At 59.5% G+C, this 922,746-nt stretch carries 778 protein-coding genes, 7 tRNA genes, 4 rRNA genes, 23 pseudogenes and 1 riboswitch; of the genes and pseudogenes, 391 read left to right on the forward strand and 421 right to left on the reverse strand.

Annotated elements, in window-relative coordinates:
• Positions 1-81: 81 nt before the first annotated feature.
• The 11 genes from urtA (at position 82) to ureC (ending at position 10,473) form a co-directional block, all read left to right on the forward strand.
• Entirely contained in the window at positions 82-1,347 is a 1,266-nt protein-coding gene (urtA, locus tag AB4N82_RS06945; RefSeq protein WP_032890589.1) for an urea ABC transporter substrate-binding protein, read from the forward strand.
• 137 nt (positions 1,348-1,484) lie between these two features.
• Entirely contained in the window at positions 1,485-2,987 is a 1,503-nt protein-coding gene (urtB, locus tag AB4N82_RS06950) for an urea ABC transporter permease subunit UrtB (RefSeq protein ID WP_099602073.1), read from the forward strand.
• Positions 2,987-4,054, forward strand: a complete 1,068-nt coding sequence (gene urtC, locus AB4N82_RS06955; protein ID WP_032890586.1) for an urea ABC transporter permease subunit UrtC — start codon at positions 2,987-2,989, stop codon at positions 4,052-4,054. The genes urtB and urtC overlap by 1 nt, the downstream gene beginning before the upstream one ends.
• A complete protein-coding gene (gene urtD, locus AB4N82_RS06960) occupies positions 4,051-4,884 on the forward strand; it encodes an urea ABC transporter ATP-binding protein UrtD (RefSeq protein WP_095186045.1) in 834 nt (277 codons plus the stop codon). Before urtC ends, urtD begins: the two co-directional genes overlap by 4 nt.
• A gap of 394 nt (positions 4,885-5,278) precedes the next feature.
• A complete protein-coding gene (gene urtE / locus AB4N82_RS06965; RefSeq protein WP_032890580.1) occupies positions 5,279-5,977 on the forward strand; it encodes an urea ABC transporter ATP-binding subunit UrtE in 699 nt (232 codons plus the stop codon).
• Positions 5,978-6,008: 31 nt separating this feature from the next.
• A complete protein-coding gene (locus AB4N82_RS06970) occupies positions 6,009-6,848 on the forward strand; it encodes an urease accessory protein UreD (RefSeq protein WP_032890578.1) in 840 nt (279 codons plus the stop codon).
• Between the two features lie 143 nt (positions 6,849-6,991).
• Positions 6,992-7,294: an urease subunit gamma gene (gene ureA, locus AB4N82_RS06975; RefSeq protein ID WP_003171437.1), complete on the forward strand. Its 303-nt coding sequence runs from the start codon at positions 6,992-6,994 to the stop codon at positions 7,292-7,294.
• A 9-nt stretch (positions 7,295-7,303) separates the two neighbouring features.
• On the forward strand, positions 7,304-7,816 hold the full coding sequence (locus tag AB4N82_RS06980) for a GNAT family N-acetyltransferase (RefSeq protein ID WP_122764182.1): 513 nt from the start codon (positions 7,304-7,306) through the stop codon (positions 7,814-7,816).
• Between the two features lie 3 nt (positions 7,817-7,819).
• Positions 7,820-8,353: a GNAT family N-acetyltransferase gene (locus AB4N82_RS06985; RefSeq protein WP_032890574.1), complete on the forward strand. Its 534-nt coding sequence runs from the start codon at positions 7,820-7,822 to the stop codon at positions 8,351-8,353.
• Positions 8,350-8,655: an urease subunit beta gene (locus tag AB4N82_RS06990; RefSeq protein ID WP_032890572.1), complete on the forward strand. Its 306-nt coding sequence runs from the start codon at positions 8,350-8,352 to the stop codon at positions 8,653-8,655. Before AB4N82_RS06985 ends, AB4N82_RS06990 begins: the two co-directional genes overlap by 4 nt.
• Before the next feature lie 117 nt (positions 8,656-8,772).
• Positions 8,773-10,473, forward strand: coding sequence for an urease subunit alpha (gene ureC / locus AB4N82_RS06995; RefSeq protein ID WP_122682068.1), 1,701 nt, complete (start codon positions 8,773-8,775; stop codon positions 10,471-10,473).
• Between the two features lie 20 nt (positions 10,474-10,493).
• Here the strand turns inward: ureC and AB4N82_RS07000 are convergent, their stop codons facing one another.
• Both AB4N82_RS07000 and AB4N82_RS07005 read right to left on the reverse strand, forming a co-directional pair.
• A complete protein-coding gene (locus AB4N82_RS07000; RefSeq protein ID WP_460104744.1) occupies positions 10,494-15,614 on the reverse strand; it encodes a dermonecrotic toxin domain-containing protein in 5,121 nt (1,706 codons plus the stop codon).
• A gap of 99 nt (positions 15,615-15,713) precedes the next feature.
• Entirely contained in the window at positions 15,714-16,652 is a 939-nt protein-coding gene (locus AB4N82_RS07005; RefSeq protein WP_032890568.1) for a DnaJ C-terminal domain-containing protein, read from the reverse strand.
• A 238-nt stretch (positions 16,653-16,890) separates the two neighbouring features.
• Between AB4N82_RS07005 and AB4N82_RS07010 the strand changes: the two genes are divergently transcribed.
• Positions 16,891-18,159, forward strand: a complete 1,269-nt coding sequence (locus AB4N82_RS07010; RefSeq protein ID WP_095186047.1) for an Hsp70 family protein — start codon at positions 16,891-16,893, stop codon at positions 18,157-18,159.
• 139 nt (positions 18,160-18,298) lie between these two features.
• Here AB4N82_RS07010 and AB4N82_RS07015 read toward each other — a convergent pair whose 3' ends face one another.
• The 3 genes from AB4N82_RS07015 to AB4N82_RS07025 all read right to left on the reverse strand — a co-directional run bounded on the left by AB4N82_RS07015 (position 18,299) and on the right by AB4N82_RS07025 (position 20,617).
• Positions 18,299-19,312 carry an AI-2E family transporter gene (locus AB4N82_RS07015; RefSeq protein ID WP_032890564.1) on the reverse strand — a complete coding sequence of 338 codons (1,014 nt, stop codon included), beginning with the start codon at positions 19,310-19,312 and terminating at the stop codon, positions 18,299-18,301.
• Between the two features lie 146 nt (positions 19,313-19,458).
• Positions 19,459-19,758, reverse strand: coding sequence for a PsiF family protein (locus AB4N82_RS07020; RefSeq protein ID WP_017849707.1), 300 nt, complete (start codon positions 19,756-19,758; stop codon positions 19,459-19,461).
• Positions 19,759-19,828: 70 nt separating this feature from the next.
• On the reverse strand, positions 19,829-20,617 hold the full coding sequence (locus tag AB4N82_RS07025; RefSeq protein WP_032890562.1) for an AraC family transcriptional regulator: 789 nt from the start codon (positions 20,615-20,617) through the stop codon (positions 19,829-19,831).
• A 97-nt stretch (positions 20,618-20,714) separates the two neighbouring features.
• Here AB4N82_RS07025 and AB4N82_RS07030 point away from each other — a divergent pair, with 97 nt between their 5' ends.
• Positions 20,715-21,593, forward strand: coding sequence for a DMT family transporter (locus AB4N82_RS07030; RefSeq protein WP_122764183.1), 879 nt, complete (start codon positions 20,715-20,717; stop codon positions 21,591-21,593).
• Here the strand turns inward: AB4N82_RS07030 and AB4N82_RS07035 are convergent.
• Positions 21,590-22,480, reverse strand: coding sequence for an esterase/lipase family protein (locus AB4N82_RS07035; protein WP_122764184.1), 891 nt, complete (start codon positions 22,478-22,480; stop codon positions 21,590-21,592). The two genes, AB4N82_RS07030 and AB4N82_RS07035, sit on opposite strands and share 4 nt — an antisense overlap.
• Positions 22,481-22,655: 175 nt before the next feature.
• Here AB4N82_RS07035 and AB4N82_RS07040 point away from each other — a divergent pair, with 175 nt between their 5' ends.
• Positions 22,656-23,186: a ferritin-like domain-containing protein gene (locus AB4N82_RS07040; protein ID WP_032890557.1), complete on the forward strand. Its 531-nt coding sequence runs from the start codon at positions 22,656-22,658 to the stop codon at positions 23,184-23,186.
• A 108-nt stretch (positions 23,187-23,294) separates the two neighbouring features.
• Here the strand turns inward: AB4N82_RS07040 and AB4N82_RS07045 are convergent, their stop codons facing one another.
• Positions 23,295-25,364 carry an AsmA family protein gene (locus tag AB4N82_RS07045; RefSeq protein WP_032890555.1) on the reverse strand — a complete coding sequence of 690 codons (2,070 nt, stop codon included), beginning with the start codon at positions 25,362-25,364 and terminating at the stop codon, positions 23,295-23,297.
• Positions 25,365-25,709: 345 nt separating this feature from the next.
• Here AB4N82_RS07045 and AB4N82_RS07050 point away from each other — a divergent pair, with 345 nt between their 5' ends.
• Entirely contained in the window at positions 25,710-26,081 is a 372-nt protein-coding gene (locus AB4N82_RS07050) for a hypothetical protein (protein WP_032890553.1), read from the forward strand.
• A gap of 153 nt (positions 26,082-26,234) precedes the next feature.
• Positions 26,235-26,867, forward strand: a complete 633-nt coding sequence (locus tag AB4N82_RS07055) for a TetR family transcriptional regulator (protein WP_032890551.1) — start codon at positions 26,235-26,237, stop codon at positions 26,865-26,867.
• Positions 26,868-26,872: 5 nt separating this feature from the next.
• Here the strand turns inward: AB4N82_RS07055 and AB4N82_RS07060 are convergent, their stop codons facing one another.
• Positions 26,873-27,403, reverse strand: coding sequence for a C40 family peptidase (locus AB4N82_RS07060; RefSeq protein WP_032890549.1), 531 nt, complete (start codon positions 27,401-27,403; stop codon positions 26,873-26,875).
• A gap of 341 nt (positions 27,404-27,744) precedes the next feature.
• Here AB4N82_RS07060 and ureE point away from each other — a divergent pair, with 341 nt between their 5' ends.
• The 5 genes from ureE to AB4N82_RS07085 all read left to right on the forward strand — a co-directional run bounded on the left by ureE (position 27,745) and on the right by AB4N82_RS07085 (position 31,435).
• Positions 27,745-28,245 carry an urease accessory protein UreE gene (ureE, locus tag AB4N82_RS07065; RefSeq protein ID WP_032890547.1) on the forward strand — a complete coding sequence of 167 codons (501 nt, stop codon included), beginning with the start codon at positions 27,745-27,747 and terminating at the stop codon, positions 28,243-28,245.
• A complete protein-coding gene (locus tag AB4N82_RS07070; protein ID WP_099602069.1) occupies positions 28,242-28,916 on the forward strand; it encodes an urease accessory protein UreF in 675 nt (224 codons plus the stop codon). Before ureE ends, AB4N82_RS07070 begins: the two co-directional genes overlap by 4 nt.
• 24 nt (positions 28,917-28,940) lie before the next feature.
• Positions 28,941-29,558, forward strand: a complete 618-nt coding sequence (gene ureG, locus AB4N82_RS07075) for an urease accessory protein UreG (RefSeq protein ID WP_032890544.1) — start codon at positions 28,941-28,943, stop codon at positions 29,556-29,558.
• Positions 29,559-29,580: 22 nt separating this feature from the next.
• Complete coding sequence (locus AB4N82_RS07080; RefSeq protein ID WP_122764185.1) at positions 29,581-30,153, forward strand: HupE/UreJ family protein; 573 nt, start codon at positions 29,581-29,583, stop codon at positions 30,151-30,153.
• Between the two features lie 163 nt (positions 30,154-30,316).
• Positions 30,317-31,435 (forward strand): AGE family epimerase/isomerase, encoded by a 1,119-nt coding sequence (locus AB4N82_RS07085; RefSeq protein WP_122764186.1) that lies wholly within the window; start codon positions 30,317-30,319, stop codon positions 31,433-31,435.
• Here AB4N82_RS07085 and AB4N82_RS07090 read toward each other — a convergent pair.
• The 9 genes from AB4N82_RS07090 to amaB all read right to left on the reverse strand — a co-directional run bounded on the left by AB4N82_RS07090 (position 31,407) and on the right by amaB (position 42,486).
• Positions 31,407-32,312, reverse strand: a complete 906-nt coding sequence (locus AB4N82_RS07090; protein ID WP_122764187.1) for a cation diffusion facilitator family transporter — start codon at positions 32,310-32,312, stop codon at positions 31,407-31,409. The two genes, AB4N82_RS07085 and AB4N82_RS07090, sit on opposite strands and share 29 nt — an antisense overlap.
• Positions 32,313-32,516: 204 nt before the next feature.
• Positions 32,517-33,281, reverse strand: coding sequence for an SDR family oxidoreductase (locus AB4N82_RS07095; RefSeq protein ID WP_032890536.1), 765 nt, complete (start codon positions 33,279-33,281; stop codon positions 32,517-32,519).
• A 785-nt stretch (positions 33,282-34,066) separates the two neighbouring features.
• Complete coding sequence (locus tag AB4N82_RS07100) at positions 34,067-34,783, reverse strand: ABC transporter ATP-binding protein (protein ID WP_032890534.1); 717 nt, start codon at positions 34,781-34,783, stop codon at positions 34,067-34,069.
• Positions 34,780-35,655 carry an ABC transporter ATP-binding protein gene (locus tag AB4N82_RS07105; protein WP_027607703.1) on the reverse strand — a complete coding sequence of 292 codons (876 nt, stop codon included), beginning with the start codon at positions 35,653-35,655 and terminating at the stop codon, positions 34,780-34,782. The genes AB4N82_RS07100 and AB4N82_RS07105 overlap by 4 nt, the downstream gene beginning before the upstream one ends.
• Entirely contained in the window at positions 35,652-36,929 is a 1,278-nt protein-coding gene (gene livM, locus AB4N82_RS07110; protein WP_032890532.1) for a high-affinity branched-chain amino acid ABC transporter permease LivM, read from the reverse strand. Before livM ends, AB4N82_RS07105 begins: the two co-directional genes overlap by 4 nt.
• A 2-nt stretch (positions 36,930-36,931) precedes the next feature.
• Complete coding sequence (locus tag AB4N82_RS07115) at positions 36,932-37,846, reverse strand: ABC transporter permease subunit (protein WP_003188099.1); 915 nt, start codon at positions 37,844-37,846, stop codon at positions 36,932-36,934.
• A gap of 184 nt (positions 37,847-38,030) precedes the next feature.
• Complete coding sequence (locus AB4N82_RS07120; RefSeq protein WP_095186057.1) at positions 38,031-39,167, reverse strand: branched-chain amino acid ABC transporter substrate-binding protein; 1,137 nt, start codon at positions 39,165-39,167, stop codon at positions 38,031-38,033.
• A gap of 374 nt (positions 39,168-39,541) precedes the next feature.
• Positions 39,542-40,825, reverse strand: coding sequence for an L-pipecolate oxidase (amaA, locus tag AB4N82_RS07125; RefSeq protein ID WP_032890528.1), 1,284 nt, complete (start codon positions 40,823-40,825; stop codon positions 39,542-39,544).
• A 170-nt stretch (positions 40,826-40,995) separates the two neighbouring features.
• The gene (amaB, locus tag AB4N82_RS07130; RefSeq protein ID WP_095186059.1) at positions 40,996-42,486 is read right to left on the reverse strand and encodes an L-piperidine-6-carboxylate dehydrogenase; all 1,491 of its coding nucleotides are present in this window, start codon (positions 42,484-42,486) and stop codon (positions 40,996-40,998) included.
• A 154-nt stretch (positions 42,487-42,640) separates the two neighbouring features.
• Between amaB and AB4N82_RS07135 the strand changes: the two genes are divergently transcribed.
• The 3 genes from AB4N82_RS07135 (at position 42,641) to nadE (ending at position 45,782) form a co-directional block, all read left to right on the forward strand.
• Positions 42,641-43,531 (forward strand): LysR family transcriptional regulator, encoded by an 891-nt coding sequence (locus AB4N82_RS07135; RefSeq protein ID WP_032890523.1) that lies wholly within the window; start codon positions 42,641-42,643, stop codon positions 43,529-43,531.
• Between the two features lie 205 nt (positions 43,532-43,736).
• Positions 43,737-44,951 (forward strand): nicotinate phosphoribosyltransferase, encoded by a 1,215-nt coding sequence (gene pncB / locus AB4N82_RS07140; RefSeq protein WP_122764188.1) that lies wholly within the window; start codon positions 43,737-43,739, stop codon positions 44,949-44,951.
• 3 nt (positions 44,952-44,954) lie between these two features.
• The gene (nadE, locus tag AB4N82_RS07145; RefSeq protein ID WP_032890520.1) at positions 44,955-45,782 is read left to right on the forward strand and encodes an ammonia-dependent NAD(+) synthetase; all 828 of its coding nucleotides are present in this window, start codon (positions 44,955-44,957) and stop codon (positions 45,780-45,782) included.
• 135 nt (positions 45,783-45,917) lie between these two features.
• Here the strand turns inward: nadE and azu are convergent, their stop codons facing one another.
• Positions 45,918-46,364, reverse strand: coding sequence for an azurin (gene azu / locus AB4N82_RS07150; RefSeq protein WP_032890518.1), 447 nt, complete (start codon positions 46,362-46,364; stop codon positions 45,918-45,920).
• A gap of 332 nt (positions 46,365-46,696) precedes the next feature.
• Here azu and AB4N82_RS07155 point away from each other — a divergent pair, with 332 nt between their 5' ends.
• Positions 46,697-46,879: a hypothetical protein gene (locus AB4N82_RS07155; protein ID WP_032890516.1), complete on the forward strand. Its 183-nt coding sequence runs from the start codon at positions 46,697-46,699 to the stop codon at positions 46,877-46,879.
• 47 nt (positions 46,880-46,926) lie between these two features.
• Here AB4N82_RS07155 and AB4N82_RS07160 read toward each other — a convergent pair.
• The 6 genes and pseudogenes from AB4N82_RS07160 to AB4N82_RS07185 all read right to left on the reverse strand — a co-directional run bounded on the left by AB4N82_RS07160 (position 46,927) and on the right by AB4N82_RS07185 (position 57,820).
• A pseudogene (locus tag AB4N82_RS07160) lies at positions 46,927-47,816 on the reverse strand (transglutaminase family protein).
• Complete coding sequence (locus AB4N82_RS07165) at positions 47,816-50,302, reverse strand: circularly permuted type 2 ATP-grasp protein (protein WP_122764189.1); 2,487 nt, start codon at positions 50,300-50,302, stop codon at positions 47,816-47,818. The pseudogene AB4N82_RS07160 and the gene AB4N82_RS07165 overlap by 1 nt, the downstream one beginning before the upstream one ends.
• Positions 50,303-50,450: 148 nt before the next feature.
• A complete protein-coding gene (locus AB4N82_RS07170) occupies positions 50,451-53,741 on the reverse strand; it encodes a transglutaminase family protein (RefSeq protein ID WP_122764190.1) in 3,291 nt (1,096 codons plus the stop codon).
• A gap of 187 nt (positions 53,742-53,928) precedes the next feature.
• A complete protein-coding gene (locus AB4N82_RS07175; RefSeq protein WP_095186062.1) occupies positions 53,929-54,378 on the reverse strand; it encodes a hypothetical protein in 450 nt (149 codons plus the stop codon).
• A complete protein-coding gene (locus AB4N82_RS07180; RefSeq protein ID WP_032890506.1) occupies positions 54,375-55,307 on the reverse strand; it encodes an NAD synthetase in 933 nt (310 codons plus the stop codon). The genes AB4N82_RS07175 and AB4N82_RS07180 overlap by 4 nt, the downstream gene beginning before the upstream one ends.
• A 209-nt stretch (positions 55,308-55,516) precedes the next feature.
• On the reverse strand, positions 55,517-57,820 hold the full coding sequence (locus tag AB4N82_RS07185) for a YgiQ family radical SAM protein (protein ID WP_032890504.1): 2,304 nt from the start codon (positions 57,818-57,820) through the stop codon (positions 55,517-55,519).
• Between the two features lie 218 nt (positions 57,821-58,038).
• Between AB4N82_RS07185 and AB4N82_RS07190 the strand changes: the two genes are divergently transcribed.
• Positions 58,039-62,034: a dermonecrotic toxin domain-containing protein gene (locus AB4N82_RS07190; RefSeq protein ID WP_122764191.1), complete on the forward strand. Its 3,996-nt coding sequence runs from the start codon at positions 58,039-58,041 to the stop codon at positions 62,032-62,034.
• A gap of 5 nt (positions 62,035-62,039) precedes the next feature.
• Here AB4N82_RS07190 and dnaB read toward each other — a convergent pair whose 3' ends face one another.
• The 7 genes from dnaB to rnr all read right to left on the reverse strand — a co-directional run bounded on the left by dnaB (position 62,040) and on the right by rnr (position 69,322).
• Positions 62,040-63,434 (reverse strand): replicative DNA helicase, encoded by a 1,395-nt coding sequence (dnaB, locus tag AB4N82_RS07195; protein ID WP_003217484.1) that lies wholly within the window; start codon positions 63,432-63,434, stop codon positions 62,040-62,042.
• Positions 63,435-63,544: 110 nt separating this feature from the next.
• Positions 63,545-63,991, reverse strand: a complete 447-nt coding sequence (rplI, locus tag AB4N82_RS07200; RefSeq protein WP_003171376.1) for a 50S ribosomal protein L9 — start codon at positions 63,989-63,991, stop codon at positions 63,545-63,547.
• Positions 63,992-64,009: 18 nt separating this feature from the next.
• On the reverse strand, positions 64,010-64,900 hold the full coding sequence (locus AB4N82_RS07205; RefSeq protein ID WP_032890500.1) for a YybS family protein: 891 nt from the start codon (positions 64,898-64,900) through the stop codon (positions 64,010-64,012).
• A gap of 36 nt (positions 64,901-64,936) precedes the next feature.
• Complete coding sequence (rpsR, locus tag AB4N82_RS07210; protein ID WP_003171373.1) at positions 64,937-65,167, reverse strand: 30S ribosomal protein S18; 231 nt, start codon at positions 65,165-65,167, stop codon at positions 64,937-64,939.
• A gap of 29 nt (positions 65,168-65,196) precedes the next feature.
• Positions 65,197-65,619: a 30S ribosomal protein S6 gene (rpsF, locus tag AB4N82_RS07215; RefSeq protein WP_003171371.1), complete on the reverse strand. Its 423-nt coding sequence runs from the start codon at positions 65,617-65,619 to the stop codon at positions 65,197-65,199.
• 311 nt (positions 65,620-65,930) lie between these two features.
• A complete protein-coding gene (gene rlmB / locus AB4N82_RS07220; RefSeq protein ID WP_032890499.1) occupies positions 65,931-66,692 on the reverse strand; it encodes a 23S rRNA (guanosine(2251)-2'-O)-methyltransferase RlmB in 762 nt (253 codons plus the stop codon).
• Positions 66,689-69,322 (reverse strand): ribonuclease R, encoded by a 2,634-nt coding sequence (gene rnr / locus AB4N82_RS07225; protein ID WP_460104757.1) that lies wholly within the window; start codon positions 69,320-69,322, stop codon positions 66,689-66,691. Before rnr ends, rlmB begins: the two co-directional genes overlap by 4 nt.
• 224 nt (positions 69,323-69,546) lie before the next feature.
• On the opposite strand from rnr, the gene AB4N82_RS07230 reads away from it, so the two are divergent.
• The 4 genes from AB4N82_RS07230 to AB4N82_RS07245 all read left to right on the forward strand — a co-directional run bounded on the left by AB4N82_RS07230 (position 69,547) and on the right by AB4N82_RS07245 (position 72,606).
• A tRNA-Leu gene (locus AB4N82_RS07230) sits at positions 69,547-69,633 on the forward strand.
• A 153-nt stretch (positions 69,634-69,786) separates the two neighbouring features.
• Positions 69,787-69,873 (forward strand) — tRNA-Leu (locus AB4N82_RS07235).
• A 142-nt stretch (positions 69,874-70,015) separates the two neighbouring features.
• Positions 70,016-71,041, forward strand: a complete 1,026-nt coding sequence (locus tag AB4N82_RS07240; protein ID WP_122764192.1) for an iron ABC transporter substrate-binding protein — start codon at positions 70,016-70,018, stop codon at positions 71,039-71,041.
• Complete coding sequence (locus AB4N82_RS07245; protein WP_122764193.1) at positions 71,041-72,606, forward strand: ABC transporter permease; 1,566 nt, start codon at positions 71,041-71,043, stop codon at positions 72,604-72,606. Before AB4N82_RS07240 ends, AB4N82_RS07245 begins: the two co-directional genes overlap by 1 nt.
• 19 nt (positions 72,607-72,625) lie before the next feature.
• Here AB4N82_RS07245 and AB4N82_RS07250 read toward each other — a convergent pair whose 3' ends face one another.
• From AB4N82_RS07250 to AB4N82_RS07305, 12 genes are all read right to left on the reverse strand, one after another.
• Positions 72,626-74,560, reverse strand: coding sequence for a methyl-accepting chemotaxis protein (locus tag AB4N82_RS07250; protein WP_122764194.1), 1,935 nt, complete (start codon positions 74,558-74,560; stop codon positions 72,626-72,628).
• Between the two features lie 139 nt (positions 74,561-74,699).
• A complete protein-coding gene (locus AB4N82_RS07255; protein ID WP_032890489.1) occupies positions 74,700-75,989 on the reverse strand; it encodes an adenylosuccinate synthase in 1,290 nt (429 codons plus the stop codon).
• A 54-nt stretch (positions 75,990-76,043) separates the two neighbouring features.
• Entirely contained in the window at positions 76,044-77,231 is a 1,188-nt protein-coding gene (locus AB4N82_RS07260; RefSeq protein ID WP_032890487.1) for an ATP phosphoribosyltransferase regulatory subunit, read from the reverse strand.
• Between the two features lie 293 nt (positions 77,232-77,524).
• Complete coding sequence (hflC, locus tag AB4N82_RS07265; protein ID WP_010213607.1) at positions 77,525-78,391, reverse strand: protease modulator HflC; 867 nt, start codon at positions 78,389-78,391, stop codon at positions 77,525-77,527.
• Positions 78,391-79,566 (reverse strand): FtsH protease activity modulator HflK, encoded by a 1,176-nt coding sequence (hflK, locus tag AB4N82_RS07270; RefSeq protein ID WP_032890485.1) that lies wholly within the window; start codon positions 79,564-79,566, stop codon positions 78,391-78,393. The genes hflC (AB4N82_RS07265) and hflK (AB4N82_RS07270) overlap by 1 nt, the downstream gene beginning before the upstream one ends.
• A 96-nt stretch (positions 79,567-79,662) precedes the next feature.
• The gene (hflX, locus tag AB4N82_RS07275) at positions 79,663-80,964 is read right to left on the reverse strand and encodes a ribosome rescue GTPase HflX (RefSeq protein WP_032890483.1); all 1,302 of its coding nucleotides are present in this window, start codon (positions 80,962-80,964) and stop codon (positions 79,663-79,665) included.
• A gap of 12 nt (positions 80,965-80,976) precedes the next feature.
• Positions 80,977-81,237 carry an RNA chaperone Hfq gene (hfq, locus tag AB4N82_RS07280; protein WP_003188059.1) on the reverse strand — a complete coding sequence of 87 codons (261 nt, stop codon included), beginning with the start codon at positions 81,235-81,237 and terminating at the stop codon, positions 80,977-80,979.
• Between the two features lie 94 nt (positions 81,238-81,331).
• Positions 81,332-82,303: a tRNA (adenosine(37)-N6)-dimethylallyltransferase MiaA gene (miaA, locus tag AB4N82_RS07285; RefSeq protein WP_122764195.1), complete on the reverse strand. Its 972-nt coding sequence runs from the start codon at positions 82,301-82,303 to the stop codon at positions 81,332-81,334.
• A complete protein-coding gene (gene mutL, locus AB4N82_RS07290) occupies positions 82,303-84,216 on the reverse strand; it encodes a DNA mismatch repair endonuclease MutL (RefSeq protein ID WP_122764196.1) in 1,914 nt (637 codons plus the stop codon). The genes miaA and mutL overlap by 1 nt, the downstream gene beginning before the upstream one ends.
• Positions 84,216-85,637: an N-acetylmuramoyl-L-alanine amidase gene (locus AB4N82_RS07295; protein WP_032890478.1), complete on the reverse strand. Its 1,422-nt coding sequence runs from the start codon at positions 85,635-85,637 to the stop codon at positions 84,216-84,218. Before AB4N82_RS07295 ends, mutL begins: the two co-directional genes overlap by 1 nt.
• A gap of 15 nt (positions 85,638-85,652) precedes the next feature.
• Positions 85,653-86,123: a tRNA (adenosine(37)-N6)-threonylcarbamoyltransferase complex ATPase subunit type 1 TsaE gene (gene tsaE / locus AB4N82_RS07300; RefSeq protein ID WP_122764197.1), complete on the reverse strand. Its 471-nt coding sequence runs from the start codon at positions 86,121-86,123 to the stop codon at positions 85,653-85,655.
• A complete protein-coding gene (locus tag AB4N82_RS07305) occupies positions 86,111-86,971 on the reverse strand; it encodes an NAD(P)H-hydrate dehydratase (protein WP_460104761.1) in 861 nt (286 codons plus the stop codon). Before AB4N82_RS07305 ends, tsaE begins: the two co-directional genes overlap by 13 nt.
• 63 nt (positions 86,972-87,034) lie before the next feature.
• On the opposite strand from AB4N82_RS07305, the gene queG reads away from it, so the two are divergent.
• Positions 87,035-88,099 (forward strand): tRNA epoxyqueuosine(34) reductase QueG, encoded by a 1,065-nt coding sequence (queG, locus tag AB4N82_RS07310; protein WP_460104762.1) that lies wholly within the window; start codon positions 87,035-87,037, stop codon positions 88,097-88,099.
• Here the strand turns inward: queG and AB4N82_RS07315 are convergent.
• Both AB4N82_RS07315 and orn read right to left on the reverse strand, forming a co-directional pair.
• A complete protein-coding gene (locus AB4N82_RS07315) occupies positions 88,096-88,713 on the reverse strand; it encodes a trimeric intracellular cation channel family protein (protein WP_172681530.1) in 618 nt (205 codons plus the stop codon). The genes queG and AB4N82_RS07315 overlap by 4 nt on opposite strands.
• A gap of 181 nt (positions 88,714-88,894) precedes the next feature.
• Positions 88,895-89,437: an oligoribonuclease gene (gene orn, locus AB4N82_RS07320; protein ID WP_024073074.1), complete on the reverse strand. Its 543-nt coding sequence runs from the start codon at positions 89,435-89,437 to the stop codon at positions 88,895-88,897.
• Positions 89,438-89,545: 108 nt separating this feature from the next.
• Between orn and rsgA the strand changes: the two genes are divergently transcribed.
• Positions 89,546-90,577, forward strand: coding sequence for a small ribosomal subunit biogenesis GTPase RsgA (gene rsgA / locus AB4N82_RS07325; protein WP_095186071.1), 1,032 nt, complete (start codon positions 89,546-89,548; stop codon positions 90,575-90,577).
• A gap of 81 nt (positions 90,578-90,658) precedes the next feature.
• Here the strand turns inward: rsgA and motB are convergent, their stop codons facing one another.
• Both motB and motA read right to left on the reverse strand, forming a co-directional pair.
• On the reverse strand, positions 90,659-91,675 hold the full coding sequence (motB, locus tag AB4N82_RS07330; protein WP_032890466.1) for a flagellar motor protein MotB: 1,017 nt from the start codon (positions 91,673-91,675) through the stop codon (positions 90,659-90,661).
• Between the two features lie 3 nt (positions 91,676-91,678).
• Entirely contained in the window at positions 91,679-92,530 is an 852-nt protein-coding gene (gene motA, locus AB4N82_RS07335; protein ID WP_122764199.1) for a flagellar motor stator protein MotA, read from the reverse strand.
• Positions 92,531-92,697: 167 nt separating this feature from the next.
• On the opposite strand from motA, the gene AB4N82_RS07340 reads away from it, so the two are divergent.
• From AB4N82_RS07340 to asd, 3 genes are read left to right on the forward strand one after another with little or no spacing between them, the layout of a single operon-like run.
• Positions 92,698-94,233 carry an HDOD domain-containing protein gene (locus AB4N82_RS07340; protein ID WP_460104764.1) on the forward strand — a complete coding sequence of 512 codons (1,536 nt, stop codon included), beginning with the start codon at positions 92,698-92,700 and terminating at the stop codon, positions 94,231-94,233.
• A gap of 57 nt (positions 94,234-94,290) precedes the next feature.
• Positions 94,291-95,106 (forward strand): rhodanese-like domain-containing protein, encoded by an 816-nt coding sequence (locus AB4N82_RS07345; RefSeq protein ID WP_095186072.1) that lies wholly within the window; start codon positions 94,291-94,293, stop codon positions 95,104-95,106.
• A 15-nt stretch (positions 95,107-95,121) separates the two neighbouring features.
• Positions 95,122-95,982 carry an archaetidylserine decarboxylase gene (asd, locus tag AB4N82_RS07350; RefSeq protein ID WP_122764200.1) on the forward strand — a complete coding sequence of 287 codons (861 nt, stop codon included), beginning with the start codon at positions 95,122-95,124 and terminating at the stop codon, positions 95,980-95,982.
• 110 nt (positions 95,983-96,092) lie between these two features.
• Here the strand turns inward: asd and serB are convergent, their stop codons facing one another.
• Complete coding sequence (gene serB / locus AB4N82_RS07355) at positions 96,093-97,307, reverse strand: phosphoserine phosphatase SerB (RefSeq protein WP_032890457.1); 1,215 nt, start codon at positions 97,305-97,307, stop codon at positions 96,093-96,095.
• Positions 97,308-97,440: 133 nt separating this feature from the next.
• Here serB and AB4N82_RS07360 point away from each other — a divergent pair, with 133 nt between their 5' ends.
• Entirely contained in the window at positions 97,441-98,973 is a 1,533-nt protein-coding gene (locus AB4N82_RS07360; protein WP_122764201.1) for an AhpA/YtjB family protein, read from the forward strand.
• A gap of 189 nt (positions 98,974-99,162) precedes the next feature.
• Here the strand turns inward: AB4N82_RS07360 and AB4N82_RS07365 are convergent, their stop codons facing one another.
• The 8 genes from AB4N82_RS07365 to AB4N82_RS07400 form a co-directional block, all read right to left on the reverse strand.
• Entirely contained in the window at positions 99,163-99,873 is a 711-nt protein-coding gene (locus AB4N82_RS07365; protein ID WP_032890454.1) for a PqiC family protein, read from the reverse strand.
• A gap of 176 nt (positions 99,874-100,049) precedes the next feature.
• Positions 100,050-102,314: a DNA topoisomerase IV subunit A gene (gene parC, locus AB4N82_RS07370; protein WP_032890452.1), complete on the reverse strand. Its 2,265-nt coding sequence runs from the start codon at positions 102,312-102,314 to the stop codon at positions 100,050-100,052.
• Positions 102,315-102,387: 73 nt separating this feature from the next.
• Complete coding sequence (locus AB4N82_RS07375; protein ID WP_122764202.1) at positions 102,388-103,383, reverse strand: esterase-like activity of phytase family protein; 996 nt, start codon at positions 103,381-103,383, stop codon at positions 102,388-102,390.
• The gene (gene parE / locus AB4N82_RS07380; protein ID WP_032890449.1) at positions 103,383-105,287 is read right to left on the reverse strand and encodes a DNA topoisomerase IV subunit B; all 1,905 of its coding nucleotides are present in this window, start codon (positions 105,285-105,287) and stop codon (positions 103,383-103,385) included. Before parE ends, AB4N82_RS07375 begins: the two co-directional genes overlap by 1 nt.
• A gap of 54 nt (positions 105,288-105,341) precedes the next feature.
• Complete coding sequence (locus tag AB4N82_RS07385) at positions 105,342-105,950, reverse strand: YqiA/YcfP family alpha/beta fold hydrolase (RefSeq protein ID WP_032890447.1); 609 nt, start codon at positions 105,948-105,950, stop codon at positions 105,342-105,344.
• Positions 105,951-105,999: 49 nt separating this feature from the next.
• The gene (cpdA, locus tag AB4N82_RS07390; RefSeq protein ID WP_032890445.1) at positions 106,000-106,815 is read right to left on the reverse strand and encodes a 3',5'-cyclic-AMP phosphodiesterase; all 816 of its coding nucleotides are present in this window, start codon (positions 106,813-106,815) and stop codon (positions 106,000-106,002) included.
• Positions 106,816-106,913: 98 nt separating this feature from the next.
• On the reverse strand, positions 106,914-107,363 hold the full coding sequence (locus tag AB4N82_RS07395; protein WP_003171323.1) for a DUF1249 domain-containing protein: 450 nt from the start codon (positions 107,361-107,363) through the stop codon (positions 106,914-106,916).
• Positions 107,354-107,971 carry an NUDIX domain-containing protein gene (locus AB4N82_RS07400; protein ID WP_032890443.1) on the reverse strand — a complete coding sequence of 206 codons (618 nt, stop codon included), beginning with the start codon at positions 107,969-107,971 and terminating at the stop codon, positions 107,354-107,356. Before AB4N82_RS07400 ends, AB4N82_RS07395 begins: the two co-directional genes overlap by 10 nt.
• Positions 107,972-108,163: 192 nt before the next feature.
• Between AB4N82_RS07400 and AB4N82_RS07405 the strand changes: the two genes are divergently transcribed.
• Positions 108,164-108,901, forward strand: a complete 738-nt coding sequence (locus tag AB4N82_RS07405) for an RsiV family protein (protein WP_032890438.1) — start codon at positions 108,164-108,166, stop codon at positions 108,899-108,901.
• Here AB4N82_RS07405 and cytX read toward each other — a convergent pair.
• Both cytX and thiC read right to left on the reverse strand, forming a co-directional pair.
• Positions 108,870-110,159, reverse strand: coding sequence for a putative hydroxymethylpyrimidine transporter CytX (gene cytX, locus AB4N82_RS07410; protein ID WP_122764203.1), 1,290 nt, complete (start codon positions 110,157-110,159; stop codon positions 108,870-108,872). The genes AB4N82_RS07405 and cytX overlap by 32 nt on opposite strands.
• 144 nt (positions 110,160-110,303) lie before the next feature.
• Positions 110,304-112,193 carry a phosphomethylpyrimidine synthase ThiC gene (gene thiC, locus AB4N82_RS07415; RefSeq protein ID WP_095186077.1) on the reverse strand — a complete coding sequence of 630 codons (1,890 nt, stop codon included), beginning with the start codon at positions 112,191-112,193 and terminating at the stop codon, positions 110,304-110,306.
• 147 nt (positions 112,194-112,340) lie between these two features.
• Positions 112,341-112,446: riboswitch (TPP riboswitch) on the reverse strand.
• 196 nt (positions 112,447-112,642) lie between these two features.
• Here thiC and AB4N82_RS07420 point away from each other — a divergent pair.
• Complete coding sequence (locus AB4N82_RS07420; RefSeq protein ID WP_095186078.1) at positions 112,643-114,082, forward strand: TolC family outer membrane protein; 1,440 nt, start codon at positions 112,643-112,645, stop codon at positions 114,080-114,082.
• A 122-nt stretch (positions 114,083-114,204) separates the two neighbouring features.
• Here the strand turns inward: AB4N82_RS07420 and waaA are convergent, their stop codons facing one another.
• The gene (gene waaA / locus AB4N82_RS07425) at positions 114,205-115,482 is read right to left on the reverse strand and encodes a lipid IV(A) 3-deoxy-D-manno-octulosonic acid transferase (RefSeq protein ID WP_122764205.1); all 1,278 of its coding nucleotides are present in this window, start codon (positions 115,480-115,482) and stop codon (positions 114,205-114,207) included.
• A gap of 23 nt (positions 115,483-115,505) precedes the next feature.
• Positions 115,506-116,390, reverse strand: a complete 885-nt coding sequence (locus AB4N82_RS07430; protein ID WP_122764206.1) for a LysR family transcriptional regulator — start codon at positions 116,388-116,390, stop codon at positions 115,506-115,508.
• Positions 116,391-116,493: 103 nt separating this feature from the next.
• Between AB4N82_RS07430 and AB4N82_RS07435 the strand changes: the two genes are divergently transcribed.
• The 4 genes from AB4N82_RS07435 to AB4N82_RS07450 are packed head-to-tail and all read left to right on the forward strand — an operon-like array spanning position 116,494 to position 119,870.
• On the forward strand, positions 116,494-116,829 hold the full coding sequence (locus AB4N82_RS07435; RefSeq protein WP_032890426.1) for a DMT family transporter: 336 nt from the start codon (positions 116,494-116,496) through the stop codon (positions 116,827-116,829).
• 55 nt (positions 116,830-116,884) lie between these two features.
• Complete coding sequence (locus AB4N82_RS07440) at positions 116,885-118,060, forward strand: NAD(P)/FAD-dependent oxidoreductase (RefSeq protein WP_122764207.1); 1,176 nt, start codon at positions 116,885-116,887, stop codon at positions 118,058-118,060.
• Entirely contained in the window at positions 118,057-118,869 is an 813-nt protein-coding gene (locus AB4N82_RS07445; protein ID WP_032890423.1) for an aldo/keto reductase, read from the forward strand. The genes AB4N82_RS07440 and AB4N82_RS07445 overlap by 4 nt, the downstream gene beginning before the upstream one ends.
• Positions 118,870-118,910: 41 nt before the next feature.
• Entirely contained in the window at positions 118,911-119,870 is a 960-nt protein-coding gene (locus tag AB4N82_RS07450; RefSeq protein WP_032890421.1) for a hypothetical protein, read from the forward strand.
• Between the two features lie 52 nt (positions 119,871-119,922).
• Here the strand turns inward: AB4N82_RS07450 and AB4N82_RS07455 are convergent, their stop codons facing one another.
• The 6 genes from AB4N82_RS07455 to AB4N82_RS07480 form a co-directional block, all read right to left on the reverse strand.
• Positions 119,923-120,858 carry an NAD-dependent epimerase/dehydratase family protein gene (locus AB4N82_RS07455; protein ID WP_095186081.1) on the reverse strand — a complete coding sequence of 312 codons (936 nt, stop codon included), beginning with the start codon at positions 120,856-120,858 and terminating at the stop codon, positions 119,923-119,925.
• Positions 120,851-122,275, reverse strand: coding sequence for a bifunctional D-glycero-beta-D-manno-heptose-7-phosphate kinase/D-glycero-beta-D-manno-heptose 1-phosphate adenylyltransferase HldE (gene hldE / locus AB4N82_RS07460; RefSeq protein WP_122764208.1), 1,425 nt, complete (start codon positions 122,273-122,275; stop codon positions 120,851-120,853). The genes AB4N82_RS07455 and hldE overlap by 8 nt, the downstream gene beginning before the upstream one ends.
• 103 nt (positions 122,276-122,378) lie before the next feature.
• Complete coding sequence (gene cysC, locus AB4N82_RS07465; protein WP_122764209.1) at positions 122,379-122,987, reverse strand: adenylyl-sulfate kinase; 609 nt, start codon at positions 122,985-122,987, stop codon at positions 122,379-122,381.
• Positions 122,980-123,684, reverse strand: coding sequence for a sulfotransferase family 2 domain-containing protein (locus AB4N82_RS07470; RefSeq protein ID WP_095186169.1), 705 nt, complete (start codon positions 123,682-123,684; stop codon positions 122,980-122,982). The genes cysC and AB4N82_RS07470 overlap by 8 nt, the downstream gene beginning before the upstream one ends.
• A 153-nt stretch (positions 123,685-123,837) precedes the next feature.
• The gene (gene msbA / locus AB4N82_RS07475) at positions 123,838-125,646 is read right to left on the reverse strand and encodes a lipid A export permease/ATP-binding protein MsbA (RefSeq protein ID WP_032890412.1); all 1,809 of its coding nucleotides are present in this window, start codon (positions 125,644-125,646) and stop codon (positions 123,838-123,840) included.
• 9 nt (positions 125,647-125,655) lie between these two features.
• Entirely contained in the window at positions 125,656-126,834 is a 1,179-nt protein-coding gene (locus tag AB4N82_RS07480) for an O-antigen ligase family protein (protein WP_122764210.1), read from the reverse strand.
• Positions 126,835-126,981: 147 nt separating this feature from the next.
• Here AB4N82_RS07480 and AB4N82_RS07485 point away from each other — a divergent pair, with 147 nt between their 5' ends.
• On the forward strand, positions 126,982-127,548 hold the full coding sequence (locus tag AB4N82_RS07485; RefSeq protein WP_177326457.1) for a BUD32 family EKC/KEOPS complex subunit: 567 nt from the start codon (positions 126,982-126,984) through the stop codon (positions 127,546-127,548).
• Here the strand turns inward: AB4N82_RS07485 and AB4N82_RS07490 are convergent.
• The 8 genes and pseudogenes from AB4N82_RS07490 to AB4N82_RS07525 form a co-directional block, all read right to left on the reverse strand.
• A pseudogene (locus tag AB4N82_RS07490) lies at positions 127,537-128,633 on the reverse strand (glycosyltransferase). The gene AB4N82_RS07485 and the pseudogene AB4N82_RS07490 sit on opposite strands and share 12 nt — an antisense overlap.
• A gap of 38 nt (positions 128,634-128,671) precedes the next feature.
• Positions 128,672-129,436 (reverse strand): glycosyltransferase family 2 protein, encoded by a 765-nt coding sequence (locus tag AB4N82_RS07495; RefSeq protein ID WP_122764212.1) that lies wholly within the window; start codon positions 129,434-129,436, stop codon positions 128,672-128,674.
• Between the two features lie 50 nt (positions 129,437-129,486).
• Positions 129,487-130,443 carry a glycosyltransferase family protein gene (locus AB4N82_RS07500; RefSeq protein ID WP_095186086.1) on the reverse strand — a complete coding sequence of 319 codons (957 nt, stop codon included), beginning with the start codon at positions 130,441-130,443 and terminating at the stop codon, positions 129,487-129,489.
• Positions 130,444-130,466: 23 nt separating this feature from the next.
• Entirely contained in the window at positions 130,467-131,864 is a 1,398-nt protein-coding gene (locus AB4N82_RS07505) for a PIG-L deacetylase family protein (protein WP_122764213.1), read from the reverse strand.
• Positions 131,861-132,757, reverse strand: a complete 897-nt coding sequence (locus AB4N82_RS07510; RefSeq protein WP_122764214.1) for an antimicrobial resistance protein Mig-14 — start codon at positions 132,755-132,757, stop codon at positions 131,861-131,863. The genes AB4N82_RS07505 and AB4N82_RS07510 overlap by 4 nt, the downstream gene beginning before the upstream one ends.
• Entirely contained in the window at positions 132,757-133,887 is a 1,131-nt protein-coding gene (locus AB4N82_RS07515) for a glycosyltransferase (protein ID WP_122682096.1), read from the reverse strand. The genes AB4N82_RS07510 and AB4N82_RS07515 overlap by 1 nt, the downstream gene beginning before the upstream one ends.
• Positions 133,871-135,628 (reverse strand): carbamoyltransferase family protein, encoded by a 1,758-nt coding sequence (locus AB4N82_RS07520; RefSeq protein WP_095186089.1) that lies wholly within the window; start codon positions 135,626-135,628, stop codon positions 133,871-133,873. The genes AB4N82_RS07515 and AB4N82_RS07520 overlap by 17 nt, the downstream gene beginning before the upstream one ends.
• Positions 135,629-135,761: 133 nt before the next feature.
• Positions 135,762-136,097, reverse strand: a complete 336-nt coding sequence (locus AB4N82_RS07525) for a YceK/YidQ family lipoprotein (protein WP_099602043.1) — start codon at positions 136,095-136,097, stop codon at positions 135,762-135,764.
• Positions 136,098-136,302: 205 nt separating this feature from the next.
• Between AB4N82_RS07525 and AB4N82_RS07530 the strand changes: the two genes are divergently transcribed.
• A complete protein-coding gene (locus AB4N82_RS07530; protein ID WP_122764215.1) occupies positions 136,303-138,390 on the forward strand; it encodes a TonB-dependent receptor family protein in 2,088 nt (695 codons plus the stop codon).
• Here the strand turns inward: AB4N82_RS07530 and AB4N82_RS07535 are convergent, their stop codons facing one another.
• From AB4N82_RS07535 to glnE, 12 genes are all read right to left on the reverse strand, one after another.
• Positions 138,391-139,317 carry an ABC transporter permease gene (locus tag AB4N82_RS07535; protein WP_095186092.1) on the reverse strand — a complete coding sequence of 309 codons (927 nt, stop codon included), beginning with the start codon at positions 139,315-139,317 and terminating at the stop codon, positions 138,391-138,393. It lies immediately after the preceding gene.
• Positions 139,314-140,264 (reverse strand): ABC transporter permease, encoded by a 951-nt coding sequence (locus tag AB4N82_RS07540; protein WP_081797839.1) that lies wholly within the window; start codon positions 140,262-140,264, stop codon positions 139,314-139,316. The genes AB4N82_RS07535 and AB4N82_RS07540 overlap by 4 nt, the downstream gene beginning before the upstream one ends.
• Positions 140,257-141,780 (reverse strand): sugar ABC transporter ATP-binding protein, encoded by a 1,524-nt coding sequence (locus tag AB4N82_RS07545; protein WP_122764216.1) that lies wholly within the window; start codon positions 141,778-141,780, stop codon positions 140,257-140,259. The genes AB4N82_RS07540 and AB4N82_RS07545 overlap by 8 nt, the downstream gene beginning before the upstream one ends.
• Entirely contained in the window at positions 141,780-142,766 is a 987-nt protein-coding gene (locus AB4N82_RS07550) for a sugar ABC transporter substrate-binding protein (RefSeq protein WP_122764217.1), read from the reverse strand. The genes AB4N82_RS07545 and AB4N82_RS07550 overlap by 1 nt, the downstream gene beginning before the upstream one ends.
• 645 nt (positions 142,767-143,411) lie before the next feature.
• The gene (locus AB4N82_RS07555) at positions 143,412-144,854 is read right to left on the reverse strand and encodes a lipopolysaccharide kinase InaA family protein (RefSeq protein ID WP_122764218.1); all 1,443 of its coding nucleotides are present in this window, start codon (positions 144,852-144,854) and stop codon (positions 143,412-143,414) included.
• Positions 144,854-145,606, reverse strand: a complete 753-nt coding sequence (locus tag AB4N82_RS07560) for a lipopolysaccharide kinase InaA family protein (protein WP_122764219.1) — start codon at positions 145,604-145,606, stop codon at positions 144,854-144,856. The genes AB4N82_RS07555 and AB4N82_RS07560 overlap by 1 nt, the downstream gene beginning before the upstream one ends.
• Positions 145,603-146,337 carry a lipopolysaccharide kinase InaA family protein gene (locus tag AB4N82_RS07565; RefSeq protein ID WP_032890377.1) on the reverse strand — a complete coding sequence of 245 codons (735 nt, stop codon included), beginning with the start codon at positions 146,335-146,337 and terminating at the stop codon, positions 145,603-145,605. Before AB4N82_RS07565 ends, AB4N82_RS07560 begins: the two co-directional genes overlap by 4 nt.
• Entirely contained in the window at positions 146,337-147,143 is an 807-nt protein-coding gene (gene rfaP / locus AB4N82_RS07570) for a lipopolysaccharide core heptose(I) kinase RfaP (RefSeq protein WP_032890375.1), read from the reverse strand. The genes AB4N82_RS07565 and rfaP overlap by 1 nt, the downstream gene beginning before the upstream one ends.
• A complete protein-coding gene (locus tag AB4N82_RS07575; protein WP_032890373.1) occupies positions 147,140-148,264 on the reverse strand; it encodes a glycosyltransferase family 4 protein in 1,125 nt (374 codons plus the stop codon). Before AB4N82_RS07575 ends, rfaP begins: the two co-directional genes overlap by 4 nt.
• Positions 148,264-149,325: a lipopolysaccharide heptosyltransferase I gene (waaC, locus tag AB4N82_RS07580; RefSeq protein WP_122764220.1), complete on the reverse strand. Its 1,062-nt coding sequence runs from the start codon at positions 149,323-149,325 to the stop codon at positions 148,264-148,266. The genes AB4N82_RS07575 and waaC overlap by 1 nt, the downstream gene beginning before the upstream one ends.
• A 1-nt stretch (position 149,326) precedes the next feature.
• Complete coding sequence (waaF, locus tag AB4N82_RS07585; protein ID WP_122764221.1) at positions 149,327-150,361, reverse strand: lipopolysaccharide heptosyltransferase II; 1,035 nt, start codon at positions 150,359-150,361, stop codon at positions 149,327-149,329.
• 54 nt (positions 150,362-150,415) lie between these two features.
• Positions 150,416-153,355: a bifunctional [glutamate--ammonia ligase]-adenylyl-L-tyrosine phosphorylase/[glutamate--ammonia-ligase] adenylyltransferase gene (glnE, locus tag AB4N82_RS07590; protein WP_122764222.1), complete on the reverse strand. Its 2,940-nt coding sequence runs from the start codon at positions 153,353-153,355 to the stop codon at positions 150,416-150,418.
• A gap of 383 nt (positions 153,356-153,738) precedes the next feature.
• Here glnE and aceE point away from each other — a divergent pair, with 383 nt between their 5' ends.
• The 4 genes from aceE (at position 153,739) to msrA (ending at position 161,764) form a co-directional block, all read left to right on the forward strand.
• Positions 153,739-156,384, forward strand: a complete 2,646-nt coding sequence (aceE, locus tag AB4N82_RS07595; RefSeq protein ID WP_032890366.1) for a pyruvate dehydrogenase (acetyl-transferring), homodimeric type — start codon at positions 153,739-153,741, stop codon at positions 156,382-156,384.
• A gap of 10 nt (positions 156,385-156,394) precedes the next feature.
• A complete protein-coding gene (aceF, locus tag AB4N82_RS07600) occupies positions 156,395-158,047 on the forward strand; it encodes a dihydrolipoyllysine-residue acetyltransferase (protein ID WP_122682101.1) in 1,653 nt (550 codons plus the stop codon).
• A 303-nt stretch (positions 158,048-158,350) separates the two neighbouring features.
• Positions 158,351-161,044 carry a putative bifunctional diguanylate cyclase/phosphodiesterase gene (locus AB4N82_RS07605; RefSeq protein WP_032890362.1) on the forward strand — a complete coding sequence of 898 codons (2,694 nt, stop codon included), beginning with the start codon at positions 158,351-158,353 and terminating at the stop codon, positions 161,042-161,044.
• A 72-nt stretch (positions 161,045-161,116) separates the two neighbouring features.
• Positions 161,117-161,764, forward strand: a complete 648-nt coding sequence (gene msrA, locus AB4N82_RS07610; RefSeq protein ID WP_032890360.1) for a peptide-methionine (S)-S-oxide reductase MsrA — start codon at positions 161,117-161,119, stop codon at positions 161,762-161,764.
• A gap of 125 nt (positions 161,765-161,889) precedes the next feature.
• Here msrA and AB4N82_RS07615 read toward each other — a convergent pair whose 3' ends face one another.
• Positions 161,890-162,726: a 23S rRNA (adenine(2030)-N(6))-methyltransferase RlmJ gene (locus tag AB4N82_RS07615; RefSeq protein ID WP_016975658.1), complete on the reverse strand. Its 837-nt coding sequence runs from the start codon at positions 162,724-162,726 to the stop codon at positions 161,890-161,892.
• Between the two features lie 174 nt (positions 162,727-162,900).
• On the opposite strand from AB4N82_RS07615, the gene AB4N82_RS07620 reads away from it, so the two are divergent.
• A complete protein-coding gene (locus AB4N82_RS07620) occupies positions 162,901-164,178 on the forward strand; it encodes an O-acetylhomoserine aminocarboxypropyltransferase/cysteine synthase family protein (RefSeq protein ID WP_032890357.1) in 1,278 nt (425 codons plus the stop codon).
• Here AB4N82_RS07620 and AB4N82_RS07625 read toward each other — a convergent pair.
• The 3 genes from AB4N82_RS07625 to putP form a co-directional block, all read right to left on the reverse strand.
• Positions 164,164-164,889: a DUF4123 domain-containing protein gene (locus AB4N82_RS07625; protein WP_032890355.1), complete on the reverse strand. Its 726-nt coding sequence runs from the start codon at positions 164,887-164,889 to the stop codon at positions 164,164-164,166. The two genes, AB4N82_RS07620 and AB4N82_RS07625, sit on opposite strands and share 15 nt — an antisense overlap.
• A 15-nt stretch (positions 164,890-164,904) precedes the next feature.
• Entirely contained in the window at positions 164,905-166,920 is a 2,016-nt protein-coding gene (locus tag AB4N82_RS07630) for a type VI secretion system Vgr family protein (protein WP_122764223.1), read from the reverse strand.
• 169 nt (positions 166,921-167,089) lie between these two features.
• A complete protein-coding gene (gene putP / locus AB4N82_RS07635; RefSeq protein WP_122764224.1) occupies positions 167,090-168,574 on the reverse strand; it encodes a sodium/proline symporter PutP in 1,485 nt (494 codons plus the stop codon).
• Between the two features lie 461 nt (positions 168,575-169,035).
• On the opposite strand from putP, the gene putA reads away from it, so the two are divergent.
• Together putA and AB4N82_RS07645 are read left to right on the forward strand one after the other, a co-directional pair.
• Positions 169,036-172,989: a trifunctional transcriptional regulator/proline dehydrogenase/L-glutamate gamma-semialdehyde dehydrogenase gene (gene putA, locus AB4N82_RS07640; RefSeq protein ID WP_095186104.1), complete on the forward strand. Its 3,954-nt coding sequence runs from the start codon at positions 169,036-169,038 to the stop codon at positions 172,987-172,989.
• A gap of 228 nt (positions 172,990-173,217) precedes the next feature.
• Positions 173,218-175,020 carry an acyl-CoA dehydrogenase gene (locus AB4N82_RS07645; protein ID WP_122764225.1) on the forward strand — a complete coding sequence of 601 codons (1,803 nt, stop codon included), beginning with the start codon at positions 173,218-173,220 and terminating at the stop codon, positions 175,018-175,020.
• On the opposite strand, the gene AB4N82_RS07650 is transcribed toward AB4N82_RS07645, so the two are convergent.
• Positions 175,017-175,307 carry a cell division protein ZapA gene (locus AB4N82_RS07650; protein WP_032890345.1) on the reverse strand — a complete coding sequence of 97 codons (291 nt, stop codon included), beginning with the start codon at positions 175,305-175,307 and terminating at the stop codon, positions 175,017-175,019. The genes AB4N82_RS07645 and AB4N82_RS07650 overlap by 4 nt on opposite strands.
• On the reverse strand, positions 175,304-175,534 hold the full coding sequence (locus AB4N82_RS07655; protein WP_122764226.1) for a hypothetical protein: 231 nt from the start codon (positions 175,532-175,534) through the stop codon (positions 175,304-175,306). Before AB4N82_RS07655 ends, AB4N82_RS07650 begins: the two co-directional genes overlap by 4 nt.
• Positions 175,535-175,879: 345 nt before the next feature.
• On the opposite strand from AB4N82_RS07655, the pseudogene AB4N82_RS07660 reads away from it, so the two are divergent.
• From AB4N82_RS07660 to trxC, 6 genes and pseudogenes are all read left to right on the forward strand, one after another.
• Positions 175,880-176,536: pseudogene (locus AB4N82_RS07660) on the forward strand (MCP four helix bundle domain-containing protein); the annotation flags it as partial.
• Positions 176,537-176,839: 303 nt separating this feature from the next.
• A pseudogene (locus tag AB4N82_RS07665) lies at positions 176,840-177,439 on the forward strand (methyl-accepting chemotaxis protein); the annotation flags it as partial.
• 216 nt (positions 177,440-177,655) lie between these two features.
• Complete coding sequence (locus AB4N82_RS07670) at positions 177,656-179,398, forward strand: potassium/proton antiporter (RefSeq protein WP_032890339.1); 1,743 nt, start codon at positions 177,656-177,658, stop codon at positions 179,396-179,398.
• 52 nt (positions 179,399-179,450) lie between these two features.
• Positions 179,451-182,834, forward strand: a complete 3,384-nt coding sequence (gene mscK, locus AB4N82_RS07675; RefSeq protein WP_032890337.1) for a mechanosensitive channel MscK — start codon at positions 179,451-179,453, stop codon at positions 182,832-182,834.
• Between the two features lie 48 nt (positions 182,835-182,882).
• Complete coding sequence (selO, locus tag AB4N82_RS07680) at positions 182,883-184,346, forward strand: protein adenylyltransferase SelO (protein ID WP_122764227.1); 1,464 nt, start codon at positions 182,883-182,885, stop codon at positions 184,344-184,346.
• Between the two features lie 102 nt (positions 184,347-184,448).
• A complete protein-coding gene (gene trxC / locus AB4N82_RS07685) occupies positions 184,449-184,883 on the forward strand; it encodes a thioredoxin TrxC (protein WP_032890334.1) in 435 nt (144 codons plus the stop codon).
• A gap of 117 nt (positions 184,884-185,000) precedes the next feature.
• Here trxC and AB4N82_RS07690 read toward each other — a convergent pair whose 3' ends face one another.
• Positions 185,001-185,771: a ParA family protein gene (locus AB4N82_RS07690; RefSeq protein ID WP_122764228.1), complete on the reverse strand. Its 771-nt coding sequence runs from the start codon at positions 185,769-185,771 to the stop codon at positions 185,001-185,003.
• Positions 185,772-186,108: 337 nt separating this feature from the next.
• On the opposite strand from AB4N82_RS07690, the gene AB4N82_RS07695 reads away from it, so the two are divergent.
• The 20 genes from AB4N82_RS07695 to AB4N82_RS07790 are packed head-to-tail and all read left to right on the forward strand — an operon-like array spanning position 186,109 to position 203,363.
• On the forward strand, positions 186,109-186,828 hold the full coding sequence (locus AB4N82_RS07695) for a beta-ketoacyl synthase chain length factor (protein WP_032890331.1): 720 nt from the start codon (positions 186,109-186,111) through the stop codon (positions 186,826-186,828).
• A complete protein-coding gene (locus tag AB4N82_RS07700; protein WP_032890329.1) occupies positions 186,804-187,616 on the forward strand; it encodes a lysophospholipid acyltransferase family protein in 813 nt (270 codons plus the stop codon). Before AB4N82_RS07695 ends, AB4N82_RS07700 begins: the two co-directional genes overlap by 25 nt.
• Positions 187,594-187,863, forward strand: coding sequence for a phosphopantetheine-binding protein (locus AB4N82_RS07705; RefSeq protein WP_010563239.1), 270 nt, complete (start codon positions 187,594-187,596; stop codon positions 187,861-187,863). Before AB4N82_RS07700 ends, AB4N82_RS07705 begins: the two co-directional genes overlap by 23 nt.
• Before the next feature lie 9 nt (positions 187,864-187,872).
• Complete coding sequence (locus AB4N82_RS07710; RefSeq protein WP_003187949.1) at positions 187,873-188,127, forward strand: acyl carrier protein; 255 nt, start codon at positions 187,873-187,875, stop codon at positions 188,125-188,127.
• Entirely contained in the window at positions 188,124-188,669 is a 546-nt protein-coding gene (locus tag AB4N82_RS07715) for a COG4648 family protein (RefSeq protein ID WP_032890326.1), read from the forward strand. The genes AB4N82_RS07710 and AB4N82_RS07715 overlap by 4 nt, the downstream gene beginning before the upstream one ends.
• Entirely contained in the window at positions 188,666-190,336 is a 1,671-nt protein-coding gene (locus AB4N82_RS07720; RefSeq protein WP_122764229.1) for an ApeI family dehydratase, read from the forward strand. The genes AB4N82_RS07715 and AB4N82_RS07720 overlap by 4 nt, the downstream gene beginning before the upstream one ends.
• Entirely contained in the window at positions 190,329-191,063 is a 735-nt protein-coding gene (locus AB4N82_RS07725) for a glycosyltransferase family 2 protein (RefSeq protein ID WP_095186112.1), read from the forward strand. The genes AB4N82_RS07720 and AB4N82_RS07725 overlap by 8 nt, the downstream gene beginning before the upstream one ends.
• Positions 191,060-191,995: an LpxL/LpxP family acyltransferase gene (locus AB4N82_RS07730; protein ID WP_122756635.1), complete on the forward strand. Its 936-nt coding sequence runs from the start codon at positions 191,060-191,062 to the stop codon at positions 191,993-191,995. The genes AB4N82_RS07725 and AB4N82_RS07730 overlap by 4 nt, the downstream gene beginning before the upstream one ends.
• Positions 191,979-193,520, forward strand: coding sequence for an HAL/PAL/TAL family ammonia-lyase (locus tag AB4N82_RS07735; RefSeq protein ID WP_032890318.1), 1,542 nt, complete (start codon positions 191,979-191,981; stop codon positions 193,518-193,520). The genes AB4N82_RS07730 and AB4N82_RS07735 overlap by 17 nt, the downstream gene beginning before the upstream one ends.
• Positions 193,513-193,938, forward strand: a complete 426-nt coding sequence (locus AB4N82_RS07740; RefSeq protein WP_032890316.1) for an acyl-CoA thioesterase — start codon at positions 193,513-193,515, stop codon at positions 193,936-193,938. The genes AB4N82_RS07735 and AB4N82_RS07740 overlap by 8 nt, the downstream gene beginning before the upstream one ends.
• On the forward strand, positions 193,935-194,525 hold the full coding sequence (locus tag AB4N82_RS07745) for an outer membrane lipoprotein carrier protein LolA (RefSeq protein WP_095186114.1): 591 nt from the start codon (positions 193,935-193,937) through the stop codon (positions 194,523-194,525). Before AB4N82_RS07740 ends, AB4N82_RS07745 begins: the two co-directional genes overlap by 4 nt.
• Positions 194,515-196,827 carry an MMPL family transporter gene (locus tag AB4N82_RS07750; protein ID WP_032890312.1) on the forward strand — a complete coding sequence of 771 codons (2,313 nt, stop codon included), beginning with the start codon at positions 194,515-194,517 and terminating at the stop codon, positions 196,825-196,827. The genes AB4N82_RS07745 and AB4N82_RS07750 overlap by 11 nt, the downstream gene beginning before the upstream one ends.
• A gap of 33 nt (positions 196,828-196,860) precedes the next feature.
• Positions 196,861-198,108, forward strand: a complete 1,248-nt coding sequence (locus AB4N82_RS07755; RefSeq protein WP_081797837.1) for an NAD(P)/FAD-dependent oxidoreductase — start codon at positions 196,861-196,863, stop codon at positions 198,106-198,108.
• Positions 198,105-198,839, forward strand: coding sequence for a class I SAM-dependent methyltransferase (locus AB4N82_RS07760; RefSeq protein WP_122764230.1), 735 nt, complete (start codon positions 198,105-198,107; stop codon positions 198,837-198,839). The genes AB4N82_RS07755 and AB4N82_RS07760 overlap by 4 nt, the downstream gene beginning before the upstream one ends.
• The gene (locus tag AB4N82_RS07765; RefSeq protein WP_095186117.1) at positions 198,836-199,318 is read left to right on the forward strand and encodes a hypothetical protein; all 483 of its coding nucleotides are present in this window, start codon (positions 198,836-198,838) and stop codon (positions 199,316-199,318) included. The genes AB4N82_RS07760 and AB4N82_RS07765 overlap by 4 nt, the downstream gene beginning before the upstream one ends.
• Complete coding sequence (locus tag AB4N82_RS07770; RefSeq protein ID WP_122682117.1) at positions 199,315-200,481, forward strand: beta-ketoacyl-[acyl-carrier-protein] synthase family protein; 1,167 nt, start codon at positions 199,315-199,317, stop codon at positions 200,479-200,481. Before AB4N82_RS07765 ends, AB4N82_RS07770 begins: the two co-directional genes overlap by 4 nt.
• Positions 200,478-200,939 (forward strand): ApeP family dehydratase, encoded by a 462-nt coding sequence (locus AB4N82_RS07775; protein WP_032890304.1) that lies wholly within the window; start codon positions 200,478-200,480, stop codon positions 200,937-200,939. The genes AB4N82_RS07770 and AB4N82_RS07775 overlap by 4 nt, the downstream gene beginning before the upstream one ends.
• Positions 200,936-201,664 (forward strand): 3-oxoacyl-ACP reductase FabG, encoded by a 729-nt coding sequence (gene fabG, locus AB4N82_RS07780; protein WP_032890302.1) that lies wholly within the window; start codon positions 200,936-200,938, stop codon positions 201,662-201,664. Before AB4N82_RS07775 ends, fabG begins: the two co-directional genes overlap by 4 nt.
• Complete coding sequence (locus AB4N82_RS07785; protein WP_122764231.1) at positions 201,664-202,890, forward strand: beta-ketoacyl-ACP synthase; 1,227 nt, start codon at positions 201,664-201,666, stop codon at positions 202,888-202,890. The genes fabG and AB4N82_RS07785 overlap by 1 nt, the downstream gene beginning before the upstream one ends.
• Positions 202,891-202,916: 26 nt before the next feature.
• Positions 202,917-203,363 (forward strand): hypothetical protein, encoded by a 447-nt coding sequence (locus tag AB4N82_RS07790; protein ID WP_122682119.1) that lies wholly within the window; start codon positions 202,917-202,919, stop codon positions 203,361-203,363.
• A gap of 279 nt (positions 203,364-203,642) precedes the next feature.
• On the opposite strand, the gene AB4N82_RS07795 is transcribed toward AB4N82_RS07790, so the two are convergent.
• Complete coding sequence (locus tag AB4N82_RS07795) at positions 203,643-204,536, reverse strand: LysR family transcriptional regulator (protein ID WP_122764232.1); 894 nt, start codon at positions 204,534-204,536, stop codon at positions 203,643-203,645.
• A gap of 184 nt (positions 204,537-204,720) precedes the next feature.
• Here AB4N82_RS07795 and AB4N82_RS07800 point away from each other — a divergent pair, with 184 nt between their 5' ends.
• Entirely contained in the window at positions 204,721-205,929 is a 1,209-nt protein-coding gene (locus tag AB4N82_RS07800; protein ID WP_032890295.1) for an MFS transporter, read from the forward strand.
• A 164-nt stretch (positions 205,930-206,093) separates the two neighbouring features.
• Here AB4N82_RS07800 and hemE read toward each other — a convergent pair whose 3' ends face one another.
• The 10 genes and pseudogenes from hemE to pilM form a co-directional block, all read right to left on the reverse strand.
• Positions 206,094-207,161 (reverse strand): uroporphyrinogen decarboxylase, encoded by a 1,068-nt coding sequence (hemE, locus tag AB4N82_RS07805; protein ID WP_032890274.1) that lies wholly within the window; start codon positions 207,159-207,161, stop codon positions 206,094-206,096.
• Between the two features lie 240 nt (positions 207,162-207,401).
• Positions 207,402-208,820 carry an FAD-dependent oxidoreductase gene (locus tag AB4N82_RS07810; RefSeq protein WP_003187920.1) on the reverse strand — a complete coding sequence of 473 codons (1,419 nt, stop codon included), beginning with the start codon at positions 208,818-208,820 and terminating at the stop codon, positions 207,402-207,404.
• A 32-nt stretch (positions 208,821-208,852) separates the two neighbouring features.
• Entirely contained in the window at positions 208,853-213,298 is a 4,446-nt protein-coding gene (gltB, locus tag AB4N82_RS07815; RefSeq protein WP_122764233.1) for a glutamate synthase large subunit, read from the reverse strand.
• A 353-nt stretch (positions 213,299-213,651) separates the two neighbouring features.
• Positions 213,652-215,214, reverse strand: coding sequence for an SPOR domain-containing protein (locus AB4N82_RS07820; RefSeq protein ID WP_122764235.1), 1,563 nt, complete (start codon positions 215,212-215,214; stop codon positions 213,652-213,654).
• A 10-nt stretch (positions 215,215-215,224) separates the two neighbouring features.
• Positions 215,225-216,325 carry a 3-dehydroquinate synthase gene (gene aroB / locus AB4N82_RS07825; RefSeq protein ID WP_122682122.1) on the reverse strand — a complete coding sequence of 367 codons (1,101 nt, stop codon included), beginning with the start codon at positions 216,323-216,325 and terminating at the stop codon, positions 215,225-215,227.
• Positions 216,326-216,450: 125 nt separating this feature from the next.
• A complete protein-coding gene (aroK, locus tag AB4N82_RS07830; protein ID WP_010213757.1) occupies positions 216,451-216,969 on the reverse strand; it encodes a shikimate kinase AroK in 519 nt (172 codons plus the stop codon).
• Between the two features lie 4 nt (positions 216,970-216,973).
• Positions 216,974-218,230: pseudogene (locus AB4N82_RS07835) on the reverse strand (type IV pilus secretin PilQ); the annotation flags it as partial.
• A 138-nt stretch (positions 218,231-218,368) separates the two neighbouring features.
• On the reverse strand, positions 218,369-219,340 hold the full coding sequence (locus tag AB4N82_RS07840; protein ID WP_460104773.1) for a pilus assembly protein PilP: 972 nt from the start codon (positions 219,338-219,340) through the stop codon (positions 218,369-218,371).
• The gene (locus tag AB4N82_RS07845; protein WP_095186126.1) at positions 219,337-219,888 is read right to left on the reverse strand and encodes a PilN domain-containing protein; all 552 of its coding nucleotides are present in this window, start codon (positions 219,886-219,888) and stop codon (positions 219,337-219,339) included. The genes AB4N82_RS07840 and AB4N82_RS07845 overlap by 4 nt, the downstream gene beginning before the upstream one ends.
• Entirely contained in the window at positions 219,885-220,541 is a 657-nt protein-coding gene (pilM, locus tag AB4N82_RS07850) for a type IV pilus assembly protein PilM (RefSeq protein WP_122764259.1), read from the reverse strand. The genes AB4N82_RS07845 and pilM overlap by 4 nt, the downstream gene beginning before the upstream one ends.
• 221 nt (positions 220,542-220,762) lie before the next feature.
• Here pilM and AB4N82_RS07855 point away from each other — a divergent pair, with 221 nt between their 5' ends.
• Complete coding sequence (locus tag AB4N82_RS07855; RefSeq protein ID WP_371854028.1) at positions 220,763-223,222, forward strand: penicillin-binding protein 1A; 2,460 nt, start codon at positions 220,763-220,765, stop codon at positions 223,220-223,222.
• A gap of 211 nt (positions 223,223-223,433) precedes the next feature.
• On the opposite strand, the gene AB4N82_RS07860 is transcribed toward AB4N82_RS07855, so the two are convergent.
• The 3 genes from AB4N82_RS07860 to rpmE all read right to left on the reverse strand — a co-directional run bounded on the left by AB4N82_RS07860 (position 223,434) and on the right by rpmE (position 225,935).
• Complete coding sequence (locus AB4N82_RS07860; RefSeq protein WP_032890259.1) at positions 223,434-224,702, reverse strand: malic enzyme-like NAD(P)-binding protein; 1,269 nt, start codon at positions 224,700-224,702, stop codon at positions 223,434-223,436.
• A gap of 181 nt (positions 224,703-224,883) precedes the next feature.
• Positions 224,884-225,690 carry a thermonuclease family protein gene (locus AB4N82_RS07865; RefSeq protein WP_122764236.1) on the reverse strand — a complete coding sequence of 269 codons (807 nt, stop codon included), beginning with the start codon at positions 225,688-225,690 and terminating at the stop codon, positions 224,884-224,886.
• A 14-nt stretch (positions 225,691-225,704) separates the two neighbouring features.
• Complete coding sequence (gene rpmE, locus AB4N82_RS07870; protein ID WP_049710411.1) at positions 225,705-225,935, reverse strand: 50S ribosomal protein L31; 231 nt, start codon at positions 225,933-225,935, stop codon at positions 225,705-225,707.
• Between the two features lie 222 nt (positions 225,936-226,157).
• Here rpmE and AB4N82_RS07875 point away from each other — a divergent pair, with 222 nt between their 5' ends.
• The 10 genes and pseudogenes from AB4N82_RS07875 (at position 226,158) to AB4N82_RS07920 (ending at position 238,952) form a co-directional block, all read left to right on the forward strand.
• Positions 226,158-228,377 carry a primosomal protein N' gene (locus tag AB4N82_RS07875; protein ID WP_099602012.1) on the forward strand — a complete coding sequence of 740 codons (2,220 nt, stop codon included), beginning with the start codon at positions 226,158-226,160 and terminating at the stop codon, positions 228,375-228,377.
• A 110-nt stretch (positions 228,378-228,487) separates the two neighbouring features.
• Entirely contained in the window at positions 228,488-230,224 is a 1,737-nt protein-coding gene (argS, locus tag AB4N82_RS07880) for an arginine--tRNA ligase (protein ID WP_122756625.1), read from the forward strand.
• A gap of 12 nt (positions 230,225-230,236) precedes the next feature.
• A pseudogene (locus AB4N82_RS07885) lies at positions 230,237-230,926 on the forward strand (SPOR domain-containing protein); the annotation flags it as partial.
• A 257-nt stretch (positions 230,927-231,183) separates the two neighbouring features.
• A complete protein-coding gene (gene hslV / locus AB4N82_RS07890; RefSeq protein WP_010563201.1) occupies positions 231,184-231,714 on the forward strand; it encodes an ATP-dependent protease subunit HslV in 531 nt (176 codons plus the stop codon).
• Between the two features lie 37 nt (positions 231,715-231,751).
• Positions 231,752-233,089: an ATP-dependent protease ATPase subunit HslU gene (gene hslU / locus AB4N82_RS07895; protein ID WP_032890250.1), complete on the forward strand. Its 1,338-nt coding sequence runs from the start codon at positions 231,752-231,754 to the stop codon at positions 233,087-233,089.
• A 147-nt stretch (positions 233,090-233,236) separates the two neighbouring features.
• The gene (locus AB4N82_RS07900) at positions 233,237-233,614 is read left to right on the forward strand and encodes a gamma-butyrobetaine hydroxylase family protein (RefSeq protein WP_032890248.1); all 378 of its coding nucleotides are present in this window, start codon (positions 233,237-233,239) and stop codon (positions 233,612-233,614) included.
• A 249-nt stretch (positions 233,615-233,863) separates the two neighbouring features.
• Positions 233,864-235,543: a class II poly(R)-hydroxyalkanoic acid synthase gene (gene phaC, locus AB4N82_RS07905; RefSeq protein ID WP_095186132.1), complete on the forward strand. Its 1,680-nt coding sequence runs from the start codon at positions 233,864-233,866 to the stop codon at positions 235,541-235,543.
• 144 nt (positions 235,544-235,687) lie between these two features.
• The gene (gene phaZ, locus AB4N82_RS07910; protein WP_460104774.1) at positions 235,688-236,533 is read left to right on the forward strand and encodes a poly(3-hydroxyalkanoate) depolymerase; all 846 of its coding nucleotides are present in this window, start codon (positions 235,688-235,690) and stop codon (positions 236,531-236,533) included.
• Positions 236,534-236,621: 88 nt separating this feature from the next.
• On the forward strand, positions 236,622-238,304 hold the full coding sequence (phaC, locus tag AB4N82_RS07915) for a class II poly(R)-hydroxyalkanoic acid synthase (protein ID WP_122764237.1): 1,683 nt from the start codon (positions 236,622-236,624) through the stop codon (positions 238,302-238,304).
• A 27-nt stretch (positions 238,305-238,331) separates the two neighbouring features.
• A complete protein-coding gene (locus AB4N82_RS07920; RefSeq protein WP_032890239.1) occupies positions 238,332-238,952 on the forward strand; it encodes a TetR/AcrR family transcriptional regulator in 621 nt (206 codons plus the stop codon).
• A 7-nt stretch (positions 238,953-238,959) separates the two neighbouring features.
• Here the strand turns inward: AB4N82_RS07920 and AB4N82_RS07925 are convergent.
• From AB4N82_RS07925 to AB4N82_RS07940, 4 genes and pseudogenes are all read right to left on the reverse strand, one after another.
• Positions 238,960-239,290: pseudogene (locus tag AB4N82_RS07925) on the reverse strand (helix-turn-helix domain-containing protein); the annotation flags it as partial.
• 478 nt (positions 239,291-239,768) lie between these two features.
• On the reverse strand, positions 239,769-240,716 hold the full coding sequence (locus AB4N82_RS07930) for a phasin family protein (RefSeq protein ID WP_460104775.1): 948 nt from the start codon (positions 240,714-240,716) through the stop codon (positions 239,769-239,771).
• 12 nt (positions 240,717-240,728) lie between these two features.
• Positions 240,729-241,151, reverse strand: coding sequence for a phasin family protein (locus AB4N82_RS07935; protein ID WP_032890224.1), 423 nt, complete (start codon positions 241,149-241,151; stop codon positions 240,729-240,731).
• A gap of 104 nt (positions 241,152-241,255) precedes the next feature.
• A complete protein-coding gene (locus tag AB4N82_RS07940; RefSeq protein ID WP_053140503.1) occupies positions 241,256-241,531 on the reverse strand; it encodes a polyhydroxyalkanoic acid system family protein in 276 nt (91 codons plus the stop codon).
• 144 nt (positions 241,532-241,675) lie between these two features.
• Between AB4N82_RS07940 and ubiE the strand changes: the two genes are divergently transcribed.
• From ubiE to AB4N82_RS08000, 12 genes are all read left to right on the forward strand, one after another.
• Positions 241,676-242,446 (forward strand): bifunctional demethylmenaquinone methyltransferase/2-methoxy-6-polyprenyl-1,4-benzoquinol methylase UbiE, encoded by a 771-nt coding sequence (ubiE, locus tag AB4N82_RS07945; RefSeq protein ID WP_003171186.1) that lies wholly within the window; start codon positions 241,676-241,678, stop codon positions 242,444-242,446.
• Positions 242,446-243,069, forward strand: a complete 624-nt coding sequence (locus AB4N82_RS07950; RefSeq protein WP_122753824.1) for a ubiquinone biosynthesis accessory factor UbiJ — start codon at positions 242,446-242,448, stop codon at positions 243,067-243,069. The genes ubiE and AB4N82_RS07950 overlap by 1 nt, the downstream gene beginning before the upstream one ends.
• Positions 243,066-244,670: a ubiquinone biosynthesis regulatory protein kinase UbiB gene (ubiB, locus tag AB4N82_RS07955; protein ID WP_122753823.1), complete on the forward strand. Its 1,605-nt coding sequence runs from the start codon at positions 243,066-243,068 to the stop codon at positions 244,668-244,670. The genes AB4N82_RS07950 and ubiB overlap by 4 nt, the downstream gene beginning before the upstream one ends.
• A gap of 41 nt (positions 244,671-244,711) precedes the next feature.
• Positions 244,712-245,104, forward strand: a complete 393-nt coding sequence (hisI, locus tag AB4N82_RS07960) for a phosphoribosyl-AMP cyclohydrolase (RefSeq protein WP_032890216.1) — start codon at positions 244,712-244,714, stop codon at positions 245,102-245,104.
• A gap of 2 nt (positions 245,105-245,106) precedes the next feature.
• On the forward strand, positions 245,107-245,439 hold the full coding sequence (locus AB4N82_RS07965) for a phosphoribosyl-ATP diphosphatase (RefSeq protein ID WP_003209299.1): 333 nt from the start codon (positions 245,107-245,109) through the stop codon (positions 245,437-245,439).
• A 26-nt stretch (positions 245,440-245,465) separates the two neighbouring features.
• Positions 245,466-245,744, forward strand: a complete 279-nt coding sequence (locus AB4N82_RS07970; RefSeq protein WP_032890214.1) for a twin-arginine translocase TatA/TatE family subunit — start codon at positions 245,466-245,468, stop codon at positions 245,742-245,744.
• 10 nt (positions 245,745-245,754) lie between these two features.
• Entirely contained in the window at positions 245,755-246,165 is a 411-nt protein-coding gene (gene tatB / locus AB4N82_RS07975; RefSeq protein WP_095186135.1) for a Sec-independent protein translocase protein TatB, read from the forward strand.
• A complete protein-coding gene (gene tatC / locus AB4N82_RS07980) occupies positions 246,162-246,953 on the forward strand; it encodes a twin-arginine translocase subunit TatC (RefSeq protein ID WP_032890209.1) in 792 nt (263 codons plus the stop codon). Before tatB ends, tatC begins: the two co-directional genes overlap by 4 nt.
• Complete coding sequence (locus AB4N82_RS07985; RefSeq protein WP_032890208.1) at positions 246,950-247,657, forward strand: 16S rRNA (uracil(1498)-N(3))-methyltransferase; 708 nt, start codon at positions 246,950-246,952, stop codon at positions 247,655-247,657. Before tatC ends, AB4N82_RS07985 begins: the two co-directional genes overlap by 4 nt.
• A gap of 186 nt (positions 247,658-247,843) precedes the next feature.
• Positions 247,844-249,124 (forward strand): methyl-accepting chemotaxis protein, encoded by a 1,281-nt coding sequence (locus AB4N82_RS07990; protein ID WP_460104778.1) that lies wholly within the window; start codon positions 247,844-247,846, stop codon positions 249,122-249,124.
• Positions 249,125-249,149: 25 nt separating this feature from the next.
• The gene (locus tag AB4N82_RS07995) at positions 249,150-249,761 is read left to right on the forward strand and encodes a methyl-accepting chemotaxis protein (RefSeq protein ID WP_460104779.1); all 612 of its coding nucleotides are present in this window, start codon (positions 249,150-249,152) and stop codon (positions 249,759-249,761) included.
• A gap of 144 nt (positions 249,762-249,905) precedes the next feature.
• Entirely contained in the window at positions 249,906-251,813 is a 1,908-nt protein-coding gene (locus tag AB4N82_RS08000) for a methyl-accepting chemotaxis protein (RefSeq protein WP_163034937.1), read from the forward strand.
• 26 nt (positions 251,814-251,839) lie between these two features.
• Here AB4N82_RS08000 and AB4N82_RS08005 read toward each other — a convergent pair whose 3' ends face one another.
• The 10 genes and pseudogenes from AB4N82_RS08005 to choX (AB4N82_RS08050) form a co-directional block, all read right to left on the reverse strand.
• Positions 251,840-252,574: an amino acid ABC transporter ATP-binding protein gene (locus AB4N82_RS08005; RefSeq protein ID WP_032890203.1), complete on the reverse strand. Its 735-nt coding sequence runs from the start codon at positions 252,572-252,574 to the stop codon at positions 251,840-251,842.
• A complete protein-coding gene (locus AB4N82_RS08010) occupies positions 252,567-253,526 on the reverse strand; it encodes an amino acid ABC transporter permease (RefSeq protein WP_032890201.1) in 960 nt (319 codons plus the stop codon). The genes AB4N82_RS08005 and AB4N82_RS08010 overlap by 8 nt, the downstream gene beginning before the upstream one ends.
• A 183-nt stretch (positions 253,527-253,709) precedes the next feature.
• Positions 253,710-254,507: a transporter substrate-binding domain-containing protein gene (locus AB4N82_RS08015; RefSeq protein WP_032890199.1), complete on the reverse strand. Its 798-nt coding sequence runs from the start codon at positions 254,505-254,507 to the stop codon at positions 253,710-253,712.
• Positions 254,508-254,727: 220 nt separating this feature from the next.
• Positions 254,728-255,528: a transporter substrate-binding domain-containing protein gene (locus AB4N82_RS08020; RefSeq protein WP_122764241.1), complete on the reverse strand. Its 801-nt coding sequence runs from the start codon at positions 255,526-255,528 to the stop codon at positions 254,728-254,730.
• A 184-nt stretch (positions 255,529-255,712) separates the two neighbouring features.
• A complete protein-coding gene (gene mdoH / locus AB4N82_RS08025) occupies positions 255,713-258,283 on the reverse strand; it encodes a glucans biosynthesis glucosyltransferase MdoH (RefSeq protein WP_032890196.1) in 2,571 nt (856 codons plus the stop codon).
• Positions 258,276-260,012, reverse strand: coding sequence for a glucan biosynthesis protein G (locus tag AB4N82_RS08030; RefSeq protein WP_032890634.1), 1,737 nt, complete (start codon positions 260,010-260,012; stop codon positions 258,276-258,278). The genes mdoH and AB4N82_RS08030 overlap by 8 nt, the downstream gene beginning before the upstream one ends.
• A 267-nt stretch (positions 260,013-260,279) precedes the next feature.
• Positions 260,280-260,717: a D-aminoacyl-tRNA deacylase gene (dtd, locus tag AB4N82_RS08035; RefSeq protein ID WP_095186139.1), complete on the reverse strand. Its 438-nt coding sequence runs from the start codon at positions 260,715-260,717 to the stop codon at positions 260,280-260,282.
• Positions 260,714-261,685, reverse strand: coding sequence for a prolyl aminopeptidase (gene pip, locus AB4N82_RS08040; protein WP_032890191.1), 972 nt, complete (start codon positions 261,683-261,685; stop codon positions 260,714-260,716). Before pip ends, dtd begins: the two co-directional genes overlap by 4 nt.
• Positions 261,686-261,788: 103 nt before the next feature.
• Positions 261,789-262,718, reverse strand: a pseudogene (locus tag AB4N82_RS08045) (alpha/beta hydrolase).
• Between the two features lie 52 nt (positions 262,719-262,770).
• Entirely contained in the window at positions 262,771-263,718 is a 948-nt protein-coding gene (gene choX, locus AB4N82_RS08050) for a choline ABC transporter substrate-binding protein (protein WP_122764243.1), read from the reverse strand.
• Between the two features lie 360 nt (positions 263,719-264,078).
• Between choX (AB4N82_RS08050) and AB4N82_RS08055 the strand changes: the two genes are divergently transcribed.
• Positions 264,079-264,384: a hypothetical protein gene (locus AB4N82_RS08055; protein WP_460104782.1), complete on the forward strand. Its 306-nt coding sequence runs from the start codon at positions 264,079-264,081 to the stop codon at positions 264,382-264,384.
• A gap of 256 nt (positions 264,385-264,640) precedes the next feature.
• On the opposite strand, the gene hutG is transcribed toward AB4N82_RS08055, so the two are convergent.
• From hutG to hutC, 12 genes are all read right to left on the reverse strand, one after another.
• Positions 264,641-265,438 (reverse strand): N-formylglutamate deformylase, encoded by a 798-nt coding sequence (gene hutG / locus AB4N82_RS08060; protein ID WP_122764245.1) that lies wholly within the window; start codon positions 265,436-265,438, stop codon positions 264,641-264,643.
• Positions 265,439-265,449: 11 nt separating this feature from the next.
• Positions 265,450-266,655: an imidazolonepropionase gene (gene hutI, locus AB4N82_RS08065; RefSeq protein ID WP_122764246.1), complete on the reverse strand. Its 1,206-nt coding sequence runs from the start codon at positions 266,653-266,655 to the stop codon at positions 265,450-265,452.
• 15 nt (positions 266,656-266,670) lie between these two features.
• Positions 266,671-268,080, reverse strand: coding sequence for an amino acid permease (locus AB4N82_RS08070; RefSeq protein ID WP_032890178.1), 1,410 nt, complete (start codon positions 268,078-268,080; stop codon positions 266,671-266,673).
• Positions 268,081-268,295: 215 nt separating this feature from the next.
• Positions 268,296-269,834 (reverse strand): histidine ammonia-lyase, encoded by a 1,539-nt coding sequence (gene hutH, locus AB4N82_RS08075; protein ID WP_095186143.1) that lies wholly within the window; start codon positions 269,832-269,834, stop codon positions 268,296-268,298.
• Between the two features lie 45 nt (positions 269,835-269,879).
• Positions 269,880-271,388, reverse strand: a complete 1,509-nt coding sequence (gene hutH / locus AB4N82_RS08080) for a histidine ammonia-lyase (RefSeq protein ID WP_099601999.1) — start codon at positions 271,386-271,388, stop codon at positions 269,880-269,882.
• 141 nt (positions 271,389-271,529) lie between these two features.
• Positions 271,530-272,354, reverse strand: coding sequence for a quaternary amine ABC transporter ATP-binding protein (locus AB4N82_RS08085; protein ID WP_050442867.1), 825 nt, complete (start codon positions 272,352-272,354; stop codon positions 271,530-271,532).
• Complete coding sequence (locus AB4N82_RS08090) at positions 272,351-273,202, reverse strand: ABC transporter permease (protein WP_032890174.1); 852 nt, start codon at positions 273,200-273,202, stop codon at positions 272,351-272,353. Before AB4N82_RS08090 ends, AB4N82_RS08085 begins: the two co-directional genes overlap by 4 nt.
• 71 nt (positions 273,203-273,273) lie before the next feature.
• Complete coding sequence (locus tag AB4N82_RS08095; protein WP_032890172.1) at positions 273,274-274,239, reverse strand: ABC transporter substrate-binding protein; 966 nt, start codon at positions 274,237-274,239, stop codon at positions 273,274-273,276.
• Positions 274,240-274,307: 68 nt separating this feature from the next.
• On the reverse strand, positions 274,308-275,780 hold the full coding sequence (locus AB4N82_RS08100; protein ID WP_032890170.1) for a purine-cytosine permease family protein: 1,473 nt from the start codon (positions 275,778-275,780) through the stop codon (positions 274,308-274,310).
• A gap of 142 nt (positions 275,781-275,922) precedes the next feature.
• Complete coding sequence (gene hutU, locus AB4N82_RS08105) at positions 275,923-277,593, reverse strand: urocanate hydratase (RefSeq protein WP_032890167.1); 1,671 nt, start codon at positions 277,591-277,593, stop codon at positions 275,923-275,925.
• 405 nt (positions 277,594-277,998) lie between these two features.
• Positions 277,999-278,556, reverse strand: coding sequence for a HutD/Ves family protein (locus AB4N82_RS08110; protein ID WP_032890165.1), 558 nt, complete (start codon positions 278,554-278,556; stop codon positions 277,999-278,001).
• Positions 278,553-279,263, reverse strand: coding sequence for a histidine utilization repressor (gene hutC, locus AB4N82_RS08115; RefSeq protein WP_241089512.1), 711 nt, complete (start codon positions 279,261-279,263; stop codon positions 278,553-278,555). Before hutC ends, AB4N82_RS08110 begins: the two co-directional genes overlap by 4 nt.
• Positions 279,264-279,410: 147 nt before the next feature.
• Here hutC and AB4N82_RS08120 point away from each other — a divergent pair, with 147 nt between their 5' ends.
• Positions 279,411-280,775, forward strand: coding sequence for a formimidoylglutamate deiminase (locus AB4N82_RS08120; RefSeq protein WP_122764247.1), 1,365 nt, complete (start codon positions 279,411-279,413; stop codon positions 280,773-280,775).
• Positions 280,776-280,889: 114 nt separating this feature from the next.
• On the opposite strand, the gene AB4N82_RS08125 is transcribed toward AB4N82_RS08120, so the two are convergent.
• The 6 genes from AB4N82_RS08125 to AB4N82_RS08150 form a co-directional block, all read right to left on the reverse strand.
• Positions 280,890-281,459 (reverse strand): lipocalin family protein, encoded by a 570-nt coding sequence (locus tag AB4N82_RS08125; protein WP_032890161.1) that lies wholly within the window; start codon positions 281,457-281,459, stop codon positions 280,890-280,892.
• A 30-nt stretch (positions 281,460-281,489) separates the two neighbouring features.
• Positions 281,490-281,744: a lipoprotein gene (locus AB4N82_RS08130; protein ID WP_032890159.1), complete on the reverse strand. Its 255-nt coding sequence runs from the start codon at positions 281,742-281,744 to the stop codon at positions 281,490-281,492.
• A gap of 176 nt (positions 281,745-281,920) precedes the next feature.
• The gene (locus AB4N82_RS08135; protein ID WP_003237460.1) at positions 281,921-282,931 is read right to left on the reverse strand and encodes a class 1 fructose-bisphosphatase; all 1,011 of its coding nucleotides are present in this window, start codon (positions 282,929-282,931) and stop codon (positions 281,921-281,923) included.
• Between the two features lie 109 nt (positions 282,932-283,040).
• Entirely contained in the window at positions 283,041-284,393 is a 1,353-nt protein-coding gene (locus AB4N82_RS08140; protein WP_122764260.1) for a DUF3999 domain-containing protein, read from the reverse strand.
• Positions 284,393-287,908: a DUF2339 domain-containing protein gene (locus AB4N82_RS08145; RefSeq protein ID WP_122764248.1), complete on the reverse strand. Its 3,516-nt coding sequence runs from the start codon at positions 287,906-287,908 to the stop codon at positions 284,393-284,395. The genes AB4N82_RS08140 and AB4N82_RS08145 overlap by 1 nt, the downstream gene beginning before the upstream one ends.
• A 156-nt stretch (positions 287,909-288,064) precedes the next feature.
• Positions 288,065-290,515 (reverse strand): glycogen/starch/alpha-glucan phosphorylase, encoded by a 2,451-nt coding sequence (locus AB4N82_RS08150; RefSeq protein ID WP_032890155.1) that lies wholly within the window; start codon positions 290,513-290,515, stop codon positions 288,065-288,067.
• A 239-nt stretch (positions 290,516-290,754) separates the two neighbouring features.
• Here AB4N82_RS08150 and AB4N82_RS08155 point away from each other — a divergent pair, with 239 nt between their 5' ends.
• On the forward strand, positions 290,755-291,189 hold the full coding sequence (locus tag AB4N82_RS08155) for a YkgJ family cysteine cluster protein (RefSeq protein ID WP_003187815.1): 435 nt from the start codon (positions 290,755-290,757) through the stop codon (positions 291,187-291,189).
• Positions 291,190-291,392: 203 nt separating this feature from the next.
• Here the strand turns inward: AB4N82_RS08155 and typA are convergent, their stop codons facing one another.
• The gene (gene typA, locus AB4N82_RS08160; RefSeq protein WP_032890153.1) at positions 291,393-293,213 is read right to left on the reverse strand and encodes a translational GTPase TypA; all 1,821 of its coding nucleotides are present in this window, start codon (positions 293,211-293,213) and stop codon (positions 291,393-291,395) included.
• A gap of 139 nt (positions 293,214-293,352) precedes the next feature.
• Positions 293,353-294,807, reverse strand: coding sequence for a tRNA uracil 4-sulfurtransferase ThiI (gene thiI, locus AB4N82_RS08165; protein WP_032890151.1), 1,455 nt, complete (start codon positions 294,805-294,807; stop codon positions 293,353-293,355).
• 334 nt (positions 294,808-295,141) lie between these two features.
• On the opposite strand from thiI, the gene glnA reads away from it, so the two are divergent.
• The 4 genes and pseudogenes from glnA to ntrC all read left to right on the forward strand — a co-directional run bounded on the left by glnA (position 295,142) and on the right by ntrC (position 300,122).
• Positions 295,142-296,548, forward strand: coding sequence for a type I glutamate--ammonia ligase (glnA, locus tag AB4N82_RS08170; RefSeq protein ID WP_032890148.1), 1,407 nt, complete (start codon positions 295,142-295,144; stop codon positions 296,546-296,548).
• Between the two features lie 206 nt (positions 296,549-296,754).
• The gene (locus AB4N82_RS08175; RefSeq protein ID WP_099601994.1) at positions 296,755-297,291 is read left to right on the forward strand and encodes a chorismate mutase; all 537 of its coding nucleotides are present in this window, start codon (positions 296,755-296,757) and stop codon (positions 297,289-297,291) included.
• A 311-nt stretch (positions 297,292-297,602) separates the two neighbouring features.
• Positions 297,603-298,688, forward strand: a complete 1,086-nt coding sequence (gene glnL / locus AB4N82_RS08180; RefSeq protein WP_032890142.1) for a nitrogen regulation protein NR(II) — start codon at positions 297,603-297,605, stop codon at positions 298,686-298,688.
• A pseudogene (ntrC, locus tag AB4N82_RS08185) lies at positions 298,685-300,122 on the forward strand (nitrogen regulation protein NR(I)). The gene glnL and the pseudogene ntrC overlap by 4 nt, the downstream one beginning before the upstream one ends.
• 618 nt (positions 300,123-300,740) lie before the next feature.
• On the opposite strand, the gene AB4N82_RS08190 reads toward ntrC, so the two are convergent.
• Positions 300,741-301,181, reverse strand: coding sequence for a hypothetical protein (locus AB4N82_RS08190; RefSeq protein ID WP_122764250.1), 441 nt, complete (start codon positions 301,179-301,181; stop codon positions 300,741-300,743).
• On the opposite strand from AB4N82_RS08190, the gene AB4N82_RS08195 reads away from it, so the two are divergent.
• Positions 301,180-301,635 carry a tRNA (cytidine(34)-2'-O)-methyltransferase gene (locus AB4N82_RS08195; RefSeq protein WP_010563141.1) on the forward strand — a complete coding sequence of 152 codons (456 nt, stop codon included), beginning with the start codon at positions 301,180-301,182 and terminating at the stop codon, positions 301,633-301,635. The two genes, AB4N82_RS08190 and AB4N82_RS08195, sit on opposite strands and share 2 nt — an antisense overlap.
• A 127-nt stretch (positions 301,636-301,762) precedes the next feature.
• On the opposite strand, the gene secB is transcribed toward AB4N82_RS08195, so the two are convergent.
• From secB to AB4N82_RS08210, 3 genes are read right to left on the reverse strand one after another with little or no spacing between them, the layout of a single operon-like run.
• Positions 301,763-302,242: a protein-export chaperone SecB gene (secB, locus tag AB4N82_RS08200; RefSeq protein ID WP_014716520.1), complete on the reverse strand. Its 480-nt coding sequence runs from the start codon at positions 302,240-302,242 to the stop codon at positions 301,763-301,765.
• 42 nt (positions 302,243-302,284) lie between these two features.
• Entirely contained in the window at positions 302,285-302,539 is a 255-nt protein-coding gene (gene grxC, locus AB4N82_RS08205; protein ID WP_032890136.1) for a glutaredoxin 3, read from the reverse strand.
• A 1-nt stretch (position 302,540) separates the two neighbouring features.
• Positions 302,541-302,954 (reverse strand): rhodanese-like domain-containing protein, encoded by a 414-nt coding sequence (locus AB4N82_RS08210; protein ID WP_032890134.1) that lies wholly within the window; start codon positions 302,952-302,954, stop codon positions 302,541-302,543.
• Between the two features lie 151 nt (positions 302,955-303,105).
• Between AB4N82_RS08210 and gpmI the strand changes: the two genes are divergently transcribed.
• From gpmI to AB4N82_RS08230, 4 genes and pseudogenes are all read left to right on the forward strand, one after another.
• Complete coding sequence (gene gpmI / locus AB4N82_RS08215) at positions 303,106-304,632, forward strand: 2,3-bisphosphoglycerate-independent phosphoglycerate mutase (protein WP_122764251.1); 1,527 nt, start codon at positions 303,106-303,108, stop codon at positions 304,630-304,632.
• 256 nt (positions 304,633-304,888) lie between these two features.
• Positions 304,889-306,182 (forward strand): annotated as a pseudogene (locus tag AB4N82_RS08220) (murein hydrolase activator EnvC family protein).
• A 30-nt stretch (positions 306,183-306,212) separates the two neighbouring features.
• Complete coding sequence (locus AB4N82_RS08225) at positions 306,213-307,529, forward strand: S41 family peptidase (protein WP_027605074.1); 1,317 nt, start codon at positions 306,213-306,215, stop codon at positions 307,527-307,529.
• Between the two features lies 1 nt (position 307,530).
• Positions 307,531-308,304, forward strand: a complete 774-nt coding sequence (locus AB4N82_RS08230; RefSeq protein ID WP_122764252.1) for a divergent polysaccharide deacetylase family protein — start codon at positions 307,531-307,533, stop codon at positions 308,302-308,304.
• A 61-nt stretch (positions 308,305-308,365) separates the two neighbouring features.
• Here the strand turns inward: AB4N82_RS08230 and AB4N82_RS08235 are convergent, their stop codons facing one another.
• The 7 genes from AB4N82_RS08235 to AB4N82_RS08265 form a co-directional block, all read right to left on the reverse strand.
• Complete coding sequence (locus AB4N82_RS08235; RefSeq protein WP_032890125.1) at positions 308,366-309,121, reverse strand: substrate-binding periplasmic protein; 756 nt, start codon at positions 309,119-309,121, stop codon at positions 308,366-308,368.
• 66 nt (positions 309,122-309,187) lie between these two features.
• Positions 309,188-309,958: an imidazole glycerol phosphate synthase subunit HisF gene (gene hisF / locus AB4N82_RS08240; protein WP_003171107.1), complete on the reverse strand. Its 771-nt coding sequence runs from the start codon at positions 309,956-309,958 to the stop codon at positions 309,188-309,190.
• 9 nt (positions 309,959-309,967) lie between these two features.
• A complete protein-coding gene (hisA, locus tag AB4N82_RS08245; RefSeq protein WP_003187784.1) occupies positions 309,968-310,705 on the reverse strand; it encodes a 1-(5-phosphoribosyl)-5-[(5-phosphoribosylamino)methylideneamino]imidazole-4-carboxamide isomerase in 738 nt (245 codons plus the stop codon).
• A 39-nt stretch (positions 310,706-310,744) separates the two neighbouring features.
• The gene (locus tag AB4N82_RS08250) at positions 310,745-311,002 is read right to left on the reverse strand and encodes a DUF2164 domain-containing protein (RefSeq protein WP_032890124.1); all 258 of its coding nucleotides are present in this window, start codon (positions 311,000-311,002) and stop codon (positions 310,745-310,747) included.
• On the reverse strand, positions 311,003-311,641 hold the full coding sequence (gene hisH, locus AB4N82_RS08255) for an imidazole glycerol phosphate synthase subunit HisH (RefSeq protein WP_032890121.1): 639 nt from the start codon (positions 311,639-311,641) through the stop codon (positions 311,003-311,005). It abuts the gene before it with no gap.
• Complete coding sequence (gene hisB, locus AB4N82_RS08260) at positions 311,641-312,237, reverse strand: imidazoleglycerol-phosphate dehydratase HisB (protein WP_028615365.1); 597 nt, start codon at positions 312,235-312,237, stop codon at positions 311,641-311,643. The genes hisH and hisB overlap by 1 nt, the downstream gene beginning before the upstream one ends.
• Positions 312,238-312,506: 269 nt before the next feature.
• The gene (locus tag AB4N82_RS08265) at positions 312,507-314,168 is read right to left on the reverse strand and encodes an OFA family MFS transporter (RefSeq protein WP_122764253.1); all 1,662 of its coding nucleotides are present in this window, start codon (positions 314,166-314,168) and stop codon (positions 312,507-312,509) included.
• 325 nt (positions 314,169-314,493) lie between these two features.
• On the opposite strand from AB4N82_RS08265, the gene AB4N82_RS08270 reads away from it, so the two are divergent.
• From AB4N82_RS08270 to AB4N82_RS08290, 5 genes are all read left to right on the forward strand, one after another.
• Positions 314,494-316,713 (forward strand): AsmA family protein, encoded by a 2,220-nt coding sequence (locus AB4N82_RS08270; protein ID WP_099601992.1) that lies wholly within the window; start codon positions 314,494-314,496, stop codon positions 316,711-316,713.
• Positions 316,710-317,777, forward strand: a complete 1,068-nt coding sequence (gene mutY, locus AB4N82_RS08275; protein WP_122764254.1) for an A/G-specific adenine glycosylase — start codon at positions 316,710-316,712, stop codon at positions 317,775-317,777. The genes AB4N82_RS08270 and mutY overlap by 4 nt, the downstream gene beginning before the upstream one ends.
• Positions 317,774-318,046, forward strand: a complete 273-nt coding sequence (locus tag AB4N82_RS08280; RefSeq protein ID WP_095186157.1) for an oxidative damage protection protein — start codon at positions 317,774-317,776, stop codon at positions 318,044-318,046. The genes mutY and AB4N82_RS08280 overlap by 4 nt, the downstream gene beginning before the upstream one ends.
• Positions 318,047-318,149: 103 nt before the next feature.
• A tRNA-Phe gene (locus tag AB4N82_RS08285) sits at positions 318,150-318,225 on the forward strand.
• Positions 318,226-318,643: 418 nt separating this feature from the next.
• On the forward strand, positions 318,644-318,964 hold the full coding sequence (locus AB4N82_RS08290; RefSeq protein ID WP_095186158.1) for a hypothetical protein: 321 nt from the start codon (positions 318,644-318,646) through the stop codon (positions 318,962-318,964).
• 65 nt (positions 318,965-319,029) lie between these two features.
• On the opposite strand, the gene AB4N82_RS08295 is transcribed toward AB4N82_RS08290, so the two are convergent.
• A complete protein-coding gene (locus AB4N82_RS08295; RefSeq protein ID WP_095186159.1) occupies positions 319,030-320,634 on the reverse strand; it encodes a glycosyltransferase family 39 protein in 1,605 nt (534 codons plus the stop codon).
• A gap of 87 nt (positions 320,635-320,721) precedes the next feature.
• On the reverse strand, positions 320,722-321,687 hold the full coding sequence (locus tag AB4N82_RS08300) for an arsenic resistance protein (RefSeq protein WP_122764255.1): 966 nt from the start codon (positions 321,685-321,687) through the stop codon (positions 320,722-320,724).
• A 204-nt stretch (positions 321,688-321,891) separates the two neighbouring features.
• Between AB4N82_RS08300 and AB4N82_RS08305 the strand changes: the two genes are divergently transcribed.
• Positions 321,892-322,305 (forward strand): hypothetical protein, encoded by a 414-nt coding sequence (locus AB4N82_RS08305; protein ID WP_032890101.1) that lies wholly within the window; start codon positions 321,892-321,894, stop codon positions 322,303-322,305.
• Between the two features lie 112 nt (positions 322,306-322,417).
• Here AB4N82_RS08305 and gabP read toward each other — a convergent pair whose 3' ends face one another.
• Entirely contained in the window at positions 322,418-323,809 is a 1,392-nt protein-coding gene (gabP, locus tag AB4N82_RS08310) for a GABA permease (protein WP_095186161.1), read from the reverse strand.
• Positions 323,810-324,363: 554 nt separating this feature from the next.
• On the opposite strand from gabP, the gene AB4N82_RS08315 reads away from it, so the two are divergent.
• From AB4N82_RS08315 to AB4N82_RS08335, 5 genes and pseudogenes are all read left to right on the forward strand, one after another.
• Positions 324,364-325,137 (forward strand): ABC transporter ATP-binding protein, encoded by a 774-nt coding sequence (locus AB4N82_RS08315; protein ID WP_065925764.1) that lies wholly within the window; start codon positions 324,364-324,366, stop codon positions 325,135-325,137.
• A gap of 13 nt (positions 325,138-325,150) precedes the next feature.
• On the forward strand, positions 325,151-325,903 hold the full coding sequence (locus AB4N82_RS08320; RefSeq protein ID WP_095186162.1) for an ABC transporter substrate-binding protein: 753 nt from the start codon (positions 325,151-325,153) through the stop codon (positions 325,901-325,903).
• A gap of 74 nt (positions 325,904-325,977) precedes the next feature.
• Positions 325,978-326,655 (forward strand): annotated as a pseudogene (locus AB4N82_RS08325) (ABC transporter permease); the annotation flags it as partial.
• Positions 326,656-326,670: 15 nt separating this feature from the next.
• Positions 326,671-327,360: an ABC transporter permease gene (locus tag AB4N82_RS08330; protein WP_032890091.1), complete on the forward strand. Its 690-nt coding sequence runs from the start codon at positions 326,671-326,673 to the stop codon at positions 327,358-327,360.
• A complete protein-coding gene (locus tag AB4N82_RS08335; RefSeq protein ID WP_122764256.1) occupies positions 327,341-328,528 on the forward strand; it encodes a methyltransferase in 1,188 nt (395 codons plus the stop codon). The genes AB4N82_RS08330 and AB4N82_RS08335 overlap by 20 nt, the downstream gene beginning before the upstream one ends.
• A gap of 241 nt (positions 328,529-328,769) precedes the next feature.
• On the opposite strand, the gene bcsQ is transcribed toward AB4N82_RS08335, so the two are convergent.
• Entirely contained in the window at positions 328,770-329,729 is a 960-nt protein-coding gene (bcsQ, locus tag AB4N82_RS08340; RefSeq protein ID WP_032890087.1) for a cellulose biosynthesis protein BcsQ, read from the reverse strand.
• 267 nt (positions 329,730-329,996) lie between these two features.
• On the opposite strand from bcsQ, the gene lapG reads away from it, so the two are divergent.
• Positions 329,997-330,713, forward strand: coding sequence for a cysteine protease LapG (gene lapG / locus AB4N82_RS08345; RefSeq protein ID WP_032890085.1), 717 nt, complete (start codon positions 329,997-329,999; stop codon positions 330,711-330,713).
• 11 nt (positions 330,714-330,724) lie between these two features.
• Positions 330,725-332,683 carry a cyclic di-GMP receptor LapD gene (gene lapD / locus AB4N82_RS08350; protein WP_032890083.1) on the forward strand — a complete coding sequence of 653 codons (1,959 nt, stop codon included), beginning with the start codon at positions 330,725-330,727 and terminating at the stop codon, positions 332,681-332,683.
• Between the two features lie 40 nt (positions 332,684-332,723).
• On the opposite strand, the gene AB4N82_RS08355 is transcribed toward lapD, so the two are convergent.
• Together AB4N82_RS08355 and AB4N82_RS08360 are read right to left on the reverse strand one after the other, a co-directional pair.
• Positions 332,724-333,062 (reverse strand): hypothetical protein, encoded by a 339-nt coding sequence (locus AB4N82_RS08355; RefSeq protein ID WP_032890080.1) that lies wholly within the window; start codon positions 333,060-333,062, stop codon positions 332,724-332,726.
• A gap of 124 nt (positions 333,063-333,186) precedes the next feature.
• Complete coding sequence (locus AB4N82_RS08360) at positions 333,187-353,379, reverse strand: retention module-containing protein (protein ID WP_460104789.1); 20,193 nt, start codon at positions 353,377-353,379, stop codon at positions 333,187-333,189.
• A 346-nt stretch (positions 353,380-353,725) separates the two neighbouring features.
• Between AB4N82_RS08360 and AB4N82_RS08365 the strand changes: the two genes are divergently transcribed.
• The 13 genes from AB4N82_RS08365 (at position 353,726) to AB4N82_RS08425 (ending at position 371,520) form a co-directional block, all read left to right on the forward strand.
• On the forward strand, positions 353,726-355,078 hold the full coding sequence (locus AB4N82_RS08365; protein ID WP_032884990.1) for a TolC family outer membrane protein: 1,353 nt from the start codon (positions 353,726-353,728) through the stop codon (positions 355,076-355,078).
• 45 nt (positions 355,079-355,123) lie between these two features.
• Positions 355,124-357,277 carry a type I secretion system permease/ATPase gene (locus AB4N82_RS08370; protein ID WP_032884989.1) on the forward strand — a complete coding sequence of 718 codons (2,154 nt, stop codon included), beginning with the start codon at positions 355,124-355,126 and terminating at the stop codon, positions 357,275-357,277.
• Positions 357,267-358,643 carry an HlyD family type I secretion periplasmic adaptor subunit gene (locus AB4N82_RS08375; protein ID WP_032884988.1) on the forward strand — a complete coding sequence of 459 codons (1,377 nt, stop codon included), beginning with the start codon at positions 357,267-357,269 and terminating at the stop codon, positions 358,641-358,643. The genes AB4N82_RS08370 and AB4N82_RS08375 overlap by 11 nt, the downstream gene beginning before the upstream one ends.
• Positions 358,644-358,764: 121 nt before the next feature.
• A tRNA-Thr gene (locus AB4N82_RS08380) sits at positions 358,765-358,840 on the forward strand.
• 172 nt (positions 358,841-359,012) lie between these two features.
• Positions 359,013-360,335, forward strand: coding sequence for a tyrosine-type recombinase/integrase (locus AB4N82_RS08385; protein WP_460104790.1), 1,323 nt, complete (start codon positions 359,013-359,015; stop codon positions 360,333-360,335).
• 911 nt (positions 360,336-361,246) lie between these two features.
• Positions 361,247-362,224: an integrase domain-containing protein gene (locus tag AB4N82_RS08390; RefSeq protein ID WP_460104791.1), complete on the forward strand. Its 978-nt coding sequence runs from the start codon at positions 361,247-361,249 to the stop codon at positions 362,222-362,224.
• Positions 362,221-362,496: a hypothetical protein gene (locus AB4N82_RS08395; RefSeq protein ID WP_339100710.1), complete on the forward strand. Its 276-nt coding sequence runs from the start codon at positions 362,221-362,223 to the stop codon at positions 362,494-362,496. Before AB4N82_RS08390 ends, AB4N82_RS08395 begins: the two co-directional genes overlap by 4 nt.
• A gap of 582 nt (positions 362,497-363,078) precedes the next feature.
• On the forward strand, positions 363,079-364,308 hold the full coding sequence (locus tag AB4N82_RS08400) for an FAD-dependent monooxygenase (protein WP_460104792.1): 1,230 nt from the start codon (positions 363,079-363,081) through the stop codon (positions 364,306-364,308).
• Positions 364,298-365,587 carry an HD domain-containing protein gene (locus tag AB4N82_RS08405; protein WP_460104794.1) on the forward strand — a complete coding sequence of 430 codons (1,290 nt, stop codon included), beginning with the start codon at positions 364,298-364,300 and terminating at the stop codon, positions 365,585-365,587. The genes AB4N82_RS08400 and AB4N82_RS08405 overlap by 11 nt, the downstream gene beginning before the upstream one ends.
• Positions 365,584-366,864: a DNA methyltransferase gene (locus AB4N82_RS08410; RefSeq protein ID WP_339100713.1), complete on the forward strand. Its 1,281-nt coding sequence runs from the start codon at positions 365,584-365,586 to the stop codon at positions 366,862-366,864. Before AB4N82_RS08405 ends, AB4N82_RS08410 begins: the two co-directional genes overlap by 4 nt.
• An 11-nt stretch (positions 366,865-366,875) precedes the next feature.
• Entirely contained in the window at positions 366,876-368,258 is a 1,383-nt protein-coding gene (locus tag AB4N82_RS08415) for a dCTP deaminase domain-containing protein (RefSeq protein ID WP_460104796.1), read from the forward strand.
• Complete coding sequence (locus AB4N82_RS08420) at positions 368,258-368,821, forward strand: LOG family protein (RefSeq protein WP_460104798.1); 564 nt, start codon at positions 368,258-368,260, stop codon at positions 368,819-368,821. Before AB4N82_RS08415 ends, AB4N82_RS08420 begins: the two co-directional genes overlap by 1 nt.
• A 569-nt stretch (positions 368,822-369,390) precedes the next feature.
• A complete protein-coding gene (locus AB4N82_RS08425) occupies positions 369,391-371,520 on the forward strand; it encodes a M48 family metallopeptidase (protein WP_122764509.1) in 2,130 nt (709 codons plus the stop codon).
• Positions 371,521-371,593: 73 nt separating this feature from the next.
• Here AB4N82_RS08425 and AB4N82_RS08430 read toward each other — a convergent pair whose 3' ends face one another.
• Complete coding sequence (locus AB4N82_RS08430; RefSeq protein ID WP_032884986.1) at positions 371,594-372,886, reverse strand: OprD family porin; 1,293 nt, start codon at positions 372,884-372,886, stop codon at positions 371,594-371,596.
• Positions 372,887-373,296: 410 nt separating this feature from the next.
• Between AB4N82_RS08430 and AB4N82_RS08435 the strand changes: the two genes are divergently transcribed.
• Positions 373,297-375,366 (forward strand): TonB-dependent siderophore receptor, encoded by a 2,070-nt coding sequence (locus AB4N82_RS08435; RefSeq protein WP_122764508.1) that lies wholly within the window; start codon positions 373,297-373,299, stop codon positions 375,364-375,366.
• A gap of 90 nt (positions 375,367-375,456) precedes the next feature.
• Here the strand turns inward: AB4N82_RS08435 and AB4N82_RS08440 are convergent, their stop codons facing one another.
• The 4 genes and pseudogenes from AB4N82_RS08440 to AB4N82_RS08455 form a co-directional block, all read right to left on the reverse strand.
• Entirely contained in the window at positions 375,457-375,672 is a 216-nt protein-coding gene (locus tag AB4N82_RS08440; protein WP_032884982.1) for a hypothetical protein, read from the reverse strand.
• 234 nt (positions 375,673-375,906) lie between these two features.
• Positions 375,907-377,013 (reverse strand): agmatine deiminase, encoded by a 1,107-nt coding sequence (gene aguA / locus AB4N82_RS08445; RefSeq protein ID WP_032884980.1) that lies wholly within the window; start codon positions 377,011-377,013, stop codon positions 375,907-375,909.
• A 122-nt stretch (positions 377,014-377,135) separates the two neighbouring features.
• Positions 377,136-377,746, reverse strand: a pseudogene (locus tag AB4N82_RS08450) (aminotransferase class III-fold pyridoxal phosphate-dependent enzyme); the annotation flags it as partial.
• Positions 377,700-377,990: a phosphotransferase gene (locus AB4N82_RS08455; protein ID WP_163034893.1), complete on the reverse strand. Its 291-nt coding sequence runs from the start codon at positions 377,988-377,990 to the stop codon at positions 377,700-377,702. The pseudogene AB4N82_RS08450 and the gene AB4N82_RS08455, both read right to left, overlap by 47 nt.
• Before the next feature lie 79 nt (positions 377,991-378,069).
• Between AB4N82_RS08455 and rfbB the strand changes: the two genes are divergently transcribed.
• The 7 genes from rfbB to AB4N82_RS08490 are packed head-to-tail and all read left to right on the forward strand — an operon-like array spanning position 378,070 to position 385,129.
• Positions 378,070-379,152 (forward strand): dTDP-glucose 4,6-dehydratase, encoded by a 1,083-nt coding sequence (rfbB, locus tag AB4N82_RS08460; protein ID WP_122764506.1) that lies wholly within the window; start codon positions 378,070-378,072, stop codon positions 379,150-379,152.
• Positions 379,149-380,021 carry a glucose-1-phosphate thymidylyltransferase RfbA gene (gene rfbA / locus AB4N82_RS08465; RefSeq protein WP_032884973.1) on the forward strand — a complete coding sequence of 291 codons (873 nt, stop codon included), beginning with the start codon at positions 379,149-379,151 and terminating at the stop codon, positions 380,019-380,021. The genes rfbB and rfbA overlap by 4 nt, the downstream gene beginning before the upstream one ends.
• Positions 380,018-380,563 carry a dTDP-4-dehydrorhamnose 3,5-epimerase gene (gene rfbC, locus AB4N82_RS08470; protein WP_032884972.1) on the forward strand — a complete coding sequence of 182 codons (546 nt, stop codon included), beginning with the start codon at positions 380,018-380,020 and terminating at the stop codon, positions 380,561-380,563. The genes rfbA and rfbC overlap by 4 nt, the downstream gene beginning before the upstream one ends.
• Positions 380,560-381,429 carry a dTDP-4-dehydrorhamnose reductase gene (rfbD, locus tag AB4N82_RS08475; RefSeq protein ID WP_122764505.1) on the forward strand — a complete coding sequence of 290 codons (870 nt, stop codon included), beginning with the start codon at positions 380,560-380,562 and terminating at the stop codon, positions 381,427-381,429. The genes rfbC and rfbD overlap by 4 nt, the downstream gene beginning before the upstream one ends.
• A 36-nt stretch (positions 381,430-381,465) precedes the next feature.
• Entirely contained in the window at positions 381,466-383,274 is a 1,809-nt protein-coding gene (locus tag AB4N82_RS08480; protein WP_032884970.1) for a sensor histidine kinase, read from the forward strand.
• Complete coding sequence (locus AB4N82_RS08485; RefSeq protein WP_122764504.1) at positions 383,271-384,647, forward strand: sigma-54-dependent transcriptional regulator; 1,377 nt, start codon at positions 383,271-383,273, stop codon at positions 384,645-384,647. The genes AB4N82_RS08480 and AB4N82_RS08485 overlap by 4 nt, the downstream gene beginning before the upstream one ends.
• Positions 384,648-384,673: 26 nt before the next feature.
• Positions 384,674-385,129 (forward strand): YiiD C-terminal domain-containing protein, encoded by a 456-nt coding sequence (locus AB4N82_RS08490; RefSeq protein ID WP_122764503.1) that lies wholly within the window; start codon positions 384,674-384,676, stop codon positions 385,127-385,129.
• A gap of 127 nt (positions 385,130-385,256) precedes the next feature.
• On the opposite strand, the gene cysQ is transcribed toward AB4N82_RS08490, so the two are convergent.
• Together cysQ and nudE are read right to left on the reverse strand one after the other, a co-directional pair.
• Positions 385,257-386,093, reverse strand: coding sequence for a 3'(2'),5'-bisphosphate nucleotidase CysQ (gene cysQ / locus AB4N82_RS08495; protein ID WP_032884967.1), 837 nt, complete (start codon positions 386,091-386,093; stop codon positions 385,257-385,259).
• Complete coding sequence (nudE, locus tag AB4N82_RS08500; protein WP_032884966.1) at positions 386,090-386,656, reverse strand: ADP compounds hydrolase NudE; 567 nt, start codon at positions 386,654-386,656, stop codon at positions 386,090-386,092. The genes cysQ and nudE overlap by 4 nt, the downstream gene beginning before the upstream one ends.
• An 87-nt stretch (positions 386,657-386,743) precedes the next feature.
• On the opposite strand from nudE, the gene yrfG reads away from it, so the two are divergent.
• Entirely contained in the window at positions 386,744-387,406 is a 663-nt protein-coding gene (yrfG, locus tag AB4N82_RS08505; protein ID WP_122764502.1) for a GMP/IMP nucleotidase, read from the forward strand.
• 109 nt (positions 387,407-387,515) lie between these two features.
• On the opposite strand, the gene lysM is transcribed toward yrfG, so the two are convergent.
• A complete protein-coding gene (gene lysM, locus AB4N82_RS08510; protein ID WP_095186282.1) occupies positions 387,516-387,956 on the reverse strand; it encodes a peptidoglycan-binding protein LysM in 441 nt (146 codons plus the stop codon).
• Positions 387,957-388,088: 132 nt separating this feature from the next.
• Here lysM and AB4N82_RS08515 point away from each other — a divergent pair, with 132 nt between their 5' ends.
• From AB4N82_RS08515 to AB4N82_RS08530, 4 genes are all read left to right on the forward strand, one after another.
• Positions 388,089-388,976 carry a LysR family transcriptional regulator gene (locus AB4N82_RS08515; protein ID WP_032884960.1) on the forward strand — a complete coding sequence of 296 codons (888 nt, stop codon included), beginning with the start codon at positions 388,089-388,091 and terminating at the stop codon, positions 388,974-388,976.
• Between the two features lie 97 nt (positions 388,977-389,073).
• Positions 389,074-389,913, forward strand: coding sequence for a formate dehydrogenase accessory sulfurtransferase FdhD (gene fdhD, locus AB4N82_RS08520; protein ID WP_032884958.1), 840 nt, complete (start codon positions 389,074-389,076; stop codon positions 389,911-389,913).
• Positions 389,910-392,258 carry an FdhF/YdeP family oxidoreductase gene (locus AB4N82_RS08525; protein ID WP_032884956.1) on the forward strand — a complete coding sequence of 783 codons (2,349 nt, stop codon included), beginning with the start codon at positions 389,910-389,912 and terminating at the stop codon, positions 392,256-392,258. Before fdhD ends, AB4N82_RS08525 begins: the two co-directional genes overlap by 4 nt.
• A 206-nt stretch (positions 392,259-392,464) precedes the next feature.
• Positions 392,465-392,944 (forward strand): glycine zipper domain-containing protein, encoded by a 480-nt coding sequence (locus tag AB4N82_RS08530; protein ID WP_032884954.1) that lies wholly within the window; start codon positions 392,465-392,467, stop codon positions 392,942-392,944.
• 66 nt (positions 392,945-393,010) lie between these two features.
• Here the strand turns inward: AB4N82_RS08530 and AB4N82_RS08535 are convergent, their stop codons facing one another.
• From AB4N82_RS08535 to AB4N82_RS08545, 3 genes are all read right to left on the reverse strand, one after another.
• Positions 393,011-393,442, reverse strand: a complete 432-nt coding sequence (locus AB4N82_RS08535) for an acyl-CoA thioesterase (protein ID WP_032884953.1) — start codon at positions 393,440-393,442, stop codon at positions 393,011-393,013.
• 23 nt (positions 393,443-393,465) lie between these two features.
• Positions 393,466-395,403, reverse strand: coding sequence for a RecQ family ATP-dependent DNA helicase (locus tag AB4N82_RS08540; protein ID WP_032884952.1), 1,938 nt, complete (start codon positions 395,401-395,403; stop codon positions 393,466-393,468).
• Positions 395,404-395,627: 224 nt separating this feature from the next.
• On the reverse strand, positions 395,628-396,803 hold the full coding sequence (locus AB4N82_RS08545; RefSeq protein ID WP_122682156.1) for a tetratricopeptide repeat protein: 1,176 nt from the start codon (positions 396,801-396,803) through the stop codon (positions 395,628-395,630).
• 257 nt (positions 396,804-397,060) lie between these two features.
• Between AB4N82_RS08545 and AB4N82_RS08550 the strand changes: the two genes are divergently transcribed.
• The 3 genes from AB4N82_RS08550 (at position 397,061) to AB4N82_RS08560 (ending at position 399,073) form a co-directional block, all read left to right on the forward strand.
• A complete protein-coding gene (locus tag AB4N82_RS08550; protein ID WP_460104807.1) occupies positions 397,061-397,474 on the forward strand; it encodes a hypothetical protein in 414 nt (137 codons plus the stop codon).
• Positions 397,475-397,743: 269 nt separating this feature from the next.
• Positions 397,744-398,100 (forward strand): DUF1493 family protein, encoded by a 357-nt coding sequence (locus AB4N82_RS08555; protein WP_095186348.1) that lies wholly within the window; start codon positions 397,744-397,746, stop codon positions 398,098-398,100.
• Positions 398,101-398,209: 109 nt separating this feature from the next.
• Positions 398,210-399,073 (forward strand): EamA family transporter, encoded by an 864-nt coding sequence (locus AB4N82_RS08560; protein WP_460104808.1) that lies wholly within the window; start codon positions 398,210-398,212, stop codon positions 399,071-399,073.
• 57 nt (positions 399,074-399,130) lie between these two features.
• On the opposite strand, the gene AB4N82_RS08565 is transcribed toward AB4N82_RS08560, so the two are convergent.
• Both AB4N82_RS08565 and hslO read right to left on the reverse strand, forming a co-directional pair.
• Complete coding sequence (locus AB4N82_RS08565; RefSeq protein ID WP_032884949.1) at positions 399,131-400,672, reverse strand: phosphoenolpyruvate carboxykinase; 1,542 nt, start codon at positions 400,670-400,672, stop codon at positions 399,131-399,133.
• A 179-nt stretch (positions 400,673-400,851) separates the two neighbouring features.
• Positions 400,852-401,754 carry an Hsp33 family molecular chaperone HslO gene (gene hslO, locus AB4N82_RS08570; RefSeq protein WP_032884948.1) on the reverse strand — a complete coding sequence of 301 codons (903 nt, stop codon included), beginning with the start codon at positions 401,752-401,754 and terminating at the stop codon, positions 400,852-400,854.
• A gap of 126 nt (positions 401,755-401,880) precedes the next feature.
• Between hslO and AB4N82_RS08575 the strand changes: the two genes are divergently transcribed.
• Positions 401,881-402,684, forward strand: coding sequence for a phosphatase PAP2 family protein (locus AB4N82_RS08575; protein ID WP_122764501.1), 804 nt, complete (start codon positions 401,881-401,883; stop codon positions 402,682-402,684).
• Positions 402,685-402,747: 63 nt separating this feature from the next.
• Here the strand turns inward: AB4N82_RS08575 and AB4N82_RS08580 are convergent, their stop codons facing one another.
• Positions 402,748-403,155 (reverse strand): RNA-binding S4 domain-containing protein, encoded by a 408-nt coding sequence (locus AB4N82_RS08580; protein WP_032884944.1) that lies wholly within the window; start codon positions 403,153-403,155, stop codon positions 402,748-402,750.
• A gap of 116 nt (positions 403,156-403,271) precedes the next feature.
• Between AB4N82_RS08580 and rimA the strand changes: the two genes are divergently transcribed.
• The 3 genes from rimA to rimK are packed head-to-tail and all read left to right on the forward strand — an operon-like array spanning position 403,272 to position 405,449.
• Positions 403,272-404,051 (forward strand): S6 modification regulatory phosphodiesterase RimA, encoded by a 780-nt coding sequence (rimA, locus tag AB4N82_RS08585; protein ID WP_122682160.1) that lies wholly within the window; start codon positions 403,272-403,274, stop codon positions 404,049-404,051.
• Between the two features lie 13 nt (positions 404,052-404,064).
• Positions 404,065-404,547, forward strand: a complete 483-nt coding sequence (gene rimB, locus AB4N82_RS08590) for a retropepsin-like aspartic endopeptidase RimB (RefSeq protein WP_032884940.1) — start codon at positions 404,065-404,067, stop codon at positions 404,545-404,547.
• Entirely contained in the window at positions 404,544-405,449 is a 906-nt protein-coding gene (gene rimK / locus AB4N82_RS08595) for a 30S ribosomal protein S6--L-glutamate ligase (RefSeq protein ID WP_003171022.1), read from the forward strand. The genes rimB and rimK overlap by 4 nt, the downstream gene beginning before the upstream one ends.
• A 141-nt stretch (positions 405,450-405,590) precedes the next feature.
• Here the strand turns inward: rimK and AB4N82_RS08600 are convergent, their stop codons facing one another.
• The gene (locus tag AB4N82_RS08600) at positions 405,591-406,904 is read right to left on the reverse strand and encodes an ATP-binding protein (RefSeq protein WP_032884939.1); all 1,314 of its coding nucleotides are present in this window, start codon (positions 406,902-406,904) and stop codon (positions 405,591-405,593) included.
• A 116-nt stretch (positions 406,905-407,020) separates the two neighbouring features.
• Entirely contained in the window at positions 407,021-407,761 is a 741-nt protein-coding gene (gene ompR, locus AB4N82_RS08605) for an osmolarity response regulator transcription factor OmpR (RefSeq protein WP_015373500.1), read from the reverse strand.
• Between the two features lie 356 nt (positions 407,762-408,117).
• Here ompR and AB4N82_RS08610 point away from each other — a divergent pair, with 356 nt between their 5' ends.
• From AB4N82_RS08610 to tauD, 7 genes are all read left to right on the forward strand, one after another.
• The gene (locus AB4N82_RS08610) at positions 408,118-410,454 is read left to right on the forward strand and encodes a Tex family protein (RefSeq protein WP_095186289.1); all 2,337 of its coding nucleotides are present in this window, start codon (positions 408,118-408,120) and stop codon (positions 410,452-410,454) included.
• Entirely contained in the window at positions 410,454-410,837 is a 384-nt protein-coding gene (locus AB4N82_RS08615; protein WP_050442803.1) for a PaaI family thioesterase, read from the forward strand. Before AB4N82_RS08610 ends, AB4N82_RS08615 begins: the two co-directional genes overlap by 1 nt.
• Before the next feature lie 214 nt (positions 410,838-411,051).
• Positions 411,052-412,635 carry a glutamate--cysteine ligase gene (gene gshA, locus AB4N82_RS08620; protein ID WP_122764500.1) on the forward strand — a complete coding sequence of 528 codons (1,584 nt, stop codon included), beginning with the start codon at positions 411,052-411,054 and terminating at the stop codon, positions 412,633-412,635.
• Positions 412,636-412,885: 250 nt separating this feature from the next.
• On the forward strand, positions 412,886-413,863 hold the full coding sequence (gene tauA, locus AB4N82_RS08625; protein WP_095186291.1) for a taurine ABC transporter substrate-binding protein: 978 nt from the start codon (positions 412,886-412,888) through the stop codon (positions 413,861-413,863).
• 13 nt (positions 413,864-413,876) lie between these two features.
• On the forward strand, positions 413,877-414,656 hold the full coding sequence (tauB, locus tag AB4N82_RS08630; RefSeq protein WP_032884932.1) for a taurine ABC transporter ATP-binding subunit: 780 nt from the start codon (positions 413,877-413,879) through the stop codon (positions 414,654-414,656).
• Positions 414,653-415,489, forward strand: coding sequence for a taurine ABC transporter permease TauC (gene tauC, locus AB4N82_RS08635; protein WP_032884931.1), 837 nt, complete (start codon positions 414,653-414,655; stop codon positions 415,487-415,489). The genes tauB and tauC overlap by 4 nt, the downstream gene beginning before the upstream one ends.
• A gap of 11 nt (positions 415,490-415,500) precedes the next feature.
• Positions 415,501-416,337, forward strand: a complete 837-nt coding sequence (gene tauD / locus AB4N82_RS08640) for a taurine dioxygenase (RefSeq protein ID WP_122764499.1) — start codon at positions 415,501-415,503, stop codon at positions 416,335-416,337.
• Positions 416,338-416,402: 65 nt separating this feature from the next.
• Here tauD and mgrA read toward each other — a convergent pair whose 3' ends face one another.
• From mgrA to epsC, 3 genes are all read right to left on the reverse strand, one after another.
• Entirely contained in the window at positions 416,403-417,440 is a 1,038-nt protein-coding gene (gene mgrA, locus AB4N82_RS08645; RefSeq protein WP_032884927.1) for an L-glyceraldehyde 3-phosphate reductase, read from the reverse strand.
• A 186-nt stretch (positions 417,441-417,626) separates the two neighbouring features.
• Positions 417,627-419,588, reverse strand: a complete 1,962-nt coding sequence (gene betT / locus AB4N82_RS08650; protein ID WP_163033287.1) for a choline transporter BetT — start codon at positions 419,586-419,588, stop codon at positions 417,627-417,629.
• A gap of 403 nt (positions 419,589-419,991) precedes the next feature.
• The gene (epsC, locus tag AB4N82_RS08655) at positions 419,992-420,918 is read right to left on the reverse strand and encodes a serine O-acetyltransferase EpsC (protein ID WP_095186296.1); all 927 of its coding nucleotides are present in this window, start codon (positions 420,916-420,918) and stop codon (positions 419,992-419,994) included.
• A gap of 166 nt (positions 420,919-421,084) precedes the next feature.
• On the opposite strand from epsC, the gene AB4N82_RS08660 reads away from it, so the two are divergent.
• From AB4N82_RS08660 to AB4N82_RS08715, 12 genes are all read left to right on the forward strand, one after another.
• Positions 421,085-422,080: a D-cysteine desulfhydrase gene (locus AB4N82_RS08660; RefSeq protein WP_032884924.1), complete on the forward strand. Its 996-nt coding sequence runs from the start codon at positions 421,085-421,087 to the stop codon at positions 422,078-422,080.
• Positions 422,081-422,358: 278 nt separating this feature from the next.
• Positions 422,359-423,153 carry a cystine ABC transporter substrate-binding protein gene (tcyJ, locus tag AB4N82_RS08665; RefSeq protein WP_032884923.1) on the forward strand — a complete coding sequence of 265 codons (795 nt, stop codon included), beginning with the start codon at positions 422,359-422,361 and terminating at the stop codon, positions 423,151-423,153.
• Positions 423,153-423,818, forward strand: coding sequence for a cystine ABC transporter permease (gene tcyL, locus AB4N82_RS08670; protein WP_032884921.1), 666 nt, complete (start codon positions 423,153-423,155; stop codon positions 423,816-423,818). Before tcyJ ends, tcyL begins: the two co-directional genes overlap by 1 nt.
• Before the next feature lie 3 nt (positions 423,819-423,821).
• Positions 423,822-424,568, forward strand: a complete 747-nt coding sequence (gene tcyN, locus AB4N82_RS08675) for an L-cystine ABC transporter ATP-binding protein TcyN (protein WP_032884920.1) — start codon at positions 423,822-423,824, stop codon at positions 424,566-424,568.
• A 327-nt stretch (positions 424,569-424,895) separates the two neighbouring features.
• Positions 424,896-425,672, forward strand: coding sequence for a hypothetical protein (locus tag AB4N82_RS08680; protein WP_095186298.1), 777 nt, complete (start codon positions 424,896-424,898; stop codon positions 425,670-425,672).
• 222 nt (positions 425,673-425,894) lie between these two features.
• On the forward strand, positions 425,895-427,100 hold the full coding sequence (locus AB4N82_RS08685; protein ID WP_460105121.1) for an SfnB family sulfur acquisition oxidoreductase: 1,206 nt from the start codon (positions 425,895-425,897) through the stop codon (positions 427,098-427,100).
• Between the two features lie 26 nt (positions 427,101-427,126).
• The gene (locus AB4N82_RS08690) at positions 427,127-428,320 is read left to right on the forward strand and encodes an SfnB family sulfur acquisition oxidoreductase (RefSeq protein WP_032884916.1); all 1,194 of its coding nucleotides are present in this window, start codon (positions 427,127-427,129) and stop codon (positions 428,318-428,320) included.
• Complete coding sequence (locus AB4N82_RS08695; protein ID WP_099602128.1) at positions 428,320-429,672, forward strand: LLM class flavin-dependent oxidoreductase; 1,353 nt, start codon at positions 428,320-428,322, stop codon at positions 429,670-429,672. Before AB4N82_RS08690 ends, AB4N82_RS08695 begins: the two co-directional genes overlap by 1 nt.
• Positions 429,673-429,816: 144 nt before the next feature.
• Positions 429,817-430,632, forward strand: coding sequence for a MetQ/NlpA family ABC transporter substrate-binding protein (locus tag AB4N82_RS08700; RefSeq protein ID WP_122764497.1), 816 nt, complete (start codon positions 429,817-429,819; stop codon positions 430,630-430,632).
• On the forward strand, positions 430,629-431,744 hold the full coding sequence (locus AB4N82_RS08705) for a methionine ABC transporter ATP-binding protein (protein ID WP_122764496.1): 1,116 nt from the start codon (positions 430,629-430,631) through the stop codon (positions 431,742-431,744). The genes AB4N82_RS08700 and AB4N82_RS08705 overlap by 4 nt, the downstream gene beginning before the upstream one ends.
• Positions 431,734-432,378, forward strand: coding sequence for a methionine ABC transporter permease (locus AB4N82_RS08710; protein ID WP_003187635.1), 645 nt, complete (start codon positions 431,734-431,736; stop codon positions 432,376-432,378). The genes AB4N82_RS08705 and AB4N82_RS08710 overlap by 11 nt, the downstream gene beginning before the upstream one ends.
• A 39-nt stretch (positions 432,379-432,417) precedes the next feature.
• A complete protein-coding gene (locus tag AB4N82_RS08715) occupies positions 432,418-433,044 on the forward strand; it encodes a class I SAM-dependent methyltransferase (protein WP_122682173.1) in 627 nt (208 codons plus the stop codon).
• A gap of 110 nt (positions 433,045-433,154) precedes the next feature.
• On the opposite strand, the gene AB4N82_RS08720 is transcribed toward AB4N82_RS08715, so the two are convergent.
• From AB4N82_RS08720 to AB4N82_RS08765, 10 genes are all read right to left on the reverse strand, one after another.
• Complete coding sequence (locus tag AB4N82_RS08720; RefSeq protein WP_099602126.1) at positions 433,155-436,211, reverse strand: efflux RND transporter permease subunit; 3,057 nt, start codon at positions 436,209-436,211, stop codon at positions 433,155-433,157.
• Positions 436,208-437,278, reverse strand: coding sequence for an efflux RND transporter periplasmic adaptor subunit (locus AB4N82_RS08725; protein ID WP_122764495.1), 1,071 nt, complete (start codon positions 437,276-437,278; stop codon positions 436,208-436,210). The genes AB4N82_RS08720 and AB4N82_RS08725 overlap by 4 nt, the downstream gene beginning before the upstream one ends.
• The gene (locus tag AB4N82_RS08730; protein WP_099602125.1) at positions 437,275-438,357 is read right to left on the reverse strand and encodes an efflux RND transporter periplasmic adaptor subunit; all 1,083 of its coding nucleotides are present in this window, start codon (positions 438,355-438,357) and stop codon (positions 437,275-437,277) included. The genes AB4N82_RS08725 and AB4N82_RS08730 overlap by 4 nt, the downstream gene beginning before the upstream one ends.
• Positions 438,358-438,634: 277 nt before the next feature.
• Entirely contained in the window at positions 438,635-439,486 is an 852-nt protein-coding gene (locus tag AB4N82_RS08735) for a transporter substrate-binding domain-containing protein (protein WP_095186306.1), read from the reverse strand.
• Positions 439,483-440,259, reverse strand: a complete 777-nt coding sequence (locus AB4N82_RS08740) for an amino acid ABC transporter ATP-binding protein (protein WP_032884906.1) — start codon at positions 440,257-440,259, stop codon at positions 439,483-439,485. The genes AB4N82_RS08735 and AB4N82_RS08740 overlap by 4 nt, the downstream gene beginning before the upstream one ends.
• Positions 440,256-440,915, reverse strand: a complete 660-nt coding sequence (locus AB4N82_RS08745) for an amino acid ABC transporter permease (protein WP_032884905.1) — start codon at positions 440,913-440,915, stop codon at positions 440,256-440,258. The genes AB4N82_RS08740 and AB4N82_RS08745 overlap by 4 nt, the downstream gene beginning before the upstream one ends.
• Positions 440,896-441,561 carry an amino acid ABC transporter permease gene (locus AB4N82_RS08750; RefSeq protein WP_032884903.1) on the reverse strand — a complete coding sequence of 222 codons (666 nt, stop codon included), beginning with the start codon at positions 441,559-441,561 and terminating at the stop codon, positions 440,896-440,898. Before AB4N82_RS08750 ends, AB4N82_RS08745 begins: the two co-directional genes overlap by 20 nt.
• Before the next feature lie 511 nt (positions 441,562-442,072).
• Entirely contained in the window at positions 442,073-442,855 is a 783-nt protein-coding gene (locus tag AB4N82_RS08755; protein ID WP_095186308.1) for a MetQ/NlpA family ABC transporter substrate-binding protein, read from the reverse strand.
• 127 nt (positions 442,856-442,982) lie between these two features.
• On the reverse strand, positions 442,983-443,909 hold the full coding sequence (locus AB4N82_RS08760; protein ID WP_032884899.1) for a sigma 54-interacting transcriptional regulator: 927 nt from the start codon (positions 443,907-443,909) through the stop codon (positions 442,983-442,985).
• A gap of 48 nt (positions 443,910-443,957) precedes the next feature.
• A complete protein-coding gene (locus AB4N82_RS08765) occupies positions 443,958-444,539 on the reverse strand; it encodes an alpha/beta hydrolase (RefSeq protein WP_032884898.1) in 582 nt (193 codons plus the stop codon).
• Positions 444,540-445,434: 895 nt separating this feature from the next.
• Here AB4N82_RS08765 and AB4N82_RS08770 point away from each other — a divergent pair.
• Both AB4N82_RS08770 and AB4N82_RS08775 read left to right on the forward strand, forming a co-directional pair.
• Entirely contained in the window at positions 445,435-446,283 is an 849-nt protein-coding gene (locus AB4N82_RS08770; protein ID WP_032884895.1) for an EamA family transporter, read from the forward strand.
• On the forward strand, positions 446,283-447,230 hold the full coding sequence (locus AB4N82_RS08775) for a LysR substrate-binding domain-containing protein (RefSeq protein ID WP_122682178.1): 948 nt from the start codon (positions 446,283-446,285) through the stop codon (positions 447,228-447,230). Before AB4N82_RS08770 ends, AB4N82_RS08775 begins: the two co-directional genes overlap by 1 nt.
• 84 nt (positions 447,231-447,314) lie before the next feature.
• Here the strand turns inward: AB4N82_RS08775 and AB4N82_RS08780 are convergent, their stop codons facing one another.
• The 4 genes from AB4N82_RS08780 to AB4N82_RS08795 all read right to left on the reverse strand — a co-directional run bounded on the left by AB4N82_RS08780 (position 447,315) and on the right by AB4N82_RS08795 (position 450,387).
• Positions 447,315-447,716, reverse strand: coding sequence for an ExbD/TolR family protein (locus AB4N82_RS08780; protein ID WP_010565408.1), 402 nt, complete (start codon positions 447,714-447,716; stop codon positions 447,315-447,317).
• Between the two features lies 1 nt (position 447,717).
• Positions 447,718-448,440, reverse strand: a complete 723-nt coding sequence (locus tag AB4N82_RS08785; protein WP_099602154.1) for a MotA/TolQ/ExbB proton channel family protein — start codon at positions 448,438-448,440, stop codon at positions 447,718-447,720.
• Positions 448,441-448,491: 51 nt separating this feature from the next.
• Positions 448,492-449,298 carry an energy transducer TonB gene (locus tag AB4N82_RS08790; protein ID WP_099602120.1) on the reverse strand — a complete coding sequence of 269 codons (807 nt, stop codon included), beginning with the start codon at positions 449,296-449,298 and terminating at the stop codon, positions 448,492-448,494.
• 222 nt (positions 449,299-449,520) lie between these two features.
• Entirely contained in the window at positions 449,521-450,387 is an 867-nt protein-coding gene (locus tag AB4N82_RS08795; protein WP_122764522.1) for a LysR family transcriptional regulator, read from the reverse strand.
• A gap of 102 nt (positions 450,388-450,489) precedes the next feature.
• On the opposite strand from AB4N82_RS08795, the gene AB4N82_RS08800 reads away from it, so the two are divergent.
• Positions 450,490-451,659: a CynX/NimT family MFS transporter gene (locus AB4N82_RS08800; RefSeq protein ID WP_122764493.1), complete on the forward strand. Its 1,170-nt coding sequence runs from the start codon at positions 450,490-450,492 to the stop codon at positions 451,657-451,659.
• A gap of 97 nt (positions 451,660-451,756) precedes the next feature.
• On the forward strand, positions 451,757-452,692 hold the full coding sequence (locus AB4N82_RS08805; protein WP_081797602.1) for a LysR family transcriptional regulator: 936 nt from the start codon (positions 451,757-451,759) through the stop codon (positions 452,690-452,692).
• Here AB4N82_RS08805 and AB4N82_RS08810 read toward each other — a convergent pair.
• Positions 452,583-453,677, reverse strand: a complete 1,095-nt coding sequence (locus tag AB4N82_RS08810; RefSeq protein ID WP_099602153.1) for a fatty acid desaturase — start codon at positions 453,675-453,677, stop codon at positions 452,583-452,585. The two genes, AB4N82_RS08805 and AB4N82_RS08810, sit on opposite strands and share 110 nt — an antisense overlap.
• Positions 453,678-453,778: 101 nt before the next feature.
• Here AB4N82_RS08810 and AB4N82_RS08815 point away from each other — a divergent pair, with 101 nt between their 5' ends.
• Positions 453,779-454,783 carry an AraC family transcriptional regulator gene (locus AB4N82_RS08815; protein ID WP_122764492.1) on the forward strand — a complete coding sequence of 335 codons (1,005 nt, stop codon included), beginning with the start codon at positions 453,779-453,781 and terminating at the stop codon, positions 454,781-454,783.
• Positions 454,784-454,909: 126 nt separating this feature from the next.
• Here AB4N82_RS08815 and AB4N82_RS08820 read toward each other — a convergent pair whose 3' ends face one another.
• Positions 454,910-455,275, reverse strand: coding sequence for a response regulator (locus tag AB4N82_RS08820; RefSeq protein WP_032884886.1), 366 nt, complete (start codon positions 455,273-455,275; stop codon positions 454,910-454,912).
• Between the two features lie 100 nt (positions 455,276-455,375).
• Between AB4N82_RS08820 and AB4N82_RS08825 the strand changes: the two genes are divergently transcribed.
• The gene (locus AB4N82_RS08825) at positions 455,376-455,849 is read left to right on the forward strand and encodes a GlcG/HbpS family heme-binding protein (RefSeq protein ID WP_032884884.1); all 474 of its coding nucleotides are present in this window, start codon (positions 455,376-455,378) and stop codon (positions 455,847-455,849) included.
• Between the two features lie 22 nt (positions 455,850-455,871).
• On the forward strand, positions 455,872-456,282 hold the full coding sequence (gene uraH, locus AB4N82_RS08830) for a hydroxyisourate hydrolase (RefSeq protein WP_122764491.1): 411 nt from the start codon (positions 455,872-455,874) through the stop codon (positions 456,280-456,282).
• A gap of 1 nt (position 456,283) precedes the next feature.
• Here the strand turns inward: uraH and AB4N82_RS08835 are convergent, their stop codons facing one another.
• Complete coding sequence (locus AB4N82_RS08835; RefSeq protein ID WP_460104819.1) at positions 456,284-456,970, reverse strand: Crp/Fnr family transcriptional regulator; 687 nt, start codon at positions 456,968-456,970, stop codon at positions 456,284-456,286.
• Positions 456,971-457,053: 83 nt separating this feature from the next.
• Here AB4N82_RS08835 and AB4N82_RS08840 point away from each other — a divergent pair, with 83 nt between their 5' ends.
• The gene (locus AB4N82_RS08840) at positions 457,054-457,581 is read left to right on the forward strand and encodes an Mpo1 family 2-hydroxy fatty acid dioxygenase (protein ID WP_032884879.1); all 528 of its coding nucleotides are present in this window, start codon (positions 457,054-457,056) and stop codon (positions 457,579-457,581) included.
• Between the two features lie 125 nt (positions 457,582-457,706).
• On the opposite strand, the gene AB4N82_RS08845 is transcribed toward AB4N82_RS08840, so the two are convergent.
• From AB4N82_RS08845 to dibA, 6 genes are all read right to left on the reverse strand, one after another.
• Positions 457,707-458,687, reverse strand: coding sequence for a sulfate/molybdate ABC transporter ATP-binding protein (locus AB4N82_RS08845; RefSeq protein ID WP_032884878.1), 981 nt, complete (start codon positions 458,685-458,687; stop codon positions 457,707-457,709).
• A 3-nt stretch (positions 458,688-458,690) separates the two neighbouring features.
• Positions 458,691-459,563, reverse strand: a complete 873-nt coding sequence (gene cysW, locus AB4N82_RS08850) for a sulfate ABC transporter permease subunit CysW (protein ID WP_032884876.1) — start codon at positions 459,561-459,563, stop codon at positions 458,691-458,693.
• Between the two features lie 13 nt (positions 459,564-459,576).
• On the reverse strand, positions 459,577-460,395 hold the full coding sequence (gene cysT, locus AB4N82_RS08855; protein ID WP_027607868.1) for a sulfate ABC transporter permease subunit CysT: 819 nt from the start codon (positions 460,393-460,395) through the stop codon (positions 459,577-459,579).
• A gap of 76 nt (positions 460,396-460,471) precedes the next feature.
• Positions 460,472-461,482, reverse strand: coding sequence for a sulfate ABC transporter substrate-binding protein (locus AB4N82_RS08860; protein ID WP_027607869.1), 1,011 nt, complete (start codon positions 461,480-461,482; stop codon positions 460,472-460,474).
• 65 nt (positions 461,483-461,547) lie between these two features.
• The gene (gene oscA / locus AB4N82_RS08865; protein ID WP_003170956.1) at positions 461,548-461,730 is read right to left on the reverse strand and encodes a sulfur starvation response protein OscA; all 183 of its coding nucleotides are present in this window, start codon (positions 461,728-461,730) and stop codon (positions 461,548-461,550) included.
• A 299-nt stretch (positions 461,731-462,029) separates the two neighbouring features.
• Positions 462,030-463,943, reverse strand: coding sequence for a phosphodiesterase DibA (dibA, locus tag AB4N82_RS08870; RefSeq protein WP_095186316.1), 1,914 nt, complete (start codon positions 463,941-463,943; stop codon positions 462,030-462,032).
• Between the two features lie 166 nt (positions 463,944-464,109).
• Here dibA and desA point away from each other — a divergent pair, with 166 nt between their 5' ends.
• Positions 464,110-465,294, forward strand: a complete 1,185-nt coding sequence (gene desA / locus AB4N82_RS08875) for a delta-9 fatty acid desaturase DesA (protein ID WP_032884873.1) — start codon at positions 464,110-464,112, stop codon at positions 465,292-465,294.
• A 188-nt stretch (positions 465,295-465,482) separates the two neighbouring features.
• The gene (locus tag AB4N82_RS08880) at positions 465,483-466,484 is read left to right on the forward strand and encodes a sensor domain-containing diguanylate cyclase (RefSeq protein ID WP_032884871.1); all 1,002 of its coding nucleotides are present in this window, start codon (positions 465,483-465,485) and stop codon (positions 466,482-466,484) included.
• 65 nt (positions 466,485-466,549) lie between these two features.
• Here the strand turns inward: AB4N82_RS08880 and AB4N82_RS08885 are convergent, their stop codons facing one another.
• From AB4N82_RS08885 to gabD, 3 genes are all read right to left on the reverse strand, one after another.
• On the reverse strand, positions 466,550-467,758 hold the full coding sequence (locus AB4N82_RS08885; RefSeq protein WP_032884869.1) for an HDOD domain-containing protein: 1,209 nt from the start codon (positions 467,756-467,758) through the stop codon (positions 466,550-466,552).
• Positions 467,759-467,897: 139 nt separating this feature from the next.
• Entirely contained in the window at positions 467,898-469,175 is a 1,278-nt protein-coding gene (gene gabT / locus AB4N82_RS08890) for a 4-aminobutyrate--2-oxoglutarate transaminase (RefSeq protein ID WP_122764488.1), read from the reverse strand.
• A gap of 183 nt (positions 469,176-469,358) precedes the next feature.
• A complete protein-coding gene (gabD, locus tag AB4N82_RS08895) occupies positions 469,359-470,801 on the reverse strand; it encodes an NADP-dependent succinate-semialdehyde dehydrogenase (protein ID WP_095186318.1) in 1,443 nt (480 codons plus the stop codon).
• 358 nt (positions 470,802-471,159) lie between these two features.
• Here gabD and AB4N82_RS08900 point away from each other — a divergent pair.
• From AB4N82_RS08900 to AB4N82_RS08940, 9 genes are all read left to right on the forward strand, one after another.
• A tRNA-Arg gene (locus tag AB4N82_RS08900) sits at positions 471,160-471,236 on the forward strand.
• Between the two features lie 167 nt (positions 471,237-471,403).
• A complete protein-coding gene (locus AB4N82_RS08905; protein ID WP_065895900.1) occupies positions 471,404-472,639 on the forward strand; it encodes a tyrosine-type recombinase/integrase in 1,236 nt (411 codons plus the stop codon).
• 490 nt (positions 472,640-473,129) lie between these two features.
• Positions 473,130-473,378 carry a helix-turn-helix domain-containing protein gene (locus AB4N82_RS08910; RefSeq protein ID WP_128192252.1) on the forward strand — a complete coding sequence of 83 codons (249 nt, stop codon included), beginning with the start codon at positions 473,130-473,132 and terminating at the stop codon, positions 473,376-473,378.
• 119 nt (positions 473,379-473,497) lie between these two features.
• Positions 473,498-473,731, forward strand: a complete 234-nt coding sequence (locus AB4N82_RS08915; RefSeq protein WP_047279826.1) for a helix-turn-helix transcriptional regulator — start codon at positions 473,498-473,500, stop codon at positions 473,729-473,731.
• Positions 473,728-474,033 carry a hypothetical protein gene (locus AB4N82_RS08920; RefSeq protein WP_128192253.1) on the forward strand — a complete coding sequence of 102 codons (306 nt, stop codon included), beginning with the start codon at positions 473,728-473,730 and terminating at the stop codon, positions 474,031-474,033. The genes AB4N82_RS08915 and AB4N82_RS08920 overlap by 4 nt, the downstream gene beginning before the upstream one ends.
• A 527-nt stretch (positions 474,034-474,560) precedes the next feature.
• The gene (locus AB4N82_RS08925; RefSeq protein WP_460104823.1) at positions 474,561-474,845 is read left to right on the forward strand and encodes a hypothetical protein; all 285 of its coding nucleotides are present in this window, start codon (positions 474,561-474,563) and stop codon (positions 474,843-474,845) included.
• Positions 474,842-475,114, forward strand: a complete 273-nt coding sequence (locus AB4N82_RS08930) for a DUF3077 domain-containing protein (RefSeq protein ID WP_017478646.1) — start codon at positions 474,842-474,844, stop codon at positions 475,112-475,114. The genes AB4N82_RS08925 and AB4N82_RS08930 overlap by 4 nt, the downstream gene beginning before the upstream one ends.
• The gene (locus AB4N82_RS08935; RefSeq protein WP_460104825.1) at positions 475,111-477,999 is read left to right on the forward strand and encodes a DUF927 domain-containing protein; all 2,889 of its coding nucleotides are present in this window, start codon (positions 475,111-475,113) and stop codon (positions 477,997-477,999) included. The genes AB4N82_RS08930 and AB4N82_RS08935 overlap by 4 nt, the downstream gene beginning before the upstream one ends.
• 98 nt (positions 478,000-478,097) lie before the next feature.
• Complete coding sequence (locus tag AB4N82_RS08940; RefSeq protein WP_460104826.1) at positions 478,098-478,940, forward strand: chromosome segregation protein SMC; 843 nt, start codon at positions 478,098-478,100, stop codon at positions 478,938-478,940.
• Between the two features lie 479 nt (positions 478,941-479,419).
• Here the strand turns inward: AB4N82_RS08940 and AB4N82_RS08945 are convergent, their stop codons facing one another.
• The 6 genes and pseudogenes from AB4N82_RS08945 to AB4N82_RS08970 all read right to left on the reverse strand — a co-directional run.
• On the reverse strand, positions 479,420-479,797 hold the full coding sequence (locus tag AB4N82_RS08945) for an Ltp family lipoprotein (protein WP_028237301.1): 378 nt from the start codon (positions 479,795-479,797) through the stop codon (positions 479,420-479,422).
• Between the two features lie 197 nt (positions 479,798-479,994).
• Positions 479,995-480,567 (reverse strand): hypothetical protein, encoded by a 573-nt coding sequence (locus tag AB4N82_RS08950; protein WP_460104828.1) that lies wholly within the window; start codon positions 480,565-480,567, stop codon positions 479,995-479,997.
• Positions 480,568-480,824: 257 nt separating this feature from the next.
• Positions 480,825-481,103, reverse strand: a complete 279-nt coding sequence (locus AB4N82_RS08955) for a hypothetical protein (protein ID WP_460104829.1) — start codon at positions 481,101-481,103, stop codon at positions 480,825-480,827.
• A 197-nt stretch (positions 481,104-481,300) separates the two neighbouring features.
• Complete coding sequence (locus tag AB4N82_RS08960; RefSeq protein ID WP_460104830.1) at positions 481,301-483,043, reverse strand: hypothetical protein; 1,743 nt, start codon at positions 483,041-483,043, stop codon at positions 481,301-481,303.
• A 125-nt stretch (positions 483,044-483,168) separates the two neighbouring features.
• Positions 483,169-483,354, reverse strand: coding sequence for a hypothetical protein (locus AB4N82_RS08965; protein WP_288076832.1), 186 nt, complete (start codon positions 483,352-483,354; stop codon positions 483,169-483,171).
• 64 nt (positions 483,355-483,418) lie between these two features.
• A pseudogene (locus AB4N82_RS08970) lies at positions 483,419-483,753 on the reverse strand (DUF4113 domain-containing protein); the annotation flags it as partial.
• Positions 483,754-483,974: 221 nt separating this feature from the next.
• Between AB4N82_RS08970 and AB4N82_RS08975 the strand changes: the two are divergent.
• On the forward strand, positions 483,975-485,636 hold the full coding sequence (locus tag AB4N82_RS08975) for a hypothetical protein (RefSeq protein ID WP_460104831.1): 1,662 nt from the start codon (positions 483,975-483,977) through the stop codon (positions 485,634-485,636).
• A gap of 565 nt (positions 485,637-486,201) precedes the next feature.
• Complete coding sequence (locus AB4N82_RS08980; RefSeq protein WP_460104833.1) at positions 486,202-488,025, forward strand: AAA family ATPase; 1,824 nt, start codon at positions 486,202-486,204, stop codon at positions 488,023-488,025.
• 306 nt (positions 488,026-488,331) lie between these two features.
• Here AB4N82_RS08980 and AB4N82_RS08985 read toward each other — a convergent pair whose 3' ends face one another.
• Complete coding sequence (locus AB4N82_RS08985; RefSeq protein ID WP_460104834.1) at positions 488,332-488,646, reverse strand: hypothetical protein; 315 nt, start codon at positions 488,644-488,646, stop codon at positions 488,332-488,334.
• Positions 488,647-489,403: 757 nt separating this feature from the next.
• On the opposite strand from AB4N82_RS08985, the gene AB4N82_RS08990 reads away from it, so the two are divergent.
• Positions 489,404-489,598 carry a KTSC domain-containing protein gene (locus tag AB4N82_RS08990; protein ID WP_256335403.1) on the forward strand — a complete coding sequence of 65 codons (195 nt, stop codon included), beginning with the start codon at positions 489,404-489,406 and terminating at the stop codon, positions 489,596-489,598.
• Between the two features lie 198 nt (positions 489,599-489,796).
• Here the strand turns inward: AB4N82_RS08990 and AB4N82_RS08995 are convergent, their stop codons facing one another.
• The 7 genes from AB4N82_RS08995 to AB4N82_RS09025 all read right to left on the reverse strand — a co-directional run bounded on the left by AB4N82_RS08995 (position 489,797) and on the right by AB4N82_RS09025 (position 495,296).
• A complete protein-coding gene (locus tag AB4N82_RS08995) occupies positions 489,797-490,396 on the reverse strand; it encodes a hypothetical protein (protein WP_122764476.1) in 600 nt (199 codons plus the stop codon).
• Positions 490,393-490,965 (reverse strand): RNA polymerase sigma factor, encoded by a 573-nt coding sequence (locus tag AB4N82_RS09000; protein ID WP_032884859.1) that lies wholly within the window; start codon positions 490,963-490,965, stop codon positions 490,393-490,395. The genes AB4N82_RS08995 and AB4N82_RS09000 overlap by 4 nt, the downstream gene beginning before the upstream one ends.
• Positions 490,966-491,118: 153 nt before the next feature.
• Positions 491,119-492,741 carry a vWA domain-containing protein gene (locus tag AB4N82_RS09005; RefSeq protein ID WP_122764475.1) on the reverse strand — a complete coding sequence of 541 codons (1,623 nt, stop codon included), beginning with the start codon at positions 492,739-492,741 and terminating at the stop codon, positions 491,119-491,121.
• A gap of 215 nt (positions 492,742-492,956) precedes the next feature.
• Positions 492,957-493,607 carry a DUF799 domain-containing protein gene (locus AB4N82_RS09010; RefSeq protein WP_032884857.1) on the reverse strand — a complete coding sequence of 217 codons (651 nt, stop codon included), beginning with the start codon at positions 493,605-493,607 and terminating at the stop codon, positions 492,957-492,959.
• Positions 493,604-493,966, reverse strand: a complete 363-nt coding sequence (locus AB4N82_RS09015) for a DUF4810 domain-containing protein (RefSeq protein WP_032884856.1) — start codon at positions 493,964-493,966, stop codon at positions 493,604-493,606. The genes AB4N82_RS09010 and AB4N82_RS09015 overlap by 4 nt, the downstream gene beginning before the upstream one ends.
• A 29-nt stretch (positions 493,967-493,995) precedes the next feature.
• The gene (locus AB4N82_RS09020) at positions 493,996-494,676 is read right to left on the reverse strand and encodes a CsgG/HfaB family protein (protein WP_032884854.1); all 681 of its coding nucleotides are present in this window, start codon (positions 494,674-494,676) and stop codon (positions 493,996-493,998) included.
• Between the two features lie 38 nt (positions 494,677-494,714).
• On the reverse strand, positions 494,715-495,296 hold the full coding sequence (locus tag AB4N82_RS09025) for a hypothetical protein (protein WP_032884853.1): 582 nt from the start codon (positions 495,294-495,296) through the stop codon (positions 494,715-494,717).
• Positions 495,297-495,469: 173 nt separating this feature from the next.
• Here AB4N82_RS09025 and AB4N82_RS09030 point away from each other — a divergent pair, with 173 nt between their 5' ends.
• Together AB4N82_RS09030 and AB4N82_RS09035 are read left to right on the forward strand one after the other, a co-directional pair.
• Positions 495,470-496,081, forward strand: a complete 612-nt coding sequence (locus AB4N82_RS09030; protein ID WP_122764474.1) for a hypothetical protein — start codon at positions 495,470-495,472, stop codon at positions 496,079-496,081.
• Between the two features lie 16 nt (positions 496,082-496,097).
• Positions 496,098-496,685, forward strand: a complete 588-nt coding sequence (locus AB4N82_RS09035) for a hypothetical protein (RefSeq protein WP_122764473.1) — start codon at positions 496,098-496,100, stop codon at positions 496,683-496,685.
• Positions 496,686-497,557: 872 nt separating this feature from the next.
• Here the strand turns inward: AB4N82_RS09035 and AB4N82_RS09040 are convergent.
• The 20 genes from AB4N82_RS09040 to AB4N82_RS09135 form a co-directional block, all read right to left on the reverse strand.
• Positions 497,558-500,143: an autotransporter family protein gene (locus AB4N82_RS09040; RefSeq protein WP_460104838.1), complete on the reverse strand. Its 2,586-nt coding sequence runs from the start codon at positions 500,141-500,143 to the stop codon at positions 497,558-497,560.
• Between the two features lie 525 nt (positions 500,144-500,668).
• Positions 500,669-501,250 (reverse strand): hypothetical protein, encoded by a 582-nt coding sequence (locus AB4N82_RS09045; RefSeq protein WP_095186323.1) that lies wholly within the window; start codon positions 501,248-501,250, stop codon positions 500,669-500,671.
• Between the two features lie 25 nt (positions 501,251-501,275).
• The gene (locus AB4N82_RS09050) at positions 501,276-501,701 is read right to left on the reverse strand and encodes a hypothetical protein (RefSeq protein ID WP_122764471.1); all 426 of its coding nucleotides are present in this window, start codon (positions 501,699-501,701) and stop codon (positions 501,276-501,278) included.
• Between the two features lie 174 nt (positions 501,702-501,875).
• Complete coding sequence (locus tag AB4N82_RS09055) at positions 501,876-502,094, reverse strand: hypothetical protein (protein ID WP_122764470.1); 219 nt, start codon at positions 502,092-502,094, stop codon at positions 501,876-501,878.
• A gap of 54 nt (positions 502,095-502,148) precedes the next feature.
• Positions 502,149-502,628 (reverse strand): hypothetical protein, encoded by a 480-nt coding sequence (locus tag AB4N82_RS09060; RefSeq protein ID WP_032884845.1) that lies wholly within the window; start codon positions 502,626-502,628, stop codon positions 502,149-502,151.
• 699 nt (positions 502,629-503,327) lie between these two features.
• Positions 503,328-503,810: a poly-beta-1,6-N-acetyl-D-glucosamine biosynthesis protein PgaD gene (gene pgaD, locus AB4N82_RS09065; RefSeq protein ID WP_032884843.1), complete on the reverse strand. Its 483-nt coding sequence runs from the start codon at positions 503,808-503,810 to the stop codon at positions 503,328-503,330.
• A gap of 2 nt (positions 503,811-503,812) precedes the next feature.
• Positions 503,813-505,153 carry a poly-beta-1,6-N-acetyl-D-glucosamine synthase gene (gene pgaC / locus AB4N82_RS09070; protein WP_032884842.1) on the reverse strand — a complete coding sequence of 447 codons (1,341 nt, stop codon included), beginning with the start codon at positions 505,151-505,153 and terminating at the stop codon, positions 503,813-503,815.
• Between the two features lie 2 nt (positions 505,154-505,155).
• A complete protein-coding gene (gene pgaB, locus AB4N82_RS09075) occupies positions 505,156-507,153 on the reverse strand; it encodes a poly-beta-1,6-N-acetyl-D-glucosamine N-deacetylase PgaB (RefSeq protein WP_095186326.1) in 1,998 nt (665 codons plus the stop codon).
• Between the two features lie 12 nt (positions 507,154-507,165).
• The gene (gene pgaA, locus AB4N82_RS09080) at positions 507,166-509,646 is read right to left on the reverse strand and encodes a poly-beta-1,6 N-acetyl-D-glucosamine export porin PgaA (RefSeq protein ID WP_122756775.1); all 2,481 of its coding nucleotides are present in this window, start codon (positions 509,644-509,646) and stop codon (positions 507,166-507,168) included.
• A gap of 318 nt (positions 509,647-509,964) precedes the next feature.
• On the reverse strand, positions 509,965-511,461 hold the full coding sequence (locus AB4N82_RS09085; protein WP_460104839.1) for a YdgA family protein: 1,497 nt from the start codon (positions 511,459-511,461) through the stop codon (positions 509,965-509,967).
• Between the two features lie 147 nt (positions 511,462-511,608).
• Positions 511,609-512,241: an NADH:ubiquinone oxidoreductase subunit N gene (locus AB4N82_RS09090; protein WP_122764468.1), complete on the reverse strand. Its 633-nt coding sequence runs from the start codon at positions 512,239-512,241 to the stop codon at positions 511,609-511,611.
• 81 nt (positions 512,242-512,322) lie between these two features.
• On the reverse strand, positions 512,323-513,765 hold the full coding sequence (locus AB4N82_RS09095) for an efflux transporter outer membrane subunit (RefSeq protein ID WP_122753755.1): 1,443 nt from the start codon (positions 513,763-513,765) through the stop codon (positions 512,323-512,325).
• Positions 513,762-514,652, reverse strand: a complete 891-nt coding sequence (locus tag AB4N82_RS09100; RefSeq protein ID WP_095186330.1) for an efflux RND transporter periplasmic adaptor subunit — start codon at positions 514,650-514,652, stop codon at positions 513,762-513,764. Before AB4N82_RS09100 ends, AB4N82_RS09095 begins: the two co-directional genes overlap by 4 nt.
• On the reverse strand, positions 514,649-514,858 hold the full coding sequence (locus AB4N82_RS09105) for a DUF1656 domain-containing protein (RefSeq protein ID WP_003187469.1): 210 nt from the start codon (positions 514,856-514,858) through the stop codon (positions 514,649-514,651). Before AB4N82_RS09105 ends, AB4N82_RS09100 begins: the two co-directional genes overlap by 4 nt.
• Positions 514,855-516,933 carry an FUSC family protein gene (locus AB4N82_RS09110; RefSeq protein ID WP_032884832.1) on the reverse strand — a complete coding sequence of 693 codons (2,079 nt, stop codon included), beginning with the start codon at positions 516,931-516,933 and terminating at the stop codon, positions 514,855-514,857. The genes AB4N82_RS09105 and AB4N82_RS09110 overlap by 4 nt, the downstream gene beginning before the upstream one ends.
• A complete protein-coding gene (locus tag AB4N82_RS09115; RefSeq protein WP_032884831.1) occupies positions 516,930-517,340 on the reverse strand; it encodes a MarR family winged helix-turn-helix transcriptional regulator in 411 nt (136 codons plus the stop codon). Before AB4N82_RS09115 ends, AB4N82_RS09110 begins: the two co-directional genes overlap by 4 nt.
• Before the next feature lie 191 nt (positions 517,341-517,531).
• Positions 517,532-517,948: a hypothetical protein gene (locus AB4N82_RS09120; protein WP_122764467.1), complete on the reverse strand. Its 417-nt coding sequence runs from the start codon at positions 517,946-517,948 to the stop codon at positions 517,532-517,534.
• A complete protein-coding gene (locus tag AB4N82_RS09125) occupies positions 517,945-518,598 on the reverse strand; it encodes a hypothetical protein (protein WP_050442798.1) in 654 nt (217 codons plus the stop codon). The genes AB4N82_RS09120 and AB4N82_RS09125 overlap by 4 nt, the downstream gene beginning before the upstream one ends.
• A gap of 93 nt (positions 518,599-518,691) precedes the next feature.
• Positions 518,692-518,934, reverse strand: a complete 243-nt coding sequence (locus AB4N82_RS09130; protein ID WP_032884828.1) for a DUF2789 domain-containing protein — start codon at positions 518,932-518,934, stop codon at positions 518,692-518,694.
• A gap of 33 nt (positions 518,935-518,967) precedes the next feature.
• A complete protein-coding gene (locus tag AB4N82_RS09135) occupies positions 518,968-520,554 on the reverse strand; it encodes a glycosyltransferase family 39 protein (RefSeq protein WP_122764519.1) in 1,587 nt (528 codons plus the stop codon).
• Positions 520,555-520,734: 180 nt separating this feature from the next.
• On the opposite strand from AB4N82_RS09135, the gene AB4N82_RS09140 reads away from it, so the two are divergent.
• Together AB4N82_RS09140 and AB4N82_RS09145 are read left to right on the forward strand one after the other, a co-directional pair.
• A complete protein-coding gene (locus AB4N82_RS09140; protein WP_122764466.1) occupies positions 520,735-522,894 on the forward strand; it encodes an outer membrane assembly lipoprotein YfiO in 2,160 nt (719 codons plus the stop codon).
• Positions 522,891-523,595, forward strand: coding sequence for a DUF3142 domain-containing protein (locus AB4N82_RS09145; protein ID WP_122764465.1), 705 nt, complete (start codon positions 522,891-522,893; stop codon positions 523,593-523,595). Before AB4N82_RS09140 ends, AB4N82_RS09145 begins: the two co-directional genes overlap by 4 nt.
• A gap of 86 nt (positions 523,596-523,681) precedes the next feature.
• On the opposite strand, the gene AB4N82_RS09150 is transcribed toward AB4N82_RS09145, so the two are convergent.
• From AB4N82_RS09150 to AB4N82_RS09195, 10 genes are all read right to left on the reverse strand, one after another.
• Entirely contained in the window at positions 523,682-524,248 is a 567-nt protein-coding gene (locus tag AB4N82_RS09150; RefSeq protein ID WP_122753757.1) for a hypothetical protein, read from the reverse strand.
• A gap of 103 nt (positions 524,249-524,351) precedes the next feature.
• Positions 524,352-525,797, reverse strand: a complete 1,446-nt coding sequence (locus tag AB4N82_RS09155; protein WP_122764463.1) for an efflux transporter outer membrane subunit — start codon at positions 525,795-525,797, stop codon at positions 524,352-524,354.
• The gene (locus AB4N82_RS09160) at positions 525,794-526,852 is read right to left on the reverse strand and encodes an HlyD family secretion protein (RefSeq protein ID WP_122753758.1); all 1,059 of its coding nucleotides are present in this window, start codon (positions 526,850-526,852) and stop codon (positions 525,794-525,796) included. The genes AB4N82_RS09155 and AB4N82_RS09160 overlap by 4 nt, the downstream gene beginning before the upstream one ends.
• A gap of 15 nt (positions 526,853-526,867) precedes the next feature.
• Positions 526,868-528,403, reverse strand: a complete 1,536-nt coding sequence (locus tag AB4N82_RS09165; protein WP_122764462.1) for an MFS transporter — start codon at positions 528,401-528,403, stop codon at positions 526,868-526,870.
• Positions 528,404-528,636: 233 nt separating this feature from the next.
• Positions 528,637-529,557, reverse strand: coding sequence for a LysR family transcriptional regulator (locus AB4N82_RS09170; protein ID WP_032884818.1), 921 nt, complete (start codon positions 529,555-529,557; stop codon positions 528,637-528,639).
• A gap of 52 nt (positions 529,558-529,609) precedes the next feature.
• Positions 529,610-530,236, reverse strand: coding sequence for an energy transducer TonB (locus AB4N82_RS09175; RefSeq protein WP_099602097.1), 627 nt, complete (start codon positions 530,234-530,236; stop codon positions 529,610-529,612).
• Between the two features lie 99 nt (positions 530,237-530,335).
• Positions 530,336-531,184 (reverse strand): ABC transporter permease, encoded by an 849-nt coding sequence (locus tag AB4N82_RS09180; RefSeq protein ID WP_122764461.1) that lies wholly within the window; start codon positions 531,182-531,184, stop codon positions 530,336-530,338.
• Positions 531,185-531,195: 11 nt separating this feature from the next.
• Entirely contained in the window at positions 531,196-532,047 is an 852-nt protein-coding gene (locus AB4N82_RS09185; RefSeq protein ID WP_032884813.1) for an ABC transporter ATP-binding protein, read from the reverse strand.
• Between the two features lies 1 nt (position 532,048).
• A complete protein-coding gene (locus tag AB4N82_RS09190; protein ID WP_122764460.1) occupies positions 532,049-533,074 on the reverse strand; it encodes an ABC transporter substrate-binding protein in 1,026 nt (341 codons plus the stop codon).
• 14 nt (positions 533,075-533,088) lie between these two features.
• Positions 533,089-533,982, reverse strand: coding sequence for a TauD/TfdA dioxygenase family protein (locus AB4N82_RS09195; RefSeq protein ID WP_032884809.1), 894 nt, complete (start codon positions 533,980-533,982; stop codon positions 533,089-533,091).
• 266 nt (positions 533,983-534,248) lie between these two features.
• Between AB4N82_RS09195 and AB4N82_RS09200 the strand changes: the two genes are divergently transcribed.
• The 5 genes from AB4N82_RS09200 (at position 534,249) to AB4N82_RS09220 (ending at position 540,848) form a co-directional block, all read left to right on the forward strand.
• On the forward strand, positions 534,249-534,956 hold the full coding sequence (locus AB4N82_RS09200; protein WP_032884807.1) for a GntR family transcriptional regulator: 708 nt from the start codon (positions 534,249-534,251) through the stop codon (positions 534,954-534,956).
• A 340-nt stretch (positions 534,957-535,296) separates the two neighbouring features.
• Entirely contained in the window at positions 535,297-536,055 is a 759-nt protein-coding gene (locus tag AB4N82_RS09205; protein ID WP_122764459.1) for a DUF3050 domain-containing protein, read from the forward strand.
• The gene (locus AB4N82_RS09210; RefSeq protein WP_122764458.1) at positions 536,052-536,990 is read left to right on the forward strand and encodes a diiron oxygenase; all 939 of its coding nucleotides are present in this window, start codon (positions 536,052-536,054) and stop codon (positions 536,988-536,990) included. Before AB4N82_RS09205 ends, AB4N82_RS09210 begins: the two co-directional genes overlap by 4 nt.
• On the forward strand, positions 536,987-540,364 hold the full coding sequence (locus tag AB4N82_RS09215) for an amino acid adenylation domain-containing protein (RefSeq protein WP_460104842.1): 3,378 nt from the start codon (positions 536,987-536,989) through the stop codon (positions 540,362-540,364). Before AB4N82_RS09210 ends, AB4N82_RS09215 begins: the two co-directional genes overlap by 4 nt.
• Before the next feature lie 19 nt (positions 540,365-540,383).
• Complete coding sequence (locus tag AB4N82_RS09220) at positions 540,384-540,848, forward strand: SRPBCC family protein (RefSeq protein ID WP_032884798.1); 465 nt, start codon at positions 540,384-540,386, stop codon at positions 540,846-540,848.
• Positions 540,849-540,882: 34 nt separating this feature from the next.
• Here AB4N82_RS09220 and AB4N82_RS09225 read toward each other — a convergent pair whose 3' ends face one another.
• Complete coding sequence (locus AB4N82_RS09225) at positions 540,883-542,763, reverse strand: methyl-accepting chemotaxis protein (RefSeq protein ID WP_032884796.1); 1,881 nt, start codon at positions 542,761-542,763, stop codon at positions 540,883-540,885.
• A 374-nt stretch (positions 542,764-543,137) separates the two neighbouring features.
• Between AB4N82_RS09225 and AB4N82_RS09230 the strand changes: the two are divergent.
• The 4 genes and pseudogenes from AB4N82_RS09230 to AB4N82_RS09245 form a co-directional block, all read left to right on the forward strand.
• Positions 543,138-543,566 (forward strand): annotated as a pseudogene (locus tag AB4N82_RS09230) (sigma-70 family RNA polymerase sigma factor).
• Positions 543,559-544,533 carry a FecR domain-containing protein gene (locus AB4N82_RS09235; RefSeq protein ID WP_122764455.1) on the forward strand — a complete coding sequence of 325 codons (975 nt, stop codon included), beginning with the start codon at positions 543,559-543,561 and terminating at the stop codon, positions 544,531-544,533. The pseudogene AB4N82_RS09230 and the gene AB4N82_RS09235 overlap by 8 nt, the downstream one beginning before the upstream one ends.
• A gap of 83 nt (positions 544,534-544,616) precedes the next feature.
• A complete protein-coding gene (locus tag AB4N82_RS09240) occupies positions 544,617-544,919 on the forward strand; it encodes a hypothetical protein (RefSeq protein ID WP_241089536.1) in 303 nt (100 codons plus the stop codon).
• A pseudogene (locus tag AB4N82_RS09245) lies at positions 544,885-545,597 on the forward strand (TonB-dependent receptor plug domain-containing protein); the annotation flags it as partial. The gene AB4N82_RS09240 and the pseudogene AB4N82_RS09245, both read left to right, overlap by 35 nt.
• Positions 545,598-545,680: 83 nt before the next feature.
• On the opposite strand, the gene rrf (AB4N82_RS09250) reads toward AB4N82_RS09245, so the two are convergent.
• The 8 genes from rrf (AB4N82_RS09250) to AB4N82_RS09285 form a co-directional block, all read right to left on the reverse strand.
• Positions 545,681-545,796 (reverse strand): 5S ribosomal RNA (rrf, locus tag AB4N82_RS09250).
• A gap of 108 nt (positions 545,797-545,904) precedes the next feature.
• Positions 545,905-546,020: ribosomal RNA gene (rrf, locus tag AB4N82_RS09255) — 5S ribosomal RNA — on the reverse strand.
• A gap of 169 nt (positions 546,021-546,189) precedes the next feature.
• Positions 546,190-549,081 (reverse strand): 23S ribosomal RNA (locus AB4N82_RS09260).
• Positions 549,082-549,328: 247 nt separating this feature from the next.
• Positions 549,329-549,404: transfer RNA gene (locus tag AB4N82_RS09265), tRNA-Ala, on the reverse strand.
• A 30-nt stretch (positions 549,405-549,434) separates the two neighbouring features.
• Positions 549,435-549,511: transfer RNA gene (locus tag AB4N82_RS09270), tRNA-Ile, on the reverse strand.
• An 83-nt stretch (positions 549,512-549,594) separates the two neighbouring features.
• A 16S ribosomal RNA gene (locus AB4N82_RS09275) occupies positions 549,595-551,131 on the reverse strand.
• Together the 16S, 23S and 5S rRNA genes with 2 tRNA genes alongside form the textbook arrangement of a ribosomal RNA operon.
• Positions 551,132-551,695: 564 nt before the next feature.
• Positions 551,696-552,916 carry a CaiB/BaiF CoA transferase family protein gene (locus AB4N82_RS09280; protein ID WP_032885010.1) on the reverse strand — a complete coding sequence of 407 codons (1,221 nt, stop codon included), beginning with the start codon at positions 552,914-552,916 and terminating at the stop codon, positions 551,696-551,698.
• 12 nt (positions 552,917-552,928) lie between these two features.
• Positions 552,929-554,110 (reverse strand): acyl-CoA dehydrogenase, encoded by a 1,182-nt coding sequence (locus AB4N82_RS09285; RefSeq protein WP_003187423.1) that lies wholly within the window; start codon positions 554,108-554,110, stop codon positions 552,929-552,931.
• Between the two features lie 156 nt (positions 554,111-554,266).
• Here AB4N82_RS09285 and AB4N82_RS09290 point away from each other — a divergent pair, with 156 nt between their 5' ends.
• The 19 genes from AB4N82_RS09290 (at position 554,267) to AB4N82_RS09380 (ending at position 574,546) form a co-directional block, all read left to right on the forward strand.
• Positions 554,267-555,166: a LysR family transcriptional regulator gene (locus AB4N82_RS09290; RefSeq protein ID WP_032885011.1), complete on the forward strand. Its 900-nt coding sequence runs from the start codon at positions 554,267-554,269 to the stop codon at positions 555,164-555,166.
• 452 nt (positions 555,167-555,618) lie between these two features.
• Positions 555,619-556,740 carry a Re/Si-specific NAD(P)(+) transhydrogenase subunit alpha gene (locus tag AB4N82_RS09295; protein WP_032885012.1) on the forward strand — a complete coding sequence of 374 codons (1,122 nt, stop codon included), beginning with the start codon at positions 555,619-555,621 and terminating at the stop codon, positions 556,738-556,740.
• 15 nt (positions 556,741-556,755) lie between these two features.
• Positions 556,756-557,079 carry an NAD(P) transhydrogenase subunit alpha part 2 gene (locus tag AB4N82_RS09300; RefSeq protein WP_005783507.1) on the forward strand — a complete coding sequence of 108 codons (324 nt, stop codon included), beginning with the start codon at positions 556,756-556,758 and terminating at the stop codon, positions 557,077-557,079.
• Entirely contained in the window at positions 557,079-558,515 is a 1,437-nt protein-coding gene (locus AB4N82_RS09305; RefSeq protein ID WP_095185312.1) for an NAD(P)(+) transhydrogenase (Re/Si-specific) subunit beta, read from the forward strand. The genes AB4N82_RS09300 and AB4N82_RS09305 overlap by 1 nt, the downstream gene beginning before the upstream one ends.
• A gap of 179 nt (positions 558,516-558,694) precedes the next feature.
• Positions 558,695-560,188, forward strand: a complete 1,494-nt coding sequence (locus tag AB4N82_RS09310) for an acetyl-CoA hydrolase/transferase family protein (RefSeq protein WP_099601843.1) — start codon at positions 558,695-558,697, stop codon at positions 560,186-560,188.
• Positions 560,189-560,506: 318 nt separating this feature from the next.
• Entirely contained in the window at positions 560,507-560,722 is a 216-nt protein-coding gene (locus AB4N82_RS09315; protein ID WP_032885015.1) for a DUF1127 domain-containing protein, read from the forward strand.
• 283 nt (positions 560,723-561,005) lie between these two features.
• Positions 561,006-561,326, forward strand: a complete 321-nt coding sequence (locus AB4N82_RS09320; protein WP_032885017.1) for a DUF2388 domain-containing protein — start codon at positions 561,006-561,008, stop codon at positions 561,324-561,326.
• Between the two features lie 105 nt (positions 561,327-561,431).
• Positions 561,432-561,740, forward strand: coding sequence for a DUF2388 domain-containing protein (locus AB4N82_RS09325; protein WP_032885019.1), 309 nt, complete (start codon positions 561,432-561,434; stop codon positions 561,738-561,740).
• 39 nt (positions 561,741-561,779) lie between these two features.
• Positions 561,780-562,100, forward strand: a complete 321-nt coding sequence (locus tag AB4N82_RS09330; RefSeq protein WP_027608008.1) for a DUF2388 domain-containing protein — start codon at positions 561,780-561,782, stop codon at positions 562,098-562,100.
• On the forward strand, positions 562,097-564,058 hold the full coding sequence (locus AB4N82_RS09335) for a DUF7844 domain-containing protein (RefSeq protein ID WP_122764041.1): 1,962 nt from the start codon (positions 562,097-562,099) through the stop codon (positions 564,056-564,058). The genes AB4N82_RS09330 and AB4N82_RS09335 overlap by 4 nt, the downstream gene beginning before the upstream one ends.
• Positions 564,059-564,437: 379 nt before the next feature.
• Positions 564,438-565,745 carry a CitMHS family transporter gene (locus AB4N82_RS09340; RefSeq protein WP_032885023.1) on the forward strand — a complete coding sequence of 436 codons (1,308 nt, stop codon included), beginning with the start codon at positions 564,438-564,440 and terminating at the stop codon, positions 565,743-565,745.
• Positions 565,746-565,809: 64 nt separating this feature from the next.
• Positions 565,810-566,577, forward strand: coding sequence for a TerC family protein (locus AB4N82_RS09345; RefSeq protein WP_032885024.1), 768 nt, complete (start codon positions 565,810-565,812; stop codon positions 566,575-566,577).
• A 214-nt stretch (positions 566,578-566,791) separates the two neighbouring features.
• Positions 566,792-568,450, forward strand: coding sequence for a Na/Pi cotransporter family protein (locus AB4N82_RS09350; protein WP_095185309.1), 1,659 nt, complete (start codon positions 566,792-566,794; stop codon positions 568,448-568,450).
• A gap of 57 nt (positions 568,451-568,507) precedes the next feature.
• Complete coding sequence (locus tag AB4N82_RS09355) at positions 568,508-569,890, forward strand: M16 family metallopeptidase (protein WP_095185308.1); 1,383 nt, start codon at positions 568,508-568,510, stop codon at positions 569,888-569,890.
• A gap of 72 nt (positions 569,891-569,962) precedes the next feature.
• Positions 569,963-570,994, forward strand: a complete 1,032-nt coding sequence (locus tag AB4N82_RS09360; RefSeq protein WP_032885028.1) for a DUF5924 family protein — start codon at positions 569,963-569,965, stop codon at positions 570,992-570,994.
• Positions 570,995-571,049: 55 nt separating this feature from the next.
• Positions 571,050-572,198, forward strand: a complete 1,149-nt coding sequence (locus tag AB4N82_RS09365; RefSeq protein ID WP_095185307.1) for an ABC transporter permease — start codon at positions 571,050-571,052, stop codon at positions 572,196-572,198.
• On the forward strand, positions 572,195-572,998 hold the full coding sequence (locus AB4N82_RS09370) for an ABC transporter ATP-binding protein (RefSeq protein ID WP_095185306.1): 804 nt from the start codon (positions 572,195-572,197) through the stop codon (positions 572,996-572,998). The genes AB4N82_RS09365 and AB4N82_RS09370 overlap by 4 nt, the downstream gene beginning before the upstream one ends.
• Position 572,999: 1 nt before the next feature.
• Entirely contained in the window at positions 573,000-573,938 is a 939-nt protein-coding gene (locus tag AB4N82_RS09375; RefSeq protein WP_032885033.1) for an MlaD family protein, read from the forward strand.
• Positions 573,935-574,546 carry an ABC-type transport auxiliary lipoprotein family protein gene (locus tag AB4N82_RS09380; protein ID WP_122764040.1) on the forward strand — a complete coding sequence of 204 codons (612 nt, stop codon included), beginning with the start codon at positions 573,935-573,937 and terminating at the stop codon, positions 574,544-574,546. The genes AB4N82_RS09375 and AB4N82_RS09380 overlap by 4 nt, the downstream gene beginning before the upstream one ends.
• 93 nt (positions 574,547-574,639) lie before the next feature.
• On the opposite strand, the gene AB4N82_RS09385 is transcribed toward AB4N82_RS09380, so the two are convergent.
• From AB4N82_RS09385 to AB4N82_RS09405, 5 genes are all read right to left on the reverse strand, one after another.
• Positions 574,640-575,869: a nucleoside recognition domain-containing protein gene (locus tag AB4N82_RS09385; protein WP_048721443.1), complete on the reverse strand. Its 1,230-nt coding sequence runs from the start codon at positions 575,867-575,869 to the stop codon at positions 574,640-574,642.
• A gap of 97 nt (positions 575,870-575,966) precedes the next feature.
• Entirely contained in the window at positions 575,967-577,298 is a 1,332-nt protein-coding gene (gene gltP, locus AB4N82_RS09390) for a glutamate/aspartate:proton symporter GltP (protein ID WP_032885038.1), read from the reverse strand.
• A 712-nt stretch (positions 577,299-578,010) separates the two neighbouring features.
• Entirely contained in the window at positions 578,011-578,478 is a 468-nt protein-coding gene (locus AB4N82_RS09395) for an inhibitor of vertebrate lysozyme family protein (protein WP_032885040.1), read from the reverse strand.
• A 2-nt stretch (positions 578,479-578,480) separates the two neighbouring features.
• Positions 578,481-578,645: a DUF1328 domain-containing protein gene (locus AB4N82_RS09400; protein WP_003170804.1), complete on the reverse strand. Its 165-nt coding sequence runs from the start codon at positions 578,643-578,645 to the stop codon at positions 578,481-578,483.
• Positions 578,646-578,730: 85 nt separating this feature from the next.
• Positions 578,731-579,030, reverse strand: a complete 300-nt coding sequence (locus AB4N82_RS09405) for a hypothetical protein (protein WP_122764048.1) — start codon at positions 579,028-579,030, stop codon at positions 578,731-578,733.
• A 377-nt stretch (positions 579,031-579,407) separates the two neighbouring features.
• Here AB4N82_RS09405 and algB point away from each other — a divergent pair, with 377 nt between their 5' ends.
• Entirely contained in the window at positions 579,408-580,754 is a 1,347-nt protein-coding gene (algB, locus tag AB4N82_RS09410) for a sigma-54-dependent response regulator transcription factor AlgB (RefSeq protein ID WP_032885041.1), read from the forward strand.
• 10 nt (positions 580,755-580,764) lie between these two features.
• Positions 580,765-582,552 (forward strand): ATP-binding protein, encoded by a 1,788-nt coding sequence (locus AB4N82_RS09415; RefSeq protein WP_032885043.1) that lies wholly within the window; start codon positions 580,765-580,767, stop codon positions 582,550-582,552.
• Positions 582,553-582,555: 3 nt separating this feature from the next.
• Here AB4N82_RS09415 and AB4N82_RS09420 read toward each other — a convergent pair whose 3' ends face one another.
• The 6 genes from AB4N82_RS09420 to AB4N82_RS09445 all read right to left on the reverse strand — a co-directional run bounded on the left by AB4N82_RS09420 (position 582,556) and on the right by AB4N82_RS09445 (position 588,022).
• A complete protein-coding gene (locus AB4N82_RS09420; protein WP_122754121.1) occupies positions 582,556-583,332 on the reverse strand; it encodes an N-acetylmuramoyl-L-alanine amidase in 777 nt (258 codons plus the stop codon).
• Between the two features lie 88 nt (positions 583,333-583,420).
• Positions 583,421-585,460: a diguanylate cyclase gene (locus AB4N82_RS09425; protein ID WP_122764039.1), complete on the reverse strand. Its 2,040-nt coding sequence runs from the start codon at positions 585,458-585,460 to the stop codon at positions 583,421-583,423.
• Complete coding sequence (locus AB4N82_RS09430; RefSeq protein WP_032885046.1) at positions 585,457-586,338, reverse strand: endonuclease/exonuclease/phosphatase family protein; 882 nt, start codon at positions 586,336-586,338, stop codon at positions 585,457-585,459. The genes AB4N82_RS09425 and AB4N82_RS09430 overlap by 4 nt, the downstream gene beginning before the upstream one ends.
• A 10-nt stretch (positions 586,339-586,348) precedes the next feature.
• Positions 586,349-586,984, reverse strand: coding sequence for a thiol:disulfide interchange protein DsbA (dsbA, locus tag AB4N82_RS09435; protein WP_032885047.1), 636 nt, complete (start codon positions 586,982-586,984; stop codon positions 586,349-586,351).
• Positions 586,985-587,152: 168 nt separating this feature from the next.
• Positions 587,153-587,779, reverse strand: a complete 627-nt coding sequence (locus AB4N82_RS09440) for a c-type cytochrome (RefSeq protein WP_095185302.1) — start codon at positions 587,777-587,779, stop codon at positions 587,153-587,155.
• A gap of 33 nt (positions 587,780-587,812) precedes the next feature.
• The gene (locus AB4N82_RS09445) at positions 587,813-588,022 is read right to left on the reverse strand and encodes a cytochrome (RefSeq protein WP_233896924.1); all 210 of its coding nucleotides are present in this window, start codon (positions 588,020-588,022) and stop codon (positions 587,813-587,815) included.
• Positions 588,023-588,226: 204 nt separating this feature from the next.
• Between AB4N82_RS09445 and yihA the strand changes: the two genes are divergently transcribed.
• Positions 588,227-588,868, forward strand: a complete 642-nt coding sequence (yihA, locus tag AB4N82_RS09450; RefSeq protein WP_032885049.1) for a ribosome biogenesis GTP-binding protein YihA/YsxC — start codon at positions 588,227-588,229, stop codon at positions 588,866-588,868.
• A 269-nt stretch (positions 588,869-589,137) separates the two neighbouring features.
• On the opposite strand, the gene polA is transcribed toward yihA, so the two are convergent.
• Positions 589,138-591,915 carry a DNA polymerase I gene (gene polA / locus AB4N82_RS09455; RefSeq protein ID WP_122764038.1) on the reverse strand — a complete coding sequence of 926 codons (2,778 nt, stop codon included), beginning with the start codon at positions 591,913-591,915 and terminating at the stop codon, positions 589,138-589,140.
• A gap of 74 nt (positions 591,916-591,989) precedes the next feature.
• On the opposite strand from polA, the gene AB4N82_RS09460 reads away from it, so the two are divergent.
• On the forward strand, positions 591,990-592,280 hold the full coding sequence (locus tag AB4N82_RS09460) for a DUF2782 domain-containing protein (protein WP_032885051.1): 291 nt from the start codon (positions 591,990-591,992) through the stop codon (positions 592,278-592,280).
• Between the two features lie 56 nt (positions 592,281-592,336).
• Positions 592,337-593,290, forward strand: coding sequence for a homoserine kinase (locus AB4N82_RS09465; protein WP_095185300.1), 954 nt, complete (start codon positions 592,337-592,339; stop codon positions 593,288-593,290).
• A 128-nt stretch (positions 593,291-593,418) separates the two neighbouring features.
• Here AB4N82_RS09465 and AB4N82_RS09470 read toward each other — a convergent pair whose 3' ends face one another.
• Positions 593,419-594,348 carry a zinc ABC transporter substrate-binding protein gene (locus AB4N82_RS09470; protein WP_032885054.1) on the reverse strand — a complete coding sequence of 310 codons (930 nt, stop codon included), beginning with the start codon at positions 594,346-594,348 and terminating at the stop codon, positions 593,419-593,421.
• Between the two features lie 58 nt (positions 594,349-594,406).
• On the opposite strand from AB4N82_RS09470, the gene zur reads away from it, so the two are divergent.
• Genes zur through AB4N82_RS09490 form a run of 4 tightly spaced genes read left to right on the forward strand, consistent with a single transcriptional unit; the run spans position 594,407 to position 597,212 of the window.
• Positions 594,407-594,889 carry a zinc uptake transcriptional repressor Zur gene (gene zur / locus AB4N82_RS09475; RefSeq protein WP_032885055.1) on the forward strand — a complete coding sequence of 161 codons (483 nt, stop codon included), beginning with the start codon at positions 594,407-594,409 and terminating at the stop codon, positions 594,887-594,889.
• On the forward strand, positions 594,889-595,674 hold the full coding sequence (gene znuC / locus AB4N82_RS09480) for a zinc ABC transporter ATP-binding protein ZnuC (protein ID WP_032885056.1): 786 nt from the start codon (positions 594,889-594,891) through the stop codon (positions 595,672-595,674). Before zur ends, znuC begins: the two co-directional genes overlap by 1 nt.
• Entirely contained in the window at positions 595,667-596,455 is a 789-nt protein-coding gene (znuB, locus tag AB4N82_RS09485; protein WP_032885058.1) for a zinc ABC transporter permease subunit ZnuB, read from the forward strand. The genes znuC and znuB overlap by 8 nt, the downstream gene beginning before the upstream one ends.
• A 37-nt stretch (positions 596,456-596,492) precedes the next feature.
• Complete coding sequence (locus tag AB4N82_RS09490; RefSeq protein ID WP_032885060.1) at positions 596,493-597,212, forward strand: PA5502 family lipoprotein; 720 nt, start codon at positions 596,493-596,495, stop codon at positions 597,210-597,212.
• Between the two features lie 102 nt (positions 597,213-597,314).
• Here the strand turns inward: AB4N82_RS09490 and katE are convergent, their stop codons facing one another.
• Positions 597,315-599,456 carry a catalase HPII gene (katE, locus tag AB4N82_RS09495; protein ID WP_460104853.1) on the reverse strand — a complete coding sequence of 714 codons (2,142 nt, stop codon included), beginning with the start codon at positions 599,454-599,456 and terminating at the stop codon, positions 597,315-597,317.
• 265 nt (positions 599,457-599,721) lie between these two features.
• On the opposite strand from katE, the gene AB4N82_RS09500 reads away from it, so the two are divergent.
• From AB4N82_RS09500 to AB4N82_RS09510, 3 genes are read left to right on the forward strand one after another with little or no spacing between them, the layout of a single operon-like run.
• Positions 599,722-600,729: a methionine ABC transporter ATP-binding protein gene (locus tag AB4N82_RS09500; protein WP_032885062.1), complete on the forward strand. Its 1,008-nt coding sequence runs from the start codon at positions 599,722-599,724 to the stop codon at positions 600,727-600,729.
• A complete protein-coding gene (locus AB4N82_RS09505) occupies positions 600,729-601,403 on the forward strand; it encodes a methionine ABC transporter permease (RefSeq protein WP_032885064.1) in 675 nt (224 codons plus the stop codon). Before AB4N82_RS09500 ends, AB4N82_RS09505 begins: the two co-directional genes overlap by 1 nt.
• 51 nt (positions 601,404-601,454) lie before the next feature.
• Positions 601,455-602,225 (forward strand): MetQ/NlpA family ABC transporter substrate-binding protein, encoded by a 771-nt coding sequence (locus AB4N82_RS09510; RefSeq protein WP_032885066.1) that lies wholly within the window; start codon positions 601,455-601,457, stop codon positions 602,223-602,225.
• 142 nt (positions 602,226-602,367) lie between these two features.
• Here AB4N82_RS09510 and AB4N82_RS09515 read toward each other — a convergent pair whose 3' ends face one another.
• Genes AB4N82_RS09515 through AB4N82_RS09535 form a run of 5 tightly spaced genes read right to left on the reverse strand, consistent with a single transcriptional unit; the run spans position 602,368 to position 606,291 of the window.
• A complete protein-coding gene (locus tag AB4N82_RS09515) occupies positions 602,368-603,003 on the reverse strand; it encodes an SCO family protein (RefSeq protein WP_122764035.1) in 636 nt (211 codons plus the stop codon).
• Positions 603,000-603,899 carry a heme o synthase gene (gene cyoE, locus AB4N82_RS09520; protein WP_099601831.1) on the reverse strand — a complete coding sequence of 300 codons (900 nt, stop codon included), beginning with the start codon at positions 603,897-603,899 and terminating at the stop codon, positions 603,000-603,002. The genes AB4N82_RS09515 and cyoE overlap by 4 nt, the downstream gene beginning before the upstream one ends.
• Positions 603,887-604,966 carry a COX15/CtaA family protein gene (locus tag AB4N82_RS09525; RefSeq protein ID WP_122764034.1) on the reverse strand — a complete coding sequence of 360 codons (1,080 nt, stop codon included), beginning with the start codon at positions 604,964-604,966 and terminating at the stop codon, positions 603,887-603,889. The genes cyoE and AB4N82_RS09525 overlap by 13 nt, the downstream gene beginning before the upstream one ends.
• 10 nt (positions 604,967-604,976) lie before the next feature.
• Entirely contained in the window at positions 604,977-605,561 is a 585-nt protein-coding gene (locus AB4N82_RS09530) for a hypothetical protein (protein WP_099601830.1), read from the reverse strand.
• The gene (locus AB4N82_RS09535; protein ID WP_095185321.1) at positions 605,527-606,291 is read right to left on the reverse strand and encodes an SURF1 family protein; all 765 of its coding nucleotides are present in this window, start codon (positions 606,289-606,291) and stop codon (positions 605,527-605,529) included. Before AB4N82_RS09535 ends, AB4N82_RS09530 begins: the two co-directional genes overlap by 35 nt.
• Positions 606,292-606,338: 47 nt before the next feature.
• Between AB4N82_RS09535 and AB4N82_RS09540 the strand changes: the two genes are divergently transcribed.
• Positions 606,339-606,542 carry a twin transmembrane helix small protein gene (locus tag AB4N82_RS09540; protein ID WP_032885073.1) on the forward strand — a complete coding sequence of 68 codons (204 nt, stop codon included), beginning with the start codon at positions 606,339-606,341 and terminating at the stop codon, positions 606,540-606,542.
• Between the two features lie 6 nt (positions 606,543-606,548).
• Here the strand turns inward: AB4N82_RS09540 and AB4N82_RS09545 are convergent, their stop codons facing one another.
• The 4 genes from AB4N82_RS09545 to coxB all read right to left on the reverse strand — a co-directional run bounded on the left by AB4N82_RS09545 (position 606,549) and on the right by coxB (position 610,874).
• Positions 606,549-607,436: a cytochrome c oxidase subunit 3 gene (locus AB4N82_RS09545; RefSeq protein ID WP_095185294.1), complete on the reverse strand. Its 888-nt coding sequence runs from the start codon at positions 607,434-607,436 to the stop codon at positions 606,549-606,551.
• Positions 607,437-607,471: 35 nt separating this feature from the next.
• Positions 607,472-608,023, reverse strand: coding sequence for a cytochrome c oxidase assembly protein (locus AB4N82_RS09550; RefSeq protein ID WP_032885075.1), 552 nt, complete (start codon positions 608,021-608,023; stop codon positions 607,472-607,474).
• 75 nt (positions 608,024-608,098) lie between these two features.
• A complete protein-coding gene (ctaD, locus tag AB4N82_RS09555; protein WP_032885076.1) occupies positions 608,099-609,688 on the reverse strand; it encodes a cytochrome c oxidase subunit I in 1,590 nt (529 codons plus the stop codon).
• A gap of 58 nt (positions 609,689-609,746) precedes the next feature.
• Entirely contained in the window at positions 609,747-610,874 is a 1,128-nt protein-coding gene (gene coxB / locus AB4N82_RS09560) for a cytochrome c oxidase subunit II (RefSeq protein ID WP_032885077.1), read from the reverse strand.
• Positions 610,875-611,242: 368 nt separating this feature from the next.
• Between coxB and AB4N82_RS09565 the strand changes: the two genes are divergently transcribed.
• Positions 611,243-611,890, forward strand: coding sequence for a hypothetical protein (locus tag AB4N82_RS09565; RefSeq protein WP_095185293.1), 648 nt, complete (start codon positions 611,243-611,245; stop codon positions 611,888-611,890).
• Between the two features lie 129 nt (positions 611,891-612,019).
• Here the strand turns inward: AB4N82_RS09565 and AB4N82_RS09570 are convergent, their stop codons facing one another.
• The 8 genes from AB4N82_RS09570 to prlC all read right to left on the reverse strand — a co-directional run bounded on the left by AB4N82_RS09570 (position 612,020) and on the right by prlC (position 622,115).
• On the reverse strand, positions 612,020-613,567 hold the full coding sequence (locus AB4N82_RS09570; RefSeq protein WP_122764033.1) for a SulP family inorganic anion transporter: 1,548 nt from the start codon (positions 613,565-613,567) through the stop codon (positions 612,020-612,022).
• An 85-nt stretch (positions 613,568-613,652) separates the two neighbouring features.
• Positions 613,653-614,384 carry a carbonic anhydrase gene (locus AB4N82_RS09575; protein WP_032885083.1) on the reverse strand — a complete coding sequence of 244 codons (732 nt, stop codon included), beginning with the start codon at positions 614,382-614,384 and terminating at the stop codon, positions 613,653-613,655.
• Positions 614,385-614,612: 228 nt separating this feature from the next.
• On the reverse strand, positions 614,613-615,671 hold the full coding sequence (locus tag AB4N82_RS09580; RefSeq protein ID WP_095185290.1) for a PA0069 family radical SAM protein: 1,059 nt from the start codon (positions 615,669-615,671) through the stop codon (positions 614,613-614,615).
• Between the two features lie 70 nt (positions 615,672-615,741).
• Positions 615,742-617,040 carry a cytochrome c gene (locus AB4N82_RS09585; protein WP_122764032.1) on the reverse strand — a complete coding sequence of 433 codons (1,299 nt, stop codon included), beginning with the start codon at positions 617,038-617,040 and terminating at the stop codon, positions 615,742-615,744.
• A gap of 12 nt (positions 617,041-617,052) precedes the next feature.
• Positions 617,053-618,837: a GMC family oxidoreductase gene (locus AB4N82_RS09590; protein WP_032885087.1), complete on the reverse strand. Its 1,785-nt coding sequence runs from the start codon at positions 618,835-618,837 to the stop codon at positions 617,053-617,055.
• Positions 618,838-618,839: 2 nt separating this feature from the next.
• The gene (locus tag AB4N82_RS09595; protein ID WP_122764031.1) at positions 618,840-619,592 is read right to left on the reverse strand and encodes a gluconate 2-dehydrogenase subunit 3 family protein; all 753 of its coding nucleotides are present in this window, start codon (positions 619,590-619,592) and stop codon (positions 618,840-618,842) included.
• 199 nt (positions 619,593-619,791) lie between these two features.
• On the reverse strand, positions 619,792-620,067 hold the full coding sequence (locus AB4N82_RS09600) for a YheV family putative zinc ribbon protein (protein WP_032885090.1): 276 nt from the start codon (positions 620,065-620,067) through the stop codon (positions 619,792-619,794).
• Positions 620,064-622,115: an oligopeptidase A gene (gene prlC / locus AB4N82_RS09605; protein WP_122764030.1), complete on the reverse strand. Its 2,052-nt coding sequence runs from the start codon at positions 622,113-622,115 to the stop codon at positions 620,064-620,066. Before prlC ends, AB4N82_RS09600 begins: the two co-directional genes overlap by 4 nt.
• 102 nt (positions 622,116-622,217) lie before the next feature.
• Here prlC and AB4N82_RS09610 point away from each other — a divergent pair, with 102 nt between their 5' ends.
• Together AB4N82_RS09610 and AB4N82_RS09615 are read left to right on the forward strand one after the other, a co-directional pair.
• On the forward strand, positions 622,218-622,760 hold the full coding sequence (locus AB4N82_RS09610; RefSeq protein ID WP_122764029.1) for a gamma carbonic anhydrase family protein: 543 nt from the start codon (positions 622,218-622,220) through the stop codon (positions 622,758-622,760).
• Positions 622,757-623,416 (forward strand): HAD family hydrolase, encoded by a 660-nt coding sequence (locus tag AB4N82_RS09615; RefSeq protein ID WP_122681854.1) that lies wholly within the window; start codon positions 622,757-622,759, stop codon positions 623,414-623,416. The genes AB4N82_RS09610 and AB4N82_RS09615 overlap by 4 nt, the downstream gene beginning before the upstream one ends.
• Before the next feature lie 76 nt (positions 623,417-623,492).
• Here AB4N82_RS09615 and AB4N82_RS09620 read toward each other — a convergent pair whose 3' ends face one another.
• Positions 623,493-624,530 (reverse strand): aminopeptidase, encoded by a 1,038-nt coding sequence (locus AB4N82_RS09620; protein ID WP_122764028.1) that lies wholly within the window; start codon positions 624,528-624,530, stop codon positions 623,493-623,495.
• Between the two features lie 74 nt (positions 624,531-624,604).
• On the opposite strand from AB4N82_RS09620, the gene AB4N82_RS09625 reads away from it, so the two are divergent.
• Positions 624,605-625,027: a PA0061/PA0062 family lipoprotein gene (locus tag AB4N82_RS09625; RefSeq protein ID WP_122764027.1), complete on the forward strand. Its 423-nt coding sequence runs from the start codon at positions 624,605-624,607 to the stop codon at positions 625,025-625,027.
• Here AB4N82_RS09625 and AB4N82_RS09630 read toward each other — a convergent pair whose 3' ends face one another.
• On the reverse strand, positions 625,028-625,267 hold the full coding sequence (locus AB4N82_RS09630) for a DUF1161 domain-containing protein (protein WP_032885100.1): 240 nt from the start codon (positions 625,265-625,267) through the stop codon (positions 625,028-625,030). It lies immediately after the preceding gene.
• Between the two features lie 208 nt (positions 625,268-625,475).
• Positions 625,476-625,907 carry an OsmC family protein gene (locus tag AB4N82_RS09635; RefSeq protein ID WP_010207768.1) on the reverse strand — a complete coding sequence of 144 codons (432 nt, stop codon included), beginning with the start codon at positions 625,905-625,907 and terminating at the stop codon, positions 625,476-625,478.
• A gap of 218 nt (positions 625,908-626,125) precedes the next feature.
• Between AB4N82_RS09635 and AB4N82_RS09640 the strand changes: the two genes are divergently transcribed.
• A complete protein-coding gene (locus tag AB4N82_RS09640) occupies positions 626,126-627,127 on the forward strand; it encodes an LLM class flavin-dependent oxidoreductase (protein ID WP_032885102.1) in 1,002 nt (333 codons plus the stop codon).
• A 59-nt stretch (positions 627,128-627,186) separates the two neighbouring features.
• Here the strand turns inward: AB4N82_RS09640 and AB4N82_RS09645 are convergent, their stop codons facing one another.
• Both AB4N82_RS09645 and AB4N82_RS09650 read right to left on the reverse strand, forming a co-directional pair.
• Entirely contained in the window at positions 627,187-627,411 is a 225-nt protein-coding gene (locus AB4N82_RS09645) for a DUF1161 domain-containing protein (RefSeq protein WP_032885104.1), read from the reverse strand.
• A gap of 116 nt (positions 627,412-627,527) precedes the next feature.
• Entirely contained in the window at positions 627,528-627,743 is a 216-nt protein-coding gene (locus AB4N82_RS09650; protein WP_032885105.1) for a dodecin, read from the reverse strand.
• A 156-nt stretch (positions 627,744-627,899) separates the two neighbouring features.
• Here AB4N82_RS09650 and AB4N82_RS09655 point away from each other — a divergent pair, with 156 nt between their 5' ends.
• Positions 627,900-628,226, forward strand: a complete 327-nt coding sequence (locus AB4N82_RS09655) for an ElaB/YgaM/YqjD family protein (protein WP_032885107.1) — start codon at positions 627,900-627,902, stop codon at positions 628,224-628,226.
• Between the two features lie 8 nt (positions 628,227-628,234).
• Here AB4N82_RS09655 and AB4N82_RS09660 read toward each other — a convergent pair whose 3' ends face one another.
• Complete coding sequence (locus AB4N82_RS09660) at positions 628,235-629,131, reverse strand: LysR family transcriptional regulator (RefSeq protein WP_095185283.1); 897 nt, start codon at positions 629,129-629,131, stop codon at positions 628,235-628,237.
• A gap of 110 nt (positions 629,132-629,241) precedes the next feature.
• Here AB4N82_RS09660 and trpB point away from each other — a divergent pair, with 110 nt between their 5' ends.
• The 3 genes from trpB (at position 629,242) to AB4N82_RS09675 (ending at position 631,853) form a co-directional block, all read left to right on the forward strand.
• Positions 629,242-630,468 carry a tryptophan synthase subunit beta gene (gene trpB, locus AB4N82_RS09665; RefSeq protein WP_032885111.1) on the forward strand — a complete coding sequence of 409 codons (1,227 nt, stop codon included), beginning with the start codon at positions 629,242-629,244 and terminating at the stop codon, positions 630,466-630,468.
• Positions 630,468-631,277: a tryptophan synthase subunit alpha gene (trpA, locus tag AB4N82_RS09670; RefSeq protein ID WP_032885112.1), complete on the forward strand. Its 810-nt coding sequence runs from the start codon at positions 630,468-630,470 to the stop codon at positions 631,275-631,277. Before trpB ends, trpA begins: the two co-directional genes overlap by 1 nt.
• A 135-nt stretch (positions 631,278-631,412) precedes the next feature.
• Entirely contained in the window at positions 631,413-631,853 is a 441-nt protein-coding gene (locus AB4N82_RS09675) for an anti-virulence regulator CigR family protein (protein WP_032885113.1), read from the forward strand.
• A 48-nt stretch (positions 631,854-631,901) separates the two neighbouring features.
• On the opposite strand, the gene AB4N82_RS09680 is transcribed toward AB4N82_RS09675, so the two are convergent.
• The 6 genes from AB4N82_RS09680 to AB4N82_RS09705 form a co-directional block, all read right to left on the reverse strand.
• Positions 631,902-633,212, reverse strand: a complete 1,311-nt coding sequence (locus tag AB4N82_RS09680; RefSeq protein ID WP_095185281.1) for an MFS transporter — start codon at positions 633,210-633,212, stop codon at positions 631,902-631,904.
• 187 nt (positions 633,213-633,399) lie between these two features.
• On the reverse strand, positions 633,400-634,548 hold the full coding sequence (gene dgoD, locus AB4N82_RS09685) for a galactonate dehydratase (RefSeq protein WP_003170741.1): 1,149 nt from the start codon (positions 634,546-634,548) through the stop codon (positions 633,400-633,402).
• A gap of 47 nt (positions 634,549-634,595) precedes the next feature.
• Positions 634,596-635,216 (reverse strand): 2-dehydro-3-deoxy-6-phosphogalactonate aldolase, encoded by a 621-nt coding sequence (locus AB4N82_RS09690; protein WP_095185280.1) that lies wholly within the window; start codon positions 635,214-635,216, stop codon positions 634,596-634,598.
• 1 nt (position 635,217) lies between these two features.
• Positions 635,218-636,183, reverse strand: coding sequence for a 2-dehydro-3-deoxygalactonokinase (locus tag AB4N82_RS09695; RefSeq protein WP_122756184.1), 966 nt, complete (start codon positions 636,181-636,183; stop codon positions 635,218-635,220).
• Between the two features lie 177 nt (positions 636,184-636,360).
• Positions 636,361-636,687: a DOPA 4,5-dioxygenase family protein gene (locus AB4N82_RS09700; RefSeq protein ID WP_032885120.1), complete on the reverse strand. Its 327-nt coding sequence runs from the start codon at positions 636,685-636,687 to the stop codon at positions 636,361-636,363.
• Positions 636,688-636,718: 31 nt separating this feature from the next.
• Complete coding sequence (locus AB4N82_RS09705; RefSeq protein WP_032885121.1) at positions 636,719-637,669, reverse strand: choline sulfate utilization transcriptional regulator; 951 nt, start codon at positions 637,667-637,669, stop codon at positions 636,719-636,721.
• A 103-nt stretch (positions 637,670-637,772) separates the two neighbouring features.
• On the opposite strand from AB4N82_RS09705, the gene betC reads away from it, so the two are divergent.
• From betC to AB4N82_RS09720, 3 genes are all read left to right on the forward strand, one after another.
• The gene (gene betC, locus AB4N82_RS09710; RefSeq protein WP_122764025.1) at positions 637,773-639,287 is read left to right on the forward strand and encodes a choline-sulfatase; all 1,515 of its coding nucleotides are present in this window, start codon (positions 637,773-637,775) and stop codon (positions 639,285-639,287) included.
• Positions 639,288-639,303: 16 nt separating this feature from the next.
• On the forward strand, positions 639,304-640,218 hold the full coding sequence (gene choX, locus AB4N82_RS09715; protein WP_099601817.1) for a choline ABC transporter substrate-binding protein: 915 nt from the start codon (positions 639,304-639,306) through the stop codon (positions 640,216-640,218).
• A 159-nt stretch (positions 640,219-640,377) separates the two neighbouring features.
• Positions 640,378-641,946 (forward strand): SulP family inorganic anion transporter, encoded by a 1,569-nt coding sequence (locus AB4N82_RS09720; protein ID WP_122764023.1) that lies wholly within the window; start codon positions 640,378-640,380, stop codon positions 641,944-641,946.
• Here AB4N82_RS09720 and aroE read toward each other — a convergent pair whose 3' ends face one another.
• Entirely contained in the window at positions 641,947-642,768 is an 822-nt protein-coding gene (aroE, locus tag AB4N82_RS09725; RefSeq protein WP_460104859.1) for a shikimate dehydrogenase, read from the reverse strand.
• Positions 642,768-643,700, reverse strand: coding sequence for an oxygen-dependent coproporphyrinogen oxidase (hemF, locus tag AB4N82_RS09730; RefSeq protein WP_032885127.1), 933 nt, complete (start codon positions 643,698-643,700; stop codon positions 642,768-642,770). Before hemF ends, aroE begins: the two co-directional genes overlap by 1 nt.
• 160 nt (positions 643,701-643,860) lie before the next feature.
• Between hemF and AB4N82_RS09735 the strand changes: the two genes are divergently transcribed.
• Complete coding sequence (locus AB4N82_RS09735) at positions 643,861-644,838, forward strand: quinone oxidoreductase family protein (protein WP_122764021.1); 978 nt, start codon at positions 643,861-643,863, stop codon at positions 644,836-644,838.
• Between the two features lie 80 nt (positions 644,839-644,918).
• Here AB4N82_RS09735 and AB4N82_RS09740 read toward each other — a convergent pair whose 3' ends face one another.
• The 3 genes from AB4N82_RS09740 to AB4N82_RS09750 form a co-directional block, all read right to left on the reverse strand.
• Positions 644,919-645,476 (reverse strand): L-threonylcarbamoyladenylate synthase type 1 TsaC, encoded by a 558-nt coding sequence (locus AB4N82_RS09740; protein WP_032885130.1) that lies wholly within the window; start codon positions 645,474-645,476, stop codon positions 644,919-644,921.
• 75 nt (positions 645,477-645,551) lie between these two features.
• Positions 645,552-646,655, reverse strand: coding sequence for a DNA-processing protein DprA (gene dprA, locus AB4N82_RS09745; RefSeq protein WP_122764020.1), 1,104 nt, complete (start codon positions 646,653-646,655; stop codon positions 645,552-645,554).
• A gap of 63 nt (positions 646,656-646,718) precedes the next feature.
• On the reverse strand, positions 646,719-647,486 hold the full coding sequence (locus AB4N82_RS09750) for a peptidoglycan-binding protein (protein ID WP_099601813.1): 768 nt from the start codon (positions 647,484-647,486) through the stop codon (positions 646,719-646,721).
• Between the two features lie 135 nt (positions 647,487-647,621).
• Here AB4N82_RS09750 and def point away from each other — a divergent pair, with 135 nt between their 5' ends.
• The 5 genes from def (at position 647,622) to AB4N82_RS09775 (ending at position 652,185) form a co-directional block, all read left to right on the forward strand.
• Positions 647,622-648,128 carry a peptide deformylase gene (gene def, locus AB4N82_RS09755; RefSeq protein ID WP_032885135.1) on the forward strand — a complete coding sequence of 169 codons (507 nt, stop codon included), beginning with the start codon at positions 647,622-647,624 and terminating at the stop codon, positions 648,126-648,128.
• A 69-nt stretch (positions 648,129-648,197) separates the two neighbouring features.
• Complete coding sequence (fmt, locus tag AB4N82_RS09760) at positions 648,198-649,151, forward strand: methionyl-tRNA formyltransferase (RefSeq protein ID WP_122764019.1); 954 nt, start codon at positions 648,198-648,200, stop codon at positions 649,149-649,151.
• A complete protein-coding gene (rsmB, locus tag AB4N82_RS09765) occupies positions 649,148-650,458 on the forward strand; it encodes a 16S rRNA (cytosine(967)-C(5))-methyltransferase RsmB (RefSeq protein ID WP_122764018.1) in 1,311 nt (436 codons plus the stop codon). The genes fmt and rsmB overlap by 4 nt, the downstream gene beginning before the upstream one ends.
• Before the next feature lie 23 nt (positions 650,459-650,481).
• Complete coding sequence (trkA, locus tag AB4N82_RS09770; protein ID WP_032885140.1) at positions 650,482-651,855, forward strand: Trk system potassium transporter TrkA; 1,374 nt, start codon at positions 650,482-650,484, stop codon at positions 651,853-651,855.
• 18 nt (positions 651,856-651,873) lie between these two features.
• Positions 651,874-652,185 carry a tetratricopeptide repeat protein gene (locus tag AB4N82_RS09775; protein WP_032885141.1) on the forward strand — a complete coding sequence of 104 codons (312 nt, stop codon included), beginning with the start codon at positions 651,874-651,876 and terminating at the stop codon, positions 652,183-652,185.
• Between the two features lie 77 nt (positions 652,186-652,262).
• On the opposite strand, the gene AB4N82_RS09780 is transcribed toward AB4N82_RS09775, so the two are convergent.
• Both AB4N82_RS09780 and AB4N82_RS09785 read right to left on the reverse strand, forming a co-directional pair.
• Positions 652,263-653,150 carry a lysophospholipid acyltransferase gene (locus tag AB4N82_RS09780; RefSeq protein WP_032885142.1) on the reverse strand — a complete coding sequence of 296 codons (888 nt, stop codon included), beginning with the start codon at positions 653,148-653,150 and terminating at the stop codon, positions 652,263-652,265.
• A gap of 40 nt (positions 653,151-653,190) precedes the next feature.
• A complete protein-coding gene (locus tag AB4N82_RS09785) occupies positions 653,191-653,748 on the reverse strand; it encodes a DNA-3-methyladenine glycosylase I (RefSeq protein ID WP_122764017.1) in 558 nt (185 codons plus the stop codon).
• A gap of 81 nt (positions 653,749-653,829) precedes the next feature.
• Between AB4N82_RS09785 and glyQ the strand changes: the two genes are divergently transcribed.
• The 4 genes from glyQ to AB4N82_RS09805 all read left to right on the forward strand — a co-directional run bounded on the left by glyQ (position 653,830) and on the right by AB4N82_RS09805 (position 658,226).
• Positions 653,830-654,783: a glycine--tRNA ligase subunit alpha gene (gene glyQ, locus AB4N82_RS09790; RefSeq protein ID WP_003213601.1), complete on the forward strand. Its 954-nt coding sequence runs from the start codon at positions 653,830-653,832 to the stop codon at positions 654,781-654,783.
• Positions 654,780-656,834 carry a glycine--tRNA ligase subunit beta gene (gene glyS / locus AB4N82_RS09795; protein WP_460104861.1) on the forward strand — a complete coding sequence of 685 codons (2,055 nt, stop codon included), beginning with the start codon at positions 654,780-654,782 and terminating at the stop codon, positions 656,832-656,834. Before glyQ ends, glyS begins: the two co-directional genes overlap by 4 nt.
• A 2-nt stretch (positions 656,835-656,836) precedes the next feature.
• Positions 656,837-657,373, forward strand: a complete 537-nt coding sequence (gene gmhB / locus AB4N82_RS09800; RefSeq protein WP_012721458.1) for a D-glycero-beta-D-manno-heptose 1,7-bisphosphate 7-phosphatase — start codon at positions 656,837-656,839, stop codon at positions 657,371-657,373.
• Positions 657,374-657,455: 82 nt separating this feature from the next.
• Entirely contained in the window at positions 657,456-658,226 is a 771-nt protein-coding gene (locus AB4N82_RS09805; RefSeq protein WP_095185270.1) for a lysophospholipid acyltransferase family protein, read from the forward strand.
• A gap of 179 nt (positions 658,227-658,405) precedes the next feature.
• On the opposite strand, the gene AB4N82_RS09810 is transcribed toward AB4N82_RS09805, so the two are convergent.
• A complete protein-coding gene (locus AB4N82_RS09810) occupies positions 658,406-660,688 on the reverse strand; it encodes a CHASE2 domain-containing protein (protein WP_122764016.1) in 2,283 nt (760 codons plus the stop codon).
• Positions 660,689-661,067: 379 nt separating this feature from the next.
• On the opposite strand from AB4N82_RS09810, the gene AB4N82_RS09815 reads away from it, so the two are divergent.
• A complete protein-coding gene (locus AB4N82_RS09815; RefSeq protein ID WP_032885147.1) occupies positions 661,068-661,790 on the forward strand; it encodes a response regulator transcription factor in 723 nt (240 codons plus the stop codon).
• A 103-nt stretch (positions 661,791-661,893) separates the two neighbouring features.
• On the opposite strand, the gene gyrB is transcribed toward AB4N82_RS09815, so the two are convergent.
• From gyrB to dnaA, 4 genes and pseudogenes are all read right to left on the reverse strand, one after another.
• Positions 661,894-664,311: a DNA topoisomerase (ATP-hydrolyzing) subunit B gene (gyrB, locus tag AB4N82_RS09820; RefSeq protein WP_032885149.1), complete on the reverse strand. Its 2,418-nt coding sequence runs from the start codon at positions 664,309-664,311 to the stop codon at positions 661,894-661,896.
• Positions 664,312-664,315: 4 nt separating this feature from the next.
• Positions 664,316-665,418, reverse strand: a pseudogene (gene recF, locus AB4N82_RS09825) (DNA replication/repair protein RecF).
• Positions 665,419-665,438: 20 nt separating this feature from the next.
• A complete protein-coding gene (gene dnaN / locus AB4N82_RS09830; protein WP_005783345.1) occupies positions 665,439-666,542 on the reverse strand; it encodes a DNA polymerase III subunit beta in 1,104 nt (367 codons plus the stop codon).
• A gap of 38 nt (positions 666,543-666,580) precedes the next feature.
• A complete protein-coding gene (gene dnaA / locus AB4N82_RS09835; RefSeq protein ID WP_032885151.1) occupies positions 666,581-668,101 on the reverse strand; it encodes a chromosomal replication initiator protein DnaA in 1,521 nt (506 codons plus the stop codon).
• A gap of 586 nt (positions 668,102-668,687) precedes the next feature.
• Between dnaA and rpmH the strand changes: the two genes are divergently transcribed.
• From rpmH to mnmE, 5 genes are all read left to right on the forward strand, one after another.
• Positions 668,688-668,822, forward strand: coding sequence for a 50S ribosomal protein L34 (gene rpmH / locus AB4N82_RS09840; protein ID WP_003213577.1), 135 nt, complete (start codon positions 668,688-668,690; stop codon positions 668,820-668,822).
• Positions 668,823-668,838: 16 nt separating this feature from the next.
• Positions 668,839-669,243 (forward strand): ribonuclease P protein component, encoded by a 405-nt coding sequence (gene rnpA / locus AB4N82_RS09845; RefSeq protein WP_026013533.1) that lies wholly within the window; start codon positions 668,839-668,841, stop codon positions 669,241-669,243.
• Positions 669,236-669,481 (forward strand): membrane protein insertion efficiency factor YidD, encoded by a 246-nt coding sequence (gene yidD, locus AB4N82_RS09850; RefSeq protein WP_010207715.1) that lies wholly within the window; start codon positions 669,236-669,238, stop codon positions 669,479-669,481. Before rnpA ends, yidD begins: the two co-directional genes overlap by 8 nt.
• Before the next feature lie 2 nt (positions 669,482-669,483).
• A complete protein-coding gene (gene yidC, locus AB4N82_RS09855; protein WP_122764014.1) occupies positions 669,484-671,166 on the forward strand; it encodes a membrane protein insertase YidC in 1,683 nt (560 codons plus the stop codon).
• Positions 671,167-671,245: 79 nt separating this feature from the next.
• Positions 671,246-672,616, forward strand: coding sequence for a tRNA uridine-5-carboxymethylaminomethyl(34) synthesis GTPase MnmE (mnmE, locus tag AB4N82_RS09860; protein WP_032885154.1), 1,371 nt, complete (start codon positions 671,246-671,248; stop codon positions 672,614-672,616).
• A gap of 19 nt (positions 672,617-672,635) precedes the next feature.
• Here mnmE and AB4N82_RS09865 read toward each other — a convergent pair whose 3' ends face one another.
• The 3 genes from AB4N82_RS09865 to AB4N82_RS09875 all read right to left on the reverse strand — a co-directional run bounded on the left by AB4N82_RS09865 (position 672,636) and on the right by AB4N82_RS09875 (position 676,613).
• Positions 672,636-675,074, reverse strand: coding sequence for a TonB-dependent siderophore receptor (locus AB4N82_RS09865; protein ID WP_122764013.1), 2,439 nt, complete (start codon positions 675,072-675,074; stop codon positions 672,636-672,638).
• Between the two features lie 88 nt (positions 675,075-675,162).
• Positions 675,163-676,107, reverse strand: a complete 945-nt coding sequence (locus AB4N82_RS09870) for a FecR domain-containing protein (RefSeq protein WP_099601806.1) — start codon at positions 676,105-676,107, stop codon at positions 675,163-675,165.
• Entirely contained in the window at positions 676,107-676,613 is a 507-nt protein-coding gene (locus AB4N82_RS09875) for a sigma-70 family RNA polymerase sigma factor (RefSeq protein WP_460104864.1), read from the reverse strand. The genes AB4N82_RS09870 and AB4N82_RS09875 overlap by 1 nt, the downstream gene beginning before the upstream one ends.
• Positions 676,614-677,178: 565 nt before the next feature.
• Between AB4N82_RS09875 and mnmG the strand changes: the two genes are divergently transcribed.
• The 17 genes from mnmG (at position 677,179) to AB4N82_RS09960 (ending at position 693,431) form a co-directional block, all read left to right on the forward strand.
• Entirely contained in the window at positions 677,179-679,071 is a 1,893-nt protein-coding gene (gene mnmG / locus AB4N82_RS09880) for a tRNA uridine-5-carboxymethylaminomethyl(34) synthesis enzyme MnmG (RefSeq protein WP_095185320.1), read from the forward strand.
• A complete protein-coding gene (rsmG, locus tag AB4N82_RS09885; protein ID WP_460104865.1) occupies positions 679,068-679,712 on the forward strand; it encodes a 16S rRNA (guanine(527)-N(7))-methyltransferase RsmG in 645 nt (214 codons plus the stop codon). The genes mnmG and rsmG overlap by 4 nt, the downstream gene beginning before the upstream one ends.
• Before the next feature lie 18 nt (positions 679,713-679,730).
• Positions 679,731-680,528: a ParA family protein gene (locus AB4N82_RS09890; protein WP_032885161.1), complete on the forward strand. Its 798-nt coding sequence runs from the start codon at positions 679,731-679,733 to the stop codon at positions 680,526-680,528.
• A 9-nt stretch (positions 680,529-680,537) separates the two neighbouring features.
• Positions 680,538-681,410, forward strand: a complete 873-nt coding sequence (locus AB4N82_RS09895; protein WP_016970690.1) for a ParB/RepB/Spo0J family partition protein — start codon at positions 680,538-680,540, stop codon at positions 681,408-681,410.
• Positions 681,411-681,558: 148 nt separating this feature from the next.
• Positions 681,559-681,966 (forward strand): F0F1 ATP synthase subunit I, encoded by a 408-nt coding sequence (locus AB4N82_RS09900; protein WP_010565865.1) that lies wholly within the window; start codon positions 681,559-681,561, stop codon positions 681,964-681,966.
• Positions 681,967-681,982: 16 nt separating this feature from the next.
• Positions 681,983-682,852 carry a F0F1 ATP synthase subunit A gene (gene atpB, locus AB4N82_RS09905; RefSeq protein ID WP_017736231.1) on the forward strand — a complete coding sequence of 290 codons (870 nt, stop codon included), beginning with the start codon at positions 681,983-681,985 and terminating at the stop codon, positions 682,850-682,852.
• 133 nt (positions 682,853-682,985) lie between these two features.
• Positions 682,986-683,243, forward strand: a complete 258-nt coding sequence (gene atpE, locus AB4N82_RS09910) for a F0F1 ATP synthase subunit C (protein ID WP_002555987.1) — start codon at positions 682,986-682,988, stop codon at positions 683,241-683,243.
• Positions 683,244-683,299: 56 nt separating this feature from the next.
• Positions 683,300-683,770, forward strand: coding sequence for a F0F1 ATP synthase subunit B (locus AB4N82_RS09915; protein ID WP_008439543.1), 471 nt, complete (start codon positions 683,300-683,302; stop codon positions 683,768-683,770).
• 12 nt (positions 683,771-683,782) lie between these two features.
• The gene (locus AB4N82_RS09920) at positions 683,783-684,319 is read left to right on the forward strand and encodes a F0F1 ATP synthase subunit delta (RefSeq protein WP_032885165.1); all 537 of its coding nucleotides are present in this window, start codon (positions 683,783-683,785) and stop codon (positions 684,317-684,319) included.
• A gap of 21 nt (positions 684,320-684,340) precedes the next feature.
• Positions 684,341-685,885 carry a F0F1 ATP synthase subunit alpha gene (gene atpA, locus AB4N82_RS09925; RefSeq protein ID WP_003177064.1) on the forward strand — a complete coding sequence of 515 codons (1,545 nt, stop codon included), beginning with the start codon at positions 684,341-684,343 and terminating at the stop codon, positions 685,883-685,885.
• A 50-nt stretch (positions 685,886-685,935) separates the two neighbouring features.
• Complete coding sequence (gene atpG, locus AB4N82_RS09930; protein WP_122764011.1) at positions 685,936-686,796, forward strand: F0F1 ATP synthase subunit gamma; 861 nt, start codon at positions 685,936-685,938, stop codon at positions 686,794-686,796.
• 27 nt (positions 686,797-686,823) lie between these two features.
• On the forward strand, positions 686,824-688,200 hold the full coding sequence (gene atpD / locus AB4N82_RS09935) for a F0F1 ATP synthase subunit beta (protein ID WP_003177062.1): 1,377 nt from the start codon (positions 686,824-686,826) through the stop codon (positions 688,198-688,200).
• A gap of 44 nt (positions 688,201-688,244) precedes the next feature.
• On the forward strand, positions 688,245-688,661 hold the full coding sequence (locus tag AB4N82_RS09940; RefSeq protein ID WP_032885166.1) for a F0F1 ATP synthase subunit epsilon: 417 nt from the start codon (positions 688,245-688,247) through the stop codon (positions 688,659-688,661).
• 122 nt (positions 688,662-688,783) lie between these two features.
• Complete coding sequence (gene glmU / locus AB4N82_RS09945; protein ID WP_032885167.1) at positions 688,784-690,151, forward strand: bifunctional UDP-N-acetylglucosamine diphosphorylase/glucosamine-1-phosphate N-acetyltransferase GlmU; 1,368 nt, start codon at positions 688,784-688,786, stop codon at positions 690,149-690,151.
• 228 nt (positions 690,152-690,379) lie between these two features.
• Positions 690,380-691,147 (forward strand): DeoR/GlpR family DNA-binding transcription regulator, encoded by a 768-nt coding sequence (locus tag AB4N82_RS09950; protein ID WP_024078249.1) that lies wholly within the window; start codon positions 690,380-690,382, stop codon positions 691,145-691,147.
• Positions 691,148-691,157: 10 nt separating this feature from the next.
• Positions 691,158-692,990, forward strand: coding sequence for a glutamine--fructose-6-phosphate transaminase (isomerizing) (gene glmS, locus AB4N82_RS09955; protein ID WP_032885169.1), 1,833 nt, complete (start codon positions 691,158-691,160; stop codon positions 692,988-692,990).
• A 60-nt stretch (positions 692,991-693,050) separates the two neighbouring features.
• Positions 693,051-693,431 (forward strand): hypothetical protein, encoded by a 381-nt coding sequence (locus tag AB4N82_RS09960; RefSeq protein ID WP_032885171.1) that lies wholly within the window; start codon positions 693,051-693,053, stop codon positions 693,429-693,431.
• Here AB4N82_RS09960 and pbpC read toward each other — a convergent pair.
• The 8 genes from pbpC to AB4N82_RS10000 all read right to left on the reverse strand — a co-directional run bounded on the left by pbpC (position 693,428) and on the right by AB4N82_RS10000 (position 707,482).
• Positions 693,428-695,725: a penicillin-binding protein 1C gene (pbpC, locus tag AB4N82_RS09965; protein ID WP_122764010.1), complete on the reverse strand. Its 2,298-nt coding sequence runs from the start codon at positions 695,723-695,725 to the stop codon at positions 693,428-693,430. The genes AB4N82_RS09960 and pbpC overlap by 4 nt on opposite strands.
• Positions 695,706-701,510, reverse strand: a complete 5,805-nt coding sequence (locus tag AB4N82_RS09970; protein ID WP_122764047.1) for an alpha-2-macroglobulin — start codon at positions 701,508-701,510, stop codon at positions 695,706-695,708. The genes pbpC and AB4N82_RS09970 overlap by 20 nt, the downstream gene beginning before the upstream one ends.
• A gap of 291 nt (positions 701,511-701,801) precedes the next feature.
• Complete coding sequence (locus tag AB4N82_RS09975) at positions 701,802-702,734, reverse strand: phosphatidate cytidylyltransferase (RefSeq protein ID WP_032885177.1); 933 nt, start codon at positions 702,732-702,734, stop codon at positions 701,802-701,804.
• A 1-nt stretch (position 702,735) separates the two neighbouring features.
• The gene (locus AB4N82_RS09980; protein ID WP_032885179.1) at positions 702,736-703,356 is read right to left on the reverse strand and encodes a lysophospholipid acyltransferase family protein; all 621 of its coding nucleotides are present in this window, start codon (positions 703,354-703,356) and stop codon (positions 702,736-702,738) included.
• Between the two features lie 9 nt (positions 703,357-703,365).
• Positions 703,366-703,809, reverse strand: coding sequence for a hypothetical protein (locus AB4N82_RS09985; protein WP_032885180.1), 444 nt, complete (start codon positions 703,807-703,809; stop codon positions 703,366-703,368).
• Positions 703,799-705,097, reverse strand: coding sequence for a phosphatase PAP2/dual specificity phosphatase family protein (locus AB4N82_RS09990; protein WP_122764009.1), 1,299 nt, complete (start codon positions 705,095-705,097; stop codon positions 703,799-703,801). The genes AB4N82_RS09985 and AB4N82_RS09990 overlap by 11 nt, the downstream gene beginning before the upstream one ends.
• Positions 705,098-705,099: 2 nt before the next feature.
• Positions 705,100-706,854: a bifunctional alpha/beta hydrolase/class I SAM-dependent methyltransferase gene (locus tag AB4N82_RS09995; protein WP_122764008.1), complete on the reverse strand. Its 1,755-nt coding sequence runs from the start codon at positions 706,852-706,854 to the stop codon at positions 705,100-705,102.
• 10 nt (positions 706,855-706,864) lie between these two features.
• Positions 706,865-707,482 carry a CDP-alcohol phosphatidyltransferase family protein gene (locus AB4N82_RS10000; protein WP_122764007.1) on the reverse strand — a complete coding sequence of 206 codons (618 nt, stop codon included), beginning with the start codon at positions 707,480-707,482 and terminating at the stop codon, positions 706,865-706,867.
• Positions 707,483-707,802: 320 nt separating this feature from the next.
• Here AB4N82_RS10000 and hflK (AB4N82_RS10005) point away from each other — a divergent pair, with 320 nt between their 5' ends.
• From hflK (AB4N82_RS10005) to cfaB, 8 genes are all read left to right on the forward strand, one after another.
• Positions 707,803-709,707, forward strand: coding sequence for a protease modulator HflK (gene hflK, locus AB4N82_RS10005; protein ID WP_122764006.1), 1,905 nt, complete (start codon positions 707,803-707,805; stop codon positions 709,705-709,707).
• A 9-nt stretch (positions 709,708-709,716) separates the two neighbouring features.
• Positions 709,717-710,706, forward strand: coding sequence for a protease modulator HflC (hflC, locus tag AB4N82_RS10010; protein ID WP_371260679.1), 990 nt, complete (start codon positions 709,717-709,719; stop codon positions 710,704-710,706).
• Complete coding sequence (hflK, locus tag AB4N82_RS10015) at positions 710,703-711,737, forward strand: protease modulator HflK (RefSeq protein WP_095185259.1); 1,035 nt, start codon at positions 710,703-710,705, stop codon at positions 711,735-711,737. The genes hflC (AB4N82_RS10010) and hflK (AB4N82_RS10015) overlap by 4 nt, the downstream gene beginning before the upstream one ends.
• A complete protein-coding gene (locus tag AB4N82_RS10020) occupies positions 711,734-713,620 on the forward strand; it encodes a cation-translocating P-type ATPase (protein WP_122764005.1) in 1,887 nt (628 codons plus the stop codon). The genes hflK (AB4N82_RS10015) and AB4N82_RS10020 overlap by 4 nt, the downstream gene beginning before the upstream one ends.
• Positions 713,621-713,737: 117 nt before the next feature.
• Entirely contained in the window at positions 713,738-713,989 is a 252-nt protein-coding gene (gene bufA2, locus AB4N82_RS10025) for a BufA2 family periplasmic bufferin-type metallophore (protein ID WP_032884507.1), read from the forward strand.
• Between the two features lie 69 nt (positions 713,990-714,058).
• A complete protein-coding gene (gene bufB / locus AB4N82_RS10030; RefSeq protein ID WP_122764004.1) occupies positions 714,059-714,904 on the forward strand; it encodes an MNIO family bufferin maturase in 846 nt (281 codons plus the stop codon).
• Positions 714,895-715,683 carry an HvfC/BufC family peptide modification chaperone gene (locus AB4N82_RS10035; protein WP_122764003.1) on the forward strand — a complete coding sequence of 263 codons (789 nt, stop codon included), beginning with the start codon at positions 714,895-714,897 and terminating at the stop codon, positions 715,681-715,683. Before bufB ends, AB4N82_RS10035 begins: the two co-directional genes overlap by 10 nt.
• A gap of 86 nt (positions 715,684-715,769) precedes the next feature.
• Complete coding sequence (cfaB, locus tag AB4N82_RS10040) at positions 715,770-716,954, forward strand: C17 cyclopropane fatty acid synthase CfaB (RefSeq protein WP_032884504.1); 1,185 nt, start codon at positions 715,770-715,772, stop codon at positions 716,952-716,954.
• 133 nt (positions 716,955-717,087) lie between these two features.
• Here the strand turns inward: cfaB and cls are convergent, their stop codons facing one another.
• Complete coding sequence (cls, locus tag AB4N82_RS10045) at positions 717,088-718,527, reverse strand: cardiolipin synthase (RefSeq protein WP_095185255.1); 1,440 nt, start codon at positions 718,525-718,527, stop codon at positions 717,088-717,090.
• Positions 718,528-718,657: 130 nt separating this feature from the next.
• On the opposite strand from cls, the gene AB4N82_RS10050 reads away from it, so the two are divergent.
• Positions 718,658-719,179 carry a DUF3617 domain-containing protein gene (locus AB4N82_RS10050; RefSeq protein WP_032884502.1) on the forward strand — a complete coding sequence of 174 codons (522 nt, stop codon included), beginning with the start codon at positions 718,658-718,660 and terminating at the stop codon, positions 719,177-719,179.
• Here AB4N82_RS10050 and AB4N82_RS10055 read toward each other — a convergent pair.
• From AB4N82_RS10055 to folE2, 7 genes are read right to left on the reverse strand one after another with little or no spacing between them, the layout of a single operon-like run.
• Positions 719,176-720,513: a dihydroorotase gene (locus tag AB4N82_RS10055; protein WP_122764002.1), complete on the reverse strand. Its 1,338-nt coding sequence runs from the start codon at positions 720,511-720,513 to the stop codon at positions 719,176-719,178. The two genes, AB4N82_RS10050 and AB4N82_RS10055, sit on opposite strands and share 4 nt — an antisense overlap.
• A gap of 3 nt (positions 720,514-720,516) precedes the next feature.
• Positions 720,517-721,077, reverse strand: a complete 561-nt coding sequence (locus tag AB4N82_RS10060; protein ID WP_032884500.1) for a gamma carbonic anhydrase family protein — start codon at positions 721,075-721,077, stop codon at positions 720,517-720,519.
• Positions 721,074-721,487, reverse strand: coding sequence for a phosphoribosyl-AMP cyclohydrolase (gene hisI / locus AB4N82_RS10065; RefSeq protein WP_122764001.1), 414 nt, complete (start codon positions 721,485-721,487; stop codon positions 721,074-721,076). Before hisI (AB4N82_RS10065) ends, AB4N82_RS10060 begins: the two co-directional genes overlap by 4 nt.
• Entirely contained in the window at positions 721,484-722,362 is an 879-nt protein-coding gene (locus tag AB4N82_RS10070) for a metal ABC transporter substrate-binding protein (RefSeq protein WP_032884498.1), read from the reverse strand. Before AB4N82_RS10070 ends, hisI (AB4N82_RS10065) begins: the two co-directional genes overlap by 4 nt.
• 11 nt (positions 722,363-722,373) lie before the next feature.
• Positions 722,374-723,240 carry a metal ABC transporter permease gene (locus AB4N82_RS10075; RefSeq protein ID WP_032884497.1) on the reverse strand — a complete coding sequence of 289 codons (867 nt, stop codon included), beginning with the start codon at positions 723,238-723,240 and terminating at the stop codon, positions 722,374-722,376.
• Positions 723,240-723,908, reverse strand: coding sequence for a metal ABC transporter ATP-binding protein (locus AB4N82_RS10080; protein WP_099601789.1), 669 nt, complete (start codon positions 723,906-723,908; stop codon positions 723,240-723,242). The genes AB4N82_RS10075 and AB4N82_RS10080 overlap by 1 nt, the downstream gene beginning before the upstream one ends.
• Complete coding sequence (gene folE2 / locus AB4N82_RS10085; protein ID WP_460104875.1) at positions 723,905-724,795, reverse strand: GTP cyclohydrolase FolE2; 891 nt, start codon at positions 724,793-724,795, stop codon at positions 723,905-723,907. The genes AB4N82_RS10080 and folE2 overlap by 4 nt, the downstream gene beginning before the upstream one ends.
• Before the next feature lie 128 nt (positions 724,796-724,923).
• Between folE2 and AB4N82_RS10090 the strand changes: the two genes are divergently transcribed.
• Positions 724,924-726,135: an N-acetylmuramoyl-L-alanine amidase gene (locus AB4N82_RS10090; protein WP_122764000.1), complete on the forward strand. Its 1,212-nt coding sequence runs from the start codon at positions 724,924-724,926 to the stop codon at positions 726,133-726,135.
• Here the strand turns inward: AB4N82_RS10090 and AB4N82_RS10095 are convergent.
• On the reverse strand, positions 726,132-726,500 hold the full coding sequence (locus tag AB4N82_RS10095; RefSeq protein WP_095185250.1) for a glutamine synthetase: 369 nt from the start codon (positions 726,498-726,500) through the stop codon (positions 726,132-726,134). The two genes, AB4N82_RS10090 and AB4N82_RS10095, sit on opposite strands and share 4 nt — an antisense overlap.
• Positions 726,501-726,627: 127 nt before the next feature.
• Between AB4N82_RS10095 and dksA the strand changes: the two genes are divergently transcribed.
• Genes dksA through AB4N82_RS10115 form a run of 4 tightly spaced genes read left to right on the forward strand, consistent with a single transcriptional unit; the run spans position 726,628 to position 729,916 of the window.
• Positions 726,628-727,032, forward strand: coding sequence for an RNA polymerase-binding protein DksA (gene dksA / locus AB4N82_RS10100; RefSeq protein ID WP_032884492.1), 405 nt, complete (start codon positions 726,628-726,630; stop codon positions 727,030-727,032).
• A gap of 27 nt (positions 727,033-727,059) precedes the next feature.
• Positions 727,060-728,265, forward strand: a complete 1,206-nt coding sequence (gene zigA / locus AB4N82_RS10105; protein WP_095185249.1) for a zinc metallochaperone GTPase ZigA — start codon at positions 727,060-727,062, stop codon at positions 728,263-728,265.
• Complete coding sequence (locus tag AB4N82_RS10110) at positions 728,265-728,909, forward strand: DUF1826 domain-containing protein (protein WP_122763999.1); 645 nt, start codon at positions 728,265-728,267, stop codon at positions 728,907-728,909. The genes zigA and AB4N82_RS10110 overlap by 1 nt, the downstream gene beginning before the upstream one ends.
• A 44-nt stretch (positions 728,910-728,953) precedes the next feature.
• Entirely contained in the window at positions 728,954-729,916 is a 963-nt protein-coding gene (locus AB4N82_RS10115) for a CobW family GTP-binding protein (protein WP_122763998.1), read from the forward strand.
• On the opposite strand, the gene AB4N82_RS10120 is transcribed toward AB4N82_RS10115, so the two are convergent.
• Positions 729,910-730,305, reverse strand: a complete 396-nt coding sequence (locus AB4N82_RS10120) for a DUF3301 domain-containing protein (protein WP_032884488.1) — start codon at positions 730,303-730,305, stop codon at positions 729,910-729,912. The genes AB4N82_RS10115 and AB4N82_RS10120 overlap by 7 nt on opposite strands.
• Positions 730,306-730,422: 117 nt before the next feature.
• Between AB4N82_RS10120 and pdxY the strand changes: the two genes are divergently transcribed.
• Positions 730,423-731,295: a pyridoxal kinase PdxY gene (pdxY, locus tag AB4N82_RS10125; protein ID WP_032884487.1), complete on the forward strand. Its 873-nt coding sequence runs from the start codon at positions 730,423-730,425 to the stop codon at positions 731,293-731,295.
• A gap of 128 nt (positions 731,296-731,423) precedes the next feature.
• Here pdxY and AB4N82_RS10130 read toward each other — a convergent pair whose 3' ends face one another.
• Positions 731,424-731,909, reverse strand: a complete 486-nt coding sequence (locus tag AB4N82_RS10130; RefSeq protein ID WP_099601784.1) for an acyl-CoA thioesterase — start codon at positions 731,907-731,909, stop codon at positions 731,424-731,426.
• A gap of 291 nt (positions 731,910-732,200) precedes the next feature.
• Between AB4N82_RS10130 and AB4N82_RS10135 the strand changes: the two genes are divergently transcribed.
• Positions 732,201-733,964 carry a cation:proton antiporter gene (locus AB4N82_RS10135; protein WP_122763997.1) on the forward strand — a complete coding sequence of 588 codons (1,764 nt, stop codon included), beginning with the start codon at positions 732,201-732,203 and terminating at the stop codon, positions 733,962-733,964.
• A 74-nt stretch (positions 733,965-734,038) separates the two neighbouring features.
• Here AB4N82_RS10135 and AB4N82_RS10140 read toward each other — a convergent pair whose 3' ends face one another.
• From AB4N82_RS10140 to uvrD, 3 genes are all read right to left on the reverse strand, one after another.
• Positions 734,039-734,446 (reverse strand): SMI1/KNR4 family protein, encoded by a 408-nt coding sequence (locus AB4N82_RS10140; RefSeq protein WP_017739032.1) that lies wholly within the window; start codon positions 734,444-734,446, stop codon positions 734,039-734,041.
• A gap of 143 nt (positions 734,447-734,589) precedes the next feature.
• Entirely contained in the window at positions 734,590-735,459 is an 870-nt protein-coding gene (locus AB4N82_RS10145) for a Tim44 domain-containing protein (RefSeq protein ID WP_032884485.1), read from the reverse strand.
• Between the two features lie 189 nt (positions 735,460-735,648).
• Complete coding sequence (uvrD, locus tag AB4N82_RS10150; protein ID WP_095185244.1) at positions 735,649-737,832, reverse strand: DNA helicase II; 2,184 nt, start codon at positions 737,830-737,832, stop codon at positions 735,649-735,651.
• 279 nt (positions 737,833-738,111) lie between these two features.
• Between uvrD and AB4N82_RS10155 the strand changes: the two genes are divergently transcribed.
• The 3 genes from AB4N82_RS10155 (at position 738,112) to AB4N82_RS10165 (ending at position 742,435) form a co-directional block, all read left to right on the forward strand.
• Positions 738,112-740,985 carry an EAL domain-containing protein gene (locus tag AB4N82_RS10155; RefSeq protein ID WP_122763996.1) on the forward strand — a complete coding sequence of 958 codons (2,874 nt, stop codon included), beginning with the start codon at positions 738,112-738,114 and terminating at the stop codon, positions 740,983-740,985.
• Between the two features lie 161 nt (positions 740,986-741,146).
• Positions 741,147-742,013 (forward strand): transcriptional regulator HexR, encoded by an 867-nt coding sequence (gene hexR / locus AB4N82_RS10160; protein ID WP_003177007.1) that lies wholly within the window; start codon positions 741,147-741,149, stop codon positions 742,011-742,013.
• A 224-nt stretch (positions 742,014-742,237) separates the two neighbouring features.
• Complete coding sequence (locus AB4N82_RS10165) at positions 742,238-742,435, forward strand: PA3496 family putative envelope integrity protein (protein ID WP_081797576.1); 198 nt, start codon at positions 742,238-742,240, stop codon at positions 742,433-742,435.
• On the opposite strand, the gene AB4N82_RS10170 is transcribed toward AB4N82_RS10165, so the two are convergent.
• Positions 742,365-743,339, reverse strand: coding sequence for a LysR family transcriptional regulator (locus tag AB4N82_RS10170; RefSeq protein ID WP_122756210.1), 975 nt, complete (start codon positions 743,337-743,339; stop codon positions 742,365-742,367). The genes AB4N82_RS10165 and AB4N82_RS10170 overlap by 71 nt on opposite strands.
• Before the next feature lie 194 nt (positions 743,340-743,533).
• On the opposite strand from AB4N82_RS10170, the gene AB4N82_RS10175 reads away from it, so the two are divergent.
• Both AB4N82_RS10175 and oadA read left to right on the forward strand, forming a co-directional pair.
• Entirely contained in the window at positions 743,534-744,949 is a 1,416-nt protein-coding gene (locus tag AB4N82_RS10175) for an acetyl-CoA carboxylase biotin carboxylase subunit (RefSeq protein ID WP_003213442.1), read from the forward strand.
• 11 nt (positions 744,950-744,960) lie between these two features.
• Complete coding sequence (gene oadA / locus AB4N82_RS10180) at positions 744,961-746,769, forward strand: sodium-extruding oxaloacetate decarboxylase subunit alpha (RefSeq protein WP_122763995.1); 1,809 nt, start codon at positions 744,961-744,963, stop codon at positions 746,767-746,769.
• Positions 746,770-746,829: 60 nt separating this feature from the next.
• On the opposite strand, the gene AB4N82_RS10185 is transcribed toward oadA, so the two are convergent.
• From AB4N82_RS10185 to AB4N82_RS10195, 3 genes are all read right to left on the reverse strand, one after another.
• Complete coding sequence (locus AB4N82_RS10185; RefSeq protein WP_122763994.1) at positions 746,830-748,140, reverse strand: autotransporter outer membrane beta-barrel domain-containing protein; 1,311 nt, start codon at positions 748,138-748,140, stop codon at positions 746,830-746,832.
• Positions 748,141-748,302: 162 nt separating this feature from the next.
• On the reverse strand, positions 748,303-749,073 hold the full coding sequence (locus AB4N82_RS10190) for an amino acid ABC transporter permease (RefSeq protein WP_032884479.1): 771 nt from the start codon (positions 749,071-749,073) through the stop codon (positions 748,303-748,305).
• Positions 749,070-749,891: an ABC transporter substrate-binding protein gene (locus AB4N82_RS10195; RefSeq protein ID WP_032884478.1), complete on the reverse strand. Its 822-nt coding sequence runs from the start codon at positions 749,889-749,891 to the stop codon at positions 749,070-749,072. Before AB4N82_RS10195 ends, AB4N82_RS10190 begins: the two co-directional genes overlap by 4 nt.
• 112 nt (positions 749,892-750,003) lie before the next feature.
• Between AB4N82_RS10195 and AB4N82_RS10200 the strand changes: the two genes are divergently transcribed.
• Positions 750,004-750,900 (forward strand): homocysteine S-methyltransferase family protein, encoded by an 897-nt coding sequence (locus AB4N82_RS10200; protein ID WP_122763993.1) that lies wholly within the window; start codon positions 750,004-750,006, stop codon positions 750,898-750,900.
• 3 nt (positions 750,901-750,903) lie between these two features.
• Here the strand turns inward: AB4N82_RS10200 and AB4N82_RS10205 are convergent, their stop codons facing one another.
• From AB4N82_RS10205 to AB4N82_RS10215, 3 genes are read right to left on the reverse strand one after another with little or no spacing between them, the layout of a single operon-like run.
• Positions 750,904-751,578 carry a GNAT family N-acetyltransferase gene (locus tag AB4N82_RS10205; protein WP_032884476.1) on the reverse strand — a complete coding sequence of 225 codons (675 nt, stop codon included), beginning with the start codon at positions 751,576-751,578 and terminating at the stop codon, positions 750,904-750,906.
• Between the two features lie 10 nt (positions 751,579-751,588).
• On the reverse strand, positions 751,589-752,035 hold the full coding sequence (locus AB4N82_RS10210; protein WP_122763992.1) for a GNAT family N-acetyltransferase: 447 nt from the start codon (positions 752,033-752,035) through the stop codon (positions 751,589-751,591).
• On the reverse strand, positions 752,032-752,670 hold the full coding sequence (locus tag AB4N82_RS10215; protein ID WP_122754173.1) for an FMN-binding negative transcriptional regulator: 639 nt from the start codon (positions 752,668-752,670) through the stop codon (positions 752,032-752,034). Before AB4N82_RS10215 ends, AB4N82_RS10210 begins: the two co-directional genes overlap by 4 nt.
• Positions 752,671-752,757: 87 nt before the next feature.
• Here AB4N82_RS10215 and pdxR point away from each other — a divergent pair, with 87 nt between their 5' ends.
• The gene (gene pdxR / locus AB4N82_RS10220) at positions 752,758-754,353 is read left to right on the forward strand and encodes a MocR-like pyridoxine biosynthesis transcription factor PdxR (RefSeq protein WP_122763991.1); all 1,596 of its coding nucleotides are present in this window, start codon (positions 752,758-752,760) and stop codon (positions 754,351-754,353) included.
• Here pdxR and AB4N82_RS10225 read toward each other — a convergent pair.
• From AB4N82_RS10225 to aspA, 7 genes and pseudogenes are all read right to left on the reverse strand, one after another.
• Positions 754,308-758,951 carry a dermonecrotic toxin domain-containing protein gene (locus tag AB4N82_RS10225; RefSeq protein WP_122763990.1) on the reverse strand — a complete coding sequence of 1,548 codons (4,644 nt, stop codon included), beginning with the start codon at positions 758,949-758,951 and terminating at the stop codon, positions 754,308-754,310. The genes pdxR and AB4N82_RS10225 overlap by 46 nt on opposite strands.
• Before the next feature lie 166 nt (positions 758,952-759,117).
• Entirely contained in the window at positions 759,118-760,209 is a 1,092-nt protein-coding gene (locus tag AB4N82_RS10230) for a polyamine ABC transporter substrate-binding protein (protein WP_122763989.1), read from the reverse strand.
• Positions 760,210-760,218: 9 nt separating this feature from the next.
• Positions 760,219-761,241: pseudogene (locus tag AB4N82_RS10235) on the reverse strand (histone deacetylase family protein); the annotation flags it as partial.
• 137 nt (positions 761,242-761,378) lie between these two features.
• Complete coding sequence (locus tag AB4N82_RS10240; protein WP_122763987.1) at positions 761,379-762,371, reverse strand: AraC family transcriptional regulator; 993 nt, start codon at positions 762,369-762,371, stop codon at positions 761,379-761,381.
• A 105-nt stretch (positions 762,372-762,476) separates the two neighbouring features.
• Complete coding sequence (locus tag AB4N82_RS10245) at positions 762,477-763,454, reverse strand: asparaginase (RefSeq protein ID WP_122763986.1); 978 nt, start codon at positions 763,452-763,454, stop codon at positions 762,477-762,479.
• 81 nt (positions 763,455-763,535) lie between these two features.
• Complete coding sequence (locus AB4N82_RS10250; RefSeq protein ID WP_095185233.1) at positions 763,536-764,981, reverse strand: alanine/glycine:cation symporter family protein; 1,446 nt, start codon at positions 764,979-764,981, stop codon at positions 763,536-763,538.
• 390 nt (positions 764,982-765,371) lie between these two features.
• A complete protein-coding gene (gene aspA, locus AB4N82_RS10255; RefSeq protein WP_032884466.1) occupies positions 765,372-766,796 on the reverse strand; it encodes an aspartate ammonia-lyase in 1,425 nt (474 codons plus the stop codon).
• Between the two features lie 182 nt (positions 766,797-766,978).
• Here aspA and AB4N82_RS10260 point away from each other — a divergent pair, with 182 nt between their 5' ends.
• The 5 genes from AB4N82_RS10260 (at position 766,979) to AB4N82_RS10280 (ending at position 770,786) form a co-directional block, all read left to right on the forward strand.
• Entirely contained in the window at positions 766,979-767,887 is a 909-nt protein-coding gene (locus AB4N82_RS10260; protein ID WP_010566930.1) for a LysR substrate-binding domain-containing protein, read from the forward strand.
• 344 nt (positions 767,888-768,231) lie between these two features.
• Positions 768,232-768,723 carry a 5-(carboxyamino)imidazole ribonucleotide mutase gene (purE, locus tag AB4N82_RS10265; RefSeq protein WP_003176980.1) on the forward strand — a complete coding sequence of 164 codons (492 nt, stop codon included), beginning with the start codon at positions 768,232-768,234 and terminating at the stop codon, positions 768,721-768,723.
• Positions 768,724-768,734: 11 nt separating this feature from the next.
• The gene (locus AB4N82_RS10270) at positions 768,735-769,820 is read left to right on the forward strand and encodes a 5-(carboxyamino)imidazole ribonucleotide synthase (protein WP_095185232.1); all 1,086 of its coding nucleotides are present in this window, start codon (positions 768,735-768,737) and stop codon (positions 769,818-769,820) included.
• Positions 769,821-769,926: 106 nt separating this feature from the next.
• Positions 769,927-770,172, forward strand: a complete 246-nt coding sequence (locus AB4N82_RS10275; RefSeq protein ID WP_032884464.1) for a GlsB/YeaQ/YmgE family stress response membrane protein — start codon at positions 769,927-769,929, stop codon at positions 770,170-770,172.
• Between the two features lie 77 nt (positions 770,173-770,249).
• Positions 770,250-770,786: a DUF3299 domain-containing protein gene (locus AB4N82_RS10280; protein ID WP_032884463.1), complete on the forward strand. Its 537-nt coding sequence runs from the start codon at positions 770,250-770,252 to the stop codon at positions 770,784-770,786.
• A gap of 118 nt (positions 770,787-770,904) precedes the next feature.
• Here AB4N82_RS10280 and AB4N82_RS10285 read toward each other — a convergent pair whose 3' ends face one another.
• Both AB4N82_RS10285 and AB4N82_RS10290 read right to left on the reverse strand, forming a co-directional pair.
• Positions 770,905-771,804, reverse strand: coding sequence for a D-hexose-6-phosphate mutarotase (locus AB4N82_RS10285; RefSeq protein ID WP_122763985.1), 900 nt, complete (start codon positions 771,802-771,804; stop codon positions 770,905-770,907).
• A 57-nt stretch (positions 771,805-771,861) separates the two neighbouring features.
• Positions 771,862-772,266: an acyl-CoA thioesterase gene (locus tag AB4N82_RS10290; RefSeq protein ID WP_003176975.1), complete on the reverse strand. Its 405-nt coding sequence runs from the start codon at positions 772,264-772,266 to the stop codon at positions 771,862-771,864.
• Positions 772,267-772,675: 409 nt separating this feature from the next.
• Between AB4N82_RS10290 and AB4N82_RS10295 the strand changes: the two genes are divergently transcribed.
• The 8 genes and pseudogenes from AB4N82_RS10295 to AB4N82_RS10330 all read left to right on the forward strand — a co-directional run bounded on the left by AB4N82_RS10295 (position 772,676) and on the right by AB4N82_RS10330 (position 782,930).
• Positions 772,676-773,965, forward strand: a complete 1,290-nt coding sequence (locus AB4N82_RS10295; RefSeq protein ID WP_032884461.1) for an MFS transporter — start codon at positions 772,676-772,678, stop codon at positions 773,963-773,965.
• Positions 773,966-774,223: 258 nt separating this feature from the next.
• The gene (locus tag AB4N82_RS10300; RefSeq protein ID WP_032884460.1) at positions 774,224-775,210 is read left to right on the forward strand and encodes a phosphate ABC transporter substrate-binding protein PstS; all 987 of its coding nucleotides are present in this window, start codon (positions 774,224-774,226) and stop codon (positions 775,208-775,210) included.
• Positions 775,211-775,594: 384 nt separating this feature from the next.
• Complete coding sequence (locus AB4N82_RS10305) at positions 775,595-777,628, forward strand: ABC transporter permease subunit (RefSeq protein ID WP_206073137.1); 2,034 nt, start codon at positions 775,595-775,597, stop codon at positions 777,626-777,628.
• Between the two features lie 15 nt (positions 777,629-777,643).
• The gene (gene pstA, locus AB4N82_RS10310) at positions 777,644-779,314 is read left to right on the forward strand and encodes a phosphate ABC transporter permease PstA (protein WP_032884458.1); all 1,671 of its coding nucleotides are present in this window, start codon (positions 777,644-777,646) and stop codon (positions 779,312-779,314) included.
• A gap of 131 nt (positions 779,315-779,445) precedes the next feature.
• Complete coding sequence (gene pstB / locus AB4N82_RS10315) at positions 779,446-780,279, forward strand: phosphate ABC transporter ATP-binding protein PstB (RefSeq protein WP_032884457.1); 834 nt, start codon at positions 779,446-779,448, stop codon at positions 780,277-780,279.
• A 70-nt stretch (positions 780,280-780,349) separates the two neighbouring features.
• Entirely contained in the window at positions 780,350-781,111 is a 762-nt protein-coding gene (gene phoU / locus AB4N82_RS10320) for a phosphate signaling complex protein PhoU (RefSeq protein WP_032884456.1), read from the forward strand.
• Positions 781,112-781,279: 168 nt separating this feature from the next.
• The gene (locus AB4N82_RS10325) at positions 781,280-782,188 is read left to right on the forward strand and encodes a response regulator (RefSeq protein WP_032884455.1); all 909 of its coding nucleotides are present in this window, start codon (positions 781,280-781,282) and stop codon (positions 782,186-782,188) included.
• Between the two features lie 80 nt (positions 782,189-782,268).
• A pseudogene (locus AB4N82_RS10330) lies at positions 782,269-782,930 on the forward strand (peptidoglycan DD-metalloendopeptidase family protein).
• Between the two features lie 3 nt (positions 782,931-782,933).
• On the opposite strand, the gene AB4N82_RS10335 reads toward AB4N82_RS10330, so the two are convergent.
• From AB4N82_RS10335 to phoB, 3 genes are all read right to left on the reverse strand, one after another.
• Positions 782,934-784,274, reverse strand: a complete 1,341-nt coding sequence (locus AB4N82_RS10335) for a hemolysin family protein (RefSeq protein ID WP_032884453.1) — start codon at positions 784,272-784,274, stop codon at positions 782,934-782,936.
• A 270-nt stretch (positions 784,275-784,544) separates the two neighbouring features.
• The gene (phoR, locus tag AB4N82_RS10340; RefSeq protein WP_241089545.1) at positions 784,545-785,831 is read right to left on the reverse strand and encodes a phosphate regulon sensor histidine kinase PhoR; all 1,287 of its coding nucleotides are present in this window, start codon (positions 785,829-785,831) and stop codon (positions 784,545-784,547) included.
• A gap of 82 nt (positions 785,832-785,913) precedes the next feature.
• Positions 785,914-786,603 carry a phosphate regulon transcriptional regulator PhoB gene (gene phoB / locus AB4N82_RS10345; protein WP_032884451.1) on the reverse strand — a complete coding sequence of 230 codons (690 nt, stop codon included), beginning with the start codon at positions 786,601-786,603 and terminating at the stop codon, positions 785,914-785,916.
• Positions 786,604-786,758: 155 nt separating this feature from the next.
• On the opposite strand from phoB, the gene AB4N82_RS10350 reads away from it, so the two are divergent.
• Positions 786,759-787,139, forward strand: coding sequence for a COG4315 family predicted lipoprotein (locus tag AB4N82_RS10350; protein ID WP_032884450.1), 381 nt, complete (start codon positions 786,759-786,761; stop codon positions 787,137-787,139).
• A 32-nt stretch (positions 787,140-787,171) separates the two neighbouring features.
• Here the strand turns inward: AB4N82_RS10350 and ubiA are convergent, their stop codons facing one another.
• Entirely contained in the window at positions 787,172-788,062 is an 891-nt protein-coding gene (ubiA, locus tag AB4N82_RS10355) for a 4-hydroxybenzoate octaprenyltransferase (RefSeq protein ID WP_032884449.1), read from the reverse strand.
• On the reverse strand, positions 788,062-788,625 hold the full coding sequence (locus tag AB4N82_RS10360) for a chorismate--pyruvate lyase family protein (protein WP_099601771.1): 564 nt from the start codon (positions 788,623-788,625) through the stop codon (positions 788,062-788,064). The genes ubiA and AB4N82_RS10360 overlap by 1 nt, the downstream gene beginning before the upstream one ends.
• A 195-nt stretch (positions 788,626-788,820) precedes the next feature.
• Here AB4N82_RS10360 and AB4N82_RS10365 point away from each other — a divergent pair, with 195 nt between their 5' ends.
• The 3 genes from AB4N82_RS10365 (at position 788,821) to AB4N82_RS10375 (ending at position 790,640) form a co-directional block, all read left to right on the forward strand.
• On the forward strand, positions 788,821-788,988 hold the full coding sequence (locus AB4N82_RS10365) for a rubredoxin (protein ID WP_032884447.1): 168 nt from the start codon (positions 788,821-788,823) through the stop codon (positions 788,986-788,988).
• A gap of 36 nt (positions 788,989-789,024) precedes the next feature.
• Complete coding sequence (locus tag AB4N82_RS10370) at positions 789,025-790,173, forward strand: NAD(P)/FAD-dependent oxidoreductase (protein WP_122763981.1); 1,149 nt, start codon at positions 789,025-789,027, stop codon at positions 790,171-790,173.
• Between the two features lie 191 nt (positions 790,174-790,364).
• Complete coding sequence (locus tag AB4N82_RS10375) at positions 790,365-790,640, forward strand: HU family DNA-binding protein (RefSeq protein ID WP_003176958.1); 276 nt, start codon at positions 790,365-790,367, stop codon at positions 790,638-790,640.
• 93 nt (positions 790,641-790,733) lie between these two features.
• Here AB4N82_RS10375 and AB4N82_RS10380 read toward each other — a convergent pair whose 3' ends face one another.
• The 12 genes from AB4N82_RS10380 to tssA form a co-directional block, all read right to left on the reverse strand.
• The gene (locus tag AB4N82_RS10380; protein WP_095185226.1) at positions 790,734-791,213 is read right to left on the reverse strand and encodes an Imm26 family immunity protein; all 480 of its coding nucleotides are present in this window, start codon (positions 791,211-791,213) and stop codon (positions 790,734-790,736) included.
• Complete coding sequence (locus AB4N82_RS10385) at positions 791,204-795,655, reverse strand: RHS repeat-associated core domain-containing protein (RefSeq protein ID WP_460104881.1); 4,452 nt, start codon at positions 795,653-795,655, stop codon at positions 791,204-791,206. Before AB4N82_RS10385 ends, AB4N82_RS10380 begins: the two co-directional genes overlap by 10 nt.
• A 12-nt stretch (positions 795,656-795,667) precedes the next feature.
• The gene (locus AB4N82_RS10390; protein WP_032884442.1) at positions 795,668-796,099 is read right to left on the reverse strand and encodes a DcrB-related protein; all 432 of its coding nucleotides are present in this window, start codon (positions 796,097-796,099) and stop codon (positions 795,668-795,670) included.
• 15 nt (positions 796,100-796,114) lie between these two features.
• Positions 796,115-798,055 carry a type VI secretion system Vgr family protein gene (locus AB4N82_RS10395; RefSeq protein WP_122681902.1) on the reverse strand — a complete coding sequence of 647 codons (1,941 nt, stop codon included), beginning with the start codon at positions 798,053-798,055 and terminating at the stop codon, positions 796,115-796,117.
• A gap of 160 nt (positions 798,056-798,215) precedes the next feature.
• Positions 798,216-800,891, reverse strand: coding sequence for a type VI secretion system ATPase TssH (tssH, locus tag AB4N82_RS10400; protein WP_032884440.1), 2,676 nt, complete (start codon positions 800,889-800,891; stop codon positions 798,216-798,218).
• Entirely contained in the window at positions 800,884-801,927 is a 1,044-nt protein-coding gene (gene tssG / locus AB4N82_RS10405; protein ID WP_032884439.1) for a type VI secretion system baseplate subunit TssG, read from the reverse strand. The genes tssH and tssG overlap by 8 nt, the downstream gene beginning before the upstream one ends.
• Positions 801,891-803,750, reverse strand: a complete 1,860-nt coding sequence (gene tssF / locus AB4N82_RS10410) for a type VI secretion system baseplate subunit TssF (protein WP_095185221.1) — start codon at positions 803,748-803,750, stop codon at positions 801,891-801,893. The genes tssG and tssF overlap by 37 nt, the downstream gene beginning before the upstream one ends.
• Positions 803,747-804,262, reverse strand: coding sequence for a type VI secretion system baseplate subunit TssE (gene tssE, locus AB4N82_RS10415; protein WP_005792513.1), 516 nt, complete (start codon positions 804,260-804,262; stop codon positions 803,747-803,749). The genes tssF and tssE overlap by 4 nt, the downstream gene beginning before the upstream one ends.
• A 92-nt stretch (positions 804,263-804,354) precedes the next feature.
• Positions 804,355-804,843, reverse strand: coding sequence for an Hcp family type VI secretion system effector (locus AB4N82_RS10420; RefSeq protein WP_017735732.1), 489 nt, complete (start codon positions 804,841-804,843; stop codon positions 804,355-804,357).
• A 171-nt stretch (positions 804,844-805,014) separates the two neighbouring features.
• On the reverse strand, positions 805,015-806,511 hold the full coding sequence (gene tssC, locus AB4N82_RS10425; protein ID WP_032884437.1) for a type VI secretion system contractile sheath large subunit: 1,497 nt from the start codon (positions 806,509-806,511) through the stop codon (positions 805,015-805,017).
• 2 nt (positions 806,512-806,513) lie between these two features.
• The gene (gene tssB, locus AB4N82_RS10430; RefSeq protein ID WP_010207547.1) at positions 806,514-807,020 is read right to left on the reverse strand and encodes a type VI secretion system contractile sheath small subunit; all 507 of its coding nucleotides are present in this window, start codon (positions 807,018-807,020) and stop codon (positions 806,514-806,516) included.
• A gap of 54 nt (positions 807,021-807,074) precedes the next feature.
• A complete protein-coding gene (gene tssA / locus AB4N82_RS10435) occupies positions 807,075-808,094 on the reverse strand; it encodes a type VI secretion system protein TssA (protein ID WP_122763979.1) in 1,020 nt (339 codons plus the stop codon).
• Positions 808,095-808,488: 394 nt separating this feature from the next.
• Here tssA and tagH point away from each other — a divergent pair, with 394 nt between their 5' ends.
• The 12 genes from tagH to tagQ all read left to right on the forward strand — a co-directional run bounded on the left by tagH (position 808,489) and on the right by tagQ (position 825,488).
• Positions 808,489-809,820, forward strand: a complete 1,332-nt coding sequence (tagH, locus tag AB4N82_RS10440) for a type VI secretion system-associated FHA domain protein TagH (RefSeq protein WP_122763978.1) — start codon at positions 808,489-808,491, stop codon at positions 809,818-809,820.
• Positions 809,821-809,877: 57 nt separating this feature from the next.
• Positions 809,878-810,387, forward strand: a complete 510-nt coding sequence (gene tssJ, locus AB4N82_RS10445; RefSeq protein ID WP_122681905.1) for a type VI secretion system lipoprotein TssJ — start codon at positions 809,878-809,880, stop codon at positions 810,385-810,387.
• Positions 810,388-810,405: 18 nt separating this feature from the next.
• Positions 810,406-811,740, forward strand: coding sequence for a type VI secretion system baseplate subunit TssK (gene tssK, locus AB4N82_RS10450; protein ID WP_095185217.1), 1,335 nt, complete (start codon positions 810,406-810,408; stop codon positions 811,738-811,740).
• A 6-nt stretch (positions 811,741-811,746) separates the two neighbouring features.
• Positions 811,747-813,036, forward strand: a complete 1,290-nt coding sequence (locus AB4N82_RS10455) for a DotU family type VI secretion system protein (RefSeq protein ID WP_032884432.1) — start codon at positions 811,747-811,749, stop codon at positions 813,034-813,036.
• Complete coding sequence (tssM, locus tag AB4N82_RS10460) at positions 813,033-816,533, forward strand: type VI secretion system membrane subunit TssM (RefSeq protein ID WP_122763977.1); 3,501 nt, start codon at positions 813,033-813,035, stop codon at positions 816,531-816,533. The genes AB4N82_RS10455 and tssM overlap by 4 nt, the downstream gene beginning before the upstream one ends.
• Entirely contained in the window at positions 816,530-817,183 is a 654-nt protein-coding gene (gene tagF / locus AB4N82_RS10465) for a type VI secretion system-associated protein TagF (RefSeq protein ID WP_032884429.1), read from the forward strand. The genes tssM and tagF overlap by 4 nt, the downstream gene beginning before the upstream one ends.
• Positions 817,184-817,903 (forward strand): PP2C family protein-serine/threonine phosphatase, encoded by a 720-nt coding sequence (locus AB4N82_RS10470; RefSeq protein WP_122763976.1) that lies wholly within the window; start codon positions 817,184-817,186, stop codon positions 817,901-817,903.
• A complete protein-coding gene (locus tag AB4N82_RS10475; protein ID WP_460104884.1) occupies positions 817,900-820,884 on the forward strand; it encodes a serine/threonine-protein kinase in 2,985 nt (994 codons plus the stop codon). Before AB4N82_RS10470 ends, AB4N82_RS10475 begins: the two co-directional genes overlap by 4 nt.
• Positions 820,884-821,588 (forward strand): ABC transporter ATP-binding protein, encoded by a 705-nt coding sequence (locus tag AB4N82_RS10480; protein WP_032884425.1) that lies wholly within the window; start codon positions 820,884-820,886, stop codon positions 821,586-821,588. The genes AB4N82_RS10475 and AB4N82_RS10480 overlap by 1 nt, the downstream gene beginning before the upstream one ends.
• Entirely contained in the window at positions 821,588-822,772 is a 1,185-nt protein-coding gene (locus tag AB4N82_RS10485) for an ABC transporter permease family protein (protein WP_122681910.1), read from the forward strand. The genes AB4N82_RS10480 and AB4N82_RS10485 overlap by 1 nt, the downstream gene beginning before the upstream one ends.
• Positions 822,765-824,477, forward strand: a complete 1,713-nt coding sequence (locus AB4N82_RS10490) for a formylglycine-generating enzyme family protein (RefSeq protein WP_122763975.1) — start codon at positions 822,765-822,767, stop codon at positions 824,475-824,477. The genes AB4N82_RS10485 and AB4N82_RS10490 overlap by 8 nt, the downstream gene beginning before the upstream one ends.
• An 84-nt stretch (positions 824,478-824,561) precedes the next feature.
• Complete coding sequence (gene tagQ, locus AB4N82_RS10495) at positions 824,562-825,488, forward strand: type VI secretion system-associated lipoprotein TagQ (RefSeq protein ID WP_122681911.1); 927 nt, start codon at positions 824,562-824,564, stop codon at positions 825,486-825,488.
• A gap of 98 nt (positions 825,489-825,586) precedes the next feature.
• On the opposite strand, the gene AB4N82_RS10500 is transcribed toward tagQ, so the two are convergent.
• On the reverse strand, positions 825,587-826,438 hold the full coding sequence (locus tag AB4N82_RS10500) for a hypothetical protein (RefSeq protein ID WP_122763974.1): 852 nt from the start codon (positions 826,436-826,438) through the stop codon (positions 825,587-825,589).
• A 274-nt stretch (positions 826,439-826,712) separates the two neighbouring features.
• Here AB4N82_RS10500 and AB4N82_RS10505 point away from each other — a divergent pair, with 274 nt between their 5' ends.
• Complete coding sequence (locus tag AB4N82_RS10505) at positions 826,713-827,087, forward strand: hypothetical protein (protein ID WP_003195530.1); 375 nt, start codon at positions 826,713-826,715, stop codon at positions 827,085-827,087.
• Positions 827,088-827,163: 76 nt separating this feature from the next.
• Here AB4N82_RS10505 and AB4N82_RS10510 read toward each other — a convergent pair whose 3' ends face one another.
• From AB4N82_RS10510 to exbB, 6 genes are all read right to left on the reverse strand, one after another.
• Positions 827,164-828,564, reverse strand: a complete 1,401-nt coding sequence (locus AB4N82_RS10510; protein WP_032884419.1) for an aminoacyl-tRNA deacylase and HDOD domain-containing protein — start codon at positions 828,562-828,564, stop codon at positions 827,164-827,166.
• A gap of 77 nt (positions 828,565-828,641) precedes the next feature.
• Positions 828,642-830,717 (reverse strand): ATP-dependent DNA helicase RecG, encoded by a 2,076-nt coding sequence (gene recG, locus AB4N82_RS10515; RefSeq protein ID WP_032884418.1) that lies wholly within the window; start codon positions 830,715-830,717, stop codon positions 828,642-828,644.
• Positions 830,718-830,725: 8 nt separating this feature from the next.
• On the reverse strand, positions 830,726-831,646 hold the full coding sequence (locus AB4N82_RS10520; protein ID WP_003213305.1) for a hydrogen peroxide-inducible genes activator: 921 nt from the start codon (positions 831,644-831,646) through the stop codon (positions 830,726-830,728).
• A gap of 148 nt (positions 831,647-831,794) precedes the next feature.
• Positions 831,795-832,544, reverse strand: a complete 750-nt coding sequence (locus AB4N82_RS10525) for a TonB family protein (RefSeq protein ID WP_122763972.1) — start codon at positions 832,542-832,544, stop codon at positions 831,795-831,797.
• A complete protein-coding gene (exbD, locus tag AB4N82_RS10530) occupies positions 832,541-832,966 on the reverse strand; it encodes a TonB system transport protein ExbD (protein ID WP_032884416.1) in 426 nt (141 codons plus the stop codon). The genes AB4N82_RS10525 and exbD overlap by 4 nt, the downstream gene beginning before the upstream one ends.
• Before the next feature lie 6 nt (positions 832,967-832,972).
• Positions 832,973-833,941 (reverse strand): tonB-system energizer ExbB, encoded by a 969-nt coding sequence (exbB, locus tag AB4N82_RS10535; RefSeq protein WP_032884415.1) that lies wholly within the window; start codon positions 833,939-833,941, stop codon positions 832,973-832,975.
• A gap of 189 nt (positions 833,942-834,130) precedes the next feature.
• Here exbB and AB4N82_RS10540 point away from each other — a divergent pair, with 189 nt between their 5' ends.
• Positions 834,131-834,982, forward strand: a complete 852-nt coding sequence (locus AB4N82_RS10540) for an SDR family oxidoreductase (protein ID WP_122756229.1) — start codon at positions 834,131-834,133, stop codon at positions 834,980-834,982.
• A gap of 26 nt (positions 834,983-835,008) precedes the next feature.
• Here AB4N82_RS10540 and AB4N82_RS10545 read toward each other — a convergent pair whose 3' ends face one another.
• From AB4N82_RS10545 to AB4N82_RS10575, 7 genes are all read right to left on the reverse strand, one after another.
• Entirely contained in the window at positions 835,009-835,731 is a 723-nt protein-coding gene (locus AB4N82_RS10545; protein WP_460104889.1) for a hypothetical protein, read from the reverse strand.
• 77 nt (positions 835,732-835,808) lie between these two features.
• Complete coding sequence (locus AB4N82_RS10550; RefSeq protein ID WP_099601755.1) at positions 835,809-836,549, reverse strand: hypothetical protein; 741 nt, start codon at positions 836,547-836,549, stop codon at positions 835,809-835,811.
• A 56-nt stretch (positions 836,550-836,605) separates the two neighbouring features.
• Complete coding sequence (locus AB4N82_RS10555) at positions 836,606-836,986, reverse strand: RidA family protein (protein WP_003176922.1); 381 nt, start codon at positions 836,984-836,986, stop codon at positions 836,606-836,608.
• Positions 836,987-837,026: 40 nt separating this feature from the next.
• On the reverse strand, positions 837,027-839,132 hold the full coding sequence (spoT, locus tag AB4N82_RS10560) for a bifunctional GTP diphosphokinase/guanosine-3',5'-bis pyrophosphate 3'-pyrophosphohydrolase (protein WP_032884411.1): 2,106 nt from the start codon (positions 839,130-839,132) through the stop codon (positions 837,027-837,029).
• A gap of 60 nt (positions 839,133-839,192) precedes the next feature.
• Positions 839,193-839,456, reverse strand: a complete 264-nt coding sequence (rpoZ, locus tag AB4N82_RS10565) for a DNA-directed RNA polymerase subunit omega (protein ID WP_017735757.1) — start codon at positions 839,454-839,456, stop codon at positions 839,193-839,195.
• A gap of 167 nt (positions 839,457-839,623) precedes the next feature.
• Positions 839,624-840,244, reverse strand: a complete 621-nt coding sequence (gene gmk, locus AB4N82_RS10570; RefSeq protein ID WP_032884410.1) for a guanylate kinase — start codon at positions 840,242-840,244, stop codon at positions 839,624-839,626.
• A gap of 10 nt (positions 840,245-840,254) precedes the next feature.
• Positions 840,255-841,118 carry a YicC/YloC family endoribonuclease gene (locus tag AB4N82_RS10575; protein WP_095185208.1) on the reverse strand — a complete coding sequence of 288 codons (864 nt, stop codon included), beginning with the start codon at positions 841,116-841,118 and terminating at the stop codon, positions 840,255-840,257.
• A 216-nt stretch (positions 841,119-841,334) separates the two neighbouring features.
• On the opposite strand from AB4N82_RS10575, the gene rph reads away from it, so the two are divergent.
• Together rph and AB4N82_RS10585 are read left to right on the forward strand one after the other, a co-directional pair.
• Positions 841,335-842,057 (forward strand): ribonuclease PH, encoded by a 723-nt coding sequence (gene rph / locus AB4N82_RS10580; protein ID WP_017735760.1) that lies wholly within the window; start codon positions 841,335-841,337, stop codon positions 842,055-842,057.
• A gap of 22 nt (positions 842,058-842,079) precedes the next feature.
• Positions 842,080-842,448 (forward strand): DUF4870 domain-containing protein, encoded by a 369-nt coding sequence (locus AB4N82_RS10585; protein WP_032884406.1) that lies wholly within the window; start codon positions 842,080-842,082, stop codon positions 842,446-842,448.
• A 58-nt stretch (positions 842,449-842,506) separates the two neighbouring features.
• Here the strand turns inward: AB4N82_RS10585 and AB4N82_RS10590 are convergent, their stop codons facing one another.
• The gene (locus tag AB4N82_RS10590) at positions 842,507-843,286 is read right to left on the reverse strand and encodes an exodeoxyribonuclease III (protein ID WP_003195493.1); all 780 of its coding nucleotides are present in this window, start codon (positions 843,284-843,286) and stop codon (positions 842,507-842,509) included.
• An 82-nt stretch (positions 843,287-843,368) separates the two neighbouring features.
• Between AB4N82_RS10590 and pyrE the strand changes: the two genes are divergently transcribed.
• A complete protein-coding gene (gene pyrE / locus AB4N82_RS10595) occupies positions 843,369-844,016 on the forward strand; it encodes an orotate phosphoribosyltransferase (protein ID WP_027608288.1) in 648 nt (215 codons plus the stop codon).
• Positions 844,017-844,078: 62 nt separating this feature from the next.
• On the opposite strand, the gene argB is transcribed toward pyrE, so the two are convergent.
• The 4 genes and pseudogenes from argB to coaBC form a co-directional block, all read right to left on the reverse strand.
• Complete coding sequence (gene argB / locus AB4N82_RS10600) at positions 844,079-844,984, reverse strand: acetylglutamate kinase (protein ID WP_017735763.1); 906 nt, start codon at positions 844,982-844,984, stop codon at positions 844,079-844,081.
• A gap of 19 nt (positions 844,985-845,003) precedes the next feature.
• Positions 845,004-846,425 (reverse strand): annotated as a pseudogene (locus AB4N82_RS10605) (phosphomannomutase/phosphoglucomutase); the annotation flags it as partial.
• Between the two features lie 240 nt (positions 846,426-846,665).
• Positions 846,666-847,121 (reverse strand): dUTP diphosphatase, encoded by a 456-nt coding sequence (gene dut, locus AB4N82_RS10610; protein ID WP_032884403.1) that lies wholly within the window; start codon positions 847,119-847,121, stop codon positions 846,666-846,668.
• A gap of 5 nt (positions 847,122-847,126) precedes the next feature.
• Positions 847,127-848,335: a bifunctional phosphopantothenoylcysteine decarboxylase/phosphopantothenate--cysteine ligase CoaBC gene (gene coaBC / locus AB4N82_RS10615; RefSeq protein ID WP_016970585.1), complete on the reverse strand. Its 1,209-nt coding sequence runs from the start codon at positions 848,333-848,335 to the stop codon at positions 847,127-847,129.
• A 143-nt stretch (positions 848,336-848,478) separates the two neighbouring features.
• Here coaBC and radC point away from each other — a divergent pair, with 143 nt between their 5' ends.
• Positions 848,479-849,153 carry a RadC family protein gene (radC, locus tag AB4N82_RS10620; protein ID WP_032884400.1) on the forward strand — a complete coding sequence of 225 codons (675 nt, stop codon included), beginning with the start codon at positions 848,479-848,481 and terminating at the stop codon, positions 849,151-849,153.
• 27 nt (positions 849,154-849,180) lie between these two features.
• Here the strand turns inward: radC and AB4N82_RS10625 are convergent, their stop codons facing one another.
• Positions 849,181-850,773: an ABC transporter substrate-binding protein gene (locus AB4N82_RS10625; protein ID WP_032884399.1), complete on the reverse strand. Its 1,593-nt coding sequence runs from the start codon at positions 850,771-850,773 to the stop codon at positions 849,181-849,183.
• 458 nt (positions 850,774-851,231) lie between these two features.
• Between AB4N82_RS10625 and rpmB the strand changes: the two genes are divergently transcribed.
• Positions 851,232-851,465: a 50S ribosomal protein L28 gene (gene rpmB, locus AB4N82_RS10630; RefSeq protein ID WP_003176907.1), complete on the forward strand. Its 234-nt coding sequence runs from the start codon at positions 851,232-851,234 to the stop codon at positions 851,463-851,465.
• Positions 851,466-851,476: 11 nt separating this feature from the next.
• A complete protein-coding gene (gene rpmG, locus AB4N82_RS10635; RefSeq protein ID WP_003176906.1) occupies positions 851,477-851,632 on the forward strand; it encodes a 50S ribosomal protein L33 in 156 nt (51 codons plus the stop codon).
• Positions 851,633-851,704: 72 nt separating this feature from the next.
• Here the strand turns inward: rpmG and AB4N82_RS10640 are convergent, their stop codons facing one another.
• Entirely contained in the window at positions 851,705-852,067 is a 363-nt protein-coding gene (locus AB4N82_RS10640) for a cupin domain-containing protein (protein WP_032884397.1), read from the reverse strand.
• Positions 852,068-852,297: 230 nt separating this feature from the next.
• Between AB4N82_RS10640 and AB4N82_RS10645 the strand changes: the two genes are divergently transcribed.
• Entirely contained in the window at positions 852,298-853,791 is a 1,494-nt protein-coding gene (locus AB4N82_RS10645; RefSeq protein ID WP_032884395.1) for an aldehyde dehydrogenase, read from the forward strand.
• A gap of 150 nt (positions 853,792-853,941) precedes the next feature.
• Positions 853,942-855,084, forward strand: coding sequence for an MFS transporter (locus AB4N82_RS10650; RefSeq protein ID WP_122763970.1), 1,143 nt, complete (start codon positions 853,942-853,944; stop codon positions 855,082-855,084).
• A gap of 62 nt (positions 855,085-855,146) precedes the next feature.
• On the opposite strand, the gene AB4N82_RS10655 is transcribed toward AB4N82_RS10650, so the two are convergent.
• Both AB4N82_RS10655 and AB4N82_RS10660 read right to left on the reverse strand, forming a co-directional pair.
• Entirely contained in the window at positions 855,147-856,712 is a 1,566-nt protein-coding gene (locus AB4N82_RS10655; protein WP_122763969.1) for a phospholipase D family protein, read from the reverse strand.
• 62 nt (positions 856,713-856,774) lie between these two features.
• Positions 856,775-858,199 carry an aminotransferase-like domain-containing protein gene (locus tag AB4N82_RS10660; protein ID WP_122763968.1) on the reverse strand — a complete coding sequence of 475 codons (1,425 nt, stop codon included), beginning with the start codon at positions 858,197-858,199 and terminating at the stop codon, positions 856,775-856,777.
• Positions 858,200-858,365: 166 nt separating this feature from the next.
• Between AB4N82_RS10660 and AB4N82_RS10665 the strand changes: the two genes are divergently transcribed.
• Positions 858,366-858,590 carry a DUF1127 domain-containing protein gene (locus tag AB4N82_RS10665; RefSeq protein WP_122756235.1) on the forward strand — a complete coding sequence of 75 codons (225 nt, stop codon included), beginning with the start codon at positions 858,366-858,368 and terminating at the stop codon, positions 858,588-858,590.
• On the opposite strand, the gene AB4N82_RS10670 is transcribed toward AB4N82_RS10665, so the two are convergent.
• Positions 858,591-859,883 carry an NAD(P)/FAD-dependent oxidoreductase gene (locus tag AB4N82_RS10670; RefSeq protein ID WP_095185202.1) on the reverse strand — a complete coding sequence of 431 codons (1,293 nt, stop codon included), beginning with the start codon at positions 859,881-859,883 and terminating at the stop codon, positions 858,591-858,593.
• A gap of 115 nt (positions 859,884-859,998) precedes the next feature.
• Here AB4N82_RS10670 and AB4N82_RS10675 point away from each other — a divergent pair, with 115 nt between their 5' ends.
• Entirely contained in the window at positions 859,999-860,352 is a 354-nt protein-coding gene (locus AB4N82_RS10675) for a YkgJ family cysteine cluster protein (protein WP_032884386.1), read from the forward strand.
• A gap of 40 nt (positions 860,353-860,392) precedes the next feature.
• On the opposite strand, the gene AB4N82_RS10680 is transcribed toward AB4N82_RS10675, so the two are convergent.
• Entirely contained in the window at positions 860,393-860,881 is a 489-nt protein-coding gene (locus tag AB4N82_RS10680) for an Lrp/AsnC ligand binding domain-containing protein (protein WP_003176896.1), read from the reverse strand.
• A gap of 156 nt (positions 860,882-861,037) precedes the next feature.
• On the opposite strand from AB4N82_RS10680, the gene dadA reads away from it, so the two are divergent.
• From dadA to AB4N82_RS10710, 6 genes are all read left to right on the forward strand, one after another.
• Positions 861,038-862,339: a D-amino acid dehydrogenase gene (dadA, locus tag AB4N82_RS10685; protein WP_032884384.1), complete on the forward strand. Its 1,302-nt coding sequence runs from the start codon at positions 861,038-861,040 to the stop codon at positions 862,337-862,339.
• Positions 862,311-862,664, forward strand: a complete 354-nt coding sequence (locus AB4N82_RS10690; RefSeq protein ID WP_017135862.1) for a RidA family protein — start codon at positions 862,311-862,313, stop codon at positions 862,662-862,664. The genes dadA and AB4N82_RS10690 overlap by 29 nt, the downstream gene beginning before the upstream one ends.
• Positions 862,665-862,744: 80 nt before the next feature.
• Positions 862,745-863,818: an alanine racemase gene (gene alr / locus AB4N82_RS10695; protein ID WP_122763967.1), complete on the forward strand. Its 1,074-nt coding sequence runs from the start codon at positions 862,745-862,747 to the stop codon at positions 863,816-863,818.
• A gap of 116 nt (positions 863,819-863,934) precedes the next feature.
• Positions 863,935-864,483 (forward strand): cupin domain-containing protein, encoded by a 549-nt coding sequence (locus AB4N82_RS10700; RefSeq protein WP_003176893.1) that lies wholly within the window; start codon positions 863,935-863,937, stop codon positions 864,481-864,483.
• Between the two features lie 181 nt (positions 864,484-864,664).
• Positions 864,665-865,078 (forward strand): c-type cytochrome, encoded by a 414-nt coding sequence (locus tag AB4N82_RS10705; protein WP_032884380.1) that lies wholly within the window; start codon positions 864,665-864,667, stop codon positions 865,076-865,078.
• 137 nt (positions 865,079-865,215) lie between these two features.
• The gene (locus AB4N82_RS10710) at positions 865,216-867,138 is read left to right on the forward strand and encodes an acetyl-CoA hydrolase/transferase C-terminal domain-containing protein (RefSeq protein WP_122763966.1); all 1,923 of its coding nucleotides are present in this window, start codon (positions 865,216-865,218) and stop codon (positions 867,136-867,138) included.
• Between the two features lie 126 nt (positions 867,139-867,264).
• Here AB4N82_RS10710 and AB4N82_RS10715 read toward each other — a convergent pair whose 3' ends face one another.
• Positions 867,265-867,834: a xanthine phosphoribosyltransferase gene (locus AB4N82_RS10715; protein WP_003176890.1), complete on the reverse strand. Its 570-nt coding sequence runs from the start codon at positions 867,832-867,834 to the stop codon at positions 867,265-867,267.
• Between the two features lie 58 nt (positions 867,835-867,892).
• A complete protein-coding gene (gene rep, locus AB4N82_RS10720; RefSeq protein WP_095185200.1) occupies positions 867,893-869,902 on the reverse strand; it encodes a DNA helicase Rep in 2,010 nt (669 codons plus the stop codon).
• Between the two features lie 267 nt (positions 869,903-870,169).
• Between rep and AB4N82_RS10725 the strand changes: the two genes are divergently transcribed.
• Positions 870,170-871,843 carry a putative bifunctional diguanylate cyclase/phosphodiesterase gene (locus AB4N82_RS10725; RefSeq protein WP_032884377.1) on the forward strand — a complete coding sequence of 558 codons (1,674 nt, stop codon included), beginning with the start codon at positions 870,170-870,172 and terminating at the stop codon, positions 871,841-871,843.
• Here AB4N82_RS10725 and AB4N82_RS10730 read toward each other — a convergent pair.
• On the reverse strand, positions 871,840-873,252 hold the full coding sequence (locus tag AB4N82_RS10730; RefSeq protein ID WP_032884376.1) for a NorM family multidrug efflux MATE transporter: 1,413 nt from the start codon (positions 873,250-873,252) through the stop codon (positions 871,840-871,842). The two genes, AB4N82_RS10725 and AB4N82_RS10730, sit on opposite strands and share 4 nt — an antisense overlap.
• 152 nt (positions 873,253-873,404) lie before the next feature.
• Here AB4N82_RS10730 and AB4N82_RS10735 point away from each other — a divergent pair, with 152 nt between their 5' ends.
• Both AB4N82_RS10735 and AB4N82_RS10740 read left to right on the forward strand, forming a co-directional pair.
• The gene (locus AB4N82_RS10735; protein ID WP_460104893.1) at positions 873,405-874,325 is read left to right on the forward strand and encodes a LysR substrate-binding domain-containing protein; all 921 of its coding nucleotides are present in this window, start codon (positions 873,405-873,407) and stop codon (positions 874,323-874,325) included.
• Positions 874,326-874,502: 177 nt separating this feature from the next.
• Positions 874,503-876,479 (forward strand): methyl-accepting chemotaxis protein, encoded by a 1,977-nt coding sequence (locus tag AB4N82_RS10740; RefSeq protein WP_095185197.1) that lies wholly within the window; start codon positions 874,503-874,505, stop codon positions 876,477-876,479.
• Positions 876,480-876,482: 3 nt separating this feature from the next.
• Here the strand turns inward: AB4N82_RS10740 and AB4N82_RS10745 are convergent, their stop codons facing one another.
• The gene (locus AB4N82_RS10745; protein ID WP_460104894.1) at positions 876,483-877,046 is read right to left on the reverse strand and encodes an ATP-binding protein; all 564 of its coding nucleotides are present in this window, start codon (positions 877,044-877,046) and stop codon (positions 876,483-876,485) included.
• Positions 877,047-877,247: 201 nt separating this feature from the next.
• Here AB4N82_RS10745 and AB4N82_RS10750 point away from each other — a divergent pair, with 201 nt between their 5' ends.
• Positions 877,248-878,942: an LA2681 family HEPN domain-containing protein gene (locus AB4N82_RS10750; protein WP_460104896.1), complete on the forward strand. Its 1,695-nt coding sequence runs from the start codon at positions 877,248-877,250 to the stop codon at positions 878,940-878,942.
• Positions 878,943-879,116: 174 nt separating this feature from the next.
• Here the strand turns inward: AB4N82_RS10750 and AB4N82_RS10755 are convergent, their stop codons facing one another.
• The 3 genes from AB4N82_RS10755 to AB4N82_RS10765 all read right to left on the reverse strand — a co-directional run bounded on the left by AB4N82_RS10755 (position 879,117) and on the right by AB4N82_RS10765 (position 881,035).
• Positions 879,117-879,833, reverse strand: coding sequence for a hypothetical protein (locus AB4N82_RS10755; protein ID WP_460104897.1), 717 nt, complete (start codon positions 879,831-879,833; stop codon positions 879,117-879,119).
• A gap of 342 nt (positions 879,834-880,175) precedes the next feature.
• A complete protein-coding gene (locus AB4N82_RS10760; protein WP_060763827.1) occupies positions 880,176-880,631 on the reverse strand; it encodes a hypothetical protein in 456 nt (151 codons plus the stop codon).
• A gap of 2 nt (positions 880,632-880,633) precedes the next feature.
• Positions 880,634-881,035, reverse strand: coding sequence for a hypothetical protein (locus AB4N82_RS10765; protein WP_060763828.1), 402 nt, complete (start codon positions 881,033-881,035; stop codon positions 880,634-880,636).
• A gap of 430 nt (positions 881,036-881,465) precedes the next feature.
• Between AB4N82_RS10765 and AB4N82_RS10770 the strand changes: the two genes are divergently transcribed.
• The 5 genes from AB4N82_RS10770 (at position 881,466) to AB4N82_RS10790 (ending at position 885,032) form a co-directional block, all read left to right on the forward strand.
• A complete protein-coding gene (locus AB4N82_RS10770) occupies positions 881,466-882,440 on the forward strand; it encodes a hypothetical protein (RefSeq protein ID WP_460104899.1) in 975 nt (324 codons plus the stop codon).
• On the forward strand, positions 882,437-882,796 hold the full coding sequence (locus AB4N82_RS10775; RefSeq protein WP_460104900.1) for a hypothetical protein: 360 nt from the start codon (positions 882,437-882,439) through the stop codon (positions 882,794-882,796). The genes AB4N82_RS10770 and AB4N82_RS10775 overlap by 4 nt, the downstream gene beginning before the upstream one ends.
• Positions 882,797-882,813: 17 nt before the next feature.
• On the forward strand, positions 882,814-883,479 hold the full coding sequence (locus AB4N82_RS10780) for a hypothetical protein (RefSeq protein ID WP_460104901.1): 666 nt from the start codon (positions 882,814-882,816) through the stop codon (positions 883,477-883,479).
• A gap of 18 nt (positions 883,480-883,497) precedes the next feature.
• The gene (locus AB4N82_RS10785) at positions 883,498-884,139 is read left to right on the forward strand and encodes a hypothetical protein (protein WP_460104902.1); all 642 of its coding nucleotides are present in this window, start codon (positions 883,498-883,500) and stop codon (positions 884,137-884,139) included.
• Between the two features lie 296 nt (positions 884,140-884,435).
• Positions 884,436-885,032 (forward strand): hypothetical protein, encoded by a 597-nt coding sequence (locus tag AB4N82_RS10790; RefSeq protein ID WP_338479090.1) that lies wholly within the window; start codon positions 884,436-884,438, stop codon positions 885,030-885,032.
• Positions 885,033-885,055: 23 nt separating this feature from the next.
• On the opposite strand, the gene AB4N82_RS10795 is transcribed toward AB4N82_RS10790, so the two are convergent.
• The 6 genes and pseudogenes from AB4N82_RS10795 to AB4N82_RS10820 form a co-directional block, all read right to left on the reverse strand.
• Positions 885,056-886,543, reverse strand: a complete 1,488-nt coding sequence (locus AB4N82_RS10795) for a relaxase/mobilization nuclease domain-containing protein (protein ID WP_460104903.1) — start codon at positions 886,541-886,543, stop codon at positions 885,056-885,058.
• A 50-nt stretch (positions 886,544-886,593) separates the two neighbouring features.
• Complete coding sequence (gene mobC / locus AB4N82_RS10800) at positions 886,594-886,998, reverse strand: plasmid mobilization relaxosome protein MobC (protein WP_460104904.1); 405 nt, start codon at positions 886,996-886,998, stop codon at positions 886,594-886,596.
• A gap of 62 nt (positions 886,999-887,060) precedes the next feature.
• Positions 887,061-887,561: a hypothetical protein gene (locus AB4N82_RS10805; RefSeq protein ID WP_460104905.1), complete on the reverse strand. Its 501-nt coding sequence runs from the start codon at positions 887,559-887,561 to the stop codon at positions 887,061-887,063.
• A gap of 410 nt (positions 887,562-887,971) precedes the next feature.
• Complete coding sequence (locus AB4N82_RS10810; RefSeq protein WP_460104907.1) at positions 887,972-889,705, reverse strand: recombinase family protein; 1,734 nt, start codon at positions 889,703-889,705, stop codon at positions 887,972-887,974.
• A gap of 40 nt (positions 889,706-889,745) precedes the next feature.
• Positions 889,746-890,708 (reverse strand): annotated as a pseudogene (locus tag AB4N82_RS10815) (YifB family Mg chelatase-like AAA ATPase); the annotation flags it as partial.
• A gap of 225 nt (positions 890,709-890,933) precedes the next feature.
• A complete protein-coding gene (locus AB4N82_RS10820) occupies positions 890,934-891,194 on the reverse strand; it encodes an accessory factor UbiK family protein (RefSeq protein WP_095185195.1) in 261 nt (86 codons plus the stop codon).
• Positions 891,195-891,615: 421 nt separating this feature from the next.
• Between AB4N82_RS10820 and glnK the strand changes: the two genes are divergently transcribed.
• From glnK to sutA, 4 genes are all read left to right on the forward strand, one after another.
• Positions 891,616-891,954: a P-II family nitrogen regulator gene (glnK, locus tag AB4N82_RS10825; RefSeq protein ID WP_002555808.1), complete on the forward strand. Its 339-nt coding sequence runs from the start codon at positions 891,616-891,618 to the stop codon at positions 891,952-891,954.
• Positions 891,955-891,988: 34 nt separating this feature from the next.
• On the forward strand, positions 891,989-893,326 hold the full coding sequence (locus tag AB4N82_RS10830; protein WP_032884369.1) for an ammonium transporter: 1,338 nt from the start codon (positions 891,989-891,991) through the stop codon (positions 893,324-893,326).
• Between the two features lie 212 nt (positions 893,327-893,538).
• Positions 893,539-893,964, forward strand: coding sequence for a secondary thiamine-phosphate synthase enzyme YjbQ (locus tag AB4N82_RS10835; RefSeq protein WP_032884368.1), 426 nt, complete (start codon positions 893,539-893,541; stop codon positions 893,962-893,964).
• A gap of 102 nt (positions 893,965-894,066) precedes the next feature.
• Positions 894,067-894,393, forward strand: coding sequence for a transcriptional regulator SutA (gene sutA / locus AB4N82_RS10840; protein WP_032884367.1), 327 nt, complete (start codon positions 894,067-894,069; stop codon positions 894,391-894,393).
• Positions 894,394-894,499: 106 nt separating this feature from the next.
• Here sutA and AB4N82_RS10845 read toward each other — a convergent pair whose 3' ends face one another.
• The 6 genes from AB4N82_RS10845 to lptM are packed head-to-tail and all read right to left on the reverse strand — an operon-like array spanning position 894,500 to position 899,085.
• Entirely contained in the window at positions 894,500-895,195 is a 696-nt protein-coding gene (locus AB4N82_RS10845; RefSeq protein ID WP_032884366.1) for an HAD family hydrolase, read from the reverse strand.
• Positions 895,192-896,091, reverse strand: a complete 900-nt coding sequence (gene xerC, locus AB4N82_RS10850) for a tyrosine recombinase XerC (RefSeq protein WP_032884365.1) — start codon at positions 896,089-896,091, stop codon at positions 895,192-895,194. Before xerC ends, AB4N82_RS10845 begins: the two co-directional genes overlap by 4 nt.
• Positions 896,092-896,093: 2 nt before the next feature.
• Positions 896,094-896,810: a DUF484 family protein gene (locus AB4N82_RS10855; protein ID WP_032884363.1), complete on the reverse strand. Its 717-nt coding sequence runs from the start codon at positions 896,808-896,810 to the stop codon at positions 896,094-896,096.
• 13 nt (positions 896,811-896,823) lie between these two features.
• Complete coding sequence (gene dapF, locus AB4N82_RS10860; RefSeq protein ID WP_032884362.1) at positions 896,824-897,654, reverse strand: diaminopimelate epimerase; 831 nt, start codon at positions 897,652-897,654, stop codon at positions 896,824-896,826.
• A gap of 3 nt (positions 897,655-897,657) precedes the next feature.
• Positions 897,658-898,905, reverse strand: a complete 1,248-nt coding sequence (gene lysA / locus AB4N82_RS10865; RefSeq protein ID WP_095185193.1) for a diaminopimelate decarboxylase — start codon at positions 898,903-898,905, stop codon at positions 897,658-897,660.
• A 9-nt stretch (positions 898,906-898,914) separates the two neighbouring features.
• The gene (gene lptM / locus AB4N82_RS10870) at positions 898,915-899,085 is read right to left on the reverse strand and encodes an LPS translocon maturation chaperone LptM (protein WP_010207449.1); all 171 of its coding nucleotides are present in this window, start codon (positions 899,083-899,085) and stop codon (positions 898,915-898,917) included.
• 238 nt (positions 899,086-899,323) lie between these two features.
• Between lptM and cyaY the strand changes: the two genes are divergently transcribed.
• From cyaY to rnk, 3 genes are all read left to right on the forward strand, one after another.
• The gene (gene cyaY, locus AB4N82_RS10875) at positions 899,324-899,656 is read left to right on the forward strand and encodes an iron donor protein CyaY (RefSeq protein WP_032884360.1); all 333 of its coding nucleotides are present in this window, start codon (positions 899,324-899,326) and stop codon (positions 899,654-899,656) included.
• Positions 899,657-899,658: 2 nt separating this feature from the next.
• Positions 899,659-899,877, forward strand: a complete 219-nt coding sequence (locus tag AB4N82_RS10880) for a DUF1289 domain-containing protein (RefSeq protein ID WP_081797581.1) — start codon at positions 899,659-899,661, stop codon at positions 899,875-899,877.
• A 131-nt stretch (positions 899,878-900,008) separates the two neighbouring features.
• Positions 900,009-900,422, forward strand: coding sequence for a nucleoside diphosphate kinase regulator (gene rnk / locus AB4N82_RS10885; RefSeq protein WP_032884359.1), 414 nt, complete (start codon positions 900,009-900,011; stop codon positions 900,420-900,422).
• Here rnk and AB4N82_RS10890 read toward each other — a convergent pair.
• The 3 genes from AB4N82_RS10890 to AB4N82_RS10900 all read right to left on the reverse strand — a co-directional run bounded on the left by AB4N82_RS10890 (position 900,419) and on the right by AB4N82_RS10900 (position 904,062).
• Positions 900,419-903,259: a class I adenylate cyclase gene (locus AB4N82_RS10890; protein ID WP_122763964.1), complete on the reverse strand. Its 2,841-nt coding sequence runs from the start codon at positions 903,257-903,259 to the stop codon at positions 900,419-900,421. The two genes, rnk and AB4N82_RS10890, sit on opposite strands and share 4 nt — an antisense overlap.
• 168 nt (positions 903,260-903,427) lie before the next feature.
• Positions 903,428-903,682 carry a TIGR02647 family protein gene (locus AB4N82_RS10895; protein ID WP_003195403.1) on the reverse strand — a complete coding sequence of 85 codons (255 nt, stop codon included), beginning with the start codon at positions 903,680-903,682 and terminating at the stop codon, positions 903,428-903,430.
• 95 nt (positions 903,683-903,777) lie between these two features.
• Complete coding sequence (locus tag AB4N82_RS10900) at positions 903,778-904,062, reverse strand: hypothetical protein (protein ID WP_032884356.1); 285 nt, start codon at positions 904,060-904,062, stop codon at positions 903,778-903,780.
• 125 nt (positions 904,063-904,187) lie between these two features.
• On the opposite strand from AB4N82_RS10900, the gene AB4N82_RS10905 reads away from it, so the two are divergent.
• Complete coding sequence (locus AB4N82_RS10905; RefSeq protein ID WP_122764046.1) at positions 904,188-904,847, forward strand: glutathione S-transferase family protein; 660 nt, start codon at positions 904,188-904,190, stop codon at positions 904,845-904,847.
• 36 nt (positions 904,848-904,883) lie between these two features.
• Here the strand turns inward: AB4N82_RS10905 and argH are convergent, their stop codons facing one another.
• Entirely contained in the window at positions 904,884-906,278 is a 1,395-nt protein-coding gene (gene argH, locus AB4N82_RS10910) for an argininosuccinate lyase (RefSeq protein ID WP_032884354.1), read from the reverse strand.
• Between the two features lie 390 nt (positions 906,279-906,668).
• Here argH and AB4N82_RS10915 point away from each other — a divergent pair.
• The 8 genes and pseudogenes from AB4N82_RS10915 to AB4N82_RS10950 all read left to right on the forward strand — a co-directional run.
• Positions 906,669-906,785 (forward strand): annotated as a pseudogene (locus AB4N82_RS10915) (sensor histidine kinase); the annotation flags it as partial.
• The gene (locus AB4N82_RS10920; protein WP_095185190.1) at positions 906,782-907,528 is read left to right on the forward strand and encodes a LytR/AlgR family response regulator transcription factor; all 747 of its coding nucleotides are present in this window, start codon (positions 906,782-906,784) and stop codon (positions 907,526-907,528) included. The pseudogene AB4N82_RS10915 and the gene AB4N82_RS10920, both read left to right, overlap by 4 nt.
• Before the next feature lie 138 nt (positions 907,529-907,666).
• On the forward strand, positions 907,667-908,608 hold the full coding sequence (gene hemC / locus AB4N82_RS10925) for a hydroxymethylbilane synthase (RefSeq protein WP_032884352.1): 942 nt from the start codon (positions 907,667-907,669) through the stop codon (positions 908,606-908,608).
• Complete coding sequence (locus tag AB4N82_RS10930; protein WP_122756246.1) at positions 908,605-909,366, forward strand: uroporphyrinogen-III synthase; 762 nt, start codon at positions 908,605-908,607, stop codon at positions 909,364-909,366. The genes hemC and AB4N82_RS10930 overlap by 4 nt, the downstream gene beginning before the upstream one ends.
• Before the next feature lie 18 nt (positions 909,367-909,384).
• Positions 909,385-910,501, forward strand: a pseudogene (locus AB4N82_RS10935) (uroporphyrinogen-III C-methyltransferase).
• Between the two features lie 5 nt (positions 910,502-910,506).
• Complete coding sequence (locus AB4N82_RS10940; protein ID WP_032884349.1) at positions 910,507-911,748, forward strand: heme biosynthesis protein HemY; 1,242 nt, start codon at positions 910,507-910,509, stop codon at positions 911,746-911,748.
• 237 nt (positions 911,749-911,985) lie between these two features.
• Complete coding sequence (locus tag AB4N82_RS10945; RefSeq protein ID WP_095185188.1) at positions 911,986-912,507, forward strand: disulfide bond formation protein B; 522 nt, start codon at positions 911,986-911,988, stop codon at positions 912,505-912,507.
• 213 nt (positions 912,508-912,720) lie between these two features.
• Positions 912,721-913,179 carry an Rsd/AlgQ family anti-sigma factor gene (locus AB4N82_RS10950; protein ID WP_032884346.1) on the forward strand — a complete coding sequence of 153 codons (459 nt, stop codon included), beginning with the start codon at positions 912,721-912,723 and terminating at the stop codon, positions 913,177-913,179.
• Between the two features lie 55 nt (positions 913,180-913,234).
• Here the strand turns inward: AB4N82_RS10950 and AB4N82_RS10955 are convergent, their stop codons facing one another.
• Positions 913,235-913,912: an FKBP-type peptidyl-prolyl cis-trans isomerase gene (locus AB4N82_RS10955; protein WP_099601744.1), complete on the reverse strand. Its 678-nt coding sequence runs from the start codon at positions 913,910-913,912 to the stop codon at positions 913,235-913,237.
• A gap of 192 nt (positions 913,913-914,104) precedes the next feature.
• Here AB4N82_RS10955 and AB4N82_RS10960 point away from each other — a divergent pair, with 192 nt between their 5' ends.
• Positions 914,105-915,223: an AlgP family protein gene (locus tag AB4N82_RS10960; protein ID WP_460104915.1), complete on the forward strand. Its 1,119-nt coding sequence runs from the start codon at positions 914,105-914,107 to the stop codon at positions 915,221-915,223.
• Here AB4N82_RS10960 and AB4N82_RS10965 read toward each other — a convergent pair.
• Positions 915,220-915,687: a TIGR02444 family protein gene (locus AB4N82_RS10965; protein WP_122763961.1), complete on the reverse strand. Its 468-nt coding sequence runs from the start codon at positions 915,685-915,687 to the stop codon at positions 915,220-915,222. The two genes, AB4N82_RS10960 and AB4N82_RS10965, sit on opposite strands and share 4 nt — an antisense overlap.
• Positions 915,688-915,737: 50 nt before the next feature.
• Between AB4N82_RS10965 and AB4N82_RS10970 the strand changes: the two genes are divergently transcribed.
• The 3 genes from AB4N82_RS10970 to AB4N82_RS10980 all read left to right on the forward strand — a co-directional run bounded on the left by AB4N82_RS10970 (position 915,738) and on the right by AB4N82_RS10980 (position 918,944).
• Positions 915,738-917,648, forward strand: a complete 1,911-nt coding sequence (locus AB4N82_RS10970) for an ATP-binding cassette domain-containing protein (RefSeq protein ID WP_032884341.1) — start codon at positions 915,738-915,740, stop codon at positions 917,646-917,648.
• The gene (locus AB4N82_RS10975; RefSeq protein WP_032884339.1) at positions 917,648-918,220 is read left to right on the forward strand and encodes a mechanosensitive ion channel family protein; all 573 of its coding nucleotides are present in this window, start codon (positions 917,648-917,650) and stop codon (positions 918,218-918,220) included. The genes AB4N82_RS10970 and AB4N82_RS10975 overlap by 1 nt, the downstream gene beginning before the upstream one ends.
• A gap of 91 nt (positions 918,221-918,311) precedes the next feature.
• Positions 918,312-918,944 carry a LysE family transporter gene (locus AB4N82_RS10980; RefSeq protein ID WP_032884337.1) on the forward strand — a complete coding sequence of 211 codons (633 nt, stop codon included), beginning with the start codon at positions 918,312-918,314 and terminating at the stop codon, positions 918,942-918,944.
• Between the two features lie 143 nt (positions 918,945-919,087).
• Here AB4N82_RS10980 and AB4N82_RS10985 read toward each other — a convergent pair.
• Positions 919,088-919,370, reverse strand: a pseudogene (locus AB4N82_RS10985) (penicillin-binding protein activator LpoB); the annotation flags it as partial.
• A 233-nt stretch (positions 919,371-919,603) separates the two neighbouring features.
• Here AB4N82_RS10985 and AB4N82_RS10990 point away from each other — a divergent pair.
• Positions 919,604-921,499 carry a cytochrome c/FTR1 family iron permease gene (locus tag AB4N82_RS10990; protein ID WP_099601741.1) on the forward strand — a complete coding sequence of 632 codons (1,896 nt, stop codon included), beginning with the start codon at positions 919,604-919,606 and terminating at the stop codon, positions 921,497-921,499.
• Positions 921,500-921,501: 2 nt separating this feature from the next.
• A complete protein-coding gene (locus AB4N82_RS10995; RefSeq protein WP_032884331.1) occupies positions 921,502-921,957 on the forward strand; it encodes a YaiI/YqxD family protein in 456 nt (151 codons plus the stop codon).
• 58 nt (positions 921,958-922,015) lie between these two features.
• Here AB4N82_RS10995 and elbB read toward each other — a convergent pair whose 3' ends face one another.
• Positions 922,016-922,681 (reverse strand): isoprenoid biosynthesis glyoxalase ElbB, encoded by a 666-nt coding sequence (elbB, locus tag AB4N82_RS11000; protein WP_122681933.1) that lies wholly within the window; start codon positions 922,679-922,681, stop codon positions 922,016-922,018.
• Positions 922,682-922,746 lie beyond the last annotated feature (65 nt).

Genomic DNA, 922,746 nt, shown 5'->3' on the forward strand with positions numbered 1-922,746 from the left:
TGAATGCATCGCGACGGCACTGATAGGCACAGCCCTTGCAATTGCTCCCCCATAACAACATTGACCTATGGAGACCGCACCATGAAGCGTCGCAGCTTGATCAAGGCTTTCACCCTGTCGGCATCCATTGCCGCCATGGGCATGACCTGGACTATCCAGGCCGCCGAGACCATTAAGGTCGGCATCCTGCATTCGCTGTCCGGGACCATGGCCATCTCGGAAACGTCCCTCAAGGACATGGCGCTGATGACCATCGACGAGATCAACGCAAAGGGTGGGGTGAACGGCAAGATGCTTGAACCGGTGGTCGTGGACCCAGCCTCGAACTGGCCGCTGTTCGCCGAAAAAGGCCGCCAGTTGCTGACCCAGGACAAGGTCGCGGTGGTGTTCGGTTGCTGGACGTCGGTGTCGCGTAAATCGGTGTTGCCAGTGTTCGAAGAACTCAATGGCCTGCTGTTCTACCCGGTGCAATACGAAGGTGAAGAGATGTCGCCCAACGTGTTCTACACCGGTGCGGCGCCGAACCAGCAAGCGATCCCGGCGGTGGAATACCTGATGAGCGAAGAAGGCGGCAGCGCCAAGCGCTTCTTCCTGCTGGGCACCGACTACGTGTACCCGCGCACCACCAACAAGATCCTGCGCTCGTTCCTGCATTCCAAAGGCGTAGCGGATAAAGACATCGAAGAGGTCTACACCCCGTTCGGCCACGCCGACTACCAGACCATCGTTGCCAACATCAAAAAATTCTCCGCCGGCGGCAAGACCGCTGTGATCTCCACCGTGAATGGCGACTCCAACGTGCCGTTCTACAAGGAACTGGCCAACCAGGGCCTGAAAGCCACCGACGTACCGGTCGTGGCGTTCTCCGTGGGCGAAGAAGAACTGCGCGGCATCGACACCAAGCCGTTGGTGGGCAACCTCGCCGCGTGGAACTACTTCCAGTCGGTGGAGAACCCGGTCAACCAGAAATTCGTCGCAGACTGGAAAGCCTACGCCAAGAAACACAACCTGCCGGGCGCGGACAAAGCCGTGACCAACGACCCGATGGAAGCCACTTATGTGGGCATCCATATGTGGGCCCAGGCAGCAGAGAAAGCCAAGTCCACCGACGTCGACAAAGTACGTGAAGCCCTGGCCGGCCAGACCTTCGCCGCGCCGTCCGGCTTCACCCTCACCATGGACAAGACCAACCACCACCTGCACAAGCCGGTGATGATCGGTGAGATCCAGGCGGACGGGCAGTTCTCGGTGGTGTGGCAGACCCAGGAGCCGATCCGCGCCCAGCCGTGGAGCCCGTACATTCCTGGCAATGACAAAAAACCGGATCACGCTGTGAAGAGCAACTAAAGCCCTACCACAAGTCAAATGTGGGAGGGGGCTTGCCCCCGACGGCGGTAAGTCAGTGACAGAAGTATCACCTGACACTCTGCTATCGGGGGCAAGCCCCCTCCCACACTGTCCACGCATGATCAGGACATTTGTTTATGCCCACTGCCCTCACACGCTACTTCCTGACGCTGCTGCTGTTGCTGCCCCTGGCCGCACACGCCAGCGACGCCGAAGACTTCCAGGCCGCCAACCCGACGCAACAAGCCAAGCTCCTCCAGGACTGGGCTGCAAAGCCTGACCCGGCGCGCATCGAGTTGGTGGACGCCCTGCAACAAGGTCAGATTACGGTCAATGGCGAAACCAAAACCGTGCGCCTGAACAACCGCCTGCGCGGCTTGATCGATAACGTGCAAGCCAGCCAGCAACTGCTCGCCGCCGACCCCAAGGTGCGCTTGGCGGCTGCGCAAACGCTGCAAAAAACCGCGCAACCTGCGCAGCTCAAATTCCTCGACCAGCAAGTTGCCGCCGAAACCGACGAAGGCGTGCACACCGCCCTGAGCCTGGCCCTGGCCAACCTGCAACTGGTCGACACCGACCCGGCCGTGCGCCTGGCTGCCGTGCGCTTGCTTGGCAGCACCGGCGACCCGCTGGCCCGCACGCGCCTTGAAGCCCTGCTCGCACCTGGCGTCGAAACCGATGCCGCCGTGCACACCGCCGCCGAAACCAGCCTGGCCCAGGTCAAACGCAAATTGATGTTTGGCGAAATCCTCGGCCAGGCCTTCAGCGGCATGTCCCTGGGCTCGATCCTGCTGCTCGCGGCCCTGGGGCTGGCGATCACCTTCGGCCTGCTCGGCGTGATCAACATGGCCCACGGCGAGATGCTGATGCTCGGCGCCTATTCCACCTACGTGGTGCAACTGCTGATGCAGCGCTACGTGCCTGCGGCCATCGAGTTCTACCCGCTGATCGCGCTGCCGGTGGCGTTTTTCGTCACCGCCGCGATCGGCATGGCCCTCGAGCGCACGGTGATTCGTCACTTGTACGGCCGGCCATTGGAAACCCTGCTCGCCACCTGGGGCATCAGCCTGATGCTGATCCAGGCCGTGCGCCTGGTGTTCGGCGCGCAGAACGTCGAAGTGGCCAACCCTGAATGGTTGTCCGGCGGTATCCAAGTGCTGCCCAACCTGGTGCTGCCTTACAACCGCATCGTGATCATCGCCTTCGCACTGTTTGTCGTCGTCCTCACTTGGCTGCTGCTCAACAAGACGCGCCTGGGCCTCAACGTGCGCGCCGTCACCCAGAACCGCAACATGGCCGCCTGCTGCGGCGTGCCCACCGGGCGCGTGGACATGCTCGCCTTTGGCCTGGGCTCGGGCATCGCCGGGTTAGGCGGCGTCGCGCTGAGCCAGATCGGCAACGTCGGCCCGGACTTGGGCCAGAGCTACATCATCGACTCGTTCCTGGTGGTGGTATTGGGCGGTGTCGGACAGTTGGCCGGTAGCGTCACGGCGGCCTTCGGCCTGGGTATCGCCAACAAGATTCTGGAACCGCAGATCGGCGCCGTGCTCGGCAAGATCCTGATCCTCGCGCTGATCATTCTGTTTATCCAGAAACGCCCGCAAGGACTCTTCGCACTGAAAGGACGGGTGATCGACTGATGAACCAGCCATTGATGCTTACGGCCGCGCAAAAGGCCGGCCCCAAGGCGACGATTGCCACCGGTGTGATCATCCTGATCCTGCTGCTGGCCTTGCCGCTGTGCTCGCTGCTCTCGCCGGAAAACCCGCTGCATGTCTCGGCCTACACCCTGACGCTGGTGGGCAAGATCCTCTGCTACGCCATCGTCGCCCTGGCCCTGGATCTGGTGTGGGGTTACGCCGGGATGCTGTCCCTCGGTCACGGTTTGTTCTTCGCCCTCGGCGGTTATGCAATGGGCATGTACCTGATGCGCCAGGCGTCCGGCGATGAACTGCCGGCGTTCATGACCTTCCTGTCGTGGACCGAATTGCCCTGGTATTGGGCCGGCACCGATCACTTCCTCTGGGCGCTGTGCCTGGTGGTATTGGCGCCGGGTGTACTCGCTTTGGTGTTCGGTTTCTTCGCTTTCCGTTCGCGGATCAAGGGCGTGTATTTCTCGATCATGACCCAGGCCCTGACCTTCGCCGGGATGCTGTTGTTCTTTCGCAACGAAACCGGGTTCGGCGGCAATAACGGCTTTACCAACTTTCGCAGCATCCTGGGTTTTGGCATTACCGAGCCGGGCACACGGGCAGCGTTGTTCCTGGCCACGGTGCTGCTGTTGGTCGCCAGCCTGTACATCGGCTGGCGCCTGGCCCAGAGCAAGTTCGGCCGGGTGCTGACCGCCCTGCGCGACGCGGAGAACCGCCTGATGTTCTGTGGCTACGACCCGCGTGGTTTCAAGCTGTTTGTGTGGGTGTTGAGTGCGGTGCTGTGCGGTTTGGCCGGCGCCTTGTACGTGCCACAAGTGGGCATCATCAACCCGAGTGAAATGTCGCCGACCAACTCCATCGAAGCCGCCGTGTGGGTGGCCTTGGGCGGGCGCGGCACCTTGATCGGCCCGCTGCTCGGCGCCGGTGTGGTCAATGGCATGAAGAGCTGGTTCACCGTGGCCTTTCCGGAATACTGGCTGTTCTTCCTCGGGGCGCTGTTCATCATCGTCACCCTGTACCTGCCCAAGGGCGTTATCGGCTTGCTGAAGAAATGAGGAACGTCATGCTCGAACCTATTTTTGACGCGGGCAGTGGCCGCGATGCCATCGGCATCGGCCAGGCCGCGGGCAAGGGCCTCAACACCCGCCATGGCACCATCCTGACCCTGGAAGACATCAGCGTCAGCTTCGACGGTTTCAAGGCACTCAACGACTTGAATCTCTACATCGGCGTCGGTGAACTGCGCTGCATCATCGGTCCCAACGGCGCGGGCAAGACCACGATGATGGACGTGATCACCGGCAAGACCCGGCCCAGCCACGGCAATGCCTGGTTCGGCGAAACCCTGGACCTGACCAGCATGAGCGAAGTGCAAATCGCCCAGGCCGGTATCGGCCGCAAGTTCCAGAAGCCAACGGTGTTCGAAGCCTTGAGCGTGTTCGAAAACCTGGAGCTGGCGCAGAAGACCGACAAGTCGGTGTGGGCCAGCTTGCGTGCACGCTTGAGTGGCGAGCAGAAAGACCGGATTGATGAAGTGCTCGATACCATCCGCCTCACTGCCTCGGTGCATCGCCCCGCCGGGTTGCTGTCCCACGGCCAGAAGCAGTTCCTGGAAATCGGCATGCTGCTGATGCAAGACCCGCAACTGTTGCTGCTGGACGAACCGGTGGCGGGCATGACCGACGCCGAAACCGAATTCACTGCCGAACTGTTCAAGCGCCTGGCGGGCAAGCATTCGTTGATGGTGGTGGAGCACGACATGGGCTTTGTCGGTTCGATTGCCGACCATGTGACGGTGTTGCACCAAGGCAGCGTGCTGGCCGAAGGGTCGCTGGAACAGGTGCAGGAAAATGAGCGGGTGATCGAGGTGTATCTCGGTCGCTGAACAGCTTCAGGCGGATGCGAAAATGTGTGTTGCGCAGGACTATGTGGTGAGCAGGACTGACTATGTGCTGAGTAGGACTTTGTGGTGAGCAGGACTGACTATGTGCTGAGTAGGACTTTGTGGTTAGCAGGACTATTTGCTGAGCAGGACTATGTGGTGAGCGGGCTTGCCCCGCGCTGGGTCGCGAAGCGGCCCCAGAACCAGGCAATGAGTTTTACCTGATAGAACGCGGTGAATGGGAAAGGGGCCGCTTCGCGGCCCAGCGCGGGGCAAGCCCGCTCACCACAAAAAGCCCGCTCACCACAAAAGTCGGTTCACCACAAAAGTCGGCTCACCACAAAAGTCGATTCACCATAAAAGCCAGCCACCGGCACGATTTGAGGAGGGTTTGAACATGCTGCAAGTCGACAAGCTGCACCAGTATTACGGCGGTAGCCACATCCTGCGCGGGCTCTCGTTTGACGTGAAGATCGGCGAAGTCACCTGCCTGCTCGGCCGTAATGGCGTGGGCAAGACCACCCTACTCAAGTGTTTGATGGGGTTGCTGCCCGCCAAAGAGGGTGCGGTGAACTGGGAAGGCAAGGCCATCACCGGTTTCAAACCGCACCAGCGCGTGCACGCCGGTATCGCCTACGTGCCTCAAGGCCGGGAGATTTTCGGGCGGCTGACGGTGGAAGAAAACTTGTTGATGGGCCTGTCGCGCTTCCCGGGTTCCGAGGCCAAGGAAGTGCCGGCGTTTATCTACGAACTGTTCCCGGTATTACTGCAAATGAAGCATCGGCGCGGCGGTGACTTATCCGGCGGCCAGCAGCAACAGCTTGCTATCGGGAGAGCCCTGGCCAGCCGCCCACGCCTGTTGATTCTCGATGAGCCCACCGAAGGCATCCAACCGTCGGTGATCAAAGAGATCGGCGCCGTGATCAAAAAGCTCGCAGCGCAGGGCGATATGGCGATTCTGTTGGTGGAACAGTTCTACGACTTCGCCGCTGAACTGGCCGACCAGTACCTGGTGATGTCACGGGGCGAAATCGTGCAGCAGGGCCGTGGAGAAAATATGGAAAGCGAGGGTGTACGCGGTCTCGTAACCATCTAATCTGTAGCGTCCTAACGATAAGCATAAAGACATGAACCTGCCCGTTACCCCTGCCCTGTTCACCCCCAGCTGGCACGCCGAGCTGGAACTCGGCTATGCGCGTTTCGGCGACACCACGCGCCCGGTGATGCGCCGCCACCTCGGCCCGCTGCGGGTGCAAAAGCACCTGTATGCCGAAGGCCCCGAGGTGTGCCAGCACATCATCGTGCACCCGCCCGGCGGGATTGCCGGTGGGGATCGCCTGGACATCAGCGCCCACGTCGCCGAGGGCGCCTGGGCCCAATTGACCAGCCCCGGCGCGGCCAAGTGGTACCGCGCCAGCGGCCCGGCCTTCCAGCAACTCGAACTGACTGTCGAAGCCGGCGCCACCCTGGAATGGCTGCCCCAGGAAACCATCGTATTCAGCGCCGCCCAGGCCGAACTCACCACGCGCATCGACCTACAAGGCGATGCCCGATTGTTCTACTGGGACGTGATCGCGCTGGGCCGTCCGGCCAGTGGCGAGCGCTTCGACTTGGGGCACTTTCAATCGCACCTGGATATCCGCCGCGACGGCCAGTTGCTCTGGCATGAACGCCAGCGCATTGTCGGCGCCGATGGGTTGCTCGACTCGCCCATCGGCCTGGACGGGCAGCCGGTATTTGCCACCCTGTTGGTGACTGGCGAAATCACCCCTGAATTGCTTGAGCAATGTCGCGCGCTGCCGAATGCAGTACGCGGCGACCTGACCCAGTTACCCGGCTTGCTGGTCGCCCGCTGCCTGGCCAGTGAAGCGCTGCTGGCGCGGGGATGGTTGATTGATTTATGGAAATTGTTACGTCCCGCTCTGTTTGGGCGAGAGGCGGTCGCACCACGAATCTGGAGCACATGAAGATCAACATGTGGGAGGGGGCTTGCTCCCGATAGCGGTGGGTCAGTGACAGATGTATTGCCTGACATTCCCCATCGGGGCAAGCCCCCTCCCACAGGGGATCTACGGTGTTTTTATGAATGATGTTTGAAGGACCTTGAACCATGGACCTGACCCCTCGGGAAAAAGACAAACTGCTGATCTTCACCGCAGGCTTAGTGGCCGAGCGCCGCCTGGCGCGCGGGGTGAAGCTCAACTACCCGGAAACCATCGCCTATATCTCCGCCGCCTTGATGGAAGGCGCCCGCGATGGCCGCACCGTTGCCGACTTGATGCACTACGGCACCACCCTGCTCAGCCGTGAACAGGTGATGGAAGGCATCCCGGAAATGATCCCGGATATCCAGGTGGAAGCGACCTTCCCGGACGGCACCAAACTGGTCACCGTCCACCAACCCATCGCCTGAGGCCCGGTCATGATTCGTGATGCAAGTGAAAGCGACCTGCCAGCCATCCGCGACATCTACAACGATGCGGTACGCAACACCACGGCGATCTGGAACGAACAACCGGTAGACCTGGCCAACCGCTTGGCATGGTTCAACGCGCGTCAGGCCCAGGCGTATCCGATCCTGGTATCGGTCGAGCACGATGAAGTCACCGGCTACGCCTCGTTTGGCGACTGGCGCCCTTTCGAAGGCTTTCGCTACAGCGTCGAGCACTCGGTGTATGTGCGTAACGACCAGCGTGGCAAAGGCCTTGGCCCGCAGTTGATGGCGGCCTTGATCGAACGCGCGCGCATAGGCGGCAAGTACGTGATGGTCGCCGCCATCGAAAGCGGCAACCAGGCTTCGATCCGCCTGCATGAGCGCCTGGGGTTTATCACCACCGGGCAAATGCCGCAGGTGGGTATCAAATTTGGTCGCTGGCTCAACCTGACCTTTATGCAACTGGCCTTGAACCCGGGCGCCGAACCGCCCAAGGAGTGATCGATGAGCGCTGCGCAACTGCGTCGAGTCAATGCAGAGAGTTTTGCCCATTACCGCGAGGGCCTGATTGAGCTGTTGCTGGACGCGGTCAAGCACGGCGCATCGGTGGGTTTTATGGCCGACTTCGATGAAGCCCAGGCCCGCGAGTATCTGCGCGGCGTTCAGTCGAGCATCGAAGACGCCAGCCTGTTGCTGTGGGTGGTGGTGCGCGACGAACAGGTGCAGGCCAGCGTGCAATTGGCGCTGTGCCAGAAAGCCAATGGCCTGAACCGCGCCGAGGTGCAAAAGCTGCTGGTGCACAGCAGTGCGCGCCGCCACGGCCTCGGCCAACAACTGATGCACACCCTGGAACTTGCCGCACGCCAGCACAAGCGCGGCCTGCTGTACCTGGACACCGAAGCCGGCTCCGGGGCCGAAGCGTTCTACCAGGCGCTGCGCTACACCAAGATCGGCGAACTGCCCGATTACTGCCAAAGCCCGGACGGGCGCTACAGCCCGACCGCCATCTACTTCAAGACCCTGGGGCAACCTGCATGATTCCTGGCGAATATCAGATCCAGCCCGGCGAGATCGAACTCAACGTCGGCCGTCGCACCATCACGCTCAGCGTGGCCAACAGCGGCGACCGGCCGATCCAGGTGGGCTCGCACTATCACTTTTTCGAAACCAATGACGCGCTGACGTTTGACCGTGCGGCAAGCCGCGGCATGCGCCTGAATATTCCGGCGGGCACGGCGGTACGGTTTGAGCCGGGGCAGAGCCGTGAGATCGAGTTGGTCGATTTGAGCGGCGGACGGCGGGTATTCGGGTTTGCCGGGCGGGTCATGGGCGATCTTTAGGGCCTCATCGGGGGCAAGCCCCCTCCCACATTTGAATGTGTTCACACATCAAAGGTGGGAGGGGGCTTGCCCCCGATAGCGATTTCACATTCAACACAAATATTTCAGGGCACACACATGAAAATCAGCCGCCAAGCCTACGCCGACATGTACGGCCCCACCGTCGGTGACAAGGTCCGCCTGGCCGACACCGAGCTGTTCGTCGAAGTCGAAAAGGACTTCACCGTCTACGGCGAAGAAGTCAAATTCGGCGGCGGCAAAGTGATCCGCGACGGCCAGGGCCAGAGTCAGTTGCTCGCCCATGAAGTGGTGGACACCCTGATCACCAACGCGCTGATCATCGATCACTGGGGCATCGTCAAAGCCGATGTCGGCCTGAAGAACGGTCGTATCCACGCCATCGGCAAGGCCGGCAACCCGGACATCCAGCCGGGCGTGACCATGGCCATCGGCGCCAGCACCGAAGTGATCGCCGGTGAAGGCATGATCCTCACCGCTGGCGGCATTGACTCCCACGTGCATTTCATTTGCCCGCAACAGATCGAGGAAGCGCTGACCAGCGGCGTCACCACCATGATCGGCGGCGGTACCGGCCCGGCCACCGGCACCAACGCCACCACCTGCACGTCGGGCCCGTGGCACCTGGCACGCATGCTTCAGGCCAGTGATTCATTCCCGATGAACATCGGTTTTACCGGCAAGGGCAACGCCAGCTTGCCGGAACCGTTGATCGAACAGGTCAAGGCCGGCGCCATCGGTTTGAAGCTGCATGAAGATTGGGGCACCACGCCCGCCAGCATCGACAACTGCCTGAGCGTCGCCGACCAGTACGACGTGCAGGTGGCGATCCACAGCGACACCCTCAACGAGTCCGGCTTCGTCGAAACCACCCTCGCCGCGCTCAAGGGTCGCACCATCCACACCTACCACACCGAAGGTGCCGGTGGCGGCCATGCGCCGGACATCATCAAGGCCTGCGGCTTCCCCAACGTACTGCCAAGTTCGACCAACCCGACGCGGCCGTTCACGCGCAATACCATCGATGAGCACTTGGACATGTTGATGGTCTGCCATCACCTGGACCCGAGCATTGCCGAAGACGTGGCCTTCGCTGAAAGCCGCATCCGCCGCGAGACCATCGCCGCCGAAGACATCCTGCACGACCTCGGCGCGTTCTCGATGATCAGCTCCGACAGCCAGGCCATGGGCCGCGTGGGCGAAGTGATCACGCGCACCTGGCAAACCGCCGACAAGATGAAAAAACAGCGCGGCCCGCTGCCGGGCGATGGCGCCGGCAACGACAATTTCCGCGCCAAACGGTACATCGCCAAGTACACCATCAACCCGGCGATCACCCATGGCATCAGCCATATCGTCGGCTCCATCGAGGTGGGGAAATGGGCTGACCTGGTGCTGTGGAGGCCGGCGTTCTTTGGCATCAAGCCGACCCTGATTCTCAAGGGCGGCGCAATTGCCTCCAGCCTGATGGGCGACGCCAACGCGTCAATCCCCACCCCGCAACCCGTGCACTACCGCCCGATGTTCGCCAGCTTTGGCAGCTCGTTGCACGCCACCAGCCTGACCTTTATCAGCCAGGCCGCGCTGGACGCCGGATTGCCCGACGCCCTGGGTTTGAAGAAGCAGATCGCGGTGGTTAAGGGCTGTCGCGACGTGCAAAAAACCGACCTGATCCACAACGATTACCTACCGGAAATCGAAGTGGATCCGCAGACCTATCAGGTCAAGGCCGATGGTGTGCTGCTGTGGTGCGAACCGGCGGACGTGCTGCCGATGGCACAGCGTTACTTCCTGTTCTGAATCGTCACCCGCTCATGGGCTCAAGCTTCGCTGCCCTGAGCGGGTTGCGGGCTGCGGCCCATGATTTGATCGGTCATGGTGTAGAGCAGTTGCAAGCGCTCCTTTTGCACGGCGCTGATGTCGGAGAAATACTCCTCGTCACTCATCACGTGCCCCGGCACGGAGTTCACCGACGATTTGCCCAGCGCCAGCACCGTGGTATCGATCGTCTCGCGCAGCGCTTGCTTTTGCTGCGGCGAAAGATCGCCGTCATTCGCCCATTCCTGTTGAGCGACCTGCAAACTGATCAAGTCATCGCCCCTGACCTGCAGCACCTTGAAGGGTTCGGGATTCAACGACTCGACGAAGTTGGCCCAAAAGGATTCCTCCACGATCTGGTTGCGTAGCTGGTCGCCTTCCTCCAGCGCCCGCACACGCAGGTAAGCCTCGTCCACCATCGCGCTTGTGACATCCGGCTCGTTGAACATCATGCTCTTGGACTGCCAGGGTAAATCCAGACGCCCGGCCAGCCGTGTGGCATAGGCCAGGTATATCTCGACTTCGTCGATGCTGCGCAGCGCATTTCCCTGGGCGTCGAACTGCCGCACCAACTCACCCTGCGCGTCATATTGAGGAAAATTGCGACCCTGCGCGAGCAGTTCGTTGACTCTCGCTTGAGCGATCCGGCCCAACTCATGGAGCCTTGCGCGCCCCCTGGCCAGGTCCAGCAGTTCGATCTTTTTCAGCTCGACATTGGGAATTGCGTTGGCTTGGGACACCAGCACCTCCCCGCCCATAGCATTGAACAACTGGGCCCCGGCGTCGACACACGTGGTGGGTGCAGCGGCCATTTTGAACAAGGTGTCACACAGCACACTGTCTTCATGCATGGCCTCGATCATGCGCCACACCTTGGCTGTCAAATCGTTCCTGTATTCAGGCGTTCCCGCATCGGAAGATTCGTTCAGTTTGCGCCGTTCATTGAAAAACGGCTCGCTGCCTTCGAGCTCCTCGACCGCGTCCCAGTAGCGGGCTTTCACCACCCACTCCTGTTGCGTCAGGCCAGCCATCCAATGGGCGCTGTCCTGCACGCCCCTGGGGGGAAAACGTCGCCCGGCATCCATCCCGATGGACTCTATATAGAGCTTGAGCCGATCGAGTGCCTCAGGCGCCAACAACTCACGGGTCACCACGATTCTGGCGATGGTCTCTGCCCTGTCCGAGCCCGGCGCCACATCAGGCATTTCAGTGATCGGATTACCCGTCAGGTCCAGAACAAAACCTCGCGGCCTGGGGTGGGCGAAAAGGCCCGCCGGCAGTGCCTTCAAACCGCAGCCCGCCAGTTCCAGCCATTGCAGAAAACGCAGGCGCTTGAGGTTCAACCACCCACCGATGGGGTTACCGGCCAGCGTCAGCGAAATCAGTCGGGTCATATTGTTGATGTGCTGCGCGGTCTCTGCCGTCAGAACCAAGGCGTTATCGGCCAAGTCCAGCCCCTCCATGAACGGCATGTTCGCAAGGGCGGGCGGCAGGACAGTCAAGCGATTTTCGCTCAGGTCCAACAGCCGCACCCTGCGGAACGCCGACAGAAAACGCGCGCCCTGGTTGGTCAGGTCGCACCGGGTCACCTGCAGGTTGGTGACATGATCGAAGTTGCCTGGCAGCTCTGGCAGGGTTGCCAGCTGCGCCCCGAGCATCCGCTGCTGGTCGCGAGCGCCGCCTCGCAGATTGATCCGCTGCCCTCGCACGTTACCGAGGGGATCTATGTCCGGCTCGCCCGTCATTCTCCAGGCGTTCATGATGGCATCCACAATCCGATACCGTGCGCGCAAAATCGACGGCGTTCTCGGCCCCTTCAAAAGCCAGTTGTAAAACGTCTCTTCAAGGTCTGCGAAATCACGCTCCAACGCACGCAGCCAGGCGTCGTCGGTGAGGCTGCGGTCCTGCAGAAAGGCCTCAACCTGCTCCTCCGTCAAACTGGGGTAAAGCGTTCGCAGCCGACGACGGAAAGTGCCCTCAACTCCGCCCACCCCGCGTCCGCTCAACGGATAGCCCGGCTGGCCGCTCGGTGCGCGCTGCGGGAACCTGAAGAACGGCTTGTTCCGCGGCGCCATGCGCAAGGCGTTGCTTAAGGCATCCCGTGGCAGCGCCCGCTGAATGACCAACGCATGCAACTGATCACCTTGGCCGACATGGGGCAGGCTAATCGCGTTGCGATGGGCATCGGGCAAGGCGTGCTGCAACGCTCTATACAAGCTGTCGGTACCGTGTAGTTCATTGCCCTCTTCATCGAAGGGTTGATAAAGCCCATCAGCCACACGCGCCAGCACTTTGCGCTGGCCTGCGTCCTCGGGGCCAAACACCGCGCGCAAGCTGCCATCGAACGAGCCCTCGCGCACTTCAAGCCGGATGTTGTCGTGCCAGCCGGGCAGGTTTTCCAGGGAGTGCAGCACCAGGGTTTCGGTATCCGGGTTGTCCAACCGCTCCAGATACAACCCTTCATAAGCGTGCAACAGACGCATCTGCGCCTGCAGCTTGCGCGCCTCTTCGGCCAGCCGTAAGGGGAGTCGACCCTTGGCAGTGATGAATTCCAGCTCTTTGGGGGAAGCCGAGTCCAGCAGTTCCTGGGCGATCAGGCTCGGCAAGCGCTTGAAGTCGCGCTGCAAAACCTGCACGGCGGGGCTTTTAGGCGCAAGGCGCTCGCTGTACAGGCTTTTGAACAGCCGGGTGTGCTGGGTGGCCGCATACTCCGCCAGGCGGCGAGTCAATTCCGCCGCACGCGACGGGGTGTCGAGCCCTGTACGCTCACCCAACAGTGGCGTTAACTGTTCGTGGCTGAGGTGCTCGACAATGCGCCTGGACAGCTGGCCCTGCATCAGCTCGGCACGGCTGATCCGGATCAGGTCCCGCCCCGTCGCCAGCCGGTTGCCATAGCGCACCGCCGAAGTGTCGAGCCCGTCCTCTCCCAACACGTCAATACCCGTGCTGGCCGGCCAATGGGCAAGCTCTGTGACCAGGCTGGCGGCATAACCGGTCAACTCGGCAGAGAGACGTCCAGCCGTGATCTGCCGGTTGAGTTCCTTCGCCTGCCCGTAGGCGCGAAATTGCTGCGCGGTGTCCAGCAACACCGCCGGTACCGGCTCACTTTGCGCGTGCACTCTACGCAACTGGTCCTCGTGGACATCGCTGACCTGACGGATCTGCTCAAGCTCCTCGTCGCTGAAGCCCTCCATCGCAGGGCCGATACGCCGCATCAGCGTCGCCCCTGTCCACTCCTGGGGCCAATCGGCCTCATGCAGCCACCTGCCCTGGTTGTTGTGGCGCAGCAACGGCTGGTAGGCCTCTGCTCGCGTCGGGTGCTGGATACGGTAATGCCCGGTGGTGGCGTCCTCGACAATACGGTAATGCTTGCCCTCAATAGCGAGCACCGGTTGTCCATTCTGGCGATACACGCCGTGCTCGTCTGCTTGCCCCTGCGGCTCGTAATCCGGTAGTTCATAACCGTCGAGTCGTGGACGCCAAAGGGTCTTCCCGCCTGTGGGCAGGCGTACGTTTCTCAGGCTTTCGACCTGGCCCGACCATTGAACATGCGGCAATACCGCAGCGCCCGCGGCAAAAAATGCGGCATTGAGCGCTACCGAGGAAAAGCAGCGCCACATCTCTTTGATTTCACCCTGTTCATACGCCTCGATGCCATGGAACACGTCAGTCATCATCTGCCCAGCGCCCACCGCCAGCATGATCGGTCCAAGCCCCGGCACCACAAACGCCGCCAGGTTGAATACATTGAGCACCGCGTCCAGGAAACCTGCCATGCGCTTGGCCCGCGCCTGCGCGTCCTCGTCGCCGGTGGGCACGGCCACCGCCCTGGCATCGCCGAGCAGCTTGCGCATATGGGCCTGACGCTGTTCGATCCACACGTCGCCGGTGATCTCGAACGCTTCGATCGGCAATCTGGCGGGCTCGGCTTGCAGTACGAAATCCGTCTGCGTGTCGTCGCTTTCCTTTGGCTGATAGAGCTTGTTGAGTTGCTGAAAGAACTCACCTTGATGCTGCACAGGGATGAACTGGCTGAAGAAACGGCGGTAGGCGATGCTGTGCAGGCGCGCTCTCAAATCGGCCATGAACGCGTCGCCGGAGGCATATTCGCGCATCGGCTGCTGCGGATCGTTGGGGATATACACCACCACCCGCTCGGCATCGACACTGCTCAGGCGCTCTGGCCCGATCAGCAATGGCCCGACGAGCACAATGCCGAAGATTTTCAACGCCGCAAACGTGACCGGGCTGCCATCGAGGTAAGCGTTGCGCGAGCCGCTGAGCACCTGATCGAGCATCCGCCGTGCGCTGGCACTCACACCCGCTCTCCCGTTGGCGTCAGCCAACCGTTGTTGCCGGCTGGCAATATCGAGACTCAGGGTAAATTGCTGGCGTTGGTGCGCATGCAATTGGTTCTCCAATGCGGTGCGCTGGGTTTGATCCTGCGGCTCAAGCACCGCCTTGAGATGCTCCTGATACAACTTACCCACGTTCAACGAGCGACACAGCTGGGCAAACTCGTGGGGCAGGATGGCCACGGCCTGATCCTGCAGAACGTCGAACCCCGGGATCACCTCCCCTTCGAACGCGCTGAATCGAGTGATGATCGAGCAATCGCGGCAACTCAAGGGTTGTTCTTCAGAAGGCTCGAAGTTGGCCAGGGCGGCTTCAAGCAGCGTTACGCCGCGATAACGGTAATTGGCATCCGGACTGCTGGTTTGATCGACGGTAAAAAATCCACCAAAGGCAGCTTGCTCTTTTCCGGGGGTGTACTTGCGGGCGAAGTACACCTGCCTGACATCCAGGTCCAGGTTGAAACGTTGCTGAATCTGCGCTTTAAGCAGCGGTTCGGCGAAATCGAGCACGTCGTCAATGCGGGCAAGGTTGTCTTCGAGGTCGCGCTGAGCGGCGCGGAAGCGGGTGTGAGCGACCGCGAGGCTGGCTCGACCTGCCGAGTCGGCTTTCAGGTACCAATCCGGCAGTTGCAGCGAGTGGTCGGCCAACTCTTGCTGGCGCTGCTTGGGCGCCCGTAGAAACCAGGAAGGGACGCGGCTTTTCAGGAAGTCGTAATGCACTCCGCTATAGCCGGGCGAGGAAGAAGCGGGCGAAGGTATGTTTGGCATTTGGGCTCATCCGTGGCCAGGAATTAAGCCCTCAGCCTATCGAACGCCCTTGCGCCAAAAGGCACATATAGTTGTGCCGTTTGGCGCTTTTGCGTCAGTTCAGAACTGTTCGCGCGGGTTGAACGCGGCTTTCTCCGCCAGCGCCTGCCACAAGGCCTTGACCTCGTCGTCGGCAGCTTTGGGCATCACAGCCTTGAGCTGCACGAACAGGTAACCGCGCTGGCCCGCCTTGTTCAGCAAACCGTGGCCCTTGGCACGCATGCGCTGGCCGTTCTGGCTGCCCGCCGGCACCTTGAGGTTGATCTTGCCGGTCAGCGTCGGTACGGCCACTTCAGTGCCCAGCGCCAGTTCCCACGGCGCCAGCGGCAGGTTGATGATCAGGTTTTCGCCATCCACTTCAAACTTGCTGTGGGGCGCAAACTTGATGATCAGGTACAGATCGCCGTTGGCCCCACCGCCGATGCCCGGCGCGCCCTGCGCCTTGAGGCGGATGCGCTCGCCGTCGGTCACACCGGCGGGGATCTTCACGTTCAGGCTCTTGGTGGTATTGCTCACATGCCGACCCGAGGCGTCGTATTGCGGCACCTGGAAGCTGATCTGCTTGGACTCGGTGGACAGCGTTTCTTCAAGCGACACCGTCAGTTGCATCTCGACATCCTGGCCTTTGCGCCCGGCCGGACGGCGCTGGCCGCCGCCGAAAGCATCGCCACGATTACCAAAGATCGAACTGAAGAAGTCCGAAAAGTCCTCGCCCTGCCCGCCGCCGCCAAAGCCGCCACGGCTCTGCCAGCCCGGTGGCCCCTGGAACGGCTGGCCGTGCTGGCCGTATTTGCGCAGTTCATCGTATTCGGCGCGCTTGTCGGCGCTCTTGAGCGCTTCATAGGCTTCGGACGCGTCCTTGAACTTGGCTTCGGCGTCTTTTTCCTTGCTCACATCGGGGTGATATTTACGCGCGAGTTTGCGATAGGCGGCCTTGATTTCCTTGTCATCGGCGCTCGGCTCGACACCCAATATCTTGTAGTAGTCTTTGAAATCCATCGGCGGTTCACCATCCTTCATCGAGATCGCACAGCCCTGGGCACAACGTGCGCTGCTTTGCACCTGTTGAGTCTTGTGGCCTGGGGGTACGTCAGAGTTTTATCGGCACTTGCCGTATGCACCAGATGTGGGGGCAAATCCCACACTTTCAAGCACGATTTAACGGATGGTCGGCCTACGCATCCGCCTTCGACTGGCATACACTGCGCGGCCGTTTTTCGACCGGAACCCGATAGACATGAAAAACCCATCCCCAGCCCGTGCTTGTGGTATCGACTTTGGCACGTCCAACTCCACCGTCGGCTGGATCCGCCCCGGCGAGGAGACGCTTATCGCGCTGGAGGACGACAAGATCACCCTGCCGTCGGTGGTGTTCTTCAACTTCGAGGAGCGCCGTCCGGTATACGGTCGCCTGGCGCTGCACGAGTACCTGGAAAACTACGAAGGCCGCCTGATGCGCTCGCTCAAGAGCCTGCTGGGTTCCAAGCTGATCAAGCACGACACCAGCGTGCTGGGCACGGCAATGCCGTTCACCGACCTGCTGGCACTGTTTATCGGCCAGCTCAAGAGCCGCGCCGAAGCCAACGCCGGCCGCGAGTTCGAAGAAGTGGTGCTGGGCCGCCCGGTGTTCTTTGTCGATGACGATCCGATGGCCGACCAGGAAGCGGAAAACACTCTGGTGGATGTGGCGCGCAAGATCGGCTTCAAGGACATCTCGTTCCAGTACGAACCAATTGCGGCCGCGTTCGACTACGAGTCCACCATCGAGAAAGAAGAGTTGGTACTGATCGTCGACATCGGCGGGGGTACGTCCGACTTCTCCCTGGTGCGCCTGTCGCCCGACCGCCGTCACAACGACAACCGCCACGACGACATCCTCGCCACCGGCGGCGTGCATATCGGCGGTACCGACTTCGATAAGCAACTGAGCCTGCAAGGCATGATGCCGCTGTTCGGCTACGGCAGCCGTATGAAAAGTGGCGCCTACATGCCCACCAGTCACCACATGAACCTGGCGACCTGGCACACCATCAACTCGGTGTACTCGCAAAAATCCCAGCTGGCCCTGGGCAGCATGCGCTATGACATCGAAGACACCGGCGGCATCGACCGCCTGTTCAAGTTGATCGAACAGCGCGCCGGGCACTGGCTGGCGATGGAAGTGGAAGAAACCAAGATCCAGCTGACCCACGCAGACAGCCGCCATGTGGCGCTGGACCGTATCGAAGCGGGCCTGAGCGTCGACTTGAGCCGGGCGCTGTTCGAATCGTCCATCGACGCCCTGCTGGAGCGTGTGCGCGGCAGCGTGACGCAACTGCTCAACGACGCTTCCGTGACCGTGGCGCAAGTGGACACGGTGTTCTTTACCGGTGGTTCCAGCGGCATTCCGGCGCTGCGCCACAGCATCTCGGCGATGCTGCCGAATGCGCGGCATGTGGAAGGCAATATCTTTGGCAGCATCGGCAGCGGTCTGGCGATTGAGGCGAGCAAGCGGTACGGCTGCTGAGTTTCACCTGAAATACGGTGGTGACTTCATCGGGGGCAAGCCCCCTCCCACACTGACTGTATTCACAAATCTATATGTGTAAACACAGTAAACAGGAGGGGGCTTGCCCCCGATGGCGCCCACCCAGGCACAACACGCCTTAAACCATCCCACCGAGTTTCAGCTCACTCTTCAGATACGCATAGTAGATCGGCCCCGCCACCACGCCCGGCAGACCGAATGCGGCTTCAAACACCAACATCGCGAGCAGCAATTCCCACGATTTGGCACTGATCTGCCCGCCAACAATGCGCGCATTGAGGAAGTACTCGACCTTGTGGATCACGATTAAATAGCCCAACGCCGCCACTGCCACCCAGATCGACAGCGACAGCGCGACGATGGTGATCAGGGTGTTGGACATCAGGTTGCCGATCACCGGCAGCAGGCCGAGCAGGAAGGTCAGCACGATCAGGGTTTTGGTCAGCGGCAGGTGAATGCCACACAGCGGCAGCACCACGGCGAGGAATATGGCGGTGAAGGCGGTGTTGAGCGCGGCGATCTTTATCTGAGCGAAGACGATGTTGCGAAAGGCCTGGACCAACAGGTGCAGGCGGTCGAACAGCGCCGCCGCCAGGGGCTTGCGCTTGGTCAGGTCAGGCACGCGCTGCAGGGCGATGATCGCGCCGAGCACCATGCCAATGAGCAGGGTGACGAACATGTGCGCGGCGTCTTTGCCCACCAGTTGCAGCTCGCTCAGGTGTTTGCTCAGCCACTCACCGATGGCCACACGGAATTCGGCGGCGCTGGCCGGCAGGTAGGCGTCGAGGAATGGCGGAAGTTGGCCCCGCGCGCGGTCGACCACGCCCATGAATTTGTCGAGGGAAGCCCCGGGATTTTCCGCTTCGTGGAGCAGGAAGCTAATGGCGCCAGCGAAGATCAGCGCAAGCACGCTGACAATCAGGGTCCCGAGCAACGCCACTGCCAGCCAGCGCGCGCGGCGGCCTTCGATCAGCCGTTGCAGTTGGGGGGTGAGCATGTTGACCAGTTCATAGACCAACAAACCGGCCAGCAAGCTGGGCAGCAATTTCAGCGGCAGCACCAGCAGCAGTCCGCCGAAAATGATGATGTAGCTGGCCAGCAACAACACATGACGCTGAGAAAACGTTGGCATACAGCCTCAAAAACGAACGGCGTTAAAGGATGGGCAGTCTGCCAGCCTTCAGAGAATCAAGCGAGTGGATAGGTTGTGAATGCGATCAAGTGTGAGAGGGGCACCTCCCCTCCCACATTTAATCTTCAGCACCGACGAAATCGTGATCAACCTTTGAGGCAGGTGCTCATGAACGTCTTGCGCGCATCGCCGGTCAGCGCTTTGGTTTTCGCCGACGCATTGCAATCCTTCATCTTCTGCTGCTGCGGCGTCAGTGTCTTGGCGTCATTGGCAGCCGGGGCCGACAGGCAGGTTTTCATGAACGCCTTCCGCTCGTCGCCCTTGAGCGTCTTGGTGGTGGCCTCAGCATTGCAGGTGGTCATTTTGTTTTGCTGGGCAGTGGCGGCAAAGCCTTGGGAACACAGCAGCAAGCCCATCATCAATAACGGAATACGCAGCATCTTCATGGAGTTTTCTCCCTGTTACCACGCCGATGGGCATGGCCTATCCGCAGTGTAGTCAAAGCCTGTTACATCTTCATCCACAGCGAATATTCGTCCGACGGTACTGCTCCGGCGTGCAGCCGGCATGGCGCTGGAACATCGCGATAAACGCCGAGGCGGTGCTGTAGCCGAGGTCGAACGCCACCTGCTGCACGCTGCGTTCGCTGTCGAGGGCTTCGATGGCCGCCAGGTATCGCAGACGCTGGCGCCATTCACCGAAGCTCATGCCCAACTCGCGCACAAACTGGCGCGCCAGGGTGCGTTCGCTCACATGCACCTGTTCAGCCCATTGCGCCAGCGGGCGGTTATCGCCGGGGTCGGCCTGCATGCCTTCCAGGACGCCAAGCAGCCCTGGGCGGCGGGCGTAGGGCAGGAAACCGTCGTGGATCGGTGCCTGCCGCAGTTGATCCACCAATACTTGGGCCAGGCGGATATCGGCTTCGGAATGCGGAATATTCACGTCACGCCGGGCGAAGTCGCGCAGGATCGCCTTGAGAATGTCGCTGATCGCCAGTGTGCAAGGCTGTTGTGGCAGTTGCTCGCAGAGCTCGGGGGCCAGGCCGACCGAGTGATAGACAATCGCCTGGGCGTTGTAGGAGCTGTGCTCAGTATTGGGTGGGATCCAGACCGCGTACTGCGGCGGCGACATAAAGCGGTTACCGGCCACTTCCATGCGCATCACACCGCTGGCGGAGTAATCCAGCGAGCCCCAGAAGTGCTGGTGCGGCGTGCACTCGGTGTCAGGGGCAAAGTCGGAATAACGGAAGTAGACCGGGCTGGGCAAGCTACGGAAATCGGCGAGGCGTACGGTGTGTCGGGCCATATTGTCTGGATGCAAAGGTGAGTTGTCTGGATCGCAGTATAGGCTTCGATCCAGACAGGGGATAATCCCGCTTCATCAACACACTTGGTTTCTTTCGATGCAGTACGCGTATCCCCTGCTGGCCATTTTTATCTGGGCCGGCAACACCGTGGTCAACAAACTGGCCGTGGGCTCGATTTTCCCGTCGGAGATCGGTTTTTACCGCTGGCTGCTGGCGGCGCTACTGTTCACGCCGTTCATGCTCAAGCCGGTGATCGCTCACTGGGCGCAGATCCGCCCGAATCTGGGCAAGATCGTCATCCTCGGCGTGCTGGGCATGGCCGTGTACCAAAGCCTGGCGTATTACGCCGCCTCCCTGACCACCGCCACCAACATGGGCATCATCCTGTCGCTGATGCCGTTGATGGCCCTGACGGCAGCCATCATCAGCCTCGGCCAACGCCTGACCTTCGGCGCACTCACCGGGGCTGTGCTGTCGTTTGCCGGTGTGGTCGTGGTGGTGTCGTCCGGCAGCCTGGGCGCGCTGTTGCAACACGGGGTCAACCTGGGCGACGCCATGATGCTGGTCGCCACCCTGGCCTACGCGGTCTACAGCACCTTGCTGAAAAAATGGCAGCTGCGCCTGCCGCCGTTGGTGTTGCTGTATTTGCAGATACTGGTGGCGGTGGTGGTGTTGTTTCCGCTGTTCCTGTTCTCGGCCAAAACCGGCCTGGGCTGGGCAAATATCCCACTGGTGCTGTACGCGTGTTTACTGGCGTCGATGCTCGCGCCGTTGGCGTGGATGCACTCGGTGAAGACCTTGGGACCAAGCCGTACCACGCTGTTTTTCAACCTGCTGCCGTTGATTACCGCGTTGATTGCGGCGGTGGTATTGAAGGAGGAGCTGGCGTGGTATCACCTGGTGGGCGGTTTGCTGACCTTGGGCGGGGTAGTCTTGTCGGAGCGCTGGACCACACCGGTGCGCCGCCTGGCTTAAACACCCGCCGCTTTCAAGCGCCGGGCATGCTCCACAAACAATCGGATCGGCTCGGCGCCCTTGCCCACCAGCCCCATGGACTGATTGACGATATCAAAATGGTCCAGGGCAAAATCATCACCAATCACCGTGCCCAGGTGTGAGCTGTAGCGCCCGACCATGCCATCACACTGGCCCTTTTCCCGCACAAAGCTGCGGGCGAACAAGCGGCAACTGCGGTGGGTACCATCAAACAAATTACGGCCCCGATCCGTGATGCCCGGCTGCAACGTGCCGGACCACGAGTAATAGCGCACGCCGTTGACCACCTCCGCACCCTGCCCGCCCCATGTCTCGGGTAAGCCTTGGGGATAACGGCGATTGAACAAAGCCACACCTTCACTGGTGAGGGAATGGTGAGACGCCTGCAGATCCGCTTTAAAGCGCGGCCCGCGATAACCGGTTTCCAGCACACCCATCACCCAGGCGACCAGGTGAAACAGTGCGCTCATGATCCGGCCCTTGGCGCCGTCGATGGGGTAATGGAGGTGGATATGGTCCGCCAGCTCAGAACCGTGGTTCGGCCCGGCCACCGAAGTCACCGACGCCACCCAATCCGGGCGCAGGGCTGCTGCATAGCGCGCAGTCAGTGAGCCTTGGCTATGGCCGATCAAGTTGACCTTTTCCGCCCCAGTCTCGCGGCGTATGCGCTCGATCTGCACCAGCAGTTGCTCGCCACGCACCTCGCTGGAGTCCAGCGGTGCCACCTGTATCGGGAATACCTGAGCCCCACCAGCCCGCAAAGCCGGGACGATGCCATACCAGTAGGGAAAAAACCCGATGCGCACAAATCCGAGCATGCCGGGCACCAATACCAGGGGATAGCGTGTGGCCAACGACTGTGACATGAAGCGAATATCCTCGCAGCGCGTTTGATGCAATGCAGCCTAGCCCAGTTGCAAGTCGGGCTCGTGACGCGCGAGGTAAATCCGATAAAACTTTTTGCGCTGCCCGGCACTCACAACTTGGAGCGATCACGCCGACAGAGCGTGGCGTAACCCGGATTAGCCCCAGGAGATTGAGATGACTGAAGCAAACTTGACCGACGTTGCGACCCTGCGCAGCCGCGCCCGCCAGAACGTCGAAAACGGTGCCGTGACCGAAGGCTACGACGCCGACCGCGAAGAAATTATCCGCCTGCTCAACGCGTCGCTGGCCACCGAACTGGTGTGCGTGCTGCGCTACAAGCGCCACTACTTCATGGCCAGCGGCGTTAAAGCAGCCGTCGCTGCAGAGGAATTTCTGGAGCACGCCACCCAGGAAGCCGAACATGCCGACAAACTGGCCGAGCGCATCGTGCAGCTGGGCGGCGAGCCGGAGTTCAACCCCGATCTGTTGTCGAAGAACTCCCACGCGCAGTACGTGGCCGGTAACAGCTTGAAGGAAATGGTCTACGAAGACCTGGTCGCCGAGCGCATCGCGGTGGACAGCTACCGCGAGATCATCCAGTACATCGGCGACAAAGACCCGACCACTCGCCGCCTGTTTGAGGAGATCCTCGCTCAGGAAGAAGAGCATGCGGACGATATGGCCGACATCCTCGAAAGTCTTTAAATAGCGTAAATCCCATGTGGGAGGGGGCTTGCTCCCGATAGCGGTGATTCAGTCTCAGAGGTACTGACTGACATACCGTTATCGGGGGCAAGCCCCTCCCACATTTGGTTAGCCTTTAACGGTCTTCGGCGCCTTGCCTTCTTTCATCTGCTGCAGCAGCGGCGCGCACTCATTGGGCTCGCCACCACTTGGGGCGACCAACGCAAGCAAGCCGGCAGCAGGACCGGCGATCACGCCCAGCGCCACCATTCCCGCGCCACGCAGGGCCAATGGGATGGCCTTGACCCCGGCATTCGGCTTGATAAACGGCCCGTTCACATACAGCGGCGAGCGCAGGGAGAAGAGACGGAAGCCTTTGGATTCCGGGGTAACGGTCAGGTCCAACTGCTCAGTCGCCATGTTCGCGGTGCCATCGATGTAGATGATGGCGTTCTCGGTATCGAACACAAACAGCCGCGTAGTCGCCAAGCCGGTCTTGATGCCGAAGTCCGCGGCGGCACAGTTGATCTTCACTTCCTTATCGCCGAACAAGCGGCCCACCACGTAGTTGCCCACGTTGAGCCCGGCGATTTCCATCAGGCCACGGCTGATGGCGCCGTCGTTGATCAGCATCTTCAGGTCACCATTGGAACTGCCCAGCAGCGCCGCCACGGAGTTACCTCGCCCGGCAATATCGGCGTCACCGTTGAGTTCACCGAAGCTGGTTTTCATCGGCTCGAAGCTCGGGAACAGTTGCTTGAGCTTGAAATTGCGCGCGGTCAATTTGGCGCGACCTTCCATCGGTGTGATGCGGCCATTCAGGCGAATCTGCGCATCGAGCTTGCCACCAGCGACGCCGAAACGCAGTGGCTCCAGGCTCAGCTCGCCGTCGTTGAGCACCAGATGGGTATAAAGATCGGTAAAGGGTAATTCGGCACTGTGCACGATACGTTTACCGGTGAATTCCACATCGGCATCCATGTCGCGCCAGCGTTCGGTGCGGAACTCTTCCACCGGCAGCACTTTGGTCGCCGGCTGTTTGCTTTCGCCGCCACGGGCCTTTTGCTTGGCGTTGGAGTCGGCGCCGATCAAGGGTGCAAGGTCAGTCATCAGCAACTGGTTGGACACCAGCGCGCCGCTGAGCTTGGGCCGTGGCTGGCTGGCGACGTAGGCGAGGTTGCCGTGAATGTCGCTGTTGCCGATCTTGCCGTTGAAGTTGTCGTAGCGGAAGGACGCGCCGCTGGCATCGTGCAGCTTGGCGATCAAGTGGCCGTCGGTGGCGTAGGCCGGCGAGTCCGGCAGCGTGACGCCGGTCAGTGGATACAGGTTGCCCAGGCTGCTGCCGGAAAGCTTAAGGCGCAGGTCAAGAGCGCCGAGGTTGAGCGGGTCGGTCAGGGTGCCAGCCAGGGCGATGTTGGTGTCAGCGATCTTGACTTGGGCCTGTAGCGGGAACGGCTTGGCCGCATCCTGCAGGGCCAGCAGGCCGCCGATCTTGCCGGTGCCGTCGAGCTTCTGGCCGTGGTACTGGCCTTTGACCTTGAGGGCGAACGCATAGTCCTGGGGCGCCGAGCCTTTCTCCAGAGCCTTCTTGGCATCGGCATCGCCGACGATTTCACCGAAGGGAATCGGTTTGCCCAAGGGGTCAATGATCACGTCGAGCTGGGTCTTGAGGGTCTGGTCATCCAGCGTCACGTGGCCTTTGTCAAAGCCGATGGCACCGATGTCCACCACCCAGTTGGAGGGTTCGGCATTGGGGTCTTTAGGGTCGAACGTGAAGGTCCAGTTGGCGCGACCATCAGCCAGGCGCTGTAACTCTGCACTCGGTTCGGTGAGATCGATACGCGGGATAACCACACGCTGTGCCAGCAGAGCCAGGGGCGAAATACGCAGCTCGACTTTCTTCAACGAAACCATCTGCGGTTTTTTCGACCAGTCCGGGTTACCCAGGGTCAAGTCTTCGGCAATCACATGAGGCCACGGTACCCAGGCACGCCAGCCGCCTTCATCGGGCTCTCGCTGCCACACCACGGCGAGGTTGCCGTTGATGGCAAACGGGCGATGCAGTTCTTCGGAGACTTTGGCATTGAGGGGCGGTTTGATGCGATTCCAGTCAAAAAACACCAGGACCAGGACTGCAACGGCGATTAACAGAACGAAGCTGGCGCAGCTCCAAGCGACGATTTTACGAGTGCGCGTCATTGCACAGGACTCCTCAACACGAATAGCTGAACTACAGCTCATAAGAGTACGACTGGCAAACCGTCCGGGGGTTTAACCCAGTGGTCAATTTAGTCGCAAAAAGCCATTTTCCTGATCGATCAGACAAATCCAATCATCAACGGCGCACCATTGTTACCCAGGTTCGTGTCGAAAATACCCACCACGGTGCAAAACCGCGTGCTTGAGAGGTCCGGTCTAGAGCCTCTGCGAGGAACAATCAATTCTGTTGATTATTACCATTGTGTTTATGAACTTTTATATCGACATATCGAGAGTAGCATTAGCCCTGTACCCACTTTATCGCCCTCCCAGGGAGCAACCATCATGAAACGCCAAGTACTCGCTACCGTCCTGTTGTCCATCATGGCTTCCAGCGCCTTTGCCCTGCCAGCCGCCGAACAAGTGACCCCACAAGTCAAAGCCGACGCCGTGCACGCCAGCCAAACTCTAGCCCGCAGCGGTTCGCAAGAAGAAGATAGCCGTGACTACGCCAAAGGCGCTGTTGCAGAAAACGGTTCGGATCAGATCAGCAAACGCGCTCACGCCGAAGGCCTGACCGAAAACGGTCGCGATCGCCTGCAAGAGAAAGGTCTGGTTGAAGACGGTGCCGATCAAATCAGCAAGCGCGCTTACACCGAAGGTGTTGCCGAAGACGGTTCTGATCGCCTGAAAGAACAAAACCAAGCACAGAGCTAACCCTGTGGTAGCCCAGAAAAAAGCCCGATCACCCGACCGGGCTTTTTGACTTTTTGTAGAACCTGTCACGCAACGCGCCCCCGCCAAGTTCGACGCCAACAGAGCTGTTTTGCTAGAGTGCGTCGCTGTACTTGCCGACAAAGCCCCCCGCCCATGCTGCCCCGCGCCGAACAGAAGCAACAGACCCGCCTTGCCTTGATGGACGCTGCCCGCCATCTGATGGAGTGTGGCCGTGGGTTTGGCAGCCTGAGCCTGCGTGAAGTAGCCAAGACGGCCGGCATCGTTCCCACTGGTTTCTATCGCCATTTTGCCGATATGGACCAGCTTGGACTTGTCTTGGTGAGTGAGGTCGGCCAGACCTTTCGCGCTACCATCCGCCTGGTGCGCCACAACGAATTCGTGATGGGCGGCATTATCGACGCCTCGGTGCGGATCTTTCTCGATGTGGTCTCAGCCAACCGTTCGCAATTCTTGTTCCTGGCCCGCGAGCAATACGGTGGCTGCCTGGCCGTGCGCCAAGCCATCAGCGCCCTGCGCGAAGACATCACCCGCGACCTGGCGGCGGACCTGACGCAGATGCCCAAGTTGCAGCACCTGGACCCCGATGGCCTGCACGTGATGGCGGACCTTATCGTCAAAAGCGTGTTTGCCACCCTGCCCGATATCATCGACCCGCCGGCTCATGCGTTGCCGGCTCACCTCACGCCCCAGGCGAAAATCACCCAGCAACTGCGCTTTATCTTCATCGGCCTCAAGCACTGGCAGGGCCTGGGCAGCACCGAGTAAACCGGTCACCCGGCCGAATGAAAACGCTTGGCGGTGGTATAGTTTTTGCTCCAATAGCGATTGCTCAGTGAATCGATACGCACCGTCTTACCGGTTCGGGGTGAGTGAATGAATTTGCCCTCGCCTATATAGAGGCCGACATGGCTGACCTGACCGCGCCCATTACCTTTGAAAAACACGGCATCCCCAGGTTTCAGCGCATGACGCTTGATCGTCATCGCATCTGAACGGTGCATTGCCGCCGTGGTGCGGGGTATACGGATATTGGCCTGGGTCTTGAACAGATAAACCAGAAAGCTACTGCAGTCGAACCCCTGCTCTACCGTGCTCCCTCCCCACTTATAGGGTGTGCCCAGCAACTCATGGGCGCGGTCGATCACATCGTTGATGGACGGTTTGGACGGCAAGGCCTGTAGGGCTTGCAGGGGAGTGCTGGCCGCGATCGGAGCCACCGCACGCTTTTGGACATTGGCCGAAGATGAGGGCGTAACCAGATAAAGACTGAACACGAATAAACACAAAATTGATCGAAACATGATGGAACCCGTCGTGAATGTTTAGCACGCGGCGAATCCTAAAGATCCTGCGCGTAAGCCGACGAACTCCAAATCCTCAATTCTCGTAGGACTAATCCGAAAACACCCAGAAACGAAAAGGACGAAAGGAACTTCATACACGCCGCATCGCCCTCGACGCCAAAACGCCCCTCTTTGGCGCTATAAACGCGGCAACGCACCAATTTGAAACACTCCCGCCAAGCACTAACGCCCTATTCGGTAGCACTCCCCCGCGTACCGACAGAGATTTCCTACATCAACCCGTGATTGGCAAGCCACTTGCTCTAGCTGTTTCATCGCTCATAGCTGGAAGCTTCCTGATGCTGGTGATCCACCGCCGAATCGCCCCCCAAGCCCTCTGGGCCGCTGAGTTGCTGCTCACTTTCGAAGCGCGCAGCAAGAGCCGCCTGCGCTGTTTCAGTACTGACGGCGAAGACGTTGGCCTGTTCCTGGAGCGCGGCCAGCCGCCGTTGCACGATGGCGAATGCCTACAGGCTGAAGACGGACGTGTGGTACGTGTATGCGCACGGCCTGAACAACTGCTGCACGTCACGTGCGCCAATGCCTTTGAACTGACACGTGCTGCCTATCACCTCGGCAACCGCCATGTGGCGTTACAGGTTGGGGATGGCTGGCTGCGCCTGCTCGACGACTACGTGCTCAAGGCCATGCTTGAACAGCTGGGCGCCACCACGCAGACCCTCGAAGCGCCATTCCAGCCGGAGCACGGCGCCTATGGCGGCGGCCATCATCATTCGCGCCATGGCGATGAAGACTTCAACTATCCGCCCAAGCTGCACCAGTTCGGCGTGCGTTTATGAACCCAGCCTGGGCGTTGCTGCGTCTGGCCAGTCCGCAATTGCCGATTGGCGGCTACAGCTATTCCCAAGGGCTGGAAATGGCCGTGGAGAACGGCCGCGTGAAGGATGCGGCCAGCGCCCGCCGTTGGATCAGCGACCAGTTGCTGCTGAACCTGGCACGTTTCGAAGCACCGTTGCTGCTCGCCCATTGCCGCGCCGCTGCCGCCGAGGATTGGCCGACACTCTCGCAACTGTGCGAAGAGCACCAAGCCAGCCGCGAGACACGCGAGCTGTATCAAGAGAGCCGCCAGATGGGCTACTCCCTGCAACAACTGCTCAACGGTTTGCCGGAACTGGACAGCCAGGCTCGCACCTTTCTTGAGCAACGCAGCGAACCTCATCTGGCTCTGGGCTGGGCCCTGGCCGCACGCGCCTGGACCATCAACCCCGACGACGCCCTCGCCGCCTGGCTGTGGAGCTGGTTGGAAAACCAATTGGCGGTGCTGATGAAAACCCTGCCCTTGGGCCAACAAGCCGCCCAGCGCCTGACCAGTGAACTGCTGCCGCTGCTGCAACAAGCCCAGCAGGACGCGGGCCGCGTCGACCCCCACCATTTCGGCAGCGCAGCGTTCGGCCTGTCACTGGCGTGCATGGCCCACGAGCGCCAATACAGCCGCCTGTTCCGTTCCTAGGAGCTCTTTATTTTGGAGAAGCAAATGAACACACAACCCCTGCGCGTCGGCATCGGCGGCCCGGTCGGCTCCGGCAAAACCGCCCTGACCCTTGCCCTGTGCCTCGCGCTGCGCGACCGCTACAACCTGGCAGTGGTCACCAACGACATCTACACCCGCGAAGACGCCGACTTCCTGGTACGTAACGAGGCCCTGGCGCCCGAACGCATCATCGGCGTGGAAACCGGCGGCTGCCCGCATACGGCCATCCGAGAAGACGCCTCGATCAACCTGGAAGCGGTGGACCAACTCAACCGTCGCTTCCCCGGCCTGGACCTGATCCTGGTGGAGTCCGGCGGCGATAACCTGTCGGCCACGTTCAGCCCGGAGTTGTCAGACCTGACCATCTACGTGATCGATGTCTCCGCTGGCGACAAACTGCCGCGCAAAGGCGGCCCAGGTATCTGCAAGTCAGACCTGCTGGTGATCAACAAGATCGACCTGGCGCCCTTGGTCGGCGCCTCGCTGGAGCTGATGAACAGCGACACCCAGCGCATGCGCAACGGCAAACCCTTTGTGTTCAGTAACCAGAAAACCGGCGTCGGCCTGGACGAGATCGTCGCTTTTATCGAGCGCCAGGGCCTGCTGACCACTGCCGCCTGATCAACCCATAAGGAACCTGTTTATGAGCCTCAACAAACTCTTCGCCGCCGCCGCTCTGCTGCTTGCCCCAGCTTTGGCTTTCGCTCACCCCGGCCACGGCGACAATGGCCTGATGGCCGGTATCAGCCACCCACTGGGCGGCCTTGATCACCTGCTGGCCATGGTTGCAGTCGGCCTGTGGGCAGCCCAGCAAAAAGGCGCCGCCCGTTGGGCCCTGCCGTGCACCTTCGTCGGCACCATGTTGATCGGCGGCGTGCTGGGTTTTGAAGGGCTGGGATTACCCGCGCTGGAAAGCGGGATTGCCGCGTCGGTGCTGGCGCTGGGCCTGGCAGTGGCGCTGGCGGTGCGTCCACCACTGTTCATGGCTGTGGGCGCTACGGCGTTGTTTGCGCTGTTCCACGGGGTGGCGCATGGCCTGGAGCTGCCGGACATGTCCAGCCCTTGGACGTATGCGGCCGGTTTTGTCGGGGCAACTGCTGCGTTGCACGCTGCCGGCTATGCCGTGGTGCGGTTTCTGCCTGCGGCGGCGGCCCCGTTGGTGCGGGTTGCCGGTGCTGCTTCAGCGGCGACCGGGGTTTGGTTGCTCGCGGGCTGATTTGCGGGGCTATTGAGGGCCTCATCGGCCCCCTCCACATTTTGATGCGTGAACACCTTCAAAGGTGGGAGGGGGCTTGCCCCCGATAGCGCTGGCACAGACACCACAGAACGCAAGCCTGCTACCATGCGCGCCTACACCCCTGCCGTGACGACGCCAGCCAATGCCCATCGCTTCCCAGCCCACGTTGAATTCTGTGCTCACCCACTTCCATACCCTGATCGTGCCGCTCTGGCAGGGCCCAGGCTGGAATGCCGAGTTGGCGTTGCCCTATGAGGCGCTGGATGCCGATCATCGGCCTTTGCCGCCGCAACGCTACCGCGCCATGGCCTGCGCTCGACAGCTGTACCTGTTCGCCAGCCTGATCGGCGAGCCCGGAGCTGCCTTTGCCGAAGAACGTGCCGCCGCGTTGTTCCGTTCCCTGCAACGGCACTTCCACGACGCCGAATACGGCGGCTGGTTCTACAGCGTCGACCCCGCCGGGCAACCGCTGGACAAGCGCAAAGACCTCTACACCCACGCCTTCATCATCTTCGCCTGCGCCCATTACTGGGCCAAATTGCGCGAGCCGCTGGTGGAATCGGTGCTCAATGCCGCCCTTGAAGTGGTCGCCGAGCGTTTCGCCACGGGCGATGGCCTGTATGAAGCGGTACTTGAACGTAACTGGTCTTCCCTCAAGTCCGGCCCCCTGCAAAATCCCTTGATGCACCTGGCCGAGGGCTTCCTCGCCACCCTCGCCGTGCGTGAAGACGCCGACGTACAAGCGGCCCTGCTGGGCTTGGCGACGGCCATGCAGCAGCGCTTCATCGACCGCCAGCATGGCGTGATGATGGAAAAACCGCTGGGTGCTGTGGATAACTGGTTTGAGCCAGGGCATCAATTCGAGTGGTTTTTTTTGCTGGAGTCGTCGTCCGTGTTACGCGGCACGCCGTTGCATGCCTCACTGACCCGGGCGTTTACCTACGCCGAGCAAAAGGGTGTGGATACGTTAAGCGGCGCGGTCAGCGGCATGCTTGCCCTCGATGGCAGCGTGCGTGACGCTACCCAGCGTATCTGGGCCCAGGCCGAATACCTGCGGGCACTGACCTTGCGGCCCGACAGCGAAGCGGTGCTGCAACGCCAATTGCTGGCGCTGCAACAGCATTTCCTGCATGAGAAAGGCTGGCATGAATGCCTGGATGCCAACGGCGCGGTGAGCCGACGGGATATGCCGTCGACCACGCCTTATCATCTGGCGACCTGCTATCAGGGCCTCACGCAATCCATTTACGGTCGCCCGTAAAACTGATCGTTAACCAGCGCGCCGCATCCGGCGTGCCGAGCCCTGTGGATATCTCTTCGCGCAACCTATCCAGGGTGGCGACGTTATCCACCGGGTAATCCGCCGGCAGCACCACGTGAATCTCGATAAACCGCGCCCGCCCGTGCTTTTGCACGTAGGACACGTAGTCGTCGAAACCATGGCTGGCGCGGACCGCATCCATGACTTCGCGAACCTTGTCGTCCAAATGGTCGGGGGCAATCCCCAGCACCTCGCGTAACGCTGGGCGCAGGATCTTGAAGGCCGGCGCCAGCATGCTCAGGGCCAGCAGGATCAGGATCAAGGGGTCGACATACACCGCCCACTCGCCATAGCCCTGGGACTTGAGCAACAGCGCCGCCAGAAAGCTGATCAGCAAGCCCACCGACAGCATCGCGTCCACCAGCCAACTGATGTTATCGAACTGGATCAACGACGATTTGAGCGCGCGATTGCGGTAGCGCACATAGAAGAAGTAGGCGAACTCAACGACGGTGAACACCGCCGCGTAGATGATCACCAGGCCCAACTCGATCTCGCGCCCGCCATTGATCATGCCGAACACACCGTTGAGGAATGCGTAGATGGCGATCAACAGCAGAAAGCTGCCTTCGATCAGCAGCACCAACGGCTCCAGGTGCCAGTAGCCGAACTGGAAGCGCGCGTTGCTTTTCTTGGCGATCAACTTGGCCGTGATCAGCATCAACACCTTGATGGCGGTGGCGATCAGCGAGAAAAAGCCGTCGAACAGAATAGATTGGGCGCCGGATATCACACCCGTGACAATCCCGGCGATCGCTACCGCGAACATCAGAATCGTCGATTGTTTGAGCAGTGCCTGCTCACCTCGGTTACTCACATTTCCTCCCGTCAAAACCTTTGAACCGCACGATGCGGTGGGGTTTTCAGGAGTGGAGTGTACCTTATGGCCTGTTTTGGCCGATTTGACACCATCAAGAGCAAACCCCCTCCCACATGGGATTGGGTTCCCACGTTCCGACTTGTGAACACACTCAAGTGTGAGAGGGGCTTGCTCCCGATGGCAGCGACGCGGTTTAAAGCCTTACTTACCGCCCCGCTCAATCGCAAACCCGGCCCAGGTCTGGCTCACCGGCATCAGCTCCAGGCGGTTGATGTTGACGTGCGCCGGCGTGTTCATCACCCAGAAGATGGTGTCGGCAATGTCCTGCGGCTGGATCGGCTCAGCGCCGGCATAGGTCGCGTCATAACGCGCCTGATCACCGCCGAAGCGCACCAGCGAGAATTCACTCTCACACAGGCCTGGCTCGATGTTCGTCACGCGCACGCCGGTGCCTTGCAGATCGCAACGCAAGTTCAGGGAGAACTGCTTCACAAACGCCTTGGAGCCGCCGTACACGTGGCTGCCAGGGTACGGGTAGTTACCGGCGATGGAGCCGAGGTTGATGATGCCGGCGCCACGGCCGTGGGCGATCAAGCGCGGCAGCAGCAGGTTGGTGGTGGTCAGCAGGCCCTTGATGTTGGTATCGACCATGGTCTCCCAATCGTCGAGGCTGCACTTGGGCGCAGGATCAGTGCCCACGGCCAAGCCCGCGTTGTTGATCAGGCCACGCAGTTTGGCGAACGACGGCGGCAGACTGGCGATGGCATCTTCCATGCCCTTGCGGTCACGCACGTCCACGACCAGGCCGTGCACTTCGGTCTGCTTGGAAAGCTCTTCAACCAAGGCATTCAAACGCTCGGCGCGGCGGCCAGTGAGCACCAGTTTCCAACCGGCTTCAGCAAAACGACGGGCGCAGGCTTCGCCAAAACCTGAAGTTGCGCCAGTAATAAACAGCGTGTCGGACATGGTGTTCTCCTTGCGGGCATCGGGAAAAAAACAGCCAGCAGAATGCCCTTACACCGCCGTCGCGGCAACCGCTAAGCACACCCTTTCATGTAAAGCTGATCACTTTTTGATCATATCAAGCAAAGCCTTATGAACCGTGGCCTGCAGCCATATGCGCGCAGGTTATCCACAGCTGCGCCCACAGTCTTTGGGGGCAAGTACAAAATACCGAAAGCCTCTGTGTACAAGGCCTGCAGCCGATTTTAGAAAGTTTTTTGCTTGACCTTGGCGAGGTCGTATGTAGGCCCATCGACAGAGTGGAAATCCGGACGATGGCTCCAGGCCAGTCATTCCGGCCTCTGCGGAGGTCTTTCCAGAGTTTAATCACAGACTTATCCACAGGCTGAAGAGTCATATTTCGGTCATATACCTGTGTCTTTAAACAGGTTGACAAACCCCTTGGCCGGTCGCCAAAAAGCCGCTGATCAAAAAACAACCACCACGCTGTAAGCCACGGTTTTAAAGGCGTTCAGGCAGGTACTCCCACGTTACCCACAGCCGGTTCCACAGTGGATGGGGACAAGTCAAAAGCGTGACAAAACAGGTATTTGCGGCGGCTATATGTCGCGCTTTGGAGGGGGGTTGGATTTGTTTTCCACAATTTGGGATCGCCCTTATGAACACCGTAAAACAAATGTGGGAGCGGGCTTGCTCGCGAAAGCGGTGGGTCAGTTCCAGTCTATTGACTGATACACCGCATTCGCGAGCAAGCCCGCTCCCACAGGGGGTTTGCGTCAGGCTTTAGATCAGTGCCCGCCGAGGTAGGCGTTGCGCACTTCCTCGTTCACCAGCAGCTCCTTGCCGGTGCCTGTGAGGCGAATCTCGCCGTTGACCATCACATACGCCCGGTCCGACAAGCGCAGTGCGTGGTTAGCGTTCTGCTCCACCAGGAAGATGGTCATCCCGGTGGCTGCCAGCTCGCGCAGGGTGGAAAAGATCTGCTTCACCACAATCGGCGCCAACCCCAGGCTCGGCTCATCCAACAGCAACAGCTTGGGCCGGCTCATCAGCGCGCGTGCGATGGCAAGCATTTGCTGCTCACCACCGGACATGGTCATGGCGCGCTGGTTGCGCCGTTCCTTGAGGCGGGGGAACAGCTCGAACATGCGCTGCATGTCTTCCTGAGCGTATTTGTCGCCAATGGGGATAGTGCCCATCAGCAGGTTTTCCTCGACAGTCATGTCGGGGAACACCCGCCGCCCTTCCGGCGACTGCGCGATGCCGTTGGAGGCGATGTAGTGGGACGACTTGTGGGTAATGTCGACACCGTTGTAGATGATCTGCCCCGACTCAGCCCGTGGCTGGCCGAAGATCGACATCAGCAGCGTGGACTTACCCGCGCCGTTGGAGCCGATCAGGCTGACGGTTTCGCCTTCGTTGATGTGCAGCGAGACTTTCTTCAGGGCCTGGATCGGACCGTAGAACACGTCCAGGTCCTTCATTTCGAGGATAGGTGCACTCATACCAGCTCCTCTTCGTCTGCGCCCAGGTAGGCGGCAATCACTTTAGGGTCGTTGCGGATCGCTTCCGGCCCGCCCTCGGCGATCACGTTGCCGTGGTCCAGCACCACGATGTGGTCGGAAATACTCATCACCATGCCCATGTCGTGTTCGATCAGCACCACCGTAAGGTCGTGTTCGTCGCGCAGTAGGCGAATCATCGCGCTGAGGGCTTCGGTTTCCTGGGGGTTGAGGCCCGCAGCGGGCTCGTCGAGGCAGATGATCTGCGGCCGGGTGCACATGGCGCGGGCGATTTCCAGGCGGCGCTGTTGGCCATAGGAAAGCTCACCGGCCAGGCGGTTGGCGCAGTCCACCAGGTCGACAACTTCCAGCCAGTAGAACGCGTGGTCGAGCGCATCGCTTTCGGCCTTGCGGTAGCCCTTGGTGTTAAGGATGCCTGCGAGCATGTTGCGGTTGACCCACATGTGCTGGGCCACCAGCAGGTTTTCCAACACCGACATTTCCTTGAACAGGCGAATGTTCTGGAAGGTCCGCGCCAAACCGGCACGGTTGACCAGGTGGGTGCCGCCGAACATTTTGTAGTACACGCGGCTGAGGAAGCTTTTCGGCGACACAAAGTCGACGGCCTTGAAGCGCTCGCCCAGCAGTTGGATCACATTGGTCTGCTTGCCACGAATGTTCAGTTCGATCTTGCCGCCACTGGCTTTGTAAAAACCGGTGAGGCAGTTGAATACCGTGGTTTTGCCGGCGCCGTTAGGGCCGATCAGGGCAAAGATCGAGTTGCGTTCGACCTTGAGGCTCACATCGCTCAAGGCCTTGATGCCACCGAAGTGCATCATCAGGTGTTCCACGGAGAGGACGACTTCCTTGCTCATGGCGCCACTCCTTTACGTGGGGTCACACCGGTACGGCTGATGCGGATCAAGCCGCGTGGTCGCCAGATCATCATCACCACCATCAACACACCAAACAGCAGCACGCGGTATTCGCTGAAGCTGCGCAGCAATTCAGGCGCTACGGTCAACACGAAGGCCGCGATGACCACCCCGACCGTCGAGCCCATGCCGCCCAAGACCACGATGGCCAGGATCAGCGCCGACTCGAAGAAGGTGAACGACGACGGGTTGACGAAGCCCTGGTAGCTGGCAAAGAACACCCCGGCCAAACCCGCAGTAGATGCGCCGATGGTGAATGCCGAAAGCTTGACCAGCACGTGGTTCAGGCCCATGGAACGGCAAGCGATCTCATCTTCACGCAAGGCTTCCCAGGCGCGGCCAACCGGCATGCGGGTCAGGCGGTGCTTGATGTACAGCACGGCCAGCACCACCAGGAACAGCACGATGTAGATGAACATGAACTTGATGTTGGGGTTGTAATCGAGGCCGAAGAATTCGTGGAACGGAATCCCACCCTCCTTCGCCTTGCGCCCGAACTCCAGGCCGAGGAAGGTCGGTGAAGGCACCGGCATACCGTTCGGGCCACCGGTGAACGACAGCCAGTTATTGAGCACCAGGCGGATGATTTCACCGAAGCCCAGGGTCACGATGGCCAGGTAGTCCCCGTGCATTCGCAATACCGGAAACCCGAGTATGCACCCCGCCAGTGCCGCCGCGATGGCGGCCAGGGGCAGCACGCTCCAGAAGCCCAGGCCGAGGTACTGATAACCCAATGCCAGGCCGTAGGCACCGATGGCGTAGAACGCCACGTAACCCAGGTCGAGCAAGCCGGCCAGGCCGACCACGATGTTCAGGCCGAGGCCGAGCAACACGTAGATCAGCCCGAGGATCACCACGGTCAGCAGGTACTTGTTGGCGAAGATCGGGAACACGATGGCGATCACGATCAGTGCCGGAATGATCCAGCGCAGCCGCGACTTGTAGTCCGGTGGCAGTACATGCACGCCGGAGCCACTGCTCTCGAAGCCCTGCAGAATCTTCACGCCCTTGGGGGTTTGCAGGAACAGGCTGAGGGCAAAGCGCCCGGCCATCACGATGGCGACCAGGATGGCCACGCGCGCAGGTTCCAGGTTGAAACTGTAGCCGTCGAGGACCACGCCGACGATCGGACCGAACACGATCAGCGAAATCAGTCCGGCAAGGATCGTATCGACGACACTTTTCTTGATATCGATAGGTTTGGCAGCAGACATGTTTACACCTTCGCCACAAGTGGGCGACCAAGCAGGCCCTGGGGACGGAAAATCAGAATCACCACCAGCAGGGAGAAACTGAACACGTCTTTGTAGTCAGAGTTGATCAACCCTGAGAACAACGACTCGGAGATACCGAGGATGATCCCGCCCAGCATCGCCCCAGGCAGGGAACCGATGCCGCCGAGTACCGCTGCGGTAAATGCCTTGATGCCGATGATGAAGCCGGCATAGAAGTCGAAGGTGCCGTAATTGAGGGTGATGAGCACACCGGCCAGTGCGGCCATGGCAGCACCGATGACAAACACGTAGGAGATCACGCGGTCGGTGTTGATGCCCAGGATCGAGGCCATCTTGCGGTCTTGCTGGGTCGCGCGGCACATGCGGCCGAGCTTGGTGTACTTGATGATGTAGGTCAGCAATGCCATGCCGGCGAATGCCGCGACCAGGATGAACACTTTGGTGTACGTAAGCTGCACGAAGCCTGTGCCGATATCGACACGCCAGGCCCCGGCCAGCAGGGTTGGGATACCTTGTTGCTTGGCGCCCTGGGCGATCTGCGCGTAGTTCTGCAGGATCAGGGAGATACCGATGGCGCTGATCAGCGGAGCCAGTCGGGTGGAGTTGCGCAGCGGTTTGTAAGCGACACGCTCAATGACCCAGCCGTAAACGCCGGTGACGACCACGGTGAAGATCAGAGTGCCAAGAATGAGCAGCGGGAAGGATTCGATGCCGAAGTAAGCCAGCAGTGCCAGACTGATCGCCGCGAGGTAAGCGGAAATCATATAAACCTCGCCGTGGGCGAAGTTGATCATGCCAATGATGCCATAGACCATTGTGTAGCCGATGGCGATCAGGCCATAGACCGACCCGAGGGTCAGGCCGTTGACCAGTTGCTGCAGGAAAATACCATCCATAACGCAATCTCACGCGGTGAGCACCTGCACACCGGCGGGTGTGCGGCGCTTCTGGAGGAAAAAACAGATCTCGATAACAACACGGGTCCCAATGTGGGAGGGGGCTTGCCCCCGATGCGGTGGGTCAGCTGAACACCTGTTGACTGACACTCCGCTATCGGGAGCAAGCCCCCTCCCACATGGATTACTTCTGCTTTTCCAACTGATGGTATTTGCCGTCTTTATCCCACTGGTAAACCACGTAGTCGGAGATTTTCAGGTCGCCCTTCGAGTCCCAGGTCTTCTCGCCCATCACGGTTTTGACCGGGTGCGCTTTCAGCCATTTGGCCGCGTCTTCGCCCTTGTTGGACTTGGCGCCGTTGAAGCCGGCGGCCAGGGCCTGCAGCGAGGCGTAGGCGTACAGGGTGTAGCCTTCTGGCTCGTAGCCGGCCTTGCGGAACTCTTCCACGACAGCCTTGCTGTCAGGCAGCAGGCGCGGGTCGGCACCAAAGGTCATGTAGACGCCATCGACGTATTGCGCGCCGCCAGCGGTGGCCACCAGTTCATCAGTCACCACGCCGTCATCGGACATGAACTTGACGTCTTTCAGGCCAGCTTCACGAATCTGGCGAACCAATGGACCGGCTTCCGGGTGCAGGCCACCGAAGTACACGACGTCTGCGCCCAGGGAGCGGATCTTGGTGACCAGCGCACTGAAGTCCTTCTCGCCACGGGTCAGGCCTTCTTCCAGCACCGGCTTGACGCCGCGCTTGGTCAACTGGGCAGCGGTGGCGTCGGCCAGGCCTTTGCCGTAAGTGTCCTTGTCGTTGATGACCGCGACTTTCTTGCCCTTGAGCACATCGACGATGTAGTCGCCGGCGACGATACCTTGCTGGTCGTCACGGCCGCACATGCGGAACATGGCGCCAAGGCCACGTTCGGTCACTTGTGGGTTGGTAGAGCCTGGGGTGATCGCGATGATGCCCGCTTCGTCGTAAACCTCGGAGGCCGGGATAGTGTTCGACGAGCAGAAGTGCCCGACTACGCCAATCACTTTGTCCTGGTCAGCCAGGCGGTTGGCCACGGCAACGGCCTGTTTCGGCTCACAGGCATCGTCGCCTGCCACCAGCACAACTTTCTCGCCGTTGATGCCACCGGCCTTGTTGATCACCTCGGCTGCCGCCTGGGCACCCTTCATGTACTGCTCACCGAACGAGGCGTTGGCGCCGGTCATCGGCCCCGCTACACCAATCTTCACATCAGCTTGAACAAACGTAGAAACACCCAGCGCCGCTGCAACGGCGAGGGCCAGAAAACCTTTCTTGTAAAACGTCTGGGACATGAGTGGTGCTCCGATATTTTTGATTTTTGGCACTACAACTTGCGTTCAAACTTTTCACTGAAAGCTCAGAGCAAGCCCCGTGCCATTACGTTTTTATTCTTCAAAAAGACACGGTGTCATTGTTATTACAGGCGTTTCGACGCCGCTTGCCAGGACGTGCAACCCTCTAGCCTCGACAGGTGCAACCAGCCAGTTAAAAAAGTACAACCGCGACGGGTCGCACCTGCAACCGAATGGATAAACACCCCGCTCCACACCTGTAACAGCGTGCGTAACGGAACTGCACATTTACAGTGCGTGATTGCTACGACCTGCACCAATACAGATTAGTAGCCTGCTAAGAAAATGCAGGCTTCTGAGCGGTATTTCGCTGATCAGATCACGATCCTCAAGCATTGCCCGGCGTGATACAGCGAGAATCCCGCCTCGTACAGGCAACTGCGTAGACCCACTCCGGCCAACGGTTGCATGGGCGCGAAGGGAATCGGCAGCGCTTGGGGATCCTGGTGACACAAGTAGTCGGCGAACGCCTTGCCGACCACACTGCCGGTGGTCACGCCGCGTCCGTTATAGCCCGTGACAGCGACCAGTCCAGGGGCCGGTTCGAACAGGCGCATCAAGTGATCGGGGGTGAACGCGATGCAGCCGGTCCAGGTGAATTCCCACTGCACCGATTTGAGGTACGGGAAGTAGTGTTGCTGCACCCGATCGGCCCACGCCTTGAGGAACCACGTCGGTTTCTGGTTGCCATTGCCCAGACTGCCGAGCAATAAACGACCATCGGCATCGCGGCGGATACTGCTCAATACCTGACGCGTGTCCCACGATCCCTGGCCGCCAGGGAGAATCTGCTGGGCGGCTTCGTCGGTGAGCGGGGCCGACGCGACCTGGTAGTAATAACCGGGGAAAAAGTTACGCCGCAGCTCGGTCCATTCGCCTTCGGTGTAGGCATTGGAGGCAACGACCACTTGTGCAGCCTGCACTGCCCCGTGCTGGGTCTGAACCGACCAAAGTGCACCTTGGCGCTCCAATTGGGTGACCGGTGAATGGTCAAACAACTGCCCGCCGAGCCCGACCGCAGCATTGGCCAGCCCAGAGGTGTAGGCCATGGGATTCAAGGTGCCCGCACGCCGATCCAGCAAGGCGGCGGCAATTTTTTTAGTGCCGGTGGCTTGCTCGCAGGCCTGACCGGTGAGCAATTCCACTGGCGCGCCACGGCGCTTCCATTGTTCTTCACGACTGCGCAAATCCGCCTCGCCACGGGCGTTGTGCGCCATGTGCAAGGTGCCCTCGCGGCGCAATTGGCAATCGATGTTGTATTTGTCGATGAGGCTGAACACCAGAGACGGTGCCGCGCCCAACATGCGGTTGAGCTGGCTGCCCACCGCTTCGCCGAAACCGGCTTCGATGTCGTCCGGGGGGATCCATAAACCGGCGTTCACCAGCCCGACATTGCGCCCCGAACCGCCGTGGCCAGTGCGATGAGCCTCCAGCACGGCGACGCTTTTACCCTGTTCCAGCAAGTGAATGGCGGCCGACAATCCGGTGATGCCGGCGCCGATCACGCACACATCCACCTTGACCTCGCCCTTGAGCGCGGCGCGATCCGGCCGGCCAGGGGTGAGGTGTTCCCACAAACACGTTTCGCGTAATGCCATTGCCAGACTCCGGTGAGACCCAACAAACATCTATTCCGAACTGCAAATGAGGTCACATGTGGGAGGGGGCTTGCTCCCGATGGCGGTGTATCAGACAACACTTAAAACCTAATTCACCGCCATCGGGAGCAAGCCCCCTCGCACACTGACCTCACTCCGACTTGAGGAAATCAGTCGAAGGTGATGCCTTGGGCCAGCGGCAGTTCCAGCGAGTAGTTCACGGTATTGGTCTGGCGGCGCATATACCCGCGCCACGCATCCGAACCCGACTCACGACCGCCGCCGGTCTCTTTTTCACCGCCAAACGCGCCGCCAATTTCTGCGCCGCTTGGGCCGATATTGACGTTGGCAATGCCGCAGTCACTGCCGACTGCCGACATGAACTGCTCGGCTTCACGCACGTCAGTGGTGAAGATGCACGAGGACAGGCCTTGGGGCACCGCGTTGTTCAGGCGCAGGGCTTCGGCGAAGTCGGTGTAGCCGACGACATACAGAATCGGCGCGAAGGTTTCGGTGCACACCACGTCGCTTTGCTCAGGCATCTCCACAATGGCCGGCGACACGTAGTAGGCGTTGGGGAATGTGTCTTCCAACTGGCGCTTGCCGCCGAACACTTTGCCGCCTTCGCTCAGCGCTTGCTCCAGCGCGTCCTGCATGTTGTCGAAACCGTGCTTGTCGATCAGCGGGCCGATCAGGTTGCCTTCCAGCGGGTGGCCGATGCGCACTTTGGAATAGGCGGCCTTGAGGCGGGTGACGATTTCTTCCTTGACCGACTCGTGGGCAATCAGCCGGCGCAGGGTGGTGCAGCGCTGGCCGGCGGTGCCGACGGCGCTGAACAGAATGGCGCGCACGGCCATGTCCAGGTCGGCGCTTGGGCCGAGGATCATCGCGTTGTTGCCGCCCAGTTCCAGGATGCTGCGAGCGAAACGTGCGGCGACTTTCGGCGCCACTTCGCGGCCCATGCGCGTGCTGCCGGTGGCGCTGATCAACGCCACACGCGGGTCATCCACCAGCGCGGCGCCTGCATCGCGACCACCGATGATCACTTGGCTCAGATACTCAGGGGCGCCGTCGAATTTCTTCAGCACGCGCTCGAACAGCGCCTGGCAAGCCAGGGCCGTGAGCGGGGTCTTTTCCGAGGGTTTCCAGATCACGGCGTTGCCGCACACCAGGGCCAGGGCGGTGTTCCATGCCCACACGGCGACCGGGAAGTTGAAGGCGCTGATGACGCCGACCACGCCCAGCGGGTGCCAGGTTTCACGCATGTGGTGGCCTGGGCGCTCGGAAGCGATGGTCAAGCCGTACAACTGACGCGACAGACCGACCGCGAAATCGCAGATGTCGATCATTTCCTGCACTTCACCCAAGCCTTCCTGGGTGATCTTGCCCGCTTCCCAGGACACCAGTTCGCCCAGGTCGGCCTTGTATTCGCGCAGCACGTCGCCGAATTGGCGCACCAGCTCACCGCGACGCGGCGCTGGAACTTTGCGCCAGGCGTCGAATGCATGCTCGGCGCGACTGACCTGTTGCTCCACCTCGGCGGCACCTTCCCAATGCACACTGCCGATTTGGCTGCCATCAATCGGCGAATGCACGGGCTGTTTGCCCGCCTGGTACAGCGACGGGTTCACCCCGAGACGATCAAGCAATGCGGCAACCATGGGTCACTCCTTCAAACTGCAAACAGAAAATTCGCGCCGCGGCGCGCACGGCAATCCAGACCTTATTTGTAGCTGGCTCAAGACTTGCCAACAAACGACGATTAGGCGAGATATCATTCCGTTTATTCATGCAAAGCATAAAAAGAGGCACGCCGTGCTGAACAAAAGACATTTGCCCTCGATCACCGCCCTGCAGTGTTTCGAAGCAGCCACCCGCCACCTGAGCTTCACCCGCGCCGCCGAGGAGTTGAACCTCACGCAAAGCGCGGTCAGCAAACAGGTGGCGCAGTTGGAAGAGCTGCTGCAACACCTGCTGTTTCGCCGCGTGCGTCGCCGCTTGCAGATGACCCCGGCGGGCGACCTGTACCTGGTGGAAGTGCGCAAGATCCTCACGCAAGTGGAGATGTCCACCCACTACCTGCGCTCCTACGGCGGCGAGACCGAAGTGCTGCGCGTGTCCACGCCTTACACCTTCGGCGCGCGCTGGCTGGTGCCGCGCCTCAAGGGTTGGCGGTTGCGCCATCCGCAGATCCACCTGGACCTGTGCAACGAGCAGGAGCCGGACGAACTGCTGCAAGGCAAGGCCGACATGGCCTTCTACTTCGGCCAGGGCTCGCGCCCCGGCACCGAGAGCCTGAAGCTGTTCAGCGAAGAACTGGTGCCGGTGTGTGCACCGGAAAGTCTGCCCGCGAAGCCCTTCAACGACCCCACGCAACTGAGCGAACTGGTGCTGCTGCAAAACGCCTCACGACCCCAGGGCTGGCATGACTGGTTCGCCGATCAGGGGTATCACACCGAGCACAGCTACCACGGGCCGCGTTTCGACACCTTTTATATGTGCATTCGAGCGGCGCAGGTAGGCTGCGGTGTAGCGCTGCTGCCGCGGTTTCTGGTGGAAGAAGAACTGGCCGACGGCAAGTTGGTGATCCCCTGGCAGCACGCGATGCCGAGCCAGGATGCGTATTACCTGGCCTATCCCGAGCATTCGGCGGAAGTGCCCAAGGTGCGCGAGTTTGTGAAGTGGATGATGGAGCAGGTTCTTTAGTGCCTGGAATACCGCCATCGGGGCAAGCCCCCTCCCACATTTGAAACACATTCCAAGTGTGGGAGGAGGCTTGCCCCCGATGACGCCAGTGGCCTCACTGAAAAAATCACTGGCAAAACCCCACAGGTCTATGCGCCACTAGCCCCCTTCCTTAATTGTGCGTAAAGGCCGGCGCCCATCGCCGACCCGTCTGGAGATTCCCGTTATGAGCGAGAGTGTGTTTGCCGATCGCATCGTGCAGAACCTGCTCGACACCGACTTCTACAAGCTGACCATGATGCAGGCGGTGCTGCACAACTACCCCAACGTGGAAGTTGAATGGGAATTCCGTTGCCGTAACAGCGAGGACCTGCGCCCGTACCTGGCGGAGATTCGCTACCAGATCGAACGCCTCGCCGAGCTGAGCCTGAGCCCGGACCAACTGGGCTTCCTGGAACGCATCAGCTTTATGAAACCGGACTTCCTGCGCTTCCTCGGGCTATTCCGCTTCAACCTGCGTTATGTGCAGACCGGCATCGAGAACGGCGAGTTGTTTATCCGCCTGCGCGGGCCGTGGCTGCATGTGATCCTGTTTGAAGTGCCGATGCTGGCCATCGTCAGCGAAGTGCGTAACCGCTACCGCTACCAGACCGTGATCCTCGAACAGGCCCGCGAGCAGTTGTACCGCAAGTTCGATTGGCTGGCGGCGAATGCCAGCAGCGAGGAACTGTCGGAGCTGCAAGTGGCCGACTTCGGGACGCGCCGACGCTTTTCGTACCGGGTGCAGGAAGAAGTGGTCAATGTGCTCAAGCATGACTTCCCCGGGCGCTTTGTCGGCACCAGCAACGTGCACCTGGCCCGCGAGCTGGACATGAAGCCCCTGGGTACCATGGCCCACGAATGGATCATGGCCCACCAGCAACTCGGGCCACGTCTGATCGACAGCCAGATCGCCGCCCTCGATTGCTGGGTCCGCGAATACCGTGGCCTGCTGGGCATCGCCCTGACCGATTGCATCACCACCGACGCGTTCCTCGGCGACTTCGACTTGTACTTCGCCAAGCTGTTCGACGGCCTGCGCCACGATTCTGGGGACCCGGTGCAGTGGGCGGAAAAAGCCATCGCTCACTACCACAAGCTGGGTATCGAGCCGATGAGCAAAACCCTGGTGTTCTCCGACAGCCTGTCGCTGCCCAAGGCCTTGGAGATTTTCCGTGCGCTGCGCGGTCGCATTAATGTGAGCTTCGGCATCGGCACCAACCTGACCTGCGATATTCCAGGAGTGGAACCGATGAGCATCGTGCTTAAAATGACCGCCTGCAACGGCCAGCCCGTCGCCAAAATCTCCGATGAAGCGGGCAAGACCCACTGCACCGACCCGAATTTTGTCGCCTATTTGCGTCACGTTTTCAAAGTACCTGCCATTTCCAGCAAGGAGTGAATCATGCAAGCCGTACAGCGCGAGATTGCTGAACAGCTCAAGGTGCAAGCGCCGTTCAACGACCAAGCCGCCCTTGAGGCCGAGGTTGCCCGACGCGTGACCTTTATCCAGGACTGCCTGCGCAATTCCGGACTCAAAACATTGGTGCTGGGCATCAGCGGTGGCGTCGATTCCCTGACCGCCGGCCTGTTGGCCCAGCGCGCGATGCAGGAACTGCGCGCCAGCACCGGTGACGAGGCCTACCGCTTTATTGCCGTGCGCCTGCCCTATGAAACCCAGTTCGACGAAATCGACGCCCAGGCATCGGTGGACTTTATCGAGCCCGACGAGCGCCACACCGTGAACATCGGCCCGGCGGTGAAAGCCCTGGCCAGTGAAGTGGCGGCGTTTGAAGGCAAGGCGGCGGTGTCCCGTGACTTCGTGCTTGGCAACACCAAGGCGCGCATGCGGATGGTGGCGCAATACACCATCGCCGGCGCGGCCGGTGGTTTGGTGATCGGCACCGACCATGCGGCGGAAGCGGTCATGGGGTTTTTCACCAAGTTCGGTGACGGTGCATGCGATCTGGCGCCGTTGAGCGGGCTGGTAAAAAACCAGGTACGCGCGATTGCACGGCACTTTGGCGCGCCGGAGTCGTTGGTGGAGAAGGTGCCGACGGCCGACCTTGAAGACCTGTCGCCAGGTAAGCCGGATGAAGCGTCACATGGCGTGACGTATGCCGAGATCGATGCGTTCCTGCACGGTGAACCGGTGCGCGAAGAGGCGTTCAGGATTATCTGCGAGACCTATCGCAAGACTGAGCACAAGCGGGTGATGCCGTTTGCGCCGTGAGGTGAGCCAGATATTTTTGTGTTGATTGGCAGGCCGCTATCGGGAGCAAGCCCCCTCCCACATTTGATCGCATTCTCATGTTGGAACTCGGTCAAGTGTGGGAGGGGCTTGCTCCCGATAAACGATAACCCGGTCTTACTTGACGACCACAGTGCCTTTCATCATCGAGATGTGGCCTGGGAAAGAGCAGAAGAACGCGTAGTCCGTACCAGCAGCCAGCTTGGAAACATCGAAAGTCACCGAATCTTTCTCGCCGGCACCGATCAGCTTGGTGTGGGCGATGATGCGGTCGTCACCCTCTTTCAGGTAGTTCTTGTCGATGCCAGCGGCCATGCCGTCAGTGGCAACCGGTTGCATGTTGGCGGCAGTGGTCAGCACCCAGTTATGGCCCATGACGTTTTTCGGCAAGCTGCCCGAGTGTTCCAGGTTCACGGTGAACGTCTTGCAGCTCTTGTCGATCACGATTTCCTTGGTGTTGAAGGACATCTGATCGGTGGAGTCGACGGTGACATTGCACTCTGCGGCAAACAACTGGCCACTGGCCAAAGTCAGCAGGGAAACAGCAACGAGTTTGGCAAACATGTGAATCTCCAAGGCAGGGTTTATAAAACGCGGATTGCGGTAAGGGTGCCTCAAGCAGGCTTGAATTCTTATGATCTGAATCAACAGATTGTATACAACTTTAGGCTATCAGACTTATTAACACAATCTACCAGCCAAAGTAGCAGTACCTGCCTATGATCGGCCCATCACCCACTGGAGTCCGAACCATGCGCCTCAATCACCTGTTCAATGGCCTGCTGGCCGCGTACGCCTGCGGTAAGTGAAGGCAAAGCGCCCCTTGAAGCTGCTACCATGTCGTCACAAGGCAGCTGCGCGCCGCCACCCTCACCTTCGACCCTAGAGGATCGCCCATGGCCAAACCTAATTACTCCTTCGCCAAACGTCAGAGAGACTTGGCCAAGGAACAGAAGAAAGAGGAAAAACTGCAACGCAAGAAAGCCGCTGTCGATGAAGAAGCGGGCGCACTGAACCCGGACGCGGAAGGTGAAGTGGCAGCAGACGAGACCGAAACCCCGAAAGACCCGGCTGAATAAATTCTGTTGTGGTGAGCAGGCCCCCCCTGTCTCACCACACTCCACCGTTATTCCAGCGGCATCACCGTCACCCGCACCTCCGGGTCATGGTTCCCTCCCCCAGAATTACCCCACGCAACGGCGACACATCGGAAAAGTCCCTGCCCCAGGCCAAGGTGATGTGCTCCAGTGCCGGCTGCACATTGTTCGTCGGATCAAAATCTACCCAGCCTGACACCGGGCAAAACACTGATACCCACGCGTGGGACGCATCAGCACCGATCAGCCGTGGCTGGCCGGGCGGTGGCTGGGTGAGCAGGTAGCCGCTGATATACCGCGCAGCCAAGCCCCGCGAACGCAGGCAGGCGAGCATCAGGTGGGCGAAGTCCTGACACACGCCACGGCGGCGTTCCAGCACTTCCACCAGCGGTGTGGCGACTTGGGTCGCTTCGGCATCGAAGGTGAATTCACTGAAAATCTTTTCCATCAGCGCCTGCACGCCCAACAACAAGGGTTCGCCAGGGGGAAAACAACTTTCGGAGAACTCGACGAAGGTTTTTTTCAGGTGCACGTAGGGTGATTCAAAGCGATACCGACAGGCTTCGATTCGCTCAGGGGTCATCGGCTGGCTGCTGTAGGTCAGACTGTCACGGGTCTGATCCCAGGCCGGCGACTGCCGAAAATCCAGTACAGGCCGCGCCAGCACCTCCACGGTCAGCCCAGCGTTGACCAGCAATTCATCGTGAGGCCGCTCGAACGCCAGGCGGGTGATCGGGTTGCCGTATACATCCAGCTCATCGCGGCGCGAGGTCGGCTCCGGGCTGATATCCAGTTGTTGCGACGTGCAGCGTTGCCAGGCACAGGGTCGTGGCCATAAGTGCGCCAACTGCTGGGCCAGGGACACCGGGCTGTCGTAGTGGTAGTGGGTATCGTGGAAAATCTGATAGCGCGCGCTCATTACACCGACACCGTTTGCTGGCTGACATCATCCACATGGGCAAAATGGCGCAACGCGAGGCGATCCGACACTTGCCCGCTTTCATCGGCCACCGCTTGCAGCAGATCGGCCAGACCGTCCAACGCAGCACGTACGCTGGACTCGCCAAACAGCGGGTTCTCCAGGCAACTCAAGTCGAAACGCGCCAGGCGCTCCACCAAGGGCGCCAGGCCCGTTTCCCGTGGCACACCAAAATCATCATTAAGGCGACGCAAAGTGCGACTGACCAATTTGAGCTGGAACAGCACGGCATGGGGGTTCTGCTCATCGAGCAGCAACAGGTCGAGCACCGGAATCAACTGTGGCACCGCCAAGTAGCGCGAGCGGTATGTGATGCTGCTGTTGCCCAACTCCAGCAACCACTCCAGCCCCGCCTGATCGAACACCGCGACGCCACGCAGGAACGCCGCCAGGCTGCTGCTTAAGAATTGCAGGCGTTCTATGCGCCGGCCCATCATCAGGAAACGCCAGCCTTCGTCGCGGGTCATGTCGTCCAGGGCAAACCCGGACAGCGCCGCCAAAGACATCACCAGGCGGTTGAGAAAATCCAGCAACTCGCCAAAGTCCGGCGCTTCACTTTCCAGCTCCATGGCTTCACGTTGCAACTCCACCAAGGCCTGCCAGTTCTCGCGGGACAACTTGCCACGCACCTGGGACGCCGCCCACTGCAAGCGTTGCAGGTTGGCGCGCAGGCTCGATGGCCAGTCATCGCCGAGCAACGCTGCGAGCAGACGCTCCGGCAGTTCGCCCTCTTCCGGCAGCAGGCGCAGGTTTTCGCCCAGCTCCACCGCCGCCTGCAACGCCAAGGGATCGTCGCCGTCGACATAACGCGCCAGCACGATTCGCAACCAGCGCGCGCTGTCATCGCAGCGCTCGCAGTAACGGCCAAACCAGAACAGGTTTTCCACCACCCGCGACGGCAGATAAGGATCGCGGCGCACCAGGTCATGGGCACCAATCGTGCGCTGGGCACGCCACTGCTCACCACCGGGGGCGCGTTCGCCGAGCACCCAGGTGTCTTTGCTCGCACCGCCGCGTTGCATCGACACCACTTCGGCATCGGCCTCAGCAGCCACACGGGTCAGGCCGCCGGGCAATACGCGATAGCCCTCGTTACTGGCCACGGCGTACACACGCATGCCGATGGCACGGTGCTGCAGGTGGTCATCCACGGTGTGCCACACCGGTGCCTGGGACAGTTGCGCCAGCTCCTGGGCGACGTAGGCGTACGGCCGCGCACGCATGCGTTCGGCCAGGGCCTCGCGCTGCTCATCGTTCAGATCGCGGCCAAACACCGGGGCGAAACTCTGCGAGGGGAACGCGGGTTTGATCAGCAGCTCCGGCAGTTTTTCCAAGGCTTCGGCGAGCACCGGTGCTTCACCGCACCACCAGGTGGCGATGGACGGCAGGATCAGTTCTTCGCCGAACAAAAACTCGTTGATTTTCGGCAGGAACCCCAGCAACCCGGGCGACTCCAGCACGCCGCTGCCCAAGGCATTGGCCACCAGCACATTGCCCTGGCGCACCGCATCCAACAAGCCCGGCACGCCGAGGGCCGAGTCGGTGCGCAGTTCAAGCGGGTCGCAGAAGTCGTCGTCCAGGCGCCGCATGATCGCGTGCACCCGGCGCAGACCGCTGAGGGTTTTGAGGAACACGGTGCTGTCGCGCACGGTGAGGTCGCCACCTTCCACCAGCGGATAGCCGAGCTGGCGCGCCAGGTAGAGATGTTCGAAGTAGCTTTCGTTGAAGCGGCCTGGGGTGAGCAGCACGATCAGCGGTGTCTGGTCATCGCCGGGCGCCTGGCGGACCAAGGTTTCCTGGAGCGTGCGGAAGAAACCGGTGAGGTGCTGCACCTGCAAGTCACGGTACAAGTCCGGGAAGGCGCGAGACACGATGGTGCGATTTTCCAACGCATAACCGGCGCCCGATGGGGCCTGGGTGCGGTCGGCCGTCACCCACCAACGACCATCCGGAGTGCGCGCCAGGTCCACCGCGTACAGATGCAGGAAAGCACCGTCGGGGGGCTGGATACCCTGGCACGGCCACAGGAAATTGTTATGCCCGAACACCAACTCCGCCGGCAGCAAGCCTTCTTTGATCAAGCGTTGCGGGCCATACAGATCAGCGAGCACGGCATTGAGCAGGCGCGCCCGCTGGGCGATACCGGCCGACAGGTGCTGCCATTCATCCGCCGCCAACACATGGGGCAGCAGGTCCAGCTCCCACGGCCGATCGGCGCCCTTGGGGTCGGCATAGACGTTGTAGGTCACGCCGTTTTCCTGGATCTGCCGCGTCAGCAGCGCCTGGCGCTGGGCCAACTGCGCGGGGGTGCTGCGTTGCAGGTGATCAAGCAAGCGCCGCCAATGGGCACGCACCGCGCCGCTGCCATCCAGCAGTTCGTGATAAGTGCCCGCGGTCAGCGGGTAACGGTCGAGCAAGTCGGACATGGAACGCTCGGCAGAGGCAAAGGGGCTCAGATTACCCTAACAAACACTGCAAATCCCTCTGTGGTTTCCAGGCTTTGTGGTGAGCGGGCTTGCCGCGCGCGAGGCATGCTCGCTCACTACATTATCTGGAGTCACAGTTGGATAGGGCTCAGTCATTTTTATTGGGGAAACGCCGCAGATCCAGGGTCATAGGGAATTCGTCATTGATCACAACACTCGGTACGGTGAGCTTCCCAGGCGTGTGGCCGAGACGGAAAAACCGCGCCATGCGCCGGCTCTCAGCCTCATTGGCGTTCACCGGTAAGCTGTCGTAATTGCGTCCACCCGGATGCGCGACGTGGTACTGGCAACCGCCCAACGAGCGTTGCATCCAAGTGTCCAGTAGGTCGAACACCAGCGGCGCATGGACCGGGATGGTCGGTTGCAAACAGTTGGCCGGTTGCCAGGCGCGGTAACGCACGCCAGCGACAAACTCGCCGACTCGCCCGGTCGGTTGCAGCGGCACTGGGATGCCATTGCAGGTCAATAGGTAGCGTTGCGGTGGCAACCCGCTCAACTTCACTTGCAGGCGCTCCAGGGACGAATCCACATAGCGTACCGTGCCGCCCACCGCGCCCTCTTCGCCCAGTACATGCCAAGGTTCCAGGGCCTGGCGCAGTTCCAGTTCGATACCGCTGACGGCATAGTCGCCGACCTTGGGGAAACGGAACCCCAAATGCGCGGCGAACCATTCGGCACGCAGTGGGTAGCCGGCGGCGTTGAGTTCGACGATCACGTCGGCGAAGTCCTGCTCAATAAAGTGCGGCAGCAAAAAGCGGTCATGCAACTCGGTGCCCCAGCGCGCCAGTTTCGGCGGTGCGTAAGGCTCACGCCAGAACCGCGCCACCAGCGCCCGCAGCAGCAGTTGCTGAGTCAAACTCATGCGCGCGTGGGGCGGCATTTCAAAGGCGCGCAGCTCCAACAGGCCCAGGCGGCCGGTGGCGCCGTCGGGCGAGTAAAGCTTGTCGACGCAGAATTCGGCGCGGTGAGTGTTGCCCGTCACGTCGATCAGCAGGTTGCGCAGCAGGCGGTCCACCAGCCAGGGCGGGCACTCCTCGCCGGGCTCGGGCATTTGCGCGAAAGCGATTTCCAGCTCATACAGCGCGTCGTTACGCGCCTCATCCACTCGCGGCGCCTGGGACGTCGGGCCGATAAACAAGCCAGAAAACAGGTAGGACAGTGACGGGTGGTTATGCCAGTAGCTGATCAGGCTGCGCAGCAAGTCGGGACGACGCAGAAACGGTGAATCCTTGGGCGTCGCGCCCCCGAGCACAAAGTGGTTACCACCACCGGTGCCAGTGTGGCGCCCGTCGATCATGAATTTTTCGGTGGTCAGGCGGGTCTGTCGCGCCTCTTCATAGAGAAACTCGGTGCGCTCGACCAACTCATCCCACGTGGCGGACGGCTGCACGTTGACCTCAATCACACCCGGATCCGGCGTCACCCGGAAGTTGCTCAGGCGCATATCGAACGGCGGTTCGTAGCCTTCCAACAGCACCGGGCAGTGCAGCTCTTCAGCAGTCGCTTCGATGGCGGCAACCAGTTCCAGGTAATCCTCGACGCGCTCCAGCGGCGGCATGAACAGGTACAGGCGCCCTTCCCGTGCTTCGGCGCACAGTGCGGTGCGGGTCAGCCAGTCAGCGGACTCGTCGACCTCGGGCACTCGCTCATCGCTCGGCGCTGCTTCGCCGTGGCTTTGCAGTTGGGCACTGGTTGGCAGTTCCGGCTGATCCTGATTAGGGTCGGTGGGGTGCACGAACGGATACTCCGCCGCCGTCACCCACGGCTGCGAGGCCAACGGCAGGCGATAGCCAAGCGGTGAATCCCCCGGTACCAGGCGGCAGTGGTTATCGCGCAGGTACCAACGCCCACTTTGCCAGCGGTCATTCGCGGCCGTACGTGCCAGCGGCAGCACCTGGCCGATGACTTTATCCAGGCCCTGGCTGAAGACTTTGCGCAGGCGTTCGCGCTCCAGGTCGTCGCTCAGGCGCGGGTCTTGGGCGGTGACGTTTTGCGGCAACGCGCCTTCGCGCCACAGGTAGTAGAAGTTGTCTTCGAAGGCCGGGAATACAAAGCGCGCCGGCAGTTTCAGGCGCTCGGCGACGCTGGCCAGGAAACGCCCGGCCAGTACGCCATCGGCGCCGTAGTCCTGTTGTTCATCGGCGATCAGCGCGCCGTTGTGCCAGATGGGCACACCGTCACGGCGCCAGTAGCAGTTAAGCGACCAACGCGGCAATTGCTCGCCGGGGTACCACTTGCCCTGGCCGAAGTGCACCAGGCCCTTGGGCGCGTAGTGCTTGCGCATGCGCTGGAACAGTTCGGCGGACAAGCGGCGCTTATCCGGCCCGAGGGCTGCGGTGTTCCACTCGGCGCCGTCGGGGTCGTCGATGGAGACGAAGGTCGGCTCGCCGCCCATGGTCAGGCGCACATCATCCTTGAGCAAGTCGCCATCGATCTGCCGGCCCAAGGCCTGGATCGCCAGCCATTGCTCTTCGGTGTAGGGCTTGGTGACCCGTGGCGCTTCCCAGATGCGCTCTACCGACATCTCGTGGGTGAATTCACACTCGCACGGTTCCACCAGCCCGCTGATCGGCGCGGCAGACGATGGATCGGGACTGCAGGCCAACGGGATATGCCCTTCACCGGCAAACAATCCGGAGGTTGCATCCAGCCCGATCCAGCCGGCGCCGGGCAAATACACCTCGCACCAGGCATGCAGGTCGGTGAAGTCCACCTCAGTGCCGGACGGGCCATCCAGGGCTTTGACGTCGGCGGTCAGCTGGATCAGATAGCCGGACACAAACCGCGCCGCCAGCCCCAGATTGCGCAGCAATTGCACCAACAACCACGCCGAGTCGCGGCAGGAGCCGGAGGCGTTTTCCAGGGTGAACTCCGGGGTTTGCACGCCAGGTTCCATGCGGATCAGGTAACCGATATCGGTGGCCAAACGCTGATTGAGCCCCACCAGGAAGTCCACGGCGGGCAGTGGCGTGCGGTCGATGCCGGCCAGGTAGGCGGCAAACTTCGGCGTCAGCGGCAGGGTTTCCAGGTACGGCGCCAGCTCGCGCTGCTCATCGGCGGCGTAGCTGAAGGGGATTTTTTCGGCGTAGGGTTCGAGAAAGAAGTCGAACGGATTAAAGACTGCCATCTCAGCGACCAGGTCAACTTCGATCCGCAGCTCATCGGTCTTTTCCGGGAATACCAGGCGCGCCAGGTAGTTGCCCTGGGGGTCTTGCTGCCAATTGATGAAGTGCTGCTCGGGCAGCACTTTGAGTGCGTAGGACAAAATCCGCGTGCGGCTATGGGCCGCCGGACGTAAGCGCACGATCTGTGGCCCGAGTTCGACGGCACGGTCGTAGCGGTAATGCGTAACGTGGTGCAACGCGACATGAATCGACACGGCGGCCTCCTGCGAGCCAGGGCATGAACACAACGCGCGCAAGACTTATGCCAGAGCGGCAGCCATTGCGCTTTATCGTAAGACCCGGTGCAGTACAGCACCAAAACGGCGCCATCGTAGGTGCCGTGGTGCGAGGGTTGCACATATTTGTGGCGAGCGTGTGCAAACAGGTGGCGAATCTACCCAGTCAGCCGCGCTTACCCTTCGCGATCACCGCCTGGCGCAGGTGGCGTATTTCGAAGAGCTTTTGGCGCATTTCACGATGGCGCTTGCTGTTGAGCAGCAATAACCCCAGCAACGGAAACAGCACGGCCGAGCCATAGACCCAGCCATTGAGGCCGTATTGAATCATCGGCAGTACGAACAATAGGCAGGCGCCCAAATACCCCGCGACGAGCCGCGTCGCCCAGGGATACCCGCGCGCAATCATGACATTGCCAAAAACCAGCACCGCCACCAGCACCAGGATGGCGCCTCCCGAATAGCTGGACTTGAGGGCAGGATCGACACCGCGCAGATACGTCACGCCGGCCATGGACACCGCAGCCGAACCGGAGAAGATCGCCATGAAAATAGTGCCCATGAACACCGGGAAATATCGGGCCAGGAATCCGCCCATATCGGGAAAGCCGTTCATTCCGTCAGATCCTCGTACAGGCCGATAGCAATAGTTTCGGCCGTGCCCACGTGGCCGGTTCGATGGCTGCCCCAGATCCCCAACAGCCCCCCGATGGCATCCTTGAGCTGAGTCAGCGTGGCATGCCGGATTTCGGTGGAGCTGTAGCTCTTGGTCAACGTGCCGGCGCGCTGCTGCAATTTAAGCAACTTGGGGGTCAGGCTGGGGTCTTTCAGGCTCAGCAGTTCTTTGGTCAGCTTCTTGCGTTCCTGGCGGCTCAGGCCCTTGAGCAACTCGTACCAACTTTTGCCCAACGCAGCTGCTTTGTTGGCCTTGAGCAACCGAATCGTGGTCAAGGCACCTGTTCCGATACCCACCAACGAAGCCGCATCGAGAAGGGGGGAAACGGCGCCGTACCATGCGGCGTCATCCATGCGGTCGTTGGCATCCGGATCAAGCACCTCGTTATAAGTGCGCGCCACGCCAAACCCGCATTGAGCGCTGCTGGCCAATGCCGCCGTGATGCCAATGCCGACCACAAACGCGCTGGCACCGGCGGTGAACGGCACCGCGACGCTGCCGCTGAATACCACGATCCAACCGATCACCGCGGCGCTACAGGAAAGGCCCATGTCAAACGCTTCCTTCTGGAGGCGCCCTTCCCGGGGATCGGTCTTCACCTGCTCCACAAACTGTGCGGGCGAGATGTACTTCTGCGCCTCGCGCAAGATGATGCGCTTGGGTTTGATGCTGCAGATCGGCTTGAATTCGCGCAGGGTGATGACGTTGAAGTCGGCGTCGATGTACACAACGCCCGCGCCGACGATGCCGGGGTCGGCGTCGATGGCAGCGAACAGGCGCGGTAGGTTGATCTGGCTTTCGATGCGCTGGCGCGCCATGAACTGCGAACGGTTGAAGTCCATGCCGATGCCGGCCAGGGGGTTGCCCATGGGGTGTTCTTCCTTGAAGGGGTGGAGACCGAACTGACGCTATCGGGGGCAAGCCCCTCCCACATGTGATGTGTGAATACATTCAAAAAGTGGGAGGGGGCTTGCCCCCGATAGAGATTTAATGGGCGCCACCTTAACAAACAGACTCCCCACCGCCTAGAAAGCAAAACGCCAGCACGAGGCTGGCGTTTTACATAGTCAAGCGGCGATCAACGCGGCACAACCGGCTTACGCGCGGGCTTGCCGCCCTTGCCCTTGGCCGCATCGCTGCGCTCTTTGGCCGCCTGTTTGTTACGTGCCTGGGCCGCGGCCTTGGCTTGCTCACGCTTGTCCCACGGGTTGCTGCCATCGCTGCCACGAGGCGGCAGGCCAGTATGCTGGGTGAGGATCTTGGTGGTGGTTTCCTTGGCGACCTTGTGGCTGCCGACCGGCGTCGAATTCTTGCGACGGGCGCTCTGGTAGCTGTCGGTGCTCGGCTGGTGCAGCGGGATCAGTTGGTCCTTGCCCGGCCCGATCAGGTCTGCACGGCCCATGCGGGTCAACGCTTCACGCAGCATCGGCCAGCCTTTCGGGTCGTGATAGCGAAGGAATGCCTTGTGCAGACGGCGCTGCTCCTCGCTCTTGACGATGGTCACCGCGTCGCTCTTGTAGGTGACCTTGCGCAGCGGGTTCTTGCCCGAATGGTACATCGCGGTGGCAGTGGCCATCGGCGACGGGTAGAACGCCTGCACCTGGTCGGCGCGGAAGCCGTTGCCCTTGAGCCACAGGGCCAGGTTCATCATGTCTTCATCGGTGGTGCCTGGGTGGGCGGCGATGAAGTACGGGATCAGGTACTGCTCCTTGCCCGCTTCCTTGGTGTACTTCTCGAACATGCGCTTGAACTTGTCATAGCTGCCGATGCCCGGTTTCATCATCTGGTTGAGCGGACCTTCCTCGGTGTGTTCCGGGGCGATCTTGAGGTAGCCACCGACGTGGTGCGTTACCAACTCTTTCACATATTCCGGCGACTCGACCGCGAGGTCGTAGCGCAGGCCGGAAGCGATCAAAATCTTCTTCACACCCGGCAAGGCTCGGGCGCTGCGATACAGCTGGATCAACGACGAATGGTCGGTGTTCAGGTTCGGGCAGATACCAGGGAACACGCACGACGGCTTGCGGCACGCGGATTCGATTTCCGGGCTCTTGCAGGCGATGCGGTACATGTTCGCGGTCGGGCCGCCAAGGTCGGAGATCACGCCGGTAAAACCAGGCACCTTGTCGCGGATCTCTTCGATCTCGCGGATGATCGACTCTTCGGAACGGTTCTGGATGATGCGGCCTTCGTGCTCGGTGATTGAGCAGAAGGTGCAGCCGCCGAAGCAGCCACGCATGATGTTCACCGAGAAGCGGATCATGTCGTAGGCCGGGATTTTTTCCTTGCCATACGCCGGGTGCGGGACGCGTGCGTACGGCATGCCGAACACGTAGTCCATTTCTTCGGTGGTCATCGGGATGGGAGGCGGATTGAACCATACGTCCACTTCACCGTGCTTCTGCACCAGGGCGCGGGCGTTGCCTGGGTTGGTTTCCAGGTGCAACACGCGGTTAGCGTGGGCATAGAGCACCGCGTCACCACGGACTTTTTCCACCGATGGCAGGCGGATCACGGTCTTGTCGCGGGTCATGCGCGGGCTGGCCAGGATCTGCACGACCTTGGCTTCTTCCGGGTCATCAACCGGACCCTTTTCCTGCTCGATGGCGCAGGCCTGGGTGTCCTGGGTGTTGACGTACGGGTTGATGATCTTGTCGACCTTGCCCGGACGGTCGATGCGGGTGGAGTCCACCTCGTACCAGCCTTCGGGCGTGTCACGGCGAATGAACGCGGTGCCGCGCACATCGGTTATGTCTTCGATCTTGTGACCCCACGACAGGCGCTGGGCGACTTCGACGATGGCCCGCTCGGCGTTGCCGTACAGCAGGATATCGGCGGTGGCGTCGATCAGGATCGAGTTGCGCACACGGTCCTGCCAGTAGTCGTAGTGGGCGATGCGGCGCAGGGAGGCTTCGATGCCGCCGAGTACGATCGGCACGTTCTTGTACGCTTCCTTGCAACGCTGGCTGTACACCAGGCTCGCACGGTCCGGGCGTTTGCCGGCCATGCCGCCTGGAGTGTAGGCGTCGTCGGAACGGATTTTCTTGTCCGCGGTGTAGCGGTTGATCATCGAGTCCATGTTGCCGGCCGCGACGCCGAAGAACAGGTTCGGCTCGCCGAGCTTCATGAAGTCGTCTTTGGACTGCCAGTTCGGCTGGGCAATGATCCCGACGCGGAAGCCTTGGGACTCCAGCAGCCGGCCGATGATGGCCATGCCGAACGACGGGTGATCCACGTAGGCATCACCAGTGACAATGATGATGTCGCAGGAATCCCAGCCAAGCTGATCCATCTCCTCCCTGCTCATGGGCAGGAATGGCGCAGGACCGAAACATTCGGCCCAGTACTTGGGATAGTCAAATAACGGCTTGGCTGTTTGCATGACGGTGACCGGTGTTGAGATGAAAAATCGCGGGCGCGGAATATAGCACAAATTTTGACCAATTCCGACGGTAATGGTCGGCTTTTAAACCGGCGATCTGCCGCTTCCGTATTCACCCCAGTTAATCAAGCACATACGGGGCTATTCCACTAACTCATCGGCAAAAACATCCTCGATAGGCTGGTTTCAATCAACCACAGCCCCTGGTGGCCCAGCCCATGAATACACGCCCCACCCCACCACCACGCCGCCCTCTCCTGACGGCACATCACGCGATGATAGGGCCTCAGTTGCCGTCCTGGCTGCGTCAGGCACCCGCCTCGCAGCTCAAGGATTTTCGCGACTGCCTGATCAACAGCAACCTGGCCCGGCACGACCTCAAAGCGCTGCTGGGCGAGATCCAAAGCCCTGAAGACTTTGCCCGCCCCCGCTTGCGCGCGGCACTGACTGCGCAGTTTTTCACGCTGATTGCCGACGAAAACGCGATCCTAGTGCGCGAATGGAAAAACCATCACCTGCTCGGGCTGATAAAAACCCATGCCAGAACCACTCGGCAGACGCTGCTAGAGGCGGCCCTGCAGAACTTCGAAGCCTCTGAAGCGCAAGAAGGCGGCATGGAAACCGGCACGGCAATTTATAACGTCACGGCAACCGGCGAGGTATCCAGTTCGATCACTGGCCCGGCATTCGCCAAGTTCTGCCGCAATCTGGACCTGGGCGGCCAATACCTTGCACATATCTTCAGCGCGCTTGAGCCGTCGTCGAGCTCCGCCTCGGGGCGCACGCCGCAAGAGGTGCGAAGGGTGTTTCGCGCTCAGGTGCAGCATGCCTTTGGGGTCGCGATACATATCGCTTATATGAACCGCCGCCTCACCGCCAAGCAGCATCTGCAACTGAACAGTCTGTACCGGTCGGGGTCACCCCCGGATATGCAGTGCCATCACCTGACGATCAACGAGGTGGTATTGCCGGGCGTGCTGGTGATTGAGGCGCCAAAGATCGGCCTCCCGTTCATCCTCTACACGCCCGACGATCCAAGCGCTGCGCTACGTCCGCACGCGAGCCTAGCCGAACTCAAGCGCAAGCTGGCCGAACGGCTGCTGGATGAAAACTACCGCGCCGTCTTCGAGCGGCTGGTGCCCTTGCAGCACCAGGGCAGCCTGCTGGACGCAACGCCGGAGCAATCCGGCTCAGACAATATCGAAATGGGAGGACGGATCTACACCGAGCCGGCCCATCTGAACCTTCCTGTGGACCTCACCGCATGCAGCGCAGATGTGTTCCTGTCCATCGCCGAGCACACCATCGCGCAGATCAAGAGTGATGCCCAAACCCTCGCGGCACTCACCGCAAACGTCGACGTGCTGAGCCGGCAAAAGCGTCTGCAGGGCTATATCGATGCGGGCAAATCCCTGCTGTTCTTTGCAGCGTCGTTCATTCCGATTGTGGGCGAAGTGCTGCTGGTGGTCAGCGCCGCCCAGTTGATCGACACGATTTACGAGGGGTTCTCCGCCTGGAGCCGCGGCGACAGTGACGAGGCGCTCAACGATCTGCTGGATGTGGCGGACAATCTCGCCCTCGCCGCTGCAACCGCCGGCGCGATCAAGACCGCAGGTTTCACCGCCGGCTTGATAAAAGTCCGAGTGCGCAACAAAGGCTGGCGCCTGTGGCACTCGGACCTCACGCCGTACCGTCATCCCGACGGGCTGCCGGAACATCTGGTTGCCGACAGCCAAGGCTTGTATCAGCACGGACAACAGCAGTTCCTGAAGCTGGATGATCACGCCCACGCCGTACGCCGTACCGCTGAGGGCAAGCAATGGGAACTGGCGCACCCGACTGACCCACACGCCTATTCACCACCGCTGCTTAGCAACCAAGCGGGCGGCTGGCGCCATCTGCACGAAACGCCCGGCGAGTGGGAGGACATCAAGCTCATTAAGCGTCTGGGCCCGGATGCGACGCAGATCAGGCAAGCGACGGTGGAGCCGATCCTGTTGCTCAGCGGCGTGGATAAGGCGGCGCTGCGTCAGATCCATCAAGAGATGGTGCGCCCACCGCCATTGCTGCTAGATACCCTCAACCACTTCAATCTGGAACAAGAAATCAATGACTTCGACCTGAGTCGCGCCGAGGGCACGACGCTCAGCCCGCATTCGCCGCAGATTCAATTCCACCTCCTCACGTCACTGGCGCAATGGCCCGCCAACCGCGTGCTGAAAATTGTCGATGAACAACAGCAGGAGGTGCTGAGCCATGGCACCGGTACAGCCGAAACCCGTATAGACGCGGCGCGTTTCCGGCGTGGCGAGTTGCTGCACGCACTGCAAGAGCAACTGCCCCAAGACGAATTCAACGCGCTGCTGCCACCGGTGTATATCGACTACTTCACCAAAGTCGAAAACCTGGCGCGGACCTTGGAAGAGCAAGCCGTGGGGCAAAAGCAGCGGCTGTTTACCTTACTCACCGCGCCGAATGAAAAACTGATGTCTCCGACCGAAAAGAGCCTTCACACCGCCGCGCCGACACTCTCCAAACGCCACCTTGAAGACATGCAAGGCACACTCTCGCAATCCGAGCGCCAGCAGCTGGAGGGGCTAACAACCTTACCGAACGCACAGCGCTGGGAAGCCGAGCAATACGCCCAGACCCAACAGGCAACGCGTTTGGGTGAAAGTATTTTTCTTGAATGCCTACGCAGCCGTGAGAGCGTGCCACTTGTTCTGCACACCCTGGAGCGCATCCCTGGCTGGCCGAAGGCGCGCCTGATCGAAGTACATGACGTAAGCCACGGCGGCCCGTTGCTGGGTCGGATCGGCACCGCGGAGGTCACAGCCCGCGATGTGTTGATTCGCCAAGGCGAGCTTTACGCCCTCCACAATGACAAAAGTGCGCCCATGCCTTTGCTCGGGGCTATCGAGCGCATGCTGCCGGAGTCAGAGCGCAGCGTAATCCTGCAACGCTCAGGAGCCGATTCGCTCGAGCAGGCGCTTTATAAAACCGGCTTGTCGGTGATGAACGAAGGCCCGCCACCCATTCGCACCCGAGTCGCCTCCGCACAGACATCAAGCGCAGTCGGCTTACCCTTAGACCCCTTATTCAGCGACCCCTCGCCGCCGTTGGGCCTGACACTACGCGCAGACGGCATTCATCAAGCTCCCCCGCTGGCCAACGGCAACTATCGCTATTACATCCAGGACAACCAGAAATATTACCAAGTCAAATACGACACCATGGGATGGCGCCTGCTCGATGCCCGCAGCCGCTTTCGTGCCTATCAGCCCTACCTGCGCCAGAAAACCGAGGGCGGCTGGGAAATTGATCAGGCCAAAGGCGCATTGCTCGGCGGCAAGGACTCACCTGTACGGCTGGAGGAAGGCATGGAATCCGGTGAGGAGTTTGAGTCGGCCGAATCGGTTAGTTTGAGCAGCGACTACGAGTCAGCCGAAGAGGGCGTGGTGAGGGCGCACTATTCTGCAACCGAGCTTAGCCAAATGCGCACCCACCGCGGCTACCAGTACAGCCAGAACTACCGGCGCATCTATGACCGAGCCAACAACGGCCGATACCCGTTGCGCGACACACTGGGCCGGCCTATGCGAATCCGGCAGATACAGAGCCACGGCAAATCGTTGACCACAGAAGCCGTCTTCGCCGCCAGCGAATTGCACCCCTACATTCGGTGGCAAGGTTACGAAAATGTGGCCCGCCTGTATGAAGACAAGCTTGAGGTCACCTCCTTCACCGCAGCTCATCAGAAGTGTGCACAGGAAGCGTCGCTGATTGGCGAGGCCACAGTCGTCACCCGCCGCGCCCTGAAAAAAGGTCAAGCATTGGGCGTCTACGGTGGAGAACTCTTGCCGCTATACGTCGCCAGGGCAAGGCAGGATCCTTACCTGATGCCGATCAAAAACCTCAGGCCTACTACCCCGCACGCCGTGAATATGCAATTGGTGCTCTCGGGAGACAACGCGCTCTCAAGGATAAACACGATTTTCGAGTACGAAGGCGAATTGCCGATCCGGCAGGCGAGCGTGGGCTATAACGTTGAGGCCGCGCAATTTCGTATCCAGGCGCAAGTGGACGACAACACACAGGAACAACTGATACTCACGGGTCTGTTCGCCAGCGAGGACATAGCCGCCGGCGCCGAATTACGCTGGAACTACCAGTACGACGAATCTACCATCCGGGAGCTGTTTCCTCGCCCTTAGTACGGTTACTCATCTTCGAAGTTGTAACTGCCCGGCGCCAGGTTTTCGAAGCGGGTGTATTTGCCGATAAAGGCCAGACGCGTGGTCCCAATCGGGCCGTTACGCTGCTTACCGATGATGATTTCAGCGATGCCTTTATGCTCGGTTTCCGGGTGATACACCTCGTCCCGGTAAACGAACATGATCACGTCAGCATCCTGCTCGATCGCTCCAGACTCCCGCAAGTCGGAGTTGATCGGGCGCTTGTTCGGGCGTTGCTCCAGGGAGCGGTTGAGCTGCGACAGGGCAACCACCGGGCAGTTGAATTCTTTGGCCAGGGCTTTCAACGAGCGAGAAATCTCGGAAATTTCGTTGGTACGGCTGTCGCCGCTGGAGCCTGGGATCTGCATCAATTGCAGGTAGTCGATCATGATCAGGGCGATATCGCCGTGCTCGCGCACGAGACGTCGGGTACGCGCGCGCATTTCCGACGGGCTGATGCCCGCTGTGTCATCGATAAACAGCTTGCGGTCGTTGAGCAGGTTGACCGCCGAGGTCAGGCGCGGCCAATCATCATCTTCCAGGCGACCGGCACGCACTTTGGTCTGATCAATGCGGCCCAGGGACGACAACATACGCATGATCAGCGATTCACCTGGCATCTCCAGGGAGTAGACCAGTACCGCCTTGTCGCTGCGCAACACAGCGTTTTCCACCAGGTTCATGGCGAAAGTAGTTTTACCCATGGACGGACGGCCGGCGACGATGATCAAGTCAGCTGGCTGCAGGCCGCTGGTCATACCATCCAGATCGGTATAGCCGGTGGACAGGCCGGTGATGGCGTTGTCTGTGTTGAACAGGGTATCGATACGGTCGATGGCTTTGGTCAGCAGGTCGTTGACGCTGACCGGGCCGCCGGTTTTCGGCCGGGCCTCGGCGATCTGAAAGATCTGCCGTTCGGCTTCGTCAAGAATCTCTTCAGCGGTACGGCCTTCCGGGTTGAAGGCACTGTCGGCGATCTCGGTGGCGATACCGATCAACTGGCGCAACGTGGCCCGCGCACGAACGATCTGCGCATAGGCCTTGATGTTGGCGACCGATGGCGTGTTCTTCGCCAGCTCACCCAAGTAACCCAGGCCGCCCACTTGGGAGGTCTGGCCCTCCTTGTCCAATTGCTCGGCCAGGGTCACTACGTCGATCGGCGAGTTCTGGTCGGCCAGCTTGGCGATGGCACGGAAGATCAGGCGGTGGTCATGACGGTAGAAATCGCCATCCGAGACTTGATCCAGCACGCGTTCCCAGGCGTTGTTGTCCAGCATCAAACCACCGAGCACGGCCTGTTCGGCCTCGATGGAATGCGGCGGCACCTTCAGGGCAGCGGTTTGCAGATCGTATTGCTCAGGAGCTGAAATATCGTTCATGGCCACTTGGAATTTGGGGTTTGTAGAAAAACAAAAGGCACGACCTGTAAACAGGATCGTGCCCGATGTTAACCGTCCGGCACACGAGGTGCCAGCCAGTTAGGTGTTGCTTAAGCTGCTACCACGACAACGCGTACGGTGGCTTCAACTTCAGCGTGCAGGTGCACGGCTACGTCGAATTCGCCTACGTTGCGGATGGTGCCGTTCGGCAGACGAACTTCGCTCTTCTGCACTTCAACGCCGGAGGCGGTCAGTGCATCAGCGATGTCGTGGGTGCCGATCGAACCGAACAGCTTGCCTTCGTCACCGGCGGTGGCAGTGATAGTCACTTCCAGCTCAGCCAGTTGGGCAGCGCGAGTTTCGGCCGAAGCTTTTTTGTCTGCTGCTGCTTTTTCCAGCTCAGCACGACGCTCTTCAAACGCAGCCAGGTTGGCAGCGGTTGCAGCGGTGGCTTTGCCATATGGCAGCAGGTAGTTACGACCGTAACCGGCCTTAACGTTCACTTTGTCGCCCAGGTTGCCCAGGTTGGCGACTTTTTCCAGAAGGATCAGTTGCATGTGAAAATCCTCTAACTTTTAACCTTCACCGTTCGCGTTATCGGCGTCTTTCGGCGCAGAACGTCCGCGAAAATCAATCAGGCTGTCGACAATGGCCAAGACCACGAGTAACGGACCAATCAAGTGCATAAGCGGCAAGACAGTGACGTAAAACCCCACCAGCCAAAAACTGGCCAATTTTTTCTGCGCAACCAACCCATGAATCAAGGACAGGCCAGCGAAGAACAGCGGTACACCGCACAACGGCAACAAGATCAAGGTGTGCCAACCGATAAACGGAGCGACACACATGACGGCCAGCAGTGACAGCGCAACGCGCTTGGGGATTCGGATTGCGCGAAACTCGCTTCCGAAACCTCCGGGGTTATACAACAACGCTTGCCAGTAGCGCCCAAGAATCAGGCACAACACACTAAAGATCTGCACCGAAACCGACGTTGAAATGATCAACAGCGGGACTGTCAACGAAGCGAGAACTGCTTTCTGGTCCGCCGAGAACTTCTCGTAAGACTCACCCATCACCAGCGGCAAAACGTGTTGAAACGTCTGCGCCAATGACTCGATGAAAGAACCGAATACGGTCCCCAGGCTCACTGCACACAACAACCCCACGGCCGTGCTGACCAGCAGCACACGATTCCAGGAATGACCAGCGCGCAAAACCAACGCCAGACTACAACTCCCAAACAGCACAAGAAGCGCTGTCGGGTCTTGCAGGAAATGCCAGCTCACCAACACTGACAACAACCCTAGACCCAGGACGCTCAAAGCGTCCGAACCGCGCCGCAGAAGCACAAGGCAACCTGCAGCAGCACTCAACCAAAACAACATCGGCAACACTGCACATCCAGCCACTACCAGAGTGGCCTGCACACGACCGCGCATGATGAACTCAGCTAAGGCGCGCATGCATTCAATCCCTTACTACTTGTCGACTGCCCGGTCTCAGCGGCCGTGGCTGTCGGTGTAGGCCAGCAGGGCCAGGAAGCGGGCGCGCTTGATAGCGGTGGCCAGCTGACGCTGATAACGTGCTTTGGTACCGGTGATACGGCTTGGAACGATTTTGCCGGTCTCGGATACGTAGGCTTTCAGAGTGTTGAGATCTTTGTAATCGATCTCCTTCACTTCTTCAGCGGTGAAGCGGCAAAACTTACGACGACGGAAGAAACGTGCCATTTGATAGGCTCCTTAATAAGGTCCGTGGATTACTCGTCAGCGTTATCGCTGCTGTCGCTGTCATCACTATCAGCGCTATCAGCGCCTTCGTGCTCAGGACGGTCGCGACGCTCACGGCGCTCACTGCGGTTTTCTTCAGCCTTGAGCATCTCGGATTGGCCGGTAACGGCTTCTTCGCGACGGATGACCAGGTTACGGATCACTGCATCGTTGTAGCGGAAGTTGTCTTCCAGCTCGGCCAGGGCCTTGCCAGTGCACTCAACGTTCAGCATCACGTAGTGAGCCTTGTGAACATTGTTGATTGCGTAGGCCAGTTGACGACGACCCCAATCTTCCAGACGGTGGATTTTGCCGCCGTCTTCTTCGATCAGCTTGGTGTAACGCTCAACCATGCCGCCGACTTGCTCGCTTTGATCCGGGTGGACCAAAAAGATGATTTCGTAATGACGCATGAATGCTCCTTACGGGTTGTAGCCTGCCGCTCAAAAACGGTCAGACAAGGAGTGAATGACACTTATGGATCTTGCCGCAGGGAGGCACATGCGTGCCTGCCGAGTGGGCAAGGGGCGCAATTGTAGAGAAGGGGAAGAACGGGCGCAAGGTGATTGGTGATTATTTGAACAATCTCCCACACCTCACAAAAACAAATGTGGGAGGGCGCTTGCTCCCGATTGCAGCGGGCCAGTCACAACAGCTGTAACTGAACCACTGCTATCGAGGGACAAGCCCCCTCCCACATTTTGACGCTATATCAGGATCAGAATTACTTCTTCACCTTGGCCTTGACCTGGGCACCACGCTGACGCTGAGCTTCAAACAGGCACACGCCGGTCGCAACCGACACGTTGAGGCTGCTGACGCTGCCTGCCATCGGCAAATGCACCAGATAATCACAATGCTCACGGGTCAAACGACGCATACCCTTACCTTCAGCCCCCATGATCAGGATGGTCGGCCCAGTGAGGTCCTGGTCATAAATACTGACCTCGGCCTCCCCCGCCGTACCCACGACCCACAGGCCGCGCTGCTGGAGTTTCTCCAGAGTGCGCGCCAGGTTGGTCACGGCCACCAACGGAATCACTTCCGCCGCGCCGCAGGCGACCTTGCGCACAACCGGCGTCAGGGTAGCCGACTTGTCTTTAGGCACAATTACTGCCAACGCGCCGGCAGCATCCGCCGAACGCAGGCAGGCGCCAAGGTTGTGCGGGTCGGTCACGCCGTCCAGCACCAGCAACAGCGGCGCGCCTTCGGTGCGGTCGAGCAGCTCGTCGAGCATGGCTTCGCCCCAGACCTGGCTAGGACTCACGTCCGCGACCACACCCTGGTGAACGCCTTCGACCCACACGTCCATTTCACGACGCTCGGCCTGGCCGATGGCAACCTTGTTTTGGGTGGCCAACTCAACCAGCGCCTGCACGCGAGGCTCGCTGCGACCTTCCGCCAACCACACTTGTTTGACGCGTTTAGGGTGATGACGCAGCAGTGCTTCTACGGCGTGGACGCCGTAGATTTTTTCCAGACTCATGACTTGGCCTTAGGTTTGCGCGACCCGCCGCTTTTCGCGGGGGCCGAACCCGCTTTTGGCGGGCCTTTACGATGTTTACTGGGTTTGCTCGACGGCTTTTCCGCCCCTTGGGACTTTCCCCCAGACGCCGCTTTACCACCGCTTTTTGCTTCGTTGAGCAACTGCTGCTTCAACTCGCGGCTCTTGCGCAGCTCGGCGTTTTTCGCCGCTGCGTCACTTGGACGGTAAGCTTCGGGGGCCTTGTCCTTGACGGAGGACCGGCGACCAGCCTTGGCTGGCGCAGGCTCGGCGGCCGCTGCTTTCGCAGGAGTTCCTTTGCCTTTGGCGGTCGGCGCTGCGGTTTCGACGCCGCGCTTTTTACGACCCGCCGGTTCGGCTGGCTTGTCTGGCATACCGAAGTCGATCTTGCGCTCGTCAAGGTCGACGCGCATGACCTGCACTTCCACCGTGTCACCCAGACGGAAGCTGCGACCGGAGCGCTCGCCCGCCAGGCGGTGATGCACGGGATCGAAGTGGTAGTAATCACCCGGCAAGGCCGTGACGTGCACCAAGCCTTCGACGTAGATGTCGGTCAGCTCGACGAACAGGCCAAAGCCTGTCACGGCGGTGATTACACCCGGGAAGGTTTCGCCCACGCGGTCTTTCATGAACTCGCACTTGAGCCAGTTCACTACGTCGCGCGTGGCTTCGTCGGCACGGCGTTCGCTCATGGAGCACTGCTCGCCCAGCTGTTCCAGGGCCGCCTCGTCGTACGGATAGATCCGTGCTTTCGGTATGGTCATGGCGCCAGCGCGCTTAACGTGCGGGGTGTTCTGCTTGGAATGGATCACGCTGCGGATCGCGCGGTGCGTGAGCAGGTCAGGATAACGGCGAATTGGCGAGGTGAAGTGGGTGTACGCCTCGTAGTTCAAGCCGAAGTGGCCCTGATTGTCGGCGCTGTACACCGCCTGGCTCAACGAACGCAGCATCACGGTCTGAATCACATGGTAATCCGGACGGTCCTTGATGCTGGCCAGCAATGCCTGGTAGTCCTTCGGCGTCGGACCGTCCTTGCCTTTGTGCAGGGACAGGCCGAGCTCTCCGAGGAACGCGCGCAGTTTTTCCAGACGCTCCGGCGGAGGACCATCGTGCACGCGGTACAACGCAGGAATCTCATGCTTCTTCAGGAATTCAGCGGTGGCCACGTTGGCCGCCAGCATGCACTCCTCGATCAGCTTGTGCGCATCGTTACGGGTCGTCGGGGTGATTGCGGCGATCTTGCGCTCGGAACCGAAGACAATACGGGTTTCCTGGGTTTCAAAATCGATCGCGCCACGCACATGACGAGCACCCAACAGCACCTTGTACAGCGAGTAAAGCTGCTTGAGGTGCGGCACGACATGCCCGTACTCACCACGCAAAGCCTTGGCTTCGCTTGTTTTCGGCTGTTCCAGAATGGTACTGACCTTGTTGTAGGTCAGGCGCGCCTGGGAGTGGATCACCGCTTCGTAGAACTGGTAGTCGGTCATTTCGCCGGTTTTCGAGATAGTCATCTCGCACACCATGGCCAAACGGTCGACTTTCGGGTTCAGGGAGCACAGCCCGTTGGACAATTGCTCAGGCAGCATCGGGATCACGCGCTCCGGGAAGTACACGGAGTTGCCGCGCACCTGCGCTTCGTTATCCAGTGCAGAACCGATCTTCACATAGCTGGACACGTCGGCAATCGCGACGAACAACTTCCAGCCGCCAGAGAACAGACGCAACTTGCCGGGCTTGGCTTCGCAGTAGACCGCGTCGTCGAAGTCGCGAGCATCTTCACCGTCGATGGTGACAAACGGCAGATGGCGCAGGTCGATGCGTTTTTCTTTGTCTTTTTCTTCAACTTCAGGCTTGAGCTTGGCGGCTTCTTTCAGCACAGCTTCAGGCCAGACGTGAGGAATATCGTAGGTGCGCAGCGCGACGTCGATTTCCATCCCCGGCGCCATGTAGTTGCCGACAACTTCAACGATGTCGCCCTGAGGCTGAAAGCGCGCAGTAGGCCAGTGGGTGATTTTCACCTCAACGAACTGACCGACCTTCGCAGCGCCATTGCGGCCCGGGGTAATCAGCACTTCCTGCTGGACCCTTGGGTTATCCGGCACAACAAAGCCAATACCGCCTTCTTCGAAGTAACGACCAACGATGGACTCGTGGGCACGGGACACCACTTCGACGATCACGCCTTCACGGCGACCGCGACGGTCCAGGCCGGAAACGCGCGCCAAGGCACGGTCACCATCGAACACCAAGCGCATTTGCGCCGGGCTCATGAACAGGTCGTCACTGCCGTCATCCGGGATCAAGAAGCCGAAGCCATCACGGTGACCGGCAATGCGGCCAAGGATCAAGTCGAGCTTATCCACAGGCGCGTAAGTGCCACGGCGGGTGTAGATCAGTTGAGCGTCGCGCTCCATGGCACGCAATCGGCGGCGCAGGGCTTCAAGCTGGTCTTCGGTGGTCAGACCGAATTCTTCAACCAACTGCTCGCGGCTAGCAGGCGAACCCCGATCGGCGAGATGCGCCAGGATCAGTTCGCGGCTAGGAATAGGGTTTTCATATTTTTCCGCTTCACGAGCGGCCTCGGGATCGAGGGACTGCCAATCGGCCATTAGAGAGTTTTCACCTTGTCTATATGTGGGTTAGTTTGGCATACGCGTATTGAAACGGGAAATTTCAGGCATCAACAAGCGTTTTAAAGCCCTTAATGGCCCTCGCTGCGCACCTTGCACGACCATTGGCGAAATATTCCAGGCTTTTTTCATAGCAGGGGTTTACAGCTTATAAGCCTCTCCGTATAGTGCGCGCCATCGACGACGGCAACGTTGTTGATGATGCCCAGGTGGTGAAATTGGTAGACACGCCAGCTTCAGGTGCTGGTGATCGCAAGGTCGTGGAAGTTCGAGTCTTCTCCTGGGCACCAAATTCAGATCAAACCCGCGAAAGCGGGTTTTTTCGTTTCAGGCTTCTGATTTTTAACGTAAATCCCGATTTATTTTATTGAATCAGGGGTTTACAGATCAAAAAGCCCGCCGTATAGTTCGCCCCATCAACAGCGGTAACGTTGCTTGATAAAGCCCAGGTGGTGAAATTGGTAGACACGCCAGCTTCAGGTGCTGGTGATCGCAAGGTCGTGGAAGTTCGAGTCTTCTCCTGGGCACCAAATTCAGATCAAACCCGCGAAAGCGGGTTTTTTCGTTTCTGGGGCTGAAACTTTGCAGGTGATTCCCTCCTGGGTCGCACTTGAGAAGTTTTATCGTTTATCCTTGTAAGAATTTGTTGCTTACAAGTGAGGAACACCCCGGATGATGATCCGCGATACCCGCCCCAAGACATCCTTTCTGCGTGGCCTTACCATCACTCTGCTCGGCCTGGCCCTGCTCTCGCCCGCGGCCTACTCTGCCGACAAAGTTTCCCTGACCCTATACAACGGCCAGCACAAAGAAGTCGGCGACGAACTCGCTAAGGCTTTCGAAGCCAAGACCGGCATTCATGTCAACGTACGCAAAGGCAGTAGCAACCAACTGGCCAGCCAGGTGGTGGAAGAAGGCGACCGCTCTCCCGCCGACGTCATCTACACCGAAGAATCCCCTCCCCTGAACAAACTCGGCGAGCAAGGCCTGCTGGCCAAGATCGACGGGAGCACCCTCGACGTGCTGCCCAAAGATTACGTCGGCAGCAACGGCGACTGGATGGGCGTGACTGCGCGCACCCGCGTCGTGGCCTTCAACCCGAAACTGATTGCCGAGAAAGACCTGCCCAAATCCGTGCTGGATTTCGCCGACCCCGAGTGGCAAGGCAAGGTCGGTTTCGTGCCCACCAGCGGCGCGTTCCAAGAACAGGCCGTGGCGATCATCAAATTGCACGGTCGAGAGGCAGCTGAAGAATGGCTGACCGGCCTGCGCGCCTTTGGCAAGGTTTACAGCAACAACATGGTCGCCCTTAAAGCCGTGGAGAACGGCGAAGTGGCCACCGTACTGGTGAACAACTATTACTGGTTTGCCCTTAAGAAAGAAAAAACCAACCTGGACTCCAAGCTGCATTACTTCACCGACGGCGATGCCGGCGGCCTGATTACCGTGTCGTCCGCTGCCGCATTGAAATCAAGCAAGCACCCCAAGGAAGCCCAACAACTGCTGGCGTTCATGGCCAGTGAAGAAGGCCAGCGGGTCATCACCAACACCTCCGCGGAATACCCGCTGCGTAAAGGCATGGAATCCAACCGAGGCCTTAAGCCTTTCAGCGAGCTACAACCGCCAAAAGTCACGCCTGCGGACCTTGGCAACGCCGAAGAAGCGCTGGAGCTGGAACGTGACGTTGGCTTGAACTGATGAACCCATCGCTACCCGCCACCGCCCTGCGCAGGGGATTGAGCCCTCGACGCAAACGCCCGTCAATCTGGCTGCTGCTTCCAGTGCTGTTTCTGGTTAGCCTGAGCCTGCTTCCATTGGCCTATGTCGGCCTTAAAGCCTGGCAAGCTGGATGGGAGGAGGCGGTGCATCTGCTGTGGCGGCCTTATGTGTTCGGGCTGCTGCGCAACACCTTGGCGCTGATGGTTGGGGTGACGGTAACCTGCGGCGTGATCGGCCTGTCCCTGGCTTGGCTGCTGGAACGCAGCAACCTGCCAGGGCGACGCATATGGGGCGTGATCCTGTGCCTGCCGTTTGCGGTCCCTGCGTTTGTCAGCAGCTTTACCTGGGTGTCGCTGAGCGCCAACTTCGAAGGGCTGGGCGGGGCGATCCTGGTGATGAGCCTGTCCAAATACCCGCTAGTGTTTCTGCCAGTGGCAGCAACATTGCGTAATCTTGACCCCTCCCTTGAAGAATCTGCTCGCACGCTGGGCCTCAATCGCTGGGCAGTTTTTCTGCGCATTACGTTGCCGCTGCTGTGGCCATCGCTGCTGGCCGGGGCACTGCTGATCGCGCTGCATATGCTGGTGGAATTCGGTGCGCTTTCGATCATCGGCTTGCAAACCTTCACTACCGCGATCTACCAGCAGTTCGAGCTGGAATTCAGCAACGCCAACGCTGCGATGCTTTCAGCGGTACTGCTGGTGATGTGCCTTACCCTGCTGTGGCTGGAACTGCGCGTGCGCGGCAAGGGCCGACATGTACGTATCGGCCAAGGCGCGGCGCGGCATGCCGAGCAGGTTCGATTGGGCAAGTGGGCGCCACTCGGCCAGGTGTACTGCCTGGCATTGGCGGTCATCGGTAGTGGGATTCCGCTGGGCATGCTCGGCTATTGGCTGGCCGTAGGTTCGTCGGCGGCTTTTCCAGTGGCAGAAATTGGCGAAGCGCTTCTGTCCTCGCTGGCGCTGTCCCTGGGCGGTGCAGCGTTGTGCCTGGTACTGGCCGTGCCGGTCGGCCTGCTGGTGGTGCGCTATAAAGGCAAACTGGCGATCTGGGCTGAGCGTCTGCCGTACCTGCTGCACGCGCTGCCCGGCCTGGTGATTGCGCTTACGCTGGTGTATTTCGCCTTGCATTACGTGCCTGCGCTGTACCAGACGTCTGCGTTGTTGCTGATCGCCTATGCGCTGTTGTTCTTGCCACTGGCTCAGGCGCCGATTCGCACCGCCTTGAATAAGGCCGCGCCGCAGCTGGAGGAAGCAGCGCGCACACTGGGTGCTTCGTCGTTCAGTGCGTTTTGCCGAGTGACTTTGCCGATTATCTTCCCGGCGCTGGGGGCAGCGTTTGCGCTGGTGTTCCTGGATGCGATGAAGGAATTGACGGCGACGCTGCTGCTCAGCCCGACTGGGCTAAACACACTCGCCACGGCGGTATGGTCGCATACGTCGAATGTGGAATTCGCGGCGGCAGCCCCTTATGCGGCGTTGTTGATACTGGTGTCGGGGCTGCCGGTGTATCTGCTCACGACGCGGATGTATCTGAGTCGCTGAAACCGCTATTGAGGCAATGCTAAGCGCGAAACTGCCCCAAGCTCGCCTTCAACTGCGCCGCCAGCCCATCCAGGACTTTGCCACTGGCGGTCGTTTCCACCACCGCCTGCGCGGCACGCTCAGCCTGGGCATGGATCACCTCCACCCGACCACGCACTGCATGGGCGCCCTGGGCCTGATGCTCAGCCGCACGGGTAGCCAAGCCGATCGCGGCATGCACCTGCTCTACCGAAGCCTGCACCGTCTGCTGCAAGCGCTCGCTCTCACGCAGCACCAGTAAACCTTCGCTGGCCAGGCGCCCGGCCTTGCCAATGGTTTCCACAGCCTCACGCGCGCCCTGTTGCAACGCCACGATATGCGCCTGGATATCACCGGTGGAGCTCTGGGTTTTACTGGCCAGCGCACGCACTTCGTCCGCCACCACCGCAAAACCGCGCCCGGTCTCACCAGCGCGTGCCGCCTCAATGGCCGCGTTGAGCGCCAGCAAGTTGGTTTGCTCGGCGATACCATGGATTACCGTCAACACCACTTCGATCTGCTCACTTTGCTGAGCCAACCGTTCGATCACCTGTGAGCCGGCCTGTACCTGCCCCGCCAACGCCTCGATCAAGCTGCCGACTTCAGCCGAAGTGCGTGAGTTTTCATCCGTGGCCTGGCGAATATCGACGACCTGTTGCAATGCCGCCTGCATAGCGTGGCTTTCGGCCTGGGCTTCGTCGGCCATTTGCGACAACGCGCGCAAGCTCTCGGCCACTTCGTCGCGCTGCAAGCCAGCCGCCGCATCAGCACCGGCATTACGCAAGGTCATGGCACCAATCTCCACACCGGTACGCTGGGCCACATCGCCCGCCTCGCGCACGATGGGCTGCAACTTATCCACAAAGCGATTGACCGCTGAGGCCATGTCGCCGATTTCGTCCTTGCTGCTGATCTGCACGCGTTTGGTGAGATCCCCCTCGCCCGCCGCCAGATCATCCATAGCGGCAATCAACAACTTCAGGCGATTGACCACGCGGCGACCGAGCACGACAGCGATCAATACCAATACGCCGAAACCCACCACCGCCAACCCCATGCCGATGCGCCAGCGTAGCGTGCCCGCGGCATCCTGCACGGCCTCGGTGGTGTTGGCAGTCATCTGGGTCGCAGTGGCCTGTGCAGACTGCAGGCGAGCGCCCATGGCAGCCGCACTGTCGGCTGCGGCGCCTTTGAGACTATCGCCGACCAACTGATCACCGCTGGCAATCAGGGCGGCAAAGCGCTTATCCAGTGCTTGCAGGTCGGCCTCTACCGAAGCAGTCGATACGCCCATGAGCACTTTGCCGATTTCTACGCCATTGGGGCTGATGGAGGCCTCAACGTAGAACACCGAAGGGTCGTTTTTCGCGGCATTCAGCACTTTGTCCAAGGCGCGGTCGCCTTGGCCTTTTTCCAGCAGCGCCTTGTTGATCGGATTTTCGCGATTAAGGTAACGGGTTAGATGCTCACCCGCTGCGTCGTCGTAGACCACAAACAGCACGTTGGGATTGCGCTGGGCGCGTCGGGCAAACTCGGACAATGTAGGTACGTCGCTATCCCACATGGCGCGGGGCGCCACCGAAGCCAGCAGCTGCGCCATGTCGTTGGCGGAATCCTTCAAGTCTTTTTCCAGGGTCGCACGCAGCTGCTTCTGCTCTTCCTGCAGGCGTGTGGAAAGCCCTGCCGTCAGACGTTGTCGAGTGCTGGCAGACAAGCTATCGAGGCTTGACGTGACCTCCTTACCGGCTTGGGCCAACTCACCAGACAGCTTCTGGCTATCGATACCCAGACGATTACCCAAATCAGCTTCCAATGCAGTGACGGTGCTCCGGGTTAGAGCGACCGCCACCAGCACTTGCACCAAAAGGGCGATACCCAAGGTAACGAAGACCGGTCGCAACAGACGACTTTGTAACAACGACAGAACGGCAGACATCAAGAATCCCTCCACCACGGGTGCCATTAATTTGATAGCACCGCGAAAAAGAGAAACACAGCAAGGGTCGTGCCGCTTGGCAAACAGAAACGACAAAGGGCTCCCGAAGGAGCCCTTTGCTTTTTACATCAACAGCTTATTAAGCGAACGGATGACGCAGAACGATAGTTTCGTTGCGGTCCGGGCCCGTCGAAATAATGTCAATCGGCGCACCGATCAGCGCTTCGACACGCTTGATGTAAGCGCGGGCGTTGGCCGGCAGCTCTTCCAGGGTCTTAGCACCCACGGTCGATTCGGTCCAGCCCGGCACTTCTTCGTACACAGGCTGCAAGCCTACGTAGCTGTCAGCATCAGTCGGAGCAACATCATTGCCTTCCGCATCTTTGTAGCCGACGCAGATGTTGATGGTTTCCAGACCGTCGAGTACATCCAGCTTGGTGAAGCAGATGCCCGAGATGCTGTTCACATCGATAGCACGACGCAGGATAACGGCGTCGAACCAGCCGCAACGACGGGCACGACCGGTGGTAGCACCGAACTCGTGACCTTGTTTGGCCAGGTGCGCACCGACTTCGTCAAACAGCTCAGTCGGGAATGGGCCCGAACCTACGCGCGTGGTGTAAGCCTTGGTGATGCCCAGGATGTAGTCCAGGAACATCGGGCCAACGCCAGACCCGGTCGCAACGCCGCCAGCGGTGGTGTTGGAGCTGGTCACGTACGGGTAAGTGCCGTGGTCGATGTCCAGCAACGAACCTTGGGCGCCTTCGAACATGATGTCTTTGCCAGCGCGACGCAGGTCGTGCAGCTCGGCCGTCACGTCCAGCATCAGCGGCTTGAGCAGCTCAGCGTATTCCTTGCACTCGGCCAGGGTCTTGTCGAACTCAATGGCTGGCTCTTTGTAGTAACCGACCAGCATGAAGTTGTGGTAGTCCACCAGCTCACGCAGCTTGTCTTCAAAACGCGGCATGTTGAGCAGATCGCCCACACGCAGGCCACGACGTGCAACTTTGTCTTCGTAGGCTGGGCCGATGCCGCGACCGGTCGTACCGATCTTCAGCTCGCCACGGGCCTTTTCACGGGCCTGGTCCAGCGCAACGTGGAAGGACAGGATCAGCGGGCAGGATGGGCTGATACGCAGGCGCTCGCGCACCGGTACGCCCTTCTCTTCCAGCTTGATGATCTCGCGCAGCAGGGCGTCAGGTGCAACCACCACGCCGTTGCCGATCAGGCACTGCACACCTTCGCGCAGGACGCCCGATGGGATCAGGTGCAAGACGGTTTTTTCGCCATCGATGACCAGGGTATGGCCAGCGTTGTGGCCACCTTGGTAGCGCACTACGGCGGCAGCATGTTCGGTCAGCAGATCAACGATCTTGCCTTTGCCCTCATCACCCCATTGGGTGCCCAGGACTACGACATTCTTACCCATAACACTTGTCCTCATTCGCGCAAACTTGGTGCCGGCGATGGCCGGCAGGAAAACTCAAGAAGCCAGTGGCGATACTTGCCAAAGCCCGTTCTGCAGAATCAATTGCCGGTCGCAGTCCGCTTCACGGGCGGCGGCCAATGGCTGGCCAGGCAAGGCCTGGACAACACGCTGACCCTCACTGCGCAACTGGCAAACCTGCTGCCAGAGTGCTGCGTCCGTACTGTCGGGCATCCAAATGCCACCAGACGGCAGCTCGACCTCAGCACGCCCCAGGGTCACCAGGGTTTTCAAATCGGTGGAGAAGCCAGTCGCCGGACGCGCACGACCGAAGTCGGCGCCGATATCGTCGTAACGACCGCCTTGGGCGATGGCCTGGCCAACCCCCGGAACAAACACCGCAAACACCACACCGGTGTGGTAGTGGTAACCGCGCAGCTCGCCCAAATCAAAGTACAGCGGCAAATCAGGGAAACGTGCCGACAGCTGCTCGGCAATCGCCAGCACATCATCCAGCGCCGCCAGTACCGGCGCAGGCGCATTGGCCAGGCGTTCACGCGCAGCTGCCAGCACTTCACGGCCGCCGCACAGATTCACCAGCGCGCGCAGCATGCCAGCCAGGTCGGCAGGCACACCTTCGGTCAGTGCGATTACTTCATCGATAGCCTTACGCTGCAGGGCATCGAACAGCTGTTGCTCTACCTCACCGGACAAACCGGCCGCACGGGCCAGGCCACGGTAGATACCGACGTGACCCAGGTCCATGTGGACATCGGGCACGTCAGCCAGTTGCAGCATGGCCAGCATCAAGCTGATCACTTCAACGTCGCTGCTCGGGCTGGCATCACCGTACAACTCGGCGCCCAGCTGGATAGGGCTACGGGAAGACGACAAGGCACGCGGCTGAGCATGCAGCACGCTACCGGCGTAACACAGACGGCTAGGGCCTTCGCGGCGCAGGGTGTGCGCATCGATGCGCGCCACCTGCGGCGTGATGTCTGCCCGAAAGCCCATTTGCCGGCCCGATTGCGGGTCAATGACCTTGAAGGTGCGCAGATCCAGGTCCTGGCCCGCGCCGGTCAGCAGGGATTCCAGGTACTCGATATGAGGAGTTACGACAAACTCGTAACCCCAGCTCTGGAACAGATCCAACACCTGGCGACGCGCTACTTCAATGCGCGCAGCTTCTGGTGGCAGTACTTCTTCGATGCCATCTGGCAGCAGCCAGCGGTCTACCGTTGCCATTACGCCATTCCCCTTTGATCCGGGCGGCCAGCCCTCGGCCGAGCCTTGAGTGAAGCAGAAAATACCCGCCCCCTGCATAAACCACGCGCAAGAGCGACGTGACGAACGGCCTGTAAACGGCCTCGTCGGGCACTTTCCTCGAAAAACCTGTCACGCCTGCCGAATCAAACATGCAGACGCAAAAAAGCCGGGAATTTCCCGGCTGCCGCATCATACACCCGTTTTCTGAAAGGATCACCCCGCCAGGCATTTTAGCCGCCCGACGGAGTGCGCCCTACAAAATCACAGGCTGATTACTTGGACTTTTCCAGGTAACGGAAAAAGTCGCTGCTTGGGTCCAGCACCATGACGTCGGTTTTGTTTGCGAAGCTTTCACGATAGGCGCGCAGGCTACGGTAGAACGCGTAGAACTCCTGGTCCTGGCCGTACGCCTTGGCGTAGATCGCCGCAGCTTGAGCATCACCATCACCACGGGCCTCTTCAGACTCGCGATAGGCTTCTGCCAGCAGTACGCGACGCTGACGGTCGGCATCCGCGCGGATACCTTCAGCCAGCTCGTTACCCTTGGCGCGGTGCTCACGAGCCTCCCGCTCACGCTCGGTGCTCATTCGCTCGAACACGCTGCGATTCACTTCCTTAGGCAGGTCGATAGCCTTGACCCGAACATCGACCACTTCGATGCCCAGCTCTTTTTCCGCCATCGTGTTGAGCGAACGCGTGATGTCAGCCATCAGTGCGTCACGCTCACCGGATACCACCTCGTGCAGAGTGCGCTTACCAAACTGGTCACGCAGGCCCGATTCCAGACGGCGCGACAAACGCTCGTCGGCAATCTGCTTGAGGCCGGAGGTCGCAGTGTAGAAGCGCTCGGCATCCTTGACGCGCCACTTGGCGTAGGCGTCAACCATCACGGCTTTCTTTTCCAGGGTCAGGAAGCGTTGTGTTGGTGCATCCAGGGTCATCAGGCGGGCGTCGAACTTGCGCACTTGGTTGACGTAGGGCACTTTCACATGCAAGCCCGGTTGGACATCCGCCTGAACCACGCGACCGAATTGCAGCAGCACCGCACGCTCGGTCTGAGCCACGATGTAGAAGCAGTTCCAGGCAGCGATGACAACGACGACGCCCACAATCAGGGCTGTCAGCGATTTATTGCTCATCAACGACTCTCCCTGGTACGTGATTGCTGTTGCAGCAAGTCAGCGGCGGCACGGGCGCTCGCTTCGTTGGCAGCGGCATTGGAGCCGGAGGCCGGTGCGCTGGTGCTGCTACGACCACCTTCGATCATCTTGTCCAACGGCAGGTACAGCAGGTTGTTCTGCCCACCCTTGCTGCCGGTCACGAGGACCTTGCTGGTGTTGCTGAAGACTTCCTGCATGGTGTCCAGGTACAGACGCTCACGGGTGACTTCAGGAGCTTTGCGGTATTCGGCGACCAGTTTGGTAAAGCGATCCGCCTCACCCTTGGCGCGGGAAACCACTTCGTCACGGTAACCGTTGGCATCCTCAAGGATACGCTGGGCCTGACCACGAGCTTCCGGCACAACGCCGTTGGCATAGGTTTCAGCCTGGTTGCGCGAACGCTGCTCGTCTTCACGGGCGCGGATCACGTCATCGAAGGCTTCCTGCACTTCGCGCGGTGCAGCTGCGCTCTGTACGTTTACCTGAGTGACAGTGATGCCGGTGCGATAGGTATCGAGGAACCGTTGCAGGCGCTCCTTGATCTCGCTGGCCATCAATTCACGACCTTCGGTCAGCACCTGGTCCATCGCAGTGGAACCCACCACGTGGCGCAGGGCGCTTTCGGTTGCGTGCTGCAGGCTGATTTCCGGCTGATCAACGTTCAGCACGAAGTCCTGCAGGTTGCTGATCTTGTACTGCACGGTCAGCGGCACTTCGACGATGTTCTCGTCTTCGGTCAGCATCTGGCCCTGCTTGGTGTAGGCACGCTCACGCGTGACATTCTCCATGTACTTCTTGTCGATCGGCGGGAAGTAGATATTCAGACCCGGCCCGACCGTTTCGTAGTACTTGCCGAAGCGCAGCACCACGGCCTGCTCCTGCTCGTCCACGACGTAGACTGCGCTGTACAGCCATACGGACGCCAGCACGACAAGACCGAGGCCCAGCAGGCCATAGCCGCCGCCCTTGCTTGTGCGACCACCGTCGTCACCACCACGTTTTTTTCCACCACCGAACAACCCATTCAGGCTTTCCTGCAGCTTTCGGAAGGCCTCGTCGAGATCTGGTGGCCCCTTGCGGTCGCCATTATTGCGGCGCTTACCACCCCAAGGATCCTGATTATTCGAGTTGCCACCCGGCTCATTCCAAGCCATAGCGCTCTCCATCTGATAAAGCAAAGACGCGCCCACGGCGCGCCGACCAATGCTACAGAATGCCTGCTACTGCGGCACAACCGCTTTCGGAGGCTTTTATTGCAAAGTGTGTTGTTCGATGAACTCTGTCGGGACTACACCTTCACGGCTGACCAGCCGATTGAGCTCCGAGCGCGGCAACCGAACGGCCAGCAAGCTGACACCTTCTTCGTCGTGTTCTTCTTTCTGTACCGCGCCCAGCTCGAAAAACTGTGCACGCAGTCGAGCAAAACGCTGAGGCAAGCGCAAGGTGCCGACAAACAAATCGCTGCCGAGCAATTCGGCAATGGCCTGTTCAAGCAGCTCCAAACCACTGCCATCACGCGCCGACAGCCATACCCGTTGGGGCCTGCCGTTCTCGTCGCGCTGGATTTGTGGCTCAACGCCTTCAAGCAAATCGAGTTTGTTATACACCTCAAGGATCGGCAAGTCCTGGGCACCAATCTCGCCCAGCACCACCATCACCTGCTCAATCTGCAACATGCGATCCGGTTCGGCCGCATCGATCACGTGCAACAGCAGGTCGGAATTGCTCGACTCTTCGAGCGTAGACCGAAATGCCTCGACCAGCTTGTGGGGCAAGTGACGAATGAAACCTACCGTGTCAGCCAGGACGATCGGGCCGAGGTCGTCAATGTCCAAACGGCGCAAGGTCGGATCGAGGGTGGCGAAGAGTTGGTCGGCTGCGTAAACGTCGGATTTGGTCACGTTGTTGAACAACGTGGACTTGCCTGCGTTGGTATAGCCCACCAGGGACACAGTAGGGATATCCGCTCGGGAACGCCCGCGTCGCGATTGCTCGCGCTGGCTGCGCACTTTTTCCAGGCGCCCCTTGATCTGACGCAGGCGAACCCGTAACAGGCGTCGGTCGGTTTCGAGCTGGGTTTCACCCGGGCCGCGCATGCCTATACCACCACCTTGACGCTCAAGGTGAGTCCAGCCGCGAACCAGCCGGGTGCTCATGTGGTCAAGCTGGGCCAGTTCTACCTGGAGCTTGCCCTCATGGGTACGGGCGCGCTGGGCGAAAATATCGAGGATCAGGCCGGTACGGTCGATCACGCGACACTCGAAAACACGTTCGAGGTTACGTTCCTGACTGGGCGTGAGGGTGTGATTGAAGATCACCAGATCGGCTTCTTCGGCGTGGACCAGGTCGCGCAATTCCTCGACCTTGCCGCTGCCAATCAGAAATTTGGCGGTTGGCCGATGACGCGGCACGTTAAAAAACGCAACGGTCTCGGCGCCGGCCGAATTTGCCAACTCCTGAAACTCCTGCGGATCTTCGCGCGCCTCAGGGTCCTGTCCATCCAAGTGAACGAGGATTACTCGCTCACCACCACCGTGGCGCTCAAAGAACAAAGGAGACTCCTATCAGGCGTTACCTGGCTCAGCGTCACCTTGTTCGTCACCAGCTGCGCTAGGCAGACGGATTGGACGAACTGGAACGACTGTCGAGATAGCGTGCTTGTAAACCATCTGGCTGACGGTGTTTTTCAGCAGGATCACGAACTGGTCGAACGACTCGATCGTGCCTTGAAGCTTGATACCGTTGACCAGATAGATGGAAACCCCAACTTTCTCTTTACGTAAAGTATTCAAGTAAGGGTCTTGTAGCGAATGCCCTTTTGACATGTGCCGCACTCCTTTAAGGATCAATAATAAAAAATCGGAAAATAGATAGCTCAAGGCCGTCACACCCCCAAGGATAGACGGCAATTGCAAGGACTCAGCTCAATATGGAGACCGTTCCCAAGTATTTCAAGGCGCGTGACAGATTGTCGCTGTCCAGGCTGTCCAACCAGTGCAAATCGCTCCAGCTGCGCAGCCAGGTGAACTGGCGTTTCGCCAATTGGCGCGTGGCAATGATTCCGCGCTCCTGCATTTCGGCTGACGTCAGCTTGCCATCCAGATGATCCCAGACTTGGCGATAGCCTACAGCACGTATCGAAGGCAACCCTGGATGCAGGTCACCTCTGGAACGCAGTGCTACGACCTCGTCGATAAACCCCTGTTCCAACATAATTGTGAATCTTTGTGCAATTCGTTCATGCAGCACCTGGCGATTTGCCGGAGCGATGGCCAGATTCGCCACAGTATAGGGCAATTGTGACTGTCCAGATGCGCCTGCGTCAGCACTTTGCGCACTTTGTTTAAGCCGCAGTTCAGTCATGGTCTGGCCGCTGACACGCCAGACTTCCAGGGCGCGACTGAGACGCTGGGGATCGTTAGGGTGAATGCGCGCGGCCGAGACTGGATCAACCGCAGCCAACTGATCGTGCAGAGTCTGCCAACCGAAGCGTGCAGCTTCTTCTTCGAGCTCCGCACGCACTTGAGCGTCGGCCGGCGGCATATCTGCCAGACCTTCCTGCAAGGCTTTGTAATAGAGCATCGTGCCGCCCACCAGCAGCGGAATATTGCCCCGCGCGGTGATCTCGGCCATGGCGACCAAGGCGTCGGTACGAAAGTCAGCGGCCGAATAGCTCTCGGCCGGGTCAATGATATCGATCAGGCGGTGCGGATGCTGAGCCAATTGCGCTTTAGACGGCTTGGCCGTGCCGATGTCCATGTCCCGGTAAACCAGGGCAGAGTCGACACTAATAAGCTCGCAGGGCAACACCTTGGTCAGCTCAATGGCCAGGTCGGTCTTACCAGCGGCCGTAGGGCCCATCAGGAAGATCGCGGGGGGCAGGGCACTCATCAACGGCCGCGCAAGAACAGTTTGTCCAGATCGTCCAGGCCCATCTGGGTCCAGGTCGGCCGGCCATGGTTGCATTGCCCGCTGCGCTCGGTGTTTTCCATGTCGCGCAACAGGCCGTTCATTTCCGGCAAGGCCAGGCGCCGGTTAGCGCGGATGGCGCCGTGGCAGGCCATGGTGCCGAGCAATTCGTTGATGTGTGCCTGAATACGGTCACTGGTGCCGTACTCCATCAGGTCCGCCAGCACGTCGGCCACCAGCCGGTTGGCTTCGGCCTGCTTGAGCAGCGCGGGAATCTGGCGGATCGCCAGGGTTTCCGGGCCCAGACGTTGCAGTTCAAAGCCCAGTTTCTGGAACACGCTGTGGTGCTCTTCGGCGCAATCGGCTTCACGCTGACTGACGGAAAGAGACTCCGGCACCAGCAGCGGCTGACCGCTGAGGCCTTCGCTGGCCATGGCGACTTTCAGGCGTTCGTACATGATCCGCTCGTGGGCGGCGTGCATGTCCACCAGCACCAGGCCATGAGCGTTTTCCGCGAGGATATAGATGCCTTTTAGCTGCGCCAGCGCATACCCCAGCGGAGGAATATCACCGCCACCCTCCGGCAAGGCGACTGCGCCCGGCTCGGCGCCTGGCAGAGGCGCGAAGAATTCGCGGTAGGCCGCCTGGGCCTCGGCCACTGGCACGGTCGATTGCGGGCGCGGGGTGTATTGGTATTGATAGCCCGCGCCAGCCCCAGAGCCCGGTGCGGTGTAAGCAGGCTGCGACTGCGGCGATTGCAGCAGGTTGGCCGCCAGGCTCATTTCGCCCTGGGGGCCGAACTCACCCGCTTCGGGACCGCTCGGACGCACCACAGCGGTCACTATCGGAGCCGACAGTTGATCGTCCGGGCGCACATCGCCCAGCGCGCGGTGCAAGGTGCCATAGAGGAAGTCATGCACCATGCGCCCATCACGGAAACGTACTTCGTGCTTGGTCGGGTGCACGTTGACGTCGACGACCGAGGGATCGACCTCAAAAAACAGCACAAATGTCGGATGACGCCCGTTGAACAGCACGTCGCGATACGCCTGACGCACCGCGTGGGCCACCAGTTTGTCGCGCACCGCACGGCCATTCACGAAAAAATACTGCAAGTCCGCCTGGCTGCGGGAGAAGGTCGGCAAGCCAACCCAGCCCCACAGACGCAGGCCATTGCGCTCGATCTCGATCGGCAGCGCCTGCTCCAGGAACCCTCCGCCGCAAATCGCAGACACTCGCCGAGCGCGCGCGGCGTCGTCATGAGCCTCGTGCAGGCTGAGGATGGTCTTGCCGTTGTGCCGCAGATGGAAGGCCACGTCGAAGCGGGCCAGGGCCAGGCGCTTGATGACTTCTTGCAGGTGATCGAATTCGGTTTTCTCGGCCTTGAGGAATTTGCGCCGCGCCGGGGTGTTGAAAAACAGGTCGCGCACTTCCACCGAGGTGCCCACCGGGTGTGCGGCAGGCTGGACCCGAGGTGCCATGTCGCGGCCTTCGGTTTCCACTTGCCAGGCCTGCTCGGCATCGCGGGTGCGCGATGTCAGGGTCAGACGGGCCACGGAGCTGATCGAAGCCAAAGCCTCACCGCGAAAGCCCAGGCTCATTACCCGCTCAAGGTCTTCCAGATCGCGGATTTTGCTGGTGGCGTGACGGGCCAGGGCCAGGGGCAGGTCATCGGAAGAGATGCCGCTGCCATCGTCACGTACCCGCAACAACTTGACACCGCCCTGCTCCACATCGACATCGATACGCCTTGCACCAGAGTCGATGCTGTTTTCCAGCAGCTCCTTGATCACCGATGCAGGGCGCTCAACAACCTCACCCGCTGCAATCTGGTTAGCCAGGCGCGGGCTGAGCAACTCAATGCGCGACCCGCTGTTCAAGGTAGATTCGCTCATTACTGCGCCGCCAATTCTGTGCCTGGGATGGTCAACACCTGACCGACTTTCAACTCATCGGTTTTCAGGTTGTTGGCACTGCGCAATGTCGCGGCCGAGACTTGGAAACGCACCGCAAGCATCGCCAAGGTATCGCCGGGCTGCACGCGATGGTCACGCGGGCCTTGGGCGATCTTGCCGGAGTCACGCAGCCAAGCGACGTAAGTGCCCGGCGGCGGGTTCTGCTGGAAGAACTGGCGCACGCCGGCACTGATGGAGCGCGCCAACGCCTGCTGATGGCTGGCGCTGGCCAGCTTGGAGGCTTCGTTGGCGTTGGAGATGAACCCGGTTTCCACCAGAATCGATGGGATGTCCGGAGACTTCAACACCATAAACCCGGCCTGTTCCACACGCTGCTTGTGCAGCGAAGTCACGCGACCGATGTTGCTCAAGACCTTCTGGCCGACATTCAAGCTGGAAGTCAGCGAAGCGGTCATCGACAGGTCGAGCAGAACGCCAGCGAGCATCTTGTCCTTGTCATCGAGGGACACGTTGCCGGCACCGCCGATCAAGTCGGAACGGTTTTCGCTGTCCGCCAGCCAACGAGCAGTCTCGGACGTGGCCCCGCGATCAGACAACGCAAACACCGAGGCACCGAACGCAGCGGACGACGGCGCAGCATCGGCGTGAATCGACACAAACAGGTCGGCACCTTTCTTACGGGCGATTTCGGTACGGCCGCGCAGCGGAATGAAGTAGTCGCCGGTACGGGTCAGTTCGGCGCGATAGCCTTTCATACCGTTGATCTGACGCTGCAACTCACGGGCGATAGCCAGTACCACGTCTTTTTCATGCTGGCCGCGTGAGCCGGAAGCACCCGGGTCTTCACCACCATGGCCGGCATCGATCACTACGATAATGTCGCGCTTGCCAGCCGGGGCCGGTGGCGGCGGTGGCAACTTGACCTGGGGTTGCGACGGGCTGACAGGCACGGCAGGCACCGTTGCCACGCTCGGGGTCGGCGCAGGCGGCGGTGCGGCATCGGCAGCGTTGTCGAACAAGTCGACCACCAGTCGGTTGCCATATTGGGCATTCGGCGCCAGGGAGAAGCTTTTCGGCGTCACGACTTTTTTCAGGTCGATGACAACGCGCAAATCGGTGGGCGTGCGCTGGGCCGAGCGCATGGCGGTGATCGGGGTGTTGGCAGTAGACACTTTGAGCGGCGCGGCCAGGGTCGCACCGTTGATGTCGATCACCAGGCGATCAGGCGCCGTGAGAGTAAAGACGCTGTGCTGGACCGGGCCAGACAGGTCGAACACCAGTCGCGTGTTATCCGGTGCTCGCCACAGGCGAACACTTTTCACCTGTGAAGCAGCCAGAGCATTGACAGTCATTGCCGCAAGCAACACCCCTACGACAGCAACCAACGCGCGAAAGCGCATACCTAACCCCACCAATTATTTGAATTCCAATGCCAAAGCGGCGCACCACGACTCTGCGCGCGCACTCTGGGGCAACAACTTCAGCTGACGTCCTGATTCACGCGGCGTAATGGTAATGGTCAGGTCCGGCTTTGGCAAAAAGCCTGTGCCTTTATCTGGCCACTCGATCAGGCACAGTGCGTCTTCGTCAAAGTAATCACGGATGCCCATGTACTCCAGCTCTTCGGGATCGACCAAACGATAGAGGTCGAAGTGGAAAGCACGCAACGCACCGATCTCATAGGGCTCGACCAAAGTGAACGTTGGGCTTTTCACCGCCCCTGCGTGCCCCAAACCGCGAATGATGCCTCGGGACAACGTCGTCTTGCCCGCCCCCAGGTCACCTTCGAGAAAGATGAGCCCCGCTGCGCCCGTGACCTCTGCAATACGATGACCGAGCGCGACCATGGCGTCTTCATTGGCCAGGAAAAGGATTACTTCAGGCACGGCGACTGCTCCTCCAACAATTGACGACTGGCCGGTATCAGGTCGCTGGCCGCCAAGCCGCGACCCAGGCTGCCCTGGCGGTCCCCCGCCGTAGCGTGCAACCACACAGCCAGGCAGCTCGCTTCATAAGCAGGCATGCCTTGGGCCATTAACGCGCCCACCAGCCCGGCCAGTACATCGCCAAGGCCCGCTGTGGCCATCGCTGGATGCCCCTGATCACAACGGGAAACACGTCCATCGGGGCAGGCAATCAAACTGCCAGCACCCTTGAGGATAGCCACTGCACTGAATTTCTGGCTCAACGCGCGCGCCACCTTAAGGCGATCGGCCTGAACCTCGGCTGTAGAAATGCCCAATAAGCGCGCAGCCTCGCCCGGATGCGGCGTAATCACGCTACCGCTCGGAAGACTCATATTGCCGGTAGCCAGCTGATTCAGCGCGTCTGCGTCCCACACCTGCGGCAGCAGCGCGTTGGCGGCAACCGATAGCAGGCTTTTACCCCAGGACGCCTCACCTAACCCCGGACCAATAACGATTACCGAGATTTTTTCCAGCAAGCCCATAAGCTGGTTCGCCGAACTCACGCCCACGGTCATGACCTCAGGCACGCGGGCCAACGCGGCAGGCACGTGTTCAAGGCGAGTGGCCAGGGACACCATGCCGGCGCCGCTGCGCAAGGCACTTTCCGCGCTCAACAGCGCAGCGCCGCCAAAGCCGCGGTCGCCACCAATGACCAACAAATGGCCGAACTGGCCTTTATGGGCGTCCGGGGAACGCGCAGCCAGTTGCGGCAAATGGCCGGGCAACAAGGACTGAACGTCGGTTATTTCGTGTTTTGTCTGCGGCATGCGTCTTCAAGCTCCGATGTCTGGCAGAATTATACGCATCTAACCTGTGGTTTCCCGTGTCTCATGCCCGCTATTACCTCCGATCTGCCCGCCCTCGCCCAATCGATCAAAGACTGGGGCCGCGAACTGGGCTTTCAACAAGTCGGCATCAGCGGCCTGGATCTGGCCGAGCATGAACAGCACCTGCAACGTTGGCTAGACGCGGGTTACCACGGCGAGATGGACTACATGGGCGCCCATGGCAGCAAGCGCTCCCATCCCGACGAGCTCGTGCCCGGCACGTTGCGCGTGGTGTCGCTGCGCATGGACTACCTGCCTGGCGACACACAAATGGCGCAACTGCTGGCCCAGCCGGAAAAAGCCTACATCTCGCGCTACGCCCTGGGCCGCGACTACCACAAGCTGATCCGCAAACGCGTACAGCAACTGGCCGACCGCATTCAGGCACAGATCGGCCCATTTGGCTTTCGTGCGTTCGTCGACAGCGCCCCCGTACTGGAAAAAGCCATCGCCGAAAAAGCCGGCCTGGGCTGGATCGGTAAAAACACCCTGGTACTCAACCGCAAGGCCGGCAGTTATTTCTTCCTCAGCGAACTGTTCGTCGATTTGCCGCTGCCGGTCGATGAGCCACACAGCACCGAACACTGTGGCCGCTGCACCGCCTGCCTGGATATCTGCCCAACCAATGCCTTCGTCGGTCCCTATGTGCTGGACGCCCGGCGCTGCATTTCCTACCTGACCATTGAACTGAAGAACGCGATCCCTGAAGACTTGCGCCCATTGATCGGCAATCGGGTGTTCGGTTGTGATGACTGTCAGATCGTTTGTCCGTGGAATCGTTTCGCTCGATCCACCGCCGAGGGCGATTTCAAGCCACGGCATAACCTGGATAACGCAGAACTGGCCGAACTGTTTATGTGGGATGAGGATAAATTCCTCAGCAGCACCGAAGGTTCACCCCTGCGCCGCGCGGGCTACGAGCGCTGGCTGCGCAACCTCGCGGTGGGCCTGGGCAATGCGCCGTCAAGCATTCCGGTGCTGGAAGCCTTGAAGACACGCAGGGATTACCCGTCGGAGTTGGTGCGCGAACATGTGGAATGGGCGCTGAACCAACACGCTACGCGCTAGTGCACGTCGTCGTTGTAGACGAACTTGGGCATTTCCCAGTGAAAACGGATCGCCAGCAGGCGCAATAGAAAGCCGCTGAACAGGGTCAGCAGAATTGCTTGCTCGCTGGGCAATTCCAGATACAGACAGAGCAAGTAGAACCAGGCGGCCAGAAATGACACGCTGGCGTACAGCTCACGGCGGAAGATCAGCGGAATGTCGTTGCAGAAGATATCCCGGAGAATGCCGCCGAAGACGCCGGTGATCACCCCGCTGACCGAGGCCACCAGCATGCCGTGGCCCATTTCCAGTGCAGTCATGCAGCCGATCAGCGTGAACGCGACCAGGCCTACGGCGTCCAGCGCTAGAAACAGCGAGCGCAGATGGCGCATCAACGGTGCGATAAAGATCGTCACCAGCGCCGCGACGGAGGTCAGCACCAGGTATTCCGGGTGTTTGACCCACGTCAGCGGGTAATGCCCCAACAGCACATCGCGCACCGAGCCGCCGCCCAGCGCCGTTACGCAAGCGATCAGCACCACACCAAACCAGTCCATGCCGCGCCGACCAGCCGACAAGGCACCGGTCATGGCTTCGGCGGTGATGGCGATGAGGTAGAGCATCAGCAGCATGATGGCGATCCTTGCAAAGAGGCCGGCAGTCTAATCATTTGCTGATGGCACCAAAAGGGGGCGCTTGGCGATAAAACGAGTTGCCTGCATCGGGGGCAAGCCCCCTCCCACATTTGGACCTGGGAATACATTCAACTGTGGGAGCTGGCTTGTCTGCGATGGCGCCCGGTCAGCCGCCCCCATTTCAAGCCTTGATGAAATGCTTGCGGTAATGCTGCAGCTCGGCGATCGACTCGCGAATATCATCCAGCGCCAGATGGGTGCTGCCTTTATGGAAGCTGTCTTTGACTTCCGGCGCCCAGCGCGCGGCCAGTTCCTTGAGCGTGGACACATCCAGGTTGCGGTAGTGGAAGTAGCTTTCCAGCGCCTTCATGTGGGTATAAAGGAAGCGGCGGTCCTGGCAGATGCTGTTGCCGCAGATCGGCGATTTGCCCTTGGGCACCCACTGTTCCAGAAAGGCAATGGTTTCGGCTTCGGCTTCGGCCATGCTGATTCGGCTGTCGCGTACACGCTGAGTCAGGCCGGAGTTGCCATGGGTGCGGGTGTTCCACTCGTCCATGGTGGCGAGCACGGCGTCGCTGTGGTGGATGGCGATCACCGGACCTTCGGCCAAGGTGTTGAGGTTGCTGTCGGTGACAATGGTCGCCATCTCGATGATGACGTCGGTGTCAGGGTTCAGACCGGTCATTTCCAGATCGATCCAAATCAGGTTCTGTGGGTTTTGCATGGCTTGATTCTCTTGGCACCTTGGCGTAGCTGCGCAGTTTAGCAGGCGGGGCCGTGCTAGACTCGCGACCGTTTCACCCAACCTTTGCATTATCGACACGGAACACCAATGGCCAAACGCCAGCTCAACCGTCGCCAAAACTGGCGCATCGAAAAGATTCAAGGTGAGCGCGCCGCACGCGCCGCCAAACGTGAATCCTCCGCCGTGGAAGCGCTCGAGGGCGGCGACCTGGGCCCCGAGCAAACGGGCCTGGTGATCGCGCACTTTGGTGTGCAGGTCGAAGTCGAGGCGCTGGAAGGCGAACTCGCAGGCCAAGTATCCCGCTGCCACTTGCGCGCCAACCTGCCTGCACTGGTCACCGGCGACAAGGTGGTGTGGCGCGCCGGCAACCAGGGCATCGGCGTGATCGTCGCCCAACTGCCGCGCACCACCGAACTGCGTCGTCCTGACAGCCGCGGCCAACTCAAGCCGGTAGCGGCCAACGTCGACATGATCGTGATCGTGTTCGCACCGTTGCCCGAGCCCCATGCCAACCTGATCGACCGCTATTTGGTGGCGGCTGAGCATGCGGGTATTCGCCCGCTGTTGCTGCTGAACAAATTCGACCTGATCGACGAACAGAACGCCCCAGCGCTCAACGCGTTGCTGGCGGTCTACCGCACCTTGGGTTACCCAGTGCTGGAAGTCTCGGCTCACCACGGCAACGGCATGGAACAGCTGCAACAGCAGTTGGACGGACGCATCAGTGTGTTTGTCGGCCAGTCGGGCGTTGGCAAGTCATCGCTGGTCAACAGCCTGCTGCCGGAAGTCGACACCCGTGTAGGCCCGCTGTCGGAACTGTCCGGCCAGGGCACTCATACGACCACCACCGCGCGATTGTTCCACTTCCCCGGCGGCGGTGAACTGATCGACTCCCCGGGCATTCGAGAGTTCGGCCTCGGCCACGTCAGCCGCAGCGATGTGGAAGCCGGCTTTATCGAGTTCAACGACCTGATCGGTACGTGCCGCTTCCGCGACTGCAAACACGACCGCGAGCCGGGCTGTGCGTTGCTCAAGGCCCTGGACGATGGCCGTGTGCAGCAGCAGCGGATGAACAGCTATCGGTCGATTATTGCGAGCTTGCCCGAGAGCAGTTACTAAACCGCCCGCCCGCCGCGTTGCGGGTGAGCGGGCTTTTGGTGATGAGCGGGCTTGCCCCGCTCATCACAACCGCAAAAGAACTTACGAGCCCGTCTTAGGCGCCGTAGGATCCTTCATCCCACCATCGTCAAACAGGTTCAGCTTCTGCCGCAGTTCATGGGCCGGCAACGGCTCCTGCCCTGGCGGAATGGCATTCGGGTCAACCGGCACTTCGCCCGGCGCGCCCGCACCTGGGGTTGGCACGACAGGTGGCTGATCACCTTCTATCGCACGCTGAGCCTTCTTGGTCAGCACGACGATATCAATGCGACGGTTGATCGGATTGAACGGATCCTTGGGTTCAAATAGCTGCGAGGAGGCAAAACCCACCACGCGCGCCACTTGCGGGTCGGGGTAGCTGCCTGCCACCAACGCACGACGGGCAGCGTTGGCGCGGTTGGCCGAGAGTTCCCAGTTGCCGAAGTCACCCTGGCCGGCATACGGCTTGGCGTCCGTGTGGCCGCTGATGCTTATCTTGTTCGGCACTGCCTTGATGGTGTCAGCCATGGCCAACAGGATGTCTTCGAAGTACGGCTTTAGCCGCGCACTGCCGGAATCGAACATCGGCCGATTGGCGGCATCAGTGATCTGGATGCGCAAGCCTTCCGGAGTGATCTCGAACGAGATCTGATCCTTGAATTTCAGCAACTGCGGATTTTCATCCACCTTGGTCTGCAACTCTTGCAGCAACAGCTCCAGGCGTTCCTGCTCAACCTGTTCAGCCATGCTCTCGACGGTGTCGCGCTCGATCGGGATGTTCTCCTGAGGCGATTCGGTCTTGACCTCTGGATTGATGGTGCGCTCAGGGGCCAACTGCGGCGAGCCGCCCAGGTCGATCACAAAGGGCGTGCCGCTCTCCGAGAAGCCAATCGGATCTTTGAAGTAACCGGCGATGGCGATCTTCTGTTCGGGCGTGGCGGTCGACATCAGCCACAGCACCAGGAAGAACGCCATCATCGCCGTCGCAAAGTCGGCGAAGGCGATTTTCCAGGCGCCGCCATGGTGCCCCGCAGCGAAGCGCTTGACGCGCTTGATGATTATCGGCTGGTTGTTTTCCATGGCTTAGCGACCGCGAACCGCTTGTTCCAGCTCGGCGAAACTTGGGCGATGCTTCGGGTACAAGACCTTGCGACCGAACTCCACTGCCAACGATGGCGGCATGCCGGACGCGGACGCTACCAGACTGGCCTTGATCGATTCGTACAGGTTGATTTCTTCCTTGGCATCGTGAGCCAGGGAGGTGGCCAGCGGGCCGAAGAAACCGTAAGCGGCGAGAATACCGAAGAAGGTACCCACCAGCGCCGCACCTACGTGCATACCGATGGCCGCCTGATCGCCCTCGCCCAGGGAGGCCATGGTCACCACGATACCGAGTACCGCCGCGACGATACCAAAGCCGGGCATGCCGTCGGCGATGCCGGTCACGGCGTGGGAAGGATGCTCCAGCTCTTCTTTAAGGCTGAACAATTCCATGTCGAACAGGCCTTCCAGCTCATGGGGAGCCATGTTGCCGGAGGACATGATGCGCAGGTAATCGCAGATATAGGCGGTCATGCGCTCGTCTTTGAGCACGGCCGGGTACTTGGCAAAAATCGGGCTGGCAGAGGCGTCCTCGATGTCGGCCTCAATGGCCATCATGCCTTCGCGGCGGCTCTTGTTGAGGATCTCGTACACCAGGCCCAGCACTTCCAGGTAGAAGGTATGAGTGAAGCGCGAACCGAACATGGCCAGCGATTTCTTGACCACGTGCATAGTCATGTAACCGGGGTTGGCCTGAAGGAAAGCGCCCAGTGCAGCACCGCCAATGATCATCACCTCGAAAGGCTGGATCAGTGCCGCAATTTTACCGTGGGACAGGACGTACCCGCCGAGCACGCTCGCGAAGACGACGATGATGCCGATAATTTTAGCCATAGGAGATGAGTACTTGCGCCGTCGGGTTCATGGACATATTTGGGGGAACTGGAAAACTCTTGTTCCTCTTATCGGCAAAACTGCGCCAGACTATAGCCCGTTAAGGCGAAAAGCCAGTTCGGCCCGCTCCGGGCGTGTTGACCGCAAGTGATGATCGCGCCCCAATCATGGCTAATGAAACGACAGTCCCATCTGTAAGACCTATCTCTCTCGCCGCTTGGATCAAGCGCCTGGACGACGTGCTGCTGCCAGTTCCCCAGGCCAGCCACGACCGTGTGTGCAAAGCCATCCGCGACAGCCGCAGTTCGTTGCGAGATATTGCCGAGCTGATGCAAAACAGCCCGGCTTTGGTACTCAGCGTCATGCGCGAGGCCAACAGCCATAACCATGGCAGCCTGGCGGAGCCGGCGGAAAACCTCGAAGTAGCGCTCAATCGCCTGGGCCTCAAGCGCGCCGAGGAACTGCTGGCGCGCCTGCCCTCGGTGCCCGCCCAAGAGATTCCCGTAGCATTGCGTCAACTGTTGCTGGTGAGCCAGCACGCGTCGCAGCAAGCCAACGGTCTGTTCGGCAGTCGTCTGGCGCGGCTTTGGCAAGACATCCACTGGGGTAGCCTGCTGTTTCTGTCGCCGCTGTGGCCGATGGCCGTTGCCTACCCCAAGCTCCTTGAAGAGTGGGAACTGCGTGTCATCCACAAGGGCGAGCCTGCACGCAAAGTCGAGCAGGAGCTGTTCGGCGTGCGCCTGCTGGACCTGTGCCTAGGCCTGACCGAAGCCTGGCACCTACCGATCTGGGTATCCCAGGGCTATAACCTGCTGTTGAACGAGCAACGCTTGCTGGTCAAGGCACTTCATATCGCCCGTGAAGACGACTCATTGCGCCATCAGCAATTGCTAGACGCCGAACCCAACCTGCGCCGTTGGCTGAACCAGCCGGCCAATACCGTGCTGCTAGCCAACGGCCTGGCGATGTCAGCCCAAGAGTCCTGGACCTGCCCGCACACTCAACGCTGGCAATACCTTACCGCGCTGTATTTGCAGCAACCGCTGGCTGAAGTGCAGCAACAATCTCACCAACAAGCCGTCACCAGCGCCCGCAGCACTCTAATGCCCGACCTCTGGCACCCGGCGCTGTCGCTGATCTGGCCGTGGAATGTGCAGAAGATTCATCGCGGCCTGCTGCCGGCGCCGCCACCGACTGCCGAGGCCCTGGCCGTGTGGCGTAACCGCTGCACCGAACTGCTGTTGGAACCAAGCCGCTTTGCCAACGCCATGCATTTGACCACCTGCGCCAAGGAAGCTCTGGTGGCCAGCGGCATGCAGCGAGTCTTGTTGTTCATGGCCGATCGCGCCCTGAGCACCTTGCGCGTGCACCAGGCCGACGGTCTGCCCAAAGACGCCGCCAAATTGAGCCTGGACGTGGTCAACAGCACGCTGCTACAGCGCCTGCTGGAGAAATCCGCCCAAGTACGCCTCACGCCGGACAACCACGCGCAGTTCTCGGCCTTGCTGCCGCCGATCCTGCGCCGTCTGTTCACAGGCGAACACCTGCTGTTGCGTTCGATGAGCTGCAACGGCCGTGTGGTAATGCTGATGGTCGCCGACCAGGGCGGCGGACCGTTTTCGGAAACCACCGTGCAGGCTTTCGGCAAAACCGCCCAGTGCATAGAGAAAGCCCTGCACAGCTTTACCAACCGCAGCGCCTAATGCTTGCGCTACAATCGCCGTCCTTTATCGCCAACATTTGTGCCCAGGAGACCTCACATGCCTGACTTCTCTGGCTTGCCGCTGGTGATCGAATCCAGCGACCTGCTCGGTCAACTGGATGCCGAACACCTGATTCTGGTGGACCTCACCAGTGCCGCCCGCTACGCCGAAGGGCATATCCCCGGCGCGCATTTCGTTGACCCCAAACGCACCCAACTGGGCCAGCCGCCGGCCCCCGGCCTGCTGCCCAATAAAGCCGACCTGGAAAAACTCTTCGGCGAATTGGGCCACACGCCCGACGCCACCTACGTGGTGTACGACGACGAAGGCGGCGGCTGGGCCGGGCGTTTTATCTGGCTGCTCGACGTAATCGGCCACCAGAAATACCACTACCTCGACGGCGGCCTGCTGGCCTGGCTGGAGGAGAAATACCCCGTTTCCACCGAAGTGCCTGGCCCCGTCGGCGGCCCCGTCAGCCTCACGCTGCATGACGGTCCCACGGCCACCCGCGAATACCTGCAAAGCCGTCTCGGCGCGGCCGACCTGGGTATCTGGGACGCACGCGGCCCGCTGGAATATTCCGGCGAGAAGGTACTCGCCGCCAAAGGCGGGCACATCCCCGGCGCGGTAAATTTCGAATGGACTGCCGGCATGGACAAGGCGCGCAGCCTGCGTATCCGCCGCGACATGCCGCAGATCCTCGAAGACCTCGGGCTGACGAAAGATAAAGAAATCATCACCCACTGCCAGACTCACCACCGCTCTGGCTTCACCTACCTGGTGGCCAAGGCGCTCGGTTATCCCCGAGTCAAAGGTTATGCCGGTTCCTGGGGCGAATGGGGCAACCACCCCGACACCCCCGTTGAGATTTAAGGTTTAAGGACAGTTATGAAAAAGCAGTTGTTTATCCTCAGCCAGTACTTGCTGCCGCACCATTTGCTGTCGCGCCTCGCTGGCTGCATTGCCGAGTGCCGCGTGCGTTGGTTCAAGAACGCTTTCACCACCTGGTTCGCTAAACGCTACCAAGTAGACATGTCCCAGGCGTTGGTTGAAGACGTGACCGCCTACGAGCACTTCAACGCCTTCTTCACACGCGCCCTCAAAGATGGCGCACGCCCGCTGGATCAAACCCCAGGCGCGGTGCTCAGCCCCGCCGATGGCGCGGTCAGCCAGCTTGGTCCGATTGAGCATGGTCGTGTGTTCCAGGCTAAAGGCCACAGCTTTAGCGTGCTGGAGTTGCTGGGTGGCGATGCGGCCTTGTCGGCACCGTTCATGGGCGGGGACTTCGCGACGGTTTATCTGTCGCCGAAGGACTACCACCGTGTGCACATGCCATTGGCTGGCACCCTGCGGGAAATGGTCTATATCCCAGGCCGTATCTTCTCGGTAAACCAGACCACCGCCGAAAATGTGCCGGAGCTGTTTGCGCGTAACGAGCGTGTCGCCTGCATCTTCGACACCGAGCGCGGTCCGATGGCCGTCGTGTTGGTGGGTGCGATGATCGTCGCATCGATTGAAACCGTATGGGCTGGCCTGGTGACCCCACCGAAGCGCGAACTGAAAACCTTCCGCTACGACGAAGCGGCGCGTGCGCCTATTCATCTGGAAAAAGGTGCGGAGCTGGGTCGCTTCAAGTTGGGTTCGACCGCGATTTTGCTGTTTGGGCCGGATCAGGTGAAGTGGGCTGAAGAACTGGTGGCGGGTTCGCCAGTGCAGATGGGCCAAGGTATCGCTTTACCTAAAGCCTGACACCGAACCCAATGTGGGAGGGGGCTTGTTCCCGATAGCAGGGGATCAGTCAACACATCAGTGACTGAACCACTGCCATCGGGGGCAAGCCCCCTCCCACATTTAGTCAGTTACAGCTGACCGTCGCGGTCGCGAAAGCCCAGCAGATAGAGCACGCCATCCAACCCCAAGGTCGAAATCGCCTGCTTGGCCGATTGTTTGACCAATGGCTTGGCGCGGAACGCCACACCCAAACCGGCGATTGCAAGCATCGGCAAGTCGTTCGCCCCGTCGCCGACCGCAATGGTCTGCTCCAGACGCAAACCTTCCTTGTGTGCCAATTCCTTCAGCAGATCCGCCTTGCGCTGCGCGTCGACAATCGGCTCGACCGCGACGCCGGTCACCTTGCCATCGACCACTTCCAGCTCGTTGGCGAACACATAGTCGATGCCCAGCTTTGCCTGCAATTGCTTGGCAAAGTAGGTGAAGCCGCCGGACAGGATCGCAGTCTTGTAACCCAGACGCTTGAGTTCGGCGAACAGGGTTTCGGCACCTTCCGTCAGGCGTAGCGAGGCGCCGATGGAGTCCAGCACGCTGACATCCAGGCCTTTGAGCAGTGCCAGGCGCTCCTTGAAGCTGGCGCGGAAGTCCAGCTCGCCGGCCATGGCGCGCTCGGTGATCGCGGAAACCTGCTCGCCCACGCCGGCGGCTTTGGCCAGTTCGTCGATGACTTCGGCTTCGATCAGCGTGGAGTCCATGTCGAATACCGCCAGGCGACGGTTGCGACGGAACAGCGAATCTTCCTGGAACGCGATGTCGACATTCAGCTCCTGGGCCACGCTAAGGAATTCGGCGCGCAGGGCCTGCGGATCGGCCGGCTCGCCGCGAACGGAGAACTCGATGCAGCCCTTGCCCTGATCTGCCGGCGTGTCCAGCGGCATGCGCCCCGACAGACGGTCGATATGGTCGATATTCAAACCATACTGCGCGGTAATGGAGCTGACGCGCTGCAGTTGTTCGGCGGTGACCTTGCGGGTCAGTAACGTGACGATATGGCGTTTCTTCCCTTGGCCAGCCACCCAATGCTGGTAGTCGTCTTCGGAAACAGGGGTGAAACGCACCTGTTGATCCAGCTTATACGCCGTAAACAGGATGTCCTTGAGTACGGACGAGGCCTGTTCGGTGCTGGGGATTTCAACCAGGATGCCGAACGACAGGGTGTCGTGGATCACTGCCTGGCCAATGTCGAGAATGTTCACACCACCCTGGGCCAGAACACCGGTAATGGCGGCGGTAAGACCCGGGCGGTCTTCACCGGTGATGTTAATCAGGACAATTTCGCGCAAGGCGCACCCCCAGGCTGGAAAAAAACCGCATTCTACCCACTTTCAGTGACCATCGGGCACAGCCAGCGCTTTGCCGGTCCTAGGCCTGTCGCTATACTGCGCGTCAACTTCACGGACCGAGAGCCGAGCGCAAGTGAACCGGCCCACGCCAGTAAAAACCGATAACTTCTTCCTGCTGATCTTCCGGGCACTGCGCCACCGCCGTGTACCGATCGCATTACGCATCGCCAGCCATAACGTGATCCTGGTGGCCTTGGCCCTGGTGATCTATGCCTGCGTGATGGGTTTGCAGTTCAAACAGGCCATGCACGAGCAAGCCGACGCCCTGGGCGAGAGCTTGACGACCCAGACCGCCACCTCGGCGACTGAGCTGTTGGTGTCCAACGACATCCTCAGCCTCAACGTGCTGCTCAACAACCTGACCAAAAACCCGCTGGTGGCCCACGCCGCCATCTACAGCGTGGACAACCGGATCATGGCCGAAGCCGGGCAACGCCCGAAAAACGGCCTGCTGGGTGAAGCCGAAGGCCTGTACCAGAGCAACATCACATTCCAGGATGTGAAAGCCGGCCAACTGCGCATCAGCCTGGACATGCAGCAATTCCAGCAGCCGATGACCATCAGCCTGCAAAGCATGGGCATCCTCAGCGCAATTCTGCTGGCACTGGCCTTGGCCTTAAGCCTGCGGCTGGGTCGGCACATTTCTACGCCATTGATGCAACTGCGCATCTGGTTACGGGATATCGACGAACACACGCCAGCCACCGACCGCCAGGACGAAATCGGCGACCTCGCCCGCCAACTCCACGCCAGCTTTGCCCCGGAGCCGGTGGTTCGTGAAGTGGAGCCGGAACCTGAGTTCGACGACACCGATTACGACGACGAGCCCGAGTTTGAAGTGCGCGACCTGCGTGATCCTGGCTTCGACGAAAGCACCCCGGTGGCAGGCCTCAAGCCTGCAACACGCAAGGTCATCCAGGCTGAAGAAGACGAGCTGGACGATGAAGACCCGTTCGCCGACCTGCGCGACACCTCGGCCAACAGCCCGGCCGTCGCGCCGAAACCGGTACCTACGAGGAACACCGAGCCCCAGCACAGCGCCGTATTGGCCGTGCAACTGGGTGCCCAGGACCAACTGCGCCGCCTGCCCCGCGCACGCCTGACGGAACTGCTGGAACGCTATCGCGATTGCCTCGACCAAGCGGCCTCGCTGTACCAGAGCGAACTGCACACCCTGAACGATGGCAGCACGCTGATGCTGTTCCACAGCGAAGACAGCGGCGAAGACTACCTGACCAACGCCATCTGCTGCGGCGAACTGCTGCGCGCCCTGGGCCATGCCCTGCAGATCGAAGTGGCGGACAGCGGCATCACCCTGCAACTGCAACTTGGCTTGACGGTAGGTGACGACCTGTTTGGCATGAGCCAGATCGATCTGCTGCTGACCGAAATCGCCCAAGACGCCCTGGCCCTGTCGCAACACAGCCGCAACCTGCTGCTGGTGGAGCGCAAGATCAGTGAAGACACGCTGATCCGCCAACGCGCTCGCATCCGACCGATTGCCAGCCCTGAAGGCGCAAGCTGTGTGGAGCGGTTGATGGAGCCGTATCCCTCGATGCTTGAACGCCAGTTGGCGCGGATGCATGAGACTCGCTCCAAGCCCTGAAGAACACCGCCGAACCAATTGGGAGGGGGCTTACCCCCGACTGCGGAGCATCAGTTAGCACATCATTAACTGAACCAACGCTACCAGGGACAAGCCCCCTTCCACACTTGATCTGCGCCGTGACTTATATCTCCACAAACAAAAAGGCCCGCTAAGTCAGCGGGCCTTTTTTGTTGGAGCTGTTTCAGATCAGAACCTGAACACTTCCATATCCGTACGAATGGGCGTAGCCATCGGCATTTTCGGCTTCTGCGGCTCTGCTGGCTTGGCCTGTACCGCCGGAGCTTGCTTGCGCGGCGCCTCGGCAATCGGCGGCTGGTTGGCCAGTGGCTTGAGGGCCACCGACAACTGCTGTGCCAAGTGCTGCAACAGCACGCCCTGAGCCTGGACCTGGGATGCCGTGGAACCGGTGTGTTCTTCCTGCAGGTGCACGATACGGTTATCGCGCACCTGGCCACGACGGTCGATCAAGCGCCACTGTGCATCCAGGATTGCCGGTTGCGACACACCCGAGTCGAGGCGCGTAATGGTCAGCAGCACCTGCACATCCGGGCTGAAACCCGTCGGTGCGGGTGCCAGCACCACGCGCTGGCTATCGAGATGGCCCGCGACTTGGCGCAATACCAACTGGTTGATATCCGAAGACAGGCTACCCGCCCAACGACCATCGGTGGAACCTTGCAGGCTACCGTCATTCTGACGCTGCAGCAGGGTTTCGCGTTGCAGGTAGTCGGCAACGACCACCGGGCCCAGCAGAACTGCCATACCGGCACTTTGTGCAGGTTGCGCCGGACTTCCGCTGTCCAGCTGGTACAGCGACACCGGTTGGTGTGTGCTGCAACCCGCCAACCCCAAAAGGCCCGCGAGCATCAAAAATAAAGGAAGGCGTGGAGCAGTCATCATCCCATCCAGGTGGCTGCCACAAGGCGAACCACAATGTAATACTAAAAATAACCTAAACACGCTCGGCCACGCCGGCGCTGGAAAGGCCATATCATCCGTGAATATGCGCCATGACTCCAGCGCCAAAGAGTCGATCTACGCTTTAAATCGTAGATCGAGGGCTCTAATACGCCTTAAACCGGCGTTTCCACCAGCAAAGCATCCACGCGCTGGAAGCCGCGAGGCAGTTTATTACCGCGACGACCACGCTCGCCCTTGTAGTGTTCAAGGTCGTCAGGGCGCAATGACAACGTGCGCTTGCCGGCCTGGAGCACCAGGGTGGAACCTTCCGGGATCACCGCGATGTCGGTCACGTACTCTTCGCGACTGGCCACCCGCTCCCCTGGAATACCAATAATCTTGTTGCCCTTGCCTTTGCCCAGCTGGGGTAGATCGCTGATCTTGAACACCAGCAGACGCCCTTCGGTGGTCACCGACGCCAGCCAATTGCTCTCACGGTCATCTACCGGTCGCGGCAGGATCACCTTGGCGTTATTCGGCAGGCTCAACAATGCCTTGCCCGCCTTGTTCTTGGCCTGCAGGTCTTCACCCTTGACCACAAACCCGTAACCGGCGTCGGAGGCGATGACGTACAGCGAGTCATCGTCCGGCAGCAGCACGCATTCAAAATTCGCCCCTGGTGGCGGCGTTAGACGCCCGGTCAACGGTTCGCCCTGCCCCCGTGCTGACGGCAAGGTGTGCGCCGGCACTGAATAGCTGCGCCCCGTCGAGTCGATAAACACCGCAAACTGGTTAGAACGCCCGGCCGCAGCGGTTTTAAAACCATCACCCGCTTTGTACGACAAGCCAGTGGCGTCAATATCATGCCCCTTGGCCGAACGAACCCAACCCTTTTCCGACAGAACGACGGTAATTTTCTCGTTTGGCAGCAGTTCGGTTTCTGTCAGCGCCTTCGCTTCAGCACGCTGCACGATTGGCGAACGACGGTCATCGCCGTAGGTTTCGGCGTCTTTGATCAGCTCGGTACGCACCAGCTTTTTCAGCTTGGCTTCACTGCCCAACAGGGCTTGCAGCTTGGCTTGCTCCTTAAGCAACGCGTCTTGCTCGTCGCGCAGTTTCATTTCTTCCAGTCGCGCCAATTGACGCAAGCGGGTGTCGAGAATGTAGTCAGCCTGGATCTCGCTCAGCTCGAAGCGCGCGATCAATTCGGCTTTCGGGTGCTCGGCGGTACGGATGATGTGAATCACTTCATCCAGATTGAGATAGGCAATCAGCAAGCCGTCCAACAGGTGCAGGCGGCGCTCGACCTTGTCCAAGCGGAATTGCAGGCGGCGACGAACGGTTTGTACGCGGAACTCCAACCACTCCACCAGCAGGTTGCGCAGGTTTTTCAGCTGCGGCTTACCGTCCAGACCGATGATGTTGATGTTGACCCGGTAGCTGGACTCAAGATCGGTACTGGCGAACAGGTGCTGCATCAGCACTTCGTGATCGACCCGGCTGTTGGTCGGGATGATCACGATACGGCATGGGTTTTCGTGGTCGGACTCGTCACGCAGGTCGGCGACCTGGGGCAGTTTCGACGGTTTGGCCTGCATCAGCGCAGCAATCTGCTCCAACACTTTGGCGCCCGACACCTGATGCGGCAGAGCGGTGACGATAATGTCGCCGTCCTCAATGTGGTACACAGCGCGCATGCGCACCGAGCCCTTGCCGGTTTCGTACATCTTCAGCAGATCGGCGCGCGGCGTGATGATTTCCGCTTCGGTCGGGTAGTCCGGGCCCTGGATATGCTCACAGAGCTGCTCGACGGTCGCCTTTGGCTCATCCAGCAAGCGTACGCAGGCGGTGGCGACTTCCCGCAGGTTGTGCGGCGGTACGTCGGTGGCCATGCCGACCGCGATACCGGTGGTGCCATTGAGCAGGATGTTCGGCAAACGTGCCGGCAACACCAGAGGCTCGTCCAGTGTGCCGTCGAAGTTCGGGCCCCAATCCGCAGTACCCTGGCCCAGTTCGCTGAGAAGCACTTCCGAGTAACGCGACAACCGCGCCTCGGTGTAACGCATCGCGGCGAAGGACTTGGGATCATCCGGCGCACCCCAGTTACCCTGGCCGTCCACCAGCGTGTAGCGGTAGCTGAACGGTTGGGCCATCAGCACCATGGCTTCGTAGCACGCCGAGTCGCCATGGGGGTGGAACTTACCCAGCACGTCACCGACGGTACGCGCCGATTTCTTGTGCTTGGAATCGGCATCCAGGCCCAACTCACTCATGGCGTAGATAATGCGCCGCTGTACGGGCTTGAGGCCGTCGCCGATATGCGGCAACGCGCGGTCCATGATCACGTACATGGAGTAGTTGAGGTAGGCATTTTCGGTGAAGTCAGCCAGCGACCGGCGTTCTACGCCGTCTAAGCTGTCTGCGAGGATGTCACTCATGCGGGCCTCATCATTGTTTGGTAAGGCGCAGCGGAAATGCCGCTGCGCTGAGTCAATTCAAGTGTTTGATCATTCACGGCTGGGCACTCCAGCCGCCGACCGGGGCGGCAAAACGATAGACCACCGGGCGTTTTTCACCATCGGCGCGAGGGCCGAAGTTGTTGTCGATACCCAGCCACGCGCCTTCAGCATCAACCACAAGGGCTTCGGCAAGACCATAGGGCTGGGCATAACGCCGCTCGGGCACCAGGGTTTCGTCGGCAAACGACCAGCACAGCTCGACCTTGGCGGTGACCGCATCGCGCCGGCAAATCTGGAACGCGTTGCGCTCCAGCGTAAACAGCTTGCCGTTGAACAGGGAGAGATCAGCGAAATCCTTGGACACGGGCTTGGCGTCGGTGAATTTAGCCGGTTGTACCTCCTGGCCGGCCTCACTTAACAAAACGCAAGGGCCCTCACAACTCCACAGGCTTTGCCCACGCTTGATGGAAATTAAGCCACGCCGCTCACGCTCAGCCGCCAGCCAGATTTGATTGCCTTCAGGGTTCACCGCCAAGCCTTCAAACAGCGCATTGAAGTGCAGCAACATGCCACTGGCCCGGGCCTCACGCACCATGCTTGGGGCAATCTTCAGCCATTCAGGTGCGCCGGTGGCCGGCACTTGCAGCACTGCCGCATGGGCTTCACTGACGATGTAGCGATTACCGGCAACATCGCAGCTGATGCCTTCAAAGTCCAGGTCGCCACCGCGAATAAACGAAGCAGCCGTGGTGCGCGAACGCAGCCCCCAAGGCAGACCGGACTCTGGCACGGGCGGCACTTCGATTTTCACCGTTTCGGCCTGCCAGGTCGGCGCGCTGATATCCAGACGGTAGATCTGATCGTCGTCACGGTCGGAAACCGTCCACAGGTCCTTGCCGCACACAGCCAGACCCGACAAGTTGCCGCCGCGCATGCCATCCACCGGGTGCTCGGACACGAGTTTGAGCTCTGCTACGGTCGCAGCAACCACCGGGGTGGCCGCCAGCCCGCTCATCATCAGGATCGCCAGGGCGACGCCTGTGCGCATCAGCCCACCACCTCGGCCAGGTTGCCTTTGGATTCCAGCCAGGACTTGCGGTCCGGCGCGCGTTTCTTCGCCAGCAGCATGTCCATCATTTCCGAGGTGGCGGCGTAGTCTTCCAGGGTCAACTGCACCAGGCGCCGGGTGTTGGGGTCCATGGTGGTTTCACGCAATTGTGGTGGGTTCATTTCACCCAGACCTTTGAATCGCGTGACCTGCGGCTTGCCACGTTTCTTCTCGGCCACCAGGCGGTCGAGGATGCCATCGCGCTCCGCTTCGTCCAGGGCATAGAAAATCTCCTTGCCCAGGTCGATGCGATACAGCGGTGGCATGGCGACGTAGACGTGACCGGCATCCACCAACGGGCGGAAGTGCTGCACGAACAGCGCACAGAGCAACGTGGCGATGTGCAGCCCGTCGGAGTCGGCGTCGGCGAGGATGCAGATCTTGCCGTAACGCAGTTGGGCGATATCCGCAGAACCTGGGTCGACACCAATGGCCACGGCGATGTTGTGCACTTCCTGGCTGGCCAGGACTTCGCTGCCGTCGACTTCCCAAGTGTTAAGAATCTTGCCGCGCAACGGCAGGATCGCCTGGAATTCCTTGTCCCGCGCTTGTTTGGCGGAACCGCCGGCGGAGTCACCCTCCACCAGGAACAGTTCGGAGCGCATCGGGTCCTGCCCGGCGCAATCGGCCAGTTTGCCTGGCAGTGCCGGGCCCTGGGTGATGCGCTTGCGCTCAACCTTCTTACTGGCTTTGAGGCGACGGCCGGCGTTATTGATCGCCAGTTCGGCCAAGGCCAAGCCCAGCTCAGGATGCTCGTTGAGCCACAGGCTGAAGGCGTCCTTAACCACACCAGAGACAAACGCCGCCGCCTCGCGGGACGACAGACGCTCTTTGGTCTGGCCGGAGAACTGCGGTTCCTGCATTTTCATCGACAGCACGAACGCAATGCGCTCCCACACGTCTTCCGGCGCCAGCTTCACGCCGCGCGGCAGCAGGCTGCGGTATTCGCAGAATTCGCGCATGGCATCGAGCAGGCCCTGGCGCAAACCATTGACGTGGGTGCCGCCCTGAGCCGTGGGAATCAGGTTGACGTAGCTTTCCTGCACGCTGTCGCCGCCCTCGGGCAACCACAGCAGCGCCCAGTCGACGGCTTCTTTATTGCCGGCCAGACTGCCGCAAAACGGCTCGTTGGGCAGGCGCTCGAAGTCGCTGACGGAATCTTCCAGATAAGAGCGCAGGCCGTCTTCGTAATGCCACTCGACCTTCTCACCGGTGCCTTTGTCTTCAAAGGTCACCAGCAGGCCCGGGCACAACACGGCCTTGGCCTTGAGTACGTGTTTGAGGCGGCTGATGGAGAATTTCGGCGAATCGAAGTATTTCGGGTCCGGCGCGAAGTACACGCTGGTACCGGTATTGCGCTTGCCCACGGTGCCGATCACTTCGAGGTCGGTGGCTTTGTAGCCATCGGCGAAGGTCATCTGGTACTCGTTGCCGTCGCGCTTGACCTTGACCCGCACCAGCGTCGACAGGGCGTTGACCACGGAAATACCCACACCGTGCAAGCCACCGGAAAATTGGTAGTTCTTGTTGGAGAACTTACCGCCGGCGTGCAGCTTGGTGAGGATCAGCTCGACGCCTGACACGCCCTCTTCCGGGTGAATGTCCACGGGCATGCCGCGACCATCGTCGGACACTTCGAGGGAGTGGTCAGCGTGGAGAATGACGTGCACCGACTTCGCGTGCCCGGCCAAGGCTTCGTCAACGCTGTTGTCGATGACTTCCTGGGCGAGGTGATTCGGCCGGCTGGTGTCGGTGTACATGCCGGGGCGTTTGCGCACCGGGTCGAGGCCCGAGAGGACTTCGATGGCGTCGGCGTTATAAGAGCTAGCGCTGGGAGTGGCCATGGGGTCTCGTCGTGAGTCGTTCGATTAAAAAGTAACCTGCGGTTTTCAAGGCAATTACAGTGCCGAAAAATCGAAGGATTGATACTGATCTGCGCCAATGCCGGCAAAGCTCAACAGCGCCGGCAATTGCTGGGCGAACCCTTGGTAACCATGGTCGCCACCGGCCTGGATGCGCAAGGCGCAGGCCCGGTAATACTGTTGGGCGAGGCGATAATCCAGGGTTTCATCCCCGGTCTGCAACCACACCTGATAACGCGCAGCATCCTGGGGTGCCGGCACTTCCAACTCGGCGAGTGCCGTGACGTGGTCGTGGGTCAGTTCCCAGGTTTCATCGGTGTAGAGGTTCTTCTGGGTGCCCAGGTAGCCGTCGAACATCCGATGGGGGCTCACCGCCGGGTTGACCAGCAGCGCCTTGAGGCCATGGCGCTCGGCAAGATGGGTTGCATAGTAGCCGCCGAGTGAGCTGCCGACCAGCAGTGGCCGCCCTAGTTGGGCAATGGCTTGCTCCAACTGAGGAATTGCCTGACGGGGGTGGTGATGCAGCGCCGGCACGCGCAGTTGGTCGGCCAGGCCGAGGCTGTTCATCACGGTGATGAGCTGGCTGGCCTTGTTGGACGCCGGCGCACTGTTGAAACCGTGGATATACAGGATCGAAGCAGACATACCGGGCTCTCCGTGCTTGCGCCAAAAGCGCGCAGTTTACAGGTAAATCTCAGTAGCCGTTGCTACCGTAATCCACCGTAAACGCGAACCCGACCAAGCGCTCTACCCCGGTCTCCAGCCGCCCGTCGGCATGCAAACGCAACCAACGATACCCCGGCGCCTGCTCACTGACCTTGAAGTCCTCGCTACCCGGCGCGAACTGGATGCACGTAGACGGCGACGCTAGCAAGCGCACGCCATTACGTTCGCGGTCGATTTCCTGGTGCACATGCCCCCAGAGCACTGCCCTGACTTGGGGAAAGCGGTCCAGCACGGCAAACAACGCTTCGGGATTGCGCAGGCCGATGGGGTCCATCCACGCACAGCCGAAAGACACTGGGTGATGGTGAAAGCACACCAGATGATGACGGCCGGGGGCTTCACTCAGGGCTTGGGCCAGCAATTGCAGTTGCGAGTCCTGAAGGTAGCCTGGCACCGAGCCCGGTACGGCAGAGTCCAGCAGTGTGATGCGCCAGTTGCCCACATCCACCACCGGTTCAAGCAGGTCGCTGTGCGCAGCGGCGTGCGCCATGATTTGCGGCTCGTCGTGGTTACCGGGAATCCAGCGGGCAGGGGCGCCGATGGATGCGGTCATGTCGCGAAATTGCTGGTACGACTCCAGCGTGCCGTCCTGGGACAAGTCCCCGGTAGCCACTATCAGGTCGATTTGCGGCTGTTGCTGGCACACCAACTCAATTACACGCCGCAGGCTCTCACGGGTATTCATACCCAGCAGCGTGCCGTCGGCCTCGGCAAACAGGTGGCTGTCGGACAGTTGCACCAGCAACGCCGGCGCATCGGGGTTCACGGTGGATACGCTCGGCAAGGCGCTCTCCCAAGGCAATCACAGGAATAGACAATTGGGGCGATTATGCTGGGGCAGAACGCAAAGAGGAAACCCAAGGAAGCAGACGCAGTTCACATCTACCGCACGACCTCAAACTCATGACCCAGAGCCAGGCAATGGCTCAACCACTCGCCGAGGAACACATTGAGCTGTGCTTTCTCATCGGGCTGGTGCATGAACACATTTGGGTAAGGATAGATGCTGCGGAAGCGTCGTGCATGTTCGGCGCTGATCACTTCGGCCATGCGGGCGTCGTGGTAAACCTGCACTTCCAGTTGCGGCACCGGCAGCCAAGGCAGGCTGTGCTCCTGACGAACGCGCAGGGTGGTGGTGTACGGACAGTTGACGATAACTTCCAGGGCCAGTACGCCGAGCATTTGGTCGCCATGGGTTACGCCGATGCGCCGTGCCTCGGGGGCGTGGCGCATATCGGGCAACAGGCGCATCAGCCGCGCATAGTTGGCTTCGCAGGCGGCTTGCAGCCCGATCAGGTCGACTCGATAACGTTCCCGTGCCTTTACTGCCATAACCCCCTCACTTCCGCGCGATTAAGCGCAAGCCATTGCAGGGCGATAATGCTGGCTGCGTTGGAAATCTTGCCGTCGCGCACCGCTTGCAGGGCATCTTCGAAGGCCCAGACGGTGACGCGGATATCTTCTGCCTCTTCTTCCAATCCATGGACACCACCTGCACCGGCGCTCTCGCAACGGCCCAGGTACAAATGCACAAACTCGGTACTGCCACCGGGCGACGGGAAGTACTTGGTAATCGGCCACAGCGCGGAGAACGTCAGCCCAGCTTCCTCCTCGGCTTCGCGGTGTGCAACCTCCTCCGGCTCTTCATCCTTGTCGATCAGGCCCGCGACCATTTCCACCAGCCAAGGGTTGTTGCTGCGGCCCATGGCGCCTACACGGAACTGCTCGATCAACACCACTTCATCGCGCTGCGGGTCGTACGGCAAGACACACACCGCGTCGTGACGGACGAAGACTTCGCGGTTGATCACCCGGCTCATGCCGCCATCGAATTTTTCGTGGCGCAGTTGCACGCGATCAAGCTGGTAGAAGCCCTTGTAGGCATTGTCGCGCTGAACAATTTCGATTGTGCTCGGCGTCGATTTTGCTGTGTCCGTCATATCCCTTCCTCGTTATGCCTGAGCAATTCGCGCCATCCTAACGCGCTCCCGCCCTCGGATGCAGCCCCTTTCCGGTTGCCGGGATAGACGGCGGGCGTCAAACTCACTCTAATCAGCTTAGTGGCGAACTGACTGCCTTGCTGGTAGTCGAAGCTGCACAATTTCGCTCTTATCGATAGACGAAGGACACCCATGTCGCTTTTAAAAATCGCCTCCGTGGCCTGCATCGCCTTGACCCTCGGCGCCTGCCAAAGCTTGTTCCAACCCAACTGGCGTACCCCGCTGGAAGCCACCCGCGACACCACTGAACAAACCCGGCCGGGCTGCGCCAGCGCCGATTGCGCACTGGTGAATATCGACACCGTGCACTTCGCCAAGGAACCCAAGCTGGACGCGCTGATCGAACAGCGCCTGCTGGAAATGACCGGCGCCAACCCGCTGCCGACCAGCCTTGAGACCTATCGCGAGCAATTCCTGAAAACCGCGGCCCCAAGCAACAGCATGTATTTGCAGGCCAAGGTACGGGAGCAGCATGACGGCTTGGTGATCATCGAACTGTCCAGCTATCTGGACCAGGGCGCCACCCATGGCGAGCCAGGCCGCGCATTCATCAACTATTCGCGCCAGCAGCAAAAGGCCCTCTCGCTCACCGACATGCTACTGCCGGGTAAAGAGGACGCCTTCTGGAAAGCCGCCCAAGTGGCACACAACAGTTGGTTGATCAGCACCCGCCTGAGCCTGGAGCCGGAGTTTGTGAAAACCTACCCCTTCCAGAAAACCCCGAACGTTGCGCTGACCTATGGTGGCGTGGTCCTCAAGTACCCCACCACCACCATCGCGCCGTATGCCTTGGGCCATGTCGAGTTGCAGATTCCCTACTCGCGCCTGGACGGCATTCTCAAGCCTGAGCTGGTACCCGCACGCCGCTGAAGGCCCGACCCAGGATGAACTGCAGCAGCCCTGCCAGCACCAGCGCCGGCAGGGTTGCGCCGACATCCGGGTACAGATTGGCCAACAGATGGTAAGTGGCAATGCCACCTAACCAGGCCAACAGCGCCGGCCAACGCAGGCCGGCAACCACACCCTGACCACGACGGCGCAGGATGAAATGATCCACCAGCACCACACCGAACAACGGCGCAAACACTGAGCCGATCAATAGCAGGAAGTTCTGGTACTGGGCCAACGGCGCGAAACAGGCGATCAAGGTGCAGATGACACCGATGGCCAACGCCAGATGCTCGACTTTCAAGCGCAACAGAACCCCGCTGGACACCGCCGCCGAGTGAATATCGGCAAAAGCATTTTCCGACTCGTCCAACAGGATCAGCAGCAGCGGAATCCCCAGGCCGGCGCCAGCCAAAGCCAGGAGCAGCGCGTTCACTTCACCGCTCGGCGCAAATGCCAGGGTGTAGGCCACGCCCAGGCTCATCAGCCAGAAATTACCGATAAAGAAGCCCACCGCGGTGCCGCCGAACACGCTTTTAGCGCGCTTACCGAAACGGGAGTAATCGGCAATCAGCGGTAACCAGGACAGCGGCATGGCGATGGCAATATCGAAGCCCACGGCGAACGGCATCGAACCATCACCGACCTGAGCCCATAGCGCGGCCAAATCAGCCTTGGCGAACAAGTTCCAGGTGAGCCACAGACAGGCGGCGAGCAGCAGCCAGATGCCCCATTTGCGCAGGATCTGACGCACAAAGGTCAATGGACCGCTGACTGCCAGCAGCGTCGCCAAGCCGCCGAAAAACAGCGTCCACAGCAACGGGCTGGCCAGCAGGCTGCCCTCGCTGAATGCTCGCGTGCCCAACAGGCTGGCTGCATCGCGCATCACAATGATTTCGAATGAACCCCAGCCGATCAACTGCAGCAAGTTGAGCAACGCGGGCAGGCTCGCGCCTTTGGCACCGAGGCTGAGCTTGAGCGCGGCCATGGCGGACAGGCCGGTGTCGCTGCCGATCACGCCGACGGCGGCCAGCAACAACACGCCGACCAGAGTGCCGAGGAAGATTGCCAGCAATGAACCCGACAGGCCCAGCCCCAGCGCAAGCAAAGCGCCGGTTTGCAGGACCATCAGGCCAATGCCGAGGGAGAACCATAGTGAGAACAGGTCGCGGGCGCCGAAGACACGTTTGTCTTGGGGGACTGCGATGTCCGGTGAGTAGGTGCTCGGTTGAATGTTCAAGGGTGTTATCTCTGAGGGGCATGTGTTGTTTGAAAGATTGCTATCGGGGGCAAGCCCCCTCCCACATTTTGAATGGCGAACACGTTCAAGTGTGGGAGGAGGCCTGCCCCTGATGAGGCCCTTAAAAGCACCTGCAACCTCGGATCAGACCTTCTTATAAAGCTGACTACCTTCCTGCTTGAACCGCTCCGCCTGCTCCGCCAAGCCCTTGGCCACGTCCACATCCACCGCTTCAATGCGCTGGTTGGCCGCGTATTCACGCACTTCCTGGGTGATTTTCATCGAGCAGAATTTCGGCCCGCACATCGAGCAGAAATGCGCGACCTTGGCCGAGTCCTTCGGCAGGGTTTCATCGTGATAGGAGCGCGCGGTATCAGGGTCAAGGCCGAGGTTGAACTGGTCTTCCCAGCGGAACTCGAAGCGCGCCTTGCTCAAGGCGTTATCGCGGATCTGCGCGCCCGGGTGGCCTTTGGCAAGGTCGGCGGCATGGGCGGCAATCTTGTAGGTGATGATCCCGGTCTTCACGTCATCCTTGTTCGGCAGGCCCAGGTGTTCCTTGGGCGTGACGTAGCACAGCATGGCGCAACCGAACCAACCGATCATCGCCGCACCGATACCGGAGGTGATGTGGTCGTAACCCGGCGCGATGTCGGTGGTCAGTGGCCCGAGGGTGTAGAACGGCGCCTCGTCGCAGCACTCCAGCTGCTTGTCCATGTTCTCTTTGATCAACTGCATCGGTACGTGGCCGGGGCCTTCGATCATGGTTTGCACGTCGTGCTTCCAGGCGGTTTTGGTCAGTTCACCCAGGGTTTCCAGCTCGCCGAACTGCGCGGCGTCGTTGGCGTCGGCAATCGAGCCGGGGCGCAGGCCGTCGCCGAGGGAGAAGCTGACGTCATAGGCCTTCATGATTTCGCAGATTTCGTCGAAATGCGTATAGGTGAAGTTCTCTTTGTGGTGCGCCAGGCACCACTTGGCCATGATCGAACCGCCACGGGACACGATGCCGGTGACGCGCTTGGCAGTCAGCGGCACGTAGCGCAGCAGCACGCCGGCGTGGATGGTGAAGTAGTCGACGCCCTGCTCGGCCTGTTCGATCAAGGTGTCGCGGAACAGCTCCCAAGTCAGGTCTTCGGCGGCGCCGCCGACTTTTTCCAGGGCCTGGTAGATCGGCACGGTACCGATTGGCACTGGCGAGTTACGGATGATCCACTCGCGGGTTTCGTGGATGTGCTTGCCGGTGGACAGGTCCATCACCGTGTCCGAGCCCCAGCGAATGCCCCAGGTGAGTTTCGCCACTTCTTCTTCGATGGACGAACCCAAGGCGCTGTTGCCGATGTTGCCGTTGATCTTCACCAGGAAGTTACGGCCGATGATCATCGGCTCCAACTCGGTGTGGTTGATGTTGGCCGGGATAATTGCGCGGCCACGGGCGATTTCTTCGCGCACAAACTCGGGGGTGATGATTTTCGGCACGCTGGCACCGAAGCTGTGGCCGGCGTGTTGCTGGTCCAACAGACCGCTGGCGCGGGCTTCTTCGAGCTTCATGTTTTCGCGGATGGCGACGTATTCCATCTCGGCGGTGATGATGCCTTTGCGCGCGTAGTGCATCTGGGTGACGTTGGCGCCGGCCTTGGCGCGGCGCGGATTTTTCACATGGGCAAAGCGCAGTGCGGTCAGTTCGGCATCGCTCAGGCGCTGCTGACCGAAATGCGAGCTGAGGCCGGACAGGCGCTCGGTGTCGCCGCGTACTTCGATCCACGGCGAGCGCACATCGCCCAGGCCTTTACGCACGTCGATGATTACATTGGGGTCGGTGTACGGGCCGGAGGTGTCATAGACCACCACGGGCGCGTTGATTTCACCGCCAAAGTCGGTAGGGGTCACGTCCAGGCTGATCTCACGCATCGGCACACGAATGTCCGGGCGAGTGCCTTGTACGTAGATTTTTTGCGAGCGGGTAAACGGCTGCACAGAGCCGGAGTCGACCTTGGCCGATTCACTTAAATGCACAGTGTTTTTTAGTTTTGTAGTCATCACGGGCTCCAACTTATCCAGGCGGTGGATTTTTGTCGGAGCGAACCTGTGACGGATGGACGCACTGAAACCAGTGCTGTGCTTGGCGCACGAGGACTGTTCGATTGTCGAACAGCATCCCGGACGAAGCACAAGAGGACTCGCCGGGTGACGAGAAATCTTGTTCCCTACGCAGGCGTTAACCTGATCAGGTTCAACGGGATCCGGTATTTACCGATCTCAGCCTTCCAACAAGGCACCCCGACAAGAACGCGGCCAGTCTAGACCATGGCGTGGGCAAATTGCCAACAGTGGAGCATTCAGCGTGATGAATGGCGCAATTACAGGATTGTTGTGCCGGGGTCGCGCCACTACACTCGGATGCCGCCTCAAGGCTTGACGCCAGAAATGACCAGCCGTAGCCTTGGGCGCTAAATTATCGCCGTAATATTCACACTAGGGATCGCCTCATGCTGCGCAAACTTTCACTGGCTGTTGCCGTGTCTTGTGCGACCAACGGAATGGTCTGGGCAGCTGAAGCGCCCTTGTCTGCCAGAACCGATCTGGTCAGCGTCTATCAGGAAGCGGTGGATAACAACGCCGACCTGGCCGCCGCCCGCGCCCAATACGGTGCGCAAAAAGAAGTGGTACCCCAGGCCCGCGCCGGGTTGCTGCCGAATCTGTCGGCTGGTGCCGATATCAACAATGTGCGCACCCAGATCGACACGCCCTCGGCCACCGCCAACCGTGACGCCCATTCCTGGCGGGCGACCTTGAGCCAGCCACTGTTCCGCGCCGACCGCTGGTTCCAGCTACAAGCCGCCGAAGCCGTCAACGAGCAGGCCGCATTGCAACTGTCGGCCACCGAACAGAACCTGATTCTGCAGAGCGCCGAAAGTTACTTCGCCGTGCTGCGCGCCCAGGACAACCTGGCCTCCACCAAGGCCGAAGAAAATGCATTCAAGCGCCAACTGGACCAGTCCAACGAGCGCTTCGATGTGGGCTTGTCGGACAAGACCGACGTGCTGCAATCCCAGGCCAGCTACGACACCGCTCGCGCCAACCGGATCCTGGCTCAGCGCCAGGTGGAAGACGCCTTTGAAGCGCTGATTACGCTGACCAACCGCCAATACAACTCGATCCAAGGCATCGTGCACACGTTGCCGGTGTTGCCGCCGCTGCCGAACGACGCCAAGGCGTGGGTCGAAACCGCTGGCCGCCAAAACCTGAATCTGTTGGCCAGCAACTACGCCGTCACCGCCGCTGAAGAAACCCTCAAACAGCGCAAGGCCGGTCATGCGCCGACTCTGGACGCAGTGGCGCAATACGAAAAAGGCGACAACGACGCGCTCGGTTTCAGCAACCCGAATGCTTTCGGCACGCCGTATCGCGGCGACGTCGAGCAGCGCACCATCGGCCTGCGCCTGAGTATCCCGCTGTACAGCGGCGGCCTGACCAGCTCGCAAGTGCGTGAGTCCTACTCACGCCTGGGCCAGACCGAGCAGCAGCGCGAGGGCCTGCGCCGCCAGGTGGTGGAAAATACGCGCAACCTGCACCGCGCGGTGAACACCGATGTGGAGCAGGTGCAAGCTCGCCGCCAGTCGATCATCTCTAACCAGAGCGCGGTGGAAGCCACGGAAATCGGTTACCAGGTGGGTACGCGCAATATCGTCGACGTGCTGGATTCACAGCGCCAGCTCTACTCGTCGGTGCGCAACTACAACAACAGCCGCTACGACTACATCCTCGACAACCTGCGCTTGAAGCAGGCGGCGGGCACCTTGAACCCAGGGGATTTGCAAGACCTGGCACGCTACCTCAAGGCGGACTACAACCCGGACAAGGACTTCCTGCCGCCGGACCTCGCCAAGGCCGCTGCCGAACAACTCAAGGCCCGCCCGGGATACTGAGCACACTACAAAACAACTGTGGGAGGGGGCTTGCTCCCGATAGCAATCTTTCAGGTCAGTCGTTTTGACTGACACTCTGCTATCAGAAGCAAGCGCCCTCCCACCTTTGGATCGGCGCTGGGTCAGCGAGCGATCAATCGGCCCAAACCATCCAGCAACCGCTTCAGCGCGCCCTGATTAGCCTGCATCACTTTGAGCCCCGCCTGCGCCATCTTGCGCGCATCCTGCGGCAGCTCGAACAGCTGTCGCACGGCTTCGGCCAATCCTTCAGCGTCATCCACCTCACGCAACGCACCCGCTTCGCGCATCATCGCGGTGATTTCGAGGAAGTTGAACACATGGGGCCCCATGATCACCGGCTTGGCCAGTGCCGCCGGCTCCAGAGGATTGTGCCCACCGGTCGCCACCAGGCTGCCGCCGACGAAGGCGCTGTCGGCGAGGGCGTAGAGAAACAGCAACTCGCCCATGGTATCGCCGAGCAGCACTGAAGTTTGTGCGCTTACGGGCTCGCCTGTAGAACGGCGCACCGTGGCAAATCCTTGCTGCTTGCACAGCTCGAACATCGGGCCGAAGCGTTCCTGATGACGCGGGACCAGAATCAGTAACGCGTTGGGATAGTGGCTGAGCAACTGACGATGAGCGGCCAACACCACTTCATCTTCACCTTCGTGAGTACTGGCGGCGATCCACACGGGACGCTCGCTGGCGCCCCATTGCTCGCGCAAGGCGGCGGCACGCTCAAGTAGCTGCGGGTCGATGGTCAGGTCGAACTTGATAGAACCGGTCACTTCCACAGTCTCCGGCCGCGCGCCCAGGCTCAAGAAACGTTGGGCCTCGGTGTGCGTCTGCACAGCAAACAAGCTCATTTCAGCCAGCATCGGCGCCGTCAGCTTGGCGAAACGCCCATAGCCCTTGGCAGAGCGCGCCGACAGCCGCGCATTGGCCAGCGCCACCGGAATTCCGCGCTGGGCGCAGGCGTGGATATGATTGGGCCACAGTTCGGTTTCCATGATCACCGCGAGCTTGGGCTGCACGCGATCGAGAAAACGCTTGGCGGCGCACGGCAAGTCATAGGGCAAATAGCAGTGCTGGATACGCGGCTTGTTGGCGAACAACGCCTGGATCCGCTCGGAACCGGTGGGCGTCATGCAAGTGACGGTGATCGGCAGCTGTGGATAACGCTCCAGCAGCCCACGGATCATCGGCGCAGCGGCAATGCTTTCGCCCACTGACACGGCATGCACCCAGATTCCGCCAGGCTGCATCACCGGCAAGCCATAGGAAAACCGCTCGCCCACGCGCCTGGCGTAGGCCGGTGCCTTGCGCGCGCGCAGCCACAGACGTAAAGCCACCAACGGCAGCGCCAGGTAAAACAGACAGCTGTAGAGAGTTCTATTCATGGCCGCGGAGTTTATCCACTTTTTCAATCAATCGCCCGCAGGCACTCGGCAAAACGTTCGGCAAGGAAACGCGCAGCAGGCCCAAGGGGCTCGTCGCGACGCCATACCAGCTCCACCACCAGGGCCGGCGGCGTCCATTCGCTGTCCAGCTCCACCATTTGTTGCTGATAGGTCGGGTATTGCACGATATGCCGCGGCAACCAGGCCCAGCCCAGGCCACTCATCAGCCATTCGGCCAATACGTAGAAACTGTCGGCGCGCCACACCAGCGGACTGGCTGCTTCGCTGCCGGGGTAGACACTGGTCTGAGTCGACATCAACAGCTGCCGGTACTGGGCCAAGCGCTGGCACGTCACGTACCCGTCCTTGGCCAGCGGATGGTTCACGCCGCAGACGGTGACCATTTCCACACTGCCCACCACGCGCCGCTCTAGGGCCTCGGGAATCTGGTCGTGATAGAACAACAGGCCCAGGTCTGCCTTGCGCTCCACCAATTTGCGCGCCACGTCGCCTTGGGCGGCACTGGACAGTTGCACTTCCAGCAACGGGTATTGCACCGCCAGCGCCTCAAGGCTATCGAGCACCGGCTGGAACAACATTGCCTCGTCCTGAGCCAATCGCAGGCAGGCTTCTTCACCACGGGTCAATGACAGCGCGCGGCCATTGAGCCGCTCACATTGGCGCAACACTTCGCGCGCTTCCTCCAGCAACACGCTACCGGCTTCAGTCAGGCGCGGCTGGCGCCCGCTGCTACGCTCAAACAGGCTCACACCCAAGTCCGCTTCCAGCAATGCAATCCCATTGCTTACCGCCGATTGCGCCTTGCGCTGCCCACGCGCCACCGCTGAAAACGAACGCTGCTCGGCGACGTCGACAAATAGACGCATCTGTTCAAGATTCCACTGCATGGCTAACCCATCTTCAAATCGGATAGGTAATGACTTTACCCCATCTGGTAAAGCCCTAAAATGCCGACCTTATCAAGTGCGCTGTACACCGAGGATTGACGCCATGAACCCTGCCTACTACTACCTGGCTATCGCCATTTGCTCGGAAGTGATCGCTACCGTCTCGATGAAAGCCATCAAGGGTTGGAGCACGCCGATCCCGTTGTTGCTGGTAGTTGTCGGCTACGGCGTGGCCTTCTGGATGCTGACGCTGGTGGTGCGCACGGTGCCGGTGGGTGTGGCCTACGCCGTGTGGGCCGGGATGGGTATCGTGATGGTCAGTATCGCGGCGCTGTTTATCTATGGGCAGAAGCTGGATGTCCCGGCGATGCTGGGGATGGGGCTGATTGTGCTGGGCGTGGTGGTCATCCAGTTGTTCTCGAAAACCGCCGGGCACTGACCGCTACTCAACAGCCTGTATACTGCGCCTCTTGTCTTGAACACTGAGGTCGCCCATGCCATCCGTTATTTCCACCGACGTTCTGATTGTCGGCGCCGGGGTTGCCGGCCTCTGGCTGAATGCGCGGCTGCGCCGCCAGGGGTTTTCCACGGTGGTGGTGGAGAGCGCCACCTTGGGTGGCGGGCAAAGCGTGAAGTCCCAGGGGATTATTCACGGCGGTGCGAAATACGCCCTTCATGGCGCCCTTACCGGCGCCTCCGAAGCGATTGCCGACATGCCGCGCCGCTGGCGTGAAGCTTTGGCGGGCAACGGCGAACTGGACCTGTCGGGCGTGCGTTTGCTGTCCGAAGCCCATTACCTGTGGTCCCCCGGTACCCTCGCCGGCAACCTCACCAGTTTTTTTGCCAGCAAGGCCGTGCGTGGCCGTGTCGATCAGGTCAAGGGCGACGACCTGCCACCGGCACTGCAAGACCGCCGCTTCAAGGGCAAGGTGTATCGCCTGGCCGAGTTGGTGGTTGATGTACCAAGCCTGATCGAACGCCTCGCGCAGCTTGCCGGTGACGGCTTGCTTGCAGGTCAACATATCGAACCGCTGCTGGACGCCAACACGCTGGTGGGCTTGAAGGTGGATGGCCGTGAAATCCGCGCCCAGCGCATTGTCTTGAGCGCTGGCGGCGGCACCGCTGAACTGCTGAGCACCCTTGGCCTGAACAATCCGGCCATGCAAAAACGTCCACTGCATATGATCATCGCCAAAGGCCCAGGCCTGAAGCCGCTGTACGCCCACTGTCTGGGTGGCGGCACCAAGCCACGTATCACCGTGACCACCCATCCGGCTGCCGATGGCAACTGGGTGTGGTACATGGGCGGTGATATTGCCGAGGCCGACGGCGTTGCACGTACGCCCGAGGAACAAATCGCCACCGCCCAGAAAGAACTCGCGCAATTGCTGCCTTGGATCGACATGAGCCAAACCCGCTGGGCCACTCTGCGCGTCGACCGCGCCGAACCGCTGCAATCAGGCCTCAGCCGTCCCGACAACGCCTTTGTCGCCGACGAAGGTCGCCTGCTGGTGGGCTGGCCGACCAAACTGGCCTTGGCGCCTGACTTCGCCGATCGCGTAATTAACAGCCTCGAACGTGACGGCATCCGCCCAAGCGCAGTTGAACCGCTGCCGGACCTGCCAAAACCCGCCCTCGGCGTTCCAGCTTGGGAGCAACTGTTGCCATGAGCCTGCCAACTTTGCACGACCTGCATCGCCCTTTGGGCAGCACCGGCATTCTGGTATCGCCGCTGGGCCTGGGCACCGTCAAGCTGGGCCGCGACCAGGGTGTTAAATACCCCAACGGTTTCCAGATTCCGGATGACGACGAAGCGCGAATGCTACTGCGCCAAGCTCGTCAGCTTGGCATCAACCTGATCGACACCGCGCCGGCTTATGGGCGCAGCGAAGAACGCCTGGGGCCGCTGTTACGCGACCAACGTAAGGATTGGGTGATCGTCAGCAAGGTAGGCGAAGAGTTCGAAAATGGTGTCTCCCAGCACGATTTCAGTGCCGCCCACACTCGGCTGTCCATTGAGCGCAGCTTGAAACGACTTGAAACGGATTTTATCGACCTGGTGCTGGTGCATTCCGATGGTAACGACCTGCACATCCTCAACGAGTGCGAGGTCTACCAGACCCTCGCAGAGCTGAAAAAAGAGGGCAAGATTCGCGGTTTCGGCTTCTCCGGCAAAACCGTCGAAGGCGGCGTGAAGGCTCTGGAACAAGGTGATTGCGCGATGGTCACCTACAATTTGAACGAACAGGCGGAGAAAGCCGTCATTGATTATGCAGCGGCCCATGGCAAGGGCATCCTGGTCAAAAAGGCACTGGCCAGCGGCCACGTTTGCCTGGAGCCCGGAATGGATCCAATACATGCCAGTTTCATGCTGTTGTTTGCGCAAACCGGCGTCGCCAGTGCTATTGTCGGGACCATTAATCCGCTGCACCTGGCCCATAACGTGGCGACCGCTGCCAAGGTCATTCGTCAACTCTGATGCCGCCCACGCGGCCGACCCCGTCGCAAAAAGGAGCCGACATGCCGCGAACGCTCATAAGAAAAAACCCCAGCAACTTTAAAACACTGCCGCTGCACGTCGAAGCCACCCCTGAAGGCCTGAGCTATCAGAGCGTGGGCATGCCGCTCAACTTCGCCCAGACCCTGCAACGGCGCAAGCCGGTGGAGGTGGCAGACTCGGAACGTTTCGTGCTGGAACTGGCCAACCTCGGCGTGTCGGTACGCTTGACCCTGCACTGGCAAAACCGCGATTACTGGGTGCTGGTGCGCCAGCGTCGCCAGGACCGTGGGGATGTGGTGCTCAAGCTGATCTCCGGCTACGTCCCGGCCCACGAGCTGAACTTGCCACTGCACACCGCCATCCAGGAGATTGCTGAAGAGTGCCTGCTGGAAACACCCGAAGGCTGGCTCGGCGGGCGCTTCAATGACACCTGGCTGCCGGCGCCCTACTCCGCGGCGCTGCATTACCGCGAAGCGCTGCCGTTTCGCCTGAGCCCGCTATCCGGTGCGGCCCGCCCGGTGCGTTGCGCCACCACCCAGTTGATCGAACGACCACGGGCCTATGTGCATTTGCCCACGGCATCGCTGCAATTGATCTACGACCTTCGCCTGGAAGTGCCGAAGGAAGCCAAGTCGCTGAGCCTGTTCCATGTGGATGAGCGCCTGGAAGGCGACCAGTTGGTCGCGCGCCTGGACCGCAAGCGTCCGGACTTGTACCTGATGCCGCTAAAAGACGGCCAGCCCCTTCCCGAGTTGTACACCGTGAAGAAAGACCAACTGTACCCGGCCAGTACGCGGGGTTTGTACCTGGCGGAAAGCTTCGCCCAGCAGGAAGGCTGGCTGGTGCGGGAAGAGCGCATTCGCTGGAAGGATTGGCTGAGACAGCAAGGTCTGGCGGAGCCGGAGAAGGAGTCGAAGTTGAAGGGATTGGCGCGGCGCGTGTTGCGCAAGATCGTGCCGAAGAAAAAGGCCAAGGGCTAAACTGCAATCTAAATGTGGGAGAGGGCTTGCCACTCCCACATTGAATTGATGGTTAGCCGTTAAGCAGTCGTTCCAGGCCGACTTTCAGCGGGGTAGGTTCCGGCAACGTGAAACTCGCCAACAACCGCTGGTTGTTCGCCCGTGAATGCCGAATATCCCCCGACCGCGCCGGCCCGTAAGTCACGGATGGCAAGGAGCCCACCGCTTCTTCCAGCGCCTGCAGCACTTGCTTGAGCGTAGTGGTACGGTTCCAGCCCACGTTGATCGCCCCCAAAGGAGCCTGCGGCGCTTCGATCGCCTGCACCAACACGTCAACCAGGTCTTCCACGTACATGAAGTCGCGGGTTTGCTCGCCATCGCCAAACACGGCAATCGGCAAACCCTGCTGTGCACGTTCGCTGAAGATACTGATCACGCCGGAGTATGGCGACGACGGGTCCTGGCGCGGCCCGAAGATATTGAAAAAGCGGAAAATCACCGGCTCCAGACCATGCTGGCGGCGATAGAAATCAAAGTAGTGCTCGCCGGCCAGCTTATCGGACGCATAGGGCGTCAACGGCGCCTTGGTAGTCTCTTCGTCAATCGAAGCACCTTCGCCGTTGTTGCCATACACCGCTGCGCTGGATGCAAAGACCACGCGCTTGACGCCTGCCTTGCGCATGGCTTCGCAGACATTCAGGGTACCGACGAAATTGCTCTGGTGCGTGCTGACCGGATCATCCACCGAGGCCTGCACGGACGCGACCGCCGCCAGGTGCACCACCGCCGTTGCGCCAACAGCGGCACGCGCAACCAGCCCGGCATCGGCGACATCACCTTCGAGCAGCTCGACAAGCGGGTTGTGCAACGGCAGGTTGCTGCGTTTGCCTGTGGACAAGTTGTCCAGCACACGCACCGCGTAGCCCTTAGCTAGCAAGGCATCCACGAGGTGCGAGCCAATAAAGCCCGCGCCACCGGTGATCAGAACCAACGGATCAGCCTTACTCATTATTGCGGATCTTCTCGACAATCGCCGTGGTCGAGCTGTTCTCAACCAGACCCAACACTTTGACCTTGCCGCCGTAGGCGCTGACGATATCTGCACCGACCACCTGGTCGACGGAATAGTCGCCGCCCTTGACCAGGACGTCCGGCTTGACCTGAGCCAGCAGATTTTCCGGGGTCGCTTCAGGGAAACTGATCACCCAGTCCACTGCTCCCAACCCAGCCAGCACGGCCATGCGCCGGTCGACGCTGTTGATTGGACGGCCAGGGCCTTTCAGGCGGCTGACCGAAGCGTCGTCGTTGACCGCAACGATCAGGCGATCGCCTTGGGCGCGCGCCTGCTCCAGGTAAGTCACGTGGCCGGCGTGCAGGATGTCGAAGCAGCCGTTGGTGAACACAATGCTTTCGTTATGCGCGCGAGCGTCGTCAATCGCCAGCAGCAATTGCTCGATGGTCAGCACACCGCGCTCCGAGCCTTCGGAGCGTTGGATGGCGCGGCGCAGCTCAGGTGCGCTGATGGCAGCGGTACCCAGTTTGCCGACCACGATGCCCGCCGCCAGATTGGCCAGGGCCACGGCGTGAGGCAGCTCTTCGCCGGCCGCGATGGAAGCGGCCAGGGTAGAAATCACGGTGTCTCCGGCGCCAGTGACGTCGAACACTTCACGGGCCCGCGCCGGCAGGTGCATCGGCGGGTGGCCTGGACGCAGCAGGGTCATGCCGTGCTCGCCACGGGTTACCAGCAAGGCACCGAGGTCGAGATCGGCCATGAGTGCCGCGCCTTTGGTCACCAGTTCGTGCTCATCGGCACAACCGCCGACGATGGCTTCGAACTCGCTGAGGTTCGGCGTGATCAGGCTGGCGCCCCGATAAATCGAGAAGTCCTTGCCCTTGGGATCGGCCAACACCGGGATGCCCTTGGCCTTGGCGGCCTGGATCAGCGCTTGGTGATTCTTCAATGCGCCTTTGCCGTAGTCGGACAGCACCAGCACCTTGATGCCTTCGAGCAACTCGTCGACCTGACCGCTGAGGGCCAAGGCGTCGGTGGCGAAGGGTTCTTCGAAATCGATACGCAGCAACTGCTGGTGACGGCTCATGACCCGCAGCTTGACGATGGTCGGCTGGTGGGCAATGCGCTGGAACAGCGCACGCACGCCAGCACCGCGCAGGCTGTTGGCCAGGCTGTCGGCGGCTTCGTCGTCGCCGGTCACACCCACCAGGGAGGCCGGGGCGCCGAGGGCGGCAATATTGAGGGCAACGTTGGCAGCGCCACCCGGACGGTCTTCGATTTGCTCGACCTTGACTACCGGTACCGGCGCCTCAGGGGAAATCCGTGAGGTACCGCCATGCCAGTAACGGTCGAGCATGACATCGCCGACCACCAAGACAGGGGCTTGATCGAATCGCGGCATGGACAACTTCATGGAGCAACCCACATACAAAATGAACAGGGGCGCGATATTAGCACAGGGTGAGCGCTGCCTAGTTCGAGAGCTTTATCCGCAATGCGCCATGCGCCAAAACTGGTTATTTTTTAAACAAAACCGCCAAGATATGCTCAACGGCATCGGCCAGCTCGACCTCATCGGTATTGATCTCACAGTCAGCCGCGCTCGGCGCTTCATAGGGGCTGTCCAAACCGGTGAACGCTTTGATACGCCCATCCAACGCCGCTCGGTACAAGCCCTTGGGGTCACGCCGAGCACACACGTCGAACGGCGTGCTGACGTAAACCTCAAAGAATTGCCCCGGCCCGAACAGCGCCTTGGCGGTTGCTCGGTCGACGCTGAACGGCGAGATCGCTGACACAATCACAATCAATCCCGCATCGACCATCAACCGCGCCACTTCGCCAATGCGCCGGATATTTTCCTTGCGCGCCGCATCGCTCATGCCCAAGTCATTGCACAACCCTGTGCGCAAATTATCGCCATCGAGCACAAAGGTGTGCCGGCCCTGCTCGTTGAGTTGCACCTCAAGGGCATTGGCCAGGGTCGACTTGCCGGAACCGGACAACCCCGTCAACCACAGGCAGCACGGCTGTTGATGCTTGAGCTCGGCCCGTGCCGCCGCCGACAACGACAGGGCAAAGGGACGAATGGCAGCGGACCCACTGGCAAGCGACTGGTTATTCATAACCCAACACCTCGTAATCACGCTGATAGGCGCGCCTGACCAAACGGCGCGTACGCACCGAGCAGAACGCCCTGACCGGCTCGCTGCGCCGCCCCAGTGAAACATTCAGATGTGGCAGGGATGAGGTCACGCCGAGGCGCTCGCACAGGTGCTGGAAATCTTGTTCCAGCGATTCCTGACGGCCGAGAAAATCCATAGCCATCCCGCCCAGGTGATCAACCAGAAAGTCGGTCTGGGGCGCGAAATGCAGTTGGCGGCGCAGGTTGTCCGGGTGCAGCCAGCCGGCCACAAATTGGTCGAAGTCACGGTAGCTGCTGACCAGTGCCTGGGCTTGCACGTCGCGGGCACCCATGTGGTTGCCGCGCAAGTACGTGTAGGCCGAGTAAGCCCGCTCCAGCGGGTCACGCACAAAGGCAAACTTGAAACTGCGCTCGCAGTGTTCGGGAAACTGCTGCTGATACCAGTAATACGGCAGATGCCCCGGCCAGCGGCCATCAAGAAGCGCCGAGCACACGCTGCTGCCGGCGCATTTTGGCACATGGATAAACACGCATTTGTGTCGCTCGAACGCGGGATTAAGGGTGGTCACCCCAGACAGGGATTTGTTCACCGCCTGACGGTCAACCACCGACAAACGCCCCAGCAGAAACACCCTCTGGTGCTTGGGAAGCATTTTCCAGAACAGACGTTGCAACATTCCATTACCCACGCAAGAAGGTTAGCCCTCTCGTTCGTCATTCGAATCGAGAAGGCCAACATAACAAACGATAGGCAACGAATTATTTGGCTTTGGTCAAGCCCTGTAAGGAACTCGATACAAACAACGGGGCGCATTGCGCGCCCCGTCGGATCAGGTGATGTTGTTCGCGACCGGCTCGTCCAGCCCCATCGCATGCAACCGCGAGTAGTAGCCGCCTTTGGCGAGCAGTTCGACATGCGTACCACGCTCGACAATTTCACCGTGGTCCATCACCAGAATCAGGTCGGCTTTCTCGATAGTGGACAAACGGTGCGCGATCACCAGGGTGGTGCGACCTTTCATGACCTTATCCAACGCAGCTTGAATGTGCCGCTCGGACTCGGTATCCAGCGCCGATGTCGCCTCATCCAAGATCAGCAGCGGGGCATTTTTCAGCAGGGCCCGGGCGATTGCCAGACGCTGGCGCTGACCACCGGAGAGCAGCACGCCGTTTTCACCGACCTCGGTGTCCAGGCCTTTTGGCAGCTCCGAGATGAAGTCCATGGCGTAGGCATCGGCCGCAGCTTTCTCGATGTCGGCACGCGGCGCGTCGGCCAGGTCGCCATAGGCGATGTTGTTGGCCACGGTGTCGTTGAACAGAGTCACGTGCTGGGTAACCTGGGCTACATGCCGGCGCAGGTTGCGCAGGCGGTAGTCTTCAATCTCGACCTCGTCCAGCAGGATTTCCCCGGTTTCATGATGGTAGAAACGCGGGATCAGGCTGGCCAGGGTCGACTTGCCGCTGCCTGAGCGGCCAACCAGAGCGATCATCTGCCCAGGGGCTGCGCTGAAGCTGATGTTCTTGAGCACCTCGCGTTCAGTACCTGGGTAAGTGAAGCTCAGGTTGCGCACGTCCAGGCGACCGCTAACGCGATCACGCTCCACGGTACCGCCGTCGACTTCAGGCACTTCATCCAGCTGTTCGAAGATGCTCTCGGCACCCGCCACGCCTTTCTGGATCGTCGAGCTGACTTCCGACAACTGGCGGATCGGCTTGGGCAGCAGGCCCGCCGCGGTGATGTAGGCAACCAGATCGCCCGCCGTGGCGTCACCGCGCAACAGCAGGACCAGGAACATCAACACAGCCATGGCCGTGTAGATCACCAGCTGCAGCATCGGCGTATAGACCGCACCGGTCTTGTTCATGCGCAATTGCTTGTCGGTGTTGCCCTGGCTAGCGGCGGCAAAGCGACGCTGCTCATAGTCTTCGCCACCGAAGCTGCGCACCACACGGTAGCCCTGGATGGTCTCGGAGGCGACGTGGGTCACGTCACCCATCGCCACCTGGATCTTCTTGCTCTGCTTGCGGAATTTCTTGCTGGTGCTGCCGACCATGATTGCGATCAGCGGCAGGATCGCCAGCATCACCAGGGTCAGTTTCCAGTTCATCCACAGCAGGTAACCGAACAGGAACACCACCGTCAGGCCTTCGCGGATCACGACCTTGATCGCATCCGTGGCAGCGCCGGTGACCATGGTCACGTTGAAGGTGATGCGTGAGATCAGGTGCCCCGAGTTATGGGTATCGAAGTAGCGGTTAGGCAGCACCAATAGCTTGTTGAACAGCTGGACCCGCAGGTCATGCACCAGCCCCAAGGAAACCTTGGCCAGGTAGTAGTTGCCCAGGAAAGACCCGAGGCCTTGCCACGCGGCGATCAGGATGATCAGCAGCGGCACGGCCATCAGCAACTTCAGGTCCTTGAAAAACGGAACCTTGGGCAGGAACACCACATCGGGATTGCTCAAGCCATCCACGAAGTACTTGAGAATCCCGGCGAGCATTGGCTGGGTCGAAGCAAAGATCACGAAGCCCACGATACTCAGCAGGAACATGCCGAGGTACGGTTTCACATAGCCCAGCAGCCGGAAATAAATTTTCAGGCTGGATTCCTGGTCCGCTTTGGGCGGTGCGTCACTCATGTGTCGAGCTCACTGATTGGGTAGGACGCGAACTTTATCACACACGTCGGGTTTGGCCCGCGCCCAGACCAAAACACTGGCCAGCGCAACCGGCAACCAGGTGATGAACCACTCGGCCCGAGGAGTGCCTGTGAGGCTTGCCGCATCGAATTGCATCGCCAGGGACGAGAACACCCACATGCCGATAATGCCCTTGCCGTACGGGGTATCGCGCATTTTCAAGGCTTGCCACAGCACGCCGAACCATACCGCCGACCACAGGATCAGGCCTGGCAGGCCCAGCTCGATGGTCACATGGGTGAACAGGTTGTGGGAGTGATCGAAACGGTGCTCATCCCAGAACAGGTTGTAATCACCACCCAGGCCCAGGCCCGTCCAGGGACGCTCGCTAATCATCTGCATCGCTGCCATAAAAATCTGCGGCCGGAACGACGCGCCACGAGACAGCATCAACGACTGCATCGACAGGAATACCAGCACTGCCGCCACCACTGAAGCGATGGCAATCAGGGTGCTGCGCCGGTCTCGGCACCACAGCGGCATGGCCACCACACTCAAAAACAGGGCCAATGCGGCGCCGCGGCTTTGGCTGGCTACCACAAACAGGCCGAGCAAGCCGATCGCCGCCATGCAGGCTACTTGCATCCAGCGCTCACGCGGCATCCAGTGCAGCAACCACACGGCAGCCAGACCAATCACATACGCGCCCAGGATCGGGTGAGACAACTGACCCAGCCCTTCAAGACGCGCGTACCAAACGTTCCCTTCCATGCCATAGAACTTGATCATGGCCAGCAGCGACGACAAGGCAAGACCAAAGCCGCCCCACTGCATCAAACGAATCACGCGCTGGGGCTGAGCTTCAGCGAGTATCGGAAAGAACAAAAGGAACACGCCGATATAGAGCAGGCGCTTGGCCTCGCGGGAGCCGTCTTCGGCATTGGTCCACCACAGGCTGATCAAGCCCCATGCCGCCAGCGCGGTGAGTGCCAGACAGATCCAGCGCTGAGCGCGCCAGACTTGTTTGAGTTGCTCACGGGCAGACCAGGCAAACACCAGCGCCGGCAGCCACAGAAAGAGCGCCAGCCCCTGTTGATAAACTTTGTTGGTCGGCGCGAACGCTATCGCCAGCAAAAACCACAACAACCCAAAACACATCCATCCGCGCGCCCAACGACCTGCTTGCATCACCCGCTCCTAATACGGCCAACCTGCCAACCTGGCATGGTTAAAACTAAAAACTTTCGGCATCATTGCCGACCACTGTGCCCGTGACTCCAACAAGGCTTTCCGACGATGCAATGTTCAAGGCTCCCCCAAACCACGCTAAACACGATGATTGAAGGCGCCAGAATCCTGGAAAAGGACAGCTACGGGCCCAAAGTCTACCTGCTGACGGACGGGAACATTCTTAAACTGTTTCGTCGTAAACGTTTTTTTTCGTCGGCACTGTTGCGCCCCTACTCCAAGCGCTTCATCGATAACGCGGTCAAGCTGCAAGAACGCGGTATTCCAACCCTGACCGTCCTTGAGTACTTCCAACTGGACGCTGCAGGCATGACCGCTGTGCTGTATAGCCCGCTGCCGGGCGAGACACTGCGCCAGATTGCCAACAAAGAAGGCTTTGACTGGGAGCAGAACCTGGACCCGCTGGTGGCGCTGATTCGCCGCTTGCACACTGCTGGCATCTACTTTCGCTCCCTGCACCTGGGCAATATCGTCGTCACGCCGGACAACCAGATGGGCCTGATCGACGTAGCAGACATGCGCTTCCTGCGCGCGCCGTTGAGCCCGGCACTGGCGCGGCGCAACCTGCAGCATTTCGCCCGCTATATTGCGCGCGAGAAGCTGAACGAACGCTTTCCAATGCAGGCACTGGAGCAAGCGCTGCTAGGTGCATGAGAACAGACGCCGGGTGGTTTCACTGAATTCATTCCAGGCTTGCTCCGGCGCCAACGCCCGCGACTGAGCCTCGACAACCTCCTCACCCGAACTCGCGAACGCGCGGGTCAGGAGCTCGCCCCAAAACGCGACATTGTCTGCCGGGGCGTACCAACCGGCATCCCCCAGTTGCTCGCGGAACACTGCCAGTTCACTGGTCAGTACGGGCACGCCGACCATCACCGCCTCTTGCAGAATCAACCCCAGGCCTTCTTCCGTCGAAGGGATGGCAACCCAGTCAAACGCCCGGTAAAGGCTGGCCGCATCAGGCAGATGCCCAGGCAGCGACACTTTGTCCTGCAAGCCAAGCGCTGCAATACGTGCCTCAAGCCCGGGCCTCGCTGGCCCTTCGCCGAGGATCACCAGGCGCGCATCGGGCTGATCAGCCGCCGCACGGGCAAAGGCCTCCAACAAACAGGCAAACCCCTTGCCGTCTACCAGTCGACCAACCGCACCCACTACGGGCGTGCCAGACAACGGCAAGCCCAGACGGGATCGCGCCTGCTCACGGGAAAGCGCCGCAGCGCGAAAACGGCCGGGTCAAAGGCGCTGCGCAGCACCGTCACTGGCCGTTGCAGAGAACGCTCCAGCGAGTGTGCGAGGGTTTTCGAGACGGCCGTCAGCGTCAGTTGGGACGCAGGGAATTGATCGAACAACTGTTGATCTGCACGCCGCAAGCGCGTGGCACCATGAAAAATCACCACCACACGCACGTTCGGTAAACGCTTGAGCACGGGCAAAAGCACCCGCGCAACACCGACCCCATCAAGAAGCACAACCTGTACATCCTCAGGCAGGGCCTTCTGGAAGCGTGCACGCATCAAGGGCATCAACCATTTCCAGAGGTGCCGCCCCTTGAGCCTGGCGGAAGAGAGGTTCCACTCCACGGCCTGTTCAACCAGGCCGTCACTCGAATCAGCACTGCCTTGAAGCAACCAGGTGTGAATCGGTACGCCGCTGTCGGCGCGGGACAGTATCTGCCGATGAACCTTCTGCACCGAAGCAAATGCAGAACCACCGGCCCACATGATGTTGAGAATACTCATCGCAAAACCTTATGAGGCGTTGTTGTCGCGTGTTGGAATTACCAGGGAATCGCCCACCCGATAACCAGCCCCAGGCTCAGCATGACTGCCAGCTTCACCCGCTCTCTGCGCTTACGCCGTGCTTTGGTCGCGCGCTCTTCTGATGTCGACACATGCAAGCCAAAGCCAGTGTGCAACACCGCATCGCCTTCCAGGGTAACGGCAGGCAGGTTCAACTGGGCGTACCGCTTGGAAAGCCCCTTCTCACCCTCGAACCCGGCGTAAGGTGCGCACAACCAGTATTCCTTGATACGCCGCAGGCCGGGGTTGAGAGAAAACCCCTGCCATTCAGGTTTCTCAGACAACAACGGATAACACGGTACGCCACCAATCACCTCGCGTGGCCCACGGTGGATATAGGGGCTGTGCACCTGCAAATCGTAGACAAAGTTACGCAACCAGACTTGCAGGATATCGGGACGCTGCTCCAGCACCACCTTGGAATCTTCGACAAACCCAGGCCGGTAAAACGCCCAGTCATCTTCGCAATGGAAGATGTAGGGGGTTTTGACCGATCCATAGGCCAGGTCGATGGAAGCCAGTTGCCCAAGCTTCGGACGGTTGATCAAAAAATTGCAATGACTGTGCCAGTGCTCGGGAATCGCGAGACGTACCGCTTCATCGCCAGAGTCTTCAGTAATGAAGACTTCGCGTATGTCTGCGGTATTGAACAGGTCGAAGCTCTCAAGCGTACGCTTCAACAAATCGAAGCGGCCGCAACTGGTCACGACGAGGGTTATGTCGCTCTGATCGGAGAATTGCATTCAAGTCTCGATAGGTTGTTTAGCCATCATTGGCTGCCATGCGTCCGATGTCACACGCCCAGTTTCAGGCGCAGCGTTTCCAGCAAACTCAGTGGAGCACGCGGCCGCAACGGCGGCTTCAGGGCTTCAACAATACGCTGCCCGATGCGCGCAAAGCTGAACTGGCTGACGGCGAGGTCTTGCCCGTTGCGCGCAATCTCTGCAGCCAGTTGCGGGTTGGCGCGCAGTTGCGAGAGCTTTTGCTGCAACTGTGGAATGTCCTTGTAGAACACCACATTGACCATGTCCTTGAAGCCAAGGGCCTCGTTCTCCGCAGCCCCTTGGTCAAACGCCAGCAGCACACACCCGCAGGCCATGGCTTCGAAGTTCTTGATCATGTACTCGCCCATGCCCACGTCGGCGCTGACGAAAAAGCGAATCCGGTTGAGGGTCGCGCAGTACTCCTCACCCGACTTGGTGCGCGTGACCACCAAAGGCTCAACCCGTGCCAACTCATCGAGCAGTGCTTTGCGTCCGCTATAGGCCACGCTGTTGGTGCTGCCGACAAATGCCAGCTCGATGTCGCGCTCAAGTCCCTGGGGCTGCAACAGCGCCTGGTCGTAACCCTTGGGCACAAACACCGCATCAAAGCCTTCGGCACGCAGGCGCTCGGTCACCATGTGGCCCGAGCTGATCACCCGTGCCCACGGCAAACGACGGTAGTGGGCACTGAATTTACCGGTGTACTTGCAGGGAATGTAGTTCTGGTAGGCATCGTGTTCGAGGATCACCAGATTCGGGATCGTACGGATGAACCCGGCCTGGCGGATTTCCTGCTTGAAGCGCAGGAAGAACACGATGCGGTCATAGCGCGTCACGTCGACTTCGCGTTTGAAGTACCCGCGCAGGTTGCGCTGCTCATCACTGCTCAGCCAGCGGGTATCACACTCGCAGTGCTCGGCAATGCCTTCGTACAAGCGATCCAGAATCGCACGCTGCTCTTTCTGCACCAGAAATAAAACTTTCATGACTTTCCCTTTCACAAATGCCTTCACAAACGCCAGAACAACTCATGCCGTCGTACGGCTTTGCGGAAAAACTCGTTCTCACCATAAGGCGACCGCGCCCGGCCCGCCAGCAACCGCTGCAGCCAGCGGCGCACACGACGCTTGAACGGCGGAGCGGGCTGCAGGTCATGCATCATGCCCAGCGCCATGGCTTTGTCACGCTGCTGCGCCAACGACAGTGGCAGGCTGCACGGGCGTAGCTCAAGCGTATCGTCGAACAGCGGCGGCAAGGCAATACCGGCGCCCGCGTCACCCATGGGCCAGCGGTCGTTGTCATGCAGATGGTTGGCGTAACCCAGTACGACGGTCGGCTGCCATTCCAACCCTTGCAACGCCTCGACCACCGCTTGCTGCGCGCAGATATGGTCTGGGTGAGGGTCGAGCACTGGATGCGGCAATACGATCACTTCGGGACGTGCCGTCAGCAGCAACTGGCGCAGATCGGCCAGCAGGTTGTTCCAGGTCGGCAGGCCGTCAACATCCGCCGGCAACGGGAACGGATTGAACTGGCGAAACAGGCGGATATCCGACAGCTCAGCTTCGCGCGAGGCCACTGGCTGATCAGGCGTTGCGCGCATCGCCGGCAGTTGCAGGCAGAAGTAGCCCAACTGCACGCAATGCGCCTGCGGCACACCGGCCCAAAGCGGCACGGCAATGCTGTCCCAGGCGCGCAGGCGGCCCTTGGTACGCGAGGCTTCGACCGGGTCCAGACCCATTTGCTGATAATGCTCGGCTTCGATTTCACCGGCGGTGAGGGTCACGATCCACGGTTTTTCAGCCTGGCTGTATAAGCCAAAAGCGGCCAGCTCGGCGTCGTCGGCATGGGGCGCGATGACCATCACCCGCTGTTTTGAATACTCCGGATTGCCCCAGGCCCACAACCGGGGCGCGCCGTGCAACGTGCAAAAGCGCCCGCGCAAACGCAGCTCGCCCGCCGCCAGGGCAGGCGCCAGACCACTGAGATTGAGATAACGAATGCCGTTCACACCGCGCTCGAAAGCCTGGCGATCAGTGCTGTCACCGCCTGTAATCTCAACGGCCGGATCCAGAAAGCGACCTAACCAACCGCTCTTGATCTTGATGGCCAATACCAAGGTCGCATCGGCTTGCAGGGGTGAATCAACCCGCAGCTGCCCGCCTTCGAAGCGAACCCCAGCCACTTCGGCTTCCGCCGAAAAACGGTATTGATAGTCTTCGCTGGGGGCATAAAACAGATGGTCGGCAAACCACGCCTCATGGGCGATCCAGGCCAGCACTCCGAGTACCAGCGGCAGCCACCAGGCAACCCAGACACCGATCACCACCAGCAGCAACAGGCCGATCAATACGGCGACACGTTTGTTGCGCCGATGGCGCTTGAGCAATTGTTGTTTGCGGCTCATACGGTCAGCACCGGCACGGGGTTGCACCAACGGTCCTTGTACTCACGGTCGGCACGCCCGAAGGAAAAGCGCAGCGGCTTGCCGACTTCACGCGCCTGTTCCCAAGCGCTTTGGGTGTTGAGGAAACTCAGGACGCTGCCCGGGCTGAACGCGCGGGTTTCAGGGTCGACACCGCCGTTGACGTACTCCACGCTGATCCACTCGGGCGATTCGACCCGGTACACCAACTGGACAGCGATGGGCGCATCGTTGAGAAAAATAACCGAGCCGATCAGCCACTCGCGCAGCAGCTCGATTACTTCAGCCATGCGCTCGGCCCCCGTGGCGACAAATCCCCAGCGGCGTAGGAACAGATCGCAGTAGATAGCAGCCAATTCCTGACTGGAAAACTCACTGACCGGGCGCACGACACCGCCTGCCTCTTCGAGCAAACGCAGTTCGCGGCGCTGGTTATAGCGGAATTTCTTCGACAGTTCTTCCGGGGTGCGGGTCATGGCCAGTTGCTCGGCCTGGGGCTTGAGGCCGCTGAAACGGCCTTCGTTCAGGACCGACAGGTAGCGTGCGCGGTGGCGCAACGGCGCCTGGGTGTTCGCGGCGGCCGGCAGGATCAACTCGGCGTTACCCAAATCAAACAGGCCTTTCTTGCCCTTTTGTTTGAGCACGTCCTTGGACAACGCAAGGTCGCGGCCCCAGGTGGCGATGCACGCCTGCAGTTCACCGCCCTGCTCCCAGGCCAGGTAACGCACCGGGATATCGGCCAACCCGGCCAGACGTTCGATCACTTGAGGATGGGTCGCGACACTGCCGCCAAAACGTTGCCAGGCGTCGTTGTACGCACGCGCGTCGACGACGGACCAGCCGCGCTCGCGCCAGCCTTGAAATCGATTGAGCATCAAGCCCCCGCGGTCAGTTCAATAACGTGCGGCAGTTGCCAGAAGGTATCGCGTACCGCCTGATCCGAGAAACGCGTACGCAGGCGTTCCAGCATCATCTCGGCACACTGCCGTTGCTGGTGCTGATCCATCCCGGCCAGGTGCCGCAGCCCCTGCGCGAGATGTTCGGCGTCGCCGAAGGGAAACAGAATACCGACGCCTTCGACCACTTCCTTCGCTCCGCCACAGGCCGTGGCCAGCAACGGTACGCCGGCTGCCATGGCCTCCAGCAGCACCATGCCGAACGGTTCGTGATCGGAGCTCAGGGCAAACACATCGAATGCGCGGAAATACCGACGCGCATCCGGCACCTGGCCGAGGAACAGCACCTTGTCGGCAATCCCCAGCTCACGAGCCTGATCCTTGAGCGCTTGTTCAAGGCGCCCGGTGCCAAGGATCGCCAAGCGACTCTCGGCCGGTAAGTGCGGCAATGCCAGGGCAAAGCCCTTAAGCAGCGTGGCCTGGTCTTTATCCGGGTGCAGGCGGCCGACATTGCCGACCACCCACTCATCCGGCGACAGGCCCAAGGCATCGCGCGCCTCATCCACAGGCACCTGGATGGCCTGCAAAGCGTCGACATCAATGCGGTTATACAACGTCTGGATGCGCGCAGCGGGCCAGGCCGGCAGGCAGCGGCGCATGTCGTCACGCACCGCGTCGGAAACCCCCAGCAAGCTCAGGCGCTTGCGAAAGATCCCGGCAAACAGTTTACGGCTGCCGCGCAGGTAATCACCGAACGCGTGATGCACGCCGATGACCGGCAACCGCGTGCCAAGCAAGGCGATATAGATCGGCTTGAACCGGTGGGCGATACAAAAGCTGAAATTGCGCGACGCGGCGATCTTGCGCAGCTCACGGATGGCACCCAGCTTCAAGCCACGAATGGCTTTGGAGCTGAATTCCATGAACAACACTTCATCGGACGCACACCCGGCCGCTACAGCAGGGTCAGCGACCCCTGTGAGAAACACCGTGGTCACTTTGTAGCCAGAGCCTGCGAACAGACTCGCGTACTGCCGTGCGCAGTCCAGGAACGGCCCGTCATAGCCATGGCAGAACTGCAGGACGTGGCGGTCAGCCGAGCGCGTCATAAGGGTCCACGCCGTCTTTGACGACCAGGATGTCTTCCATGATCAGGTACTGCAGGTCGGAGCCGAAGAACATGTCCAACGCGTCTTTCGGCGAGCAGATCATTGCTTCGCCACGACGGTTGAGCGAGGTGTTCAGGGACACGCCGTTGCCGGTCAGCACTTCGAGCTCTTTCATCATGTCGTAGTAGCGCGGGTTGTATTCGCGCTTGAGGACCTGGGCGCGGGAAGTACCATCTTCATGGACCACTTCCGGCACGCGGGTCTTCCATTCTTCCGACACTTCAAAGGTGAAGGTCATGAACGGCGCCGGGTGATCGACCTTGATCATCTGTGGGGCCACGGTGTCGAGCATCGACGGGCAGAAAGGCCTCCAGCGCTCGCGGAACTTGATCTGGTGGTTGATGCGGTCAGCCACGCCGGTCGCGCTTGGGCAACCGATGATCGAACGACCACCCAACGCACGCGGGCCAAACTCCATGCGGCCCTGGAACCAGGCCACGGGGTTGCCATCGACCATGATCTTGGCAATGCGCTTGGGCATGTTTTCGATTTTGCGCCACACCGGTTTGCTCTCGTGCTTGGCGCACGCAGCAATCACCTCTTCGTTGCTGTAGGACGGGCCGAGGTAGACGTGCTCCATCTTCTCCACCGGCACACCACGGGCGTGAGACACATAGGCCGCCGCGCCAACCGCAGTGCCGGCATCGCCGGACGCAGGCTGCACGAACAGCTCTTTCACGTCGTCGCGGGCAATGATCTTCTGGTTCAGCTTGACGTTCAGTGCACAGCCGCCGGCGAAGGCCAGCTTGCCGGTGTCCTTGAGGATGTCGCCCAGATAGTGGTCGATCATCTGCAAGGCCAGTTTCTCGAACAGCGCTTGCATGCTCGCGGCGTAGTGGATGTAAGGCTCGTCGGCGATGTCGCCTTCGCGCTTCGGACCCAGCCACTCGATCAGTTTTGGCGAGAAGTAGAAGCCCTTGCCCTTCTCTTTATACCGGCGCAGGCCGATGACGTTGGCGTAGTCGGTGTTGATCACCAGCTCGCCGTTCTCAAAGGAGGCCAGGCGCGAGAAGTCGTACTTGCTGGCGTCGCCGTACGGCGCCATGCCCATGACCTTGAACTCGCCGTCGAGCATCTCGAAACCGAGGAACTCGGTGATCGCGCCGTACAGGCCGCCGAGGGAGTCCGGATCGTAGAACTCCTTGATCTTGTGGATCTTGCCGTTTTCGCCGTAGCCGAAGAACGTGGTGGCGTACTCACCCTTGCCGTCGATGCCGAGGATCGCGGTCTTCTCCTGGAAGCCGGAGCAGTGGTAGGCGCTGGAAGCGTGGGCCAGGTGGTGTTCAACCGGTTCGATCTTGATTTTCTTCGGATCGAAGCCCAGTTGCTCCAGGCACCAGACGATCTTGTTGCGATAGCGTTTGTAGCGCCGGTTGCCCATCAGGATCGCGTCGAGGGCGCGGTCCGGGGCGTACCAGTAACGCTTGGCGTAGTGCCAACGTGCCTCGCCGAACAGGCTGATCGGGGCGAACGGGATCGCTACCACGTCAACGTCGGAAGGCTTGATACCGGCCTGTTCCAAGCAGAACTTCGCCGATTCGTAGGGCATGCGGTTCTTTGCATGTTTGTCGCGTACGAAGCGCTCTTCTTCGGCGGCCGCGATCAGCTTGCCGTCGATATACAAGGCTGCGGAAGGATCATGGCTAAGGGCGCCGGACAGGCCAAGAATCGTCAATGCCACTGGGGTCTAGCCTCTTTTAGTCTGCATGCAGGCGGGTTGCGCCTGAAAAAAGTGTGCTTCCCACCTGGGCAGGAAACAGCTAAAGGGCGGGATTATAGCTTAAAAATGATGGGAAACTGCTAGCCGCAAGGGGTTAGCGAAGCTCAACACTCCCGTCAGCACGTTGCCGGTAGATCGTGTAGGGCAGGATGAGCGTATCGAGAACACCGGATACCGGCACATCGAGAACAGCCCAGGGAATTCCGTTCAGCGAAAGCCCATCGGCAGAATTCGCCGGCCCATGCAGCACGCACAAGTCATACGCCACGCCGCTGTAGACACGCGGAACAGACTGACAATAGGTTTTTTTCCCCTTGAGTTCCCGCACGGTGACGTCATCACCGCGAAACACCGTGGTGACCGTTCCGCAGCCGCCCATGATTAACGTCATGCCCACCAACACCAACAACCGCACGATAGGGGTCCGCATATCTAATTCTTCTTTTAAATTCAGGGAGCGAAAAGCTAGCACTGCGAAACCCGCGGCTCAGGCATCCGGAACCGACGCCTAGCGTAGGACGCTTCCGGTTCTGACCAGTTGCAACGAATTCGGCAAAACCAGGGTTGAATCGTTAAACTCGCACTTTTTACGCCTACGCCAATCACTCGCGTTGCGCCATAGACCCGGCCTCATCATGACCCCAATTATCCCCACTCGCCTTGCCGTTCTGCTGCTAGGCCTGTGCACCACCGCCCTGGCCGACGATGCGCCCCTGGTCCTCGATCCCAGCGTGGTCACCGGCTCGCGCAGCGCCAGCCCGACGTTCGACCTGCCGTACTCTGTGGACAGTGTCAGCCGCGAACAGATCAGCGACGGCCAATTGGGTATCAACGCCTCCGAAGCCCTGTCCCGCGTGCCCGGCCTGGTGGTGCAGAACCGCCAGAACTACGCCCAGGACCTGCAGATTTCCTCACGCGGCTTTGGCGCCCGGTCGGCCTTTGGCGTACGCGGCATCAAGTTGATCGCCGACGGCATCCCCGCCAGCACCCCGGATGGCCAGGGCCAAGCGGCCACATTCAACCTCGACACCGCCGAACGCATCGAAGTGCTGCGCGGACCGGCCGCCACCTTGTACGGCAGCAACGCCGGCGGCGTGATCCAGATGTTCTCCCGCGACGGCGAAGGCCCGCCACGTATCGGCGCCGAAACCCTGATCGGCAGCGACGGCCTGAACAAAAACCACCTGAGCGCCGAAGGCGCGACCAACGGCGCAGGTTTTGTGCTCGACGCCTCGCGCATGGACACCAACGGCTACCGCGACCACAGCAGCGCACGCCGGGACCAGACCTTTGCCAAGCTCAATGTCCAGCCCGATGACGACAGCAAACTGGCGCTGATCTACAGCAGTCTGGAACAGAACGGCACTCAGGACCCGCTGGGGCAAACGTGGGAAGCGTACAAAGCGGACCCGCGCTCGGTGAGCAGTAATGCGCTGACGTACAACACGCGCAAAAGCATCGATCACCAGCAATTGGGGATGAATTACGAGCGCTACATCGGCGATGCGACGTTGCAAGTGAATGCCTACACGGGCCGTAGGAGTGTGATTCAGTACTTGTCGATTCCAGGCACTATCCCCGCGGGCAAACGCGGCGGCGTAGTAGCGTTCGACCGCAAGTTCTACGGCGGCTCTGTCCACTGGCTGCAACCTATCAACAGCGCGCCCGGCGACCTGACCCTCATCGCCGGCCTGGACTACGATCGCAGCCAGGATGATCGCCAAGGTTATTCCAACACCGTCAACGGGGTGCAAGGCGTCAAAGGCGCCTTGGGCCGCGATGAAATCGACACCGCCACCAGCCTCGACCCGTTCGTGCAAGCCAACTGGTTGCTGGGCGACTGGACCCTGCAAGCCGGCCTGCGTCACAACACTATGAAAATGGACGTGGACGACCGCTTCGTCAGCGGTACCGACGGCGACGACAGCGGCAGCAAGACCTACCAGAAGAACACCCCATCGGTCAGCGTGATGTACGCTTTCACGCCTGACCTGCACGGCTATGTGAGCGCGGGCAAAGGATTTGAAACGCCGACACAAGCCGAGTCGGCCTACTCCAGCAGCTCAAACGGTTTCAACTTCGCGCTCAAACCGTCGGTCAGCACGCAGTACGAAGTCGGTTTGAAAGCACGACTTGGCCAAGACACACGCATCAACGCTGCCGTCTTCCAGATCACGACCGAAGATGAACTGGTGATACAGCAATCCGTTGGAGGGCGTTCCACCTATCAAAACGCCGGCCGCACCCTGCGCCGCGGCTTCGAACTGGGCCTCGAAAGCCAACTCGCCGAACACTGGACCACCAGCCTCGCCTATACCCGCCTGCAAGCCACCTACGACAGCGACTTCGTCAGCGGCACCAGTACCGCCGTCGATAAGGGCAACTACCTCCCTGGCGTACCGCAAACCACGCTGTTCGCCGAACTCAACTGGAAACCCCGCGACTGGGTGAGCACCGCCATCGAGGGCATGTACCGCAGCAAGGTCTACGTCGAAGATACCAACAGCCAGCACGCCGCGCCGGGCTACAGCGTGTTCAACTGGCGCGCGCGCTTCGAACAGAAAGTCGAGCACTGGACCTTCCACCAGACCCTGCGCCTGGACAACCTGCTGGACCGCCAGTACGTCGGCTCAGTCATCGTCGGCGACAGCAACGGTCGCTACTACGAAGCGGCACCGGGCCGCTCGTGGTACGCCGGCGCAGGTGCTGAGTACCAGTTCTGATCAGCGGGACTCCAGCAACCGGCGACTGGCAAAGCTGAACGCCAGCACCACAAAAATCAGCACGCCGGTCGCCACTTGCTGCCAGTAGAAATTCCAGCCGATCAGCAGCAAGCCGTTGGCGATCACGTTGATAAACAACACCCCCAGCAGGGTTCCGGGAACATTCGCCCGCCCCTGCCGGCTCAAGGTGGTGCCGATAAAGACCGCGCCGATGGCATTGAGCAAAAACGCATTGCCCGACAGCGGCACATAGGCGCTGACCGTCGAACTGAGCAACACCCCCGCCACGCCACAGGCCAAGGCAGTCGCCAAGGCCACGACGGTGACGATTCGCTGCACCGATAAGCCTGAGTAATACGCCAGCAGCGGCTGGGTGCCCTGGGCCAGGAGTTCGCGGCCCAGGCGTCCGCGCGCCAATACCAGGCCATAGAACAACGCCAGTCCCAGCACGATCAGCAAAGGCGTAAGGCCGGTCAGTTCAGGCTTCACACCCTGGCTGATGTAGATAGGCTGGCCGCCGTCCGAGAGCAATTGCTGGGCACTGGTGCCGATAAACAGCGTGCCCAGGGTGGCAAGGAATGGACTGATCCGCAGGCCGGCGATCAACCCGGCATTCACCACACCGACCAACAGGGCCGCGACCAACGCCCCGGTCGCGGCAACTGCCCAGCCATGCCCACCATTGAGCAACACCACAAAACTGAAACTGGCGAAATCCAGTGCCGTGCCCACTGACAGGTCGATGCCACCCGCCGCCACGGCGTATGTCATGCCGATGGCGACAATCGCCAGCAGCACGAAGTTATTCAGCACCAGGCTTTTGAGGTTGCCGCCGCTCAGGAAGCCCGGCGCCTGCAAGGCAAACACCAACACTATCACCGCGAATACCAGCGGCAACGTCAACGGCAATAAAACGCGTGGGTTCATGAGCCGGCTCCCCGATTCAATGCGCTGGACGCGGCCACCACCAGCAGGATCAGCACGCCCTGCACACCGTTGACCCAGAAATTCGACAAGTTGAGCAGCTGAAATCCATTGATCAGAAAACCGATCAGCAACGCCGCCAACAACGTCCCAGGAATACTTGCCACCAGCCGCCGCGAAAACACCACGCCCAGAAAGGCAATCGCTACCACCGACAGCAACATGTCACCGGAGCCCGTGGTGCTGCCGCTGAAAAACGCTGCCGAACATAACGCCGCCACACCAGCGCACAGGCCCGACAGCGCGTAACTCGACACCCCATAAGCCCGTACGCGAATGCCCGCTGCTTGCGCCGCCTGGGGATATTCACCCACCGCATGCAGACGCAGGCCGTAGGCCGAATGCTGGACCAACAGGGTCAGCAACCCGGCCGTCAGCAGCAACACCCAGGCCAGTGCCGGCACCGCCAGCCAACTGCCGCCGCTGAGCACGTCCAGCAACGGCGAGTCGGTGGAAACCACGGTATTTTCCGTCAGCACCAATTCCAGTCCCGCCAGCACATTCATGCTCGCCAGTGTGGCCAACAGCGGCGGCAAGCGCAGCAACACCACGGCCAAGCCGTTGACCAGACCGACTGCCAGGCCGCAGCCCAAGGTCAGCAGCAGGGTGAGCCAAAGCTCCAGGCCGGCATTGTTAAGGCGGCTGAACACCGCCGCGCACAACCCCAGATTGGCCGCCAGCGACAGGTCGAGCCCACCGGCCAGCACATTCGAGCCGCCGCCGATAATCACGCAGGTCAACCCGAAGGCCAGCACGCCGAGAATCGCAGATTGGCTGAACACATTGGCCACGTTGCCCAGCGACAGAAACCCCGGCGCCGCCAGGGCAAACCCCAGCAAAATCGCCAGGAATACACCCACCGAACCCCGTCTCAGTAGTACCTCAAGCATGCTCGACCTCCCGCACCGGCACAGCAGCAGCGGGCACGGCGCCTGTAGCACAGGCGAGCAACTGATCGCTGTCAGCCTCCCCCGCACGAAATTCACCCGCAATCTCGCCGCGATGCAGCACCAGGATTCGATCACTGATCCCCAGCAACTCCTGCAAATCCGATGACAGCACCAACACCGCTGCGCCCTCTTCTACCAGGCGCCCAATCAGGCGATAGATTTCCACCTTGGCGCCCACGTCCACGCCCACACAGGGCTCATCCAGCAGGTACACCGCCGAGCGGCGGCTGAGCCATTTACCCAGGGCGACTTTCTGCTGATTACCCCCACTCAGTTGGCTGACGGCGGCGTGAGGCCCAGGCGTCTTGATCGCCAGTTCTTCAATCAACCGCGCGGCTTCCATCTGCTCGCTGCGCCGGCTCAGCAAGCCCCAGCGGCTGAACCGCGAGAGCCCCGCCAGTGTCAGGTTTTCCAGCACCGACAACACCGGCGAGATGCCCTGACTACGCCGTTCCTCGGGCACCAGCGCGATGCCGTCGGCAATCGCCTGGCCCGGTGAACGCAGGCGCAGCAAGCGCCCGTCCAGATGCACACTGCCGCTGTCGGCCCGCTCGACACCAAACAGCGTCTTGAACAATTCCTTCGCGCCGGAACCGACCAACCCGGTGAGGCCGACAATTTCTCCGCGCCGCACCTCCAGGTCAATTTGCCGATAACGCCGTGCCAGACTCAGCCGGCGCACCTGCAACAGCGGCGCCCCCAACTCGACCTTGGCCTTGGGGTACATCTCCTGCACATCGCGGTTGACCATCAGCCGTGCAATCTCTGCGCTCGACGTGTGCCGTGGCTGCACCACCGCCACATCCCGACCGTTGCGCAGCACCGTGACGTCATCGCACAGGCTGTCGATTTCCTGCAGGTAGTGGGAGATGTAGAGGATCGACAGCCCCTGGTCGCGCAGGCGTTTGACGATGCGCAGCAACTGGTCGACCTCGCGCTTGACCAGCGCCACGCTGGGCTCGTCGAACACCAGGATCTTCGGCTGGCGAATCAGCGCCCGGGTGATTTGCAGTACCTGGCGTTCGGCGCTGTTCAACTCACCGACCAAGGCACCAGGCGGCAGTTGCAGGTCAAAGTATTCCGTCAGCAGGCGCTGCGCTTCACGCTGTTGCCGCCGCCGGTCCACAAACGGACCCCGGCGCAACTCATGCCCAAAAAACAGCGCTTCGCCCACGGTAAAACTGGCGGGCAGCAGGCGTTCTTGATGGATGAACTGCACGCCCAATGCGTCCACTTGACGCGGCGACAGCGTTGCATAGGCCTGGCCGTCGATACTCACCTGCCCGGCGTCGGCCGTGTGGATACCGGCGAGTATCTTGATCAACGTCGACTTGCCCGCGCCGTTCTCGCCCACCAGCCCATGGATGCTGCCGCGCTCGACCTTAAGGCTCGCATCATCCAGCGCCTGGGTGGCGCCAAAGCGCTTACGCAGGTGTTGCAGGTGCAATGCCGCCATCAGTCACCCCGCAGCTGTTGAACCTGTGCCAGGTTGCCGGCGGTGGTCAGCAAGGTGGCGACATGGGTTTCCTTAGGCAGGTCACGTTGCCCGGCCAGGTAGCGCGCCACGTTTTGCACCGCCGTCTTGCCGATCAGCGCCGGTTGCTGCGCGACCACCGCGCCCACCGGCGAGTTCGCCTGACCGAGCAGCGCCAGCACTTCGGGGGTGCCATCGACGCCGTAGGTCTTGATCTCGGTGCGCTTGGCATCGATCAACGCTTTGCTCGCGCCCAACTGCGGAATATCCCAGGCCGACCAGATCGCCGACACGCTGCCCGCCGGGTACTTGTTGAGCAACGCCGACACTTGGGAGTAGGCGTCCTGCACGGTATTGGGGATCACATCGCGCAGCTCGGGCTGGATGATTTCCAGCTGCGGATAATCCTTGAGCGCCAGCTTCAACTGGTCATAACGAATCGCACACACCGGCACACCGTAGAAGCCGTTGAACACCAGAATCTTGCCCTTGCCGCCAGCGTCCTTGATCAGTTGATCGGCCAGGGCTTTGCCGGTGGCGACGTTGTCCGAAGTGGTGTTATTGAGGCTGTACTGCGACGGCGCATCGATGGTGAACAGCGGAATCCCGGCCTTGCTGATGCGCTTGAGCCACGGGTCGATCACGCTGAGGGTGCCGAGGGTCTGGATCACCGCGTCGGGCTTCTGGGTGACCACGGTTTGCAGTTGGGTCACCAGGTTCTTGTCATTGCGCCCGGCGTCGAGGGTGATCGGCGTACCTCCCAGGCGCTTGATCTCATCCACCTGAGCCTGGAACGCCTTGATATCGAAATAATGACTGGTGCCGGTCATGCTCACCGCAATGCGCTTGCCGGCCAGGGACGGCACGGCATCATCCCCTTCGGCAGCGTGGACGACGGCAGCGTGGCCCAGCAGCACAGCAACGCCGAGGCAAATCAAACGGGTAAGCGAGAAAAGGCTGTAAGGCATACAAGACTCCGCGGGCGGCTGGTGAAAGGGTTCACCAGGAGACTTTGCAGAGGCCATGCCAGGTTTTTTATCTATAAAAATCAGTAAGATAGAAAATACTGAGTGCGTAAGCGCTGTCGTTCTTCACTCACAAATGCCCAAGCACTGTTGCTGACACAACACTTAAGAAGAGCACCATAACTGTGGTGAGCGGGCTTGCCCCGCGCTGGGCTGCGCAGCGGCTCCAAAACCAGCCGCTGCGATTTACCTGAAGCACTGCGGTGCTTCTAGTGGGGCTGCTGCGCAGCCCAGCGCGGGGCAAGCCCGCTCACCACAGGAAGACCGCTCATCACAGGAAGACCGCTCACCACGTGTAAGCGCTGTCGTTCTTCACTCACAAATGCCCAAGCACTTTTGCTGACACAACACTTAAGGAGAGCACCATAACTGTGGTGAGCGGGCTTGCCCCGCGCTGGGCTGCGCAGCGGCCCCAAAACCAGCCGCTGCGATTTACCTGAAGCATTGCGGTGCGTCTAGTGGGGCTGCTACGCAGCCCAGCGCGGGGCAAGCCCGCTCACCACAAGAAGCACACTCACCACAGGGAGACAGCTCACCACAGGAAGCCCATTCACCGCAGGAAGACCGCTCACCACGGGAAGCACGTGTTCAGTCGATGGTTTTGGGCAGTCGCTGATCAATCAGTTTGTACAACGCACTGTCCTGCGGCCAATTACGCATAAACCGCGCACGATCCTTCGCGTATGCCGTGGCGAAGCTGGCGGCGGAGGTGTGTTGGCACATTGCATCGAGGTCGATCAGCGACCAGCGATCCTTGTCCCAGAACAGGTTATGGCCCTTGAAATCGCCATGGCTGATGCGTTCGCGGATCAGTTCGGCAAACAGCTTGTCGAGTGCCAGCAGCTCACCTTCCGGTGCATCACCGTGTTCAATATAGGGCGCGAAACGCTCGATGATGTCCGGGCCCGGCAGGTATTCGGTGATCAGATAAGCCCGACTGCGCAGCCAAAAAAAGCGCTTTTCCAACACAGCCAAAGGCTTCGGCGTGGCGATACCAAGGAACGCCAGGCGATTGCCTTCGCGCCAGGAATGCCAGGCCCGACTTGGGCGCCAGAAGCGCTTGAGCCAGTGGGCAAAGCCCTTGATGTTGTAGCGCTTGATAACCAGCGGGCGACCGGCAACCTCGACCTTGGCAACGCTCGCGGCACCACCGGTCTTGTACAAGTGGCCCTGGTCGAGCAGCGCATCGGCCTGTTCCAGCACCGGCAGCATCGCGGCCTCTTCTTCGCGACGAATCGCGCGCAAACCAAAGGCTCCGCGTACCACGCTGAACAACGTGCATTCGCGGCCGACCTTGTTCAAAAAGTCCTTCAAGCGCCAAGCGCTGACCTTGCGCACCTGCTTCTCCAGGGCTTCCAGCGGCAAGGCGTGTTCGCCGTTGCTCAGCAGGTAATACACCAGCAACTCTTCGGTAAACGGCTCAAGGTTTTTCGGCAACTGGGCGAAAAACACGCCGAGGTTTTCCAGCACGCGGTTACGCGACAGCGGCTTGCCGGCCTCTTCGACGCGGATACCGGCACCGTCGATCAGGTACAGTTTGCCGTCCTGGCGCAGCAGGTTGTCCAGGTGCAGGTCTTCCTGCCACAAGCCTTTGGTGTGCATCTGGGCAATCGCGCCCAGTGCTTCGGCGAGCACGGCGGTTTGCTCGTCAGCCAACGGTGGCAGGCCTTCGACGGCATGCCAGGCATCGGCCAGGCTTTCGGCGCCTTCGATAAATTCAAACAGCAGCCAGCCGCCTTCGCCTTCCTGCAGGCCATCGGCGAGCAACAGCGGCGTGGTCAGGCCTTGTTCGGCCAGTAGTCGTACGCCACTCAGCTCACGCTGAAAGTGCCGCGCGGCCTTGCTGCCCACCAATAACTTGGCCAGCACCGGACGCCCGCGCCAGACTGCCGCGCCCACGTAACGCTCGCCCGGTAACACGCGCAAAAGGCTCAGCAGTTGCAGTTGGCCGGGGCCAGCGGCATCCGCCAGGTCAAGGGTCAGGGGCAGGCTCGGTGTGCGGCCGGCGCTTTTCAGCTCGGACAGGCGCATCAGCGGTTCTCCTTGTGGCTACGCCGAACCGTCAGGCGTTGCAGCCAGGTCGCGACCAGCGCGCTGTCTTCGGGCTGATCAAGGTAGGCCGCCAGCAGTTGACGCACCTGCACGTCCGACCACTGCCGTGCACGACGCAACAACGGTTCCAGGTCTTTGACCCGATCACGCCAGCCGAACAGCAGCGGGCGGGTTTTTTCCAGGTCGATCAACTGCGCGGCATAACCGTCGCCGGTCGCCTGCAGGAAAATATGCTTGGGGTAAAAGCAGCCATGCACCTGGCCGAGGCTGTGCAACCGGCGCGCCAATTGGCCGCACGCCAGCAGGATCGCGCGGTGCTGGGCGTCGCTCAGTTGCGGCCACTGCTCCAGCAATGAATCCAAGTCATTCCAGCCGTCGAGAGCGCGGGTCAGCAGCATTGCGCGGTGTTCACCGGCGACCTTGCGCTCCCCGTAAAACGCCGCCTGCAAGGCCGGGATACCCAGCGTGCGGTAACGACTGATATTGCGAAACTCACGGGAGAAACTCGGCTCGCCCAGCGGTCGGTGCAAGCTGCGCGTGAGGTAGTTGCTCTGGCGCTTTAGGTAATACCCGTGGCCATCGAGCTCCAGACGAAACACGCTACTCCAGCCGCCACGGCTGGTGTTGGGCTCGTCCACCGCGTCCAGTTGCTTGGCCCACAGCGCGTCGAATGTCGCGAGGCCGTGGCGCTCCAGCAAGGCACGGTCTTCAGCCGCCAGAAAATCACTCATTCGCGTCCCTCGAAAAACTTCACTACGTGGCGGATCCGCCGCTTGTCCGAATCGCTCAGGTGCCGACACCCACGGTACTGCATGTAGAAACGCAGACGCTGGGTAGCCGACAGGTGATACTTGGCCACCTTGTCGAGGCAGGCCAAGTCCTTGGTGATGCGGTACTTGAGCCAGAAACCGCGCCAGAAATCGCCGTTGGGGCAATCGATCAGGTACAGGGTCTGCTGGTCGTCGATCAGCAGGTTGCGCCACTTCAAATCGTTATGGGTAAAGCGCTGGTCGTGCATCGTGCGCGTGTACTCGGCGAGTTGGCGGCTGACGACATCGACCCACTTGGGGTCGCGCAGGCGCGCATCTTTACGCTCGGCCACCACCGAAAGATCTTCGGTATTAGGCAACTCACGAGTGATCATCGCACCACGGTCGTAGGCCAGGCCACTGCGCTCCAGGCCCCAAGCCACCACATCGGCGGTGGGAATGCCCCACTTGGCGAAGCGCTTGAGGTTCTGCCATTCGGACTTTACCCGCGGCTTGCCCAGATAACGCCGCAGGCCCTTGCCGGCGCCGGTGTAGCGCTTGACGTAGTAATTGACCCCGCCGCGCTGCACCCGGATCACTTCCGATAACGGATCGCGGGTCAGCCGCTCGCCTTGCAGGGCGAACACCGCGTCGAGGCTTCCAAAATCATCCGCCAGGGCGGCATAAGCAGGTTCCAGGTTCCAACCCGCCATCAGATCGCATCCCCGTAGCGTTGCTTGCGTGCGTACAGCTTGTCGGCCTTGCGCTGCATCAGGCTCAGGGACGCCGATTGCTCGGTCAGGATCTGGCGCAGCGGCTGGCGGAAATAGCCCTTGAGGAAGCGCAGTTTGTCGCGACGGGTCAGGCCGATGTCCAGCGCTGAGTAATACAGTGCCGACAGGTCCTTGTCGCGCCAGCGCAGCGGCAAATGGGCCCGCATTTGGGCGCGGTGCAGGTCGATCACCGAGAGTTTGATGTCACGCGCGTCGATCGGCTTGGACGTGTCCAGCAGGAAGTGGCACAGGTAGCAGTCGCGATGGTTCACGCCGCCCCGGTGCATGTCGCCGACCATGCGCGCCAGCTCTGCGGTGAGGGCGTGACGCAAGGCAGGTGCGGGCGGCTCGGCGGCCCAGTTGAGGGTCACGTCTTCAAGGCTGAGGGTCGGCGCCAGTTCTTCGGTGATGATGAACGAGTGTTGGTCCGCCGGGTTGCTGCCTTTTTCGCCGAAGGCCACGCCGGTCATAGTCGGTACGCCGATCTCCTGCAAGCGGTGAATGGCATCCCATTCCAGGCCGGCGCCCAGTACCGGCAACTTGGCGGTGATCAAGTTCTTGAAGATTTCTGCCCAGCCAATACCGCGATGAATCTTCACGAAATACGGGCGGCCATCCACCTCGGTGCGCAGCGTGCGACGCGCTGCCAGTTCACGGAATACCTGGCCTTGCAGTTTCTCGACTTCGGCGAAAGCATCACGCCCGGCCCATAACGTCTTGAACGGTTCGGCAAGAATCAACTTCATCGTTTTGGCTCCGCCAGAATCACATCCGCAGCGTGCTGCGGCATGCTGTAGAGGTCGGCCGTCTCGGCGAAGGCCAACCCATTGCGGCCCCAGGCCGCGCGCTGTGCAGAATCGGTCAACATTTGCGCCAGGTACTGGTTCAACTGAGCCTGTTCAAACGGCTCGTCCAGCACCAGCCCACTGTCAGCTTCGGCGATGTAGTGCGCATAGCCACACACGGCAGAAACCAACACCGGCAACCCAGCCACCAGGGCTTCGAGCAACACGGTGCCGGTGTTTTCGTTGTACGCCGGGTGGATCAGCAGGTCGGCGCCCAGCAGGAAACGCGGGATATCGCTGCGCCCCTTGAGGAACTGCACGTTGTCGCCCAGCCCAAGAGTGGCGCTTTGCAGTTGGAATACTTTGGGGTCGTCCTGGCCGATTACAAACAGGCGCGTACGTTTCTTCAGTTCAGACGGCAACGCGGCCAAGGCTTTCAGGCTGCGGTCGACGCCCTTGGTCTTGAATCCGGAGCCGATCTGCACCAGCAGCAGGTCGTCATCGCCGAGGTTGAATTCCTTGCGGAAACCTTCGCGGATTTCAGCCGCGTTCGGCGGCGCGCGACGGTCCTGGGCAATGCCCGGCGGCAGCAGATGGAAGCGTTCCAGCGGGGTGTCGTAATGCTTGATGAAAAGCGGCTGCTGCACCTCGGAGATCATCAGGACTTCAGTCTTGGCGTCCTTGGCGAACACCGCACGCTCGTATTCGGCAAAGTGCTTGTAGCGGCCAAAGCTGCGGTACAGCGAATGGCGCAGGTTTTGCGCCTTGTCTTCAAAGCAGCCATCGGCGGCGTAGTACACGTCCAGGCCTGGCATCTTGTTGAAGCCGATCAGGCGGTCCACCGGGCGCTTGGCGAGGTCGGCCTCCATCCACGCACTGAGCTTCTCGTTGCGCTTATGGTTGAAGAACGCCTTGACCGGCGCCACCAGCACTTCGAAGCCGGGCGGGATGTCGCCTTCCCAGATCAGCGTGTAGACACGAATCTGATGGCCGCGCTGCTGGCACTCCAGGGCGATGCGCATGAAGTCGCGCTGCAGGCCACCGAAGGGGAAGTATTTGTACAGAACAAAAGCCAGTTGCATCAGTGCAGCTCCTCAGCCAATAACAACGTGCTCAGCCGGCTTGCCACACGCTCAGGGTTCAGGCGCGTAAAGCACAGGGGCGACTCGCGCTTGATGTCGAACCGACGCAGGTCGTCGGCCGTGGGTTGATAGGTACATTGCTTTTGCAGACACGGTGCGCACGACCAGTCGCTGCCCAAGTGAATCTGGCCCTTGCCGTAAGCGCCGGTCAGGCCGGGGTTGGTGGGGCCGAACAGGGAAATGGTCGGCACGTCCAACGCGGCAGCCAAGTGGCCGAGACCGGTGTCCACCGCGACGCAGGCACGGGCGCCAGCCAATACCCGAGCGACGCCGGCCAGGTTGAGTTTGGGCAACACTTCGGCGTTGCCCAAGCCTTGGGCCAGGCGTTCGGCGCGGGCTTTTTCGGCGGCATTGCCCCAAGGTAATTTCACGTCCACACCCAAGCGGCCCATGCGCTCAGCCAGCTCGCGCCAATAGGCTTCGGGCCAGTGTTTGGTGTCCCAGGTGGTGCCGTGCAACAGCAGCACAAACGGTTTTTTCGGCGGCAGGCCGAGCAGTTTTTCGGTGCTCAGGCCGTAGTCGCCCAAGCCTTTGGGCAAGTCATAACCCAGCGCCACGGCGAACAGCTGGCGCAGACGCTCCACCGCGTGTTGCCCACGGGCCACGGCCAGGCGTCGCGAGTAGAAGCGCGCCGCAATGGGTTCACGGGCGGAGTTCTTATCGAAGCCCGCTACCGGAGCACGCACATAGCGGGTCAGCCAGGCACTTTTGAGCAGGCCTTGGGCGTCGATCACCAGGTCGTATTTGGTCGACTGGATCTGCTGCTTGAAACGCCGCCACTCGCCGCTTTTGATGGTCTGCCAGAGGTTCTTGCGCCAGCGGCGGATCGCCACCGGGATCACTTTGTCTACGGCCGGGTGCCAGGTCGGGATCTCGGCGAAGCCTTCTTCCACCACCCAGTCGAATCGAATGCCGGGGATCGCCCGCGCCGCGTCGGTGAGTGCCGGCAACGCATGAATCACGTCGCCCAGGGATGAGGTCTTGATTACCAGTACCCGCAACTCAGTGAACCTCGACCGCAGTGCCCTGCAACCGCTGCAAAGCCTCGTTCACCGGCTGAGGCAGCAACTGGCGCATGCAGTTGTAGTGGCCGAAACGGCAAGTACGGTCAAAGCACGGGCTGCATTCCAGGCCCAGGCGCACCACTTCAACCTTGTCGGCCAGGGGCGGGGTAAACCCTGGAGACGTCGAACCGTACACGGCCACCAATGGGCGGTTCAGCGCTGCGGCCACGTGCATCAGGCCGGAGTCGTTGGACACCACCGAATCCGCGCAAGACAGCAGGTCAATCGCCTCGGCCAGCGATGTGTCGCCACTCAGGTTCACCGACTCTTCGCGCAGGCCAGGAATCAGGCGCTGGCGAATCTCTTCACCCACCGGATGATCTTTTTTCGAGCCGAACAACCACACTTGCCAGCCTTCGCGAATCTTCATCTCGGCGACTTTGGCGTAGTGCTCCGCTGGCCAGCGCTTGGACTCGCCAAACTCGGCGCCAGGGCACAGGGCAAGCACCGGGCGATCCAGCGTCAGGCCGAACTTGGCCAGGGCCGCGTCGCGGGTTACTGGGTCGATCTGCAGGCTCGGGCGCGGGTACGGCTTGGGCAGCTCCGCGCCTGGCTCATATGCCAACGCCATGAATCGTTCGATCATCAGCGGGTAGCGCGCCTTATCCAACGTGCGCACATCGTTAAGCAATACGTAGCGAAACTCACCGCGCCAGCCGGTGCGCTTGGGGATGCCAGCAAAAAACGGCACCAGCGCCGACTTCAGCGAGTTGGGCAACAGGAACGCCTGGTCATACTGGCCGGCCAGGGATTTGCCGATGCGACGGCGGGTTGCCAGCTCCAGGGCGCCGTGGCCGAGCGGGAAGCTCAAGGCGTTGCGCACTTCGGGCATGCGCTCAAGGATCGGCCGGCTCCACTCAGGAGCGAGCACGTCGATCTGGCAGTCTGGGTGGCGCTGGCGCAAGCACTGGAACAGTGTCTGTGCCATCACCATGTCACCGACCCAACTGGGCCCAACGATCAGAATATTCATGTAGTTTCCACAAACGATGCGGGGAGGCTTATGCCTCCCCGCCCTAATAGTGTTTCAGCTCAACCCCAGCTCCTGCCAGATGCGCATCACCTGTCGCCGTTCGTCGGCGAACTGATCCCCCGCCACCGTACCGGCCTCGTTTTGCAAGGCCTGGCGATGCGCAGCGGAACGGTAGGCCTTATACACCTCGCGCAGCAGGTGGGCATCGGCGGCGGGCATCAACCCCACCTGCTCCAGGCCTTCCAGAATGCGGATATTGTCGGTGTAGCGCAGCAACGATGGGTGCTGGGCAGACCACGCCAAAGCCGCGTATTGCACCATAAATTCAATATCGACGATACCTCCGGCGTCCTGCTTGAGGTCGAACACGGCCGCGGCGTCGAAGGCATTGGCGCCGGTACCGGCTGTGGTGGCCTTGGTGCCCAGGTTGTCACGCATCTTGGCGCGCATCTCGCTGACCTCCTGGCGCAGTTTCGCCAGATCCCGCTCACGCCCCAACACTTTAGCCCGTACCTGCTCGAACGCACGGCCCACATCCTGACTGCCAACCAGCACCCGCGCGCGGATCAGGGCCTGATGCTCCCAGGTCCACGCTTCATTTTGTTGATAGCGATCAAATGCACCCAGCGAACTGACCAGCAAACCGGACGCACCGGAAGGTCGCAGGCGCATGTCCACTTCATACAACTGACCGGAGTTGGTCTGGGTGGTCAGCAGGTGAATGATGCGCTGGCCAAGGCGCGTGAAGAACTGCGCGCCGTCAATCGGCTTGGCGCCATCGGTTTCGGCCTGCGGATCGCCATCATGGATAAACACCAGATCCAGGTCCGAACCATGCCCCAGTTCGATCCCGCCGACTTTCCCATAACCGACAATAATGAACCCAGGATCGCACAGGGTGCCGTCCAGACGCTGCGGCGAGCCATGGCGCGCCACGGTCTGGCGCCAGGCCAGGGCCAGCACTTGTTCGAGGATGGCTTCGGCGAGCCAGGTCAGGTAGTCGCTGACTTTCATCAACGGCAGGCTGCCGGCGATTTCCGAAGCGGCCACGCGTAGGCGGTGGGCGAGCTTGAAGTGACGCAGCGCTTCCATCTGCTGCTCAAGGTCGTCCTCGGGGATACGCGTGAGGCGCTCGCGCAATTCGGCGGCCAACTCCGGCGCCAGCGGCGGCTTGAACAGGCGGCCTTCGTTGAGCAACTCGTCCAGCAACAGCGGGAAACGGGTGATCTGCTCAGCAATCCACGGGCTGGCGGCGCACAGGGTCAACAGGCGGCGCAGGGCGTCGGGGTTTTCCGTGAGCAGCACCAGGTAAGCGGAGCGACGGGCGACGGCCTCCACCAGCGGCAGCACGCGCTCCAACACCAGGTCCGGGTTGGCGTGTTCGACCGCCTGGGCCAACAGGCGCGGGATAAACGCATCCAGCCGTTCGCGACCGAGGCGTTGCATCGCACGTAACTGCGGGCTCCCGCGCAAACCAGCCAGAGCCTTGAGCGCCCTGGGCGCGTCAGTGAAGCCGCCTTCGGTCAATTGGCGGCAGGCGGCGTCTTCATCCTGGGACTCTTCCCAGAGCGGCAACCACTCACCGCCCACTACCAACTCGCTTTCTTCGCCCTCTTCTTCATCGGGGTCGGCAATCACTTGGCGGAAGTGCCAGTCCACCCGGCCACGCCAGTGCATCAGGCGCTCATGGAACGCGGACCAGTCGGCAAAGCCCAGCATAAAGGCAATGCGCGCCTGATCTTCCGGAGTGCTCGGAAGCATTTGGGTCTGGCGGTCAGCTATTGCCTGGATGGCATGCTCGGTGTAGCGCAGGAATTCGTAGCCATTGCGCAACTCGGCGATCACCGCCGGCGGCAGGTAACCCTGGCCCTCCAGGGTACCGAGCACTTTGAGCAGCGGGCGTTGTTGCAGGCTGAGGTCGCGACCGCCGTGAATCAGCTGGAAGGCCTGAGCGATGAACTCCACCTCGCGGATACCGCCCGAGCCGAGCTTGATATTGTCGGCCATGCCTTTGCGCCGCACTTCCTGCTGGATCAACTGCTTCATGGTGCGCAGCGCTTCGATGGCGGAGAAGTCCAGGTAGCGGCGGTACACAAACGGTCGCAGCATATCGAGCAATTGCGCACCGGCTACCTGGTCGCCTGCCACTACGCGCGCCTTGATCATGGCGTAGCGTTCCCAGTCGCGGCCCTGATCCTGGTAGTACTGCTCCAGCGCATTGAAGCTGAGCACCAGCGCTCCGGCCGAACCGTAGGGACGCAGGCGCATATCAACGCGGAACACAAAACCGTCGACGGTCATGGGGTCGAGGGCCTTGATCAGTTTTTGACCAAGGCGAATGAAGAACTCCTGGTTATCCAGTGAACGCTTCACGCCCACTGTTTCGCCGCCTTCGGGGTAGGCGAAGATCAGGTCGATATCCGACGAGAGGTTCAGCTCCACCGCGCCGAGCTTGCCCATGCCAAGGATGACCATGTGCTGCGGCTCGCCGCTGCGCCGGCCGGTGGGCGTGCCGAACTGCACGCAGTGGCGTTGGTACAGCCATTGGTAGGCTTGGTCGATGCAGGCGTCAGCCATGTCGGACAGATCTCGACAGGTCTGCACCAGATCAGCCTGACGGGTCAGGTCGCGCCAAATAATCCGTACTTGCTGGCGCGTGCGCTGGCGACGCAATACGCGGCCCAGTTCGTCTTCGGTTTCGGCCTGTTGCACAGCGCCTGCAATTTGCCCGCACAGCTCGCCCGGCGCAAAGCCGCGGTCCAGCTCACCCCAGGCCACCAGCTCCAGCAACATCAAAGGGTCACGGACGCTCTGTTCAATGACGAAATCACTGGCGGCGCACACCCGGGTGAAGTCGGCCCAGCGTTGCGGCGTCCACGTACAAAGTCCATGATCGTCGTCCAGCGCGGCCACTGCGTCACGAAATGACTGCTCGGCCCGCTGGGCAATTGGGAGGAGAATGGCCGGCAATTCGGCCAGCATTGGAAGGCTCATGGTCTATCCTTGATCGGCGCGTAATGGGCTTGTTGCTGCGAACGCAAGAGGCACGCTCGATGAAGGACTGTCGAACAAAGGTTATAAATAGCTGAAAATTTATAGTTTTTGGCAGACAACATTAAACTTCTACCTTTTCTTGTTCGCAAAAGATCAACAATAACGATTATGCTCACCAGCCAGACCGAGCCATACGCTCGGTCTTGTGTAGTTTTACTACTCGTATATACATTCGAAAGGCTGAAATGGCCGACGATTTGTAGTAAAACTACAGGACGCCGAAGCAACCTTCGGCCATCCAAGAATTTATGTCGTCTGCCCACAAGGCCAGTCGCAAACTTCAGGCAACCGATTCTGGTAGCCTTTCCGCCCTGGAGCAAGCCATGCAAGACCTCGATCCCGTCGAAACCCAGGAATGGCTGGACGCCCTGGAATCGGTTCTCGACAAAGAAGGCGAAGACCGTGCTCACTACCTGATGACCCGTATGGGCGAACTCGCGACCCGCAGCGGCTCGCAACTGCCCTACGCCATCACCACGCCATACCGCAACACCATCCCCGTTACCCACGAAGCACGCATGCCTGGCGACCTGTTCATGGAACGCCGCATTCGCTCGCTGGTACGTTGGAACGCCATGGCGATGGTAATGCGCACGAACTTGAAAGATTCGGACCTGGGCGGTCACATCTCCAGCTTCGCTTCCAGCGCAACCCTGTATGACATCGGCTTCAACTACTTCTTCCAGGCCCCGACCGACGAACACGGCGGCGACCTGATCTACTTCCAGGGTCACACCTCGCCAGGCGTTTATGCCCGCGCGTTCATGGAAGGTCGTATCACCGAAGACCAGATGAACAACTTCCGCCAGGAAGTCGACGGTGGCGGCTTGTCGTCCTACCCGCACCCTTGGCTGATGCCTGATTTCTGGCAGTTCCCGACCGTTTCCATGGGTCTGGGTCCAATTCAAGCGATCTACCAGGCACGTTTCATGAAGTACCTGGAAGCCCGTGGCTTCATCCCTGAAGGCAAGCAGAAAGTCTGGTGCTTCCTGGGCGACGGCGAGTGCGACGAGCCGGAATCCCTGGGCGCCATCTCCCTGGCCGGCCGCGAGAAGCTGGACAACCTGATCTTCGTCATCAACTGCAACCTGCAGCGCCTCGACGGCCCGGTTCGCGGCAACGGCAAGATCATCCAGGAACTCGAAGGCGTGTTCCGCGGTGCTCAGTGGAACGTGACCAAAGTCATCTGGGGCCGTTTCTGGGACCCACTGCTGGCCAAGGACGTTGACGGTATCCTGCAACGTCGCATGGACGAAGTCATCGACGGCGAGTACCAGAACTACAAAGCCAAAGACGGCGCGTTCGTACGTGAACACTTCTTCAACACGCCTGAACTCAAGGCAATGGTTGCAGACCTGTCCGACGACGAGATCTGGAAACTCAACCGTGGCGGCCACGACCCGTACAAGGTCTACGCGGCGTACCACGAAGCGGTCAACCACAAAGAACAACCAACCGTCATCCTGGCCAAGACCATCAAGGGTTATGGCACCGGTGCTGGCGAAGCGAAGAACACTGCGCACAACACCAAGAAAGTCGACGTCGACAGCCTGAAGTTGTTCCGCGACCGCTTCGACATCCCGGTCAAGGACGAAGAGCTGGAAAACCTGCCGTTCTTCAAGCCAGAGCCAAACAGCGCCGAAGCCCGCTACCTGAGCGAGCGCCGCACTGCACTGGGCGGTTTCGTACCACAGCGCCGCGCCAACAGTTTCTCCGTACCGACCCCGGACCTGAGCACCCTCAAGGCTATCCTGGACGGTTCGGGCGACCGTGAAATTTCCACCACCATGGCCTTCGTGCGGATCCTCGCGCAGTTGGTCAAGGACAAGGAAATCGGTCCACGCATCGTTCCGATTATCCCGGACGAAGCCCGTACCTTCGGTATGGAAGGCATGTTCCGTCAGTTGGGCATCTACTCCTCCGTCGGCCAGCTCTATGAGCCAGTCGATAAAGACCAGGTGATGTTCTACAAGGAAGACAAGAAGGGCCAGATCCTCGAAGAAGGCATCAACGAAGCGGGCGCCATGAGCTCCTTCATCGCTGCCGGTACTTCGTACTCCAGCCACAACCAGCCGATGCTGCCGTTCTACATCTTCTACTCGATGTTCGGCTTCCAGCGTATCGGCGACCTGGCTTGGGCAGCAGGCGACAGCCGTACCCGTGGCTTCCTGATCGGCGGCACCGCCGGCCGGACCACGCTGAACGGCGAAGGCCTGCAACACGAAGACGGTCACAGCCACATCCTGGCTGCCACCATCCCGAACTGCCGCACCTTTGATCCAACCTACGGCTATGAGCTGGCGGTGATCATCCAGGACGGCATGAAGAAGATGACCGAAGAGCAGCAGGACGTTTTCTACTACATCACCGTGATGAACGAGTCCTACCAGCAGCCAGCCATGCCGGCCGGTGTCGAGGAAGGCATCATCAAGGGCATGTACCTGCTCGAAGAAGACACCAAGGAAGCAGCGCACCACGTACAGCTGATGGGCTCCGGCACCATCCTGCGTGAAGTGCGTGAAGCAGCGAAGATCCTGCGTGACGAATTCAACGTCGGCGCCGACGTGTGGAGCGTTACCAGCTTCAACGAACTGCGTCGCGACGGCCTGGCCGTAGAGCGCAGCAACCGCCTGCATCCTGGTCAGAAACCCGCGAAGAGCTACGTCGAAGAGTGCCTGGCCGGCCGTAAAGGTCCAGTCATTGCCTCTACCGACTACATGAAGCTGTTCGCTGAACAAATTCGCCAGTGGGTCCCATCCAAGGAATTCAAAGTCCTGGGTACCGACGGTTTCGGCCGCAGTGACAGCCGTAAGAAGCTGCGTCACTTCTTCGAAGTCGACCGTCACTTCGTGGTGTTGGCAGCCCTGGAAGCCTTGGCTGACCGTGGTGAGATCGAACCTAAGGTGGTGGCTGACGCTATCGTCAAGTTCGGGATCAACCCGGAAAAACGCAACCCACTGGACTGCTGAGGAGATTTTTGTGAGCGAACTCATTCGCGTACCTGACATCGGCAGCGGTGAAGGTGAAGTAATCGAGCTGTTTGTGAAGGTCGGCGACAAAGTCGAAGCCGACCAGAGCATCCTGACCCTGGAGTCGGACAAGGCGAGCATGGAAATCCCTGCTCCCAAGGCCGGCGTGGTCAAGAGCCTGAAAGTGAAGCTGGGCGACCGCCTGAAAGAAGGCGACGAACTGCTGGAGCTGGAAATCGAAGGTGCCGCTGATGCTGCACCTGCGGCGGCTCCTGCTGCCGCTGCTGCACCAGCGCCTGCCGCTGAAAAGCCTGCCGCTGCAGCCGAGGCCCCTGCGGCCCCGGCTGCTGCACCGGCCGCCGCCTCTGTTCAGGACATTCATGTTCCGGACATCGGTTCGTCGGGCAAGGCCAAGATCATCGAGCTGCTGGTCAAGGTTGGCGACACCGTCGAAGCCGACCAATCGCTGATCACCCTGGAATCCGACAAGGCTTCCATGGAAATTCCTTCGCCGGCTGCCGGCGTGGTGGAAAGCATCGCAGTCAAGCTGGAAGACGAAGTCGGCACCGGTGACTTCATCCTCAAGCTGAAAGTACAAGGCGCCGCACCGGCTGCCGCTCCAGCCCCCGCCGCCGCCGCTCCGGCTGCTGCCAAAGCTGAAGCTGCACCGGCCGCTGCACCTGCACCTGCTGCAAAAGCCGAGGCCGCACCGGCCCCAGCTGCTGCTGCACCTGCGCCAAGCGGTGCCAAGGTTCACGCTGGCCCGGCGGTACGCCAACTGGCCCGTGAATTCGGCGTCGAGCTGAACGCTGTGTCGGCCACTGGCCCACATGGCCGCGTGCTGAAGGAAGATGTGCAGGTTTACGTCAAAGCCATGATGCAGAAAGCCAAGGAAGCTCCGGCTGCCGGCGCTGCTACCGGCGGCTCAGGCATTCCACCGATCCCGGTCGTGGACTTCAGCCGCTTCGGCGAGACCGAAGAAGTGCCAATGACTCGCCTGATGCAAATCGGCGCGTCGAGTCTGCACCGCAGCTGGCTGAACATTCCGCACGTAACCCAGTTCGACCAGGCCGACATCACCGACCTGGAAGCTTTCCGCGTTGCGCAGAAAGCCGTGGCCGAGAAGGCTGGCGTGAAACTGACCGTGTTGCCACTGCTGCTCAAGGCGTGTGCACACCTGCTCAAGGAGCTGCCGGACTTCAACAGCTCACTGGCGCCAAGCGGCAAAGCGATCATTCGCAAGAAATACGTCAACGTGGGCTTCGCTGTAGACACCCCTGACGGCCTGCTGGTACCGGTCATCAAGAACGTCGACCAGAAGAGCCTGCTGCAACTCGCTGCCGAAGCGGCTGCGTTGGCTGCCAAGGCCCGCGACAAGAAGCTGACCGCAGACGACATGCAAGGCGCCTGCTTCACGATCTCCAGCCTCGGTCACATTGGCGGCACTGGCTTCACGCCAATCGTCAACGCGCCGGAAGTGGCGATCCTGGGTGTTTCCAAGGCAACCATCCAGCCGGTCTGGGACGGTAAAGCGTTCCAGCCGAAGCTGATGCTGCCACTGTCGCTGTCCTACGATCACCGTGTGATCAACGGCGCGGCCGCTGCACGCTTTACCCAGCGTCTGAGCCAGCTGCTGAACGACATCCGCACCATCTTGCTGTAAGCCAGATCAGGTCTCCCCTTCACCGGGGAGACTTGGTTGCACCGATTTCCGAGCGCCACGCTCGTACCTCAACCCCGTCAATTTGGCGGGGCTTTTTTTGCTTTTCTATACAGACAGAACAGGTTTGTACACCTTCTGTCATCTCGATTGAAGAAATCCCTCGCCCGGCCGATAACCCCCTTATAGCACTTAGCCTTCATCCTCTCTTGTCAGTCTGTGCCGCATGATGCAACCTTGCCACAGGCAACAAAAAAAGAGGGCGTGAGCCCTGCGCCGTGCGCGTTTTTTGAAGTGAGTCTCCCCATGAAAAGCCAACCCGATGTCGCCCGTATGGCGGCCGAGGTAGTGACGCAGTTACCGGTGCCTTCGCGCCTCGGTATGCTGCGTTTCGAGCGGCTTAATGAGGCAAGCTGGGCTCTCCTGTACCTTGACCCCAATTGCGAGCGCCAATTCGGCCTGCCTGCGGTCGAGTTGTGTGCCCTGCTCGGCACGCCCTACGCCAGCCTGATGGAACCCCAGGCCCGCTATCAACTACACGACATCATCCAGCAGCAATTGACCCAGAGCCCTCATTACCTGGTGCGCTACACCCTGCACACCAGTGACGGCCCCCTGAGCCTGCTGGAAATGGGCGAAGCCTACAAACAACACAATCGCCATCTGCTGCGCGGCTACCTGATGGTGGTTGATGGTCTGTTCAGCGAGCTTCCCTTACCCGTCCCGACCGAGGATCTGGAAAGCCAGAACAGCCGCCTGCAAATCGCCCTGGAGCTGAACCAGCGCGCCCAGCAGGAGCAATTGCAGCACCTGGAACGAGTGCGCGCCCAGCAGGAACTGATCCTGTTGCTGGCCCGCCAGCGCTACACCGCCAACAATTCGCTTCAGGAAGCCGCCGAGCTGATCACGCGCAGCGCCTGCGATATCTACCAGATCGACTGCGCCAGCATCTGGAACCTCGAAGACCAGCGCCTGGTGCCAATCTCGGCTTACCACCGCGACAACCAACAGCACCATCTGCCCGAACCCATCGATGCCAGCCGCTTCCCGGATTATCTGGAAGCCTTGCAAAGCAGCCGCGCTATCGACGCCACCAACGCCATGCGCGATCCGCGCACCCGCGAAATGGCCGAGAATCTACGCAACAGAGACATCCACGCCATGCTCGATGCGAGCATCCGCGTCGACGGCCAAGTGGTCGGCGTATTGTGCCTGGAGCAGTGCGGCAGCCCGCGTGACTGGCAGGCTGACGAGATCGCCTTCGCCGGCGAGCTCGCTGACCAGTTCGCGCAAGTGATCAACAACCACAACCGCCGTACTGCCACCAGCGCCCTGCATTTGTTCCAGCGTGCGGTGGAGCAAAGCGCCAACGCCTTTCTGCTGGTCAATTGCGACGGCGTGGTGGAGTACGTCAACCCCAGCTTCACCGCGATCACCCAGTACAGCGCCGAAGAAGTCCACGGCCACCGCCTGGCGCAATTGCCCGCCCTGGAAAACCTCAGCGAATTGCTGTTCGACGCCCCATCGAGCCTGGCCAAGAGCAACAGCTGGCAGGGCGAGTTCAAGAGCCGGCGCAAGAACCTCGAACCCTACTGGGGCCAGTTGTCGATTTCCAAGGTGTATGGCGACAACCGTGAGCTGACGCACTACATCGGCATCTACGAAGACATCACCCAGACCAAGCTCGCCCAGCAGCGCATCGAGCGTCTGGCGTATACCGACAACCTGACCAACCTGGGCAACCGCCCGGCGTTTATCCGCAACCTCGATGAACGCTTTGCACGCGACAGCGATAGCCCGATCAGCCTGTTGCTGGTAGATATCGACAACTTCAAACGCATCAACGACAGCCTTGGCCACCAGACCGGCGACAAGCTGTTGATCAGCCTGGCCCGCCGCCTGCGCAACAGCCTGAGTGCCAGCGGCAGCCTGGCGCGCTTTGCCAGTAACGAGTTTGCGGTGTTGCTGGACGACACCGACCTGGAAAGCGGCCAGCAGGTCGCCAGCCAATTGCTGGCGACGCTCGACAAACCGATGTTCGTCGACAACCAATTGATCAGCGTCACCGGTTCCGTGGGCCTGGCCTGCGCGCCGCTGCACGGGCGCGACCCGCAGACCCTGATGCGCAACGCCGGCCTGGCCCTGCACAAGGCCAAGGCCAACGGCAAACACCAGGTTCAGGTGTTTACAGAGGCGCTGAACGCCGAGGCCAGCTACAAGCTGTTCGTGGAAAACAACCTGCGGCGCGCCCTGACCCAGAACGAACTGGACGTGTTCTACCAGCCCAAGCTGTGCCTGCGCAGCGGCCGGTTGCTGGGTATGGAAGCGCTGCTGCGCTGGAATCACCCGGAAAAGGGCATGATCCGTCCCGATCAGTTCATCAGCGTGGCCGAAGAGACGGGGCTGATTATCCCTATCGGCAAATGGATCGCCCGCCAGGCCTGCCGCATGAGCAAGCAACTGAGCGCCGCCGGCATGGGCAACCTGCAGGTGGCGATCAACCTGTCACCCAAGCAGTTCTCCGACCCGGACCTGGTGGCCTCGATTGCCACAATCCTCAAGGAAGAAGAGCTGCCGGCCAACCTGCTGGAGCTGGAGCTGACCGAAGGCCTGCTGCTGGAAGCCACTGAAGACACGCGCCTGCAACTGGATCAGTTGAAGAGTTTTGGCCTGACCCTGGCCATGGACGACTTCGGTACCGGTTACTCGTCGCTGAGCTACCTGAAAAAATTCCCCATCGACATCATTAAGATCGATCGCAGCTTTATCCATGAAATTCCGGACAACCAGGACGACATGGAAATCACCTCGGCCGTGATCGCCATGGCTCACAACCTCAAGCTCAAGGTCGTGGCCGAAGGCATCGAGACCGCCGAGCAACTGGCGTTCCTGCGTCGGCATCGCTGCGACGTGGGCCAGGGCTACCTGTTCGACCGGCCAATCCCCGGCGCAGAGCTGCTTGAGAAGCTCAAACGCTACCCGCGCGGGCCAATCGCCTGACAGCGCGGTAACACTCGGGCACACTGGCTGTCTGAATTCTTACCTTACTCAATCTGACTGAGAGGACTGATCATGGTCTTGCGCTCGGAAATTCTGGTGAACAAAAACGTGTTGCCTACTCAAGAACAAGCGTTGCCTGGTCGTGAAACCCCAATGAACCTGCCGGAGACGCACTTCGTCAACGGCAACCCACTGCTCGGCCCGTTCGTCGATGACGTGGGTTTTGCCATCTTCGGCCTGGGCTGCTTTTGGGGTGCAGAGCGCAGGTTCTGGCAGCGCGAGGGCGTGGTCAGCACCGTGGTCGGCTACGCGGGCGGCTACACGCCGAACCCGACTTACGAAGAAGTTTGCTCCGGCCTGACCGGTCACAGTGAAGTGGTGCTGGTGGTTTATGACCAGGCCAAAGTGAAATACGAAGACCTGTTGAAGATGTTCTGGGAATTGCACAACCCAACTCAGGGCATGCGCCAGGGCAACGATATCGGCAGCCAGTACCGTTCGGTGGTCTATGCGACCACGCCTGAGCAATTGGCGGCGGCGAAGGCCAGTGCCGAGACTTATCAGCAAGAGCTGACCAAATCCGGCCTGGGTGCTATCACCACGGAAATCGAAGAAGCCCCAACGGTGTACTTCGCCGAGGCGTATCACCAGCAATACTTGGCGAAGAACCCGCAGGGCTACTGTGGGATCGGCGGTACCGGCGTGACCTGCCCGATCTAAAGCCGACGTAGATCAAAATGTGGGAGGGGGCTTGCCCCCGATAGCTAAATGTCAGTCAGTACATCTGTAGCTGACCCACCGCTATCGGAGGCAAGCCCCCTCCCACACTTGATCAGCGCCGAGGACTATTCGGCAATAAGCCAATCCATCTGCCACCCACCCTGGGTCTGGCCAAGCTTCTTGGACAGCCACGGCAGCAGTTCACGCAATTCCTCTTCCAGACCCCAAGGCGGGTTGGCAATCGCCAGGCCCGAGCCCGTCAAGGTGTTGGGCGTGTCCAGCGGATGCACCAGCAATTCCACACGCAGCAACTTCGGCGCACCGGTGCCGGCCAGGTCCTGGTAGAAGCGACGCAGCATGCGTTGATCCTTCACCGGGTACCAGATCGCCGCGACGGTTTGGCGCATGCGGCTGACGGCTTCCTTGAGGGAGGCGGCGCAGCGTTGCATCTCGTCGAGCTTTTCAAACGGCGGGTCGATCAGCATCAGCGCGCGTTTTTCCGGCACAGGCAGCAAGGCACGCGGCACATGCCAGCCTTCGCCCAAGTGCACTTTGACGCGGCGATCACCCTTCATATTGTCTTTGAGCAGCACGCCGTCCTCCGGGTGCTTTTCATTGAGCAACACGCGGTCCTGTGGGCGCGTGAGGCGCCGCGCCAGTTCCGGCGAGCCAGGGTAGTAGCGTAACTGACCGTCAGGATTCATCTCGTGCAGCACGCGCATGTAATCGGCAGTCAGCGGCGGCAGGTCGCTTTCGCCCCAAAGGCGCGCGATGCCTTCCAGATATTCACCCGTGCGATTGGCCTGGTCGCCTTGCAGGTCGTACAGACCAATCCCTGCGTGGGTGTCGAGGTAGGCGAACGGCTGCTCCTTGCGCGACATCAGGGCGATGAGGCGGGTCAAGGTCAGGTGTTTGAAGACATCGGCGTGGTTGCCGGCGTGAAAGGCGTGACGATAATTCATGGTTGCTCCTGCGCAGGGGGCGAAGTTTACCTTCTACGGGCGCAAAGGTGCAGGGCTGCATGCCGGGCGGTGCTTATGTCGTAAAAGCAGGACGGGGACTGAAAAAAATCTAAATGCTGGCGCCAAGGCGGATTTATTGTGGCCATCCACCATCCAGGGAGGTCAATAACAATCATGAAAGACGCCACCATCGCACTGCACCACGCCTTCAAGTCGGACCCGACCACCAAAGCCGTGGCCGTGCCGATCTACCAGAACGTCGCTTTCGAATTCGATAACGCCCAGCACGGTGCCGACCTGTTCAACCTCGACGTGCCCGGCAATATCTACACGCGCATTATGAACCCCACCAATGATGTGTTGGAGCAACGCATCGCCGCCCTCGAAGGCGGTATTGCGGCACTGGCCGTGTCGGCCGGCAGCGCGGCCATTCACTATGCGATCCAGACCCTCACTCGCGCCGGCGACAATATCGTCACCACGCCACAGCTCTACGGCGGCACCTACACCCTGTTCGCCCACTTGCTGCCCAGCTTTGGCGTCGACGTACGCTTCGCCCGCGACGACAGTGCCGCGGCCATTGCCGAACTGATCGACGACAACACCAAGCTGGTGTATTGCGAAAGCATCGGCAACCCGGCGGGCAATATCATCGACATCGAAGCCCTGGCAGAGGTCGCCCATGCCCGCGGCGTGCCGCTGATGGTGGACAACACCGTGGCCACACCGATCCTGTGCAAGCCGATCCAGTTCGGCGCCGACATTGTGGTGCACTCGCTGACCAAATACATCGGCGGCCATGGCAACTCCCTGGGCGGGGCGATCGTCGACAGCGGCACCTTCCCCTGGACCCAATACCCGGAAAAATTCCCCGGCCTCAACCAGCCCGAGCCGGCTTACCACGGCGTGGTCTACACCGAAAAGTTCGGCCCCGCCGCCTTCATCGCTCGCGCGCGTACCGTACCGTTGCGTAACACCGGCGCAGCACTGGCGCCCATGAACGCCTTCCTGCTGCTCCAGGGCCTGGAAACCCTGGCCCTGCGCATGGAACGCCATACAGAAAATGCCCTCAAGGTCGCGCAATTCCTCCAAGGCCATGCCGATGTGGAATGGGTCAGCTATGCGGGGCTGCCGGATCACCCCCATCACGCATTGGCGCAGAAATACCTGCAAGGCAAACCCTCGGCGATCCTTTCATTCGGCCTGAAGGGCGGGTACGCGGCAGGTGTGCGCTTCTACGACGCCCTGCAAATCTTCAAACGCTTGGTGAATATCGGCGACGCCAAGTCCCTGGCCTGCCACCCCGCGTCCACTACCCATCGACAAATGAACGAACAGGAACAGGCCAAGGCCGGCGTGAAGCCGGAGATGATTCGCCTGTCGGTGGGCATCGAGGCGATTGAAGATTTGATCGAGGACCTGCAACAGGCGCTGGGCTCAACTCAACTCTAAGGCCAGATATTCGGCCAACGCCCCATGGGTGATATCCGACCGACGAGCGAAATAGGCGACCTTGTGCTGCAAGGTCGCCAACGTGAAGGCGGTGTACAGGTCGGGCCGCTGCTCTTGCAGCCACTGCAAGAGGTTATCGATCAAGGTTTGCGGTGCTTGCTCTGCCAGGTGTGCCAAGAGCGATGCGGGGACTCGCCACCAAGGGCTGGTGTTGGCCTCGGTCGCAGGCCCCGTCGCGACCGTCAGCGGCTGGCCGTTGATCAAGTAGCGCTGGAACACCGGCAATACTTTTGCCGCCTCATCGCCTAGCCCCTGCAACATCGGCAGACACTGGGTGCCATCCCAGAATCGCAAAAACACTTCCTGGCCATCCGGCAGATAGACCTTGGTCAAACTTTGGAGGTGCGCGATGACGACGTCTAACGGACTGGAAGATACCGCCAGCCACCCCCAATCCATTGTTTCAGTGGTTGCAGCCCATTCAAGAAAGGCGCTGTCAGGTTCGACGATGCCCAAGTAAGGCATGACCTCCTCCCATTCGGCGTAAGCCGTGCCTGTCCAAATTGATTGGGGCAGCGATGCGGCTGAGGTGGCTCGCCAGGCAGCAAGCGGATTGGCGTCGCTGGCAGCGCCCAACACCACGAAGAGCTGCTCATTGGGAAGCAGAGGGAATTGTGTAAGCCAAGCGCTGGGGATCAACCGTTCAGACATGGGGATAACTTCCTTTTAAGGCTGAGCTGAATGAGCGATATCGCACTGCCCTCTCTTGCAGCGCTCACACTCTTCGCAAAAGGGAGCGCTACGCTTGAGGCTAGCCACCTGCACCAGGCTCAGGGGCGCGGGGATAACCGCCAACAGCTTCTCCTTCACTCCAGGCATCAACGGCGCTGCCACAGGAGCAGGACCACTTCCCAACTGAATCGGCACACTGCTGAAAATACCGCCCGCAGACAACGTGATCGACTGCCCTCCCGCCTGGATCGTCACGATGGCCCCCGCATCAATAACAACGCTTTGGCCTGCACCGATCTGAATGGTCAGCCCAGCCTTTACCTGCTGCGAGCCGCCGATCACCAGGTGATCATCCTGCTTGAGTTCGGTGAGCCGATTGCCGTGAGTGATGCGCAGCTCTTCGCCTTGAAGCTCATGGTGCGACTCGCCCGCCACCCTGATACGACGTTGATTGTCGACCTCCACCCGCTGGTCATGCAGCACGTGCTGGGTCCAATCTCGCTGGGCGCGCAGGTAAATTTCCTCGGCGCCCTTGCGGTCTTCGATGCGCAGTTCGTTGTAGCCACCGCCACCGGGGCTGCTCCGACTGCGCAAGATGCTGCGGGTTTTGTCGGCCGGCAGGTCGAGGGGCAGCGATGTCGCAGCGTTGGGCAGGCAACCCACCACCAGCGGCATGTCCATATCACCATTGACGAACCCCACCAGCACTTCCATACCCACTCGCGGAATAAGCACCGCACCATAGCGGTCATGGGCCCAACCGCTGGCAACACGCAGCCAGCAGCTGGAATGATCGTCGTGCTCCCCGGCTCGATCCCAGGCCAGTTGCACCTTGACCCGCCCGTATTCATCGCAGTGGATTTCACTGTCGGCGGGGCCAGTCACCACTGCGTTTTGATAACCCGCCAATGTCGGCCGCGGTTGCTCGGGCAAAGGCGGTCGGAAAATCACGTCCCACGGCGCAGCAACAAACTCGTTGCGATAACCCTGACGAAAATCGCCACCGGCGACCTCGGTCACCGCCTCCTCCAACACCTGGGGTTGCTTGCCTTCATGAGTGACGTGAGTCACCAACCACAAGTCATTCCATGGATCGCGCGGGTGACCGGTCAACGTAAGGAAATGGCCGCTGACCAATGCCGGCTCATCACCGCTGCCGCGGGCAATTCGATAGTCGCTACGGTTCCGCTCCAACCCCCGTTGCGCGAGGTACTTGCCATGGGACCGGTCGCAAAAGTGGCCGGGATAGCCCTGCGCCTCAAGACGTGGCAGCTGTTCGCTGGCCACGTCACTCGCCAGCACCAGGCTAGGTTTACGGAAATCGTAGTCACGAAGGTTGACCGCCGTGGTGCGGGTTTCCAGTTGCACGGCAAACCGCTTGATCGCGGGTGTATCCGCCACCATCCCTGAGCCTGGCATGTAGGGCGTTGGCTGATTGGGTTGGGCGAATACTGTTTGATCATCGCCAAATACCAGCAAGTGTCGTTCAGGCGAGTGCTGGAAGTGATAGTGAATCCCCTGCTCGGCACACAGCCGCTGAATGAACGCCAAGTCGCTTTCAGCAAACTGCACGCAATACTCGCGCTCGGGGTAAACACCGCTCAGGTGAAATTCGAATTGATCGGCAGGGACCCCCTGCTCTACCAGCACCTGCGCAACAATCTGCGGCACTGTTTGATGCTGGAAAATACGCTGGTGACTGCTGTGGGCCAGGTAGGCCAATTGCGGCACGAGCTTGATCTGATAACGCGTCAGGCGACGCCCGGAGTCGCCCTGCGCCACCCGATAGACCAGGCCGTGGACGCCATGGCCGAGCTCATCGAAACGCAGATAAACCTGGCGATGCAACAAACTTTCCAGGTCGAGGTCAGGCTGCTCACTGACCAGTTCAAGGTCAAAACAATACGGCTGGCTGATGGCTTCCGCACCGTGAAACTCAAAAACGTTGAGTTCACTGGGCTCCCCGTCGAGGGTCAGGGTAAAAGCACTTTGATTGGCAGGAGCGAACATCCGGTGTTTCTCTGCGAGGAGTAGGCGGTGGATTCTGCACCACTGTTTTGCACGGCAGAGCGCACGCCCGATAAATCAGCAACTCCCTACACACACGCGCAAAAAAAGGCCCGCCATCCGTAGGACGCGGGCCTTTTTTCAATTCGTAGAGCGCTTAACGCCCGGCGAATTACTTGTTGAGGTTGTAGTCTTTTTCCGCCGCATCAAAGCGCTCGACCATACCGGCGGTCGGGGCGCCCATCTTGCTCACGAAGAAGATCGCGAGGCTGGCGAAGATGAAGCCTGGGATGATTTCGTACAGGCCCAGCAGTTCGAAGTGCTTCCACACGATCACGGTGATCGCGCCGACCAGGATGCCGGCCAGTGCGCCGTTGCGGGTCATGTTTTTCCAGATCACCGAGATCAGTACCACAGGACCAAACGCCGCGCCGAAACCGGCCCAGGCGTAGCTGACCAGGCCAAGGACGCGGTTGTTTGGATTGGCAGCCATGGCGATGGCGATCAGCGCCACCAGCAGCACCATCAGACGGCCGACCCAGACCAGTTCAACCTGGGAGGCGGTCTTGCGCAGGAAGGTTTTGTAGAAGTCTTCGGTCAGGGCGCTGGAGCACACCAGCAGTTGGCAGCTCAGGGTACTCATCACGGCCGCGAGGATGGCCGACAGCAGTACGCCCGCGATCCATGGGTTGAACAGCAGCTTGGCCAGTTCGATGAACACACGTTCGTGGTTCTCGTTGACCGGGCCAGCCAATTCCGGGTGCGCGGAGAAGTAAGCGATACCGAAGAAGCCCACGGCCACAGTGCCGCCCAGGCACAGGATCATCCAGGTCATGGAGATACGGCGTGCGTTGGCAATCGACTTCACCGAATCCGCCGCCATGAAACGCGCGAGGATGTGCGGCTGGCCGAAGTAGCCCAGGCCCCAGCCCATCAGCGAAATGATGCCGATGAAGGTGGTGTTTTTCAGCATGTTGAAGTTGTCAGGGTTCTTCGCTTCAATCGCCAGGAAGGTCGTATCGACACCACCGGTGGCCAGCAGCACGATGATCGGCGTGAGGATCAGCGCGAAGATCATCAGCGTGGCTTGTACGGTGTCAGTCCAGCTCACTGCCAGGAAACCACCGACGAAGGTGTAGGCAATTGTCGCCGCAGCGCCGGCCCACAGCGCGGTCTCGTAGGACATGCCGAAGGTGCTTTCGAACAGACGGGCACCGGCCACGATGCCGGAGGCGCAGTAGATGGTGAAGAACACCAGGATGACCACGGCGGAGATGATCCGCAGCAGGCCGCTTTTATCTTCGAAACGGCTGGAGAAGTAATCCGGCAGCGTCAGGGCGTCGCCGTTGTGTTCGGTCTGTACCCGCAGGCGACCGGCCACGAACAGCCAGTTGAGGTAGGCACCGACGATCAGGCCAATGGCGATCCAGCTTTCCGACAGACCGGACATGTAGATTGCGCCCGGCAGGCCCATCAACAACCAGCCGCTCATATCGGAAGCACCGGCGGACAACGCTGTCACCACGCTACCGAGGCTGCGACCGCCAAGGATGTAATCGGAAAGGTTGTTGGTGGAGCGATAGGCCATGAAGCCGATCAGCACCATTGCTGCGATGTAGATCACGAATGTGATCAGAGTTGGATTACTTACGCTCATTTGAGTGACGCCCTGGCTTTGTTTTTATGTAGCGGCGGTCTGTCAGACGGCCACCCACTGGTCAGTGGGTAAACGTAGCTGCATGCCGCGCATTTATGACTGACGTTTCCCCAGGAAAGCCGTCAGCCGATGAACCCCGGTTTACGGATGGTTGCACCTTGGCCGCGAATGCTATTCAACAAAGCAAATAAGGTGCAACCAGTTTCTGGGGAATAAGTTGCACCTGAGTACAAAATCCGCAAAACACCCTGTTTTTGCTCCCTTTCGGAGCAAGAACAGCCGATCTAAGAAGTAAAAGCACCAAGACAAAGCGCATTCTGCTGGCGTCAAAATTAATTCGGATGAAGCGTCGAAAATTTCATGGATAAAAAGGGTTGCACCCGGTTGCACCTCTGCATGCGCAAAGCTAATCTTGCCGCCAGCTAATGCCACTCGGTAGTGGCACCCATGAGGATAAGAAAATGGCGACGACCACCCTTGGGGTCAAACTTGACGACCCGACCCGCGAACGCCTGAAGGCAGCCGCGACCTCCATTGATCGCACGCCGCACTGGCTGATCAAGCAGGCGATTTTCAATTACCTGGAGAAACTGGAGGGTGGTGCAACCCTGACCGAACTCAACGGTTTGAGCAGCAAGGATGCCGATGACGCGGGTGAGGTCCAGGCCGACCATGCGCACCAGTGCTTCCTTGAATTCGCCGAGAGCATCCTGCCGCAGTCCGTACTGCGCGCGTCCATCACTGCCGCTTACCGTCGCCCAGAGCCGGAAGTGGTGCCGATGCTGATCGAGCAGGCGCGTCTGCCGGCTCCAATGGCTGAAGCCACCAACAAGCTCGCCGCCTCGATTGCCGAAAAACTGCGCAATCAGAAAAGTGCTGGCGGTCGTGCCGGCATTGTTCAGGGCCTGCTGCAGGAATTTTCCCTGTCATCCCAGGAAGGCGTGGCCCTGATGTGCCTGGCCGAGGCGCTGCTGCGCATCCCGGACAAGGGCACCCGTGACGCGCTGATCCGCGACAAGATCAGCACCGGCAACTGGCATCCGCACCTGGGCAACAGCCCGTCGCTGTTCGTCAACGCTGCCACCTGGGGTCTGCTGCTGACCGGTAAACTGGTCGCCACCCATAATGAGGCCGGCTTGACCTCGTCCCTGAGCCGCATCATCGGCAAAAGCGGCGAGCCGATGATCCGCAAGGGCGTCGACATGGCCATGCGCCTGATGGGCGAGCAGTTCGTCACCGGCGAAACCATCGCCGAAGCCTTGGCCAACGCCAGCAAGTTCGAAGCCAAAGGTTTCCGCTATTCCTACGATATGCTCGGTGAAGCCGCACTCACCGAACACGATGCCCAGAAATACCTGGCGTCGTACGAACAAGCCATTCATTCCATCGGCAAAGCGTCTCACGGCCGTGGGATCTATGAAGGCCCGGGCATTTCCATCAAGCTGTCGGCACTTCACCCGCGTTACAGCCGTGCGCAGTACGAGCGCGTGATGGACGAGCTGTACCCGCGCCTGCTGTCCCTGACCTTGCTGGCCAAGCAATACGACATCGGCCTGAACATCGACGCCGAAGAGGCCGACCGCCTTGAGCTGTCCCTCGACCTGCTGGAGCGCCTGTGCTTCGAGCCGCAACTGACCGGCTGGAACGGCATCGGTTTCGTGATCCAGGCCTACCAGAAGCGTTGCCCCTATGTAATCGACTACGTCATCGACCTGGCGCGCCGCAGCCGCCATCGCCTGATGATCCGCCTGGTAAAAGGCGCGTACTGGGACAGCGAGATCAAACGCGCTCAAGTCGAAGGCCTGGAAGGCTACCCTGTGTATACCCGCAAGGTGTACACCGACGTTTCCTACATTGCCTGTGCACGCAAGCTGCTGTCGGTGCCGGAAGTCATCTACCCGCAGTTCGCCACGCACAACGCCCACACCCTGTCCGCCATTTACCATATCGCCGGTCAGAACTATTACCCCGGCCAGTACGAGTTCCAATGCCTGCACGGCATGGGTGAGCCGCTGTACGAGCAGGTCGTAGGCAAGGTTTCCGAAGGCAAACTGAACCGTCCGTGCCGCGTGTACGCACCGGTCGGCACCCACGAAACGTTACTGGCTTACCTGGTGCGTCGCCTGCTGGAAAACGGCGCCAACACCTCGTTCGTTAACCGCATCGCCGACCAGTCCATCTCCATTCAGGAGCTGGTGGCTGATCCAGTGGCCAGCATCGAGCAAATGGCCACGCAGGAAGGCGGCTTCGGCTTGCCGCACCCGCGTATTCCATTGCCGCGCGACCTGTACGGCAGCGACCGCGCCAACTCGGCCGGTATCGACTTGGCCAACGAACACCGCCTGGCGTCGCTGTCCTGCGCCTTGCTGGCAACCGCACACAACAACTGGAAAGCCGCGCCGATGCTGGGTTGCGCCACCAGTGATCAACCGGCTGCGCCAGTACTGAACCCGTCTGACCTGCGTGATGTGGTTGGTCAGGTTCAAGAAGCTACCGTCGAAGACGTCGACAACGCGATTCAATGCGCCATCAACGCTGGCCCGATCTGGCAGGCCACCCCGCCCGCCGAGCGTGCCGCGATTCTGGAACGTGCCGCCGACCTGATGGAAGGCGAGATCCAACCGCTGATGGGACTGCTGGCTCGCGAAGCCGGCAAAACCTTCGCGAACGCCATCGCCGAAGTGCGTGAAGCCGTGGACTTCCTGCGTTACTACGCCGTACAGGCCCGTAACGACTTCACCAATGATGCCCACCGCCCGCTGGGCCCAGTGGTCTGCATCAGCCCTTGGAACTTCCCGCTGGCGATTTTCAGTGGTCAAGTCGCAGCCGCATTGGCCGCCGGCAACCCGGTATTGGCCAAACCTGCCGAGCAAACCCCGCTGGTGGCTGCACAAGCCGTGCGCATCCTGCTGGAAGCCGGTATTCCGGAAGGCGTGCTGCAACTGCTGCCGGGCCAGGGCGAAAGCGTGGGTGCCCGCCTGGTCGGTGATGATCGCGTCAAAGGCGTGATGTTCACCGGTTCCACCGAAGTCGCGCGCCTGCTGCAACGCAATGTCGCCGGCCGCCTGGATGCCCAGGGCCGTCCGATCCCTCTGATCGCCGAAACCGGTGGCCAGAACGCGATGATCGTGGATTCTTCGGCACTGACCGAACAAGTGGTCATCGACGTGGTGTCCTCGGCCTTCGACAGCGCCGGCCAGCGTTGCTCGGCCCTGCGGGTACTGTGCCTGCAGGAAGATTCGGCAGACCGTGTCATCGAAATGCTTAAGGGCGCCATGGCTGAATGCCGCCTTGGCAACCCGGAGCGCCTGTCGGTAGACATCGGCCCGGTGATCGACGCCGAAGCCAAGGCCGGCATCGAGAAACACATCCAGGCCATGCGCGACAAAGGCCGCAATGTGTATCAGGTGGCAATTGCCGACGGTGAAGAAATCAAGCGCGGCACCTTCGTGATGCCAACCCTGATCGAACTGGAAAGCTTTGACGAACTGCAACGCGAGATCTTCGGCCCGGTACTGCACGTGGTGCGCTACAAGCGCAAAGAGATCGACCAGCTCATCGGCCAGATCAACGCCTCCGGCTACGGCCTGACCCTGGGCGTGCACACCCGTATCGACGAGACCATCGCCAAGGTGATCGACAACGTCAATGCCGGTAACGTCTACGTGAACCGTAACATCGTGGGTGCCGTGGTCGGCGTGCAACCGTTCGGCGGCGAAGGCTTGTCGGGCACAGGCCCGAAAGCCGGTGGTCCGCTGTACCTGTACCGCTTGCTGTCGACCCGCCCTACCGATGCGATCGAGCAATCCTTCGTACGTGGCGACACGTTGACTGCACCGGATGTACGTCTGCGCGACGCCATGAGCCAACCGCTGACCGCCCTGAAAACCTGGGCCGACAGCAATTCGTTCAGCGAGCTGAGTGCTCTGTGCAGCCAGTTCGCCGCGCAATCCCAAAGCGGGATCACCCGTCAGTTGGCGGGTCCGACCGGCGAGCGCAACAGCTACGCCATCCTGCCCCGCGAGCACGTACTGTGCCTGGCGGAAGTGGAAGGCGATCTGTTGACTCAACTGGCGGCGGTATTGGCCGTCGGCGGTTCGGCGGTATGGCCGGAAACCGACCTGACCAAGGCCGTGTTCCTGCGCTTGCCGAAGGAAATTCAAGCGAAGATCAAGCGCGTGGCGGATTGGACCAAGGACGAGGTGGTGTTTGACGCCGTCCTGCATCACGGTGATTCAGACCAACTGCGTGCGGTGTGCCAGCAAGTGGCGCAGCGCGGTGGGGCGATTGTCGGGGTGCATGGCTTGTCTCAGGGCGAAACATCCATTGCCTTGGAGCGCCTGGTGATCGAACGGGCGTTGAGCGTTAACACCGCTGCAGCGGGCGGTAACGCCAGCCTGATGACCATCGGCTAACTGACGAAACGCGGTAAACATGTGGGAGGGGGCTTGCCCCCGATTGTGGTGGATCAGTCAACTTATCTCTGGCTGACCCATCGCTATCGGGGGCAAGTCCCCTCCCACATTTGATCGCACTTCAAATGATCATCTGTGTTTTGCCACTCCATCACTTAGATCAATCTTGCTGTTCACCCTTAATTCGCGCACTTAGACTCAGGCCAATTCCTCCAAAGGTAAGCCGCCATGTCCGAGATGCTGCTCAGTTCCCGCAATCTGGCTTTCGAGCTGTACGAAGTCCTCGATGCCGAGGGCCTGACCCAGCGCGAGCGGTTTGCCGAGCACAATCGCGAAACCTTCGATGCGGCCATCAGCACCGCGCGCTCCATCGCCGAAAAATATTTCGCGCCGCATAACCGCAAAAACGACGAAAACGAACCGCGCTACGAAGACGGCAAGGCGATCCTGATTCCGGAAGTCAAACCGGCCGTGGATGCGTTCCTGGAAGCCGGCTTCCTCAATGCCGCCCGCAGTTTCGAAGCCGGTGGCATGCAGTTGCCGACCTTGCTGTCCCAGGCCTGCTTTGCGCACTTCCAGTCCGCCAACGCGGCATCCACTTCCTACCCATTCCTGACCATGGGCGCGGCCAACCTGATCGAAAGCTTCGGCACCGAGGAGCAAAAACAGCGCTTCCTGCAACCGATGATCGACGGGCGTTTCTTCGGCACCATGGCCCTGACAGAACCCCACGCGGGCTCATCGCTGTCGGATATTCGTACCCGCGCCGAACCTGCGGCTGACGGCAGCTATCGACTCAAGGGCAACAAGATCTTTATCTCCGGAGGCGACCACCCGCTGTCGGAAAACATCGTGCATATGGTGCTGGCCAAGCTGCCGGATGCGCCGGCCGGGGTGAAGGGCATTTCGCTGTTCATCGTGCCCAAATTCCTGGTTAACGATGACGGCAGTCTCGGTGCACGCAACGACGTGCTGTTGGCCGGGCTGTTTCACAAGATGGGCTGGCGCGGCACCACGTCGACCGCGCTTAACTTCGGCGATAACGGCAACTGCGTCGGCTATCTGGTGGGTAAACCACACCAGGGCTTGAGCTGCATGTTTCAGATGATGAACGAGGCACGCATCGGCGTCGGCATGGGCGCGGTCATGCTCGGTTACGCCGGCTACCTGTATTCCCTGGAATACGCCCGCGAACGCCCGCAAGGTCGTCTGCCCGACAGCAAAGACCCAAGCACCGCGCCGGTCTCGATCATCCAGCACGCAGATATCAAGCGCATGCTTCTGACCCAAAAAGCTTACGTAGAAGGCGCGTTCGACCTGGGCCTGTACGCCGCGCGCCTGTTCGATGACACCACGACGCTGGAAACCGAGAGCGAACGCAAACAGGCCCACGAACTGCTGGACCTGCTCACGCCCATCGTAAAATCCTGGCCGTCGGAGTTTTGCCTCAAGGCCAACGAACTGGCGATCCAGATCCTCGGCGGCCACGGCTACACCCGTGAATACCCGGTGGAGCAGTACTACCGCGACAACCGCCTGAACCCGATCCATGAAGGCACCCATGGCATCCAGTCTCTGGATTTGCTGGGCCGCAAGCTGGCACAGAACGGCGGCGCGGGGCTCAAGCAACTGATCCGCCTGATCGCCGAAACCGGCGCCCGCGCCCACGAATACCCATCACTCACCGCCTTGAGAGAACCTCTGGAACAACTGGTTGCGCGCCTGCAACACGTCACCCTGGGCCTGCTGACGGATCTCGCCCACGGCAAGGTCAACAGCAGCCTGGCGAACTCGGCGCTGTACCTGAAGGTATTCGGGCATACGGTAATTGGCTGGCGCTGGCTGGAACAGGCGATTCGCGCCGAAGAAGGGCTGGCCAAGGGCAATGCGGCGGATGCTGCCTTCTATAAAGGCAAGCTCCAGGCCGCCCGTTACTTCCTGACCTGGGAAGTACCGGGCTGCCATCATGAACTGGCGATTCTGGAGGCGCGGGATGATACGTGCCTGGGGATGCAGGATGCGTGGTTCTAAGGCTGGATCGCCTTGGAAATCACCTCGACCGTGGCGCTGACTTGCTCTTGGTAACGGTCGAGTTCCTGCTGATGAGCCTGCTGCAGTTCAATCTGCTCGGCGCACAGGTTCAGCGCCGCCAGCACCAGTAATTTGTCACCGATCAGGGTCGGGTACTTTTTCTTGGTGGTGGCCAGGGAGGCCTTGAGCATGGTCACGGCGTGCATCAGGGTCTTGTCTTCCCCGGCTGGCGCCTTGATCGAGTAATCCTCTCCGAGAATCGAAACGACCTTTATCCCTTCATTCATGCGCCGACAGGCCCTGCGCTCACACGCTCAACCAACGCCTGGATACGGGCAGCGGTGGCGCCGTGTTTTTCTTCCTGCTCCATCAAGCTCAGTTGCAGGCTGTCGTTCTCATCCTTGGCGTTGGCCAGTTCGGCCTTGAGGGATTCGTTGCTGCTCAGCAGGTTTTGATTCTGCTGTACGAGGTCGTTGACCAGTTGTTCCAATTGGCTGAGGGATGCTTCTAACATTTTGATTTCTCGGGCTTTTTCAAAGGGCGGTGACGATAAAGAAAATTCACCTCGGATGCCAGGGTTATCCCCGGCGCGCAGCCCGATTTTTTAGGGGCCGGGCCGCACTTTCGAGCCTTAGTGACTGCATTTACCCGATCTGGTTCCTGAATCGGCCAAACCCCTCGTCAGATGCGACAAAAACGCACACGCCCCTTTAGACTTTAGTCGTACGACCGATAGAGATGCACACCCCGTCTCACCCCTCGCACGGATCGCGCTTCTCCCCAGGATTCCCGCATGTCGCTTCGTAATATGAATATCGCTCCGAGGGCCTTCCTCGGTTTTGCGTTGATTGGTGCACTCATGCTGTTTCTCGGTGTATTCGCCCTCAACCAGATGAGCAAAATCCGTGCTGCCACCGAAGACATCACCTTGTCCAGCGTGCCAAGCATTCGCGCCCTCGATGAGTTCACCCAACTGACCTTGCGCCTGCGAGTGCTGTCGTACCGCTTGCTGACCAACCGCGAGCCGGACGTGCAGCAAAAGACCCTGGAAGCCTTCGAACTGCGTAACCAGCAGATCCGCACAGCCCAGGGCATTTACGAAAAACTGATTGAAGGCAGCGAAGAGCGCGCCACCTACAACGAGTACGTGCGCTTGCTTGGCCAGTACCATCAAATTGAAGAACGCATGAAGAGCCTGTCACGGGCCAACCAGGTGGACGAGCTGCGCAGCCTGCTCAACACCGAGTTGCTGAGCAACTCCGAGCAGGTCAACGCCGTGCTGACGCGCCTGCTGGACCTCAATAACAAGATGGCCCTGGCCACAAATCAGGAGGCCGAAGACCAATACAACTTGGCGTTCAATCTGGTCGTGGGCCTGCTGGTGATCGCCACGGCGCTGACGATGTTGTTCGCCTGGCTGCTGACCCGCAGCATCACCCTGCCGATTTCCCAAGCGCTCGAAGCGGCGGAAGAAGTCGCCGAAGGCAACCTGACCCGGCCGATCAAGGTCGACGGCAACGACGAAGCCGGACGCTTGCTGGCCGCCATGGCCAAGATGCAGGACAAGCTGCGCGACACCCTGCAACGCATCGCCGGTTCTGCCACCCAGTTGGCTTCCGCGGCCGAAGAGCTGAATGCCGTCACCGACGAAAGCGCCCGTGGCCTGACCCAGCAGAACAACGAGATCGAGCAAGCCGCCACCGCCGTCAACGAGATGACCAGCGCCGTCGAAGAAGTCGCGCGCAATGCGGTGAGCACCTCCGAGGCCTCGCGCAACGCCACCACCTCAGCCGGTGACGGCCGTGACTTGGTGCAGGAAACCGTCAGCGCCATCGAGCGCATGAGCGGCGATGTACAAGCCACCGCCACCCTGATTGGCGACCTGGCCAATGAGTCGCGTGATATTGGCAAAGTGCTGGACGTGATTCGCGGCCTGGCTGACCAGACCAATCTGCTGGCCCTGAACGCGGCGATTGAAGCCGCGCGTGCCGGCGAAGCCGGGCGTGGTTTCGCGGTGGTTGCCGATGAAGTACGGGCGTTGGCCCATCGCACCCAGCAGTCCACCAGCGAGATCGAGCGGATGATCGGCAGTATCCAGGCCGGCACCGAGCACGCGGTGGATTCGATGCGCAACAGCACCGAGCGCGCTGAGTCGACGCTGAACATCGCCAAAGGTGCCGGGATGTCGCTGGACACCATCAACACGGCGATTGTCGAGATCAACGAGCGCAACCTGGTGATCGCCAGCGCGGCGGAAGAGCAGGCGCAGGTGGCGCGGGAAGTGGACCGCAACCTGGTGAACATTCGTGACCTGTCGGTGCAGTCGGCGACCGGCGCCAGCCAGACCAGTGCGGCCAGCAGTGAGCTGTCGCGCCTGGCGGTGGATTTGAATGGGATGGTGGGGCGGTTTCGCCTCTAAAAATGTGGGAGGGGGCTTGCCCCCGATAGCGGTGGGTCAGTTACAGATAAGCTGACTGACATACCGCCATCGGGGGCAAGCCCCCTCCCACATTCAGATCTGCGCCCGGCGTTAAAAGCTTTTTGACAGCACAGCAATTCAACAGGTTAGAATCCCTGGCACGCAGACTGCATGGTCAGTTTGCGTCCCGTCTTATTTGCTCATGGAGTACTGCCTTTGAATGCGACGACCATCAACAGCCTGTTCTTGATCGGCGCGTTGCTGGTGAGTGCGAGCATTCTGGTGAGTTCTCTTTCGTCGCGCCTGGGCATCCCGATCCTGGTGATCATCCTGGCCGTGGGCATGGTCGCCGGCGTCGATGGCGGCGGCATCATTTTCGATAACTACCCAACCGCCTACCTGGTGGGCAACCTCGCACTGGCCGTAATCCTGCTTGACGGCGGGTTGCGCACGCGGGTGGCGAGTTTCCGAGTGGCGCTTTGGCCAGCACTGTCCCTGGCCACGGTGGGGGTGTTGATTACCACCGGCCTCACGGGTATGGCGGCGGCCTGGTTGTTTGACCTCAATATTATTCAAGGCTTGCTGATTGGCGCGATTGTCGGCTCCACAGACGCTGCGGCGGTGTTCTCGCTGCTCGGCGGCAAGGGCCTGAACGAACGGGTCACCGCCACTCTGGAAATCGAATCCGGCAGCAACGACCCAATGGCGGTGTTCCTCACCGTCACCCTGATTGACATGCTCGCCAGCGGTCAGACTGGCCTGCACTGGAGCCTGCTGACTCATCTGGTACGCGAATTCGGTATCGGCGGCATCGTCGGCCTGGGCGGCGGTTGGCTGATGCTGCAGATGGTCAACCGTATCAATCTGGCGACCGGCCTTTATCCGATCCTGGTGATCGCCGGCGGCCTGTTCGTCTTCGCCCTGACCAACGCCTTGCACGGCAGCGGCTTCCTTGCCGTGTACCTGTGCGGCCTGGTAATCGGCAACCGCCCGGTGCGCAGTCGGCATGGCATTTTGCACATGCTCGACGGCATGGCCTGGCTCGCGCAAATCGGCATGTTCCTGGTGCTTGGCCTGCTGGTCACGCCCCATGATTTGCTGCCAATCGCTCTGCCGGCCCTGGGCCTGGCGCTGTGGATGATCCTGTTTGCGCGTCCCCTGTCGGTGATCGTCGGCCTGCTGCCGTTCAAAGCGTTCCACGGTCGCGAAAAAGGCTTTATCGCCTGGGTCGGTCTGCGCGGCGCAGTCCCGATCATTCTCGCGGTATTCCCGCTGATGGCCGGACTGCCCCACGCACAGCTGTACTTCAACCTGGCGTTCTTTATCGTGCTGGTCTCGCTGCTGGTGCAGGGCACGAGCCTTCCGTGGGTGGCCAAGTTGCTGAAAGTGACCGTACCGCCGGACCCCGCTCCGATCTCTCGCGCCGCCCTGGAAGTACACGTCACCAGCGAGTGGGAGCTTTTCGTCTACCGCCTGGGCGCCGAAAAATGGTGCATCGGGGCAGCGCTGCGCGAACTGAAAATGCCTGAAGGCACGCGGATTGCTGCGCTGTTCCGGGGCCAGCAACTGCTCCATCCGTCGGGTAGTACGGTGCTGGAAGTCGACGATCTGCTCTGTGTGATCGGCCATGAACACAACCTGCCAGCCCTCGGCAAACTGTTCAGCCAGGCACCACAACGCGGCCTCGATCTGCGCTTCTTCGGCGACTTCGTGCTGGAAGGCGACGCCCAACTGGGCGCGGTTTCGGCCCTTTACGGCCTGAAGCTGGAAGGTATCGACCCGGACATGCCACTGAGCAGCTTCATCAACCAGAAAGTCGGCGGCGCCCCTATCGTCGGCGACCAGGTGGAGTGGAACAACACCATCTGGACCGTCGCGGTCATGGACGGGAACAAGATCGGCAAAGTGGGCGTCAGATTCCCCGAAGGAAGTCGCCCGGGCCCCGGACTCTTCCTCTAAACTGCGGAGCGACAGCACGCTCCCGATTCTTCACCTTGCAAGACCGGTCTCTATGCCAACCCTGCGCACTTTTCTCGCCACTGCCCTGCTGGGCCTGACCCTTTGTGTCGGCAGCGTCTACGCCGCCGAGCCGCCCAGCGCCGACGCCATTCAGCAAACCCTGGACAAGCTGCCTGATCGCAAACTGCCCGACGCCGACATGAAGGCGCTGCAGTCGATCCTGCAACAGACCCTGACCTACCTGGGCAACCAGCAGGATTATGAGCAGCGCCTCACTGACCTCAAGCGCCAGCTGGAAGACGCGCCGCGCCAGACCAGCGAAAACCAGCGCGAGCTGACCCGGCTCAAGGCCACCAAAATCATCCCGGTGGCCCAACGCTATGCCACGCTGCCCGTGCCACAGCTTGAGCAATTGCTGGTGCAACGCACCACCCAGCAAGGCGACCTGCAAAAAGACCTGGCCGAAGCCAACAGCCTGACCATCGCTGCCCAAACACGCCCCGAACGCGCGCAGACCGAAATCAGCAGCAGCCAGACGCGCATCCAGCAGATCAACGCGACCCTCAAGGCCGGTAAAGACAATGGCAAAGCCCTCAGCGGCGACCAGCGCAACCAACTGAATGCCGAACTCGCTGCGCTCAATGCCCTGATCCCCCTGCGCCGCCAGGAACTGGCCGGCAACAGCCAACTGCAAGACCTGGGCAACAGCCAGCACGACCTCGTGGTGGAAAAGACCGCGCGCCTGGAACAAGAAATCCAGGACCTGCAAACCCTGATCAACCAGAAACGCCTGGCCCAGTCCCAACAGACCGTCACCCAGCAGTCGATCGAAGCGCAAAAGGCCGGTGGCAGTAGCCTGTTGGCCACCGAAAGCGCGGCCAACCTGAAGCTGTCCGACTACCTGCTCAAAAGCACCGACCGCCTCAACGACCTGACCCAGAAGAACCTGCAGACCAAGCAGCAACTGGACACCGTGACCCAGAGCGACTCGGCCCTGGACGAGCAGATCAACGTGCTCAAGGGCAGCCTGCTGCTGTCGAAGATTCTGTATAAGCAAAAACAAGCGCTGCCACGCCTGACGGTGGACCGCGACCTGGCGGACGACATCGCCAACATTCGCCTGTACCAGTTTGAGGTCAACCAACAGCGTGAGCTGATCAGTTCCCCCAGCACCTATGTGGACAATCTGCTGGCCAACCAGCCACCGGATGACATCACCCCACAACTGCGCCGAACCCTGCTGGAACTGGCGATTACCCGCAGCGACCTGCTGGAGCGCCTGAGTCGTGAGTTGAGCGCGCTGCTCAATGAGTCCATCACCCTGCAACTGAACCAGAAACAACTGCTCAGCACCGCCACCACCCTGCGCGCGACGCTGGATGAGCAGATGTTCTGGATCCCCAGTAACAAGCCGCTGGACACCGAGTGGCTGGAAACCGTGCCGGCGCACTTGAGCAAGCAAGTCACCACCCTGCCCTGGGCGTCCAGCGTCAGTGAGCTGTACGACGGCCTGACCCAGCGCCCGCTACTGTTCCTGCCATTGCTGCTATTGATCGGCGCACTGCTGTGGCGACGCAAGGCCCTGTACCAACGCCTGAACAAGGTCCATCTGGACATCGGGCACTTCAAGCGCGACAGCCAGTGGCACACGCCGCAAGCCATCTTGATCAATATCCTGCTGGCCATGCCCGTATCGCTGGGACTGGCGCTGTGCGGCTACGCGCTGCAGATCGACGCCCGTGGGCAAAACGCCAACCTGGGTTCAGCCCTGCTGCAACTGGCCCAGGCGTGGCTGGTGTTCTACACCGCCTACCGCATCCTGGCGCCGGGCGGCGTGGCGGAACTGCACTTCCGCTGGGAAAAACCCCAGGTCGAATTCCTCCAGGGTTGGGTACGCAAACTCGGGCTGGTGGTATTGGCTCTGGTGGCCGTGGTGGCGATTGCCGAGCATCAACCGGCGGCACTGGCCGACGACGTGCTGGGCATCGCCGTGGTCCTGACCTGCTACGCCCTGATGGCCTGGCTGCTCGGGCGCCTGCTGCTGCACAGCCCGACCCACGAAAAAGCCTCGCTGTTCCGCAAATCCGTGGGCCTGGTATTCACCGCACTGCCGATCGCCCTGTTTATTGCCGTGTGCTTTGGCTACTACTACACCGCCCTCAAGCTCAGCGACCGACTGATCAACACCTTGTACCTGTTGATGTTTTGGCTGGTCATCGAAGCCACCTTCGTCCGCGGCCTAGGCGTTGCCGCCCGGCGCCTGGCTTATTCCCGCGCCCTGGCCAAACGCCAGGCCGCCAAGGAAGCAGGTGACGGCGAAGCGGTAATCGAAGAGCCGACCCTGGACATCGAGCAGGTCAACGAACAGTCCATGCGCCTGATTCGCCTGGCCCTGCTGGGCGGCTTTATCGCCGCGTTGTACTGGGTGTGGTCGGACCTGATCTCGGTGTTTTCGTACCTGGATAACGTCACGCTGTACGAATACACCAGCGGCACCGGTGCCAATATCAGCATGGTGCCCATCAGCATCGGCGACTTGCTCGGCGCGCTGATCATCATCGGTATCACCTTCGCCCTGGCGCGCAACCTGCCCGGTCTGCTGGAGGTGTTGGTGCTGTCCAAACTGGATCTGGCCCAGGGCAGCGCCTACGCCACCACCACGCTGCTGTCCTATGTGATTGCCGGCGTCGGCTTCGTGTCCACCCTGTCTACCCTCGGCGTGAGCTGGGACAAGCTGCAGTGGCTGGTCGCCGCGCTGTCGGTGGGCTTGGGCTTCGGCATGCAGGAGATCTTCGCCAACTTTATCTCCGGCATCATGATCCTGTTCGAACGCCCGGTGCGTATCGGCGACACCATCACCATCGGCAACCTGTCGGGCACGGTGAGCAAAATCCGCATCCGCGCCACCACCATCACCGACTTCGACCGCAAGGACATCATTGTCCCGAACAAGACGTTCATTACCGGGCAACTGATTAACTGGTCGCTGACCGACACCATCACCCGCGTCACTCTGAAACTGGGCGTGGACTACGGCTCCGATCTGGACCTGGTGAAGGAATTGCTGCTCAAGGCCGCGAGGGAAAATCCACGGGTGCTGAAGGAACCGGAACCTCACGTGTACTTCCTCAACTTCGGCGAAAGCACCCTCGACCACGAGCTGCGTATGCACGTGCGCGACCTGGGTGACCGCAACCCGGTACTCGACGAGGTCAACCGCTACATCAACCGTGAGTTCAAGAAGCAGCACATCAACATCTCGTTCCGGCAGATGGAGGTGTACCTCAAGAACATGCATGGCCAGGAGTACAAACTGGTGCCGGTCGAGGATGATCGCAAGACCATCGCCGGGCCCGCCACCGAACAGGACGCCCCCGAGCCGCCGCCCGGCAAAGTCGACGATGCTCCGGAACCGCCGCCCAGCAAACTCGACTAAAGCGTCTATCCCCAGCAGAATGCTCGGACATTCTGCTGGAGATGGCCGGTGAAAGCCCTCGACGAACTGACCTTCGACAACCGCTTCGCACGCCTGGGCGACGCGTTCTCAACCCACGTTTTGCCCGAACCCCTCGACGAGCCTCGCCTTGTCGTGGCGAGCAACGCCGCCATGGCCCTGCTCGACCTCGACCCGGCGGTGGCCGAAACGCCGGTATTCGCCGAACTGTTCAGCGGCCACAAGCTGTGGGCCGAAGCAGAACCGCGCGCGATGATCTATTCCGGGCACCAGTTCGGCGGCTATACCCCTCAGCTGGGCGACGGCCGTGGGTTGTTGCTGGGCGAGGTGTACAACGAGGCCGGCGAACATTGGGACCTGCACCTCAAGGGTGCCGGGATGACGCCTTACTCGCGGATGGGCGATGGCCGTGCGGTTTTACGCTCCTCGATTCGTGAGTTCCTCGCCAGCGAAGCACTCCACGCGTTGGGCATCCCCAGCAGCCGCGCGCTGTGTGTAATCGGCTCCAGCACGCCGGTATGGCGGGAAAAACAGGAGCGGGGTGCCATGGTGTTGCGCCTCGCGCCCAGCCATATCCGCTTCGGGCATTTCGAATACTTCTACTACACCAAGAAGCCCGAGCAGCAAGCCGAACTGGCCGGGCATGTGCTGAACCTGCACTACCCCGAGTGCCGCGAACAGCCCGAACCGTACCTGGCGATGTTCCGTGAAATCGTCGAGCGCAACGCCGAGATGATCGCCAAATGGCAGGCCTATGGCTTCTGCCATGGCGTGATGAACACCGACAACATGTCAATCCTGGGCATCACCTTCGACTTCGGGCCGTTCGCGTTTCTTGATGACTTTGACGCGCACTTCATCTGCAACCATTCGGACCATGAAGGGCGCTACTCCTTCAGCAATCAGGTGCCGATTGGACAGTGGAACCTCAGTGCGCTGGCCCAGGCGCTCACGCCGTTTATCAGCGTCGATGCCTTGAAGGAGGCCCTCGGCCTGTACCTGCCGCTGTACCAGGCGCACTACCTGGACCTGATGCGTCGCCGACTCGGGCTCACCACCGCCGAAGACGACGACCAGCAACTGGTGGAGCGCCTGCTGAAATTGATGCAGAACAGCGGTGTGGATTACACGCTGTTCTTCCGTCGCCTTGGGGATGAGTCAGCGGCGCTGGCCGTAGCGCGGTTGCGCGATGATTTTGTCGACATGGCCGGGTTCGATGCCTGGGCCGAGCAGTACAAGGAACGTGTTGCACGGGACGCAGACTCCAGCGAGGAACAGCGCCGCGAGCGGATGCACGCCGTGAATCCGCTGTACATCCTGCGCAACTACCTCGCCCAGAACGCCATCACCGCAGCCGAGTCGGGCGACTACAGCGAAGTTCGGCGATTGCATGAGGTGCTTTCCAGGCCGTTCGAGGAGCAAGCGGGGATGGAGCAGTACGCGCAGCGGCCGCCGGATTGGGGAAAGCATTTGGAGATCAGTTGTTCGTCGTGACCACGAGAGCAATGAGCGCCCTTTCTACAATCATGTGTTTCGCTTGATAACTATCATTGCTGGCTCCAAATAGAGCCTATTGGCCATTTCCAGGAGCCCTCAATGTCCGAACCTCTCGTCATACCCTGCCCTCATTGCAACGGCCTCAACCGCATCCCCGGCGAACGCCTGGCAGATGCCCCCAAATGCGGGCGTTGCAAACAGCCCGTTTTGTTGAATAAGCCTTTTGAGCTGAAACAAGGCGACTACGCCAGCCAGATCAAAGGCGACCTGCCGCTTCTGGTGGACGTTTGGGCCGACTGGTGCGGACCGTGCAAGTCGTTCGCACCAGTGTTTGAACAGGCTGCCGGACAGCTGGAGGGCAAGTGCCGGTTGGCCAAGCTGGACAGCGAGGCCAATCAACAGTTGTCGGCGCAGTTAGGGATTCGGTCGATTCCGAGCCTGATTCTGTTCAAGAATGGTCGCGAAGTGGCGCGTCAGAGTGGAGCGTTTCCGTTGCCGCAGTTGATGAGTTGGTTGCGTAGCCAGGGGGTGTAACCGAACCTCAAGGACAATGCTGGACAGTGTGGGAGGGGGCTTGCTCCCGATGCGGTGGGTCAGCTCCAGATGAGCTAGCTGGCATACCGCTATCGGGGGCAAGCCCTCTCCCACAGGTCAGGCGCTTTCAAGCAAGTTATGCAATTCCACGAACTGCTGGGTCAGCTTGTGCCGTGGGTCGAGGTGGATCAGCGGCTTGTTCTCCTGATGGGACTCGCGCATGCGCACCGAACTGGCCAGGTACACCGGAAGCACCGGCAACCCTTCGTTGATCAACTCCTCCAGCATCTGCTGCGGCAGACTCGCTCGGGCCTGGAACTGGTTGACCACGATACCTTCGACTTCGAGGCCTTCGTTGTGGTCTTCCTTCAATTCTTCGATTTCGGCCAGCAGGCCATACAGGGCCTGCCGCGAGAAGCTGTCGCAATCGAAGGGGATCAACACACGATCAGCAGCAATCAGCGCCGAAACCGCATAAAAGTTCAGGGCTGGCGGTGTATCCAGGTAAATCCGGTCGTAATCTTCGCTCAGCTCATCCAGCAGCTTTCGCAGCTTGTTGATCTTGTGCTTGGCTTCAAGCTTGGGCTGCAAGTCCGCGAGTTCGGCCGTCGCGGTAATGACGTGCAGGTTATCGAAGGGCGTTTCGTAGATATCGACCTTGTTCTTCTTCGAAAACGGCCCGGAAGACAGGGTTTGCTTGAAAAAGTCCGCGATCCCCATGGGAATGTCGTCGCCGGTCAGCCCGGTGAGGTACTGGGTTGAGTTGGCTTGTGCATCGAGGTCCACCAACAGGGTTCGATAGCCTTCGCTGGCACTGACCGCCGCCAGGTTGCAGGCGATGCTGGACTTGCCAACGCCGCCTTTCTGATTGAACACCACACGCCGCATGGAAAAACCTCCGTGTATCAATGAATGTCCGAGTGTAGAGGGCAAAAGCGCCTGTTAGCTACCTCGTTCATCCATCCATTGCCGCACTCTAGACAGGTCGTCGCACCTCACACACAAAAGAATAGGAACGGTCCGACAATCCAACTCAGCCATCGATAAAGGACAATCTGTAAATCCTTACCAACAAATTGTATTCAGCCGTGAACAAATCTTTACCAAAGTTTGCTAGAACCCCGCGGCACCGGGATAATGCGCGCCATTCGGCTATTGCTCCCTGTCCCGGTATTCGGGGCCAAAAGCCGCACATGGAAGCCCGCAGGGGCGGGATAACTTCTCAGTGATCAACTTCAACATTGCCCAATGGCGTGCCTGGGCCCCAGGGCTGGAAAGTGCGGACGAATGGCGCGCATGGTGCCAGGCGCCGGTGCTGCTGCCCGCCAGCGATGCCTCGCCCGACGTATCCTTCTTGCCCGCCATGCAGCGCCGCCGCCTGAGCCGGCTGGCGCGCATGGCCTTCAGCGTGGGCTGGCCCCTTGCAGAAGGCCTGCAAGACCTGCCGCTGGTGTTTATTTCCCGGCACGGCGAAACCCCACGCACTCTAGACATCCTCAGCGACCTGGCCAACGAGCAGCCGCTGTCCCCGACCCAGTTCAGCCTGTCTGTGCATAACGCAGTGATTGGCCTCTGGTCGATTCTGCGTAATGAAACCAGTGAAATGACCGCCCTCGCCGCCGCCGGCGATGGCCTGGAGCACGGCATGCTCGAAGCCGCCGCGCTGCTCAATGAAGGCGCCCCGGCGGTATTGCTGGTGATCACCGAAGAACAGCCGCCCGAGGCTTACGCCAGTTGGATCGTTGACGTGCCCTTCCCCTACGCCCTCGGCCTGTTGCTCACACCAGGCGACGAGTGGCAACTGGAACTCACACCCGGCACTGTCCAAGCCAATCAAACCCAGTGGCCCCACGCCCTGAACCTGCTGCGCACCCTGCTCACTGAACAGGGCGCCTGCCAACATGCCTGGAAGAACCGTGTATGGAACTGGCAACGCAAGCTCTGACTGACAAGCCACGGGACGCCTACTACTGGCGCCTGTTTGCCACCGCCGCCAGCTTCTTCCTGTTTGGTGTCGGCGGGCTGTGCCTGCGCTTGCTGGTGTTTCCGGTGCTCAGCTGCCTGCCGGGCAGTGCCGACAAGCACCAGCGCCGTGCCCGTCACACCATCAGCAAGCTGTTCTGGTTCTTTATCCGCATGATGCATCGCGCTGGCGTGCTGACCTACAGCGTCGAAGGCGCCGAGAAACTCGGCCGCCCCGGCCAGATGATCGTTGCCAACCACCCGTCGCTGATCGATGTGGTGTTTCTGATCGGCCTGATGCGCCAGACCAACTGCGTGGTCAAGCAAAGCCTGTGGCAGAACCCGTTCACCCGGGGGCCGATACGCGATGCGGGCTATATCAGCAATGACGGCAGCGCGGAGATGCTCGATGCCGCCGCCGACGCCCTGCGCGAAGGCCAGACGCTGATCATCTTTCCTGAAGGCACCCGTACCACACCCGGCGCGGCGCCCGCCTTTCATCGCGGCGCCGCCGCCATTGCGCTGCGGGGTGCGACAATCATCACCCCCGTGGTGATCAAGGTCAGCCCAACCACCTTGACCAAAGCCGAACCCTGGTATCGCATCCCGAAACGCCGCTTTCACTTCAGTTTGCGGGTGGGTGCCGATATAGAACCACAGGCGTTCGCGGCACTGGGGCCCGCGCCTCAGGCTTCACGCAAGCTCAACGATCACCTGCACCACTATTTCATTAAGGAGCTCGCCGAAGATGAGCGACCAACACCGCCTTGAGCACGACATAAAGACGCTGATCATCGAGGCCCTGGGTCTGGAAGACATCAGCGCCGACGACATCGGTAGCGACCAAACCCTGTTCGGCGAAGGCCTGGGCCTGGATTCGGTAGACGCCCTGGAATTGGGTCTGGCGATTCAAAAAAAATACGGCATCAAAATCGATGCCGACGCCAAGGACACCCGTAATCACTTCACCAACGTGGCGAGCCTTGCGGCGTTCGTTACGGCCAGACAGGCAGCTTGAGACCGGACCATGCAAACTCGTGACGATATTTTCAACACCCTGCGCGATGCCTTGGTGGAACTGTTTGAACTCCCCCCAGAGCGCGTCACCCTTGACGCCAACCTGTATCAGGACCTGGAAATCGACAGCATCGATGCCGTGGACCTGATCGACCATATCAAGCGCCAGACCGGCAAGAAGATTGCCGCCGAAGAGTTCAAGGCCGTGCGCACAGTGAACGACGTGGTAGAGGCGGTGTACCGTCTGGTCCAACCCGCCGCATGAGCCGGCTGATCGGCCTTGGCCTGTTGTTGGCGGGGCTGCTGTACCCCTTTGCGGTGTATTACGGCACTGAGCATTTTGCGCCGTGGCAATTCGGGCTGCTGCTGGGCAGCCTCTGGCTGTTGCGCGCGTTCATCGGCGCACCACGTCCCGGCAGTCGCTGGATGGCGTTGGCGATGATCGTGTTTTGCCTGTTACTGGCTTGGTTCGACAGCCCGCACTTGCTGCGCTGGTACCCGAGCCTGGTCAGTGCCTTCATGCTCGCGCTGTTTGGCCTGAGCCTGAAATACGGCCCGCCGATGGTGGAGCGCCTGGCACGCATGACCGACCCGGAGTTACCGCCCAACGCGATTGTGTATACCCGCCAGGTCACCGTGGTGTGGAGCGTGTTTTTTCTGTGTAATGGCCTGCTCGCTGCCGCCCTAACCTTATGGGCGCCACTGAGCTGGTGGACGTTGTACAACGGCCTGATCGCCTACGGATTGATGGGGCTGTTGTTTGCCGTGGAATGGCTTGTACGACAAAGGGTTCGAGGCCGCATATGAATGGGTTGAAACTTGAGCACTTGCTGCTTGAGCCGCTGCAACAGCGTTTGGTGACCACCGAACCTGCAATGAATCACGCCCAACTGTGGGAACAATCACTCGGCCTGGCCGCGGGCCTGCAAGCGCGCGGTATTCGGCGTCTGGCGGTGCATCTGGAAGATGCCGGCGTGCTGGCGATCGCCCTGCTGGGCGCCTGGCGCGCAGGGGTCAGCGTACTGCTTCCCGCCGATCTGCAGCCCCAGACCCGCCAACGCTGGGCCGATGCCGTCGACGCCTGGCTGGTCGAACCCGCCGATCTCGACGCGCTGTACCAGGCGCCGTTCCCTGCTGCCGCGCTCGACCTGGACACGTGCCAACTGAGCCTGTGCACCTCCGGCTCCAGCGGCGAGCCCAAGCGTATCGACAAAACCCTGCGCCAATTAGCCAACGAGGTTCAAGCGCTGGAAGCCTTGTGGGGTGCGGACCTTAAAGACGCCTGCATCATCGGCAGCGTCGCCACCCAGCACATCTACGGGTTGCTGTTCCGGGTGCTGTGGCCGTTGTGCGCCGGTCGTACCTTTGTGCGCAAGCAACTGGCCTTTCCCGAAGACTTGCAACGCGCCAGCCGCGAACACCCTCAATTTGCCTGGGTGGCCAGCCCGGCACTGCTCAAACGCATGGGCGACAACCTCGACTGGCCCGCGCTGAGCCAGGTGTCGCGAGTGTTCTCTTCCGGCGGCGCCTTGCCCGTCGAAGCCGCCGCCAGTCTTTACGAGCGTTTGCACCAATGGCCGACGGAAATTCTCGGCAGCTCGGAAACCGGCGGCATCGCCTGGCGCCAGGGCGCGCAACCCTGGCAGCCGTTTGCCGATGTGCAACTGAGCCAGGACGCCGACGGCGCTCTGCGCATCGCCTCGCCTTACCTGCCAGCAGGGCATATTGAACAGACCGCTGACGCTGCACATATCCATGCCGATGGTCGCTTCGAGCTGCTGGGTCGCCTGGACCGCATCGTCAAGCTGGAAGAAAAACGCATCTCCCTGCCGATGCTGGAACAAGCGCTGATGGCCCACCCATGGGTCGCGGAAACGCGCCTGGGCGTGGTGCAAGAAAACCGCGCGTCACTCGGTGCCCTAGTGGTATTGAGCGCCGAAGGCCTACACGCCCTGCGCAACCAGGGCCGCCGCAGCCTCACTCAAACCCTGCGCCAGCATCTGAGCCAGCATTGCGAAGCCCTGGCCCTGCCCCGTCGCTGGCGCCTGCTGCGACAGTTGCCGTTGAACGCCCAGGGCAAACTGCCCCAGGCCGATGTGGCCGCGCTGCTGCTGGCGCCACGGCCAAAGGCGCCGGAGGTGTTGGGGCAGATCGAAGCCGATGGCGAATGGACCGTGCAACTGAGTGTGCCGCCGGACCTGGCCTACTTCAGCGGGCACTTCCCGGTCACCCCCGTGCTGCCGGGCGTGGTGCAAGTGGAATGGGCGTTCAACCTGGGCCAGCACCTGCTCGACCTGCCCGCGACCTTTGCCGGGATGGAAGTGCTCAAGTTCCAGCAACTGATACGCCCCGGCGATCGTATCGAATTGCACCTGCGCTTCGACCAAGAGCGCGGCAAGCTGTATTTCGCCTACCGCAACGGCGTCGCGGCCTGCTCCAGTGGGCGGATTCTGCTGGAGACTGTCGATGCATAACCCCTGCGCCCTGATCCCGGTCTACAACCACGAAGCCGCCGTGCCCGCCGTGGTCCAAAGCCTGTTGAACAGCGGCCTGCCCTGCCTGTTGGTCGACGACGGCAGCAGCCCGGCGTGCGCGGCGGTGTTGGCGCAATTGGCGACCCTCAATAACGTGACTCTGCTGACCCTGCCACACAACCAAGGCAAGGGCGGCGCGGTCATGGCGGGTTTCCGCGAAGCTGCACGCCTTGGCTATTCCCACGCCCTGCAAGTGGACGCCGACGGTCAGCATGATTTGCGCGAAGTCGAAACGTTTGTCGATACCTCGCGCAGGCACCCCGACGCTATTATCTGCGGCTACCCCGAATACGATGAAAGCGTGCCCAAAGGCCGCTTGTACGCGCGCTACCTGACCCACGTGTGGGTGTGGATCAACACGCTGTCGCTGCAGATCCGCGACTCGATGTGCGGCTTTCGCGTCTACCCGCTGACACCGGTGCTGGCGCTGATGGACTCGGCCTACATTGGCACGCGCATGGACTTCGACTCGGACATCCTGGTGCGCCTGGCATGGCGTAATCAGCCGATGCGCTGGCTGCCGACGAAAGTGCATTACCCCACCGACGGCCTGTCGCACTTTCGCCTGTTCCACGACAACGTGCGTATCAGCGCCATGCATACGCGGCTGTTTTTCGGCATGTTGGTGCGCGCGCCGATGATCCTGTGGCGACGGTGGAAGGCATGAGCGACAACACGCAACACTGGGCCGACCGCGAAGAACGCGGCAGCTACTGGCTGATGAAATTCACCGCCTTCGCGGCCAAAATCCTCGGCCGACGCCTGCTGAGCCCGGTGCTGTACGGCATCGTGCTGTACTTTTTCCTGTTCGGCCGAAGCGCGCGCCAGAGCGCCTGGCAATACCAGCAGCGCCTGGCCGAATGGAGCGGGCGCGATGAGTTACGCCCCAGCCACCGCAAAGTATTCGGCCAGTTCATGGCCTTCGCCGATTCCCTGCTCGACAAACTCGACGTGTGGAACGGCAAGCTGCGCCTGGAACAAATCGAAATCAACGACCCGGCGAAACTACGCGGGCAACTGCGCGGCGAGCGCGGCCAGATGCTGGTCGGCGCACATTTGGGCAACCTGGAAGTGTGCCGCGCGCTGGCGGAAATCGGCGAAAAGGTCACCATGAACGTGCTGGTGCACACCAAGCACGCCGAACAATTCAACCGCCTGTTGGGCGAAGCCGGGGCGAGTCATCTGCGCCTGATCCAGGTCAGCGAGTTGGACCCGGCGACCATGTTGCTGCTGAGCCAGCGCCTGGACGAGGGCGAGTGGCTGGCGATTGCGGGCGACCGCGTGCCGCTGCACGGCGGGCGCACGGTGCGCGTGGATTTCCTCGGCCATGACGCCGCATTCCCCCAAGGCCCGTGGCTGCTGGCCGGCCTGCTCAAATGCCCGGTCAACCTGCTGATGTGCCTCAAGCACACTGGGCGTTATCGCCTGACTATCGAACCGTTCACACCCTTGATCGAATGGAAGCGCAGCACCCGCGAGCAGGTCATCGCTCAGTGGACCTCACGCTACGCCGCACGCCTGGGCCAGTTCTGCCTGGAAGCGCCCCAACAATGGTTCAACTTTTACCCTTTCTGGAAGACCGATGACGACGCATCTTGAGCCGGTAACCTTTGGCGAACGCCCCCTGCGCATCGAAGACGTGCTGGCCCTGGCCAACCGTCAGGCGCCCACCCAGTTGCAGGGCGACGCCGCGTATCGCCAGCGCATCGCCAAAGGCGCGCAGTTCCTCGACTCGCTGCTGGACAAGGAAGGCGTGATCTACGGCGTGACCACCGGCTACGGCGACTCGTGCGTGGTCGCAGTGCCGTTGCAACACGTCGAGGCCCTGCCCCGTCACCTGTACACCTTCCACGGTTGCGGCCTGGGTAAATTGCTCGATGCACAAGCCACCCGTGCCGTGCTGGCCGCGCGGTTGCAGTCGTTGTGCCACGGCGTTTCAGGCGTGCGCGTGGAGTTGCTGGAGCGCCTGCACGCGTTCCTCGAACACGACGTGCTGCCGTTGATCCCGGAAGAAGGTTCGGTGGGTGCCAGCGGTGATCTGACGCCGCTGTCCTACGTGGCCGCGACCCTGTCCGGCGAGCGCGAGGTGATGTTCCGTGGCGAACGTCGCCAGGCCGCCGACGTGCACCGCGAGTTGGGTTGGGACCCGCTGGTTTTACGTCCGAAAGAAGCCCTGGCCCTGATGAACGGCACCGCCGTGATGACCGGCCTCGCCTGCCTCGCCTTCGCCCGCGCCGACTACCTGCTGCAACTCGCCACACGCATCACCGCACTCAACGTGGTCGCGCTGCAAGGCAACCCGGAACACTTCGACGAGCGCCTGTTCGCCGCCAAGCCGCACCCTGGGCAGATGCAAGTCGCCGCCTGGCTGCGCAAAGACCTGGCGATTGACGCGCCGACCGCGCCGCTGCATCGCCTGCAGGATCGTTATTCGCTGCGCTGCGCGCCCCACGTGCTCGGCGTGCTGGCGGACAGCCTGAACTGGCTGCGTTCGTTTATCGAGATCGAGCTGAACAGCGCTAACGACAACCCGATCATCGACGCCGAAGAAGAACGCGTGCTGCACGGTGGGCACTTCTACGGCGGGCATATCGCCTTTGCCATGGACAGCCTCAAGACCCTGGTGGCCAACGTAGCTGACCTGCTCGATCGCCAACTCGCGTTGCTGGTTGACGTGCGTTACAACCACGGCCTGCCGAGCAACCTGTCTGGCGCGCCAGCCGACCGCGCGATGATCAACCATGGCTTCAAGGCCGTGCAGATCGGCACCAGCGCCTGGACCGCCGAAGCGCTGAAAAACACCATGCCGGCCAGCGTGTTCTCGCGCTCCACCGAGTGCCACAACCAGGACAAAGTCAGCATGGGCACCATCGCCGCCCGCGATGCAATTCGCGTGTTGGAGCTGACCGAACAGGTTGCCGCCGCCACCTTGCTCGCCGCCAACCAAGGTGTGTGGCTGCGCGCCCAGGCCGAGGATGCGCGGGCGCTGCCACCGGCGTTGGCCGCCATGCATGAGGAACTGGCCAAGGACTTCCCGCCGGTGATCGAAGACCGCGCCCTGGAAGGCGAACTGCGCCTGTGCCTGCAACGCATCGCCGAGCAACACTGGAGGCTGCATGCGTAGCCCCGGCGTACTGCACTGCGACACCGAAATCCTCGTGCCATTTTTCGACGTCGACACCATGAACGTGGTGTGGCACGGGCACTACGTGAAGTATCTGGAAGTGGCGCGCTGCGCGCTGCTGGACAAGATCGGCCACAACTACACAGCGATGCTCGAAGCCGGCTATGCCTGGCCGGTCATCGACATGCAACTGCGCTACGTGCGCGGGGCAGTGTTCGGCCAGACGATCAACGTGCGCGCCAGCCTGGTGGAATGGGAGAACCGCTTGAAGGTCAATTACCTGATTACGGACCTGGCCAGCGGCGAGCGTTTGACCCGCGCCACTACCGTGCAAGTGGCGGTGGAGATGGCCAGCCGTGAGATGCAGTTGGCCTCACCCAAAGTGTTCACAGATGCGGTCGAGAGGGCCCTGGCATGAGAGCGATCATCCTGTTTGTGGGCCTGCTGCTGAGCGTCAGCGCCCACGCCTTCGACCTGCAACAACTCAGCGATCAGTTGGCAAAACCTTCCGTGATCCACGGCAGCTTCACCCAGGAAAAACACCTGCGCGCCCTGCCACAGCCCTTGGTCAGCAAGGGTACTTTCGTCCTCGCCAAAGACCACGGCCTGCTATGGCTGCTCAAAACCCCATTGCAACAGGACTACCGCATCAGCGCCCAAGGCATCGCCCGGCGTGAAGCCAATGGCTGGCAGACACTGCCAAACAAGAGCGCCGGTGCCGAGCAGAACCGGTTGTTCCTCGCCGTACTCCAGGGCGACAGCAGCGGCTTGCAGCGGGATTTCGAGCTGCAACTGCAAGGCGAGGCTACGCAATGGAAGCTGACGCTGATCCCTCGGTCGCTGCTGCTGAAACAAGTGTTCACCCAGATCAATATCGACGGCGGCGCGCTGGTGCAAAAAATCGAACTGCTGGAAACCCAAGGCGACAGCACCGTACTGCGCATGCAGGACAGCACCGCCGAACAACCGTTGAGCGACGCGGAGCAACACGACTTTGCCCAGTGAGCGCCTGTTGCCGCGCCTGTTCCTGATCCTGCTGGTGGCGGTGCTGGCCCTGGCCGGCTGGCAGTGGCGCCACGGTGCGCCGCTGTCGGCCAACCTGATGGAACTGGTGCCGGGCAGCACGCCGAACGCCTTGGAACTGCAAGCCGAACAGCGCATGCAGGAACCGCTGAACCGCGAGATGCTGGTACTGGTGGGGCATGCCGACCGCCAGCAAGCGGTGGCTGTGGCGCAACAGTTGGGCGAGCGCTGGCAGGCCAGCGGTCTGTTTGAAAAGGTGCAGTGGAACCTGCAAGCCGACTTGCCGGCACTGCGCGAGCAATTGCTGCGCGGCCGTTTGGCGATGCTCTCGACCAAGGACCGCGAGCAACTGATTGAACACCCCGACGCCTTTATCCAGCAGCGCGTGCAGGCGCTGTTCGACCCGTTCACCGGCTTCAGCCTGGTGCCGAGCCAGGATGACTGGCTGGGCCTGACCGGACGCATCCAGAACAGCCAGCCGCAACGTGGCTCGGTGCAGTTGGATATCGGCAGCGGCGCGTTGATCGCCGATGCCGACGGCAAAAGTTGGGTGTTGCTGCGCGCGCGCACCACCGGCAATGCCTTTGATATGAAACTGCCGCTGCAAGTAGCGGATTTGCTCCAGGCCAGCCGTGAACAGGCCGGCCAACAAGGCGCGCAACTGCTGGCGGCCAGTGGTTTGTTATACGCCGCCAATGGTCAGCAACAGGCCACACGGGAAATCACCTGGGTCGGTGGCGGCGCGACCGTGGGCATCCTGCTGTTGCTGTTGCTGGCGTTCCGCCGATGGCGGGTATTGCTGGCTTTCGTGCCGGTACTGGTGGGCATGCTGTTTGGCGCCGTGGCGTGTGTGGCGCTGTTTGGCCATATGCATGTGATGACCTTGGTGCTTGGCTCCAGCTTGATTGGCGTCGCGGTGGATTACCCGCTGCACTACCTGTCAAAAAGCTGGAGCCTCAAGCCCTGGCGCAGTTGGCCGGCGTTGCGCCTGACCCTGCCAGGGCTGAGCCTGAGCCTGGCTACCAGTTGCATCGGTTACCTGGCGCTGGCCTGGACGCCGTTCCCGGCGCTGACCCAGATCGCGGTGTTCTCCGCGGCGGGCCTGGTCGGTGCGTATCTGTCGGCCGTGTGCCTGTTGCCGGCATTGCTCAAGGGTGTCGAACTGCGTCCGGCGCAATGGCCGCTGCGTATCGCCGAATGCCTGTGGCAGATTCGCGCCGCGTTGCTCACGCGCGTGCCGAGCCCGGTGCTACTGGCGCTGGTGTTGCTGTTTTGCGCCGGTGGCCTGTGGCAGCTCAATAGCAAAAACGATATCCGCCAGTGGATCGGCGCGCCGCCGCAGTTGCTGCAAGAGGCCCAGGCCGTGGCGCGCATCACAGGTTTCCAACCCACCAGCCAGTTCTTCCTGGTGCGCGCCGAGAATCAACAGCAATTGCTGGAGCGCCTAGCCGCGTTGGGCCAGCGCCTGGATCAATTGGTGAATATGGACAAGCTCCAGGGTTACCTGGCGCTCAATCAACTGGTCAACCTGCCCGCCGAGCAGCAACAACTGCGCGAAGCACTGAACACACTGCCACAGCATTGGCAGCCGCTGCTGGACCTCGGCGTGCCGGCCAGCGCCCTGCAAGCTGAAGTTGCGCAGTTGCAAGCGCTGCCCACCGAAGACATTGACGCGGCACTGGCAGGCCCGATGGCCGAACCCTGGCGCACACTGTGGCTCGGCCCGGTGGACGGCGGTGTTGCAGCGATGGTCAGCCTGCAAGGTCTGAACAACCCAGCGCTGTTGCGGGTACAGGCCGTGGACTTGCCGGGCGTGCAGTTGGTGGATCGCCTCGGTGATCTGAACCGCGTCTTCGCCGCCACCCAGATCAGCGCCGCGGAACTGAAATTGATGTCGTGCGTGCTGATCGTGTTGCTGCTGATCCTGCCGTTTGGTTTCGGCGGCGCCCTGCGCATCGTTGCACTGCCATTACTGGCCGCACTGTGCAGCCTGGCCAGCCTCGGTTGGCTGGGCCAGCCGCTGACGTTGTTCAGCCTGTTCGGCTTGCTGCTGGTGACGGCGATCAGCGTCGACTACGCGATCCTGATGCGCGAGCAGATCGGCGGTGCTGCCGTGAGCCTGCTGGGTACACTGCTTGCGGCGCTGACAACGTGGTTGTCGTTCGGCCTGCTGGCGGTGTCCAGCACGCCCGCAGTGAGTAATTTCGGCTTATCGGTCAGCCTGGGCCTGGCATTCAGCTTTATGCTGGCGCCCTGGGCTGGCCATCAGAAACACGCCTTATGAATCGGATTATCGCCATAGCGGCAAGGAGCCCTCGTGCCCACAGTTGAAATGGAACGTCGCCAGGTTGTCGTGATTGGTGCCGGCCCGTCCGGCGCCATCGCCGCCGCGCTGCTCAAGCGCAAAGGGCATGATGTATTGATCATCGAGCGCCAGCATTTTCCACGGTTCTCGATCGGCGAAAGCCTGCTGTCCCACTGCATCGACTTTATCGAAGAAGCTGGCATGCTCGACGCCGTGCAGGCCGCAGGCTTCCAGGTAAAAACCGGGGCAGCGTTCGCCTGGGGCGAGCGTTACAGCGCCTTTGACTTCAGCGACACCTTCAGCAACGGCAAGCCGACCACTTTCCAGGTGCAGCGAGGCGAGTTCGACAAGTTGCTGGCCGACCAGGCGGCATTGCAGGGCGTGGAGATCCGCTACGGTGAAACCATCGTCGGCGTGGATTTCGCGGGCGATAGCCGCTACCTGCATGTGCGCCGCGAAAACGGCAGCGAGTACCACATCAAAGCCAAGTTCGTGCTCGATGCCAGCGGCTATGGCCGCGTGCTGCCGCGCCTGCTGGATCTGGAAGCACCGTCGAATTTCCCGGTACGCCAGGCGGTGTTCACTCATGTTGAAGACCGCATCGAACACCCAGGTTTCGACCGTACCAAGATCCTGGTAACCACTCACCCGACCAAACGCGACATCTGGTTCTGGACCATTCCGTTCAGTAATGGCCGGTGCTCGGTGGGCGTGGTCGCGGCCAAGGAGCATTTCGACGGCCGCGACGCTGACCTGGACGCCTGCCTGCGCGGCTTTATCGACGAAACTCCAAGCCTGTCCGGCGTGCTGAACAACGCGGTGTGGGACACGCCAGCGCGCACCATCGGCGGCTACTCGGCCAACGTCAAAACCCTGCACGGCCCGGGCTTTGCCCTGCTGGGCAATGCGGCGGAATTCCTCGACCCGGTGTTCTCCTCCGGTGTGACCATCGCCATGCGCTCAGCGAGCATGGCGGCAGCCCTGCTGGACCGTCAGCTCAAAGGCGAAACAGTGGACTGGCAAACCGAATTTGCCGCACCGTTGAAGCGCGGCGTCGACACCTTCCGCTGCTACGTCGAAGGCTGGTACGCAGGGACATTCCAGGATGTGATTTTCCACCCCGAAAGCTCGCCGGAGATTCGCCGCATGATCAGCGCGATTCTCGCAGGCTACGCGTGGGACGAGCGTAATCCGTTTGTCAGCGAGCCCAAGCGGCGGTTGCGGATGTTGTCGGAGATTTGCGCGAGTGAACCGACATGACATCTCAATACCTGAGTAAAAATTACGTCGAAGAAACCAAATTCGGTTTGTGGTTCCTGCGCAGTCACACCTGGCAGCACCATGTGCTGCGCGTGGCGATCAACGACCTGCGCAGCCTGTTCACCGACCCACTGCCCGAAGCGCCGGTATTGCTCGACGCCGGCTGCGGCCAGGGCAAGTCCTTCCAGTATTTGCAGCAGGTGTTCGCCCCCGAGCGCCTGATCGGACTGGACGCAGATCCTCATAGCCTGGAATTGAGCAAGGCTGAAGCCACGCGCCAGGGCCTGGCCATCGAGCTGATCGGCAGCGACTGCGCCACCCTCGATGTGCCGGACGAGAGCGTCGATATCCTGTTCTGCCACCAGACCTTCCATCATCTGGTCGAACAGCATCGCGCACTCAAAGAGTTTTACCGAGTGCTCAAGCCGGGAGGCTATTTGCTGTTTGCCGAATCCACCGAAGCCTATATCGACACTTGGGTGATCCGCTGGCTGTTCCGCCACCCCATGCATGTGCAGAAAAGCGCCGAAGAATACCTCCAGATGCTCCGCGAGCAGGGCTTTGAATTCGGCCCACAGAACGTTTCATACCCGTACCTGTGGTGGAGCCGTTCCAGCGACTTCGGCCTGCTGGAGCGCTGGGGCCTGCGCAACCCGCCGCCGGTGGGCCAGCGCGAAGAAACCCTGGTCAACTGTGTGGCGCGCAAGCCTCTGGCGAGTTGCGCACCATGATGCGCAGCCTGTTGATCGGTTGCCTGCTATTGCTGAGCGCCTGCGCCAGCCAGCCGCCGTTGCCGGAAAAAACGCCCGCGCTGGCGTTGCCGATGCAACTGCATGTGCAGCGCCATGCAGATGGACAGAGCCAGGATTGGTTCCTGGTGATCCAGCGCGAAGGCAGCGCAATCCGCTGGTCGATGATGGACCCGCTGGGCATCCCGCTGGCCCGGCAAAAACTGATCGATGGCGCCTGGCAGGCCGACGGCTTGCTGCCGCCCAATCCCCAGGCGCGGGAGCTGTTCGCCGCCCTGCTGTTTGCCCTGGCCTCAGCCGATGACGTGCGCGCGCTTTACCCCAGCGCCCAGGCAAGGGGCCTCACACGTACCCTGCCGGGGCATTGGCAAATCGTCTACCAATCCTCAGAAGTCTTCAGTGTGACCATGACCGGCCAACCCTTGAGCTACCGCATTACACCGCTCGGTGCCGCCCAATGACCGCCTACCTCAACGCCCTCGGCGTGATTTGCGCCCTTGGTCGCGGTCAGGAGCACGTCAGCCGCAGCCTGTTTGCCGGTGACTGTTCAGGCATGCGCGCCGAAAGCGGTTGGGTGCCGGAGCGCGTGTTGCCGGTCGGCAGTGTGCACGGCGAGCTGGCAACCATCCCGGTGGAACTCGGCCAACAGAGCAGCCGCAATAACCAACTGTTGCTGGAAGCGGCGTTGCAGATCGAGAACGAGATTCGTCAGGCGATCCACACCTACGGCGCCTCGCGCGTTGGCGTCGTGCTGGGCACCAGCACCTCGGGCATCGACGAAGCCAGCCGCGGCATCGCCCTGTACCTGCGCGACAAGCACTTCCCCTGCGACTACGACTACCAGCAACAGGAACTCAGCGCCCCGGCGAACTTCCTCGCCGACTGGCTGCAACTGAGCGGCCCTGCCTACGTGATTTCTACCGCGTGCACCTCCAGCGCCCGCGCCCTGATGAGCGCCCAGCGCTTGCTTGATCTGGGGGTGTGCGATGCGGTGATCTGCGGCGGCGTGGACAGCTTGTGCAAGCTGACCCTCAATGGTTTCAGCGCGCTGGAAGCCGTCTCGAATGAGCGTTGCAACCCTTTTTCGGCGAACCGCAACGGCATCAATATCGGCGAAGCGGCCGTGCTGTTTTTGATGAGTAAAGCGCCGGCACCGATTGCCTTGCTGGGCAGCGGCGCCAGCTGCGACGCACACCATATCTCCGCGCCCGAACCTACCGGCAAAGGCGCGTTGCAGGCGATGCGCAAGGCCTTGGCCAGTGCAAAACTGGCGCCGGAGCAGATCGGCTACCTGAACCTGCATGGCACCGCCACCCAGCACAACGACGCCATGGAAAGCCTGGCCGTCGCCAGCCTGTTCCCCGAAGGCGTGGCCTGCTCATCCACCAAACCCATGAGCGGCCACACCCTCGGCGCCGCCGGTGCGCTGGAAGCGGCCTTCTGCTGGCTGAGCCTGACTCACGGCCGCGTCCCACCCCACGTATGGGACGGCCAGGCCGACCCCGCGTTGCCCGCCTTGCAATGGGCACGCAGCGACGAAACCTTGGGAAAAACCTGCCTGATGAGCAACTCGTTTGCCTTCGGCGGTAATAACGTCAGCCTGATTATCGGAGAGGCCCCATGACCAACTGGCCACTCGCCGAGCTGCTGCCTCACGCGGGCGACATGATCCTGATCGAACACGTGCTGTCGTTCGACGAAGAGCAGATCCACACCCGTCTCACCGTCAAGCCTGGCGGCCTGTTCAACCGCCCTGACGGCAGCCTGCCGGCCTGGGTCGGCATCGAGTTGATGGCGCAGAGCGTCGCCGCCTACGCCGGTTGCCGCGCACGCCAAAGGGGCGAGGCGGTGGAACTGGGCTTCCTGCTCGGCACACGTAAGTTCGAATGCAACGTGGAACACTTCCCGGTGGGCGCCGAGCTCAACATCCACGGCCTGCGCTCCCTGGAAGACGACAACGGCATGGGTGTGTTCGAATGCCACCTGACCGGCGACGGTATCCAGGCCAGCGCCCGCTTGAACGTATTTCGACCGCCCCAGGCGGCCAATTATTTAGAAGAATCGAAGGACGAAACGCCATGACTGAATCCGTACTGGTCACCGGCTCCAGCCGTGGCATCGGCCGCGCCATTGCCCTGCGCCTGGCCCAGGCCGGCCATGACATCGTGCTGCATTGCCGCAGCGGCCGTGCCGAAGCCGATGCAGTGCAAGTCGAAATCGAAGCCCTTGGCCGCAAGGCACGGGTGCTGCAATTCGATGTGGCGGATCGTGCGACCTGCAAGGAAATCCTTGAGGCCGACGTCGAGCAACATGGCGCCTACTACGGCGTGGTGCTCAATGCCGGGCTGACCCGCGACGGAGCGTTCCCGGCCTTGTCGGAAGACGATTGGGACGTGGTGATGCGCACCAACCTGGATGGTTTCTACAACGTGCTGCACCCGGTGATGATGCCAATGATTCGCCGTCGCGCAGCCGGGCGTATCGTGTGCATTACCTCGGTGTCGGGGCTGATCGGCAATCGCGGCCAGGTCAACTACAGTGCCTCGAAAGCCGGCTTGATCGGCGCGGCAAAAGCCCTGGCCATCGAGTTGGGCAAGCGCAAGATCACTGTCAACTGCGTAGCCCCCGGCTTGATCGACACCGCGATGCTGGATGAAAACGTACCGGTGGAAGAGCTGATGAAAATGATCCCGGCACAGCGCATGGGCACTCCCGAAGAAGTCGCTGGCGCGGTGAATTTCCTGATGTCGGCCGAAGCCGCCTATATCACCCGCCAGGTGTTGGCCGTCAATGGAGGCTTGTGCTGATGAAACGTGTAGTCGTCACCGGCATGGCCGGCATGACCTCCCTGGGCGGAGATTGGGCGACCATCTCCGCCAACTTTCGCGCCAACCGCAGCGGCATTCGGCGCATGGACGAGTGGGACCGTTTTACCGAACTGAACACGCGCCTGGCCGGCCCTATCGACGATTTCGTCGTGCCGGCCCACTGGACCCGCAAGCAGCTGCGCAGCATGGGCCGTGTCTCGCGCCTGGCGGTATGGGCGGCGGAGCAGGCATTGCAGGACGCCGGGTTGCTCGGTAATGAGTCGATCAAGGATGGGCGCATGGGTGTGGCGTGTGGTTCGTCCACCGGCAGCACCGATGAGATCAAGGCGTTCGGCAATATGCTGCTCAATTCTGTGGCCGAGGGGCTGAACGCCAACTCCTATGTACGGATGATGCCGCACACCACGGCGGCGAATATCAGCATCTTTTTTGGCCTGACTGGGCGGTTGATCCCAACGTCCAGCGCCTGCACCAGCGGCAGCCAGGGCATCGGTTATGCTTATGAGGCGATCAAGTTCGGCCGCCTGCCCTTGATGCTCGCCGGCGGCGCCGAGGAGCTGTGCCCCACCGAAGCCATGGTGTTCGACGCACTCTACGCCACCAGCCTGAAAAACGACGCCCCGCAAACCAGCCCACGCCCCTACGACAGCGGCCGCGACGGCCTGGTGATCGGCGAAGGCGGCGGCATGCTGGTACTTGAGGAGCTGGAACACGCCCTGGCGCGGGGTGCACATATTCACGCGGAACTGGTCGGCTTCGGCAGCAACGCTGACGGCCAGCACACCACCCGCCCGGAACAGAAAACCATGCGCCGCGCCATGGAGCTTGCCCTTGAGGACGCTGGGCTCACACCAGACGCGATTGGCTACGTGAACGGACACGGCACCGCCACCGATCAAGGCGACATCGCCGAGACCCTGGCCACCAGCAGCCTGTTCGGCAAGCGCATGCCCATCAGCTCGCAAAAAAGCTTCCTCGGCCACACCCTCGGGGCGTGCGGGGCGCTGGAGTCGTGGTTCAGCATCGAGATGATGAACCGCAACCAATACGTGCACACCTTCAATCTGGACTCCGTCGACCCGCAGTGCGGGGAGCTGGACTACCTGCAAGGTGAATTCCGCGAGATGCACCACGACTACGTGATGAACAACAATTTTGCGTTTGGTGGCGTGAATACGTCGCTGATCTTCCGCCGCTGGTCCTGACTTTTTAAACGATTGGAGAATACGGAATGTCTTCCTTGCTACGCGTCACCCTGATCACCCTGGCGCTGTTGACCACTGCCGGCTGCACCAGCAAACCGGTCCTCAACACCCAGCACGACCTGCCGGCGAACACCCAGGTCAGCGAAGAAAAAATGAAGACGGTCATCGTCAACGCCCTGCAAAAACGCGAGTGGAACGTGCAACGCCTGAGCCCGCAACTGGTGCAGGCCGAGATCACTGTGCGTAACCAGTACTACGCCGCCATCGACATCCGTTACACCCGCAACAGTTACGCCATCACCTACCGCGACAGCCGCGAGCTGGGCTACAAGGACGGCAAGATTCATCGCAACTACAACCGCTGGGTGAACAACTTGGACAGCGACATCATGGCGGGCTTGCGCAGCAATGGTGTGAGTAGTGAGGCAGGGTCGGCGGCGCAGTTGTTTGAGCAAACCGGGACCACCAAGTAAAACCGAGACTCCGTGGGGAGCGGGCGGTGCGAGGCCGCCCAATAAAGACGCGGGTATTTTTCTGTTAGAACTCAACGTCTGGTTTTGGGGCTGCTGTGCGGCCCAGCGCGGTACAAGCCCGCTCACCACGAGTCTCTCGTTTTCTCAGGTTATGTTTTAGATACCTATCGGGAGCGAGCCTCCTCCCGCACTTGAACCGAGTACGCCCGGCAACGCTTGGCCGTCAAGGGAACAAGCTCCCTCACAACATTTTCGATGAAGCATTGCAACCTATGCACATCAGTGGGTGGCCTTAAGCGTCAACAACTCCACAAACGCCTTCGCCATCGGCGTCTGCGCGCCCTTGCGCTGTACCAGCCATACCGAGGTCACCGCCTCCGGGTCCAGTAAGGTGCGATACACCACTCCATCAATGCGGATGCGCTGGTAAGACGCCGGCAGCACCGACACGCCCAACCCCGCCGCCACCAGGCCGATGATGGTCATCGCCTCGCCCGCTTCCTGGGCGAAGTGCGGGCTGAAGCCAGCGTCGCGGCACAGGCTGAGCAGTTGGGCATACAGGCCGCTCCCATAGCTGCGTGGGAAAAACACAAACGGCTCGTCAGCTAACTGGGCCAGGTGCAAGCCACGCTCACTGCCTTCCACCAACGGGTGACCGGCACTCAAGACAGCAACCAGGGGTTCGCGCATCAGCTCGATCACATTCAACGAATCCGGCAATGGCAAGGGACGCATCAACCCCACCTGAATCGACTCATCCACCAGCGACTCGGCCACTTCGGTGCTGCTCATTTCCTGCAGGTTCAAGTGCACCGCCGGGAAGGCCTGGCGAAACGCGAAGATCGCCTGGGGAATGCTCGCGTTGAAGGGCGCTGACGAGGTGAAGCCTATCTTCAACTCCCCCAGCTCACCCAACTGCGCCCGCCGCGCGACGTCCGCCGCCTTGTCCACCTGGGCCAGCACCAACCGCGCTTCGTGCAGGAACAAGCGCCCCGCCTCGCTCAGCTCAACCCGACGATTGGTACGCTCAAATAACCGCGCGCCCACCTCCTGCTCCAGCGCCTGGATCTGCTGGCTCAGGGGCGGTTGCGAGATGCCCAGCACCTGCGCGGCCCGGCCAAAGTGCAGTTCTTCGGCAACAGCGATGAAGTACCGCAGATGACGCAATTCCATGCAAACCCCATTAGGTCGTTAAAGCTATCAAACAGGTCGAACAATATATTGGAAAGAATCATTAGCCAGCTATATTCTTTTTTGCATTGCCAGCCCTGACAGGCTTTTGCTCCCCGAGGTCCCCGTGAAATCTGCTGTCGCTCCACTCGCTCAAGACGTCCCGCCCACCGCCCTCGATGAGGTAGTGGCTCAGCTCAATGACGCGTTCATCGAGAAAGGCACGCCGATGTTCATGCGCACGGTGCTGGCGTTGTTCTCCGGCGGTTTTGCCACGTTTGCCCTGCTGTATTGCGTGCAACCGATGATGCCGGCACTGTCCCACGAGTTTTCCATCAATGCCGCGCAAAGCAGCCTGATTCTCTCGGTGTCCACGGCGATGCTTGCGCTGGGTTTGCTGATCACCGGACCGATTTCCGACACCCTGGGGCGTAAGCCGGTGATGGTCGCCGCGCTGTTCTGCGCGGCGCTGGCCACGATTGCCAGCGGCCTGATGCCGTCCTGGGAAGGGATCCTGCTGATGCGTGCGCTGGTGGGCCTGTCACTCAGCGGCGTGGCCGCCGTCGCAATGACCTACCTGAGCGAAGAGATCCACCCCCAGCACATCGGCCTGGCCATGGGCCTGTACATCGGTGGCAATGCCATTGGCGGCATGAGCGGACGCCTGATCATCGGCGTGTTGATCGACTTCGTCAGCTGGCACACCGCAATGCTGATCATCGGCGCCCTGGCGCTGATCGCGGCCACGGTGTTCTGGAAAATCCTCCCAGAATCGCGCAACTTCCGCGCCAGCAGCCTCAAGCCACGCAGCCTGATGGACGGCTTTGTCATGCACTTCAAGGACGCGGGCCTGCCGTGGCTGTTTCTTGAAGCCTTCCTGCTGATGGGCGCGTTCGTGACGATGTTCAACTACATCGGCTATCGCCTGCTGGCCGACCCCTACGACCTGAGCCAGGCCGTGGTCGGCCTGCTGTCGTTGGTCTACCTCTCGGGCATCTACAGCTCGGCGAAAATCGGCTCCCTCGCCGACCGCCTCGGCCGCCGCCGTGTGCTGTGGGCCACCATCGTGCTGATGCTCGCCGGCATGCTGCTGACCCTGTTCTCCCCGTTGTGGCTGGTGGTGCCGGGCATGCTGATCTTCACCTTCGGCTTCTTCGGCGCCCACTCGGTGGCCAGCAGCTGGATCGGTCGCCGAGCAGTCAAGGCCAAGGGGCAGGCGTCGTCGTTGTACCTGTTCTGCTACTACGCTGGCTCAAGCGTCGCCGGCACCACGGGTGGATTCTTCTGGCACCTCGCCGGATGGAACGGCATTGGTGCATTCATCGTGGCGCTGTTGATCGGCGCGTTGCTGGTCGCGTTGAAGTTGGCGAAGTTGCCGCCGCTGGCCTCGGCCTGATAAGCACCACACTTAAGAAGCAACACTCCCACATAACAAAAAGATTTAAACGCACTATGGCCAAGCGATAAAAAAATCCGCCTAGCCATGCACAGTTCATTCAGGTTGTTAGCGACAACATCACCCTCTTAATTGGAAGAAGGTGATGAAGTAAAACAGGGAAACTACACGTGATATTGCGCGGACAACTCATGCACCGCTTGCAGGAAAGCGCCAGCGTGTTCCGGGTTCACTTCCGGCGTAATGCCATGGCCCAGGTTAAACACGTGCCCGGTACCCTTGCCATAGCTGGCCAGGATGCGGCCGACTTCGGCGCGGATCGCTTCCGGCTTGGCGTACAGCACGGTCGGGTCCATGTTGCCTTGCAGCGCGACGCGGTTGCCCACGCGCTGGCGGGCTTCACCGAGGTCGCACGTCCAGTCCAGGCCTAATGCATCAGCGCCGGCGTCGGCGATGCTTTCCAGCCACAGACCACCGCCCTTGGTGAACATGATGACCGGCACTTTGCGGCCCTCGTGCTCACGGATCAGGCCGCTGACGATCTTGCGCATGTAGGCCAGGGAGAATTCCTGGTACGCCGCCGCCGACAGGTTGCCGCCCCAGGTATCGAAAATCTGTACCGCTTGCGCACCGGCCATGATCTGGCCGTTGAGGTAGGACGTGACCGACTGGGCCAGCTTGTCCAGCAGCAGGTGCATGGCTTGAGGGTTGTCGTAGAGCATCGCCTTGGTCTTGCGGAAGTCTTTCGACGAGCCGCCTTCGACCATGTAGGTGGCCAGGGTCCAAGGGCTGCCCGAGAAGCCGATCAGCGGCACACGGCCGTTCAGCTCGCGGCGGATGGTGCTGACGGCGTCCATCACGTAGCCGAGGTCTTTGTGCGGATCAGGGATCGGCAAGGCTTCGATATCGGCCAGGGTGCTGACGACTTTCTTGAAACGCGGGCCTTCGCCGGTCTCGAAGTACAGGCCTTGGCCCATTGCATCAGGGATGGTGAGGATGTCGGAAAAGAGGATGGCCGCGTCCAGTTGAGGGTAGCGGTCCAGCGGCTGCAGGGTGACTTCGCAGGCGAACTCCGGGTTCATGCACAGGCTCATGAAATCGCCGGCGTGGGCGCGACTGGCGCGGTATTCCGGCAGGTAGCGACCGGCTTGACGCATCATCCACACAGGGGTGACGTCCACGGGTTGCTTGAGCAGGGCACGAAGGAAACGGTCGTTCTTGAGGGCAGTCATGTCGGCATCCGCAAAAAAAGTGCGGGCATTTTCTCAGAGCGCGACGCAAAAGGCACGGCAAGAGCGGTGCCTTTTGTCTATCGGGTCAATTTGTCGCGGACATGGAAGCGCTGCAAAACCAATGTGGGAGGGGGCTTGCCCCCGATGCAGTGTGTCAGTCTCAGTGTCTGTCACTGAACCACCGCTATCGGGGGCAAGCCCCCTCCCACATTTTGATCCCATTTCAACCTGGGATCAGGGTCAGACTTGCAGGTAGTCCAGGATGCCTTCGGCGGCATTGCGGCCTTCGAAGATCGCGGTCACCACCAGGTCAGACCCGCGCACCATGTCGCCACCGGCAAAGATTTTCGGGTTGCTGGTCTGGTGCTTGTACTGGCCTTGTTCCGGGGCTACCACACGGCCCTGGCTGTCGGTTTGGATCTCGAACTGCTCGAACCACGGCGCCGGGCTTGGGCGGAAACCGAAGGCGATAACCACGGCATCGGCCGGAATGATCTCTTCGGAGCCCGGGATCGGCTCGGGGCTGCGACGGCCACGGGCGTCCGGTTCGCCGAGACGGGTCTCGACTACCTTCACGCCTTCGACACGGTCTTCACCGACGATCGCAATCGGCTGACGGTTATAGAGGAATTTCACGCCTTCTTCCTTGGCGTTCTTCACCTCTTTGCGCGAACCCGGCATGTTGGCTTCGTCACGGCGATACGCGCAGGTCACCGACTTGGCGCCCTGACGAATCGAGGTACGGTTGCAGTCCATCGCGGTGTCGCCACCGCCGAGTACCACGACCTTCTTGCCTTTCATGTCGACGAAATCTTCCGGCGACTTTTCAAAGCCCAGGTTGCGGTTGACGTTTGCGATCAGGAAGTCGAGCGCGTCATACACGCCAGGCAGGTCCTCACCGGCAAAGCCGCCCTTCATGTAGGTGTAAGTACCCATGCCCATGAACACGGCATCGTATTCGGCGAGCAGCTGCTCCATGGTGATGTCTTTGCCGATTTCGGTATTGAGGCGGAACTCGATACCCATGCCGGTGAACACTTCACGACGGTGGCTCAGTACGGTTTTTTCCAGCTTGAACTCGGGGATACCGAAGGTCAGCAGGCCACCGATTTCCGGGTTCTTGTCGAACACCACCGGGGTCACGCCGCCGCGCACCAGCACGTCGGCACAGCCAAGGCCCGCCGGGCCCGCACCGATGATCGCCACGCGCTTGCCGGTCGGCTTGACCTTGGACATGTCCGGACGCCAGCCCATGGCGAACGCGGTATCGGTGATGTACTTCTCCACCGAACCGATGGTCACCGCACCGAAGCCGTCGTTCAGGGTGCAGGCACCCTCACACAGACGGTCCTGCGGGCACACCCGGCCGCAGACTTCCGGCAGGGTGTTGGTCTGGTGCGACAGCTCGGCGGCGGCGAGGATGTTGCCCTCGGCCACCAATTTCAGCCAGTTGGGAATGAAGTTGTGCACCGGGCACTTCCATTCGCAATACGGGTTACCGCACCCCAGGCAGCGATGGGCCTGGTCGGCCGAGTGCTGGGGTTTGAAGGGCTCGTAGATTTCCACGAACTCTTTCTTGCGTTGACGCAACAGTTTCTTCTTCGGATCTTTGCGCCCGACATCGATGAACTGGAAGTCGTTATTCAGACGTTCAGCCATGTTAAAACCTCATCAAACTCTTCAGGCGCATATCACTGCGGGTTGGCACGGATGCTGGAAAGCAACGATTTCAGGTTGGCAGCCTTGGGCTTGACCAGCCAGAAACGACGCAGGTAATCATCGAGGTTTTCGGCGAGGTTACGACCCCATTCGCTGCCGGTCTCCTCGACGTACTCGTCCAGCACGTGCTGCAAGTGGTTCCGGTAGGATTCCATGGCTTCGCCGCTGATCCGCTGGATCTCGACCAACTCGTGGTTGACCTTGTCGACGAAGGTGTTGTCCTGGTCGAGCACGTAGGCGAAACCGCCGGTCATGCCCGAACCGAAGTTGTAACCGGTCTTGCCCAATACCGCGACAAAGCCCCCGGTCATGTACTCGCAGCAGTGATCGCCAGTGCCTTCCACCACGGTGTGGGCACCGGAGTTACGCACGGCGAAACGCTCACCGGCGGTACCCGCGGCGAACAGCTTGCCACCGGTAGCGCCGTACAGGCAGGTGTTACCGATGATGGCACTCTCCTGGCTCTTGTAGACGCTGCCTTTAGGCGGAACGATCACCAGCTTGCCGCCGGTCATGCCCTTGCCCACGTAGTCGTTGGCGTCGCCTTCCAGGTACATGTGCAGGCCGCCGGCGTTCCACACGCCAAAGCTCTGGCCAGCGGTACCCTTGAAGCGGAAGGTGATTGGCGCTTTCGCCATCCCTTGGTTGCCATGCTTGCGTGCGATTTCGCCGGAGATGCGTGCGCCGATGGAACGGTCGCAGTTGCAGATATCCAGGGCGAATTCGCCACCACTGGCGTCATTGATCGAGGAACCGGCCATTTCGACCATCTTCTCCGCCAACAGGCCTTTGTCGAACGGCGGGTTGCGATCCACATGGCAGAATTGTGGCTTGTCTGCCGGGATGTGATCGCTCCCCAACAACGGCGTCAGGTCCAGGTGCTGTTGCTTGGCGGTCTGGCCTTCGAGGATGTCCAGCAGATCGGTGCGACCGATCAGCTCTTCCAGCGAACGCACGCCCAGCTTGGCCAGCCACTCACGGGTTTCTTCGGCGACGTAGGTGAAGAAGTTCACCACCATGTCGACGGTGCCGATGTAGTGATCCTTGCGCAGCTTCTCGTTCTGAGTGGCGACGCCGGTGGCGCAGTTGTTCAGGTGGCAGATGCGCAGGTATTTGCAGCCCAGGGCGATCATCGGCGCGGTGCCGAAACCGAAACTCTCGGCGCCGAGGATCGCGGCCTTGATCACGTCGAGGCCGGTTTTCAGGCCGCCGTCAGTCTGCACACGGACCTTGCCGCGCAGGTCGTTGCCGCGCAGGGTCTGGTGAGTTTCGGCCAGGCCGAGTTCCCAAGGTGCGCCGGCGTACTTGATGGAGGTCAGCGGGGATGCACCGGTACCGCCGTCGTAGCCGGAGATGGTGATCAGGTCGGCATAGGCCTTAGCCACACCGGCGGCAATGGTGCCCACGCCCGCTTCCGCTACCAGTTTCACCGAGACCAGCGCCTGCGGATTGACTTGTTTCAGGTCGAAAATCAGCTGCGACAAGTCTTCAATCGAGTAGATGTCGTGGTGCGGCGGTGGCGAAATCAGGGTCACGCCAGGCACTGCATAACGCAGCTTGGCGATTAGACCGTTGACCTTGCCGCCTGGCAGCTGGCCGCCTTCACCGGGCTTGGCGCCCTGGGCAACCTTGATCTGCAGCACTTCGGCATTGACCAGGTATTCCGGGGTCACGCCGAAACGGCCAGTGGCAACCTGCTTGATTTTCGAGCTCTTGATGGTGCCGTAGCGCGCCGGGTCTTCACCGCCTTCACCGGAGTTGGAACGCGCGCCCAGGCGGTTCATGGCTTCGGCCAGTGCTTCGTGGGCCTCAGGCGACAGAGCGCCCAGGGAAATACCGGCAGAGTCGAAGCGCTTGAGGATCGACTCCAGTGGCTCAACTTCGCTGATGTTCATCGGCGTGTCCAAGGTCTTCACCTTGAACAGGTCGCGGATCATGGACACCGGGCGGTTATCCACCAGCGAGGTGTATTCCTTGAACTTGGCGTAGTCGCCCTGCTGCACGGCGGCTTGCAGAGTGCTCACCACGTCCGGGTTGTACGCGTGATATTCGCCACCGTGCACGAACTTGAGCAGGCCGCCTTGCTGGATCGGCTTGCGCGCGCTCCAGGCTTCGGCGGCCAGGGCTTTCTGTTCGGCTTCGATGTCGACGAAACGCGCGCCTTTGATACGGCTCGGCACACCACGGAAGCTCAGGTCGCAGACTTCTTCGGACAGGCCGATGGCTTCGAACAATTGAGCACCGCGATAAGACGTGACGGTGGAGATGCCCATCTTGGACAGGATCTTCAACAGGCCTTTGGTGATGCCTTTACGGTAGTTCTTGAACACCTCATAGAGGTCGCCCAGCACTTCACCGGTACGGATCAGGTCGCCCAGCACTTCGTACGCGAGGAACGGGTACACCGCCGAGGCGCCGAAGCCGATCAACACCGCGAAATGATGCGGGTCGCGGGCGGTGGCGGTTTCGACAAGGATGTTGGAGTCGCAGCGCAGGCCTTTTTCGGTCAGGCGGTGGTGTACCGCTCCGGTGGCGAGCGAAGCGTGGATCGGCAGCTTGCCTGGGGCAATATGGCGGTCGGTCAGCACGATCTGGGTACGACCGGCGCGCACAGCTTCTTCGGCCTGGTCGGCGACGTTGCGCACAGCGGCTTCAAGGCCGAGGCTCTCGTCGTAGTTCAGGTCAATGATCTGGCGGTCGAAACCTGGACGCTCCAGGGTCATCAACGAACGCCACTTGGCCGGGGAAATAACCGGCGAGCTGAGGATCACGCGGGAAGCATGCTCAGGCGATTCCTGGAAGATGTTGCGCTCGGCACCGAGGCACACTTCCAGGGACATCACGATGGCTTCGCGCAGCGGGTCGATCGGTGGGTTGGTCACCTGGGCGAACTGCTGACGGAAATAGTCGTACGGCGTGCGCACGCGCTGGGACAGCACGGCCATCGGCGTGTCGTCGCCCATGGAGCCGACGGCCTCGTAGCCTTGCTCGCCGAGCGGACGCAGCACCTGGTCGCGCTCTTCGAACGTGACCTGGTACATCTTCATGTACTGCTTGAGCTGGTCAACGTCATAGAAAGCCGAGCCGTGGTCGTTGTCTTCCATGGTCGCCTGAATGCGCAGGGCGTTCTTGCGCAGCCATTGCTTGTACGGGTGACGGGACTTCAAGCGGTTGTCGATGGCGTCGGTGTCGAGGATCTGCCCGGTTTCGGTGTCCACGGCGAGGATCTGGCCAGGGCCTACGCGACCTTTGGCGATGACGTCTTCAGGCTTGTAGTTCCACACGCCGATTTCCGACGCGAGGGTGATGAAACCGTTGGTGGTGGTGACCCAGCGCGCCGGGCGCAGACCGTTACGGTCGAGCAGGCACACCGCATAGCGGCCGTCGGTCATGACCACGCCAGCCGGGCCGTCCCACGGCTCCATGTGCATCGAGTTGTACTCGTAGAATGCACGCAGGTCCGGGTCCATGGTCTCGACGTTCTGCCACGCAGGCGGAATGATCATGCGCACGCCGCGGAACAGGTCGATGCCACCGGTGACCATCAGTTCGAGCATGTTGTCCATGCTGGAGGAGTCGGAGCCGACGCGGTTAACCAGCGGGCCGAGCTCTTCCAGGTCCATCAGATCGTTGGCGAACTTGGTGCGACGGGCCACGGCCCAGTTGCGGTTGCCGGTGATGGTGTTGATCTCGCCGTTATGGGCGAGGAAGCGGAATGGCTGGGCCAGCGGCCATTTCGGCAGGGTGTTGGTGGAGAAGCGCTGGTGGAACACGCAGATCGCGGTTTGCAGGCGCTCATCGCTCAGGTCTGGATAGAAGGCGGTCAAGTCCGCCGGCATCATCAGGCCTTTATAAATGATGGTTTTGTGGGAAAAGCTGCAGATGTAGTGGTCGGCATCGGCGGCGTTGGCCACGGACGAGCGACGACGGGACGTGAACAGCTTGATCGCCATGTCCTGGTCGCTCAGGCCGTCACCGGCGATGAACACTTGTTCGATCTGCGGCAGGCGCTCCAGGGCCAGGCGGCCGAGCACGCTGGTGTCGATTGGCACTTTGCGCCAGCCGACCAGTTGCAGGCCGGCAGCGACGATCTCGCGGTTCATGTTCTCGCGAGCGGCTTCGGCTTTGACCGGGTCCTGGTTGAAAAACACCATGCCCACGGCGTACTGCTTGGGCAGGTCGACAGCGAAATGCTCTTTGGCGACCGCGCGCAGGAATTGGTCGGGCTTTTGAATCAGCAAGCCACAACCGTCACCGGTCTTGCCGTCGGCGTTGATCCCACCGCGGTGGGTCATGCAGGTCAGGGCCTCGATGGCCGTTTGCAAAAGGGTATGACTGGGCTCGCCCTGCATATGGGCTATCAGGCCGAAACCGCAGTTATCCTTGAATTCATCGGGTTGGTACAGACCTGCTTTCATAGACACTTTCTCACCAGGCTGCCTCTTATACCGAGGCAAATTTCTTTTCAATTCAACCGGTTACCTTCCACGCCGAACGTACGCCAGCTTAGCGGGGGCAAAAGGGAGGTCATTGTACACACCGACACAGACGCTCACAAATTTAGCGACGAAATGTCGCAAATCCATGTCGCATTTATGAAAGGTTTAAAGCGATATGCTGTGCTAGTCAAAACTTTTTTAATTCTGACCGCTACGACTCAAAAGCTACTGTGACGCAGACACCACAAAGCGCGCGGCTTCTGGGAAGCTGCACGCACTTGAGGATTTTTTTGAGGTGCCGGGAGGGCGGCTTGGATAAAGCCGCCGGATCTTCAGCGAGTTGCTGCCAGTTCTTGTTGAACGCTGGCAACAGTGCGAGGCCAAGGTTTACCAGCCTGAACCTTCGCTGGCAAGGATTTGATCGCAGAATCAGCTGCTGCACGGCTGGAGAAGTTGCCGTAGGTGATCACGTAAAGAGGCTTGCCGTTGAGCACTTTCTTGAAATAACGGTACTCGCCGCCCTGCTCTTTCACGAAGGCCTGAGCGTTGGCTTCGGAGCTGGTGCCGAGGATCTGCACCACGAAGTTACCGGTCGGCTGGCTGGCGTACCAGCTGCTGCCGGCGGCGCCTGCTTTGGCGACAGTGGCAGGTTTTTCCGCAGGCTTGGTCACCGGCGCGGGTTTGGCTGCTGGAGCAGGCGCTACGGGCTTGGTGACAGGTGCAGGCTTGGCAGTCGCGATAGTTGGCGCTGGCATCGGCACTGCGGCTGGCTTGGCGGCCGGCTGACCCGCTGGCACGCCCGCAGGTGGCGCGGTGGTAGTCACGGTCGGCGGTGTAGCGCTGGAGCCCTCTACGGGCACGCCGTCGTCGCCTTCGGAGATGCCACCGGCTTCTTCGGCGAGTGGGCCGCGCATCACAGGCTGACCAACCATTGGCAGGTTGGTCGGTTGGCCGGAATTGGCGAACTCGACATTCGGCGTGGGTTTACCCAGTGGCAACTGCGCCTGTTCGGTTGGCGCGCTGGCGGTGGTCGGCGCCTTGTTGCGACCCGGGATCAACCAGGCGGCGGCAACAGCGACCACGACAACGGCAGAAATCGCCAGTACGTGCTTCTTAGGCATAGTGAACCCCATCTTTGGACGCTTGACCGCAGAGCGGCTGGCAATCATGGCTTCGATCATTGCATCGCGGGCAACCTGGTTGATGGTGCCAGGCCAGCCGTCGGAGCTTTCGTGAATATCAGAGATCTGATTTGCCGTGAAAAGTTCGATACCGGCCCCGGCGCCTTCGAGGCGTTGAGCCAGGTATTCACGGGTTTCTTCCTCTTCGTACGGCTGCAGTTCGATGACGTGGAACAGCTCCTGATCACCGCTGATCTGCTCCAGATCGGCGATCAGCGACGACTCACCGAACAGGAACACATGGGGACGACCTTCCGGCGTACCCGCCGCCAGCGCCAACAGCGCTTCCAGTGCGGATTCGTCAAGCTGCTCGGCGTCATCCACCAGCAGGTAGACTTCCTGGCCGGTCAGGCCAAGTTGCACGATTTGTTTGAGAATCGCGCTCGGCTCAGCAGTGGATACGTCCAGGGCCTGGGCAACCTGGCGCAGCACGCCGGCCGCATCACCGGCACCACGGGCAGACACCACCACGCTCTGTACCGATTGTTTGTTGGTGCTGGCAACCAGGGCCTGGCGCAGCAAGGTCTTGCCGCTGCCCAACGGACCGGTCACGACCAGCAGTAGCTGGCTGTAGCGCGCCAAGTGGTGCAACTGCCCGAGCACCGGCTTGCGCTGGGCCGGGAAAAATTTGAAACCAGGCACCCGTGGAGCAAAAGGGTCGTGGCTTAACTGGTAATGGCCGAGGAACGCCTCGTCGGCATGCAAACTAGTCATCGGGATCTTATTAACCTTTAAGCTGGGCCAGGGCGCGGTAATCCGCTCCCAGCGTGGCCTGTAAAATCTCTTTCGGATAATCGTCGGTCACTAACGCTTCGCCCATGCGGCGCAGCAGCACCAGTCGTAGTCGACCGTCGATCACTTTCTTATCTATCGCCATGTGTTCGAGAAAGTCGGCCTCGGTCATCTCCTCAGGCGGAATGACCGGCAAACCGGCGCGCTGGAACAGGCGGATACCGCGATCACGCTCCTGGGCGCTGATCCAACCCAGGCGTTGCGACATCTCAAGTGCCATCACCGTGCCAGCCGCTACAGCCTCCCCGTGCAACCACACACCATAGCCCATGTGCGTTTCGATCGCATGGCCGAAGGTGTGGCCGAGGTTCAAAGTGGCCCGTACACCGGATTCCCGTTCGTCGGCATTCACCACCAGGGCCTTCGCGGCACAGGAGCGGGAAATCGCTTCGGTGAGCGCCACCTGGTCGAGGCCGCGCAAGGCGTCCACGTGTTCTTCCAGCCAGGTCAGGAACGGCTCGTCGCAAATCAGCCCGTACTTGATGACTTCCGCCAGGCCCGCCGACAGCTCGCGTGGTGGCAGGGTGTTGAGGGTCGCGGTATCGATCAGCACGGCTTGGGGCTGATAAAACGCGCCGACCATGTTCTTGCCAAGCGGATGGTTGATACCTGTCTTGCCGCCCACCGACGAATCGACCTGGGACAGCAGGGTGGTCGGCACCTGAATAAAGTCCACGCCACGCTGGTAGCAGGCCGCCGCAAAGCCGGCCATGTCGCCGATCACACCGCCGCCCAAGGCAATCACGGTGGTGCGACGGTCATGGCGCGCGGTCAGCAGGCCATCAAAGATCAGTTGCAGGGTTTCCCAGTTCTTGTGGGCTTCGCCGTCGGGCAAAATCACGGAAATCACTGAGTACGCCGCCAGGCTGCGGCTCAGACGCTCAAGATAAAGCGGCGCGACCGTTTCGTTGGAGATGATCGCCACTTGCCGCCCGGCAATATGCGGTGCGAGCAACTCGGGCTGGTCCAACAGACCTTCGCCAATATGGATCGGGTAGCTGCGCTCGCCTAGATCGACCTTAAGTGTCTGCATGTGTCCCCGCGTTGAAGATGTGTTGACGACCGGCAACGTCGAGACCCGACGTCGCCTGATGGCTCTACGCCACACCCTGCAGGGTGATAGCGCGCCGCCGAGAATAGCGCATTTCGGGCCTGGCTTTAACGGGGTGGCAGCCGTTGCAGGCGCTCAAGAATGTCGAGGACCACCATGCGAGGCGGCCGCTCATCGGTTTCCACCACCAGATCGGCGATTTCCCGATACAGCGGATCGCGCAGCGTGAGTAGGTCCCGCAAGGTTTTTTCCGGGTTGGCCGTGCGCAGCAACGGGCGATTACGATCACGGGCGGTGCGGCCTACCTGCTGCTCGACCGACGCATGCAAATAGACCACCCGACCACCGGCATGCAGCGCCCGACGATTTTCATCGCGCATCACCGCGCCACCGCCGGTGGCCAATACCACGCCGTCGCAGCCGCACAGCTCGGCGATCATCGCCTGCTCGCGGTCACGAAAGCCCAGCTCGCCTTCTTTATCGAAGATCCATGGGATATTGGCACCCGTGCGCAATTCAATTTCCTTGTCGGAATCTTTGAATGGCAGGCGCAGCTCTTTGGCCAGCAAACGGCCGATGGTGCTTTTTCCAGCCCCCATCGGTCCTACAAGAATCAAATTTCGCACAGAATCAACGACTCACAGCAATCGCCTGGTTATTCATAATACGCGGAGTCAGGAATACCAGCAGCTCGGATTTTTTATCCGCCACCACATCGCGCCGGAAAAGGCGGCCAAGATACGGCACATCGCCCAAAAATGGCACTTTATCTACCACTTTGCTTTGGGTATTGGAGAAAACACCGCCAATGACGATCGTCTCTCCATCCTTGACCAACACCTTGGCGTTGACCTCGTTTTTCTTGATCGGCGGTACGTCGTTGAGTTTATTGAGGTAGTCGGGCTCATCCTTGGTGACTTTGACCACCATGATCACATGGTCATCGGGAGTGATTTGCGGGGTAACCTCCAATGCAAGGGAGGCCTCCTTGAACGACACCGACGTCGCACCTTGGGAGGTGGATTCCTGGTAGGGAATTTCCGTGCCCTTCAGAATGCGCGCGGTTTCCTTGTCGGAGGTGACCACCTTGGGCTGTGAGACGATTTCTCCATTGCCGGTTTTCTCCATGGCGGTCAGTTCCAGGTCGAGCAGCAGGTTGTCGGTGATATACGCAATGCCCAGGCCGGAGGTACCAGTAAGCGAACCCAGATCTACGAACGGCGAGCTGGGTGCATTTTCAGGAGTTTGGGCACCGTCCGACTGAGGCTTCTGAATACCTCCGGCGGCCCAATTCCCTCGATTGAGGCGACCTCCCCAGCGCGCACCCAGGCTTTTGTCGTAGTCGACGTTGGCCTCGACAATCCGCGCCTCGATCATCACCTGGCGCACCGGGATATCCAACTGCGCCACGATCCGGCGCAGCTCTTCCAAACGCTCGCCGGTCTGGTAGGCAATGATGTTGTTGGTGCGGTCATCTACGGCCACCGAACCGCGCTCATCCGTCGTTCCTTCAAAGCCGTTCACGGACTGGAACAGCTTGGCCAGGTCCGCCGCCTTAGCGTAGTTGACCTGCAATAATTCACGCCGCAGGGGCGCCAGGTCGGCCATCTGCTTGCGCGATTCCAGCGTGAGCAATTCACGAGCGGCCAACTCCTCGGCGGGCGCCACCAGTAGCACTCCGGCCTTTATCCGTTTATCCAAACCTTTAGTTTGCAGCACAAGATCCAGCGCTTGATCCCAGGGCACATGCTTGAGGCGTAGGGTGATGGAGCCCTGCACATCGTCGCTGACCACCAAGTTGAGGCCGGCCACATCGGCGATTTGCTGCAATACGGCGCGCAGACCAATGTCCTGGAAGTTGAGGCTCAGCTTTTCACCTGTATAGGCGCCCGACACCGCATTCCCGGGAGGCGGTAGCTGGATAAGATCCACACGATTGGGCACAGCAACAGCCATCGGTGCCGTGAACGCTATCCATAGCGCCACACCGAAGGACGAGAAAGTCCTTTTCATTGTTTGATTCCGTTATGAGTGGAGGTTTAATACGAGGGTTCGCGGGCGCTCCAGCCATGCGCCCTGTTCATCGGGAAACAACTCGACCAGTTCGATATGGCCGTCATGAATCGCTGTGATTCGACCATGATCCGGCCCGAGGTAATCGCCGACCGCCAGGCGATGCACCGTAGAGGCCTGGCGCAGCAGGACGAAAGTCTGCGCCCCGCGGGACAACGTGCCGACCATGTCGAACTGATCCACAGAGAGACCTTCCAAGGCTCCACGCGAACGAGCCAGGTCAGGGGCAACAGCCGCCCGTCCACGCGCGTGATCGACGTGCAAGGCAAGGAGCTGGAACGGATCACGTAAACCGGAGGCATCGTAGACAAAGGGTTGTTCTTGCAGGGCTGGCGCCCCCCGCTTAACGCCTTTCTGGCTACGCCAATAGCTCTTGGCCAGCAGATCAAGCCGCAGTAGCTTGCCATCACTTCGGAGGGCAACGTCATGCACCGTAGCGATGCGCGAGAGGCCACCTAGGGCACTCAGAAACGTCGCCAGGTCGTGATAGGCGCCGGTGACCCCGACCTGGACAGGCTGTTCGTTATAGAGTGGCCGAGACAGCTCATCCAACGGCGTGACGCTCTCTATCACCAACCCATTAGCCAGTGCTAACCGAGCGATGTCCTCCAGCAAGCCGGGCACCTCGGACTCACCAGGCAATTGCTGAAGAAGCCCGCTGACCTTTTCCTGCATCAGTTGGAACTGGCGAGCCTGGTCTTCAAGATCCGCGGCCAGGTCAGTTTTTTCCGCGCGTTGCTGCTGCAGGGCAACACCTTGAAACTCGACCTGTCGCAATCGCTCCCGTGATGAGCTCAGGTATAGAAGGTCACCCACCACCAGCACTATGCCGGCCAGCGCACAGCCCAGCAGGACTTTGCCAGGTAAGGGCCATTTTGCAGCGTTGTGAGTCAGCGCGGAAAATTCGAGCCTGGGCAGGCTCATGGCTGGGCCTCGGAGGATTCTCCCTGGCGTACCATCAACTGGAATTCGTTGGTGCCGCGAGCGCCGTCGGCTCGCACATGTTGCAGGCGCGTAGAGTGTGCACCTTCGGAGGCTTCCAGGCGGCGCATCAACTGGGCAATGTCCTGGCTGGATTCAGCGCTGCCACTGATACTCACCGTATCGCCTTTGGCGACGACCTCATGCAAATGCACGCCATCAGGGACCGCACGGGCCAACTGATCGAGCAGTTGTGCGCCGGCGGAGCGATTATCGTGCAAGTCTTGTACGACCTTCATGCGTTCCGCCAGTTGCTGGCTTTGCACCTGAAGGTCATCAATGGTCTTGATACGCGAGTCCAGCACGGCGACGTCCTTGCTCGCATGATTATTGCGCGTCACCTGCCGGTCGATCGCCTGGTCGATCACCTGATCCGCCAGCCACACCGCCGCAAGCGCCACGCAGGCAAACGCCGCCAGCAGCATCAGGAAATATTTACGCCGCCGTTCCGCCAGCGCCTGGCGCCAAGGCAAAAAATTGATTCGTGTCATCCAGCGAAACTCCTCAGGGCCAACCCGCAAGCGACTCCCATCCCAGGGGCATCGACGACCCACTGTGTACCATCAACTCGATGGCCAAGTGTGAAGCTGGCGAAATCCTGACTGCAAGCGTGCGCCAATGCAAACTCTTCGATGTCCACGACACTGGTCGCCAACCCAGCCAGCGCCAAAACGGCTTCACGGGCCTCGACGTGCTCCTTGAGACAGGCTGCCAGCAATACCTCGACCCGCGCTGCCCCCTGCACCGAAATGCCCTGAACCTGAAAATCCAGTGCCACTTCATCCAGCGGATAAGGAATGTATTGATCTGCTTCCATCTGAATCCTCCAGGCCATTTCGTCATCACTCAGCCCTGCAGGCATTTCAATTACCCGAGTAATCACCGAAGGCCCCGCAACGGCAGCAGCCGCCCGCTTGGCCGACGTGCCAAGCCGAGACAGCGCGATGTAAAGCGCCTGCCCAATACCTTCCAGGTCCAGCAGGGTGCCATCGACTACCGAATGGGCAGACAGCGCCTGTGTGGCGTAGCTTTGCACGGTGTAACCGCTGGCTGAACGACTGATTTCAACCAGCTTGATCCCCGCTTCATTGATGTCGACGCCCAGGACGGTGTCGTCTTTTCGCCTGAAAAATCCCTTTTCCATAAAACTCCCCAAAACTTTCCCTGTCATAACGCCTGATTGCGGCTGGGCGCCGCGCATTCGGTCGGCATGTTGAAGTGGCGCGAATGACGCCCCAACCCGAAAAATGCTTTAATGCCCAGCGTTTTTTCCCGCTTTTTCTCTGCTGCCCGGGTCGATCCATCGTTTGCCATGCATGCCCCGACGCCTAACTCATTCTTTTCTCTGGAAATCCAAAAGCCTTGATTCGTCTGCTGAAGTTTTTCGGGTACTCCATTGTCGCGATCGTCTGCGGGCTACTGCTCGTACTCAGCGGGGCCTACCTCTACCTTAGTCCGGGTTTACCCTCCGTAGAGGCACTCAGAAGTATCCAGTTGCAGATTCCTTTGCGGGTCTACAGCAGCGATGAAAAACTGATCGCGGAGTTCGGCGAAATGCGCCGCACACCGATCCGTTTTGCCGACATTCCGCCCAATTTCATCAGCGCCCTGCTGTCAGCCGAAGATGATAATTTTGCCAACCACTATGGCGTCGACCCCAGCAGCCTGGTTCGCGCCGCCACACAATTGGTAAAAAGCGGACACATTCAATCCGGCGGCAGCACCATCACCATGCAGGTGGCGAAGAACTTCTTCCTCACCAGCGAACGCAGCTTTTCGCGTAAAGCCACCGAGATCCTGCTGGCATTGCAGATCGAGCGTCAGCTGACCAAGGACGAGATCCTTGAGCTTTACGTTAACAAGATCTACTTGGGCAACCGCGCCTACGGCATCGAAGCCGCGTCCCAGGTGTACTACGGCAAGTCCATTCGCGACGCCAGCCTGGCGCAGATGGCGATGATTGCCGGCCTTCCAAAGGCGCCTTCGCGCTTCAACCCACTGGCCAACCCGGCGCGCAGTAAAGAGCGCCGCGACTGGATCCTTGGGCGCATGTACAAACTGGGCAAGATCGACCAAGCCGCTTATGAAAGCGCGATAGCCGAACCACTGAACGCCAGCTATCACGTACCGACGCCGGAAGTGAACGCACCTTATATCGCTGAAATGGCACGTGCGGAGATGGTCGGCCGTTATGGCAGCGAGGCCTACACGGAAGGCTTCCGCGTGACGACGACGGTTCCGAGCAACTTGCAGGACATCGCCAATGACGCAGTGCATTCCGGCCTGATCACTTACGACCAGCGCCACGGCTACCGAGGCCCTGAATCGCGCTTGCCGGGCAAAACCCTGAGCGCCTGGACGACCGAGCTGGGTAAACAGCGCGCGATCAGCGGGCTGGAGCCGGCCATCGTCACCCAGGTGAAGAAAGATGGCCTGCAGGTACTGACACGCACCGGCGAAGCCCACGTAGCCTGGGACAGCATGAAGTGGGCACGCCCGTTCCTGAACACCAACAGCATGGGCCCGATGCCCAAGCAGCCGTCAGACGTCGCGCAAGTGGGCGACCTGATCCGCGTGCTACGCCAGAAAGACGACAGTCTTAAATTCAGCCAAGTACCGCTGGCCCAAGGTGCGCTGGTCTCGTTGGACCCGCAGAACGGTGCAATCCGCGCCCTGGTGGGTGGCTTCGCCTTTGAGCAGAGTAACTACAACCGTGCCACCCAGGCCAAGCGCCAGCCGGGCTCAAGCTTCAAGCCGTTTATCTATAGTGCCGCACTGGATAACGGCTACACCGCCGCCAGTCTGGTCAACGATGCACCGATCGTGTTTGTCGACGAGTACCTGGACAAGGTCTGGCGCCCGAAAAACGACACCAACACGTTCCTTGGCCCTATCCGTATCCGCGAGGCGTTGTACAAGTCGCGCAACCTGGTGTCGATCCGCTTGCTGCAGGCGATGGGCGTCGGCAAGACCATCGATTACATGACGCGTTTTGGCTTCAGCAAGTCAGACCTGCCTCCTAACCTGTCCCTGGCGCTCGGCACGGCAACCCTCACGCCGATGGAAATTGCCACCGGCTGGAGCACGTTTGCCAACGGCGGCTACAAAATCGCGCCGTACCTGATCGACAAGATCGAAAGCCGCAATGGCGACACCCTGTTCACCGCCAACCCACCGCGCGTGCCGGGTGATGTGGTCAACGGCGTGGCGGCCACTGACGGGTTGGCAGCGCCGAGCAACGGCGGTATTACCATCGAGCCGACACCAGGCGCCTCGCCAGCCGTAAACACCGCTGCAACCGAACCACAGGCACCTGCCGTGGCCGAGCGCATCGTGGATGGCCGCACGACGTATATCCTCAACAGCATCCTCGAAGACGTGATCAAGAAAGGCACCGGACGCCGCGCACTGGCCTTGGGCCGTGCGGACATCGCGGGCAAGACCGGTACCACCAACGAATCCAAGGACGCCTGGTTCTCCGGCTATAACGCCGACTACGTGACTACCGTGTGGACCGGCTATGACCAGCCCGAAAGCCTCGGTCGTCGAGAGTTCGGTGGCACCGTCGCACTGCCGATCTGGATGAGCTACATGGGCGCAGCCTTGAAAGACAAGCCGCTGCATACCCAGCCGGAGCCGGAAGGCATCCTTAGCCTGCGAATCGACCCGGTGAGTGGCCGTGCGGCATCGCCAAGCACGCCGAATGCGTACTTCGAACTGTTCAAGAGCGAAGACACGCCGCCGTCGGTCAATGAATTGGGTAACGGCGTTGCACCGGGCAGCCCGCTGCCGGCAGATGAGGCGGCACCGATCGATCTGTTCTAACGGAGTCTGTGTTTGAACACAGATCCAATGTGGGAGGGGACTTGCCCCCGATACCAGTGGAGCAGCCAACTCATCAAGTGACTGACACACCGCCATTGGGAGCAAGCCCCCTCCCACCTTTGGTTCTGCGCAGGCCGTGATTTTTATAGCCACACAGCAAAAAGCCCCGACTCGCGAGAGCCGGGGCTTTTTGTTGGTGCGCTACAACGGCTTAGCCGTTGAACACATCATCCACGCTTTGCAGCGGGTAGTTTTTCGGATACGGCAGGGTGGCCACACCGGTCTCGATGGCGGCTTTGGCCACAGCATCGGAGATCAGAGTGATCAGGCGCTTATCCATTGGTTTCGGAATGATGTACTCACGACCGAATTCCAGCTTGGCACCACCGTAGGCATCGCACACGTCCTGAGGCACCGGCAGCTTGGCCAGTTCACGCAGGGCATTGGCGGCAGCTACTTTCATCTCTTCGTTAATGCGCTTGGCGCGAACGTCCAGGGCACCACGGAAGATGAACGGGAAACCCAGAACGTTGTTGACCTGGTTCGGGTAGTCCGAACGACCGGTGGCCATGATCACGTCGTTACGAGTGGCGTGAGCCAGTTCCGGCGAGATCTCTGGGTCCGGGTTGGAGCAGGCGAATACGATCGGGTTGGCCGCCATGGACTTCAGACCTTCGGCGCTCAGCAGGTTCGGGCCGGACAGGCCGACGAACACGTCTGCACCGTCAAGGGCGTCAGCCAGGGTGCGCTTGGAGGACGGGTGGGCAAACATCGCCTTGTACTGGTTCAGATCGGTACGCTCGGACTGGATCACGCCCTTGCTGTCGACCATGTAGATGTTTTCGAGCTTGGCGCCCATGCTCACGATCAGCTTCATGCAGGAAATAGCCGCAGCACCGGCGCCCAGGCAGACGATTTTGGCGTCAGACAGGGTTTTACCAGCGATTTCCAGGGCGTTGATCATGCCGGCCGCGGTAACGATCGCGGTGCCGTGCTGGTCATCGTGGAATACCGGAATGTCGCACTGTTCGATCAGGGCCTTTTCGATCTCGAAGCACTCAGGTGCCTTGATGTCTTCCAGGTTGATGCCACCGAAGGTGATGGAGATACGCTTGACGGTGTCGATGAAGGCCTGCGGGCTCTCGGAATCGACTTCGATGTCGAAAACGTCGATGCCGGCGAAGCGCTTGAACAGCACGCCTTTACCTTCCATGACTGGCTTGGAAGCCAATGGGCCGAGGTTGCCCAGGCCAAGAATCGCGGTGCCATCGGAAATCACTGCAACCAGGTTGCCCTTGCCTGTGTACTTGTACGCCAGCTCGGGATCACGAGCGATTTCACGTACGGGCTCAGCCACGCCGGGGCTGTAGGCCAACGACAGATCGCGGGCAGTGGCAGTGGCTTTGGTGAGCTCTACACTCAGCTTTCCTGGACGAGGATGGGCATGATATTCGAGAGCGGCAGTTTTCAAATCAGACATATCGGCATTCCGCTTTTACTGTTGGTCGACGGACCGCCGAGGATACTCGTGTCGTAAAGCCCCTACAAGACTGGGCAGTCACAGGTGTCAAGGCCCCGAAACGACGTACTTTAGTCTAAAGCCACGGTATACAAGGGCTAGACTGTTCACAATCGACATAAAAAATGTCTACAATTTTTTATTAAAACGTCAATTTGATCATGCTTGAGTCGGTCAGCGGCAACAGCCAACGCGCATGATCGTGTTTCAGGCCGCCGCGCTTGGAGCGATCCTGCACCCAACCCCGAGCCTCGACTACCTTGCCTTGCAGACCATTAAGCAGACCGACATCGAATGTGTGGGCCAGATCGGGTGCAATGCGTAATACCAGTGAACGCTCCAATTCTATCCAGATGCCACCTCGATTGCGTTCGACTTTGCTTACGCGGCCGCTGACCAAGGCAAAGCCGGATTGCTTGAGCTGCGCCACGGGCTGTATTGGCGATTGCCGCCAGAGGCCCAGACTTGCCTGACGGGCGCGGTTTTCAGCAGCTTGCTGGCAGGCGACGAGATCCACATTGGGCGCGACGCCCACCTGGAATCCAAGGCCCTCAGCCAGCAATTGCGCCTCCAGGTTCTCGCCATTGCCACCGTAAAGGTGGGCCAGGGTACGACCGTAATGATCTTTAGGCTCGCGCCCCGGCACCAGGCCGACGCGACCGCCGCTGGCCGCCACCAACGCCTGCAAACGCTGGCGAGCGGCGACAGAATAGGGCTCATCGGTTCGGCCCTTTTTGCCGGTCTCCGGCGCATTAAGGCCGATCATCCGCACGCTGCGGCCATCCTTGAGACGTACGGTATCGCCATCAACCACACGCTGCACCTCGACCTGGGACACGGACGTCGGTGCAGGGCAAAACACCTCGGCCTGAACAGCCGACAGCCAAATCCCAGGCACAAAAAAGGCGCCCGCAAGGGACGCCTTTTTCAACAGCTGGCAAAAGCCCATAAGGCCTTTGAGCCTTACTCTGCTGGAGTAGCAGGCTTCTTGCCGAAAGCACCAAAGCGATCTGCGAAGCGCTGTACGCGGCCGCCGGTGTCCAGAGTCTTCTGCTTACCGGTGTAGAACGGGTGGCACTCGTTGCATACGTCAGTACCCAGTGGCTTGCACAGGTTCGAGCGAGTTTCGAACTTGTTGCCGCAGCTGCAGGTTACTTCGATGGTTTCGTACGCTGGATGGATATCGGCTTTCATGGCACTTCCTCGGGCTAGCGTGCCGCCACTCGACACTATTGTCGAATACCGCACGTAATTAGGCCGCGGATTCTACCAGACCTTTTTAAACGCGCAAGCGGCCCTTGCGGCCGATTCCCAACATAAAAGCTCCTTTCATCAGAAAACCATGGCATACCCAAGCCTTGCCCTGTCTGCTAGGCTCCCGCCCTTCCTCATCACCCTCCTTAGATGGAACCCCGCGTGCCCGACGCCATTTTGCGCCTAGCCCTGCCCTCGCCCCTGCGCCGCCTGTTCGACTACCGGGCCCCGGCCGGCGTGCTGCGAGCGCAATTGCAGCCAGGCATGCGCGTGCGCGTACCCTTTGGCCGACGGGAAATGATCGGCGTTCTAATAGAAGTCGCCGATCACAGCGAAGTCCCGGCCGAAAAGCTCAAACCGGCCCTGGCCATCCTGGACGCCACCGCACCATTGCCGCCAGCACTGTTCAAGCTGTGCCTATGGACCGCCCAGTATTACCAGCACAGCCTGGGCGACACCTTGAGCTGGGCACTGCCGGTGCTGTTGCGTCAGGGCGAGTTGGCCGAAGCACGCCAGGAACGTTTCTGGTCGACGGTGCCCGGTGCCCGTCTCGATGACCCGCGCATCGCCCGTGCCCCGCGCCAGCGTGAAGCCCTGGCAACCCTGGCCCAGCATCCACACGGCGTAGCGCATCAGCTATTGAGCAAGCTGATGCTGAGCAAGGACAGCCTCGACCTGCTGCTAGCCAAAGGCCTGGTGCAGGTGGAAATCCGCAAGCACGCCCCCGACCCGCGCCACGAACATTGGCTGGCCCAGCCAGAATTACCGCTGAACCCCGAGCAACGCGCGGCGTATGAAGCGATTCGCGCAGGTTTCGACAGTTTCCATGCGTTCCTGCTGGCCGGCGTCACCGGCAGCGGCAAGACCGAAGTCTATTTGCAGTTGATCCGCGAAACCCTGCAGGCCGGCAAGCAGGCACTGGTGTTGATCCCTGAGATCAACCTCGGCCCGCAAACCCTGGCGCGTTTCGAACAGCGCTTCAACGCTCGCATCGCACTGGTGCACTCGGCGGTCAACGACCGTGAACGTCTCGAGTCGTGGCTGGCCGCGCGAGATGGCGAGGCTGACATTATTATCGGCACCCGTTCGGCGCTGTTTACGCCGATGAAAAACCCCGGCCTGATCATCATCGACGAGGAGCACGACGGCTCCTATAAACAGCAGGAAGGCCTGCGTTACCACGCCCGCGACCTCGCACTGGTGCGCGCGCGCCAGGAAGACATTCCGATTGTGCTCGGTTCGGCCACCCCATCCCTGGAAAGCCTGCACAACGCCTACACCGGCCGTTATGGGCTCCTACGCTTGAATGAGCGCGCCGGCGGCGCCAAGCAGCCTCGCTTCATGCGCCTGGACGTCAAAAGCCGTCCGCTGGACAGCGGCATTTCCGGGCCGATGCAGCAAGCCATCGGCCAGACCCTTGCCGCTGGACAGCAAGTATTGGTGTTTCTCAACCGCCGCGGCTTTGCGCCGACACTGCTGTGCCATGACTGTGGCTGGATGTCTGAGTGCGAGCGCTGCGATGCGCGCATGACCGTGCACCAACGCCACGGCGAGCTGCGCTGCCACCACTGCGGCCATGTGGAACGTGTGCCTCGCCATTGCCCACAGTGCGGCAAGGTGGACCTGCGTCCGGTAGGCGCGGGCACCGAACGTGCCGAAGAGCGCTTGGGCATTCTGTTTCCGGATTACCCGGTACTGCGAGTCGACCGCGATAGCACGTCGCGCAAAGACGCGATGAATCAGCTGTTCGCCACTATTCAGAAAGGCCAGCCGTGCATCCTGGTGGGCACGCAGATGCTCGCCAAAGGGCACCACTTTCCACGGGTGACACTGGTGTCGATCCTGGATGCCGACGGTGGTTTGTTCTCCGGGGACTTCCGCGCCAGCGAGCGCATGGCGCAGTTGATCGTGCAGGTCGCGGGTCGTGCCGGGCGCGCGGAGGAACCGGGCAAGGTGATTATTCAGACGCACCTCGCTGACCATCCTTTGCTGATCCAACTGACCGAACAAGGCTATTTTGCCTTCGCCGAACAAGCACTGAGCGAACGCCGTTCCGCCGGCCTGCCGCCGTTTGCGCACCTGGCATTGCTGCGAGCAGAAGCGCACAAGCCCGGCCAGGCCGAAGGTTTTCTTGATGAAGCATGCAGCGTCGCCGAAAGTTTACTGGGCGAACTGAGCCTGACCGGCATCGAACTGCTCGGCCCGGTGCCCGCGCCCATGGAGCGCCGCGCCGGACGCTATCGCGCTCAGCTACTCTTGCAGGCAACCTCACGCGCACCGCTGCATCGACTTTTAAGTAGCTGGCTGCTTGCCCTGGAGCAAATGCCCAGCGGCCGACAAGTGCGATGGTCGTTGGATGTAGACCCGGTAGATTTGTATTAACCCAGGCCACAGGTCCCACGAAGGTTGGCAAGCCCGCCCTCGCCACGGATAATGCCCAGTTTTTCCACCTGCGCATCGCGCGCCGCCGCTTGCGGTCGAAAGAGAACACCATGAAAGACACCATTCGCCAGCTGATCCAACAAGCCCTCACCCAACTCGTCAACGAAGGTGTGTTGCCTGAAGGCCTGACGCCGGCGATCCAGGTGGAAAACACCCGAGACAAGACCCACGGCGACTTCGCCAGCAACATCGCGATGATGCTGTCCAAGCCGGCTGGCATGAAGCCGCGCGACCTTGCGGAAAAAATCATCGCCGCGCTGCCGGCTGATGAGAGTGTGACCAAGGCCGAAATCGCCGGCCCTGGCTTTATCAACTTCTTCCAAAACACCCAGGCCCTGGCTTCGCGGCTGGATACAGCCCTCGCCGATGCCAAGATCGGCGTACGTAAGGCCGGCCCGGCTCAGCGCGTGGCCATTGACCTGTCGGCACCTAACCTCGCCAAAGAGATGCACGTCGGCCACCTGCGCTCGACCATCATTGGCGATGGCGTGGCGCGGGTGCTGGAGTTCCTGGGCGACACCGTGATCCGCCAGAACCACGTGGGCGACTGGGGCACCCAGTTCGGCATGCTGATGGCTTATCTGCAGGAAAACCCGATCACCAGCAACGAGCTGTCGGACCTGGAGAACTTCTACCGCGCCGCCAAAAAGCGTTTCGATGAATCCGAAGAGTTCGCCGACCGGGCCCGTGGCCTGGTGGTGAAACTGCAGGCCGGCGACAAGGAATGCCTGGATCTGTGGGGCCGCTTCCGTGATATCTCGCTGTCCCACTGCCAGGAAATCTACGAGCTGCTCAACGTCAAGTTGACCATGGCCGACGTGATGGGTGAAAGCGCCTACAACGACGACCTGATCAATGTGGTCAACGACCTCAAGGCCAAGGGCCTGCTGGTCGAGAGCAACGGCGCGCAGTGCGTGTTCCTCGAAGAATTCAAGACCGCCGACGGCGAGCCGCTGCCGGTGATCATCGTCAAGGCCGATGGTGGCTACCTCTACGCCACCACCGACTTGGCCGCCGTGCGCTACCGCAGCGGCGTGCTCAAGGCAGATCGCGCGCTGTATTTCGTCGACCAGCGCCAAGCCCTGCACTTCCAGCAGGTGTTCGAAGTGGCGCGCCGTGCGGGCTTCATCACCCACCCGATGCACATGGAACACATGGGCTTCGGCACCATGAACGGCGCCGATGGCCGTCCGTTCAAGACCCGCGACGGCGGCACCGTGAAGCTGATCGACCTGCTGAACGAAGCCCAGGAGCGTGCCTACAACCTGGTGAAGGAAAAGAACCCGGAGCTGGCCGAAGCCGACCTGCGCAACATCGCCCGCGTAGTGGGGATTGGCGCGGTGAAATACGCCGACCTGTCCAAGCACCGCACCAGCGACTACAGCTTCAACTTCGAACTGATGCTCAACTTCGAAGGCAACACCGCGCCGTACCTGCTGTACGCCTACACCCGCGTGGCCGGTGTGTTCCGCAAGCTGGGCAAGGACTTCAGCGAAGTCGAAGGCCAGATCGTGCTGGACGCGCCTCATGAGCAGGAACTGGCCGCCAAACTGGCGCAATTCGGCGAAGTGCTGAACAGCGTCGGCGAGAAAGGCACGCCGCATATCCTCTGCACCTACCTGTATGAAGTCGCCGGATTGTTCTCCAGCTTCTACGAGAACTGCCCGATCCTCACCGCCGACGACGAAGCCCAGAAGCAAAGCCGCCTGCGCCTCGCCGCACTGGCTGGACGGACCCTCAAGCAAGGCCTGGAACTGTTGGGCCTGGAAACTCTGGAGCGTATGTAAGTTGGCTGCCAAGAAAAACCTGCACCCAAGCGCGGCGCCAGCCGCTACCAGGCCCCGGCGAAGAAGCCGATTCCGGGCTGGTTGTGGATGGCCATCGGCCTCACGGTTGGCGCGTTTATCGTGTTCCTGATGAAGCTGGATCCCGGCCAGGGCGATGACGTCAAACGGGTCAAACAGGAACAGCAGAAAGCCACGAAAATGGCCGAAGCCAATAAGACAGCGCCTAGCCCGACGGCACCAGTGAAGCCGAAATACGACTTCTACACGTTGCTGCCGGAATCGGAAGTGATCGTGCCGCCTGACGCCGTGCCGGAGAAAACCCTGCCGACGCCGCAAGTGCCGACCACCCCGGTGACCCCAGCGGAAGCCGCGAAAATCGACACCGCGCGGGCCCAGGCAGCACTGGCCGGGATTACTCCGCCGCCCGCACCACCGGTTGCGGAGACCAAAGCGGCGCCGGTGACCAAGTTCTTCCTGCAAGCGGGCTCGTTCCCGAAACAGGCGGATGCGGATCGTGTGCGTGCGCAGATTATTCTGCTGGGCCAGACGGTGACGGTGGAGTCGGGCACTGTAAAGGACGCGACCTGGTATCGCGTCCTGGTGGGGCCGTTCAGCAACCGCGAACAGCTGACCGTGGCACAGAAACAATTGGCCGGCGCAGGGTTTAGCAACCTGTTGTTACAACAACGCCAGAGCCGCTGATTTCGAAGACACAACAGCATTAATGTGGGAGGGGCTTGCCCCCGATGGCGGTGTATCAGTCACCAGATTCATTGACTGACACTCCGCCATCGGGGGCAAGCCCCCTCCCACATTTGGTTTTGCAGCGCTCTGAAATGTGTGTCAGACCGATAAACACCACTCGTCCGCCATAAACCCCTACGGTTGAAATCCCCCCCGCCACCCCCATATGAGTTTCCATCAGGGCATTTTCGCCCCGCTGCGTGGAGACTCTCCCCTTGACCACCATCGTTTCAGTACGTCGCCACGGCAAAGTCGTCATGGGCGGCGACGGCCAGGTTTCCCTGGGTAATACCGTGATGAAAGGCAACGCGAAGAAAGTCCGTCGCCTGTACCACGGCCAGGTGCTCGCCGGCTTTGCTGGCGCTACCGCCGACGCTTTTACCCTCTTCGAGCGTTTCGAAGGCCAGCTTGAGAAACATCAGGGCCACCTTGTGCGCGCCGCTGTGGAGCTCGCTAAAGAATGGCGCACCGACCGCTCCCTCAGCCGCCTGGAAGCCATGCTGGCTGTAGCAAACAAAGACGCTTCGCTGATCATCACCGGCAACGGCGATGTGGTTGAACCCGAGCACGGCTTGATCGCTATGGGCTCCGGTGGCGGTTACGCCCAGGCCGCGGCGAGCGCACTGTTGAAGAAAACCGACCTGTCGGCCCGCGAAATCGTCGAAACCGCCCTGGGTATCGCCGGCGACATTTGCGTGTTCACCAACCACAACTTCACCATTGAGGAGCAGGACCTCGCCGAGTAAGCCGTAGGCTTATTCCCGCTTGAGGCCGCCAAAAACTATGTCCATGACTCCCCGCGAAATCGTCCATGAACTCAACCGCCATATCATCGGCCAGGACGATGCCAAGCGCGCCGTTGCCATCGCGCTGCGTAACCGCTGGCGCCGGATGCAACTGCCCGAAGAATTACGCGTTGAAGTAACACCGAAGAACATCCTGATGATCGGCCCGACCGGTGTCGGTAAAACCGAAATCGCCCGGCGCCTGGCCAAGTTGGCCAATGCCCCGTTCATCAAGGTCGAAGCGACCAAGTTCACCGAAGTCGGCTATGTGGGCCGTGACGTCGAGTCGATCATCCGTGATCTGGCCGACGCCGCCCTGAAGATGCTGCGCGAACAGGAAGTGACCAAGGTCAGCCACCGCGCCGAAGACGCCGCCGAAGAACGCATCCTCGATGCCCTGTTGCCACCGGCACGCATGGGTTTCAACGAAGACGCCGCGCCGTCGTCCGATTCCAACACCCGCCAACTGTTCCGCAAACGCCTGCGTGAAGGCCAGTTGGATGACAAGGAAATCGAGATTGAAGTCGCCGAGGTCTCCGGCGTCGATATTTCCGCACCGCCTGGCATGGAAGAAATGACCAGCCAGTTGCAGAACCTGTTCGCCAACATGGGCAAGGGCAAGAAGAAAAGCCGCAAGCTCAAGGTGAAAGAGGCGCTCAAGCTGGTACGCGACGAAGAAGCCGGGCGCCTGGTGAATGAGGAAGAGCTCAAGGCCAAAGCCCTGGAAGCTGTCGAGCAGCATGGCATCGTGTTTATCGACGAGATCGACAAGGTGGCCAAGCGCGGCAATTCCGGCGGCGTCGATGTGTCCCGCGAAGGCGTACAGCGCGACCTGCTGCCGCTGATCGAAGGCTGCACCGTGAACACCAAGCTGGGCATGGTCAAGACCGACCACATCCTGTTTATCGCTTCCGGTGCGTTCCACCTGAGCAAGCCAAGCGACCTGGTGCCGGAGTTGCAAGGTCGTCTGCCGATTCGCGTAGAGCTGAAGGCACTGACCCCTGGCGACTTCGAACGCATCCTCAGCGAACCGCACGCGTCGCTCACTGAGCAGTATCGCGAGCTGTTGAAAACCGAAGGCCTGGGCATTGAGTTCCTGCCGGACGGTATCAAGCGCTTGGCTGAGATCGCGTGGCAGGTCAACGAGAAGACCGAAAACATCGGCGCGCGTCGCCTGCACACGTTGCTTGAGCGCTTGCTTGAGGAAGTGTCTTTCAGCGCCGGCGACATGGCCGGTGCGCAGAATGGCGAGGCGATCAAGATCGACGCCGAATACGTCAACAGCCACTTGGGCGAATTGGCACAGAACGAAGACTTGTCGCGGTATATTCTGTAAGCCTCACACAGAACTGCTTTGCTTCAAATGGGAGGGGGCTTGCCCCCGATAGCGGTGGATCAGTCAGCTTATCTATAGCTGACCCACTGCAATCGGGGGCAAGCCCCCTCCCACATTTTTAAGCCGGTTTATTCAAGAGCACCTCATATGGCCAAGTTTCCTACTGCTGTAAACCTGCACAAAACCTCAAACACCCTCGGCCTCACCTACGGGCCCGACGAGGTATACCAACTTCCCGCCGAACTGCTGCGCACCCACTCGCCTTCCGCCGAGGTCCAGGGCCACGGCAAACCCATCCTGCAATTCGGCAAGCTCAACGTTAAGTTGATCAAAGTAGAACCGGCCGGTCAGTACGCACTGAAATTGACCTTCGACGATGGGCATGACAGCGGACTGTTCACTTGGGACTACCTCTATCAATTGGCCGTGCGTCAGGACGCGTTGTGGACCGATTATCTCGCCGAGCTCAAAGCCGCCGGCAAAACCCGCGACCCGAGTCAGTCGGTCGTGCGGCTGATGCTCTAATCCAGGCTTCTCGCTCATTAGAGGGCATTTTCTAATTTCATCTGTTTGAATGCCCTGTCGCGTGGTCAACGATTGGCCCGCTTGCGAAAAAAATTAAACTCGGGTAACCAATGGAACTGGCAAGTTCCCTGCATTTGACGATGCGGTATCAACGGTCACCCGAGTCGCAGTACCAGGCTTGTGTTGTGTATCGAAACTTGGTGCACGGCGGTACCCGGTACTCGTCTTTCGGACAATGGAGCGTCGTAGATGAGTAACAAGAACAACGATGACTTGAAACGCCAGGCCTCGGAAAACACCCTGGGGCTCAACCCGATCATCGCGTTACGCAAAAAGGATTTACTGGCCTCGGCCAAGATGGTGCTGACTCAAGCCATCAAGCAACCGTTGCACAGCGTCAAGCACGTCGCCCACTTTGGCGTTGAATTGAAGAATGTGATGTTCGGCAAATCGGAGCTGGTGCCAGAGAGCGACGACCGTCGCTTCCACGACCCGGCCTGGAGCCAGAACCCGCTCTACAAGCGCTACCTGCAAACCTACCTGGCGTGGCGCAAGGAACTGCATGACTGGATTGGCGACAGCAACCTGTCGGACCAGGACATCAGCCGCGGCCACTTCGTAATCAACCTGATGACCGAAGCCATGGCCCCCACCAACAGCGCAGCCAACCCGGCGGCAGTCAAACGCTTCTTTGAAACCGGCGGTAAAAGCCTGCTCGACGGCCTGTCACATTTGGCCAAGGACATGGTGCACAACGGCGGCATGCCGAGCCAGGTCAACATGGGCGCCTTTGAAGTGGGCAAGTCCCTTGGCACCACTGAAGGCGCGGTGGTGTTTCGCAACGACGTGCTGGAGCTGATCCAGTACAAGCCAATCACCGAGCAGGTGCATGAGCGCCCGCTGCTGGTCGTACCGCCGCAGATCAACAAATTCTACGTATTCGACCTGAGCCCGGAAAAGAGCCTGGCGCGCTTCTGCCTGCGCAACGGCCAGCAAACCTTTATCGTCAGTTGGCGAAACCCGACCAAGGCCCAGCGTGAATGGGGCCTGTCGACCTATATCGAGGCGCTCAAGGAAGCGGTCGATGTGGTCACGGCGATCACCGGCAGCAAAGACATCAACATGCTCGGCGCCTGCTCCGGAGGCATTACCTGCACCGCTCTGCTCGGCCACTACGCGGCGCTGGGTGAGAAGAAGGTCAACGCCCTGACCTTGCTGGTGAGTGTGCTGGACACCACCCTGGACACCCAGGTGGCGCTGTTTGTGGATGAGCAGACCCTGGAAGCGGCCAAGCGCCATTCCTACCAGGCCGGCGTGCTGGAAGGCCGCGACATGGCCAAGGTATTCGCCTGGATGCGCCCCAACGACCTGATCTGGAACTACTGGGTCAATAACTACCTGCTGGGCAACGAGCCGCCGGTGTTCGACATCCTGTTCTGGAACAACGACACCACACGTTTGCCGGCCGCCTTCCATGGCGACCTGATCGAACTGTTCAAAAACAACCCGCTGGTACGCGCCAACGCACTGGAAGTGTGCGGCACGCCCATCGACCTCAAGCAGGTCACGGCGGATATTTATTCACTGGCCGGCACCAACGATCACATCACACCCTGGCAGTCTTGCTACAAGTCGGCGCAGTTGTTTGGCGGCAAAGTGGAATTTGTGCTGTCCAGCAGCGGGCATATCCAGAGCATTCTCAACCCACCGGGCAACCCCAAGGCGCGCTACCAGACCAGCGACAGCCTCGCAGGCAAGCCTCTGGAATGGCAGGAGAACGCAACCAAGCACACCGATTCCTGGTGGCTGCACTGGCAGGTATGGCAGGCAGAGCGCGCCGGGAAGCTGAAGAAGGCGCCGACGACATTAGGCAACAAAACCTACGCCGCAGCCGAAGCGGCACCTGGAACCTACGTACACGAGCGTTAGATTGAAATGGGATCAAATGTGGGAGGGGGCTTGCTCCCGATGCAGGCGACACGGAGCGCCTGCTACACCGCGTTGATGCTATCGGGAGCAAGCCCCCTCCCACGTTGACCCAATACCTACCGGACTACCTCACAGGGCTTGAGCATGCCGCAACCGTTCATCTTCCGCACCATCGACCTGGATGGCCAGACCATCCGCACGGCGGTGCGCCCGGGCAAGTCTCACTTGACGCCGCTGCTGATCTTCAACGGCATCGGCGCCAACCTTGAGTTGGTGTTTCCGTTCGTCCAGGCCCTGGACCCGGACCTGGAGGTGATTGCATTCGATGTGCCAGGCGTCGGCGGCTCATCTACCCCCAAGCGGCCCTATCGTTTTCCCGGCCTGGCCAAGCTCACCGCGCGCATGCTCGACTATCTCGACTACGGCCAGGTCAACGCCGTAGGCGTGTCCTGGGGTGGTGCGCTGGCGCAACAGTTTGCCTATGACTACCCGGAGCGCTGCAAGAAACTGATCCTGGCAGCCACGGCGGCTGGCGCAGTGATGGTGCCGGGTAAGCCCAAGGTTTTGTGGCTGATGGCAAGCCCACGCCGCTACATCCAACCGTCCCATGTGGTGCGTATCGCGCCGATGATTTATGGCGGTTCTTTCCGCCGCGACTCGAACCTCGCCGCCGAACATGCGAGCAAGGTGCGATCTGCCGGCAAACTCGGTTACTACTGGCAGCTGTTCGCCGGGCTGGGCTGGACCAGCATCCATTGGCTGCACAAGATCCGCCAGCCCACCCTGGTGCTGGCGGGGGACGACGACCCGCTGATCCCCTTGATCAATATGCGCATGCTGGCTTGGCGCATCCCCAATGCGCAATTGCACATCATCGATGACGGCCACCTGTTCTTGATCACCCGGGCCGAAGCCGTGGCGCCGATCATCATGAAGTTCTTGGAAGAGGAGCGAATGCGTGCAGTGATTCATCCACGCCCGGCGGTGTAAGGACGCAACGCCGCGCAACTTGCCAGGAACCGACTATGGTTCTGAATTGGCGTGCCTGTTTGATGGCTAGACGAAGGAGTGTTGGCTCATGCGAGAAAGACCCGTGACGAACCCGGCGCCTACCCCCGCTGCGTTCATCAATGCGCAAAATGCGATCACCGGCCTCAGGGGCAGGGACTTGCTCTCGACCTTGCGCAGCGTCGCCGCCCACAGCTTGCGCAACCCGGTGCACACCGCCCGGCATGCCTGGGCCTTGAGCGGCCAGTTGGGTCGGGTGCTGTTGGGCGAGACCGTGCACGAGCCCAACCCCCATGACAGCCGCTTCAGCGATCCCACCTGGAAGCTCAACCCGCTCTACCGCCGAAGTCTGCAAGCCTATTTGAGCTGGCAGAAGCAGACACGTCACTGGATCGACGACAGCGCCCTGAGCGCCGATGACCGGGCCCGCGCACACTTCGCCTTCTCCCTGCTCAACGATGCCGTCTCCCCCTCCAACACCCTGCTCAACCCGCTGGCCGTCAAAGAGTTGCTCAACTCCGGCGGCAACAGCGTGGTGCGCGGTGTGGCCAATTTGTTCGAAGACCTGCTGCACAACAACGGTTTGCCACGCCAAGTGAGCAAGCACGCGTTCGAAGTTGGCAAGACGGTTGCCACCACCCCTGGCTCGGTGGTGTTTCGCAATGAGCTGCTGGAGCTGATCCAGTACAAGCCCATGAGCGAAAAACAGTACGCCAAGCCACTGCTGATCGTGCCGCCGCAGATCAACAAGTACTACATTTTCGACTTGAGCCCGGCCAACAGCTTTGTGCAGTACGCGCTCAAAAACGGACTGCAGACCTTTATGGTCAGCTGGCGCAACCCGGATGTGCGCCACCGCGAGTGGGGCCTGTCCACCTACGTTGCGGCACTGGAGGAAGCGCTTAACGTATGCCGGGCAATCACCGGCGCCCGAGAAGTCAACCTGATGGGTGCCTGCGCCGGCGGCCTGACCATCGCCGCCTTGCAAGGCCACTTGCAGGCCAAGCGTCAGCTACGCCGCATCTCCAGCGCCAGCTACCTGGTGAGCCTGCTGGACAGCCAGATCGACAGCCCCGCCACCCTGTTCGCCGACGAGCAAACCCTGGAAGCCGCCAAACGTCGCTCCTATCAAGAGGGAGTGCTGGATGGGCGCGACATGGCCAAGGTCTTCGCCTGGATGCGCCCCAATGACCTGATCTGGAATTACTGGATCAACAACTACCTGTTGGGCAAGGAACCGCCGGCCTTCGACATCCTGTACTGGAACAACGACAACACGCGCCTGCCCGCCGCGCTGCATGGCGACCTGCTGGACTTCTTCAAGCACAACCCGCTGAGCCATCCTGGGGGCCTGGAGGTGTGCGGCACGCCCATTGACTTGCAAAAGGTCACCGTGGACAGCTTCAGCGTGGCCGGCATCAACGACCACATTACGCCGTGGGACGCGGTGTATCGCTCCACACAATTGCTGGGCGGCGAGCGGCGCTTCGTACTGTCCAACAGCGGGCATATCCAGAGCATCCTCAACCCTCCGGGCAACCCCAAGGCCAACTACGTCGAGAACCCAAAGCTGAGCAGCGACCCACGCGCCTGGTACTACGACGCCAATCATGTCGAAGGCAGTTGGTGGCCGCAATGGCTGGAGTGGATCCAGCAGCGCTCGGGCGTGCAACGCGAAACCCTCACGGCTCTGGGCAACCAGAATTACCCACCGATGGAAGCGGCGCCGGGCACCTATGTGCGAGTGCGCTGAGCTCAACGATCACATTAAGAAGACTGGATGAAGACCCGCGACCGTATCCTTGAATGCGCCCTGCAGTTGTTCAACCAAAAGGGCGAGCCGAATGTATCAACCATGGAGGTGGCCAATGAAATGGGGATCAGCCCCGGCAACCTCTACTACCACTTCCATGGCAAGGAGCCGCTGATCATTGGGCTTTTTGAGCGTTTTCAAGGTGAGCTGGCGCCGTTGCTTGATCCGCCCGCAGACGCACAATTGAAGGCTGAGGATTACTGGCTGTTCCTGCACCTGATTGTCGAGCGAATGGCCCACTACCGGTTTCTGTTCCAGGACTTGTCCAACTTGGCCGGACGCCTACCGAAGCTTGCCAAAGGCATTCGCAACCTGCTTACAGCGCTCAAACGTACCCTGGCATCATTGCTGGCGCGATTGAAGGCAGCGGGGCAAGTGGTCAGTGACACGCAGGCACTGGGGCAATTGGTGGAACAGATCACCATGACCTTGCTGTTTTCCCTGGATTACCAGCGGATACTTGATCGCGAAGGCGAGATACGGGTCGTGGTGTACCAGATCATGATGCTGGTAGCGCCGCACCTGCTATTGCCGACACGGCTGACGACGGAGCGGTTGGCGCTGCGTTATTTGGATGAGCCCGTTTGACGGGCCGTCATCCGGGCTCGCCGAACTGGTAACTGAACTTGAAGAGTTCGCTGTCACTGCTAATGCCCAACTTGCGATACGCCGATTGCTTCTGCGTGCTGATGGTACTTGCACTACGCGAAAACTTCGCAGCAATTGAATTTACCGTCATACCATCGAAAAAACACCGCAACACTTCCTGCTCCCTGGGTGTTGGACAAGCGTTCATTTGCAACAGAGTTGAAAGCTCCACTCTCGATTTCATATTTAGGACGCCTACAGGGTTTCAAGTAAATCCGGCCTTGAGCGACCGTTCGAATGGCCGTCACCAGCTCGGTCAGGTTTTGGGTTTTGCCCAGCTCAATTGCCTGCCGAACCTTTTCATGGTCATCTAAAAGCCTGACGGTGTAAGTAGTGAGCATAGAAGCAGGCCTAGCAAAACCCGCGTAGGCTTCCTAGTCGTATACGTCGACTAAAGTCACCTGCACCAACGCATCCAATGTGACCTTTCGGTTTCCGGCACGCCAGCGCCCGGCAACGACTGCCTGCTCGCCAATACAGGCACTGCGCGCGGTGTGACGCTGTCCAGAACATCATCCCCATTGTGGCCGATGATGCCCGCACAGTGACGGTTTACGGCAACCGAGCAGTCCTGCCGCTCGGCGCTGCGGACCACAAAAACGGCGCAGCCATTACCCAAAGCACTCTGGCCTCAGCCATTACCGCTTCGATCACTTACAACTGATCGGCGCAGGCCTAGCGTTGGTGTCGTAACGCCAAACACGCAAAAAAAACCCGACCTTCTCAGGCCGGGCATTTTTATAAGTCCCGGAAAAATCAGGACTGACTGGATGGCGTCGGCGTAACCGGCGTTGCAGTCGGGCTCACGGCAGCGGGCGTCGGTGCTGCAACCGAGTTGGCTGATGAAGCGGTTGGCGTCGTCGCGGTAGCAGGTTTGGCCGCAACGGCTGGCTTGGTCGCTGCTGGTTTTTTGGCCGTGGCGGGCTTCTTCGCCGCAGCAGGTTTGGCCGCTGGTTTTGCCGCAACAGGCTTGGCTGCAGGTTTGGCCGCAGCGGTTTTAGCCGCTGGCTTGGTCGCAGGTTTGGTAGCGGCCTTGGCGGCCGGTTTGGCGGCTGCTTTCGCTGCTGGCTTGGCAGCGGCTTTGGCGGCCACTGGTTTAGCGGCTGGTTTGGCGGCGGCGGTTTTGGCGGCAGGTTTGGCAGCCGTTTTTGCGGTAGCTTTTGCCGGCGCCTTGGCAGCAGGTTTGGCGGCGGCTTTAACCAGCGGCTTGGCAGCGCTTTTCGCGGCCGGTTTGGCAGCAGCGGTTTTAGCCGCTGGCTTGGCAGCCGGTTTCGCGGCTGCGGTTTTCACCGGAGTTACTTTGGCGCCGGTGAGTTTCTCGATCTGCCGGGTCAGGGTATCGACCTTGGTGTGCAGTGCCTTGACTTCAGTACGGCTCGGCACGCCCAGTCGCGAAATCGCCTTGTTAAGACGTGTATCCAGCGCCCCTTCAAGTTCACTCCAGGTGCCCAGCACCTGCTTCTTCGCATCACTGATGCGCGAACCGGCAGTCGCCTTAGCGGCATTAACTTGTTTGCCAACGGTGCTCTTGGTCAACTTCTCGGCCTTCTCGCCGTCTTTAACCAGGGTCTCGAAGAGTTTGCTGCCGTCACTGTCGATCTTCGAGTACACACCTAAACCAGCGAGCCAGATTTTGCGGGAATATTCTTCAACTTTCCCGACCCACGAGCTGCCTTCTTTCTGAGTAGTCTTTTTAACAGCCATCCCGATGTCTCCTTAGTGTTTACGCGCGACACGTTCGAGCAATGCCGTCAGCTCTTCGAGCTTAGCAGAGAGTGTCTCCACGTCATGTTTAGACGCAATGCCGATTCGATTCAAGGCACTTGCAACACGAGTGTCAAAAGCTTTTTCAACTTTATCCAGCTGAACTTCTACCAGACCTTTGACAGCGGAGACATTGCTCTTTACTTGGTCAATCTGACTGTTGGCGGCATCAAGTTGTTCAACTGCAACTTTTTTACCTTTACTTTCAACATGTTGACCGCTCTTTACGAGCTCTTTGAAGTACTCGCTGCCCTCGCTGCCGACCTTGGCATAAGCACCGAGTCCTGCAAGCCAGATCTTGCGGGCGTAGGTTTTAACGTCAGTCAGGGCGCCGGTCTGTACGTCGATTTTTTTCTTCAAGATAACTTTGGCCATGGTGCACCTCACGCAGAATAGGGTGGAGGAACGGCCCGCAGGAGTTGAGGGCTTGGGCACAAAGTAGGAGGAAAAATTAGAATCGGCACCCTAAGAACAATCGATCAGGCCAATGCTTTATCCAAGGCTTTCTCGATTTCAGACTTGATCGTGCCACTCATGGCCGACATCAACAGCCCCAACTCCACATCAATACGCAGCGAATCATCCGCCACTAATACTGTTCCTTTAACCCCGGAGCGCTTGAGGTTCAAGGTATCGCCGGACCACGACGGCTCAAGCCCATATTGCTCCTTGAGTTTGTGCGCCAACTTCTCGGCCTTTGCCCGTGCGCCTTCTTTACCCAGGGAATGTGCACGCTCAACGGTTATACGGGCCATTGCAATGACTCCTCTTTATAGGGATTTGAATACCTTCGCTGCGGCAAAAGGCCTCGGTGACCACCTATCTTACCTGCAGCCTTGCCAAGACAAAGCAAGCCTTGGGGATTATCATGTCCCGCATTCTCTTTTGGTGACAGCGATATGACTGATCAGCGCAAAGGCAGCGATGCCGAACCCACCACTCACTTCGGCTTCAAGAACGTTCCGGAAAGCCAAAAAGCGGAAAAAGTCGCTGAGGTGTTCCACTCCGTCGCCGCCAAGTACGACCTGATGAATGACGTGCTCTCCGGCGGTATGCACCGCCTGTGGAAGCGCTTCACTATCGAGTTGTCGGGTGTGCGCACCGGCAACCGTGTGCTGGACATCGCCGGTGGCACCGGCGACCTGGCCGCCAAGTTCTCCAAGCTCGTCGGGCCGACAGGTCAGGTCGTGCTGGCAGACATCAACGGTTCGATGCTCAAGGTTGGCCGTGACCGCCTGCTCGACAAGGGTGTGGCCGGCAATATCGAATTCGTCCAGGCCGACGCTGAAAAGCTGCCGTTCCCCGACAACCATTTCGACTGCGTGACCATCGCCTTCGGCCTGCGCAACGTGACCCACAAGGAAGACGCGATCCGCTCGATGCTGCGCGTCCTCAAACCGGGCGGCCGCCTGTTGGTGCTGGAGTTCTCCAAGCCGACCAATGCGCTGATGTCCAAGGTCTACGACACCTACTCCTTCGCCTTCATGCCATTGATGGGCAAGCTGATCACCAATGACGCCGAAAGCTACCGCTACCTGGCCGAATCGATCCGCATGCACCCTGACCAGGAAACCCTGAAGTCGATGATGGTAGAAGCCGGTTTCGACCGTGTGACCTACCACAACATGACCTCGGGTATCGTCGCCCTGCACCGCGGCATCAAGCCCTGATGCTGCTCGCAGGCCTGCTCGCCAGCGTCGAACACGGCCTCAACCGTGTGCTGCGCCTGGACAGTACCGCCTTGGCGCGGCTCGCGCATTTAGACGGCAAGGTCATTGCCGTCGACTGCACCAGCCCCGCCTTGCAGCTTTTTATCCTGCCCAGCGACGAAGGCCTGCTGCTGGCCAGCCAATGGGCCGCCGAAGCCGACTGCACTCTGCGCGCGCCGGCGTCGAGCCTGTTGCACCTGGCCCTGAGCCGCAACAAGACCGCCATCCTGCACAGCCCTGAAGTGGCGCTGGAAGGCGACAGCGCGGTGCTGATGGACTTGGCCGCCGTGCTGCAAGACCTGGAGCTGGACTGGGAATACGAGCTGTCCCGCTGGATCGGCCCCGTGGCCACCCAGTTGATCAGCGGGCACCTGCGCAGCCGCACGCGCTGGTACCAGCAAGGGTTTGCCAGCCTCAACCAGAACCTCGCCGAATACCTGAGCGAAGAATCGCGCACCCTGGTCGGGCAGCAGGAAGCGCAAGCGCGCTTTCGCGAACTCGACAAGGCTAAAATCGACCTGGAACGCCTTGAGGCGCGCTTCGAGCGCCTGAGCCGTTCCCTTGATCCAAGCGATAACGCATGAAGCTGCTCGCCGTCCGCCGTTTGTTTCGTATCCAGCGCGTCGTAATCCGCTACCGCCTCGATGACTTGCTGTTCGCCCTACCCTTGCCGTGGTTTCTGCTGGCGGTGCGCTACGTGCTGCCGTGGCGCTGGTTTCCGCGCAAGCAACTGGAGCTGAACCGCGGTGCGCGTCTGCGTCTGGCGCTTCAGGATTTGGGGCCGATCTTCATCAAGTTCGGGCAGATCCTCTCGACGCGCCGCGATCTGCTGCCCGAAGACATCGCCGACGAATTGATGCTGTTGCAGGACCGCGTACCGCCGTTCGATTCACAGCAGTCGATGAAACTGATCGAAGAACAGCTGGGCAAGAAGATCAGCGAAGTCTTCACCCGCTTTGACGTCGAGCCGCTGGCCTCGGCTTCCGTGGCACAAGTCCACGCGGCGCAGCTCAAGACTGGCGAAGAAGTGGTCGTGAAGGTCATTCGTCCAGGCCTGAAGCCGATCATCGGTCAGGACCTCGCGTGGTTGTTTATCCTCGCCCGCGCTGCCGAACGTTTCTCTGCCGATGCGCGCCTGCTGCACCCGGTGGACGTGGTCGCCGACTACGAAAAAACCATCTACGACGAACTCGACCTGCTGCGCGAAGCCGCCAACGCCAGCCAACTCAAGCGCAACTTCGAGGGCTCGCAGCTGCTGTACGTGCCGCAAGTGTATTGGGACTGGTGCCGCCCGAAAGTGCTGGTGATGGAGCGCATCTACGGCGTGCAGGTCACCGACCTCACCACCCTGGCCGACCAGCGCACCGATATGAAGATGCTCGCCGAACGCGGTGTGGAGATCTTCTTCACCCAAGTGTTCCGCGATAGCTTCTTCCACGCCGACATGCACCCGGGCAACATCTTCGTCAGCACCGTCAACCCGTGGAGCCCGCAGTACATCGCGATCGACTGCGGCATCGTCGGCAGCCTTACCCCGGAAGACCAGGACTACCTGGCGCGCAACCTGTTCGCCTTCTTCAAGCGTGACTACCGCCGCGTGGCGCAGTTGCACATCGACTCAGGCTGGGTGCCGGCGGAAACCAAACTCAACGAATTCGAAGCAGCCATCCGCACCGTGTGCGAACCGATCTTTGAGAAACCGTTAAAAGACATCTCCTTTGGTCAGGTGCTGATGCGCCTGTTCCAGACCGCGCGGCGCTTCAATATGGAAGTGCAGCCGCAGTTGGTACTGCTGCAAAAAACCTTGCTCAACATCGAAGGCCTGGGCCGTCAGTTGTACCCGGACCTCGACCTGTGGAACACCGCCCAGCCGTTCCTCGAACGCTGGATGCGCGAGCGCATGAGCCCGAAAACCGTGCTGGGTAACCTGCACAGCCAAATGGAACAACTGCCGCACCTGGCCAACATGACTCGCGACTTGCTTGAGCGCATGTCCCAGCCCCACGCCAAGGACCCGGAACCGCCGTGGCGCAAGCGCAAGGATGACTGGTTCCTGCGCCTGCTCGGCGCCGCGCACCTGGTGGGCGGTGTGATGCTGGCCATTGGTGGGCCGTTGAATCAACTGGGCCACTGGCCTGCGGGGATCATGGTCGCCGTGGGTGTTTATCTGATCGTGCGTCGATAGCCAATCCGGTTATACACTGTCGCAAATTGCCGGAGCCGAACATGAAAGACTGGCTGGACGAGATCAAGTGGGACAGTGACGGCCTGGTGCCGGCCATTGCCCAGGACTACAAGACCGGGCGCGTGCTGATGATGGCCTGGATGAACCGCGAGGCCCTAAGCCTCACCGCCACTGAGCAGCGTGCCATTTACTGGTCACGTTCCCGTGGCAAACTGTGGCGCAAGGGCGAAGAGTCCGGGCACGTGCAGACCCTGCACGAGATGCGCATCGACTGCGACGCCGACGTGGTGATCCTCAAGGTCGAGCAGATCGGCGATATCGCCTGCCACACCGGCCGTCACAGTTGCTTCTATCGCGTGTTCGAGAACGGCGAGTGGAAAACCGTCGAACCGGTGCTCAAAGACCCGCACGCCATTTATTCCGCAGGACACTGACCATGAGCGATACCCTGAACCGCGTGGCCCAGGTGCTGGAAGACCGCAAAGGTGCGGACGCCGACAGCTCCTACGTCGCCAGCCTGTACCACAAGGGGCTGAACAAAATTCTGGAAAAGCTCGGCGAAGAATCCGTCGAGACCATCATCGCCGCCAAGGATGCGCAAATCAGCGGCGACTGCAGCGATGTCATCTATGAGACCGCCGACTTGTGGTTCCATAGCCTGGTCATGCTCGCCCAACTGGGGCAGCATCCACAGGCAGTGCTGGACGAACTGGACCGTCGCTTCGGCTTGTCCGGGCATGCCGAAAAGGCCTCGCGCCCGTCCGCTTGAATAACTAAGACTAGAGGATTTGCAGCATGGGCATTTTTGACTGGAAACACTGGATCGTCATTCTGGTGGTCGTGGTACTGGTGTTCGGCACCAAGAAACTCAAGAACCTGGGCACCGACGTGGGCGAGTCGATCAAGGGCTTTCGTAAAGCCATGAACGACGACGAAAAGCCTGCCGACCCCGCCGCCAATCCCGTACCGCCGGTCCAGCCTGTGCACCCGCAGGCCGCCCAGCCGATCACCGAGCGTCGCACCTTCGACGTGCAGGCTGAGAAAGTCGAAGAGCCGACCCGCAAAGACTCGTGAGCACTGAATAATGTTTGGTATCAGCTTCTCTGAACTGCTGCTCGTCGGCCTCGTGGCCCTGTTGGTACTGGGGCCGGAACGCCTGCCCGGTGCCGCGCGCACGGCCGGCCTGTGGATCGGGCGCCTGAAACGCAGTTTCAACGCGATCAAACAGGAAGTTGAACGGGAAATCGGCGCCGACGAGATCCGCCGCCAACTGCACAACGAGCACATTCTGTCGTTGGAGCAGGAAGCACGGAAGATTTTGTCCCCTGTCCAGGAGCCCGCCAAGCCGGTGGAGCCTGTGGCCGAGCACAGCATTGCGCCAGCGGTTGAGCCTACGCCCGCCGCCCCGACGCCTACCGCGCCAACCGAGCCTGCGCCGACGCCCGTTGCGTCGCCCGCGCCCCATGACCCTACATTGCCGCCGCGAGCCCCATGAGCGCTGATAAACCGGAAAACGACCAGCACATGCCGCTGGTCTCGCACCTCACCGAGCTGCGTACGCGCCTGCTGCGTTGCGTAGCGGCCATCTTCATCATCTTTGCTGGGCTGTTCGCCTTTACCCAGCAGATCTATACCTTCGTCTCCACGCCGCTGCGCCAGTACCTGCCGGCCGGCGCGACGATGATCGCCACGGATGTTTCATCGCCGTTCCTCACGCCGTTGAAACTGACGATGATGGTTTCGCTGTTCCTGGCGATCCCGGTGATCCTGCATCAGATCTGGGGCTTTATCGCGCCGGGCCTGTACAAGCACGAGAAGCGCATCGCGGTACCGTTGCTGGTATCGAGCATCCTGCTGTTCTACACCGGCATGGCGTTCGCGTACTTCCTGGTATTCCCGTTGATCTTCAAGTTCTTCGCCGCTGCCACTCCGGCCGGCGTGGAGATGATGACCGACATCACCAGCTACCTCGACTTCGTGATGACGCTGTTCTTCGCCTTTGGCGTGGCCTTCGAAATCCCGGTGGCCGTGGTGCTGCTGGTGTGGATCGGCGTGGTCAACGTGGCCTACCTGAAGAAGATCCGCCCGTACGTGATCATCGGTTGCTTCGTGGTCGGCATGATCCTGACGCCGCCGGACATCTTCTCCCAGACCCTGCTGGCCGTGCCGATGTGGATGCTGTTCGAGATCGGCATCCTGTTCAGCGGTTTGATCAGCAAGCGTGGCGATCACCCGGATGACCAACCCGTCGACGACGAACAGCCGCCAGCGACCCAGCCGTGAACCTGCTGCTGCTTGAAGAGGCCGACTTTATTGCGGCCGACCGGGTGATCCTGCGCGATCGACGCCTGGTGCATATGCAGGAGGTCCACCGCGCCGCCGTAGGCGACAGCCTGCGCGTGGGGCGCATCGGCGGGTTGATGGGCGCAGCGCAATTGTTGCGCCTGGAAGCCAGCGAAGCCGAGCTGCAAGTGAGCTTCGACCAACCGCCTCCAGCCAAGCTGCCCTTGACCCTGCTACTGGCCCTTCCCCGCCCGAAAATGCTGCGCCGTGTGCTGCAAACCGTTGCTGCCATGGGCGTGCCGAAGGTGGTGCTGGTCAATAGTTACCGAGTGGAAAAGAGCTTCTGGCAGACCCCGTTCCTGGAGCCCGAGGCGATACGCGAGCAACTGATCCTTGGCCTGGAACAGGCGCGGGACACGGTGCTGCCCGAGATCATCATCGAAAAGCGCTTCAAGCCATTCGTCGAAGACCGCCTGCCGGCCATGACCGAAGGCACCCTTGGCCTGATCGGCCATCCAGGCGATTACCCAGCTTGCCCCCGAGGGCTGGATGAGCCGGTTACCCTGGCCATCGGCCCGGAAGGCGGCTGGATCCCCTACGAAGTGGACCTATTGGCCAAGGCTGGCTTGCAGCCGGTACAACTCGGCGCACGGATCCTACGGGTTGAAACCGCCGTCACCGCCCTGCTCGCCCGCCTCTTCTAACAACGGCGCTGTCCCCTTGTGAGAGGGGCTCGCCCCCGATGACGGTTTGTCAGCTGATAAATATATCGACCGATCCCCCCTATCGGGCGCAAGCCCCCGCCATTAGAGCTGCGTCGCTACAGAATCCCGGGCGCAGGCCGATAACTCCTGAATAAGTCCAAGCCTTGTTCCAGGGGAGTTCGCAGCATGTATCGTTGGTTAGCCGAAAAGCTGGGGAATGTCAGCGTCAAAACCAAGTTGGGCGTAGGTTTCGGCCTGGTGTTACTACTCACACTGATGATCACCTTAACCGGCTGGACCGGCCTGGGCGATGTGATCAGTCGCGGTGACAAGCTGGGCTTTATCTCCAGCCTCAATGGATTGACCAAGGACCTGCGCCTGGCTCGCCGGGACTATGAATTGCGCCATGGCGAACAAGGCCCAGGCGCGGTCAGCGAGTTGCTGGACAAGCTCAATAGCGGCCTGAATAAAGCCCGCAACCTAATTGAACAACCCGCCGACGCGGCCCTGGTCGATGAACAGTTGGCCGCCGTGGACCAGTACAAGCGCGCATTCAGCGACATGGTGCAAGCCAGCGCCAACCGTGAAAACGCCCGCAGCAAGCTGGGAGATACCGCTGACAACGCGGTGCTCAAGATCAATGAGATCGAGAAGGCCCTGCTGCAAGGCGACAGCGTCACCCAGTTCAACACTGTGGTGGAAGCGAGCAAACTGATACAGCAGGCGCGCTTCCAAGTGCGCGGCTATACCTACAGCGGCAAGGTCGAAGCCGAGCAACCCGCACTGGATGCCATCGACAATGCCCTGAAGAAAATCACCAGCCTCAACGGCCAACTGCCTGAGCAATATTCGACCAACCTGCAACAGGCCAGCGTCTCGCTGCAAGCCTACCGCGCCGCTGTCAGCCAGTACCGCGACTCGCAGGTGGCCAGCGCTGCAGCCCTTAAAACCATGAGCGATCAAGGCGATCTGTTGCTCGGCCACAGCGACAAACTGACCCTCTCCCAAACCGTGGTGCGCGACACCGATGCCGCGCAAGCCAAGTCCCTGTTGCTGCTGGCAACTGTGCTGGCGTTGATCTTTGGCCTGGTGGCTGCCTGGGCGATCACCCGCCAAATCATTATCCCGCTGGACCAAACACTCAAGGTCGCCGAGCGCGTCGCCTCGGGTGACCTGAGCCACAACCTGACGTCTTTGCGCCAGGACGAGCTGGGGCAGTTGCAGAGGGCTATGCAGAGCATGACCGTGGGCCTGCGCGAGTTGATCGGCGGCATCAGCGAGGGCGTGACCCAGATCGCCAGCGCTGCCGAGCAACTGTCGGCTGTCACCGAACAGACCAGCGCCGGGGTCAACAGCCAGAAGGTCGAGACCGACCAAGTAGCCACCGCCATGAACGAGATGGCCGCGACCGTACAGGAAGTCGCGCGCAACGCCGAAGAAGCCTCTGGAGGCCGCCGCAGCGGCTGACCAGCAGGCCCGCGAAGGCGACAAGGTGGTCGGTGAAGCCATCGCCCAAATCGAGCGCCTGGCCACTGAGGTCGGCAATTCCACAGTCGCCATGGGCGACCTTAAACGGGAAAGCGACAAGATCGGCAGCGTGCTCGACGTGATCAAATCCGTGGCCCAGCAAACCAACCTGCTGGCCCTCAACGCCGCAATCGAAGCCGCCCGCGCCGGTGAAGCCGGACGTGGCTTCGCGGTGGTGGCCGATGAAGTGCGTAGCCTGGCCCAGCGCACGCAGAAGTCCACCGAAGAGATCGAAGAGCTGATTGCCGGCCTGCAGAGCGGCACCCAACAGGTGGCGACCATCATGGACAACAGTCGCAGCCTCACCGACAGCAGCGTCGAGCTGACCCGCCGTGCCGGCAGTGCATTGGAGAACATCACCCGCACGGTCTCGACTATCCAGACGATGAACTCCCAGATCGCCACCGCCGCCGAACAGCAAAGCGCTGTTGCGGAAGAGATCAACCGCAGCGTGCTGAACGTGCGCGATGTCTCGGAGCAGACGGCTGCGGCCAGTGAAGAAACCGCCGCGTCGAGCACCGAACTGGCGCGCCTGGGCACGCATCTGCAAGCACTGGTGGGTCGCTTCCGAGTCTGACCTACCTCCCCGCGCGGCGACCTGTCCTGGGTCGCCGCCTGCAATCTATGAAACTTCCTACACGTTTATCAGCCCCTCCCGATCTTCAAAGACACTAGCGTTCAGGTCAGTTCAGTGTGCTCACGCACTTGTCGGAGGTTAATCATGCTTCGTCGAATGACTCACCTGCTGGGTAACGCCAGTGTCACCCTCAAATTGGCCCTGGGCTTTGCCCTGGTACTGGCCCTGAGCCTTGTCATTGCCGTGACCGGCTGGCAAGCATTAGCGGCGTCCCTTTACCGATCACAAACGCTGAGCGTGCTGGCACAACTGGCGGTGGCCGGCGAAGAACTGCGCACCGACAGAATCCTCTATCGCACCCTGGACGACGCCGAAAGCCTCAGTCGATTGAGCGCGAGCATGGAGAAAGTCGACAAGGCCCTGGCGGAGCTGTCCAACCGACTTAAGGTGCCGAAAGCCATTCAATATCTGCAGGAGATGACGCGGATGTCTGCCACGTTCAAATCCACACTCAAGGGCGTGCCCGCGCTGGTGGAAAAACGCGAAAGTGCCCGGGAACAGCTGACACAGAGCACCACGCGGGCCGGCGATGTTCTGGCACAACTGGCTAGCGACTTGCCTGATCAGGAAGATGAAAAAGCCCTGGATGCCGTCGAAAACCTGCGCCAGGCCATGGAGCAGGCCGAAGACCGTGCCAAGAGCCCGGCTTGGGCTTCAAGTTCGCTGGATGCGTATGGACAAGCCGTGGTTGACGCAGAACGCAGCCTCGAACTCGCCCAGGCTGAAGTGGCCAAACTGGCGGTCGACAGTGACGCGATGAAAAACGCCGTGCTCAGTATCCGCACCCAGCTGACCCGCCTTAAAGACACCCAACTCACGACCGAAAGTAGCCAGAACCAGTTGGAGCAGCAGTTGGATCAGTTGCTCGCGCAGAGTGACCTCTTGAGCCAGGATCAGACCCAACGACGCGACAGAGAAGCCGACCAAGCCCGCACCCAGACCTTGGGTATTGCGGCTGCCGCGGTGCTCTTCGGCGCCTTGGCCGCCTGGGTGATTGCCGGACAAATCGTGCACCCGCTGCGCAAGGCGCTCATGGTGGCCAACCGCATTGCCGAGGGTGATCTGAGCAACGAAGTGCAGTCACAGCGCCGCGATGAGCTGGGCCAGTTGCAACGCAGCATGAGCCAAATGACGCTGAACCTGCGGGGGTTGGTTGGCAACATCAGCGACAACGCACGGCAAATCGCCAGCGCCGCCGAAGAGCTCTCTGCCGTCACTGAGCAAACCCGCGCCGGGGTGAATAATCAGCGCGATGAAACCGAGCAGGTGGCGACGGCCATGAACCAGATGCTGGCCACCGCCCAGGAAGTGGCGCGCCACGCCGAGCAAGCATCGATTGCCGCCGGCCAGGCCAATCAGCAGGCTGAACTGGGCGATCAGGTGGTCACGGATGCCGTGGCACAAATTGAACACCTGGCCCATGAGATGGCTCGCTCAAGCGAAGCGATGTTGGGGCTGCAACGGGAAAGCCAGAAAATCGGCAGCGTGCTGGACGTAATCAAGTCCGTGTCGCAGCAGACCAACCTGCTGGCGCTCAATGCAGCGATTGAAGCCGCACGGGCCGGTGAGGCAGGCCAGGGCTTCGCCGTGGTCGCCGATGAAGTGCGCAGCCTCGCCCGGCGGACCCAGCAGTCCGCCGAAGAAATCGAAGAGTTGATTGGTGGCCTGCACAGGGGCACCCAACAGGCTGCCGACATCATGGACTACAGCCGCACCCTGACCGACAACAGTGTCGGCCTGACTCGCAACGCCGGGGACGCCCTGACGGAGATCGCCCGCACCGTGGCCATCATCCAGGAAATGAACCCGCAGATTGCCGCAGCGGCCGAGGAGCAAAGCGCGGTGGCCGAAGAGATCAATCGTAGCGTCTTGAAGGTCCGCGATGCCTCGGAGCAAACCGCTGCCGCCAGCGAACAGACGGCGGCGGCGAGTATCGAGTTGGCGCGACTGGGAACGGATCTGCAGCAATGCGTAGGGAGGTTCAAGATATGAACCTCCCGGTTTCAGTGACCTTGGGCTTACAGAACCTGACGCAGGAACGCTTGGGCACGCGGGTCTTTTGGCGAATCAAAAAACTCGGCCGGTGCTGCATCTTCCAACAACTTGCCGTGATCGAAGAACAACACACGGTCCGCCACTTCGCGGGCGAAGCCCATTTCGTGGGTAACGCAGACCATCGTCATGCCTTCCAGGGCCAAGGTCTTCATCACGTCCAGCACTTCGCCGACCATTTCCGGGTCGAGGGCCGAGGTGGGCTCGTCGAACAGCATCACCTTGGGCTCCATCGCCAGCGCCCGGGCGATCGCCACCCGTTGTTGCTGGCCGCCGGACAGGCGTGATGGGAACTCGTTGGCCTTCTGTGCAATGCCGACCTTTTCCAGCAGGGCCAAGGCCTTGGCTTCGCGCTCTTGCTTGCCGCGCTTGCGCACGACTTTTTGCGCCAGGCACAGGTTCTCCAACACGGTCATGTGGGGGAACAGGTTGAAGTGCTGGAACACCATGCCGACTTCACGACGATAGGCGTTCACGTCGGTTTTCGGATCGGCCAGTTGCAGGCCGTCGATGCTCACCGAGCCCGAGTCGAACTCTTCCAGGCCATTGAGGCAACGCAGGAAAGTCGACTTGCCGGAGCCGGACGGGCCGATCACCACCAGCACTTCGCCCTTGGCCACCTGGGTGGTCACATGGTCTACCGCACGCACTACATGGCCACGGGTGTCGAAGACTTTTACCAGATCGCGGACTTCAATCACTTTGGGCGAGCCTCCGCTCAAGCCGGCTGGCCATTTTCGACAGCGGCAGGTTGATCAGCAGGTACAGGCCTGCGACGCAGAACAGGATTTCAAACGGCGAGAACGAGGTCGTGATGACTTCGCGACCGCTCTTGAGCAGTTCGGTAATGGCGATCACCGAGACCAGGGACGTGTCTTTCACCAAGCTGATGAATTGCCCTGCCAAGGGCGGCAGTACGCGCTTGAAGGCTTGCGGCAGCACCACATGGCGCATCGACTGGCTGGCACTCAGGCCCAAGGAGCGCGCGGCTTCGTTCTGCCCGCGGGTGATGGACTGCACGCCGGCGCGAACGATTTCGGCCACATAGGCGCCGGTGAACAGCGACAGCGCGGCGATCCCGGCAAATTCCCGTGACAGGTTGAGCACCGTGCCAATGAAGAAATAGAAAATGAAGATTTGCACCAGCAGCGGGGTGCCACGTACCAGTTCGACGTAGATCGTCGACAGATCACGCAAGGTCGGGTTGTTGGAAAGTCGGCACAAACCGGTGGCAAGGCCAATCGCCAGGCCCAAAATCCCGGAAACCACCGACAGCCACAGCGTGGTCCACAACCCCCACATCAGCGGGCCCAACGCCCAATGACGATTCACACCAATGACATCGCCTTCGGCCACGTCATCACCGCGCGCCACTTGCAGACTGTTGTCGGCAACCGTCACCTTTTGCTCGTTGCCAGCGTCGTTGCGCAGGGTCACTTCGGCGACGTCGCCGTTACGAACCAGCTCAATGACGGTGGAGATGTCCGCTGCACGCTGTGCTTCTTCGGCCTGGTAGGCGAAGTATTGCGGCACGCGGTTCCAGCGCCATTCGTAGGACATCAGCGAGGTAGCGTAGTACAAGGCGCCGGCCAGGCCGACCAGCACGACCACGGTCAGCAGGTGCCAGGGCCATTGGGCTTTTTTCTGTTTCATTACTCGACATCCAAAAAATTCGAAGGCATGCGCCTTTGTGTAGTGAGCGGGCTTGCCCCGCGCTGGGGGGGGCAAGTAGCCCCAAAATCATGCGCCTCGGTCTCTCTGAAACACCGCTGCGTCTGGATTTAGGGCGGCTTCGCCCCCCAACGCGGGGCAAGCCCGCTCACTACAGGACAGCCTTTATTCCATGTCCTTGAGCCACTCTGAGCTCTTGAACCACTTGTCATGAATGCGATCGTAGGTGCCGTCGTTCTTGATCTGGTGCAGGAAGTTGTTGATGAAGTTGATGCTGTCGTAATCACCTTTCTTCAGGCCAAACGCCAATGGCTCGAAAGTGAAGGGTTCGTCCAGGAACACCAGCTTGCCGTTGCCGACTTTCTTCTCGGCAACCACGTTGTACGGTGCGTCATACACAAAGGCATCGGCCTTGCCGTTAACTACGTCCAGCACGCCTTCCTGCTCGTTGTCATAGCCGTGGTACTTGGCTTTGGAGATCAGCTTCTTGGCGACCATTTCACCGGTGGTGCCAAGCTTGGAGGTCAGGCGGTATTTCTCGTCGTTCAGGTCTTTGTAGGACTTGATGGTGCCTTCCAGGTCCTTGCGAATCAGCAGAGTCTGGCCGACCACGATGAAGGGTTCGCTGAAGTTCAGGCGCAGGTTGCGTTCCTGGGTCAGGGTCATGCCGCTGCCGATCATGTCGAATTTGCCGGTCAGGAACGCTGGGATGATGCCGTCATAACCCGTGGAAACCAGCTCCAGCTTGACGCCCATGGACTTGGCCATGGCCTTGAGGATGTCAACTTCGAAGCCGATGATCTCACCGCGCTTGTCTGTCATCTCGAACGGCATGTAGGTCGGATCCATGCCGACTTTCAGCGTGCCGCGCTTGACCGCATCGTCGATGGCGCCAGCCTGGGCCGCATTGGCCGCGACCAGCGCGGTGACGCCAAGCAGCAGCATCGAAAGATACTTTTTCATCATCAAGTCCCCTGAACGATTCTTATAAGGTCGGCGCGCAAAAAGGGCTGCACCATTTCGGGGTGCGATCCTAACCCACTCGTTGCCCGTCACAAAGGTTTCACGGGCAATTGTTATCAGGGTATGTAGGAAAAGACCCACGACGCTGCGGTCAACCGCAGGGGTAGACACTTGCGCAACCTGACACGGCAATGGGTTGATATGTAAGCAGTTATGACTTTCAGTCGAGTTCTGCCAGCCAAGTGGTGTCCTTGAACCACTTGTCATGCAGCCGATCATAGGTCCCATCCTGGGCCACTTGGTTCAAGAAATGGTTGATCCAGTTAATGCTGTCGAAATCGCCCTTTTTTACGCCAAACGCCAAGGGTTCGAATGTAAACGGTTGCTCCAGCGCCAGCAGCGTGCCGTTCTCCGCCCGGTTCACCGCGATCAGGTTGTAGGGTGCGTCATGGATAAAGGCATCGGCCTCCCCCGCTACGACCTGGCGAACCCCTTCCTCCGGCGTGGCAAAACTACTCAGTCGGGCCGCCCCCAAAAACCGTTGAGCCGCTGCTTTGCCGGTGGTGCCCTCAGTGACAGCGATTCTGTAACCGGCATCGTCCAGGTCTTCAATACTGCTGACCTTGCCCGCCAGACGGGGGTGCAGCAGTACGCTCTGGCCAACCACGATGAAAGCGTCACTGAAGTTCAGCCTTAAGTTGCGCTCCTGAGTGACAGTCATACCACTGCCGATCAAGTCGAATTTTTTCGTCAGCAAGCCCGGCAACAGTTCGGTGTAGGGCATCACGACCAGTTCAAGTTCCACCCCCAGCGCCTGGCTCATCACGTTGAGCAGGTCAATTTCAAAGCCGACAATGCGCCCCTGTTTATCGGTCATTTCGAAAGGGATATAGGTGGGGGTGGTGCCAACCTTGAGCACACCACGCCGGACGGCGTCGTCAATCGCACCCGCGTGCACCTGGCTGATTTGAATCAATGCAGCAGCGCTGATAAGCAATGCCGAACAATACCTTTTGAGCATGAATCCCTCGCAGCCAAGAAAATTGGGGGGCGATCCTAACCTAGTCGCGGGCACGCAAATACGCCTCGGACGAGGGTCTTTTGTTTCGAAATAACAGGGCGTCAGGAAGACAAAGAAGAGGCGGGAAACGCTGTAGGACCAGCGCTTCGAACACCCCCGAAGTGAGCCCTCGGGGGTGTCTGAATCAGGCCGGTTGGGCCTGGGAGGACAGCGGTTGCAGCGGTAGCAACGGCGCGTGCGGGTCGGCCTTGATCGAATCACGCCAAGCGGCGAGCCACTCGGCATGTCCTTCGCTCCAGACCTGCTCGTGCAGGCGGGCAAGGGCCACCGGATCACTGAGCAAAGCCAGACGCTCACCGTTGTTGAGGCCGGCCGGGCCGACTTTCAACGCGTGACGCACACGTTCGATACGCAGGTACTCGATAGGCTCAGCCTCACGGTGACGCGAGGTCGCCAGGGCGCAGGCCAGGGCGTTCTGCTGCGGATCAACCACCGAACGCACGAACCCGTCATTGAGGGCGTGCCAACGGTTTTCATGGGTGTACTTCTCCGTCGACAGCAGCGCTTGCGGCGGGTTGTACTCCTCAGGGATCAGGAACAGGCTCTCGTCACGGGACTTGAGGCCCAGCTTGACCCGGCTGGAGATCACCGACACCGGGATCGACAGCATCAGCGAACCCACGATCGGCACTAGCCACCACAGGAAGCTTGGGTTCAGCCACACCACCAGCAGCGCCCACAGGAAGCCCAGCACGGTTTGCGGACCGTGCCGCTTGACCGCTTCACTCCACGGCGTGGAGTCGTCGTCACGCTGTGGCGAGTTCCAGGTCGCGGCCCAGCCGAGGAACGCGGCAAGAACGAAACGGGTGTGGAAGATCATGCGCACAGGCGCCAGCAGCATGGAAAACAGCATCTCCAGCAGCATCGACAAGGTCACCTTGAACTTGCCACCGAACTCTTTCGCGCCCTTGGCCCAGATCAGGATGATGCTCAGCAACTTAGGCAGGAACAGCAACACGATGGTGGTGGAGAACAGCGCCACCGCCTTGTCCGGATGCCATTGCGGCCACAGTGGGTACAGCTGGCGGGGAGCCATGAAGTACTGCGGCTCCATCAGCGTGTTCACCGCCAGCAAGGCTGTGGACAACACCAGGAACAGAAACCACAACGGTGCCGACAGGTAGGACATCACGCCGGTCAGGAACACCGCGCGGTGCACCGGGTGCATGCCTTTAACCAGGAACAGGCGGAAGTTCATCAGGTTACCGTGGCACCAGCGACGGTCACGCTTGAGTTCGTCCAGCAGGTTCGGCGGCAGTTCTTCGTAGCTGCCAGGCAGGTCGTAGGCAATCCACACGCCCCAGCCGGCACGGCGCATCAGCGCAGCTTCAACGAAGTCGTGGGACAGGATGGAGCCGGCGAACGCGCCTTTACCCGGCAACGGCGCCAGGGCGCAGTGCTCGATGAACGGCTTCATGCGGATGATCGCGTTGTGACCCCAGTAGTGGGATTCGCCCAACTGCCAGAAGTGCAGGCCAGCGGTAAACAGCGGGCCGTACACACGAGTGGCGAATTGCTGCATGCGCGCATACAGGGTGTCCATGCCCGACGCACGGGGCGCGGTCTGGATAATCCCGGCATCCGGCGTGGCTTCCATCAAGCGCACCAGGCTGGTCAGGCATTCGCCGCTCATCACGGAGTCGGCGTCGAGCACGACCATGTACTTATAGTCACCGCCCCAGCGACGGCAGAAGTCGTCGAGGTTGCCGCTCTTGCGCTTTACGCGACGGCGACGGCGGCGATAGAAGATCTTGCCGAAACCACCGGCCTCGCGGCACACGTCGAGCCAGGCTTGCTGTTCAGCGATGCAGATGTCGGCGTCATTACTGTCGCTGAGCACGAAAAAGTCGAAGCGGTCCAGGTCACCGGTAGCGGCCACAGACTCAAACGTCGCACGCAAACCGGCGAATACACGCGGCACGTCTTCGTTGCAAATCGGCATCACCAGCGCGGTACGGGCGTCTTTCGGAATCGGCTCGTCGCCGGCACTTTTACCGGAGATACGGTATTTATCGTGTCCGGTAAGCAGTTCCAGAAAGCCCATCAAGGCGGTCCAGAAACCGGCCGACACCCAGCAGAACAAGATCCCGAACATGATCAGGATGCTGGTTTGCAGCGCGTAAGGCAGTACCTGAGTAGCGGTTTGCAGCAGGGTCTGGTTGCGGATCTCGTCGAAGTCAACCAGCGACCAGCCCTGGTACGGCATGATGCCTTTCATGTACCAGCCGGCAACGATGGTCTGACCAAGCATCAGCACCAGCAGGATGTAGCGACGGATCGAACCCACGGTACGCCAGCGCGCGGCCGGCAATACGCGCTCATCTTTCGGCGGTGCCGGCGGATTGCTGCGGCCGGTGAGGCGGCGCCAGCCGCGCACCAGGATATTGGTACGCCAAGGCTCCGGCACCACACGGGTGCGCCGAATCGGTGGCGTGGCCTTGAGGCACACGCGACCGCTGGCGTCGAGCGCCAGCATTTCGGCGTCTTGCAGCTCCTCGGCGGTGCTAAGGGTCAAGCGGCGGCCAACCGACGCCTGGGCGGCGTCGACGGGCGCGTCAAAGGTTGCGGACGACAAACGCTCGTGCAACTCGGTGAAGGATGTGCAGCCCGCCAGTTCGGCGCGCTGCTCAGCGGTCATCGGGAGATGCGCCAGATACTCGGACAGAGTTTCTGGCTGGACTTGAGAATTACTCATCGGCAGGCAACTGATAGCTCCAGGTTTCGGTCAGGACTTGCTCGGTCTTGATCGGCTCCGGTGTGGCTGGGGCAGCTTCTGGCTGCTTGGCTTCCTTGTCTTTCGCGTCTTTCTTGGCCTGTTTCTCGTGTTGCTTGGCCAGGACCTTGTCAGCCTTGAGCACCTGGGTCGAAACCTTCTCCGGCTCTGGCTGCGGGATATCCTGAACCAGGGCAGCACGCATTTCGGTCGGTTTGCCTGCGTCTTTGATCTTCATGCGCAGGGTCAAACGCCAGCCTTTGGTGTGTTCGTTGTAACGCACGCTGTTTTCTACCACTTCAGCGTTGTCACCCACGCTCACTTGGCTGCGCACCGGGGCGTCCGGCAGGAGTTTCTTCAGGGACGGGCCTTCAAAGTCCACCAGGTAGGCGACGCTGCCATCAGGCTGACGGATCAGGTTGGACTGTTTCACGTCACCCGTGGAACGCAGGGTCTGCTTGACCCAAGCGCTGTCCGGCGAGTGGAACGCGGCGTCGTCCAGAGTCCAGTGCAGGCGGTAGGCGACTTCCAGCGGCTCGCCGACTTTCGGCAGTACAGCCGGGCTCCAGAAGGCAACGATGTTGTCGTTGGTTTCGTCGGCGGTCGGGATCTCGACCAGATCGACGGAACCTTTGCCCCAATCACCTTCAGGCTCGATCCAGGCGCTTGGGCGCTTGTCGTAGTTGTCGTCCAGGTCTTCGTAGTGGCTGAAGTTGCGGCCGCGTTGCAGCAGGCCGAAACCACGCGGGTTCTCTACGGTGAAGTTGCTGACCGACAGGTGTTTAGGATTGTTCAGTGGGCGCCAGATCCACTCACCGTTACCGGCATGGATCGACAGACCGCTGGAGTCGTGCAGTTCGCGACGGTAGTTGAGCACCTTGGACGGCTGGTTTGCGCCGAACAGGAACATGCTCGTCAGCGGGGCAACGCCCAACTTGCTGACGTTGTCGCGCAGGAACATCTGGGATTTCACATCGACAACGGTGTCGGTGCCCGGACGCAGGATCAGGCGATAGGCACCGGTCGCACGAGGGGAATCGAGCAGGGCAAAGATCACCAGGTGCTTGTCACCCGGTTTTGGACGTTCGATCCAAAACTCGGTAAAACGCGGGAACTCTTCACCAGACGGCAGCGCAGTATCTATCGCCATGCCACGGGCGGACAGGCCATACACCTGGTCCTTGCCGACGACACGGAAATAGCTCGCGCCGAGCATGGTCATGATTTCGTCTTGCTTGTCGCTCTTGTTGATCGGGAACAAGACACGGAAACCGGCATAACCCAGTTGTTCGGTTGCTTTCGGATCAAACTTCACATCGCCGAAATCGAAACGCGACGGGTCGTATTTGATTTCCTGCACGCTGTCAGCGGTGACTTCGTTGATTTTCACCGGTGTATCGAAATGCATACCCTGGTGATAGAAGGACAGCTTGAACGGGGTGTTCTGATCGGCCCATTCGGCTTTTTCGTTGCGGAAACGAATCTTCTGGTAGTCCGCGAACTTCATTTCGCGAAATTCGTTCGGCAGATTGCTGCGCGGAGCTTCGTATTTCTGCCCAGCCAGCTCTTTTGCCTTGGCCGACACATCATCCAGACTGAATGCCCACAGCTGACCCGCGCCGAACAGGCAAAACAGGGCTGAGCCCGTTACCAGTGCGTTTCGTAACCGTTTGGCAGACAATTTTGGTGCATTACAGGGACTAACAATCACGAGCAACCCTCGCCGAAAACAGATCAAAAAACCAACGGCCAGCTATCTATATGCCAGGTTGGCGAGCATTGTTCCGACTCCCCTGGGTCAAAATGATTCCCCAATGGATGTCGGACAAGTCTCTACCTAAATCAAAAATGGACCAAACAACGCTGATCCCCGTAGCGCGCGATTATCTAGTAGCCCGCGAGACAACGCATCAGGGGCAGCGAAGTATTTGTAGCGAAATCCTGCGTTTTTAGGCATTAAAAGTCGTTTTTAATACATTCAGGTCTGTAACAGAAAGGTCACAGGGCCATCATTGACCAAATGCACCTGCATATCGGCACCAAAACGCCCCGAAGCCACCTTGCCATGCAATTGTTGCGCTTGTACCAGCAGGTGATCAAAAAGCGCCGCTCCCAGGGCTGGCGGGGCCGCTGTGGAGAAGCTTGGCCGCAGCCCGCTCTTGGTATCCGCCGCCAACGTAAACTGCGACACCAGCAGCAAACCACCGCCGATGTCCTTGAGCGACAGGTTCATCTTGCCCTCGTCGTCGCTGAACACACGGTAGTTGAGCAATTTGTGCAGCAACTTATCGGCGCTCTCCGGCGTATCTGAAGGCTCAACGGCCACCAGTACCAGCAATCCCTGGTCGATGGCACCGACGACTTCACCCTCGACCTCGACACGGGCGCCACGCACCCGTTGCAACAGGCCCTTCATGCTTCTTCTGGCGGTAGATCAAGCAGGCGCCGTGCCATCTCACCGGTCGCGCGCACCAATGCATCGGTAATGCCGGGCTCGGACGCCGCATGGCCCGCCTCGCGGATCACCTGCAGTTCGCTGTTCGGCCAAGCCTGATGCAGCTCCCACGCGTTATCCAGCGGACAGATCATATCGTAGCGGCCGTGGATGATTACGCCAGGCAGATGGGCGATCTTGTGCATATCGCGAATCAGCTGGTTGGGTTCCAGAAAGGAGTTATTGGTGAAGTAGTGGCATTCAATCCGCGCGATGGACAGCGCGCGCTGCGGCTCGGAAAAACGCTCCACATGCTGTGGGCTTGGGCACAGGCCCAGCATGCGACCTTCCCAGCCGGACCAGGCTTTGGCCGCGTGCATCTGGGCGATCTGGTCGTTACCGGTCAGGCGCTTGTGGTAGGCGGCAATCATATCGTGACGCTCGTCCGCAGGAATCGGCGCTAGGTAGTCCTGCCAGTAATCCGGGAACAAGCGGCTGGCGCCGGTTTGGTAAAACCATTCGATGTCCTGCGGTCGGGCCAGGAAAATGCCGCGCACGATCAGGCCATGCACACGCTCAGGGTGGGTTTGCGCGTAGGCCAGAGCCAGGGTCGAGCCCCAAGAGCCGCCGAACAACACCCATTTGTCGATGCCCAGGTGCTCGCGGATACGCTCAAGGTCGGCGACCAAGTCCCAGGTGGTGTTGTTTTCCAGACTGGCGCGGGGCGTGGAGCGCCCGCAACCTCGCTGGTCGAAGGTGACAATGCGGTACAGATTAGGATCGAAATAGCAGCGACTCTGGGCGTCGCAACCGGAACCAGGGCCCCCGTGGATAAAGACGACAGGCAAGCCTTCGGGGGAGCCACTTTCATCGACATACAGGGTGTGGGTGTCATCGACTGCCAGATCGTGCCGGGCGTAGGGTTTGATCTGCGGGTACCAAGTCTGCATTGCGCGCTCCGTAGGGGGTCGGGTTCATCCCTGAGGGGACGTCTTTTATTTTGCCGTCTGGCACTATAAACCCGAATTGTGCAATGAGCATGTCCTTGAGCGCTTAGACCTGTGTCAGCCCTTCGCCCTGCAGGTAATTCAGCAGATAGTCGAACAATTGGTCCACCTCCGCCACTTGGCCTCGTGCGCGCAAACAGCCATGGACCAGGCCCTTTCCCGGATAAAGCACCGTGGTCACGCCCGCCGCTTGCAGTCGCTCGGCATACAACATGCCGTCGTCGCGCAACGGGTCGAATTGGGCGACGGCGATCAATGCCTTGGGCAATCCACAGTAATCCTGGGCCAGCAGCGGCATGGCATAGGGTGAATCCTTGCCCGATCCGCGCAGGTAAAGCGCCAGGTAGTGCTCCGCATCAGCGGTGCTGAGCAAGGGTGCGGCCATGCAATCTCGGCGCGAGGGTAAGTCAGCCGTGCCACCAAGGCCGGGGTAAATCAACACTTGGGCGCGGGGCAACGGTTCACGGGCGTCGCGCAGCCCCAGGCACAGCGCAGCGGCCAGATTGCCACCGGCACTGTCACCCATCACGACAATACGTTGCAGGTTAATGGCGTGCGGCCCCTCCCCCGACTGGATCGCCCGCCACACGGCGCGGCAATCTTGATAGGCCGCGGGGAACGGGTGTTCCGGGGCAAGGCGGTAGTCGATGGCGATCACCAAAACGTTCAACGCACTGGCCAATTCGAAGCAAATAAAGTCGTGGGAATCCAGGCCGCCGACTACCCATCCGCCGCCGTGCATATAAAGGAGGCAGGGCCAACCATCGGCCGGTGGGGCTGACGGGGGGAGGTAGCTGCGCACGCCAACGCCTGCGAGGGGAAAGTCAGACACCTGCAAGCCGTCCGGCATGGGTGGGGTGAACGCTTGGCACATGCGCTAGTAGCTCTGGCGTATGCCGGCCAGCGATGGATCGTCGCCGGTGAAGGAAGCGGTCTTTTCGACGAAGGCGGCAAGCCGTGGGGAAATTGGGTACATGCACAATGATCTCTAGCACAGCAGGTTCAAGGAGGAAGGGACTGCATTTGGCTTAGGGTTTGAGGCTTGCCAGCACTGCCGCCACGCCATCGCGGCCATCAAACGCTGTAACACCTGCCAGCCAGCGCTGCAAATCCTGCGGATGGTCGCGCAACCACTGTTTAGCCACGTCCTGGGGCGACTGGCGCGCCATGATCGGCACCATCAACTGGCTCTCTTGGGCAGCGGTGAAGGTGAGGTTTTCCAAGAGTCGATGGACATTTGGGCAGCGTTCGGCAAAGTCCGGCGCCGTCACGGTGGAGACGGTAGCGCGGCCTTCGTCGAGACCGAATACGTCTTCGCTGCCGGTGAGGTAGGTCATTTTCATATTGAGGTTCATCGGGTGCGGGGTCCAACCGACAAACACCACGAACTCCTTGCGATTTACAGCGCGCTGCACCGCCGCCAACATCCCCGCCTCACCGGAGGCCACCAGTTTGAAGTCGCCGAGGCCGAAGCGGTTGGTGTCGATCATTTTCTGAATATCAGTATTGGCACCGCTGCCGGGCTCGATACCGTAGAGTTTGCCACCCAGTTGGTTCTTGAATCGGGCAATGTCGGAGAAGGTCCTCAACCCGGCATCGGCCACGTATTGCGGCACGGCCAGGGAAGCTTGGGCGTCGGCGAGGCTCGGCGTGTCGAGCACCTTGACCTGTTTGGCCGCCAGGAAGGGGGCGATGTTGTTGTCCATCGCCGGTTTCCAGTAGCCAAGAAAGATATCCAGGCGCTTATCCCGGATGCCGGCAAAGATAATCTGCTGCACCGCACTGGTCTGTTTGCTGTCGTAGCCCAAACCGTTGAGCAGCACGTCAGCCATGCCGGAGGTGGCGACCACATCGGTCCAACTGACCACGCCCATTCGGATGGACTTGCAGGAGGCCGGCTCGGCCGCCATGGCTTGCGCACTGAGCAGTACGGCGCCGGTGAGGGTCAACAGATAGCGGTTGAATAGTCGTTTCATGAAAGCGGTCTCACTCGGCAGTTTTTATTGTGGGGAGTGGCATCTGATGCGCCGTATCCACAACCTTACCCAGCAAGACCTCGATAAACACGACCGGGTGCGACCGGCAGTTGCACTGTGTCGACTGTCAGTCGTCATCGGCTCGGACCGTTGCGTGATAAATGAGCGGTTCGAACACTGCCCTCTACGGTGCTCTGGAACCACGCCAATGAATAGTTAATCGCTCTTAATTCAAAAGCTGATAACCACCCACGCTGAAATGACTACTTCACCTAAAAAACTGTCATATATAACAGTAGAGCAACTCTCAGGGGCGTCTTTACTGTTTACGGAAAGACACTGACTTTCCGGAGAGCAATAATGACCACGCCAACGTACCCGAGCAATAAACCCATAACTGAGATCTTTGAAGCAACAGTGCAATACGCAAACGAGAAAGACATTTTTCTCGCCAATAAAATCAACATCGCGCTGATCAAAGATAATTCAGGTAGCAGCTGCTGGATGATAGCGGCATTTCAGGACATCTCCGAAACAAACAAGAAACCTCATGAAATACGCGCGATACACATTTACCTGCCCAGATATCAGCTACACGGTAGGGTCGAGATGTTCCCAGCTCTTCCCCCTGAGGCGCCGATTATAAACAGTGCAAGCTATTTTTGAATTGTGAACATTGACTATGAGAAGAAAAAGTCAGACGAACTCATCTACCTGGGTAAAACAGGGGTGATCAAATACGAATGGAGTAATGACTTTAAATCCATTGAGGGCAACATTGACCTCAACACACTCGATGAGAACAAAGCCCCCATTAATATCAATGGCCACTTTTACCTTTCAAACAGCGGACAACACTCCATCTGATAGCTGAAAAATACAGGTGCGCGTTCTGAGCAGGAAATCGCATCTGTACTTTTTTTTAATAGTGCCCACGTCCCCAGACCAAAAAACCTTCCAGCAACTGCTTCAACACCACCCGCGTCGGCTCAGCCAAATCCGCGCGATAACGGAACGGCTCGAACTCCTCCATATAAGTGCTCTGGCACAACTCCAACTGCACCGCATGAATATCCTGCGCCGGGTCGCCGTAATGCCGGGTGATATGGCCGCCCTTGAAGCGCCCGTTCAGCACATGGGTGTACTGCGGATGGGCGGCGCAGATGGCTTCCAGCTGGCTGGCCAGTTCGGGATCGCAGGCGGCCCCGTTAAAGGTGCCGAGGTTGAAGTCCGGTAGTTTGCCGTCGAACAGGTGCGGGATCACAGAGCGGATCGAGTGTGCGTCGAACAGCAGCGCGTAGCCGAACTCGCCCTTGAGCCGCGCCAGTTCCTCTTGCAGCGCGCGGTGATACGGGCCCCAGATCTTTTGCAGGTAAGTGGCGCGTTCTGCCTCGCTGGGCTCCAGGCCTTCACGAAACAACGGCACACCCTCAAATAGCGTGGCCGGGTACAAGCCGGTGGTGGCGCCGGCGTACAGCGGCTTGTCGTCGGACGGCCGGTTGAGGTCGATGACAAAGCGCGAGTACTCCGCCGAGAGGGTGCTGGCGCCGAGCTCTTCGGCAAAGTCATACAGCGTGGGGATATGCCAATCGGTGTCCGGCAGGCTTTGCGCCTCGGGGATCAACCCGGCTTCGACCGCAGGTGTCAAACGCACGCCGGCGTGGGGCATGCTGATCAGCAGCGGGGTGCGGCCTTGTTTGAAATTCAGAACCTTATCCACAACAGCACTCCTTACACAGTGACATCGACGCCATGGCGCACGACGCGTTTATCCAGCTCGCCGCCCAGCCAGTAGGCGAGGTCGGCGGGACGATCAATCTGCCACGCTACAAAATCCGCCACTTTGCCCACTTCCAGTGAGCCATGGGTAGCGCCCATGCCCAATGCGGTGGCCGCATGTTGCGTGACGCCGGCCAGGGCCTCTTCCGGGGTCATGCGGAACAGAGTGCAGGCCATGTTGAGCATCAGGCGCACCGACAGTGCCGGCGAGGTGCCGGGGTTGAGGTCACTGGCGATGGCGATTTTCACGCCGTGTTTGCGCAGGGCCTCCATCGGTGGCAACTGGGTTTCGCGCAGGAAGTAGAACGCCCCTGGCAGCAGCACGGCGACGGTGCCGGATGCAGCCATGGCAATGGCGTCTTCTTCGGTCATGAATTCCAGGTGGTCCGCCGACAACGCGCGATAACGCGCCGCCAGGCTGGAGCCGTGCAACGACGAGAGTTGCTCGGCGTGCAGTTTTACCGGCAGGCCCAACTGCTGGGCGACCTTGAACACGCGCTCCACTTGCTCAGTGGAAAACGCCAGGTATTCGCAGAAGGCATCCACAGCGTCCACCAGCCCTTCCGCCGCCAGGGCCGGTAGCATCTCGCTGCAGATATGCTCGATGTAGTCGTCGGCGCGGTCCTTGTACTCCGGCGGTAACGCATGGGCCGCCAGGCAGGTGGAGCGCACGCTGACCGGCAGCTCATCGCCGAGACGCCGGGCCACGCGCAACATCTTGCGTTCGTTGGCCAGGTCCAGGCCGTAGCCGGATTTGATCTCCACTGTGGTCACGCCGTCGCGCAGCAGACTGCGCAGGCGCTTGCGGGCGCTGTCGAACAGTTCATCCTCGCTGGCGGCGCGGGTGGCGCGCACGGTGCTGGCGATACCGCCGCCCTTGGCCGCGATCTCGGCATAGCTAACGCCCTCAAGGCGCTGCTCGAATTCGCCACTGCGATTGCCACCAAACACCGTGTGGGTGTGGCAGTCGATCAGCCCCGGAGTGACCCATGCGCCTTGCAGGTCATGCACCTGGGCGTAGTCCGCCGTCGGCACTTGGCTGCGCGGGCCGATCCACTCGATGAGTGAGCCGGCAGTGACCATGGCAGCATCCTCGATGATCGAGTAGTTACCTTGAGCCATGGTTGCAACGTGGCAGTGTTGCCAAAGGGTTTTCATCAACGCCTCCCTAAGTTATCGATGAGACACAGCCGGGTCGTATTGGACGTTGGCCGTTTGCCCGGCGGCGGGTTTGACCCACAGCAGGTAGGCAACGACCAGCAGCACGATCCACACGGCGCCGACCAGCAAGGCCGCCTGGGTGTCCGGGAAGTAACCCAGCACACCAAACACAAACAGCATGAATACGATGGCCGCCGCCGGCGCATAGGGCCAGAACGGCACCGGGAATTTCAGCTCAGCGACCTGTTCTTTAGTCATCGAGCGACGCATGGCGACCTGGGTGAACAGAATCATCAGCCATACCCACACGGTAGCGAAGGTGGCAATCGAGGCAATCACCAGGAACACGTTTTCCGGGATCAGGTAGTTGAGCAGCACGCCGCCGAGCAGCGCTGCGCCCATCACCACCACGGTCATCCATGGCACGCCCTGTTTGGACAACTGGGCAAAACCCTTGGGCGCCTGCCCTTGTTGAGCGAGGCCGTACATCATGCGCCCGGCACCGAAGATGTCACTGTTGATCGCCGAGACTGCCGCCGAGATCACCACAATATTGAGAATGGTCGCCGCCGAGCCTATGCCGAGGTTACTGAATATCTGCACGAACGGGCTGCCCTGGCTGCCGATCTGGGGCCATGGGTAGATAGCCATCAGCACAAACAGGGTCAGCACGTAGAACAATAGGATGCGCAGCGGCACGGCGTTGATCGCCTTGGGAATTACGCGCTGCGGGTCTTTGGCTTCGCCAGCGGTGATGCCGATGATTTCGATACCGCCGAAGGCGAACATCACCACCGCGAACGAGGCGATCAGGCCGCCAACACCGTTAGGCATAAAGCCGCCGTGGGCCCACAGGTTGCTCAGGCCGCTGGCCTGGGTCTCGCCCGCCGAATGGATACCGAACAGCATGATGCCGAAGCCGCCGAGGATCATCGCGACAATCGCGCCGACCTTGAGCAGCGACAGCCAGAACTCCATCTCGCCAAAGACTTTGACGTTGCACAGGTTCAGGCCGCCGATCAGAAACACAATGCCGAGCACCCAGACCCAGCGCGCGACGTCGGGAAACCAGAAGCCCATATAGATGCCGAACGCGGTGACGTCGGCGAGGCAGACGATGATCATTTCAAACGCGTAGGTCCAACCGAGAATAAACCCGGCCATGGGGCCTAGATAGGTGCTGGCGTACTGGCCGAAGGAACCGGACACCGGGTTGTGCACGGCCATTTCACCGAGGGCGCGCATCACCATGAAAACCGCGGCGCCGCCGATCAGGTAGGCCAGCAGCACGGCAGGGCCGGCCATCTGGATAGCCGAGGCGGAGCCGTAGAACAGCCCGGTGCCGATGGCCGACCCCAGTGCCATGAAGCGAATATGTCGGGCACTTAGGCCACGTTTCAAACCCTTTTCTTGCTGGTGCATTTCTCGTCCTTAATTATTTTTATCCTGAGAAAATTAAAAGCCGCGCTCATGACAACTGCTTTTTTTGTGGTGAGCGGGCTTGCCCCGCGCTGGGGTGCGAAGCAACCCCAAATCCGGCTACCGCATTTCACTTGGAGAAATGCGGTGACTGTAGGAGGGGCTGCTACGCAGCCCAGCGCGGGGCAAGCTCGCTCACTACAGAGAGCGAGTGGCGCTTACAGGCTCGGCAGCAACTTCGCCGGCACCAGGTCATTCAGGCAGCGGCTGGCGAGCAGTTCGCTGGCGGCGATGATGTCCGGGGCGAAGAAGCGATCCTTGTCGTAGAACCCCACTTTGGCGCGTAGGACGCCACGGGCTTTTTCCAGTTTCGGCGAGGTTTTCAGGCCTTCCCGCAAGTCCAGACCCTGGCACGCGGCCAGCCATTCCACGGCGAGGATGCCACGGGTGTTCTCGGCCATTTCCCACAGGCGCTTGCCGGCAGCAGGTGCCATCGACACATGGTCTTCCTGGTTGGCTGAAGTCGGAATGCTGTCGACACTATGGGGATGGGCCAGCGCCTTGTTCTCGCTGGCGAGCGCGGCGGCGGTCACCTGGGCGATCATGAAACCGGAGTTCACCCCGCCATTGCCCACCAGGAACGGCGGCAATTGCGACATGTGTTTGTCCATCATCAACGAGATACGACGCTCACTGAGGGAACCGATTTCGGCGATGGCCAGCGCCATGTTGTCAGCGGCCATAGCCACTGGTTCGGCGTGGAAGTTACCGCCGGAAATCACATCGCCTTCGGCGGCGAACACCAGCGGGTTATCCGATACGGCGTTGGCTTCGACCACCAGCACTTCAGCGGCCTGGCGGAACTGGGTCAGGCACGCGCCCATGACCTGAGGCTGGCAGCGCAGGGAGTACGGGTCTTGCACTTTGTCGCAGTTCTGGTGCGACTGGGAGACCTCGCTGCTTTCGCCGAGCAGGTCGCGGTAAGCGGCAGCCGAATCGATTTGCCCACGCTGGCCACGCGCGGCATGAATACGCGCGTCGAACGGCGAGCGCGAGCCCAGCACTGCTTCAACGGTAAGGCCGCCACAGGCCAGGGCGCCAGCGAACAGGTCTTCGCCTTCGAACAGGCCGCGCAGGGCATAAGCAGTGGACACCTGGGTACCGTTGAGCAACGCCAGGCCTTCTTTAGCCGCGAGGGTCAGCGGCGTGAGGCCGGCGACTTTCAGCGCGTCAGTCGCTTCCAGCCATTCACCTTTATAGCGCGCCTTGCCTTCGCCCAGCAGCACCAGGGACATATGGGCCAGCGGCGCCAAGTCACCGGACGCACCGACCGAGCCTTTCAACGGAATATGCGGGTAAACCTCGGCGTTGATCAGCGCGATCAGCGCGTCGATTACCTGCCGACGAATCCCGGAGAACCCACGGCTCAGGCTATTAACCTTGAGCACCATGACCAGCCGCACCAGCGCATCGCTGATCGGCTCACCGACGCCGGCGGCATGGGACAGCACCAGGGAACGCTGGAGGTTTTCCAGGTCTTCGCTGGCGATACGGGTCGAGGCCAGCAGGCCGAAACCGGTGTTGATGCCGTAGGCAGTGCGGTTCTCAGCGAGAATCTGCTCCACGCAGGCAACGCTGGCTTCGATCTGGGCTGAAGCGCTGTCATCCAGACTGAGGGTCACCGGCTGCTGGTAGATGGCCCGCAGTTGGGCAAGGCTCAGTTGGCCTGGAATCAGATTTAACGCAGTCACATTCATACTCCTTGTGAATTGTTCTTTCGAATATTTCTGTTGAATAAGGGTTCAGTGCACATTGGGTAATGCGGTGTCTTTGAGCAGCTTGGCGGCAGCTGCAATGTCCGGCGCCAGCCAGCGGTCCTGCTCGTATGCGGGGACCACTTCACGTAACAATCGCCAAGCGCGGTCGGTACCCGCGCCGAAACGCTGGGCCTTCAAAAATTCAAAGGCCTGGGCCGCCAGCAAGTACTCGATGGCAAGAATCTGGGTGACGTTGGCCAGCAGTTGATGCAGCTTCAGCGCGGCATTGGTGCCCATGCTCAAGTGGTCTTCCTGCAGCCCCGAGGTGACGAAATTATCGAGCACCGCTGGTTGCGCGAGCTGGCGGTTTTGCCCGCACAGTGATGCAGCGACGTATTGCACGATCATCATTCCGGAGTTAACCCCTGGGTTGCTCACCAGGAACGCCGGCAAGCCACTGACGTGCGGGTTGATCAAACGGTCCAGGCGGCGTTCGGCAACTGAGCCGATTTCGGCCATGGCGATGGCGAGCATATCGGCGGCCAGGGCGACGGACTGGCCGTGCGGATTGGCCTGGGACACTACGCGGTACTCGTCCGGCGTGCCAAGCACCAACGGGTTGTCAGTGGCGCTGTTGAGTTCAGTCTCGATCTGGCGGGTGGCGTGCTCCACCTGGTCGCGCGCCGCGCCGTGGATCTGCGGGATCGAGCGGATGCTCAGGGCGTCCTGTGTGCGGAGGCCTTTGCTGCTGGCGATCACTTCACTGCCGTCGAGCAAGGCACGCAGGTTGACGCCAACGTGCTGCATGCCGGGGTGCGGCTTGAGGGCGATGATTTCTTCATCAAAGGCGTCGATCTGGCCACGCTGGGCTTCGAAACTCATGGCGCCGATCACGTCGGCCCACTGCAGCAAGTGATGGGCGTCGGCCAAGGCCAGGCAGCTCAAACCGGTCATGCACGGCGTGCCGTTGACCAGGCACAGGCCGTCTTTGGCGCCGAGTACCACGGGCTGCAAACCTTCTGCCTGCAAGGCTTCCTGCGCCGTCACGATCTGGCCGCGATAACTCACCGTACCGACACCCAACAAAGCGACACCGACGTGGGCCATGTGAGTCAGGTAACCCACCGAACCTTGGGACGGCACCTGTGGCGTGATGCCGTGGTTAAGCAGCGCCAGCAACGAACGTACGACCTGCGGATGCAGGCCGGATTTTCCGTGACTGTAATTGATGACCGCGGCGCAGATAATCGCCCGGGTCTGCTCATCGCTCAGTACCGGGCCGACGCCACAGGCGTGACTCAACAGGGTATTGCGCGACAGCTGGCTGAGTTGCTCGCCCGCAAGCGACACGTTGCACAGCGCGCCCAGGCCGGTGTTCACGCCATACGCGCGTTCGCCGCTGGTGACGATGCGCTGCACGATGGCTTGGGCATTGTCGATGCGGGCCCAGGCTTGGCCCGAGAGTTCCAGCACCGCGCCGTGGCGGGCCACGGCGACCACGTCCTGCCAGCGCAGAGGGGTGTCGGCGATGGTGATTTTTGTTGCCTGGGGCATTGTTGACCTCTTCATATTCTCTACCGCTTTGCCGGCCTCATCGGGGGCAAGCCCCCTCCCACATGTTGAACGGTGAACATCTTCAAAGGTGGGAGGGGACTTGCTCCCGATAGGGCCAGCAGCCTCACCACAGAATCTGGATCAGACCACCGCCGCCCGCCGCTGAACAAACCGGTCCACGTACTCATCCGCCGGTGAATGGAGGATCTCCCGAGGTGTGCCGACCTGGATCAACTTGCCGTCCTTGAGGATCGCAATGCGGTTACCAATGCGCACGGCCTCGTCGAGGTCGTGGGTGATGAAGACGATGGTCTTGTGCAGGGTCTTTTGCAGCTCCAGCAATTGGTCCTGCATCTCGGCGCGAATCAACGGGTCAAGGGCGCTGAAGGCTTCGTCCATCAGGATGATGTCCGTGTCGGCAGCCAACGCACGGGCCAGGCCGACGCGCTGACGCATGCCGCCGGAGAGCTGGTGCGGGTATTTGTTTTCGTAGCCTTTGAGGCCCACGGTTTCGATCCAGTGCAGCGCGCGTTCGGCGCACACCTGCTTGGTTTCGCCACGCACCTTGAGGCCGTAAGCGACGTTATCGAGCACGCTCTTGTGGGGCAACAGACCGAAGCTCTGGAACACCATGCTGATCTTGTGCCGACGGAATTGGCGCAGGGCGTCCATGTCCAGTTGCAGGATGTCTTCGCCGTCCACGAGGATCGCGCCGCTGGTGGGGTCGATCAGGCGATTGAAGTGACGCACCAGTGTGGATTTACCGGAACCCGACAGGCCCATGATCACGAAGATCTCACCGGTGCCAATGCTCAGGGACAGGTCGTTGACGCCGACCACGCAACCGGTCTCGGCCAACACTTGGTCCTTGGTCTTGCCCTGCCCGATCATCGCCAGCGCTTCCTTGGAGCGCGCGCCAAAGATCTTGAAGACGTTTCTGACTTCGATTTTGCTCACAGTCGTCATTTGCTCGCCTCATGCCGTGGGCGGCCATAGGCCTGGGTAATGCGGTCGATGACCACTGCAAGAATCACGATCGCCAGCCCGGCTTCAAGGCCACGGCCAACGTTGAGGGTCTGGATGCCGACGAGCACGTCTTCACCCAAGCCACGGGCGCCGATCATCGAGGCGATCACCACCATCGACAACGCCATCATGGTGGTCTGGTTGATGCCGGCCATGATGCTCGGCAGCGCCAACGGCAGTTGCACGCCAAACAGTTGCTGCCAGCGGTTGGCACCGAAGGCGTTGATGGCCTCCATAACTTCGCCATCCACTTGGCGGATGCCCAAATCGGTGAGGCGAATCAGCGGCGGCGCGGCATAGATCACCGTGGCAAAAATCGCCGGCACCTTGCCCAGGCCGAACAGCATCAGCACCGGGATCAGGTACACGAAGCTGGGCATGGTTTGCATGATGTCGAGCAGCGGCATCAACACCGAACGCAGGCGATTACTGCGCGCCGAGAGGATGCCCAACGGAATGCCGATCAACACCGAAATCACCGTGGCAACCATCATCAAGGCCAGGGTCTGCATCAGCTTGTCCCATAGGCCAACCGCGCCTACCAAGAACAGCAAACCGACGATCACCGCCGTAGTGACTACTTTGCGGGTAGCGTGCCAGGCCACGCCGCCGACGATGGCCAGCATCAGCCACCAAGGGGCGGCGCGCAGCAGGCCTTCCAGGTTGACGATGGCCCACAACAGCGTGTCGGAGATCTGCCGGAACACATCGCCGTAGTTGGTGACCAGTGAATCCACCCAACCGTTAACCCAGTCGGCAATGGAAAACGTAAAACTCTCAGGAAACATAGCGTGCTCTCGATCCAATGGGTTGTGGCCAGGCGCCCGGCCACCCCTCAGGGTAGCCGTGCACACTTGACCTACAAGGCCGCGTCGATTTTCTTGGCTGCGTCTTCGCTCACCCAGGCGTGCCAGACTTCAGGATGTTCCTTGAGGAAGATCTTCGCCAGTTTCGGCGACTCAATGCGCTCCTTGGCCATGCGTCCCAGGTTCTGGTTCAGCAGGTCGATGGGCAGGTTGACCTTTTCCAGCACGGCCACCAATTCAGGGGCTTGTTCGTGGAAGGTCTTGGACAGGCCGACCTTGATGGTCACGGTTTTATCCACACCAGGTTTTTCTTCAAGCTTGACCAGGTCGACCTGACCCATCAGCGGCGTCGGCGACCAGTAGTAGAACAGGATCGGCTCGCCACGCTTGTAGCTCGACAGCACCGCCGCATCCAGCGCCGGGCCGGTGCCTGGACGGAAGTTGGTGTAGGTGCTTTCCAGGCCGTAGCTTTTCAGCATTTCGCTGTTGTCCAGCTCGCAGGTCCAGCCGGCCGGGCAGTTGTAGAAGCGGCCCTTGGATGGTTCTTCCTGGTCCTTGAACACCGAGGCGTACTTGGCCAGGTCGGCGATGGTTTTCAGGTCCGGCGCCTTGGCTTCCAGCTTGCGCTTGGCGTCGCCTTCGATCACGTAGCGCGGCACGTACCAGCCTTCGATTGCGCCCACCACTGGCGCACCAACGCCGACGACTTTGCCGGCCTTCTCAGCCTTGTTCCAGACTTCGCTGCGGCCGACCCATTCTTCGGCGAACACTTGAATGTCGTTACTGCTCAGGGCGTTTTCCATGGTGATGGAGTTGCCCGGCAGGCTGTCGGTTTTGCAGTCGTAGCCTTTTTCCAGCACGGTTTGCAGGATGTCGGTGAGCAACATGCCGCTTTCCCAGTTCAGCCCGGCGAATTTCACCGGTTTACCGGACTCGCACCAACCGGCCGCCTGGGCGCCAGCGCTGGCCAGCAAGCCTGCAGAGAACAACGTGGTCAGCAGGGTCTTATGCATTTTCATTGTGTGACGCTCCCAATCATGAAATGGATTACGGCAGTCAAAAGGCGTCCTGCCTTGTCCACGTCCTGTCAGGCCCGCGCCGCAGCGCGACTGGCCCCGCTTTTTTTAGTGGGTACAACACTGTCCTGCTCGACCGGCAGAATCAGTTGATCGGGCACGCTGCCGTGCCATTTTTTCGCACACAGGTAATACAGAGCAGCGGGCAGCACCAGGCCGATAATCCAGGAGATATCCACACCCCCAAGCGCGCTCACCAGCGGACCGGTGTAGAACTTGGTAGCGATGAACGGCATCTGCACCAACACCCCGAAGACATAGACGCTGATACCCAGAGGGTTCCAACGACCGTACCGCCCGTTTGGATCGGCCAGCGCCGGCACGTCATAGCGCTCGCGGGTGATGAAGTAGTAGTCCACTAGATTGATCGCGCTCCAGGGCGTGAAGAACGCCAGCAGGAACAGAATGAAAGACTTGAACGCACCGAGGAACGAATGCTGGCCGAGCAATGCGATCAGGGTCGCCGTACCGACGATAAGCAGCACGAACACCAGACGCTGCAGACGCGTGACCTCCAGGCGACCACGAAAGCCGCTGATGATGGTCGCGATGCACATGAAGCTGCCGTAGGAGTTCAGTGTGGAGATGGTGACCTTGCCGAATGCGATGCTGAAATACAGCAGCGCAGCGGTGGCGCCCGTACCACTCAAACCAACGATGTAGGCCACTTCATGACCGGCGAATTGCCCGTTGGCCATGGCGGCGGCGAACACGCCGAGAATCATCGCCACTTGTGCGCCAATCACTGAACCGGCGCCCGCAGCGAGAAAGGTTTTCACCGACGACGTGCTGCTCGGCAAGTAGCGCGAGTAGTCCGCCACATACGGCCCAAACGCGATCTGCCAGGAGGCGGCGAGGGACACCGCGAGCAAGAAACTGCTCCAGCTGAAATGGCGGATTTGCAGCAATGCGCCAATGTCAGCCTGGCCCATCAGGCGACTGAACAGGTAAACGAAGGCAATCACACCAATGACGCTGGCAACGCGCCCTATGAAGTGGATCACCCGATAACCAAGCACCGTGACCAGCACAATGACGCTGGCGAAGATCAGGATACCGACGCTGCTGCTGACACCAAACAACTGGCCCAGCGCCTGGCCGGAAAGCACCGTACCGGTTGCGGTGAAACCCAGGTACATCAGGCACACCAAGACGATCGGAATGGCCGCGCCATATACGCCGAACTGCACGCGGCTGGAGATCATCTGCGGCAAGCCGAGCTTGGGCCCTTGCGCCGCATGCAACGCCATGACGCCACCGCCGATCAGTTGACCGATCAACAGACCGATCAACGACCAGAACACATCACCGCCCAGCACCACGGCCAAGGCCCCGGTGACAATGGCCGTAATTTGCAGGTTGGCACCCAGCCACAGGGTGAATTGGCTCAATAGACGACCGTGTCTTTCCGCTTCCGGGATGTAGTCGATCGAACGTTTCTCGATCAACGGGGTGGTGCTTGCACGCGCGTCATTTGCAGCCATGGGTGTTCAACCTCTGATGGATTGTTTTGGGGGTCGCAGCCGCTCAACTGTGGGAGGGGGCTTGCTCCCGATAGCAGTGGGTCAGTCACCAGACCTATTGGCTGATACACCGCCATCGGGAGCAAGCCCCGCCCCACATGGGTTACTTGATCATTGGAAGATTGAGACCCTGCTCTTTGGCGCAATCGATCGCGATCTGGTAACCCGCATCGGCGTGACGCATCACCCCTGTCGCTGGGTCGTTGTGCAGCACACGGGCAATCCGCTCGGCCGCTTCGTCGGTGCCGTCGCAGACGATCACCATGCCGGAGTGCTGGGAGAAGCCCATGCCGACGCCGCCACCGTGGTGCAGCGAGACCCACGTCGCACCGCTGGCGGTATTGAGCAAGGCATTGAGCAGCGGCCAGTCGGAGACGGCGTCGGAACCGTCCTGCATGGATTCTGTTTCGCGGTTCGGGCTTGCTACCGAGCCGGAGTCGAGGTGGTCACGACCAATCACCACCGGCGCCGACAGCTCGCCGCTGCGCACCATTTCGTTGAATGCCAGGCCGAGCTTGGCGCGCTGGCCCAGACCGACCCAGCAGATACGCGCTGGCAGGCCCTGGAAGCTGATGCGTTCGCGAGCCATGTCCAACCAGTTATGCAGGTGGGCGTCGTCGGGGATCAGCTCTTTGACTTTGGCGTCGGTCTTGTAGATATCTTGCGGGTCGCCCGAAAGCGCAGCCCAACGGAACGGGCCGATGCCACGGCAGAACAGTGGACGGATGTACGCCGGAACGAAACCTGGGAAGTCGAAAGCGTTTTCCACGCCTTCTTCCTGTGCCATTTGGCGGATGTTGTTGCCGTAGTCGAAGGTCGGGATGCCTTGCTTCTGGAATTCCAGCATGGCTTTGACGTGGACTGCCATGGACTGCTTGGCGGCCTTGATCACGGCGGCCGGCTCGGTCTTGGCGCGGGCGCGGTATTCGTCCCAGGTCCAGCCGGCGGGCAGGTAGCCATTGAGCGGGTCATGGGCACTGGTCTGGTCGGTGACCATGTCCGGGCGCACACCGCGCTTGACCAGTTCCGGCAGTATCTCAGCCGCGTTACCCAGCAGCGCGATGGAAATGGCTTTGCCTTCTTTCGTGTATTTGGCGATACGGGCCAACGCGTCGTCGAGGTCGGTGGCTTGCTCATCGACATAACGGCTGGCCAGGCGGAAATCGATGCTGACCTGCTGGCACTCGATGTTCAGCGAGCACGCGCCGGCCAATGTCGCGGCCAGAGGCTGTGCGCCGCCCATGCCGCCGAGACCGGCGGTGAGGACCCAACGGCCTTTCAAATTGCTGTCGTAATGCTGGCGACCGGCTTCAACGAAGGTTTCGTAAGTACCTTGGACGATGCCCTGGCTGCCGATGTAGATCCAGCTGCCGGCAGTCATCTGGCCGTACATAGCCAGGCCCTTGGCATCCAGTTCGTTGAAGTGTTCCCAACTGGCCCAGTGCGGAACCAGGTTGGAGTTGGCGATCAACACGCGCGGGGCGTTGCTATGGGTCTTGAACACGCCGACCGGTTTGCCGGATTGCACCAGCAGGGTTTCGTCGTCGTTCAGATTGGTGAGGCTCTCGACGATCTGGTCGTAGCACTCCCAATTACGTGCGGCGCGGCCAATGCCGCCGTACACCACCAACTCTTTCGGGTTCTCGGCCACTTGCGGGTCGAGGTTATTCATCAGCATGCGCAGCGGTGCTTCAGTCAGCCAGCTTTTGGCGGTGAGCTTGTTACCGCGGGCGGCGCGGATTTCGACGTCACGGTATTTTGTAGGCTTGGTCACTGCTAGGACTCCTCGGCGATCGATGCGCGAACATGGATGGTGCGAAGGAGAGTCTTACGCACACATCTTTACTTGTATGTACAAGCATATGCAATCAAGCGGCCAACTTTCTAAGTGAGGTGTTTGGATTTTTTTGGAAAGCGTGTGTGAGCCTTGGAAATTAAGGCTTAGAGAGATGATGAAATTTCTTACAAAGGGGTTTTCTAGCGAGGGCGGTTTGTCACGACAGCATGGTTTTGCGCCACGCTGGGGCGTTCGGTAACAAAATGGTGCGAGGGTTGGAAACAGATCCCAACAACAGTGAGAAACAAATGTGGGAGGGGGCTTGCCCCCGATAGCGGTGGATCAGTCAGCCCATCTGGTACTGACACACCGCAATCGGGGGCAAGCCCCCTCCCACATTTTTTAACCGCGCTGAGTCAGTTCGATGATGCAGCTACGGCCAGTGATAGAGATGTCCAGCAAGCCAGCGTTACCGTCCACTTGCAGGCAATCGTGATGGCCCAGTACCTGGTCCAGCACCTTCACTTCATCCGCCACGCTGAACACCAGCACCGTCTGCGCCGTACTGAAAAACCGCTGCACACCATCCATCCACTGCAACCGCGCGTGGTAGCGCTCGGGCGAATAAATCAGGTTGAAATCGCGAATCGGCCCAGTGATCAATCGGCACGACACCTGACTGTCACCCTTGAACGCGAACGGTTGCAGCGGTAACAGTCCGCGCTGCTCCTCGCCATCCACGGTCAGCACCATGCCTGCGCCCTTGATTACCGTGATCACACGCTGGTAACCGGCGAAGGTGGAAAAGCCGCCCGACTCGGCGATATCGGCAATCGACAAGCGCCAGCCAAAGCCATCCAGGCCATCGCCGGCATCACGGGAGATTTCTTCGGTACTGCCACCGCCGTTTTTCCACGGCATGCGGACGTAATCGGCGGCGCGCCAGACTTTCAAACTCATTTACTGAAGCGTCCTTCGAGGCTGTGACGGGAACCAGGGTGGATCAACCGCGCGGCGGTCACCGGCTGACGTCCGGACCAGGTGCGTCGGCGAATCAACAGGCACGGTTCGGTGGGCTCGATTTGCAGCAGCTTGCACTCGTCGGCGTCGGCGAGGATCGCTTCCACGACGTGCTCGCCTTCCGTCAGCGGCGCAACCTGGTTGAGATAGGCATAGGGCGTTTGTTGGGTGAAATCCTGCTGCAGGTATTCCGGCGCGACCAGGGCGTTGACGAAACGGTCTTCGATTTGCACGGGAATATCGTTTTCGTAATGCACGATCAGTGAGTGGAACACCCGCCCGCCTTCGCGCATTTCCAGAGCGACGGCACGTTCGGAACCGGCGGCCTCTTCGCCCAGGGTGATGACCTGGCAGGTATGCCGATGACCGCGGGAAGCGATCTCATCAGCAATGTTGTGCACTTCAAACAGCGCCGACTGGCTTTTGGGCTCGGCGACAAAAGTACCGACGCCTTGCATGCGAACCAGCAACCCTTCTGCGGTGAGTTCGCGCAGGGCGCGATTGATGGTCATTCGGCTGAAGCCCAGTTGGCTGACCAGTTCACTCTCCGACGGCACGCGGTAATGGGGTGGCCAGTTGCCGTTGAGGATCTGCTGACTGATCATCTGTTTGACGCGGGCATACAAGGGCGCCGGACTTTCGTCCATGTGGGCAGCCAGTGAAGACTTGGCGGGCGGAGTCGGCACAGGGAATCCTTGCAGGGGGAAAAGATGCATAGATTGCCGGAGTTTACCGAGCAGGCAAACGTCTGTATATGTATATACAAATAAACACACGACCGGAGTGCTCTGAACATGTCCGCTTTTTTTGCCGAACGCGCACTGCTGCCTAATGGATGGGCCAACGATGTACGTCTTGAAGTCAGCGCCGATGGACTGCTGACACAGATTGCGGCCAATGCCAGTGCAGACGGTGCCGAGCGGCTCAAAGGCCCGGTATTGGCGGGCATGCCCAACCTGCACTCCCACGCATTCCAACGCGCCATGGCGGGTTTGGCCGAAGTCGCCGGCAACCCGAATGACAGCTTCTGGACCTGGCGTGAGCTGATGTACCGCATGGTCGGCAAGATCAGTCCGGAGCAACTGCAGGTGATCGCGCGCCAGCTGTACATCGAGATGCTCAAGGCCGGTTACACCTCGGTGGCCGAATTTCACTACGTGCATCACGATGTCAGCGGCCAGCCGTACGCCGACCGTACGGAACTGTCGCGGCAGATCAGCCACGCGGCCGCCAGCAGCGGTATTGGCCTGACCTTGGTGCCCGTGCTCTACACCCACTCGGGTTTTGGCGGGCAGGCGCCGAACGAAGGCCAGCGACGGTTTATCAACAGCACCGAAAACTACCTGGACCTGCAGGCGCGCCTCAAACCGATCCTCGCGGCGCAACCGGCGCAGCAACTGGGCTTGTGCTTCCACTCCCTGCGCGCTGTTACGCCACAACAAATCCATGAAGTCCTGGCCGCCAGCGACAAGACGTGCCCGATCCATATCCATATTGCCGAACAACAAAAAGAAGTCGACGACTGCCTGGCCTGGAGCGGCAAGCGTCCGCTGCAATGGCTGTATGACAATGTCGAGGTGGATGAACGCTGGTGCCTGGTGCACGCGACTCACGCCAACCCGGAAGAAGTGACGCGCATGGCAACGAGCCGGGCGATTGCCGGATTGTGCCTGACCACCGAAGCCAACCTGGGCGACGGGATTTTCCCGGCAGTGGATTTTCTCGCCCAAGGCGGGCGCATGGGCATCGGTTCCGACAGCCATGTGTCATTGAGCGTAGTGGAGGAATTGCGCTGGCTGGAATACGGCCAGCGCCTGCGCGATCAACGGCGCAACCGCTTGTATCGCAGTGACCAACCGATGGTTGGTCGTACGTTGTTCGATGCTGCGCTGGACGGTGGCGCACAGGCACTGGGGCAGCCAATTGGTCGACTGGAAGTGGGCAAGCGTGCGGATTGGATCGTGCTGGACGGTAATGACCCTTACCTGGCGACAGCAACAGAGGATGGCATTCTCAATCGCTGGCTGTTTGCCGGCGGTGATCGCCAGGTGCGTGATGTGCTGGTCAACGGGAAATGGGTGGTGCGCGAAGGGCGTCATGCAGGCGAAGAAGAAAGCAGCCGGGCATTTACGCAGGTGCTAAGGGACTTACTCGGTTAAAACATGTGGGAGGGGGCTTGCCCCCGATTGCAGAGTGTCAGCCAGCAAATCAGATACTGACACACCGCTATCGCGGGCAAGCCCCCCCCCACATTGGATTGAGGGGCTCTCAGGTTATTGCGAAGTCTTGGCCATCTGCTTATCCGATGTCCGGAAGATCAACCGCGTGGTGTCATACCCCTGCTGTCGCGCCCTGCTCAGCAGGTCTTCGCGAGTATCGGCACTGACCGTTGGCGTGCGCGACAGGATCCACATATAGCGCCGGCTCGGGCTGCCGACGATGGCGGTCTTGTAGTCATCGCTGACGTACAGCACCCAGTAATCGCCCTTGGCGACGCCCGGCAGCAGTGACGTGAACCAGTTGTTGAATTCCACCCAGAGCTTGTCAGTCTTGCCAGGCACTTGCGGGGTGGCGGTGCCCTTGGCTTCTTCCCACTTCCATTCGGTGGTCAGGCAGCGGTTAAACACCGACATGTCGCCATCGGGCAACAAGGTGTAGCGTGCTTCGGACTGCGCGCAGTTGCGCTGAAAGTACATCGGCAATCGGGCCAACTCATACCAGGTGCCCTGGTAACGCTTGAGGTTGACGCTGCCGGCAGTCTTGGGTTGCAGATCATCGCCAGAATGGCTGGCACAGCCCGCCAAAAACAGGCTGGCACAAAGGAACAAAACAAAACGCATCATTCTTCTTCTCCCGCAGGCTCTCGCCCCGGTTTACTTCAGGCCTTGCCCGGAAAACATGAGAACTTTGTCACCGGCATATTGAACGCTGATAAAGCTGGTTTTATCGCCCCACGTGCAGCTGGACATGCCCAGTGCGCCGGAACAATCGGTCGGCTTACCCAACAACGACTCCACCTCGGCCTTGGGCATGCCGGCCGACAACTTCGCGTAATTTTCCTGGTTGATCTTGCTGCAAGCGGCCAACAGCACGCAAAAAGCCAGCAAAGCGAGACGGCGTAACGACATGGAATAACTCCTGGAGGGACAAGGCAGCGTGGGTATCTGCCAGAAGCTTAGAAGGGAAAACAGGTGTCTGGTTCCCGACGAGTAAAAACAAAAAAGCCCCGAAAACGCTGAAACGTTTCGGGGCTTCTTTAAGGGTGAACCGGCTCACAACAACGCCGATCACTTATCGCCGCAGCTTACTTCTTGTGATAGGCCGTCACGCGCTCAACTTCTTCCTTCGAACCCAGGAACACCGCTACACGCTGGTGCAGGCCTTCCGGCTGGATGTCGAGGATGCGCTGGTGGCCGTCAGTGGACGCGCCGCCCGCTTGTTCAACCAGGAACGACATCGGGTTGGCTTCATACATCAGGCGCAGTTTGCCCGGCTTGGATGGCTCGCGGCTGTCACGTGGGTACATGAACAAGCCACCACGGGTCAGGATGCGGTGCACGTCGGCTACCATCGCCGCGACCCAACGCATGTTGAAGTTTTTCTTCAGCGGGCCTTCTTCACCGGCCATCAACTCGCCCACGTAGCGGGTAACCGGTTCTTCCCAGTGACGCTGGTTGGACATATTGATCGCGAATTCCTGGGTGGACGCAGGAATGGTGATGTCTTCGTGGGTCAGTACGAAGCTGCCCATTTCGCGGTCCAGGGTGAAACCTTTAACGCCGTCACCCAGGGTCAGCACCAGCATGGTCTGTGGGCCGTAGATCGCGTAACCGGCTGCGACCTGCTCGGTGCCTGGCTGCAGGAAAGCCTTTTCGTTCAGGGCTTCGTTCTGGCTCAGGTATTCGTTCGGGCAGCGCAGCACGGAGAAGATAGTGCCGACCGGTGCATTGATGTCGATGTTGGACGAACCGTCCAGTGGGTCGAACACCAGCAGGTAGGCACCTTTCGGGTATTTACCCGGGATCTGGTAGGCATTGTCCATTTCTTCGGACGCCATGCCGGCCAGGTGACCGCCCCATTCGTTGGCTTCAAGCAGGATCTCGTTGGAGATTACGTCGAGCTTCTTCTGTACTTCGCCCTGCACGTTTTCAGTGCCCATGCTGCCCAGGACACCACCCAGTGCGCCTTTGGACACGGCATGGCTGATTTCCTTGCAAGCACGCGCGACCACTTCGATAAGGAAGCGCAGATCGGCAGGCGTGTTGTTGCTGCGGGTCTGCTCAATCAAATAGCGACTCAAGGTAACGCGGGACATGTAAGGCTCCGGAGAATGGGGGGCTTGAAAACCCGCGCAGTTTAACGCGAGTCGGGGCGTATTTCCTCCTATCAGAGGATTTAAACCCAATAGAGTTCATGGACTTTATTTAACGCGCCGCCGGTGGCTTGCGCAGCAAACTGTAGGCCATGGCGCCCAGTGCCGCCACGCCGAGCAGCAAGACGGCCCAGAGTCCGAGTTTTTTCCAGTTCGGCCCGTCCTCCACAGCGGCTACGACCACCGGCGACGCGACCGCAACGTCCCCCACAACCTTGGCCTGTCCCAGCGTATTGAGGCGCTCGGCACTGTAATCGGGGATCAGGGTCGACAGTGGCAGGCTTGCGGCTTTCACCGACGCATTGCCCAACGCCAGGCTGAACGGCGGCTCACCCCGCGCCAGGAACACCAACTGGGTAGCGCGCACCGCAAAGCGCAGCGCCGGCGCATCGGCGCCCAAACCGCCACCGCGCTCGTCCACCTGCAACTTGAGTTCGGTCACGACCTGACCCGGCAACTGCAACTCATCCTGCACCACGTCCTGGCCGTTTTGCGTCAGGCGGTACAGCAAGCCATTGTTCAATGGCTGCCACAGTTGTTTGGCATCGCTGCGTCCAGCCAATGTCACCGGTGCCAGCGTGTTGGGCTGCTTCAACTCAATGCGCAAACGCTCGACACTCAGCCCAGTCGGCAACTGCCAGCTGTACTCCCCAGCCTTGAGTCGCGTTCCCGCCAATGGCTGCGACCACACCAACGGCATTGGCAGACTGCTGCGCGTAGCACTCACCAGCTTGGCCGAGGTCAGCAGCGGCGCCGCCTGCCCCTTCCATACCAGACGCAGGTAGCGCGCTGAGCGTCCTGGCAGGCTGACGTCATGCTGTTCGACCCGTTCGTCGGCGAACGACAAGCGTGCCACCTGCCCCTCGCCCCAAGGCTCCCAACGCTGCAAGTCATCACTGGCTTCAATGCTGAAACGCTGGAAGCCCTCTTGCTCACGGCTCCAGTCCAGGCTCAGTTGCTGCAACGGTGCCTTGATCGCGCTGGCGTCCAGCACCCAGCCGCGCAATACCTGCTTACCGGGCTTGGCGGCAGAAGACGGTTTGATTTCCACCAGGGTGCCTGCGGTGGTGGTTTTCATCACCACACCGGGCAGGCTTTCCTGAGTGTCGGCGGCGTACAGCGGGAACCACTTCACATCAGCGACGTTGCGACTTTCGGTGCGCTGGGAAGATTGTCGCGACAGCGCATAGGCCTGGGGCTCACCGGCGGCGTTAAACACGCGAACGTCACCGAGGTCCGCCTGGCGCGCGTTGAGTTGCACAGCCAACGGCAATTCAAGGCGATACCAGGGGCCATTGCCGCTCACACTCAGCGGCACATGGTGGGTGAAATCAGCCGGGGCTTCCTGGGCCGACGCCGCCAGCGCCGCACACATGCCCACCATGGCCACGCTCAACTTACCGATCAAGAGGATGCTCCTTCAGTTTCCATCACAGGTTCGGCCCGCTTAGGTGGCAGCGGTGCGAAATAACCCACCACCAGCAACAGCCCGCCCACGCCGATAAACGACACGATCCGCGCCAGGCCGCCACGGTTACTCAGTTCGACAAAGAACAGTTTGGCCACCACCACCGCAATCAGCGCGGCGCCGATCAACCACACTTCGCGACGATGGCGCAGGTGGCCGCCGATCATCAGCCCGAGGGCGATCAGAGTCCACACAATCGACAGGCCGGCTTGCACCAGCATCGACTCCAGCAACGCATCCAGATGAAACGGCACGCCGCCCCAGTGGTGCGCGGTGCGCATGACCAGTGCCGTGAAGAACGCAAACAGCGAGAGACCCGCGATCCCTTGTGCGGCCAATTCGGCACGCGGCCCGCGTTGTGGCGCCACGCTTCGGGACCACAGGTAAACACCCAGCAGCGCGAAGAGCAGGCCCAGTTCCAGAGGGTTGAGCAGAGGCACGTAAGGCAGCGGATTGGCGGTGCCATCGCTGAAGGTATTCGCCAGCCAGAACCAGCCGAGCATCAGCACAGCCAATGGCAGCGCGGCCAGGACTCGGTACTCCCTTGGGTACGCCGACACTGGCCACGGCCAGGTGCGCGGTGCGGCGGCCAGCACCAGGTACAGGCTTGGCAGGATGGCCCAGCCCAACCAGCGCCAGGCGTTGTATTCAGCCGACAGGCGCAACAGTCCATAGCGCAATTCCAGTGCCAGCACCCCGATCAGCATCCAGCAGCCTAGGACATGGGCAATACTCAGCATCCTGGCCGGAACCACCGGCGCCAAGCGGCGCAGCGAGATGAAATGCACCACAAACACCGCCAACCAGGCCAGCCATCCGTACTGCGCCGCCGGGTGATAGTAGCTGTGGGCAGACACCAGCAACGCCACGCCCGCCGCCGGCATCAGCAAGGTGCACAGCACACCCAGGGATGCCCAGCGCAGTCGCGCCGCAAGCAGCGCCCAGATCGCCACGCTCACTGCTGCAAGCCCCAGCAGGAAAGAACCAAGCAACGCTTGCGGAACAAAGCGCAACACTTCGCCGCCCAGAGCCAATGTCCACCACGCCGCCCCCCACACCAGCAAAAGGTCGGACAAGCGTTGCAGCTTCAGCACCGCAAACACCGGCGCATGGGGCTCACGTTGCAAGCGCCAGGCGCCGATCAAGGCGGCCAGGCCCAACACCATCGGCGTCCAGAAACCACTGTGCGCCAGCGGACGCAGGCCTTCGCCGGTCAACGGCCCGAGCAATTGCGGCACCGCCAGCAGGAACGAACCACCGCCGACCAGTTGCAGCAGCAACCCAAATACAAAACTGACGCGTTGTTGCAGGTACAAGCTCAGCCAGATGATCAACAACCCACTGGCAGCCCATACGCCGCTGGCGCTTTCCCATGGCAGCACAAACAGCACCGCCAGATTGATCAACACCAGACCGGCGAGCAGCACCACCGACAACCCACGTAACAGCCGCACATCGCTGCGCACCATGTCGTCGCGTGCCGCCAACAGCATGCCGCCAATCAAGGCCAGGCCGATCAGTGAGGCCGTGAGCAAACCACTCCAGCCCGCATTGAATACCGCCGCGCCCTCCCCGCCCTGCAAGCGCACCAGGAATAACGCGCCACCCAGCAATTGCACCGCGAACGCAGTGAACAGGAAAGTGCGCGAGCCAATGCGCAGGCCGATAAACAGGGTCGCCAGACCGGCGATGGCCCAACTGATGGCGGTACCTTGGGTCAGCAACAGCAAGGGCGCCAGCAGGTACAAAAAGCTCAAGCCCAGAGACGCCAGGACCGGCAGCCCTTTGCGCTCCCACTCTGCCGCGTGCTGCGCCGATGCCTTGCGCAACTGATCGAAGCTGAACAGCAACGCAGCGCCGAGCAACAACGCACCCAGCGGCGCACCGTCGAGCAGGCTGCGTTCGCCAATGCGCAGTTCGCTGAGGAAGGCCAGCGCTGAGCCCAATTGCAGCAACAAGCCGAACGCACGCGCCAACGGCCGCTGCTGGCGCAAACCGAGCCAGAAGATCCCGGCGCCTTCCACCGCCCACGCCGCAGCCGTCCAACGTGCATCAAGGCCCAGAGGAATCGCCAGGCTGGCAAAGATCACGCCCAGGGCCAGGCACGTTTCCGCCAGCAGCAACGCGCGTCCGCCACTGAGTAACCGCGCCAGGCCCATGTAGATAATGCCCAGGCCCAACGCACTGAACGCCGCGGCGAATTCCAGATGCTGTACCAATGCGAACTGCAAGCCAAAGCCAACCAGCGGCGGGCCGAACAGCATGCCGCCGTCAACGTAATCACCCTTGGCAGCCGACCAGCGCAACAACGCATCACGGCCTTCGGGCGCGTCGCCCAGCTCCAGCAATTTGCGTCGGGCGAACAACAGGCCGATGGCCAGATACATCAGGAAGAACAGGATCAGGAATGGCTCGGTGCTCCACAGCAATTCCGGCGTGTAGGAACGCATTCCCCAGGCGAAGCCGATGCCGAAGGTACCGACGAACCCGATCAGGTTGAGCAAGCGCCAGGCCTTGAACCAGGCGATGGCGAGAATACCGGCGTTGAGCAGGGCAAAATAACTGAACAGCGCAACATGGTTACCGGCACCGGTGGACGTAAGGATCGGTGCCGCAAAACCGCCGAGTGCTGCCGCGCAGGCCAGGCCCAATGCGTCCTGGGTGACCGCCAGGATCGCCGAGAACACCGTGACCGCAACCAGCAGGCCCAGCGCCGCGCTCGGGTCGATCAACGGATGCAGGCGCATCGCGGCAAACACCGTCAGGTACAGCACCGCAATCCCGGTGCCTTGTAGCATCAGCCCGTAGTTGCTGTTGCGCAGTCTCAGCCACCAGCCCAGGCCCAGCAGGCCGACAGCGGCAGCAGCCACACCGGCGTAACGCAACTCGATCGGCACCACCATGCCTTCGGTGGCATAACGCAGCAGGAACGCCAGGCCGAGAAACAACAGCACCACGCCGACGCGCAGAACGGTGTTGCCACCAAACAGCCAATTGCGTGCGCCAGCGAGGGCACGTTCGAACAGGTTGGGGCCACGGGGGATAGCAGGTTCTTCAGGAGGGCGCGGAGCCGGAGCAGGCTTCCAGGCGTCTTCGGGCAACGCAGGGCTTGGTTCGGCGACCATGGCGACGGGCGCCAATTCGGCCGGCAGCTCCCAAACCAGTTCGGGGGCCTTGGTGATGGGTGTCGGTTCAGGGATGGAGGGTTCGACCACCGCGGGGCTGGCCGGCGCGGGCACTTCCAATTGCCGCAGTCGCTCACCGAGGGCGATCACCGACTTCTGCGAGGTTTCCAACTGACGCGCCTGCTGTCGCACCTGGGCCGCAAGCTTCGACAGGCCAATCGCTTGGCCAATGCCCAACCCCAGCAGTGCGCCGATGCCTGCGTCATAGAACGACTCATCGAGCGTCCAGCCGACAACCAGGCCAATCAGCATGAAAATCCATTGCATGGTCGATATTCCCTAAGCAAACCGGCGCTCAGTATATCGACGCGCAACCAATGTGGGAGGGGCTTGCCCCCGATAGCGGCGTGTCAGTCGACATATTCGTCAACTGACCATCCACTATCGGGAGCAAGCCCCCTCCCATATTTGGATCCAGGGTGCTTAGTCGAGCGCTTTCCAGATCTCCGTGGCGTACTCGCGGATCGTCCGGTCCGACGAGAACCAGCCCATGCGCGCGGTATTGAGCACCGCCGAACGCCACCATGCCTTGGAGTCATGCCAATGCGCTTCGACCCGCGCCTGGGCATCCCAGTAGGAGTCGAAGTCGGCACACACCAGGAAGCGGTCGTAGTCGATCAACCCGTCGATCAAGCCCACATAGCGGCCCGGATCATCCGGCGAGAACACCCCGCCACGGATCGCTTGCAGCACATCGTTGAGGCGATGGGACGCAGCAATATCAGGCCCGGCGTTGAACTCGCCAGCGTGTTTTCGGGCTTCCACCTGCTGTGCACTGAGGCCGAAGATAAACATGTGATCGGCGCCCACACGCTCGTGCATCTCCACGTTGGCGCCGTCCATGGTGCCGATGGTCAGCGCGCCGTTGAGGCCGAACTTCATGTTGCTGGTGCCCGACGCTTCAAAGCCGGCCGTGGATATCTGCTCCGACAAGTCCGCCGCCGGTATGATGCTTTCTGCCAGGCTGACGTTGTAGTTGGGCAGGAAGACCACTTTGAGCAACCCGCGCACAGTCGGATCGTTGTTGACGGTGCGGGCGATGTCGTTGGTCAACTTGATGATCAACTTGGCCTGGTGATAACTGGCCGCCGCCTTGCCGGAGAAGATCTTCACCCTCGGCACCCAGTCGGTGCCCGGCTCGGCACGGATCGCCTGGTACAGCGCCACGGTGTGCAGCAGGTTGAGCAGTTGGCGCTTGTACTCGTGGATACGTTTGACCTGCACGTCGAACATCGCCGCCGGGTTTACCGAAATGCCCAGGCGCTCGTGGATGATCTCGGCCAGTGCACGCTTACTGTGCAGGCGCTGGTCGGCGAAGGCTTTGCGGAAGGTCTGTTTCTCGGCGAAGGTTTCCAATTCGCCCAAGCGGGTTTCCATGGTGTCGAGAATGTCCGGACCCAGGGCTTCCACCAGCATCTCGGTGAGCTTGGGGTTGGCCTGGTACAGCCAGCGGCGGAAGGTAATGCCGTTGGTTTTGTTGTTGATGCGGTCTGGGTAGAGCTTGTGCAGTTCGGAGAACACCGTGCTGCGCATCAGTTGGGTGTGCAAGCCCGACACGCCATTGACGCTGTGGGAGCCGAGGAACGCCAGGTTACCCATGCGCACGCGGCGACCATTGTCTTCTTCGATCAGCGACACAGCGCGCAGCACGTCAAAATCGTGGATACCTTTGGCGCGCAGCGAGTCGATGTGCTGGGCATTGATCAGGTAGATGATCTGCATGTGCCGAGGCAACATGCGTTCCATCAGGCCTACCGGCCAGGTTTCCAACGCCTCGGGCAGCAAGGTGTGGTTGGTGTAGGACAAGGTTTCGACCGTGACCTGCCAAGCGGCGTCCCAAGCGATGTCGTGCAAATCCACCAGTTGGCGCATCAACTCGGCCACGGCGATGGACGGGTGGGTGTCGTTGAGCTGGATCGCCGCGTGTTCGCCCAGGCTCAATACCGAGCCATGCATGTTTTTGTGGCGGCGCAGCAGGTCTTGCAGAGAGGCGGAGACGAAGAAGTATTCCTGACGCAGGCGCAGCTCCTGCCCTGCTTCGGTGCTATCCGCCGGGTAAAGCACCCGGGAGATGCTTTCAGCGCGGGCCACTTCGGCAACGGCGCCCAGGTGGTCACCGGCGTTGAAGCGCTCCAGGTGCAAGTCTTCCACCGCCCGTGCACGCCACAGGCGCAGGGTGTTGACGCTTGCACCGCGCCAACCGACCACCGGCGTGTCATAGGCCACGGCGCGCACGGTCTCGCTGGGCGTCCACACTTGGATCAGCTTGCCGGCGGCGTCCGGCAGGGTTTCCACGCTGCCGCCAAAGCCGATCGGGTAGATCACTTCAGCGCGCTCGAACTCCCACGGGTTGCCGAAATCCAGCCAGCGTTCGGTCTGCTCCTGTTGCCAGCCATCGACAATCGCCTGGCGGAACAGGCCATGTTCATAACGGATGCCATAACCGTGACCGGCAATGCCCAAGGTCGACATGCTTTCCATGAAGCATGCGGCCAGGCGGCCCAGGCCACCGTTGCCGAGCGCCGCGTCAGGCTCCAGCAGGCGGATACGCTCAAGGTCGACGCCAAGTTCGCTGAGCGCTTCGCGGGCAATCTCCAACACACCAAGGTTACTCAGACTGTCGTAGAGCAAACGGCCGATGAGGAATTCGAGGGACAGGTAATACACACGTTTCTGGCCCTTGCGGTAAATACGCCGCGTGTGGTCCATCCAGTGATCGACCATCTGGTCGCGTGCGGCCAGGGCAATGGCTTCGAACCAGTCGTGGTCGAAGGCGTGATCCGGGTCCTTGCCCACCGCGTAGGTGAGTTTGGTCAAGACGGCATCGCGAAATGCGGCTACCTCTGCTTCTCGTGCAAGTGGTTCCTGAGACATCAATTGCGACCTCGGGCGAGATAGAAGGAGTTGCTAGAGCCTAGACGGTCTGACAGACGGTAGACGCTCTGGTTCGGCAGTTTTTTAACGCATTTACCTTTAGCGGGTTTTGATGCATTGGCCGTGCCTGCTTTCGCCCATCGCACCGTTCGGGATGAAATACGCAAAATATTGTTCAAAAAACCACCAATCCCGGTATGATCCCGCGCCCGGATACAGCCCCACCTTTTGGAACCTTGATGAAGCCTCAACTGATCGCCGCCGCGGAACTCGACCGTCTTGAGACCTGGCAGAAATATTCCGCCCACATGTGCGGTGGCTGCGTGTCCAGCTGCTGCACGCTGCCGGTCGAAGTGAAGATCAAGGACCTGATCCGCATTGGCATCGTCGATGAGTTCGAACGCGGCGATCCGCCGAAGAACATCGCCAAGCGGTTGCAGAAGGAAGGCATCGTCGAGCGCTACAACAACAAATCCGAGATTTTTACGCTGCAGCGCATGAGCAACAACGATTGCCTGTACCTGGATCGTAAGACGCGCTTCTGCACTATTTATGACAAGCGCCCCGATACCTGCCGCAATCACCCGAAGATCGGACCGCGGCCGGGGTATTGCGCGTACAAGCCGAAGGAAGTGGTGCGCGAGACCAATTTCAAGACCCTCGACAAGTTCTGATCCGGGTTTTGCAGAGGGTTCAAGGGCTCTATCGGGGGCAAGCCCCCTCCCACACTGACCGCATTCCAAATGGCTGTACTCGGTCAAATGTGGGAGGGGGCTTGCCCCCGATGAGGCCGGTACCGCCACCACAAAACCAGCAGGCATAAAAAAACGCCCCCGGCCTTTCGACCGGGGGCGTTTTTCATTCAGCCTGAGTTAACTCAGTTCTTGGCTTTCTTGGCAGCGCGGGTACGCTCGCCTTCGTCCAGGATCTTCTTACGCAGGCGGATCGACTTAGGCGTAACTTCGCACAGCTCGTCGTCCTGGATGAATTCCAGGGCCTGTTCCAGGGTGAAGCGAACAGGTGGGACCAGAGCGATGGTTTCGTCTTTGCCCGAAGCACGCATGTTGTCGAGCTTCTTGCCTTTGGTTGGGTTGACGCCCATGTCGTTGTCACGGCTGTTCAGACCAACGATCTGACCGTTGTAGATCTCTTGACCGTGTTCAACGAACAGCTTGCCACGCGCCTGGAGGGTTTCCAGGGAGTAGGTCAGTGCCTTGCCAGTCTCAACCGATACCAGAACACCGTTCTGACGGCCGGACATGTCGCCGGACTTCATGGTGTCGTAGCGATCGAAGATCGAGGTCAGGATGCCAGCGCCGTTGGTCAGGGTCAGGAACTGGTTACGGAAACCGATCAGACCACGAGCAGGGATGTTGTATTCCAGACGCACACGGCCTTTGCCATCCGGCACCATGTTGGTCAGGTCGCCTTTACGCAGGCCCATCTCTTCCATGACCTTGCCCTGGGATTCTTCAGGGGTGTCGATGGTTACGTTTTCGAACGGTTCCTGCTTCACGCCGTCAACTTGACGGATGATCACTTCTGGACGACCAACGCCCATTTCGAAGCCTTCGCGACGCATGGTTTCGATCAGTACCGAGAGGTGCAGCTCACCACGGCCGGAAACCTTGAACTTGTCAGCCGAGTCGCCTTCTTCAACGCGCAGTGCAACGTTGTACAGCAGCTCTTTGTCCAGACGTTCCTTGATGTTGCGGGAAGTCACGAACTTGCCTTCTTTACCGCAGAAAGGCGAGTCGTTTACCTGGAAGGTCATGGAAACGGTTGGTTCGTCAACGGTCAGAGGCTTCATCGCCTCGACGTTGTCCGGCTGGCACAGGGTGTCGGAGATGAACAGGGAGTCCATACCGCTCACGCATACGATGTCGCCAGCGAAAGCTTCTTCAACGTCGATACGGTGCAGACCGTGGTGACCCATCAGCTTCAGGATACGACCGTTACGCTTCTTGCCGTCGGCGCCGATAGCAACAACCGGGGTGTTCGGCTTGACGCTACCACGAGCGATACGGCCAACGCCGATAACACCCAGGAAGCTGTTGTAGTCCAGTGCCGAGATTTGCATCTGGAACGGGCCGTCACGGTCAACTTTTGGAGCCGGTACGTTGTCGACGATCGACTGGTACAGCGGGGTCATGTCTTCAGCCATGTCGGTGTGTTCCAGACCGGCAATGCCGTTCAGGGCCGAGGCGTACACGACTTTGAAGTCCAGCTGTTCTTCGGTAGCACCCAGGTTGTCGAACAGGTCGAAGATCTGGTCCAGAACCCAGTCCGGACGCGCGCCTGGACGGTCAACCTTGTTGATGCACACGATCGGACGCAGGCCGGCTTCGAAAGCCTTCTTGGTCACGAAACGGGTTTGCGGCATAGGGCCGTCTTGGGCATCAACCAGCAGCAGAACGGAGTCAACCATCGACATCACACGTTCAACTTCACCGCCGAAGTCGGCGTGGCCCGGGGTGTCCACGATGTTGATGTGGTAGCCGTTCCAGTTGATAGCGGTGTTTTTTGCCAGGATGGTAATACCGCGCTCTTTTTCCTGGTCGTTGGAGTCCATCACGCGCTCGTCGTTGAGCTCGTTGCGCTCCAGGGTGCCGGATTGACGCAGGAGTTTGTCTACCAGGGTGGTTTTACCATGGTCAACGTGAGCAATGATGGCGATGTTACGTAGATTTTCGATCACTTGTGTATCTCGATCAGAGGATTCGGTGTGCTGACAGGTCGTGGCAGCGATTTACAGTAGAGTCAGGCCTTGCCGTTACAGCTTGACGGCAGAGTCGGGGGGCCGGTGACGCAGGCCACAGGCAAACAGCCCCGGGCTCTTAGCTCGGTCGATAAACGCGCACATTGGCATGCCCCTCACTGAGCAAATGGTGGGCATGCAGGCGACTCATCACGCCTTTGTCGCAATACAGCAGGTACTGACGGCTGTCATCCAGTTCCTTGAAACGCGCGTTCAATGCGTAGAACGGCAGCGTTTGTACGTCGACGCCAGGAATTTCCAGCGGCTCATCTTCAGCGGCATCCGGGTGACGGATGTCGACAACAATCTGGCCGGCCAGGGCTTCACTGACTTCTTCGATCTGCACATCCTGGCCCAGTTCGTCGATAACACGATCGATCGGGACCAGCTTGGCGTTCTGAAGCGCACGCTCCAGAATCGCCATATCAAACTGTTGTTCTTCGTACTCCACGCGGTTGCGCTTGGCGTGGGTCTTGGGATTCACCGAGATGACCCCGCAGTATTCAGGCATATGCTTGGCGAAGTCGGCGGTGCCGATTTCTTCTGCCAAATCGATGATGTCCTGCTTGTGGCTGGCGATCAGTGGGCGCAACACCAGCTTCTCGGTCACGCAGTCGATCAGCGACAGGTTCGGCAGCGTCTGGCTGGAAACCTGGGAAATCGCTTCGCCGGTCACCAGGGCGTCGATCTGCAACTGATCGGCAATCCGAGACGCAGCGCGCAACATCATACGCTTCAATACTACGCCCATATGACTGTTATCGACTTTACCGAGAATTTCGCCCAGCACTTCCTCAAACGGTACGCTCACAAATAGCACGCGTTGGGAGCTGCCGTACTTCTTCCAGATAAAGTGCGCGACTTCCATCACGCCCAATTCGTGTGCACGCCCACCCAGATTAAAGAAGCAGAAGTGGCTCATCAGGCCGCGGCGCATGATCTGGTAGGCCGCAACCGTGGAATCGAAACCGCCGGACATCAATACCAGGGTCTGTTCCAGGGCGCCCAACGGGTAGCCGCCGATGCTGTCGTGCTGGCTGTGAATCACAAACAACCGTTGGTCGCGAATTTCCATGCGCACTTCAATTTGTGGCGCTTTTAAGGAAATTCCGGCGGCGCCGCACTCGCGACGCAGCTTGCTGCCGACGTATTTCTCGACGTCCATGGAGCTGAATGGGTGCTTGCCGGCACGCTTGCAGCGTACCGAAAAAATCTTGCCTTCAAGGCTGTCACCGAAGTGCCGTTTGCATTTTTCGGTGATGTCATCGAAGTCGCCCAGCGGGTACTCATCCACCTGGAGGAAATGCGCGATACCCGGCATGCAGCTCAGGCGCTCGGTCATGTCCTTCAAGGCTTTGGCGTCGGTGAGGCGGGTTTCCAGTTCGAGGTTGTCCCACACACCGTTCACCACCACAGCCGGGTCCAGATCGCGGAGCACGGCACGGATGTTCTTGGCCAACTGACGGATGAAACGCATCCGTACCGGTCGGCTCTTGATGGTGATCTCGGGGAAGACTTTAACGATTAATTTCATGGAAACAGCGCGCGCAGGGCCTGCCGAAAAAGGGGGGCGCGGATTATAGCGGAAATCGCTCAAGGTTTAACCAGTTAATATGCACATCACTCGACTCGCACTAAAGCAGTGCATTTGCATGCATCGACGCCACATTGCAGTGCGCGAATTTCGCGCTTTTGTCGCAATGCACCTTTATAGGGGCGTTTTTGGAGCAAAAAACCCATGTTGGCGCACTGGCATGCAATTTGCTCTCTTGTGAGGCAGGTTGCCATGGCGGACTATCCGCGCCGGCATCACCCACATTCTAAGGGCTAACTCCACTACCCCAGCCCGAAGCCACCCGGAGGACACTATGTCGAAGTCGGTTCAACTCATCAAAGATCATGACGTTAAATGGATTGATCTGCGCTTCACGGACACCAAAGGCACTCAGCACCACGTGACCATGCCGGCTCGCGATGCGCTGGATGATGCGTTCTTCGAAGAAGGCAAAATGTTCGACGGTTCCTCCATCGCTGGCTGGAAAGGCATCGAAGCCTCCGACATGATCCTGATGCCGGACGACAGCACTGCCGTGCTGGACCCGTTCACCGAAGAAGCCACCCTGATCCTGGTGTGCGACGTGATCGAGCCTTCGACCATGCAAGGCTACGACCGCGACCCACGTGCGATCGCCAAGCGTGCCGAGGAATACCTGAAGTCGACCGGTATCGGTGACACCGTATTCGTAGGCCCAGAGCCAGAATTCTTCATCTTTGACCAAGTGAAGTTCAAGTCCGACATCTCCGGCTCCATGTTCAAGATCTACTCTGAACAAGGTTCGTGGATGTCCGATCAGGACGTGGAAGGCGGCAACCATGGCCACCGTCCAGGCATCAAAGGTGGTTACTTCCCAGTTCCGCCGTTCGACCACGACCACGAAATCCGTACCTCCATGTGCAACGCCATGGAAGACATGGGCCTGGTCATCGAAGTTCACCACCACGAAGTGGCGACTGCCGGCCAGAACGAAATCGGTGTGAAGTTCAACACCCTGGTTGCCAAGGCTGACGAAGTTCAGACCCTGAAGTACTGCGTACACAACACTGCCGTTGCCTACGGCCGTACCGCGACCTTCATGCCTAAGCCTCTGTACGGCGATAACGGTTCGGGTATGCACGTTCACCTGTCCATCGCCAAAGATGGCAAGAACACTTTCGCTGGCGAAGGTTATGCCGGCCTGTCCGATACCGCCCTGTACTTCATCGGCGGCATCATCAAGCACGGTAAGGCCCTGAACGGCTTCACCAACCCTTCGACCAACTCCTACAAGCGTCTGGTCCCAGGTTTCGAAGCTCCGGTAATGCTGGCCTACTCGGCGCGCAACCGTTCCGCTTCGATCCGTATTCCTTACGTCTCCAGCCCACGCGCTCGCCGTATCGAAGCTCGCTTCCCGGATCCAGCAGCCAACCCTTACCTGGCCTTCGCTGCTCTGGTTATGGCCGGCCTGGACGGTATCCAGAACAAGATCCACCCTGGCGACGCTGCCGACAAAAACTTGTACGACCTGCCGCCTGAAGAGGCCAAAGAGATCCCACAAGTGTGCGGCAGCCTGAAAGAAGCCCTGGAAGAGCTGGACAAGGGCCGTGCGTTCCTGACCAAAGGCGGCGTGTTCAGCGACGACTTCATCGACGCTTACATCGGCCTGAAAAGCGAAGAAGAAATCAAGGTTCGTACCTTCGTACACCCACTGGAATACGAGCTGTACTACAGCTGCTGATCCGGTAGCGCTGCTTAAAGTGGCGTGACAAAAAAGACCTCCTTCGGGAGGTCTTTTTTTGCCCGTGAATTACACAGTTCCACACCTGCAAACCTAATCAAAAAGGTGGGAGGGAGCTTGCTCCCGATAGCGGTGGGTCAGCTCATACAGGTGCTGACTGACACTCTGCTATCGGGGGCAAGCCCCCTCCCACAAGGAGATCAGCATTGAAACGTCGACTTGTGTTCGCTCTGTTATTCGTCAGCGCCAGTGCATTCGCTGCACCGCCGACACTGGAGCCATTGCTCAACAGCATCGCCGAACGCCTGACCATTGCCGACCAGGTGGCCCTGAGCAAATGGGACAGCAAAAAACCGGTAGAAGACAAAAAGCGCGAGCAAGATGTGCTCGCCAGCGTCATTGCCCAGGCACCGAGCTACAAACTGGAGCCCGCCGCCGCCGAGCAATTTTTCTCGGCGCAGATCGAGGCAAACAAGCTGGTGCAGTACACCCACCTGTCCGACTGGCAGTTCCAGGGCAAGGCACCCGACGACCCGCGCCCGGACCTGGTAAAGCAGATTCGCCCGCAACTGGATCAATTGCAAAAACGCCTGCTGCAACAACTGGCGGACTTCACTCCACAACGTACCGACCCGCAGTGCCCTCAATGGCTGGCCGAAGCGGTACACGAGCCGCTGAACGACCCACTGCGGCAATTGGCGATGATCCGCGCTACGGCCGAGCTGTGTATCTACAAAGACTAAAACTGTAACCCCGATCCAAAAATGTGGGAGAGGGGCAACCCCTCCCACATTTGATTTATATGATTTCGGCACTTCCTGAACAACCTTCACAAAACCGCACTATATTGGTGCGACATCCTGCACCCACCCCAATGACTAACACCATTTTGGTTCGAAACTTCCCGCTCAAGCTGGCAGAACGCCACAGTTTCGGGCCCTAACCCCCCATTTCAGGGCTTTCGCGCTTCTTTTCGGAGCCTTGGTTTGGTTTTTGCATTTTCCTTGTATCAGCGTGTGCCTCAAGCCCGCGCCTTGCTCCAAAAGAGGTCCTGATGACCATCAGCGATGCACTGCACCGTTTGCTACTCGACAACCTGACCACCGCGACCATCCTGCTCAATGACGACTTGCGTCTTGAGTACATGAACCCGGCGGCGGAGATGCTTCTGGCCATCAGTGGCCAGCGCAGCCATGGGCAGTTCATCAGCGAGCTGTTCACCGAGTCGGCCGAAGCCTTGAGCTCGTTACGCCAGGCGGTGGAGCAGGCGCATCCATTCACCAAGCGTGAAGCGATGCTCACGGCCCTTACCGGGCAGACATTGACCGTCGACTACGCTGTGACCCCGATCCTGAGCAACGGCGCGACCCTGCTGCTGCTTGAAGTACATCCCCGTGACCGCCTGCTGCGCATCACCAAAGAAGAAGCGCAGTTGTCCAAGCAAGAAACCAGCAAGATGCTGGTACGTGGCCTCGCCCATGAGATCAAGAACCCGTTGGGCGGCATCCGTGGCGCAGCGCAGTTGCTGGCCCGCGAGTTACCGGACGAGAACCTCAAGGACTACACCAACGTCATCATCGAAGAAGCCGACCGCCTGCGTAACTTGGTGGACCGCATGCTCGGCTCCAACAAGCTGCCGTCCCTTGCGATGACCAACGTGCACGAAGTACTTGAGCGCGTCTGTCATCTGGTAGAGGCGGAAAGCCAGGGCTGCATCACCTTGGTGCGCGACTACGACCCGAGCATTCCCGACGTGTTGATCGACCGCGAACAGATGATCCAAGCGGTGCTCAACATCGTGCGCAACGCCATGCAGGCCATCAGCAGCCAGAACGAATTGCGCCTGGGCCGCATCAGCCTGCGCACCCGCGCACTGCGCCAGTTCACCATCGGCCACGTGCGCCATCGCCTGGTGACCAAGGTCGAGATCATCGACAACGGCCCAGGCATTCCTGCGGAACTTCAGGAAACTATCTTCTTTCCCATGGTCAGCGGCCGCCCGGACGGTACCGGGCTGGGCCTGGCCATCACCCAGAACATCATCAGCCAGCACCAGGGTCTGATCGAATGTGAGAGCCATCCCGGCCACACCACGTTCTCGATCTTTCTGCCTCTGGAACAAGGAGCCCCATCGACATGAGCCGTAGTGAAACTGTCTGGATCGTCGATGACGACCGTTCTATCCGCTGGGTCCTTGAGAAAGCCTTGCAACAGGAAGGCATGACCACCCAGAGCTTCGACAGCGCCGACGGGGTGATGAGCCGCCTGGCACGCCAGCAGCCCGACGTGATTATTTCTGACATCCGCATGCCAGGCGCCAGTGGCCTGGACCTGCTGGCACGCATCCGCGAGCAGCACCCGCGCCTGCCGGTGATCATCATGACTGCGCACTCCGACCTGGACAGCGCTGTCGCGTCTTACCAGGGCGGCGCATTCGAATACCTGCCCAAGCCGTTTGACGTGGACGAGGCTGTGGCGCTGGTCAAGCGCGCCAACCAGCACGCCCAGGAACAACAGAATCAGGAAGCCCCGCCGGCCCTGACCCGCACCCCGGAAATCATCGGTGAAGCGCCGGCGATGCAGGAAGTGTTTCGCGCCATCGGGCGCTTGAGCCACTCCAACATCACCGTGCTGATCAACGGCGAGTCGGGTACCGGTAAAGAGCTGGTAGCCCACGCTCTGCACCGTCATAGCCCACGGGCAGCGTCGCCGTTTATCGCACTGAACATGGCAGCGATCCCCAAGGACTTGATGGAGTCCGAGTTGTTCGGCCATGAGAAAGGCGCGTTCACCGGCGCCGCCAACCTGCGTCGCGGACGCTTTGAACAGGCGGATGGTGGCACGCTGTTCCTCGATGAGATCGGCGATATGCCGGCCGACACCCAGACTCGCCTGCTGCGCGTACTGGCGGACGGCGAGTTCTACCGCGTTGGCGGTCACACACCGGTCAAGGTTGATGTGCGCATCATCGCCGCGACTCACCAGAACCTGGAAACCCTGGTACATGCGGGCAAGTTCCGTGAGGACTTGTTCCACCGCCTCAACGTGATTCGCATCCACATCCCCCGCATGTCGGACCGCCGCGAAGATATCCCCACCCTCGCCCGCCACTTCCTCAGCCGCGCCGCCCTGGAGCTGGCGGTCGAGCCGAAGCTTTTGAAAAGCGAGACCGAGGAATACCTGAAGAACCTCCCATGGCCAGGCAACGTGCGCCAGTTGGAGAACACCTGCCGCTGGATCACGGTGATGGCGTCCGGGCGCGAAGTGCATATCGGCGACCTGCCGCCGGAGCTTTTTGAGCCTGCCGCAGGATTCGGCACCAGTGACCAACTGGGAGCAGGCGCTGCGTCAATGGGCCGACCAGGCACTGGCACGGGGCCAGTCGAACCTGCTGGACAGCGCCGTACCAGCGTTCGAGCGGATCATGATCGAGACCGCCCTCAAGCACACCGCCGGCCGCCGGCGCGATGCTGCGGTGTTGCTGGGCTGGGGTCGCAATACCCTGACGCGCAAGATCAAGGAGCTGGGCATGAAAGTGGACGGTGGTGACGACGATGAGGGCGACGACGCCTGAATCTCGAATCCACTGAGGTCTAATGTGGGAGGGGGCTTGCTCCCGATAGCAGTAGGTCAGTCACAACATCTGTGCCTGATACACCGCCATCGGGGGCAAGCCCCCTCCCACATTTGGACCTCCACACGGACTCAGAACCGTGCACCGCTTCAATGCACCCTGTTCTAGCATCGCGCACACGTTCCAAGCCCGAACCAACCGTTTTGTTAAGAGAATGCTGAATTCCGAAAACACCAAAGCCCCGTAATCCGGGGCTTTGCGCTTTTTGAAGAATTTTTTTTGGCACAACTTAGCCACTCTGGCACGCGCCCTGCAATAACCCAAGTACAACCCAGTTTCGGGGACCTTGGTACAGGCAGGCCGAGAATCCCCTCTTTACACCCGGGGTGCTTGATGCGAACCGCGTCGCGCTCCACACCGCTTTGGGGAACCTCGGTACAGGCAGGCCGGGGACTCCCTCTTTAACACCGAAGCCTTGATGGCTTCACCCCGTTTTGGGAGCCCTGGTACAGGCAGGCCGGGAACTCCCTTCTTTACACCGGGGCTTATGTGGCACAGCGCCCATAGCCCCAGCCCGTTTTGGGGACCTTGGTACAGGCAGGCCGGGGATTCCCTCTTTTATTGCTCCTGGAGATGGATCTCCAACCGCCAGCGGTCACCGACCTCTTCTCCCTTCCACTCCCCGCGCAACGGCCGAGCCGCGACCAGGTTCAGCAGCAGGCCGCCATCGGTCTTGCGCACGCGCCAGTTCACGTCCTTGTCGTTGACCTTAAGTTGCCCGGTGCTGGCCTTGCCTTGGGCATCAAACAGCAACGCCACGGTGCCGTCGATATGCTCGCCGTGCAGCTTGGGTTCGCTGTTGAACCACACCACTACGCCATCCGTGGTCGTCTCTACCTGTTGCAGTTCGACCGGGTCCGCTGTGGTCAGCCGGCCAATCATCAGGCCCACCATCAAGCCGACAATCGCCAGCGAGCCCATGACCCTTGGCAATAGCTTCGGTCTTGGGTCTTCTTCAGGGGTAGAATGCAGCGCATCTTTGCCTTCGGAGCCGTGCATGTTTCACGTCATCCTTTTTCAACCAGAAATTCCGCCGAATACCGGCAACGTTATCAGGCTGTGCGCCAACAGTGGCTGCCACCTGCATTTGATCGAGCCCCTGGGCTTCGACATGGACGACAAGCGTCTGCGCCGTGCCGGGCTGGACTACCACGAGTACGCCACGCTCCAGCGCCACGCCGACTTGGCCAGCTGCCTGGAAAGCCTGGGGCATCCGCGCTTGTTCGCGTTCACCACCAAGGGTTCGCGACCGTTCCATGATGCCAGTTTTGCTGAGGGCGATGCCTTCCTGTTCGGCCCGGAGAGCCGTGGCCTGCCGGCCGAGGTGCTCGACGCCCTGCCCGATGGGCATCGCCTTCGCCTGCCAATGCGCGAAGGCTGCCGCAGCCTGAACCTGTCCAACACCGTAGCCGTTGCCGTGTACGAAGGTTGGCGCCAACTCGGTTTCAAATAACACACCAAACAAAATGTGGGAGGGGGCTTGCCCCCGATGGCGGAGTGTCAGTCGACATCTATCTGACTGATCCACCGCTATCGGGAGCAAGCCCCCTCCCACATTGGGTTCTGCGTCGGGTTCGAGATTACTGAACCGTCGGTGCGCCTTCCTGTTGCATGCGCTGCAGCTCTTGAGCGTACAGGGCATCGAAGTTCACCGGAGCCAGCATCAGCGCAGGGAACGAACCACGGGTGACCAGGCTGTCCAGGGTCTCACGGGCATACGGGAACAGGATGTTCGGGCAGAACGCGCCCAGGGTGTGGCTCATGGACGCTTCGTCCAGGCCCTGGATCAGGAAGATACCGGCCTGTTGCACTTCAGCAATGAAGGCCACTTCTTCACCGTTCTTGACGGTGACCGACAGGGTCAGCACAACTTCGTGGAAGTCGCCTTCCAGTGCCTTTTGACGGGTGTTCAGGTCCAGCGCAACGCTTGGGGTCCACTCCTGGCGGAAGATGGCCGGGCTTTTCGGCGCTTCGAACGACAGGTCACGCACGTAGATACGCTGCAGCGAGAACTGTGGGCCTTGAGCTTCTGCTGCTTCGGTGTTCTGTTGGTCAGTCATCGCAGATCCTTCTTGATCTTGGGGTCTTGTAGGGTTTAGGAGTCAGACGAGCAGCAGCGCATCGAGTTTACCGGCGCGCTCCAGGGCAAACAGGTCGTCGCAGCCACCGATGTGTTTGGCGCCGATCCAGATCTGCGGCACAGACGTGCGTCCCGCCTTCTGGGCCATTTCGGCGCGCACCTGGGGCTTGCCGTCGACCTTGATCTCTTCGAAGGCAACGCCCTTCTTATCCAGCAGAGCCTTGGCTCGCATGCAATAAGGGCAATAATCGCTGGAGTAGACGACAACCTGGCTCATATCACTTCACCAGCGGCAGGTTATCGGCGCGCCAGCTGCTGATGCCACCGGACAGCTTGGCCGCGGTGAAACCGGTCTTGAGCATTTCGCGGGCGTGAGTGCCAGCGTGCTGGCCTTGGGCGTCGACCAGGATGATGGTCTTGGCCTTGTGTTTTTCCAGCTCGGCCAGGCGCGCGATCAGCTTGTCCTGTGGAATGTTCAGTGCACCGACGATATGGCCGGCAGCGAATTCCTTGGCTGGGCGGATATCCACCACAATGGCCTCATCCTTGTTGACCAGCGCGGTCAGCTCCGACGTGCTCAGGCTGCGACCACCACGGCTCAATTCGTGAGCGATCAGCAGCGCCAGCAGGATGACGAAGGCACCCACGAGCAGATAGTGGGCAGTGGCAAATGCAATCAGGTGATCAACCATCAAGGAGGTTCCAGGGCGTTAAAATGGCGGTAAGTATACACAGCCGTCAGGGGGGGCCAACCCCCGTAAAGCGGTGACGTGGTCGGAACTTCGCTTTAAACTGCCACTCCCTTTTCAATTGCCTTCCTTTATTACCGCCGCGAGAGGATCTATGACTACTACGCCTAAACCTTTGGTCCTGATAATTCTCGATGGCTTCGGACACAGTGAAAGCCACCACGACAACGCGGTATACGCGGCCAAGAAGCCTGTACTGGACCGCTTGACCGCCAGCGTCCCCAACGGCCTGATCTCCGGTTCGGGCATGGACGTGGGCCTGCCCGACGGGCAGATGGGCAACTCGGAAGTCGGCCATATGAACCTCGGCGCCGGACGAGTGGTATATCAAGACTTCACACGCGTGACCAAAGCGATCCGCGACGGCGAGTTCTTCGAGAACCCGACCATCTGCGCAGCGGTAGATAAAGCAGTAGCCGACGGCAAGGCCGTGCACTTCATGGGCCTATTATCCGACGGCGGTGTACACAGCCACCAAGACCATCTGGTTGCCATGGCCGAACTGGCCTTCAAGCGCGGCGCCGAGAAGATCTACCTGCACGCCTTCCTCGACGGTCGCGACACTCCTCCAAAAAGCGCGCAATCGTCCATCGAGCTCCTGGACGCCACATTCGCCGCCCTGGGCAAGGGCCGCATTGCAAGCATCATTGGCCGTTACTTCGCCATGGATCGTGACAACCGTTGGGACCGAGTGTCCCAAGCCTACAACCTGATCGTCGACGGTCAGGCCGAATTCAACGCCGCCACTGCCCAAGAAGGCCTGGAAGCCGCCTACGTCCGTGGCGAAAGCGATGAGTTCGTCAAGGCCACTACCATCGGCGAGCCGGTAAAAGTCGAAGACGGCGACGCCGTGGTGTTCATGAACTTCCGCGCCGACCGCGCCCGCGAGTTGAGCCGCGTGTTCGTCGAAGACGGCTTCAGCGAGTTCGAACGCGCCCGCCAGCCAAAAGTGCACTACGTCGGCCTGACCCAATACGCCGCGAGCATCCCGGCCCCCGCCGCCTTTGCTCCGGGCAGCCTGGACAACGTGCTCGGCGATTACCTGGCGAAAAAAGGCAAGACCCAACTGCGCATTGCCGAAACTGAAAAATACGCCCACGTGACCTTCTTCTTCTCCGGCGGCCGTGAAGAACCGTTCCCAGGCGAAGAGCGCATCCTGATCCCGTCGCCAAAAGTCGCCACCTACGACCTGCAGCCGGAAATGAGCGCGCCGGAAGTCACCGACAAAATCGTCGACGCCATCGACCACCAGCGTTACGACGTGATCGTGGTCAACTACGCCAACGGCGACATGGTTGGCCACAGCGGCAACCTGGAAGCCGCGACCAAGGCCGTGGAATGCCTGGACTTGTGTGTCGGCCGCATCGTCGACGCCCTGGAAAAAGTCGGCGGCGAAGCGCTGATCACGGCCGACCACGGCAATTGCGAGCAGATGTCCGACGAGTCCACCGGCCAGGCACACACCGCTCACACCACTGAGCCAGTGCCGTTCATCTACGTGGGCAAGCGCGACTTCAAAGTGCGTGACGGCGGGGTGTTGGCGGATGTGGCGCCAACCATGCTGATGCTGATGGGGTTGGAGAAGCCAACGGAGATGACCGGGACCTCGATTCTGGTTTGATTTCAACCACACCACTGAACAGTGTGGGAGGGGGTTTGCCCCCGATAGCAATGGGTCAGCCAACACATATTCAGCTGACACACTGCAATCGGGGGCAAACCCTTCCCACATTGGATCTCCCGTGTTTGGAAGATGTCTTTTTGCCATACCACCGCCACTCGGCGCCTATCTTGCCCGCCAGCCCCAATTGGGCGTTTTTTTTGCAGCGCTTGGCGGGCATACTAGGCCGTCCCTTTCCCTGGTGTCGCCCGCCTCTATGCTTCGCGCCTTGATTACCCTTGCTTTTGTCTGCCTGCTCCAACCGGCGTTTGCCGATGAGCGCGCACAAACCCAACAACAGTTGGACGCTACGCGTCAGGACATTACCGAGCTGAAAAAACTGCTCGGCAAGCTCCAGGAAGAAAAATCCGGGGTGCAGAAAGACCTGCGCGGCACGGAAACCGAAATGGGCAAGCTAGAGAAGCAAGTCCAGGAGCTGCAAAAAGAATTAAAGAAGAGCGAGTCGGAACTGGAGCGACTCGACGCTGAGAAAAAAACTCCAGAGCGCACGCGTTGAACAGCAACGTCTGATCGCGATCCAGGCCCGCGCCGCCTACCAGAGTGGCCGCCAGGAATACCTCAAGCTGCTGCTCAACCAGCAGAACCCTGAGAAATTCGCGCGCACCCTGACCTACTACGACTACCTGAGCAAAGCCCGCCTGGAGCAATTGAAAAGCTTCAACGAGACTCTGCGCCAGTTGGTCAACGTCGAACAGGAAATCGCCAACCAGCAGTCGCAGTTGGAAGACCAGAAAAGCGCCCTCGACACCCAGCGCGATGAGCTGGACAAGGTCCGCAAGGAGCGCCAGCTGGCCCTGGCCAAGCTCAATGACGACGTGAAAGCCCGCGACGCCAAGCTCCAGGCCCGCGAGCAAGACCAAGCCGACCTGGCCAAAGTGCTCAAGACCATCGAAGAAACCCTGGCGCGCCAGGCACGTGAGGCCGAAGAAGCGCGCCAGAAAGCGCTGATCGCCCAGCAGGAAGCCGAAAAAAAGCGTCAGCGTGAGGCCGAACTGGCAGCCACCACTGACGCTCCGGCGCCACGTAAACCGGCACATGCAGCGCCTGGCCCGTTGGTTTCCAGCGCCGGCGAGTCCTTCGGAGGCCCTTTTGCTTCAGCACGAGGAAAACTTCCATGGCCTGTTGATGGTCGACTACTGGCACGCTTCGGTGAAACCCGTGGCGACGACACCCGCGCCAAGTGGGATGGAGTGATGATCAGCGCCTCCGCCGGCAGCCAGGTCCACGCCGTTCACGGCGGGCGCGTAGTGTTTGCCGATTGGCTGCGGGGCGCCGGTTTGTTGGTGATTCTTGACCACGGTAATGGCTATTTGAGCCTTTACGGCCACAATCAGACGTTACTCAAGTCGGCAGGTGATGTTGTAAAAGCCGGTGAATCCATCTCCACTGTCGGTAACAGTGGTGGCCAGGACACCCCGGCGCTGTACTTCGCTATTCGTCAGCAGGGTCGCCCGAGCGATCCCGCACAATGGTGCCGTTCCCAAGGATAGGGCCGCATCTACATTAGGAGTTCGTTCGACATGCTGCATTTGTCCCGCCTCACTTCGCTGGCCCTGACGATCGCCTTGGTGATCGGCGCGCCTCTGGCTTTCGCCGACCAGGCCGCTCCGGCTGCACCTGCTGCCACGGCCGCGACCACCAAGGCCCCGTTGCCGCTGGACGAGTTGCGCACCTTTGCCGAGGTCATGGACCGCATCAAGGCAGCCTATGTCGAACCCGTAGACGATAAGACTCTGCTGGAGAATGCCATCAAGGGCATGCTCAGCAACCTCGACCCGCACTCCGCCTATCTGGGCCCTGAAGATTTCGCCGAACTGCAGGAAAGCACCAGCGGTGAATTCGGTGGACTGGGCATTGAAGTCGGTGCCGAAGACGGCAACATCAAGGTGGTGTCACCCATCGACGACACCCCGGCGTCCAAGGCCGGCATCCAGGCGGGTGACTTTATCGTCAAGATCAACGGCCAGCCGACCCGTGGCCAGACCATGACCGAAGCCGTGGACAAGATGCGCGGCAAGATCGGCCAGAAAATCACCCTGACCCTGGTACGCGACGGTGGCAACCCGTTCGACGTGACACTCACCCGCGCGACCATCGTGGTCAAGAGCGTGAAGAGTCAGCTGCTGGAGTCGGGCTACGGTTACATCCGCATCACCCAATTCCAGGTCAAGACCGGCGACGAAGTGGCCAAGGCACTGGCCAAGTTGCGCAAGGACAACGGCAAGAAACTCAGCGGCATCGTGCTCGACCTGCGCAACAACCCAGGCGGCGTGCTGCAGTCGGCGGTGGAAGTGGTCGACCACTTCATTACCAAAGGTCTGATCGTCTACACCAAGGGCCGTATCGCCAACTCCGAGCTGCGCTTCTCGGCCACCGGCAACGACCTCAGCGAGAACGTGCCACTGGCCGTGCTGATCAACGGCGGCAGCGCCTCGGCTTCGGAAATCGTCGCTGGCGCCCTGCAGGACCAGAAACGCGGCGTGCTGATGGGCACCACCAGCTTCGGCAAAGGCTCGGTGCAGACCGTGTTGCCGCTGAACAACGATCGCGCATTGAAGATCACCACTGCGCTGTACTACACGCCGAACGGCCGCTCCATCCAGGCCCAGGGCATCGTACCGGACATCGAAGTGCGCAAGGCCAAGATCACTAACGAGATCGACAGCGAGTACTACAAAGAGGCAGACCTGCAAGGTCACCTGGGCAATGGCAACGGCGGTGCCGACCAGCCGACCGGCAGCAGCAAGAAAGCCAAGCCGATGCCACAGGACGACGACTATCAACTGGCTCAGGCGCTGAGCCTGCTCAAGGGGCTGAGCATCACGCGCAGCCGTTGATATGCGATTTGCCCTGATCCTTGCTCTGCTGTGCAGCCTGGTGGGAGTCGCCCAAGCGACTCCCACAGGCGAACCTCACAAAGCCTATCTGACACTGATCATCGACGACCTGGGGCAAAACCTGCCTCGGGATCGCCGCGTGCTGGCCCTGCCTGGGCCGGTGACCACGGCGATCATGCCCGACACCCCCCACGCTGCAGAATTCGCCCGCGAAGCCCACAAGGCCGGCAAGATCGTGATCCTGCACATGCCTATGGACCCGGCCACCGGCCCGTTCGCCTGGCACCTTGAGCTGCCTATCGAAGAACTCGCCAAACGCCTGGACGCCGCGTTCAACGCCGTGCCCTACACCGCCGGCATCAACAACCATATGGGCAGCCGCATGACGGCTCAACCTGCGGCAATGGCCTGGTTGATGGCCGAGCTGCAGCGGCGCAACAAGTTCTTTGTCGACAGCCGTACCAGCGCGCAGACCGTGGCAGCCGCCGAGGCACAGAAGATCGGTCTGGCGAGTGTTTCGCGGGACGTGTTCCTGGACGACGAACGCACCGAAGCGGCGATCACCACACAGTTGCAAACCGCGATCAAGCTGGCCCACAAACAAGGCTCGGCCGTGATGATCGGCCACCCTTACCCACAAACCCTGGCAGTGCTGGAGCGCGAGCTGCCCAAGCTCAAGGCCCAGGGCATCGAGTGGATTGATATTAAGCTGATGATCAGCGTGCGCAGCAATCAAGCCATGGCTGGACACGGGAAGGACGGGGTTTACCGCTAGAAACGCCGCAACGATCCCCAGTAAGAGCTGGCAAGCCAGCGCCTACAGAATTTCGGGTCTTTTACAGATACTTCGCCGTGATCTCGTCGACGACGCCGTCTTTACGCAACTGGTCCAGCGCGGCCTGAAGCTTGGCTACCAAGTCGTCCGGCACATCCTTGTTCAACGCGAGGTAGAGCTGGGCGCTGTTGAATCGCAGCACGGTCTTGAGCCCGGTCACCCCAACTTGGCGTGCCAGGTAACGCCCGGCCGGGTCGCCGGTAGCCCACAAGTCGATCTGGCCATCCACGAGCTTTTGCGCATTGTCCTGGTCACGCAGCACTACGATCGGGTTGAGGCCCTGTTTCTCCAGGGTCTCGGCGATGGCATCTCCTTTATAGGCGCCGATCTTGTAGCGCCGCGCTTGCTCAAGTTCGGCAAGTTGGATCTTGCTGTCCGACTTGGCCAGCAGCACCCAATCATCCGGGCCAATGGGGCCGACCCACTTGAACAGCGCTTCGCGAGCCGGCAAACGTGCCATTACGAATACGCCATAGCCGGGTTTTTCCAGGGCGAGCTTGTAGATTCGCTCCCAAGGAAAACGCAGGGTGAGGTTGTAGGAAATGCCCGCACGCTTGAAGGTTTCGCGCACGATATCCACGGCGATGCCTTCGATGTTTTCTTCCTTGGCGAAGTTCTTGCCGTTTTTCGCCATGTTGTACGGCGGGAAGTTTTCCGTCAGCAACACTAGGGAGGCGTCGGACGGTTCCTCGGCATGGGCCGAACCGACTAACAACAGGGACGAACTGGCGAGGGCAAGTAAGAGGGTCTTGAACATGAAGGCTACCGGAATCCATGGCAAGCGCAGAGAGTGCCGCGCGCCCGCCATGGTGTCCAGCAACGTTTAACGAACGACGATACCGCGCGCCGCCATATAGGCCTTGGCCTCAGGAACGGTGTATTCGCCAAAGTGGAAAATACTCGCCGCCAGCACTGCGCTGGCGTGGCCTTCGATCACGCCGTCGGCCAGATGCTGCAGGTTGCCGACGCCGCCGGAAGCGATCACCGGAATGCCCAGCGCGTCGCTGATGGCACGGGTCACGCCCAGGTCGAAGCCGTTTTTCATGCCGTCCTGGTCCATGCTGGTCAGCAGGATCTCACCAGCGCCCAGGCCTTCCATCTTCATCGCCCATTCCACCGCGTCCAGGCCAGTCGGCTTGCGACCGCCGTGGGTGAAGATCTCCCAGCGCGGGGTTTCGCCCGGGCCGGAGACTTTCTTGGCGTCGATAGCCACTACGATGCATTGCGAGCCGAAATGTTGCGCGGCTTCGCCGACGAACTCCGGGTTGAACACCGCTGCGGTGTTGATCGAGACCTTGTCCGCGCCAGCATTGAGCAGGTTGCGGATGTCTTGCACGGTGCGCACGCCGCCGCCCACGGTCAGCGGGATAAACACCTGGCTGGCCATGCGCTCGACGGTGTGCAGCGTGGTGTCGCGGCCATCAACGCTGGCGGTGATGTCGAGAAAAGTAATCTCATCGGCACCTTGCTCATCGTAGCGACGGGCAATTTCCACCGGATCGCCGGCATCACGGATGTTCTCGAACTTGACGCCCTTGACCACGCGACCATTGTCGACGTCCAGGCAAGGGATGATGCGTTTGGCCAGCGCCATGGTCAGTCCTCAGCCGTTGTAGGCATCGCAGTAAGCCTGGGCTTCGGCGACGTCCAGAGTACCTTCATAGATCGCGCGGCCGGTGATGGCGCCGATGATCCCTGGCGCCTTGGCGTCCAACAGCGACTTGATATCGCCCAGGTTGTGAATACCGCCGGAAGCAATCACCGGGATCTTCGTCGCCGCAGCCAGCGCGGCCGTGAACGGTACGTTGCAGCCCTGCATCATGCCGTCTTTGGCGATGTCGGTATAAACGATGGCGGACACGCCGTCAGCTTCGAACTGCTTGGCCAGGTCGATGACTTGCACGGTGCTGATTTCAGCCCAGCCGTCGGTGGCGACGAAGCCATCTTTAGCGTCCAGACCCACGATAACTTTGCCTGGGAACGCGCGACAGGCTTCAGCAACGAAGGCCGGGTCTTTCACAGCCTTGGTGCCGATGATCACGTAGCTCACGCCAGCTTTGACGTAGTGCTCAATGGTTTCCAGGGAGCGGATACCGCCGCCGATCTGGATCGGCAGATTCGGGTAGCGCTTGGCGATGGCGGTAACCACCTCACCATTGACCGGCTGGCCTTCGAAGGCGCCGTTCAAGTCCACCAGATGCAGACGACGGCAGCCCCCTTCTACCCATTTGGCAGCCATGCTCACCGGGTCATCGGAGAACACGGTGGAGTCTTCCATGCGGCCTTGGCGCAGACGTACGCAGGCGCCGTCCTTGAGATCGATAGCGGGGATAATCAGCATCTGGCAAACCTTATTCGATATTCAGCAATGCTTGGGAAATCAGGGTTTCTCAAGCGACCACAGGTCGCTTTCGATGCTTTCGAACCTTTCTTTAAGGAGCGTCTGCGAATCGAAAATCGCCCTGTTGTAATAGTGCGGAGCCACTTCGGTGGTGAACAGCTCAAGAATCTCGGCGACCTCGAACGAGCCCAGCTTGAGCTCGAAGCGATCTTCCATGAAGCGTTTGATCTTGAGGGTAGCCTCACTCTCCTGCTCAGGCGTGAGGTTCAAGATCGGCAGCTTCGGCTTCCTGGCCATTTACCAGCGCCCGTCCCACGCGGCGAAGTTCTGCAGCAATTGCAGGCCATGGGTATGGCTCTTCTCCGGGTGGAACTGCACGGCAAAACGCGAACCTTCGGCCAACGCTGCGGCGAAGTCGACGCCGTAGTGCCCGCCACCCACCACCTGGCCCGGCTTACCGGCGGCGATGTAGTAGCTGTGCACGAAATAGAAACGCGCCAGGTCCGGGATGTCGTGCCAGAGCGGGTGATCCACCGTCTGACTGACTTCGTTCCAGCCCATATGCGGCACTTTCAGGTGGGCGCCATCTTCGTGCAGGTCCTTGCCGAAGAACTTCACCTGGCCAGGGAACAGGCCGATGCAGTCGACGCCGTCGTTCTCTTCACTGCGGTCGAGCAAGGCTTGCATGCCCACGCAGATGCCGAGGAACGGGCGATCCTGGCTGACTTCGCGCACCAGGCTATCAAAGCCCAGACGGCGGATCTCGGCCATGCAATCGCGAATCGCGCCAACACCGGGAAACACCACGCGGTCAGCTTCGCGAATCACGTTGGCATCGCTGGTGATCAGCACCTTGCCGGCACCTACGTGTTCGAGGGCCTTGGCCACCGAATGCAGGTTACCCATGCCGTAATCGATAACCGCGACCGTCTGCATTACAGAACGCCCTTGGTCGAGGGCATTTGCCCGGCCATGCGGTCATCCAACTCTACAGCCATGCGCAGCGCGCGGCCGAAAGCCTTGAACACGGTTTCGATTTGGTGGTGGGTGTTGGTGCCGCGCAAGTTGTCGATATGCAGGCTGACGAGCGCGTGGTTGACGAAACCCTGGAAAAACTCCTGGAACAGGTCGACGTCGAAGCCGCGGCCCACGTTGGCACGGGTGTACGGCACGTGCATCTGCAAGCCTGGGCGGCCGGAGAAGTCGATGACCACTCGCGACAGCGCTTCGTCCAGCGGGACATAGGCGTGGCCGTAGCGACGGATGCCTTTTTTGTCGCCGATGGCCTTGGCAAATGCCTGGCCGAGGGTGATGCCTACGTCTTCCACCATGTGGTGGTCGTCGATGTGCAGGTCGCCCTTGCCTTCGATATCCAGGTCGATCAGCCCGTGACGGGCGATCTGGTCCAGCATGTGCTCAAGAAAAGGTACACCGATATCAAATCGGGCCTTTCCGGTGCCATCCAGGTTGATCGAGGCTTTGATCTGGGTTTCCAGAGTGTCGCGCTCGACGGACGCCTTACGTTCGGCCATCACCAGCTCCGCAAAATCATTGGGCGAAAAAGGCAGCCATTATAGGGGCGCGGGCGCTAAACAGAAACATCGAAGGGGATAAGACTGACGAGTTGAAGCGGGGGGTGTCGGGGATAGACATGTGCATACAAGTGCGAATCCACTTATGAAAACTCTGCACAGCCAATGTGGAAGGGGGCTTGCTTCCGATGGCGGTGGCTCAGTCGCCTAGTGGCTGACTGATCCGACGCTATCGGGAGCAAGCCCCCTCCCACAATGGTTTTGCGGTGTTAGTGGAACAGTACCGCCGTCTTCTGCAGGGTCACCCACACACCCCACGCCAACGGAATACCCACCACCAGCCAGGCCGCAACGGCCAATGGCACCGTACCGGGGGCTGCTTTCCACTCCAGGGAAGTGGTGGCATCCGCGCCCTTGTCATGGCCCAGCGCCTGTTCGGCAGCCAGTTCGGCGTCGGTCATGAAGTACTTGTCGGCCACCGGACGTACCAGCATGTTGCAGATAAAGCCCAACACCAGCAGGCCGGCGAGGATGTACAAGGTGATGTCATAGGCCGCAGCGCGTTCAACGCCGATGCTCAGTTGATACTCACGCAGGTAGTTCACCAACACCGGGCCCAATACGCCCGCAGCAGCCCAAGCGGTCAGCAGGCGACCGTGGATCGCGCCCACCATCTGGGTGCCGAACAGGTCGGCCAGGTAAGCCGGAACGGTGGCAAAACCACCGCCGTACATCGACAGGATGATGCAGAACGCGGCCACGAACAGCGCCACGTTGCCCAGGTGCCCCAGGTTCGGGATCAGCGCGTAGAGGGCAAAGCCCAGGGCGAAGAACACGAAGTAGGTATTTTTACGGCCCAGGTAGTCGGAGAACGACGCCCAGAAGAACCGGCCGCCGATGTTGAACAAGCTCAACAGACCGGTGAAACCCGCGGCGATCGCGGCGATCGACGCCAGTTGCCCGGCATCCAGTTGACCGAACGGCACATCAACACCCAGTAGCTTGCCACCGAACACTTCCTGCAGCAGCGGCGAAGCCATGCCGAGGATGCCGATACCGGCCGATACGTTCAGGCACAACACCAGCCATACCAGACGGAATTGCGGGGTTTTCCACGCCACGCTCACATGCACGTGACGGTGGGTGATCATCGCATTGCTGGCTTTTTTCGCCGGCGCGGTCCAGCCCTCAGGCTTCCAGCCGGTCGGTGGCACGCGATAAGACAGCGCACCGCCGATCATGAACACGAAGTAGATCGCGGCCATCACCAGGAAGCTCTGCCAGACGCCCACGCTGGTCGGCGAAGCGAAGTGACCCATCAGCGCTGCCGCCAGGGGTGCACCGACCATCGCGCCCCCACCGAAACCCATGATCGCCATACCGGTGGCCATGCCACGCTTGTCCGGGAACCACTTGATCAAGGTCGACACGGGCGAGATATAGCCCAGGCCCAGGCCGATGCCGCCAATGACGCCGGAACCGATCCACATCAGCCAGATCTGGTGGGTGTAAATACCCAATGCCGAGATCAACAGGCCGCCGCACCAGCACAACGCCGATACAACACCCGCCTTACGCGGCCCGGCATGTTCCAGCCAGCCGCCCCAGATCGCTGCCGAGCAGCCCAGGAAAATGAAGAACAGGGTGTAGATCCAGCCCAGCATGGAGATGGGCCAGTCGCATTGGGACGAGAAGACTTGGGCGATAAAGCTCATGTCTGGCGCGCAGGCAACGGGCTTGGTGATACCCAGCGCCTTGGACAGCGGCAGCCAGAACACCGAAAAACCGTAGGCCATGCCGATGCAAAGATGGATGGCCAGGGCGGCCGGTGGAACCAGCCAGCGGTTGAACCCGGGCTTGGCGATGATGCGCTCCTTGGACAGGAACGCAGGCTGTGCGGCGGTAGAACCGGCCGCAGTGCTAGTGCTCATTGGTGTTTCCCCCAGTTATTAGTATGCGTCCGTCAGGCGCTCTCTCCCTCGGCCTTGCACGCAGAGCGTGGCCGTTTTTGATGAGTGAAGCTCCATTTTGGCGCGACGATACGTCGCAGAAGGCGGACGAACACGCAGAGATTAGCACCTGCGGATGACGGAAAAACCAAACTGATATCACTTTTTTCAGGAAATTCTCTTTTTTTGACGCCAGAATCCCGCTACCTGGCCCGCGGATACAATGTAACGATCGGTGACCTGACGCCGGTCATCGGGCGTTATACTCTGCGGCTAAATTTTAAAATCGACATACAAGGACTCGCCCATGAAAGCGTTCGGCAAAATCCTGGGTCTGGTACTTCTCGGGCTGTTGCTGATCATTGTGGCTCTGGGCTTTGCCCTGACCCATCTTTTCGATCCCAACGACTACAAAGAAGAGATTCGCCAGATTGCCCGCGACAAGGCCCACATCGAGCTGACGCTCAATGGCGATATCGGTTGGAGCCTGTTCCCCTGGCTCGGCCTTGAACTGCACGAAGCCAGCGTAGCGACCCTGACCACCCCGACCCAGCCCTTCGCCGACCTTCAAATGCTCGGCCTGTCAGTACGCGTATTACCGCTGCTGCGCCGCGAAGTGCAGATGAGCGACGTGCGTGTCGAAGGCCTCAACCTGCGCCTCAACCGCGACAAGCAGGGCCACGGCAACTGGGAAGACATCGGCAAGACTGCACCGGTAGCCACCACCGATACGCCCACCACGCCGCCCCCGGCGCAACCGTCACCCGAAGCCAAGCCAGAGAAGCCGGCCCAGCCGATCCGCCTGGATATCGACAGCCTGACGGTCAACAACGCCCGCATCGAATACAACGATGAGCAGACCGGCAAACAGTTCAGCGCCGAGAGCATCCAGTTGAGCGCCGGTGCCGTGCACGAAGGCGCCAGCATTCCGGTGAAGCTCACCGCCTTCTTCGGCAGCAACCAGCCGGTAATGCGCGTCAAGACCGAGCTCAACGGCAATCTGCGCATTCAGCGCGCCCTCAAGCGCTACCAGTTCGAAGACATGCGTATCAGCGGCGAAGCCACTGGCGAGCCGCTGCAAGGCAAGACCGTGACCTTCTCCACCCAAGGTCAGTTGCTGGTGGACCAAGCGGCCAACATTGCCGAATGGACCAACCTGAAACTGTCGGCCAACCAACTGCGCGCCTTGGGCGAGCTGAAGGTCAATGACCTGGACAAGACCCCACAGCTCAGCGGCGCCTTGTCCATCGCCCAGTTCGACTTGGCCAAGTTCCTCGACAGCGTCGGCAGCCCACTGCCACCGATGGCCGAGGGCAGCCTGAGCAAAGTCGAACTGGTCAGCCGCCTCAAGGGCACGCCAACCAGCCTGGCCCTGGAAGACCTGAACCTGAAGCTCGACGGCAGCACCTTCACCGGCCGCGTCGCCGTGGACGATTTCGCCAAACAGTCGCTTCGCGTGCAACTCAAGGGCGACAGCTTCAACGCCGACAACTACCTGCCGGCGAAGTCCGAATCTGCCAAGGGCGCAACCGCCGCCCGCCAAGCCGAAGTGCAGAACAGCGAAGCCGGCGCCATGGCTGCCGGCGGCACCACACCGCTACCGGATGCGCCTACCAAAGGCGCCTGGAGCACCGACAAGCTGCTGCCTCTGGCGCACCTGCGCAAACTGGATGTCGATGCTGATCTCGCCTTCGGCCAACTGACCTTGAGCAAATTGCCGATCCAGAATGCCGTGCTCAAAGCGTCCGGCATCGACGGCCAACTCAAGCTCGACACCCTGAGTGGCGGCCTCTACAACGGCAGCTTCCAAGCCAACGGCACACTCGATGTGCGCCAGGATATTCCAGTGCTGGCACTGCAAAGCCGGATCAAGCAAGTGCCGGTCGAACGCATCCTGCAGGCCCAGGGGCAAACCCCACCCGTGAAGGGCCAGGTCACCCTCGACAGCAACCTCAGCGGCCGTGGCAATAGCCAAAAGGCGCTGATCGACAGCCTCAACGGCACCGCCAGCTTTGTGATCAACAACGGTGTGCTGCTCAATGCCAACCTTGAACAGCAGCTGTGTACAGGCATCGCCATGCTCAATCGCAAGACCCTGAGCGGCGAACAGCGGGGCAAAGACACGCCTTTCCAAGAGCTGAAGGGCAACCTGACCTTCCGTAATGGCGTGGCCAACAACCCTGACCTGAAAGTGCGCATTCCGGGCCTGGCCGTCAACGGCAACGGTGACATCGACCTGCGCGTGTTGGGCATGGACTACCGCGTCGGCATCATCGTCGAAGGCGACCAACGCGAAGTGCCGGATCCGGCCTGCGAAGTGGGCTCCAACTTCCGCAACATCGAAGTACCGCTGCGCTGCCGCGGCCCGCTGGAATTGGGTGCCAAGGCGTGCCGCCTGGATAAAGATGGCTTGAGCCAAGTCGCGATCAAGGCGGCCGGTAACAAGCTCAGCGAGAAGCTGGAAGAGAAGCTCGACAAGGTAAACCCGCAATTGAAAGATGCATTAAAGGGCCTGTTCAAGCGATGAGAAACGAGCAGTTTTCACGGGCGGTGCTGGACTGGTACGACCGCCACGGTCGCCATGACCTGCCCTGGCAACAGGGCATCACGCCTTACCGGGTATGGGTCTCGGAGATCATGCTGCAACAGACTCAGGTGAGCACCGTGCTCAATTACTTCGACCGTTTTATGGCGTCTTTGCCAACGGTCGAAGCTCTGGCCGCCGCACCGGAAGATGAAGTGCTGCACCTGTGGACTGGCCTTGGCTACTACACCCGGGCGCGCAACCTGCAAAAGACTGCGAAGATCATCGTGGCCGAGTACGGCGGCGAGTTTCCCAAGGATGTCGAAAAGCTCACTGACCTGCCCGGCATCGGCCTGTCCACCGCCGGCGCAATCGCCAGCCTGAGCATGGGCCTGCGCGCACCGATCCTCGACGGCAACGTCAAGCGCGTGCTGGCGCGCTTTACTGCACAAGAGGGTTACCCTGGCGAGCCGAAAGTGGCCAAGCAGTTGTGGGCCACTGCAGAGCGCTTCACGCCCCATGATCGCGTCAACGCCTACACCCAGGCGATGATGGACATGGGCGCCACCCTGTGCACGCGCAGCAAACCCAGCTGCCTGCTATGTCCGCTGGAAAAGGGCTGCGAAGCCCACATGCTCGGCCTTGAAACACGCTACCCGATTCCCAAGCCGCGCAAGGCCGTCCCGCAAAAGCGCACGCTGATGCCGATGCTGGCCAACGCCGAGGGCGCGATCCTGCTTTACCGCCGCCCTTCCACAGGTTTGTGGGGCGGTTTGTGGAGCCTGCCCGAGTTGGACGACCTGCAAGACCTCGAACACTTGGCCACACAACACGCACTCGAACTGGGCAAGCACCAGGAACTGCCAGGGCTGATCCACACGTTCAGCCACTTTCAACTGGCTATCGAACCCTGGCTGGTCCAGGTCGAGGAATCCGCCCATCACGTGGCCGAGGCCGACTGGCTCTGGTATAACCTCGCCACCCCGCCGCGCCTGGGCCTTGCCGCCCCGGTAAAGAAACTGCTGAAGCGCGCGGCTGAAGTATTGAACGCAGGAGTGTCGTCATGACCCGCACCGTAATGTGCCGCAAGTACAAAGAAGAACTGCCAGCCCTGGAGCGCCCTCCGTACCCAGGTGCCAAGGGCCAGGACATCTACGATCACGTCTCTGCCAAAGCCTGGGGCGACTGGCTTAAACACCAGACCCTGCTGATCAACGAAAAACGCCTGAACATGATGAACGCAGAAGATCGTAAATACCTTGCGGGCGAGATGGACAAGTTCTTTTCCGGCGAGGATTACGCCAAGGCCGACGGCTACGTACCACCTGCTCAATAATTGATCAAAAACCGGGGTCGGCACGTAAGCGACGGTAATAATTAAATATTTTTTGAAAACTTGCTTGACGACCCCCTGAAAAACCAGTTTAATGCGCCCCGTTGCCCAGATAGCTCAGTCGGTAGAGCAGGGGATTGAAAATCCCCGTGTCGGCGGTTCGATTCCGTCTCTGGGCACCACTAATTAGTTTCAGGTGGTGCAAACGTCATCTGAAATACACAAGAAACCCGCCAAGTGCGGGTTTTTTGTTGCCCAGGATTTAACCTCCTAACCCGCCTCTTCGTTACGCCGCGCACTAGTAGCGCTATGATATGATTCAAAATGTGCCAAGGTAGGCGATTAACAGTATGCGGATGCATCCCTCCTGTAACCCGTCAGCCAATGCCACCTAGTATCGGAGTAGGCAACGACGGCGGATCCTGTATCCCCACGAGCCTCCCTCTACACGCTGCAGCCTCTCTCCCCCACCCTCAACACAGCCCAGGGTCACGCCCAAGCGGTGAGGGAGCGCACGCAAGCGCAGCGGCACAAGGACACATCATCCGGCGATGCGCAGCCCAGCGTATCGCTTACTCATACGGGCACATGGAGAAACAAATGGCATACACATCGATCATTTTCAAAAACCCGAATACGGGCGCGATGAAGGAAGCTCCAGTCGGTTTTTCGTGGACAACCTTCTTTTTCGGTTGCTTCCCGGCACTGTTTCGCGGCGACGTGAAATATGGCGTGATCCAGTTCGTCATTGCGATGGTGACCATGGGCCTTAGCAACATCGTCTTTGCGTTCATCTACAACAAGCTCTACATCAAGGATCTCATCGGCCAAGGCTTCAAGGCTCAATCCATTGCCAGTGGCGATATGAACTTCGCGTCGGCGAAGATCGGCATGCAGATCCCACAGCTGGAAGCCGCGTAATCGAAGGCGGAAACCGTATCCGACAAAAAGCCTGCTGAATGCAGGCTTTTTGCTGACCGGCTGACTCACTGCAACAAGAACACCAGCAACGGATTGTCGTTCAACCGCCCTTCAAAGTCGGGAGGCTGATGCTCCAGCGACGTCCCCGCCAGCAGTGCGACCTCCTTGCGCGCCACGACCACCCAGACTGGCCGATGCACATGAGCTAATTGTTCAAGCTCATGACCACCAATGAACACCGGTTGCTCGTCGTGATCCAGGTTCATCATGTAACGCACCGCCCAGGTATCCCGACCGAGGTCGATAAACACCAGCGGGCCCGGCCGCGTGGCACGCAGCGCTTCAACCTGGCTGACAAACTGCCGGGTATCGAACTGTAAGTCCTTGGCCGGCTCCACCACGACCACCAGCAGCAACCACTGCGCCACCAATGCAATCAAGCTGAGCGACACCAGCCGCGCAATACGCCGCCAGGCGATCAACGCAGCGACTTGCAGCACCACCAGCACGCCCACCCACAACGGCAGCGAAACGTCTGGCCAGTAACCGTGCTTTTGCCACCCATGCCGACAGACAAATACTACAACCACACACAACGTCGGTAGCGCCGCGACAAGCCCCTCATAGCATCGACGCACGCCCCCAAGCCAGCCTTGCGCCTGGAGGAGCCCATAGGCCGCGACAGCCGCAAACATCGGCACCATGGGCAGGATGTAATAGGCGCGCTTGAAGTGCGGCACCGACAACCCAATCAAAATCATCAGGCCGCAAGCGCCTAGCCGCACAACCAATTGCACGGGCTCATCAAACCGTTCACGCCAGCGATGACGCAACGCAACCAGCGTGGCCAGCGCCAACGGCACCACAGGGAAGTAACGGTACAAACTCAGTTGAAGATAGAAATAGAACGGCTCGCCACTTTCATCCAGGCGCCCGCCCACTTGCATCCTGAACACCTCTTCGGCGAACCCATCACCACCACTGATGCGCGCCAGCTTTATCAGTAGCCACCAACAGACCGCCAACAACGCCAGACCAACCAGGCCGTGAATCAGCACCTGCCTGACCCGTTGCCCCGGATTACCAAGCGCCCAATACACACACACCACGCCGCAGACCTCAATCAACCCCAATGGCCCACGTATGGCGAAGCCGAAGATGAACAGCGGGAACACCGCCAACTGCCTCAATCGCGAGCCCAGGCGCTCGCCACTGTGCAGCAGGTAGAAACTGCCAACGCAGAGCAAAGCCACCATCTGATCCAGGCAAACCGAACGGGACTTTTCCAGCAGTTGAGTGGTGAGCAGTGTCAACAAAACGGAGAGCAGCGCCCACTGCCGACTCGCAGGGACCAGCAGGCGATAGAGCAGCGCAATCACCCCAGCAGACGCCAGTGCGGTGGGCAGTACGTTCGCCAGGTGATTGGGCGCACCGAATAACCGGGCAAACACAAAACTGAAGAAGGTAGCGGTGCCAGGGTAGTCCGCGTAGGGCTGGCCGTAGGTCGTGGGAAAAAGGCTCGCGCCATGGCGAAACATTTCTTGCAGGAACAGCGCCCAACGTCCGTCAAATCCCTGGGGCTGCTGATCCCAGATCCCCAGGGTAAAGAGCAGCAAGGCAAACAGGAAAATGCCCAGGGATTCCAGGCGAAAACGGTTGCGTTGATCCATCGGTAGGCCTGTCAGGTGGGAAGCGCTGACTTATGGTGCCGAGCACATCCCTGAACATCGCCTGAACAGACCTGAACATTCACCCAGCTACCGACCTGCGGGCCACACCGCCCACGGGATCAGGCGCACGTAGATCAACTCAGCCACCAACTCGACCAAGGTCTGCAGGATCACCGCCGTGGCGGCCAACCCCCGTACGTCTTCAGGCAGGGCCAGCGCCAGGGGCAATACCACCAGCGAATTGCGCGTGGATGCGCTGAACGTCACCGCCCGCGCCGTGACCGCCGGCAGCGCGAACAGCCGCGCCGCCAGCATCCCCATCAGTGGCGCCAGCAGCACAAAGCCCAGATAGACCGGAATCACTGGCACCAACAGGCCGATATCGCGCACCACCGAGGTGACTTGCGAGCCGATCACCACGAACAGCACCAGCGCCATGGCGGGTACCGGCAACCAGGCCCAGGCGTTATTCCACGCATTGATAATTGCGTAGCGCCGCGCCAGGGACGTCGTGAGCACCGCAAGCACCATCGGCACCACGATCAACTCTACAAAGGCTTGAACAAACGGTCCCACCGCAACCACTACTTCGGACTGCGCGCCCAGCATAAACCCCAAGTACACCGGCAACAGCGCCAGCTGCAGTAACAACAGCACCGGCGTCGCCGCCAGCATCAACCGCGAATCGCCTTTGCCGATATGGGTAAACACCACCACATAATCGATGCACGGCGTCAGCAACACCAACAACGCGCCCACCAGCAACGCCGGGCGCTCCACCAGGCCACGGGTCAATGCCCACACCAGCAGCGGCACCAGAATGAAATTGGCCAACAACAACGCCGACAGGAAGCGCTTGTTGCTCAAGCCCTCGCGCAAGTCCAGAAAGGGGATTTGCAGGAACATCGCGTACATAAGCACTGCGATGACGGGGGTGATCAATACGTTGAGGTTGTGGGCGGATTGGGGCGCGAACAGGCCGACGACGGCAGCCAGCAGGATGGCGACAAAGTAGATGGGGATCTGGTTATGTTCGAGGGTGTCGCGGGACATGAAGGCGCTCGAGAAAATTGCGAAGGCACCAGCTTATGCGCCTACTGGCGCAGGGTCGACCCGTACTACCCGTTCACAACAACCGCAGAAGCCATGAACGTGAACGACGCGCCAACGCCGCCAATTCTGAGGATGCCCTTGGGATTTCCTCCAACCTGCGCTTCAATACCCCACCCAGATCCAGAACCTTAGGATGTCGAGCCCATGGCTTCGCCGAACAAGCAGCAAAAACGTGCCCAGCGGGCAAAGACCAAGGCTAAGCAAAACCGCACTCAGCGCGCCGTAGCGACCAAGCCGGATGCGTTTGCAGGCGATGACAGTCGCATTGACCTAGAGTCGGTCGATTTGACTGAGCTGTTCGAGGAGATGCGCGTCGCTGGCGAGACCAGCCAACAGGCGTTGTGCGCGGCATTCCTGGCCCACCCGCTGCTGGCGCTGGTGCTGGAACAGGAAGGTGAAGAAGAAGCCACCGACTTCATCCTGGCAGCGCTGATCGAATATCGGCAGTGGGCCACGGACAGCGACGATGAAGCCGCCGCACTGGCGTGGGTCGAGTCGCCGCAGTTCCAGGCGGATTACGTCGCCGCATCCCAGGCGCTGGTGACTTCCCAGGACTGACGCAAAACAAAATGTAAGAGGGGGCTTGCCCCCGACAGCGTGTTTTCAGTCAATTAGATGTCGACTGACGCACCGCTATCGGGGGCAAGCCCCCTCCACATGGGGACTGCGGTCAGTTAAGCACCGCAGCGCCTGCTCTCTGCGCCTTGCGACGGCTCGACACAAACAACCCCGCCGCCACTACCAGCAAGCTTAGAACGCCGGTCGCGATAATCTCGACCCGGTGCGCTTCCTGGAACAGCATGATCGTCAGCGTCCCCACGATAAACACCATCACCGCATAGGTCAGGCCAGGGAACAGCCACATCTTGAAGACGATTTTCTCGCCCGCCGCCGTACGCTTCTGACGCATGCGCAGTTGCGACACAGCGATGACGAGGTACACCAGCAACGCGATGGCGCCGGAGCTGGCCAGCAGGAATTCGAACACCGCTGCCGGGGCCACATAGTTGGCAAAGACCGCCAGGAACGCAGCACCGGTAGACAGCAACACAGCCCAGTAAGGCGTGCCGCTCTTATTAGTGCGCTTGGCCACTGCCGGAGCGTCACCACGACGGCCCAGGGAGAACAGCATGCGCGACGCGGTGTACAGCGCCGAGTTCAGGCAGCTCGTCACGGCAACCAGCACCACCAGATCGACGATCAGCTTGGCATTCGGGATGCCCATGCGTTCCAGCACGGTCTGGTAGGAACCTACCGCCGCCAGTGTCGGATCGTTCCACGGCACCAGGGACACGACGATGAAAATCGACAACAGGTAGAACAAACCAATCCGCCAGATCACCGAGTTGGTGGCCTTGGTGATTTGCTGGCCTGGGTTCTTCGATTCCGCCGCGGCGATGGTGACGATCTCGGTACCCATGAACGAGAACATGGTGGTCAGGATGGCCGCCAGTACTGCGCCCATGCCGTTGGGCATAAAGCCTTGGGTGTCGAACAGGTGCGAAACGCCGCTGACCTGGCTGGTCGGCAGGAAGCCGAAAATCGCCGCCAAGCCGAGGATCACAAAACCCACGATCGCTACGACTTTGATCAGCGCAAACCAAAACTCGAACTCACCGTAGTTCTTCACGCTGAACAGATTGGTCGCGGTCAGCAGCAACGTGATGATCAGCGTAAAGGCCCAGATGGCCACATCAGGGAACCAAGCGTGGAGGATGGTCGCAGCAGCGTTGGCTTCCAACGGAATCACCAACACCCAGAACCACCAGTACAGCCAGCCAATGGTGAAACCGGCCCAGTGACCAATCGCACGGTCGGCGTAGGTGGAAAACGAACCGGTGTCCGGCGAGGCAACGGCCATTTCGGCCAGCATGCGCATCACCAATACCACCAGCGTACCCGCAGCGGCATACGCCAGCAGTACGGCCGGGCCGGCGGCAGCAATCGCGTGGCCGGAGCCAACAAACAAACCGGCACCAATAACGCCGGCAATCGACAGCATGGTGACGTGACGCGGTTTGAGCCCCTGTTCGAGGTCATTGGAGCTTTGCGTACTACTCATTGACACACCTTTGCGAGGAATTGCGAAAACGGTCCACCCGGCCTGGTGTCTTCTTCGTGAAAAGAAACCAACAGGGCGTTCTTTATTTTTTACGCAAGATTTGCGCCAAAATGTTACGAAGTCGCAATTGACGCGGGCTGTAGGACGATTCGACAGTCGTCGCAAGCCATTGAGAACAATGGCATTCCGCTATAGCGTTACCGTGCGACTCACATTCAAGACGAACAAGCGCACCAAAAACACACACAAAAAGTACGTGACGCGCCATAAAGGGGCCGATGGGTACCGTTTGCCCGTTTAACCCTTCCAACACCCGGCCAAAGCTGGCACCATCGCGCCCTTTTTTACGCAAAGCCTGCGGTTTATCGGGTTCAAACGGTTGTTCGGTTGTTGAGGGCGCGACACGCTGCTGTGCCGATGCGACACCCTGCCGCACACGCCCCATTTACCGCTGGCCACGCTGTTGGCTGCCATCAAGACGCTATGCTAGCTTGGCGCCTCGCCAGGAAGGCGGCCCAACAGCAGGAATGCAATGAACACAATGAGGACCGCACATGGCCGAGGCCACGCCCGCGCTTGAAATCCGCAACTTGCACAAACGCTATGGTGAGCTGGAGGTACTCAAAGGTATCTCGCTGACCGCTCGCGACGGCGATGTGATCTCGATCCTGGGTTCCTCCGGTTCCGGCAAGTCCACGTTCCTACGCTGCATCAACCTGCTGGAAAACCCACACCAGGGCCAGATCCTGGTGGCCGGCGAAGAACTCAAGCTGAAGGCCGCGAAAAACGGCGAACTGATGGCCGCCGACGGCAAGCAGATAAACCGGTTGCGCAGCGAAATCGGTTTTGTATTTCAAAACTTTAACCTGTGGCCACACATGAGCATCCTCGACAACATCATCGAGGCCCCCCGCCGTGTGCTCGGCCAGAGCAAGGCCGAGGCAATAGAAGTGGCCGAGGCCCTGCTGGACAAGGTCGGCATCGCCGACAAGCGCCACGCCTACCCCGCGCAATTGTCCGGCGGCCAACAACAACGGGCAGCCATCGCGCGTACCCTGGCGATGCAGCCCAAAGTCATCCTGTTCGACGAACCCACTTCTGCCCTTGACCCGGAAATGGTTCAGGAAGTACTTAATGTGATCCGCGCGCTGGCCGAAGAGGGTCGCACCATGCTGCTGGTCACCCATGAAATGGGCTTCGCCCGCCAAGTGTCCAGTGAAGTGGTGTTCCTCCACCAAGGCCTGATCGAAGAGCAAGGATCGCCACAGCAGGTGTTTGAAAACCCGCTTTCGGCGCGCTGCAAACAATTCATGTCCAGCAACCGCTAACGGAGCAACATGCATGCAGAACTATAAAAAATTCCTTCTGGCCGCGGCCGTATCGATGGCGTTCAGCGCCACGGCCATGGCAGAAACCTTGAAGATGGGGATCGAAGCGGCTTACCCACCTTTCAACAATAAAGACGCCAGCGGCAACGTCGTCGGCTTCGACAAAGACATCGGCGACGCCCTGTGCGCCAAGATGAAAGTCGAAAAGTGCGAAGTGTATGTGTCCGACTGGGACGGCATTATCCCGGCCCTGAACGCCAAGAAGTTCGACTTCCTGGTGTCCTCACTGTCCATCACCGATGAACGCAAGCAAGCCGTCGACTTCACCGACCCGTACTACTCCAACAAGCTGCAGTTCATCGCACCTAAAGCCACTGCGGACTTCAAAACTGACGCCGAGTACCTGAAGGGCAAAGTCATCGGTGCACAGCGTGCAACCCTGGCCGGTACCTATCTGGAAGACAAGCTGCCGGACACCGAAGCCAAGCTGTACGACACCCAGGAAAACGCCTACCTCGACCTGACGTCCGGCCGCCTCGACGGCATCCTCGCCGACAAGTACGTGCAGTACGAATGGCTCAAGAGCAAAGACGGTTCCGCCTACGAGTTCAAGGGCGACCCGGTTGTAGAAAGCGACAAGATCGGTATCGCCGTGCGCAAGGGCGACCCACTGCGCGAGCGCCTGAACAAAGCCCTGGCAGAGATCAAGGCAGACGGCACCTACAAGAAGATCAACGACAAGTACTTCCCGTTCAGCATCGAATGACCTGAACGGTCTGCCCGACGCGCTCACTTGAGCGCGTCGGCTTCCAGCAATGCCTGCCGCGATATGAAAACACCATGAATTTCGATCTCTACGGATTCGGCCCCGCGCTCGCCGCCGGCGCGCTGATGACCGTCAAACTGGCGCTCACGGCGTTATGCCTGGGGCTGGTACTCGGCCTCGCCGGTGCCTTGGCCAAGACTTCACCGTACAAGCCGCTGCAATGGCTGGGCGGTACCTACTCGACAATCGTTCGCGGCGTGCCGGAACTGCTGTGGGTGTTGCTGATTTACTTCGGCACGATCAACGCCATGCGCTCACTGGGTGAGTTGCTCGACATTCCCGACCTGTCCCTCAGCGCCTTTGCCGCCGGCGTCATTGCGCTGGGGCTGTGTTTCGGTGCCTACGCCACCGAAGTACTGCGCGGCGCAATCATCTCCATCCCCAAGGGCCACCGCGAAGCCGGTGTGGCACTGGGCCTGTCGAAGTTTCGGATCTTTACCCGCTTGATCATGCCGCAGATGTGGCGCATCGCCCTGCCGGGGCTGGGCAATCTGTTCCTGATCCTGATGAAGGACACCGCGCTGGTCACGGTCATCGGTCTCGAAGAAATCATGCGCCACGCGCAGATCGCCGTAACCGTCACCAAACAGCCTTTCACCTTCTACCTGGTCGCCGCGTTCATTTACCTGGGCCTGACCTCACTGTCGATGGTGGCTATGCACTTCCTGGAAAAACGCGCCGCCCGCGGCTTCGTTGAGGACGACGTAATGGAATGGGAAGTCATCATCAAGTGGCTGCCGAAGTTTATCCAGGGCGCCATCCTGACCCTGGAACTGGTCAGCATTGCCGTGATCCTCGGTTTGATCCTGGCCATCCCGCTGGGTATCGCGCGCTCATCCAAGCGCTGGTATGTGCGCTCACTGCCCTACGCCTACATCTTTTTCTTCCGTGGCACGCCGCTGCTGGTGCAGTTGTTTCTGGTCTATTACGGCCTGGCCCAATTCGACAGCATCCGCTCAAGCTTCATGTGGAAGTACCTGCGCGACCCGTTCTGGTGTGCCACCGCCACCATGACACTGCACACCGCAGCCTATATCGCCGAGATCCTGCGCGGCGCCATCCAGGCCATTCCACCTGGGGAAATTGAAGCAGCCCGAGCGCTGGGCATGTCCAAGCCCAAAACGCTGTTCTATATCATCCTGCCCCGCGCGGCGCGCATCGGTTTGCCGGCCTATAGCAACGAAGTGATCCTGATGCTCAAGGCCAGTTCACTGGCGAGCACCGTGACCCTGCTGGAACTGACCGGCATGGCCCGCACGATCATTGCGCGCAACTACCTGACGGTGGAAATGTTCTTCACCGCCGGTGTGTTCTACCTATTGATCTCCTTCCTGCTGGTACGCGGCTTCAAACTGCTGGAACGCTGGCTGCGCGTCGATGCCTGCCAGGGACGTTGAAGCGCGCTTCCGGGCGCTGGATGCGTTTCTGATCGAGCATCAAGGGCTGTGGCGACCACGGCCCTTTACTCAGCGCCAGTTGCCTTGGGAAAACGAATACCCCGAACTGGCCCAGTGGCTGCGCCAACGCTCGTTGGCCGATGCCGAAGCCAATCACAACCAGCCCCATGGCCTGCTCGCCCCCGCACCTTTTCCACAGTTAGCATCGCAGGCGCTGCAACTCAGCACTGTGGATAAGTTACCAACGCAGCCCTTGCAACCCGCCGCGCACCGCCTGAATGTCGATGTGCCCGGCCGCAAATGGCAACAGATCGAAGCCTTCGGCGCGGCGCTGCAGTTTGCGCAAACACCCCGGCATTGGTTGGACTGGTGCGCCGGCAAAGGCCACCTTGGCCGCCGCCTGCTGCACACAGGCCAGCAGCTGACCTGCCTGGAATACGACCCGGCCTTGATCGCTTCGGGCCAAGCCTTGAGCGAGCACCACGGCCTGCCCGTCACCCATCGTCTGCAAGACGTGATGGCGGATGTAGCCATAAGCGCCGAACATACCCCCGTGGCCCTGCATGCCTGCGGCGACCTGCATGTACGCCTGCTGCAAGTGGCCAGCGCCGCCGGCTGCAAGCAACTGGCACTGGCGCCGTGCTGCTATAACCGCATCCAGGGGTATACCTACCAGCCGCTGTCCGACGCGGGCCGCGCTTCCACCTTGCTGCTGTCGCTCGACGACCTCGGCCTGCCCCTCAGCGAAACCGTCACCGCCGGCAAACGCGTGCGCCTGCAACGGGACACCTCCATGGCCCGGCGCCTCGCCTTCGATCAATTGCAACGCCTGTTACGCGGCTGCGACGAGTACCTGCCTACGCCGTCCCTGCCCACCCACTGGCTGGATAAACCCTTCGCTGACTACTGCCGTGAACTGGCACGCCTCAAAGGGTTATCCACAGGCGAACAAAACTGGGCGGCGCTGGAGGCCCATGGTTGGCAGCGCTTGGCCGAGGTGAGGAACCTGGAGTTGGTGCGTGGTCTGTTTCGGCGCCCGCTGGAGTTATGGCTGGTGCTGGATCGGGCACTGTTTCTCAGCGAACGTGGCTACAGGGTTGAGGTCGGCAGCTTTTGCGACCCGACGTTAACGCCGCGCAACTTGATGGTGCTCGCCGAGCGCGATTAAAGGGCGAAATTGTCGCACCCCAACCTGTGGATAACTCTGTTGATGAATTCGTTACAGACCCTGTAGCGCTCTACGCTGCGGACCAAAAGCCACGCTGTTCATTTTTTGTTCACACAATAAAACGCACGTAAAACAGGCAGTTGCACTGTGTTGAGAACCGCTCCACAAAATGGCTGTTTCATCACAACTGCATCCAACCGATTGTGCATAAGCATCTGGAGGTAAGCGTATAAACCGCGCTTTAAACGCGTTTTCTGCGAGCGATCAATAACCGGCAAAGGTCGGTGATATCGTCACCGGCCAGGCTCGTCGCCGTGTTGTCCAAAGGGTCCGTAGAAAAGGCCAAGCCTTCGCTGATCGCCGGATCACGGTGCACGACTTCCAGCGGGTACTCACCTCGGCGCAACTTGAAGGCGTCGAGCATTTCCAGGTTGAACGTCGAGTTTTCGTCCAGTTGGTTGATCACCAAGTGGCAACGCGGTGGACGCTCACGCTCAAGATGAGGCGCCAGCAACTCATCCAATTGGTCCAGGGTGCCGAGGCAAGCGGCATTCGGTTGGGCGACTACCAGCACGATGTCAGCCACGCTCAGTGCTTGATGGAGATAAACGTTGTCACCTGCGGGGGTATCGACGATGACTGTGTGCCGTTCACTCAGCCCCAATGCCGACAGGCGCTGGGTCAGCCACTTCGGCTCGCGGGTCAACCAGCGTTGCAGGTTTTCCCTTTGCTGGGTGTCGGTGTCGCCAAAGGGAATCACCTGGCAACCGGCAAAACCCGATTGCAGGATGGTCCTCCATGGCGCGTTGAGCAGACTACTGCGACCCACACCGGGTAGCTCATGATCAACACCAAAGTGCTGGCGCAAAGCATTCTGGGGATCCAGGTCCAATGCCACGACCGACTCACCCAGGCGCTGCAAACCGCTGCTCAGTGCCGTGGCCAGCGTACTGCGGCCAACACCACCATTGATGGACACCAGCGCCACTACCGTCGGGCGTAGCGTGGTCAGTGGCTCATTGTGATGATGTTCATTGGCGTGGGACGCATGAGTACTCATGCGCGAGCCATCTTTATGGTTCACCCGAGTGCCATCGTCGAAGGGAACGCTGCCGAAAAAATGCAGGCGAGCGTTTCTTCCCTTGGGATCACGGGAAACGCTCTTGCCGAACAGGGCAAATAGATCATCAGTGCGGCTCATGGCCGGAGCTCCTTCACGGCGCCATATAAAGACGTGAAAAGGTCGGCAAGGTATGGCTTCGCCGCAGGTCTTTTTGTAGGCGTTCTCATGGCTTCATTCTGTGACAGCGTTAAAGAAGTGTCATTATTTTGATGAAATTACCACCGCCCTTTCAGACGAGCGGAAAACAGCCAATTTACTGACGGACTTTTACTACAATTCACTGGCAGTGATTTCATCGTGCCATTGTTTTTTACCCGCTATCACCGCACCATTGCCGCACCTTCAATGCTGCAAGCTTGGGTAATCGCAGTGGCGATACGCTTTAAATTCCCTCGGATTCTGTACGGCCTCGCCATCACGCTGTTGCTGGGTGGCGGCCTGCTGGGCGATTTGCTCGCCGACTGGGATTTCAGCCAAATCAGCCGCCGCGCCGAGTCGCTTTACGGGCCACTGGGCCCTGGGCGTCAGCGCATTGATGCCTGGCAGCAATTGCTGTCAACGCAGAAGCAAGTGGGTGAGGCCGAGCAGCTCAAAGTGGTGAATCTGTTCTTCAACCGCCAGTTGCGCTACGAGGAAGACATCGACCTGTGGCACGAGATTGATTATTGGGCGACCCCTATTCAGTCCCTGTGGAAAGGCGCAGGCGACTGCGAAGACTACGCCATCGCCAAGTACTTCAGCCTGCGTCACTTGGGCGTCCCCGCCGAAAAACTGCGCATTACCTACGTTAAAGCGTTACGCCAGAATCGCGCGCACATGGTGCTGACGTACTATGCCAGCCCCGAAGCCATGCCCTTGGTACTGGACAGCCTGATGGACGCCATTTTGCCCGCCAGCCAGCGCGCGGATTTGCTGCCGGTGTACGCGTTCAACGGTGAAGGGCTGTGGTTGACCGGCGCGGCGGGCAACAAAAAAGTCGGTGACACCAAGCGCCTGTCACGTTGGCAGGATGTCTTGAAAAAAATGACCGCTGAAGGGTTTCCGGCCAGTTCGGATAATTAACAGGAGCTACGATGTCACTGTTCAAACAATTGCTGATCGCTATCTGCGTGTTCCTGGTGGTCGCGTTCAGCGGTAGCTTCTTCGTCAGCCTTGAGAGTTCGCGTACCCAGTACGTCAACCAACTGCGCTCCCACGCGCAGGACGCGGCCACGGCGCTGGCCCTGTCGTTGACGCCGAACATCGATGACCCGGCGATGACCGAACTGATGGTCAGCTCGATCTTTGACAGTGGCTACTACGCAAGCATTCGTGTGGTGGACCTGAGCAACGACCAGGTACTGGTGGAGCGTGCCGCCGAGCCGGATGCCAGCAGCGTTCCGGCTTGGTTCGTGAAGATGATCGGCCTCGCGCCGGCTGGCGGCGATGCCATTGTCAGCCGTGGCTGGCAGCAGGCGGCGCGGGTTGAGGTGGTCAGTCACCCGATGTTTGCCCTGGCCAAACTCTGGCAAAGCGCGCTCGGCAGCCTGGGTTGGCTGTTGATCTGCGGCGCCGCGAGTGCAGTGCTGGGCGCGCTGTTGCTGCGTCGCCAGCTGAAACCGTTGGACTATATGGTCGAGCAGTCCCACGCCATCGCGCGTCGTGAGTTCCTCAGCTTGCCCGACCTGCCCCGCACCCCGGAATTACGCCGCGTGGTGCAGGCCATGAACCAGATGGTGGAGAAACTCAAGGCGCTGTTCCACGAGCAGACCGAACGCAGCGAGAAGCTGCGGGTGGAGTCCTACCAGGACAGCCTGACCGGCCTGGCGAACCGTCGTTATTTCGAGATGCAGTTGCAATCGCGGGTCAGCAACATGGAGGAGTCCAGTTCAGGCTACCTGCTGATGTTGCGGGTCAACGACCTGGGCGGCCTCAATCAGCGTCTGGGCGGGCAACGCACCGACCAGTTGCTGCAAGCCGTCAGCCAACAACTGGTGCGTACCTGTGCCAAATACCCGGAAACCAATAACCTGATCACCCGCAGCCGGGGTGGCGAGTTCGCCGTGCTCGCGCCAGGCTTGGTGCGCGACGAAGCAGTGCAGTTGGCCCAGGAACTGGAAACCACCTTGCAAAGCCTGCACGAAACCGGCGCCACCGACATGCCCACCGTGGCCCACATCGGCCTGGCCCCTTACAACCCCGGCGACGCTTCGGCAGACCTGCTGATGCTGGCTGACCAAGCGCTCACCCAGGCCGAAGCCAACAGCCTGCAAAGCTGGGTCTGCCTGTCACATCAAACCCTCGACACCGTCAGTGACGACCCGCACAGCTGGCACACCTTGCTCGACAATGCGCTGAGCCAGGGTCGCTTCCGCCTGTTCTTCCAGCCGGTGGTGAGCAGCAGCGATACCCGCCAGGTCCTGCATTACAAAGTGCTGTCGCGCTTGCTCGACAATCAGGACCAGACCATCGCCGCCGGGCATTTCCTACCGTGGCTGGAGCGCTTCGGTTGGACCGCGCGGCTCGACCAGGTAATGCTCGATCTGGTGATCAAACACTTGGGCCAGCACAACCAATCGGTCGCGCTGAACCTGTCGGCGGCTACCCTGAACGACCCGCAAGCCCTGGAGCACATGTTCGAGCGCCTGTCACAACACCCGTTGCTGGGCGAGCGCCTGACCCTGGAAATCGGCGAGGAGCAAGTCCCCGAACAGGCACAACTGGAACGCCTGATCCGGCGCATGCGCGGTCTGGGCTACAGCCTTGGCCTGCAACGCTTCGGCGGGCGCTTCAGCATGATCGGTAACCTCGCGCATCTGGGCCTGGCCTACCTCAAGATCGACGGCAGTTACATCCGCGACATTGACCAGGAAAGCCACAAGCGCTTCTTTATCGAGGCCATCCAACGAGCGGCCCACAGCATTGATCTGCCGCTGATTGCCGAGCGCGTGGAAACCGAGGGTGAGTTGCGGGTGATCCGCGAGATGGGGATTGAAGGGGTGCAAGGCCAACTGGTCGGTGAACCGGCGCCCTGGAAGTGGAGCACAGAATAATCACGCCTCCTTGACGGTTAAGCCGTGAAGGAGGTGCGCGTCAAATCAGGCCAGTTTCATCATCATTGATCAGCTCGCTCAAACCGCCCAGCGCCGCCCGGGCCTGGGTGCGTTCCAGGAACTTGGTCTGCGCCGCCGGCGGCAAGTCGGTGATGCTCATTACGTTCTTGGTGATCAGCACCTGAATCAAGTCGTCCAGTACGCGGATCATCTCAAGGTCACTGCTCTTGAGCTGCTTGAGGCTGGTCTCGATCTCATCGTCGGCAAACCACGCCTGGATCTCGTGATGGTCAGCCGGTAGCGTCTCAGTGGCTTCAGCGAAGGCCTGCGCCTCGACACGCACCAAAGCGTTGTATTGATCGCGTAGCACGTAGAACATCAGCCCTCTCCCAATAAAAAATCCCTGCAGGCGCCGCACACGGCTCCCACAGAGATTACACACATTTCGCCGAAGCGGATGCCATGGGGGCGCCAATCCCTAAAGATTGCCGCCCCCATGGTGATCAGTCGTGGTGCTTGACGGTCAAGTCGCCACCGGCGATCAGGCTATTGATCGCGGCGGAACCCGAGCCCCAACTGGCGCCATCCACTTTGATCGTGACATCAGCCGTGCCGCCACTGGTGCCGGTGAACGACCCGGTGCTGCTCACGCTCAGCGTCGAGTTGCCCGACGCATCCGTGGTCAACCTCAGGTAGCTCGACAAGTTGGTGTCGTTATTGCCTTGCAGCAGGTCGGACAGGTCCAGCTTGTCGCCTTCACCGTGTTTGAAGTCAGTGATGCGATCAAAGCCACCGTTGGTGTTGGTGTCGCCTTTGAGCCACACAAAGGTATCGGCACCCGCGCCGCCGGTGAGGATGTCGTTGCCCTTGCCGCCCACCAGGATGTCATTGCCTGCGCCGCCGGAGAGCGTGTCGTTACCGCCCTGGCCGAACAGGATGTCATCGCCGGCGTTGCCGATCAGGGTGTCGCCGCCATCGTTGGTGCCGTAGATGTTCGACGCGTTGGCCAAAGCACCGACGTCCTGCACATGCTCAGTGATGTACTGATGCAAGGTGCGGTCGTCGATCTGATCGACCGTGGTCGCCAGCTTCTCGGCAGCGAATGCCTTGAGTGCCGCGCTGCCTTCCTGGCCTTTGTAGCTGATCAGGTCGCCGAAGATGATGTCGTTGCCCGAACCGCCGGAAACGTTGTCGGCACCGGTATCGGCGGTGTGGCCGGTAATGGTGTCCGCCAGCTTCGCGGTGTCGATCGTGCTGACCGTTTTGTCGGTATCGAAGTACTTCTGCAACATGTCCTTGTCGACGCTGTTGCCCAGGCCGATGGCCTGAACCTCAACCCCGCCCTTGACCGCAGTGATCAACGCCGCGTAAGCGTCTTTGGCCGCTTCCAACGGATAGTCGTAGTAGTAGCTGCTGTTGCCGACAGCCCCCGCCACGTCGAAACCACCGCGGCCGTCGGACACGACATAACCTTCAAAGGTCTTGGTGCCGGACGAGTTGTACGAATAGACCTTGCCTTCGCTGTCAACGATGACCTGGGTCTTGCCGTAGATCGTTGCGGTGACCTCAGTGGACTGGCCCAGGGTGTAGTTTTTGCTATTGACCTTGCTGTCGAAGTAAACCGTATCGCCGTAGCGGCTGGTCGCGCCAAGAGTGGGGTTGTTGTACGTGTAGTTGTAGACGTTCGGCGCACCGTCGGTAATGAAGTACGTCAGGTTCTTCGCACTGGCGTTGCTGGTCGCTTCAGAGCTCTTGAACCAGGCCGTCGCAGTGTTGAAGGCGTCCTGGTAGTTGGTCACGTCAGTCGAGTTGGAGCTCATGTTGTTCAACACAGCCTGCAACGCATCCTTGGCAGCCGCCTGGTCAGCCAGGTTGACCGACACTTGCGATTCGACCTTGGTATCGAAGTCCACCAGCAACACTTTCACCACACCCGAACCGGTCAACTTGGCGTTGGCGATCAGGGTATCGAAGATGGTCGACAACTGGGACTTGATCGAGGTCATCGCGCTCGAGCCGATACTGCCCGAGGTGTCAACGATGAACGCGATGTTGTAGTTGGTGCCCGGGGTGGTGATGCCACCTTTGTCGCCAATCACGATGTTGTGGGTCGAGGTGGAGCCCAGGTCGATGGTATCCACCGCAGCGCCGCCTTCCGTAACAGGGGTGTAGACCTGAGGTTTGACCGTGATGGTGGTCGTTGCCGCCAACGAACTCAGGCTGTTGCCACCCTCATTGTCAGTCACCGCGACATCAATGGTGCGGTCGCCCAGCGTCGGGTACTTGCTGGTGCTGGAGTACTGGAACGACTCAAGCAGCGTCTTGTAGGTCGCCGCATCCGCCACGCCCGACAGGGTCAGCACGATCTTGCCGCTGACGTCAGTCCCGACGCTGGTCACGGTGATGCCTTTGTAGGTACCACCCACCGCTACCAGACTGGAGCTCAGCACATCGCCCGAACTGGCGTTTTTCAGGGTGATGGTCGCACTTTGCATCTGCGTGCTGTCGACGTCGCCAATGGCCACGCTGCCGGTAATCGCCACACCCGTGGTGCTGCGTTCGGTGTACGCGGTGTTGTAGCCGGTAGCGACAGCACCGTCAGCCGTGCTCAGGTCCAGGGTTGGGGCATCGTTGACCGCAGTGATCACGATGCTCACTTTGCCGGTCGTCACCGCCGAAGCGCCAGTGCTCAGCTCCGTGGCCGTGGCTTTCACGGTGAGGTCGAAGCTGGCGGTCGAATCCTTGAGCGGCGTAACGGTCAGGGTTTTCAGGTTCCAGGTGCTGACATCGTAGAGCGTGCCGCTGCCGTTCGACGTGATGCTGTGCCCAGTGTTGCCGTCGGTAATCACGGTGCCGGCTGGCAAGCCGCTGATTTCCACCTTGTGCGACTCCGAGCCGTCGTTGTCGACAAACGTGGTAGTGATCGGGCTGACCTTGATCGCGGTGTCTTCCAGACCACGGTTGTAGACGTAGCCAGTGTAATAACCTTCGCCGTTGACGATATGGCTATCGCCGAGCACCGCACCGGCGGCTTTCAACGCGTCCACGCTGGTGTAGGTCTGCAGGCCGCTGTTGCCCAGGGACATCGACACGCCGTTGTTGATCGACACATTGACGTCGTAGTTGCCCGCGCCTGCCTGGTTGTAGTGGTAGATATCCAGGGTGTAGTAGCCCGACTCGGTCGGGGTGTAGCTCGACCCGGTAATCGCGCTGCCCTTGCTCCACGTCTCGGTGGCAACCAACTTGCCGCCCACGGTGATTGCCAGGCTGTCGTCGGCCGTACCAGTGAAGGTGTAGCTCTTGCCGGCTTCCAGGTAAATCAAGCCGGAGACTTTGGTCGCGGTACCGTCTGCCACATTGCTGTTGCTGACGCTGCTGGTCACGCCCGTGGTGACGGCGCTGGCAGCGGTCTTGGCGTCGATCACACGGATCAGATCGCTGGAATTGACCACACCGTTACCGTTGGTCCCCAGATCAGTGCGCAGAGTGCCGCCAGTCCAGGTTTGAATGACCAAGCCTGTAGGAACAGCGCCGAACGCGCCAACCGTCACAACCGGCACATCCGCCACCGGGTGGATATCCACGGTGATGACCTTGGTGTCGCTGTAGGAATTGCCGTCGGTAGCCTGGAATTGCAGCTGGGTGTAATCGGTCTGCTTGTTGCCCACACCTGTGCCCACGAAGGTGTTGTCACCCGATTCGTTGGCTGCCGGGGTGTAACGCACGTTGTGGCCGTCGAAGTCCGCCTGGCTGAACGACTTACCGGCAGAGGTATCGGTTTTCAGATCAGTCGCGCTGAGTTTGACCCACGCGCCGTTGGAGTAGTACTCGATGGAACCGGCAGGCAGGCTGGTGAACACCACTTTCGGGTTTGTGGAGTCCTCATCGCTGACGCCGAAGGTCGCCCAGGTCAATTCGATCGGGGTGTCTTCGTCGCCCTGGATGTAGCCGTTGCTGGCGATCGGAGTGTCGTCGACCAACGTCACGGTCGGCTGACCAGTGCTGTGTGAGTTGGCGCCGTCAGCGTCAGTGACGGTCAGGTCAATCTTCGGCAACTGATGACCGGAGTTGACGTAGTCCGCGCCCTTCTGCGTCAGCACAACGTTGGTACCGGACAGGGTGTAGTAGCCGTCCGCGTTGGTGCCAGTGGTGAAGGTGACTTTCAGGCTGGCAGTAGGCGTTTCTTCGTCGGTAGCAACGAAGCTACCGGCGACGGTGCCGACTTTGGCGCTGTTCTCAACAATGGTGGTAGCAGCCACGGTGATAACCGGGATGTCGTTGACCAAAGTAACGACCGGCTGAGCATCGCTGTGCGAAGTGGCGTTGTCGGCGTCGGTGACGGTCAGGTCAATTTTCGGCAGTTGATTACCGGCGTTGACGAAGTCCGCGCCCTTCTGCGTCAGCACAACATTAGTGCCAGACAGGGTGTAGTAACCCTGAGTATTGGTGCCGGTGGTGAAATCAACTTTCAGGCTGGCAGTAGGCGTTTCTTCGTCGGTAGCAACGAAGCTACCGGCGACGGTGCCGACTTTGGCGCTGTTCTCCACGATGGTAGTCGCAGCCACGGTGATAACCGGGATGTCGTTGACCAAAGTAACGACCGGCTGAGCATCGCTGTGCGAAGTGGCGTTGTCGGCGTCGGTGACGGTCAGGTCAATTTTCGGCAGTTGATTACCGGCGTTGACGAAGTCCGCGCCCTTCTGCGTCAGCACAACATTAGTGCCAGACAGGGTGTAGTAACCCTGAGTATTGGTGCCGGTGGTGAAATCAACTTTCAGGCTGGCAGTAGGCGTTTCTTCGTCGGTAGCAACGAAGCTACCGGCGACGGTGCCGACTTTGGCGCTGTTCTCCACGATGGTAGTCGCAGCCACGGTGATAACCGGGATGTCGTTGACCAAAGTAACGACCGGCTGAGCATCGCTGTGCGAAGTGGCGTTGTCGGCGTCGGTGACGGTCAGGTCAATTTTCGGCAGTTGATTACCGGCGTTGACGAAGTCCGCGCCCTTCTGCGTCAGCACCACGTTAGTGCCAGACAGGGTGTAGTAACCCTGAGTATTGGTGCCGGTGGTGAAATCAACTTTCAGGCTGGCCGTCGGGGTTTCTTCGTCAGTTGCTACGAAGCTACCGGCGATAGTGCCGACTTTGGCGCTGTTCTCAATAATGGTGGTCGCAGCCACGGTGATAACCGGGATGTCGTTGACCAAAGTAACGACCGGCTGAGCATCGCTGTGCGAAGTGGCGTTGTCGGCGTCGGTGACGGTCAGGTCAATTTTCGGCAACTGGTTGCCGGCGTTGACGAAATCAGCACCCTTCTGCGTCAGCACCACGTTGGTACCGGACAGGGTGTAGTAACCCTGAGTATTGGTGCCGGTGGTGAAATCAACTTTCAGGCTGGCCGTCGGGGTTTCTTCGTCAGTTGCTACGAAGCTACCGGCGATGGTGCCGACTTTGGCGCTGTTCTCCACGATGGTAGTCGCAGCCACGGTGATAACCGGGATGTCGTTTACCAAAGTAACGACCGGCTGAGCATCGCTGTGCGAAGTGGCGTTGTCGGCGTCGGTGACGGTCAGGTCAATTTTCGGCAACTGGTTGCCGGCGTTGACGAAGTCCGCACCCTTCTGCGTCAGCACCACGTTGGTACCGGACAGGGTGTAGTAACCCTGAGTATTGGTGCCGGTGGTGAAATCAACTTTCAGGCTGGCCGTCGGGGTTTCTTCGTCAGTTGCTACGAAGCTACCGGCGATGGTGCCGACTTTGGCGCTGTTCTCCACGATGGTAGTCGCAGCCACGGTGATAACCGGGATGTCGTTTACCAAAGTAACGACCGGCTGAGCATCGCTGTGCGAAGTGGCGTTGTCGGCGTCGGTGACGGTCAGGTCAATTTTCGGCAACTGGTTGCCGGCGTTGACGAAGTCCGCACCCTTCTGCGTCAGCACCACGTTGGTACCGGACAGGGTGTAGTAACCCTGAGTATTGGTGCCGGTGGTGAAATCAACTTTCAGGCTGGCCGTCGGGGTTTCTTCGTCAGTTGCTACGAAGCTACCGGCGATGGTGCCGACTTTGGCGCTGTTCTCAACAATGGTGGTAGCAGCCACGGTGATAACCGGGATGTCGTTGACCAAAGTAACGACCGGCTGAGCGTCGCTGTGCGAAGTGGCGTTGTCAGCATCGGTGACGGTCAGGTCAATTTTCGGCAACTGGTTGCCGGCGTTGACGAAATCAGCACCCTTCTGCGTCAGCACAACATTAGTGCCAGACAGGGTGTAGTAGCCGTCCGCGTTGGTGCCGGTGGTGAAGGTGACTTTCAGGCTGGCAGTAGGCGTTTCTTCGTCGGTAGCAACGAAGCTACCGGCGACGGTGCCGACTTTGGCGCTGTTCTCCACGATAGTGGTGGCAGCCACGGTGATAACCGGGATGTCGTTGACCAAAGTAACGACCGGCTGAGCATCGCTGTGCGAAGTAGCGTTGTCGGCGTCGGTGACGGTCAGGTCAATTTTCGGCAGTTGATTACCGGCGTTGACGAAGTCCGCACCCTTCTGCGTCAGCACAACGTTGGTACCGGACAGGGTGTAGTAACCCTGAGTATTGGTGACGGTGGTGAAATCAACTTTCAGGCTGGCAGTAGGCGTTTCTTCGTCGGTAGCAACGAAGCTACCGGCGACGGTGCCGACTTTGGCGCTGTTCTCGACAATGGTGGTAGCAGCCACGGTGATAACCGGGATGTCGTTGACCAAAGTAACGACCGGCTGAGCATCGCTGTGCGAAGTGGCGTTGTCAGCATCGGTGACGGTCAGGTCAATTTTCGGCAGTTGATTACCGGCGTTGACGAAGTCCGCGCCCTTCTGCGTCAGCACAACGTTGGTACCGGACAGGGTGTAGTAACCCTGAGTATTGGTGCCGGTGGTGAAGGTGACTTTCAGGCTGGCAGTAGGCGTTTCTTCGTCGGTAGCAACGAAGCTACCGGCGATGGTGCCGACTTTGGCGCTGTTCTCAACAATGGTGGTCGCAGCCACGGTGATAACCGGGATGTCGTTGACCAAAGTAACGACCGGCTGAGCATCGCTATGCGAAGTGGCGTTGTCGGCGTCGGTGACGGTCAGGTCAATTTTCGGCAACTGGTTGCCGGCGTTGACGAAGTCCGCGCCCTTCTGCGTCAGCACAACGTTGGTACCGGACAGGGTGTAGTAACCCTGAGTATTGGTGCCGGTGGTGAAATCAACTTTCAGGCTGGCCGTCGGGGTTTCTTCGTCAGTTGCTACGAAGCTACCGGCGATAGTGCCGACTTTGGCGCTGTTCTCCACGATGGTAGTCGCAGCCACGGTGATAACCGGGATGTCGTTGACCAGGGTGACATCTGGAGTAGCGGCGGCAGTTGCGCTGCCTTTGTCAGCATCAGTCACGGTCAGATCGAACGCTGGCAGTTTATTGCCCGCATTAACGAAGTCAGCACCGGCCTGAGTCAGGACAACGTTGTTGCCAACGATGGCGTAGTAACCGTCCTTATTGCTGTCGCCAGTGAAGGTGACTTTCAAATCGGCAACTGGGGTTTCTTCGTCACCCACGGTGAACGAGCCCGCCACAGTGTCTTTGCTGACAGCGTCTTCAACCAATGGATTGGCGGTTACTTCGATGGTCGGCAGGTCGTTGACCAGCGTCACGTCCGGAGTAGCGGCGGCAGTTGCGCTGCCTTTGTCAGCATCAGTCACGGTCAGATCGAACGCTGGCAATTTGTTGCCCGCGTTAACGAAGTCAGCACCGGCCTGAGTCAGGACAACGTTGTTGCCAACGATGGCGTAGTAACCGTCTTTATTGCTGTCGCCGGTGAAGGTGACTTTCAAATCGGCAACTGGGGTTTCTTCGTCACCCACGGTGAACGAGCCCGCCACGGTGTCTTTGCTGACAGCGTCTTCAACCAACGGATTGGCGGTTACTTCGATGGTCGGCAGGTCGTTGACCAGCGTCACATCCGGAGTAGCGGCGGCGGTTGCGCTGCCTTTGTCAGCATCAGTCACGGTCAGATCGAACGCTGGCAATTTGTTGCCTGCATTGACGAAGTCAGCACCGGCCTGAGTCAGGACAACGTTGTTGCCAACGATGGCGTAGTAACCGTCTTTATTGCTGTCACCGGTGAAGGTGACCACCAGGTTTGCAACCGGGGTTTCTTCGTCACCCACGGTGAACGAACCCGCCACAGTGTCTTTGCTGACAGCGTCTTCAACCAGCGGATTGGCGGTTACTTCGATGGTCGGCAGGTCGTTGACCAGCGTCACATCCGGAGTAGCGGCGGCGGTTGCGCTGCCCTTATCGGCATCAGTCACAGTCAGGTCAAACGCTGGGAGTTTGTTCCCTGCGTTGACGAAGTCAGCACCGGCCTGAGTCAGGACAACGTTGTTGCCAACGATGGCGTAGTAACCGTCTTTATTGCTGTCACCGGTGAAGGTGACTTTCAAATCGGCAACTGGGGTTTCTTCGTCACCCACGGTGAACGAGCCCGCCACGGTGTCTTTGCTGACAGCGTCTTCAACCAACGGATTGGCGGTTACTTCGATGGTCGGCAGGTCGTTGACCAGCGTCACGTCCGGAGTAGCGGCGGCAGTTGCGCTGCCTTTGTCAGCGTCAGTCACGGTCAGATCGAACGCTGGCAATTTGTTGCCCGCGTTAACGAAGTCCGCACCGGCCTGAGTCAGGACAACGTTGTTGCCAACGATGGCGTAGTAACCGTCTTTATTGCTGTCGCCGGTGAAGGTGACCACCAGGTTTGCAACTGGGGTTTCCTCGTCACCCACGGTGAACGAACCCGCCACGGTGTCTTTGCTGACAGCGTCTTCAACCAACGGATTGGCGGTTACTTCGATGGTCGGCAGGTCGTTGACCAGCGTCACGTCCGGAGTAGCGGCGGCAGTCGCGCTGCCTTTGTCAGCATCAGTCACAGTCAGGTCGAACGCTGGCAATTTGTTGCCCGCGTTAACGAAGTCAGCACCGGCCTGAGTCAAGACAACGTTGTTGCCAACGATGGCGTAGTAACCGTCTTTATTGCTGTCGCCGGTGAAGGTGACCACCAGGTTTGCAACTGGGGTTTCTTCGTCACCCACGGTGAACGAGCCCGCAACAGTGTCTTTGCTGACAGCGTCTTCAACCAACGGATTGGCGGTTACTTCGATGGTCGGCAGGTCGTTGACCAGCGTCACGTCCGGAGTAGCGGCGGCAGTCGCGCTGCCTTTGTCAGCATCAGTCACAGTCAGGTCGAACGCTGGCAATTTGTTGCCCGCGTTAACGAAGTCAGCACCGGCCTGAGTCAAGACAACGTTGTTGCCAACGATGGCGTAGTAACCGTCTTTATTGCTGTCGCCGGTGAAGGTGACCACCAGGTTTGCAACTGGGGTTTCTTCGTCACCCACGGTGAACGAGCCCGCAACAGTGTCTTTGCTGACAGCGTCTTCAACCAACGGATTGGCGGTTACTTCGATGGTCGGCAGGTCGTTGACCAGCGTCACGTCCGGAGTAGCGGCGGCAGTTGCGCTGCCTTTGTCGGCATCAGTCACAGTCAGGTCAAACGCTGGGAGTTTGTTCCCTGCGTTGACGAAGTCAGCACCGGCCTGAGTCAGGACAACGTTGTTGCCAACGATGGCGTAGTAACCGTCTTTATTGCTGTCGCCGGTGAAGGTAACCACCAGGTTTGCAACTGGGGTTTCTTCGTCACCCACGGTGAACGAACCCGCCACAGTGTCTTTGCTGACAGCGTCTTCAACCAACGGATTGGCGGTTACTTCGATGGTCGGCAGGTCGTTGACCAGCGTCACGTCCGGAGTAGCGGCGGCGGTTGCGCTGCCCTTATCGGCATCAGTCACAGTCAGGTCAAACGCTGGGAGTTTGTTCCCTGCATTGACGAAGTCAGCACCGGCCTGAGTCAGGACAACGTTGTTGCCAACGATGGCGTAGTAACCGTCTTTATTGCTGTCACCGGTGAAGGTGACTTTCAAATCGGCAACTGGAGTTTCTTCGTCACCCACGGTGAACGAGCCCGCCACAGTGTCTTTGCTGACAGCGTCTTCAACCAACGGATTGGCGGTTACTTCGATGGTCGGCAGGTCGTTAACCAGCGTCACATCCGGCGTTGCAGCATCGTGCGAGCTGCCCTTATCGGCATCCGTCACGGTCAAGTCAATCGCAGGCAGTTTGTTACCCGCGTTGACGAAGTTCGCGCCCGCCAGGGTCAACACCACGGCGTTGCCAAGGAGGGTGTAGTAGCCATCTTTGTTGCTGTCGCCGGTGAAGGTCACTTTCAGATCGGCAATCGGGGTCTCAACGTCGCTGACGGTAAAGGTACCGGCAACGGTGCCTTCGGCCACGGAGCCTTCCACCAGAGGGTTCGCTACGACATCAATCACCGGCAGGTCGTTGACCGCAATCACGTTGATCGGCAGCGTAATCGACTCGGACTTAGGCGCCGCATCACCATCCTGCGCAGTGGCGGTGACGGTGAGGTTCACCAGGCCATTGGCGTTTGGTACCGGGTTGTAGACCAGCGTGCCCTTGTTCCAGGTGCTGATATCGATGCTTTGCACGTCAGCCGTGGCCGTGAAGCTGTGGCCCGGCGTGCCGTCGGAAATGGTCGCGCCTTCTGGAATACCGCTGATTTCCAGCTTCAGCGTCTCGGAGCCGTCTTTGTCGGTCGCATAAGCGTCAATCGCGGACAACTTGATCGCGTGGTCTTCCAGGCCAGTGTTCAGCACCTGGGTAACGCTGATGTTGTCCAGCACGCCGCCAAGCGAGTTGTTGGTATCGCCGGCCGGGGCCTTGAATTCGAGTTTGGCATCGCCGTCAGCGGTGACCGGCACGGTGAAGGTGTAGGTCTTCATGCCAACGACAGTGGTGTCCAGGGTGCCGACTTTGACGCCGCCCCAGAACACGTCGATCACCGAGCTGTTCTCAGCGCCCGCACGCGGCGAGTAGTCGACCGAGATGGTGTACGCGGTGCCGCCTTCCGCCTTGATGATGGTGTACAGGCTGGCGTCGTCGCCGGCGTTTTTCTCCAGCTCGATGACCTGGCTATTGCCTGGGGTCTCTACGCCGTAAATGCTGCTTTGGCCGATTTCCACCTTGCCGTCAGCGTTGCCGGTCTGCCATTGGGTATTCGGATTGGTGCCGGCTGCGTTATTGGCATCGCCAACCGCGACGACGCTCCAGGAGCCGCCGATGGGGGCGCTGTCGAAGTTGATCGCGCTGACAACGCCGCCACCGAGCAGGCCCAGGTGCGGGGTATCGGTAACCGGGGCGATTGTCACTGGGGCAGTGGTTTCGACGCTGGCTTTACCAGCATTGTCGACCGCGGTGAAGGTGAGCGCGGTATTGCCGCTCCAGTCCGCGGTTGGGGAGAAGTAAACCGACGCCTTGCCGTCAGCGCCCGCTGGCACCGAATCACCGACCTTGAGTTCGGTGGTCAGGCTGGCGTCGCTATACAGCTTGCCGTTTTCCGGCAAGGTGGTGATGACGAACTGGGCAACGGAACCGTCCACATCGGCGCCACTCAGTACGATGGTGGCCGCGTGGTCTTCGTCCGCGCCCGCCGAGGTGGCGGTTGCTGTCGGTGCATCGTTGAATAGCTCGACGGTGACCTTGCCGGTGGCGCTGCTGGTTTCCGGTGGCTCACGGTCAAGGTTGCCGCCACCGATATCGGTGACGTCGATGGTTACTGTGCGATCAGTGCCAACCGGATTGTTGCCCGGGGCCTGGAAGGTAATCGCTTCAACCAGCTTGGTGAAGTCGGCCGCGCTGTTGCCGGCTGGCGAGTTGCTGGTCAGGGTGTAGACGATCTTGCCATCGGCGGCGCTGCCGCTTTCGGTGATGGTGATACCCGCAACAGCGAGGGCCTTGAGCACGTCGGCGTTGCTGAGCAGGTCGCCGGACACCAGGTGATCAACGGTGACCACTACCTTGCTGAAGGTTTTGTTGTCGACGTCGGTGATGCTCAGGTTTTCGACCAGCGCCACCGCACCTTTCTGCTCGACAAACTTAGTGCTGTCGAAACTGATAACCGGCGCATCGTTAACCGGTACCACGTAGATCACGGAAGTCACAGGCGCGGAGTCCGCCTGGCCGTCGTTCACGGTGATGGTCAGGTTACGGTTGGCCGGGCTTGGGTCTTCGCTTTCGCTGGCGAAGTGCACCGAGCGTAGGACTTCCTGGTACTCAGCCTTGGTCGCTTCACCGGACAGGGTCAGTACGCCGGTGTCCTTGTCATAGCTGACGGTGATTTTGGTGTTGCTGACATCGGCAATCAGCACGTCATCGGCCAAGTGGTTGACCAGCGTGACCTTGGCGCTTTGCAAGGTGCTGTTGTCGACGTCGGTGATGGTCAGGTTCGCCGCGACGTAGCCGCCGGGTTTGCCCTCGATGTAGGTGTCGCCGAACGCGTTGGTCGAACCATTGCCCAGTACCGGCGCGTCGTTGACCGCAGTGACCACGACGCTGATCTTGCCGGTCGAGACTTCTTCAACACCGGTGCTCAACTCTTTGGCGGTGGCCTTCACGGTCAAGTCGAAACTGGCCGTAGAGTCCTTGAACGGCGTAACCGTCAGGGTGCTCAGGTTCCAGGTGCTCACGTCGTACAGCGTGTTTGCGCCGGTTGAGATGATGCTATGGCCGGTAGTGCCGTCGGTGAGCACGGAGCCTTCCGGCAAGCCGCTGATTTCCACCTTGTGGGATTCCGAGCCGTCGGTGTCGACAAAAGTGGCGGTGATCGGCGCGATCTTAATCGCGGTGTCTTCCAGACCGTGGTTGTAGACGTTGCCGGTGTAATAGCCTTCGCCATTCACAACGTGGCTGTCGCCCAGGACCATGCCTGCGGCTTCCAACGCGGCCGCACTGGTGTAGGTCTGCAGGCCACTGTTGCCCAGGGACACCGACGAACCGTTGTTGATCGACACATTGACGTCGTAGTTGCCCGGGCCGTTCTGGTTGTAGTGGTAGATGTCGAGGGTGTAGTAACCCGACTCGGTCGGCGTGTAGGACGACCCGTTGATACCGCTGCCCTGGCTCCAGGTTTCGGAAGCGACCAGCTTGCCGCCCACGGTGATAGCCAGACTGTCGTCGGCCGAGCCGGTGAAGGTGTAGCTCTTGCCAGCTTCCAGGTAAACCAGACCGGACACTTTGGTCGCGGTGCCTTCGGCCACATTGCCGTTGCTTACATTGCTGGTCACGCCCGTGGAGGCGGCGCTGTCAGCGGTTTGGGCGTTGATCACTTTGATCAGGGTGCTGGACTGGGTGACGCCTTGGCCGTTAGTGCCCAACTCGCCCGGCAGGTTGCTGCCGGTCCAGGTTTGAATGGTCAGACCGGTTGGCACTTGGCCGACGGTCAGCACCGGCACATCCGTCACCGGGTGAATATCCACAGTGATGGTTTTGGTATCGCTGTAGGAGTTGCCGTCGGTGGCTTGGAACTTCAGCTCGGTGTAATCACCTTGCTTGTTGCCCACGCCGGTGTTGCCGAAGCTGTTGTCGCCCGACTCGTTGTCTGCCGGGGTGTAACGCACGTTGTGGGCATCGAAGTCAGCCTGAGTGAAGGCCTTGCCCGCCGAGGTGTCAGTTTTCAGATCAGCCGTGGTGAGCTTGACCCACTCACCGTCGACTTTGTATTCGATGGAGCCGGCCGGCAGGCTGGTGAACACCACTGCCGGGCTCGTGGAATCTTCGTCCTGCACACCGAAAGTCGCCCAAGTGAGCTCGATCGAGGTGTCTTCGTTGCCCTCGATGCGGCCGTCGACGGCGGTTGGGGTGTCATCGACCAGCGTGACTGCCGGCTGGCCGGTGTTGTGGGAATTGAGGCCTTCAGGGTCGGTGACGGTCAGGTCGATTTTTGGCAACTGATTACCGGCATTGACGAAATCGGCGCCTTTTTGGGTCAGCACGACATTGTTGCCGGAGAGGCTGTAGTAGCCGTCAGCGTTGGTGCCAGCGGTGAAGCTGATGGTCAGGCTTTCACGCGGAGATTCTTCGTCACGCGCGTTGAAGGTACCGGCGACGGTGCCAACTTCGGCGGTGTTTTCGACGATGGTAGTCGGCGTGATGTCGATCAGCGGTACATCGTTGACCAGGGTTACGGTCGGCTGGCCAGTGCCGGTGGAGTTCAGGCCTTCAACGTCGGTGACGGTCAGGTCGATCTTCGGCAGTTGGTTACCAGCGTTAACGAAGTCGGCGCCTTTTTCGGTCAGGACCACGTTGTTGCCGGAGATAGCGTAGTAACCGTCAGCGTTGGTGCCAGCGGTGAAGCTGATGTTCAGGTTTTCGCGTGGGGTTTCTTCGTCTTTCGCGACGAAGGTACCAGCGACGGTGCCTGCTTCAGCGGTGTTTTCAACGATGGTAGTCGGCGTGACAGCAATCACTGGGACGTCGTTAACCAAGGTCACGGTCGGTTGACCGGTGCCAGTGGAGTTCAGGCCTTCAACGTCAGTAACGGTCAGGTCGATCTTCGGCAACTGGTTGCCGGCATTAACGAAGTCAGCGCCTTTTTCGGTCAGCACCACGTTGTTGCCGGAGATGGCGTAGTAGCCGTCAGCGTTGGTGCCAGCGGTGAAGCTGATGTTCAGGTTTTCGCGTGGGGTTTCTTCGTCTTTAGCGACGAAGGTACCGGCGATAGTGCCTGCTTCAGCGGTGTTCTCGACGATGGTGGTCGGAGTGACAGCAATCACCGGAACATCGTTAACCAGCGTTACGGTCGGTTGACCGGTACCGGTGGAATTCAGGCCTTCAACGTCGGTGACGGTCAGGTCGATCTTCGGCAGCTGGTTGCCGGCGTTAACGAAGTCAGCGCCTTTTTCGGTCAGGACCACGTTGTTGCCGGAGATGGCGTAGTAGCCATCTGCGTTGGTGCCAGCGGTGAAGCTGATGTTCAGGTTTTCGCGTGGTGTTTCTTCGTCTTTGGCGACGAAGGTACCAGCAACGGTGCCTGCTTCAGCGGTGTTCTCGATGATGGTGGTCGGCGTGACAGCAATTACTGGGACATCGTTAACCAGGGTCACGGTCGGTTGACCAGTGCCGGTGGAGTTCAGGCCTTCAACATCGGTAACGGTCAGGTCGATCTTCGGCAGTTGGTTGCCCGCGTTAACGAAGTCAGCACCTTTTTCAGTCAGCACAACGTTGTTGCCGGAGATGGCGTAGTAGCCGTCAGCGTTGGTGCCAGCGGTGAAGCTGATGTTCAGGTTTTCGCGTGGTGTTTCTTCGTCTTTGGCGACGAAGGTACCAGCAACGGTGCCTGCTTCAGCGGTGTTCTCGATGATGGTGGTCGGCGTGACAGCAATTACTGGGACGTCGTTAACCAGGGTCACGGTCGGTTGACCAGTGCCGGTGGAGTTCAGGCCTTCAACATCGGTAACGGTCAGGTCGATCTTCGGCAGTTGGTTGCCCGCGTTAACGAAGTCAGCACCTTTTTCGGTCAGGACTACGTTGTTGCCGGAGATGGCGTAGTAACCGTCAGCGTTGGTGCCAGCGGTGAAGCTGATGGTCAGGTTTTCGCGTGGGGTTTCTTCGTCTTTCGCGACGAAGGTACCGGCGACGGTGCCTGCTTCAGCAGTGTTCTCGACGATGGTGGTCGGCGTGACAGCAATTACTGGGACGTCGTTAACCAGGGTCACGGTCGGTTGACCAGTGCCGGTGGAATTCAGGCCTTCAACGTCAGTAACGGTCAGGTCGATCTTCGGCAGTTGGTTACCAGCGTTAACGAAGTCGGCGCCTTTTTCGGTCAGGACTACGTTGTTGCCAGAGATGGCGTAGTAGCCGTCAGCGTTGGTGCCTGCGGTGAAGCTGATGTTCAGGTTTTCGCGTGGGGTTTCTTCGTCTTTGGCAACGAAGGTACCGGCGACAGTGCCTGCTTCGGCAGTGTTTTCAACGATGGTGGTTGGCGTGACAGCAATTACTGGTACGTCGTTGACCAGGGTCACGGTCGGTTGACCGGTGCCAGTGGAATTCAGGCCTTCAACGTCGGTGACGGTGAGGTCGATCTCCGGCAGTTGGTTACCAGCGTTAACGAAGTCCGCGCCTTTTTCGGTCAGCACGACGTTGTTGCCGGAGATGGCGTAGTAGCCATCTGCGTTGGTGCCAGCGGTGAAGCTGATGTTCAGGTTTTCGCGCGGGGTTTCTTCGTCTTTCGCGACGAAGGTACCGGCGATAGTGCCTGCTTCGGCAGTGTTCTCGACGATGGTGGTCGGAGTGACAGCAATCACCGGAACATCGTTAACCAGCGTTACGGTCGGTTGACCAGTGCCGGTGGAATTCAGGCCTTCAACATCGGTAACGGTCAGGTCGATTTTCGGCAGTTGGTTACCAGCGTTAACGAAGTCAGCACCTTTTTCGGTCAGGACCACGTTGTTGCCGGAGATAGCGTAGTAACCATCTGCGTTGGTGCCAGCAGTGAAGCTGATGGTCAAACCATCGCGTGGTGTTTCTTCATCTTTCGCGACGAAAGTACCGGCGACAGTGCCTGCTTCGGCAGTGTTCTCGACGATGGTGGTCGGCGTGACAGCAATTACCGGAACATCGTTAACCAGGGTCACGGTCGGTTGACCAGTGCCTGTGGAATTCAGGCCTTCAACGTCGGTAACGGTCAGGTCGATCTTCGGCAGCTGGTTGCCCGCGTTAACGAAGTCCGCGCCTTTTTCGGTCAGGACCACGTTGTTGCCGGAGATAGCGTAGTAACCGTCAGCGTTGGTGCCAGCGGTGAAGCTGATGTTCAGGTTTTCGCGCGGGGTTTCTTCGTCTTTGGCAACGAAGGTACCGGCGACGGTGCCTGCTTCAGCGGTGTTCTCGATGATGGTGGTCGGCGTGACAGCAATTACCGGAACGTCGTTAACCAGGGTCACGGTCGGTTGACCGGTACCGGTGGAATTCAGCCCTTCAACGTCGGTAACGGTCAGGTCGATCTTCGGCAGCTGGTTGCCAGCGTTAACGAAGTCGGCGCCTTTTTCAGTCAGGACTACGTTGTTGCCGGAGATGGCGTAGTAGCCGTCAGCGTTGGTGCCAGCGGTGAAGCTGATGTTCAGGTTTTCGCGCGGGGTTTCTTCGTCTTTGGCAACGAAGGTACCGGCGACGGTGCCTGCTTCGGCAGTGTTTTCAACGATGGTGGTCGGCGTGACAGCAATCACCGGAACATCGTTAACCAGCGTTACGGTCGGTTGACCAGTGCCGGTGGAATTCAGGCCTTCAACGTCAGTAACGGTCAGGTCGATCTTCGGCAGCTGGTTGCCAGCGTTAACGAAGTCGGCGCCTTTTTCGGTCAGCACGACGTTGTTGCCGGAGATGGCGTAGTAGCCGTCAGCGTTGGTGCCTGCGGTGAAGCTGATGGTCAAACCATCGCGCGGGGTTTCTTCGTCTTTGGCAACGAAGGTACCGGCGACAGTGCCTGCTTCAGCAGTGTTCTCGACGATGGTGGTCGGCGTGACAGCAATTACTGGGACGTCGTTGACCAGGGTCACGGTCGGTTGACCGGTGCCAGTGGAATTCAGACCTTCAACGTCGGTAACGGTCAGGTCGATCTTCGGCAGCTGGTTGCCAGCGTTAACGAAGTCAGCACCTTTTTCAGTCAGCACGACGTTGTTGCCGGAGATGGCGTAGTAACCATCTGCGTTGGTGCCTGCGGTGAAGCTGATGTTCAGGTTTTCGCGCGGGGTTTCTTCGTCTTTCGCGACGAAGGTACCGGCGACGGTGCCTGCTTCAGCGGTGTTCTCGACGATGGTAGTCGGCGTGACAGCAATCACCGGAACGTCGTTAACCAGGGTCACGGTCGGTTGACCGGTGCCAGTGGAGTTCAGGCCTTCAACGTCAGTAACGGTGAGGTCGATCTTCGGCAGCTGGTTGCCGGCGTTAACGAAATCGGCGCCTTTTTCAGTCAGCACGACGTTGTTGCCGGAGATGGCGTAGTAGCCGTCAGCGTTGGTGCCAGCGGTGAAGCTGATGTTCAGGTTCTCGCGTGGGGTTTCTTCGTCTTTAGCGACGAAGGTACCGGCGACGGTGCCTGCTTCAGCAGTGTTCTCGACGATGGTGGTCGGCGTGACAGCAATTACTGGGACGTCGTTAACCAAGGTCACGGTCGGTTGACCGGTACCGGTGGAATTCAGGCCTTCAACGTCAGTAACGGTCAGGTCGATCTTCGGCAGCTGGTTACCAGCGTTAACGAAGTCGGCGCCTTTTTCGGTCAGGACCACGTTGTTGCCGGAGATAGCGTAGTAACCATCTGCGTTGGTGCCAGCAGTGAAGCTGATGGTCAAACCATCGCGTGGTGTTTCTTCGTCTTTCGCGACGAAGGTACCGGCGACGGTGCCTGCTTCGGCGGTGTTCTCGACGATGGTGGTCGGCGTGACAGCAATTACTGGGACGTCGTTAACCAGCGTCACGGTCGGTTGACCGGTGCCAGTGGAGTTCAGGCCTTCAACGTCGGTGACGGTGAGGTCGATCTTCGGCAGCTGGTTGCCAGCGTTAACGAAGTCAGCACCTTTTTCGGTCAGGACTACGTTGTTGCCGGAGATAGCGTAGTAACCGTCAGCGTTGGTGCCTGCGGTGAAGCTGATGGTCAAACCATCGCGCGGAGTCTCTTCGTCTTTGGCGACGAAGGTACCGGCGACAGTGCCTGCTTCAGCGGTGTTCTCGACGATGGTAGTCGGCGTGACAGCAATCACCGGAACATCGTTAACCAGCGTTACGGTCGGTTGACCGGTGCCGGTTGAATTCAGGCCTTCAGGGTCAGTGACGGTCAGGTCGATCTTCGGCAGCTGGTTACCCGCGTTAACGAAGTCGGCGCCTTTTTCAGTCAGCACGACGTTGTTACCGGAGATGGCGTAGTAGCCGTCAGCGTTGGTGCCAGCGGTGAAGCTGATGGTCAAACCATCGCGCGGGGTTTCTTCGTCTTTGGCAACGAAGGTACCAGCGACGGTGCCCGCCGCCGCCGTTTCTTCAACAATGGTGTTAGCCGTGATTTCAATCACGGGCACATCGTTGACCAGGGTAACGGTCGGCTGGCCAGCAGCGTTGGAGTTGAGGCCTTCGGGATCGGTAACCGTCAGGTCGATCTTCGGCAGTTGATTGCCGGCGTTGACGTAGTCCGCGCCCTTCTGCGTCAGCACAACGGTGTTGTCGACGATGGCGTAGTAGCCATCCTTGTTGTTGTCACCCGTAAACGTGACGGTCAGTTGGCCAGCCGGTGTTTCTGCATCGCTGATAACAAACGTGCCCGCCACACTGCCCGCGACTGCGGTGTTTTCGACCAGGGTCGTGCCCGTCACGTCGATCAGCGGCGCATCGTTGACCGGTGTGATTGTGATCGTCAGCGTGCTGCTGGAACCGGTGTTGGTGGTGTATTCGATCTGCGGCACTTCGCCGCTGTAATCCTTGACCGGGGTAAACACGTATGCGCCATCAGCACCGATGGTGATGGAACCAATGCCTTGGATGTCAGCAGTCTGGCCGGCGTTGTAGGTCGTGTTGCCCACTTTGAAGGTAGCGACAGCCAACTGATTATCGATGTCGCTGTCGTTGCTCAGCACATTGCCGGTCGCGACGCTATCTTCGACGATAGTGTTGGTATCGGCGACCAACACGCTTGGATCATCAACAGCGACCACAGTGGAAGTGGCCGGCTCAGGATTGATTGCAAGGTTTTCGTAGTTACCGCCAGTCGCTTCGGTGATCGTGACGCTGACGGCCAGGTTCTTGCCATCAGCCAGGTTGGCAGGCGTATCGGCAGTGACCGTGCCGGTGGTTTTACCGGCCTCAATGGTGATGGTCAGGTCGTTGGACAGTTTGATCACAACGTCGGTCTGCGCTGCGTTGGTCACCGTCGCGGTGTAGACAATCTGGCCGCCTTCATTCACCGACGGGGTCGCGGTCAGGGTGACGGTGGTGGTGTCGATGGTGTCAGCGATCTGCGTGACTGCTGGCGCCGGGTCGGTGGTGATGATCAGGTTGCCGCCACCGGAGGTGCCGGCGATGGTGGCGGAGATCGACGAGGCGTCCAGGTAAGGCGTGTCATTACCGGCGAAAGTGACGTTCAGCACGCCCGAGGTCTGGCCCGCGGCGATCACAACGGAGAGGCCGTTGGACAAGGTGACGGTCAGGTCGCTGGTCGGTGCCTGGGTGATGAATACGGTGTAAACGACTACGCCACCGGCTTCGGTGATGCTCGGCGTGGCGGTCAGGGTAATGGTGACGTTGCGCGGATCTACGCCGTTGTTGTCGGCACCGGTTTGGGTCGTGCCTACGGCGTCACCGGCATTCAAGCCGGTCGTTGGGTAACCAATGGTGGGGTCAACCACGCCTGCTGTGGCTTCCAGCACAACAAAACTGTGACCGCCACCCGCAGTGCCGTCTGCGCCTGCGGAGGTCGGGCCGGCAGCGGTGGCTTCGAGGTCTTGGGTAGGGTCAGCGCCGGCAGCGATGGCTTGCTGCAGTTCGGCAACGGACGGTGCAGCTTGAGCAGTCGCAGCACTGAGGTCGGTGACCGAGTCAGGAGCGTTCGCGCTCCACTGAGTGTCGCGACCCAGGTCGATGACGCGGCCGTCGGCCAGTTCCAGCGACACGGCACCCGAAGCACCGGTATCGACCTGCTCCCCTGCAAACAGGCGATCCCCTTCTACAAGCAGGCGGCGAATCCCTTCCGGGGAAACTGCGAACACTTGACCGACAATGCTTTTGACGACCGCAACGCTGCTCATAAAAGACTCTCCGTGTATTACCGTCAGGGGGTATCCATCAAGGTGACCGGCCGTCTCATGGGTGCCGATTCAATAGCTGGAGTACGTAGTTTCTAAGTAAGAAATTTGGCGTCAATATTTTGTTGTTCCGTCAGGAGAATTACTTTTCCGTCAAGGTATTGACCTATTGGGCGTCATCCTAAACAATCCGCCCGGTAATGTCACATTGATATTTAAACGGCCTCGCGACTTTCTGTTTGCGCCCTCCGGCGCCCTAGAAAAACGGGCATTTCGAGTTGCCACTCCAATGCAATATTCCAAGTTTGTTGCGGTTTTTCAGGCAACCAATCCCCGGGGAAACATCAGAATGCGTTTGCACCTTCTTAAAGCTGTGCCTTTTGCTCTAGCCGCCAGTTTCGTCCAGGCTCAGACCCTGCCCGAAGCCATGCAAGATGCCGTGAAAAACCACCCGGAGATCCAGGCCGCAATCAATGCGCGCATTGCTGCTGACTATCAGGTCAGAGAGGCGCAGGGCGGTTACCTGCCTAAAGTCGACCTGCTGGGCGGCTATGGCCGTGAAAGCTCGGACAACACCTCGACCCGCGCCGCCAGCAACAGCCACGATTGGAAAACCCTGAACCGCGGCGAATCGACCATCCGCCTGCAACAAAATTTGTTCCAGGGCTTTGGCACCATCAATGAAGTCGGCCGCCAACAAGCCACCGCCAATTCCCGTGGGTATGCGCTGCTCAATACTTCCGAGCGCACTGCACTGACCGTTGCTCAGGTTTATCTGGATGTCTTGACCCGTCGCGAGATGGTGCAGTTGGCAGAAGACAATCTGAAGAGCCACGAACGCATTTTTGACCAGATCAAACTGCGCACCAGCCGTGGCGTCGGAAGAATGGCGGACATGGACCAGGCTGAAGCCCGACTGGCTCAGGCGCAAAACAACCTGATCACCGAGCAGACCAACCTCGCTGACGCCAACACCAACTACCTCAGCGTTGTCGGCAAAGAGCCCGACCAACTGGAACGCCCACTGGGCGTGGTGACCCTGCTGCCAGCCAGCCTGGAAGACGCGCGCCGCCAGATGATTGCTGACAGCCCGGTGCTGCGCTCGGCCGAATCGGACATCGCCGCTGCCGAAAAGCAGTACGAAGCAGCCAAGTCGACCTTCTACCCGCGCTTTGATGCAGTGCTGCAACGCTCGGCCAACAACAACATCGGCGGCGAAGAGGGCCATGACAATGGCTACTCCGCGATGCTGAACATGCAGTTCAACCTGTATAACGGCGGCAGCGACAAGGCCAGCCTGCAGTCCAAGGCTTCCCAGGCCACCCAGGCGCTGGATATCCGCAACAACGCCCTGCGCCAGTTGAACGAAGAATTGGGCCTGGCGTGGAACGCTTACAACAACGCCAGCCAGCAAGTGCCAATCGCGCAGCAGTACGTCGACCGCAGCACCAAAGTGCGCACCTCGTACCAGCAGCAGTTCAGCCTCGGTGAGCGTACACTGCTCGACTTGCTCGACAGCGAGAACGAACTGTTCACTGCTCAGCAACGTTTGGCGCAGATCAAAAGCCTCTACGTTTACACCCAGTACCGTATCAAGGCCGACATGGGCCAATTGCTGAGAAGTCAGGGCGTAGTCGCTCCGATGGCATCAGTTGTGCAAAACGATATTAAACCGTCGGTAAACCTGCCAGGGATGAACTGATTCTTGACGGCGTTGGACCACAGAACCGTTTAAGAGAGAGTCAGCTTGGATTCCGAAATAGGTTTGGCGCCACTTCACCATGACCCGCGCGCTCAGCATGACGACCCATTGCTAGATGGGTTGTTGGCTCTCTGTTCGCTGCATTACAAGCCTGCCAGCCGGGCCATGCTGACCACCGGCCTGCCCTTGGCGGGGCAGCGCCTGAGCCCGGATTTGCTGCCGCGCGCAGCAGCCCGGGCGGGTTTGCAGGGGCGTTTGCTGCAGCGCAAGCTGGAGCAAATCCCGTCCATCGCATTGCCGGCCTTGTTGCTATTAAAGGAAGGACGCAGTGCGGTGCTGTTGGGATGGGAGGGTGATACCGCCCGCCTGCTGCTCAGCGAAAGCGACGGCGGCGAAGTCCAGGTCACCCGTGAGGCGCTGACTCAGGATTACAGCGGTCGGGTTTTCTTCGCCCAACCGCAGCATAAATTTGACGTCACCAGCGGCACGCTGATCCCCCGCGCACGTTCGTGGTTCAAAGACACCCTCAAACGCTCCCGCTGGCTGTACGCCGACGCTATCGCCGCAAGCCTGGTGATCAACCTGATCGCCCTGGCTGCGCCGTTGTTTGTCATGAACGTGTACGACCGCGTGGTGCCGAACCAGGCCACCGCCACCCTGTGGGTGCTGGCCATCGGTATTTGTGGCGCCTACCTGTTCGACCTGCTGCTCAAGAGCATGCGCAGTCTGTGCCTGGACCTGGCGGGCAAGAAAACCGACCTGATCATTTCCGCGACGCTGTTCGAGCGCATCGTGGGTATGTCGATGAAAATGCGCCCAGCGCGCGTCGGCAGCTACGCCTCCAACATCCACGAGTTTCAGGGGATGCGCGACTTCCTCACCTCCCTGACCCTTGCCAGCCTGATCGATTTGCCCTTTACCCTGATCATCCTCGGCGTGATCGCGCTGCTGGGGGGCCACTTGGTGTGGATTCCCATCGTCGCCTTCCCACTCGCCCTGGGCATCGGCCACTTCCTGCAAAAACCGCTCACGGCAACACTTGAGCGCACCATGGCCCTGGGTGCCGAGCGTCAATCGAGCCTGATTGAGACGCTCGCCGGGCTGGACGCGGTAAAGGTCAACAACGCCGAAAGCGAACGTCAGTACCAGTGGGAACAAACCATTGGCACCCTCAGCCGCCTGGAGCTGCGAGTCAAAGTGCTGTCCGGCCTGGCGATGAACATCACTTTGCTGATCCAGCAAGTGGCGGGCGTGGCGATGATTATCTTCGGCGTGTACCAAATCATCGATGGCACCCTCAGCATGGGCGGCCTGGTGGCGTGCTACATGCTCAGCGGCCGTGCGCTTGGCCCGTTGGCCCAGCTGTCGGGCCTGCTGACGCGCTACCAGCAAGCCAAGGTGACGATGGTCTCGGTGGACCAGATGATGGAGCTGCCGCAGGAACGCAACTTCGACGAACGCCCGCTTAGCCGCAAAACCCTGCAAGGCGCGATGACGTTCCGCGAAGTCGACTTTACCTACCCGAACCAGCAAACCCTGGCTCTGCGCGGGATCAACCTGAATGTTCGTCCCGGCGAGAAAATCGGCATCATCGGCCGCAGCGGCTCGGGCAAAAGCTCGCTGGCCAAGCTACTGGTCGGCCTGTATCAGCCGGACTCCGGCTCGTTGCTGGTGGACGGCGTAGACATCCGCCAGATCGACGTCAGCGAATTGCGCCACAACATCGGCTACGTCGCCCAGGACATCCAACTGCTGGCCGGCACCTTGCGTGACAACCTGGTCTCGGGTGCGCGCTACGTGGACGATGAGATGGTGCTGCAAGCCGCAGAACTCGCCGGCGTGCATGAGTTCGCCAGGCTGCACCCACAAGGTTACGAGCTGCAAGTGGGCGAGCGCGGGCAGAACCTCTCCGGCGGTCAACGCCAGAACGTTGCCCTGGCCCGTGCGCTGCTGCTGAACCCGCCGATTCTGCTGCTGGACGAACCCACCAGCGCTATGGACAACACCGGTGAAGAGCGCCTCAAACAGCGCTTGCAGTCGGTGATCGAAAACAAGACGGTGATTCTCGTCACCCACCGTGCTTCGCTGTTGAGCCTGGTAGATCGCCTGCTGGTGATCGACCGTGGCCAGATCCTCGCAGACGGTCCAAAAGCGGCCGTTATGGAAGCGCTGAAAAAGGGGCAGATCAGTGTTGCTTAAGTCCGGCCCAGGCCGTTGGAAAGACGTCATCTTCCGCTACTTCAAGGGCAGCGACTCGCTCGATGATCAGCCACTGCCCGAAGTCGAAAAGGCGCTGATCGACGACGCACCACGCATCGTGCGCCTGACCATCTGGGCCGTGATCGGCTTCTTCGTGTTCCTGCTGCTGTGGGCACACTTCGCGATCATCGACGAAGTGACCAAGGGCGAAGGCAAGGCGATCCCCTCGTCGCGCATCCAGAAGATCCAGAACCTGGAGGGCGGCATCGTTGCCCAGATTTACGTGCACGAAGGCCAGATCGTCGAAGCCGGCGCGCCGCTGATTCGCTTGGATGACACCCGATTTGCCTCCAACGTCGGCGAAACCGAAGCCGACCGCGTGGCCATGGAACTGCGCGTGGAGCGTCTCAGCGCGGAAGTCGATAACCGCCCGCTGAACATCACCGATGCCGCACGCAAAGCCGTGCCTAACCAGGCCTCGAACGAAGAGTCGCTGTACCTTAGCCGCCGCCAGCAACTGGCCGATGAGATTGGCGGGCTGCAACAGCAACTGCTGCAACGCCAGCAAGAGCTGCGCGAATTCAGCTCCAAGCAGGAGCAATACCGCAACAGCCTGAACCTGCTGCGCCAGGAGATCGGCATGTCCGAGCCACTGGTACAGCAAGGCGCAATCTCCCCGGTAGAAGTGCTGCGCCTCAAACGCTCGGAAGTTGAAACCCGCGGCATGCTCGACGGCACCACCCTGGCCATCCCCCGCGCCCAGGCGGCGATCAACGAAGTGCAGCGCAAGGTCGACGAAACACGCGGCAAATTCCGCAGCGAAGCCCTGGCCCAGCTGAACGAAGCCCGCACCAACCTGAGCAAGGCTCAGGCAACGTCCAAAGGCCTGGAAGACCGCGTCAGCCGCACCATGGTCACCTCGCCCGTGCGCGGTATCGTCAAGCAGATGCTGGTCAACACCGTCGGCGGCGTGATCCAGCCCGGCAGCGACATGGCCGAAGTCGTCCCACTGGACGACACCCTCCTGGTCGAAGCGAAAATCCGCCCACAAGACATCGCCTTCCTGCACCCCGGCCAGGAAGCCATGATCAAATTCACCGCCTACGACTACACCATCTACGGCGGCCTCAAAGGCAAACTCGAAACCATCGGTGCCGACACCGTGATGGATGAAGAGAAGAAAAACACCTTCTACATCATCAAACTGCGCACCGACCGCAGCCACCTGGGCACCGATGAGAAGCCCTTGCTGATCATCCCCGGCATGGTGGCGTCGGTGGACATCATCACCGGCAAGAAGAGCATCCTGAGCTACCTGCTCAAACCGATCATCAAATCCCGTGCAGAGGCGATGCACGAGCGTTGATTCTTGGCGGGTGACGCGCAGAAATGTGGGGAGATTTGCGAAAACTTGGGTTTTCGCAAAAATAGTCAGATTTCAGGGGTTTACAGAACCTTTTCAGTCGCTATAATCGTCGCCCTAACACGCCGGTATAGCTCAGTTGGTAGAGCAACTGACTTGTAATCAGTAGGTCCCGGGTTCGACTCCTGGTGCCGGCACCATCCAAGGTTCCATAGAAAGCTTTCAAAATCTCTGGAACCCCCGAAAAACCCGCCTTCTGGCGGGTTTTTTCGTTTTGGCGTTCCATCGGTTTCCGTCAGAAACTGGTGGATTCCAACCGTTTTAAGGGTAGAGTTTGGGATACAGGTCACTTCGATAAAAGGGAGTACCCTTATGTCGCGCACCACAGCTCCGCTCTCCGACGCAGCTTGCCGCTTGGCAAAACCTACAGACCGCGCCTACAAGCTTTTCGACGGCGATGGCCTCTACCTCCTAGTCCAACCCAATGGCCGCAAAGGCTGGCGGCTCCGTTACGTCAAACCTGACGGACGCGAAGGACTGACCTCGTTCGGCAACTACCCCGTCATTGGCCTCGCCGATGCGCGCCGCAAGCGCTTGGAAGTTAAGCGAATGCTGGCGGATGGCGTTGATCCTATAGAGACCAAGCACCAAGCCAAGGCGGAAGCCGTAATCAAAGGCAGAACCTTTGAAAGCGTTGCGCTCGACTGGCATACGGAAATGTCGGCCAAGTGGGCACCAGGCCATTCCAAGACTGTGATGAGCCGCCTCAAAACCCACGTGTTCCCGCTGATCGGCGCCAGCGCTATTGTCGACCTCGACACCCATGACCTCATGCAGCCCTTGGAAGCGATCAAGAAGCGCGGAACGATAGACGTAGCTTTAAGGGTACAAAACTACCTGCAGAGCATCATGCGCGAGGCAAAACGCCTCCGGCTTATCACCGCCAACCCTGCTTACGACCTCGAAGGCTTGATCAAAGCCCCGCGGGTGGTACATCGCCCCGCTCTACCCTTATCGCGACTGCCTGAACTACAGGAACGGATCGACACTTACAAAGGCCGGACAGTTACACGGCTGACGGTCATGCTATCGCTGCATGTGTTTGTACGATCCAGCGAGCTGCGTTTCGCACGCTGGAGCGAGTTCGACCTCAAGCGCGGCACCTGGGAAATCCCAGACACTCGGCCAGCGCTGGAGGGAGTACCCTTTTCCACAAGGGGTACGAAGATGGCCGGGGACATCCACCTTGTACCCTTATCGCCGCAAGCTGTGGCCTTGCTTGAACAGATCCACGCACTCACCGGTAAATTCGACCTGGTGTTTGCAGGCGATGCCAAGCCCTGGAAACCCATGTCCGAAAATACCGTGAACAACGCGCTTCGGACGATGGGATACGACACCAAAACCGATATCTGCGGGCATGGATTTCGTTCGATGGCCTGCAGCGCACTGATCGAGTCAGGATTGTGGTCGGAGACAGCCATTGAACGGCAGATGAGCCACAAGGAGCGCAACAACGTCCGCGCCGCTTACATCCACAAGGCCGAGTTCATCGAGGAGCGCAGGCTGATCATGAACTGGTGGAGCCGGTACCTAGAGGCCAACCGGCAGGAACATATCACTCCACACGAGTTCGCGAACCAGACCGGAGCGAACGTCACTCGCCTAAAAGCAAAACGTGGCGCAACCGAGTAAGCGCTCGGTCTTCATATCTCAGTGATCCGCTTGTCCACGCGGGTCCATCTAAACAGGGCCGCAAAGCCGCCCTGCTTGGATGGACCTCACTTAAAAAAACTAAAGCCCACGCAACTGTCTGTGGAAAACCACAGATTTCCACCGGTGGATAATTTCATCCACAGCCGCAGAACTCCCGAAAATTGGTGTCTTGACCCGAATTATCCACAGGCGTAGAAAAGATCGGGCAAAACGCTGTCGTCGACAGCAACCCAGGTAGCCAGAACCTTTAAGGCTACGCCACACGGTGGTGGTTCTCCCAAAGTGCGATTAGCGTCCGGTGGCTCGCACGGTCACAGCGATGTGATGGATGCCTACTTCTACCAGAGTGCCCACTGCGGCAACTCATACCCCTTTATAGCTGCCCTGCAGCAACCTATCCGCTTGGCCATTTCATTGCGCCAACCTGCGCCCGTCTCTTTCTTCCGGAAAGAGACGGGCGCCTTTCAAACTGCTGCAGCCCTGCTCGCATCGGGCTTGGCGGCTTTCCCCCTCGTGACAATCGGCATGACAAACACCGAATGCTCACTCGCCACAGAGATGCCGATGATGATGCCGCAGCCCACGGAATGGACTGCCCCTGACTGACAGTCAGGTATGCCCCGGTCATCGCCTCGCTGCTTTCACCTGACTCAGGATCTCGCGGCACCGGTCTCGTCAGCCAGTGCAGCCTCCACCCGCCCACCGCTATCGGTGTTCAGGAGGCCAGATCATGAGATGCCCAAGCTCTCGGTCGTAAAGAGCCGCCAGTCCCGCGTCAGTGGACAAACCTCACAGGTCGCAGGGGCCTTGATCCCTGATAACACTCAACATTCTTGGCGGGATGACGTGGGGAAAGTTTCAAAGGTTTTGGCTTCGAGAGGAGTTTGATCATGGCATTGGTAGGTAGACGAAACGGGCGAAATTTTGGCTATGGCCGGCAATTGAGTTATGCCGGGGCACAGGCGTTGCGGGACATGTTTGGCGGCGGGCATTACGGCACGGTCAAAGCACACAGTGATCGGTGGCAGGCGTTTGTGCGCTGGTGTCGGTCGGAGGATGGACCCGGGTTTAACGACGCGCGCCAGATTGATCGGCAGACCTTGCTGGACTACGCAGGACATCTGCGTAAGCAAGTCGAACAAGGCGTTATAGGCACCGCCACCGCGCAAAACCGGTTGTCCAGCGTGAACCAGACCATGGCCGCGCTTCGTGGTGATCAGTATGTAAAAGTGCCGAGCCCGAGTGACGCGCTGGGAATGCAACGGACCACCGTTCGCACAACCGCTCCCCAAGGCCAAGCTCATGAGCAAGTTATGCGCATCGTCGAAGCGCTTCGTGAACAGCATCCACGTGCTGCCGCCATCGCCCTCTTGGCGCGCGCCACTGGCATGCGCTTGCGCGAGGCGATCTTGGCCGACCTTCCGCGCCTTAATCGTGAGGCCGAACAATACGGCAAGATCAACATCCAAGACGGCACCAAGGGTGGCCGCTCAGGCGCGTCGGCACCTCGCTGGATCACAGTGAACGATTACATCCGCGATGCCCTGGCATTCGCCCATCAGGTCTCGCCCGATGGTAGCCGCAACCTGCTGGCACCGGATGAAAGCTACCTAAGTTTCCAACAGCGGATCGTTCGCCTCGCGCGGGACATCCTCCATAAGCACTACCTCAAAGGGTTCCACGAATTGCGCGCGGCCTACGCGTGCGAGCGCTATGAACAGATCACCCATCACCTAGCGCCCACCAACAGTGGCGGGTGCAGACGGCTCGATCCACACCTTGATCGAGAGGCACGATTAAAAATCAGCTATGAGCTGGGACACGGTCGAATCGACGTGGTATCGGCGTACATCGGTGGCCGGACATGAGTAAAGCATTCGATATGGAGCTATTCCTAGCGAGCGTCCTGAGCGGATCGCATACCACACGATTGCGCCACATTCGGCAGGCCAAGGCCATCCAGATTGCAATTGCCGACCGCTGGCATCGAGACAATCCATGGACGTGGAAGCAAAAGCATTTCGAGTGGTTCTTAAATCACCACGTGAATAGGTATGCGGAATCGACACGCTATTACTTTTTACTGACGGTGCAACTGCTCACAAAACGATTAGGAAAATCCTGGAAATTCAGCCACTAGGCATAGCAAAGCTTGTTTTGGTACGAAACATGAGAATTAATACGATGGGCCTACCGGATTATCGTGGTCTGCCTCCCTGTTTTGCGCACTAGGATCATGCCATTTTGGCGAAGCGCGTACCTTTGCCCCTCTATGGGCGAGGAATGGGCCGACGACACCACTGTTGAGCTCTGGACGGACGTGGAGAGTGCCTTGCAGGATCTGTAGCTTAGCGGGCGCTACCCAGCCAATGTGTTCAAATCAAGCCTTCAACAATGGAGCTTCCATTGGAATACTGCATCGGGCAATTCAGCAATATTCAGCATCGATGCTCCCTCCAGACCGGTCACTACAGTGTGGCTCCAACAAGGAAAGCGGGGGTCGACAACATGGACGCACCACTATAAATACTGCCAAGTCCGTACCCGCAATCCACAATCCTTCGTTCACAACCCAAGACTCGGGATTATATGGTAGGCACCTGAATGCGGTAGATTAGGTGGGCTAGGTAGGTACAACCCACTCTTGCACAGAGGTGTGCTTGGCTACGGGTTATCATCACATCAATATCTAATATGCATGAGCAGGGAGGGTGTCAGACACATGGATAATGAAAATTATGCTTCCAATACTATAACCGATACTGAAGTGGTAATTATTGGAGGGGGCCTAGCAGGAATATTTTCTGCGATAAATTTATCTAATCAGGGAATTCCACATATATTGATCGATAACCCACTCCCGGACGCAAAATCTCGACTTGGGGGGTTTGCAAGATTTTCAGGTGCTAAATTCTCATTACCCCCGGCAGGCATGGGGTTAGTACATGTGGCGGGGTCAGAGATTCGGCTGTCCGAAGCAATTGAAAAAATATTAAAGATATTATCACTTGAACAAAAAAACACTGCCCTATCTAGTGATAATTTTGTTGAACTATCTTCTAACGCAACCCTGCGAAAGTATAGCTCTATAGTTCTCAGCCCTACGGAAATTGACATACTCTTAGATAAACTAGACCACAAAGTTCGCTCCAGCACCAGAATTATAGCCGGAGAAGCAACTCATATTGTAAAATCGAAAGAAGGGTGGTCAGTACGCATCGACAACGGACAAGAAATAGAGAAAACCATTACATGTAGTACCGTATTCTATGCCGCAGGTCGCCTATCCAATAATATAATTGCGGCCGCTGGCGCATTACCAACTACGGGAAAGGGACTGGATATCGGGGTTAGAGTTGAGTTTTTGTCTAAGGATGGGGTATCGGGGCTGCGAAGCTATGGACCTGACGCGAAAATACTTAATGGAAACTGTAGGACGTTTTGCTTGAACTCCCCAGGAACGATCTACAGATATGACTATTTAAGCGGCAGCATACCTGGCGGGGTCGTTGCCGATGACACGATCAATACGGCCAATGTCGGAATACTTTGCCGAACAAGCGACAAAGATTTAATTCTTCAAAACTTCAGAAATACAGCATACTTATCACATAAAGAATTATTACTAGAAAGTGACATTGTAAGAAAATCCGAGCAGGAATTCACAATCCCATCTATAATGCGTAATCTATTCGGGGACGAAATAGTTAATGAGTTAGAGCAGTTCGGTCGAATGCTAGACTCATGCAAACTTTGGGATACGCGCATGGACCATAAAATCCATTTGCCGCTTTTAGATTGGCATTGGAGCACATTTGCGCTCCCAGAGTCTCATAAAACAACAGAACCAGGACTGTACGCACTGGGCGATAGTTCTGGACATGCTCGGGGACTACTTCAAGCTGCAATCTCGGGGTGGTTTGCGGCAGAGGAGTATGGAGATGTACGTTAGGCGATCTTGGGATCCCCTTTATGGGCGCATCGATTTTTCTGAGTTTGAAAATAGTCTGTTGTTGCTCCCTGAAATCCAGCGACTACGTTACGTACGCATGTGCAATATAAATTCCATGCTGGTGACCGGCGCTTCCGAGATATCTAGATTTGAGCATATTATCGGAGTGATGCATCTGGCGAAAGAGTGGGCAAAGCTTCAAAAGCTACCTGAAAGCGAAGCGCGCGACCTGGTAGCAGCTGCGGCTCTCCACGACATGCAAACTGGACCCTTTGGCCACTCCATGCAATACGTGTTAGAGGATAACTTGGGAGAAGAAGAATTTCTGCACGATGATATTAAACATGGATGGAGATCTACATATCATCAACAGATGCTAGCAGGTGCAGCCTTTGCTGGTAAGACATTTTCTGCATCCCGTTTTCTAGGCAGTCGGTGGGAAAACGTGACCAGCATTATTCACGGCGATGGATTATATGGTCCGTTGATAGCTGGGACAATGGATTTAGACAATATAGACAATGTTGTGAGACTTGCTTTTCACGTCGGGATAGTCGATCAGAGCGAAAAGAAATTACCCTTAGAGCTTTTGAAAAATATCTGTATTCAAGATGGAAGACTAGCCCTTCCAAGCGCCTCCGCCTCCCTCATCGAACGGTGGCAAGTCATTAGAACAAATCTTTATCGCTTGTTGCTACTCGACTGGGCAGAGTTTTCTGCGAAAGCTATGCTAACTAAAGCAATAGAGCTTGCCGCCAGATATAAAATAATTGGCGCCGACTCTTGGATAAAAACAGACCTAGAGTTTTTAGATTTTATTCAAAGCCAATCGATTGGTGCGCCACAGGAAATAAAAGAACTGGTTCTCCGACTACGCCGAGGCGAGTTGTATCACCCTATAACAATGTTATCCTCCACGAGTATTAGTAAATACCAAGAGCTGTCGACAACAGAGGCCAAAAGCAGAATCGAGAAAAAAATATTGACATCCGGAAAGTCCAAAACATCTAAAATTTTACTTCACTTAATTTTAGATAAAGGAAAGACCGAACGTAGTGTCACATTTATTTCAACCGAAGAATCAAAAGAAATGGTTGTTGGCCAAGACAGCAGACAACTTTTAATTGGATTATTTTCACAATCACTACTTTCGGAAGCCGAGCACCGGGATATAATAAAGACCTCTTTGGATATTTTCCAAAGCGAAGGATTAGAAAACTTAATTGAACTCGATGATCCTATGGGTACAGCGCCAATGAGCCAAACCTCACTATTATGATTACTGAGAAAATAAAGCGACAACTTGAAGTTGTAGACTGGGATTTCTCGGAACATTTACCAGGAATAACTAAGAGCATCCATTGGTACCCTGGTACGTATCCATCCGACTTACCAGCGACACTTATCCAAGCCTTATCAAAAGTTGATGACTTAGTTATCGACCCTTATGGTGGCGTTGGTACCACAGGATTAGAGGCAGTCCGTCAGGCCCGCAAGGCATGGATGTTAGAAGCCAATCCAATCGGCTGTTTAGCGGCGTATGTTGCTGGGGGAATGGTACTACTAAAAACGATAGATCCGCGATTGGTGGCCTTGATCTTTAATCAAATAAGGCAAAAATTAAAGCAACTCGCGGGAGATTTGGATACTCAGCCTTTACTTGACGGAACAGCATCCCTTACATTTGATATTGACAATATCATGAATGGACTGATATCTCCCTCTCCAGAAAAATTCATAAAAGTCTATACAAATGATAGCTGTACGGATCTACTTTCTGATTGGTTCGAGGAGGACACGCTAAGACGAGTGTTAATACTCAACAATCTTGATAACTGGAACCTAGGCAGCGATTTTGTTGGACTCATCATAAAAGCCATGACGTCGTCTATTCTGCGTGCCTGCTCTTCTCAAAATAAAAGCTGGGGCCATATTGCAGATAACGTTAAGCCTAAACAACGTGTACAAAAGGATGTTTTTGGTACGGCCGGTCGATGGCTAACGCGATTTGAAACGATGCTGCGAAATACGGAAGTTGACACACTCAGTGAAAAGCAATCGAACGATATCAGACTTACCGTCTCATTGCACAACTGGGGCGATGCAACCCCTCCAACTGATATACCGAACCAAACTGGTGTTTTACTTGTGACCAGTCCGCCTTACGCTGGAGCAATTGACTACACATTAGCTCAAAGGCTGTCACTCTACATGTTTGGATTTGCCGATTCGACAGTAGCTAGCATGTGCCAAAAGGAAATCGGCGCCCGTAGAAAGCGCTTCCTATCAACCTCACATGTTGACTGGGCTAACCAAATTTCTGCAGCGCTTAATACCCAACTAAGCTATATAGAACATTCAGGACATGCAGTATTTGTTCTACCGCACAAAGACGCAGGCAGAGACATCGGAACACAGGCAATGACCGATTGCCTAATTAAAAATCGATGGGAAAAAGTAATTGAAGTAGATCGGTCTATAAGACAGGTTCGAGCGCGACAGTCGTGGACTTCAATCAAACGAGAAACCATCCACATATTTGGAAATTATAGTTAAGGTATAAATGGATGCGTACATTAGTTATATTGGTTGGCTTACAGGGCTCAGGAAAATCTACGGCTCTAAATCGGATTGCTTCTGAGACCTCATATCGTGTTCTTCAGCCTAGTACTACTAGAGCGCCTCGCTACGTAGGTGACACCGAATACGACTATGTAGACCAATGGGTCGATACGCACTATGCTTGGACCATTGACGTAGGAAGTTCCAAATATGGCATGAGAAAATCTCAACTTGAAGAAATTGATCAAGTTGGGATTACTGTTTTCCATCCTGCTCATATCGGCAGTTTAGCTGCATCTGCTACTAGCCGGAATTTTGAGATCGTGACTGTTGGTCTTGACACGATTTCTGACCTCGCAGCTCAACACCAACGAGTTAACAATGTGGGAAGCAGAAAAGCTACCCAGGCAACTTTTGACGCTGATAAAATTGTTGTACAGAATTGCGATATAGTTATCAGAGGCAATGAAGAAACAATATTCGAAGCTGTATTTGAGATTGCTAACCTCTTAGGAGGTCGAGGGGGCGTCTTAGGTAAAAAAACCATATCCACATTAATAAAAGCGGATTCACTTCTTCAAGAAGCTGATTCGAAAAGAATTCAAACTGCCAGTTATGATTTGGTTTTGGCTGACAAATACTGGTGTCAGGGTAAATATCATACTCTAACTTTGGAAAATCCAACCGCTCATATACCTCCATACTCATTTGTTCTGGTTCAGGCGACTGAAACTGCAGTGTTCCCGCGCTTTATATGTGGCACCTTCGATCTCAGGGTGAAATTATTTTTTTCCGGAGTTGTTTTATCTAATGGCCCACAAGTTGACCCTGGATATCAGGGCGGACTTTTTTGTATGCTATATAATGCCAGCGGTTCCCCTGTCGGGCTAAATCGCGGACAGCATTTCGCGACAATACAGTTCCAAACGTTATCCAGCAATAGTGCCGACGGCTACATGGCTCAATACCAAGGTAAGCGTGACTTTACAGAGTTTTTAGACGGAAACGACTCACAAAAGCCAGGGGGTCAAATATTAGAATATATAAACAGTAAGCACTCTGAAATTAAGTCCACGTTCAACATCAACCTTGCCGCATTTTGGGCAATAGTCGCAATATTTGCTGGAATCGCTATTTGGCAACTTACCTCACTTAGTGAGTCACAGAAAAAAGTAGGCGAGGATATTAAAGAAATTACTAAGAGCGTAGAAAGCGCGGCTGAATCTGCAAAAAAAATCGAGAACCAACGACTGCAACTTGACAAAGATGTTAACAGCTTCAATAAAAAGCGCACCGAGCTTGACGAAGCCTTGGAAAGTCTGAAGTCAGATATTTCTAGCTATCAGAGATCGATCCCTTCCCCTAAGCCAACGTTGAAGATTCGTTGATGGCCAAATTTTCAATAGCTATCCTTGGCGGCAGCTCAATTGGCCAGACTTCTGAATATCAATCAGCCTCAATTGATCTGGCAGCTGCGCTAAGCTCACTAGATTGCGAAATAATATGCTGCGGCGGAAAAACTGGCTTAATAGGTACGTTCATAGAAAATTATGCAGATCCGGAGAATATACAAGCAGTCATCCTGAAACAAGAACTAGAAAGTATAGATGAGCGCATCGTCAACATAACTATTTCTGCCAATACTGCCAACCGAAAGGAGACCATTCTTGCTAAGTCCGATCTAATACTTGCGCTTCCAGGCGGCATTGGCACTATTGATGAGATACTTAGCTACATTTCCGCACAAAAAATAGGGGAGCACAATAAACCAATAGTTTTAGTAGACATTTCAGACTTCTATAAGCCATTGCTTTCATTATTTGAAAACCTGGTCTCCTCGGGTTTTCTTAAAACACAATTCTTAGATACAATCATATCTGTCGCTTCTATTAAACAAGTTCACGATCTAACTTTACAATTTAAAGATGAACAGTCTTTTTCGAGACTTTAGCTATTATACCGGCCTTCTAAATATCTTAAAGTTGGGGTTGGATAGTCGTATCATGCTAAATAGGGTAATTTTAAGGGTACCCCTTAGAGAACCAACAAAAAAATATAAAAAAATTAATAACATAAGCGAAAATTCGACTCCTGGTGCCGCACCATACAAGGTTCCAGAGAAGGCTTTCAAAATCTCTGGAACCCCCGAAAAACCCGCCTTCTGGCGGGTTTTTTTGTTTTGGCGTTCCGTGGACTCCGCCAAAATCTTATGGATACCAGCGGTTTTAGGGGTGAGGTAGTTAGATAAAGAGGGAGTGCTCTTATAGCGCACACCACTGCCCCGCTCTCCGATCCGGCTTGCCGTTCAGCCAAGTCCACCGCCGCACCTAGCTTTTAGACGACGACGGCCGCGCCATATAAGACAAAGCCCCTGTAGAAATGCAGGGGCTTTGTTGTTTCTGGAGTTCCACCCTGATCAGCCTGAACCTGCCATCGGCGGGCAATAGATCAAAATGCCCCTATCCCGTCGTTTCCGCTTTTTCGGTATAACCAATTCCCTCGCGTTGTGAACGGACCTCTATGAACGCTTTGAAGTTGATCTTCCTACTGGTGATTTTCCCGTTGCTGCTGACGGCCCTGGGTGGCTGGGAGCGCGAGCGGGCGGAGTCCGCTACTGCGGCGTCGATTGATTACCAGCGCCACCTCGTTACTTATAAACAACAGTTGCAAGAGGTGGCGGCCATGCAACCTGTGCCCACCGCCGATGCGCCAGAGGGGCTGATCAGCGTTCAGGAAGCCATCGCTCGACTGGAAAGAAACGAAGCTGAATTGCCCACTGCTCAACGCGTCAATCATGCACGGCGCGTCATCGCGCTCTGGGTGATGGGCCTGGGACTGGTCGCCGCTTTGATTGGTGTAACCGCGTTGCTTGCTACGCACTGGGCGGGACGACGTGCGCAGCAATCGCGGGAAACATTGTTGCAGGTGTTCTCCATCGGCAGCCGATGGTTGCCCTACGTGCTGGTGAGCCATGTGGTGGCAATGGCGGCGACCGTCGCCTTGGCGTTGAGCTACGAAGGCTTGGCGATGTGGCATATCGGCCGGCTGGGAAGTGGTGAGGTCAAGCTGATGGCGGTGCTGGGGGTGATTGCGGCGTTTTGCTTGTACTCGATCTGGCAGTTGCTTAAACAGTTGCGCCACATGCTGGGGATGTTCACGCCTGAACCGCTGGAGATGTTCGGGCAGGTGGTGACGCCCGAGCAGGCGCCGGGGCTGTGGCGCCATGTGAACGAAGTGGCGGGCAAACTCGGCGCGCTGCCGCCGGACCATATTGTGGTGAGCCTGGCTCAGGGCTTTTACGTGACGTCCAGCAAGGCCACTGTGCAACCGGCGAACACTTCGCTGCAGGGGCGAACCCTGCATGTGCCGCTGTTGTACCTGGGCCTGTTGAGTCGCGAGGAAGTCGGCGCGGTGATCGGCCATGAGCTGGCGCACTTTGCTGGGAAAGACACGGAATACAGCCTGCGTTTTTTGCCGATCTACGACGGGGTTAATCGCAGCCTGGAAGCGCTGTTGAACACGATGCTGGCCAGCGATGTTATCCAGGGATGGCTGATGCGGCCGTCGTTCATGTTCGGTGTGTTTTTCATGCAGCGCTTTGATGACGCGGTTAACCACTGGAGCCGTGAGCGCGAATTGCTGGCGGATGCGGCCGGTGCGCGACTGGTTGGCAGTACAGCTGCGGCGTCGGCGCTGTTGCGGGTGTCGGTGTTGCAACCGCACATAGAGGACTCACTGTTGGCATTGTGTGACGCTGCCTCGGCGACAGATCTGCCCGACGCCGTGCTCGCGACCTTGCGTGAGTGCCAATTGCAACTGCCGCCCGAAGCCTTGGCGATTCATCAACCGCACCCAACCGACTCCCATCCCTCCAACGGCGAACGCCTGCAGGCGCTGAACGTTTCGCTGGACGATGCCCTGCGCAGCGCAACCCGCGCGGTGGATAGCGACGCGGCGAATGCTCAGATAGATGCCTGCTTCAGCGCACCACAGGCCCTACGCGCGCAGCTGTCTGGCGACGTGATGGAAGTGGCCGAGTCAGAGAACACCGCGCATACCCATCTGCTGGAAACCCTGGCCGCTTCGACCGAAGGTGATCGTAGATTGCATGAAGGAGGACAGTGGCGCGGGGTACTGATGGCGCTGTCGGGCCTGCCCTTTGTGTTGGCTGCACTGTTTATCTTGAGCCGGGTCTGGCTCGCCCCGGAGCGTTTGAAAGGCACGCCGCTGTCGGCAGTCGGCGCGGGCGCTTGCCTGGGTGTTATTGGGCTGGCCCTGCTGTGGCTGGGCATCCGCCGATTCATTCGTGCGCCGCAGACCGCATTGCGCCTGACGCCGGAACATTTTGAGTTCAATAACCTGGCGCAGCCGCTGCCCATCGAACATATCGAAGAGATTTCGCTGCAATTCGTCCAGGGCATTTGGATAACGCTTCAATTGACGCCCGAGGCGCCATTACCTGCAACGCGCAAGACAGCGTTCGGCGTTCCCGGTGTGCGAATTAATAAAAAGAAACGCCAAGTGCTGCTGCTGATGGCACAGCTCTGTATCGACAATAAAAAGATAGAGCCCTATGAAGGGTTGTCCTTGATGCTCGACTACAAGAATGCCGCGTTGGCGCGCACGATTTTGCAGAGCCGCCAGGACTGATACGCGCACATAAAAAAACCCCGAACCAGTCGGGGTTTTTTATCGCCTGGAATCAGGCGCGACGTGGGATCAGTTAGAAAACGTTGATCGGGTAGTCGGCGAACAGACGGATTTCGTTACCGCCTACGTTGTACTTGTCGGCATTGCTGGAAACGCGCAACCACGAGGCACGAGCACGCAGGCTCAAGTCTTTGGCTGGGCCGCTCTGAACGACGTATTTGAACTGGTTGAAGATCTCGCGCTCGGTGCCATTGCCACGGCCACTGCCGTCGTCAATGTTGGTACCGCGAACGTAGGCCACGTTGTAGGTCAGGCCAGGCACGCCGAAGGTGCTGAAGTCCAGACCGTAGCCGGCTTGCCAGGAGCGCTCGTCCTTGCCGTTGAAGTCGGACCAGTAGGAGTTGGCCAGCAGGATGGTGTTGCCGCCGTCGCCGATGCCGGTGTCCACGGTATTGTCACGGTAGCCGCCATACAGGTAACCGGTATCGCCAGTACTGCGCTGATGGGCCAAGGTGAAGCTGTGCGCACCAACAGCCCATGTAGCGCCCAGGCTCCAGATTTTGTTGTCGCGCGCGTCGCCATTACCGCGTTGCTCGGCGAAGCTCCTGTCCAGCTTGGTTTTGTAGCCGTTGAAATCAAAGGTCAGCGACTGTTTCTCTGGCAGGGCCAGCACGTAGTTGACGTTGACGTATTGCTTCTTCAGCACGTCTTGCATGTCGGAAGCGTACAGCGCAGCCGACAGGCTTTCGGTGAACTTGTAGCTGCCGCCCAGGTAGCTGATGTTCTTCAGGTTACCGCTGTCGGTGCCTTCAGCACCTTTTTGGGCTTCCTTGGTGAAACGACCTGCGTCCAGTTGCAGACCTTCGATCTCTTTGGAAACGATCGAGGTACCGGTGTAGGTTTCCGACAACAGACGAGAGTTGTCGTACTGCAGCACAGGAACGGCCGGCATTTGATCCCCGTACTTGAGCACGGTGTTCGATACGCGGAATTTCACCGCGGCGCCGCCCTTGGCCAGGTCGTCGGCTGCTGCGCCGCTGTCACCTTGCTTGAAGAAGTTAATACCGCCCGCGCCGCTGCGGCCTTTACCACCGTCCAGACGGATAGCGTACTGACCGATCACGTCCACACCCACACCAACGGTGCCTTGGGTGAAGCCGGACTCAAACTTGCCGATGAAGCCCTGGCCCCATTCGGCTTTGTCTTGCTTGCCGTTTTTGTAGTCACGGCTGATGTAAGCGTTACGTGCTGCGATGTTCAGGTGGCTGTCTTCAACGAAACCCTTGGATTGCTCCTGGTCGTTTGCCATTGCTGCCGATGCGCTCAAAATCCCCAGAGCGATCAGACTCATCCGTTGCTTCAACATTTTCTTGTATTCCTTATTTCTGGTTGAGTACGCACTGTGACACCAGGCTCCATGTCGCTTTTCTGGTGTCGACTTTTCCGGAAAAAAGAAGGCCCGCGGACGACTGAACATGCCGCGGGCCTTTTTTTATTAGATGAGTCATGGCGGTTAGCCACAGGCGTTGGGCGCAATCCTAGTCGCGGGTTGAACTATGTGTCAATTTCGCGAATCGTCTGTATTTAGGCGAAATAATTCTAAGCAAAGGCCTATAGCCTGTCTGAAAACGACAAAAATCTTGTCGCATACAAGAAAAAAACACATCCAGTAACACATATCAAAGTGGATACGTTTGGTAATAGATAACGTGCGCAAATGCAAAGCATTACCATTAGCGCGTTTTCTCCTCCCAAACATTTTGGATACTTTTCCCAATGCCTGCCCCTCGCCTGACACCCATGACTCTTGGGCTTTCTTTTCTGCTGTCTGCCGGTTTTGCCTGTGCGGCCACCACCTTGCCCGAGACCTCGATCAGCGCAGAAGCTGACGAAGATGACCCGCGCATCAAGGAAACCAGCACCGCCACACGCACCGCCACTCCCGTGCGTTATGTGCCTCAGGCAATTGATTCGGTGAAGACTGAGAACCTGCGGTCCTACGGCACCAACGACCTGGGCCAGGCGTTGAGCGGCATCCCCAACGTGAGCAGCGGCGCCGATACACGTTTCGACAGTGTGCGCATCCGTGGTTTTGACGCGAGCAATGACTTCTACCTGGACGGCATTCGCGACGACAGCCAGTACGTGCGCGACCTGCATAACATCGAGCGCATCGAAGTGCTCAAAGGCCCGGCAGCAGTCCTTTACGGGCGAGGCGGTCAGGGAGGGATCGTCAACCGCGTGAGCAAGTTGCCAACGGCCGGGCACAAATCGAGCATCGAGGCGCAAGGCGGCAGCAACGATTTGCGCAGCCTGTATGCCGACCTGAGCACTGACCCCACCGATAACATCAGCCTGCGCCTGAACATGGGTAACCAGGACAACAACAGCTTTCGCGACGACGTCAGCGGCAGCCGCCAACTGTTTGCACCGTCCATGAGCTGGCAACTCACGCCTGACCTGAACTGGCTGGTGCAATACGAATACAGCCGCTACAACCGCACGCCTGATCGCGGCGTGCCCGGCGTCAACGGGCGCCCAGCGGATGTGAGCCGCAGCACCACCTACGGCGACAGCCGCGATTACATCGACGACAAAACCCAATCCCTGCGCTCCAAGCTCACCTACGAGCTCAACGACAACTGGCAACTGCGCCAGACGCTGGGCGTGTTCAAGCTCGACAGCGATTTCGACAATACCTACCAAACCGGCTACAACCCTGCGAACAACCGCGTGACACGCCAACGCTGGCAACAGGACCTGACCACCCTCAACATTTTCAACAACGTCGAGCTCGAAGGCAGTTTCAGTACCTATGGCCTGGAACACCGCCTGCTCACTGGCCTTGAGCTGGGCAGCCAACGTCGCGATCCAAAGCTATACAGTGGTGGCCTGACCGTGCCGGCCATTGACCTCAACCAGCCGAATCGTCATTTGAGCCATACCGGGCGGATGAGCGTGTCGAGCAACAACCACACCGAAGTCGAAAGCCGCGCCATTTACGTCCAGGACCAACTGCGCCTGAATGATCAATGGCAAGTGCTGGCCGGCGTGCGTTACGACGTGTTTGAAGTGAGCACCAAAAACAAGCTGCTCAATGTTCAGGAGGGGGTCGACAGCCGCAAGGCCAGCCCACGTTTCGGCCTGGTGTGGACGCCTCTGGAACACCACTCGTTCTATGCCTCGTGGAGCAAGACGTTCTCACCGGCAGGGGGCGGTTTGATCGGCATCACCCCGAACGCCGCCGGCAGCGTCAACGACCTGAGCCCCGAGCTGACCAAGCAGAAAGAAATCGGCGTGAAGAGTGACTGGCTCGACGACCGCCTGAGCACCACTCTGGCGGTGTACGAACTGGAACTCTACAACCGCCGCACCAACGACCCGCTTGACCGCACCATCATTCTGCTCAGCGGCCTTCAGCGTTCGCGTGGCGTGGAGCTGACGGCCACCGGCAAGATCGTCGGCAATTGGTATGTACGCGGCGGTGTCGGCGTGCAGGATGCCAAGGTCGAGAAGGACAACAATGGCTTTGAAGGCAAGCGCGTCAGTGACGTCGCCAAGCGCAATGCCAGCCTGTTTATCACCTGGAAACCGGAAATGGGCTGGTACGCAGAAACCGGCCTGACGCTGGTGGGCGACCGTTATGCCGACAGTCTCAACACCGTGGTCCTACCGGGTTATGGCAGTTGGGATGCGCTGGTCGGGTTCCGCCATAAAGAATGGGACGTGCGGGCGGCGCTGAACAACATTACCGACAAGACTTACTACGAATCAGCAACCAGTGTGGCGCAGATTCAGCCGGGGGAGCCGCGTAACCTAGTGGTGACGGGGACTTACAGCTTTTAATTTAAGTGTGGGAGGGGCTGCTTCGCCGCACAACGCAGGCGAGCCCCCTCGCCGCAGCAGGCTCGCTCAAACCTTTGATGGCCGTGTTGTTCAGTTTTTGAGCAGGTCACACAACGCGTGCACTTCATCATCACTGAACAACCCTACCGGGTAGCGTTCACTCATCACGCTGCGCAGATCCGATTGCCGCCGGACCTGCCGCGCGCCGTGTTCCTTCAACCAGTGCCCCAGCGCATGGATCGTATCGTTGTTAACCCGTAAAGGGTGGAAGGTGCGCGTGTAGATCGGGTTGATATCGGCGTTCATTTCAGCGCTCTCTCCTACTGCTTGAGCGGCTAACTTACTCAAGGTTTATGACAGAACTGTGCAGTTATCACCTTGGGCCACTGAGGCAACACCGATACAAGAGCTATGCCAATGTCGCGTGCTTGCGGGCTTATGGGCACAAAAAAGCCCGCGGCCTTACTGGGCCGCGGGCTTGCTGCAGACGCTGAAACCGAGTAGCACCCGGCCGCCGGAAAGGCGCTGTTACAACTGCACTCAGTTTTTGTGCGGGGCGGGCTGCTGCTGGGTCAGACAGTGGATATTACCGCCACCCAGTAACAGTTCACGGCCCGGCACCATCACCACTTCGTGTTGCGGGAACAGGTTCTGCAGGATGGCCTTGGCTTCGTTGTCCAGCGGGTCGTCGAAGCTTGGCGCGATGATGCCGCCGTTGACGATCAGGAAGTTGACGTAGGAACCGGCTAACCGCACGGTCGGATTACGTTCCTGGGTGCCGTCCACCGGGTCAACACCTGCGCATTCTTCTTCAGTGGCATACAACGGCCCTGGGATCGGCATTTTGTGCACTGTGAATGGGCGGCCCTGAGCGTCGGTGCTGCTTTGCAGCACGTCCATCGCCGCGTGGCAGCGGGCGTAGTTCGGGTCTTGCGCATCGTCGGTCCACGCCAACAACACTTCACCTGGGCGCACGTAGCAGCAGAAGTTATCCACATGGCCGTCGGTTTCGTCGTTGAACAGACCGTCTGGCAGCCAGATGATCTTATCCACAGCCAAGTTGGCGCTGAGCACCGCTTCGATCTCGGCACGGTCAAGGTGCGGGTTGCGATTGCGGTTGAGCAGGCATTCTTCAGTAGTGATCAGGGTGCCTTCGCCATCGACATGGATCGAACCGCCTTCCAGCACAAAACCTTCGGTGCGATAACGCGGTGCTCGCTCGATTTCGAGGATCTTGCCGCCCACCTGCGAGTCGCGATTCCACGGCGAGTAGAGGCCGCCATCAAAACCACCCCAGGCGTTGAAATCCCAGTTCACGCCGCGCACTTCGCCGCTGTTGTTGATCACGAACGTCGGGCCAGTGTCGCGTACCCAGGCGTCATCGCTGGACATTTCCACCACACGAATATTCGGCACGTCCAAACGAGCGCGGGCGTTTTCGTACTGGCCGGCAGAAACCGCCACGGTCACCGGCTCAAAACGCGCGATGGCCTTGGCCACTGCCACATGAGCCGCCTGCGCCGGTTTACCCCCCAGACGCCAGTTGTCCGGGCGCTCGGGCCAGACCATCCAGGTTTGCGTCTGTGGTGCCCATTCGGCGGGCATATGGAAGCCATCGGCGCGGGGGGTGCTGTGCAGGGTGGTCATGGCGATCAGGACTCCGAATGGGGGAAAAGGCCGACTTTATAACGGATAAAAATCGGCTTTAAAAGCGATCAAAAAGCATGATCGATAAATATGACAGGTAATAGCCGATAACAATCGATTAATTACAGTTGCTCATCGAGTACCTTCGACAACATGTCGACAAAAAAATCCACGCTGCGTTTAGACGTAACCATCGGCGGCTTGATCTTGAGGATGTTCAGGTAGTCACCAGTAGGTTGCATGAAAATCCCCAACGCGCGCAGGCGGTCACATAGCAACGTGGTCTCTTCGGTCGCCGGTTCCAGGGTTTGTCGATCGCGAACCAACTCCAGGCCAAGATAAAAACCGTAACCGTGAACAGCGCCTACCAAGGGATGGCGATCAATCAGTGCTTCCAACCGCGTCTTGAAATGCCCTCCGACAACTTTGGCGTTTTCCCACAGTTTTTCTTCCTCCATCACGTCCAATACTGCCATGCCGATGCGGCAACTCACCGGGCTGCCCCCGACGACGAGAAGAAATACCCTCCAGCCTCCAGTGCCTCGGCGATTTCCCGCCGGGTAATCACTGCACCCAACGGCTGGCCGTTGCCCATGCCCTTGGCCATGGTGATGATGTCAGGTACCACGCCCTGCTCTTCAAAGCCCCAGAAAAAATGCCCCATGCGGCCATAGCCCACCTGCACTTCATCGGCGATGCAGACGCCGCCCTGAGCGCGAACCAACCCGTACACCGCTCAGCGCCTTGATGACCTTGGGTACGCGCACGCCCTGCAGTGTGTTGAGGGCTGCGAGCTGGGCCTGCAACTCCACAGCGGCGTAGTCGCCCCGGCAGATTTTCAGAACAAACCGGCCGCGGGAGCTGTCGACTTTGTAATTGAGGTCTTGCTGGCTGCCCAATGACTGCAACGTGCCAGAAAGGCCGTTTTTTAGACGTGTATATCGCCATTGTTCAGGGGGCTTGCGCAACCCCCACATGCACACGGTCCTGACCAGCGCCACAACACAAGCTATGCTCCATTCGCTAAACGTCCGCCTAAGGAAAAGGGCCCCAGTCATGCGCATTCTCATTACCGGTGGCGCCGGTTTTATCGGTTCTGCTTTAATACGTCATCTGATTCAGCACACCGAGCACGAAGTGCTCAACCTGGACAAACTCACCTACGCCGGCAATCTGGAATCGCTGACCAGTATCGCGGCCAATAGCCGCTATGAGTTCGTACAGGCCGATATCATCGACCAAGCCACCGTCAGCGCAGTGCTCGCGCGCTTCGAGCCTCAAGCGATCATGCATCTGGCCGCCGAATCCCACGTCGATCGTTCGATTGACGGCCCGTCGGATTTTATCCAGACCAATATCGTCGGCACCTACAGCCTGCTGGAAGCCGCCCGCGGCTACTGGCAAACCCTTTCCGGGCCAGACAAGAGCGCGTTTCGCTTCCACCATATTTCCACCGACGAGGTCTACGGCGACCTACACGGCGTGGACGATCTGTTCACCGAAACCACGCCCTACGCGCCCAGTTCGCCCTACTCTGCCAGCAAAGCCGCGTCCGACCACTTGGTCCGCGCCTGGCAACGCACCTACGGCCTGCCCGTGTTGCTGACCAATTGCTCCAACAACTACGGCCCCTTCCACTTTCCTGAAAAGTTGATTCCGCTGGTGATCCTCAACGCTCTCGCGGGCAAGCCTTTGCCGGTCTATGGTGATGGCTTGCAAGTGCGCGACTGGCTGTTTGTCGAGGACCACGCCCGAGCGTTGCTCACCGTCGTGACGCACGGCGTAGTCGGCGAGACCTACAACATCGGCGGCCACAACGAGCAGAAGAACATTGATGTTGTGCGCAGCATCTGCAGCCTGCTGGAGGAATTAGCACCCCACCCTCCGCACGGTGTGGAGAAATACGCCGACCTGATCACGTTCGTGAAAGACCGTCCGGGCCACGACCAACGCTACGCGATCGACGCCAGCAAAATCGAACGCGAACTGGGCTGGGTACCCGAAGAAACCTTTGAAACCGGGCTGCGCAAAACCGTGCAGTGGTACCTCGATAACCTCGAATGGTGCCGCAGGGTTCAGGATGGGAGTTATCAAGGTGAACGATTGGGCAATACCGACACGAGGGATCTGATTGCATGAAAGGAATCGTTTTGGCCGGTGGCTCCGGCACACGCTTGCACCCCATCACCCTGGGTGTCTCCAAACAACTGCTGCCGGTCTACGACAAGCCGATGATTTACTACCCGATCTCGGTACTGATGCTGGCAGGCATCAAAGAAATTCTGGTGATTTCCACGCCGGCGGACTTACCGCAATACCGCAACCTGCTGGGTGACGGTAGCCAGTTTGGCGTGACGTTCAGCTACGCCGAACAACCGAAGCCGGACGGGCTGGCGCAAGCCTTCCTAATTGGCGAGCAGTTCATCGGCAACAACCCCGTGTGCCTGATCCTGGGCGACAACATTTTCCACGGCCAGCGTTTCAGCGAGCAGTTGCATGCGGCGGTCAATCGCGGCAAAGGTGCCACGGTGTTTGGCTATTGGGTTAAAGACCCGGAGCGCTTCGGTGTGATCGACTTCGACAGCGAAGGCCGCGCCCTGTCCATCGAAGAAAAACCCGCTGTACCGAAATCCAGCTATGCCGTCACCGGCCTGTATTTTTACGACAACGACGTGGTCAGCATCGCCAAGGCGGTCAAACCCTCCGCCCGTGGCGAACTGGAAATCACCGACGTCAACAACGCTTATCTCAAGCGCGGCGACTTGCAGGTGGAGCGCTTCGGTCGAGGTTTCGCCTGGCTGGATACCGGCACCCACGACAGTTTGCTGGACGCGTCGCAGTACGTGCAGACCATCGAGCGTCGCCAAGGTCTCAAAGTGGCGTGCCTTGAAGAAATCGCCTACGGCAACGGCTGGATCGACCGCGACCATTTGTTGGAGCGCGCCAAATACTTCGGCAAGACCGGTTATGGTCAGTACCTGTATTCCCTGGCGGGAGACAACCAGTGAATATCATCGACACCTCACTTCCCGGTGTATTGATCCTCGAACCAAAAGTATTCGGTGACGAACGCGGCTTTTTCTACGAAAGCTTCAACGCCCGAGCCTTTGCAGAGGCTACCGGGCTCAGGCGCGAGTTCGTCCAGGACAACCACTCGCGCTCGCAAAAAAATGTGCTGCGAGGCCTGCATTACCAACTGGAGCACACCCAAGGCAAACTCGTGCGTGTCACCGCTGGCGAAGTGCTCGATGTCGCCGTGGACATTCGCCGCAGTTCGCCGAACTTCGGCCAATGGGTGGGCGTACGTCTGTCGGCACAGAACCGTCGCCAGTTGTGGGTACCGGAAGGGTTTGCCCATGGGTTTGTGGTGCTGAGCGACTACGCCGAGTTCCTGTACAAGACCACCGACTACTACCAGCCGAGCGCCGAACGCAGCATCCTGTGGAATGACCCGACGCTGGCTATCGACTGGGAGCTGAACGAGCCGCCGCAACTGTCCGCCAAGGACCAGGCGGGCAAACTGCTGATGGACGCCGATCTGTTCCCATGAAGATCCTGATTACCGGCCAACATGGCCAAGTCTCCCAGGCACTGCAAGCGCACCTTCAGGGGCTGGGCGAATTGATGGTGCTCGGCAGCAACCAGCTCGACCTGGCCAAACCGGACCAGATCCGCGAGCAGATCCGCGCCCATCGCCCCGACCTGATCATCAACGCCGCCGCCCACACCGCAGTCGACCAAGCCGAAAGCGAACCAGACGCCGCATTCGCCATCAACGCCATCGCCCCCGGCATCCTTGCGCAGGAAGCCAAGGCCCTGGGGATTCCACTGATTCACTACTCCACCGACTATGTGTTCGACGGCAGCAAGCCTGCGCCCTACAACGAAGCCGACACGCCGAACCCGTTGAGCGTCTACGGCCAGAGTAAGCTGGCGGGCGAGCAGGCCATTGCGGCGGCGGGCGGTCAATACCTGATCCTGCGTACCAGTTGGGTCTACTCCAACCAGGGCAAGAATTTCCTGCTGACCATGCAACGCCTGCTGCAAGAGAAACCGCAGATGCGCATCGTGGCTGACCAGATCGGCGCGCCAACATGGGCCGGGACCATTGCCGGCAGCACCCGCGCACTGATCGAGCGCTGGCTGGCCGGCGAGGCGGGAGAATGGGGTATTTATCACCTCACCGCCCAAGGTGAAACATCGTGGTTCGGCTTCGCTCAGGCGATTGGTGAGCACCTGCACGCCGATGGCAAAGCCTGTGCCGAACTGGAGGCGATCCCATCCAGCGCCTACCCAACGCCCGCCAAGCGCCCCTTGAACTCACGCCTCGATTGCAGCCGCTTGCAGCAACAGTGGCACGTCAGCCAGCCACACTGGCAAGACGCATTGCGCGAGTGTCTTGCACAGCAGCACTAGGCATAATGCGCCTGTCCCCATAGGCGCACGACTCCCATGACTCCATCCCTTCCGCGAAGACCCCGCTGGCGCAGCCTCGCCCTGCTGGCATTGTGCCTGGCACCGCTGCTGTGGCCGCTGGAGCACTTGGCCGAGCGCTATTACCGCAGCGAACTGGCCGGGCAGAATCGCCAGACCCTCGACCTCTACGTCGCCAACCTGTTGGGCACCCTGCACCGCTATGAAGTGCTGCCGCAGATCCTCGGCGACTTGCCCGCGCTGCGCACCGTGCTGGATGCGCCGAATGTAAGCTCCCATCAAATCAACGCCAACCTGCTGCTCAAGGACGTCGCCGCCCAGGCCGGGGTTGAAGTGATGTACCTGATGGACACCACCGGCAAGACCCTCGCCGCCTCGAACTGGGATAAACAGGACAGCTTTGTCGGGCGCAATTTCTCGTTCCGCCCGTACTTCAGCGAAGCCATGGCCGGGCGCCTCGGGCGGTTTTTCGGCCTGGGTACTACGTCGGCCAAACGCGGTTATTTCTTCGCCGCCGCCGTGCGCGAGGGCGACAAGATCATCGGCGTGCTGGTGGTCAAGGTCGACCTGGACCATACCGAAAGCCTGTGGGGCAACACGCCTGAACAACTGCTGGTGACCGACCACAACGGCGTGGTGATCCTCACCTCACGCCCGCAATGGCGTTTCCGCGCCACTCGGCCGCTGACCGCTGAAGAACGACAGGCGATCACTGCAATCCAGCCCTACCCGACCCGTGATCCACAGCCGCTGAGCCTGAGCAACACCGCATGGTTGCGCCAATCCACTGCCATCGCCGAGACCGGCTGGAACGTCGAAATCCTCGCGCCCCAATCATTGATCAGCCGCCCGGTGCGAACGGTGGTCGCCGTGGGTGGGGCCACGCTTCTGGTACTGATGTTGCTGCTCGGTTTGATGATGCAACGACGCCGCCATTACCTGGAGCGCATCGCTTTTGAAGCCAAGGCGCGTCGCGAACTGGAAGCCCGTGTGATCGAGCGGACCAGCGACCTGGAAGGCTTGAACCGCCGCCTCAAACAAGAAGTGTTGGAACGCGAACATGCCCAACAGGAACTGGTGCGCGCCCAGGATGATTTGGTGCAAGCGGGCAAGCTCTCTGCGCTGGGCACCATGTCGGCGAGTATCAGCCACGAACTCAATCAACCCCTGGCCGCAATTCGCAGCTATGCGGAAAACGCCGAGATCCTGCTGGACCATGAACGCACCGCCGATGCGCGGGGCAACCTTAAGTTGATCAGCGAACTGACCGGACGCATGGCTTCGATCATCGCCCACCTGCGCGCCTTCGCCCGGCGCGACCGGCATGCGCCGGAGAGCGTGGCCCTGCAACCGGCGCTGGACGACGCGCTGGCGCTGCTGGCCAAACGTCGGCGGTCAATGGAGGTGGAGCTGATCCGCGATTTGCCGGAAGCGACCCTGTGGGTACAGGCCGGCGAAACACGGCTGCGCCAAGTGCTGGGCAACCTGCTGGCCAACGCCCTGGACGCCCTCACCGAAAAAGGCCCGCCGCGTAAACTGTGGCTGAGTGCCGAAACCACCGCCCAAGGCGTCAACCTGTACATTCGTGACAATGGCCCTGGGTTTTGCATGGAGGCGTTGGGCCGCGCCAGCGAACCGTTCTACACCACCAAGACCCGCACCCAAGGCCTGGGATTGGGCCTGGCGATCTGTGACACCTTGATGCGTGCCTTTGGCGGCGAACTGTCGTTCGCTAACCACAAGGAAGGTGGCGCGCTGTTAACCCTGAAATTGCGTGCCGGCTCGCCGGGCGTCAGTCTGCAACCGTCCGAGGACCGCAGTGTATGAGTATCGATAACCAGATTCAGGTGGTGTTGATCGACGACGATCCACACCTGCGTCAGGCCCTGTGCCAGACCCTGGACCTGGCCGGGCTGAAAGTCCTGCCCCTGGGCGAAGCCACCGGCCTCACCGCGCGCCTGTCGCGGGATTGGCCGGGCGTAGTGGTCAGCGACATCCGCATGCCCGGCATGGACGGCCTGGAGCTGCTGGCCGAACTGCACGGCCAGGATCCAGACCTGCCGGTGCTGCTGATCACCGGCCACGGCGACGTGCCGTTGGCGGTGCAGGCGATGCGCGCGGGTGCCTATGACTTCCTCGAAAAACCCTTCGCCAGCGACTCGCTGCTCGACAGCGTGCGCCGCGCCCTGGCCTTGCGCCGGCTGGTGCTGGATAACCGCAGCCTGCGCCTGGCCCTCAGCGACCGCCAGCAACTGAGCACGCGACTCGTTGGGCACTCACCGCAAATGCTGCGACTGCGCGAGCAGATCGGCGCGTTGGCGGCGACCAAGGCCGACGTGCTGATCCTCGGTGAAACCGGCGCCGGCAAAGAAGTCGTGGCCCGTGCACTGCATGACCTGTCGAACCGACGCAGCGGTCCGTTTGTGGCGATCAACGCCGGTGCCCTGGCGGAATCCGTAGTGGAAAGCGAACTGTTCGGTCATGAGCCCGGCGCCTTTACCGGGGCGCAGAAACGCCGCATCGGCAAGTTCGAGTTTGCCAACGGCGGCACCTTGTTCCTCGACGAAATCGAAAGCATGAGCCTGGATGTGCAGGTCAAACTGTTGCGCCTGTTGCAGGAGCGCGTGGTGGAACGCCTGGGCGGCAATCAACTGATCCCGCTGGATATCCGCATTATCGCCGCCACCAAGGAGGACCTGCGCCAGGCCGCCGACCAGGGCCGTTTCCGCGCCGACTTGTATTACCGTCTCAACGTCGCGCCGCTGCGCATTCCGCCGCTGCGCGAGCGCGGTGAAGATGCATTGATGCTCTTCCAGCACTTCGCCGACGAAGCCAGCAGCCGCCATGGCCTGACGTTGCATGAGCTGCAGCCGGGCCAGCGGGCTTTGCTGTTGCGTCACAGCTGGCCGGGCAATGTGCGGGAATTGCAGAACGCCGCCGAGCGCTTTGCACTGGGCCTGGAACTGGCACTGGACAGCACGCCGGACAACCCCGCCAGCAGCGTACTGACCTCCACACCGGGTGGCTTGAGCGAGCAAGTCGAGCAGTTCGAGAAAAGCCTGATCGCTGCCGAACTGACCCGTCCCCACAGCTCCATGCGCAGCCTCGCCGAAGCCCTCGGCGTACCGCGCAAGACCTTGCACGACAAACTGCGCAAGCATGGCCTGAACTTCGCCAACCAAAGCGCCGACGACGAATGACCCTGCCCACCCACCAAGAGGTCCCCATGAGCCGCGACAGCCGTTACCTGGAATCCGTCCTGCACCACGACATCCCCTTGACCCGGGAAATGGGCCTCAAGGTGCTCGACTGGCAAGGCAGGCAACTGCGGCTGCACCTGCCCCTGCAGGCCAATATCAACCACAAGAGCACCATGTTCGGCGGCAGCCTCTACTGCGGCGCGGTGCTGGCGGGTTGGGGCTGGCTGCACCTGCAACTGCGTGAGGAAGGGATTGAAGACGGGCATATCGTGATTCAGGAAGGGCAGATCAGTTATCCGCTGCCGGTGACGCATGACGCGACCGCAATATGCGCGGCGCCGGAGGAAAAGGTATGGAAGCGCTTTATCGCGACCTACAAGCGCTATGGCCGGGCGCGGTTGGCGTTGGACACGTGGATTGTGAATGAGGGCAGTGACGAAAGAGCGGTAGCCTTCACTGGCCAATACGTCCTGCACCGCTAGAAGCCAATACACAAAACAAATGTGGGAGGGGGTTTGCTCCCGATGGCGGTAGTTCAGTCACTGCTGTATTGACTGATACACCGCTATCGGACGCAAGCCACCTCCCACATTTTGATCTGCGATGGTTTTAAGATCTTGCCAAGGTCAGCAACCGCTCACGCCACGCAGCCTTCGCCGGCAACGCCAGAAAAAACGGGTTCAACAACGATTCCCGCGCCGGGTAGCTGAACGGCTCACCACTCAACTCCAGCACCTCGCCCCCCGCACCTTCGAGCACGCCTTGTGCCGCAGCCGTATCCCATTGCGAAGTCGGCGCCAGGCGTGGATAGCAGTCGGCGCTGCCCTCGGCCAACAGGCAGAACTTCAACGAGCTGCCGATATTCGCCAACTTCAACTCACCCACGCCTGCGCTCAACCCGTCCAGCAAACGCTCCTGCTCGGGGCTGGTATGCCGACGGCTGGCAACCACCGTGAATGCCTCACCCGCTGCCGGTGCCTTGCGCACCTGGATCTGCCTGGGCGCTTCGTTCACATCGGATCGCCACGCGCCTAAACCTGCGCCGCCAAAGTAGCAACGGCCACTGGTGGGCATCGACACCACACCGAACACCACGCGGCCGTGTTCAATCAGGGCGATATTGACGGTGAACTCTTCACTGCCGGCGATGAATTCCTTGGTGCCGTCCAGCGGGTCCACCAACCACCAACGTGTCCAGCCTGCGCGCACGCTCTGGTCGATATCAGCGTCTTCTTCGGACAGCACGGGGATGCTCGGGTCCAGCGCGGTGAGGCCAGCGAGAATCAGGTGGTGGGCGGCCAGGTCTGCTGCCGTCACCGGCGAATCGTCGGCCTTTGAAGTCACCGCCACATCGGCGCGCCAGTACGGCAGGATGACTTCACCCGCCTGGCGAGCCAGCTCGATTACAGGGGCGATAAACGGGTGGCCTAAAAACAGTTCGCTCATGCGGTAAACGCTCCACGCTGGATCAACAGATCTCGTACCAGGTACAACGCCGCCAAAGCGCGACCCTCACTGAATTGCTCGTTTTGCGCTAACTGTGACAGCTCGCGCAGATTGACCCGATCCACGCGCATCGGCTCGGGCTCATCGCCTTCAAGGCTTTCTTCATACAGGTCAGTGGCCAATACCACTTGGATTTTCTGGCTCATATAACCGGGCGACAGCGACAGCTCGGTAATGTGTTCCAACTGTCGCGCGCCGTAACCGGCTTCCTCCTTGAGCTCACGATCGGCGGCAGCCAGTACGTCTTCACCCGGTTCGATCAGGCCTTTGGGCAAGGACAACTCATATTCGTCGATACCGCCGCAGTACTCTTCGACCAGCAAGGCATGCTCTTCATCGATCATCGCCACGATCATCACCGCGCCATAGCCGGCACCACGCCCCACCAGGCGCTCGTAGGTCCGTTCAACGCCATTGGAAAAGCGCAACTGCACTTCCTCCACGCGGAACAAACGGCTACTGGCGACTATTTCGCGGGCGAGGACGGTGGGTTTCTGGCGCATGAGCGGCTCCTTGGCGTGATCGGGTTACTATACCGTGGCTTTTCCGATTGTCTGTGTCGGATATCTTTACTTACATGAGACCGCACCATGCCCTCTTTGCCCTGGCACGCCATCGACACTGTCCTGCTGGACATGGACGGCACCCTGCTCGACCTGCATTACGACAACCACTTCTGGATGGAGCACCTGCCCCAGCGCTACGCCGAGCTGCACGGGGTGAGCCGGGCCATGGCCGAGATGGAGTTGCAGCCTCTGTTCGAGCGTAACGCCGGACAGTTGCAATGGTATTGCCTGGATTTTTGGAGCACAGAACTGAAGATCCCAGTGCGTGAACTCAAGCTGGAAACCGCTCACCTGATTGCCCTGCGCCCGGATGCGGATACCTTTCTCGCGGCGATCAAACAGGCCGGCAAGCGCGTGATTCTGATCACCAACGCCCATCGTGATTCGCTGTCGTTGAAATTGGAACGCATTAAACTGGCGCCGTATTTCGAGCGATTGATCAGCTCCCACGACTACGGTTTCGCAAAGGAAGACCCGCAGTTCTGGGATGCCTTGCAGGCCGACATTCAGTTTGATCCCTCGCGCAGCCTGTTTATCGACGACACCTTGCCGATCCTGCGCAGCGCCCAGGCGTTTGGCGTGGGCCATTTGCTGGCGGTAAAAGAGCCGGACAGCAAAAAAGGGCCGAAGGACACGGGCGAGTTTGCAGCAGTCGGTGACTACCGCGATCTCATTGTCGGGCTCTGACCAAATGTGGGAGGGGGCTTGCTCCCTGATAGCAGTGTGTCAGTCAAGGAAGCTTTGACTGACACTGCGTTATCGGGAGCAAACCCCCTCCCATATTTTCGCCCGTGTATTACTCAGGAATACGCAGCGTCTGCCCTGGGTAAATCTTGTCCGGGTTCGACAACTGCGGTTTGTTAGCTTCGAAGATTTTGTTGTACTGATTGGCGTTGCCGTAGACCGCCAAGGATATTGCGCTAAGGGTGTCGCCCTTTTTCACCACCACGAAACGGGCTGCGGCAACTGCCGGGCCGGATACGGTGATCTGGTCATCCACACTGGCCACACCGGCAATATTGCCCGCCGCCAGAATGATTTTTTCTTTCTCTTCCTGACTGGCAACGGTTCCAGTAAGCGTGACCTTGTCACCCTCCACAGTCGCGTGAACATCGGGATTACCCAGCCCGACTTCTTCAATGTGCTTTTTCAGATCATCGCTTGCGTTGGCGTTGCCCGGGGTCAACAGCTTGGCCAACTTCTCGCCTGCTTCCTTAACAAAGCTAAAAAGACTCATCGTACGCGCTCCTTGGTAGTTGATTTCCAGATGCCAAAGACTAGACCAGTCCTACAGATTTGGGTTCCAGCCCGGCCAAAGACCCAAACGCGCTAGAATCCCCCCGCCATTGGAATAAGCCCTGGAGCGAAGATGGACATCAAACAGCTGAAATTCCTGATCGCCCTCGACGAAACCCGGCACTTCGGCCAGGCAGCGGCACGTTGCCACATTACCCAGCCCACCCTGTCGATGCGCCTGCGCAGCCTCGAAGAAGAGTTGGACTTGCCCCTGGTCAATCGCGGCCAGCGCTTCGAAGGCTTCACCGCACCCGGTGAACGGGTGCTGGCGTGGGCCCGAACAGTGCTGGCGGCGTATGACGGCTTGCAGGCTGAAGCTGCTGCCTGTCGCGGCAACCTGGTGGGTACGTTGCGTTTGGGCGTGGTGCCGCTGTCGAGCTTTGATCCGTTGGCGTTGATGCAACAACTGCATAAAGAGCACCCGAGCCTGCGCTTCGAGCTCTCGGCCTTGAGCTCCGAACAGATCCTTGAACAACTTGCGAGTAATCGACTGGACCTGGGCGTCTCCTATCTTGAGCGTTTGGATAATGAACGCTTTGACTCACTGGCCTTGGGCGAAACGCGCATGGGCCTGCTCTATGACCAGCGGTTTTTCAGCTTTGGCGACAAGCCGTTGAGCTGGGAGGCCCTGACCGAACTGCCCCTGGGCATGCTCACCAGTGGCATGCATTTTCGCCAGTCCATCGACCACAACTTCCACAGCCGTGGACTCAATCCCCAACCGCTGCTGCAAACCGATGCCGTCCATCAGTTGCTACAAGCGGTACACGGCGGGCTGTGTTGCGCGGTCATGCCCCTGGACGGTGGCCTGGATGCGCTCACCGAGCACCTGCGCCTGCAACCTATCGAGGATGCCCACACCCTTGCGCGCCTGGGGCTGATCATGCGTCGCAGCGCACCGCGCTCCGCGCTCGCAGAGGCATGTTTCGCGCTGTTTCAGAAATCGCAAAACGCGTCTTGATCGACGTCATCTATCGGTAGATCAGTACTGGCAATTAGACGCGACGCTTTGTCGCGCCTAGTCTAAACACTGACCAATCCGCCGGTGGTACTGCCCCATGAACGCCAAGCGCCCAGTCTGCGCGGCGCCCGCCTCTGAAACGCCCGCGCCCGCCGCCAGCCAGAGCTACCAATACTGCAATCTCGAACACACAGAGGTCGCCAGCACTGCGTTGGCGGAAGAAGTGGCGTTGGCGATCGCCTATAACGACATCAGCCAGGCAGTCATGTTGGTCACGCCGACAGACCTGGAAGACTTTATCGTCGGCTTCAGCATCGGCAGCGGCATTATCGCCGACGTTAGCGACATCTATGATCTCAAACTCAGCGGTTCAGGCTCGACCCAGTACGCTCAGGTGCAGATTTCCAGCCGCGCGTTCTGGAATCTCAAGCAACAACGTCGCCAGTTGGCGGGCACCAGCGGTTGTGGTTTGTGCGGTGTAGAAGCGGTGGAACAAGCCTTGCCGGACCTTAAGGTCCTGCCTGGCGCACCACTGCCACCCGCCGAATGGCTTGATGGTCTGCGCCAGCGCATCAGCGCCTTTCAGCCTCTGGGCCAATACAGCGGCGCGGTGCATGCGGCGGTGTTCATGAACAGCCAAGGCGAACTTTTGATGGGCCGCGAAGACATTGGCCGGCACAACGCGCTCGATAAATTGATCGGTGCGTTGATCCGCCAAAAGATCCCGACCGATGGCGGCCTGGCGATTGTCACTAGTCGTTGCAGCCTCGAATTGATCCAGAAAGTTTTGCGCGCAGGCATCCAGACCCTCGTCAGCCTGTCGTCGCCCACCGGCCTGGCCCTGCAATGGGCCCGCCGGCACAACCTCAATCTCATCCACCTGCCGCAGAAAAGTGCGCCGCGGGTCTACAGCCCTGCGATGGAGAACCAGCCGTGAGCAATCATCATCAAGCCGACCAAACCCCAACCCCGCGCTACAAGCCTTACAAAGGCCCGGCGGGCGGCTGGGGCGCGCTGATCAGCGTGGCACAGGCGTGGTTGACCAGCGACAACGCGCTGAAAAACCTGCGCATGATGCTCAAGACCAACCAGAACGGCGGCTTTGACTGCCCGGGCTGCGCCTGGGGCGACTCGCCGGAAAGCGGCATGGTCAAGTTCTGCGAAAACGGCGCCAAAGCGGTCAACTGGGAAGCCACCAAACGTCGTGTAGACGCTGCATTCTTCGCCAAACACAGCGTCACTGCGCTGCTGGAACAGAGCGATTACTGGCTCGAATACCAGGGCCGCCTGACCGAGCCGATGCGCTACGACGCCGAAACCGACCGCTACACACCCGTCAGCTGGGAAGCAGCCTTCGACCTCATCGGCCAGCACCTCAACGCACTGCCAAGCCCGGATATGGCCGAGTTCTACACCTCGGGCCGGGCCAGCAACGAGGCGGCGTACCTGTACCAGCTGTTCGTGCGCGCCTACGGCACCAACAACTTTCCGGATTGCTCGAACATGTGCCACGAGGCCAGCGGCGTGGCCTTAGCGCAAAGCGTGGGCGTCGGCAAAGGCACCGTGACCTTTGATGACTTCGAACATGCCGATGCGATTTTCGTCTGGGGCCAAAACCCCGGCACCAACCACCCGCGCATGCTTGAACCGCTGCGTGAAGCGGTCAAACGCGGCGCCCAGGTGGTGTGTATCAACCCGCTGAAAGAGCGCGGTCTGGAACGTTTTCAGCACCCGCAACACCCGCTGGAAATGCTCACCAACGGCGACAAGCCGACCAATACCGCCTACTTTCGCCCAGCGCTGGGTGGCGACATGGCTATCCTGCGCGGCATGGCCAAGTTCCTGCTGCTGTGGGAACGCCAGGCGCAGGCCGAAGGCAAGGAAGCCGTGTTTGACCACGACTTCCTCAACGAACACACAGCCAACGTGCTCGATTACCTGGGCCAGATCGACGACACCTCGTGGGATGAAATCGTCGCGCAGTCCGGCCTGCCGCTGGTGGAGATCGAGCAAGCGGCACGCATGTACGCCAAAGGCAAAAACGTAATCATGTGCTGGGCGATGGGCATCACCCAGCACCGCCACTCGGTACCGACCATCCAGGAAATCGCCAACCTGATGCTGCTGCGCGGCAACATCGGCCGCCCAGGCGCCGGTTTGTGCCCGGTGCGCGGCCACAGCAACGTGCAGGGCGACCGCACCATGGGCATTAACGAACGTCCACCGGTGGCGTTCCTCGACGCCCTGGAGCGTCGCTTCCAGTTCCAGGTGCCGCGTACCAACGGACACAACGTGGTGGAAGCGATCCACGCGATGCTTGAGGGCCGCTCCAAAGTATTTATCGGCCTGGGCGGCAACTTCGCCCAAGCTACTCCAGACAGCCCGCGTACCTTCGAAGCACTGCGTAATTGCGACCTGACCGTGCAGATCAGCACCAAGCTCAATCGCAGCCACCTGATGCACGGCAAGGACGCGCTGATCCTCCCGTGTTTGGGCCGTACCGACATCGACATCCAGGCCGACGGCCCGCAGGCGGTCACGGTGGAAGACTCGTTCAGCATGGTTCACGGCTCCAATGGCCAACTGCAACCCCTGTCGAAGCTGATGAAGTCCGAGCCAGCAATCCTGGCCGGCATTGCCGCCGCGACGCTGGGCAGCAAGCCGGTCGACTGGAACTGGCTGGTGGCCGACTACAGCCGTATCCGCGACCTGATTGCCGATACCATTCCAGGCTTCAAGGACTTCAACGACAAGATCAAAAACCCAGGCGGCTTCTACTTAGGCAACTCCGCCGGCGCGCGCCGTTGGAACACGCCTTCGGGTCGCGCCAACTTCCGCCCGAACATCCTGCCCAAAGACTTGATCCACGAACGCACCCACGCCACTGGCCGGGTACCGGATCTGATCATGCAGTCGATGCGCTCCCACGATCAGTACAACACCACCATTTATGGCCTGGATGACCGCTATCGCGGCGTGAAAGGCCAGCGTGACGTACTGTTCGTCAACGAAGCCGACATCATCCGCCTGGGCTTCAAGCCGGGGCAGAAGGCTGACATCGTGTCGCTGTGGGAAGATGGCCGTGAGCGTCGGGTGAAGGGCTTCACGTTGCTGGCGTTTGATATCCCGGCGGGGCAGGCAGCCGCTTACTATCCTGAAGTGAACCCGCTGGTGCCGCTGGAAAGCACCGGGGATGGCAGCCATACGCCAACGTCGAAGTTCGTGGCGATCCGCTTGGAAGCCGCAAGCGATAATGGCCTGATCATGGCCCGTACAGCCTGACTGATCATTTCGGACACAAAAAAGGCCGCTTTTGCATAAAAGCGGCCGTTCCGAAGTAGTTAAAGACTCTCAAAAACCACTTAAGTTCCCGATTAAAAACAGTAACTTAGAGGATTGTGTACAACTCGTGTTACTGGTCGGAATTCTATTGTCACAATGTCAATACAGCCTCAGGATCGCGCCGTCATCCTCTTGAGGTTTCCCGAATGAAGTTCTCCTCGATTCTCTTGTTGTCCCTTGGCCTGGTCAGTGGCGCAGCCATGGCCGGTGGCACCACCGAAGCCGGTGTAGGCGGCGCATTGGGCGGGGTTCTAGGTTCTGTCGTCGGCCAGCAGTTGGGCGGCAACACCGGTTCGACCATCGGCGCGGCCCTCGGTGGCGCAGGTGGTAGTGCGGTCGGCGCTGACAAGCGCAGCCGTGGCGAAGCCGCTATTGGCGGCGCCCTGGGCGCAGCCGGCGGCAACGTCGTAGGCCGCAGTGTCGGCGGTAGCACAGGTGCACTGATCGGCTCGGCTGCAGGCGGTGGCGCGGGCGGTGCACTGGGCAACTACATGGGCAACAAGAGCGATGACGATGATCGTCGTGATCGTGGGCGCGACAACCGTCGCTATGACCGTGATGACCATCGCGGCCGCGGCCATGCCTATGGGCATCGCAAGAACAAGCATCACTACCGTCACCGGTAATCTCTAAAAAACGCCGCAAAACCAATGTGAGAGCACGCTTGCACCCTCTCACATTGGTTTTTGCCGTCAGACCACCAACCGCTGCAGCGCCTCGCGCAACACTCCCGGAATGGTCACCGGCTGGTTCGACCCCCGATCCACAAACACATGCACAAAGCGCCCCGCCGCGCAGGCTTCCTCTTCGCCTGTCTTGAATACCGCCAACTCATACTGCACTGAGCTATTGCCTAACTTGCCCACTCGCAAGCCAATATCGATACGCTCGGGAAAGGCAATCGACGCGAAGTAATCGCACGCCGAACTCACCACAAACCCCACCACTTCGCCGCCATGAATATCCAGCCCGCCCTGCTCGATCAGGTAGGTATTCACCGCCGTGTCGAAAAAGCTGTAGTAGGTGACGTTATTCACGTGACCGTACACATCATTGTCGTGCCAGCGCGTGATGATCGGCTGGAAGTGAGGGTAATCGGCACGCTGTGGCACTGAATCAGGCATGGGCACCTCTGGTGAAAGTGGGTTTACAGGTCATTCAAATGGACTTCGGCCCAACTGCGTACTTCGGCATAGGGATAGTCTTCCAGCGCAGCAAAACCGGGAATGCCCCGCGCCTTCAGCTTGGTAAACAACGGCACACTGATACCCCCGAGAAAGCGCGTCAGTCGCTCGGCACCGGGCAGTTGGCCCGTGTGCTCATGATGCCTGTGGATAAAATCACCGCACAGCTCCATGAAATTTTTATCCACAAGCGGCGGCAAGCCCGGCGGTGATGGCAGGTGCGCCACATGGCCGTGACAGACCGAGCAATGTCCGCAGCGATGGGGGGCTTTTTCATCACCAAAATAATGGGCCAAGCGCTGGCCCAAGCAATGATCGGTGGCGAACAGATCGAGCATGGCGTGAATCCGCGCCACTTCTGTCACCTCGTGGTGCTTGAAGCCTGTGTATAACTCGGCGCTTAACACCTGTGGATCAAATTCGGTATTCAGCAGGCTGTAGACCTCAGTCATCTGCTTGCTTTCCAGCTCGATCAGGCCTTGCTCCTGGAAGTAATCCAGCGCCTTCACCACACGATTGCGCTCGGCATTGTGCTGCTGATACAGCGCGTCGAAATCCACCGTCGCCCAGGTCTTCGCACGCTTGCACACTTGAATAATCGCTGCGACAAACTGCTGCCGCTCACCGGAAAACCGCGCCAGTAACGCTTCGGGCTCAATCAGGTATTTGAACCGGTATTCGGCATAAAACGCGTAGCGCGGCGCGATCACGCCTTTGAGCTCCAACTGCACCAGCAGGGTCTTGAGTGGCAGCTCGCGGATATTGCTGTGATCCGACAGCGACCTCAGTAGAAACTCCCACTGCCCTTCACCGCGCGCCGCCTGCAAATCCTCCAGCACCCGGCGGATCCCCTCCTGCTCAGGCGTGTCACCGTACACAAAGTTTTCCAGCACATTGAGGCTGTCACGGTTAGCCAACACCAGGCAGTCCGACGGCTGCCCATCACGCCCGGCGCGACCTATTTCCTGGCTGTAGTTCTCGATGGATTTGGGCAGGTCAAAATGCACCACATTGCGGATGTCACTCTTGTCGATGCCCATGCCAAACGCGATGGTGGCGACAATGCAATTGGAGCGCCCGCCCATGAAGCGCTGCTGGATCCCCTCACGTCTGTCGTGGGGCAAGCCGGCGTGATACGCCTCGGCCTGTATGCCATTGCGGTTCAGATGCTCGGCAATATGCTCGGCGGTTTTTTGCAGGGTGACGTAGACGATGCTCGGCTGGTTGGCCCGTTCGCTCATCCACTGCACCAGGCGACGGCGTTTGTCCGCGCCGCTGACCGGTTCGACCAACAGGTTCAGGTTCGGCCTATAGAACCCCGTAGTCACCACATCACCCGGCGCTATGGCGAACTTCGCCTGCATATCGGCAATCACCTTGGGCGTGGCTGTAGCCGTCAGCAGCAGCGCTTGTGGGATCTTGAACTGACGCTGGTAGTCCGGCAGCTTCAGGTAGTCCGGGCGAAAGTTATGGCCCCACTCGGAAATGCAGTGCGCCTCGTCCACCACCAGCAGCGAGATCTGCACACTTTGCAGGAAGTTGCGAAAACGCTCGTTCTTCAAGCGCTCCACGGAAATCATCAGGATTTTCAGCTCACCGGAACGGGCACGGGCCATCACGTCATTGGCGTCGTCACGACTCTGGGCCGAATCGATACTGCCCGCCGAAATGCCATGGCGCTGCAAAAAGCCCAACTGGTCCTGCATCAATGCCAACAGTGGCGAGACCACCAGCGTCAGGTGCGGCAGCAACACTGCTGACAGCTGATAACACAGGGATTTACCCGACCCAGTAGGGAAAATTGCAGCCGCCGAACGACCGGCCAGAACGGCGCTGACCGTTTCTTCCTGACCCAAACGAAACTGTGGATAACCAAAGACCTGCTGGAGGGTGTCGTGCATAGGCTGTCACTCCATTGACCGCTGAAGGTGGCTTAAAAACGTAACCCAGTAAGCTCAGCGGATCGAGAAAGGTCGCATGGAAAAAGAGACAGGATGATACACAGGCTGGGAGATGGCCCAGGGCCGAAGTGGGAATAACCTGATGATGCAGAAGGAAACACACCGATCCAAATGTGGGAGGAAGCAAGCACCTCCCACATCTTTAGAACTGCGCTACAGCTGAATCAGCGGTTCTGCACCCGCTCAATCGCCGTGTCATACACCGGGTTGGCTTTCTGTTCCTTGGCCAACTGGTAGTGACGCAGCGCATCCTGGAACTGCCCCGCCGCTTCGTAGATCCGCGCAATGTTGTAGTAGGCACCTGCACGCACGGTCGCAGCATTGGCGCCGGTGGCAAGGGCGATAGCCTTGCGGTTGGCCCAGATCGACTCGGCAGTGTTACCGGCTTTCTGATACGCCAAGCCGAGGTTGCCGTAAGCCTTGCCGAAGCTGTTATCCAGATCGATGGCCTGACGGAAGTAGTCAATCGCCTGATCCAGATTACCTGCCTGGTAAGCCGCTTCACCTTTCAGGTTCAGCTTCTTCGCATCAGTCTGTACGGAAGAGCTAACGGTGACTGCGGTGACCGCGACGCTGTCATCCAGCAGCGGCTTGACTTCGTTCAGCACATTGGCGGCATTCACTGTCACGCCACTGAAGGTGTTGATGTCCTGGAAGTCGCCGCTGCCGGTCATGCGGAACACAGTCCACAGGTTGCCGCTGCGGTTCTTAGGCACGTAGTAGGTACGCACCAGCGATTGGCCCATGTACACGAACACCTTGGCTTCGCTGTCGGACAATTGGCGCGAGCCTGGGTTGCCGCCATTACTGTAGTCGTGCACGGCATAGACGTAGCTTTCGCCGTAGTGCTTTTTCTGCAGAGTGATGGTTTCCGGGCCGTAGCTGTCGGTGTCATCCACATCCAACTCGGCGTCGGTACCCTTCTGGTTCTCGAAATAGATGTTATTGCCGGGGAAAATCATGTGGGAGTCGAGGTCACTCGGGGTCTTGCCCCAGGTCAGCACCACACGCAGGCCATCGAGGTTTTCCATCACCGGGCTGATGGCGTAGGTCATGCCCGCGCATGGGCACTTCACCACCAGGTTGGAGTAGCCGGGCTTCTTGATGATCAGCAGGTTGCTCGCGTCATCGGCGGCCTCACTGGTCAGCGTCACTTGGCCCTGGGCGTTGGTGCGACCCACCACATTCTGCGCGCCGTTGCGTTGCAGTAGCACTTCGGCGTCGGCGATTTTCTGATCCTTGACCACGGCGCTTAGCACTTCAATCGGCAACTGTTCGGCCTGGACGGAAAAAGCCAACGCACACAATGACATCGCCGAAGCGACACGAAGCAAACCCATGCTTAACTCCCTTTAAGTAGTGGGCGGAAATCGCCCTACAAGATTTTGCGGTGAAACATACGCTTAATTCAGGCGACTGGCGGAGTTTTTGTAGAAAATGTGATGCCAAGCCACAAATGCCTGAAACAGTCGTAGGAAATTTCCACAGGTCACGACATCTCCTTCCCAAACTGCTCCAGACACCCGCTTAACCCTCTACAGAAGTTACCCGTCGCTGAATGAAAATAGCGCGGCCTCAACTTTCCCGGCAGAAACCTGTGAACATCGAAAGGACTCAATACATTGGCCACTACGGCATCACCTTCGCGGTGATTCGGTTTAGCGTTCTACCCGCCCATCGACAAACACTGGCAAACCTCTGTCTTTTGGAAGCCGGCACCCGCGCAACCGAAGTTCGCTATCGGCTGGCGGATCTCTACGGAAAAATGCTACCCGGTGATTTGCCTTGCAAAATGACTGTCGCAATCGCTAAGCCGCTGAACCGGCAGCAGGCAGATTTGCTCAATGAACGCGGGCCCCTTATCGCTCTAGCGTTAGCGGGACTTTTCAGTGCGCCAATTCACCCGGTTTCAAAACCAATAGCGCGCGCCGCTGCCACCCCTGTGGGTGCGATCACCAAAAGTATTAGTCGCAGCTATCCCCTCGAAGCCATGGAATGTCAGAAGCCATGACTATCTGCGTTCAAATTGTCGCCTTTGTGGCGCTATACCTTGTTTTGAATCACCAAATCACAACCCCAATACTCAGAAAGCGATTTGCTATCACGTTGCTCGCGACAGGCGTTACGTTGGCATTCCTACTACCCTACGTAGCAGTAATCCTTAAAATGCCCCTCCTGCCTGTATTCCTATTCTTGATAGGCTTGGCACTCTTCATCACCCGAAACAAATTCCGCTTGAAACGCGACCTCCCTCTTCACCCACTCCTGCGTGCCCCCACCATGAACCTCGCCCCCGACTTCCCCGAAGACCCCGTCATGCAGCAACTCCTGCAACTGCTGCACGAAGAAATCGGCCTGCCGAAACACAAGACTATCCGCCTGCAAACCTCACTCAATTTCGACCTGGGCTGTGACGGCAGTGAAGCCAAGCAACTGATGGAAGCGCTGGAGCAGGAATTCGCACTCGACCTGGGCGACTACGACACTTATCGTTACTTCAACCCGCCGGTCTTTGATGTGTTCCTCAAGCGTCGGGCCAAGGGGCGCGGCAACAAGGTTCCACTGACCATCGGCATGCTCTATCTAGCCATCAAGACTCACAGCTGGGACACGCAGACGCTGGAAAACCTGAGCTAACACGCAGCCCCCTGTAAGAGCCCGGCTTACCGGCGATGGCGGTCTTGAGGTCGCCATTGCCGGCAAGCGGGGCTGTTAAAGGAAATTGAGTCTTCAGAAAGGACGATACATGGACGTAACAATGGGCCTGCTGGCCGCCCTGCTCTGGGGTGGCACGGATTTCCTCGTCGGCCTCAATGCCCGGGCTGTCGGCGTTAAACGCGCCGTTTACTTTGGCCAGGCGCTCGGCTTCCTGATCATGACCTTGCTACTGGTCATGTTGCCGACCTTTCTCTTCAAATCCCTCGACGCCCCGCTAAGCGCCTGGCTGCTGGGCATCGCAGCCGCGCTGCTCACCGTGTCCGGCGCTCTCGCGCTGTCCAAAGCCTTCGCCATGGGCAAAGCCGCCATCGTTGCACCACTGGTGACATCGTACGGCGTGGTCACTACCTTATTGTCCTGGGCCAGCGGCGAGCACATCAGCCTTATACAACTCGGTTGCATTGCCCTATGCGTCATCGGCGTGATCCTCTCCAGCATCCACAAGGACAACGGCGTACCCCACAACAACCCCCGCCTATCCATCGCCTGCGCCATGCTCGCCGCACTGTTGTACGGCGCCAGTTTCTGGCTGCAAGGCCGCTACACGCTGCCCGCGTTGGGACCGATCACCATGCTTTGGTTGGGTTATCTGGTGGGCGTGTGCGTACTGGTAATGATGGTGCTGAAGATCAAAGATGGCCTGAAAATCCCGCCACTGAAAAACTGTGCGACGCTGACCGGCGCGAGCTTGATGAACCTCGGCGGGTTCTCGGCGTTTTCGTGGGGTGCGATGGCGGGGTCGGTTTCGGTGGTGACGGTGATCAGTACGTTGTCAGGTGGGATTGCGGCGATTCTGGGGTTTGTGTTTTTCAAGGAGCGGCTCACTGCGGTGCAGGTGCTGGGGGTTGTATTGGTATTGATCGGAGCAGTAGTTCTGCACATCGCCGACTAACCTTTCGCGCATAAAAAAGCCGCCCACAAGAGGCGGCTTTTTCACAACACGCGAATCTTACAACTTAGGACCCGCAGCTTTGATCGCATCGCTCACTTCAAACTTCTTGAAGTTCTCGATGAACAGACCAGCCAGCGCCTTCGCTGCTTCATCGTAAGCGGCCTTGTCGGCCCAGGTGTTACGTGGGTTCAACAGGCCGGTTTCAACACCCGGTACGGCCAATGGCACGTCGAGGTTGATGGTGTCGAGGTGTTCGGTTTCAGCACCGATCAACGCGCCGCTCTGGATCGCTGCGATCACACCGCGAGTGGTCGGAATGTTGAAGCGCTTGCCAACGCCGTAGCCGCCGCCGGTCCAGCCGGTGTTGACCAGGTAGACCTTGGAGCCGAAGCCGCGGATGCGCTTGATCAGCAGCTCTGCGTATTCGCCGGCTGGGCGTGGGAAGAATGGCGCGCCGAAGCAGGTGGAGAAAGTCGACTTGATGCCGCTACCCGACCCCATCTCAGTCGAACCCACCAATGCGGTGTAGCCGGACAGGAAGTGGTAGGCCGCTTGTTCTTCGCTGAGGATAGACACTGGTGGCAGTACGCCGGTCAGGTCGCAGGTCAGGAAGATCACTGCGTTTGGCTCGCCGCCCAGGTTCTTCTCGGAACGTTTGGCAACGTGCTCCAGCGGGTAGGCGGCGCGGCTGTTCTGGGTCAGGCTCACGTCGGCGTAGTCGGCGTGCTTGGCGTCGTCGATCACGACGTTTTCCAATACTGCGCCGTGCTTGATGGCTTTCCAGATAACTGGCTCGTTCTTCTCGGACAGGTCGATGCATTTGGCATAGCAACCGCCTTCGATGTTGAACACCACGCCTTCGCCCCAACCGTGTTCATCGTCACCGATCAGGTAACGGCTTTCGTCGGCCGACAGGGTGGTTTTACCGGTGCCGGACAGGCCGAAGAACAGGGTCACGTCGCCCGCTTCGCCGATGTTGGCGGCGCAGTGCATCGGCAGTACGTCGGAAGCCGGCAGCAGGAAGTTCTGCACCGAGAACATGGCTTTCTTCATTTCACCGGCGTAACGCATGCCAGCGATGAGTACTTTTTTCTGTGCGAAGTTGAGAATCACGCAACCGTCGGAGTTGGTGCCATCACGCTCTGGCACGCACTCGAAGTTAGCCACGTTGAGCACTTGCCATTCGTCACGGCCGGCCGGGTTGTACTGGGCCGGGTTGATGAACAGGCAACGACCGAACAGGTTCTGCCAGGCAGTCTGGGTGGTCATTTTCACAGCCAGGTAGTGGTCTTCGGCAGCCCCTACGTGAACGTGGGAAACGAAGTGCTCTTGCGCGTTGTTGAAAGCCTCGACGCGAGCCCACAGGGCATCGAACTTGTCGGCCGGGAACTTGCGGTTGATCGGGCCCCAGGCGATAGCGTCCTGGGTGGAAGGCTCTTCAACGATGAAACGGTCGACCGGCGAACGACCGGTGCGATGACCGGTTTCTACGACCAGTGCGCCAGTATCGGCAAGCACGCCTTCACCGCGCTGCAGGGCTTCTTTGACCAGATCGTCAACACTCAGATCGGTGTATACGGCGTTATTGGCTTGCGTCATGAGGTTCCCCGTCGGCCTATGGCCGAGTGCTCCAAACGTTTTGTAGTAGAAAGTTGCGCACTACTACCGCGAAAAAAGTGGGCCGGATTATGCCAGAAAAGCCCAAAAAGAGTAGGGCCCTCCCGTCAGAACACCTCTAATCCGGCATTTGTCAGGTGATTTACCTGTGCTTAAACGTTTTAGTGGCGGGTGTCGGATGGCGTGTCGATGCCTGCGCCAGCGAACAATTGAGTGACATCGGCAGCATCGAACAGGTAGCGCTGGTTGCAGAACTGGCAGTCGATCTCAATATTGCCACCGTGTTCCACCACCAGATTTTGCGCATCTTCGAGACCCAGGCTGACCAATGCGCTACCTGAACGCTCGCGGGAGCAACTGCAATGGAAGCGCAAGGTTTGCGCGTCGAACAGGCGCACAGGTTCTTCGTGGTAGAGGCGATGCAGGATGGTTTCGTTGTTCAAGCCCAGCAGCTCTTCGGCTTTCAGGGTGTCGGCCAGAGCGATGGTGTGCCGCCAGCTTTCAGCGCGATCGTCGTCGTCCTTGATGCGGTCGGCCGGCAATTGCTGCAACAGCATGCCACGGGCGCGTTTGCCGTCTGCGTTGAGCCAGAACTTGGTGCCGACTTGTTGGGACATCACGAAATAGTTAGTGAAGCAATCCGATAAGGTTTCGCCGTCGAGGTCGACGATGCCCTGGTAACGCTGGCCTACGGTCGGGTCGACGGTGAGCGCCAGGACGCCATTGGGCATCAGGTCCGCCAGCATGGCGTCCGGGGCAATCAGGTCAGCGTCATAACGGGCCAGGCCGCGGATTTCACGTTCGCTGGAGCACTCGATCATCAGCAGCGGGATCGGGCCTTCGGAGCGGGCCTGCAGGATCAGCAAACCGTCAAACTTCATGGTGCCGACCAGCAACGCCGCAGCGGCCATCAGCTCTCCAAGCAGTTGCGCGACCGGCTCAGGATAGGGGTGCTTGGCGAGGACTTCGGCGTAGCTGAGTTCCAACGAAACCATTTCGCCGCGGGCGTCGCTCTCGTCGAAGATGAAGCGTTGGGTGAAGTCGGTATCCGGTAGATCAGTCATAGGTCTGGGTATCTGAATTGATGACAAATTGATTACAAGGTTTATAGAATTAAACGCTTTAGCACCGTTTTGGTGCGAATTTCTCCTGGAAACAGAGAGTTTAAATAGAGCGAAGAGGGACAGTTTATGAACAATCCGGGTTTGTTCCAAGCCAAGTGGAACCTCCGGCGATGGGCTCTGTGCAATCTACTCGCTATCGCGCTGCTGTGTTTTTGGCTGTGGCCCACGGGCCAGATGCTCTGTGTGATTTTCGACGAGTGGCTGTTTCATCTGCTCAATGACCCTCTGGCCACTAACGCAACGTGGCTGCACATTTGGGCCGTGGCCAGTTTGCGACCGTTTGATGCGGTGGTCGGGGTGATCCTGCTGTCGCTGCTGGTTCGCGGCGACTGGGTGTTCAAGGCCGTACAGGTGCGTCAGGCGCTGTTAGGTTTTGTCGGCATTTTGTTGCTGCTGTTGTTTATCCGCATGCTGTTTTCCAAACTTGCGGCACAGATGGGCTGGCAGCACAGCAGCCCGTCGATGGTGATCGGCGGGGCCATTCAGATGAGTGATTACTTTCCTGGCCTGGAGAAGACCTGGGAGCTGAAGGACCGTTCGAGTCAAAGCTTCCCTGGGGATCATGCGTCTGTGCTGTTGATTTGGGGGATGTTCATGACGGTGTTCGCCAAGCGCATCGGCCAAGTGCTGGTAATCTGGGGCCTGGCGCTGTTGTTTATGATGCCGCGGCTGGTGGCAGGTGCGCATTGGGGGCAGGACGATTACATCGGCGGAGTGCTGCTGGCGCTGTTGGCGTTGGGCTGGGGGTATTACACGCCGTTTGCGGCAAAGGTGTCGGGCGCTTTGTTACACGTGACGACGCCGATCTTCGGGTTACTTGGCAAGCTGCCGGTGATCGGAGGATTGAGCGTCGTGCGCACATCCCCTTAACGCTGCAGGCCGAATAAGCGAGGGGGCTGGCTCCCTCCCTCATTCGGCTGGGGTTCTGCGCAATCAGTCATCACTGCCACTGCCGCGAAACTTGAAGAGATCGCGGCGTTGCTTCTTGCTCGGCTTACCATCGGTGGTCAGGCCTGAAGCCCCCGCCTTGCGCATCGCCGCAGCATTTTCGCGCTTGGCGATGCTAGCGTCGGTCTCGGTGTAGAGCGCCTGAGCTTCAGGTGCGCCACGACGCACGATGGAAAGTGCTTGGACCACAATGGTCTTTTCATCAAAACCGGTACGAATCTGAAACTCATCGCCGACGCGTGGCTCCTTGCCCGGCTTGCAGCGCTCGCCACGATGGTGCACCTTGCCACTCTCTATCGCCGCCTTGGCCAGGGCACGGGTTTTATAGAAACGCGCGGCCCACAGCCACTTGTCCAGGCGAACCTTTTCTTCCTCTTCCTGCTTTTGAGCCACTTGAATTCCTCGCTCTGAAAAATGTCGCAACTTTACCGTTGAAACCCTTCGACGCATAAACCTCAAGGCTCACCTAAGATACGCCAGGTAGCACCCTGTTTTCGCGAGGATACGCCGTGACCGACTTTCCCACTTCACTCACCTCGCCTGACCAGCGCTGCGTAGGCTGCCAGCAAAGCGAGCCCCTGGGTTTCGATTTTGCGTTTGCCTACCAGCCTATCGTAGACCTTCGGGACCATTCGATTTTTGCCCACGAAGCCTTGGTGCGCGGTACACAAGGCGAAGGTGCGTTGTCGGTGCTGAACCAGGTTAACGAAAGCAATCGCTACCGCTTCGACCAACGCTGCCGCACTCAGGCAATTGCCGGCGCAGCAGCCATGGGGATGCAAACCCATCTTTCCATCAATTTCATGCCCAACGCCGTGTACCGTCCGGAGTTGTGCATCCGCAGCACCCTGGAGGCGGCTCGCGCACACAATTTCCCTCTGAACAGACTGATTTTCGAGACGCTGGAAAGCGAGCATGTAGATAACTATCGCCATTTGACGAATATTCTGCGTGAATACCGCGAATTCGGCTTCAAGACCGCCATCGACGATTTCGGAGCGGGCTATTCGGGGCTGAATCTACTGGCCGATTTCCAACCTGACTTGATCAAACTCGACATGGCTCTGATCCGCGATGTGGACCAGGATCGTGTCCGTCAGGTGATCGTCCGGGGGATTGTCACAATCTGTGAGCAGTTGAACGTTACTGTCATCGCCGAAGGCATTGAAAGTGCCGGAGAGCGAGACTTTCTGTCTGACTGTGGAATATTTCTCATGCAAGGCTACTGGTTCGCCAAGCCCGCATTCAAAGCCCTGGCCGAGGTTTCACCGAAAGCTTGGGCTAATTGACCGGTTACCCATATTGAAGACATTTGACCATTTGACCGTTGTGGGTCTGCGTGAGTGGGTGGCACTTCCCGACTTGGGAGTGGCAGGCCTGCGCGCGAAGATCGACACAGGTGCCAGCACCTCAAGCCTGCACGCCACCGATATCGAACCCTTTGAGCGCGACGGTGAGAAGTGGGTGCGCTTCACTGCGCATCTGGGCAGTGTTGTGCAACTGCGCCACCGCCGCTGCGAAGCGCCTTTGGTGACGATGAAAACCATCAAGAGCTCCAACGGCCATGCGCAGGTGCGCTATGTGATCAGCACCACCCTGGCGTTGGGTGATCGGGTATGGCGGGTGGAGTTCACCCTGGCCTGCCGCAAGGCTATGCGTTACCGCTTGCTGCTGGGTTCCAAGGCGCTGATTGACGGCCAGTTGGTGGTCAACCCCGGCATCAAGTACGTTCAAGACAAGCCGGTGTTCCCGGTCTCTACTATTTCTGCCCCAGGTGCTGCATGAAGATTGCTGTGCTGTCGCGAAACCCGCGTCTGTATTCCACCCGCCGCCTGGTCGAGGCCGGCACCGAACGTGGCCACGAAATGGTGGTGATCGACACGTTGCGTGCCTATATGAACATTGCCAGCCACAAGCCGCAGATCCATTACCGAGGCAAACCGCTGGAAGGCTTTGATGCCGTAATCCCGCGGATCGGCGCTTCGGTGACGTTTTATGGCTGCGCGGTGCTGCGCCAATTCGAGATGATGGGGGTGTTCCCCTTGAACGAGTCCGTGGCCATTGCGCGCTCGCGGGACAAATTACGTTCGCTGCAACTGCTGTCGCGCCGGGGGATCGGCCTGCCGGTCACCGGGTTTGCCCACTCACCCGATGACATCCCGGACCTGATCGAGATGGTCAACGGCGCGCCACTGGTAATCAAGGTACTGGAAGGCACACAGGGGATTGGCGTAGTGCTGTGTGAAACCGCAACCGCGGCGGAGTCGGTGATCGAGGCATTCATGGGCCTCAAGCAGAACATCATGGTGCAGGAATACATCAAGGAAGCAGGGGGTGCGGATATCCGCTGCTTCGTGGTGGGCGACAAGGTAATTGCGGCGATGAAGCGCCAGGCCAAACCTGGAGAGTTTCGCTCCAACCTGCACCGCGGCGGCAGCGCCAGCCTGATCAAGATCACCCCTGAGGAGCGCATGACCGCGCTGCGGGCGGCCAAGGTGATGGGGTTGGCCGTGGCGGGGGTAGATATCCTGCGTTCGAACCACGGGCCGCTGGTGATGGAAGTCAATTCATCCCCGGGCCTGGAAGGTATCGAAACCACCACTGGCAAAGATGTGGCGGGGATCATCATTCAGCATCTAGAGAAGAATGGTGGGCCGAATATGACCAGGACCAAGGGCAAGGGCTGATAAAACGCAGTCTGTGGCACACGTAAACCAAATGTGGGAGGGGGGCTTGCCCCCGATAGCGGTGGATCAGCCAGCTTATTGGTAGCTGACCCACTGCAATCGGGAGCAAGCCCCCTCCCACATTTTGATCTGCGTTGTTTGTTAGACCGCGTCTCGGGGCAACATCAAGCCCAACGGTAAACGCACCCGCGCCTCAAGGCCGCCGCCTTCGCGATTACGCAACTCAACATTGCCACCATGCATCGAGGCAATTCGTCGCACGATCGCCAGCCCAAGCCCCGTGCCTTTGCCACCGCGTGCACGGTCCCCACGAGTAAACGGGTTGAAGATGCCCTCCAGTTCCGCCGGGTCGATCCCCGTGCCACGGTCCATCACACTCAGCACCACATAAGGTGCGGCGCTGTCGCCCGAAACGTACGCCGCCACTTCCACATCAGAGCCGGCGTGATGCAAGGCGTTGCCAATCAAATTGTTCAACAGGCGCTTCATCGACACACGTCGCAACGCAAACGGCTGGATCGGCTCAAGGCGCATCCGAACCTGTTCGCCGTTCTGGTTATAGGGCGCAACCACCTCGCGCACCAAATCCGTCAGGTCGACTTCCTCAACCACCTCATCGCGGCCATCGCGGATAAACGCCAGAAACTGATCGAGAATCGCGTCCATGTCCTCGATATCGCGGACCATGTCGTCGGTCAGATCGGTATGGTTGTCCATCAACTCCAGGGACAGTCGCAAGCGTGTCAGCGGCGTGCGCAGGTCGTGAGAGACACCGGCCAGCATCAACTCGCGTTCGCGCCCGGCCTGTTCGACATCCTCTGCCATCTGGTTGAACGCGCCGTATACCTCGGTCATTTCACTCGGTGTATCGCTGACCGGCAGGCGCACGCTACGCCCCTGACCCAATTGCCGGGCGGCAAACACCAATCGTTTAAGGGGTTGGTTGAGCTGGCGCACAAAGATCCACGCGGATGCTGTGGAAAGCAGCCCGATCGCCAAGAACCAGCCCAGCACGTTCCAGATCTTCTGCCCCCGCAAAGGATGAGGGTACAGCGGCACTTTCAGCCAGTCCTCACCCAGGCTCGGCGCACGTACCCACAATGCAGGAGACACATGCATACGCAGCCGTACTTCGGTGTCTTCACCCAGTTCGGCCTGCATTTGGCGCTGGTAAATCTCGCTGTAAGGCCAATGTTGCTCGCCCTCCGGCACACCCGCCCCCGCCACGCGCACCAGAGTGGCGGCCTTGGCAATCTTCTCGCGGTTCTCGGGATCGGCGGCCCAATAGGCGCGCAGCGTCAAAGCCACACCGTGGCTGTACTGTCGATCCACCAGCACATCTTCGTTCATCAGCAGATAAACCAGCGTGAGCGCTTTGGAAAACAGAACGACGATCAGCACCAGCCAAAGGGTGCGGGAGAAGAAACTTTGTGGGAACCACAGCGGGGTTTTCATAGATGAAAGCTGGACACCTTGCAGGAACGAGCGGCGCTCGCAGAATTGCAGACGCCGGGCATCCCGTCGACCCTCATGGAGTCAAACGCCAGGATGCCCGCCCTGCAAATCATCGATCACTTGGTTGCGGTGCCATCCGGCACAAACACATAACCCACGCCCCAGACAGTCTGGATATACCGTGGCTTGGAAGGGTCCGGCTCGATCATCCGGCGCAGACGGGAAATTTGCACGTCGATGGAGCGCTCCAGGGCGTCCCATTCACGACCACGAGCCAGGTTCATCAGCTTGTCGCGTGTCAGCGGCTGGCGAGCGTTCATCACCAGCGCCTTGAGCACGGCGAATTCGCCGGTGGTGAGCATGTGCACTTCATCGCCGCGCTTGAGTTCGCGGGTCGCCAGCGACAGTTCGTAGTCGCCGAAGGTAACGCTTTCGTCTTCGCTGCCTGGCGCGCCCGGTACTGGCGGTGCCTGACGGCGCAATACGGCTTTGACCCGCGCCATCAACTCATCCGGATTGAAGGGTTTGGCCAGGTAGTCATCGGCGCCCAGTTCAAGGCCCTTGATGCGGCTCAGCTCATCGCCCTTGGCGGTGAGCATGATGATTGGAATCTGATTGTTCGCGCCGCGCAGGCGTTTGCATGCGGTCAGGCCATCTTCGCCGGGCAGCATCAGGTCAAGTACGACCAGGTTGAATACTTCGCGCCCCAGGAGGCGATCCATCTGCTCGGTGTTCGGCACCGCGCGGGCACGGTAGCCCTTGGAATTGAAGAAACGCTCCAGCAGGCTGCTCAGCCCTGGATCGTCATCAACGATGAGAATTTTTTCGCCTTCAGCAGTTTGTGCAGTGCTGCTCATTAGATGCTCCTCTTATCTCGGCGCGCATTATGGCGTAGCTGTCGTTATACGCACCGTGTGCATTGTTAGCAGATTTTTCCTCAACTGCCAGCAAACCCGCGCCCTACAACCACCCGCGCAGTAGCCCTCAAGGACAAAACGCTGGTTATAATGCGGCGCCCTCATACAGGGCGACGTCAGATCGTTACCTTTTTACTGCCAAGCTTTTTTACCCGCTTGTCGCGATTTTTCCGATTTCGAGGGTCAATAGGCTGCCTCTTGACCCAGGCAGCGGCGCCAGTCGGGCCGCTCAACCAGCTGCGCAAGGCCTTGTTTTCCGGGCCTGCGAGCTGCTTCTAAGAATTTCAGGTGGTTTTATGGACAGCATCAACAGCCGCATCGCCGAGGAACTCGGTGTACGCCCACAACAGGTCGAAGCGGCCGTCGCTCTACTGGATGAAGGCTCCACGGTGCCCTTCATCGCCCGTTACCGAAAAGAAGTGACAGGCAGCCTCGACGACATCCAACTGCGTCACCTGGAAGAGCGCCTGCGCTACCTGCGAGAACTCGACGAACGGCGTATCAGCATCCTCGCCAGCATCGAGGAACAGGGCAAGCTGACCCCGCAGCTTGAGCGCGACATCAAGCTCGCCGACACCAAAACCCGCCTCGAAGACCTTTACCTGCCCTACAAACAAAAGCGCCGCACCAAGGGCCAGATCGCCCTCGAAGCCGGCCTGGGCGAACTGGCCGACGGCCTGTTCAACGACCCGTCGCTGACCCCGGACACCGAAGCCGCGCGCTTCGTCAACGCTGAAAAAGGCGTTGCCGATGTCAAGGCAGCCCTCGAAGGCGCCAAGTACATCCTCATGGAGCGCTTCGCCGAAAACGCCAGCCTTCTGGAAAAACTGCGTACCTACCTCAAGCAGGAAGCCATCATCAGCGCTCGCGTCATCGCCGGCAAAGAGGAAGAAGGCGCCAAATTCCGCGATTACTTCGAACACGACGAACCGCTCAAGAGCATGCCGTCCCACCGTGCACTGGCGATTTTCCGTGGCCGCAACGAAGGCATTCTCAGCTCCGCACTCAAAGTCGGCGACGAGCTGCCGGGCACCATGCACCCGTGCGAAGGCATGATCGGTCAACAATTCGGCATCCAGAATCAGAATCGTCCTGCTGATAAGTGGCTCGGTGAAGTAGTGCGCTGGACCTGGAAGGTCAAGCTCTACACCCACCTTGAAACCGACCTGCTGGGCGAATTGCGCGACGGCGCCGAAACCGAAGCGATCAACGTCTTCGCCCACAACCTGCACGACCTACTGCTGGCCGCACCAGCCGGCCCGCGCGCCACCCTGGGCCTCGACCCGGGCCTGCGCACCGGCTGCAAGGTCGCCGTGGTCGATGCCACCGGCAAGCTGCTGGACCACGCCACCGTGTACCCGCACGTGCCGCATAACAAGTGGGACCAGACCCTCGCGATTCTGGCCGCCCTGTGCGCCAAGCATTCGGTGGACCTGATCGCCATCGGCAACGGCACCGCCAGCCGTGAAACCGACAAGCTTGCCGCCGAACTGATCAAAAAATACCCAGCCATGAAGATGACCAAGGTCATGGTCTCCGAGGCGGGCGCTTCGGTGTACTCGGCGTCGGAACTGGCTTCCAAGGAATTCCCGGACCTCGATGTGTCGATCCGTGGCGCGGTATCCATCGCCCGTCGCCTGCAGGATCCGCTGGCCGAACTGGTGAAGATTGACCCTAAATCCATCGGTGTCGGCCAATACCAGCACGACGTGTCACAGCTGAAGCTGGCGCGTGGCCTGGATGCGGTGGTGGAAGACTGCGTGAACAAGGTTGGCGTGGATGTAAACACTGCCTCGGTCGCGCTGTTGGCCCGTATCTCCGGCCTGAACACCACGCTGGCGCAGAATATCGTCACTCACCGAGACGAAAACGGCGCGTTCAAAACCCGCGCCGCGTTGAAAAAGGTCGCTCGACTGGGCGAGAAAACCTTCGAGCAAGCCGCCGGTTTCCTACGCGTAATGAACGGTGACAACCCGCTGGATTCCTCGGCCGTTCACCCGGAAGCGTATCCGCTGGTGCAACGCATCGCCGCCGAGACCGACCGCGACATCCGTTCGCTGATCGGTGACGCTGCGTTCCTCAAGCGCCTGGACCCGAAGAAGTACACCGACGAAACGTTCGGCGTACCGACCATCACCGACATCCTGCAAGAGCTTGAAAAGCCTGGCCGCGACCCACGTCCTGAGTTCAAGACCGCCGAGTTCCAGGACGGCGTCGAAGACCTCAAGGACCTGGAGCTGGGCATGATCCTGGAGGGTGTGGTGACCAACGTGACCAACTTTGGCGCGTTTGTGGACATCGGCGTGCATCAGGATGGTTTAGTGCATATCTCCGCACTTTCGGAGAAGTTCATTAAAGACCCACGTGAAGCGGTGAAAGCCGGTGATGTGGTCAAGGTCAAGGTCATGGAAGTCGACATCCCGCGCAAACGCGTTGGTCTGTCGATGCGTATGAGCGACACCCCCGGCGAGAAAATCGACGGTGCCCGTGGCGCACGCCCAGGCTCGGCGCCGCGCCAGTCGCAGAACCGTTCCGAAAGCAGTCAACCGCGCAAGGAAACCGCAACCGCAGCGCCAAGCAACAATGCCATGGCCTCGCTGTTCGCCAACGCCAAGCAGTTGAAGAAACGTTGATGGAAATCCCGGCCGGTTTGACTCAGAGCGCCTTCAGCGAACTGATCGGCTGCCGTCTGCAACGCCTGGAAGAAGGCGTTGCCGAGGTGGCCCTGACCCTGGAGCCGCACCTGCGCAACCGCGCGGGCAAGCTCCATGGCGGGGCGATTTTCAGCCTGGTAGACATCACCATGGGGCTGGCCTGTTCCAGTTCCCATGGTTTCGACCAGCAGAGCGCGACCATCGAGTGCAAGATCAACTACATCCGCGCCGTGGAAGACGGGGATGTGCTGTGTACCAGCCGTGTGATTCACGCCGGCCGGCGCACCCTGGTGGTCGAAGCCGATGTGTATCAGGAGGAACGACTTGTCGCAAAAGCACAGGGCACCTTCGCTGTCCTATAGCTCACCACCCACGATTTGAGTTAATTTCGGCGCTGCGATAACGGCGTCGGAATTTTCCTGCTGCGCTATGGCCCAATTCATGGAGTGAAGTAGGCTTTTTTACCGCGGGTCAAATCGACTCACAACCAGGCGATCACGCCAGTTTTAACTTCACCCTTGTAGACCGTCCTGCCCACCCCCATATTGGGGCGACTGACGCGTGAAGGAATCCAACTTGAGCGAACTTCTCAACCGCCGCCTGGCTCTGCTCGGCAAGCGCGAACACCTCTCCCTGCTAGAGCAGTGCCTGCATGGCATCGAGCGTGAGTGCCTACGTGTCACGGGTGAAGGTCGCCTGGCGCAAACGCCGCACCCGGAAGCCCTGGGCGCCGCGTTGACCCACGAACAGATCACCACCGACTACTCGGAATCGCTGCTGGAGTTCATCACCCCAGCCCTGCCCAACCCGGCCGATACCCTGAGCAGCCTGGACAAGATCCACCGCTTTGCCTACACCAAGCTGGGCAGCGAATACCTGTGGAGCCCCTCGATGCCGTGCCCGTTGCCGGCCGAGGAAGATATTCCGATTGCCTACTACGGCACCTCCAATATCGGACAGCTCAAGTACGTGTACCGCAAGGGCCTGGCCCTGCGTTACGGCAAGACCATGCAGTGCATCGCCGGCATCCACTACAACTTTTCCCTGCCGGAACAGTTGTGGCCGTTGCTCAAGGAAACTGAAGGGTTCGTCGGCACCGACCGCGACTATCAGTCCACGGCTTACATCGCGCTGATCCGCAACTTCCGCCGTTACAGCTGGCTGCTGATGTACCTGTTCGGTGCCTCACCGGCCCTGGACGCGGGTTTCCTGCGCGGTCGCTCGCACCAGCTGGAAGTGCTCGACGCCGACACCCTCTACCTGCCCTACGCCACCAGCCTGCGCATGAGTGACCTGGGTTACCAGAGCAACGCCCAGGCCGGCCTGACGCCGTGCTACAACGACTTGGCGAGCTACACCGACAGCCTGCGCGAAGCGGTGGCAACACCCTACGCGCCTTACGTCGAAATCGGCACGCACAAGGACGGTGAGTGGGTACAGCTCAACACCAACATCCTGCAGATCGAAAACGAGTACTACTCCAACATCCGCCCCAAGCGCGTGACCTACACCGGTGAACGACCAATCCAGGCGCTGGTGGCACGCGGCATTCAGTACATCGAAGTGCGTTGCCTGGACATCAACCCGTTCTTGCCGATGGGCATCGACCTGCCCGAGTCGCGCTTCCTCGACGCGTTCCTGCTGTACTGCGCGCTGAACGACAGCCCGTTGTTCGCCAACAACGCGTGCGGCAATGCCACCGCTAACTTCCTCAGCGTGGTCAAGGAAGGTCGCCGTCCGGGCCTGCAATTGCAGCGCGACGGCGCGCCGGTGGACATGAAGGAATGGGCCACCGAGCTGTTGGAGAAGATTGCACCGTTGGCCGCCCTGCTCGATCAGAGCCATGGCATCAGCGAGCACAGCCAGGCGCTGGACGCCCAGCTTGCTAAGGTCAACGACCCATCGCTGACTCCTTCGGCGCAGGTACTGGCCGTGATGGCCGAGCGCAAAGAGAGTTTCGCGCAGTTCTCCCTGCATCAGAGCGAGTTGCATGCCGAGTATTTCCGCCGTGAGCCGTTGCCCGCAGAAGAGCAGGCGCGCTTTGAGGACCTGGCGCGCAAATCGCTGGCGCAACAGGCGGAGCTGGAGCAGAACGAAGTGGGCGATTTTGATGTGTTTGTGGGGTCGTACCAGGCCAGCATTCTCGCCATCAGTAACTAACTGAAGCCGAACCCGGCTCAAAATGTGGAAGGGGGCTTGCCCCCGATAGCAGAGCGTCAGTCACCCATCAGTGGCTGAGATACCGCCATCGGGGGCAAGCCCTCTCCCACATTTGCCCTCATCAAGCTCAAGACTTGCTTCAACCTTTCCCCACATAAGCTAATTCGAAAATGTTATTTATTTTCGGATTCTTAGATCATTTAGTCTCCTCTCACGCCGACCCTCGGCCGCCTGATTGAGGAGCTTCCCCTTGAAACTTTTAACCCCCCTGCGCCTCTTGGCGGCGTTGTCCCTGGCCGGTGCCAGCCTGTTTGCCCAGGCGGCTGATGTGACCATCGCTTACCAGACCACCGTGGATCCGGCCAAAGTCGCCCAGGCCGACGGCGCGTATGAAAAAGCCACCAACGCCAAAATTGATTGGCGCAAATTCGACAATGGCGCCGACATCATTGCCGCCATCGCCTCCGGTGACGTGCAGATCGGCTACCTCGGTTCCAGCCCGCTGACCGCGGCGATCACCCGCAAAGTGCCAGTGGAAACCTTCCTCGTCGCCACCCAGATTGGCGGGGCCGAAGCCCTGGTGGCGCGCAACGGTTCGGGGATCAACAGCCCCCAGGACCTGATCGGCAAAAAGATCGCCGTGCCCTTCGTCTCCACTGGCCACTACAGCCTGTTGGCCGCACTCAAGCACTGGAACATCGATCCGTCGAAAGTGACCATCCTCAACCTCGCGCCACCGGCGATCATCGCCGCCTGGAAGCGCGGTGATATCGACGCCACCTACGTGTGGGATCCCGCTTTGGGTGTGGCCAAGGAAAACGGCAAAGTGCTGATCACCTCTGGCGAGCTGGCCAAGTTCGGCGCGCCAACGTTCGATGCGTGGATCGTGCGTAAGGATTTTGCCGAGAAGCACCCGGAAATCGTCACGGCCTTCGCCAAAGTCACTCTGGATGCCTACGCCGCCTACCGCAAAGACCCACAAGCCTGGCTCGCCGACAAAGGCAACGTCGACAAGCTGGTGAAGCTATCCGGCGCTAAGGCCAGCGATATCCCGCTGTTGTTGCAAGGCAACGTCTACCCGCTGGCCGCTGACCAAGTGACCCTGCTGGGCGCCCCGACTACCAAGGCCGTGACCGATACGGCTGCGTTCCTCAAGGAACAAGGCAAGGTCGACGCCGTGCTGCCGGACTACGCGCCTTACGTCAGCGCCAAGTTCATTACTAACTGAGGAGTTCATCGCGATGGCCTTGCTACAACTGGAGCGCATCAGCGCACAGTACCCAGGCGCCCCGGAACCGGTACTGGCGGATATTTCACTCGACCTTGGGCCCCAGCAATTGCTGGTGGCCCTCGGGCCGTCCGGCAGTGGCAAGACCTCGCTGTTGAACCTGATTGCCGGTTTTGTCGAACCTTCTGCCGGGCGCATTACCCTTGATGGCGTGCCGGTCAAAGGCCCCAGCGCCGAGCGTGGTGTGGTGTTCCAGGACGATGCGTTGCTGCCCTGGCAGGATGTGTTGGCCAATGTCGGCTTCGGCCTCGAATTGGCCGGCGTACCCAAGGCGCAACGTGAAGTACGTGCCAGGGAAATGCTCGCGCTGGTGGACCTGGCGGGTTTCGACAGCCGCCGTATCTGGCAGCTCTCCGGCGGCCAGAAGCAACGCGTCGGCCTGGCGCGCGCCTTGGCGGCAGACCCACGTGTGCTGCTGATGGACGAACCCTTCGGCGCCCTCGATGCCTTCACCCGCGAACAGATGCAGGAGTTGTTGCTGCAAGTCTGGCGCCGCACGGCCAAGCCTGTGTTCCTGATTACCCATGACATCGAAGAAGCCGTGTTCCTCGCCACTGATTTGATCCTGCTGGCGCCCAACCCAGGCCAGATCGTGGAACGCCTGCACCTGGACTTCGGCCAACGCTATGCGGCGGGTGAATCGGCGCGGGCGATCAAGTCCGACCCGCGCTTTATCGAGACCCGCGAACACGTGCTGGGCAAAGTGTTCTCCCAACGGCAGGTGTCCGCATGAGCAGCTACGAACTTCCCGCCACCGCCGCCAAGCCGGTGACGCACGCGGTCATTGCGGTGCGCCGCAGCTTAAGCACACGCTGGATCAGCCTGCTGACACTGGCCGCGCTCCTGGCAATTTGGTGGGGGGTGACCGCCACCGGTTTGATCGAACCGCTGTTCCTGCCACCGCCGTCCGCCGTGCTGCAAAAAGGCTGGTTGCTCGCGACCACGGGCTATATGGACTCCACTCTGTGGCAACACCTGGGCGCGAGCCTCAGCCGTATCGGCCTGGGCCTGGGCTTCGCGGTGCTGACCGCCGTGCCGGTGGGCATCGCCATCGGTTCCAATCGCATTGCCCGAGGCATTCTCGACCCGCTGATCGAGTTCTACCGACCGATTCCACCTTTGGCCTACCTGCCGCTGATTGTGATTTGGTGCGGCATCGGTGAGCTGTCTAAAGTGCTGCTGATTTACCTCGCGATCTTCGCACCGATTGCCATCGCCACCGCGACCGGCGTACGCACCGTCGACCCGGCCAAATTGCGCGCCGCGCAGTCGTTAGGCGCCACCCGCGCCCAGCTGATTCGCCATGTGATCCTGCCAAGCGCCCTGCCTGACATCCTCACCGGCGTGCGCATCGGACTGGGTGTGGGCTGGTCGACCTTGGTCGCTGCCGAGCTGATCGCCGCCACAAGCGGCCTGGGCTTTATGGTGCAGTCGGCGGCGCAGTTCCTGGTCACCGATGTGGTGGTGCTGGGGATCCTGGTGATCGCTCTGATCGCCTTCGCCATGGAAATGGGCCTGCGTGCCCTGCAGCGTAAGTTAGTGCCTTGGCATGGCCAGGCACATTGAGTGAGAACCGCATGAGCAGCCTGACCGTTACCCCATTGAGCACTGCCTTGGGCGCCCAGATCAGTGGCGTCGATATTACCCAGCCGCTGAGCGCCGAACACCGCGATGCCATCGAGCAGGCGTTACTCCGCCACTCGGTGCTGTTCTTCCGTGACCAGCCGATCACCCCGCAGCAACAGGCGCGGTTCGCCGCGAATTTTGGCGACCTGCATATTCATCCGATCTACCCCAACGTGCCGGAACAGCCCGAAGTGCTGATCCTCGATACCGCCGTCACCGACGTGCGCGACAACGCCGTGTGGCACACCGACGTGACCTTCCTGCCCACCCCGGCGCTCGGCGCGGTGCTTAGCGCCAAGCTGTTGCCGGCGTTTGGTGGCGACACGTTGTGGGCCAGTGGTATTGCGGCGTATGAGGTGTTGTCCGAGCCGTTTAAGGCGTTGCTCAACGGCCTCACCGCCACCCACGATTTCACTAAGTCTTTCCCGCTGGAGCGCTTCGGCAACACCGCCGAAGACCTGTTGCGCTGGGAAGAAACCCGTAAGAAGAACCCGCCGCTGTCGCACCCGGTCGTGCGCACGCATCCGGTGAGCGAGCGTAAGTCGCTGTTTGTCAGTGAGGGGTTTACCACCAGGATCAATGAGCTTGAGCCCGCAGAGAGCGAAGCGATCCTGAAGCTGCTGTTTGCCCATGCGACACGGCCGGAATTCACGATCCGCTGGCGCTGGCAGGAGAACGACGTGGCGTTCTGGGACAACCGCGTGACCCAGCACTACGCGGTGGATGACTACCGGCCGCAGCGGCGGGTGATGCATCGGGCAACGATTCTTGGGGACGTGCCGTTCTAAACCATACAGCACATCAAATGTGGGAGGGGGCTTGCCCCCTCCCACATTGACCGAGTCATACCAAATTATTCAGCGGTCGATGGCTTTTCCCACAGGTTAATCCCGCCTTCCTGCGCAAACCGATCGATTTCCGCCAGTTCTTCCGCAGTGAAGCTCAAGTTCTTCAATGCTCCGACGTTCTCGATAATCTGCTCCGGCCGGCTCGCGCCGATCAGCGCACTGGTGACCCGTGGATCACGCAACGTCCACGCCAGTGCCAGTTGCGCCAGGCTCTGACCACGGCGCTGGGCGATTTCGTTCAGCGCACGCACATGGGCGATGTTGGCGTCGGACAAGTGCTTGGCCTGCAACGAACCACCGCCCGGGCGATTGACCCGTGCATCAGCCGGCACACCGTTGAGGTACTTGTCGGTCAACAAACCCTGAGCCAGTGGCGTAAAAGCGATCACACCGGCGCCGAGTTCCTCGGTGGTGTCGAGCAGGTCTTTTTCCACCCAGCGGTTGAGCAGGTTGTAGGCCGGCTGGTGGATCAGCAGCGGTACCTTCCACTCCTTGAGCAGCGCAGCGATTTCGCGAGTCTTCACGCCGGAATACGACGAAATGCCGATGTACAGCGCCTTGCCTTGTTGCACGGCGGTGGCGAGGGCGCTGGCGGTTTCTTCAAGCGGGGTGTCGGCGTCAAAGCGGTGGGAGTAGAAAATATCCACATAGTCGACGCCCAAGCGCTGCAGGCTTTGGTCCAGGCTGGCCAGCACGTATTTGCGCGAACCGCCGCCCTGGCCGTAAGGGCCGGGCCACATGTCCCAACCGGCCTTGCTGGAGATAATCAATTCGTCGCGGTACTGCTTGAAGTCTTCACGCAGCAAACGACCGAAATTGATCTCGGCGCTGCCGTAGGGCGGGCCGTAGTTATTAGCCAGGTCGAAGTGGTTGATACCCAGGTCAAACGCCGTGCGCAACAGGGCGCGCTGGGTGTCGATCGGGGTGCTGTCGCCAAAGTTGTGCCACAGCCCCAGGGACAGTGCAGGCAGCACCAATCCACTGCGGCCTACGCGGCGATACGGAATAGATTCATAGCGGTTTTCGGCAGCAATGTACGTCATCGAATCCTCTCTGGGTCTAGGGCAAATAAGGCCTGGGAATAAGGTTATTCCCAGGCCTTTTAACCAGCTGAATCGCTTAAGTCTGCCCTTTCGTTGTACAGCAAAGTCCTACGCCAGAGGAACGATAAGACTCATAAAAAACTGCAATTTCACGCAAGCCAACGTCACCGCTGGCCTGCGCAAAACCTAGCGCACCAGGTGCAGGAACTGCAGGTGCCGCTCGTACTGGTCGAGGATGTCGTTGATGATCTGCTCCTTGGTGTAGCCCACCAGGTCGTAGTCCTGGCTGCCCTCGCTCAAGTGCACTTCCGCCCGGTAATAGCGACGGTTGTTGATCTCTTTGGAGCCCATGCCGCCACGGGCAAACGACGGCGTGAAGTAGCCGCGCATCTGCACCTGGTAGATGAACGGATGCTCCTCGCCATGGCCGATTTCCAGGCTCACGCTGTCGTTGGATGGATCCGGTTGGGTGACCACCGAAAGTCCCTTCTCGACAAACACCGCCGTCACTTCTTCAATCGCCGGGCGCACCGTCGATTCAAGGAAGCGGTACACCTCATCGCGCGATGGGAAATGCACCGCCTGGCTCAAGCGCTGGCGCCAGCCGCCCTTGCCTTTACGCGAAGCCGAGATCGGCGCCAAGGAATGCAACTGGGCGATCTGCTTTTGCGACTCCAGATAGAAAGCCTTGTGCAGGCCCCACATCATCAGCAACAGAATCAGCGAGAACGGCAGCGAGGTCAGCACCACGGCCGATTTCAGCGAGTCGATACTGCCAGCAAACAGCAACGCACTGGTGACCAGCGCGGTCATCGCACCCCAGAACACCCGCAGCCATTTCGGCCCGTCTTCATCGGCGTTACCGCCTTTGGACGACAGCGTCGACAAAACTACCGTGCCCGAGTCCGCCGAGGTGACGAAGAACACGAAGCTGATAAACACGGTCACCGCAATAACGGTTTTGCTCCACGGATAGGTTTCCAGCAGCAGGTAGAGGCTCATCGACGGGTCATCGATGGCCGACTGACCGAGCGCGGTCATGCCGTGGTTGAGCACTTGGTCGATGGCGCTGTTGCCGAAGATCGACATCCACGCCAGGGTAAAGCCCAGCGGGATCAGCAGCACGCCGAACACGAATTCGCGGATGGTGCGGCCACGGGAAATCCGCGCGATAAACAGGCCCACGAACGGCGACCATGCGATCCACCAGGCCCAATAGAACACCGTCCAACCGCCCAGCCAGTCGCTCGGCTTGTCGTAGGCGTAGACGTCGAAACTCTTGGTCGGCAGCGCGCCGAGGTAGTCACCGATGTTCTGGATCAAGGTGTTGAGCAAGTGCTGGGTAGGCCCGGCGAACAACACAAACAGCAGCAGCGCGCAGGCCAGCAGCATGTTGATGTCGGACATCACCCGCACGCCCTTATCGACGCCGGCCACTGCAACAAGGATCGCCGCGCCCATCATCAGGGTGATCAAACCGACCTGAATCCACTGGGTGTGGGCAATGCCAAACAAGTAGTCGAGGCCGGAGTTGAGGTGCAGCACGCCGAAGCCCATGTCGGCGCCAAGACCAAACACCGTGGCAATGATGCCGAAGCCATCCACCGCGTAGCCGATAGGGCCGTTGATGCGCTTACCGATCAGCGGGTACAGCGCCGAGCGCAACGCCAGTGGCAGGTTATGCCGGTAGGCGAAATACGCCAGCGCCATGCCGACAAACGCGAACACACCCCAACCGTGCAGGCCCCAGTGCAGAAACAGAATCTGCATGGCTTGGCGCGCGGCATCGGCGTTCATCGGCGCGCCTTGGGGCGGCTGCACCAAGTGCGTCAGCGGCTCGGAGACGCAGAAGAAGAACAGCGTGATGCTGATCCCTGCGGCGAACAGCATGCCGGCCCAGGACAGGTAACTGAATTCGGGCTCGTCGTGGTCGGCACCGAGTTTTATCTTGCCGTAGCCCGATAGCGCGGTGACCACCACGAAGACCAGATACAGGGTCATCGCCAGCATGTAGTACCAGCCGACCGTATTGGCCGCCCAGTTTTGCGCTGCCAGCAACCAGGCACCGGCCTGTTGCGGGATAGCGATGACAGTGATGCCGAACAGCAGGATGAAGGTCGCGGCGAAGTAGAAAACCGGCGCATTCATGCGCACTTGGCCGCTGGCTGGGGTGGACGATGCACTCATGAGCGATGCACCCCGAGGTTGGAGCATGTGGCTGTAAATAACGGACTCAGCAAAGGTAAGCCTCCTGTTGTGAGCGGGCAGCGAACCACCGGGTTTAACTTGAACGAACATTCAAGTTAAACATGAATAGGCGGTTTTGGACTAATCGCAGGGCTGAGTGGTCGGTTATTCCTACACTAGCTCAAGGATTGGTATGACGGGTGCGGGAGGCAAATCGTTCAGCGATTGCGGGGTAAATCTGGAATGAGGCTAACAATGTGGGAGGGGGCTTGCTCCCGATGGCGGCGTGTCAGTCAATGAATGTACCAACTGACACTGCGCTATCGGGAGCAAGCCCCCTCCCACAGGGGATCTGCGTAGGGTTTTACTTCTGCGCCCCGTCATCATGCTGCAGATTCGCCTGAGTAATGTTCGCCTCAGCCGGCACACTGCGCGTCAGCCACACATTGCCGCCAATGGTCGAGCCCTTGCCGATGGTGATCCGCCCGAGGATCGTCGCCCCGGCGTAGATCACCACATCATCCTCGACGATAGGGTGACGCGGATGGCCTTTCTGCAACTGCCCGTCTTCATCTGCCGGGAAGCGCTTGGCGCCCAACGTCACGGCCTGGTAGATGCGCACCCGCTCGCCGATGATCGCGGTTTCACCAATGACCACACCGGTCCCATGGTCGATAAAGAAGCTCGGACCGATCTGCGCGCCGGGGTGGATGTCGATGCCGGTGGCCGAGTGGGCGATTTCCGCAATGATCCGCGCCAGCAGCGGCAAGCCGGCGCGGTACAAGTGGTGAGCCAGACGGTGGTGAATCACCGCAAGGATCCCCGGATAGCACAGCAACACTTCATCCACACTGCGCGCGGCCGGGTCGCCGTGGTAGGCGGCAAGTACGTCGGTGTCCAGCAGGCTGCGCAGAGACGGCAAGGCCAGGGCAAAACCCTGGATCAGGCGGATGGCGTGGGCATCGATCTGGCTGTCATCCTGCCCGCCCTGTCGCGCGGCATAACGCAGCTCAAGACGCGCCTGAGCGAGCAACGCATTGAGCGCGACGTCGAGGGTATGACCGACGTAAAAATCTTCACTTTCTTCACGCAAATCCGCCGGCCCCAAGCGCATCGGGAACAGCGCGCCGCACAGCGCTTCGAGGATTTGTGCAACGGCTTCTCGGGACGGCAATTCGCGTCCGCCATGCTCGCCGCTCAAGCGGCCATTGCGCGTTCGCCACTGGTCCCGGGCGCCGCGCAACTGGCTGACAATGGTCTGCAATTGCCAATGACTGGAACGCTCACTCACAGTATTTACTCCTGACGTAATGGCCATCACTTTACGGTATGCACCCTGGCCGCCATTAAGAACCAATGGTGTGATGCTAAGAACCATCGGGCATAAGCGATTGACGGTTGCCCGATGAAAAGTGCCTGCCTATAGTCGCTTCATCCCTTAGCCACCGTGCGTAGCCATGATCAAGCAACAGCTCGACCGTTTTAACCGCCTGGACCTGCTCGGCGGCGCCACCGCCCTGGAAAAACTCGAACGGTTGTCGACCTGGTTGGGACGGGACATCTACGTCAAGCGCGACGACACCACGCCACTGGCGATGGGCGGCAACAAACTGCGCAAACTCGAATATCTGGCCGCCGACGCCATCGCTCAGGGGGCCGACACCCTGGTGACCGCCGGTGCCATCCAGTCCAACCACGTACGCCAGACTGCCGCCCTTGCCGCCAAGCTCGGCCTAGGCTGCGTGGCCCTGCTAGAAAACCCCACCGGTACCGAAGACCCCAACTACCTGGGCAACGGCAATCGCCTGCTGCTGGAGTTGTTCGACGCCAAGGTGGAATTGGTGGAAAACCTCGATAACGTCGACGACCAACTCAACGCCCTCGCCGACCGCCTGCGCAGCAACGGCAAGAAGCCGTACCTGGTGCCCATCGGCGGCTCCAATGCCCTCGGCGCCTTAGGTTATGTGCGCGCCGGGCTGGAACTGGCCGCGCAGATCGAAGACAGCGGCATCGAATTCGCCGCCGTGGTACTGGCGTCCGGCAGTGCGGGCACCCACAGCGGCCTGGCCTTGGCGTTGAGTGAAGTACTGCCGAACTTACCGGTAGTCGGCGTCACCGTATCGCGCACCGACGAAGCCCAGCGCCCCAAAGTACAGGGCCTGGCCGAACGCACTGCCGAGTTGCTCGGCGTGGATATCCCCGAAGCCTTCAAGGTGATCCTGTGGGACGAATACTTCGGCCCGCGTTATGGCGAACCGAACGCCGGGACCCTTTCGGCGGTCAAGCTATTGGCGAGCCAGGAAGGCCTGCTGCTGGACCCGGTCTACACTGGCAAGGCCATGGCCGGCTTGCTGGACGGTATCGGGCGCCAGCGCTTTGAAGATGGCCCGATTATTTTCCTGCATACCGGTGGGGCACCGGCGTTGTTTGCCTATGACTCGGTTTTCAACTGAATAAACGCGGGCTAAATGTGGAAGGGGGCCTGCCCCCGATAGCGGAGTGTCAGCCAGCTCATCTGTTACTGATACACCGCTATCGGGGGCAAGCCCCTTCCCACATTAGACTCAACGCATATTCTTAAAAAGAATATCAATTGAGCTTTATATTATTTTCAAGTCTTAAAACCCGGCTTTATCATCGCGCCGAAGGCGAAGACGCGCTTCGCGCTTTAAGGCAGGATACGACTACCGCGTCACCTGCTTCGCTCAACATAAAAACACAGGGGCTCTTCATGACTATTTCCGTATTCCGTCGCACGTTGCTGGTCGGTACTTTGGGTTTGGCTCTCGGTGCCAGCCTGCTGGGCCAGGCCGTTGCCGGCGAGCAACTGGGCAACATCAAAAAGGCCGGCGAGATCAAAATCGGCCTGGAAGGCACCTATCCGCCGTTCAGCTTCGTCGATGAAAGCGGCAAGCTCAGCGGTTTCGAAGTCGAGCTGTCCGAAGCGCTGGCCAAGGAGTTGGGCGTCAAGGTCAAGCTGCAGGCCACGCCATGGGATGGCATCCTCGCCGCCCTGGAATCCAAGCGCCTGGACGCAGTGGTCAACCAAGTGACCATCTCTGAAGAGCGCAAGAAGAAGTACGATTTCTCCACGCCTTACACCGTTTCCGGTATCCAGGCGCTGGTGCTGAAGAAGAACGTTGACACCATCAAGACCGCCGACGACCTGGCCGGCAAAAAAGTTGGTGTGGGCCTGGGCACCAACTACGAGCAATGGCTCAAGGACAACCAACCCAAAGCCATCATCAAGACCTATAACGATGATCCGACCAAGTTCCAGGACCTGCGCATCGGCCGTATCGACGCGATTCTGATCGACCGCCTGGCCGCCCTGGAATACGCCAAGAAAGCCCCGGACACCGCCGCTGCAGGCGATGCCTTCTCCCGCCAGGAAGCCGGTATCGCGCTGCGCAAAGGCGAGCCTGAACTGCTGGAAGCGGTGAACAAGGCCCTCGACAAGCTGCGCGCCGATGGCACCTTGAAGAAGCTGTCCGAGAAGTACTTCAACGCTGACGTCACTCAATAATGGAAGCAGGTTTCCAACTCGCGCTGGACTCCGCGCCCTTTCTGCTCAAGGGCGCGTATTACACGGTGATTCTCAGCCTTGGCGGCATGTTCTTCGGCTTGCTGCTGGGCTTCGGCCTGGCCTTGATGCGTCTGTCGCGCTTCAAGCTGCTGAGCTGGACTGCCCGTGTCTATGTGTCGTTCTTTCGCGGCACGCCCTTGCTGGTACAGCTGTTTTTGATCTACTACGGCTTGCCGCAAGTGGGCATCGAGCTGGATCCGATCCCGGCAGCCATGATCGGCTTTTCGCTGAACATGGCCGCCTACGCGTGTGAAATCCTGCGGGCCGCCATCGCGTCTATCGAGCGTGGCCAGTGGGAGGCCGCTGCCAGTATCGGCATGACCCGCGCGCAGACCCTGCGCCGGGCCATCCTGCCGCAGGCGATGCGCACCGCGCTGCCGCCGCTGGGCAACAGCTTTATTTCGCTGGTCAAGGACACGGCGCTGGCCGCCACCATTCAGGTGCCGGAGCTGTTTCGCCAGGCGCAACTGGTGTCGGCGCGTACCTTCGAAATTTTCACCATGTATCTGTCCGCCGCTCTGATCTACTGGGTACTGGCGAGCATCCTGGCGCATTTTCAAAATCGTCTGGAAGACCGGGTCAACCGGCATGACCTGGAGTCTTGAAGCATGATCGTGGTTGAAAAACTGACCAAACAATTCAACGGTCAGGTGGTGCTCAACGGCATCGACCTTGAGGTCAAGGAAGGCGAAGTTGTCGCCATCATCGGCCCCAGCGGTTCCGGCAAGACCACCTTCCTGCGCTGCCTGAATTTCCTTGAAGAACCCACCAGCGGCCGCATCAAGGTGGGCGACATCCAGATCGACGGCAGCAAACCGCTCAACCAGCAACAGAACCTGGTGCGGCGCCTGCGCCAACACGTGGGTTTTGTGTTCCAAAACTTCAACTTGTTCCCCCATCGCACTGCGCTGGAAAACGTCATCGAAGGCCCCACCGTGGTCAAGAAGATGCCGCGCGAAGACGCTATTGCCCTGGGGCGCAAGCTCCTGGCCAGGGTCGGCCTGGCGGGCAAGGAAGACGCCTACCCACGGCGTCTGTCCGGTGGTCAGCAACAGCGAGTGGCGATTGCCCGTGCATTGGCCATGGAGCCGGAGGTGATTCTGTTCGACGAACCCACCTCGGCCCTCGACCCGGAACTGGTGGGTGAAGTGCTGGCGACCATCCGCAGCCTGGCTGAGGAGAATCGCACCATGGTCATCGTCACCCACGAAATGAGCTTTGCCCGAGACGTTGCCAACCGGGTGATCTTTTTCGACAAGGGCGTGATCGTGGAACAGGGCGAAGCCAAGGCTTTGTTTGCCAACCCCAAGGAAGAACGCACGCGGCAGTTTTTGAGCAAATTCCTCGCGCATTAACTGCACCCTACGATTGAGCATTTGTGGCGAGGGAGCTTGTTCCCTCGCCACCATTAGTATTCCTACAAGAAGTCCTCGCCCACAGCTGTAAAACACGCTCGCTATTGCGCCTTAAAATCCCCCGCCCAGTCAGACCCGTCTGAATATCACCGACCCCGCCGTTTAGCCTTTTGCCGCCATTGACGCCCCGTGGCCAACCCTCTTATCTAAGGCCCAGAGGATTGGATCCTATCCCGGCTATTCACTGAATCGTTCCTTTCAGCCCCGCTGCGCACCTGCGCCAAAGGGTCGGAACGATTGCTGCTGGCTGCATCAAGGAGATTACTTATGACGTGCACTGCAACCCCGGCCCTGCTCACCGCCCCGACGTTGCCACAGGCCCTTCGAAACGGCATCAATGCCCTGGCAGCCGCACAGCTGCTGGTCGATATCGCACCCTACCCTGGCATGGATGACGGCGATCTGATCGAGCTGTTCTGGAACAACTGTTTTGCGGCCTCACGGCGGGTGACTGCCTGCGAAGTCGGCATGCCTACCCGACTGCGTGTTCCGGAAAGTTTTGTGCAGGAGGGTGTCGCTCAGGTTCATTACCAAATCATGCAGGTCGGCCGCGCCCCGGCACGTTCGGCCATGACGCACCTGCGTGTGAAAACCAACTCCCCCGGAGGCCTGCCCTGCGCCCTCTACAGCGATGAAAACCAGAACCTTGCCCCGGTGGGTCTGCCGGACACCATTCGCCGCTACGGCGTGAATGCCAGCCAGGTGCGGCGGGGGATTCCGCTGACCATCGAGCCCTACCTGAACATGACCACCGGCGATGCCATCACCCTGCGTTGGGGCGACGCACGCATGGACCTGCCGAAGATACAGGCCAAGGCCGTCGGCCAGGCGGTGCAGGTTTGGGTGCCGCCGACGTTGATAGTCGAGGCCGGCGACGACAGCCGGTTGGAGGTGACTTACTGCATTCTGGACCGGGTCGGCAACAATTCGCGCTGGGCGCCAGCCCGGACGCTACGTATTGCCGCCAGCGCGATCACCCGTCCGGCCGGCACCGCGCCGGTCTATCAGCCACGCCCTCTGGGCTCACCCTGTGAACCCGGTTGATCGCCCTTCTATGCATATTCCCAAAAGTTAGTTTATTTAAATATTTAACAAGCTTAGGGTATATGCACCGGACCACCGGACATCTTTGATTTTTCTGTTTTCATTTCATTGAATGCGAGGTCGGTATGGTCAGAATTACCCCGGTGCACAACGCCAGGGCATTACGTGCAGCCAAGGAGCGGCGCTGATGTCTAACTTGGCTCTAACACCCCCCAACGTGATCTGGACGTAGCACCGCTGCTGTTGCCGGCCGCCGTGCTGCGCAACGACGCCGAGGCGCTGAACGCCGCCCATGAGCTGGCCGAGGCCGCGCGCCTGCAAGCCGCCACGCGCGATCAGCAACGCAAGCTGCCATGGGCACAGATCGAGCAGTTCACCCGCAGCGGGCTGGGCAGTATTTCCATTCCCCGCGAGTACGGCGGCCCGCAAGTGTCATTCGTGACGCTGGCCGACGTGTTCGCAATCATCAGCGCGGCAGACCCGGCCCTCGGGCAGATCCCGCAGAACCATTTCGGCATCCTGCACCTGTTGCAGGGCGCTGCCACCGAGCGCCAGAAAAAGCAGTTGTTCCAGAGCGTGCTCGACGGCTGGCGCATCGGCAACGGCGGCCCGGAACGGGGCACCAAAAACACCCTGGAACTCAAGGCGCGCATCACCGCCAAGGGCGACGGTTACGTGATCAGCGGCCAGAAGTTCTACTCCACCGGTGCGCTGTTTGCCCACTGGGTGGCGATCAAGGCGCTGAACGATGACGGCAAGCAGGTCATGGCGTTCGTGCGCCGTGGCACAGAAGGGCTGCGCATCGTCGATGACTGGTCAGGCTTCGGCCAACGCACCACCGCCAGCGGTACGGTGCTGCTCGACCAGGTGCCGGTCGACGCCGACCTGGTGGTCGAAAACTGGCGCATCGGCGACAGCCCGAACATCCAGGGCGCCGTCTCGCAATTGATCCAGGCCGCGATCGACGCCGGAATCGCCCGCGGCGCTCTGGATGACACCATCAGCTTTGTTCGCGAGCGCTCACGGCCCTGGATCGACGCCAAGGTCGAACGCGCCAGCGATGACCTGTATGTAATCGCCGATATCGGCAAGCTGAAAATCGAGCTGCACGCCGCCGAAGCGCTCTTGCGCAAGGCTGGCCAAGTGCTGGATCAGGTCAGCGCCGCGCCGATCACCGCGCAGTCCGCTGCACGCGCCTCAATCGCCGTGGCCGAGGCCAAAGTGTTGACCACTGAAGTGTCGTTGCTGGTCAGCGAGAAGCTCTTTGAACTGGCCGGCAGTCGCGCCACCCTCGCTGAGTTCAACCTCGACCGGCATTGGCGCAACGCGCGCGTACACACGCTGCACGACCCCGTGCGCTGGAAGTACCACGCGGTGGGCACCTATCGCTTAAACGGCACCCTGCCTGCTCGCCACTCCTGGATTTAACCGACCAGACCTCTGGAGAAATACGCATGACCCTTTCTCATCACGTCGCGGTTATCACCAGCGATGAACAAGCCCTTGTTGTCGCCAGCGACCTGGCCGAAGACTTCCGCCGCGACAGCGCCCAGCGCGACCGCGAACGCCGCCTGCCGCTGCCCGAGTTGGACGTGTTTTCCCGCTCCGGCCTGTGGGGCATCAGCGTGCCGAAGGCATACGGCGGTGCAGGCGTGTCCAACGTCACCCTGGCGAAGGTCATCGCCTTGATCGCCCAGGCCGACGCCTCCCTGGGCCAGATTCCGCAAAACCATTTCTATGCCCTGGAAGTGCTGCGCGTGAACGGCAGCCCGGCGCAGCAACAACGCCTGTACGCCGAAGTACTCGCCGGCCAGCGCTTCGGCAATGCCCTTGCAGAACTGGGCACCAAGACCGCTCACGATCGCGTCACGAGCATCACCCGCGACGGCGACGGCTTTCGCATCACGGGCCGCAAGTTCTACTCAACCGGTGCGATCTACGCGCAACGCATCCCGACCTCCGTGGTGGATGAGCACGGCGTGCAGCAGTTGGCGTTTGTACCGCGCGACAGCGAAGGCCTGAGCGTGATTGACGACTGGAGCGGCTTTGGCCAGCGCACCACCGGCAGCGGCTCGGTGGTGTTCGATAACGTCTGGGTCGCTGCCCACGACGTGGTCCCTTTCCAAAGCGCCTTTGAACGCCCGACTACCGTCGGCCCGCTCGCGCAGATTCTTCATGCTGCCATCGACACCGGCATCGCCCGCGCCGCCTTTGAGGATGCGCTGCACTTTGTGCGCACCAAGACTCGCCCATGGATCGACTCCGGCAACGACAAGGCCACTGAAGACCCGTTGACCCTGAAGAGCTTCGGCCACTTGAGCATCCGTCTGCACGCCGCAGAGGCATTGCTGGAACGCTCAGGTGAATTCCTCGACCGCGCCCAGGCCGACAGCAATGCCGAGACCGTTGCGGCTGCCTCGATTGCCGTGGCCGAAGTACGCGCCTTGAGCACCGAAATCTCCCTGGCCGCCGGCAGCACCTTATTCGAACTCGCCGGCAGCCAGGCGACCCTGGCCGAGCACGGTCTCGACCGCCACTGGCGCAACGCACGGGTGCACACCCTGCACGACCCGGTGCGCTGGAAGTACCACGCGGTAGGCAATTACTACCTCAATGCTGAAAACCCGCCACTGCGGGGGACCATTTGATGGCGAAGAAAAAGATCCTGCTCAATGCCTTCAACATGAACTGCATCGGGCACATCAACCACGGCCTGTGGACCCACCCACGAGATACGTCCACCCAGTACAAGACCATCGAGTACTGGACTGAGTTGGCGCAAACCCTGGAGCGTGGGCTGTTCGATGGCTTGTTTATCGCCGATATCGTCGGCGTGTACGACGTCTATCAAAACTCCATCGACGTGCCGCTCAAGGAGTCGATCCAACTGCCGGTCAACGACCCGTTGCTGCTGGTCTCGGCCATGGCTGCGGTCACCAGGAATCTAGGCTTCGGCCTGACCGCCAACCTCACGTATGAGCCGCCGTATCTGTTCGCCCGACGCATGTCCACGCTTGATCACCTGAGCCGTGGCCGGGTGGGCTGGAACATCGTCACCGGCTACCTCGACAGCGCCGCCAAAGCCATGGGCCTTAGCGAGCAGGTCGAGCATGACCGGCGCTACGACCAGGCCGATGAGTACCTGGAGGTGCTGTACAAACTTTGGGAAGGCAGTTGGGAGGACGACGCGGTGCTCAACGATCCGCAAGCGCGGGTCTACGCGCAGCCGGGCAAGGTGCACAAGGTCGAGCACCATGGCGAGTTTTATCAGGTGGAGGGTTATCACCTGTGTGAACCGTCGCCGCAACGTACGCCGGTGCTGTTCCAGGCCGGCAGCTCGGACCGTGGCTTGCTGTTCGCCGGACGCCATGCCGAGTGCGTGTTTATCAGCGGGCAGAACAAAGCGTCGACCAAGGTCCAGGTGGACAAGGTGCGCGCCAGTGCAGTCGAGGCCGGGCGGAATCCGGATGACATCAAGGTGTTCATGGGCCTCAACGTAATCGTCGGCGCCACCGAAGAACAGGCCTGGGCCAAGCATGCCGAGTACCTGAGCTATGCCAGCGCGGAGGCCGGCGTGGCGCACTTCTCGGCGTCCACCGCGATTGATTTTTCCCAGTACGAAATCGACGAACCGATCCAGTACGTGAAGAGCAACGCAATCCAGTCGGCCACCAAGAACCTGCAAAACAACGACTGGACCCGGCGCAAATTGCTGGAGCAGCACGCCCTCGGCGGACGCTATATCACCTTGGTCGGCTCGCCCGAACAAGTCGCTGACGAGCTGGAATCGTGGATCAGCGAAACCGGGTTGGATGGCTTCAACCTGACGCGGATTGTGACGCCGGAAAGCTATGTGGACTTTATCGACCTGGTGGTGCCGGTGCTGCAGAAGCGGGGGTCGTACAAAACCGAATATGAGAACGGCACGCTGCGTGAAAAAGTCTTCCACGGCAGTGCTCGCCTACCTGAACAACACACCGGCTCGACCTACCGCCACTGAACAAAAATGTGGGAGGGGGCTTGCTCCCGATAGCGGTGTATCAGTCACCGGATTGGTTTGCTGACACTCCGCTATCGGGAGCAAGCCCCCTCCCACATTGGATCTGCATTGTTTGTCCTAATACCTTATGACTGGAAATCCACTATGAAAAAGACATTCCTCAATAACCCAGTCAAAGCACTGGCCCTGGCCTTCGGGTTGTTCAACTCGGCGGTGTTCGCCGCCGATGCACCGTTGAAAATCGGCACCACCGCGGCCTTCGCGATTCCCCTGGAAGCCGCAGTCGCCGAAGCCGGCAAGCAAGGCTTGAAAGTCGAGCTGGTGGAGTTCACCGACTGGATCGCGCCCAACGTCAGCCTGGCCGCCGGCGATATTGACGTGAACTACTTCCAGCACATCCCCTTCCTGGAAAACGCCAAGGCCGCCGCCGGTTTTGACCTGGTGCCTTACGCGCCGGGCATCATCAACAACGTCGGGCTGTATTCGAAAAAGTACAAAAGCTTCAACGAGCTGCCCGAAGGCGCCAGCGTGGCCATCGCCAACGACCCGATCAACAGCGGTCGCGGCCTGCAACTGCTGGCCAAGGCCGGCTTGATCACCCTCAAGCCGGGTGTGGGCTACAAGGCCACCGAAGAAGACATCGTCGCAAACCCAAAGAAAATCAAAATCCTGCAAGTCGAGGCCGTGCAGCTGGTACGTGCCTATGACGATGCAGACCTGGTGCAGGGCTACCCGGCGTATATCCGCCTGTCCAAGACTTTCGACGCGGAATCGGCGCTGCTGTTCGACGGCCTCGACCACCCGGAATACGTGATCCAGTTCGTGATCCAACCGAAGAGCAAAACCGACCCGCGTGTGATCAAGTTCGTCGACATCTACCAGCACTCGCCGGTGGTGCGCGCTGCGTTGGATAAATCCCTTGGCAAGCTTTACCAAGTGGGTTGGGAAGATAAAAAATGACCGCCGCCCACTCTCAACTGCGCGACCTGGGCACACCGCCCAGGGACGCCGAGCAGACTGAACTGCATCCAGACCTGAACCGCGCGCACGTGCGCTTTATCAACCTGGGCAAGACCTACGACGGCAAGGTGCATGCCCTGCAAGGCATCGACCTGGCGATCCAGCGCGGTGAGGTGTTCGGCATCATTGGCCGCAGCGGTGCTGGTAAATCCTCACTGATCCGCACCATCAACCGGCTGGAGCGACCGAGCAGCGGGCGCGTGCTGATCGATCAGGTGGACATCGGCGACTTCGACGAAGACCATCTGGTAGCGCTGCGTCGGCGCATCGGCATGATCTTCCAGCACTTCAACCTGATGTCGGCCAAGACCGTGTGGCAGAACGTCGAATTGCCGCTGAAAGTCGCCGGCGTGCCCAAGCTCCAGCGTGAGCAAAAGGTGCGTGAGCTGCTGGAGTTAGTGGGTTTGCAGGACAAGCACAAGGCCTACCCGGCGCAGCTTTCCGGTGGGCAGAAACAGCGCGTGGGCATCGCCCGTTCGCTGGTGCACGACCCGCAGATCCTGCTGTGCGACGAAGCCACCTCGGCGCTGGACCCGGAGACCACCCAATCGATCCTCGGCCTGTTGCGCGAGATCAACCGGCGCCTGGGCCTGACCATCGTCTTGATCACCCATGAGATGGCGGTGATCCGCGACATCTGCGACCGCGTGGTGGTGCTGGAACACGGGCGCATCGTCGAGCAAGGCCCGGTGTGGCAAGTGTTTGGCAACCCGCAGCACGAGGTCAGCAAGACCCTGCTGGCGCCGCTGCAACATGGGCTGCCGGAAGAACTGCAAAGCCGGTTGCAGCACTCGCCGTCATCAGCGGACGCTGCAGTGGTGTTGCGCTTGCAGCTCACCGGCAGTGCCAGCGATGAACCGGACCTGGCCGCGCTGTTCAGCGCTCTCGGCGGGCGCGTGCGCTTGCTGCAAGGCGGTGTGGAACGCATCCAGGGCCATGCCTTGGGGCAATTGCTGCTGGCGGTGAATGGCTCACCCCACAGCGCCGAAGAACTGCGCAACCGCGCCGCGAATTGGGCACAACAGGCGGAGGTGCTGGGCTATGTGGTTTGATCGTTTAGTACAGGGCGCCATCGACACCTTGTTGATGGTCGGCGTGTCGTCGCTGATTGCATTGCTGGTGGGGATTCCACTGGCGGTGTTTCTGGTGACCAGCGACAAGGGCGGCATCTACCAGGCGCCGGCGCTGAACCGGGTGCTGGGGGCCTTCGTCAATCTGTTCCGCTCGATTCCTTTTTTGATTTTGATGGTGGCCTTGATCCCGTTCACCCGGCTGATCGTTGGCACCACCTACGGTGTGTGGGCGGCGGTTGTACCGCTGACCATCGCCGCGACACCGTTCTTCGCGCGGATCGCCGAAGTGAGTTTGCGCGAGGTCGACCACGGGCTGATCGAAGCCGCACAAGCCATGGGCTGCCGTCGTTGGCACATCATCTGGCATGTGCTGTTGCCCGAAGCGCTGCCGGGAATTGTCGGCGGATTTACGATTACGCTGGTGACCATGATCAACTCGTCGGCCATGGCCGGCGCGATTGGTGCCGGCGGCTTGGGCGACATTGCGTACCGCTACGGCTATCAGCGTTTTGACACGCAGATCATGCTGACCGTGATTGTGCTGCTGGTGGTGCTGGTGGCGGTGATTCAACTGAGCGGCGATCGCCTGGCGCGGGTGCTGAACAAGAGGTGAGGTATAGTCGGGCCCTCTCAGCGCCCGGTATTCACCGTCATGACCCTCAAGCCCGACGATCTCAACCAGATCACGTCCACCACCCTCGGCCACTACAACACAGTGGCCGAGGACTTCCGTGAAGGCACTCGCGATCACGATGTAAGCCAGAATATCGACGCACTGCTGCGGCATATCCAAGGTGCTGCGCCGTTCACCGTGCTGGATTTCGGTTGCGGGCCGGGACGGGATTTGCAGACGTTTACGCGAATGGGCCATATCGCCGTCGGCCTCGACGGCTCGGAGCGCTTTGCGCAGATGGCGCGCGAAGACAGCGGCTGCGAGGTGTTGCAGCAGGATTTCCTCAAGCTGGACTTACCCGCTGAACGCTTCGATGGGATCTTTGCCAATGCGGTGCTGTTTCATATCCCCAAGCAGGAACTGCCACGTGTGCTCAAGCAACTGCATGGGGCGCTGAAGCCTGGGGGTGTGCTGTTCAGCTCCAACCCGCGGGGTGAGAACCAGGAAGGCTGGAATGGGCCGCGCTATGGGGCTTATCACGACCTGGAGGCGTGGCAAACACTGCTCACCACCGCTGGGTTTGTGGAGCTGGAGCATTACTACCGGCCGGCGGGGTTGCCGCGTGAGCAGCAGCCTTGGCTAGCCAGTGTCTGGCGCAGACCTTAGAGGCAACGCACTTCAAATGTGGGAGGGGGCTTGCCCCCGATAGCAGTGGATCAGTTGGAGCATCTTTGACTGACCCACCGCCATCGGGGGCAAGCCCCCCTCCCACATTTTTAACCGTGTTCTTCCTGTTGGGGTTCGCGGATCTTGTACCAGGCCACATACAGCGCCGGCAGGAACAACAGCGTCAGCAAGGTGGCGATGATGATGCCGCCAATCATCGCGTAAGCCATCGGCCCCCAGAACACTTCCCGGGCGATGGGGATCATGCCCAGACTCGCCGCTGCCGCCGTGAGCAGGATCGGACGACGCCGATGCTCGGTGGCTTCCACCACCGCGTCCCACGGCGTGTAGCCGGCCACTTCATATTCGTGGATCTGCGTCACCAGGATCACCGAGTTGCGGATGATGATGCCGATCAGCGCCAGGATACCGAGGATCGCAACAAAGCCCATGGGCGTGCCCGTGGGGATCAACGCCAGCACCACGCCGATCAGCCCCAACGGCGCGACACTGGCCACCAGGAACATCTTCTGCACGCTGTGCAGTTGGATCATCAGGAACGTCGCCATCAGGAACAGCATCAACGGCACCACGCTGGCAATCGGGCCTTGGGCCTTGCCGCTTTCCTCCACGGTACCGCCCGTGGCGACCTTATAGCCCACCGGCAGGCCGTCGCTGAATTTGTCGATCTCCGGCTTGAGCTGCTTGACCAAGTCGGTCGGCTGCATCTCGTCACGCACCGAGGCCTTGATGGTGATGGTCGGCTTGCGGTCGCGACGCCACACCAGCGGCTGCTCCAGTTCATAGCGCACAGTGGCGAACGCCAGCAGCGGGATCGAGGTGCCGTTGGGCGTGACAATCTGCAGGTTCTGCAAGGTTTCCGGGGTACCGCGCTCGGCGTCCTCGGCGCGGCCGACCACGTTGATCAGGTAGATATCGTCGTGCACCTGAGTCACCGAGGCGCCGCTGACCACGCTGTTCATCAACTGCGCCACGTCTTCGGATGACAGCCCGAGCTGGCGCGCCTTGTCCTGGGCAATGTCGATGCGCAGCACTTTGCCCGGCTCGTTCCAGTCGTAGATGATCTCGCCCAGGTGAGTGTTTTTATCCAGCAGGGTCGCCAGTTCGATGGCGTGCTTGCGCACTTGGTCGGTGTCTTTGCCGGACACGCGATACTGGATCGGGCGGCCCACCGGCGGGCCCATTTCCAATGGCTGCACAAAACTGCCGATACCGACGAAGTCTTCACGCAGGCGTTTTTGCAGGCGAGCGATCAGCTCACCGCGTTCTTCCAGGCCTTTGCTGACGATCACCAACTGCGCGTAATACGGGTTTTCCAATTGCTGATCGAGGGGCAGGTAGAAACGGATCGCGCCCTGGCCGATATAGGTGCTCCAGCGCGTAATGTCCGGGTCGTCCTTGATGATCGCTTCGAGGCGATCAACAGCCTTGCGCGTCTCGTTGATCGAGGCGTTTTGCGGCAGGTTGAGGTCAACGAGGATTTCCGGTCGGTCCGACGACGGGAAGAACTGGTTCTGCACGAACTGCATGGAGAACACCGACGCCACGAACAGGCCCACGGTGATGCCGATGGCCCACCAACGGTTGCGCATGGCCCACAGCATGCCGCCATTGAACGCACGGCCGATGCGCCCCGGCTCAGCGCTGTGGGGTTTCACCTTGGCACTGAGGATGTGCACGCCAATCACCGGCGCAAACAGCACCGCCACCACCCACGACACCAGCATCGCTACGGCAATCACCGCGAACAGGGTGAAGGTGTACTCGCCCGCCGAACTGGCGTTGAGGCCAATCGGCACGAAACCGGCGACGGTCACCAAGGTACCGGTAAGCATCGGGAATGCCGTGGAGGTGTAGGCGTAGGTCGCGGCCTGCTCCTTGGTTTCGCCTTTTTCCAGGCGCGTGATCATCATCTCCACAGTGATCATCGCGTCGTCCACCAACAGGCCGAGGGCGATGATCAACGCACCGAGCGACACGCGCTGCATGGTGATGCCGCTGTATTCCATGAACACGAACACCAGCGCCAGCACCAATGGAATCGAGCACGCCACCACCAGCCCGGCGCGCATGCCGAGGCTGATAAAGCTCACCACCAACACGATGATCACCGCTTCGAACAGCGCGCTGGTAAAGCCGCCGACGGCCTCTTCCACCACCTCGGCCTGGTCGGAGACCTTATGCACACCGACGCCCACCGGCAGGTCGGCGGTCAGTTCGTCCATGCGCGTGTGCAGCGCCTTGCCGAACGACTGGATGTTGCCGCCCTTCTGCATGGCGATGGCCAAACCAATCGCCGGCTTGCCGTTGAAGCGGAACATCGGCCGCGCCGGGTCGACGTAGCCACGGGTAATCTCGGCGATGTCCGCCAGGCGATAGAAGCGGTCATTGAGGCGCAAATTGACATCGGCCAGGTCTTTCTCCGAAGCAAACTGCCCGGATGTGCGCACTGAAATCCGCTCAGGCCCGGCCTCGATCACCCCGGCCGGGGTCACCGCGTTCTGCGATTGCAGGCTCTGCACCACCTGGCGCTGGTCAACGCCCAACGCAGCCAGTTTGCGCGTGGAGAAATTCAGGTAAATCACTTCGTCCTGCTGGCCGATCATCTCGACCTTGCCCAACCCCGGCACCGAACGAATCTCCGCGCGCACCTGCTCCACGTAGTCGCGCAACTGGCGCATCGACAGGCCGTCGCCGGTAAAGGCGTAGACCGAGCCGAACACATCACCGAATTCGTCGTTGAATGACGGCCCCTGCAAGCCCTGGGGGAAGCTACCGCGAATGTCGTCGATCTTCTTGCGGACCTGATACCAGATCTCCGGGATGGCCTTGGCGCTGGTGGTGTCCTTGAGGAACACGAACACCGTGGATTCACCCGGTCGCGTGTAGCTTTTCACGTAGTCGAGGGAGTCGAGCTCTTCGAGTTTTTTCTCGATGCGGTCGGTGACCTGCTTGAGGGTTTCTTCCTGGGTCGCGCCCGGCCAGCGGGTCTGGATCACCATGGTCTTGATGGTGAACGAGGGGTCTTCCTCGCGGCCCAGGTTCATGTACGAGAACACGCCCATCAGCAGCGCGACGAACATCAGGTACCAGACGAAGGACTGATGCTTGAGGGCCCAGTCGGATAAGTTGAAGCTCCCTTTCATCGCGGGCTATCCTCGTCGATTTTGACTTTTTGCCCAGGCTTCAGGCTGTTTACGCCGGCGGTGACGATACGTTCGCCGGGTTTGACCCCACCGTTGAGCAAGGCGCTATCAGCATCACGGCTAAGCACCGTGATGTCGCGCGGTTGCACGGTCTGGCTTTGGGTGTCGAGGATCCAGATGCGGGTCTTGCCGTCGACATCCTGCAAGGCGCTCAGGGGCAACTCGATGCGTGGAGCGATGGCCGAACTCAAGGTCACGCTGATCGCCGTGCCAAGGCGGAACGCGGGCGGTGTTTCGGCCAGGGTCAGGCGCGCGCGACGGGTGCGCGTGGCGCTTTGGGCCTGGGGTTCGATCTCGCGCACAGTGGCAGTGGTGTTGACGCTGGGGTCGAGTTGCCCGGCGACGAGAAACACCACGTCCGGGGGCAGCCGCTCGGCGAGACCGGCGGGCAGGTCGATCACCGCCTCCTTGATGTCCGGGCGCGCCAGGGTCACCACTTGCTGACCGGCGCTGACCACTTGGCCAGCCTCAGCGTTCCAGGCGGTGATAATACCGGCGTGGTCGGTGCGCAGCTCGGCGTAGTTGAGCTGGTCCTTGGCTTGGTTGACTGACGCTTGGGCCTGGTGGAGAGAGGCCTGAGTGGTTTTCAGATCGGTCTGGGCGATATCCAACTGCGCCTGGGCGCCGACGCCACGGTTGAACAATTCCTGCTGGCGGCGAGCGTTGGCCTCGGCGTTGATGAATTGCGCCTGGACGCGAGCGAGGTCGCCTTGGGCGGCGCGCAACTGGTTTTGCTGGTCGGTGGGGTCAAGGACAGCGAGCAAGGCCCCCTTCTGCACTTCAGCCCCCACATCCACGGCGCGGCGGGCGATACGCCCCGACACACGGAACCCCAGGTTGCTTTCGTAGCGCGCCTGGATGGTGCCGGCGAAGCGGCCGAGGGTTTCCTGGTCTTCGGCCTTCACTTCCATGGACAGAACTGGGCGCACCGGCTCGGGCGCGGGTTCTTCCTTGGAGCAGGCCATCAGCAACAGGCTGGCGGCGAGTATGAGCGTCAGGCGCTTCATGGCTTGGCTCCCTGCTGGGCAATCTCGACCAACATGCCGGGATGCAGCAATTGCCCACCGGCCACGACGACTTTTTCGCCGCCTTTAAGGCCGTCACTGATGATGACCTTACCGGTGAGGTACCGCGCCACCGTGACTTTATGCAACTGCGCCTTGCCGTCGCCGTCGACCAGCCACACGGCGGGTTCGCTCAAGTCTTTGGTCAATGCCGACCACGGCAGCTCGACGCTGGGCTTGGCCGGACCATTGGCGGTGGCGCTGACCACCGAACCGAGCTGCATGCCTTTAGGCAGAGATTGCAGCGCAATCTTCACCTGCACCGTGCCGGTGTTGGCCGCCACGGCGGGCGTGACTTCACGGACTTTGCCCTGGGCTTTGATGCTGGGGTTATCCAACAGGCTGACGGTGATCGGCGCGTCAGGTGGCGGCTCCACCAACAGGGACTCATAGACGTTGAACACCGCGTCGCGCTCGCCATCGGTGGCCAGGCTGAAAATCGGCACGGTGGCTTGCACCACCTGGCCGACTTCAGCTTGGCGTGCGGTGATCACTCCCGGCGCATCCGCAATCAGCGCGGTATAGCCGAGTTGTTCACGGGCGTTGGCCAACTGGGCCTGCGCGGCGGCCAGGGCACTTTGGCTGCTGCGCAGCGCGGCCTGCGCAGAATCGTATTCGCTGCGGCTGGTGTAGCCCTTGGGCAGGAGTTTTTCCTGGCGCACAAAGGCAGCGGCAGTCTGTTTGACCCGCGCTTGTTCCGCCACGACCTGGGCCTGAGCGGAATCGACGTTGGTTTGCAAATCCTTGGGATCGAGCTTGGCCAGCACTTGTCGGGCGGTCACGCGGTCGCCCACATCCACCATGCGCTGGATGATTTTTCCGCCGACGCGGAAGGACAAGTCGGTTTGCACGCGCGCCTGGACATCCCCGGTCAGCGTGACTGCCGCGGCGAAATCCGCGGGCTGCACGGTTTGCACAAATACTCGGGAATGCTGCTTGGGTTCAGCCTTTTCCTGGCCGCAAGCGCTCAGCAACACCACTAAACCCAAACCGACGATACAGATGGAAATACGACCGCCCATGCAGACTCCTTGTGCGCGATGCGATGTGCCAGTGTGTATGCGACTGTGAGCTTAGATCAGGGTTCCTTATCTGCATGGGGAAGGCATATTGAGGGGGGTTCACCGGCCTCATCGGGGCATAGGTATCTACACAACGTTGGCTCAACGCTGAACGTCCGGCAGATAGGGCTGTAGTGGCGAGCGGGCTTGTCCCGCTCGCCACAGGGAGATTTGTCAGGGTTTGAAAGTTGTGTAGATACCCCATGCTCCCGATAGCGGCATAACAGTCAGCGCAGAACTAGCCCTGCCACTTCCCGCCTTCAACAATCACACTCTCAGGCTTGGTGTCATCGCTCAGTTCTTTGCGCACATATTGGTCATACAGCTTGAGCAGGAATTTCTCCTCACCCAACTTCGCCAACTCGGCATTCACCCAGTCACGCAGTTCGACGTTGCCCTTCTTCACGGCAGGCGCGATGGGCGCTTCGTCGCCGAGTTTCTCTTCCAGCACGCGGTAGCCGGGGTTCTGCTTGGCCCAGCTGAACAGCACCAGGTTGTCCTGGGCATAGGCATCGCCACGGCCAGCCGACAACGCTTGCAGCGACTCGGAGTTTTTTTCGAACTTGAGCAGTTTCCAATCCGGGTGGTTCTTGGTCAGCCAGATGTCAGCAGTGGTGCCGGTGGTGACGATAGTGGTGCGGGTGGCCAGGTCGTCCAAGCTTTTGACCGAGCTGTCGTTCGGCACCAAGGCCTGTACCGCGACTTTCAGGTTGGGGTTGGTGAAATCCACGGCGTCCTTGCGTTCCGGGGTCACGGTCATGTTGGCGAGGATCAGGTCGACCTTATCGCTTTGCAGGAACGGAATGCGACTCGCCGGCTCGACGGCGACGAATTCGACTTTGTTTTCATCGCCCAACAGGTCTTTGGCGAATCGACGGCCAATGTCGGTATCGAAGCCGACGTAGCGACCGGCTTCATCTACGAAACCAAACGGTGGCTTGTCAGTGAAGACCCCAACGATCAGCTTGTCGCGCGCCTTGATCTTGTCGAGGTAGCTCACGGCAGCAGCAGGTTTGGCGGGCTCTTCGGCCTTCTTATCGCAGCCGGCCAGTAAGGCGACGGCCAACAGTGGCAGCAGTAACTTTTTCATAGCAACTCCAGTTCCTTGGTTTTCTTGGGCAGTGTTGACACAAAGGAGAACTTCTCCAGGAACTGCTGCGCGCGTGCGGTTTGCGGGTTCGTAAAGAATTCTTCGGGGGTGTTGTGTTCGAGGATGCGACCGGCCTCCATAAACACCACGCGGTCGGCGACGGCGCGGGCGAAGGCCATTTCATGGGTGACGATGAGCAGGGTCATGCCATCGCGGGCCAGGCCTTGGATCACTTCCAGCACTTCCTTGACCATCTCCGGGTCGAGGGCGGCGGTGACTTCGTCGAACAGCATGACTTGAGGGTTCATGCACAGCGAACGGACGATGGCGATGCGTTGCTGCTGGCCGCCGGAAAGCTGGCGCGGGAAGGCATCGCGTTTGTCAGCCAGGCCCACGCGCGCCAGCAGTTTCTCGGCCTGCTCGCGGGCCTCGCGGGGGTCGCGCTTTTGCACTTTGAGCGGGCCGAGCAGGATGTTGTCGAGCACACTCATGTGCGGGAACAGGTGGTAGCTCTGGAACACCATGCCGATGTCCTGGCGTACCTGGCGCCAGTCGGTATTTTTTTCCAGCAACTCCTTGCCGGCAAACCGCAGGCTGCCGCTGTGGGCCACTTCCAACCCGTTAAGGCAACGCAACAAGGTGCTTTTGCCGCAGCCGCTGGGGCCGAGGATCACCACCACTTCGCCGCTTTGCACACTCAGGTCGATGCCCTTGAGCACCTGCTGGTCGCCGAAGAATTTGTTGAAACCCTGGAACTCGATCAATGCGCTCATGCTTGGGCCCAGCGCCGTTCCAGCACCTTGGAGGCGGCCGACAACGGGTAGCAGATAAAGAAGAAAAACAGGAACAGCACGCCGTAGATCAGAACCGACTCATAGGTGCGCTCGATGATTTGCTGGCCCACCTTGATCACATCCACCACGCCGATCAGCACCGCCAGGGAGCTGGTCTTGATGATGCGCGTGTAGACGTTGATGGTCGGCGGGGTCATACGCTTGAGGGCCTGGGGCAGCAACACGTAGCCGTATAACTGCGGGTCGGACAAGCCAATCGACAGGCCGGCTTCGCGCTGGCCACGGGGCAGCGAATGCAACGCGCCGCGTACCACCTCGCCCACTTCGCTGGCGCCCCACAACGACAGCACCAGCACCGCGCACCAGAAGCTCGGGATGCTCAGGCCAAAGAAGATCGGCAGGCCAAAGAACAGCAGGTACAACCACACCAGCACTGGAATCGCCCGGAACAGCTCCAGGTATACCCGCAGCACCGCGTTGATCAGCGTGTTGTTCAAGGTGCGCAGCACGCCATACAACACGCCGCCGACCGTACTGAAGGCGATGCTCAAAAACGAAATCGACAGGGTTTGCGCAGCGCCCTTACCCAATTGCGGCAACGACACCCACAACAACTCAAGACCCGAACTGGCCATGCTGGAGCCTCCTTTCCAAGCGGCTGAGCAGCAGCGATAGCGGCAAGAACAACAGCACGCAAATCAGCGTCAGCACGGCGAGCATTTCGTAGGTCTTGTAGTAGAGGGCGATGTAGCTCTTGGTGGTGTAGAGAATCTCCGGCACCGCCACGGCAGAGACCACGGTGGTCTCCTTGAGCAAGAAGATGAAGTTGGCGAACAACGCCGGCAGGCTGAGGATGCCCGCTTGAGGCAGGATCACGTGGCGCAGCAGTTGCCAGTGAGACAGGCCAATGGACTTGCCCGACTCGATCTGCGCCAGCGGCACCGCTTCCACACCGGCGCGCAGCACTTCGGTGAGGTAGGCACCGCCGAGGAAGGTCATGGTGATGATGGCCGCCCAGAACCCGGAGATATTGAAGCCCAGGGCCGGCAAGGCGAAGTACACGAAAAACAATTGGATCAGCAGCGGCGTGTTACGCGCCAGCTCCACGTACAGCGCTACCAGGCGCGACAGGTAGGGCGTGCGAAACACCAGCAGCGCGGCGTTGATCAGCGCCACCAACAGCGAGGTGGCAATGGCGATCAAGCCTACTTGCAGTGTCACCCCAACGGCTTTTAGAAACGCCGGCAGGGTGCTGAGGATAAATGCGAAATCGAAGGTCATCTTGAGTCCATATCGCCGCATGGGTAATGCCGCGAGCGCAGTCCGTTCCGGCGTGGGTAACGCCGGGTAGCGCGAACTCTAAAGGTATAAAAAGCAAAATTTAAATACCTAAATAGCATATTGATATCACCCAAAAAGATAACCCCCGGATTCGCGGGTTGGACAGGTGGCAGCTATGGTTGGGGGGTCTGTTTTTCGAGGGAATGAACCATGAACAAAGCGAAACCGATTGATCCGCAGGAGCTGGTGAAGTGGTTGGTGGCGTTGCGCAGGGCGATTAACAGCCGAGCTCTCTAAAACCACGAACAATCCAAAGTGAGATGAAGATCAAGTGTGGGAGGGGGTTTGCTCCCGATAGCGGTGGTTCAGTCAGTACATCTTTGACTGACACACCCCTATCGGGAGCAAGCCCCCTCCCGCATGTCGATTGCACTCCAAATTCCAGGCATAAAAAACGCCGACGCTCTACAAGCCGTCGGCGTTGAAACCTTGAAGGGGGTTTTGAGTTACATCAGAACGCCGGCACGACCGCGCCGTTGTACTTCTTCTCGATGAATGCTTTCACTTCCGGGCTGGTCAGGGCCTTGGACAGTTTCTGGATAGCGTCGCTGTCCTTGTTGTCCGGGCGAGCCACCAGGAAGTTCACGTAAGGCGAGTCGGCACTTTCGATGATCAGCGCGTCCTTGGCTGGGTTGAGGCCAGCTTCCAGGGCGTAGTTGGTGTTGATCAAATCCAGGTCAACCTGGTCCAGCACGCGTGGCAGCAGGGCCGATTCCAGCTCTTTGAACTTCAGGTTCTTCGGGTTGCTGGCGATGTCTTTCGGCGTGGCCAGGGCGTTGGTCGGGTCTTTCAGGGTGATCAGACCGTTCTTTTGCAGCAGCAACAGGGCACGGCCGCTGTTGGAACCTTCGTTCGGGATGGCAACGGTGGCGCCATCTTTGAGCTCAGAAATATTCTTGATCTTTTTCGAGTAACCGCCGAAGGGTTCAACGTGCACGCCAACCACGGTAACCAGGTTGGTGCCCTTGCCCTTGTTGAAGTTTTCCAGGTACGGCAGGGTCTGGAAGTAGTTGGCGTCCAGGCGCTTCTCGGCAACCTGCACGTTTGGCTGTACGTAGTCGGTGAAGACTTTGATTTCCAGGTCCACGCCTTGCTTTTTGAGGGCTGGCTTGACCAGTTCGAGGATCTCAGCGTGCGGCACTGGGGTCGCGGCTACGACCAGTTTCTCGTTGGCCTGGGCGAAGCCGGCAGTCAGGGCAGCCGCCAGAGCGGTAAACAACAGAACCTTTTTCATGCAGTGTCCTTATCGGAATTCCGGGGGCGTCGGTGACGACCGTTTTTATGTGGTGTGCCAGCGAAGTGCTATCGCGGCGTGAAACGGACAATACCTATATTTTTTATTCCCGAACAATATCTTTTATTCACGTTGATATTCCATTTTGCTCATACAGGAATTTTCGCAATGATTCCTGCTCGGCAGGACTGGCAGCGTTGAAAATCCGCTGCAGCTGCTCCACCGGTGAACCCGCCACCGGCAGGTTCAAATGTTCGGGCAAAATCTCGTCGCCACTGCTGACCAGCAAGGCAAAGTGAATAACGTTCTCCAGCTCGCGCGTATTGCCCGGCCAGCTGTGGTGCTCCAGGACTCGCTGGGCAGCGTCGCTGATCAACGGCACCGGCAGGTCCAGGCGCTGGCTGTAGATGCCCAGGAAATATTCGGCCAACGAAAGGATATCGCCGACCCGCTCGCGCAGCGCTGGCAAGTCCAGTCGGCCTTCGCTCAAGTAATGGAACAGTCGCTCATGAAACTTGCCCGCCGCCACGGCCTGGGCCAGATCAATACTGGTGGCAGCTACCAAGCGCACATCCACCGGGCTGGGCTGATGGGCGCCGACGCGGGTAACTTCGTGGTTTTCCAGGGCTGCGAGCAATTTCACCTGGATCGGCAACGGCAAGTCGCCGATCTCATCCAGGTATAAGGTGCCGCCATTGGCCGAACCAAACCACCCGGCCCGGCTGCTGGCCGCGCCGCTGTGGGCGCCCGCCGCGTAGCCGAACAACTCGGCGTCGGCGTAGGTGGGACTGATCGCGCCGCAATTGACGGAGACAAACAGCCCGGTGCGATCACTGCCCCTGTGAATATGCCGCGCCAGCAGTTCTTTACCGCTGCCGGTCTCGCCGCGAATCAACACGGGCAAAGCACGCGGTGCGAGGCTTTCCAGCTCTTCGCGCAGTTGACGCGAACGCGGGTCGACGAACACCAGTGCCTTGGCACGAATGCTCAGCGGGCTCTTTTCGGCGTCGGGGAAGGTCAGCAACGGCTGGCCGAAGGTTTCATGCAGACTCATGGCAGGCTCCCGCCCCAAATCCACTCAGGGACAGGGCGTTGAAAAAATTTATGCGCTACGCCGGGCGTGGTGCTCAAGGCGGCTTTGCAGGCGATAGAGGTAGGCGAAACCCTGCTCCCAACGCTGGTGGCCGGACTTCACATTGATATGGCCGGCGCCGGACAGGATGCCGGCTTCGGCGCCCCAATTGCGCGCCAGTTCCAGCGCACGCGGGGCGCTGACGGCACTGTCGTTGTCGGAGCTGACCACCTGACTGGGAAAAGGCAGCAAGTCGGTCGGGATCGGCGCGAAGTTGCGCAGGGCTGGAGAGCAAGCCGGACGTTCGACATCAGCCGGCGCCACCAGCAAGGCACCGCGCACCTGCCGCAAGTACTGCAACGGCGCAGCGGCGGCCCAATGGGCCACAGTGATGCAGCCAAGGCTATGGGCGATCAGGATTACCGGCGTGCTGTCGGCAGCGATGGCTTCAGCCAACGCAGCCACCCAGTCTTCGCGACGCGGGGTGAGCCAATCGGCCTGCTCAACGCGCGCGCTGTTGGGCAAGCTATTTTGCCAATGAGTTTGCCAATGATCTTCTGGCGATCCTTGCCAGCCCGGCACGATCAAATAACGAATCGACTCGCTGTGCATGGGTGTGCCCTCCTGCAGCGTTTAACGTTGTAGGACAGTATAGGGACGAGGGTTATATTCGTTAAGGAATAAGAAGCTATTTATTAATAACCAAAAAACCGAATGTATCTAGACTCAAAATGTGGGAGGGGGCTTGCCCCCGATCGCGGTCCGTCAGCAACAAATAGGTGGCTGATCCACCGCTATCGGGGGCAAGCCCCCTCCCACATTGACTCGATTTCACATTCAATTTGCAGTGGTTTTTAGATGACGTGATGGGTACGAGGCATGCAGTCGATGGTGCGATTTACCACGGTCTTGGCCATTTCCAGCAAATGCCACACCGCATGGATTTTCGCTCGATCATGCGGTTGCAGGTGGTCACAACAGTCCCATACGGTGGCCTAGGCGCTGTGAATCAGATGGGCGATATAGAGTTGGGCGTCCTCGAAACCGAGGTTGTCGTTGGCGACGAGACAGTCAACGGGTGGATCGGGAAGTGCTTTTGTCATGGTGCAACTCCTATTGAACACCGGAGCTAGCACTAGCGCTGCTAAACGATAGGTGGCAGCTGTACGCGGGTTAGCAGACTGGTCAATAGGAACACCAGCGCACCCGAGGGTGCCCCACGCACAGCCACCATAAATGGAGATGTGAACCGTGTGCCTATTGAAATCAGGCTGCTAAACCCGATCACTGGAAACCAGCGACGGGCCGAAGACTAGCCATCCATTCCAACAACCACAAGGCGGCGGGGATTGTCTCGGAAACGTCCTGCAATTTAAAGGGACATGACTTGCTGGCCCTTTAAAAACCATGACGGTTCTTAATGGCAGCACTGACGAGCTTTCGCTTCTGACCATGGCACATGACTGCGTTAAATAGCCGCCTTCATTTCCTCCCCCGCCCGAGCCCCATGGACAACTCCAACATCGCGATCACCCTAGTTTTGATATCTGCCCTCATGCACGCCACTTGGAACGCAGTCGTCCGGGCCGGGAGCAGTCGCTTGATGACCTTGGCCATGGTCGACGGTACGGCGTTGCTGATCTGCCTGGCGGCGCTGCCGCTGGTGAATGCGCCAAGCCTGCAGGTGTGGGGCTACGTGCTGGTTTCCGTAGTGCTCAACACCGCCTATCGATTGTTCCTAATCAAAGCGTATGAAACCGGTGATTTCGGCCAGGTCTACCCGGTGATGCGTGGAGTGCCACCGGTTCTGGTCGCACTGTTTTCTTACGTCCTGCTGAATGAGCATCTGTCGTTCCACGCATTGGGCGGGGTGTTGCTGATTTGTGTAGGCATCATCAGCCTGACATTCGTGCGAAGGATGACCGCGCGCATGTTCAAACCAATCTTGATGGCCGTATGTGCTGGTGCGTTTATCGCGTCATACACGGTGGTGGATGCCAAAGGGGTAAGAGCCAGTGAGACGGTGCTGCAATACATCCTCTATCTGACGGTATTCCAGAGCATTCCGATTCCGGCGCTGGCGTTTTTCAAGAAGCGTTTGGCATTCGCCGAGGCCATTCGCAACCATTGGAAAGTCGGCGTTATGGGCGGCGTTCTTTACCTCACTTCCTACGGATTGGTGCTGTTTGCGCTGTCCCTGGACGCGGTGGCCAAGGTCTCAGCGTTGCGGGAAACCAGTGTTATTATCGGCGCCATTATTGCCGCGCTGTTTTTTCACGAGCGGTTCGGCTGGCGGCGGATGCTTTCGGCGTTCGTCATTGTTTGCGGGATCATCCTGATCAAAGTGAGCACCTGATGGGCCAACGTCCGCCACCTACTCCCATGCTGCAAGCCTTCGTCAGCGCTGCGCAAACGGGGAGTTTTGCGCGCGCCGCCTCCCAGTTGAACCTGACCGCCAGTGCGATAAGCCATCAGATTGCAGGGCTGGAGGAGTGGTGGGGCGTGCAGTTGTTCGAGCGCCACTCTCGGGGCGTCAATCTCACCGCTGCGGGACAGGCTTTGTTGCCGGTGGCTGACGGTTTTTTCAACGCGCTTGAGGCGGTGTTGCACACACTTAACCCGAGCAAGTCCCAGCCGCTTTACCTCTCGTGCACGTCTTCTCTGTGTTCCACCTGGCTGATTCCCAGGATGCATGGTTCTCACTCCGACGCTTCATTGAATCTCGACCTTGTATTGACCAGTGCGGATATGAACAGCACCCATCTCGGCGCCCATCAATTCGATGTTGCGATTGTGATGGGATACGGCAACTACCCGGATCATCATGCCGAGCTACTTATGCGCGATGCCGTGTTCCCGGTTTGCTCACCGGCATTTCAACAAGCGAACGGCGATATTCCGCTGACAGATATTGCGCGATACCCGCTCATTCACCGCGTGGACGATCAAGTGTGCCCGGGGTGGGAAAGCTGGTTTGCATTTCAGGGCTTGGCGGCTGCGCCTTATCACCATGGGCCGCGCTTTCCGGACTCAAGCCTGGCAATCAGCCTGGCGGTGAAGGGGGGCGGGATTGCGCTGGCCAGAACAGCGTTGGTGTATGACCAGTTGGAAGAAGGTGCATTAGTCACGCTAGGCGGCCCGGTGATGATGTCGCCGGCCGCGTACTACGTTATTTGTCGGAATGGGCGGCAGTCGGAACCTGATATCGCCAGGTTGATTAACTGGCTAAAAGAGAGCGTTAGAACGTTTCAGCGAGAAGTTGAACTCCGGTATCCACAAATCGCTGGGGTTGGCGCACTTTGAACGTGTGGTATTGCTGAAACCCAGGCAAAAAAAAGGCCGCACCCTGCCAAGGAGACGGCCAAAAAATTGTCGAAGCTTTTGAAGCTAACGTGCAGTAATCACCGACAGTTTGGTAATCCCCGCGCGCTCGATAGACGCCATGGCTCGCGCCACTTCGCCGTAGTTCACTCCGTCATCCGCCTGCAGTTGCACCCGCACATCGGGGTCCTTGGCCTTGGCCGCCTGCAGGTTGAATTCCAGCAGGTCCGGCTGGATTTCGTCCTTGTTGATAAACAGTTTGCCGGCGCCGTCGATGCTCACCACCAGCGGGTCTTTCTGCTCCACCGGCGCCACGGCCTCGGTCTTGGGCAGGTTGATCGGGATCGCGTTGGTCAACAGCGGCGCGGTGACGATAAACACCACCAGCAGCACCAGCATCACGTCTACCAGCGGCGTGACGTTGATCTCGCTCAGCACTTCATCGCTGTCTTGCGTGGAAAAGGCCATTTCAGGACGCCTCCTTCACTTTTTGCGGGTTGCCGGCAGCGCTTTTGTTGAGCGCCGGGTGCAGCAGCACACGGAAGGAATTTTTCTGCGCCAGGCTATAGAAGTCGTGGGCGAAGTCATCCAGGTCGGCGGCAGTCAGCTTGAGGCGACGCAGAAAGTAGTTGTAAACCAGCACCGCAGGTACGGCGACGGCGATCCCCACGCCTGTTGCAACCAGTGCGGCACCGATGGGACCGGCGACGGTTTCCAGGCTGGCGGAGCCGGCGGCGCTGATGCCCTTGAGCGCTTCCATGATCCCCCACACGGTGCCGAACAGGCCGATAAACGGCGAGGTGCTGCCGATACTGGCGACCACGGCCAAACCGGTCTCCAGAGAGCGGCGCTCACGTACGATCTGCTGGCGCAGGGCGCGTTCGAGGCGGTCCTGATGGTTGATTGCCTGGCTCAAGTCGGCAGCGTGAGGCGCATCGCCAACCTGGATCGCGGCATAACCGGCCTGGGCCACGCGGGCAGCGGCACCCGGTTGGGTCTCTGCCAATTCAGCGGCTGAATCAAGACTCGACGCCGCCCAGAACTGTTTGTGGAACTTGCGATCCTGTGCCTTGAGGCGACCGAACTGCACGCCCTTGAGCAAGGCCAAGCCCCAGGTGGCGACCGAAAAGACCACCAGCAGCCAGATCACCGCGCTTTCGATGGATTCAAGTGGAGATGCTAATGCCATGATGTTTTCCCTCTGTACAAGTCGCGGCGTGTGCAACACACCGAAGCGCAATAGTTAGTGAATCTTGAAGTCGATCGGAACGCTGACCCAGCCGTCCTGAGCCACATCGCCCTGCTTGGCCGGCACGAAGCTCCAACGCTTTACGGCGGTCAGTGCGGCGTCGTCGAGTTGCTGGCGACCGCTGCTTTTCTGGATCTGGATCTCACCCGGCTTGCCGCTGGCCAACACATGAACCCGCAACAACACCGTGCCTTCCCAGCCCCGGCGCTGGGCCAGTGACGGGTATTCAGGTGCCGGGTTCTTCAGGTACGCGGCGTTGGCAGAAGCCGGAGTAACCGGGGCGGGCGCAGGCGCGGCGACCGGCGCTGGCGCAGGTGGCGCAGGGACCGGTGGCGCCGGCGGTTGCTCTACCGGTTTGGCGACCGGTTTGGGCACGGGTTTTGGCACCGGCTTGGGTTTCGGAATCTTTTTCGGCGCCGGCTTGGCAGCCAACTCATCCACCACAGGGGGCGGTGGCTCGACCACAGGCGGCGGTGGTGGTGGCGCAGGCGGTGGAGGTTCAACCACTGGCGGCGCTGGCTGGGAAAACTCGATGGTCATCGGTGGGATTTCCGGCGGCACAATCGGCAGCACTGGCGTCGCCTTCTGGCTCACCCAATAGATCACCGCACCGTGCAGGGCCAGCACCAGCAGCCCCAGCAGAATCCCTTCGCGGCGGCTAGAGAAACGCTTTGGAGTCTTCTGCGTTCGCAGTTGCCCCAACGGCGCGCGGTGCGGCCGGCCAAGGTCGACCAACTCACCACCAGGTGCCTGACGCCATAGCGCCTCGTGTGCACTGGCGGCGGTCTGGACATTGCCCATTGATTCACTCCCTACGGTCTTAAAACAAAAACCGACAGGCCTGCGTGGAAGGCCGTCGAGGGGTGAATCATCGGGGCCAGACGCTTATCTCTTAAAGTAATCTTTGAAGTTATACATAGATCTAAATTGAATAAACAAAGCCGGCACGAACGCCCAAGCCAGAGCCTGCAAGGCCTGGCGCCGAGGTGTGTTTTTTCAATGCTTTTCAGGCATAAAAAATATTCAGTAAAGGCATGGTTCGACGGGGCTGTTTGCGCACAAATCCAACAGTTCAGCCTGCAAGCATTGCCCCGCCGCGCTCAAGCCAGGACGCGCATATAACGCCAGGCGCACGCCTTGCACCGCCGGTAAACCGCTGTCCGGCCCCAACTCCACATGCCCAGGCTGCACCACCCGGCGCGGTAACAGACTCACGCCCAACCCCGCCGCCACAGCCGAACACACACTGGCCAGGCTGGCGCTGGAATAGCCGATGCGCCAGCGCCAGCCGCTGACTTCCAGGTGGTGCAGCATTTCGTTGCGGTACAACCCGCCCACCGGAAAGGCCACCAACGGCAAGGGGGCGCGGCCCAACGACGGCATGCTGCGGCTATCGACCCAACACAGCGGCTCGGGCCACGAGGCCAGACAGTCATCGCTGTCGCCCATCTGCTTGACCAACAACACATCGAACTCGCCGCTGCGGAATTGGCGCTGCAACTCGGGACCGAGACCGCTGGTGACCTCCAGGCGCACCCGTGGATACGCCAACACAAACGCCGAGAGCAGCGGCATCAGGCGCTCTGCGGCAAAGTCTTCCGGTACCCCCAGGCGCAGCACGCCGTCACTCTGCTGGTTGATCAGCACATCGGCGGCTTCTTCATGCAGCGCAAGGATGCGCCGCGCATAGGCCAGCAAACGCTCACCTTCAGCCGTGGCGACCACGCGGCGTTGGTCGCGGTCCAGCAACTGGCACGCCACCGCGTCTTCGAGGCGCCGGATCTGCTGGCTGACGGTGGATTGGGTCAAATGCAGTCGCTCGGCGGCGCGGGTGAAGTTGCTGCAGTCCACCACGGCGACAAAGCTTCTGAGCAACACGGGATCGAACATCATCATTCCCTTTGCCACTGGTTGGCATGGTTATATTTAATTTCAGAATACCTGTGGCGATGGCCATACTCACGCCTCATTTACCCACTGCATGGACGCTGCATGACCCTCAACAAATCCCTCGCCGGCTGGGGCCTGCTGGTAGTGCTGGGCCTCAACCTTCGGCCGATCCTCAGCTCTATCAGTCCGCTGCTCGGTGAAATCCGCTTGGCCACCGGCCTCAGCTTCCAGAGCAGTGCCCTGCTTACCAGCTTGCCGGTGGTGTGCATGGGGCTGGTGGCGTTGGTGGGCGTGCGCGTGGAAGCGCAACTGGGTGAACGGCGCGGTATCGCCCTGGGTTTAATGATGATTCTGCTGGCGTGCCTGGCGCGCTGGGTGATGGGCCAAGCGTCGGCGCTGCTGGTCACGGCGTTGCTCGGCGGTGCCGGTGTGGCGCTGATCCAGGCGTTGGTGCCCGCGATGATCAAGCGTGAGTTCCATCATCGCGTGCCGGTGGCGATGGGCGTCTATTCGGCCTCGCTGATGGCCGGTGGTGGCTTGGCGGCGCTGCTCAGTCCGTTGGTGGCCACGCATTTCGAGGACTGGCAGGCAGGATTGGGCGTGTGGCTGTTGCCAGCGCTGGGCGCCTTGTTGCTGTGGGCCTGGCTGCCGCTGGGCGCAGCAAAAAATCCCCAGGTGGTGCCCGCATTCAAGGGCCTGCGCAATCGTCGCGCCTGGCTGCTGGCGGTGTATTTCGGGCTGGTGAACTGTGGCTACATGAGCCTGGTGGCGTGGCTGCCGGCCTACTATCAGCAATTGGGCTGGGGCGTGCTGCCCAGCGGTTCGCTGCTGGCGTTCATGACCATTTTCCAAGTGATTGCCGCGCTGCTGATGCCAGTGCTCGCGCAACGCGGTATCGACCGTCGCCCCCTGCTCGGGATCAGCCTGCTGGCACAAACGGTGGGTTACCTCGGTCTGCTGCTGGCGCCGCTGCAATTTCCTCATCTGTGGGTGGCGTTGTGCGGCTTCGGTCTGGGCGCGTGTTTCGCCTTGAGCCTGCTGTTGACCCTCGACCACCATCGCGACCCTCGGCAAGCCGGGCAACTGGCGGCCTTCGTACAAGGCGTAGGCTTCCTGATCAACGCGATCTCGCCGTGGATGACCGGCTGGCTGCGCGAGATCACCGGCAACTTCACCAGCGCCTGGATGGTATTGACGGTGACTGCAGTGGCGATGCTGATGGTGACGCGGGTGTTCAGCCCGACGAGTTACCGCACGGCCCCCGCTCTATAGATATGCTTTTAAGATCTAGTTAAACCAATAAAGCTTCGTTGACGACATAAGCAATCCCCTTAAAATCCCGGTTCTCTTAAAGGATGCCGGGCACACCATGGACCTTCGCCAACTGCGCTATTTCATCGCGCTGAATGAGTACCGCAGTTTTGTGCGCGGCGCCGAAGCCATGGGCATCACCCAGCCGGCTTTCAGCCGCAGCATCCAGGGCCTGGAGCAAGAGTTCGGCTGCGTGCTGGTGGACCGCGCCCATAAAGACCTGCGCCCGACCCCCGAAGGCCAGGTGGTGTTGCAGCATGCCTTGAGCCTGGTTCAAGGCGCCGCATTGCTCAGCCATGAAGTCACACGCATGACCAAGCTCGACGCCGGTGAAGTACGCTTTGGCAGCGATGCGGTGGCGGCGGTCAACTTGGTGCCCCAAGCGATGGCACGGTTCATCACCGCCTACCCCAAGGTACGCAGCGCGTTGCAAGTGGATAACTGGGAAAGACTCGGGCGCAGCCTGAGTCGTGAAGAGATCGAATTTTTTATCGCCGATGTGCGCCACTTCGAAGCCGACCCAAACTTCCAGACTCAGGCGCTCACGCCGCGGCGCAGTGTGTTTTTCTGCCGTGCCGGGCACCCGTTGCTGGCCAAGGACAGCCTGTCGACCAATGACCTGTTCGACTATCCCCTCGCCACGCCACTGATCGCACCGGGCATTCGAAAACTGTTGGCGAACCTGAGTGGGCGCATCGACTTCGCCCCCGCTATCGAGCTGGAGCAGTTTGCCGCGCTGGCCCTCATCGTGCGCGAGTCAGACACCATCGGCCTGGGCGCAGAAGAAGCCTTCGCCGCCCCCTTGGCCAGCGGCGAATTGAACGTGCTGCACTGGCGCAATGTGCCTCATGCCTTGGAAAGCCTGAACAACCGTTGCGCAGTGATCAGCCGCGCTGGGGTTCGCTTGTCGCCTGCGGCGAAGGCACTGATCGAAACGCTGCTGGCGGTGGAAAACCAAGCCGATTGGCCCGCGCAAACGTCCCAAAATCATTGAACCGCACACCCATCTCGGCCATGACCTTGTGCGCCACCTTGGCGGTCATCTGGCGGATGTAAAACGGCTCTTTCACCACAAAATGGTGAATCCCGTGAGTGCTGCCGAAGTTGAAGCAAAACGCCTGCAACGGCCACATCCACCAGGGGTTCAGTACTTGGGTTTGCTGGATCACGTTGCCCAATTCCACATCGCCGTAGTAGTGCATGTTGGAGCTGACAAAGTGCAGGCAAAAGGTGCGCAACACGTTGGGCCCGATGATCACCACGGCGGCAATATCGATCACCTGCATCATCTGCAGGGTGCCGGCGGACCATTCGATAGGCGCACCCAGCAGACTGGCGACGCCGTTGGCTGCATGGAAGCCGAGGAAGATGTACCACGCCCCCCAATGCAGCAGTGCCAGCGGTGCGTAGACCAGCAGCGAGCGTTTCAGGATCTTGAGTTTGTGGCCCCAGGTTTTGGCCCGCAGCATGCGGATAAACGCCGACATCACGTTATCGCCCACCATCAGCAACCGCGCAAAGCCCCACGGCTCGCCATTGGTGATGGCGCGCTCTTCCATATCGGTCTCGGTGCCGGAGACTTTGTGATGGTTGAGGTGCAGGTGCCGGCGAATCCACGGATTGATGGTGCTTGGCCGCGCAAGCCACACCAGGCCCATCATCAGATTGTGGGGCAGGCGCTGCTTGCGAAAGTACATGCTGTGGATCAGGTCGTGTTCCAGCTCGTGGGTCAGCGAGGCAAGGAAGGCGTTCAATAACAGGCACGCCCACCAGGCCATGTGACCGGTGATGTAGAGCGCCGCCGAGCCGATCATGCCCAGCAGCGCGAAGGCTAAAATGCCCGCGCCCAGGGCGTCTTGATGCAGCAACCACGGGTGCTGCTGGCGCAGGCGCACGCCTTCGGCGAGTACGACTTCACGGATATGTGCTGAACGCTGTTGTGCGTTCATCTGCTGGGGACTTGCAGAAGTACCGTCCATGCTCCCATCCTCTTGTTCATAGATGGTTACATCCTGCACCAGGCCTTCATGCAGGACGCTAGCCCCACACGCCAACCTGTTGACCGCAAGCGCCAATCGCCATGACAGAACCCACGTCCCTCGCCAGCTGGACCCGCGCCCTGCGCAAGCAGCTCGACGCCCTCGGCCTCGACAGCGCCGCGCTGTGCATCGAGGCTGGGCTCGACCCGCAGCAGATGGAAGATCCCAATGCGCGCTATCCGCTGTCGGCGACCACGCGCCTGTGGGAGCTGGCAGTGCAGGCCAGCGGCGATCCGGCAATTGGATTGCGCGTGTCGCGGTTTGTCAGCCCTACCACTTTTCACGCGTTGGGATACGCGCTGGTGGCCAGCGGCAGTCTGCGGGAAGTGTTCGAACGCATCGTGCGTTATCACCAAGTGGTCAGCGATGCGCTGAAGCTGGAGCTGAGTCGGGACGGCGAACGCTACCTTTTCCGCCTGCTGCAACCCCAAGGCAGCCCCGCACCGGCACTGGAAGCCATCGATGCGTTCGCGGCGATCTATGTGCGCACCTGCCGCAATCGCCTGGGCCGTGACTACGCGCCCTTGGCCGTGCATTTGCGGCGCCCGGAACCGGCAGATCCCAAGCCTTGGCACACGGTGTTCCGCGCGCCGGTATTTTTTGGCGCCGATGAGGACTGCCTGGAATTTGCAGCCCAGGACTTCGACAGCCATCTGGACGACGCCAACCCCGAGTTGGCCGAACACAACGAAACCGTGCTCAAACGCACCCTCGCCCAACTGCAACCGCTGACCTGGGAGCGCAAGGTGCGCGCCACGATCGAGGCACAATTACCCGACGGCGAGCCGAGTGCCGAGCGGATTGCCCAAGCGCTGCACTTGAGTTTGCGCAGCTTGCAGCGGCACCTGGCGGATGAAGGGTGTCGGTTTGATGCGTTGCTCAACGAGTGCCGGCAGAACCTGGCGTTGCAGCATCTGCGGGACCCGCAGTGCTCATTGGCAGAGATCAGCCATTTGTTGGGGTTTGCCGATACCAGCAGTTTTAACCGGGCGTTCAAGCGTTGGACGGGGGTGACGCCAGGACAGTTTCGCGATGGGTTGCGGTAGGTGGATTCGCGCAGAGGCTGAAGGCCTCATCGGGGCAAGTCCCCTCCCACAGGGGAACGCATTTCAAATGTGGGAGGGGACTTGCCCGCGATAGCAATGGTTCAGGCACTGAACATGCCGGGGCAATCAGAGCCCGCGATCGCGCCGCAATAACTTCCTCACCCGCGCCACCAACGCCTTGGCCTCAAACGGCTTGAGCAGGTAATCATCCTCATGTAATTCCAACCCACGCAGGCGATCTTCGATGCCGCCCGGCGTGGTCAGGAACAACACCGGCGTCTTGCCCTTGTGCCGAATCGCCTGCTGCAATTTCCAGGCATTCAAGCCCGGCAGCATCACGTCGAGAATGACCAAGTCGTATTCGGTGCTTTCCACAAAGCGCTGCGCCGCCATGCCATTGGCCGCGACTTCCACCGCGAAACCGGCCTCGCTTAAGCCTTGAGCCATGAGCTGCGCCAGTTGCGGCTGGTCTTCCACTAACAACACCTGCATGCCTTACCTCTGGGTTTGATTACAAACCTGTCATCAAATTGTGCGGTTTCTGACCCTGTTGACTGGCTACGGTAGCGGCCTGTTTTCCGGAGTCGTCTTTATGTCCCGCCATGCCTTGTTCTTGAGCCTCGCCGTCTGCACCGGTGCGTTCGCTGCACCGCAGCTGCCACGCCATGCCGACCTCGATTTGCACACCGCACGCCAACTGGCCGATGCCAGCCTTGCCCACTGCAGCGCCGCGCTGACGGTACTGGACCGGGGCGGCAACCTGCTGCTGAGCCTGCGTGCCGACGGCGTCGGCCCGCATAACAGCCTCGCCAGCCAGCGCAAAGCGTACACCGCGCTGTCGACCAAAACCCCGACGCGGCTGTTTGCCGAGCGCGCGCGTAACAACCCCGAGGCCGCCAACCTTAACAGCTTGCCCGAGTTGCTGTTACTCGGCGGCGGCGTGCCGCTGTTTGCCGAGGCCGAACTGGTCGGCGCGCTGGGCATTGCCGGTGCCGGCGGCGCAGCACAGGACGAGTCCTGCGCAATAAAAGCCGCCGAGCAACTGGGCCTGAAAACTTCCCTCTGATTCCCCTCCAAAGGATCTCTCGATGAAAACCCTCAGCATGACCCTCGTCGCCCTCAGCCTCAGCGGCCTGTGCAACCTGGCCCTGGCCGACGGCAACCCTCTGAGCGTGCATGTGCTCAACCTGGAAAACGGCCTGCCGAGCGCCGGTGTCAGCGTCACCCTGGAACAGCAGGTAGGCGACAAATGGCAGTCGCTGTCCGAAGGCGTCACCAACCAGCAGGGGCGCATCGCCGAACTGTTCCCCGCCAACCGCAGCATGACGCCGGGTGAGTACCGCGTGGTGTTCAAGACCGGCGACTACTACAAAAAGGCCAACCGCGAGACGTTCTTCCCTGAAGTGCCGGTGATCTTCCAGGTGAAACAGGCGGACCAGCATTACCACATCCCGTTGTTGCTCAGCCCTTACGGTTTCTCCACCTATCGCGGGTCGTAGTTCATAGGCCAGCGGCCTGCTGCAAACCGCGCAGGTCCAGCACTTCAATCGCGCCGTAACTCAGGCCGATAAGGCCTTGTTGCTCCAGCGCCTTGAGCAGACTGTTGGTGGTCTGGCGCGACAGGCCCAGCATCGCGGCCAGGTCCTCCTGGGGCAGTTGCAAGGTGCGGCGCGCCTGGTCTATTTCGCCGTAGCCCTGCGCGATCATCAGCAGCCGATGGGCCAGACGCGCCGACGCGGGCATCAGGCTCATCTGTTCGATATTGATCAACGACAAGCGCAGTTTGTGGCTCATCAACAGGGCCACATCGCGCCAATACGCCGGATGGTCTTCGAGGATGGTCAGCATCGCCGCCTGTGGCACCTGCAACAACGTGCAAGGCCCCATAGCCAGGGCATCGTGGGTGCGCGGCAGGCTATCGAACAGGCAGATTTCGCCGAACCAGTAAGGCGTTTCCACCAGGCTCAACACCGCCTCCTTGCCTTGGGCATTCACCGCGCTGATGCGCACCGCACCTTCCAGCACCGCATACAGGCCGCAAGGCGGGTCGCCGCGCTTGAACAGGCACTGCCCCGCCGCGAGCGTGCGCAGCCGCGCCGCCGCCAGCAGACTACGCTGTAGATCTACAGGCAGATGGCTGAACCAATGGCCGCTGGCCAAGCGGGCGTGCCATTTCTCTGCGTCCATGAGAACTCCGAAGATTGTCGCCCAGCTGACAGTCAGGCGCAGGCTGACAGGGCATGATCAAACATCCTACAGGAGGAACAACAATGAAAAGCCTCGTCGACCACCTCAGTCAATACGCCGCCTACCACCGCGACCCGCGCAATATCGCCAGCCACTTTATTGGTATCCCGCTGATTGTGGTGGCAGTAGCCGTGCTGCTGTCACGTCCCGAATGGACCGTGGGAGGCCTATGGATTTCACCGGCGGTAATCGTGGCGTTGTTTTCGGCGTGGTTTTACCTGCGCCTGGAACTGGCCCTGGGCGTGCTGATGACGGTGCTGATGGGCTTGTCGGTATGGGCCGGGCATGAGTTGGCGGCGCAGAGCACGATGGTGTGGCTCAGCAGCGGCGTCGGCATGTTCGTGGTGGGTTGGGTGATTCAGTTTGTCGGGCACTACTACGAAGGCAAGAAGCCGGCGTTTGTGGATGATGTGTCGGGGTTGATCGTAGGACCGTTGTTTGTGGTGGCGGAGGTGGCGTTTTTGCTGGGGTTGCGGCAGGGCTTGAAACAACAGATTGAAGAGCGCTCGGGGCCGGTGGTTCGACGCGATCTGAAGCCGAGAGAGGTCTAAATGTGGGAGGGGGCTTGCTCCCGATGGCGGTGGGCCAGTGACATATTTATCAGCTGACCCACTGCTATCGGGAGCAAGCCCCCTCCCACATTGGCCCCATTTTCACATTAGGTAATGCGGGGTTATCAGGCTTTTTGCCAGACCTTGGGCTTGAAGAACAAGGTTTCGCCCCGCGCCAAACCGGTCAGGCTGTCGTGGTCTTTCACCACCTCGGCTTCGATCAGGTCTGTCTGGCCTTCGACCTTCAAGGTCACCCGCGTGGTCGCGCCCAATGGACGAATATCACGCACTTCGGCCGCGTGGTGATCTTCCAGTTCATGGCGCGACAGCGACACTTCGTGGGGACGGAACAGCACGTGCTTGTCTTCACCCAGATGCAGGCGGTTGGAGTCACCAAGGAAGTGATAAACAAAGTCGCTGGCCGGGTTTTCGTAGACGTCGCCCGGTGAGCCGATCTGCTCGATCACGCCCTTGTTCATCACGACGATACGGTCGGCAACTTCCATGGCCTCTTCCTGGTCGTGGGTCACGAACACCGAGGTCAAGTTGATGTCTTCGTGCAGGCGTGCCAGCCAGCGGCGCAGTTCTTTACGCACCTTGGCGTCGAGGGCGCCGAACGGTTCGTCCAGCAGCAGCACTTTCGGCTCGACCGCCAGGGCGCGGGCCAGGGCGATACGCTGGCGCTGACCACCGGAGAGTTGTTCCGGATAACGATCAGACAGCCAATCGAGTTGCACCATGTTCAGCAGCTCGTGAACCTTGGCCGCGATCTGGCTTTCGTTCGGGCGCTGGTTCTTGGGCTTCATGCGCAGGCCGAACGCGACGTTGTCGAACACGGTCATGTGGCGGAACAGCGCGTAGTGCTGGAACACAAACCCGACGTTGCGATCGCGCACGTCGTGGCCGGAGACGTCTTCACCGTGGAACACGATGCTGCCGTCATCCGGAGTCTCCAGGCCTGCGATGATGCGCAGCAGGGTGGTCTTGCCGCACCCGGATGGGCCAAGCAACGCCACCAGCTCGCCACTCTGGATATCCAGATTGATGCTGTTCAGGGCCTTGAAGGCGTTGAAGTTCTTGCTGACATTACGGACTTCGATCGACATGACTTATTCCTCACCGGCACTTTTGCGCAGGCGGTTGATACGGTTCTCGCTCCACTGCTTGAGCAGCAGGATGAAGAGCGCCAGGATCAGCAGCAGGCTGGCCACCGCAAACGCGGCAACGTGGTTGTATTCGTTGTAGAGAATCTCGACGTGCAGCGGCAAGGTGTTGGTCACGCCGCGAATGTGGCCGGACACCACCGACACCGCGCCGAACTCACCCATGGCCCGCGCGGTACACAGCACGACGCCGTAGATCAGGCCCCATTTGATGTTCGGCACAGTCACATGCCAGAACATCTGCCAGCCATTGGCGCCGAGCAGGCGTGCAGCCTCTTCTTCCTGGGTGCCCTGCTCCTGCATCAGCGGGATCAGTTCACGGGCCACGAACGGCACGGTGACGAAGATGGTCGCCAGCACAATGCCGGGCAAGGCGAACACGATCTGGATGTCATGCTCCTGCAACCACGGGCCAAACAGGCCCTGGGCGCCGAACATCAGCACGTAGACCAGGCCTGCGATCACCGGGGAGACCGAGAACGGCAGGTCGATCAGCGTCACCAGGATGCTCTTGCCACGGAACGAGTACTTGCTCACGCACCAGGCGGCGCTGACGCCGAATACCAGGTTGAGCGGCACCGAAATCAGCACGGCGATCACCGTGAGTTTCAGCGCGGACAACGCGTCCGGTTCAAGAATCGCGGTGAAAAACGCACCGAGGCCGTTCTTCAAGCCCTGGGACACCACGATAAACAGCGGTAGCAGCAAAAACAGGAAGAACACCAGCCAGCCAAGGCCGATCAGGATACGTCGCGACACCGCACTGCCACGCCGGGCAGCGTTGGCCGAGGACGCGGCGGAAATAGACGATTGGGACATGTTCCGCGCCTCCTTATGGACGTTCGATGCGCCGCTGCAACAAGTTGATCAGCAGCAGCAGGACAAAGGAAACCACCAGCATCAGCACGCCAATGGAGGTGGCGCCGCGGTAGTCGTACTGGTCAAGCTTGACCATGATCAGCAGCGGCAGGATCTCGGTTTTCATCGGCATGTTGCCGGCGATGAAGATCACCGAGCCGTACTCACCGACGCCACGGGCAAACGCCAGGGCGAAGCCGGTCAGCCAGGCGGGCAGCAGCGCGGGGACGAGGATGTAGCGAAACACCTGCAACGGCTTGGCGCCCAGGCAGGCAGCGGCTTCTTCGATTTCCCGGGGGATATCGGCGAGTACCGGCTGCACCGTGCGCACCACGAACGGCAGGGTCACGAAGGTCAGCGCCAGGGTGATGCCCAACGGGCTGTAGGCGATCTTGAAGCCCAGGTCAGCGGCGAACTGGCCCACCAGCCCGGTCGGCGTGTACAGCGCAGTCAGGGCGATACCGGCCACAGCGGTGGGCAGCGCGAACGGCAGGTCGATCATCGCATCGATAATCTTGCGGCCGGGGAAGGTGTAGCGCACCAGCACCCAGGCCAGCAGCGTGCCGATCACGCCATTGATCAGGGCGGCGTACAGCGCGGTGCTGAAGCTCAGTTTCAACGCCGCCAGCACACGGGGTGCGGAGATGATGTTCCAGAACTGATCCCAGGTGAGTTGAGCGGCGTGTACAAACATCGCCGCGAGGGGGATGAGTACGATCAGGCTGAGGTACACCACGGTGTAGCCCAGCGTCAGCCCGAAGCCGGGTATGACGGGGGAAATACGACGCGACATAAGAGTCCTTGGTTAGCGGAACTGACACACAAAACCCGCAGGTGAATGCGGGCTCCGTGGGTGTGTATTTCTCGGCTTACTGCGCCGTGTAGATCTGGTCGAACACGCCACCGTCGTTAAAGAATTTCGGTTGGGCAGTTTTCCAGCCGCCGAAGTCTTTGTCGATAGTCACCAGGTCCAGTTTCGGGAACTGCTGGGCGTATTTGGCGGCTACTTTTGCATCGCGTGGGCGGTAGAAGTTTTTCGCCGCAATCTCCTGGCCAGCCGGGCTGTACAGGTGCTTGAGGTATTCAGTGGCGATCTCGGTATTGCCCTTTTTCTCGGCGTTCTTGTCGACCACGGCCACTGGCGGCTCCGCGAGGATCGACAGGGAAGGTACAACGATGTCGAACTTGTCGGCGCCGCCGTCTTCTTTCAGGGCCAGGAAGGCTTCGTTTTCCCAGGCCAGCAACACGTCGCCCTGACCGTTGTTGACGAACGTGATGGTCGAACCGCGCGCGCCGGTGTCGAGGATCGGCACGTGCTTGAACAGTTCTTTCACGTATTCCTGGGCCTTGGCTTCGCTGCCACCGGATTTCAGGCCGTAGGCCCACGCGGCAAGGAAGTTCCAGCGCGCACCGCCGGAGGTTTTCGGGTTCGGCGTGATCACGGAAACGTCTTTCTTGATCAGGTCGCCCCAGTCTTTGATGCCTTTAGGGTTGCCCTTACGCACCAGGAACACGATGGTCGAGGTGTACGGGGTGCTCGCATCCGGCAGGCGGGTCTGCCAGTTTTCCGGCAGGGTTTTTCCCAATTTGGCGATTTCGTCGATGTCGCCAGCCAAGGCCAGGGTCACTACGTCGGCGCGCAGGCCGTCGATCACCGCCCGGCCTTGCTTGCCCGAACCACCGTGGGACTGCTGGATCTTAACGGTGTCACCAGGGTGGGACTGCTTCCAGAAGTTGGTGAACTCAGCGTTGTAATCCTGGTACAGCTCGCGAGTCGGGTCGTACGAGACGTTGAGCAACTCGTAGTCCTTGGCAACAGCGGAACCGGCAAACACGGCGCTGGCCAGTGCGGCCAGGGCATAACGGCGAATCGACGACATAGAAGCTCCTGAAATTCTGGGGTGTTGGCTTTTTCTTATAGTGACGGGTCTATCGCCGCGGTTGCTTAGCTCGGTTTGTTACCCGGGTTCTGCAGACGGAATTTTTCTTTGCGTTCGATCTGGACCACTTGGGCGTTATGCACAGTGATTTCCACCGCGCCAAACCGCAGATCGCGCAGGGCGCTCTGGATCTCACGCAAAATGGCTGCTTCGTCCTGGCCGTCGACGCTACGTAGAGATGCGCTCATGGTCTCGCTCCTTAAATGAATAGTGCCTGGCAGTGGCGGCACTGCTTGCGGCGTAGGGCGATAGTAGATAAGCGCAGATATTCTTAAAAATACTATTTAAGAATGTTTATATAACCAGAAAGAATTTTCTGATGGGACGTGGGGTTGCGAGAGGGTTTTGCGCCCGAGCGCCGAAATAACGCGTTGTGAAGTTCCAAAATGCGGGTGGGGGCTTGCCACCGATGGTGGTGAATCAGGTACCAATGTTCGGCCTGACACACCGAAATCGGGGCAAGCCCCCTCTTACATTGGAATGCGTTTCAAGTCTGGATGGTGGGCGCGCGGTCCCAGTCAACGTCCTGCGCCGGCACCGGCTTTCCAAACCAATACCCCTGCCCCAAATCGCAGCCCTGCTCCAACAAGAACCTCGCCTGTTCCATCTGCTCAATTCCCTCAGCGTGTACCTGCATGCCCATGCTTTTCGCTAATGCGATCACCACGCGCACAATCGCCGCGTCGTCGTCATCCCATGGCACCCCGGCAACAAAGCCCTGGTCGATCTTCAGCTTCTGCACCGGCAGGCGCTTGAGGCGCAGCAGGGACGAATAGCCGGTGCCAAAGTCATCAATGGCCAGGCGCAAGCCCAACTCACGCAGGCGGTGCAGTTGCTCCAGGGCTTCCTCGGGGTCGTCCATGACTGCACTCTCAGTGACCTCCAGCTCCAGGAAAGCCGGATCCAGGCCGGTGGCGTGCAGCACCTGGGCGACTTGCTCGTACAGTTCGCGACGGGCAAACAGACGGCTGGACACGTTGATCGCAATAAAGCTCAGCAGCACGCCATCGGCCAGCCATTGGCACATCTGGCGGCAGGCCTGCTCCAAGACCCACGCGTCGATATCGGCGATCAAACCGGTACGTTCGGCGATGGGGATGAACTCGCCCGGAGGCACCAGGCCACGTTCCGGATGTTGCCAGCGCACCAAGGCTTCGACGCCGACCAGACGGCTGCCTTGCAGGTCGTGTACAGGCTGGTAGTAGACGCGCAACTCCTGCTGGTCGAGGGCGCGGCGCAGTTCGCTGGCGATTTCCACACGGTTCTGCGCGTGGGCGGTGAGTTCTTCGGTGTACAGGGCATAGCCCTCGCGGCCCACGCTTTTGGCCTTGAACAGCGCAGAGTCGGCGTTGCGCAGCAGTTGTTCCGCGCTCAATGCATCGTTGGGAAACAGGCTGATGCCGATGCTGGCGCTGATAAACAGTTGATGGCCGTCGAAGATGAACGGTTGCTTCATCACGTCCAGCATGCGCTGCGCCAATGCCGCCGCCTGCATCACCTGTGAACAACTTTCCGCCAGCACCGCGAACTCATCGCCGCCCAGTCGCGCCAGGGTCACTCCGGGGCCAAACAGCGTATTGAGCCGCTCGCCCACCAGCTTGAGCAACTGGTCGCCGACGTTATGGCCAAGGCTGTCATTGATAATCTTGAAGTGGTCCAGGTCCAGCAACAGCAGCGCGCAGCCGCGTTTGTGCAGTTGCGCCGAGGCCAGCGCCTGCTCGGCGCGGTCGGTGAACAGTAGGCGGTTGGGCAGGTCGGTCAGTGGATCGTGATGCGCCAGGTGCGCCAACTCGTGCTCGGAATCCTTGATGGCGCTGATGTCGGAAAACACCGCGACGTAATGGCTGATGTGGCCTTGGTCATCGTGAATCACCCGGATGGTTTGCCACTGTGGATAAATCTCGCCGCTTTTGCGCCGGTTCCAGATTTCTCCGCTCCATTCACCGGTGCGCTCCAGGGTCTGGAACATCTGCTGGTAAAAATTCGACGAATGGCGCCCGGACTTGAACAGGCTGGGCTGCTGGCCCATGACGTCTGCGCGCTGGTAGCCGGTGATCTCCATGAATGCCCGGTTTACGTGCACGATCAGACCCCTGGTGTCAGTGACCAACACGCCTTCACGGGTGCAGTCGAAGACCGCAGCCGCCTGGCGCAACCGATCGAGGTTTTCCTTCAGGGGTTGCTGCAACTGCTGGGCCCGGGCAAAGCGCGCGCATAAGAAGTAAATGGCCAAAGCACTCAGGGCCACCCACACGTAGCCGCGCATCTGCAGCCAATACCCCAACTCCCCCCGTTCATCGAGAAAGTTGATCAATATCTGATTGCTGAGCTGGAGCCACACAATCGAAACCAGCAGGTATACCAGCCCCACACGCAGGGCACCTCGGTATGAAAACAGCATATGGCCAGTAGTCCTTACTAAAAAAACAGAATCGTCCTACAACGCGCCGAGATTATAGATTAGGAAACACCTTGTAAGTCTTATCTGAAACGGTGACTGGTTTTATCCTTAAAGCCAGTGATAATGCGGGTGCTATTTTTTTCTTTATCAGAGGGCCAAACAGCCTATGTGGTACAACGGTTTTCTTGACCTGTCAGCCTGGCAACTGGTTGCAGTCACTCTGTTGATGACCCACGTGACCATTGTTGGGGTCACGGTTTATCTGCACCGCTATTCAGCCCATCGCTCCCTGGAGCTCAATGCCGGCCTGAAACACTTCTTCCGCTTCTGGCTGTGGCTGACCACGGCGCAGAACACCCGCGAGTGGACCGCTATCCACCGCAAACACCACGCCAAGTGCGAAACCGTCGACGACCCGCACAGCCCTGTGATCAAGGGCCTGTCCACGGTGCTGCGCAAAGGCGCCGAGCTGTACCGCGCCGAGGCCGAAAACCCCGAAACCCTGCGCATCTACGGCAAGAACTGCCCGGATGACTGGATCGAACGCAAGATTTACACCCCCTACCCGCTGCTGGGCGTGGCGATCATGGGCGTAATCGATCTGCTGCTGTTCGGCACCATCGGCATCACCATCTGGGCGATCCAGATGATGTGGATCCCGTTCTGGGCCGCCGGCGTCATCAACGGCCTGGGCCATGCCGTGGGCTATCGCAACTTCGAATGCCGTGACGCGGCGACCAACCTGGTGCCGTGGGGCATCATCGTCGGCGGCGAAGAGCTGCATAACAATCACCACACCTACCCCAACTCGGCCAAGCTGTCGGTTAAGAAGTGGGAGTTCGACCTGGGCTGGGCGTGGATCAAGCTGTTCAGCTTCCTGCGCTTGGCCAAGGTCCAGCGTGTGGCGCCGATTGCTCATCGCGTCGAGGGCAAAGGCCATCTGGACATGGACACTGCCATGGCGATCCTCAACAACCGCTTCCAGATCATGGCCCAGTACCGCAAGTTGGTGATCGGCCCGCTGGTCAAGCAGGAGCTGGAAAAGGTCGATCACTCGGTGCGCCACCAGTTCCACCGTGCCAAACGCCTGCTGTCGCGGGAAACCAGCCTGCTGGATGACCGCCACCACCTACGCATCCAGAGCATGTTGGAACACAGCCAGGCCTTGAAAGTGATCTACGAAAAGCGCCTGGCATTGCAGCAGATCTGGCTCAAGACCAGCACCAACGGCCACGATATGCTCGCTGCTATCAAGGAATGGGTGCACGAGGCCGAGGCCAGCGGCATCCAGTCCCTGCGGGATTTCGCCCACCAATTGAAGACCTATTCGCTGCGTCCTGCGGCAGTCTGACAAAGCCGTGGGAGGGCTTGCCCTCCCACGCATCCTCTTTTTGGCGTCATTTTCCGGGCACCGCCAATCGGCACCGTTCACGGAACTTCATCGCATTTACCCTCTCTCAATGAACACTTCGCCATCATGGTGGCCCCTTGTTGTGACCGCTGCTAAATCCTGCGGCGCGCCCAGAGAGAGTTGTGCCGATGGTTCACGAAATGCCCTTTCCTACCGACATCGCTACCGCTGACCCCCCGCGTCCGGCTGCGGCAGCGACCCTGCTGGCACTGGTGCATGCCCAGGGCGAAGTCGAGCGGTTGAGCGAGCGCGAGCAATTGCTGAGCTCACTGCTGGTCAGTGTGAATGCCGTGCTCTGGGCCATCGATTGGGAGACCCGCCGCGTGCTCTACGTGAGCCCGGCCTACGAGCGGATATTCGGCCGTTCGACCGGCCTGTTACTGGCCGATCATCGGGAATGGCGCAACAGCATTCACCCCGAAGACCTCGACTACGCCGAACACAGCCTGGCCCGCGTGCTGGAACAGGGCGCCGTGGAAGATCGCGAATACCGCATTATCACCGCCGACGGCCAGATTCGCTGGCTGAGCGACAAGTGCTACATCAACCAGCAGGCCGAGCCCGGCGAGCCGCTGATCGTCGTGGGCATGGCCGAAGACATCACTGACAAGAAGCAGCTGGAACTGGAGCTGCACCGTCTCGCCACCACCGACGTTCTGACTCAGAGCAGCAACCGCCGGCACTTCTTCGAATGCGCCAACCAGGCCTTCGACACCGCCTGTGCCCAAGGCGCGCAACTGGCCTTCCTGTTGCTGGACATTGATGATTTCAAGGACGTCAACGACACCTATGGCCACCTGGAAGGCGACCAGGTGCTGCGGCGTATCGCCGAGAGTGGTCGTGGCGTATTACGCCGTGGTGATCTGTTCGGGCGCATTGGCGGCGAAGAATTTGCGGCCGTACTGCCGGGTTGCGCGCCGGAGATGGCCTTGCAAGTGGCTGAGCGCCTGGGCAAGGAAATCCAAGAGCTGAGTTTCAGCTACGAAGGCCAAGCGTTCGGCGTGACCATCAGCCAGGGCCTGGCCAGCCTCACTGAAGAAGACTCGACCCTGGACAGCCTGTTCGCCCGGGCCGATGCCGCCATGTATGAGGCGAAGCGCCAGGGCAAGAACCGCGTGATTGCGGGTTAGGCTCATCCCCCACTCTATGCAACAGCAGAGATGACCTGTGGGAAGGTCTTGAATGTCATCACCCTCTAGGCCTTGCGCACCCGCGTCAGCTCAGACAAACCGATCTTGAGCAAGCGCGCGGTCTTGCTCACGGCCAGCGCTTCCAGACCTTCATGTTCGGTCAGTCGTGCCATCTGCGCCGCCAGGTTCACCACCAGCGCATCCCGGGCATACACCCCGCCCTCCAGTGAATAAATCGCGGCGATCAGCTGGCGCAACTCCAGCGGCAAGCGCCAGCGCGCCCGCAACGCCGAACCAAAGGCGGCGCCGAAGGTGTAAAGGGACTCACCAATTGCTTCGTCATCCAACGCCCCGCCGCCCTGGCGCCAGTCTTCCAGGCAGCGCAGCAATGCCAAATCACCCAGCCGATGCAGAATGCCGGCGGCGTAACAGCGCTCGTGATCCAGCTCCAACATGCGCGCCAGGCGACCGGCAAAGTCGGCGGTGTCCTGGGATACCTGCCAATGACGCTCGGCGTAAGCCTCCAAGCCCGGGTCGCCCAGCACCACATTGTGCTTGAGAGCCAGGCCGAGGATCAGGTTCATGCTTTGCCCAGCGCCGAGCTTGTGCAAGGCCGACGGTAGCGTCTGCACCGGCTTGCCGTGATGGCCGGCGCTGTTGGCGGCAGCGACCAGCACGGCGGTGATCTGCGGGTCCATGCGCACGAGGTCTTCCAGGCGTTTGAGGTCCAGGCCATCAGGCCCGAGGCTGGCTTGTACGGCAGCTTTCACATCGACACGCAACGGCGCGCCATCAGACGCTTCGCGACGACGCTCCAGGAACACGGGCAACGTCATGCCGGGCGCCAGCGGCGGAATTTCGCAGTACACGTTTTCGCCTTCATTAAGCAGCAGATCCTGCAGGCGCTGGGTCAGGCTTTCCATGTTCAGGGGTTTGGTGAGGTACGCCGTGGGCGCCAGGGGCAAGGCTTCACGCACGCTGGCGCTGTCATTGCGACTGCTCAGCAAAATAAACGGTAACGCGGGCGAGCGGCGTTGCTGGCGGACATTGCGCAGCAGGCTCAGGCCGTCGATGCCCGGTAGCTCCCAATCCGCCAGGATCAGGTCGTAGCCCTTTTCGCGCAGCAACGTAGCCGCGTGCTGCCCATCGGCACACACATCCAGCCGCGCGTCGCAACGCACATTCAACAGCACTTGCTTGAGCAGATCCCGCGACCAGGGATCCGCCTCGGCAATCAACACGCGGGGTACAGCCGGTAAATCAACAGCAGTCATCCAGCACGCTCCATCGGCAATGCTGCAACCTTAGACAACGCAAGCCCATACGTACAATGAACAAGGCCTGAATACGCGGCAACGGGCACAAAAAAACCCGCCGAAGCGGGTTTTTTCTGTCGCAGAGGTCAGCTTGCGCTTACAGCTCCGAGAAGCACTCTTCGATGATCGCCAAGCCTTTGTCCAACTGCTCGTCCGGCGAGGTCAGCGGGACCAGGACGCGCAACACGTTGCCGTAAGTGCCGCAGGACAGCAGGATCAGACCCTTGTCGCGCGCCTTGGCTACTACAGAGGCAACGGCCGCTGCGTTTGGCTTGTGACTGTCGCCGTCTTCGAACAGCTCGACCGCGATCATTGCGCCCAGGGCACGCACTTCACCGATCACCGGGTACTTGGCCTGGATAGCTTTCAGACCGGTCACCAGACGCCCGCCCACTGCTTTGCAGCGGTCCAGCAGGTGTTCTTCTTCGAACACTTCCATCACCGCCAGCGCAGCGGCGCACGCGATCGGGCTACCGGCGTAGGTGCCGCCCAGGCCGCCTGGAGCGATGGCGTCCATGTATTCAGCCTTGCCGCACACACCGGCCAGCGGGAAGCCGCCAGCGATGGATTTGGCGAAGGTGGTCAGGTCGGCGGCAACGCCCATCTGTTCCATGGCAAAGAAGGTACCGGTACGGCCGGCACCGGTTTGCACTTCGTCAGCGATCAGCAGGATGCCGTGCTTGTCGCACAGCTCGCGCAGGCGCTTCATGAACGATTTAGGCGCGACGTAGAAACCGCCTTCGCCCTGCACCGGCTCAATGATGATGGCTGCGATGTCACGCGGCTCGGCATCGTTCTTGAAGATGCGTTCGATGCTGGCGATGGAATCGTCGTCGCTCACACCGTGCAGCTCGTTCGGGTACAGCGCGCGGAACACGCCGCCTGGCATCAGGCCCATGCCGGCCGAGTAAGGCACGACTTTGCCGGTGAGGCCCAGGGTCATCATGGTGCGGCCGTGGTAAGCGCCGGTGAAAGCGATCACGCCAGCACGGCCCGTGGCGGCACGGGCGATTTTCACGGCGTTTTCAACGGCTTCGGAACCGGTGGTGACCAGTAGGGTTTTCTTGACGAAATCACCTGGCACCTTGGCGTTGATCTTTTCGCACACTTCTACGTACGGCTCGTAAGCCAGTACCTGGAAGCAGGTGTGGGTCAACTTGTTCAGTTGCTCGGTCACGGCGGCGATGATTTTCGGGTGCACGTGGCCGGTGTTCAGCACGGCGATACCGCCGGCGAAGTCGATGAACTCGCGACCTTCAACGTCGGTCACGGTGGCGTTCTTCGCGGATTCGGCGAAGATCGGGTGAATCTGGCCAACACCGCGTGGTACAGCGGCTTCGCGGCGTTTCATCAGGGATGCGTTGGTCTTGCTCATAAAGTCCTCATTCGCCACTCATCGGGTGGCGTGGTCCAAGGAATACGTGGCGGGGAGGCAACTACGGCAGCATGCGATGATCGACTGCCACAGCTTTCCCGGCCACTACGAATAACGGTGTGAAACACGCAAAGGGTCAGCGCTCTCGTGCCCTTTGCGTTTACTGCAATGCCAAACCGGGGCTTAGATGCCCAGGCAGAGGTATTTGATTTCCAGGTAGTCCTCGATCCCGTACTTGGAGCCTTCACGGCCCAGGCCTGAGGCCTTGATGCCGCCGAACGGCGCCACTTCGTTGGAGATCAACCCGGTGTTGACGCCGACCATGCCGTATTCCAGGGCTTCAGCCACGCGGAACACACGGCCCAGGTCGCGGGCGTAGAAGTAGGAAGCCAGGCCGAACTCGGTGTCGTTGGACATCGCGATCACTTCGGCTTCGTCCTTGAAACGGAACAGCGGCGCCAGCGGGCCGAAGGTTTCTTCCTTGGCGACAGCGGCGTTTTTCGGCACGTCGACCAGGATGGTCGGTTCGAAGAAGTTGCCTTCCATGACCTTGCCGCCGGCCAACAGCTTGGCGCCTTTGCTCAAGGCATCCGCGATGTGCTCCTGAACCTTGGCCACGGCTTTTTCGTCGATCAGCGGGCCGGTGGTGGTGCCGTCTTCCAGACCGTTGCCGATCTTCAATTTGGCCACCGCCACTTTCAGTTTTTCGGCGAACGCGTCGTAGACCGAGTCCTGGATGTACAAGCGGTTGGCGCAGACGCAGGTCTGACCGTTGTTGCGGTACTTGGAGATGATCGCGCCTTCGACGGCCTTATCCAGGTCCGCGTCGTCGAACACGATAAACGGCGCGTTGCCGCCCAGTTCCAGGGAGACTTTCTTGATGTCCTTGGCGCATTCAGCCATCAGTTGACGACCGATTTCAGTCGAGCCGGTGAAGGACAATTTACGCACGATCGGGTTGCTGGTCAGCTCGCCGCCGATGTCACCAGCGCTGCCGGTGACCACGCTCAACACGCCTTTCGGAATACCGGCACGGTGGGCCAGCTCAACCAGAGCCAGGGCCGAGAACGGGGTTTGCGACGCAGGCTTGATCACCATGGTGCAACCGGCGGCCAGGGCCGGGCCGGCTTTACGGGTGATCATCGCGGCAGGGAAGTTCCAAGGAGTGATAGCTGCGGTCACGCCGATTGGCTGCTTGATCACGATCAGGCGCTTGTCGGGCTGGTGGCCGGGGATCACGTCGCCATAGATGCGCTTGGCTTCTTCGGCGAACCACTCAATAAAGGACGCGGCGTAGACGATTTCGCCCTTGGCTTCGGCCAGCGGCTTACCTTGTTCGAGAGTCATCAGGCGACCGAGGTCGTCCTGGTTTTCAATCAGCAGTTCGAACCAACGGCGCAGCTTGTTGGCGCGCTCCTTGGCGGTCAGCGCACGCCAGGCCGGCAGGGCCTTGTCGGCGGCTTCGATGGCACGGCGGGTTTCCGCGGCGCCCATCTTTGGCACGGTACCGAGAATCTCGCCCGTGGCAGGGTTGTTGACCTTGATGGTTTGACCATTGTCCGCATCGACCCAAGCGCCATCGATAAAGGCTTGCTGGCGGAACAACTGGGTATCTTTAAGCTGCATGTCGGCTTTCCTTAACAGCACCGCGCGCACGCGGAGCGAATTAGAGTTGTTGAAAGGCGCCTTGTGGGCTGCCGTCAGGGAAATCAGCCCCAGCACGCGAGAAAGATGAATGCGCACGGGAGACAGAGCGTTTGAAATCTCAAACGAATCCTAGGATCAATGGGGGTACAGGGCAATAGTCTGTTCGAAAAAAAGAACGAAAATGGCGCATTAGCCAGAACTTTCAGATCAGCGCGCTCCCGCCACGTTCCCACACCTTGACCACCGGCGCCCGACTTAGGGCCTTTTCCTACCGGTCTAGCGCCAAACACCAGCATGGACGCCCAAGGACGACATGGGTATGATGTCGCCCGCACAAGCATCCGTAGCTCAGCTGGATAGAGTACTGCCCTCCGAAGGCAGGGGTCGTGGGTTCGAATCCCGCCGGGTGCACCATATAGCAGTCTCGGGCTGTCTCAGACAGTCTACGAAACACCCCAAGAAGCCCGCCCAGTGCGGGCTTTCTTGTTTCTGGCTATCCATCCCTGTCTACCCCTATAACTTCCCGCCGTGTATGCCCACGTGTATGCTTTGAGATTCCTATAACTGGAGGCATACAGGAAGTGAAGCGCACTGAAATCAAACGCCGCCCCTTAGCAGACACCACTCTTGCAGGCCTGGAGCCTGAGCAAACAACGTATCGGGAGCAGGACGGGAATGGCCTGTACTTCCGGGTGAAACCTAACGGGCAGAAATCATGGGAGCTGCGCTACAAAAAGCCAGACGGAAAATGGTCTTGGCTGGGTCTCGGCGGCTACCCGGAAATCAGTGGCTCATTGGCGAGACAGAAAGCAGCTCAACTGCGTGAAGACGCATCGACCGGCAAAAATCCATTGGTGAGCAAGCAGGCTCGGAAGGTTGCAGACCAGGTTGCTGCCAACAACACCTTTGAAGCGTTAGGGCGCGAGTGGTTTGAGGCCAGACGCACAAGCTGGGAATCAGGTACGTCTCGACGGGTACTTGGCGCACTTGAGCTTCATGTGTTCCCCGTCTTCGGAAAACGCGTGTACACAGAAATATTGCCCCTGGAATGGATGGAATTTCTACGCGGTATGGAGCAGAAGGGGATCATTGAACAAATGGGCCGAGTTCGTGCCTTTTGCAAAGAGATCTATGACCTGGCCCGCGTAACAGGACGAGCCGTCCACAACCCCCTTGAAGGTCTCAGCAAATTCCTGCAATCACGTAGCGCTGAAAACTATGCACACGTTTCGATTGAAGAACTGCCTGCGCTACTTCGAGCGATCAACTCCTACCCTCACGCAAAGGACGTTCGTATAGGGCTTCGCTTGCTTTCCTTATTAGCATCGCGCCCGAGCGAAATCCGAGAAGCACGCTGGTCAGAAATCGATCTCTCCAAAAAGCTATGGACGATCCCAGCCGAGCGAATGAAACGTCGTCGCGAACATGTGGTACCTCTCTCTCGGCAGGCAATCGAAGCGCTCACTGAGTTACGAACACTTACAGGTGCGTACCCTCTCCTATTTCCAGGCAGGAAAGACAGGACAATCCCCCGTAGCAACACCGTCTTTCTAATGGCGCTCCGCAGACTGGGATATGCCGGTCGACAAACAGGCCACGGCTTTCGTCACATCGCGAGCACCATACTCAATGAGCAGGGTTTCGATGAGAATCACATTGAGGCCCAGCTCTCTCACGCGAAGGAAGGAATAGCAGGGGTGTACAACAAAGCGGTTTACCTGCCTCAGCGCAGAGTGATGATGCAGTGGTACGCAGATCATCTGGATGAGCTAGTAGATGGCAACATTATTCAGGGACAGTTTGGCAAGGCGGGTTGAGTACACCAACCGCCCACCCATCAAAAATCGGTGTTACTGATGTTACGCACGTTACACATACCATTAACCAGTTGATTTTATTAAATATTTCTTGCGTAACACGTATTAAAAGAGATCCGTACACCATGTGTTACGCGTCAAAACCGTGTTACGCCTAAGGCGCCCAAAACCTCTGGCGGCCATCTCTTATTGGTCGCCCCACGCTGAGGAGGGGCCGCTGTTATCGGACTACCAGCAGGGGCCCAGGGGACTACCGTTCGTCGGGATTTCACTGGATTTCATTTCTCACTTTCCGATTTTTAACTGTATAGAAAACCAGTAGGGCAAGGTAGGACAGCCCCGGGAAAAACTGAAACTTTGCTGCGATCTTGCTGACTTAAATTGCCTTATCCATAAAACCTGCGTCGAAAAATATAAAAATAAAACTTTTAAAAAATAGAAAATCGTTTACATAGCTGGGGCCTGTACGAACTACGACAGGAAACGCGCTATGCAGCCTCACGACACTTCAGACCACTCCACTACCGCTCTCACCCCTGCTTGTTTGCTCACTACCGACCAAGTCGCTAATGCACTAGGCCTGTCCAGCCGAACGCTTGCCGCCTGGCGAAGTTCTCGCATCAACTCACTTCCCTATATCAAAACCGGGTCTCGGGTTCGTTATCGCTCCCAAGACGTGGTCGCGTGGCTTGAAACCCAACTGCGCTCACCTGCAAAAACCGCTGGAGACAGGACCTGATGAGCGCCCCAAAGCAATCTGCAAAAGTTGTGGGGCTCGCCCCCTCCACTCCACGAGAAAGTCACCAAAAGGCCCCTAGCGGATCCTCATGCTTGCCGATCAGCGCGCCTCATACGGAAATGGGACAGTTCGATCCGGCCGCCACGCTGATACGCATCAATCAAGTCATAGCCCTAACAGGTATCGGCCGCGCAACGGTTTACAAACTTATGAGCCAGCCAGAGAGCGGCTTTCCGCAAGCGGTGAAGCTCACCGACAGCAATGCGCGTGGGGCTCCGGTCGCTTGGGTATTAGCCGAAATTTTGAATTGGACACGGGCGCGTATCGCGGCCCGCGACAGGGTGGCGGCATGAAAAATCGAGCCGCTAACAACGCCATTTTGCAGCCCTTTTCTGTACTCAGAACAGTCGGATTCTCATCACGCGGTATGCGGCGTTTTGAACGTTACCGCACAGAGCAAAAACGCCTGAACCGGGACGTGATGGTGATGCGATGGAGAGATGGCATCTGGTGCGCATTGTCAGTTCCCTGCCAAGCCCCGCAAGCAATCATCGTCGACGAAGGCCAACAAATCGACGCCTACGAAGATGCACGCGCCTGCCTCGAAGGCGACCTCTTGCCCTTTGTCTCCCTGCGCTGGGACGTCCATGCCTGAAACGAAAACGCCCCCGGCGGCAACCGGAGGCGTTGAGGTAAATCTACATGCCTGATCAATTTATTCCCCACCGAAAAAATCCGCAAGTGATCCGCATAGTTGCACTTTCAAAAAGCGGGCGTTACTCTCTGGCCGTCGCTGCAAATTCAGCGATCGGGCTTGGTCGCCCGAAAAGCAAAAGGCGCATAGGCGCCCCCATTACAATTGCAGGCGCTTTTTTTGCGTCCGCAGTTCCGTGTTATGGCGGCTGTGTGTGGGAGGCCTTCGGGCCTGCTGGGTTCCTTTTGCCCCGGTCGACCAACCCGCGCACAGCTGCCACCCTAACTCGCTTGGTCGCGAACGGTGGTAGCTCCCCAGCAAAAGGAGCTCCACATGCACGCCCTCAATCCGTCCAAAATTCGCGCCGCCGCTCATCGAGCAATGGCTCTCGCCGCTTTACACGCCAACTCCAGCCTCGCTACACGTCTCTCCCGTTACAATGCCCATATGTCCAAGGCGCGAGCCCTGGAAGCCGCAGGGGGTGCCCAATGAGCATGCACCCAGGCTTTGCACTGCCCGAAGATCTACTCTGCGTCAGCCAAGAGGCCGCAGCCGGTCTGCCTATCGACGCTATCACCTGTGCGCTCGACCGTGCCAATTCAGTTCTCATGCTGTTGGAAGATCACTTAGACGGCGATAAACCCCTGCTTTCCAACCGCGTGCTGTCGTCTGTTATTTGGGACGTGCGTGGCACACTGGGCTTGATCAAAACACTCACCATGTACGGTGATGCGTCCTCTGTGCCGATGGGCCAGAAAGGCGGTGCGCTGTGACCCACTCCAGCACGCGTGGACGCTCCGAGTTCTCCCCTGCCAACGGTAACGGCCAAAACCTGTTTCGGGTGAATGCCGGTATCCCGCTGGAAGACGCACTTGAAGCCGTTTCCCAAATTCTGCACCACGCCAATCAACTGATCCTCGATGCCGCCATCAGCGATGCGGGCGAGCGTTTTAGTTGGCCTGCGTTCTACCTCGGCGAGATGGCCAAAGCACTGATCGATGACGTGAACGAGGCGCTGCTTGAGTCGAGGACCGCACCATGACTCAGCGCACAGGCAACACCTCAAAACGCCCGAGCTTCGCTGACGTCAAAAGCGCTGCCCTGAAGAACATCGACCGCGTGCTTGCTCACTGGCTTCCGAACGGCAAACGCGTCGACGGCGGCAAGGAATACACCGCACCGAACCCCACACGCACCGATAAACGCGCAGGGTCACTCAAGGTCAATTTGAGCAAAGGCACCTGGGCGGACTTTGCCACCGGTGATAAGGGCGGTGACCTGATCGACCTGGTGCGCTACATCGAGAGCGGCACGGACGTTGACGCCTGCAAAAAGCTGGCGGATCTGCTCAGCGTTTCCGCAGGATCTGCAACCACGAAAAGCGCACCGACCAAAAGCGCAGTGCCTGAGTGGGCCGCGATTCAACCAATCCCGGCCGAGGCTATGAACAAGTGCCCGGCTAAACATCGGCAACACGGCGCCCCGTCCAAGGTGTGGATCTATCGCGATGCTCATGGCCTGCCAGTCATGGCGCTTTATCGCTTCGACCTAGGCCAAGATGAAGACGGCAAACCGAGGAAGGTCTTTGCACCGCTGACCTGGTGCAAACGCTCCGATAGGCAAACCACACAATGGCGTTGGCAAGGATTGCCGGAGCCTCGGCCTCTGCTACGCCTGGATGAACTGGCACAGCGCGCCGACGCGCCTGTGGTTTTGTGTGAAGGCGAAAAGGCTGCTGACGCCGCCGCTGAACTGATGCCCGACCACGTAGCCACCTGCTGGCCGAACGGCTCCAACTCTTGGCACAAGGCCGACCTGACGCCACTCAAAGGGCGCACGGTGGTGCTATGGCCGGATAACGATACCAGCGGCAAGGCCTGCATGGACGCCATCGAGCTCAAGTTGATTGAGCTGGGCGTCGCTTCGGTACAACGAGTCTCGCTCGACGTGTTCAAGCTCAAGCCCAGCAGCAAAGGCGGAGAGCCCACGCTCATCAAGGGTGGAAAGTGGGCAGACGGCGACGATGCAGCGGATGCGTTAGCCAAAGGCTGGACCGCTGCCCACGTCGCCGAGCTGGTGCGCAGCGGTGAGTTTTTCGGCAGTGCCGCTGAGCCAACTGAACCTCAAGAACAGAAGGCCAAGGCGCCCGCCAAACGCCCTGCGAAATCGAAAAATGACCTATTGCCGGGCGGCTTTCGCCTGACGTCTGAAGGGGTGTTTTATTCCAGCGATGATGGCGAGGCGCGTCCTGTGTGTTCGCCTCTCGAAATCATTGCCCGTACTCGCGACGACAAGGGCCACAACTGGGGGTTATTGGTCGAGTTCGACGACCCGGACGGCGCAAAAAAACGCTGGAACATTCCGGCACGAACCATGACCGGCGACTTCGGCAAGGATGTACTCGGGCCGCTGGTCGACATGGGCCTGCGCCTCGCGGGAAGCCGGTCTGGACGTAACGCACGCAATGATCTGCAGAGTTACCTCGGTGGCTTCGACAGCGCCCAGCGCGCACGCTTGGTAACGCGCCTGGGTTGGCACGACAACGCCTTCCTTTTGCCCGAACAGCAAATCGGCTCGCACGCCGAACACCTGCATTTTTATGAAGCCGGTGCACAGCTTCCACCAATCAGCGAAGCGGGCTCCCTGGAGCAATGGCAGCAGCAAATCGGCGCGCTATGCGTTGGTAACCATCGCTTGGCGTTTGTCGTCTCTGTGGCGTTTGCAGGGCCTCTGCTGAACATGCTGGGGCATGAGTCGGGCGGTTTCCATCTGTATGGCGACAGCTCCGGGGGCAAGACCACTCACCTGCAAGTCGCTGCATCGGTTTATGGCGGGCCTCGCCTGGTGCGCTCATGGCGCTCGACAGACAACGCGCTGGAGTCCATCGCCGCCGCACACTCAGACGGCCTCCTGGTGCTGGATGAAATCGGCATGTGCGATCCGCGCATTATCGGCGAGACGGTCTACATGCTCGGCAACGGCACCGGCAAGGCCCGGGCGAATGATCGAGGACAAGCGGGCCGACAGGTGCAGGAGTGGCGCTTGCTGTTTCTCTCGACCGGCGAGAAGACGCTGGCGCAGCACATGGCGGATGCAAACAAGGAGCTGAAAGCCGGTATGGAGGTGCGCATGCTCGCCGTGCCAGCGGATGCCAGCAAAGGCCTCGGCATGTTCGATGTGCTGAATGGTTTTGAGGACGCTGCCGCCCTCTCCGATGCGCTCAAGGCCCGAGTAGCCAAATATTACGGCACGCCCCTCACCGCGTTCCTGTACGCACTGTGTGCGCCTGGGGAAATGCTCAGGTGGACAGTGATCGTGCGCCGCACGGTGGAACAGTTCATCACCCAAAACCTACCAGCCTCGGCCAGTGGTCAGGCGCAGCGTGCCGCCCTTCGCTTCGGCCTCGCCGCCGCCGCCGGAGAGTTGGCTACCGCCTTTGGTGTTACCGGCTGGCCGGATGGCACAGCCACGACCGCCGCTCGGGTGTGTCTGCATGCGTGGCTGGCCGAACGCGGCGGCGCCGGAAACTTCGAGGGCGATGCGATCTTGGCGCGGCTGCGCCAGGTCATCGAGAGGTTTGGAGAAAGCCGCTTTACCCGCTGGGAATCCGCCGCCGCCAAGCTCGATGAGCACGGGCCGCGCACGATTGATCGGTTGGGCTTTCGCAAGACGCTGGAACACGGCATGGGCGACGCCCTGCACACCACCAACACCTATTACGTACTGCCTGAAGCCTGGAGGACCGAGATCTTCAAAGGCATGAACATCAGTGCGGTGAACAAGGAGTTGCTGCAACGCGGCGTGCTTGAGCCGGGTAGTGACGGCAAGGCCTACAGCTTGATCCGTCTGCCCGGGTTAGGGCCCCAGCGCTGCTACGTGGTGAAGACCGTTCCAGGAACGGACGAAGGCGAGGCCAAGGCCGCCTGACGGCGAGCCTGCTGATCGAGGTAGCGCCGGCTCATTACCGGCCTTGCCAGCCATTCGACAACCATCCCTATTAACCGCAGTACCCAGAGACAATCCAGATGAACACTATCCAAGAATTGAAAGACCGCCGCGACCAACTGACCCTCGAAGTGGATAGCATTCAGGGTGACCTGGCTCCCTTCGAAGAGGCGCTGGAAAGCCCGGAGGTTATCCAGCAGGGCCGTCAACGAGCCGTGCAGGATGAAATCAACGATCACAAAAGACGCATCGACTCGCGAAATCTGGAGATCAGCAACCTGAATCAAAAGATTCATCGCCTTGAGAGATTGGCAAACCGTGAGAGCTTGGCTGCGGGATATCTCAGCGATATGGCGAACTGGAAAGCCGACGAGATGGAACTCAACGAAAAGCGCAGCAGCATCGAGACCCGGTTGCAGCAGGTCCGCCAGAGCGATCAGGAAGACATGGCAAAAGCTCGACAAGCTGAAACGGACGCGGCCACCGCTTATGCACAGGCTGTCGCCTGGGGCGATGTAGAGGGCGAAAAAGCGGCTAACGCAGAAGCTCAAAAGGCAGCAAAAAACCTCACGGCTGCGGCTGAGCATCACCGCCGCCAACAACTGCTCATCACCGCACTGGAGCAGGAGCTGGTGACGATTGATCTGCATATCACAGAGGCACAAAAGGAACGCACCGAGATCGAGAATAAAGCGGCTCACCTGGCGAACACTGTGCTGGAAGAACAGTGGAATGAGGCCGCCAAAACACTGCTGGAGACCGGCGGCAAGCTGTGGGCCGCACGCAACCTGATTAGTCGGGACCCGGTTGCACTGATGAAGCTGGATATCCCTGAACTGGGCGAGCACTTTGGAAGCTGGACCTGGCGAGAACTCGCGGCTCGCTCACACCAACACAGCCTGCTTGACCTGTTGGCGGCCTAACTCAAACCTTCCCGGAAGCAACCGGCGAGGGCCGGTTGATTCGGGCCTACCATCGGTCTAACAATGAACAAAACACTACAGAACAGTGCTCAGATGCCGGATTACCTAAAATCCCGAAAGCTGCATTTGAACGGGATAATTGTCGGCATGACCAGAATGAAAAAGCTCAACGCAATAGGAATCAAAGAAACTAAAGTTGAGACGCTCACGATTGATGCAATCAAGGCGGAGCTCCACTTAATTGACCTTCAGTTCAAAAGAAAGGCCGGATAAAGAAGAGGCGGAAGCCTAAACAGCCTCCGCTCTCTAGATCCTCCCATTACGAAACAAGCCTCTAGATTTTTCGGCTTCTGATCTTTGGCGCCTGTGGGCTTAGGACCGCTTTTGGCCAAAAGCGGACAGTTATGCAGGGTTAGCAACCCTTCCTTGTAGCTTGATGGCGTCTACGAAACTAGGGGCGATTTAAAGCACGCCGTTTTTCAGCAACCATCTGCATGTTTTGCCCCGTAGGTTGCTTGGTCCACAGTGTATTTTTCTCCAGCACTCGATGAAAGTTGCTTAATGAGGCCTTTGCACGAGAAGCCCATCATATTGAGATACTGCTTCGCAGACCTCACCGCCTGCTGGTTCCAATCAATGTTCATGCTGTCCACTGCTATCGTAGCGTCAGAAACGTCGAAACCCTCTCCAGCATCAGATGAAAGCTGATGAATAAGCCCATTCCGTGAGAAGCCCGTCATGCTGAGATACTGCTTCGCTGATCTAACTGCATTATTTTGAGGTCCAGTCAAATCTCCAGCCCATGAGGGAGCAGCAGCAAAAAAAGTGACAGCCAATATTACTTTCAAAAAATTCATCGGAATATCTCCAGAACCCATGCAGCGCCTCTAACGGCCTTAAAACTCTTGTCTTACGGCTCAACTTCACATGACACGTCCCTTTGAGGGGACTGAGCGAATTTCCTCGGCTTTCACCTGGTCAATCAGTGCCTGCAGCTGCGGCGATAGGCCAAGAATCACGTTTATTGCGAGAGTCATTTTTTTTGATTACTGAGCTACCGGACGACGTTGAACTCAACAGACTCGTGGCTAACTAGACAAGCCGCCTTCTTGTCGACGCCATTTACTTTTAAGTCATAGGTTAGACGTACTGAGCCGTTCGGAGCTTCGTAAAAGCCTTGGTTGGCAATTGTAGCGCCGGGCAGTTTCTCAGCCAATTGGCCTGCACAAAGAGGTTCAGCATACGCACGGGAAACCGGCTCACTCGTAGCCGGCGTGCCCATCTCGATCTGCGTCCGAGTGTAGAAGGTGTTGTAAAGCTGGCCGCTTCTCACTTCTTTGCACTGTACATAAAACTTCGGGTCCACTGGGTCAGAGTCGGTATCGGGCATCGCATACTCAACTGAGGAGCACTTCTCCTGCCTGCGGTGCATTTCAACCAGCGGAGCGAGCAGCGGCTGCCACTTAGCAAACTTGTCCAGTTTCTTACAACCTTCCCCGCAGCCGCCGATCTTTTCGGGAATGGCACCAGGTGTGATGGGAGCAAGGTGAAGTACAGCTGCTGGCTTGGATTCCTGACCACAGCCGGCCAAGAGCACGGTGACGCTTAAAACCATGAGATATTTCAATGCGGAGTTTCCTTTTTCCGTCAATTAGTATTTTCGAGGCTTCGCTTTGCTGAGTTGACGCAATCGCAGTATCCGCTAGCGTCCTCGCTGTCATCGTAAACTTCATCGCAGATCTGCTTCGCTTGCTGCGTCGAGGATGCTGTATGTGCCGGTGGATTGCAGGCTGAAGTATTCGCCGCAATTATCGCGGCGATAATCAAACCTAAAGCTATCAGCGTATGACGGTGCTCCATGCTTCGGTTTCCTCGAACAGTTTGTCAGTCGTTGTCCTTGCCTACCGTCACTCCATCCACTGTCAGGGTCAGGGAAACAGGCCAAGTCGAGCCGTTCTTGATATCCCACACATAAAAGTGCTTGCCAGGAGTGCCCATGATCTGTGAGTTGTCCTCGACCTGGCGTCTCGCCTGCTCATCCGGTGCGATTACCTGGACGGCGTAACACGGACGTCCGGTATCTAAGTCATACGGACCAGCCTGTCGCCGAAATCGAGAGCCGGGGGGCAGAGTGATTTTGTGCTCGTTTTTGTCACTGCTCATGATCTTTTCCTCGACCTCGTTGCTGCATTGATAAAGCGTTCATAAGTCCCCGGCCATGGACGCCTCAAGCTAGGCCCAAGCAAGCTTCTTGACGGGCAATATTAAAACACCTGAAGGGCAGCAATCGGCCAATAGCTGCCACTCAGGAGCATCCTGCCCGCTTGGCAAAAGCGGCTTCGCCGAAGTAGGCCGGTAGCTTATGGGGCCTCAGGCTGAATCAATGTGGAAATCATGTGCTTGATGGTCAGGTTGGCCAGTTTTGCTCCTAATCCGGAAAAATTATCTTGGTTGGCCCTGACATGCATCGCATCATTATAGATAACCGCCAGCAAAAAATAGACTTCAGGAACGGTGGCTCCCGCAGACTGTGCGAATTGTAATTTGTTGACGGTTTTGTGTGTTGATAGGAACTCTCCTTGGGACTCTTCCGCTAATAAATCGAAGCTCAATTGCTCTACCTGTCGGCGCACGCCACTGCAAACCGCAAGGGGGTCGAAACCCTTACCTTCCACATATCTCTGCATATGACTGGCACAATGTACTGAAAATTGAGACGCCGTAGCCAGTCCAGCGGGGAGCCCTAGGGCCTGAAACTCGTTAGATAGATCCATGTCGTCAGAGTGGAAGTGCAGGAAGTGCTTCGAAATTGCATCCGATATGGCAGGGTCATCTCGTTTGGAGATTATGCTTTCTACCGCTTTGTCCGCGATCGCAATTTTGTTTAGGTAGCAAACTTTTTGATCGCTAAAAGTAAAATTCCTGAAAAATCCAGGATTTAAATGAGTCATAATTAATGGGAAAATTTGACGCCCTTCAGATTTCAGTTCCGCAATCATTTGTGTCAGATAATACTGGCAGGCAACCAGATTAGCGTCATCTAGATAGTCAAATATCTCATCAATGACTAAGATAACGGCCTTGTTTTTCTTGAGTTGCAGCTTGGCCTTTTTCAACTGAGCTACAAAGCAAATGATATCTCGCTCTCCGTTGGAAATCTGATTTGCCTTCGGAAAGGCAATCACAAGTCCATCCGCTGTTTCCTTTGGCTGAATATTACGCCAAGTGCCTTTCAGCGCAGTGAAAACCTCAACGTAAGCCGTTTTTTCGAACGCATAATTAGCGCGCTCCCCTGCCTTTTTAAAAGCGGCCTTGTCGCTGGCGTGAATATCACCAATCTGTAAGGCTGCGAGGATGGCCTCAATTTGCGAGGCATGGTTTAATCCGGATTCCGCGAATGCTGCCAAAATGCCACTAACAAAGTCAATGGTTGACACCGCTTGTATTGTTTCATCTTCAACACTGGCAAGGATTTTATCCGAATTTCCAGTTCCGGCGTTGATCTCATCCTGTAGAGCTTTTATAGCCTTCTTAACACCGGCCTGATCCTGTTTATTAAAATTGACCTGATTCCAAATTTTTGCCATCGCACGGTTGTCGACAAGAAGGTTGGAAATGTTTGGTAAGACCTTCCCGTTTTTCCCGAAGGCACCTTTTGCTTCCGCGAAGGAGTAGCTAAATTTTGCTTTTGGAGGAATATTTTTGATCAGTACGACTGGAGTGACTTCAATTGCTGAAGTGACAATGTTAGCGCCCGCAATTTTGAGTTTTTTTGCTTTTGAAACCAACTGGCTATTAATTACATGAACGCCAAATGTCGCTGCTAACTCATTTTTTGTATGATTCGCTTCTTTTTCAATCTTGCTTCCATCCTGCATGGTATAACTGATTTTAAGAGATGGATGAAGGTCTTCATCCCCCTTGTGGCGTTCGTCCTTATCCAGCTCCATCCTCTTCAAACGCAGGGAACCAAAAGCGGCAGTAATGGAGCTTTTTCCGAAACCGTTGGGCGCTACAATGAGTGTCGGCTTGTTTGGAATAAGCTGAACATCAAAAACAGAATTTTCGATCCCCTTAACATTGGTTATGGCGATTTTGTCCATTCGTTTGATCATACAAAATTTATTCCCTTGACTAAATGATGTTTTAACTCACGCCCGCGAGCCTGCGGCTCATGCAGAAGCAGGAGCCGGAGCAGTGCTGGCTGACTACACCGGCATTTACAGAATCACAATATGTTGCTGAGTGCGCCCAAAGCCTCACTCTCAAATCTGTTGACATGCTGTAGCCAGTTGTCTATCTCGGCTTCAGACGCTATACCACGGTTCTCGGCAATCAGAGCCTTGATAGTGGTAATGAGACGTTTTTGTCGCTCGATCAGGACTGTCAGCGCAAATAAAAAGTCGTTGTCCATCCCTTGGCTTCAGAAAGGATTTTCCTGCCCGGAGCATAGCCGAGTCCGGTCCTTTCGCGGATGCTCAGTTACATTTCACGGTCCATTGGCCAAGACGCGTTGTGTAGCTTTTGCTCATAAGGTGGCGGCGCATTGACCAGCCGGTGAGCTAGGCACGCTTGCCAGCCGAAGCGTCCCGCGTCCCCACCGTGTGTTGATATCATCCAGGACGCTCATTACCTTGTTGGCAGCTACAGGCTGGAAGTGAGCGAAGAGGTCGTCCGTAAACTCGCCTGGCTGACAGAGATCCAATAGCAGCACTTCAGCTTTGCTGTATTTGAAGCTAGGTCGGAACAGGCGGTTGATCGCTTCGGTGGCGGCCTTTGTCAGTAACCGTACAGCATTGGTACGTCGCGGGACGCGGTGAAACCATATGATCCGCAAGGCTTGAACGGCTACGCCGAAAACTTCAGGGTGATTTCGCTTACATAAACAGCATTGTGACATTTTTCCCAAAAAACCGGTTTTGCCTGCTTGGAAGGCCCGATTTTCCTATGTCGGACAACGGACGTGAAAAGAGATGCGGCCCCTTGTTTACAAGGAGTATAAATAGCGCTGTGTGACACAAGCCGAGAACGACGATGGCCGACACCGCTCTTACCGACCTCCTGAAGCAAAATGGCCCCATGCTTAGCGGCGATTTATCCAAGTTGCTTGAGACAAAGTATGGATTGAATGCTGAGGCAGCCCGGAAACGGGTCGAGCGGGGCAACCTTGGCGTGAACCGGCTCAACCACGTCATCTTTCCGCATCGGGCACGCTTCATTTACCTTCAGGAAGAATATGGATCTCCATATTTCTTCGACAAGCTGATGGCAGCTTTAAAGAAGACAAGGAGCACATACTTTGGGGCGTTAAAGGCTTTGGAGCTTCGGGGCAACATGATGCCCCGAGCGCATTTTCTGATCGCCTGCGGCGCGCCCGTTGCTCAAAAGAAGCACATTTCCGCAGAAAGCCTGCTGGAGAGACTGGTAAAAGCGACCCTCGTGAAGGAGGTGTTAGTACCAGGTGGGGAGCTGTGCGTGGTGAGATGCGATCAGCAACAAATGCTAGATGTGCCATCTGTCTGGGCGAAGATGAAAGGCCGTCTCATCGCTGAAAAGGTGGCACTGTTGGCGGTCAGGGACTGGTCTCGAAATTTGGGCATGGTCAGCTACGACACCGTGGAAACCCGAGAAGACGAGAGCCTGGAAGCACTACCTAAGGTCGGAACGTTCAATTGGGACCTAGCAGGCCCCTCCTACCTGTTTCCGATGCGAGAGTATGTTGATGCCACTTTGAAACCAGGCTTTTTTGTCTGCGACCTCGCGCTCAATGGCATTGTTGGCGTTGACCAACTGGCAGGCTTCGTAAACAAATGCGTCACGTTGCGTAGCCTCAAAAAGGTGGGTAAATGCCTTCAGGTGTTCGTCGCTGAAAGGTACTCCGATGAGGCATTCGACCTCCTCAGGGAAAAAGGCATCATACCGGCGACCACCGAAAGCCTTTTTGGCCGCGATGTGGCGCAGGCACTGAAAAGTCTCTGTGCGGTGCTGACCGACACAGCGAAGCTCACCCAGAATCCGGATGCCCTGGACAAGATCTTTAACGACCTCTCTCGGATTGAAGGCGCCGCCTCAACGTTGCGTGGCAGCTTGTTCGAGTTCGCAGTAGCCCAAATCGCAAGATCCACATTCCTAGGGTATTCCCAAGAGATGAACCGGATCGTCAAAGATAGCATCGGAGCGGAGGCCGAAATCGACGTTTTGGCGCAACGGCCTAATCACGAAGTCGTTTTTATCGAGTGTAAAGGCATACACCCCATTAGCGCGCTGGGAGATGACGAAGTAGAGAAGTGGCTCAGCAAGCGTATTCCGGTGATCAGGGGATTCGTAAAAACGCATTCGGAATGGGCGAGCACCGCTCACCGATTCGAGCTATGGACCAGCGGCAAGTTATCTGAAGCTGCCATTGCACTGGTCAATGCCGCACAGGCGAAGAACCCAAAACTTGATATCCAGATACGTGACGCCGACTACGTGCTTGCTCAAGCTGTGGCCAGCAAAGACGTCGGCCTATTGAAGGCCTACAAGCAGCATTTCGTAACGCACCCGATGCGAGAGTTTGAGGAAGCTCAGAAGCGCGAGCAGCGCAAGACGGAGAAGGCAACGGCCAGGTTGAATAGACCCTCAGTAAAGGCTCCGCCACCTCCGTCTTTAACCCCACCCGCATCGGGTACATACCAAGGATTCATGACTCCCTAGTCATGAAAGCTGTTGATCAGGGCCGTAAAGCCAGTAACGGTTAGACGATGCCGATTACGCTCGCTGCCCTGCCCGTAACGTGCAGGATAAAGCGGTTTCGCCGAAGCAGGCCAGGAGGGGTTAGGCGTACTTACTGCTGTCTTTGTCCAGCGCCCCGTAGTTAGTTGCGCGATGCACTCCGAACAGCTTCGAAATCTCGTCAATGGGTTTTCCGGCATTAGATATTTCCCACCCGCGCGCAATCTGCGTCGAAGTCAGTGAAGGCTTTGGACCAAAACGTACGCCTCGGGCTTTGGCAGCCTCCGGCCAAAAGTGGTCAGCCATGACCAACTGCTATCGACCCATACCTGCCGCTGGTGTCAGCACTTAAGTTCTAGAGTGCGAGCTAGGGCGTAGAGAGCTGGCCCCTCTACATGTCAGCTAGACAGCCTTGAGGCTGGTCGGTAACGTTTAGCAACTACGTCACCTTCGTTAATTTAGTACGTGTTACAAAACCAGGCGGCAAGGTCACCTGTTGTCGCTATTAATTTCTATAAATCACAATAATTGGATGGAGCAAATTTTGATGCAGGTGCAAAAAATCTGGTCTAGGAATCTTGTAGGCTACTCAAATATATTGCCGGCAGAAAAATGGATAAAATTACAAAAGTTAAACCTTCTAATAGGGCCGAACAATAGTGGGAAAAGTAGATTATTAAGAACATTGTTTTCTACTAAGCCAGAGATGCTTTCTGTTAGCATCGGTGATGCTTTCAAGCAGGCATGTAGCGAGCTTGAGGCAGTTGTTAATGTAATTAGTGGCTGTGAGAAAATACTCGATTTAGATTGCGATGAATTTAAGAGTATATATAGAGGGGAAAGCAGGGATATAAATGTCGTGAGCGCTGTGCTTCAAACTTTTATTAGGACGTTGAAACATGCCAGTAACGAAGGTTTTAGGGTTCAGGGCAACACTGCAAATGAGTTCAATCTCATGCGGCGCCATCTGCCTCAGAAGAATTTTGAGGAGGTCTTAAGCAACCTTGAAGATCTAAATGTACAGATACTAAACATTAAAAAACATTACATTCCAATATTAAGAGGCATGCGGCCTCTTGAAGATGGGAAAGATGTGTTCCTCACACGAACACTGCGAGATTATTTTCCTACACCTGATAGCCTCAATGTGATCACCGGCTTTGACCTTTATAATCTGCTAGCACGATTTTTACTCGGGCAACCGGATGAGCGAGAAAGAATTCGTAATTATGAGAGAATACTGGGGAATGAATTTTTCGGTGGTGCGGATATCACACTTATACCTCAATATGGGCAAGATACAGTCGCTGTAAAAATAGGTGATGATGCGCAGTTTTCAATATACGATCTTGGGGACGGCCTTCAGCAGGTAATTATAATTACGTCTGCTGCATTTCTCGAACAAGAAAAATCAATATTTTTTATAGAGGAACCGGAGGCATGCCTCCATCCAGGACTACTGAGAAAACTGGCTCTGTTTTTACTAAATCACACTAATCATCAATATATCGCTACTACTCACTCAAATCACTTGCTTGACTTAGCTGAAAGCCACGACGAAGTTTTAATTCATAGGGTGAGTAAAAAGAGCAATCAAGACGGCAAAGGCTTTTTTATACAGGAATGTACGAAGGATCGTGAAATCCTGGCAGATTTGGGGGTGCGGGCGTCATCAGTATACCTTGCTAATTCAACGATATGGATTGAAGGTATAACAGATCGACTCTACTTAAAGGTCTTCATGAAAAAATACCTTGACTCACTTGAGTCAGGTCCTAAAAAAATTATGTTCGAAGGTTACTTGGAGAACTATCACTATACATTCGTTGAGTATCAAGGCGGTACATTAGGCCATTGGGGGTTTGATGACGACGATGATACTACTGAGCGTTTAAATGCGTCACGACTATGTGCAGACGCCTTTCTAATCGCTGATGGCGACATTGTAGGCAAGTCAGAACGAGCTCAAAAATTGTCGGCGGAACTACAAAATCGCTTTCACTTGCTTTCTTGTAAAGAAATAGAGAATTTATTGCCGCCAATTATAGTCTTTGAGAGTGCTAAAAAAATATTTGGCAGAAAGATATCTAAAACAAAAGAAGGCTTGGATGCAGATAATCTAAGAGATATTCTAAGTATAGACTTGGCCAATTCAATTCATGGAATTGGCTATCATTTAGATAAATCACTTGGCCTTAAAGGGAAAGGTAAAGAGCGAAAGGTCTTTGCTGATGAAAGTGGAACTATCAATGACAAGGTAAAATTTTGCCAGCAAGCTGTACAGGTGATGAATGACATTGAATGGAGTTTATCCCAAAGCTTAATTGAGCTTTGCGAAAAAATATACGCTCATATTGAATCGAAAAATTAGCAAGCTAACATGCCAGCATGTGATGTTTACTAAAATTATTCCTGGCATTTTAGTCGAAAGCGCTTGCATCCATTACAACGAGCTAAAGTGACCCTCGATGTACGAAAACTCTTGTTTTCAGTAATTTGAGGGGAATTGTTCCATGCGAAGTTCTCCAAACCAGACTTAGGCAATAATAATGAATTGCCCCGGTTTTCCAGACACTTATGTCCGCTCTTGGCCGGAAGCAGTCAGCTGGATGTACCTATAGATACCTGGGGCAACTCGCCCTAACGAGTTTTAATACCGTGCGATGCCTTTATGGCTTCATTGCGCCGACTCACAGGCCTTCAACGGCTCCTTGGCGTGCAATACACAGATGTCGAAACCGTCACGCCGGGTATAGCCCGCACGCTTCATACATACAAATCGCTGGGCCATCTCTTGGAAGCTGGCCTTGGGATCAACGCCGGAGCCATTCTTCTCACCACACGCCAACATGGACGCAACCACATCCTGATGACTGGCGCCGGGTTTCTCCCACAAGTCGGCATCGGCCGTGGGGGGCTGGAATGGCTTGCTAAAACAAGCGGTGACGTGGGGGCAAATCAACAGCGCAAATGCTACATTTTTGAGCCACATGATCAATCTCCTTATTCCCTGGTGCCGACGGGCAGCGGCGGTAGCGGCCCTCTAAGCGAAAGCCCCTAATTTGATAAGACCCGCCTTAATCATCACAAACCGCTCCTCCCAGAGCATTCATTGATGTAACACCTATTTGCCATGTAACACGCATATCGGCAAACCAGTCACAGCTGTGTAACGCCATATAAATCATTTAAAATCATAGGCTTACCTACTCAAGTAACACGCGTAACACCCGTAACACGGTTTTATCAGGGTATCCCCCTAGCCCCATTTAGTATTGCTCCTCCAGCGAAGCGAGGCGAGTCATGCTCTTGGCTTTGGTTCGATAGTGGGGACCCTGGAGCATTCTTAAAGGTACGGGGCATAGAACCCGCGCGTTCGTGTTAGCGGATGGATTTTTTAAGTTGGTTGACAGGTTGACGTGGTTGACACCCATCACCATGGTTGACGCCATGCAGGTGTTCACTATCCGCAACAGATACAGCCACCTTTACCGAAGCTGTAACGATGGCCCTTTTTCTTCAAGATCCTTTCAATTTCAACGATTGAAATTTCAGTAACTTCCGGCACCTCCCACTAACTCGATCCCGCGGGTTTCATGCCCCGTGCTGGAAGAAAAACCTCAGGGTCCCCAGCAGCTTTTCAGCCCCGCCCACCTTTTGCACGGACGCAATGGCACCGCCGAACGAAACACCGACTAGTATCAGAACAGAGAACGTTATCAATCAGGGGTAGGGAAAGCGCTATGGATATGGTTCGTGTCAACTCGACGGCTATCACAGCTGTCGGCTATGACCCCGCTACAGGCAGGATGAAAATCACGTTCAAGCAAGGGCGTACTTACGACTACTGCCGCGTCCCACCTAACATCCATCAGGGCCTCATGGGGGCCGGCTCGAAAGGTACTTATTTCGATAGGATGATCAAGGATCGGTACCAGTGCTAGACCTGGGCATACAGACGTATTTCTAGCTAGATGCCCACCCAGCACGGGGGGCCGTGTATGCCCTCGTGTATGCCTAACCGAAACACCACCACAAGAACCCTTATAAACCGGGCATCTTACCGCCCAGTTCAAACGACGCCGGGGCACCAGATACAGATAAAAAGCCCCAAGTCGAAAGACCTGGGGCTTTTTTGTGAGTCAATGCTTGTACAACGCCTCCAGCCGCGCTGGCAGGTTTTCCTCGGGGAAGCGCGCGTGCAGCGCCAGCAGTTTTTCATCCGCGGCTTTGCTTTCACCCGCTTCACGCAAGCGCACAATCGCCTGCAACTCCTCCTCCAATGACGGCAGCGCGAGCGGCGCGCGCTTGCTCAGCTTTGCCACGGACTGATCTGCCAGCGCTCCGGCGATCTCAGCCTGAACCGGTGCACTTTCAACCTTGGGCGCGGCCGCAATGCGAGCCATCGGTGCAGGGGCGGACAACGCTTGCGGCGCAGGGCGAGCGGCTTCTTCGTGCAAGGCGGAGAAGGTCGCTGTGGATATCTCGGCTTGCGGCACCGGTGAGCGCATGACCACACCGATCATCAGCGCCAAGCCGGCCACGGTGGCGAATGCCATTTGCCAGCGCGGGCGTTGGCAGGCGTGCAGCCAGCGTTGCCACAAGCTCGGTTGCGGCGCCGGGGCTTCGCGGCGGGCGGTGTTGAGGATGAAGGCGTCGAGGGACGCGGGCGGTTCGCCAGGGCTGTGTTGACGAAAGTGCTGGAGCAGCTCGTCGTCAGGGGTATGTCGGGAGTCAGTCATACAGGTACCTCCTCGGCCAGCAGACGACGCAATTTCTGCTGGGCGTAGCGCAAGCGGCTTTTTACGGTTTCCAGCGGCGCGTGGGTGAGCGCGGCGATTTGCGGCACGTCCAAATCGCCGTGCAGGCGTAGCAGGAAGACTTCGCGCTGGTCTTCGGGCAAGGCTTGCAGGGCGGCGTCGAGGCGCGCTTGGTCGCGGCTCAGGCTTAGCTGTTGCTCAGGGCCTGCGCTGTCGTCGGGCTGGGCGTGCAGTTGCTCGTCGTAGCTGTCGTGCAACGGGTTATGGATGCCGTGCTTGCGCCAGTAATCGATCAGGCGGTTGCGGGCGATCTGGAACAGCCATGTACGAAAGCTCGCCCGACCTTGTGGCTGGGTGCTGCTGCGGATCAGGCTGAGCCAGGTCTCCTGGTAGATTTCCTCGGCCAGCTCGGCCTTGTTGCTCAGGGACACGAGGAAGCGGTAGAGGCCCTGACGGTGGCGCGCGTACAAGACTTCGAACGCGGCGGCCTCGCCGGTGCGGTAGCGGGCCAGCAGGGATTCGTCGCTGGGTGGATCATCGGGAACAGCCATGTAGGGGGCAAACTCCTTTTGTAAAGTTAACGCTGTTCAAGTGTGGGAGGGGGCTTGCCCCCGATAGCAGTGGGTCAGTCAAAAATGTACTGATTGATCTACCGCCATCGGGGGCAAGCCCCCTCCCACATTTGATCCGTGTCGTGGTTAAGATCAGGGTTTTAGGCTTTGGGCCAAGTCCACCAGTTGCACGAATTCATTTCTCAGGCCGAACGGGTCATCGCCTCGCGCCGAGCGGGCGAGTGCGGCGGTGTCCTTCAAGCTCATGTTGCCAGTGTAGCGGCCATCGCCCTTGAGCTGTTGGGCGAAGGCGGCCACCGCCGCCGTGAAACGCAGGTCGTCGCTGGCCTTAGTGGTTTCGTTGCTGATGGGCCGTTCGATCAAGCGGCTATCACCGCCCGCCGCAGGCTTGTAGCGCACGCGCACCATCGCCAGTTCATTGGACTTACCTTCCGCCGCAGGCGCGCTGGCATAACGCAAAGGCTCCAACCAGCCCTTCTCGCCCTTCGGCACAATTTCGTACAGCGCTGTCACGGTATGTCCTGCGCCGATCTCGCCGGCGTCTACCTTATCGTTGTTGAAATCCTCACGCTTCAAGGCGCGGTTTTCATAACCCAGCAGGCGATATTCGCTGACTTGGGCCGGGTTGAATTCCACCTGTAATTTCACATCCCGCGCCACCACTGCCAGGGTTGAACTGAGTTGGTCCACCAGCACCTTGCGGGCTTCGCGCAGGGTGTCGATGTAGGCGTAGTTGCCGTCGCCCGCATCGGCCAGTTGCTCCATCAGGTGTTCGTTGTAGTTATCCACTCCGAAGCCGAGGGTGGTCAGTGAGACACCGCTTTTTCGCTGCTCGGCGGCCATCTGCTTGAGGCTGTCGAAGTCGCTGATGCCCACGTTGAAGTCACCGTCAGTTGCCAGCAGGATGCGGTTGATGCCCTTGTCGATAAAGCCTTCGCGGGCCATCTGGTAGGCCAGTTCGATGCCGGATGCGCCTGCCGTGGAACCGCCGGCGGTGAGTTGATCAATGGCATTGCGGATCTTGGCCTTGTCGCGCCCCGATGTTGGCTTGAGCACCACGCTGGATTCACCGGCATACACCACCAATGAAACTCGGTCCTGATCACGCAACTGGTCCACCAGCAATTTCAGTGTGCTTTGCACCAGCGGCAAGCCTTCGCGGCGATCCATGGAGCCGGACACGTCCACCAGAAACACCAGGTTGGCCGGTGCGAGCTCCGCCACTGCACGGTCGGACGCCTTGATGCCGATGCGCAGCAGTTGGGTGCGCGGGTTCCATGGGGTGGCGGCAACTTCGGTGGTCACGCCAAACGGTGAGCCATCGGTGGGGAGTGCGTAGCTGTAGGGGAAGTAGTTGACCATTTCCTCCAATCGCACAGCGCCTTCGGGCGGCAGGCTGCCTTGGTTGAGGAAGCGTCGTACGTTGGCGTAGCTGCCCGTGTCGACATCGACGCTGAAGGTGGACACCGGCGTTTCGGCCACGCGGTGCACCGGGTTGTCCGGCAGGTTGGCGTATTGCTCGCGGGGTTCGCTGCGATAGTCCATCGCTGCTGATTCCTGCATGCGCATTGGGGCGGGCATTGCCATGCGTTTGACCAACGCGCCTTGGACCGGCGCGCTTTGCAGCTCGGCGACGGGGGCCGCCGGTTTGGCCAGCTCAGGCGAAGACGACAGCCCACACCCGGCCAGCGCTACCAGCACGGTAACCGCAAAGCCTTGGGCAGCAGGACGCAGGAAGAGCAGAGGGTAGGACATGGGCTGAGCCTCGTGAGTGAATAATCCGTTCACAAGGTCAGACGCAAGGTACGGGTGGTTCGGGTTAAACCTGATTCAGAAAACACTGCAGTTCAAGTGTGGGAGGGGGCTTGCCCCCGATGGGGATGGGTCAGTCACCCGATGCAGTGATTGACACTAAGCCATCGGGGGCAAGCCCCCTCCCACATTGATCTGAGGCGCGTTCAGAATCGAGGTCAGTCCGTGCCGTACTTCGGGTTACGCGGGCCGTACAGGATGCCGGCGCGTTGACCCGGCGACAGCAATCGCGCACTGGTAATGCCGGCAATCGGATGCGCCGCATCGGTGGAGCTGTTGATCACCTGCTTGACCGCTGCCGTAATCAACATGCCCACCAGGCCGCCACCGTTGTTGTTGCCTTCCTCGCTGGACGCACGCGCGGTGCCTGTCCACAGGGTGGTGCCGGTGCGCAGGTCCACCAGTTTGGCCGAGGCGGTCACAGCAGTGTCGCTGGTGATCAGCATGTACTTGGTGCCGTACTCGCTGACGGTGATGTACAGCGCCGCGTCCGCGCCGAAGATGTCATGCAGCTTGGTCGGCGCCAGGCCTTGGATATCGTTGGCGGTGGTCAGGCCGTTCTGGCGGAAGGTTTCGTCCACCAAAGCGATCGGCAACACGTAGTAACCAGCTTCGGCCAGCGGGTAGGTCACTTGCGAGACCAAGCTGTACGAAGCCTGCACTTCCGGCGATTCGTTGATCGGTGGCAGCACCAGGATCGATTTCGGCCGAGCCTGTTTATACGCCGTGTAATCCACGGTCTTTGGCGTCGCGCAACCGCCGAGCAAAGCCAAGGCCAGCAGGGCGCCAGTGAGTTTCAACAGGCTCATTTGGTGGCCACTCCGGTCTTGGCGTTTTTCAGCAGAAAGTCCATGTAAGCAGCGGACTCGGGGAACAGTGCCTTCTCGGTGCGGAACTCCTGCACCATCTGGTCATCCTTGCCCATGCTCAGGTACAGCATGCCCAGGTGCGCGTGGTAACCCGGCGGTGCCTTGCGACCACTGGCGTTGATCTTTTGCAGATCGCGCTCCAGTGCCTCGACCTGCGCTTCCTTGGGCTCGCCCTTGAAGTACTCGTAAACCTGCGGCTGGTAGCTTTCCCATTGATACAGGGGTTGGGGCGCCGTGTGGCACCCGGCGACCGCCGCGATTGCTGTCAGCATCAGCGCCAACTTCACTGCCTTGCTCATCCGTGTACTGCTCCTTGAGGTGTTGCTGATCAGTTGCGCGGGTTCCAGGCGCCGGCGTTGATGCCGTCGACGAGGCGGTTGATCGCTTCGCGCATGGCCAGGTCCAGAACCTTGCCATTGAGGGTGGAGTCGTAGCTGGCGGTGCCGCCGAAGCCGACCACTTCACGGTTGGACAGCGCGTATTCACCGGCGCCCTGGGTGGAATACACCACTTCGGACGTGTTGATGTTGACGATATTCAACGCGACTTTGGCGTAAGCCACTTGGGTCTTGCCACGGCCGAGGATGCCGAACAACTGGCGGTCGCCGGTTTCTTTACGACCGAACTCGGTCACGTCGCCCGTTACAACATAGTCAGCACCCTTGAGCTTCTGCGCGGTGCCTTTGATCGCAGCTTCCTGGGAGATTTCGCCCATGTTGTCGCGGTCCAGCACGCTGAAGCGATTGGTTTGCTGCAGGTGAGTGATAAGGATGGTCTTGGCCTGACCGCCGAGGCGGTCGACGCCATCGGAGAAGATGCCGCGCATGTAGCTGGAGCGGTTGTCGAACTTACCTACAGCAATCGGCACGCGCACGCCGGAATAGGCGACGTTTGCACTGGCGACTTGCTCCACCGGCAGGGCTCGGTTGCTTTCGGTGGCGCAACCGGCCACGGTCAGCAGCGCTGCGGCGGTGAGGCCTGACAGCAGGATTTTGGAGAGTGCTTTCACGTAGTGCTCCTGGGGTGATAAATCGGGGGTAGATAGCGTTAGCGAGAAGGAATGGCGCGCAGGTCATCGACGATGTCGCGACTCAAAACGCCGGTATAAAAACGCTCGACGCTGGAGTTACCGGAGTTGGTGATAATGCCGCCCATGGTTCTCCATTTTTGCGCCTCGCCCATTACGCCAGCAGGCACAAGGTTGTTACGCGTCTTGGCAAAATGCAGCACCTCGCCAGCGCCCTTCTTGACCTTGACCTGATAGCTGAAATCGACAGCGGCCAGAATGGTGTTGTCATCAACGATCAACGTCGAGAGGCCGCCTTTTGAGTCCGGGATATGGCGCGTATAGACAATGCTGACATCCAGCAGGTAATCGGCCTTTTCTTTGCTCGGCGCATAACGCTTGGCGCTGAGCAGACGGTCGACCAGATCGACGCCGAGTTGTTGGCGAACCTTGTCATCCGGCAAAAAACGCTCGTTCTTGCCCACGACCTCAACATCAAACGTGTCGAGCCAGTAAGTGGCGTTCTTGGGAATGGTGACCGGCGCCGGGGAGATGTAGTACTCCGGCTTGGAGGCGCAGCCCGCCATCAGGCAGGCAGCAATGAAAATGGCGAACACGCGCATGTATGACTTCTTCCCTGAAAAGTATCGTGCTTTAAACAATCGCGGCATTTTACGGGGTTGAGAGGGCTTCTCAAGTGCTTTTGGTCGCCTGCGTGCGCCGCCGCACATTCCTCAAGTTGTGTAACATCCTGTCGAGACACTGTTTTGTGTTTGTTTATTAATAGGGATATTGCGTGTTTAAAGTTTTCCTTCGGGCTACGGCCCTGATCGCGACGCTGTCGATGACCGGCTGCGTTTCCTACACCGTCACCGGCCCTATCGCCGCCCCGCTCCACCCGGTAACTCTCAGCAGTCCACGCAGCGCGCAAATCGCTGATGTGGCGGTGAGTGCTGCCGACGTTAACGAGGCCAACAAGGCTGCCATCAGCAGCTCCCTGACGGCCCAGATCAGTCAGTATGTGCGCACTGCGGGTTACTTCAAGCAGGTCACCGAGTATCCGGTACGCCTGGGAGAGCAAGACGTAACGCTCAAATTCAACATGACCTCTCTCAAAGGCCATCGCAGCCCGCACCCGGCGTACGTACCCGGCGCGCTGCTGACGCTGACCATCTGGATCTGGGTCAACGGCCCGATCTACGTCGACAGCTTCGAGGTGGCCGGCGACCTGGTGATCGTCGACCGCAACGGTAAAGAGCTGGCCAAAGCCAAGGACTCGATCAAATTCGAACATAACGTCGGGCTTTACAGCGGCCAATATTGGGCACCTTCGATGGGCGGCCAACAGCTGACCAAACTGGTCGGGCAACTGCTCGATACCGCCACTGCCAACTTGGCCAAGCCATAATTTTAAGGAGCGAAGCATGAAAGGATTGATCAAACATAGCCTGGTACTGGCCGCCGTGTTGTTGACCGGTTGCGTGTCGTATTCACAGCACGAACTGCCAGCCGTGCAACCCTGGCCGCCAACCGCTAACACCCCGGCGCAAAAACCCACGGCGTACGTGCACACCACAGCGCAAAACCACGTCAACGGCGGCCCGGGCAACGCTGCGGTCGGCGCCCCGGTGGTGCTGTGGGAAAAGGCCGTGGCCGATTCCTTTCGCGAGTCCAACCGTTTTACGCGGGTGAGCACCGACAAGGTCGACTCGGATATCTACGTGGATGCCACGCTGCATAACAACGAAGAGTACAGCCCGGTGTCGGCGTTCATCACCGGCTTCACGTTCTTCATCATTCCGTCCACGGCGAAAAATATTTTCACCTTGGAGACGGTGTTCAAAGACAAGGATGGCAAGGAACTGGGTCGGGTCAAAAAGAGCGAATCGGTTCGCACCTGGATGCATCTGGTGCTGATCGTAGGCATCCCATTCCAGGCCGACACGCGCGAAGTCGTGGAAACGCTGACGCGCAGTACGCTGGATGAAGCGGTACAGCGCAAGTTGCTCTGACCTCACACCACTGAAGCAGGCACAGTGGGGCTTGTTATGTGATGAACAGAAGCTTTTTTGTGGTGAACAGGGGCTTTTTTGTGGTGAGCGGGCTTGTCCCGCGCTGGGCTGCGAAGCAGCCCCTGGTACAAACACCGCATCCTTTCAGACAGAACGCATTGTCTGGCCTTGGGGCCGCTTCGCAGCCCAGCGCGGGGCAAGCCCGCTCACCACAGATCGGTGTTACAGCCTGCTAACCGGTGCAGCGCAAGTTGCTCTGACCTCACACCACTGAGGCAGGCACAGTGGGACTTGTTATGTGATGAACAGAAGCTTTTTTGTGGTGAGCTGGGGCATTTTTGTGGTGAGCGGGCTTGCCCCGCGCTGGGCTGCGAAGCAGCCCCTGGTACAAACACCGCGTCCTTTCAGACAGAACGCATTGTCTGGCCTTGGGGCCGCTTCGCAGCCCAGCGCGGGGCAAGCCCGCTCACCACAGATCGGTGTTGCAGCCTGCTAACCCGTGCAGCGCAAGTTGCTCTGACCTCACACCACTGAGGCAGGCAAAGTGGGACTTGTTATGTGATGAACAGAAGCTTTTTTCTGGTGAACAGGTGCTTTTTTGTAGTGAGCTTGGGCATTTTTGTGGTTAGCGGGCTTGCCCCGCGCTGGGCTGCGAAGCAGCCCCTAGTACAAACACCGCGTCCTTTCAGAAAGAACGCATTGCCTGGCCTTGGGGCCGCTGCGCAGCCCAGCGCGGGGCAAGCCCGCTCACCACGGATAGGTGTTGCAACCTGCTAACCCGTACAGCGCAAGTTGCTCTGATCACAACCCAAGCAGGGCTGATCTGTGGTGAACAGCCTCACCACAAATCAGTGTTACGGCACGACGGTTGCTTAGAACGCGTAGCGTGCTTTGAGCATTACGCCGTCAGCATCAAAACCACTGCGCGCCTGACGCGTATAGCTGGCGCCCACGCTGAAGTCCGACACCTGATAGTTAACGCCAACACTGGCCTCATAGCTGTCACGCGCCACCGACGCACCGGTCACGGTAAACGCTGAACCACCGGCCACGAAGCTGGAGGTTTGCGCCACGCGATCACCCATCAGGTCGTGATAGGCCATCAAGGTCGCTTCCGGTTGCAGGCTACCAGCACCCATCGGCAGGTTGCCCGCCAGACGCACACCGGCGCCCAACTCACCCACTTCATAACGCTGCGAACGCGTGCTCAGTGCGGCCGAGGAGCCTTTCTCGTCGTAGCCATCCATGCGCACGTTGGAATAACGCGCAGCCACCCGTGGCTCGATCACCACCGCTTGCGACGGCTTGAAGCTGTAGCCACCGATCACACTGGCCGACAACACATTGCTGTCGTAGCTGCCCTTGGCCGTGGTACCGGCGATGTGGCGCTTGCTGTCGTTTTCGTTGTGGCCGTAGCTGAGGCTTCCATCGACAAACCAGTCTTGCAGCGACCAGTTGCCATACAGCGACAGTGCGTGCCCCTCGACGTCGGTCTTGTTGCCCAGGTCCGAATGGATATTCGAATTGAGGTAGCTGTAAGCCACGCCCAGGGTCGTGGTGTCGCTCACACGACTGTCCACACCCACCGCCATGCCGCTGCTGTTGGCCGAGTAGCCGTTGTTGCCGCCGCGACCGTCCTGATCCATGTTGCTGCTTAGGCCCTGCACCCACACACCGCCGGCTTTTTTAGCTTCGCGCTGCTCGGTGAGGCGGTTGAAGATCGCGCCGTTGACCACGGTCTGCCCGGACAAGGCGATGTCCAGCGCGCCACGGTTGACGTCCGGCGCGAGCTGATCACCAACCCGTGCCAGTTGGTCGGCGGTGCCGGCGTTGGCCAGCGCCTGGAAGACTGCATCGTCTGCGCTGAGACGGCTCAGGACACCGTTCTTGAAGGTATTGACCGCCGTTGCCGACGCACGGCTCGCGCCCACGCCAGAGAGGTCTGTCTCAACTTGCTGGTCAGCCTTGACCGCTACCACGGCCTTGACCGTCTGCGCATCGGACGAGTAGCTGAGCACATTCAGCAGCGCAGAAGAGCTGCCCACGGACAGCCCGTTGTCTTGCACGCTGGTGGCTTGCAACAGGGTGTATTGCGTGCCGTCGTTGGTGCTGGCGAAGTCGCCGGGGTTAGCGCTCACAGTCAGCTTCGACGCCTGGGCGAAATTGGCGGCACCGTTGACGGTCAGGTACGGCGTGGTCGGCACGACGCTGTCGGACAGGTGCATATCGATGCCCGCGCCGCTGGCGACGTTGAGGTTGCCGGTGATGGCGGTGCCGGGCGCCGACAGGTTCAGCGCCCCTGAGTTGACCGACACCGGTGCGATGATGCGGTTGCCGGTGAACCCCGCCTGGCCGTCGATATTCACCGCGCTCAGGTTGAGTACATCGCCAATGATGTCGCCACCGGTCCAGTTCAGGGTTGCCAGGTTGCGCGCATCGATGGCCGTGCCGGCGTTGCTGCGGATTTCGCCGGCTTGCTGGTTGATCTCGAACGATGACGTTTGATCGGGGCCGACCAGAATCGCCGTGCCATCGGCGATGACCGTGCCACGGTTGACGATGCCGCGCGAACCGCTCGCGCTGTTCTGGGCGAAGGTGGCCTCCAGGAACTCAAAGGCATTGGCATTGGTGCCCTTGGCCTCAAGCGTGCCGGTGTTGAGGATGTAATCGATGGTGCCGTTATAAAAAAATATGCCTTTGGCGTCATTGCCGTTGGCAGAAATCAAACCGCTGTTTTCGATACGCAGCGGGCTGGTATCCGTTTCCACTTCGATGCCCCAAGCGCCTTCACCCGTGGCCTTGATAGTGCCGGAGTTGAGGATCTTGCCGCCGATGGTGGTGGGGGTAAAGTTGTCGCGATCCAGCACGATGCCGATCGCGCCTTCGCCGGCCATGTCGATCAGACCAGTGTTGGACACATCGCCGCCGATGGTGGTGCCGTGCAGGTAAATGCCCTCGCCCCCACCGATATAGAACGGCGGCGGTGCAGGCGCCGACGGTGCCGTCGAAATGATCGTGCCGGAGTTGATCACGCTGCCGCCAATGTTGGTCTTGCCGATTTCCAGGCCTTCGTCGCCACCGTTGTTCATCAGGATGTTGCCGGCCTGCACCACGTCACCGGTGACAGAGCCCGGGTTGAGGTTGGGCGGGCCAGTCCAGTACATCGGGTCCAGAGCAAAGCCCCGCACGGTGTAGCCGTCGGCATTCAGCGTGATGTCAGCGCGGTTGATCAACGAACCCTGGATATGGGTATCGGCGACACCCAGCCCGGCTGGGGGCGCACTGGTCGGTGTGGTCACTTGGGTGGTTTGCCCGGTGAGGATCAGCGACTCGTTGTAGGTCTCGCTGACAAACTGGGTCTTGCCCGCGCCAAGGTCCACTTCCACCGCGAGCACCTGCGTGCTGATGGCGCCGACCATGATTGCCAACAGGCTTTTCTGGAACTGCTTACGCTTCATTTCAAACTCCATGAACTACAGGTCAAAGCCGCCAACAGGCCCGGCGGCAGTAGGTGTATCGAGTGAGGGATCAACGGATCCAGAGGCATGCCCTCGGCGCGTTTGCGTAATACGCGGGCGCAGCCATTCGCACCGCACAAGGCAGTGGCGAAGAAGGGAATAGGGGGAAAAAGGCTCACATCAATCCTTAATGTTTTTGAAAACGCTGCAGTCCATGCAGCCCGACCGCGTGCGGGTGGGCGCGGTAAAGACCTTCAAATGTACGAAAAGGTTCAGGATTGTGTCGGAAAGTTGTGTAGTCGATCACAATGCGGCGGTGTTTGCGGGGAGCGGGATTCCACTGGGCGGGGGCTTATCGTCCGGCCGTCGTCCAAATGGCCACCGGGTTTGGCGACGATTGAGTGAACCGCTCATCTGCTGGCGATTCTGCTGCGCAACGGCTTTGATCGGTTGGATGCGATCAGTCCAGGCTCAATGCCAACCCGGCCTGATTTAAATCAGGCGGCCGTGGTGCCGCCCATCCCATCATTGCCCACGGCACACGTTGTAGGCCCGGTTCTCGGCGACCTCTTCCATATGCTTGCCGACGATTGAGTTGAGCACCAACAGGCGTTCCGACTTCCCCGTCGGTCGGTAGGCAGGTCCCTGAGCATCACTGTGCAGACTGAAACCGCTGGCGGCCAACGCCTTGACCAGTTGCGTGCGCTTGAGCACATCGCCGTTGCCACGAAAGTCGCTGACGGTAAGAAACACGATGCGGTCTTTCTGCAACAGCCAGATCGGCCGATCACTGGTCTGGCTTTCGAAGATGTAGGCACAGTCCACAACGGCAGCGGGAAAACTGGCCTGGCGAACATAACGCCCACTCTCATACCCCACCAGCGTCACCAGCCCAGGTTGCACCACGGCGATTGCATCCTTTGTCTGGCCGCCCTCCTGAACGCCGTAGTTCGTATAAGCCCAGCGCAACCTTGTGAACTCAGCGGGCGTCGCCTCCAGCGCCAGGTCGGCCCGGATCCGCGCCTGATCTTCCGCACCCCGGTAGGGCAGGCCCTGGCAGCCCGCGAGCGCCGTCAGGCAAAGGAGGATAAAAGCTCTGTACAGCATCTGAAATGTCCTTGTTTGTTGATTGTCAGCCACAGGATTTACCGCCATCAAAACGGTCCGCGAGGCTGCGCACCTGGGCCAGATTGCCGGGTTGGATCATGATGGTATTAGCGTCCAGCAATGCACGCTCAGGCTCAATCCAAAGCGTGCCGACCAAACAGGCGGCCGCTGCTGCGAGCACCACCACCCCAGCAATCCGACTGACCATAAATCGCAGCGTTGCCCGCGGCGTGCGAGGCTGCTCAAACACAAACGCGAACAACAGCCCGATGGCGCACCACAAAACACCGGCCGCCGCCGAGCCCAACATTGACGCACGCCTATCGAAGTAGACCCAGACCAGCATGAACGCAATGGCACTGACGGCCATTACCAGCAGGCACAACCCCTGCGCGACTCGACAGCCGATACTCAACGTGCGCGCCAGTGGTGTCGGAATACGGGGATTCATTGATCATCCTTGAAGAGAGAAAATAACTCAGCGCGCCGATTATCCGGGTTGTCGAGGCCAGTCGTCCTGCACATTATAGCGACACACTAGTTTAAATTAAAAAAGCAGTTTCACTTAATAGCTCACCGATCAGAGTTACACCCTAACCAAGAGGTCTCTTCTATTACAGGAACACTAACGGACATTAAAAAACCAAAGCACGAAACCTAAAGCAAATCCAGCCATGGCCATTTGCAGATAGAGAAATGCATGCGCCTCCAAGAGGCTAATAATATCCTCACCACCACTCAGCCAATAACCCGCTATCTGAAAAAATGCACACATAGACACTAGCGCTAACGCCGAGGCGCAAGGCAGATAAACGGCTACCCACCAAGGTTCATTTTTTCTCATGGCCACTCCTTGCTATGTAAATACGCTGTCTCCTTTCAACTTTATGCAGAGACGCTAAGTACGACGACACTTCCATACAATTGCATAAGGCAACTCATCATCCAGCGAGTCTAGCGACCGAAAATGATACACCACTGACGCGCTCTCCAAGCTTTTATGAATAAAGGCGCCATCAGACATTATTCGATAAGAAGCATGCTCCATGACGTCACCCATCGCCGTCAATGCTTGTTTTATTTGACTATAGGTCGCCCCTGCCCGCTCAGGTATTAGCACTTCTGGTGGATAACCGAGAGCCATATCATCACTTTCAACTTCTCTGAAACAGGCTCTCCGAAACGCACCCTGACTGGCAGCCCAGTAAAACGAGAGCACCCTCAGCGTGTCCTGTCCGTTCTCATTAATCACATCGGCCAGACAGTATTGAGTGTCTGAAATGCTGTAGACACCCTCATCAATGAGTGAACGGGAGCCCTCGGGTATATCAAGGACATCATCCTGTTTGAATCTAAGCAAGCGAGGCCATTGGATCATCACCGTGACTTCCTGATTTATTTGATAAATTCGTGGTTCCCTGTCAACTAGCAGGGCAATGGGAAAACCACAGGGATCAGACCACTATTAATGTAACCGTGGTCTGACCCCTATTTCAAGGGCAGGGAAACTAACATCAAACTTTGACCAACCAAAGAATCCGAGCTAGTTGGACATCCGCGCTACTTGAAGCCCCAACACATTGATTGATAACAATAAATAACTATCAAAAAGTTTGGCGGCCTGAGACCGAATCTATTAACCTGACAGGCGACAGCTGTTTTGATATCGATTCGCCGGAGAACTTAGAAGCTGCCACTAGTTGGCCGCCAAGTTATTGCGCAGTAAATTAGTAATGGGAAATGCAGAAAAGTTCGCGGGGGTGGGCCTGGGAACTGGATCGCAATAATCACTATTGGCAGGATGAAACAGCCGCCGATGAGGGAGCGTCAGCTAATAAATCTGTAACTGACCCACCGCTACCGGTGCATGGATATAGACGCAAATATTAAAGGCTGCCACACGACTCTGTGGTGAGCGGGCTTGCCCCGCGCCGGGCTGCGAAGCGGCCCCATTAAGACCGGCGCGTTTACTCAGTAAAACGGCGGAGGCAGGTTTTGGGGCGGCTTCGCAGCCCAGCGCGGGGCAAGTCCGTTCACTTCAGAGTTATGGGTCGGCCTTTAGGCGTTGTTTAGCGCACTAGCTGGCGTCTTTGTTCTGGACAGCGCCAGGTACCAGGGTCAACCCCGGTTTCTCCACGTCACGAGAGACATGGGATTTCACTTCCGACACGCCGCCCTCTTCGTCGTTATGAATCACCAGCACGCCTGGCCGGCGCAGTTGCTCCAAGTCGCCTTCTGCCAGGCTGAAGCTTTCGCTCAGGCTCTTGTCGCTGAGGGCCTTGGCCTGGGCGCGACGCTGGGCGAACTTGCGCCCCTTGCGCTGCTGGTAGCGTGCCCAACTGACCAGGATCACGGCGTTGAACAACGCGATCCAGAGGTAGATCTGCAAGGTGTTGAGCGCCGCAAAAATCGGCGCGTCAATGCGCGGGCCGCCGTGGGTATCCAGCATCGAGGTAATCCCTCGCGCCAGCAGCCAAACCAATCCGGCCCAGGCCATCAGGGTCAACACCACGTCGATGATCCACATGACGGTACTTTGGCGAGTTCTGACCAGTTTCATGATCACGCCTCCTCTTCAACAGGTTTGATGCCACGATCCGGGCTGACCCAGCGCGCGCGCTTCTGGTGCTGGTTGAACAGCACCTTGGGGAAACTGACCAGGGTGGTGAACAGACTGACCAGCCAGAACACCATCGGGTACCACACGGTCCAGAACAGGGTTTTCCACAGGTCTTTCTCGTAGCGGCGGTCGATCAGGATGCTCACGGCAAATTGCAGCAGGCATACCATCGCCAACACCAGGCCGGTAAACGCGGGCGGCATCAGTGAGTCCACCGCGATCGCCTGGGGCAGCGGCGTGAATTTGCCCACGCCCCAAAAGATGACCGACAGCATGAAGGTGAACGCCCAACCGGTGGACAGGCAGTATTCGAACAACAGCGGCCACAGGTAGCGGTGACGCCATTGCCAGATGCCACGGATGTTTTTGAACAGTACTTCGGCGCCACCCTGGGCCCAGCGCAGCCGTTGTTTCCACAGGCCGCCGACGGTTTCGGGCATCAGAATCCAGCACAGCGCGCGGGGCTCGTAGAAGATGCTCCAGTGGTCGAGTTGCAGCTTCCAACTGACGTCGATGTCCTCGGTGATCATGTCGGTGGACCAGTAGTCGATGCGGTCCAGCGCCTTTTTGCGAAACGCCACCACCACACCCGACACGGTGAAGATCCGACCAAACACTCGTTGCGTGCGCTTGATCAAGCCAATGATCGACGAGAACTCGCCCACCTGCACGCGGCCGATCAAGGTCGAGCGTGTGCGGATACGAGGGTTGCCGGTCACGGCACCCAGGCGCGGGTTGTCGAGCATCGGCGCGACCATATAAGCCGCCGCGTTTTTATCGAGCAATGCATCACCGTCGATGCACACCAGGTATTCACTGCGCGCCGCCACGGCGCCCATGCGCAAGGCCACGGCCTTGCCCTGGTTCTGCGCCAGGTGCAGCACCCGCAGGCGTGGATGCTCCAGCGCCAGGGCGTCGAGCACTGCGGCGGTGTTGTCTTTGGAACCGTCGTTGACCGCGATCACTTCGATGTTCGGGTACATCTGACCGAGGGCCGCATGAATGGTGTCGGCGGCGTTATCACCCTCGTTGTAGCAAGGGATGATGATCGAGATCAGCGGGTTGCCGGCCAGGGTCGGCGCCGGGGTGTCTTCTTCCCAGGGCCAGTGGCGCTCCCAGTGCAGCCAGAAGTACAAGCCGCCGGAGATCCACAGCGCCGACATGAACAGCGGGTAGAAAAACACAAAGTCCATCAGGAACTGCCCGGTGACCAGGAAGATCAGTCCCAGGGGCACGCCTAATACCAGTGCCAGCACGAATAAAGCCAGGATTCTGTCGAACATGGTCAAGGGTTCCATTGGTTGGAAAGGGCCGGACGCACAGTCTTCAGGTCCGGGGAGTTTTCCAGGAAATTGTCCGGGTAGTAGCCAAAACTCGTGACACCCTGGCGCTTGAGTACACCCATCCATTCAGCCATTTGCTCGGCGGACAGGTCGGGGGCTGCTGGGGTGCGCCAGTCTTTGGCTTGCAGTTCGAATACCGTTCGCTGCATCGCACCGGGGCGGGCTTTGACCGTCGCCACCAGTTTCTCCAGCCAGGCGTTGGAGTTCTTCAGCGTCTCCCCTTCCATCAGCGGCATGGCCATGGGCGCGGTCCAGTCGTAGGTCTGGAGGAAATCGTCGAGGTTCTGCGCGAACCAGGCTTCGCTTTCTGGGTTGAGCATCGGCTGCGCGAAGATGTTGCGCGCGGTCAGCACCTGCGGCCCAGAGATAGCGCGGACCTTGGCGGTCAGCTCCTTGGTGAAGTCGATCAGGTAGCGGCTCTTGAAGCGCGTCCAGCGCTGCATCACCGCAGGGTCGGCGCGCAGTGCCTCGATGCTGCCCGGCAGGCCGTTGGCAGCATAGGCCTTGAGCGCGGCGGGGCTGGCGTCTTCGAAGTCCGAGAACACCGCATCGTCGTGGTACAGCACACCGTCGATGGCACTGTTGCGCGCCAGGTCTTCATAGATCTCGCCAATGATTTTGCGCACTTGCGGGTCGAACGGCGACAGGCGTTTGTATTGATCCGGGTCGATGCCCACTTTGCCGGTTTCCGGGTCCCAGCGCGTCACACGCGGCAGCTTGGGATCAAGGGCGAAACTCAGCACTGGCATCCAGGCATACACGCTGGCATGGGCACGGGTGTGCAGTTGCCAGGCGACGCGGTTGAACAGGTCGGCGCGCACTGGCAGGTGGCGGTTGGGGAAGTACAGCGAGTGGACCAGGCCGTCACCCTTGGGGTCGGCGAAGGCTTGCAGGAACACCGTGCCGGCGCCCATGTCCACGACGCGCTGCACCAACTGGTCGAGGTTGCGCGCCTGTTGGGCCGGGTCCGGGTCGTAGACATTATCCAGGTCCACATGCAACACCCGCAGCGGTGCCGGGGTTTGCACAGCGACGATGCTGTTGGCGAAATGCTCGCCGTCCGGGTCGGAGGCCACCAGAAAGCGCGGGCTGTTCATCAGGTCATCGGAGCTGTCGAGGCCATCTTCCAAGGTCAGGGCCATTTGGTAGCCCTGCTCACCAACGATGGCCAGCGAGGTGCCTTTGGCGGCGCCATACGGCCATACCCAGACCCGTGGTTTCTTGCCGGTCACGGTTTGGATCTTGTTGGAGATCGCGACCACATCCGCACGCAACCGCGCATCGAACTGGGCCTGGCTTTCATAACGACCGGTGGCCGGGTCATAACGCAGGGAAGTCGCAGCTGGCTCCAGGTTGCCCTGGGGGTTGGCCAGGATGCCTTTGTGATTGGCATCGGTGTGCGCGGCGATTTCCACCAGGCCGGACTGGGACACTTCGCGAATCTGCTGCCAGGTCAGGAACTCACCACGCGGCCGGGGTGAACCGGCAAAATCCACCGGCTGGTTGAGCGGTGTGTCGATCCAGCTGCCCACCGGCGCCAGCAACGCCGGCCAATGGTAGGCGCGCAGAATCGGCAGCACGCGGGTGTAGAAGCTCGAATAGCCGTCGTCGAAGCTGAGCATGATTGCTTTGGGCGGCAATGCCGGGCCGCCATGGCGGGCGGCCAGGATCTGGTCAACGCTGACCGCCTGGTAGCCGTTCTCGCGCAACCAAGCCAACTGCTCGATCAAACGCTCGGTACGCACCGCCACCACGGCCTGGTCAGGATCACGATCCGACACATCGTGGTAGGCAATGCCCAGGAAGTGGTTTTTCGGCCACGCCTGTTCGTTGAGCGGTGTCGGCCGCTCGGCGGGTGGAGTGAAAGGTGCGGGTTGCTGGGCGCAGGCACTGGCCAGCAATACGCCCAGAACCAACAAGCAACGGCTGAGGAAGGTCATGGTCAGGCTCTTTTAGAAACGGTAAGTGAGGTCGACGAGCAGGCGCAGATCGCGTTCGCGATCACCGTCGTAAGGTCGGCTGATCAGGCTCAGGTTGGCGCCAGCGTCGAGTACGTCGTTCCAGCGATAGCGTTGGCCGTAGCCGATCAACGCCATGCCGCCGGTGGAGTAATCGCGCTGGCTATAGGTACCCGCACCGACCTGGAACTGCTGACTCCACTGGGTCTCGTAGCGGTGATAGAGCACATGGTTGATGTTGATGACGGGCAGCACGGTCAAATCCGACTTCGGATTGAAGTACACCGTGTCTTCCTTGCTGTTGCGGCTGGCGCCGACTTCCAGGCCCAGGTCCACTTGCACGCGCGGCGAGCTGTAGAGGCCCTCGCGGCCGCTGAGCAAGGCTTCGAAGCGGTCGTTGCCGTCGCTGAAGTGGGACGGGCTGAGGGTCAGTTTCCACTCGCGGCTTTCGTTGGCGCGCCAGCGAATAAAACCGCTGCCGCCGTTGGCGGTGATGCCATCATTCAGCGCGCGCAACGGCGTGGTGCTCAGCAGGTAGCCGAGGCTGCCGCCGTATTGCCAGTTGTCGTTGATGTCACGCGCAATCGAGATCGCGGCGCCTTGTTTGGAGCCATCGCCGTAGGAATGGTTGGAGACCTCGGCTTCGATGGTCATGTCTCGGGTGCGCCGCTCCACGCCGACAACCTGCCAACGATGCTGGCCGGTACCCTCTTCGAAATCTGCGCGGGCATAGCCGGCACCGGCAAACAGGCGCCAGTCTTCGTCGATAGGCGGCGTGTAGAGACGGCTTTCGATGCCCCAGTCACGGCTCCCCGACACCGCACCCGCTTCGCTGTCATTACCGCCGCCGAAGCTTTTACCCGTGTAAGCCTCGACACGCAGCTCGGCCATGTCATGCACATCGCGCAGGCGGCTAAGGCGCTGCACCTGACGGTTATCCGGGTTGCGCGCAACCACGTCGTCGGTGAGCACGTCGAGCTGGCGCCACTCCTGCAGGTCCATGGCGGTGTAGGCCTGGCTCACTTCCAGGCCGATGTCGCGCGGGGCCTGGGCTTCGGTTTCCTTGAGAATGCCTTCGGCGCGCCGGGGCAGATCGCGGGCGCGATACATGTCAGCCTGGGCCAGACGCAGGCCGACGTTGCCCGGTGCTTTTGCTACCAACGCTTCCAAACCGGCTTCGCTGCCCGGCAGGTCGCCACCGTAGACGCCGGCCTGGGCCGACAGTTGCTGGGCGTCCATCCACGCATCGTTGGGGTTGCCGATGGGCAAGCCCTTGAGCTCGACCCGAGGGTTCTGGCTGTTGGCGAGTCCTTTGGCGACCTCGTTGGCATCCTCGCCTTTGTCGCTTTCCTGCAAGGCGTAGAACAGCGCGGTGGTGTCTTCGACCCGATCATCGGGCTCCGCGTCGGTGGCGCTCAGCGCCTGGCGATACAGCGGCTCGGCTTTTTCCGGCTGGCGCTGGTCGAGGTAGGACGCGGCCACCCAACGCACGGCGTAGGTCGGCAGTTGCACACCTTCGGCCTTAAGCGTTTCGTACTCGCGGATCACCTCGGCGGTACGTGCACGCGCCTTGAGTGCACCCAGGCGGTCGATGCGCCAGCGCACCACATCGTCATGGGCGGTGGCGTCCGGGGTCCAACGAGCGAGCAGTTTGTCGTAGTCCGCCAGGGCGCGGTCGGCAATCACATAGCGTTCTTTTTCGCTGCGCGTGGCGAACTCGGCCATGCGCACCCGTTCGGCGGCGAGGTCACCTTCGAGGCGGCGCTGGGTCACCGGGTCCAGCAGGCCCGGACGCTGGGCCGACAGGCGCAAAGCGGCTTCCGGCAAGCGAGCCTTTTGCAGGGCGACGATGTATTCGCGGGCGACTTCGGGCTTGTCGCCAGCACGGATAAACGCCTGATCGAATTCAAACAGCGCGTCGTAGTTCAAGCCGGCGCGGGTCAGCGCATACCCCAGGGCCATGCGCCGGTTGGGGTCGTCTGGCTTGGCGGCCACCAGCGCGCGGGTGCGTTGCACGGCTTCATTGGCTTTGCCGCCGTCAGCCTGGGTCAGGGCCAGGCCCAGTTGCAGGTCGACGTTATTCGGTTCACGCAGCAGCGCCTGGCGATAGGTCGCCTCAGCCTGTGGCCACTGCTTTTGATTGCGATAGGTGCGCGCCACGGTGGCGAGCGCTTGGGTACTGAGGTTGCGATGTTTACCCTCAGCTTCGTACACCTTCAGCACTTCGGCGTCCTGCCCGGCCCAACCGGCGATCACCACATGATCGCTGACCTGGCCTGGCGTCTGGCGCTCGGCAGACAGCTGACGCAATTGCGTAAGGGCGGGTGTGAAGTTGCCGTTGCGCGCCTGGATAATCAGCGCGTCATAGGCCGGATCGGCCATGGCGAAAGTGGGCATCAACAGCTGGCTGCATAAAGCTGCCCCGATGAGCAGTCGCAACCGGCCTGATGCACTGAGTGGTAGGTTTCGCAACATATCGTGAGCTTCCTTACACACGGAAAGCTGTAACGATAGGTGATCCTGAGCGACATGCTACAGGGTGCCGGCGTCTAATGACCCGGCCTAGCTTTCCTGTGTGAACTATCTCTTAGGAACGTAGGAAGAAGACCAATTCAGAACAATTGTTCAGAATTGATGGGTAGCCGCTGAGTCGGGCCTGCACAAAACAAATGTGGGAGCGGGCTTGCTCGCGAATACGCAGTGGTGACTGATCCACTGCATTCGCGGGCAAGCCCGCTCCCACATTTTGACTGCATTTCAAGCAGCCTCACGAAGAGGCTGGGTGTTGAGGCGTTACTGTGCGCCGCTGACCGCGCCGACTTTGGCCATTACAAAACCAATGAACTGCTCGACGGTCATCTTCTGGCCGTTGAACGTCACTTCATTGTTGGCGTAGTGCAGCTTGGAGACCACGTCGCTACCGACCAACGTTGCCAACTGCGTGCCAACTGCCATGCCGCTGACCATCTCGGCGGCCATCTGGGATTGCTGCTCGATGGCTTTAGGGTCGGTCACGCCACCGAGTTGGGCTTGCAGTGCGGAAACGTCAGCGATCATCGGCTTGGAAAGGGTCAGATTGGCATCCAGCAGCGCAATCATCTGCTTGCCCAGCTCAACTGGCGGCAGCTCCATGGACACCGGTTTAGCCAGGTCTACCAGCAGGCTGAACTTGCTTTCACCGTGGGTGGTTTTCAGCGACAGGTTTTCCACAGCCACTTGCGGCTTGGCAGCCAGGACCTGATTGACGTTGGCTTCAGCCAGGGCTTGCTCGGCTTCAGTCAGTTGCAGCTCGGGGGCCGGCTGGTTGGCTGCGGCGGCGGCTTGCACCGGTTGCATCTTGTCCTGGTACAGCTTGGTCAGCACCAGCATGGCCGGGATGTCGACATTCTTCATGCTCACGGCCAAGGCCGCCGAACCTACAGGTTTACCCTGGTAGCCGATCTCGTCGATCTTGTAGTCGACACGGCCGGCCAGGTTGTTGTCCTTGGTTTCGCTGGAGTCTTTCTGCTCGAAGCCTTTGACGGTCAGCACGGCTTTCTGCGGGCCGAAGGTGAACTTGCTGTCGGTCAGCTCAACGGTGTTTTGCCCGGTGTAGAAGCCGAAGGTGGATTTTTCCAGGTTGCTGGCGATGGTCAGCCCAGACAGCTCAGCTTCGAAGTGCTCGCCCTTGGCGTCTACCGCGGCGACCTTGACGCTGTTCATGAAGCCGTCGGCCTTGACCTTCTGGCCTTCGGCAGTGCTGTCGAAATTCATGTTTGCGCCGGAGAAGCTCACCGAAGACGTATCGTCTTTGAACTCCAGGGGCAGCAATTCGATATTGCCGTTGACCGAACGGGTGTAACCAATGTTGGCCACGCCTTTGAGTGGAGATACGTCTTTGGCGGCGGCGAACCACTTCTCGGTGGTGGCGTTCTTTTCCAGCTCGTAGTGACTGGTGGCCATGACCGGCAGCCACTTGAGTGTCACCAGGCGCGAGAACGGCAGCGGGCCGTGTTCGATATGGTCGACGAACAGCAGTTCCGGATTAGGGTTTTCTTCGCCGAAGACCGAACCCTGGCCTTTCAAGCGGTAATGGGCGGTGCTGCTGAACACGCCACGGTCCAGGGAGACCAGCTCCAGGGCCACAGTGCCATCGACGCCGGCCATGGAGCTCTGCAGTTCCTTGTTGGCGTTCTGGATCGCGGTTTGCAGCACTGGCTCCAGTTGTTTACCGGTGTACCAGGCGCCGCCTGCACTGACGACGCCTACGGCGACAACAAAACCCAAAAGAACGACTGCTGGCTTATTCATGAAGTGACCTGATCAAATCCTGTGAGAAGTGGGCTGTCTTCCTTGAACCCCGATGGGGTTGGCTCAAGCCCGCCGAAAACGGGGGAAGATTAGCACTGGCGGCCGCGAAGGGCCCAGATTTCTCAGAGGTTCAGGCGAGCAGTTGGTTCACGAGTATTCCAGTTCGATCTCGTCGAGTTGGTGATCGAAACTCTTCAGCCGTGCGGTCCAGGTGTACACCAACACCTCAAATTCGCGGTGTATCACCGCGTTGCCGGGGGTATCGGCCTTGGGGTCGCAGAAGTCCAGTTGGTAGCGTTCGCGGGCCATCTGCGTCGCGACGTCAGACAATTCACGCGCATTGTTAAGCCAATGCCTACCATCGGCGACCTGCCGATCGAGGGCCACGCACTGTTTTTTCAGAACTTCGAGGCTTTTTTCCAGGGGGGTGCCGGTGAGGTCGCCCATGACCTCCTGAAAGGTGCGGCCCGGCTGCCAGTAGCTGCCCCAGAAATAACGATCGAACACGGTTTCCACACGCCGCAGCGCGACCTTGGTGTCCCAGATCGCCACGCGGGTCTTGCCTTGTTCGAGAAGTTTTTTCTTGATCCGTTGATTTTGGTAAGAGGCCCAGGCCACCACGCCGATGGACAAGGTGCCGATCACCAGGCAGGCGCTGTCGAGAAAGACCATGGCCTTGTCGAGCTGGTGGGCGAGCATGACGCCGTAGAAATACGCGGCCGATAACAGCACCAGTGCGAGGAGCACGCACCAGAAAGCGGGAGCATAAGGGTTTTTCATTATTGGAATCCCCATGAGCAAACGCGAGCAGTGTCAGGTAGGCCATCACGGCGGCCCACCTGACAAAGCATAGCTACCCGCTCAGGGTTTGCCGGGCTGTGACGCTTGCGTTCGTCCGCTTTCCCAACCGCCGCCCAGGGCCAGGAACAGATCGATCTGGCTCATGGCGACCTGGGTATTCGCCGCCGCCAATTGCGCACGCACATCGGTGTAAGTGCGGGTGGCTTGCAGGTCGGCCAGGAACGACGCGCGGCCGGCCTGGAAGAAGCGATGGGTCTGCCCCGCCGCTTCCTTGGCCGACTCGCCGGCTTCGGCCAACGCATCACGGCGTTGCAGTTGCGCGGTGTATTGCGCCAGACCGGTCTGGGTTTCGCGAATGGCGTTGAGCACCACCCCATCGAAATGCGCCAGGGCGCCCTGGGTGGCAGCTTCGGCTTCGTGGACGCGGGCCCGGGCGCCGTTGGTCGGCACGGTCCAGCTGATCATCGGGCCAAAACCCCAGCGGTTGGTCGCAGGCGTGCCGAGGTTGTCGAGCAAGCCGACGGTGCCTACGGTGGCGCCGATGGCGATGTCTGGGTACAGAGCGCCGGTGGCCACGCCGATACGTGCGGTGGCAGCGGCCAATTGGCGTTCGGCCTGGCGCACATCGGGACGCCGCTTGAGCAGCGCCGCGCCGTCACCCACTGGCAACAACTGGGCAATGTGCGGCAGCTCGGCGCAGTTGCCGGTGCCCGCCGGCAGTTGGTCCAACGGCTTGGCCAGCAGCATCGACAGGCGGAACAGCCCGGCCTGGCGCGCAGCTTCGTAGCGCGGCATGTCGGCGCGAAGGGATTTGTACTGGGTTTGCGAGCGGGTGACCTGGGTTTCATCGCCACGGCCGGCGTCACGCAGGCGTTGGGTCAGCTTGGTGCTCTGGGCTTGCAAGTCCAGGGACTCGTTGGCAATCGCCAGCTCTTCGTTGGCCGCACACACCTGGGTGTAGGAACGCACCACATCGGCCACTAGGGTGATGCGCGCGATATCGGCAGCGGCCTGAGCGGCATCGGCGCTGGCCTGGGCGCTTTCGATGCCCCGTTGCAAGGTGCCGAACAGATCGAATTGATACGAGGTGGTAATGCCGACGCTGCCGATGTTACCCACCGGCACTTTGTCGGCCAGCAAAAATGCTTCGCCGGACTCCTGCAGGCGCTGCGCCTCAGCCTTGGCGCCGAGGCTCCAGCCGCCGGCGGATTCAGCCTGTTGGGTCTGGAACCTCGCGCGCTGCAAATTGGCAGCGGCCACGCGCAAGTCGGTGTTGGACGCCATGGCCTGGCGCACCAGCTCATCCAGGCGCGGGTCTTTGTACAGTTTCCACCAGTCGGTCGGCACCGGTGCTGACACCACGTTGGCGCCCTCGCCCGCGAGTTGCCCTTGCAGGTCGCCACGGTTGACCGCGGCCTTGTCCGGCAACTGGTAGTCCGGGCCTACCACTTGGCAGGCCGACAGCAGCAAACCCAACGCGGCGGTTGCCAACAGTTGCTTCATGGCGTGGCTCCGTCATTGGGCTTGTCGCCAATGATCGAAACCGTGGCCGTACGCCCGGCGATCATGCGGAAGTCCGCCGGCACGTCGTCAAAGGCGATGCGTACCGGAATCCGCTGGGCCAGGCGCACCCAGCTAAACGCCGGGTTGACGTTGGGCAATAGGTTGGAGCCGCTGCTGCGGTCGCGATCTTCGATACCGGCGACGATGCTCTGCACGTGGCCGCGCAAGCGAGCGTTATCACCGATCACGCGGATATCCACCGCCATGCCGACGTGGATACCGTCGAGTTTGGTCTCCTCGAAATAGCCATCGATATGGAAGGAATTGCTGTCCACCACTGACAGTACCGGCCGGCCGGCGGTGACGAATTCCTGGTTACGCGGCGCCCGGTCGTTGACGTAGCCGTCCACCGGGCTGCGGATTACTGAGCGATCCAGGTTCAGTTGGGCCGAATCCACCGTCACTTGTGCTTCAGCCAGGGCCGACTGGGCACGGGCCACGCGGGACTGGCTTTCTTCCAGTTGCTCGCTGGGCACCAGGTTGCCGAGGCCACGGTTACGCTTGTACTCGCGCTGGGCCTGGGCCAGGGTTTCCTGGCGGTCGGCCACGGCGGCCTGGGCTTGGCGCAGGGCCAGCTTGAAGCGGTCCTGGTCGACGGCAAACAGCACTTGGCCCTTGGTCACCAACTGGTTGTCGCGCACGTCCACGCGCTGGATCAGCCCGGACACGTCCGGGGCGATCTGCACGATGTCGGCACGGATGTGCCCGTCGCGGGTCCAGGGCGCAAACATGTAGTACATGACCATGCGCCACACAACGACGACCGCGAAGCTCACGATCAGCAGCGTCAGGACTACACGGCCGATGGTCAAAAAAGGTTTTTTCATGTCATCAGGTATCGACTGAGTGAGTCCACCGCGCCCAGCAACAGCGCGTAGAGCCCCACATTGAACAATGCCCGGTGCCAGACCAGGCGATAGAAGTGCATGCGCGTCAACAGCCCGTGCACCACCAGAAACAACACGTACGTAATGCCCATCAGCACCAGTAGCGTGGGCAGGAACACCCCGCTGATATCCAGATCACCGATCATAAAGGCGCTCCATCAGGCAGCGGCGCCTCCATCTCGGTGCCGCCAATAAATTCGACGCCAGGCAACAACGCCAGGCGCAGGCCGGCCAGGGCGTGCAACAGGTGCAGGCGAGTATCGTCCTCGTCTTGCAGACCCTGGCCGTTGAGGGCGCGGCGCGTGCGGTCGAGGGTCATCAGCAGACCGCTGGGCGCGGGCAAGCGTTCACCCGCCTTGAGGCAGGCCTTGAAGTAAGCGCCCACCCCTTCGACGACCTGGTTGAGCAACACCCGTGGCACTCCAAGGATGCGCGGCGAGTACGCCAGCAGGTCGAGCAGGTTCAGCGCCACGCGCAAATCGCGCAGGGCGATGCCGGTGTCCTGGCCGGTGAGTGCCAGGCGCGGCAGGTGCTGCATGAGGCGATCGAGCATCTGCACGGCGAGGTGTCGGTGTTCGGCCAGGGTTGCGGGCTCGGTGAGGCCGACGATGTCACGCCAGCTGAAACGGGTCAGGCGCTTGGCGGCGAATTCGGCGCCGAAAGGCCGCGCGACCAATGTCCACACAAACGCAAACAGCAGGCCCACGGGCCCGGCGAGGTTGACGTTGGCGAAGTTGAGAAAGTCCGCGTCGTAGGCACCCTGGATGCTGATGAACGACGAGGTGTTCACCAACGTCAGCAACATGCCCAGGTAGAAGCGCGGCTGCACAGTAAGTGTACCGATGCAGATAAACGGCACCGCAAACGCCAGCACCAGCATCGGGAAATCGTGCAGGTTGGGCAGCACCAGAAACAGATACAGGCTGGCGAACAGCACCGACATGGCAGTCCAGAAAAAGAACCGGTAGATCTGTGGCGCCGGATCGTCCATCGAGGCGAAGAAGCTGCACGCCACGGCGGCCAGAATCACCGCGCTGCCGCCGTCGGTCCAGCCCAGCAGGATCCACAGCACCGAGGCGACGATGATCGCGGTGACGGTAGAAAACGCCGAATAGAACATCAGACCACGGTCAAGGAATGGCGTGAGCCGACCCAGGCGCCAGTGACGATACACGGCGCGCCAGCTGTCCTGGCTTTCACACTGGATGGCCGCTTGCAGGCTGCGGCAGTCTTGCCACAGGTCGATCCATTCGCCCAGGCGATACAGCGCGTTGGAAAACAGCAGGGTGTGGCGGTCGTCCAGCGCCTCGCCTTGGGGTTGCAGGGCGTCGACCTGGTCACGCAGGGCGCGCCAGCTTTCCAACGGTGCACTTTGTTGAGTGTTTTCCAGCCATTGGCTTGTGGCTTCCAGAATCGGCTGGATGCGGTCGAGAAATTCCGGCGCCCGATGTTCGATGGCGTAGAGCGCATCGTCGAGGGCATCCACCACCGGCAGCAGGTGGATCATGCGCCCACGCAGTTCCTTGGTGTTACGCACCGTTTGCGGCCGCGCGCCTTCGTGAGGCAACTGGCCGATCATCAATTCGAGGGTGTTGAAGGTGGCGACCATGCCGCTGCGCAAAGTGCTGACTTCTTCACGCTGCACATTGCGCGTCAGAAAGCGTTGGCTGTAGACCTGAGCATCGGCAAACCACTTGGCCACCGAGCCATCGAACACGGGCATCAGGCGGCGCGGCCAGAACATCGCCCCCACTACGGCGGCGACCGCTATGCCGAGGAAGATTTCTTCGGTTCGCGCCTCGGCCACATCCCATACCGCCAACGGGTTATCCACCACCGGCAGGGCGATCAGCGGCAAGGTGTAGCCAGCGAGCATCAAGGCATAGTTGTTGGCGGTGCGCAGGTGCATCGAGAGGAACAGCAAAGTGCCCGTCCACAGTGCGATCACCACCACCAAAATGTACGGCGACTGCACGAACATCGGCACAAAAAACACCGCCGCCGCCGCGCCCATCAAGGTGCCGATGGCGCGGTACAGGGCCTTGGAACTGGTGGGGCCAACAAACGGGCTGGAGACGATGTAGACCGTGGCCATCGCCCAGTACGGACGCGGCATTTGCATCAGCATGGCGATATAGAGCGCGATCATCGACGCGGCGAAAGTACGCACGCCGTAGAACCAGTCGCGGGCCGGCGGAAAACCGGTAAAGAATCCGTTCAAAGCGTCGCTGCCTCAAAGGCCCGCAGCACACGCAGCGCGGCTTCCATATCGGTGGAGTCGATGTCCGCCAGCACTTCACGGCGCAGGCGCACCAATTGGACTTCCACCGCTTGCACCAGCTCACGGCCACGCTCGGTAAGGCTCAAGGCCTTGGCGCGACGGTCGTGGACATCTTCGGTGCGGCATACGTAGCCGTCACTGCACAGGCGATCGAGCAGGCGCACCAGGGATGGGCTCTCCATACCGGACGCCTGGGCTACTTTGACCTGGTGCACACCGTCGCCCAAGCGGCCGATCATCAACAGCGGCACGGCGCAGGCTTCGGAGATGCCATAGCTCACCAGCGTGGTCTGGCAGATTTTGCGCCAATTACGGGCGCCCACCACCATGCTGCTGCTGAGGTTCATCTGGAGTTGTTCGAGGGATTGAGGCACTGGATAGTTCGCATACAGTTAGTTTGCTAACTATCAATATGGTGGAAGGAGGAGGATGCGTCAAGTTTTGAAACAATTTTGCGGATGGGTGGAAGGGTATGGGATGAGTAAAGCGAATTTTTGGCTGACCATCCGCACGAACGCGATATCTGCCACACCGCCCTTCAAGATTTTTTGCCCCATCGCCAGACACTCCAGACCTTCACTCCTTCGGAAACGACCACTAACACGGCCATCAACACCAGGTTGTAATCACGAAAAAGTTGAGCGCCTACAAGCAACAGCGAAACGGAAGGCACAATGAAAGCCAATCGGAAGGGAGTTTGGACGTAGACAACCCACTTAACGCTCTCACGGCCAAGAAAAAACAGTACGCAGGAGATGACAATGGAAACTTGCAACAGCATGGCAAAAACGAACATGTAGAACTGCACCGCACTGTGCTCACGCAGCAGCCATGACGCATTCTCAATATCGCTTAAATAAGGAATCCTTCCTCCCATTACACTGGTGACTGCATATCGAATCAAAAGAAAAGCATCCATGGCTCCCCAAAACCAAAAAACATGCTTGCGCATCATGTTTCTTCTTCCTTGTATTCATAGGCCACATCTGGCGTGACAGGCTGCCAATACCACGACTTACCACCGACCTGCCAGTTGTCGTCTCCCTCCAAATAACGTTGTTTTATATGCCGTAGTTCTCCATATCTACGTTCAACTGATTGGTGGCCAAGCTGATCATCCCCACTGTCAAGCCTTACCCATCGCTGGGTCATAACTCGTGTGGTGTTTGCGAGATCTTTCCCATCCGATAAAAATACCCGCCCTTCATCACCTGCGGAAATTAAGCGATTGGCGGTGAGGATAGCGGTATTTTTGATGCCGTCGTAATCGACGCTTACCTTCTCCCACTTACCGGGCCCGACATACAGTCGACGCCCCATTAAGTGTCCGTACTTGACGCGACACTCCCTGCTTAAAGGGAGAAAAGGACGGTCCATCACAAATAACCAATCACCGGCGGCCAGCTTCTCCAAAACGCGCCGTTGGTCTTTTTCTGCGGAGCAGCAGGCAGAAGAGATATTGCACTGCCTAAGCAATTCGCTCAGTCCAGGCAACGTATAAGGAACGCGAAAAAATTCCCTGATACTTATTCGCGCAAAATAGGGACTTTCGATTTTTCCGAGATCATATTTCTCAATTTCGTCGTGAGGGATCAGACGTTTCATATAGCGTCCAGAGGAGAGAGTCAGCGCCTATTAGTAACGGGGCGCTCCCTCTGGCCACTATCGTCCACTTCCGCTTAGTCGATAGGATTCTTCCTAGCCTCGCCCACCCCTCAACATCAAGTTCAACTCATCCACCACTTCAGCCCAATCCGCATCCTCCAAAATCTCCTCACGCAAAAACGCCCGTTGACTGCCCGTCCAGAAAAACGCGTCCGCCAGATGCAGCTCAGACTTGAGTGGCGAGTGAACGGACACAAACTTTTCGATGCTCACCGGGTCATCCGGCAGGCCCAGCTGTTTGAACAATGACGACAAGCTATGCACAGGCGATTCCATGATGAGCTCCTGATAAAGGCGGTTGAAACGAGTCTAGCGGCAGCCCTCGGGTTGCGCCGATGGCGCGTTGCACAGCACGAACAACCGCGCCCTGGCGCCACCACCGTCCTGGCGGCTGAGTTCGCGCCAGCCCGCAGGCAGTGGGGCGAAATCGTCCGGGGCTTCGTTGCTGCTGATCAGCCACACCCGACGGGTGCCTTCGGGCAATGCAGACAAGTGGTCGAGGTATATACGGCCACCGTCCTGGTCCACCAGGGTGCCGAAGCCGTAGGCGTTGGGGCGGGTCGGCGTGCCATCGGGTTTTGGCGGGGTGTAGAGCTGCAACTGGGCATCGGTCTGGTCGTAATACACGTAGCTGAGGTACCACATCATGTCGCTGAGCACGATGCGGTCGTCTTCCTGGTAGTTACGGTTGACGAATTCCACGGGCACGTTGAACTGGTCGTGTTCATCCACAGCGAAGTTGTTCTTCAGCCCCACCAGCTCCACGCCCACAAACAGTACAAACACCGCCGCACCCAGCCACGACAAACGGTCGATGGCCAGCGCCAGCAGGATCGGCAAAGCCAGGGCGTACACCGTGAGATACCGCTCGATAAACACCGGTGAAATAAACGACACGGCGTAGACCAGCAGCAGCGGCAGCAGAAAGAACAACGCCAGCAGGCTCGCCGGTCGATAACGCTCGCGGTCGCGCCAGGCGGTCACCACGACGACCGCGACCAGCAGCAACGGAAACAGCCAGAACAGCGGCGGCCAGAAACCAACACCTTCATCCTGCAGCACGAACTGCCAGATCATCGACGGCAGGGACAGCAGGTTGACCGGTTCTTCCCAGCCAATGTCACCGCCCACTTTGAGCTGGTCGACGTGTTGCACCAGGTCCAGCAAGTTCGGCAACCAGGGCAGGTACAGCAACACAATCACGACATTGGCGCCCCACCACGCCGGGCGCTTGATCAAACGCTGACCGGGGGCGGCACTCAACAGTCCCAGGTACGCCCAATGCACCAGCACGCATAGCGCCGTGAAGTAGTGGGTATAAAACCCGGCACTCATCAGCAGTACATACACCGCCATGTATCGCGTGCGCTCAGGTTGGCGCACCCAGTACACCAACGCCAGCGTGGCACCCAGCAGCCACACACCGAGCAGTGAATACATGCGCACTTCCTGGCTGTAGCGCACGGCGGTCGGCAGTAGCGCCAGCAGCACGCCCGCCAGCACTGCAGCGCGACGGGTGGACAGTTGCCGCGTCAGCCAGATGCCCAGCCCCACCGCAATGACACCGGGAATGGCGCTCATGCCGCGAATTGACCAGATGCTGTCGCCAAACAGCTCGATCCAGCCGCGCAGCAGGAAGAAATACAGCGGCGGGTGCACATCATGCGCGGCGTGAAACCACAAGTCGCCAAGGGCGTACTCGCTGAGCAGCAGGCTGGAACCTTCATCTCCCCAGATCGCCGCCGACGTGAGGTGATAAAACCGCAGGGCCATGGCCAACGCCAGGATCGGCACCCACCAAAGACGGCTCAGCCAAGCAGCCCCCTCCCACGTGAGACGGTTGATTGCGGGCAACGCCCCGACCTTTTCATTTTGCTCTACCACAGACCGACGCACCCCGATTCCCCTGCCACTGCCTTGATTGCTCATGTGCAAACTCCCGCCACTCTAGGACAAAAGCCCCTGAGTCGCTGCTGGAATCGGACAAATCGGCAATTTGTGTAGGGCTTCAACGAAGCACGCGTCGGATCAGGCTATGATTGCCTCCCTCCAAGGACTCAGGATCAAGGACACGTCATGCGCATCGGTTTTCTGTCACCCCTGGCATTGGCCCTGCTGGCCAGTGTTTCCCTGCCGGCCCAGGCCAGTTCAGACGATTCGTGCTACCCGGACTGGCGGGTGTCACGTGACAGCCTCGATCCCTGCAACAACCTACCGTTTCTGAGCCCTGGCAATGACAGCCGGGCCAACCTGCGCCTATTGCTGGCCGACAAAAAGAACGCGGCGCTGACGCCCAACGCGCTGAGTGAAGATGATCTGTCCCAGGGCTTTGGCCCGGTGCCGTTTCCGGTGTATCGCCTGATACCCGCCTCAAGCGCAGAGACGCAGCCCGACTCGGACCAATCGCCCACCGCCGAGCTGGACACCTTGTTGACCGGTCTGGGGATCAAGCGCGAAGAGTACAAGACCGCTGGCGAAGCCTTCGTCGACGGCGAAGGCAGCCGCTGCCGCAGCAATGACGATGACAGCGCCACCGCGTTTATCAGCCAGGTCATCAACGCCGACATGCCGAGTACCGAGCGCACGACGCTGGTGAAGGCTCGCCTGCAATTGCTCACCACCTGCGACTGGGATGGCCAGGTGGTGACCGATCCTATCGAGTCCGCCCACGGCCTGCTCTTTCGCACCTACCTGCAAGCCGCCGCTGACTTCTACAGCGGCCGCTTCAGTGACGCCGAACGCGGATTCGCCGCCGCTAACCTGTCGACGATCCCTTGGCTGAAGGAGACCGCGCTGTACATGACCGCGCGCAACTCACTCAACCAGGCCCAAGCTGAGGCCTTCGATGAGTACGGCATGCCGCAGCTTGAGCATGTGGATAAGTCTGCACTGGGCCAGGCGGAAGCTGGGTTTCTGGGCTACCTGAACACTTATCCACAAGGTGTCTACGCGACGTCCGCCCACGGCCTGCTGCGCCGCGTGCACTGGCTGGCGGACGACAACGACAAACTGGCTGAAGACTTCGCCTGGCAGTTGACCCAAGCCACCGACGCCCAGCGCAATGTGTCGGTGGACGAACTGGTGGAAGAAGCCGACCTCAAGCTGCTGATGGTCAACAGCGCCAACCTCAAAGAGCCGCTGCTGCAAACCGTCACCGATCTGATGCTGATGCGCGCCAACACCCCGCCACGCCTGACCCGCGAAGCCCTCGACCAGCAGAAAGCCACGTTTGCCAACACGCCAGCACTGTACGACTACCTGCAGGCGGCCTTTGCGCTGTACGTCGAGCATCAGCCCGACGCCGCCTTGAAGCACCTACCCCAGGATATGCCGTCGAACCTGGATTATTTCGCCTTCAGCCAACAAACGCTGCGTGCATTGGCGCTTGAAGATAAAAAGGACTGGAAAAGCGCCGAAGCACTGTGGCTGAAACTGCTCGCCCAGGCCAAGTTGCCATTGCAACGTGACCAACTGGAACTGGCCCTGGCCATGAACTACGAACGCAGCGGCCAATTAGCCAAGGTGTTTGCCAGCGACTCGCCCATCAGTGCCAAGCAGGTGCGCTACATTCTGCTGCGCAACGTCGCCGGGCCTGAGTTACTGCGCCAGCAGATCGCCCAGGCCAGCGATCCGCTGGAGCGCCAGACCGCGCAATTCGTCCTGCTTTATAAAGACCTGCTGCGCGGCCAGTACGCCACCTTCGCCGAAGATCTCAAGCAACTGCCCGCCTCGCCCACTGAGGACAAATTGGGCACCAGCCTGGGTTACGTCTACAGCGGCAACCAGACCCTGAAGTTGTTCCAGTGGAGCGGTGACAAAGCCGAATCCGGCTACGCCTGCCCGAGCATCGCGCAAACCGCAGCGGCGTTGCAGGCTGACGCGAAAAACCCGCAAGCCCTGAACTGCTTCGGCGAGTTCATCCTGCGCAACAACTTGGACGGCATGCCCCTGGAACAGGCCCGCGCCGCCGGTAGCCTGGGCAGCACCGCGTCGGACTTCAAAGGAGAAACCTTCTCGCGCCTCGACGGTTACAAGCAGGTCATCGCCAATGCCAAGGCGCCGAAGAACGACAAGGCTTACGCGCTGTTCCGCGCCATCAACTGCTACGCGCCGGCCGGCTATAACAGCTGCGGCGGCCAGGACGTGGAACCGGCGGTGCGCAAAGCCTGGTTCCGCCAACTCAAGACCGGGTTTGGCGACACCCAGTGGGGCAAATCCCTGCAGTACTACTGGTGAAAAAGCTGTGGCTGGGCTTGCTGTTGCTGGCAAGCCCGGCCTTCGCCGCCGTCGACGCTCGCGACTATGACGCCTTCTGGCTGTGGAGCGGCGTCACGCCCCAGCCGGTACTCAAACAGGCGAAAACCCTGTACATCCTCCAGGGCCAGATCAACTCAACGCGCCGCGCGCCCCAACGCGGCGTGCAATTTATCGCCCAGGGCATCAGCGTGCCGCGCATCACTCAAGGTGAAGTCTGGGTGGTCTACCGCGCCCACACGCTGCATTGGCCGGAACGGGTCTACACCCAACTGCTCGGCCAGGTGCAACGCTGGCGCGACGCGGGCAACCCGGTGGTCGGTATCCAGATCGACTTCGACGCCCGCACCCAATACCTGCACGAATACGCCGACTTCCTGCGCGACCTGCGCCACCGCCTGCCCGCCGACCTGCGCCTGAGCATCACCGGCCTGATGGACTGGAGCAGCAACGCCGACCCGGCCGCCATCGCCCAACTCAAGGGCGTGGTGGATGAGGTGGTGGTGCAAACGTATCAAGGCCGCCACAGCATCCCGGATTACGCGGCGTATTTACCGCGTATGAATCGGTTGGGGCTGGCGTTCAAGATTGGTTTGATCCAGGGCGGGGCGTGGGAGGAGCCGGAGTATTTGAAGGGGAGTGAGTGGTTTCGGGGGTATGTGGTGTTTTTGCAGAACCGCTGATGAACGCTAGAAAAACATCAACAAATACGCGTGCATTCTGCATGCACGCGGCGACTGCTGGCCCTTCGCGAGCAAGCTCACGTCTACTAAGCGGTAAGGAACGCAGACGCTATTCCCAGCGCCCACAAACTCACGCCTATGACGATCCAAATTCCGTTGGCCCATGTAAAACGGCTGTTGGCTGTGCCTTTTGGATCATCCTCAAGGTGGTTCACCGCAAGCTGAATCTGCACCATCAGGGCAACCTGAACAATGGTGAAGCAGACACCCACTTTTACTACCGTCAAAGGCGATACAAACCAGATGTAGGTATAGGGTAAAAAGGCGCAGCCTATCCAGCCCAGGGCGAAGCAACGAGGCCACCATCGATAGGACGCATCTTTCAAATCGAGCGCCCGCTTGATTTTCAGGACGAGCGAATAAGCAAAAAAAATTGAAAAAAATGCCCGAACCACAGGCAGCACTCTGGCACCGGTAGCGCTGCGATAGGCATCCCAGTGCTTATACAACCAGTAAAAGCCATAAAGGCCGTAGGACAACAGCATCATCACCAGCAGCTTGCGGTGGGCCACCACAAAAAAGGCAGCGGGCCGGGCCGCTGCGAGGGTGAGATCGGCTTGCGGCGGTGCGTAAGGGTTTTCAGCAATGGACATAGCGAGGGCTCTTTAAGGAATAGCCCGCCACAGTACTGCTCGCGTTCCCGATTTTTTGGCCCGCGCCAAAATAGAGAGCCTTCCTACTCTCGACTTCGTGAGTTCATCGGTTAACAGCTTGCAGCGGATACACCGACTCCCATCCTCCCCCCAACGCCTTGTACAACCCCACCATCGCCAACGACACGCCGGTCGAGCTTTCCACCCACTGCTCTTGCGTCGCCAGCAACGCGCTTTGCACGGTGAGGACATTGACGAAATCTGCCACACCTTCCACGTACTGATGTTGCGCGGTGGTCAGGGCGATCTGGTTCTGACGCACGGCTTCGGCCAGGCTGTCGCGGCGCAGTTGGCTGGCGTTGTAGCGGGTCAGTTGGTCGTCGATTTCATGCCAGGCGCGCAGCACGGTTTGCTGATAGGCCAGCGCCGCTTCCTGTTGCTGGGCTTCGCGCAGATTCACCATGCCTTGCAGGCGCCCGCCGTTGAACAGCGGCAGGCTGAACTGTGGACCGAAGGCAAAGGCGCGTGAGCCCCAGGAGCCGAAATCCGACAGTTGCATGGCCTGTGAACCGAGGCTGCCGGACAGGGTGATACGCGGATAGAAATCGCCCTTGGCCACGCCGATGTTGGCGGTGGCGGCATGCAAGCGAGCTTCAGCCTGGCGGATATCCGGACGGCGTTCGGCAAGCTCCGACGGTAGGCCGATAGCAACTTGGCGCTGGGTCTGCGGTACCGCGGCGTCCTTGGACAACTGCGCGTGCAGGGCTTGGGGTGGCTCGCCCATCAGCAGGCTCAGGGCGTTGATCAACTGGTCCTGGCGTTGCTGCAAATCCGGCAGGCGCGCTTCGATGGCGGCGACTTGGGCGGCGGCTTCGGCCACGTCCAGGTCGGTGGCGACGCCATCAGCCAGGCGCAGTTGCGAGAGCTTGAGGCTATGGCGTGCGACGTCGAGGTTTTGCTCGGTCACCGCGCGGGTATTTTGCACGCCGCGCAGTTGGATGTAGTCCTGGGCGGTCTCGGCCAGCACCGACAGCAGCACGGCACGACGGTCGTTTTCGGCGACTTGCAAGGTGGCATCGGCGGCTTCAGTTTCGCGTTTGACCCGGCCCCAGAAATCCAGCTCCCAGGAGGCGGAGAAACCCGAATCCCATTGGCTGAACGCCGCGCGGCCATTCTCGCCGGACGGGTCGTTCAAGCCTTTGCCACTGTTGCGTTTGCGCTGGTAAGCCCCCGTGGCATCAACCTTGGGGTAACGCTCGGCAGTGGTCACCTGGCGCACAGCGCGGCTTTGTTCCAGACGGCTGCTGGCCAGTTTCAAGTCGAGGTTATCGGTGAGGGCGCGGCGCGTCAGGGCCGAGAGTTGTGCATCGTGGAATACGTCCCACCAACGCTCCTGGAGCGGGTCGCTGACGGCGCGGCTGTCGGCTTGGCGGCCTTGGGGTGCGCTCCATTGCGTCACTTGAGCGTTCTGCGGGCGCTGAAAATCCGGGCCGACGGTGCATGCATTCAGGCTGATCAAACTGAGGGTGAGCCAGGCAACTCGTTTCATTGCTGGGCCACCTCAGGCTGACGTGCGACCGGCTGAGTGTCGACGCTGGCCTCCACCGACATGCCGACGCGCAGGCGCTCGGTCAGCGGCTGGTTGGGCTCCAGCACAATTTTGACCGGAATGCGCTGCACCACCTTGGTGAAGTTACCCGTGGCGTTGTCCGGTTTGACCGCGGCGAAGGTCACCCCAGTCGCGGGTGCGAGGCTCTCCAGATGGCCGTTGAGCAACTCGCCGTCGAGGCTGTCGACACGCACCTGAACGGCTTGGCCGGCTCGCATGTGAGAGAGTTGGGTCTCTTGAAAGTTAGCCACCACGTACGCCTGCGCCAACGGCACCACGGCGAGGATCTTGCTGCCCGGCGTCACATAGGCGCCGACCCGCACGGCGCGCTCGCCGACCATGCCATCCACCGGCGCAACGATTCGCGTGTAGGACAGCTGATAGCTGGCCATCTCCAACGCTGCCTGGGCGCGCTTGAGCCCGCCTTCGGCCGCATCGCGCTGGGCGGTGAGAATCTCCACCTGCTTACGTTCGGCCGCCAGCACCGCCGTAGCATTGGCCAGGCGTGCGGTGGCCTGGTCGATGCGGGTCTTGGCTTGCTGGGCGTTTTGCACAGTACCGGCGCCCACACCGGCGAGGTGGTTGTAGCGATTCAGTTCGTGCTCGGCGAAGGCCATTTCGGCGCGATCCGCCGCGACGGTGGCTTGGGCTTGGGCGATCACCGAGCTTTGGCGTTCCAGGGTCGCGGTGGCGTTTTTCAGCTGGGCCTGGGCAACCAATGTGTCCGCATCAGCGGCCTGGGCGGCGGCGCGAAAATCACGGTCGTCGATCAGCGCCAGTAACTGTCCGGCCTTAACTCGCTGGTTGTCCTCCACCAGCACTTCCTTGATAAAACCCGCCACGCGCGGGGCAACCAGGGTGAAGTCTGCCGCAACAAACGCGTCGTTAGTGCTCTGATGTTTGCTGCCCAGCAAGCCTGGCGCGACCAGATAGAACAGCACACCGACGGCAAATACGGTGATGACGGAGACGGCAATTTTGTCTTTGCGTTTCATGGAAAGTCCTTGTGGCTAGGTCGGTGCGCGAGGCGGGAAGATCCGCGTGGGCATCCAGAAAATCAGCAGGATCAACGCCACGGCGACACCGCCCATGACGTAATAAAGATCCGAAGAAGTGAGCACCACCGCCTGCTCGTGCAGCCGATGGGCGAGGCCCGGCGCGTCGCCGTCGGCCAGGGGCGAATTGCCCAGGCGATCCACCAACATGGTCGAGTGAAAGTGCAGGCGCTGGGTGGTCAGCGCGTCCAGCACGCCGGTGGCGACCACGGCGGCCAGGCCTTTGACGGTGTTGAACCAGGCCGAAGCGAACGGGCCGTCCTGTGGCTGAATGCTGCCGGTGGACAGCATCAACAGCGGTAACACAGCCATGGGCTGCCCAAAGATTTGCAGCACGTACAGGCCGTAAAAATCGTCGCGGATCCACGCCGAAGTGAGGCGCGCGCTGCCGATGCAGCACAGCACCAACATGCTCAAGCCGATCCCCAGCACCCAGCGGCAATCGACCCAGCGCAGGTTGCACAACGCGGCCACCAGCGGCAGCGCGATCAACTGCGGCAACGCCATCAGCAGCATCACTGGCGCGGTTTGCAGCGGTCGATAGCCTTGGACTTGGGCGAGGAAACTCGACGGGATGATGATCACTGAGGTCAGCACCATCAGCACGCCTGCCAGCACGATCAAAGCAAACGAGAGGTTACGCAGGCCGAGCATCTGCAACTTGAAAAACGGCATCGGGTGCGACCATTCATTGAGCATAAACAGCACCAGCAGCAGCGAGCCGCCACTCAGCAAAAAGGTGATCAGGCCCGACTCGAACCAGTCCAGCCGATTGCCTTGCAGGATGCCGATCACCAGCATGCAGATCGCCGGGAAGCCCAGCAGCAGGCCGCGCCAATTGAACTGCTTGAAGCGCTCCAAGCGCAGCGGGTCTTGGGGCAAGCCATAGGCCACGGCCGCCATCGCCAGCAGGCATGGCGCGACGATCTGCCAGAACGCCCACTGCCAGCCGACGTATTCGGTCCACAGCGCCGCCAATGGTGTGCCAAGGCTCGGGCCGAAGGTAGCGGTGAGCGCGTAGCCGGCCAGGCCATACAGCTTGACGTTGGCCGGCAGGAAGCGCAGCGCCACGGTCATTAGCATTGGCGGCAATGCGCCACCGGCCAAACCTTGCACGGTGCGCAGCAGCAACAGGCTTTCGTAGTTCGGCGCGAAGGGGCACAGGATCCCGAGTACGGTGAACAGGGCTATGGCGCACAGGGTGAAGCGGCGCAGGGAGAACGTCACCGAGCACCAGGGGGCAAAGGCCATGGCCGCGACCGAGGTGGCGGTGTAGGCCGCGACGAGCCAGGTGCCTTCGTCAAAACCGATGTAAAGCGCACCACGGATATCGGCGAGGGCCACCTTAGTGACCATCTCGTTGAGACCGGACACCAGCACCGCCAACAACACGCCGACCAGGCCGATGATGATGCGCGGGCCGAATACGGGTGGGGTGATGGCGGTGGGTTTGGCTGCGGCCGCGAGGGTGGGGGCAGCGAGGGAAGTCATGAACGGGTAACTCAGGATTAGAAATACCCGAGCAGTTTAATCAGGCACACACATGACAAAAAGTTACATGTTGGCAGGGTATAAGTGCGTCAGACGCAATCCTGAATCCACCACAGATCTCTCGTGGGAGGGGAATTGCCCCGATTGCCGTGTGGCAGGCTCAGATTCTCTGTCTGATCCACCGCGATCCGGGGCAAGCGCCTTCCCACATTTGCTCTGCGTACGCTTGATGTTCAGGTCGGCTGGGCTTCCAGCCACGTGGCGTGGCAGCTCTCGCGCATGGTTTCGCGCAGCCATTTGTGAGCGGGGTCTTTATCGAAGCGAGGGTGCCAGGATTGGGCCAGGACCAGGGTCGGCAAAGAGATCGGCAGCGGGAAGGCGCGCAGGGGCAGCTTCAGGCGATTAGCGCTGTAGAGCGCCTCCTTGGGCACCGGCAGGATCAAGTCGGAGTCAGGCAGCATGAACATCGCACCGTGAAACCCTGGGGCGATCATCGCCACACGGCGCTCCAAACCCTGGGCATTCAGCGCGGTATCGATCGGCCCCCGGGCGATGCCGCGTCGCGAGATGCTGATGTGGGAATAACTGGCAAAACGTGCGGCGGTGATCTCCTCGTCGAATAACGGGTGATCCTGCCGCGCCAGGCCGACGAAGGTGGTGGAGAACAGGTTCTGCACCTTGACCTCGGGGCTTGCCGGCTGGGTGTTGCTCACGCGCAAATCCAAGCGTCCTTCGCGCAACGCTTCGTCGTCGGTGTCGCCTTCTGGCACGAAACACAGCTCACACAGCGGTGCCATACGCTCCATGGTGTCGAAGAGACGACCGCCATACACGCCAATAAAAAAGTCATTAGCGCGCACGCTGAAGCGGCGGCGCAGGGTGGTCAGGTCCACTTGATCCGCCGACCGAAACAGCAGCGCCGCCTGTTCCACCACGTTGCGCACCTGACCTTGCAGTTGCAGGGCCTTGGGCGTTGGCACCAGGCCCCGACCGGCCCGCACTAGAATCGGGTCGCCCACCGCTTCGCGGATACGCGTGAGGGTACGGCTCATGGCTGCTGGACTGAGGTTCATCCGCCGGGCGGCGCCGACCACACTGCCCTCGTCGAGCAAGGCGTCGAGGGCGACCAGCAGATTCATGTCCGGTAGTTGCATGCCAAGCACTCGTGATCAGAAGGGAGTGAACTGGGCGCAATCGTAGCAGGCTTTAGAGGTAACGCTTGAGGTTGCGTGGCAGGTAGTCGGCGTAGGTTCGTTTGGGATTGGCCTGGCATTTGCGCACGATGTCCGGCAGAGCGCTTTCAAGCTCGTCGGCCTTGGACAGGCCTTCGTTGTAGTCGCTTTTACCGCTTAACGCCGGGAACATCACTGCCACACGGGTAATGGCAAAGCTCTTCATGGCGATCAGTGGCCGGGAGGGATGATCGCGCCGGAACTGGCTGACTTCCTCGTTCAACGCGCTGCAGGATTGATAGGTGGTTTGCGTAAAGGTCAGTCGCGTACTTTCTTCACTCGTCGGTACGGGCGAGAAAATCATGTCGTTCTGAGCATCGATTACCTCTGGCCGATCGGCATTCACCGTCCAGGGTTTGAAGCGCCATTTTGAGGCTGCAGCCACGGCCGCCTCACCGAACTCCGGCTTGGTGGCGCTGAGTGCTTTGACGTCACTGACGGTGCCGTCGCTGTGAATGTTCAGGCTGATGCGCGCATGCCCTTGGGTGTTAGTCAGGTTGCCAGGGTAGACCGGCTTGGGCATCGATACCGTTTCGGGTATGAACTCGGCCAACGCAGAGGTCGACAGCAACAAGGCCGCGGCCAAGACAAAAAAACGCATCGTCGTAAATCCTTTTACCAAGCCTATCCGACGCCGGAGCAGCGTCGAATTCGGCCGGCATTATCAGGTTCACGTCGGACAAAGAGCAATCATTCCTGTTTAGCGCTGCATGCCCCAACGCTTCACGGTGAGCCGCTCGAAGGTGTCAAACACGAGGTTTTCCACCAGTAGGCCGATCAGGATCACCACCGCCAACCCGGCAAACACCTTGTCGGTATATAGCTCATTGCGGTTCTGGAAGATGTACCAACCCAGCCCGCCCTTGCCGCTGGTGGCGCCGAACACCAACTCGGCGGCGATCAGCGTGCGCCAGGCAAACGCCCAGCCGATTTTCAGGCCGGCGAGGATCGACGGCAGTGCAGCCGGGATCAGGATAAACAGCACAAAGCGCATGCCCTTCAGACCATAGTTGCGACCCGCCATGCGCAGCGTCTCGGACACACCGAGGAACCCCGAATAGGTGTTGAGCGCCAGCGCCCACAACACCGAATGCACCAGCACGAAAATCAGGCTGTTCTGGCCCAGGCCAAACCACAACAGCGCCAGCGGCAGCAACGCAATGGCCGGCAGTGGATTGAACATCGAGGTCAGGGTGCTCAGCAGGTCGCGGCCCAATTGGGTCGACACAGCCAAGGTGGTCAGGGCAAAGGCGAGCACTATGCCGATCAGGTAACCCTTGATCAGCACCACCAGCGAGATACTCACCTTGCTCAGCAGTTCACCGCTGAGCAGGCCGTCGGACAGCGCATTAAAAGTCTGCAGAAAGCTCGGCAGCAGCAAGTCGTTGTTCTGATAGCGCGCCACGACTTCCCAGAGGATCGCAAGCACGATCAGGATCAGGCCCTTGCGCAGCCAGCCTTGTTGCCAAAGGCGTTGGCGCAGGGGCAACTCGCGCTCCGCGGGGACACTGAGCAGCGGTTCGAGGGTGACTTCATATTCCTGGCGCATGGGTTGCCCCCTTAGTAAGCGATGCGGATGTCGGCAAAACCCAACTCGGGCTCCGCTGCGCTGGTTTCATCGAACAACAAGCGATGAATACGCCGCGCCGACGCCTGGAAGTCCACACCGCCCAAGCTGTGCAGGTCGTATTGATGGCTGTGGATTTCTGCACGTACGCGCCCCGGATGGGGGGACAGCAACAGAATGCGATTGCCCACCACGAGTGCTTCTTCGATGGAGTGGGTGACGAACAACAAGGTGAAGCGCACCTCCTCCCAGAGCAGCAGCAATTCTTCCTGCATCTTTCGCCGGGTCAGGGCATCGAGGGCCGCGAAGGGTTCGTCCATCAGCAGTATTTTCGGCTGCATGGCCAGCGCGCGGGCGATGGCCACACGGGCTTTCATGCCGCCGGAAAGCGTGTGGGGGTAAGCGTCGGCGAAGGCACTCAGGCCCACCTTGTCCAGGTAGTGCAGCGCGCGTTCTTCGGCCTCACGGCGCTTGAGGGTCTTGGACGCCAACAGTGGGAACATCACGTTCTGTTTGACGGTTTTCCACGGTGGCAGTTGGTCGAATTCCTGGAACACCACAATGCGGTCCGGGCCGGGTTGTTCGACCTTTTGCCCCAGCAAACGAATCTCGCCTTCGCACGGTTTGATAAACCCGGCGATGGACTTGAGCAACGTGGATTTGCCGCAGCCCGAAGGGCCCAGCAGCACGTAACGGTCAGCCGGATCGATCTCGAAACTGACTTGGTGCGTGGCCCGTACCACGCGCTCGGGAGTACGGTATTCGAGGCTGACGCTATCCACCGCCAGCAACGGCTCGGCGGTGTGCAGGTTGCTGGCCGTGTGGCCTTGCAAGGGCGCGTTCATCTCAGCTTCCTTGCAGGGGCTTGGCGTCCTGGAAGAAGTAGTCCTTCCACGATTCAGGCTTGTTTTTGATGGCGCCGACGCGGTAGAGGAATTCCGCCAGCGGGTAGGTGTTTTTCGGCGTGACGCTGAACTCGAACTGCGGGTTGTCGATGATCTTTAGCAGCTCGGCGCGGTCGATCTTGGCCTTGGTCACGCGGATGTAAGTGTCGGCTGCGGCGCCCTTATCGTTCTGGGCGAATTGTGCGGCTTCGGTCAACGCGTCCACAAAGGCCTTGTAGGTTTTCGGGTTGTCGTTGCGAAATTTTTCGGTGGCGAACAACACCGTCGGTGAGTTCGGCCCCAGCAGGTCATAGGTGTTCAGCACCACATGCACATTGGGGTTGGCCAGGGCCTGGTCCTGGAATGGCGGGTTGGAAAAGTGCCCGGTCAGTTCAGTACCGCCTGCGATCAATGCGGCGGTGGCGTCAGGGTGCGGGACGGCGACGGTGTACTTGTCGAGGCGATTGAATTCCTTATCACCCCACTGCTTGGCAGCGGCGTATTGCAGGAAGCGCGACTGCACCGAAACGCTCACTGCAGGCACGGCGATACGGTCCTGGTCGGTGAAGTCGGCAATGGTCTTGACCTTGGGATTGTTGCTGACCAGGTAGTACGGGAAGTTACCCAGGGACGCTACGGCCTTGACGTTCTGCTTACCGTGGGTGCGATCCCAGATGGTCAGCAGTGGACCGACACCGGCACCGGCGATATCGATGGAGCCGGACAGCAGCGCATCGTTGACTGCCGCGCCACCGGAAAGTTGGGTCCAGTCGACCTTGATGTCGATGCCTTCCTGCTTGCCGTATTTCTCGATGAGGTTCTGGTCGCGCACCACGTTGAGCAGCAGGTAGACGATGCCGAATTGTTCGGCGATGCGGATCTCGCCTTCGGCCTGGGCCGCTGCTGGAGCGACGAGGCTGCCCGCCAACAGACTGATACCCAATCCAACTGTGGCGGCCAATCGTGCAAATGGAATGTTCTTGGACATGGTCATGCTCCGAATCAGAAAGGCGCGTCGCCCTGGATGGTGGTGCGAAACAGCTTGCGGCGCAGATGGCTCGGGCAACCGGCGGCCAAGTGGATCAGCGAACGGTTGTCCCAGAACACCAGGTCGTGAGGCTGCCATTGGTGGCGATAGATGTTGTGCGGCAGCACGCTGTGGGCGTACAGCTGAGCCAGCAGATCGCGGCTTTCGTCTTCCGGCAGGCCGACGATGCGGGTGGTGAACCCTTCACTGACGAACAACGCTTTGCGGCCGTTTTCCGGGTGGGTGCGCACAATCGGGTGTACCACTTCTGCGACTTGCGCCAACTGCTCGGGAGTAAGCGTGGGGCGCCAATTGCCTTCGAACTTGGTCTCGCTGTAGCGCGCGGTGTAGGAATGGGCGGCGCTGCGGCCTTCGACAGCTTTGCGCAGGTGCTCGGGCAGTTGGTCCCAGGCTTTGTGCATGTCGGCGAACAAAGTGTCGCCCCCTTCAGAGGGCAACTCCTGCGCATGGAGCATCGAGCCAAGGCTCGGCAGTTCTTTATAGGACAGGTCCGAATGCCAGAATTTACCCGCGTCGCCCAGGCCGATGGATTGGCCGTTTTCGATAATGTTGGAAACGATCAGGATTTCCGGGTGGTTGGCCAGCAGAAACTGTTTGAGTACGTGGATCTGCAGCACGCCAAAACGGCGACTGAAGGCAATCTGTTGTTCGGGGGTGATGCGCTGGTCGCGAAAGACCACCACATGGTGATCCAGGTGCGCGCGATGAATACGCGCGAAATCCTGGTCATTGACTGGCCGGGACAGGTCCAGACCGATAATCTCCGCACCGACGCTGCCGGGCAGCGGGCGAACCTCGAAATCCTGGGCGGAAAAGATCGCTGTTGGAACAGTAGAGGTGGCAGACATGAGTTCACTCCCGGTCAGACAGGAGAGTGACTTTATAGGTATAAGAACGGCATTTTAAATACCGTTAATGAATATCGATATGCGGGAATGTTGCAACATGGCAGCAGCGTGTAAGACCCCGGAAAGCTCGGATGTGGGCCGCCGGAGCCCCGCGTTGAAACGCTTACAAGCCGAAACCGTGGCCGTTTGACAAGCTTATTGGCAGCCACTAGTGTGCATTGGATCCAATTAGCCACCACTCTTTGAATAAGGAGGATAGCGTAGCCGTGACGCAGAAGCCGAACCCTTTGAACAGCATCAAGATCAGCGGTCCTATTCCCGCCCATCTCGCTCGCTCCGTGATTGAAGAAACATTGCGCAATGCCATCCTCGATGGCCGGTTGCCCTGCGGTACCGCCATGCGCCAGCAGGAGCTCGCCAGCCTGTTCGGGGTCAGCCGCATGCCGGTGCGTGAAGCCTTGCGCCAGTTAGAGGCGCAGTCACTGCTGCATGTGGTCACCCACAAGGGCGCCGTCGTGGCACCGTTGATCGAAGACAACTCAGCTGAGACCTATGAGCTGCGACTGTTGCTGGAGTCGGAAGCGCTACGCTTGTCGATTCCCTTGCTGACCGAAGCAGATCTGGCCGATGCAGAGAATTTCATTTGTGCCCTCGAACAGGAAAAGGACTACACCGAGATCGGTCGTCTCAACCGCCTGTTTCACATGACCCTTTACAGCAAGGCGCCTAACCAACGGCTGCTCAAATTGGTAGAGCACGGGTTAAATGAGGAAGAGCGCTTCCTGCGTTTCAACCTAGAAGCGATGGGGCTGGGTGAGACATCCCAGGAAGATCACCGTGAACTGCTAAACCTTGTGGCGCAGAGGAAAACCGACGAAAGCATCCTGACACTGCGTAATCACTTGATGCGCGGAATGGAAGTGATCACAGCCTATCTCAACAGCCCGAATACCACTGTAAAAAACACCCCATAACAAAGCGCCAGGTCTCTCGTCTTGACGCTCAAGAGCTGCGGGGCTTCCTACCTGATCAGGTAGCACACCCCGCGCCGAAGAAACTTCTCACTCTTATAATGCAAGTTGCCGACAGCTAATATTATTTAGCAAAACATCTAATGCATTCATATGCTTACCAACTTGTTTAACCCGCTTATTATCCACCGCCACTAAACCAGACACTTAACTCGACGGCGCAGCCCCAATCGCGCGAGCGTTTGTGCGCGCCAAGTCTGGCTTATATCTCTTTATCTCCTTGCCACTCACAACAACCCAATACTGCTTAAACAGCAGACGCAACAACTCATAGGCATCAACCATGTACCCACCATTACTTGAAAAAAGAAAACTGAAGTTGTGCAGCCATCCGTTATTTCTGGAAATAACCTCACTGCAAAAATTACAACTATTCATGGAGCACCATGTGTTTGCAGTTTGGGACTTCATGACACTCACCAAACGCCTGCAACAGGACCTGACATGCACTCGCCTGCCTTGGCTGCCACCGGCCGACCCGAACGCTGCACGCCTGATCAATGAGATAGTGCTGGGCGAAGAGTCAGACTCACACCCCAGGCAAGGCTATTGCAGCCACTTCGAGTTGTACTTGGAAGCCATGGTCGAAGTCGGCGCCAGCACCTCGTCGATAAACCGTTTCATTGCACTGCAACACCAAGGCGTTGATGCAAATACTGCCCTGAGCATGTCGAACGCTCCTGCTGGTGCTGCACGCTTCGTCAGCGACACATTGCACATGGCACTGAACGCACCCACCCATTGTGTAGCCGCCGTATTCCTTCATGGCCGTGAGTGTGTCGTCCCACGCATGTTCGAACGCATCCTGCAGACTGATACGTTTATCCATCGCCAAGCACCCACCTTGTGCGGCTACTTCGAGCGCCACGTCGAGTTAGACGCTGAGCATCATGGGCCGGCAGCTGAGCAGTTGCTCGAACGCTTGCTGGCAGTGGCTCCGAGTTACCCGCAACAAGCCGACGAAGCAGCCCTCGCCGCCGTAGAAAGCCGTATCACGTTCTGGGACGAGGTGCGGGCCGCGCTGCAAGAGGTGCGCCCATGAATACCGCGGGCTACACCCCCATCGCCGACGACTGGGAACGCCGCGCGACCATCCGTACACGCCCTCGCCGCTTGCTGGAAAACGATGACAATCTGATCTATCCGATGTGCCGCCAGCCCTTGGTACTCAGCAAGACCTTTGTTGAACACTGCGCACAATGGCGCGACTTCGTGCTGGTGCAAAGCTTCTACAAATTCATCAACGACGTGGTCATTTTTGAAACCGAAATCGTCGAAAAAACTGCGCGCAATATTGCCAAGAATCGCTTCTCGCTACCCTTCCCCCTAGCCTGTCGCGTTGATGCGATGACGGTGGTGGTGGATGAGGACTACCACGCCCTGGTAGCGCTGGATTTCCTGCAACAGACAGTGGAAATGACCGGCATACAACCGCTCGACCTGCCGGAGCATATCGAACTGAGCCGTGCGCTGCCGGCGGCACAGGCGCAGGCCCCCGCTCATTTGAGCGATGCTGTGGAACTGATTGGCGTGGCTATCGCCGAAAACACCGTAACCCACGATGTCGCAGCGTTCTCTAAGGACAGCAGTGTCAAAGCTTCTGTTCGTGGCTTGATGGCCGACCACCTGTTTGACGAAGGCCGCCACGCGCAGTTCTGGACCCGGCTGGTGCGTATTTACTGGCAAACCGCGAGCCCGGACGACCGTGACAGCATCGCTCAGGTACTGCCCACATTCCTGGCGCATTACCTGACCAACGACCTGCAGAAAAACTTCGACCTGCAACTGATCGAGCACCTCGACATCAGCAACCGCCTACGCGGGAAGCTGCGCGATGAAGTCGCAGCGCTGGCGTTTCCCATCACCCGCCAGCACCCGTTGATGGGCAATATCATGGGTTTCCTGCAACACAGCGGCTTGCTGCAAACGCCAAGTGTGACGCAGGCGCTGAACGACTACCTGCCGGTGTCGCCATGAGGTGCCTGACAATCGGCTGGCTCGGAACAAGCAAGGCACTTGGCGCCATCAGGCCCGTATTGGAGCAATACGGGCATGTGTCGGGCGATAAGAACATCGACCTGTGGATTGAAGACGGTAGCCTGCCGTTGCCAGATGACGTGGGCAAAGCGTCCTGTATAAGTCTGCGCCTTGGGGTCGGTCCGGTAACCGATTGCGGGTTGCCCCTGTTGCAATTGCGCGCCTATGACCGTGAGCGACGTTTGTCTGCCGTGCTGGACATCGCCGAAGAACCCAGTGGTAACGGCCAGCGACTGCGTCGGCAGGTCACAGACACAGTGGTGGACTGGGTCGCGCTGCTCGTCAGTGGTTTTTCACGTGATCCCGGGGCTCTCTCTACGAGCGCGATTGCCACTGACTGGCCCGAGCAGAGCTTGCGGGGGCTGGAGACGCTGGCCTTTATGCACCGATTCAATCGTACGGCAGACCCCAACCTGATCCAGAAAGCCCAGGTGCCTGTGATCGAACAGCTCCAGTCCAGCCTTTGTGCCTTCGCTGACCGGACGGCTCTGAATATCGCCGGGCACACGGTGACCTACCGCGAGTTGCACCTTCAAGCCATAGCAATCCAGCAACGATTACAGCCCTTGCTGGAGGCTGTTGAAACGCCGTGGATAGTTGGCGTGTGCATGGAAAAGTCCATCGAACTGTACGCCAGCATTCTTGCGCTGCTCGGCTGTGGCGCGGTGTACCTGCCACTGGAATCTGAGCAGCCTCTTAAACGGCATCAGACCATGCTCGCAAGCGCCGGGGCTCAAGTGTTGCTGGATACCGGCCAGCACCCGTTACGGGCGCATTTCACTTCACTCGATGTCAGCACCGTTAAGCCACACACCCTCAAATTTGCTCATCTGTTGATGCACAATCGCCCCTGCTCGGATATGCCGTGCATGGTGCTCTATACCTCTGGCAGCACGGGCCAGCCCAAGGGGGTGCTCCTCAGTCAAGGTAACCTGGCGCACTTCACTGCTTGGCTTGGGTCCTGCATGAAGCCAGATGAATGGAGCCGCGTTCTACAGTTTTCGCCCCTGGGTTTCGACTCGTCATTGATCGACATTTTCCCTGCGCTGATTGCAGGTGCGCAGTTGATCGTGCCCAGTGAAGAGCAACGACGCGACCCTGAGCAACTGGTGGAACTGCTCCGTCGACAGTGCGTTACCCATGCCTTCCTACCGCCCGCGCTGCTCAATATCCTGCCGCTGGATCAACCCTTGGGTGTGACGCACCTGCTCACCGGTGGCGATGCCTGCGAACCCCATGTCATCGAGCGACTGGCAGCGCAGTGTCAGCTTCACAACCTCTATGGCCCCACCGAAACCACAGTGCTGATTACGCACCGGACGCTCGCACCCGATGACAATAATCGCAACGTTGGCCACCCCATCGCCAATAGCCAGGTGCTGATACTCGATGACGATCTGCAACCTGTGGATGAAGAGGTGATGGGCGAGTTGTACATCGTCGGCCCCGGATTAAGTCTGGGCTATGTGAATGCGCCGCATCAGGCTGAAAGCCCATTCGTCGAACTGCTGATGCCGAGCGGCCAACCGCTGCGGGCCTACCGCAGCGGCGACTTGGCACAGTGGACGGCCCAAGGGATTGTGCTGGGTGGGCGTCGCGACGATCAGGTGAAGATCCGCGGTTTCCGGGTCGAACCCCGAGAGATTGAACAATGCCTGCGCAATAGCCGGCTGTATCGCGAACTGGCGGTAGTGATCGACCATGAAAGCAGGATCTGCGTCTTTGTCGCCCAGCCCGCACCCGGCGCCACGCTGGTGGCCCTGCAGCAGCATGCGCGCCACCGGCTACCGGACTATATGCAACCCGGTTTCTGGGTGGAACTGCCAGGCATGCCGTACACCAACAACGGCAAGGTCGACCGGAAGACGCTGCTGGGGCTCCCCTTCCAACCGATTTTCAGCGCTGCGCACCGGGCTGCACACACACCGCTTCAGGCACGATTGAGCGAGGTGTGGCGCGAGCTGCTGGGTGTGCCCAGCCATCAGTTGTCCATCGACGAAAGCTTCTTCGCGTTGGGCGGCCATTCAATTTTGCTGTCGACTCTCTTACTGCGTGTTCGCGAGCAATTTGGCCGTAGTTTCGCGTTGAGCCACTTCATTGAAGTTCCGACGATTCGTACGCTCGCAACGCTGATGGAGGACGGAGAACCACCCGACGCATCCTCTGGCCAGGCAGTCTTGGATGCCCAACGGGATTGGGTGATCACTCCCTTGCATAGGAATTGCGCTGGTGATCCGCACAAGGTGATTGTGACGGGGGCCAACAGTTTCGTCGGCGTCCATATTGTCGAAGCATTGCTGGCCTCTGGTGTAACCGAGGTGGCATGCCTGGTACGTGAGATGCCGGGGAAGCCTGCAATGGCACGCTTTACCCAGTCGCTGCGCGAATACCACCTGGAACACCTGGACTTGAGCCGGGTACGGGTAGTCGCCGCCGACATCAGCCTGCCGCGATTGGGTTTGACCTGCGAGGTGTATGACACGCTCGCCGCAGACTTTGGCGTGCTGGTGCATAACGCGGCGCAGGTCAACCACGTGATGGACTACGCGTCACTGGCCAGAGACAACGTTGAACCCATATTCGAATGCCTGCGCCTGTGCGAAACCCGCTGCAAGAAGGTCTTCAACTTTGTCTCAACGTTGTCGGCGTCCAGCAGCATCGACCCGCAAGGGTATGTGCTAGAAGCACCGGCTGCGACCACCCTGCCGCTGTATATCCGCAATGGCTACAACCTATCCAAGTGGGCAGCCGAGCGAGTGTTGGGGCGTGCGGTCGCGCAAGGTGCCTGGGTAAATATCCATCGCCCTGGAAATATCAGCTTCAACAGTCGCAACGGTGTCTGTCAGCCGCAGAAGAATCGCCTGATGCTGATGCTTAAGGGGTCTCTGCAGTTGGGAATGTTGCCTCGGCTGGATCTGAATTTCGACCTAATGCCCGTGGACTTCCTGGCTCGATTCATTGCTTACCACTGCACGCGCTTTGAAGCGGACAGAAGCGTATTCAACCTGCACAACCCACAGCCATTGAGCTGGGATCACTACCTGGATGCGTTCAGCCGGGCGGGCCATCGGTTCGAACGGGTGAGTACTGCGCGTTGGCAGCAGGCGCTGCGAACAGCGGGCCAGGACAATGCGTTGTTTGGCGTAATCGGGTTTTACCTGGATCGACTGGATGAAGACATTGGCGACACGTTGATGATCCGTCATGACAACGCACAACACGGCGTCCAGCAGATGGGCGAGCAGTACCCCGAAAAGAACGCGGTGCTGCTGAGTAGAGGCTGCAATTACCTTAAGACCATCGGCTTTCTCTGAACCGCTTCAGGACAACTTCATGAAACCGCTGCAACCCGATACGTTAATTCATAACCCAAACGGCCGGCCGATCGTGGCCTCTGTGGTGATCGACTGCCATGCCACCCGCCTATGGAACACGGTGGGACGGTTTGCAGGCTTCGATACCTTCATACCGGCCCTGACGCATATCGAAATGACCGGCACCGGTGTGGGCGCCTTACGCACGAAATTTTTCCGCGATGGCAACCGAGTGGTGGAACAGCTAAATAGCTGGGATGAGCACGCGATGCACATGACCTGGACCACGATCTACAACACCCTGGGCGTGGCCAGGCTGTGGGCGGCAATCAAAGTAGACGCTCTTGGAGAGCACTGCTCCAGGGTAACCTGGACCATCATTGCCGAGCCCTTAGACGCAGCACAGGTGGGATTTGAGCAGTTTGTGCAGGGGTTCGCCGATGGCGCCCTGGAGAATGTTCGCCGCTTGCTGGGTAAGCGATAGGAGCGAGATCGCTCGCTCCTACACACTCAGCAGATCAAATTTTGAAGCTATCGACCAACTGCTTCAACCGATTGGCCTGTTGAGACAGCGCATCGCAGTCTTTCAGGGTTTCGTTGAGGTTGGTCACACCTTGCTGGTTCAGCAGGTTGATCTGGTTGATGTCGACGTTGAGGGTTTCCACCACGGCAGTCTGTTCCTCAGTAGCGGCGGCCACGGACTGGTTCATGCCGTCGATCTCGACGATTCGCTGCGTTACGCTGACCAGGCGCTCACCGGCCTGGTTGGCCACCTGAACGCTTTCTTCGCTGGAGGTCTGGCTGGCATTCATGGTGGTCACCGCCTCACGCGAGCCCACTTGCAGCGAAGTGATCATCTTATGAATCTCTTCAGCCGACTCCTGGGTACGGTGAGCCAGGTTACGCACCTCATCGGCGACCACGGCGAACCCGCGTCCGGCTTCACCAGCACGTGCTGCTTCGATTGCCGCGTTCAATGCCAGCAAGTTGGTTTGCTGGGAGATGCCTTTGATCACATCAAGGATGTGGCCGATGTTGTCGGTGCTGGCGTTCAGCGTTTCGATCTGGGTGCAGGACAGGCTGATCTTTTGCGACAGTTCCGACATTGCCAGGATGGTTTGCTCAACCACTTTGCGCCCATCGTCGGCCTGCTCGCTGGCACCACTGGCGTGCTGTGAGGCGTCAGCGGCGTTACGGGCGATTTCCTGAGTAGCGGCGCCCAGCTCGTTGATTGCTGCGGCGACGCTGTTGGTACGTGCGCTCTGCTCGTCAGAGCCTATGATCGAAGCGTTGGAGGACGCCATCACACGCTGGGACAGGTCATGCACCTGGCGCGTTGCTGAAGACACTTCGGAAATCGAGGCGTGGATACGTTCTACGAACCGGTTGAACGCACTGCCCACTTCACCGAACTCGTCTTTGCTGGTAACCGTCAAACGGCGGGTCAGGTCACCCTCACCCTGGGCGATGTCCTGCATGGCAATGCCCATGGTGGTCAGAGGGCGCAGCAATACTTGAATCAGCAGGCTCAAGAGCACCGCAATCGCGACAACAGCGATCAGCATGGCGATCAACGCGGACGTGCGGAATTTGCCCAGCGGTGCATAGGCTTTGTCTTTATCGATCGACAGACCGATATACCAATCAGCACCGGGCAAACCGCTGATAGGCGTGAACGACAGGATGCGGTCCTGACCTTTGAGGACGACCTCCTGGTTAACTTTCTCAATCCGGACGCTGGTACCTGGATAGATGTCCTTGAGGTTTTTCATCACTTGGTCTTCGTCAGGGCTGACGATGACTTGGCCGTCGCCGCTGACCAGGAACGCATGGCCGATACCGCCGAAGTCCACCGAGTTGATGATCTTCACCAGGGTTTGCAGGCTCAGGTCACCGCCGACCACACCGAGCAACTCGCCGTTCTTTTTCACCGGCATGGCGATCGTTACGATCTGCCCACCCACTGCGGCCATATAGGGCGGCGTCAGCATGGGCTTATCGGCAGCCACCGCTTGCTTGTACCAGGGACGCTGGCGAGGGTCGTAGCCGTCAGGCATCTTTGCGTCGGGACGCTGGGTGAACACGCCGTTGGTTTGACCAACGTAGGTGAACTGGAAGTTCGAGGTGAACGCCGGTTGATCGACCAACCCCGGGAGGTCAGCCGCACTGCCTTGGTGGGCAACGTTTTGCGTCAGACTTTCGAGCACCAATATCCGACCGCTGAGCCAGTTCTGCACACTGCTGGCGGTGAGCTCACCCGACTGCTGGATAGACGACTCCAGGTTCTGCTTGATGGTGCTGCGCTGCAGGTAGTCGTTGTAAAGAGTAAATAACGCGAAGGCTAGAACCACGACGCCTGACGCGGCCAACAAAATTTTATGACTGAACTTGAGATTCATTTCATCGACTTCTTTTTGCCAAAGGGGGGTGAGCGGGCCGAATGGAGCATTCCATGTACGGTCTAGGCAGCGTCTCGGGCCGCTCTATTTCGGTGCACACATGGCTTATCAGGCTTTCGGCCACACCGAAGTAAAACTTAGTGATTTGTGGGAAAGATCTTCTTTTTAGGTAGGAAACCGACAAAAGGTTGTCGTACAAGGAGCGAAGTAAAAAATTTTTCCGCCTGCCAAGCACTGAGACAAATTGACATCTGTGGCGTCTGGACGAGCTCGTTTACAGGCCTCCCTCTGAATACACCTCGCGTGAAGATAGCGTTGTGCAGACGCTTTACTGCACCCACCACAACTGGCTTAACACGTGGCTGCGCGGTCGTATGGCCAGTGTCGCAGATGCAGCAGAACTGCCTCAAAACGCCTTCATGCGACTGCTGTAGAGAATCGAACGTTTTGAACTCAAGGCGCTACGGGCATTGTTGCGCACAAGTGCACGAGGGGTGGTCGTTGATCACTGGCGCCGCGAGGAGATCGAACGAGCCTATATCGAGTCAATCGCCCATCTGTCCGAAGCGCTGGCGCCAAGCGCTGAGGCGCGGGCGTTGGTATTGGAGTTACTGGAGGACATCGCCCGGCTTTTGGAAGGGCTAAAACCTGAGGTGCGTAAGGTATTTCTGATGGTTCAGTGTGATTGGCTAACGTACAAGCTGATCACAAAACAGATGGGTATATCACTGAGGTCAGTTGAGCGTTATGTCGCCGAGGCGCTTTACTACTGCTCCGTCCTGCGTTACGGCGCCAATGAATAACACCACACGCTCCGGGCCAGACTCTAGGGTGGTCAAGCAGGCCATCAGTTGGATGCTGCGCTTACGTCACAACCCCGCCAATACACGGCTGCGCCTGCAATGCGAGCAATGGCGCGAAGATCATCATGATCACGAACTGGCCTGGCAACGGGTACTGGCGCTACAACAGGAGCTCAATAGCCATCTGACCGCGATCCCCGGGGTACATAAAGCACTGGAAAACAGTACACAAGGCCTGGGACGGCGGCAGGCACTGAAGTTATTGGCCGGCGCACTGCTGGTGGGCTCAACAGTATGGCTAAGCCGGGACCTGACCGGTTTGCAGCGCTGGACTTCTGACCTAGCAACAGCCCCCGGCGAGCGCCGCAGCATGCAATTGCCCGATGGCACTCGCCTGCAACTCAACACAGACAGCGCGGTAGACCTGGACTTCAATGCGCAGCAGCGTCTGATCACATTGGTGCGTGGGGAAATCCTAGTGACCTGCAGTGCTGCTTCCTCTGCCCCATTGTTGGTTCAAGCTCAACACGGCTTGCTGGAAGGCATCGAAGGGCGTTTTACAGTTCGTCAGTACAGTGACTGCACACGCTTGAATGTGGTCAGCGGTACTGTAGCGATTCACTCACCGCACAGGCCGGATGGACTTTCGACGCGCGTTCACGCAGGTGAGAGTTACGTCGTGCGTCAGACCGAAGCCATGCTTGCTCCGCCGCCAGATATGGACATTGCTGCTTGGTCAGATGGGCTGCTAGTGACCCGAAATATGCGGTTGATCGACTTCCTTGCAGAAGTTGGGCGTTATCGCCCTGGTTATCTGGGCTGCTCAATGGATATTGCAGATCTACGGCTGTCGGGTGCATTCCGCCTGGAGGACACCGATAAATTGCTAGCGATACTGCCACGCATACTGCCGGTACACGTGCGCTATCGCACGCGTTGGTGGGTGAGCCTGGAGCGAAGGGTCTAATTTTTCACTTTTTTGGCGGCTTTTTTCCGTGAGTCCGGCTTAGACAGTGAGCCAGTCAATCTGCGCTCACCAGGCATCTACAGATGCTGAACATGCCAGCGTGTTTTCCCCGCAACACGCTCGACTCTTCCTACCCGCTATTGGGTCAAGCCATACGCGCAGCATTGCTGTTGACGGCGCTGGGTAGCGGTACGGTACTCATCAGTGTCTCAGCGGCAGAAGCCCGCACCGAGCAGGTCAATCAACCCTACAAGAAAGCTGCAGGCCCACTGAGCCAGGTACTCAATCAGTTCTCACGACCGATAGGCGTCACTATGTCCCGCATGCCAGCGCAAACTCAGGACCGGCACTCGGTGGGGTTACAGTGCGATGCGCTGCTTAAATGATCGCTCGGTGGATAACATTTACCTTGATGGCTTGAAGTCAATGAGGGACAGAGGCACCTATAGCACGATGCAAGTTGCATCCGTACTTCCTGGAGCGCGTGGACATTCTCAAGGGTCCTTCCTCACTACTCTATGGGCGCAGATGTCCCGTCTGAGCATCGACTTTACCGATGACACTTCACTGACGTTACAGGCCTATCTCCACTAGGGCGACCAAGCAAACCATGCTGATAGGTGCGGGCTATGAAGGGCGTAAACAGTGGTGGATTGGACAAGTGGGTCGCTTGAGCCAATCAATGCGTTTAACCCAGCCTATGGTAACTCTGCTATCCGCTATTACAGCCCTACCAGCTACTTGCGCCGGGTGGAGCAGACCGGGTTTTATCTGCAAGACCTGATCGAATTGATCAGGAAAATCTGGCAACCAAGCTAACGCAGGAAAGCTTTTATCGTGCTGTCGGCGCTGTACGCTCGCTGGGGCTGAAATTGGAAGCACATATGGAGCTAAGTTCCTGGGCAGCTATACCTTTAAGGTAACGTCGACTTGAAGGGCGTGGATATAAGGCTGAATGCTAACAATCTGACCAATGAAACTTATGTAGCGTCCTATGCCAGTCTGAACTTCTGCTATCTGGGTGAAGAGCGCAGCGTAAGCGCAAGGTAAGTTACCAGTTCTGAGCCATTGTTGTGACCCCCACCCACCAGCGCCTCTAAACGACAAAACCCCTGTCTGTATAACAGACAGGGGTTTTGGAATTTAATCTTGACGATGACCTACTCTCACATGGGGAAACCCCACACTACCATCGGCGATGCATCGTTTCACTACTGAGTTCGGGATGGGGTCAGGTGGTTCCAATGCTCTATGGTCGTCAAGAAATTCTGTGTATCGGATCGTTGCATTCGCATCGCGCCGATGAGATTCATGAGTTTCTACATAAAACAAAACCCCATCTGCTTTCGCAAATGGGGTTTCGGAATTTAATCTTGACGATGACCTACTCTCACATGGGGAAACCCCACACTACCATCGGCGATGCATCGTTTCACTACTGAGTTCGGGATGGGATCAGGTGGTTCCAATGCTCTATGGTCGTCAAGAAATTCGGGTACTGAGTCGCGACCAGCTGGCCTCGCTTCAGCAAATTGGGTATGTGATAGCTTTCGGTGTTTGCAAGAGTCGAACTTTCGGTTCATTTCGTCTTCACACACCGCAATCTGGTGCTCTTTCGCTTTTCAGCTCGAAGCAAGCAAATTGCTTGGGTGTTATATGGTCAAGCCTCACGGGCAATTAGTATTGGTTAGCTCAACGCCTCACAGCGCTTACACACCCAACCTATCAACGTCGTAGTCTTCGACGGCCCTTTAGGGAACTCAAGGTTCCAGTGAGATCTCATCTTGAGGCTAGTTTCCCGCTTAGATGCTTTCAGCGGTTATCTATTCCGAACATAGCTACCCGGCAATGCCACTGGCGTGACAACCGGAACACCAGAGGTTCGTCCACTCCGGTCCTCTCGTACTAGGAGCAGCCCCTCTCAAATCTCAAACGTCCACGGCAGATAGGGACCGAACTGTCTCACGACGTTCTAAACCCAGCTCGCGTACCACTTTAAATGGCGAACAGCCATACCCTTGGGACCGGCTTCAGCCCCAGGATGTGATGAGCCGACATCGAGGTGCCAAACACCGCCGTCGATATGAACTCTTGGGCGGTATCAGCCTGTTATCCCCGGAGTACCTTTTATCCGTTGAGCGATGGCCCTTCCATACAGAACCACCGGATCACTAAGACCTACTTTCGTACCTGCTCGACGTGTCTGTCTCGCAGTCAAGCGCGCTTTTGCCTTTATACTCTACGACCGATTTCCGACCGGTCTGAGCGCACCTTCGTACTCCTCCGTTACTCTTTAGGAGGAGACCGCCCCAGTCAAACTACCCACCATACACTGTCCTCGATCCGGATAACGGACCTGAGTTAGAACCTCAAAGTTGCCAGGGTGGTATTTCAAGGTTGGCTCCACGCAGACTGGCGTCCACGCTTCAAAGCCTCCCACCTATCCTACACAAGCAAATTCAAAGTCCAGTGCAAAGCTATAGTAAAGGTTCACGGGGTCTTTCCGTCTAGCCGCGGATACACTGCATCTTCACAGCGATTTCAATTTCACTGAGTCTCGGGTGGAGACAGCGCCGCCATCGTTACGCCATTCGTGCAGGTCGGAACTTACCCGACAAGGAATTTCGCTACCTTAGGACCGTTATAGTTACGGCCGCCGTTTACCGGGGCTTCGATCAAGAGCTTCGCGTTAGCTAACCCCATCAATTAACCTTCCGGCACCGGGCAGGCGTCACACCCTATACGTCCACTTTCGTGTTTGCAGAGTGCTGTGTTTTTAATAAACAGTCGCAGCGGCCTGGTATCTTCGACCGGCATGAGCTTACGGAGCAAGTCCTTCACCCTCACCGGCGCACCTTCTCCCGAAGTTACGGTGCCATTTTGCCTAGTTCCTTCACCCGAGTTCTCTCAAGCGCCTTGGTATTCTCTACCCAACCACCTGTGTCGGTTTGGGGTACGGTTCCTGGTTACCTGAAGCTTAGAAGCTTTTCTTGGAAGCATGGCATCAACCACTTCGTTAACTAAAAGTTAACTCGTCATCAGCTCTCGGCCTTAAGATCCCGGATTTACCTAAGATCTCAGCCTACCACCTTAAACTTGGACAACCAACGCCAAGCTGGCCTAGCCTTCTCCGTCCCTCCATCGCAATAACCAGAAGTACAGGAATATTAACCTGTTTTCCATCGACTACGCTTTTCAGCCTCGCCTTAGGGACCGACTAACCCTGCGTCGATTAACGTTGCGCAGGAAACCTTGGTCTTTCGGCGTGGGTGTTTTTCACACCCATTGTCGTTACTCATGTCAGCATTCGCACTTCTGATACCTCCAGCAAGCTTCTCAACTCACCTTCACAGGCTTACAGAACGCTCCTCTACCGCATCACTTACGTGATACCCGTAGCTTCGGTGTATGGTTTGAGCCCCGTTACATCTTCCGCGCAGGCCGACTCGACTAGTGAGCTATTACGCTTTCTTTAAAGGGTGGCTGCTTCTAAGCCAACCTCCTAGCTGTCTAAGCCTTCCCACATCGTTTCCCACTTAACCATAACTTTGGGACCTTAGCTGACGGTCTGGGTTGTTTCCCTTTTCACGACGGACGTTAGCACCCGCCGTGTGTCTCCCATGCTCGGCACTTGTAGGTATTCGGAGTTTGCATCGGTTTGGTAAGTCGGGATGACCCCCTAGCCGAAACAGTGCTCTACCCCCTACAGTGATACATGAGGCGCTACCTAAATAGCTTTCGAGGAGAACCAGCTATCTCCGAGCTTGATTAGCCTTTCACTCCGATCCACAGGTCATCCGCTAACTTTTCAACGGTAGTCGGTTCGGTCCTCCAGTTAGTGTTACCCAACCTTCAACCTGCCCATGGATAGATCGCCCGGTTTCGGGTCTATTCCCAGCGACTAGACGCCCTATTAAGACTCGCTTTCGCTACGCCTCCCCTATTCGGTTAAGCTCGCCACTGAAAATAAGTCGCTGACCCATTATACAAAAGGTACGCAGTCACCCAACAAAGTGGGCTCCCACTGCTTGTACGCATACGGTTTCAGGATCTATTTCACTCCCCTCTCCGGGGTTCTTTTCGCCTTTCCCTCACGGTACTAGTTCACTATCGGTCAGTCAGTAGTATTTAGCCTTGGAGGATGGTCCCCCCATATTCAGACAAAGTTTCTCGTGCTCCGTCCTACTCGATTTCATGACTAAGAGATTTTCGCGTACAGGGCTATCACCCACTATGGCCGCACTTTCCAGAGCGTTCCGCTAATCTCAAAGCCACTTAAGGGCTAGTCCCCGTTCGCTCGCCACTACTAAGGGAATCTCGGTTGATTTCTTTTCCTCAGGGTACTTAGATGTTTCAGTTCCCCTGGTTCGCCTCTTACGCCTATGTATTCAGCGTAAGATAACCATCTTATGATGGCTGGGTTCCCCCATTCAGACATCTCCGGATCAAAGTCTGTTTGCCGACTCCCCGAAGCTTTTCGCAGGCTACCACGTCTTTCATCGCCTCTGACTGCCAAGGCATCCACCGTATGCGCTTCTTCACTTGACCATATAACCCCAAGCAATCTGGTTATACTGTGAAGACAACATTCGCCGAAAATTCGATTTGACTCTTTCGAGCCACTCACAAATTTTACCTTAGCCTGATCCGTTACCAGTGAAAGTAACGTTCAGTCTATCTTTCTATCACATACCCAAATTTTTAAAGAACGATCTAATCAAAGACTAGAAATCAACATTCACCATCATCACAATGGAATGCTCATTTCTAAGCTTTCAACAAACAGAAGCAGTAGTGGTGGAGCCAAACGGGATCGAACCGTTGACCTCCTGCGTGCAAGGCAGGCGCTCTCCCAGCTGAGCTATGGCCCCGTATTTCTACAGGCGTTTCCCACACAAAATTGGTGGGTCTGGGCAGATTCGAACTGCCGACCTCACCCTTATCAGGGGTGCGCTCTAACCAACTGAGCTACAGACCCAATTTCGGGCTGCTTCTTTATCGTCTTCTTCAATGAATCAAGCAATTCGTGTGGGAACTTATGGAGCAGCTGATGTCGTCGATTAAGGAGGTGATCCAGCCGCAGGTTCCCCTACGGCTACCTTGTTACGACTTCACCCCAGTCATGAATCACACCGTGGTAACCGTCCTCCCGAAGGTTAGACTAGCTACTTCTGGTGCAACCCACTCCCATGGTGTGACGGGCGGTGTGTACAAGGCCCGGGAACGTATTCACCGCGACATTCTGATTCGCGATTACTAGCGATTCCGACTTCACGCAGTCGAGTTGCAGACTGCGATCCGGACTACGATCGGTTTTATGGGATTAGCTCCACCTCGCGGCTTGGCAACCCTCTGTACCGACCATTGTAGCACGTGTGTAGCCCAGGCCGTAAGGGCCATGATGACTTGACGTCATCCCCACCTTCCTCCGGTTTGTCACCGGCAGTCTCCTTAGAGTGCCCACCATTACGTGCTGGTAACTAAGGACAAGGGTTGCGCTCGTTACGGGACTTAACCCAACATCTCACGACACGAGCTGACGACAGCCATGCAGCACCTGTCTCAATGTTCCCGAAGGCACCAATCTATCTCTAGAAAGTTCATTGGATGTCAAGGCCTGGTAAGGTTCTTCGCGTTGCTTCGAATTAAACCACATGCTCCACCGCTTGTGCGGGCCCCCGTCAATTCATTTGAGTTTTAACCTTGCGGCCGTACTCCCCAGGCGGTCAACTTAATGCGTTAGCTGCGCCACTAAGAGCTCAAGGCTCCCAACGGCTAGTTGACATCGTTTACGGCGTGGACTACCAGGGTATCTAATCCTGTTTGCTCCCCACGCTTTCGCACCTCAGTGTCAGTATCAGTCCAGGTGGTCGCCTTCGCCACTGGTGTTCCTTCCTATATCTACGCATTTCACCGCTACACAGGAAATTCCACCACCCTCTACCATACTCTAGTCAGTCAGTTTTGAATGCAGTTCCCAGGTTGAGCCCGGGGATTTCACATCCAACTTAACAAACCACCTACGCGCGCTTTACGCCCAGTAATTCCGATTAACGCTTGCACCCTCTGTATTACCGCGGCTGCTGGCACAGAGTTAGCCGGTGCTTATTCTGTCGGTAACGTCAAAACAATCACGTATTAGGTAACTGCCCTTCCTCCCAACTTAAAGTGCTTTACAATCCGAAGACCTTCTTCACACACGCGGCATGGCTGGATCAGGCTTTCGCCCATTGTCCAATATTCCCCACTGCTGCCTCCCGTAGGAGTCTGGACCGTGTCTCAGTTCCAGTGTGACTGATCATCCTCTCAGACCAGTTACGGATCGTCGCCTTGGTGAGCCATTACCTCACCAACTAGCTAATCCGACCTAGGCTCATCTGATAGCGCAAGGCCCGAAGGTCCCCTGCTTTCTCCCGTAGGACGTATGCGGTATTAGCGTCCGTTTCCGAACGTTATCCCCCACTACCAGGCAGATTCCTAGGCATTACTCACCCGTCCGCCGCTCTCAAGAGAAGCAAGCTTCTCTCTACCGCTCGACTTGCATGTGTTAGGCCTGCCGCCAGCGTTCAATCTGAGCCATGATCAAACTCTTCAGTTCAAACATCTTTGGGTTTTTAAGAAACCCTAAACTTGGCTCAGCAATCGTTGGTTACATCTTTGATTTCTCGCGGAGTAACTTGTGATGCTGATAATCTTGTTGACTATCAGTCTGACTCCACAAGCACCCACACGAATTGCTTGATTCAGTTGTTAAAGAGCGGTTGGTTAAGATCTTTCGTCTCAACCGAGGCGCGCATTCTACAGCAGCCTCATTTGCTGTCAAGTGATTATTTTCAGAAGCTTTCGAAGATTTCTTCAACAACTTCAACCACTTGCGCTTCTGATCTCTCATCAGCGGGAGGCGAATTCTACAGCGTTACACGCTGCTGTCAACACCTCTTTTTCAACTTCCTTTTGGCTTCGATGAACTGAAGCAACTTACCGCCGAAAACTGCGTAACTCATTGTTTACCAAGGAGTTTTCCGTTTCGACTGCGCCGGAAGTGGGGCGAATTATAGGCTCCTAGAATCTCACGTCAACCTTTTAATTTGCTATATCTATCAATTGGCTAGAATTGATTAAAAAACAGTCAACCGAGTGCCTTATATATAGAACAGAACATCTAGATGACACCTGCCCCCCTTAAAGCAGCCACATTCGCAGCCCCCAACCCGAGCACACGCTGTAGTACCTGAGCTGTATGCTCACCCAACAGCGGAGGCGCACTGCGGTACTCCACAGGCGTCTTGGACAACCGAATGGGGCTGGCAACCTGAGGCACCATCCCCGCCAGCGCATGTGGTAGCTGCATAGCCAACCCACGCGCCTTGACCTGCGGATCAGCAAACACCTGCGCCAAATCATTGATCGGCCCACAAGGCACACCCACCCGCTCCAGCCGCGACACCCACTCAGCCGTCGTTTTGAAGACAGTAGCCTGGCGAATCAACGGAATCAGCTCTGCACGGTTAGCCACTCGTACCTTATTAGTAGAGAAGCGCGGATCATCCGCCCACTGCGGCTGACCAGCCACTTCGGCGAACTTGCGAAACTGGCTGTCATTTCCCACCGTCAGAATGAAATCACCATCGGCTGTAGGGAAGTCCTGATAAGGCACGATATTCGGATGAGCGTTACCCAGACGCTTTGGGGACACCCCTGTCGTTAGGTAATTCATCGCCTGATTAGCCAGACACGCCACCTGCACATCAAGCAATGCCATATCGATATGCTGACCGCCACCGTCGTGATCGCGATGCGCCAGCGCTGCAAGAATCGCCACCGTCGAGTAGAGCCCAGTAAGGATGTCAGTTAACGCCACCCCAACCTTCACCGGCCCCGCACCCTCATCACCCTCCGGTCGACCGGTCAGACTCATCAGCCCGCCCAGCCCCTGGATCATGAAGTCGTAGCCCGCACGGCCGGCATACGGTCCGGTCTGGCCAAACCCAGTGATGGAGCAATAGATCAACTCCGGATTAACGGCCTTGAGTGACTCATAGTCCAGCCCATATGCCGCCAGGCCACCGACCTTGAAGTTCTCAATCAGGATGTCGGACTTGGCCGCCAGGTCCCGCACCAATTGCTGACCCTCCGGTTGCGTAAAATCGATAGTCACCGACTCTTTATTACGATTAGCGGATAGGTAGTACGCCGCCTCACTGGTGTTCTCGCCATAAGCATCCTTAAGGAAGGGCGGGCCCCAGGCACGCGTATCGTCACCGTTACCGGGACGCTCGACCTTGATCACCTCAGCCCCAAGATCCGCAAGAATCTGTCCGGACCAAGGGCCCGCCAACACTCGCGACAAATCCAGTACCCGCAGATGCGAAAGCGCGCCCATACCGCTCTCCTATTAATAGAACGCCTGAAGACCGGTTTGCGCGCGCCCCAGAATCAAGGCGTGAACGTCATGTGTGCCCTCATAGGTGTTAACCACTTCAAGATTCACCAAATGACGCGCCACCCCGAACTCGTCGGAAATCCCATTGCCACCCAACATGTCCCGCGCCATACGAGCGATATCCAAAGACTTGCCGCACGAGTTGCGCTTCATGATCGACGTAATCTCAACCGCAGCCGTTCCCTCATCCTTCATACGCCCCAGCCGCAAGCAACCTTGCAGCGCCAGAGTGATCTCGGTCTGCATATCCGCCAGTTTCTTCTGGATCAGTTGGGTAGCCGCCAATGGACGACCGAACTGCTGACGATCAAGCGTGTACTGGCGAGCGGTGTGCCAGCAGAACTCGGCAGCGCCCAACGCCCCCCAGGAGATGCCATAGCGCGCCGAGTTAAGGCAGGTGAAAGGACCTTTCAAGCCACGCACATCCGGGAAAATGTTCTCTTCCGGCACAAACACGTTGTCCATCACGATCTCACCAGTAATAGAGGCGCGAAGGCCGACCTTGCCGTGAATCGCTGGCGCACTCAGGCCCTTCCAGCCTTTCTCCAAGACAAAACCACGGATATCACCGGCGTCATCCTTACCCCACACCACAAACACGTCTGCAATCGGGCTATTGGTGATCCACATCTTGGCGCCCGTAAGGCTGTAGCCGCCGTCCACTTTGCGCGCACGCGTAATCATCGCGCCTGGATCAGAGCCGTGGTTAGGCTCGGTCAAACCAAAACAGCCAATCCATTCGCCGGAGGCCAGCTTGGGCAAGTACTTCTGCTTTTGCGCTTCGGTGCCGAACTCATTGATAGGCACCATTACCAATGACGACTGCACACTCATCATGGAACGGTAACCGGAGTCGACGCGCTCGACTTCACGCGCAATCAACCCGTAACTGACATAGTTCAAGCCACTGCCACCGTACTGCTCAGGAATCATCGCCCCCAGCAAGCCGGTTTCACCCATTTCACGGAAAATCGCCGGATCTGTTTTTTCATGGCGGAAGGCTTCGAGAACACGGGGCGCCAGCTTGTCCTGGGCAAATTGCTCAGCACTGTCACGCACCATGCGCTCTTCTTCGGTGAGCTGTTGATCCAGCAGTAGCGGATCGATCCAGTTAAAGCTTGCCTTGCCAGCCATGAATAAGTCCTCGCAAAGAAATCAGATGTCGTGGGGGGAGCCTAGGCCGAGCGAGCGAGGAGAGCAAACGAGGTTTCCGCATAGCCTTGTGCTAATTTCTCACTCCGTAACACTCAGAAACTGCGCAAGCGCGCTTTATATGTGAGTACAAGGTACATGCGCAGAAAAATACCCAGCACAACCGCCCTCGTCAGTTTTGAAGCGGCCGCACGCCACGAGAGCTTTACCAAGGCTGCGCACGAGCTCTCCATTACCCAGGGTGCCATTTGTCGGCAGATAGCCAGCCTTGAGGAGTTTTTGAGTGTCGAGCTATTTCGGCGATCACGGCGTGGGGTAAAGCTGACGGAAGCAGGTCTGTCCTACAGCCGCAGAGTGGCAACTCAGCTGGATGCCGTGGAACGCGACACCCTGTCAGTCATGGGCCAGCAGGGCGCCAACACTATCGAGTTGGCCGTAGTACCCACCTTTGGTACCCAATGGTTGATCCCTCGCCTCAAGGACTTTCAACGGCAGCACCCAGAGGTGACTGTAAATCTGACCAACCGCACACGCCCCTTTCTGTTCGCCGATACCGACTTCGACGCGGCGATCTACTTCGGCGACGCTGATTGGTCCGGCACCGAGTCCCACCGGCTGCTGGGAGAAAATCCCGTCCCCGTGTGCAGCCCGCGCCTTTTGGGTGACCGCAAGCGTTTCACGCCACAGGAGATCGGGGAACTGCCACTGCTTCAGCAGACCACCCGTCCGTATGCCTGGCGCCAATGGTTCAACGCTCAGCAGTTGAACGTCCCGCGCGACATGACAGGCCCGCGTTACGAGCTATTCTCGATGCTGTCCCAAGCAGCCATGCACGACATGGGCATTGCGCTGATCCCACCGTTCCTGATCCAGCGAGAACTGGACGAGCATCAACTGGTGATCGCCAACCCTGACGCGCTAACAAGCACCAAGGCTTATTACCTGATGATTCCTGACAGGAAAGTCGAATCAGCCTCATTGCAGGCGTTTCGGGACTGGCTCATTGACCAATCCCAGCGCTATAGCCCCAGCAATTAAAGGCCAAAGCCCTCATACTGACTTTGTAGTCAGTTAATTTTTGATCCTACAGATATACGTATATGTCGCATTTTCACAGACTGTATCTATCCATCAAAAATAGGGCTTAACACCATGATTTTAGTGGCTTGCAGCGACTCCAACAGGCCAATGCCCGACTATTCACATCAATCATGGGCAAACACCAAAAAATCACCTAGGGCCCTTTAATTACCTGTATTTAAAGAGGTTATTTCAGCATGTTGCGACAATCAGTCACAGGGTGACTTGTAGTTAATTTTTCGTCACCCGTCATAATCCCTTGAAGGCCGTAAAGTTCGCCTGCAAAATGCCGCGCCCCGCTGTCATTTCAGCGGGATCGTGCTGATCGGCCGCCCCAGTTGCGCCACTCGCGGTGCACTGGCCTTTTTACAAAAAGATCAAAAGCAAAAAGATCATGCAGGAGATTTGACGTGCACATTGGTGTTCCTCTCGAAACCCAGACCGGTGAAACGCGGGTGGCTGCCACCCCGGAAACCATCAAGAAGCTGATCGGCCAGGGCCATAAGGTCACTGTACAAAGCGGGGCTGGCCTGAAAGCCAGTGTCGTCGACAGTGCCTATGAAACGGCAGGCGCAACCATTGGCAGTGCCAACGATGCGTTCGGCGCCGAGCTGATCCTCAAGGTGGTAGCGCCCAGCGACAGCGAACTTACGCTGATCAAAAGCGGCACCGTGTTGGTGGGCATGCTCAATCCGTTCAGCAACGAAACCATTGCCAAGCTGGCGGAGAAGGGCATCACCGCTTTCGCTCTTGAAGCCGCGCCACGCACTTCACGGGCACAGAGCCTCGACGTGTTGTCGTCTCAGGCCAACATCGCGGGCTATAAAGCCGTACTGCTGGCTGCTCATCACTATCCGCGCTTCATGCCGATGCTGATGACCGCCGCCGGCACCGTCAAAGCCGCGCGCGTGCTGATCCTCGGCGCCGGTGTTGCTGGTCTGCAGGCGATTGCCACGGCGAAACGCCTGGGCGCAGTGATCGAAGCGTCTGACGTGCGCCCGGCCGTCAAAGAGCAAATTGAATCCCTCGGCGCCAAGTTCGTCGACGTGCCCTACGAGACTGACGAAGAACGCGAATGCGCCGTCGGCGTCGGTGGTTACGCACGCCCGATGCCAACCAGTTGGATGCAGCGCCAGGCCCTGGCCGTGCACGAGCGCGCCAAGCAAGCCGATATCGTCATCACCACCGCACTGATTCCCGGGCGTAAAGCACCCACACTGCTCAGCGCCGAGACCGTCGCGCAGATGAAGCCTGGCTCGGTGGTCATCGACCTCGCCGCCGCCCAAGGTGGCAACTGCCCGCTCACCGTGGCTGACGAAACCGTTGTGGAAAACGGCGTGATCATCTGTGGCCCGACGAATCTCGCCGGTGCTGTCGCCGCCGACGCGTCAGCCTTGTACGCGCGCAACCTGCTGGACTTCCTGAAGCTGGTCTTCAACAAGGAAGGGCAGTTTGAACTCAACCTCGAAGACGACATAGTCGCCGCGTGCCTGATGTGCCGCGACGGCCAAGTCATCCGCAAAAACGCCTAAGCAGGGATTCAGACGATGGAAGAGCTTATCTCCCCCGGTATCTACAACCTGATCATCTTTGTGCTGGCGATTTATGTCGGTTACCACGTGGTCTGGAACGTTACCCCCGCGCTGCACACGCCATTGATGGCGGTAACCAACGCCATTTCCGCGATTGTGATCGTCGGCGCCATGCTGGCCGCCGCCCTCACAGTGACGCCATTGGGCAAGACCATGGGCACGCTGGCGGTCGCTTTGGCGGCAGTCAATGTGTTCGGCGGCTTCCTGGTGACTCGTAGGATGCTTGAGATGTTCAAGAAGAAAGCGCCCAAAGCTGTGAAAGAAGAGGTGCAGAAGTAATGAGCATGAATCTGGTAACGACGCTCTACCTGATCGCGTCGATCTGCTTTATCCAGGCCCTTAAGGGCCTGTCGCACCCGACCACATCGCGACGCGGCAACCTGTTCGGCATGCTTGGCATGGCGCTGGCGGTGCTCACCACTGTGGGCCTCATCTATAAGCTGGGCGCTGAGCTCGCCACCGCCGGTATCGGCTACGTAATCGTCGGCCTGTTGGTCGGTGGTACCGCCGGCTCGATCATGGCCAAGCGCGTAGAGATGACCAAGATGCCGGAGCTGGTTGCCTTCATGCACAGCATGATCGGCCTGGCTGCGGTGTTTATCGCTATCGCAGCAGTGGTTGAGCCGCAATCGTTGGGCATCGTTAAGCACCTGGGCGATTCAATCCCTGCCGGTAACCGCCTGGAACTGTTCCTCGGCGCTGCTATCGGTGCAATCACCTTCTCGGGTTCGGTGATCGCCTTCGGCAAACTGTCGGGCAAGTACAAGTTCCGCCTGTTTCAGGGCGCACCGGTACAGTTCGGCGGTCAGCACAAACTGAACCTGGTGCTGGGCCTGCTGACCCTCGGCCTAGGCCTGGCCTTTATGTTCACCGGCAACCTCACCGCCTTCGCGCTGATGCTGGCCCTGGCCTTCGTGCTGGGCGTGCTGATCATCATCCCAATCGGCGGCGCCGACATGCCGGTCGTCGTGTCGATGCTCAACAGCTACTCCGGCTGGGCAGCGGCGGGTATCGGTTTCTCGCTGAACAACTCGATGCTGATCATCGCCGGCTCCCTGGTGGGCTCCAGCGGCGCGATCCTGTCGTACATCATGTGCAAGGCGATGAACCGTTCCTTCTTTAATGTACTGCTCGGCGGTTTCGGCAATGCGCCGGATGCCGGTGCTGCGGCAGGCTCGAAAGAAGCGCGCCCGGTGAAGTCCGGCTCGGCCGACGACGCAACCTTCCTGCTGACCAACGCCGACACCGTGATCATCGTTCCAGGCTACGGCTTAGCGGTGGCACGTGCGCAACACGCGCTGAAGGAACTGACCGAGAAGCTGACTCACCGCGGCGTGACCGTGAAGTACGCAATCCACCCGGTAGCGGGGCGCATGCCTGGGCATATGAACGTCCTGCTGGCCGAGGCGGAAGTGCCTTACGATCAAGTGTTCGAAATGGAAGACATCAACTCGGAATTCGGCCAGGCCGACGTAGTCCTCGTGCTGGGCGCAAACGACGTGGTCAACCCGGCCGCGAAGAACGATCCGAACTCGCCAATTGCAGGGATGCCGATTCTGGAAGCCTTCAAGGCCAAAACCATCATCGTCAACAAGCGCTCGATGGCCAGCGGTTATGCCGGTTTGGATAACGAGTTGTTCTACTTGGACAAGACCATGATGGTCTTCGGTGACGCGAAGAAGGTCATCGAAGACATGGTCAAAGCCGTCGAGTAACACTGCTTCAGCGCAATACTCAAAACCCCGGCCTGCGATAGGCTGGGGTTTTTTATTACCGCATGAAACCCGACCAAAGGCTCTAAAACACTACTCGGCATTCGACCATGGTAGCGGGCCGAAACTTTTTGAAATCACTACACTGCCCACCTTGCTTCCGTAGCCTGAGATAACAATTCATGTACCGTGATCGTATCCGCTTGCCTTCGTTGTTGAACAAGGTCATGAGCGCGGCAGACGCCGCCGCACTGATCGAGGACGGCATGACCGTCGGCATGAGTGGCTTCACCCGAGCCGGTGAAGCCAAGGCCGTCCCCCACGCCCTGGCCGAACGCGCCAAGACGTCCCCGCTGAAAATCACCCTAATGACCGGTGCCAGCCTGGGTAATGACCTGGACAAGCAACTGACCGAAGCTGGCGTGCTGTCACGACGCATGCCGTTTCAAGTCGATAGCACGCTGCGCAAGGCAATCAATGCCGGCGAAGTAATGTTTATCGACCAGCATCTGTCGGAAACCGTCGAGCAACTGCGCAACAACCAGCTCAAGCTGCCAGACATTGCTGTGATCGAAGCCGTGGCGATCACCGAACAAGGGCATATCGTGCCCACCACCTCCGTGGGTAACTCGGCCAGCTTCGCGATTTTCGCCAAGCAGGTGATCATCGAGATCAACCTGGCACACAACCCGAATCTCGAAGGGTTGCACGACATCTATATCCCAACCTACCGCCCGACTCGCACGCCGATCCCGCTGGTAAAGGTCGATGACCGCATCGGCAGCACCGCGATTCCCATCCCGCCGGAAAAGATTGTCGCCATTGTCATCACCAACCAGGCGGACTCAGCTTCTACTGTTACACCTCCTGACAGTGACACCCAAGGGATCGCCAATCACTTGATTCACTTCCTCAAACAGGAAGTGGATGCCGGTCGCATGACCAACAAGCTCGGCCCCCTGCAGGCGGGTATCGGAAACATCGCCAACGCGGTGATGTGCGGATTGATCGATTCGCCGTTCGAAGACCTGACGATGTATTCCGAAGTGCTGCAGGACTCGACTTTCGACCTGATCGACGCCGGCAAGCTGAGCTTCGCGTCGGGCAGCTCGATCACGCTGTCGGAACGGCGCAACGCCGATGTGTTCGGCAATCTGGAGCACTACAAGGACAAGCTGGTGCTGCGCCCGCAGGAAATCTCCAACCACCCCGAAGTGGTGCGTCGCCTGGGCATTATCGGCATCAACACGGCGCTGGAGTTCGACATCTACGGCAACGTCAACTCCACCCACGTCTGCGGCACGCGGATGATGAACGGCATTGGTGGCTCAGGCGATTTCGCGCGTAACGCGCACTTGGCGATCTTCGTAACCAAGTCAATTGCCAAGGGTGGCGCGATTTCCAGCGTGGTGCCGATGGTCAGTCATGTGGACCATACCGAGCATGATGTCGACATCCTTGTCACCGAAGTCGGCCTCGCTGACCTGCGCGGCCTGGCGCCACGGGAGCGCGCACGGGTGATCATCGACAACTGTGTGCACCCGGCGTACCGCGATGCGCTGAACAATTACTTCAATGCGGCCTGCGCCATCGGCGGACACACCCCACACATCCTGCGAGAAGCACTGAGTTGGCACATTAACCTGGAAGAAACCGGGCATATGCTCAAGGCTTGATGGATACAGATCCGGGCTGATGCAAACACACCTTCATCAGCTCGGCTTCCTGATCGTCACTTCTTAATAAAACTGTACTGCTGTACTGGTCTTTTCCGACAGAAAAATCTTACGCATATCCCCATAACTACCAATTTCGCACCATTAAAGTGCAGACAAGTACAGTTGCCCCATTTTCGTACCGTACAGCACCTATAAACAGTTAACTGGCCCCTCACAATACAGGTGAACTGTATCTAGAGAGTCTTGCGCCGGAGGAGGATCATTGGCATCAGTTAAACCACTACCTAATGCCGCCATAAGCGGAAGGATGTCATCATGGAACGTACACTCAGTTCCGAACTGTTCTTCGAAGAAAAAGCTGTAAACACCCAGGCTTCCATGCCTTTGCGCGTTCTGGCCAACCTGATGTTGTGGCAGCGCCGCATCTCCAGCCGCCACCAACTGGCTCGTCTGGATTCGCGTCTGCTGGCTGACGCCGGTATCAGCGAAGCTCAACGCTACGAAGAGCTGAGCAAGCCGTTCTGGCGCTAATTAGCGCTCGCTGGCCCTGACCCACCGGGTCCACTGCCAGCACTGATTTGTCAAAACAAAGCCCGCCCCGGGAGACCGGAGGCGGGCTTTGTTGTTTTAGGCGCGTGCGTTTCCAGTCATGCATTTAGAGGAACAGGTACAGTTTCATCAATCAATAATGTAATAGGTACAGTTTTCAGAACTGCACAAAACCTATCCGAACTGATAAGCCGCGGCCTAATATCCAATCAACATTCGGCGAGTCTCTGCGCCACCTTTATTGCTCATTTATAGGAGTCACCCCATGTCCCGTCTTCGCCTGCTCAGCGCCGCCGCCCTGTTGGTCCTGGCTGCAAACGCCAATGCCTCCAGCTTTATAGTGACCACCGACTCCATCGTCGGCGCATTGAAGGCCACTTCAGACGCCACCTCCGATGCCACTTCGTCCCTTCGCGATAACAAAGTCGTGCGTGCCGCCCGAGACGACGCTGCCAGCTTTGTCGCCAGCGAAGGAGCCATTCGTGGTGTGAAGCTGGAAAGCGCCTTGGCCCAGATCCGCCAACAAGCACCACAACTGAATACCGCGACTGACGCACAGCTGGCTCAAGCCATCCTGGCTATCTGATCGCACCTGATATGAGCGAGCGCCAGTTGCTCTTGAATGCCTCGGCGCTGGCTCTCGCCGGGGCATTGCGCTAGCCTTGGCGCTCGTTTTCAGTTGTCGAGTCCCATGGCTTTTTCATACCGCCTGTTAATTGTCCCTGTCGTGTTTTTCGCTGGCTGGTCGCCACTGGCTTCGGCCTTTGACCTGACCATCCAGAGCACCGTTGCGAGCGCGTATGCCACCAGCAAGGTGACCTCCGCACCGTTCGACCGCAAAGTAGTAGTGGCCGCTCAGGATGACGCCGCCGCGTTCATCGCCACTGACGGCCAATGGCGTGGAGCGCGGCTGGAATCGGCACTGGATTACCTGCGCCGGAACCAACCAAAACTTCATGCAAGCGACCTTGAACTGGCGCAGGCAATTCTCGTCCAATAATCATCTTTGTGTTTCCATCTTTGTATTCGGAGTTCTTCCATGCGTAGCCCGTTGATCGCCGCCACCCTTGGCCTGCTGTTGTTGGCCGACGTTGCCCAGGCGCATACCCTGGTGGCCACCAGTAACATCATTGTCCGCGCCTCCGGCCGCACCATTGATTTCACCTCGGACACCACCACCTCCATCCGCGACTCCAAAGTCGTGCGCGAAGCTCACGACGACGCCGCCAGTTTCGTCGCCACCAATGGCGAAATCCGAGGCGCACAGTTAGAAGCCGCCTTCGATACTCTGCGCACCCGCCTGCCGGAAGCCCGCGACGCCAGCGACCAGACCCTCGCCGAAGCCATCCTCGCTCTGTGAGGCGCCTCGCTGCCTGGCTCCTGGCCGGGACTGTGCTGCTGTGTGCCAGCCCAGCCCAGGCCAGCCTGCAACTGCGGCTCAAGACAGAAGGCTTGAGCCCGGCCGAACAGCAGGCCAGCCAGGCATTGCTCGATGAAGCGATGCGCTCACTGCCGCCGCGCTTTATCGAGCAGTTGGACCGACGCATCGATGTCGGCTGGACCGACAAGATGCCCGAAAATGCCTATGGTCAGGCCTCGTTGGTGTCCGAACTGGACCTCAACCGCAATCTGCTCGCTCCCCTGACCGATGGCAGCGCCGCCACCCAGAAAACCAATCGCCCCCACGGCACCGTGCGCCGGGAAATGCTCGCCACCGTGCTGCATGAATTGACCCATATCTATGACCGTGCGCGCCTGTGGTCCAAGGACGAGCGCGCGCTGATCCAGCGCTGCAGCCGCCAGAACAGCATCACCGGCCTGATCGGCCTGCCCGATCAATGCCGTGGCCAGAATGAACGCCGTTTCACCCTCAGCGATGACCCGCGGCTGCTGGACCTCGCCGGCTGGCCGCAGTATGTCGGCCGGCGCGGTGAGCGCGAGCAGCACAACCGCCAAATCGTGCGCAGCCCAGACATCTACGAAACCAGCAGCCCGCTGGAGTTCGTCGCGGTCAACATGGAGTACTTCCTCCTCGATCCAAGCTACGCCTGCCGACGCCCCGCACTGTTCCGCTATTACCAGCAACACTTCGGCTGGGCACCGCCTGAACAGGATGCCTGCGCCAAGGCCTACCCGTTCCTCAATGCGGGCAACGACTTTGCAAAGACGCCGTTGGGCCACGTGGACCCGGAGCGGGTCTATGAAATCGACTATCTGCTGGCCGAAGCCAACCAGAACCTGGTCAGCCGCTGGGGCCACAGCATGTTGCGCCTGGTGATCTGCGCACCGGGCCGTCCCCGCGGACCAGATTGCCGGCTGGACCTGGACCAGCATCTGGTCTTGTCCTACCGCGCGTTCGTCGGTGACGTACAACTGTCGAGTTGGGATGGCCTGGTGGGCAAGTACCCGTCACGCCTGTTTGTGCTTCCGTTGGCCCAGGTGATCGACGAATACACCAAGACCGAGCTGCGCGGCCTGGCTTCCGTGCCGTTGAGACTGTCACGACAAGAGATCAACGACACCGTCGAACACGCTGCAGAGATGCACTGGAGCTACGACGGAAACTACTTCTTCCTGTCCAATAACTGCGCGGTCGAAAGCCTGAAGCTGTTACGCAGCGGCAGCGCCAACCCGCAACTCACCGGCCTGGACAACATCACCCCCAACGGCCTGCTTGAAGTGCTACAAGCCCGCGGCCTGGCCGATACCAGCGTGCTGAATGACAAACGTGAAGCCCTGCGACTGGGCTATCACTTTGACTCGTTCCGCGAGCGTTATCAGGCGATGTTCGATGTGCTGCGCAAACACCTGCCGATCAAACAGACCCAGGTTGAAGATTGGCTATCGCTCAGCGCAGCGCAACGGCGCCCATGGTTCGACCAGGCCGATCTGCGCACCAGCGCCGCGTTGTTGCTGCTGGAACAGGCAAGCTTTCGCAAGCAGCTGATGCTGGCTCAGGATGAGGTCAAACAGCGCTATCTCGGTGCCCGCGAGCTGAAAAACGGCGGCATGGAAAAAGCCAACGCCACGCTGCAACAGATCCTCGCCAACAGTGGGTTCCTCAGCAGGCCAGCAGAATTGCTCGGCAGCGGCGGCTACGGCCTGCCACAACCGTCGGAAGCCAAACGCCTGGAATCGGAAAGCGCCGAACGCCAGAAACAGCTGCAATCGCTGACCGGCGAGCTGGATAAAGAGGTGAGGGCGCTGCTGGACCCTGCTCGCGCCTCAGAAATCGCCGCATGCGAAGCCAACCTCAAGCAGGTGGGCGAACACCTGCGCAAACTGCACAAAGCAGCGGGCGGCCTTGAGCTGCCCTGAAGCAGCCGAAGTAAACACATATCAAATGTGGGAGGGGGCTTGCTCCCGATGGCGGTGGGTCAGCTTGCACATGCAGTGACTGACACTCTGCTATCGGGAGCAAGCCCCCTCCCACATTTTCACCTGTGCCCCCTTGAAGACCGTGCGTCTTTTCCATATCACCTGTTTAGCCAGCGAAAGCTGGCTGAAAGCTTTCACGTCTAGGATCGCCCCCACTGCCGGCAAAAGACCGGCTGTTTACAACAACAATGGTGATTCCCGATGTCCGTCCGTACCCGCCTGTTCGCCCCAACTCCCCCCGTACGCCTCGTGCCTTTCGTTCTGCGCTGACCCATCCCGGTTCGCCATTCCCTAGCCGCGCTACGCCTGGAGTATTCCTATGCTGACTTTCCTTGGCTTTGCCATGGTCATCACGTTCATGTTCCTGATCATGACCAAGCGCCTGTCTGCGCTGATCGCCCTGATCATCGTGCCAATCCTGTTCGCGCTGTTCGGCGGTTTCGCACCGAAGATCGGCCCGATGATGCTCGAAGGCATCACCAAGCTCGCGCCAACCGGCGTGATGCTGATGTTCGCCATCCTCTACTTCGCCTTGATGATCGACTCCGGCCTGTTCGACCCGGCCGTGCGCAAGATCCTCAAGATGGTCAAAGGCGACCCGCTGAAGGTTTCAGTCGGCACCGCAGTACTGGCCCTGGTGGTGTCCCTGGACGGTGACGGCGCCACCACCTACATGATCTGCGTGGCCGCCATGCTGCCGCTGTACAAGCGCATCGGCATGAGCCCGCGGATCATGGCCGGCTTGATCATTCTCGCCGGTGGCGTGATGAATATGACCCCTTGGGGTGGCCCGACCGCCCGCGCCGCCAGTGCGCTGCATGTGGACCCTTCGGATATTTTCGTACCGATGATTCCGGCCATGGCCGCCGGCGTCGTCGCTATCCTCGCGATCGCCTATATGTACGGTAAGCGCGAACGTGCTCGCCTGGGCGAACTGCACCTGCAGGGCGACGAGATCGACCATAGCGAAATCAGCGTGTCGCAATTTCCAGACGCCCGCCGTCCGAAGCTGATCTGGTTCAACGGCGCACTGACCCTGGCCCTGATGTGCACACTGATCGCCGGCCTGTTGCCGCTGCCGGTGCTGTTCATGGTGGCGTTCAGTATCGCGATGATCGTGAACTACCCGTGCCTGCAGCAGCAGAAAGACCGCGTCGCCGCCCATGCTGGCAGCGTACTGGCGGTGGTAGGGCTGATCTTCGCCGCGGGTATTTTTACCGGCATCCTGTCGGGCACCGGCATGGTCGATGCCATGTCCAAGAGCCTGCTGGCGGTCATCCCTGACGCCTTGGGCCCGTACCTGGCCGTTATCACCGCACTGGTGAGCATGCCGTTCACCTTCTTCATGTCCAACGATGCGTTCTACTACGGCGTACTGCCAGTACTGGCCGAAGCCGCCAGCCACTACGGCATCACCGCAGTGGAAATGGCCCGCGCCTCCATCGTTGGCCAACCGGTGCACTTGCTCAGCCCGCTGGTACCGTCGACCTACTTGCTGGTCGCCCTGGCCGGTATCGAATTTGGCGATCATCAGCGCTTCACCCTGAAGTGGGCAGTGCTGGTGTGCCTGTGCATAATGTTCGCCGCATTGCTGATGGGGATTTTTCCGCTGTTCAGCACTCTATAATCGTACAACCCAGCTGCGCCGGCCCTACGCCGGTGCGGTCTAACACACGCTCAAAGGAATACACATGGAATGGCTGACCAATCCGGAAATCTGGATTGCCTTCTTCACCCTGACGGCCCTAGAGATCGTCCTGGGCATCGATAACATCATCATGATTTCGATCCTGGTCAGCCGCATGCCTAAGCATATGCAGGCTCGCACCCGGATATTCGGCCTGGCGCTGGCCATGGTCACGCGCATCCTGTTGCTGCTGTCGATCACCTGGGTCATGCAACTGACTGCCGACCTGTTTGTGGTGTTTGGCCAAGGCATTTCCGGTCGCGATCTGATTCTGTTCTTCGGTGGCCTGTTCCTGCTGTGGAAAAGCTCCCAAGAGATGTACCACGCACTGGAAGGTGAAGACGAAACCCAGGACGAGCCGAAAGGCGCCGGTGGCAAGTTCATCTACACCATCATCCAGATCGCGATCATCGACATCGTGTTCTCCCTGGACTCGGTGATCACCGCCGTCGGCATGGTCTCCCACGTACCGGTCATGGTTGCCGCGATTGTGGTTGCCGTATTGGTGATGATGCTGGCTGCCGGCACCATCAGCGATTTCATCGACAAGCACCCGTCGCTGAAAATGCTGGCGCTGTCGTTCCTGCTGGTGGTGGGTACAGTGCTGATCGCCGAATCCTTCGACGTGCATGTGCCTAAAGGCTATGTCTACTTCGCCATGGCATTCTCGCTGGCGGTAGAAGCGGTGAACATTAAGATGCGCACCGCCATCGCGAAAAAGAAGAAACAGCAGGATCCTGTGAAACTGCGTAAGGACATCCCGGGTCAATAACCCGAGCCAGTCGTAAAAAACGGGGCGCTTGCGTCCCGTTTTTTTTCATCCGCAAAAAGCTGATTTCATGACAGTTTTGTTTCAATCCCCACTTTAGCTATGCGATGCTGGCGCCGAGCCCATTCGCCAACTACAGCTTAAGTACAAGACGTAGAGCGGCACGCGGCAACTTTCCTTCGCTCCTGTTGGAGCACACCTACACGGGGGGCCGAGCATGCTGACCTTGCTCAATCTGCTTTCCGCCGTGACCCTACTTATCTGGGGCACGCACATCGTCCGTACCGGGATCCTGCGGGTCTACGGTTCTAACTTGCGTCAAGTCATCGGGCATAACATGTCCAAACGCTGGCTTGCGTTTGTCGCCGGCATCCTGGTGACAGCCATGGTGCAGAGCAGCAACGCCACGGCCATGCTGGTGACCTCATTTGTGGGCCAGGGCCTGATGGGCCTGATGCCCGCACTGGCGACTATGCTCGGCGCCGACGTCGGTACCGCGCTGATGGCGCGGGTGCTGACCTTTGACTTGTCCTGGCTGTCGCCGCTGTTGATCTTTCTCGGCGTTATTTTCTTTCTGTCGCGCAAACAGACGCGGGCAGGGCAGTTGGGGCGAGTAGGAATAGGCCTCGGTCTGATCATCCTCGCGCTGCAATTGATCGTGGAAGCCGCCGGCCCGATTACCCACGCCCAGGGCGTGAAAGTGCTGTTCGCCTCGCTGACCGGCGACATTTTGCTCGACGCACTGGTCGGCGCCTTGTTTGCGATGATTTCCTACTCCAGCCTGGCCGCCGTATTGCTGACCGCCACCCTCGCCGGCGCCGGGGTGATCGGCTTGCACGTGGCCATCGGCCTGGTGATCGGCGCCAACATCGGCAGCGGCGTGCTGGCCTTCCTCAGCACTAGCATGCAGAACGCCGCCGGGCGCCAAGTGGCCCTGGGCAGTCTGTTGTACAAACTGATTGGCCTGCTGCTGATCATCCCGGTGCTCGACCCGCTGGTACTGTGGATGGACGGCCTGGACTACAACACCCAAGGCATGGTCATCACCTTCCACCTGCTCTACAACGTCAGTCGCTGCCTGATCCTGCTGCCGACCATCGGCCCAATGGCGCGCCTCTGCGCGTGGTTGCTGCCCGAGCGAGAAGAGGCCAACGGCAAGGCCAAACCCCGTCATCTTGACCCCACGGCCCTCACCACGCCCAGCTTGGCACTGGCCAATGCAGCCCGCGAAACCCTGCGCCTGGGCGACCTGATCGACAACATGCTCACCGCCATGCAAGAAGTACTGCGCGGCAAGCAAACTGCGATCACCCAGGAGATGCGCAGCCTCAGTGATGACGTCGAAGCGCTCTACAGCGCAATCAAGCTCTACCTGGCGCAAATGCCCCGCGAAGACCTGAGCGAACAGGACAGTCGCCGCTGGGCCGAGATCATCGAACTGTCGATCAACCTGAAGCTCGCCGGCGACCTGATAGAACGCATGCTGCGTAAAGTCCAGCAGCAGAAAACCTCTCAGCGCCGCCAGTTTTCCGAAGTAGGCCTGGAAGAACTCACCGGCCTGCACAGCCAGTTGATAGCCAACCTGCGACTCGGCCTTTCGGTATTCCTCAGCGCCGACCCGGAAAGCGCACGCCAATTGCTACGCGAAAAGCGCCGCTTTCGCGCCCAGGAGCGCCGCTTGGCCCACGCCCATGTGAGCCGTCTGCAACGCAAAATCGTACAGAGCCTGGAGACCAGTTCCCTGCACCTGGAGCTGATTGCCGACATGAAACGCCTCAATTCGTTGTTTTGTAGCAGTGCGTATGTAGTGTTGGAAACGTCCGACACAGGCGCGCTCTCGGCCGAAGATATTGCCGACATCACGCATTCGCCCTGAACGTACGATGGCCCGTGAAGTCAGTTAGAGCTGACCTCACTCGCCAGGAAGCCAGTTATGCGTCGCCTGTTATTCGCCTGCCTGCTTATGGGTTCTGCCCACGCTTTTGCCTTTGACCGCCTGCAAGTCGAGGGCTACACCTTGCCCAACGGCCTGCAATTGCTACTCAAGCCGGGCACCGAACGTGGGCACGTGGCGATCCGTTTGGTGGTCGGTGTGGGCCTGGATGACTTCGGCTGTGAGGAAAAGGAGTTGCCGCACTTGCTCGAACACTTGCTGTTCAGTGGCATCGACGGCGGCGGCGAAGGCGACCTCGAAGAGCGCATGCAGGCCCTGGGCGGCGAGTGGAACGCCTACACCAGCAATGCCGACACCACCTTCGTAATTGAGGCTCCCGCGAAAAACCAGCGCAAGGTGCTCGACCTGTTACTGGCAATCATCACCCGCACTGAGTTGACCGACGCCAATATCAATGCGGCCAAACAAGTAGTAGAGCGCGAAGACGGCGGCCATTACTCGCACCTGCAACGCCTGCTGGACCGTCAGGACCTGGGCCACACCGCCAGCAATCAACTGGCCGTCGAGTTGGGCCTCAAATGCGCCGAACGCGCCGAGGTCGAGCAACTGACCCGCGACCAGTTGCAGACACTGCGCAAGAATTGGTACGCCCCCAACAACATGACCCTGATCGTCGTCGGCGAACTCGACAAACTGCTGCCGGCCTACCTGGAACGCACCTACGGCGAACTCGACCCGGTAGACCCCACCGAGCACAGGCCCCTGCCGGAAATCCAGCACACCGCCAACAGCCACCGCGAACTGATCCACGGCTGGGTAGGCAACAGCGCCAAACTGCACTGGCTGTTCCCAGAACCGGTATTGGACGACCAGCACGATGAAACCTACGACCTGCTCAAGGACTACCTCGACTGGGCGCTGTACCGTCAACTGCGCCTCAAGCACGGTTTGTCCTACGGCCCCTGGAGCGAACGCGAAGTGCTCGGCGGCGTCGGTTTCCTCAGCCTGAATGCCGACCTTGAGCGAGAAAACCTCCCTGAGGCCGAACAGGTACTGCACGACCTCACCGCGCAGTTGCTCAAAGACGGCCTCGACCCGGCCACCTTCGCCCGCCTGCAACAGGCCGCCATCGCTCGGCAAGCCTGGGCCGTGCAGGGAAATAGCGCGTTGGCCGACTACTATTGGGCGGCATTGGCCGACTACGACAAAGGCCGCTTCAGCGACCCGGTCAAACGCATCAAGGCCGTCAACTTGGATCAGGCGAACCAAGCCATGCGCCAGGTACTCAAGCAGCCTGGCTACTGGCGCATCGAAAAACCGCTGTTAAGTTACGACATGCTCAATTGGATCGGCGCCGGCGTGCTCGGCCTGATCGCCATTGTGTTGATCGGCGTGCGGCTTTATCGCAAACGGATCACGTAATCGGGCACCGAACGCCGGGCTAAGACGTTATTCTGTCTGGGATTTTTTCCTACAAAGACTGCGAACCACCGAATGCAAAACGTAACCCGTTTAATCACCCGCATCCTCGAACTGATGAAGCGCTACCCAGGGGTGATTGCACTCGGCGGCTTCATCTCGGGTGTGTGCAGTTTCATTCTGGTGGACCGTCAGCAGGGCATGGCCAGTTGGATCGCGGTCATCATGCTGGTGAGCTGGTTGTGGCTGATGCTGGAGAACAGCTTTACCCAGCTGTTCACCAAGGTGTTCAAGCGGGAAATTCCCGAACCCCTGCTGCGCTACGCCACCCAGATGATCCACCAGGAAAGTCTGTTCTTCGTGCTGCCGTTCTTTTTCATCACCACGGCGTGGAACAGTGGCCAATCGATATTCACCGGCCTACTCGGCGCAGCGGCACTGGTGTCGATCATCGACCCGCTGTACTACAAATGGCTGGCGCCCAAGCGCTCGCTGTTCCTGGCGCTGCACACACTGACGCTGTTCGCCGCGCTGCTCACCGCGCTGCCGATCATCCTGCACCTGACCACCGCCGAGAGTTACAAGCTCGCCCTCGGCGTAGCCATGGCGTTGTCGATCCCGAGCCTGGCAGTGAGCATGCCGCTGCGCAGCCTCAAGGGCTGGGCGATGCTGCTGGGGGTGACCGCCGCGATTGGTTGCGCAGGCTGGTTCCTACGCAGCTGGGTACCGCCGGCCACGCTGTGGATGACCGAAGTGGCCATCAGCACCCAGCTGCAAGACCGCACGCCAGGCGATGACCTCAAGGAAGTGACCGTCGCTCAACTGCGCAGCAGCGGGCTGTATGCCTATACCGCAATCAACGCGCCACGCGGGCTGAATGAGCGGATCTACCACGTGTGGAAATTCAACGGCAAAGAGGTCGACCGCATTGCCCTGGACATCCACGGCGGGCGCAAGGAAGGCTATCGCGCCTGGACCCACAAACAGAACTTCCCGCCCGATTCGGCGGGCCGCTGGCAAGTTCAAGTGCTGACCGAAGACGGGCAGGTGATCGGCGTGCTGCGCTTCAAAGTGACTGACGCAGCACAAACGGACAACCCGAAGTAGGCTGTATCGTGCTATTACGTAGGAATTGTGGATAGCCAATACAAGCTCGGAGCTTATGACCAGTAGTCCCACGGCCGGCGCAGCCCACCTCGATACCTCCACCGCCCCTCCGTTACTGCGGATTACGGGGGACTGGACGCTGGCCCACTACGCAAACCTAAAGAAGCTGTCGGACAAACTCGACGGCCAATACGACGCCGGCGCACGCATAGACCTCAATGGGCTCGGCGCCCTGGATACCGCCGGCGCCTCGCTGCTGGTGGAACTGCTTGGGCCAACCCGTATCGAGCAATCCGCCGAGCAGACCGATTGCAGCCTGTCCGCTGCCGACCGCGCGTTGCTCAAGACCGTCTACCGCTCACTCAACGATTTTTGCGTACCGGAAAAAGCACCGGAAGAGGCTGCCGGTATCCAGGTGTTGGCACGCATCGGGCGGGCGGTGGATACCGTCTGGCAGGACAGCAAGCAATTATTGGGTTTTGTCGGCCTGATCCTCGAAACCTTTGCCCGTGGCATTTTCCGCCCCAAGCGCTGGCGCCTGACGCCGATGGTTGCCCATCTCGAACAGGTCGGCCTCGATGCTGCGCCTATCGTGGCGTTGCTGACCTTTCTAGTCGGTGCCGTGGTGGCGTTTCTTGGCGCCACGGTACTCAAAAGCTTCGGCGCGACAATTTTTACGGTGGACCTGGTGGCGTTCTCCTTCCTGCGGGAATTCGGCGTGTTGCTCACTGCGATCCTGATCGCCGGCCGCACCGCTAGTGCGTTTACCGCGCAGATCGGTTCGATGAAGGCCAACGAAGAAATCGACGCCATCCGCACACTGGGCCTGGATCCGATGGAGTTGCTGGTACTGCCCCGCGTACTCGCGCTGCTGGTCGCGCTGCCGATGCTGACCTTTCTGGCGATGCTCTCGGGGATCGTCGGCGGCGGTGTGGTGTGTGCCGTGGCGCTGGATATTTCCCCGGCGATGTTCCTCTCGCTACTGCAATCGGACATTGGCGTGCAGCACTTTTTGGTGGGCATGGTGAAAGCACCGATCTTCGCCTTTTTGATCGCAGCCATTGGCTGCCTGGAAGGCTTCAAGGTCAGCGGCAGTGCCGAATCGGTCGGCGCCCACACCACCTCCAGCGTGGTGCAATCGATCTTTGTGGTGATCGTGCTGGATGCGGTTGCCGCGCTGTTCTTCATGGAGATGGGCTGGTGAGTCGTCTACACCGTTCGCCCACCGAGGCGGTGATTGAAGTGCGTGGCCTGTGCAATCGCTTTGGCAGCCAGAGCGTGCACGAGAATCTCGACCTGGATTTGTACAAGGGCGAAATCCTTGCGGTGGTCGGCGGCTCCGGCAGTGGCAAGTCGGTGCTGTTGCGCAGCATCGTCGGCCTGCGCCGCCCCAGCGAGGGCGAAGTGCGGGTGTTCGGCAAGAATCTGCCGAGCCTGCCGGAGCATGAGCGTTCGCTGGTAGAGCGGCGCTTCGGCGTGCTGTTCCAGAAGGGCGCGCTGTTTTCCTCGCTGACCGTGACCGAGAACGTCGCGCTGCCACTGATCGAGCACGCAGGCCTCAGCCGCCGAGACGCCGAGCACTTGGCGGCCGTCAAACTCGCCCTCGCTGGGCTGCCGCTGTCGGCCGCCGACAAATACCCCGCGTCGCTCTCCGGTGGCATGATCAAGCGCGCCGCACTGGCCCGGGCCCTGGCGCTGGACCCGGACATCCTGTTCCTCGACGAGCCCACCGCCGGCCTCGACCCGATTGGCGCGGCGCAATTCGACCAACTGATCCTGACCCTGCGCGACGCGCTGGGCCTGAGCGTGTTCCTGGTCACCCATGACTTGGACACGCTGTACACCATCACCGACCGCGTGGCGGTGCTGGCGCAGAAGAAAGTGCTGGTGGCGGACGCCATCGATATCGTCTCGGAAACGGACGACGCCTGGATTCACGAATACTTCCACGGCCCCCGGGGCCGCGCGGCATTGGATGCCGCTCAACCGCTCAACGAGGTATGACATGGAAACCCGAGCCCATCATGTGATGATCGGTCTGTTCAGCGTGATCGTGGTGGTCGGCGCGATGCTGTTTGGCCTGTGGCTGGCCAAATCCAGCGTCGACAGCGCCTTCCAGGATTACGAAGTGATCTTCAACGAGGCGGTCAGCGGCTTGTCTCAAGGCAGCTCGGTGCAATACAGCGGGATCAAGGTGGGCGACGTGATCAGCCTGAGCCTGGACCCCAACGACCCGCGCCGCGTACTCGCGCGTATCCGCCTGGCCGGGCAGACGCCGATCAAGGAAGACACCCAAGCCAAACTCGCGCTGACCGGCATCACGGGCACGTCGATCATCCAACTCAGCGGCGGGACACCTCAAAGTGCGGTGCTCAAGGGCAAGGATGGCAACCTGCCGCAGATCATCGCCTCGCCATCACCCATCGCGCGGCTGCTGAACAACAGCAATGACCTGATGACCGGCATCAACCTGCTGCTGCACAACGCCAACGAGATGTTCTCCTCGGATAACGTCGAGCGACTGAGCAAGACCCTGGATAACCTGCAACAAACCACTGGCGCCATTGCCGACCAACGCGGCGATATCAAGGTGGTGATGCAACAACTGATGCAAGTCAGCAAACAAGCCACCGCTGCTCTGGAGCAGACCACGGTGCTGATGCGTAACGCTAACGGGTTGCTCAACGATCAAGGCAAACAGGCGTTCGGCAGCGCCGAACAGGCGATGAAATCCCTGGAGCAAAGCACCGCCACCATCAATACCTTGCTGACCAATAACAAAGACTCGGTGAACAGTGGCATGCAGGGCCTCAACGAACTGGCACCGGCGGTGCGCGAACTGCGCGAAACACTCGGTTCGCTGCGCGCCATCTCCCGCCGCCTGGAAGCCAACCCCAGCGGTTACCTGCTGGGCAGCGATAAGAACAAGGAGTTCACGCCATGAAGCGTGCTTATCAAATGATCGCTCCTGTGGCGCTGGCACTGGTGAGCGCATGCTCGATCCTGCCTAAAGCCGACCCGTCGGACGTCTACCGCCTGGCCTCCGCCCAGACGACGACTCAAGGCATCCCGGTAGGTTGGTCGCTACGCCTGACCAAGCCACAAACCAGCGAGTTCCTCGACAGCCCACGCATCGCCGTGGTGCCCAATGGCGACCTGATCAGCAGCTACGCCAACTCGCGCTGGAGCGATCCCGCGCCGGTGCTGTTGCGTAATCGCCTGCTGGACGGCTTCCAGCGTGACGGTCGGGTGACACTGCTGAGCACCGACGACACCAATCTGCAGGCCGACTATGAGCTGGGCGGGCAGTTGCAGGCGTTTCAGAGTGAGTACCGGGGCAGTGCGGTGGAGGTGGTGATCCGCCTCGACGCACGCCTGGTGCGTGGCAGTGATCAGCGGATTATTGCCAGCCGGCGGTTTGAAGTGCACCAAGCGGTGAGCGATACCAAGGTGCCGGCGGTGGTGGCCGGGTTTGGAGTGGCCGGGGATGAGTTGAGCAGGCAGGTGGTGGAGTGGGTTGTTCAGCAGGGCAACGGTGTTGCGAAACGCTGAGGGCCTCATCGGGGGCAAGCCCCCTCCCACATTTTGAATGTGTTCACAGATCAACATGTAGGAGGGGGCTTGCTCCCGATAGCGATCCGAGCCTCAGCCAAAGAACCAGTAGCACACCGCAATCGCCGCCACGACACCCGCAAACTCAGCCAGCAACGCACAGCCCACGGCATGCCGCGCCCGCTGAATGCCCACCGAGCCGAAGTACACCGCCAACACATAAAAGGTGGTTTCCGTACTGCCCTGGATCGTCGCCGCCACCAGAGCCGGGAAGCTGTCCACACCTTGAGTCTGCATGGTCTCGATCAACATCGCCCGCGCAGCGCTGCCGGAGAATGGCTTGACCATCGCCGTGGGCAATGCATCGACAAAGCGCGTGTCCATGCCGGTCCAAGCGACCAGATGGCGAATCCCCTCAAGGCCAAAGTCCAAGGCCCCGGAGGCGCGCAAAACACCCACGGCACAGAGCATCGCAACCAAGTAAGGCAACAGGTTCTTGGCCACGTCGAAGCCTTCTTTGGCCCCTTCGACAAACGCCTCGTACACCTTCACCTTGCGCAACGCGCCGATCACCAGGAATAGCATGATCAATCCAAACAACGTGAGGTTGCCGAGGATCGACGACAAACCGGCCAGCGCCGTGGCAGATAGCGTGGCCAATAACGCCATAAAGCCGCCCAGCACCAACGCACCCGGAATCAGGTAAGCCAGCACCACCGGATCCCACAGCCGCAGACGCTGCATCACCGCCACCGACAGCAGGCCCACCAGAGTAGAAGCGCTGGTGGCCAACAGGATCGGCAGGAACACCAACGTCGGGTCGGCGGCGCCTTGCTGGGCGCGGTACATGAAGATGGTCACTGGCAGCAGTGTCAGAGACGAGGCGTTGAGCACCAGGAACAGAATCTGTGCATTACTCGCCGTGTTGGGGATGGGGTTGAGCTCCTGCAACGCCTTCATGGCCTTTAGGCCTATGGGAGTGGCCGCGTTATCCAGGCCCAGGCCGTTAGCGGCGAAGTTGAGGGTGATCAGACCGATGGCAGGGTGGCCGGCCGGCACTTCCGGCATCAGCCGGCGAAACAGCGGGCCAAGGGCCTTGGCCAGCCAATCGACGATCCCGGCTTTCTCGGCGATACGCAGAAAGCCCAGCCACAGGGTCAGGGTGCCGAACAGCAGCACCATCACTTCCACCGACAATTTGGCCATGGCGAAAATGCTTTCCACCATCGCCGCAAAAATCCCGGCGTTACCCCCCACCAGCCATTGCGCCAGTGCTGACACCATCGCCACGACAAAGAAGCCAAGCCACAGGCCATTGAGCATCAGTTAAATCCCCCGAAAGATGGGGCGAATGATAGCGGGGCTGGCAGAAACGACAAACCCCGGATTTACCGGGGTTTGTCTTAGAGCCGTCGGACTATCAGCCGCGAGTGGCTTGGGCAGTCGGCAGGGCTTGCTTGGTGCGCCAGTGCGGCAGCGAATTCCAGTAGCGCTCGCCTTTGGCGTCGTCGTACATGCCTTCCCAACGGGAGATGACCAATACCGCCAGGGCATTACCGATCACGTTGAGGGCGGTACGCGCCATGTCCATGATGCGGTCCACACCGGCGATGAACGCCAGGCCTTCCAGCGGGATCCCGACGCTGCCCAAGGTGGCCAGCAGCACCACGAAGGACACGCCCGGCACGCCGGCGATGCCTTTGGAGGTGACCATCAGAGTCAGCACCAGCATCAGTTGCTGACCGATCGACAGGTCAATGCCATACAGCTGGGCGATAAAGATTGCCGCGATGCTCTGGTACAAGGTCGAACCGTCGAGGTTGAACGAGTAACCGGTCGGCACCACGAAGCTGCAGATAGCCTTTGGCGCGCCATAAGCTTCCATCTTCTCGATCACGCGCGGCAGCACGGTTTCGGAACTGGCGGTGGAGTAAGCCAGTACCAGCTCATCTTTGAAGATGCGGATCAGCTTGAGAATCGAGAAGCCGAACAGGCGGGCGATCAGGCCCAGTACTGCAAAAGCGAAGAACAGGATGGCGACGTAAACCAGGATCACCAGCTTGGCCAGCGGCAGCAAGGAGGCAAAGCCAAAGTTAGCGACAGTCACTGCGATCAGTGCGAATACGCCGATCGGGGCGTACTTCATGATCATGTGGGTGACTTTGAACATGCTCTCGGACACGCCTTGGAACATGGTCACAAGCGGCTCACGCAGCTCAGGCTTGAGGCTCGACAGACCCAGGCCGAACAGCACTGAGAAGAAAATGATCGGCAGCATCTCGCCACGGGCAACAGCGGCGAAGATGTTCGACGGGATCAGGTTGAGGATGGTCTCGATAAACGCATGCTCATGCTGCACCTCGGCGGCGGTCGCCTGGTATTTGGAGATATCCACCGTACCGAGGGTACTCATGTCGATGCCCGCGCCCGGATGGAACAGGTTGGCCAGCAACAGGCCGACCACAATGGCGATGGTGGTAACGACTTCGAAGTAAAGGATGGTTTTGACGCCGATACGACCGAGCTTTTTCGCGTCACCGACACCGGCAATGCCGACGATCAACGAGGAAATCACAATCGGGATCACGATCATCTTGATCAGGCGGATAAAGATATCGCCCGCTGGCTGCAGCACGTTGCTGATCCACCAGGCCTTTTCAGCACTGAAATGGTTGAGCACTGCGCCGATTGCGATCCCCAGCACCAAACCGATGAGGATCTGCCAGGCGAGGCTTAGCTTTGCCTTCTTCATGTCATTACCCTTACTTCAAGTGAACTTAAGGCAAATGCGCCAGCTGGACCGCTCGAAAGCGAAAAAGTGTGTGCATCTGCCTCCATGAAAGGTCACCGCAGCGTGGCCGAAATGGCTTACTGGCAGGCGAAAAAAGGCGCAACTATTCCGATGCAAGGGAGCGACGTCTAATGCCGTAAACGCCTACCCTATGCCGAATCGGCATGACTTTTTTTCATAATAACTGTCCGAACGGTCAGTTCATATGCGACATATTGTCAGGTGAATATGCCGTGAACCGGCCAATTCAGGCTCGCGCAGAGATTCTGCACGTGTTTGGTGCGTTGGCAGAAATGCCTGGGAATCACGCGGCATTGCGTCAGAAATGTCCTATAGCGTCGACAAAACTTTCTCGATAGATGGTCGTCCCGACACACCAAGTAATGGTTGGGAACAAGCAAAAAGAAAATTCGCAGCTATGGGCGGCATAAAAGGCAGGGATGAAAGTCATAAGCCCGCCGCAAGTTCAGCAAGCAGGGGGCTTGTGAACTTGCGTCGCAGCTTTTCGCCTGACCCGGCCCTTGCGCAGGCACTCCCTGTACCCGTAGGTCACGCCGATCCCATTTGATCAGAGCAACCCAGCCCCTTGGTCATGCACCGCTCTTGGCGAGCGGTGCAAACAGAAAGAAGCAAGGGTGCTTCTTTCTATGGACGCTGGCCCCGTAGCCGGGACCTAGTACCAATTCGGATCTTTCTTCAGCTGCTCCATCAGCAGCTTCTGCATGCCTTCATCCGGCTTACCGATAAAACGGTAATCGGCATGGCGTGTTGGGGATTTATCTGCCGGCAAACCGGCGGGCACTTCCACCAACATGGCGTAGGCATCTTCCTTGTCGAAGCTGAAGGCGACGATCAGGCGCTTGTTCTTGCACGTGTCTGCAGTTTCGCAAAGCGGCCCGACCAAGTACTTGTCACCATCTTCTTCCACGGCGTTCATCTGCTCGGCTGTGCCTGACAGGTTCATCACCCATTCCGGCAAGCGCTCTTCTTTTTTCACCACGTCTTGCCAAGTCTCGCGGTACTGCGGGTCCGCGGTCAGCAATTGGTTGGCCCGGGATTGGCCGTCATTGGCGGCCATCGCCAGGCCGCTGCCGCCCAAGAGCAGGGCGACAGCCATGGTTTTAAAGCACAGAGTGGTCATATTCAGCCTCGGCCGCGACGACCAAAGAAGAACGAAGCAATGAACATCACCAGGAAGACTACGAACAGGATCTTAGCGATCCCAGTGGCGGTGCCCGCGATACCACCAAAGCCCAGAACTGCAGCCACAATGGCGATGATCAGAAATGTGATTGCCCAACTCAACATGGTGATTCTCCTTACGCTTCGATAGAGGTAACAGCGGTAGTGCCGTGCCGTACGGCCGCCCTACACAAGCGGCCGCTTTTATTGCCTAAAACACCCAACGTTCTTGGGTTGGCAGCTCGCCCAGGGTGGAATCCTGCTCGGCCACTCTCAATTGCGGTGCAGTTACATCAGCAGAAGCAGCACCGACGGTACGGCTGCCAATGGAACTGAAATGTGTCTGCGTCATCGCCGGACGTTCGAAATGCGGGGTTTGCTGCCGACTCTGCTGCCAATGTTGCATCTGCTGGCCTGCTATCAGCGTGACCATTACGGCCAAGCTGGCAAACATGCCTTGCTGTAAGCGCAGTGGCGATACACACAATTGGCTGAGGATTTGGCGAGTCATGCTGATGTTCTCCCGCATTTTGATTATTCGTTGAGAGAGGTATTGCAGCGTGCATGCCAGCTTTTTTACAAAATAAAACCCAATAAAATCAGTAGCTTATGCATTAAAGACACAATGGCAGTGCAGCATCCTGCACGATCGCCCTTTATAGGCCGTGCGAAATGCACGACGGTCAGTGGTCGGATCAAAGGATCGAAAGCGATGGAGTAGTTGCCGAAGTGGCAAGAAGGCATGAAAACGCCATCAGGCGGGGCTCTGTAGGAAAAGATGCAGATACCTGCACGGCAATGCCTTTTATCAATCAGAATAAACCATGCAACTTGCCCGATTATTCCGGGACTAAACACCATCATTTATAGTTAAGGAGCGCGGGACAGATGGAATCAGCCAAGGAACTTCAAGGCCGCATTCTTTTAGTGGATGACGAGTCCGCGATCCTCCGCACCTTCCGTTATTGCCTGGAAGATGAAGGCTACACCGTCGCCACCGCCAACAGCGCCGCCCAGGCCGATGCCCTGATGCAACGCCAGGTGTTCGACCTGTGCTTCCTGGACCTGCGCCTGGGCGAAGACAACGGTCTGGATGTGCTGGCACATATGCGTATCCAGGCACCGTGGATGCGCGTGGTGATTGTCACCGCTCACTCCGCCGTCGATACCGCCGTGGACGCGATCCAAGCCGGTGCCGCCGATTACTTGGTCAAGCCTTGCAGCCCCGATCAACTGCGCCTCGCTACGGCCAAGCAATTGGAGGTGCGCCAACTTTCCGCGCGCTTGGAGGCTTTAGAAGGTGCAGTGCGCCAGCCCAAAGACGGCCTCGACTCTCATAGCCCGTCAATGATGGTGGTGCTGGAAACCGCGCGCCAGGTGGCGGGGACCGACGCCAACATCTTGATCCTTGGCGAATCAGGCACCGGTAAAGGCGAACTGGCCCGCGCTATTCACGGCTGGAGCAAGCGCGCGAAGAAATCCTGCGTGACCATCAATTGCCCGTCGCTGACCGCTGAGCTGATGGAAAGCGAGCTATTCGGTCATAGCCGTGGCGCCTTCACCGGCGCCAGTGAGAGCACGCTGGGCCGCGTCAATCAGGCAGACGGTGGCACGCTGTTTCTTGATGAGATCGGCGATTTTCCCCTCACGTTGCAGCCCAAGTTACTGCGCTTTATCCAGGACAAGGAATACGAGCGCGTGGGCGACCCGGTCACCCGCCGGGCCGACGTGCGTATCCTCGCCGCCACCAACTTAAACCTGGAAGACATGGTGCGCGACGGACGTTTCCGTGAAGACTTGCTGTACCGCCTCAACGTCATCACCCTGCACTTGCCGCCGCTGCGCGAGCGCAGTGAAGACATCCTGACGCTGGCAGACCGTTTCCTGGCGCGCTTCGTCAAGGAATACGCCCGGCCGGCGCGGGGTTTCAGTGATCAAGCACGTGAAGCGCTGCTCAACTATCGCTGGCCCGGCAACATCCGTGAGCTGCGTAACGTGGTGGAGCGGGCGAGCATCATCTGCCCGCAGGAAAAGGTAGAAATCGTCCACCTAGGCATGGCCGAACAACCGACCAACAATGCACCGCGTATCGGGGCGGCGTTGAGTCTGGACGAGCTGGAGAAAGCCCATATCGGTGCGGTTCTGGCCACCAGCGACACCTTGGACCAGGCGGCACGCACCCTCGGCATCGACGCGTCGACCCTGTATCGCAAACGCAAACAGTACAACCTGTGAGCTGCACCCTATGAAGTTAGCGATGAAACTGCGCACTCGTTTATTCCTGAGCATTTCAGCGCTGATAACCGTCGCTCTGCTGGGGTTGATCCTGGGCTTAGTCAGCGTGATGCAGATGGCTAAGACCCAGGAATCGCTGATCCGCAGCAACTTTGTCACCCTGGACCTGGGCCTCAAACTGCGCCAGATCCTTGGCGACCAGTTGATCATGATGCTGGAGCAGCGCCCTGACCCCGAGGCGCTGCAAGCCTCCAAAAAACGTTACTTCGACTTGCTGGAACAGGGTATCGCCCACGAACAGCGCGATGGCCATGGCAACGGTTTCAGCCAGGCACGCCTCCAATACCAAGACTTGCTTGAAGCCTTCGACCAATCCCAGCAAGCCTCGCCGCCGCCGGGCAGCAAGGAAAAACTCACCGAAACCTTCAATGTGCTGCGCAACGGGCTGATTACCGAACATAAGCAGGCCCTGGATAACATCAGCGCCAGCGAGCATAAATCCCGTGAGCGGGCGTTGCTGATCGCTGGTTTGCTGGGGTTGGTGGGGCTCGCGGTGCTGATCATCGGATTTGTCACCGCCCATGGCATCGCCCGGCGATTCGGCGGGCCAATTGAGGCGCTGGCCAAAGCGGCGGACAAGATCGGCCAAGGTGATTTCGAGGTGACGCTGCCGATTTCTTCAGCAGCGGAAATGAACCTGTTAACCCGCCGTTTTGGCCTGATGGCCGAGGCGGTTCGCCAGCATCAAGCGACCAACGTTGACGAACTGCTGGCCGGCCAGCAGCGCCTGCAAGCTGTGTTAGACAGCATCGACGATGGCCTGCTGATGATTGACCGCCAAGGCCGCCTGGAACATCTCAACCCCGTCGCGCAGCGCCAGTTGGGCTGGGACGAGGAACGCCTCGGCCAAGGCCTGGGCGAAGCGCTGATGCGTCCCGAACTGGATGAACAGCTGCAAATGGTGCTGCGCGGCGGCAACCTGGAACGGGCGCCGGATGATCTGGAAGTGGAAGTCGAGGGCGAACTGCGCCTGCTGACCTACAGCCTCACACCTGTCAGCCATACCGAGGGGCATATTCTCGGGGCGGTCATGGTGCTGCACGACGTGACCGAACAGCGCGCCTTTGAACGGGTACGCAGCGAGTTCGTCCTGCGAGCATCCCACGAATTGCGCACGCCGGTGACTGGTATGCACATGGCGTTCGGCCTGTTCCGCGAACGTGCGAAATTCCCGGCGGACTCCCGCGAAGCGGACCTGCTGGATACGGTCAATGAAGAGATGCAGCGCCTGATGCAGTTGATCAACGACTTGCTCAATTTTTCGCGCTACCAGAACGGCCTGCAGAAACTCACCCTGGGCCCGTGCGACGTGACCGACCTGCTTGAAAACGCTCGTGCGCGCTTTGTGGAGCCCGCCAATGCGCAGAACATAGAGTTGCTGGTAGAAGTTCAATCCGACCTGCCACGCCTGTATGCCGACCAAGCGCAATTGGAGCGTGTGCTCGACAACCTTTTGGGCAACGCCCTGCGTCACACCGCCGACGGCGGGCAGATTCACCTGCAGGCTCGACGCCATGGCGAGCGGGTAATCATCAGTGTCGAGGACAATGGCGAAGGTATCGCCTATGGCCAACAAGGGCGCATCTTCGAACCCTTCGTCCAGGTGGGCCGCAAGAAAGGCGGCGCCGGCCTTGGGCTGGCGCTGTGCAAAGAGATTGTGCAACTGCACGGCGGTCGCATGGGGGTGTATTCGCGGCCGGGGCAGGGCACTCAGTTCTACATGGCGTTACCGCTCTAACCTTTAGCGCCGGTTGAGGGCACGCAAAATAGCGGCACTTTCGGCGTCCGGCTCCCCAACAAACAGGGAAGGCCGGAAACGCATCTGGAACGCCGCGATCACATGACGCGTTGCGACATCCAACACACCGGTCTGGGGTGTCGGGTAACCAAGAAGCGCCAACTCTTCCTGGAACCAGGTGATGCTCGGCAGTTCAGCAGCATATTGCACCTGAAAGCGCGCGACCGCCTGAGCATCCGGCCATACACCCAGACCTTCATCGGCCAGGCGCTTCCAAGGGAACAACGGTCCCGGGTCCAGCTTGCGCAGCGGCGCTATATCGCTGTGACCAATGATGTTCTTGGGGTCGATGCCATTGCGCTTGCTGATGTCCTTGAGCAGCACTACCAGCGATTTTACCTGGGCCTCGGAATACGGGTACCACAGGCGACCTGTGGGCGTGTCCTTATAGCCGGGGTTCACAATTTCGATCCCGATGGAGCTGGAGTTGAGCCAGGTACGCCCCATCCACTCGCTTTCGCCCGCGTGCCAGGCGCGTTGGCTTTCATCCACCAGCTTGTAGATGGTGGCAGAGGCGTCGTCGCCGATCAGGTAATGCGCACTGACCTCGCCGTGGGTCAGCAGGGCCAGTGATTGTTCAAGATTGGTGGAGGTGTAGTGGACAACCACGAACTGCACGCGATTGTCGTGGTTCGCCGAGGGGTGGCTGGTGTTCAGGCGGGGACCGCTGGCGCAGCCGGCGAGCAGAAGAAGCACAAAGGTGAAGTACAAGAATTTCATGGCGGAAGACAGCACGCTGAAGACGATAATGCAACAGTGTAACGTACGGTCCGTGGCCAAGCGGTCAAGTTACAAAATAGAACAACTTTTATGCCGCTTGCACTTGGTTACGACCTGCCGCTTTAGCCCGGTACAGCGCCTCATCCGCTCGTTTGAGCGCCAGGTCACTGCGTTCTCCCGGTTGGAATTGCGCCACCCCCATGGATACCGTAATCGTCACCGGCTCGCCCTTGAAGTGGAACGGGCAGGCCTCGATCGCCGCACGCAGCACTTCACCCACGCCCAAGGCATCCGACAGAGATGAATCAGGCATCAGCAGCACAAACTCTTCACCGCCAAACCGCGCGATGAAATCGTTGGAGCGCAGGCGCTTGCGCAGCACGTTGGCGATAATCTTCAGCACCTTGTCACCGGCCAGGTGGCCGTAGCCATCGTTGATGCGCTTGAAGTGGTCCAGGTCCAGCATCGCCAGCGACAAATTATTGCCGTGCTGGTGCCAAGCATTGACCTCATGGTCGAGGCGCTCGCTCCAGGCGGCGCGGTTGGGCAAGTCGGTGAGCGGATCGATCAGCGCCTTCTGGCGCTGCACCTCGAGGTGCTCGCGATAGCCCTGGGCCTCCTGCTCCATATTGGCAACCCGCTCGGCCAGCCCTTTCAAGCGCGCCGCCACTTCCTGCTCGCGTTGGTCACGCTGCTGCTGGTGCTCGTCCATGGTGCCGAGCAAACCCTCAAGATGGCTTTCCAGCACCTGCTTGAGGCTGTCCAAGTCCGCGGCTTCCTGCACACTGCTTTGCAGGCCGTCGACCTGCTCGCGAATCTGCGTGTCCAGCTCCCGGGCTGCGGAGCGGCTGTCGGCATGGCCGTCGCTGGCCACTTGCAGGTGGCCCTGGAAGGCCTCAAGACGCTCGTTAAGCTGTTTCAGGTAGGCCTCGAACTCATGCTGGCCGCTGTCGGTGATCGCCAGCATCAGCACCGCCAAGTCATCAAGGATCGGCAGCAGTTCGTACCAGTTCAGACCGTGGGCCAGGCGCTCGCGCATGGCTTCGGCCTGTGGCCGATGGCGCTCGGGCAGTGACAGCTCTTCCAGCAGGCCGAGCAGGGTGTCTTCAATATGCTTGGCCACGGAGCTGTAGGACGGCTCGGGTGAGTCAGGCAGGGAATAGGGGCCGTCCGATTGCAGCTCGTTGGGGTCAGGCTCATCGACCTCCAACACAGGCGGGAGCGAGAGACTACCGATCACCGTCTCATCCGGCGTCTCGACCGCTACCGGCGGGGTCTCGATTAAGGCCGCGAGGGCGCTTTCGGCCGCTGGCTCTTCCTCCTGAGGCTGTGGCGCCTTAGGCGCTGGAGCTTCGGCGACAGGCGCAACCTCTGCCACCTTCTGCGCAGGCGCCTCGTACACAAACGCTTCGCTGACGGCCTTGGCGGGTTCAGGTTGTGCAGCAACCGGCTCCTGAGTCTGCGGCGCAAAGGCCCGCAGGGCTTGCGTCAGCTCATAGTTTTGCTCAGGTTCCTGAGGCTCGGCGGCGGCGTGGGTCACAACGGGGGACGGCGCTGGGCTGGCAACGGGCTCAGTGGCTACCGTTTCGCTCGCGGCGTCCTTGGCACCAAACAGACGCTGCAACAAACCTGGCCCAGGACGCGGAGTTTCACCCTCCGGCTCCAGGTTATTCAGCGCCTGCCCTTGCAGGCTGCTCAGCTCGCTGAGCAACAAAGGAATCTCTCGAGCCTGGCTGACGCGGCCATCCAACTGCTTGGCAAAGGTTTTCAGCGGACGGGCTACCTCACGGGGAAGCGGCAACTTTTGCAACTGCGTAACCAGAGACGTCAATGCGGTGCTCATCTGGTCAATGCGGGTTTCGCGGCGCTGCTCAGAATCGAGCACGGCTTTTTCCAGGCGCGGCAGCAAGGCCGCGAGGGCGGCGTCCATGTCGTCGGTGCGCACAACGTCGCGCATTTCCTTCATGCATTGATCAACGGCACGGTCGGTACCTTCCGCCGCCAGCGTGCTACGCACCAGCCCGCGGCGCAGCAGATCAAGGCGTGCAGCCCAACGGCGTTCGAGCTTTTCTTGTTGCTCGATACTTAGCAGGTATTTTTCTTTCCAGCGCTGGGCGTCGTCGCTCATGCAAGGGGTCCGCGAGGGCCAGGGCTCAACGCGGGTAATGCATCTGCCGTGAGCGAGCCCGGCAGACGAATCTCTACCGCGACCGGCAGGTGATCGGAAATGGGCTGCGCCAGCACCTGCACACTTTCCAGTGTGAGGCTCGGGCTGAGCAGGATATGGTCAAGACAGCGTTGCGGTCGCCAGCTCGGAAACGTGGCTTCGACTTGCGGCGCCAATAGCCCTAGGTCGCGCAACGGGGAATTCTGCAGCAGGTCGTTGGCATGGGTGTTCATATCCCCCATCAGCACCTGATGCTTGTATTTGCCAATCAAATCGCGCACGTAAGCCAACTGAAGGTTGCGCGTACGCCCCCCGAGCGCCAAGTGCATCATTACCACCACCAAGGCTTCAGGCCCTTCGCCAAAACGCACGAGGATCGCCCCACGCCCCTTTGGACCCGGCAATGGATGGTCTTCGATGGCAGTCGGCTTCAAGCGGCTGAGCACACCATTGCTGTGCTGCGCCAGGCGCCCGAGGTTGCGATTGAGTTGCTGATACCAGTAGGGGAAAGCCCCAAGATGGGCTAGATGCTCGACCTGATTGATGTAGCCCGAGCGAATGCTGCCACCGTCGGCTTCCTGCAAGGCGACCAGGTCGAAGTCACTCAACAGGTCGCCGATCTTCTGCAGGTTACCGGCCCGCCCGTTGTGGGGCAGCAAATGCTGCCAACCACGGGTGATGTAGTGACGGTACTTCTCGGTGCTGTTACCCACCTGGATATTGAAACTGAGCAGACGCAGACGATTGTCCGCCGGCAAGCCTGTCGATTCCAGGTGATGCTCATTGACCTGCGGGTCATGCAGGCCAACGACACGTTCGGTGGTGCCCCAGCGGCGCATGGGAAGCCCCTTACTTGGCTGCGCGCTCTTTGGCGATCAGCTGGTCTGCAACGTTGAGGGTATTTTCAGGACCACCAGTAGTGCCCAGGTCGAAACGGTATTTGCCGTTGACGATCATGGTCGGTACGCCTTGTACGCCGTACTTCTGTGCCAGTTCCTTGGCCTGCTTGATCTGGCCTTGGATAGCGAACGAGTTGAAGGTGGCCAGGAACTTGTCTTTGTCGACGCCTTGGGTCGCGACGAAGTCAGCCATTTCTTCCGGCTTGGTCAGGCGCTTGCCTTCTTTCTGGATCGCGTTGAATACCGCGTTGTGGACCTTGTGCTCCACGCCCATGGCTTCCAGGGTCAGGAACAGCTGGCCGTGGGCATCCCATGGACCGCCGAACATGGCCGGGATGCGCTTGAAGTTCACGTCTTTAGGCAGCTTCTCGACCCAAGGGTTGATGACCGGCTCAAACGCGTAGCAATGCGGGCAGCCGTACCAGAACAGCTCCACCACTTCGACCTTGCCCGGCACAGAAACAGGCACTGGATTGGCCAATTCCACGTAGGTTTTACCGGCTTCAAGCGGCACGTCGGCAGCCTGTGCGGTCATGCCGAAAAGGCTGACAGTGACGAGAGCGGCGCTGAGGATCAGATTACGCATGCTTTACTCCTGGACAAATAAAGTCGCCTTACGCGACCTTTAGGTGTGACAGGTCTACGCGGGCATGAGTTCGTTAGTGTAACGGCACCGGCCACAAAAAAGGGCGGCCTGGGCCACCCTTTTTATGCTTGCATCGCGGGATTAATCGAGCGTTAACGTTGCAGGCGCTTAGTGCAGGCCCTGGATGTAACTGGAGAGGGCTGCGATGTCTTCATCGCTCAGCTTGCGGGCGATGGTACGCATGATCGCCGCGTCGCCATCGTTAGCTCGACCACCTTCTTCCTTGCGGAAATCCGTCAGCTGCTTGGCGATGTATTGAGCGTGCTGACCACTCAAGTGAGGAAAGGCCGCTGCCGCAATACCTGCGCCGTTCGGTGAATGGCAGCCGGTGCAGGCCGGCAGGCCTTTATCCAGATTGCCACCGCGAAATAGCTTCTTGCCGCGTGCCACCAATTTAGGATCAGCAGCTCCCACGCTGCCCTTCTGGCTGGCAAAATACGCCGCGATGTCTGCCAGGTCCTGATCGCTGGAGTTCGCCAGTAGGCCAGTCATTTCCAGCACAGTGCGCTTGCCGCTCTTGATATCCTGCATCTGCTTGGTCAGGTAACGTTCACCCTGGCCAGCGAGTTTGGGGAAGTTCGGCGCCGGGCTGTTGCCATCCGGTCCGTGGCAGGCACCACACACAGCGGCTTTCGCTTGACCGGCAGTGGCATCACCTTTAATGGGGCCCTCTGCAGCGACGGCAGCGCCAGTGATGCCCAAGGTCAACAGCAGACTCACGATCAGTTTGTTCATCAGCTAATCCAACTACGGCTAAGGGTTTAAGAGTTATCTACCGGGTTTACTCACCATCAACTCAATGACGGCATGGTAATCCTCAGTACTGCAGTCCATGCACAAACCACGCGGCGGCATTGCCTTGAAACCCTCGGTCACGTGTCGCACTGTCGTGGCCACGCAAACTCGGTTGTACAGCGCTTCCGGTTCCTGTGTAGCCTGAGCGCCGTAAAGCGGGATCAGGGCACCAAAAGCGAGCAACCATCAGGTCATACATCGACCTTTTCAGGGTTTGAGAGCGTTTTGCGTTCTAATGCGCAATAAAGGTCTTTCGCTCCCGTGTACCTCATCCTTCGCTGGGACAAAGCACACACAAAATCTGCGGCATTATATACTGGCGCTACTGAAACGGAAACGACACCGCTTGCCGCACCCTTTCTCGGCACCGCCCACATCGGAAATCTCATGCAACTCAAGAATCCCATCCTAGGCCTGTGCCAACAGTCCACCTTTATGCTCAGCGCCGCCAAAGTAGACCAATGCCCTGATGACGAGGGCTTTGAAGTCGCCTTTGCCGGCCGTTCCAACGCCGGTAAGTCCAGCGCGCTGAACACCCTGACCCACGCCAGCCTCGCGCGCACCTCGAAAACACCGGGCCGCACGCAACTGCTCAATTTCTTCAAGCTAGACGATGATCGGCGTCTGGTCGACCTTCCGGGCTATGGTTATGCAAAAGTACCTATCCCGCTGAAGCTGCACTGGCAGCGTCACCTGGAGGCTTACCTGGGTGGCCGGGAGAGTTTGAAGGGTTTGATTCTGATGATGGACATCCGTCATCCAATGACTGACTTCGACCTGCTGATGCTCGACTGGGCCGTCGCCAGCGGCATGCCCATGCATATCCTGCTGACCAAAGCCGACAAGCTGACCTACGGCGCCGCCAAAAACACTCTGCTCAAAGTGCAGGCCGAAATCCGTAAAGGTTGGGGTGACACAATCACCATCCAGCTGTTCTCGGCGCCTAAGCGCATGGGTCTGGAAGAGGCCTACACCGTACTGGCAGGCTGGATGGAATTAGCAGACAAGGGCGCGGAAATCGCCGAGTAACTTTTCTGCGGGCAAAAAAAACCCCGGACTTCGTATGGGGAGGGGAAGTTCGGGGTTCAAGTTCTGGACCGCTAGGGCGGGGCCCAGATATCTGCCAACACTTAACACAACATAGGAGCATTGAAGGGCTTCACCACCCATTCAGTAACTCTGAGTAGCAGTTCACGGGTTAAGTTCCGGCGGTATCAGAAAACTATTGGAAATAACCAACGTCGACTTTTGAACTAAAGCACTCTGCCACCACGCCCGGTGGTGGCAAACGCCCGATATCAGTGTGCTTCGTCCCAGTTATCGCCAACGCCCACGTCGACCACCAACGGCACATCCAACTGTGCCGCCGCGCTCATGTGTTCGCGGATCTTCTCGCTGACCTGCTCGACCAAGTCCTCACGCACCTCAAGCACCAATTCGTCGTGTACCTGCAAGATCACCTTGGCATCGAGGCCCGAGTCGGTCAGCCAGTTATCCACCAGCACCATGGCTTTCTTGATGATGTCCGCCGCCGTGCCCTGCATCGGCGCGTTGATCGCGGTGCGTTCTGCAGCCGCGCGCTCCTGAGGCTTATTGGAATTGATATCCGGCAAATACAGCCGGCGACCGAAGAAGGTTTCCACGTACCCCTGATCGGCAGCCTGAGCGCGGGTGCGCTCCATGTAGTCGCGAACCCCTGGGTAGCGGGCGAAGTACACGTCGATGTAAGCCTTTGCAGTCTTGGTATCGACGCCGATGTCCTTGCCGAGCTTCTGTGCCCCCATGCCGTAGATCAGACCAAAGTTGATTGCCTTGGCACTGCGACGCTGATTGGACGTGACCTCAGCCAATTCGACCTTGAATACCTCAGCCGCCGTCGCGGTATGCACATCCAGGTCGTTGCGGAACGCATTCATAAGTCCCTCATCCTTGGACAAGTGCGCCATGATCCGCAGTTCGATCTGCGAATAGTCCGCCGCCAGCAGTTTGTAGCCCTTGGGCGCCACAAATGCCTGACGAATCCGCCGCCCTTCGGCGGTACGCACGGGGATGTTCTGCAGGTTCGGGTCACTGGAAGACAAGCGCCCGGTTGCCGCCACAGCCTGATGATATGACGTGTGAACACGCCCGGTGCGCGGGTTAATCTGCTCCGGCAGGCGATCGGTGTAAGTGCTTTTGAGCTTGCTCATGCTGCGGTACTGCATGAGTACCTTAGGCAGCGGATAGTCATCTTCGGCCAGCTTGGCGAGCACTTCTTCGGCGGTAGACGCCTGTCCTTTGCCTGTCTTCTTCAGCACCGGCAGACCCAGCTTTTCGTAGAGAATCGCCCCGAGTTGCTTAGGTGAACCCAGGTTGAATTCCTCACCAGCGATCTCGAAGGCCTGGCGTTCCAGCTCAACCATCTTGTTGCCCAACTCAATACTCTGAACGCCGAGCAACTTCGCATCGACCAAAGCGCCCTGGCGTTCGATGCGGGCCAGCACGGGTACCAAAGGTATTTCGATGTCCGTCAGCACACTGGCCAGGCTCGGGATAGCAGCGAGTTGCGCATGCAGTTCCTGATGCAACCGCAAGGTTACATCTGCGTCTTCGGCCGCATAGGGACCCGCTTGTTCAAGCGCGATCTGGTCAAACGTCAACTGCTTGGCGCCTTTGCCAGCGATGTCCTGGAAGCTGACAGTGTCGTAGTCCAGGTACTTCTTGGCCAGGCTGTCCATATCATGGCGCGTCGCGGTGGAGTTCAGCACGTAGGACTCAAGCATTGTGTCGAACGCGATGCCACGCACGGTGATGCCGTTTGCCGGGTCGCCGCCAATGGCGCAGTTGGCCAAGATATTCATGTCGAATTTGGCGTGCTGGCCTACCTTGAGCTTGGACGGATCTTCCAGCAACGGCTTCAAGGCCAGCAGTACGGTGTCACGATCCAGCTGTTCCGGGGCGCCAATGTAGGAGTGGGTCAGCGGGATGTACGCCGCTTCATGGGGCTGCACAGCGAAGGAAACCCCCACCAGTTGCGCCTGTTGGGCGTCGATCCCGGTGGTTTCAGTGTCGAAAGCGAACAACTTCGCGTCGTTTAGCTTCTTCAGCCAAAGATCGAACGTGGCCTGGTCGAGGATTGTGGTGTACGAGGCTTCTACGGGCGCTTGGGGTTCAACAGCTTTCTCAGCCATCGGCACCGCCTTCAGTTCAACACGCTTGGCATCGCGCTGAATCTCATCAATCCAGCTCTTGAACTCCAACAGCGTGTAAAGCTCCAGCAGCTTCTCGCGGTCTGGTTCAATCAGGTGCAGATCGTCCAATCCCACGTCCAGCGGCACATCAATCTTGATCGTCGCCAGTTGGTAGGAAAGAAACGCCATCTCCCGGTGCTCTTCAAGCTTGGCCGGCAGCGTCTTGGCACCACGGATCGGCAGAGTCGGCACAATATCCAACTGTTCATAAAGCTCTTTGAGGCCGCCATTCACACCCACCAGCAAACCGGAAGCGGTCTTAGGACCAATCCCCGGAACGCCCGGGATGTTGTCGGACGAATCACCCATCAACGCCAGATAGTCGATGATCTGCTCCGGAGCGACGCCAAATTTCTCCTTTACGCCGTCCACGTCCATGGCGCTACCGGTCATGGTATTGACCAAGGTAATGTGCCCGTCGACCAACTGCGCCATGTCCTTATCGCCGGTGGAGATCACTACCGGACGGTCAGCCGCCGCGCTGCTACGGGCCAGGGTGCCGATCACATCATCGGCCTCAACGCCTTCAACGCACAGCAGCGGGAAGCCCAAGGCGATCACACTCTGATGCAGCGGCTCAATCTGCACGCGCATGTCATCGGGCATGCTCGGACGGTTAGCCTTGTATTCGGCGTACATGTCATCACGAAAAGTCCCACCCTTGGCGTCGAACACCACCGCAAAGGGGCTGTCCGGGTACTGCTTGCGCAGGCTTTTGAGCATGTTCAACACGCCCTTGACCGCACCGGTCGGCAGGCCTTTGGAGGTGGTCAGCGGTGGCAGCGCGTGGAAGGCGCGGTACAGGTAAGAAGAACCGTCCACCAGGACGAGGGGCGCTTGGCTCATGAGCAGGATCAACCTTTTCGGCGGGTCTGGCGCTAGAATAGCCGGACCAATGAAAACAAAGGGACAAGGTTATCATGCGTACATTCAATCGCCTGCTGTTGACTGGCTTGATTGCACTCGCTCCGATGGCTGCCATGGCGGCAGACGATGCGCCTTCGGGCGACCCGGAAGTGACCATTCGCACGGAAGGCAACAGGACTATTCAGGAGTACCGTCAAAACGGATTCCTGTATGCAATCAAGGTGACCGTTAAAGGTGCTCCTCCCTATTTCCTGGTGCGCGCGGACGGAACCGACGCAAACTTCATCCGCTCTGACCAGCCGGATATGCTGATCCCGTCATGGAAGATCTTCGAATGGAAATGATTTCTTAACTTCAATTGGCGCCGCCCACAGCGGCGCCCGTAATGGCAGTTTTAACCATGTCTGTGTTCACCCCCCTGGCTCGGCCCGAGCTGGAAACCTTTCTCGCCCCTTACGGGCTCGGCCGCCTGCTTGATTTCCAGGGGATTGCTGCCGGCAGCGAAAACACCAATTTCTTTATCAGCCTGGAGCAGGGCGAATTCGTCCTGACCCTCGTTGAGCGCGGCCCTGTCGCGGAGATGCCGTTCTTCATCGAACTGCTCGACGTGCTCCACGACGCCGATCTGCCTGTGCCATACGCCCTGCGGACCACCGATGGCATGGCTTTGCGCGAATTGAAGGGTAAACCGGCACTGCTGCAACCACGCCTGGCCGGCAAGCACATCAAAGACGCCAACGCACAGCATTGCGCCCAAGTAGGTGAGTTGCTTGGTCACCTGCACTTGGCGACGCAAGGCGAGAAGGTGCTGGAACGCAAAACTGATCGCGGCCTGGACTGGATGCTCAGCGAAGGTGCGCAGCTAATTTCGCATTTGAACGATGCACAGCAAAGCCTGCTGAACGCTGCATTGACTGAAATCGAAGCCCATAAGGCCGAGATCCTCGCCCTGCCGCGCGCCAACGTGCACGCCGACCTGTTCCGCGACAATGCAATGTTCGAAGGTACACACCTGACGGGCTTGATCGACTTCTACAATGCTTGCTCGGGCCCGATGCTCTACGACGTGGCAATCGCGCTGAATGACTGGTGTTCGGATGACGATGGTGTGATCGACGGACAACGCGCTCGTGCGTTGTTGGGCGCTTATGCTGGACTGCGACCGTTTACAGCGAAGGAAGCGGAGCTCTGGCCGACCATGTTGCGAGTGGCATGCGTGCGGTTCTGGCTGTCACGGCTGATTGCCGCTGAGTCATTTGCCGGCCAGGACGTGTTGATTCACGATCCCGCCGAGTTCGAACATCGGTTGGCGCAGCGCCAGCAAGTCACCGTCCACCTGCCATTCGCGCTCTAAGGACCAACCCGGTCAAAAATGTGGGAGGGGGCTTGCCCCCGATGGCGATGCATCAGTCAAATTATCATCGACTGAAGCGCCTTCATCGGGGGCAAGCCCCCTCCCACATTTGATCTTCGTTGTGAGGCTTACAACGACTCCAGGCAACCGGCCAAGTCATTCCCCAGCTTCTCCAGCACCTGCTCATAACCCTGAGCCGTCGCCGGTGTATACCCGCCCAACGCATCCAATTCAGCCAGTTTCACCGGCAGCCCGGCCACCAGCGTCTCTGCCAAGCGCGGGCGCAACGGCGGTTCACTGAACACGCAGGTCTTGCCCACTTCCTGCAAGCGAGTACGCATTGCCGCGACATGCTGGGCGCCTGGCTGTACTTCGGAGGCGACGCTGAACACGCCGGTGTGCTTAAGCCCGTAAGCATCTTCGAAGTAATCAAAGGCTTCGTGGAACACGAAGTAAGGCTTGTCGCCGATGCTCGCCATACGTTTTTTCAGGCGTGCATCCAGGGCGTCCAGACGTCCGGCAAACGCCTTTGCGTTGCTCTGGTAACGCTCGGCATTCACTGGGTCAGCGGCGCTCAGGTCGGCTGCCATACGTGCAGCAATCACCCGGGCGTTTACCGTGGACAACCACAAATGCGCATCCAGGCTGCCCGGGCGGTGATCGTGGTCATGTTCGTCGGCATCGTCAGCGTGAGAATGGCTATCTTCACCGAAACGACGCAGTTTCATTCCCGGCAAGTCTTGCACCGCTACCGTCGTCGCTGTACGACCTTTCAACACGCGAGGCAGGAAACTCTCCATATCCGGCCCAATCCAATACAGCAGATCCACCGACTGCACACGCCGTACGTCGGATGGGCGCAACGCGAAGTTATGCGGCGATGCGCCGGGGGGCAACAACACCTCCGGCACGGCCACGCCGTCCTGCACAGCCGCGGCTATCAACTGCAGAGGCTTGATGCTGGTGAGTACCCGTACCTCGGCCTGAACTGTGCCTGCGATGAACAAACTGGTGATGAAAACGACAAAAACGGGAAAAAGTCGGGACACGATGACCACTCAATGACGTAGGAACGGGTAACATAATAACGTCTCTATCAAATATCTGTCGCCGCTCATGCCTAAAACACCGCTTGCCAGCCGTCCCCACGACCACTCTCACTGCGTGCACACCGCGCTGTCGGAAGCCGACACCCTGTGTGCGCAGAAAGGCCTGCGCCTGACCGCCTTGCGTCGCCGGGTGCTGGAGCTCGTGTGGCAGAGCCACAAGCCGCTGGGCGCCTATGACATTCTGGGCGTGCTCAGCGAGCAGGACGGCCGCCGCGCCGCGCCTCCAACCGTGTACCGCGCGCTGGACTTCCTGTTGGAAAACGGCCTGGTACACCGCATCGCATCGCTCAACGCCTTTGTCGGCTGCAACCACCCAGAGCACGCACACCAGGGTCAGTTCCTCATCTGTCGCGAGTGCCACGCCGCCATCGAACTTGAACAAAAAAGCATCAGTGACGCCATTATCACAAGCTCCGCCGACGTTGGCTTCAGGGTCGAAGGGCAAACGGTCGAAGTGGTCGGCCTGTGCGCGGGCTGCCAGGGGGCTTGATGAGCAACGCGTTAATCCGACTGGAGCAGGTTGGGGTCACGTTCGCCGGGCAAAGCGTGCTGGATAACATCGCACTGAGCGTAGAGCCGGGGCAGATCGTTACCCTGATCGGCCCAAATGGCGCCGGCAAGACCACCCTGGTGCGTGCCGTGCTTGGCCTGCTCAAGCCCGACAGCGGCAGCGTATGGCGCAAGCCCAAGCTGCGCGTCGGTTACATGCCGCAGAAGCTGCACGTCGACCCGACCTTGCCCCTCTCTGTACTTCGCTTCCTGCGCCTGGTGCCTGGCGTAGACCGTGTCCGCGCACAGGCTGCACTTAAGGAAGTCGGCGCCGAACAAGTGATCGACAGCCCGGTGCAGAGCATCTCCGGCGGCGAAATGCAGCGCGTACTGCTGGCCCGCGCCCTGCTGCGCGAGCCCGAGTTGCTGGTGCTCGATGAGCCCGTGCAGGGCGTCGATGTCGCCGGCCAGGCCGAGTTGTACAGCCTGATCACACGCCTGCGCGACCGCCACGGCTGCGGCGTGCTGATGGTCTCTCACGACCTGCACCTGGTCATGAGCACCACTGACCAAGTGGTGTGCCTCAACCGCCACGTGTGCTGCTCCGGCCACCCGGAACAGGTCAGCGGGGACCCGGCGTTTGTCGAGTTGTTCGGCAAAAATGCCCAGAGCCTGGCGATCTACCACCACCATCACGACCACGCCCATGACCTGCATGGCGCTGTGGTTGACGACCCGGCCACACCTCATACCCACGTTCATGGAGATAGCTGCAAGCATGGCTGATTTTCTGCTTTACGCCCTGCTGGCAGGCTTGGCTTTGGCGCTAGTGGCTGGCCCGCTGGGCTCATTCGTGGTCTGGCGTCGCATGGCGTACTTTGGCGACACCTTGTCCCACGCCGCGCTGCTGGGCGTGGCGATGGGCTTCCTGCTGGATGTAAGCCCGACCATTGCCGTGACCGTGGGCTGCCTGCTGCTGGCGGTGCTGCTGGTAACCCTGCAACAGCGCCAGCCGCTGGCCTCGGACACCCTGCTGGGCATTCTGGCGCCGAGCACGTTGTCACTAGGCCTGGTCGTACTGAGCTTTATGCATGAAGTCCGCATCGACCTGATGGCCTATCTGTTCGGCGATCTGTTGGCGATCAGCCCAACGGACCTGGCCTGGATCCTCGGCGGCAGTGCTGCTGTTCTGGTGCTTCTGGTAGTCCTGTGGCGCCCACTGCTGGCAATCACGGTGCATGAAGAACTGGCCAGGGTCGAAGGCTTGCCCGTATCGGCTTTGCGCATGGCCCTAATGTTGTTGATCGCCGTGGTGATCGCTGTCGCGATGAAGATTGTCGGCGTATTGTTGATCACGTCGCTGCTGATCATCCCCGCCGCCGCCGCCCAACGCCACGCCCGCTCACCCGAGCAGATGGCCATCGGTGCAAGCCTTCTGGGGATGCTAGCAGTGTGCGGAGGCCTGGCGCTGTCCTGGTTCAAGGACACGCCAGCCGGACCATCGATTGTGGTCGCGGCCGCCGCCCTGTTTCTGCTGAGTTTTGTCCTGCCCCGTCGAGGGGTGTAGACTTGCTCGCTTTTTGCGCAAATAGAGAGTCGCAGGAATGAAGCCGTTCACCTCCCGTTATCTGCTCCTTGCCGCATTTTCCCTGCTGCTGGGCGCCTGCCAAAGCACACCGCCCGCCGCCCCCGAGGCTCCGGACCCACGTGCTGCGGCCATCGCGCAGCTGGAGCAAAACCTCGCCAGCAGCGAGCTTGCCACTGCCGAAGACCAGTTGGCAGCGTTGCAGGCCCAGTCGCCTAACGACCCGACACTAGAGCCTTATCAGCGCCAATTGGCCGAAGCCTACCTGCAGCGCAGCCAGATCGTGCTGCAAAAAGGTGACGTCAACGCCGCCGCCACCGCCCTGAGCCGCGCCCGCGCGCTGATGCCCAAGGCGCCAGCCCTGACCGGCGGCGTCAACAGCGCTATTACCCACGCCCGCAAGGTCGAACTGGATAAAGCCGAAGAGGCGCTCAAGGCCGCCGAGGCCAAGCCCGCCGCCAAGGTCATCGACCCGGCGGCGCCCAGCACCACGGTGGCCTTGAACCTCACCAATATCGAAGAATTGCGCCATCAACTGGATGCGATTGCCACCGACGTGGTGAATTACCAGTGCGACGTGAGCATTCAGGCGCCACGCACCGAGGATTACCCGTGGTTGGCTACGCTGCTGACCAAACGGGTGAAACGCATTGATTCGGCGTATGAGCTGAAGATTCACAGGCAGATTCTGAAACACATCCCGGCGCAGGTTGTGTTGATTCCGCGCAAGGCGCAATAAACGCATCGGGAGCAAGCCCCCTCCCACATTTTGAGTGTATTCACAGTTCAAAATGTGGGAGGGGGCTTGCTCCCGATAGCGGTCTAACAGACACCCAAATAGTTAAGCCGGAATCGCTTTGGCCTTAGGCTCACGATCCCATACCCGATGCTGCCCAATCGCGGCAAAGAACGCTTTGAACGCCTTCGCATCCGACCCCACGATCAGCCCCGCATCCACCTCAAGCTTCAACAGATCCAACAGCGACTTGGCATCAGTGGCGACGGTAATAGCCTTCAAGTGCTTGTAAGCCTCCAGCACGTAGTGCAACGCCACACCATCCGCGCTCAACGCCTTCACTGACTCTTTACCGCCAGGCACAAAGACCGCATCAAACGCAATGGACGGCAATCCTTCCATCGTCGCGTCCACCGGCAGGCTCTTGCCATCCGCCGTGGTGACCGGTGCCGAGGTTGGACCCAGCAATTTGGCGTGCGCACCCTCGGCTTCCAAGGCCTTCTTCAATGCCGCAATCGCCACGCCGTCCACGCCATTCGCCGCCAAGATCGCCACCTTGCGCGTCTTGATATCCGCAGGCAGCAAGTTCGCCTGGCTCAAAGCAGGCGAGCGTGCCAACGCGGTCTCGCGCTCTTCCACTGTTCCTTTTTTCGGTACCGGCAGGCCGAGGTTCTGCGCCACGCGCTTGGCCAGTTCCAGGTCAATATTGGCCAGGATCTCGTTGACCTGCCGCGCACGAATAAACTCACGCTCGACCTTGCCCAGCTCAAAGCTGTACGCCGCGATAATGTGCTCTTGCTCATGCTTGCTCATGCTGCGGAAAAACAGGCGCGCCTGAGAGAAGTGGTCGCCGAACGATTCACTGCGCTCACGCACTTTATTGGCATCAACACGCTCGTAGTACGACTCGAAACCACCGTCCTGCGCCGCAGGTGGCGTTTCTTTCGGCCAACCGCCATCGATCGAATTGGGCTCGTAGGCAGCACGCCCCTTGTCAATCACCGTGCGGTGCATAGCATCGCGCTGGCCGTTATGAAATGGCGCTACCGGCCGATTGATCGGCAACTCATGAAAGTTCGGGCCGCCCAGGCGACTGATCTGCGTGTCGGTGTAGGAAAACAGGCGCCCCTGCAGCAGTGGGTCATTGGAGAAGTCGATGCCCGGAACGATATGCCCAGGGCAGAACGCCACCTGCTCAACTTCAGCAAAGAAGTTATCCGGATTGCGGTTCAGCACCATTTTGCCCAGCGGCGTAATCGGCACCAATTCCTCCGGAATCAGCTTCGTCGGGTCGAGAATGTCGAAGTCGAAGGCGTGTTCCTTGTCTTCAGGGATTACCTGTACGCCCAGTTCCCACTCAGGGTAATCACCGGTTTCAATGGACTCCCACAGGTCGCGACGGTGGTAGTCGGTGTCTTTACCTGCGAGCTTTTGTGCTTCGTCCCACACCAACGAACACGTACCGGCGGTAGGGCGCCAGTGAAACTTAACGAAATTGGAGACGCCTTCGGCATTGATAAAGCGGAACGTATGTACGCCAAAACCCTGCATGCTCCGTAGGCTTTTAGGAATAGCCCGGTCGGACATGGACCAGATCACCATGTGTGCCGACTCCGGTTGCAGAGAGACGAAATCCCAGAAGGTGTCGTGCGCCGAGCCGCCGGTAGGAATCTCGTTGTGCGGCTCAGGTTTTACCGCGTGCACAAAGTCCGGAAATTTGATCGCGTCCTGAATGAAGAACACTGGCATGTTGTTGCCCACCAGGTCGAAGTTGCCTTCATCAGTGAAGAACTTCACGGCAAAGCCACGCACGTCACGCACCGTATCGCCGGAACCACGCGGGCCTTGCACGGTGGAAAAACGCACGAACACCGAGGTTTTGTGCCCAGGGTCGCGTAGGAAGCCGGCCTTGGTCAGCGCCGAATGGTTCTCATAGGATTGGAAATAACCATGGGCGCCCGTACCTCGGGCATGCACGATGCGCTCGGGGATGCGTTCATGGTCAAAATGCGTGATCTTTTCACGCATGATGAAATCTTCCAGCAGCGAAGGCCCTCGCGCGCCGACCTTCAAGCTGTTCTGGTTGTCGGAAATCTTCACACCTTGGTTGGTGCGCAAGGCTTGGCCAGTAGCGTCTGAGCGAAACTGTTCCAGGCTGTGTAATTTGGCGTTGGTGTTACCACGATCCAGGGTATCGGTGCCCGCAAGGTCACTCTTCGGCGGTGTGGCTGGCTTCTTGGTACTCATCAGTCAAAACTCCTTATTCAAAGTGGCCAGAGCGGTGCCCGGCTCGTTTGAGCAAAACCCCAGGCACGGCACCTGGGAAATCGAGTTGCTTAAGTAGTGACTGATGGGGTTTTGGGCCGTTCCTTTTTTATGACCTTTGATCGCGTTATTGCCAAATCGCAGGTTGAATGCGAAATAAATGCTAAGAAACACTAGATGGACAGGCTAAAATGCGCGCCCGGCTAACCGCTGATCCCTTTTCAATGCGCCCCACAAGGTTCGCTACGTGATCGAGTTTCAAAACGTCCATAAAACTTACCGCGTTGCCGGTAAGGATATCCCCGCACTGCACCCCACCAGTCTGCGCGTCGAAAACGGCCAGGTGTTTGGCCTGATCGGCCACTCGGGTGCGGGTAAAAGCACCTTGCTGCGCCTGATCAACCGCCTGGAAGAGCCCAGTGGCGGCCAGATCACGGTCGACGGCGAAGAAGTCACCGCCCTGGACGCCAACGGCCTGCGCCGCTTCCGCCAGCAGGTCGGGATGATCTTCCAGCACTTCAACCTGCTGGCGTCCAAGACCGTCGCCGATAACGTGGCATTGCCACTGACCCTGGCCGGCGAACTGTCGCGTAAAGACATCGACCTGCGCGTGGCTGAACTGCTCGCCCGCGTCGGCTTGTCGGACCACGCCAAAAAGTACCCCGCGCAATTGTCCGGCGGCCAGAAGCAGCGCGTCGGCATCGCCCGCGCCCTGGCGACCAAGCCAAAGATCCTGCTGTGCGACGAAGCCACCAGCGCCCTCGACCCGCAGACCACCGCGTCGGTCCTGCAACTGTTGGCTGAGATCAACCGCGAGCTGAAGCTGACCATCGTGCTGATCACCCATGAAATGGACGTGATCCGCCGCGTATGCGACCAGGTGGCCGTGATGGACGCCGGCGTGATCGTCGAGCAAGGTTCGGTAGCCGACGTTTTCCTGCATCCCAAGCACCCGACCACCAAACGTTTTGTACAAGAAGCCGAACAGGTCGACGAAGGCGAGCAGCGTGATGACTTCGCCCACGTACCGGGCCGCATCGTACGTCTGACGTTCCAGGGCGACGCAACCTACGCGCCGCTGCTGGGCACCGTCGCCCGCGAAACGGGTGTGGACTACAGCATCCTCGCCGGCCGTATCGACCGCATCAAAGACATCCCTTATGGGCAACTGACCCTCGCGGTCACCGGCGGTGACATGGAAGCGGCCTTTGCCCGCTTCACCGCCGCAGACGTCCACATGGAGGTGCTGCGCTAATGGAAATCTTCCTGAGTTTCTTCGCCAATATCGACTGGTCCGAAATCTGGCTCGCCACCGGCGACACCATGATCATGCTGTTCGGTTCGCTGTTTTTTACCGTGCTACTAGGCCTGCCGTTGGGCGTGCTGCTGTTCCTGACCAGCCCGCGCCAGCTGTTCGAGCAAAAAGGCCTGTACGCGCTGCTGTCGCTGATCGTGAATATCCTGCGCTCGCTGCCGTTCATCATCCTGCTGATTGTGATGATCCCGTTCACCGTACTGATCACCGGCACCTCGCTGGGCGTGGCCGGTGCGATCCCGCCGCTGGTGGTGGGCGCCACGCCATTCTTCGCGCGTCTGGTGGAAACCGCCTTGCGTGAAGTGGACCGCGGCATTATCGAAGCCACCCAGTCCATGGGCGCAACCACTCGCCAGATCATCACCAATGCACTGTTGCCCGAAGCACGCCCCGGCATCTTCGCGGCGATTACGGTGACGGCGATTACGCTGGTGTCCTACACGGCCATGGCCGGTGTGGTCGGCGCTGGCGGCCTGGGCGACCTGGCGATCCGTTTCGGTTACCAGCGTTTCCAGACCGATGTGATGGTGGTCACCGTGGTGATGCTGTTGATCCTGGTGCAAATTCTGCAAACCGTCGGCGACAGGCTGGTGGTGCACTTTTCTCGAAAATAACGGCCATTGCCGGCCAAAAGCCGGCACATGCCCGAACAAGGAGCTTGTTGGATGAAAAAACTACTGGTTGCTTTCGCCGCCGTTGCCGCGTTTTCCGCCCATGCCGAGACCCTGACGGTCGCTGCTTCGCCGGTACCCCACGCGGAAATCCTGGAATTCGTGAAACCTGCCCTCGCCAAAGAAGGCGTGGACCTGCAGGTCAAAGTCTTCACCGACTACGTACAGCCCAACGTACAGGTAGCGGAAAAACGCCTGGACGCTAATTTCTTCCAGCACCAGCCGTACCTGGATGAATTCAACAAAGCCAAGGGCACTCACCTGGTGAGCGTCGGCGCGGTGCATTTGGAGCCTCTGGGCGCCTACTCCAGCAAGTACAAAAAGCTGGACGAGCTGCCAAGCGGTGCCAACGTCGTGATCCCTAACGACGCCACCAACGGCGGCCGCGCGCTGTTGCTGCTGGATAAAGCCGGCGTGATCAAATTGAAGGACTCGACCAACATCCTGTCGACCATCAAAGACATCACCGAAAACCCGAAAAACCTGAAGTTCCGCGAACTGGAAGCCGCCACCCTGCCGCGCGTGCTGACCCAGGTCGACCTGGCGTTGATCAACACCAACTACGCCTTGGAAGCCAAGCTGGACCCGTCCAAGGATGCATTGGTGATCGAAGGCAGCGACTCGCCTTACGTGAACATCCTGGTCACCCGCGAAGACAACAAGGATTCGGACGCAGTGAAGAAGCTGGTAGCTGCCCTGCACACGCCTGAAGTGAAGCAATTCATCGAAGAGAAGTACAAAGGCGCGATCAAGCCGGCGTTCTGATCTACCCGATCTCCAATACACCAGAGATCAAACAATGTGGGAGGGGGCTTGCCCCCGATAGCAGTGGGTCAGTCACCAGATGCAGTGACAGGCACTCAGCAATCGGGAGCAAGCCACCTCCCACATTTGTTTTGGGGTGCATCTAATTGCGCTGCAACAACCCCGGCAACTGCGCCACCAATTTCTGGTTGTTCAACGGCGAACGAATAAACCCACGCTGCGTGCCATCCGGGCCGATGAGCGCCAGGTTACCGCTGTGATCGACGGTGTAGTTCGGCTTGCTGGTATCTGCCGGAATAAACGGGATGCTCACCGCATTCGACACCTTCTGCACATCCTCCACATTCGCGCCGGTCAGGCCCACAAATTGCGGATCGAAGTAGCCCAAGTACTGCTTGAGCTGAGTCGGCGTATCGCGATGCGGGTCGACGCTGACCAGGATCACTTGCAACTTATCCATAGCCTCTTTCGGCAGTTCGCTTTTGATCTGGCGCAATTGGGCGAGGGTGGTCGGGCAGATATCCGGGCAGAACGTGTAGCCGAAGAACAACAGGCTCCACTTCCCCTTCAACTCGTTGAACGCCACCGGCTGGCCGTCCTGATTTGTCATGGTCACAGGCGGAAGCTGACGGCTTTGCGGCAGCAGGATGATGCCGGCGTCGATCAGCGCGGTGGGGTCGCCCTGGCCTTTTCCGCTAAGCACTTTGTTGACGGTCAGGCCCATGATCAACGCGACGATGGCCACCAGGATGAAGACGGTTTTTTGAGTTCGAGTCATAGGTTCAACAGTAGGTAGTGGTCTACGAGCAGGGCGATAAACAGCAGGAACAAGTACCAGATAGAGTACTTGAAGGTGTTGATCGCCGCGTGCGGCCGACCGCCACGGTACAACACCCAGGCCCATTGCAGAAAGCGTGCGCCCAATACCAGCGCGCACGCCAGGTACAGTGGGCCGCTCATATGGATCACGTAGGGCATCAAGCTCACCGCCAGTAGGGCAAAGGTGTAGAGCAGGATATGCACCTTGGTGTAGTGCTCGCCGTGGGTCACTGGCAGCATGGGGATGTCGGCCTTGGCGTATTCCTCTTTGCGGTGGATGGCCAGGGCCCAAAAGTGCGGCGGGGTCCAAGCGAAGATGATCAGCACCAGCAGCAGCGGTTCAGCGCTGATGTGACCGGTGACGGCGACCCAACCCAACAGCGGCGGTGCAGCGCCAGCCAGCCCGCCGATGACAATATTCTGCGGCGTCGCGCGCTTTAGGAATCCGGTGTAGATCACGGCGTAGCCGAGCAGCGAGGCCAAGGTCAGCCACGCCGCCAGGGCATTGGTGAACGCCAGCAACAGGCCCAGCCCTGCAACAGCCAAAAACAATGCAAAGGCCAGCGCCGCAATCGGCGACACGCGGCCCTCCGCCAGCGGCCGCTTGTGAGTGCGCGCCATCACCGCATCGATCCGCCGATCCACCACATGGTTGACCGCCGCCGCACCGCCCGCGCACAGGGCAATGCCCAAGTTGCCAAAAATCAGCACCGTCCACGGCACGCCCGCGCGGGTGGCGAGGAACATTCCCACCAGGGACGTGATGAGCATCAGCACCACTACTTTCGGCTTGGTCAGCTCTAGATAGTCACGCCAGATCGCCTGATCGTGACGCGCGCCGATCAAGGTCGCCATGGCATCTCTCCTTTAAGGGTGATGAGGCCTGATACGTGTTTGCGCGGGATGAAGCGCCAGCCGAACGGCAACTGATTGCGCACCCGAACCAGGCTGGTGCGGGCGTGGTAATTGACCAGCACCAGGGTCAGCAGCAACCCGGCACCGCCCGCGTTATGCCCGACCGCTACCGCCAGCGGCAGGCCGAACATCACATTGCTCAACCCCAGGCAGATTTGCACGCCGAGGGCGATCAGCAACAAGCCCGACAGACGCGTCATGCCCACCGCGCGCAGCTGCCAGGCCAGGCCGAGCAGGACCAGGGTCACGAGTACTGCGCCGATACGATGGGTTAGGTGAATGGCCGTGCGCGCCTCGCTGTCGAGCTGGCCGCCCAAATAATTTGGGCCGATGTGTTGGGTCAGGTGAAAGCCATTGGCAAAGTCTGCCGCCGGCCACCACTGTCCATGGCAGGTGGGCAAGTCGACACAGGCTACGGCCGCGTAATTGGAGCTGACCCAACCACCGAGCGCAATCTGCCCGATCACCAGCACCAAACCAGCCGTCGCCCAATATTGCAGGCGCTTGGGCACGATTAGCGCGGGCAGTACACCGGACAGGCGCAAGGTCAGCAAAAACAGCAGACTCAAGGTGGCAAAGCCGCCAAGCAGATGGCCTGTCACCACCTGCGGCCACAGCTTCAAGGTCACCGTCCACATCCCAAACGCCGCCTGGGCAAACACCACCGCCAGCAGAAACAACGGCAACTTGACCGGCTGGCCTAGGTCACGCCGATGACTCCAAGAGCGCGCCGCCAACAACGCAATCAAAAGACCCAGAGTGCCAGCGAAGTAGCGATGGGTCATTTCGGCCCAGCCTTTGTCGGCCTCCACCGGCGTGTCGGGGAAATGCAATTCGGCATGGGCCAACTGGGCTTCACTTTGCGGCACGCTGATAAAACCATAACAACCCGGCCAGTCCGGGCAACCGAGGCCGGCGTGAGTCAGGCGGGTATAGGCGCCGAGCAGCACGACGATCAGCGCCAGCAAGGTGGCAAACAACGCGAGGCGAAATCCAGGTTTGGCCATGACGATGCCCTTATCCGATGTTCGACAATTTCAGCAGGTGGCGCAGGTCGTTGAGCAGGTCCTTGCCCTTGACCTTGGCGTCGTAGCGCAGCACCAGGTTGCCGTGGGGATCGACGATCCACAGCTGCGCATCGCCCGGCGCGGCAGCGTTTTTGTTAAACGTCGAAAGGTCCAGTTGATAGCGCTGCAATTGCGGGTATTCGGCTTTCAGCTTGGCTTCGTAATCGGCACCGACCGGTTGCGCACCGGCCAACGCGTGACTGGCGCGCGAGGCATCGCGCCCCAGGCCGATCTGCAATTGCCGCGCGAGGTACACCAACTGCTGGCAATCGGCGGCGCAGGCGGCGGGCGCAGTCACCAGCAGTTGCCAGCGCAGTTCATCCGCCTGCACGCCGATATCGGCGCGGGTCTGGCCATTGCCGATCATCTCGCCGTGATAACTGCGGCTGTCCGGCACCCAGAACTGCAGCTTGTACATAAACGTGGCCAGCACCATCGGGCCGATCACCATCAGCAGGATCAGCAGCAGTTGCCAACGGCCTTTGCGCCGATCGGGCAGGTCAGACATGTTGAGTGGATTCGTGGCCGCTCCCATGGGGCTTCTCCTTCTTGTTATGCGATCCGAGATAGAGGTAAAGAACCAGCAGCGCCAGCGCCATGGCGAACCACTGCACGGCATAGGCCAGGTGTTTCTCCGGGCCCATGGCGACCACCGGCCAAGTCGTTTCGTAGGTACCGGGGCCGGCTTCAGCGCGCAGTTCGTAGGCAAAGCCACTGCGGCCCAACTCTGTCCAAAGCGCTGCGGGATGCAGCGCCGTGAGTAATCGCGGCCATTGCGTGGCTGCGGGGTCGGCATGCAGTTGGAAGGTTTCGCCAGGGGCGACGTACACCCACGCGTCAATATTCAACGGCTGCTCTGGTGTGGTGAAGGCGGGCGGTGTGCGGCGGTCCGGCCAGGGCAGCCAGCCGCGATTGAGCAGTAGCCACAGGCCGCTGGCCTGATCGTGGAAGGGTTGCAGCAACTCGACACCGGCCTTGCCATTGCGCATGCGATTGTCGAGCAAGACGCTATGGTCGGCGTCGAATTGACCGCGCAGATGCACACGGCGAAACGCCGGGTCTGCCGTGTCATTGAGTTGTTCACTGCTCATCGGCTCAGCCGCGCGGCGCTCGGCATAGCTGTCGAGCAACAGCTGCTTTTCATGCCCGCGCGACAGCTGCCAGCAACCCAATCCCACCATCAACGGCAGCAGCACCAACACCACCAATGTCGGCGCAATACCGGGGCGAAACTGTTTTATGGCGCTGGCTATACTTGTTTTCATTGCCCGCCGCTCTTCATCAATGCCCATCAAAATCCAGGAGCCAGACCATGCTCAAAGCAGCCATTGCCCTGATGCTGATCGCGACTGTTGTGAGCCTGTTCAGTGGCCTGTTCTTTCTGGTCAAGGACGAAGGCAACTCCAACCGCCTCGTCACTGCCTTGACCGTGCGTGTCGTACTGGCCGTGATCACCCTCATGCTGATCACCTGGGGATTTTTCAGCGGCCAGCTGGTTTCTCACGCGCCGTGGTAAGACGCCTCACAGTACGTAGACGAAGAAAAACAGCCCGATCCACACCACATCCACAAAGTGCCAATACCAACTGGCTGCCTCGAAACCAAACTGGTGCTCGGCGTTGAAGTGGCCACGCAGAATGCGCATCAGCATCACAAACAAAATGATCGTGCCGATGGTCACGTGGGCACCGTGGAATCCGGTGAGCATAAAGAACGTCGCGCCATACACACCGGAGCCCAGCGTAAGGCCCAGCTCTTTATAGGCATGGATGTATTCCTCGGCCTGGAACCCGAGAAACGCCAGGCCCAGCAGCACGGTAAGCGCCAACCAGATTTTCAGCGCGCCACGATGGCCCTTGCGCAAGGCATGGTGGGCGATGGTGATGGTCACGCTGGAGCTCACCAGCAGGATGGTGTTGACCAGCGGCAAGCCCCACGGGCTGATGGTGCCCTCGGGGGCGGGATAGAGTTTCGGGTCAGGGTTGTTGAGCAATGGCCAGGCAAATTCGAAATTCGGCCACAGCATGTGCGCGACGCCCTTTGAGCCTTCACCGGCCAGCCAGGGCGCGGACATGTGCCGCACATAAAACAGCGCACCGAAGAAGGCGATGAAGAACATCACTTCGGAAAAGATGAACCAGCTCATCCCCCAGCGAAACGAGCGGTCCATCTGCGGACTGTACAAACCCGCGCGGCTTTCTTTGATCACCGCACCGAACCAGCCGAACAACATATAGGCCAGCAGTAGCCCACCAACGAAAAAGATCCACGGGCCGTGGGATTCCGGGCGAGCGGCCTTGAGATCGTTGAACCACACGCCCAGGCCATACACGGTGATCAGCAGGCCAAACGTGGCAATTATGGGCCACTTGCTTTGTGCCGGTACGTAGTACGTATCATGATTCGACATGTATTCACTCTCCCGATTGAGGGGGCAAACAGTAGCTAGCCGCCGGTATGCAAAGCCACGGGCGGTTGGCGCGCAGTGATATCAAATAGCGTGTACGCCAGGGTCAAATGCTTCACATCCTTGGGCATGTCTCGATCGACGATGAAACGCACGGGCATCTCGATACGCTGGCCTGGCTGCAGCACTTGCTGGGTGAAGCAAAAACACTCGGTCTTGTGGAAGTACATTGCCGCTTCGGCCGGGGAAATACTTGGCACGGCCTGGGCGGTCATCGGCTTGTCAGTGGGGTTGTGGGCCACGAACAGCATCTCGGTCACAGCGCCTGGGTTGACCACCACCTCGTCCGCCTTGGCGTAGAAGTCCCAGACCATGTCGATGGCGTTTGTAGACAGGAACTGCACCCGCACCTGGCGCGTCGGGTCGACGATCTGCTCGCCTTCATACTGCCCGGCAGTCTTGCCGTTGATGCCAAACGCCTTGCACATCACGTCGTAGATCGGCACCAGGGCGAAACCAAAGGCGAACATCGCCACGACCATGACCAGCAGGCGAGTGACCAACCGTTTGAGGGGCAGGGATTCAGCCATGACACACCCCTGAAGCGAATGCGATCAATGCGTGAGGGGGCTTGCCGCCCTCACCGTTGCTGTGTGGCAACCGGTTCATTTGACCTCCGGCGGCGTGGTGAACGTGTGGTACGGCGCAGGCGAAGGAATGCTCCACTCCAGGCCTTCAGCGCCATCCCACGGTTTGGCCGGCGCCGGCGGGCCACCTCGAATGCACTTGATCACGATGAACAAAAAGAAGATCTGCGTGGCGCCAAACATAAACGCGCCAATCGACGAGACCATGTTGAAGTCGGCGAACTGCAGGTTGTAGTCCGGCACCCGACGCGGCATACCGGCCAGCCCCACAAAGTGCATCGGGAAGAACGCCATGTTCATGCCCACGAAAGACAGCCAGAAGTGCAGCTTGCCCAGGGTTTCGTCGTACATGTGGCCGGTCCATTTCGGCAACCAGTAGTAGGCCGACGCGAAGATCCCAAAGATCGCGCCGGGCACCAGTACGTAATGGAAGTGCGCCACCACAAAGTAGGTGTCGTGGTACTGGAAATCAGCCGGGGCAATCGCCAGCATCAACCCGGAGAAGCCGCCGATGGTGAACAGGATCACGAAGGCCACCGCAAACAACATAGGCGTCTCGAACGTCAGCGAGCCTTGCCACATGGTGCTGACCCAGTTGAACACCTTTACCCCGGTCGGCACGGCGATCAGCAACGTGGCGTACATGAAGAACAATTCGCCCACCAGCGGGATACCGACCACGAACATATGGTGCGCCCACACGATAAACGACAGGAACGCGATGCTTGCCGTGGCGTAAACCATTGAGGTGTAGCCGAACAGCGGCTTGCGCGAGAAGGTCGGAATGATCGAACTGACGGCGCCGAAGGCCGGCAGGATCATGATGTACACCTCCGGATGACCAAAGAACCAGAACACGTGCTGGAACAGCACCGGATCACCACCGCCAGCCGCACTAAAGAAGCTCGTGCCGAAGTGAATGTCCATCAGCATCATGGTCACGCAACCAGCCAGCACCGGCATCACCGCAATCAGCAGGAAAGCGGTAATCAGCCAGGTCCACACGAACAGCGGCATCTTCATCAACGTCATGCCCGGCGCGCGCAGGTTGAGGATGGTAGCGACCACGTTGATCGCGCCCATAATCGAACTGATGCCCATCAGGTGGATGGCGAAAATGAAGAATGTCACGCTTTCCGGCGCGTAGGTGGTGGAGAGCGGGGCGTAGAAGGTCCAGCCGAAGTTCGGTCCGCCGCCGGGGGTGAACAGCGTCGAGACCAGCAACAGGAAAGCCGCTGGCAACAGCCAGAAGCTGAAGTTGTTCATGCGCGGCAAGGCCATGTCGGGCGCGCCGATCATCAGCGGGATCATCCAGTTGGCCAGGCCGACAAATGCCGGCATCACCGCGCCGAACACCATGATCAGGCCATGCATAGTGGTCATCTGGTTGAAAAATGCCGGTTCGACAATCTGCAACCCGGGCTGGAACAGTTCGGCACGGATCACCATGGCGAACGAACCGCCCAGCAGGAACATCGTGAAGGCGAACCACAGGTACATCGTGCCGATGTCTTTGTGGTTGGTGGTCAGCACCCAACGCATCAACCCCTTGGCGGGGCCGTGGGCATGGTCACTGGTGTGTCCATGGTCATCGATCACAGCGCTCATGGCCGTTCTCCTGCAAACGAATGGGCGGGGCGGGGCGGCGCAAATGTAATGAGGGCTGTCATTTGCTTTCCGCCTGTTTGATGGCCAGCACGTCTTTTGGCGTGACCATGTCGCCTTTGTTGTTGCCCCAGGCGTTGCGCTCGTAGGTCACCACGGCGGCGATATCCACTTCCGAGAGCTGCTTGCCGAACGCGGCCATCGCAGTGCCCGGCTTGCCGTGATAGACGATGCTCAGGTGGTCGGCGGCCGGTCCGGTAGCGATTTTCGAGCCCTTGAGCGCCGGGAACATCGGCGGCAGGCCCTGGCCCTCGGCCTGGTGACAGGCCACGCAGGTGGTGTGATAAACCTTGTCACCACGGGCCACCAACTCTTCAAGGGTCCACTCTTTGGAGGTCAGTTCCTTGAGCTTGGCGGCCTCGGCCTTGCGTTCACCCAGCCAGGTTTCGTAGTCAGCCTTGGATTTGACCTCGACGACGATGGGCATGAAACCGTGGTCTTTACCGCACAATTCGGCGCACTGCCCACGGTAGATGCCGGGCTTCTCGACCCGAGTCCAGGCCTCGTTGACGAAGCCGGGAATAGCGTCGCGCTTGACCGCAAAAGCCGGCACCCACCAAGAGTGGATCACGTCAGCGGCGGTAACCAGAAAGCGCACTTTGGCGCCCACCGGCAGCACCAACGGCTGGTCGACTTCCAGCAGATAGTGCTCGCCCTTGGTGGCCTGGTTATGGATCTGCTCGGCGGGTGTGGCCAGGTTGCTGAAGAACTCCACATCCTGGCCCAGGTATTTGTAATGCCACTTCCACTGGTAGCCAGTGACCTGGATATCGATATCCGACTCACTGCTGTCGTAGATGTTGATCAAGGTCTTGGTTGCGGGAATAGCCATCGCGATCAGGATCAGCAAGGGCACGACGGTCCAGAGGATTTCCACGGTGGTGCTCTCGTGGAACTTGGCCGCGACCTGGCCGGTGGAGCGCCGGTGGACCATCATCGACCAAAACATGGCGCCAAACACGATGATGCCGATCACCACACAGATCCAGAAAATGGTCATGTGCAGATCGAACACAGCGTGACTGACTTCTGTTGCACCTGGCGCCATATTCGTTGTCCAGGCGGCGTGCGCCTGGCCGAATACTGACCACAACAGGAGGCCCATCCAAACGTGTGGATGTCGCATCATTGCGGGTTCCCCTTATCGTTCTTGTTATCCCGCCGGTTTGCACCTGCGTCGAAGGGAGCGGCTTCCATACTGCTTACAACCGCTTAGCCTTGCCTGCTTATGCAGTCTGGCGTCATCAGCTAATCGCGTACAAATCCGAGTATAGACAGGGTATGCAACCCCGCAATGTGTAGGGACAAATGAGGCAAAATGGCACGGCCGGAGCCAATGAAACCGGGAGCGGAATCGATTTTCCGACGAACGATGGCAATTCAATATAACGCCTGCGCATAACCATGAAATAATTATGACAAATGCGTCTTAGGCGCTCGTATAAACGAGCTAACTTAACCTCTCCCTTTTCCTACGCCTGCATCACTGGAGCCTTCATGAACACCGCCGCATTGCGCGAGCAAATTTCCCGTGCCCATCAACACGAAGCCACTACGGGCCAGCTTGCCCAGCAACTGGAAAAACAATTGCCGCACCTGCATTCGGCCATTGCTCTGGCTGAAGGTGATCGCAACGTTGTCATGGCGCGTTTTGTCACCGCCTACATCGACTTGGTCCCGGATTTGCTCGACGCGGCCAATGAAGTTGCCCGCGAGGCCGGTATCGAAAGCCAGATCAAGCCGGTGCTGAAGATTGCCGAGCATTTCTTCCTGCAACCGCCAGCTATTCTGGCAGGCCACGAAGGCCTGGACGGGCTGCTGGACGAGGCCTACCTGGCTCATCGTCTGGTGGAGGAAGTAAACGATCTGTATATCAAGCACTTCGGTCGGCCGTTGATTCCGGCGGATACCACCGTGGCTAACTTGATTGCCCATCAGTTGATCGGCGAAGCGTTTGCCAACCAACTGGATGAAGCCGTCCACCTGGCGGTGGATGAGATGCTCAACGAAGACAGCTTTGCGCTGGAGTCCGTCGAGGCGTACCGCGAGCAGTTGAAAAGCCCTGACACAGACGCCGCGTGGAAGCGCTGGCCGTGCCTGTCTCGGCAACTGGGGGTTGAATTGGCGCTGGATCAACCCGCCTGAATCCTGAGGTAGACGCAGAAAAAATGTGGGAGGGGGCTTGCTCCCGATAGCGGTGGCTCAGTCACATATGCTTAGACTGACACTCTGCTATCGGGAGCAAGCCCCCTCCCACATTTTGATCCGGCTTCATCAGCCGATTGATGGCGCCGAGCCGATTCCCGTCGTCGTCCTAACCCGGCCTTCGAGCCGGCGCTTCAACCCGCGCGCCTCAATCACCAACTTCGAGCCCTTCGCCGCATTCGCCCGACCCCATTCTTCCAGTAACTCCAGGCAGGAATGGTCGATATAGCTGAGGTTGTTGAGCGGCACATGCACCGTGGTCCCCGCAGGTACCGTCGACAGCACTTGGGTCAGCGCAGGCACTTTGAGAAAGGTCGCCGCTCCGGTCAGCCGTAGCTCCATCTCTCCATCCTGAGGCAGGTCAATCAGGCTGACTTTCAGCCGGGACGCCTTGAGCGCCAGTTTGACCAACGTGAGGCCAAAGCCCACCAGCACACCCGTCAGCAGGTCAGTAAAGATGATCGCCAAGGCCGTGGCCGCATAGGTAAACATCGGCATCCGCCCGTAGCGCCCCAAGGCCTTGAACGCCTTGACGTCTACCAGCTTGATCCCGGTGTACACCAACACACCGGCCAGGCTCGCCACCGGAATGCTTTGCAGCACGCTCGACAACAGCAACACGAAACCCAGCAACCACACGCCATGGAACATGGCAGACAGACGAGTGGTTGCACCCGCCTGGACGTTGGCTGAGCTACGTACGATCACGCCGGTCATCGGCAAAGCACCGACCAGGCCGCAGAGCATGTTGCCGACACCTTGGGCGGACAGCTCTTTGTCGAAGTCGGAACGCTGGCCATTATGCATGCGGTCGACAGCCGCGGCGGAAAGCAGGGTTTCGGCGCTGGCGATAAATGCCACTGCGAAGGCAGCGATCAGCAGTTGAGGATCGGCCAGGTTCAGCAGGTCGCTGGGGCGCAGCCAGTCGATGGCGTCAGCCAGGTTTTCCGGGACTTCCACGCGTTTGACCTGCAACGCCAGCACCAGGCTGGTGACCGTAGCCAGGCCGACGCCAAGCAAAGCGCCCGGCACAAACCGCAGCGGTTGCGGACGGAATTTATCCCAAAGGTACATCACCAGCATCGTCGACAGCCCAAGCAAACCCGCTTGCCAGCCAAGCCCGCCGCCAAGGGTCGGTATGGCTTCAGCCAGTGCAGCCGGGAAACCCGCCAGGTTGTCCAGCCCCGAAGGCTTGGGCGCACCGTCGAGCATCACATGAATCTGCGACAGCACAATCAACACGCCAATGCCCGCCAGCATGCCGTACACCACTGCGGGCGCTGTCACGCGGAACCAGCAGCCCAGGCGCAAACGTCCGGCCACCAGTTGCAGAAAGCCCGCCAGCAGCAGGATCGGGCCCAGCATCAACATGCCGTGCTGGCGCACCAATTCAAACACCAGCACAGCGAGACCCGCCGCCGGACCGCTGACCTGCAGCGGCGACCCCGCCAACCAACCCACCACCAGGCCACCGATGATCCCGGTGATCAGGCCCTTGGCCGGCGGCATGCCGGACGCAATCGCGATCCCCATGCACAGCGGCAGGGCGACCAGAAACACAACCACCGAGGCGAGCAGCTCCCGTGGCAATACAGCTTTCAATTGAGCAGCACGCATGATGACTCTCCCGAGGCATTCGCCGGGCGCGGTAAAGCCTGGCTGCATCCATGGCAGCCACCGCATTACCCGGCAGGGAAGTGTTCTAGAAGCGCGCTTTAGGCGTCGCTGAAGGGATCGGCCCGTCACCGCCCAACGGTCGGAACGCCGACTGGTCGGCATCGTAGGCGCGGATTTCGCTGGTCTCGATGTTGTAGATCCAACCGTGGATGAACAGCTGACCATTAGCCATGCGCGAAGCCACGGAAGGGTGGGTGCGCAAATGTTGCAACTGGGCGATGACGTTTTCTTCGGTGAGCACCTTCATGCTCTCGCCCTCGCTGGCGCAATCGCAGTTGTCATGGACCATGGTCTTGGCGACCTCGGCATGCCGCAACCAGGCTTTTACCGTCGGCATTTTTTCCAGGCTGTCGGGGTTGAGTACCGCCCGCATGGCGCCGCAATCGGAGTGTCCGCACACGATGATGTGCTGCACACCGAGGGCAAGTACCGCGTACTCGATGGCCGTGGAAACACCACCGTTCATTTGGCCGTAGGGCGGCACTACGTTGCCTACGTTACGGGTCACGAACAGGTCGCCAGGCGAGCTTTGGGTGATCAGCTCGGGCACGATGCGCGAGTCGGCACAGGTGATGAACATCGCTCGCGGGCTCTGGGCCGTGGCGAGTTTCTTGAAGAGTTCTTCCTGCTGGGGGAAGACGTCGTGATGGAAATGCAAAAAACCGTCAACGATATGCTTTAGCGCTGCATCGGCGGACTCCGCCACTTGAGAGGCTGAAGCCGACGCAGCCAACGGCTGTTTATCCTTATCACTCATGATTCATCCTCTTGATTAGTGCAGGGGGCGTGTTCAGGACAGTTCGACGCCCGGCCAGTGGAATAGTTGTAAAACTCCAATAACCCGGGTGTCGACTCATCAGTCACTCGCTGAGCAAGGTAACCGCCGAAACTTAACTCAAACTGAATGAACCGCTCTAGATCGCGTGTTTCAGTGATGTCAAAACGCGACTATTCCTACAAGAAAGGTGCGTTCTTCCTGATAAGTCTACAACAATGCCATCTGTCTGCCCGGCGGACAGAACGCCGTGCAATCCAGATTGAATCCTTCACGGCGATTGAGCCCCAGGCGTTTGATCGCCTTGCTGAAACGCTGGGCCAACAAATCAGCAAAAGGTCCTTCGCCCCGCATGCGCACACCGAAGCGGCTGTCATACACCTCGCCACCTCGCACCTGCCGCACCAGACTCATTACGTGAGCCGCACGCTGCGGGTAATGCGCCGTCAGCCACTCTTCGAACAACGGCGCCACTTCCAGGGGCAGGCGCAGCATCATGTACGCTGCGCTCTGCGCACCGGCGGCGTGCGCCTCGGTCAGCAGGCTCTCCAACTCACTGTCGTTGATCATCGGAATCATCGGCGAGCACAGCACACCCACGGGAATCCCCGCCTCTCGCATCACACGGATCGCTCGCAACCGCGCCTTAGGCGCTGCCGTGCGCGGCTCCAGGATGCGCTTGAGCTCGTCGTCCAGACTGGTGAGGCTGATCATCACCGCCACCAGACGCTGGCGGGCCAACTCGGTGAGCAGGTCGAGGTCACGCAGGATCAGCGAACCTTTGGTAATGATGGTCACCGGATGTCGGTAGCGCAGCAGCACTTCGAGGGTCTGACGCGTGATCTTGTATTCACGCTCGATGGGCTGGTACGGATCGGTGTTGGAACCCAGGTTGATCGGCGCACACACATAGCCCGGCTTGGACAGCTGCTGCTCCAGCACGTCGGCCGCATTGCTCTTGGCGATCAGCTTGGTCTCGAAATCCAGCCCCGGTGACATGTCCCAATAGGCGTGGCTGGGCCGCGCATAGCAGTAGATGCAGCCATGCTCGCAACCGCGATACGGGTTGATCGAGCGATCAAACGGCAGGTCCGGTGAGTTGTTGCGGGTGATGATGGTTTTAGCCGTCTCAATACGCACCTCGGTGCCTTGGGTCGGCGGTACTTCCTGATACCAGCCATCGTCCTCGGCCACGCTGACCGAAGGCGCAAAGCGGTTGTGTAGGTTAGTGGCCGTGCCCCGGCCACGGGGCGGCAACGGAGTAGACATGAATACGCCTCGATACTGTTTTTATATACAGTATCGAGGCGCAACGCTTCTGACCAGTGCCGTTTGGCGGTCAGTGTTTTTGCGTGACCTGCCCCAGGTCATCGCCCGAGGTGGTGCGCATATCGTTTTTACGCATATCAGCCACGTCGCTGGCTTTCACCGGCGCACCTTTATTGCCCCAACTGCCACGGATGAAACTGACTACGTCCGCCACTTCCTGGTCCGACAGGCGCCAGGCAAATGCCGGCATGGTGAAGGTCGATGGCGCCGCGTGAGTGGCCGGCAAGGTGCCGCCGTTCAACACGATGTTGATCAGCGAGGTGGCATCCGCCGTCTGCAATACCGGGTTGCCCGCCAGCGCCGGGAACACGCGTGTATAGCCATGGCCGTCGGTGCGGTGGCAGGCCGCACAGTTGTCGATGTACACCGACGCACCCGGCTGGCTGTCATCGCCTTTCCACAGCGCCTGCGCTACCTGCTTGTCGTACACATGCGGCTGGTCCTTGGGATCGACTGCAGGCAGGCTCTTGAGGTAACGGGCGATAGCGGTCAAATCGTCTTCCGACATGTACTGCATGCTGTGGACTACAACGTCGCTCATACCACCAAACACCGCGCTGCGATCACTGCGACCGGTCTTGAGGAATTGCACCAGTTGCTCCTCGCTCCAACTGCCAAGGCCGTCCTTGTGGTCGCCGCGCAGGCTCTTGGCGATCCAACCTTCCAACGGCGCGCTGCCGGACAGGAAGGCATCGCCGTCTGTGGCACTCAGGGCTTTTTCCTGCATGGTCAACGCACGGGGGGTGTGGCACGCGCCGCAGTGACCGAGGCCTTCCACTAGGTAAGCGCCACGACTTGTCACCGGGTCGGCACCTGCTACCGCTGGTGTGTCAGCCACTTCAGGGGCAAACATCCAACGCCACGCCGCCAACGGCCAACGCATGCTCAAGGGCCAGGGAATGTCGCTGTCCTTATTTGCTTGGGCGACGGGCTCCACGCCCTTCATGAAGTACGCATACAACGCCTGCATATCGCTGTCGCTGACACGCGCGTAAGACGGGTACGGCATCGCTGGGTAAAGCGTACTACCGCTCTTGGCGACGCCATGGCGCACGGCCTTGTCGAAGTCTTCGAAGCTATAGTCGCCAAGGCCGGTCTTGTCCGGGGTGATGTTGGTGGAATAGATCACGCCAATCGGGGTTTCCATCGGCAGCCCGCCTGCGAAGGGTTTGCCGCCCTTGGCGGTGTGGCAAGCCACGCAGTCACCGGCGCGGGCCAGGTATTCGCCCTGTCTGATCAGGTCGGTTTCGGCGGCGCTTATCGAGCAACTGCTGAGCAGCGCAAACGTGGCGATAACAAGTGCTTTCATGGTCATCGCTCCTTATGCCTGAACCAGTGGGCCGGGGTTTTTCAGGTACTGCTCACGGATCGCCCGGGCCGACCAGTAGGTCAGCGCCGCCACCAGGCCGGTAGGGTTGTAGCCCAGGCCCTGTGGGAAAGCGGACGCGCCAGGGACAAACACGTTGTGTACGTCCCAGCTCTGCAGGTAACGGTTCAACGCACTGGTTTTCGGGTCGGTGCCCATGATCGCGCCACCATTGAGGTGGGTGGTCTGGTAAGACGCAGTGTTGAAATGCTCACCGACTTTTTTACCAAGTACAGCGATGGCCTTGGGGTTCATCGCTTCGGCAACCTTGCCCATTTTCTCGACCATGAAGCGGTTCATCTTGATGTCGTTCTCCTGCCAATCGAACGTCATACGCAGCAGCGGCAGGCCGTAGGCATCGCGGTACACCGGGTCCAGATCGAGGTAGTTGCCTCGGTAGGATTGATGGGCACCGTGGGCGTCCATCGACACCTGATGGGTGTAGTAATCGGCAGTGGCGCGCTTCCACGCACTGCCCCAGGCCGGGGTGCCGGGCGGGTTGGACGTACCCGCAATCGGCCGACTGCCGGCCTGGTTGACCCACATCGGCGAGCCGCCCACAAAGCCGTGTGGGCCGTGGTCGAAGTTGTCCGCATTGAAGTCGTCCATCGCCACGCCATTACCGCCCGCGCCGATGAAGTTGTTGGTGTGGGTGTCCTTATCGAAGAAGGCCTTGATGGTTGCCATGTTCTGGTAAGCGAAGTTCCGGCCCACCACGCCTTCATTGGTAATCGGGTCGTACGGCTTGCCGATGCCCGACAGCAGCATCAGGCGCACGTTGTGAAACTGGAACGCGCCGAGGATTACCAAGTCCGCCGGCTGCTCGATTTCACGGCCCTGGGCGTCGATATAGGTCACGCCCGTGGCTTTCTTCTTGGTGCTGTCTAGGTTGACCTTGAGCACGTGGGAATTGGGGCGCAGTTCGAAATTCGGCACCTGACGCAGCGCCGGCAGGATGTTCACATTCGGCGAGGCCTTGGAGTACATGTAGCACACGTAGCCACTGCAAAAACCGCAGAAGTTGCACGGGCCCATCTGCGCGCCATAGGGGTTGGTGTAAGGCCCCGAGGTGTTGGCGGATGGCAAGTTGTAGGGTTTGTAACCCACATCGGCAGCCGCTTTCTGAAACAGCTGTGCGGAGACCGTATTTTTCTGCGCTTCCAACGGAAAAGGGTTGGAACGATCCGGCGCGTAAGGGTTGCCGCCACGGCCTTCACCCACCAACTGACCTTTAACGGTCCAAGCTTGGCCGGAGGTGCCGAAGACTTTTTCCGCATAGTCGAAGAACGGCTCCAGTTCTTCATAGCTGACGCCGAAGTCCTGGATAGTCATGTCCTTGGGAATGAAGTTTTTCCCGTAGCGTTCTTCGTAGTGGCTGCGCATGCGCAACTCGATCGGGTCGACACGAAAGTGCACACCTGACCAGTGAAGGCCCGCGCCACCCACGCCATTGCCCGGCAAAAAAGCGCCGAGCTGACGGTTAGGCAGGGCGACATCATTCACGCTATGGCGAATGGTCACCGTCTCTTTGGAAATGTCCTGGAAGAGTTTCTTACGCACGCTGTAGGTCAATTCGTCGATGACCTGGGGATAGTTACCGTCAGGGTACGTGTCCTGCATCGGGCCGCGCTCCAGCGCCAGCACGTTGAGGCCCGCTTCTGTCAGCTCCTTTGCCATGATCGCGCCGGTCCAGCCGAAGCCGACGATCACTGCATCCACTTTCTTCATGATGGTCGCCACGTTTATGCCCTCTCGCCACGGATGGAAACAGCCGGGAAGGGGTATTGCTCGTTGCGTTCCACCCAATCCATAAAGTCGGCGCGCGCGCCGGGGAAGCCGATCATGGTCCAGCCGACCATGCCCTTATTGCCACCGTGAATCGGGTCGCAGAAAAAGCCTTCTTTGGTGTTTTGCAGTAACAGGTTGAAGAAGATTTTCGGCGGTACGGTGTCGAAATGCGCCGCCACTTCGCCGCCACCAGCCTCCAGACGGCGCAGCATATCGTCTCGGGTAGCGCTGTCTTGCGCAGCAAAAGCTTTACCGTTGAAGGCTTTCGACCACGCATCCGTCGCAGCAATGCCCAGGCGATAAATTTCTTGGGGGACCAACTTGCTCTGCCAGCCCATCTCCGGCGGGGCGTCCGCGTTGAACGGACCTTGCATGTACCACAGCGCGCCGCTGGCGTACGGCGTGTTCATCTGACGGTCGATGTATTCCGGCACGCCTGCTTCCAGGGCACCTGGGCCTTGAGCATCTGCGGGGATCAAACGCTCGACGGCGGCGTTGATGAACGCCCATTCCTCAGCGGTGAAATAGCTCGGCTCGTAGGCCTTGTCGTTCTTCGCAGGTTTGGCCGGCGCGGCGTGGGCAGGCTCAGGCGTGGCCATCAGTATCGAGCCACCAAGGCCGGTACTCGCAACCGTGACCACCGGGATCAAGGTCAAGGATTTGCGCAAAAAATCACGCCGGGGGTTGTCTTGATCTTGATCAGACATGGGTGCACCTCATCATGTGGTCACGGGTTTATTCGGCCACTTCTGGGGAGCGGCTCGTCGGTATTTGGGCAATCAATAGTTACAAATGATAGCAGGCTAAGGATGTAGATTATGGATTCAGCGACCTAAGTCGAATAATTGCAGGCAAAAAAATGTGGGAGGGGACTTGCCCCCTCCCACATTGGCCCGCGTAGGGCCGTTAGTCTTTTTTCAATTTCGGATTCGGGAAGAATTGCACTGCCTGAACCTTGGGATCGGCTGGCGCTTTAAGCGCAGACGTATTCACCCGCGTACCCAACTCCTTGGGCACCGACAGCCCTTGGTCATTGAGCGTATCGGTATACCCGCAGGCCACGCACTCGCGGTGCGGTACGTTGTCCTCGGTCCACATTTTCAGCTTGTCCGGCTCGCTGCACGCCGGGCAGACAGCCCCGGCGATGAATTGTTTTTTGGTGATCACAGGCCCGTCATTCATGCTGCCGCGTCCTCACTCAGGCCGCTGTGGCGCAAGAGCGCGTCAATCGACGGTTCGCGTCCGCGAAAGTCGACGAACAGCACCATCGGCGCCTGGGAACCACCACGCGCCAGGATCGCCTCGCGGAATGCGCGACCGGTCTCAGCGTTAAGTACGCCGTCCTCTTCGAACTTGGAGAAGGCATCCGCCGACAGCACTTCAGCCCACTTATAGCTGTAATAACCCGCCGCATAACCGCCCGCGAAGATGTGCGCAAAACTGTTAGGGAAGCGGTTGTAGGCTGGCGGACGCATGACCGACACCTCGTCGCGTACGCCTTCCAACACTTGCGCCACGCTGCGGCCATCACCGTGGGTGGCGTGCATCTCAAAGTCAAACAGCGAGAATTCCAACTGGCGGACCATCATCAAGCCGGATTGGAAATTCTTCGCCGCGAGCATTTTTTGCAGCAAATCCTGAGGCAGCGGCTCACCGCTTTCATAGTGGCCGGAGATCAGCGCCAGGCCTTCGGGCTCCCAGCACCAGTTCTCCATAAACTGGCTCGGTAACTCCACCGCATCCCAGGCGACACCGTTGATGCCGGACACGCCAGCGTGCTCGACGCGGGTCAACAGGTGATGCAGGCCGTGGCCGAATTCGTGGAACAACGTGGTGACTTCATCGTGGGTCAGCAGGGCAGGTTTGCCACTGTCAGCCGGGGTGAAGTTGCACACCAGGTTGGCCACCGGGCTTTGCAGCACGCCGTCAACGGTGCGGCGACGGTCGCGAGCGCCGTCCATCCAGGCACCGCCACGCTTGTTGGCGCGGGCGTAGAGGTCGAAAAAGAAGCGGCCGACGTGCTGGCCGTTTTCCTTGATCTCAAACAGGCGAACATCCGGGTGCCAGGTGTCGAAGCCTTTCTGCTCGGCGATCTCGATGCCATACAGGCGCTGCACGATGCCAAACAGGCCGCCCAACACTTTATCGATGGGGAAGTAAGCGCGCAGGGCTTCCTGGGACACGCTGTAGCGCTGCTCGCGCAGTTTTTCGCCGTAGAAACCGCTATCCCAGCTTTGCAGGTCGACGCAGCCTTGTTCGGCGGCATAGGCCTTGAGTTGCTGCAGATCCTGGGCGGCAAACGGCTTGCTGCGTTTGGCCAGGTCGCGCAGGAAACTCAGGACCTGATCGCTGGATTCAGCCATTTTGGTGGCCAGGCTCAGTTCGGAGAACGACGCGAAACCGAGCAGGTGCGCCAATTCCTGACGCAGGTCGAGGATCTGTTCCATCACCGGGCCGTTATCGTTCTGACCGGCATTCGGGCCTTGGTCCGACGCGCGGGTGCAGTAGGCCGCGTAAATTTCCTCACGCAGGGCGCGGTCGTGGGCGTAGGTCATCACCGCGTAGTAGCTGGGGAATTCCAGGGTGATCAGCCAGCCGTCGAGGCCTTTGGCTTGGGCAGCCGCTGCCATTTGCGCCTTGGCCGAGTCGGTCAGGCCAGCGAGGGTTGCCTCGTCGGTGACGTGTTTGGTCCAGGCCTGGGTCGCGTCCAACAGCTGGTTGGAGAACTTGCTGCCCAGCTCGGAGAGTTTGCTCTGCACTTCGGCATAACGCTTCTGCTGCTCAGGCGGCAGGTCGATACCCGACAGACGGAAGTCACGCAGAGAGTGCTCAAGGATGGTTTTTTGCGCCACGTCGAAGCCGGCGGCTTCAGGGCTGTTGGCCAGGGCTTCGAAGGCCTGGAACAGTTCGCGGTTCTGGCCCATCTCCGTGGAGTAGGCACTCAATGCCGGCAGGCAGCTTTCATAGGCCTCACGCAATTCGGCGCTGTTGCACACGGCGTTGAGGTGGCTAACGGGGCTCCAGGCGGCGCCCAGTCGGTCATTCAGTTCGTCCATGGCCAGCACCAGCCCGGCCCATGTCGGATTTTTACCCTGGCTTTGCAGGATGCCTTCGATGGCAACGCGGTTATCGGCGAGGATCTGTTCGATGGCCGGCTGCACGTGCTCGGCACGGATCGCCGAGAACGGCGGCAGGTCGTAGGACTGCAGAAGAGGGTTGTTCGCGCTCACGGTTGGCACCTTGGCTGAAGAAACATGTAAGAACAAAGATGGGGCCATCTTAATTACAATCAACGCCCACCGCAGCTATCAGCAGAAGAGAGAGAGGCTATCGTGACCCTTCGCACCTATCAGAACCACACGCCAACCCTGGGCGCCGGGGCTTTTGTCGATATTTCGGCGGTGGTGATCGGCGATGTCGAAATCGACACCGACAGCTCGGTTTGGCCGCTGACCGTGATTCGCGGCGACATGCACCGCATCCGCATCGGTGCGCGCACCAGCGTGCAGGATGGCTGCGTGCTGCACATCACCCACGCAGGCCCCTTCAACCCGGACGGTTTCCCACTGCTGATCGGCGACGACGTGACCATCGCTCACAAAGTCATGCTGCACGGCTGCACCGTGGGCAACCGCATCCTGATCGGCATGGGCAGCATCGTGATGGACGGCGCCGTGGTGGAGGACGACGTGATTATCGGCGCCGGCAGCCTGGTGCCACCGGGCAAGAAACTCGACAGCGGCTTCTTGTATGTCGGCAGTCCGGTTAAACAAATCCGCGCGCTGACTGACAAGGAGCGCGCATTTTTCACCTACAGCGCCGCGAACTACGTGAAGCTCAAAGACCTGCACTTGGCTGAAGGATTTGACCAATGAGCCTGCATTACCAAACCGTTTTGTTCGACCTGGACGGCACCCTCACCGATCCACGCGAGGGCATTACCCGCTCGATCCAATACGCCCTCGGCAAACTGGGCATCGATGAACCGGACCTGACCAAACTCGAACACTTCATCGGCCCGCCGTTGCTGCAAGCATTCATGCAGTTCTACGACTTCGATGAAGCCAAGGCGTGGGAGGCGGTGAACTTCTATCGCGAGCGCTTCAAGGTCACGGGGCTTTATGAAAACCGCGTGTTCGACGGCGTGATGCCGCTGCTGGAAGACTTGAACAGCCAAGGTCGCCAGCTGTATGTAGCCACCTCAAAGCCGTGGGAATTCGCCCGTGAAATCGCCAGGCATTTCGACTTTGCCAAGCACTTCAAGGTGATCTACGGCAGCGAACTTGATGGGACGCGGACCAACAAGGTCGAGCTGATCGCCCATCTGATGCGCGAGGAAGGCCTAGAACCGGCGAACACCTTGATGATTGGTGATCGCAAGCACGACCTGATCGGCGCGCGTAGCAACGGGCTGGATTCGGCAGCTGTCGGTTATGGGTTTGGTAGTTTCGAAGAGTTGAACGCCGAGGCGCCGACCTGGCACTTCGAGACGTTGGCGCAGATGCATCAGGCGTTTTTGCAGCGCCCTTGAAGCCGCCATTGGGGGCAAGCGTCTTCCCGCATGTTGAAAAACTGTGGGGGACTTGCCCCCGATGAGTCCCTAGAGCTCAACCTCCCTCCAACTGCCTCAACGCAGCCTTGCGCTGCACTACAGGCAACCCACCCAACTTCTCCACCGCAGCATAGAACTTCAGCCAATCCCCACCTTCCTGCCGGAACAACACCGCAAATGCCGGCACCCACTGGTCATACAGCCCGAACGGTAGCAACCGCGCGTTGTTCATCGGCTGGTTGATCCAAGCGTCATAGCGCTTGTCCCCACCCCATTGGTTGTCGCGCATCTTCCCGTACTCACGGCGCAAGTACTCGAATTCGGCCGCCTTGGCCTGGCGCATCTGCGCGGCGACCAAAGGCTGGGCGTAGAGCTTTTCCAGGCGCTTTCGAGTATCGAGGATCAGTTGGATAAATTGGTCACGCTGCTTTAACGTCGCATCGCTCAGCGGCGCCAGGCCACGGGCGGCGCGCCATTTCCGAGTGCCTTCCTGCTCGACAAAGTTGGCAAATGACTCGTTGAACTCGGTGTCGTCCTTCACATAAAAACGCTGATGCGCCAACTCATGGAAGATCAGCGTGGCCAGGCGTTCATCGCCCCAGTTCATCATTGAACTGATGATCGGGTCATTAAACCAACCCAGCGTGGAATAGGCCTCAACACCGCCAATCGATACATCCATGCCTCGCTCGCGCAACAACGCAGCCTCACCCCGCGCGGCACCTTGGCTGTAATAGCCGCGATAAGCCACGCAACCGGCGATGGGGAAGCAGTGGTTTTCGGGAGACAGGGAAAATTCCTGCGTTGCGAACACATTCCAGACTACATAAGGCCGACCAATATCAGCGTACAGCCGGTAACTCTGATTGTCAGGCAGGTGCAGGTGTTCACTGGCGAAGGTTCGCGCTTTCTGGGACTGCGCCAAATGGTCACGTAGCTGCTGCGGGCGGGACGAGTCAGCGACGACCGCTGAAACCGGCTGCCGAGCCTGCAAAAGCTGCCATTGGCCACCCGCCAGTTGGCCGTAATAGCTAATGCTGGAACAACCGCTGAGCAGCACAACCATCAACCCCGGAAGAAAACGCCTGACCATGCCCTCACTGCTCCTGGGTGATAGGTTTGTGTTTATACTGACCGCGATACCCGTCCTATCACCGAGTGCCTGTCATGCGTCAGCTCTTGCTTTGTGTCGCCGCCGTGTTCATCAGCGCCTGTACGTCGACCCCGATGCCTGCCGCCGATCCGCAACAAGCCTGGATTGATTTTGCCACGCCGACGCCGGGTGCCAAGCTGGTGATGGCGCAGCGCCTGGACGGCAAAAACCTTAACGATGGACGTTACTTCCAATTCCCGCCTGGCAGCCACGAGCTGATGGTTCGTTTCGATTTTGAAGTGCCTACGGGCGGAAATTTCAGCAGCTTTGGCCAAACGACCGAGCGAACCTGCTTCATAACCCTGCAGTACGACCATTTCGAAGCTGGCCAACGCTATCGCCTGGAAGGGCGCTCACTGGGCTACACGCCGAATATCCGCCTGTATAACGCTGCCAGCCAATTACTGGCTGAAGAACGCAGCGTGAACTGCCTCTGATCAGTCGTTGTTTTTTTGGTAAACGATTGCTTTGGTGCCGTTCTCACAACTGCCGACGACCATGGCCACGTCGTGCTTCTCAGCTTCTTCCTTGCTAACGATCTCAAGCGTGTAGGACGGCACAGCGTTAGCCTGGATCTTGACCTCGATCTCTTTCCTAAGCTCTTCACAATCTTTCGGCGCGGCCACGGCCGAAGTGGCCAACACACCGCAGATGATCGCCAAGGCAAAACGTTTCATGTGTGAAGCTCCCTGAATACAGTGCGCACGGGTGTGCGCCTAGGCTGCATATGGCTATTCGACCACAGTTTGGAAACCCGAGTTCTGATTTAACTCAGAATTGAACGTGAAAGGGGGCTTGCTCCCGATAGCGGCGCATCAGTCAACATTTCTGTAACTGACCGACCGCTATCGGGAGCAAACCCCCTCCCACAGTGGACCTGCTGTGTTAGTTAACCAGCGTGGCATCCAGGCTGATTTTCGCATTCAGCACTTTGGACACCGGGCAGCCTTCTTTCGCCTTCTTGCTCAGCTCATCAAACTGCGCCTGGCTCGCGCCGGGAATTTTGGCCTTGAGGATCAGATGCACCGCAGTGATCGCGAAGCCGCCATCCACTTGGTCCAACGTCACTTCGGCCTGGGTGTCGATGCTGTCAGCCTTAAGCCCCGCATCGCCCAAGATCATGGAAAACGCCATGGAGAAGCAGCCGGCATGGGCCGCGCCGATCAGTTCTTCTGGGTTGGTACCCTTGCCACCCTCGAAACGGGCCTTGAAGCCGTAAGGCGCTTCGCGCAGCACGCCGGTTTCCGTGGAGATGGAACCCAGGCCAGTCTTAAGGTCGCCTTCCCAATGCGCGGATGCTTTTTTAACGATACTCATAGCTTTCTCCTCGAACGGTGGTTTTGCGTCAGTAAGGGTTCTGAGGATAGTCAGCATGGCAAAGTTCATCTTGTCGGAGAAACCTAGCAATTCAGTAGGAAATTTCCACCCTCGCTATTGAATCTCGGGTATATGCCCTCATTGCATAGAACATGCACATGAAGCGGCAGGTTTTGGATCGTCTAAAAAGCCTGCGCCCCAATTGGAGAAGCAGGCTTATGAAATCGCTGTCCGACGTGAAGTTCTCGACCCTCGACCTGGTGCCCGTACGGGCCAACGGCAGTGTCGCGCAGTCGTTGCGCAATTCCCTGGATTTGGCCCAGCACGTGGAAAAGTTTGGCTACAACCGTTTTTGGGTGGCTGAACACCACAACATGGACGGCATCGCCAGCTCGGCCACCTCGGTATTGCTGGGTTACCTGGCCGGCGGCACGTCGACTATCCGCGTCGGCTCCGGCGGCGTGATGCTGCCCAACCACGCGCCGCTGGTGATCGCCGAACAGTTCGGCACCCTGGAAAGCCTCTACCCCGGACGTATCGACCTGGGCCTTGGCCGTGCGCCAGGTTCCGACCAGATGACCGCCCGTGCCCTGCGCCGTGAGCGCTCCGGCAGCGCGGATGACTTCCCGCAAGACGTGGCCGAACTGATGGCCTACTTGGGCCCACGCACGCCGGACCAACGGGTGATCGCCGTACCCGGCACCGGCACCAACGTGCCGGTCTGGTTGCTCGGTTCCAGCCTGTTCAGCGCACAGCTGGCAGGCGAACGCGGTTTGCCCTACGCCTTCGCCTCGCATTTCGCACCGCGTCTGATGCACGAGGCGATTCGCGTCTACCGCAATCACTTCAAGCCGTCGGCTGTGCTGGACAAGCCCTACGTGATGCTCGGCATTCCGCTGGTGGCGGCTGACACCGACGAACAGGCCGACTACCTGGCCACCTCGGTTTACCAACGCATCCTTGCGCTAATGCGCGGGCAAAGCCTGGTGCAGCGACCGCCGGTCGATACCATGGATGGCCTGTGGCTGCCCCATGAAAAAGACGCTGTGGGCAGTTTCCTCGGCCTGGCGATGGTGGGAAGCCCGGCGAAAATCCGCGCCAAGCTGGAGGTGTTGGTCGAGCAGACCGGCGCCGATGAGTTGATCTTCACCAGCGACCTGTACGAACACGCCGACCGGATTCATTCCTACGAGCTGCTGGCGCAAGTGATGAAGGGCTAACACCCAGGCGAAAAAAAACCGACGCACCTGCGTCGGTTTTTTATGTCTGCAACACAGGATTAACCGCGCTTGTAGACGATTTCCTTGGTGCCACCTTCACAGCTACCGACCACTTTAGCGTCGGTTGAGGCGCCTTTATCTACCACTTCCAGCGAATAACCCGAAGCGCCCTTGGCGTCGATTTTCGCTGCAATTTCGCTTTTCAGTTCGTCACAAGGCTTGCCCGCCGCCAGGGCTGTGCCCGCAATGCTCAACAAACCTACCGCTAACAGGAACTTCTTCATCCGTTACTTTCCTTGCGCTGATCGAAAAGAGTGTGCCGACGCTCATCACGTCGGCACCCATTGTTTGTAGCGCAGGTTATGGCAATCGGCCAGCCAGCAAAGTTCAACTCGCCCTATCAACTACTGGCAATTCGGAACCCCACCTTGAGGGTGACCTGGTAGTGGGCGACCTTGCCATTTTCGATATGCCCACGAGTTTCAGTCACCTCAAACCACTCCAGGTGCTTGATGCTTTTGTTGGCTTCAGCAATGGCGTTGTTGATGGCGTCTTCAATGCTCGTGGTCGACGAGCCAACCAATTCGACTTTCTTGTAGGTGTGATGATCACTCATGGCGTTTCTCCTAGGGGTCGTCAATCAAGACTAGCAGTGAATATTCGTACTGCTTCTGGCGGTCATTCCCACTCGAAAGTTCAGATTTACTGCACTTTCTGAAACCGCTGGAGTCGGTATCTACACACGCCACTCAATCACTTCAGGAGAGTCCAAATGGCCAACACTTCTTTACGTAAAGCGTCGCTGGAAAGCATGGAAGCCGAGATTTCGAGCCTGCTCAAGTCCCTTGAAAGCCTCAAGGACGATGCGTCCGATGAGTCGCGCAAAACGTTGAAGGCCCTGAAAAGTAACGCCGAGAATGCTCTCAAGCACTCCCGCCACCTGATCAGCGACGCCTATGAAGAAAGCAAAGTCAAAATCCGCGAAACCAGCGTTGCTACCCGCGACTACGCCCAAGAGCACCCATGGACTACAGCCGGTGTGGCGGTAGGCGCATTGGGCCTGCTGGCGGCGTACCTGCTCTGCAAACGCGGTGACTGATTGACCGGCTAAACAGGCTGGCGCATCAGCTCAGCTTTGAGCCACTGCGCCAGTTGCCCGGCGCGCCCGTCTGCGGCGCGCTTGGGTAGCCACAATGCCAGGTGCGCCGGGGTTTCACTGAAACCCCACGGCGCCACCAGGCGACCTGCACGCAAGTCCTCCGCCACCAACGGCTCCGGAGCGATCGCTACACCCAGCCCGGCCACCGCCGCTTCCAGCAAATAATACAAATGCTCAAAACCCTGGCCGTGTTTCAACGCGCCGGACGCGATGCCGTGTTGCTGCGCCCAACTGGGCCAGGCTTGCGGACGCGATGTGGTGTGCAGCAGCGCTTCGCCACATAAAGCCGAGGCGGGCGCGAGCCGCAGACGCTCGTAACCGATAAAGCGCGGGCTCATCACTGGGCCGATGCGTTCGCTGGCCAGCTCATACACCTGCATGTCCGCCGGCCAAGGTGGCTCGGCGAATAGCAGCAGGGCATCGAGACCGGGACGCCGAGGATCAAGGTCGCCGTCACCCGCCGACAAGTGCAGGCGCAAGTCCGGCAAGTCTGAGTTCAGACGCCCCAAGCGCGGGATCAACCAACGCGCCAGCAAACTCCCCGAGCAGCCGAGCACGAAGGGCGCATCGGCGCTGGCCTGAGTCAGTTCGGCGCAGACATCCCTTAAACGTTCGAACGCCTCGAAACTGGCATCCCGAAGTCGAACGCCGGAATCTGTGAGTTTAAGGCCGCGCCCGTCTTTGGCGAAAAGGCTCACCCCCAGGTGCTCCTCCAGCACCTTCAACTGCCGGCTGACTGCACCGTGGGTCACGTGTAATTGCTCAGCAGCTTGGCTGACGCTATTAAGCCGAGCGGTGGCTTCAAAAGCGCGCAGGGCATTGAGGGGCGGAAGGTCTCGACTCATCTGTGAGTTTTCCTGACAGGTTGCGGCAATCTTATCGGTTTTCAGCCTGGGGCGTGAGAGGTAGAGTGGCCCTCATTGTTTCTTACACATCTTCTTTCCTGGAGCGTCCCATGACTCAGTCCCAGACCGATCTGCGCAACGGCCCTGACGCCAGCGGCTTGTTTGGCGCGTTCGGCGGCCGCTACGTCGCCGAAACCCTGATGCCGTTGATCCTCGACTTGGCCCGCGAATACGAAGCGGCCAAGATTGATCCGGCGTTCAATGAAGAATTGGCCTACTTCCAGCGCGACTACGTCGGCCGCCCAAGCCCACTCTATTTCGCCGAACGCCTGACCGAGTTCTGCGGCGGCGCCAAGATCTACCTCAAGCGTGAAGAGCTGAACCACACCGGCGCGCACAAGATCAACAACTGCATCGGCCAGATCCTGCTGGCACGGCGCATGGGCAAAAAACGCATCATCGCCGAGACCGGCGCCGGCATGCACGGTGTGGCCACTGCCACCGTCGCAGCGCGTTTCGGCCTGCAGTGCGTGATCTACATGGGCACTACCGACATCGAGCGCCAGCAGGCCAACGTATTCCGCATGAAACTGTTGGGCGCTGAAGTAATCCCCGTGGTCGCCGGCACCGGCACCCTGAAAGACGCCATGAACGAAGCCCTGCGTGACTGGGTAACCAACGTCGACGACACCTTCTACCTGATCGGCACCGTGGCCGGCCCACACCCGTACCCGGCGATGGTGCGCGACTTCCAGGCCGTGATCGGCAAGGAAACCCGCACTCAGCTGCAAGCCCAGGAAGGCCGCCTGCCGGACAGCCTGGTGGCGTGCATCGGCGGCGGGTCTAACGCCATGGGCCTGTTCCACCCCTTCCTGGATGACACCAGCGTCGAGATCATCGGCGTTGAAGCCGCCGGCCATGGCATCGAAACCGGCAAGCACGCCGCCAGCCTCAACGGCGGCGTACCGGGCGTGCTGCACGGCAACCGTACCTTCCTGCTGCAGGACGACGATGGCCAGATCATCGATGCCCACTCGATTTCCGCCGGTCTCGACTACCCCGGCATCGGCCCGGAACACGCCTGGTTGCACGATATCGGCCGCGTCCAGTACACCTCGGTGACTGACCACGAAGCCCTCGAGGCCTTCCACAAATGCTGCCGCTTGGAAGGGATCATTCCTGCCCTGGAAAGCGCCCACGCGCTGGCCGAAGTGTTCAAGCGCGCACCGTCCTTGCCAAAGGATCACCTGATGGTGGTCAACTTGTCCGGACGTGGCGACAAAGACATGCAGACCGTCATGCATCACATGGAAACCGCCCAGCAGGAGAAACACTGATGAGCCGCCTGCAAACCCGCTTTGCGCAACTGAAAGAACAAAACCGCGCCGCCTTGGTGACCTTCGTCACTGCCGGTGACCCCGGTTATGACACCTCGCTGGCGATCCTCAAAGGCTTGCCTGCTGCTGGCGCCGATGTGATCGAACTGGGCATGCCCTTCACCGATCCGATGGCCGACGGTCCAGCCATCCAACTGGCAAACATCCGCGCCCTGGAAGCCAAGCAGAACCTGCTGAAAACCCTGCAGATGGTTCGCGAGTTCCGTAAAGACAACAACGACACTCCGCTGGTGTTGATGGGTTACTTCAACCCAATCCACAAATACGGCGTGCCTAAGTTCATCGCCGACGCCAAAGAGGCCGGTGTAGATGGCCTGATCGTGGTCGACATGCCACCTGAGCATAACGGCGAGCTGTGCGACCCGGCGCAAGCGGCGGGTATCGACTTTATCCGCCTGACCACGCCGACCACCGACGACGTGCGTCTGCCAACCGTCCTCAACGGCAGCTCCGGCTTTGTGTACTACGTTTCGGTAGCCGGCGTGACCGGTGCCGGTGCCGCCACCCTGGAGCACGTCGAAGAGGCCGTGACCCGCCTGCGTCGCCATACCGACCTGCCGATCAGCATCGGTTTTGGTATCCGCACGCCGGAACAAGCCGCCGCTATCGCGCGCTTGGCGGACGGTGTGGTGGTGGGGTCGGCGTTGATCGATCACATCGCCAATGCCAGCAACGACCAACAAGCCATCGACGGGGTGTTGAGCCATTGCGCGGCGCTGTCGGAAGGTGTGCGTAACGCCCGTAAGTAAGCGCCATGTAGCGAGAGGTAAAGTTCCTGATACAGAGGAATCAACTCGCAGCTTCACGGCCTAAACAGCAAGACCAAGGGATTTCGAACCTCGTTCGAAATCCCTTTTTTGTTTGTGTGCCCTGAGGAATACCCGATGAAAATGCCCAAATCCGTGATTGCAGGTCTAGGCGTACTGGTGCTTGGCGCCAGCGCCCTGGTGCAAGCCGCACCGCCTGACCAGCGAGGTGATGACCGTGGCGGCCCGCAGGGTCAGCACGAGCAACGTGGCGACGACCATCGCGGTCCGCAGGCCAACCGTCGCGGCGGCCCACCTCAGGACTTCGGCCCGGTGCGCCAGATCATCCACGATAACCACGGCCAGTTCTCCCGTGGCGCGCCGCCGCCGCCGAATGTGCGCCTGGTACGCGGCCAGCCGCTACCGCGCGGTTACTACGGCGAACGCCTGGACAACCGCGCCCTGGCGCGCCTGCCGGTTTACCCGGGTTACGAATGGCGCCGTTCGGGGCCGGATGTGGTGTTGATTGCGGTGGGTACCGGCATCGTTTACGAAATTCTTGATGGTGTTCTGAACTAAGGTCTTACTGGCGAGCGGGCTTGCCAGAGCAAGCCCGCTCGCCACAGGTTATTCATTCAGCTCAATACGTTCGACTTTGCCTACAAGCAATATGTAAGAAAGCGCCCCAAGCAACGCCAGCACCGCAATATAGGTAATCGCCGGCGCAAACGAATCGCCGCTGGCCAAAAAGCCAATCACGATGGGCGTGGCAATCGCCGACAGGTTGCCGATGAAATTGAACACGCCGCCGGTCAGACCCAGCAAACGCGCAGGCGCGAGGGTCGATACCAAAGACCAGGTAATCGACGCCAGGCCGTTACCAAAGAACGCCACCGCCAGGAACGCAATCACCCACGCCGTTGAGTCCACGTAGTTGGCGCCGATGATCGCCGTGGAAATCAACAGCCCGCCAATGATCGGCAACTTACGCGCAAAACCCACCGAAGCGCCTCGGCGAATCAGCCAGTCGGAAAAAATCCCCGAACACAGCACACCCACAAACGCGGCCAGGAAGGGCAGCGACGCCAGCAGGCCGGACTTGATGAAGTCCATGCCGCGATATTTCACCAGGTAGGTTGGGAACCACGTCAGGAAAAACCACAGCGTTGAGTTCAGGCAAAACTGGCCCAGGTAGATGCCCCAGAGCTTGCGCTTGCTCAGCACGATGCCCAGGTCGACCCAGCTGAATGGTGCCTTGGTGGCTTTTTCCTGCATATCCACGAGGCCGCCGCCATCACGGATCAGTTGGATTTCAGCGTCGTTGGCGCCTTTGAAGTCCTTCGGCTCGCGGTACACGGCGTACCAGATCCCCGCCCACAAAATACCGACACCACCGGTCACGACAAACACCATGTGCCAGCCGTAATAGTGTTGAAGCCAAGCCAGTACCGGCGTGAGGAACGCCAACCCGACGAATTGCCCGGAGGTGTAGAAACCGATCGCCGTCGCGCGCTCACGCTCAGGAAACCAAGTGGTGACCACGCGGCTGTTGATCGGGTAGGCCGGGGCTTCGAGCGCGCCAACGGCCATGCGCAATACAAACAGCGCGATGAAGCTGGCAGCGAAGCCGAGCATCACCGTGGCGATGGACCATAACAGCAAGGCTACGGTGTAGAGGATGCGCGGGGGCACCCGGTCCACGAGCCAGCCGCCAGGGATCTGCATGGCGGCGTAGGTCCAGCCGAACGCCGAGAAAATCAGCCCGACATGTACCGGGTCGATGCCCAGCTCGCTGGTCAACGCCGGGGCGGCAATCGACAGGTTGCTGCGGTCGAGGTAGTTGATCACCACGGTGATAAACAACAGCACCATGATGAAGAAGCGCTTTCTGGTAGGCGTGACTAAAGAAGCCTGCCCGGTGAAGGATTCAGGGTGCATGGGGGTTGCCTCTTCTTATGTTTGTTGAGGACTGAAACTGAGCTGACTGAAGAAATCGGATCAACCTGTGGGAGGGGGCTTGCCCCCGATTGCAGTCTGCCTGCTATGGATGTGCTAGCTGACACACCACTATCGGGGGCAAGCCCCCTCCCACATTTTTTGACCGCATTGATTCAGTCAGAGGCTATTACCACTCGGCAAAGCTGCCATCAGCATGGCGCCAGATCGGGTTGCGCCAGCGATGACCGATGGCCGCGCGTTCGATCACGTATTCCTCGTTGATCTCAATGCCCAGGCCCGGCCCGTTAGGGATCTTCACGAAACCCTGGTCATAGTCGAACACGCCCGGATCACGCACATAGTCGAGCAGGTCGTTGCTCTCGTTGTAGTGAATGCCCAGGCTTTGCTCCTGGATAAACGCGTTGTAGCAAACCGCGTCCAGCTGAAGGCAAGCCGCCAGGGCGATCGGGCCCAGCGGGCAGTGCAGGGCCAGGGCCACGTCGTAGGCTTCGGCCATGTTGGCGATCTTGCGGGTTTCGGTGATGCCGCCGGCGTGGGAGGCATCCGGCTGGATGATGTCGACGTAGCCTTCACTGAGCACGCGCTTGAAGTCCCAACGCGAGAACAGGCGCTCGCCCAGGGCAATCGGCGTGCTGGTCAGCGGTGCCAGTTCCTTGAGCGCTTCGTAGTTTTCGCTGAGCACCGGCTCTTCGATAAACATCAGCTTGTACGGGTCCAGCTCTTTCATCAGCACCTTGGCCATGGGCTTGTGCACCCGGCCATGGAAGTCGACGCCGATGCCAACGTTAGGGCCGACCGCATCACGCACGGCAGCCACGTTGGCCAGGGCCAGGTCGACTTTTTCGAAGCTGTCGACGAATTGCAATTCTTCGGTGCCATTCATTTTCACGGCGGTAAAACCGCGAGCCACGGCCTCTTTGGCAGCGCGGGCGGTGTCGGCCGGGCGGTCGCCGCCGATCCACGAGTACACGCGAATCTTGTCGCGCACCTGGCCACCCAACAGGTCGCTGACGGACACACCGAGGGCCTTGCCCTTGATGTCCCACAACGCCTGATCGATACCCGCGAGGGCGCTCATGTGAACAGCGCCGCCACGGTAGAAGCCGCCGCGGTAGAGCACGGTCCAGATGTCTTCGATATTGCGTGGGTCTTTGCCGATCAGGTAGTCGGACAGTTCCTCGACGGCAGCGGCGACAGTGTGAGCGCGGCCTTCGACTACGGGCTCACCCCAACCGGTCACGCCCTGGTCGGTTTCAACCTTGAGGAAGCACCAGCGCGGCGGGACGATAAAGGTCGTCAGTTTGGTGATTTTCATCTGTTATCTCTCTTATAGATGCAGCGCCAGGGGCGCGGAACTTGATATCAGCTCAGGGCTTTCCATGCGGCGACATACGCTTGGGCGCGGCTCGCTACCTGATCCACTGTCATACCCGGTTTGAACAACCCGGAACCCAGCCCGAACCCTTTGGCGCCGGCATCGGTAAACACCTGCATGTTGTCCGGGGTGATGCCGCCCACCGGCAGCAACAGCGTGCCGGCTGGCAATACTGCAAGCCACGCCTTGATCACCGCCGGGCCCATTTGCTCGGCCGGGAACAGCTTCAACACATCGGCGCCTTCGGCCAGTGCGGCGAACGCTTCGGTGGGCGTGGCCACCCCCGGCGACAGGTACAGGCCTGCGGCTTTCGCGGCGCGCAAGACCTTGGCATCGCTGTGGGGCATAACGATCACCTGGCCGCCAGCGGCTTTGACCTGCTCGACCTGCTCCGGCGTCAACACCGTCCCGGCACCGATCAGGCAATCGGCGGGCAGGCTGTCGCGCAGGGTGCGGATGCTGGTGTAAGGGTCCGGCGAATTCAGCGGGACTTCGATCACACGAAAACCGGCGTCGTACAGCACCTGGCCGACCGCCTGGGCCTCGTCAGGGCGCAGGCCGCGCAGGATCGCGATCAAACCGTTTTGTGCGAGTGCTTGCTTGAGCATGTCAGGCCTCCGTTGCAGGTTGAGTGAGCCCGGCGGCCACTGCCAGTTGCCACAGGCCGCGCTCGGTCGCTTCCTGCGCCAGGCTGACGTGGGTGAAACCGCAGAGGGCGAGGGCGCGTTGGTAGCGCACGCACAGCGGGCCGGCGCCTACCAGGATGATGGGGATGTGCCGTGCACTGGCTGGCAAGCCGGCCAGTTCATGACCGATCAGCAGGCCGGATAAGTAATCGGGCTGCTGCTCAGGGGTGAGTTCGGCGGTCAGGCCCAGGGTGCGCGCACTGAACAAGGTCGACAGCACGCCGCGCTGGCCATCTTTTGACAGCGCCACTTGAACGCCGCGGTCGAAAGCCTCGGCCTGGAACTGCTCGGATACCTTTTGCGTACGCCCCAAGAGGCTGTGCTTGCTCAGCACCGCGAACAGTTCACCGGTCATGAAGGTATCGAAGTGGGTGATGCAACCTTCCACCACCTCGACCCATTTGGAATGACTGCCGGGCAGGCCGATCAGCAATTCACCAGCGACCGACAGGCTTTGCAGCACACCCAGCACCTGGGTTTCTTCGCCGCGCATCACGTTGGGCAAGCCGACCTGCTCGATCACGCCGGGCACGATATGCACATCGACACCGCGCAGGCTGCGTACCGTGTGCAACGCCTTGCCCAGGCTGGCGACGTCGACCGGCGTGCTGCGATACGCCGCTTCGCTCCAGCCTTGGGCGCTGCCGACCATACCGCAGGCAATCACCGCAAGATTGGGTTGGGCGTCGAGCCAATCGCCGCACGCCGTATCGAACGCCAACTCGAAGCCATCGCTGCAGCGCACACCGGCAATGTCCCGGGGCTCGCTGGGCAAATGCATGATGCCCGACGCCAGCGAGCGCTGTTCCAGCACTACGCCCGCGGGGCCGAGTTTATAAGCACGAAGGGAGCTGGTCCCCCAATCGAGCGCGATCAATTGCGCCTGCATCGCTTCACCTGAAATGAGTGGGTGCTGAAAAAAGCAGATGGGCGAATATAAACCTATGGCCGGATATATCTCAATATATAAATAACAGTCCCATATAGTGAGACGAAACAAGATAAATCCTACAACTTCCTCGCCTTTTACTGCGGGAAGGAACGGGTTTCATCTGATAAAGAGAGGTTAAAAAACCGACAGGTCCAGCTCGCGCATCGCACCCATCCAGATCGCGTAGTCGGTGTGATCCTTCAAGTCATCACCGGTATCAGGGTGCAGGAACACCACCAAACCGTTGCGATGGATCACCAGCCACGGCAGCACCACGCCGATGTATTCGGGGTCGAACGCCAACTGGCAGCTCCAGTCCGGGTGTGGGCCTACGGGTTTTTCGTGCACACGTCCCATACGCAGTGGGAAGAGTTTGGCGGCGTCTTCGCACAGGGTGCGCGCCTGCTCAATGGTGCTTGCGTCGAAGTAGATATGGGCGTGATAGCCCTTGATACGTTGCATGACGGACTCCGGATCCAATGTGCGGCAAATCCTAGACCGCAATCGACGGCAGGGCCAGTCCGGTCAGGGACTGCGCGCTGCTGGCCTGTTCTGCCTGCAACCAGTCGACGAAACGTTCGACCAACTGTCCACGCCGCTTGCGCTGGGGCTGCACCACGTAATAGCCAAAGCGCGAAATCACCGTATTGCCGATCGGTCGGCACAACCAGTTCTGTTCCAGCAGGTTATCCACCAAATGGCGCCAGCCGATCGCCACCCCTTGGCCGGCAATCGCTGCCTGGATCAGCAAGGTGTAGTTGTCGAAGCGAAGCTGGCCGGGAGTGGGTGCAGCGCTGATGCCCAGCTCGCGGAATACGCCACTCCAGTCGAACCACTGGCTGTTGTTTTCCTGGCGCAAGTGCAGCAAAGGCACATCGTGCAGATTCTGTAACGTCAGCGGCGCGGATTGGTCCTTGAGCCACTGCGGGCTGCACACCGGGAATACCTCCTCGTTGAACAACCACAGGCTGTCGCCCTGCTTGAAGCGGCCATCGCCAAACAGCACCGCCACGTCGATATCGCTGCGCAAGGTGGCGTGATTACGCTCGCTGGTCACCAAGCTCACATCGACCTGAGGGTTGGCCTGATGGAAACGGTGCAGGCGCGGCATCAGCCAGTAGGCCGCGAAGGCGAAGTCGGTGGCCACTTGCAGGACTTCGTGCTGATCCTGCTGGGTGATGGCGCTGAGGCCCTGATTAATGGTTTGCAGGCCACCTTGCACATGCTCGAACAGCAAGGCGCCGGCGTCCGTCAGTTCGATGCCGCGGTAGATGCGATCAAACAGGCGGACCGCCAACTGTTCTTCCAGGCGCTTGATCTGCTGGCTGATCGCTGGTTGAGTGGTGCCCAGCTCCATCGCGGCGGCGGTAAAGCTGCGATGACGTGCCGCCGCTTCAAACGCGCGCAGCAGGTCGAGGGACAGGTCACCAAGGGATTCATACATAAGCTGTGCTTATCCTAGACATTGCTTTTCATGGGCTTTACCCCATTTTCCATGGGCCGCATGCTCAATCGCATAAACACCGCCTATGGAATGCCGAGAACCCATGAAGCGCAAGAACATTCTTTTCATCATGGCCGATCAAATGGCCGCGCCGATGCTGCCGTTCTACGGTTCCTCCCCGATCAAGCTGCCGAATCTGAGCCGCCTCGCCGAGCAAGGCGTGGTGTTCGACGCCGCCTATTGCAACAGCCCGCTGTGCGCGCCGTCGCGCTTTACCTTGGTCAGCGGCCAATTGCCGAGCAAGATTGGCGCCTACGACAACGCGGCTGATTTCCCCGCCGATGTACCGACCTACGCTCACTACCTGCGTCGTCTCGGTTACCGCACTGCGCTGTCGGGCAAGATGCATTTCTGCGGCCCCGACCAACTGCACGGCTACGAGGAACGCCTGACCAGCGACATCTACCCCGCCGACTACGGCTGGGCAGTGAACTGGGACGAGCCGGACGTGCGCCCCAGCTGGTACCACAACATGTCCTCGGTGCTGCAAGCAGGTCCTTGCGTGCGCACCAATCAGTTGGATTTTGACGAAGAGGTGGTGTTCAAGGCCCAGCAGTACCTGTTCGACCATATTCGTGAGGACGGCGACCAGCCATTCTGCCTGACCGTATCCATGACCCATCCCCACGACCCGTACACCATTCCCAAGCCGTTCTGGGATCTGTACGACGACAACGACATTCCCTTGCCTGCAACGCCCGCGCAAAGTGATCTCGACCCGCATTCCCAGCGCCTGCTCAAGGTTTATGACCTGTGGGACAAGCCGCTGCCTGTGGATAAGATCCGCGATGCGCGCCGGGCTTACTTTGGCGCCTGCAGTTACATCGACAGCAATGTCGGCAAGCTGCTGCAAACCCTGGAAGACACCGGCCTGGCCAACGACACGGTTATCGTGTTCTCCGGCGACCACGGCGACATGCTCGGCGAGCGCGGCCTCTGGTACAAAATGCACTGGTTTGAAATGGCAGCCCGCGTGCCGCTGCTGATCTGCGCTCCGGGGCAGTTTGCGGCGGGCCGCGTGTCCAACGCCGTGTCCACCGCCGACCTGCTGCCGACCCTGGTGGAACTGGCCGGCGGTCAACTCGACCCACACCTGCCACTCGATGGCCGCTCGCTGATCCCGCACTTGCAAGGGCAGGGCGGGCACGACGAAGTGTTCGGCGAATACATGGCCGAAGGCACCATCAGCCCGCTGATGATGATTCGCCGTGGCGCCTACAAATTCATCTACAGCGAAGACGACCCTTGTCTACTGTTCGATGTGCACAACGACCCGCACGAGCGGGAAGAGCTCAGCCAGTCACGGGAACACCGGCCACTGTTCGAGGCGTTTTTGAATGAAGCGCGGGCCAAATGGGACATCCCGGCGATCCACCAGCAGGTGCTCGCCAGCCAACGCCGTCGACGCCTGGTGTTTGAGGCGCTGACCCAAGGCAAGCTGAAGAGCTGGGATCACCAGCCACTGGTCGACGCCAGTCAGCAATACATGCGCAACCATATCGACCTCGATGACCTGGAGCGCAAGGCACGTTATCCACAACCCTGCCAAAACCAATAAATACAGAGGGAAGGCCATGCAAAAGTTATCTGTGATAGTGGGCATGCTGGTGCTGGGCAGCGCCAATGTGTATGCAGACACCAGCTGTGAAGCCGTAAAAATGGCCGATCCGGGCTGGAGCGATATCGCGGCCACCAATGCCATCACCGGTTTTCTGCTGACGGGCATGGGCTACAAACCCAAGGTCGACACCCTGGCGGTGCCGATTACCTTTGGCGGGCTCAAAGACGGCCAGGTGGATGTGTTCCTCGGCAACTGGATGCCCGCGCAGCAGGGTTTTTACGACAAGTTCGTGGCCAATGGCGATGTGGTGCAACTGGCGAAAAACCTCGACGGCACCGAGTTCACCCTCGCCGTGCCGGACTACGTGTGGGACGCGGGTGTGCATGACTTCGCCGACCTGAACAAATTTGCCGACAAGTTCGACAAGAAGATCTACGGCATCGGCTCCGGCGCGCCGGCGAATATCTCGTTGCAGGAGATCATCAAGAAGAATGACTTTGATCTGGGCCAATGGAAGCTGGTCGAGTCCAGCGAACAAGCGATGCTCGCGGAAGTGTCGCGGGCGGTGAAGAAACAGCGCTTCGTCACCTTCCTCGGTTGGACCCCGCATCCGATGAACGTGCAGTTGAAAATGCACTACCTCAAAGGTGGGGAAAAGTATTTTGGTGACACCGGCAGCGTTTATACCTTGACCCGCAAAGGTTATGCACAAGCCTGCCCGAACGTAGGAAAACTGCTGACCAACCTGAGTTTCACCCAGGAGATGGAGAACAGCATCATGGCTGAGGTGGTTAATAAAAAGGTCAGCAATGCCGAAGCGGCGAAGGCGTGGATCAAGGCGAACCCGGCGGTGCTGGATAAATGGTTGGACGGTGTGAAAACCGTGGATGGCAAGGACGCGTTGCCGGCAGTAAAGGCCAAACTCTAGGGCCTTGCGCTATTCCAATGTGGGAGGGGGCTTGCTCCCGATAGCGGAGTGCCAGTCAGAGAGATTTAGACGGGTCCACCTATATCGGGAGCAAGCCCCCTCCCACAAGGACCAGTGTGTACTGATACCCTGAGTCAAACCTTTTCAGCCGAGTTATAAATGCCCCGGCCCAACCGCCATACACTCTTCCCCTTCCTCAGCTGGCTCCCGCGTCAAACCCGAGCCACTGTGGGCCGGGACGCGCTGGTCGGCCTCAGCGGCGCCGTGCTCGCACTGCCCCAATCGATTGCCTACGCGCTGATCGCCGGTCTTCCACCGGAGTACGGTCTGTACGCCGCCATCATCCCGGTGCTGATCGCGTGCCTGTGGGGTTCATCCTGGCACCTGATCTGTGGCCCGACGGCGGCGATTTCCATCGTGCTGTATGCCAGCGTGAGCCCATTGGCCGTGCCGGGGTCGCAGGACTACATCACCTTGATCCTGTTGCTCACCTTTCTCGCCGGCGTATTCCAGTGGCTGCTGGGCATGCTGCGCTTTGGCGCACTGGTGAACTTTGTCTCCCATTCGGTGGTGTTGGGTTTCACCTTGGGCGCCGCCGTGGTGATTGCCCTGGGGCAGTTGCCGAACCTGTTGGGGCTGGATTTGCCGAGCCAGGCCACCGCAATCAATAGCCTGCTGGCGCTGATCCACCATGCTGGCGAGTGGGACCACGCGTCCCTTGTCCTGGGGATCGGGACGTTGCTGGTGGGTGCTTTGCTCAAATACCTCGTGCCTCGCTGGCCAACGCTACTGATCGCACTGACCCTGGGTAGCCTGGCAACGTGGCTATGGCCGGCGATGTTCGGGCATGTGGCGTTGGTCAGTTCGTTTATCGGCAAACTGCCGCCGTTCAGCCCGTTACCGTTGGACCTGGACATGATCCTGCGCCTGCTGCCCAGTGCCGTGGCGGTGGGCATGCTGGGACTGGTGACCAGCCTGTCGATTGCCCGCTCGCTGTCGGCTCGTTCGCAACAGTTGCTCGACGCGAATCAGGAAGTTCGCGCGCAGGGTTTATCCAATATCGTCGGCGGATTTTTCTCCGGCTATCTGTCGGCCGGTTCCTTTACCCGCTCAGGCCTCAGCTACGAGGCAGGTGCTTGCTCGCCGTTGGCCGGGGTGTTTTCCGCGTTATGGGTGGCGCTGTTTGCGCTATTTGGTGCGGCATTGATCGCGCATATTCCAATTCCGAGCATGGCGGCGAGCATCCTGCTGATTTGCTGGGGCTTGGTGGATCATCGTGCTATTCGCGCGCTGTTTCGCGTCAGCCGTGCAGAGTTTGTGGTGATGAGCCTGACCTGTGTCGCCACGTTATTACTGGAGCTGCAAACGGCGATCTATGCGGGGGTGCTGGCGTCGCTGTTTTTCTATCTCAAACGCACGTCGCAGCCACGGGTTCAACAATGGCGAGACGGTGACGAAGATATATTGCGAGTCGGCGGCTCGATCTTTTTTGGCGCCAGCCATTACCTGCAAGTGCGCCTGCAAAGTTTGCAGGGCAAGCGGGTGGTGATCGAGGCGCAGCAGATCAACTTTATCGACTATTCCGGGGTAGAGATGCTGCACCAGGAGGCGCGGAGATTGAAGGGGTTGGGGCGTAGCCTGACATTGCGCGGGGCACGGCCGCAGGTGGTTGAAGAGCTGAAGAAACTGGAAGGGGCCGATAACTGCCCCATCCAGTTTGAAGATTGATTACTGCGCCAACTGACGGCGCAGTTCAGCCAACACCGGCGCCGAATCCGGGCGCACACCGCGCCATAGAAAGAACGCTTCAGCGGCCTGTTCAACCAGCATGCCCAGGCCATCCATTGCCACAGCTGCACCTTGCTCAGCCGCCCAGCGGCAAAACGCGGTCGGCTCCTTGGCATACATCATGTCGTAGCAAAAGGTCTTGCCCGGTTCTATCAAGCTGCCGGCAATCGGCGGTAAATCGCCTGACAGGCTGGCAGACGTGGCATTGATGATTACGTCCACCGGCTCACGCAGCCAGTCGAAACCACTGGCCGACACCGGGCCCAAGTCGTCGAACAACTCGGCGAGCAATTCAGCCTTTTCCACAGTGCGATTGGCGATGACCAATGAAGCAGGACGCTCAGCCAGCAACGGTTCCAACGCCCCGCGTACCGCGCCACCGGCACCCAGCAACAGGATGCGTTTGCCTTGCAGGCTCAACCCGGCGTTTACCGTCAGGTCGCGCACCAGGCCCGCGCCGTCGGTGTTATCACCCAGCAGCGTGCCATCGGCCAACTTGCTCAGGGTGTTCACCGCACCGGCGCGTTGGGCGCGCTCGGTGAGGCTATTGGCCAGACGGTAAGCGTCTTCCTTGAACGGTACGGTGACGTTAGCGCCACGGCCTTGCTGGAAAAAATCACGGGCACAACCGGTGAAATCCTCCAAGGGCGCAAGCAAAGTGCTGTAGTCCAATTGTTCGCCGGTCTGCTCGGCGAACATGCGGTGAATCAGCGGCGACTTGCTGTGACCGATGGGGTTGCCGAAGACAACATAACGATCCATCAGACCGCCGCCTTAGGCGCGACAACGCCAAGCCAGTCGCGGTCTTGCAGGAAGTAATCAGTGAGCCGCGCCTCTTCGCTGCCGGCCTCGGCCTTCCAGTCATAGCTCCAGCGCACTTGCGGCGGCAGCGACATCAGGATCGATTCGGTACGCCCGCCCGATTGCAGACCAAATAGGGTGCCACGGTCGTAGACCAGGTTGAATTCAACATAGCGGCCGCGACGGAATTCCTGAAACTGGCGCTGCTGCTCGGTATAGGCCATGGCTTTGCGACGCTGCACGATCGGCAGGTAGGCATCGATATAGGCATCGCCGATGGCGCGGATGAAGGCGAAGCAGGTGTCGAAGTCCCACTCGTTCAAGTCATCGAAAAACAGGCCGCCGATACCACGGGGTTCGTTGCGATGCTTGATATGGAAGTAGGTGTCACACCAGGCCTTGTAGCGCGAGTACACGTCCGGGCCAAAAGGTGCGCAGGCCTGCTCGGCAACACGGTGCCAGTGGATGCAGTCTTCTTCGTTGCCGTAATACGGAGTGAGGTCAAAGCCACCACCGAACCACCACACCGGCTCTTCGCCTTCTTTTTCAGCGATGAAAAAACGCACGTTGGCATGGGACGTCGGCACATGAGGATTGTGCGGGTGGATCACCAGCGACACGCCGAGGGCTTCAAAGCCACGACCGGCCAGCTCTGGGCGGTGTGCGCTGGCGGATGGTGGCAGGCCGCTGCCGAATACGTGAGAAAAGTTAACGCCGCCTTTTTCGATCACCGAACCGTTTTCGATCACACGGGTGCGACCGCCACCGCCGGCAGGCCGGGTCCAGGCGTCTTCGATAAAGCGAGTGTCCGTCTCAAAGGTTTCCAGGGCGCTGCAAATGCGGTCTTGCAGGTCAAGCAGGTAGGCCTTTACAGCCTCGGTGCGGGTAGTCATGGCATCACCTTGAATCGGGCAAAGCTACGCGAGGCCATTGGGCGTCGGCGGCAAATGGGCGCACAGGATACCACTGCACCCTATGCCGTCGCAGTTGACGAAGATCAAGCTTAGGAGTCCGATAGGGGGCTACGCGAATTCGACCCAAGGAGAAGTGCAGATGGCCAAACGTATCCAGTTCAGCGCCCATGGCGGCCCCGATGTACTTGAATATGTGGACTACACGCCGGCGGAGCCGGGCCCGCAGCAGGTTCGTGTGCGTAACGAGGCCATTGGCCTGAACTTCATCGACACCTATTTCCGCAGCGGCCTATACGCACCACCGGCCTTGCCGTCCGGTCTGGGCGCAGAAGGCGCCGGCGTAGTTGACGCGGTTGGCAGCGAAGTCACCCAATTCAAGGTCGGCGACCGCGTGGCCTACGGCAGCGGCCCGCTCGGCGCGTACAGCGAACTGCACGTACTGCCCGCCGCTAACCTGGTGCACCTGCCGGACGACATCAGCTTCGAACAAGCCGCCGGTGCCATGCTCAAGGGCCTGACCGTGCAGTACCTGTTGCGCCAGACCTATGAACTGAAGGGCGGCGAGACCATCCTGTTCCACGCTGCGGCCGGTGGCGTGGGCTCCCTGGCCTGCCAATGGGCCAAGGCGCTCGGCGTGAAGTTGATCGGTACCGTGAGTTCGCCAGAGAAAGCCGCTTTGGCCAAATCCCTCGGTGCCTGGGAAACCATCGACTACAGCAAGGAAAACGTCGCACAGCGAGTGCAGGAATTGACCGACGGCAAAAAGGTCCCGGTGGTGTACGACGGTGTCGGCAAGGACACGTGGCTGACTTCCCTGGACAGCGCGGCGCCCCGTGGGTTGGTGGTGAGCTTTGGCAATGCCTCGGGCGCGGTGGATGGGGTGAACTTGGGGATACTCTCGGCCAAGGGCTCGCTGTACGTGACCCGACCGACCCTGGCGACCTACGCCAACAACCCGGCGAACTTGCAGGCGATGGCGGATGATCTGTTTTCGATGATCCAGAGCGGCAAGGTGCGCATTGATATCAACCAGCGGTATTCGCTGGCGGACGCGGCGAAGGCACAGACGGAGTTGTCGGGGCGGCGCACCACCGGGTCGACCATCCTGTTGCCGTAAGGCTTAAGAACGCTATCGCCGGCAATAGCACGCAATCCTCTGTAGAAGGTGCCTTGCCGGCGATCAGCCACACCTCAGTATTACGACGGTCGCACCACCTCACCGGTTGCCAGATTACGAATCAGGCTTGGATTCTTGCGCCCGCCGAGGGCGCCACCCAGTACCAAGTCGACCTGACCACGGAAATACTGCTCCACGCGAATCCGCGAGCGCGCAGCCGGGCGGCCTTGAGGGTTGGCCGACGTGGAAATCAACGGCCCGACCAGCGAACACAAATCCCGCACCAGAGGATGGTCAGTAACCCGTAGCGCGACCGTGTCGTGCACACCGGTCACCCATGCCGGCAGCAAGTCCTGATGGGGCACCAGCCAAGTGTTCGGCCCTGGCCAGGTGCTGGCCATGCGGTCGATCCAGTCTTGGGGAAAATCTTCGAAGAGAAAATCAAACTGACGAATGTTGTCGGCCACCAGGATCAGGCCCTTGTCCACCGAGCGATTCTTGATGGCGAGCAAACGGTCGACTGCTTCTTCATTCCACGGGTCGCAGCCCAAGCCCCATACCGCCTCGGTTGGATAGGCAATCACCGCGCCTGCGCGAATTTCTCGTGCGGTTTCCAACACACGCCACCTGTTGACCATTGCTCATTCTCCGGACTAAAGCTCTGGGCAGTTTACCGATCTTCTTTACAAAACCTAGTTCCAAAAAACCGGCAGCTATAAAAGCTGACTACGCGCCAGCCAGCGACCGCTTTCGCAAATCACCTGGCCTTCAAGCTCCAGCTCCGTGAGGGTCGCCAACACTTGGGACAAAGGCCGACCGCTGGCAATCGCCAGGGCTTCGCTGGTGTGGGGCGCCGCGTGCAGCAACGCCACCAGCGGATGGATCACCGGCATCGGCGCCGGGCGCGACAAAGCCTGCCAGCCCCGCAAGCCTTCGAGGATGTGCTCAATGGTTTCCACCAGCATTGCACCATCGCGGATCAACTGATGACAGCCTTTGGCTCCAGGGTGATGGATGGAGCCCGGGATGGCATACACCTCCCGGCCTTGCTCGGCCGCCAGCTTGGCGGTGATCAGTGAGCCACTGGCCACACTGGCTTCCACCACCAACACGCCCAGCGACAGGCCACTGATGATTCGATTGCGCCGCGGAAAGTTGCTCGCCTGAGGCCCAGCGTCCAGTGGGAACTCGGAAATCACTGCGCTGCCCTGGGCAATCATCGCCTCTGCGAGCCTTCGGTGGCGCTGTGGATAAACATTTTCCAGGCCAGTGCCAAGCACGCCGATGGTGTGTCCACCCACATCCAATGCAGCTTGATGCGCCGCTCCGTCGATACCCAGTGCGAGGCCACTGGTGATGACAAAACCGGCGCTGGCCAAACTACGGGAAAAAGCGGCAGCGGTGTCCATGCCAGGGCGCGACGCGCGCCGGCTGCCGACCATCGCCAGTTGAGGTTTTTCGAGGATTGAAGGGTCGCCAGCGACGAATAACAGCGGTGGCGCATCGTCGATCTGGGCTAGTAATGCCGGATACTCAGGCTGGTCCCACATCAGCAAATGCTGGGCCGGACGACTCAACCACGACAATGCCTCACTGGCGCCATCTCGGATTTCGGGACTGCGACGAGCGTCTGCGCTGATGAGTGGCAAGCCCAGTGCACGCCAGGCACTCGCAGGCGCGCTGATGGCCTTTGAAGCGCTGCCGAACGCTTCGATCAACAACCTAAAACGCTTCGGGCCTACTTCTGGCAGCCTGTGCAAGCGTAGTCGGGCCTCCAGTTCTGAAGGGGAAATTTCACTGCTGTTTATCGGAAACATCTGATCATCCTTGACCGGAACAAGCTGTGGATAACTCTGTTGGTAACTTATTTAGCAGGCTATTTATTGCGTTTGCGCAGCAGTCTCGAAACGGTCCATGACTGCCAACGGGCGTGAGGCGCTGAGAACCAGGCCATAACTGAGTTTTTCGTAGGTGCGGAACACCAGCAGAGTGCCGGCGCGCTCATCGGGTAGCTTCGTGGGAACACCGGTGAGCGGGTCGCGGACGGTGGCGCCGGTTTTAATGACGGTCAGCAGTTGACCCTCCATCAGACCGTCGCGCCGGCCTTTACTCAGGGTGACGGCGTCCAGCACGCCAATCTGGGTGACGCCCCTGGGGATATCGATGATTTTTCCTTCGATGAAAGGCGCTGACTTTACGGGCTCCAGCGCCGTAGGCAATTGCGCGCGGAGCAGGCGGTCGCCAGGGCGTACCTCCTGAGTTACCCGTTGCACAGCGAGGGTGGTGAGGTCGCCCGCCATCACAAAGCGCGCGGTACCGATGTCATCGGCGTTGATACCCAGCAATTCCTGCGTTTGAGGGTCGGCGTAGACCTTGCCTCGGCGAAAGATCCCATAGCTTGGCTGGGCCGGATCCAGGTCGCCTCTGGCGTGCACACGTTCGCCATTGGCCCCCAGCACGCGCCCGCCGTCGGTCGCGACAATGTAAGGCGCATTGTCCAGATCCTGAGGCGTATCAAGAATACGGTTATGCAATAAAAACCGCTGAATGGCCTGTTGCGTCGGTTGATCCAGACGCGAGCCAGGTTGGGGAAGCAGGGCTGCGGCGAACGGGGCCCATAGCAGCAAGACGAGTAGCGATTTCCTCATGGGGTGAATCTCCTTTATTATGTGCGTTCGCGTGAAATGCCAGAGCCTTCGCGGCTTTCGAACCTTTCACACCGGCCGTTTGGGTCCATCCCACCGCCGATTTGCCTTTACCTCACATGTGCAGCAATTACGCTTATGGCTATTTTGAACATCCTCGAATTCCCCGACTCGCGCCTGCGCACGATCGCCAAACCGGTGGCCGTAGTGGACGACAAGGTTCGTCAGTTGGTCGATGACATGTTTGAAACAATGTATGAAGCCCCGGGCATTGGCCTCGCCGCCACCCAGGTCAACGTGCATCAGCGCGTCGTGGTCATGGACCTGTCGGAAGACCGTAGCGAACCGATGGTGTACATCAACCCTGAGTTCGAGCCACTGACCGAAGAGATGGGCGAATATCAGGAAGGCTGCCTGTCGGTGCCGGAGTTCTACGAGAACGTCGAGCGCCCGCTGCGCGTGAAGATCAAAGCCCTGGACCGTGACGGTAAGCCGTTCGAGCTGATTGCCGAAGGCCTGCTGGCAGTGTGCATCCAGCACGAATGCGACCACCTCAACGGCAAACTATTTGTCGATTACCTGTCCACGCTCAAGCGCGACAGGATCAAGAAGAAGCTGGAAAAAAAGCATCGCCAGCAAGCTTGATGCCCTCCTTCCAAAGGCTTGCTGCGGCAAGCCTTTTTCTTTTGTGACTGTTTTTAACCGAGACTTCCCATGACCGAGCCATTGCGCATTGTTTTTGCCGGCACCCCTGAATTCGCCGCCGAACACCTCAAGGCGCTGCTTGCCAGCCCTCACGATGTCATTGCGGTGTATACCCAGCCGGATCGCCCGGCCGGTCGCGGGCAAAAACTGATGCCGAGCCCGGTCAAGCAGTTGGCGCTTGAGCACAACATTCCTGTACTGCAGCCGCCTACCCTGCGCAACGCCGAGGCCCAGGCCGAGCTGGCTGCGCTCAATCCTGACCTACTGGTGGTGGTGGCTTACGGCTTGATCCTGCCGCAAGTGGTGCTGGATATCCCGCGCCTGGGTTGCATCAACAGCCATGCGTCGCTGCTGCCACGCTGGCGCGGTGCGGCGCCGATTCAGCGCGCGGTGGAAGCCGGTGATGCGCAAAGCGGTGTGACCGTGATGCGCATGGAGGCAGGTTTGGACACCGGCCCGATGCTGCTCAAAGTGGTTACGCCGATCACCGCCGAAGACACTGGCGGCAGCCTGCACGACCGCCTGGCCGAAATGGGCCCAACTGCCGTCATCCAAGCCATCGCCGGCCTCGCCGAAGGCACCCTGGAAGGCGAAGTGCAGGACGATAGCCTGGCCACCTACGCCCACAAATTGAACAAAGACGAAGCACGCATCGACTGGAGCCGTCCGGCGGTGGAGCTGGAACGGCTGGTGCGTGCCTTCAACCCGTGGCCGGTCTGCCACAGCACCCTCAACGGCGAAGCCTTGAAAGTGCTGGCTGCCCATTTGGCGGACGGCAAAGGCGCCCCCGGCGAGATAATCGGCGCCAGCAAGGAAGGCCTGTTGGTCGCCTGCGGTGAACAGGCGCTGTGCCTGACGCGTCTGCAATTACCCGGCGGCAAGGCGCTGAATTTCAGCGACTTGTTCAACAGCCGTCGTGAGAAATTTTCCCTGGGCACTGTACTTGGGGTGGCCGCGCGATGAACCCACGTCTGGCCGCCGCCAAGGCTCTCGCCGCCGTACTCAACGGCAAGGCTTCGCTGAACAGTTCACTGCCCACGCAGTTGGATAAAGTCGAAGACCGTGATCGCGGCTTCACCCAGGACCTGGCCTTTGGCACCGCCCGTTGGCAACCTCGTTTGTCGGCGCTGGCGGCCAAGCTGCTGCAAAAGCCTTTCAAGGCGGCCGATGCTGACGTCGAGGCGCTGTTGCTGGTGGGGCTTTATCAGTTGCTCTACACCCGCGTGCCGGCCCACGCCGCCATCGGTGAAACCGTCGGATGCGCCGACAAGCTGAAAAAACCTTGGGCCAAGGCCCTGCTCAACGCTGTGCTGCGCCGTGCCCAACGCGAAAGCGAGGCGCTGCTGGCGGAGCTGGAACATGACCCGGTAGTGCGTACCGCCCACCCGCGCTGGCTGCAAAAATCCCTCAAGGCGTTCTGGCCCGAGCAGTGGGAAGCCATTTGCACGGCGAACAATGCGCACCCGCCGATGATCCTGCGGGTCAACCGTCGCCATCACAGCCGTGACGCGTACCTGCAATTGCTGACGGCCGCAGGCATCAACGCGACGCCGTGCGTGTACAGCACCGACGGCATCGTGCTGGAGGCCGCCGCCGATGTACACAGCCTGCCGGGCTTTGCCGAGGGTTGGATCAGTGTGCAGGACGAAGCCGCGCAACTGGCCGCCGACCTGCTCGATCTGGCACCGGGCCAGCGCGTGCTGGACGCTTGTTGTGCACCAGGCGGTAAGACATGTCACATCCTGGAAGTCGAAAAAGGCTTGGCCGGTGTCGTCGCTGTTGACCTGGAAGCCAAGCGCCTCGTGCGTGTAAGGGAAAACCTCGCACGCCTGGGCCTGAGCGCCGAACTGATCGCCGCCGACGGCCGTGACACCGCCGCATGGTGGGACGGCAAACCGTTCCAGCGCATTCTGCTGGACGCGCCTTGCTCCGCGACCGGTGTGATCCGCCGCCACCCGGACATCAAGCTCACACGCCAACCCGACGACATCGCCGCCCTGGCCGCGCTGCAAGGTGAACTGTTGGACGCGATGTGGCCGACCCTCGAAGTCGGCGGCATTCTGCTCTACGCCACCTGCTCGACATTGCCCACCGAAAATACTGAGGTGATCGAAGCCTTCCTCGCTCGCACAAGCGGCGCCCGTGAGCTGGATCTCGCCACGACGGCCGGTATCAAGCAGCCTCACGGTCGCCAACTGCTCGCGCAAGAAGGCGGACACGATGGCTTCTACTACGCCAAACTGATCAAGATCGCCGCCGCGCGTGGCTGAATGGTTATTGAGGGAGTGACCGGATGAAAATCATCATCCTTGGGGCAGGGCAGGTCGGCGGCACACTGGCCGAACATTTGGCCAGTGAAGCCAACGACATTACCGTGGTCGACACCGATAGCGAACGACTGCGCGACTTGGGCGACCGCCTGGATATCCGCACCGTACAAGGTCGTGCATCGTTTCCTACGGTGCTGCGTCAGGCCGGGGCCGACGATGCCGACATGCTCGTGGCCGTGACCAACAGCGACGAGACCAATATGGTCGCCTGCCAAGTCGCCCATACCCTGTTCCACACCCCGACCAAGATCGCCCGGGTCCGCGAAGCCGCCTACCTGACCCGCGCCGGCCTGTTCGATAACGACGCCATTCCTGTAGATGTGCTCATCAGTCCTGAGCAAGTGGTGACCCACTACATCAAGCGCCTGATCGAAATCCCGGGCGCCTTGCAGGTGATCGACTTCGCCGGTGGCAAAGCCCAATTGGTCGCAGTGAAGGCCTATTACGGCGGTCCACTGGTCGGCCAACAACTGCGCCAACTGCGTGAACACATGCCCAATGTGGAAACCCGCGTAGCGGCGATTTTTCGGCGTGACCGGCCGATCCTGCCGCAGGGCGATACAGTGATCGAAGCCGACGACGAGGTGTTTTTCATCGCGGCCAAAGCGAATATTCGCGCCGTCATGAGCGAAATGCGCCGGCTCGACGAGAACTACAAGCGCATCGTTATCGCCGGAGGCGGCCAGATCGGCGAGCGGCTGGCCGAGGCCATCGAAAGTCGTTACCAAGTGAAGATCATCGAGATGAATCCGGCGCGCTGCCGGCATTTGTCCGACACCCTCGACAGCACCGTCGTCCTGCAAGGCAGCGCCTCGGACCGCGACCTGTTGATGGAAGAGAACATCGCCGACGCCGACATCTTCCTGGCCCTGACCAACGATGACGAAGCCAACATCATGTCGTCGCTGCTGGCCAAGCGGCTGGGGGCGAAGAAGGTGATGACCATCATCAACAACCCGGCCTATGTCGACCTGATCCAGGGCGGCGATATCGACATCGCCATCAGCCCGCAGTTGGCCACCATCGGCACCTTGCTGGCCCACGTACGCCGTGGCGATATCGTCAGCGTGCACTCCTTGCGGCGCGGCGCGGCGGAAGCCATTGAGGCGATCGCCCATGGGGATTCGAAGTCGAGCAAAGTGATCGGCAAAGCCATCCGCGATATCGGCCTGCCGCCGGGCACAACCATTGGCGCGATCATTCGTGACGAAGAGGTGATCATTGCCCACGACGATACGATGATCGCCACGGGTGACCACGTGATCCTGTTCCTGGTGGATAAAAAACATATCCGCGATGTGGAGAAGTTGTTCCACGTGGGATTGAGCTTTTTCTGATCAACCGGAGTGACCGACATGCTCGAATCCCTGGAAAAAATGCTCGCCAAGGGTGTGGATAATTCGCTGCTGCGCTTCGGCTTGGGCAAGGGTTATCTGGATTTGAAGGACAACGCCAAGGCGGCGGAGCATTTGCAGAAATGCGTCGAGTTCGATCCGAAGTATTCGGCGGCGTGGAAGTTGTTGGGCAAGGCACAGTTAGGCCAGGGTGATAACTCCGCAGCGCGACAGGCGTGGGAGAAGGGCGTTGAAGCGGCCCAGGCCCATGGCGACAAGCAGGCCGAGAAAGAGATGACGGTGTTCCTGAAGAAACTCGACCGCCAAAGCTAAGCAGATCGAAAATGTGGGAGGGGCAAGTCGAATCGTCGCACCGCCCCTCCCACATTTGGTTTTGTATTGTCTTTGGGTCAATACCACCGCTCTTCACCCGGCGGGCGTTTCTTGAAGCGCTTCATGCTCCACATGTACTGGCTCGGGTAGGCGCCGACATAACGCTCAACGACCTTGCTCATCGCGGCGCAAGACGTGGCGGTGTCGGTGCTGTACATGTCTTCCGGCGCAGCTTCCAGGATCACTTTGTAGCCCGAACCATCCGGCAGTCGCAGGGCATGCAGGAATACACCGACCGCCTTATGGCCCGCGAGCATATTCGGCACGAACTTGCTGGTGAGCGCCTGGGTTGCAAAGAATGGCACGAAGATCCCCGCCGATTCCGCCGGCTCCGGGTCAGCGGGAATACCCACTTGGCCACCTTTACGCACTTCCTTGATCACACTGAGGATGCCTTCCTTAGTGGAAGCCGCCACACGGTTGCCCAACTGCACGCGCTGCTTGCGCAGCAACTCATCCACTGCCTTGAGCTTGGGCGGGCGGTAAAAAATGATCGGTTTGCACTGGTTGCAGTAAAAGTGGTTCAACACTTCCCAGTTGCCCAGGTGGCTGGTGATGCCGACTACGCCTTTGCCCGAGGCCAGAGCTTCGTGCAGCACTTCCAGGCCTTCGACTTCACGCACCAGGTCGATGGAACGCTGGGCCGGCCAGATCCAGGCGCAGGCGCTTTCAGTCAGGGACTTGCCGATGTCCATCAGGCTTTGGCCGACCAGGCGCTCCCGGGCAGCGGGGTCCATGTCCGGAAAGCATTTTGAGAGGTTGATCCGCACCGTTTCGCGGGATCGGTTGGGGGTTTTCCACATGATCCAGCCGATGGCCGAACCCACGGCTTGCACTGCGCGCCATGGCAGCAGGGCAAACAACCGAAGAGCGCCTACCAGCAAGGCGCCTTTAAACTTTTCCACAGGTCACTCCTGATCGTGTGTAGTGCGCAAAGCGCGCATTCTAACCGGCGTTGACCAAGTCCGCGTAACGGTCGCAGTCCTGAGTGTGGTCCATGACCATGCCAGAGGCCTGCATGAACGCGTAACAGATGGTCGGGCCAACAAAGGTGAAACCGGCTTTCTTGAGTGCTTTGCTCATGGCTTCAGCCTCCGGCGTAATCGCCGGCACTTCGCTGCGGTCCTTGAAATGGTTGACCTTGGGCACCCCGCCGACAAACGACCAGAGCAACCCCACCGGATCCGCCAGCGCCAGCCAAGCCGCAGCGTTGCGCCGGGTGGCGTTGAGCTTGAGGCGGTTGCGCACGATACCTGGGTCGAGCATCAGCGCTTCGATCTCGTCATCGCTCAATTGCGCCAACCGCTGCGGATCAAAACCGAACAAGACCTTTCGATAATGCTCGCGTTTGCGTAAAACGGTGATCCAGGAAAGGCCCGCCTGGAACCCTTCGAGTAAAAGCAACTCGAACAAACCCTGCGCATCGCGTAGCGGCGTTCCCCACTCCTGATCGTGATAAGCCATGTACAGCGGATCTTCAGAACACCAAAAGCAGCGTGGCATAAGGCTCCAGGGGATGGTGGCGCGGCCGAATCGGGTATACTCCCGCTCTTTAAATCGCAGCCCAAGTAACAGGTGAATTTCGTGAGCCAGCCTACGCCAGCCGTGCGTACCTTCCAAGACTTGATCCTCGCCCTCCAGCAATACTGGGCCGAGCAAGGTTGTGTGGTACTTCAGCCCTACGATATGGAAGTAGGCGCCGGCACTTTCCACACCGCTACCTTCCTGCGGGCCATTGGCCCGGAAACCTGGAACGCCGCTTATGTGCAGCCCAGTCGTCGCCCGACTGACGGCCGCTACGGCGAAAACCCGAACCGTCTGCAGCACTACTACCAGTTCCAGGTGGTATTGAAGCCGAACCCGGACAATTTCCAGGAACTGTATCTGGGCTCGCTCAAGCATGTTGGCCTTGATCCGCTGGTCCACGATATCCGCTTCGTCGAAGACAACTGGGAGTCGCCGACCCTGGGTGCCTGGGGCTTGGGCTGGGAAGTCTGGCTCAACGGCATGGAAGTAACGCAGTTCACTTACTTCCAGCAAGCCGGTGGCATCGAGTGCTACCCGGTGACCGGCGAAATCACCTACGGCCTTGAGCGCTTGGCCATGTACCTGCAAGGCGTGGACTCGGTCTACGACTTGGTGTGGGCTGACGGCCCGTTCGGCAAAGTGACCTACGGCGATGTGTTCCACCAGAACGAAGTGGAGCAATCCACCTACAACTTCGAACACGCCAACGTCGAAAAGCTGTTCGAACTGTTCGACTTCTACGAAAGCGAAGCCAAGCGTCTGATCGAACTCGATCAGCCGCTGCCGCTGCCAAGCTATGAAATGGTGTTGAAGGCGTCCCATACCTTCAACCTGCTGGACGCCCGCCGTGCCATCTCGGTAACCGCGCGCCAGCAATACATCCTGCGTGTACGCACCCTGGCGCGTTCCGTCGCCCAAGCCTACCTGCTGGCTCGCGCCAAGCTGGGCTTCCCGATGGCAACCCCGGACCTGCGTGATGAAGTGTTGGCTAAGCTGGAGGCTGCACAATGAGTGCTCAAGATTTCCTGGTTGAACTGGGCACCGAAGAGCTGCCACCGAAGGCACTCAACACCCTGGCCGATGCGTTCCTGGCCGGGATCGAAAAAGGCCTGCAAAGCGCTGGCCTGAAGTTTGAAGCCAAGAAAGTCTACGCCGCGCCACGTCGCCTGGCCGTGTTGCTGACCGCGCTGGAAACCCAGCAACCGGACCGCAGCATTAACCTCGACGGCCCGCCGCGCCAAGCGGCTTTCGACGCTGAAGGCAATCCGACCCAGGCTGCCCTTGGTTTTGCCAAGAAGTGCGGCGTGGAACTGAGCGAGATCGACCAGAGTGGTCCGAAACTGCGTTTCAGCCAGGTCATCACCGGTAAGCCGACTGCCAGCCTGCTGCCGACCATCGTTGAAGACTCCCTGAACGACCTGCCGATCCCCAAGCGCATGCGCTGGGGTGCACGTAAAGAAGAATTCGTCCGCCCAACCCAATGGCTGGTGATGCTGCTCGGTGACCAGGTCATTGACTGCACCATCCTCGCCCAGAAGGCCGGCCGAGATTCCCGCGGTCACCGCTTCCACCATCCAGAAGCCGTACGCATCACCTCGCCGGCGAACTATGCCGCCGATCTGCGTGCAGCCTATGTGCTGGCCGACGCCAACGAGCGTCGCGAGCTGATCAGCAAGCGCACCGAAGAACTGGCCCGCCTGCAGGAAGGCACCGCCATCGTGCCGCCAAGCCTGCTCGACGAAGTGACCGCGCTGGTTGAATGGCCTGTGCCGCTGGTGTGCTCGTTCGAAGAGCGCTTCCTCGATGTGCCGCAAGAAGCACTGATCACCACCATGCAGGACAACCAGAAGTACTTCTGCCTGCTGGACGTGGACGGTAAGTTGCTGCCGCGCTTTATCACCGTAGCCAACATTGAAAGCAAAGACCCGCAGCAGATCATCGCCGGTAACGAGAAAGTCGTTCGCCCGCGACTGACTGACGCTGAGTTCTTCTTCACGCAAGACAAGAAGCAGAAGCTCGAAGACTTCAACCTGCGCCTGCAAAACGTGGTGTTCCAGGAAAAACTCGGTAGCGTCTACGACAAGGCTGTGCGTGTTTCCAAACTCGCTGCCTACATCGCACCACGCATCGGCGGCGATGCGGCCTCGGCCGCCCGCGCTGGTTTGCTGTCCAAGTGCGACCTGGCGACCGAGATGGTCGGCGAATTCCCAGAGATGCAAGGTGTTGCCGGCTACTACTACGCCCTCAACGATGGCGAGGCCGAAGACGTCGCCCTGGCGCTGAACGAGCAGTACATGCCACGCGGTGCTGGTGCAGAACTGCCAACTACCTTGACCGGTGCGGCCGTGGCCATCGCCGACAAGCTGGATACCCTGGTGGGCATCTTCGGTATCGGCATGCTGCCTACCGGTAGCAAGGACCCGTACGCCCTGCGCCGTGCGGCATTGGGCGTGCTGCGTATCCTGATCGACAAGAAGCTCGACCTGGACCTGACACAGGCCATCGTGTTCGCGGTGGGTCAGTTCGGTACTAAGGTCAAGCAAGCGGGTCTGGCCGAGCAAGTGCTGGAGTTCGTGTTCGACCGCCTGCGTGCGCGTTACGAAGACGAAGGCGTGGACGTTTCCGTCTACCTGTCGGTTCGCGCCCTGCAGCCGGGTTCGGCGCTGGACTTCGATCAGCGCGTACAAGCCGTACAGGCCTTCCGTAAGTTGCCGGAAGCCGATGCCCTGGCCGCTGTGAACAAGCGTGTGTCGAACCTGCTGAGCAAGGCCGAAGGCCTGGGCAATGGCGACGTCGACCCTGGCCTGTTTGCCGATGCCAAAGAGTTCTCGCTGAATTCGGCCATCGCCAAGGCAGAAAACGCCGTCAAGCCGCTGATCGCCGAGCGTAACTACGCCGAAGCGCTGGCGCGCCTGGCCACCCTGCGTGAACCGGTGGATGCGTTCTTCGAAGCCGTGATGATCAATGCCGAAGATGCCGGCGTACGGAAAAACCGTTACGCCATGCTGGCGCGTCTGCGCGGCTTGTTCGTCAACATCGCTGACATTTCGACACTGAGCTGACCATGTTGAAACTGCTGATTCTCGATCGGGACGGGGTGATCAACTACGACTCCGACGCTTACATCAAGTCGGTGGCGGAATGGATTCCACTGCCCGGTTCGATCGAGGCCATCGCGCAGTTGAGCAAAGCCGGCTGGACGGTGGCCATCGCCACCAACCAGTCCGGCATTGCCCGTGGCTATTACGACATCGCTACCCTGGACGCCATGCACGCGCGCTTGCGCACGCTGGTGGCGGAGCAGGGCGGTGAGGTGGGGCTGGTGGTGTACTGCCCTCACGGGCCGGATGAGGGCTGCGATTGCCGCAAACCCAAACCTGGCATGTTGAAAACCATTGCAGAACATTACAAGGTGCCCTTGGCTGGGATATGGTTCGTCGGGGACAGCCTCGGTGACCTGGAGGCGGCCAAAGCCGTCGACTCTCAGCCAGTTTTGGTAAAGACCGGGAAAGGCGAAAAGACCCAGGCGAAAAACCTGCCGGTAGGCACCTTGATTTTTGACGATCTGGCGGCGGTTGCCGCAGAACTTATCAACAACTAGCCGCCCTCGACTTCCTGACCAAGGACTGTTCGGGAGTGCGCTTTTAACAGGCGGGCCCTGTCCCGCAACGGTAAATGCCGCCATGTCGATTTTGCAGGCCATCAGAACCTTTTTCTTTTACCTGCTGCTGGGCACCAGTTCGTTTCTCTGGTGCACCCTGAGCTTTTTTATTGCGCCGTTCCTGCCGTTCAAGGCGCGCTATCGCTTTATCAACGTCTATTGGTGCCGCTGCGCGTTGTGGCTGACCAAGGTGTTCCTGAACATTCGTTTCGAGGTCAAGGGCGCGGAAAACGTACCGGACCAGCCGTGCGTGATTTTGTCGAATCACCAGAGCACCTGGGAGACCTTCTTTCTCTCGGCTTACTTCTCGCCATTGAGCCAAGTGCTCAAGCGTGAGCTGCTGTACGTGCCGTTCTTCGGCTGGGCCATGGCCATGTTGCGCCCGATTGCTATCGACCGTGACAACCCCAAGGCAGCTCTCAAGCATGTCGCCAAGAAGGGCGATGAGCTGCTCAAAGACGGCGTGTGGGTGCTGATCTTTCCGGAAGGAACACGAGTCCCCTTTGGGACCGTAGGCAAGTTCTCCCGTGGCGGTACAGCATTGGCGGTCAACGCCAACCTGCCAGTGTTGCCGATTGCACATAACGCCGGCAGGTTCTGGCCGAAGACCGGTTGGGCAAAACGCGAGGGCACCATCACGGTGGTGATTGGCGAGCCAATGTACGCAGAAGGCGAAGGCCCACGCGCTATTGCAGCGCTGAATGAGCGCGCCCAGGCGTGGAATGAGGCACAGCAGCGGGCCATGGGTTCTCTACCGCCGGAGCCAGTTGTTGTGGATACGCCGGTGATATGAGGATCTGTGGATAACCTGTGTACGGTTTGTTGGCGAATCAGCTTTTTTGAGTCATAAGAAGCTGATTTACTTACATATTTCCAGAGCCGATAAAATCTCGAAAAACGTGCATAAGTTTTTTCCGCATAAAAAAACCGGTCCTTGTGACCGGTTTTTTATGCACAGCAGAAAAGGACGTTTTAACAGTCTTCCAGCAAGGGCAATTGCAGTCTGAATGTGGTGCCTTTGCCTAGAGTGCTTTCACATTCGATACGTCCTCCATGGCGCTCCACGACTGCCTTGACCATGGTGAGCCCTAGCCCCAACCCTTCGCTGCCTTGGGCTGAATCAAAGCGTTTGTACTGGCTGAACAGCTCCGGTAAATCCTTGGAGGCTATCCCGGGGCCCTGGTCGCTGATAAGGCATTCCAACCAACCTTGTTCGCTGCTGTGTCTCAACCGGACGGTGGTGCCGGATGGCGAGTACTTGATCGCGTTCTCCAGCACATTGAATAACGCGCGAGTGAGTAGGGACTGATCGGCTGACACCATCCCTTCATCCGCCTCTTCAAGATCGTGGACCAGGTGAATACCTTTGAGCTGGGCGATCAGTGCTACCTGGTCAAAAGCATCCATTACCAGCATGGCAAACAGCGTCGGTTGGAAGTGGTAACCATCGGCCTCCGCTTTCGCCAACTGGACGAAGGATTCAGTCAGGCTCAAGGCTCGGCGTACTTGCTGCTCAATCTGAGAAAATACTGGCGACTCGGCGTTGTGCACGTCGAGCAGCGCGAGGATCGCCGAGTGCGGTGCACGCAGGTCATGGGAAAGGAAACGCAGCATGGTTTCCCGGTGCTGCTGGGCCTCGCGCTCTTTGCTCAGGTCTGTGAGGCTTAGCAACCAACCCAGCGCCACATCCCCTTCAGCCGGTAGTAAAGGAGCAAGCTCCATGCGCAGGCTGCGTTGGTGAATATCACGGAACTCAACAAGCTCCAACGCCGAAAGGGCAGGGCGCACGCCGTTGTGCAGGGGTGGATAACCCAGATCAACCAATTGGTCCAATAGGTTTTGGTTGACCAGATCGCTGCCGAACACGTCGCGGGCAATGCGATTGGCCAGCAGGATATTGCCTTGTGTGTCTGTGATCAGCGTCGCCACCGGCAGGCACTCCAAACCATCGGCCATAAAGCGTCGTGTGTCCCTTGTACGGCTTACCGCTTGCTCCAGGGCAAAGATGCGCCCCTGCAACACATCACCTTTGCTGGCAGGCGCACGTCGGCGCTCAGGCAGAACTTTGGGTTCGTCATCCAATCGGGCCAACTCCCAGCCAAAGTACGCCAGGATTACGCTGAGACGTCGCCAGTTCCAGATCAGGTAGCTGAGCAGCAATCCGATCAGGCAGGCCGCAGGCGACCACCAGTAGCCGATACGCAATAGGGCAAATGAGCCGAGCAAAGCCGTGAACATACAGCCAAGGGTCATCCACAGTGCAAAGCGTGGGCGGTAGAGCAGCAGCCCCAGTAGTGCCGCCACCAGGGATGTTGCCATCAGGGCAGCCACCCAGTCGGGCAAGTCCACAATGCTGCGACCTTGCAGCAATCCATTGAGCACGTTGGCCTGAATCTCCACGCCCGCCGTGGTTCCCACCATGGGTGAGAGCGGCGTGACATAGCGATCGCCCATTCCCGATGCTGGCGCTCCTACCAGAATCAGGCGATTGCGCAGCCGCTCGGGGGAGACTTCGCCACGTAATACGCTGACATAAGACACGCTTGGAAAATGGCTGTCGGGGGCGATATACGGGATGCGAACTGCATACTCTCGATGCCAATCCTGGGAATTCGAATCCACAGGCTCACCTGGCATTTCTGACGGCTGGCCGCTCATCGTGAACGCCAACCACGCCAACTGAGGTGCCGTCGCATTGGGTGGGCCCTCACGTAAATAAAGGCTGCGCACCACGCCATCGCTATCAGCCTCCACGTTGATATGCCCAACCCCCTTGGCACATTTGAGCAGCGGCCGCATTTGTACTCTGGGTGGGCTATAACTGGCAGAGTCGTCACGCCCCAAGGGCAACAGTACGTTGCCGGCGTTGCACACCGCATCTGCCAAACGCTTTTCTTGGAGGGGATCGGCGGGATCGCTGAAGATTACATCCAACAGAATGCTGGCGGGTTGTGCAGCGCTCAGACGATCGATCAGGTCGGCGTGCAAACTAGGGGGCCAAGGCCACTGGCCGAGCTTCTTCAGGCTGGCGTCATCGATAGTAACCAGCAGGATACGAGGATCCACCGGCAGCGGTGTTAGACGGCGAAGGCTGTCATACAGCGGGTTGTTCAAAGCCAGGCCAGTACTCATTGAGAGGTAGGCTGTGATCGGCAACAACAGCAAACCGATCCACAACCACTCACGAACCAGACCGTGGAACAGCCGTTGGGCATGGGTGGGTTGACGTTTTTCGGCCTTACCCCAGAGCATCATTGATCAGCGTGTCCCTGTTGTTGGCATGCGGTAGAAGGTGGCATAGCGCCCAGTGAAGCTCATTTTCGACGCGGTGGAAAAGTTTTACTGCTTGGGACTCGTAAAGGTGCGAATTCCAAAGGGCATCCACTATCAGGGCACAGGAGTTTACGACAGCGCACGCGTCGGCTGATCCTTTTCCTTAAGGCTTGGAGCCGGTATCTTTCCCACGTAGGTACCGAGGACTTTAACTGGGTTAATCACTTATTGATCCCAGCGTACCGAGAGATCCAAGGGGCCGACGAATCTGCGCACAATTCTTCAGATTCGACGGCCGGCATCTGTGCAGTACGTGCCTTCACTACGGCTGCAGTACTCTTAGAGAAGAAAGGACCCACCCATGCGTGTCGCAATACTGGATGACGAACCCGCTGAATTGAGACGGGTGGAACAGACACTGCGACAAATCCCCAGCACCGCCGAACAGCCCTGGACCCTTCATTGCTTCGAGCGTGGCGAAGACCTGCTGCGCCAATTGCGTCGGGAAACCTTTGACCTGCTGATACTCGACTGGCAACTGCCCGATATCACTGGCATCGCATTGCTGCGCTGGACCCGTGAACACATGGAGTCCCCACCCGCCGTGATCATGCTCACTAGCCGCGATGCTGAAAGCGATATCGTCACCGCGTTGAACAGTGGCGCCGATGATTACGTCAGCAAACCCTTTCGCCCCAATGAACTGAAGGCTCGGGTGACCGCCGTTCTACGTCGCCATGGCCTGCAGAAGCCGGCGACCCAGGAAGTACAGAGCTTCAATGATCTGACCTTTGACGACGCCGAATTGACCGTCACTCGTGCGGGAAAACCGATCAACCTCACCGAGCGGGAATACCGCTTGGCGAGCTGCTTGTTCGCCAACCTGGCCCGGCCACTGTCCCGCGAGTACCTCTATGAGCGGTTCTGGACCCATGAAGAAATGGTGTCATCGAGACCCTTGGATACGCATATCTATCGGTTGCGTAACAAGCTGGGGCTTACTGCTGACAGGGGTTGGCAGCTGTTGACGATCTATGGGTATGGGTACCGTTTGGAGAGTGTGGCGACAGCTTCCCATGGTTGAAAACGGTGATGTTCCACGTGGAGCATTTTAGAAAAACTGATTTTCACGTAATAAAAAAGGCCAACGCATAGCGTTGGCCTTTTTTCTGCGGGTCTCGCCTGGATCAGAAATCCAGGTTAGACACTGCCAGAGCATTACTCTCGATGAAGTCACGGCGAGGCTCGACCGCATCACCCATCAGGGTGTTGAAGATCTGGTCTGCCCCAATGGCGTCTTCGATGGTCACGCGCAGCATGCGACGCTGAGCAGGGTCCATGGTGGTTTCCCACAATTGATCAGGGTTCATCTCACCCAAACCTTTGTATCGCTGGATGGTGTGGCGCTTGGTGCTTTCCGCCATCAGCCAGTCCAGGGCCTCTTTGAACTCCTTGACTGCTTTCTTACGCTCGCCACGCTGAATGTAGGCGCCGTCGTCCAGCAGGGTGCTTAGTTGCGCGCCCAAGGTGACCACAGTTTTGTAGTCATTGCTGCCGAAGAAGTCGCGGTTGAAGGTGACGTAGTTCGACAGACCATGGGAGATCAGTTCGACCTCTGGCAGCCATACGTTACGTTCACGGTCTTCACGCAGACTGGCTTTGTACACCAGGCCAGATTTCTCCACAGTGCGCAGACGTACTTCGTACTGGGCCAGCCACTCCTGCATCGCTGCATGATCGCCCAACTGCTCCAGGCTCACGGCCGGCAGATAGATGAAGTGTTCGGTCAGTTCCTGTGGGTATAGGCGCGACAGCCGCTTGAGGGTCTTCATAACCATGCGGAAATCGTTAACCAGACGCTCCAACGCCTCACCGGAAATACCGGGTGCTTCGTCGTTCAAGTGCAGGCTCGCATCTTCCAGGGCCGACTGCGTCATGTACTCTTCCATGGCGTCGTCGTCTTTGATGTATTGCTCTTGCTTACCCTTTTTCACTTTGTACAAAGGTGGCTGGGCGATGTAGATGTAGCCACGCTCGATCAGCTCCGGCAACTGACGGAAGAAGAAAGTCAGCAGCAGAGTACGGATGTGAGAGCCGTCGACGTCAGCATCGGTCATGATGATGATGTTGTGATAGCGCAGCTTATCGATGTTGTACTCGTCGCGACCGATACCGCAGCCCAACGCCGTGATCAAGGTGCCAACTTCCTGGGAGGAAATCATCTTGTCGAAGCGAGCTTTCTCTACGTTAAGGATCTTACCCTTCAACGGCAGGATGGCCTGGGTGCGACGGTTACGGCCCTGCTTGGCGGAACCGCCAGCAGAGTCACCTTCCACCAGGTACAGTTCGGAGAGGGCAGGGTCTTTTTCCTGGCAGTCAGCCAGTTTGCCCGGCAAGCCGGCGATATCCAACGCGCCTTTACGACGGGTCATCTCGCGAGCCTTACGCGCGGCTTCCCGGGCGCGCGCAGCATCGATCATCTTACCGACGACCAGCTTGGCTTCGTTCGGATTCTCCAGCAGGAAGTCCGAGAAGTATTTACCCATTTCCTGTTCAACGGCTGTCTTCACTTCGGAAGACACCAGCTTGTCTTTAGTCTGGGAACTAAACTTAGGATCCGGCACTTTCACCGAGATAATCGCGGTCAGACCTTCACGCGCATCGTCACCGGTGGTGGCAACTTTATGCTTCTTCGCCAGGCCTTCGGCTTCGATGTAGGTGTTCAGGTTACGCGTCAGCGCGGAACGGAAACCCACCAAGTGAGTGCCGCCATCGCGCTGGGGAATGTTGTTGGTGAAGCACAACAGGTTCTCGTTGAAGCTGTCGTTCCATTGCAGGGCGATTTCCACGCCGATGCCGTCATCGCGCTGGATGTTGAAGTGAAACACCTGGTTGACCGCAGTCTTGTTGGTGTTCAGGTATTCAACGAATGCACGCAGACCACCTTCGTACTTGAACAGTTCTTCCTTGCCGCTGCGCTCATCCTTGAGGACGATACCCACACCGGAGTTGAGGAAGGAGAGTTCGCGAATACGCTTGGCCAGGATGTCCCAACTGAAGTGGATATTCTTGAATGTTTCATCGGACGGCTTGAAATGAATCTGAGTACCGGTGGTTTCACTGTCGCCAACGATTTTCATCGGCTCCTGTGGAACACCGTGGACGTAGGTCTGTTCCCAGATCTTTCCGCTGCGGCGAACGGTCAGGATCAGCTCTTCGGACAGCGCGTTTACTACCGAAACACCTACACCGTGCAACCCCCCAGATACTTTATAGGAGTTGTCGTCGAACTTACCGCCGGCGTGGAGCACGGTCATGATGACCTCTGCTGCCGAAACACCTTCTTCTTTGTGCACATCTACCGGAATGCCACGACCGTTGTCGCGCACGGTGATGGATTCGTCCGGGTGGATGATGATGCTGATGTCGTCGCAGTGACCGGCCAAAGCTTCGTCGATGGAGTTGTCGACCACCTCGAACACCATGTGGTGCAGACCGCTACCGTCATCAGTGTCGCCAATGTACATACCGGGACGTTTGCGTACGGCATCCAAACCTTTCAGCACTTTAATGCTGGTCGAGTCGTACGTGTTTTCTTCGCTCATGCCTTCACTCCCGATGGTCGTGGGTCTGGGTGATACGGCCTTGTTCCACGTGGAACAAAGCGACTGGCGTTTCCGTCTGCCAGCCTTCCCTCAATAATTCGTGGTCTACACAGGTGATAAAAACCTGGCAGCGTAATTCTTCCAACAAGCGGCATAACGCACGGCGATGTTGCTCGTCGAGTTCAGACGGCAAGTCATCCACCAGATAAATACACTGACCACGTCGGGCTTGGCTAACCAGATGACCCTGGGCGATACGCAGTGCACACACCACCAACTTCTGCTGGCCACGGGACAAGATGTCCGCAGCATTGTGTGCGCCTAATCTAAGACGCAAATCAGCCCGTTGGGGTCCGGCCTGGGTATGGCCAATTTGCTGATCCCGTTGCAGGGAAGTCGCGAGCACTGCACTCAGCTCACGCTCTTTATCCCAACCACGGTAGTAACTCAGCGTCAGCCCCTCGAGATCCAACAACTCACTCAAGGTCTGCTCAAAGACTGGTTTCAAGGCTTTGATATAGGCGCGGCGGTATTCATCTATTTCATCGCTGGCCAGGCACAATTCCCGGTCCCAGGCCGCTTGCGAAGCGGCGTCAAGTGTACCATGCCGCAGCCATGAGTTCCGCTGCCGCAGGGCCTTCTGCAGGCGCTGCCATGTGGCCATGAATCGTGGTTCCACGTGGAACACTCCCCAATCGAGGAACTGCCTGCGGATTTTCGGCGCACCTTCCAGTAATCGGAAGCTGTCAGGGTTGATCAGTTGCAACGGCAGGATCTCTGCCAGTTGCGCAGCACTGCGAGCATTTTGCCCGTCGATGCGAATCTGGAACTCACCGCCGCGATCACGAGAAATCCCCAGGCTGCTGTGGCCTCCTTCTGCCAGTTCGACTTGGCCAAAGACCGTGCAGGCCAGTTGTTCGTACTGAATCACCGGCAACAAGCGGGCACTGCGAAAGGAACGGGCAAGCCCTAGTAGGTGGATGGCTTCCAGCACGCTGGTTTTGCCACTACCGTTGGCGCCGTGGAGGATGTTGATGCGGGGGAGGGGGAGAAGGTCACCGGGTGCAAATTGCGCACCGCGGTGACCGAGACGCGACTAAGGGACATCTAGCTTCTGCTGAGCATGATTACAGGCGCATCGGCATAACAACATAAGCCGAGTCGTCGTTGTCGGATTCCTGCACCAGAGCGCTGCTGTTGGAGTCAGACAGGATCAGGCGAACCTGTTCAGTGGTCATCACACCCAACACGTCCAGCAAGTAGCTCACGTTGAAGCCGATTTCCAGGGAACCACCGTTGTAGTCAACGCCGACTTCTTCTTCCGCTTCTTCCTGCTCCGGGTTATTGGCCTGAATTTTTAACTGACCGTTGGCCAATTGCAGACGAATACCACGGTACTTTTCGTTGGACAGAATCGCGGTACGGCTGAACGCTTCACGCAGGGCCTGACGGTCACCGATTACCAACTTGTCCCCACCTTTAGGCAGCACACGCTCGTAATCCGGGAATTTGCCGTCGACCAGCTTGGACGTGAACGTGAATTCGCCGGTGGTCGCGCGGATATGGTGCTGACCCAGCACGATGCTGACATTGCCATCCGGCTCGGTGAGCAAGCGCGCCAGTTCGAGAATACCCTTACGCGGCACAATCACCTGATGACGATCAGGTTGACCGATATCGGCGCGCATCGAGCACATTGCCAGACGGTGACCGTCGGTAGCCACGGCGCGGATGATGCCTTCCGACACTTCCAGCAGCATGCCGTTGAGGTAGTAACGCACGTCCTGCTGGGCCATGGCGAAGCTGGTGCGTTCGATAAGACGGCGCAGTTTACTTTGCTCAAGGCTGCAGGTCAGTGAGCCTGGGCCTTCCTCCACAGTCGGGAAATCATTGGCCGGCAAAGTGGACAGCGTGAAACGACTGCGACCTGCCTTGACCACCAACTTCTGCTCATCAACCTTAATGTCGATCAGCGCGTCGTTCGGCAGACTCTTGCAGATGTCCATCAGCTTACGCGCTGGCACAGTAATCTCGCCAGGCTCTGCAGGCTCTTCCAGCTGCACGCGGCCAACCAATTCGACTTCCAGGTCGGTACCAGTCAGGGACAACTGCTGGCCTTCGACAACCAGCAATACGTTGGAGAGCACCGGCAAGGTCTGTCGGCGCTCGACGACGCCTGCGACCAGTTGCAGGGGTTTCAACAGGGCTTCGCGTTGAATGGTGAAATGCATGGTCTAGTCCCTTGCCTTAATAAGCTGCGCTGGTGTCATCAAGTGGTCAGTGTACGCAGCAGGTTCTTGTAGTCCTCGCGAATATCCGCGTCGGATTCCTTAAGTTCGTTGATCTTGCGGCATGCGTGCAAGACTGTGGTGTGGTCGCGACCACCAAACACATCGCCGATTTCCGGCAGGCTATGGTTGGTCAACTCCTTGGAGAGGGCCATGGCCACTTGTCGCGGACGAGCCACCGAGCGAGAACGGCGCTTGGACAGCAGGTCGGAAATCTTGATCTTGTAGTACTCGGCCACGGTGCGCTGGATGTTATCCACACTCACCAGTTTGTCCTGCAGTGCCAGCAAGTCTTTCAAGGATTCGCGAATCAGCTCGATGGTGATGTCGCGCCCCATAAAGTGCGAGTGTGCGATGACTCGCTTGAGCGCGCCTTCGAGCTCACGCACGTTGGAACGAATGCGCTGTGCGATAAAGAAAGCAGCGTCGTGTGGCAGATCGACTTTTGCCTGATCGGCTTTTTTCATCAGAATCGCAACGCGGGTTTCCAGCTCCGGCGGCTCTACCGCAACGGTGAGGCCCCAGCCAAAGCGCGACTTCAAGCGTTCTTCCAGGCCTTCGATTTCCTTCGGATAACGGTCACTGGTCAAGATGACCTGTTGACCGCCTTCGAGCAGGGCGTTGAAGGTATGGAAAAACTCTTCCTGTGAACGTTCCTTGCGGGCAAAGAACTGAATGTCATCGATGAGCAAGGCGTCAACGGAACGGTAGAACCGCTTGAACTCGTTGATGGCATTGAGCTGCAAGGCCTTAACCATGTCCGCCACGAAGCGCTCCGAGTGCAGGTACACGACCTTGGCATTCGGGTTCTTCTTTAATAGATGGTTACCCACAGCGTGCATCAAGTGAGTTTTACCCAAGCCCACGCCACCATAAAGGAAGAGCGGGTTGTAACCATGCTTGGGGTTATCCGCCACTTGCCAGGCCGCGGCGCGAGCCAGCTGGTTAGATTTACCTTCGACGAAATTCTCGAAGGTAAAGGTGCGGTTCAAGTAGCTGGTGTGCTTGAGCGCGCCTTCGACCTGCACGGTGCGCTGTTCGGCGCGAATCGGTGCCTGCTGCGAGCTGGCACCAGCCATGGGGTCAAAGCTGTCGCGAGACGGCTCTTCATTAATAGGGGCGTTTTTCTGTGACGCCGATTTAGAAGGCGTCTGGGCAACGGGAGCAGGCGAGTTATTAACAGGTGCCGCTGCGGCCTGAGCTTGAGAAGCGCTCGCCGCCAATGGCGCATTCGGCGCAGCGCGAGGCGCCGAGCTGCGTTTGCTGCCTATTAATAAGGAGAGCACAGGCGCAAGGCCATTGCCGTGTTCGTCGAGCAATTCGAGAACGCGGCTCAGGTACTTCTCGTTGACCCAGTCGAGAACAAAACGATTAGGTGCGTAGACACGCAACTCGTCGCCTTCGGCTTCGACCTGTAGCGGACGGATCCAGGTGTTGAATTGCTGGGCAGGCAGCTCATCGCGCAAAAGCTCCACGCACTGCTGCCAAAGTTCCACTGACACGGATATCCCCTAAGTTGAAAGCCGGTGAGGCAAAAACAGCCGCCATTGTAGCGGCGAGCCGCCCACTTATCCACATGTAGGTTGCCCACAGGGCACCCAAAATCAATGTCTTATCCCGGAAAAAGCCGACCAGTGGTCTGTGCATAAGGTCTGTGGATAAGCGGCCCTGAGCTCGTTGTACAAGTGGGGGTGAAAGTCTGTGGGTAACTGGGCTGTGGATAACATGCCATTCCACACACAGCTTATCCGACAGCGCAGCACAGGCAGAGCACCGCTTCTCCCCCATGTTGTCATCCTCTGTACATCAAGTGGAATATGGCCTCAAGGCAGTTATCCACAGAGGATGGCCTGCCTAGCTTTTATAAGCTTTACAGAAAAGCTTTAAATAACTTCCTTCTTTATTTTTATATCTATGACATTGCTCATGGAAGCCAGGCGGATAGAAAAGGGGGTTTTACCCGATAGAGATCTAATTGAAGGAAAAGCTGGTTGGAAATTGACCTAGAGGCTTGCTTTCTCTAGAATCGCCGGTCTCTTAAAACGGGGGCCATTCCGGCCCGTTGTGGACGAACCAGGTAACAACGCCATGAAACGTACTTTCCAACCAAGCACCATCAAACGCGCCCGTACTCACGGCTTCCGTGCTCGCATGGCTACCAAGAACGGCCGTGCTGTCCTGTCGCGTCGCCGCGCCAAAGGTCGTGCGCGTCTGGCAGTTTGATAATCCGGTACTGGTGGTGAGTCAGGACTTCAGTCGGGAAAAGCGTCTGCTAACACCCCGGCACTTCAAGGCAGTCTTTGACTCCCCCACCGGCAAGGTTCCGGGGAAAAATCTCCTGCTCCTTGCGCGTAACAACGATCTTGATCACCCCCGTCTCGGGTTGGTGATTGGCAAGAAGAGCGTAAAGCTCTCCGTTGAGCGCAATCGCCTCAAGCGTCTGATGCGCGAATCGTTTCGCCTCCACCAGGACACTCTGGTTGGTTGGGATATTGTTATCGTCGCGCGCAAAGGCTTGGGGGATGTAGAAAACCCCGAATTGATTCAGCATTTCGGCAAGCTCTGGAAACGTCTGGCGCGTACCAACAAACCAGCACCAGCAGTCAGCACCGAAACTGTAGGGGTAGACAGTACCAATGCGTAAACTGGCACTCGTTCCGATCCAGTTTTATCGCTATGCCATTAGTCCTCTGATGGCCAGTCACTGTCGTTTCTACCCCAGTTGTTCCTGCTACGCGTTAGAAGCCATAGAAAATCATGGTCTTCTGCGCGGTGGCTGGCTGACCTTTCGTCGTTTAGGTCGCTGTCATCCGTGGAATCCCGGTGGTTATGACCCGGTTCCACCTATCCCTACCTCCCGTTCTTCTTCGATGGCCGAGTAATCATGGATATTAAACGCACGATCCTGATCGTCGCCCTGGCAATCGTGTCCTACGTCATGGTTCTTAAGTGGAACCAGGATTATGGCCAAGCTGCCCTGCCGACTCAGAATGTTGCTACCAATCAGGCTGCCCCGGCTATTCCGGACACCCCGCTGGGTACCAATGCGTCCGCGAGTGCAGATGTTCCCAGCGCGAGTGGCGAGACAAGCGCCCCTTTAGAAACGCCAGTGGTCACCAATAAAGACCTCATCCTCGTGAAAACGGATGTGCTCGACTTGGCTATCGACCCACAAGGTGGTGATATCGCGCAATTGAAACTGCCGCTGTATCCACGTCGCCAAGACCATCCGGATGTACCGTTCCAACTGTTCGATAACGGTGGTGAACGTACTTATCTGGCGCAAAGCGGTCTGACCGGCACTAATGGTCCGGATGCGCGCGCTACCGGTCGTCCGGTTTATTCGACCGAAAAGAAGGTTTATCAACTGGCTGATGGCCAAAACCAGTTGAACGTCGACCTGAAATTCAGCCTCGACGGCGTCAACTACATCAAGCGTTTCAGTTTCACTCGCGGTTTGTACGACCTGAAGGTCACTTACCTGATCGACAACACCAGCGAAAAACCTTGGAGCGGCAATCTGTTTGCCCAACTCAAGCGTGATGGCAGCTCCGATCCTTCTTCCAGCACCGCTACTGGTACCGCTACCTACTTGGGCGCAGCCCTGTGGACAAGTAACGAGCCGTACAAAAAAGTGTCGATGAAAGATATCGACAAAGGCGCGCTGAAAGAAACCGTTCAAGGCGGCTGGGTTGCCTGGTTGCAACACTATTTCGTGACCGCCTGGATCCCGAACAAGGGTGAAGCCAACCTGGTTCAAACCCGTAAAGACAGCCAAGGTAACTACATCATTGGCTTTACTGGCCCGGCGTTGACCGTCGCTCCAGGTGCCAAGGCTGAAACCAGCGCTACCCTGTACGCCGGCCCGAAAAGCCAGGCCGTGCTGAAAGAGTTGTCCCCAGGTCTGGAACTGACTGTGGATTACGGCATTCTGTGGTTCATTGCCCAGCCTATCTTCTGGCTGCTGCAACATATCCACAGCATTGTGGGTAACTGGGGCTTCTCGATCATATTCCTGACCATGCTGATTAAGGGGATCTTCTTCCCACTGTCGGCTGCCAGCTACAAGTCGATGGCTCGCATGCGTGCCGTGGCTCCGAAACTGGCCGCGTTGAAAGAGCAGCATGGTGATGATCGGCAGAAAATGTCGCAGGCCATGATGGAGCTGTACAAGAAAGAGAAGATCAACCCGTTGGGTGGATGCTTGCCTATTCTGGTGCAGATGCCGGTGTTCCTATCGCTGTACTGGGTACTCCTGGAAAGCGTGGAAATGCGCCAGGCACCGTTCATGCTGTGGATAACTGATCTGTCGATCAAGGACCCATTCTTTATCCTGCCGATCATCATGGGCGCGACCATGTTCATCCAGCAGCGTCTGAACCCAACACCGCCGGATCCGATGCAGGCTAAAGTGATGAAAATGATGCCAATCATCTTCACTTTCTTCTTCCTGTGGTTCCCAGCTGGTCTGGTTCTGTACTGGGTGGTCAACAACGTGTTGTCGATCTCTCAACAGTGGTACATCACACGTAAAATCGAAGCGGCTACCAAAAAAGCCGAGGCGTAATTTACTCTGTGGATAACCACTCAAGACGCCCCCTAGTGGGGCGTTTTGCTTTCCGTCACTTTTGTTCTGGAACCTGCTGATGAGCGCTCCTCGTGAAACCATCGCTGCTGTCGCAACCGCTCAAGGTCGCGGCGGTGTGGGTATCGTTCGAATTTCCGGGCCCCTCGCCGGCATGGCAGCCAAGGCCATCAGCGGCCGGGAATTGAAACCGCGGTATGCCCATTACGGCCCGTTTCTGGATGCAGACCACAGCGTATTGGATGAGGGCCTGGCCCTCTATTTCCCTGGACCTAACTCTTTCACCGGTGAGGATGTCCTGGAACTGCAAGGCCACGGTGGTCCTGTAGTCCTGGATATGCTGCTGCAGCGTTGCCTGCAATTAGGCTGCCGTCTCGCCCGGCCGGGTGAGTTCAGTGAACGCGCGTTCTTGAATGACAAGCTCGATCTGGCCCAGGCCGAAGCCATCGCGGACCTGATCGAAGCGAGTTCCGCACAGGCCGCACGCAATGCGTTGCGTTCGCTGCAGGGGGCATTTTCCCTGCGTGTGCATAACTTGACCGAGCAATTGATCAGCCTGCGCATCTACGTAGAGGCGGCGATTGATTTTCCTGAGGAAGAGATCGACTTCCTCGCCGATGGCCACGTATTGGCAATGTTGGATAAAGTCCGCGAGGAGTTATCCACAGTACTGCGTGAAGCGGGGCAAGGCGCCTTGCTGCGCGATGGCATGACGGTGGTCATTGCCGGTCGCCCCAACGCGGGTAAGTCCAGCCTTCTGAATGCCTTGGCCGGACGTGAGGCTGCCATCGTCACCGAGATTGCCGGCACCACCCGGGACATCCTGCGCGAACATATCCACATCGACGGCATGCCGCTGCACGTGGTTGACACCGCAGGCTTGCGCGATACCGATGACCAGGTGGAAAAGATCGGCGTAGAGCGCGCCCTCAAAGCCATCAGTGAAGCAGACCGCGTATTACTGGTGGTTGATGCCACTGCGCCTGAGGCTGCGGATCCTTTTGCCCTTTGGCCGGAGTTTCTTGAACAACGACCTGACCCGGCTAACGTCACCTTGATCCGCAACAAGGCTGACCTGACAGGCGAAGCCATCGCGCTTGAAATGGGTGAGGATGGCCACGTCACGATCAGCCTGAGCGCCAAGTCGGCGGGTAATGGCCTGGAATTGCTGCGCGACCATCTCAAGGCCTGCATGGGTTACGAGCAGACCTCGGAAAGCAGCTTCAGTGCGCGTCGCAGGCACCTGGAGGCACTGCGTCATGCCAGTGCGGCCCTTGAGCACGGACGCGCGCAGCTGACCTTGGCGGGGGCAGGGGAGCTGCTGGCCGAGGATCTACGTCAGGCACAGCAGCTGCTGGGGGAAATCACCGGAGCCTTCAGCTCCGATGATTTGTTGGGACGGATCTTTTCCAGCTTCTGCATCGGTAAATAGCAACGTTATCCACAATGGTTTACCAGTTGTAGGACACCGTACCGAGCAAGGTACGGCTGTCACCCCAGTAACAACGCCCTGCATCGTTGCAACCGGATACATATTCCTTGTCGAACAGGTTCTTGGCATTCACATCAACCGACCAGTTTTTGTCGAACTGATAGCCAACGGATGCATCCACCAGGGTGACGCTTCCCGCGTCCAATTTTCCGTACAGCGTGGGCGCGGTGTAGGAAAAGGTACTGTCGAAATAACGCACGCCCGCCCCCAGGGACAACCCCTTGAGCTGACTGTCGAGGAATCGGTATTTGCCCCATACGGACGCCTGATTCCGCGGCACCCCGGTCAGCTGGTGCCCTTCGACCAGAGAAGTAGCGGAGTCCTTAGTGATTCGAGCGTCAGTGTAGGTGTAGGCCGCCGTTAAATTCAGGTTAGGCGTGACGTTGCTGTTGACCTCGACTTCAACGCCCTTGGACCGACTTTCGCCTACTTGGCGGTAGCTGTTAGTGGTGGCGTCGAGGTAGGTGTCATCTTCCTTGCGCAAGTCATACACCGACACAGTCATTGCCGTATCCCAGCCGATCGGTTCGTACTTCACGCCTACTTCGTATTGGCTGCTAGTAATCGGCTTCAAGGGTGAACCGGCGTTGGAAATCTGCTGTACCGGCACGAATGCAGTGGAATAGCTCACATACGGCGTCAGGCCATTGTCGAACTGGTACATCACCCCGCCTTGATAGGTGAACTTGCGATCTTCAGAGCCGGTATCGCTGGCCTTGTTGACCTTGTCGCGGAAATCACTCTCGACCCAGTCCTGACGGCCACCCAACAGGAATAACCAGCGGTCATACTTGCTCTGCAGCTGTGCATAAACCCCTTTCATCTGCTGTTCGAGCAACGTGTTCTGTACTGCCAGAGGCGTGGTCGGGTCGCGCAAGTAAACAGGGTTATACACATCGATGGTGCCGGCGAACCCGGCATTCCATTCTTGATTGAAAGAAGTGCGGTCGTAGCTGGCGCCGAACAGCAGGGTATTTTCCAGCCCGCCGACCTGAAATTTGCCTTCCAGCTGGTTATCCAAGGAATAAACCATCGACTTGTTGTAGCGATCGTAAGCGTTCATGTTCAGCCGAGTCCCGAAACCGCCGTTGTTCAATTGGCCCGGCCAGGTTTCGTGACGGTTGATACGCGACTGCATGTAGCGCGAGTTCTGGCGGAACTGCCAGTCGTCATTGAAGCTATGAGCGAGCTCATACCCCGTGCTCCAGGCTTCACGTTCGAAGGTGTTCCAGTCTGGATTCCCGAGCATGGTGTGCTTGGACAACTTGCCGTTGGGATTCGTCAGTAACGTGCCGGCAGCTGGTAGGCCGAGTTCCAGGTTGGTGTGATCCTTCTGGTAGCTGGCGAGCAGGGTGAGGGTGTTGTAGTCGTCGAAATTCAGGGTCAGGGAGGGAGCAACGTAGAGGCGATCATCCGGCACATGATCAGTCTGGGTATCAGACTTGCGCCCCAGCATCACCACGCGTCCAAGGATGTCGCCGCTGTCATTGAGCGGACCGGAGATATCTACACCCACCTGACGGCGGTTATTCGAACCATAGCCCAGTTGTACCTCGCCTTGCGGCGTGGCGGTTGGATGTTTACTGACCAGGTTCACCAGGCCACCGGGGGCATTTTCACCGTAGAGCAGCGACGAAGGCCCACGGAATATTTCGACCCGCTCCAGGCCATAAGGCTCGCTGGTGGTGTCGTACCGGTTGCCCTGAACACGTAGTCCATCACGCAGCAGGCCGTAGCCATAGTCTGTGGCGTTGAAACCGCGAATGAAGAACAGGTCACCGGCCAGACTATCGCCGGCAGCGAAGGGCGGGGCGAAAATACCCGGCACGTAGCCCAGTACTTCGGTAAGGGACTGGGACTTCTGGTCCTTGATGCGCTGACCGGTGACGACCGATACCGACCGCGGTGTTTCCGACAGTGGCGTGCTGGTTTTGGTCCCAATCCGGCTATTTTGAGCTTTGTAGCCCACATCCCCGGCGATCTCCTGATTGAAACCGTCCAGTTGAACCGTGCTTACAGTCGTAGGCGCAAGGGTCAGTTCTCCTGTGGGCGCCGCTTGCAATATGTAGCTACCAGGCGCCTGGGCCACAGCCTCTAACGCTGAGTTTTGCAACAGCAGCGCAAAGCCCTGCTCCACCGAATAGTCCCCCTCAAGCCCAGGGGTGTTCAAATGAGCGGTCTGCTGGGGCGAAAAGGACAGGATCACATTGGCCCTGGCCGCAAATTGGCTCAAGGCGCTGTCGAGCGGACCTGCGCCAATAGCGAAGTGCTGCACCACGCTGGCTGCAAGGGCGCCTGTTGATAACAACCCGCAGGCAGCGGCGGTAGAGGTAAGCAGCAAACCGTAGGTCAGGCCGTGGTAGGAGAGTCGCTGGCGAAGCTTAGGAGGAAGGCGCATAGGTGGATAAACCCTGAAGGTAGCGTCGTGATTACCTGTAGGGCCGCGTCAGGTAAAAAAAAGATAACCCTGTGGATTATTTTTTTGCTCAGCCTATTCGCTTCACCGAAACCCAGTAACGGGTGAAGTAATTGACCTGGATCGGCAGCGTCGCTTGCAGGTTGGCCAGCACCGCATCGGTGGAATCCAATCGGAATGTGCCGGAAACCCGCAGGCGCGCCGAAGCTGGATCGCATTGCAGGACCCCAGGTCGATAACGACCGAGCTCGTCGATCACATCGCCGAGCCGGGCATCGAGCACGATCAATTGTCCGTCGACCCAGGCAGCTTCAGCCCCGCTGTAAGGTTGGCTTACCCCTACGCTTTGCCGATTGAATTGCGCACTCTCGCCTGCAACGAGCAGCCGGCTGAGGTCTGGTCGATCAGTGGGTGAAATGCTGACGCGGTCTTCCAGCACTCCGACCCGTGTGAAATCCGCCAGTTGGCGCACAGTAAAGTGTGTCCCCAAAGCCTGGATGCGACCCTGCTGAGTCTCAACATAGAAGGGCATCTGCGCGCCCGACTTGCCAGTGTGGATAAGAACTTCGCCTTCGCGCAGGCGTATCAAGCGCTGGCGTCCGTCGAACAGCACATCAATGGCGGTTTGGGTATTCAGGTCAATCCGGGTGCCGTCGGCCAGTTCGATGCGCCGGCGCTTGCCCAAAGGTGTACGGAAATCGGCCCAAACATTGCCCAGGGACGTATGTTGCTGAACATTCCACCCCAAGTAACCGGTGCTGCCGAGTACCAGCATCCACTTGAGCACCTGGCGACGTTGCTGTGTGGCCGACAAAGCGCGGCGAGTGAAATCCTGGGGCAAGGCACCCAGGCTGCGTTGCAATTGCTCCAGCTGATTCCACGCCGCCTGATGGGACGGATCGATGTTGAGCCATTGCTGCCAGGCATGGCGCTCGGCCGCTGTGGGCGTCTGGGATTGAAACTGCACGTACCAGCCGGCGGCAGCCTCGAAGGTCTTGCGATCAGGCGCTGCCATTACAAGGAGGCCATGATCATTGAACATTCGGTCAACGCGCGAACCATGTGCTTCTTCACGGTCGTCAGTGACACCTGCAGTTGATCGGCGATCTGTTGATAAGTCAGGCCGTCAATCTGCGACAGCATGAAGATCCGCCGCGAGCGTTCGCCCAAGCTGGCGAGAGCTTTATCCACAGCCACCAGGGTTTCGATGATGATCGCCTTATCTTCTTCACTGATGGCAGTGGCATCAGGACGCTCGGCCAGGCTTTGCTTATAAGCCTGTTCAATGGCGTGACGCCTGTAGCGGTCAATTACCAGACCCCTGGCGATGGTCGCCAGATAATCACGTTGCTCAAGGATCTGCGCCGCATGGCGCCCACCAAGAATGCGCACGAACGTATCGTGTGCGACATCGGCCGCATCGCAGGCGTTATGCAACTTACCTCTGAGCCACCCGTGCAACCAAGAATGGTGCTGTTCGTAAATATGCTGGACGGCAACCGTGTGTGAAGGAGTAGACATAGGGTGCGAGAGGGTAGGTTAATGATAATCGCTATTATTAACTGCACTGCAGATTTCTCACAATAGATCTCTTTTTACGTTGTTCACTTCCGAGTCGAAGGATTTCGGTGGCTTCACCGAGACCTCGGTATAGCGTGTTTGCTCGATTTCTGTGGATTAAGCCCTGTGAATAACCGCCCCTGTGCCCAGTTGATAACAGGGCTTGAAACCTGAGTAAAAACCCCTCTGTGGATAAGTGACTGTTTAATCCACAGGCTTAGCGTACTTATCCAAGGACCTCATTGGCACATGACCACAGACTTTTGAATCTCTGTACATACCGTAAATAAAGGCCTGTAGAGATCTATCCACAGAAATGATGCTCAGTAGAAATAAACATAAAAACAAAGATTTAATAAATTTCTCTCTTTTAATTTCTATTGTCTGTGATTCATCCACAGCTGGTTAAATTTTGTGCAAAGGGTTCTTTAGGAAGGGCTAAGTCCCTATACTTGCCGCCAAAGCTCTAAAACCAGTTCAATCAATCAATTCCTAATTACCTACTTAAGCAGGCACGAGGTGCGTGGTGGATTTCCCTTCCCGTTTTGAAGTGATCGTCATCGGCGGCGGTCATGCCGGTACCGAGGCAGCACTGGCGTCAGCACGCATGGGCGTAAAAACCCTGTTGCTCACGCACAACGTGGAAACCCTCGGTGCAATGAGTTGCAACCCCGCCATTGGTGGTATCGGCAAAAGCCATCTGGTCAAGGAAATCGACGCCCTTGGCGGCGTAATGGCCATGGCAACCGATAAGGGTGGTATTCAATTTCGCGTTCTCAACAGCCGCAAAGGCCCGGCAGTGCGCGCCACTCGGGCACAAGCTGACCGCATTCTGTACAAGGCTGCTGTACGTGAAACCCTGGAAAACCAGCCGAACCTGTGGATATTTCAACAAGCAGCGGATGACCTGATCGTCGAACAAGACGTGGTGAAGGGCGTTGTCACCCAAATGGGTCTGCGCTTCTTCGCAGAATCTGTGGTTTTGACCACCGGAACCTTCCTTGGCGGACTTATCCACATCGGAATGCAGAATTATTCCGGTGGCCGTGCCGGTGATCCTCCGTCGATTGCCTTGGCAAAACGCCTGCGTGAATTGCCGCTGCGTGTCGGTCGCCTGAAAACCGGAACCCCGCCGCGTATCGACGGGCGTTCTGTGGATTTCTCGTTGATGACTGAGCAAGCGGGCGATACGCCGATCCCGGTGATGTCGTTCATGGGTTCCAAGGAGCAACACCCCAAACAGGTGAGTTGCTGGATTACCCACACCAATGCCCGAACTCACGAGATCATTGCCGCGAACCTCGACCGTTCGCCGATGTATTCCGGTGTGATCGAGGGGATTGGCCCGCGCTATTGCCCATCGATCGAAGACAAGATCCACCGCTTTGCCGACAAGGAGAGCCATCAGGTCTTCATCGAACCCGAAGGCCTGACTACTCACGAGCTGTACCCGAACGGGATATCTACTTCCCTGCCGTTCGACGTGCAAATCCAGATCGTGCAATCGATTCGCGGCATGGAAAACGCACATATCGTGCGACCTGGCTATGCCATCGAGTATGACTACTTCGATCCTCGTGATCTGAAGTACAGCCTGGAGACCAAAGTGATCGGCGGGCTGTTCTTCGCCGGCCAAATCAATGGCACAACCGGTTACGAAGAAGCCGGCGCCCAAGGTTTGCTGGCCGGGACCAACGCCGCATTGCGTGCACAAGGCAAAGACAGTTGGTGCCCGCGTCGCGATGAAGCGTACATCGGTGTGTTGGTGGACGACCTGATTACCCTGGGTACCCAGGAACCGTACCGGATGTTCACTTCCCGGGCGGAATACCGTCTGATCCTGCGCGAAGACAACGCCGACCTGCGGCTGACCGAAAAAGGCCGCGAACTGGGGCTGGTCGATGACGTGCGCTGGGAAGCCTTCTGCAAAAAACGTGAAAGCATTGCGTTGGAAGAGCAGCGCCTGAAAGGCACTTGGGTTCGCCCCGGTACCGAACAAGGTGATGCAATTGCCGAGAAATTCGGCACGCCGCTGACTCACGAGTACAACTTGCTGAACCTGCTGTCACGTCCGGAAATCGACTACGCTGGCTTGGTCGAAGTGACGGGCGGCGGCGCAGAAGATCCACAGGTTGCCGAGCAGGTCGAAATCAAGACGAAGTACGCCGGTTACATTGACCGCCAGCAGGACGAGATTGCTCGTCTGCGCGCCAGTGAAGACACCAAGCTGCCTGTGGATATCGACTACACCGGGATTTCCGGGCTTTCGAAAGAAATTCAGAGCAAGCTGGGGATAACTCGACCAGAAACCCTGGGCCAGGCTTCACGTATTCCCGGCGTCACCCCGGCAGCAATTTCGCTGTTGATGATTCATTTGAAAAAACGCGGCGCGGGCCGTCAGTTGGAGCAAAGCGCTTGAGTTCGTTGGTCACCCTGCAACACGCCGAAGAGTTATCCACAGGTGCACGCCAATTGGGCGTCGATCTGACGTCCGCCCAGCAAGAGTTGCTGTTGGGCTACCTAGCCCTGTTGATCAAATGGAACAAGGCTTACAACCTCACGGCAGTGCGCAATCCCGATGAGATGGTGTCCCGGCATTTGCTCGACAGCTTGAGCGTGATGCCATTTATTCAAAACGGTCGCTGGTTGGATGTGGGCAGTGGCGGCGGCATGCCAGGTATCCCTTTGGCCATCCTGTTTCCCGAGTCCCAAGTGACCTGCCTGGACAGCAATGGCAAGAAAACCCGCTTCCTGACCCAGGTCAAACTCGAACTCAAGCTGGATAACCTTCACGTTATCCACAGCCGTGTCGAAGAATTCACGCCTGAACTGCCTTTCAACGGAATTGTTTCCCGGGCGTTCAGCAGCATGGAGAACTTCAGCAACTGGACACGCCACCTGGGTGACCGCGATACCCGCTGGCTGGCAATGAAGGGCGTCCATCCGAGTGATGAGCTGTTAGCATTGCCGGCAGACTTCCACCTCGATAGCGAACACGCCTTGGCCGTACCCGGTTGCCAAGGCCAACGCCATCTGCTGATACTGCGCCGCACGGCATGATTGGGAACACAAGCAAGAATGGCTAAGGTATTCGCGATAGCGAACCAGAAAGGTGGCGTGGGCAAAACCACCACCTGCATCAACCTCGCAGCATCCTTGGTCGCTACCAAGCGACGGGTGCTGTTGATCGATCTCGATCCACAGGGCAACGCCACCATGGGTAGCGGTGTGGATAAACACGGCCTGGAAAACTCGGTCTACGACTTGCTGATCGGCGAGTGTGACCTGGCCCAGGCCATGCACTATTCCGAGCATGGCGGTTATCAATTGCTGCCGGCCAACCGCGATCTGACTGCGGCGGAAGTGGTGTTGCTGGAAATGCAGATGAAAGAAAGCCGTCTGCGCAGCGCCTTGGCGCCGATCCGCGAGAACTATGATTACATTTTGATCGATTGCCCACCGTCGCTGTCGATGCTGACGCTCAATGCGTTGGTGGCTGCCGATGGGGTGATTATCCCCATGCAGTGTGAGTACTACGCACTGGAAGGTTTGAGCGACCTTGTGGATAACATCAAGCGTATCGCCGAATTGCTCAACCCAAACCTGCAGATCGAAGGCCTGCTGCGGACCATGTTCGATCCGCGCCTGAGCCTGATGAATGATGTGTCGGCACAGCTCAAGGAACACTTCGGCGAGCAGCTTTACGACACCGTGATTCCGCGCAATATCCGTTTGGCCGAAGCGCCAAGCTATGGCATGCCTGCGTTGGCGTATGACAAATCGTCCCGTGGCGCCATCGCCTACCTGGCTCTGGCTGGCGAGATGGTTCGCCGCCAACGCCGCAACTCCCGCACCGCTGCAGCCCAGCCAACTTAAGGAATCCCCATGGCCGTCAAGAAACGAGGTCTCGGACGTGGACTGGATGCACTGTTGAGTGGTCCGACCGTCACATCGCTTGAAGAACAAGCGGTGCAGGCCGACGAGCGCGAGCTGCAGCACCTGCCTCTGGACTTGATCCAGCGCGGCAAATACCAGCCACGCCGTGACATGGATCCCCAGGCGTTGGAGGAACTGGCCAATTCGATCAAAGCTCAAGGCGTGATGCAGCCGATCGTGGTGCGCCCGATTGGTGGCGGTCGTTTTGAAATCATCGCCGGTGAACGCCGCTGGCGCGCCAGTCAGCAGGCCGGCAAAGAGACCATTCCCGCGATGGTGCGTGATGTGCCTGATGAAACGGCGATCGCCATGGCGTTGATCGAGAATATTCAGCGCGAAGACCTCAATCCGATCGAAGAAGCGATCGCCTTGCAGCGCCTGCAGCAGGAATTCCAGCTGACGCAGCAGCAAGTGGCCGAAGCGGTGGGTAAGTCCCGCGTCACCGTGTCCAACTTGCTGCGCCTGATCGCTTTGCCGGAAGTCATCAAGACCATGTTGTCCCATGGCGATCTGGAAATGGGCCACGCCCGTGCTTTGCTCGGTTTGCCGGAAAATCAACAGGTTGAAGGGGCGCGACACGTTGTCGCACGAGGGCTTACCGTTCGTCAGACTGAGGCCCTGGTTCGCCAGTGGCTGAGCGGCAAACCTGCACCGGTCGAAACGGCCAAACCTGATCCGGATATCGCGCGTCTCGAGCAGCGCCTGGCCGAGCGCCTGGGCTCTGCGGTACAAATTCGCCACGGCAAGAAAGGCAAAGGGCAATTGGTCATCGGATATAACTCCCTTGATGAGCTTCAGGGTGTCCTTGCCCACATCCGCTGAAACATTTGCTTATGTAGCGTGTGATCGGAAATCACTACCCGGCAGTTGAATAGGGGCAGAACCGCCCCTATACTCTGCGCGCATTTTGTCGGCACAAATTATGCCAAGTTATTGATTTCCGGCAGCCGACTATTGAGGAGCAAGAGTGATGGAAACCCGCACGCCAAACACGTTGCCCTTCCATCGCTTGGCTGTTTTTCCGGTTTTATTGGCTCAATTTGTCATTTTGCTAATCGCCGCATTGGCGCTTTGGTACTGGCATGGAGTCGTAGCCGGATATTCGGGACTTTGCGGAGGCCTGATAGCCTTGCTGCCCAATATGTATTTTGCTCACAGGGCCTTTCGGTTTTCCGGCGCCCGAGCAGCCCAGGCTATCGTCCGGTCTTTTTATGCCGGCGAGGCGGGGAAACTGATTTTGACGGCAGTGCTGTTTGCACTGACCTTTGCAGGTGTGAAGCCATTGGCGCCGCTGGCTGTATTCGGCGTCTTCGTGTTGACCCAACTGGTCAGCTGGTTCGCTCCCCTGCTAATGAAAACAAGACTTTCGAAACCTTAGGGCGTTTGAGGCAACCATGGCAGAAACAACCGCTTCGGGCTATATCCAGCACCACTTGCAGAACTTGACCTTCGGTCAGCTTCCCAACGGCGGCTGGGGCTTTGCCCACTCCGCAGCAGAAGCCAAAGAAATGGGCTTCTGGGCTTTCCACCTGGATACTCTGGGCTGGTCGGTCGCTTTGGGTCTGATCTTCGTCCTAATTTTCCGCATGGCGGCGAAGAAGGCGACTTCCGGTCAGCCAGGTGCTTTGCAGAACTTCGTTGAAGTATTGGTCGAATTCGTCGATGGCAGCGTGAAAGACAGCTTCCATGGCCGTAGCCCGGTGATTGCACCGTTGGCACTGACCATCTTCGTCTGGGTGTTCCTGATGAACGCCGTCGACTTGATCCCGGTTGACTGGATTCCTCAGTTGGCCATGGCGATTTCCGGCGACCCGCATATTCCATTCCGTGCCGTATCGACCACTGACCCGAACGCTACCCTGGGCATGGCCCTGTCGGTATTCGCGCTGATCATTTTCTACAGCATCAAGATCAAGGGCATCGGCGGCTTCATCGGCGAATTGACCCTGCACCCGTTCGGCAGCAAGAACATCTTTGTTCAAGCCCTGCTGATCCCGGTGAACTTCCTGCTGGAATTCGTGACCCTGATCGCCAAGCCGATCTCCCTGGCCCTGCGACTGTTCGGCAACATGTATGCCGGCGAGCTGGTGTTCATTCTGATCGCTGTGATGTTCGGCAGCGGCCTGCTCTGGCTTAGCGGCCTGGGCATTGTTCTGCAGTGGGCGTGGGCTGTGTTCCACATCCTGATCATCACCCTGCAGGCCTTCATCTTCATGATGCTGACCATCGTCTACCTGTCGATGGCGCACGAAGAGAACCATTAAGACCAGTCTCGACTAGTCTGATGTCCTTCCCGGTGAAACGGGAAGGTGGCCCACCAGGGCTATGAAACGATTTGTTTTACCGCTTTAAAATCTAAAAAACCTAAACCATACGACGTAAAAGTCGGGAGGAAAGATGGAAACTGTAGTTGGTCTAACCGCTATCGCTGTTGCACTGTTGATCGGCCTGGGCGCCCTGGGTACTGCCATTGGTTTCGGCCTGCTGGGCGGCAAATTCCTGGAAGGCGCAGCGCGTCAGCCAGAAATGGTTCCAATGCTGCAAGTTAAAATGTTCATCGTCGCCGGCCTGCTCGACGCCGTGACCATGATCGGTGTTGGTATCGCTCTGTTCTTCACCTTCGCGAACCCTTTCGTTGGTCAACTCGCCGGTTAATCACTCGTCTTTTCGAGTGATTGGTGTGTTGTGCAACGAATGAGCGAGGTATTGGCGTGAACATTAATGCAACCATTATTGGTCAGTCCTTAGCGTTCTTGATTTTTGTCGTTTTCTGCATGAAGTTCGTATGGCCTCCGGTCATCGCAGCTCTGCACGAACGTCAGAAGAAGATCGCGGATGGACTGGACGCTGCAGCACGAGCAGCTCGCGACCTGGAGTTGGCCCAAGATAAAGCGGGTCAACAACTGCGCGAAGCGAAAGCTCAAGCAGCCGAAATCATTGAGCAAGCCAAGAAACGCGGTAACCAGATCGTTGAAGAGGCTGTTGAAAAAGCCCGTATCGACGCTGACCGTGTGAAGGTTCAGGCTCAGGCCGAGATCGAGCAGGAACTGAACGGTGTCAAAGACGCGTTGCGTGCCCAACTGGGTGCTCTGGCCGTCGGCGGTGCTGAGAAGATCCTGGGTGCCACAATCGATCAAAACGCGCACGCGGAGCTGGTTAACAAACTGGCTGCTGAAATTTAAGCGAGGGCGATCATGGCAGAATTGACCACGTTGGCCCGACCTTACGCTAAGGCAGCCTTCGAGCACGCCCAGGCCCACCAGCAGCTGGCCTCTTGGTCAGCCATGCTCGGCCTGGCTGCAGCAGTGTCGCAAGACGACACCATGCAGCGCGTGCTCAAGGCCCCGCGACTGACGAGCGCAGACAAGGCCGCCACTTTTATTGAAGTGTGCGGCGACAAGTTTGATGTGAAAGTGCAGAACTTCTTGCACGTCGTTGCCGAAAACGACCGTCTCCTGCTTCTGCCGGAGATTGCCGCTCTGTTCGACCTGTACAAGGCCGAGCAAGAGAAATCGGTAGACGTTGAAGTCACCAGTGCTTTTGCATTGAACCAAGAACAGCAAGACAAACTCGCCAAGGTTCTCAGTGCACGACTCGACCGGGAAGTGCGCCTGCAAGTTGCGGAGGATGCCACCCTTATTGGTGGTGTCATCATTCGCGCCGGCGACCTGGTTATCGATGGCTCGATTCGCGGCAAACTCGCGAATCTTGCCGAAGCATTGAAATCTTGAGTTTGAAGGGGCAGCAGAGCAATGCAGCAACTCAATCCTTCCGAAATAAGTGAAATTATCAAGGGCCGCATCGACAAGCTCGATGTGACCTCCCAAGCCCGTAACGAAGGCACTGTCGTCAGCGTATCTGACGGCATCGTGCGGATTCACGGTCTGGCCGACGTTATGTACGGCGAGATGATCGAGTTTCCGGGCGGCGTCTACGGTATGGCCCTCAACCTGGAGCAAGACTCCGTAGGTGCCGTGGTATTGGGCGCATACACCAGTCTGGCTGAAGGCATGAGCGCCAAGTGCACAGGCCGCATCCTGGAAGTTCCGGTTGGTAAGGAACTGCTGGGTCGCGTAGTCGACGCACTGGGTAACCCTGTTGACGGTAAAGGTCCACTGGGCAACACCGAGACCGACGCGGTCGAGAAAGTTGCTCCAGGCGTGATCTGGCGTAAGTCGGTAGACCAGCCTGTACAGACTGGCTACAAGGCTGTCGATGCCATGATCCCTGTCGGCCGTGGCCAGCGTGAGCTGATCATCGGTGACCGTCAGATCGGTAAAACCGCTCTGGCAATCGACGCGATCATCAACCAGAAGAACAGCGGCATTTTCTGCGTCTACGTAGCTATTGGTCAGAAGCAATCGACCATCGCCAACGTGGTTCGCAAGCTGGAAGAAAACGGCGCCCTGGCCAACACGATCATCGTGGCTGCCAGTGCTTCGGAATCTCCTGCGCTGCAATTCCTGGCACCGTACTCCGGTTGCACCATGGGTGAATTCTTCCGCGACCGCGGTGAAGACGCGCTGATCGTTTATGACGATCTGTCCAAGCAAGCAGTGGCTTACCGCCAGATTTCCCTGCTGCTGCGCCGTCCACCAGGCCGTGAAGCTTACCCAGGCGACGTGTTCTATCTCCACTCCCGTCTGCTGGAGCGTGCATCCCGCGTTTCCGAAGAGTACGTAGAGAAGTTCACCAACGGCGCAGTGACCGGCAAAACCGGCTCCCTGACCGCTCTGCCGATCATCGAAACCCAGGCTGGCGACGTTTCCGCGTTCGTTCCGACCAACGTGATTTCCATCACCGACGGTCAGATCTTCCTGGAATCGGCCATGTTCAACTCGGGCATCCGCCCTGCAGTGAACGCCGGTGTTTCGGTATCCCGTGTGGGTGGTGCCGCTCAGACCAAGATCATCAAGAAGCTCTCCGGTGGTATCCGTACCGCTCTGGCTCAGTACCGTGAATTGGCGGCATTCGCCCAGTTCGCTTCTGACCTGGACGAAGCGACCCGTAAGCAACTTGAGCATGGTCAGCGCGTTACCGAGCTGATGAAGCAGAAGCAATACGCCCCAATGTCGATCGCTGACATGGCGTTGTCGCTGTATGCCGCTGAGCGTGGGTTCCTGACCGACGTTGAAATCGCCAAGGTCGGCAGCTTTGAACAAGCGCTGATTGCTTACTTCAACCGCGATCACGCCGAATTGATGGCGAAGATCAACGTGAAGGGTGACTTCAATGACGATATCGACGCTGGCATGAAAGCCGGTATCGAGAAGTTCAAGGCCACCCAAACCTGGTAAGCCGCAGCGGGAGCCGCAAGGCTCCCGCTTGCTAACCTGATAGGTGTTACATGGCAGGCGCAAAAGAGATTCGCAGTAAGATTGCGAGCATCAAAAGCACGCAAAAAATTACCAGCGCCATGGAAAAAGTGGCGGTAAGCAAAATGCGCAAGGCACAAATGCGCATGGCTGCTAGCCGTCCTTATGCGGAGCGTATCCGCCAGGTAATTGGGCATCTGGCCAACGCCAACCCGGAATACAGCCACCCGTTCATGATCGACCGCGAAGTTAAGCGTGTGGGTTATGTGGTAGTGAGCAGTGACCGTGGTTTGTGCGGTGGTTTGAATACCAACCTGTTCAAGGCCCTGGTCAAGGACATGGCGGTAAACCGCGAAAACGGCGTCGAGATCGATCTGTGTGTTGTTGGTAGCAAGGGTGCGGCCTTTTTCCGTAACTTCGGCGGTAACGTCGTTGCAGCTATCAGCCACCTGGGTGAAGAGCCGTCGATCAATGATTTGATCGGCAGTGTGAAGGTGATGCTGGATGCGTACCTGGAAGGCCGGATTGACCGCCTCTCCGTGGTATCCAACAAGTTCATCAACACCATGACCCAGCAGCCAACCGTGGAGCAATTGATTCCACTGGTGGCGACTCCGGATCAGGAACTCAAGCACCACTGGGACTACCTCTACGAACCAGACGCCAAAGAGCTGCTTGACGGCTTGATGGTGCGCTACGTGGAGTCGCAGGTGTACCAGGCGGTGGTCGAGAACAACGCAGCTGAACAAGCGGCGCGGATGATCGCGATGAAAAACGCTACCGATAACGCCGGTGATCTGATCAGCGATTTGCAGCTGATCTACAACAAGGCGCGTCAGGCTGCGATCACCCAAGAGATCTCGGAAATCGTCGGCGGCGCTGCCGCGGTTTAACGGTTCAAATATTCAGAGGATCCAGCTATGAGTAGCGGACGTATCGTTCAAATCATCGGCGCCGTTATCGACGTGGAATTTCCACGCGACAGCGTACCGAGCATCTACAACGCGCTGAAAGTACAAGGCGCGGAAACTACTCTGGAAGTTCAGCAGCAGCTGGGCGACGGCGTAGTTCGTACCATTGCGATGGGTTCCACCGAAGGCTTGAAGCGCGGTCTGGACGTAATCGACTCTGGCGCAGCCATCTCCGTACCGGTCGGTAAAGCGACTCTGGGCCGGATCATGGACGTACTGGGCAACCCGATTGACGAAGCTGGTCCGATCGACACCGAAGAGCGCTGGGGCATTCACCGTCCAGCACCTTCGTTCGCGGAACAAGCTGGCGGCAACGACCTGCTGGAAACCGGCATCAAGGTTATCGACCTGGTTTGCCCGTTCGCCAAAGGCGGTAAAGTCGGTCTGTTCGGTGGTGCCGGTGTAGGCAAGACCGTAAACATGATGGAACTGATCCGTAACATCGCCATCGAGCACAGCGGTTATTCCGTGTTCGCCGGTGTGGGTGAGCGTACTCGTGAGGGTAACGACTTCTACCACGAGATGAAGGACTCCAACGTTCTGGACAAAGTGGCACTGGTTTACGGTCAGATGAACGAGCCGCCGGGAAACCGTCTGCGCGTAGCACTGACTGGCCTGACCATGGCCGAGAAGTTCCGTGACGAAGGTAACGACGTTCTGCTGTTCGTCGACAACATCTACCGTTACACCCTGGCCGGTACTGAAGTATCCGCACTGCTGGGCCGTATGCCTTCCGCAGTAGGTTACCAGCCGACCCTGGCTGAAGAGATGGGCGTTCTGCAAGAACGTATCACTTCGACCAAGGAAGGTTCGATCACTTCGATCCAAGCGGTATACGTACCTGCGGATGACTTGACCGACCCATCGCCTGCGACCACCTTCGCCCACTTGGACGCCACCGTCGTTCTGTCCCGTGACATCGCTTCCCTGGGTATCTACCCAGCGGTCGATCCACTCGACTCGACTTCGCGCCAGCTGGACCCGAACGTGATCGGCCAGGAGCACTACGACACCGCTCGCGGCGTTCAGTACGTGCTGCAGCGTTACAAAGAACTGAAGGACATCATTGCGATCCTGGGTATGGACGAGCTGTCGGAAGCCGACAAGCAGTTGGTAAACCGTGCTCGTAAGATCCAGCGCTTCTTGTCGCAGCCGTTCTTCGTGGCTGAAGTCTTCACCGGTGCTTCGGGTAAATACGTTTCCCTGAAAGACACCATTGCTGGCTTCAAAGGCATCCTCAACGGTGACTACGACCACCTGCCAGAACAAGCGTTCTACATGGTCGGCGGCATCGAAGAAGCGATCGAGAAAGCCAAGAAACTGTAATCCAGGCGCCCGGAAACGGGCGCTCATCAGGTTGAGGCAATCAGATGGCTATGACAGTCCATTGCGATATCGTCAGCGCGGAAGGAGAAATCTTCTCCGGTCTGGTAGAAATGGTGATTGCACACGGCGAACTCGGTGACCTGGGTATTGCCATGGGCCACGCGCCGTTGATCACCAGCTTGAAGCCAGGTCCGATCACTCTGACCAAGCAAGGCGGGGAACGTGAGGTGTTTTACATCTCCGGTGGTTTCCTTGAGGTTCAGCCGAACATGGTCAAGGTACTTGCCGACACCGTGCAACGTGCTGGCGATCTGGATGAAGCCTCCGCTCAGGAAGCCGTCAAGGCTGCTGAGAAGGCCCTGAACGAAAAGGGTGCGGACTTCGACTACAGCGCTGCTGCTGTACGTCTGGCCGAGGCTGCAGCTCAGCTGCGCACGCTCCAGCAGATCCGCAAGAAGTAAGCGGCTACGCCGTGATGCTTATGCGCGATTGATTAAAAAGGGTAGCCTCGGCTACCCTTTTTCTTTTTTAGCAAAACACATCTTTGGTCTGAAGCCGGACCGTCTAGGATTGGTAGCCATTCATGTCTCTTGAAATCGTCATTCTCGCCGCAGGCCAGGGCACCCGCATGCGCTCGGCCCTGCCCAAGGTGCTGCACCCGGTGGCCGGCAACTCCATGCTTGGCCATGTTATCCACAGCGCCCGGCAGTTGGACCCACAACGCATCCACGTAGTGATCGGCCACGGTGCCGATGCAGTGCGTGAGCGCTTGGCTGCGGATGACCTGAATTTCGTATTGCAGGACAAACAACTGGGGACCGGCCACGCCACCGCGCAAGCTGTGCCGTTCATTACCGCTGACACCGTGCTGATCCTCTACGGCGACGTGCCGCTGATCGAAGTGGAAACCCTGCAACGCCTGCTTAAGCACGTAGTGCCTGGTCAGATGGGCCTGCTCACCGTGGAGCTGGAAGACCCCACCGGCTACGGACGCATCGTGCGCAATGCCGATGGCAAGGTCGCGGCCATCGTTGAGCACAAGGACGCCAGCGAGGCCCAACGTGCCATCACTGAAGGCAATACCGGTATTCTCGCCGTCCCTGGCAACAAGCTCGCCGACTGGATGAGCCGTCTGTCCAACAACAACGCTCAGGGTGAGTACTACCTCACCGACGTGATTGAGATGGCCGTGAGCGATGGCCTGCTGGTAGCTACCGAGCAGCCCCACGACCCTATGGAAGTGCAGGGCGCCAACGACCGCAAGCAGTTGGCCGAACTGGAGCGTCACTACCAACTGCGAGAAGGTCGCCGCCTGATGGCTGAGGGCGTGACCCTGCGCGACCCTGCGCGTTTTGACGTACGCGGTGAGGTCACCGTGGGGCGCGACGTGCTGATCGACATCAACGTGATCCTCGAAGGTCGCGTAATCATCGAAGACGACGTAGTCATCGGCCCGAACTGCGTGATCAAGGACAGCACCCTGCGCAAGGGCGTGGTGATCAAGGCCAACAGCCATATCGACGGCGCGGTGATGGGCGAGGGCAGCGATGCTGGCCCGTTTGCTCGGTTGCGTCCGGGCACTGTGATGGGGGCCAGGGCGCATGTCGGCAACTTCGTCGAACTGAAAAATGCACGAATGGGCGACGACGCAAAGGCCGGCCACCTGGCCTACCTTGGTGATGCGGTTATCGGTGCTCGCAGCAACATCGGCGCTGGCGCAATCACCTGCAACTACGACGGCGCCAACAAGTACCAGACCACTATTGGCGAGGACGTATTCATTGGCTCGAATAACTCGCTGATTGCGCCAGTGACGATCGGTGATGGTTCGAATACTGCCGCAGGCTCAACCATCAACCAGGATGTGGATAAATCCCAACTGGCCGTAGCTCGGGCCCGCCAACGCAATATCGACGGCTGGAAACGCCCGGTCAAAATCAAAAAGACCTGAGTTATCCACAGCCTCATCAGCAGTGCTATTCAAATGTGGGAGGGGGCTTGTCCCCGATGGCGGATTTTCAGTCAATGTTCTAGTCGACTGATCGACTGCAATCGGGGGCAAGCCCCCTCCCACATTTGGCCTGCGTTGTTTGAAGAATCTGTTCCAGACGCTTGACGATATAGTCCTAATAGGTTTTGATTGCCTTCGTTATCTTTCGAAACGAAACTTATCAATACCATGTCGAAACGAAATACACCCCAACGACGCCACAACATCCTGACCTTGCTCAACGAACAGGGCGAAGTCAGCGTGGACGAATTGGCCAAGCGTTTCGAAACCTCCGAAGTCACTATCCGCAAGGACTTGGCCGCCCTAGAAAGTAACGGCCTGTTGCTGCGCCGCTACGGTGGTGCGATCACCATGCCTCAGGAACTGGTAGGCGATCCTGCCCAACCGATCTCGGCCTACAAGCGTGCGATCGCCCGTGCTGCCGTGATGCGTTTGCGGGAACACGCCCGCATCATCATCGACAGCGGCAGCACCACCGCCGCCATGATCCCGGAACTGGGACACCAGCCCGGACTCGTGGTCATGACCAACTCCCTGCACGTAGCCAGCGCCCTGAGCGAATTGGAACACGAGCCGGTGCTGTTGATGACCGGCGGCACCTGGGACCCGCATTCGGACTCGTTCCAGGGCCAGGTCGCCGAGCAGGTGTTGCGTTCCTACGACTTTGATCAACTGTTCATCGGCGCCGACGGCATCGATCTGCAGCGTGGCACCACCACCTTCAACGAATTACTGGGTCTGAGCCGTGTGATGGCCGAGGTCGCCCGTGAAGTGGTAGTGATGGTCGAATCCGACAAGATCGGCCGCAAGATTCCCAACCTGGAACTGCCCTGGAGCAGCGTCCATACCCTTATCACCGATGATCGCCTGCCGCTTGAGGCCCGCGACCAGATCCAAGCCCGCGGCATTACGCTGATATGCGCGGCAATCATCTAGGAGAAGCAACATGTGTGGAATTGTTGGCGCAGTCGCCGAACGTAACGTTACCGCCATTCTGATCGAAGGCCTCAAGCGCCTTGAATACCGTGGCTACGACAGCGCCGGCGTGGCCGTCTTTACCAACGCCGGCAAGCTTGAGCGCATGCGTCGCCCGGGCAAGGTCAGTGAGTTGGAGCAGGCCCTAGCCGGCGAACCGCTGGTAGGTCGCCTGGGGATTGCCCACACCCGCTGGGCCACTCACGGCGCACCGTGCGAACGCAACGCCCACCCGCACTTCTCCGGTGACCTGGCCGTGGTGCACAACGGCATCATCGAAAACCACGAAGTGCTGCGCGAACAGCTCAAGAGCCTGGGGTACGTGTTCACCTCAGACACCGACACTGAAGTCATCGCCCACCTGCTCAATCACAAGCTCAAGGACCACAGCGACCTGACCACCGCCCTCAAGGCCACGGTCAAGGAACTGCACGGCGCCTATGGCCTGGCCGTCGTCAGTGCCAGCCAACCGGACCGTGTGGTAGCCGCCCGCAGTGGCAGCCCGCTGGTGATCGGCCTGGGCCTGGGCGAGAACTTTCTCGCTTCCGACCAACTGGCCCTGCGTCAGGTCACCGACCGATTCATGTACTTGGAAGAAGGCGATATCGCCGACATACGCCGTGAAAGCGTGGCGATCTGGGACGTTAACGGTAATTCCGTCGAACGCGAAGCTGTGCAATACCGCGACGGCGCCGAAGCGGCCGATAAAGGTGAGTACCGCCATTTCATGCTCAAAGAGATCCACGAGCAACCTGCCGTGGTCCAGCGCACGTTGGAAGGTCGACTGAGTCAGAGCCAAGTGCTGGTCAACGCGTTCGGCCCCCAGGCCGCCGAGCTGTTCGCCAAAGTGCGCAATGTGCAGATCGTCGCTTGTGGCACCAGCTACCACGCCGGCATGGTTGCCCGTTATTGGCTGGAAGACCTGGCTGGCATCCCGTGCCAGGTCGAAGTCGCCAGTGAGTTCCGCTACCGCAAGGTGGTGGTGCAGCCCGATACCCTGTTCGTGACTATCTCCCAGTCCGGCGAAACCGCCGACACCCTGGCCGCGCTGCGCAACGCCAAAGAGTTGGGCTTCCTCGCCAGCCTGGCGATCTGCAACGTCAGTATCAGCTCCTTGGTACGTGAGTCCGACCTGACCCTGCTGACCCAGGCGGGTCGCGAAATCGGCGTAGCTTCCACCAAAGCCTTCACCACCCAACTGGTTGGTTTGTTGCTACTGACCCTGTCCCTGGGCCAAGTGCGAGGCACCCTGGCCGAAGGTGTTGAAGCTACCTTGGTGGAAGAATTGCGCCGCCTGCCGACTCGCCTGGGCGAAGCACTGGCCATGGACAGCGTCGTGGAAAAAGTCGCCGAGCTGTTCGCCGACAAGAACCACACCCTGTTCCTTGGCCGTGGCGCGCAGTACCCGGTGGCGATGGAAGGTGCCCTCAAGCTCAAGGAAATCTCGTACATCCACGCCGAAGCCTACCCGGCCGGCGAGCTGAAACACGGCCCGTTGGCACTAGTGGATGACGACATGCCGGTGGTCACTGTGGCGCCGAACAACGAACTGCTGGAAAAGCTCAAATCCAACCTGCAGGAAGTACGCGCCCGTGGCGGCCAACTGGTGGTATTCGCCGACGAGAAGGCGAGCATGATCAATGGCGAAGGCACCCACGTCATCAACATGCCGCACATCAACGACACCTTGTCGCCGATCCTCTACACCATCCCGCTGCAGCTGCTGTCGTACTACGTGGCCGTGCTCAAGGGCACTGACGTAGACCAGCCGCGTAATTTGGCCAAGTCGGTGACAGTCGAGTAATACCTCGCTCACCTGGAGGCCCATCGGGTCTCCAGGTTTCAACGCAAGGACGCCACGTTGATGCCATCTTCCTTTCCCCACCTCGGCGAGCGTTTGCACAATCGCCGATTTGTGGTCGCGAATAACACCCATGGGCTTTCCGGTACCGGCACGGTGTTTCATTACCGTGTCGACGGTGATGCCCTATCCAGCACCTACCAAGGCGGCCGAATCCGCACGGGGACGCAAGTCGGTCGCGTGACCGGCGCCGATACCATTGAGCTGCTTTTTCAGTGCCTGACGCTGGACGGTGAGCTGCTGTCCGGTTGGTCGCGAGGCACAGTGACTGTGGATACGTCTGGGCGTACCAGCCTGAGCTTTGTATGGGGTTGGTTATCGGGTGCGACCGGAGGCGGGGAATCGAATTATGTTGAGCTTGCTGAGGGTGACAACTGCTCCTAAGGCACAAACTCCACCCGCAACCCCCGACTCGTGCTGCGCCCTTGATCATCACTGACCCGCAACCGATATTCCCCTGACTTGCCCGGCCTCCAGTTCAGCGTGGCTTGCGGCGGGCCTTGGCCGATCAAGGTTTGATCAGCGAACCAGTACAGCGTCGCCGCATCGCTGGCCGCATTCGCGTTCAGCGGGATGCTTTCCTGGGGTTGAGACAAGCGCAGTTGGTAGCTCACCTGAGTCAGTGGCGAGCGAATCTGCGGCGCTTCGCTCTGGTCGGTGATGCGGTTGGGTTGGCAGTTTTTCATCACGTTGGGCGGGGTTCGGCGGGGCAGGCCGGCTGCTCGGTACAGGCGTTGAACGTCGCTGGGCCAGAACTCGAAGATGTCCTCTCGTGTGTATTGCGGATCGAACGGCGGGCACGCGGCTTTGCCGGTGCGGGTGTCGATCAGCACCGGGCGGTGCAGGTTAGAAACGCGGATCGGCGAGACGCCGGGGATGTACCAGGTCTTGCGGGTTTGCGGGCACCAGCGGTTGGGCAGCTCACCGGAGGCAGCGCAGACATCAATGCGCACCAGCCCCGCGGGCGGCTTGTCGGCTTTGATCGCTACGTTGGGTAATGCCAGGGGCAAAGCGTCAGCAATGCGGAAGAATAGCGGCGCGGCGGTCTTGGCACCAATAAACGCTGGATTTGGCCGACCATCGAAGTTACCCACCCACACCACCAACACATACGGGCCGACCAGTCCGGCGCTCCACGCATCGTGAAAACCCCATGACGTACCGGTTTTCCAGGCGGTTCGCCAATGGCGGCCGGGCAGGCCATCTGGGCGTGGGTTGCGGCGCAGCATGTCGCGCACCATAAACGCGGCCTGCGGGCTGAGCAGTTGTGCGCCGGTGGTTTGCGGCTGTTGCTGCAAGTAGCGCAACGGCCGTAAATGCCCGTCTCCCGCCAACATCACATACAGCCGTGCCAGCTCCTCCGGGGTCATCTCGCCGCCACCCAGTGCCAGGGCCAGGCCGTAATGGCTTTCGTCGCGTAGGCCTTTGATGCCGGCGCGTTGCAGCAAGCCGTATAGAGAAGGCGACTTGACCTGGCTGGCGAGCCACACGGCGGGGATATTGCGACTGCGGATCAACGCGTCGCGGGCCGTCAGTGGGCCGACAAAACTGCCGTCGAAGTTTTCCGGTTGGAAGTAGCCGAAGTTACTCGGTAAGTCCTTGAGGATGCTCATGGGGTGGATCACCCCTTGGTCCAGCGCCAGCCCATAGAGAAACGGTTTGAGCGTAGACCCCGGCGAGCGCCGTGATAGCACACCATTGACCTGTCCATGGATGTCTGTGGATAAGTAGTCCGCTGAGCCCACCAGCGCCTTGACGCTCTGATCGCGGCTGTCGATCAGGATCGCGGTGGCGTTCTCCACCCCGGTGCTACGCCGTTCGGCGATAAACCCGGTGATCAGACGTTCCAGCAATTGTTGCAAAGGCAGATTGAGCGTGCTGTTCAACTCATTACCAGCTTGAGATGCCAGCAATTGCTCGCTCAAGTGTGGCGCCAAAAAAGGAATTTGCTGGCGGTTGCGCGCTTCCAAGGGCAAGTCCAGCAAACTGTCATTACGCGGGTCTTGTGGATAAGTCTCGCGCCAGTCAGCCATCAAGCGCAGCCGGGCGTTTTGCAGCGAAGGCCCGAAGCGTGCTCGACGGCCGGGCTGTTGGGGGATTACCGCCAATGCCAACGCTTCGGACAGCGACAACTGCGCCGCCGCCTTGCCAAAGTAGATGCGACTGGCCGCTTCGGCGCCTTCGATATTGCCGCCCATGGGCGCCAGGTTCAGGTACGCCTCAAGGATGTCGTGCTTGCTGTAGCGCGCTTCCAGCCACAGCGCCAACGCCATCTGCTGCAATTTGCCGGGCACTTGGCGGGTGTTGAGATCCCACAGGCGCCGCGCCAGTTGCATGCTCAACGTCGAGCCGCCTTGGCGCTGGCCTCCGCTGTAGGTGGCCATGGCCGCCCGCAGCAACGCCGGGGGATTGATCCCCGGGTGCCAGTAGAAATTGCGGTCTTCCTTGAGCAGCAGTGCCTCAATCAATGAAGGTGAAATGCGCTCCAGTGGTAGCCATAGGCGATATTGACCGTCCTGGGCCAGCGTCATACGCAACAGCGAGCCGTCGTCGGCCAATACGACCCTGGAGGAGGTAATGGCCTGTTCCAGCGGCGCATGGGGCCAAAGCCGCACGCCGGCCAGTAACGCCGCAGCTGCCAGCAGCGGCGTCAGACGTTTAAGGCTTGGTAATTTCAAGCTGGCCTACTTTGCCGCGTCCCTGCAGGGTGGTTTCGTACATGCCTTCGGCGTAGGCCGGTGGCGTATTGAACGTCCCTGCGTTTGTGGCGCGTACTCGGTAAACGAAAGTGCCTACATCACGTAGCGCAGTGCCGTACAACACCACCCGATCATCCCGCACATCCACGTAGTCTGGCTGCCAGTTGCTCAGCTCGGTTTCGCCGATGGGGGCCTGCCAGGTGTCAGCTTCTTCTTCGCTGGCTTCAACGTACTCGGATTCTTCGCCTTCGCTTTCCTCGCTGCTCGCGGCTTCCGGCTCTGGAGGCAAGTTATACACAGGCTCGACACCGCCGGGCAGCAAGTCGACCACGGCCACTTGCTGCACTTGGTCGCGGTCGGTAGCCCGTAGGCGCAAGCGCACCAGGAACTCATCACCCACGGCTACCTTACTCACCGGCTCGCCTTTGAGGTCGAGGTATTCGTGGATGATTTCCAGGCCGTTGTTGATGGCTTTGAGCTTGGCGCCTTTATCAAAACCGGCTTCGCTGAGCATGTAGAACGCTGCCGGGCCATCGGATTTTTCCATGACCAGCTTCTGCGTGGCGCGCGGTACGGCGGCGCGCGGTGGCTGGCCGGCCATTTCCAGCAATTGTTGCTGTTTATCGCCCAGCCAGGCGGTGGCCTTGAGGGTCATGTCGCTTTGCGCGCGCTGGCCATAGTTGTCCAGGGCGCGCAGCAACAATGCCGCCGACAGCGAATTGTAGCGCTGCTCGTTGAGGCGTTTGCCGAGCTTATCCAGTAGCGCGGTGGGCACGTCATCCATCAGTTCAGGGAAATGGCGCGCCAGCAGGTGCAAGTGTTCGGCGTCGTGCACCAGCGGGTCGTAGTACAGGCCGTCGCTGTCCCACTTATCCACAAGCGAACGCCACGGGATTTTGCGGAACAGCGTATCGGCCTGCCGATCCTGCTTGAGCAGTTTGTAGCTGGCAGCCAGGTAGGCGGCGCCCAGGTCGTTCTGCCAGCTGTCCTTGAAGTAACTCTCGTAGCGCTCGCGGATGTCGCTCAGCGCGCCGCTCACCAGAATCCCCTGACGGCTCAGCAGGTAACTGGCGTAGGCACGGTTGCGCAATTCCGACAGGCCTTCGCTCGGGCCGTTGGCCAGGTCTGTCAGATACGCGTTGGAACGCACCAGCAGGTCTTCCGGCACCGGCAGCCCGCGCTCCTTGGCTTCGATCAGGAAATCAGTGGCGTACAGGCTGGCGTACGGCGCCACGTCAGGGTTGGCTGCCCACAATCCAAAGCCACCGGCCTGGTTTTGACGCTGGCGCAACATGCGGACCGCGCTGCTGAAGGCTTGTTCAGCCTCGGGTGCGGTGCCGCCCCAGATCAATGCCGGCATGGCCTTGGACACCAATTGCTCGGTGCATGCATAGCCGTAGTCATCCAGGTAATGCTTGAGGCCGTTGGCCCATACCAGCGGCGAGGCGGCCACGCCCAACTGCACATCACGCAGCTGGCTGAACAGTTCACGTGTGGGCTTGAGTTCTTTGCTGGCGCTGTCGAAACGGCCCAGGCTCAGAGCGACGCGGTGTTCGCTCAAGGGCCGGATTGACGTGGTTTCCGCCACCTGGAGCCGTTTGCCATCCGGCAGCACCGCGACAAAGCGCAGGTCTGCCGAACCGAGGGTGTCGCCGACTTTGATCTTGAATTCGGCAGTGCCTTCTTTGCGCGGTTGCAGTGACAAGGTGCTGCCCTTGTCGCCCTGCACCACGAGGCCGGCGCTGGTCTGCACTTCAAATTTCACATCCGCTGCCGCGTCGAGGTTGCTGAACACCCCGGCGCTGACGTTGAACACATCCCCCGGCGCCACGAAGGCCGGCACGTTGGGCGTGATCACGATCGGGCCGCGCACGTCGGTAGTGGTCTCGCTGACGCCCACGCTGTCGGTATCCACCGCGACGGCAAACAGGTGCAACTTGCCGTTGAAGCTGTCGGGTACCTGGTAATGCAGCACGGTTTCACCGACCGGCAAATCCACAAGCCCGGACCACCACGCCACTGGCGGCTGATGTTTGCGTTTGAACGGGTTGAGGTGATTAGCCAGGGCGCCTTCCGTATCGCCTCCAGGCGCCGCCCCACTGAGCAGGCGGCTGAACTCCGGCAGGATCAGGTCAAGAATCTGACTGGTGCCGACTTCCAGCGCACGCTTCTGGAAGAAGAAACCCAGCGGATCAGGCGTTTGATAGCGCGCTACTTGCAGGATGCCTTCGTCCACCGCGTAGATCACGGCGCGACCCGGGCGGTCGGTGTTGACCTTAATGTCGAGGGTCTGCCCCGGCTCGATCTTCGCCGGGCCGTCGACCTTCAGTGCCATGCGCCGCGCGTCCAGGTTGATGCTGAAGGGCACCACACCGTAGGAAAGCGGGCTCATATAAACCTCGGACGAACCGATGTCCCGCACGAACTGCACGTTGACGTAGGCATTGCCCTCAAGGCCCGCAGGCACGCGGATATGTTGCACGCTGTTGGTGCTGTCTGCCTTGAACCACTGCTGGGTGTAGACCTTGTCGCGCTCGATGGTGATCAAGCCCGCGCCGGTGTACGGCGCGCGAATGCTGATGGCGATCTCATCACCGGTGGCGTAGCTGCGTTTATCCAGGCGCAGTTGCAGCTCGGCGTTACGCTCCAGGGAGCGCGAGGTGTTGCCGCGCCCGGCCACGCTGTAGTCGATCTGGTTGAGCAGGTTGCCGTTGGCGTCCTTGAGTTGCAGGGTGAAATCCCCTGGCGTGCCGGTGTTCAGGGTCTGCTTGGCGCCGTCTTTGGTCATCACCAGCGGTGAGGCTGGTTGGCTGATGTTCTTGATGCGCGACTCGTACTTGTAGGTGCCGTTGGATTGCTTCACCAGCACCGACACATAACGGTGCTCGACCACTTCGCTGGTCAAGCCATCCACCGCAAGCGGTGTGAGGTCTGGCGCGACGGCCAGCCATTGCACCTGGCGCGGAGCGTCCTTAGCGACGTATGACAGCGAATCCTGACTTTTCACACCCACCAGGTACGGCGCGGACGACACCAGCAACGCACTTTGCGCCGCCACGTTGCGGCCACCTTCAGCCTCGAACACCTGGGTCATCACTTGCAAACGATAGGTGCTGTTGGCGAAACGTTGCAGGTTGAGGTCGAGCACGGCCTGGCCGTTATCGTCGACGGTGGTTTCGGCCAGGTCTTCGGTGCTGGCGTCTTCCAGGGAATCATTGAGGCGGAAGCGGTAATCGGGGTAACGGTCGAATGCCGCGAGCGTCGGGCTCAGTGACATTTTTGCAGTAACGCGACGGCCCGAGGCCGGGGCGCCGAACAGGTGCATGGCGGTGACTTTAGCCACCACTTGGTCCGGGGGAATCCAGCCCTGCACCGGCGTGTCGTGCAGGCTCAAACTGACCTTCATGCGGTCCGGCTCGAAATCGCGGACTTTGAAGCTGACACTGCCCAGGTCTGTGCGCGTTTGCTTCTGGCCAATCAACTGCAAGGTCGCGGTGTATTCCCCGGCTGGGGCCACTTCGCTGCTGGGGAAATCAAAGGTTTCAAACCCGCTGGCGGAGAGCTTCAGTGGCTGGCGAATCACTTCCAGACCGCGCGGGTCGGTGATTTGCAGCTCCACCGGCAGACCTTGCAAGGCGCCTTTCCAGTTGCCGCTGCGCACGATCATGCCCAGGTGGGCGGTTTCGCCGGGTCGGTACAGGCCGCGGTCGGTAAACAGGTAGGCGCTGAGGCGATCAATCGCACCGTCTTCTTCCAAACCGCCTACATCAAAGCGCGACAAATCCAGCTGCTGGGACTGACGGGCGATTGGCAGGAACGATTGGTCATTGCCGCGACTGACCACATACATAAGCGGCGTTTTCTCACGGCGCAGTTCATCCAGCTTGGCGAAATGCACATGGCCTTCGCCGTCCGTGTGACCGCTGCTCACCGGCAAGCCATTGCGACCGATGATGTCGACTTGCGCGTCGGCCACCGGCGAACCATTACCGATGGACTGCACATACACGTCATGACTGCCGTCGCTGGAGCGTTTGGCGATGATGCCGAGGTCGGTCACTACGATAAACCGCAGGTCGCTGGTACTGCTGCGTTCATATTCGAACGTACGCTCGGCCGGTTCATCCTGTGGGCTCAGCTTGAGCACGAAAATGCCGCGACGGCCGCCGTTGGCGGTGAGGTAGTGGCTCAAATCTACGTTGTCGTAGACGGTTTTGGCCGGGTCATTGGATGACAGAGGAATGTCCAGAGACTGACGCTCGACCATACGATCGAAGTACTCATTGCCAAAGTTCGGCCGCGCAAAACTGCCGCTGCTCTGGTCCACCAAGTGTTGCAACTGGTTGGGCAACAGGCGGGCGATTTCCACGTGGGCGCCGGGCACTCCCCTGGCCATGAAGCCCAGGCGTTTCTCGCCAGTGAGGCTGAGCAGGGCGCCGTCAGACAGGAACTGCAAGGTGCGCGGATACGCCGGCATGCTGACCAGCGACGCCGTAGGATCCTTCGCCAGATAGCCGCCGATGGCCTCCAGGTTAGCGGGCACGCGTACATACAGCGCACGTCCGGCAGGGGCCTTGAACTTGAAGGCGTGCAGGGTGTTCAGCGGTTCGACGCTCGGCACGTGGGTCAGGTTGACCTTGGTGCTGCGGGCGAGCAGGGCGTCGTCGATCTCATTGGTGTTATAGGGGCGGGTGTCGTCCTGGGCTTTTTCCGGCAACAGCCAGGCTTGGACTTTACCGGCGATGGTGTCATCGGCTACAGCGCTGGAACTGCTGAACATCAGCACAGGCTCTGGCTCTGCGCGTTCGTTATCCACAAAGCTGATTTCGGCGCCCGTAAATGTCAGGCGATAGCGACCGGGTACGGTGACTTTGGCCACCAACGATGCGGCGCTGGCGTTGCCGCCATCGCGAGCCTTGATGCCTTCGTCGAGTTTGGCGCTGACCGGGGTGCTTTCCAGCGGGGTGGCCAGGGCTGCGGAGCGTACGTAGGCGTTGAGTTTTTTCTCGTCGAAGGTGATTTCCGGGCGATTTGGCAATTGGGCATCGCGGTAGGTCAGGCCTTTGTCGAGGGTCACCGTTACGTGCTTGCGCAGGCTGTCTTCATCCACAGGGTGGGAAAAATGGAAGGTCGCCACCAGCTGCTTCAGCGTCGGGTTGGATGGATCCTGGTACAACTCGTTGGCGGCCAGGGTGGCGCGGAACGGTTGGGTGGAGAACTGGGTGCTGTACTGATCCAGCAATACTCCATCTGCCAACAGGTTTTTCTTGGCCAGATCAAGGGTGTAATGGGCGTCGATAGGCCAGTCTTTCTCCGGCACGAACAACAGGCTACGGTCATCCGCCCAGCGCCAGGTGCCTGCGACCTCGGGCTTTAGGGTAATGCCCTCGGTGACGGGTTTACCGATGGCCGCAAGGGGCGCCACGGACTCGGCGAAGCGCACCTGTAAGTTATCCACAACTGGCGTTGGCTGGGTGTAGTCAGTCAGGTTGGGCTTGTGCAGCGAGTAGCTCGCGGTATGCGGCTGCGGCAGATTGGAATACCAGTGCCAGCCGTAGAAGCCAGCGGCCACGAGCAGTGCTAGCCCGAGCACTCCGGCACCCGTCTGACGCGGGTAAGCATGGGCTTTACTCCCAAGTTTTTCCACGCCACGGCCGATAGCGCGCAGCCACAGCGGAGGATGCCATTGGCCGAAAACGGCCCCCACCACGGTCAGAAACACGCCGACAACACGACGGCTGATGGCTTTGAGCGAATCGAACATGGTGAGCATCCCTGGCTAAGTGCGGCGTATCTTACAGCGTCTTTGATACAAAAGATGACGCCGATACGCCGTATGGCGGGATGTTTATGGGGGGTTAGTGAGCGCCCATGCATGCCAGCGAGCGGTCGACCATGAGGTTGGCCATGTCCTTCAGGTGTCCGGCGGCTTTTGTGGGAGTGGGCGAGCTCCCGATGACGGTCGATCAGTCAACATCTTCAGCGACTGACACACCGCCATCGGGAGCAAGCTCCTCCCACATTTAGCGCTCCATTGAGCTGAGAATGCTGGTGGTCAGGTCCACCAGTAGCGTACGAGGTGGAAGAAAATCGGCGCGGCGAAGCACACCGAATCCAGCCTATCCAGCATACCGCCGTGGCCTTCGATCATATGCCCCCAATCCTTAACGCCCCGATCCCGCTTGATGGCTGACATGACGATCCCACCGGCAAAACCGAGCAGGTTGATCAGCAAGGCGATCAGGAACGACTGCCATGGGTTGAACGGCGTGGTCCACCACAGCGCGGCGCCGATCAGGGAGGACAGCAGAATCCCGCCGACAAAACCTTCCACGGTTTTGGACGGTGACAGGTTGGGCGCGATCTTGTGTTTGCCGAACAGCTTGCCGCACACGTACTGCAACACGTCCGAGAGTTGCACGACGATCACTAGATAGGCGATCAGCAGCAGGTTGCGGCCTTCGTAGCCGGGGATGTCCAACGTCAGCAGGGCCGGGACGAAAGACACGCAGAACACCGCGATCATCAAGCCCCATTGCACTTTCGAGGCACGTTCGAGGAAGTGTGTGGTGTCGCCGCCCAATGAGGCGAGGATCGGCAGCAGCAAAAACACGTACACAGGGATGAAGATCGAGAACAGCCCGTACCAGTCCGAATAAATCAGCAGGTATTGCAGCGGCAGGGCGAGGTAGAACGCGGCCACCAGCGCCGGGTAGTCGCTGCGTCGGGTCGGGGTGAGGGTGAGGAACTCGCGCAGGGCGTAGAAGGACACCGCGTAGAACAACAGAATCACCGCACCGGTGCCGAGCCAGAAGGCGATACCGATCACCACCACCATCACCCACCAGGCATTGATACGGGCGTTGAGGTTGTCGATCACCGCGTTCGGCGTGCCACGGGTGCGCAGTTTGAGGATCAGGCCGATCAGTGAGGCGAGCACCAGGATCGCGCCGATTCCGCCGAACAGCATCAGGGTTTGGCTATCCATGTCAGACATGCTCCGGGGCGAGGGCGAGCAGGGCGTCGCGTGTGCGGGCTAGAAATAGCGCCTTGTCTTCACCGTCTTCCAGTTGCAGCGGTGCACCGAAGCTGGTTGTGCATAACAACGGCAGCGGCAAAACGCGCCCCTTGGGCATGACCCGGTTGAGGTTGGCGATCCACACGGGGATCAATTCGGCCTGTGGGTAACTTTTTGCCAGGTGGTACAGGCCGCTTTTGAACGGCAGTAAGCCGTCCTCCGGATTGCGCGTGCCTTCAGGGAAGATGATCAGCGAATCGCCACCCTCCAGGGCAGCGAGCATAGGCTGTAGAGGGTTATCCACAGGGTCCTTGCGTTCGCGGTCGATCAGCACACCATTAAACACGCGGTTGATGATGTAACGACGCAGCGCGCTTTTATTCCAGTAATCACTGCCGGCCACCGGGCGCGTGAATTTGCGCAGGTTTTGCGGTAACGAGGCCCACAGCAGCACAAAGTCGCCGTGGCTGCTGTGGTTGGCGAAGTAGATGCGTTGCACCGGCACGGGCGCGCAACCCAGCCACAGGCTGCGGGCGCCGGTGACGGTGCGGGCCATGGAGGTAATCAGCGTGGCGACCACAGGTTCGAACATGGGGATTCCTTATCCGGCGAAAGGCAGCCAAGGGCTGGCGAGGATCACGCCCAGGGTCAGCAGCGCTTGCGCGCCCAGCAGCCAGGCTTGTTTGCGCAACAATTTGAGGGCGCCGCGACGGCGCTCGGCCCAAGGTCGGCCGGCCCGATTGGGCGATTGCAGGCCGAGGGTCTGCAGGGCTTGGTCGAGGTCGGTGGTGCGCTCAGTATCGCGGGCCAGCAGGGCGAACAGGTCGGCGTCGAAGGCCACGCGCAGCGCCCAGTACTTTTGCAGCAGGCCGAGGATAATCATCCACAGGCTGAGCAGCAGGCAGATGATCGAAATACTCGCCATCAGCAATTGGGCCAGGCCGAATAGCACACCGGCCACGGTCAGTCCTGTGGATAACTGATCCAGCGAACGGCCACGGCGCAGCAGGCTGGCCACCACCTGGAGTTCCATATCAGCGGGCATGGGGCAAACCCTCCAATGCTTCACGGTGAGCGGGGTGCAGGACCACATCGGTCCGTGCTGCACGAATAATAGTCAGCGCTTCGTCCACCGTCGTGGCGCGCCCGCTGTGTAACAGCCAGGCGGCGACGGCGGTAGCGCTGCGTGAGTAGCCGAGGGCGCAGCACACCAACAGCGGGCCGCGTGCGCGGAGGCGTTCGATTGCTTCAGCAGCTTGCCGGCATTCGGTGGGTGTCGGCGCTATCAGATCGAGCACCGGGATGCATTGATACGCGCGGCCCTGTGGATTAATCGGCAGTTCGGCGCATAGATCCACAATGGCGCTGAATGAACTCTGCTCCTTTGAGGTAGGAATCCGCCCCAGCCAAACGTTATCCACAATCACGTCCGGCTGCGGATGATTGCGTGTCCACAGCCGGGAATTGATCCAGGCAGCCACTAGATAGGGCGCATATAACCAGCGCGCGGCGGGTGTGAGCTGACCATCAGCGCGCTTCTGGAAACCCGCCGCGCCCAGCACGAAGTAATTCGCCTTGATCAGCCCAAGGGAAACCGCTGGCCACAGCAGCCACAGCCACCAACCGCCCAGGCTTAACGCCACGATGATCAGCGCCAGGGCGCCCAGGCCGTAGCGCACGCCCAGCTGCCAGCGCTTGCGGTCTTGGGTAAGCCGCGTATTCAGCAGCGGGCTCGGATGTTCGAGCGGCCACAACCACACGCAAATCCAACCCGCGAGGGCGCCTGTGGGTAAGTCGATAAAGTGATGTTGATAAGTGGTCAGCACCGAAATTCCGATCAACGCGAACCAGCCATGCACCAGCCAGCGCCAGAAACCTTGGGTATGACGTTGGAACATGACCCACAGGATCACCAGCAGCGCGATGTGCAGCGACGGTGCCTGGTTGAATGGCTTGTCGAAGCCCGCCAACACCGCAAACAACCAGCCAAACACGCCATCCAGCTCGGGCCGCTCGAAGGTGAAACGCAGTGGCCAGATCAGGAAGCAGCTCACCGCGATCACCTGGGCACTCAGCAGGCGCAGTGCGTGTTGCTTGAGTTCATGACGGGTGCTGGGCAGCAGCAGGGAGAAACCGTAGAGCAGGTCGATGGACCAGTAAGGCACGATGGTCCAGGCCCAGAACGGCATATGGGTTTCCCAGCCGAACACCAGCGTGCCCACGTCGCTGCGCTGGCTGGTGACCCAGGTGGCAAAGCCGTAGGTGCTGAAGAACAACGGCGCTAATAGCAGCAGCCACAGGACGGCTGGTTTCAACAAACCGGGTTCGCGCATGCTCAGATCTTCTGTGCCAGGGACACGGTAAAGATGCCCCACTCATCCACACGCTGGGTGATTTTGCGGAAACCGGCGGCTTCCACCAGTTGGTCCATTTCCGCCTGGCTGCGACGGCGCATCACCCAGGCCTGGCCTTGGCGATGGCTGGTCAATGCGCGGGCAATCAGCTCCAATTGCGGGTGCCATGGCTGGCCGGTGTACACCAAGTAGCCACCGGGTTCGACCGCTTCGGCGAGGCCGGCCAGCGAACCGCCGACCATGCTGTTATCGGCAAACAATTCATACAGCCCAGACACCACCGCCAACGTCGGCTTGGGTTCCAGCGCCGCCAGGTCCGCGCGATCAAACGCATCGCCTTTGACGAACTGCGCGATATCCCCCAGGCCTTTCTCGCGGATCAGCGCGCCACCGTCGCGCACGTTGATGTCGCTGTAGTCGCGCAACAGGATCGATTCCGGCAGCGGCGACACGCCCTGCAAGGCTTCCAGAATGTAACGCCCGTGGCCGGCGGCGATGTCGACGATACGTACTTCACGCTGTTCATCCCGCAACTTGGCCATGGCCAGGCGCAGCAGTTCTTCGACGTTCAGCTTGCGCTGACGGATGCCGCGCCAGCCGATGGAGTTGAGGTAGTTGGTGTCGATCATCCGCCCCAGCCCGCCCTTGCCGGTGGGTTTGTTGCGGTAGACGTAGTCCAGGGTACTGCCGGAGTCGAAACCGGTGTCGAAGCCCAGTTTCACCCCATCTGACAGGTTCTTGCCCAAGCCCATGCTGGCGCGGGTCATGCGCCAGTACAGGTCACGCAGGGAGTTGCGCGGCAGCGGCGCGGCGAGGGATTCGGACTCGGCGCAGGTGGCGCCCAGTTTGTCGGCGTCGAGCAGGGAGGCGCGGTCCAGCGGGTGAGCAAAGTTTTGCAGGATAAAGCGCCTGGCACTGCTCACCGCCACGGTGCGGTCACGTTCGCCGAGGGTGTCGTGGAAAAAACCGGGCAGGATATGCAGCTCTTTTTTCAGGCTGCCTAGGCGGTCGAAAAATTGCTGCTGGGGTTTGCGATGCACCACGAAGTCGGAGCCGGAGATGAGCAACTGAGTCGGCACTTGGATGGCCTGGGCATCCGCTACAACCCGGTCGGCTGCTTCGTACAGACCCAGCAGCACATTCACTGAAATCGCCTTGGTGATCAGCGGATCGCTGTCGTAGGACGCCACTCGCTCCGGGTCATGGCTGAGGAACTTGGCCTTGACGTAGCTGTTGACGAAAAAGTTGCCGCGAAACTTGCGCATCAGCGCCAGGCCTGGACGAGCGAACGGCACGTACAGCTTGACCTTGAACGCTGGCGAGGCGAGCACCAACGCGCGGATTTTCGGCGCGTAATCGTGCACCCATGTGGCCGCGATTACCGCACCGACGCTTTGGGCGATGACAGCGAAGTTTTCCTCTTCGATGCCGTAGGTGGCGACGATATGGTCACAAAAGGTTTGCACGTCGCGGGCGCTGGTGGCGAAGCTGGGGCTGTCACCGCGCTCGCCGGGGGATTGGCCGTGGCCGCGGGCGTCCCAGGCGAAGAAGTCGAACTGGGGCAGGTTCAGCTCATCGACCAGATGGGCGATGCGGCCCGAATGCTCATGGCCGCGATGGAACAGCACGATCGCCTGGCGTGGCTCGCCATCCGCAGGGGAAGTGGCCGGCCAGTGTCGGTAAAAAAGCTCGACGCCATCATGGGTACTGAAGGTGTGTGCTTGCTGTTCGCGCATCGCAAAATCCTTATGCAGAAGGGGAAGGGGTTTCTTTCAGGCCTTGTCGTACGCGGTTGACCAGGGTGTAGGCGAGCAGGGCGGCGACCAGCCACATCACCGTGTCGACCCAACCTGCGCCGAGCCAGCCCAGCGCTACACCGGTGGCCAGCACGCCGAGTACAAACGCCCGATCACTTTTGCCCATCGGCCCGTCGTAGCGCCGTGAAGCGCCGACCATGGGCCCGAGCACACCGGCGTATTCGCTGAATACCGCCAGCAATGCCACCAAGAGCACCGGCGCCAGGCTCACGCCCGGGATCAGTGCAAAGGGCAGGATCAGCGCGCTGTCGGCGATCACGTCGCAGAGTTCATTGAGGTAGGCGCCCAGGCGCGACTGCTGGCCGAATTCACGGGCGAGCATGCCGTCGATGGCATTAAGGGCCATGCGCGCAATCATCCACAGCGGGATCAACGCAAACAGCCACAGGTGTTGGGCGAAGCTGGCAATCAGCAGGCCCACCAGCAGAGAAATCACTCCGGCCAGAACGGTGATTTGACTGGCGGTGGTGCCGTTGTCGTAGAGGCGCTGCACGAGAGGACGCAGCAGGTTTTGAAAACGCGGTTTGAGCTGATAGATCGAAATCATGGGGGGTGACGCTTCCTTGTCCGTGAGCCCGCGAAAAACTGGCTTGGAGTGTGCCGATTAATCATGAGATCTACCAGTGATGGCTCGTGTTTATGGGGGTTTAGTCACGCTCTGGAGAGCACTGAGAAACAAATGTAGGAGGGGGCTTGCTCCCGATGGCGATGGATCAGCCAGCACAGGCACCAACTGACAGGTCGTTATCGGGAGCAAGCCCCCTTTCACAGGGGATGTGTGTCGTGTTCAAAAGCGCTTTTTGACGAACAAAAATTTCACGTCGCGTGTTATATCGTAACGAATTGTGTACAGACGGGCGTGTTGGGATGCAAGTGGATCTAGAAGCTGACGGCGCTTCTGTAGAAGGCCTCGCGCGCTTTCAACAGGGGCAGTTCCATGCCCGTCGATTGCGTCAGGCCGGTATCAGCCTGACAGTGCTGGCCGTCGCCGGTTGGGTGCTGGCGCTGTTTGTCGCCTTGTTTGCGCCGCTGTCGATCTGGCCGGTGGTATTGATCAACAGCGCCTGCGCGTTGCTGGTGCTGGTGGCGGGTTTGCAGTCGGCGTGGTGGGTGGCCGATTCGCGCGCCCAGGCGCTGGAGGAACCCGCGGTTGAAGTACCGGTTGAGCAAACGGGCCGGTACGCGCGGCTGGTTGGGCGCTTTGGCAAGCAGATTGGCGCGCCGGTGTTGTGGCTTGGCGGCTGGTCGCTGCTCGCGCTGGTTAGCGTTATCGAATTCTGGAACCTGGCGTTGCCGGCTGCGGCTGTAGGTCAGTCCGCCAGCATTGGCGCCGCGTTGGCCTTGGCCCTGGCGTTTGGCTTGCTGGTGTTCGAACGTCGCCTGGCCCAGGAAACCGCCGCGCAATGGCCGGAAGCTTCGCAACTGGCGCAGTTGAGCCGAGTGGCGATCAGTTGCCTGGTGGTCAGCGCGATTTGCCTGCTGTTTGCCGGTGCCGAGTCCGTGTGGCCGTTGCGTCTGGCGGTGTTGATTGGCCTGCTGCCGGCACTGGTGGCGGCGGAGTTTCTGCTCAGGGGCGCGTTGTCATTGTTCAGCCCGCGCCAACCGCATCTTGAACCCCGCCTGATGGCGCAAAGTTTTATCGCGGGTTTGCTGCGCTGGCCGCCACAACCGTTGCTGGCGTTGCAGCACGAGTTGCACAACCGCTTCGGCATTGACCTGCGTCAGATCTGGGCCTTTACCTACATGCGCCGCGCATTTTTTCCGGTGCTGCTGGTGGTGCTGGCGATCGGTTGGGCGCTGACCGGTGTGCATGAAGTGCCCCTGCAAGGCCGTGGGATCTATGAACGCTTCGGCAAACCGGTGCAAGTCTTCGGCCCCGGCCTGCATGCCGGGTTGCCTTGGCCATTGGGTCGCGTCATTAAAGTGGAAAACGGCGTGGTGCATGAATTGGCCACCAGCGTCAGCGAAACTGCTTCGCCCGAGCTGACACCTGCGGAAGGTCCGGCGCCGTTGATTGCCAATCGACTGTGGGACGCCAGCCATGTGAATGACAAATCCCAAGTCATCGCCAGCAGCAGCGGCGATAAGCAGGGCTTCCAGATCGTCAATATGGATGTGCGCTTCGTCTACCGCATTGGCCTTACCGACGAGGCCGCGCTGGCGGCTACGTATAACAGTGCGGATGTACCGACCCTGATCCGCAGCACCGCCAGCCGCATCCTCGTGCACGACTTTGCTTCGCGCACCCTCGACGAATTGCTCGGCGAACAACGCACCAGCCTGGCTGACGAAGTGGGGCGCGCGGTGCAGGCGGATCTGCAGAAACTCCACAGCGGTGTGGAAATCCTCGCCACCGTTGTGGAAGCCATCCACCCACCGGCCGGTGCCGCCAATGCCTATCACGGCGTGCAAGCTGCGCAGATCGGTGCTCAGGCCCTGATCTCCCGCGAGCGCGGAGCCGCCAGTGAGCAGACCAACCAGGCCCTGTTGCAAGCCAGCATTGCCCGCGATCAAGCCACGGCCACGGCCCATGAAGTGAATGCTGGCGCACAGGCGGCCGACCTGCGTTTCGCCGCCGAACAAAAGGCCTATGCCAGTGCAGGCCAGGCCTTCGTGTTGGAGCAGTACCTTGGCCAACTCAGCCAGGGCCTGGCCCACGCCAAACTGCTGATTCTGGATCATCGCCTGGGCGCCGATGGCGCACCGACGATCGATCTGCGTTCTTTTACCTTGCCGGCCGATCCCTCGGTGCCGCGTAAAGCCGTTCAATAAGGAGTCTGTCTGTTGAGCGCTCATTCTCACGATCACGGTCATCACCATCATCACGGCCACCACCATCACGGTGATGAGCACGCTGCTGGTCCATTCCCTTGGCGGCGTATGGGCTGGGCCGTGTTGCTCGTATTGTTTGCGGTCGCTGCGGCAAGCCTGGTGCAAGTGCGGTCCGGCGAAGCCACGGTGATTACGCGGTTCGGCAACCCGTCGCGGGTGTTGCTGGAGCCGGGCCTTGGTTGGCGCTGGCCGGCGCCGTTCGAAGCGGCGATCCCGGTGGACCTGCGCCTGCGCACCACCTCCAGCGGCTTGCAGGACGTGGGCACCCGCGATGGCTTGCGCATCATCGTGCAGGCCTATGTGGCGTGGCAGGTGCAGGGCGATGCCGACAATGTGCAGCGCTTTATGCGTGCGGTGCAGAACCAGCCGGATGAGGCGGCGCGGCAGATTCGCACCTTCGTCGGCTCGGCACTGGAAACCACGGCGGCCAGTTTTGACCTGTCCAGCCTGATCAACACCGACGCCAGCCAGGTACGTATCGCCGATTTCGAGGCGCAGTTGCGCCAGCAAATTGATCAACAATTGCTCACTACCTACGGCGTACGCGTGGCCCAAGTCGGTATCGAGCGGCTGACGTTGCCCTCGGTGACGCTGACCGCCACCGTCGACCGCATGCGTGCCGAGCGCGAAACCATCGCCACCGAACGCACTGCCGTGGGTAAGCGCGAAGCGGCCCAAATCCGTTCCGCCGCCGAGCGCGACGCGCGCATCGTGCAGGCCGACGCCACGGTGAAAGCCGCCGATATCGAAGCGCAATCGCGTGTCGAGGCCGCGCAGATTTACGGGCGGGCCTACGCGGGTAATCCCCAGCTGTACAACTTGCTGCGCTCGCTGGATACCTTGGGCACGGTGGTGACGCCGGGCACCAAGATCATCCTGCGCACCGACGCCGCACCATTCCGTGCGCTGGTGGACGGACCGAAGGACGTCCAGCCATGACCGAGCGTGACAGCCCGGACAGCCCATGGATTCAGGCCGGGCGCCTGACGTTCATGGCGCTGTACGCGGTGACTGTGTTGGCGGCGTTGGCCTGGGCATTTTCCAATGTGCGCCAGATCGACCCGCAGAACCGCGCCGTGGTGCTGCACTTCGGCGCCCTCGACCGTATCCAGAATGCTGGCTTGCTATTGGCCTGGCCGCAGCCATTTGAGCAGGTGGTGTTGCTGCCGGCCGCCGATCGAGTGATCGAGCGGCGGGTGGAAAACCTGCTGCGTTCGGAGGCGGCGGTGCAGGCTGACCGCGTGGCCAGTTTCGCCACGCCCTTGAGCGATGCCATGGCCGGCTCCGGCTACCTGCTGACCGGGGATGCCGGAGTGGTGCAGCTGGATGTGCGGGTGTTCTACAAGGTCACCGAACCGTATTCCTTTGTATTGCAGGGCGAGCATGTGTTGCCGGCCTTGGATCGCCTGGTCACGCGCAGCGCCGTGGCCCTGACGGCGGCGCGGGACCTGGACACGATTCTGGTGGCGCGCCCGGAACTGATCGGCGCCGACAATAGCGCCGCCGAGCGTCGTGAACGGTTGCGCGGTGACCTGGTGCAAGGCATCAATAAGCGGCTGGCGGAGTTGACCTCAAGCGGCTTGGGCTTGGGGATCGAAGTCACCCGTGTCGATGTGCAGTCGAGCCTGCCGGGCCCGGCGGTGAATGCGTTCAATGCGGTGCTGACGGCCAGTCAGCAAGCCGATAAAGCGGTGGCCAATGCGCGCACCGAAGCGGAAAAGCTCACCCAAACCGCCAATCAGCAAGCTGACCGTGTGGTGCAGGTTGCCCACGCCCAGGCCAGCGAACGCTTGGCCAACGCCCAGGCGCAAACCGCCACCGTCGCCAGCCTCGCCCAGGTCAAAGACCCGGGTTTGCTTCTGCGTCTGTACCGCGAGCGCTTGCCGAAGATTCTCGGCCAGGCGGGCTCCGTGACAACGGTCGACCCTAAAGACGACTCCCGCTTGATCATCCAGGGAGCCGAGCAATGAGCGCACCTATGTTGACGTCCGCCGAGCAGCGCAGCGCTGCCCGGCAATTGACCCTGGCCATGCTGGCCTTGGGATTACTCGCGCTGGGTCTGGTGTGGCGCTGGCTGGCGCCGGACCAGACTGGCGTCAGTCAGCTATTACTGGGTGTGGCATCACTGCTGGTAGCCGTGCCGGTGATGCGTTCGGCGTGGTACAGCCTGCGGTTTCCCAGCCTGCATGGCATTACCGATCAACTTATCGCCTTGGCCATGCTTGGCGCCTGGGCTACGGGGGATCTGCTGACGGCGGCGTTGCTGCCGATCATCATGATCTTTGGGCATGTGCTGGAGGAGCGCAGCGTGATCGGTTCCCAGGAAGCGATCCATGCTCTGGGCAAACTGACCCGCAGTCATGCGCGGTTGGTGCAGGCCGACGGCAGCATTGTTGAAGTGGACAACGGCACGCTGAACACCGGCGATATCGTGGAAGTGCGCGCCGGTGACCGTGTGCCCGCCGATGGTGTGGTGTTGTCGGGCCAGGCGAGTCTGGACACGGCGCCGATCACCGGTGAGTCGGTGCCGTTGGAAGCCAGCGTCGGCGTGCAGGTGTTTGGCGGGGCGATCAACCTCGACGGTCTGCTGCGCCTTGAAGTGACGCGCACCGGCAACGAGTCGACCTTGGGCAAGGTCATCGCGCTGATGCAGAACGCCGAGCGGTCCAAGCCGCCGATCACGCGACTGCTGGAGCGCTATGCGGGCAGTTATATGGTGTTGGTGCTGCTGCTGGCGGCGGTCACCTGGTTTGTGACCAATGACGCCCAGGCGATGCTCGCCGTGCTGGTGGCGGCGTGCCCCTGTGCGTTGGTGTTGTCGGCACCTGCCACGGCGATTGCCGGGATCGCCGTGGCGGCGCGCCATGGGATTCTGATTCGCAGCTCGGCGTTCCTGGAAGAGCTGGCGGACTTGACCTCGCTGGTGGTCGACAAGACCGGCACCCTGACCTTTGGCACGCTGCGATTACAGTCCATCGAAACCCTTGAGCCGGACCGGCAGGCGTTGCTGAATCTGGCGGCCAGCCTGGGCTCGGCGAGCAGTCACCCAGTCAGCCGCGCGCTGGCGGGGTTGGCTACCCAGCAACAACTGTTGATGCTGACCGACATCCGCGAACGCCAGGGCCTCGGCGTGGTGGCGCAGACCGAGCAGGGCGAAGCGGCCCTTGGGCGTCCGGAGTTGTTCGAGCAGTTGGGCATTGCCACCACGGGCGTGCCCAACCATGACGGCCCGATTGCCGGGCTGGCCCTGAACGGGCGATTTCTCGCCTGGCTGTTGCTGGCTGACAGCGTCAAGCCGGAAGCCCGCCAGGCGCTGCAAGAATTGCGTGAGCTGGGCCTGGGCCGCCAATTGCTGCTGACCGGCGACCGTCAAAGCGTGGCCGACAGCTTGGCCTTGGACGTGGGCATCAGCGATGTCGAAGCCCAGGCGTTGCCTGAGGACAAGCTCAACCGCGTGCTGGGCGAAATCGGCAGCGGCTTTCGGCCAATGGTGGTCGGCGACGGGATCAATGACTCCCTGGCGCTCAAGGCCGGCGTGGTGGGCGTGGCAATGGGGGCGGGCGGGGCGGACATCGCGCTGGCTTCGGCGGACGTGGTGCTGATCGGCAGCGACCTGCGCCGCCTCGGCACCTGTGTGCGCTTGAGTCGCCAGTGTCGGCACACGTTGCAGGTCAATGTGATCATCGGTCTGGGCTGGACGCTGGCGATTGTGGTGTTCGCCGCATTTGGCTGGTTGGGGGCCGCAGGGGCAATGATCGCGGCAGTGTTGCACAACCTCAGCACGTTGCTGGTGCTGGGTAACGCCGGGCGTTTGCTACGCTTCCACGAGCCGCTTTTGAAACTCGACGAATAATTTTCAGCAATATTTGCGTACCGCTGTAACGCCGGTGGGGGGCCTCACTCTAGTGGTGTGTCGAGACTGAACAATCCGTTCAGACCGACGCCACTACTGATCATGAGGAATACAACAATGAACATTAAATCCGCCGCTGCTGGTGCCGCTTTCGCGATGGCCGCCGCTACCATGTTTGCTGGTGTCGCCACCCAGGTACAAGCCGCAGACGCGCCAGTGCATTGCTACGGCGTAACCTCCTGCAAGGGCATGAACGACTGCAAGACCGCTGAAAACGCCTGCAAAGGCCAGGCAGAGTGCAAGGGCCACGGCTTCAAGGCTATGACCAAGGCAGCCTGTGACGCGGCTGGCGGCAAAGTCGGCGAATAACCGGCAAACGAGTGCAACCGCAGCGGCAGCCCCCCTCCGCTGCGGACACACTTTCCCCAGGAGTCAGCCATGTCCGCTTCCCTTCCAAGTCTGGGTTACGGCCTGGGTTTACGCAGTGAGTACTACCAGCAGATCCTTGAACAATCGCCGGCCGTGGATTGGTTCGAAGTGATCTCCGAGAATTACCTGGTGCAGGGCGGTAAAGCCTTGTACTTCCTGGACGCGATAGCCGAGCGCTATCCCCTGGTGATGCACGGGGTGTCCCTGTCCATCGGCGGGCCCCACGCCATCGATATCGATTACCTCAAGCAGATCAAACAGCTCGCCGAGCGTATTCACCCGGCGTGGGTTTCCGATCATCTGTGCTGGAGCCGCGGCAGTGCGCACCAGTTGCACGACCTGCTGCCTCTGCCTTACACCGAAGAAAGCCTCTATCACGTCGCCAGCCGCGTTCGCCAAGTGCAGGACGTGTTGCAGCGCCCGCTGGTGCTGGAAAACGTCTCCAGTTACGTGCGTTCCAAGGCAGATGAATTCACCGAGTGGGAATTCCTCAACGCCTTGGCTCATCTGTCGGGGTGCCAGTTGTTGCTGGACGTCAATAATGTGTACGTCAGCTCTCGCAACCATGGCTTTGATGCCTGGACCTTTATCCGCAACCTGCCGCCCGAGAGCATTCGCCAGCTGCATTTGGCGGGGCATATGGACTATGGCGACTACGTGGTCGATACCCACGACCATCCGGTATGTGATCCGGTGTGGGCGCTGTACCAACAGACCCTGGAGCACGTGGGGCCTGTGTCGACGCTGTTGGAGCGCGATGACCATTTTCCGCCGTTCGAAGAGCTGCTCACCGAGTTGAGCAAGGCCCGCGAACTGGGCGCCACCGCCTTGGCCAGGAGAGCGGTATGCGCCTGACCGATTGGCAGTTGGCCTTCGAACAGCATTTATTAGCCCAAACCCCCGACGCCAACAGTGGCTTTGCCGCCACTTTATTGGGCGGGCCGACGCTGGACGTAGACACGGGCCTGGCGATCTATCACAACGCCTATATCGCGCGGTTGCAGGAAGTACTGCGGCACGACTTCAGCGCCATCCTCTATTGGCTGGGGGATGATGAGTTTGCGGCGCTGACCCACGCTTATGTACGCCGTTATCCGTCGGCCCATTACAGCTTGCGTTGGTTTGGCGAACGGTTGCCGGCGTTTATCCACGAGCACCTCGTGGCCGAACAAAGTGCACCGCTGGCAGAGCTGGCTAAGTTGGAGTGGGCTTTTACCCTGGCCTTCGATGCGCCGCAGGGTCAGCCGCTGTCCCTGAATGACATGGCGCTCCTGCCGCCCGAGGACTGGCCGGATTTGCAGGTTGCCCTGACGCCGTCCGTGCAGCAGCGACTGTGTCACTTCAACAGCGTGGGCATCTGGCGTGCCAGCAAAGATGGGGCGGATTTCCCAGGCAGCTGCACCTTGGACCTGGCGCAGATCTGCCTGGTATGGCGCCTTCATCAGGTGTGCCATTACCGCAGCCTGGAACCTGCGGAAGCCTTAGCATTGGCCGGTATGGTGACGACCGGTTGGACCTTCGCAGAACTGTGTGAGCAGCTAGCAGTCACTTATGCAGAGGGTGCGCCGCTGCAGGCTGTTACATGGCTGAAACAGTGGGTCCAGGACGGTTTGCTCCAACGCCGAACTCCATAGAAGAGGGCTATCAAATCGATAGCCTCCTACTTTTATTGGGATGGTCTACCCTCAGTTCAGACGTCTGAAACAAGGGGGGACTACTCATGCTCGCGCAACTTCCACCGGCCTTACAGAATCTTCAGCTACCGCTGCGTCTGCGACTCTGGGACGGCCATGAATTCAACTTGGGCCCAGAGCCCAGTGTGACCATCGTGGTGAAGGACCCCACGGTCGTCTCGCAACTGACCCATCCCACACTCGACTCACTGGGCGAAGCCTTCGTCGAGGGCAAACTGGAGCTGGAAGGTTCCATCAGCGAAGTGATCCGGGTCTGTGATGAGCTGAGTCATGCCTTGATCGAGGGCGACGGCGACAGTCATCCGGTGCGCTCGATCCATGACAAGGCCACGGACGCAGCGGCGATTTCCTACCATTACGACCTGTCCAATGAGTTCTATCAGCTGTGGCTGGATCAGGACATGGCGTACTCCTGCGGCTATTTCGAAACCGGCAGCGAATCCATCGACCAGGCCCAACAAGACAAATTCCGCCACCTGTGCCGCAAGCTACGCTTGCAGGCGGGGGAGTATTTGCTCGACGTCGGTTGCGGATGGGGCGGGCTGGCGCGGTTTGCGGCGCGGGAGTTCGGGGTGAAAGTGTTTGGCATCACCCTGAGCAAAGAGCAGTTGGTATTGGCTCGGGAGCGAGTCAAAGCCGAGGGACTGGAAGACCAGATCGACCTGCAACTGCTGGACTACCGCGATCTACCCCAGGACGGCCGATTCGACAAAGTCGTAAGCGTGGGCATGTTCGAACACGTCGGCCACGCCAACCTGGCGCAGTACTGCCAGACCCTGTTTGGTGCGGTGCGTGAAGGCGGCCTGGTGATGAACCATGGCATCACCGCCAAGCACACCGATGGCCGCCCGGTGGGCCGTGGCGCCGGGGAGTTTATCGAGCGGTACGTGTTCCCGAACGGTGAGTTGCCACACTTGGCAATGATGACCGCCGAGATCAGCGAAGTCGGGCTGGAAGTCGTCGACGTCGAAAGCCTGCGCCTGCACTACGCCCGAACCCTGGACCATTGGAGTGAGCGGCTGGAGGACAACCTGGAAGCGGCGGCCAAGATGGTGCCAGAACAGGCGTTGCGTATCTGGCGGTTGTACCTGGCCGGTTGCGCCTATGCGTTTGCACGGGGTTGGATCAACCTGCACCAGATCCTCGCGGTGAAGCCTCACGCGGATGGCAGCCATGAACTGCCGTGGACGCGGGAAGACATCTATCGCTGATCTGATGTTCCAGAAAGGTGGAGATCCAACTGTGGGAGGGGGCTTGCTCCCGATAGCGGTATATCAGTCGCCACCCGTTGACTGACCACCCGCTATCGGGAGCAAGCCCCCTCCCACATTTTGTGTTGTCTGGTTAAAGGATTGGTGAGATCAAGCGCGCCACACGCATTCCAAGTTGTTGCAGGCGCCGTGTTTCGCGGCTTTCTTCCTGGCTGACTTCATGGGCCTGCGCGAAGTCATCGAGCAGCATATGCTCCACCTCCTGGGCGAAGGCTTCATCGACGGTCAGCAGCATCACTTCAAAATTCAGCCGAAACGAACGGTTGTCCATGTTGGCACTGCCAATGGCGCTGATCTCGCTGTCCACCAACACCACCTTCTGATGCAGAAAGCCCGGCGTGTAGCGGAACACCCGCACTCCGGCGCGCACGGCTTCGATGGCGTAGAGGCTGGAGGCGGCATACACAATGCGGTGATCCGGCCGCGACGGCAGCAGCAGGCGCACATCCACTCCGCGTAGTACCGCCAGGCGCAGGGCGGCAAACACCGCTTCATCGGGGACGAAATACGGGCTGGTGATCCATACCCGCTCGGTCGCTGCGTGGATGGCCTCGACGAAAAACAGCGAACAGGTTTCATACGGATCGGCCGGACCGCTGGCGAGCAATTGGCAGAGCACGCCATCTTCGGGATAGGTGTCCGGCAAGATCAGCGGCGGTAGTTCACGCGCGGCCCAGAACCAGTCTTCGGCAAACGACTCCTGCAGGCACGCCACCACGGGACCGGTGACCTGTACATGGGTGTCGCGCCATGGCGCCAATGGCGGTTTTTTGCCCAGGTATTCATCACCCACGTTATGCCCGCCGACAAACCCGGTGATGCCATCCACCACCACGATTTTGCGATGGTTGCGAAAGTTGACCTGGAAGCGGTTGAGCCATCCACTGCGGGTGGCGAAGGCCTTGACCTGCACGCCGGCGTCGCGCAGTGATTGCACGTAGCGATGGGGCAGGGCGTGACTGCCAATGCGGTCGTAGAGCACGTAGATGGCCACGCCTTGGGCAGCCTTTTCTTTCAGCAGCGTATGTAATTGGCGGCCAAGTTCATCGTCATGAATGATGAAAAACTGAAACAACACAGCGGTTTTGGCGTTGCGAATGGCTTCAAAGATCGCGCTGAAGGTGGCGTCGCCATTGATCAGCAGGCGTACTTCATTGTTGGCCAGGCACGGCATGCGACCCAGTTTGGGCATGGCGCGCAACGAGGCGTAAGCGCTGGAGTTGCGCGCAGCGAGCGCCTCCTCAACCCAAGGACGCCAGTTCAGCGCGGTGATGGCGGTGTGCATTTCCTGATTGGCCTGGCGCCGCGCCTGGATATACGCGTCGAAGGTGCTGCGGCCAAAAATCAGGTAGGGGATCAACGTGAGATAGGGCATGAACATCAGCGACAAGGCCCAGGCTATCGAGCCTTGAGCGGTCCTGACGGTCAGCACCGCGTGGATCGCGGCGAGAGTCCCGAGAAAGTGCAGCGTGGCGATGAAGTAGGCGAGCAGGTGCGGGCCAAAGAAATCCATGGACGACAGTACTCCAGACAATCCAATGCCTAACAGACCATGTTCGGCTGCGAATGTCGCTATTTTATTTGGCGTGCAACACTGGCGCCTTTGCAGCGTCTAACGCCCACAATTGCCCAGGAGTTACCCGATGAATGCTCGTCTGCTCTGTTTATCCATGGTTGTTGGTTTGTCGTTGCCGGTGGCAGCGCAGGCGCAGATGCTGGCGCCGGGCTTGTGGGAATTGACCACCAGCAATATGAAAGTCGATAACCAGGACCTGCCGGACCTGTCGCTGATCCTCGGTCAGCTCAAGCAACAGATGACCCCCGAACAGCGCGCGATGCTCGAAAAGCAGGGCATCACCATGGCAGGTAAAGGCGTGCAGGTGTGCCTCACTCCAGCCCAGGTCGCGTCGGACTCAATCCCTTTGACCGACCCGCAATCGGGCTGCAAACAGGAAGTGACCGACAAAACCGGCAACCAGTGGAAATTCCGTTTCAGCTGCCCGAAAGCTCAGGGCACCGGAGTCGCCACTTTCCAAAGCCAGAAAGAATTCACCACGACCGTCAACGGCACCTTCAATGCCACCGGCATTCAGCAGAAGGGCAGCCTGGACACTCACGCCCAGTGGCTGGGCAACGATTGCGGTACGGTCAAACCACGCGCTTAACGCAGAAAGTGCAGCGGCAAACCCTGGCAGCTGTCGACCACCTTGCCGTTGTGCCAGGCCAGGTGGCCGGAGACCAGGGTGGTGCTGACGCTGTGGCGAAAGCTGCGCTCTGCAAAGGGCGTCCAGCCGCAGCGGGCAAGAATCGGCTCATCCCTGACCGGCTTACCTTCGGGCTCGGGTTTGATCAGCACCAGATCGGCCCAATACCCTTCACGCAGATAACCACGGTCCGGGATAGCAAACAGGTCGGCGACCCTGTGGCTGGTCTTCGCGACCAGCGTGGCCAGCGGCAGCAGCCCGTCTGCCACCAGCTCCAGTAACGCCGGCAGCGCATGTTGCACCAGGGGCAATCCCGACGGCGCTTCGCGATAGGCCAGTTGTTTTTGCGCCCAGGTATGCGGCGCGTGGTCTGTGCCAATCACATCCAAACGATCATTCAATAACGCCTGGCGCAACGCGTCGCGGTCGGCACGGGTCTTGATCGCCGGGTTGCATTTGATCTGATGGCCGAGGCGGTGATAGTCCCGGTCATCGAACAGCAAGTGGTGCACACAGACTTCAGCGGTGATGCGTTTTTGTGCCAGGGGCTTGTCTTCAAACAGAGCCAATTCGCGCGCGCTGGTGAGGTGCAGCACATGCAGGCGCGTGCCGTGGCGCTGGGCTAACTCCACCGCGAAAGAGGACGAGCGATAGCAGGCCTCGGCGTCGCGGATCAGGGGGTGCGCGACGGCGGGGATGTCATCGCCGAAACGATCGCGCAAGCGCCGTTCGTTGGCCTGGATACTGGGCGTGTGTTCGCAGTGGGCCAGGAGGATGGTCGGGACTTCGGCAAACAGACGCTCCAGGGTCCGTGGGTCGTCCACCAGCATATTGCCGGTGGACGCGCCCATGAACACTTTGACTCCCGCCACCTCGCAGGGGTCGAGGGCGGCGACGATGTCGAGATTGTCGTTACTTACCCCGAAGTGAAAGCCGTAGTTGACCACCGAGTGCAGGGCCGCGCGGCGTTTTTTATCGGCCAGCGCCTCCAGGTTCAGGGTGGGCGGGTTGGTGTTGGGCATGTCCATCACACTGGTGATGCCGCCAGCCGCGGCCGCGCGGGACTCACTGTAGAAACTGCCTTTGTCCGGCGCGCCGGGGTCACGAAAGTGCACCTGGTCGTCGATCATGCCCGGCAGTAGCCATTGCCCCTTGGCGTCGATGGCCAGTGGCGCGTTACAGCCGGTGATGCTGCTGGCGATCTTTTCGATGCGGCCATTGGCGACCAGCACGTCGGCGTCGAAAATCTGGCCCTCGTTGACCAGGCGGGCGTTGCGGATCAGCAGGCGGCTCATGGCTTAGAACTCGTTTTGCAGGGCTTTGTAACCGCGCACCAAGTCGACGTTGGTAAGTGCCACGTCTTCGGAAAACTCCGAGGCGCTGACGCTCACCGGTGGGAATTGCGACAGGTCGGTATTCGGTCCGATGCGGGTGGTGGAGGGCACGTAGAACGCGGCGGGTAAATCACGACCGTCGACCACCGAGTTATGGCGCACCACGCACCCATCGCCCACGGCGCAGTTGAACAGCACGCTGTTGAAACCGATGAATACGCGGTCGCCAACTGAGCACGGGCCGTGGACGATGGAGCGGTGGGCGATGGAGGTGAACTCACCGATGGTCACTGCCGCGCCGGATTTGGAGTGGATGACCACGCCGTCCTGAATATTGGAATTGGCACCGATGGTGATCGGATCCATGGCGCCGCTGGCGTCGACTTCGTCTGCGCGGATCACCGCATACGGGCCGACGAAGACGTTCTCGCCAATGATGACCTTGCCGCAGATGATGGCGGTCTTGTCGACGTAGGCCGATTCGGCAATCACTGGCAGATCGCCGGAAGGGTTCTTACGGATCATGCGCTGGGCTCCGTGATGATGTGGACGTAGTCGCCATCAATGGCGTTGTAGAAACAGGTGGGCCGGCCTGTGTGGCAAGCCGGGCCGAGTTGGTTGACGATCAGCAGCACCGCGTCGCCGTCGCAATCCAGGCGTGCTTCCACCAACTGCTGCCAGTGACCGGAGCGTTCACCTTTGCGCCACAGTTGCTGGCGCGAGCGTGACCAGTAGCAAACTTGCCCGGTAGCGAGGGTTTCGGTGAGGGCCCGGCGGTTCATCCAGGCCAGCATCAACACCTCGCCGCTGCTGTGTTGCTGGGCGATGGCGGCAATCAGGCCATCGCTGTTCCATGGCAGGGCATCGAGCACTGGTTTGAGTGGGAAGCGACTGCCTTTGGCAGCCCCTTCCAGTTCGAGCATGCTCAGGTTCATGGCTTGCTCAGGGCGGCGCACAAGGTGTTGAGGTTGTATTCGAAAAGCCCTGTAAACGTGCTGGCCGGGCCTTCGGCGGCGAGGGCGTCGGAGTACAGCGTGCCGCCGATCTGCGCGCCGCTTTCGTCGGCAATTTGCTTGAGCAGGCGCGAGTCCTTGATGTTTTCCATGAACACGGCTTTGACCTTGTCTTTGCGGATCTGTGTGATCAGCGCAGCGACTTCAGCGGCAGAGGGTTCACGTTCGGTAGACAGGCCTTGGGGGGCGAGGAACTGAATGCCATAGGCCTGGCCCAGGTAACCGAAAGCGTCATGGGAGGTGACGATGCGGCGGTTGCCTGGGGGCAGAGCACTGAATTTGGTCTTGGCTTCGGCCAGCAGGCGGTAGATTTCTTTCAGGTAGGTTTGGCTGTTGCGCAGGTAGTCGGCCTTGTTGGCCGGGTCGGCAGCCACCAGCGCCTTGGTGATGTTGTTCACATAGATTTCAGCGTTGGCCAGGTTATGCCAAGCGTGCGGGTCGGGGATGGTTTCGCCATCCTCTTCCATGGTGTGGGAGATCACGCCTTTGCTGGCGGTGACCACCGTGGCTTTGGTTTCGGTGCTGGTGACTAAGCGGTCCAGCCAGGGTTCGAAACCGAGGCCGTTCTTGATGATCAGCTTGGCCTTGAGCAGCGCCTTGGCATCGTCCGGTGTGGGCTCGTAGGTGTGGGCGTCGGCATCCGGGCCGACCATGTTACTGATCTGAATGTGGTCGCCACCGATCTGGTGCGTAATGTCATTGAGAATACTGAAGCTGGTGACCACCTGGAGTTTGTCGGCGGCCTGGGCCATCGACAGCGGCAGCAGCAGGCTGAACAGCACGAGTAGAGCGCGCATCGGGAGACACCTCATTGGGATGTAAGCAGGGGCGGGCGGCGCATCAAACCGTGCACCGGACCGAAGACCACGGACAGCAGGTACCCAGCGCCAGCCACCAGCACAATCGCCGGGCCGCTGGGCAGTGAGTAGTAGAACGACAACAACAAACCAAGCCATACCGACAGGCATCCCAGCACCGCCGACACCGCAATCAACACCGGCAGGCGCCGGCTCCAGAAACGTGAAGCGATGGCGGGTAACATCATCAGACCCACCACCATCAACGCGCCGATGGCCTGGAAACCGATCACCAGGTTCAGCACCACCAGGGTTAAAAACAGCCCATGGGCCAGCGGGCCAAGGCGGCTGACGGTTTGCAGGAACAGCGGGTCGAGGGTGTCCAGCAGCAGTGGTTTGTAGATCAGTCCCATGGCGACCAGGCTGAACCCGGACACCCAGAGCATTCCGGTAAGGGTGGTTGCGTCGACGGCCAAGGCAGAGCCGAACAGCAAGTGCAAAAGATCCAGGCGTTTACCGGCGAGGCCGAGGATCAGTACGCCAGCGGCAAGGGAAATGGGGTAGATGGCGGCGAGGCTGGCGTCTTCGCGCAGGCCGGTACGGCGAGTGATCCAAGCGGAGAGGCCAGCCATGCTCAGGCCGGCGCCGAGGCCGCCGATGGTCAGCGCCGGCAGGCTGAGCCCGGCGAACCAGAAACCCAGCGCAGCGCCGGGCAGGATGCCGTGGGCCACGGCGTCACCGATCAGGCTCATGCGGCGCAGGATCAGGAAGACACCCAGCGGGGCAGTGCTGCACGCGAGTACAAGTCCGCCGATCAATGCGCGGCGCATAAAGACGAAGTCGAGGAAGGGCATCCATAAGTGGGCGGCGAAGTGCATCAGGCCACCTGCATCTGGGGCTGCGGGCGGATCAGCTCTTTGCTATCGCCGAACACACAACCGGTGTTTTTGATTTGCAGCACTTGCTCGGTGTGGTGGCGTACGGACGCCAAATCGTGGCAAACGATGACCAGCGTGCGGCCTTCGGCATGCCAGGCATGGATATGTTTCCAGCACAGCGTCTGGCCGTCCTCATCGAGGGCTGCGTGGGGTTCATCGAGCAGCAACACCGGCGAATCGGCCAAACTCATGCGGGCGAGCAGGGCGCGTTGCAATTGGCCGCCGGACAACGCCATCAGCGGGCGCTGTTCCAGGCCGCTGAGGCACCAGTCTTCCAGCACTGCTTGCAGGCGCTGATTGCGTTGTTGTGGGGGGAGTCGGGTGCCCCAGAAACCGGCGGCGACCAGTTCTTGCAGGCTAATGGGAAATTGGCGGTCAAGGTGTTGCTGCTGAGGCAGGAACGCTAGGCCGCCACGGCGTGGAACATTGACGACCACCTTGCCAGCCAGCGGCTTTTGCAGCCCGGCGATGACTTTGAGCAGGCTACTTTTGCCGCAGCCATTGGGGCCAATTACGCCGGTGAGGCTACCTTTTTCCAGGATGAGATCTATGGCGGGTGTGAGTGGTTGTCCGGGGGCGCCCCAGCGCAAAGCGTTGCAGGTGATCATTCAGGGTGTCTCGTCCAGCGGCTTTCAGCCACGGCATCGTGCGCGTGCAGGCTTTCGGCGTGGATCACTTTGAGGTGGAAGGCGTTGACGGCATCCGAGCGTTTCAAGGCGAGGTTCAGGCGGCGGGCGGCGTCTTCGCAGAACATTAGGTTCTGTCCGTTGGCCAGGGCGAAGGCTTGTTCGTCCGCACGTTTCACAGCGGTTTGTACGGCGGTGCCGAGAGCAGCTTCGGCGTCGTTGATGATGTCGGTCAGCGCCAGTTGCTCGCCTCGCAGGTGTACGTGCAACTGCGCGTTGCTGCGCTGGCTGTGGGGTGTGGCGACGATGCCGTCTGCGCTACCGAGCCAGGTCAGTACGTCTTCATGCTGCAACGGCGTGTCGGCGAAGTCTTCGAGAAATTGCTGCTGAATCAACTGCCTGGCCAGGGCAGCGGAACAGGGGCAAGTTGAGGAATAAGTAACGTTAATTTTTAGTTCCACGTGGAACATCTGGTTTTCCAGGCGCGCTTCGATGCTGACTGGGTAGCCTTTCCAGCCAGCTAAGGGGCTGACCAGCGCCGGGCGTTTCAACAGCAAATTCGTGTGCAGACGCAGGTAGGCGTTCTTAGATAAATCTTCATGACTGTCGAGAAAACGCTGAAGTACATTGCGCAGAAGTGCAGGCGTGAGGGGCTGCTGGTCGAGCATCTCCAGTGCCAGGTACAGGCGTGACATATGAATGCCACGGGCGGTGCCGTCATCCAGGCTCACGCCGGCATCGGCGGTGGCGGTCAAGCGCTGACCGTCGATCAGGATTGGTAGGGCGATGCCGCACATGCCGACCCAGTCGAGTGGCAAGGCTTGGCGTGAAGCCTGCGCGGCGATATCCGGCAGAGTCAGCGCGTTCATGAGCAGGTCCATCGTTGGAAATAATTCGACATGTTATAGTATAACAATAGGGTCTACGATGAATTTTCTGTCGTAGCCTTTTTTCAGTCATGTCGAGTACGGACGCTCCTTTATCTGCGGTATTTGTCATGCACAGACGTCAGCTTCTCAATCTGCTCTTGGCCAGCCCCTTTTTTGTTTTGCCGCTCACGGCCTACGCCACGCAGATTCGTAACGCGCGTTTATGGCGCTCAGATGACAAGCTGCGGTTGGTGTTCGACCTCAGCGGTCCGGTGCAGTACAAGACCTTCTTCCTGACGGCGCCGGAGCGCCTGATCATCGACCTGAGCGGCGCGGTTCTCAGTGGCGACTTTTCTCAACTGGAGTTGAAGAACACCGGAATCACCTCGATTCGCTCGGGGCATTTCGGCAAATCGGATACGCGCATCGTGCTCGATCTGGCCGCACCGATGCGGCTCACCAGCTTTGTGTTGCCGCCTCAGGAGGGTCAGGGGCATCGCCTGGTGCTCGATCTCACTGGCGCCACTCAGGCGCCACGTCAGATCGCGGCTGCCCCTGCGCCTTTGATGGCGCCAGAGGGCAAGGCGCATCCGAAGCGCGACATCATGGTGGTGGTCGACCCCGGCCACGGCGGCAAAGACCCGGGCGCTATCGGCTCCAAGGGCCAGCGCGAAAAAGACGTGGTGTTGTCCATCGCCCAACTGCTGGCCAAGCGTTTGAAGCGCGAGAAGGGCTTTGACGTGAAACTGGTGCGCAACGACGACTTCTTCGTGCCGCTGCGCAAGCGCGTGGACATCGCCCGTCAGCACAAGGCCGATATGTTTATCTCGGTGCACGCCGATGCTGCGCCGCGGCTCACCGCTTCAGGAGCCTCGGTGTATGCGCTGTCGGAGGGCGGCGCGACCTCGGCCACCGCACGCTTTATGGCCCAGCGCGAAAACGGCGCGGACCTGTTGGGCGCTACCACGTTGCTCAATCTGAAGGATAAAGACCCGATGCTGGCCGGCGTGATTCTCGACATGTCGATGAACGCCACCATCGCCTCAAGCCTGCAACTGGGCAGTTCGGTGCTCGGGAGCCTGCAAAGCATTACCAGCCTGCATCAGAAACGTGTGGAACAGGCCGCGTTTGCAGTGCTCAAGTCACCGGATGTGCCCTCGATCCTGGTGGAGACGGGCTTTATCTCCAATGCCCGAGACGCCCAGCGCTTGGTGACGGCGCGTCATCAACAGGCGGTGGCGGATGGCTTGTTCGATGGCCTGAAAAACTACTTCCAGAAGAATCCGCCGATGAACAGCTACATGGCGTGGGTGCAGGAACAAAAGAATGGTCAGGCCTAACAGCCGGTAATGCGGCTGCAGGTGAACTTGGCGCTGGCCCCGCCGGAGCTGGAGAAGCGATTGATCGTGGTCCAACCCACGCGCCGCGTGTAGCCGACCCACGCCTCCCCATCTGACGCCAAACCAGTAAAAAACGTCAGTTGCCCATAACGGCTGTTGGTCTGTGCCCAATAGCGTTTGCCGACCACCTCGAAACCGCGCAAATACGTGGTTCTGCCCTCGGTCGACACACTGTAGGCGTTGCCCAGTGGGTCGACACAGGCCAGCAGGTTGGCGCTGCGCGTGCAGTTGGCCAGCAGGCTGGGCGCTTGGGCGCAAGCGGTCCCTGCCGCTGCCAGTAACAGGGCGCACAACAGGTATTTCATAAGGTTTCTCGGGGCAGGGATGCGTTCAAGCATTGCCCTCTTTGTCGAAGCGAGCAAGGGGGGATTGGATTATTTGTATTGTTATACTATAACATTGAAAAACAGCCTGACCCGTGAACCTCTCCCCATGACTGAACAAGACCTGCTGACCCAACCGCCTGCCGACTACATGAATGAAGCCCAGCATGGCTTCTTCCGCGAACTGTTGTTGGCTCAGCGCACTGAACTGCAAGCGCGTATCGAAGGCGAATTCCTGGTTCTGCGCGAGCAGGAAACCAACAGCGACCCGGCTGACGTGGGCAGCGCCGAAGAGCAGCGCCAATGGCAACTGCGCCTGCTGGAACGGGAGAAGAAGCTGCTGGACAAGATCGACGACGCCCTCGAACTGCTGGCCCGTGGCGAATATGGCTGGTGCCGCGAAACCGGCGAACCCATCGGCCTGCAACGTCTTCTGCTACGTCCCACCGCCACCCTGTGTATCGAAGCCAAAGAACGTGAAGAGCTGCGCGAACGCCACAAACGGGCGATTTGACCGGCCAACCCTGATGAGGATTACCTGATGCCCAATCGTCTCCCCGTTACCGTGTTATCTGGCTTTCTCGGCGCCGGTAAAAGCACATTGCTCAACTATGTCCTGCGCAACCGCGAAAATCTGCGCGTGGCGGTGATCGTCAACGACATGAGTGAAATCAACATCGACGGCAGCGAGGTGCAGCGTGACGTCACCCTCAACCGTTCCGAAGAAAAGCTGGTGGAGATGAGCAACGGCTGTATCTGCTGCACCTTGCGTGAAGACTTGCTTGAAGAAGTCGGAAAACTCGCCAAGGAAGGTCGGTTCGATTACTTGTTGATTGAATCCACCGGTATCTCCGAACCGTTGCCGGTGGCAGAAACCTTCACCTTTCGCGATGAAAATGACCAAAGCCTGGCCGATGTTGCGCGCCTGGATACCATGGTTACCGTGGTCGATGGCATGAACTTCTTGCTCGACTACCAGGCCGCCGAAAGCCTGGCCTCGCGGGGCGAAACCCTCGGGGAAGAAGACGAGCGTTCAATCACCGACCTGTTGATCGAGCAGATCGAATTCGCCGACGTCATCTTGATCAGCAAGATCGACCTGATCAGCAGCAGCGAACGCGAAGAGCTGATGGCTATCCTTGAGCGCCTCAATGCTCAGGCGGAAATCATCCCGATGGTCATGGGCGAGGTGCCGCTGCACAAGATCCTCAACACCGGCCGCTTTGACTTCGAGCGTGCGGCCCAAGCGCCAGGCTGGTTGCAGGAGCTGCGCGGTGAGCATGTACCGGAAACCGAAGAATATGGCATCGCGTCCATGGCCTATCGCGCACGCCGCCCGTTCCATCCGCAACGCTTCTTCGACTTTATCGATCGACCTTGGGTGAACGGCAAACTGCTGCGCTCAAAGGGCTTTTTCTGGCTGGCCAGCAAGCATCAGGACGCCGGTAGCTGGTCCCAGGCAGGCGGCCTGATGCGTCACGGGTTTGCCGGACGCTGGTGGCGTTTCGTACCGAAAAGCCAATGGCCACAAGACCAAGAAAGCGTCGCGGCGATTATGGGCAACTGGCAACTGAGCACCGGCGACTGCCGCCAGGAACTGGTGTTTATCGGGCAGAACATCGACTTCGCCCACATGCGCGTCGAGTTGGATGCGTGCTTGCTCACCGATGAAGAAATGGCCCTTGGCGTGGAAGGGTGGCGCCTTTTGGCTGATCCGTTTGGTCCCTGGTATGAAGAGGCAGCCTGATGCTGGCACCGGCTATCCCCCTGCGCCCCGTGATTCGCCAGACCCGCGGTGAAACCCCGCTGGCGCTGTCCGACATCCTTGAAGACGGCGTGAACCTGGCGCTGTGGCAGCGCCAGTTGCCGCTGCATATCGCTGAGTTCGGCGCCTTGCTGGTGGCACTCAACGAGCCGTTGGCTGATTCGATGGTGATCGAACTCAACAGCGAAGGCGCCAAGCCGAACTTGCGAGGATTGGCGTCCAGTTGCCGCGATCTTGAAGGTTATGAAGGCTTTGTCGCCGATGTGTCGTGGCTGGTCAGTGCTTTTGCCTGTCTGCTCGGCGCCAAGCGCATAGGCGTTCGTCTGCGATTGTTGGATAAAGCCATGTGCCCGCGTTTTCACGTCGATCATGTGCCGGTGCGGCTGATCACCACCTATGCAGGTATCGGCAGCCAGTGGTTGCGTGAAGGGGTAATGGACCGGCGCAAACTCAGCCAAGCGGACGCCGAGCCCAGCGAGCGCATTGAGCAGATTCAGTGCGGTGAAGTGGCACTGCTCAAGGGCACCAAATGGCATGGCAACGAAGGCCACGGCCTGATCCACCGCTCCCCCGCGCTGAAAGCGGATGAGCGCCGATTGATTCTGACGCTGGATTGGCTCGCGTAACCGCGTAGGATCAAACGCTCTACACGGTCCGAACGATGGCACTTATGCTGCAGAACATTCCCACCCACGTGATTGCCGGGCCCCTTGGCGCTGGCAAGACCAGCCTGATCAAGCACCTGCTCGCCCAACGCCCGGCCAACGAGCGCTGGGCGGTGCTGATTAATGAGTTTGGGCAGATCGGCCTGGATGCTGCGTTGCTGACCCAGGACGACGACGGCATTGCCTTGGGCGAGGTCGCCGGTGGCTGCCTGTGTTGTGTGAATGGCGCACCGTTCCAGGTAGGCCTGGGCCGGTTGCTGCGTAAGGCCAAGCCGGATCGGTTGTTTATCGAACCCTCGGGCCTGGGCCATCCTGCGCAGTTGCTCCAGCAGTTGCGCGAAGCGCCGTGGCAGACGGTGCTTGCGGTTCAGCCTTGTGTGCTGGTGCTGGATGCCCAAGCGCTGGCTGCGGACAAACCCTTGCCGCCAGCGCAGCAGGAAGCGTTGGCCAGTGCCGGGCTGTTGGTGTTGAACAAGGATGAGGGGCTGGATGCTGCGCAACGCGAGGCCGTCGAACGACAGCTACCCGACCGTGGCATTTATTGGACGCGGCAGGCGTACGTGCCGCTCGGCAAACTGCCAGGTTTGAATGCGCAGGCTGAAGAGGCTGTGGATAACGTCGAGGTGCCCAAGGGGCTGGCTCAATTGCCGGCTATCTGGAGCGATCCGGCATTGCCGATCTGCCTGAGCCAGGCCCAGGATGGCGGTTGGAGTATCGGTTGGCGCTGGCACCCGAGCCAGAAATTCGATTCCGTGCCTCTGCACCTGTGGCTGACATCGCTTGAGTGGCGCCGCGCCAAACTGGTTATCCACAGCCGTGATGGGTGGATCTCGGCCAACGCTGTGGATAACAGCCCGCTCGCCTGGCACCCCAGCGAATGGCGCCGCGACTCACGTATCGAATTGATCTTCAGCACACCACAGGACATGGCTGCATTGCAGGCCGCGCTGACTGCCTGCCGTTACTGACGGTTTTTAGTCGCATGGTTCTGACGCCATTGGCTCAGCTCAATGACTTCAGCACTGGGCAGCGCTTCCTTGGCCTCGAACGGGTAGGGCGCCAGTTCGATCTGCGCGCTATGGGCGCCAAACTGCGTGATGGTCCCGCTGTGACGGGTCTCGCCCGTGACGGTGAACTCGAAATTATAGATACGCGCCAGACGCCGCCGGCCATTGGCGTCCTTCACAAAACCGATGCGTTTCAACGCTACGGCACCGTCGAGCAATTCGATATCGAGCTTGGCGCAATGCTGCTTCACCCGCGCGAGCGCCCGTTCGCGCAGGCCGTGGTTGTGCCAAACCCAGGCGGCGCCGGTCGCCAGCAGCATCAACACGAAGATGTTTCCCAGGGTCAGCATGCGAAAAACTCCAACAAAGTGAGAGCAGCTTAACTGTGTCGCTGGCCTGTCGTACAGGCTGTGTTTAGTCGCATACTGCGCGGCCAGAATTTCAATGGCTTTACGGAAATCCCCTGCATGAAACGCACACCTCATCTGCTTGCGATCCAGTCTCATGTGGTCTTTGGCCACGCCGGAAACAGCGCCGCCGTGTTCCCCATGCAGCGGGTCGGGGTGAACGTCTGGCCGCTTAACACTGTGCAGTTCTCCAACCACACCCAGTATGGCCAGTGGGCGGGCGAAGTGTTGGCGCCGCAGCAAATTCCGGCGTTGGTGGAAGGGATTGCCGCCATCGGTGAGTTGGGCAACTGTGATGCGGTGCTGTCCGGCTATCTGGGCAGCGCGGCTCAGGGCCGGGCGATTCTCACCGGTGTAGCGCGTATTAAAGCGATCAATCCCAAGGCCTTGTACCTGTGCGACCCGGTGATGGGTCATCCTGAAAAAGGCTGCATCGTGCCCCAGGAAGTCAGCGATTTCCTGCTCGATGAAGCCGTCGCCATGGCCGACTTCCTGTGCCCCAACCAACTGGAATTGGACAGCTTTGCCGGGCGCAAACCGCAGTCGCTGTTCGATTGTCTGGCTATGGCCAAGGCGTTGCTGGCTCGCGGGCCTAAAGCCGTGCTGGTCAAACACTTGGATTATCCGGGCAAGTTGCCGGATGGTTTCGAGATGCTGCTGGTGACCGCCGACGGCAGCTGGCACCTGCGTCGACCGCTGCTGGCGTTCCCGCGCCAACCGGTGGGCGTGGGCGACCTGACCTCGGGGTTGTTCCTGGCGCGGGTGTTGTTAGGCGACAGCCTGCTGGCCGCGTTTGAATTCACCGCAGCGGCCGTGCACGAAGTGCTGCTGGAAACCCAGGCTTGCGCCAGTTACGAGTTGGAGTTGGTGCGGGCCCAGGATCGCATTGCCCATCCACGTGTGCGCTTTGAAGCCACCCCGATCGGACTGTAAGTACACAACACCCAATGTAGGAGGGGGCTTGCTCCCGATGGCGGTGTATCAGCTACCTAAGTAATGGCTGACCCACTGCAATCGGGGGCAAGCCCCCCACATTTTTGATCGGGTTTGCGGCTTGGGACTTACAGCGCGTCTGCCTTGATTTCCTGGTAGCGCTTCTCCAGCTCCTGGCGAATCTGCCGGCGTTGCTGGGCCTGCATGAACCGGCGCTTGTCTTCACTGTTATGGGGTTGCAGCGGTGGTACGGCAGCGGGTTTACGCTGGTCGTCCACGGCCACCATGGTGAAGAAGCAGCTGTTGGTATGACGCACCGAGCGCTCGCGGATGTTCTCGGTCACCACCTTGATGCCCACTTCCATCGACGTATTGCCGGTGTAGTTGACTGATGCAAGGAACGTCACCAATTCGCCGACATGGATCGGTTCGCGAAAAATCACCTGATCCACCGACAACGTCACCACATAGCGACCGGCATAACGGCTCGCACAGGCGTAGGCCACTTCGTCGAGGTACTTGAGCAGGGTGCCGCCGTGGACATTGCCTGAGAAGTTGGCCATGTCAGGGGTCATCAATACCGTCATCGACAGCTGGGCGTTTCCGGGTTCCATAACACACTCACGGGTTGTAGGCATTGGTTGGGGTGCACCTCTGCGGGTGCTGGAATCTTTGCAGCGCCATCCCTTACGGGACGCCAGTGGGCGGCTTGCCGTCACGCCTGCACCGATCTGTTTCCATATATTGCACCGGCTTTCTGCTGGAAGTCGCGGTGTTAACCTTCAAAAGCCCATGTCAGGGCATTTCTTACGATCAAGGCAGACTTTTCCTTCCGCACTTTGCGCATTTTCATGTGCGTGGGCGGAAGTGGGAAAAGCGCCAGTACCCTCAAGGAGCCCCTCGCCATGCACGCCATCAGCTTTATCCAGGACTTGGCCGTGATCATGCTGGTGGCAGGGGTGGTCACCATCCTGTTTCACCGCCTCAAGCAGCCGGTGGTGCTGGGTTACATCGTCGCCGGCTTCATCATCGGTCCCCACACCCCGCCGTTCGGTCTGATCCACGACGAAGACACCATCAAGACCCTCGCCGAGCTGGGGGTGATCTTCCTGATGTTCTGCCTGGGCCTGGAGTTCAGCCTGCGCAAGTTGTTCAAGGTGGGCGCGACGGCGTTTATCGCAGCCTTCCTGGAAATCATCCTGATGATCTGGATCGGCTACGAAATCGGCCGCTGGTTCGACTGGAACACCATGGACTCGCTCTTCCTCGGCGCGATCCTGGCGATTTCCTCGACCACCATCATCGTCAAGGCCCTCAATGACCTGAAAATGAAGAACCAGCGTTTTGCCCAGCTGATTTTCGGCGTGTTGATCGTTGAAGACATCCTTGGCATCGGCATCATCGCCTTGCTGTCGAGCATCGCCGTCAGCGGTACGGTGAGCTCCGGCGAGGTGTTCTCCACCGTCGGCAAGCTCTCGCTCTTCATGATCGTCGCCTTGGTGATTGGCATTTTGCTGGTGCCGCGTCTGCTGGCTTACGTAGCTAAGTTCGAAAGCAATGAGATGCTGCTGATCACCGTATTGGGCCTGTGCTTCGGCTTTTGCCTGCTGGTGGTCAAGCTGGAATACAGCATGGTGCTGGGGGCATTCCTGATCGGCGCGATCATGGCCGAGTCCAAGCAGTTGATTAAGATAGAACGCCTGATCGAGCCGGTTCGCGACATGTTCAGCGCCATCTTTTTTGTGGCGATTGGCTTGATGATTGACCCGCAGATCCTGCTGCAATATGCCTGGCCAATCGCGGTAATCACCGTGGCCGTGGTGCTGGGCAAGATGCTGTCCTGCGGCCTGGGCGCATTTATCGCCGGTAATGACGGCCGCACCTCACTGCGCGTGGGCATGGGGCTGTCACAGATTGGCGAGTTTTCCTTCATTATCGCCGCGCTGGGCATGACCTTGCAGGTAACCAGCGACTTCCTGTATCCGGTGGCGGTGGCGGTTTCGGCGATCACTACACTGCTCACGCCCTACCTGATTCGCGGTGCTGATCCCCTGTCGCTGAGGATTGCGGCAGTGATGCCCAAGCGCATGAGTCGGGTCTTCGGGATGTACGGCGAGTGGTTGCGCAGCATTCAGCCTCAGGGCGAGGGCGCGATGCTGGCGTCGATGATCCGCAAGATCATCCTGCAAGTAGGGGTGAACCTCGCGCTGGTGATCGCGATCTTCTTCGCTGGCAGCTTTTTTGCGGTGCGCATTGGTGGGTATCTGGAGGGTTGGATCAGTGATCCGAGCTGGCAGAAGGCGTTGATCTGGGGAGGGGCGTTGTTGTTGTCGCTGCCGTTCTTGATTGCGGCTTACCGCAAGCTCAAGGCGCTGTCGATGCTGCTGGCGGAAATGAGCGTGAAGCCGGAAATGGCCGGGCGACATACCCAGCGTGTGCGAAGGGTAATCTCGGAGCTGATCCCGATTCTGTCGCTGCTGGTGATCTTTCTGCTATTGGCAGCCTTGTCGGCCAGCATTTTGCCGACCAACAAGTTGCTGGTGCTGATTGCAGTAGTCGCGGCGGCGGTAGCGGCCGTTCTGTGGCGCTGGTTCATTCGCGTGCATACGCGGATGCAGGTGGCCTTGCTGGAGACTCTGGATAATCACAAGGACACGTCGGAGCACTAAGGTGCTGCGGTGCATTCGCTTGTGGCGAGCGAGCTTGCTCGCCACAAAAACCGGTCCGCCACGGGTGACAGGACTCAGCTTTCCAGCCAAACATCCCGCGCCCAGTGCCAAACCGATTCCCACGTCTCTTCAGTGACGAGTTCTTCTTCGCCGGACCACAGCACCACGGTGCCGTCTTCTTCAACGCAGTAGTAGTCGTCGCCGTCCTGGCAGATCGGGATCATGCTGCGGTCAACGCCGGCATCCCAGGCGTTGGCTGCCACATCCGGCAGGTACGTGTGGGATTGCGGGTCGGTGACGGTCACCGGTTCCAGGCTGCCGTACACCACATCGCTGACGGTCAGCAGGAATTCACGGAAGACAAACGGGATGTCGATGAACAGTTGTTCTTCGATTTCCACCAGTTGATCTTCGTCAGGCAGTTCCAGAGGAACCGGGACCGGTTCGTTGGCTTCACGCAATTGTTCGATGATTTCTTCCACGGCCGGGATCCTCTTGCTAGATGGCGCGGTTTATAGGGGCGTTTTATACAGTAGCTCGCTATAAGTGCAACCGTGAAATAGAAAACCCCGGACATGAGACATGTCCGGGGTTTTTCGTTACGGCGTGCTCAAGCGCGTGGGTATCAGCCGTTTTGGCGAATACCGGCGACCAGCCATGGCTGGTTCTCGCCTTGAGGGCGTTCCATGTTCCAGCTTTCGCTGAACACTTCGCCCTGGTCGAAACGCGAGGTCTTCGACACACCGCTGAAGGTCAGGGTAGCGATGGTCTTGTCGGCGCGATCATCCACACCGTCCAACTGAACGCGCAGGTCGTCAATGTAGGTCGACTGGAACGCGTCGCCGATCTCGGCACGTTCGCGTTTGAGGAACTCCAGCAGTTGCGGGGTCACGAACTCGGCGATCTTGTCCATTTCGTTGGCGTCCCAGTGTTGCTGCAGGGACTGGAAGTGGCTGCGGGCCGCTTCGACGAAGCGCTCTTCATTGAACCAGGCCGGTGCGTTGATCACCGGACGGGCCGCAGCAGGCGCTGCCGAACCACCAAAGATCGAGCCCATGGCTGGTTTCTGCTCGAACACTTCACGCTGCATTGGCGCGCCGGCTGGAGCCAGGTGCTCCTGCTGCTTGCGGCGACGGGCGGCGATAAAGCGGAAGACCAGGAAGGCGATGACGGCCATGATCAGGATGTCGAAGATCTGCATGCCCTCGAAGCCGCCGCCCATGAACATGGAGGCGAGCAGGCCACCGGCCGCGATACCGGCCAGAGGGCCAAGCCAGCGTGAAGCACCGCCAGCCTTGGCTGCGGCGCCAGCAGCACCGGCTGCGCCTGCGGAAGCGGCAGCACCGCCTGCACCGGCGGATGGAGCCATTTGGCTGGTCTGGTGAGTCGGTGCCGCACCCGAGCTTTTGCCGCCACCGAAGCGTTTGGCGTTGGCGTCGAGGCTCATCGTCAGGCCGATGCACAACGCCATGGCGATGCTAAGAAAACGTTTCATAAAGGGAATTCCCATTTGTGGATTGCACGCGCGCCATGTTGCACAGGTGTAGTGGCAGTGGCTAGCGGCATAATGTTTCGGGCTTTTGCGTAAGACCGATTCCGAAGGATCTGTAGGACTGATTACTGATATTGGCCCGCGCTCGTTGAATACAAGGGCCGGCCAATAAGCTTCATGTAGGCAAATGTTTCAGACCGCTTCGAGCTTCGCGTAACCCATCATCAGCCATTTGCTGCCTTCGGCGAAGTTCACCTGCACTCGTGCCTGGGCGCCAGCGCCTTCGAAATTGAGTATCACGCCCTCACCGAAGACCGCATGCCTGACCTGCTGGCCCAAGCTGAACGGAGTTTCCGGAATCTCGGAACCGGCAAACATACTGCTGGAGTTCTGCTGTTGGCCGCCACCGAACGGGCGGCTGACGCTGTTGGAAAGGCGAACTTCCTGAATCAGGCCCTTCGGTACTTCACGTACGAAGCGCGACACCTTGTTGTAGGTCTCGCTGCCGTACAGGCGTCGGGTCTCGGCGTAGGTCATGACCAGGTTCTGCATCGCCCGAGTGATACCCACGTAGGCCAGGCGACGTTCTTCTTCAAGACGGCCGGGCTCTTCCAGACTCATCTTGTGGGGGAACAGGCCTTCTTCCATGCCCACCAGGAACACGTACGGGAATTCCAGGCCCTTGGCGCTGTGCAAGGTCATCAGCTGGATGCTGTCTTCATGCTCATCGGCCTGGGTATCACCGGCTTCCAGCGAGGCGTGTCCGAGGAATGCGGCGAGTGGGGTCAGCTCTTCGTCTTCCTCGGTGTTTTCGAACGCGCGGGCGGCGCTGACCAGTTCCTCAAGGTTTTCTACTCGGGCCTGGCCTTTTTCGCCTTTTTCCGCTTCGTGATAGGCGATCAGTCCGGACTGCTCGATCACGGTCTGGGTCATCAAGTGCAGGGGCATTTCCAGGCACTTGGCGGCCAGATTCTCGATCAGCTCTACAAACACGCCCAGCGCACCCGCTGCCCGCCCGGTCAGGCCTTTATTGGCGATCAGCAAGCGCATGGCTTCCCACATCGACACGTCGGCGTGGCGCGCGTGGTCGCGGATTGCTTCGACGGTTTTTTCGCCGATACCGCGGGCCGGGATATTGATCACTCGCTCCAGCGCCGCATCGTTGCCGCGACCTTCCAGCAAGCGCAGGTAGGCCATGGCGTTCTTGATTTCCGCACGCTCGAAGAAGCGCTGACCGCCATAGATGCGGTACGGGATGCGTTCGCGCAGCAAGGCTTCTTCCAATACCCGCGATTGGGCGTTGGAGCGGTACAGAATCGCGATATCGCTACGTGCCAGGCCGGTTTTCAGGGCGCTTTCAATGGTTTCCACCACATAGCGCGCTTCATCGTGCTCGTTGAAGGCTGCGTACAGATTGATCGCTTCGCCTTCGCCGCCGTCGGTCCACAGCTCTTTGCCCAGGCGTCCGGTATTGTTGGCGATCAAGGCGTTGGCGGCCTTGAGGATGCCAGCGGTAGAACGGTAGTTCTGCTCCAGACGGATGGTGACCGCGTCCGGGAAGTCTTCGGAATACTGGTAGATGTTCTCGATTTTCGCGCCACGCCAGCCGTAGATGGACTGGTCGTCGTCACCCACTACCATCAGGCTGTCGCCGCCCTTGGCCAGCAGGCGCAACCAGGCGTACTGCACGGCGTTGGTGTCTTGGAACTCATCCACCAGAATGTGGCGGAAGCGTTTCTGGTAATGGGCCAGCAAGCCGGGGTTGTCGCGCCACAGGTCGAGGGCGCGCAGCAGCAGTTCGGAGAAGTCGATCACGCCGGCACGTGCGCAAGCAGCCTCATAGGCTTCATAAATGCTGCGCATGGTGGCCAGGAAAAGATCGCCGCTGGCTTGAATATGTTGCGGGCGCAGGCCTTCGTCTTTCTGGCCGTTGATAAACCACTGCGCCTGGCGCACGGGCCAACGCTGTTCGTCGAGGCCGAGTTCGCGGATCACGCGCTTGACCAGGCGTTGCTGGTCGTCGCTGTCAAGGATCTGGAAGGTCTGGGCGAGGCCAGCTTCCTGCCAATGGGCCCGCAACAGGCGGTGCGCAAGGCCGTGGAAGGTGCCGACCCACATGCCGGCCGGGCTGATGCCCATCAACTGTTCGATGCGATGGCGCATCTCGGCAGCGGCCTTGTTGGTGAACGTCACCGACAGGATTGAGTGCGGAGACGCGTTTTCGACCTGGATCAACCAGGCGATACGGTGCACCAGCACTCGGGTTTTACCGGAGCCAGCACCGGCCAGGACCAACTGACGGCCAACGGGGGCCGCTACGGCCTGGCGTTGGGCATCGTTGAGGGAGTTCAGCAAAAGAGAGAGATCATCGCGCATCGACGCATTCTAGGGTGCTGGGGGGAGTCGGGCAAATCCCAATGCCGGGTGGTCGATGGAAAATATTCAACGTGATCCGGGCCGGCTCAATATTCTGCTCAGGGTGATGACCGGTCGGTCAATGCCCACAGCCCGCGCCGGGTCTCGCTGAAGCCGTCTGGCACCGAGCTTTGCGGCGTGTGACCACGCAGTTTTTATGACGTGGAGCAGTTTGGCCCAAGCGTTTGCTTGTGTATGCTCCGTCCACGTTTCGGGCTCACCATTATAAGAACACTGCCTATGACCCTCAGCACCGACCTGCCTGGCCCCTCGATGGCGCCTGCGCAGGTTATCCGTAAACACTACGCCACTGAGATGGCGGTCGAGCGCACTCGCCTGTTGTATCAAGGTTCGCTGCTGCCGACCCTATTAATGTTGGTGAACGGCCTGGTATGCGCCTGGCTGCTGTGGAACCCCAAACAATACCTGCTCGACAGCATCTGGCTGGTGTGGCTCCTCGCCCTGGTGGCCATGCGCGTGATCCAGGTGGCGGCGTTTGATTCGGCGATGCCAAGCCGACAGGCGCAGCCGGTGTGGCGGCGCATGTTCATGCTCGGTTCGGCGGTCAGTGGCCTGACGCTGGCCACTGCGGCCATCGCCCTGGCGCCGGTTAACAGCTTCATGCAGCAAGCCTGGGTGTTCGGCCTGATCGGCGCGGCGACATTATCGGCCAGCGTGGCCTACGCCGTGAGCCTGCCGGCGTTTCTATCCTTCGCTGTGCCGTGCCTGGTGCCGTCTATTGTCTACCTGTTATGGGATGGTAGCCCGCAGCAACAAGGTTGGGGTGTGCTCGGCCTGATCCTGCTGGTGTCGCTGAACCTGGTGGCCTGGCAGGTCAACCGCCTGATCCAGCGTGAACTCCTGCGGCGTTTCCAGAACCAGGCGCTGATCGAGCATCTCCAGCAGGCGCAGCAGCGCAGCGAACAGTTGAATCAGGATTTGGTGCGTGAAGTCGAGCAGCGCCGTCAGGTCGAGCAAGAGCTGCGCGAAGCCCAGATCGGCCTGCAGGACCGTGTGGCGCAACGTAGCCAGGAGTTGGACGTCGCCAGCCTGGCCCTGAATAAAAGTGAAGCGCGTCTGGCCATGGCGTTGCAAGCCAGCGAACTGGGCTTGTGGGACTGGAACCTGCAAACCGACGAAGTCCATCACACCCAGCTCAAAGAGCTGTTCGGCCTGGAGCCGGAGTACGTCACGGCCATGCTCGGCCACCTCAAACCGCGCTTGCACCCGGATGACTTACCGTTGCTCAAACGCGCGTTGGTGGAGCACCTCAAGGGGCGCACCGAGGATTACCAGGTGGAATACCGCGTGCGCCATGGCGATGGTCACTGGGTATGGATCGAAGACCGTGGCCGCGCGGTGGAGCGCGCTGCGAGCGGGCGAGTGATTCGAATGCTCGGTACGCGGCGCGACATCAGTGCCGGCAAGGCGCTCGAAGAACAACAGCGGCTGGCCTCGACGGTGTTCGAAGCCGCCAGCGAAGGCATCGTGATCCTCGACCCGGATTACGCGCTGATCGCAGTCAACCAGGCCTTCAGTCGCGTCACCGGTTTTGACATCGATGACATGCTTGGTCGCAACGTGGTGGAGCTACCCAGCAGCCGCGATGCCCGCCGCCACTTCCCGGTGATCCGCCAAGCTTTGCTCAGTCACGGCACCTGGCAGGGCGAACTGGTGGAAACACGCAAGAACGGCGAGCTTTACCCGCAGTGGCTGCAATTAAATGTTGTGCGCGATGTTCGTGGAAAAGTCAGTCACATCGTGGGCTTCTTCGCTGATCTGTCGGCGCGGCGCGAGTCCGAGGAGCGCATGCGCTATCTCACTCACTACGATGAATTGACCGGACTGGCCAACCGCTCGCTGTTCCGCGAACGGCTGCGCGAAGCCCACCAGCGCGTGCGCCAGGGCGGGCGCAGTCTGGCGTTGCTGCATATCAACCTGGATCGCTTCAAGCTGCTCAATGACAGCTTGGGCCATGAGGTGGCCGATCAGTTGCTGCAAAAGATGGCCCGCCGGTTGATCAACGCCTTGCCCGAAGCCGACACCATTGCACGCCTGTCCGGCGATGAGTTCGCTGTCTTGTTTGACGCCTACGGTAGCTTGTCGAGCCTGGCGCGGGTGGCCACGCGGCTGCTGGCCAAGCTGCGAGTGCCGGTGACGGTGGAGGGGCATGAGCTGGTGGTTAGCGCTTCGATGGGCGTGAGTTTGCTGCCGGACAATGCGCGTGAAATTTCCGAGCTGGTCAACCAATCGAATATGGCCATGCAACACGCCAAGCACCTGGGCGGCAACAACTTCCAGTTCTACACCGACAGCCTGCAAGGCAGCACCCTTGAGCGCCTGCAGTTGGAAAACCATCTGCGTAAAGCCATCGAGGAGCGCCAGCTTTCGGTGTTCTACCAGCCGAAACTGTGCCTGGCCACCGGTAGGCTCAATGCTGCTGAAGCGTTGGTGCGTTGGGAGCATCCACAATGGGGCATGGTGCCGCCCTGCGACTTTATCGGCCTGGCCGAAGAAACGGGCCTTATCGTGCCGCTGGGCGAATTCGTGTTGCGCGAGGCTTGCTGGCAAGCCTGTGAATGGCAGCGCCAGGGGTTGGCTTCGATTCGGGTGTCGGTGAATCTCTCGGTTCACCAATTGCGCCAGGGCAAGCTGGTCAGCCTGGTGCGCCAAGTATTGGAAGAAACCGGCCTGGACCCGCAATACCTGGAGCTGGAACTGACTGAGAGCCAACTGCTCGACAGCGTTGAACACATCATCGCTACTTTCCAGCAACTGCGTGACCTGGGGGTGAAGCTTGCCATTGATGACTTTGGCACGGGTTACTCGTCCCTCAGCTACCTCAAGCGCATCCCTGTGGACTACGTGAAAATCGACCAGACCTTTATCCGTGGGCTCGGACAGGGGCGCGAGGATGCGGCCATCACCCGAGCGATTATCGCCATGGCCCACGGCTTGGCGCTCAAGGTCGTGGCCGAAGGCGTGGAAGATCAGCAGCAGCTGGATTTCCTGCGGGCGGAGCGTTGCGACGAAGTGCAGGGGTATTTGATCAGCCGGCCGATGCAGGCTGACGGGTTGGCAGAATTGTTACGGAAAAATGCAGATTATCCTTAGCGACGCCAAGGGCGCCGGAGTGGCTACAAAGCTCCTGGCCTTTGAATATGAGGGTGGCAGGGCAATTAAGTGATGCGTCGGACGGGCAAAACGACAATTCTTGTAGTATAACTACAAGCTTGCTACATCCCCTGGCCCTGCCAATAACAAGAGTCCGTCCTTTGAACCTGTTGCAACATATCGCCCAGTCGCGCCACCTGTTACGCAAATCGGAACTCAAGGTTGCCGATCACGTGCTGCTTGACCCTGCGGCTGTGATGCACAGTTCCATGGCCGACTTGGCCCACAGCGTTGGCATCAGCGAGCCGACCATCGTGCGCTTCTGCCGCGCCATCGGTTGCTCCGGGTTCCAGGACCTGAAACTCAAATTGGCCCAAAGCCTGGCCGCCGGTGCCAGTTTTGGTCAGTTTGCAATCCATGAAGACGACTCCGTCGCCGATTACAGCCTCAAGATCTTTGACACCACCTTGCACACCCTCATGGAAGTGCGCGAGAAACTCGACCCGGTGGAGCTGCAAAAAGCCGTGACTGCCATGTCCCAGGCCCAGCGTGTGGAGTTCTACGGCTTCGGTGCGTCCGGCGCGGTGGCGGCAGATGCCCAGCACAAATTCTTCCGCCTGCTGCTGACAGCAGCGGCGTACAGCGACCCGCATATGCAGGCGATGTCGGCGGTGACTTTGAAGCCGACGGATGTGGCGATCTGTATTTCCCAGTCGGGCCGCTCCAAGGACCTGCTGATCACCGCCAATCTGGTGCGTGAAAGCGGCGCGTCGTTGATTACTCTGTGCCCGAGCCAGACGCCGTTGGCCGAACTGTCCACAGTCAACCTGGCGATCGACGTGCATGAAGACACCGAGATCTACACGCCTCTGACGTCACGCATCGCCCATCTGGTGGTAATCGATGTGTTGGCGATGGGCGTGGCCATGGCGCGCGGACCGAGCCTGGTCAACCACCTCAAGAGTGTGAAGCGCAGCTTGCGTAGCCTGCGGTTGTCGCCCAAGTCCGTCAAAGCCCTCGACGACTGATCCAGGGCCATACACGCTCAAAATGTGGGAGGGGGCTTGCTCCCGATAGCAGTGGGTCAGTCAAAGAGAAATCGGCTGATGTACCGTAATCCGGAGCAAGCCCCCTCCCACATTTGGATTGTTTACCTATTCGGAAGATTCATCGTCCTGTAACCCCCGCGCCGTTAAACCGTCATCGCTACGACCCATCCTGTACTCCCCGTACTCGCTTTGGGAGACACCAAATGGCCCGTCCCTACGAAGACAGCAACAGCACTGTAAAGACCCGTCGTCAGCAGGAAGACCAGCGTCGCATGGCGTTCCGTCGCGCAATTGAAGACCGTTGCCAGGAGCGCCAACTGCTCCAGAGCATCAGTGACTACCCAGAACTTCACTGGCAGGCACCCGCGGCTGCCCAGCGAAGCGTTCAGCCAGCGCGCTGATTTGCACACGCTCGCTGCGAATAAAGCCCAGGAACGCATGGGCCACCGGTGACAGGCGCTTTGCCTTGGCCTGCACCAGGCACCAACTGCGGTACAGCGGCAGCTCTTCCACCGGCAGCTCCTTGAGCCCGCCGGTGGCCAGTTCCATATTCACCGCATGGCGCGTCAGCAAAGCCACGCCCAAGCCTGCGCACACGCATTCACGCTGCGCCTCGGCCGAGGCCACTTCCACCGTCTGGGTGAAGTGCACGCGCTTCTCCTTGAAATACTCCTCGCAGGCCAGTCGCGTGCCGGAGCCCGGTTCGCGCACCAATAGTGTGTAAGGCTCCAGGTCTTGCAGACGCAGTGGCCCCTGCAGACTCAATGGATGATCGGGTGGAGCGACGGCAACAATCGGATTGTTGAGAAACGGCAGGAATTCCAACCCCATGTCTTGGGGCACCATGGACATAATCACGAGGTCGTCGCGGTTGTCGGAAAGACGCCGGATCACCTGGGCGCGGTTGACCACTGTCAGGTGCAGTTGTACTTCCGGGTGCTGGCGCTTGAACGCGGCAAACAGGTGCGGCACGAAATACTTGGCACTGGATTCAATCGCGAGCTTTAGCTGACCTTGCAATGAACCTTGCATGTCCGACAGCTGCATATCGAGGTTTTCCAGGCGCCCGAAGATGTCACGACTGGCCCGTTGCAGCGCCTCGGCGGCCTCGGTCATGTAGAGTTTTTTACCGACGTAATCGAAGAGCGGCTGGCCGATCAGCTCCTCCAGCTGACGAATTTGCAGGCTGACGGCCGGTTGCGTCAGAGACATTTCCTCGGCTGCACGGCTGTAAGAGCGTAAATCGCACACTTCATTGAAAATCTGCAATTGACGCAATGTCATACGCATCAATGACTTACGCATAATTCAGATACCCATCCCGGCCGTAATGCGGTGACTATAAGTCTTTACTTATACACAACCCAATAATTATTGATTTTTGTTAATCCCTGCTGGGGCTTAGTGTGTGTCTCGCGACTGTCATGAAACATTTAGTCACGCGCCGACCCAGCTCCAGGGGTCGAAGAACGCAGCAATCGGCTCAAGGGAATTTCCAAGTGATAAAAAAGATCCTGATCGCCAACCGTGGTGAAATTGCCGTACGAATCGTGCGTGCCTGCGCCGAGATGGGCATTCGCTCGGTCGCGGTCTATTCCGACGCCGACCGCCACGCGTTGCACGTTAAACGTGCCGACGAAGCTCACAGCATTGGTGCCGAGCCTTTGGCCGGTTATCTAAACCCGCGCAAGCTGGTGAACCTGGCCGTGGAAACCGGTTGTGATGCGCTGCATCCTGGCTATGGCTTCCTGTCGGAAAATGCCGAGTTGGCAGACATCTGTGCTGAGCGTGGGATCAAGTTCATCGGCCCGTCCGCTGAAGTGATCCGCCGCATGGGCGACAAGACCGAAGCGCGCCGCAGCATGATCAAAGCCGGCGTGCCGGTCACGCCAGGCACCGAAGGCAACGTCGCCGACATCGCCGAAGCCCTCACCGAAGGCGACCGCATTGGTTACCCGGTGATGCTCAAGGCCACCTCGGGTGGTGGCGGTCGCGGGATTCGTCGTTGCAACAGTCGCGAAGAACTTGAACAAGCCTTCCCCCGCGTCATCTCCGAAGCCACCAAGGCCTTTGGTTCGGCGGAAGTGTTCCTGGAAAAATGCATCGTCAATCCCAAGCACATTGAGGCGCAGATCCTCGGTGACAGCTTCGGCAACGTGGTGCACCTGTTCGAGCGCGATTGCTCGATCCAGCGTCGCAACCAGAAGCTGATCGAGATCGCCCCAAGCCCACAGCTGACCCCTGAACAGCGCGCCTACATCGGCGACCTGTCGGTGCGCGCGGCCAAGGCCGTGGGCTACGAGAACGCCGGTACCGTGGAGTTCCTGCTCGCCGAGGGCGAGGTGTACTTCATGGAAATGAACACCAGGGTTCAGGTGGAACACACCATCACCGAAGAAATCACCGGGATCGACATCGTTCGTGAGCAGATCCGCATCGCCTCGGGCCTGCCTCTATCGGTGAAACAGGAAGACATCCAGCACCGTGGCTTCGCGTTGCAGTTCCGTATCAACGCGGAAGACCCGAAAAACAACTTCCTCCCAAGCTTCGGCAAGATCACCCGTTATTACGCGCCCGGCGGTCCCGGCGTGCGCACTGACACGGCTATCTATACCGGCTACACCATCCCACCGTTCTACGACTCCATGTGCCTGAAACTGGTGGTGTGGGCGTTGACCTGGGAAGAAGCCATGGACCGCGGCCTGCGTGCCCTGGACGACATGCGCCTGCAAGGCGTGAAGACCACTGCCGCCTACTACCAGGAAATCCTGCGTAACCCGGAATTCCGTAGCGGCCAGTTCAACACCAGTTTTGTGGAAAGCCACCCTGAGCTGACCAACTACTCGATCAAGCGCAAACCCGAAGAGCTGGCCCTGGCCATCGCCGCCGCCATCGCCGCCCACGCAGGCCTGTGAGGAATACAACAATGACCAAGAAAATCTTCGTAACCGACACCATCCTGCGCGACGCCCACCAATCGTTGCTGGCCACCCGCATGCGCACCGACGACATGCTGCCGATCTGCGACAAGCTCGACAAAGTCGGCTACTGGTCCCTGGAAGTCTGGGGCGGCGCGACCTTCGACGCCTGCGTACGCTTTCTGAAAGAAGACCCGTGGGAGCGCCTGCGCAAACTGCGCGCCGCGTTGCCTAACACCCGCCTGCAAATGTTGCTGCGTGGTCAGAACCTGCTGGGCTACCGCCATTACAGCGACGATGTGGTGAAAGCCTTCGTCGCCAAGGCAGCAGTGAATGGCATCGATGTGTTCCGTATCTTCGATGCGATGAACGATGTGCGTAACCTGCGCGTGGCCATCGAAGCCGTAAAAGCCGCCGGCAAACATGCCCAAGGCACCATCGCTTACACCACGAGCCCGGTGCACACCATCGACGCGTTCGTGGCGCAGGCCAAGCAACTGGAATCCATGGGTTGCGATTCGATCGCGATCAAGGACATGGCCGGCCTGCTGACCCCATACGCCACCGGCGAGCTGGTCAAGGCGCTGAAGGCCGAGCAGAACCTGCCGATCTTCATCCACTCCCATGACACCGCCGGCTTGGCCGCGATGTGCCAACTCAAGGCCATCGAAAACGGTGCAGACCATATCGACACGGCCATCTCCAGCTTCGCCTGGGGCACCAGCCACCCGGGTACCGAGTCGATGGTCGCCGCCCTTAAAGGCAGCGAATTCGATACCGGCCTCGACTTGGAACTGCTGCAAGAGATCGGTCTGTACTTCTACGCCGTGCGCAAGAAGTACCACCAGTTCGAAAGCGAATTCACCGCCGTCGACACCCGTGTGCAAGTCAACCAGGTACCGGGCGGGATGATCTCCAACCTGGCCAACCAGTTGAAAGAGCAGGGCGCCCTCAACCGTATGAGCGAAGTACTGGCCGAAATCCCGCGTGTGCGTGAAGACCTCGGCTTCCCGCCGCTGGTGACGCCAACGTCGCAGATCGTCGGCACTCAAGCGTTCTTCAACGTGCTGGCCGGTGAGCGCTACAAGACCATCACCAATGAGGTGAAGCTCTACCTGCAAGGCGGCTACGGCAAAGCGCCGGGCACTGTGAACGAGCAGTTGCGTCGCCAGGCCATCGGCAGCGAAGAAGTGATCGACGTGCGCCCAGCCGACCTGCTTAAGCCAGAGATGACCAAGCTGCGCGGAGAAATCGGCGCATTGGCCAAATCCGAAGAAGACGTGCTGACCTACGCCATGTTCCCGGACATCGGCCGCAAGTTCCTCGAAGAACGCGACGCCGGCACCTTGGCCCCGGAAGTGCTGTTACCCATCCCTGAAGCCGGCGGCGTAGCCCGTGCCGGTGGCGAAGGTGTGCCGACCGAGTTCGTCATCGACGTACACGGCGAAAGCTACCGCGTGGACATCACCGGTGTCGGCGTAAAAGCCGAAGGTAAGCGTCATTTCTACCTGTCCATCGACGGCATGCCGGAAGAAGTGGTGTTCGAGCCGCTCAACGAATTTGTCGGCGGCGGCAGCAGCAAGCGCAAGCAGGCCAGCGAGCCGGGCCATGTCAGCACCGCAATGCCGGGCAATATCGTTGACGTGCTGGTCAAGGAAGGCGATGTGGTCAAGGCCGGTCAGGCGGTGTTGATTACCGAAGCCATGAAGATGGAAACCGAAGTGCAGGCACCGATTGCCGGCAAGGTAACCGCTGTTCATGTGGCCAAGGGCGACCGGGTGAACCCTGGCGAAATCTTGATTGAAGTCGAAGGCTGATACAGCCTTCGACACTAACGTTTAATCCTCGGGGGGCATGTGCCCCCTTTTTTTTCGCCTTTAAAACGCCATCGCCCACTGGCCCGTCAGACCCTGGTTGCGGCTGTTGCTGCCAAATTCCGCGGTGTAGGCCAGGCCGACGCTGTGTTCGGCCGACAGCGTCAGGTCCAGGCCGGTGCGCAGCGCGAGGCTGTTGCGGTCAAGAGACGTGCCGCCGATGGTGAACTCACTGTTGAAGTCCTCGCGTTTTTCATGGACGAAGGACTGGCGCACGCGGCTGTCGACGTTGCCATACAGGTGTTTCCAACTGCTGCTCAGGTGCGGTTTGAGGATCATGCGGTTGCCCAGCGCGAAGTCTTGGGAGACTCGCACGCCGAAGGTATTGCTGAGGTTCTGCTGGGTTTGTGTGCCAACGTTCAGCGCGCCGTAGCCGCCTTTTTCCTCGAAACGATCACGCTGGTAGCGCTGGAAACCGACGGCGGCATAGGGCTCGGCACGCCAGCCGGCAGCGTCCAACTGATAGCCCAACTCGGCAAAAGCGTTCTGGCTGTGGGCCTTGTATTTGCTGCTGAGCTGCTCACGATAGTCGAGCAAGCCTAGATCGACCGAGCGTTTGTTCTGCCCGCGATGGCTGCTGTAAAGCGCACCGAGGCGCATCGAGAGCGGCCCGTCCTGACGTGCGGCGTAGGTGCCGAGGTGCCAGCTGTCCACTTCACCCTTGAAACCCTTGGTGCTCAAGTCGCTGCCGGACTTGCCGCCCACCACACCGATTCGCCACGCGTGGTCGATTGACCAGTCGGCGCCGAGCAGCACGCCTTGGGTGCTTTGGCTCAAGCCGGCACTGCCGTGTTGGGCGTCGAGCCTGCCGCCGCTGTCCAGGCCCTGTAGCCAAACTCGGCCTGTCTCGCGGGTGTCCATATCTAACTGACGTACTGCCGAGAGCAGGCTGGCGTTCAACTGCTTCAGGGCGTTTTGCGTGGCGGTGCCCAGATTGGCGTTTTGGCTGCCGGCCAGTTGCTCAAGCGCGGCCCCGACCTGGCCGGGCGCAAGGCTGGACAGGTACTGGCCGTAATCGTCCAGCTCGTCCTTGGCCTGTTCGCTGATTTCGTCCGACGCGTACAGTTCATCCACGGCAGCGTCGAGCACGCGGGCGACGTTCAGGCCGTTGCGACTCGTCGCCCGATCCGCGAAGTAGAAGTCATCTGGCCCTGGGACGGCCGGTTCGAACTGTCGGCTTTCATCGGGCATGACAATCCAATCAAGCCATTCGCTGTCCGGCTCCATATCGCCCCGTGCCTGCGCGTCTTGAGTACTCGCGACACCCAGCGACAGCATGATCGCCAGTGCGAGTTGTTTGTGTATGAACGGCATGTAGGCCCACCTCTTGATATTTGAGGCGGGGAATTTAGCGATGCTCAGGCGGGATAAATGTCAGGCGCAGTGCCGCTGGATTGCAGGAGACTTCCCAGGTCTTGTGCGATAAGGCGCGCGGTTTGCAGAGGGGGGGCGGGTGCGACGCCCGCTCTACTGACTTCACCCGCGCCGAACGTAGCCCTTACCAAAGTGACGTTCCATCCGCGCCTGGATCAATTCCAGGGCGAGGGACATCACCCAGTAGATGATTGCGGCGGTGGTGAGCATCTCGATGTAGCGATAGCTTGAGCGGCCGTAGGATTGCGCGAGGAACATCACTTCCCACACGCCCATCACCGAGATCAGGGACGAGTCCTTGAGCATCGAGATGAATTGGTTAGTCGCGGGCGGAACAATGGTGCGCATGGCTTGGGGCAGGGTGACGTGCCAGAAGATCGCGTTATCGCGCATGCCCAGCGCGAGGGCGGCTTCGCGTTGGCCGTGGGGCACGCCAAGGATGCCGGCGCGGAAGATTTCGCTCAGGTACGCGCCATAGTTCAGCGACAGTGCAATGATCCCAGCCGTGATCGCGCCGGGCACCAGGCCCAGTTGCGGCATGCCCAGATAGATCAGCAGGATCTGGATCAGCAACGGCGTGCCACGGAAGAACGAGGCGTAGAAGGTGGCGATGCCAAACGCCACCGCGCTGCTGGACAGGCGCCCCAGTGCCGTGACGAAGCCCAGCGCCGACGACACCAGAATCGAACACAGGCACAGGAACAGCGTTAACGCCGCGCCCTGCAGGAAACCATTGGGCGCCAGGTGCAGGCCGACCAGGTTGGGCAGCTTGTCGAGAATGATCGAGAACTTCAGGTCAAAGCTCAGGAAGAAGCTCGCAAACAGGGCGAACAGCGCCGCCCAGGTCAGGTAAAGCCGCGTGCGAAAACTCATCGGCTGATATCAGCGCCGATCCATTTTTGCGACAGCTTGCTCAAGGTGCCGTCCTGCTTGAGCTGGGCAAACACCTCACGCACTTTGCTGTCCCACGCGGCGTCGCCTTTTTCGATAGCTACCGAGTTGGGCTCCGAGTACAGCGGTTCGCCAGCAAGCTTGAAGCGTTTGTCCTGGGTCAGGCGAGGCTGTGCGGTCACCAGGTTGGTAAGGATCGCGTCCAGGCGCACGCCGGCGCCGAGACCGAGGTCCTGGAAGGCGACGTTGTCAGTGTCGTACGGCGCGATCTGCACCTCTTCGAACGGGTACTGCAGTTGTGTGTCTTCGGCGCCTTCGATCACCAGGTTCTTGTTCAGGTAGCTTTCATAGCTGGAGGCACTGGTGAGGCCGACTTTCTTGCCGCTCAAATCCTTGGCGGCGTGAATGCGGTCGTCCTTGGCATTGACCACGATCACGGCCGGCGAGGCGTAGTACTCCACCGGGAAGTCGAACACTTCGGCGCGGGCTTTGCTCGGGGTCATCGAGCAGATGCAAATATCGTAGCGCCCGCTCCAGCGGCCAGCGGCGATCACGTCCCACGATGGCGTTTCCAAACGCAGCTTCACACCCAATTTTTGCGCCACGGCCTTGGCCACATCGACGTCAAAACCATCCAGCTGGTTCTGGTCATTGAGAAACGAGAACGGCGGATAGCTTTCCATCAGCACGCCCACCAGCTCTTTTTTCTGTTCGATCCGGTCCAGGGTCGTACCGCCAAACGCCTGGGTGGAGGCAGCCAGTGTCATCAGGCCCAGGGCCAGCAGGGGTTTAAGTTTCACGAAGGACACCTTTAGAAAAAAGAGTTGGTATGAAGCGAATTGAACGTATTAAATAGTTATAAGAACGACTCTCATAGTGAGTTATTTTCATAAGCTTATGAGTAAAAAGCATATGGGCGCAGAAACAGTAATTCTCGATGGCGGCATGGGCCGTGAACTGCAGCGCCGTGGCGCGCCGTTTCGCCAGCCGGAGTGGTCGGCATTGGCGCTGAGCGAAGCGCCGCAGGCGGTGGAGGCTGTGCATGCGGCCTATATCGACAGCGGTGCCAACGTGATCACCAGCAACAGCTACGCGGTGGTGCCGTTTCATATCGGTGAAGCGCGGTTTGCTGCCGAAGGCCAGGCCTTGGCGGCGTTGGCCGGCGAATTGGCGCGTCGTGCGGTAACGGCGTCGGGCAAAAACGTGCGGGTGGCCGGTTCGCTGCCGCCGCTGTTTGGCTCCTATCGTCCGGACTTGTTTGAAGCACAGCGCGTGTCTGAGTTGCTCATCCCGCTGGTGCAGGGTCTCGCGCCTCACGTCGACTTGTGGCTGGCGGAAACCCAGAGTTCAATCGTCGAGGCGCGGGCGATTCATGCCGGCCTGCCTCAGGATGGCAAGCCGTTCTGGCTGTCGTTTACCTTGAAAGATGAAGACACTGACGACGTCCCGCGCCTGCGCTCCGGCGAGCCGGTGGCAGACGCGGCCGAAGTGGCGGCGCAGTTGGGTGTGCAAGTGTTGTTGTTCAATTGCAGCCAGCCGGAAGTGATTGGCGCGGCCATCGACGCGGCGCGTCAAACCTTCGAGCGTCTGGGCGTGTCGATCCAGATCGGCGCCTACGCCAATGCCTTCCCGCCGCAACCCAAGGAAGCCACGGCCAACGATGGCCTGGATCCGTTGCGCGAGGACCTCGATCCGCCGGGCTACCTGCATTGGGCCGCGGACTGGCAGAAACGCGGTGCCAGCCACCTGGGCGGTTGCTGCGGGATCGGGCCGGAGCACATTGCGGTGCTGGCCCAGAAGCTGAACTAAGGCTTAAGCCTGGCGGCACTGCGCCAGGCTTTTTACCTGACCTGAGGCGGTCTGGTTGGACTCCGACAACCACGCCTCAAACCCCGCGCCCACCGTCGGCCATTCCGAATCCAAAATCGAATACCACGCCGTATCCCGGTTCTGCCCCTTGACCACCATATGCTGGCGGAACACCCCCTCAAAACTGAACCCCAACCGCTCAGCCGCATATTTGGAGCGGGCGTTGCCGTTGTTGCACTTCCATTCCAGGCGGCGGTAGCCCTGCTCGAACGCGTATTTGGCCAAGAGGTACACCGCTTCGGTGCTTTTGGGTGAGCGCTGCATCGGCGCGCCGAAGGTGACATGCCCGATTTCTATGCGGCCTTGGGCCGGGACGATGGACATCAGGCTGAGGATGCCCTGCACCTGGCCGGTCGCGCGGTCGACGATGCTGAAGAAGTACGGGTCGGTATTGGCCGCGTGGTTGTTCAGCCACGCATCGAACGCGGCGCGCTCGGTAAACGGGCCGTACGGCAAGTAATCCCACAGCTTGGGGTCGGCGCCGGGGCCTTCGAGGGCTTGCCACAGTTGATCGGCGTGGCGCGCCGGGTCGAGTTTTTCCAGGTGGATAAAGCGCCCTTCGAGCAGTTGAGCGGTGGGCGCCGGGACGCCTTTCCAGTCGGCGAGGGAAGTAGACATGCTGCGCTCCTTAAAGACCTTTACGAAATTGAATGAAGCCAGGGCGTTCGGCGATGCGCTCGTAGAGTTGGATCGCGGTGGTGTTGGTCTCGTGGGTCAGCCAGTGCACCTTGCAGCAGCCGTCGGCCTTGGCAGTGGCGTAGACGAACTCGATCAGTTTACGGCCGACACCGGTGCCGCGTTGGGCAGGGTCCACCAGCAAATCCTGCAAATAGCAGGAGTTCTCGATGCTCCAATTAGATCGGTGATAGATGAAGTTGACCATGCCCACCGCCTTGCCGTCCTGCCAGGCCAGTGCCGAATGGGTCGGCTCGCTGGCGTCGATCAGGCGCTGCCAGGTGCTTTGGCTGACGGCGTCCGGCAGTTCGGTGTTGTAGAACGTCAAGTACGCCTGCCACAGCGGCAACCAGGCGGCGTGGTCGGCTGCGGTGACCTGGCGGATGTCGATCTGGCTCATTCTGAAACTCCTTGGGGAATAAAACGTGCGAGGGTCTGGTCGCGCACGTCCGCGCTGGCGGCGAGGCCGTCGCGCACGCCGGCGATGTCCGCCGCGCTGCGGTTCTGGCTGAGTTTGCGTTTGCCGATCAGGCGATCGATGGGCAATGCAAAGCCGACGATGGCCTTGAGCATGCCGTCGATGTAATCAGCGGGGGCGTCGCTGACTTTCCATGGTTGCGCACGGTTACCTTCGTGGCGGTCGGTGAGGGCGCTGACCAGCGCCAGCAGGCGCTCGGCATCGGTAAACACCTCGGCCTTGCCGTAGGCATGCACGGCGATGTAATTCCAGGTCGGCACCACTTTGCCGTGCTCGGCCTTGGCCGGGTAAAACGCCGGGCTGATATACGCGTCGGCGCCGGCAAAAATCAGCAGGGCGTCGTTGCCATTCTGTAAATCGCGCCACTGCGGATTGGCCTTGGCCAAGTGCCCGTAAAGCGTGCCGTTGGGGCCTTCATCGGGGTTGAGCAGCAGCGGCAAGTGGCTGGCTTGCAGGCCTTGCTCGCCAAAGGTCACCAGTTGCGCCAGGCGGGTGTGCTGGATCAATTGATGCAGTTCGGGTAAGTCGTCGAGGGCAAAGGCGCGAGGTGTGTACATGAATATTTTCCTTGGCGAATGCCAGCATCCTAGGCAGGCTAATGGTCCGTTGTAAGAGCCATCTACGGCCAATTTCATAGGTCCAATATGTCGCCGACTGCGCCGCCTCTGTCATTCAACCCCGCCGGTATCGAGCTGGATCGCGGCCGGGGCCTTACGCGCCAGCTCTATGAAGCCCTACGCCAGCGCGTACTCGATGGTCGCCTGATCAGCGGCACGCGCCTGCCGGCCAGCCGTGACCTGGCCGCCGCGCTGTCGATTTCGCGCAACAGCGTGGTACGTGCCTACGATCAGCTGTATGCCGAGGGGTTTATCGAAGGGCGTGTCGGCGATGGCACTTACGTCGCTCAACTGCCCTCGACGGAAAAACTATCCACAAAAGTATCCACAGGGTTACACACAGGCTTATCCCCAACCTTATCCACAAAATGGGAAAATTTGCCGGCGGATCTCGATGATGAAGTTATCCACAGACCGGCCCTGGGGCGACTGCAAAACCACTACCTGTCGCAGCCACCCGCAGGGCCGCCGAAGGCGTTTCGGGTCGGTGTGCCGGCTTTCGATCTGTTCCCGTTCGAGGTCTGGGCCAAGCTGAACGGGGCCTTCTGGCGCAAGCCGGACCTGCAACAGCTGTGCTATGGCGACCCCGCAGGCGATGGGCGTCTGCGCGGGCTGATCGCGGCATACCTGCGCAGTTCGCGGGGGATGCAATGTACGGCTGAGCAAATAGTGATCACCAGTGGTGCACAGCAGGCGATTAGCCTTTGTGCACAGTTGCTGGTGGAGCCCGGCGATGGCGTGGCCGTGGAAAACCCTGGCTATCGCGCCGCAGGCCATGCATTCGCCCTGGCCGGTGGGTGCCTGCATGGGGTGCCGGTGGACAGTGACGGCATCGACTGCCAGGCCCTCGATCAACTGGGCGACTGTCGCCTGGCGTACGTCACGCCTTCCCATCAATACCCTTTGGGCGTGGTGATGAGCCTGGCGCGGCGCTTGGAATTGCTGGCCTGGGCCGAGCGCCGAGGCGGCTGGATCGTCGAAGATGACTACGACGGCGAATACCGATACAGCGGCGCGCCCCTGTCACCGTTGGCCGCGCTGGACCGCAGTGGTCGCGTGCTCTACGTGGGCACCTTCGGCAAAGTCGCGTTTCCGGCGCTGCGCCTGGGTTATCTGGTGTTGCCGCCGGGTCTGGTGGACGCCTTCTCACGGCGCCGCGCGGTCGACATGCGCCACTCGGAAGTCAGCACTCAGGCAGTGATGGCCGAGTTCATGGCGGCGGGCCATTTTCAACGGCACATCCGCCGCATGCGCCGCGCAGCATTAAGCCGGCGCAATGCCTTGCTGGCCGGTTGGCCCAGCGGTCTGCCGGGGGTTGGCGAGTTGCCGAGCGTAGCGGCGGGGCTGCACATGACGGTGCGCGTGGACAGCTTGGCCCGCGAACAGCAACTGCTGGAGCAGGCCCGCTCGGCCGACGTTGAGGTCAATGGTCTGAGCAGCTACTGGCTGGCGCACTCCACCACACCGGCGGATCAACGCGCCGGCCTGGTATTGGGGTTTGCCGCCGTGCCTGAAGCCGCGATTGCCGACGCGCTGAAGCGTCTGCGCAAGGCCTGGGGCGCCGACAAGCAGTACGGTCAGCTGTCAAAAAACAGCGATTTGGCGAGTTTCGACCCGATCTGACTGCGGTAAATCGCGATCTGGTCGTGGTCGTTCAAGCCGGTGCGCTGCAGGCTTCCCCCTTGCTTCTGTTGTTCACGCGTCTTGAGGTGCCCGGCGATATATTCTTCGGCGGCCGCTTGCGCTGAGCTGTAGTGAAAGTGGGCATACCACAGCACGTTGTGGGTTTGATGGTCGCGTATTTCGTACTCGTCCAGAAAGTCTTTGCCCGGCCCTTTGAGGCGACGCCGGGTGCTGACCTTGGCAATTTCCACCAAACCCCGGTCAAACAGCCACTCCACCCGTGCCGCTGTGGGCGGTTGCTGCTTGGTCATGCTGATCCGGGTCGTGGTGCCCAGCTCGTACAGGCGCTGCGCCGCGTCGTTGAGCTGCTTGTTAGTGGAGGCTGCGGAAGGGCGATCGCTTTCGGTCAGATTACGTTGGGTCAACGCTTCTTCGATGCGGCTGACGGCACGCTCCAGGCGAGCGGCGTATTGGTGGAACATCTCCTCGATTTCGACCGGAATGCGCCCGGCCTTTTTTGAGTGGCCCAGGGTCCGCAAGGTCGCGGCAGGTTCGTCCTGAAGCAACTGGTCACCCTCGTTGAGGCTCACGTTCAGGTCTATTGCCTGGGGCGGTCGCGGTCCGGAAGGGCGGCTGTCGCGTTCGACCCACACCCCAGGCTCTTTCTCATGGAAGGTCGCAATGACTTTGCCCGTCAGCGGCGACTTTACATCCACCAGCCCTTCTTCGGCCGCGCGCGGTTCGCCGACCACCACGCCGTTGAAGCGTGTCTTGATGATCTTGCGCTTGGGGGGTGATGCGGTTTTCGAACTGCCGGGCTTGGGCTCCAACGCTTTGCTTTCCCTGAGCAACAGGGCCAGCTCGCGAACGACGTGCTGATTGAATTCGTTGATCTGCTTGCGCAGGGTTTCCAGGGGCTCGCGCTGTACCTGCTCGGGGTATTCGGCATGCAGGTCCAGCAGGCGCTGGTCAACGATGGAAAATTGATCGACCAGGCTGTTGAGCACGTCGATACGCTCCTCCAACGAGCGAATAGCCGTGTCGGCCAACGCCTCCGTGCAGCTCTGTATGTGAAGATCGGCGGCATCGACGATGGTGTCGAGCAGCTCGCGCGCAGTATCGAACGCTTCGCCGTCGCCCTCTTGGACGCACAGGTGACGGGCCAGGGTGACTTGAAACGCCTTCAAGTCCCGCAATTGAAGCTTGGGCAGGGCGTGCTGCGTGCTCTGAATGACCTTGTTGCCGTCGATGCCAAGCGTTTCCAGTTCATGAAAACGTGTCTCCACGTACTCCATGCGTCTGATCATTTCGCCCGTCATGTCCGACATGGCCCGGGCGGTTTGTGTCTTGGTCTTGGCATCAATGCCGGTGACCGACTCAAGGCTCGGGACGGAGCTTTCCAGGGTTTCACGGAACCGCGGTAAGCGTTGGTTGATGGCGGAGCGCGTCAACAGCAGTTGCTTGTGCAAATAGTCGATCATGGAGCTCTGGTAGTTGGGCACGTTATCGATAATGCCCAGTGACCTGAGTTGGCGGATCGGCACGTCGTAATCCAGGATTCGGGCGTCGACCTTGTCGATGAAGCTCTGGCGGCGCAATTCGGTGGAGGGGCCTGCTTCGTCGCCTATCGCCGTGTGTGCGCCGGCGATTTCCGACTGCCTGCTGCGCTCATTGGCGTCGAATTCGTCGAGCTGCCTGCGCAGGTCGCCGATTCGAGACGTATTGCGGATTTGCACGGCCTTGCGCCGGTTTTTGAAGCCACCACCGCGCAGGCGCAGGCGTGTGTCCACAAACCATTGGCCCGCCTTGTTGTTGAGTAGCATGGGGCCCATTCGCGAGGGATTGCCTGGGTCGATGATGACCACGTTATCCGCTTCGTCTACGTTGACTTCGAACCAGCGCGTGCCGACCACGGCGTACCATTTCTGGGCGTTCGGGTAGAGGTGCAGATAGATACCAGGCTCTGTGACCTGAGGTTCCAGGCCCGCGGGCCTCTCGATTTTGAAGCTGTCCAGCGTGGCCTCCAGGCTTGGACGGTCGGCGGGGATGGCGCCGCGAATGTTCAGCAGGCCCTGGTGCCGACTCGGCAGCTCGGTGCCCGTTACGTTGTCCAGCCGGGCCACGGAGGTTTTGCTGGGCGGCGGCTCGATTGTTTCGGCGGGTTCGACCGCTGACGATTCTGTTTTCAGCCTGGTTTCTTCGCTGGGTTTTTCGACCGGCGCGTGACGCAAGGCCCCGTGCAGCGCCAGGGCCATGCCAAGGTTGAGTAACAGGTCGACCTGGGCTATCCAGGCGCCTTCGGGGTCCGCTTCGGGGTTGTCCTGCTGGGCGATGTCCTGCAAGTCATCCATGATCTGCCAGATCCAGGCGGCGATACCGGCCGTGCGCCCCAGGAACGGCAACGTCGCATTGAAGATTTGCCAGCCTGCCTGGCGCAAGGTTGCCCAGCGTTTTTGCGCATTGGAGACTGACTGGCGGCCCGCCAGTTCGACCATGGCCTCGGCATTGGCTTTGAACAGTGCGGCCAGCGGGGCTGCGCCAAGCACCTGGTCGCTCAAGGTAATGGAGCCGCTCATGTACACCATGACCTGCGGCTCGACCAGCCCTCGAATGACCGTCCATGGCGATGGCCATTTATCGGGGAATACATACTGCGCGTAGTTGAAGCGCGCCGCCTCTGGCAGCCAGGCCAGCACCGAGTCGCGAAGTGGACGCGTGTGTTTGATGGCGTAGATCAGGTTTTGCCGTGACGGATACTGCAGCAGCGTTGGTTCCAGCGAGGGACGGTACAGCAGGCACGGGCCCGCGGCGGCGTCTTTGGCGCCGATCACGAACATATTGGCAACCACATCCTGATCATTGCCGGGGCGCAAGGTCGGTAAGAATGCCAAGGGGCGAATGACAATCTCCTGCCCGTCGACGAGTCGCCCGTGGTCTTCGTCCTGCATTACGGCAGCGACGTAGCGCGCACCGAGTTCATCGACCCCGTGCTGTTGGCGAATCTTGAGTTGCAGTGCCAGCAAAGGCAGCTGTACGCGCAAATGGTTGATGTAGAGCGTTTGTCTGCCCTTGGCCTGAACCGTATCTTCCAGCAGCGTGCGCTTGATCAGCGCCGGGTAGTGCTGGCCGATATCGATGTTTTCAATCACGCTCTTCAGGTAGGTGTAAGACAGCCACGGGGGAGCTGCGCTGCCGTTATAGACCACGCGGGGTTGGCCGGTCGGCAGGCCTGTGAGGTTTTCCAGGGCTAGGTCGATCAGGTTACGGCGTGTGATGTCCGGCGCCGTGGGCACGATGAACGTGCTTCCCCAGACAACCGGGCTTTCGATGTGAACTTCGATCTTGTCGACGTTGATGTTTGCACCTTGGGCGTGCGCACGAATCTGGCTCTGCAACTGATCGCGGGTGTATTCGCGGATCGGCGCAATATCGTCATTGAAGGACGCGCCCTTCTGGAGGGTATGCAACTCGGCAAGATCGATCAGGCGCCGACTGTAGGTGGAAATATCCAAGTCCGAGGCGTGGGCCAGCCAGTCGGGCAACCGCTCATGGATGTCACGGATATTGGATAGCGAGTGATCGCTCAAGTCCTCGACCACCGGCAGGACGTTGGCAACCGCGACCAAGGGGCTGGCATCGGCGTCCACGTTGATCGCTTTGCGGTCGTCTTTGTCAATCGAGCCTATTGCGTCGAGTTGCAACGCAATCAGTGCGCCGGCCAGGCTGTCGAAGAAATTGCCCGGCGGTTCGTACAGCCGCCACTGCAGGCTTAGCTCATTGTTCCGTGCGTTCATTCGGTCGGGCAGTTGTTCTCCGAATTGCTCCAGCGAGTCGAATTTCTCGTAGCCGTTGACCAGTGAGTAAACCAGGACCCGCTGGCCCTGCTCATGCTCGCCAATCACTACGGCGATGTCCATGAGGGCGGTGTGAGCGGTCTGGCTGTCTTGCAGCGCATCGACGTCGATCAGGTAGGCGTGAGTGTTGTAGCTGTCCTGGGCAGAGCGTGTGGCTCGCTCCGGAAAAAGGAACAGCGACCTGGCTATGGCGCAATCATGTTCATCCCAGCCCTCTTGCGCCGTGACATTCCATACTTTGCGCAGGGATTGTGAGAACACTTTCCAGCGGTGCCCGCTCCTGCCATCGGAGGCATTCCAGTAATTGAGGTACTGCTCCTGGAAGGCAGACAGCATCAGTTCTGAAAGCTCATTGATCATGCGCGCAATGGCATCGATTTTTACCGGTAAATGCACCGGTGGCCGGGCGTCGGGTTGCAGTGTCAGGAAGTGTTCGCCATCGAGGTAGATCACCGGCTTCGGGTTCAGCATCTGGCTTGCCAGCACCGAAGTGAGCGACATGGCATAGGCCGGGGCGGATAGGACTTGATCATCGACGACGCGCCAATTCGGCGTGACGACCATGGCCAGGTCCGGGTCGATGGCCAGGGTTGGATACAGCTCCTTGAGCGCCGAGCGCAGGGTCACGGCGGCCACCTCCCGGCTGTTCGGGCCGGAGGTCAGTTGAGTCAGTAGCTCATAGGTAGTAGGGGGTCGATTGTGGCTGGTGGCCGACGGATGATCAGGAAGCGTTGCTTCAGGCATAGGCAAGTCCTTTGCAGAAATGAAGGGCGCGTGAGCGTGGGTGGCTCGGGGCCCTTTCTTGGGAAGTACGGCGCCGGGGTGCGGCGCCGTTGCAGAGGACAACGGTAGTGAGGGGAGGATTGGCGCGGGCGGTAATTACTTAGCCTGAGTCCTGTGTGAGGGGCGGTCAGGTCCCCGATTTGATCTTGGTCCAGGCCCGGGTCCTGGCGCGTTCAGCTTTACTGTCCAACGGCTTCAAGGTGTACAACGTCGCCATCGCCGCCTCGGTCGGGTACAGGTTAGGGTTATTGCGGATGGTCGGGTCGACCCGTTCGGTGGCGTCCTTGTTCGGGTTGGGGTAGCCGACGAAATCGCTGATCGGCGCAATCACCTCAGGTTGCAGCAGGTAGTTGATGAAGGCGTAGGCGTCCTGCGGGTTCTTTGCGCCCTTGGGAATGGCGAGCATGTCGAACCAGATCGGCGCGCCTTCCTTGGGCAGGCGCATGTCCACGGTCACGCCGTTCCTGGCCTCCTTGGCGCGGTTGGCAGCCTGGGAGAAGCTGCCGGAATAACCGACGGCCACACAGATGTCGCCATTGGCGATATCGGCCATGTATTTGGAGGAGTGGAAGTAGGTGATGTACGGGCGGATTTTAAGCAGCAGGGCCTCGGCTTTCTCATAGTCCTTCGGGTTATTGCTGTTGGGGTCCAGGCCCAGGTACTGCAAGGCCAGCGGCAGGATTTCCGATGGCGAATCCAGCAGGGCGACGCCGCACTGCTTGAGCTTGCTGATGTTCTCTTCCTTGAAGATCAGGTCCCAGCTGTTCACGGAAGCGTTGTCGCCCAGCACGGCCTTGACCTTGGCCGGATTGAAGCCAATCAGGATGGTGCCGTACATGTAGGGCACGGCGAATTTATTACCGGGGTCATTGGCCTCGATCAGCTTCATCAGCTTGGGGTCGAGGTGGTTCCAGTTTGGTAACTGGCTGCGGTCCAGGGGCTGGAACACGCCGGCTTCAATCTGCTTGGCCAGGAACACGTTGGACGGCACCACCACGTCATAGCCGGAGTTGCCGGTGAGTAGCTTGGCTTCCAGGGCTTCATTGGTGTCGAAGATGTCGTAGACCAGTTTGATCTGAGGGTTCTGACCCTTGAAGTCTTCCAGCGCCTTGGGGGTGATGTAGTCGAACCAGTTGTAGACCCGCAGGGTTCTTTCTTCGGCGTGGACGGCGCTGCTTAATACGGCGACGCACAACGCAAGCGACTTGAGCATGTTCATTGGATTGACCCCCTCAAAACCTTCGAGAACGTTGACGGCATTGATGCCGATTTCTTCCACCGCGTAGCCGCCTTCCATGACGAACAGCGTGGGCTTGCCCAGCCGGGCGATACGCGCACCCATCGCCAGGTAATCCGGGCTGTCGAGCTTGAACTGCGAGATGGGGTCGTCCTTGAACGTGTCTACCCCCAGGGACACCACGATGATGTCGGCGCCATAGCGCTCGATTTGCGCGCAGGCCTGATCCAGCGCGGCGCTCCAGGTATCCCAGCCGGCACCGGCCGGCAGCGGGTAATTGAAATTGAAGCCCTTACCGGCGCCGTCGCCCAGCTCATCGGCATAGCCGAGGAAGAATGGAAACTCGGCTTCCGGATGTCCGTGGATCGAGGTGAACAGCACGTCACTGCGGTCATAGAAAATCGATTGGGTGCCGTTGCCATGGTGGTAATCCACATCAAGGATCGCGACCTTGGCATGGCCTTGATCGAGAAAGGCCTGGGCGGCAATTGCAGCGTTATTGAGGTAGCAATAGCCGCCCATCAAGTCGCCTGCAGCGTGGTGCCCCGGTGGGCGGCAGAGGGCAAAGGCACTTTGAGCACCTTGTTGAATCGCTTGTTGCGCGGTCAGCGCCACCTGCGCTGCGCTATAGGCCGCTTGCCAGGTGCCGGCGGTGATCGGCGCGCCGCCGTCGAAGCTGTAATAGCCCAATTGACCGTGCAGGCTGGTGGGCAGCACGCGGCGCAAGGTGCGGGCTGGCCACGTGTAGGGCAGCAGGTCGCCGTCCTGGCCGAACTCAACCCAGCGTGCCCAGGCCCCTTTGAAAAAATCCAGGTAGGCGTGGCTGTGGATGCGTTGCAGCGGTGCCAATCCAAAGTCCTCGGGGGCTCGCACCGGCCCCAGATCACGGTCCTTGACCCGTTGCAGTACGTGATCAGCACGGGAGGGCATTTCGAAACAGGGCATCAGTTGCCCGTCCATCAGTTCGCATCGACCGTGGTGCAGATGGTGATCGTCCGAGTAGATCGTCAGCATAGTGGTGTACTCGCAGGCGTTTGGCGGTGTCTTGCAGTGTTGCCTCGCCGACGCGGCAAGAGAACGGCAGGAGCGGCCAAAAGGGGATGAATATGGCCAAAGACACTGTCCGTATTCACCCCGCCTGGACGTGGGGATCAGGGGCGGAACTGGCTTGGCGCGACTCCGCTCCAGCGCACAAAGGCATGACGGAAGCTGGCGGTCTCACTGAAACCCAGGTGCTCGGCAATGCGGTGGATGGGCATTGCATCGTTGGCCAGCCATTGCTTGGCCTGCTCGAAGCGTAGTTCGTCGAGCAACTCCTGATAGCTGCTGCCCAAGTCATGCAGGTGCCGGCGCAAGGTGCGTGGCGAGCAATTCAACTGCTCCGCCAGTTTATCCAGCCCTGGCGCGGCCGGCAGTTGCGCCGCCAGCAGTTGACGCACGCGGCCCAGCCAGGCCTGGCGTCCGGTGAACTCGGTGTTTTGTTTGCGGCAGCGCTCGGTCATGGCGCGATGGGTGACGGCGTCGGCCAAGGGCAGCGGTTGATCGAGCCACTGGCGGTCGAAGGCAAAGGCGTTGCTGGTGGCGTTGAATTCCAGCGGGCAGGCGAAGCGCTCTTCGTAACGCGCCTGGTAGGTTGGCGCCGGGTATTCAAAACGCGCACCCAGCAGAGGGAGCGGGCGACCGAGCAAGTCGTCGCAGATGACGTTGAGTGAGGCTAGGCACAACTCAATATTGAACGCGGCCAGCGCAGGGTCTTCACGGTAATCGCGGGCGGTGAACCAGACGCGTTGGCCGTCCTCCTCAAGGCTCAGCTCGAAAAGTGTTCCCAACAGCGCCGGGTAGCGCAGGGCCAGGCGCAAAGCGTCACCGAAGGTGGCACTGGTGAGCAGCGCATAGCCCAACAGGCCGTAGGACGACACGCGCATGCGCTGGCCCAGTTCCAGGCCGATGGCTTGGCGCAGGGCCACCGCGTTGGCGCACACCTGCATTTCCTGGCGCGTGGTGATGCGTGTATCGGCGTGGTTCAGGTCCGCAGCTGCAATACCGCTGCCGGCCGACAGCACCTCAGGGCTGATGCCCTGGGCGCTGAAAGCCTCAAGCACCAGCGAAACGGCGTTGAGGGTGGTCAGGTGCGAGTGCAGCATGGGGATGATCCCGGCCAATGAATACTTGAACCGAGCAATTCCCATGCCGTGCGCCGCCGGGATCGTGGCGGGAGTGACGCTCTACCGGATCGCTTGAGTCGGATCTCAAGCCAACTCGGCGCACAGGTCCAGTTCGACCAGGCGGCGAATCTCGGCGTTGGCCAGGCCTGCGCCGATCAACGCATTGAGCTTGCCGAACGCGGCCTCGCGGGTCATGCCGCCACCGGACAGCACGCCCACGCCGCGCAGGCGGCTGCCGGCTTCATACACATCCAGCTCCACGCCACCTTCATGGCATTGGGTGATTGCGACCACGACCACGCCCTGATCCTGCGCGCGCTGGAGGCTGGCGAGGAACGTCGGGTTGTCGCTGGGCCCGGTGCCGCTGCCATAGCATTCAAGCAGCAGCGCCTGGATGCCGCTGTCGACCAGTGCATCCAACTGCGCGGCGGCGATGCCCGGCACCAGCGGCAACACGCCGACGTTGGCCACGGCCTTGGGCTGGCGATAATCCAGGGCGGCGGGCAGTGCTTCGGCCTTGGCCGCGCCACCGTTACGCTGCAGCGCGGCGAAGGGGTTGCGACCAAAGCTGCGCACTTTCGCGCAGCGGGTCGGCGCCATCAGCGCACCGTGGAAAAACAGGTGCACGCCGGCGTTCAGGCCTTCGCCCAGCGCCGTCAACGCGCCGCTGACGTTTTCCCAGGCATCGCTGTCAGGCACGCCGGCCGGCAGCATCGAGCCGGTAAACACCACCGGCGCCGGCAAACCCAACAGTTGGAAACTCATGGCCGCTGCGCTGTAGGCCAGGGTGTCGGTGCCGTGCAGGATCAACACCGCATCGCAGCCCTCGTCCACGGCCTCGACCACGGCACTGCGCAGGCGCTGCCAGTAAGCGGGGGTCATGTTGGCACTGTCGATCAGCGGCGCCATTTCGCGAAAGCGCCAGGCTGGCAATGGCGCGTCGGCCAGTTGCTCGCGCATGCGCGCTTCGAAGCCGGACGCGGGCGCCAGGCCATTCGCGCTGGCCTGCATGCCAATGGTGCCGCCGGTGTAGAGCACCATCACGTTGTTAGCTGGTTGCATGAACAAATCTCCTGAACGAAAAACGCCGCCGGGCCCAGAGCATGCCCAAGGCCAGGCGGCGTGTCATCTATCTAGCTGCGCTCAGCGTTGTACTTGAGCGTTCAGTTCAGCCGATGGGGCCGCGTCCGGTTTTGCCGGGTTGGCCGGCCAGGCCTTGCGGTCCAGATCCAGGTCCGGGAATTGGCTGGAATCGAACACCGGGGTCTTGATGCCCGCAGCGCGTTGGCGGTCGTAGTCGTCCAGCACACGCATGGCGATCTTGAACAGGAACGCCAGGGCGAACAGGTTGACGAAGGCGAGCATGGTCATGGTGATGTCGGCGAAGGCGAATACGGTGCCCAGGTTCTCGATCGAGCCCCAGAAAATCAGCACCAGCACCAGCGCGCGATAACCCATCAGCACCTTACGGTTGTTGCCCACCAGGAAGCGCAGGTTGCTCTCGCCGAGGTAGTAGTTGTACATGATCGAGGTGAACACGAACAAAGCCAGGGCCACCGAGATGAACATGCGGCCCCAGTCACCGACCACAGCGGCCAGGGAGTTCTGGGTCAGGGCAATGCCGTCGCCTTCAAAGCCTGGGGTGTAGAAACCGGAGAGCAGGATCAGCAGCGCGGTGCAGGTGCAGATCACGAAAGTGTCGAGGAAAACGCTGAACGCCTGGACCACGCCTTGGGCGATCGGGTGTTCTACGGAGGCCACCGCTGCCACGTTAGGCGCACTGCCCAGACCAGCTTCGTTGGCGAACACGCCGCGTTTCACGCCCATGATGATCGCGCTGCCTACCAGGCCACCGAAGGCTTGGTCGAGGCCGAAAGCGCTCTTGACGATGGTCGCGAGCATGGCCGGCACGTGGTCGAATTGCAGCACGATCACGTACAGGGTCACGGCGATGTACACCAGGGTTTTGACCGGGACCAGCAGGTCGGCGATGGACGCGATGCGCTTGATCCCGCCGATGAACACCAGGCCCAGCAGCACCGCCAGCGCGAGGCCGGTGTAGGTGGTGTCGAGGCCGAAAGCGTTGTTCAGCGAGTGAGTCACGGCATGGGCTTGCAGGCCGTTGAAGGCGAAGCCAAAGGTCACCAGCAGCAGGAACGCCATGACCATACCCAGCCAGCGCTTCTGCAAACCGTGCTGGATGTAATAAGCCGGGCCGCCACGGTAGGTGCCCTCTGCGTCGGTGCGCTTGTACAGCTGGCCGAGGGAGCATTCGATGAAGCTCGACGACATACCCACCAGCGCGGTGACCCACATCCAGAACACGGCACCCGGGCCGCCGAGGGTTACGGCAATACCGACACCGGCGATGTTACCGGCACCCACGCGACCGGCGAGGCTGAGCATCAGCGCCTGGAACGAGCTGAGTTGGCCGGAGCTGCTCTTCAAGCTGTCTTTGAACACCGAGAACATGTGGAAAAAGTGACGCAATTGAACGAAACGCGAGCGGATCGTGAAATAACCGCCGAGCCCGACAATGAGCACGATCAGTACTTTCCCTGAGAGGAAGTCGTTGATGACTTCGAGCATGGAGTGTTCCTCGCTGATTTTTCTAATGGCAAACGCAGGACGGTCCGACACGTCGCATGGCACCAGGCAGTGCGCGACAGTTCGACCCCAATCCTTTTGCGGGTGTTGTTATTCATGCGGTTTCGCGCTGTACCGGGCCTCGTTACCGACGGCCGCAGACGCGAGAGGGGCGGCACTATACCTAGGAGTACGTGATACGTCTGCACGGGCCGATTAAAGGTTTCAGCGCCGCTGATTCGGGCAAGGCGGGTTTGCAGGGCGATATTGGAATTTTTATGGGCTTCATTTCACAACCTTGAGGCAAAAAAAGGGCCTGAAGAACGAGCCTTCAGGCCCTCAAAAGGTGAGAGGTGTCTAGTCCCTCAACCTGGTGAGCGGTGCAACAAACGCTTAGGCCTTCAACGGGACCAAACGTGGAGCGATCATGTTTTCGGGGCGCAGGATGTCGTCGAGCATGGCGTCGTCGAGCAAGCCTTCTTCGCGCACCAGTTCCAGCACTCCGCGGCCGCTTTCGAGGGCGATACGCGCAATGCGGGTGGCGTTTTCATAGCCGATGTACGGGTTCAGCGCGGTGACCAGGCCGATGGAATGTTCCACCAGTTCGCGGCAGCGTGCTTCGTTGGCGGTGATACCGACGATGCAGTGCTCGCGCAGCATGTCCATGGCGCGTTGCAGCAGGCGGATCGAATCGAAGATCTTGAAAGCGATCAGCGGCTCCATCACGTTCAACTGCAGTTGGCCGCCTTCGGCTGCCATGGTCAGGGCCAGGTCGTTGCCGATGACTTGGAACGCTACCTGGTTCACGGCTTCCGGGATGACCGGGTTGACCTTGCCGGGCATGATCGAGCTGCCTGGCTGACGCGCTGGCAGGTTGATCTCATTGATCCCTGTGCGTGGGCCGCTGGACAGCAGGCGCAGGTCGTTGCAGATCTTCGACAGCTTCACGGCGGTACGCTTGAGCATGCCGGAGAACAGCACGAAGGCGCCCATGTCGGAGGTGGCTTCGATCAGGTCGGCAGCCGGTACCAGCGGTTGGCCGCTGATGGTGGCCAGGCGTTGCACGGCCAGGGCCTGGTAACGCGGGTCGGCGTTGATGCCGGTGCCGATGGCGGTGCCGCCCAGGTTCACTTCGGTCAGCAGCTCTGGCGCCAGGGTTTTCAGGCGTGCCAGGTCTTCGCTGAGGGTGGTGGCGAAGGCGCGGAATTCCTGGCCGAGGGTCATCGGCACGGCGTCTTGCAATTGGGTGCGGCCCATTTTCAGCACGTGGCCGAACTCGACGCCTTTGGCGGCGAAGGCTTGGATCAGGCTGTCGAGGCTGGCCAGCAGCGCGTCATGGCCCAGCAGCAGACCCAGACGGATCGCGGTCGGGTAGGCGTCGTTGGTCGACTGCGCCATGTTCACGTCGTTGTTGGGGTGCAGGTATTGATATTCGCCCTTCTGGTGACCCATGGCCTCCAGCGCGATGTTGGCGATGACTTCGTTGGCATTCATGTTGGTTGAAGTGCCGGCGCCGCCTTGAATCATGTCCACCACGAACTCTTCGTGGAAATCGCCGCGGATCAGACGGGCACAGGCTTCGCTGATGGCAGCGTGCTTGGCTTCGCTAAGCTGACCCAACTCGCGGTTGGCATCAGCGGCTGCTTGCTTGACCATTGCCAGGCCGACCACCAATTTCGGGTAATGCGAAATCGGAACGCCCGAGAGGCGGAAGTTATTCACCGCTCGCAGGGTCTGGATGCCGTAATACGCTTGGGCGGGTACTTCGAGTACGCCAAGCAGGTCTTTTTCTGTGCGGAATGATGCAGCGGAGGACATGACGGAAATCATCTCAATATGGACCCGGAACAGGCCGGAACGCTGCGAATGCTAGGCCTGTAGGAAAATTTGGGCCAATGCTGTTAAGCACTGGCCTATGCATAAACGGCATAATGCAGATGTGACCCGGCTATCATGGCGGGCGTGTGTGCCAAAATGGTGCGTACCCGTGGGAGGCAGTGATGAACCTTGAGAGCAAATGGCTGGAAGACTTCAGCGCCTTGGCGGCGACGCGCAGCTTTTCCCAGGCGGCGGAGCGGCGCTTTGTCACTCAGCCAGCGTTCAGCCGACGTATCCGTAGCCTTGAGGCCGCGTTGGGCCTGACCCTGGTCAATCGCTCACGCACACCGGTGGAATTGACGGCAGCGGGGCAGCTGTTTCTGGTCACCGCGCGCACCGTGGTCGAACAGCTCGGCGAGGTCCTGCGCCATTTGCATCACTTGGAAGGCGGGCAGGGCGAAGTCATGCAAGTGGCCGCCGCCCACTCCCTGGCGCTGGGCTTCTTCCCGCGCTGGATCGCGCAGTTGCGCAACGAAGGTTTGAACATTGCCACCCGCCTGGTCGCCACCAACGTCGGCGACGCCGTGCACGCCCTGCGCGAAGGCGGTTGCGACCTGATGCTGGCGTTCTACGATCCGGACGCGGCGATGCAGATGGACGCCGAAATCTTCCCTTCACTGCACCTGGGTAACACCGAAATGCTCCCGGTGTGCGCGGCCGATGCTGATGGCAAGCCGCTGTTCGATCTGGAAGGCGAGGGCAGCGTGCCGTTGCTGGCCTACAGCGCCGGCGCGTTCCTTGGTCGTTCGGTGCACTTGCTGCTGCGCCAGCGCGCGCTGCGTTTTACCACCGTTTACGAAACCGCCATGGCCGACAGTCTCAAGAGCATGGCCCTGGAAGGCCTGGGCATTGCCTGGGTGCCGCAGTTGAGCGTTCGTGCCGAACTTGCCCGAGGCGAACTGGTGGTCTGCGGCGGACCGCAATGGCATGTGCCGCTGGAAATTCGGCTGTATCGCTGCGCGTTGGTGCGCAAGGCGAATGTGCGGTTGTTGTGGCGCAAGTTGGAAGGTGGCGCGGCGCAGAACACCTGAGCCCGATCTCGGACCGAATGCAGGGCAAATGTGGGAGGGGGCTTGCCCCCGATAGCGGTGTATCAGTGACAGATAAGTGCCTGGCACACCGCCATCGGGAGCAAGCCCCCTCCCACAGTATTTCGCGGTGTATGGGACTGACTCTTAAGTCAATAAAACCGCCGGTTTGCCCCGCTAGACAGATGGTCATCCGAGGGGCTGTTTATCTGGATTATTACGGTATACTGCGCGGCCTTCGGCCGGTCCAACCGGCCAAAATTCGTACAACAAGCCACGCCGGATTTCCCGCGTGGCTTGTTGTTTTTTGACGCGCCTGCGGGCGCCCAGAGAGAAGAGGCACGACGATGAGTGCATTGGTTGGCGTGATCATGGGCTCCAAGTCCGATTGGTCCACCCTTAGCCACACCGCCGATATGCTGGAAAAACTCGGCATTCCGTATGAAGTGAAAGTGGTCTCTGCCCACCGCACCCCGGATTTGCTGTTCCAGTATGCCGATGAAGCAGAATCCCGTGGCATCGAGGTGATCATCGCCGGTGCCGGCGGCGCAGCGCACCTGCCGGGCATGTGTGCAGCCAAGACTCACCTGCCAGTGCTTGGCGTACCGGTGCAGTCGGCAATGCTCTCGGGCGTCGATTCGCTGTTGTCCATCGTGCAGATGCCGGCGGGTATCCCGGTGGCCACCCTGGCCATCGGCAAGGCCGGCGCGATCAACGCAGCCCTGCTGTCCGCCAGTATCCTGGGCGCCAAGCACCCGCAGTTCCACGCGGTGCTGAAAAAATTCCGTGCTGAGCAGACAGACAGCGTGCTGGACAATCCAGACCCACGTATCGCCTGAGGTTGTTGACGATGAAAATCGGTGTAATCGGTGGCGGCCAACTGGGCCGTATGCTGGCCTTGGCGGGCACCCCGCTGGGGATGAACTTCGCTTTCCTGGACCCTGCGCCGGACGCCTGTGCGGCGGCCTTGGGTGAACACCTGCGCGCTGACTACAGCGACCCGGACCACCTGCGCCAACTGGCCGATGAAGTCGACCTGGTGACTTTCGAGTTCGAAAGCGTCCCGGCTGAAACCGTGGCCTTCCTGTCCCAGTTCGTGCCGGTGTATCCGAGCGCCGAAGCCCTACGCATCGCTCGCGATCGTTGGTTCGAAAAGAGCATGTTCAAGGACCTGGGGATTCCGACTCCAGCCTTCGCCGATATCCAATCGCAGGCAGACCTGGACGCCGCCGTCGCCAGCATCGGCCTGCCAGCCGTGCTGAAAACCCGCACCCTGGGTTACGACGGCAAGGGCCAGAAAGTCCTGCGCACTGCAGATGATGTGGTGGGCACCTTCGCCGAGCTGGGCAGCGTCGCCTGCCTGCTGGAAGGCTTCGTGCCGTTCACCGGTGAAGTCTCGCTGATCGCCGTGCGTGCCCGTGATGGTGAGACCCGCTTCTATCCGTTGGTGCACAACACCCACGACAGCGGCATCCTCAAGCTGTCCGTGGCCAGCACCGACCACCCGTTGCAGGCCCTGGCCGAAGACTATTCCAGCCGTGTGCTCAAGCAGCTGGATTATGTTGGCGTGATGGCGTTCGAGTTCTTTGAAGTCGACGGCGGCCTCAAAGCCAACGAAATCGCCCCTCGCGTGCACAACTCCGGGCATTGGACCACCGAAGGCGCCGAGTGCAGCCAGTTCGAAAACCACCTGCGGGCGGTGGCGGGCTTGCCACTGGGCTCCACGGCCAAGGTCGGCGAGAGCGCCATGCTCAACTTCATTGGCGTTGTGCCGCCGGTGGAAAAAGTCATCGCCATCGATGACTGCCACCTGCATCACTACGGCAAGGCCTTCAAGGCCGGGCGCAAGGTCGGCCACGCCAACCTGCGCTGCAAGGACCGTGCGACACTGCAAGCGCAGATCCTTAAGGTTGAAGCGCTGATCGCTGAGCAATAAGCCTGGTGACGGCGGGAACCATTGGTTGCCGCCGTCTCTCTGATTGCAGGATGGCAAAGCCTGACTAGGCTTTGGCATGACTCACATTCAATCAGAGGGAAATGCCATGGGCATCATCGGAACCATCTTTATCGGCTTTATCGTCGGCCTGCTGGCGCGTTTCCTCAAGCCCGGCGACGACAGCATGGGCTGGATCATGACTATCCTGCTGGGTATCGCCGGCTCCCTGGCCGCGACCTACGGTGGTCAGGCACTGGGTATCTACCAGGCTGGCCAAGGTGCAGGCTTCCTTGGTGCGTTGGTCGGTGCCATTGTGCTGCTGGTGATCTACGGCCTGATCAAAAAGAAGTAATCCGCCGACAAAGTCCTCTGCGCTGCGCAGGCGCAGAGGGCTAGAATGCTCGGCACTTGTACTTGCCGAGCCTCTCCATGCGCCGTCTTCTGTTGACTCTCCTCCTGCTGGGCTCTGGCCTGGCGCACGCCGGCGAATTGCCGGAAACCGACTGGCTCGACCTGATGCCGCTGTCGGACCAAAAGGCTCTCGAAGCCATGCCCGAGATCGATCACAACTCCCCGGAAGCCCAAGGCACCTTTACCGATAAGGGCGGCCTCAAGCAGAGCAAAGGCTTGCCGGCGGTGATGTATTCCACCAAGACCGTGGCTGCGATGAACGGCAAGGACATCCGCATCGGCGGCTACCCGGTGCCGTTGGAAACCGATGCCAAGGGCCGCAGTACGTTGTTCTTCCTGGTGCCGTATCCAGGCGCGTGCATTCACGTCCCACCACCGCCGCCTAACCAGCTGGTGCTGGTGCGTTATCCCAAAGGGTTGAAGCTGGATGATATCTACACGCCGCTTTGGGTTACGGGTACGTTGAAGGTAGAGAAGGTGAATAACGACCTGGCGGATGCGGCGTATGCGCTGGATGCGGGCAAGGTGCGGGTGGTGAAGGAGTCAGATCTCTAAAACCCGGCGCATAACAATGTGGGAGGGGGTTTGCTCCCGATAGCGGCTATCAGCAACAAATCTGCTGACTGACACTCTGCTATCGGGAGCAAGCCCCCTCCCACATTTTCGATTGGGTTTACAGGGCGATAGAGGTGATGCTCACGCCCAGTGTGTGGCTTTTACCTGGGGCCAAGCTCACCACATCATCCAGCACATTCGCCGTCTCGATGCACAGCATGCCCTGCCAGCCATCGTCGGCCATGTCGTCGAAGGCCTTGGCGCGTTCGGTCCAGGGGTTCCAGATCACGGTCGATTTCGAGCCTTCACTGGTGAGTTGGATTTGGCGCTGCCAGTCTCTGTCGACAATGCTCAACTGCGCGGGCGTATCGAGGTAAATGCGGTCGGTTTCGGCACTGAAGTGCAGCAGGCCGGATTGCTTCTTCTCGCTCCAGCCATCGGCGGTATCGATGTACGCCGAGCCGTCCAGGCCGTCGACCTGCACGTTGCGCACATCGCTCACGGCGAAGTAGGTGTGCAGCGCCTGGCTCAGGGTTACGGTGTCGGTGCCACGGTTATGGCTGGTCAGGCGGATGTGCAGTTGATCGTTTAGCAGCAGACTCAAGGTCAGGTCGACCTGATGGGGCCAGCCGGGAAAGCCGCCTGCAGGAACAGGTAGTTCCAGGTCCACCCGCAGCGTTTCACCTTCAAGTGTTGTCCCGGCCAATGCCCAGGTCGCGGTACGCACGAAACCGTGAGCGCCCGCAGGTTGATCACTTTGGCGCATCGCCTTCACGCTCTGCGGGTTGCGGTCGAACACCCCGAACCATGGCCAGCACACCGGTACGCCAGTGCGGATGCCTTTGCCTTGCTTGAATACCGCTTCAGGGTTCGGCCAGATCAGCGGCTGCTCGCCCTCACGCCCGTAACTGAAGATATGCGCGCCCTGCTGGGCAATCATCAGTTCAGCGCCGTTGTGGCGGATACGCCAGCAGTCCAGCTCGTCGATTTTCACGGTTTCAACGTGGGGCGTAGGCATACACAGCACTCTCAATGGCAGGCAATGGGGCAATTGACCGTCAAAACCCGGCGAGGTTTAACGCGCGCGCGACGGCACTGAGCGCGTGCGGCCGCTGCCATCGATAGCGACGAATACAAACACCGCCTCGGTCACCTTGCGCCATTCGCTAGACAGTGGGTCGTCGCTCCACACTTCGACCATCATCTGGATCGAGCTGCGGCCGATTTCCAGGGCCTGGGTATAGAAGGACAACTGCGCGCCCACGGCCACCGGCACCAGGAACGCCATGCGATCAATCGCCACGGTAGCCACGCGACCGCCCGCAACCTTGCTGGCCATGGCGGTACCGGCCAAGTCCATCTGCGCGACCAGCCAGCCGCCGAAGATATCGCCAAAGCCATTGGTTTCACGCGGGAGCGCGGTGATTTGCAGGGCGAGATCGCCTTGCGGGATAGGATCTTCTTGTTCGAGTTCGATCATGCCGTGGGGCCTCTGACCCGTGACGCTTTTATAGGTGGAGCAGGGTGGATAGCCGACTGTTAGAAAAACGTTTCAGCACAAACATACTCCGTTCGATACGTTTCTCGTAAGGCGTACTAAAGGGAAACTCTGCCAAATCGGCTGGATGGCACCCAACGACGTTTTGGCACAGCAGCCCCTCAAGGCTGCGGGTCTTGCGCTCGCAAGGGCCGAGTATATCGAGACCCTGGCGCCACGACGACCTCCCGGCGTTCATTTGGTCGGTAAATAGACGCTGTATCGCGGCTTTTATGCACAACTGTTCTCCTGGCGCTGTGCTTTTACAAGCGATTTGCTATCTTGCCAGACCCGCCGCAAGTCCCGGGCGTGCCGTCCTTATTACGATGATTACTATAAGAGAAGCCTTGCCATGTCCTCCGTGCCCGCAAGCAGTGCGCAACCTTCGCGCCCGCTGACCCGCAACGACTACAAAACCCTGTCGCTGTCTGCCTTGGGCGGGGCGCTGGAATTTTATGATTTCATCATTTTCGTGTTTTTCGCCACTGTGGTCGGAAAGCTGTTCTTCCCTGCCGATATGCCCGAATGGCTGCGAATGATGCAGACCTTCGGCATCTTCGCCGCCGGTTACCTGGCCCGCCCGCTGGGTGGCATCATCATGGCGCACTTCGGCGACCTGCTGGGTCGCAAGAAAATGTTCACCCTGAGCATCTTCATGATGGCCGTACCGACCCTGATCATGGGCCTGCTGCCAACCTACGCGCAGATCGGCCTGTGGGCGCCGATCCTGCTGCTGCTGATGCGCGTCATCCAGGGCGCGGCGATTGGCGGTGAAGTGCCAGGCGCGTGGGTGTTCGTCTCCGAACACGTTCCGCCACGCCACATTGGCTACGCCTGCGGCACCCTGACCAGCGGCCTCACCGCCGGCATTCTGCTGGGTTCGCTGGTGGCTACCGCGATCAACACCATTTATAGCCCTGAGCAGGTCTCGGATTACGCCTGGCGTATCCCGTTCCTGCTTGGCGGCGTGTTTGGCCTGCTGTCGGTGTACCTGCGTCGCTGGCTGCATGAAACGCCGATCTTCGCCGAGATGCAGCAACGCAAAACCCTGGCCGCCGAGTTGCCATTGCGCGCGGTACTGCGCGACCACCGTGGCGCGATCGTGCTGTCGATGCTGCTGACCTGGCTGCTGTCGGCCGGCGTGGTAGTGGTGATCCTGATGACTCCGACCGTGCTGCAAACCATCTACCATTTCAGCCCGACCGTTGCGCTGCAAGCCAACAGCCTGGCTATCGTGACCTTGAGCCTGGGTTGCATCGCCTCCGGCGCCCTGGCCGACCGCTTTGGTGCAGGCCGCGTGCTGATCAGTGGTTGCGCGCTGCTGCTGGCGACCTCTTGGACGCTCTACCACAGCCTGCTGACTCACCCGGACTGGCTGTTCCCGCTGTACGCCTTGACCGGCCTGTTCGTCGGCACCATTGGCGTGGTGCCGTACGTGATGGTGAAAGCCTTCCCGCCAGTGGTGCGCTTCAGCGGCTTATCGTTTTCCTACAACGTGGCCTACGCCGTGTTTGGTGGCCTCACGCCGCTGGCGGTGTCCCTGCTGATGAAGGAAAGCCCGATGGGCCCGGCTTACTACGTGGCCGCGCTGTGTGTCATGGGGATGGTGGTAGGTGGGTATCTGTGGAAGCGTGGCCGCTAAAAGCAGCCCGATCCACCCGTGGCGAGAGGGCAAGCTCCCTCGCCACGGGGCAGGTGTCCGTTCATTGATTGCAGTGTGTAGCTGATCTACCGCGTTACCTGCGCATTACCCCCGTTTCTCCGCGCCATACCTTCCTGACCTGCTTGATCTCCCAATGCTGGCCTTTCATCCAATTGTCATATTTCAGACATAGAGTGTTCACACGGCCTCTCGATACTTGGCCCCGATCCAACTATCCCTATCTGCTAGGAGCAAGGCATGAAACTGAAACGTTTGATGGCGGCAATGACTTTTGTCGCTGCTGGCGTTGCGACCGCCAACGCGGTGGCCGCAGGTGTTGATCCGGCAATCCCGGCTTACGTTAAGACCACTGGTGTGTCGGGCAACTTGTCCAGCGTCGGTTCCGATACCCTGGCTAACCTGATGACCCTGTGGGCCGAGGGTTACAAAAAGGAATACCCGAACGTCAACATCCAGATTCAAGCTGCCGGCTCCGCTACCGCACCACCTGCGCTGACTGAAGGCACCTCCAACCTGGGCCCGATGAGCCGCAAGATGAAGGACACCGAACTGGCTGCCTTCGAGCAGAAGTACGGCTACAAGCCAACCGCTATCCCGGTTGCCGTGGATGCCCTGGCCGTGTTCGTGCACAAGGACAACCCGATCCAGCACCTGACCATGGAGCAAGTCGACGCGATCTTCTCCTCGACTCGCCTGTGCGGTGGCAAAGCCGACGTGAAAACCTGGGGCGACCTGGGTGTGACCGGCGACCTGGCCAACAAGCCAGTACAGCTGTTCGGTCGTAACTCGGTATCCGGCACCTACGGCTACTTCAAGGAAGAGGCCCTGTGCAAAGGTGACTACAAGCCTAACGTGAACGAACAACCTGGCTCGGCGTCGGTCGTGCAGTCGATCAGCTCCTCGCTGAACGGCATCGGTTACTCGGGCATCGGCTACAAGACCGCCAGCGTGAAGACCGTGGCCCTGGCCAAGAAAGGCAGCACTGACTTCATCGAAGACACCGAAGAAAACGCCCTGAACGGCAAATACCCGCTGTCGCGTTTCCTCTACGTTTACGTCAACAAAGCCCCGAACAAGCCTCTGGCTCCGCTGGAAGCTGAGTTCGTGAAGCTTGTGCTGTCGAAGCAAGGCCAGGAAGTTGTAGTGAAAGACGGCTACATCCCACTGCCAGCCAAAGTTGCCGCCAAGGCCCTGGCTGACCTGGGTTTGAAAGAAGGCAACTGATTGCCTCCGCGGGGCCGGCTCACCGGCCTCGCATCCGAATTTTCTAGTCCGCTGCCAGCTATGCTTCGCGGCGGATTTGTTGCGTCACTGCACTGTCATCTTTCTGTCATACAGGATCGCTAGGGTGTGCGCATGAATGATCTGGCCAATTCCACCATGACGACGACTTCTCCTCCCAAGCGCATTGATTTCAATACGCCTGAGCTGCAACGCAAGCGCCGCATTCGCGCGCTTAAAGATCGCCTGACCCGTTGGTACGTGCTGGTGGGCGGCCTCGCTGTCCTTGGCGCTATCACCCTGATCTTCTTCTTCCTCGCCTACGTCGTCGCGCCATTGTTTCAGGGCGCCTCGTTGACCAAGGAAGACGCGCTGACGCCGGCCTGGATTCAGGACGCCGGCAAGCCGCTGATGATCTCCCTCGAAGAACAGAACCAAGTCGCCATGCGGGTTTCCGACAAGGGCCAGGCGCTTTTCTTTGAAGTCGAGACCGGTGCTGAACTCAAGCGCGTCGACCTGCCGCTTCCAGCCGGCACCAGCGTTGCTTCTATTGGTGAAGATCAGCCGGGCAGCCCGCTGGTGATCCTCGGTTTGTCCAATGGCCAGTCCCTGGTGTTCCGTCACACCTATAAGGTGTCTTACCCGGACGGCAAGAAAACCATCACCCCGGCGATTGAATACCCTTACGGTGAAACGCCGATCGTGCTGGATGACGCCGGCCGCCCGCTGGAGCATGTCGCCCTCAACGCCACTGATAGCTCGTTGGTGATCGCAGGCTCGGCCGGTTCGCACTTGAACGTGCTGACCCTGAGCCGCGAAGAAAACATGATGACTGGCGAAGTCACCAGTGAGCAGAAGCGTGTCGAGCTGCCGCAAATGACCGAGCCGGTGAAGGCGATCTTCATCGACCCGCGCCAGCAATGGCTGTATGTGATCAACGGCCGTGCCCTGGCCGATGTGTTCAGCCTGCGCGACAAGAGCCTCAACGGTCGCTACAAATTGTTGGAAGACGGCAACGCTGAAATCACGGCCAGCACCCAACTGGTGGGCGGTATCTCGCTGATCATCGGTAACTCCAAAGGCGGCCTGGCCCAGTGGTTCATGGCCCGCGACCCGGATGGCGAACAGCGCTTCAAGCAGATCCGCACCTTCCAGATGGGCACTGCGCCTATCGTCGAAATCACTGCCGAAGAGCGCCGCAAAGGCTTCACTGTCCTGGACGCATCCGGCAAGTTCGGCGTGTTCCACAGCACCGCCCACCGCACCCTCCTGGTGGACCCAGTGGTCGATGGTCAGGGCGTGTTCGGCCTGTCACCACGGGCCAACCGCGTGATCGTCGAAGCCGGCGGCAAGCTGCAACCGCTGCTGCTCGACAACCCGCACCCGGAAGTGTCATGGAGCGCGCTCTGGAGCAAGGTCTGGTACGAAAACTACGACGAGCCTAAATACGTGTGGCAGTCGACCGCCGCCAACACCGACTTTGAACCCAAAATGAGTCTGGCCCCGCTGACCTTCGGTACCTTGAAGGCCGCGTTCTACGCCATGCTGCTGGCCGCACCGCTGGCCGTTGCCGCTGCGATCTACACCGCCTACTTCATGGCCCCGAGCCTGCGCCGCAAGGTCAAGCCGGTGATCGAATTGATGGAAGCGATGCCGACGGTGATCCTCGGTTTCTTCGCCGGCCTGTTCCTGGCGCCGTATGTCGAAGGGCATCTGCCGGGGATTTTCAGTCTGCTGATGCTGTTGCCGATTGGCATCCTGGTGGCCGGGTTTGTCTTCAGCCGCCTGCCTGAATCCATCCGCCTGCGCGTGCCCGATGGTTGGGAAAGCGCAATCCTGATCCCGGTGATCCTGTTTGTGGGCTGGCTCTCGCTGTACATGAGCCCGTACCTGGAAACCTGGTTCTTCGGCGGCGACATGCGTATGTGGATCTCCCACGACCTAGGCATTACCTACGACCAGCGCAACGCCCTGGTAGTCGGCCTGGCCATGGGTTTTGCGGTGATTCCGAACATCTACTCCATCGCCGAAGACGCCGTATTCAGCGTGCCGCGCGGCCTGACCCTGGGCTCCCTGGCGCTGGGCGCCACGCCGTGGCAGACCATGACGCGCGTGGTGATCCTGACCGCCAGCCCGGGCATCTTCTCCGCACTGATGATCGGCATGGGCCGTGCAGTAGGCGAGACCATGATCGTGCTGATGGCCACCGGTAACACGCCGGTGATGGAGATGAACCTGTTCGAAGGCCTGCGAACGCTCGCGGCCAACGTCGCGGTGGAAATGCCGGAGTCGGAAGTGGGCGGCAGTCACTACCGCGTGCTGTTCCTCTCGGCGCTGGTGCTGCTGCTGTTCACCTTCGTCATGAACACCCTCGCCGAGCTGATCCGTCAGCGTCTGCGCAAGAAATACTCGTCGCTTTAAGAAAGGTAGAAGTCTGTGAAACAGAACTCCCTGAATGGATGGTTCAAGAGCGGCGCCCCTGGCGTCTGGATCAGCGGTGGCGCGGTGTCCATCGCGGTCATCATGACCATTGGTTTGCTGGCCGTGATTGCCGTACGTGGTTTGGGCCACTTCTGGCCAGCTGACCTGATCCAGGCCAACTACAACGTGCCGGGCCAGGAAAACCACATCGTCATCGGCGAAGTGGTGCAGAAAGAAGAAGTGCCCCGCGAGCGCCTGAAAAGTGCTGGCCTGCCGGTGCCTGATGAAGGCCCGGAGTTCATGACCCGCGAGCTGATCAAGGTCGGCAACCGAGATTTGAATGGCAACGACTTCACCTGGATCGTTGGCGAGTGGTTGAAAGACCAGAGCACACCGAAAAACCTCATGGCCATCGAGCGTCGTGAGTGGGGCAATTTCTACGGCACGCTGGTCAACGTCAAGCAGGATGGCAAGGTCATCGCCGAAGGCGAGGCCGCTTGGCCGGAGCTGCAGGCCCGTGTCGATCGCGTCAACAAGCTCGCCGCACAGCTTAAAAGCCTGGAAAAAACTGATATCGGTGCGATCAACGCCGGACTCGAACGCATTCGTCTGCACGGTCGCAAATTGGAGCTGGAAGGCAAGCTTGATGCCGCCGCCCAGGCCGATATGGATGCTGACCGCGCCGAGCTGAATGCCCGTTACCAGGACATCGAAGCGCGCCTTGCCGATCTGCACGCCCAGTTCAACCGCGATGCCTTGACTGCTCGCGATGGCAACGGCAAGGAAATTGAAATCGGCATCGGCAAAGTGGTCCACGCCTACCAGCCGAACGCCATGGGCACGATGACCAAGATCGGCTTCTACTTCAGCAAGGTCTGGGAATTCTTGAGCGATGACCCACGGGAAGCCAACACCGAAGGCGGGATTTTCCCGGCGATCTTCGGCACGGTGATGATGACCCTGATCATGGCGATGATCGTGACCCCGTTCGGCGTGCTGGCGGCCGTGTACCTGCGTGAATACGCCAAGCAGAACACCCTGACTCGAATCATCCGCATCGCCGTGAACAACTTGGCCGGTGTACCGGCCATCGTCTACGGCGTGTTCGGCCTGGGCTTCTTCGTGTATGTACTGGGTGGCTCAGTTGACCGCCTGTTCTTCGCCGAAGCCCTGCCGGCACCGACCTTCGGTACGCCGGGCCTGCTGTGGGCCTCGCTGACCCTGGCGCTGCTGGCGGTGCCGGTGGTGATCGTGGCCACCGAAGAAGGCCTGGCGCGGATTCCCCGCACCGTGCGTGAAGGCTCCCTGGCTCTGGGCGCGACCAAGGCGGAAACGCTGTGGAAGATCGTGCTACCGATGGCCAGCCCGGCGATGATGACCGGCATGATCCTGGCCGTGGCCCGTGCCGCCGGTGAAGTGGCGCCGCTGATGCTGGTCGGCGTGGTGAAACTGGCCCCGTCGCTGCCGCTGGATGGCAACTACCCGTACCTGCACCTGGACCAGAAGATCATGCACTTGGGCTTCCATATTTATGACGTCGGCTTCCAGAGCCCCAACGTCGAAGCCGCACGGCCACTGGTGTACGCCACCGCCTTGCTGCTGGTGCTGGTGATCGCCACGCTCAACTTGTCGGCGGTGTGGATTCGTAACCACTTGCGCGAGAAGTACAAGGCGCTGGACAGCTGATCTGAATTGAACGCGGACTTATTTGTGGGAGGGGGCTTGCTCCCGAGCGGTGTGCCAGCCGGCACACATGTTCCTGAAGCATCGCTATCGGGGGCAAGCCCCCTCCCACACAACAGCACAGGGAGCATCCCATGCAACACGACACCCATTCCCATGGCATCAACATGTCTGCCCTGGGTCGCGACAAGCAGAGCCTGAGCCTGGCCCAGGAAACCGTGGCCATCGAAGTACCGGGCTTGAGCCTTTACTACGGTGACAAGCAGGCGCTGTTCGACGTCAGCATGAACATTCCCAAGCAGCGCGTGACCGCCTTTATCGGCCCGTCGGGCTGCGGTAAGTCCACGCTGTTGCGCACGTTCAACCGCATGAACGACCTGGTCGACGGTTGCCGTGTGGAAGGTGCGATCAACCTCTACGGCACCAACATCTACCGCAAGGGCGAAGACGTGGCCGAGCTGCGTCGCCGCGTGGGCATGGTGTTCCAGAAGCCGAACCCGTTCCCCAAGACCATTTACGAAAACGTGGTCTATGGCCTGCGTATCCAGGGCATCAACAAGAAGCGCATCCTCGACGAAGCGGTTGAGTGGGCCCTTAAAGGCGCGGCGCTGTGGGACGAGGTCAAGGACCGTCTGCATGAGTCGGCACTCGGCTTGTCCGGTGGTCAGCAGCAACGTCTGGTGATCGCCCGCACCATCGCCGTGGAGCCGGAAGTGTTGCTGCTCGACGAACCGTGTTCGGCACTCGACCCGATCTCGACCCTGAAAGTGGAAGAGCTGATCTACGAGCTCAAGTCCAAGTTCACCATCGTTATCGTGACCCACAACATGCAACAGGCGGCGCGGGTTTCCGACTACACCGCGTTCATGTACATGGGCAAGCTGGTGGAGTTCGGCGATACCGACACCCTGTTCACCAATCCGGCGAAGAAGCAGACCGAAGACTACATCACCGGTCGCTACGGCTAGGAAGCTGTGGTTCTGTTTGCATTGACGCTGCGGTTCTCCGCACCTTACCGGACGCTCCAAGGACGCCAACATGATTAGCAAAGAAGGCCTTACCCATCACATCTCCGCGCAGTTCAACGCCGAGCTTGAGGAAGTGCGCAGCCACCTCCTGGCGATGGGCGGCTTGGTGGAGAAGCAAGTCAACGACGCCGTGACCGCGCTGATCGAGGCCGACTCGGGCCTGGCCCAGCAGGTGCGTGAGATTGATGACCAGATCAACCAGATGGAACGCAATATCGACGAAGAATGCCTGCGCATTCTGGCCCGTCGCCAGCCAGCGGCCTCGGACCTGCGTTTGATCATCAGCATCTCCAAGTCGGTAATCGACCTGGAGCGCATCGGCGATGAGGCCACCAAGATCGCCCGTCGCGCCATCCAGCTGTGCGAGGAAGGCGAAGCGCCGCGCGGCTACGTGGAGGTTCGCCACATCGGCGACCAGGTGCGCAACATGGTGCGCGATGCGCTTGACGCGTTTGCGCGTTTCGACGCCGATCTGGCGTTGTCGGTGGCGCAGTACGACAAAGTCATCGACCGCGAATACAAGACAGCCCTGCGTGAGCTGGCCACCTACATGATGGAAGACCCGCGCTCTATCTCGCGGGTCTTGAGCATCATCTGGGTGCTGCGTTCCCTGGAGCGGATCGGCGATCACGCGCGCAATATCTCGGAACTGGTGATCTATTTGGTTCGCGGTACTGACGTACGGCACATGGGCCTTAAGCGCATGAAGGCTGAAGTTGAAGGTTCCGCCGATCAAATCCCTAATGTTCCGGGCGAATCTGACGATAAGTAAGGTTGCCCGAGAAATTAACGCCCGGCCTTTGGTCGGGCGTTTTCGTTTCTGGTGTCTGAATTTTTTGCGCAGCGGAATAAATAAAGTCCAGCTGTGACTACCGAGTTTTGGCAAAATGCCATCAGTCAGGCGTTCTGCGTGCCGAAGTTTTTATAGGATGAAGGGTCGATGAGTAAAGTCAGTGTATTGGTGGTGGATGACGCCTCGTTTATCCGCGATCTGGTGAAGAAGTGCCTGCGCAACTACTTCCCCGGGATCAAGCTTGAAGATGCGGTAAACGGCAAGAAGGCCCAGACCATACTGATGCGCGAGAGCTTCGACCTGGTGCTGTGCGACTGGGAAATGCCGGAGATGTCCGGCCTGGAGCTGTTGACCTGGTGCCGTGAGCAACCGCACCTCAAAGCCATGCCGTTTGTGATGGTGACCAGCCGGGGCGACAAAGAGAACGTAGTGCAGGCGATCCAGGCCGGGGTTTCTGGTTACGTCAGCAAACCGTTCACTAACGAGCAACTGCTGAACAAGGTCAAACAGGCCCTGCACAAGGTCGGTCGCCTCGACGCCCTGGTTGCCAGCGCGCCGACCAAAATGAACTCGGCCTTCGGCAACGATTCCCTGAGCGCCCTGACGGGCGGCAAGCCTGAAGCGTTGCGTTCGGCCCCCGTTGCAGCTGCGGCGTCAGCGCCCAGCAAAGGCCTGCTCAACAGCCCGCCAGTGCAAGCCCCTTCCGCCGCGCCGGCCGCCGGTCGTGGCCAGGGTCAACTGCGGCTGTCCAGCGGCACTCAGCAATGTGTCATCAAAGCGCTGAGCATCAAGGAGGCGCTGCTGGTAGTGCGTCGCACTGAAGTCCTGCCTCAGGTGCTGGAAAGTGCGGTGCTCGACCTTGAGCAAGGCGACAACGCCGAGGTGGCCCGTCTCAACGGCTACCTGCACGCCATCGTCGCCTTCGAGCCCAAGCCCGACAGCGACTGGCTGCAACTGACCTTCCGGTTTATTGACCAGGATGCGCAGAAACTCGACTACATTTCCCGCCTGATTGCGCGCGGTACGGCTCAGAAGCATTTTGTGCCGGGTGCCTGATCCTTTAAGGTTCAGCTCACCACAAGATTGTCATTAACCCTTGCTAACCTGCCGCTCAGTCATCCCGGCAGGTTCGCGCCATGCTCCTTCGTCTTTTGATCTGCTGCGGGTTGGCCACGGTCACCACCTCGACCTTGGCCATGACCCTCTACAAATCCACTGACGCCAATGGCGTGGTGTTTTTCAGCGACCGGCAAACCCCCGGCGCCCAGGCGTTTGTGATCCAGGAACGCAAGGTCGAGCGTCCAATGCTCGACAGGCCAACCCCCGTTATCGACCCCAAGCCTACCGCTACCCCTTGCCCTGGCGCGGCGGTCCGTTCCGCTTGACCCAAGGTCCCAGCGGCAGCTTCAGCCACACCGACGTCAAGAGCCGCTACGCCATGGACATCGCCATGCCCGAAGGCACGCCGATCATCGCCGCGCGCAGTGGTGTGGTGGTGAAGACCGAGAACGAGCAGGCCGGGCGGGGCAATGATGCATCGGGGAATTTTGTGCGGGTGCAGCATGATGACGGCACCGAGGGGGTCTACCTGCATCTGAAGCAAGGGTCGGTCAGTGTGAGGGTAGGGCAGCGCGTGGCGGTGGGGAGTCCGCTGGCGTTGTCGGGCAATACCGGCAACAGCAGCGGGCCGCACCTGCACTTTGTGGTACAGCGCGCCACCGAGGCAGGGCTGGTGTCGATCCCGTATGAGTTCAACCAGCCGGTGGGCGCATTGCCCAACTTTGCGTTGGGCAATTGAGGGTCAATCGAGCATCAATACCTTGGCCAGTACGATCTTCGGTCCTTTCATTTTCTTGATGATGATCCGCAGGCCTTCAACCTCCAGCACTTCTTCCTCTTCCGGCACCCGTTTCAGGGTTTCGTAGACCAGGCCGGCCAGGGTTTCGGCTTCGATATGGTCCAGGTCGATGCCGAGCAGGCGTTCCACCTTGAACAACGGGGTATCGCCACGTACCAGCAGCTTGCCCGGCTGGTAGGCCAGGATGCCGCGTTCGGCCTTGCGGTGTTCGTCCTGGATATCGCCGACCAGCACTTCCAGCACGTCTTCCATGGTCAGGTAGCCGATGATGTTGCCGTCGGCCTCTTCGACCACGGCGAAGTGCGAGCCGCCTTTACGGAACTGCTCCAGCAACTGCGACAGCGGCATGTGTCGCGACACGCGCTCCAGCGGGCGAGTCAGCTCGGCCAGGTTGAACGACTCGGGGATATGGTCGAGTTCGGCCAGCTCCAGCAGCAAGTCCTTGATGTGCAGCAGGCCGACGAACTCCTGGCGGACGCTGTCGTACACCGGGTAGCGGCTGAACTTGTGGCGGCGGAATAGTGCGAGGATTTCCTTGAGCGGTGCGTTGAATTCCAGTGTCACTAGGTCTTCGCGGGAGTTGGCCCAGTCGACCACTTCCAGTTCGCCCATTTCCACGGCCGAGGCCAATACGCGCATGCCTTGGTCGCTAGGGTCCTGGCCACGGCTGGAGTGCAGGATCAGCTTGAGTTCTTCGCGGCTGTAATGGTGCTCATGGTGCGGGCCAGGCTCGCCTTGGCCGGCGATGCGCAGGATCGCGTTGGCGCTGGCGTTGAGCAGGTAGATGGCCGGGTACATGGCCCAGTAGAACAAGTACAGCGGCACCGCCGTCCACAGCGACAGCAACTCGGGTTTGCGAATGGCCCAGGATTTGGGCGCCAGCTCACCGACCACGATGTGCAGGTAGGAAATCACGAAGAACGCCGCAAAGAACGACACGCCCTTGATCACTTCCGGCGATTCGACGCCCACGGCGGCCAACATCGGTTCAAGGATGTGCGCAAACGCCGGCTCACCGACCCAACCCAGGCCCAGGGAGGCGAGGGTGATACCCAGCTGGCAGGCCGACAGGTAAGCGTCGAGCTGGCTGTGTACGGTACGCAGGATCTGTCCACGCCAGCCGTTGGTGTGGGCGATGGCCTCGACTCGGGTGGAGCGCAACTTGACCATGGCAAATTCCGCCGCAACGAAAAAACCGTTGAGCAGTACCAGGATCAGAGCAAAAAGAATCATGCCGAAGTCGGCGAAGAGTGTAGAGAGGGTGATACCAGGGGAAGGGTCCATGATTGGGTTTTGCAGGTTCCATGTGTTCAATAAGGGGTGACAGGCAGGCCCGAGAGGCAGGCGCAAGTCGGCCAATGTAGCGGCTGGCGGGGCGCTTGCCTAGTGGTTACCGCCGGGTGGGGCCTGGAATGCCTTATTCGAAACAGCACAATTCCAATTGTGGGAGGGGGCTTGCTCCCGATAGCAGTGTGTCAGTCAGCATATCTGATACTGATGCACCGCCATCGGGAGCAAGCCCCCTCCCACATTTGGTTTTGTGCTGTGTTTGAGTTATTCGTCATTTCCGACAAGCCGCGAACGGGTCACCTGCGCCGGCGGAAAATGGCAGGTAAAGGTGCTGCCATGTCCCAGCACGCTGCTGATTTCCAGGCGCGCTCGGTGGCGCAGCAGCACATGTTTGACGATGGCAAGGCCCAGCCCGGTGCCGCCGGTGTTGGAGTTGCGGCTGGAGTCGACACGGTAGAAACGCTCGGTCAGGCGAGGCAAGTGCTTGGCGTCGATGCCGATGCCGGAGTCCTGCACGCTCAGGTGCGCGCCTTGCTCGTCGGCCCACCAGCGGATGCGGATGGCGCCTTTGTCCTGCGTGTACTTCACGGCGTTGAACACCAGATTGGAGAACGCGCTACGCAATTCGCCTTCGCTGCCCTTGAGCAACACCTGTGGGTCGGCTTCCAGGCTGATCTGCTGCCCGCGCTCGCCGGAAAGGGCCTGCGCGTCATTCTTGATGGTCTGCAACAGGCTTTGCACCGCCACCGGATGATTGTCCGAGGGGTAATCGGTGGCTTCAAGCTTGGCCAGCAACAGCAGGTCGTTGAGCAGGGTCTGCATGCGCGAGCCTTGTTGCTGCATCTGCTGCAGTGCACGGCTCCAGCGTGGGTTGATCTCGTCGACGTTATCCAGCAGCGTCTCCAGATAGCCGCAGATCACCGTCAACGGCGTGCGCAGTTCATGGGAGACGTTGGCGACGAAGTCTTTGCGCATCTGCTCCAGTTGGTGGATGCGCGTTACGTCGCGAACCAGCATCAGGTGCTCGTTGTTGCCATAGCGCGTCAGGTACAGCTGGATGCGCACACGGTCGTTGGTCGGCGAGGGGATTTCCAAGGCTTCTTCGTAGTTGTCCTGCTCGAAGTATTCCTTGAAGCGCGGGTGGCGTACCAAGTTGGTCACCGGCTGGCCGCTGTCCTGGGGCGTTTTGAGGCCCAGCAGGGTCTCGGCGGCGCGGTTCCACCATTCCAGGTTGCCGTCGCTGTCGAGCATGATCACCGCGTCCTTGAGCGCGGCGGTGGACTCCTGCACCCGGTCGATCACCGCTTGCAGGCGACCGCGTACCCGTTGGTCGCGGCGTTGCAGGTGGTAAATACTGTCGAACACCTCGCCCCACAGGCCGTAGCCGTCGGGTGGTGCTTCGTCGGGTTTGTGCTGGCGCAGCCATTCGTGCAGACGCAGCAGTTGCTTGAGGGTCCAACCCAAGTACAGGCCGATGCCGATGGCCAGGCTCCAGCCGTAGTAGCCGCTGATCAGCCCGACCAACAGGCAGCCGGTGATCAAAAGAAGCATGTGGCGGATCAGGGTGCCATGCCAGTTCTGGTTCACTTAAACATGCGTCCTTGTCAGCTGTTAAGGAAGTAGAAGGGTTGGCTCAGCTTTTGGTGGAGAACCGGTAGCCAGTGCCGCGCACGGTTTGTACCAGATTCTCGTAGGCGTCGCCCAAGGCTTTGCGCAGGCGGCGGATATGCACGTCAACGGTGCGCTCCTCCACATACACATTTCCGCCCCACACCTGGTCCAGCAGCTGGCCACGGGTGTAGGCGCGTTCCTGGTGGGTCATGAAAAATTGCAGCAGGCGGTATTCGGTCGGGCCCATCTCGGCCGGTGTGCCGTCGATGGTGACGCGGTGGCTGATCGGGTCGAGAATCAGACCGCCGACTTCAATCGGCGCTTCGCCATCGGTCGGGCCGGCGCGGCGCAATACCGCCTTCAGGCGCGCTACCAACTCCCGTGGGGAAAAGGGTTTGGTGATGTAGTCATCAGCGCCCACTTCCAGGCCCTGAATCTTGTTGTCCTCTTCGCCCTTGGCGGTGAGCATGATGATCGGAATATCCCCGGTCAGTTCATCACGCTTGAGGCGGCGGGCCAGTTCGATGCCGGAAGTGCCAGGCAGCATCCAATCCAGCAGGATCAGGTCCGGCTTACGGTCGACGATAATGGCATGGGCCTGCTGGGAGTTCTCAGCCTCCAGGCAGTCATAGCCGGCCATTTCCAACGCAACGGCGATCATCTCGCGGATGGGCGCTTCGTCGTCAACAATCAGAATGCTCCTGCCAACCATGCTCAAAAATCCTCTTGTCATTTAACTGTCTTGCGCCGCATTAGATAACGGAATTATTGCAGTCGTGTGACAGTAATTTAGTCGCTTGGGCAAATCACGGCACTCTGGACTACCCTTTGGGTCCGAATCCTGACAACCACAAAAGGAAGGTTCCTATGACTTACCGTACTGTTTCCTGGAAAGCCCTGCTGGTAACGGCCGCGTTGACGCTGCCGACCCTGGCGTTCGCGGCGGAGCCGGCGATGACCAAAGACGGGATGCTGGTGGATCACAAGGAAATGACGCTCTATACCTTTGCCAAGGATGCCGATGGCAAATCCATGTGCAACGACAAGTGCGCGACTAACTGGCCGCCGTTGATGGCCGAGTCCACCGACAAGCCAATGGGCAAATGGACTGTGATCACCCGTGATGACCAAAAGAGCCAGTGGGCCTACAACGGTAAGCCGCTCTATACCTTCGTCATGGATAAAAAGGCCGGCGACATGACCGGCGACGGCAAAATGGACGGCGCCTGGAAAGTCGCCAAGCCCTGATTCAGGCCACTCTCGGTGAGGGGCCTCGCCCCTCATCGAAACCCGTAATCCGCCACAATCCCAACAAAAATTGCCAACCCGGCCCAGTGGTTGTGCAAAAACGCCTTGAAGCATTTCAGGCGGTCCCGGTCGCGGGTGTACCAGAACTCCCAAGCGAAACACCCCGCCGCAGCTAGCAGCCCCAGATGGAACCATCCGCCCAACTCAAACCGCGTCCCCGCCAGCAAAAGGCACACCAGCGCCAGGCTTTGCAGGGTCAGGATGATCACGCGGTCGGCATCGCCAAACAGGATCGCGGTGGATTTCACGCCAATCTTCAGGTCGTCGTCACGGTCGGTCATCGCGTAATACGTGTCGTAGCCTACCGTCCACAGCAGGTTGGCGATGTACAACAGCCACGCAGCAGCGGGCAGGCTGCCGGTCTCGGCGGTGAAGGCCATCGGCATCCCCCAGGAGAACGCCGCGCCCAGCACCACCTGCGGGTAATAGGTGTAGCGCTTCATGAACGGGTAGCTCGCCGCCAGCGCCAATCCACCAAGGGATAACAGGATCGTGGTGGCGTTGGTCAGCAGCACCAGCAGGAAACTGATACCCATCAGCACCGCAAAAAACACCAGCGCCTCTTTGGAGCTGATCTTTCCGCTCACCAGTGGGCGCTGCTCGGTGCGCTTCACATGGCCATCGACCTTGCGGTCAGCCCAGTCATTGATCACACAGCCGCCCGCCCGGGTCAGCACCACGCCCAACACGAAAATCACAATATTGATGAAAGAGGGCGAGCCCTTGCCCGCAATCCACAACGCCCAGAGTGTCGGCCACAGCAGCAAGTAAATGCCGATGGGCTTGTCCATCCGGGTCAACTGAATGAAGTCCCAGGCCCTCGGGTTCAGGCGGTTCAGGGATTTGAGCAGACGTTGGTACATCAGCAGTTCTCCGGATGTTCATGCAGCACGTGCCAGAAGTCCGGCAGGAAGATTTCCGCAACCAACACGCTTAGCGATCCACGATCAAAACGTGAGCGGCGTGCCCATAGCCCATCCGCCTGATCGGCTGTCGGCAGCCATTGCCGTGGGTAATGGCACACCTCGATTGCCTGGCGCGTGAAGGCTTGATCGCAGAACAGCAACTCGCCCAGGGAGCGGCTGCCCAGTTCATCCATGTGCAGCCCATCGCCCTGCAAGGCACTGCGCGCCGCCACGCTGCGGGCAAACACCCACGGCTGATCGTGCCCACGTAAATACACCTCGCGCACCCAGCCGACAGTGGCCGGAGCCAAGTCCAGGGCGGCGCACTCGTCGTCTCGCAGCGGCTGCCAGCCTTCGAACAGTGGCGTTACGCTGAAACTGTCGTTGGACAGCCCTGTCAGCCGCCGTGTCAGCGAGCCGTCATCGAACAGCCAATTGAGGGTCAAAGGTGTAGGCAGAGGGCTCAAACGGCTCTGGATCAGCCATTGGCAAGCATCGGGGAGGGCGATTGAGTGCGGCACGGTGAGTCAGTATTGGCAGCAAAAGAGGCGGCGAGCTTACCATGGCACCCTGGGCTTTTGCCGGGCTCAACCGGCACCTTGCGTCGATCGCGCTTGCATCTGCCGGCCCCGATCAGTACAAAACGCCCTGAGCCGCGCGGCAACGCTGGATCCAACGACCGCCGGCCAAGACGCCTGAACCTGAGGAAGCAAGTAATGAAGAAGTGGCAATGTATCGTCTGTGGCCTTATATACAACGAAGCCGACGGCTGGCCGGATGACGGCATTGCGCCCGGCACTCGTTGGGAAGATGTCCCTGCAGACTGGCTGTGCCCGGATTGCGGCGTGGGCAAAATGGATTTCGAAATGATCGAAATCGCTTAATCCCGAATTTAAGAAACGTACTACAAGGAGAATGGAATGAACGCACCTGTCGTGATCATCGGCACAGGATTGGCCGGTTATAACGTGGCCCGGGAGTTTCGCAAGCTCGACAGCGAAACCCCCTTGCTGCTGATCACCGCAGATGACGGGCGCTCCTACTCCAAGCCCATGCTCTCCACCGGCTTTGGCAAAAACAAGGAGGCCGACGGCCTTAGCATGGCTGAGCCGGGCGCCATGGCCGAGCAACTCAAGGCCGAAGTGCGAACTCACACCCGTGTCAGCGGCATCGACCCGGGCCACAAACGCTTGTGGATCGGCGAGGAAGCGGTGGTTTACCGTGACCTCATCCTGGCCTGGGGTGCAGAAACCGTAAGCGTCCCGGTTGAAGGCGACGCGGCGGAACTGATTTTCCCGATCAACGACCTTGAAGACTACGCACGCTTTCGCGCTGCCGCTGCTGGCAAACGCCGCGTGCTGGTGCTCGGCGCCGGTTTGATTGGCTGTGAATTCGCCAATGACCTGATCCTTGGCGGTTATGAAATCGACCTGGTCGCTCCGTGCGAGCAAGTGATGCCAACCCTGCTGCACCCGGCAGCCGCTGCCGCTGTACAAGCTGGCTTGGAAGGCCTGGGCGCGCGTTTCCACCTGGGTCCGGTGCTCAACCGCCTGCAGCGCACTGCGGACGGGCTGGAAGCGCACCTTTCTGACGGTGAAGTGATCCCCTGCGATCTGGTCGTTTCGGCCATCGGCCTGCGCCCACGTATCGACCTGGCTGCCGCCGCGGGCCTGCAAATCAACCGTGGGATCATGGTGGACCGTCACCTCAAGACCTCCCACGCCAACATCTACGCCCTGGGCGACTGCGCTGAGGTCGACGGCCTGAACCTGCTGTACGTCATGCCTCTGATGACCTGCGCCCGCGCTCTGGCCCAAACCCTGGCCGGCAATGCCACCGCCGTCAGCTACGGCCCGATGCCCGTCACCGTGAAAACCCCGGTCTGCCCGCTGGTGGTTTCGCCGCCGCCAAGGGGCTCCGAAGGCGTCTGGAGCGTCGAAGGCCAGGGCGCCGACATCAAGGCCCTGTGCCGCGACTCCAGCGGTCGCCTGCTGGGTTATGCGCTGACGGGCACGGCGGTGATGGAAAAACTGGCCCTCAACAAAGAACTTCCACCTTTGCTGGCGTAAATGCCGGTCGTTCTGTCGGAATTAGCACATTCCTACCCTCAGAAAGGTCGCCGCGAGACTGGCGGAGCGTGCGAGGGCATGCCATCCTCACTCCCGTCTGCCGCAGAGTAGAGCCTGCGGCGCTTTGGGCGCTGCTCCAGAAGAGAGCAGCACGGACATAACAACAAAAAACCGTCAAAGAGGCTTCACACATGCGTAAACCAGAACTCGCAGCCGCCATCGCTGAAAAAGCAGATCTCACCAAAGAACAGGCCAACCGCGTCCTCAACGCCGTTCTCGAAGAAATCACCGGCGCCCTGCACCGCAAGGACAGCGTCACCCTGGTTGGCTTCGGCACCTTCCTGCAACGCCATCGTGGCGCCCGCACCGGCAAAAACCCGCAAACCGGTGAGCCTGTGAAAATCAAGGCGAGCAACACCGTCGCATTCAAGCCGGGTAAATCGCTGAAAGACACTGTTAACGCGTAATTGCAGTGCCGTCTCGACAGGGGGCGGGGTGGTAGGAAAAATGGGCACGCCGACTGGGTCGGGTGCCCATTTTTTGTGGGGGTACCATTGAAACTAAGCGCCAAGCATGAACTTTATTTGATCGTCCTGTTTTGGGCTGTAGGCGGGGTAGTCCTGTGACGCAGCATTTGAGACAGGGCTGGTGTTGCCAAATATGTCGACTTTTTTACGGTTTTCTTCTGCACCATAAACGAAATAAAAGTTCTCTACGTCGCCAGGGATAAATTCGGGGCCTGAACCGATGATTCGCCACTCGCCCGATATTTTTTTATCGAACAGACCATAACTGTCCAGCACAACGGGTGGAATTATTCTCTTTGCGGCGCTTATCTGTTGCTCCGAAACAGTGGGTTCAGGCAGAAACAGGTCATAAATTTCTGCAGTGTGTCCGACGCTGACTTTGGCAATTATCCGTCCGAAGCAGTAACGGCCTTTACTCACTTCAAAGCAGAAGACATCCCCAGGCTTGATTGAGCGCAGTACCGTTCTTGGCTTTTTTTCCCAGCCGAATAATTTGAAATTACTCAACGACATTTTCCTCCTCCTCTTTTTCCTGGGCCGGAATTTTTGCTGTTATAGGCATCTGTAAAGTACTTATGGCGACCTCGTTCACGCGTGGTGTTGTCGTGATCGAAGGAGTTGTATTTATTGCCTCGGTTGGTGGCCGATGGGCTTTCGCCGATTATCCCGTTCTTGGTTTGATAGCGTTCGATATAGGCTTGTTCATAACCCCTGGCTTTCCCATAAGTGATGTCCTCATCAATCGGGATCAAACCGGTTTTTCTCGTTCCGGTCAGCCTTCCAGAGTCAACATGTTCTGCCGTTCTTCGATCAAGGTCGTTGGTGATGCCCACGTAATAGGGGTCGCCGACAGGCTTACCATTTATGTCCAGATCATACAGGCCGTATACGTTGTAGCCAGGAGCGTCAACTGGCGTCAGGCCTAGCGGATCGATATATCCGACAGGATTTTTCGCATACTGGTAAAGATTGATTCCTCCCGCCAACCCTATCGGATCAGGCGTGGTGAACCGGCCGATGTCGGGGTCATAAAATCGAAACGTGTTGTAATTCAGTCCCGTTTCTCGATCGAAGTACTGCCCCTGAAACCTCAGGTTCTGTTCTTCGATGTAATAAGGTTCCCGGATTTCTTCTACCGTATTACCCCATACCCGGTAACTGGCCTGCCATAGTGCATGCCCGTTGGACTCGGTCAGCAGTTCGGGCAGGCCATTGAGGTCATTGTGGTAATAACGCACTTTCGACAACGTACCTACACCGTCAACGCGTGCTAACGGTTGGTAGCCACTGCCTTCGTATAAGTACAGGCTGGTCTGCTGGTTACGGTTCTCAAGCAGCAACTGCAAACCGCCCCATGTGAAGCGGGTCTCCCCAAGGACGTAGCCGTTACTGTCATATTCACACTTGGCGACCCGTCGTCCCACCGGGTCGTAAGTCATGCGCACAATGGTTTGGCCGGCGCTGCTTTGATTGACGACTTCAACCAAGCGATGTTCTGCGTCATAGCTGAAGTGCTGTGCGCCTCGGCTAGCGCTACGCTTCTCGATCAGCCTGCCAAACCCGTCATAGCGGTATCGCTTGTCTTGATAGGTGAGCAGTTGGTTATTAACGACCAGCCCGGCACCTGTGGCTGGACCATCGAGTAAATTGGCTGCAGCGTCGTAGGCAAACGTTTCACGTTGTCCACCCAGGCTGTCCTGGCTGGCAATGATTCGGTGGGTAGCGTCGTAATGCAGCAAGTTTCTGCGTTGTCGGCCCGAATGCTGATCGAGCCGACCGATCAGATTATCGCTTGGATCATATTCAAACTGACGTTGATCGGCGCTCGGGAACGGCGAGAGCGCAGCGGAAAATATGCGCTGGCGTGAGCGCAATCGCCCAGCACGATCAAACTCGCTGCGCGTGCTGAGCTGGCCTTGAGTCCTTAATACTTCACGGTGCAAACGATCACGCTCAAAGTCGCTGATGACTCGGCCATCAAGATTGATTTGATGTAAATGTCCGCTGCCGTAGTAAAGCCGATTGACCCAGCGTCCGTCGGGGAGTTGGGTTTGTATCAGATTGCCAAGTTCGTCATGGCGATGGCGCAAGGTTCCGGCAGTATTGTGCTCCTCCACCAGTTGTCCTAGTGCGTCATAGGCAAAGCTCAACAGATGTTCGCGGTCTTGGCGGTCAACCATCCTGACAGTCGTCAGTTGGTTCAAGGCGTCATAACAATATTCAGTGCGCGCATCGCTGGTGACTTTGGCAGTCAGGCGCCCGACGGCGTCGCGCTCCAGGTGATGGACGATGGGAGCCTGCGGCTCAGAGGAGACTAGCGCCAAGCCGTTGCCATAGGCCGCAGGAACAGCCTCAACAACGGCGACTTTGTCCAGAGCACCGTAGCGATAACGACGCACACTGCCATCCAGGTTGTACTGCTCTGTCAGTCGGTCCCCTGCATCCCAAGCAAATCGATAGCTCTGCGCGTTTTCGTTGGTGAGTGTTTGCAATCGACCATAGGCGTCATAAGCAAAATGCACCTGGCGACCATGAGCGTCCACACGCAGACGGACCTGGCCTCGGCGGTTACGCTCGTAGTAAGTGGAGTGACCGTCGGGGTCGGTGTAACTCACCAGCTGGCCACTAGCATCTCGTTGGTAGTGAACACTTCGGTCATCGGGCAGTTGACTGCGAAGTAATCTGCCTTGCATGTCATAACTGAACTGAGTGCGCTCTCCAAGCGCATCGGTAATGGTCATGAGCAGGCCACGGTCGTCGTAGCTGAACCGGGTTGGGTAGCCCGAGCAGTCGATGCGTTCGGTGAGCTGGCCCAGGTGATTCCATTTCAGGCGTTTGCTCTTTCCTGTCGCATCGATAATTTCCACCACCTGACCATGGGCGTCATAACGGTACTGAGTGACGTGTTCCAGAGGATCGGTTTCGCTTACACAGTTCCCACGCGGGTCATACCGATATCGCCAGCTGTTGCCTGCAGCATCTGTTTGCACCAAAGGCAAAGCCCAATGCTCCAGCCAAAGCGTTGAGTGAGAATGCCCCAGTGGGTTCAGCTCAGCGATTAGGTTGCCGGATTCGTCATAGCTGAGCTCATAGCGCCCACCTTGTGGATCGGTTGTACTGAGTAGTTGGCGCTCATCGTTCCACTCAAAGAGCCACGTCTGCCCAAGATTGTCGGTGTAGGAGATGATTTGATGCTGGATATTCCACAGTCGCGTACTGACACGCTCAAGGTTGTCAGTGATGCGTGTCAGGCCGGCATTCAGGTCGTATTCAAACCAGTACTCATCGCCTTCATCGGTCCAGTGTCGCAAAACTCGCCACTCAGTGGCGTCAACCAGGCCCCATTCATAGAAGCAGCGCAGTCCGCTTGGCAATTGGTGTTCGACCATCCTCCGCCCAGCGTCGTAACTGAAACGTCGCTGAATCTGGTCAGACGCATCGCGAACTTCGGCCAACTCTCCGGCTACGTCATACCCATAGCTGGCAAGCGTTTCGCGTTGCTGGTCGGCGCGCACACGATCGATACGGCTGACGCGGCCTAGTGCGTGTACCAGCTCAATCTGTACGTGATCAAATGTATCGCGCAGCCGAAACAGTTGCCCTGACTGGTCATAATCAAGGTAAATGCGGTTGTCATTGCGGTCTCCCAGCTGGCTCAACCGTAGACGTGACGGGGCTGTGGGTGAGCTGTCGAACAATCGGTACAGCCCGTTGTTGCTCTCAATCAACAACTGCCCGTTACGGTGCCGACGAACGCTCAAACCTTCGCCCGCACTGAACATCGCACTGCCCGGCGATACCGAGCCCAGGTTGATGCGTCGACCCTGTTCGTCGGTGTAGATCAGTTCTTCACCGCCATCCGGATGCGGCAGAATCTCTACGCTGACTTCGTATGAGACACTCCAGCCCGCGCCAAACATCCCGTCGCGGCGCTCATCCCGGCTGTTGTAAAAACGCTGCCAGTCGATCGGCAAGATACCCGGCAATACAAAGTCCAGCTCGGTATCACCGCCCAGCACCTTTGCCCCAGTCGCCGCATGCACCGGGTTGGGCGACCCCATCGTCGCATTGGCTGCTGCGCCCATGGCCTGGCTGACCGCGTAGGAAGTCACCCCACTGAGCAACATGCACGGCAGGTTGCTCAGGGTTTTGCCTTTTGCCCCCTTCAACATCATCAGCGCTTCAATCGCCAAGCCCACACCCGGCGTCTTGCCGCTGCGAATCTCCTGTACGACCACGGTACCGCCACCAATCGTGACGTTCGGCGAGATCAGCCCCGACGACACCACCGTCGCATCACACATGCTGCGGTCGCCACTGCGCACAGCAGGTTGGCCGTTGATGGTGACTTTGTCCGAACCCTCGGCCAGAAGCTGCGGCGGCATCGGTGGGTGACGGGCACATAGGACGAGGTCCGTGAGGGCAGGGATGACGCCTGGAGAGGGCGTGGCGACGGTCGGCCGCCACAGTTGGGAAAAGAAGCCCTCGGCCATATCCAGGAAGCCAGGTTCGGGCTGCGGCATGGGGTCGGGTTCAGGCGGTGTCTGTTCAAGCTCCGTGCCTGCCGGTGCCACATGTGAGGGAATGGAGCCGGCTGCACGCGCAGCGGGAATGCCATTGACAAAGGTATTGGTGGACCCCACGGCGATAGTGGCTTCGACCGTGGGCGGGAATAGCGCGTTGCTGAAGTTCTCGCACATCTTACTGAGGCCTTTATCTGCCCCCGTTTTGCTCATCGCCATGCCCACCACGATGCCCACCACCGCGCCAAGGATGCAGCCGCCAATACCGGCAGTGGCAATCGTCACGCCTACAGCCGCCGCGACTGCTGCTGTTGCCAGCGCCGTAATCGCCACGTTAGCCGCCACCTCCAGCACCCCACCGAGGATATCGGCCATCATGGATGTGTGAGTCAGCGCATCGCCCATCCGGGCCGCCCAAAGTGCGTCAGACATGCAGGCCGCTCATCAAAGCGCGTCGAACGACAGCGAGTTCTTGATCAACGCCCAATGCGCCGCCTCGGCATCACCCAGCTTATCCGCCTTCACATAACTCAACGCGAGCATCTTGCGTGTGCCCGGTATCACCAGGGCCAACTGATACTGGAACACCTTGTCATTGCCCTTGTTGAACTGGCTGCGCAGCTCGATGCCTTCGACCTCTTGCGCGGCGCCCAGGCGCACATCGACACCCGGTTGGTAGCGCAAGTCCTGCACCTGTTTTTCCAGGCGCTGGAGTTGGTCGTTGAAGTTGCTGTGCAGGGTTTCGCCTTCGGCCAGCAGGCTGCGGCTGACGATCAGGGACGTGCCCAGTTCGGGGAACTTGAGGATGTTGATCGTCGCGTCCTGCAACTCACTGGCGGGCAGTTGAAACTGGAATTCGTTGATTCGGTACGTCATGGCAAACAGGTCTCGTCAGGAGCTTTTAGGTGCGGGGAACGCTGCCTTGATATTGGCGTCAATGGCGCCTTTCTGGCCTTGGCCATCGGGCGTGGCGCCGGGGCCGCCGCCGTTGTTCAGGTGCAGCACGCCGCCGGTGTTGAACTCGGCATCGCCGCTGGCGTGGAAGCTGATATTGACGCCGCTCAGGTTGATCTGCCCGCTGGCGTTCAACTCCAGAATGCTTTTACCGCAGACCAGGCGTAGGTTTTCGCCCACTTCAATCACGTAGCTCTGGCTGATACTGTCGGTTTTCCTCTTGCCCACAGAAAGGATGTCTTCCTGCTTGACGATGCGCACACGGTTATTCCCAATCGTCACCGTCTCGTTGTGCCCGATGCTCTTGTTGCGGTCATGCCCTACCGAGTGACTTTCGTCCACTTCGACGACGATGTCCTGGTTACGCTCGGCATGGATGTACAACTGCTCCAACCCCTTCTTGTCCTCCATGCGGATTTCATTGAAGTTGGCCGGCGTGCCGCCCTTGCTCGAACGGCTTTTCATGCCGCTCTGGGTCGCGTTTTCCGGCAGATCGTAGGGTACGGTCTGCTCAGCGTTGTACACGCGGCCGGTGATGATCGGCCGGTCGGGGTCGCCTTCGAGGAAGCTGACAATCACTTCCTGGCCAATCCGTGGAATCTGCATCGAGCCCCAGTTCTTGCCAGCCCAGGACTGCGATACGCGAATCCAGCACGAGCTGTTTTCGTTGGATTGGTCGTGGCGGTCCCAGTAGAAGTGCACCTTTACGCGGCCGTACTGGTCGGTCCAGATCTCCTCGCCTTTGGGGCCCACAACCAAGGCGGTCTGCGGGCCTTTGACGATGGGGCGGTGGGTGTTGGCCAGCGGGCGGAAGCTTTGTTGGGCGTCGATGCAGGTCAGGCTGCTTTCGAACTGCGCCGAGCCTGAGCCGCCGCCGCTTTCCAGGCTTTCCTGGACGATGTAATAGCGACAGCCGACGATCAGGTATTCGCGGTTCTGGTCCTGGCGGCTGAAGCCGGTGAGGCTGAACAGGTGGCCAGAACCTAGCCCGCGCGCGTTGCCGGCGAACTCGATTTGCTCATGCAGGGTTTGCAGGGCTTCGATGCGGGTGCGCGCGTAGTGTTCGCCGTCGGCGCTTTGCACGTAGGTGCCGGGGTAGTCGTACAGCGGGTAGTCGCCGGCAGTGTGCGGGCGCGGCATGGCCGAGCGCACGTCGATGCTGGCGCTGGGGCGCTGGAAGTCGTAGTCGTTGAGCTCCAGGGAGCCCGGTTGCACTTCCTGCGCCAGGTGCCAGTTGTGCATGTGGTCGCGTTCGCGCTGCTGCTCGTCCTTGGGGTAATACGGGATAGACGCGTAGCCTGGCACCGTGGTGTGGGCGCCATAGGCATCGGCCAGCACCAGCACGTGACGGTCCTGTTCATGGCGGAAGAAGTAGTAGATGCCTTCCTGCTCCATCAAGCGGCTGACGAAATCGAAGCTGGTCTCGCGGTACTGCACGCAGTACTCCCACTCGCGGTACGGCCGGCTCAGGGCGTCTTCGAAGTCGGAAAAACCCAGGTCGCGGAACACCTGCTTGATGATCTGCGGGATGCTCAGGTTCTGGAAGATCCGGCAATCGGAGGTGCGGCTGAGCAGCCAGAACCACGGGCGCAGCGTCACCTGATAACTGGCGAACTGACCCTGATCGATGTTCTGGCTGCAACGCGCGACGATTCCGTGGAAGTGCCGCTCACCACCGTCCGCCAGTTGCACGCCGACGCTCATCGGCTTGCCCAGCAATTGGTTGAGGTCGATGTTGGCGTCCAGGGACGTCAGTTGCAGCTCATAGTTGAACAGGCGGCCCAGCTCTTCGCCGCCGCCCATTTCATTGAGCAGCAGCACATCCGGCCCGAGGGGGCTGGTGATCTTGGCCAGGCGTGAGGCTTGGTTGAATAGCATCGGGCGTCTCGAAAATGACTAAATAACTGAAGAAACTGAGTTCAAATGTGGGAGGGCACTTGCCCCCCGATAGCAGTGTGTCAGTTGAGGTATCAGGCGACTGATTCACCGCCATCGGGGGCAAGCCCCCTCCCACACTTAAACCGCATTCCAACAGTCGTTATTCGGCGTCGCTGAAGTCGTAGTGCAATTCATTATCCCGGCTGCTGATGCGCACACCCGCCAGCGCCTTGCCCTCAAGCATGCGCGTGAGGAACTCACGGCTCATGTCCGGCAGCAGGCTGTTGGTGAGGATGGTGTCGATCATGCGTCCGCCGCTTTCGGTTTCGGTGCAGCGCGAGACGATCAGGTCGACCACCGCGTCGTCGTAGTCGAAGGCGACCTTGTGGGTATTCTCCACGCGCTTCTTGATGCGGTTGAGTTGCAGGCGGGTGATCGCCTTGAGCATCTCGTCGCTCAGCGGGTAGTAGGGGATCGTCACCAGGCGGCCGAGCAAGGCAGGCGGGAAGATCTCCAGCAATGGCTGACGCAGGGCCTTGGCGATTTCTTCCGGCTCGGGGATGTTCGCCGGGTCTTTGCAGACGCGGGAAATCAGCTCGGTACCGGCGTTGGTGGTCAGCAGGATCAGGGTGTTCTTGAAGTCGATCACCCGGCCTTCGCCGTCTTCCATCACGCCTTTGTCGAACACCTGGAAGAAAATTTCATGCACGTCCGGGTGGGCTTTCTCCACCTCGTCCAGCAGCACCACGCTGTAGGGTTTACGCCGCACTGCTTCGGTCAGCACGCCGCCTTCGCCGTAGCCGATATAGCCCGGTGGCGCGCCCTTGAGGGTCGACACCGTGTGAGCTTCCTGGAACTCGCTCATGTTGATGGTGATCACGTTCTGCTCACCGCCGTACATGGCCTCGGCCAAGGCCAGGGCGGTTTCGGTCTTGCCCACGCCGGAGGTGCCGGCGAGCATGAACACGCCAATCGGCTTGCTCGGGTTATCGAGGCCGGCTCGGGAGGTCTGGATGCGCTTGGCGATCATCTGCAGGGCGTGGTCCTGGCCGATGATGCGTTTCTTCAGGTGCTGGTCGAGGTTAAGCACCGTCTCCAGTTCATTGCGAGCCATGCGGCCCACCGGGATACCGGTCCAATCAGCGACCACCGAGGCCACGGCCTGGTAATCCACGGTCGGTAGGATCAGCGGAGTTTCGCCTTGCAGCGCGGTCAGTCGCTGTTGCAGATCGACCAGTTTCGCGCGCAACTCATCGCTCTCGTTGTTACCCGCATCGCTGTCCACAACCCCGGCCTTTTCACGCAGGGTGGCACGGGTGGCGAGCAATTCATCCACCAGGGTTTTCTCTTCGGCCCAGCGGCTTTCCAGGGTCGCCAGGCGCTCACGCTCGGCGCTTAACAGGGTTTCGCTGTTGCTCTGGCGCGCACCAATGTCGATGCCGATGGCATGCTCGCGGGCGATGATTTGCAGCTCGGTTTCCAGGGCTTCGATGCGGCGGCGGCTGTCGTCCACTTCGGCCGGTACGGCGTGCAGGCTGATGGCGACGCGGGCGCAGGCGGTGTCCAGCAGGCTTACGGATTTATCGGGCAACTGGCGCGCCGGGATATAGCGGTGAGACAGCTTTACCGAGGCTTCAAGGGCTTCGTCGAGGATCTGCACCTGGTGGTGTTTCTCCATGGTCGATGCCACGCCGCGCATCATCAGCAGAGCTTTGTCTTCCGACGGTTCAGCAACTTGCACGACCTGGAAGCGGCGGGTCAGCGCTGGGTCTTTCTCGATGTGCTTCTTGTACTCGGCCCAAGTGGTGGCGGCCACGGTACGCAAGGTGCCACGGGCGAGGGCAGGCTTGAGCAGGTTGGCTGCATCACCCGTCCCGGCGGCGCCACCGGCACCTACCAGGGTATGGGCTTCGTCGATAAACAGAATGATCGGCTTGGGCGAGGCTTGGACGTCTTCGATGACCTGGCGCAGGCGCTGTTCAAACTCGCCTTTCATGCTGGCGCCGGCTTGCAGCAGGCCTACATCGAGGCTGCGCAGTTCCACGTCTTTCAGTGCAGGCGGCACGTCACCGGCGACGATGCGAAGGGCGAAACCTTCGACCACGGCCGTCTTGCCGACGCCGGCTTCACCGGTGAGGATCGGGTTGTTCTGGCGGCGGCGCATGAGGATGTCCACCAGTTGGCGGATCTCTTCGTCACGGCCGACGATAGGGTCGAGCTTGCCGCTGCGAGCCTGTTCGGTCAGGTCGACGGTGAAACGCTTGAGGGCTTCCTGTTTGCCCATCGCACTCGGTGCCATGGCGCCGCTGGCCTCGCCTGGAACACCGGCGTTAAAGCCGTCGCTGGCGCTCAAGGCGTTTTCCGGCGAGTCGCCGACGTATTCGTCAAAGCGTTCGCTCAGGGCTTCGGCCTTGATCTTGTCGAACTCAGACGACAGGCCGAGCAACGCATGGCGCAGGCTTGGGGTCTTGAGGATGCCCAGCACCAGGTAACCGGTGCGCACCTGGCTTTCGCCGAACATCAGGCTGCCGTATACCCAGCCGCGCTCCACGGCTTCTTCCACATGGGACGACAGGTCGGTGATCGACGTCGAGCCACGCGGCAGGCGGTCCAGGGCTTCGGTGAGGTCACGGGCCAGGCGCGCCGGCTCGACGTTGAACTGGCGGATGATGCGGTGCAGGTCCGAGTCCTGCAGTTGCAGCAACTGGTGAAACCAGTGGGCCAGTTCCACATACGGATTGCCCCGCAACTTGCAGAACACGGTGGCGGCTTCGATGGCCTTGTAGGCCACGCTGTTGAGTTTGCCGAACAGTGCGGCGCGACTGATTTCACCCATGCTCTGGATTCCTTGAGGTGGTGGCTTGATCGGCGTAATGCCGGGCCAGGATTAGGTCGTTGGCGTCATGCTCGGGATTGCCGAGCCAGGTGTTAAAGCCCAGGCGGAACTGGCCATTGAGTTGCAGCGCCGGTACTTCGGGTTGTTGCAAAACCAGGTTCAAGTCCCAGTCCAATTCATGGCCCAGGTACTCGGCCACCCACGCCACCAGCTCGTTGAACGGCTGACTGCCGGGCAGCATGCCCATGTAGTCGTCCAGCTTGAGCGGGCCCAGGCGGATACGGAATTTGTGCTGGCGGTCCCACACATGGCTGCCCAGGCAAAAGTCCACACCCAGCCGGTTGGCGCTGACACTCACACGGCTGCGCTCTGGCAGTTCCAGCCATTGGCCGACGTATTCTTCAATCTCCACCGGCAGGCCGAAATACTCGCCGAGGATTGCCTTCAAACCGTCTGGGTAACGGGTTTGCGCTGATAAGTGACCGCTGTAATGCAGCTTCGCCGTGTCGGGAATCAGCCCTTGGTTGAGCAGACTCGGCATGCCTCGACCACTTAAGGCGGCGAGGCGTGCAGACCAGTAGTCATCATCCGGTCGGTCATGGCTGACCGTCGGCCGCGCCTCGGCCCAAGCCCGATAAAACAGGCTTAGCAGGCGGTGGTGGAAGACGTCCAGGAACTGCTTGCTGGTGCTGTCAGCATTGTTGCGCTGGCGCTCGCGTACGTACTCGGTGATGTGCAGCGGCAACGGGCCGTTCGGGCCGCCGAGGCCAAAGAAGAACTGCTCCAGGCGTGCGGGTTTGCCATCGCCGCCGGGGTCGACCGACGCCAGGGTGGCCGGGGCGAACGTGCAATCGGCCTGTTGCCCCAAGCGTAGCGGGTCGTCTGCCAGGCGCAGGGAATGGCCCAGGCGCGGCAGGTCCGGCGATTCGCACTCGATACGCCGCAGCGCCTGGAAGAAATCGTATTCCCAGGGCTCCTGATGCATCGCATCCAAAGTACTCACAGGGTCGGACGACGCCCGGGCTTGGCTTTCCATCGCATGATCTCGCCGCGTTCGGTGGTACGGATCACCGTCTCGGTAAAACTGTTGATCGACACGTAGCGTGCCAGGAAGCGTTCCAGCACCGCACCGAGCAGGAACACGCCGGTACCGCGAAACGCGTTTTCATCGAACTCCAATGTGATCTCAAGACCGCGGCCAAATACGATCGGTCCGGGCATCGGCAGGCGCCGGGTGACGGCCTTGCTGCTGACGTCGCGCAGACCTTCGATCTGCAATTGCAGGGCGGCGTCATTGCTGTCGCCATACAGGCGCAGTAATTCGCGCAAGGCACCCGCGCCCTGGCCTTGTTCGCTCAGGGACAAATAGTTGAGCGACAACTGGCTGATCAGGCGCCAGGCCTTGGCGTCATGGGCATGGCTGGCGCGCGGGCGGCTTGGGCCGGCGACGCAACGCACGGATAAAACCGGCGCGCTGTCGGAGAGGGTGAAGTCGGTCTTGCCATTGCCCACGCTCATGAACAACGGCAAGTCGCGATTCGTGCACAGCGCCGTCACGCCCAGTTGGCGCAGGTCGTGGCCGTAGGGCGCCTGGCGGCTGTCCACCAGGCTGACGAAGGTTTCGCTGCCCACGTAGGTAGAGCGTGGGCCATTGCGGCGTTGGTCGCTGGATAGCACGCGCGGCTCGCGACGCACCGTGTAGTACGCCTGGTCGCGGCCATAACGGGATGGATCGCGTACCGCATAGAACGGCAAGAATGGCTGCTCTGGCCCCGTACCGTGGCCGGTGATGCCGCTCAGCGAGTGAATCTCGAAATCCATCGGCCGTGTGCGGTCGGCGATCACGTGGTGCTCGTTGACCCGGTCGGACAAGTGGATGCGGTCCACGCGCTTCGGGAACAGGTTGATCGCCGGGGTGCAGAACGGCAGGAATTGCGCCGCGCCGACGCTGCCTTCCAGGCTCGGTTCGTGACGGTCGAACAGCACGATCAGCTCCAGCTCCTGGCCGTCGCAACGTTTGACCGCGCGGCTCAGTTCGGCGAATTCGACGAACAGGAAACGGTGGGGCAGGGCGAAGTATTCCTGCAACAACCGATAGCCCTGGAATGCGCGCGCAACGACCGGCATAGCCGCGTCGGCATCGTCGAAACCCCGGGAGCGCAGTGCGTCCTGGGGCAACCGCTCAACCCAATCGCCACCCGGCTTGCGCGCAAACACCGCGCAGGCGTTGCCCAGCAGTTGTTCGTAAAGGCGGAACGGCTGCTCGTCGGCGCCGCTGAGGTACAGCGGCAGGTTGTCCAGGTCGAGGCTGTTGAACGGCAATTCGGCGCCGGTGCGCAGGGTCAGGCGCAGGCCGGCCTTGGCTTTCGGCTCACTGGCGGCCAGGCGACCGAGTACTGCGGCGGGGTTGCCGAAGTACTCGGCATTGCTGACCTGTAACGGCCACAACGTCACCGGGTGTGCGGTGCGGTACTCGCAGCAGGTCTGGGTTTCGCGGCCCAGGGCGGCACGCAACACGGTATCGCGCGGCAGCGGGAAGCCGCTGGCCAGGGAGCCTTCGTCGGGGTCGGTCTGCAATTGCACCACGGTCATCGACGGGGTCGGCGCCAGGTAGTGCGGGTAAGCGATTTCCAGCAGGTTGTGGGTGAAGGTCGGGTACTCGGCGTCGAGTTTGAGCTGTACGCGGGCGGTGAGGTAAGCGAAGCCCTCAAGCAAACGTTCGACATACGGGTCGGCGCAGTCCATGCCAGACAACGTCAGCCGACTGGCGATCTTCGGGTATTCCTTGGCGAACTCGGCGGCGCTCTCGCGCACGTGATGCAGTTCTTGGTTGTACAGCTCCAGCAGACGCGGATTCATGGACGTCTCCGCTGGTCGGCATTGACCACGCGCACGTGGCCCGATTCAAGGTCGAGGTCGGTTTGCAGCAAAAGGCGCAACGGCACCGGCTGCGCCCACAGGTCGCCTTCGATCTCGAAACTCAGGGCGTTGTGATTCATCTCGCCATGGCCAACGCGGGCCTTCACCCGCAGGGTATGGCGAAGGATGCGCGGTTCAAAGGTGGCAATCGCCTGGTAGATCAGGGCTTCCAGAGCCTTGATATCGACACTGGAAACGCTGTTGCCCGCCAATGCAGGTAGGCCGTAATTGACCACCGAGGTACCGGCCGGGGTGTGCAGCGTGGCGTCGGCATCGAGCAACGACGTGGTATTGAGCAACCACGCCAGGTCGCGAAGCACCGAGGCTTTCAATTGGGTCAGGGACAGCACGCGTTTGTCGGCGCTTTCCTTGGGGTTGGTTGGGTCGTCGTCAGTCAGCCGGTCCAGCAAGGACGGTTGCAGACGGTCGCGGGAAGCGATTTCAGTTACCACCAAAGCAGCTCCACGGACGGGTTGTGAGAGGGACGGGTGTTCTGAGGGGCAGGGCTAGTGACCGTGGCATGAGACCACGGCCACCAGGGCTATCAGCGCTTGGTGTTGGAACGGATGTTCCAGCCAAACTTGATTGCACCGCCGTCTTTGGTGCCGTCGGCTTTCTGCGGCTGGTAGTCAACCATCACTTGGGCGAAGTTCAGGGTGACGTTCTCGGTCAGGCGATCATCGGAGCCCGAACCGCCGGTGCTCAGGGACGTGACCAGCACTTCTTCCAGGTTGATCACCATGTACTCGACCTGGCTTTCACCACCGGCCTTGCGCACAGTCAGCTTGACCTTGTCGATGTGCTTGCCGCTGGCGCAGTGCATCATCAGGTTCGGCGAAGCTTTGTCGACGTACTTGGTCAGCGACAGGTCCTGGATATTCACCTTGCCTGCACCACCACCACCGCCCACGTGCATGTTGCCGGACTGGGCCATGCCCCAGCTCCAGTTCAGTACGTCGATTTCGTCCTTGTGGGCCTTGTCCATGGACTCGCCCTTGATGTCGCCGATCTTGATGAAAATATCAACAGCCATGTTTTCTCCCTGTGTGGCGCTTGCCACTGAATTTGAGTAACTCCAAATGCGCAGTGCCTTTGTGTGGGAGGGGGCTTGCCCCCGATGCAGGCACCTCGGTGTGTCAGTCACACCCCAGTGATGCTATCGGGGGCAAGCCCCCTCCCACAGAAGAGCCAGCTCATCCGTGGGTTAGGCGCTTTTCGCCGAAGGCAGTTTCGATACCAGGCGCAGCGACACGGTCAGCCCTTCGAGCTGGTAGTGCGGACGCAGGTAGAACTTGGAGTTGTAGTACCCCGGGTTGCCTTCGACGTCTTCCACGATCACTTCGGCGGCAGCCAGTGGGTGCTGGGCCTTGGTGGTTTCGGTGGAGTGCGCCGGGTCACCGTCGACGTAGTTGAGGATCCAGTCCTGCAACCAGCGCTGCATCTCGTCCTTCTCTTTGAAGGAACCGATTTTGTCGCGCACGATGCACTTCAAGTAATGCGCGAAACGGCAGGTGGCGAACAGGTACGGCAGGCGCGCGGCCAGGTTGGCGTTGGCGGTGGCGTCCGGGTCGTCGTATTCGGCCGGTTTCTGCAACGACTGGGCGCCGATGAACGCGGCGAAGTCGGTGTTTTTCTTGTGCAGCAGCGGCATGAAACCGTTCTTCGCAAGCTCCGCTTCACGGCGGTCGCTGATGGCGATTTCGGTCGGGCACTTCATGTCCACACCACCGTCATCGGTAGGGAACGTGTGGGCCGGCAGGTTTTCCACTTCACCACCGGACTCCACGCCACGGATGCGCGAGCACCAGCCGTAGTGTTTGAACGAACGGTTGATGTTCACCGCCATCGCGTATGCGGCGTTGGCCCAGGTGTACTTGGAGCTGTCGGCGCCGTCGGTATTTTCTTCGAAGGCGAAAGCTTCCACCGGGTCGGTCTTGGCGCCATAAGGCAGACGCGCCAGGAAGCGCGGCATGGTCAGGCCGATGTAGCGCGAATCTTCCGATTCACGCAGCGAGCGCCAGCCGGCGTATTCCGGGGTGGTGAAGATCTTGGTCAGGTCGCGCGGGTTCGACAGTTCCTGCCACGAGCCCATGCCCATCACGGTCGGCGAGGCCGCAGCGATGAACGGGGAGTGCATGGCCGCGCAGACTTTCGACAGCTCGCCCAGCAACTCGACGTCCGGAGGCGACTGATCGAAGTAGTAGTCGCCGACCAGGCAACCATACGGTTCGCCGCCGAACTGGCCGTATTCTTCTTCGTACATTTTCTTGAAGATCGGGCTCTGGTCCCACGCGGTGCCCTTGAATTTCTTCAGGGTCTTGTGCAGGTCCGGCTTGGAGATGTTGAGCACGCGGATCTTGAGCTGCTCATCGCTCTCGGTGTTGTTGACCAGGTAGTGCAAGCCACGCCAGGCGCTTTCCAGCTGCTGGAAGTCCTGATGGTGGATGATCTGATTGACCTGGGCGGTGAGCTTGGCGTCGATGGCGGCGATGATCGATTCGATCGACTTGATCGCGTCGTTGGACACCAGGTCTGTTTGCGCCAGAGCCTGTTCGGCCAATGTACGCACAGCGGTTTCCACGGCTTCGCGGGCACGCTCGGTCTTGGGTTTGAACTCTTGCAGCAGCAGGTTGGCGAACTCGCTGGCTTCTTCGGTGGCACCCAGGATCTGGCTGCCTTCGCGGGCGGTATTGTCAGTCATGATTATTGGTCCCCTGCAGGCTTAGGCGCGCTGGCAAGTGCCTGAAGCAGTGCCGGGTCCTTGATTGCCTTCATGATGATTTCTTCAGCGCCGGTCTTGCCGTCCATGTAGGTCAGCAGGTTGGCCAGCTGGGTGCGGGCTTCGAGCAACTGGTTCAGCGAGTCGACTTTGCGCGCCACGGCGGCCGGGCTGAAGTCGTCCATGCTTTCGAACGTGATATCCAGGCTCAGGTTGCCTTCGCCGGTCAATTCGTTCGGTACGTGGAACGCTACGCGCGGCTGCATGGCCTTGAGGCGCGAGTCGAAGTTGTCGACGTCCACTTCAAGGAACTTGCGATCAGCCACTGGCGCCAGAGGCTCGGCAGGTTTGCCGGCGAGGTCGGCCATCACACCCATCACGAAGGGCAGCTGGACCTTTTTCTCGGCGCCGTAGAGCTCGACGTCGTACTCGATCTGCACCCGAGGCGCGCGGTTGCGCGCGATGAATTTCTGAGAACTTTGCTTCGCCACGTTGCTGCTCCTGGTCGCTTGAGCGACGGTGTTGTTACTGCGCAGTCGGACGGCTTACTCGCCGTCCGGCCCACGCAGGTTTTCAAATTGGGACATGCCATCGGGAATCAGATTGCGCACGATCGCGGCAAAGTCGGCGTGCACCAGATTCTTCGCTCGGTTCAACAGCACCGGCAGCGGGCTCGAAGGCTCGTGACGGGTGTAGTACGCAAGGATCTTGTCCAGGCTGCGCAGTACATCATCGCGGCTGGCGATATCGCCGGCCGGGCGCGGTGCCGCAGGGCCAGCGGCGTACTCGACCGAGGGGGCATTGTCGTCACTGACGGCCTCGGGTTCGCTGCTGCCTTGGGTGTCTGGAACCGCTTGATTAAGCACTTGCAGCGCCTGCTTGAGCGGTTGCTTCAAGAGGGTCAGGTCCACGCCTTGGGCTGAACCGACCTGGTCGCTGACCTGCTGCTCGATGGCTTCGCAAGCCGCACGCGCGGCGCTCAAGGCGTCGCGGGTGGCTTGCAGGTGTTCGGGGTCGCTGTCGAGGAATGCGGCGTTCAGTTGCTGGGCGCCGAGCTGTTCGTCGGGGAAATTCATCAGGCCGCTGGCATTCAGCGCGGCGCGCAGGCTCACGGGGCCGAAGGTGCGCGAGCGCGTGAGGATGCTTTCGCGCAGCAGGCGAATGGTCGCGTCACTGGTCAGGCCAGACAGGGCGTTGATGCGCACGGTCGGGTCGTTGTCGTCGTCGGCATCCAGGCGCGGGTGCAGGTCGGACCAGTATTCGCGCAACAGGGCGTCGATGAGTTTCAGGACGTCGGCCAGCCCGGCCACACCCTGGAGGGCGAGGGAACTTTGCAGGAGGAAATGGGTGATGCGCAGGTCTTTGCTGCGCTGCAGCAGGTCGAGGCTCTGCTGCTGGATGCTGCGCCAGTCCGGCGGCTCGGCGGGCAAGATGGAATCACCCATGCTGCGCTCAGGCTGGCCCTTGGCATCACGCTCCAGTTGGAGAAATTGCGCGTCATATTCCATGTCTTCGCCACAAGGCGAAGTCGCGGAAACGGCGGTGAGCAGCAACGGCACATCCACTGAAATTGATCTCCCTATCAGCCCGTTATATGGCGGGCAATTCATGCATTAGTTGCGCGAGGAACTTTGCATGTTTTCTTGGTCATATAAGCACGATGCTACTAATGTGCCATCATTGGTGTTCAAGAAGTTGTGCATTTTTGGTGTAGTAGTTAGGGCTTGTCAAGGTAAGCTATTCGCCCTCTGTGACAGATGTGCGGTGCTTAACAACCTGCGCGACTGGTGGGTCGAACGGCGCACCGGGACAGGATTTTTGTCATAGAGCCCAGTTAAGATCAGCGATCATGCTGGCATCGGCCGGTTGTAGACGGTCGGAGGCACGATCTGATGGGGAACTCGCGGGATTCTCTGTCCCGTGAATCGCTCGCGCGCGAAGTATCAGCAAGGAGGCAAGATGTCGCTGTGTTTGACTATCACTAGTTATCACAAGATTACCCCAGGGCAGTGCGCCGAAAAGTCCATGAACCAGGGCTCGATGGCGATCGGCCGCAGTTCGGATAATGACTGGGTATTGCCTGATCCTGAGCGGCTGGTGTCTTCACAACATTGCGTAATTCAATACAAAGATGGCCGTTATTATTTAACCGATAACAGCACAAACGGTGTGGAGTTGGTTAACGCCGGTGTTCGCATGCGCCGGGGTAATAGCGAGCTGCTGCAAAATGGCGAGCTGATCCGCATCGGCGATTACGAGATTCAAGCGCGTATCGACTTCAACGTTCAGGTCGCCGATAGCCAGCCGTTTGCCGGTGAATCGCCGAACAGCTTTGAAGCACTGATGGGGGCCGTGGTGAACGCTCCGCTGGCGACCCCAGTAATTGCGCCGCAGTTTCAGGGCGCCTCGTCGATGGACACCTTGCCGGACCTGTTCGACTTCCTCAGCCCCACCGCCGTGCCGCCGCCGACCGTGCCGGACCACGTGCCCTGCGAACAACACGACTTCCGTCCGCCGACACCTGTGGCTGTACCGGTGGTCGAAGCGCCCCCAGTGTCGGGCTCGGTGATTCCTGAAGACTGGGACTTGTTCGGCGACGCGCCAGCGCCGTTGGTCAGCGCGCCGCCACCCCCACCTCCAAGCGCGCCGATCATCCCGCCGCCACCCGTGGTCGAGCCTATGCTCCCCGTGGCCGACAGCCAACAACCCGACCTCTTGCAAGCCTTCCTGCGCGGCGCTGGCCTCGACCAGTTGCGTCTGGACAAAGCCCAAGCAGAAGCCCAGATGGAAAGCATCGGCCGCAGCTACCGGCTGATGGTCGAAGGCTTGATCGACGTGTTGCGCGCACGCGCCAGCCTCAAGGGCGAATTCCGCATGCAGCAGACGATGATCCAGCCTGCTGAAAACAATCCGTTGAAATTTGCCCCGAATGCCGAGGAAGCGTTACTGCTTTTGCTTCGTCATGGAAACCAAGCGTTTATGGCGCCGGACCTTGCCGTGCGGGACAGTTTCGACGACTTGCGTGCCCATCAGTTGGCCGTGATGGCCGGGGTGGAAGCCGCAATCAAACACCTGCTCACGCGCTTCGAACCGGGCCAGCTGGAGGAACGCATGGGCAAGCCCGGCGGGCTATCGAGCATTTTCAACGGCTCGCGCCAGGCCCAGTACTGGCAGCAGTTCACCGAGCTCTACAGCAATATTTCCCGCGAGGCCCAGGAAGACTTCCAGGACCTGTTCGGCCGCGAATTCAGCCGAGCCTACGAAGAACACAGCGCACGACAGCGTCGCTAATCGCCGCGCCGCAGCAATGGATCAACGGATAGCTAAGTACGTCATTGAGGACGCAGGATGATTCCCAGGTTTTTACTCGCAGTCGCCACCGCGCTGCTGCTGACGGCGTGTGCCAATGACGCCGTCAAACCCGAAGCGGCGGCCGAGGAGCAAGCGGATACCGCTGCGGTCGAGTTGCACTTCCACGCGATTTCCGGGCTTAACCCCGGCCCCAACGGCCAGGCCGCGCCGGTTAGGGTGCGCATTTTCGAGCTGAAAAACGCCGCCACCTTCGGCCGCTCCGACTACTTCGCCCTGGCGGACCGCGCCCAATCCACCCTCGGCCTGGACCTGCTGGACCAAGACGAAGTGATGGTCCAGCCCGGCCAACAACTGAGTATCCAGCGCGATCTCGACCCGTCCACGCGCCAGATCGGCTTGCTGGTGGGTTACCGCGAGTTGGACCGCGCGCAATGGCGCACGGTGATCAACGTGCCGGCGCGCCAGTACACCGAATACCAGATCAGCCTCGATGTGCGTGCCGTGCGCGCCGACGTCGTGGTTTCCCCATCCAGCCCTGCCCAATAACAAGCAATCGGAGCCCCCATGTCCTGGAACAATCGCGTGGTCTGGTCGGAAGGCATGTTCATCGGAACGCAGCACTTTCAGCAGCATGACCGTTACCTGGAAAACCTGATCGACGCCCGCAGCCGCCCGTTGGCCGCTGGTGCCTGGGGCTTTTCCGAGTTGCTGATCGACCAGGGCCTGCTGGCCCAGGGCAAGCTGGCCATCGTCTCGGCGCGTGGCCTTTTGCCCGACGGCACGCCATTCAATATCCCCCAGGACGACCTGGCACCAAGCCCGCTGAACATCGACGACAACCTGCGCGATGGCCTGGTCTACCTGGCCTTGCCGCTCAAACGCGCGGGTGCGCGGGACACGGTTGACGAAGGTGAAGCGCTGGAAGCCGCACGTTACGTGAGCCAGGTGCGCGAAGTGCGCGACGACAACGCCCCGTTTGAAAACCGCGCGCCTGTGGCCGTGGGTTCCCGTGCCCTGCGCCTGCTCACTGCCCAGGATGGCATCAGCGATTACGCCGCCATCGGCCTGGTGCGTATCAAGGAAAAACGTGCAGACCGCGCCCTGGTGCTCGACGACACCTACATCCCTCCGGTACTGGACGTGGCCGCGAGCAAGCCGCTGACCGCGTTTCGCAGCGAACTGCTGGGCCTGTTGCACCAGCGCGGCGAAGCCCTGGCCGGCCGCGTGGTCGCCTCGGGCGCCGGTGGTGCGTCGGAGATTGCTGACTTCATGCTGCTGCAATTGGTCAACCGCGCCCAGCCGCTTATCCAGCATTTCAGCCAGTTGAGCCCACTGCATCCGGAGCGCTTCTTCAGCGAACTGGTGAGCCTCGCCGGTGAGTTCTCGACCTTTTCCACCTCGGGTCGTCGTCCCCAGGAATACCCGCAGTACCAGCACGATGACTTGGCCCTGAGCTACGCCCCGGTGATGGCGGCTCTGCGTGAAGCGCTGTCGATGTTGATCGATAGCAAAGCCACACCGATCCCGATTGTCGAGAAAGCCTACGGCATCCACGTGGCGATGCTCGCCGACAAAACCCTGCTCGACAACGCCAGTTTCATCCTGGTGGTGCGTGCCGATGTGCCTGGCGAAACCCTGCGCGGCCGCTTCGGCCAGCAGAGCAAGGTCGGCGCGGTGGAGCACATCCGCGACATGGTCAACCTGCAACTGCCGGGCATTGGCCTGGTGCCGTTGCCGGTGGCGCCGCGCCAACTGCCGTACCACGCGGGCAGCACTTATTACGAGCTGGACCGGGGCAGTGAGCATTGGCAGCAACTAAGCAACTCCGGCGGCTTTGCCTTCCATATCGCCGGGCAGTTCCCGGGCTTGAACTTGGCCTTCTGGGCGATCCGAGGATAATCCGCGATGCATCCCAATGATGACGACCGCACCCAGTTCATGCCCCGCCCAGGTGGCCGCGCGCCTGAACCTGTGCGCGCAGAGCCGGCTCCGCTGTCGATGCCGGCAGCACCGATGCTCACCGGCAAAAGCCAGGGCCTCAACCCGCTGGAAAGCGCCGCCGGCCCGCTGCTGGCTTTGCTGACGCGCCTGCGCAACACCATCGCCCACCCCGCGCCAGCCAGCCTGCGTGCGCAGTTGCTGGCCTACCTGCGTCAGTTCGAAGAGCGCGCCGAAGCCGCCGGCGTGGCGCGCAACGAAGTGCTGCTGGCCCGTTATGCGCTGTGTACCGCCCTGGATGAAGCCGTATTGAGCACGCCGTGGGGCAGCACCAGCGATTGGGGTAAGCAAAGCCTGCTGATCACTGTGCACAACGAAGCCTGGGGCGGCGAAAAAGTCTTCCAGTTGCTCGACCACTGCCTGCAAAGCCCACGGGAACGTCTGTACCTGCTGGAGCTGTTGTACCTGTGCATGTGCCTGGGTTTCGAAGGCCGCTACCGCGTGATGAACGACGGTCGCAGCCAGTTGGAAGCCCTGCGCGAGCGCACCGCTGCGGCGATTCGCAGTGCTCGTGGCGAGCATGAGCGCGAGCTGTCGCCGCACTGGCGTGGGGTGACCGTGGCCCGTGATCGCCTGGCGCAATTCATGCCGCCGTGGATCGCCGTAGCCATTGGCGTGGCGCTGTTGTTGGCGTTGCTGTTCACCTTGCGCATGCTCCTGGCGTCGCAGGCGGAGCCGGTGTTCAAGAATATCCATGCCCTGGGCGAGATCCCGGTGCAGGCCATCGACCGTCCGGTGGCGCAGCCCAAAGTCATCGAGCGGCCGCGTTTGGCGGGGTTCCTGGCTGAAGACATCAAGGCCGGTCGCGTTGCCGTTGAAGATAAAGTCGACCGTTCCGTGGTCACCATTCGTGGCGATGAACTGTTCGCATCGGCCAGCTCCAGCATTGTCGATGACTACCAGCCGCTGATGCTGCGCATCGCCGATGCCATTCGCAAAGTGAAGGGCCAGGTGCGCGTGACCGGCCACAGCGACAATCGTCCGATTGCCACGCTGCGCTTCCCGTCCAACTGGGCGCTGTCCGAAGCACGGGCCAAGTCGGTGCTGGAAATCCTCGCGGCCAAGACTGGCCAAGCGGATCGCTTCAGTGCCGAGGGCAGAAGCGACACCGAGCCGTTGGCCACCAACAGCACAGCCGAAGGCCGCGCCCGCAATCGTCGGGTTGAAATCACCGTATTGGCGGAGGGCGTCGAGTGAAGGCGTTTTTCAGTTTTATGATTCGCTGGGTGATCCCGCTGCTGGGCCTGATTGCCTTGAGCCTGATCATCTGGTTTGTCGGGCCGTTGCTCGACGTGCTGATGCCGGAAGGGCGCCGTTGGGCGCTGATTATCCTGGTGTTCGCGGTGTGGATCGCCTACCGCGTGTTCCGCATCATCCAGGCGCGGCGCCAAGCGGCCGAAGTGATGCGCAGCCTGGCTGCCGAAACCCCGGCCGACCCCAACAGCGTGGCCACTGCCGAAGAGCTCACCACCCTGCGCCAGCGCATGGACGAAGCCCTGGCGCTGCTGAAAAAAGCCAAGCTCGGCGGTGACGAGCGCCGCAATCTCTATGAGCTGCCGTGGTACGTGATCATCGGCCCGCCGGGTTCGGGCAAGACCACCGCGCTGGTCAATTCCGGTTTGCACTTCCCGTTGGCTGCGCAGTTGGGCGCCGGTGCGGTGCGTGGCGTCGGCGGTACGCGCAACTGCGATTGGTGGTTCACCGATCAAGCAGTATTGCTCGACACCGCTGGCCGCTACACCACTCAGGACAGCAACTCCACGGTGGATAAAGCCGCGTGGCTGGGCTTCCTTGACCTGCTGAAAAAGCAGCGTTCACGCCGCCCTATCGACGGCGCGTTTATCGCCATCAGCCTCTCGGATTTGCTGCTCGGCACTGATGCCGAGCGCGCTGCCCATGCGGCCGCGATTCGCCTGCGCATCCAGGAGCTGTACACCCAATTGGGCGTGCGTTTCCCGATCTACCTGATGCTGACCAAGCTCGACCTGGTGCCGGGTTTCATGGAGTACTTCGACAACCTGAGCAAGGAAGAGCGCGCCCAGGTGTGGGGCATGACCTTTGCCCTGGACGACGGTAAAAACAGCGACAGCCCGCTGGCCCATTTGCAAAGTGAATTCGCGGGTCTGGAGCAACGCCTCAATGAGCGTTTGGTTGAGCGTCTGCAACAGGAACGCGACCCGGCGCGGCGCGACCTGATCTACGGCTTCCCGCAGCAGTTCGGCGCGTTGAAGGATTGCCTGCAAAGCTTCCTCGAAGGCGTGTTCAAACCCAACGCCTTTGAAGAGCGCGTGTTGCTGCGCGGTGTGTATTTCACCAGCGGTACCCAAGAAGGCAGCCCGATTGACCGCCTGATCGGCGCCATGGCCCAGAGCATGAACCTGGACCGCCAGCACCTGGCACGGCAGAGCGGCACCGGGCGCAGTTACTTCATCGAAAAACTCTTCACCGCGGTGGCGTTTGCCGAGCGTGGCTTGGTGGGGGTGAACCCGAAGGTCGAGCGGCGGCGCAAGTGGATTGCGCGCGGCGTGCTGGCGGCCACCGTGGCGTTGGTGGTGGTGGTCAGCGGCCTGTGGTGGGTGAGTTATCGCGCCAACCAGGCGTATATCGCCCAGGTCGACCAAAAGGTCGCGCCGTTGGGCCAGACCGTGCAGAACCTAAGCCCGGCGCAGCGTGAAGTCCTCGCCGTACTGCCGTTGCTCAACGCGGTGAAGAACCTCGCGGGCGACTCGCCGAGCTGGTCCGAAGGTCTTGGCTTGTATCAGGGCGACATGCTCGAAGCCGAATCAGCCAGCGTGTACCGCAAGTTGTTGATCGCGGTGTTCGCGCCACGCTTGGTGACGCGCATCGAGGAGCAGCTGCACGGCGGTGGCAATTCCGATTTCCTCTACGAAGGCCTCAAGGCCTACCTGATGCTCGCCGACAGCGAGCATTACGACCCGGACTTCATCAAGGCCTGGATCGCCCTCGATTGGGACCGCAACCTGCCGCGCGACCTGCCGGCCGATCAGCGCCAGGCGCTGACCGGGCACTTGCAGGCGCTGTTTGATCGTCACCCTCCGAGCGCACGCCTCGATCCGCGCTTGATTGATGACCTGCGTCGCCAGTTGCAACAGCTGCCAGTGGCCCAGCGCGTCTACGACCGGGTCAAACGCCAGAAACTGCCTGAAGGCATCCCGGACTTCCGTATCAACGAAGCCGCCGGCCGCGATGCCGCGCTGGTGTTCAGCCGTAAAAGCGGCAAGCCGTTGGGCGAGCCGTTGAGTGGTTTTTTCACCGCCAAGGGCTATCGCCAGGCATTCCTGCTGAGCAGCCTGAACCAGACCGGCACCTTGGCTGAAGAGCAGTGGGTGTTGGGCCGCGAGCAGGCCGATCAGCAGAACGTGGTCAGCCTCGCCGCCGATGTGCGTCGCCTGTACTTCCAGGACTACCAGCGCCAGTGGGATGCCTTGCTCGCCGACATCGACTTTGTGCCGATCACCAGCGTGGCTCAGGCGGCCGATGTCCTGCGGGTTATTTCCGGGCCGACTTCACCGCTGAAAAAGCTGCTGGTGGCGGTGGCCAAGGAAACCGATCTGCAAACTGAAGAGCGCCAATTGGCCGCCAAAGGCGTGCCGGTGGAAGGCGGCGTCGACAAGCTCAAGGAGCGCCTCGGCAGCCTGCTCGGCCAGGAGCAACCGACGGCCAATGCGCCGGCGGCAGCGGATGATCCAGTCACCGCGCACTTTGCCGAACTCAACAGCATCGTCAGTAAAAATGAAGGCGAGCCAGCCGCTATTGATGGCTTGTTGTCGGACATGAACGCGCTGTATGTGCAGGTCAGCGCCATGGTCGGTGCCAGTGGCGACGCGTTGCTCGGTGAGGCGAAGAACCAGGCGGCCGCTGCTGCCACGCGGGTCAGCCTGAACGCCGAACGCCAGCCGCCGCTGGTGCAGGGCATGGTCAAGTCGGTGGTCAACTCCACCACCAACAGCATGATGGGCGGGGTGCGTAACCAACTGAACGCGGCATGGGTCAGCGAAGTGGTCAACGTGTATCGCCATTCCCTGGCAGGGCGTTATCCGATGTCGCCGGGCAGTGCGCGGGACGCCACGCTGGATGACTTCGGGCAGTTCTTTGGTGTGGGCGGGGTGATGGATAACTACTTCCGTAAATACCTGCAGCCGTATGTGGACACGTCTGCGCAGACTTGGCGCTGGCAGCCGGGCGCGGCGCAGAAGCTGGGGATCGCGCCGGGTGTGCTGCAAACCTTCCAGCGCGCCGCGACAATCCGCGATGCGTTTTTCCGCTCCGGGGGCACGCAGCCCATCGTCCGTTTCGAACTCAAACCGGTGTCGATGGACCCGACCATCACCCAGTTCCTGCTCGACCTCGACGGCCAGCAACTGAGCTACGACCACGGTCCAAGCCGCCCGGTGGCGATGCAATGGCCGAACCCCGGCAGCATTGGCGTGGTGCGCATTTCCATCATGCCGCCATCGGCCAGCGGCCGTTCGGGCGTGACACTTGACGGCCCATGGGCGTGGTTCCGCCTGTTGGAGCAATCGGACCTCACCGCTGGCAACTCGCCGGACCGCTTCAATCTGCGGCTGCGGGTCGACGGCGCGAGCATCGCCTACGAGTTGCGCGCCAACAGTGCTTTCAACCCGTTCAAGAGCCGCGTGCTCAGTGGCTTCAGCCTGCCGGAGCGGCTATGACGACCCTGGGTTTCTACGGCAAGTTGGCCAGTCGCGGGGATTTTGTCAGCCGCGCCTTGCCCCAGAGTTTTGTCGGTCCGTGGGACAGTTGGCTGGCCGCGGGCTTGCTGGCCAGCCAGACCAGCCTGGGCGGTGATTGGCTCAACGTTTACCTGGTCAGTCCGCTTTGGCGTTTTGTACTGGCGCCGGGCGTGTGCGGGCCAGATGCGGCGGCGGGTGTGGTGATGCCGAGTATTGATCGGGTCGGGCGCTATTTTCCGTTGGCGGTGGTGGCCTTGCTTGATCACGACACCAATCCCGCCTCACTGGTAGGCGGGCCGGACACGTGGTTCGAGCATGCCGAAGAGCTGCTGCTCAGCACGTTGGACACCGGCGCGACCTTTGAAAGCTTCAACGATGGCCTCGATACCCTCGGTTTTCCAGCCAGTGAGCCGCGCGCGGTCGATAGCCGTTTCGCGGGCCTGCAAAGGGTGTCCGCCACCGTGCCCCATGGGCGCATGACCGCGCTCGCCGAACAGGCCTGCGAAGGCGCAAGTCTGTGGTGGGGCCGAGGCTCGGAACGTATTTCCCCTGGTTTATTACGGTGTCAGGGCTTACCTGCCGCCGGTGATTTTGCTCAGTTTTTGCTCGGACAAGAAGGTGTGGTGTAGATGGGGGCGACGTACAAATCCGCGAGCAAAAGCCATGTGGGCATGGTGCGCCAAGTTAACGAAGACGCGTGCCTGGACCTGCCGGAAAACCGCCTGTGGGTGGTGGCCGATGGCATGGGCGGGCATGCGGCAGGGGACTATGTCAGCAGCCTGATCGTCGACAGCCTGCGCAGTGTGCCGTTGGGCCGCTCCCTGGACGAATACTCGGCGGCCCTGCGCAATGACCTGATCCGCATCAACGCCGCCGTGCGCGAAGAAACCGCCCATCGTGGCGTGACCATGATGGGCAGCACCGTGGTCGTACTCGCCACGCGTGGCTTGCGCGGTGTATGCCTGTGGGCTGGTGACAGTCGCCTGTACCGCCTGCGCGATGGCGTGCTCGAAGGTATTTCCCGCGACCACAGCTACGTGCAAGACCTGCAAGACAGCGGCCTGCTCAGCGAAGCCGACGCCCGCGTGCATCCGCGCGCCAATATCGTCACTCGCGCCATTGGCGTGGAAGCCCAGCTTGAAGTGGCGGTGGTCGACCTGTTGATCGCCCCCGGCGACAGCTACCTGCTGTGCAGCGATGGCCTGAACAAGACCGTCGAAGACCATGAAATTCGCGAAGTGCTCAGCCACGACGCGCCGGATGAAATCGTGCGCAGCCTGGTGCACCTGGGGCTCAATCGCGGCGCGCCGGACAACATCACCGCCATCGTTGTGAAGGTATCGGCATGAACATTGTGATTCCTGGCTACGACATCGAAGGCGAGATCGGCGAAGGCGCCATGGCCAGCGTGTACCTGGCGACCCAGCGCTCGCTGGAGCGCAAGGTGGCATTGAAGGTGATGGCGGCGGCATTGGCAGCCGACCCGAGCTTTTGCGAGCGCTTCCTGCGCGAGGGCAAGACCCTGGCGCGCCTGTCGCACCCGCATACGGTGACCATCCATGACATCGGCAATGTCGGTGAGCTGTATTACATGGCCATGGAGTTCCTGCCCAACGGTACGCTCAAGGAGCGTATCGCCGCGGGTATGACGCCGGAGCAGGGCGTGACATTGATCCGCCAGATCGCTTCGGCGCTGGGGTATGCCCACGCTCAAGGATTGGTACACCGGGACGTCAAGCCGGCGAACATCCTGTTCCGCGCTGACGGTACGGCGGTGCTCTCGGACTTTGGCATCGCCAAGTCCCTGGACGACCGCACCCAGTTCACTCAGGCCGGTTTCGCCGTTGGTACGCCGAGCTACATGAGCCCGGAACAGGCGCGGGGCCAGGAGATTGACGGGCGCGCCGACCTGTATGCGTTGGGCGTGGTGCTCTATGAAATTCTCGTCGGCAAGCTGCCGTATAGCGGCACCGACGCGCTCTCCACCGCGCTGGCGCACCTGACCGAACCGTTGCCGGAATTGCCGGTGCACCACGGTCGTTATCAGGGCGTGTTGCGTAAGTTGTTGGCCAAGGATCCGGCCGAGCGGTTCCCGGATGCAGCGGCGTTGCTGCTGGCGCTGGACCAACTGCCGGCGGATTCGCCGGAAGCCACGCTGGTGCGACCACTGCCGATCCCGGTGAGTTTTGACCTGGCGGGTATCACGCCGGAGTCCATCGAAATCCCGACAGCCAAACCCGAGCCAGTGCGCCAACCGGTGGTGCCGCCGACGCAGCACAGCGAGCAGCGTCGCGGGCCTGTGTTGGCGCTGGCAGCGGTGGCTGTGGCGGTTGCCCTGGCGATTGGCGGCGCTTCCTATTGGTGGCTGAGTGGCGATGATGAACCGGCCAAACCACCGGCCGCCGTAGTCCCCGCAGCAACACCTCCAGCAACACCCCCAGCAACACCCGCAGCGGCAGTGGTTGAGGCGGATGGCGGTCAACGTCCGCTGTTGATGGCGGGCAAGAAAACCCTGTTCCAGCGCGTCCTCAGCAAGCCGGGCGCGAAGCTTTCGGATGAGGCAGGCAGCGCGGCTGGCAAGGCGCTGCCGGCGTTCTCGGTGCTTTACGTGTACCAACGCAAAGACATTGAGGGTCAACCGTGGGTACGCGTCGGCACCGCCACCGATGGGCGCAGCGACGGTTGGTTGCCGGCCTCGCAAGTCAGCGACTGGAAACAAAGCCTGGTGCTCAAGTTCACCGAGCGCTCGGGCCGTGCGCCGGTGATGTTCCTGCGGCAATCGGGGGAAGTGGAAAAGCTGCTCGCCGACCCGGCCGCCGCCAAGAGCGCGCTGGCCAAAGCGCAGAAAAACAGCGAAGACAACGGGCAAATCCTTGCCCTGGAACCGACGGCCAGCGCCGTGCCGCAGAACCAGTTTTACCTGTTGCCGATCTTTGACTCCAAAGAGAGCTTCGACGAAAACGGTCAGCCGGTGCAGTTGCTCAATGTCGCTTCCATCGACCCCGGCAGCAGCGCCGTGGCCAAGCCCGCCATGCCGGTGATCAACGCCAATGCCGATGCCTTCCGCACTGCGGTGGTGCTGGTAGTGGATACCACCGTGTCGATGCAGCCGTATATCGACCAGATCCGTGACGTGGTTCATGAGCTGCAAACCCGCATCGCCGAACGCGGCGAACTCGATAGCGTCAGCTTCGGTATGGTCGGTTTTCGCAGCAGCATCAAGAAAACCCCTGGCCTGGAATACGTGGCCAAAACCCTGATCAGCCTCGACCAGGGGCGTGATCCACAACGCTTCCTCGACATGGCGCGGCAAGTCAAAGCGTCCAGCGTTTCCAGCCATTCGTTCAACGAAGACGCGTTTGCCGGGGTGATGCAGGCTGTGGACGGCATGGACTGGTCCGGTTATGGCGGGCGCATCATTCTGCTGGTCACCGATGCTGGGGCGCTGCGCAAGAACGACCCGTTCGCCGCCACCCAGATGAACGAAGCCGAAGTGCGCCAGGCCGCGCTGGGCAAGCAGATCAAGATTTACGCTCTGCACCTGCGCACCGACGCCGGCAAGAAAACCCACGCTGGCGCCGAGAGCCAGTACCGCATACTCACCGCCGACGCCAACCCGCAGATCGGCGACTTGTACACACCGGTGCCCGGTGGTGATGTGCGCAAGTTGGGTGAGCGTGTCGATGAGATCGGCAGCGTATTCGCCAACCTGGTGCATCAAGTGCGCAGCAACACGCCGCAACCGGTCCCGCTGCTCAGTTCGGCACCGACCTTGGCGGATAAATCTGCCGCCGTTGGTTACGCCATGCACATGGACTTCCTCGGCCGCAAAACCGCGAGCCAGGCGCCGCAGCTGGTTAGCGCCTGGACTGCCGATCGCGACCTGACCAACCCGGCGCTGCCGGCGTTCCAGGTGTGCGTGATGCTGACCAAGTTGCAGCTCAACGATTTGCAGCAGTCGCTGAAACTGATCGTCGACGCGGCGCGCAAGACCCAGACGTCACCCAAGGATTTCTTCCAGGAAATCGCCAGCGCATCTGCCTACATGAGTCGCGACCCGCAAGCCCTGCGCAAGGGCGGCAACTTGGCCGATGGCGGCATTCTCGGCGAATACCTGGAAGGCCTGCCGTACCGCAGCAAGTCGCTGAACATGACCCAGGACTTGTGGTTGTCGTTGAGCGTGGCCGAGCAGGAAGACTTTATTGACGAGCTGGATTCGAAAATCCGCCTCTACGAAACCTTCCATAACGACGTGGCCAACTGGGTCCGTTTCGGCGATGCCGAGCCGGGCGATGCGTTGTACCGCGTGCCGTTGTCGACGCTGCCGTAATGCTGACCCTGAGCGCGGTGCACAAGAGCCGGGGCGTCGGTAGCCAGCGCTATAGCCTGGTGATCCCGGCGCTGGCGCTGCGCGCGGGTGAGCAAGTGGCGATCGTTGGGCCCAGCGGTTGCGGCAAGAGCACCTTGCTGGATTTGCTGGCGTTGGTCCTGGCGCCGGATCAGGTGGGGCACTTCGAATTTAATGCGATCGACATTGGCAGTCTGTGGCGTGCGGATCAGCAATCGCGGCTGGCGCAGTTGCGCAGCCAGCACTTGGGCTACGTGCTGCAAACCGGTGGCCTGCTTGGCTTTCTCGATGTGCGCGGCAACATCGCCCTGTCCCGGCAACTGCTGGGCTTGAAAGACGATGGCAGTGTGGCGCGCCTGGCCGAGCAGTTGGAAATCAGTGACCAGTTGGCGAAGAAACCCTCGGCGCTGTCGGTGGGCCAGCGCCAGCGCGTGAGCTGCGCCCGAGCCCTGGCCCATGCACCGCAACTGGTGCTGGCGGATGAGCCGACCGCGTCCCTTGACCCGTTGAATGCCGAGCGCGTGATGCACGCCCTGTTGGCCCAGGCCCATGAGCACCGCGCCGCCTGTGTGATCGCCACCCATGACGAACCTCTGGCCCGTGCCAGTGGCTTGCAGATTCGGCGTATCAGTTGCCGTCGCGATGCCGACGGTGGCGTCACTGCCACCCTTGGGGAGGCGTGCTGATGCGCATCCCCTTGATCGCTTCCCTGGCCTGGCAGGATTACCGCAACGACGCGTGGCTGTCGGCCTGTTCGGTGCTGGCATTGGTGGCGGTGATCGCGCCGTTGCTGGTGTTATTCGGCCTGAAATTTGGACTGGTTAGCAGTTTGACCGAACGTTTACAGACCGACCCCGCCACCCGTGAAATTATTCCGTTGGGCGGTGGTCGATTCAGCAGCGCATTGATTGAGCAGCTTGCCCAGCGCCCCGATGTGGCGTTTGCCATACCGCGTACGCGGCAGATTGCGGCGACGGCGCAGGTGGGCGCGCTGACGTTGGAGATGCTGCCGACAGCGCCAGGTGATCCGTTGTTGGGTGCGCTGGTGCTGCCGCATGGCCTGAACCAGATCGTGCTGAGCCACACCGCTGCCGAGAAGCTTGCAGCGCGGCCTGGGGATCTATTGGAAACCCGCTTTGCCCGCCAGGTAGCAGGACGTGTCGAGGAGCAGCGCACAAAGGTACAGGTGGTTGCGGTACTGCCGCTGGAAGCCTTCGCGCGGGACGCTTTGTTCGCCGATCTGGCCCTGCTGGAAGCGGCGGAAGATTACCGCGATGGTCGCGCCGTCACGGCGTTGGGATGGACGGGCGAAGAGGTGGCGGTGGGTGAGCAGCGGGTGTACCCGGCGTTTCGCCTGTACGCGCGCAATCTCACTGATGTAGAAACCTTGCGGGTGTATTTCGCTGGGCAGAACGTGTTGGTATCGACCCAGGCGAACACCATCGCCCAGGTGCAGTCGTTGAGCCGCAACCTGTCGATCGTATTCTGGGTTATCGCCGGGCTGGCGTTGGCGGGGGCGTTTGCGGCGATCTTCGCTGGGGCCTTGGCCGCCGTGGCGCGCAAGCGACGGGAATTGTCAGTGCTGCGCCTGTTGGGGTTTTCCACCGGCGGGTTGTTGTTGTTTGTAGTGGTGCAGGCGCTGTATAGCGCAGGGTTTGCGGCCTTGCTCAGCGCCGGGCTGTATGGCTTGGCCGAAGCAGCGTTGAACAAATTATTTGCGCAAGTGCCGGGCGAGTACGCCAGTCATCTGCTGGCGCGTCATTACGGCCTGGCCCTGGTTGCAGTCCTCGGCGTCAGCGCCGTGGCGGCGGCGTGCGGTGGCTGGCGAGTGGCGCGTATCCAGGCTTCTGAAGGAATCAGAGATGTATAAGTTACTGGGCGCCGTCGTGGCGCTGAGCCTGGCCTCGATGGCCTGGGCCGATGAAGCAAGCGATAAACTGGACAACCCCAAACCGTTGCCGGATGACGTGAGCCTGCCGCTGCCATGCGAGGGCAACATGGTGTTCCGCTACGCCTACGTGCTGGCCCAAGGCACGCTGGATGACCGCGAAATCAGCCTCGGCTACCCCTTCGCCGAAGGCGAGGCCGGTTACCAGCAGTCGTTTATTTCCGGCTACCGCCGCGACTTTATCAACGGCCAGTTCACCCTCAAGGATTTGCCGAAGGACTGGAACAAAGTCATCGCGCCGTTGATGCCGAAGACAGACGCCAAGACCCCACTCAAGCCGATGCTGTACTTCATCGGCAAGTACGAAGTGACCGCTCGCCAATACGCCCAAGTGATGGCCCAGGCGCAGTCCCTGGCCAGTGGCGAGCCGGCGCCGGCCTGCGATGCGCCGACCGGTATGGCCGGGCGTTTGCCCAAGGTGAAACTGTCGCGGTTTGAGGCCGAGCGGTTCTCTGCGGTGTACAGCGCCTGGCTGATGAAGTACCACCGCGACTTGCTACCGGTGAGCGGGCGCGGTTCGTCGGCGGAAGACGGCGGCGTTGGCTTTGTGCGCTTGCCCACTGAAGTGGAGTGGGAGTTTGCCGCACGCGGTGGCCAGGCGGTGAGCCGTCAGGATCTGGAGGGGCGTCTGTTTCCTCGTCGCACTGAAGGCAGCGAAAGCGATGGCCCTCTGGGTGATTACGCCGTGTTCAACCAAGTTGCCGGCGGTACTGGCCAGGCGGCGCGCCTGATGCCCATTGGCACCAAATTACCCAACCCAATTGGCATGTTCGACGTGATCGGCAACGCGGCGGAAATGGTCCAGGAGTCTTTCCAATTGGTCCATGCCGGTCGACGCCAGGGCACTTACGGCGGCTTTGTGGTCAAGGGCGGCAACTATCTGGAAGGCGAGGGCACGCTGTTCACCGGCATGCGCCGCGAATACCCGCTTTTCGCCGCCGACGGCACCGAGCAAAGCAATGAAACCACCGGTTTCCGCGTGGCGATTGGTGCGTTGTCGGCCCCGCGTTCACGTTACAAGGAGTTGTTTGCGCAGTGGCAAAAGGAAGGGCGCCTGGCCGCGCTGACCGACGCCATCGATGACGCCCAAGACCCGACCAAACGCCTGGACAGCATCATCGCCGCCAGCGTCGACCCCAAGCTGCAAGCCGAATTGGGGCTGGTCAACGAAGAGCTCAAGCGCAACGTCTCGCTGATCGCCCAGCAACGCGAAGAAGCGGCGGGCAACCTGATTCAGTCGGCTGCATTGGTGGCTGAGACCATCAGCAACTACAACATCCGCCTGGCCAACCTGCAGAAGAGTCGCCAACAGTCTCTGGACAATAAGGATGAGGCCAGCGCGAAGCTGTTTGATATGGCCATTGCCAACGGCCGTAGCGCCCTCGACGGCGCGGTCGCGATTTACATCGATAACTTGGCGACGGGCACGCGCTACACGGATGCGGTGATCCAGGCGCAGTTTCAAAGGATCAAGGAGGAGTTGGATCGCAAGCCAGTGCTCGGCAAGAGCCTGGTGACGCGCGCGACACTGTTCGTCCGCCATGTCGGCAACTACCGCAAACAACAGCGGGCTGACCCGGCGACGATCTTGAAGGAATTGCTCGCAGCGAGCGGTCAGCGGTCTTGATCGTTGGCTGTATAGCGAGCTTGGAAGGGACTCAGGCGGCAGTTGCCGCGCTGGGCAAGTCAAACTTAGAAGAGAACACAACCTATGCTTTTTTCCCGTAAGGCGGTTTCCAAGCGTCACCTGTTGCTGATTGCCGCTGGCTTCAGCACCGTGCTGACAGGCTGCGCCACATCGCCGGCCTCCAAGGTGGCGTCCAGCACCAAGGTCGAGTACTACCCCAACTGCTACGAGCCGGTGCAGCATTTGCGCGCCACCGACTCGAACATGACCAAGTCGGTTGTCACCGGCGCGGCCATCGGCGCGGCCGGCGGTGCACTGCTGGGCGCCCTGACCGGCGACTCCGAAAAGCGCGGCCGTAATGCTGCCATTGGCGCAGCGGGCGGCGCCCTCGCCGGCGGCGCGGCGGGTTACTACACCGAGCGTCAGAAGCAGATCGCCGACGACAACCAGCGCATTGCTTCGTATGCAGCTGACGTAAACAAAAGCGCCTCCGACATCGACCGCAGCACCGCGTATGCCAAAGCGTCGCAACAGTGCTATCAGAGCGCGTTCACCAAGCTGGTGGCTGACCGTAAGGCCAAGACCGTCAACGACACCGAAGGCCGCAAGCGCCTGGCGGAAATCGTCTCGGGCTTGAAGGAGTCCAATGACCTGATCGTTGCAGTCAACGGCAAGGCCAGCGAAGACCTGAACAACTACACCCAGGCTTACGAGAAAGACCTGCAGCAGGTTGGCGTACAGCGTGCCGACGTGGTCACCGTGGCCCAGGCCGATGTAAAACCCGTTGTGACGCCGGGCAAGAAGAAAGGTACAGGCACTAAACCGCCGAAGAAGCCGCCTCTTCCAACCGTCCCAACAGAAGCAGTGAGCACCGAAAAAACCTTCCAGACTGCCCAGACCAAGCAAGATGAGAGCAAGAAGGTCGCCAGCGCCGGTAAAGCGCAGATCGAAGGCACTTGCCGCGATCCAAACCTGGCCGACTGGGCGCCGGTGCCTTGCCCTAACGTTTAAGTCACAGCCTTAGGTTACGCTGAGCATTGAAAACGGCCGCCTCACTTAACAGTGGTGGCGGCCGGTATTCAGGCTGACTTATTGATGTTGAATTCTGTTTAAACGTCTAAGCCAGTGACTTTGAAAGCCTTACTGGAAAACGTTATCTTTGTTGGGATTGCGTTAGTTCCCGTGGCTTGGAAAATAATATCGCCGGTGAGCGTTTGGGTGTGCTCGTTGTAGTTGAATGTGATTTCACCTGACTCTGCATGATATACATCACCATAAAGTAAGGTTGATAGCGCGGATTTTCCACTTTCGTCCTTATTGATGGGTAGCGTTTGCGTGGTGCCGTCGCCAAGTTTTGCTTTAGGGATATGAACAAACAGACGCTGGTTACCCACCGCTGCATCAAGCGTAAGGAAGCCAGGGTGGTCGGGTGCCTCGACGAACTGCATTGAAAAAGTCTTTGGCGTAAAACTGGAGTTGCCAGGTTCAATAGTTCCCGTCAGCTCGCCGGTTGTTGTAACTTCAAGCGGCTGATGGAACGCTATTTTACCTAGACTTAGGTACGCTTCTTCCGTGATCAGGGGATTTACGTTTTTCGCCACACAGTTGAACGTAGCGTCAATGCGTTCAATAGTAGCAGTTGTGTTCAGATAAAATGAGCCGCTCTCTGAGTGGAACGAGTTCAATATGTTAGTCTTTGGTGCTATGTAAACTAGATCTACGAGATTGTTTGATCCATTATCCAAACTGTAGTTTCCTGGGCTCAAGCCATCGGTAATTCTTGCTTCAAAAGTATGCAGTCCACCTGCTGGGCCGCCACCCAATACCAATCTGGAGCCATTAATTAATAGTTTTCCATTTTTCAAGGTTATGCTTGGGGAAATGACAATTGTGTGATCTATTTCGCCGAGCTTTATATGAAATTCTATCTCTTTGACGCGTGCATTTTGTTCGGGCTTCATGGCGCGGGTCCTGTTTCAATATAGACAGATGTAGGGGTGATAATCTTGGCTTTCAGCAGGTCTTTTAAATACTGTTAGGATTCACAGTCTTTTATATTGATTTCGAATACTTATTATTCCGTTAGTGAGCACGTCAGGTGTGTAGCGTTTAAAGTGACTCATTAGTCAGCACTTAAGAGGCGTGTTGAGTTGTCCACTCTGCTATGACGAAGTGGCGTTCTCCCGGCGAATCGCTAAACTGCGCCAGTCCTTATTATTCCGAGGCTGTGCATTTATGAAATTTCGTCTTCTCCTCTGGGTGCTGGGCCTGATGATGGGCAAAGCCAGCCGGACCAATCCCGCCTTCCAGCAACAGTTGGGTGATAAAGACCTGGCGTTCCAGTTGCAGACCCTCGACGGCAAGGTTGCCCGTCACTTCATCGTCAAAGACCAACGTATTACCAGCCGCTCAGGTGTTCATCCTGCGCCGGCGTTCGCCATTGCGTTTAAAGATGCCGCGTACGGCTTCGCCACGATGCAGGCAAAGAACAAGCAACTGGCGTTCATGACGGGGATTCAGGACAAGTCGATCCAGATCAAGGGCAACCCGGCGCTGGTGATCTGGTTCCAGGGGTTGACCAAGTATTTGAAGCCGAAGAAAAAGAAGTAGGCGTTCAGGGAAACCAAGTTGGATTCATCGGGGGCAAGTCGCACCGCCCCCGATAGCTATCTGAGAGGCGACAGATTCAGTTTTGAGTGAACTGGGACGCCAACTCACGCAACAGCACTTCTGCATCCAGCACCTTGCTCACCACTTCTTCAGCCTTGTCACGGCTCAACCCCAGGCGCTCCAGCAACGCATCCGGGATCGCCTCATCCGGCCCAGAGCCAATCCCTCGGCTGCGCAACAGGCGCACAGCCAGGCATACCAGATTCGGGTATTCGGCATATTGGCCGTCGTAGGTTGGGTCGTGCTGAAAGCGCAGGGCGGTGGACAGTTCGTCCGGCATGTCCCAGTAGCGCATCAACCAGGCACCGATCTGCTCGCGACTGATGCCCAGCAAATGTTGCTCCACGTAGCTGTGGCACAGATGCGGGTTGACCTCCAGGTGGCGGCAGATCAGCGAGAAGTGCGGCGGGAACACGTGGGCCAACAGCAGGTAACCGAAGTTATGCAGCAGGCCGGCCAGGTAGGTCAGGCCTGCTTCCGGGCGCTGGGCGCGGGGCATGGCACGGGTCAGGCCTTCGATCACGGCGGCGGTGTAGATCGACTGGTGCCAGTACGGCGTGGCCTGGTGAGGGTGGTCTTTGGGCAGGCTCAAGGTCTTGCCGAGGGCCAAGCCCAGTGCCAGGTTGATCACCAGATCGAAACCCAGTACGCGCACGATGGCGTCTTCTACTGAACGGATCTTGCCGGGCGACGCGTAGTACGGTGACGCGGCCCAACTGACCACTTGTGCCGCCAAGGCCGGGTCGGTCTCGACCACGCCGGTGATGTCGTCGATGGTGGCGTTAGGGTCGACGCGCAGCTTGATGATCTTCTGCGCGGTGTCAGCCAGTGGTGGAATCTCGATGGTCGCTTCCAGGCGCTGCTGGATACGGCGAGCGGTGAACGCCTGCATCGCCTGGGTGATTTCCTCACGGTCATCATTGGGGCGGTCGAGGTTCGGTCGGATATTACTCAGCGGCTCGCCGAAGTTTGCGGCGCTGGCTTTGGTGAGCATGGTCTTGAACGCATCGCTGGCGATCTCCAGCAGCAGCCCTGGCTCGCCCGAATGCACCAGCAGGCTCGGCTCGTCGAGCAGGCTGCCTTCGTACAGGCACGGCGAGCTGGTGAGTGCCGGCAGGCCTGGCAGCAGGCTCAGCTCATGCTTGTCCAGCATACGCTTGACGCGATCCGGCGACACCGCGATGAGGCGGCGACCGGTGAGTTCGGCGAGGCGGTTGAGGTCGAGCAGCTGGTTTTGGGGGAACAGCACCATCAGTGCACCCACCGCATCTTCCAGCAGCACAGCCTGCACCTTTTGCGCAGGATTCAGGCCAGGGTGTTCAGCAACTTCCGTGTAGGGGATGGCGAGCTTTGCGAGCAGAGCCCGGATGACCGGTGGGGCGGTCAGCGGGGCTGTGGCGAGGGCAACTTCTGACATGGCCTGATCCAATTTCTTACAGTCATCGGAGTATAACCAGCTTGATACATTTGTAGGTCGCTTAAGTGAGTCAGGCGTCACACTTGGCCGTATTGCTGCCCATGGCGTAGCCAGCGATCCAACAGCGGGCTGACGTGATCCGGCCAGCGCTCCATCAGGGCCTGTGCCGCATCGCGCACGGCGGGCAGCAGGTCTGCGTCGCGCATGAGGTCGGCGACTTTGAATTGCAGCAGGCCGGTCTGGCGGGTGCCGAGCATTTCGCCGGGACCGCGCAGTTCGAGGTCTTTTTCGGCAATGACGAACCCGTCGTTGGTCTCGCGCATGATGCCCAGACGCTGGCGACCGATCTGCGACAGCGGCGGGTGATACAGCAGCACGCAGTGGCTGGCCGCGCTGCCCCGGCCGACGCGGCCGCGCAGTTGGTGCAGTTGCGCCAGGCCCAGGCGCTCGGGGTTTTCGATGATCATCAGGCTGGCGTTGGGCACGTCCACACCGACTTCGATCACCGTGGTGGCCACCAGCAGTTGCAGGTTGCCGGCCTTGAAGTCGGCCATCACGGCGGCTTTTTCGGCGGGCTTCATGCGCCCGTGGATCAGCCCGACCTTGAGTTCGCCGAGGGCGCTGGTGAGGTCTTCATAGGTGGTCTCGGCGGCCTGGCAGGTCAGTTCTTCAGACTCTTCGATCAGCGTGCACACCCAGTAAGCCTGGCGCCCTTCGGCACAGGCGCCGCGTACCCGTTCGATCACTTCGACACGCCGGGTATCGGTGACCAGTACGGTGTTGACCGGGGTGCGGCCGGGCGGCAGTTCGTCGAGGATCGAGGTGTCGAGGTCGGCGTAGGCACTCATGGCCAGCGTGCGCGGGATCGGCGTGGCGGTCATGATCAACTGGTGCGGGTTCATGCGACCGCCCACGCCTTTCTGGCGCAGGGCCAGGCGCTGCTGCACGCCGAAGCGGTGTTGTTCGTCGATGATCACCAGGGCCAGGTTCTTGAACTTCACCTCCTCCTGGAACAGCGCATGGGTGCCCACCACCATCGGGGCGCCGCCGGCGATCTGCTCCAGTGCCGCTGCGCGGTTCTTGCCCTTGAGCTTGCCCGCCAGCCACGCGACTTCCAGGCCCAAGGGTTCGAGCCAGCGCTTGAAGGTGATGAAGTGCTGCTCGGCGAGAATCTCGGTGGGTGCCATCAGCGCCACTTGGTAACCGGCTTCCAGCGCCTGCAAGGCGGCGAGGGCGGCGACCACTGTTTTGCCTGCACCCACGTCACCCTGAATCAACCGGAGCATGGGTTCTTTTTGGCTGAGGTCGTAGGCGATTTCATTACCTACACGTTGCTGGGCACCGGTCGGCGCGAAGCCAAGATTGGCCAGGTATTGCGCAGGCAGGCGCGTGGCCTTGGGCATCGCTGGGGCGCGCAGGGAACGCATGCTTTCGCGCAGGCGCTGCTGGGACAGTTGATGAGTGAGCAGTTCTTCGAAGGCCAGGCGGTGCTGGGCCCAGTGGTGACCCAGGGCCAACTCGTCGACGTCGGCGTCGGCTGGCGGGTGATGCAGGTAGCGAATTGCGTCGTCCAGCGGCGCCAGTTGGTAGTCGCGAGCCAGCTCCAGTGGGAGCCAGTCGGGCAGGCTTTTCGGGCCGAGCATGGTCAGGGTCTGCGTGCACAGTTGGCGCAGGCGTTGCTGGGTCAGGCCTTCGGTGAGCGGGTAGATCGGCGTGAGGGTGGTGTCCACCGGAGGCGGTTCGTCGCCGGTGATCGCGCGGTATTCTGGATGGTAAATCTCCAGGCCCGAGGCACCGGGTCGCGCCTCGCCATAGCAGCGCACGCGTGTGCCGCGTTTGAGGCCTTCCTTCTGCGCGTTGCTGAAATGGTAGAAGCGCAGGCTCAGACCGCCGGTGCCGTCCTGCAGGCGCACGACCAGGCTGCGGCGCTTGCCCATGACCACGTCGGCCCCGCTGACGGTGCCTTCCACGACGGCGTCTTGCCCTGGGCGCAACTGGCCGATGGGCACCACGCGGGTGCGGTCCTGATACCGCAAGGGCAGGTGGAACAATACGTCCTGGAGATTTTCCAGCCCGACCTTGGCCAGCTTCTCGGCCATGGCTTCACCGACACCCTTGAGTGCCGTCACCGACACCTGCGACAGCTCAGTCATACGGCTACTTAGCTCGCAGCAGGCGGCTTGGCCACCGAACAGAGGCGGATCGAGTCGGCGAGGATCTCAATGGCTTTAGGCCGTGGGAAGCTGGCACGCCAGGCGATTGCCACGGTGCGGAAGGGCACCGGAGGTGTGAGCGGGCGTACTGCAATCACGCCGGGGGCGTAGTGATGGCTATCCACCGCTGACAGCGGCAGGATCGAAATGCCCAGGCCGGAAGCGACCATATGGCGAATGGTTTCCAGGGAGCTGGATTCCACGGTGGTGTGCTTGGCGCCGTCGTTGCCTTTGGTCAGCGTCGGGCAGGCTTCCAGCACTTGGTCGCGGAAGCAGTGGCCCTCGCCAAGCAGCAGCAGGCTCTTGTCATTGAGCAGGCCGGCGTCGATGGTGTCTTTCTGCGTCCACGGGTGGGAGGCGGGCATCAGCACGTAGAACGGCTCGTCGTAGAGCGGCAGCGTGAGCACGTCGGCCTCGTTGAACGGCAGGGCGATGATGATCGCGTCCAGCTCGCCGTTGCGCAGTTTGTCGCGCAGCACGTGGGTGAAGTTTTCTTCGATATACAGCGGCATCTGCGGTGCGACGCGGTGCAGTTGCGGGATCAGGTGCGGGAACAGGTACGGGCCGACGGTGTAGATGGCGCCGACTTTCAGCGGAGCGGTCAGCTGGTTCTTACCGGCCTGGGCCAGCTCGCGAATGCTTTGCGCTTGTTCCAGGACTTTCTGGGCCTGGGCAACTATGCCCTCGCCCACCGGGGTAAGGCGCACGGCGCTTTTGCTGCGCTCGAAAATCAGCACACCGAGTTCGTCTTCAAGCTTTTTCACGCCCACCGACAACGTCGGCTGGCTGACGTGGCAACGCTCGGCCGCATGGCCGAAGTGCTGCTCTTGGGCGAGGGTAACGATGTAGCGTAATTCTGTAAGAGTCATAGCAGGCGTCCATGAAGTTGCGGGCCAAGCATACCGGCTGCAATCGATAGACGCACGTTATCAGAAGTTTGTTGGGGATTGAGCGGGGGATGCGGAGGATTTTGCTGTTTGCTGAGAATGGCAAGGGTTGCCCCTTGCCACAGTCATATCAGCGGCGACGCTTTTCGATGTTGTACACGAATGGTGCAACGATCTCGACACTGCCGCTTTTCACCATGTCGGCCGGTGGCTTGGGCAGCGGTTGGGCACGACGGATCATGTCCAGGGTTGCACGGTCCAGGTCAGCGTTGCCGGAACGGCCCACCAACTCGTAGGACAGCACGTTGCCTTCGGCATCGACCACGAAGCGCAAGCGGTTCAGGCCTTCCTTGCCACGGGCCTGGGCACCTGGCGGGTACTTTTTGTACTTCTGCAAATGCGCCAGCAGGGTGCCTTCCCAAGAGGCCTTGGCTGCAAGCTGCTGCGGCGACGGGCCTGGAGCCGGCTGCGCCGATTTTTCAGCCGGCGCTTTGGTCGGCGGAGCATCGCTCGGCGGATCCTCGGAAGGTTTCTCCTTGGGTGGCTCGATCTTTTTCTCTACCGGCTTGGGCGGCTGAGGTTTGGGCTTGGGCTTGACCGGCTTGGGCACCTGGATCGTCGGCTTGGGTGCCTCGGCCAGTTTCGGCAAAGGCAACTCTTCCACCGGTGCGGGCGGTTGCGGTGGCGTGACCACTTTCGGTGGAGCCGGTGGCGGCGGTGCTGGCATCGGCGCCAGGTCAATGACCATGGCGGCCGGCGGCAGCTGCACAGTGTGCGGCGCCGACCAATGGAGCGCGATAGCAATCGCGACGGCGTGCACGCCCAGCACGACGGCAAGGCTGGTGCCATAACGCGTCAGTTTGTGGCGCGTCGTGATCATTTCTTGGCTGCCGTCTCAAGTCCGACCAAGCCTACCTTGAGGTAGCCGGCTGCCCGCAGGGCATCCATCACGCTCATCAGGTCGCCGTAGTCCACGCCCTTGTCGGCCTGGAAGAAGATCGTCGTGTCTTTCTTGCCTTGGGTCTTGGCGTCGAGGACCTGGCCCAAGGTTTCAGCTTTGACTTCTTCTTCGCCCAGGAACAGGCGTTGGTCCGCCTTGACGCTGAGAAACACCGGTTTCTCGGGCCGCGGCGCAGGCTTGGCGCTGGACGCGGGCAGGTCGACCTTTATATCCACGGTTGCCAAGGGAGCGGCCACCATGAAGATGATCAGCAGTACCAGCATTACGTCGATAAACGGCGTGACGTTGATTTCGTGGTTCTCGACGAGTTCATCGTCGCCTTGATTCAAATGCAGGCCCATGGCCGATTACCCCACTTTCACCATGTGCGGTTGCGAGCTGCGCTCGGTAGGCAGGTGATCGAGGTCGCGGCTGACCAGCAGCAGGACTTCTGCCGACGCGTCGGATACCTGGGCTTTATAGCCGGCAATCGAACGGGCGAAGACGTTGTAGATCACCACCGCAGGAATTGCAGCAACCAGGCCCAGGGCGGTTGCCAGCAGCGCTTCGGCGATGCCGGGGGCAACGACGGCGAGGTTGGTGGTCTGGGTTTTAGCGATGCCGATAAAGCTGTTCATGATGCCCCACACGGTACCGAACAGACCGACGAACGGCGCGGTGGAACCGATGGTGGCGAGTACGCCGGTGCCGCTGCTCATATTACGGCCGCAGGCTGCTACCAGTCGCTCCAGGCGGAACGCCACGCGCTCCTTGATGCCTTCCTTTTCACGGGTGTTGGCCGACAGGCGCATTTCTTCCAGTGCGTCATGCACTAAGGTATTGGCCAGGGTGCCCTTTTTGGTCGCGCTCTCGCTGGCTTCCTTGAGGGTAGTGGCCTTTTTCAGGTGGACGATTTCAGTACGCAGACGGCGCTTGGCACCCAGCAACTCGAAGCCTTTGGCGATCCAGATGGTCCACGTGATGATCGAAGCGATGGCCAGGCCGATCATCACGGCCTTCACCACGACGTCTGCGTTCTGGTACATGCCCCACGGCGACAGGTCATGGGCCATGCCCAGGGTGTTGTCTTCTTCCAGCACGACGCCAGTTTCGTCAGTGGCGGCTGGGGCAGCAGCCTGGGCTGGATCGGTGGCGGCTGGAGCGGCCGGGGCAGCAGCGTTTTGCTCGACGGCCGCCGGCGTGGCTGGGGCGTTGGCATCAGCGAATGCGGCGGTCGGCGCCAGCAGCACGCTGAACAGCATCGCAGCAATCGCGCGCCAGGCGCGGGACGGGCTGTGAAGCTTGGTTGGCGAAGCGGGGGTGGTATTACGTGTCATGCTGGCCGGACCTGAGAAGAAAAAATGAGTGATCGTCCTACCAGACCCTAGGCGGCCGAGGACAAATGGGCGGTCATTATTGCAAGTAATTCTTGTTAACAAAAGTAATACAGTAACTTTATTTGTGCTTTTTCTGGCCGCTGGTCAGCCGAGAAGGCTAACCTAGACCTTTGAGAATGGAGTTTTGTGATGTCTGCACCTTCTGTTGTGATTGCCGGATGCGGCGATGTGGGTAGTCGCCTGGCTAGCCAATTGCTGGCCTCGGAATGGGAGGTTTATGGCCTGCGACGCGACATTTCGCGTTTGCCCAACGGCGTGATCGGCATTGCCGGCGACCTCTTCAACAAGGATTGCCCCGACACCTGGCCCATTGGCGGGGTGGATTACCTGGTGTATTGCGCTGCCGCGACGGATCACGATGAGGCCGGTTATCGCGCGGCCTACGTGCAAGGATTGCAGCATGTGTTGGAGTGGCTAAAAGATTACGGTCAGGAACCCAAGCATTTGTTGTTTGTATCCAGCAGTAGCGTATACGGGCAACTGAATGGCGAGTGGGTCGACGAAACCTCTGAAACCAAGGCGAAGGGCTATTCCGGGCAGGTCATGCTGGAGGCCGAACAGGTCGCACTCAATAGCGGCATTCCTGCGAGCATTGTGCGTCTGACCGGCATTTACGGTCCGGGCCGCGAGTGGCTTCTGACCCAGGTACGCCAGGGTTATCGCGTGGCGATCGATCCACCTTTATATGGCAACCGCATTCACGCGGACGACGCGGCGGGTTTGCTGGCCTTCTTGTTGCGCCATGTGGAGCAGGGCGGTTCTCTGGATAAAATCTATATCGGCGTCGACGATGCGCCGGCTCCCTTGGCCGAGGTGGTGGCCTGGTTGCGTGACTACCTGGGCGTAACGGAGTGGTCCGAGGACGCCAGCGTGCGGCGTGCTGGTAGCAAGCAATGCAGCAATGCTCGCATCAAAGCGCTGGGTTGGGTGCCGACGTATCCGAGCTATCGAGAAGGGTATGCGGCCATTCTAAAAGGCTGAAGCCCCTCCCCACCGTTGGATCTGTGTTATTGCTGTTCTAGCAGCCATTGGCGCGGGCCGGGCGTGAACGTGGGTATTTCGTCGTTTTGCGCGCCGTTGATTGCCTGGAGGATTTCCATCTGCTTTCCCTTGCGCACAAAGATCCAGGTGTTACCGACGTCTCCATTGGTCAGGAAAAGCGTGTTATTGCCTGCGCCTTGGGAGGCGCAGTCACCGTCCAGGCATAGTTCGTATCTATCCGTTTTTGCAAGCCCTGAGACCTGGCCATCCGCAGCGAACGTTACAGTTTCACCTGTTCCTGGCCCCTCGATGATGCGCCATTTTCCACCCACGTAAGCGGCGTTCAGGGCCCTCCTGAAAGCGCTGCCCCACCTTTCTTCGGTTTTAGCGGTGTCGATAGGGCGGCTGAACACCTGTTCCTTCATATGCTCTTTGCCCAGTTGGATGAGCTGTTTGCCGTCGAGGCGCAGTGCGTCACTGCTATAGCCGCCATAGTCGACGGTCCAGGCGTCAGGGGATGTTTGCAACAGGTTGCCTTCGGCCATTTCGAAGCCGCTGCTCACCTGCGCCTTGCCGGCGTGGATATCGATATTCCATTCCAGATTTGAGCCCTGAGTGTTCAGCGATTGGCTCAACGCAGCGGCATCAAGGATTGTCTGGTTGATCCAGATGCCGCTGATATCCGTTTTCGGCGACGTATGGGTGCATCCGCCAAGCAGTAGCAGGCCGAAGGTAAGCAATGCGCGCATGGAGCCATCTCTGAGGGTAAGAAACCGTGGCGCAGGCTAAAGAAAAAGGAGCCTTTGGGCTCCTTTGTTCTGTATCACTATTTTTCCAGTAACCACTGACGTGGCCCAGGCGTAAACGAAGGCACCTCATCGGTCTGTGCAGTGTTGATCGCCTGGAAAATTTCCAGCTGTTTGCCTTTGCGGGCAAAAATCCATGGGTTACCCACGCCGTTGAGTTGCAGCCACATGCTGTCGTAGCCGCCGCTCATGGATGCGCAATCACCTGCCAGGCACAGTGAGTACCGATCGACGCCCGGTAAGCCGGCGACTTTGCCGTCAGACTGGAATTGCACCGTGGCCCCGCTGCCGAAGCCGTCGGTGATCTTCCAGTCGCCGCCCATATAGGCCGCATACAGCGCGCGTTCGAAGTTCGCGCCCAGTGGCGCGCCTTCCGGGGCTGGATCTTTGGCGCGAGCAAACAGCTGTTCGGGCTCATTGTCGTTCGCCACTTGCAGCAGTTGTTTGCCTTTGCGCTTGAGCTCAGTGGCGGAGCTGCCGTAGAAATCCACGCTCCAGGCGCCGGATTGCTCGCCGAGCAGCTTGCCTTCGGCAACCTCAAAACCGTTGTAGTAGCGTGCCTGCGCCGCCTTGGAGTTGACCTCCCACTCGAGGTTCGGGCCAAAGCTCTGCAGTGCTTCGCGCAAAGGGCCGCCTTTGGCTGCCGCATCGATGGCGACCTGGTTGATCCAGGTGCCGCTCACATCCAGGTCGGCCGGGTTGCTGGCGCAGCCGCCGAGCATCAGGGCGAGCAACGAAGTGGCTACAAGCGCTTTGCGCATCATGAAATCCTTTTAAAACGAAGTCGGCGCGGCCTGTGAGGGCTGCGCCGGGTGTTTTACTCGATGACCAGAATCGCGTCCATCTCAACCTGCGCGCCCTTTGGCAGAGCAGCAACGCCGATGGCGGCGCGGGCTGGGTAAGGCTGTTCGAAGTACTTGCCCATGATCTCGTTGACCTTGGCGAAATGGCTCAGGTCGGTAAGAAAGATGTTCAGCTTGACGATGTCCTTGAACGAACCGCCGGCAGCTTCGGCGACGGACTTGAGGTTCTCGAAAACTTGCACGGTCTGTGCTTCGAAGCCTTCCACCAGTTCCATGGTCTTCGGGTCCAGAGGGATCTGGCCGGACATGTAGACAGTGTTGCCCGCCTTGATTGCCTGGGAGTAAGTACCGATGGCGGCCGGGGCCTTGTCGCTGGTGATAACAGTCTTGGTCATGAATGACTCCTTGTAATGGGGCGATGACTTATCTGAACAGCTATGCGCGCATGCGGGTGATGCGGATCACGCCGGTCAAGGCACGCAGCTTCTTGATCACACGGGCCAGGTGCACGCGGTCGTGCACGCTGACCACCAGTTGGACAACGCTGATGCGACCATCGCGTTCGTCCATGCTGATTTTCTCGATATTGCCGTCGGCCGCGTTGACGCTGCTGGCCAGCAAGGCGATCAGGCCGCGCTGGTGTTCCAGCTCCACCCGCAGCTCAACGTTGAATTCGCCGGTGACATCCTTGGCCCACGAGAGCTGGATGCATTTTTCCGGGTTGTGGCGGATTTCGGTGATGTTGCGGCAGTTGTCCAGGTGCACGACCATGCCTTTGCCTGCGGACAGGTGGCCGACAATAGGGTCGCCCGGGATCGGCGTGCAGCACTTGGCGTAGCTGAGTACCAGGCCCTCGGTGCCGCGAATTGCCAGTGGGCCTTCGGGGCTTGGCAATTGCTCGCCTTCGCCAAGCAGGCGGCGGGCGACCACATAAGCCATGCGGTTGCCCAGGCCGATATCTTCCAGTAAGTCTTCGACGGTTTCCTGGCGATACTCGTGGAGCATCGCTTGCACACGCTCCTGCGGGATCTTATCCAGAGCGCTGTCGAAACCGTTGAGCACCTTGTTCAGTAGGCGTTCGCCGAGGCTGATGGACTCGGAGCGGCGCTGCAGTTTGAGGGCGTGACGGATGTGCGTACGCGCCTTGCCGGTGACCACGAAGTTGAGCCACGCCGGGTTCGGGCGTGCGCCAGGCGCGCTGACAATCTCCACGGTTGAGCCGCTTTGCAGCGGCTCGGACAGTGGAGCCAGGCGACGGTTGATCCGGCAGGCGATGCAGCTGTTGCCCACGTCGGTATGCACCGCGTAAGCGAAGTCGACCGCCGTGGAGCCTTTGGGCAGCTCCATGATCCGGCCTTTGGGTGTGAACACGTAGACCTCGTCCGGGAACAGGTCAATCTTCACGCTTTCAATGAATTCCAGGGAGTTGCCAGCACGTTGCTGCATTTCCAGCACGCCTTTGACCCATTGGCGGGCGCGGGCATGGGTTCCTTTTGGCTGCTCGTCGCCACTGGACTTGTACAGCCAGTGGGCGGCGATGCCGTTGTTGGCCATCTCTTCCATTTCGCGGGTGCGGATCTGGATTTCTATCGGCACGCCATGCATACCGAACAGCGTGGTATGCAGTGACTGATAGCCGTTGGCCTTGGGAATCGCGATGTAGTCTTTGAAGCGGCCCGGCAGGGGTTTGTACAAATTATGTACAGCGCCCAGCACGCGGTAACAGGTATCAACCTTGTCGACGATGATCCGGAACGCGTACACGTCCATTATCTCGTTGAAGGCCCGACGCTTGCCGCGCATCTTCTTGTAGATGCCGTAGATGTGCTTCTGCCGCCCGCTGACTTCGCCCTCGATTTCGTCGATCGCCAGGCAATGGCTTAGCGACTCTTCGATCTTGTTGACGATTTCCTTGCGGTTGCCACGGGCACGCTTGACCGCTTGGTAGATGCGCGCCGAACGCATCGGGTGCATGGCCTTGAAGCCGAGGTCTTCGAACTCGATACGAATGGCGTGCATGCCCAGCCGGTTGGCGATGGGCGCATAGATTTCCAGGGTTTCCTTGGCGATGCGCCGACGTTTTTCGCCGGACAGCACTTCCAGCGTGCGCATGTTGTGCAGCCGGTCGGCCAGCTTGACCAAGATCACTCGGATGTCCCGGGCCATGGCCATGGCCATCTTCTGGAAGTTTTCCGCCTGGGCTTCAGCCTTGGTTTCGAAGTTCATCTGGGTCAGTTTGCTGACCCCGTCGACCAGTTCGGCCACGGTTTCGCCAAATTGCGCACTGAGCGCTTCCTTGGCAATACCGGTGTCTTCGATCACGTCATGCAGCATCGCGGCCATCAGGCTCTGATGGTCCATGTGCATGTCGGCCAGGATATTCGCCACCGCAAGAGGATGGGTTACGTACGCCTCACCGCTTCGGCGGCGTTGGCCGTCGTGGGCTTGTTCGGCGTAGAAATACGCTCGGCGGACCAGGTTAACCTGGTCGGGGCCGAGGTAGGTCGATAAGCGATCGGCGAGGGCGTCTATGCTCGGCAAAGTGTGAACTCCTGCCGAAGGCTGTGACTCCGCGCCGTGCTACGTCGACCAGGCATAGGCTTAGACGGCCTCGTTGGACTCGTCCTCGAACGCTGCAAACAGCGGTTCGTCTTCAACGATCTCAGCGTTGGCGATGAACTCGTAGCTCATCAGGCCTTCAGCGATTTCACGCAGGGCTACAACGGTAGGTTTGTCGTTTTCCCACTGGACCAGGGGCTCTTTGCCGCCAGTGGCCAGTTGACGGGCACGCTTGGTAGAGAGCATGACCAGCTCAAAGCGGTTTGCCACGTGGTCTAGGCAGTCTTCAACGGTTACGCGGGCCATGATATTCCTCGGAGCGAATGCAAGATGCGCGCTGCCCGGTTGGGCGAGCGGACTGAGCAGTTTAAAAAATCACCAGCGTTTAGGGAAGCGCTGATTTTTCGCAGGCCCTCGCAAAACCGCTACAAGGGCCAATGTAAAGCCCTTACAGCCGTTTTGGGAAGACCCAATCAGCCAAGCAGTTCGGCCAGTAATTTGCCGAAACGCTGCTGTTGACGCTTTTGCTGGAGCTGATTCGTGCGGAAAATCGCCTTCAGGTCGTCCAGTGCGTGGGAAAAATCGTCGTTAATGATCAGGTAGTCGTAGTCGACGTAGTGACTCATTTCACTGACGGCTTCACGCATGCGGCCTTCGATGATCTCGTCACTGTCCTGACCACGATTGGTCAGGCGCTGATGCAAGGCTTCGAGCGACGGCGGCAGGATGAAGATCGAGCGTGCCTTGGGCATCAGCTGGCGAACTTGCTCGGCGCCCTGCCAGTCGATTTCCAGGATCAGGTCGTGGCCTTCGTCCAAGGTCTGCTGCAGATGGCTCTGCGAAGTGCCATAGAGGTTGCCGAACACTTCGGCACGCTCCAGGAAGTCGCCGTGCTCAATCATTTTGACGAACTCGGTACGCTCGACGAAGTGGTAGTGCACGCCGTTCACCTCGCCCGGGCGCATGGCACGGGTGGTGTGGGAGACCGAGATGCGAATCTGCTCGTCAGCGTCGGTCAGGGCCTTGACCAGGCTGCTCTTGCCCGCGCCCGAAGGGGCGGAAATGATGTAAAGGGTGCCGGTGCTGTGGGTCATGTAGGTTGCCTTACTCAATATTCTGTACTTGTTCGCGCATTTGCTCGATCAACACTTTGAGGTTGACGGCAGCCGTGGTGCTGCGCGGGTCAAATGCCTTGGAGCCGAGTGTATTGGCTTCGCGGTTGAGTTCCTGCATCAGGAAGTCCAGGCGCCGACCGGCGGCGCCGCCGGATTTGAGCACGCGACGCACTTCGAGGATGTGGGTGCTCAAGCGGTCCAGCTCTTCGGCGACGTCGCTCTTTTGGGCCAGCAGGACCATTTCCTGCTCCAGGCGCGTCGGGTCGAGGTCGGCCTTCATGTCGGTGAAGCGGTCGAGAACCTTCTGACGTTGGGTGGCGAGCATCTGCGGCACCAGCTCGCGCAAGATGACCACGTCTGCTTCGATCGAAGTCAGGCGCTCGTTGATCAGGCGTGCCAGTTCGGCACCTTCGCGTTCGCGGCCGGCCTTGAGCTCCTTCAAGCCCTGATTAAACAGGGCGAGGGCTTCGGCATTGAGGGCTTGCGGATCGGAGGCGTCGGCCACCAGCACCCCGGGCCAAGCCAGCACTTCCAGAGGGTTCAGCGCTGCGGGCTGCTTGATCAGGCCGGCGATGGTTTCGGCGGCAGCGACCAGTTGCGCGGCGCGCTCGCGGTCTACCTGCAGCGGCTTGCCGGTGGTTTCTTCGGTAAAGCGCAGGGTGCATTCCAGCTTGCCGCGGGAGATGCCCTGGCGCAGTGCCTCACGCACGGCGCCTTCGAGGTCGCGGAAGGATTCCGGCAGGCGCAGGTGCGGCTCCAGGTAGCGGCTGTTGACCGAGCGCAGTTCCCAGCTCAGGGTGCCTTGGGCGCCTGCTTTTTCGACGCGGGCGAAGGCGGTCATGCTGTGCACCATGGAGGTACCTCGCGATGCAGTCCCGCAAACACGGGCTGATGGGTAAATTGAAGCCGACAGGCTGCGAAGGCGCAGGATTGTAGCGCAGTGGGGCGAGTGCGCCCAAACAATGGGCGATAGGCTGACCATTCGTAACCAGATTTTTAGAAGTGCCCCGAATCGGCTCGCGGCTCTATAATGCTCGGCAGTTTTTCGTCCTCAGTACAGGTATCCCCTATGAAACGTCCAAGTGGTCGCGTTGCCGATCAGCTCCGCTCGATCCGCATCACCCGCAACTACACCAAACACGCCGAGGGATCTGTACTGGTCGAGTTTGGCGATACCAAGGTTATCTGCACCGTCAGCGTTGAAAATGGCGTGCCGCGTTTCCTTAAAGGCCAGGGCCAGGGTTGGTTGACCGCCGAATACGGCATGCTGCCGCGCGCCACCGGTGAACGTAACCAGCGTGAAGCCAGCCGTGGCAAGCAAGGCGGCCGCACCCTGGAAATCCAGCGCCTGATCGGTCGCTCCCTGCGTGCAGCCCTGGACATGTCCAAGCTGGGCGACGTGACCCTTTACGTCGACTGCGACGTGATCCAGGCCGATGGCGGCACCCGCACTGCATCCATCACTGGCGCGATGGTGGCCTTGGTCGACGCACTGAAAGTGATCAAGAAACGTGGCGGCCTGAAAGGCGGCGACCCGCTCAAGCAAATGATTGCCGCTGTATCGGTGGGTATGTACCAGGGCGAGCCTGTGCTGGACCTGGACTATCTGGAAGATTCGGCTGCCGAGACTGACCTGAACGTCGTGATGACCAGCACCGGTGGTTTCATCGAAGTGCAGGGCACCGCTGAAGGCGCGCCATTCCAGCCGGCCGAGCTGAACGCCATGCTGGCCCTAGCCCAGAAAGGCATGACCGAGATCTTCGAACTGCAGAACGCCGCACTGGCTGACTAAGCTGACTTCAAGGAGAAGCGCCATGAGTGACAGTCAATTGCCGGTTCCGGCACCGACCAAGGAAGTTCGCCAATGGGCGATGTTGTGTCACTTCGCGGCGTTTCTGGGGTTGGTATTCCCCTTTGGCAGCCTGTTGGGGCCGTTGATCGTGTGGCAGATCAAGAAGGATATGGACCCGCTTATCGATGATCAGGGCAAGGAAGCCCTGAATTTCCAGATCACGGTGGCCATCGCCTGGCTGGTCTGCATGGTGCTGGGGTTTGTGGTGATCGGCTTTGTGTTGATGTTGGTGCTCGTGGTTGCGGCGCTGGTGCTGACGATCATTGGCGGCGTTAAAGCCAACAACGGCACAGCCTACCGATACCCATGGACCTGGCGTTTGGTCAAATAGTGATCGCCCACAAAAAAACCGACAGCGATGTCGGTTTTTTTGTGTCTGGAGAAAGACCTTAGATGGTCAGTGTCCAGTCGTAGTCCACGATCAGCGGCGCGTGCTGCGAGAAACGCGGCTGGCGCGGCAAACGTGCACTGCGTACGAACCGGCGCAGACCTGGGGTCAGCAACTGGTAGTCGAAGCGCCAGCCCAGGTTGAGCATTTCAGCCTGTTCATTGTCTGGCCACCAGCTGTACTGGTCGCCTTCGCGGCTGACTTCACGAAGGGCATCCACATAGCCCATGTTGCCGACAATCTCGTCCATCCAGGCCCGTTCCGGCGCCAGGAAACCTGGGGATTGCTGGCTGTCGCGCCAGTTCTTGATATCCAGCTTTTGTTGCGCCACGTACAGCGAGCCACAGTAAATGTACTCGCGACGTTTACGCCGCTGTTTATCCAGATAACGGGCGAAATCGTCCATTAGCTTGAACTTCTGGTTCAAGTCTTCATCGCCGTTCTGCCCCGAAGGAAGCAGCAAGGTCGCGATGCTGACCTTGTCGAAATCGGCTTGCAGGTAGCGCCCGTAGCGGTCGGCTGTCTCGAAGCCGAGGCCGCTGATGACCGCCTTGGGTTGCAACCGCGAGTACAAAGCCACGCCACCTTGGGTGGGCACTTCGGCATCGCAGGCATAAAGGAAGTAGCCATCCAGTTGGAAGGCTGGGTCGTCCAGTTCAAAGGCGGAGGCGCGGGTGTCCTGCAGGCAGATGACGTCGGCATTCTGAGCTTGCAGCCAACTGAGCAAACCACGCTCGACTGCAGCCTGAATACCATTAACGTTCACACTGATGATCCGCATAAATGGCCCCAAAAATCGCGTGCGTGTATGATACACGCCGTCTACCTAATTAGCTAAATCCGTGGTATCTGAGGCTTTTTTCATGCAGGCGTATCAACGCGATTTCATTCGTTTTGCCATCGATCGCGGGGTTTTGCGCTTCGGTGAGTTCACCCTCAAGTCCGGGCGCACCAGTCCGTACTTCTTCAATGCGGGCTTGTTCAACTCGGGTTCGGCCCTGGCTCAGTTGGGGCGTTTCTACGCGGCAGCCATCGTTGAAAGCGGTATTTCCTTCGACGTGCTGTTTGGCCCGGCCTACAAGGGTATCCCCCTGGCAGCTGCAACAGCCGTGGCCCTGGCGGAACACCATGGGCGCGATCTGCCATGGTGCTTCAACCGCAAGGAAGCCAAGGCTCATGGCGAAGGCGGCAGCCTGGTGGGCGCGCCGCTGACCGGCGACGTGCTGATCATTGACGACGTAATCACCGCCGGCACCGCCATCCGTGAAGTGATGCAGATTATCGCTTCCCAAGACGGCGCCAAGGCTGCTGGCGTGCTGATCGCGCTGAACCGCCAGGAGCGCGGCAACGGTGAGTTGTCGGCGATCCAGGAAGTGGAGCGTGATTTCGGTATTCCGGTGGTAAGCATCGTTTCGTTGAACCAGGTGTTGCAGTTCCTGGAAGATGATCCGCAGCTCAAGCAGCACTTGCCGGCAGTTAAGGCGTATCGCGAGCAGTTCGGCGTTCAGTAATCGCCGAACCATAAAAAAGCCCCGCTCAACCAAGTTGAGCGGGGCTTTTTGTTTTCAGCGTTTTAAGGGCGCTTGCGGTTGCTGATCAGCGTACCCACACCTGTATCGGTAAAGATTTCCAGCAGGATTGCATTCGGTACACGGCCATCCAGAATCAGCGAGCTGCCAACGCCGCCTTGTACTGCTTCCAGCGCGCAACGGATCTTCGGCAGCATGCCGCCGTAGATGGTGCCGTCGGCGATCAGTTCGTCCACCTGTTGAGTGGTCAAGCCGGTCAGCACCTTGCCTTCCTTGTCCATCAGGCCGGCGATGTTAGTCAGCAGCATCAGCTTTTCAGCCTTCAGCGCCTCGGCGACCTTGCCGGCGACGAGGTCGGCGTTGATGTTGTAGGACTCACCGTTCGCACCCACGCCGATCGGCGCGATCACCGGGATGAAGTCACCCTTGACCAGCAGGTTCAGCAGGTCGGTGTTGATGCCGATCACTTCGCCTACCTGGCCGATATCGATGATTTCCGGCTGGGTCATTTCCGGCGTTTGACGGGTAACGGTCAGTTTTTTCGCGCGGATCAGCTCGGCGTCCTTGCCGGTCAGGCCGATGGCGCTGCCGCCGTGGCGGTTGATCAGGTTGACGATGTCTTTGTTCACCTGGCCGCCGAGGACCATCTCCACCACGTCCATGGTCTGCGCGTCAGTGACACGCATGCCATCGATGAAGTGACTCTCGATCGACAAGCGCTTGAGCAGGTCGCCGATTTGCGGGCCGCCACCGTGCACCACCACAGGGTTGATCCCCACGGCTTTCATCAACACGATGTCGCGGGCAAAGCCGGTTTTCAGCTCTTCGCTTTCCATGGCATTGCCGCCGTACTTGATCACCAGCGTCTTGCCGACGTAGCGTCGAATGTAAGGCAACGCTTCGGACAGGACCTTGGCGGTGTTGGCAGCGGCTTCGCGTTCGAGGGTCATTCAGGGCTCCGGTAAAAAATCAGAACGGTAATTGGAGATCAGGGGCAACACGTTTCAACTGGGCGTGGAACACGTCCTTGATGCGCTGCAACTCAGCCTCGGTATCCGCCTCGAAACGCAGCACCAGCACCGGTGTGGTGTTGGACGCGCGAACCAGGCCCCAGCCTTTGGCGTAATCGACTCGCACACCATCAATGGTGGTCAGGTTGGCGCCTTCGCCCCATTGCGCGTCGTGCAGTGCGTCAATGATGCTGAATTTGCTCTCCTCGGTCACATGGATATTGATCTCTGGCGTAGAAATATCATTCGGGAAGGTCTGAAACAGCTCTTCGGCAGTGGATTTTTCCTTGCTGAGGATCTCCAGCAGACGAGCGGCGCTGTAGATACCGTCGTCAAAACCGAACCAGCGCTCTTTGAAGAACACGTGACCGCTCATTTCACCGGCCAACAGCGCGCCGGTTTCCTTCATTTTCTTTTTGATCAACGAGTGACCGGTCTTCCACATTAGCGGGCGGCCGCCGTATTCCTTGATCAGCGGCGTGAGGCGGCGGGTGCACTTCACGTCGAAGATGATTTCTGCGTTGGGATTGCGCGCCACTACGTCACGTGCGAACAGCATCAGCAGGCGGTCGGGGAATACGATCTCGCCGGTCTCGGTCACCACACCTACGCGGTCGCCGTCACCATCGAAGGCCAGGCCGACATCGGCGCCGGTTTCCTTGACCTTGGCGATCAGGTCCACCAGATTTTCTGGCTTGCCTGGATCCGGGTGGTGGTTGGGGAAGTTGCCGTCAACCTCGCAGAACAACGGGATTACTTCGCAGTTCAAGGCTTCGAGCAGTTGCGGCGCGATCACACCGGCCGCGCCGTTGCCGCAGTCCACTACCACTTTGAGGCGGCGGGCGAGCTTGACGTCGCGGGTGATTTCGTCGGAGTAGCGCTGCAGGATGTCGACTTTGGTGATGCTGCCTTTGCCGCTGGTCAGGTCGTTGGTTTTCAGGCGGGTATGCAAGGCCTGGATCTGTTCGTTAGCCAGGGTGTCGCCAGCGATGACGATCTTGAAACCGTTGTAATCCGATGGGTTATGGCTGCCAGTGAGCATCACCCCGGACTTGCCGGCCAGGACGTTGGCGGCGTAGTACAGAGCTGGCGTTGGTACCAGGCCGACGTCGCTGACATGGCAGCCGGCGTCGGCCAGGCCTTGGATCAGTTGCTCCACCAGCTCCGGGCCGGACAAACGACCGTCACGGCCTACCGATACGTTGGGCTCATCCTGAGCCAGGCTCTGGGCGCCGATGGCGCGGCCGATCCAGTAGGCCGTTTCGGCAGTCAGGGTCTTGGGCACCACGCCACGGATGTCATAGGCGCGAAAGATGCTGTCGGGGAATGTCGGGGCTACTCGGGCTGCGGTACTCATCGCGGGGGGAAACTCCATCTGAAGGGGGCAAGGCTGGCCTTAAAGTGGCTGACCGGCAGGCTCAAACTGAAGGGTATGACGGTGTTTTCGGCAGAGAGTTCGTGGTGCAAAAATGCCATCGGCGTTTGGAAGCCAGGCTTATTTCTGCGTAATACGTTGATTTAGCTAGGGAAATCTCGCTGATAAATTCCGCGCATTCTTCATCCTGAAAAGCCATGCGGTGGCGTCTGGCCGGGCAAAAGCACCCGGCCACGTTCAGCTTAGTCAGAGACTGCCTGAATGCCCAAAGCCGCCTGCACCACGTTGGGTTTCGTCGAATTCCTGCACCAGTTCGAAGTGCGCCTGTACCACCGGCACAAGAACAAGCTGGGCAATGCGCTCGCCGACCACGATGTTGAATGCGGTTTGGCCGCGGTTCCAGCACGACACCATCAGCTCGCCTTGGTAGTCCGAGTCGATCAGGCCTACCAGGTTGCCCAGCACGATGCCGTGTTTGTGGCCCAGGCCGGAGCGCGGCAGGATCAGCGCAGCCAGACCAGGGTCGCCCACGTAGATCGACAGGCCGGTAGGGATCAGGACGGTCTGTCCCGGCTCAAGCAGGGTGTCTTGCTTGAGCATGGCACGCAGGTCCAGGCCGGCAGAGCCTGGGGTGGCGTAGGCCGGCAGTGGGAATTCGGTGCCGATGCGTGGGTCGAGGATCTTGGCTTGCAAAGCGTGCATGGAAATTAAACCTGGTTCAGCCGTTGGGCGATAAAAGAGATCAGTTGGCGGGCAATCTTGCCCTTGCTGGTCTGGGCGAAAAGGGTCGCGTGCAGGTCGCGGTCAATCACGCTGCAGGCGTTTTCCTCGCTGTTGAAGCCGATGCTCGGGTTGGCGACATCATTGGCAACGATCAGGTCGAGGTTTTTGTCTTTCAATTTGCGTGCGGCGTAGTCCAGCAGATGCTCGGTCTCGGCGGCGAAGCCGACGCTGAACGGGCGGTCAGGACGTGTGGCGATGGTGGCCAGGATGTCCGGGTTGCGCACCATTTGCAGTAGCAGGCCGTCGCCGCTTGTAGGGTCTTTCTTTAGCTTTTGCGGGGCGACGACTTCCGGGCGGTAGTCCGCAACCGCTGCCGAGGCGATAAAAAGGTCGCAGGGAATAGCCGCTTCGCAGGCCGCGAGCATGTCTCGGGCGCTGACTACATCGATTCGCGTGACGCGATCAGGGGTCGGTAGATGTACCGGTCCGGTGATCAGCGTGACGCGGGCGCCTGCCTCGACCGCGGCTTCTGCCAGCGCAAAGCCCATTTTTCCTGAGCTATGGTTGGTGATGTAACGCACCGGGTCGATGTTTTCCTGGGTCGGGCCGGCGGTGATCAACACGTGCTTGCCGGTCAGGGCCAAGTGCTGGAAGCACTCGGCGGCACACAGGGCCAGGTCGGTGGCTTCGAGCATGCGGCCCATGCCCACGTCGCCACATGCCTGGCTGCCCGATGCCGGGCCGAACACCTTGAGGCCACGGCTTTGCAGGAGTTGGGTGTTGGCCTGGGTGGCCGGATCGCGCCACATGGCCTGGTTCATCGCGGGGGCAATGGCAACGGTGGCGTCGGTGGCCAGTACCAAGGTAGTCAGCAGGTCATCGGCGATACCTTGGGCCAGGCGGGCGATCAGGTCGGCAGTGGCCGGGGCGATCAGCACCAGGTCGGCCCATTTGGCCAGTTCGATGTGGCCCATGGCAGCTTCGGCCGCCGGGTCCAGCAGGTCCAGATGAACCGGGTGGCCGGACAGGGCCTGCATGGTCAGGGGTGTGATGAACTCGCTCCCGCCACGGGTCATGACCACGCGCACTTCGGCACCTTGGTCCAGGAGCCTGCGAACCAACTCTGCGCTCTTGTAGGCGGCAATGCCGCCGCCGACGCCGAGAACGATGCGTTTCCGATACAGACGCTGCATTGGTTTGCCTTTCCAGTTCAGTGAAGCCAGTTCAGTGGTGCGTGCGATCTCCCCTCCCCAGGTGAAATCGCATGCAAAAAAGAGGGCCTACGATAACACAGCGTCTGCCCCGCAACAGCGGCGCACATGCACAGGGAGGTGGGATGAGTATTCGTGATTGGCCGGCGGCAGAGCGGCCCAGGGAGAAGCTTTTGGCGTGGGGCGCGGCGAGTCTGTCGGATGCTGAACTGCTGGCAATCTTCCTGCGCACCGGTGTCGCAGGTCGGAGCGCGGTGGACCTGGCGCGCCATCTGCTGGCGCAATTTGGCGGCTTACGCCCGCTGCTGGAAGCAAGCCAGGCGCTGTTCAATCAGCAACTGGGCTTGGGGCCGGCGAAGTTTGCCCAGTTGCAGGCGGTACTAGAGATGTCCCGGCGGCATATGGCCGAACAGTTGCGCAATGAATCGGCACTGGAAAGTCCGGAAGTCGTGCGGGGATACCTCAAGGCGCTGTTGCGTCATGAGCCCCACGAGATCTTTGGCTGCCTGTTTCTCGATTCAAAGCATCGGGTGTTGGGCTTCGAGGCGTTATCCGAGGGCACCATCGACGCTGCTGTGGTGTACCCCCGGCAAGTGGTCAAGCGCGCGTTGGCTTACAACGCGGCGGCGTTGATCCTTTGTCATAACCATCCTTCGGGAAGTGTGGAGCCGAGTGCAGCTGATCGAAAATTGACCAAAGTCCTGCAAAAAGCGCTGGAGATGGTAGACGTGCGGGTGCTGGATCACATCATCGTGGGAGATGGTGATCCGTTATCGATGGCGGAATACGGATGGATGTAACCCCACCCTTTCAGGTGGGGTTACGGTTCAGGGCTTGACGCTGACCTTCGAGAAATCCTGGCGCCCGAACGGACTTACTTGATAGCCGTCGACACTCTTGCGCGCGAGGGCGAACGCCGTCGGATGCGCCAGCGGCAGCCACAGCGCCTGCTGCTGGATTTGAGCCTGGGCCTGTTGATACAGCTTGCTGCGCACCCCTTGCTCGCTGGTGGTTTTGCCGGCACTGATCAGTTTGTCCAGCGCCGGGTCGCAGTAGCGAGCGAAGTTGGTGCCTGACTTCACTGCTGCGCAGGAAAACTGCGGGGTCAGGAAGTTATCCGGGTCACCGTTGTCGCCGGCCCAGCCCATGAACAGCAGGTCATGCTCGCCGGCTTTGGCGCGGCGAATCAGTTCGCCCCATTCGATCACTCGGATCTCGGCCTGGATGCCGACTTTGGCCAGGTCGGCTTGCAGCAATTGCGCGCCGAGGTTCGGGTTAGGGTTCAGCAGGCTGCCAGTGGGACGTGTCCAGATGGTGGTCTTGAAGCCGTCCTTGAGCCCGGCGCGATTCAGCAGGGCCTTGGCCTTGGCGAGGTCCTGTGGATAACCCGGCAGGTCCTTGGCGTAGCTCCAGGTGTTGGGCGGATAAGGGCCGTTGGCGGCTTCGGCGGTGCCTTCAAATACGGCTTTGAGGTAGCTGGCCTTATCGAAGGCCAGGTTGATCGCTTGACGTACTTCGGGTTTATCCAGGGGAGGGTGCTGGCTGTTGATCGCCACGAATGCAGTCATGAATGCAGCGGTCTTTTCCACCTTGAGGGCTGGGTCTTTCTCTGCCTCGCCTACATCCAGGGGCTTGGGCGACAGGGCGATCTGGCACTCATCGCGGTGCAGCTTCTGCAGGCGCACGTTGGCATCCGGCGTGATGGCGAAGATCAAGTTATCCACAGCCGGTTTGCCGCCGAAGTAGTCCGGGTTGGCTTTGTAACGAACCACAGCGTCTTTCTGGAAACGGCTGAAAATGAACGGGCCGGTACCAATCGGTTGGCTGTTGAGTTTCTCCGGCGTGCCGGCCTTGAGCAACTTGTCGGCGTATTCGGCCGGGTAAATCGAGGCGAAGCCCATGCTCAGGGCTGCGAGGAAGGTGGAGTCGGCATGATCCAGAGTGAAGCGCACCGTCAGCGGGTCGAGGGCATCGATCTTCTTGACCAGTGTTGGCAGTTGCAGAGACTGGGCGTGAGGGAAGCCGCTTTGGGCGATCTTGTGCCACGGGTTGGCCGGGTCGAGCATGCGTTCGAAGCTGAAGCGCACGTCTTCGGCGGTCAGGCTGCGACTTGGGGTGAAATACTCGGTGCGGTGGAACTTCACATCCGGGTGCAGCTTGAAGGTGTAGGTCAGGCCGTCCGGCGACACTTCCCAGCTGTCCGCCAGACTTGGCACCAGCTTGCCGCTGGCGGCATCGAAGTCCACCAGGCGGTTCATCAGTACGTCGGCGGAGGCGTTGGTGGTGGTCAGCGAGTTGTATTGCACCACATCAAACCCTTCAGGGCTGGCCTCGGTGCACACGCTCAGGTTGGTGGCGGCAGAGGCCAGCGGCGCGATAAAGAGAGGGGCAAGCAACAGCGGTAGGGCAGCGAGGCGCATATTCGGTTTCCTTTGCAGATCGAAGGCCCATCTGCGAGTGCAGTCTGGAAAAGTCCTACCGTAGTGCTCTGATTGATAAATGACTAGCCCATTTTTGCCTGTGCTTTTGGCTCAAATGCTGTTTTGATGGCGCCTCAGATTGTTTCGCCGTGCACTTTACGGTGCGTGCGGGCGCTGAAAATCATTCTGTGCGACGAGCGGTCGGCTGTTGTGTCGGCCCCTCCTGGCAACGGTTCAGGCGCCAATGGTCGAGATTTACTCCGGTAAAAACACACTCGCTGTTGTTGCACCAAGGTCTTTCTGGTATAAAGCAGCGCTCTTTTCTAGGGGCCCGGTTCCTTCGCTTGTAGGTGTAGCCGGTAAGACCCTAAAGAAACGCGGCGCCTGGCGCCAAATGACTGAGAGATTAAGCGGCCAACCCATGCCGGGTTGGGCATGTGGTTTTAGAGGGCTGAGGCATGTCGAGAGTCTGTCAAGTTACCGGTAAGGGTCCGGTGACTGGGAATAACATTTCCCACGCAAATAACAAAACCCGTCGTCGTTTCCTGCCGAACCTGCAGCATCACCGCTTCTGGGTTGAAGAAGAGAAACGTTTTGTTCGCCTGCGTGTATCTGCTAAAGGCATGCGTATCATCGACAAGCGTGGCATCACTGTCGTGCTGGCCGAAATCCGTGCCGCTGGCAAGATCTAAGGAGCTCTATCATGCGTGAATTGATTCGAATGATCTCTAGCGCCGGTACTGGTCACTTCTACACTACCGACAAGAACAAGCGTACTACCCCGGACAAGCTCGAAAAGAAAATGTTCGACCCGCGCGTTCGCAAGCACGTGATCTACAAAGAAGGCAAAATCAAGTAATTGATTTTCTTCCTTGTGAAAAAAAGCCCGTCTCTCACGAGTCGGGCTTTTTTTTGCGTGGAATTTGGTTGATCAGGTCTTCTGTTCAAACACCACGTAGATCTTGCGGCATGGTTCCAGTACTTCCCAGGTGCCGCTGAAGCCAGCAGGAATCACAAAGCGGTCGCCGGCGCGCAAGGTCTTGGCATTTCCCTCGGCGTCGCGCAGCACGGACACACCCTGCACGATTTCGCAGTACTCATGCTCGGTGTAGCTGACCGTCCACTGCCCGACATCACCTTCCCAGACCCCGGCGCTCATCTGGCCGCATGGGCTGTTGTAGTGGTTGTAAACCGTTTGTTCGGGATCGCCCTTGAGGATTTTTTCGGCGGCAGGGCGATAGCGGTCGGGGGCGGTGGTGGCTTGGCTGAAGTCGACGATGTCCTGGATGCTCATGTGCGTGTCCCGTCTGGCCTGGGGTTGAAGTGCCCAAAGTCTATGTTTATTAAAATGAACATCGCAAGGGCGTTTACCCGCGTTATGTCAAATATATTGAAACATCCCCAGCCGCTGGTTTAGGGTGGCAGCTGCCTTTGAGCCGAACAGCTGGTTGGCGGGCAAGCATTCTTTGAGGCTGCCGGGGGACATCGCCTGGCCCTTGTATTCAATAAGAGGAGGACACTCGCATGACCACCCTGACCCGTGCCGATTGGGAACAACGTGCCAAGGATCTGAAGATCGAAGGCCGCGCCTACATCAATGGCGAGTACACCGACGCTGCTTCCGGCGACACCTTCGAATGCATCAGCCCGGTCGATGGCCGTCTGTTGGCCACTGTCGCCAGCTGTGACGCCGCCGACGCCCAGAGCGCAGTGGAAAATGCCCGCGCCACCTTCAATTCCGGTGTCTGGTCGCGCCTTGCGCCGGCCAAACGCAAAGCCACCATGATCCGTTTCGCTGCGCTGCTCAAGGCCAATGCCGAAGAGCTGGCACTGCTTGAAACCCTGGACATGGGCAAGCCAATCAGCGATTCCCTGAACATTGACGTACCCGGCGCGGCGAATGCCCTGAGCTGGAGCGGCGAGGCCATCGACAAGATCTATGACGAAGTCGCCGCCACGCCGCACGATCAACTGGGCCTGGTGACCCGCGAGCCGGTCGGCGTGGTTGGCGCCATTGTGCCGTGGAACTTTCCGCTGATGATGGCGTGCTGGAAACTCGGCCCGGCGCTGTCCACCGGTAACTCGGTGATCCTCAAGCCTTCCGAAAAATCTCCCCTGACGGCCATCCGCATCGCGGCCCTGGCTGTTGAGGCCGGTATTCCGAAAGGCGTTTTCAACGTGCTGCCGGGCTACGGCCACACCGTCGGAAATGCCCTGGCGCTGCACATGGACGTCGACACGCTGGTATTCACCGGTTCGACCAAGATCGCCAAGCAACTGTTGATCCGCTCCGGCGAGTCGAACATGAAGCGCGTATGGCTGGAAGCTGGCGGCAAGAGCCCTAATATCGTGTTCGCCGATGCGCCGGACCTGCAAGCTGCCGCCAACTCCGCAGCCAGCGCCATTGCCTTCAACCAGGGCGAAGTCTGTACCGCGGGTTCGCGCTTGCTGGTGGAGCGCTCGATCAAAGATACATTTCTGCCGCTGGTTATCGAGGCCCTCAAGGCCTGGAAACCTGGCAACCCGCTGGACCCGGCGACTACCGTCGGCGCGGTGGTGGATACCCAGCAGATGAACACCGTGCTGTCTTACATCGAAGCGGGTCACACCGATGGCGCCAAACTGGTGGCCGGTGGTAAGCGCATCCTGGAGGAAACCGGCGGTACCTACGTGGAGCCAACGATTTTCGATGGTGTGACCAACGCCATGAAGATCGCCCAGGAAGAGATCTTCGGCCCAGTCCTGTCGGTAATTACGTTCGACAGCGCCGAAGAGGCTATCAAGATCGCCAACGACACGGTGTATGGTCTGGCCGCAGCCGTGTGGACTGCTGATATTTCCAAAGCGCACCTGACCGCCAAGGCCCTGCGCGCCGGCAGCGTGTGGGTCAACCAATACGACGGCGGTGATATGACCGCGCCGTTCGGTGGCTTCAAGCAGTCGGGTAATGGTCGCGACAAGTCGCTGCACGCGTTCGACAAATACACCGAGCTGAAGTCGACCTGGATCAAGCTCTAAGCAACACCGCAGGCCAAATGTGGGAGGGGGCTTGCCCCCGATAGCCGTGTGTCAGGCACTAAAAGTGCCCAATGATTCACCGCGATCGGGGGCAATCCCCCTCCCACACTGCTTTGTGTGTCCTCAAGAATTATCCACAGGAGTGTGGCAATGCGTTGGGCGACCTATTTCGCCGTGTTGGCCTCGGTACTCAGTGTCGGTCTGGCCCTGGGGGTGAGCATGCCGCTGGTGTCCCTGCGCCTGGAAGGCTGGGGTTACGGCAGTTTCGCCATTGGCGTGATGGCCGCCATGCCGGCCTTCGGCGTATTGCTCGGTGCCAAGGTCTCCAGTCGGCTGGCCTCCTGGCTCGGCACTGCCAACCTGATGCGCCTGTGCCTGTGGGCGGGGGCTGTGTCCATCGGTTTGCTGGCGATTCTGCCCAGTTACCCCGTATGGCTGGTGCTGCGGCTGATGATCGGGGTGATTCTGACCATTGTGTTTATCCTCGGCGAAAGCTGGATCAACCAACTGGTGGTGGAGCAGTGGCGCGGCCGCCTGGTGGCGTTATATGGCTGCAGTTATGCCCTGAGCCAGCTCTCGGGCCCACTGCTGCTGGGCCTGATTGGCACCGACCATGACTACGGCTTCTGGGTCGGCGTTGGCCTGTTGCTGGTGGCGCCGCTGTTGCTGCTGGGACGCTCAGGTGCGCCCACCGCTGACTCGTTCAGCGTGACCTTCGCTGACCTGTGGCGCTTCTGTAAGAGCCTGCCGGCGATCGCCTGGGCGGTGGCGCTGTTCGCCGCGTTCGAGGCAATGATCCTGACGCTGCTGCCGGTGTATTGCCTGCAACAGGGTTTTACTGCCGAGATCGCCTTGGCGATGGTCAGCACGGTGGTGGTCGGCGATGCGCTGCTGCAATTGCCCATCGGTGCGCTGGCCGACTACCTGCCTCGACGTACGCTGTTTCTGAGTTGCGCGGTGCTGTTACTGGCGTCCAGCCTGGCGATTCCGTTGGCGTTGCACACGCTGTTGATCTGGCCGATATGGGTAGTGTTCGGCGCCAGTGCTGGCGGGTTGTTTACCCTCTCGTTGATCCTGATTGGCGAGCGCTATCGTGACGATGCGCTGGTGCGCGCCAATGCCCATATCGCTCAGTTGTGGGGCATCGGGTGCCTGGTTGGCCCGCTGGTGGCCGGTGCGGGCAGCCAGTGGATCAACGGGCATGCGCTGCCGCTGTTAATGGCAGCCGGGGCGTTGGGGTTGGTGGTGCTGTTGCTGCGCCAGGGCGCATTCGGTACCGCACAGCCAGCCTGATTTGAAAGGCGATCGAATGTGGGAGGGGGCAAGCCCTCTCCCGCATTGGATCTTCATTGTGCTTAGAGCATGCGTTCCAGGCCGACCGAAGTGGCAAACCAGGCATTGAAGCGCCGCCACCAACTGCCAGGTTCGCGGGTCAGGGTGTGCAGTTGACCGTTATCTTCGGTCGCCCACACCACGTTGCCGTCCTGCAGTTTCGCCTCATAACTCAAGGCGGGCGCCATGCCTTGCAGCGCGAGTTTGCGCACGTGTTCCGCCAGTTCGGGGCTGTCCACCAGGACACCGACTTCGGTGTTCCACAGCACAGAGCGTGGGTCGAAGTTGAACGAGCCGATAAACGATTTCGTCCGATCAAAGATCATTGCCTTGCTGTGCAGGCTGGAATCCGAACCTCGGAAGGTGCCCCGGCGAAACAAGTGCGGGCCGCTGCCACCCCCGTCGCCCGGTTGGCGGCGCAGTTCATAGAGTTTGACTCCGTGCTCCAGCAGCGCCTTGCGATACGGCGCATAGCCGCCGTGCACCGCCGGCACGTCGGTGGCTTCAAGGGAGTTGGTCAGCAGGCTCACGGATACACCCGCGTCGGCGCGCCCCGTTAGGTACACCAGTCCTGGCTGCCCCGGTACGAAGTACGCCGAGATCATTATCAGCTCTTGGTTGACACCCTCCAGCTCCGGCGCCAGTTGGGTGGTCAGCAGCAGGCGTGGGTCTGGGTCGGCCTTGGACAGCACCTTGCTCGGCGCGTCCCACAACGCCTGATTCCAGGCCCAGATCAGCTCGCGACGCCAGATGTCCATGCGCGGTTGGGTCTGGTAGGCGCGCAGGCGGTTGTACAGCGCGTGATTCTGCTGGCGCGACTCGGCCAACGACGCCTCCAGGCGCGCGCGCGCGACGGCCAGGTCGCCTTTGGAGGGGCTGTTTGAGACGAAGTCGTCGATGGGTTTGCTCAGGGCGCTGTTCCAGTACTGATCGAAACTGTGCCCGAGCTGCTCGGCCACCGGCCCGACGCTGAGCATGTCGATATCGGTGAAGTTCAGATTGGGCTCGGCGTCGAAATACTCATCCCCCAGATTTCGCCCGCCGACGATGGCCACGCTGTTGTCCGCCAGCCACAACTTGTTGTGCATGCGCCGGTGTTGCAGCGACAGGTCGAACAGGCGACCCATGGCCCGCGTCACACCCGTGCTGCGCCCCAGGTGCAGGGGGTTGAACAGGCGAATTTCGATCTTGGGGTGGGCGGCGAGGGTGGCGATGATTTGGTCGAGGCCGTCGCTGGTGGTGTCGTCCAGCAGGATGCGCACGCGCACGCCACGGTCGGCGGCTTTGAGCAGTTCATCTACCAGCATGCGCGTACTGATGCCATCGTGGACGATGTAGTACTGCAGATCGAGGCTGGTCTGGGCGTTACGGATCAGCTCGGCGCGGGCCATGAAGGCTTCGCTGCTGTTGGGCAGCAGGCGGAAACCGGAGCGCCCCTGGTAGGGCGCGGCCTGGGCCTGGATCGAGCGGCCGAACGACGACTGTGCAGCCGGCAGTGCGTCGCTGGGGATGCGCTCAGTGCTCACCGTGGCGCAGCCACCCAGGCTCAGTGCTCCCAGCAGGAAAAGCGGTAAAAGCCGTCGAATCATCAAGGGAGGCGCTTCCAGATCAGGGCAGTTGTCGGCATATGACGGCAATTTTCCGCGAAAGGTCAGTCGGTCGACTCGGCCAACATCTTTATCGCGGAGGCACCGACCTTGCGTACCGCTTCTTCAATCTGCGGGGTTGGTTTAGCACCGTAGTTCATGCGCAGGCAGTTGCGGTACTTGCCCGACGCAGAAAAGATACTCCCTACCGCAATCTGTACACCCTGTTCCACCAGCACCCGGTTGAGCTTGAGGGTATCGAAGCCTTCCGGCAGTTCTACCCAGAGCATGAAGCTGCCTTGGGGGCGGCTGGCGCGGGTGCCCGACGGGAAATAGCGGCTGACCCAATCGAGCATCAAGTCGCGATTACGCTGGTATTGAGTGCGCATCCGCCGCAAATGAGGTTCGAAATGCCCGCCCTTGAGAAATTCGGCAATCGCGATCTGCGGTTGGGTCGCGGTGGAGCCGGTGCTGATGTATTTCATGTGCAGTACCCGCTCAAGGTAGCGCCCCGGTGCTACCCAGCCAATACGCAGGCCCGGCGCGAGGGTTTTCGAGAAGGAGCTGCAGAGCAGCACTCGGCCGTCTTCGTCGAAGGATTTGATAGTGCGCGGGCGCGGGTAGCTGTAGGCCAATTCGCCATAAACGTCGTCTTCGATGATTGCCACGTCAAAGCGTTGGGCCAGGGTCAGCAGTGCGCGTTTGCGTGCCTCCGGCATGATGTAGCCCAAGGGGTTATTGCAGTTGGGGGTCAACTGGATGACCTTGATCGGCCACTGCTCCAAGGCTAGTTCCAGTGCTTCAAGGCTGATGCCGGTGATGGGGTCGGTGGGAATCTCCAGGGCTTTCATGCCCAGCCCCTTGAGGGTCTGCATGGCGCCGTGAAAGCTCGGCGAGTCCACCGCGACGATATCCCCAGGATCACAGATAGCGTGGATGCTGGCGGACAGCGCCTCATGGCAGCCAGTGGTGATTACGATGTCTTCGGCGGTCAGTTGGCAGCCGGAATCCAATGACAGCCGTGCGATTTGCTCACGTAATTCCATACAGCCGAGGATGTTGTCGTAGTACAGCCCGGGCAGATCCTGACGCCGGCTTACGCGGGCGAGGCTGCGCAACAAGGGCTTCAGGGTGGGCGACAATACATCCGGCATGCCGCGGCCCATCTGTATGACGTCTTTGCGTGGCACGGCGCGAATCAGTTCCAGCACTTGGTCCCACTGGGAGATTTCCACCGGCCGCTGTGCTGGCCGGCCCACCTCCGGCAATGCCGGCAGCTCGCGGCCGACGGGTACAAAGTAGCCGGACTTGGGCTTGGGCATCGCCAGACCGTTGTCTTCCAGCACGCGATAAGCCTGTTGCACGGTGCTCAGGCTGACCCCGTGTTCCACGCTCAAGGCTCGTACAGATGGCAATCGATCACCGGGGCGATAGAAGCCCTGTTCGATACGAGTGCCCAGCAATTCGGCGAGGTTGACATAGAGGGTCATGACGGTCGCTCCCAATGGACCAGTACAGATAGGGGGAAAATACAGGATTCAGCCGCTCAGAGGCAGTGTCTGTATGGATTTAATAAAGGTGGGTTGAATCTGTAATGGTTTTTGCCGATCGCCCATTCTTGTCACTCAAGGCAACACGCCACTGAGGGGCAACAAAATGAACGGCATGAGCGATGTGAGGCTGGCGTTACACAGTCAGGAACTGGAAGCAGGGCAGCAGCGGGCACTGTCTGCGCTGACGGGTAACCGCTGGAGCCTGTTCTGGCATCGTCGCCATACCCGCAAGGCCCTGCTGACGCTGACCTGCGAGCAATTGCAGGATATCGGGCTGACTGTCGAACAGGCACGCCAGGAAGGCTTGAAGCCTTTCTGGCGCGGTTGATCACACCAGCTCTTTGAGGCGGTGCCAGAGCATCCCCAGCGCCAGCAGCGGCGAGCGCAGGTGCTTGCCGCCGGGGAAGGTGATGTGCGGCACCTTTGCGAACAGATCGAAACGCCCTTGCTGCTGGCCGCTGATGGCTTCGGCCAGCAGCTTGCCTGCCAGGTGCGTGGCGTTTAGGCCATGGCCCGCGTAGGCCTGGGCGTAATACACGTTGGGTTGATCCGCCAACCGGCCGATCTGCGGCAAGCGATTGGCGCCGATGCCGATCATGCCGCCCCACTGATAGTCGATTTTTGCGTCGGCCAACTGTGGGAACACCTGTAGCATTTTCGGTCGCATGTAGGCGCTGATGTCCTGGGGATCACGACCGGAGTAGTGGCACGCCCCCCCGAACAGCAGGCGACGGTCGGCGGACAGGCGGAAGTAGTCCACCGTCACTCGTTGGTCGCACACCGCCATGTTTTGCGGCAACAGGCTGGCGGCCTGAGCTTCGCTCAAAGGTTCGGTGGCGATGATGTAGCTTCCGGCGGGCAGCACTTTGCCGCTCAGGTGCGGGTTGAGGCCGTTGAGGTAGGCGTTGCAGGCCAGCACCAGAGTCTTGGCACGCACATGGCCATTGGCGGTATACACCTTGACCTCGGGGCCGTAGTCGATGCGCGTCACTTCGGACTGCTCAAACAACTGCACGCCCAACCCCTGTGCGGCGGCCGCTTCGCCGAGCGCCAGGTTCAGCGGGTGCAGGTGGCCTGAACCCATGTCGATCATGCCGCCCACATAGCGGTCGGAACCGATCACACTGCCCATCTCGGCGGCTTGCAGCAGGCGCACCTCATGGCGATAGCCCAGGCTGCGCAGTTCTTCGGCGTCTTCGGCCAGGCCGTGCAGGTCACGAGGCCTGTTGGCAAGGTCGCAGTAGCCCCACGTCAGGTCGCAGGGGATCTGGTAGCGCTCGACACGCTCGCGCACGATCTCCACAGCCTCCAAGCCCATCAACTTCATCTCGCGCACGCCATCGGCGCCGATCACGTTGGTGAACTGGTCCAGGCCGTGGCCGACGCCGCGAATCAGTTGCCCGCCATTACGCCCGCTGGCGCCCCAGGCGATCTTGCGCGCTTCCAGCAACACCACGCGCAAGCCGCGCTCGGCCAGTTCCAGGGCGGTGTTAAGCCCGGAAAACCCCCCGCCGATCACACACACGTCGGCAGTCACTTCGCCTGTCAACGCCGGGTAATCGGGTTGCGGCACGCTGCTGGCGGCGTAGTAGGAAGCGGTGTGCCGGGCGCTGGCGATCATGGGCGGAATCCCTGTTTGGAAAATTTGACGCAGGATACAACGGTCGGACGAAGCTGTCTGCGCAGGGCGTTTTGCGTCAGAATCCACGCCTATTTGCCGTTCGGTACGTGTTTCGATGAGTTGCAACAGTCAGAAAGTCAGCGCATTGCGCCGTCAGATTCCTTCGTTCGAGTGCGTCCCCGGTTGTCACGACTGCTGTGGGCCGGTGACCACATCGCCCGAGGAAATGTCGCGCCTGCCGCGTAAGACGGCCGCCGAGCAGGACGCGGCCATGGACGAACTGAACTGTGTACACCTGGGGCCCAACGGTTGCACGGTGTATGACGAACGGCCGCTGATCTGCCGGTTGTTCGGTACCACTTCGACCTTGCCGTGCCCCAATGGGCGGCGGCCGGTGGAGCTGATTCATCCTCGGGTGGAGAAGCAAATCCATGAGTACATGGCGAGCACCCGGCAAGTACTCGTCTAGCGGGTGTACTCGATCAAAATGCGGGAGGGCGTTGCGTCGGTTAGTCAGGAATCGGCAGGTTCAGGCTCTCTTTCACCTCTTCCATCACGATATAGCTCTTGGACTCCCGCACATGGGGCAGCTTGAGCAGAATGTCCCCCAGCAATTTGCGGTACGACGCCATCTCGGAAATCCGCGCTTTCACCAGGTAATCGAAGTCGCCGGACACCAGGTGGCATTCCAGCACATGGGGCAGTTTCAGTACGGCGCGGCGGAACTCTTCAAAGGTGTCGCCGGATTTGTAATCGAGGCTGATCTCGACAAATACCAGCAAACTGCCCTTCAAATGCTGGGGATTGAGCCGCGCGTTATAGCCCATGATGATCCCTTCACGCTCCAGCCGGCGGACCCGTTCGGTGCATGGCGTGGTCGACAACCCGACCTTTTCCCCCAGCTCTGTGAACGAGATACGCCCGTCGGTCTGCAGGATGCGCAGGATGTTGCGGTCGATCTTGTCCAGTTCCCGTTTGGTCTGGGTGTTGGTACGCATAGGGGATACGCCTCTGTGAAAAGGGTTTTTGCCGAGAATTGTCGCCAAATATAGGCATTTATATAGTGAAATGCACTGGTGATTGCTTTTTATACTGCGCCCATCATTGCTCGAATAACACACGTCAGCGGCTAAGCCCGCGATGAGGATATAAAAATGCGCGTTCTGGTCTTGGGTAGCGGCGTCATTGGTGTGACCAGTGCCTACTATTTGGCTCGGGCTGGCTTTGAAGTCGTCGTGGTCGACCGTCAGCCCGCTGCTGCCATGGAAACCAGTTTCGCCAACGCCGGCCAAGTCTCCCCAGGCTACGCTTCGCCATGGGCCGCGCCAGGTGTGCCGCTCAAGGCCATCAAATGGCTGCTGCAACGCCACGCACCGCTGGCGATCAAGGCCACGGCCGATATCGATCAATACCTGTGGATGGCGCAGATGTTGCGCAACTGCACCGCCAGCCGTTATGCGGTGAACAAGGAGCGCATGGTGCGCTTGTCGGAGTACAGCCGTGACTGCCTCGACGAATTGCGCGCCGAGACCGGCATTGCCTACGAAGGTCGCAGCCTGGGGACTACTCAACTGTTCCGCACTCAGGCCCAGTTGGATGGCGCCGCCAAAGACATCGCGGTATTGAAAGAATCCGGCGTGCCCTTCGAACTGCTCGACCGCGCCGGCATTGCCCGCGTTGAGCCGGCCCTGGCCAATGTCACCGATATCCTCGCAGGTGCCTTGCGCCTGCCGAACGACCAGACTGGCGACTGCCAGATGTTCACCACCCGCCTGGCCGAGATGTGCAAGCAGTTGGGCGTGGAGTTTCGTTTTGAACAGGACATCCAGCGCCTCGACCGCGCCGGTGACCGCATCAACGGCGTGTGGATCGACGGCAAGCTGGAAACCGCCGACCGCTATGTGCTCGCGCTCGGCAGCTACTCGCCGAAGCTGCTCAAGCCGCTGGGGATCAAGGCGCCGGTTTACCCGCTCAAGGGCTACTCGCTGACAGTGCCGATCACTAACCCTGCGATGGCGCCGACTTCGACCATTCTCGACGAGACCTACAAGGTCGCGATCACCCGTTTCGACAACCGCATTCGCGTCGGAGGCATGGCTGAAATAGCCGGTTTTGACCTGTCGCTTAACCCGCGTCGGCGTGAAACCCTGGAGATGATCGTCAACGACCTTTATCCTCAGGGCGGCGATCTGGCAACCGCCGAGTTCTGGACCGGCCTGCGCCCGACTACACCCGACGGCACACCAATTGTCGGTGCCACCCCGTTCAAGAATCTGTTCCTGAACACCGGCCACGGCACCCTCGGTTGGACCATGGCCTGCGGTTCCGGTCGTTTGCTGGCTGATCTGATGGCTAAGAAAACCCCGCAGATCAGCGCCGCAGGCCTCGATATTTCCCGTTACGGCAACCACCAGGAGTCCGCACAACATGTCAATCCAGCGCCAGCTCACCAATGAGCGCATGAGCCAGATCGTAGTCCACAGCGGTACCGTGTATCTGGCCGGGCAAGTCGGCGACGACATGAACGCCGGGATTGAACAGCAGACCCGTGAAACCCTCGCCAATATCGAGCGTTTGCTGGACCTGGCCGGCACCGACAAGACCAAGCTGCTGTCGGTGACGATCTACCTGAAAGACATCGACGCCGATTTCGCCGGCATGAACGCGGTGTGGGACAAGTGGCTGCCAAAAGGCGTCGCTCCGGCCCGCGCCACTGTCGAGGCCAAATTGTGCGAACCAGAAATCCTGGTAGAGCTGTCCGTCGTGGCCGCGCTGCCTTAAACAACGATCCCTCTCCCGGTGCCGAAGCTGTTGGTCGGTGCCGGTTTTTTCTTCACTTAGCCGCCTAGAAGCCTGCCGCCATGCGTCCTGCCCGTGCCCTGATCGACCTCCAAGCCCTGCGCCACAACTACCAACTGGCCCGTGAAATTACGGGGGCCAAGGCCCTTGCCGTGGTCAAGGCCGACGCCTACGGCCATGGTGCCGTGCGTGTGGCCCAGGCGCTGGAAGCCGAGGCAGATGGGTTTGCCGTGGCATGCATCGAGGAAGCCCTGGAGCTGCGCGCCGCCGGTATTCGGGCGCCGGTGCTGCTGCTGGAAGGTTTCTTCGAAGCCGACGAGTTGCCGCTGATCATCGAGCATGATTTGTGGTGCGTAGTGCATTCTTTGTGGCAACTGGAGGCGATCGAACAGGCCAAACTGAGCAAACCCCTGACCATCTGGCTCAAACTGGATTCGGGTATGCATCGCGTCGGCCTGCATCCAAAGGATTATCACGAGGCCTACCAGCGCCTGCTGGCCAGCGGCAAAGTCGCGAAAATCGTATTGATGAGCCACTTTGCTCGCGCCGATGAACTCGATTGCGTCAGCAGCAACGAGCAAGTCGCGGTGTTTGAGGCGGCGCGCCAAGGCCTGGCGGCCGAGGTCAGCCTGCGCAATTCGCCGTCGGTGCTGGGCTGGCCGAGCATGACCAGCGACTGGGTGCGCCCCGGCATCATGCTTTATGGCGCGACGCCGTTTGGCGAAGACCACACCATCGCCGCACGTCTGCAGCCGGTGATGACCCTGGAATCGAAAGTGATCTGCGTACGCGAACTGCCGGCCGGCGAGCCAGTGGGCTACGGCGCCCGGTTTATAACGCCTAAACCGATGCGTATCGGCGTGGTTGCCATGGGTTATGCCGACGGCTACCCGCGCCACGCGCCTACCGGCACGCCTGTGTTGGTGGCGGGGCAGCGCAGCCAATTGCTGGGGCGCGTGTCCATGGACATGCTGTGCATCGATCTGACCGACGTCCCTGAGGCAGGTCTTGGCTCTACGGTGGAGCTGTGGGGCAAGAACATCCTCGCCAGTGAAGTCGCGGTTGCCGCTGAGACCATTCCCTACCAGATCTTCTGCAACCTGCGCCGGGTGCCAAGGCTCTATTCCGGCGCTTGACGGTCAGGCACGAACACAGCTTCCTGGGATTTAGGCCCAAGTGTTGTAAATACTGAACGCTGTCGCCATGATAACGCTCAATTACAACAAAGCCTGAATCCTAGGAGGCTCCCGCATTGGACGTCGGCGAACGACTGCAATCCATCCGCAAGCTGAAGGGTCTTTCCCAGCGTGAACTCGCCAAGCGCGCGGGCGTCACCAACAGCACCATTTCGATGATCGAAAAAAATAGTGTCAGCCCCTCGATCAGCTCCTTGCGCAAGGTGCTGGGCGGCATCCCCATGTCCATGGTCGAGTTCTTTTCCGAAGAGATCCTCCAGGAAATACCGACACAGATCGTCTATAAAGCCAATGAGCTGATCGACATCTCTGACGGCGCCGTCACCATGAAACTGGTGGGTCGAGCGCACCCGAGCCGGGCCATCGCGTTTCTCAACGAGATCTACCCACCGGGCGCCGACACTGGCGAAGAAATGCTCACCCACGAAGGCGAAGAAACCGGGATTCTGGTGGAAGGTCGCCTTGAATTGGTGGTCGGTCTTGAAACTTTTGTGCTCGAAGCTGGCGATAGCTACTACTTTGAAAGTACCAAGCCCCATCGTTTTCGCAATCCGTTCGACGTACCGGCGCGACTAATCAGCGCAGCCACACCCGCGAACTTTTAAGAATAGAGGCGTCCTGCCAGCGTTGCAGAGACACCCGAGCTGTATTCCGCGAGGCTGAATCTCCCTTTATTTAATAGGGTTGTTTCGGCCCGGCGGGCTAACCGTTATACTTTCGCCGCCTGCGAAACCGTGGCCGCAGGCGTGAATAGCCACCATTGAGGGTGAACGCGTGAACCTAATTATGAAAATGCTGGCTGCACCAGCAACCGTACTGGCCCTATGGGCTGTGAGCGCACAAGCTGCGACCAATGATGACATTGCCAAGCGTCTGGAGCCGGTGGGCCAGGTCTGCGTCCAGGGCGAGGAATGCAAAGGCATGGAAGTCGCCGTGGCAGCGGGCGGCGGCGGCGGCGCGAAAACCCCGGATGACATCATCGCCAAACACTGCAACGCGTGCCACGGTACCGGCCTGCTGAACGCGCCGAAAATCGGCGACACCGCCGCCTGGAAAGAACGCGCCGACCACCAGGGCGGCCTCGACGGCATCCTGGCCAAGGCGATCACCGGCATCAACGCCATGCCACCTAAAGGCACCTGTGCTGATTGCTCGGATGAAGAGCTTAAAGGCGCGATCAAGAAGATGTCCGGCCTGTAACCTGCCGATCTTCGCCAAAAAAGCCGCTTACGAGCGGCTTTTTTGTGCCTGTGATTTACCCGTCGAGGCTGTTCTTTGCAGCAAAGACCCGGCAAGCTCGGTCCAACCCCTAATCATGGAATGTTCAGGAGGGTCGGATGGTGCAGTTGTGTTCAATCGAGCAAGCAGTTGACGACGTATTGGCGCGTTTGCCAGCGCATATTCACATGGGCATGCCGCTGGGCCTGGGCAAGCCCAATCTGTTCGTTAATGCGCTGTACCGGCGTATCGCCAAGCTGCCGGAGCGGGCGCTGACGATCTATACCGCGTTGAGCCTGGGCCGTCCGACAATGGGTGATGGCTTGCAGAAGCGCTTTCTTGAACCCTTTATCGAGCGAGTGTTTGGGGATTACCCGGAGTTGGAGTTTCTCGCCGCGCTGCACTCAGACAGCTTGCCGAAGAATATCCACGTGCAGCAGTTCTTCATGCAGCCCGGTAGTCTGCTGCACAGCACGTCGGCCCAGCAGGATTACGTCAGCAGCAACTACAGCCACGCCGCCCGCGATATCAACGCCGCTGGCCTGAACCTGGTGGCACAACTGGTCGCGAGCAGCGCGGAACACCCGGACCGCCTGAGCCTGAGCTGCAACCCCGACATCACCCTCGACCTGCTGCCCATGATCGCCAAGCGCCGTGAAGCGGGCGAAACCGCTTTGATCGTTGGGCAGGTTCACACCGATTTGCCCTACATGCCCGGCGATTCCGAGTTGGGCATGGACGCGTTCGACTACCTGATCGATGCTAAGGACAGCACCACACTGTTCTCCACGCCGAACATGCCGGTGGGGTTTCAGGACCATTTCATCGGCCTGCATGCCAGCACTTTGGTGCGCGATGGCGGCACCTTGCAGATCGGTATTGGCTCCATGGGCGATGCGTTGACCGCCGCCTTGCTGGCGCGCCAAGCCGATAACGAAGCTTACCGCCTGCTGCTGACGGATCTGGATGTGTATCAGTGGGCACCGCTGATCAGCCATGAAGGCGGTGTCGATCCCTTCGCCCGTGGCCTTTACGGTTGCAGCGAAATGTTCGTCAACGGCCTGCTGGTGCTGGCGGATGCGGGGATTATCCGGCGCAAGGTCTACCCGGATGTGGCCACTCAGGAACAAGCCAACGCCGGTTTGCTGGACGATGCGGCGCAGCCCGATGGAGTATCAATCCACGGTGGCTTCTTCCTCGGGCCACGCAGTTTTTACCAGCGTTTGCAGGAAATGACCCACGCCAAACGCCTTGAATTCAACATGACCCGCATCAGCTATATCAACGAGCTGTACGGCCAGGAAGAACTCAAGCGTTTGCAGCGCCAGGATGCACGGTTTATCAACAGCGCGATCACGGTGACGTTGCTGGGCGCAGGCGTGGCCGACCAGTTGGAGGACGGCCGCGTGCTCAGCGGCGTGGGCGGGCAATACAACTTTGTGGCTCAGGGGCATGCGCTGGAAGGCGCGCGCTCCATCCTGATCCTGCGCAGTTGGCGTGAGTCGGCGGGGGAGGTCAGTTCCAATATCGTCTGGGAGTACGGACACTGCACCATTCCCCGGCACCTGCGGGACATCGTCATCACCGAGTACGGCATTGCCGACCTGCGCGGGCAGACGGATGCCAAGGTCATTGAGGCGTTGCTCAACATCACTGACTCACGCTTCCAGGCCGACTTGATTGAGCAGGCGCAAAAGGCTGGCAAGTTGCCCAAGGATTTCCAGATGGATCCGCGCTTCACCGACAACACGCCGGAGCGGCTCCAGGGTATCCAGGCGCGGCATCGGCGTTTGTTCCCGGAGTATCCGCTGGGCAGCGATTTCACGGATGAAGAGCGGGATCTGTTGCGCGCATTGAACTGGCTCAAGAGCAAATTCAAGCTGACGGAAATTCTGGAGTTGGGCAAGGCGGCGCTGGATGCACCGGAGCCGGAGGCGTTTCCCGAGCACCTGAAACGGATGTGCCTGGATAAGCCGGAGGGGTTGAAGGAGGATCTGTATCAGCGCTTGTTACTCGCCGGCCTGCAGGCCACCGCGCACTAACAGACAATAGAGCGCAAATGTGGGAGGGGGCTTGCCCCCGATTGCCGTGTATCAGTCACCGAAAATATTGGCTGACCCACTGCTATCGGGAGCAAGCTCCCTCCCACATGTTGAGCGGTGTTGGCTTCAGATGAAGGTAACCACGCCACCGGCCAGCGATTTCACCCGCGCCAGCGACTCAACCCGATAACCCTGGGCATCCAGCTCTGCACGGCCACCCTGGAACGACTTCTCAATCACAATCCCCAAACCGGCAACGGTCGCACCGGCCTGTTTGATGATCGAAATCAGCGCCTGGGACGCCTTGCCGTTGGCCAGGAAGTCATCGATCACCAGTACACGGTCGCTGCTGGTCAGGTGGCGCGGCGAGATGGCCACCGTGCTCTCGGTTTTCTTGGTGAAGGAATACACCGTTGCCGACAGCAGGTTTTCGGTCAGGGTCAGGGACTGCTGCTTGCGGGCGAAGATCACCGGCACGCCCAGGTTCAGGCCGGTCATGATCGCCGGCGCAATGCCCGAGGCCTCGATAGTGACGATCTTGGTGATGCCCGAGTCCTTGAACAGTGCGGCGAATTCATCACCAATCAGCTTCATCAGCGCCGGGTCGATCTGGTGGTTCAAAAAGGCGTCGACTTTGAGTACCTGATCGGAAAGCACGATGCCTTCTTCGCGAATTTTCTTGTGCAGTGCTTCCACGGAAAGCTTCCTCTAATGGCGCGGTCTGCGCCGAAAGTAGATTAAAAAGTAGTCGATTCTAGCGCTTTAACATCGCGCGTATGTCCGCCAGGGCGGTGTTGCCGCGTACGGCTTTCACCTCGGTCGGGGTGTCGTCATTGCCTTCCCAGGCCAGGTCATCCGGCGGCAGTTCATCCAGGAACCGGCTGGGGGCACAATCGATGATCTCGCCGTATTGCTTGCGCTTGGCGGCAAAGGTGAAGGCCAGGGTCTGACGCGCGCGGGTAATGCCCACGTAGGCCAGGCGCCGTTCTTCCTCGATGGTGTCGGCTTCAATGCTGGAGCGGTGCGGGAGGATTTCTTCTTCCATCCCCATGATGAACACGTAGGGGAATTCCAAGCCCTTTGAGGCATGCAAGGTCATCATCTGCACACCTTCGGCGCCGTCTTCCTCTTCCTGCTGACGTTCGAGCATGTCGCGCAGTACCAGCTTGCCGATGGCGTCTTCAACGGTCATCTCGCCGTCTTCGTCTTTTTCCAGGGTGTTCTTCAGCGCTTCGATCAGGAACCAGACGTTGCCCATGCGGTAATCCGCAGCTTTGTCGCTGGAGCTGTTGGTGCGCAGCCAGTTTTCGTAGTCGATGTCCATGACCATGCTGCGCAGGGCGCTGATCGGGTCTTCGCCGGCGCACTGCTCGCGAACCTTGTCCATGAAGCGCTTGAAGCGCGCCAGGCGATCGGTGAAGCGCGTGTCCAAGTGCTCGCCCAGGCCTATCTCGTCGGTGGCGGCGTACATCGAAATCTTGCGTTCGGTCGCGTAGTTGCCGAGTTTTTCCAGGGTCGTCGAGCCGATTTCCCGGCGCGGCACGTTGATCACGCGCAGGAAGGCGTTGTCGTCGTCCGGGTTAACGATCAACCGGAAGTAGGCCATCAGGTCTTTCACTTCCTGGCGTCCGAAAAAGCTGTTGCCCCCCGACAGACGATATGGAATCTGGTGGTGCTGCAACTTCAGCTCGATCAGCTTGGCCTGGTAGTTACCGCGATACAGGATCGCAAAGTCGCTGTAGGGCCGATCGGTACGCAGGTGCAATGTGAGCAGCTCGACGGCCACGCGCTCGGCTTCGGCGTCTTCGTTGCGGCAGCGGATTACGCGGATCTCATCGCCGTGGCCCATCTCACTCCACAGCTGTTTTTCAAACTCGTGGGGGTTGTTCGAGATCAGCACGTTGGCGCAGCGCAGGATGCGGCTGGTGGAGCGGTAGTTCTGCTCCAACATCACCACTTTCAAGGACGGGTAGTCGACCTTGAGCAGCATCAGGTTTTCCGGGCGGGCGCCGCGCCACGCGTAGATCGACTGGTCATCGTCGCCCACCACGGTGAACTGGTTGCGCTTACCGATCAGCAACTTCACCAACAAGTACTGGCTGGCGTTGGTGTCCTGGTATTCGTCCACCAGCAGGTAGCGCACCTTGTTCTGCCACTTTTCGAGGATGTCGGCGTGTTCCTGGAAGAGCTTGACCGGCTGCAGGATCAGGTCGTCGAAGTCCACCGCGTTGAACGCCTTGAGCGTGCGCTGGTAGTGGGTGTAGACGATGGCCGCGGTCTGTTCCTTGGGGTTGCGCGCGTTTTCCAGGGCCTCGGGGGGGAGGATCAGGTCGTTTTTCCAGGCGCCGATCATGTTTTTGATCTCGTCGACGCCGTCGTCGCCTGCGTATTCCTTCTGCATGATGTCGGTCATCAGGGCCTTGACGTCGGTCTCGTCAAAGATCGAGAAGCCCGGCTTGTAGCCCAGCCGCGCATGCTCCTTGCGGATGATGTTCAGCCCCAGGTTGTGGAAGGTGCACACCGTGAGGCCACGGCCTTCGCCACCCTTGAGCAGGCTGCCGACGCGTTCTTTCATCTCGCGCGCGGCCTTGTTGGTAAAGGTCATGGCGACGATGTACTGGGCGCGGATGCCACAGCTCTGGATCAGGTGCGCGATCTTGCGGGTGATCACGCTGGTCTTGCCGGAGCCTGCACCGGCGAGCACCAATAGAGGGCCGCCGACGTAGTTCACGGCTTCTTGCTGCCGGGGATTGAGTCGGGACATACAGAATTCAGGGAGTCGTTGTTCAAAAGGGCGGGCATTTTAACAGGCTGGCAAGATTCTGCTGCTCTGGATCGACGGTGTGACGTACCACTCGATCTAAATTTGCCGGTTTTGCTACTTTGCCGCAGGATGTCGAGGCTTTTTGCGGTTAAAACAGCGACAAATGCTTACACCTGCGTATTTGATAACCCCTATCATTGGTCATTATCAGGCCGCACGTCATAATGCCCGCCGCCAACGAAACTTTGCAGAGTCTAGGGAGCTAGCTTGTCTACGCCTGTCGAACCCTTGCGTTTGCTGCTACTGGCCGATACGCCTGAGTGGGCAGCGTTGTTGCGCGAGTGCCTGGCGCCGATGGGCGATGGGGCTGTGCTGATCAGCGCGCCAAACTGGGACTCGGTGAGTCGTCTGTTCGAAGATGACACCAGCGCCGTGCTGTTGACCACGCCCAGCCTGCAACCCGGCCCTGGCCGTTGCAGCTTGTCGTGCGTGGTGTTGTTGGAGCAGGAACCGTTGGTTTCTCCGCTTGGCGTGAGTGATTGGCTGATCCGTGATGCATTGGACGCCGACACACTGCGCCGCTGCCTGCGCCATGTCCGTGAGCGCGGCTTGCTGGAAAACACCCTGCAACGCCTGGCCGAACAAGATCCGCTTACCGGTATCGCCAACCGCCAGGGCTTCCAGACCCTGCTGGCGGCGCGGCTGGCCGAGAACGAGGGCCGTGGCCTGGCCCTCGGTCACCTGGACCTCGACAACTTTCGCCACGCCAACGATGCCCTCGGCCACCAGGCTGGCGACCGTTTGATCCTGCAAGTGGTCTCGCGGCTCAAGAGCCAGCTCGAAATCGGCGACCAATTGGCACGCCTGGGCAGCGACGAGTTCGCTTTGCTGATTGACACCCGCCGCGCACCCCAGCGTGCAGAGTGGATGGCCGAGCGCATCACCGAAGCCATGGCCGAACCGTATTGGGTGGATGGCGAAAGCCTGCTGATCGGTTGCAGCCTGGGCGTGGCCCATGCCCGCGCCCGCGCTGGGGCCGACCCATTGATGTGGCACGCCCATATCGCCATGCAGCAAGCCAAGAGCACTCAAGGCTGCACTTTCCATATCTTCAACGAGCGCATCAACCGCAACGCGCGCAGCCTGGCCGACCTGGAAAGTGAACTGCGCCGCGCCTTGCGCCGGGATGAGTTGGAGCTGCACTACCAGCCGCGCCTGGACCTGGATGACGGCCACATTGTCGGCCTCGAAGCCCTGGTGCGCTGGCGCCACGGCGAGCGCGGCCTATTGCCGCCCAGCGAATTCGTCCCCCTGGCCGAACAGAGCGGTCTGATCGTGCCGTTGGGCTACTGGGTGATCTCCCGCGCCCTACGCGATATGCAGGACCTACGCGAGCGCGGCCTGCCGCCGTTGCACATGGCGGTCAACCTGTCGTTCCGCCAGTTTCAGGACAGTCAGCTGCTCTCTACCCTCAGCCGGCTGATTGCCGAGCGCGGTGTGGAAGCGCAATGGCTGGAGTTCGAGCTGACCGAAACTGCCGTGATGCGCCGCAGCGATCTGGTCAAACAGACCATGGATGCCCTCGGGCGGCTGGGTGTGCGGTTTTCTTTGGATGACTTCGGCACCGGTTTCTCGTCGTTCGTGCACCTCAACAGCCTGCCGATTGCCTTGTTGAAAATCGATAAGAGCTTTGTCGGTGGCATGGAAGAGCGCGAAGAGAATCGCAAGCTGGTGCACGCGATGATCAACCTGGCGCACAACCTGAATCTGGAAGTGGTGGCTGAGGGCGTGGAGACTCCGGAGCAGTTGGCGCTGCTGAGGCTGTTTGGCTGCGATCAGGCTCAGGGTTACTTGATCAGCAAGCCGCTGCCGTTGCCGGAGTTGGTGGAATACCTGACATTCGGCAAGGGCCAGCAGACGCTCGCTGGCGAAGTGTTCTAATCCGGCTGAGTGGCCCGGAACCCTTGGCGGGTTTCGGGTACTGCACCTTCCAGACCAATCATGCGCTTCATCTTCGCTTCAAACGCCCAAGTCAGGCTGACTGCCGCACACGCCAGCCCCAGCGCCAATCCCCACCACACGCCGGTCGGCCCCCAGCCTAGGGTGAAAGCCATCAACCACGCCGAAGGCGCGCCGATTAACCAGTAGCAACCCAGGCCCACCAGGAAGGTGGTCTTGGCATCCTTGAGCCCACGGATGCAGCCCATGGCGATGGTCTGGACGCCATCAAACAGCTCGAACCAGGCCGCGACGGCCAGCAGGCTGACGGCAAGCACGATCACCTCGTGGAATGCCGGGTCGTCATGGTCGAGGAACAGGCCGATCAGCGGGTCGGAAAACAGCCACAACACTACGGCAAATCCCAACATCACCGCCGCGCCAAAACTGATGCCGACACGACCGGCCATGCGCGCTTGCAGCAACTGCCCGGCGCCATAGTGCTGGCCGATGCGCATGGTCACCGCATAGGACATGCCCGCTGGCACCATGAACGCCACCGAGACGATTTGCAGGGCAATCTGATGCGCCGCCAATTGCGTACTCCCCATGGTGCCCATGCACAGCGCGGCAAAGGCAAACAGTCCGACTTCTACTGCATAGGTGCCGCCAATCGGCAGGCCCAGACGCCACAACTCGCGCAAGTACTGGGTGTTGAGGCGCAGCAGGCCGGCGCTCAGCGGGTAAGCGGCGTAAGCGCGGTTGCTGCGGATGTACCACATCAGCGTCAGGGCCATGCCATTGGCGACGATGGCAGTGACCAAGCCAATGCCCATCAAGCCGAGCTTCGGCAGGCCGAACATACCTTCGATCAAAGCGTGGTTGAGCAGGTAGTTCAGCACCGTGCCGCCGAGGCTGATCACCATCACCGGAGTGGCTTTGCCAATGGCGCTGGTGAATCCGCGCAAGGCCATGAAACTCAGGTAGCCGGGCAGGGCGAACGGCAGCATGGTCAGGAATTGCCCCGCCGACTGCACATTGGTATCGGTCTGGCCGAACATCAGCAGCACCGGCTTCAAGTTCCATAACAGCAGTGCCGCCGCCAAGGCCATCAGCCAGGCGAGCCAGAGCCCGGCCTGGGTCAGGCGAGTGGCACCTTCGATGTCGCCAGCGCCGTGACGGATTGCCACCAAGGTGCCCACGGCAGCAATCACTCCGATGCAGAAGATCGACACGAACGAATAGCTCGCTGCGCCCAGGCCACCACCGGCCAGCGCTTCAGGGCTCAGGCGAGCCATCATCAAAGTGTCGGTCAGCACCATCAGCATGTGCGCCAACTGTGAGGCAATCAACGGCCCAGACAGCCGCAGAATGGCCCAGAGTTCGTTACGCGCTGGATGCTGCATGATCATCACACTCAGAAAGTCAGAGGGTTGGAGAGGGTTGGATTCTCGGCCCTCTCAGCTCATTGCACAAAGGGATAAAAGCGATCATCTACATGATTAAAACTCATGCCTGAGTGATTCTGGTACGGTTTCGGCATCCTGCTGTCGGAGCTTTCCTCATGTCTCGTCGTCTTCCTCCTCTTTATGCCTTGCGTGCATTTGAAGCGGCCTCCCGGCATAACTCCTTTACCCGCGCCGCCGAGGAACTGTCGATTACCCAAAGTGCGGTGAGCCGACATATCCGCACGCTGGAAGAGCATTTCGCCTGTCGCCTCTTCCAGCGCAGCGGCCGTAACCTACAGCTCACGGAAGCGGCGCGCCTGCTGTTGCCCGGTGTGCGCGAGGGGTTCGCGGCGCTGGAGCGGGCCTGCCATACCCTGAACGCCGAAGATGACATCCTGCGCATGAAAGCGCCGTCGACCCTGACTATGCGGTGGTTGTTGGCGCGCCTCAGTCGCTTCCGCGCATTACAGCCAGGCAATGAAGTGCAATTGACCAGCGTCTGGATGAATGTGGATGAAGTGGATTTCAACCAGGAGCCTTTCGACTGTGCGGTGCTGTTGAGCTACGGGCACTTTCCGGCGGATTGGGAGGCCAGCTATTTGTTTCCTGAGCTGTTGATACCGGTGGGCGCGCCGAATCTGTTGGACGATGGCCCATGGGATGTAAATCGACTCGCCGGTGCCGAGTTGCTGCACCCCACGCCCGACCGCAGGGACTGGCGCAATTGGCTGGAGCGCATGGGGCTTTCGAATCAGGTTTCGCTCAAGGGTGGGCAGGTGTTCGATACCCTGGAGCTGGGCATGATCGCCGCCGCTCGCGGTTATGGCGTCTCCATGGGCGATCTGCTGATGGTGGCCGAGGATGTGGCGCAGGGACGTTTGAGCTTGCCGTTGCCGACGGCGGTAGCGAGCAGGGAAAATTACTATTTGGTGTGGCCGAAAACCCGTCCGGGCGGCGAGCGCTTGCGACGCTTGGCGGATTTCCTCCAGAGCGAAGTGCAGGCCATGGTTTTGCCCGATGTCGAACGGCTTGATTGAATAATTCTGGCTCTATCACGCAACCGTTTGCGTGATACCCCTGCGATTCGCTCAAGTATTGCAAAGCGCCGCCGAAGTAGGGGTGTTGGAACCATCGTGCACCAACGTTTCCCACCAGATAATTTGCCGAGCAGCGCTATGAGATCAGGATGATCCTGGCCTCGGCCAGGAGCTTTCATGTCTCAACCTCGCGCCCGGATCGCCTCGCAGTTAGGTCTTGCATTAGCCGTGATTTTGGCTGTCGTCATCAGCGGCAGTACTGTTTTCGCCTTGCGTTCCCTTGACTCCGCCAACCTCGATACCCGCGAGGAACACTTGGCCAGCGAGGCACGACTGCTGGCCGACCAACTCAATACCTTCCACAGCACGCTGCGCGAGAGCACCCAGCGTCTGACCGGATTGTTTGAAAAGCGCTTCAGCGCCGGGTTGCGTGTGCAGGCTGATCAAATGGTCGCGGTGGCTGGGGTCCAGACGCCGAGCTTGTTGCTGGGCAGCGAAGTGCTCAATAACAACTTCACTGAAGTCGATGAGTTCAAGCAGATGTCCGGCGGTGTGGCCACGGTGTTCGTGCGCAGCGGCGACGACTTTGTTCGCGTCAGCACTTCCCTGACCAAGCAGGACGGCAGCCGCGCCATCGGCACCGTGCTTGACCGCCAGGGTCCGGCTTACCAGCGCGTGCTCGGTGGTCAGGCGTATATCGGCCGCGCGGTGTTGTTCGATCGCTCCTACATGACCCAATACAGTCCCGTACGAGACAGCAGCGGCAAAGTGATCGCTGTGTTGTTCATCGGCTTTGACTACACCGACGCCCAGGCCGCGCAGTTTGAGAACCTCAAGCGCTTCCGCATCGGTCAGACCGGCTCCTTGGCGTTGCTCGACGAGCAGAAGCGTTGGCTGGTACCGCCCGCGGGTGTGCAGGCCTTGGACCAGTCGGTTGCGGTGATGCTGGACCTGGCCAAGACCCCAGGCAAAGGCCGCTTCTGGAGCGATAAGAACGAAGACTTCTACAGTGTTTCGGTACCGTTCGACGGCGGTCCTTGGGCCGTCGTTGCGAGCATGCCGAAAGCTGAAATCCGTGCAGTGACCTGGGCGGTCGGTATTCGCCTGGTGATCGGCAGCATACTGGCGATGTTGCTGGCGGTAGGCGCCACGGTCTGGTTGCTGCGCAGCAAACTGCAGCCGCTGAGTGATCTGGTGCGCCAGGCCGAAGCCTTGGGCGCGGGGGACTTGAGTGCGCGCCTCAACGTCTCCAGCCATGATGAAATCGGCCAACTGGCCCGCAGCTTCAACCAGATGGGTGAAGCGCTCTCGACCATGGTTTCCCATATCCGCAAGGCGGCCGAAGAGGTCAACAACCGTGCACAGGCACTGTCCGGGTTATCCGGCGGGGCCTATGACGGGATGGAGCAGCAGTCTGGCGAAATCACCAGCATGGCTGGTGCGGTGGAAGAGTTCAGCGCCACTTCGCTGAATATCGCCGACAACATGGGCAACACCGAGCGTCTGGCTCAAGAAAATGCCCAGCAAACCCGCATCGGCCGCACCTCGATGCAGGAGGCGTCGTCGTCGCTGGAACATATCGCGACCGCGCTGAATAGCACGGCCACGGTGATCAATACCCTGGGCCAGCGCTCCCAGGAAATCGGCGGCATCGTCGGTGTGATCACCTCCATCGCCGAACAGACCAACCTGCTGGCACTGAACGCCGCCATCGAGGCTGCTCGCGCAGGTGAACAGGGCCGTGGGTTTGCCGTGGTCGCTGACGAAGTGCGTAACCTGGCCTCGCGTACCCGCGAAGCCACCGATGAAATTTCCGGGATGATCCAGAGCATTCAGCGGGAAACCGGCAACGCCATCAGCACCATGGAGCACGGCAACACGCTGATGCAGGAAGGCCTGTCGCGCAACGCCGACGTGGCTTCGGCCCTGGCACGTATCGACGAGCAGAGCCGTTCGGCCGGTCAGCAGTTCGCGGCGATTACCACGGCGACTCAGGAGCAGAGCAGCACCGCGACATTGCTCAGCAGCAACTTGCAGAGCATCGCACTGGCCAACAGCGAGCAGCGGGAAGTGGTGTCGAACCTGGCGATTACGGCCAAGGAGCTCGAGACGTTGGCGGCGGGCTTGCGTCATGAGGTGGATCGCTTTCGCTGAGGCTCAATTGAGGGAGACCGGGCGGTACTGCAAGGCCTCCTTCAAGTGGTCCCGCGTGATGGCATCCACCTGATCCAGGTCCGCCAACGTGCGTGACACTTTGAGCAGCCGATGAGCCGCACGCAGCGACAACGTCAGTCGCTCGCAGGCGCTTTCCAGCCAGCCTTCATCGGCTTTCAAAAGTTGGCAGTGCTCACGCAACCTCGGTAGATCAAGGAAGGCGTTGGCACAGCCTTGGCGCTGTTGCTGACGCTCCCGAGCATCTGCCACCTGGGCTGAGGCCGTTGCCGTCGTATCTCCAACCTGCTGGGTTGGATTCAGCGCAGTTGTTTCCCGCGCCACGGTGAGGTGCAAGTCAATCCGATCCAGTAACGGTCCAGACAGCTTATTGCGATACCGCTGGACCTGCTCCGGTGTACAGCGACAACGCCCAGTGGGTTCGCCCATATACCCGCAAGGGCAGGGGTTCATCGCTGCCACCAGTTGAAAACGCGCTGGGAAACTCACGCGGTCGCGGGCACGGGAAATCACGATATGCCCTGACTCAAAGGGGTAGACTTTTCTCACACATTGTTGAAGCGTGTTTACCGGTTGTTAAACGCCCGGTAAACGGCATGTTTTTAGATCGAGGTGGTTTGGAGTGCTGGGACTTGTACCAGTGCGAGAAATCGCCGGATAACGCGGTGTGTGCGTCCGCTCGGAAGACGTTCGGTGAACCATCGGTGCTAATCTGGACATAAGGAACAGCACGATAAGGGTGAGCGAAAAATGGATGGGCAATTCGTTAGCTATAAAAATCTTGAAAGTATTAGCAAGAAAATGGACGAGTACATTGATGGCAATCATCCTGATCTTGAAAAATTCTGCCAACGCCAACATCAAAAAAAATGTGAAACGCCGTTTTTAACGGCTCAGCTCTATTACGTTATAGGGACCGGATATTCATCTGTCTATTTCGCAACGGTACAAAAGGATTGGTATTCGCCCAGCATTAGCAATGCAGTTTACTTTTTAAGAAAAGCATTGAATGAGCTGAAAGATGAAAAAGATGAATATCACACCGTAAAAATTGGGAATAAAAAACTGATTTTGAGTTTGTCAGAGCTATATTCCCGGATTAACATAAATCTGGCGAATTACTTAACCGAGCAGCACAGGCATATTGAGGCTATTGAATTTTACGATAGAGCTGTCGCTGTTAAAAACGCATTCGGTCTAGTGACAAAAGCCCGATGCCTAATAGAATTTAGAAAATACGTTTATGATGAAAACTCAAAATTCTTTTTTTCAAAAGAAATATACAAGCTAACAAAAAAATCATTATTGCCGGATAGTGTCACAATAGAAGGTGATGTCGAGCAGTTTGAAAGCTTAAAAAAACGACAAGCGTCTTTCATTGAGTATTTTGAAGACGCCTATCCCGAGTATATAAAAAATGACCATTCCGACACTTACAAAGAGAATTTCAAAAACCGGAAACATAAAACATATTTAGATTGGGTCGGACAGAATAAGCTTTTTCTTAACCTGACTAACATTGTGATTACCAGAGAATACGCCTATGAAGACTGCTTGGGGCTTCCATCGTTTTCAGGTAAGTTAAACCCTTTATTATTATTAAGCGAAGAATTGGCATATCATGCCCATTTTGATGAGCTGAAAGATACCTATTGTTATGCGAGACATGTTTTCTATTCAGCATTACAAATGCCCGAAGAAACTGAGCATTTCTATAACTCTACGTACAAACAGGTTGATAGCCTAGATTACTCTATCAATAGCATTAAAACCAATAGCTACAAGACGGCACTAAGGTGCCTATATTCGCTATTAGATAAAATAGCGTTTTTTACTTACAAATTTTACGAAGTTAGCTCCGATGAGCTGGAAGAGCATGACGTAAATATCAAGCGGATTTTTGTATCAGGAAAAAAACCATTAGCTTGGTTAGAACAGGTAAAAAACCCCTTCTTGTCGGCTTTGTATTTTTTAAGCAAAGACATAAACGACGTAAGGCATCCGCCTAAAAAACATAAAAAGCCAAATACAGACGAAGTACTGTATCTCTCCGAAACAACATTCCCCGCCGCGAACCAAATTAACCAAATACGTAATGCAGTTGAGCATAAATCTTTGAAAATAGTGGACGGGTTTGGTTACGAGCTTTCTCAAAAGCAATATGACCCTAAAAACACATTGGATGAAGCAATAAAAGCACGAGAAAAATTAGATGAGTTGTCTAGTGAGTACCACACACTAAACGAAAATATCGAAGAAAAACTTCGATTAAAGTCGTTCCATTTAGCTGTTTCTGTTGAGCATATAGAACAGCAGATTTTAGAGCTTATTAAGTTATCCAGAAACGCATTGATGTATCTGGCGTTATCCGTTCAGTACCACGAGAGCAGCAAACCAGACGATGGTGTATCCATCCGATTGCAGCGGGACGTGCCTTACAAGTAAACAACGCGGCTTTGATTGCGGATATGGCGGGCCACTGCCCGCTATTCTGGTGGTCGCTTCGCTTTAAAATCACAAGCTTTTTAAAGTCAAGATAAAGGGCCTACGCCCAATAAACTATTTCTTTTATAAGAAGAAAACGGAAAATTGACATTAAAAAAGCCCTTTCGGGCTGGTTTATATTCTCATCATGTCTACTAGACTTTTATAGTGTTTGTTCGTGTCGTTAAACGTCACCATCACATCAACGCCATCAATTGTGTAAACAGGGTTTAATAATGATGGTCTTGTGGCTTTTATCTCTTCGCTTTCTGTCTCTTGATAATCGAATGGCTTCAACGTTTTAATCAACGTTAAATGACCCAAATTACATTTTAACGTTTTTACTACCTTGCGATCCTTTACGATCCTGATCGTTATTCTGTATTCATATTTCAATTCTTTAAAAAAGAAAAAATCTCGCGGCGTCATAGCTTCATGAAAAGCTTCCCTATGAACAGGATTAATGTCTACATTGTTGATTGCTAATAATTCATTCTCATAAATCAATTTCGCATAATTTTCACAAGTTGAAATCCTAGAAATCGCCTTGTATTTTTTTGCTTTGCATATTTGTATTACTGAATAGTCATAGTCAAATTGAGCGTCCAGATCGAACAAGTGAATTTTTTTCTGCGTAGCGTCTTCGTATTCTTCTGATTTGAAATACACTTCAAAAATACTATTCGCGACAATAACAGCCGATGGTTGTTTGGTTACTAGTAAAAATCTTGATGGGTTTATTTCGTTATTAATGAAGTGCTTGTCGCCGCCACCGGGCACGAATGTTCCACATGAGTAATACGCTTGCTCTGCTAATTCGACAAGATTAAATTTATTTTTGATGTTTTTCATAAATCTCCTTTTCTGTGTTGTTACTTAAATGAAAACACATAAATAGAAGAAGTCAACAGAAAGGGCCTAAATAGTTTAATGGGTATGGCGTATTATCCAACCCTATTTTCAAATAATGTTCGACCTTAAATATATTTTCAATCTGCTATTGACACGAATTTTATGGCTTACGCAAGCCATAAAACGACCATCGCAAAAATGGCAAAACACAATAATTTGCAAGATTTTCTAAAATAAAATTGACGAAATTTTATTGAAAAATAATTTGTCAAAAGAAAGGGCCTAAACCAAACAGGCACAAAAAAGCCCCAATCAAGGGGCTTTAATTTCTCGCGAAAAATGTCAGGCAGTGACAGGAACGCCGCCCAGCTTTTTGATCAGTGCATCAAAGTCAGCGACTTTGTTTTTCTTCATCAGGTCGGCCAGATAATCAGCATAGGTCGTGAAGCCTAGTGCTTCAATTGTCTTACCAACGGCCCCAGCCTTTTTGCTTTGCAAGATCGTTTCAACACCATTGATCATGACTTTAAACTTCGGGGCTTTCGTCTTCGTGGTCTTCACGCTCACGCTTTTAGGTGTTTTAGCGGCTGTTTTAACGCCGTGAAGGGAATGCACCACATCGACAAAATCGGGCACCTTATAGCCGTATTTATTGCGAAGGGCTTCAAGCTCTTCAACAAATTTCATGACCTTTGCTTCTTCTTCATTTGATTGAAGTGTTTTGATTTGTTCAGCAATGGCATTTTGTTGCTCAGCAATTGCGTGTTGTTGTGCGAGTAGATCAAGCAATTTTGACATTTTTAAACGACCTTATGCAGTTCATGCAGGAAAGTGGAAAAGCCTTTTTCAATTTTAATGTAGAACTCAGGCCAATGATCATCGACGATCTTTGAAATGGTTTCTTTTACGTTATCAAGGTTTTCTTGGCTTTCGATTTCAGACTGTCGAAGCCCTAGTGTGTAGAGGATCACATAAAGGGCGTAGGTTTTTAAAGCCGATTTCAATGCGGTTTCAGCATTAAACAAGCCAAGATCAATCTTGGTTTTTAGATCCAGCACTTCAATACAATACTCGTCGTAATGAAGGCAATCTAAGGCTTTACCGTCCCTTGGATCTCTTGACCATTGGCTGTGCAGGGTTTCTAAAATGATCTCTTTATTTACGACTAGCTTTTCAATTATCAATCTTTTAGCCCATTCCATTGATCAAAAAATGGATTTTAAAATCACTCCTTGAAAAAGTCAAAATAAAGGGCCTAGGCTCTAACCAGAAAGATTTTAAGATTTTAGATCCACCAGATGAGCTTTTGACGTTCTGCCCTCATATTTTATATATACATTTACGAAGTAAATATCTTTTACCCTCCTGAAACTATCGAAAAAGCCCGCAAAAATCAGAGAAATCGCAAATGGCCGGTTATAGTTAACTGTAATCAACCCATCAAAAATGGTGGTTGTGGTTATAGTTAACTGTAAGATCGAAAATCAATTGTGCCGGTTTTTTCATTAAACAAAGGATAAAACAAATAGCATTAAAATACGGTGTGACATTTGTGTAAATATTTTCCCGTTATCTATTGAAAAAGGAAAAAATTATGGTTTGATATATATATGAATTAAGGATTTTATAACCATGGAATACATCATCACAACCAAAGAAAAGAAAGTGGCAACATTGGAAAGATACATTTCGGTGCCTAAGCTTTTTCTTGCTTTGCCGTTTTTCACTCCAAAAAATTCAGCTTCAACTGAAAAATATACCGAAGTTGCAAAGTTCGGTGATCTTAGAAAGATTAGATTGAGGTCAGTCAACCTTTCCGTAATACGTGATTTTGAAGTGTTCTTGTTTCTAATGAAGAAAGCATATCTAAAAAAATCTAACACCTTTGAATTCGACAATACAGAGATTTTCGAGCTATTAAAAATAAAGCCCAATCATCGCGACAGCTTCATGAAAGAAGTTTACATAAACTTGATTGAAGAAAAACTTTCATCAATTGACGTTTCTTACACTAAAAGAGAAGATCTGTTAAATCAGAGAATTGGATTTAAGTTTATTGAATACAGACAGGTCAACAAAAAGACTACAAAAATAAGAATGAGCAAAGAATTTATTGAGTTCTTCAACGAGCTTGAATATCTCTATGACATACCATTAGATTTTTTAGACTTACTAAAAAATGAATACCAAAGAATTTTATACATTCTCTATGTGTGTAATCGAAAGAACGAAACAAATTTTTTCTTGCTTGAAGATTTAAGAAAGCGTTTCAACGTTTCTGAAACGACCTTGGACAAAACTGTTTCAATGAATATACGTAAAGCAAATGATGCATTGCTTGAATTGGGAATAATTACAAAATACGAAGAAGTCAAAGAAACGGTTACAGTGAAGGGTAAAACTATAACGAAGAAAAACGGTAAAACGGTGACTTTCAAAGTCGATTATACCTATAAGACTTTATATACCGAATTAGCCAAGAAAAGGGCGGCTGCTGCTAAGAATTTAGATGCTTTCAAAAAACCGATAAAGGTCAAAAAGACTAAGGTTGCAGAAGAAACGGAACAACCAAAATCAACAGACAATGGAGACGAAGAATGGGTATGAAAAAAGAAGAACAAAAGCCGCAATCGCGTGGCTTCATAGTAGAAGTGTTGATAATGAGAATTGAGGCACTTTTACACTTGATAAAAAGCGACGTGATAAGAGCGGCTATCTCCGCAAAATTAAGCGAAGTAAAAGACATTAAAGCTTTATATCAATTGTTATCGCTTGCACAAGCATCTATTGAAAGTAGTGAACTGATTGAAAATAAGATTAAGGGCGGTTTGGTTTTCCACCCGATTACGGGTGAGTTATTAAGTGAACTTGATTACACGGAAATACTGGATTATTTCATCGAAATGGGGAAAAAAGATTTGAATACCGTTAAACAAAAAAACAACCAAAAACCTAGTGTTTAACATCGATCAGGAGATCCATGAATGTAAGAAATGTAATCACTTTTTTAACGCTTCTTTTCCTTCCTGCCGTTGCGTTCGCATTCGGCAATGACGCCGCTGTTAAGGCTCAGGCTGAATTAATCTCTGCTATACAAAAATTGATCTACATAGTCTCATTTTTAATTGGTCTAATCCTGCTGGTTTCGGGTGGATACAAGATCAAAGCCATGTCAGACAATAACGAAAAAACCAAAATTTTCAGTGCTCCTATTATGGCGATTTTAGTAGGGGTCATCATGATGAATAGCTCCAACTCTTTGAGTGTCTTTGGTGCAACTCTATTCAGTGCTGAGAAGTTTTGCTTAGTTGTTGACGATGGCAGGATAAATGATAGCTGCATGAGCACTGAATTATCTGGCCTCACGGGTGAATTAAAAAGCCGTATAGAGAAGCTTTCAAGCGGTAACACCGCTGAAATATTCATGGATAAAATACAAATTATCATTGGGATTTTTCAAATCATAGGACTGATTTATTTTCTAGTGGGTGCATACGGATTGGTGCAAGTAGCTAACGGTTCATCAAAAGATAGCGGATACGGAAAACCCATAATCACAATGTTTGCATCGGCGTTGATTGTCGATATTCCACACACGGCACAGATGGCCATTGGTACTCTTGAAAAAATAGGAATTAACTTTTAAAAAACCATGGGGGGAATTATGAAAAAAATGATGTTGCTTTTACCGCTTTTATTCTCAGTTAAAGCTTTTGGTGCTGGTTACTTATGTGACAATGGTTGCACATACGAGCAAATTGTAGCGAACAATAAAGCAAACTATAAAACACATGAGCAATTGATGCGTGAAGGACATGAGTGGGAAGCGGAGCATTTTAGAAAGCTTGTTGAAGAAAACAGGGAAGCCCAAGCAAGAGCGGATGCAGCCCCAAAATATGTACATACACCGAAAGGGCCTGTCATAACCTGCGTGCAAGAAGTTTACGAAAAAGCCACCGGGATACTGGGCGATGATGCAACAAACCACATCGACGTTTCTATCATTTCGCCGGGTAAATGTAGTTTTGAAGTAAAAGAATTCGGAGACTTTGGGCGTGGTTGCGACAATCTAGCCGCTCTTTCTAGCATTGCAAAAATGGGATTTTACCAAGAAGAACAATGCAGATATGAAGCTGAAAGCTGGAAAGTATATTTACAGTATAAAGACGTAATTTACACACCTGAATGGACTAATGCACTAAATCGAGAATATTACAACAAGTTGAAACCTATTAAACAAAGGCACATTGACAACGTTGCTAAATTGCAAGATCAAGAAAGAGCTTTAAATAAATCCGATAAATAAACAAGCCCAGAAAAGGGCTTTTTGTTCGTATTTGATTTTTTAATATTATTATATATAATAATATTAACAACATATTTTAATGAAATGAGAACATCGAAAATAGTAATTTTAGTTTTAGGTATAGCACTAGCCGCATTTTTTACTTCGATTTATTTTGCAGTAGCCGCAAATTTCTACAACATTCAATTTTTCTTATTGATCGCCATTCAGATCCTTGGCATTTACGCATTGCTAGGTTTGAAGGGTGAAGCACAAAGGAGAGAAAACAAAACAAACAACAATAACGAGGTATCACAATGATCAAGCTTTCAATCTTAACAATCGCATTATTTGCTTCAATGTCAGCCAATGCAGCTTATAAAATTTACATACCAATAGAAGCAAAGCTAGGCGGGTCATTGCCTGATAATACTTTGGCGTGGGTTGGTGTCCCTGATGGTGGTGTTGTGGGTGGTGGGAATGGTTCAAATCCAACGACACCGGAAGAACCAGAAAACCCAGAAAACCCAGAAAAACCGGAACCTAAGCCAGAAAGAAAATTGGTTACTACTCTAAATTTCTCAGTAGTTTCCGGCGAAACAAATAGTCTTTTCACATCGGACAGACAAAATGGGTTTGTTCTTCAAACTTCCACGTTTGCCATTAAAGGTGCGTTAAAGCACGGTCAAAATTACTACGTTACGAACAATGGTAATGAGTGTAAATATAATGCAGCTGTATGCATAATTGATTATAACTGTTTCTATTCATCCGATAAATTAAGCGGTGAATATACATTGTTATCAATTTCGCCAAGCCAAGCCAAAGCGTGTCTTAATGTAGTGACCAATCACTTCACGGGTACCAAATCTTTGAGCAACGTGACGATTTACGACAACCCAAAAACAGAATGAAGAAAACGCCATTAAGGCGTTTTTTATTGCGGCATAAGTTTAATGCCAACAGGCTTTCTTCTTTTCTCTTCTTTTCGTTCGCTTTCGTCTATCAAATCTTTCATCATATTCAAAGCGGCTAGCTGGTCTGTCGCACTTCCGTCGCTCATATCAGTAAGCTTATTTAAAGCACCTTCAAGCACGCCAGCAGCAACGTCTACAACTTTCCCTGCAGCGGCCATTCCAGCAGTTTTAACACCGTCCGCAACTTCGGCTCCGGTTGGTGTTTCTGGGGTTTTTTCAGTTGGTAAAGCTTTAATGTTGTTTTCTTCAATCGGCTTCTTAAAGGCTGAATTTTCAAGCTTCATTTTTTCAAGTTTTTCTTTATCTTCGTCAGTCGGTTTAAAACCTTTCAACGAATAGCCTTTTTGATCTAACCCCATCATGGAAAATTGAAGCCATGCAGCACGCTTAAAATCGTCGGTACCGTTTAGGTGCAAGGTTTGTGGTTTGCCGCTCTCTGTGAGCTTCTGCAAGCCTGCTTTGATCGCCATCGGGCTGTTAGTGTTGAAAGTAGCTTTGCCCTTGGCAGCACTGTACTCAAAAGCTTTCTTGGTCGAATTCTTGAAAAAGAAATCATGACCATCAGGCGTATCGAAGCGAGTATCTACAACGCGATTAGATTTTCTGATCCTCTTTTCGGTGATGCTTGATTGCTCATCATGAAAATCGCCGCCAATGCTTCCATAATCACGCACAGGAGCCGCTTTCACTCCCAAACGTGCAAGCGTGTCGGAGAACTGGGGATCGTCGCCAAAACGGGCTTTAAGAGCTTTGTAAGAAGCTCCAACCTCAGAGGCTTTGAAGATCTGGCCGTCTTTCTCCAGGGAATAGGCATTGTTCCCGTTAGTGATCAGCGTGAAGCCGTCAGCATGGAGGAATTCAAGGAACTCACCGGCTGTCATGGCTTTGTCAGTGGCTGAGGTTACAGCTTCTTTAAATTTTGACTTTTCCGATTTAATACCACGATTTTCAAGCCTGTATTCATTCGGGCCTTGGGGATTAGTCGGCATGTTGGGTTTTAGGTATTTTCTGTTTTTGACTTCTTCAAGGCCATGTTTCAACTCGGCTTGATGACAAAGTTTTTCAAATTGATAGTAATCGTCTTTTTTGTTGTGGATGTTGCCTTTGTTATCACGGCAATTCCAAATTAAATGAACGTGTGTTTTTCCATTGTCATCTTTATCATGAACGGCAACACGATATTTTCGATTGTCCAAATCAATGGCTTTTTTCCAGACTGATAAAGCGATTTCTAGTGCTTGTTCATTTGTTATGTTGTCTTTTGGTGAAAAGCTGATCATTTCGTGAATGGCTACGACTTCTTGTTTTCTTCCAGTGGTTGGCTCAAATTTGTTATTCACTTGGTTAAATTTTTTAACGCCAAGCTTGTTATAGTCTTCGATACTTGTACCATCAAATTTAGCTTCACTACCGCCGACCAGTTCAGCTTTTTCTAATGCGTAGTTCATCGTTCGACCTACGGCGGCACTATCAGGCAATTTACTAAGAACCTGCCTAATCATTTTGAACCTTTCTTTTTGATCACTATTCTTTTTGATCTTGTGTAAACGAAATCATAAAGATTGTCGAAGCGTGTTAATACTTGTTTCATTATTTTGAAATTTGCTTCTAGGACTTTCCTGTCTCGTTCGGTAAAGGCATCACCAGAATTTACTTTTCGGGCGATTTGATTGATGTTGTTACCAAGCGGCGTTAGTTGGTCTTCGATACTTTTGAGCATTTTCTCAATTTCTACGAAAGAAGACAAAAGAGGATCGTTGGTGATTTCAACAATTTGACCGAAGCCATCATCTACTATTTTTTTGATTAATTTTGTTTTTGTTATTGAAAGACTAGAAGCGAGTTCATTCAGTCTTGCGATGTCTTCTTTTCTCGCTCTTATTGATATTTTATCTTGTGCCATGTTTCTCCTGATCTAAATTTTTTAATTTGGTGAACAAAGGCCGGGCCTGTTGTTCGTTTACATCAAATGTTTCCTTCTGCTAAATCAATGATTGCGATTGAAAGGACTTTTATAGAAAGTTGTCTTTCTTTCGATAGCTCGGCATAGTCATCACTGTATTCATTATTTGTATCATGAATTACACGTTGGATTATGTCGCAAAGGTTGTATATCAAGCCGTGTTTAACATTGTCATTGAAGAGGCAATTTTTAAAACTTTCATAATGATAAGCTTCACGATGTAGATGTTTTTTGCAAATATCCGCAACTACAGTATCAAGGGTTTTAAATCTTTCCAATCTTTCGGCTTTGAATGCTTCGTAATGTTCGTTGTCATTTCTAGGTGCCGCTTTAAATCTGCCAAGGATTTTATCGTAAGCATCACTGGTAACACGTTTTTGCTCTTGCTCTTCCTTAAATCTGGCAACCTCTCTTTCTGCACGTTCTTTCAATTCTTCATCTGTTAAATTTTCATTTTCGATAAAGTCAAAATCGAAATCATCATTGTTAATTGTGTCTGTCATAATTATCCTCATGTTAACGTTTGTTTTTTTTGTAATGTCCGAAGGCATTACATGGACTTACTTTTGCTTTTGCATTTTCAAACGAAGTGCGAAAATCAAGTAGGAAACGGAATGAAAAAGCACGAAGTGTTTTTTCATGCCCGACAAATTTAACGAAGTTAAATGTCGGACGTTTCCATTGCTTGCCTGTTCTTTAAAGACTTCATATAAAAGTTGTATCATATATTTTAATGTTTTCAAGAGTGTCCGACATATCTGTATGACAAAAAAGTGTCCGACAAATATTAAAAGCGTCCGACATAAAACGTTTGATGATCAGACCTTTTATGTACTCTTTTACCGTTTGATTTTTAGATCACATAAAAAAGGCCATCTATAAATAGACAGCCTCAATTTAATACGTTTGATGGTTAGATTTTTACAACGGCGTTCATATGTTCGTTTAGATTATCAATGCCGAATTCTTTCAATGGATTGTGAAGCGTGAATTTTTTGCCTACCCGATAAATCTCTGCATCTTTTTTATCCCGAACGACCATGAATACTGTGCGGGTTTTGGCTTCATAGTTAAAAACAAATTTGAGGCCGTTCGATTTAAAGAAGTGATTAAGCTTCAAGCGGCCTTCATCAGTGCTGTATAGCTCGATAATATCGCGATACGAATAGATTTCTAAACTGCTTTCTGCGTTGTCTATTTGAGCACTTAACGCGTCTATATTGGCCTTTGCATTCTCGTATGCTAGTTCTGCATCTGCCATCTGTTGAATGAAGAACGAAGGAATGCGACCATCTTTATACTGTGAAAATGAGGCGGTCATATTTTCATATAGCGATTTAGATTTAGCGAGTTCATTTTCTGCTTCATAGAACTCGGTTTTAATCGCTTCTGTTGCAGTTGATTTGCTAAATAATGACAAAAATTGATTTTCAAAGTTTTCGATATCAATTTCATCACCGTCCATGGTGCTATCGTAATCGGCTGGCATTTCATTCGCCCATGGGTGAACGTCAAAGTCGTCATCTTCACAAGTTAATTGCCTGACTAATTGCAGTAGAGTGCCGAAAGCAAAATCAAACCGAAAACGTGGAACATCGCAATGGCTCAATGTTTCTTTTCGTGTGTAGCAATGAAAATAGCCGTATTTAACACCTTTTTGATTTATTGATTTTTCAAACATAAGGCTTTGACCACATGCGGCACATTTCACGCAATGCTTGAAAATGTTCAAATAGCCTTCGGTATTTCGTCCGTAGTCCTTTACCTTTCCGCGTAGCTTCATCGCTTGCAATGCGTCTTGAAATTCCTTGTGTGACAGGATCGCGGGATAGTAGTTTTCGATATAGCGTTCAAAAACCTTCTTTTTCCCGTCTCTTTTTTGTGACATTAGAGTGCCGATGGGATAGCGACTAGTAAGCATTAAATGGACGGTTTTACGTGACCATTTACGTTTTGATGTGAGATTTACCTTTTTAAGAGTGTTCGACACGCCTTCATATTTCAAGCCTTCAAAAATTTGCTTAATTTCTTGGGCTTCTTCTTCTACGATTTCAAAGCTATTTGTTTCGAGGTTATGACGTAGACCATAAGGGAGGTTATGTGCATTGAAAGGCACGCCGTCCGTTGCCTTAGTCTTTGCTTTACTCCAAGCAGACCGCCGACGCTTTGACTTGATTTCGCTTTCTTCGTTTGCACGTTTAGCGATCAGACTGATCATCAAAAGATTTTCAAAGTCTTTGTCAGGGTCTTCATACGAATAAATTTTGTTGTCGGTGGTGGTGTAGAGCTTCACACCTTTTTTCAAGATCCCGTCTTGTATCAGTGCGACGCCATCAAGCACACGCATTCGGGTAATCCGGTCGATACTTTCAACGACCAAAAAATCTCCCTTCCTGATTTCCCCGGACTCGATACGGTCAAGAATGCCTTTGAGTTTCCCTTTCTTCGAGTTTTCCCCGGTAAACGCCGACTGACCGGGGTCGATGATGGTTTCAACGACGGGGACACCTGTGGACGATGTGAAGAACTCCAACGGGCTTGTCTGTCGGTCATAGCTGTCTTTGTCGTCACCACCCTGCACGGTGCTAGACCAACGGACGTAGGCGATTGCCAGAGGTTTAGATCGGTCGATTTTCAGGGTTTCCATGTGTCCTAGTCCTGATGTTCAAAAGTGCATGATACGTCTATCCGCTCTCCAATGGCTCACGCAAAACCTCCAGCACCTTGCGATCAAACTCCGGTAACTCATCCAGGAAAAGCACGCCATGATGCGCCATGGTGATTTCCCCAGGCTGCGGTTTCGATCCACCGCCCACCAGTGCGGGCCCTGACGCAGAGTGGTGCGGCTGGCGAAACGGCCGGTGCGGCCAATGGCTCAGCGGTGCGAGGCTGACCACCGACTGAATTGCCGCCACTTCCAGGGCCTCCTGCTCGCTCAGCGGAGGCAGCAAACCGGGCAAGCGGCTGGCAAGCAAGGTCTTGCCGGTGCCCGGTGGCCCGCTGAACAGAAGGTTATGTGCGCCCGCTGCTGCAATCAACAACGCCCGCTTGGCGGAGAGTTGGCCTTGCACTTCGCTCAAATCCGGGTAGGGCTTGTTCAGGTACAACAAACCATCGGATTTATAGGGCTCAATCGGCACTTGTCCGTTGAGGTGCGCCACGACCTGCAGCAAGTGATCCACGGCAATCACCTTCAGCCCCGACGCCAGGCAAGCTTCCTCTGCATTCGCCCGCGGCACTATCACGGTGCGCCCAGCCTTGCGCGCCGCCAAAGCGGCTGGCAACACACCTTTGACCGCACGCACTTCGCCGGACAACGCCAACTCACCCAGGCATTCAATGTCATCGAGCATCAACGCTGGCACCTGCACACTGGCGGCGAGGATCCCCAGTGCAATCGCCAAATCAAAACGCCCGCCGTCCTTGGGCAGGTCGGCGGGCGCGAGGTTGAGCGTGATGCGGCGCGAGGGGTATTGCAGGGCGGAGTTGAGGATGGCGCTGCGTACTCGGTCCTTGCTTTCCTTGACAGCGGTTTCGGGAAGGCCCACCAGCGTGAGGGACGGGAGACCGTTGGCCATGTGCACTTCGACGGTGACGGCTGGGGCTTCTACGCCGATCTGGGCGCGGCTGTGGACGATGGCGAGGGACATGCTCGTTCCTTGAAAGAGAGGCCGCTTCCTGCGGGTTTTTCAAGGGTAGACGAGGGGTGGGGCTAGCGAGGGAGGGAGGTTTTACAGAACGTATCCAGAGAACGACGCAGAACAAATGTGGGAAGGGGCTCGCCCCCGATAGCAGTGGGTCAGTTGATAAATATGTCACTGACCCACCGCCATCGGGAGCAAGCCCCCTCCCACATTTTGGCTTAGTTGCGTCAGTTACTCGGCCGTTGGGGTTAGCCGCGCTTCCAGTTCAGCCACCTTCGCCTCCAGGCTCTCCAGCCGCGCACGCGTGCGGGCCAGCACCACCATTTGGCTATCAAATTCTTCCCGGCTCACCAGGTCGAGCTTGCTGAAACCGCTTTGCAGCAAGGCCTTGAACTGGCTTTCGATTTCATTGCGGGGCAGCGGGGTTTCGCCGCTGAACAGGCGAGAGGCGTGGCCGCTCAGGGCGTCGAGTAGGTCTTTGGGCGCGAGCATGGGAAATATTCCGGAAACTGTTGGCGGGCAGTGTATCACGCAGCGTCTATAGTCTTTTTCGCGGCCTGCAGCGCACGCTTTTCGCGCATCGAGCTGTGCGACGGCGCACTGTTTTCGTGCGCATTGCAGCTGCCAAATAGTCCTGTGGGTGAGGTTAAGTGGGCAAAGGACTGATTTCAGTGATTTTTACGGAGCTGGCAAGGTTTCTGCTTAGACGATCATGACCCATGCACTGATGCAGTCGCTGTGACGAATGCAGTGCGCCGACGGATCAGGGGTACAGGTTTCGTCACCAGTGGTTCGCTGGCGTCGCAAAGGCAACTGCCCTTGCGACGATGCGTTACAAAGCCAGGCACTGCGCTTAGACTTGAGACGGGTTTGTTTTCCTGGGGCAAGTCCACCAATTCGGGAGAGAGTTTTCATGAAGCTAGTCACTGCCATCATCAAGCCGTTCAAGTTGGACGATGTACGCGAGTCGCTGTCCGAGATCGGCGTGCAGGGCATTACCGTTACTGAGGTCAAGGGCTTCGGTCGGCAGAAGGGTCACACCGAGCTGTATCGCGGCGCGGAATACGTAGTCGATTTCCTGCCGAAGGTGAAGATTGATGTCGCCATTGACGACAAGGATCTTGACCGGGTTATCGAAGCGATAACCAAGGCCGCCAACACCGGCAAGATCGGTGACGGCAAGATCTTCGTGGTCAATCTGGAACAGGCTATTCGCATCCGTACCGGCGAAACCGATACCGACGCAATCTAAGCCGCCAAACCCCAACGCCCCAGGAGAAAACAATATGACTCTGCGTAAATTCGCAGGGCTCGGAGCCCTGTTGTCCATCGTAATGCCAAGCCTGGCCATGGCGGCAGACGAAGTGGCTGCTCCAGTCCTCAACTCTGGCGACACCGCCTGGATGCTGACCGCCACCGCACTGGTGCTGTTCATGACCATTCCCGGCCTGGCGCTGTTCTACGGCGGCATGGTCCGCTCCAAAAATATTCTGTCGGTGATGATGCAGTGCTTCGCCATCACTGGCCTGATCAGCATCCTGTGGGTCGTCTACGGCTACAGCATTGCGTTCGATACCACCGGTATGGAACAGGGTGTGGTCAACTTCAATTCCTTCTTCGGCGGCATGGGCAAGGCGTTCCTGGCGGGTGTGACCCCAGCCAGCATCACCGGGCCTGCGGCGTTGTTCCCGGAAGCGGTGTTCATCACCTTCCAGATGACCTTCGCCATCATCACCCCGGCGCTGATCGTCGGTGCCTTCGCTGAGCGTATGAAGTTCTCTGCGATGCTGATCTTCATGGGCATCTGGTTCACCCTGGTTTATGCGCCAATCGCGCACATGGTCTGGAGCGGCAACGGCGGCCTGATGTGGGACTGGGGCGTGCTGGACTTTGCCGGCGGCACCGTGGTGCACATCAACGCCGGTGTGGCTGGGCTGGTGGCGTGCATCGTGCTCGGCAAGCGTAAAGGCTTCCCTACCACTCCGATGGCACCGCACAACCTGGGTTACACCCTGGTGGGCGCGGCAATGCTGTGGATCGGTTGGTTCGGCTTCAACGCCGGCTCCGCTGCTGCGGCCAACGGCACTGCTGGCATGGCGATGCTGGTCACTCAGATCGCTACCGCTGCTGCGGCGTTGGGCTGGATGTTCGCCGAGTGGATCACTCACGGCAAGCCAAGTGCACTGGGCATCGCCTCGGGCGTAGTCGCTGGTCTGGTAGCTGTAACACCAGCCGCCGGCACCGTTGGCCCGATGGGCGCTCTGGTAATCGGCCTGGTGGCCGGTGTGGTCTGCTTCTTCTGCGCGACCAGCCTCAAGCGTAAGCTGGGCTACGACGACTCCCTGGACGCATTCGGCGTGCACGGTATCGGCGGTATCGTCGGTGCGATCCTCACAGGTGTATTCGCAGCCCCTGCTTTGGGCGGCTTCGGCACCGTCACTGACATCGCGGCTCAAGTCTGGATCCAGTGCAAGGGTGTTGGCTTCACCGTGATCTACACGGCGATCGTCACCTACGTCATCCTCAAGGTGCTCGATATGGTCATTGGCCTGCGTGTTACCGAAGAGGAAGAGGCTGTCGGCCTCGACCTGGCGCAACACAACGAACGCGGCTACAACTTGTAAGTGCGCGTAAAAAAAATGCCCGGCTTGCCGGGCATTTTTTTGCCTGGTGTTTGTCAGTCGTAAGACGCTGTGCCGGTTTTTGCGCAAAGTTTGTGATCGGCCGCACACGGCACTTTTCAGTATGCGAATGTCTTACAGGCACGTAGGCGTATTCGGCACTTTGTTTTTTCCCAGAGCGCGCTAGAATGCGCGCCGATGGGCGAGAGAACTCTATGTGGCAACAGACCCTGATTACCCTGCGGGCCAAGCCCCGGGGCTTTCACTTGGTGACCGATGAGTTGCTTGCCGGCTTGCCTGAACTGAAGGCGTGTCGTGTGGGCCTGTTACACCTGTGGTTGCAGCACACCTCGGCTTCTCTGACCGTCAACGAGAATGCCGATCCGGCGGTTCGCCGTGACTTCGAACGTTTTTTCAACTTGCTGGTGCCGCAAGGCCGTGCCGGGTTCGAACACAATGACGAAGGTCCGGATGATCTGCCGGCGCACTTCAAGGCCAGTCTCCTGGGCTGCCAGCTGAGTTTGCCGGTCAAGGCCGGTCGCTTGGCGATGGGTACCTGGCAAGGTGTTTATCTGGGCGAGCACCGTGATCATGGCGGTGCTCGTAAAGTCCTCGCCACCTTGCACGGTGACGGGGCGTAAGCCACTGGTTATCCAGTGGATGTTGATTTTTCCCTGGCGGCCTCGACAGAGGGCGAAGCTGGGCTATAACTAATCTGCTTTTCGCAAGTCATGAGGTAGAACATGAGCGACGATGATCTGGAAAACGACGAACTCGAAGTAGGTGACGAAGACGACACCGAAGAAGGTCTTGAAGCTGCAGCGGAAGACGTTGCGGACGACGATGGTGGCGATGATGCGCCTGCCCCTGCGGCCAAAGGCAAAGCCAAGGCAGCTGTTTCGGTAGATGAATTGCCGAGCGTTGAGGCCAAGAACAAAGAGCGCGATGCTCTGGCCCGTGCGATGGAAGAATTCCTCGCTAAAGGCGGCAGAGTGCAGGAAGTCGAGGCTAACGTGGTGGCAGACCCACCCAAGAAGCCGGATAACAAGTACGGCAGCCGACCTATCTGAGGTCAGTCACCTGCTTGTAAGAAAAAGCCCGCCGTCGCTGCGGGCTTTTTCATGCTTGCTGATTTATTTGAGCTTCGTGGTGATCCCCATATTGGGATCTCTAATACTACTGCCACTTGCGGAGTAATTCCGGCAGCTCCGTAAGGCTACGAATCTCCGCGTCGGGGCGTTTATCCCCTTCCCACACCTTGGCGCTGGGGTTAAACCACACGGCCCGCAGCCCCGCCTGCTGCGCCCCCGCAATGTCGTCCCCGGGATGGTCGCCAACGTGCACCGCTGCGCTGGCATCCACTCCGCCGCGTTGCAGCGCTTCCTGGAACAGCCGCGCATCTGGCTTGGCAATACCAATATCTTCAGCGCGCAGCGCAAAGTGAAAGTAGTCAGCCAGGCCCACACGCTGCACATCGGCATTGCCATTGGTGATCACACCCAGCAGAAAGTGCTGGCGCAGCGCTTGCAACATCGGCTCGGCTTCAGGGAAGGGAGTGAGCTGATGACGGGCGTGAATGAACGCCTCGAAGCACACGTCTGCCATTTCCGTGGCTTGCGGCTGTGGATATCCGGCCTCCTCGAAGGCGTGCATCAGCACCCGGTGGCGCAACACGCTGATGCGGTGTTTGAGCTCCGGATGACGCTGCAGCACCTGTTGGCGCAGGCTGGCGAAATGCTCCAGTGGCAGGTCGCCGACGTTGGGGGCATGCACGACCAGCCATTCGCGCATCGACGCCTCGGCGCTGATGATGACGGGTACGTTGTCCCAGAGTGTGTCGTCCAGGTCGAAGGTGATCAGCTTGATACTCATGAGTCGCCGCCCTTGATGCGTTTGGCCCGTGGATGGGCGCTGTCGTACACCGTTGCCAGGTGTTGGAAGTCCAGATGGGTGTAGATCTGCGTGGTCTTGATATCGGAGTGGCCCAGCAACTCCTGCACGGCGCGCAGATCCTGGGACGATTCCAGCATATGGCTGGCAAAGGAGTGCCGCAGCATATGCGGGTGCAGGTTTTGACCCAGTTCGCGCTCCCCGGCGGCTTTGACCCGCACCTGAATAGCCCGCGGCCCCAGTCGCCGGCCTTGCTGGCTGATAAACACGGCGTCGTCCGCCGGGTTGGCCAACGCCCGCAGCGGAAGCCAGAGTTGCAGGGCTTCGCGGGCCTTCCTACCCACCGGCAGCACGCGGGTTTTGCTGCCCTTGCCGAGTACTTGCACCAGGCCGTCTGCCAGGTCCAATTGGTCTAGGTTCAGGCCCGTGAGTTCCGACAGGCGCAGGCCCGAGGAATAGAACAGCTCCAGGATCGCCTGGTCGCGGTGGGCGAGGAAGTCATCCTCTACGGCGCCATCGAGCAATTGCAGGGCGCGGTCGGTGTCCAGGGTCTTGGGCAGGCGCCGTTCGCCCTTGGGCGGAGACAGGCCGTTGGCCGGGTCGTGGTCGCACAGGCCTTCGCGGTTGAGGTAGTGATAGAGCCCGCGCACAGCCGACAGCAGGCGAGCCAGGCTGCGCGAGGATTGGCCCGTCTGGTGCAAGCGCGCGATCAGGCTGCGCAGGCTTTGGATATCCAAGGCCTTCCAACTGGTGACCTGCTGTTTTTCGCAGTAGGCCAGGACCTTGTTCAAGTCCCGCCGGTAGGCTTCCAGTGTGTGGGGCGACACCTGGCGCTCGTTGCGCAGGTGAGCGCAGTAAGCGTCCAGTTGCCGTTCCATGGCTAGCGCACCGCGCGCAGGGCGGTGGTGAAGCGCGGCAGGACGCGGCCCAACACTTCGGCGATATAGGTCAGGAACAGCGTGCCCACCGAGCTTTTGTAGTGCGCAGGATCACGGCTGGCGATAGCCAGCACGCCATGCAAGCCTTGATGGCTGAGGGCGACCACGGCTGTGGAGCCGATCTCCTTGAGCTGTTCGGGACCAAACAGGAAGTCCAGCTCATGCTCGCGCAAGGTGCCGCTGATGGTCTTGCCCTCGGACAACAGGCCGCCAATCGCGGTCTGTGCGTCGCTGCCGCTGACCCAACGGCCTACAGGCATCGGGTTATCGCTGAATAGGATCAGGCTGACAAATGGCACTTGGAAGTCCTGGCGCAGGCTGTCTTCCACGGCGATCACGGTTTCTTCCAGGCTGGTGGCGTCCATCAGCGCAAGAATCAGGCGACGGGTTTTGTCGAACAGGCGGTCGTTGTCGCGGGCGACGTCCATCAAGTGCGAGAGCTTATGACGCATCTCGATATTGCGCTCGCGCAGGATCTTCATCTGTCGCTCCACCAGCGACACGGTGTCGCCGCGTTGGTGGGGGATGCGCAGCGCCGGCAGCAGTTCTTCGTGCTCGACGAAGAAATCCGGATTCGCCTCAAGGTACGCCGCGACAGCAGCGGCCTCCAGACTTTCGCTCGGGGTTGCGGGTGCGGGTACTTGAGGCTTATCGGTCATTAGCTTGGCTCACTCATAGACGGACCTGTCCTTCGTATACACGCGAGGCCGGCCCGGTCATCAGCACCGGGTGGCCAGGGCCTGCCCATTCGATGGACAGGCGTCCACCGGGCAGGTCGATCAGCAGCGGCGAATCCATCCACCCCTGGCTGATCGCGGCCACAGCAGCGGCGCAAGCACCGGTGCCGCAGGCCTGGGTTTCGCCGGCGCCGCGTTCCCACACACGCAATTGCGCGCGGGAACGGTCGATCACCTGCAGGAAACCCACGTTGACCCGTGCCGGAAAGCGCGGGTGGTGTTCGATCTTCGGCCCCAGTTCATGTACGGGGGCATTGTTGATGTCGTTGACCCGCAACACGGCATGGGGGTTGCCCATGGAGACGGCCGCCAAGTCGACGATCTTGCCGTCGACATCGACTGCATAGCTGGTGGCCTGCTCGCTGGCCTGGAACGGAATATCCGCTGGCACCAAGCGCGGCGCGCCCATGTTGACGCTGATTTGGCCGTCGCTGCGAATATCCAGCTCGATCACGCCGCTCTTGGTCTCGACGCGGATCTGGCGCTTGGCGGTCAGGCGCTTATCCAGCACGAAACGCGCGAAACAGCGCGCACCGTTGCCGCACTGTTCCACTTCGGAACCGTCGGAGTTGAAGATTCGATAACGGAAATCCACCTCCGGGTTGCTTGGCGCCTCGACGATCAGCAATTGGTCGAAGCCAATCCCTGTATGCCGGTCGCCCCACTGTTTAGCGTGCTTGGGCAGGATGTGCGCGTGCTGGCTGACCAGGTCGAGGACCATGAAATCATTGCCGAGCCCGTGCATCTTGGTAAAACGCAGCAGCATGGCTTACTCCGGCAGCAGGCTTTCGCCAGCATACAACTCGGCTACCGTCTCGCGGCGACGCACTTCAAACGCTTGATCACCGTCCACCAGTACCTCGGCGGTACGGCCGCGGGTGTTGTAGTTGGAACTCATGACAAACCCGTAGGCACCGGCCGAATGCACGGCCAGCAGATCGCCTTCCTCCAGCGCAAGCTGACGATCCTTGGCGAGGAAGTCGCCGGTTTCGCAGATCGGGCCGACGATGTCATAGGCGCGAGCTTCGCTGTCGCGAGGCGTCACAGCGGTGACATTCATCCAGGCCTGGTACAGCGCCGGGCGGATCAGGTCGTTCATCGCCGCGTCGACAATGGCGAAATCCTTGTGCTCGGTGTGCTTGAGGTACTCGACCTGGGTCAGCAGCACGCCGGCGTTGGCGACGATGTAGCGGCCCGGCTCGAACATCAGCGTCAGGTCGCGGCCCTCGATGCGCTCGCGCACGGCCTGGATATAGTCGGCAATCAGCGGCGGTTCTTCATCGCGATACCGCACGCCCACGCCGCCACCGAGGTCGATGTGGTGCAGGTAGATGCCGCATTCGCCCAGGCGATCAATCAGCGCCAGCAGGCGGTCGAGGGCATCTAGGAACGGCGGCAGAGTGGTCAGTTGCGAACCGATGTGGCAGTCGACGCCCAGCACTTCCAGGTTCGGCAACTGCGCGGCGCGGATATACACGTCCTCGGCGTCAGCAATGGCGATGCCGAACTTGTTCTCTTTGAGACCGGTGGAAATGTACGGGTGGGTGCCAGCATCGACGTCCGGGTTGACGCGCAGGGAGATCGGCGCGCGTACGCCCATTTCGGCGGCTACGACTTGCAGGCGCTCCAGCTCGTCGGTGGATTCGATGTTGAAGCAATGCACACCGATTTCCAGGGCACGGCGCATGTCTTCGCGGCTCTTGCCGACGCCGGAGAACACGATCTTGTCAGCCTGGCCACCAGCCGCCAGTACCCGCTCCAGCTCGCCACGGGAGACGATGTCAAAACCAGCGCCCATACGCGCCAGGACATTCAGTACACCCAGATTGGAGTTTGCCTTGACCGCGTAGCACACCAAGTGCGGTACGCCGTCCAATGCGTCGGTGAAGGAGCGGTATTGAGCTTCGATGTGAGCGCGTGAGTACACGTACGTCGGGGTACCAAAGCGCTGGGCAATCGCGGACAGCGCCACGCCTTCCGCGAACAGCTCGCCGTCCCGGTAGTTAAAAGCGTCCATGGAGCTCCCTTATTCGTAGGTGTCGTGCTTATGCGCTTTGGATGGCTTTTGCGACGATTGCGCCTGTTCATTCGGGTCTTTGCTGTCATCGGGCAGGTACAGCGGGCCTTTTTGACCACAGGCACTAACGAGGCAAGCGACCGCGACGAGCGCAGCAAGGGAAGAGATCAGGCGCTTCATGGCGAAATCCTTGAATATGCATTAATTGCGCCCAAGTATACCGACCACCCGCCAGCTTGCCTATGCGCCGAAATACCCGTCCGGCGGGGGTTTGCCGACATGAAGGTGAAGCGGGCTACGCTGGCAGAGGATATTTCATACCGTCATCGGTAATGAAATCGGTATCCTTTGCAATCGGCGAGGCTCGCCCGTATCGTGCGGCGCTTGAGCAAAACCAGACACTTTTGAGGTTGCCACAATGAGTTTGACCGAAGCCCGTTTTCACGACCTGGTGGATGCGACCCAGCAGGCGCTGGAAGATATTTTTGACGACAGCGGCCTGGATGTGGACCTGGAAAACTCGGCCGGCGTGCTGACCGTCAAGTTCGAGAGTGGCCAGCAACTGATCTTCAGTCGCCAGGAACCCCTGCGTCAGCTGTGGCTGGCGGCGCGCTCCGGTGGCGTTCACTTCGACTACGACGAAGAAAGCGGCAAATGGCAGTGCGATAAGAGTGAAGAGTTGTTGGGCGAGATGCTCACGCGCCTGGTCCACGAATATACCGGCGCCGAGCTGGATTTCGACGAGATTTGACCGTGACTGAGCCTGCGCCCGTACGTCCGCCAAAGCCGCTGTTCAGTAATGTCAGCCCGGCGGTGCCGTCACCTTGTATCAGTTTGTGTCGTCTGGACGAGCAAAAAGTCTGCCTCGGCTGCTTTCGTCACGTTGAAGACATCCGCGAATGGCGCTCCGCCGACGATGCCCGGCGCAGGGTGATCTGCGCCGAGGCCGAGCAGCGCAGGGCGCACGCCTGAGGCTGTCTTGTTTATTTGTGACGCTGTGGTAGTGTCCGGGTACGCCTCAACTCATCGAGGCCCGCGAGAACCCCGCCTTTTTTTGGCGGGGTTTTGCTTTTTTGTGCAGAAAAAAGGAGTCTGCCTGAATCATGACCACCGCACCGTCCATCATCCTCACCCGTCTTGACGTGCAGCGTCTGGAGCAACTGATCGACCGCTTGGGCGACGAAACTCCCGGCGTCGAAGCGTTGCAAGCCGAACTCGATCGCGCCGAAGAAGTGGTTGGCCACGATGAAGTGCCTGCGGGTGTCGTGACCATGAACTCCAGCGTACATTGCCGTGAGCAAGGCAGCGGCAAGGACTACCACCTGACGCTGGTCTATCCGAAAGATGCCAATGCAGACGCCGGCAAGATCTCGATCCTGGCACCCGTGGGCAGCGCGTTGTTAGGCCTGAAAGTGGGCCAGCATATCGACTGGCCGGCACCTGGCGGCAAGACCCTCAAGCTTGAATTGCTCAGTGTTGAAGGCCAGCCAAAAGACGGCGGCGCCTTCACTCTCTAAATCTGGCTCAGCGCCTCGTTGAGCGACAGCTCCAGCTCGGCCTTGTAACGCAGGTAAAGGTTGCTCGGGCTCTGCACATCACCGAGCAGGCCCGATAGATCCAGGTCGGTGATGTAGCAACGGTAGCGCTCGGTTTCCCGGCGCTGTCCAACGATCTCCTGGGCGACCACGGCAAATAGCTGGTCGCCGAATTCCAATTCGGAAAACTCCCGCTGATTGCAGTACAGGGTAATGCCCACCTTGCCGTGTGCTGCTTTGCCGATAATCGCCTGCACGTCGTAAAACGATTTGTTCGTTGGATTGTGCGGCGCCGGCCGAGGTTCGATCCCGCGGGCGCGTCCGCTTCCTGTCGGCAATAGTTGGTAATACAAGGTCTGCACCGCGCCCAGGGGTTGTTGCGTGTCCAGCGGCGACAACGCATCCCGCCGATAGATGATGGATTGCAGAAAGCGCTGCAAAGGCGCCAGCAGGCTCTGCTCATCATGAAACGGCAGGCGCTGCTGCCAGAGCGCGTTGAACTCATCCAGCACATACAGCTCGGCGAAATCTTCATTGACCCGGTAGAACACTTGCACGCAATCAGCCATGCCCATGGGCAGCAGCAGCGCCAGGTCGTGGTCTTCCAGGGCCATCGTGTCCAGATGCAGCGGGCTGTAGCTGGCCAGCTCCTCGCTGAGGTAGGCGATCAGCGCGTCCTGGGTTGCCAGTGACACATGGGTGGCTTGGCCCGGCATCAACTCCATTACGTGGTAGTGCTGCTGAACTTGCAGCAAGTAGCGGTGGTTGGACTGACCCAGCAGCAGGTTCTGCGCGGTGTCGAAGATTTCCTCCACGCGCTGGGCAATGAACTGCGCACGGTTATGACAGAAGCAGCGCACCCGCAGACGCGGCAGGCGGTCCGATGGCAGTTGGTTGAGGTAGTCGCGCAGGCAATCGAGCAAAGCGTGCGGGCCGTCGTAACGGCTGACCATCACTTCGTTCCAGCTGTTGAGCGTGACTTGGTCCAGGGTCAGCACCAGGTTATCGCGAACACCGGCATAACTCAGGGAGTCGGTGCGCTCGGTGGTCATCAGGATGTTCAGGTCGCGGTGATGCTTGAGCGGGTCGACGCCGACGTTGATCAGCAGCAACACTTCCTCGGGCGCCGCCGATCGCAGCAGGCTTATTTCATCGACGCTGGTCAGGGGCAGGGCGACCGTTTGTTGCAGGCTGCCAAGCAGGTTGAACAACTCGAATTCGGTCATGTCGCTGGTGCCGGGGTGCAGCGCCAGGCGCGTGCTGCTGTCGATTACACCGTTGCGATGGCACCACGTCAGCATTTCCAGCAGGTCGCGGCTGCGCTTGATCGGCGCAAAGTGTTCCCACTCCAGGGCCGTGAGGTTGCCGTTGTACAATCCCCAGTGATGCTGGCCGGGTTCCTTGCGGTTGGGCGACTGCACCAGGGTCAAGGTGTCTTCAGCCAGGTCCGGTGCGATGCCGGGGTTGATGAATTCGACCTTGCCGGCCTTGCGCTCAAAAGCGGCATACAGGCGCCGGCCCAGCACGTTAAGGTCGCGCTTGTTGATCAGGCTGACGGTTTGTTCGGTCCGGGCAAACTGGGTCAGGAAGCGATAGCTGTAGTTCAGCTCGCTGACCAGGGCGCGGCGTTCCGAGGCCACCTGACGCACTTTCCACTGGCTGCGGCTGTCCAGCAGGGCGAGTTGACGCTGGTCCCAGCTCCATTCGCGTGCCAGGCGCTCCAGCAACAGTCGCTGCCAACTGTTGGTGCGTTGGCCGGCGGTGAGCTTGCGATTGACCTTCAGGTACAGCGCGCGGCGTACCAATTCCAGGCGTTCGGGCTCGTTGCGTGCCTTGAGGTATTCCTCGATGCGGCGGTACACCACGATGTACGGGTCCAGCTCATCCAGGTCCATCTGGTTCGCGAACACCGCGCGCTTGAAGCGCAGGCTCAGGCAATGCACGTTGGGGTGTTCGCTGGCGTAGACCTCAGTCAGCAGCAGTTTGAGCACCGATTTGTAAGGTGACTCGATGCCTTTGAACAACTGCCATAGACCGGCTCCGATGAATTCGCCGGGTGGAATATGTGCCAGGTGGCCGAGGTCAAGGGTTTCATCGGCGCGGATAAACCGCTTGGAAAGCAGTGTGTGGGTGAATTCGGCGTAACGGGTCTCTTCGTATACCGGCACCAGCCACCAAATCGGCGTGCGCCCGGCCAACCAGATGGCTGTGCGGTAGAACTCGTCCAGCAGCAGGTAATGCTGGGTGGTACCGCAGTCGTCGGAGCTCAGTTGGGTGTCGCGCTCGCCGAGTACGAAGCGCGTTGGCTCGATCAGGAAGAAGTGTGCCTCGGCGCCCATGGTGAGGGCCCAAGCTTCCAGCAGTTGGCATTTCTTGCGCAGTTCGGCCAGTTCGTTTTCGCCCAGGTCGGGGGCGTGGCACACCCATACGTCCATATCGCTCTGATCCGCTTGGGCGAGGGTGCCAAGGCTGCCCATCAGAAATAGGCCATGGATAGGCTTGGGCTGATTGACCGGGCGCGGCTTGTAAGAGAACGAGCGGGTCAGGCGTTGGGCTTCGGCCAAGGCCTGAGCGTCGGGCTCGAAATTCGAAAGCCCGGCTGGCGTGCTGCCCGAAACATAACCGGGCAACAGCGGATGATTAACGTGAAAAAACAGTGGCAGGAGGGTCAGCACGCTTTGCTGGCGCGGCGTCAGCCCCTCGACGGCACGCGCCATGCGCCCCTCATTGAGGGCCATGAAGCGCGCGCGCAATTGGGCCAGCACCTTGCGGTCGATGCCTTCGTCCAAGTCAGGGCGGATTTCATGGGTGCGGGTCATGTCGAACTCGGTGGCTCGCAGGGCCCGACGTGGGCGGCCGTGTAGGAGTTTACAGCCAGTGGCGTAGGAGGTTTAGGGGGAAATGGTCTTTGACGCCAGAATTTTAACTGGCCCACAGCAACGCCCTTGGAATCCGCAGTGAGCGGACTCCATGGGCGGTATCGGGTATCAGGCTGCTTCTTTGGTGCTGGCAGTGGTCAGAATAGTCAGCAGGGTTTGGGCCTGCTCTGCGGCGTCCCGACCGAGGCTGGTCAGATAGCCCCCGTCTGGCTGGTCGATAAGTCCTTTGGCATGGAGGCGCTTGGCAGCGGCGATGGCAGTAGGAGCGGCGGTCTGATGGACCTTCAGACCTTCCTTGGTGCTGTCCAAGGGGAAGAGTACAAGGATTTCCAGTTCGGCAACCAATTCAGGGGTATACGACATAAGGACTCCAGACTTTCTAAAATTTATTAGAGGCTAGCAGGCCATAAGGTGAACGCACTTTGCCGAACTGTCCAGCGTGTTGCTGCGTGCCGGGATTATTCCTTTTCAGGCGGCAACTCAGGCAGCGCCCGCAGCGCGGTTTCATACCATTCGGTATTGAAGGCGCGGTCCTCGTCCAGCATCGCGTCGATCTCGAACGCCAGCACGTGGGCCATAAGATTCAGGATGTCTTCGCGTTCATAACCCACTAGGGTCAGTTTGTTGAAGGTCGCCTTGGCGGCGGGGGGATTGTCGCTTTCGATCTGGTTCTCGATCGCTTCGATCAGGGTGTTTTCGGTGAATTCTTCTTCGTCACTGTCGATATCGGTCGGCTCGCTCATGGCAGGCTCCTCAAGGAAAGGGCGCCAGTCTACCTCCATTCAGGCAGGTGATGCTGCTGGTCAGGCTGGGCGCCAAGATCTATAACTCTTGCAGCCAACCCCGCACACGGCCTGGAGGCTTTGCGATGCTCAAGCTCTACGGATTTTCGGTCAGCAACTACTACAACATGGTGAAACTGGCGCTGTTGGAGAAAGGGCTGCTGTTTGAAGAGGTACCTTTCTATGCCGGTCAAACCCCGGAAGCCCTGGCAATCAGTCCGCGCGGCAAGGTACCGGCGCTGGGCGTAAAGCAGGGGTTTATCAACGAAACCAGCGTGATACTCGAATACATCGAGCAAACCCAGGAAGGCCCTTCGCTGTTGCCGGCAGACCCATTCCAGCGTGCCCAAGTGCTGGCGCTGTGCCGGGAAATCGAGCTGTACATCGAATTGCCCGCCCGCGCGTGTTTTGCCGAGGCGTTTTTCGGTATGCCGGTGCCGGAGGCGATCAAGGAAAAATCCAAGGCTGAGTTGCTGCTGGGGATTGGTTCTTTAGGTCGGCACGGCAAGTTCGCGCCTTACGTTGCGGGGGAAAGTTTTACGATTGCGGATCTGTATTTCATGTACAGCGTGAACCTCGCCTGTGGCGTGGGCGAGAAGCTGTTTGGATTGGATTTGCTGGCTGAGTTGCCAAAGGCGAAAGCGTTGTTGGAGCGATTACATGCCATGCCCAACGCCCAAAAGGTGGCAGCGGACCGGGAGGCGGCGATGCCCACGTTTATGGCGATGATTGCGGCCAAAAAGTGATCAAGTGTGGGAGGGGGCAAGCCCCTCCCACATTTTTTAGCGGCTGGCGAGCAACGCCTGGCCGCGTACGACCGCTGCCTTCACCTGCGCGGGCGCAGTGCCGCCGATGTGATTACGCGCATTCACCGAACCTTCCAGGGTCAGTACGGCGAACACATCCTGCTCGATCTGGTCGCTGAACTGGCGCAGTTCTTCCAGACTCATCTCTGCCAGGTCTTTGCCGGTTTCCACGCCGTATTTCACTGCGTGGCCGACGATTTCGTGGCAGTCACGGAACGGCAGGCCACGGCGTACCAGGTAGTCCGCCAGGTCCGTTGCCGTGGAGAAACCGCGCAAAGCCGCTTCACGCATGATCGCGTGTTTTGGCTTGATCGCCGGGATCATGTCGGCAAAGGCACGCAGCGAGTCGCGCAGGGTGTCGGCGGCGTCGAACAGCGGTTCCTTGTCTTCCTGATTGTCCTTGTTGTAGGCCAACGGCTGGCCTTTCATCAGGGTCAGCAGGCCCATCAGTGCGCCGAATACGCGGCCGCTCTTGCCGCGGACCAGCTCTGGCACGTCGGGGTTTTTCTTTTGCGGCATGATCGAGCTGCCGGTGCAGAAGCGATCCGGCAGGTCGATGAACTGGAATTGCGCGCTGGTCCACAGCACCAACTCTTCGGAGAAGCGTGACAGGTGCATCATCGCAATGCTGGCGGCGGCGCAGAATTCGATGGCGAAGTCACGGTCCGAGACGCCGTCCAGAGAGTTGCCGCCCACAGCGTCGAAGCCCAGCAGTTGCGCGGTGTACTCGCGGTCGATTGGGTAAGTGGTGCCAGCCAGCGCGGCGCTGCCCAGTGGCATGCGGTTGGCGCGCTTGCGGCAATCGACCAGGCGCTCGTAGTCGCGGCTGAGCATTTCGAACCAGGCCAGCAGGTGGTGACCGAACGTCACAGGCTGGGCGGTTTGCAGGTGAGTGAAGCCGGGCATGATGGTGTCCGATTCGCGTTCGGCCTGCTCCAGCAGGCCTTTTTGCAGGCGAGTTATTTCGGACAGGATCAGGTCGATTTCATCGCGCAGCCACAGGCGGATATCGGTGGCCACTTGGTCGTTACGGCTACGACCGGTGTGCAGTTTCTTGCCGGTCACACCGATACGGTCGGTGAGGCGGGCCTCGATATTCATGTGCACGTCTTCCAGGTCGACGCGCCAGTCGAACGTACCGGCTTCGATCTCACCGCGGATGGTGGTCAGGCCGTCAATGATGCTGTCGCGCTCGGCGTCGGTCAGCACGCCGACTTTGGCCAGCATCGTCGCGTGGGCGATGGAGCCCATGATGTCGTGGCGGTACAGGCGCTGGTCGAAGGTGACGGAGGCGGTGAAGCGGGCGACGAAGGCGTCGACGGGTTCACTGAAGCGGCCGCCCCAGGACTGGTTGGTCTTGTCGGTGCTCATGGATTCGCTCGTGGTCTGCTTAATAAAGAGGCGTGGAAGTCTGCCGGCGATAATAACAGGGTTGCCCGTGGAGGCGGTGCTGCGGGTCGTCGGCATTTTTATTTGTGCAAAGGATGGCTAAGTGCCTTGCCGCCGAACGCGTCCGGGAAGAGACTGGAGGTAGATGTTTATCGAAACGATATTTGACGATTGCGCAATATCGTTCCGGTGAGCGTCTACAGTTGGACTGATAGTGTGTGAATGCACCAAAGTCGGGTATTGCGGTCAGAGCCTGACTATCCATTTAAAAGGGGGGTATTCGGATTGTGTATCAGCAAACCCTACGACGATGCCCGATGGCAGCAGGTCTTGGGCGCTATTGAACAGGTCCGGGTAAATATGGGTGCCGCTGTCAGGGCACTTTTTGCCGCTCGCGCTAGTCTTAGCGTGGATCGCTGTGACGCAAGTCACCGCACCTGTCTACGCTATCCTTGTGCGAGACTCACGCAGGAATCCAGCGCTATATGAATGTCCTGATCGTTGATGACGAACCCCAAGCCCGCGAGCGACTGACCCGCTTGGTCAGTGAACTTGAGGGTTATACAGTCCTTGAGCCGAGTGCCACCAACGGGGAGGAGGCGTTGACGCTGATCGACAGCCTCAAGCCCGACCTGGTGTTGCTCGATATCCGCATGCCGGGCCTTGATGGCCTGCAAGTCGCCGCCCGGCTGAGCGAGCGAGAATCGCCACCCGCCGTGGTGTTATGCGCCGCGCAAGAAGAGTTTGCTGAGCAGACGCTGGAAGCCAGTGGCGTCAGCTTTGTGATTAAACCAGTGACTGCCGAAGCCTTGCTCAAGGCCATGAAGAAAGCCGAGCGCCCCAACCGCGCCCAACTGGCAGCCTTGACCCAGCCTGCCGCCCAAAGTGGTAACGGGCCGCGCAGCCACATCAGCGCTCGGACACGCAAAGGGATTGAGCTGATCCCACTGAGCCAGGTTGTTTATTTTATTGCCGATCACAAGTACGTGACCCTGCGACATGAGGCTGGCGAAGTGTTGCTCGATGAGCCGCTCAAGGCCCTTGAGGATGAGTTCGGCGAACGCTTCGTGCGTATCCACCGCAATGCGCTGGTGGCCCGCGAGCGGATCGAACGTCTTCAACGCACACCTCTGGGACACTTCCAGTTGTTCCTTAAAGGGCTTAACGGCGATGCGTTGATCGTCAGTCGACGCCATGTCGCGGGCGTGCGCAAAATGATGCAGCAGCTTTAGTTCGAGGGCTGTAGCGAGGCCTGCATTCCTTATCCCGGTGCGACGTGGCCAGGGAGGCCCCGCACTTGCTGATTCAAATCAAAGCGCATTTGCCTGAGCTGTTATTATCTGCCGTATCTATTCAGTACGGATTGATCCATGTCCTCTCGCGAAATCCGCATCGCCACCCGTAAAAGTGCTCTGGCCTTATGGCAGGCCGAATACGTCAAAGCACGCCTTGAGCAGGCCCATCCCGGCCTCACGGTGTCCCTGGTGCCCATGGTCAGTCGCGGCGACAAGCTGCTTGACTCGCCACTGTCGAAAATCGGGGGCAAGGGCCTGTTCGTCAAGGAACTGGAAACTGCGCTGCTGGAAAACGAAGCCGACATCGCCGTGCATTCGATGAAAGACGTGCCCATGGACTTTCCCGAAGGCCTGGGCCTTTTTTGCATCTGCGAGCGCGAAGACCCGCGTGATGCCTTCGTTTCCAACACCTATGCATCCCTGGATGAGCTGCCGCTGGGCAGCATCGTCGGCACCTCCAGCTTACGTCGTCAGGCCCAGCTGCTGACCCGCCGTCCAGACCTGCAGATCCGCTTTCTACGTGGCAACGTCAACACTCGCCTGGCTAAGCTGGATGCTGGCGAATATGACGCGATCATCCTGGCTGCCGCTGGTTTGATCCGTCTGGGTTTCGAAGATCGCATCACCTCCGCCATCAGCGTCGAAGACAGCTTGCCTGCGGGTGGGCAGGGCGCCGTGGGCATCGAATGTCGCACCGCCGACAGCCAAATCCACGAACTTCTCAAGCCGCTCGATCACCACGATACCGAGGTGCGTGTCACAGCCGAGCGAGCTCTGAACAAGCACCTCAATGGCGGTTGCCAAGTGCCGATTGCTTGCTACGCCGTGCTCGAAGGTGAAGACCTGTGGCTGCGTGGCTTGGTCGGCGACCCTGACGGCGGCACCTTGTTGACGGCAGAAGTGCGCGGGCCGCAGCGTGATGCCACGGCGTTGGGTATCCAGGTCGCTGAAGAGCTACTGGATAAAGGCGCTGGTGCCATTCTGCAAAAAGTCTACGGTGAGGCCGGTCCGCAGTGAGTGGGTGGCGAGTGCTGCTGACGCGGCCTGCAGAGGAATCGACCGCCCTGGCGGCGTCGTTATCTGAAGCCGGCATTTTCAGCAGCAGTTTGCCCCTGCTGGACACTGAGCCTTTACCCATCACGCCCGAGCAACAGGCTGTCTTCCGTGACCTGCATCGCTATTGCGCGGTGATCGTGGTGAGCAAGCCCGCTGCGCGCCTTGCCCTGCAGCAGTTGGCTCATCATCCCAAACCACAAATGCCTTGGTTCAGCGTCGGCGCCGGAACTGCGCAGGTACTGTCCGATCAGGGCCTGAACGTTCACTATCCCCAAAGCGGCGACGACAGCGAGGCCTTGCTTCAATTACCGGCGTTGCGCGAGGCTATCGCGTGCCGCGATTCACGGGTGTTGATTCTGCGTGGCGAGGGCGGTCGAGAGTTGCTGGCGGAGCGTTTGCGCGAGCAAGGTGCTAGTGTCGACTATCTGGAGTTGTACCGCCGTTTCCTGCCGACCTATGACGCCGGTGTGCTGGTGCAACGCATCCAGTTGGAACGCTTGAACGGCCTGGTGGTCAGCAGTGGGCAGGGTTTTTTGCACCTGCAAGCCTTGGCCGGCCCCGATTGGCCACAGGTTGCACAGCTGCCGTTGTTCGTGCCCAGCCCACGAGTCGCCGAGATGGCACGGGCTGCTGGCGCAGAAAAAGTTGTGGATTGTCGCGGCGCGAGTGCCGCGGCTTTGTTAGTGGCGTTACGGAGTCATCCCGTTCCCACTCTCTGATACGCAAAGGACGGATACGTGAGCGAAACAGCCTTGCCTAAAGATGAAACCCAACCCGCACTCGATGCGCCGGTTGAGTCACCGGTCACCACGCCGCGCCGTGGCAATGGCCCTGGCAGTTGTCGCCTTGCTGCTTGGCGCCGTGGGTGTTGCTGCCGGAGGTTGGGGGATCTGGCAGGTCCGCGCCCTGCAAGCCAGCAGCCAGCAGCAGCTGGGTCAGGTGCAGACCTTGGATGACCAATCCCAGTCCCTCAAGCAAAGTCAGCAGCAACTGGCTGCGCGCTTGGCCCAGTTGCCGGGCGCTGACGAGTTGGAAGAGCGCCGCCGTCTGGTCGCCCAGTTGCAAGGTGATCAGCAGCGCCTTAACCAGCGTCTGGAAACCGTGCTGGGGGCCAGCCGTAAAGACTGGCGCCTGGCCGAGGCCGAGCACTTGATCCGTCTGGCGAGTTTGCGGCTGTCCGCCCTGCAAGATATCAACAGTGCCCAGGCGCTGGTGCAGGGCGCCGACGAGATTCTTCGCGAGCAGAGCGATCCAGGTTCCTACGCTGCCCGAGAACAATTGGCCAAGAGCCTGGCCGCGTTGCGCAGTACCGAGCAGCCGGACCGTACCGGGCTCTACCTGCAATTGGCAGCCTTGCGTGACCAGGTTGTGCAGTTGGCAGCCATTGCCCCTGAATATCAACTCACCGAGCCCTCTGGGCAGGGGCGTCCAAGCACTGATACGGATAGCCGCTGGAGACAGTGGTGGGAGCAGATTTCCCGTTACTTCCGCATCGACTTCAATCCCGACGATAACATTCGACCACTGCTCGCCGGTCAGGGGCTGAACCAAGTTCGCCTGGCCCTGAGCCTGGCGCTGGAGCAGGCGCAATGGGCGGCGCTCAATGGAGAGTCGGCGGTGTACAGCCGTTCGCTGGGCGAGGCGCGCAGCGTGTTGCAGGACAACTTCAACCAGGACAATCCGCAGAGCAAGGCGATGCTGGCGCGTATCGCCGAGCTTGAGCCAAAAGCCGTGTCGGTAGTGACACCGGACCTGGCGGCGAGTCTGGCTGCGGTGCAGGCGTACCTAGAACGTCGTCATGTGTCTGCTGACGAAGCTAAGGCGGCGGCTGGCAAGCCGGCGATCCAGGAGTAGAGCCGATGAAGCGTTTCTATGTGATCCTGGTGCTGGTGGTTGCGATAGCCCTGGCACTCGCTGTGGGCATTTCGAAACACACCGGCTATGTGCTGATTACCTATCCTCATGTGCTGCATTACGAGTCGAGCCTATGGGCGACCGTGGTAGCAGTGTTTGCCATCGGCCTCGCCATTTACCTGATTCGCGTGTTGCTGAGCCTGTTGACCACCTCCGGTGGCGTGGTCAACCCGTGGTCTCGGCGTAACCGCAGTCGCCGTGTGCAGATCGCCATCGAACAGGGCCAGATGGACCTCGCTGAGGGCCGCTGGGCCAGCGCTGAGCGTCATCTGCATCGTGCAGCTGAAGCTGAGCGCCAGCCTTTGTTGTACTACCTGGGCGCGGCCCGTGCGGCGAATGAGCAGGGTCGTTATGAGGAGTCCGACGGTTTGCTGGCGCGTGCGCTGGAGCGTCAGCCCCAAGCGGAGTTGGCGGTCGCGTTGAGCCATGCGCAATTGCAGTTGGACCGTGGCGATACTGACGGCGCGCTGACGACCTTGCAGGTCATGCACGAGCGTCATCCCCATAACGCCCAGGTATTGCGCCAATTGCAGCGTTTGCACCAGCAGCGAGGCGACTGGTCTTCGGTCATTCGACTGCTGCCGGAGCTGCGCAAGGACAAAGTGCTGCCTGCCAGCGAACTGGCCGAGTTGGAGCGCCGTGCCTGGGGCGAGAACCTGAGCCTGGCTGCTCAGCGCGAAGAGCAGGGCGAAGCGGGTTTGCAGTCCCTTGAGCGGGCCTGGCAGCAACTCACTTCGGCTCAGCGTCAGGAGCCGCAGTTGGTGCTGGCTTACGCTGAGCAACTGCGCCAGCTGGGCGCCGATGCCAAGGCGGAGGAGGCGTTGCGCGGTGCTATCAAGCGCGGCTATGACAGCCACCTGATTCGTCTGTACGGCCTGCTGCGCGGCGGTGACCAGGCCCGGCAATTGAAGTTTGCCGAGGGGTGGCTCAAGGATCATCCGGGTGATGCCAGCCTGCTGCTGACGTTGGGTCGTCTGTGCTTGCAAAACAGCCTATGGGGCAAGGCACGGGATTATCTGGAAAGTAGCCTTCAAGTGCAGCGTAATCCTGAGGCGTGTGCCGAGCTGGCGCGGTTATTGGCCCAGTTGGGTGATACCGAGCGCAGCAACCAACTGTTCCAAGAAGGTTTGGGTCTGCTGGATAACCGCTTACTGGCCTCTCCGCTGCCAGTTCCTACCCGGTCTTGATGTAGGAAAGGAATGGAGGGTTTGCTCAGATACGTCTGAGAGTTAGCCCTTCAATGCCCAGCAGATGCTGGGTTTTAAGCGCTCTACTGCAAACTCCTACACTGGGATGCTCGAAGTCTTTCATGCTTATGCGGGATATCCCTGCGATCTCACAGAACTGTCTGCTCTGTCGCGTATTGAAAGGGGTCGGGCCTTTCCTCTACCGTAACGACCTATCTCTCGCTGTGCGGATAAAGCATGTCTTTGGCCCCTTCACGCTCCTTGTTTTTTCTTGCGTTCATGGCGGGTGCGCTGACGTTGGGCGCGTCCTTCTATCTTGAGTTCGGTGCATCGTTACGCCCGTGCTTCCTGTGCCAGATACAACGGGCCTTTCTGGCCGCATTCACGCTCATCAATCTGGTTGCCGCTATCCATTCATCCAGTCGATCCACTTACTACCTGTACGGGCTGACGAGCATGGGATGTGCATTGTTGGGTGCCGTTACCGCTGTGCGTCAGGTGCTGCTGCAAAATGCCGCACCGGATCAGGCCGCCGATTGCTGGCCCAGCCTGAGCCACATGATCGATAACCTTTCGGTGTGGCAGGCCTTACGATTGGTGGTCGAGGGTACCGTCGATTGTGTGGAAATAAGCTGGACGCTGTTCGACTTGAGCCTTCCCGAATGGAGCCTGTTGTTCTTCCTGGGCATGCTAGTCCTCGGTGTCATACAGTTTTCACGGCTGTATTTGAGCCGTCCCCTGCGTCCGGTAGGGCGCTGAACGAAGGTCGCGGTTTGTAGGATGGGATTAAACACTTGTATGAACTTTCTCTCCTGCGTACCTTGAAGCCATAGTCGTGCGGGCATAATCTGGCCCGCACGCGTTATTAAAACCGTTTGCTTGTCAGATGCGGCCTTGTCCCGCTGCGGCTTACTCCTTGAAGTGTTGCGCGGGCATCAGGCGGCAGCGCCCCTATAGGGAAGAGAGATCATCATGCTGGAAAGTTGTCAGAATGCTCAGGAACGCTGGGGTGGGGTGCACAAGCTGATCGACAGCTGGTTGAAGGCACGTCACGAACTGGTTCGGGCCTTTGATGCTCTCGGCGCCAAGCCTGAGGCACTGGGTGAGAATCGCGAGCCGTTGCAGGATTTCTGTGGTGTCTTGGTGGACTACGTGTCGGCCGGCCACTTCGGCGTCTACGAGCAGCTGACCAAGGAGGCCGAAGCCTTCGACGATCAACGTGGTCTCGACTTGGCCGAAACCATTTACCCACGCATTGATGTCATCACTGAGAAGCTGCTGGCGTTCACCGACCTGTGTGATGCCGGAAACTGCGTTGCCGAAAAATTCAAGGAGTTGGGCGCGCTGTTGCATGAGCGCTTCGAACTGGAAGATTGCTTGATCGAAGTGCTGCACAACGCTCACAAGGAAGAGCCAGCCACTCAGGCTTGATCCTCAACGGTGATTTAAAAAAAACGGTGCGCATGACGCACCGTTTTTTATTGGATCATTGGCGAGTGCCGAGTAACTCGATCTCGAATACCAATGGCGTGTAAGGCGGGATCAACTCGCCCGCGCCGTCGGCACCGTAGGCTTGGGCTGATGGAATCACCAGGCGCCATTTCGCTCCCACCGGCATCTGTTGTAACGCACTGCTCCAGCCGCTGATCACACTGTCCAGGCGAAACCACTGGGGCTGTGTGCTCTGATCGAAGACTGTGCCATCGGGTAACCGCCCAACGTATTTCACTTGAACCTGATCATTAGCTCCAGGTTTGCTGCCGCTGCCGGGTGTCAGTTCCGTGAGCAGGATTCCGTCAGCTAATTCGCGCACCCCTTTTGCAGTTTTTTCCTTGGCTAGAAACTGCTGTTCAGCTGCGAGCGACTTTTCACTTTTGGGTGCTTGGGCGTCGGCTTCGGCCTGCGCTTCATGCTGGGCAAGAATCTGTTCGATGCGCTTGTTATCCAACGCCAGCGGCTTGCCTTGATAGGCTTGATTGAGGCCCTCGATCAACGCCTGGATCTGCAGGTCCGGCACTTCCTGGCGCAGGCGTTCACCGAGGCTGGCGCCCAGGCTGTAGGCAAGGTCGTGCTGCTCTTGGTCTGCCGTTTTGGAGGGTGATTGCTCGCCCGCATTGGCTACGGAAATTGCCAAGCCCAGAACAAGAAAAAGGTAACGCGACATGGGCATTCTCCCGCCGAAAGTGCGACGGATTATGCCAGTGTGAAAGGGTAAAAAGTGTCGCGTGTTTTCGATATATCGATAAGAATTTTCGTACCGTGCAACGCAAGGCAAACGATACTGTCAACATGCCCTAGCGGCGGTAAGAGCAGAGGGCTAGTATGAGCCGCACCCACGTCAGCCAGGAGGTAAACCATGTCGGCCAAACAGAAGCCTGTTAATACCCCGTTGCACTTACTCCAACAACTGTCGAGCAGCCTGCTCGAACATCTGGAAAGCGCGTGTTCCCAAGCGTTGGCCGATGCAGAAAAACTGCTCGCCAAGTTGGAAAAACAACGCGGTAAGGCGCAAGAAAAGCTGCATAAATCCCGTACCAAACTGCAAGACGCCGCCACCGCCGGCAAGGCCAAGGCACAAGCCAAAGCCAAAGACGCTGTCAAAGAACTTGAGGACCTGCTGGACGCCCTCAAGGATCGCCAAGCTGAAACGCGCGCGTATATTTCCCAACTCAAGAAAGATGCTCAGGAAAGCCTGAAATTGGCCCAGGGCGTTGGTCGTGTTAAAGAAGCCGTGGCGAAAGTGCTGGGCGCTCGTACACCTGCAAAAGCAGTTGCAGCGAAGGCACCCGCCAAAGCCGCCGCCAAGCCAGCTGCTAAGGCTGCTGCTGCAAAACCAGCCGCCAAGCCAGCTGCTAAGGCTGCTGCTGCAAAACCAGCCGCCAAGCCAGCTGCTAAGACCGCTGCTGCAAAACCAGCCGCCAAGCCAGCTGCTAAGACCGCTGCTGCAAAACCAGCCGCCAAGCCAGCTGCTAAGACCGCTGCTGCAAAACCAGCCGCCAAGCCAGCTGCTAAGACCGCTGCTGCAAAACCAGCCGCCAAGCCAGTTGCTAAGACCGCTGCTGCAAAACCAGCCGCCAAGCCAGCTGCTAAGACTGCTGCTGCAAAGCCAGCCGCCAAGCCAGTTGCTAAGACTGCTGCTGCAAAACCAGCCGCCAAGCCAGCGGCTAAGACCGCTGCTGCAAAACCAGCCGCCAAGCCAGTTGCTAAGACTGCTGCTGCAAAACCAGCCGCCAAGCCAGCTGCCAAGACTGCTGCTGCAAAACCAGCCGCCAAGCCAGTTGCCAAGACTGCTGCTGCAAAGCCAGCCGCCAAGCCAGCTGCTAAGCCTGCCGCTGCAAAACCAGCTGTTAAGCCTGCTGCTGCAAAACCAGCAACAACTGCAACCGCCCCGACAGCCTCCACCGCTCCAACAGCACCGGCCAGCAGCACTCCTGCACCGGCAGCATCGAACACCACCCCAACCAGCGCTTCCTAAGTGCCGGTGGCCACGGCGCGCAAGTGTTGCAGCGCGTCGTGGTCAAGGTTGTTGGCCGCCTCAGCCCCCAGTCCTTCAAGCCATTTCTGACCCCCGCTCACCTCTGCGCTCAACCAGTTCTGCGCCAGCGCCTCCAGGCGTGTCAGTAGCCCCCGTTCCGCCTCCAACTCCAGGGCTTTGACCCGCTCCCGTAACGCCGCCAGCTGTTCGTCCTGCTGCGCCAACGTCCGCCATTGCACGCGCACTTGTCGCAAGGGCTCGATGACTTGCTTCTGCCACGGCCCGGCTATCTGTGTTAACGCTTGAATGCGCTCGTAGGTCAGCGCCACGCCACGATGTTCCAGCCATGCCCCACACAGCAGCAGGCACACATCCGCTCCTTGTTCCTGCAAGCGCAGACAAGCGGCTTCCACGCCCGGACGGGCGTAAGTCGAGAGGGCAAAGCTCCACAGGTCAGCGCACATATTCACACCCAAGCCAGCGGGCAACGAAGCTGGTAGACTCCGCCGCCATTATGATCCGACTTCAAAGCCTAACATTACAGCGTGGCCCGCAACGTCTTCTCGAAGACGCCGAGCTGACCCTGCACGCCGGTCACAAAGCCGGCCTGATCGGTGCCAACGGCGCCGGCAAATCCACGTTGTTTGCCCTGTTGCTGGGTGAGCTGACCCCGGATTCCGGGGACTGCTTGCTGCCCGCCGACTGGCGCATCGCCCATATGCGCCAGGAGATCGACACCCTGGACCGCATCGCGATCGACTACGTGCTCGATGGCGACCTGCGTCTGCGCCAGGTGCAACACGACCTGGCCGAGGCCGAGAAAGCCCAGGATGGCGCCGCACAGGCCCGCCTGCACGCGGAACTCGACAGTGCCGACGGCTACACCGCCGACGCCCGCGCCCGCAAGATGCTTGCCGGCCTTGGCTTCACCAACGAGCAGATGGACCGGCCGGTCGCCGACTTTTCCGGTGGCTGGCGCATGCGCCTTAACTTGGCCCAGGCGCTGATGTGCCCCTCGGACCTGTTGCTGCTCGACGAACCGACCAACCACTTGGACCTCGATGCGATCCTGTGGCTGGAAGACTTCCTCAAGAGCTACCAGGGCACTTTGCTGCTGATTTCCCACGACCGGGATTTCCTCGATGCTGTGGTCGACAACATCGCTCACGTCGAACAGAAGAAGATCACCCTCTACCGTGGCGGCTACACCGCGTTCGAACGTGCGCGTGCCGAGCGCCTGGCCCAGCAGCAGCAGGCGTTCGAGAAACAGCAGGCGCAGCGTGCGCACATGGAAAGCTACATCGCACGGTTCAAGGCCCAGGCCACCAAGGCCCGTCAGGCCCAAAGCCGGATCAAGGCGTTGGAGCGCATGGAAGAACTGTCGGCGGCCCACGTCGACTCGCCATTCGACTTTGTGTTCCGCGAGTCGGTGAAGATCTCCAGTCCCTTGTTGGACCTCTCGGATGCTCGCCTGGGTTATGGCGAAAAAACCATCCTGGAAAAGGTCAAACTGCAGCTCACGCCAGGCGCGCGCATCGGTTTGCTCGGCCCCAACGGCGCGGGCAAGTCGACCCTGATCAAGAACCTCTCGGGCGAACTGCAACCTTTGGCCGGCCGCCTGACTCGTGGTGAGAACTTGGTGGTGGGCTACTTCGCCCAGCATCAGCTGGACTCTCTCGATTCCAAGGCAAGTCCGTTGCTGCACCTGCAACGCCTGGCGCCGACCGAGCGCGAGCAAACCCTGCGTGATTTCCTAGGTGGTTTCGACTTCCGTGGCGCGCGTATCGATGAGCCGGTGCTGAACTTCTCCGGTGGCGAAAAAGCCCGCCTGGCCTTGGCGCTGATCGCCTGGGACCGCCCAAACCTGCTGCTGCTCGATGAACCCACCAACCACCTGGACCTGGAAATGCGCCTGGCGCTGACCATGGCCCTGCAGGAGTTCAGCGGTGCGGTGCTGGTGGTGTCTCACGATCGCCACTTGCTCAAGAGCACCACCGATAACTTCCTGCTGGTCGCAGATGGCAAAGTCGAAGAGTTCGACGGCGACCTTGATGACTACGCACGCTGGCTGACGGACTACCGTCTGCGCAACGCGCCGGTCAGCAACACACCGGTTAACCCGGATAAGACTGACAAGAAGGCTCAACGTCAGGCTGCTGCTGCATTGCGCCAACAGTTGGCGCCGCATAAGCGCGAAGCCGACAAGCTCGAAGCCGAGCTGGGCAAGGTTCACGAGCGCCTGGCCAAGATCGAAGCCAGTTTGGGCGACAGCGCTGTATACGAGGCGGCCCGCAAGGACGAGCTGCGTGACCTGCTGGCCGAGCAGGCCAAGCTCAAGGTGCGTGAAGGGCAGTTGGAGGAAACCTGGATGGAAGCCCTCGAACTGCTTGAAACCCTGCAAGCGGAGCTGGAGGCGCTGTCCTGATGGAGGCGTTGCAGTTGCCGATACCCACGCAATGGGTCGAGCCCGCGTGGATCGGCGTACAAATCCTGCTGATCCTGCTGGGCGCATACCTCGCCCAGCGTTTCGTTGCCAAAGGCCTGACTCGTTTGGGTGAGCGCTACCCGTTTCCGCCGCAACTGTTGATGCCGCTGCGCGGTGGCTTGCGCTGGCTGATCATGGGCAGTGCGCTGATCTTCGTGCTGGGTCGCCTGGGCGTGTCCGCCACGGTGTTGTGGACGGCGCTGTCGGGGTTTGTTGCGGTTGCCGCCGTAGCGTTCTTCGCGATGTGGTCGGTGCTGTCGAACCTGCTGTGCGCGATCTTAATCTTCACCGTTGGGCCGTTCCGCATTGGTGACATCGTCGAGCTGGTGGATACGGTCGACAAGCCGGGGGTGAAAGGCCGTGTGGTGGCAATCAACCTGCTCTACACCACGCTGATCGAAGTGGCGGAAGCCGGCACCGACAGCGCGATGGTGCAGGTCCCAAACAGCCTATTCTTCCAACGCTCTGTACGACGCTGGCCAGGCACCCATGTGTTTCCTGGTGACCGCTAGCATTCACCGCGCGTAAAAATCTATAGCCAGCCTCTGGTCGGCGGAGTTAGCTTTAGGCACAACAATCGCTGACTCTCTCCCGAGGTGTGCAATGGCACTCGATACGTGGCTGGCTTTTTTCCTGGCCAGTTGGATCATCTCCCTTTCCCCTGGCGCCGGTGCCATCGCTTCGATGTCCAGCGGCCTGCAATATGGTTTCGTGCGCGGTTATTGGAACGCCATTGGCCTGCAATTGGGCCTGGCGATGCAGATTGCTGTGGTGGCGGGCGGCTTGGGTGCCATTCTGGCGGCGTCGTCGACCGCGTTCTATGCGATCAAATGGTTTGGTGTGGCGTACCTGGTGTACCTGGCTATCAAGCAATGGCGCGCCTTGCCCATGGACATGACCGATGACGCGGCGCCACGCCCGATCGGCAAGCCGATGGCGATGATGTTCCGTGGCTTTCTGGTCAACGCCAGCAATCCAAAAGCCCTAGTGTTTATGTTGGCGGTACTGCCGCAGTTCGTGAACCCGCAGGCGCCTTTGCTGATCCAGTATCTGATCCTGGGCGCGACGATGATCAGCGTCGATATGATCGTGATGGCGGGATATACGGGATTGGCGTCAAAAGTGCTGCGGCTGTTGCGTACGCCTAAGCAGCAAAAACGTGTTAACCGCACGTTTGCCGGATTGTTCGTTGGGGCTGCGGGTTTCCTGGCCAGCTTGCACCGCGCCACGGCATAACTGAAGAAACGGGGTCAAAAGTGTGGGAGGGGGCTTGCTCCCGATGGCGGTGTCTCAGCTACAGCTAAACTGACTGAGAGACTGCTATCGGGAGCAAGCCCCCTCTCACATTGGGTTTGTGTCGCCCAGAGAATCACCGCTCTGCGCAGAGTCTTCGGCGCTTCATTCCTAGGCACGTTATTACGCAACTCCGGTAGGTTGGGCGCTTGATGCCCGCCACCCAATTGCTCCACATCCTCACCGAATGCCTTCGACACCTCTTTCATCCCATTCGGGCGGTTCAGGCTAACGCGCACATTGCGGCTGTTCACCAGTCTGGTGTTCTGGCCTTCACCGTGGTGGTAAATGCTGAGGTGATCTCAAAGGTGCGTGTGTTGACCGGCTGAAATCCTCCACCAGCGTCAGGCCCAGTACGGTTGAGTGGCTGTGGGAGTTCTCCAGAGCATGGCCAGATCCTCGCGAAATCGTCCCTACCGGTTAATAGCTGTTACCTGTTTGAGTGAACCGATTTGGAGCTCATATGGGTAAGCCATGCCGAAGTGCGACTATTCGACTGCAAAAATCCAGGGTCCTTATCCGCACCCCATCACTTACACCTTGAGTCAAACCGGATAAGCCTTAACAATGTGTTACTTCGTATTTCCCTTTGAGATTCGTTCATGACTGCCCCCTTCCGTTTTCTCGCCTGGCTGATGTTGCCGGCGTTGATGTCGTGCAGCTCCAACCTGTTGGCGGCAACTGCCGAAGGCGCGCCACAAGCCCTGCATTTGCTGGACTACATTGGTGCTGACTATCCGCCGACGGTGGAGGCGGGCAAGGTGGTGGATGATTCGGAATTTCGCGAGCAGGTGGAGTTTCTCGGGGTGTTGCAGGGGTTGGTGGCGGACTTGCCGCAAAGACCCGAGCGCGCCGAGCTGGTAAAGGGCGTTGATGAATTACTGTCAGCTGTCAACGCGCATGAGGACGGCGCGACCGTCGCCCGGCAGGCCCGTCAGTTGGGCGCCAAGTTGGCCGTCGCGTATGAAGTCAGTCAGGCCCCGGCCATCACGCCCGACCCGACGCGCGGTGCACCGCTCTATGCCCAGCATTGCTCGGTGTGCCACGGCACTGCCGGCGCGGGTGATGGCCCGGCGGGCGTGGGCCTCACACCGCCGCCTGCCAACCTGCGGGATGCCGCGCGCCTGGATCGCCTGAGCCTCTACGCGATCTATAACACCCTGGGCCTGGGCGTCGAGGGCACCGATATGCCGTCCTTTGCCGATCAGTTGGACGACCGTCAGCGCTGGGACCTGGCGACCTACATCGCTGGCTTCACCGCTGACCCGGCTGCGGCAAAAAGTGAGCAGCCCTTCAACCTCGCCGATCTGGCTCGCCGAACCCCCAACGAAGTGTTGGCCGCAGAAGGCCCGGCCGCTGCCGCAACCTTCCGCGCCCAGCGCGCGCAACCACCGCAGGTCAAGCGTGGCCCGGCCCAGTTGCTCGACTACACCGCAACGACCTTGGACAAGAGCCTCGCCGCGTTCCGTAATGGCGACCACGAACAAGCCTACGACCTGTCCGTAGCGGCTTATCTGGAAGGTTTCGAGCTGGTGGAAAGCTCCCTGGATAACGTCGATGCTAACGTGCGCAAAGATACCGAGAAGGCCCTGATGGCCTACCGTCAGTCGTTGCAGGATGGCTTGCCGATTGAGCAGGTGCAGCAGCGCCTGGACGTGGCCAAGGGCAAGCTCACCGAATCCGCCGGTTTGCTGGGCAGCGACGGTTTGAGTTGGTCGTTGAGCTACATCTCAGGCCTGCTGATCCTGCTGCGCGAAGGCCTGGAAGCAATTTTGGTGCTGGCAGCGATCCTTGCCTTCCTGCGTAACACCGGCCAGCAATCGGCGGTGCGTAGCGTTAACGTCGGCTGGGGCCTGGCGTTGCTGGCGGGCTTGGCCACCTGGGCATTGGCGGCGTATGTCATTGATGTCAGTGGGGCCCAGCGCGAATTGCTTGAAGGCTGCACGGCCCTGTTCGCCAGTGTCATGGTGCTGTGGCTGGGCGTCTGGATGCATGATCGCCGCCATGCAGCGGCGTGGCAGGACTACATCAAGAGCAGCTTGGTGGGCGGTGGTGGGCGTTTTGGTTTCGCGGTGCTGGCGTTCTTCTCGGTATACCGCGAGCTGTTCGAAGTAATCCTGTTCTACGAAACCCTGTGGCTTCAAGCCGGCCCGGCCGGGCACAACGCTGTGCTGGCGGGCGGTGCAACGGCGCTGGTGCTGCTGGTGGGCCTGGCTTGGGTAATCCTGCGCGGTTCGGCGAGGTTGCCGCTGGCGCTGTTCTTCGGCATCAACGCGGCGCTACTGTGCGCGCTGTCGGTGGTGTTCGCCGGACATGGCGTCAAGGCGTTGCAGGAAGCCGGCATCTTCGGCACGCGGCCAGTGGCATTCTTTGATTTCGACTGGCTGGGTATCCACGCCGACGCGTATTCGTTGAGCGCCCAGGCCTTAGCGATCCTGGCGATTGTGGTGCTGTATGGTCGCAGTCGTTTGGCCGAAAAACGCCGCGTGACGGCTTGACTATGCGGGTATGGATTGACGCCGATGCCTGCCCTCGGGCGGCCAAGGACCAAGTGGTGAAGTTTGCCCTCAAACGCCAGTTCGAGGTGGTGCTGGTGGCTGGGCAGAGCCAGATCAAGCCGAGCTTTGCCTGCGTGAAGCTGATCGTGGTGCCCAGCGGTCCTGACGCGGCGGATGATTACTTGGTAGAGCACGCCGTGCCCGGCGAACTGGTGATCTGCAGCGATGTGCCGTTGGCCGACCGCCTTGTGAAAAAGGGTGTCACGGCGCTCGACCCGCGGGGCAAGGAGTTCAGCCCCGCGAACATGAGTGAGCGGTTGGCGGTGCGTAACCTGTTTACCGATCTGCGTGAGCAAGGCCAGATGGGCGGTGGGCCGCCGCCCCATAGCGAGAAGGATAAGCAGGCGTTCGCCAACTCGCTCGACCGCATCCTCACCCAGTTGATGCGCCCCGCCTGACTTCCGTACCTCGCCCGGGGCAAGCCCGCTCACCACAATCTAGTGTTGTGTGAGCGGATCAGTCGTTTTCGTGGGTCAGCTCCAACACCCGATCCACCAGCTTGTTGATGCCTGAAGCCACCTCGCTGATGTTCTTGCCGAGCATATAGGCCGGCGTACTCACGAGCTTGCGCGCCGTGTCTTCGGCGATATCTTCAACCGCGCACTCCTGATGGGAGGCGCCCATTTTGTCCAGGGCTGCGACGGTGTCGGTGTCGTTGCCGATGGTGCAGGTCACGCCTGGGCCGTAGATTTTTGCGGCCAGGGCCGGTGAGATGCAGATCAGCCCGACCGGCTTTCCGGCTTCGGCAAAGGCTTCAGCCAGTGCCAATACTTGTGGATTAACGCTGCACTCTGCGCCTTTCACAGCAAAGTCCGACAGGTTCTTCGCCGCACCAAACCCGCCGGGCACGATCAACGCATCGAACTCTTCGGCATTGGCCTGTTTGATGTCCTTCACCTCGCCTCGGGCAATGCGCGCCGACTCCACCAGCACATTACGTGACTCAGGCATCTCTTCACCGGTGAGATGGTTGACTACGTGCAGCTGTGGAATGTCGGGGGCAAAGCATTGGACCTGAGCGCCGCGCTGGTCCAGGCGCAGCAGGGTGATCACGCTTTCTTGGATCTCTGCGCCGTCATACACGCCGCAGCCGGAAAGGATCACTGCAATCTTTTTGCTCATGGGCATTTCTCCTGGGGTCTTGGCGTTAAATGTCTACTAATTTGTAACCTGTTGCCAATGGGATC

This window comes from Pseudomonas sp. H1_D04 (assembly GCF_054683855.1).

What these genes read in the sequence shown, in the direction of transcription:
- urtA (WP_032890589.1), top strand. Translation starts at nt 82, where the DNA reads ATGAAGCGTCGCAGCTTGATCAAGGCTTTCACCCTGTCGGCATCCATT.
- urtB (WP_099602073.1), top strand. Translation starts at nt 1,485, where the DNA reads ATGCCCACTGCCCTCACACGCTACTTCCTGACGCTGCTGCTGTTGCTG.
- urtC (WP_032890586.1), top strand. Translation starts at nt 2,987, where the DNA reads ATGAACCAGCCATTGATGCTTACGGCCGCGCAAAAGGCCGGCCCCAAG.
- urtD (WP_095186045.1), top strand. Translation starts at nt 4,051, where the DNA reads ATGAGGAACGTCATGCTCGAACCTATTTTTGACGCGGGCAGTGGCCGC.
- urtE (WP_032890580.1), top strand. Translation starts at nt 5,279, where the DNA reads ATGCTGCAAGTCGACAAGCTGCACCAGTATTACGGCGGTAGCCACATC.
- AB4N82_RS06970 (WP_032890578.1), top strand. Translation starts at nt 6,009, where the DNA reads ATGAACCTGCCCGTTACCCCTGCCCTGTTCACCCCCAGCTGGCACGCC.
- ureA (WP_003171437.1), top strand. Translation starts at nt 6,992, where the DNA reads ATGGACCTGACCCCTCGGGAAAAAGACAAACTGCTGATCTTCACCGCA.
- AB4N82_RS06980 (WP_122764182.1), top strand. Translation starts at nt 7,304, where the DNA reads ATGATTCGTGATGCAAGTGAAAGCGACCTGCCAGCCATCCGCGACATC.
- AB4N82_RS06985 (WP_032890574.1), top strand. Translation starts at nt 7,820, where the DNA reads ATGAGCGCTGCGCAACTGCGTCGAGTCAATGCAGAGAGTTTTGCCCAT.
- AB4N82_RS06990 (WP_032890572.1), top strand. Translation starts at nt 8,350, where the DNA reads ATGATTCCTGGCGAATATCAGATCCAGCCCGGCGAGATCGAACTCAAC.
- ureC (WP_122682068.1), top strand. Translation starts at nt 8,773, where the DNA reads ATGAAAATCAGCCGCCAAGCCTACGCCGACATGTACGGCCCCACCGTC.
- AB4N82_RS07000 (WP_460104744.1), bottom strand. Translation starts at nt 15,614, where the DNA reads ATGCCAAACATACCTTCGCCCGCTTCTTCCTCGCCCGGCTATAGCGGA.
- AB4N82_RS07005 (WP_032890568.1), bottom strand. Translation starts at nt 16,652, where the DNA reads ATGGATTTCAAAGACTACTACAAGATATTGGGTGTCGAGCCGAGCGCC.
- AB4N82_RS07010 (WP_095186047.1), top strand. Translation starts at nt 16,891, where the DNA reads ATGAAAAACCCATCCCCAGCCCGTGCTTGTGGTATCGACTTTGGCACG.
- AB4N82_RS07015 (WP_032890564.1), bottom strand. Translation starts at nt 19,312, where the DNA reads ATGCCAACGTTTTCTCAGCGTCATGTGTTGTTGCTGGCCAGCTACATC.
- AB4N82_RS07020 (WP_017849707.1), bottom strand. Translation starts at nt 19,758, where the DNA reads ATGAAGATGCTGCGTATTCCGTTATTGATGATGGGCTTGCTGCTGTGT.
- AB4N82_RS07025 (WP_032890562.1), bottom strand. Translation starts at nt 20,617, where the DNA reads ATGGCCCGACACACCGTACGCCTCGCCGATTTCCGTAGCTTGCCCAGC.
- AB4N82_RS07030 (WP_122764183.1), top strand. Translation starts at nt 20,715, where the DNA reads ATGCAGTACGCGTATCCCCTGCTGGCCATTTTTATCTGGGCCGGCAAC.
- AB4N82_RS07035 (WP_122764184.1), bottom strand. Translation starts at nt 22,480, where the DNA reads ATGTCACAGTCGTTGGCCACACGCTATCCCCTGGTATTGGTGCCCGGC.
- AB4N82_RS07040 (WP_032890557.1), top strand. Translation starts at nt 22,656, where the DNA reads ATGACTGAAGCAAACTTGACCGACGTTGCGACCCTGCGCAGCCGCGCC.
- AB4N82_RS07045 (WP_032890555.1), bottom strand. Translation starts at nt 25,364, where the DNA reads ATGACGCGCACTCGTAAAATCGTCGCTTGGAGCTGCGCCAGCTTCGTT.
- AB4N82_RS07050 (WP_032890553.1), top strand. Translation starts at nt 25,710, where the DNA reads ATGAAACGCCAAGTACTCGCTACCGTCCTGTTGTCCATCATGGCTTCC.
- AB4N82_RS07055 (WP_032890551.1), top strand. Translation starts at nt 26,235, where the DNA reads ATGCTGCCCCGCGCCGAACAGAAGCAACAGACCCGCCTTGCCTTGATG.
- AB4N82_RS07060 (WP_032890549.1), bottom strand. Translation starts at nt 27,403, where the DNA reads ATGTTTCGATCAATTTTGTGTTTATTCGTGTTCAGTCTTTATCTGGTT.
- ureE (WP_032890547.1), top strand. Translation starts at nt 27,745, where the DNA reads ATGCTGGTGATCCACCGCCGAATCGCCCCCCAAGCCCTCTGGGCCGCT.
- AB4N82_RS07070 (WP_099602069.1), top strand. Translation starts at nt 28,242, where the DNA reads ATGAACCCAGCCTGGGCGTTGCTGCGTCTGGCCAGTCCGCAATTGCCG.
- ureG (WP_032890544.1), top strand. Translation starts at nt 28,941, where the DNA reads ATGAACACACAACCCCTGCGCGTCGGCATCGGCGGCCCGGTCGGCTCC.
- AB4N82_RS07080 (WP_122764185.1), top strand. Translation starts at nt 29,581, where the DNA reads ATGAGCCTCAACAAACTCTTCGCCGCCGCCGCTCTGCTGCTTGCCCCA.
- AB4N82_RS07085 (WP_122764186.1), top strand. Translation starts at nt 30,317, where the DNA reads ATGCCCATCGCTTCCCAGCCCACGTTGAATTCTGTGCTCACCCACTTC.
- AB4N82_RS07095 (WP_032890536.1), bottom strand. Translation starts at nt 33,281, where the DNA reads ATGTCCGACACGCTGTTTATTACTGGCGCAACTTCAGGTTTTGGCGAA.
- AB4N82_RS07100 (WP_032890534.1), bottom strand. Translation starts at nt 34,783, where the DNA reads ATGAGTGCACCTATCCTCGAAATGAAGGACCTGGACGTGTTCTACGGT.
- AB4N82_RS07105 (WP_027607703.1), bottom strand. Translation starts at nt 35,655, where the DNA reads ATGAGCAAGGAAGTCGTCCTCTCCGTGGAACACCTGATGATGCACTTC.
- livM (WP_032890532.1), bottom strand. Translation starts at nt 36,929, where the DNA reads ATGTCTGCTGCCAAACCTATCGATATCAAGAAAAGTGTCGTCGATACG.
- AB4N82_RS07115 (WP_003188099.1), bottom strand. Translation starts at nt 37,846, where the DNA reads ATGGATGGTATTTTCCTGCAGCAACTGGTCAACGGCCTGACCCTCGGG.
- AB4N82_RS07120 (WP_095186057.1), bottom strand. Translation starts at nt 39,167, where the DNA reads ATGTCCCAGACGTTTTACAAGAAAGGTTTTCTGGCCCTCGCCGTTGCA.
- amaA (WP_032890528.1), bottom strand. Translation starts at nt 40,825, where the DNA reads ATGGCATTACGCGAAACGTGTTTGTGGGAACACCTCACCCCTGGCCGG.
- amaB (WP_095186059.1), bottom strand. Translation starts at nt 42,486, where the DNA reads ATGGTTGCCGCATTGCTTGATCGTCTCGGGGTGAACCCGTCGCTGTAC.
- pncB (WP_122764188.1), top strand. Translation starts at nt 43,737, where the DNA reads ATGAGCGAGAGTGTGTTTGCCGATCGCATCGTGCAGAACCTGCTCGAC.
- nadE (WP_032890520.1), top strand. Translation starts at nt 44,955, where the DNA reads ATGCAAGCCGTACAGCGCGAGATTGCTGAACAGCTCAAGGTGCAAGCG.
- azu (WP_032890518.1), bottom strand. Translation starts at nt 46,364, where the DNA reads ATGTTTGCCAAACTCGTTGCTGTTTCCCTGCTGACTTTGGCCAGTGGC.
- AB4N82_RS07155 (WP_032890516.1), top strand. Translation starts at nt 46,697, where the DNA reads ATGGCCAAACCTAATTACTCCTTCGCCAAACGTCAGAGAGACTTGGCC.
- AB4N82_RS07165 (WP_122764189.1), bottom strand. Translation starts at nt 50,302, where the DNA reads ATGTCCGACTTGCTCGACCGTTACCCGCTGACCGCGGGCACTTATCAC.
- AB4N82_RS07175 (WP_095186062.1), bottom strand. Translation starts at nt 54,378, where the DNA reads ATGAACGGCTTTCCCGATATGGGCGGATTCCTGGCCCGATATTTCCCG.
- AB4N82_RS07180 (WP_032890506.1), bottom strand. Translation starts at nt 55,307, where the DNA reads ATGGGCAACCCCCTGGCCGGCATCGGCATGGACTTCAACCGTTCGCAG.
- AB4N82_RS07185 (WP_032890504.1), bottom strand. Translation starts at nt 57,820, where the DNA reads ATGCAAACAGCCAAGCCGTTATTTGACTATCCCAAGTACTGGGCCGAA.
- AB4N82_RS07190 (WP_122764191.1), top strand. Translation starts at nt 58,039, where the DNA reads ATGAATACACGCCCCACCCCACCACCACGCCGCCCTCTCCTGACGGCA.
- dnaB (WP_003217484.1), bottom strand. Translation starts at nt 63,434, where the DNA reads ATGAACGATATTTCAGCTCCTGAGCAATACGATCTGCAAACCGCTGCC.
- rplI (WP_003171376.1), bottom strand. Translation starts at nt 63,991, where the DNA reads ATGCAACTGATCCTTCTGGAAAAAGTCGCCAACCTGGGCAACCTGGGC.
- AB4N82_RS07205 (WP_032890500.1), bottom strand. Translation starts at nt 64,900, where the DNA reads ATGCGCGCCTTAGCTGAGTTCATCATGCGCGGTCGTGTGCAGGCCACT.
- rpsR (WP_003171373.1), bottom strand. Translation starts at nt 65,167, where the DNA reads ATGGCACGTTTCTTCCGTCGTCGTAAGTTTTGCCGCTTCACCGCTGAA.
- rpsF (WP_003171371.1), bottom strand. Translation starts at nt 65,619, where the DNA reads ATGCGTCATTACGAAATCATCTTTTTGGTCCACCCGGATCAAAGCGAG.
- rlmB (WP_032890499.1), bottom strand. Translation starts at nt 66,692, where the DNA reads ATGAGTCTGGAAAAAATCTACGGCGTCCACGCCGTAGAAGCACTGCTG.
- rnr (WP_460104757.1), bottom strand. Translation starts at nt 69,322, where the DNA reads ATGGCCGATTGGCAGTCCCTCGATCCCGAGGCCGCTCGTGAAGCGGAA.
- AB4N82_RS07240 (WP_122764192.1), top strand. Translation starts at nt 70,016, where the DNA reads ATGATGATCCGCGATACCCGCCCCAAGACATCCTTTCTGCGTGGCCTT.
- AB4N82_RS07245 (WP_122764193.1), top strand. Translation starts at nt 71,041, where the DNA reads ATGAACCCATCGCTACCCGCCACCGCCCTGCGCAGGGGATTGAGCCCT.
- AB4N82_RS07250 (WP_122764194.1), bottom strand. Translation starts at nt 74,560, where the DNA reads ATGTCTGCCGTTCTGTCGTTGTTACAAAGTCGTCTGTTGCGACCGGTC.
- AB4N82_RS07255 (WP_032890489.1), bottom strand. Translation starts at nt 75,989, where the DNA reads ATGGGTAAGAATGTCGTAGTCCTGGGCACCCAATGGGGTGATGAGGGC.
- AB4N82_RS07260 (WP_032890487.1), bottom strand. Translation starts at nt 77,231, where the DNA reads ATGGCAACGGTAGACCGCTGGCTGCTGCCAGATGGCATCGAAGAAGTA.
- hflC (WP_010213607.1), bottom strand. Translation starts at nt 78,391, where the DNA reads ATGAGCAATAAATCGCTGACAGCCCTGATTGTGGGCGTCGTCGTTGTC.
- hflK (WP_032890485.1), bottom strand. Translation starts at nt 79,566, where the DNA reads ATGGCTTGGAATGAGCCGGGTGGCAACTCGAATAATCAGGATCCTTGG.
- hfq (WP_003188059.1), bottom strand. Translation starts at nt 81,237, where the DNA reads ATGTCAAAAGGGCATTCGCTACAAGACCCTTACTTGAATACTTTACGT.
- miaA (WP_122764195.1), bottom strand. Translation starts at nt 82,303, where the DNA reads ATGAGTGCCCTGCCCCCCGCGATCTTCCTGATGGGCCCTACGGCCGCT.
- mutL (WP_122764196.1), bottom strand. Translation starts at nt 84,216, where the DNA reads ATGAGCGAATCTACCTTGAACAGCGGGTCGCGCATTGAGTTGCTCAGC.
- AB4N82_RS07295 (WP_032890478.1), bottom strand. Translation starts at nt 85,637, where the DNA reads ATGCGCTTTCGCGCGTTGGTTGCTGTCGTAGGGGTGTTGCTTGCGGCA.
- AB4N82_RS07305 (WP_460104761.1), bottom strand. Translation starts at nt 86,971, where the DNA reads ATGCCGCAGACAAAACACGAAATAACCGACGTTCAGTCCTTGTTGCCC.
- queG (WP_460104762.1), top strand. Translation starts at nt 87,035, where the DNA reads ATGCCCGCTATTACCTCCGATCTGCCCGCCCTCGCCCAATCGATCAAA.
- orn (WP_024073074.1), bottom strand. Translation starts at nt 89,437, where the DNA reads ATGCAAAACCCACAGAACCTGATTTGGATCGATCTGGAAATGACCGGT.
- rsgA (WP_095186071.1), top strand. Translation starts at nt 89,546, where the DNA reads ATGGCCAAACGCCAGCTCAACCGTCGCCAAAACTGGCGCATCGAAAAG.
- motB (WP_032890466.1), bottom strand. Translation starts at nt 91,675, where the DNA reads ATGGAAAACAACCAGCCGATAATCATCAAGCGCGTCAAGCGCTTCGCT.
- motA (WP_122764199.1), bottom strand. Translation starts at nt 92,530, where the DNA reads ATGGCTAAAATTATCGGCATCATCGTCGTCTTCGCGAGCGTGCTCGGC.
- AB4N82_RS07340 (WP_460104764.1), top strand. Translation starts at nt 92,698, where the DNA reads ATGGCTAATGAAACGACAGTCCCATCTGTAAGACCTATCTCTCTCGCC.
- AB4N82_RS07345 (WP_095186072.1), top strand. Translation starts at nt 94,291, where the DNA reads ATGCCTGACTTCTCTGGCTTGCCGCTGGTGATCGAATCCAGCGACCTG.
- asd (WP_122764200.1), top strand. Translation starts at nt 95,122, where the DNA reads ATGAAAAAGCAGTTGTTTATCCTCAGCCAGTACTTGCTGCCGCACCAT.
- AB4N82_RS07365 (WP_032890454.1), bottom strand. Translation starts at nt 99,873, where the DNA reads ATGACTGCTCCACGCCTTCCTTTATTTTTGATGCTCGCGGGCCTTTTG.
- parC (WP_032890452.1), bottom strand. Translation starts at nt 102,314, where the DNA reads ATGAGTGACATCCTCGCAGACAGCTTAGACGGCGTAGAACGCCGGTCG.
- AB4N82_RS07375 (WP_122764202.1), bottom strand. Translation starts at nt 103,383, where the DNA reads ATGCGCACAGGCGTCGCCCTGGCGATCCTGATGATGAGCGGGCTGGCG.
- parE (WP_032890449.1), bottom strand. Translation starts at nt 105,287, where the DNA reads ATGGCCACTCCCAGCGCTAGCTCTTATAACGCCGACGCCATCGAAGTC.
- AB4N82_RS07385 (WP_032890447.1), bottom strand. Translation starts at nt 105,950, where the DNA reads ATGTCTGCTTCGATCCTGTATATCCACGGTTTCAACAGTGCGCCGGCG.
- AB4N82_RS07395 (WP_003171323.1), bottom strand. Translation starts at nt 107,363, where the DNA reads ATGGCAGTAAAGGCACGGGAACGTTATCGAGTCGACCTGATCGGGCTG.
- AB4N82_RS07400 (WP_032890443.1), bottom strand. Translation starts at nt 107,971, where the DNA reads ATGACGGACACAGCAAAATCGACGCCGAGCACAATCGAAATTGTTCAG.
- AB4N82_RS07405 (WP_032890438.1), top strand. Translation starts at nt 108,164, where the DNA reads ATGTCGCTTTTAAAAATCGCCTCCGTGGCCTGCATCGCCTTGACCCTC.
- thiC (WP_095186077.1), bottom strand. Translation starts at nt 112,193, where the DNA reads ATGACTACAAAACTAAAAAACACTGTGCATTTAAGTGAATCGGCCAAG.
- AB4N82_RS07420 (WP_095186078.1), top strand. Translation starts at nt 112,643, where the DNA reads ATGCTGCGCAAACTTTCACTGGCTGTTGCCGTGTCTTGTGCGACCAAC.
- waaA (WP_122764205.1), bottom strand. Translation starts at nt 115,482, where the DNA reads ATGAATAGAACTCTCTACAGCTGTCTGTTTTACCTGGCGCTGCCGTTG.
- AB4N82_RS07430 (WP_122764206.1), bottom strand. Translation starts at nt 116,390, where the DNA reads ATGCAGTGGAATCTTGAACAGATGCGTCTATTTGTCGACGTCGCCGAG.
- AB4N82_RS07435 (WP_032890426.1), top strand. Translation starts at nt 116,494, where the DNA reads ATGAACCCTGCCTACTACTACCTGGCTATCGCCATTTGCTCGGAAGTG.
- AB4N82_RS07440 (WP_122764207.1), top strand. Translation starts at nt 116,885, where the DNA reads ATGCCATCCGTTATTTCCACCGACGTTCTGATTGTCGGCGCCGGGGTT.
- AB4N82_RS07445 (WP_032890423.1), top strand. Translation starts at nt 118,057, where the DNA reads ATGAGCCTGCCAACTTTGCACGACCTGCATCGCCCTTTGGGCAGCACC.
- AB4N82_RS07450 (WP_032890421.1), top strand. Translation starts at nt 118,911, where the DNA reads ATGCCGCGAACGCTCATAAGAAAAAACCCCAGCAACTTTAAAACACTG.
- AB4N82_RS07455 (WP_095186081.1), bottom strand. Translation starts at nt 120,858, where the DNA reads ATGAGTAAGGCTGATCCGTTGGTTCTGATCACCGGTGGCGCGGGCTTT.
- hldE (WP_122764208.1), bottom strand. Translation starts at nt 122,275, where the DNA reads ATGAAGTTGTCCATGCCGCGATTCGATCAAGCCCCTGTCTTGGTGGTC.
- cysC (WP_122764209.1), bottom strand. Translation starts at nt 122,987, where the DNA reads ATGAATAACCAGTCGCTTGCCAGTGGGTCCGCTGCCATTCGTCCCTTT.
- AB4N82_RS07470 (WP_095186169.1), bottom strand. Translation starts at nt 123,684, where the DNA reads ATGTTGCAACGTCTGTTCTGGAAAATGCTTCCCAAGCACCAGAGGGTG.
- msbA (WP_032890412.1), bottom strand. Translation starts at nt 125,646, where the DNA reads ATGAGTGACGCACCGCCCAAAGCGGACCAGGAATCCAGCCTGAAAATT.
- AB4N82_RS07480 (WP_122764210.1), bottom strand. Translation starts at nt 126,834, where the DNA reads ATGCAAGCAGGTCGTTGGGCGCGCGGATGGATGTGTTTTGGGTTGTTG.
- AB4N82_RS07485 (WP_177326457.1), top strand. Translation starts at nt 126,982, where the DNA reads ATGATTGAAGGCGCCAGAATCCTGGAAAAGGACAGCTACGGGCCCAAA.
- AB4N82_RS07495 (WP_122764212.1), bottom strand. Translation starts at nt 129,436, where the DNA reads ATGCAATTCTCCGATCAGAGCGACATAACCCTCGTCGTGACCAGTTGC.
- AB4N82_RS07500 (WP_095186086.1), bottom strand. Translation starts at nt 130,443, where the DNA reads ATGAAAGTTTTATTTCTGGTGCAGAAAGAGCAGCGTGCGATTCTGGAT.
- AB4N82_RS07505 (WP_122764213.1), bottom strand. Translation starts at nt 131,864, where the DNA reads ATGAGCCGCAAACAACAATTGCTCAAGCGCCATCGGCGCAACAAACGT.
- AB4N82_RS07510 (WP_122764214.1), bottom strand. Translation starts at nt 132,757, where the DNA reads ATGCTCAATCGATTTCAAGGCTGGCGCGAGCGCGGCTGGTCCGTCGTC.
- AB4N82_RS07515 (WP_122682096.1), bottom strand. Translation starts at nt 133,887, where the DNA reads ATGACGCGCTCGGCTGACCGCCACGTCCTGCAGTTCTGCCATGGCTAT.
- AB4N82_RS07525 (WP_099602043.1), bottom strand. Translation starts at nt 136,097, where the DNA reads ATGCGGACCCCTATCGTGCGGTTGTTGGTGTTGGTGGGCATGACGTTA.
- AB4N82_RS07530 (WP_122764215.1), top strand. Translation starts at nt 136,303, where the DNA reads ATGACCCCAATTATCCCCACTCGCCTTGCCGTTCTGCTGCTAGGCCTG.
- AB4N82_RS07535 (WP_095186092.1), bottom strand. Translation starts at nt 139,317, where the DNA reads ATGAACCCACGCGTTTTATTGCCGTTGACGTTGCCGCTGGTATTCGCG.
- AB4N82_RS07540 (WP_081797839.1), bottom strand. Translation starts at nt 140,264, where the DNA reads ATGCTTGAGGTACTACTGAGACGGGGTTCGGTGGGTGTATTCCTGGCG.
- AB4N82_RS07545 (WP_122764216.1), bottom strand. Translation starts at nt 141,780, where the DNA reads ATGGCGGCATTGCACCTGCAACACCTGCGTAAGCGCTTTGGCGCCACC.
- AB4N82_RS07550 (WP_122764217.1), bottom strand. Translation starts at nt 142,766, where the DNA reads ATGCCTTACAGCCTTTTCTCGCTTACCCGTTTGATTTGCCTCGGCGTT.
- AB4N82_RS07555 (WP_122764218.1), bottom strand. Translation starts at nt 144,854, where the DNA reads ATGCGCCTGTCCGAGCTGAAAAGCGCCGGCCGCACACCGAGCCTGCCC.
- AB4N82_RS07560 (WP_122764219.1), bottom strand. Translation starts at nt 145,606, where the DNA reads ATGAGTGATTTTCTGGCGGCTGAAGACCGTGCCTTGCTGGAGCGCCAC.
- AB4N82_RS07565 (WP_032890377.1), bottom strand. Translation starts at nt 146,337, where the DNA reads ATGGCGGGTTGGAACCTGGAACCTGCTTATGCCGCCCTGGCGGATGAT.
- rfaP (WP_032890375.1), bottom strand. Translation starts at nt 147,143, where the DNA reads ATGAAGTTGATTCTTGCCGAACCGTTCAAGACGTTATGGGCCGGGCGT.
- AB4N82_RS07575 (WP_032890373.1), bottom strand. Translation starts at nt 148,264, where the DNA reads ATGCAACTGGCTTTTGTTCTGTACAAATACTTCCCCTTCGGTGGCCTG.
- waaF (WP_122764221.1), bottom strand. Translation starts at nt 150,361, where the DNA reads ATGAATATTCTGATCGTTGGGCCCAGTTGGGTCGGTGACATGGTGATG.
- glnE (WP_122764222.1), bottom strand. Translation starts at nt 153,355, where the DNA reads ATGAGCCTTCCAATGCTGGCCGAATTGCCGGCCATTCTCCTCCCAATT.
- aceE (WP_032890366.1), top strand. Translation starts at nt 153,739, where the DNA reads ATGCAAGACCTCGATCCCGTCGAAACCCAGGAATGGCTGGACGCCCTG.
- AB4N82_RS07605 (WP_032890362.1), top strand. Translation starts at nt 158,351, where the DNA reads ATGAAAAGCCAACCCGATGTCGCCCGTATGGCGGCCGAGGTAGTGACG.
- msrA (WP_032890360.1), top strand. Translation starts at nt 161,117, where the DNA reads ATGGTCTTGCGCTCGGAAATTCTGGTGAACAAAAACGTGTTGCCTACT.
- AB4N82_RS07615 (WP_016975658.1), bottom strand. Translation starts at nt 162,726, where the DNA reads ATGAATTATCGTCACGCCTTTCACGCCGGCAACCACGCCGATGTCTTC.
- AB4N82_RS07620 (WP_032890357.1), top strand. Translation starts at nt 162,901, where the DNA reads ATGAAAGACGCCACCATCGCACTGCACCACGCCTTCAAGTCGGACCCG.
- AB4N82_RS07625 (WP_032890355.1), bottom strand. Translation starts at nt 164,889, where the DNA reads ATGTCTGAACGGTTGATCCCCAGCGCTTGGCTTACACAATTCCCTCTG.
- AB4N82_RS07630 (WP_122764223.1), bottom strand. Translation starts at nt 166,920, where the DNA reads ATGTTCGCTCCTGCCAATCAAAGTGCTTTTACCCTGACCCTCGACGGG.
- putP (WP_122764224.1), bottom strand. Translation starts at nt 168,574, where the DNA reads ATGAGCGTAAGTAATCCAACTCTGATCACATTCGTGATCTACATCGCA.
- putA (WP_095186104.1), top strand. Translation starts at nt 169,036, where the DNA reads ATGGCGACGACCACCCTTGGGGTCAAACTTGACGACCCGACCCGCGAA.
- AB4N82_RS07645 (WP_122764225.1), top strand. Translation starts at nt 173,218, where the DNA reads ATGTCCGAGATGCTGCTCAGTTCCCGCAATCTGGCTTTCGAGCTGTAC.
- AB4N82_RS07650 (WP_032890345.1), bottom strand. Translation starts at nt 175,307, where the DNA reads ATGAATGAAGGGATAAAGGTCGTTTCGATTCTCGGAGAGGATTACTCG.
- AB4N82_RS07655 (WP_122764226.1), bottom strand. Translation starts at nt 175,534, where the DNA reads ATGTTAGAAGCATCCCTCAGCCAATTGGAACAACTGGTCAACGACCTC.
- mscK (WP_032890337.1), top strand. Translation starts at nt 179,451, where the DNA reads ATGCCAACCCTGCGCACTTTTCTCGCCACTGCCCTGCTGGGCCTGACC.
- trxC (WP_032890334.1), top strand. Translation starts at nt 184,449, where the DNA reads ATGTCCGAACCTCTCGTCATACCCTGCCCTCATTGCAACGGCCTCAAC.
- AB4N82_RS07690 (WP_122764228.1), bottom strand. Translation starts at nt 185,771, where the DNA reads ATGCGGCGTGTGGTGTTCAATCAGAAAGGCGGCGTTGGCAAGTCCAGC.
- AB4N82_RS07700 (WP_032890329.1), top strand. Translation starts at nt 186,804, where the DNA reads ATGGAACTGGCAACGCAAGCTCTGACTGACAAGCCACGGGACGCCTAC.
- AB4N82_RS07705 (WP_010563239.1), top strand. Translation starts at nt 187,594, where the DNA reads ATGAGCGACCAACACCGCCTTGAGCACGACATAAAGACGCTGATCATC.
- AB4N82_RS07710 (WP_003187949.1), top strand. Translation starts at nt 187,873, where the DNA reads ATGCAAACTCGTGACGATATTTTCAACACCCTGCGCGATGCCTTGGTG.
- AB4N82_RS07715 (WP_032890326.1), top strand. Translation starts at nt 188,124, where the DNA reads ATGAGCCGGCTGATCGGCCTTGGCCTGTTGTTGGCGGGGCTGCTGTAC.
- AB4N82_RS07720 (WP_122764229.1), top strand. Translation starts at nt 188,666, where the DNA reads ATGAATGGGTTGAAACTTGAGCACTTGCTGCTTGAGCCGCTGCAACAG.
- AB4N82_RS07725 (WP_095186112.1), top strand. Translation starts at nt 190,329, where the DNA reads ATGCATAACCCCTGCGCCCTGATCCCGGTCTACAACCACGAAGCCGCC.
- AB4N82_RS07730 (WP_122756635.1), top strand. Translation starts at nt 191,060, where the DNA reads ATGAGCGACAACACGCAACACTGGGCCGACCGCGAAGAACGCGGCAGC.
- AB4N82_RS07735 (WP_032890318.1), top strand. Translation starts at nt 191,979, where the DNA reads ATGACGACGCATCTTGAGCCGGTAACCTTTGGCGAACGCCCCCTGCGC.
- AB4N82_RS07740 (WP_032890316.1), top strand. Translation starts at nt 193,513, where the DNA reads ATGCGTAGCCCCGGCGTACTGCACTGCGACACCGAAATCCTCGTGCCA.
- AB4N82_RS07745 (WP_095186114.1), top strand. Translation starts at nt 193,935, where the DNA reads ATGAGAGCGATCATCCTGTTTGTGGGCCTGCTGCTGAGCGTCAGCGCC.
- AB4N82_RS07760 (WP_122764230.1), top strand. Translation starts at nt 198,105, where the DNA reads ATGACATCTCAATACCTGAGTAAAAATTACGTCGAAGAAACCAAATTC.
- AB4N82_RS07765 (WP_095186117.1), top strand. Translation starts at nt 198,836, where the DNA reads ATGATGCGCAGCCTGTTGATCGGTTGCCTGCTATTGCTGAGCGCCTGC.
- AB4N82_RS07770 (WP_122682117.1), top strand. Translation starts at nt 199,315, where the DNA reads ATGACCGCCTACCTCAACGCCCTCGGCGTGATTTGCGCCCTTGGTCGC.
- AB4N82_RS07775 (WP_032890304.1), top strand. Translation starts at nt 200,478, where the DNA reads ATGACCAACTGGCCACTCGCCGAGCTGCTGCCTCACGCGGGCGACATG.
- fabG (WP_032890302.1), top strand. Translation starts at nt 200,936, where the DNA reads ATGACTGAATCCGTACTGGTCACCGGCTCCAGCCGTGGCATCGGCCGC.
- AB4N82_RS07785 (WP_122764231.1), top strand. Translation starts at nt 201,664, where the DNA reads ATGAAACGTGTAGTCGTCACCGGCATGGCCGGCATGACCTCCCTGGGC.
- AB4N82_RS07790 (WP_122682119.1), top strand. Translation starts at nt 202,917, where the DNA reads ATGTCTTCCTTGCTACGCGTCACCCTGATCACCCTGGCGCTGTTGACC.
- AB4N82_RS07795 (WP_122764232.1), bottom strand. Translation starts at nt 204,536, where the DNA reads ATGGAATTGCGTCATCTGCGGTACTTCATCGCTGTTGCCGAAGAACTG.
- hemE (WP_032890274.1), bottom strand. Translation starts at nt 207,161, where the DNA reads ATGACTGCCCTCAAGAACGACCGTTTCCTTCGTGCCCTGCTCAAGCAA.
- AB4N82_RS07810 (WP_003187920.1), bottom strand. Translation starts at nt 208,820, where the DNA reads ATGGCTGAACGTCTGAATAACGACTTCCAGTTCATCGATGTCGGGCGC.
- gltB (WP_122764233.1), bottom strand. Translation starts at nt 213,298, where the DNA reads ATGAAAGCAGGTCTGTACCAACCCGATGAATTCAAGGATAACTGCGGT.
- AB4N82_RS07820 (WP_122764235.1), bottom strand. Translation starts at nt 215,214, where the DNA reads ATGACTAGTTTGCATGCCGACGAGGCGTTCCTCGGCCATTACCAGTTA.
- aroB (WP_122682122.1), bottom strand. Translation starts at nt 216,325, where the DNA reads ATGCAGACACTTAAGGTCGATCTAGGCGAGCGCAGCTACCCGATCCAT.
- AB4N82_RS07840 (WP_460104773.1), bottom strand. Translation starts at nt 219,340, where the DNA reads ATGAGCCTGCCCAGGCTCGAATTTTCCGCGCTGACTCACAACGCTGCA.
- AB4N82_RS07845 (WP_095186126.1), bottom strand. Translation starts at nt 219,888, where the DNA reads ATGACACGAATCAATTTTTTGCCTTGGCGCCAGGCGCTGGCGGAACGG.
- pilM (WP_122764259.1), bottom strand. Translation starts at nt 220,541, where the DNA reads ATGGAAAAGGGATTTTTCAGGCGAAAAGACGACACCGTCCTGGGCGTC.
- AB4N82_RS07860 (WP_032890259.1), bottom strand. Translation starts at nt 224,702, where the DNA reads ATGTCTGATTTGAAAACTGCCGCTCTCGAATATCATGCCCATCCTCGT.
- AB4N82_RS07865 (WP_122764236.1), bottom strand. Translation starts at nt 225,690, where the DNA reads ATGGGCTTTTGCCAGCTGTTGAAAAAGGCGTCCCTTGCGGGCGCCTTT.
- rpmE (WP_049710411.1), bottom strand. Translation starts at nt 225,935, where the DNA reads ATGAAAGCCGATATCCATCCAGCGTACGAAACCATCGAAGTAACCTGC.
- argS (WP_122756625.1), top strand. Translation starts at nt 228,488, where the DNA reads ATGAAAGACACCATTCGCCAGCTGATCCAACAAGCCCTCACCCAACTC.
- hslU (WP_032890250.1), top strand. Translation starts at nt 231,752, where the DNA reads ATGTCCATGACTCCCCGCGAAATCGTCCATGAACTCAACCGCCATATC.
- AB4N82_RS07900 (WP_032890248.1), top strand. Translation starts at nt 233,237, where the DNA reads ATGGCCAAGTTTCCTACTGCTGTAAACCTGCACAAAACCTCAAACACC.
- phaC (WP_095186132.1), top strand. Translation starts at nt 233,864, where the DNA reads ATGAGTAACAAGAACAACGATGACTTGAAACGCCAGGCCTCGGAAAAC.
- phaZ (WP_460104774.1), top strand. Translation starts at nt 235,688, where the DNA reads ATGCCGCAACCGTTCATCTTCCGCACCATCGACCTGGATGGCCAGACC.
- phaC (WP_122764237.1), top strand. Translation starts at nt 236,622, where the DNA reads ATGCGAGAAAGACCCGTGACGAACCCGGCGCCTACCCCCGCTGCGTTC.
- AB4N82_RS07920 (WP_032890239.1), top strand. Translation starts at nt 238,332, where the DNA reads ATGAAGACCCGCGACCGTATCCTTGAATGCGCCCTGCAGTTGTTCAAC.
- AB4N82_RS07930 (WP_460104775.1), bottom strand. Translation starts at nt 240,716, where the DNA reads ATGGCTGTTAAAAAGACTACTCAGAAAGAAGGCAGCTCGTGGGTCGGG.
- AB4N82_RS07935 (WP_032890224.1), bottom strand. Translation starts at nt 241,151, where the DNA reads ATGGCCAAAGTTATCTTGAAGAAAAAAATCGACGTACAGACCGGCGCC.
- AB4N82_RS07940 (WP_053140503.1), bottom strand. Translation starts at nt 241,531, where the DNA reads ATGGCCCGTATAACCGTTGAGCGTGCACATTCCCTGGGTAAAGAAGGC.
- ubiE (WP_003171186.1), top strand. Translation starts at nt 241,676, where the DNA reads ATGACTGATCAGCGCAAAGGCAGCGATGCCGAACCCACCACTCACTTC.
- AB4N82_RS07950 (WP_122753824.1), top strand. Translation starts at nt 242,446, where the DNA reads ATGCTGCTCGCAGGCCTGCTCGCCAGCGTCGAACACGGCCTCAACCGT.
- ubiB (WP_122753823.1), top strand. Translation starts at nt 243,066, where the DNA reads ATGAAGCTGCTCGCCGTCCGCCGTTTGTTTCGTATCCAGCGCGTCGTA.
- hisI (WP_032890216.1), top strand. Translation starts at nt 244,712, where the DNA reads ATGAAAGACTGGCTGGACGAGATCAAGTGGGACAGTGACGGCCTGGTG.
- AB4N82_RS07965 (WP_003209299.1), top strand. Translation starts at nt 245,107, where the DNA reads ATGAGCGATACCCTGAACCGCGTGGCCCAGGTGCTGGAAGACCGCAAA.
- AB4N82_RS07970 (WP_032890214.1), top strand. Translation starts at nt 245,466, where the DNA reads ATGGGCATTTTTGACTGGAAACACTGGATCGTCATTCTGGTGGTCGTG.
- tatB (WP_095186135.1), top strand. Translation starts at nt 245,755, where the DNA reads ATGTTTGGTATCAGCTTCTCTGAACTGCTGCTCGTCGGCCTCGTGGCC.
- tatC (WP_032890209.1), top strand. Translation starts at nt 246,162, where the DNA reads ATGAGCGCTGATAAACCGGAAAACGACCAGCACATGCCGCTGGTCTCG.
- AB4N82_RS07990 (WP_460104778.1), top strand. Translation starts at nt 247,844, where the DNA reads ATGTATCGTTGGTTAGCCGAAAAGCTGGGGAATGTCAGCGTCAAAACC.
- AB4N82_RS08000 (WP_163034937.1), top strand. Translation starts at nt 249,906, where the DNA reads ATGCTTCGTCGAATGACTCACCTGCTGGGTAACGCCAGTGTCACCCTC.
- AB4N82_RS08010 (WP_032890201.1), bottom strand. Translation starts at nt 253,526, where the DNA reads ATGAAACAGAAAAAAGCCCAATGGCCCTGGCACCTGCTGACCGTGGTC.
- AB4N82_RS08015 (WP_032890199.1), bottom strand. Translation starts at nt 254,507, where the DNA reads ATGAAAAAGTATCTTTCGATGCTGCTGCTTGGCGTCACCGCGCTGGTC.
- AB4N82_RS08020 (WP_122764241.1), bottom strand. Translation starts at nt 255,528, where the DNA reads ATGCTCAAAAGGTATTGTTCGGCATTGCTTATCAGCGCTGCTGCATTG.
- mdoH (WP_032890196.1), bottom strand. Translation starts at nt 258,283, where the DNA reads ATGAGTAATTCTCAAGTCCAGCCAGAAACTCTGTCCGAGTATCTGGCG.
- dtd (WP_095186139.1), bottom strand. Translation starts at nt 260,717, where the DNA reads ATGAAGGGCCTGTTGCAACGGGTGCGTGGCGCCCGTGTCGAGGTCGAG.
- pip (WP_032890191.1), bottom strand. Translation starts at nt 261,685, where the DNA reads ATGCAGACTTGGTACCCGCAGATCAAACCCTACGCCCGGCACGATCTG.
- choX (WP_122764243.1), bottom strand. Translation starts at nt 263,718, where the DNA reads ATGAAACGACTATTCAACCGCTATCTGTTGACCCTCACCGGCGCCGTA.
- AB4N82_RS08055 (WP_460104782.1), top strand. Translation starts at nt 264,079, where the DNA reads ATGACCACGCCAACGTACCCGAGCAATAAACCCATAACTGAGATCTTT.
- hutI (WP_122764246.1), bottom strand. Translation starts at nt 266,655, where the DNA reads ATGAAAACCCTTTGGCAACACTGCCACGTTGCAACCATGGCTCAAGGT.
- AB4N82_RS08070 (WP_032890178.1), bottom strand. Translation starts at nt 268,080, where the DNA reads ATGCACCAGCAAGAAAAGGGTTTGAAACGTGGCCTAAGTGCCCGACAT.
- hutH (WP_095186143.1), bottom strand. Translation starts at nt 269,834, where the DNA reads ATGAATGTGACTGCGTTAAATCTGATTCCAGGCCAACTGAGCCTTGCC.
- hutH (WP_099601999.1), bottom strand. Translation starts at nt 271,388, where the DNA reads ATGCCCCAGGCAACAAAAATCACCATCGCCGACACCCCTCTGCGCTGG.
- AB4N82_RS08085 (WP_050442867.1), bottom strand. Translation starts at nt 272,354, where the DNA reads ATGACGACTGTGAGCAAAATCGAAGTCAGAAACGTCTTCAAGATCTTT.
- AB4N82_RS08090 (WP_032890174.1), bottom strand. Translation starts at nt 273,202, where the DNA reads ATGTTTCCTGAGAGTTTTACGTTTTCCATTGCCGACTGGGTTAACGGT.
- AB4N82_RS08095 (WP_032890172.1), bottom strand. Translation starts at nt 274,239, where the DNA reads ATGAAAATGCATAAGACCCTGCTGACCACGTTGTTCTCTGCAGGCTTG.
- AB4N82_RS08100 (WP_032890170.1), bottom strand. Translation starts at nt 275,780, where the DNA reads ATGGCTGCAAATGACGCGCGTGCAAGCACCACCCCGTTGATCGAGAAA.
- AB4N82_RS08110 (WP_032890165.1), bottom strand. Translation starts at nt 278,556, where the DNA reads ATGAGTTTGAAAGTCTGGCGCGCCGCCGATTACGTCCGCATGCCGTGG.
- hutC (WP_241089512.1), bottom strand. Translation starts at nt 279,263, where the DNA reads ATGGACGAAAGTCCGGCGCCCTTGTATGCCCGCGTCAAACAGATGATC.
- AB4N82_RS08120 (WP_122764247.1), top strand. Translation starts at nt 279,411, where the DNA reads ATGTCCGCTTTTTTTGCCGAACGCGCACTGCTGCCTAATGGATGGGCC.
- AB4N82_RS08125 (WP_032890161.1), bottom strand. Translation starts at nt 281,459, where the DNA reads ATGATGCGTTTTGTTTTGTTCCTTTGTGCCAGCCTGTTTTTGGCGGGC.
- AB4N82_RS08130 (WP_032890159.1), bottom strand. Translation starts at nt 281,744, where the DNA reads ATGTCGTTACGCCGTCTCGCTTTGCTGGCTTTTTGCGTGCTGTTGGCC.
- AB4N82_RS08135 (WP_003237460.1), bottom strand. Translation starts at nt 282,931, where the DNA reads ATGTCCCGCGTTACCTTGAGTCGCTATTTGATTGAGCAGACCCGCAGC.
- AB4N82_RS08145 (WP_122764248.1), bottom strand. Translation starts at nt 287,908, where the DNA reads ATGCAATGGATTTTCATGCTGATTGGCCTGGTTGTCGGCTGGACGCTC.
- AB4N82_RS08150 (WP_032890155.1), bottom strand. Translation starts at nt 290,515, where the DNA reads ATGTCTCAGGAACCACTTGCACGAGAAGCAGAGGTAGCCGCATTTCGC.
- AB4N82_RS08155 (WP_003187815.1), top strand. Translation starts at nt 290,755, where the DNA reads ATGAAGCCTCAACTGATCGCCGCCGCGGAACTCGACCGTCTTGAGACC.
- thiI (WP_032890151.1), bottom strand. Translation starts at nt 294,807, where the DNA reads ATGAAATTAATCGTTAAAGTCTTCCCCGAGATCACCATCAAGAGCCGA.
- glnA (WP_032890148.1), top strand. Translation starts at nt 295,142, where the DNA reads ATGTCGAAGTCGGTTCAACTCATCAAAGATCATGACGTTAAATGGATT.
- glnL (WP_032890142.1), top strand. Translation starts at nt 297,603, where the DNA reads ATGACCATCAGCGATGCACTGCACCGTTTGCTACTCGACAACCTGACC.
- AB4N82_RS08195 (WP_010563141.1), top strand. Translation starts at nt 301,180, where the DNA reads ATGTTTCACGTCATCCTTTTTCAACCAGAAATTCCGCCGAATACCGGC.
- AB4N82_RS08190 (WP_122764250.1), bottom strand. Translation starts at nt 301,181, where the DNA reads ATGCACGGCTCCGAAGGCAAAGATGCGCTGCATTCTACCCCTGAAGAA.
- secB (WP_014716520.1), bottom strand. Translation starts at nt 302,242, where the DNA reads ATGACTGACCAACAGAACACCGAAGCAGCAGAAGCTCAAGGCCCACAG.
- grxC (WP_032890136.1), bottom strand. Translation starts at nt 302,539, where the DNA reads ATGAGCCAGGTTGTCGTCTACTCCAGCGATTATTGCCCTTATTGCATG.
- AB4N82_RS08210 (WP_032890134.1), bottom strand. Translation starts at nt 302,954, where the DNA reads ATGGTTGATCACCTGATTGCATTTGCCACTGCCCACTATCTGCTCGTG.
- gpmI (WP_122764251.1), top strand. Translation starts at nt 303,106, where the DNA reads ATGACTACTACGCCTAAACCTTTGGTCCTGATAATTCTCGATGGCTTC.
- AB4N82_RS08225 (WP_027605074.1), top strand. Translation starts at nt 306,213, where the DNA reads ATGCTGCATTTGTCCCGCCTCACTTCGCTGGCCCTGACGATCGCCTTG.
- AB4N82_RS08230 (WP_122764252.1), top strand. Translation starts at nt 307,531, where the DNA reads ATGCGATTTGCCCTGATCCTTGCTCTGCTGTGCAGCCTGGTGGGAGTC.
- AB4N82_RS08235 (WP_032890125.1), bottom strand. Translation starts at nt 309,121, where the DNA reads ATGTTCAAGACCCTCTTACTTGCCCTCGCCAGTTCGTCCCTGTTGTTA.
- hisF (WP_003171107.1), bottom strand. Translation starts at nt 309,958, where the DNA reads ATGGCGCTGGCCAAACGCATCATCCCTTGCCTGGACGTCGACAATGGT.
- hisA (WP_003187784.1), bottom strand. Translation starts at nt 310,705, where the DNA reads ATGCTGATTATCCCCGCTATCGATCTCAAGGACGGCGCCTGCGTACGT.
- AB4N82_RS08250 (WP_032890124.1), bottom strand. Translation starts at nt 311,002, where the DNA reads ATGGCCAGGAAGCCGAAGCTGCCGATCTTGAACCTCACGCCTGAGCAG.
- hisH (WP_032890121.1), bottom strand. Translation starts at nt 311,641, where the DNA reads ATGCAGACGGTCGCGGTTATCGATTACGGCATGGGTAACCTGCATTCG.
- hisB (WP_028615365.1), bottom strand. Translation starts at nt 312,237, where the DNA reads ATGGCCGAACGTAAGGCGTCCGTCGAGCGCGACACTCTGGAAACCCAG.
- AB4N82_RS08265 (WP_122764253.1), bottom strand. Translation starts at nt 314,168, where the DNA reads ATGAGCACTAGCACTGCGGCCGGTTCTACCGCCGCACAGCCTGCGTTC.
- AB4N82_RS08270 (WP_099601992.1), top strand. Translation starts at nt 314,494, where the DNA reads ATGAAAGCGTTCGGCAAAATCCTGGGTCTGGTACTTCTCGGGCTGTTG.
- mutY (WP_122764254.1), top strand. Translation starts at nt 316,710, where the DNA reads ATGAGAAACGAGCAGTTTTCACGGGCGGTGCTGGACTGGTACGACCGC.
- AB4N82_RS08280 (WP_095186157.1), top strand. Translation starts at nt 317,774, where the DNA reads ATGACCCGCACCGTAATGTGCCGCAAGTACAAAGAAGAACTGCCAGCC.
- AB4N82_RS08290 (WP_095186158.1), top strand. Translation starts at nt 318,644, where the DNA reads ATGGCATACACATCGATCATTTTCAAAAACCCGAATACGGGCGCGATG.
- AB4N82_RS08295 (WP_095186159.1), bottom strand. Translation starts at nt 320,634, where the DNA reads ATGGATCAACGCAACCGTTTTCGCCTGGAATCCCTGGGCATTTTCCTG.
- AB4N82_RS08300 (WP_122764255.1), bottom strand. Translation starts at nt 321,687, where the DNA reads ATGTCCCGCGACACCCTCGAACATAACCAGATCCCCATCTACTTTGTC.
- AB4N82_RS08305 (WP_032890101.1), top strand. Translation starts at nt 321,892, where the DNA reads ATGGCTTCGCCGAACAAGCAGCAAAAACGTGCCCAGCGGGCAAAGACC.
- gabP (WP_095186161.1), bottom strand. Translation starts at nt 323,809, where the DNA reads ATGAGTAGTACGCAAAGCTCCAATGACCTCGAACAGGGGCTCAAACCG.
- AB4N82_RS08315 (WP_065925764.1), top strand. Translation starts at nt 324,364, where the DNA reads ATGGCCGAGGCCACGCCCGCGCTTGAAATCCGCAACTTGCACAAACGC.
- AB4N82_RS08320 (WP_095186162.1), top strand. Translation starts at nt 325,151, where the DNA reads ATGCAGAACTATAAAAAATTCCTTCTGGCCGCGGCCGTATCGATGGCG.
- AB4N82_RS08330 (WP_032890091.1), top strand. Translation starts at nt 326,671, where the DNA reads ATGGAATGGGAAGTCATCATCAAGTGGCTGCCGAAGTTTATCCAGGGC.
- AB4N82_RS08335 (WP_122764256.1), top strand. Translation starts at nt 327,341, where the DNA reads ATGCCTGCCAGGGACGTTGAAGCGCGCTTCCGGGCGCTGGATGCGTTT.
- bcsQ (WP_032890087.1), bottom strand. Translation starts at nt 329,729, where the DNA reads ATGAGCCGCACTGATGATCTATTTGCCCTGTTCGGCAAGAGCGTTTCC.
- lapG (WP_032890085.1), top strand. Translation starts at nt 329,997, where the DNA reads ATGCTGCAAGCTTGGGTAATCGCAGTGGCGATACGCTTTAAATTCCCT.
- lapD (WP_032890083.1), top strand. Translation starts at nt 330,725, where the DNA reads ATGTCACTGTTCAAACAATTGCTGATCGCTATCTGCGTGTTCCTGGTG.
- AB4N82_RS08355 (WP_032890080.1), bottom strand. Translation starts at nt 333,062, where the DNA reads ATGTTCTACGTGCTACGCGATCAATACAACGCTTTGGTGCGTGTCGAG.
- AB4N82_RS08360 (WP_460104789.1), bottom strand. Translation starts at nt 353,379, where the DNA reads ATGAGCAGCGTTGCGGTCGTCAAAAGCATTGTCGGTCAAGTGTTCGCA.
- AB4N82_RS08365 (WP_032884990.1), top strand. Translation starts at nt 353,726, where the DNA reads ATGCGTTTGCACCTTCTTAAAGCTGTGCCTTTTGCTCTAGCCGCCAGT.
- AB4N82_RS08385 (WP_460104790.1), top strand. Translation starts at nt 359,013, where the DNA reads ATGTCGCGCACCACAGCTCCGCTCTCCGACGCAGCTTGCCGCTTGGCA.
- AB4N82_RS08390 (WP_460104791.1), top strand. Translation starts at nt 361,247, where the DNA reads ATGGCATTGGTAGGTAGACGAAACGGGCGAAATTTTGGCTATGGCCGG.
- AB4N82_RS08395 (WP_339100710.1), top strand. Translation starts at nt 362,221, where the DNA reads ATGAGTAAAGCATTCGATATGGAGCTATTCCTAGCGAGCGTCCTGAGC.
- AB4N82_RS08400 (WP_460104792.1), top strand. Translation starts at nt 363,079, where the DNA reads ATGGATAATGAAAATTATGCTTCCAATACTATAACCGATACTGAAGTG.
- AB4N82_RS08405 (WP_460104794.1), top strand. Translation starts at nt 364,298, where the DNA reads ATGTACGTTAGGCGATCTTGGGATCCCCTTTATGGGCGCATCGATTTT.
- AB4N82_RS08410 (WP_339100713.1), top strand. Translation starts at nt 365,584, where the DNA reads ATGATTACTGAGAAAATAAAGCGACAACTTGAAGTTGTAGACTGGGAT.
- AB4N82_RS08415 (WP_460104796.1), top strand. Translation starts at nt 366,876, where the DNA reads ATGCGTACATTAGTTATATTGGTTGGCTTACAGGGCTCAGGAAAATCT.
- AB4N82_RS08420 (WP_460104798.1), top strand. Translation starts at nt 368,258, where the DNA reads ATGGCCAAATTTTCAATAGCTATCCTTGGCGGCAGCTCAATTGGCCAG.
- AB4N82_RS08425 (WP_122764509.1), top strand. Translation starts at nt 369,391, where the DNA reads ATGAACGCTTTGAAGTTGATCTTCCTACTGGTGATTTTCCCGTTGCTG.
- AB4N82_RS08430 (WP_032884986.1), bottom strand. Translation starts at nt 372,886, where the DNA reads ATGTTGAAGCAACGGATGAGTCTGATCGCTCTGGGGATTTTGAGCGCA.
- AB4N82_RS08435 (WP_122764508.1), top strand. Translation starts at nt 373,297, where the DNA reads ATGCCTGCCCCTCGCCTGACACCCATGACTCTTGGGCTTTCTTTTCTG.
- AB4N82_RS08440 (WP_032884982.1), bottom strand. Translation starts at nt 375,672, where the DNA reads ATGAACGCCGATATCAACCCGATCTACACGCGCACCTTCCACCCTTTA.
- aguA (WP_032884980.1), bottom strand. Translation starts at nt 377,013, where the DNA reads ATGACCACCCTGCACAGCACCCCCCGCGCCGATGGCTTCCATATGCCC.
- AB4N82_RS08455 (WP_163034893.1), bottom strand. Translation starts at nt 377,990, where the DNA reads ATGTGGGGGTTGCGCAAGCCCCCTGAACAATGGCGATATACACGTCTA.
- rfbB (WP_122764506.1), top strand. Translation starts at nt 378,070, where the DNA reads ATGCGCATTCTCATTACCGGTGGCGCCGGTTTTATCGGTTCTGCTTTA.
- rfbA (WP_032884973.1), top strand. Translation starts at nt 379,149, where the DNA reads ATGAAAGGAATCGTTTTGGCCGGTGGCTCCGGCACACGCTTGCACCCC.
- rfbD (WP_122764505.1), top strand. Translation starts at nt 380,560, where the DNA reads ATGAAGATCCTGATTACCGGCCAACATGGCCAAGTCTCCCAGGCACTG.
- AB4N82_RS08480 (WP_032884970.1), top strand. Translation starts at nt 381,466, where the DNA reads ATGACTCCATCCCTTCCGCGAAGACCCCGCTGGCGCAGCCTCGCCCTG.
- AB4N82_RS08485 (WP_122764504.1), top strand. Translation starts at nt 383,271, where the DNA reads ATGAGTATCGATAACCAGATTCAGGTGGTGTTGATCGACGACGATCCA.
- AB4N82_RS08490 (WP_122764503.1), top strand. Translation starts at nt 384,674, where the DNA reads ATGAGCCGCGACAGCCGTTACCTGGAATCCGTCCTGCACCACGACATC.
- cysQ (WP_032884967.1), bottom strand. Translation starts at nt 386,093, where the DNA reads ATGAGCGAACTGTTTTTAGGCCACCCGTTTATCGCCCCTGTAATCGAG.
- nudE (WP_032884966.1), bottom strand. Translation starts at nt 386,656, where the DNA reads ATGCGCCAGAAACCCACCGTCCTCGCCCGCGAAATAGTCGCCAGTAGC.
- yrfG (WP_122764502.1), top strand. Translation starts at nt 386,744, where the DNA reads ATGCCCTCTTTGCCCTGGCACGCCATCGACACTGTCCTGCTGGACATG.
- lysM (WP_095186282.1), bottom strand. Translation starts at nt 387,956, where the DNA reads ATGAGTCTTTTTAGCTTTGTTAAGGAAGCAGGCGAGAAGTTGGCCAAG.
- AB4N82_RS08515 (WP_032884960.1), top strand. Translation starts at nt 388,089, where the DNA reads ATGGACATCAAACAGCTGAAATTCCTGATCGCCCTCGACGAAACCCGG.
- fdhD (WP_032884958.1), top strand. Translation starts at nt 389,074, where the DNA reads ATGAACGCCAAGCGCCCAGTCTGCGCGGCGCCCGCCTCTGAAACGCCC.
- AB4N82_RS08530 (WP_032884954.1), top strand. Translation starts at nt 392,465, where the DNA reads ATGAAGTTCTCCTCGATTCTCTTGTTGTCCCTTGGCCTGGTCAGTGGC.
- AB4N82_RS08535 (WP_032884953.1), bottom strand. Translation starts at nt 393,442, where the DNA reads ATGCCTGATTCAGTGCCACAGCGTGCCGATTACCCTCACTTCCAGCCG.
- AB4N82_RS08540 (WP_032884952.1), bottom strand. Translation starts at nt 395,403, where the DNA reads ATGCACGACACCCTCCAGCAGGTCTTTGGTTATCCACAGTTTCGTTTG.
- AB4N82_RS08545 (WP_122682156.1), bottom strand. Translation starts at nt 396,803, where the DNA reads ATGGGTTTGCTTCGTGTCGCTTCGGCGATGTCATTGTGTGCGTTGGCT.
- AB4N82_RS08555 (WP_095186348.1), top strand. Translation starts at nt 397,744, where the DNA reads ATGAACCTCGCCCCCGACTTCCCCGAAGACCCCGTCATGCAGCAACTC.
- AB4N82_RS08560 (WP_460104808.1), top strand. Translation starts at nt 398,210, where the DNA reads ATGGACGTAACAATGGGCCTGCTGGCCGCCCTGCTCTGGGGTGGCACG.
- AB4N82_RS08565 (WP_032884949.1), bottom strand. Translation starts at nt 400,672, where the DNA reads ATGACGCAAGCCAATAACGCCGTATACACCGATCTGAGTGTTGACGAT.
- hslO (WP_032884948.1), bottom strand. Translation starts at nt 401,754, where the DNA reads ATGACTGATCTACCGGATACCGACTTCACCCAACGCTTCATCTTCGAC.
- AB4N82_RS08575 (WP_122764501.1), top strand. Translation starts at nt 401,881, where the DNA reads ATGAACAATCCGGGTTTGTTCCAAGCCAAGTGGAACCTCCGGCGATGG.
- rimK (WP_003171022.1), top strand. Translation starts at nt 404,544, where the DNA reads ATGAAGATTGCTGTGCTGTCGCGAAACCCGCGTCTGTATTCCACCCGC.
- AB4N82_RS08600 (WP_032884939.1), bottom strand. Translation starts at nt 406,904, where the DNA reads ATGAAAACCCCGCTGTGGTTCCCACAAAGTTTCTTCTCCCGCACCCTT.
- ompR (WP_015373500.1), bottom strand. Translation starts at nt 407,761, where the DNA reads ATGAGCAGCACTGCACAAACTGCTGAAGGCGAAAAAATTCTCATCGTT.
- AB4N82_RS08610 (WP_095186289.1), top strand. Translation starts at nt 408,118, where the DNA reads ATGGACAGCATCAACAGCCGCATCGCCGAGGAACTCGGTGTACGCCCA.
- AB4N82_RS08615 (WP_050442803.1), top strand. Translation starts at nt 410,454, where the DNA reads ATGGAAATCCCGGCCGGTTTGACTCAGAGCGCCTTCAGCGAACTGATC.
- tauB (WP_032884932.1), top strand. Translation starts at nt 413,877, where the DNA reads ATGGCCTTGCTACAACTGGAGCGCATCAGCGCACAGTACCCAGGCGCC.
- tauC (WP_032884931.1), top strand. Translation starts at nt 414,653, where the DNA reads ATGAGCAGCTACGAACTTCCCGCCACCGCCGCCAAGCCGGTGACGCAC.
- tauD (WP_122764499.1), top strand. Translation starts at nt 415,501, where the DNA reads ATGAGCAGCCTGACCGTTACCCCATTGAGCACTGCCTTGGGCGCCCAG.
- mgrA (WP_032884927.1), bottom strand. Translation starts at nt 417,440, where the DNA reads ATGACGTACATTGCTGCCGAAAACCGCTATGAATCTATTCCGTATCGC.
- betT (WP_163033287.1), bottom strand. Translation starts at nt 419,588, where the DNA reads ATGAATGCGCCGGTTTTCTACTTCGCCGCGACCTTCATCCTGCTGTTC.
- AB4N82_RS08660 (WP_032884924.1), top strand. Translation starts at nt 421,085, where the DNA reads ATGATCAAGCAACAGCTCGACCGTTTTAACCGCCTGGACCTGCTCGGC.
- tcyJ (WP_032884923.1), top strand. Translation starts at nt 422,359, where the DNA reads ATGACTATTTCCGTATTCCGTCGCACGTTGCTGGTCGGTACTTTGGGT.
- tcyL (WP_032884921.1), top strand. Translation starts at nt 423,153, where the DNA reads ATGGAAGCAGGTTTCCAACTCGCGCTGGACTCCGCGCCCTTTCTGCTC.
- tcyN (WP_032884920.1), top strand. Translation starts at nt 423,822, where the DNA reads ATGATCGTGGTTGAAAAACTGACCAAACAATTCAACGGTCAGGTGGTG.
- AB4N82_RS08680 (WP_095186298.1), top strand. Translation starts at nt 424,896, where the DNA reads ATGACGTGCACTGCAACCCCGGCCCTGCTCACCGCCCCGACGTTGCCA.
- AB4N82_RS08690 (WP_032884916.1), top strand. Translation starts at nt 427,127, where the DNA reads ATGACCCTTTCTCATCACGTCGCGGTTATCACCAGCGATGAACAAGCC.
- AB4N82_RS08695 (WP_099602128.1), top strand. Translation starts at nt 428,320, where the DNA reads ATGGCGAAGAAAAAGATCCTGCTCAATGCCTTCAACATGAACTGCATC.
- AB4N82_RS08700 (WP_122764497.1), top strand. Translation starts at nt 429,817, where the DNA reads ATGAAAAAGACATTCCTCAATAACCCAGTCAAAGCACTGGCCCTGGCC.
- AB4N82_RS08705 (WP_122764496.1), top strand. Translation starts at nt 430,629, where the DNA reads ATGACCGCCGCCCACTCTCAACTGCGCGACCTGGGCACACCGCCCAGG.
- AB4N82_RS08710 (WP_003187635.1), top strand. Translation starts at nt 431,734, where the DNA reads ATGTGGTTTGATCGTTTAGTACAGGGCGCCATCGACACCTTGTTGATG.
- AB4N82_RS08715 (WP_122682173.1), top strand. Translation starts at nt 432,418, where the DNA reads ATGACCCTCAAGCCCGACGATCTCAACCAGATCACGTCCACCACCCTC.
- AB4N82_RS08720 (WP_099602126.1), bottom strand. Translation starts at nt 436,211, where the DNA reads ATGAAAGGGAGCTTCAACTTATCCGACTGGGCCCTCAAGCATCAGTCC.
- AB4N82_RS08725 (WP_122764495.1), bottom strand. Translation starts at nt 437,278, where the DNA reads ATGAAGCGCCTGACGCTCATACTCGCCGCCAGCCTGTTGCTGATGGCC.
- AB4N82_RS08730 (WP_099602125.1), bottom strand. Translation starts at nt 438,357, where the DNA reads ATGGGCGGTCGTATTTCCATCTGTATCGTCGGTTTGGGTTTAGTGGTG.
- AB4N82_RS08735 (WP_095186306.1), bottom strand. Translation starts at nt 439,486, where the DNA reads ATGAAAAAGTTACTGCTGCCACTGTTGGCCGTCGCCTTACTGGCCGGC.
- AB4N82_RS08740 (WP_032884906.1), bottom strand. Translation starts at nt 440,259, where the DNA reads ATGAGCGCATTGATCGAGTTCCAGGGTTTCAACAAATTCTTCGGCGAC.
- AB4N82_RS08745 (WP_032884905.1), bottom strand. Translation starts at nt 440,915, where the DNA reads ATGGCCAGTTCGGGTCTTGAGTTGTTGTGGGTGTCGTTGCCGCAATTG.
- AB4N82_RS08750 (WP_032884903.1), bottom strand. Translation starts at nt 441,561, where the DNA reads ATGACCTTCGATTTCGCATTTATCCTCAGCACCCTGCCGGCGTTTCTA.
- AB4N82_RS08755 (WP_095186308.1), bottom strand. Translation starts at nt 442,855, where the DNA reads ATGAAAAAGGTTCTGTTGTTTACCGCTCTGGCGGCTGCCCTGACTGCC.
- AB4N82_RS08760 (WP_032884899.1), bottom strand. Translation starts at nt 443,909, where the DNA reads ATGAGTCTGCATGAAACCTTCGGCCAGCCGTTGCTGACCTTCCCCGAC.
- AB4N82_RS08765 (WP_032884898.1), bottom strand. Translation starts at nt 444,539, where the DNA reads ATGCACAGCGAGTCGATTCGTTATTTGATCGTGCCGGGCTGGCAAGGA.
- AB4N82_RS08770 (WP_032884895.1), top strand. Translation starts at nt 445,435, where the DNA reads ATGGACAACTCCAACATCGCGATCACCCTAGTTTTGATATCTGCCCTC.
- AB4N82_RS08775 (WP_122682178.1), top strand. Translation starts at nt 446,283, where the DNA reads ATGGGCCAACGTCCGCCACCTACTCCCATGCTGCAAGCCTTCGTCAGC.
- AB4N82_RS08780 (WP_010565408.1), bottom strand. Translation starts at nt 447,716, where the DNA reads ATGGCCTTTTCCACGCAAGACAGCGATGAAGTGCTGAGCGAGATCAAC.
- AB4N82_RS08790 (WP_099602120.1), bottom strand. Translation starts at nt 449,298, where the DNA reads ATGGGCAATGTCCAGACCGCCGCCAGTGCACACGAGGCGCTATGGCGT.
- AB4N82_RS08795 (WP_122764522.1), bottom strand. Translation starts at nt 450,387, where the DNA reads ATGTTCGATCCCGTGTTGCTCAGAAGCTTTGTCGCCGTGGTGGACTGC.
- AB4N82_RS08800 (WP_122764493.1), top strand. Translation starts at nt 450,490, where the DNA reads ATGACCCTCAACAAATCCCTCGCCGGCTGGGGCCTGCTGGTAGTGCTG.
- AB4N82_RS08805 (WP_081797602.1), top strand. Translation starts at nt 451,757, where the DNA reads ATGGACCTTCGCCAACTGCGCTATTTCATCGCGCTGAATGAGTACCGC.
- AB4N82_RS08810 (WP_099602153.1), bottom strand. Translation starts at nt 453,677, where the DNA reads ATGGACGGTACTTCTGCAAGTCCCCAGCAGATGAACGCACAACAGCGT.
- AB4N82_RS08815 (WP_122764492.1), top strand. Translation starts at nt 453,779, where the DNA reads ATGACAGAACCCACGTCCCTCGCCAGCTGGACCCGCGCCCTGCGCAAG.
- AB4N82_RS08820 (WP_032884886.1), bottom strand. Translation starts at nt 455,275, where the DNA reads ATGCAGGTGTTGTTAGTGGAAGACCAGCCGCAACTGGCGCAGCTCATG.
- AB4N82_RS08825 (WP_032884884.1), top strand. Translation starts at nt 455,376, where the DNA reads ATGTCCCGCCATGCCTTGTTCTTGAGCCTCGCCGTCTGCACCGGTGCG.
- uraH (WP_122764491.1), top strand. Translation starts at nt 455,872, where the DNA reads ATGAAAACCCTCAGCATGACCCTCGTCGCCCTCAGCCTCAGCGGCCTG.
- AB4N82_RS08835 (WP_460104819.1), bottom strand. Translation starts at nt 456,970, where the DNA reads ATGGACGCAGAGAAATGGCACGCCCGCTTGGCCAGCGGCCATTGGTTC.
- AB4N82_RS08840 (WP_032884879.1), top strand. Translation starts at nt 457,054, where the DNA reads ATGAAAAGCCTCGTCGACCACCTCAGTCAATACGCCGCCTACCACCGC.
- AB4N82_RS08845 (WP_032884878.1), bottom strand. Translation starts at nt 458,687, where the DNA reads ATGTCGATCGAAGTCCGTAATGTCAGCAAGAACTTCAACGCCTTCAAG.
- cysW (WP_032884876.1), bottom strand. Translation starts at nt 459,563, where the DNA reads ATGTCCCAATCGTCTATTTCCGCCGCGTCCTCGGCCAACGCTGCCCGG.
- cysT (WP_027607868.1), bottom strand. Translation starts at nt 460,395, where the DNA reads ATGTCGCGTCGTATTTCCCCCGTCATACCCGGCTTCGGGCTGACGCTG.
- AB4N82_RS08860 (WP_027607869.1), bottom strand. Translation starts at nt 461,482, where the DNA reads ATGTCGTCGATTCGCCGTTATGCCCTGGCCGCACTGGCCAGCGCCGTG.
- oscA (WP_003170956.1), bottom strand. Translation starts at nt 461,730, where the DNA reads ATGAGCGCATCTCTACGTAGCGTCGACGGCCAGGACGAAGCAGCCATT.
- dibA (WP_095186316.1), bottom strand. Translation starts at nt 463,943, where the DNA reads ATGCTGTTTTCATACCGAGGTGCCCTGCGTGTGGGGCTGGTATACCTG.
- desA (WP_032884873.1), top strand. Translation starts at nt 464,110, where the DNA reads ATGTGGTACAACGGTTTTCTTGACCTGTCAGCCTGGCAACTGGTTGCA.
- AB4N82_RS08880 (WP_032884871.1), top strand. Translation starts at nt 465,483, where the DNA reads ATGGTTCACGAAATGCCCTTTCCTACCGACATCGCTACCGCTGACCCC.
- AB4N82_RS08885 (WP_032884869.1), bottom strand. Translation starts at nt 467,758, where the DNA reads ATGACTGCTGTTGATTTACCGGCTGTACCCCGCGTGTTGATTGCCGAG.
- gabT (WP_122764488.1), bottom strand. Translation starts at nt 469,175, where the DNA reads ATGAGCAAGACCAACGCATCCCTGATGAAACGCCGCGAAGCCGCTGTA.
- gabD (WP_095186318.1), bottom strand. Translation starts at nt 470,801, where the DNA reads ATGCAGCTTAAAGATACCCAGTTGTTCCGCCAGCAAGCCTTTATCGAT.
- AB4N82_RS08910 (WP_128192252.1), top strand. Translation starts at nt 473,130, where the DNA reads ATGCAGCCTCACGACACTTCAGACCACTCCACTACCGCTCTCACCCCT.
- AB4N82_RS08915 (WP_047279826.1), top strand. Translation starts at nt 473,498, where the DNA reads ATGGGACAGTTCGATCCGGCCGCCACGCTGATACGCATCAATCAAGTC.
- AB4N82_RS08920 (WP_128192253.1), top strand. Translation starts at nt 473,728, where the DNA reads ATGAAAAATCGAGCCGCTAACAACGCCATTTTGCAGCCCTTTTCTGTA.
- AB4N82_RS08925 (WP_460104823.1), top strand. Translation starts at nt 474,561, where the DNA reads ATGAGCATGCACCCAGGCTTTGCACTGCCCGAAGATCTACTCTGCGTC.
- AB4N82_RS08935 (WP_460104825.1), top strand. Translation starts at nt 475,111, where the DNA reads ATGACTCAGCGCACAGGCAACACCTCAAAACGCCCGAGCTTCGCTGAC.
- AB4N82_RS08940 (WP_460104826.1), top strand. Translation starts at nt 478,098, where the DNA reads ATGAACACTATCCAAGAATTGAAAGACCGCCGCGACCAACTGACCCTC.
- AB4N82_RS08945 (WP_028237301.1), bottom strand. Translation starts at nt 479,797, where the DNA reads ATGAATTTTTTGAAAGTAATATTGGCTGTCACTTTTTTTGCTGCTGCT.
- AB4N82_RS08955 (WP_460104829.1), bottom strand. Translation starts at nt 481,103, where the DNA reads ATGAGCAGTGACAAAAACGAGCACAAAATCACTCTGCCCCCCGGCTCT.
- AB4N82_RS08960 (WP_460104830.1), bottom strand. Translation starts at nt 483,043, where the DNA reads ATGGACAAAATCGCCATAACCAATGTTAAGGGGATCGAAAATTCTGTT.
- AB4N82_RS08965 (WP_288076832.1), bottom strand. Translation starts at nt 483,354, where the DNA reads ATGGACAACGACTTTTTATTTGCGCTGACAGTCCTGATCGAGCGACAA.
- AB4N82_RS08975 (WP_460104831.1), top strand. Translation starts at nt 483,975, where the DNA reads ATGGCCGACACCGCTCTTACCGACCTCCTGAAGCAAAATGGCCCCATG.
- AB4N82_RS08980 (WP_460104833.1), top strand. Translation starts at nt 486,202, where the DNA reads ATGCAGGTGCAAAAAATCTGGTCTAGGAATCTTGTAGGCTACTCAAAT.
- AB4N82_RS08985 (WP_460104834.1), bottom strand. Translation starts at nt 488,646, where the DNA reads ATGTGGCTCAAAAATGTAGCATTTGCGCTGTTGATTTGCCCCCACGTC.
- AB4N82_RS08990 (WP_256335403.1), top strand. Translation starts at nt 489,404, where the DNA reads ATGGTTCGTGTCAACTCGACGGCTATCACAGCTGTCGGCTATGACCCC.
- AB4N82_RS08995 (WP_122764476.1), bottom strand. Translation starts at nt 490,396, where the DNA reads ATGACTGACTCCCGACATACCCCTGACGACGAGCTGCTCCAGCACTTT.
- AB4N82_RS09000 (WP_032884859.1), bottom strand. Translation starts at nt 490,965, where the DNA reads ATGGCTGTTCCCGATGATCCACCCAGCGACGAATCCCTGCTGGCCCGC.
- AB4N82_RS09005 (WP_122764475.1), bottom strand. Translation starts at nt 492,741, where the DNA reads ATGTCCTACCCTCTGCTCTTCCTGCGTCCTGCTGCCCAAGGCTTTGCG.
- AB4N82_RS09010 (WP_032884857.1), bottom strand. Translation starts at nt 493,607, where the DNA reads ATGAGCCTGTTGAAACTCACTGGCGCCCTGCTGGCCTTGGCTTTGCTC.
- AB4N82_RS09015 (WP_032884856.1), bottom strand. Translation starts at nt 493,966, where the DNA reads ATGAGCAAGGCAGTGAAGTTGGCGCTGATGCTGACAGCAATCGCGGCG.
- AB4N82_RS09025 (WP_032884853.1), bottom strand. Translation starts at nt 495,296, where the DNA reads ATGCGCGTGTTCGCCATTTTCATTGCTGCCTGCCTGATGGCGGGCTGC.
- AB4N82_RS09035 (WP_122764473.1), top strand. Translation starts at nt 496,098, where the DNA reads ATGAAAGGATTGATCAAACATAGCCTGGTACTGGCCGCCGTGTTGTTG.
- AB4N82_RS09040 (WP_460104838.1), bottom strand. Translation starts at nt 500,143, where the DNA reads ATGAAGCGTAAGCAGTTCCAGAAAAGCCTGTTGGCAATCATGGTCGGC.
- AB4N82_RS09045 (WP_095186323.1), bottom strand. Translation starts at nt 501,250, where the DNA reads ATGCTGTACAGAGCTTTTATCCTCCTTTGCCTGACGGCGCTCGCGGGC.
- AB4N82_RS09050 (WP_122764471.1), bottom strand. Translation starts at nt 501,701, where the DNA reads ATGAATCCCCGTATTCCGACACCACTGGCGCGCACGTTGAGTATCGGC.
- AB4N82_RS09055 (WP_122764470.1), bottom strand. Translation starts at nt 502,094, where the DNA reads ATGAGAAAAAATGAACCTTGGTGGGTAGCCGTTTATCTGCCTTGCGCC.
- AB4N82_RS09060 (WP_032884845.1), bottom strand. Translation starts at nt 502,628, where the DNA reads ATGATCCAATGGCCTCGCTTGCTTAGATTCAAACAGGATGATGTCCTT.
- pgaD (WP_032884843.1), bottom strand. Translation starts at nt 503,810, where the DNA reads ATGAAACTGGTCAGAACTCGCCAAAGTACCGTCATGTGGATCATCGAC.
- pgaC (WP_032884842.1), bottom strand. Translation starts at nt 505,153, where the DNA reads ATGTTCGACAGAATCCTGGCTTTATTCGTGCTGGCACTGGTATTAGGC.
- pgaB (WP_095186326.1), bottom strand. Translation starts at nt 507,153, where the DNA reads ATGACCTTCCTCAGCCGTTGCTTGTTGGTTCTGGGCGTATTGCTGGCC.
- pgaA (WP_122756775.1), bottom strand. Translation starts at nt 509,646, where the DNA reads ATGTTGCGAAACCTACCACTCAGTGCATCAGGCCGGTTGCGACTGCTC.
- AB4N82_RS09085 (WP_460104839.1), bottom strand. Translation starts at nt 511,461, where the DNA reads ATGAATAAGCCAGCAGTCGTTCTTTTGGGTTTTGTTGTCGCCGTAGGC.
- AB4N82_RS09090 (WP_122764468.1), bottom strand. Translation starts at nt 512,241, where the DNA reads ATGAAAAACCCTTATGCTCCCGCTTTCTGGTGCGTGCTCCTCGCACTG.
- AB4N82_RS09095 (WP_122753755.1), bottom strand. Translation starts at nt 513,765, where the DNA reads ATGAAGCAACTGTTGGCAACCGCCGCGTTGGGTTTGCTGCTGTCGGCC.
- AB4N82_RS09100 (WP_095186330.1), bottom strand. Translation starts at nt 514,652, where the DNA reads ATGAAAAAACCTTTTTTGACCATCGGCCGTGTAGTCCTGACGCTGCTG.
- AB4N82_RS09105 (WP_003187469.1), bottom strand. Translation starts at nt 514,858, where the DNA reads ATGATCGGTGATCTGGATATCAGCGGGGTGTTCCTGCCCACGCTACTG.
- AB4N82_RS09115 (WP_032884831.1), bottom strand. Translation starts at nt 517,340, where the DNA reads ATGAACCTCAGCAGCAGCATGGTGGTGGGCGCCCGTAATTGGCGCAAA.
- AB4N82_RS09120 (WP_122764467.1), bottom strand. Translation starts at nt 517,948, where the DNA reads ATGATGCGCAAGCATGTTTTTTGGTTTTGGGGAGCCATGGATGCTTTT.
- AB4N82_RS09125 (WP_050442798.1), bottom strand. Translation starts at nt 518,598, where the DNA reads ATGAAACGTCTGATCCCTCACGACGAAATTGAGAAATATGATCTCGGA.
- AB4N82_RS09130 (WP_032884828.1), bottom strand. Translation starts at nt 518,934, where the DNA reads ATGGAATCGCCTGTGCATAGCTTGTCGTCATTGTTCAAACAGCTGGGC.
- AB4N82_RS09140 (WP_122764466.1), top strand. Translation starts at nt 520,735, where the DNA reads ATGCGCATCGGTTTTCTGTCACCCCTGGCATTGGCCCTGCTGGCCAGT.
- AB4N82_RS09150 (WP_122753757.1), bottom strand. Translation starts at nt 524,248, where the DNA reads ATGTCCATTGCTGAAAACCCTTACGCACCGCCGCAAGCCGATCTCACC.
- AB4N82_RS09155 (WP_122764463.1), bottom strand. Translation starts at nt 525,797, where the DNA reads ATGAAACGAGTTGCCTGGCTCACCCTCAGTTTGATCAGCCTGAATGCA.
- AB4N82_RS09160 (WP_122753758.1), bottom strand. Translation starts at nt 526,852, where the DNA reads ATGAAACGCAAAGACAAAATTGCCGTCTCCGTCATCACCGTATTTGCC.
- AB4N82_RS09165 (WP_122764462.1), bottom strand. Translation starts at nt 528,403, where the DNA reads ATGACTTCCCTCGCTGCCCCCACCCTCGCGGCCGCAGCCAAACCCACC.
- AB4N82_RS09170 (WP_032884818.1), bottom strand. Translation starts at nt 529,557, where the DNA reads ATGCAACTACCGGACATGAATCTGCTGGTCGCCCTCGACGCCTTGCTC.
- AB4N82_RS09175 (WP_099602097.1), bottom strand. Translation starts at nt 530,236, where the DNA reads ATGCGTTTTTTTGTCTTGGCCGCGGCCTTGTTGCTGTCGACCTCTGCG.
- AB4N82_RS09180 (WP_122764461.1), bottom strand. Translation starts at nt 531,184, where the DNA reads ATGCGCCAGGAATATGAAGTCACCCTCGAACCGCTGCTCAGTGTCCCC.
- AB4N82_RS09185 (WP_032884813.1), bottom strand. Translation starts at nt 532,047, where the DNA reads ATGAACGCGCCCTTGCAAGGCCACACGGCCAGCAACCTGCACACCGCC.
- AB4N82_RS09190 (WP_122764460.1), bottom strand. Translation starts at nt 533,074, where the DNA reads ATGTCCAAGAACATTCCATTTGCACGATTGGCCGCCACAGTTGGATTG.
- AB4N82_RS09195 (WP_032884809.1), bottom strand. Translation starts at nt 533,982, where the DNA reads ATGTCTGCCACCTCTACTGTTCCAACAGCGATCTTTTCCGCCCAGGAT.
- AB4N82_RS09205 (WP_122764459.1), top strand. Translation starts at nt 535,297, where the DNA reads ATGTACCCACCATTACTTGAAAAAAGAAAACTGAAGTTGTGCAGCCAT.
- AB4N82_RS09210 (WP_122764458.1), top strand. Translation starts at nt 536,052, where the DNA reads ATGAATACCGCGGGCTACACCCCCATCGCCGACGACTGGGAACGCCGC.
- AB4N82_RS09215 (WP_460104842.1), top strand. Translation starts at nt 536,987, where the DNA reads ATGAGGTGCCTGACAATCGGCTGGCTCGGAACAAGCAAGGCACTTGGC.
- AB4N82_RS09220 (WP_032884798.1), top strand. Translation starts at nt 540,384, where the DNA reads ATGAAACCGCTGCAACCCGATACGTTAATTCATAACCCAAACGGCCGG.
- AB4N82_RS09225 (WP_032884796.1), bottom strand. Translation starts at nt 542,763, where the DNA reads ATGAATCTCAAGTTCAGTCATAAAATTTTGTTGGCCGCGTCAGGCGTC.
- AB4N82_RS09235 (WP_122764455.1), top strand. Translation starts at nt 543,559, where the DNA reads ATGAATAACACCACACGCTCCGGGCCAGACTCTAGGGTGGTCAAGCAG.
- AB4N82_RS09240 (WP_241089536.1), top strand. Translation starts at nt 544,617, where the DNA reads ATGCTGAACATGCCAGCGTGTTTTCCCCGCAACACGCTCGACTCTTCC.
- AB4N82_RS09280 (WP_032885010.1), bottom strand. Translation starts at nt 552,916, where the DNA reads ATGGGCGCGCTTTCGCATCTGCGGGTACTGGATTTGTCGCGAGTGTTG.
- AB4N82_RS09285 (WP_003187423.1), bottom strand. Translation starts at nt 554,110, where the DNA reads ATGGCTGGCAAGGCAAGCTTTAACTGGATCGATCCGCTACTGCTGGAT.
- AB4N82_RS09290 (WP_032885011.1), top strand. Translation starts at nt 554,267, where the DNA reads ATGCGCAGAAAAATACCCAGCACAACCGCCCTCGTCAGTTTTGAAGCG.
- AB4N82_RS09300 (WP_005783507.1), top strand. Translation starts at nt 556,756, where the DNA reads ATGGAAGAGCTTATCTCCCCCGGTATCTACAACCTGATCATCTTTGTG.
- AB4N82_RS09305 (WP_095185312.1), top strand. Translation starts at nt 557,079, where the DNA reads ATGAGCATGAATCTGGTAACGACGCTCTACCTGATCGCGTCGATCTGC.
- AB4N82_RS09310 (WP_099601843.1), top strand. Translation starts at nt 558,695, where the DNA reads ATGTACCGTGATCGTATCCGCTTGCCTTCGTTGTTGAACAAGGTCATG.
- AB4N82_RS09315 (WP_032885015.1), top strand. Translation starts at nt 560,507, where the DNA reads ATGGAACGTACACTCAGTTCCGAACTGTTCTTCGAAGAAAAAGCTGTA.
- AB4N82_RS09320 (WP_032885017.1), top strand. Translation starts at nt 561,006, where the DNA reads ATGTCCCGTCTTCGCCTGCTCAGCGCCGCCGCCCTGTTGGTCCTGGCT.
- AB4N82_RS09325 (WP_032885019.1), top strand. Translation starts at nt 561,432, where the DNA reads ATGGCTTTTTCATACCGCCTGTTAATTGTCCCTGTCGTGTTTTTCGCT.
- AB4N82_RS09330 (WP_027608008.1), top strand. Translation starts at nt 561,780, where the DNA reads ATGCGTAGCCCGTTGATCGCCGCCACCCTTGGCCTGCTGTTGTTGGCC.
- AB4N82_RS09340 (WP_032885023.1), top strand. Translation starts at nt 564,438, where the DNA reads ATGCTGACTTTCCTTGGCTTTGCCATGGTCATCACGTTCATGTTCCTG.
- AB4N82_RS09345 (WP_032885024.1), top strand. Translation starts at nt 565,810, where the DNA reads ATGGAATGGCTGACCAATCCGGAAATCTGGATTGCCTTCTTCACCCTG.
- AB4N82_RS09350 (WP_095185309.1), top strand. Translation starts at nt 566,792, where the DNA reads ATGCTGACCTTGCTCAATCTGCTTTCCGCCGTGACCCTACTTATCTGG.
- AB4N82_RS09355 (WP_095185308.1), top strand. Translation starts at nt 568,508, where the DNA reads ATGCGTCGCCTGTTATTCGCCTGCCTGCTTATGGGTTCTGCCCACGCT.
- AB4N82_RS09360 (WP_032885028.1), top strand. Translation starts at nt 569,963, where the DNA reads ATGCAAAACGTAACCCGTTTAATCACCCGCATCCTCGAACTGATGAAG.
- AB4N82_RS09365 (WP_095185307.1), top strand. Translation starts at nt 571,050, where the DNA reads ATGACCAGTAGTCCCACGGCCGGCGCAGCCCACCTCGATACCTCCACC.
- AB4N82_RS09375 (WP_032885033.1), top strand. Translation starts at nt 573,000, where the DNA reads ATGGAAACCCGAGCCCATCATGTGATGATCGGTCTGTTCAGCGTGATC.
- AB4N82_RS09380 (WP_122764040.1), top strand. Translation starts at nt 573,935, where the DNA reads ATGAAGCGTGCTTATCAAATGATCGCTCCTGTGGCGCTGGCACTGGTG.
- AB4N82_RS09385 (WP_048721443.1), bottom strand. Translation starts at nt 575,869, where the DNA reads ATGCTCAATGGCCTGTGGCTTGGCTTCTTTGTCGTGGCGATGGTGTCA.
- gltP (WP_032885038.1), bottom strand. Translation starts at nt 577,298, where the DNA reads ATGAAGAAGGCAAAGCTAAGCCTCGCCTGGCAGATCCTCATCGGTTTG.
- AB4N82_RS09395 (WP_032885040.1), bottom strand. Translation starts at nt 578,478, where the DNA reads ATGACCACTCTGTGCTTTAAAACCATGGCTGTCGCCCTGCTCTTGGGC.
- AB4N82_RS09400 (WP_003170804.1), bottom strand. Translation starts at nt 578,645, where the DNA reads ATGTTGAGTTGGGCAATCACATTTCTGATCATCGCCATTGTGGCTGCA.
- AB4N82_RS09405 (WP_122764048.1), bottom strand. Translation starts at nt 579,030, where the DNA reads ATGACTCGCCAAATCCTCAGCCAATTGTGTGTATCGCCACTGCGCTTA.
- algB (WP_032885041.1), top strand. Translation starts at nt 579,408, where the DNA reads ATGGAATCAGCCAAGGAACTTCAAGGCCGCATTCTTTTAGTGGATGAC.
- AB4N82_RS09415 (WP_032885043.1), top strand. Translation starts at nt 580,765, where the DNA reads ATGAAGTTAGCGATGAAACTGCGCACTCGTTTATTCCTGAGCATTTCA.
- AB4N82_RS09420 (WP_122754121.1), bottom strand. Translation starts at nt 583,332, where the DNA reads ATGAAATTCTTGTACTTCACCTTTGTGCTTCTTCTGCTCGCCGGCTGC.
- AB4N82_RS09425 (WP_122764039.1), bottom strand. Translation starts at nt 585,460, where the DNA reads ATGAGCGACGACGCCCAGCGCTGGAAAGAAAAATACCTGCTAAGTATC.
- AB4N82_RS09430 (WP_032885046.1), bottom strand. Translation starts at nt 586,338, where the DNA reads ATGCGCCGCTGGGGCACCACCGAACGTGTCGTTGGCCTGCATGACCCG.
- dsbA (WP_032885047.1), bottom strand. Translation starts at nt 586,984, where the DNA reads ATGCGTAATCTGATCCTCAGCGCCGCTCTCGTCACTGTCAGCCTTTTC.
- AB4N82_RS09440 (WP_095185302.1), bottom strand. Translation starts at nt 587,779, where the DNA reads ATGAACAAACTGATCGTGAGTCTGCTGTTGACCTTGGGCATCACTGGC.
- yihA (WP_032885049.1), top strand. Translation starts at nt 588,227, where the DNA reads ATGCAACTCAAGAATCCCATCCTAGGCCTGTGCCAACAGTCCACCTTT.
- polA (WP_122764038.1), bottom strand. Translation starts at nt 591,915, where the DNA reads ATGAGCCAAGCGCCCCTCGTCCTGGTGGACGGTTCTTCTTACCTGTAC.
- AB4N82_RS09460 (WP_032885051.1), top strand. Translation starts at nt 591,990, where the DNA reads ATGCGTACATTCAATCGCCTGCTGTTGACTGGCTTGATTGCACTCGCT.
- AB4N82_RS09465 (WP_095185300.1), top strand. Translation starts at nt 592,337, where the DNA reads ATGTCTGTGTTCACCCCCCTGGCTCGGCCCGAGCTGGAAACCTTTCTC.
- zur (WP_032885055.1), top strand. Translation starts at nt 594,407, where the DNA reads ATGCCTAAAACACCGCTTGCCAGCCGTCCCCACGACCACTCTCACTGC.
- znuC (WP_032885056.1), top strand. Translation starts at nt 594,889, where the DNA reads ATGAGCAACGCGTTAATCCGACTGGAGCAGGTTGGGGTCACGTTCGCC.
- znuB (WP_032885058.1), top strand. Translation starts at nt 595,667, where the DNA reads ATGGCTGATTTTCTGCTTTACGCCCTGCTGGCAGGCTTGGCTTTGGCG.
- AB4N82_RS09490 (WP_032885060.1), top strand. Translation starts at nt 596,493, where the DNA reads ATGAAGCCGTTCACCTCCCGTTATCTGCTCCTTGCCGCATTTTCCCTG.
- katE (WP_460104853.1), bottom strand. Translation starts at nt 599,456, where the DNA reads ATGAGTACCAAGAAGCCAGCCACACCGCCGAAGAGTGACCTTGCGGGC.
- AB4N82_RS09505 (WP_032885064.1), top strand. Translation starts at nt 600,729, where the DNA reads ATGGAAATCTTCCTGAGTTTCTTCGCCAATATCGACTGGTCCGAAATC.
- AB4N82_RS09510 (WP_032885066.1), top strand. Translation starts at nt 601,455, where the DNA reads ATGAAAAAACTACTGGTTGCTTTCGCCGCCGTTGCCGCGTTTTCCGCC.
- AB4N82_RS09515 (WP_122764035.1), bottom strand. Translation starts at nt 603,003, where the DNA reads ATGACTCGAACTCAAAAAACCGTCTTCATCCTGGTGGCCATCGTCGCG.
- cyoE (WP_099601831.1), bottom strand. Translation starts at nt 603,899, where the DNA reads ATGGCGACCTTGATCGGCGCGCGTCACGATCAGGCGATCTGGCGTGAC.
- AB4N82_RS09525 (WP_122764034.1), bottom strand. Translation starts at nt 604,966, where the DNA reads ATGGCCAAACCTGGATTTCGCCTCGCGTTGTTTGCCACCTTGCTGGCG.
- AB4N82_RS09530 (WP_099601830.1), bottom strand. Translation starts at nt 605,561, where the DNA reads ATGGGAGCGGCCACGAATCCACTCAACATGTCTGACCTGCCCGATCGG.
- AB4N82_RS09535 (WP_095185321.1), bottom strand. Translation starts at nt 606,291, where the DNA reads ATGAAAACAAGTATAGCCAGCGCCATAAAACAGTTTCGCCCCGGTATT.
- AB4N82_RS09540 (WP_032885073.1), top strand. Translation starts at nt 606,339, where the DNA reads ATGCTCAAAGCAGCCATTGCCCTGATGCTGATCGCGACTGTTGTGAGC.
- AB4N82_RS09545 (WP_095185294.1), bottom strand. Translation starts at nt 607,436, where the DNA reads ATGTCGAATCATGATACGTACTACGTACCGGCACAAAGCAAGTGGCCC.
- AB4N82_RS09550 (WP_032885075.1), bottom strand. Translation starts at nt 608,023, where the DNA reads ATGGCTGAATCCCTGCCCCTCAAACGGTTGGTCACTCGCCTGCTGGTC.
- ctaD (WP_032885076.1), bottom strand. Translation starts at nt 609,688, where the DNA reads ATGAGCGCTGTGATCGATGACCATGGACACACCAGTGACCATGCCCAC.
- coxB (WP_032885077.1), bottom strand. Translation starts at nt 610,874, where the DNA reads ATGATGCGACATCCACACGTTTGGATGGGCCTCCTGTTGTGGTCAGTA.
- AB4N82_RS09565 (WP_095185293.1), top strand. Translation starts at nt 611,243, where the DNA reads ATGAACACCGCCGCATTGCGCGAGCAAATTTCCCGTGCCCATCAACAC.
- AB4N82_RS09570 (WP_122764033.1), bottom strand. Translation starts at nt 613,567, where the DNA reads ATGCGTGCTGCTCAATTGAAAGCTGTATTGCCACGGGAGCTGCTCGCC.
- AB4N82_RS09575 (WP_032885083.1), bottom strand. Translation starts at nt 614,384, where the DNA reads ATGAGTGATAAGGATAAACAGCCGTTGGCTGCGTCGGCTTCAGCCTCT.
- AB4N82_RS09580 (WP_095185290.1), bottom strand. Translation starts at nt 615,671, where the DNA reads ATGTCTACTCCGTTGCCGCCCCGTGGCCGGGGCACGGCCACTAACCTA.
- AB4N82_RS09585 (WP_122764032.1), bottom strand. Translation starts at nt 617,040, where the DNA reads ATGAAAGCACTTGTTATCGCCACGTTTGCGCTGCTCAGCAGTTGCTCG.
- AB4N82_RS09595 (WP_122764031.1), bottom strand. Translation starts at nt 619,592, where the DNA reads ATGTCTGATCAAGATCAAGACAACCCCCGGCGTGATTTTTTGCGCAAA.
- AB4N82_RS09600 (WP_032885090.1), bottom strand. Translation starts at nt 620,067, where the DNA reads ATGAATGACGGGCCTGTGATCACCAAAAAACAATTCATCGCCGGGGCT.
- AB4N82_RS09615 (WP_122681854.1), top strand. Translation starts at nt 622,757, where the DNA reads ATGAGCCTGCATTACCAAACCGTTTTGTTCGACCTGGACGGCACCCTC.
- AB4N82_RS09620 (WP_122764028.1), bottom strand. Translation starts at nt 624,530, where the DNA reads ATGGTCAGGCGTTTTCTTCCGGGGTTGATGGTTGTGCTGCTCAGCGGT.
- AB4N82_RS09625 (WP_122764027.1), top strand. Translation starts at nt 624,605, where the DNA reads ATGCGTCAGCTCTTGCTTTGTGTCGCCGCCGTGTTCATCAGCGCCTGT.
- AB4N82_RS09630 (WP_032885100.1), bottom strand. Translation starts at nt 625,267, where the DNA reads ATGAAACGTTTTGCCTTGGCGATCATCTGCGGTGTGTTGGCCACTTCG.
- AB4N82_RS09635 (WP_010207768.1), bottom strand. Translation starts at nt 625,907, where the DNA reads ATGAGTATCGTTAAAAAAGCATCCGCGCATTGGGAAGGCGACCTTAAG.
- AB4N82_RS09640 (WP_032885102.1), top strand. Translation starts at nt 626,126, where the DNA reads ATGAAATCGCTGTCCGACGTGAAGTTCTCGACCCTCGACCTGGTGCCC.
- AB4N82_RS09645 (WP_032885104.1), bottom strand. Translation starts at nt 627,411, where the DNA reads ATGAAGAAGTTCCTGTTAGCGGTAGGTTTGTTGAGCATTGCGGGCACA.
- AB4N82_RS09650 (WP_032885105.1), bottom strand. Translation starts at nt 627,743, where the DNA reads ATGAGTGATCATCACACCTACAAGAAAGTCGAATTGGTTGGCTCGTCG.
- AB4N82_RS09655 (WP_032885107.1), top strand. Translation starts at nt 627,900, where the DNA reads ATGGCCAACACTTCTTTACGTAAAGCGTCGCTGGAAAGCATGGAAGCC.
- AB4N82_RS09660 (WP_095185283.1), bottom strand. Translation starts at nt 629,131, where the DNA reads ATGAGTCGAGACCTTCCGCCCCTCAATGCCCTGCGCGCTTTTGAAGCC.
- trpB (WP_032885111.1), top strand. Translation starts at nt 629,242, where the DNA reads ATGACTCAGTCCCAGACCGATCTGCGCAACGGCCCTGACGCCAGCGGC.
- trpA (WP_032885112.1), top strand. Translation starts at nt 630,468, where the DNA reads ATGAGCCGCCTGCAAACCCGCTTTGCGCAACTGAAAGAACAAAACCGC.
- AB4N82_RS09675 (WP_032885113.1), top strand. Translation starts at nt 631,413, where the DNA reads ATGAAAATGCCCAAATCCGTGATTGCAGGTCTAGGCGTACTGGTGCTT.
- AB4N82_RS09680 (WP_095185281.1), bottom strand. Translation starts at nt 633,212, where the DNA reads ATGCACCCTGAATCCTTCACCGGGCAGGCTTCTTTAGTCACGCCTACC.
- dgoD (WP_003170741.1), bottom strand. Translation starts at nt 634,548, where the DNA reads ATGAAAATCACCAAACTGACGACCTTTATCGTCCCGCCGCGCTGGTGC.
- AB4N82_RS09690 (WP_095185280.1), bottom strand. Translation starts at nt 635,216, where the DNA reads ATGCTCAAGCAAGCACTCGCACAAAACGGTTTGATCGCGATCCTGCGC.
- AB4N82_RS09695 (WP_122756184.1), bottom strand. Translation starts at nt 636,183, where the DNA reads ATGCAGGCGCAATTGATCGCGCTCGATTGGGGGACCAGCTCCCTTCGT.
- AB4N82_RS09700 (WP_032885120.1), bottom strand. Translation starts at nt 636,687, where the DNA reads ATGCAACGTATCAAGGGCTATCACGCCCATATCTACTTCGACGCAAGC.
- AB4N82_RS09705 (WP_032885121.1), bottom strand. Translation starts at nt 637,669, where the DNA reads ATGTATGAATCCCTTGGTGACCTGTCCCTCGACCTGCTGCGCGCGTTT.
- betC (WP_122764025.1), top strand. Translation starts at nt 637,773, where the DNA reads ATGAAGCGCAAGAACATTCTTTTCATCATGGCCGATCAAATGGCCGCG.
- choX (WP_099601817.1), top strand. Translation starts at nt 639,304, where the DNA reads ATGCAAAAGTTATCTGTGATAGTGGGCATGCTGGTGCTGGGCAGCGCC.
- AB4N82_RS09720 (WP_122764023.1), top strand. Translation starts at nt 640,378, where the DNA reads ATGCCCCGGCCCAACCGCCATACACTCTTCCCCTTCCTCAGCTGGCTC.
- aroE (WP_460104859.1), bottom strand. Translation starts at nt 642,768, where the DNA reads ATGGATCGTTATGTTGTCTTCGGCAACCCCATCGGTCACAGCAAGTCG.
- hemF (WP_032885127.1), bottom strand. Translation starts at nt 643,700, where the DNA reads ATGACTACCCGCACCGAGGCTGTAAAGGCCTACCTGCTTGACCTGCAA.
- AB4N82_RS09735 (WP_122764021.1), top strand. Translation starts at nt 643,861, where the DNA reads ATGGCCAAACGTATCCAGTTCAGCGCCCATGGCGGCCCCGATGTACTT.
- AB4N82_RS09740 (WP_032885130.1), bottom strand. Translation starts at nt 645,476, where the DNA reads ATGGTCAACAGGTGGCGTGTGTTGGAAACCGCACGAGAAATTCGCGCA.
- dprA (WP_122764020.1), bottom strand. Translation starts at nt 646,655, where the DNA reads ATGTTTCCGATAAACAGCAGTGAAATTTCCCCTTCAGAACTGGAGGCC.
- AB4N82_RS09750 (WP_099601813.1), bottom strand. Translation starts at nt 647,486, where the DNA reads ATGAGGAAATCGCTACTCGTCTTGCTGCTATGGGCCCCGTTCGCCGCA.
- def (WP_032885135.1), top strand. Translation starts at nt 647,622, where the DNA reads ATGGCTATTTTGAACATCCTCGAATTCCCCGACTCGCGCCTGCGCACG.
- fmt (WP_122764019.1), top strand. Translation starts at nt 648,198, where the DNA reads ATGACCGAGCCATTGCGCATTGTTTTTGCCGGCACCCCTGAATTCGCC.
- rsmB (WP_122764018.1), top strand. Translation starts at nt 649,148, where the DNA reads ATGAACCCACGTCTGGCCGCCGCCAAGGCTCTCGCCGCCGTACTCAAC.
- trkA (WP_032885140.1), top strand. Translation starts at nt 650,482, where the DNA reads ATGAAAATCATCATCCTTGGGGCAGGGCAGGTCGGCGGCACACTGGCC.
- AB4N82_RS09775 (WP_032885141.1), top strand. Translation starts at nt 651,874, where the DNA reads ATGCTCGAATCCCTGGAAAAAATGCTCGCCAAGGGTGTGGATAATTCG.
- AB4N82_RS09785 (WP_122764017.1), bottom strand. Translation starts at nt 653,748, where the DNA reads ATGCCACGCTGCTTTTGGTGTTCTGAAGATCCGCTGTACATGGCTTAT.
- glyS (WP_460104861.1), top strand. Translation starts at nt 654,780, where the DNA reads ATGAGTGCTCAAGATTTCCTGGTTGAACTGGGCACCGAAGAGCTGCCA.
- gmhB (WP_012721458.1), top strand. Translation starts at nt 656,837, where the DNA reads ATGTTGAAACTGCTGATTCTCGATCGGGACGGGGTGATCAACTACGAC.
- AB4N82_RS09805 (WP_095185270.1), top strand. Translation starts at nt 657,456, where the DNA reads ATGTCGATTTTGCAGGCCATCAGAACCTTTTTCTTTTACCTGCTGCTG.
- AB4N82_RS09810 (WP_122764016.1), bottom strand. Translation starts at nt 660,688, where the DNA reads ATGATGCTCTGGGGTAAGGCCGAAAAACGTCAACCCACCCATGCCCAA.
- AB4N82_RS09815 (WP_032885147.1), top strand. Translation starts at nt 661,068, where the DNA reads ATGCGTGTCGCAATACTGGATGACGAACCCGCTGAATTGAGACGGGTG.
- gyrB (WP_032885149.1), bottom strand. Translation starts at nt 664,311, where the DNA reads ATGAGCGAAGAAAACACGTACGACTCGACCAGCATTAAAGTGCTGAAA.
- dnaN (WP_005783345.1), bottom strand. Translation starts at nt 666,542, where the DNA reads ATGCATTTCACCATTCAACGCGAAGCCCTGTTGAAACCCCTGCAACTG.
- rpmH (WP_003213577.1), top strand. Translation starts at nt 668,688, where the DNA reads ATGAAACGTACTTTCCAACCAAGCACCATCAAACGCGCCCGTACTCAC.
- yidD (WP_010207715.1), top strand. Translation starts at nt 669,236, where the DNA reads ATGCGTAAACTGGCACTCGTTCCGATCCAGTTTTATCGCTATGCCATT.
- yidC (WP_122764014.1), top strand. Translation starts at nt 669,484, where the DNA reads ATGGATATTAAACGCACGATCCTGATCGTCGCCCTGGCAATCGTGTCC.
- mnmE (WP_032885154.1), top strand. Translation starts at nt 671,246, where the DNA reads ATGAGCGCTCCTCGTGAAACCATCGCTGCTGTCGCAACCGCTCAAGGT.
- AB4N82_RS09865 (WP_122764013.1), bottom strand. Translation starts at nt 675,074, where the DNA reads ATGCGCCTTCCTCCTAAGCTTCGCCAGCGACTCTCCTACCACGGCCTG.
- AB4N82_RS09870 (WP_099601806.1), bottom strand. Translation starts at nt 676,107, where the DNA reads ATGGCAGCGCCTGATCGCAAGACCTTCGAGGCTGCCGCCGGCTGGTAC.
- AB4N82_RS09875 (WP_460104864.1), bottom strand. Translation starts at nt 676,613, where the DNA reads ATGTCTACTCCTTCACACACGGTTGCCGTCCAGCATATTTACGAACAG.
- AB4N82_RS09890 (WP_032885161.1), top strand. Translation starts at nt 679,731, where the DNA reads ATGGCTAAGGTATTCGCGATAGCGAACCAGAAAGGTGGCGTGGGCAAA.
- AB4N82_RS09895 (WP_016970690.1), top strand. Translation starts at nt 680,538, where the DNA reads ATGGCCGTCAAGAAACGAGGTCTCGGACGTGGACTGGATGCACTGTTG.
- AB4N82_RS09900 (WP_010565865.1), top strand. Translation starts at nt 681,559, where the DNA reads ATGGAAACCCGCACGCCAAACACGTTGCCCTTCCATCGCTTGGCTGTT.
- atpB (WP_017736231.1), top strand. Translation starts at nt 681,983, where the DNA reads ATGGCAGAAACAACCGCTTCGGGCTATATCCAGCACCACTTGCAGAAC.
- atpE (WP_002555987.1), top strand. Translation starts at nt 682,986, where the DNA reads ATGGAAACTGTAGTTGGTCTAACCGCTATCGCTGTTGCACTGTTGATC.
- AB4N82_RS09920 (WP_032885165.1), top strand. Translation starts at nt 683,783, where the DNA reads ATGGCAGAATTGACCACGTTGGCCCGACCTTACGCTAAGGCAGCCTTC.
- atpA (WP_003177064.1), top strand. Translation starts at nt 684,341, where the DNA reads ATGCAGCAACTCAATCCTTCCGAAATAAGTGAAATTATCAAGGGCCGC.
- atpG (WP_122764011.1), top strand. Translation starts at nt 685,936, where the DNA reads ATGGCAGGCGCAAAAGAGATTCGCAGTAAGATTGCGAGCATCAAAAGC.
- atpD (WP_003177062.1), top strand. Translation starts at nt 686,824, where the DNA reads ATGAGTAGCGGACGTATCGTTCAAATCATCGGCGCCGTTATCGACGTG.
- AB4N82_RS09940 (WP_032885166.1), top strand. Translation starts at nt 688,245, where the DNA reads ATGGCTATGACAGTCCATTGCGATATCGTCAGCGCGGAAGGAGAAATC.
- glmU (WP_032885167.1), top strand. Translation starts at nt 688,784, where the DNA reads ATGTCTCTTGAAATCGTCATTCTCGCCGCAGGCCAGGGCACCCGCATG.
- AB4N82_RS09950 (WP_024078249.1), top strand. Translation starts at nt 690,380, where the DNA reads ATGTCGAAACGAAATACACCCCAACGACGCCACAACATCCTGACCTTG.
- glmS (WP_032885169.1), top strand. Translation starts at nt 691,158, where the DNA reads ATGTGTGGAATTGTTGGCGCAGTCGCCGAACGTAACGTTACCGCCATT.
- AB4N82_RS09960 (WP_032885171.1), top strand. Translation starts at nt 693,051, where the DNA reads ATGCCATCTTCCTTTCCCCACCTCGGCGAGCGTTTGCACAATCGCCGA.
- AB4N82_RS09970 (WP_122764047.1), bottom strand. Translation starts at nt 701,510, where the DNA reads ATGTTCGATTCGCTCAAAGCCATCAGCCGTCGTGTTGTCGGCGTGTTT.
- AB4N82_RS09975 (WP_032885177.1), bottom strand. Translation starts at nt 702,734, where the DNA reads ATGGATAGCCAAACCCTGATGCTGTTCGGCGGAATCGGCGCGATCCTG.
- AB4N82_RS09980 (WP_032885179.1), bottom strand. Translation starts at nt 703,356, where the DNA reads ATGTTCGAACCTGTGGTCGCCACGCTGATTACCTCCATGGCCCGCACC.
- AB4N82_RS09985 (WP_032885180.1), bottom strand. Translation starts at nt 703,809, where the DNA reads ATGCCCGCTGATATGGAACTCCAGGTGGTGGCCAGCCTGCTGCGCCGT.
- AB4N82_RS09990 (WP_122764009.1), bottom strand. Translation starts at nt 705,097, where the DNA reads ATGCGCGAACCCGGTTTGTTGAAACCAGCCGTCCTGTGGCTGCTGCTA.
- AB4N82_RS09995 (WP_122764008.1), bottom strand. Translation starts at nt 706,854, where the DNA reads ATGCGCGAACAGCAAGCACACACCTTCAGTACCCATGATGGCGTCGAG.
- AB4N82_RS10000 (WP_122764007.1), bottom strand. Translation starts at nt 707,482, where the DNA reads ATGATTTCGATCTATCAGCTCAAACCGCGTTTTCAAAACCTGCTGCGT.
- hflK (WP_122764006.1), top strand. Translation starts at nt 707,803, where the DNA reads ATGCAAGTGGATCTAGAAGCTGACGGCGCTTCTGTAGAAGGCCTCGCG.
- hflK (WP_095185259.1), top strand. Translation starts at nt 710,703, where the DNA reads ATGACCGAGCGTGACAGCCCGGACAGCCCATGGATTCAGGCCGGGCGC.
- AB4N82_RS10020 (WP_122764005.1), top strand. Translation starts at nt 711,734, where the DNA reads ATGAGCGCACCTATGTTGACGTCCGCCGAGCAGCGCAGCGCTGCCCGG.
- bufA2 (WP_032884507.1), top strand. Translation starts at nt 713,738, where the DNA reads ATGAACATTAAATCCGCCGCTGCTGGTGCCGCTTTCGCGATGGCCGCC.
- bufB (WP_122764004.1), top strand. Translation starts at nt 714,059, where the DNA reads ATGTCCGCTTCCCTTCCAAGTCTGGGTTACGGCCTGGGTTTACGCAGT.
- AB4N82_RS10035 (WP_122764003.1), top strand. Translation starts at nt 714,895, where the DNA reads ATGCGCCTGACCGATTGGCAGTTGGCCTTCGAACAGCATTTATTAGCC.
- cfaB (WP_032884504.1), top strand. Translation starts at nt 715,770, where the DNA reads ATGCTCGCGCAACTTCCACCGGCCTTACAGAATCTTCAGCTACCGCTG.
- cls (WP_095185255.1), bottom strand. Translation starts at nt 718,527, where the DNA reads ATGGATTTCTTTGGCCCGCACCTGCTCGCCTACTTCATCGCCACGCTG.
- AB4N82_RS10050 (WP_032884502.1), top strand. Translation starts at nt 718,658, where the DNA reads ATGAATGCTCGTCTGCTCTGTTTATCCATGGTTGTTGGTTTGTCGTTG.
- AB4N82_RS10055 (WP_122764002.1), bottom strand. Translation starts at nt 720,513, where the DNA reads ATGAGCCGCCTGCTGATCCGCAACGCCCGCCTGGTCAACGAGGGCCAG.
- AB4N82_RS10060 (WP_032884500.1), bottom strand. Translation starts at nt 721,077, where the DNA reads ATGATCCGTAAGAACCCTTCCGGCGATCTGCCAGTGATTGCCGAATCG.
- hisI (WP_122764001.1), bottom strand. Translation starts at nt 721,487, where the DNA reads ATGAACCTGAGCATGCTCGAACTGGAAGGGGCTGCCAAAGGCAGTCGC.
- AB4N82_RS10070 (WP_032884498.1), bottom strand. Translation starts at nt 722,362, where the DNA reads ATGCGCGCTCTACTCGTGCTGTTCAGCCTGCTGCTGCCGCTGTCGATG.
- AB4N82_RS10075 (WP_032884497.1), bottom strand. Translation starts at nt 723,240, where the DNA reads ATGCACTTCGCCGCCCACTTATGGATGCCCTTCCTCGACTTCGTCTTT.
- AB4N82_RS10080 (WP_099601789.1), bottom strand. Translation starts at nt 723,908, where the DNA reads ATGATCACCTGCAACGCTTTGCGCTGGGGCGCCCCCGGACAACCACTC.
- folE2 (WP_460104875.1), bottom strand. Translation starts at nt 724,795, where the DNA reads ATGAACGCGCTGACTCTGCCGGATATCGCCGCGCAGGCTTCACGCCAA.
- AB4N82_RS10090 (WP_122764000.1), top strand. Translation starts at nt 724,924, where the DNA reads ATGCACAGACGTCAGCTTCTCAATCTGCTCTTGGCCAGCCCCTTTTTT.
- AB4N82_RS10095 (WP_095185250.1), bottom strand. Translation starts at nt 726,500, where the DNA reads ATGAAATACCTGTTGTGCGCCCTGTTACTGGCAGCGGCAGGGACCGCT.
- dksA (WP_032884492.1), top strand. Translation starts at nt 726,628, where the DNA reads ATGACTGAACAAGACCTGCTGACCCAACCGCCTGCCGACTACATGAAT.
- zigA (WP_095185249.1), top strand. Translation starts at nt 727,060, where the DNA reads ATGCCCAATCGTCTCCCCGTTACCGTGTTATCTGGCTTTCTCGGCGCC.
- AB4N82_RS10110 (WP_122763999.1), top strand. Translation starts at nt 728,265, where the DNA reads ATGCTGGCACCGGCTATCCCCCTGCGCCCCGTGATTCGCCAGACCCGC.
- AB4N82_RS10115 (WP_122763998.1), top strand. Translation starts at nt 728,954, where the DNA reads ATGCTGCAGAACATTCCCACCCACGTGATTGCCGGGCCCCTTGGCGCT.
- AB4N82_RS10120 (WP_032884488.1), bottom strand. Translation starts at nt 730,305, where the DNA reads ATGCTGACCCTGGGAAACATCTTCGTGTTGATGCTGCTGGCGACCGGC.
- pdxY (WP_032884487.1), top strand. Translation starts at nt 730,423, where the DNA reads ATGAAACGCACACCTCATCTGCTTGCGATCCAGTCTCATGTGGTCTTT.
- AB4N82_RS10130 (WP_099601784.1), bottom strand. Translation starts at nt 731,909, where the DNA reads ATGGAACCCGGAAACGCCCAGCTGTCGATGACGGTATTGATGACCCCT.
- AB4N82_RS10135 (WP_122763997.1), top strand. Translation starts at nt 732,201, where the DNA reads ATGCACGCCATCAGCTTTATCCAGGACTTGGCCGTGATCATGCTGGTG.
- AB4N82_RS10145 (WP_032884485.1), bottom strand. Translation starts at nt 735,459, where the DNA reads ATGAAACGTTTTCTTAGCATCGCCATGGCGTTGTGCATCGGCCTGACG.
- uvrD (WP_095185244.1), bottom strand. Translation starts at nt 737,832, where the DNA reads ATGCGCGATGATCTCTCTCTTTTGCTGAACTCCCTCAACGATGCCCAA.
- AB4N82_RS10155 (WP_122763996.1), top strand. Translation starts at nt 738,112, where the DNA reads ATGACCCTCAGCACCGACCTGCCTGGCCCCTCGATGGCGCCTGCGCAG.
- AB4N82_RS10165 (WP_081797576.1), top strand. Translation starts at nt 742,238, where the DNA reads ATGGCCCGTCCCTACGAAGACAGCAACAGCACTGTAAAGACCCGTCGT.
- AB4N82_RS10170 (WP_122756210.1), bottom strand. Translation starts at nt 743,339, where the DNA reads ATGCGTAAGTCATTGATGCGTATGACATTGCGTCAATTGCAGATTTTC.
- oadA (WP_122763995.1), top strand. Translation starts at nt 744,961, where the DNA reads ATGACCAAGAAAATCTTCGTAACCGACACCATCCTGCGCGACGCCCAC.
- AB4N82_RS10185 (WP_122763994.1), bottom strand. Translation starts at nt 748,140, where the DNA reads ATGCCGTTCATACACAAACAACTCGCACTGGCGATCATGCTGTCGCTG.
- AB4N82_RS10190 (WP_032884479.1), bottom strand. Translation starts at nt 749,073, where the DNA reads ATGAGTTTTCGCACGCGGCTTTACCTGACCTGGGCGGCGCTGTTCGCC.
- AB4N82_RS10200 (WP_122763993.1), top strand. Translation starts at nt 750,004, where the DNA reads ATGGGCGCAGAAACAGTAATTCTCGATGGCGGCATGGGCCGTGAACTG.
- AB4N82_RS10205 (WP_032884476.1), bottom strand. Translation starts at nt 751,578, where the DNA reads ATGTCTACTTCCCTCGCCGACTGGAAAGGCGTCCCGGCGCCCACCGCT.
- AB4N82_RS10210 (WP_122763992.1), bottom strand. Translation starts at nt 752,035, where the DNA reads ATGAGCCAGATCGACATCCGCCAGGTCACCGCAGCCGACCACGCCGCC.
- AB4N82_RS10215 (WP_122754173.1), bottom strand. Translation starts at nt 752,670, where the DNA reads ATGTACACACCTCGCGCCTTTGCCCTCGACGACTTACCCGAACTGCAT.
- pdxR (WP_122763991.1), top strand. Translation starts at nt 752,758, where the DNA reads ATGTCGCCGACTGCGCCGCCTCTGTCATTCAACCCCGCCGGTATCGAG.
- AB4N82_RS10225 (WP_122763990.1), bottom strand. Translation starts at nt 758,951, where the DNA reads ATGCCTGAAGCAACGCTTCCTGATCATCCGTCGGCCACCAGCCACAAT.
- AB4N82_RS10230 (WP_122763989.1), bottom strand. Translation starts at nt 760,209, where the DNA reads ATGAACATGCTCAAGTCGCTTGCGTTGTGCGTCGCCGTATTAAGCAGC.
- AB4N82_RS10240 (WP_122763987.1), bottom strand. Translation starts at nt 762,371, where the DNA reads ATGCTGCACTCGCACCTGACCACCCTCAACGCCGTTTCGCTGGTGCTT.
- AB4N82_RS10245 (WP_122763986.1), bottom strand. Translation starts at nt 763,454, where the DNA reads ATGCAACCAGCTAACAACGTGATGGTGCTCTACACCGGCGGCACCATT.
- AB4N82_RS10250 (WP_095185233.1), bottom strand. Translation starts at nt 764,981, where the DNA reads ATGCTCGAAGTCATCAACGACTTCCTCTCAGGGAAAGTACTGATCGTG.
- aspA (WP_032884466.1), bottom strand. Translation starts at nt 766,796, where the DNA reads ATGTCCTCCGCTGCATCATTCCGCACAGAAAAAGACCTGCTTGGCGTA.
- AB4N82_RS10260 (WP_010566930.1), top strand. Translation starts at nt 766,979, where the DNA reads ATGAACCTTGAGAGCAAATGGCTGGAAGACTTCAGCGCCTTGGCGGCG.
- purE (WP_003176980.1), top strand. Translation starts at nt 768,232, where the DNA reads ATGAGTGCATTGGTTGGCGTGATCATGGGCTCCAAGTCCGATTGGTCC.
- AB4N82_RS10270 (WP_095185232.1), top strand. Translation starts at nt 768,735, where the DNA reads ATGAAAATCGGTGTAATCGGTGGCGGCCAACTGGGCCGTATGCTGGCC.
- AB4N82_RS10275 (WP_032884464.1), top strand. Translation starts at nt 769,927, where the DNA reads ATGGGCATCATCGGAACCATCTTTATCGGCTTTATCGTCGGCCTGCTG.
- AB4N82_RS10280 (WP_032884463.1), top strand. Translation starts at nt 770,250, where the DNA reads ATGCGCCGTCTTCTGTTGACTCTCCTCCTGCTGGGCTCTGGCCTGGCG.
- AB4N82_RS10285 (WP_122763985.1), bottom strand. Translation starts at nt 771,804, where the DNA reads ATGCCTACGCCCCACGTTGAAACCGTGAAAATCGACGAGCTGGACTGC.
- AB4N82_RS10290 (WP_003176975.1), bottom strand. Translation starts at nt 772,266, where the DNA reads ATGATCGAACTCGAACAAGAAGATCCTATCCCGCAAGGCGATCTCGCC.
- AB4N82_RS10295 (WP_032884461.1), top strand. Translation starts at nt 772,676, where the DNA reads ATGTCCTCCGTGCCCGCAAGCAGTGCGCAACCTTCGCGCCCGCTGACC.
- AB4N82_RS10300 (WP_032884460.1), top strand. Translation starts at nt 774,224, where the DNA reads ATGAAACTGAAACGTTTGATGGCGGCAATGACTTTTGTCGCTGCTGGC.
- pstB (WP_032884457.1), top strand. Translation starts at nt 779,446, where the DNA reads ATGCAACACGACACCCATTCCCATGGCATCAACATGTCTGCCCTGGGT.
- phoU (WP_032884456.1), top strand. Translation starts at nt 780,350, where the DNA reads ATGATTAGCAAAGAAGGCCTTACCCATCACATCTCCGCGCAGTTCAAC.
- AB4N82_RS10325 (WP_032884455.1), top strand. Translation starts at nt 781,280, where the DNA reads ATGAGTAAAGTCAGTGTATTGGTGGTGGATGACGCCTCGTTTATCCGC.
- AB4N82_RS10335 (WP_032884453.1), bottom strand. Translation starts at nt 784,274, where the DNA reads ATGGACCCTTCCCCTGGTATCACCCTCTCTACACTCTTCGCCGACTTC.
- phoR (WP_241089545.1), bottom strand. Translation starts at nt 785,831, where the DNA reads ATGCTTCTTTTGATCACCGGCTGCCTGTTGGTCGGGCTGATCAGCGGC.
- phoB (WP_032884451.1), bottom strand. Translation starts at nt 786,603, where the DNA reads ATGGTTGGCAGGAGCATTCTGATTGTTGACGACGAAGCGCCCATCCGC.
- AB4N82_RS10350 (WP_032884450.1), top strand. Translation starts at nt 786,759, where the DNA reads ATGACTTACCGTACTGTTTCCTGGAAAGCCCTGCTGGTAACGGCCGCG.
- ubiA (WP_032884449.1), bottom strand. Translation starts at nt 788,062, where the DNA reads ATGTACCAACGTCTGCTCAAATCCCTGAACCGCCTGAACCCGAGGGCC.
- AB4N82_RS10365 (WP_032884447.1), top strand. Translation starts at nt 788,821, where the DNA reads ATGAAGAAGTGGCAATGTATCGTCTGTGGCCTTATATACAACGAAGCC.
- AB4N82_RS10370 (WP_122763981.1), top strand. Translation starts at nt 789,025, where the DNA reads ATGAACGCACCTGTCGTGATCATCGGCACAGGATTGGCCGGTTATAAC.
- AB4N82_RS10375 (WP_003176958.1), top strand. Translation starts at nt 790,365, where the DNA reads ATGCGTAAACCAGAACTCGCAGCCGCCATCGCTGAAAAAGCAGATCTC.
- AB4N82_RS10380 (WP_095185226.1), bottom strand. Translation starts at nt 791,213, where the DNA reads ATGTCGTTGAGTAATTTCAAATTATTCGGCTGGGAAAAAAAGCCAAGA.
- AB4N82_RS10385 (WP_460104881.1), bottom strand. Translation starts at nt 795,655, where the DNA reads ATGTCTGACGCACTTTGGGCGGCCCGGATGGGCGATGCGCTGACTCAC.
- AB4N82_RS10390 (WP_032884442.1), bottom strand. Translation starts at nt 796,099, where the DNA reads ATGACGTACCGAATCAACGAATTCCAGTTTCAACTGCCCGCCAGTGAG.
- AB4N82_RS10395 (WP_122681902.1), bottom strand. Translation starts at nt 798,055, where the DNA reads ATGCTATTCAACCAAGCCTCACGCCTGGCCAAGATCACCAGCCCCCTC.
- tssH (WP_032884440.1), bottom strand. Translation starts at nt 800,891, where the DNA reads ATGGGTGAAATCAGTCGCGCCGCACTGTTCGGCAAACTCAACAGCGTG.
- tssG (WP_032884439.1), bottom strand. Translation starts at nt 801,927, where the DNA reads ATGGAAAGCCAAGCCCGGGCGTCGTCCGACCCTGTGAGTACTTTGGAT.
- tssF (WP_095185221.1), bottom strand. Translation starts at nt 803,750, where the DNA reads ATGAATCCGCGTCTGCTGGAGCTGTACAACCAAGAACTGCATCACGTG.
- AB4N82_RS10420 (WP_017735732.1), bottom strand. Translation starts at nt 804,843, where the DNA reads ATGGCTGTTGATATTTTCATCAAGATCGGCGACATCAAGGGCGAGTCC.
- tssC (WP_032884437.1), bottom strand. Translation starts at nt 806,511, where the DNA reads ATGACTGACAATACCGCCCGCGAAGGCAGCCAGATCCTGGGTGCCACC.
- tagH (WP_122763978.1), top strand. Translation starts at nt 808,489, where the DNA reads ATGTCGCTGTGTTTGACTATCACTAGTTATCACAAGATTACCCCAGGG.
- tssJ (WP_122681905.1), top strand. Translation starts at nt 809,878, where the DNA reads ATGATTCCCAGGTTTTTACTCGCAGTCGCCACCGCGCTGCTGCTGACG.
- tssK (WP_095185217.1), top strand. Translation starts at nt 810,406, where the DNA reads ATGTCCTGGAACAATCGCGTGGTCTGGTCGGAAGGCATGTTCATCGGA.
- AB4N82_RS10455 (WP_032884432.1), top strand. Translation starts at nt 811,747, where the DNA reads ATGCATCCCAATGATGACGACCGCACCCAGTTCATGCCCCGCCCAGGT.
- tagF (WP_032884429.1), top strand. Translation starts at nt 816,530, where the DNA reads ATGACGACCCTGGGTTTCTACGGCAAGTTGGCCAGTCGCGGGGATTTT.
- AB4N82_RS10470 (WP_122763976.1), top strand. Translation starts at nt 817,184, where the DNA reads ATGGGGGCGACGTACAAATCCGCGAGCAAAAGCCATGTGGGCATGGTG.
- AB4N82_RS10475 (WP_460104884.1), top strand. Translation starts at nt 817,900, where the DNA reads ATGAACATTGTGATTCCTGGCTACGACATCGAAGGCGAGATCGGCGAA.
- AB4N82_RS10480 (WP_032884425.1), top strand. Translation starts at nt 820,884, where the DNA reads ATGCTGACCCTGAGCGCGGTGCACAAGAGCCGGGGCGTCGGTAGCCAG.
- AB4N82_RS10485 (WP_122681910.1), top strand. Translation starts at nt 821,588, where the DNA reads ATGCGCATCCCCTTGATCGCTTCCCTGGCCTGGCAGGATTACCGCAAC.
- AB4N82_RS10490 (WP_122763975.1), top strand. Translation starts at nt 822,765, where the DNA reads ATGTATAAGTTACTGGGCGCCGTCGTGGCGCTGAGCCTGGCCTCGATG.
- tagQ (WP_122681911.1), top strand. Translation starts at nt 824,562, where the DNA reads ATGCTTTTTTCCCGTAAGGCGGTTTCCAAGCGTCACCTGTTGCTGATT.
- AB4N82_RS10500 (WP_122763974.1), bottom strand. Translation starts at nt 826,438, where the DNA reads ATGAAGCCCGAACAAAATGCACGCGTCAAAGAGATAGAATTTCATATA.
- AB4N82_RS10505 (WP_003195530.1), top strand. Translation starts at nt 826,713, where the DNA reads ATGAAATTTCGTCTTCTCCTCTGGGTGCTGGGCCTGATGATGGGCAAA.
- AB4N82_RS10510 (WP_032884419.1), bottom strand. Translation starts at nt 828,564, where the DNA reads ATGTCAGAAGTTGCCCTCGCCACAGCCCCGCTGACCGCCCCACCGGTC.
- recG (WP_032884418.1), bottom strand. Translation starts at nt 830,717, where the DNA reads ATGACTGAGCTGTCGCAGGTGTCGGTGACGGCACTCAAGGGTGTCGGT.
- AB4N82_RS10520 (WP_003213305.1), bottom strand. Translation starts at nt 831,646, where the DNA reads ATGACTCTTACAGAATTACGCTACATCGTTACCCTCGCCCAAGAGCAG.
- AB4N82_RS10525 (WP_122763972.1), bottom strand. Translation starts at nt 832,544, where the DNA reads ATGATCACGACGCGCCACAAACTGACGCGTTATGGCACCAGCCTTGCC.
- exbD (WP_032884416.1), bottom strand. Translation starts at nt 832,966, where the DNA reads ATGGGCCTGCATTTGAATCAAGGCGACGATGAACTCGTCGAGAACCAC.
- exbB (WP_032884415.1), bottom strand. Translation starts at nt 833,941, where the DNA reads ATGACACGTAATACCACCCCCGCTTCGCCAACCAAGCTTCACAGCCCG.
- AB4N82_RS10540 (WP_122756229.1), top strand. Translation starts at nt 834,131, where the DNA reads ATGTCTGCACCTTCTGTTGTGATTGCCGGATGCGGCGATGTGGGTAGT.
- AB4N82_RS10545 (WP_460104889.1), bottom strand. Translation starts at nt 835,731, where the DNA reads ATGCGCGCATTGCTTACCTTCGGCCTGCTACTGCTTGGCGGATGCACC.
- AB4N82_RS10550 (WP_099601755.1), bottom strand. Translation starts at nt 836,549, where the DNA reads ATGCGCAAAGCGCTTGTAGCCACTTCGTTGCTCGCCCTGATGCTCGGC.
- AB4N82_RS10555 (WP_003176922.1), bottom strand. Translation starts at nt 836,986, where the DNA reads ATGACCAAGACTGTTATCACCAGCGACAAGGCCCCGGCCGCCATCGGT.
- rpoZ (WP_017735757.1), bottom strand. Translation starts at nt 839,456, where the DNA reads ATGGCCCGCGTAACCGTTGAAGACTGCCTAGACCACGTGGCAAACCGC.
- gmk (WP_032884410.1), bottom strand. Translation starts at nt 840,244, where the DNA reads ATGACCCACAGCACCGGCACCCTTTACATCATTTCCGCCCCTTCGGGC.
- AB4N82_RS10575 (WP_095185208.1), bottom strand. Translation starts at nt 841,118, where the DNA reads ATGGTGCACAGCATGACCGCCTTCGCCCGCGTCGAAAAAGCAGGCGCC.
- rph (WP_017735760.1), top strand. Translation starts at nt 841,335, where the DNA reads ATGAAACGTCCAAGTGGTCGCGTTGCCGATCAGCTCCGCTCGATCCGC.
- AB4N82_RS10585 (WP_032884406.1), top strand. Translation starts at nt 842,080, where the DNA reads ATGAGTGACAGTCAATTGCCGGTTCCGGCACCGACCAAGGAAGTTCGC.
- AB4N82_RS10590 (WP_003195493.1), bottom strand. Translation starts at nt 843,286, where the DNA reads ATGCGGATCATCAGTGTGAACGTTAATGGTATTCAGGCTGCAGTCGAG.
- pyrE (WP_027608288.1), top strand. Translation starts at nt 843,369, where the DNA reads ATGCAGGCGTATCAACGCGATTTCATTCGTTTTGCCATCGATCGCGGG.
- argB (WP_017735763.1), bottom strand. Translation starts at nt 844,984, where the DNA reads ATGACCCTCGAACGCGAAGCCGCTGCCAACACCGCCAAGGTCCTGTCC.
- dut (WP_032884403.1), bottom strand. Translation starts at nt 847,121, where the DNA reads ATGCACGCTTTGCAAGCCAAGATCCTCGACCCACGCATCGGCACCGAA.
- coaBC (WP_016970585.1), bottom strand. Translation starts at nt 848,335, where the DNA reads ATGCAGCGTCTGTATCGGAAACGCATCGTTCTCGGCGTCGGCGGCGGC.
- radC (WP_032884400.1), top strand. Translation starts at nt 848,479, where the DNA reads ATGAGTATTCGTGATTGGCCGGCGGCAGAGCGGCCCAGGGAGAAGCTT.
- AB4N82_RS10625 (WP_032884399.1), bottom strand. Translation starts at nt 850,773, where the DNA reads ATGCGCCTCGCTGCCCTACCGCTGTTGCTTGCCCCTCTCTTTATCGCG.
- rpmB (WP_003176907.1), top strand. Translation starts at nt 851,232, where the DNA reads ATGTCGAGAGTCTGTCAAGTTACCGGTAAGGGTCCGGTGACTGGGAAT.
- rpmG (WP_003176906.1), top strand. Translation starts at nt 851,477, where the DNA reads ATGCGTGAATTGATTCGAATGATCTCTAGCGCCGGTACTGGTCACTTC.
- AB4N82_RS10640 (WP_032884397.1), bottom strand. Translation starts at nt 852,067, where the DNA reads ATGAGCATCCAGGACATCGTCGACTTCAGCCAAGCCACCACCGCCCCC.
- AB4N82_RS10645 (WP_032884395.1), top strand. Translation starts at nt 852,298, where the DNA reads ATGACCACCCTGACCCGTGCCGATTGGGAACAACGTGCCAAGGATCTG.
- AB4N82_RS10650 (WP_122763970.1), top strand. Translation starts at nt 853,942, where the DNA reads ATGCGTTGGGCGACCTATTTCGCCGTGTTGGCCTCGGTACTCAGTGTC.
- AB4N82_RS10655 (WP_122763969.1), bottom strand. Translation starts at nt 856,712, where the DNA reads ATGATTCGACGGCTTTTACCGCTTTTCCTGCTGGGAGCACTGAGCCTG.
- AB4N82_RS10660 (WP_122763968.1), bottom strand. Translation starts at nt 858,199, where the DNA reads ATGACCCTCTATGTCAACCTCGCCGAATTGCTGGGCACTCGTATCGAA.
- AB4N82_RS10665 (WP_122756235.1), top strand. Translation starts at nt 858,366, where the DNA reads ATGAACGGCATGAGCGATGTGAGGCTGGCGTTACACAGTCAGGAACTG.
- AB4N82_RS10670 (WP_095185202.1), bottom strand. Translation starts at nt 859,883, where the DNA reads ATGATCGCCAGCGCCCGGCACACCGCTTCCTACTACGCCGCCAGCAGC.
- AB4N82_RS10675 (WP_032884386.1), top strand. Translation starts at nt 859,999, where the DNA reads ATGAGTTGCAACAGTCAGAAAGTCAGCGCATTGCGCCGTCAGATTCCT.
- AB4N82_RS10680 (WP_003176896.1), bottom strand. Translation starts at nt 860,881, where the DNA reads ATGCGTACCAACACCCAGACCAAACGGGAACTGGACAAGATCGACCGC.
- dadA (WP_032884384.1), top strand. Translation starts at nt 861,038, where the DNA reads ATGCGCGTTCTGGTCTTGGGTAGCGGCGTCATTGGTGTGACCAGTGCC.
- AB4N82_RS10690 (WP_017135862.1), top strand. Translation starts at nt 862,311, where the DNA reads ATGTCAATCCAGCGCCAGCTCACCAATGAGCGCATGAGCCAGATCGTA.
- alr (WP_122763967.1), top strand. Translation starts at nt 862,745, where the DNA reads ATGCGTCCTGCCCGTGCCCTGATCGACCTCCAAGCCCTGCGCCACAAC.
- AB4N82_RS10705 (WP_032884380.1), top strand. Translation starts at nt 864,665, where the DNA reads ATGAAAATGCTGGCTGCACCAGCAACCGTACTGGCCCTATGGGCTGTG.
- AB4N82_RS10710 (WP_122763966.1), top strand. Translation starts at nt 865,216, where the DNA reads ATGGTGCAGTTGTGTTCAATCGAGCAAGCAGTTGACGACGTATTGGCG.
- rep (WP_095185200.1), bottom strand. Translation starts at nt 869,902, where the DNA reads ATGTCCCGACTCAATCCCCGGCAGCAAGAAGCCGTGAACTACGTCGGC.
- AB4N82_RS10730 (WP_032884376.1), bottom strand. Translation starts at nt 873,252, where the DNA reads ATGATCATGCAGCATCCAGCGCGTAACGAACTCTGGGCCATTCTGCGG.
- AB4N82_RS10735 (WP_460104893.1), top strand. Translation starts at nt 873,405, where the DNA reads ATGTCTCGTCGTCTTCCTCCTCTTTATGCCTTGCGTGCATTTGAAGCG.
- AB4N82_RS10740 (WP_095185197.1), top strand. Translation starts at nt 874,503, where the DNA reads ATGTCTCAACCTCGCGCCCGGATCGCCTCGCAGTTAGGTCTTGCATTA.
- AB4N82_RS10750 (WP_460104896.1), top strand. Translation starts at nt 877,248, where the DNA reads ATGGATGGGCAATTCGTTAGCTATAAAAATCTTGAAAGTATTAGCAAG.
- AB4N82_RS10755 (WP_460104897.1), bottom strand. Translation starts at nt 879,833, where the DNA reads ATGAAAAACATCAAAAATAAATTTAATCTTGTCGAATTAGCAGAGCAA.
- AB4N82_RS10760 (WP_060763827.1), bottom strand. Translation starts at nt 880,631, where the DNA reads ATGTCAAAATTGCTTGATCTACTCGCACAACAACACGCAATTGCTGAG.
- AB4N82_RS10765 (WP_060763828.1), bottom strand. Translation starts at nt 881,035, where the DNA reads ATGGAATGGGCTAAAAGATTGATAATTGAAAAGCTAGTCGTAAATAAA.
- AB4N82_RS10770 (WP_460104899.1), top strand. Translation starts at nt 881,466, where the DNA reads ATGGAATACATCATCACAACCAAAGAAAAGAAAGTGGCAACATTGGAA.
- AB4N82_RS10775 (WP_460104900.1), top strand. Translation starts at nt 882,437, where the DNA reads ATGAAAAAAGAAGAACAAAAGCCGCAATCGCGTGGCTTCATAGTAGAA.
- AB4N82_RS10780 (WP_460104901.1), top strand. Translation starts at nt 882,814, where the DNA reads ATGAATGTAAGAAATGTAATCACTTTTTTAACGCTTCTTTTCCTTCCT.
- AB4N82_RS10785 (WP_460104902.1), top strand. Translation starts at nt 883,498, where the DNA reads ATGAAAAAAATGATGTTGCTTTTACCGCTTTTATTCTCAGTTAAAGCT.
- AB4N82_RS10790 (WP_338479090.1), top strand. Translation starts at nt 884,436, where the DNA reads ATGATCAAGCTTTCAATCTTAACAATCGCATTATTTGCTTCAATGTCA.
- AB4N82_RS10795 (WP_460104903.1), bottom strand. Translation starts at nt 886,543, where the DNA reads ATGAACTACGCATTAGAAAAAGCTGAACTGGTCGGCGGTAGTGAAGCT.
- mobC (WP_460104904.1), bottom strand. Translation starts at nt 886,998, where the DNA reads ATGGCACAAGATAAAATATCAATAAGAGCGAGAAAAGAAGACATCGCA.
- AB4N82_RS10805 (WP_460104905.1), bottom strand. Translation starts at nt 887,561, where the DNA reads ATGACAGACACAATTAACAATGATGATTTCGATTTTGACTTTATCGAA.
- AB4N82_RS10810 (WP_460104907.1), bottom strand. Translation starts at nt 889,705, where the DNA reads ATGGAAACCCTGAAAATCGACCGATCTAAACCTCTGGCAATCGCCTAC.
- AB4N82_RS10820 (WP_095185195.1), bottom strand. Translation starts at nt 891,194, where the DNA reads ATGCTCGCGCCCAAAGACCTACTCGACGCCCTGAGCGGCCACGCCTCT.
- glnK (WP_002555808.1), top strand. Translation starts at nt 891,616, where the DNA reads ATGAAGCTAGTCACTGCCATCATCAAGCCGTTCAAGTTGGACGATGTA.
- AB4N82_RS10830 (WP_032884369.1), top strand. Translation starts at nt 891,989, where the DNA reads ATGACTCTGCGTAAATTCGCAGGGCTCGGAGCCCTGTTGTCCATCGTA.
- AB4N82_RS10835 (WP_032884368.1), top strand. Translation starts at nt 893,539, where the DNA reads ATGTGGCAACAGACCCTGATTACCCTGCGGGCCAAGCCCCGGGGCTTT.
- sutA (WP_032884367.1), top strand. Translation starts at nt 894,067, where the DNA reads ATGAGCGACGATGATCTGGAAAACGACGAACTCGAAGTAGGTGACGAA.
- AB4N82_RS10845 (WP_032884366.1), bottom strand. Translation starts at nt 895,195, where the DNA reads ATGAGTATCAAGCTGATCACCTTCGACCTGGACGACACACTCTGGGAC.
- xerC (WP_032884365.1), bottom strand. Translation starts at nt 896,091, where the DNA reads ATGGAACGGCAACTGGACGCTTACTGCGCTCACCTGCGCAACGAGCGC.
- AB4N82_RS10855 (WP_032884363.1), bottom strand. Translation starts at nt 896,810, where the DNA reads ATGACCGATAAGCCTCAAGTACCCGCACCCGCAACCCCGAGCGAAAGT.
- dapF (WP_032884362.1), bottom strand. Translation starts at nt 897,654, where the DNA reads ATGCTGCTGCGTTTTACCAAGATGCACGGGCTCGGCAATGATTTCATG.
- lysA (WP_095185193.1), bottom strand. Translation starts at nt 898,905, where the DNA reads ATGGACGCTTTTAACTACCGGGACGGCGAGCTGTTCGCGGAAGGCGTG.
- lptM (WP_010207449.1), bottom strand. Translation starts at nt 899,085, where the DNA reads ATGAAGCGCCTGATCTCTTCCCTTGCTGCGCTCGTCGCGGTCGCTTGC.
- cyaY (WP_032884360.1), top strand. Translation starts at nt 899,324, where the DNA reads ATGAGTTTGACCGAAGCCCGTTTTCACGACCTGGTGGATGCGACCCAG.
- rnk (WP_032884359.1), top strand. Translation starts at nt 900,009, where the DNA reads ATGACCACCGCACCGTCCATCATCCTCACCCGTCTTGACGTGCAGCGT.
- AB4N82_RS10890 (WP_122763964.1), bottom strand. Translation starts at nt 903,259, where the DNA reads ATGACCCGCACCCATGAAATCCGCCCTGACTTGGACGAAGGCATCGAC.
- AB4N82_RS10895 (WP_003195403.1), bottom strand. Translation starts at nt 903,682, where the DNA reads ATGTCGTATACCCCTGAATTGGTTGCCGAACTGGAAATCCTTGTACTC.
- AB4N82_RS10900 (WP_032884356.1), bottom strand. Translation starts at nt 904,062, where the DNA reads ATGAGCGAGCCGACCGATATCGACAGTGACGAAGAAGAATTCACCGAA.
- AB4N82_RS10905 (WP_122764046.1), top strand. Translation starts at nt 904,188, where the DNA reads ATGCTCAAGCTCTACGGATTTTCGGTCAGCAACTACTACAACATGGTG.
- argH (WP_032884354.1), bottom strand. Translation starts at nt 906,278, where the DNA reads ATGAGCACCGACAAGACCAACCAGTCCTGGGGCGGCCGCTTCAGTGAA.
- AB4N82_RS10920 (WP_095185190.1), top strand. Translation starts at nt 906,782, where the DNA reads ATGAATGTCCTGATCGTTGATGACGAACCCCAAGCCCGCGAGCGACTG.
- hemC (WP_032884352.1), top strand. Translation starts at nt 907,667, where the DNA reads ATGTCCTCTCGCGAAATCCGCATCGCCACCCGTAAAAGTGCTCTGGCC.
- AB4N82_RS10940 (WP_032884349.1), top strand. Translation starts at nt 910,507, where the DNA reads ATGAAGCGTTTCTATGTGATCCTGGTGCTGGTGGTTGCGATAGCCCTG.
- AB4N82_RS10945 (WP_095185188.1), top strand. Translation starts at nt 911,986, where the DNA reads ATGTCTTTGGCCCCTTCACGCTCCTTGTTTTTTCTTGCGTTCATGGCG.
- AB4N82_RS10950 (WP_032884346.1), top strand. Translation starts at nt 912,721, where the DNA reads ATGCTGGAAAGTTGTCAGAATGCTCAGGAACGCTGGGGTGGGGTGCAC.
- AB4N82_RS10955 (WP_099601744.1), bottom strand. Translation starts at nt 913,912, where the DNA reads ATGTCGCGTTACCTTTTTCTTGTTCTGGGCTTGGCAATTTCCGTAGCC.
- AB4N82_RS10960 (WP_460104915.1), top strand. Translation starts at nt 914,105, where the DNA reads ATGTCGGCCAAACAGAAGCCTGTTAATACCCCGTTGCACTTACTCCAA.
- AB4N82_RS10965 (WP_122763961.1), bottom strand. Translation starts at nt 915,687, where the DNA reads ATGTGCGCTGACCTGTGGAGCTTTGCCCTCTCGACTTACGCCCGTCCG.
- AB4N82_RS10970 (WP_032884341.1), top strand. Translation starts at nt 915,738, where the DNA reads ATGATCCGACTTCAAAGCCTAACATTACAGCGTGGCCCGCAACGTCTT.
- AB4N82_RS10975 (WP_032884339.1), top strand. Translation starts at nt 917,648, where the DNA reads ATGGAGGCGTTGCAGTTGCCGATACCCACGCAATGGGTCGAGCCCGCG.
- AB4N82_RS10980 (WP_032884337.1), top strand. Translation starts at nt 918,312, where the DNA reads ATGGCACTCGATACGTGGCTGGCTTTTTTCCTGGCCAGTTGGATCATC.
- AB4N82_RS10990 (WP_099601741.1), top strand. Translation starts at nt 919,604, where the DNA reads ATGACTGCCCCCTTCCGTTTTCTCGCCTGGCTGATGTTGCCGGCGTTG.
- AB4N82_RS10995 (WP_032884331.1), top strand. Translation starts at nt 921,502, where the DNA reads ATGCGGGTATGGATTGACGCCGATGCCTGCCCTCGGGCGGCCAAGGAC.
- elbB (WP_122681933.1), bottom strand. Translation starts at nt 922,681, where the DNA reads ATGAGCAAAAAGATTGCAGTGATCCTTTCCGGCTGCGGCGTGTATGAC.